Raw genomic sequence first — 922746 nt, 5'->3', positions numbered from 1 at the left:
TTAAAGTCGTAAAATCTGGTCGTTTCCTCGCCGCTGCAATGGCATTTGTGATCGGCAGCGCAGGTGCCACTATGTTACCGCAAGATAGCAACGAAGACATTGCAAAACGTATCGCGCCTATCGGTCAAGTCCGCACCGGTGCCGCTGCCGCTGCTGACAGTGGTGCGAGTGCGGGTGGCGCACGTTCTGGGGAACAGGTTTACAACACCTATTGTGCAGCTTGCCATACCGGTGGCGTACTTGGTGCACCGAAAATGAATAATGCAGCTGATTGGGAACCGCGCCTAGCGCAAGGCATGGATACGGTACTGAAGCATGCAATCGAAGGCTACAATGCGATGCCACCAAAAGGTACTTGCGGCGATTGCAGTGACGACGAAATTCAAGCCGCTATTGATTACATGGTTGCCGATATTTAGGGACGAACCACTTGTATAACAACATAAAAAACCGCTTCGGCGGTTTTTTTGTACCCGTTATTCAGGAAATGAATGGTGAAAAAGTCATCAAAAACCTTTCTTGTAAACAAATGTAAAGATATAATCGGGAGATTGTTTGTTCACAAAAAAACATAAAAACAGATTAAAAAATAAACAAAGAGCTTACTAAAAGCCGATGAACAACAGCCAGCAGCCTCAAGTTAATCAACCTGAAATTACGCGCCTGCGTAAGGCTGTTGTACGCCTGAAAAACATCGCATTAAAGTACCGCCAATCAGAAGTCGTACAAAAAGCTTTATTCCGTATTTCCGAGCTCGCCTCTTCGGCACGGGACATGTCCGAGTTTTATCCTGCACTGCACGCCATTATTGACGAACTGATGATGGCGAAGAACTTTTTCGTCTGCTTGTATGACAATGCTGATGATACGGTTCGATTCGTCTACTTCGTTGACGAATATGATGCCTTACCTAGTAATGAAGAGTTTCCCGCAGATGTTTTGCGACAAGGGTTGACGGGGTATGTGATGCGTACCGGCGAGCCCTTTTTGCTGAATGAACAAAACTTCAGTGAGCTGGTTGCGCAAGGTGAAATAAGGGATTTAGGTTCACCGCCGGTGGACTGGCTTGGCGTACCGCTGTGTAGTGGTGATCGCGTGATTGGTGCCATGGTGGTGCAAAGCTACACGAAAGATGTGGGCTATACGACGAACGACAAAGAGCTCTTTATGTTCGTCTCGCAGCACATCGTCAATGCGCTAGAACGTATTCGCCAGCGCGAATTCATGCGTGAAGAGATCGATCGCCAAACGGCAAATCTGCGCGATATTAACCGCAACCTCGAAGAACAAATTGCCGAACGTAAACGCGCCGAGAAGCTTTCAGCAGTTCTTTATGCGATTTCAGAGCTCACCAACACCTCAGAAAACATGAGTACCTTCTTTGCACAACTGCACGCGCAAATCGGTAAGCTCATGAACAACGATAACTTCTTCGTAGCATTGCTTGACGATGATCAACGGCACATCCGCTTTCCTTATTACGTGGATGAACGCGACCAGCAGTTGGTAAATCGTCGCCCCCTCGGTAAAGGCATGACCGAATATGTCATTAAGACCAAACAGCCGATGTTTATTGATGAACAAGCCTATGCGCGACTAGTGCAACAGGGCGCCGTCGAGGGGCCGACAAAGTATTACGGTTCGCAGCCGACCCAATGGCTTGGCTCACCACTGGTTGTTGACGACGAGGTCATTGGCGTATTGTCGGTACAGACCTATAAAGACGAGATTAATTACAAACAAGACGATCTCGAAGTGCTTAATTTTGTATCGCAGCATGTGGCGGTGGCCCTCGAGCGTCGCCGTAATGCTGATGAAGTGAAGCGCGTAAATGCTTTTCTTGAGAAAAAGGTTGCTGAACGCACCGAAGAGCTTGTGAATGAGATTGAACGACGGAAAAAAATCGAAGAAAAGCTCTTCTATGATGCACACCACGATACATTGACGGGTTTACCCAATCGCTCCATGTTTACTGAGCGTTTGCAACAAGCTTTAAACCAAAAACGTCGTTTCCCAACGCACAATTTTGCCGTGTTGTTTGTCGATCTTGATCGTTTCAAAGACATCAATGATTCGCTGGGTCATTCGGCAGGCGATGAGTTTTTGCTCGAAGCGAGTCGGCGTATCGGTGAGTGCGTGCGAGATAATGACACCGTTGCCCGTTTAGGTGGGGATGAGTTCGTTATATTACTCAACTTAATCCACCACATTGATGATGCTCGCGAGGTGGCCGGACGTATTATTGAGCATATGCGCAAGCCATTCGTGTTTGGCGAAACTGAGCATTATTCCGGTGCCAGTGTGGGGATTGCCGAGTGCAAGTCACGCAACGACTCCGCAGAGCGTTTACTGCGCGATGCTGACGCGGCGATGTATCAAGCCAAGAGCATGGGACGTGGACGCTACGTGGTATTTGATGAAAGTATTCACAAAGATCTGGTCGCCTCGTTACACCGTGAAACGGAGCTACGCCACGCTCAGTTTGATCAAGACTTCGTCTTACAACAGTTTGATTTGGTGTCATTAACTACCGAGCAGCCGCGTGCTCGCGAGGTGCTCGTGCGTTGGCAGCGCGGCGATCAACTTTTGACTGCGCAAAGCTTTTTAAATGTGGCTGAAAAGACCGGTATGATCTTGCAGCTTGATCACTGGATGCTAACCCGCTGCTGCGAGATTGTGCGCGAAGAAAGGCTCAAGATTCCTATCTACGTAAGCCTTTCCACGAAACATCTCTATAAACTCGCTGACGTGAAGGCGTTGCTAGAAATTATCCGTAAAGTTGGTGTGAAACCTGAACTGCTGGTGTTTGAATTCAGCGAAACGGAGTTGAATGACAATTCCAAGCGCCAATTGACAGCTTTGCGTACTTTAGCAGATGAAGGGGTTGGTTTAGCTCTGAATGAGTTTGGCCGCAGTTCGGGGGCTTTACAGTATTTGTTAAATTACCCATTTACCCATGTAAAACTCGACCCGCGCTTTGTTGGTGAAACCGCACGCTCGGAACGAGCAGGGGTAATGGTACGTAACGTTGTCAACCTTTGCCAAGAACTGTCGATTACGATTGCTGCTGCGGGTGTCGATACCCCCGAACAACTCAAAGCGTTGCGTAGTGCTGGTGTACAGCTGGGCGTCGGCAAGCAATTAGGCGAACCTCGTTGGTTGCCGACCAAGAGCAAACAGGAAGCGATTTAATTTTTTAGCGCACTGCGCAACATCGCTAGACCGCTCGCACGTGTTTCTTCTTCTTTCTCAGCTGTTACTGGCGTTTTTCCTTCCCATTCCAAGTCATCTTGCGGTAGTTCAAACAGAAAACGACTGGGTTCTGGGCGGATGACGTCACCATACTGACGGCGTTCCTTCGCCATGGTGAAGATCAAGGATTGCTGGGCCCTAGTAATGCCGACGTATGCCAAGCGGCGCTCTTCTTCCACCATGTTGTAGTCGATGCTCGACTGATGAGGCAACAAACCTTCTTCCATGCCGACCAAGAACACATGGGGGAACTCAAGGCCTTTCGAGGCATGTAAGGTCATTAGTTGCACTTGGTCGCCGACATCTTCTTCTTCATTACGCGACATCAAGTCACGCAGGCAAAGCTTAGCGACGGCTTGTTCGAGATTTAACGGCTCGTGCTCGTCATCGCCTTTCAACATTTCGCCAACCCAACGCAAAAGTTCGCTAATATTTTTGTATCGCATTTCGGCGGCGGCTTGGCTTGGACTCATTTCGTACAGCCATTCCTCGTAGCCAATTTCTTTAATTAGGTGATACAACGCAGACATAACTTCCGTTACGTCGTCGCAACGTCGAGTCGTTTGCCCGATGAGGTGGGTAAAAAGCTGTACCGATTGGTATTCACGGCTACCTAAGCGGGTTTTTAACGCCTGATGTTGCGCCGCTTCGAGCAGGCTACAATGCAGCTCATGCGCCAGTTCGCCAATGCGTTCAACGGTATGCGGGCCAACCCCTCGTTTGGGCACGTTGACGATACGAATGAAAGCAGTATCGTCGGTCGGGTTCACCAGCAATCGCAAATAGGCCATGATGTCTTTTACCTCAGCGCGAGCGAAGAAGCTTTGGCCGCCGGTCATGCGGTACGGAATACGGTTGGTTAACAACGCCTTTTCGAATATTCGTGATTGGTGATTACCGCGATAAAGTACGGCAAAGTGCGAGTAGGGCGTGCGTTCTAAAAAGCGCCGACGTACTATTTCGGCGACCACACGCTCGGCTTCGTGCTCTTCATTACGGCCGTAGATCACTCGTAGCGGTACACCGTACTCCATTTCCGAAAAGAGCTTTTTGTCGAACACGTGCGGGTTATTTTCGATCAGAATGTTCGCCGCTTTTAAGATACGGCCGTGCGAGCGATAGTTTTGCTCGAGCTTGATCACCTGCAAGCTGGGAAAATCTTTTTGTAATAGCGCAAGATTCTGCGGCTGCGCGCCACGCCAAGAGTAAATAGATTGGTCGTCGTCACCAACCACCGTGAAGCGTGCGCGTTCGCCAACGAGTAACTTCACCAACTGGTACTGTGAGGTGTTGGTGTCTTGGTATTCGTCGACTAACAGGTACTGGAATTTTTTCTGCCAGCGTAGACGCGAATGCTCATTGGTTGCCAGCAATTGTGTCGGTAGCAAAATCAAGTCATCAAAGTCCAACGCATTACAGGCGCGCATATTCTGTTGGTAACGGCGGTAAAACTCGGCAAACTCTTCTTCATCAGGTGTCTTGGCGTGCGAGAGCGCTTGCTGCGGTGTCAGCATCGCATTTTTCCAGTTGCTGATCTGGCTTTGCAAGCGCTTGAGCGTGTCCTTATCACCATCCAATTCCGGTTCGGTAAGGGCTTTCAGCAAAGCAAAAGAGTCTTGGTCGTCAAATAGCGAAAAGCCTGACTTCAGGCCAAGTTGTTTCACTTCTTTGCGGATAATACTTAAGCCTAAAGTATGGAACGTCGATACCGTGAGGCCACGGGTGTATTGGCGCCCAAGGGTCTGCCCGACACGTTCTTTCATTTCACGGGCAGCCTTATTGGTAAAGGTGACCGCAGCAATATGACGGGCTTGGTAATTGCACTTGGTGATTAAGTAGGCAATTTTCTCGGTAATCACGCGCGTTTTGCCACTTCCAGCGCCGGCAAGCACGAGAACGGGACCGCTAATCGCTTTTACGGCTTCTTGCTGGCGCGGGTTGAGCTGCATGGAGTTCCTTTTCTTTATACTTCACGTTATTGACGGAGCACCGTGGGTGAACGACAGAACAGCAGATTTTAGCGCAAACTCCTGCTAAGCTAAAAGACTATTACGACATTCGCCCTAGGAGTTTGAAATGGATGCGAAAAAAATTGAAGACATCGCTAAGCAGATTAACGACAGCATTCCATCTGGCGTAAAAGATTTTGCTGGAAATATGGAGCAACGCATCAAGACTATCTTGCAACAGCAACTGAGTAAGCTAGATGTGGTCACCCACGAAGAGCTTGATGTGCAGCAGCAATTATTGTTGCGCTTACGCCACCGTGTTGAGCAACTTGAACAGCAGGTTCAACAGCTACAACAAGGCACCGAGAACAAAGATTAACGTTGCTTGCGGCAAGTGACCCAGTCGGTAGCCAAATTGAGTTGAGGAGCCGTTGCGGGCAACTTGCTTTTTGCCTCGTCGAGTTTTTGTCGGTAATCAGCAAAAGTGAGCTCGTTATCCAACAAGGCACTCACGTCGCGCTGCATAAAATAAGCGCGACGACCCACCGCATACAGTCCTGATTCTTTTTCTGCTCGTAATAACGCTGTGGCGTTACGGCTAACGGCATCGGCGCAGCATGCCTGCACGGCATTGCGATAGTTACGAATCATCGAGTCAGGGACTTTCATTTCTTTGGGGTTACTGGCAAAGCGACGTAAAGCTTCGATTTCTTCGTAGGTTTCCGCAGTAATACCAAGCACCTTGTCCAGCAGTTGTAGTGTATCCTGCGCCAAATAATAGTTGAGTTCCGTCATTCGCTGCGCTGCGATGGGCTTTTCATCTGGGCGAAAACGCTCTTCAGTTAGCAATGTTCGCCAGGTCTCGTTCAAAAACCGCAGTTGCTTCGGATCGGGGTGTTGGGCATCAAGTTGCGCCATGGTAGTGGCAAATTCACACACCTGAGGCTGCGAATAGCGCACAACTTTTGTTGCTTGTTGTTCACCACAACCACTGATGGCAAGCAGACTGAACAGCATTATCAGCCACATTTTCCCGCGCATAACCTAGCCTCGAAACAAAGAAAAGCGTACTCTATCAACAAAGTTAGCCCAGCGATACACGAAACACAAAAGGTGAACACATGGCCCAATGGATGACCGGCGAAGTTGTCGAAAACTACGCCTGGAACAATGAACTTTTCAGTTTGCGCGTGAAAGTGCCCGAACCGTTCGAGTTTATTGCGGGTCAGTTTGTGCGCTTGGGTTTGCAAGAGGGTGAGCAGCGTTTTCAACGGGCGTATTCTTTGGTGAACGGACCGCAAGAGCCGATTCTCGATTTTTTGGTGAATCGAGTGCACGATGGCGAGTTTTCACCGCGCCTCCACGATCTGCGTGCCGGCCAAGCAATTCAAGTGAGTCAGCCACCGACCGGATTCTTTACGCTTAATGAGGTGCCAGAGGGAGATAGCTTATGGTTAATCTCTACTGGTACAGGTATTGGCCCTTATTTGTCGATGCTCAGCACTATGATTCCCTATGAGCGCTTCAAACGTATTCACCTTATCCATGCTGTCCGCTATGCCAATGACTTGGCGTACCAAGCGCAAATTCTTGACTGGGTTGCGGCGCATCCTGGACAACTTTCTTATCAACCCGTTGTTAGCCGTGAAGACTCGGCTGGCGCGTTGCGTGGGCGCATCCCTGCATTGATTCTTGACGGCCAACTCGAGAAAGCTTTGGGTGACGCGCTCGATGCAAATGCACAAGTCATGCTGTGCGGTAACCCCGACATGATCCGCGACGCCAAACAAGTACTCGCCGACAAAGGCCTACCGAAAAATCTGCGCCGCAAACCGGGCAATGTGACAGTGGAACATTACTGGTAAAGGTTACAGCGAAACAATCCAACGTAGAAAGATTGCTTCATCGGCCTCCCATATATGTGCATTGGTCGCGTATTCCATTGAATCGCGATAAGCTAGCTTCTATTTTAAACAACCTAACGACCTCAAATTAGGCAATAATAATGAGAACAATCCTAAAAGCCGCAGTAGCTGTTACGATGGCGCTTTCGTGTGCGCCCGTTCTAGCAGATAAATCAGAAACCGACGAAGGCATCTTTAGTAGTAGTACCTTCAAGACCATGGCGTTAAGAGGCATAGGCCCTGCCTATATGTCAGGGCGAATAGCTGATATCGCTGTCGACCAAACTAACCCATCTACTTGGTACACCGCCGTCGGCTCTGGCGGTGTATGGAAAACAACTAACGCGGGCACTACCTGGACCCCTATATTCGATGATCAAGCGGTTTACTCGACCGGCGATGTAACCATTGCGCCAAGCAATTCAAATATCGTTTGGGTCGGTACTGGCGAGAACAACGGTGGTCGCCATATAAGCTTTGGCGATGGCGTGTATAAATCGCTGGATGGCGGTAAAACGTGGAAAAATATGGGGCTGAAGAAGTCGGAACATATTTCTGACATCATTATTCACCCTACGAACCCTGACATTGTGTGGGTGTCGGCTCAAGGGCCCTTATGGACTAAAGGTGGTGAACGCGGTTTATACAAAACCACCGATGGCGGTAATAGCTGGAAACAAGTCCTGACCCCAGAGGATGAATGGACGGGGGTTACCTCTTTACTGATTGACCCACGTAATCCAGATAAACTTTATGCGGCGACGTGGTCCCGTCAGCGCACGGTGGCAGCGTATGTGGGTACAGGGCCTGGCGCTGGCATTTATACCTCGGACGATGGCGGTGACACTTGGACCGAGTTAAAGACCGGCTTGCCAACCGGTAACATGGGTAAGATAGGTATGGCCATGTCACCTATGAACCCTGATGTTTTATACGCCACAGTCGAAATCGACAACCGCGAAGGCGGCTTTTATCGTTCAGCAGATCAAGGCGCGAGCTGGAAGAAAATGTCAGATGAAGTCGGTGGCGGAACAGGACCTCATTATTACCAAGAAATCTTCGTCGATCAGCATCAATTCGACCGTGTCTACATCGCAAGTAATTACAGTAAAGTCTCTGATGATGGCGGCAAAACCTGGACGCCTATCGACACCACCCATAAGCATGTCGATGACCACGCCATGGCCTTTCACCCCACTGATCCCGACTTTGTGTTAATCGGGTCTGATGGCGGAATCTATATGTCGCACGACCGCATGGAAACTTGGCGGTTTATGGCGAATTTGCCGATCACCCAGTTTTACAAAGTAGCGCCAGATGACTCAAAACCGTTTTACTACGTATATGGCGGGTCGCAAGATAACTCAACGCAGGGCGGTCCATCGCGTACTGCTCGTAAAGATGGCATTAAAAATAAAGATTGGTTCTTAACGCTCGGCGGTGATGGCCACCAACCAGCGGTTGAGCCTGGCAACCCAGATATCGTCTATTCTCAATGGCAGCAGGGTAATCTAACTCGAGTTGATATGACCACCAAAGAAGGTGTTTATATTAAGCCACAACCTTTACCTGGCGATCCCGCAGAGCGTTTCAACTGGGACGCCCCGATTAATGTCTCAGCCCACGATCCTAAGCGTATCTATTTTGCTTCGCAGCGCGTGTGGCGCTCTGATGACCGCGGCGATAGCTGGACGGCGATATCGGGTGATTTAACCAAAGATGGCAATCGCATGCACATGCCCATGATGGGCCGCACGTGGTCGGTAGAAGCTGGATGGGACCTCTATGCGATGTCGGAATACCACACCATTGCCAACTTTGCCGAGAGCCCAGTAGATGAAAATATTCTTTGGGCTGGAACCGATGACGGCTTAATTCAAGTGACTACCGATGGCGGTAACAACTGGAAGGAAATCGATCTAGCTGACATCCAAGGTGTGCCAGCGACCGCATATGTGAATGATATTCGCGCCGACCTCTTTGATGCCAATACGGTATACGTCGCACTAGATAACCACAAATACGGTGATTACAAGCCTTATCTGATCAAGTCGACGAATTTAGGTCGGAGTTGGACGTCGTTAGCCGGTGACTTGCCAGAGAAATATCTTGTTTGGCGTATTGTGCAAGATCACGTTAACCAGAACCTCATGTTTATCGGTACCGAATTTGGCGTGTTCTTTACTGTTGATGGTGGTAAAGAGTGGGTTGAACTTGATGGCGGGATACCAACAATAGCGACCCGTGACGTGAAAATTCAGCGTCGTGAGAACGACTTAGTGGCCGGAACATTTGGCCGCGGTATCTATATACTCGATGACTATGCACCACTACGAGGTTTGACCGAGCGCCGCATGCAAGAAGACGCATTGCTATTTGCGCCGAGTCGCCCAGTCAAGTGGTTCAAGCTTGATGGTAACCACAGTGATACCGACGGGAATGATACGTTTGTTGCTAAGAATCCTGCACATGGCGCTACGCTAACTTACTATTTAAAAGATAGCCTGCTAACGAGCAAAGAGAAGCGTCAGGCCGCTGAGAAAAAAGCGCTTGAAGAGGACAACGAGTATCCTAAGTATCCGAGTTGGGAAGCGGTGGAAGCCGAAAACCAAGAGCCTGCGCCTGCTGTGTATCTTGAGATCACAGATGCCAATGGTGAGTTCGTTGACCGCGTCGAGGGAAGCACTAAGAAAGGGCTGCACCGTGTCACTTGGGATATGAACTACGCGAACACCGCAGTGCTTGTTGGTGAAGAAGGCCGACGTTCGCAAGGCGGATTGCTGGCCTTGCCGGGTGCTTACTCGGCAACCTTATTTAAGCGCGAAGGCACCACCGTTACACAACTTACGGAGCCGGTAGACTTTGTCTTGGAATCTATCTACGAGGGCGCACTCGAAGGAGCCTCTGCAGAGGCGCGTGCTGAGTATGACCAAGCGGTCGTCGCAGCGTGTAAGCAAGCGATTACCACGACAACGGTACTCAATAACGTGAAAGCGACCATGGCGTTATTACGTGAGGCAATTGATCGCACGCCGGGCGACATCGCACAACTTGAAACGCACTATGGTGAACTTCAAGCAGAGATTAACGCGGTAAATCGAGCGCTCTATGGCCTAGCGTCGCGTGATCGCAAAGGTGCTAAGCCAGCCAATATCATGAGTCGTTTGGGCTATGCAAGCTCTGCCGTGGGTTCTTCTTATGGCCCGACGCAGCAGCACCGTGACCAGTTAGGTTACGCCAATGAAGGCTTGGATGAAGTGAGCCAACGCGTGAAAGTGTTACAGGAATCGAAAGTGCCGAGCCTACAACAGCAAGTGGTTGATGCTGGTGGCCCATGGACACCAGGGTTACCTGTGATTACGGACTAAACGTACGGTTTTATTTTAGTTTAAACGGCGGTGCTGTTAGCACTGCCGTTTTTTATTTTTGCTGCTGGATATCATGAACTTCAATTCTTCACTGCTACTGAGAGTTTCTAGCCTCTTCGCGCTTAGCTGTGTGCTGGTGCCAAGCGTTGCTGCGCAAGCCGAACAGCAAGTGGAGCGGGTTACCGTAACTGGGCAGTATCCCTATTATCACGAAACCCTGTCACGAATCTTCACACAATACGATTATGATCAAGACCACTTGGTGACCCCTACTCATTTAAATGAGCTGCTCACGCAGTCACCATTGATAAGCCTAAATGGCCAAGGCGGGCAACTACAGAACATTAGTATCCGCGGGTTTTCTCGCTGGCGAATTCAGTCCTTGATCGACGGTGTCCCCATTCTAAGTGATCGTCGAGCGGGGGCGAGTGTTGATTTTATTCCTCCTTCGTTTATTAGCTCGGCGGCAGTTATTTCGGGCGCCGCCTCAACCTACTTGGGATCGGGCGCGATTGGCGGTGCGGTGAACTTGCAAATTAAAGAGCCATTTGCACACCAACTACAAGTCGGCTGGAGTAGTAATCAGCGAGGTCAAGATTACAGCTACACCGGCTTTCACCGAAATACCGATTGGAAAGTGGCGTATCGCAACGCAGGTAATGGCGAAGATGCAAACGGTATGACGCTATTCGATCAATACGAACAGGCGGCATTTTTTGTCCGTCATCGGCCAGAAGAGGGGGCGTTAAGGGAGGCGTGGACTTAGCTACTGAACAAGCCATGAACCTGCAAGGCGCAGCTGCTGGTGAGCGTACATTAGAGAGCGTGGTTATCGTTGATGCGGGCGCTTCGTGGCAACTGACTGAGCACACCGTGTTGAGCACGAGCATCCGTAATCTAACCGATGAACTCTATTATGTGAGCGCAGATGAACAAGCCGCGTTTGCCCACGGCAGGAGTGTGCAACTCAACTTATCTTTGACGCTTTGATTGATAATAGTGTTTACGGTATTTGCTTTTCAGGGTTGTGACTAACATGACCAGCCCTGTTATCCATAACACGAACAGCAAAATAGCAGCAGGTAAGAAAACGTACAGCTTGGCACCTTCAAAGAACCAGCTGCCATCATGTATGGCTTCAATCGTGTCGGCACGACGGTAGGCGACTTGTAATACATCACCGCTCTTTGCATCTAGCTGTACTTCCCAGTGGTTATTTCCGCGTACTTTAATGATGCCTTTGCTTGGCCTAACATCTAGCCTATCGATATCATCCCAGCTCGTAAGCTCTGCCTGAGGCACTTGCGCAACGGCTTCGATAATCTCAGCAAAGCTTAGTGTCGGCGCGCCTTCTGCCATTTTTTGTGTAGGCGGTTGGATCCAGTCCACTTCTTTTTTAACTTGTAGTAATAAACCGCTACCAATGACGATAACCACAGGAATAAAGATACCCAGCGATATCCACAAATGAAGTGAGCGGCTTATTCTACGAAGTGATGCTGACATTTTAAAAACTCCAAGTTGAGCAGCGAAGATACTAAAAAATCACACCACAATAAATGGCAAAGTGCTACTCGGTTTAATTGCTTTGATTAACTAACGATCAGCGGAACACCCACACTTACATCCTTAGGTGATTGTATTTCGCCGATGAGTTACTGATTGGTCAAAGTCGCAAGAGTTTTTTGATGGGTGTGGTAGACAGCAATCCCATCTTTCGCCTTCTTTGCGCGTCCTTTCATTTGCGCTGCGGTGCTGGCGATATCCTGATGAGAGAGCGAGGTCCCTGAGGGTATTGCGATAATAGCGACACAGAAATCGAGGAGTGGAAATTTGCGGAAGCGACCATTTCTCGCACGACCTACCATTCCATTATCTTTTAGATGCGGTGTCCGATAGAAAGATTTAACCTGTTCTTGGAAGGCATTTTTTAAGCGCTTCACTATTTGTAAATTGAGCGCATTGTCTTGGCTAATGACAATAAAGTCGTCGCCACCTACATGTCCGACAAAGTGATGAATCTTCGGAAAATACTCTTCGAGTAAGTTTGCAAACAACTGAAGTACGGCATCGCCGCGATGATAACCGTATTCATCGTTAAAAGGTTTAAAAAAATTCAGATCAAAATAGAGCACTGAGAAAGGTTTGCCGTCATGCACGTATTGATCAATCGTTTGATTGATCGGTACGTTGCCGGGTAATAGCGTGAGAGGATTCGCGTAGCGAGCATTCTGAATTTTGAGCTCGGTAATACGGCGAAGCAAGCTTGCGACAGGAATAATGCCGGCGTATTCGTCTTGGTTAGTAGCTATCAAGATTTGCTGCTCGAAGGTGTCTTCGTTTTCGGTCAACAAAGCACTGGCTTGCTCAAGAGGCGCCCGAACATCGACCACTAAGAAGTTGGCTTGCATCACGGTACGCGCTGGCTTACGTGCAAATAAGGGACGCCCAAATGGCGTTGACATTAGCTCCATAAATTGACCGCGACGAATAATGCCAACAATTTTACCGTGGTCCACCACGGGTATCGCGATTAAGCGTTTATTTTGTTCGAAATAATCTAAAATATCGGCGATGCAACGGTCGCTACGAATCACCGTGGTCGACTCAAGTAAGGTGCTTAATGCGTCGTAGCGGTCGACAACGTCATCATGGCTGATACGTTCGGTTAAGGTGTGTACCGCTATCGGTGACGGGCTTGGTCGACCAATCAAAAAGCCTTGAGAGGCATAGATACCAAGTTTCTGTAATTGTCGTAACTCTTCTTGCGTCTCGATTCCCTCGGCGATGACCGTCGCATGTAAATTCTTTGCCAATGTAACGATGTGCTGTACGAATTCGCGTTTATAAGGACTGTTGTTGATTTCGCTTATAAAGTAGCGGTCAAGCTTTACATAGTCTGGGCGCACTTCAGCCCACAATTTGAAACTCGAGTGACCTGCACCCAAGTCATCAATGGCAAACCGATAACCGACGGCGCGCAAGCGGTGCATTTGCACTTTGAGTTCTTGAATATTTTCAATAGGGTAATGCTCAGAGAGTTCAAGTACGATGCTGGCTGCGGTTTTCTCTGGGAGTTGATTTAAAACGTTTAAACAATCCGTTTGAGATAGTAAATTCGGGTTGATATTAATAAACAAAGACCCAGCGAACTTCTTTGTATCGAAATTGCGTACGGCAGCCAGTAAACAATAGTTCTCTAAGGTATCACGCAGTGCGAGAGACTCGGACTCCGCAAAAAGTCTTTCGGGAACTTCCAAGCGATGCCCGACAGGTCCGCGAATTAAGCTTTCATAGCCGATTAAATTTGCACGGTAGGTGTCGATGATCGGCTGGAAATGTGTCGTTAATGCCTGTGTTTTTAGAAGTTCGACAAGTGACATAGGCTACGTCTCTACTTTTAATGCCAACAATTTAACGAAGCTTTATTACACAGAAATGACGACTGAAGACCATTCCGATTGCACAGCGCAAAATTACAGCGATTGAGGTTATAACGCACAGGTAGCGTGTTCGTGTCTGCGCTAGACTTGGTGTTTTAGCCAAGGAGAGGCAGGGTTATGGCAGGGACGACAATTTCGATTGCGCGGGTGTTCACGCGTGCACTCTACGGCATGGAAGCACCCTTGGTGACGGTGGAAGTCTGCCTGGCTTCGGGATTGCCGGCTTTTGCGGTGGTGGGCATGCCGCACGCTGGCGTACGAGAGGCGCGGGATAGGGTGCGATCGGCAATTCAGGCGAGTGAATTTGAGTTCCCTCGCGGTAAAAAAATCACCGTCAATCTCGCTCCTGCAGACTTACCGAAGCATGGTGCGCGCTATGACTTGGCCATTGCCATTGGCATCTTGGTTGCCGACGGGCAAATTAGTGAAAGGGCGGTGGTCTCTCGTGAGTTTTATGGTGAGCTTACACTGAACGGCGAACTGCGTGGCGTACCGGGCATATTGCCAGCCATGTTGGCGTGTCGCGAGCAAGGTCGTGAAGCTGTCATTCCTTTGGCCAATCAAACCGAAGCCAGTGTGGTACGTGAGCAGCAATGTGTTGCTGCCGAGAGTCTGCGCGACGTGACCGAGCACTTGCGTGGTCCCAATCATCTGCCGCATCTGGCAGCTTTGCAGCCAAGCGAGCAGCAACATTTTTATGGCGACTTAGCTGATGTCATTGGTCAAGAGCAAGCGAAGCGTGCATTGATTCTCGCGGCAATGGGCGGTCATCACGTGCTCTTTGTTGGGCCTCCGGGGACTGGCAAAACCATGTTAGCGCAGCGCTTGCTGGGACTATTACCGCCTCTGACTGACACTGAAGGACTAGAAGTGGCCGCGATCCGCAGTGTTGCAGGGCATAATTACAATGCTCAACATCCCAGCGCATGGCTTGAACGCAACTTGCGCTCACCGCATCACTCTTGTTCTGCGGCGGCTTTAGTGGGCGGTGGCTCGCCACCACAACCTGGCGAGATTTCCTTAGCGCATAAGTCGCTATTGTTCCTCGATGAACTCCCTGAGTTCTCGCGGCATGTACTTGATTCGTTGCGCGAGCCATTGGAGTCAGGGCAGGTGTCGATCAGCCGCGCAGGTTATCAAGCAACCTTTCCGGCGCAATTTCAATTAGTGTGTGCTCTGAATCCTTCACCCTGTGGACACTTTGACGGCACGTTAGCGAGTGCCCGTGCCACACCTGATCAAATAACGCGTTACCTCGGTAGGCTCTCGGGGCCTTTGCTGGACCGTGTGGATATGCAAGTAGACGTACCGCGGCAGCCCGATGTATTGAAGCGACAACATCAACAGCAACAGCCGCAGACACCCAAACTTCGTAAGCAAGTTGCTAAGGCACGGGCGCTCCAAATGCGCCGCCAAGGCTGCCTAAATTCTGAGCTCAAAACGGCACAACTTGCCGAGTATTGCCGCTTAAACGATGAGGACCACAGCTTTCTGGTTGCCGCGATTGAGCGGTTTAAGCTGTCGCATCGCGCCTACCACCGGGTTCTGCGCTTAGCCCGCACCATCGCTGATGCCGCCGAGGTTGAACATATTAACAAAAATCACCTAGCCGAAGCGCTAAGTTACCGCGCGCTAGATCGCTTACTGCAACAGTTACAGGAGCTCTGAAGCTCGTTGGCGAATTAATTCTGAGCCAGTGCGTTGTGCAAAGCCGCAACGATTTGCTCGATAGCGTTTGCGGGAATACCCAAATGGGTTACCAAACGCATCCGCTGAGCAGTGCCGACGACAATATCGTGTTTGCGTAAGTGTTCACTCACTTTTCGAGCCTGTTCGACAGATTCGAAGTTTACATAGACCATATTGGTTTGTGCTGGCTCGACGCGAATGCCCTCAAGTTGGCTTAAGCTTTCAGCGAGAGCCAAGGCATTGGCGTGGTCATCGGCTAAACGCTCCACATGATGATCGAGTGCGTAGTCCATAGCGGCTGCAACGATGCCCGCTTGACGCATACCGCCGCCAAGCATTTTACGCCAACGGTGTGCGCGGGCGATGAAGTCTCGATCGCCAGCTAAAACTGAACCAATCGGCGTGCCGAGTCCCTTCGAAAAGCAAATCGAGACACTATCGAAAGGTTCACAAAGTTCAGCAAGAGAACTGCCGGTGGCAACCACTGCGTTAAAGACCCGAGCGCCGTCTAAGTGCAAGTTCAGATCATGTTTATCGACCAATGCCCGCGCTTGCTGCATATAGGTTTGCGGAATAACTTTACCCGTGTGCGTGTTCTCAAGCGCTAACAACCGCGTAATCGGAAAGTGCGGGTCATCAGGTTTAATACGTTGTTCGACGGCTGCTAAATCTAAGGTGCCGTCAGCGTCTATTTCAAAGGGCTGTGGCACAATGCCACCAAGCACGGCGGCGCCGCCGGCTTCGTAACGATAGGTGTGGTATTCCTGACCGACCAAATACTCCTCACCGCGTTGGCAATGGCTTAGCAAGGCCAACAAGTTGGTTTGCGTACCGCTACTGGCAATAAGTGCTGCTTCCTTACCAGCCATAGCAGCAACTCGCTCTTGCAAGGCGTTAATCGTTGGATCATCGCCGAAAACATCATCACCCACAGGTGCCGCAGCCATGGCTTCGCGCATGGCAGCGGTGGGTTGCGTGACGGTATCGCTACGTAAATCAAGAATCACACACGGCTCCTTCAATAAGACTAAGGCGGATAACCCCAAGCTGCTGGTGGTTCGGCTATTGGTTGCGACAAGTCAACCGCCACCCTAAATTCGCGGCCTGGGCGAGTGAGCTCATAATACATGGTCTCGCCCTCAAACGAGATAATCCAAGTGTTGTTGGTCGAGACATCGAGGCCGTTTAACGTAAATAAGGCTTTGCTGGCTTCGTCAACCGGAAAGGCTTGCATGTTCTCGTCACCACTAGCCACAGTATGACCACCGTACGGCGAAACATCATCTGCGGTACCGTCTTCATGTAGGTGAATGTGCTGGAAATCGATACCTTGTTCGGTGCGCGTGAGCACCCACGTGCGAGAGCGGTCTTCACCGACGTGCAACGGCATACGAATGACGTTGGCTTCACAGTCGCGAATATGTACCACAAGTTCCTGCTGCCATGCCTCACTAGGCTGATTGTCAGCGACCACCTCGGCGGCATAGGCTTTGCCACAATAGGGTTGGAACTTAGCCATAAAGGCATCATGGGTTGATGGTTGCGGTGGTTGGCACGCCGCGACAGTTAATGTCGCACAAGCAAGTAGACCCGCTTTGCAAATTACTGATGGTAAAGTCATGTTGCCCCCTTGGGCAGTCGGTTCGCAAAAGATAAAACTAATGTGCCATAACTTATAGCAAAAAGCATGATGCAAGTAGCGTCTGTGATTGGCATCTTAGGGCACCATCGTGCGATAATGCGGCAACGTTGCAAAGAGAATGGACCAAATAACATGCGAGTTTATCAAAACGTACTCGAAATGATTGGCAACACGCCAATGGTGAAAGTCAGCAACATGGACACGGGTCCATGTGAGCTCTATCTCAAGCTGGAACTCATGAATCCAGGTGGTTCGATAAAAGATCGCATCGCTGTAAGCATGATTGAAGCTGCCGAAAAGGAAGGCAAGCTCAAGCCGGGCATGACGATCATTGAAGCCACGGCGGGTAACACCGGTCTCGGCTTAGCTTTGGTCGCGGCGAGCAAAGGTTACCCTTTAAAAATAGTGATGCCGGACAAAATGTCGGCTGAGAAGGTCAATAACTTGAAGGCTATGGGTGCAGATGTTGTACGCACGCGCTCAGACGTACAAAAAGGTCATCCTGAGTACTATCAAGATATGGCGGCGCGTTTAGCTGAGGAAAATGGCTACTTTTACGTGAACCAATTTGCCAACGAAGCGAACGTAAAAGCGCATTATGAAACAACTGGGCCGGAGATTTGGAACCAAATGGAGGGCGATCTAGACGCCTTTGTTTGTGGCGTTGGCTCAGGCGGTACGCTTACCGGTATTGGCCGTTATTTGCGCGAACAAAACGCTGACATCGATTTGGTTTTGGCCGATCCAGAGGGGTCCATTTTAGAGCCATTGGTGAATCGTGGCGAAACCGTAGAGGCGGGGAGCTGGCTTGCTGAAGGTATTGGTGAGGATTTTATCCCTGACATTTGCGATATCAAATTAGCCAACAAAGCTTATGCGGTCAGCGACAAAGACGCATTTCAAACAGCGCGTGAGCTACTCGTAAAAGAAGGCGTGATGGTGGGTTCATCAAGCGGCACCTTGATTACTGCTGCATTACGCTATTGTCGTGAACAGACCGAGCCGAAGCGTGTGGTGACCTTGGCGTGTGATACGGGTAACCGCTATTTATCGAAACTATACAATGACGAGTGGATGGCCGCTCAAAATCTGCTGGAGGAGTAAGTAATGGCAGACGCTAAGAAGATGAAATTCGCAACCAAGACTATTCATGGCGGCCAGGCACCTGAGCCAGCAACCGGCGCCGTGATGCCACCGATCTTTACCAGCTCAACATACATTCAGGAAAGCCCGGGCGTACACCAAGGTTTTGAATATTCGCGCTCGCACAATCCAACCCGATTTGCTTGGGAGCGTGCAGTGGCAAGCCTTGAAGGCGGTAGTCGCGGATTCGCTTTTGGTTCTGGTATGGCGGCAACATCAACTATTATGGAATTGCTCGATAGCGGCGACCATGTGGTAGCAATGGACGATTTATACGGCGGAACTTTCCGTTTGTTTGATAAGGTTCGTGGTCGCTCTGCTGGGCTTAATTTCTCTTATGTGGATTTGAGTGATATCAGTGCAGTCGAAGCGGCGATCACGGACAAAACCCGGATGATTTGGGTAGAAACACCAAGTAACCCAATGCTGAAATTGGTCGACATCGAAGCGATTGTGAACGTGGCAAAAGGTCGCAACATCATCGTGGTCGTCGATAATACGTTTGCCACGCCCTATAACCAACTGCCATTAGCTATGGGTGCTGATATTGTGATGCACTCGGCGACTAAATACTTGAATGGTCACTCAGACATGGTGGGTGGTGTAGCTGTTGTTGGCGACAACGAAGAATTAGCTGAGAAAATGGCCTTCTTACAAAACTCTGTGGGTGCAATTGCCGGTCCTTTTGACAGCTACCTTGCCTTGCGCGGCGTTAAAACACTTGCATTGCGCATGAAAGCACACAATGAAGCTGCTATGACGATTGCGCAATGGCTTGAGCAACACCCGCAGGTTGAAAAAGTAATCTTCCCGGGCCTTGAGAGCCATCCACAGCACGAGTTGGCGAAGCGCCAAATGTCAGGCTTTGGTGGCATGATCTCGATCTTGCTGAAAGGTGACATTGAAAAAGCACGTCGCTTCTTAGAAAGTGTGGAAATTTTCGCGTTGGCGGAAAGCCTTGGTGGGGTGGAAAGTCTAATTGAGCATCCGGCGATCATGACCCATGCTTCGATTCCAAAAGAGAATCGCGAAAAATTGGGAATTCTCGATAATTTTGTACGTATTTCGGTGGGCATCGAAGACGTAGAAGATCTAATTGCTGACTTAGATCAAGCTCTAAACGCTTGATATTAAAGGCGCATTTACATTCTTTTACAATTGCATGAAGTTACGGTAGGCTAATCCGACAATAAAAACAGACACAGAAACAAGGGTTATCCTATGCCTCTTAGCCTTCTTTTATTACAAGGTTTAGTGGCGGCATTGTTGTTTTATGTGCTGGTCGGTCGTCATTATCGCCAGCCATTGTGGAGTATGCTTGCCGTACTATTGTGTGGAATGGTTCCACCATTGAATTGGATGTTATTAGTAACTGCTGTCGGCGTGCGTATGTGGCGTCGCCCAACTGCAGTGATGACACTCAAACACTAAAAATCTTTCATACGAGATCCGTTAATGAGCTCAGTCGATTCCGCCTTACGACCTTTTCATTTAGCGATTCCAGTTGATAATGTTGCACGCGCTCGCGAGTTTTATGGCACCATTCTTGGTTGCAGCGAAGGTCGCTCAGCCGCGGAATGGGTGGACTGGAATTTTTACGGTCATCAACTCGTGACTCATCTTGCCCCTGAGCGCACTGGTGTTGCGCATCATAATCCTGTTGACGGCCACGCCGTTCCAGTTCCGCATTTTGGTGTGGTATTGACCATGGACGACTGGCGCGCTTTAGCTGACCGTGTTGCCGCCGCTGGCATCAAGTTTGTCATTGAGCCGCATATTCGCTTTGAAGGCCAGCCAGGCGAACAAGCAACCATGTTTTTCTATGACTTTAGCGGTAATGCATTGGAGTTTAAGGCGTTTGCTGATCTTTCTGGGCTCTTCGCTAAGTAACGAAGAGCGTTGTTTGCTGTTCATTAAGACTTTAGGCAGTTGCCGCCGGAGATGATGACGCCTACTTGTTTTTCTTTGAAGATCTCGGGGTAGCGTTTGAGTGCTGCGATGACGGTGGCGCTGCTGGGTTCTATCCACATACCTGTCGTTTCTTCGACTAACGCTTGTGCTGCTTGTGCCTCGGCATCGCTAATGAGCAGAATATCTGAAACTTTCTCTTTGATAATCGCAAAGGTGTGCTTGCCTAAGCTGGTAAGTAGGCCGTCGCAGATGCTTTGCGGTGGCATGGCGGGCTGAATTTCACCAGCCTCAAGGGATTGCTTACCGTCACTGGCGAGCTCGGGCTCTACGCCATAGCAAGAAGCGTCGTAATGCTCAGCAACCAAGCAGCTGCCACTCAACAAGCCGCCGCCACCAAGCGGTGTCACAATGCCCCATAAATGCGGATATTCTTCCATAAGTTCCAGAGCAGCGGAACCTTGGCCAGCGATGATATCCGGATGGTCATACGGTGGGACGACGATTGCCCCCTGCGCCAACTGTTCAGTAACAAATGCTTCACGAGCCTTCATGCCGGGCTCTATGGCAATGATTTCTGCGCCATAGCGAAGCATATTGGTGCGTTTCACCGGTGAAGCGTTCTTAGCGACGCCGACGGTCACATGAACACCGAGCATCTGACCAGCCGCGGCAAGCGCTGCGCCGTGGTTGCCAGAAGAAACGGTTACCACACCTTGGGCACGTTGCTCAGGGGACAGTTGCAGCAGTGCATTACATGCGCCGCGAAACTTAAAAGCGCCGCTCTTTTGTTCATTCTCGCACTTGAGGTAAACGTGACAGCCCAAAGCTGCATCTAATGCTTGGCTCTGTTTCACCGGCGTTCGAACCGCCCGTGCGGCAATACGATCCGCCGCCGCACTTACATCCTTAAACTCAACCATCACCACCTCGCGTAGCCCGCAGTTCCACTGCGGGGGGCCTGAAATTACAATGATGCTATGAGTGTACTGACGAAAATCACCGGGTACAATCCTTTAATCTGTTACACTGTGAGGCATTCGTCAACGAGAGGAAATCACTTTGGCACTCAACACTTTTCAACGGTTACGTGAACTCGATTTCGGTTATCAAGTATTAGCCGCTTTGTACTTATGTGAGCGTATGTACCCGAACTACGAATTGTTTCATCAAGTAACTGGCTTTGGCGACCCACAGCCGTTGCGTGGTGCGTTAAACGCATGCTGGGATTGGAGTTGGCAAGGTAAAAAAGTGAAAGTGAATTTTAGCCGCTGGCAAGAAAAGGTCGATGATATAACGCCAAGTGAGCACGGTCACGACATGCTCGGTGTTTACCCAGCAATGGATGCCTGCACTGCAATTAGCATTATGCTGCAAGGCTTTATTGATAAAAGCTCTGCAGACTTGGTCAGTGTGGCTAAGGTTTCGCAAGCCGGTGTCGCCAAGTTCTTAGAGCTAACTGAAGGTGCTGACATGGAGCCGGAAGCACGCCGCCAGATGCTCCGTGAGCATGAGCTTGCGGTTTACGAAATCGAAGTACAGCAGGCGTTGGTCGATTTTTTAGAGGCTATGCAGGCGAGTAAAGCGCCACCAAGCCAAGCGATGGTGCGCCAGTTACAAGAAATGGTGGTGACCGAAGGGATCACCAATATTGGTATGGAGCGAGATAGCGAAAGCTAAGACGTTTTACGTTTCGGCTGCGCTTGCACAATCGCTAGCCAGCCGATGACGCCAAACAAGAGAATTTGCCAATAGTCACCGCGCCGCCATTGGATGTGTTCGCGGTAGACCGTTGCAAACATCAGCAACTGCAATAGATGTAGAGCGATCAACAAGAACAATAAAATAAGAAATAAAGCATAGCCTTTGCCGGGAAAGGGCCACACTAAATTAGCTAGCATGGCGCCCCAAATCCCGGCAAACACGATACGTCCGATCCAAACTAATGCGCTCATTCTTGATCCTCATGGGACTCGCTTGAGCCCCTTACTAAAAATAATCGGTAACAGACTTGTCCGGCGGTTTTTTCACGTTCTAGTGACCAGTTTGCGGGAACCTGCAGCGGCCACTCCTTCTCGGTTTCCAAATAGACCCAGCTGCCGTCACGCACATAACCGTTTTGTTGTAAAAGTGCGCAACTCGGTGCAGCTAAGTCGCTGCGAAAAGGCGGGTCGATAAAGACAATATCGAAGGGTTTAGTGGGTTGAGATCGGAGCTTGTTTAGCGCATCAGTATTTTCTACGGATAGCGTTCCCACGCATTGCGGATTGAGTTCTTGCGCGTGCTGGCCAAGGGTTTGCGCCGCTTGGCGTTGTTGCTCAACCAGCACCACCTCACTGGCGCCGCGCGATAGTGCTTCAAAGCCCAGCGCGCCAGTGCCGGCAAAAAGATCGAGGCAACGTTGCCCGGCAATGTCGAATTGCAGCCAGTTAAACACCGTTTCGCGCACGCGATCAGTGGTGGGGCGAAGACCAGGCAAATCAGCAATGGTCAATTTCCGGCCCCGCAAAGTACCACCAATAATTCGCAACTGGCTGACACTAGCGCGTGCTGGTTTTTTCTGCTTGTTTGCCTGCCGTCGCATGCTAAAGTAACCCTCAATTCAGACTGTCGCGAGCAGCAAGTGCAGATGCCGTCGGCCAGCGTACATGTTAAACTGGCGCCATTGTAAACTGACTCGCAGTGAACTTCCAAAGGTAAACAAGGCATGGCTAAAGGATCATTTTTTTCGCGTTTGTTCAAAAAAGACAAAGACGAAACGCAGCAGGACAAAAGCGAGCAGCAAGCTGAGCTAGAGAAGCAAGCAGAACAAACGCCGCCGGAGCCAGAGCCATTCGTTAATGAGGCGCCCGTTAACGAAGCCATCCCAGATGATGTTTCGCCAGAAACAGTTGATGAGATTGATGAACATAAAGCAGTATCTCAAGATGCGTCGGCTGCACCGGAACAACCCTCAGTCGCTGAGGTGGTGGCGCCTGATGCGACCGAGATTTGTGCCCAGGTGACAGCTGAAAGTGCTGCGGGTACGCCGTTACCCCAACCGGAGCCAGAGCCAGAACGGCAGCCGACAAAAGAGCAGTCGAAGCCAAGTCTGTGGAAGCGCCTAACGAGCGGACTTAAAAAGACCTCAACGGCGATTGGCGACGGCCTATGGGGCATCTTTAAAGATAAAAAAATCGATGATGAGCTGTTTGAGGAGCTCGAGACCCAGTTACTTACGGCTGATATTGGCGTGCCAACGACCATGCGTATTGTGGAACGTTTAACCGAACAAGCAGATCGCCGCCAGCTCAAAGATGCTGAAACGCTGTATCAGTTGCTGCAAGATGATATGGTCGAGATACTCAAAGAAGTCGAACAACCGCTAGAATTGCCGCAAAACGCAGAAGGCCCTTATGTGATTTTGATGGTCGGCGTGAACGGTGTCGGTAAAACCACCACTATTGGTAAGCTAGCGCAACAATTCCGTCAGCAAGGTAAGTCAGTGATGTTGGCCGCCGGCGATACGTTCCGTGCTGCTGCCGTTGAGCAGTTACAAGTATGGGGCGAGCGCAACGCTATACCGGTGGTTGCTCAGCATACCGGTGCAGATAGTGCTTCGGTTATCTATGATGCAGTCGCAGCGGCCAAGGCGCGCAATGTCGATGTACTTATTGCTGACACTGCAGGGCGTTTGCAGAACAAAGCGCATTTAATGGACGAGTTGAAGAAAGTCGTTCGCGTGATGAAAAAACTTGATGAAAACGCACCCCATGAAGTGATGTTAACGCTCGATGCGGGAACCGGTCAGAATGCCATTAGCCAAGCAAAACTGTTTACTGAGGCGGTAGGCGTGAGTGGCATCACGTTGACGAAGCTCGATGGCACCGCTAAAGGTGGGGTGATTTTCGCAATTGCTGACCAATTTAATATCCCGATTCGTTATATTGGCGTGGGCGAAGGTATCGATGACTTGCGTCCATTCGAGGCGAAGCCATTTGTGCAAGCTTTGTTCCAAAGAGCTATTGAGGAATCAAAAGAGGAGCCGCAGGGCGAATGATTCAATTTGAGCAAGTCAGTAAAGTCTATGCCGGTGGTTTTCAAGCGTTAAAAAACGTGAGTTTTTCGCTTGAAGCGGGTGAAATGGCGTTTTTAACCGGCCATTCAGGGGCAGGTAAAAGTACTGTACTTAAGCTCATCAGCTTAATGGAGCGGCCGACGACTGGGCGTGTGCTCATTAACGGGCATGATTTAAAACGTATTAAGCGCAATCAAATTGCTTACGCTCGCCGTGATATTGGCATGATCTTCCAGGACCATCGCCTGCTGATGGACCGCACCGTTTTTGACAATGTTGCGTTGCCTTTGTTGATCGAAGGCTACAGCATGAGCGAAGCACGTAAACGCGTGCAAGCTGCGCTCGAGAAAGTCGGCTTAGGCGATAAACTCCGCCACTATCCCATGATGCTCTCCGGTGGTGAACAGCAGCGGGTCGGGATTGCTCGCGCAGTGGTAAACAAGCCACCGCTTCTGTTGGCTGATGAACCCACCGGTAACCTCGACCCGAAACTGTCAGCTGAAATCATCAAATTATTTGAAGAGTTTAATCGGGTTGGCGTTTCTGTGCTCATTGCGACCCACGATTTAAGTCTCATTGCACGCATGCGTTATCGTACGCTGACCTTGAAAGAAGGCCGTATGATTGATGATGGCCTAGCGGAGGAGTCCGCATGAGTGTGCTTTTTCGCGCGCGTCAGCAAGGCGCTCAACAGGTAAAGATTTCTGCATGGCGGCGTTTTGTGACGTTTTGGCTTCACCATGCCCAACAATGTATTGGAAGCTTAGGCGAACTGGCGCGTTATCCTTTTGCATCGTTGATGACCATGGCGGTGCTTGGACTTAGCTTGACCTTGCCAGCGACGCTGTACGTGATTGTGAAAAACACCGACAGTGTGGGGGCAAACTTTCAGCAGGCTTCTGAAATAACAGTCTTTTTAAGGCAGGATTTGAATCAACAACAAGTTTCGACGTTTGCCAAGCGTATCGAACTCAATGAAGCGGTTGCGCAGACGAGGCTTATTGATAAAGCGACTGCCTTGGCTGAATTCCGTGAACGTTCTGGCTTTGGTGAGGCGCTTGAAACTCTTGATAGCAATCCATTACCCGACGTATTACTTGTTACGCCGCAAGAAGAGCATCGCTCGCCGGCCGCAGCTGAAGCTTTGCTACAAGAGTTAAAGCAACAGCGAGAAGTCGATGAGGCTCGGCTCGATGTCGGTTGGTTACAACGTTTTCAAGCGATTGTCCAACTCGTTCGTGATGGCTTTCTCGGACTTGCACTATTGCTCTGTATTGCGGTGGTACTGATTGTTGGCAACACCATTCGTTTGAATATCAGCAGCAAACGCGATGAAATCATGGTGATGAAGCTTGTCGGCGCGACTGACGCCTACATTCAGCGACCTTTTCTCTACACCGGTTTGTGGTATGGAATTGTCGGCGGGGTGATCACTTGGTTAGCAACCGCTGCATTATTGTGGTGGTTGAGTGGGGCGGTGCGTGATATTGCTGATCTTTACGATAGCCAATTTCGTTTAACAGGGCTCAATCTGGCTGAAATGGGCGTGATTTGGGCGTTAGCTATAGGTTTGGGCCTGTTAGGATCGCACATTGCTGTAAGAAAACATGTCAGAGCTATTGAACCCCAGTAAAATAGCCCCATGTAAGTAACAAGATGATCACGAGGATCCCATTGTCAGCAGCGTCAGATTTGCTAGAATGAGGGAACTTTTCAGGCTAAAAAGAGTCTGAATCGGTGACTACAAAGAACGCAATCCAGAGTCGGTAGTTACCAGCAAAGAGAGGATGTTGTTGCATGAGCACTGAAATGACAAACATGGCATTAGCAGTACCGCAAAGCGGCGGAAGCCTTGAGGCTTACATTTCGTCGGTCAACCGCATTCCTATGCTTACAGCTGAAGAAGAACACAGTTTGGCAGTACGGTTAACTGAAGAAAATGATTTAGAAGCTGCTCGCCAGCTCATCATGTCGCATTTACGCTTCGTGGTGCATGTGGCGCGTAGTTATTCAGGTTATGGCCTGCCACAGGCTGATCTGATTCAAGAAGGTAACATCGGCCTAATGAAAGCCGTGCGTCGCTTCGACCCATCGGTTGGCGTACGCTTGGTGTCATTTGCCGTGCATTGGATCAAAGCTGAAATTCACGAGTATGTGCTGAAGAACTGGCGTACTGTGAAAATTGCGACCACCAAAGCACAGCGCAAGCTATTCTTTAATTTGCGTAAAATGAAGAAACGTTTAGGTTGGTTTACGCAAGAAGAAGTCAATAACGTTGCGGAAACGCTTGGTGTAAGCACGTCTGAAGTCATGGAAATGGAAGCGCGTATGAGCGCTCATGACCAAGCGTTTGAGCTTAGCTCTGATGATGACGATGCGCGCGAAGGCTCAACTTATTCGCCAGCGCAATATCTTGAAGATAAGCGCTCAGATTTAGCTGAAGAAGTTGAACAAGAGCAATACCAAGCTTACACGCAACAGCGTTTGCTATCAGCGATCAAGACCCTTGATGAGCGTAGCCAAGATATCGTACGCGCACGTTGGTTAGACGAAGAGAACAAGACGACGTTGCAAGAACTTGCTGACAAGTATGAAGTCTCTGCTGAACGTGTACGCCAACTTGAAGCGAATGCGATGAAGAAGTTACGCATGGCCATGGCATAGGCCGTGGAATGCCGTGTCGGTTGCGGTGCATGTTGCATTGCACCGTCGATTAGCTCGCCAATACCAGGAATGCCAGCCGGGAAACCAGCTGGCATTCGTTGTATTCACCTTACCGAAAATAACCTCTGTGGTATCTTTCATCATCCCGATCGGCCAAAGGTTTGCGCGGACTTTACTGCGGAACGTTCGGTATGCGGTTCAACTCGCAAAGAAGCCTTGATCTTACTGACCCAGCTGGAACAAGAAACCTCTTAGTTATTCCTCGAGTAATTCTGAAAAGTAAACAAATTCGAAGTTATCTACGTGCTGGTCGTTAAGCTGCTGTAAAAATGCCAAGGTCGTAGCATAGGGGTGGCCAATAACAACGGCATAGCCTTGGCTTTTGGCTATATATTCAACTTGTTGCCATTGCTGAGCGATGGCTGCGGGGCTAGGGTCATTGTCTAAAAAAACGTGGCGACGGTTACTGGGCACACCAAGTTTGCGCGCAGTGGCTTCGGCAACAGTTGCCACACTCGTGCGGCTGTCGAGAAAGTACATTTGTCGCTGCTTAAGCTCATGCATAAGCCAAGACATTTGTGCCTCTTCGGCCGTCATCAGGCTACCTTGATGATTGTTCAGCCCACTAGCTTGCGGAAGACGTGAAAACGCAGCACTGAGGGTAGCAATGAACTGTGCTTTAGTGTCCTGAATATCGAGCACTTCTTGGGCTTGCTGAGGCAAAGATTCGGGTTGCATGGGCATGTGGATCATAATTTCATGCCCTGCTTTGGTTGCCGCTGCAGCTAATTCCTCGGCCTTTCGGCTAAACGGCATGATAGCAAGAGTTAATGGGTACTTTAGCGCAACAAAGGCGTGGTTGTCGGCGTGGTGGCCTAAGTCATCGATGACGATTGCAATGCGTGGTTTTGCCTGCGGTAATTCTACTGGTGGCGTCGCTGTTGTTGCTTCTTTAGCGGTTGCCATGGGCAAGTTCAACAGCAGCAAAAAGACAAGACTACGGTTCATCTAACGCATCCATTGGGTCGGGTTAACAGGGTCACCTTTAACACGGATTTCAAAATACAAAGCTGGGCTTTCGCGGCCACCACTTTGCCCGACGCGGGCAATTTCCTCACCGCGGCGGACCACCTCACCAACGTTGGGTAATATCGTCTGATTATGGCCGTACAAACTCATATAGCCGTCACCGTGATCGAGGACCAAGAGCAGACCAAAACCCCGCATCCAATTGGCATAAATGACGCGGCCGTCGGCGATAGCTTTAATTGGGGTGCCTTCGCTGGCGTCAATAAGAATACCTTTCCATTTCACCCCACCACTTCGGGAGCGACCAAAAATGCGTTGTACGCTTCCTTGAGCAGGCCAGCTTAGCTGTCCCTTCAAGCGTGTTAAACCGTTCAGTTGCGGCTCGTCCCGCAACGCCGCAATGATCGCCGTAAGGACTTCTTCTAACTCACGCTGATCTTGCTCAAGTTGGGCGATGCGACTTTGATCTTGGCGCTGTTCTTGGTTGAGCCGTCTTACCAGCTTTTGTTGCTCAGTCTTTTGCGTTTCGAGTTGTTTACGTTGTTGCTCCTGCGTTGCTTTTTGCTGCGCAAGCGCCTGTTGCTCGCTGGTGACCTGTGCCGTGACTTGCGCCAGTTCGCGCTGGGTCGCTTTAAGTGCATCAAGCTTTGCTAAGCGCGCACGATTAAAGTAGCCGTAATAGCCGTGTAAACGCTCGAATTCGGCAGGTTCTTCTTGGTTGAGAATAAGCTTTAATAAATCATGCTCACCGATGCGGTAGGCCATATCGACTTGCTTTGCAAGCCATTGTTGTTGCTCCGCTTGTTCGTCACGAAGCTGTCTTTGTTGTTGTTCTAAATTGTTTATGCGTTGCTGAGTGCGCCGCAAAGCATCGTCGAGTTCGGCAAGCTCACTGGCAACTGCGGCAATTTTTTTATCAAGCTGTTGCACTTGTCGCTCGGTCGTACTGAGCTCACGGGCACGCTGTTGCATCGCCGCCTGGCGCCGTTCAAGTTCGCGCGCGATAGCGTCAATACGCGCCTGCGTTTCAGCCGCGCTTTCTTGACTGGCACCTTGGCTGGAATTTTGCCATGCATGGCTCGCCACCGCGGGAAGGAGCAGTAAAGCAATGAGCAACGCACGCATGGCTAGCTTCATCATTTCAGCGTGACGATGGGTGTACCGGTCATTTCTTCCGGCTGTTTGATATCAAGCAGGTGCAACATGGTTGGTGCCACATCTGAGAGGGTGCCACCATCACGCGCATTCGCATCTCGTCCAACATAAATAAACGGCACCAATTCGCTGGTGTGAGCGGTGTGTGATTGGCCTGTATTGTGGTCTTGCATTTGCTCAGCGTTGCCGTGATCGGCAGTAATCAAGCATTCACCGCCAACCTTGCGGAGCGCTTCAATGACTCGTCCAATCGAGCGGTCGACAGCCTCGACGGCTTTCACCGCCGCGTCAAAATTACCGGTATGGCCGACCATATCACCGTTCGGGTAGTTGCAAATAATCACGTCTTGCTGGCCGCTTTCTATCGCCGCAATGAGTTTATCGGTCAGCTCCTCGCTACTCATTTCTGGCTGTAAGTCATATGTAGCCACTTGCGGTGAAGGAACAAGCACGCGTGTTTCACCGTCAAACTCTTGCTCACGACCACCGCTAAAGAAAAAGGTCACATGCGCATACTTTTCAGTCTCTGAAATACGGAGTTGCGTATAACCTTGCTTCGCAAGCCACTCGCCAAGTACGTTATTCAACTCTTCTGGAGGAAAAGCGACCTGGCTGTGGATATCTTTAGCGTATTCGGTCAACGACACAAAAGCCGAAAGCTTTGGCCGGCGAGATTGGATAAAACCGTCGAAGCCCTCCGTTATAAAAGCATGGCTTAGCTCGCGTGCGCGGTCGGCACGAAAATTCATGAATACCACACTGTCACCGTCTTGAATTGGTGCAGCATCACCAATGCGCGTAGGCTTCACAAATTCATCACTTTCATCGCGTTCGTAAGCTTGTGCTAGGCCAACTCCTGCGCTATCCGCTTGAAAAGGTGCTTCGCCTTCAACAATCACTTGCCAAGCTTGTTCGACACGATCCCAGCGTTTATCACGATCCATAGCGTAATAACGGCCGCATAGGCTCGCGAAACGACCCACACCGAGCTTACTGAACAATTGTTCGAAGCGCTCGATGGATGGTTTAGCCGAACGTGGAGGGGTGTCACGACCATCTAAAAAAGCGTGTACGTAGATGCGCTTCACGCCACGTTGCGCAGCGAGCTCGACCATGGCCAGCAGGTGGTCCTCGTGGCTGTGCACGCCACCTGGCGAGAGCAGTCCCATAATGTGAACGGCGCCATCATTGGCACGCGCGGCATCGACAGCATCGGTGAGGACATGATTGGTAAAAAATTCACCATCGGCGATGGCTTTGCTGATACGGGTGAAATCTTGGTACACAACACGGCCTGCTCCAAGGTTAACATGGCCCACCTCCGAGTTTCCCATCTGTCCGTCGGGTAACCCTACCGCCATACCGGAACCATCCACCAAGGTGTGCGGATAACGCTGCCATAAGGCATCCATATTCGGTGTGTTAGCGGCAGCGATTGCATTGTCCGCTGCTGCTTCACGGTGGCCCCAACCGTCAAGAATTAAAAGGGCTAAGGGAGTATGCGGCTTCGCCATGAAACATCCTCGAAGTTGCTTGCTTTTAGGTTGTGCTTGATAAGTCATTAGTTTATGCGATTTTCTGCCGCAACGCACCCGCTGTCGGTCGAAATGCCGCCAAATTTTACTGGTAACTGACATTTCAGACGGTATACTCTTGTGCTTGATTTTTTCAGTAGGAGTAGTGAATAACCATGGATCAACTTCTTGCTTTTGCCGCCGACCACTATTTGATGAGTATCTTATGGGTGGTTTTGTTGATTGCGATTATTGTCTCTTATGTTTCTGCAGCCACTTCGAAAGTGAAAGTATTGTCAGCACAGGAAGCGACGTTGTTGGTGAATCGTAATGACGGCGTGTTTGTCGATATCCGCTCGGTAGACGAGTATCGTAAAGCTCACATCCATGGTGCCATTAATCTACCTGCTGAGCGGATCCGGAAAAATGACACGGCTGCACTTGATAAATATAAATCCGCCCCCATCGTGGTGGTATGTGCAACCGGCATGACCGCAAAAGCAGCTGCTCAGCAGCTCACTAAAGCGGGCTATGAAAACGTTGCCTTATTACAAGGTGGAATCTCTGCCTGGCAGGGCGCAAGTTTTCCGCTCGTTAAAAAATAATTTGTCTTTTCGTATAGTTAATAGGAAGTATAACCATGGCTGATGAACAGCAAGTAAACGGCGCCGCTCAAGACGAAGCGCAACAGCAACAAGCATTTGCAATCCAACGTATCTACACTAAAGACGTTTCTTTTGAATCGCCAAATGCACCAGATATTTTCCGTAAAGAATGGCAGCCAGAGCTGAACCTTGATCTGAACGTGAAAAACAACAAGCTCGAAGATAATACGTATGAAGTTGTGTTGAAAATCACTGCAACCAACAAGGTTGGTGATGATGTTGCATTCTTGGCTGAAGTTCATCAGGCGGGTATTTTCACTATTGCTGATTCAATCGAAGAAGCTCAGCGTGCTCAGCTACTAGGTGCTTTCTGCCCGAACATCTTGTTCCCGTATGCGCGTGAGTGCTTGTCTAGCCTAGTAAGCCGTGCAACGTTCCCACAATTGAACCTTGCTCCGGTTAATTTTGACGCAGTATTTGCACAGCACATGCAACAGCGTCAGCAGCAAGCAGCTGAACAAGCAGACGCATAAGTTAGCTGGTTCGTAAACCACTAATGAAAAATACTCAAGTGACAGTGCTAGGCGCCGGTTCTTATGGAACTGCCCTAGCACTTTGTTTTGCGCGCAACGGAAGCCCAGTATGTTTGTGGGGGCGCGACGCTGAACAAGTTCAGTTGATGGCGAAGGAACGCGAAAATCATCGTTATTTGCCGGGTATCAAGCTCCCCGATACTTTGCAGGTTACCAGTGACCTTGCAACCGCGGTCGAAGATGCGCGTAACATTGTTGTGGTTGTGCCTAGTGGTGGTTTTGCCGAGGTACTACAAGAGATTAAGCCGCTGATACGCCGTGATGCACGAGTAGCTTGGGCGACCAAGGGCCTAGAGCCTGGCACAGGCCGCTTGCTATTCGAAGTTGCAGAGGAAATTTTAGGCCACGAGCACGCGCTAGCAGTTCTTTCCGGACCGACCTTTGCAATGGAAATGGCGAAAGGCTTGCCCACTGCAATTTCAATGTCGTCGACAGACCCTGCATTTGTCCAAGAGCTTTCCGACCTATTGCATTGCGATCGTAGCTTCAGAGTGTATACCAATGACGACTTTATTGGTGTACAGCTCGGTGGCGTTGTCAAGAATGTGATCGCCATCGGAGCGGGGATGGCCGATGGTATCGGCTTTGGCGCCAACGCGCGGACAGCACTGATCACCCGCGGTCTTGCTGAGCTGACACGGCTGGGTTTGAAGCTTGGCGCAAAGCCGGAAACCTTTACCGGTATGGCGGGCCTTGGTGACCTGATTTTAACCTGTACGGATAATCAATCGCGCAATCGGCGTTTCGGTTTAGCGCTCGGACAGGGCAAGAGTGTCGATGAAGCAATGCAGTCGATCGGTCAAGCGGTTGAGGGTTATCGTAATACCAAAGAAGTTGTCATGTTGGCGCGACGTAATGACGTAGAAATGCCAATTTGCGAGCAGATCTACGATGTGCTTTATGGGGATACCACGCCACAGCAGGCTGCGATGAACCTGCTGAGCCGCGCGAAAACGTCAGAGTAATTGGTGTGCAATGGTTTGCCATTGCGCATCAAATTCAAGCGTTGGCTTAAGCTTAAATTCGGAACGAACGAACTGCGCAATTTTACCATCGGCATAAGCCATCAGTAGGTTTGCAAGAACCGCCTCATCTAGTCGGCTTTGTACGTTTTCACGCATACGCCGCTCACGTAGTGCCTGCTTTATATTTGATTCAATTTTTGTGAACAGATTTTGCACCCGTGAACGCAAGCGCTCGTGTTCACCCATCAATGCATCACCGGTCAATACCCGTGTAATTCCTGGATTCCGCTCGATAAAGGTGAGCACCACTCGCAGCATCATTTCACAGCGTACCAAAGTGTCCTTTTCGACTTCCATGACCTGATTGATGCGGCTCAAAACTGCCTCTTCAGTGAATTCGATCAAGCCTTCAAACATACGGGCTTTAGAGGGAAAGTGGCGATACAATGCTGCCTCTGATACCCCCAGTTCCGCGGCTAAACTTTTGGTGGTGATACGCTGGCCAGGACTCGTTTCTAACATGTGCGCTAGCGTCGCGAGGATCTGCTCTTTGCGATTCGGTTTGGTGGTCATTAGTGTTTTCTCTCTCCGTATAATTCACTCACTTTACGCAAGATGGCTTCCGCTATTCTTAATTTTGGTGCGCGCGTGAGTTCTTGTTGTTGTAGCGTACCTTGAGTGTCTTGCCAAAACAGTGTCATCGCATTGCTGTCACTGTGAAAACCTATGCTGCGGTCACTCACATCATTGGCCGCAATTAAGGCGAGCTTTTTGCGCTTGAGCTTGTCAGCTGCATAGTGAGCGACATCGTTGGTTTCAGCTGCAAAGCCCACGCACATTGGGGGATTATCACGGGCTGCGATGGTGGCCAAGATGTCGGGATTCTTAACCAGCTCGAGTTGCATGTTGTCTGTATTTTTCTTGATCTTGTCTGGCGCAATTGAAGCAAGTCGATAATCAGCGACGGCAGCACACGCAATAAAAACGTTGGCATCAGCGACGCGTTGCTCAACCGCTTCTAGCATCTCTTGCGCACTTTCGACGGACACTAAAGTTACCCCTGGGGGGGCTGGCAACTGGGTTGGTCCGCTGACCAACGTCACCTTCGCGCCTAGTCGACGTGCTTGTGCTGCTAGGGCATAACCCATCTTGCCGGAACTGTGGTTACTCAAATAACGAACTGGGTCGATGGCCTCGCGTGTTGGTCCGGCCGTTAGTAGCAGGTGCAGCCCTTGTAAGGGCGCGTCGGCGGGGGCCAGAAGGTTGACGACTGCATCGCGTAATGCCAAAGGCTCGGGCATACGTCCCGCGCCTACGTCGCCGCAGGCTTGCGAACCACTTTCTGGTTCAACCACGTGGATGCCGAGTGCATGTAATCGATTCATGTTGTCTTGGACTGCTGGGGCCGACCACATTTGTTGATTCATGGCCGGAGCAACCATAATCGGCGCAGTGGTTGCTAAGCAAAGTGTGCTTAATAAGTCGTCGGCTAGGCCGTGCGCCAAACGAGCTAAAGTATTGGCACTTGCTGGCGCAATTAAAATGACATCAGCCCATTTGGCCAGCTCGATATGCCCCATGGCCGCTTCTGCCGATGGGTCAAGCAAGTCATCATGCACTGGATGCCCCGACACTGCCTGCAAGCTCAAAGGCGTGATGAAGGCATGTGCGCCTTTGGTCATCACAACTCGCACGATAGCACCTACTTCACGCAGGCGACGCACAAGGTCGGGACTTTTGTAGGCAGCGATGCCTCCGCTCACAGCCACCAATACATGGCGACCAGATAGCGCTGTAGAAAGGCTTTCAGTCATAGTGAGTCCTTACGTAATCTTTACGCGTAAAGATACCACGAGCGAGGCAAAAGATGCGAATCAAAATAAATGTAAAAAACTTGTTTATTTTTCCGGGCGGTGCTAATGTCAGAAGCCTTATGACTTTGGAGGTAGCTATGAAATATTATGTACTAGTGACTTTTGCTGCATTCTTGTTGGCGGGATGTGCATCAAACGGCGACTCGGAGCTGCAAGCCAGCGCAGAAGAAGTAGGTACAGCTGAAGAGGTGATGGCTGGCGAAAAGAAATATTTCTGCAGTTCAGAACATGTGGTGGGTACCAACTTCAAACGTCGCCGTTGCCGGACTAAAGCGGAAATCGAAGAAGAGCGTGAGGTTGCGCAAAGAGAGCTTTCTGGAATGCAACGCAGTGGCATGACTGCGCCGGTTGATAACTAAAATGAAGTAGTGCAAAACGCACAAAAAGAGATGATTGCCATCGCAAAGAGCCACCGTTAGAGTGGCTTTTTTGTTTTCAGGACATAGAAGTTCAAGGAGGAACTGTGGCGACGGTGAAACAGTGGCCGGTAGGCGAACGCCCGCGCGAAAAACTGGCGGAAATGGGTGTCACTGCTTTGAGTGATGCTGAATTATTAGCGATTCTGTTGGGTACTGGTGTGCGTGGTAAAGATGTTGTCACCTATGCCCGCGACTTGATGGCCGAATACGACGGGATTGGTGGCTTGCTTGCTGCCCCGGCCGAGAACCTTCTACAACAACAAGGCATGGGCCCAGCAAGGGTCATGCAGTTGCAGGTCGTGATGGAAATATCGCGTCGCTACCTTGCTTGGCAGCTTCGCCGCGATGATGGCTTTACGCAGCCGTCGATGGTGCGCGATTATTTAACGTCGCAACTGCGGCACCAACAGCGAGAAGTCTTCGTGGTATTGCTATTAGATAGTCAGCACCGATTATTGAAATACGTCGAGCTATTTCATGGCACGATCAATGCAGCGCCGGTGTACCCGCGCGAAATTATAAAATTAGTCATGCAGTTTAACGCTGCAGCGGTGATTTTAGCCCATAATCATCCATCGGGAGTGGCAGAACCTAGCCAAGCAGATCAAAGAGTCACTGAACGGTTAAAGAAAGCACTTTCAATGATCGATGTTGCGCTATTGGATCACTTTGTAATAGGCAGCGGACAGCCAGTTTCGTTTGCCGAACGCGGGCTGTTGTAGTAGAGTAGCGCCACCATCCGAATGATCAGAAAAGATCAAAAAAAAGCGTCGATCACTTGATTACCGAGCCGGTTTACTGTATAAAATGCGCCCTCGGATTCAAGGCAAGGCCGCGATGGGCGACAGGCGAGCTTGAAGCAATTTTTGGAGTAAAAAACGATGTCACGAGTATGTCAAGTTACAGGAAAGCGTCCGGTTACCGGTAATAACCGTTCTCACGCGCGCAATGCGACCAAGCGTCGTTTCCTGCCGAACCTACAATCTCACCGCTTCTGGGTAGAATCAGAAAAGCGTTGGGTGAAACTGCGTATCTCTACTAAGGGTATGCGTATTATCGATAAAAACGGTATCGACACTGTGCTTGCAGATTTGCGCGCACGTGGCGAGAAAGTGTAAGGAGCTGAACCATGCGCGATAAGATCCGTCTAGTTTCTTCTGCCGGTACTGGTTTCTTCTACACTACCGACAAAAACAAACGCAACATGCCAGAAAAATTCGAGATCAAAAAGTTTGATCCAGTGATTCGTAAGCATGTCATGTTCAAAGAAGCGAAGATCAAGTAATTCGTTTTTTGAACAGAATGCGTTAAAAACCCAGCTTCGGCTGGGTTTTTTGTTTGTGCATAATGCTTAGTTACGAGGTGGGGTCGACGAGGCCACCGATACTTGCATTTAAACGATACCAGCCGGTAATACTAAAACGGTCTCGCGCGCCTTTGAGCACTTCATGTATAAAGACATCACTGAGAAACACGACTAACTTACCAGCCTCGGGTAATACGGTTTCAAGAACCTGCCCTTCGTCGCCATAAATAACTAACTGCCCGCCATCAGCGTCATGCCATTCGGGATTTAAATAAAACACCGTGGTAAGAATTCGGTTGCTACGCCCTTTAAACGCATCAAGATGCTTACGGTAAAATGCTCCGGGGGGATAGTGCGCAAGGTGGCACTCATAATCAAATAAGCCCATGAACAATTCGCGGTTTAGCTGCGCACGAAGCTGATCCATCATCGTTAGGTAAGCGTTTTCAAGTGGCTGCTGAGTAGTTAACCAACGTATCTTATCCTGCCGAACAGCGGTGTTGGTGGTGTAGTTATCAGCACGCCCGATGCCGGCTTGTTGCCATGCCTGTTGAGGTAACTGCTGAGCGTACTGAAACAGCTCTAAACATTGGGAGCGCGGGAGAAAATTCGATACAATCACGTAACCCTGCTCTGCCAAGCGGTCGATATCAATTGCTTCGGTGGCGAAGTCATCGGCCTCAAGTTGAGCATCATGTTGGGTCATGGGTATGGAGCCTCTGAAATTTCGGCGGAATATAATGAACCTCGAGCATAAATACAAGAGAAATTAAATGCCAGAATTACCGGAAGTTGAAGTCAGTCGAATGGGCATTGCCCCCCATTTAGAGGGGCAGCAAATAGCCCAAGCAGTGGTGCGCGATAAACGGCTGCGCTGGCCTATTCCAGATGCGGTTGCCAATTTCGCTGGGGCCTTCATCAAGCAAGTGGAACGTCGCGCCAAGTACCTTATTTTGCACACCGACAAAGGCTATCTTATTTTGCATTTGGGAATGTCTGGTAAGCTTCGCGTGGTACCGAGTGAAAGTTTGGTGGTGAAGCATGATCATTTCGACCTCCAACTCACCAATGGTCAATGTCTGCGTTTTAATGATCCACGCCGTTTCGGCTGTGTACTCATGAGTGCGACGCATCCTGGCGTTGATCACCCTCTGTTACGTGACTTAGGGCCGGAACCACTGACCGAAAGCTTTACCGCTGACTACCTTCACCGTCAATCGCGAGGTAAGCAGCAATCGATTAAAACCTTCATTATGGATAACCACGTGGTCGTCGGTGTTGGCAATATTTACGCGAATGAATCGCTGTTCAAAGCTGGCATTCACCCCAAGCGCGCGGCAGGGAAAGTGAGCTTGGCACGTTATCAAAAACTGGTGCCAATTATTAAGGAAATTTTAACCGCTGCGATTGCGCAAGGCGGCACAACCTTGCAAGACTTCACCCAAGCAGATGGCAGCCCCGGCTACTTTAAACAGCACCTTAATGTCTATGGTCGTGGCGGCAAGCAGTGTATGGTGTGCAAAAGCTTACTCAAGGAAATCCGCTTAGGCCAGCGTAGCACGGTTTATTGCGCTACTTGTCAACGTTGACCGATGGTGCTGAAAAACGCTAGCCAAGCCGCCATAAAGCCTTCCGGATCACTGATGAACGGCGCATGGCTACAATGCGGGGCGCAATAGCTCTGACTGCCTGGAGCAAGTTGTGATACTTGCTCGTCAACGCGGGCAGGCACCAAAGCATCAAGACGGCCATACATGCGAAAGTAGGGCATATTGATGTGCCGAAGTTGCGGTCGTAGATCAACCTGAGCCAACATATCCAATCCAGCATCTAACACGTCAACATTTGCCATGGGTTTACTAAATAGCCATTCTTTGATGGCTTTAACATCCGCTTTGGCATGCGGACTCCCCAGCGATTGCAGGGCTAAAAAGCGCTCCACGGTACGCCGAAAGTCTTTGCTCAGTTGCTTACCAAATTGCTGCAAAATGTTGGGCTCGATGCCTGGCCAATCGGGCTCTTCAGCCGGAAAATAGGGGGATGACGCGACGGTTGTTAAACTGTGAAAACGCTCAGGTGCTTGGAGTGCCAGCTCGGTTGCCACTAAACCACCAAGCGACCAGCCGATGAGGTGCGAGCGTTCGGGTAGTGCCGCAAGGGTTAGCTCGCAGAGCTTGGTGAAAGTGATAGCTTCGCCTGTTGGCCAAGGCGACTCCCCGTACCCTGGTAGGTCTAGTCGGGTTAAGCGGCCGTGCTGACTAAGTTGCGATACGATGGGCGTCCAGATATTCCCATTCAAGCCCCAGCCATGAAGTACAACAATATCTTCTCCGGTCCCACAGACGTCACGCCAAACCTGATCTACCATTACCTGTCCTAACTCGCTCAAGGAGGAGCTAATGGTAACTTTCCGTAACCTTTTTGCCAAGCTACCCGTCGGTGGTTGCTGGCTGTGTTTGATGCCATTGAAGGCCACTGAGCACCATGGCTTTTGTCGTGCATGCTTCACTGACTTACCACGGTTACCTCCCGCTTGTTTGCATTGGCGTGGCGACCGTCGGGCGCAAAGCTATGGGCGACATTGGTTTGCGGCATTAGCGTGGCAAGCGGAGAGTAAACGATTAGTGCAGCAGTTTAAGTTTCAACGTGCACCCGAGTTAGTACGTTGGCTAGCACCATTAATGTCCGCTCATCTGATCGCATGCTACCAGAAGTATCAGTTACCATGGCCGGATCTGGTCGTGGCCATGCCGATGACGCGCAAGCGCTGGCAACACCGCGGTTATAATCAAGCTGGACTCTTGGCACGTGCCATAGGAACCCAATTGCAGATACCCTATGGCGTTGGGTTGTTAAGGCGTCTGCGCGATGAAGCGAAGCAACACAAGTTAAGTCGTCAGCAGCGCTGGCAGAGTATGCAAAATGCGATGCATTGTACGCGCGATGTGAGCGGTTTAACCGTAGCTGTGGTTGATGATGTTCTGACCAGCGGCGCTTCGGTCACCGCCGCCGCTGCGGCATTGCAGCGGCGTGGTGCAAAGACGGTTGACGCATGGACGCTATGCTATACCGAGCCCCATGCGGCAGGTCGTCTTTAATGGCTTTCTTCGTTGGCCTCCGCTGCAGCTGCTGCAGCGTCCTCATCACTTTGCGCATAGGCGTCAATCGCCGGCGCTAGGTAGATGGCGTTGCTCAGCAACTTGGCGGTGCCCCAGAAAAACGCGCGGAAGTTCATGTCATCGGCAAAACCAATCACACGGCCACCACCAAAGCGGTGTGCGACGATAGCGGCTTTCTGGCTGATGACTTCACGGTTTTCTTTGGCAGCATAACCGCTGAGTAGTGGTTCTTCCTGATAGCGGGCCACGGTAATGAATGGCGACTCCGGGATCTCCATTGCATTTAGACTGTCTTTGAAGACAGGTAATTTAGTGCGTGGAAAGCCGAATGTTAACGGATGACTTAAGTCGAGCTCAGCACCAAAAATGGCACCAGCGACTCGGCGTTTACCGTAGTAACTATCGCGATCAGCATAGCTTAGGCTGCTACTATCAAATTTCTCGTCGAAAGCATCGCTAGCAACGAATTTCGCCGCTAACAGTTCTTTTTCAGCAAGCCATTTTGCGCCGCCTTGTTGACCGATAACGGTACCACCGGCACGAACCCAATCACGCAGACGTGAAACACTTCTGTCATTCAGTGAACGGTAGCTACCGTCGACCAGTAAGATATGGGTGTAACGTTTTAGGTCCACACGGTTGAAGCGATCAGTGTCGATCATTGATAGCGGAATATTGACGTGACGGTCAAGGTAATACCACGCCTCGCCGTTCTCATACATATTGGCACCATCGCCGACCAACATCATAACGCTTACGGGCTCGACAGGACGCAAATTGCGACTGCCTAAATCCATTCCCTTAGGCGTTAGGCCAGAGCTGATACTGTGCAGCGTAATACCATTGCGGGTCGCAATTTCTAAGAGCTGTTGTTGAACCTCTTGCCATGGCTGTTCTTGATAGGCTTTGGTGATCACCACAGCACCTGGTGCGAATTGGTGTTGGCCTTCGCTTACCTTAGCGGTGAAACCTTGCGCTGCTTGGCGTACGTGAATGTCTGCAGCTAAGAGCTCTTGCAACGCCCGTGGCGCAAAGTAGCTATGCCAATCAAAGCCATAAGCATAAGCATCGGCGGCTAAGTTGATTGCTGGCGCGTCGGCAGCTTGCCACGTTTGCTCACTGTAACGCACACGGCTGTCGGTAGCAGCAAATTCGACATTGAATGCTAACGGTAGGGTCCAACCTGAAACATCATAGAAAGTGTTGTCGAGGAAGCTCTGTTGAGTGCTAAAAATGGCCCGAATTAAGCGGTATTGGGGTTGTTCAAGAGGCACGTAATAGCTTGAACCTGGTTTAAACGTTACACCGTTTTCGTTAACGTCAGAGGTGAGCGGATAAACTTGAATTTCGTGCTGCGCTAGAATTTCCAGCATTCCTTCTAGACGCGCAGGGTCAGTACTATCGCCAAAGACATAGCCATTAAAGTCAGCGTCGTCGGCGAGCTCTAAACCACTATCGAAAAAGCGTTGCTGGTAGTCGAGAAACGCGGCTTTGTTGGCGTGCGCGCCATACATAGTGGTTAGTGACGTCGTGAACTGATTTTGGATTGTGAACGGGAATTCGACGAGGCCATTGATCGAGTCTTGTGCATGACCACGACTTGATGCCTGCTCAAATAGAATTCCGACGGCTCCTTGGACGTCAGGATAGGTCGAACCCTTACCTACGTAAAAATCATCGAAGGCTTCTTCGGTAAAGTACAAGCGGCCTTGTTCATCAAGCGCGGCGGCATGCCCTTCGGCAAGCTTAGCTGTTAGCGTCACATTTTCTTCTGGGGTATTTGGATTACGCCGTGTTGGAATCCCTGGCTGGAAGAAAAAGGTGCTATTCGTTCCCATCTCGTGGAAGTCAGTGAGTACATTTGGCTTCCATTTTTGAAAGTTCGCGATACGTGCACGTGACTCTGGGTGTTGTAGCAACAACCAATCACGGTTTAAGTCAAACCAGTAGTGGTTAACGCGCCCGCGTGGCGTACCTTGCACATGTTCGCGATGTTGTGGGTCGCTGACTAAGTTTTGACTGCGATGTTGATTAGCCCATTGGGCGAAACGCGCAAGTCCATCAGGGTTTAAGCTTGGATCAAGCAGAATGATCGTATCACGCAACACGGCTTCAATTTTTTCGCCTTGCGCTGCAGCAAGATAATACGCGTACAGAAGCGCCGCATTACTACCACTCGGTTCATCACCATGGATGCTATAACCCATGTAAAGTACAAGTGGTGCTGTTTCAGGATCACCTTGACGGGCGGGGTCCGCAATCGCAGTGTGTGCATCGCGCAAGGTATCGATGTTGGCATGATTTTCTGGAGTGGTGACGGTCAGTAGGAGTAATGGCCGTTGTTCGTGGGTACGACCGGTGACCTCGATACTGAAGCGATCGCTTTTTTCTGCGAGAACTTCCATGTAACGAACGAGTTGGTCATGGCGAACATGCCACTCGCCGACTTCATAACCTAAAATTTCCTTTGGCGTCGGAATAGCTGGGTCGTAAGTTACATCGGTCGGCAGGTAATCTTTTAACGCGGCACCAAAGGCGCTCGTAGACGTAAAGAGTAGCACTGCTGCAAACATCTTGAGCAATCGCATAATTCTTTCCTAAATGATTGAAACACCGCTCTAAGCTAGCAAAAGACGCGCTGTAGCCCAAGCTGCTTACTATGCAATGACCGATTTTTGCGATAAGATATACCTTACTAAAACACTCAAGTATAGCAGTGAGGTGGTAACCCCATGATTCGTATTACTGAAAGCGCTCAAGCGCATTTTCGCAAATTGCTTGCCGAACAACCGGATAACACGAATATCCGTGTGTTTGTGGTGAACCCGGGGACGCCGTCAGCCGAGTGTGGCGTTTCCTATTGTCCGCCTGACTCCGTTGAGCCAGATGATGAAACCTTGCCGTTTAGCGGCTTTGATGCGGTCGTAGACTCAGGAAGTGCACCGTTTTTACAAGACGCAGTCATTGACTTTGAAGAGCAAGAGCTAGGTTCACAACTAACGTTAAAAGCGCCTAACGCGAAAGCGAAAAAGGTCGATGACGATGCGCCATTGATTGAACGCGTCGAATATGTGATTCAAGCGGAGATCAATCCGCAACTTGCGAGTCACGGTGGTCGTGTTGCAATCAATCAAATCACTGATGACGGTTTCGCGATACTGCAGTTTGGCGGTGGTTGTAACGGTTGTAGCATGGTAGATGTGACCCTCAAAGAGGGTATTGAAAAAGAGCTTCTACAGCGCTTCCCAGAAGAGTTAAAAGGTGTGAAAGACGTCACTGAGCACCAACACGGTGAACACTCTTATTATTAACAACTGATGAAAAAGTGATCCCAATCATTTTATTCCTGCGTATGTGCAATTTGCCTATAACACAACGAGGAACAAACTATGAATGGGATCACAAAACTTAGTATACCCGTCGTGGCGGTGTTCATGCTAACAGCTTGTGGCAGCGATAGTAACGACCCTGATCCGGTTGTTGATATTCCATCGCCACCCCCTCAATCTACTTACGTCCGCGTTCACCATAGTGTTGCGGATGCCCCAGATGTAAATGTTTTAGTTGATGGTAATGCGGCGCTGGAAGGCGTTCCGTTTGGTGCATCTTCTGGTGTGCTAGAACTCGATGAAGGTTCCTACAGCCTGCAAGTCGACGGTATTCTTGCCGATGGTTCAACCGCTACCGTCATTGGTCCAGCAGATGTCAATCTCGGTGAAAACCTACGTTACGAAGTTTTTGCAGTCGGCAAAGTCGGAGATGGCTCGATTGAACCACTGATTTTCGCCAACGAGTTCGGTGACGTTACTGCGGGCAATGCCCGTGTTGAAGTCGTCCATGCAGCTCCCGATGCGCCTTTGGTTGATATCTATGTAACTGCGCCTGGTGCTGACTTATCAGCCGAAGCGGCACTTACCACGCTCGCGTTCATGGATAATTCAGGGCAAGTAGAAGTACCTGCTGATGATTACCAAGTACGCATTACTGTGGCTGGTGAGCCCGCGTCGGTGGTTTACGATAGCGGTTCCATCACTTTGCCTGATGGCGCTGATTTAGTGGTTGCTGCAGTGGCTAACACCATGACCGGTAGCTCGCCAGTGATGCTACAGGTTGCCGATGGTGAAGGGGCTACTCTGCTACCAGACGTTAACGCTGGCGCTGATATTCGCGTGGTACATGCAAGTGCTGATGCACCAGCTGTCGACGTTGCGGTGAATAATGCTGCACCAGCGATCACCAACCTCGCATTTACCGAAGCGACTGGCTTTATTAACCTTCCCGCCGATGACTACGTGGTTGATGTTAACGTTGCTGGCGGTGCTACTGTACTCGACGATGTCCCACTAAGTTTAGCGACGAGTGATAAGCTCAGCGTGTATGCAGTTGGTGCGGTCGCTGACGGCTCGCTGACTTTAGCGGCAGTGACTGAAATGCAACGTCGTATTGCGACGGAAGCGCAAATCCAATTAGTTCATGCTTCACCAAGTGCAGGTAATGTCGATATCTACGTAACCGCAACTGATGACATCAGTACGGCTGATCCAGCGTTTACCGATATTCCTTTTAACGCAGAAGGTCTGGTGTCTACTGGCTATGTATCGTTAATGCCAGGTGACTATGTGGTCACGGTGACCGCGACAGGCACTAAAACAGCCGCGATTGGTCCAGTACCGTTGACGCTTGAAGGTGGTGGCATCTACACCGCAGCAGCAGTTGATGCAACGGGCGGCGGTTTACCACCCGGTCTAATCTTACTCGATGATTTGGCGCCTGCGGGCGAGTAAGAAGAGCCATTGACTGACGCCTCTGGCTAGCAAAAAGGCACTCAATGCCAACCACAAGCCGTGGTTGGCATTTTCTTTTGCGAGCACGTTCTGCCCTAACCACCAAGCCGGAACAAAAACGCCGATTGCGCTAATCAGCATGGTGTCGCGCATCGCGTGTGTCCAACCAAGGCCAATGTAGACACCGTCGAAGTAATAGCTCCAATGCCCTAGCAATGGGAGTATAACGATCCAAGGTAAGTAACGATGTGCGGTATCAATAACATCAGGAAGGTCGGTTAAAGCACCGATAATCGCTGCTCCTGACAAGGCAAACGTAATGCTGTAAAGACAGGCAAAAATAATTGACCAAATAAGTGTCAGACGCAGCCAATAATTTACTTCCGCTTTACGTCGTCGTCCCACCGCTGCTCCGGCGAGTGCTTCTACCGCGTAAGCAATGCCATCCAAGCCGAGCGAGATGAGCATTAAGAACTGCATCAATACTGCATTCACGGCCACGTAAAGGTCACCGAAACGGGCTGCGTAACCGGTCATGGTGGCCATGCAGAGTTGTAGCACTAGAGAGCGGATAAATACGTCGCGGTTCATCCCAAAAAAGCGCGTAAAGTAGGCCGTCTGCAGCTGCCAACTTTTCTTCACTTGTAGTAGGTGGCGTAACATGAACAGCCCAAGCGCAGCGGTACTTACCTCTGCGGCTACTGAAGCCCAAGCTGCCCCTTCGACATTGATTCCAAGGCCAATAATCAATATGACATCGGCGACGACATTCACGGCGTTGGTAAAAATCACCAACAACATGGCTTGGCGGCTTTGTTGACGACCAAGTAGTATCCCTAGCACGACTAAATTGATTAAAGCCGCTGGCGCGGCCCATAAACGAATTGAAATATACTCGGTGGCATAATCACGTAATTGCGTGCTCGGCTGGACTAACCAAAAAGCTAAGTCGAGTAACCAAGGTTTGGCCAACATGATGAGTAGACCGAGAAGCAATGCAAAACTGAGGGCGTGCATGCTGATCTGACGTTGTTGTGCGACGTCTTTGCGGCCAAATGCCCGCGCAATTTCACCTGTAGTGGTCATCCGCAAGAATACCGCGAGTAAAAAGATGAAACTGACAATCATGGCGCCAAGTGCAACCGCGCTCAGGTAGATTGAATCAGGCAGATGCCCTATGATGGCGGTATCAACAAGGCCTAACAATGGTGCGGCAATATTAGAAATGATCATCGGTAATGCGATGGCAAAAATCTTTTGATGCGCCGGCCATGTTCCCCACATTTTTCGGAGGTCGACAATGCGATTCGTGTTTATGCTGTGTGTCTTGGTCATAGCTGTTGCGGTAGTTCCCTTACAAGCGAAAGAGGCGTCTGCAGAGCACGGCGTTGTGGTTTTGCAGTATCATCATATTGGCGATGATACACCGCGTGTGACTTCGGTAACAGCCGCAGAATTAGAAGCCCATTTTGAGTACCTGAAGGAACACGACTACCGTGTGGTTTCTTTGGCGCAAGCCGATGAAATCGTGCAGTCAGGAGAGGTTCCGGATAAGCTCGTGGCGATCACCTTTGATGACGGCTGGCGCAATATCTACGCCAACGGCTTAGAGCTATTTAAACGGTATCGCTACCCATTCACCATTTTCGTTAACCCGAAATTAATGGCTGAAACGCCGCAGTTGTATATGACGTGGGCACAACTTCAGGAGTTAGAGCAATATGGTGCCAGTATTGCGAATCATTCGAACAACCATGAGCATATGACTTGGCGGCGCGTAGACGAAAGCGAAGCAGAATGGTTAGCACGCCAAGAGCAAGACATTCTGGCTGCCCAACAAGCGCTTGAACAAGGCATGGGGAGCAAACAGCCGCGTCACTTTGCGTATCCTTACGGCGAATACAATCCGAGCTTGGCGAAGTTACTTGAAGAGCATGAATTCCTAGCTTTCGGCCAACACAGTGGCACATGGGGTAAGTATAGCTTGCGTACACAAGTGCCAAGGTTCCCGGCTTCAGCTCAGTACGCCAACCTAAAAACGCTAGCAACAAAAATAGCGAGTCTGGCTTTGCCGGTTGTTAAGGTGACACCGGAGAACATGGTGCTCAGTAAAGCTACCGATAGCCTTACAGTGAGTTTTGAAGTGAAGCATAAGGACGACTATCGACCGACCCAAATGAACTGCTTCTATCAAGGCAAGCAACTGCAGCCTCAGTGGCAGAATGTTACCGCGCGACTGACACTTACCGACATACCTATCGGCCGTTCACGGGTCAATTGCACGGTGCCTAGCCTAAGCCAAAGTGGGCGTTTTTATTGGTATTCGGTGCCGTTGGTGCGCCCCAACGAGCAGGGGCGCTGGCCGGATTAGTTGTATTGTTGGGTGATCAACTGGAAATCTTGTACCATCTGATCCATATCAACGGTCGGTAGCTGCCCAGCATCGTGGCTGGCCTTAAAAATGGCATGCCGCTCACCGTCTGGATTGACGAGGACAATAGCGGAACTGTGGTTAACGAGATAATCCGTTTCACCCTCACTCGGAATGGAGTACATCAAACCCAAGCCGTTGACGAACGGATACAGGTTTTTGTGTTCCGCGCGCACACCTAGGAATTCTTTACCGAAATAAGTGTTGTAGTCGGAGAGTTTCTGTAGTGTATCCCGTTTGGGGTCGACACTGATCATCCAAACACGCACTGGACGTTCAGTAAACGACGTTAACTGCGGCATGAACTTGCGCAAATCAGCCATGGTTGTCGGGCAAATATCAGGACACGAAGTATAGCCGGTGAACAAGAAGGTCCATTGCCCGGTCAAGTCAGCATTACTAAGTTGTGAACCATTGTGGCCCTCAAGCATAAAGGGTTCGAGTGCACGCGGAGGGTTATAAACCAGAGCTTGAGGTTGTGGTTTTGGCAGGCTATTAAAAATAACAACCCCAGCAACGAGAGCGATAATAGCAACAACCGAGACTAATAATTTTTGCATTCCGAAAACCTCTTATCCTTTTGCTAGCCCGTCAGCTGGAGCGCTGGGGTAGCAACATAGTGGTCTACTAACAATAGCACAAACAAAGCCATTAGCTGCCAAATTGAAAAGGTAAACATGCGATAAGCCGTGTGCTTTTTCGGGGCAAACTTTAGCTTCCAAGCATAGACTAAAAACCAAATGCTCAGGACGCTTGAACCAATCAGGTAAATTAAACCCGACATGCCGACAATATAGGGAAGTAGACAGATGATCGCGAGCAAAATGGTGTAGAGCAAAATACAGGTTTTGGTAAATTCAATGCCATGCGTAACCGGTAACATTGGAATTTCGGCTTTGGCATAATCTTTTGCTCGGTGCACAGCAAGCGCCCAAAAATGGGGAGGTGTCCAAGTAAAGACGATCATAACCAGCAAAATTGCGTGCGGATGAATGTCATTGGTCACTGCGGTCCAACCAAGCAACGGTGGCGCTGCCCCGGCTAAGCCGCCGATGACGATGTTTTGCGGCGTCGCACGCTTTAGATACATGGTGTAAACGATAGCGTAACCAACGAGACTGGCGAAAGTGAGCCAAGCTGTGAGCATGTTGACCCATAGCGCTAACACAATGAACCCGAGTGTCCCGATGACGGCAGCAAAAGCGAGCACATGGCGTGGTGACAAATGACCCGACGGTAATGGACGGCGTAGCGTACGCGCCATACGAGCATCAATGTGGCGGTCGACGAGGTGGTTGACTGCGGCTGCGGAGCCTGACATTAAACCAATACCTACCATCGCCGGCAGCACAATTTCCCATCCCACCCAAGTTGGGCTGGCGAGACAAATGCCAACTAATGCCGTTAACAGCAGCAATAGCACTACTCGTGGCTTGGTGAGTTCTAAATAGTCACGCCAGTTAGCGTGACGCTTATACGTCATCTCGGTCATACAACTTACTTCCTTACGCACTGGCTTGTTATTATTATGCGTGCCGTGCGATTTTATAGTTTAAGCCTACCAAACTCAGTAGTAGCAATGCACCCATTAAATTGTGAGCAACGGCAACACTAAGCGGTAGCATCATAACAACATTGCTGATACCCAACGCAATTTGCAACGTGAGTGCAACGGTAACCCAATTTAAACTTCCACGAATCACGCTGGACTGTGCTTTTTTGTAGCCCTGTACCAACAGAAACCCGACGACGAGTAAGGTTAGAATAGCGCCGATGCGGTGGGCGACATGCATGGTCATACGCTCGGCGTAATCATGTGCGCCATATTGATAAGTGACGGCTTCTGGAACCGAAAAAGCGCCGGCGATATCTAGGTTGGCAGGCCAATCACCTTCGCAGATGGGTAGCTCGGTACAGGCCAATGCAGCATAGTTAGCTGCAACCCAGCCGCCTAAGGCGATTTGTGCGACCACAATCACTAGCGCGAACATGGCTAGCCCACTGAATGAACGTGCCTTCGGATCGCCCATGGGTAAATGAATGCGTTTCAGCCGCAGGCGCAATAAATACAATAGTGACAAGGTTGTGAAACCACCTAGTAAATGCCCCATCACCACGAGTGGTTGCAAGTTCAGTGTTACTGTCCACATACCAAGCGCAGCTTGAAAAATAACTAACGCCAGTAAGAACAACGGTAACTTTACTGGTGTTTCGGCGCGTTTACGTTGGCGTACCACAGCGGTAACTGCGATCACCAGGATAAAAACACCGAGCATGCCCGCGGCATAGCGGTGAATCATTTCGTTCCAAGCTTTGTGGTGCTCCAGCGGCGCATCAGGGAATAGCGCTTGCGCCTGATTAATTTTGTCGGTGTCGGTGGGAACGGTAAGGTGACCATAGCACCCGGGCCAATCTGGGCAGCCTAGGCCCGCATCGGTCAACCGCGTGTAGGCACCAAGCACAATAACGATCAGGGCTAAGACAATGCTAAAATTTACGAGAAGACGCATGGTGTTATCCTACACGAGAAAGCTTTAACAAAGTTCGCAGATCGGAGAGCAGATTTTTAGCTTCAGCGCGCATTTGCTCTTCATCAGCAAAGGTCGGGTAATGCAGCATCACGTTACCTAACGGGTCAATAATAAACAGCCGGTAGGAAGGAAGATCGCTTAGGCTATCGATTATTTCGGTATCGTTAAATGGTTGCACCATAGGCGTTTGACTAAGGTCAAAAGCAAGCGGTTCGCGACTAAATACGATAGGCTTTACGCGGTCACTTTCTTTGCCCAAGGCAACATCGAGTTGGTTCATCGCATAGAGCCCCTGTTCGCACTGGGCGCCACAGTTATCATCCGCAATGAGTGCGACGTGCCAGCCTCCCGGTAAGCGTTGTTTCAGTTGCTCACCCAAAGCGATTGGCGGTACCAACATTGTGCCCTTATTGGTCGCCGCGCCTTGGTACCAGCTTTGGTCAAGTACGAACTTAGCACCGATAACGGGTAAGGCAAAAGCGAGCACCACACCAATCATGGTTGCACGAGATTTTTTTATTGAAGTCATGTCCCTTCCTTTTTTGTTTTCGTTATGGAACGGCGGACGAGAAGTACCACTATCAACAAGGCAAGTGCCAAAGAAAACCATTGCAGCGCATAGGCTTGATGTTTCTCCGGTGACATTACCTGCGGCTGCCATGACCTTGGCCAGCCATAAGCCTCCGCTTCGGAGAGTAGCACCACATTGGTAGCGATGGGAAGTTCAAGAGCATCACCGATCGCTGCTGAATCAAGCTGCTGAATGCGCCACGGGGGGCCGTTAGATTCTACAATGCGTTTGGCGAGCGAAAAACCATCGGTATTAGGTTGGTAAAACCAACCTTTGACGGTAAGGACGTCGGTAGGTAATTCAAGCTGAGGTAACTTGGTGCGATCCAAGCCTACCGGTACCCACCCTAAGTTTACTGGAACAAGCTCGGGGCGTTGTTCAGTGCGTAAAAGTCCGATGACGTGATAGCCGACTTTTCCTTGGTAGACTTGGTTATCGAGCAGTAAGTAGTCATCGGCAAATTGTCCAGTGACCTGCACTGGTTGGTAACGCTCAGGCTCTTCGTTCATCGCGAAGAGAGGTTGAAAATTTAGTTCGTCGGCTTGCGCTTGAGCAGCAGCGAAATCGTCGAACAAAGCTTGTTTCTCCGCTGCCCTGTCAAGTTGCCATAAACCAAGCTTGACCAGAAAGCTAATTGCCAGCACAGTGGTTAGCGTTACTAGAAGGGTGCCAATGCGCATCAGCTTATACCGAAATAGGGATTTAGAATGGTCGTTACTGCAAAAATCATTTTAGTACTACTCATGTTGTTTATGGTCTTTAATCTGATGCGTGCGTTGTTAGCGATGTTACGCAACGACCCAAGTAAACCATCCATGACGCGCTATTTAGGGCGCCGCGTCGGCGCATCTGCTCTGGCGATATTAATTATTATTGTCTTATTAGCGACTGGGTTGTTGGACCCTAATCCACGACCGTACTAAACCTTGGTTGTCGCTCATGGTTTAGTACGGTGCGATTAGTGTGGCTACGCAGAGTGCGTTACAGCACGTAAACAAAGATAAACAAGCATACCCAAACCACATCAACAAAGTGCCAGTACCAACTCGTCGCTTGGAAGGCGAAATGGCTTTCTGGGGTGAAATGCCCTTTTACGACGCGTAAGAACATCACGATGAGCATGATGGTACCTAAGGTTACGTGCATACCGTGGAAACCGGTGAGCATGTAAAAGGTATTGCCGTAAATACCAGAATCCAAGGTTAGGCCCAGTTCTTCGTACGCATGCACGTACTCAGCGCCTTGCAGATACAAGAAAATACAGCCGAGAATAATGGTGATACCTAGCCAAGCGGTGAGCTGTTTACGTTTGCCTTTTTCTAAACCGACATGGGCAAAGTGACAGGTAAACGAAGAAATGATCAGGATGATGGTGTTATAGAGCGGTAAGCCGGTCCAGCCCATAGCACCAGATTCGGTGCCACCAGGCGTTTCGGTTAACGGCCAAATGGCTTCGAATCCAGGCCATAAGACTTCATTGGTCATAGCGTTGTTACCAGCGCCACCGAGCCATTCCACCGCGATCACGCGAGCGTAGAAGAGCGCTCCAAAGAATGCTGCAAAGAACATGATTTCCGAGAAGATAAACCATGCCATACCTTGTCGATAAGAGTTTCCAAGCTGTTTGCTGTAAAGCCCAGACATCGACTCGTTGATTTGGTCGCGGAACCAACCAAAGAGCATGACCAAGATAACGGCGATACCGCCAAGTAATACATTGATACCCCAGCCGTCAGCGTCCTTACTAGCGTCGATGACGGTGTGTCCGGCACCAAAAGCAATAAGGCCTAAGCCGATGGCGCCAACAATTGGCCATGGGCTTGAGGCTGGCACGTAATATTTTTCGTGTTTTTGTTCTGCCATTGCAAAATCCTCAGTTCACTGGCTGCGCAAGCGCGGCCAGAGCATCAGGTTGAGCGTTTTCTGTCATATCGTACATTGTGTATGACAGGGTAACCGTATGAATATGTTCAGGAATCTCTGGGTCCAAATAGAATTGCATCGGCATTGCGGTGTCGCTGCCAGCAGCAAGCGGCTGCTGATTGAAGCAAAAACATTCGACCTTATTGAGGTAGAGCGAGGCCTCGCCAGGGGCGACCGATGGGATAGCTTGCGCTACCATATTCTTCCCAGTTAGGTTCTTGGCGAAAAAGTTGATTACCTTCGTTTCACCTGGGTGCACACGCACCGACTGAACCTCGGGTTCAAAGCCCCATGGCATGCCTTTATTCACACGCGTAATGAATTGCACATTAATGGTTCGGCTAGTATCCACTGTTTTGGTGTTGGCGGCCGCCTGACCATCGGTAAAGCGGCCGTTAAAACCAGTGATATCACAGAATACGTTGTACAGTGGTACCAACGCAAATCCGAACGCGAACATCCCCACGACCGTCAGCAGGAGCCGACGGACGATGCGGGTGTTATCCGGTTGAGTTGGTCGTTCACTCATCTTATTTCACCTCAGGTGGCGTATCGAAGGTGTGATACGGCGCTGGCGATGGGACTGTCCACTCTAAGCCCTCAGCACCTTCCCAAGGTTTAGTTGGTGCTTTCTCGCCACCTTTCACACACTTAATGACTACCCAAAGGAAAATCAATTGTGAAAGGCCGAATGCAAAGCCACCGATACTGACGATTTGGTTGATATCAGCAAAGGCGATCGAGTAGTCAGGGATACGTCGCGGCATACCTGCCAAACCAGCGAAATGCATCGGGAAGAACAATACGTTTACTGAGATGAGTGAAGCCCAGAAATGCGTCTTAGCGAGCTTCTCGTCATACATATGGCCGGTCCATTTTGGCAACCAGTAGTAGGCTGCGGCCATAATCGAGAAGATGGCCCCACTGACGAGTACATAGTGGAAGTGTGCAACCACGAAATAGGTGTCGTGATATTGGAAATCCACAGGTGTAATCGCCAACATTAGCCCTGAGAAGCCGCCGATGGTAAACAAAATGACGAAGGCAAGGGCAAACAGCATGGGCGTTTCAAAGCTAATTGAGCCACGCCACATGGTCGCAACCCAGTTAAAGACTTTGACCCCCGTCGGCACCGAGATCAACATCGTACAGTACATGAAGAACAGTTCGGCAAAGACTGGCATGCCCGTAGTAAACATGTGGTGCGCCCAGACCAAGAACGATAACCCGGCAATGGCTGCCGTTGCATACACCATCGAGGCGTAGCCGAACAGTTTTTTGCGCGAGAACGCTGGGATAATCGCCGAGACAATACCGAAGGACGGTAAGATCATAATGTAGACTTCAGGATGCCCAAAGAACCAGAAAATATGCTGGAACAATACTGGGTCACCGCCCCCTGCAGCGTCAAAGAAGCTGGTACCGAAATACTTATCAGTTAACACCATGGTCACCGCACCAGCGAGCACGGGCATCACGGCAATCAGCAGGAACGCAGTAATAAACCATGTCCACACGAACAGCGGCATTTTCATATAACTCATGCCCGGCGCACGCATGTTCATAATGGTCACAATCACATTAATCGCACCCATGATAGATGAGATACCCATGATGTGGACCGAGAACACAAATAGTGCGGTAGAGTCGCTACTGTAGGTGGTCGACAACGGCGCGTAGAAGGTCCAACCGAATGCCGGACCGCCACCTTCCATAAACAATGACGCCAATAGAATCGAAAAGGCGAATGGCAAGATCCAGAAGCTCCAGTTATTCATGCGTGGTAACGCCATATCAGGCGCACCAATCATCATTGGAATCATCCAGTTCGCTAAGCCGGTGAAGGCGGGCATAACGGCACCGAAAACCATGATGAGACCATGCACAGTAGTCATCTGGTTAAAAAAGTGTGGATCTACAAGCTGTAAACCCGGTTGGAACAGTTCGGCGCGAATAACCATCGCCATAGAACCGCCCACCAAAAACATAATGAAAGAGAACCAAAGATACAGCGAGCCGATATCTTTGTGGTTCGTCGTAAAGAGCCAACGGGTAATACCCGACGGCGCGTGATGATGGTGATCGTCGTGCTGATCAACTTCGCCAACAACAGTGCTCATAGTCAGGTCTCCCTTATTCGTTTATAAATGCGTTAACGTCTGCAGCTTGTACCGTTTCACCGGTATCATTGCCCCAAGCGTTACGCTCGTAGGTAATTACTGCAGCAAGCTCGCGTAGGCTTAGCTGATTACCGAAAGCCTGCATCGAGGTGCCAGACTTACCGTTAACCACGATGTTGATATGGCCTTGCATATCATTTAGTGCCATAGGTGAGCCTTTGAGTGCAGGGAATACGCCAGGGATACCTTCACCGTTGGCCTGATGACAAGCAGCACAACTGCCAAGATAAACGCGCTCACCGAGCTCCATCAGCTCATCCATATCCATCGACATAGCTAGCAAACGTTGTTCTTCTTCTTTTTCACGTTGTGCGATTTGCTCTTGCTCAGCGAGCCATGCGTCAAACTCCGCAGGCTCTTTTGCAATGACGACCACGGGCATGAAGCCATGGTCTTTACCGCAAAGCTCAGCGCATTGGCCGCGATAGATACCTGGCTCATCAACCTTCGTCCACGCTTCGTTAATGAAGCCTGGGTTGGCATCTTTCTTGACCGCAAAGTCGGGTACCCACCAAGAGTGGATGACGTCATCTGAGGTTACAAGAAAGCGAACTTTACGGTCGGTAGGAATAACGAGTGGGCGATCGACCTCGAGCAAGTAGTTCTCGCCCTTGTCGAATTTGTTCTCAATTTGCTCACGCTGGGTGGCGAGCAAACTGAAGTACTCAACATCGCTATCTAAGTACCTGTAATGCCATTTCCATTGGGAACCCGTCACCAAAACCGTAAGTTCAGCCTCGGAAGTGTCTTCCATGGCGATCAAGGTTGAAGTGGCAGGAATGGCCATACCGATGAGAATCAAAAAAGGAACTACGGTCCAAAGGATTTCAACCTTCACGTTTTCATGGAACGTTGCTGGTTTGCGACCTTTAGATTTGCGGTGCCGAATCATTGACCAAAACATGGCCCCGAAAACGACTAAACCGATCACACAGCAGATATAGAATATCGTCATGTGTAGATCGTAAACGCGATTACTAATCTCAGTGACCCCTTGTGGGAGGTTTAACTGAGAACGAGCTTGCGCAGCCATGGGGATCATGGCTGTTAGCGCAGTGATGAGTTTAATACTCACGCGACATCTCCTCTCATTCTTCCGACGCGGACGCTACCGCGAATACACCGAAGTGCGAGCCTGAAGAACAACGAGGTGAGCAGAAAAAGGAACAGCATTTCAGACAAGAAAATCGCTTTCCCTACTAACCCTTTGTTGTTTTGTATCAATAATTATTATTATTTATTGTGTTAGCAGTAAGCTGCCCGATCAAAATACCATGAGTAGCCGAAAAAGCCACCGCTAAAGTTAAGAAATTTTTAGCTACGGGCGAAAAAAAAGGCTGCCGAAGCAGCCTTGCAGGGACCTTCCCAATTTTAGTGGAGTGGGGATTGAGAAGGTAGAGAGCGGAATACAAAGCTGTGCGTTTGACTTACTTTGCTAGCCATTTTGAGGCGCTGTGCGACGCGTGGTGAAGATAATGCATCTAAGAAACTTAAAACGACGCTCGAAGTACCCGCGAGTAACGCTTGTTCAGTTGCCCATTCGCGTTGATCGGCGTCACGTCCAGCCACCCAACGAATACGTGACCGGCTCACACCAGCGTTGACCAGTTGTTGAATGACATGGCGAGATCCGCCAATCACCGTGACCCATTGCTTCGTGCGTAAAGCAAGTGACTGGATACGTGGCATCATCGCCGAAAAATCTTCGCTCGACAGCGTACTTTCATCGGTAAGGTTGAGCGCTTCAACGGTGAGTTCGAGGCTTGCGTGTGGATAATTGTATCTCATAACCAGGCTCCATTTCGGATCACGCCGACCGCTAACCCTTCGATGGTGAAGTATTGTTGAGTAAGGTCGACTTGAATAGGTGAAAACTCGTCATTTTCTGGGTGTAAGAGAATGATGTTACCTTTGCGCTCGAAGCGTTTGACGGTAACGTCGTCCTCAACGCGGGCGACAATGATTTGGCCGTTACGAGCTTCGTGGGTTTTATGCACAGCGAGGAGGTCGCCATCAAGTATTCCAATGTCTTTCATACTCATGCCGCTGACACGTAATAAGAAATCCGCATGTGGGCGAAAGAGGTTCTCGTCAACTTGATAATGACTCTCGATATGTTGTTGTGCCAATATTGGTTCACCTGCGGCAACTTGCCCGATCAGCGGTAAGCCTTCAGGAATGTCCTCGTCATTAGCGCCGATGAGCCGAAGTCCTCGTGACATTCCTGGAAGCATTTCGATCACACCCTTTTTAGCGAGTGCTTTCAGATGCTCTTCCGCAGAGTTTGGCGAACGAAAGCCTAAGCGCTGAGCGATTTCTGCGCGTGTTGGTGGCATACCCGTTGCCTCAATCGTGTCTTTAATGAGGTCTAAAATTTCTTGCTGTCGTGGCGTTAACGGTCGCATTTTGATACCTGTTTATTCATACAGTAATACTGTGAGTATATACAGGTGTTTTCAGATCGCAACTTTTTTGTGCATTTTTTTTCTAACAGCAAATCAGCTTAATCGATGGTATCCTTTTACCGAGTAAAAATTGCGGGGGAAAAGCATGCGTTGGAGAGCCTTTGTCGCGAAGGTGTTGTATTGGCCGGTTCGTTGGTTGACGCGGTTTGAGACTATTTTTGACGAAAACATCAGTGCCGTGGGCGATCCGCAGCACGTTGTCTACGTTATGCGCTCGACATCGGTAACCGATCTGTTGGTAGCAAATCGCGCGCTTAAGCAGGCGGGATTACCAAGTTTGATGGAGCCGCTTCTTATTAATGGTGAGCGACATGCCCGCGTCATGTACCTCGAGCAAGCAAAAGCGGACACCAACGAGGCTGCGCTTGATGAATTTCTTCACCTACTGAAAAGCCATCAAAAAGAACGCCAACTCGATGTGCAACTTGTCCCTATGGGCCTATTTTGGGGTCGCAAAGCTGGACAGGAGCCGCGCGAAGGAAACACCATGGTCGCCGATCTGGATAATCCTGGCCGTTGGCGTAAGTTTTGGCTGGTCATGTTTTCTGGGCGTAATATCCTTGTCCGCGGGAGTCGGCCCGTCAGCTTGCGCCAAATGACTGATCAATACGGAGCGGAGCGCAAGGTTGCACAAAAGCTCGCGCGCGTTGCGCGGGTGCATTTTGTACGACTGCGTCACGCAGTTGCCGGACCCAAGGTCGCCAATCGCGAGCGGGTCATTCAAGAGCTCCTGCAAAGTGCAGCATTGCAAAAGGCGATTGCAGATGAAGCGCGCAGTAAAAAAATCAGCCACGAGAAAGCGACTAAACGTGCTTACGACTACTTAGATGAGATCGCAGCAAATTACAGCGATACATTGGTGCGTATGCTTGATCGCATCATGGGTTGGATGTGGAGCCGTATCTACAACGGTATTCATATTGAAGGCGGTGACCGAATTCGTGCACTCGCCCAAGCGGGACATGAGGTCATTTATGTGCCGTGCCACCGCAGCCACATGGACTACCTGTTACTTAGTTATGTGATCTATAAAGAAGGGTTGGTGCCGCCGCATATTGCTGCTGGTGTTAACTTAGACTTTTTCCCAGCGGGTCCGCTGTTCCGCCGCGGCGGGGCATTTTTCATCCGCCGCAGTTTTAAGGGCAATAAACTCTATTCCGCGATCTTTCGAGAATACCTTGACCGCCTTTTTCAGAAAGGGTACCCCGTTGAATATTTCACAGAGGGCGGGCGCAGCCGTACTGGGCGTTTGTTACAGCCTAAAACCGGTATGATTGCGATGACGATTCAAGGCATGTTACGTGGCCAGCAACGTCCCATGTCGATTGTCCCTGTCTATTTAGGTTATGAACATGTCATGGAAGTGGGCACTTACTTAAAAGAGCTGAAAGGGAAATCAAAAGAGAAGGAATCGATGTGGCAAGTGTTATCGAGTCTTCGCCACTTACGCAATTTTGGCCACGGCTATGTGACCTTCGGCGAACCTATCAATGTTGGCCAAACCTTAGATAAATTAACGCCAAATTGGCGTGAGTCGATTACGTTGGGCGCAGAAGAGCCCGCGCGACCGCGTTGGTTAACCCCGACCGTCAACTTGTTCGCTGAACAAATCATGCAGCGCATTAATGATGCCGCCGGTATGAACAGTGTCAACCTGACAGCATTAGCGTTACTAAGTGCCGAGCAACACACGTTGTCGCGCGAAGAACTTGTGGCGCAATTGGATGTTTACACTGCGCTGCTGCGTGAAGTGCCTTACAGCAACTATGCTTACGTCCCTGCCGAATCAGGCGAAGAGCTGTGGCAATTAGCGAAACGCCACGACAAATTTACCGTGGTCAGTGACACCATGGGCGAAATGATCCGGTTGGATGGCACGACGGCGATCGCGATGACGTATTATCGTAATAACATCATGCACATGGTGATCGTCCCAGCGATTATCGCCGCTTTTGCCTGTGGCCACCGGACGTTTAAAGTCGAGCAAGTGAGTGAATTGCTTAGTCAGTTGCAACCGCTGTTAAAGGAAGAGTTGTTTTTAAGTCATGACGCTAAAGCCATGCCGCTGTGGGCGCAAGCGATAGTGGAGCACCTAGTGAGCGTTGGGTTGTTACATGCGCTTGATAATGAACATTATCGGGCGGCGTCGCGTGATACGACTGAATTCTTCCAATTGCAGCTGTTGGCGCGCGCGGCGAGCGAGACGTTGCAGCGTTATGCCATTCTGTTTGAGCTGCTGCAGCAAGGCGGGGCGCAAGGTCGAGCAGCATTGGAGCAGGCTGCAGTCGAATTAGCCGAGCGACTGAGTGCGATGCATGGTGTAAATGCGCCGGAGTTTTTTGATAAAAAACTGCTCAGTGCATTGATTTCGACGTTGAAGCGTGAAGACTATATCGAGGTGAATAGTGACGGTAACTTTATCGCGCACAGTAGCGTTGCGGCGTTAAGCGATAACATCGATCGCTTGTTAGATGCCGCAGTGTTGCAAACGATTCGCCAGTCGGTACAACGTCGCCTGCAGTCGTTGAACAAAAATTAATACCAATAGCTTGCGGCAACCGACGCCGCAAGCACCCATCCCACATGGTTATTGTGTAAGAACGCGTGAAAGCATTTTTGTGGCTCACGGTACCAGATGAGTCGATGCTGCCAAGCAAACAGCGCAGCGATAATGATCAGCCCGCAATGAAAGTACCACGAGAGTTGTAGTTGATAGCCAAGCCACACCAGTAAGCCTAAGGTACCCAACTGCAATACTGCTATGGCCAGACGGTCATAGCCCCCGAACAATATGGCTGTCGATTTAACGCCAATTTTAAGGTCATCGTCACGATCGGCCATGGCGTATTCCGTGTCGTAGGCAACGGTCCAACAGATGTTGGCCGCAAATAAGAGCCATGCGCTTACTGGGAGGCCTTGGTCTAAGGCGGTAAATGGCATGAGTACACCAAAGCTAAAGGCCACGCCGAGCACAACTTGCGGGAGTTGAGTGAAACGCTTACAGAATGGGTAAAGGGTGGCAACACCAGCTGCGGCAAAACTAAGTAAAATCGTACTTTTGTTGAACTGCAAGACGATCAAAAACGCAATAGCCAACAATCCGATGAAGAGTGCAACGGCGTGCCAACTTTTTAGCTCGCCGGTAGCAAGCGGTCGACTTTGGGTTCGTGTAACATGGCCGTCAATTGCACGGTCGGCAAAGTCATTAATGACGCATCCTGCGGAACGCATCACAAAAGCGCCCAGCAAAAATAACACGACTACTTTTAAAGGGGGATTGCCTGCTCCGGCAATAACCAGTGCTGCTAGCATGGGCCACGCTAACAATAAGGTACCAATGGGGCGGTCAGCGCGCATTAAGCGCCATAAAGCGTTAATCATCTGGTAGCTCCTGCGCTAACGGGGACGCGCCGATGAAAACCTCGGCGACTAATACGTGTTGACCGGCGGCTGTGAAGCGGCTACGGCGTCCCCACAAGGTTGTTGCTGGGTAACCTAGCTGTTGATGAAGCTGGCCGACTTTAGTGGTCGGGCCGAAGCTTGAAACTTCAACCGCACTGCGCGAAAGGTCAGGTTGTTTAAACAAGTGTTCGCCAAGCGGCTTATCACCGAGATCTTCTAAGCGTAGTTGCTGTTGTGCTAAAGCGCTAAACGGAAAAACACTGCGTGCAAAAACCCAAGGTTGGTCGTCACACCAGAGAATAACTTCGCGTACGATGCAACTGCTTTGTTGCCCGAGCCACGGCTTTTCGTCGGTAAGTAAGGGGGCCTCGCGCTGACCGAGCAGCTGCACCTGAAATCGTTGACAGCAAGTTTTGAGTTTAGCCGTCAGGGAGCTTGGATCCAATAGCCAGTCCTTTGCCATGACTGACCCGTCAGGGATCAAAGCCGGCTTGCACCAAGCAGCTTCGCCACCTTGTGTGACGACTGGAAAGCGAATGTTAGGAAAGCGTATCATCAGGAGAGCTGTTTTTTCTTACGGAAGTATTCAACGTAACGCAGTGCAATGCCTAACACGAGTCCGGCGATGAGTCCGGCCGAGTGTGCGGTGTTGGCAACGCTCACCCAAAGTAAGTCAGTGTAACCAAGGAGTAGCCAAACAAGCATGAAAACAATCAACCCAACTGGCAGAAATAAGGGGTGACGGGGGCGTTGCCATGATACCACGACCGCGAGGCCGAATAACCCGTATACGACGCCTGAGAGGCCACCAAAATAAGGGCCGCTAACCATAAACTGCATCACGTTCGAAAATACGCCGCAGAATACCAAGGCAATGACTAAGTAAGTCGAACCGTAGAACCGTTCGAAGCGACCACCGAGATACCACCACCAGAAGACATTGAATAAAAAGTGGAGCAGGCTGAAGTGCAGTAGTACTGGGGTTAACAGGCGCCAAGGTTGGCTCCACGGCACATCTGTAAAGGTGTCGCTGATCCGCAAAGCATCAAAAATAGCAGTAGCGAGCTGGGTGTTGAGAAGTGCAAAAACTAAGCTAACGAAGGCAGCGAAGACAATCGTCACAATGCCTGCCTGTTGCAGCAGCTGTTGGACCATTGAATCTGGTTTGCTGGCGACTTGCGGTTTACTCTGCGAGGCGTTTTCAAGCTCAGCTTCCGCGGCTTCGGGATCAGCCTTGAATTCATTAATCAAGTCTTTGGCGAGCGCTTTATAGCTCGACTGTGTTAGCCAGAGCTCAAGTTGATTGCCATGTTCGCTTACGGTGACTGGTATCCCGCGACGTTGAAGATAACTGTGCAGACGTTTCATCATAACTGCATTGCGGGTTACCAGTAATTTTTGCATGGTTAGCTGCGCTCCACGGCATCCGGATGTTGTTGTGCCCACGCAGTAAAGCCACCATCCATACTGCTGACAGGTTCAATACCTTGGTGAGCGAGATATTCAGCGGCACCTTGGCTACTATTACCGTGATAACAAACCACAACCACTGGCTGGTCATCTTCGAGTTCGGCGAGAAAGTCATTTAACGTCGAATCTGTGAGGTGCACGGCACCCGGAATGTGTCCCATAGCATAAGAGCGAGCATCGCGAATGTCAGCGAATGCCGCTTTTTTTTGCTGCCACAGCTCGAAAGCTGTGGCGACATTCATGTGGGTCCAGTCACTCATGCGTTTTCCCAATCCAAAACGACTTTACCCGATTGCCCAGAAATCATGATTTCGAAGCCTTTTTCAAACTCACTTACGGGTAGATGATGGGTCAAAATCGGCGATAAATCGAGGCCAGATTGCAGTAAGCTTGCCATTTTGTACCAAGTTTCAAACATTTCACGACCGTAAATACCCTTGATCGTCAAACCTTTGAAGATAACTTGGTTCCAGTCAATCGCAACGCTTTGCGGCGGAATACCAAGCATGGCAATTTTGCCGCCGTGGTTCATGGTCTCAAGCATTTGCGAGAACGCCGACGGGACACCTGACATTTCGAGCCCGACATCGAAGCCTTCTTTCATCCCGAGCTCAGTCATCACGTCTTTAAGCTTTTCTTTACTCACGTCAACAGCACGAGTCGCGCCCATTTTTAAGGCGAGGTCTAAACGGTATGGATTAACGTCGGTAATCACAACATGGCGTGCGCCAACGTGGCGTGCCACTGCCGCAGCCATGATGCCGATCGGGCCAGCACCTGTGATGAGCACGTCTTCGCCTACCAGGTCAAACGCTAGTGCGGTGTGAACTGCATTGCCGAAGGGGTCAAAAATAGCGGCAAGGTCGTCGCTAATATCGTCAGGTAATTTGAATGCATTTTCCGCAGGAATCACCAAGTACTCGGCAAAAGCGCCAGGGCGGTTGACGCCGACGCCAACCGTATTTCGGCACAAGTGGCGACGGCCTGCACGGCAATTACGGCAGTGGCCGCAGGTGATGTGACCTTCGCCGGAAACGCGGTCGCCGATGGCAAAGCCTCGCACGCCATCGCCCATGGCGGCGACTTCGCCAACGTATTCATGGCCTACGACCATAGGTACAGGAATCGTTTGCTGTGACCATTCATCCCATTTGTAGATGTGCACGTCGGTGCCACAAATAGCGGTCTTTTTAATCTTGATGAGTAGGTCGTTGTAACCGTACTCAGGTTTTTCGGCATCGGTCATCCAAATACCGGGTTCGGCATGCAGTTTTGCTAAAGCTTTCATATATCTTGCCTCCGCTGGCGGGGGTGACCGCTTAAATAATACCTAAGTCTTTACCAATGCGAATAAAGGCGTCAATGGCACGTTGTAGCTGCTCACGACTATGTCCGGCAGACATTTGTGTACGAATCCGCGCTTTACCCCGCGGCACGACCGGGAACGAGAAGCCAATAACGTAAATGCCTTCGGCCAATAAGCGGTCTGCCATTTCCGAAGCTACTTTAGCGTCACCAATCATAACTGGAATAATCGCATGGTCGGCGCCGCTCAAGGTAAATCCGGCCTTCGTCATTTCCGTGCGGAAGTAGTTCGCATTGTCCCACAAGCGTTGGCGCAACTCATCACCATCTTCAAGCATTTCCAATACGCGAATGGAAGCTTGAACGATCGCTGGTGCAACTGAGTTTGAGAACAAATAAGGACGTGAGCGTTGACGTAACCAATCAATCACTTGCTTTTTACCCGAGGTGTAACCGCCTGATGCGCCACCTAAAGCCTTACCTAGGGTACCCGTGATAATATCAACGCGGCCCATGACGTCACAGTATTCATGAGTGCCTTTACCTTTTGCGCCAAGGAAGCCTGTTGCATGACAATCGTCCATCATGGTGAGCGCACCGTACTCATCCGCAAGATCACAAATGCCTTTCATATTGGCGATGACACCATCCATTGAAAACACACCATCGGTGGCAATCAAGATATGGCGTGCGCCGTCAGCTTTTGCTTGTTTGAGCTGTGCTTCTAAGTCGGCCATATCGTTATTCTTGTAACGATAGCGCTTGGCTTTGCACAGGCGAATGCCGTCAATGATCGAAGCATGATTCAATTCGTCACTGATAATTGCATCTTCAGGGCCCATTAAGGTTTCAAAAAGGCCACCGTTCGCGTCGAAGCACGATGAGTACAAAATGGTATCTTCGGTACCTAAAAACGCACTGAGCTTTTGTTCAAGCGTTTTGTGGATGTCTTGCGTACCGCAAATAAAGCGCACCGATGCGGTACCAAAACCGTGTTCGTCGAGCCCTTGTTTTGCCGCCGCGATGAGATCAGGATGGTTGGCCAAACCTAAATAGTTATTGGCGCAGAAATTGAGCACTGACTGACCATCACCTACTTTGATTTCGGCCGCTTGCTCGCTGGTGATAATACGTTCTTTTTTATAAAGCCCTTCTTGTTGCAGTTCTTCAAGCTGGGCGTCGAGCTGTTGATAAAAATCGTTCTTCATGTAATTCTCCGAGCTTTGATCAAGCTTACGCAGAGGTAAACGCTAGAATTTGTTCTATAGTTTACCTGATTTGCGGGGCATCGCGCATCCTCATTTCTTGTGTTGGAGGAAATTCATGCACAAGCGTGCTATCTACCCAGGAACCTTTGATCCTATTACCAATGGTCATGCAGACTTAATTGAACGGGCGGCAAGTCTGTTCAGTGAAATCGTCGTGGGGGTGGCGAACAACCCCAGCAAAAATCCAATGTTCACACTCGAAGAGCGTGTTGAACTGGTACGCGAAGTAACCGCAGGGTTGCCTAATGTTACCGTTGTGGGTTTTGGCGGGCTGTTGGTCGATTTTGCCAAAGAGTATGGCGCGACAGTACTGATTCGTGGTCTACGAGCGGTATCTGATTTTGAATATGAATTTCAGATGGCCAATATGAACCGACGTTTGTATCCAGGCCTTGAAAGCGTCTTTCTAACCCCATCCGAAGAGAATTCATTCATTTCGTCGACATTAGTCAAAGAAGTCGCCCTTCACCAGGGGGATGTGCGTCAGTTTACGGCTAAAAACGTTGCTGAAGCCCTACAGGCCAAAATTGCAGCAAGACAAAAATCGTAAAGAAACCGATAAGTTAAATGGTGGTCTGCGCGGCAGGCTACCATTTTTGCGCTTTTCAAGGTAAAATCGCGGCCCGTTTTCGTTTCATTTTAATTTGCTCAGACCAGACCCGCAGGAGTCCATCACATGACTGATCTGGATTTAGGCCAATATGGCATCACAGACGTCACTGAAGTTGTCCACAATCCTTCGTATGATGTGTTGTTCGAAGAAGAAACCCGCAGCGATCTTCAAGGCTATGAAAAAGGCGTTGTAACCAAGCTTGGCGCTGTTGCTGTCGACACCGGTATTTTTACTGGGCGTTCACCCAAAGACAAGTACATCGTGCGCGACGAGACAACCAAGGACACCTTATGGTGGGCTGACCAAGGCAAGAACGACAATAAGGCTATTTCGCCAGAGATTTGGGCTGACCTAAAAGGCACAGTAACCGAACAATTATCGGGTAAGCGTTTGTTTGTCGTCGATACCTACTGTGGTGCTAATGAAGATACACGTTTGTCGGTGCGCTTTATTACTGAAGTGGCATGGCAGGCGCACTTCGTCAAAAACATGTTTATTCGTCCTAGCGACGAAGAATTGCAAACCTTCAAGCCAGACTTCGTCGTCATGAACGGTGCAAAATGCATCAATCCAAAATGGCAAGAGCACGGTCTTAACTCAGAGAATTTCGTGGCTTTCAATCTTACCGAGCGTATCCAATTAATCGGTGGTACGTGGTACGGCGGCGAAATGAAAAAAGGTATGTTCTCAATGATGAACTACTTTTTGCCGCTGCAAGGTATTGCCTCAATGCACTGTTCGGCCAACGTTGGTGAGAAAGGTGATGTAGCGATTTTCTTTGGTTTGTCAGGCACCGGCAAGACCACCTTGTCGACCGACCCTAAACGTGAACTCATTGGTGATGACGAGCACGGTTGGGACGACGATGGTGTATTCAATTTCGAAGGTGGTTGTTATGCGAAAACCATCAATCTGTCGGAAGAGGCTGAGCCAGATATCTACAACGCCATTCGTCGCGACGCTCTGTTAGAGAATGTCACCGTTCTTGATGATGGTACTGTTGACTTCGACGACGGCTCAAAAACCGAGAACACTCGGGTTTCTTACCCGATTTATCATATCGATAATATCGTTAAGCCTGTTTCGAAGGCTGGTCATGCTAAGAAAGTGATTTTCTTGACGGCTGATGCCTTCGGTGTGCTGCCTCCAGTAGCCAAGCTCACCAAAGAGCAGACCAAGTATCACTTCCTCTCAGGTTTTACCGCTAAATTGGCAGGTACTGAACGCGGGATTACTGAGCCTACACCTACTTTTTCGAGCTGTTTTGGTGCGGCGTTCTTAACCTTGCATCCAACACAATACGCAGAAGTGCTGGTGAAGCGTATGGAAGCTGCAGGCGCTGAAGCCTATTTAGTAAACACTGGCTGGAACGGTACCGGTAAGCGTATTTCCATCAAAGCAACGCGCGCGATTATTGATGCGATTCTCGATGGCAGTATTGAAGATGCAGATTTCGTTAATCTGCCGTACTTCAACTTGGCTATGCCTACCGCGTTAGCTGGTGTCGAAGACACATCAATTCTCGATCCACGTAATACCTACGAAGATGTGAATGAGTGGGATTTGAAGGCGCATGATCTGGCACGACGCTTTGTCGCGAACTTTGAGAAATTTACCGACAATGAAGAAGGTCAGGCACTGGTCGCAGCAGGTCCTCAACTTTAATCAAGCTACGGTAAATGTGTTCAAAAGCCTCGTTATACAGCGGGGCTTTTTTGTATCTCAAGATCCAGCTCAGTCACGGTGCAGTTTCGACCATTTGCCTTAGCGGTGTATAACGCTTCATCAGCCCGTCGCACCAGCGAAGACTCATCATCCCCGGCGTGAAAGCTAGCAACGCCAAGACTGATGGTAATATGAATATCGGCGTGAAAAACAAAAGCGGCGACGGCATGACGAATTTTTTCGGCGAGCACTTTGGCCTGTTGGCGGGAACAGCTTTCAGCGACGAGGAGGAACTCTTCGCCGCCCCAGCGTCCTAGCGTATCAGAGCCGCGAGTATTACTGCGTAAGAGTTGTGCGAGTTCAATTAAAATACGATCACCGACCTGATGCCCATAAGTGTCATTGACCCGTTTAAAATGATCGATATCCAACAGGATAACCGCAAAGGTTGTCTGCTCGCGCTTTGCTCGTTGTAAGCCGCGGCTGAGTGCCTGATCAAGGCGACTACGGTTGACCAGTCCGGTCAACGGGTCAGTAATTGCAATGTATTCTAAGCGCTCGCTATGATCCCGGAGGTTATGAAACGCTTCAGAGCGTGTTTTTTCAATATGCCGGAGTACGGCAAAAAACGCAGCCAGTGCAATGACGATATTCAGTAAAGCGTGAACAGTGAAAGGTGCTGGTTGCCAGGTCTGTGATGCGTATGCGACATAAATCAAATTCCCGCCGACGACCAAGCTACTTAAAATATGGCCCCAACGCCGCCCCAGCAGAAAAAAAGCGACCGGAGGGTAGAGTGCCAGCCAAAACAACGAATAATCGCGGCCTTCCATGACCACAATGTATGCAAATAGCACCAATGCGCAGGTCACAACGACAGCCCATGACACCCCAAAAACGTGTTGTGGCGCGCGCCGATGCCAATAGATGAGGAGCAAACTCAACAGACTGGTACCCCAATGCATAAAGGCAACCCACTCAACCTTATTGATGGCGTAGTTAAGAATGCCCAATACTAAAAACGTAATGAACATGACCCAGAGCAGGGCCCAAAGAAATTGGACCCGCCGGTAAAGCGGGTCCTGAGGGGTATTATTTAAGTTGCTCGGCATGTGGAAGCTCGTGGCTAGGCGCTTCAGTACCGTCTGCCATCAAGAAGTGATCCATCCAACGCATGAGGCGCATGCTATAGTCCAACTGCGCTGCCACGCGACGGTTACCATGGCCTTCACCGGGATACAGTACTAAGCGCACCGGTACGTTGCCATGCGTTTTCAGGTAGCGGTAGAGTTCCATCGATTGACTTGGATGTACGCGAGTATCTTCTTTACCGTGCATGATCAAAATAGGTGTGCGTGCCTTTTCGGCATGGTAAATAGGGCTACGTTCCAAATACCACTGCCATTTTTCCCAAGGATAGCTGCGGGCGTGAACCGCATGCATTTCTTTTGCAATATCGGTGGTACCGAACTTCGAAATGTTATCGCTAATACCAACGAACATCACACTGGCAGCCCAATGTTCAGTTTGTGCTGTGGCGCCCCAAGCCGAAGCAAAGCCACCGTATGATCCACCAGTGATACCGGCTTTTTCGTTGTCGACAAGGCCCATTTCAACAAGGTGGTTTTTACCGTCGACAATGTCGTCGAACTCTTTACCGGCATAGTCATTTTGGCCGAGTTTCGAAAACTCAACGCCGCGACCTGTGCTACCGCGATAGTTAGGGAAGAATAACGCATAACCTTGCTGCGCAGCGTATTTAACTGGGCTGCCATAACGGTCTAACCAACCATTGCTGTAATGAGACTCTGGGCCACCATGCACAACGGTGATTAACGGATAACGTGTACCTTCCTGATAATCAGTTGGGTAGACGAGGATCCCTTCAAGCTCGAGGCCATCACGTGCTGCGTAGCTGATCGTTTCTTGACGTGGCATAGTGATGTCGGCCAGCCAAGGGTTCGAATCCGTAAGGCGAATCAGGCTTTGGTTTTCAATGCGGAACAATTCAGTAGGGTGTGTCGCACGATGAGCGCGAGCGTAGACCCCAGCTTGCTGCGGTGTTGCTTCAATATCGACCACAATAGCTTGGCCTGGCTCGAGCAATGTGCGGGTTTCGAGCCATTGCATGGTGATGGCACGCACTTCACTTTCAGTACCAATGTGGCCTAAGTAAATTAATTCGTCGTTGCGGCGCCAGTCGATGTCCTGTACGTGACCAGGATAGTCAGGTAGTACTTCACGGACTGTATTTTGATTTTGTAAGTCAAATACAAACAGTCGGCCATCGGCTGGATCGTTGTAGTCTGCCGATCCGATCACCGCTAAATAACGGCCATTTGGAGAGAACTCGGCTTTGCCCAGCTTGCCTACAGTTTCAAAAGCGCTTTCTTGCGCACCAGCATAGGACACGAGTTCATACTGGCTACTCATGTAGTTATCATCAACTAGGGCGGTCGGAGCAGTGCGCAACAGCAATTGTTCGTGGCCAGGACGGAAGGCAACAGAATACACCTGACGGTCATCGGTAATCTGCGCCGCCATTGGCTCTTCGTTCGTTAAGTCCACCAACCAAGCATGAGTGAACTCGTTTTCTTCTTCGTAAACCTCAGCTTTGAAGCCTTTTTTAGCTAAGTCTTTGGTTTTTTTATCAGCTTCAGTCTGGGCGCGGAAAGCCAAGTAACGACCGTCGGCGCTCAGGGTATAGCTGTAGATGCTGTTGTTGTGGCTGAAAACCTTTTGCGCTTCACCACCATTAAGGGAGATTTTGTACAGACTTGTATGGTCGTCGCCGTCACGTTTGCTGGTGAAATAAATGAAGTCGCCGTGGATACTTACATCGCCCACGCCATGTTTATCGGTGATAAATGGGACCGGCTCTTGCTCGCCGCGGACAACCAACAACTCGACGTAGTCGCTGCCATCGTCATCGACATAAGGGGTACGCGGCACCACACGGGTGAAAGCGGCAACTTGGCCATCTTCACTAACAGCAACGCTGTTGATCGATTGTGTGGTAACGGTTTCTTGCAGCGTAATATCGCGCGCAAAGACTGACAAACTTAGGCTCGCACAGAGCGCTGTGAGACCGATTCGAAGGAACATCTTTCTCTCCTATAGTGTTATTTTTCTTCAACATAGTAGCAGCAAAATGGTTGACTTCCCACGAAATCAAGCCACTCTAAGCAAGACTAAGAATAATAAGGATACTTAGTATGGCCGATCAAATCTGGATTGGGGTGATCCTCGTCACAGCTTTGGTACTTTTCGTGATCGACCGTTGGCGCTATGACTTTGTCGCCATGGGTGCGCTCTTCGCTGCTTATATTGTGGGCCTTATCCCACGCCAAGAGGTGTTTTCAGGTTTTGGTAATGCCGCGGTTATCACCGTCGCCGCCGTATTGGTAATCAGCCATGCATTATGGCGTTCGGGGGTTGTCGATACCATGGCCAGCGGCGTCAAGCAAATGGGTGATCGAGTTTGGCTACAAATGATCGTTTTAACCAGCCTTACCACGTTTGTTTCGGCCTTTATTAGCAATACAGGGGCGATGGCAATCATGATTCCCGTCGCCTTGCAGCTGTCGCGGAATGGCGCCGGCCATGCTTCTCTAATGTTGATGCCGATGGCCTTCGGCTCCTTACTCGGCGGCACGATTACCATGATCGGTACGCCGCCAAATATTATCATTTCAGACATCCGTGCAAGCCATGGCGCCGAGCCCTTCGGCATTTTTGACTTTACCCCAGTTGGACTAGCGGTTGCAGTTGCTGGTTTGGTACTCATGTGGCTCACCGCACATTGGCTGGTGCCACGCAATAAAAGTCGTGACACTTCGACGTCACCGTATGACGTCAGCGCTTACTTGACTGAGCTTTACCTGCCTGAGGGAGCAACACTGGTTGGGCATACGTTGTTTGAGTTTGAATCCAAAATAAAGGAAAACTTTGCCGTGGTTGCGCTGAAACGCGGCAAACAGATGATCACAGCGCCACCTCGTTATCAGCGTTTGCGGGCTGAAGATGTGCTCATCGTCGAGGCCGATGCCAGTACTTTGCAAGAGATTCTTGATGCCACCAAGTTTGAACTGAACGCAGAGGAAGAAATCGACACTCGGTTCTTGGTTTCTGACGAAATAAAGGTTATCGAAGGTATTGTTGGGCATGACTCACGCTTAATCGGCCGGTCTGCGGCCGACTTACGGTTACGCCATCGTTTTGGGGTAAACGTTCTCGCCGTGGCGCGTGAAGGGCAGCCGTTAAAACCAAGCTTGTCGGATGTGCGTTTTAAGCCGGGAGATGTTTTGCTTCTACAAGGTGACGCCGAGGTTCTGAACGACGTATTCAACCGTTTTGGCTGTTTTCCTTTAGCGCAACGTAGCTTACGGCTTGGCAAAAAACGCCAACTGATCATGCCGCTGGGTATTTTTGCCGGAGCGGTGTTGGCTAGCGCCTTTGACCTTTTAAGTGTGCCGGTGGCCTTTAGTATGGCGGCTGGGCTGATGGTCTTGGCTAATGTTATCCCTATACGTGAGCTATACGAACACATCGAATGGCCGATTATTGTGCTGTTAGCGGCAACCATTCCGCTTGGCGGTGCATTGGAGCGTAGTGGTGCTGCAGATACCCTAGCGAGCATGGCTTTGTGGGTAAGTCAGGACGCTCCCGGGATGGTTGCGATAAGCCTGTTGCTGGTCGTTACTATGCTGCTTTCAAATATTATTAATAATGCTGCGGCTGCAGTATTGATGGCGCCAATTGGGCTAAGTATGGCGAATACTTTAGAGGCGTCACAGGACCCTTTCTTAATGGCGGTTGCGATCGGCGCATCATTACCTTTCCTCACGCCGATCGGGCACCAGTCTAATATTCTGGTCATGGGCCCTGGCGGTTACAAATTTTCTGATTATTGGCGTTTAGGCCTGCCTTTGTCGGCGGCAATGGCAGTGGTGGCGTTGCTTATGATTTCGCTGACTTGGCCAATGTACGGGTAACTGCGGCACCGCGCGCAACGATGCGTACTTGTGAGATGGTCGTTTCCAAAAGCTCATGGCGTTCAGCAGCAGAGGCATCGAGGGCATCGGCCCCCACACTGAACACAATGCGCACTATGGCATCGGCTTGTAGTTCAGCAAGGCTGCGTTCAAAGTCCTGCTCGTCGACGAGATAGTCAACAAGTTCGGCCGTAAAATGTTCGACTTCACGCTGCACAGCAAGACGAAATTCACGCGAGTTTCCTGATTTTTCCTGTAGTAATAAGCGGAAAATAGCGGTGTTGTTAGCGACAAACTCCATAAACGTGGTGACCGAAGCGCGGATAATCGAACCACCTTTGGCAATTTGTTGACGTGATTGGCGTAGTAATTGCCGCAGAGCAAGGCCACCTTCATCAACTAAAGTTAGACCTAGCTCTTCCATATTTTGAAAATGGCGGTAAAACGACGTTGGCGCAATGCCAGCTTCCCGCGCAACTTCACGCAAGCTTAACGACGCGTAGCCATGCTCAGCACTGAGCTGATTCATTGCCGCTTGGATCAGCGCCCGTCGCGTCTTCTCTTTTTGCGCGGCTCGTACACCTGCCATGACTGAACTTCCTTTGCGTTGTGTTGCCTAAAGTCGTGATTATGTCAGTGAACGCTTGTGCACGCAATTCGTCGATTTAAGGCAAATAATAGTTGCAAGGCGCGACAAAGATGCGTAAATTCAGCGTACACATGTTCGCTTAAAGTTGTGTTCTTAAAGAAATGCGAACATGCCGATTTTTTAATATAGGTTTTTTATGTCGAAGTCTTCAGTTGCAAAGCCAAAAGTCATTTGGCTCAATACCCTCGTTTTTGCTATCACTTTTCTGGTTGCTGCAATAGGTGTGCCTTGGTATGGCCTAACGCAGGGTTTCTCCGCAGGCCTATGGTTTGCGCTCATTGGCACTATTGCTTTTGCCGGTATTTCAATTACTGCTGGCTACCACCGGTTGTGGTCACATCGCGCTTATGATGCGCATTGGTCACTGCGTGTGTTGTTTGCGCTGGGTGGCGCATTAGCCGTACAAAACAGTGCGTTGCACTGGTCGTCAGATCATCGCGAGCATCATAAGCATGTTGATGACAACGACAATGACCCGTATTCAGCTAAGCGCGGTTTCTGGTATTCGCACATCGGCTGGATGTTGCGCGAGTATCAAGCATCGCGTTATCACGACTATAACAATGTCAAAGACTTGCAGAATGATCGGGTGGTCATGTGGCAGCACCGCCATTATTTGACACTGACACTGTTGACGACAATTGGCTGGCCTGTTGCAGTTGGTTTAATGCTTGGTGACGTTTGGGGGGCGATTATCTTAGTCGGCTTCGCGCGCTTGGTGATCAACCATCACACGACCTTCTTCATTAATTCGCTGGCGCATATATGGGGTAAGCAGACTTACACCGATCGAAATACTGCGCGAGATAATGGCGTGTTGGCGTTACTTACTTTTGGTGAGGGCTACCACAATTTCCATCACATCTTCTCAGCGGATTATCGCAACGGCATTCGTTGGTGGCAGTTTGACCCAACTAAATGGCTCATTCGCAGTTGTTCGTGGTTAGGCTTGACGCGTAACTTGAAGCGTACGAACGGCTACCAAATTGAAAAAGCTAAGCTGGAAATGCAGTTCAAGAAAGCCAAAGCGACTGCGGCGATTGGTTGCGAGACAACCTTGCAGAAACTGCATGACGAGTATGATGCATTGATCTTGCGTTTACGCGAGTACTATCAAGCGCGCAAGCAATTGCTGGACAGTAAAACCAAAGCTTTGGCGGATCATGTGCCAACGATGGACGACATGCATGCGAAAGTTACAGAGTTACGCTCTGCTTTTGAAGAGCACAAGCGTAATTTCAAACAAATGCTGCGCACACCACAGCTCGTTCAATCCTAAAAAAAGCGAGGCTCTACAAGCCTCGCTATGATTTTTCTAAAACAGCTCTACGTGGTCGCGCGTAGGGCTATTTTTTTGCCTTCGCAAATGCTTCAGCAAATGCTGAGCCCATTGCGGAGTTCGCGGCCGGTTGCGGGCTTTTCGTTGCCGAGCGAGGCTTGTGACCTTTATCGCCGTGTCGTGCCTTGCCCTTTGTTACTTCGGCTTTCTTGGCACTTGGCGCTGGCGCTTCGTCTTGTATGCGCATCGTCAAGCTGATGCGCTTTCGCTGCACATCAACTTCAAGAACCTTCACTTTCACGATGTCACCAGCTTTAACAACTTCGCGCGGGTCGCTGACGAAGTTAGTTGAGAGCGCACTCACATGGACAAGACCGTCTTGGTGCACACCAACATCAACAAACGCGCCGAAGGCTGCGACGTTGGAAACAACACCCTCAAGCGTCATACCGGGACGTAAATCCTGCAAGGTGTCGACACCCTCTTTGAAGGTGGCGGTTTTAAACTCGGGACGCGGGTCACGGCCTGGTTTATCGAGTTCGCGCAGAATATCGCGAACCGTCGGCAATCCAAATTTTTCATCGGTGTAGCTTTGTGCGTTCACGCCACGTAAAAATTGGCCATCACCAATCAATTCTGCCACTTGTTTATTGTGGTCGGCGGCAATCTTTGCAACCAGAGGGTAGGCCTCTGGGTGAACGGCTGAGCGATCGAGCGGTTGGTCACCGTCCATAATGCGCATAAAGCCGGCGGCTTGCTCAAAGGATTTCGGCCCCATGCGTGCCACATCGAGGAGTGCCTTACGATTAGCAAAGCGCCCGTTGCTGTCGCGATGTGCGACAATATTTTGCGCTAGCGTTTTGTTCAAACCTGCAACGCGGGCAAGCAATGCGACCGATGCGGTGTTGGCGTCGACCCCAACGGCGTTAACACAGTCCTCGACAACAGCATCAAGGCTTTGTGCCAATTGTGCTTGACTGACGTCGTGTTGGTACTGACCAACGCCAATAGATTTCGGCTCGATCTTGACCAGTTCGGCAAGTGGATCTTGCAGGCGTCGGGCAATAGAAACTGCGCCACGCAGTGAAACGTCGAGATCTGGGAATTCTTGCGCGGCTAACTCTGATGCGGAATAAACGGATGCGCCCGCTTCGTTAACAATGACCTTATTCACCTTTAAATCGCTGTTAGCTTTCAGCATATCGCTGACCAACTTGTCGGTTTCGCGTGAATGGGTACCGTTGCCAATCGCGATCAGTTCGACTTTGTGCTGTTTGCACATGCCAGCTAAGGTACGCATTGCTTTATCAACTTGATTTTGCGGCTGAAATGGGAACACGGTATTGGTGCCAAGTACCTTGCCGGTACTATCGACAACCGCGACTTTGATGCCGGTGCGTACACCAGGATCAAGACCCATAGTTGTTTTTGCGCCAGCTGGTGCGGCCATCAATAAATCTTTAAGGTTATTCGCAAAGATCTTGATGGCTTCCGCTTCAGCACGCTCGCGCACAGTACCAAAGAGCTCGGTTTCCATGTGCAGCAACAATTTGATACGCCAAGTCCACTGAATGGTTTGCTGTAACCAAGCATCAGCGGCACGGTTAGCAACCACAAAGCCGAGGTGGTCGGCAATCAGTTGTTCACCATAGCTACGTGCTTTGGGATCTTCTTGTTGTGGGTCGGCATCGAGTTTCAGTTGCAAGATCCCCTCATTGCGACCTCGGAACAGCGCTAATGCGCGATGCGATGGGATTTTCTTCAATGCTTCGCTAAAGGCAAAGTAATCGCGATATTTGGCGCCTTCTTGCTCCTTGCCGTTAGCTACCGTGCTGGCGATTTCGCCATTATTCCATAGATAATCGCGAACTTTTTTCAATAAAGCGGCATCTTCGGCGAAACGCTCCATCAGGATAAAGCGCGCACCTTCGAGAACTGCTTTACTGTCGGCAAAACCTGCGTCGACATTGAGGTAGTCACCGGCGAGTGTCTCTGGATCTTGTGTCGGATCTTGTAAAAGTGTGTCGGCAAGGGGTTCAAGACCCGCTTCAATGGCGATTTGTCCCTTCGTACGACGCTTTGGCTTGTAGGGTAAATACAGGTCTTCCAACTCAGTTTTTGACTGCGTCGCCAGAATAGCCTTCTCAAGCTCTGGGGTAAGCTTTTCTTGATCGCGAATGCTCGCTAAAATCACTTCTCGGCGGTCATTCAACTCGCGCAAATACGTCAGGCGTTGAGCAAGGTTACGTAACTGGGTGTCATCTAAACCGCCAGTTACCTCTTTGCGATAGCGGGCGATGAAGGGCACCGTAGCGCCTTCGTCGAGTAGTGCGATGGCTGCTTGAACTTGTTGTGCGTTAACCGCTAACTCGGTCGCGATTTGCTGAGAAATCGAGCTCATAAAAAGTCTCTCTTGGTTACATCCTTTTGAGTTGCCGCGCAGTATAGCAGTCATTTTGCGCTGGTTGCGACCTCCTTACGTTGATTTGTCATGGTAGTTGCGGCGAGCGGCACATAGTAGCGTTGCTCACGATACAGCCACGACGGTAACAAGGCCCACGCCAAGGCGCGTTTAGCTTCTTGTGGTGAGGCTTCGGCGAGCACGCCGAAACTGCGCTGCTCCAGTTCGTAAGTCGTTTGACGAGGGGACGCATCAGGTTGTAAGACAGTAAGCTTGGCTGGGCTCGTAGTACCATCTAGATACGCAAAAGTTTGATTAAATTGCAGAAACGCTCGATTCGCGGGTTCGGTAGCGGCGCTTACATCTTGTCCTAGCGTTGGTATGTAGGTCGAGACACCCGCGAGTGAAAGTAGCGTAGGCCCTAAGTCTACTTGGCTGGTAACGCTGGCAAGCTTCTGCGGTTTAAGGTCAGCGCCGAGAATAAGCCCAGGAATGTGAAACTTGTCGACCGGGACTAAGGCATCACCGTAAACGCGGTTATCGTGATCAGCAACGACTAAGAACAGAGTGTTTGACCAGTAGTTGCTAGCTTTGGCTTGGTCGAGAAATTGGCCGAGTGCATAATCAGCATACTTCACCGCATTCTCGACACTTTGTTGAGGAGCGTTAGCGGCCGGCGTGATTTTATTCTCGGGCAACTCAAAGGGCTCGTGATTGGACGATGTAAAAACCAACGAGAAAAAGGGTTGCTGCTGTTGCTGCAAGGTAACGAAACGTTCATGCGCTTTGTTAAATAAATCTTCGTCACTGACACCCCAGCTGGAAACAAAAGACGGTGCTGGGTAGTCGTTTTCATCGATAATATGGGCAAAACCATTGCCGGTGAAAAAGCTCCGCATATTGTCAAAATGCGATTCGCCACCGTAGATAAACTCGGTGTGGTAACCATTACGTTGCAAGGCATCAGCCAAGGTAAAGAAGTTTTGCTGTGAACGGCTTAGTTTTACGGTACTACGCGCCGGCGTTGGCAAAAATCCTGCCACGACAGCTTCGATGCCACGCACGGATCGTGTTCCAGTTGCGTAAAGTTGTTCAAACCACCAACCGGCAGCGGACCAACGTGCTAGTTCAGGTGTTAAGCCACGTTCGTAGAAACCATAACCTAGGCTCTCTTCCAAAATAATCACAATATTCAATGGCTGCTCACGTTGCACCGACGCTTCTTGCCAGTGAACGGTTGGGTAGTCCGCAAAGGGAAAGTTGCTCCCCTGAAAATAGTCAATTTGACGAATGAAGTCGCGCAACTCGGTTTCGTTAAGCGTGCCATATTGCTCACTCGCAGCTTCCTCGTATTGCATGTTGTAAAGCGCAAATTCGACGGAATACGCAGAGCTAATGATGAGAGAATTGACCAAAGCATCGCTGGTACGGGCAAAGAATGCTGGGTTAGCGGGTCGATGATCAAGGGTTGAGCGTATCGCCAACAGGGTGAGTACAAGCAACAGAGGCCACACCAGTATGGCACTACGGTAGCTTGCGACACGAGGTTGGGCCAACACTGAGCGCGCGAGTTTTAGCAACAAAATGGCTCCGCCAATGGTAAGGGTGATCGTCAGCAGTAGCCAGCCGCGGAAGCCATTCCAAAGTGTACTCATGACTTCTTTGGGGTATAGCAGGTACTCGATAAAAAGGCGGTTCGGGCGCACGTCGTATTGCGCGATAAATACCGGTGTGGCGGCTTCCATAAAAAACAAAAACAGTAAGCTTATCACCAGCCAGATACGCAAGAAACTCGGCCACCAGCGACGTAGTCCAGGTAACAAGAGCACTGGAGCAATGAGCAAAGGTATCGCAAGAAGGTAGCCGATAACGATGAGGTCGGCGCGGATACCACTTAATAACAGTGACGGCCAATCAGGAAAACGACTCACGCGCGCAAAGTAAAGCCAAAACAACAGTAGCCTGCTGATCGTTAAGCCTATAAGTCCACAACCTAAAAGAACAAACAGCGGGCGGTATGCGGCAAGGCCACGATGTATTGTAGTTACGCTTTTGTGCACGACGTTGCTCCTGATGAATGCTAGAGCAAAGTGTGCAGCGGTAAGCTTAAGTGAAACTTAAGACGAGAGCGTGGTTAACTCGCTTTTGTGCGCACGTAGTCGATGTTGGTGATGTACCAATAATGATGACCGGTGGGGGTGGTGACTTTAAACTCGTCATCGACCGACTTGCCAAGAGCAGCGCGTGCCATGGGAGCATCAATAGAGACCACAGTTTTGTCATCGTAGATTTCGTCGGGGCCGACAATGGTAAAGGTCTTCTCTTCGCCGTTTTCGTTTTCAACGGTCACGGTAGCACCGAAAAAGACTTTACCTTCTTGAGCAGGTGCATAATCGACAATTTTCAGTACTTCGAGGCGCTTACGTAAAAAGCGAATACGGCGGTCGATCTGTCGCAACTTTTGCTTGTTGTACTTATAGTCTGCATTTTCTGAACGATCGCCAAGACTCGCCGCCCAAGCCACCTTTTCAGTAGTCTCGCGACGTTCGAAGCGCCATAAGTGATCCAGCTCAGCCTGCAGTTCGGCCAAGCCAGTGCGCGTGATCAGGTTCGTTTTCGCCATGATGAATACGATCTCAGTTTTCTTCGACTAGGGTAAACAGCAGTCTTACCCTTAATCCCTGTTTGGGAGGGCTTTCGAAAGTTACTTGGATAGTATGAAGATCGGCGATGCGTTTGACAATCGAAAGTCCGAGCCCGGCACCTTCTAAATGTCGGGTTTCAGGATGGCGAAAGAAGCGCTCGCCCAAGCGCTGCAGATCTGCGACGGGCACGCCTGGGCCATTGTCGCAAATGACCAACTCGACCCCGTTAGCAAGTTGCTGTGTATTAATTTCGACCACACCATTGTCGGCTGCGTATTTAGAGGCATTCTGTAATAAGTTACGGACCATGACAGTGAGCAAGGTCGGCAACCCTAAAATGGCAGGTGTTTGCGCAAGATTGAGCCGCCATTCGCAATGCGCACTCAAAGGTTCAGGGAGCTCGGCTAACGCTTCGTGGACTATCGTTTCAAGCGAGACCGTTGCTAACTGATCGTGACTGAGTTGCGTACCTTCAAGCTTCGTGAGCAACAACAGTTGATTGACCAAATGCGTCAAACGCTCAGTGGCATGTTGTACAGCCGCAATGCTTTGTGGATCGTTAGGATCAATTTGGTCTGCATGTAAACGCAGTGCGGCGAGGGGAGTGCGAAGCTCATGAGAGGCATCGGCAATAAAGTTCTTCTCGCGTTCTAAATAGGTATGTATACGAGCTAAAAGTAAATTGATGTTGGCTTGTATGGGTCGTAGTTCGCTGGGTAGTCGCGCTTGCACGGGGCTAAAATCACGCGCGTCGCGCTGTTGTAATTGTTGAGCGAATAAGCGCACAGGGCGCATGAACCAGACAATACTAAGCAGGATGGCGAGTGACAATGGTAACCATGTGAGTAGCACGATCCAGCGTTGGTTTGTAGTGATATAAGTCGATAACTCACTGCGAACGTCCTCGCGCTGAGCCGTGTAAATCCACGTTTGGGTATGCTCGTCAAAATAACTAAAACCAATCCACTTAAAGTCTCCACGCTGCAACTCGTGGTAGCCTGGAAGCGGATTAGATAGCGGTTCGCCGAGCGCATTTTCGCTGGCCAATAGTAATTTCCCATCCACTCCCCAGACCTGAAATGCGAGCTTTCGCTCATAAGGGTGTCCGTCGGATTGGCGTTCATCACCTTCTTCCGCATAAGTACTTGGTAGTGGGGGTAACTCGATAATTCTGGGTTGGCCGAATCGATCAAGAAAACCGGGGTCATGAATCAGGCTTTTTAAGACGCGGGTGGTCTGCGCCATCTCAGCATCAAAAACTTCATCGAGTTCATGCAAGGTTATTCGGTAATTAAGCCAAGCGCCGAGAATGAGTACCGCGATGACGACGATATTAGTGCTAAGCAGAAGTTGACGGCGCAACGATAGCGATTTCATGCCTCTTTACCTTGGTAATCCTGATTCAATATATACCCCACGCCTCTTACGTTACGCAGCAGAGTGCGGCCAAGCTTTTTGCGTAAGTGGTGCAGGTGGACTTCAATAGCGTTACTTTCCACTTCTGAATCCCAGCCGTATAAAACGGATTCTAAGTGTTCGCGTGACAAAATGCGTTTAGGGTTCAGCATGAATTCTTTCAAAAGCAGCCACTCGCGGCGCGTTAAGGTAACGACTTCATCATCAACACGTACATCTTGCGTGGCAAGATCGATGGTTAAGTTACGCCACTGTAGCTCGTCGGACTGTCGGCCTTGATGGCGTCTCACGAGAACGCGAATACGGGCTTCGAGCTCGCGCAAGTCAAATGGCTTCACCATATAGTCATCGGCCCCAGCGTCGAGCGCTGCCACTTTTTTATCGACATCATCCCAAGCAGTAAGCACCAGAATCGGCGCATCAAGTCCCGCGGATTTTACCTTTGCGATAAAGGGAATCGCTAAACCGTCAGGAAGGCCCAGATCAAGAATTAATAACTGAAAGGTATCCGTACTTAGTGCACTAGTTGCCTGGTTCTGGGTAGTGCAGTGCTCAACATGGTAGCCCAATTTCTTGAGGCCAGAAACAATGCCTTCGGCAATTAATCTGTCATCTTCAATGAGCAATAAACGCATAGGCTGTCCATGAGTGAAATTTTGAGATAAGAATGGTGCATTTTTAGCCTTAAGCCAACCTTAATTTGACGCAAAGAATCACGTAGCTTATAGCTTACAGTTGTTTGTCCTATTATCGAGGTTGCAATGACACAGTGGCAGAAAGCGGAACAATTTATGGCAAGCACGCATGAAGTGTTGAATCAGCCTCCAGCGCTTGAAAACTATAATGTGTTACACGCGGATACAGCGCTACAAGAAGCGATTGTGCGCGGCCATGCAGGCTGGGCACAAAACGACCTTGTAGCTATGGGAGCGCTGGCTGGCAAGGCGGAAACCATCGAACTCGGCTTTTTAGCCAATGCGCATAAGCCGCAATTCCAGTCGCATGATCGTTTTGGCCACCGTATTGATCTTGTTGAGTACCACGACGCCTATCATCGCTTAATGACCATCGCTACCGAGCATGGCTTACACGCGTCACCTTGGGCGAAGCCGCAACAGGGGGCACATGTCGCGCGGGCGGCGAATTATTATCTGCACACGCAAGTTGAAGCTGCCCATGGTTGTCCGATCACGATGACCTTTGCAGCGGCACCGGCGCTGCAGCACCAACCCGATATCGCCGCTGAGTGGCTGCCGAAAATGCTGCAGCATAGTTATGACCCAAGAAATGTTCCGCACACTGAAAAAGCAGCGGTGACCATCGGCATGGCGATGACCGAAAAGCAGGGTGGTTCTGACGTACGCGCAAATACGACGTATGCTTACCCAATCGGCGCAAAGGGCCCTGGGCAAATGTATGAATTAGTCGGACACAAATGGTTTGTGTCTGCCCCTATGTGTGATGCTTTATTGGTCCTCGCGCAGTCTGAACAGGGTTTGAGTTGCTTTTTGTTGCCCAGATGGCGCCCTGATGGAACCAAAAACCCAATTCAAATTCAGCAGCTTAAAGACAAAATGGGCAATGTCGCAAACGCCTCAAGTGAAGCCGAACTGCGTGGCGCTATGGCGTGGATGATTGGTGAGGAGGGCAGAGGTGTTCGCACGATCATCGAGATGGTCGCAATGACACGTTATGACTGCATGATTGGCTCCTCAGCCGGTATGCGGCAAGCAACAGCTCAGGCAATACATCATTGCCAACATCGCTCGGCTTTTGGTGCTAAGTTGATCGATCAGCCGCTCATGCAAAATGTGCTTGCCGACTTGGCTTTGGAAAGCGAAGCGGCGCTGACGTTGACGATGCGTATGGCACAGGCGATGGATAAACGTGATGACCCTCATGAACAAGCGCTTGCGCGGATTGTTGTGCCAGCCGGCAAATACTGGATCTGTAAACGCACAGCAGAGCATGCGTACGAAGCGATGGAAGTGATAGGTGGCAGTGGCGTTATGGAAAACTGCATCATGCCACGTTTATATCGTGAAGCTCCGATCAACGCGATTTGGGAGGGTAGCGGGAATGTGCAATGCTTGGATGCCTTGCGGGCGGTGCAAAAGCAGCCCGAGTCATTTGCCGCGTTGCAAACCGAGCTGATGGGCGTTAAAGGTGTCAACAAAGCGCTTGATGCAGCGATTGCACGATTGCCTCAGCTATTACAGCAGGCACAGGAGCAACCTTTTTATGCGAGACAGTGGGTTGAGCTCATGGCCCGTACGATGCAGGCCGCATTGTTACAACAACATGCGCCGCATGAAGTTGCCGATGCGTTTTGTCAGAGTCGTTTAGGAGACGTTGCGCACCTTGGCTATGGTCGGCTGACAAGCCCAGCAACGGCGCAGGTAATTGTGCGCCGCGCGTGGTCGTAAAATACTTATATGGGGGCTAGCTAAAACATATTTCGATACAAAAACGCGAAGCACTCCTGCGGCTTTGCGTTGGCAAAAAGCACACCATCTTTTATAGTGACAACAATAAGATAACTTTGGAGCATGGCTCGCATGTCACAAGAAACCTTTAAAATTTTAGTGGTTGATGATGATGCTCGACTACGTGGTTTGCTAGAACGTTATTTGACCGAGCAGGGTTTTTATGTGCGTTCGGCGGCGCAAAGCGAACAAATGGATAGGCTGTTAGAACGCGAAAACTTTCATCTTATGGTGTTAGATTTGATGTTGCCAGGTGAAGATGGCTTGTCGATTTGTAAACGTCTACGCCATGCCAACAACGATATTCCCATTGTGATGCTCACCGCGAAAGGTGATGAGGTTGATCGCATTATTGGTTTGGAGTTAGGGGCCGATGACTACCTTGCCAAACCGTTTAATCCACGCGAATTGCTGGCGCGTGTACGGGCTGTTTTGCGCCGCCGCGGCAAAGAAATTCCTGGAGCGCCGAGCGCAGATGATGAAGAAATTGCGTTTGGCGAATTCCGCTTAAATCTTGGCACCCGTGAAATGTTCAAAGGTGATGAGCCGATGCCGCTCACCAGCGGTGAATTTGCGGTGTTGAAAGCTTTGGTAACGCACCCGCGTCAGCCAATGTCGCGAGACAAGCTCATGAATCAAGCTCGAGGGCGTGATTACAGTGCCCTCGAGCGGAGTATTGATGTCCAAGTATCGCGCTTGCGACGGATGCTAGAAATAGACCCGGCGAGCCCGCGTTATATTCAAACGGTCTGGGGCCTCGGCTATGTTTTTGTGCCCGATGGCAGTAAAAAAGTTTAGACCATGAAGCTTTTTCCGCGCTCAGCGTTTGCTCGCACCGTCGCGCTGATTGCGTTTTTGTTGCTGATCAACCAAGTCGTATCCTATGTCATGGTTGGCCTGTATGTGGTCAAACCCAGTCTGCAGCAGATTAGTTCGGTGGTCGCTAAGCAAGTTCAGGGCATTCTGGTACTCGACCAATGGCTTAGCGAACGTGATATGTCGACCGCCGAAAAACGCATTCTCGCCAAGCGCTACACTGATGCGGTCGGGATAGATGGTTTCACCGAGCGTGAAGCGCTCGCAAATGACTTGAGCAATGCGTCCACCTACAACTTTCTCTCGGACCAAATGAGCCAATATCTGGCTGCGGATACCGAAGTGCGCATCGCCCAAGGCGACATCTACTACGTTTGGATTCGTACCGCTTCGTTAGAAGGGTACTGGCTGCGCATTCGTCTTGATACCTTTGACGAAGCGCGATTCTCGCCCTTGCTCTTTTACCTTATCCTGATTGGTGGTTTGAGTGTGCTCGGTGGTATGTGGTTTACCAATTGGCAGAACAAACCGTTGAAGTCGTTAGAAGCGGCTGCAGCCCAAGTTGGGCGCGGCGAATACCCTGACGAGCTGGTGGAACGCGGTTCGACTGAGGTCATTGCGGTAACCCGAGCATTTAATCAAATGACCCAAGGGGTGAAGCAACTCGAGCAAGATCGCGCCTTATTAATGGCTGGCGTCTCACATGACTTAAGAACACCGCTCACGCGTATACGTTTAGCGACTGAAATGATGCCGGCGAGTGAAGATTTTCTCGCCGAGGGCATCATTAGTGATATTGAAGACATGAATGCCATCATCGATCAGTTTATCGATTACGTCCGCATAGATACGCAAGCGGACACTGATTGCGAGAACCTCAACTACTTGGTGGAAGATGTTGTGGGCCATGTGCCTGAAAATTGGCGAGCTGACATCGTTGTGAACTACGGTGACATGCCTGAGATTCCGGTCCGAGCGATATCGATCAAGCGGGTCTTACTGAATTTGTTGGAGAACGCTGAACGCTACGGGAGCGGCAGAGTACTCATTGAAACCGGTTATAACACCGAACGCGAGCGCGTATGGGTAACCGTGAGTGATGACGGTGAAGGTATCCCCGCAGCGCAAATTGAGCACGTGTTGCAGCCGTTCACGCAAGGAGACAAAGCAAGGGCAGCCAAAGGTTCGGGCCTAGGTCTCGCGATCGTACAGCGAATTGTGGAACGCCACGGTGGGCGGATAACTTTTGGCCGCAGTACCAAGCTTGGCGGCTTGGCAGTTCGAATTGAGCTGCCAAGCGTTAAAACGAAGCCCTGTTAATAGAAGCTTTAGGCGCGAACTCGGTTCAGCCCATTGAGCGCGGCGACACGATAAGCTTCGGCCATGGTCGGGTAATTAAACGTGGTGTTAACGAAGTACTCAATGGTGTTGCCACCGTTTTTCTGTTCCATGATAGCCTGGCCAATGTGAATGATTTCGGCAGCACGTTCACCAAAACAGTGGATACCAAGAACCTCTTTGGTTTCGCGATGGAATAAAATTTTCAAACTGCCAACCGCCATGTTGGAAATTTGCGCACGTGCTAAGTGTTTAAACTGCGCACGCCCCACTTCGTAAGGTACTTTTTGCTGGGTAAGCTCTTCTTCAGTTTTACCTACCGAACTAATCTCTGGAATGGTGTAAATGCCAGTTGGAATGTCACTAATCAAGCGTTGTTCGCACTCGCCCTCGAGCATTGCAGTGGCACAAATACGGCCTTGGTCATAAGCGGCCGACGCTAACGATGGATAGCCGATGATATCGCCCACAGCGAAAACATTTTCGACTTCGGTTTGATACTGATTCGATACCTCAAGTTGACCGCGCGAATTAGGTTTTAAGCCTAACGCCTCAACATTCAGATCTTCGATATTGCCCGAGCGACCATTGGCGTACAGCAGGCAGTCGGCATCGAGACGCTTACCCGATTTAGTAAAGAGCGTTACACCGTCGTCGTGGCCTTCAATGCGTTCGTATTCTTCGTTGTGTCGAATGACCACACCGTTGTTGCGCAGGTGATAGCTCAACGCGTCAGATATCTCGGCATCAAGAAACGAAAGTAAGCGATCGCGCGTGTTGATCAAATCCACTTTAACGCCCAGACCACGGAAAATACTCGCATATTCACTACCAATGACACCGGCACCATAAATAATGATGCTTTTCGGCTCGTGCTTTAATGAGAGCACGGTGTCCGAGTCATAAACGCGCTCGTGCGTGAAGTCGACGTCAGGCGGATGATACGGACGCGAACCGGTGGCAATGACGATTTGCTTGGTGCCAATGTATTCGATCGTGCCATCGCCTTGGGTGATTTTGATAGTGTGTGGATCTTCAAAGCTCGCTGTTCCATGCAGTACTGTTACCCCATTGCGTTGGTAAAAACCGCTGCGCATCTGTACCTGCTGCTGAATGACGCCCTGCGCATGTTTCAATATGTCAGCAAAGGACATACTGTGCGGAGCGCAAGCGCCCATAAATAAGGGGTTAGTGTTGTACTCGATCAAGCGACTGACGGAGTGACGTAGGGCTTTTGAAGGAATCGTGCCCCAATGGGTACAACCACCGCCAAGGGAGTTGTGCTTTTCAATCATGGCAACACTGCGACCTTTTTTGACCAATTGCATTGCTGCACCTTCGCCGCCAGGACCGCTGCCGATGACCACTGCGTCAAATTGTGTCGTAACTTCGCTCATGAAAAGCTCCTGTGAGTTGTACCGCTTATAACGAGTCGCTATAGTAACCGAAACGGTCGGTGCAGAGCTAGTAATGCAGGCTTATTCCGGCTATTCGCAGAAAACATTTCGTTGGCGGTAAAGCATGGCCCGAAAACAAGTTCCGGAAATCTTACAACGTCAAATTGTAGCTCGTAGCCGCTTGTTACGCATCGAAGCTGTCGATTTGAAGTTTAGTAATGGTGTCGAGCGGCAATTTGAACGTATGCAAAGCAGTGGTCGTGGCGCAGTGATGATCGTGCCCTTTATTGACGACGAGCAAATCATGTTGGTGCGCGAATACGCGGCGGGACTGCATAATTATCAGCTCGGCTTCCCCAAGGGGCTGATCGATCCAGGCGAAACCCCAGAAGAGGCAGCCCTACGTGAGCTCAAAGAAGAAATAGGATACGGCGCACGCGAATTAATACCTCTGAAAAGCGTGACCATGGCACCGCAATTTTTTTCCGCCACTATGCATATCTTTATTGCCCGTGACCTGTACCCAGAACAACTCGAGGGTGATGAGCCTGAGCCGCTCGAGCAAGTACCTTGGCAACTGCATAAGGCAGAAGCCTTATTAGCCCAAGAGGATTTTACCGAGGCACGCAGTATTGCTGCATTATTAATGACCTTGAGGAAACTGCAAAAGTGAGCGCGAACGACGACGCTAAATTACTCGAAGGTGCGGCCTTAATCGCGCAGCGCGCGGGCGACTTAATCATGGAACTCTACGAAGAGCAGGCGTATGCCACGTACGAAAAAGCGGACGAATCGCCAGTCACTAGTGCGGACTACGCAGCGCACCGTTTCATCACCGAACAGCTGGCCGAATTGTCACCGGATATCCCCATTCTGTCCGAAGAAGGTGCGCACTTATCGCTTGCAGAACGCCAGCAATGGTCACGTTATTGGCTGATTGACCCGATTGACGGAACCCAAGAGTTTATCGCGCGCAGTGGTGATTTTACCGTGGTGATCGCGTTAGTTGAGCTGCATCAACCGCACTTAGGTGTCATCTATTGGCCCGCCGGCGATAAGCTCTACCTTGCCCAACGCGGAGCAGGGGCGTTCCGCCGTGACATTAACGGAGAGCAGCGTCTGCGTGTGCGACAGTTGCAACAACCTGACAGTGATCCAGTAATTTTAGCCATTAGTCGCCGCCAACCACGTGAGCGGGTCATGCAACGCATGAACCCTGACCGCAATTTGAGTACTTTGCCAGCAGGTAGTTGCTCATTAAAGGCGTGTTTGATCGCTGAAGGGCAAGCAGATTGTTTCTTGCGTGTTGGGCCAACAGGTGAATGGGACACGGCGGCAGCCGAGGTTATTGTTGGCGAGGCCGGTGGCAGTATTGTCAGCGAGTCGTTTACCCCGCTCACCTATAATGAAGAAGCGCAGTTAGGCAATCCGAACTTCTTGATCCTAGGCGACCCTCGTGTGCCTTGGCAGGATGTTTTTATTCGGCATCGAAATCCGTCTTAGGCATGATATTCACAGTTTCATGTAATTCCGACCAGACTAAAATCGCTTCGCCACTACGCAGTTGCTCGCGTACATCCTCGACCTTGTCGGTCAAGGATTTCTCGTTTTCACCGTAATCAGTGCCTTCACGTAGCACAAAGGCTTCGATAATGGCGTCCAAGGTTGCCGGGTCAATTTGCTGCCATGGAATTTGCATTAGCTGTTGGCCTCTTCAACTTGGAGTGCCTCCTCAGCCTCCATCCATTGTTCCTCGGCTTGCGTCAAAGCTTGTTGTAACGAGGCTTGTTGTTGTAACAGCTCAGTTAAACGAGACTTATTTTCAGCATCATAGACGCTGTTGTCGGCAAGTTCAGTATTGATTTCCGCCAAGGCTTGCTCGCACTTATGGACTTCTTTTTCATATTTAGCGACCGCGTCTTTAAACGGTTTAAGCTGCTGGCGACGGGCGGCAGCTTCACGCTTTTCAGTCTTACGATCAACTTTTGGACTTGATGGATTTTCTTGTGATTCACTACGCGCTTTTTGTTGGTTTTGCAGCCATTCATGGTAGCTATCCAGATCGCCGTCAAACGGCTGCACTTGCGCGTTAGCAACCAAAAAGAACTCGTCAACAGTGGTACGTAATAAATGCCGATCATGCGAAACAATAACCATAGCACCGGCAAAATCCTGTAGCGCATACACTAACGCTTCACGCATGACACTATCGAGGTGGTTAGTGGGTTCATCGAGCAGCAGTAAATTGGGTTTTTGATAAACAATAATAGCGAGTACCAAGCGTGCTTTTTCGCCGCCTGACATAGGTGCAACTTGCCGCGTCGCTTGATCACCAGAAAACCCGAAGCTGCCTAGAAAATCACGTAGTTGTTGCTCAGTTGCCTGCCCATCAAGACGCTGAATGTGTTGTAGCGGCGTTGCTTGGCTATCCAGTAACTCCAACTGGTGCTGCGCAAAATAGCCAAGTTTAATGCCGCTATTCAGTTGCAAGGTGCCTTGTTGCGGTTGGAGTTCACCGGCGAGTAATTTGACCAAGGTGGATTTACCGGCGCCATTACGGCCCAGTAAGCCAATACGACTACCCGGAACTAAATTAAATTTAATCGAGCGCAAAATCACCGTGTCGCCATAACCCGCTTGCACGTCATCTAGCGTCAAAAGTGGATTCGGCAGTTGCTCTGGGTCGCGGAAACCAAATTGAAATTGACTATTAGCGACCAGTGGCGCACTCGCCGTCAGTCGTTCAAGTGCCTTAATGCGACTCTGTGCCTGACGTGCCTTACTTGCTTTGTAACGAAAGCGGTCGATGTACTTTTGCAAATGTTTGCGTTGCGCTTGCTCTTTCTCGAACTGTGCTTGTTGCTGGGCGATTTGTTCGGCGTATTGCCGCTCGAAGCTGGAGTAGTTGCCATTGTAAGAGGTTGCTGTTTGTTGCTCGATGTGCACGATTTGTTGGCATACCGCATCGAGAAAGTCGCGGTCATGCGAAATCAGTAATAAGGTGCCAGGGAAGCGTTGCAGCCAGTCCTCAAGCCAGAAAATGGCATCGACGTCTAAGTGGTTGGTCGGCTCATCGAGTAACAAGAGGTCAGCGCGAGCAATCAAGGCTTGCGCGAGGTTAAGGCGCATCCGCCAGCCCCCAGAAAAGGCTTTGACTGGCTGTTGAAACTGTTCATCACTAAAGCCCAGACCTGCCAGTAAAGACGCAGCGCGAGCAGGGGCCTCGTAGGCACCGATAGTGGCCAGTTGATCGTGTAAACGGCCAATAGCATGACCATCATCCTGCGCTTCGGCCTGTTTTAATTGATCCTCGAGGGCGCGTAACTCAGTATCACCATCAAGCACGTAGTCGAGCGCCGCTTGTTCGAGGCCTGGGGTTTCTTGCTTTACGCTGGCGATGCGCCATTGTTTAGGGACATCACACTCGCCTTGTTCGACTTGCAGTTCACCACGCATGAGCGCAAACAGGGAGGATTTGCCCGTGCCATTGCGTCCCACAACGCCGACGTGATGGCCAGGGAAGATGGTAATGTCGGAATGTTGCAGTAAGACGTTGCCGCCGCGCATAAGCGCCATGCCGCGGATAGAAATCATGCAGAACCTTGTGCTTGGTGTTGATGAATGAATCTGCGACAATTATACCTGAAGCAACACGAGGTGAATATGGCACGCACACGGAAACGATTTATTGCTGGCGCAGAATGCCCAGCTTGCGGAGCTGCAGATACGTTGCAGTTGACGATTAGCTCAGATGCAGCAGGTAATGTGCGTGAAGAGCAGGTGCAGTGTGTGGCCTGCCAACATACGTTCAGTGATAAAGAAGAACCACAACAACAAACGTCGGCAAAAGACGACACATTGATTGGTTTATTTAAACCAGAGTAAATAAGCCAAACGACAAGGAGCTCTTATGAACACCTATGATCCGCTCGTGCTTACCGGTATATGGTTAATTATCGTTACCTTACTGGTGCAGTGGGGAACTGCGGCAGCAGTCAAAGCAAAACAGCCGGGTGCTATTCCTGGCAAGGTCCCTGAAAATAGTAGCCATGACTCGTTGGTTTTCCGCACCCACCGTACTTTTATGAACTCCCTTGAAAATGTGCCGATGTTTTTACTGACGGTATTTTTTGGCATGTTTTTAGGGCTTGAGTCTGAATGGTTTGGCTATTGGGTGATGCTGTTCGCCGTCGCTCGAATCCTCCACATGGTGCTCTATTACGCCATTGCGACCGAAAAAAATCCAAGCCCACGGAGCTGGTTTTTTGTGTTAGGCGCTGTCGCTAATATTGCCGTATTGGTGCAGTGTGCCATGTTGATGTGGGCATGATGCATGGACTTTCTTGCGCTGGCATACGCGCTTGCGGTCGGTTTAATTATCGGTCTCGAACGCGGCTGGAGCCAGCGCGGTAAAGGCGATGGTCAACGTTTTGCCGGTTTCCGCACGTTCGCGATAGTCAGTCTAGCTGGTGGCGTATTGCCGTTACTGACCGAAATAATACCCGCGACGTTTGTCTTGGTGCTTTGGGTTGCTGTATTTTTTAGTATCACTGCGTTGGTCATAACCGCACACCTTTTAGAGACGAGACGCACCGCCGACTTTGGTATTACTACAGAACTAACTCTATTGCTTACTTTTCTATTGGGCTCTCTTTGCACGGCAGGTTTTGTCGCTATTGCGGTGCCGGTTGCAGTAGTTACCGCATTGTTATTAAGCCTTAAACCATTGCTGCACGGTTGGCTGGAAAACTTACAGCAACGCGAGCTTTTTGCGATTCTTCAGATGCTGTTGATCAGCGTTGTTTTATTACCTCTTTTACCGAATCAAGGGTTGGGTCCAAGTGACGTGATCAATCCTTATTTGATCGGTTGGATGGTCGTGCTCATCACGGGTATCTCTTTCATCGGCTATTTCGCGATAAAGCTGTTAGGGAGTCGCCGCGGACTTTTGTTGACCGGGCTCCTAGGCGGTCTTGCCTCATCGACAGCGGTGACCCTAAGCTTTAGCCGGCTGGGGAAATTACAAGAGCATGGACACCAACTGTTCGTGGCGGCGATTTTGCTTGCTGCTGGAACTATGTTTCCACGCATGCTGGTCGAGGTCGCAGTGTTGAATTGGCCGTTGCTGCAAGAGCTGATCTTACCGTTAGTGGTCATGATGAGTGTCACTTACGCTGGGGTGATTTACCTTGTACGGCGTGCACACCAGAGCGCGAAGCCCATCAATTTTGTTATCAATAATCCATTCGATATTGTCACCGCACTGAAGTTCGCTGTTTTGTTGATCGCAATTCTGTTACTTGCACACTATGCGCATCGATATTTTGATGCGCTTGGTATCTATGCGGTGGCGGCGATTTCCGGTTTAACTGACGTCGATGCTATCACTTTATCGTTGGCAAAAATGGCTTCGAATGGCTTAGAACACGCCGTTGCGGTACCGGCGATTTTACTCGCAGCAAGCGTCAATACTGCAGTGAAAATGGGGATGGTCGGGCTGCTCGGTCATCCCGCGATGCGTGTCTCGAGCTTATGCATCGCGAGCTTAGCTGTAACCGCCGGCTGGCTCACCTGGTGGTTGCTGTTGTAACTACTGGAGGCTTGTGCAGAAATCACCTAGACTATAGCGCCAAACGACAACATTGTTTGCTTCGGCAGCTAACTGTTAGCGAAGGAGTGGTAAGCCAATGAACCAAGATTATCCAATCGGTACCCCTGGCACCCCATGGGGCGATGCAGAAAAGCAAGAATGGTACGCGCGGCAAAGCAAACAGCGCGACTATGGTAATGATGTGATCCGCCGTATCGATCACCTGCGCGAGCAGTTCGATGTGGAGACCTACGGTGAATTGAATTACGGCGCACAGAGTTATCCGTTATTTGTGGTGCGCAGCCGCAAGTGGCGGACTGATTTGCCAACGGTGTTGGTCACTGGAGGAGTGCACGGCTATGAAACCAGTGGCGTCCATGGCGCTTTGTACTTTCTCGAAACTGAAGCGGTGAACCACTTGGCGCACTTTAATATTATCGTAGCGCCGTGCTTGAGCCCGTGGGGCTATGAAACTATCAACCGTTGGAACCCTGAAGCTGTTGATCCGAACCGCTCCTTCAAGCCGCAAAGTCCTGCCCAAGAATGTGCGTTGATTATGAATTACCTAAGTAAGCATCAGATCAGCCCAGATGTGCACGTGGATCTGCATGAAACCACAGATACTGACAACAGTGAGTTTCGTCCCGCGAAGGCGGCACGCGACGGGACGACCAACACGAACTGGAATATTCCTGACGGTTTTTATCTGGTTGCTGATAGCAAACGGGCCGAGCCTGAATTTCAGCGCGCGATCATTGAGACAGTGAAACCTATCACCCACATTGCACCAGCCGATGAAAAAGGCTGTTTAATCGGCGCGCCTATGGTGCAAGAGGGCGTCATTGAATATGACGGCAAGGGTCTAGGTTTGTGTATGGGCTTAACCGACGCGCGTTTTGTCACCACCACCGAAGTTTATCCTGATAGCGCAAATACCAATCCTGTGGAATGTGTTGATGCGCAAGTCGCGGCAGTTCGCGGCGCTTTGGAGTATGCAGCACAAGCACTCTAAATTTGCGATTTTTTGAGTATTTACTAGGGTTGTTGTTGACTTTTTAACCAAAAAAAGGAGCAACAACCATGGTGAGGTTGATATTCGGTCTTTTGATTCTTGGTGCTTGTTGTAGTTTTACGGCACACGCAAACGAAGCAGCTGAAGCGGCCATAAAGGCAGCTTATAACGACATCCATCAACGCTTTCTAGCAGGTGATGTTGGCGACGTCGGTAGTGATTTCTACACCGAAGATGCGCTGTTCTTCCCGCCTATGGGTGGCAAAATCGATAGTACCGAGGGCATTACGCAAAGCTTTGCGGGGATGCTTGAGCATGGATTGGTTTTGAAACCAGTGCCGGTCGAAATAGAAGTCTATGGTGATGTTGCCTACGAGCGGGGCATTGGTTACCTGAGTAATCAGCAAGGCGAACTGCTCAGTAAAGATGACTACATGGTGATCTGGAAAAAAGAGGAAGGGCAGTGGAAAATTTATCGCGATTTAGTCAGGGGAACACCACCGCCAGCCAACTAACACCTGCCTGTACTGCGGTGCGCAAGTGGGTTGCTGAAGTCGTTGTTGGCTTAAACTTCTGCCCTTTTGCGCATCGCGAAGTTGAAAAGAATCGTGTGCTTTACGTCGATAGTTCTGCGCAGTCGATAGCGTCTGCGCTGGAGGACCTTGCTAACGCCATGCAACAACTGCTTGAAGATGAGCAAATTGAAACGACGTTGCTGGTGCTGAGCCAAGGTTTTCATGATTTCGATGACTATCTTGATTTGCTCGATTATGCCCAGATCACGCTGCGCGAGTTGAATCTTGAAGGTACTTTACAAATCGCGAGCTTTCATCCGGATTACCAGTTTACTGATAGCGCAGATGATGATGTGAGTAATTATACCAACCGCGCTCCATTCCCGGTGCTGCATCTGTTACGCGAGGCCAGCCTCGAAAAAGTGCTGGCGCGTTATCCCAACCCCGAGGCCATTCCCGAGCGCAATATTGAAGTTGCCCAACAGCGCGGCGTCCGCTACTTTCAAGCGCTGCTCGAACGCCTGCGCGACAATGGTTAAGCGTCGCGCGGTAACCCTTTCTCGATAGCGCGGGTTAGACGTAAGACTTGTTTGCTGGTGTCTGCGGCTTTATTGTGCTGACGTTGTAACGCCCAGTCGATATGCTCGTCGACCATCTCATTGACCTGACCGCGTTGCGCTTTTAGTGCGCTAATAATCGCTTCATCGTGCGGTGCGTTACCTAAGGCGACGGCGAGATTACGCTGCCAAGATGCAAAACCAATCCGTCGAATCGGTGAGCCCTCTGTGCGTTTTAGGAAAGTCGCTTCGTCCCAGCGCCATAATTCAAGCAGTTCGGGAGTATGAAGATCTTTGCGCGGCGCAAAATCATCTTCAGCAGTGAGTTGCGAATAGCGATTCCACGGACAAATTAATTGGCAGTCATCACAGCCGTAAATGCGATTGCCCATCAGCGGTCGGAACTCTTCGGGGATGGCTGATTTCAGCTCAATCGTGAGATACGAGATGCAGCGTCGTGCATCCAGTTTGTAGGGCTCGACAATGGCTTGTGTTGGGCAAATCGTAATGCAGGCTTTGCAACTTCCACACTTTTCTTCGACCGGTTGATCAACGGGAAGAGGCAAGTTCACCAGTAGCTCACCTAAGAAGAACCAAGACCCCCCTTGTTCGTCCAACACGAGCGTGTGTTTCCCAGTCCAGCCTAAACCTGCTTTGACTGCGAGAGGGCGTTCTAAAATGGGTGCCGAATCAACGAACGGGCGGTAATCGAGCTCGGCGCAAGCCTCTTTGATGCGTTCGCCGAGTTGTTTTAGGCGTTTTCGCATAAGCTTATGATAGTCACGCCCGAGAGCGTAGCGACTGATATAGCCGAGGCGTGGATTCTTCAGCGTTTTCGCAAAGCCAGCTTCGGCGGGTAGGTAATTCATACGTACTGAGATAGCGCGGACGCTCCCTTCGTGCAACTGATCGGGACGGGTTCGCAGCTCAGCGTGACGCTCCATGTAGTCCATTTCGCCATGCATTCCTTCGGCCAGCCATTGCTGCAATGCAGCACGCTCGCTACTAAGGTCGAGATCAGTAATCCCGACCTTTTGGAACCCGAGTTCTTGGCCCCATTTTTTAATATCTAACGCAAGTTGCTGGAAATCCATGTGATTCGTCTTATGCTTACAGGCGAGTGCTCAAAAGTAACAAAAAACCAGTGGAGATGCACCGATGCAATTAAGTATGCAACAGCTTGTCTTTCGCACCAAGCAGGTTCGCGATCGAGAATTGGAAGCAGCGAAGAACCTTGGTGTGAGTCCTGCGCAGTTAATGCAACGGGCTGCCCAGAGCTGTTTAGCGGCGCTGGAACGGCAACAACCGGCCCCAGCGCGCATCATGATTCTTTGCGGACCAGGAAATAATGGCGGTGATGGTTGGGTGTTGGCACGTTTAGCGAGTCGCGCTGGTTACCAAGTGACCGTGGTGGCGAGCGAACCCAAAACCGAGTTAGCCAAGCAAGCAGCAGACGCATGGCATGACCAACAAGGACAAGTCGAGCCTTTAGCACAACTGGATCGCACTCACCTTGCGGAGTACGACATCATTGTCGACGCCATGTTGGGGACAGGGCTCACGCGTGATCTGGACCCAATGTATCAACGCGCGGTGCATACCCTGAATGACGCCAAGCAGTTTCATAAACTGTGGGTGTTAAGTATTGATTGTCCCAGTGGCCTGCAAAGTGATACTGGCACACCTTGTCCAATTGCCGTAGAGGCCGACTACACCGTAACTTTTATCGCTTGGAAGCCTGGTTTACTGACTGGGCAAGGCTGCCATTATAGCGGTCGTTTAGAGCTTGCAGAGTTGGGCATTTCGGCGGCGTTTCGGCAGTTGGAACGACCGTTTGCCACCCTTATTGAGCAGGAAGAAGTGACCCGACACTTACCGCCCCGCCACCGAAGCAGTCATAAAGGTAGGCATGGGCATGTGGCAATTGTCGGTGGCAGTCTAGGTTTGACCGGTGCGGTTGTGCTGGCTGGCCAAGCAGCATTGCGTTCGGGAGCCGGAAAAGTTTCGGTGCTGACCCAACCCGAAAGCCAAACCACAATTGCGGCAGCGCAAGCTGAGTTATTGGTACAACAAACCACGGCAGACGAATCCGCCGCAGTAATGCGGTTACTGCAAGGTTGCGATGTCGTGGTGCTAGGCCCTGGTTTGGGCACTAGCAGTTGGGCGCAACGTTTATGCGAATGGCTCTTGCACAGTGATCTGCCCTTGGTTCTCGATGCCGACGGATTGAATTTGTTAAGCGACCACAATGAGTGGTTGCCGCGGCAAGCCCCGCTCTGGCTGACGCCTCACCCAGGCGAGGCGGCCCGTTTGTTAAACTGTACGACGAAACAGGTGGAACAAGATCGCTATGCAGCGGTCGAAGAGCTAAGTCATCGTTTTCAAGCATTTGTGGTACTGAAGGGTGCGGGTTCATTGATTACTCACCCCGAAGCAGCGCGTTTAAGGGTATGTAAACGGGGCAGTCCAGCATTAGCCGTGGGCGGTGCGGGTGATGTATTGAGTGGTATTGTCGGTAGTCTTATTGGTCAAGGCCTTGCCGCCGAGACGGTGCTTCCGGTAGCTACGTGGTTGCACGCCGTGGCTGGCGAACACGCTGCAATTGCAGGGGAACGTGGTACACTACCGAGTGATTTATTTGGGCCGTTACGGAAGTTAGTGAATCCATGAGTGAAAAGCAGTTTTTCTTAGCGTCTGAAGCTGATTTATTGGCAGTAGCAGAGCGCCTAGGGCAGGTAGTCAATAACGCCAAGAATACCGATGGCAAGCCTTTAACCATTCATTTATTAGGCGAGCTAGGCGCAGGAAAAACCACGTTTAGTCGAGGCTTTATTCAAGCATTGGGACATCAAGGTAAGGTCAAAAGCCCAACCTATACGCTGGTTGAGAGTTATGAGTTGCCGCCATGGCAGATCCACCATTTTGACTTATACCGTCTTGCGGACCCTGAAGAACTTGAATTTATGGGCATACGTGATTACCTTGACAGTAATACAATAATTTTGGCGGAGTGGCCGCAGCGCGGCGCGGGTGTGCTACCAGAGCCAGATTTAAAGATTGTCATCGCTTACGCTGATAAGGCGCGAGATATGACAGTAGGTGCGCTAACTACACGAGGTCGAGAGCTCCTCGAAAAACTCTGATGCAACGTTTTTTTGTCACGGTCATGACGCTTGTACTGGCGGCTTTTGTGCTACCTGTGCACGCGGCAAACACAATTAAAAACATACGGATGTGGCCTTCGCCGGACAACACCCGTGTGGTCTTTGATATGGCTGGGGCTCCGGAGTATAGCTATTTCTCACTCAACCAATCACATCCGTATCGTTTGGTGATTGATTTTCCGAGCACGGAACTTAACGTTAACCTCGCTCAGCTTGAGTCGAGCTCATTGTTATTAAAAAAAATTCGTACCAGTACGCCGAAACTTCCTGGTAGTACGCGCATTGTGCTTGAGTTAGATAAACAAGTAGATCCCGTTATTCAGGTGCTGCCACCACAAGAAATGCATGGGCACCGATTGGTTGTGGATCTTCCGGGGACGTCGTTAAAGCGGGATGAAGCAGCATTGAGTGCAGATGATCTGCAAGAGCGCAAAGTGACCATCGCCATTGACGCTGGTCACGGTGGTGACGACCCTGGCTCGATTGGGCCATCGGGAACCTACGAAAAAGACGTCGTTCTTAAAGTTGCGCGAGCGCTCGCCAAGATGATTAATGAAGATCCCGGTATGCAAGCGTATTTGATTCGTTCCGATGATTATTATGTCAATTTGAATGAACGACCACGTAAGGCCGAACGTGTTAAAGCTGATTTATTTGTGTCAGTGCATGCAGATGGATTTACCTCACCGCAGCCACGCGGAGCATCGATTTGGGTATTGTCGAATCGTCGCGCGAGTACTGAAATGGGTCGCTTGCTCGAGAATAAAGAGCGCTTATCTGATGTATTAGGTGGTGTTCCTGCGGTCGAAAATGAAGATAATTTCCTTAATGAAACGCTTATCTCGATGAGTATGGATCATGCTATGGCGAGTGGCTACGAAGCCGCCAGTGATGTACTTCGCGAACTGAAGCAAATTACTCGCATGCATAAAGCCAAACCGCAACATGCCAGTTTGGCGGTCTTGACATCGACAGCAATGCCGTCGATGTTGGTGGAAACGGGTTTTATTACGAATCCATCGGAAGAGCAATTATTGCGTAGTAATCAGCACCAGCAAAAGCTTGCGCGAGCCATTTATCAAGGCGTGCGTAGTTACTTCATGCGGCGTCCCCCGGACGGCACAATGTTTGCGAATAATCGAACGAACCGCCACGTGGTGCGCTCGGGCGAGTCGCTATCGATTCTCGCACAACGTTACAACACTTCTATTGCAGCAATTAAGGCACACAACAACTTGAATAGCTCGGTTATTCAAATTGGCCAAGTGCTCGAAATACCGAGCCCCGAATAGGTTTAACCATGCCCATACAGTTACTCCCGATAAGCCTGGCGAACCAAATAGCCGCAGGTGAGGTGATAGAACGTCCTGCTTCGGTCGTCAAAGAGCTCATTGAAAACAGTTTGGATGCGGGAGCAGACCAACTCACGGTGGATATCGAGAAGGGCGGTCGACGTCGAATTCGAATTCGTGACAATGGCGCAGGAATTATCAAAGAGGAGCTGGCGCTGGCTTTGGCGCGTCACGCCACCAGTAAAATTCAGTCGCTCGCAGACTTGGAGGCAATTCAAAGTCTAGGCTTTCGTGGTGAGGCGCTGGCGAGTATAAGTTCTGTGGCGCGCTTAACACTAACATCGAAACCAGCAGCTCAAGAGCAAGCTTGGCGAGCTTGGGTTGAGGGCCGTGACATGAGTGCTGAATTAGCACCGGCGAGTCACCCCGATGGGACGACAGTTGATGTTGAAGACCTGTTTTTTAATACGCCGGCGCGGCGTAAGTTTTTACGTACCGACAAAACCGAATTCACCCATATTGATGACCTGCTTAAACGCATTGCGCTAAGTCGCTTTGATGTTCGTATTGTGCTGAATCATAACCAGAAAACGGTGCGTAATTACCCCGCAGTGGCAGCACCGGATGCCTTACAGCGCATCGCTAAAGTGGTCGGTAGTCGTTTTACCGAACATGCACGCTTGATTGAAGCGGAACATATGGGGGTACGGCTCTGGGGGTGGGTGGTCGACGCTAACCACTGCCGACATCAGGGCGATGCGCAATATTTTTACGTAAATGGTCGCATGATGCGTGATCGCATGTTGAATCACGCCATACGACAAGCTTACGGTGACAGCCTGAGTGATGATCGCTCAGCAACTTATGTGCTGTATTTGGAATTACCACCCCACGATGTTGATGTGAATGTACATCCAGCAAAACATGAGGTGCGTTTTCATCACGCTCGGCAAATTCATGACTTTGTCTTGCAAACCGTGCGTGAGGGCTTGCGCATTAGCGCCGCAGGGGCGGCGGAGCATCACTACAAGGCTGCACCCGAAAACTTACGGCAACAAGTTGCAGAGTTGCCGCCACGCACAAGCACTCCTCTGCCGGGACTTAAGCGGTCGCCCCAAGAGTATGGCAAGACATTCAGCGAGGCGCCGCAGATGACCGCAGTAGAAGGACTGAGCATGGCGGAATCGCCTACCTTCTTAACTGTACTGGCAGGACGTTTTGCACTTTTCCAACAGCCAACAAACGCGGCGCAAGAGCTTAAGCTTCTGCATTTGCAAGCTGTCGAGCAACATTACCATGCAGCGAAGTGGCAACAGCAGTTTCAGACTGGCCTTGCGGGACAGCCGTTACTAATCCCCGTAAAAATCACTGACACCGAATTGTTGGCGCGCGTGCAGCGCATCGACAACAACCGTTGGGCGCAGTTAGGTATCATGCTGACGCAAGAAGGTCGAAATTGGCTCGTAAAACAGGTGCCGAGTGCACTTCGCCACAGTGACATTGCGGCGAGTTTGGTCGAGGTTGCGAGCATGTTAGAGCAGCATGACGAACCACCGCGTGAGTTTTGGCAGTGGTTTGCACGTTTGCAAGTTAGTCAGCACTACAGCCACGTTCAAGCGGAACATTGGTGGCAGGTATGGCAACAAAAGCTCGCAGCTGACGATGTCTACACGTTGCCCGTCGAACTACCTGAACTACCGGAGCCATTGCGATGAATGAACCCTATGTTATCTGCCTTTACGGCCCCACTGCGGCGGGTAAAACGGGCTTAGCGATTGACCTCAGCCAACAGCTGGGAGCAGATATCGTTTCGGTTGATTCGGCCTTAATCTATCGCGGCATGGATATTGGCACGGCCAAGCCGACCGCTGAGGAATTAGCGGCTGCACCGCACCGATTGATTGATATTTGTGATCCTGCCGAGCGTTATTCGGCAGCACAGTTTGCTAACGATGCAAAACGTGAGATCGAGTCGATCTTGGCAAACGGACGGATACCGTTACTGGTCGGCGGTACGATGATGTACTTCAAGACGTTGTTAGAGGGTATGTCGGAATTGCCAGAGGCGAATGAAGCGGTGCGTCGCGATTTAACTGCCCGTTTAGCGAGTGAAGGAAGTGACACCCTGCACGCGGAGCTTGCAGCGGTTGACCCCGTTAGTGCTACGCGAATCCACCCGAATGATCCGCAGCGACTGATCCGCGCGTTAGAGGTGTATCAGATAAGCGGAAAATCGTTGACCGAGCTGACGCAAACTCGACAGGGGGCGCTCAACTACCCAGTGATTCAACTTGCGGTCGCTCCAGCGCAGCGTGAAGTGTTGCACGAACGTATAGCTCTACGTTTTCGACAAATGTTGGAACAAGGGTTCATTGACGAGGTCAAAGCCTTGCGTGCGCGCGGTGATTTACATTTAGACTTGCCAGCGTTGCGCTGTGTGGGATATCGGCAGGTTTGGCAGTATTTGGATGGCGCCGATGATTACCAAACCATGGTCGACAAAGGTATTTTTGCGACCCGGCAATTAGCGAAGCGGCAATTGACGTGGTTGCGCAAATGGCCGGGGGTGCGCTGGTTCGATAGTTTGGCACCAGATCTGCTTGACCAAGCACTAGCGTATTGTCGAGAAGTGCCTGAAAACTTTACACGAATCAAACCTTGAAAGCCTACAATTTGGCCTTATAGTTAAGGTAAGTACGAAAAACGATAACAGCGCAGCTGGTAAAAGATAAAGGTTAGACTATAGTTGAGCGGACTGGCACCTGTGGTCTGTAGTAAGCTGCCGGACTAAAACAATAAAAAGAAAAAGGATGCGAAAATGGCTAAAGGGCAAACTTTACAAGACCCGTTTTTGAATGCTTTGCGTCGGGAGCGCGTACCGGTGTCCATCTATTTGGTGAACGGTATCAAACTACAGGGGCAAATTGAGTCGTTCGATCAGTTTGTGATTTTACTAAAGAACACCGTCAGCCAGATGGTTTATAAGCATGCGATTTCGACCGTAGTACCGGCGCGGATTCCGCAAAACTACTTGCCGCAGCAAGAAGCGGCGGGTGATGAGGCGATTGATTAAACTAAGATTCTTGAAGGAGCAGTGATAGCTTGTTTGATAGGTTTGAAAGTGGTGAACAGGCTATCCTGGTGCACGTTGATTTCCCGGCGGAAACCGATCGGGAAGACCTCTCTGAACTTAAATTGTTGGTCTCTTCCGCTGGCGTTGAAACGCTTGCGGTGATTACTGCTGCGCGCTCGACACCGAGTTCGCGCTTTTTCGTGGGTAGCGGCAAGGCCGAGGAAATCGCCGAAGCCGTGAAGCTGCACAATGCTAATATTGTCATTTTTAATCACAGTTTGTCGCCTACCCAAGAGCGTAACCTTGAGAAATTGTGCCAATGCCGAGTTTTAGATCGCACCGGCTTAATCCTCGATATTTTTGCGCAACGAGCACGGACTCACGAAGGTAAATTACAAGTTGAGCTTGCTCAGCTTCGGCATATTTCGACCCGGCTTGTACGAGGTTGGACGCACTTGGAACGGCAAAAGGGTGGTATCGGGTTACGCGGTCCTGGTGAAACGCAGCTTGAGACTGACCGTCGTTTGATTCGTGGCCGTATTAAGAACATCCTCGGGCGCTTACAAAAGGTGCAGAAGCAGCGCGAGCAGGGTAGACGCGCGCGTCAGCGTGCCGAAATACCTACGGTATCTTTGGTAGGCTATACCAACGCCGGTAAGTCGACGCTATTTAACCGAATTACTGAAGCTGATGTCTACGCCGCCGACCAGTTGTTTGCGACGCTTGATCCGACCTTACGTAAGCTTGAGTTGCCTGACGTCGGGCCCATTATTTTAGCCGACACCGTAGGCTTCATCCGACATCTGCCTCATGAACTTGTTGCGGCTTTTAAAGCTACACTGCAAGAGACGCAAGACGCTGATCTTTTATTACACGTTATCGATATTAGTGATGAGCGGCAGCAAGAGAATGTCGAGCAAGTGACCGAGGTCTTACACGAGATTGGCGCTGATGAAGTACCGCAATTATTAATTTGTAACAAAATCGACCGACTCGATGCGGGCGAAGCACGTATCGATTACGATGACCAACAGCAACCTGTGCGGGTTTGGTTATCGGCACAAACAGGCGAAGGCGCGGAGCTGCTGAAACAGGCGCTCGAACAACGCCTACGCCCAGCGATGGTCAATGTTGCGTTAAAGATCCCGCCGTCGATGGGTAAGTTGCGTGGTCGGCTTTACGCACTCAATAGTGTCACTGAAGAGGCGGCTTGTGACGATGGTGCGCTTGCCATGAAAGTGCGTATGTCGGCCGTGGATTGGCAGCGTTTATGTAAACAAGTTGCCGATGAGTATGGCGATAGTTTGCAAGGCTTTGTAGAATAGCTCATTACAGACGACAAAATTCATTTACAGTTCGATCTACAGTTGGAGTAGTCAATGGCCTGGAATCAACCGGGAAACGGTAACAATAACGACCGTGATCCATGGAAAAACCAAGGCGGTCGCGATCAGGGTCCACCGGACCTTGATGAAGCGGTACGCAATCTTTTAAGCAAATTTGGGATAGGCGGCTCAGGTAAGAAGGGCGGTGGTTCGTCATCGTCGAGCGGCGGTTTTCCAAGCAAAGGTTTCGGCATCATTGCTGTGTTGTTGGTAGTGGTATGGTTCATTGCCGGTTTTTACACAGTAAAAGAAGCAGAGCGCGGTGTGGTATTGCGTTTTGGTAATTTCCACAACCTCGTGGAATCAGGACTGCATTGGCGTCCGGTTTTCATCGACAGTGTTGAAATGGTCGATGTAAGTAACGTTCGCCAGTTCCAGTCTGAAGGCTTCATGTTGACGCAAGACGAAAACGTTGTGCATGTTGAGCTTGATGTGCAATATCGCATCATCAACCCGCGTGACTACCTCTATGCCGTTGAGAATGCCGATAACAGCTTGGCGCAGGCCACCGATAGTGCCTTGCGTTATGTGGTGGGTCACACGACCATGGACGAAGTATTAACCGTGGGTCGTGAAAACGTGCGAACCAATACTTTGGAGCTGTTGGAAAATATCATTGCACCTTACCAGTTAGGTATTCAAATCGTTGATATCAACTTGTTGCCAGCGCGTCCACCAGAAGCGGTTAAAGATGCTTTTGATGATGCGATCGCTGCCCAAGAGGATGAGCAACGCTTTATTCGTGAAGCTGAAGCTTACGCGCGTGAAGTAGAACCAACAGCTCGTGGGCAAGTGCGTCGTATTCTGCAAGAAGCGCAAGCCTATCGCGAACAGCAAGTGTTAAAAGCGCAGGGTGAAATTGCGCGTTTCAACGAGTTACTGCCGCAATACAAAAAGGCACCAAAAGTGACGCGCGATCGTTTGTATTTAGAAACACTCGAGAAAATCTACGCCAATACCGCCAAGGTGATGGTTGATGTGGAAGGTAGCAACAACATGATGTACCTGCCACTAGACAAGATCCTCGAGCAACAACGCCGCAATACTGATAGTTCGAGCAACATGTCCGGCAGCAGCGACGGACAAAACTCAACCTCAACGAACTCGACGCGCTCTAACAACAGCCGTCAGGGTACATCCACGAATTCAACTGGCCGCACAAGTGACCGGTACGACGGAGGTCGAGGCTAAGCTATGAAAAACTTAATTGCAGTACTCGTGATTATTGCCGTGATCCTCGGTTTCTCATCGCTGTTTGTGGTGAACGAAGGTGAACGAGCGATCGTTATCCAATTTGGTAAAGTTCAGCGTGATGCGGACACTGGTATGCCAACGGTTTACGAACCAGGCTTACACTTTAAATTACCGCTGATCGAAAACGTTAAGCGCCTTGATGCACGTTTCAAAACGCTCGATGGTGACCCAGACCGGTTTGTTACCAGTGAGAAGAAAGACCTTATCGTTGATACTTATGTGAAGTGGCGTATCTCTGACTTTGCGACGTATTACCTGTCGACCAATGGCGGTAATCAAGCGCAAGCCGAGGCTCTGTTAACACGTCGTGTGAACAGCGGCCTGCGTGCAGAGTTTGGTAGTCGTACGATTAAGGAAATCGTTTCGGGTGAACGTGACAACCTGATGCGCGAAGCTCTGATTCGCGGTGCAGACAGTGCGCAAGAACTCGGCATTGAAGTGATTGACGTGCGGGTGATGCAAATCAACCTGCCGACCGAAGTCAGTCAGTCGATCTTCCAGCGGATGCGCGCGGAACGTGAAGCTGTTGCGCGTGAACATCGTTCTGAAGGTCGTGAGCAAGCAGAGTTTATTCGCGCCGACGTCGATGCTCGGGTGACCGTAATGCTTGCGGACGCTGAACGTCAGTCGCGTCAACTACGCGGTGAAGGTAATGCTGAAGCGGCTGGTATCTATGCCGAGGCTTACCAGCAAGATCCGGAGTTCTTCCAGTTCTTGCGAAGCTTGCAAGCTTATGAAACAAGCTTTGCACGAGGCAATGATGTGATTGTCCTCGAGCCTGATAGCGACTTCTTCAAATACTTGAAGAACATTTCAGGAAAATAATCGAGAGCCGGCCCAGCGCCGGCTTTTTTATGGAAGCGAACAGCGAACAGCGCAGTTGGATCTTTTATGTCGTATAAGCAGCATTATCAACACTTTCTCAAGCAGCATCCCGAGACCCTTCATTGCTCGCCTCACAGCCATCATTATTGGCCTGACGTTACCCGTGCCGCACAGCTTGCGTATTGGGACGATAGTGCCAAAGGCGTCGATCATAAGTGGGATATGATTTTCGGTGAACGCCTACCACGCGTGCAAAAACTGTTGGCAGAGCTACTTGACCACCCTGCACCAGAGCAATTTGTCTTTGCCAATAACACGCATGAATTGTTGTACCGAGTGATCAGCTGTTTTGATCCAGCTCAACCGCTGCGGATATTGACGAGTGATGGTGAGTTTCATAGTTTTTCGCGCCAGGTTCGGCGTCTTGAAGAACGCGCGAATGTCGACGTGGTGCGCGTTAGTTGTGAACCGTGCGCAACCTTTGCTGAGCGTTGGCAACAAGCCGTGCAACAGCAGTCGTTCGATCTGATTTTTTGCAGCCAAGTGTTTTTTAATTCGGGGGTTGTGGCGCCATGGGTAGGCACTTGGTTGGAGTTGGTACCTGAAGCAACGCAAGTGATTATTGATGGCTATCATGGTTGTGGTGCGTTGCCGACGAGTTTGCATGATGTTGCTGGCCGTATTTTTTATGTGGCGGGCGCCTATAAGTATCTGCAGGCTGGCGAAGGCTGTTGCTTCATGAGTGTGCCAAAGGGCACCGCACTGCGCCCAGAGTATACTGGGTGGTTTGCTGACTTTGCTAATCTTGCGAAGCCCCAGCAAACTCACGTGGAGTATGCGAGTGACGGTATGCGTTTTGCCGGTGCGACCATGGACTTTACTGCATTGTACCGACTCGAGGCAGTATTGCAGTGGTGGCGCAACGACGGCATTACGGTTGCTACCATTCATCAGTATGTACAGCAGTTACAGGCCAATTTTTTGGCGGTGGTTGATGAACTTGAACATCCGCTGTTGAATCGCGCCGCGCTATTGGTTGATGACTTAGCGGAACATGGTCATTTTCTTACGTTTGAGCTGCCATCAGCTGCCGAGGTCGCAACTTTGGCGCAGCAACTGCAACATGGTGGTGTTGAAACCGACTACCGTGGTAAGCGCTTGCGTTTTGGATTTGCGTTGTATCACGATGCGTCTGACTATCAGCGCTTGAAAAAAGCGTTAAGCTGACCCCGATGGGCTACCGAAGGCGGCAAATACCTGTTAAAATCGCCGCCTGTTTTTTCAACAGTAACGCTGGTAGCACTAATCATGGGTAAAAACGTCGTAATTCTCGGCACGCAGTGGGGTGACGAAGGTAAAGGTAAGATTGTTGATTTACTTACCGATAAAGCTTCGTTGGCAGTTCGTTATCAAGGCGGACACAACGCCGGTCACACCTTAGTCATCGACGGCGAAAAAACCGTTCTTCATCTTATTCCATCAGCCATTTTGCGCGACAACGTGAAATGTGTGATCGGTAATGGCGTGGTTCTCTCGCCGGAAGCCTTGATGGAAGAAATTGCCATGCTTGAAAAGCGCGGCGTTCCGGTTCGTGAACGTTTGCTTATTAGCGAAGCTTGCCCATTGATTTTGCCTTACCACATTGCTTTAGACCAGGCGCGCGAGAAAGCGCGTGGTAACAAGGCGATTGGTACCACTGGGCGTGGCATCGGCCCTGCTTATGAAGATAAAGTTGCGCGGCGCGGTTTGCGCGTCGGTGATTTATTTAATTTTGCACGATTTGAAGAAAAGCTGCGTGAAGTGGTCGAATTCCATAACTTCACCTTGGTCAATTATTATCAAGTTGAGGCAGTGAATGTTGATGATGTGCTTGCCTATTGCCGTGAGGTCGCTCAGCAGTTACAGGGCATGGTCGCCGACATTCCGTCGCTCCTTGATGATGCGCGGAAAGCTGGCGAGAACATCATGTTTGAAGGTGCGCAGGGCACCTTGCTGGATATCGATCACGGTACCTATCCTTACGTAACCTCATCGAATACCACAGCAGGTGGGGTTTCCACCGGTGCTGGCTTTGGTCCTCGTTACATTGACTACGTCTTAGGCATCGTGAAAGCCTACACCACACGTGTAGGTAGTGGTCCGTTCCCAACGGAACTGGATTGTGATGTTGGTCAGCACCTTGGCGTGAAAGGGCATGAGTTTGGCGCTACCACCGGTCGCAAACGCCGTACAGGTTGGTTTGACGCTGTGGCAGCGCGCCGAGCGGTACAAATTAATTCCGTGAGCGGGTTCTGCTTAACCAAGCTAGATGTTTTAGACGGTTTAAAAGAATTAAAAATTTGTACCGGTTACCAGCTACCTGATGGTACGATAACCGAGTACCCACCAATGGCCGCGGAAGACTACGAATGTGTAGAGCCGATTTACGAAAGTATGCCAGGCTGGGACCAAAGCACAGTAGGTATTACTGAGCACAAAGATTTACCAACAGAGGCGCTTGCTTACATCAAGCGTATCGAAGCACTAACTGGTGTTCCTGTGGACATTATTTCGACAGGTCCAGACCGCGCAGAAACGATTATTTTGCAACATCCGTTCGCAAATTAACCAAACAGTCGCGGAATCGTAAAAAAATCAGCATTTCCTATTGCATCATCAAAATCGATACAATAGAATGCGCTCCACCTAACCGGGGTGCCGGCATAGCTCAGCTGGTAGAGCAACTGACTTGTAATCAGTAGGTCGGGAGTTCGACTCTCTCTGCCGGCACCAACTCAAAATTTGTTCGGAGGGGTTCCCGAGTGGCCAAAGGGATCAGACTGTAAATCTGACGGCTCAGCCTTCGCAGGTTCGAATCCTGCCCCCTCCACCAATTTGCATTGTCTGTTTAATGCGGTGAGTTCAGAATGGTTTGAGGTGGCCCGATTCAAGGCATGCGGGTATCGTATAATGGCTATTACCTCAGCCTTCCAAGCTGATGATGTGGGTTCGATTCCCACTACCCGCTCCAATAATCTGTAAGTGCTGATATAGCTCAGTTGGTAGAGCGCACCCTTGGTAAGGGTGAGGTCGGCGGTTCAAATCCGCCTATCAGCACCATCTCATCGGTCCAACCCCTTCAAAGCATTCTTCTCGGTTACGTAAACTTGACTCAATTTAGGTGTTTAACCACCGTACGTTGTCCAAAGAGAGGCTGTCATGTCAAAAGAAAAATTTGAACGTTCGAAACCGCATGTGAACGTAGGTACTATCGGCCACGTTGACCATGGTAAAACTACTCTGACTGCTGCGATCACTACCGTTTTGGCAAAAACCTACGGTGGCGCTGCGAAAGACTTCGCAATGATCGATAACGCACCAGAAGAAAAAGCGCGTGGTATCACCATCTCAACTTCACACGTTGAGTACGATACTCCGACGCGTCACTACGCACACGTAGACTGCCCAGGACACGCTGACTATGTGAAAAACATGATCACCGGTGCTGCGCAGATGGACGGCGCTATCTTGGTAGTAGCAGCCACTGACGGCCCTATGCCACAAACCCGTGAGCACATCTTGTTGTCACGTCAGGTAGGCGTGCCGTTCATCGTTGTTTTCATGAACAAATGTGACATGGTAGACGACGAAGAGTTGTTGGAATTGGTAGAGATGGAAGTTCGTGAACTTCTTTCTGAGTACGATTTCCCAGGTGACGACTTGCCAGTGATTCAAGGTTCAGCGTTGAAAGCGTTGGAAGGCGAAGAGCAGTGGGAAGCGAAAATCCTAGAATTGGCAGAAGCTTTGGATAACTACATCCCAGAGCCAGAGCGTGATATCGATAAGCCGTTCATCATGCCAATCGAAGACGTATTCTCGATCTCAGGTCGTGGTACTGTAGTAACAGGTCGTGTAGAGCGTGGTATCGTGCGCACTGGTGACGAAGTAGAAATCGTAGGTATCAAAGACACTACGAAGACGATCGTAACGGGTGTAGAGATGTTCCGTAAGTTGCTTGACGAAGGTCGTGCAGGTGAGAACATCGGTGCGTTGTTGCGTGGTACGAAGCGTGACGAGATCCAACGTGGCCAAGTATTGGCGAAGCCAGGTTCAATCACTCCGCACACCAAGTTCGAAGCGGAAGTTTACGTATTGAACAAAGAAGAAGGCGGTCGTCATACTCCGTTCTTCAAAGGCTATCGTCCACAGTTCTACTTCCGTACAACTGACGTAACTGGCGCAGTGCAATTGCCAGACGGCGTAGAAATGGTAATGCCAGGCGACAACTTGAAGTTTGTTGTTGACTTGATTCACCCAATCGCGATGGACGAAGGCTTGCGCTTCGCAATCCGTGAAGGTGGCCGTACTGTAGGCGCCGGCGTAGTATCTAAGATCTTAGACTAATACTGCGACGTAGCCCGTAGTTCTACTACGGGTAAAGCTATAAAAGGGGAGCTTCGGCTCCCTTTTTTAATGGGCGAAAAGTGTTGTTCGCTCTTCGCTATTTGATGTTCGTTTAAACCCAAAACATGGAACACCAAACGCTTTCAACGAAAAGTGAGCGCAGCGAACGTGCGAACAGCGAACATCGAACAACGCTCTTCGTTTGGCTCTTGTTTTAAGCGCCTTGATCGGTATAATACAGCGTCCATTTTCCGTCATCAGATGGTTAATTGCAGGGGTGTAGTTCCAATTGGTAGAACAGCGGTCTCCAAAACCGACGGTTGGGGGTTCGAATCCCTCCACCCCTGCCAACATAAATTCGCTGTTTGCTATTCGCTGTTCGTTGTTTGTTGAGAACGCTTTTTCGAACAGCAAACAGCAAATAGCAAACAACGGTTTTTTCAAATACAGGATTGAATAATGAGTGCTACTTCCGAAACGCAAAGCAGTTCTTTCGATAGCATTAAGTGGATCATCGCTATCGCGCTTTTGGCTGCCGCTGTATTGGGTAATTACTACTACGGTGAAACAGTTTCTGTACTTTATCGCGCCATCGCGGTTGTCGTGCTTGTTGCAGTGGCGGGTATCGTTGCTGGCATGACCGGCAAAGGCCGTCGTTTTCGTAGCTTTGCGAAAGAAAGCCGCACTGAAGTACGTCGCGTCGTATGGCCTACGCGCCAAGAAGCAACTCAAACAACAATTATTGTGGTTGTTGCAACCGCGATTGTTTCATTGATTCTGTGGGGCATGGATGCGATTCTGGTACGCGTTGTTGGATTCTTCACCGGACTGGAGTTTTAAGCGATGAGCGAACTTAAAAAACGTTGGTACGTAGTTCAAGCCTTTTCAGGGTTTGAAGCACGAGTCGCGCAGTCATTGCGTGAACACATCAAAATGCATGGCATGGAAGACAAGTTCGGTGAAGTTCTCGTCCCAACCGAAGAAGTTGTCGAAATGAAGGCTGGTCAGCGTCGTAAGAGCGAGCGCAAATTCTTCCCTGGTTATGTTCTAGTGGAAATGGCCATGGACGACGAGTCGTGGCACTTAGTGAAAAGCATTCCGCGTGTACTTGGCTTTATTGGTGGTAAGCAAGATCGCCCAACGCCAATTACGCAGAAAGAAGCTGACGCTATCCTCAACCGTCTGCAAGAGTCAGTTGATAAGCCTAAGCCGAAGACGTTGTTTGAGCCAGGTGAAGTTGTACGTGTGAATGATGGACCGTTTGCCGACTTCAACGGAACCGTTGAAAGTGTTGATTACGAAAAGAGTCGCTTAACGGTATCGGTTTCGATCTTCGGTCGTGCAACACCAGTAGAACTCGAATTCGGGCAAGTAGAAAAAGCCTAAAACATAAACAACGCTGTACGTTTTTTGTATTGCATTGGAGTGCGATAACAGCTATACTTCGCCTCCTTTTTTACGTCGGGGAGCCGTTTGAGTAAGTCACCCCTTGGTTTTTGTTGCTTACGACAAGTAGCAAAAATTGAAGACTTACAAGGCGTTAGACCCAAACCAAGAGGTATATAAACATGGCTAAGAAAGTTAGCGCTATCATCAAGCTGCAAGTTGCAGCTGGTGCAGCAAACCCGTCACCTCCTGTTGGTCCAGCACTTGGTCAGCACGGTGTGAACATCATGGAATTCTGTAAAGCATTCAACGCGGCAACTGATCAGCTTGAAAAAGGCGCGCCAGTTCCCGTTGAAATTACAGTATTCGAAGACCGTTCTTTCACGTTCATCACCAAGACTCCTCCAGCTGCATTCTTGTTGAAGAAAGCTGCAGGAATCAAGAGTGGTTCAGGTCGTCCTAACACTGAGAAAGTGGGTACTGTTACCCGTGCTCAGTTGGAAGAGATTGCCAAGGTTAAAGAGCCTGACTTAACAGCGGCTGACCTTGATGCAGCAGTACGTACTATCGCCGGCTCTGCACGTGCGATGGGCCTGAATGTGGAGGGTCTGTAAGATGGCTAAATTAAGCAAACGCGCTCGCCTGATCAAAGAGAAAGTTGAAGCTCGTGATTATGAAATCAACGAAGCGATCTCTCTTTTGAAAGAATTGGCAACTGCAAAATTCAAAGAAAGCGTTGATGTTTCTGTCAACCTCGGCATCGACGCTCGTAAATCTGATCAAAACGTTCGTGGCGCTACTGTATTGCCAAACGGTACTGGTCGTGACGTTCGCGTAGCTGTTTTTACTAGTGGCGCAAACGTAGACAAAGCTAAAGAAGCTGGTGCTGACTTGGTTGGTATGGAAGACCTTGCAGAACAAGTGAAAAAAGGCGAAATGAACTTTGACGTTGTTATCGCTTCACCTGACGCAATGCGTGTGGTCGGTCAGTTGGGTCAAATCTTAGGTCCACGTGGTCTAATGCCAAACCCGAAGACTGGTACTGTAACACCTGACGTTGCGACCGCTGTACAAAACGCGAAAGCTGGTCAGATTCGTTATCGCAACGATAAAGCGGGTATCATCCACGCGACTATCGGTAAAGTTGATTTCGATAACGACAAGTTGAAAGAAAACTTAGAAGCGTTGCTGGCAGCATTGAAGAAAGCGAAGCCTTCTTCAGCGAAAGGTCAGTACATCAAGAAAGTTAGCTTATCAACGACTATGGGCGCTGGCGTAGCCATCGACCAAGGTACGTTAGAAAGCAAATAAGGTTTTATGGGTTGGAGTCGCCACTTCGTGTAATAACTTAGTGAATGTGGCTCCCGTCCAAGACCGCAGGTGTCTCGCGGTGATTTCTGAGAAGAAATGATTAGCGACACTTAATTTCCTGCGCAGATGGTGTAATCCGGCTCAGACTCTCTGGGTAAGAGATTCACCGTGACAACGTGGTAGATGCAATCCCGGTCTACCTATGTGTAACGATAGTTCGCGGCTATGCCAAGAACTAAAAAAAGAGGTGATATCAGTGGCACTAGGTTTAGCAGCAAAAAAAGCAATCGTTAAAGAAGTTAACGAAGTTGCTTCAAACGCTCTATCCGTCGCTGTTGCTGAGTATCGCGGTATGGAAGTTGCGGACATGACCGTGCTGCGCCGTCAGGCGCGTGAGCAAGGCGTATATCTGAAAGTTATTCGGAATACCCTCGCGAAACGTGCTTTTGAAGGTACGCAGTTTGACGACATGGACGAAGTACTGAAAGGTCCACTTGTTTACGGCTTTTCTTTGGATGCACCGGGCGCTTCAGCTCGTTTGTTCAAAGACTTCGCTAAAGAGAACAAGCACCTGAAAGTAACTGCTCTCCACATCGGTAGCGGTGTTATGGGCGCAGACAAACTTGATGCAGTTGCATCACTTCCGACGCGTGACGAAGCATTGGCGAAATTGCTGGCCACCTTCAAGGCACCTGTTAGTAAGTTCGTTCGTACAGTTAACGAAGTTCCTACTAAGTTTGTGCGTGTGTTGGCGGCAATTAAAGACGCTAAATAGAAGCGGTTTTTTAACCAATTTTTTTGTAATTTATAACCCAGGAGTTTAGAGTTATGGCTCTTACTAAAGAAGATATCTTGAATGCAATCGCCGAAATGCCAGTAATGGAACTGGTAGAACTGATCGAAGCTGCTGAAGAGAAATTCGGTGTTGACGCATCTGCTGCTGTTGCAGTAGCTGCTGGCCCAGCTGCAGGCGGCGACGCTGCTGCAGAAGAGAAAACTGAATTCGACGTAGTATTGAAATCAGCTGGTTCAAACAAAGTTGGCGCAATCAAAGCAGTTCGCGCAGCAACTGGTCTTGGCCTGAAAGAAGCGAAAGCTATGGTTGAGTCTGCACCGGTAGCCGTTAAAGAAGGCATCGCGAAAGACGAAGCTGAAGAACTGAAAAAGCAGCTTGAAGAAGCTGGTGCAGAAGTTGAAGTTAAATAATCAACGACTGACACAAAAACTGGCCGCATAGGCCTAGGCCTGGTGACTTTTTGAGTCACCAGGCTTTTTGCGCTGTTAAGCATGTATCATTTTTGCCCGTTATTGGGGTGCATGCTCGCGGTGACAAAAACGGGAACGACAAGCTGTAACAAGTTTGTTTTTAACCATCGACTCCCCGGTGGTTAGGGTCATCAATCAGCTAGCTGAGGAACCCCATGGCGTACTCCTACTCTGAGAAAAAACGTATTCGCAAGGATTTTGGTAAGCGGCCTCATGTACTTGAAGTGCCTTACCTGTTGTCAATCCAATTAGATTCATTCAAAAAATTTATTGAGCTGGATCCAGAAGGTAATAATGGTCTGGAAGCAGCTTTCCGCTCAGTATTTCCGATTGCCGCCTATTCAGGTAATTCGGAATTGCAGTACGTGAGCTATCACCTTGGTGAGCCAGTGTTTGACGTTCAAGAATGTCAAATTCGTGGCATTACATATTCTGCTCCATTGCGAGTGAAACTGCGCTTGGTTCTTTATGATAAAGAAGCAGCGGCAGGCACCGTTAAAGATATGCGCGAGCAAGAAGTCTATATGGGCGAAATCCCATTAATGACTGAAAACGGTACTTTTGTTATTAACGGTACCGAGCGTGTTATCGTTTCTCAGTTACACCGTTCGCCGGGCGTGTTCTTTGATCATGACAAGGGTAAAACCCATTCGTCAGGTAAAGTTCTTTATAACGCACGGGTGATCCCATACCGTGGTTCTTGGTTGGATTTTGAGTTCGATCCGAAAGACAACGTATTTGTACGTATCGACCGTCGTCGTAAATTGCCGGCGTCGATTATTTTGCGCGCACTTGAATACACCACTGAAGAAATCCTTGAGATGTTCTTCGACACAACGTATTTCCAGTTCCGTGGCAAGAAAGTATTCATGCAGTTGGTGCCTGAGCGCCTGCGTGGTGAAACCGCGAAGTTTGACATTAAAAACGATGACGGCGAGATGATCGTCGAAAAAGGTCGTCGTATTACTGCGCGTCACATCAAGCAAATTGAAGGCTTGAACCAGCCAGAAATGGAAGTTCCGCTTGAGTATTTGGTAGGCAAAGTTCTCGCAAAAGATTACGTCAATAAGAAGACCGGTGAAGTGGTTGCAGAAGCAAACGCAGAACTGACTCTAGAATTGTTGGCTGAGTTGCGTGAAGCGGGCTTCAAGAAATTTGAAACTTTGTTTGTGAACGACCTCGATCACGGTCCGTACATGAGCGAAACCTTACGCATCGATCCAAGCAACAACCGCTTGGAAGCTTTGGTAGAAATCTACCGTATGATGCGTCCGGGCGAGCCGCCAACGAAAGAAGCGGCGGAAGCCTTATTTGATAACTTGTTCTTCAGCGATGACCGTTATGACTTGTCAGCGGTAGGTCGCATGAAGTTCAACCGCCGTTTGGGTCGTGATGACTTAACCGGTCCGGGTACCCTGACCAACGAAGACATCATTGATGTCATGCGTAAACTGATCGAAATCCGTAACGGTGTTGATGAAGTGGACGATATCGACCACCTCGGTAACCGCCGTATTCGTTCAGTGGGCGAAATGGCTGAAAACCAATTCCGTGTTGGTTTGGTGCGTGTCGAACGTGCAGTTAAAGAACGTTTGAGCCTTGGTGACCTTGACAGCATCATGCCGCAAGACTTGATCAACGCGAAACCAATCAGTGCTGCGGTGAAAGAGTTCTTTGGTTCAAGCCAGCTGTCACAGTTTATGGACCAGAACAACCCGTTGTCAGAAGTAACGCACAAGCGTCGTATTTCTGCGCTTGGTCCGGGTGGTTTGACCCGTGAACGTGCAGGCTTTGAGGTTCGTGACGTACACCCAACGCACTATGGTCGCGTGTGCCCAATCGAAACGCCTGAAGGTCCAAACATCGGTTTGATCAACTCGTTGTCAACGTTTGCGCGTACCAACGAATACGGTTTCTTAGAGACTCCGTATCGTCGCGTCGATAATGGCGTTGTAACTGATGACGTAGATTACTTGTCAGCTATCGAAGAAGGTCAATTCGTCATCGCCCAGGCGAACGTGAAGACCAACGACAAAGGTGAGTTGACCGAAGACCTCGTGCCGTGTCGCCATAAAGGTGAAACGACATTGATGTCAAAAGAACAAGTCCAGTATATGGACGTTTCTCCGCAGCAGATCGTTTCGATCGCGGCAAGCTTGATTCCATTCCTTGAGCACGATGACGCCAACCGTGCTTTGATGGGATCGAACATGCAACGTCAAGCGGTACCAACATTGCGTGCAGATAAGCCGCTCGTAGGTACTGGTATTGAACGTACCGTAGCTGTGGATTCAGGTGTAACTGTTGTTGCGAAGCGTGGTGGTGTAGTCGATAAAGTTGACGCTAGCCGTATCGTGGTAAAAGTTAACGAGGAAGAGATGGTACCTGGCGAAGCTGGTATCGATATCTATAACCTTGTGAAATACACCCGTTCAAACCAGAACACCTGTATTAACCAAATCCCTAACGTCAACGTTGGTGAGCCGGTCATGCGTGGTGATGTATTGGCCGATGGCCCGTCAACCGATATGGGTGACTTGGCCCTTGGGCAAAACTTACGCGTCGCGTTCATGCCTTGGAATGGTTATAACTTCGAGGACTCCATCTTGATCTCGGAGCGTGTGGTACAAGAAGATCGCTTGACCACTATCCACATTCAAGAGCTCAGCTGTGTCGCCCGTGATACCAAGCTAGGTGCGGAAGAAATCACTTCGGACATTCCGAACGTTGGTGAATCTGCATTGAACAAGCTGGACGAATCAGGTGTCGTTTACGTTGGCGCCGAAGTAAGTGGTGGCGACATTCTGGTTGGTAAAGTAACGCCAAAAGGCGAAACGCAACTGACGCCAGAAGAGAAGCTTCTACGTGCAATCTTTGGTGAGAAAGCATCGGACGTGAAAGACAGTTCGTTGCGTGTGCCTAACGGTGTGACTGGAACCGTCATCGACGTCCAAGTCTTCACCCGTGATGGCGTCGAAAAAGACAAGCGTGCACTTGATATCGAGAACATGCAGCTTGAACAGGTTAAGAAAGATTTAACCGATGAGTTCAAGATTCTTGAGCGCGGTATCTATGAGCGTGCCCGTAGCCTGTTGCTGGCCAATGGTTTCGATGAGTCAAAACTAGCTGGTCTTGAGCAAAGCAAATGGTTGACGCAAAACTTGAAGAACGAAGACGCACAGCAGCAGCTTGAGCAAATTGCTCAGCAGTACGAAGAGTTGCGCAACGACTTCGATAGCAAGTTTGAAAACAAGCGTCGTAAGATCACCCAAGGTGATGACCTTGCCCCAGGCGTGTTGAAGATTGTTAAGGTTTACTTAGCGGTACGCCGTCGCATCCAGCCAGGCGATAAGCTTGCTGGTCGTCACGGTAACAAAGGTGTTATCTCAACCATTCAGCCGGTTGAAGACATGCCTTATGACGCTGAAGGTAATCCGGTCGATATCGTTCTGAACCCGTTGGGCGTACCATCGCGGATGAACATTGGTCAGATTCTTGAGACGCACTTAGGTTTGGCGGCTCGTGGTATCGGTACCAAGATCGAGAAAATGATTAAACAGCAAGCGAAAGTTGCTGAGATGCGTGAATTCCTGCAAAAAGTCTATGACTTAGGTGACACGCGTCAAGAAGTCGATATCAGCACCTTTAGCGATGACGAAGTGATGCGTCTTGCGAACAACTTGAAGAAAGGTTTGCCAACGGCAACCCCAGTCTTCGATGGTGCAATCGAAAGTGAAATTAAAGAACTCCTGAAACTAGGTGACTTGCCTGAGTCAGGCCAGATCACTTTGTATGACGGACGTACTGGTGAACGCTTCGAGCGTGATGTAACGGTCGGTTACATGTACATGTTGAAACTCAATCACTTGGTTGACGACAAGATGCACGCACGTTCTACCGGTTCGTACAGCTTGGTTACTCAGCAGCCGCTGGGTGGTAAAGCACAGTTCGGTGGTCAGCGCTTCGGTGAGATGGAAGTGTGGGCATTGGAAGCATACGGTGCAGCTTACACGTTGCAAGAAATGTTGACGGTGAAATCGGACGACGTAAATGGTCGTACGAAGATGTACAAGAACATCGTCGACAACGACTTGCGCATGGAAGCTGGTATGCCGGAATCCTTCAACGTATTGCTGAAGGAAATCCGCTCACTAGGTATCAACATTGAGTTGGACCAAGACTGAGACCAAACCGGACGCTAATTGCCAGGAGATAAATCGTGAAAGACTTATTAAAGTTTTTAAAACCGCTAAACCAGACTGAAGAGTTCGATGCGATTCGCATCGGACTTGCTTCGCCGGACATGATCCGCAGCTGGTCTTACGGTGAAGTGAAAAAGCCAGAAACGATCAACTACCGTACGTTCAAGCCTGAGCGCGACGGTTTGTTCTGTGCGCGTATCTTTGGTCCAGTCAAAGACTACGAGTGCTTGTGTGGTAAATACAAGCGCTTGAAGCACCGTGGCGTTATTTGTGAGAAGTGTGGCGTTGAAGTCACCCTGACCAAAGTGCGTCGTGACCGCATGGGCCACATCGAGCTCGCTAGCCCGGTTGCGCACATCTGGTTCTTGAAATCGCTCCCAAGCCGTATCGGCTTGATGCTTGATATGACGCTGCGTGATATCGAACGTGTGCTTTACTTCGAATCTTATGTCGTTACCGAAGCCGGTATGACGTCACTCGAGCGCGGTCAAATCCTGACCGAAGAAGAGTACTTGGATGCGTTGGAAGAGCACGGCGATGAATTCGAAGCGAAAATGGGTGCAGAAGCGGTATTAAGCTTGTTGCAACACATTGATATTGAAGCCGATATCAAACAGCTTCGTGAAGAGTTGCCAGAAACTAATTCAGAAACCAAGCGTAAGAAAATCAGCAAGCGCTTGAAGTTGCTCGAGTCATTCCATCAGTCAGGTAATAAGCCTGAGTGGATGATTCTGAAAGTGTTGCCAGTGTTGCCGCCGGATCTACGTCCGTTGGTACCACTCGATGGTGGCCGTTTCGCAACTTCAGACTTGAATGATTTGTACCGCCGTGTGATCAACCGTAACAACCGTTTGAAGCGTCTTTTAGACCTTGCTGCACCTGACATTATCGTGCGCAACGAAAAACGTATGTTACAAGAAGCGGTTGATGCCTTGTTGGATAACGGCCGTCGTGGTCGTGCCATCACTGGTACCAACAAACGTCCTTTAAAATCTTTGGCCGACATGATCAAAGGTAAACAAGGTCGTTTCCGTCAGAACTTGCTTGGTAAGCGTGTGGACTACTCAGGTCGTTCGGTTATCACCGTTGGTCCTAAGTTACGTCTGCATCAGTGTGGTCTACCGAAGAAAATGGCATTGGAATTGTTCAAGCCATTCATCTACGGCAAGCTTGAAGGCCGTGGCCTTGCGACCACCATTAAAGCAGCTAAGAAAATGGTTGAGCGCGAAATTCCAGAAGTTTGGGACGTGCTAGACGAAGTAATCAAAGAGCACCCAGTGATGCTGAACCGTGCACCAACATTGCACCGTTTGGGTATCCAGGCGTTCGAGCCGGTCTTGATCGAAGGTAAAGCAATTCAGTTGCACCCATTGGTGTGTGCGGCCTATAACGCTGACTTTGACGGTGACCAAATGGCCGTTCACTTGCCATTGACCTTAGAAGCGCAGCTAGAAGCCCGTGCCTTGATGATGTCAACCAACAACATCTTGTCACCTGCCAGCGGCGACCCGATCATCGTACCTTCGCAAGACGTTGTCTTGGGCTTGTACTACATGACGCGCGAAAAGATCAATGCGAAAGGCGAAGGCATGATCTTCAAAAACGCTAAGGAAGCTGAAAAAGCTTACCGTACTGGCGTTGCTGAGTTGCACGCACGCGTCAAAGTACGTTTGCAAGAAGTGCAAATCAGTGAAGAAGGTGAGCGCACAGACACCACAACTGTATATGACACTACTGTGGGCCGCGCCATCTTGTCATTGATTCTGCCTGAAGGTATGCCGTTCGAGATGATCAACCAGTCGATGGGCAAAAAGCAAATCGGCCGTTTGTTGAACCGCTCGTATCGTGACCTTGGCTTGAAGCCAACGGTTATCTTTGCTGACCAAATCATGTATACCGGTTTCCACTACGCGATGATCGCGGGTGCATCGGTAGGTATTGATGACATGGTTATCCCTGATGCGAAGAAAGTGATCATCGAAGCAGCGGAAGAAGAAGTTGCTGAGATCCAAGAACAGTTCGAGCAGGGCTTGGTCACCGCGGGTGAGAAGTACAACAAAGTTATCGATATTTGGTCGACCGCGAACGAGAAAGTTTCCAAAGCGATGATGGAGAACCTCTCGAAAGAAATCGTGATTAACCGTGAAGGTAAAGAAGAAGAACAAGACTCGTTCAACTCGGTTTATATGATGGCGGACTCAGGCGCTCGTGGTAGTGCCGCACAGATTCGTCAGTTGGCCGGTATGCGTGGTTTGATGGCGAAGCCAGATGGCTCCATCATCGAAACACCAATCACGGCGAACTTCCGTGAAGGTCTGAACGTATTGCAGTACTTCATCTCAACTCACGGTGCGCGTAAAGGTTTGGCCGATACCGCATTGAAGACAGCAAACTCGGGTTACTTGACCCGCCGTTTGGTCGACGTTGCACAAGACGTTGTTATTGTCGAAGAAGACTGTGGTACCGAAGAAGGTCTTTACATCAAGCCATTGATCGAAGGTGGTGATGTTGTAGAACCATTGCGTGAGCGCGTCTTGGGCCGTGTGGTCTGTGATGACGTTTTGGTGCCAGGCTCGAACGATGTATTGATCCCACGGAACACGTTGCTTGATGAGAAGATGTGCGATGTGTTGGAACAAAACTCAATCGACGAAGTAAAAGTACGCTCGGTCATTACCTGTGATACTGACTTCGGTGTTTGTTCGAACTGTTACGGTCGTGATTTGGCTCGTGGCCACTTGGTTAACCAAGGTGAAGCAGTGGGTGTTATCGCTGCCCAGTCTATCGGTGAACCGGGTACCCAGTTGACCATGCGTACCTTCCACATCGGTGGTGCGGCATCGCGTGATTCAGCAGCCAATAGCGTACAAGTTAAGAACAATGGTACTCTGAAACTGCACAATGCGAAGTTCGTTGAGAACACCGACGGACACATCGTCATCACTTCACGTTCAACTGAACTGACGTTGATTGATGAGTTTGGTCGCGAGCGTGAGCGCTATAAAGTGCCTTACGGTGCAGTATTGAAGAAAAACGAAGGCGATAGCGTTGATGCCGGCGAAATCGTAGCGAACTGGGATCCGCACACGCACCCAATCGTCACCGAGGTAGCTGGTCGTCTGAAGTTTGTCGACTTAATTGATGGCGTCACCATGACCCGTCAAACGGACGAACTCACCGGTCTATCAAGCATCGTCGTACTGGAAACAGGTCAGCGTACTAGTGCCGGTAAAGACATGCGTCCGATGGTTAAATTGGTCGACGAGAAAGGTAACGACGTCAACATCGTTGGTACCGATATGCCTGCGCAATACTTCTTGCCAGGTAATGCGATCGTTAACCTTGAAGATAACGCTGAAGTGAAAGTTGGTGATACGGTTGCACGTATTCCACAAGAAGGTTCAAAAACGCGCGATATTACCGGTGGTCTACCACGCGTTGCGGACTTGTTCGAAGCACGTCGCCCGAAAGAACCAGCTATCTTGGCGGAAATCACAGGTACTGTGAGCTTCGGTAAAGAAACCAAAGGTAAGCGTCGTCTATTGATCACCCCAACTGATGGTGGTGACCAGTACGAAGAGATGATTCCTAAGTATCGTCAGTTGAATATCTTTGAAGGTGAGCAAGTGACCAAAGGTGAAGTTATCGCCGATGGTCCAGAAGCGCCGCACGATATTCTGCGTTTGCGTGGCGTAAGCGCATTGGCGAACTACATCGTCAACGAAGTGCAAGAAGTTTACCGTTTGCAGGGTGTTAAGATTAACGATAAGCACATCGAGACCATCGTGCGTCAGATGTTGCGTAAGGCGATCATCCTGAATCCAGGCGAAACTGAATTGCTCGAAGGCGAGATGATGGAGCTTTCAGAAGTATTGGCGGCGAATGCGAAAGCCGAAGCCGATGGTAAAATCCCAGCGACCTATGAGCGTCAGCTGTTGGGTATTACCAAAGCTTCACTTTCAACCGAGTCGTTCATTTCAGCGGCCTCGTTCCAAGAAACGACCCGCGTACTTACTGAAGCAGCGGTACAAGGTAAGCAAGACCCATTACGTGGTCTGAAAGAAAACGTTATCGTGGGTCGCTTGATCCCAGCCGGTACCGGTTTCGCTTATCACCGCGACCGTGCGCGTAAGCGTATGGAAGCTCTGGCCCAAGGCGAAGCGCCGAAGCTTACTGCTGAACAAGCAGAACAGCAATTGGCCGACGCCTTGAACTTTGGTAACGAAGAAAGTGACGGCGGCGACAACGCCGAATAAGACACTTGGATAAACCTCTTAAAAGGCCAGTCGATAGTCGATTGGCCTTTTTTATTGGGTGCTTACTTTTACGCAAATAAAGCGATTCCATACGTTCCAATCGTCGCTTTTCCTTGACAGTCCAATTATTGACCATTAAAATTCGGCCTCCCCGTAATTGGCGGGCGTTTAGCTCGTGGTCGCGGGGGATTGGATTTTTTCACTCTGTTGAGCGACATCAACAAAATCAGGAGTTATGAATGGCAACAGTTAATCAGCTGGTGCGCAAAGGTCGTCAAAAGCCGGTTGTTAAAAGCAACGTTCCGGCACTTGAGGCTTGCCCACAAAAACGCGGTGTATGTACCCGTGTTTATACTACTACCCCGAAAAAGCCGAACTCAGCGCTACGTAAAGTATGCCGTGTGCGTTTGACGAACGGTTACGAAGTTTCTTCGTACATCGGTGGTGAAGGTCACAACCTGCAAGAACACTCAGTCGTATTGATTCGCGGCGGTCGTGTAAAAGACTTGCCAGGTGTTCGTTATCACACAGTGCGCGGTGCGCTTGACTGTGCCGGCGTAAACGATCGGAAACAAGGCCGTTCGAAGTACGGCGCGAAGCGGCCGAAGTCTTAACGGTTCTCCGTTAGTAAGGCCAAACACTGTAATTTAAAGTTTTGGGGAATACCCTGAATTAATCGGAGAATATTAAGATGCCTAGAAGACGCGTCATTGGTCAACGTAAAATCCTACCGGATCCTAAGTTCGGATCAGAGTTGTTGGCTAAATTTATCAATGTCGTCATGGTTGACGGCAAAAAATCTGTCGCAGAGAAAATTATCTACGGTGCTTTAGACATCATGGCTGAAAAGACCAAGAAAGAGCACTTAGAAGTATTTGAAGAAGCATTGGACAACGTACGTCCTACAGTAGAGGTTAAGTCGCGCCGCGTTGGTGGTTCTACTTATCAAGTACCTGTAGAAGTTCGTCCAGTGCGTCGTAATGCACTGGCTATGCGTTGGTTAGTTGATGCCGCGCGTACTCGGGGTGAAAAATCCATGGCTCAGCGCCTAGCAGGTGAAATGCTAGACGCATCTGAAAACAAAGGCTCTGCTGTGAAGAAGCGTGAAGACGTCCACCGTATGGCCGAAGCGAACAAAGCGTTCGCTCACTATCGCTGGTAAATTCACAGTTAACCTAAAGAGGAATTTATGGCCCGTAAAACTTCGATTGAGCGCTATCGTAATATCGGTATTTGTGCTCACGTAGACGCAGGTAAAACAACCACTACAGAACGTGTGTTGTTCTACACCGGTCTATCTCACAAAATTGGTGAGGTACATGACGGTGCAGCAACTACTGACTGGATGGCACAGGAACAAGAGCGTGGTATCACCATTACCTCTGCTGCCGTAACCTGTTTCTGGCGTGGTATGGACGCACAGTTCCCAGAACACCGCGTAAACATCATCGACACCCCTGGACACGTTGACTTCACCATTGAAGTAGAACGTTCATTGCGTGTACTCGATGGTGCCGTAGTCGTTCTGTGTGCATCTTCAGGTGTACAACCGCAAACTGAAACTGTTTGGCGTCAAGCTAACAAGTATGAAGTTCCACGCATGGTATTCGTCAACAAGATGGACCGTGCAGGTGCAGACTTCTTGCGTGTTGTGAACCAGATTAAATCTCGTTTGAACGCAACGCCAGTGCCAATTCACTTGGCAATCGGTGCTGAAGATAACTTCAAAGGCGTCGTCGATTTGATCAAAATGAAGGCAATCAACTGGAATGAAGAAGATTCTGGTATGACCTTTACTTATGATCCGATCCCTGAAGACTTGGTTGATCAAGCTGAGCAGTATCACAACGAGTTGGTTGAAGCTGCCGCTGAAGCTAACGAAGAGTTGATGAACAAATACCTTGAAGAAGGTGAGCTGACTGAAGCAGAGATCAAACAAGGCTTGCGTGAGCGTACGTTGAACAACGAAATCGTACTTTGCTTATGTGGTTCTGCATTTAAGAACAAAGGTGTTCAGGCTGTACTTGATGCTGTTATCGAGTACCTTCCATCACCGACAGAAGTTAAAGCGATTCGCGGTATTCTTGAAGACGAGTCTGAAGGTGTTCGTAAATCAGATGATGCCGAACCTTTCTCAGCGTTGGCATTTAAAATCGCAACTGACCCGTTCGTGGGTACTTTGACGTTCTTGCGCGTTTACTCGGGCGTATTGTCACAAGGTGACACCGTATATAACCCAGTGAAGAGCAAGCGTGAGCGTATCGGCCGTATGGTTCAGATGCATGCAAACGACCGTCAAGAGATCAAAGAAATCTTGGCAGGGGATATTGCAGCTGCGATCGGCTTGAAAGATGTTACGACCGGTGACACTTTGTGTGATCCGAACAACATCATCACGCTTGAGCGTATGGAATTCCCAGAGCCTGTAATCTCTGTTGCGGTTGAACCAAAAACTAAAGCTGACCAAGAAAAAATGGGTATTGCTTTAGGTAAGTTGGCTGCAGAAGATCCGTCGTTCCGCGTGAAGACTGACGAAGAGTCTGGTCAAACGATCATTTCTGGTATGGGTGAACTTCACCTTGATATCATCGTTGACCGTATGAAGCGTGAATTCAACGTTGAGTGTAACGTAGGTAAACCTCAGGTTGCTTACCGTGAAACGATCCGTAAGGGCGTTGAAGTTGAAGGTAAGTTCGTACGTCAATCAGGTGGTCGTGGTCAATTCGGTCACGTTTGGCTGAAACTTGAACCTATGGAATTTGATGCTTCTGACGACGAAACGCCTAACTACGAATTCGTTAACGAAATCGTAGGTGGTGTCGTACCGAAGGAATATATTCCTGCGGTAGACAAAGGTATCCAAGAGCAAATGCAAAATGGTGTACTTGCTGGCTACCCACTACTTGGCGTAAAAGCAACGTTGTATGATGGTTCATACCACGATGTTGACTCATCAGAAATGGCGTTTAAAATCGCCGGTAGCATGGCCTTCAAAAAAGGTGCATTGCAAGCTAACCCAGCGATTTTAGAACCAATGATGAAAGTTGAAGTTGTTACTCCTGAAGAATTCATGGGTGACGTAGTTGGTGACTTGAACCGTCGTCGCGGTATCATCGAAGGCATGGAAGATGCTGCAGGTGATTTGAAAGAAGTTCGCGCGCAAGTTCCATTATCAGAAATGTTCGGTTACGCTACTGACCTGCGTTCGCAGACTCAGGGCCGCGCATCTTATGCAATGGAATTCTTGAAGTACGCTGAAGCACCAAACAACATTGCTGAGCAGGTTATTGCCGCTCGTCAAACTAAAGATTAAGTAGAGTCTGGTCCGGTTCTCTACGGGACCGGACTTTTAACTTAAGTTAAGGAAAAGTCATGTCAAAAGAAAAATTTGAACGTTCGAAACCGCATGTGAACGTAGGTACTATCGGCCACGTTGACCATGGTAAAACTACTCTGACTGCTGCGATCACTACCGTTTTGGCAAAAACCTACGGTGGCGCTGCGAAAGACTTCGCAATGATCGATAACGCACCAGAAGAAAAAGCGCGTGGTATCACCATCTCAACTTCACACGTTGAGTACGATACTCCGACGCGTCACTACGCACACGTAGACTGCCCAGGACACGCTGACTATGTGAAAAACATGATCACCGGTGCTGCGCAGATGGACGGCGCTATCTTGGTAGTAGCAGCCACTGACGGCCCTATGCCACAAACCCGTGAGCACATCTTGTTGTCACGTCAGGTAGGCGTGCCGTTCATCGTTGTTTTCATGAACAAATGTGACATGGTAGACGACGAAGAGTTGTTGGAATTGGTAGAGATGGAAGTTCGTGAACTTCTTTCTGAGTACGATTTCCCAGGTGACGACTTGCCAGTGATTCAAGGTTCAGCGTTGAAAGCGTTGGAAGGCGAAGAGCAGTGGGAAGCGAAAATCCTAGAATTGGCAGAAGCTTTGGATAACTACATCCCAGAGCCAGAGCGTGATATCGATAAGCCGTTCATCATGCCAATCGAAGACGTATTCTCGATCTCAGGTCGTGGTACTGTAGTAACAGGTCGTGTAGAGCGTGGTATCGTGCGCACTGGTGACGAAGTAGAAATCGTAGGTATCAAAGACACTACGAAGACGATCGTAACGGGTGTAGAGATGTTCCGTAAGTTGCTTGACGAAGGTCGTGCAGGTGAGAACATCGGTGCGTTGTTGCGTGGTACGAAGCGTGACGAGATCCAACGTGGCCAAGTATTGGCGAAGCCAGGTTCAATCACTCCGCACACCAAGTTCGAAGCGGAAGTTTACGTATTGAACAAAGAAGAAGGCGGTCGTCATACTCCGTTCTTCAAAGGCTATCGTCCACAGTTCTACTTCCGTACAACTGACGTAACTGGCGCAGTGCAATTGCCAGACGGCGTAGAAATGGTAATGCCAGGCGACAACTTGAAGTTTGTTGTTGACTTGATTCACCCAATCGCGATGGACGAAGGCTTGCGCTTCGCAATCCGTGAAGGTGGCCGTACTGTAGGCGCCGGCGTAGTATCTAAGATCTTAGACTAATACTGCGACGTAGCCCTTAGTTCTACTACGGGTAAAGCTATAAAAGGGGAGCTTCGGCTCCCTTTTTTAATGCCTGAAAAGTCAACAGCGCTCTTGGTTTTGATCTTGACTTTTACCCTTGCGCTGACGAAGATAGCTGCAATCCACGCAAAGGTGAGGATGCCGTGCGTTATTTTGTTTCTATACTGCTTACCCTATTTATAGCTGTGCTTTCGGTACTACCAAGCGACAGCCGTGCGGCCGAAACTATTCGTATTGCAGCATACGACTTTCCTCCTTATTTCTCTGCATATGATACTGAGCACTTAGTAGGTGACCTCATAGAGGCTCTCAACAGCGCTCAGAGCGATTATCAATTTGAATTGCATGACGTGCCTTCCAAAGCTCGCTTTAAAGCGCTCAGTGACGCTGGGTGCTGCCATTTGATGTTATTCGAGTCGCCAACGTGGGGATGGGCTGAGCAAATGCCCCATTTAGAAATCGGCGAACCCATGGTACTTGGTGCTGAGCGTTTGGTGGCAGTCAAGAAACGTGATCAGCGTGGTGCTGAATTCTTTCAACGCGAGGGACTACGTTTTGGCGGGCTCATCGGCTACCACTATCCATTTTTGGGCAACCGAACTGATGCGGGAATACTTGAAGAACGTTTTAACGTCTACCTATCGTTAAGCCATGAGGTGAACATGAAGATGTTACTCAATGGCCGGCTCGACGTCGTGATGATTCATGATGAATATCTGTTACAGCATCGTCAGCAACCTTGGTTTGACCGGTTATTACTCAATCCACAAGCCTATGGCGAGTACGAGCTGCGCACCCTAATCAATCCCGAAAAAGGTTTTGCGCTGGAGGATTGGCGGCGTGTCGTTATGCCCCTCATTGAAAATGGCACCTTAGCCAAACTGCTGAGTAAGTATAAACTTCCGTGGCCGCCCAAGCGCACGAAGCTCGTTACGAACTAACGCGCTTAGTAAACACTCAAGCCTAATTGATTGGCGAGATTGCGAATCATGGCCATGCCACGGGCTGAATTGCCATAACTATTTAGCGGTGGTGACCACGCCGCGATCACGCCATAATCTGGAACAATTGCTACAATTCCACCACCAACGCCACTCTTCGCAGGCAAGCCGACCGTAAAGGCAAACTGACCGGATTGATCGTACATGCCGCTGGTGCTAAGCAACGCGTTGATCCGTTGTGCATCGCGATGTGAAGTGATTTGATTGCCGCTGCGTGGACACTTCCCGCGGTTGGCGAGAAAAGCAAAACTACGGGCGAGATCTTCGGTCGACATGGTCAATGCGCATTGCCAGAAATAGTGATCCAGCACTTCTTCAACGTCCGCTTCGATGTTACCAAAGCTTTTCATCAAGTACGCTAATGCGGCGTTGCGCGCACCGTGGTCTTTTTCAGATTCATGTACGCGACTATCAACACAGACGGTGTCGCGATTACACAGACCGCGGACCATACTTAACACTGCTGATTTACTGGCGGAGTAATGGCTTACCAAGACATCGCTTACCAGAATCGCGCCAGCGTTAATCATCGGGTTACGAGGAATGCCACGCTCCCATTCGAGCTGTACAATCGAGTTGAAAGGTTGACCCGAAGGTTCCATTTGCACGCGTTCCCACAGGCTATCCCCCATGCGTTCCATGGCCAGCATTAAACCAAAAATTTTCGAGATAGATTGGATTGAAAAGGTTGCCGTAGCATCACCAACCGAGGTGACTTGACCGTCTAGCGTGGCGACCGTGAGGGCACAATAATCAGACTTTACTTCAGCTAAAGCAGGGATGTAATCAGCGACCTTGCCGTCGTTCACGGTAAGCGCCTGCTGCAAAATCGTTTGCAGCAGGGTCTTCAGGTTGTCTGGGGCATGAATCGACTGCCCGCCGCTAATTACATCCTGTGTCATAGCCCTAGCTTAGCCTTGTTTCAGTAGCGGCGCCAGAAAGCGTGCGGTATGTGAACGTTCACACTCAACAATCTCTTCTGGAGCGCCTTCAGTGAGAATTTCACCACCACCGGCACCACCTTCAGGCCCTAGATCGACAATCCAGTCCGCCGTTTTAATGACATCAAGGTTATGTTCGATGATCACAATGGTATTGCCGTGGTCACGTAACCGATGTAACACGGTTAATAGTTGCTGGATATCATGGAAATGCAAGCCAGTGGTAGGCTCATCGAGAATATAAAGCGTCTTACCTGTGTCCCGCTTCGAGAGTTCGCGGGATAGCTTCACGCGTTGCGCTTCACCACCAGACAATGTGGTCGCTGACTGGCCTAAGCGAATATAACTTAAACCAACATCCATAAGCGTTTGCAGTTTACGTGCGATTGCTGGCACTGGCGCAAAAAATTCGCGCGCGTCTTCAACGGTCATATCTAACACTTCGTGAATACTACGACCTTTGTACTTGATCTCGAGCGTCTCACGGTTGTAGCGCTTGCCCTTACAAATATCACAAGGCACGTAGACGTCGGGCAAAAAGTGCATTTCAACTTTGATCACGCCGTCGCCTTGGCATGCTTCACAGCGCCCGCCGCGAACGTTAAAACTGAATCGGCCGGGTTTATAGCCCCGCGAGCGGGCTTCTTCAGTGCCGGCGAAAAGCTCACGAATCGGCGTAAAAATGCCAGTGTAGGTCGCTGGGTTAGAGCGTGGCGTGCGACCAATCGGACTTTGATCAATATCGACCACTTTGTCGAGGTATTGCATACCGTCGATCGCGTGATAAGGGGCAGGCTCGTTGGCCGTCGCTTTATTGAGGTCGCGATGGGCAATGCGAAACAGCGTATCGTTAATTAAGGTCGACTTGCCTGAGCCGGATACACCGGTAACGCATGACATCAAGCCAATCGGCAGCTTGAGCGTAACGTCCTTAAGGTTGTTACCGGTAGCTCCTTCGAGGGTTAACCATTTATCTGTCGGTTGATTCCGCTGTTGCGGTATCTCGATCATTTTACGCCCAGAAAGATAGTCGGCGGTGAGCGAGCGCTCACTTCTTAAGATGTCATCGATGCTACCTTGGGCGACGATTTCACCGCCGTGGACACCCGCGCCGGGGCCAATATCGATCACATAATCTGCCGCACGAATAGCATCTTCATCGTGTTCAACCACAATGACGGTATTACCAAGATCACGTAAACGCGTCAGGGTACTAAGCAGGCGTTCGTTGTCACGCTGATGCAAACCAATCGACGGCTCATCCAATACGTACATGACCCCAACTAAGCCTGCGCCGATTTGGCTGGCCAAACGAATACGCTGAGCTTCGCCACCAGAGAGGGTCTCGGCACTGCGCGACAGACTAAGATAGTTCAAACCGACATTGACCAAGAAGCCTAAGCGGTCGTTGATTTCTTTTAAGATTTTTTCGGCAATTTGTGCTTTTTGGCCGTCGAGTTCAAGCTTGGTGAAAAACTCGAGCGCATCGCCAATTGAGCGTGCTACGACTTCCGGTAACGTAGTGTCGTTAACGTAGACATGGCGCGCTTCTTCACGCAAACGTGTACCGCCACAACTTTTGCAAGGCTGTGCCGCAAGGTACTTCGCCAGCTCTTCGCGCACCGCGGTGGAGTCGGTCTCACGGTAGCGCCGTTGCATGTTTGGAATAATGCCTTCAAACGGGTGGCGGCGAACAACACGGTCGCCACGGTCGTTCATGTAAGTGAATTCGATGTCGTCACGACCACTGCCATAAAGAATAACCGTGCGGTGTTTTTCACTTAACGAGTTAAAGGGCTGGTTTAGATCAAAACCGTAGTGCTTCGCCAGCGACTGCAACATCTGGTAGTAATAGAAGTTACGTTTATCCCAGCCGCGAATCGCACCACCCGTTAAACTAAGCTCATCATTATTGATGACTTTTTGTGGGTCAAAAAATTGCTCAATACCAAGCCCGTCACATGAGCTGCAGGCACCAGCTGGGTTATTGAATGAGAATAAGCGCGGCTCGAGCTCCTGCATGCTGTAGCCACACTGGGGGCAAGCAAAGTTAGCCGAGAAAATCATAGCGTTGAGCTTCGAGTCACTGTCTAATGGAGCGACAATCGCTGTACCACCGCTAAGTTCTAGGGCGGTTTCAAAAGACTCGGCAAGCCGCAACTCCAAGCCTTCACGGACTTTAATACGGTCGACGACGACTTCAATTGTGTGCTTTTTTTGCAGTTCGAGTTGCGGTGGATCGCTAAGATCACAGAGCTCGCCGTCAATCCGCGCACGGATAAAGCCTTGAGCCGCTAAGTTATCAAGCACTTTGGTGTGTTCGCCCTTACGATCTTGGATGATCGGGGCCAGAATCATAAGCTTCTCGCCTTCCGGCAGTTCCAGTACTTGGTCGACCATTTGCGAAACAGTTTGCGCGGCCAACGGCTCTTGGTGAGTCGGGCAACGTGGTTCACCCACGCGCGCAAACATCAAGCGCAGATAATCATAAATTTCCGTAATGGTACCTACGGTAGAGCGTGGGTTATGTGATGTTGATTTCTGTTCAATGGAAATCGCTGGCGATAAACCTTCAATGCTATCGACATCAGGCTTTTCCATGAGCGACAAAAACTGTCTGGCGTAGGCCGATAATGACTCGACATAACGACGCTGACCTTCGGCGTAAAGCGTATCAAACGCCAACGACGATTTGCCTGAACCGGAAAGCCCGGTGATCACGATAAGCTTATCGCGTGGCATAGTAAGCTGCAGATTTTTAAGGTTATGGGTGCGGGCGCCGCGTACTTCAATAAAGTCCATAGGGGTAACCTGTAACTCCGTTGGCGAATGTGAAACGAGCATTATCGCACAGTGACCACCTTCTGGTACAATCACCAGCAAAATTTTGTCGCTAGCTCGAACACATTGAATTCATAAGAATGAGAGATTGATGCCAAAGTCTGCGAATGAACAACGTCTGAGTCCTCTCGAACGCCGCTCATCTAGTGCCTTAGCTGCTGTCTTTGGACTACGGATGTTAGGCCTATTTTTGATCATGCCAGTGATGGCGATTTATGGTCAGGCGTACCCGGATTACACACCATTGCTCGTCGGCCTAGCGATTGGTGCCTATGGTCTAACGCAAGCGCTGCTGCAAATACCTATGGGTATGTTGTCGGATAAAGTGGGCCGCCGTCCGGTAATTATTGTCGGTTTACTTGTTTTCGTGGTGGGGAGTTTAGTGGCTGCCTACGCTGACACCCTAGTTGGTGTCGTTATCGGTCGTGCGCTACAAGGCATGGGAGCTATCGCTGCCGCAATTTTAGCGCTCGCCGCAGATATTACCCGAGACTCACAACGGCCGAAAGTAATGGCCATGATCGGCATGTGCATCGGCTTGGCATTTGCCTTGGCGTTGATTTTAGGGCCCTTACTTGGTCCTTATATTGGCTTGTCGGGGCTGTTCTTGTTTACTGCGGTCAGTGCCGTGTTTGGTTTGTTGGTTTTTGCCATTGCCGTACCCAAGGTCGAAGTGCGCGCCGCTCGGGGTGACCTGCTGCCGAGTAGCAAAGAGTTTGGCTTGATACTTAAGCATGGGCAACTAGCGCGATTGAATATCGGTGTCTTTATTCTGCATTGTTTATTAACCGCTTTTTTTGTGGTCGTGCCAACTCAGCTGGTTGCCGGTGGCTTAGCAAGTGAACAACATGCCTGGCTCTACTTACCGACGTTGATTGGTTCGTTTGTGGTGATGGTACCGATGCTTATCGTGGCGGAAAAACGCCGTAAACAGCCTTTGTTTTTCCGCATTGCTATCGCATGTTTGGCATTGGCTGTCGGAATTATCGGATTTAGTGAAGGCTCATGGCTGATTTATGTGGCTGCAGTGTTGGTATTTTTTACTGGCTTTAACTTTTTAGAAGCGACTTTACCATCGTTATTGACACGCTTTGCTCCTGCGGGGCGCAAGGGCAGTGCAAGTGGTATTTATGCAACCGCGCAATTTAGCGGAGCCTTTGTTGGTGGTGCTGCTGGTGGAGCGATTTTACAGTGGGGTGGGCTTATCGGCGTTGTCGCTTTCAGCTTAGTGCTGTTACTATGTTGGCTGTTGATGAGTGTTGGCATGGCACCGCCACCACAATGGCAAAATGTGAGCTTTAGATTGCGCAAGTTGGCCGCAAACGAGGTCGATGAACTTGCGACCGAGCTGGCCGAGGTTGCGGGCGTAGAAGAAGTTCGGCTCGTCGCAAGCGAGCAAATCGCCTATTTAAAAGTACATAAAACTGATTACAATGAAGAACAAGTTACGGCGCTGGTGCAGCCGTATCAAACATGAGGAAAGGAGCAAGGCATGGCCAGTCGCGGCATAAATAAAGTCATTCTTATCGGTAACTTAGGCGCGAAGCCGGAGATCCGTTACACGCAAAACAACACAGCGATTGCCAACTTGTCGATTGCCACGAGCGAAACATGGAAAGATAAGCAAACCGGGGAGCCTCGGGAACAAACCGAATGGCACCGTTGTGTGGCCTACCGCCGTCTTGCGGAAATTGCCGGCGAATACCTGGACAAAGGCTCAAAAGTTTACGTTGAAGGGCGCTTACAAACGCGCAAGTGGCAAGGTCAGGACGGTGTTGAGCGTTACACTACAGAAGTAGTGATCAACGACTTACAAATGCTTGATAGCCGCGGTGGTGCAGGTGGCGGTGGCTTCCAAAGTCAGTCGCAGGGCGGAAGTAGCTCGTACAACCAAGGTGGTCAGCAAGCACAGGCGCAAGGTAGTAACTTTAATAATCAACAGCAACGCCCAGCGCAACAACCGCCGGCGCAACAGCAGCAGTCACAGCAGCAGAATAATGACCCGTTTATTCCTGACAATGACTTTGATGACGATATTCCGTTCTGAATGACATAAAGTTATTTAACAAAGTCCCGTAGACCCGAGAGCCCTGCTATTTAGCAGGGCTTTTTGTTTAGAAAAGTTTAGAAAAATCGAATGTTTGATTCACACCCGCCGTGAAGCTGCTAAAATGTGGTGTATCAAGCACCTAACTAGATGAACACATTGTGATCATGCTGCGTTTTCTCTCGCTCGTTTGCTTATTTTTTCTTAGTGGCTGTGACCGACCCGCAGAGCGAGCGGTGATCGTGGGTAACTCTTGGCTTGGCGCTGCGCCCGTTTTTAGTGCCGCAGTTACGCACCCGCAACTCATACCGCAACAACTCAAGCCAGTCATGTTGGTTTCGGATGTGAGCGTGTTACGGATGTTGAGTAATGATGCAGCGGTTGGCGCATTTGTTTCGCTCGATAATGCCCTTGGTCTTAATACGATGACGCAAGGTGATTATTGTGTAGCCATGGTACTCGATCACTCGAACGGTGCGGATGCGATTTTAGCCCGTGAAGGTTGGCAGTTTGGTCAGCAGCAGTCGATTCATGTCGGACTCGAAGATAGCACCCTAGCTCGGTATGTACTCAGCCAGTGGATGAAGGTCAACGGGATAGCTCCCGAACGGGTTACTACACAGGCATTGTTACCCACGGAACACCTACAGGCCTGGAACAACGACAATGTCGATCTTATTGTCACCTATCAGCCTTTCGTGCAGCGTCTCAAGCAGCGTGGCGCCCAGGTGATCTTTGATTCTCAACATCAAGCACTGAAAATAACGGATGTGCTCATCATTAATAAGCGTCATTGGCCCGAACTTGCACCAGCAATCATGCTGCTGCGCAATGGGGCTTGGCAGCAAATATTGACCTTGTTAAACGCCGAGCAAAACGAATTTTGGCAGGCATTACAAGCGCTCACCGAGCTGGATGATGGCGAGTTAAGAAGCGGTTTACAGACAGTTGAGTTCATTCCTGCTGCTGCGCAAGATCAAGCACTGCAAGCGTTGCTGCAAGAGCAGATACCACAAGTCAGCGAACATCTCAGGAAGTCAGGGGTTTACGATACGGTTGTTGGCCTCAAGCGCTGTGATCAGCTGAGCGAGGGGCACGAGTGAATAGGTTACGTTGGTGGCAACGCCTGAGTATACAAATTACCTTGCCGATGTTGGCGGCAATGTTAGCCATTTTGGTGGGCCTTAGCTATTTTATGATTGCCGCCCAGCAACAGGCTGCGCTGCGTAGTGCACAATTAGAGTTACGCAGTAGCCTTGCGGTGGCTCAAGGCTCGTTTAATCGTATGTATACTGCGGATCGCGCCATCGCAGTTCCGGAATTATTAAGCGAGTTTCATGTACATCCGCGGATTGTTAATGCCACTATTGTCAACGCCCGCAAAGACTTAGTCGCTGTGTATGAGCCTAATTTAATCCGGGGCGATGTGCAGCGTTTTGTGGATGAAGTTGACCCACAGCTTCTTAGTCATGTTGCTACCACTGGCAAAACCGTCATTCACTTTCATCCCGAGCACAGTCACTTGGTTGCGGCTGCGCCGATCATTGAAAGTCTCTCGGTGAATCGTCAAACGCAGCGTAATGTGCTGTTGGTTGAGTACCTGCATGCTCCTCATTGGTATCAACTTGCCGGTGTACCGTGGTGGCCTTTGGGATTGCTATTGTTGTTATTTTTTGCGGTGGGTCTGGCGTTATGGCTGGCGTTGCAGCGGTTCATTGCGCGCCCGGCAAAAAGGTTAGTCGAAGCGGTCACCCAATTTGGTCGGCACGGCTTCGTTAGTGACGAAAACTTGCCACTTCGCTTACCGAATGAGTTTGGTATTTTAGCGCACAATATTCGCCGTGCGGCAAAAGAGCGTCGCCACCGTGAGGCGCAATTACGTAAGTTATCAGCCGCCGTAGAGCAGGCCAACGAAAGCATCATGATCACCGATCTTGATGGCAACATTGAGTATGTTAACCCAGCGTTCTGTGACACTACCGGCTATAGCGCTGAAGAGGTATTGGGCAAAAATCCTCGACTGCTTTCGTCTGGGCGCACCCCAGCGCAAGATTATGAAGCACTTTGGCAGGCGCTGAGTGACGGCAATACTTGGCAAGGCGAGCTGTACAACCAAACCAAAGATGGCGTCGAATTTCGCGAGTGGGCGACTATTTCACCGTTGCGCGATGAACAGGGTAATACCACGCACTACTTGGCGAGTAAGCTGAATATCACGCAGCGCGTTGAAGCCGAAGCCAAAATTGAATATTTAGCGTATTACGATTCACTCACTGAGTTACCAAACCGAACCAGTAGTATTCAACACCTAGCACGGCTTCTGACAACGGCGGGTAGTGATCAGTATGGGGCGGTGGTGCTGTTTGACTTAGACGGTTTGCAGCGCATCAATGATGTTCGCGGCTTCGAGTTTGGTGATGCGATTTTGCGGGCTACTGCGAGCCGCCTTCGGGCTAGTGTGGCAAATGAGCATGAGGCATTTGTCGCGAACTTGGGCGGCGATTTATTTGCAGTTGTGCTCGCTCCGAGATTGCTGACTCATGACGAAGTCTTGGCCGACGCTCAAGTATTAGTAAAGCTGATTTTGAGTGAACTTAGTCAGCCGTTGCGGGTGCAAGATGAACAGCTGTCCGTCACTGCGAGTGCTGGTATTGTTATTTATCCAGAAAATGCAGAATCGGCGGATGCTATCATCCGTCATGCGGAAACAGCGGTGCATAACGCCAAAGACGCTGGGGGCAATCAAACCTCAGTGTATGACGTGTCTTACAGCGCCGAACTTGAGAAGCGTTATGAGATCGAGCGTGAGTTGCGCGAAGCCGTCAACGGTGAAGGTTTGGAGCTTTATCTACAGCCCCAAATGTCAGCCGCTGGAGGTCTTTTAGGAGTGGAAGTGCTGATACGTTGGTTCCATCCCAAAAAAGGCATGATTTCGCCAGGTGACTTTATTCCGGTGGCCGAACAAACGGACCTTATTGTCGATTTAGGTAAGTGGATCGTACGGCATGCGTTACTCGAGCTTAAACGCCTTCCGGCACCGTTGACCCTGGCCATAAACATAAGCCCGCGCCAGTTCCGCAAATACGACTTTGTGTATTGTATAGAGCGTGCTTTGGAGGATTCCGGCGCTGATGCTTCACGGCTGGTACTTGAAGTTACCGAGAATTTATTCGTCGAAGATACCAATGACATTGTCTTGAAAATGAAAGCGCTGCAACAAAGCGGCGTACAGTTTTCGATTGACGACTTTGGGACGGGTTACTCCTCACTGTCTTATTTACGCAAGTTGCCGCTGCAAGAGCTCAAAATTGACCAGAGCTTTGTACAAGCGATTGACGATGCTGAGCAACGTACGATTGTTGACTCAGTGATGGCGATTGCGAAAAACCTTGGTTTACGTATCGTTGCTGAGGGGGTGGAGACTGAGGCGCAAGCGAGCTACTTAGCCGGGCGTGATCACGACGTGGTTTTACAGGGCTATCTCTTTGATAAACCGCTTGCTATCGAAGCTTTCCATCAACGCTACCTTAAACACTAAGCACTAGCAGCGCAAATTTACAAATATGGACTAAACTTTGGCTCTAGAAAAAGGGAGAGGAGCCGACCTATGTTGATCCATAAACTGTCCATAACATTCTTTGTAAGCTTGGTGCTGGTGGCATGCAGTCCAGTTCAGGAGTCTTCTTCTGGTGCTGCGCAACAAGCTGACAAAACCACGCAAGCGCAGCCTGCCGTAGAGAATTACGCTGCAGAAACTTTTTTTGCAACGACAACGTTGTTTGGTTCATCACTGAGCCATGATAATTCCGAGGTGCTGGTGACCAGCGATGCCGATGGCATCTTCAATGTCTATAGTTACCCCATCGATGGTGGCCAACCTGCGCAACTGACCCGTTCAACTACTGACGCCTATGCAGGACTCAGCTGGTTCCCGAACGATAAGCGCTTTCTGTACTCCGCTGATCAAGGCGGTAATGAGCTCAACCATATCTACGTACGAGAGCTCGACGGCAATGTGCAGGACTTAACACCGGGAGAATCTCTAAAAGCGGCGTTTTTAGGCTGGCATGAAGACGACCAATCGTTTTATGTCATGACCAACGAGCGAGATCCTGCCAGCTTTGATATCTATCAGTATCAAGTTGACGATTACAGCCGCACGATGATCTTTCAAAATGACGCTGGCTGGGCCGATATGTTAGTGGCTCCGAATGGGCAATGGCTGGCGCTGGCCAAAGTTAACAGCAATAAAGATACAGACCTGTATTTACAAGACTTGAGCGACGCGAATGCTGAACCTTTGCTGATCACTGATGATACCGCCGCAGTTAATAACAGTATTTTTAGTTTTACGCCTGATAGTAAGCACTTGGTCTACGGTACCAATGCCCACGGTGAGTTCGTTCAGGCGTGGCGCTATGACATTGCCGCAGCAGCGCATCAAGAAGAATACGCAGCTGATTGGGACGTGATGTTTGTTTACTTCTCCGATCAGGGCAGCTACCAAGTGGTAGGCGTCAATGATGACGCCAGTACCGAACTAACGATTCTGAATACCGAAACCGGTGAGCCGATCGCAATGCCTGACTATCCAGCAGGCGACTTAAGGGGCGTTAATTTTTCCAACGATGAATCGGTCGTCGCGTTTTATGTGAATTCGGACACTTCACCGTCTAACTTATACACTTGGCGAATAGGCGCGGAACAACTGGTTCAAGTAACGGATGCACTAAGTCCTAAGATAGATAAAGCAGATCTTGTTTCGAGCCAAGTGGTGCGTTTCGAGAGTTTTGACGGACTTGAGATCCCCAATATTTTGTACCGTCCGCATCAAGCGAGCACTGTGAATAAAGTGCCTGCGGTGATTTTCATTCATGGTGGCCCAGGTGGACAAACGCGTAAAGGCTATAGTCCGATTATTCAGCATTTAGTGAATCATGGCTATGCCATACTGGGCATCAATAACCGTGGCTCCTCAGGTTACGGCAAAACGTTTTATCACTTGGACGACCGGCGGCATGGCGAAGATGATTTGCAGGATGTGGTGTATGCGAAAAAATACCTGCAGAGCTTGCCATGGGTAGATGGCGAGAAGATTGCGGTGATGGGCGGCAGCTATGGTGGCTACTTGACCATGGCGGCGCTGGTCTTTACCGATGAATTCGATGCGGGGATTAACATTTTCGGAGTAACGAATTGGGTACGCACCTTAGAAAGTATCCCGCCATGGTGGGCAAGCTTCCGTCAGTCGTTGTACGACGAGCTGGGTGATCCTGCTGAGCATGCGGAACGCCTACGTCGGATTTCGCCGTTATTCCATGCTGATCAGGTGCAAGCGCCAGTGTTGATCGTGCAAGGCGCTAACGACCCGCGTGTGTTACAGGTCGAAAGCGATGAAATGGTCGCCGCTATTCGGGACAATGGTGTGCCGGTTGAATACGTACTGTTTGATGACGAAGGCCACGGCTTCCGCAGCAAACAGAACCGCATCGAAGCGCAAGAGGCTTACCTTGCGTTTCTTAACCAGTACTTACAAGCACAAAACAGCAGTACGGCGGGCGATTAACGCACGCCGTGTTCTGCTGCGACTTTATCGAAGTACTGCAGCACTTGTTTGGCATAAGCGCGCTTCGCTAAGTAGTCCTGCGGGAAGAAGTTTTTCTTAAAACCGTAGGCGACCATATCTTTAAGGCGCTTGAGCGGAATGTCTGCGGCCTGATTGGCAAGCTCGTATTCGCGTGTAACGGTAGTACGTGAAACCAGGCGGTTATCGGTGCAGATAACCGTGGCTAAACGGTGATCAAACATATGCTTAAAGTTGTGATTGCGAACATCGCCGATGCTTGGATTGGTTTGTAGGTTACTGGTTATGCAGACTTCTATTGCAATGCGGCGATCAGCAATAAAGGATGCTAACTGGCTGGCATAGCCGTCTTTGTCAGTGATGTTAGGGTCTTGGATCATATCAGGCGAAAACAGCGAATAACCGTGGCCTAAACGATCGGCGTAACATTGCGTGAGTGCTTCAAAAATACTTTCTGCGCCATAAGCCTCGCCCGCGTGGACAGTTTTCAGTAAAAAATTCTGATGGGCGTATTCGTAGACTTCTTTGAAGTCGTGTGCAGGATAACCCATTTCTTGTCCGGCAATGTCCAAACCGACGATAGGCAAACCTTCTTCGTCACGTAAACGAATACTGGCGCGAATCATTTCCATCGCCGCAATTTTAATAACCTGTTTGGGTTCGTGATCGCGTAGCGTTTGAAAGAGTTGTGTGTAATAAGGTGAAAAGCCTTTTTTACCGAACATGCGCATGGCGCAATTGATAATACCGTAGTCAAACGGTGGCTTGTCACCGTTCTTGACTGCGTCTTGGCTGTTGTATTCATCTTTTGCACGTTTTAAACCAGCATTGGTCGTGTGCATCACGCGGTCAAAGTCGATGCCGCGGTTTGGGTCCATCATTAACTGTGGGGCGAAACGTACTTCAATGTAGATAACGCCTTCGGCAAGGTTATCCATTGCGAGTTCATAAGCGGCTTGCTCGAGGTTTTCCATATAGCGCAACACAGCACAGGTGTATTGAAAACCGTTGAGGTATTCGCCAAGGTCGTTGTAGCTTTCTTTAAATACCTGGTCGTATAGGCCTTCGACCGTGTAGGAGGGGAGCTCAACACCACTGCGCTGCGCCATTTCGATAAGGCCAGCAGGGCGTAAACTGCCATCAAGGTGCAGGTGTAAATCAGCCTTTGGCATGGCCTTCAGGAATTCATGAGTGTAGCGTTGTGACATTGTGAGTCCTCCAGTTGAATCGCACTATGGTAGCAAAATTTGCCTTTGCATTCAGCGCTCAAACTCAGTATAAACCTCAAGCAGATAGTTAACCCGAGCGAATAAAGATCTATGGCTTCCCTTTATTTTACGTATTCGGCAATGAATGCCGGCAAAAGCACCTCACTACTGCAAGTGGCGCACAATTACGAAGAGCGCGACCAACGTGTCTTGTTGTTGACGCCAGCGATCGATGATCGCGCCGGTAAAGGCATGATCGCCTCGCGTTTAGGTATTGACCGTTCCGCTTTGGCATTCACCAGTGGCACTGATCTCGCAGCGTTGATTGAAGCGAGGCATGGGCAACAGCAAATCGACTGTGTGTTGCTCGACGAGGCGCAGTTCCTGACCGAAACCCAAGTTTGGCAGCTCACTGATGTGGTCGATCGCGTTGATATTCCTGTCATGTGTTATGGTATTCGTACGGATGCTTTTGGCCAAGCTTTTCCTGGCAGCGCGGTATTACTTGCGGTGGCGGATAAGGTGAACGAGATGAAAACCATCTGCTTCTGTGGCCGCAAAGCTACCATGAACCTGCGTATCGATGAAAACGGTGATGCCGTGAAAGTTGGCGAGCAAATTGCGATAGGTGGAAACGATCGTTATATCTCCTGTTGTCGTAAGCATTGGAAGGAAAAACTCGGCCTGCGGTAGACGAATTGTCATGGTTTTTACATAGGGTTTTCCAAGATGTCTGCTACGCTTATATTGAAGTCAAAAATCAGGGGGTTATATGCAACCGTTTCCAGTGCCCAAGAACGAAAAGGCACGTGTGCAGTTGTTGCACGAGTTGGAATTGCTTGATACCGACGCTGACCCGATTTTTGACCGCATCACCTTACTCGTCAAAGAGCTGCTCCGAGCCGACGCCGCGCTTATTACGTTGCTTGATGAAGAGCGCCAATGGTTCAAAGCAAAAGTCGGCTTTAACGAATCAGAAACTCCCCGCAAAGTCTCCTTTTGTACCCACGTTATTGCCGCAGGCGAGACGATGGTTATTGAAGACGCTACGCAAGACAAACGCTTCTGCGATAACCCCTATGTTGTGCAGAAAGAAGGCGTTCGGGCTTATGCTGGCGCACCAATTACGCTTTACGATGAGTTCCACCTAGGTACTTTGTGTGTGATCTCCCATCAACCGCGACAATTTTCAGCGGCCGAACTGCGTTATTTAGAAACCTTTGCTGATTGGGTCGCAGCAACCATCGCTGACCGGTTTGAAATCGATAATTATCGCGCTGAACGCGATGTTTTAGCGCAGGGTCCGGTGTGTGCTGTGGTGTGGCGCATTGAACCAAATGTGCATTTAAGCTATGTCGCCGAAAATGCGGAACGCGTTATCGGCTATGATCGTGATTTCTTACTTCGCGCCGACGTGCATTACGAAGCTATTGTGCATCCAGTGGAACGCGAAGAGTTACTGGCGCGTATGCAACGTCTTATCGACGGCGAAGAAGATGCGCTCGAGATGGACTATCGCGTGGTCCGTGAATTAGAAGGCCGCAAGGTTATTCGGTGGGTTCATCATTTTGCGCGAGCCGATAAGGACAAAGAAGGCAACGTGCTGCGAGTGCGTGGTTATCTGCTCGACGATAGTAAAGGTAAGCAACTTGAGTTGGCGCTCAAAGAGGCTAATCAAAACTTTGATATAGCGCTTACCGCGGGCGAGTATTTTACTTGGTCGTGGATGTTACAGAGCGATGAGCTTGATATCAGCCATCGTTGGCAGGTTTATCTGGGTTACGTAAGCGCCGAGCAAGAAGCATTGGATTGGCGTGAGCTGGTTCATCCCGATGACCTTAAGCAACTGCAAGCTAGAGTTCAAGAGCATATGCGTGGTAGCGCCGATCGTTTCGAAATGCGCTTTCGCATTCGTCACCATGAAGGCCATTATGTTTGGGTTCATAGTATTGGCAAGATCGTTGAATTTGATGAACAACGACGACCGCTGCGCATGACCGGAATTCACCATGACATTTCTGAGCAAGTTGCCAATGAAACCTTTTTACAGCAACAAGCGGAAATTCTTGAACTGGTTTCTCACGTGCAACATGAATTTATGCTGGCGAAAGATTTTAGCGATGTGTGTGACTATGCGTTACCCAAACTGATGAAGATGACACACACGAATGTTGGTTTTGTCGGTGAATTGCCGCCAGACTCCCGTCAGCGAAATTTGGTGTTAGCGCATGGCTTACGCATCGCTGCTGATGCGAAAGACACAGATGCGTTTGGTAAGCTGATTCGGCAGGGGCTTGAAGTCGAGGTCGGCGGGGATGTGGTCAAAAAAGTACTGCTTCGAGGTGAACCTGAATTCTGTCATCAACCGATTTCGGAGTTGGAATTACAGTTTAAGCCGGTAACCTTGCCGCCACTTAAAAATGGCTTGATTCTGCCGTTGTACTTTAAACGGGAAGTGGTTGGCTTAATGATTCTGGCCAATACAAACGACGGCTTTGAACGCCGACTCTTAAGTTTGTTACGTCCCATGCTCGATACGTTAGGCACTTTAATGCATATGCGGCGTATGGACGAGGAGCGTTTAGCTGCGATTACCGAACTACGTCGCTTAGCGACCACCGACGAACTCACTGGGGTCGCTAATCGTCGCGTGTTCTGGGAAGCAATGGAACAGCGCTTTGATGAGTTCATGCGTTATAACGCGCCGATGACGGTTGCAATTATCGATCTTGATTACTTCAAAAAGGTTAATGATACCTATGGTCATGCCGCAGGCGACGAAGTTCTCCGCGAATTTTGTTGCCGTAGCAAAGAGCAATTACGCGATATCGACTTGCTTGGCCGACTTGGGGGTGAAGAGTTCGCTATTTTACTACCCTATACCAATGAAGCCGATGCGGTCTTGGCGGTCGAGCGGATACGCGAGTCGATCGCAGCAACCGCATTCCAGTACGACGATAAACAACTCAAAGTGACGATGAGCGCTGGCGTGACCGAACTGAGGAGCTCGGACAAAAAAATAGACGACTGGATGGCTCGTGCAGATGAAGCACTTTATCGCGCTAAAGAAAAAGGCCGCAATCAAACCGTTACGGGCTGATGTTGGTGCGTTATAATAGCGCAACTTTTGATGAGTTGAGCACCAATAAAGAGGTTCCCATGCAGCAGATTACCCTTCCGCGCCCTGATGACTGGCATTTACATTTACGCGACGAAGAACTCCTAGCAACCACGGTGCCAGCTACGGCAAAGGTGTTTGCGCGAGCGGTGATCATGCCTAATTTGGTGCCACCGGTAACCACTGTCGAGCAAGCAATGGCGTACCGTGAACGGATTCTCGCACAGCGGCCCGAAGCCTCAGCGTTTCGCCCGTTAATGGCGTTATATCTAACACAGCAGACTTCGGTTGCGACCGTGCGCGCAGCGGCAGAAAACTCAGAAGTGATTGGCTTTAAACTGTATCCATCCGGGGCGACAACAAATTCAGCGGCTGGGGTGACGGATATCGAAGCGCTCGACGAGGTATTCGCAGCGATGGCAGAGTTACAAGTTCCGCTGCTTGTGCACGGCGAGGTTACCGCTGCAGAAATCGATATTTTTGACCGCGAAAAAGTGTTCATTGATACCAAATTACGCCCGTTACTGGCGCGTCATCCACAGCTAAAATTGGTGCTAGAACATATTACGACCAGTGATGCTGTTGACTTTGTGCTGGAGCAGGGGCCAAACGTGGCAGCCACTATTACCCCGCAGCACTTGTTGATGAACCGCAACGACTTGTTGGTGGGTGGCATTCGACCACATAATTATTGCCTACCGATTTTAAAACGCCGTGAGCACCAAGAAGCACTGCAGCAAGCGGCGGTGTCGGGCAGTCCTAAATTTTTCTTAGGTACTGACTCTGCGCCGCACGGCCAGTCGAAGAAGGAAGCCGCATGTGGTTGCGCCGGTTGTTACTCGGCTCCAGCGGCGTTACAACTTTATGCCGAGTTTTTCGAGCGTATGAATGCGCTCGACAAGTTGGCGGATTTTGCCAGCCATTTCGGTGCTGATTTCTATGGTTTTCCGCGAGCGACGGAACAGGTCACCTTGATTCGCAGTGAGTGGCAAGTTCCAGCGACTGTTGCTACAGCGATTGGCCCAATGGTGCCGTATTGGGCAAATGAAAAGCTGCAATGGCAACTCGCTGAATAGAGAACAAAAAAACAACAAAGCACTGTGAGGTCTTGCAGTGCTTGTTTTTCACGCAAAAGGTGTCAAACTTGCGTTAAGAAGCCTCGTCCGGCCTCTAATAAAAATTATAAAGTAGCAGGGACAGAAATTTGCTGAATCTATTTCGTGCGCGGAACAATTCGAACTACTGTGTCACCTTCGCCTTGCGCAAGGCGTCGCTGCATATGGTGGTGCTTGAAGGACGTGATAACGATAAGCCCAGCCTCGTGGTGTGTGACGACGTCACCGTCACCGACGGTGATTACACAACAGCTCTTCGTAAACTCGCCCATAGCTATGCCAAATACTGTCGTCATAACCCTCCCGTTGGTTTGGTTTTAGGCATAGACTTTTATCAGAGTGTCTCATTAGATCGGCCTGACCTCGAACCAGCTGAGCTCGCTGCAAGTTTGCGTTACAGTCTGCGTGACCTAGTAAGCTATGAACCGGACGACTGTATTGCCGATTATTATGAATTGCCGATTAAAAAGGCTGGGCAAAATAAAATTAATGCCATCGCCGCTAGCAAAACTGAATTAGCTCCGTTAATCCAAACCCTTCACGAAATTTCCGACAACGTTGTCGCGGTTCTCAGCGAAGAGCAAGCGATAGCGGAAATGTTTACTGCGAGTGAAGAGCCAACGGTGGTGGCTTACCAGCAGGCCGAACAAGCAGCATTGCTGCAAGTCTATCGCGGCGGTGAGTTACAAGTTAACCGTGCGGTGCGTGCGCTCGAGCAATTACATACCCTGACGTTGGACGAAGTGAGGATGGGTGGATTACAGCCGCTAAGCGTTGAAGTTCAGCGTTCCGGTGATTATTTTGAACGGCAACTACGGCAAAGTCCGATTCGCCAAGTCACCTTAGCTTTGACGTTACCTAAGCAAGATGAGGTGCTCGCCAGTTTGCACGAAGACCTTGGCTTACCAGTGGCTTGGGCGAGCTACCCGGCTTGGGCGCAAGAGCTAGCTGTCGGCGATTATAGCGACTTTGCGGCATTGGGTGGTGCGGTAGCAACTCTCAAGTTATGGGAGGGCAAACGATGAAGCACTACGCCAACCTCTATGTGGACGAGTTAAAGCCAAGCAGTGAATGGTTAACCTTAAATCGTTTTGCGGCCTATACCGGCGCGTTAGTCGTCGTCTTTGTCGTCACCTTTATTGTTTTGTTTTTGCTGGCGCGGTACCAGCATGCCAATTATGTGGAGAGCTATGCCCGCGCAAGTGAGTTAAGTACTGAGTTACAAACGAAACAGGCGCAACTCGAAGCCGCCATGAAGAACTCGACACTTAGCGCCGAAATTAATGACGTTCAGCAACAGCTCACACTTCGCCAGCGCTTACTGGCACAAATGCAGAACATAACCGGGCGCAATCAAGTGAGCTTTTCGCAACTGTTGCAAGATCTTGCGGCGGCAGACGATCAAGTGATTTGGTTACAGCGTATTATGCTGACGAATGATGCGTTGACGCTACAAGGGCGAACGTTGCAACCGCAAACGTTACCGACATGGCTGGCCGAGTTTAGCTCCTACCCAGCGCTGAAAGAACGTCCTTTCGGCGTTTTTGAGATTCGCGACGAAGGTGAACTTGGGCTGCAGTTTACCGTTGGTCATCTTGATCATGCCCGGAACGTGAGCGCATCAGCTGGGAGGTCACAGCCATGAGTGCTTGGCAAGATTTGCAGATTAAGTTTAACAACCTGCCACAGCAACGCCGTCGATTTTGGTTTGGGCTTGCACTGGTGTTTGTTGCCTATCTTGGCCTTTATGTCTTCCTGTTGCCGCAGTGGCAAGCCTATAAAACAGAGCAAGCCAAACTCGAGCAGCAACTTAACACGAATCGTTTGACCGCAACCCAAATCGAGGCGATTGAGGTACGTTTGGCCGGCGACCCACAAGCACCGCTAAAGAATAAACTGGCTGAACTGCAAACCCAACTGAACGAAGTGAATACACGTCTGCAGTCCGAAACCAATTACGTTAGCGCCGCTGATAACCGTCAATTGCTGAAGGCATTGCTTAGTCACGCGAGCGGGCTTGAAGTGCAAAGTGCGCAAGCGTTGCCAGCCGAACGTGTGTATGGCGACGGTGAAGCGACTGCGGGAGCAATTTACAAGCATCGCTTGCAACTGGTATTGCGTGGCAGCTACCAGCAAACCTTTGACTACTTTGAAAAGCTTGAACAGTTGCCTTGGTCGTTTTACTGGCAGCATCTCGATTATCGAGTGGATGAGCACCCGCAGGCAGTGATAACGCTGGAAATTTATACGTTAAGTCTGGAGCGTGACTATGTTGCGAGTTAGTTTGCTAGTAGCGCTGAGCTTTATCGCCGATATCGCGTTTGCACAACAGTTGAATGATCCGACTGCGCCACCGCAGCGAGTACAGGCAACCACGACCACCGAGCCGGTGACACAGTTACGCTTACAAGCCGTTCAGCAACGTACCGATGGCGCTGTTGCCTTTATTAATGGACAACGCGTTCGTGAGGGCGATGTCTTAGCACCGTATATCATAACTAAAATTACAATGAACCACGTTGATGTTCGCCATCAACAAACCGGCGCCGAAATTAGCCTTGCAATGTACAGTAAGGCGCTGGGTTCAGGGGGACAGGACTAATGCGGATAGCCATTCTTTTAGCCACCACCATGCTGGTTGCAGCATGTGCGCATCAACCGGAGCGCTCACCAGAAGAAGCGCAGCAAGCGCTGAACCAAGGTGAGCAAATTAAGCCTAGTGAACGGCCGCCGTTGCCGGAGTCTGTGCGTGCGTCATTGCGGCCAAGTGTTTTAGAAACACAGCAAGCCAGTGAGCAACTCCTTGCTGAGCCCAGATTTTCAGTTAATGCGAACGCCATTCCAGCGCAAGAGTTTTTTGCCGGTTTGGCCGCTGATTCGCCTTATAACATCGCCGTGCACCCCGGAGTTACGGGTGACATCACTGTGAGTTTGAAAGAAGTCACCCTTAGTGAAACCCTTGAAGTGGTTGGTGACATTTACGGTTATGACATTCGCAAAGAAAACCGCATGATTCGCATTTTCCCTGCAGGGCTTCGTACAGAAACCTTTGCTTTAGATTATCTAGCGTTACAGCGAATGGGATTGTCGCAGACAAGTGTAAGTTCTGGCGGCGTCAAAGAAAACGATCGTGAAAATAGCATGTACGGTGGTTCGAATAATTACAACAATGCGCTGTTAGGCAACCAAGGTGGTGTGCCGGGGCGGAGTAACTTAGGCCAACAAAACGGTCTCAATGGTATGCAAACCAACGGCTCGTCGATCTCAACGCAGTCTGAAACGAACTTGTGGGGTGACTTAAAAGACATCATGCAAGGCATCGTTGGCGAAGGCGATGGCCGACGGGTTGTGGTGTCGCCACAAGCTGGCCTGATCACGATTACTGCACTGCCAAGCGAACTTCGCGCTGCGCGTGACTTTTTACGATCGGCGGAAGAGCGTTTGCAACGGCAGGTCATCCTTGAGGCGCGGATTGTCGAAGTTGCGCTGAATGACAATTATCAACAAGGTATCAATTGGAGTGACTTGTTTAGCTTAGGCAACGCAAGTGGCAGTATTGGTTTTGGCGGTGGTGCCGTTGAGAGTAGCAATGGCGTCTTTGGTATGTCACTGAATGTCGGCGACTTTAGTGGCGTGCTTAACCTGCTGCAAGATCAAGGTAATGTGCAAGTTCTGTCGAACCCGCGGGTGAGTGCGGCCAACAACCAAAAGGCCGTCATCAAGATTGGTGAAGATGAGTATTTTGTTACTGATGTGTCGACGACCACCGTAACTGGTACCGCAACCACGTCGACGCCAAATATCGAGCTCACGCCGTTCTTCTCAGGTATTTCGTTAGATATCACGCCGCAAATCAGCGATAACGGCGAAGTGATTTTGCATGTGCACCCGTCGGTGGTCGAAACTACCGAGCAGAATAAGACGGTGACCCTGAACGAAGAGTCGTTTGTCCTACCGCTAGCGCAGAGTAACATTCGCGAGAGTGATACCATCGTACGCGCGCGCAATGGTGAGATTGTGGTACTCGGTGGCTTAATGCAAACCAGCTACAGCGACAATGAGAGTAAAGCCCCGTTTTTGGGAGATATACCTGTTGTCGGCAACTTATTTAAGAACAAACGTCGCACCGAACAGAAAAAAGAGTTGGTTATTCTCATTCGACCTGTTGTTGTGGGTGTCGACACCTGGCAACAAGAACTTGAGCGCTCCAGTGAGTTGCTGAAGCAATGGTATAACGACTAAGGTCTACGGGACGGGCATGTATCAAGCGCACTTTGGTCTCATAGAGCTTCCTTTTACGCTGACGCCGAATACCAGTTTCTACTGTGATTTGGAGAGCCATAAGGCAGCTTTTGAGGTGCTGGTGACCGCACTAGAGGCCGGCGAAGGTTTTATCAAAGTCGTCGGCGAAGTGGGAACCGGCAAAACCTTGTTGTGCCGTAAATTGCTCAATGAATTACCGGAAAAATACGTTACCGCTTATATTCCCAACCCGTATCTAACGCCGAGTGAAATGCGTGCGCATGTGGCTCGTGAGTTGCAGGTCGATGCGCCATCAGAGCAAAGTGAGCAGTTACTGACCCAAGCGATTCAAGAGCGTTTAGTCGAGATCAGCCGTGATGGCAAAATGGCGGTTATTATTGTGGACGAGGCGCAAGCATTACCGACCGAAACGCTGGAAGCTTTGCGGTTAATTTCGAATCTCGAAACTGAGTCACGTAAGCTCTTGCATATTGTGCTTTTTGGCCAGCCTGAACTTGATGAGCGCTTGGCCACCCGTGAGCATCGTCAGTTGCGTCAGCGTATTACTTTTAGTTATCAGTTACAGGCGATGACGTTGCCTGAAGTTGCACGTTATATTTCGCATCGATTACACGTGGCTGGCTACCAAGGTGCGCGCTTGTTCCCCGCTCGCGTAGTGGGCATGCTGCACCGGGCGAGTCGCGGTATTCCGCGCTTGGTCAATATTCTGTGTCATAAAGTTCTTTTATTGTGCTATGGCGAGGGCGTGTATCAAGTTCATCCGCGGCATGTGCGTTTTGCCGTAGCGGACACTGAAGATGTTAGCTTACCGACATTCCAGCGTTGGTGGTGGAGTCTCGCCGGTATCGCTGGCGTAGCAGTGTTGTTGTGGTTATCGTGGCAACAAGGTTGGTTCACGGAGTATTTGTCATGAGTGTCATTAACCGCATGTTACGAGACCTTGATAAACGTCAGCAGCAGGACCGCCAAACGGTTTCCACTCCGGCTGCCGCCGCGCCAAAGCCGTTTCCTTGGGGCTGGGTGCTGGGTGCCATCGTTATCATTGCCATTGCGGTCACCGCGGTAATGGTCATCTGGCAAACGACAACGTCGCAACCAGAGCCCGTGGAAGTAACTACTACGACTGCTCCGAGTAATGAGCCGGCGACAACGTCGACGCCAGCAACGTCGAAAGCAACACAGCCGCAGCAAGAACCTGCTGCTATAGTTACCGAACCAACCGCGGCTGCCGTACCTGTTGCCGCAGCAACACAGCCACAACAGCGGTTACAGCCGGAACCGATTGCGCAAACATCAGCGAGCGACAACGAAAGCCAAGTCGCACAGACTGCGCAAGAACAGGTCGTTGCGACACCAGAGCAGCCGCCAGTCGCAGACGAAAAACCGCAGGGAACCATGCAGGTCGAGCGCGTTGAATTGAGTGCCGAGGAGCTTGCGGAAGTGAAGCTTAAGCAAGCGCGTGAAGCCATGCAAAAAGGTGAACGGCAACGCGCTGGTAGCCTCTTTGAACAAGTCATAGCGTTAGCACCCGAGCACGTTGCGGCGCGCAGTGAGCTTGCGGCCTATTGGTATGGCCGTGGGCAAATTTCTTCGGCACTTGCTGTGCTCGAGCAAGGTTTAGAATTGCAACCGCAGCAAAGTCGCTGGCAACTGTTGTATGCCAAAATTTTACTTGAGGGTGGGGCTTATCAACGCGTCGTTGATGCGCTTAGGCAAATCAACCCTAACGCCGCCGAGGCGGCGGACTTGTATCAATTACGCGCTGCCGCAGCGAACGAAGTAGGCCGTTACGCCAGTGCGGCTGCAGATTATGTCGTACTCGCTGAACGCACAGGCGAAGGACGCTGGTGGTTAGCTGCCGCAGTGGCTTTTGAAGATGCCCAGCAGCCAGATGCAGCGATGCGTTCCTACCAACAGGCGCTGGCAACCGATACGTTAAACGCTGACGCGCGCAACTATGCGCAGCAACGCTTAAATACTTTGGGAGACCGATAACGATGCGGCCGCGACTTAAAATGCGCCTCGGTGACCTTCTGGTCCAAGAGCAGATCATTAGTGAAAATCAGTTGCAGCAGGCGCTCGAAGATCAGCGCCAGAACGGCCGTAAATTGGGTGTCACCCTAGTTGACTTAGGCTTTATCTCGGAACAGGAACTGCTCGAGTTCCTGGCTCGACAGCTGAATATTCCTTTCATTGAGTTAGGTGAGCGAAAGATAGCGGACCAGGTGGTTAACTTGCTGCCTGAGATTCAGGCTCGCCGCCATCGAGCACTTGTTGTCGAAGCCGATGACAAAGAAGCCTTGGTCGCCATGAGTGATCCAGCGGACCTGACGGCTGTTGATGCGATTAGCCAGTACCTGCAGCCGCGCGAGATCAAGCTTGCCGTAGCCCCCGATCATCAATTACTTGAGTCGTTTGATAACCTTTATCGACGCACCAAAGATATTGCCCAGTTTGCCAGTCAGTTGCAGACCGAGTATGAGCGTGATGAGGCGGTCGATATTGCCGCGCTTTCGCTCGAAGACGATACCGACGATGCCACGGTCGCCAAACTATTGCAGTCAATTTTTGCGGACGCCGTGCAAGTACGTGCCTCGGATATTCATATTGAACCAGATGACCGCGCGTTGCGCATTCGTATGCGGGTGGATGGCGTTTTACAAGAAAACGTATTGAATGAAACGACCATTGCCAGCGCACTTGTTCTACGTTTGAAGCTGATGGCGGGTCTCGATATTTCTGAAAAACGGATGCCGCAAGATGGCCGTTTTCATATTAAAGTTCGCGATCATGCTGTTGATGTGCGCATGTCGACGATGCCAGTGCAATATGGTGAGTCATGCGTCATGCGTTTACTTGACCAGTCGGCTGGTATTCTAGAGCTCGAGCAAACGGGGCTCCCTGAGCACTTGCTTAAGCGCGTCAAAGATTTGATTCACAAGCCTTACGGGATGCTGATCGTAACCGGTCCGACAGGTTCGGGTAAAACGACAACCCTGTATGGCGTGTTGAATGAGTTGAATAAAGCTGAGAAGAAGATTATTACCGTTGAAGATCCAGTGGAATACCGCTTACCACGGATTTCTCAAGTACAAGTGAATAGTCGAATCGGACTGAGCTTTTCGCGTGTATTGCGCACCACCTTACGGCAAGATCCGGATATCATCATGGTGGGTGAGATGCGCGATGGCGAAACCGTTGAAATCGGCCTGCGTGGTGCCATCACCGGCCACTTGGTGCTGACCACGTTACACACCAATGATTCGATTACCAGTGCTTTGCGCTTAATTGATATGGGCGCCGCGCCTTATTTGGTGGGCGCGGCAGTGCGTGGCGTGCTGGCACAACGCTTGATTCGAAAAGTGTGTGATAGTTGCAAAACGGCTGCGATGATTGAACCCTCTGATCTTGCATTGCTGCGCCGCATGGCGCCGGACTTACCGAAAGACGGTAGCGGCTTCGTTAAAGGTAAGGGCTGTCGTAACTGTAACCATACTGGCTACAAAGGTCGTATCGGTGTGTTCGAACTGTTAGAACTCAATGAAGACATGGTCAATGCCTTGCGTGACGCCAACATGCGTGAGTTTGCCGGTGCCGCTCGTGCAGCACCGAATTTTAGACCGTTGGCACTCTCTGCGCTTGACTATGCGCGGCAAGGCATTACCAGTGTTGATGAAGTTTTATTCTTGGCCGAGACCGTTGAGGAAGAAGAGCTCAAGGGCACCTTGACCGAGCTTGCGGAGCATAGCGATGGCTGAGTTTGATTATCGCGGTCGGGATGCTGCCGGCGAACTCGTAACTGGCGCACTCGAGGCGACTTCAGAGCGTGCCGCAGCGGATACGCTGATTCGCCGTGGGGTGACACCTTTGGCGATTCAACTACGTAGTGAAGAGCAAGAAAAAAGTGCGGGTTGGCGTTTATTTGACGAAAAAATCACGCTCGATGACCTGATTGTCTTTACCCGACAAATGTACTCGTTGACCAAGGCAGGTATTCCGCTACTTCGTGCGATCGAGGGCTTGGCTGAAAATAGCCCGAAACGACGCATGCGGACGGTGTTAGCTGACGTTGTCGATCAACTCGAACGTGGCCGTGAATTATCGGTAGCTTTGGGAGCGCATCCCCACGTTTTTCCACGTTTACTTGTAGCGGTCGTCCACGTAGGTGAAAACACGGGACAATTAGAAGAAGCGTTTGAGCAGCTCTCGGATTATTTGGCGAAGGAGCAAGATACTCGCAAACAGGTGAAGTCAGCATTGCGCTACCCGATGTTTATTGTATCGGCCTTGGTTATCGCAATGTTTATTTTGAACATTTGGGTTATTCCGACGTTTGCGCGAATGTTCGAGCAATTTAATGCGGAATTGCCGTTACCGACCCGTATTTTAATCGGTGTGTCGGACTTTTTTGTGACCTGGTGGCCATTAATGATCATCGCCATTGTTGCATCACTGTTTGGCATTAAACGGTTTAAGGAAAGTGAAACCGGACGGATACGTTGGGATCGCTGGAAAACCCGCATCCCGATTTTTGGTGATATCGTATTGCGAAGCCTGTTATCAAGGTTTTCTCGAAGTTTCGCAGTAATGCTGAGGGCCGGTGTACCATTGACGCAATCATTGCATTTGGTTGCTGATGCGGTAGACAATTATTGGATGCATGACCGCATTGAAGATATGCGCCGCACCATTGAAAAAGGTGAAGGCCTGACGCGCGCAGCGCAGGGGACGCAGTTGTTCACGCCGTTGGTCATGCAAATGATTAGCGTGGGTGAAGAAACCGGCCGCGTGGACGAATTATTAAATGAGGTTGCCGACTACTACGAGCGCGAAGTCGACTATGATTTGAAAAGTTTAACAGCACGTATTGAGCCGATATTGCTGGTACTCGTGGCAATCATGGTGGCCATCATGGCGCTAGGTATATTTACCCCGATGTGGGACATGATGGATGCGTACAAAGGGCGGTAACCATGTTTTATAAGCAACAACCAACGACAGAACATTGTGAAGAGGACGTAACTATGAACGCCGAGCAAGCAACGCGTCAACGCGGCTTCACGCTGATTGAATTGATCATCGTGATTGTAATTTTGGGACTCCTTGCAGCTTCGGCACTGCCACGCTTCACGAGCGTCAGTGCTGATGCCGAAGATGCAGCACTTGAAGGCGTTGCGGGTGGTTTTGCCAGTGCCGTAAGCTTAGTGCGCGCCGAATGGGAGTTACGTGGCCGCCCGAAAGGGAATGCCGAAGGAGCTGGCGCAGTGATCGTGATGGATGGTGTTCCCGTAAATGTCGACGGTAATACAGGTTATCCGGTAAGTGGTAATAGCAACGCTGAAGCCCACGACCAAAGCATGACCAGCGAAGACTGCCGGACATTGATGCAGGCGATTTTGCAAGGCGCACCAACAGCCACAGCAAACTATGCGTTGTTGGGCGAAAATCGTTATTATGTGGCGCGTGAGAATAACGGCACCAACGACATTTGCGTGTACTTTTTAGCAAACACCATCAAGAATTTGACCAGCGCGCCATCAGGTAACGACTACTTGAGTGTTGGGAACGTATTTGTCTACAACCCACGCACTGGTGGGGTAAGCATTTTTAGCAATAACTAAAATTTTAGGGATTGCTGTTGAGTTTCTCGCGTTATGCGGTAGCGCCGAGTGATAAATAGTGGGTATATTAGTCACTAGGTAACGCAGAGACACGGGTAACTTGCACCTGAAGCACTTGGTTTCAAGGTGATATTATTTTAACTAGGGAGATGTGCAAATGAAACGGCAACAAGGTTTTACATTAATTGAATTGATCATCGTGATTGTTGTGCTGGGGATCCTTGCGGTAACTGCAGCGCCACAATTTATTAATTTCTCGTCTGATGCGCGCGAGTCAACAGTGAAAGGTGCGCAAGCGTCAATCCAAGGTGCGATGCAGCTGGTTTACGCGCGTAGCTTAGTGAATGGCACTGAAGATACTAACCCTAGCTCAGTAACCACGGAAGGCGGTACTGTGACGACTGCATTTGGTTATCCAACTGCTGATGCCGCAGGCATTGCGGTAGCAGCAGGTCTTAGTGCAAGCGATTGGACACAAGTAACAAATGGTGACGACTCTGACGTGGCAGTAGGCGCGATTGGTTTTCACCCAGTTGGCGTCGAGCCAGATTTTTCTGGTGCAACGGACAGCTGCCATGTGCTTTACACCCAAGCGGCGGATGCAGACACTGCAGCAACAGTTTCGGTTGATACTGCTGGTTGTTAACGGATTCATGATGTAAAAAAAAGGCGCTCTTCGGAGCGCCTTTTTTGTACTTACTGCGTTAAGTCCTGTTCACTTAGCTTGCGTACATTACCGCGATACTCGCCAAAGCCACCAAAGGCACGAGGGTCGTTATAGGTTGTGCCATCGGGATCCTGCCATGGGTACTCCAGAAAGCTAGGAACGTCGAGCTCGAAACGGAATTCGCCTTGTGCTGGTGTACCGGTTGGTGCCGTCCAGAACAGTGGCGCTGTGCCAACCGTACCATCGATAAGAGTGCCGGGCGCACCACCAGGGGTCGTGGTGATCGGGTCGATGTAATCCACCACCGCCAAATTTACGGGATCATAACCACTGCACTGGTCGGCCGGATGGGTGGTAAAGAGCTCACCATTCCAATATTCCGCTCGCAACGCTACCGGTAAATTCGAACTTTCCGGACCATAGCTATTATCTAGAGCAAGGCGACCGTAGACCAGATTTAGCTCACCGCTTAACGGAACTGCGTCGCCACTAAGTGTGGTCAAAGTAACTTGAGCTGGCAGAAAATCGCGGTTGTCGATCTCGCTGGCCACTTGTAGACCAACTTCGATTGCGGTAAATGGACCGTCAGGTGTTAAATCTGCGCGCTTTTGCAAGGTGGCATCGTTGACTGCTAGCAGTAGTTGGCCGTCGATCCATGTGGTAGGCAAGGTTGCTTGCCAACGCGAGGTGAAGTCGTCGGCGCTGGTGTCAGCAGGGGTGTTGCGCACCACTGACGTCAGCACTGCGGTGCCAACGTAATACTCACCGTAATTGTAGAGACGCAAGTTATCGACACTACGGGCCTCAAGTGTTGCATCAAGTAAGGCGGCCGCATCGCCCATGTAGGAAAAGTCTCCAGCGCTACAGCTATCGGTAACACTCCCCGTAAGCAGGGTGAAATGCGCGGGGTAAAAGCGTCCAATCGGGCTTGGCGGTCGGCTAAAGGCATCACCACCGCCCAAGTAACTATTATTTGGGAGGGCTGCCCTAAGGTTGACGGTCCCAGCTTCGTTCCAAACCACAGCGTCCGACGCGTAAGCCCCTGCTAAGGAGCCACTGGGTGTGAACGGGTTGGGTAGTTGCAACTTACTGGCATCCGCATTTGGATGCGATGGCAGCGGGTAAGCGACGGAGTCAAAACTTGCAGAGACGGCGAGTGGCGTGACTTCGTTACCGAAGTTAGGCGTGACCTGACCGTTGGCATTAAAGCTACGCACAATGGCGCTAAAGGACTCACCGGCGGCGGCATAACCTGCGCCACTATCCGTGGTTGCAGCGACCGGTTGACCTGAACTGTCCAGTGCTTGCACGGTGAGTGTGTGGGGTTTAACCACATAATCATTAAGACTGGTCCCGACGAGGACGAGGCTGGGATCATTGACCGTCGGATTGCCGTTGGCTGAAGCGTTGAGATCAACGCGTGCGTGCATGCGCAATAACCCGACATCGGTGTAGTTATTGGTGAGCGTCGTGGTGCCGCTACTATCGAAAGTAAGATTGAACACGCTGTAATTGAGCGTCGAACCAGCGTTGTTGAGCGCTACAGTTTCGCCGTTTACTTGATATTCTTGCCCAGCTTGGCACTGTGTTGGATTGCTGCATTGAACTGCTAGCTCGACCGCCTGCGGGCCTGAAAGACGCGCTTCGCAGGCGCCAGTAGTGGTATTGGTTTGCACCGCACGCAAGGTGGTCGTGAAGTCGACACCCGCGAAGCTACTCGGAATGGTACTTTGTCCATCGGCTGCTGCGACAATGAAACCGGCGGTGTTAAAGTCGACCGTACAATCGGTTGCCACGGTACCACTGCTATCAACACATTGACTCGCGGCAACAGGTGCGGGTGAACTGCCCGTTGCGGCAAGCGTAGCAGTACCGCCAGCGGGCCACTGCAAGCCAGCGACACCACTACCATTGGCGAAGTTAAGGGTGGCTGAAGCACCGTTGCTACTGACAACGTCACCCCCTTGCCACACTGGCCCATTGGCACCAGCGCTAAGGTCGACCGCGACATTACCGTTATAAAGCTGCGAGCAACTGGCATCGGCGCAGGCCAAAACCTCTACCACCGCACTGTAGCAACTGACCACCGACTGTGGGTGACGAATGCGCAAGTGATGAATGCTTGGTTGCGGGCCACAGCCTATGGCTTCGAGCAAATCTTCTTGGACCTCGGGGCTGTAGTCAAAGTTAGTATTGTTGCCTACCGTGATAGTGCCGGGGGTAAGAATGGCGCCTTGGTAATTATTGTTGTTGCCAAGCGTAACCGAGGTCGATGCGAAGGGACTGTAGATCAGGCCGTTGAAGTTAATGACGGTATTACTTGCGCCACCTTCGTTGTAGTTGCCAAGATTGACATATGCACCGTCGTACAAAAAGACCAACATGTCGCCGACCGGGCCCGAGCTATTCACGAAAATATTATTATCACCAATAATGTAATCGCGCACGAACAGCCGAACTTGCCCCTGCGGAACAATATTAATGTAGGAGTTATTGTCGAGGTCGAGGCGTTCGATAAAGTAATCACCGGGACCTAATTGCGCCTCAGAATCGCGGCCTTCAAAAGTGAGTTCTTCAATGTAATAGGTCCCCCCGCCGCTGAAGGTAACCAAAGGTGTTGCATTACCTCTTTTATCGGTGGAAATAGTACCGTAGCTACCCGGCGCAATAGTGGTCGCATTGACTAAGTCGGCACCACCGGTTTGCGAACTGGGAAACGTGCTGGGTGAAAGTGGGGGGAATTGCAAGTCAACTGTTTCAACTTGGCCAATTGGTGTGGGTGTATTCCCTGTGCCATCGATAACATTATCGTTAATTTCTGAATTATTGCCGTACTCAAAGCCGCTTTCACCAATAATACCGTAATCAAACAGGTCGTTGTACTGCTCGCATTGCGCAGCGCTTGGTGTTGTTTGCGCATTGGCAATACCGCTGTTTAACACTCCAGCTGCAAAGACCAAAGCACTTATGCTTAACGGTAGCCAAAAACGGTTATTGAACCCCATCACCAATCTCCACCAAAATGCGTTTTGAAAAATGAAAGTCGCCACCCGTGCAGCTTCCTTCAGCAATAATGCGTACGTGGGTGCCACTATAAGGATGATTTAATTGTAGCTGATTACAGCGAACAGCAGCGTCACACTGCGTTAACCCCTGAGCTGCAAAGCTGTAATTCCGCACAACGGGCGGCTCGTTACCACTCCGAGCCGGACAGATCGTGGTGTTTAATTCGGCATCTAATGGATACAGTTCGGTCATGAGTAACTGCACGCCGCTCTGCGCGGCAAGTTGCGCACGCGTGCCTAACACATCACTCGCGACCGCATTAGCACTGTCGTTTAGTGCGCGAACTAAAGTGAGGCCGAGCAAAGCCACAATCAGCAACACGAAGAGGGCAACTGCAAGTGCAGCGCCACGCTGTAAAGGGTGCGCGTTAAGGTACATTGGGAATATAAACCTCATGCGTGATGTCGATGGTGGCGTTCTGATCCTCGCTGGAAACGAAAGCAAAAAACAGTCGCACTAAGTTGCTGCGTTGAAGGCTTGGCTCAAGGACCACAAAGGGAGCTTGTCCCGCACTTAGAGTGTTAGCGACATCGACTGCCATGACCTGCTGGCTGCCAGCGCTACTTTGCAACGTAGTTAAGCCGGGCTGCGTACCGCTAAGACCATAGTTGGTAAAGCGAACGAGTTCGTTGCGTGCCTCATCAATACACCAACTGACAGGGTTCGCACCAAAGTAAAACGTACGCGCGGGGCTGTCGGTAAAAAACTCACTTGGCGAACCAGCCAACGTAAGCGTGGCGAGGCCGTTCTGCGGGGTATCGACAGCTATGGCAGCGATGGTTTTACGTCGCGTTTGGTCAGTACTGTAGATATAACTCGGTTCCGTCGCATAGACGAGAACATAACTTCCCACCAGGTTCGCGGTGTTTAAACTTAAATAAGGGGTCACCACGACCATCGGGGTGGTGCCGCCTGGGCCAGGGCGTGGTAATGATAAGTACACATTACTGCCGAGCATCGGCATAAACTCAAGACAGGCACCGTTGCTGCGTGCACTGCGCGGCACCGCAGAACGAATTTCGCGACTCAGACGTTCGACAGCGAAGCGTTGTTCTGCGACCAGCTGTGTACGTGACCCGACTTGGGCGACGATCTCGCTGCCAATGCCCAAGAAACTAAAGGAGTAAATCGCCAAGACGGCGAGCAACACTACCACAATAATAATTTCGACGAGGGTGAAGCCGCGCTGAAGGCTTGTATGGGCCCGCATTAATAGTTCCCCTTAATGAAGGCGAACGTGAAGTCTTGCGATTGCGCAGTCGTGAACGTCACTTGCACGCGCTTGAAGCGGGTAACGGTGCCACTGCAGCTACCCTGGGGGTCGCTGTAACACACCTCAATGGCGTAGCTAAAACCACGGTAGTCGTCGCTGATATCGGTGCCTAATGCGTCTTGGAGATTAGGTTGAGCGACATGCAGCAGGTGATAATCATCAATATCGTCAAAGCGCTCACGCGTTTCGCTATCGGGGCCTAGTGTGCTGCTGCAGGCGGGCGCTCCAGTTTCGCCACAGCGCAACGAGCCGCCACTGCGGTCACTGTTTTCATCAAAGGACTTGCCTTGAATTTCTTCAATGAAAGCTTGGGCTAAGTTCGCCGCGCGTACTTGTAATACGGGTTCCGCACTGCGCAGGGCTTGCGGAAAAATGAGCGTGGCTACGAGCGATAAGGCAAAGGCGAGAACCACTACACCGATGATCAGTTCGATCAAAGTAAAGCCGCGCATGGACGTTGCTGCGGTGACCGAAGGCCAAGTGAGTGGAGAGCGTTGCTTCATATTTTAGTTGTTGTTCGCAGTTGCTTAATTTATGGTCAGTTTATCAACAATCTTTAACTTGTTAAGTCAATACTATACTCTTTTTACATATTTTCGCACTGCGACCTCGGAATTGGGCATGACAGCAAACTTGAGTGTAAAAAACGTGCAAGGCTTCTCGGTCATCGAGTTGATCGTCGTTATCATCCTGTTGGGCATTATTGCGGTCACTGCGGGTCCTGCATTTATGAGTCGTGACGGCATTGCCGAGCAACGTGTGCAGACCGAGTTACTAAGCCTATTACGGCTGAGCCAAGAGCGCGCCATGCAGGATGTGAAACAACGGTGTTATGGCATTACGATCAGTGCTGCTGAGTTGCAGCCCTACACTTGTGGTGAAACCATTACGAATGCGGAAAAGATTCCACTTGCAGCTGAGGTGACTGTCACCGTAACGGCTTCGTTAGCAAATGCGCAAGCGCGTTGGCTTTTTAACAGTTGGGGTTGCCCAGTGTCCGAAAATCACAGCAGCGTGGCGGAACCATGCGGTCAAAGCAGCGTCGAATTTACGATTAACGGTGCGACAACGCGTTATGTTTGTGTGCAAAGTCATGGGTATATCCGCAGTGGTGCCTGTAGTGCATAAATCGGACGTTATTAGCAGTGTCAAAGCAGGCAAAAAATATGCAATAATACGCACAAGCTATGCGGAGTGCGCTTGCTCGACAAATCAGCTATTGCTAAAGTGAGTGCGTTTTCCCACCAACCCGATAGAACAAAAGACCAGTAAAGGGAACACCCCTGATGTTTAAGAAATTGCGCGGAATTTTCTCAAACGATCTCTCCATCGATTTGGGTACAGCAAACACACTTATTTACGTGAAAGACGAAGGTATCGTGCTGAACGAACCTTCGGTTGTTGCCATTCGTCAAGAGCGTTCGGGTGGCCCGAAAAGCGTGGCAGCTGTAGGGCATCAAGCGAAGCAAATGTTAGGCCGTACGCCGGGCAATATTAAAGCGATTCGACCTATGAAAGACGGTGTTATTGCCGACTTCTATGTGACCGAAAAGATGCTACAACACTTCATTAAGAAGGTGCATGACAGTCACTATTTCCGCCCGAGTCCACGCGTATTGGTGTGCGTGCCTTGTGGTTCGACTCAAGTTGAGCGTCGCGCCATTCGTGAATCAGCCCTCGGTGCAGGTGCGCGCGAAGTTTACCTTATTGATGAGCCTATGGCGGCAGCGATTGGTGCAGGTCTTCCGGTATCTGAAGCGACCGGTTCAATGGTCGTCGATATTGGTGGTGGTACTACAGAAGTTGCGATTATCTCTTTGAACGGTGTGGTCTATTCATCTTCTGTGCGGATTGGTGGTGATAAGTTCGATGAAGCCATTGTGAATTACATCCGCCGCAACTTTGGCTCATTGATTGGTGAAGCAACTGCGGAACGAATCAAACATGAAATTGGCTCGGCGTTCCCTGGTGACGAAGTCCGCGAGATTGAAGTTCGTGGCCGTAACCTTGCCGAAGGTGTGCCGCGGTCATTTACGCTGAACAGCAACGAAATCCTTGAAGCCCTGCAAGAGCCGCTGATGGGAATCGTGAGTGCGGTAATGGTTGCCCTTGAGCAATCACCGCCAGAGCTAGCATCAGATATTTCCGAGCGCGGTATGGTGCTCACCGGCGGTGGTGCATTACTGCGTGACCTTGACCGTTTGTTGATGGAAGAAACAGGAATTCCAGTGATTATCGCCGATGATCCGCTTACCTGTGTTGCACGTGGCGGCGGTAAGGCGCTCGAAATGATCGATATGCATGGTGGTGACCTGTTTAGTTATGAGTAACACGCCATGAAGTCGCTGTTTGAACACGGCCCTTCATTAAGTACACGGCTACTACTAGCGCTGATTGTAGCTGGTACGCTGATGTTCCTCGACCACCGGCTGCAAACGATGCAGCCGGTGCGTTCGTTTTTAAGCACCGCCACTGCTCCCGTGCAATATCTCGCCGTTTTACCTGAAGAAATTATGGACCGCTTGGTGTATTTAGCCACCACACGGTCGGCGCTGCGCGAAGATAACCAACGTCTGCGCGATGAATTACTTGGCTTGCAAATGGCGGTACAGCGCCTCAACTTTCTCGAAAATGAAAATGCGCGGTTGCGACAACTGCTGGGCTCCGAAGTACGGGCGGCCAGTCGCCGCATGGCTGCTGAGGTGGTTTCGGTCGCTACCGATCCGTTCTCGCATCAAGTGGTGATTAATAAAGGTTATCAAAGTGGCGTTTACGAAGGTCAGCCGGTGCTCGACAATCGCGGTATCGTTGGTCAGGTCATTAGCGTCGCGCGTAGTACTGCTCGGGTCCTGCTGATTGCCGATCAAAGCCATGCGATTTCGCTGCGCGCTGAACGCAATGATATTCGTGTGATTGCACAAGGCACGGGCTCGTTGACCCAGCTCGAGCTGAGCTTTATTCCGCATAGTACCGAGCTGAAAGAAGGTGATGTCCTAGTGTCATCGGGACTCGGTGGCGTTTTCCCCGAAGGGTATCCAGTTGCAGAAATCAGTGTGATTAACCGGGATGAACGTCTTCAGTACGCACAAGTCTTCGTCACACCGTTTGCCCAGCTTGACCGGGTGCGTACGCTATTGCTGTTGTGGCCGGCGGATGCCCAAGAACAACCCATCTATGAAGACGCGGTGGAAACCGACGAGGTGAACGATGTGGGTTAAATCAGGGCTGTTGCCGTTACTATTTAGTTACGTACTGGCATTGGTGTTAACTATTATGCCGATTCCTGCGGTATTGGAGCCTTGGCGGCCGGATTGGGTGAGTCTGGTACTGATTTATTGGTTGATCGCGATTCCCCATCGTGTGGGTTTCGGGACTGTGCTCATCATGGGCCTGCTGACGGATATTTTGATGGGGAGTACCTTTGGCATCTATGCTACCGCGTTGGTACTGATGGCTTACCCAGCTTTGCGCCACTTCCAGCGCATTCGAAATTATTCACTGACGCAACAATTGCTGATTGTCGGTGTCTTAATTTTTGTGAAACGCGTTATCGTCTATGAACTTGAACACGTGCTCAACGACGCCGTGTTTAATCTGCCGTACCTTTACCCGGTGCTTTCTTCGGCCATTATTTGGCCTTGGTTATTTTTGATTTTGCGCCGTTATCGTCGCCGCTATCTGATCCGTTAAAACCTTCAGGAGTCGTTTATGCATCTGGTCTTAGCCTCCGGCTCACCGCGTCGCTATGAATTACTGCAATTACTGGATCGGCCCTTTTCGGTAGTACGTCCTGAGGTGCCTGAGCAACAAGAGCCGAACGAATCCGCTGCAGATTATGTGCAACGATTGGCGAAGACAAAGGCGGAAGCAGGTGCCGTGATGGTTGATGACGACGCACTGGTGCTGGGTGCCGACACCATTGTGGTGTGTGACGAGCAGGTGTTAGAAAAGCCGTTGGATGAAGCGGACTTCAACAGAATGGTGCAAATGCTTTCTGGGCGTAGCCACCAAGCTATGACTGCAGTCGCGTTGCACCATAATGGTGCAACGGATGTCGTCTTGGTCACCACTTTGGTGCATTTTAAGGCACTTACGGACGCGGAGATAGCCGACTATTGGCGTTCTGGCGAGCCGCACGACAAAGCTGGCGGTTATGGTATTCAAGGCCGTGCGGCAAAGTTTGTTGAGCGCATTGAAGGTAGCTATTTAGCTGTGGTGGGGCTACCGTTATACGAAACCGAACAATTAATCCAAGCCGTTGAGAGTAAAGCGAAATGAGCGCTGAAATATTAATGAATGTGACCCCAACAGAAACGCGGGTGGCATTAATTGAAAACGGTATACTGCAAGAGATCCACATTGAGCGCCAAGCCAAGCGTGGGCTGGTGGGTAACATCTATGTAGGTAAGGTTGCGCGGGTGCTGCCTGGCATGCAGGCTGCGTTTGTGGATATCGGGCTTGATAAAGCGGCGTTTTTGCACGCCTCTGACATTGTTTCGCCGTTGTCGGCAGCTGAAGGTGTCGCACCGCGCCCAGATTTAGCGCCTGATATTGCAACGCTAGTGCGTCCAGGTCAGCATATCTTAGTGCAGGTCGTCAAAGACCCGCTTGGCACAAAAGGGGCGCGACTGACCACCGATATTACGATTCCGTCGCGCTACATGGTGTTGATGCCGCAGTCGCCGCACGTGGGCATTTCGCAACGTATTGAAGACGAAGCAGAACGTGAACGTTTAAAACAGGCGGCGCAACCGTATTGTGACGAAGAGGGTGGCTTTATTGTACGTACCGCGGCCGAAGGTGCTAGCGATACCGAGTTACGCCGTGACGCCGCCTTTTTACGACGGCTTTGGGATACCCTCCAAAAGCGTCGCAAAGGCATGCGTAAGATCGGTATGGTCTATGAAGACCTCAATCTATCTTGCCGAATTTTACGCGATTTTGTCGGTGATGAAATTGAGCGCATTCGGGTCGACTCGAAAATTACGTTCGAAGTGCTGCAAGAATTTGTGCACGAGTTTATTCCTGAATTGGAAACAGCATTAGAGTACTACGCTGGTGAGCGGCCCATTTTCGATATGTTTGACGTTGAAAATGAAGTGCAGCGCGCGCTTGATCGCAAAGTTGAGCTGAAATCAGGCGGCTCGATCATTATTGATCAGACCGAGGCGATGACCACGATCGACATCAATACGGGTGGCTTTGTCGGCCATCGCAACCTCGAAGAAACGATTTTCAACACCAACATTGAGGCGACGCAGGCCATTGCGCGACAACTGCGACTGCGTAATTTGGGCGGGATTATTATCATCGACTTTATTGACATGCAAAATGCTGATCATCGGCGTCGTGTGTTGCATAGTCTTGAACAGGCGTTGGCAAAAGACCGTGCGAAAACCTCGATTAATGGCTTTACCTCACTTGGTTTAGTCGAAATGACGCGCAAGCGTACGCGTGAGAGTTTAGAACATGTGTTATGTTCTGAATGCCCCGTGTGTAATGGCCGTGGCACCATGAAAACGGTTGAGACGGTGTGCTACGAGATTATGCGCGAAATCGTGCGCGTGAATCGTGCTTACGCCGCAGATCATTTTGTGATTTACGCTTCGGCTGCGGTGACTGATGCGTTGTTAAACGAAGAATCGCACGCACTGGCCGAGCTTGAAGTGTTCATTGGTAAGCAAGTTAAGATCTCCGTCGAACCGCTCTACCACCAAGAGCAGTTTGACGTCGTTATGATGTAATTGATGATGTAGTTGGTAAAGAGCCTATGTGGCGAGTGTCATTAAAAGTAGCCTACCGAACCTTACTCTACAGCATCGCGACAGCCTTGGTGTTGTTCGCAGTGTTGTTGAGCGTATTGCGCTACTTACTGCCACAGCTCCCCGACGTCACTCAGCAGGTCGAACACTTTTTTGCCGATAACTATGCCGCAGAAATTGTCGTCGGTCAGTTAGGCGCAGACTGGAATAGCGCCGGACCACAACTGATTTTGCAAGACATTGAAGTGCAACGCCTTGCCGGCGAAGCCACTCAGTTTCAACTCAATGAAGCGCGTGTGGTTTTTAACTTTTGGCAGAGTTTGCGCACATGGTCATTGAAGTTTGAGCAAGTCACCTTAGCAAATTTGCAGCTTACTTATGACTTACGCAACCCTTCACTCGGTGACAACGCTGATCTGACCGATACGCTGCCGCGGTTTTTTCTCAATCAACTCGACCAAGTGACGATTGAGGAGAGTCGCTTAGAGTTGATCAATTTGCTAGGTGTGCGTCACGCAGTGGATATTGAGCGTCTGAGCTGGAGCAACCAAGGGCGCTCGCACCAAGGCTTTGGCAGCTTGCGACTGGCGGATCTTGCGGCGAACTCCTTGGACGTGATCATTGATGTTGAAGGTAACGACCCGCGGGATTTAGCGGGCCAAATTTATGTGCGTGCCGAGAATTTGGATATTGCCGGCTACTTGCAGCAAAAAGTGGTGGACGCGCAAATCTCGCAAGCGGAATTCAACTTCACGATGTGGCTGAACTTCGCCCAAAGTGATTTTCGTAATGGCATTTTGCAGTTAGGTCGTAACGAACTGCACTGGAAAGTCGCAGAACGTCGTCACCAACTCGTTATTCCAAAAGGCTTGCTCAAGTTACGACCAAGCGAAGAAGGGTGGTTGGTGAATAACAACCCGATTACGTTGGTGCAAGATGATACAACGTGGACGCTACCCACGGTCAGTTGGCTGCAAACCCCTGACCACTACGCGTTGAGTGCTGAGGATGTGCCCCTAGCGCCACTGGTGCAACTGGCGACACTCACCGGTAGTCGCGGGCAAGAGTGGGCTGATAAGTTGCGAGAAGCAGCGTTCACCGGTACCGTCGATGTTAGCGTCGAACAAAAGCTTCGTGAGCCACTGCAATGGCAAGTTGGCGCGCGCGACATTGCCTGGCAAAGCTTTGCGGGAATTCCTGGGTTAACCAACGTCAGTCTTGATGTACGAGGTTCGGGGCGCCAAGGTCACTGGCGGTTACAGGGAGCGGAAAGCTCGATGAGTAGTGCTTACCTGAGCGATCGGCAAGCCTGGCGGTTTGAACAGCTCGCTGCGAATGGTCGATTTACCACAACCGCCGATACGTGGGAATTAAGCGTAGCGGAGACGAGTCGCTTTGACTTAGTAGGGCTGCCGCTTCGCGCGCAAGCGCGTTTGCGCTTTGACCAAGAACTGTATATTGATGCCAAAGTCGCCAGTGCCGCAGCTGAACCTATTCCTGCCGATGTGTTGCGACAATATATGCCGCAAGCGATGGGTGCAGATCTCTATGACTATTTGCAAACAGCATTGCTAGAGGGCGCAGCAACAGATATTGCCATGGTGTGGCGTGGCCCATTGGCGGACTTTCCCTACCAAAAGCCGACTGGTGTTTTTCGTGCCCAGGCATCGATTGAAGAGTTAGTGTATCGGTTTCAGCCAAATTGGCCGGTCGTCACTGATGCCAAGGCTTATGTCCACTTTGGCAATGAACGTATGCATATACTCACCACCGATGCGGTGATTGAGGGCGTGACGCTGCCGCGGGTGGATACTGAAATCGCCGATATTCTTGCCCAACCGTCGACGCTGACGATTGAAGGCGCAATCACGGGGCCCAGTGAACGTTTACAGCCCTTATTTGCGGCAAGTCCGCTAGCGGATTCATTGGGTACTACACTTGCTGAGTTGCAGCTGTCTGGACCATTACGTGGCGCCTTGCAGCTGACGATTCCGTTAGACAATAGCCAGCAAGTGGTTGCCGAAGGGTACGCCGATCTGGAAGGGAATGACCTCTATGTGGACAGCTTAGGTGAAAACTTTACTGATCTGCGTGGGCGGATTCATTACCGCAATGATGTTATCGACGCCGAAAACTTAACTTTTGCTTGGCAACAACTTCCGGTGACCGCAACACTCGAAGGTCGAGCGCGCGAACAAGATTATCATGTAAAGGTAGCGATTGACGCCTTGTGGTCGATGACGAAGTTGGCTGAGCAAAAGCCGACCACTGCACAAATTGCCAACGGCGAATTCGCTTGGCACGGTCAACTGGCCTTGTCGTTGCCCGAGGCGGGCGGCTACTCCTTTCATTGGCAGCAACAATCCGATCTCAATGCCCTTGAACTCACCTTGCCCGAACCGTTTGCGGTGGCTATCGGCGAAGCCATGCCTTGGCAATTGCAGGTCTCAGGTGGCCCTGAAAGTTTGCTAATTAACAGTACGCTCGGCGAGCATAGCTTGTTGGAACTGCAATACAACGGTGACGCATCGGTACTGCAACAAGGTTATGGCCGCATTGGTGAACGCGTGGGGCAATTGCCCAACCCCGATCTATTAGGCCTCAACCCGCAATTCCCGTTGGAGGTAGGCTTAGGCCAAGCCGACGCTGCGCAGTGGCTGGATACCATTGCCAACATTAAGCAGTGGTGGAGCGAACAGCAAATCGCCAGCGATCGGCAACGTCATTTTGCGAGCCCAATTCCAGATGTGATTGAGGTGCAAGTCGCAACACTTGAATTTGGCGAACATCGTATGCATGACAATGCCATTGTATTGTGGCCGCAAGAAGAGCCTGTGGAGCAGGAAATTATCGACACGTGGCGCTTTAATTGGCGGGCGCAAGAGGCCGTCATGCAAGGTAGTTATTGGCCAGCGTTTAGGGATCGCAGCGAGCGCGTTGAAATCAGCGCGGACTATTTCGAATTGGCGGCACCGGTGGCACCTGAGCAAGTCGCTGAAGAGCTTGTTGCCGAAGTTGCAGAGGCGGCGGCACCGCAGGATTTCAGCCGCTGGCCCGAATTTCAATTTGATTGTAAGCGATGCAGTTACGGCGCTTACGACTTAGGTGAAGTTTCCTTCCGTCTGGTACCGGATGTCGAGCTGGTTCGCCTTGATGATATTCGTATCCGTAATGGCGAACATGAACTCAATGCGCAATTGCGCTGGCTATTAGCAACCGCCGACCAAGCTGCGGTCACCGCGGTCACCGGAACCTTTAACAGTGAGGACTTAGGTAACTTTCTGAGCGACTATGACATTACCTCGATCGTGCAAGACAGTCCTGCAGATTTTGATTTTGAGCTGGCTTGGCAAGGTACGCCAGAAGCCTTTAATGTTGCCTCACTCGATGGCAGTATGAACTGGCGTTTAGGGCAAGGTTATCTGAACGACGTCAGCGATGGCGGCGCACGCATTTTCTCGATGTTGAGCCTGGAAAGTATCTTACGTAAATTACAGTTTGATTTTCGCGATATCTTTGCCAATGGCTTGTTCTTTACAGAGTTTGCTGGACAGTTCGCCATTGACGACGGTGTCGTCAGTACTGAGCAGGCGCGCATGAATGGGTCTGCTGGCGATATGGAAATTAGCGGTATCAGTAATTTGGTCACCAATGCGATTGATTACCAGCTGTACTTCGTGCCTAAAGTGACATCCAGCTTGCCGGTTATTTTAGCGTGGATGGTGAATCCGCCCTCGGGCCTTGCCGCATTGCTTATCGATCGGATGCTGCAAGACGCGCAAGTCATAAGTCGCTTAGAATATAAGATTTCGGGCACAATCGACGAACCCATCGTTGAAGAGGTTTCACGTGACAGTCGTGAAGTGCCGATTCCCGTCGACCAACTACCGCAGGAGGAGCCTGATGCAGCAGCACAAGAAAGTTCAACTGACAGCGGTGCAAATGACCAGCCTGCCAGAGCCGCAGCAGAATCTGAAAATAATTGAACAATTACTGCAGCAACTTCCCGCCGCTCGACCGCAATTGGTCGTCTTGCCAGAAGCCTGTTTGTGTTTTGGCGCGGGCGATAAACAACAACGTTCCTATGCCGAACTCTACAGCGAAACAGCGCCCTTGCAGGCACAATTAGCGCAGCTGGCGGCGCAGCATGGCATTTATTTGTTGGTCGGGACGATGCCGATTGTTGACGACCAAACCGCTGAGAAATTTTCCGCCGCATCATTATTGTTTGGGCCTGATGGTAAGTGTTTGGCGCGCTACAACAAAATCCACTTGTTTGACGTCGATGTCGCGGATAACACCAAAACGTATCGTGAGTCCAAGTGGACCGAGGCAGGGCAGGAGGTGGTTACGGTGGCTACCGAGTTTGGCACGCTGGGTCTTGCAGTATGTTATGATGTGCGGTTTCCCGAGTTGTTTCGGGCGTTACGCGATAAGGGCGCAGCTATTATTGCGTTACCCTCGGCCTTTACCAAGGTCACCGGCGCCGCGCATTGGCAGGTGTTGACGCGGGCACGAGCGATTGAGCAGCAATGTTTCGTGGTCGCTGGTGCGCAAGTTGGCACTCATGCGAATGGCCGTGAAACTTATGGCCATGCATTGATCATCGATGGTTGGGGCAACGTAGTCAGCGAATGTGATGGGGTAACGAGTCCCTGCTTAGCTACGGCGAGTGTCGAGCTTGATAGCTTGCAACCGATCCGTAGCAATATTCCAGTGGCAAAACATTTTGCCCGTAGTAAGAAGGTAATTCATGAGTGAACACAATCAGGTCATTGATAATTTATTGACCGCAAACGAGCTTGATCTTGAACGCTTGCAACAGCGTTTAGCAGGGCTTTATACCGGCAGTATCGATTATGCAGATATCTATTTGCAGCATAGTCGCAACGAGTCGTGGGTGTTGGAAGACGGCATCGTCAAATCTGGCAGTTTTCACATTGAGACGGGTCTTGGTGTGCGCGCATTACACGAAGATAAAACGGGTTTTGCCTATGCCGACGAAATCACCCCAGTTGCGCTGGAACAAGCTGCTGCGGCAGCGCGCGGGATTGTTACCGCTGGCCAGGCGAACAAAATACACTTTCCTACGGCAGTACAAGGTGCGCCACGGTACCAAGGGCTGGATCCATTAGGTAGCCTCGATGAAGCGGCAAAAATTGCATTACTGCGTGAAATGGATGCTTATGCGCGTTCACTCGACAGCCGTATCGTTGAAGTTATTGCCAGCGTCAGTGGTAGTTATGATGAAGTTTTGGTCATCGCTACCGACGGCACACTAGCGACGGATGTACGTCCATTGGTGCGCGTCAACTGTACGGTATTGGCCGAACAAAATGGCCGTCGTGAACGCGGTAGTGCGGGCGGCGGCGCGCGAGTGGATTACCAGTATTTCTTTACCAACGAGCAGGCTGGGGCCGAGCCACGCTGGCAAAGCTATGCCAAAGAAGCGGTGCGACAAGCGTTGGTAAACCTTGAAGCGCAACCGGCACCGGCTGGCACTATGCCGGTCGTTCTTGGTTCAGGTTGGCCAGGCGTGTTGCTGCATGAGGCAGTTGGCCATGGACTTGAGGGTGATTTCAATCGCAAGGGCGCATCGGCCTATTCCGGTAAGATCGGCGAGCAGGTTGCCTCGGAATTGTGCACTATTGTCGACGACGGTACGTTGGCAGATCGCCGTGGGTCGCTTACCGTTGATGACGAAGGTACGCCGGCGGGTTATAACGTTCTAATTGAGAAAGGGCGCCTGGTTGGTTATATGCAGGATAAAATGAATGCACGCTTGATGGATGTCGCACCTACCGGGAATGGCCGTCGCGAGTCCTATGCGCACTTACCGATGCCACGTATGACCAATACCTACATGTTAGGTGGCGAGGCGAGTCCTGAAGATATTATTCGCAGTGTCAAACGCGGCGTCTATGCGCCGCAATTTGCCGGTGGCCAAGTCGATATCACGTCGGGCAAATTTGTCTTTTCAGCGTCCGAAGCTTATTTAATCGAAGATGGCAAAATTACCGCGCCGCTGAAAGGGGCTACCTTGATTGGTAATGGTCCTGAGGCAATGCGACAGGTCTCAATGGTAGGCAATGATCTTGCCCTTGATAGCGGTGTCGGTGTGTGTGGTAAAGACGGTCAAAGTGTGCCAGTTGGCGTTGGGCAACCAACCTTGAAGTTGGATGCCCTGACCGTAGGTGGCACTGCTTAAGCAGCGGTCACTTCGCGTAAGTACTTGAAGAGCTCGCGCGCAGCGGCGGGCGGTTTGCCTTGCTGCTGTTGCTTTTGCGCTTGGCGATACAGCTGCCGTAGCTTTTGCCGGTCAGCGTGTGGATAGGTTTCCAAAAAGTCTTGGATAGCGCTATCGCCTTCAGCCAAAATCGCATCGCGTTGCTTTTCGAGCTGATGAAATAAAGCATTTTGCTCATGATGGGCGTTTTCAAGTTCGTACAACGCCTGCTCAATAGGAGCAGTGTCACGATTGCGCATCATTTTGCCAATGTGTTGCAGTTGTCGGCGAAAGCCTTCGCGCTTGTTGCGAATACGCTGTGCCAACTGAATAGCGTCAAGTAGGGCTTCGTCGAGAGGAATCTTTTCCAGCTTGCCAGCGGGCAAGTCGACAAGTTTCGTACCCAGCGCTTGCTGAGCTTCTGCTTCACGTTTTAATTGAGATTTACTGACGAGTTGAGCGTCGTCTTGGTCGAAGTCGTGACTATCGTGCATGGTATGTCCTCTGTGCTACCGACATAGTTTAACAGGCAACGCACCAAGCAACCAATGGAGTTTAGTTTGAAACCAGAAATAGCAGAGCTACAAACAGAATTAGCCGAGGTAAAACAGGCGGTAGCCGATGCCCTCGCTTATGGTAAAAAGTTGGGTGCTTCAGCCATGGAGTGCGCGTTAACACGTAGTCGCGGGATTAGTGTGGAGACCCGTCTAGGTGAGGTCGAGACCGTCGAGTTTAATAAAGACGGTGCGTTAGGAATTACGCTGTACAAAGGTCAACAGAAAGGGTCTGCGTCAACGACTGACTTATCAGCACAGGCGATTCGCGCGAGTGTCGAAAAAGCCTTAGAAATCGCTCGTTACACGTCGCCTGATCCTTTTGCAGGCTTGGCTCCGGCCGAACTGATGGCCCGCGATGTACCTGAGCTCGATCTGTGTCACCCAGGTGATCAATCCGCCGATTATGCCTTGGCTCAGGCCTTGCAGTGCGAACGTCACGCCTTGGCGCTTGATGAGCGTATTGTAAACTCTGATGGCGCAAGCTACAGCAGCCATGTCGGTTATCGAGTATACGGCAATAGTCACGGCTTTTTAGATGGTTATTTGCAGTCACGCCACGCGCTGAGTTGTTCGTTGATTGGTAAGCAAGGCGAAGCGATGCAACGCGACTATGCCTACACCGTTGCGCGTGCTACCGCTGATTTGGAATCGCCAGAGCATGTGGCTGAGCAAGCTGCACATGAAACGTTAGCAAGGTTAGGTGCACGTAAAATTAATACCGCAAAGGTACCGGTCATTTTTCGTGCTGATATTGCCAACACCTTATTCGGCCATTTTGTTGGCGCCATTAGTGGTGGCAACTTGTATCGTAAGTCGAGCTTTTTACTCGACAAACTCGGTGAAGTTGTCTTGCCCGATTGGTTGACCATAAAAGAGACGCCGCATTTGTCGGGCGCATTAGCAAGCTCGCCATTTGATCACGAAGGTATTGCGACCAGTGACCGAGTTATTGTTGATAAAGGCGTATTACAAAGTTACCTACTGACGAGTTACGCCGCACGTAAAATGCAGATGACGCCGACGGGGCATGCTGGTGGTATTCATACTTGGCAGGTTTCGCAAAGTGACCAGAGCCTCGCGGATCTGTGTCGCACCATGGGTACCGGCTTACTGGTTACTGAACTTATGGGGCAGGGCGTGAATCTGGTGAATGGCGACTATTCGCGCGGTGCTGCTGGCTTTTGGGTCGAGAACGGCGAAATTCAGTACCCGGTCGAAGAAATTACCATCGCTGGAAACTTGCAGGATATGCTGCGAACGATTGTTGCCATCGGCAACGATACCGATTTACGTCATGGCGTGCGTACTGGCTCAGTATTGCTCGAGAGCATGCACGTTGCCGGGAACTAACAGCTCAGCCCAGTAACAAGGTTGCGGTGCCAAGGAAGGCAAAGATCCCGACCACGTCGGTCACGGTGGTAAGAATAACACCACCGGCCAACGCTGGGTCGATATCGAACTTTTTCAAAATCAGCGGCACGGTAACGCCAGCCAAGCCTGCGGCAAGTAAGTTCGCCATCATCGCGAAAGCGATAATCCCCCCAATCACCAAGTCTTGCTTCCAGGCGGCCACCACCGCGGCAATAAGTAAGGCCCAAATGACACCGTTTAGCGCTCCGATAGCGAGTTCTTTGCCGATCAGCCAACGTTGGTTACTGGGGCCGATGTGGCCTAGTGCCATACCACGGATCACCAAGGTGAGCGTTTGTGAGCCGGCGATACCGCCCATGCTTGGCACGATGGTGTTAAGAATGGCAAGGATCGCCATTTGCGCCAAGATATCTTCGAACATTGAACTAACGGCGGCAGCCAACAATGCGGTGACTAAGTTAACAGCGAGCCAAACCGAGCGGCGCCGCGTACTTTTCCACACCGGAGCAAAGGTATCTTCGTCATCGTCAAGACCCGCCATGCTGAGCATCGAGTGTTGCGCATCTTCACGAATAATGTCGACCACGTCATCGATGGTGATACGACCGAGTAAGTGGTTTTCCGCATCGACCACTGGAGCAGAAATCCAGTCTTGCCGTTCAAACAGTTTCGCTACTTCGGTTTCATCCATATCAACCGGAATGCTCTGCACGTCGGCTTCCATCACGTCACTGACTAACTTAGATGGGTCCACGGTGACTAGGCGCGAAATCGAAATCTCTCCAATAAATTGGTCGTCGCGATTGACCACGTAAAGTTTATCGGTGGCCTCTGGGAGCTCGCCCTTCAAGCGCAAATAGCGCATGACTACGTCAATGGTGACATCTGGACGCAAGGTGATGGTGTCCGTGTTCATCATTGAACCGGCGGTTTCGTCCTCATAGGACAATGCTTTCTCGGCGCGATGACGATCTTGCTCGTCCATCGACTTCAGTACTTCTTGATAGACCTGCTCCGGAAGGCCACGCAAAACGTAAGCAAGGTCATCGGTATCCATGCCTTCGGTGGCGGCGGCCAGTTTTTCTGGCGCCATTTGGCGGATAACCGATTTTTGTACTTCTTCAGAAAGCTCTTCGAGGATATCACCGTGCTCGTCGGCATCGACCAGCTGCCAAATGATGGCACGCGCTTTGGGTGGTGAAGATTCGAGGAGGAGTGCGACATCCCATGCCGGCAAATTATGCAGCTGCCGCCGCGCCTGCACGTACATTCCACGGGCGAGCGCTTCGGTCACATCTTGGAGCCGTTGTTCGGCAAACTCTTTTTCAGCGACTTCTGCAAGCATGAGAAAACTCCTATGAATATGAGGAGTTTATCTTATTTCTTGGAATTCGTCAGTAGCGAAAGTGATTAAGCTTCTTCGTCGAAGCGCGCTTCAATGAGCGCGGCAACGGCATCGACAGCAGCTTGGGCCTCTGGACCTCGAGCGATGATTTCAATTTCCTTACCTTGGCCGCTCGCCAATAACAGTAAGCACATGACACTCGATGCATCGACTTCACGTTCGTCTTGGATAATGGCAACCTTGGCATCAAACTGTTGGGTTAGTTTGACCAGCTTGGTTGCCGCTCGAGCGTGTAACCCAAGCTTATTTTGAATAACGGCAGGCTTGCGCGCTTCTTGAGTCATTTGCGGCGACTCTCTTCACGGTGCCGGACTTGCACTTTGAATTCGTAATCAGTGAAGCGTTCAGCCAGTTGCTCGGCAATATAAACCGAACGATGCTGACCACCGGTGCAGCCAATACCGATCGTGAGGTAGCTACGATTACTGCGCTGAAAATACGGCAGCCAAGTTTCGAGAAAGGTTTCGACTTGGTGAATAAACTTAGTGACTAAAGGTTGTTGCGCAAAAAAATGTTGCACCGCGGGATCGCTGCCGGTGAGTGGCTTAAGTTCTGGCTCCCAATGCGGGTTCGGCAGAATACGGGCGTCAAAAGCGTAATCCAGGTCGGGCGGCAGGCCATATTTGTAACCAAACGACTGAAACACGACGATGAGCCGAGATGCCGCGCGACCGAGTACGCGCTCACTTACCTGCTCGCTCAATTGGTGGACGCTTAGTTCACTACTTTCAATACGCCAAGTGGCGCGCTCCGCCAATGGTTCGAGCAGCTTTGATTCGGTCTGCAAAGCTTCGTTCAGCGGCATTTCGTTGCGCGATAACGGATGCAGACGCCGAGTCTCACCAAATCGCTGTAGCAGCACTTTGTCATTCGAATCAAGAAACAGAATTTCAGGTTTTATCTTGTCAGGTAAGAAATCGAGCGCGTCACTAAGATCGTCGGGTGATGCGGGCAAATTACGGACATCAACGCTAACAGCAACGCTCTCGTATTGATCTTGGATGGCATGCACGAGCGTCGGCAACAGCATGATCGGTAGATTATCGACGCAATAAAAGCCAAGATCTTCGAGTACGCGCAAGGCAATGGTTTTTCCGGAACCTGAGCGGCCACTGACAATGATAAGTTGCATAACTAAGTGCAGTCTTTATCGGTAAAAAGTGTATAGAGTTCTTGGTCGCTCTGAGCTTCGCGTAAGGCTCGAGTACAGGTTTTCTCATTCAGACGCTGGGCTACTGCGGCGAGCGTTTGTAAATGCTGCTCGTGCTCGTCTTCTGGCACGAGTAGGGCGAAAATAATATCCACCGGCTGATTATCAATAGCATCAAAGTCGATCGGTTCTGCTAGCGTGAGCAAGATAGCAACGGGCTTATTCGCTGAACCTAAGCGCCCGTGGGGGATTGCAACACCCAAGCCAATACCTGTACTACCGAGTCGTTCACGATTCAGCAGACTCTCAAACACATCGAAACTTGTGGTGCCAGAGAGGCGTGGCGCAGCCAGTTGTCCGATCAGCTCTAAAACTTTCTTTTTGCTTGAGCCCGCGACTGCACAGCGGGTGCAGTCGGGGCTTAATAGGGTGGATAAATCCATGATTTAGTGACGTTTCATCTTTTCTTTGTGTTTAATCACCTGGCGGTCGAGTTTATCAATTAAACCGTCGATCGCCGCGTACATATCTTGGTGTTCGGAATCAGCGAAAATTTCACCGCCGTTAACATGCAGCGTAGCTTCCGCTTTTTGGGTTAACTTTTCAACATTTAAAATCACATGGACATTGTTGATATGGTCAAAATGGCGCTCAAGCTTGGAAAACTTAGCGTCGACATAATCACGTAGCGCATCAGTAATTTCTATATGGTGACCAGTCAGGTTAATTTGCATAACATCTTCCTTCTATTGTCCAAGATTTAAATTAGACGTTTACGCTGACTCGAGGGCGGAATATTGAGCGCCTCACGATACTTCGCAATCGTCCGTCTAGCGACCTGAATACCTTGCTCGGCCATCAGTTGCGTTAACTTATTATCACTGAGTGGCTTTTTCGGATTTTCGGCGGCAACTAGCTTCTTCAGCAAAGCCCTAATTGCAGTTGATGAACATTCACCTCCTTGATCAGTACTAAGCTGACTCGAGAAGAAGTACTTCAATTCAAACACACCACGGGGCGTATGCATATACTTTTGGGAGGTAACTCGAGAAACGGTGGACTCATGCATTTCAATTGCTTGGGCGATGTCAGCCAGTACCATGGGTTTCATCGCTTCTTCGCCATGTTCAAAAAAGGCTTGTTGGCGTTGCACAATACTGCTCGCGACTTTGAGTAGCGTATCGTTGCGGCTCTCGATACTGCGCATGAACCATTTAGCTTCTTGTAAGTGATGACGAATATAGCTCATGTCGTCGCTTGCTCGGGTATCCTTTAACAGTGCTGCGTAACTATCGTTCACCTTTAGTTTAGGCAAACTTTGCGGATTTAGCTCAACCATCCAGCGATTATTTTGCTTGCGGACCAGCACATCTGGAATCACGTAAGCGTCGTCGCTGGCAGTGAAGCCGTCACCGGGACGCGGCTGTAAATGCTGTATAAGCGTTAGGACCTCAGTCAACGCCTCTTCGTTCAATCGTAAACGGCGAGAGAGCGTCCGATAGTCGCGTGAACCAAGCAGTTCAACGTGTTCAAGCACTGCTTTTTTGGCGGCTGCCAAATAGGGAGTTGCTTCCGGTAACTGTTGGAGTTGCAGGAGTAAGCATTCGCCAACATCACGGGCGCCGACACCAATTGGGTCAAAGTGCTGAATACGTTTAAGTACCACGGCCACTTCACTGGCGTCGATCTCGTCAGGATACTGCGCATTTAATGCTTCGGTTAATTCAGCAATAGACGTTTGCAGATAGCCACTTGCATCAATGGCGTCGATGATCGCCAGACCAATTTGTTCATCTAGCGCAGTCATGTGTGACAGTTGTAATTGCCAACGGAGGTGATCGTGAAGGGTCTCTTGCCCGCAGCCAAAGGTGAGCGCATCGTAATCAGCGTCATGTTGACCCACTGCCCCCAGCAATTCAGCGGTGTAATTTTGATCCCACTCTTCGCCAATTTCGACGCTATCGTCGCTGTGCTCACGCAGTGGGTCGTCTTGCTCTTCTTGCTCGAGTAGTGGGTTTTCTTCAAGCGCTTGTTGGATTTCTTGCTGCAGCTCGAAACTCGACAGTTGCAACAAACGAATGGCTTGCTGCAACTGTGGTGTCATTGACAGTTGCTGACTAAATTTAAACTGCAAGCCCTGCTTCATTAAGCACCACCTACGGGTTGGTCAACGCGGCTACAGAGTGAATTGGTCGCCTAGATAGACGTCTTTCACCTGCTGGTTACTTAAAATAGTATGGGCGTCCCCCTGTGCGATCAACTCCCCATGGCTAACAATATAGGCATGCTCACAAACGGAGAGGGTTTCACGTACATTGTGATCGGTGATCAGGACGCCAATACCGCGCTGGCGAAGATGTTCGATGATTTTCTTGATGTCGATAACAGAAATGGGGTCGACCCCAGCGAAAGGCTCGTCGAGGAGAATAAATTCAGGCTCTGCCGCTAGGGCGCGAGCGATTTCTACGCGTCGACGTTCACCACCTGAGAGACTCATACCCAAGCTGTTGGCGATGTGACCGATGTGAAATTCTTCGAGTAATTCATCAAGCTTTTCTTCGCGGCCGTTATTGTCGAGATCTTTGCGTGTTTCGAGAATGGCGAGAATATTGTCGCGTACGGTAAGCTTGCGAAAAATAGATGACTCTTGCGGCAAATAGCCGATTCCCTTGCGTGCACGCTCGTGCATCGGCAACAACGAGATGTCATTGTCATCGAGTAAAATGCGACCTTTGTCATGATTGACGAGACCGACAATCATATAAAACGTCGTCGTTTTACCTGCACCATTTGGACCCAGCAGACCGATGACTTTGCCCGACTCTACGGTAAGACTGACGTCTTTGACGACTTGCCGTTTTTTATAGGCTTTTGCTAGATGTTCAACGGTTAATTGGCTCATTATCGTCTTCGTTCTTTTTACTTGGCTGGAAAATAGTCGTCACGCGATCGCTTTCGTCTTCGCCGCGAATTGCACGCATTTGCTGCGTCGCGAAGTTATAAACAATCTCATGGCCCTGAATTTGGCTGCCTGCTTGCGTTACTTTGACGTCACCTGACATGGTAAGCACTTGGGCGTTTTCGTCATAGCGAATCATCGCGGCTTCGGCGCGAATAATGTTGCCGTCTTCCAGCTCTTGCTGATAGGTGGCTGGGCTTCCTTCCGCAGTAAAGCTGCGCGATCCCGTCTCGCTATTTTCCGCTACTTCAAGGTGGTCGGCGGTGATGCGCAGCGTGCCTTGGGTGATGACGACATTCTCTTCGAACACGGCAATTTTGTTTTGAATATCAAACCAGTCACGTTCCGAGTCAACCTCGATGTTCTGTTCAAAGTCAGCTTTGCCCTGCGCAAAAGCGCTGGGACTCATGACACAGCCTAATAGCAGTGTTGCCAGCGCATAATACGTGAAGTAATGCTTAAGGCTGTTGCGTACGTTTGTAAGTGGTTTGTACATGTTCATTCAATTCCAATGTTTCGGCATTCAAGTCGGCAATCATACCATTACCACGGACTAAAAAGTTGCGCCCATAAATGGTAACTGGTTCGTCAGTGCTCATCGTTTCAGCAAGGGTATCGATGGTCAGATAGTTGGTTTCAACACGCTCTAAATAGTCATTGTCGGTCATGTGAGTGATCACGATGTCGCGTTCAAGTACTAGCGTTTTGTCGTCATAAAATGAGCCTTGCTCAGCGACGACCTGCCACTCACTCTGATTTCCCGCCACACGCACTTGGTATTGCGGGGCCATGAGCTCAGTTAAACCAATTGGACTGTAATGGGTCATTTTGGTTGCATTGATGCGATGGATAAGCTCGCCGTCAGTGTTGTAAACACGCGTGCGTAAGCCTTCGGCAATAAAATCCGGTGGCACTTCCTGAAAGAGGTCGCTGTCTCCGGCATCTTCGGCTTGATCGAACGGCCGCCAGATGAGCAAGGCACCGAGCAAAAATAAAATAGCGAGGATCCAACCTAATTGGCGGTTCATAGACTGACTCCACCTTGCAGTTGCAAGTGGCCTTGGCTAAGTAGAATCAAGTCACTTAACTCACGCACAGCGCCAAAGCCACCACTCATGCTGGTTACATAATCGGCTTGCTGCTGCACCCACGGATGCGCGTCTTGAGGGGCCACGCCGACACCTGCACGTTGAATCATGACAACATCAGGCACGTCATCGCCAATACTGGCAATGGCGCTGTCTTTGAGTTGGTATTTCTCGGCGAGTTTTTGGTACACCGCAAGCTTTTCGGTGGTGCCTTGAAAAATATCTTTCACGCCAAGCGCTTGCATACGTTGCTCAACGATCGCGGAGCGGCGTCCGGTAACTACCGCTACCTGCACGTTATTGGCAAGTAATGCCTTGACGCCAAAGCCATCGCGAGTGTGAAAACTTTTCAGCTCTTCGCCGTCGTTACCTAGATAAATACGGCCATCGGAAAAGACGCCATCGACATCGCATATCACAAGGCGGATCGCTTGAAGGCTGGCGAACAGCGATTCACTAATGTCGCCGTACCAGGTACTGACGGTTGCTTGCGTCATTACATTACCCCTGCTTTTAACAGATCATGCATGTTCAAGGCGCCGCGCACTGTACCGTCACGATCCACGGCGAAAAGACCATTAATCTTTTTGTCTTCCATCAGTTTAAGGCCTTCGGCTGCAAGCACGTCAGCACTAATTGTGATGGGGTTGCGGGTCATCACTTGGGTTATTGCGGCTTGATGCACATCAATGCGTTGGTCCAAAATACGGCGTAAGTCACCGTCGGTAAACACGCCAACGAGTTGTTGTTGATCATCAACCACGCCGGTCATCCCCAATCCTTTACGTGACATTTCGAGCAAGGCCTCACTTAGCGTCGCCTGTTCAGTCACCAACGGCATGCGCTCGCCACTATGCATAACGTCGTGAATGTGCAGTAATAAACGTCGACCCAAGCTACCGCCAGGGTGCGACATAGCAAAGTCATCTGCAGTAAATCCACGTGCATGCAGCAGTGCGACAGCCAAAGCGTCGCCCATCGCGAGCGTAGCGGTGGTCGATGAAGTGGGGGCTAAACCAAGCGGGCATGCTTCTTGCTCTACGGCGATACAAATATGTACGTCGGCTAATTCTGCGAGCGTCGATTGCGGGTTCCCGGTCATACTGATCAGGTGGGCACCGCGGCGTTTGATAAGCGGGGCAATACTTAGGACTTCGCCAGTTTCGCCGGAATTCGATATCGCTAACACCACGTCATCGGCGGTGATCATCCCCAAGTCGCCATGGCTGGCTTCACCAGGGTGAACGAAAAACGCGGGCGTACCTGTCGAAGCAAGGGTGGCGGCAATTTTTCCGCCAATATGCCCGGATTTACCCATGCCGATCACAATGACACGTCCTTTACAGGCCAGAAGGTATTCACAGGCCTGAGTAAAGGTGTCATCTAAAAAGCGTTTCAAGTCGCTGATTGAGCGTGCTTCAATATCGAGAACCGAGGCCGCAAGCGAAGTGAAAGTGTCTGTTTTTGCCGCTGTCATGCTTAACCTTATATCGACTATCAAGTAGCAATAGTGCAATCATAACCGATCGATTCTGCAAATGCAGACGTAAAACTGCTTACAGTGAATGATTTGTCACAAATTTTACCGCTAGCGGCTAGGGAAACCCCTCGTTTTCAGGTAAACTAGGCGGTCGGAAACGGAAGGAAGAACCTGCTATGACAAGCGCTCAGATGGATGATCTTATTGTCATCGAAAATCTGGACTTTGCGCACAGTTACGGTGCGCATCAGGTCTATAAAGGCCTCAGTTTGCGGATCCCGCGCGGTAAGATAACGGCGATCATGGGGCCCAGCGGTATCGGTAAGACAACTTTGCTGCGGCTTATCGGCGGTCAACTCAAACCGCAACGCGGCACTATCGAATTCGCGGGTTACAACATCCCCGAGTTATCACGTAGCCATCTTTATGAGCAACGTAAACGCATGAGTATGTTGTTCCAGAGTGGCGCTTTGTTCACCGACATGTCGGTGTACGACAATATTGCTTTTCCGTTGCGCGAACACAGTAAACTCAGCGAAGAAATCATTGAAACCATCGTGCTGATGAAGCTCGAAGCGGTCGGCTTGCGTGGTGCCCGGCATCTCATGCCTGCGGAATTGTCAGGTGGCATGGCGCGGCGTGCAGCTTTAGCACGGGCCATCGCGCTTGACCCCGAATTGATCATGTACGATGAGCCTTTCGCGGGGCAAGATCCGATTTCCATGGGTGTTATCGTCAAATTGATTAAATCGTTGAATAACTCATTAGGCTTGACCAGTGTGGTGGTCACCCATGACGTAGCAGAAGTATTAACCATTGCCGACAAAGTCGTGATTATTGCGGACAAGAAAGTGGTCGCTGAAGGGTCTCCGGAAGAATTAAAGAACTCCGATGATCCTTTAATCCACCAATTCCTTTCCGGTGAGGCTGATGGCCCGGTGCCTTTCCATTATCGTGCGCCAAGCCTAGCCGAAGAGATTTTAGGTGCGCAGCAAGGAGAGTCTCATGCTGGATAGAATTGCAGGCTTGGGCAAAGCAGTGCTGGATAGCATTGCTGGCGCTGGCCAAGCCATGGTGATGTTGCTGCGAGCGCTAATTGGTAAACCACAGTTACGTAAATCATGGCCTTTGCTGATGCAGCAAATGTATTCCGTTGGCGTACTGTCGCTCATTATTATTGTCGTAAGTGGCTTGTTTATCGGGATGGTTTTGGGCCTACAAGGCTATACCATTCTGGTTGATTTTGGGGCTGAGCAAAGCTTGGGCCCGATGGTCGCTTTGTCACTGCTGCGTGAGTTAGGCCCAGTGGTCACCGCATTATTATTTGCTGGGCGCGCTGGCTCTGCGTTGACGGCCGAAATTGGTCTGATGAAAGCAACTGAGCAATTATCGAGCTTGGAGATGATGGCCGTTGATCCATTACGCCGTGTGATTTCACCGCGCTTTTGGGCTGGCTTTTACAGTATGCCATTGCTGGCGCTGATTTTTTCGGCGGTCGGCATTTACGGCGGTTATTTAGTCGGTGTGCGTTGGTTGGGCGTCGATGACGGTGCATTTTGGTCGGTCATGCAAGCTAATGTCGAGTGGGGACAAGATATTCTCAATGGCATTATCAAAAGTTTAGTTTTTGCATTCGTAGTGACTTGGATTGCCCTGCACAAGGGTTATCACTGTGTACCCACCTCGGTAGGTATTAGTCGCGCGACAACGTCAACGGTGGTGACTGCATCCTTAGCGGTCCTAGGTCTCGATTTTGTTCTCACTGCACTCATGTTTGGATAAATAGTTATGGAATCAAGAAATACGCAGTTAGCAGTTGGTTTTTTTGTCATTATTGGCGTGTTGGCACTGTTGTTTTTGGGGCTTCGTGCAGCGAACACGAATTTTTCCAGTAATGGTGAAACTTATAAATTATATGCAAAGTTCGACAACATTGGTGGTCTGAAAGAGCGTTCTCCAGTTAAAGTAGGTGGCGTTGTTGTTGGTCGAGTGAGCAAAATCACTCTGGACGGTGATTATTATGAGCCGTTGGTCGAAATGACGATTAGCAAAGATTACGATGAATTTTCGGATACTTCATCGGTCTCAATTCTAACGTCAGGTTTGTTAGGCGAGCAGTACATTGGCCTAAGCCCAGGATTTATTGACGATACCGTTGAAATGTTGGATGACGGGGATTATATCCACGATACAAAATCGGCCTTGGTACTCGAAGATTTGATTGGCCAATTCTTGTTTAGCCAAGGCAATGACTAAGGAGTCATTATGAAAACTTTATCGGCATTGATGTTGACAGCGTTGTTGGTGGTCACCGGAGGAGTTGCAAAAGCGAACTCCGATGTGGTGCGCGATGAAAATCCTTATACATTGCTTGAGCGTGTGGCGAATAAAACGGCTGAGCGCATCGCCAATGATCGACCTAAAATCGATGAAGATTTGGATTATTTGCGTGAGATTATTCGTGAGGAGTTGATGCCTTACGTTGATTCTACTTACGCCGCAAAACGTGTGCTCGGGCGCAACCTTAAAGATACGACAGCCGAACAGCGGCAGCAATTCTATGCGGTATTTCGTGAGTATTTGATTGCCACTTATGGCCGTGCTTTTACCCAATACGACGAAAACAAACATCAGTTTGAATTTGAGCGTGCGCGTGAGCTGGGCCCAGAGGATCGCATGGTTGAAGTGAATACGCGTCTCATCGAAGAAGGTCGCCCACCGATTCGTTTGGATTTTAAATTGCGCTACGACGATGACGAGCGTTTGTGGAAAGCCTACGACTTGGTGGTCGAAGGTGTCAGCTTGTTGAACAGTAAAGCGGCAGAAATCTCTTCGGTGATCCGTAGCCGTGGTATCGATGGCACGATTGAACTGTTACGTGAGAAGTCGCAAGATCCAATTCAACCGTATCAAGAAGGGCAAAGCTAGGATGACAGGGTTTGCTTGGCAACAGCATGACGGTAAGCTCATCTTTAGCGGTGAGCTTACGCGCGCAACTGTGCCACAGGCGTGGCAAGAGCGTGCGCAGTGGCACCAAGGTGAGCAACAGTTAACTGTCGACTTGGCAGCGCTTGAGCATGTTGATTCGGCTGGTGTTGCTATGCTGTTGCAGCTCAAGAAATACTTATTAGAAAAGCAGTGTGAACTAACGATCTCGAAACCGAGTCAACAGTTTAAAGCCATTGTCGATGTTAGTGGCGCTACTGACCTCTTGGCGATATAAAATTCCGAACACGAGAAGAACAGAGATTCATGACAACCGACGATATTCAACAACGACTGCAAGACGCACTTGAGCTCGATGATTTACTGGTGAAAGTCGAAGGCAGTCATGCGAACATTACCGCAGTAAGTGAGATTTTTGCTGACATGAGCCGCGTCAAGAAGCAGCAAACGGTCTATGCACCTCTTAAAAAACTTATTGCGAGCGGCGAACTGCATGCTGTATCCATTAAAACCTACACACCGACCGAGTGGCAACGCGAGAAAAAACTCGCAATGTTGAGTTAAAGAGAGTTTCGCGTTATGCAAAAATTTGTAATCACGGGTGGCCAAGCTTTGCGTGGCGAAGTTGTAATTTCTGGTGCAAAGAACGCCGCCTTGCCAATTCTAATGGCTAGTTTGCTCGCTACTGATGATGTTGAAATTAGTAATGTTCCAGCCCTACAAGATGTTCGCACCTCGTTAAAGCTACTTGCCGACCTTGGGGTGGGCAGTACCCAACGCGATAGCAACAGCTACGTTATTCATCCGCAGCAACTGACCAATCACATCGCGAGTTATGACTTGGTTAAAACCATGCGTGCATCGATTTTGGTGTTGGGGCCACTCTTGGCTCGTTCTGGTAAAGCACAAGTATCGCTACCGGGCGGTTGCGCTATTGGCGCCCGTCCAGTGAATTTGCACATTGAAGGTTTACGGCAAATGGGCGCGCACATTACCGTCGAGAACGGCTACATTAATGCCGAAGTGGACGGTCGTCTGCAAGGTGCGCAGATTCTTCTTGATACGGTGAGTGTTACTGGCACCGAGAACCTAATGATGGCTGCCACTTTAGCCGACGGTGTCACGACGATTGAAAATGCCGCGCGTGAACCTGAGGTAGTTGATTTAGCCAACTTTTTGAATGCCTTGGGCGCTGACGTGCGTGGTGCGGGCAGTGACACCATTGAAATTCACGGTGTCGAGCAATTGCATGGTGGCCATTACTCCGTTCAGCCTGATCGTATTGAAACCGGAACCTTTTTGGTAGCGGCACTCGTTACCGGTGGTGATGTGACGTGTAAGAATACCGATCCGACAATGCTTGATGCGGTGATGAAAAAACTCACCGAAGCGGGCGCTAAGATCAGCAAGGGTGACGATTGGATTCGCATTGAGGCACCGGCGCGGCCGAAACCTGTGAATGTGATTACCGCGCCTCATCCGGCGTTTCCAACGGATATGCAAGCGCAGTTTTGTGCGTTGAATGCGATTGCGGATGGCTCTGGATGGGTGCGTGAGACGATTTTTGAAAATCGCTTCATGCATGTGCCAGAACTCCAGCGTATGGGCGCGCAAATTGAGCTTGAGGGCAATACCGCGATTTGCAAAGGGGTTGCGGAATTGGCGGGCGCGCAAGTCATGTGTACCGATTTACGCGCTTCAGCGTCATTGGTCATCGCCGGCTTAGTAGCGAAGGGACAAACCACCGTCGAGCGTATCTATCATATCGATCGCGGCTACGAAGCTATCGAGAAGAAACTTACTGCGCTTGGCGCCAGAATTGAAAGACAAAGCTGAGCGCCAAGTTCACTAGCGCAATTTGCTAATGGTTACCGTGGTGGTGAGTTCTTCATTACCACGGATGAACCGCACTTCGAGTTCCGTTCCTGGAGCTGTATTGGAAATCAGCGCAAGACCTTCTTGCGAAGAGGCAATGGGTTCACCGGCGATTTCAATAATGTAGTCCTCGGCACGTAATCCTGCGCGTTCGGCTGGACTATTGCTATCGACGCCAGTGACGAGAATGCCTGGTTGTTGTTGGGTTTGTGGGCGGTCGCCCGTATTCACGCCTAGGTAACCACGAACCACTTCACCTTCTTCAATCAACTTGGTCATGATGTCATAGGCGAGTGCGTAAGGAACTGCAAAGTAAATACCCTCGACTCCCTGACCTGCTGGACCGCGGAATTGCGCATTATTAATCCCGACAAGGTAGCCTTCGCTATTGACTAAAGCGCCGCCTGAGGCACCCTCATTAATCACTGCGTCCATTTGCAATAAATCGGCATGGCTATTAATCACGCCCATGCGACCACCGGTTGCACTAATAATTCCCTGAGTTATGGTTTGGCCAAGGTTCAGGGGGTTGCCGATGGCCAGTACCACATCGCCGACACTTGCACGTAGCTGTTGATCTTGTGGGATGACCGGTAAGTTATCGAGCTCAATACGTAAAACGGCTAGATCTGTGATGGGATCTGAACCAATAACCTGGGCACTGGTTTGTCGACCATCTTGCAGGGCAACTTGGATGCTGCTGACATTGGCGACCACGTGGGCAGCGGTAAGTACGTGACCAACGTTATCCATAATGATGCCAGAGCCAAGCCGCAACACGGTATTTGGGCGTCGATTGTAATAGGAGCCGCGAACCTCTGACAGACTATAAATATTCACCACTGCGGGAGCTGCGCGATTGACGGCTTTAGCAAAACTGACGGGCTGCTCAGGCGCAGCGCGGTTGGCTTGCCAAGCGCTAATGTAGGGTTGCACCCAAATGACTACAGCAGCAACGACGAGTCCAAGTGCAATCGAGCGCAAAAGATAACGAAGCCAATGACTGGATGAGCGTTGCTGCATGTGAGATGTCCATTCGATTTATTGTAATAAGCAAAAGCATACCACTTCTGCAAAAAAGAAGGCAGCCCCTACGAGGCTGCCTTATCAATGTGCGCTGTGATTTTTGATGCTTCTTTGTAGATGGGGTTAACCACCACGTAAAACAAGGTAGAGCGATGAATTTCCGCGGCGAATATTTAATGCTACGACACCGTCCGCACTGTCGAGTGCAGAGCGTAATTCGCTCACCGAGTTTACCGGTTTACGATTCACGGCAACGATAACATCGTCTTTACGCAAGCCGTAACGCGCAGCCATTGAACCCTCTTCAAGTTCGGTGATGGTGATACCGCCGCCATCACTTGGCGCCAACGTTGCACCTTGCAGTGCGGGGTGTAACTGCTCAGCTTCAACTGCGGTTTCATCGGCCGACAAGGTGACTTCAAAAGTACGTTTGTCGCCGTCCCGTAACACGGTGATGTCAAAAGGTTTACCGACGCCTAAGGTTTTTACCCGGGCACTTAAATCAGCAAAGCTACGAACTTTTTCGCCATTAACAGCAGTGATAACGTCACCTGACTGCAAACCCGCCTCGGCTGCGGCGCTATCGGGCACGACTTCGGCAATAAAGGCACCTTGGTTGGCATCTAGATTCAACGCTTTGGCAATGTCAGGGGTCAAGTCGTTACCGCGCACGCCGAGCACGCCGCGCCGTACTTCGCCAAACTCGATAAGTTGTTGCACGAGGGCTTCCATCATGTCCGATGGAATTGCGAAACCGATTCCGATATTGCCACCATTAGGACCCAAGATCGCGGTGTTGATGCCAATTAGCTTGCCGTCAAGCGTAACTAGGGCTCCACCAGAGTTACCGCTGTTAATCGCAGCATCGGTTTGAATAAAGTTTTCAATTTCTTCGATGCCTAAACCACTGCGACCCAATGCGCTGACAATCCCAGACGTTACTGTTTGGCCTAGTCCAAAGGGGTTGCCAATCGCCACCACAAAATCACCGACACGTAGATCTGCAGAACTACCGATTTCTATTTCGGTTAAGTCTTTGCCGTCTTTGATTTTGAGCAATGCTATATCAGAGTTGGCGTCTGTACCAATAACTTCGGCATCAAATTGCTCGCCATCTTTCAGGGTAACGAGAATTTCGCTGGCGCCGTCAATCACATGATTGTTGGTAACCACATAGCCATTTTCGGCATCGATGATGACACCAGAACCCAGACCACGGAACGGTCGTTCTTGAACCTGTTCGCGCGGACCATTCGGACCAAAGAAGAAGCGGAACATATCAGGAATGCGTTGCCGAACTTCGCGACTGCCTTTGACCGAGATGTTGACGACAGCAGGGGTAACTTCTTCAAGCATCGGCGCCAAGGTTGGCACTTCGTCTTTATTGCTGAAGAAAGGGATATTGGCCTGTGCGCTACCGCCAAGGGTTAACAGGCCCGTAAGTGCTAGAACTGCAATGAACTTTGTTCTCATAGGGTACAGACTCCTTTAATCAACACTTTCATGTGGATTCACATGGTGCAAGTAAAGACCGACCCTAATGAGATAAGTTCAGCTTAAGAATGTTTCAAGATGTTTTTTCTTTAGAGCTTGAAAAAATGCCGCTCTTTTTATCGGAGTAGTCGCGTGGCGGCTGCTCGGTGGTTTCTTTTTTCGCCTGCGAACTATCTTTCTGCAGTTGGCTGGCCATGCGTAATTGCCGCATCGTGTCTTCGGCAAAAAATGGCAAGCTCGGTTGTGCTTGCTCTTGTTGCAGAATTTCTGAACTGTGGCTCAAGTAGGCTTTCAGTTTGTCTTGAGTCTCTTCGAGCTGCTCGACAAGTGCGCTGGCAGTAGCAAAGTGCTCGGCCACTTCTTGTTGATACGCCGCAAGTTGTTCGCGGCTTTGTTGTACTTGCTCGTTCAGGCGCGCCTCGTCAGAATGCTCTTTGAGCCAATAGCGAGCAACGAAAAAACCTACAATAGCTCCTGCTAAAACCAGAAGAATGCCAATGATTGCATTCATAAAAACTCCTTAACAACGCGCTTCACATGATAAACTAGTTGCCCATAGCATAATCCAGAATAGGGTCGAAGTGGTAGTGACAACGCAAAACATCACCCCATTGAGCAAATATGAAGCGGATTTAGCGTCCGGCGGATTCACCCCTGATGCCGCGCAACGACGTGCCGTCGAAGCCTTACAACGATTGTATGATGAGCTATTGCACTACCGTCGCCAGCAAGCAGGCGGCGTGCTAGCAAAGTTAAAGTCATGGCTTGGTAACGAACCCAAAGCCCCACAAGGCATTTATTTTTGGGGTGGGGTAGGCCGAGGTAAAACCTATTTGGTCGATACCTTTTACGAAACCTTGCCATTTGAACAAAAGCTACGGGTTCATTTTCATCGCTTTATGCATCGCGTTCATAAAGAACTTAAAGAGCTAAAAGGCAAGAGCGATCCATTACCCATCATTGCCGATAAACTTGCGAGCGAAGCACAAATTGTCTGCTTTGATGAGTTCTTCGTGCAAGACATTACCGACGCGATGATTCTTGGCACGTTGATGCAAGAGCTCTTCAAGCGCAACGTCGTCCTTGTCGCGACATCAAATATCGTGCCCGATGAGCTCTATAAAAATGGTTTGCAGCGGGCACGTTTTCTACCAGCCATAGAGCTTATTAAAAACCATTGCGAAGTGATTAACGTCGACAGCGGCATCGATTATCGCTTACGCACACTCACGAAAGCAGAAATTTACCATGCCCCGTTAGATACAGAAGCTGACGAAAATTTACAACGCTATTTCACGGAGCTTGCGCCAGACCATTGCAGTCGCAACACTGACGGTACCATCCGCATCAATGGCCGTGATATTCCAGTACGTTTAGAATGCGATGATGTCGTCTTGTTCGACTTTGAGGCTATATGTGGTGGGCCACGTTCGCAAAATGACTATATTGAGCTGGCGCAACTGTATCACGCGGTACTGATCAGCAACGTACCGCAGCTTGGTGGCAATAGCGATGATGCCGCACGGCGTTTTCTCGCCTTGGTTGATGAATTTTACGAGCGCCGCGTGAAGCTGATTTTGTCGGCGGCCGTCCCGTTGGAAGACATCTACACCGACGGCAAGCTGAAGTTTGAATACCAGCGCTGTATTTCGCGCCTGCAAGAAATGCAAAGCCAGGAATACCTAGCCCTTGAGCACAAACCGTAAAAGTAATGGGTAGCCCGTGGTTCTACCACGGGGCATGTCGAATTCAACGAACATGGTCAAAAGGTCAGGTTGGACCCGTGGTAGAACCACGGGTTACGAACAGCGCGTAGCGCGGACGAACAGCGCAGCGGACGAATAACGAATAACGCCGTTGATCTTTTAGCCGGTTTTCCCTATAATCCGCGCAGCCCACGTTACAGGTACAACTAACCAGTGTGTGGCATCGCCACAACGGTTGTTGTGGTTCGCGGGGAAGCCCGGAACTACTGTCGTGAACCTTTAATAAAGAGTAAGTTTCAATGAGTACATTTGTTGCAAAACCAGAAACTGTACAACGTGACTGGTATGTTATTGACGCTGAAGGTAAAACTTTAGGTCGTCTGGCGACTGAAGTAGCCCGTCGCCTACGTGGTAAGCATAAGCCTGAGTACACGCCTCACGTTGATACTGGTGATTACATCATCATCGTTAACGCTGAGAAAGTAGCCGTAACTGGCCGTAAAGCTCAGAACAAGATCTATTATTCACACTCTGGGTATCCAGGTGGTATCAAGGAAATCAACTTCGAAAAGTTGATCGCCAAGAAACCAGAAATGGTCATTCAGAAAGCGGTGAAAGGTATGTTACCTCGTGGTCCACTGGGTCGTGCCATGTTCCGTAAACTGAAAGTATATGCAGGCACCGAGCACAACCATGTTGCTCAACAGCCTAAACAACTTGAAATTTAAGACGGAGCATTAAGAAAATGGCAGAGAATCAATACTACGGTACTGGTCGTCGCAAAAGCTCTACCGCGCGCGTATTCTTGCGTCCGGGCAGCGGCAACATCAGCATCAATAACCGCACTTTAGAAGAATACTTCGGCCGTGAAACAGCACAAATGGTTGTTCGTCAACCGCTTGAGCTTGTTGACATGGTTGAGAAATTCGATTTGTACATCACCGTTAAAGGTGGTGGTTCAAGTGGTCAAGCTGGCGCAGTGCGTCACGGCATCACTCGTGCACTTATGCAATACGACGAAGCGCTACGTGGCGACTTGCGTCGCGCTGGTTACGTTACTCGTGACGCGCGTCAAGTTGAACGTAAGAAAGTTGGCTTGCACAAAGCTCGTAAGCGTCCACAGTTCTCGAAGCGTTAATCGCAAAAATTACCGTTTACGAAACTGTACGTTTCAGCAAAAGCAAAAACCCGGCCATTGTGCCGGGTTTTTTGTCTTTGTCCTTGTAAAAATCAGGGTATTTCTTTATCATCTGAAAGCATTTTTTTGCCGATTGTCTGTGCGCAAAAGCACAAGCAATTCTAACGCAGCAGCTAATTACTGACTTTGCGGCGATGTCCCGCAAAGCGTCCAAACTGGAGAGTAAGTGGATGAGCAATGCGCCTGTAGATAAAGGCCGCCGTCGTTTTCTGACTGTCGCAACCTCTGTGGTTGGTGCAGCAGGCGCGGTGGGTGTTGCCGTTCCTTTCATTGCGTCATGGAACCCGAGTGCGAAAGCGAAAAACGCGGGTGCGCCAGTGGAAGTGAACATCGGAAAAGCCGAGCCGGGTCAAATGATTCGTGTGGAATGGCGTGGTCAGCCTGTATGGGTTGTGCGTCGTACCCCAGAAATGTTGAATAGCCTTGAAGGCTTAGCAGATCAACTGCGTGACCCTAATTCAGAAGAACCACAACAACCAGAATATGCGGCTAACATGTACCGTTCGCGCAAAGAAGAATACTTTGTTGCCGTTGGTATTTGTACGCACCTTGGTTGTTCGCCACAGTATCTTGAAGATTCTTTTGGTGAACAAGTCGAAGGTATTAGCGCTGGTTTCTTCTGCCCTTGTCACGGTTCGAAGTTTGACATCGCTGGTCGTGTGTTCGAAGGCGTACCTGCGCCGTACAATTTGGTGGTGCCGCCGCATTACTACATTGACGACAACACCATTTTGGTGGGTGAAGACGGGGAGCAAGCCTGATGAAAAAACTAATCGCATGGTTTGACGAACGCATTCCGATGACCAAGACGTGGAATATCCACCTCGCGCAATATCCAGCTCCGAAAAACTTTAACTTCTGGTACTTGTTTGGTGTGCTCGCCATGCTGGTACTGGTAAACCAAATCCTCACTGGTATTTGGTTAACAATGAATTATGTGCCTTCTGCAGATGGCGCTTTTGCTTCAGTTGAATACATTATGCGTGATATCGACTACGGTTGGTTGTTGCGTTACATGCATTCGACGGGGGCGTCCGCCTTCTTCGTGGTGGTCTATCTGCATATGTTCCGCGGCATGATGTACGGCTCCTACCAGAAGCCTCGTGAATTGCTGTGGGTCTTCGGTATGCTGATTTTCTTAGTGCTGATGGCCGAAGCCTTTATGGGCTACTTGCTACCTTGGGGACAAATGTCGTACTGGGGTGCTCAGGTTATCATCTCGCTATTCGGTGCGATTCCGATTATTGGCGATGATTTGACGCTATGGATTCGTGGTGACTATGTCATCTCGGGTGCTACGTTGAACCGCTTCTTTGCACTCCACGTGATCGCATTACCATTGGTATTGGTCATTTTGGTGTTCTTACACATCATTGCGTTGCATGAAGTTGGCTCGAACAACCCTGAAGGTATCAATATCAAGAAGCCAAAAGGCTCGGTACCTGAAGAAGAAAAGCCGAAGTTCAAATTCCATGAACGCTTTACCAACAAGTATGACATTGTCGATGCTTTCCCATTCTTCCCGTATTACGTCGTGAAGGATTTAGTAGGTATTGGTATCTTCTTGTTCTTGTTCTGTTACGTGATTTTCTTTGCCCCAGCAATGGGCGGCTTGTTCCTTGAGCCACCGAACTTTGAGCCGGCAAACCCATTGAAAACACCTGAACACATTGCGCCAGTGTGGTATTTCACACCGTTCTACGCCATTTTGCGTGCGGTGCCTGATAAACTGCTTGGTGTCATCTTGATGTTCGGTGCCATTGTCGCGTTGTTCTTGTTGCCTTGGATTGACCGCGGCAAAGTACGCTCGATTCGTTATCGCTGTGGCTTCCACAAGGTTAATTTGACGTTGTTTGTCATTAGCTTTATCGCGCTTGGTTACTTAGGCCTGAAACCAGCAACTGAAGTTTATACTTTCTTTGCGCGGGTCTTCACCTTCTTGTACTTCGCCTTCTTCGTTTTCCTGTTCTTCTACAGCAAAAACGAAAACACGAAGCCAGTTCCAGAGAGGATTACTAAGTGATGAAACAGTTTCTGAAAACGACGCTACTGGTAGCCGCGACAATTTGGTCAGTTGCAGGTTTTGCAGCTGGCCCAACGGTTCCACTTGATGAAGCTAAAGTTGATCTACACGACAAAGCCTCTTTGCAACGTGGTGCGCAGTTGTTCATGAACTACTGCCTGGGCTGTCACTCGATGGAGTATCAACGTTATAACCGTACGTTTAACGACTTAGGTATTCCAGAAGACCTAGGCGAAGCGAACTTGCAGTTTACTGGTGAAAAGGTAGGTGACTTGATCACCAACGCTATGCCGGCTGAAGCTGCAGGCGCATGGTTTGGTACCGCCGCACCAGATTTAACCTTGGTGGCTCGTGTTCGCGGTGCTGACTGGATTTATACCTATCTCCGTTCGTTCTATGTGGATGAGTCGCGCCCGTTTGGCGTGAACAATACGGTGTTCCCAAATGTTGGGATGCCGCACGTTTTGCAAGAGTTGCAAGGTGTGCCACGTAAAACGACTGAACAGCGTATGATTGACGGTGAAATGCAAGACGTTTACGTAGGCATCAAAACCGACGGCAGCGGTATGCTGAGCGAATCTGAATACGACCAAGCAATGTTAGATCTTACTAACTTCTTGGTTTACACCGGTGAACCGATGTTGCTTGAGCAGCGTCGTCTGGGCTGGAAAGTATTCGGTTTCTTACTGGTCTTTACTATTTTAGCTTGGTTACTCAAGCGTGAATTCTTTAAAGACGTGAAGAAGAAATGATGGAGAAAGACATGTCGGTTGCGGCAAATAAACGGTCAGTGATGACCTTGTATTCGGGACGTAATGACCTTCGTAGTCATCAGGCCCGAATCGTTCTCGCAGAGAAAGGCGTGAGTGTTGAAATCACTTACGTTGACAGCGACCAAGTGCCTGAGGACTTGTTACAGTTGAATCCGTATCCGGATGCGCTGCCAACCTTAGTCGATCGTGAGCTGGTTCTCTACAATGCCCACATCATCATGGAATACCTTGATGAACGTTTTCCGCATCCGCCATTGATGCCGGTTTATCCGGTTGCTCGCGGAACCAGTCGCCTCATGATGTATCGCATTGAACGTGACTGGTTCAGCTTGGCTGACTCTATTGAAAAAGGTGGTAAAGGTGTCGAAGCGGCGCGCCAAGAACTCCGCGAAGGTATTCTTGCCTTGGCGCCAATTTTTGCCGATACGCCTTACTTCATGAGCGAAGAATTTACCCTTGTGGACTGTTACTTGGCGCCATTATTGTGGCGCCTGCCAAGTTACGGTATTAGCCTAGAGGGTGCAGCAGCGAAACCGATCAAGGCTTACATGTTGCGCGTTTTTGAACGTGATTCCTTCCAGGAATCGCTGACCGATATCGAGCGAGACCTCGGCCGGTGAGTGATTTAACTGCAATGACCGCACGCCGCCCGTATATGCTTCGGGCGGTGTACGAGTGGTTGGTTGATAATCAATTAACGCCACACCTTGTGGTTGACGCTGAGCAGCCTGGCTGCCAAATTCCTTTCGAGTTTGTCAAAGATGGCCAGATCGTGCTTAACATCGCACCGTCAGCAGTAGGTAATTTGCAGCTCGCCAATGACCGCGTTGAGTTTAACGCGCGTTTCTCTGGTAAACCACATCGGGTTTACGTTCCTATGGTTGCCGTAGTTGCGCTGTACGCACGTGAAAACGGTGCCGGAACCATCTTCGAAGAAGAGCCGCAATTGCAAGATGAAGCAGATGAAGTTGAGTCTACGGCGCCTCAGCAAGGGCCGTCAGCAGTGATTGATGGTGCACAAGACGATGACAAGTCGTCGAAGCCGAGCAAGAGCAAACGGCCCAACCTCAAAGTCATCAAATAATAGGTAGCCCGTGGTTCTACCACGGGGTATTTCGAATTGAACGTATATGGTCGAAATGTCAGAGATGACCCGTGGTAGAACCACGGGCTACCACGCCCTCCGAACAGCGAAGCGTACGAGCAACGGTGTTCTAACGGATTTCAAAAGCGTCAATAACGCGCTGCACGCCGTTAGTATTGCGTGCGACTTCGACCGCTTGGCGCGCCATATTTCGATCAACTAAGCCCATTAAAAATACTTCACTATTCTCCGTGACGACTTTGATCTTCGCCGCATCAATGGCCTCGTCGGTCACGAATTTCGCTTTAATCTTACTGGTGAGCCAACTATCGTTACTGATCGTTTTGAAGCTGATCACCTCACCGATGCGAATTTCGTTATGTACACGCTGTACCCCAGCCGTATCACGGGTCATACGCGTGGCTAGCTCAGCAAGACCATGACTTTGCGCTTGACCCATCAACAGTACTGAGCGGTTAAATGACACTACCTGAATGCGACTGTTAGCAAGGCGTTCTTCACCTTTGAGTGCGGCAATAACTTTAATTTCGATAGCTTGATCGTCGACTTGAGTGCCAACCGTGCGCGAGTCCGTTGCCGACGAAATGCCGACTGCGGTCGCTCCCACCAGAGCTGCAGCGCAACCCGTCAAGGTAAGCATTGCGGCGAAGGCGATTGCGCCTAATTTTGCCTGAATTTTCATGCGTCATCCTCCTGCGGAAAAATCTGTTGCTCGGCGAGGCTGCAGAGCATATTTACCAGCTGAAGTAAGTGTTCACTTACGCGAGCGGCGTTTCGTGAAGGTATTCTAATCTCAACATCGTCAGGACCAAGGAGACCAGCTACGTCTTGGTCGGCATCATTGGTTAACGCAATAATCAGCATCCCCCGACTAAGGGCTGCTTCCATCGCGCGACTTATGCGGGGTGCGCGTGCGCCTGCGCTTAACACAATGAGTAGGTCGTTCGGTTGACCCACAGCTAAGATTTGCTGTGCAAAAATAGCTTCGTGCTCATTCGCACCAAAGTCGGCGTGTAATGCGTTCACTGGAAAAGGGGGGCGGTCGAACTGTAAGCCAGTGAGCATAATGTGTGAGAAGTGGCGGGCGCTGGCATGCGCCATACTCTCACCGCAGCAATAGACTTTCTGCCCGCGTAATAACGAATCTACCAAAAGCTCCCCAGCATTCAGTAACGGCTCCTGTAATAAATCCGCAGAAGCAATCTGGGTCTGAATACATTCGGTAAAAATGGCCTTGACCGGTTCTTCCATAAATCCTCATTAAAAAGCATCAGGCAACCAATAAAGTTGTTCGGGTTGCTCACAAATGGCGACGACATCGAAGCGCATAGGCGTCTGATGTTCATCAAGTTTGTGCGATAGTAAATAAAATTGCGCACTGCGTCTAATGCGTTGACATTGGGCCTGCGTGATTTGTTCGACAACAGTCGCAAAATCTTCGTTCTTGCGATATTTGACCTCAATAAACACCCAATGTTCGTGGTCACGCATAATGATATCGATTTCGCCAAGATCGCAACGATAATTGCGTTCCACTAAACGCAACTGCTGATCGTGTAAGAATGCCACGGCTTGTGCTTCGCCGGCATTCCCGGTTGCTTTAGGTAACATCCATGTTCCTTATTCATGCTTGCGGTGACTTCAGTTCTAATCAGCGGTCACTTCGTCAACCGGCTTTACCTGATGACCATCGTATTGTGCCCAGGCTAGCTCGCGGTAGACCTGTGTGCCGCTCCAATGTAACTTACCAGTTAAACCGTCCAAAGATAGGCCTGGAAGGCTCTTAAGTTGTTGGCGGTGCTGCGTCAGTAACATCACATCGTGTCCAAATGCTGCTAGTCGTGCAAGGTCATAGCTCCAATGCCGGCGTTGCTGTAGCAGCGCTTGTAGGCGCTCGTACGCCGGATGCTTAGGCAGTAACCAAGGCAATTCGGTAAAACGCACATTATCGAGGTCGTTTTCGCTTAATGCGTCGCGGCGTATATGACTGGCAGACGTTGCGTAGACTGGAATAGTGTCCATAAACGGCGAAATATTAACGTCGATGAAGGGTTTGAGTAGGCGAGTTTGTTCAATGCCACCCGGTAAAAAAATCGCATCAATGTCAGCGCGACTGCGCGCTTCGGCATCCACCAAGATTTTTCCAGCGGTGATTTTAACTTGCCAAATACGCTCCTCACTATCCGTCACGCCGAGCTTTTCTTGGACGATTGCTTTCATATCGTCGGGCGTGCGGTAGACACCGGTGTCCACTGCGCCGTCGGGGACGGCATCGAGGAACGCTTCTTGAAAGGCGGTAATCGCCTGCTGACCACGTTGGCTTTCAGCGGCCAGCACCAAAGCGCGTTGATACCCGCGTTTGGCGAAGGTTCTCGCGATTTGACTGTATTCTGTCTCGGGCTCTAGGGCGTACCAAAGTGTCGGTGGTGTGGTGAAGCGTTCCAGTGAATTTAACGCAATCCAATCCACGTTTGCCACGGATTCAGGTGTTATTTGGCTTAGATTTTCTTTCAGTAGCGGGCCAATGACACTGGTCACCTGTTGCCGCTGAATAACTTCGCCGAGTTGACGAAAGTCATAGCCTTGGCTGTCTTGAATAATAATCTCAAAGTCTTGTTGTCCTTCGAGCGCCATCACCATGCCATCGAGAACGGCTTGGCCTTGCTCTGCGTATTGACCGCTCAATGGCAACAGTACCAAGGCGCGCTGCGCACGTTTGCTGGCGATGAGAGTTTGTTTCAGCTGTGCGGCGACGGCTAGCCCAGGGTGATTTGCATAACGCAATTCCCAGTTTTGTAGCGCCGCCGACTCAGAGCCATCGACGATGGCGTGGGCCGCCTGTGCCAGACGGAGCCAACCTTGCGCAAGTCGACTGTTAGCCGTCAATGCGGATGGCTTGGGGGCGTGCCGCAGATAAAGCCAAGGTTCGTTGCTGTCGTCCGGTGCTACGTCGGCATCAAGCAACGCCAGCGCGTAACTTGCCGCGTGTTGCTCGTCGCCGAGCTGCCAGGCTAAATCGCGTGCAAGTCGCATGGCGAGCGAGCGATCGCTGTCGCTCAGACGGCTTAAATCATCAAGTAAAGGGCGTAGCGTGTTTTGTGCCGCCATAAACTGCCCTTGGCTGGCTAACCACTGGGCTTGCGCGATGGTGAACCGGCGTTGTTGGGCAGCATCAAGCGCCGTAGGGTGGTCTTTAAGTTCGCGCTCTACTTGACTAAGCAGGGCGGCGCTACTCTGCCATTCATTATTGGCCTGCAAGCGCAGTGATTCTTGCACCATAAAGGCTAATTGCAATTCGCGGCTTGGGAGTTGTTGCACCTCGTCGAGCAACTGCGCGATATTGCGTGCCGAGCTTTGTACTTCTGTTTGGCCGATCTCGCTGGGCGGCTCGGTTGGCGTCACCGGCGTGCTCGGACGCTTGGATTGCTGCGTTGCACAGGCGGTTAGCATGCAAACAAGTATGCACGCGGTTAACTTCTTTGGCACAATAGCGGGGTTCACCAGTCACACTCTTTTCGCTAGGTTGAACATGTCCATACTATAAACCTAGGGCCGCAGGGACACAATGTAGCGGGCCAAATCTTACAAGGGGTTAACATGTCGCAGACACCAGCAGGTACGTTATATATTGTGCCGACACCGATCGGTAATCTCGGCGATTTGTCACCTCGGGCGCAAGAAGTTTTAGCTAACGTGGTGGCGATCGCTGCCGAAGACACCCGCCACAGCCGTAAATTATTGCAGCAATTTGCGATCAATAATGAAGTGTTTGCCCTACATGAGCACAATGAACGCGAACGCGCCCAAGCGGTTATTGAACGCCTGCAGGGTGGCGATTCGTTGGCGTTGATTAGTGACGCTGGTACCCCGCTGATCAGTGACCCAGGTTATGTGTTGGTGCAACAATGTCGCGCGCAAGGAATCCGCGTGGTCGCACTCCCTGGGCCCTGTGCGATCACCACCGCACTGTCAGGCGCTGGTTTGCCGACGGATCGATTTACCTTTGAAGGTTTTTTACCAGCGAAGCCGCAGCAACGCCGAAAGACCTTGAGCGAACTTGTGGCCGAGCCAAGAACCATGGTTTTTTATGAGTCACCGCACCGGATTTTGGCAACCTTAAGTGATCTTGAAGAAGTACTCGGCGCCGAGCGAAAGTTGGTGTTGGCGCGCGAGTTGACCAAACAGTTTGAAACCTACCTCAGTGGCAGCATTGCTGAAGTTGCTGCGCAGGTGAATGCCGATAGTAACCAACAACGTGGAGAGTTTGTGTTGATGCTCGCCGGCGCACCCGTTACTGAGCAAGCGGGCGACACGCAAGCTGCGTTGCGTACGGTCACGTTATTGCGTGAACACATGCCACTAAAGAAGGCCGCCGCTTGCGCCGCAGAAATTCATGGTTTGCGCAAAAATCAGTTGTATCAACTGGCGCTGGAGCACGATAACACGTAGAATGCGCCGCAGAGTTAGCCAGACAATCGCTGCCTATGTTCGCATAGGGGGAGGAAAGTCCGGGCTCCATAGGGCAGAGTGCCAGATAACGTCTGGGCGGCGTGAGCCGACGACTAGTGCAACAGAGAGCAAACCGCCGATGGCCTGCTTGCAGGATCAGGTAAGGGTGAAAGGGTGCGGTAAGAGCGCACCGCGCGGCTGGTAACAGTTCGTGGCACGGTAAACTCCACTCGGAGCAAGGTCAAATAGGGGTTCTTTGGCGCGGCCCGCGTTGAACCCGGGTAGACTGCTTGAACGCTGAAGCGATTCAGTGGCTAGACGAATGATTGTCCACGACAGAACCCGGCTTATCGGCTAACTCGCCTTTTTCTTTTAGTCTTGCTTGGCGAGCACTTCAGTATTATGTTTCTTGGTAAACTTAATGAAGTGGTCAAGCTTCATGCTACGCCCGTAATAAAAGCCCTGTTGATAGTGGCAGCCCTTTTCAAATAGAAAGTCGACCTGCTCGGCGTGCTCAACCCCTTCGGCGACAACTTGCATATCAAGGGTATGAGCGATGCGAATAAGTACCTCAACCAAAGCCGTTTGCGTGTTGTTTTCTGGCACGTTGGACAAAAAGCCGCGATCAATCTTAATCACATCAATCGGGTAAGAGCGCAAGTAATTCAGGCTCGAATAGCCGGTACCAAAGTCATCGATAGCTAAATGCACTCCAGCGTCACGCAGTTGGCGCAGATTTGCGAGCTGCCCGTCTTTGTTGCGCATCAACATTGACTCGGTAATCTCCAACATTAAGCGATCCGGCGGCATGTTGGCGTCTTCTAAAGCAAGTAACCAGTTTTTGGCGGCATGCTTGTCGTTAAATTCCCGTGGTGAACGGTTCACTGCGACGGTAACGTCAATGCCCCGCCCACGCATGACTTGCCAGTCCTGAATCACTTGCCGCATCACGAATTCGCCAATCCAGATAATTGCACCCGTTTTTTCGGCGATTGGAATAAACTCACCAGGTGAAATCGTGCCGCGCTCAGGGTGATCCCAGCGAATCAGCGCTTCACAGCGGGTAAGTAAGCCAGTTTCGGTTTCGATGACCGGTTGATACTCCACATGGAATTGCTGCGCGTCCAGTGCATTGATCATTTCATGGTGCAGCAATATATGTTGTTCGGTGGTTTGCCGCAGGCGTTCATCGTAAAACGCAACGCTCATAGAACCACTCGATTTTGCCGCATACAGCGCGAGTTCAGCACACTTCACGATATGCTCGGCATCGGCGGCGTCACGCGGGTACAGCGCAATACCGGCACTAGCGGTAATATTGATGTGGTTCTGCGCAATATCTGCGGTATTCATGATGTCGCTGATCAACACCCGTGCTTGCTTTTCGATATCGCTGGTATGTTCAAAGTCCGACAACACCACAACAAATTCATCGCCACCAATACGGCCGAGTAAGTCATGCTCTTGCAAACTATTTTGCAAGCGCTCGACCACGTGCTCTAACAAAGCATCTCCGGTTTCGTGACCAAGCGCATCGTTGATGTCGCGTAAGTGGTCTAAGTCAAACATGATGACCGCGAGTTCGTAGTCATCTTCTTTCGCCGCAGCAATCTCTTCTTCAAGCTGCAGATGGAAATAGTAACGGTTGGGTAAGTCGGTCAGCGGGTCGAAGCGCGACTGATAACTGATGGTATACACCGCTTTACGCAACCGGTGTTGGGTTAATATTAAGACGGCAAACGCCCAGACAATCAATGAAATCAGCGAAATGCCGATGAGCCAATGCACCCAGTACTCATGTTGCTGCTTAATCCAATAACCATCGCGCGGGGCAACCGCAAGTTGCCACACATCGTTGGGCACCTGCACATCAACAATGATCGGATCATAGTCAAGCACGCTCGGTTCGCCAATGATGGCTTTACCACCGTTTTGCGCGTTCTTACGTGACAGGTAGAACAAATAGTCAGGATTCCGATAAAAACCAATTTCGTGAAACAGCTTTTCGTGATCGATAACTAAGGACGCGAGTCCCCACAATTGCCCTTCTTGCTGGAAAATGGGTAAGCGCGCAATCAGTGCTGTGCCGCCTTGCACTAAGTCCACGGGGCCGCTTAACACCACATCTTGACTGGCAATGGCAAGTAGCACTTCATGGTACTGTGCGGCGACAGTGCGGTAATCGAGACCGAGAATGCGTTGATTATTTTCGATCGGGTAGACAAACGAGACTTTGAGTCCCGGCGCCAAAGCAAGGTGGCTGATATCGAGTTCAGGCGTTAAGAATTCGTCGAGTACGCGCTGCAAACGCAGGCGGTCTGGCGTATCTTGCCACAAAATTTCCGGTTTAAGTGCTTTCAGCACGAGGGTGTTAGCTTGAATGCGGTGCTCGATGGTGGCGCGCATGGCGCTGATTTGTTCAATACCACGGCGTTTTTGTGTTTCGAGCTCACGGAGACGTTCGTTATCGATAATCGCGAAGACAGAATAGAAAAGTGCGGCAGCGATGAAGACCAAGCCACAAAAGTCCCTCACCATTCTGAATCTCGCTTCAGCTGGCGATATAGGCTTACTGGTATCGACTAACTTACTGATTAATTTGCGCAATGTTTATTTATTGTTCTTGTTGTCTACGTTGCTATCGCATCATCTAGCACATTTGCTGTTGCGTCAAGTCCCGTCGCACACCGCAAACTTCCTATTTTTTCTTGACAGTGGGAAAGATCGGCACCTAGACTGTCACATTGTGGGGATTTGTGGGTAATAGTGGATCAAATTTTATGTTTCGTGGTGCAGCAGCATTAAGTCTAGATGACAAAGGCCGACTGGCGATACCGACCAAGTATCGCAAGAGCCTTATGCTGGATTGCGATGGCCAAATGGTTTGCACCATCGATATCAAGCAACCGTGCTTGCTGCTTTATCCATTGCCAGAATGGCAAATCATCGAACAAAAACTTACCACCTTATCCAGCATGAACCCCGCAGAGCGTCGTCTCCAGCGCCTATTGTTAGGTCACGCCGAAGACTGCCAGATGGACAAAAATGGCCGTATCTTGATTGCGCCAACGCTGCGTCAACACGCAGACTTGGAGAAGAAAATCATGATTATCGGTCAGTTGAATAAGTTCGAACTCTGGTCTGAAGCGGCATGGCATGAACAAATTGCCACTGACATGGCAGCGGAACAACAAGACGACTTGGCACTCAGTGAACGACTACAAGACTTCTCATTATAATGACAAAAGCGCCGCAACATGTCTCGGTGCTGTTACAGGAGTCGCTTGAGGCTCTTGCCATCAGACCGGACGGAATATATCTAGATGCCACCTTCGGAAGAGGGGGGCACTCACGTGCTATTTTGTCGCAACTTAATGCCGATGGCCGCTTATACGCACTTGATCGCGACCCCACCGCGATTGAGGCTGCGCAAGCCTTGGCAGATGATCCACGCTTTACCATTATCCACACCCCCTTTTCACGTCTTGACGATGTGCTAGATGCGCAGCAACTGCGCGGAAAACTTGACGGTATCCTCTTCGATCTTGGTGTCTCATCCCCACAACTCGATGACGCTGAACGCGGTTTTAGTTTTATGCGCGAAGGGCCTTTGGACATGCGCATGGATACCAGCCGTGGCGAAACTGCCGCTGAGTTTTTGCAGCGCGCCAGTGCCGACGACATTGCGTTTGTGCTCCGTGAATACGGCGAAGAGCGCTTTGCGTGGCGTATTGCGCAAGCGATTGTGCAACAACGCGACGAAGTACCGCTGCAAACGACGAAACAATTAGCCGATTTAATCGATAAAGCAGTGCCTTTTAAAGACAAGCACAAACATCCCGCGACCCGTAGTTTTCAGGGTATTCGCATTCATGTCAACGGTGAGTTGGACGAAATCGAAGAGGCATTGAAGGCGGCTGTTAGCGGGTTAAAACCGCAAGGACGTTTAGCGGTGATCAGCTTTCACAGCTTGGAAGATCGGTTAGTGAAGCGCTTTTTACGAGCGCAGAGTAAAGGCAAAGACATTCCCGCGGGCTTACCTTTGCGCGATGACCAAATTGATCGCGGGCAAACCGTACGTTTGATCGGAAAAGCACACAAACCGAGTGCTGAAGAAATACGCGCCAACCCACGGGCGCGGAGTTCAGTATTGCGTGTGGCAGAGAGGTTAGCTTATGACAACTAGCCGCGTGCCCAGCTTACTCACAGTGTTATTTAGTGACTTACGCCAGCAGAAGCTGGTGTTGTTGCTCTTTGTCTGCATTATCACCACCGCTTTCGCGGTGATTTATGTAGCCCATGCGAATCGCTTGCTGACCATCAAGCGTGACGACCTGTTGTCACAACGCGATCAAATCGATATTGAATGGCGTCACTTGCAAATCGAGCAGACCGCCTTGACCGAGCATAGCCGGGTTGAACGCATTGCGAGTCAGCGGTTAGGGATGATACGTCCCGAAGGCAAACAGGAGGTGCTGATCCCATGGCAGTAACTCCACGCAAGCGTAGTAATAAGAAAATCGTCCAGCCGCATTTAGGGCAGGGCCGCTTCTATTTTGCCTTGTTTGTATTGTTTGCGGTGTTTGCCAGCTTGGTGGCCCGTGCGGCGTATATCCAAGTTGTAGAGCCGGAGCAACTTATCTATGAAGGTGACCGTCGATCGTTGCGGGTTGATCCCACCGAAGTGCAACGCGGCACCATTGTTGATCGCCATGGCCGAGAGCTTGCGGTAAGCGTGCCGGTGCAAACGGTTTGGGCTGATCCGAAGCGGATTCACGAGAAACAAGGTTTGGTTAATCGCGAGCGCTGGTTAGCGTTGGCCGAAGTTTTCCGCACCGATGTCGATGAGTTAATGGCGCGTGTCGAAGACCCCACACGGCGCTTTGTCTATCTGGAACGTAAAGTGACACCTGCGGTTGCCGATTATGTGCGCCAGTTGGGTATTCCGGGTGTGTATTTAAAAACCGAGTCGCGGCGGTTTTACCCTGTGGGTGAAATAGCTGCGCACTTGGTTGGTTTTACCGATATTGATGGCCGCGGCATTGAAGGGCTTGAAGCGGCCTATAACGAGGTTCTTACAGGGAAGCCGGGAGAGCGGCTGTATCGCAAGGATGCACAAGGGCGGGTTGTTGAGGAAGTGCGAGTCACTGCCGCTGAACAACCACAACAATTAACGCTAAGTATTGATCAACGTTTGCAGTCACTAGCCTATGCCGAGTTAAAAAAAGCCGTGCGCTATCATCAGGCAACCTCGGGTTCAGCAGTGATTGTTGATGTTGACACTGGCGAAGTGCTGGCGATGGTCAACAGCCCGTCCTTTAACCCAAACAATCGTGCTGATTTGCAACCTCACCGCATGCGCAATCGGGCGATTACTGATGCTTATGAGCCAGGCTCAACAATGAAACCGTTGGTGGTCTTGGCTGGCCTAGAAGCCGGCGCTATTCGCCAAGACGAAGTAATCGATACCAGCCCTGGCTGGATGCGGATTGGTGGTCGCCGAGTGAGTGACCCGATCAATCGCGGTGAACAAAGTATTACGGAGATTTTACAGAACTCCTCCAACATGGGCTCGTCCAAGATTGCGCTACGCACTGGCGTAGAGCAACTGCTGGCGACTTACGCCGCAGTCGGCCTTGGTAACGACACAGGAATTGGCATGATTGGAGAAAGTTATGGGGTGCTTCAGCATCGCACCCGCTGGTCAGACTTTGAAATTGCGACGCTGTCATTTGGTTACGGCTTAACGGCAACCACCCTGCAATTAGCGCAAGCGTATAGTGTGATAGCCAATGGTGGGGTGTATCGGCCGCTGACGATTCAGCGCCGTGAAGAAGGCAATTTAATGCCGGGCACCCAAGTGGTGAAACGCGAAAACGCTGAGGCAGTTTTGCGTATGCTCGAGCAGGTTGTGGCCGACGGCAGCGCCAAAAATGCACGGGTGCCAGGCTATCGTGTTGCTGGAAAAACAGGCACCGCGCGTAAAGCGGTGGCCGGTGGCTACGGTGACGAATACGTTACCTTATTTGCTGGCGTGGCACCGGTCAGTGACCCGCGGATCGCGGTGGTCGTCACGGTGAACGAACCTAGCGGCGATGACTATTACGGCAGTACCGTATCCGCACCTATTTTTGCCGAAATCGTTGGCGATGCTTTGCGAGCCATGAACGTGCCGCCCGATCATCTTGAAGACACGCAGCTACGCGTTGCGGGTTTTGCCGGAGGTGCGCAATGATGCAGTTAACGCAGCTCCTCCCTGATTACCCAATGGACTTACCGCCACTGAAGATTGGCGGTTTAAAACTGGATAGTCGCACCATCGCGGCCGGCGACGCCTTTGTAGCAGTGCCCGGTTATCAGGTCGATGGTCGTGACTTTATTGATGCGGCTGTCGCCGCCGGTGCGCAAGTCGTGTTGTGTGAGTCCGATGGCTACGGTGTGCGCGAGCATGGTGCCGCCGTCGTAGTGGAAATTCCGCAATTGAAAGAACAGTTGTCGGCGATCGCCGCGCGTTTCTTTGCCGACCCTTCAGCGTCAATGCAGGTGGTCGGGGTTACCGGCACCAACGGTAAAACCTCAGTGACTTATCTCTTAGCTGAGCTATTGCAAGCCTGTGGCGTCAAAGCCGGGGTTATTGGCACTACGGGGAGTGGTTTCCCAGGTGCCTTGCTGCCTGAGAGTCACACCACACCTGACCCGATTGCCGTGCAACAACGCTTGGCTACCTTACGCAGCGAAGGTGCTGAAGTGGTGGCGATGGAGGTTTCGTCGCATGCGCTGGTACAGCGCCGCGTTGAAGCAGTGCATTTTACTGTGGGAGTGGCGACCAATATTAGCCGTGATCATCTTGATTACCATGGCACCATGGCGAACTACGCCGGTGCTAAGCGGCGCTTATTCACCGAGCTAGATACTGCACAAGCAGTGCTGAATACTGACGACGCCGCGCTTAATGCATGGTTGCCCGACCGCCCCGATGCTTGGCGCTATAGCTTGCAGCCGCAGCAACACCAGCACTGTGTGTATGCTGAAGCTATTGTTTATGGCGACGCGGGAACGCAATTTAGTTTGTCGGTACCGGTAGCTGGCCAACGCCAGCAGTTTACCGTGGCATCGCCGTTGTTGGGTGAGTTTAACGTCTATAACTTGATGGCTGCGCTAGTTGCGGCGGCGCAGTTAGGGCATAGCTGGGGCGAACTTAGTGCCGCAGCAAGTAAAATCAAACCGGTGCCGGGCCGTATGGAAGCCTTCCATGCCCATGGTAAACCTTTAGTGATTGTTGACTATGCACATACGCCAGATGCGCTGCAGCAGGTACTGACCGCTGTACGTCGGCATTGCCAAGGGCAGCTTTGGTGCGTGTTCGGCTGCGGCGGTGACCGCGACCGCGGCAAACGTCCACAAATGGGTGCGGTGGCCGCTGCTAACGCCGATCGTGTGGTAGTGACCGACGATAATCCGCGGACTGAAGATCCTGCGCATATTGTGCAAGACATTCTGGCAGGCATGCCGCGTAACGAAGAACAAATCAGCGTTATCGCAGGACGCCGTAAAGCCGTCGAACAGAGTATTGCTGCCGCCAAGGCGAACGATGTTGTGGTATTGGCTGGTAAAGGGCATGAAGATTACCAAGTCATCGGCCACGAACGTGTCGCCTATGACGAACGTGCAGTTGTTGCTGAATTGATGGCCGCAGAGGCCATGGGAGGCGCACATGATTAAGACTGATCTGCAGTGGATTTCTCGTGCGGTAGATGGCCAACTGTTTGGCGATAATTGCAGCATTGCGGCGGTGAGTACGGATACCCGCAACTTACCCGAAGGGTGCTTGTTCATCGCTTTACAAGGCGAGAAGTTTGACGCCCATGATTTCGTTGCCGACGCGGTAGCGAAAGGTGCTAAGGCCTTACTGGTGGAGCGCAAAGTTAATTTGCCGGAGCAGCAAGTGCCACAGATTGTGGTGCAAGATACGCGTCATGCGTTAGGCCTGCTCGGTGCTGCAGTCAAAGCTAGCGTGCAACCGAAAACCATCGCAATTACCGGCAGTAGTGGCAAAACCACGGTAAAAGAAATGCTGGCGGCGATTTTACGCACGCAAGGCAACGTGCTGGCCACCGCCGGAAACTTCAATAACGACATTGGTGTACCGCTAACGCTGTTGCGGCTCGAGCCAGAGCATGACTTGGCGATTATTGAGTTGGGTGCCAATCATCAAGGCGAGATTGGCTACACCACACGCTTAACCCAACCGGATGTGGCGATTATCAATAATGTTGCCCCAGCACATGTTGAAGGCTTCGGCAGCGTGCACGGTGTGTTTCGTGCCAAAACTGAAATTTTTAAGGGCTTGAATGCTGACGGTTTGGCGTTAACGCCGATTCGCTCAGAGTTCGCGCCCTGCTGGCAAAAGCAAATCACCCATTGCCAACACCTGACGTTCGGGCAAGACCCAAATGCAGCGATCTACGCCACCGATGTGCAAGTGGACGAACAAGGTTGTGCAGCTTTCACCGTGCACATTAGTGAAGCACTAGCGGGTGCGGCGCAAACCGCTGAAATTAAGCTCAACTTGCCGGGTTTACACAACGTTGACAATGCGCTTGTAGCTATTGCTGCTGCGCTTGCGGTAGGTTGTCCGCTCGCCGATGCCCAACGAGCGTTGGCGGCACTAACGCCAGTCCCCGGACGCATGCATATATTGCCACTGAGCGCAGACATCAAACTTATTGATGACAGCTACAACGCGAACGTGGGTTCGGTGAAAGCGGCGCTGGATATGTTGGGCGTGTACCAAGGTTTACGCATCATGGTGCTGGGCGACATGGGAGAGCTTGGCGAGCAAGCGCGGCAATATCATGAAGAGATTGGCGCCTATGCCATCCAAGCGGGAATCGACAACTTATTTACCTTGGGTGTGCTTAGTCAAAGCGCCAGTGAAGTCTTTAATGGTCGCGGTGGAAAACACTTCTCAAGCCTTGATGGCTTAGTGAACGAAATTCTCGCAACCACTCGGCAGTCAGCAACGCCCATCACTATTTTAGTGAAAGGCTCACGCAGTGCCCACATGGAGCGCGTGATTGAGGCACTGCAAGCGCGTGCTGACGAATTACATCCAAGCCTAAACGCAGAAGGAACCCAGGCATGCTAGTTTGGCTTGCTGAATATTTAACGCAGTTTGCGACCGGCTTCAATGTCGTGTCGTACCTGACGATGCGCGCAATTCTGAGCGTGCTGACTGCTTTGTTAGTGGCCTTGTGGATGGGGCCGCGCATGATTCGTTATTTGCAGCGGCTGCAAATTGGCCAAGCGGTTCGCGATGATGGTCCGCAAAGTCATTTGAGTAAGTCGGGCACGCCGACCATGGGTGGTGTATTGATCATTGCTGCCATCTTACTGTCAACGTTGCTGTGGGCCGACTTATCGAATCGCTATGTGCAAGTGGTATTAGGCGTGGTGGTTGGCTTCGGTTTGGTCGGCTTTGTCGATGACTATCGCAAAGTAGTGCAGAAAAACTCACGTGGCTTGCCAGCCAAGTGGAAGTACTTTTGGCAATCGGTGATTGCTACAGTGGCGGCCGTTTACCTGTATGCCAACGCAACCGTTGGCGCCGAAACGCAACTGCTGGTGCCGTTCTTTAAAGACGTGATGCCGCAACTAGGCATGCTGTACATTTTGTTGGCTTACTTTGTCGTGGTGGGAACCAGTAACGCGGTAAACCTTACCGACGGTCTTGATGGCCTAGCCATTGTACCGACCATTATGGTGGCTGGTGCGCTGGGCATCTTTGCTTACGCCTCAGGTAACGTGAACTTTGCTGCCTACTTAAATATTCCGCACTTGCCTCTGTCTGGCGAGTTGCTGGTGGTGTGTACGGCGATTTGCGGCGCTGGCTTGGGCTTTTTATGGTTCAACACCTATCCGGCGCAGGTGTTTATGGGCGACGTTGGTTCGCTCACCCTCGGCGCTGCACTCGGCATTATTGCGGTGATGGTGCGCCAAGAACTTATTCTGTTCATCATGGGCGGCGTGTTCGTGATGGAAACCGTTTCGGTGATGTTACAAGTGGGGTCGTTCAAATTACGCGGTAAACGCGTATTCCGCATGGCACCTATTCATCATCATTACGAATTGAAAGGTTGGCCGGAGCCACGCGTCATTGTGCGCTTTTGGATCTTGTCATTGGTCTTCGTGCTGATAGGTCTAGCGACCTTGAAGCTGCGCTAAGAACGCTTAGGAGCTATTTTGAGTTATCTTGCTGCTCTGCACACTTACGATTTAGTCGGCGTGGTCGGTCTCGGCCAGTCGGGCATGTCGTGTGTGCGCTTCTTACTGCAGCAAGGTATTCATCCATTGGTGTTCGATACCCGTGATGAGCCACCACAAGCAGCACAGTTACGTGAACTCGATAGTTCCTTAGAACTCCATTGCGGACCGCTCAACGTTGGCACTTTGCTGGCCTGTGATGTGCTCATTGTTAGTCCAGGCCTCGACTTGCGGATGCCAGCTTTACAGATGGCGCGTGATGCCGGCATCCAGTTGGTGGGTGACGCGGATATTTTCGCGCAGTATGCGCAAGCACCAGTGATAGGTATTACTGGGTCGAATGGCAAATCAACGGTGACACAACTTACTGGCGATTTGCTGGCGGCAGCCGGTAAAAAAGTCGCCGTGGGTGGCAACATTGGTGTGCCGATGTTGGATACCTTGGCGGACGACGTCGAGGTGTACGTGCTCGAGTTGTCCAGCTTCCAGCTCGACAGTATGCACGATCTGCAATTACATGCTGGCGCGTTGCTCAACATTAGCGACGACCATCTGGACCGCTATTACAATCGCGAGGCCTATGCTGCGAGTAAACAGCGTATTTACCTGAACGCCGAGCAGGGCGTATGGAACCGCGAACAACGCAGTACCGCACCACAACGCTTACCCTTTGCGCAACAACTTAGTTTTGGCACCGATGAAGCGGAACAAGAACGCCCAGGACTGTTGGGGTTAGCTGAAGTCGACGGCACGCTGTGTATTCAATTTACAGGGCAAACCTTAATTCGCGCCGATGAACTGCAGTTAGCCGGTGTCCACAACTTGTTAAATGCGCAAGCCGCATTAGCCTTGCTGCACAGCTTGGACGTGGCGTTTTCGCCGGCAGTGCTTGATTGTCTGCGGCAGTTCCGCGGTTTACCGCATCGCTGTGAACTTGTTGCTGAGCACGACGGTGTGCGTTGGGTCAATGATTCCAAAGCAACCAACATTGGTGCCGCCGAAGCTGCGATTCAGGGCTTACGGCCATTGGTGAAAGGTAAGCTCATTTTAATTGCCGGAGGCGACGGTAAAGGCGCTGATTTTAGTACCTTCAGAGAAAGCTTGAAATTGGTCGACGAACTCATCGTTCTTGGCCGTGACGGTGCGCGTATTGCGCAGCACCATAGCATCTCCACCCAAGTGAAAGACTTGGCGGAAGCGGTGCAAGTGGCGACCAGCAAAACTATCCCAGGCAGTACCGTGCTACTGGCTCCAGCGTGCGCTAGTTTGGACATGTTTAGCAATTACCAAGAGCGTGGCGACGTCTTTAAAGCGGCGGTAAAGCAACACGTTGCGGAGGTGGCGCATGGCTGAATTAGCGAAACGCCGCGAACAGCAACTTGAGCTGGGCATTCAGTCCGAAAGCAACGAACGTAGCAGCTGGGAACGCCTACGTGATTGGTGGCTGCCGGTCGAACACGTACTTTATGATCGCACGTTGGTGTGGTTGGCATTTGGCCTACTCGCCTTTGGCTTCATCATGGTGAGCTCGGCATCGTTTCCAATTGCCGAGCGGCTCACCGATAACCCGTTTCATTTTGTCATCCGTCATAGCCTGTACTTGGCGCTCGGCATTGGGTTGCTGGCGACCGTCGTCCAAATTCCGGTGGATTGGTGGATGAAGGGCAGTTATGCCCTGTTGTTTGGTGCCTTAGGAGCGCTATTGCTAGTGCTGATCATCGGCCATGAAGTCAATGGCGCGCGACGTTGGATCAAGCTGGGGCCGATGACTTTACAGGTCGCGGAAGTGGCCAAGCTTTGTTTCTTGATCTACCTGAGCAGCTACCTGAAGCGTTACATGAACTCAGTGCAGGAAAACCTGCGCGAATTTATTAAGCCGCTCGCAGTGATGTCGATTTTTGCAGTGTTACTGCTGATGCAGCCAGACTTTGGTTCGGTAGCGGTAATGGTCAGCATGGCGATTGGCATGTTGTTCCTTGCTGGCGCTCGCTTATGGCAATTCTTTGCCATGTTGATCGCGCTCGCGGCGGTACTGACGTTGCTGATCATTCAAGAGCCGTATCGGATGAAGCGGGTAACCTCATTCCTAGATCCGTGGCAAGATCCGTTCGGCAGCGGTTATCAGCTGACGCAGTCGTTAATGGCATTTGGTCGTGGTGACTGGTTTGGGCAGGGGCTCGGCAACAGTATTCAAAAATTACAGTATCTGCCCGAGGCGCATACTGACTTTATTATGGCCGTGGTCGGCGAAGAACTCGGTTTCATCGGGATTATTGGCGTGTTGCTCGCGGTATTCGCGATTGTGCTTCGCGCGCTGTGGATTGGGCGTCGCGCATTGCGTGAAAATAGCAGCTTCGCGGCCTTTATTGCCTATGGCATCGGTATTTGGTTTGCCTTCCAGGCGCTGGTGAATATTGGCGCTGCCGCCGGCATGTTACCAACCAAAGGCTTAACGTTACCGCTTATTTCGTACGGTGGGACCAGCTTACTCGTGAGTTGTGTCGCGCTGGGACTGTTGTTGCGCATTGATTATGAAGTCCGCGTGGCGACTATTAAAGTGGCGCGTGGGGTAAGCAAGACCGCCAGTTCTCGACGTCGGAGGGTGCGCGCATGAGCCATATTGTCATCGCTGCAGCCGGTACCGGCGGTCATGTGTTTCCAGCCTTGGCAGTGGCCGAGGAGTTACGCGCTCGCGGCCATGCGATTACTTGGCTCGGCACCACCGAGCAGCGCTTAGAGGCGCGGGTGGTACCTGCGGCAGGTTTCGAACTGGAACAAATTAGTATGCAAGGTTTGCGCGGTCATGGCCTTGTACGCAAGTTGGCGATGCCGCTGCGTATGCTGAAAGCCATTGGCCAGTGCCGCAAAGTTTACCGCCGCCACAATACCGCATTAGTGGTGAGTTTTGGTGGTTATGTGTGTGGTCCAGCGGGGCTAGCCGCTAAGGCAGCGGGTATTCCGCTGTTAGTACATGAACAAAACGCAGTCGCAGGCATGACCAATAAACTGTTGGCACGCTTTGCGCGGCACGTGATGGTGGGTTTTGCGGGTGCGCAGCAGCAGTTGCCTAATGCTGAAGTGGTTGGGAATCCGTTACGCGCCGATTGGACCAAAGCGGTTGAACGTAGCGCCCATGAGCGGATTCGCGTACTGGTGGTTGGCGGCAGTTTAGGCGCACAGGCGTTGAATCAAGCGGTGCCAAAGGCCATTCAGCAGTTAACGCACGTCGGTGAGCTCGAAGTGTTACACCAATGCGGACAAGGTCGTGTGGCGGAAGTTGAGCAAGCTTATGCCGATAGTGGTGTGAAAGAACTTAAGGTCGTCGAGTTTATTGACGCCATGCATGACGCCTATGTGCAAGCGGATGTGGTGATTTGTCGCGCCGGTGCACTCACCGTCAGCGAATTAGCCGTAGTGGGGACGCCAGCGATATTTGTGCCGTTACCCCATGCGGTAGATGACCACCAGACCGCGAATGCGCGTGAATTGGCCAATGTTGGTGCTGCAGTGCTCTTGCCGCAAGCGCAATTGCAGCAAATCACGCCATTAGTCGAAATTTTACAGCAGTGGTTGGCGGAGCCCCGTCAACTCGAACAAATGCGGGCGCAGGCGGCGAAAGCTGCGCGGCCGAATGCCACCCAAGCGGTGGTAGAACGATGTGAGCAGTGGCTATGACAACACCGACAATGACAACAACGCCTTTTACTGTGGTCAGCGTACCGGAGATGCGCCGCGTCCGGCGGATCCATTTTGTCGGTATCGGCGGCGCCGGTATGGGCGGTATTGCCGAAGTGTTATTGAACCAAGGCTACGAGATCAGTGGTTCGGACTTGGCCGAAAATGCCAACACGCAGCGCTTGCAAGAACTCGGCGCGACGGTGTTTATCGGGCACGCTGCGGAAAACGTCGAAGGCGCTGACGTCATTGTGGTGAGCTCTGCGATTCGCGCTGATAACGCCGAGTTGGTGGCCGCGAAAGCAGCCTTTATTCCGCAAGTACGGCGTGCCGAAATGCTCGCTGAACTTATGCGCTTCCGTCATGGTATCGCGGTTGCGGGCACGCACGGTAAAACCACAACGACGTCGTTATTGGCCAGCGTGTTCGGTGAAGCACAACGCGACCCAACCTTTGTTATTGGCGGCTTGCTTAACAGTGCTGGCAGTAATGCGCGGTTAGGCTCGAGCAAGTATTTAATTGCCGAAGCTGACGAATCGGATGCGTCATTCTTGCATCTGCAACCGATGGTCGCGGTGGTGACGAATATCGAAGCCGATCACATGGATACCTATGGCGGCGACTTTAACCGTCTGTTGGACACCTATTTAGATTTTCTGCATAACCTGCCGTTTTACGGCTTGGCAGTGATGTGTATTGACGACCCCGTGGTGCGGGAATTACTACCGCGCGTCGGACGCCAATTATTGACCTACGGCTTTAGTGATGATGCCGACGTGCGCGCCAGTGATTATCAGCAGGCCAGTGGGCAGAGCCACTTTACCGTGCATCGCAAAGGTCACGAGCCGTTGGCGGTGACCGTGAATTTACCAGGTCGACACAATGTGTTGAATGCGCTTGCCGCGATTGCGGTGGCCACCGATGAAGGTATCGACGACGAGGCCATTCAGTCGGCCTTAGCGCAGTTTGGTGGTATTGGTCGGCGCTTCCAGCTGTTGGGTAATTTCGCCAGCGAGCGCGATGGTGCGCAGGGTGAGGTGATGCTGATTGATGATTACGGTCATCATCCGACCGAAGTGGCCGCAACCATTGCGGCGGCGCGCGCTGGCTGGCCTGATCACCGAATTGTCATGGCCTTTCAGCCCCATCGCTTTTCGCGTACGCGAGATTTGTACGATGACTTCGTGGCGGTGTTGGCCGAGGTGGATGTGCTGTTACTGCTTGACGTGTACAGCGCGGGTGAAGACCCAGTGCAAGGTGCCGATAGCCGTGCCTTAGCCAAATCATTACGGATGCGCGGCAAAGTGGAGCCGATTTATGTGGGAGACCGTGGTCAGTTGATGCAAGTACTGGCGGATATCTTACAACCGCAGGACATGCTGCTGGCGCAAGGTGCCGGTAACATTGGCGCGATTGCCCGCGAGCTCGCCGCCACTGAACTTCAGCCTGAGGCGTTACGTCGTGCTGGCCAAGCCTTTAAGGAGTCGCAGCAATGAGTGATGTAGTGAACGTTAAAGCCTTTGGCAAAGTGGCCGTGCTACTCGGTGGCGACTCTGCTGAGCGTGAAGTATCGCTGCGCTCGGGCCAAGCGGTAACCAAAGCATTGCGGAATGCGGGGGTCGATGCACATCCGTTTGACCCAGCGCATAACCCGCTGGCGGAATTAAAAGAACAAGGTTTTCAGCGAGCGTTCAACGTGTTGCATGGTCGCGGCGGTGAAGATGGCACGATTCAAGGCGCTTTGTATTACTTGGGTGTTCCGTACACCGGAAGCGGCGTGTTAGCGTGCGCCTTAGCAATGGATAAAGTCAAAACGAAACAAATTTGGCAAGCCGCGGGTTTACCGGTTGCGCGCAGCATTGTCGTGCACCGCGGCGAACAGTTGGCTTACGACAAGCTGCTGGCCGAGTTAGGTGGCAAAGTCATGGTCAAGCCAGCGCAAGAGGGCTCGAGTATTGGCATGAGCTCAGCAGATTCCGCCGCAGCGCTTGAAAAAGCAGTCGCATTGGCACACAAGTTTGATGAAGAAGCATTGCTCGAAAGCTGGTTGAGCGGCCCTGAGTACACCATCGCGATTTTAGGCGAGCGTGCGTTACCAACCATACGGTTGGAAACCACCCATGAATTTTATGACTATGACGCCAAGTATCAAGCGAGTGACACGCAGTATCACTGCCCAGCTGGGTTGTCAGAAGTCGAAGAACAGGCCTTACGCCAACTTGCTGAATCGGCGTTTCGTTGTCTCAGTGGTAAGGGCTGGGGACGCATTGACGTGATGTGCGACAAGCAAGGCAATTATCGCTTGCTTGAAGCCAACATGGTGCCGGGCATGACCGAAAAAAGTTTGGTGCCGATGGCAGCCAAAGCAGCAGGTATGAGCTTCGAGCAGTTGGTGGTCGAGATACTGCACCATAGTGAGAGGTAGTATGGCGGACCAGGCACGTGCTTTAAGTTGGCAATTTTGGTCGGGCCTAACGTTCTTTTTGCTGGTTGTGGCGGGCACGTTTGTCGGGATCGGTTGGTTGTATTACACCGCCATGGATGCCCAAGAGGTACCGCTCAAGCGGTTGGTCGTGCAGGGTGATTTGCGCTATGTGACCGCCGCCGATGTGCGCGACGCATTGATTGCCGAGAATGGCGTGCCGTTAGGCAGCTTCTTTTCGGCGGATGTGAACGAATTGAGGGCAGAGGTTGAGGCCATGCCCTGGGTCGAGAAGGCCTCGGTGCGCAAGGAGTGGCCCGATATTTTAAAAGTATTTGTGGTCGAGCAAGTGCCACTGGCGCATTGGAATGCCAACCAGCGTGACGATGCCTTGCTCAACCAAGCCGGCGAAGTGTTTTACGCCGATAAGTCAGGACTTGAGGGCGGACTACCCTACCTGGCGGGACCTGACCATGCGGTGGCAGAGGCAGTAAAGCATTATCGCGAGCTGAACGAATTATTGCAGTTGAACGGGTTTAGCATTGCGCAACTGGAGTTAAGCGAACGCTTTTCGGTGGAGTTGGCATTAGCGCAAGGAACGATGCTACGGCTAGGCCGCGAAGCATTGTTGGAACGGATACAACGCTTTATTGATGTGTATCCAGAGCTCGAAGCGCACAAGGACGCGCCGATAGACGCCATCGACTTGCGCTACGACACAGGTGTAGCAGTGCGTTGGAAAGAACCAAATAAGAACGAAAAACAAGAGAGTTAAAAGGCATGTCAAAAGCAACAGAACGGAACATGGTCGTTGGTTTAGATATAGGCACGAGTAAGATCGTAGCGCTTATTGGCGAAGTCATGCCTGACGGTGAAATTAGCGTGATTGGCGTGGGCGCTGCGGCAGCTCGCGGCATGGACAAGGGCGGGGTGAATGACCTGAACCTAGTCGTACAGTCGATTCAACGGGCGGTAGAAGAAGCCGAGTTGATGGCAGACTGCCGCATTGCGTCGGTGTACTTGAACATCTCCGGTCGCCATATTGCCTGCCAAAACGAGAGTGGCATGGTGCCGATTAATGAAGCCGAGGTGACACAAGATGACGTCGATAGCGTCATCCACGCGGCGAAATCAGTACCGATTGCGCAAGAACGCCGCATTTTGCACGTGTTACCACAAGAGTTTGTGATTGACTCGCAAGAGAGTATTAAGAGCCCGATTGGCATGTCTGGCGTGCGCATGGAATCGAAAGTGCACATCGTGACCTGCGCCAATGACATGGCGAAGAATATCGAAAAGGCGGTTGAGCGCTGTGGTTTAAGTGTCGATCGGCTGATTTTCTCGGCGTTAGCATCGAGTTACTCGGTACTGACCGATGATGAAAAAGATCTTGGTGTGGCTTTGGTCGACATGGGCGCTGGCACCATCGACATTTGCATCTACACCGGTGGTGTGTTGCGTCACACCGCGGTGATTCCGGCAGCGGGTAACCAAGTAACCAGCGATATTGCGAAGATTTTCCGCACACCGCTGAATCACGCAGAAGAGATTAAAACGAAATATGCTTGTGCGCTTTGCCAGTTGGTGAGCAAGGACGACAACATCGAAGTACCTTCGGTAGGCGGACGCCCGTCACGGGTGATGCAGCGGCATATCTTGGCAGAAGTGGTAGAACCGCGTTACGGCGAGCTGTTTGAGCTGATCCGTGACGAGATTAAACAAAGCGGGTTGGATGAGCAAATTGCCGCAGGCATCGTGTTAACCGGTGGCTGTGGTCGCATGGAAGGCGCGATTGAATTTGCGGAAGAAATATTTCAGATGCCCGTGCGCTTAGGCGAACCGTTGGGCATGCAGGGTCTCAGTGACTATGTGCAAGATCCAACGTACGCCACGGCCGTCGGTTTGCTCCGTTACGGCCAACAAGACTTGCAAGCGCGACAGGACGATGGACGTGATAATAACGTGATCGGAATGTGGAAACGCGTGCAAGGCTGGTTTAAAGGTGAATTTTAATAAAAACAACACTTTGGAAATTTATTTTGGGGTAGTACACTAAGCAGGTAAAAGGAGAAACAACATGTCTGAAGTATTCGAAGTACTCGACAATTTTGACAGCGATGCAGTCATAAAAGTGATCGGTGTTGGTGGTGGCGGCGGTAACGCCGTGAAACACATGATCAGTGAATCCATTGAAGGCGTGCAGTTCTTGGCCGCGAACACCGATGCGCAGTCGTTGCGTAATCATGGTGCGCACGTGACCATTCAGCTGGGCGACGATATCACCAAAGGTCTTGGTGCTGGCGCCAACCCAGAAGTAGGCCGCCAAGCAGCCGAAGAGTCACGTGAAGAGATCAAGAAGCACTTGGAAGGTGCTGACATGATCTTTATCGCCGCAGGTATGGGCGGTGGTACCGGTACTGGTGCTGCGCCGGTGGTTGCCGAAGTGGCACGTGAGCTCGGCATCTTGACCGTTGCAGTGGTGACCAAGCCGTTCCCATTCGAAGGTCGTAAGCGTATGGCGGTGGCAGACGAAGGTATCGCACAATTAGCGCGTTACGTTGACTCGTTGATCACGATTCCAAACGAGAAGTTGCTGAAAGTGCTTGGTAAGGGGACCAGCTTGCTGGATGCCTTCAGCGCAGCGAACAACGTCTTGTTAGGTGCGGTCCAAGGTATTGCAGACTTGATTACGCGTACTGGTTTAATCAACGTCGACTTTGCTGACGTACGTGCAGTGATGCGTGAAATGGGTACGGCCATGATGGGTACCGGCGTAGCGCGTGGCGAAGAGCGTGCGCAAGAAGCGGCAGAAATGGCGATCAACAGCCCACTGTTGGAAGATATCGATCTTTCAGGTGCGCGTGGCGTATTGGTTAATATTACTGCTGGCCTTGATATGAGCATCGATGAGTTCGAAACTGTAGGTAGCACAGTGAAGGCCTTCGCTGCTGAAAACGCAACGGTGATTGTCGGTACAGTTATCGATCCTGAAATGTCTGAAGAAATGCGTGTTACCGTGGTTGCCACAGGTATTGGCGCAGAACGTAAGCCGGACATCTCATTGGTCAATAACGGTCGCGAGAAGCCTCGTGAACAGGCGTACAGCGGTCGTAGCGCTGGTTATGGTGCAAGTGCAGCAACCGCTCGTGTACTCGACACTGAGATAGATGAAGTGGAGCAAGAAGAGTACGAAGCGCAAGCTGAAAAGCCTGCAGCTAAGCCACAAGCGCAAGGCAATAAAGACATGGACTACTTGGATATTCCAGCGTTTTTACGCCGCCAAGTGGACTAATAGGTTGTTTTAATAGAAATGATCGATTGGAACAATCGCCGGTAAATTATTCGTAAATACGCAGCTAAAATTGCGAAATTTACGGATTTTCGGTAAACTATTGCGCCTTTAACTGGTCAGACGAGATAGTGAGAACGAAATCGAATGATGAAACAACGCACAATTAAACAGCCGATTGCGACCACAGGTGTGGGTCTGCATAAAGGCAATAAGGTTCAATTGACGCTGCGCCCGGCACCGGTAAATACCGGTCTGGTGTTTCGCCGTGTCGATCTGAAACCTGCGGTTGATATTCGTGCCGACGCTGAGTTGGTGCGCGATACCCGCATGTGTACGTGTTTGATCAACGATGACAATGTTCGTGTGTCGACTGTTGAGCATTTGCTTGCTGCAGTTGCCGCCATGGGCATCGACAACCTCATTATTGAAGTGAACAGCCATGAGATTCCAATCATGGACGGTAGCTCGCATCCTTTTATTTACCTGCTACAGAATGCGGGCATCGAGGAACAAGGCGCAGCGAAAAAGTTTATCCGCATTAAACAAGCGATACGTGTCGAAGAAGATGACAAATGGGCGGAACTACTACCCCACGATGGCTTCCGCATTGATTTTGCCATCGACTTCGACCATCCGGCGATTGCTGACACCAACCAAGTGGTCAGCATGGACTTTAGTACGCAGAGCTTTTTGAAAGACATTAGCCGTGCGCGTACCTTTGGTTTCATGAAAGACATCGAATACCTACGTGCCAACAACTTGGCGTTAGGTGGTAGCTTCGATAACGCGGTGGTGTTGGACGAGTTCCGCATCTTGAATAGTGACGGCTTGCGTTACGACGATGAGTTCGTAAAACACAAGATTTTGGATGCCGTAGGTGACCTCTACATGGGTGGACATGCCATTTTAGGCCATTTGCGCGCGTTTAAATCGGGTCACTCGCTGAACAATCAGTTGCTGCGCGCCGTGCTGCAGAATCAAGAAGCGTGGGAATTCGTCACCTTCGAGGACGCCGCTGCCGAATCCCCCATCGCCTTCGCCAGCCCAGTCGTGGCGTGATCGCCCGCTATTTCCGCGATGGTTGTGACGCCTTCGGCCTCCGGCCTTCCACGATGGTTGTAACGCCGTCGGGTAGCCCGTAGTTCTACTACGGGTCAAATCCGAACCTTCCGTGATGGTTAGAGCTTCCCCCGTGGTAGAACCACGGGCTACCACAACCGCGACATTCCCGAATCGCGATGTGACGACGGTCACGACAGATCGTATTTATCCGCCAAGGCCAGCAATTGCGAGCGCAATGGTTCCTCACACATCGCCGCCTGTTCGCGTAATTTCTTGACCGTCTCGGACTCATTTTTTGTAGGTTTTTCCGCAGGCTGCGGCGCAGGCGTAGTGCTGACTTGACGCGTCGGACGCACCCTAATTTCCAACTGCGTGACCACAGGCGTAGCATGACCTTGAAAATACGTTATAATGCGCCCTTGTGCGGTTTTTATCCGCTGCCCAATCGCAGCCGATGAAACCTTAATAATTAACGACGGTGCGCTAACCGCAATCACCTCACAGTGGGGCACAAGCTCGCTCAACGACTGTTCCGCGAAACAGTCGCGCATTAGCTGTTGCCAGCGCTGGTGTTGCTCGGTAAAGTCAGCAAATTGCTGCAAGCGTTGGCTGCCTAGCAGCTGATCAAGTTGTTTTGGGCGCTTACGCGGCATCGTCTTATCTTTATTTGCAAGCAACGAGAGGTTGCATGAGTTTAACAGTCTTCTACAGAGGCACCAAAGTGAAATTTGGTGTGCGTCTAAGCCGCCGTCGTCTGCTCTCGCTAGCAGGCGTTGCGAGCCTAGCGCTGATGGCGCTGCTCCAACCTTGGCAGAATTGGAGTGGCTTGAGCAGCGAAGACGTGCGCAGCCGCATCAGTGCTGAGCAACTCGCATTAGCCGCGCAGTCTGAAGTGGTTCAGCAAATAAAAGCCGACACCGAAAAGAAACTGGCCGCAATGACCATGCAAATGGGCGAAATGCGTGCCAAGTTACGACGTCTTGATGTGATCGGCGAACGTCTTGCGGCGACCGCCGAAATCGACATGACCGATCTTAACGACGACAGCCAACAAAGGCTTGCCATGGGTGGTCCTGAAGCATCGATTTTAGATGCCCCAAGTATTCCCGCTGCCGACGTTATGACCGATCTCGAGCGCCTCATCGGCGAGCTCGAAGACAAACAAAATCAGTTAACCACCCTTGAATCTGTGCTGATGCGGCATCATATCTCTGCAGAGAGTTTTGTCGCAGGACGTCCAGTTGAAGGTGGCTGGCTGAGCTCGCATTATGGCGTGCGCAAAGACCCGTTTAACGGCACACCTACGATGCACAATGGCATCGATTTCGCGAATTTAGCTGAAGATGCTGGTGTTTACGCCACCGGTGCAGGCGTCGTGACCTGGTCTGGCGAGCGTTACGGTTACGGCAAACTAGTCGAAATTGACCATGGTGGCGGCTTGAAAACCCGTTATGGTCATTGCGCCGAACTCCTCGTCAAAGAAGGCGACGTGGTCACCCGCGGGCAAGAAATCGCTAAATTAGGCAGTACTGGGCGTTCAACTGGCCCGCACGTGCATTATGAAGTGTTGCGCAATGAGCGCCACATTGACCCGAGTAATTATGTTTATCGTGAGGCGCGCTAAGCGCCCGCAGTCATTTTAACCACAGGATCATAGAATCACATGTTAGGTAGTCTATTCCGCAAAGTGTTTGGTAGTCGCAACGACCGTATTCTCAAGGGACTACAAAAGAAGGTCGCGGCCATCAACGCCCTCGAGCCAGAATTTGAAGCCCTCAGCGATAGCGAACTCAAACAAAAAACCGCTGAATTCAAAAAACGCCTCGCCGACGGTCAAAGCCTTGATGACATCTTAGTTGAAGCCTTCGCCACCGTACGTGAAGCGAGTAAGCGGGTGTTTAACATGCGCCACTTCGACGTGCAGTTGGTGGGCGGTATGATCCTGAACGACAACCGCATCGCCGAGATGCGTACCGGTGAAGGTAAAACCCTCACCGCGACCTTGTCCGCTTATTTGAATGCGTTGACTGGCAATGGCGTGCATATCGTGACCGTGAACGACTACCTTGCGCGTCGTGATGCCGAAACCAACCGTCCACTGTTTGAATTCCTTGATATGACCGTGGCGTTTAATATTCCGGGCATGTCGCACCAAGACAAGCAGGCCGCTTATGCTGCCGACATCACTTACGGCACCAACAACGAATTTGGTTTTGACTACCTGCGCGACAACATGGCGTTCTCACCCAAAGAACGTGTGCAGAAAAAGCTGAACTACGCGATTGTGGATGAGGTCGACTCGATTTTGATCGACGAGGCGCGTACGCCGTTGATTATCTCGGGTGCCGCCGAAGACAGCTCTGAGCTGTACATGAAAATGAATGAAATCGTGCCGTTGTTAACCCGCGCCGATGAAGAAGACACCGAAGAAAAGCGTGGCGAAGGCGACTTCACCATTGATGAAAAAGCGAAACAGCTGCATTTGACCGAAAACGGCCAAGAGCACGTTGAAGCGATTCTGAAAGAACGTGGTATGCTCGGCGAAGAGGAGTCACTGTACTCGGCATCAAACATCGCCTTGCTGCACCATGTGAACGCGGCTTTGCGTGCGCATCACTTGTTCACCAAAGACGTCGACTACATTGTTAAAGACGATCAAATCGTCATCGTCGACGAGCATACTGGCCGTACCATGGAAGGTCGTCGTTGGTCAGAAGGCTTACACCAAGCGATGGAAGCCAAAGAAGGCGTCAACATTCAGAACGAAAACCAAACCTTAGCGTCGATTACCTTCCAGAATTACTTCCGTTTGTACAACAAACTGGCGGGCATGACCGGTACTGCCGACACCGAGGCGTTTGAGTTTCAGTCGATTTATGGCTTGGAAACCGTGGTGATCCCAACCAACCGGCCGATGATCCGTGACGACCGTCCGGACTTGATTTACATCACTGCCGAAGAAAAGTATGAAGCGATTGTGGCGGACATCGAAGAGTGTCGTGCCAAGAAGCAACCCGTGCTGGTCGGTACGATTTCTATCGAAAGCTCAGAGTTACTGTCGAATTTCTTGAAGAAGAAAAAAATCCCGCACAATGTTTTGAACGCGAAGTTCCACGCCAAAGAGGCTGACATTGTCGCGCAAGCCGGCTTACCTGGTGCGGTAACCATCGCGACCAACATGGCCGGTCGTGGTACCGATATCGTCTTGGGTGGTAACTTGCAGTCCGAGATCGCGGGCATGCAAGACCCAACCCCAGAACACATCGAAAAAGTGAAGCAAGAGTGGCAGAAGCGCCACGATGCGGTGGTCGAAGCTGGCGGTTTGCATATTATTGGTACGGAGCGTCATGAATCACGCCGTATTGATAACCAGTTGCGCGGTCGTTCTGGTCGTCAGGGTGACCCAGGTTCGTCACGTTTTTACTTGTCACTGGAAGACAGCTTGATGCGTATTTTCGCCTCTGAGCGTATGGCTGGCCTGATGAAGCGCCTGGGCATGCAGCGTGGTGAAGCGATCGAGCATCCGTGGGTGACCCGTGCGATCGAGAATGCCCAACGTAAAGTTGAAGGGCGTAACTTCGACGTACGTAAAGCTTTGCTTGAATACGATGACGTCGCCAACGACCAACGTAAAGTGGTGTATGAGCAACGTAATGAGCTGCTCGACGAAGGCGATATTTCAGAGACCATCAAGGTGATTCGCGCTGACGTGATGGAGCAAGTGATCAGCGAATACATTCCGCCGCAATCACTGGAAGAAATGTGGAACGTCGAAGGCCTTGAAGAGCGCTTGCGTTCGGACTTTGATCTGCCGTTGCCCATTCAGCAATGGTTGGATGAAGACGATAAGCTGCACGAAGAGATTTTACGCGAGAAGATTGTCGAAGCGCTTGAGAAAGCCTACGAAGCGAAAGAGCAGCAAGTGGGTGTTGAAGTGCTACGCCAGTTTGAAAAAGCGATCATGTTGCAAAGCTTGGATCGTCACTGGAAAGAGCACCTGGCGGCGATGGACCACTTGCGTCAGGGGATTAACTTGCGTAGCTATGCGCAGAAGAACCCGAAGCAAGAGTACAAGCGCGAAGCCTTCGAATTGTTTGCGGATATGCTTGAAGCCTTGAAACTCGACGTGGTGACGGTGCTGAGTAAAGTTCGAGTGCGCGCCGAAGAAGACGTTGAAGCGGTTGAGCAGAAACGTCGTGAGCAAGCAGAACGCTTGGCACAACGTCAGCAGTTCCAGCACGAAAGTGCCAGCACCAGCGGTGCCGGTGAGGCTGCAGCCAGTGGTCCAGCGGCGGGCGCTGCCGCAGCGGCTGGTGCACGGGTTGGCCGTAATGAACCATGCCCTTGTGGTTCAGGGAAAAAATACAAGCATTGCCATGGCAAGCTCTGATCCCGTTCATGTCGCCGTCGGCGTGATTGAAAACGCCGACGGTGACATCTTCATTAGTAAGCGTCACAAAGACCTACATCAAGGCGACAAGTGGGAATTCCCCGGTGGTAAAGTCGAAGCTGACGAAACCGTCTATGATGCGTTAGTGCGTGAATTACGTGAAGAATGCAGCATTGTGGTGCAATCGGCCTCACCACTGACGGTGATTCACCACAATTACGGCGATAAACGCGTCGTATTGGACGTGTGGCGGGTTATTTCGTTTACCGGCGACATCGCCCAGCGCGAAGGCCAAGAATGGCGCTGGGTGCCCATCTACGCCCTGCAAGCCTACCAATTCCCCGAAGCCAACGAAGCCATCATCGACCTGCTGGTCGAGTAGCCCGAGGTTCTACCACGGGTCAAACCCGAACATTACGCAAGGGTTATAGCTACCCCGTAGTAGAACTACGGGCTACCACGGGTTTAACCCGAACGGTGCGGTGGTTGTAGCCCGTGGTTCTACCACGGGTCAAACCCGAACATTACGCAACGGTTATAGCTACCCCGTAGTAGAACTACGGGCTACCACGGGTTTAACCCGAACATTGTGCGGTGGGTGTAGTTTCCCCCGTGGTAGAACCACGGGCTACGACGAGGTCGGAGTCACCGAATGAAGCATGACGGTTAAGGACAGAGCGCGATTTCGAATTCGACGTCGTTGGCGAACGAGGCTTTGCCTTGTTGTGGGCAGGTGCTCAAGAAGCGGATGCTGAAGCGTTGTTTATGGCCGCTGATGACAGGGTAGGCAGGCACATCAGCTGGCACGCGAATGCGCAGCAAGCTTAACGGCTCGGTGCTCTCTTGCAACAAACCACCTTCCGCAACCACCCATTCAAACTGCGATTGCCCGCGAAGTAGTTCGAGCTCCAGCTCCATGCCTTCAAACAGCACTTTAAACTCACGCCACCAGCGCTCACAGTCAGCGTCACGGTGCTCCTGCGACTGATGCAGCCAGTAGTGCAACTGCGGCACATCAAAATTACAGGTGCCACCGGGCATACCAAAACGCTGTCGGGTAACACTGAGCAACCGATCTTGCTTCAGGTGGCTACCAATGCGGGTCATTGGCTGAATTGCTTGAATCGCCCCTTGCACACGCTCGGCGAGGGCTTGCACTTGGGCTTGGTTAACGTCGGGATGTTGCGCCCATACTTGTAACTGCGCACGACGCCGATCGAGGTCTTTTTGCACATCGGTACGCACATCACTGCGCTCACACAGCTCTAAAATTGCGAACAGCGCATCAAAATAGCGACCATAGTTACTCGCATCCACCGCCGCCGAAGGCTTCAGCAATTGCTTCAAATGCTCCAGACGCAAGTACGTACGCACCCGTTCATGGAGCGGGTACTCATAGTCAATCGTGTACGCACTTTCGGCGTTGGTCATAGGTGTTGCGTTGGTCATTGGCTCTATCATAGCTGCTTCTGACTCGGTTGCAACGCCCTGAAACAAGTCTGACTGGTAGCTCATCCTAACTCTTCGACGGTTGGTCGTTGGTCTCGGCATCGTGGGCTAAACGCAAATACTGCGCGTGTAGCTTTGCCACTTGCGGTGCGAGTAAGATCTTATCGCCATCATTGTTAATGATATCGTCAGCCGCTGCAAGTCGTTGTTCGCGGGTCGCCTGTGCTTGCATGATTTGGTCAACCTGGCTGGCACTGACGCTGTCGCGCTGTGCCGTACGTTGGCGTTGGGTGGCTTCCGTCACGTCCACCACCAGCACCCGATCACAATAGCGTGTGAGGTTGTTCTCGACCAACAACGGCGCCGACAGAATCACATAGGGCGAGCTGGCGTTTTGCAATGCTGCCAGCAGTTGTTCGCGAATCAGCGGATGGGTAAGGGCATTGAGCCAGTCCTTTTCTTCCGGCTGTTGGAAAATTTTTTCCCGCAGCCAAGCGCGGTTCAGTGAGCCGTCGACCTGCAAAGCCTCTGTACCGTAGCGCTCGGTTACTGCCGCAAGGGCAGGTGTGCCTTGATCAAGAATGTGACGGGCAATCACGTCAGCGTCAACCACCTCAATGCCATGAGCGGCAAAGAGATTCGTGACCGTCGTTTTACCTGAGCCGATACCACCGGTAACACCGAGCACCCACATTAGATACGCACCAAGCCCCAGTACCAAGTCAGCAGCTGTTCGCCCCAGATCATGGCAATCACTCCGCCACAGATCAAAAACGGCCCAAACGGAATCGGTTGCCCTTGCTCTTTACGCTTCACCACCTGCAGGGTAATACCAATCACCGCACCGCTAAAGGCGGCCGCGAGCACAATCACCGGCAGCATTTGGTAGCCCGCCCAAGCGCCAAAGGCGGCGAGCAGTTTAAAGTCACCATAGCCCATGCCTTCTTTGCCGGTGAGCAACTTGAACACCCAATAAATTGACCACAGCGACAAATACCCAGCAATGGCGCCCATCACCGCATCTTGCAGCAACACCGGACCACCGAGCCAAGCGACAAAGAGCCCCAGCCATAAGGTAAAGTAGGTGAGCTGATCAGGCAGCAGCATATGGTCATAGTCAATAAAGAACATGACGATCAGCAAGGCGGCAAAAATCATGTAAAACAGTGTCGGCCAACCGGCACCGAAGAACCAAGCGAGACTCGCGAAGGTGACGCCAGTGAGGATTTCAATGGCCGGATAGCGCAGCGAAATCGGCGCTTTACAGTGACGACACTTGGCCCGCAGCACCAACCAGCTAACAACCGGAATATTGTCATACCACTTGATCGGATGCTTGCACTTGGGGCAGTGCGAGCCCGGTGTTGAGATGTTGAAGGTCTCTTGCTGTGGCTCAGGTTGCTCGTTGACCGCCGCGCATTCACGCTGCCATTGGCGCTGCATCATCACCGGCAAACGGCCAATCACCACATTGAGAAAGCTGCCAACCACCAAGCCAAGAATCAAACCAAAGGCCAAAGTAATCCCGCTGTACGCTGGGTAAAACGAGTACAGTTCTGCAAATTGTTCTGGCATTAACCCACCACTGCGCCGAGATTGAAGATCGGTAGGTACATGGCGACAATCAAGCCACCAACCAGCACACCAATGACCACCATGATCATGGGCTCCAACAGCGCGGTCAGGTTGTCAACGAGGTCGTCGACTTCACGTTCGTAAACGTCGGCTACTTTGGCGAGCATGTCATCGAGTGAACCGGATTCTTCACCAATGTAGACCATTTGGTTGGCCATGGTGGGGAACACATCGGCGTTAACCATTGCGGTGTGCATTTGCATCCCCGAGGTGACGTCACTTTGCACACGGAAAATCGCATCGCGGTAGACCGAGTTACCTGAGGCGCCGGCAGCGGATTCTAAAGCATTAATCAGCGGTACACCGGCAGCGAAAGTGGTTGACAGCGTTCGCGCAAAACGTGCCACGGCAGCTTTGTGCAAAATCATACCGACGACGGGGATTTTCAACGAGTAGGCTTGTACCTTGTCGCGGAATTTCTCGCTTTTCACCATGGCGCGGCCGAACAAGAACGCACCAATAATAAAACCAACGACAATATAGAGTGCATAGGCTTGCACGACTTCTGAGAGGTTGACCACAAACTGGGTCATGGCTGGTAGTTCGGCGCCGAAGTCATTAAACACGCTTTCAAACTGCGGCACCACGTACACCAATAAGATCATGGTCACGATAATCGCTACCACGATAACCGCAGCAGGGTAGACCAAGGCTTTTTTGATCTTTGCTTTTAGCGCTTCAGATTTTTCGCGGTAGGTGGCAATACGATCGTAAATCGCTTCAAGAGAACCGGACTGTTCGCCGGAATCCACTAAGTCGCAGTACAAGGGGTCAAACACTTCAGGGTGCTTGCGTAACGATGCGGCTAACGGTGAACCGCCGCCGACGTCATCGGCAATGGTTAACATGAGATTACGCACCCGTACATGGTCGGTCCCTTTGGCGACCATTTCCAGGCCTTGCAACAAGGGCACACCGGCCTCAAGCATGGTGGCAATTTGGCGGGTAAACAGCGCGATATCGGCGCCTTTAATTTTCTTATTGCCAAACAGCGGCTTGGCTTTCTTTTTGACGGAGCGCGGATTAATGCCTTGGTCACGAAGTTTGGCGCGGACTTCTTTTTCATTGTCGCCGCGCATAATGCCTTTGACTTTCTGGCCACGGCGGTTCAGGCCTTGCCATTGAAACTCACTGAAGTCTTCTATTTTTGATTTTTTTGCTGCAGTAGCCATAGAGCCAAGCCTTAGTTGTTAGTGACGCGGTTCGCCTCCGCCAAGCTAATGGTGCCATCGGCGACTTTACGTAGTGCTGACTGTCGTAATGAATTATAGCCTTCTTTACGCGCTTGGCGGCCAATTTGCAACGAACCTGCATCAGACATAATAAGTTCTTGAATGGCTTCTGTCACGGGCATAACTTCGTATACCCCTGTACGACCTTTAAAGCCGCCCGTGCATTGGTCACAGCCGACCGCCTTTTGCAGGTTTAAATGGGGGAGTTGCTCTTCAGTGAAGCCTTGGCGTAGTAGCTCTTCTTTAGGGATGTCTTCCGGTTCTTTGCATTCGTTGCACAGGCGACGAGCCAAGCGCTGCGCGATAATCAAGGTAATTGAGCTGGCAATGTTGTACGACGGCACGCCCATGTTCATCAAACGGGTTAAGGTTTCGGCCGCTGAATTGGTGTGCAGGGTCGAGAGCACCAAGTGACCGGTTTGTGCCGCTTTAATGGCAATTTCTGCGGTTTCGAGGTCACGGATCTCACCGACCATGACAATGTCGGGGTCTTGCCGCAAAAACGAGCGCAACGCATCAGCAAAGGTCAGCCCAGCTTTAACGTTAATTTGCACTTGGTTAATACCATGCAGGTTAATCTCGACCGGGTCTTCGGCGGTGGAGATATTCACCTCATTGGTATTCAGAATATTCAAACCAGTGTACAAGGAGACGGTTTTACCCGATCCTGTGGGACCCGTCACCAGAATCATGCCTTGCGGACGTTTTAGTGCGTCTTCATAAAGCTTTTGTTGTTCGGGTTCATAACCCAAGGATTCAATGCCCATCATCGCCGCGGCAGAATCGAGAATCCGCAGTACAATTTTCTCGCCATACATCGTCGGCAAGGTACTCACCCGGAAATCAATGGCTTTGTTTTTCGACAAGCGCAGCTTAATCCGGCCATCTTGCGGCAAGCGGCGCTCGGCAATATCGAGCTGCGACATCACTTTTAAACGCGCGGCAATACGTGCCGAGAGCGCAAACGGCGGGCGGGCAATTTCATGTAACACGCCGTCAATACGAAAACGAATGCGGTATTCACCCTCGTAAGGTTCAAAGTGCAAATCCGATGCGCCGCGCTTAATAGCGTCAAGTAGCATTTTGTTAATGTAGATGACGATCGGCGCATCGTTTTTGCCATCAACATTAACCGCACCTTGTTCTTCGCGGATCTCGCCGTCGGCATCGATTTCGCGCAGCTCTTGTTCGTCTTGCTCGGTGACACCGAGCATTGAGCTTTCGTTTTCCAGTAACTTATCAATAAGCTTTTGAAGCTTGTCTTCTTCAACCAACACAGCTTCGGCTTGCAAGCGCGTGCGGAACTGGAACTCGTCAAGCGTTTCAATGCGGGTCGGGTCTGACACTGCGATGTACAGCACATTGCCGCGCTGGTACAAGGGCACCGCGTGGTTTTTGCGAATTAAACGTTCATTGATAAATTGTGGAGGAATTTGGTCGGCATTAAAGCTATCAAGATCCAACCAAGGGGAGTTGGATTCGTTATAGCAAAACGCGGCCAAGTCGCTCGGGGGAATGAGTTTGCGTTCCAGTAGAACAGTAGTAAAGGGCAGTTTCGTTTCCCATGCGTACTCGCTACAACTTTTCAGTTGCGCTTCAGGAATCCGTCTGTCACGCAGCAACAGCGCCGCAAGGGAATGGTGTAGCATCGAATTATGGTCAGTACGTCCAAAAACAAAAAATGCGAGCGAAAGAAGTTAGCTTCTTTCGCTCCACTCAATCATATTTTTTTAGGTTAACTTATTAGCTACCGCAGCACCGGTGGCTGCAACACAACCATCTACACGGCTATCAGTGCCATCTGTTCCATAATCTGAGCATTGAAGTACCCAATTGATGGTTGAACCGCCCCCATCAGCGGGAACGAGGTTTACGGTGATATTAGTACCACTTGTATCAACAGCATCTAACTGAGCGGTGATGGTTCCATCTGTTACTGAAGCTGAATTTAACCCGTTAATTGCATCAGCATCAGTCAAAGCAGCTGGAATTTTAGTAGCTGTAGTACTGCTTGTGCTCGAGCATCCTGTGACGGTACCATTTTCTTGGTAACACATGGACACGGCAGTTTTCAAAGATGCTAAAGCAGTAATACCAGTACTAGCCTTAGCACGCTGCGTATAATCCGAGTAAAGTGGAATGGCGACGGCCGCCAAGATGCCGATGATCGCAACAACGATCATCAATTCGATTAAGGTAAAACCTTTTTGAATTTGCGCTTTCATGTCAAATCTCCCGAAAGTAACGTAAGTAGTTCCATTATTATTGTTGTAGGGTGTGGCAATCCTTTGTTGGTTGTCACACCAACACAACAATTACTCTGCACTAGCCGAAAGACTGTGGTTGCGCTTGCGACCGTGTGTAAAGCCGAAAAGCCACGCCATCCACCAGACTTTAGCCTGCATCCCCGCTATCCGCCAGCATCTTTACAGTGATAAAGTTGTATAGCTGTAAAAGACTCTGGGTTGGACCGGAGGTTTTGCGTCACCACCTCTCGGTGGCTTTGCCTTTTTAAGCACTGCCTGGCACTCCCCAAACGCAGCATAGACCACGCCTGCGGTTTGCGCACTGCAAATTAAACATAGCAGATGTAAGGGTTTCGTCAATACTTACGCTTCTGAAATACGCAAGGAAAGGTCAATCGCTTGAATATGTTTCGTTAAGGCTCCAGAAGAAATGTAATCAATTCCTGTAGTTACAAGTTTTTCCAAATGTTCTAAAGTAATATTACCAGACACTTCTAAACGCACATTTTTTGACCTTGATTTAACAGCGGTATGAATATCCTCATAGCTAAAGTTGTCTAACATGATGATATCCGCCCCCGCAGCGAGCGCTTCTTCGTACTCGCCAAGGTTCTCGACTTCAACTTCGACCGGCTTGTCTGCATGCAAGGTACGTGCGGCGCTGACGGCTGCGGCAATCGAACCGCAGGCCATAATGTGGTTCTCTTTGATCAGATACGCGTCATACAGCCCCACGCGATGATTGCTGCCGCCGCCGCACACCACTGCGTACTTTAATGCGGTGCGTAAACCGGGAATGGTTTTGCGGGTATCCAAGAGTTTGGTTGCGGAGCCGTCGAGCACAGCAACGTAGCGCGCAGTGGTGGTGGCGACGCCCGATAAGGTCTGCAGAAAGTTTAATGCAGTGCGCTCGCCGGTGAGCATGGCACGGGCAGGGCCGCGCAACTCGCATAATAGGCTATCGGCTGTAACGTGATCGCCATCGCGCACATGCCATTCCAAGCTAACCTCGCTACCGAGCACTTTAAACACCTCATTGACCCAGTCGACGCCGCAGATCACGGCATCTTCGCGGGTAATGATGTGGCCATAGGCTTGTTGCTCGGCGGGAATCAACTGCGCAGTGATGTCTAAATCACCACTCAAACCATTCAAGTCTTCTTCGAGGGCGCGGCTGACCATGTGCTTACGGTCGGCAATAAGCATGGCGGGTTGTACGCGAGTGTCCATTGCGGTTGCTCTTGGTTAGTGGTCCAATGTTCTGTGTATTGTAATGGCTGGCGTTGGGGGTGACAATGTTGCGAAGGCATTTCTGCATCGGTTAACCATAGTATAAAGAGGAATGGCGCGTGGATATCACCGCAGGCAAGCTTAACGAAGCTACCCAAAAGTTGTCGCCGCATCATGATGAGCGGCCTGATCCGCAGGACATTAGTGTACTGGTTGTGCATGGCATTAGCTTACCCGCAGGGGAGTTTGGTCAACCGTATATTGATCAACTATTTATGGGGACGCTTGATACGAAGGCGCATCCGACCTTTGATGTGCTGGCGGGGCTGCGGGTGTCGGCCCATTGCGTGATTCATCGCAATGGCCGAATTGTGCAGTACGTGCCGTTTGATAAACGGGCCTGGCATGCAGGTGTCTCGCACTATTGCGGACGGCGGCGCTGTAATGACTTTGCCATCGGCATTGAACTTGAGGGAACGGATACCGACCCCTACACTAAAGAACAGTATCAACAACTTGCGCGGCTTGCTGCAGCGGCGGTGCGTGAGTACCCCGCGTTGACGCCACAGCGTATTGTTGGGCATCAACATATTGCGCCGGTGCGCAAAACTGATCCGGGTCCAGCCTTTGACTGGGACCATTTTCGTTCGCTGTTAGCACAGGAACTTTGAGGACACATTCATGCAATTATTGGCGATTTTGTTGGCCTACTCGTTAGAACGTTCGGTGACTTTGAGTCGCAACTTGCATTGGCGACGCATTGTGTTGCGTTGGCAACAATGGCAAACCAAACAAACGCAAATGGGTGGCGACAGCCAAGAGAAGATTAGCCAGTGGCGACAGCACTTGCTCGGTGAAGTGGTATGGGCGGTATTGCCGGCCTTGATCATTAGTTTTGTGGTGGCATTGCTGGATTCGTTTTTGCTGTCGTTTGTGGTGGGTGTGCTGGCATTGTTGGCGACCATGCAATGTGGCGCGGCGCGACAGGCTTATAAAGCTTATCTGGCGGCGGCCCATGAGGGCGATACGGGTGCGTGTGCGGAACAGCTGCGGCAATTGCGGCTTGCGGCTGGGCGACATGAGGCGGCACCCGTGCACGAGTTGTTGCTGTGGATTCACTTGCGCTTTTATTTTGCCACGCTGCTTTATTATGTGCTGTTTGGCGTGTTTGGGGCACTGGTGTACGCCACGTTACGGGACATGAAGCATCCGCGGAATAAGGCGTGGACGCAGTTGCAGTTGGTGTTGCATTGGTTGCCGACGCGACTGATGAGCTTTGGCTTTTTGATGGTGGGCAATTTTGGCAAGGCGCTGCCGGTGTGGCTGAGTTCGGTGGGCAATACGCCGCAGAATAACTTTGTGGCGCTGGCGAAGGTGGCTGACGCGGCGGAAGATTTGGCACCGAAACATGAGGATGATGTGACGTCAACTGCTCTGACCACTGTCGCGCTGCTGAAGCGTAACTTGTTGTTCTTTATTGTTTTGTTAGCGATTTTGACGATCGCAGGCTGGCTTTAGTTAAGAAAAGCCAAGAAAAGTTTGGGTTGTGCCGTCATTTGGTCTAAAATGCCCGCATTGCTTTTGGTAAGACCAATGACCCAGTAGCCCGTGATTCTACCACGGGGGGTGGCGAATTGAACGGGCATGGTCGAAACGTGTGGCGTGACCCGTGGTAGAACCACGGGCTACGAACAGCGAAGCGCACGAACAGCGAACGTAGTGAGCGTACGAATAACGAATGACGAATTTTGACCGCATACAACCGACAAAACTGTCTGACGTGATCATGCAACGCATTGAAGCAATGATCGTCGACGGTACTCTCGAAGCTGGCGCGCGCTTGCCGTCGGAGCGGGATCTTGCGCATCAATTTTCAGTGTCGCGGCCAAGCCTGCGCGAAGCCATTCAAAAACTTGAAGCGCGCGGTTTACTTGAGCGACGTCAAGGCGGTGGCACTTACGTCTGCGATAACATGCAGAAGCGCGTGGCGGAACCGCTCCTCGAACTGCTCACACAGCACCCTGAATCGCAGTTCGATCTGCTTGAGTTTCGTCACGCGCTCGAAGGTATCTCGTCGTATTATGCGGCGATGCGCGGCACGCCAAATGATTTAGAGCGCATCGAGCAGGCCTTTGCCGACATCAAACAAGAGCCCGGCACGGAGCTCGCCGCACAAGCGCAAGCGCTCACCGAGTTTAACCTGCGTATCTGCGAAGCATCGCATAATGTGATCCTCTTACACTTAGTGCGCAGTATGCAGCCACTGTTGCAGAAAAATATTCAACAAAACTTGCAGGACCTCGCACATAAGCCGGGCGTCATGCAGGAACTTCATGAACATCGGCAGCACATTGTGACTGCCATTAAAGCTGGCGACCCTGAGCAGGCACGCGAAACGTGCCATCAGCTGCTAGCCTATATTGAACACGCGTTATTGGCCTCGAACCGTGAACAGTCGCGGATTCAGCGGTCATTACGTCGAACGCAAACTGGGTAAGGATAAAGTATGACTGACCATTTGAAAGACGATCTTGATCCACAGGAAACACGCGAGTGGCTCGACGCCCTCGAAGTCGTGTTGGAAGAAGATGGCCCTGAGCGTGGCCATTACCTGTTGGAGTCACTGATTGAGAAAGCCCGCCGCAGCGGCGCTTACCTGCCCTATGCCGCTACCACGGCGTACTTGAACACCATTCCAGCCAGCCAAGAACCGACCATGCCAGGCGACCAGAGCATGGAAGCACGTGTACGTGCTGCGATTCGTTGGAACGCATTGGCGATGGTCTTGCGCGCTTCGAAGAAAGAGCTCGAGTTAGGCGGTCATATTTCCAGCTTTGCGTCGTCAGCGATGCTGTACGACATTGGCTTTAACCACTTCTTCCGCGCACCGACCGATCAAGACGGCGGTGACTTCTTGTTTATTCAAGGTCACGCCTCACCGGGTATCTACGCGCGCGCTTATTTAGAAGGCCGCATTAGCGAAGAGCAGCTCGACAACTTCCGTCAAGAAGTCGATGGCAAGGGCATCAGCTCGTACCCGCACCCGAAATTGATGCCTGATTTTTGGCAGTTCCCAACGGTATCGATGGGCTTAGGTCCGATCCAAGCGATTTACCAAGCGCGGTACCTGAAATATTTGACGGACCGCGGCATTAAAGATTGCTCGAACCAGCGCGTGTATGCGTTCTTGGGCGACGGCGAGGTGGATGAGCCAGAAACATTGGGCGCGATTAGCCTTGCGACCCGTGAAGGCCTGGACAACCTGACTTTTATCGTCAACTGTAACTTGCAGCGTTTGGATGGCCCGGTCCGTGGTAACGGCAAAATCATTCAAGAACTGGAAGGCACCTTCCGCGGCGCTGGCTGGGAAGTGATCAAAGTGATTTGGGGCCGCTACTGGGATCCGTTGCTGTATCGCGACACCGAAGGCAAGTTGGCGCAAATCATGCAAGACAGCGTGGATGGTGAATACCAGAACTACAAAGCCAAAGGCGGCGCGTACACGCGTGAACACTTCTTCGGCAAAACTGAAGAAACCAAAGAGATGGTGGCGAACTTGTCAGATGAAGACATCTGGCGTTTGAACCGTGGTGGTCACGATCCAGTGAAAGTTTACGCGGCGTACCATAAAGCAGTGAACACTAAAGGTCGCCCACAAGTGATTTTGGCGAAGACCGTGAAAGGTTACGGCATGGGCGCGGCTGGTGAAGGTAAAAACATTGCCCACCAGGTGAAGAAGATGGACATGGAAGCGATCAAACATTTCCGTGACCGCTTCAATATTCCGGTGAAAGACGACCAGCTTGAAGATATTCCGTTCTACAAGTTCCCGGACGACAGCCCAGAAATGAAATACATGCGCGAGCGTCGTGAAGCCCTTGGTGGTTACATGCCGAAGCGTCGCGCAAACACCGACGTTGAGCTAGAAATGCCTGCGTTGAAAGCCTTCGATGCCGTGTTGAAAGGTTCAGGAGATCGTCAGATCTCGACCACCATGGCCTTTGTACGGGTGCTGACGGCGTTGCTGAAAGACAAGAAAATCGGCCAGCGCATCGTGCCGATTATTCCGGATGAGGCACGTACCTTTGGTATGGAAGGCTTATTCCGCCAAGTGGGCATTTACTCCAGCCAAGGCCAGAAATATGAGCCGCAAGATGCGGATCAAGTGGCCTACTATCGCGAAGACAAGAAAGGTCAGGTACTGCAAGAAGGTATCAACGAGCTTGGCGCTATGGCGTCATGGGTTGCCGCAGCGACCAGCTACTCGACCAACAACGAACCGATGATTCCGTTCTACATCTATTACTCCATGTTTGGTTTCCAACGTGTGGGTGATTTGGTGTGGGCCGCTGGCGATAGCCAAGCGCGCGGTTTCTTAGTCGGTGGTACCGCTGGCCGCACGACCCTGAACGGTGAAGGTTTGCAGCACCAAGACGGCAGCAGCCACTTGTTGTTCAACACCGTACCGAACTGTGTGACCTATGACCCAACGTTCGGTTATGAAGTGGCGGTCATTGTGCAAGATGGCTTGCGCCGCATGTATGGCGAGCAAGAGAACGTGTTCTATTACCTCACGGTAATGAACGAGAACTACCAGCAGCCAGAAATGCCTGAAGGTGTCGAAGAGGGCATCATCAAAGGTCTGTACGAGCTCGAGACGCATAAAGCGAAGAGTGCGAAGGGCGAAGTTCAGCTGCTGGGTTCAGGTACGATTTTGCAGCAAGTTCGTGCTGCGGCTGAGATGTTGGCAGACAAGTACGGGATTACCTCGAAAGTCTACAGTGCAACCTCGTTTAACGAGTTGGCACGTGATGGCTTGGACGTTGACCGTTACAACATGCTGAATCCAACCAAGAAAGAGCAAGTTGCCTACGTGACCAAGTTACTTGAGAAGGCCAAAGGCCCGACGGTGGCGGCAACGGATTACATGAAGCAGTACGCGGATCAGATTCGTGCGTGGGTACCTACGCCGTATCGTGTGCTTGGTACGGACGGCTTCGGTCGTTCAGACAGCCGCGAAAACTTGCGTCGTCATTTCGAAGTAAGTGCAGACTACATTGTGGTCGCGGCGCTTGCGGAGTTGGCGAAAGCGGGCGATGTCGACAAGAAAGTGGTGGCGCAAGCCATCAAAGACTTCGGCATTGATGCTGACAAAATCAATCCACTTTACGCATAAACCACGGGAGCGCAGACGACTATGGCAGATTTAAAAGAAGTACTCGCCCCCGATGTCGGCGGCGACGAAGTCGAAGTCATCGAAATTCTGGTGAGCAAAGGCGACAGCGTTGAAGCCGAAGATGGTTTGATCACTGTTGAAAGCGACAAAGCTTCAATGGACATCCCGGCACCGTTCGGCGGCACCGTGGGCGAAATCAAAGTTAGCGTTGGCGACAAAATCAGCGAAGGCGACCTCATCGCCATGCTCGAAGCCGCCGACGACGCTGACTCCGACTCCGACTCCGATGACTCGTCGGACGACGATGTAGCCCGTGGTTCTACCACGGGGGAAACCTCCACCGACACCGATGGTGATTCCGACGCCGACTCTGACCACGATGCCGACGCCGACACCGGTGGTGAAACCAAAACCATCGAAGTCAAAGTCCCAGACATCGGTGAAGACGGCGAAGTCGACGTTATCGAAGTGCTCGTCAACGAAGGCGACAGCATCGAAAAAGAAGATGGCTTGATTACTCTCGAAACCGACAAAGCCACCATGGACGTACCGTCGCCAGAAGCCGGCACCGTCAAGTCCGTGGAAGTCAACGTCGGCGACAAAGTTAGCGAAGGCTCACTCGTCATCACGTTGGAAGTCACCTCATCGGCGGACGCCGACGTACCCCGTGGTTCTACCACGGGGGGATCATCCACCGACACCGATGTACCCCGTGGCTCTACCACGGGCAAATCTGATGACAACGCCGATGCCCAATCCGACGAAGGCCGCGTCACCGCCTCCGGCGAACGCAAAGCCCCACCAGTCCCCGATCACCCGCTGGACAAAAAGGGCAAAGCCGAAGGCCTCGCTTACGCGTCACCAGCGGTACGTCGCCTGGCCCGTGAATTCGGCGTCGACCTGAACCAAGTCAAAGGTTCAGGCCGCAAAGAGCGCATCTTGAAAGAAGACGTGCAAGAGTACGTGAAATACGAACTTTCACGTCCGAAAGCAACAGCTTCAGCCGGCACTGCACAAGGCGCGGGTGGCTTACAAGTCATCGCACCGCCGAAAGTCGATTTCAGCAAATTTGGCGAGATCGAAGAAGTGCCAATGACGCGCATCCAGAAAATTTCTGGCCCGAACTTGCATCGCAACTGGGTAACCATCCCACACGTGACGCAGTTCGATGAAGCGGATATCACTGAACTCGAGAAATTCCGTAAGCAAGAGAACGAGCTACAAGCGAAGAAAAAAGACGGCGTGAAGATCACCCCATTGGTGTTCATCATGAAGGCTGTCGCCAAAGCGCTGCAAGAATACCCAGTGTTCAATTCGTCACTGCACGAAGACGGCGAGCACCTGATCATGAAGAAATACATTCATATCGGTATCGCAGTGGACACCCCTGGGGGCTTGGTTGTGCCAGTCATTCGTGATGTTGATAAAAAAGGCATTTACGAATTGTCAGAAGAGTTGGTCGACGTAAGCACCCGTGCGCGTGACGGCAAACTCAAAGCGCAAGACATGCAGGGCGGTTGTTTCTCAATCTCTAGTCTTGGTGGCATCGGCGGTACGGCATTTACGCCAATCGTTAACGCCCCTGACGTTGCTATTCTCGGTGTTTCAAAAAGTGAAATGAAACCGAAATGGAATGGCAAAGATTTTGAGCCACGCTTAATGCTGCCGACCAGCCTGTCTTACGACCATCGTGTCATTGACGGTGCGGTGGCTGCGCGCTTTAGTGTGTATCTGTGCAACGTGTTGTCAGATATTCGCAAGCTGGTTCTATAAATTAAACAAATCGCGCTGGGGCTGTTATAATCCGCCCCGCGCGAAAGTTAACCGAATTCAACGAAATTCTACGAAAGTAAGAGGTCGTCATGAGCAAAGAAATGAATGCCCAAGTGGTCGTACTCGGTGCAGGCCCTGGTGGTTACTCAGCAGCCTTCCGTGCCGCTGACTTAGGTTTGGAAACCGTATTGGTTGAACGTTACAGCACCCTTGGCGGTGTTTGTTTGAACGTTGGCTGTATCCCATCAAAAGCCTTGTTGCACCTTGCCAAGCACATTGAAGATGCGAAGCACATGGCTGACGAAGGCGTCGCTTTTGGCGAGCCAAAAATCGACCTCGATAAAATTCGTAAGCACAAAGAAAAAGTTATCGGCCAATTGACCGGTGGTCTTGGTCAGATGTCGAAAATGCGCAAAGTGAAAGTCGTTACTGGTAACGGCGAATTCGCCAGCGACAAGCAGCTGAAAGTAAAAGACAGCGACGGCAACGAAACTGTGATCAACTTTGAGCACGCCATCATCGCGGCTGGCTCACAGTCGATCAAACTGCCGTTCGTACCGCATGACGACGAGCGCGTATGGGACTCAACTGCGGCACTTGAACTGCGTTTTGTACCTGACCGCATGTTGATTTTGGGCGGCGGCATCATCGGCCTTGAAATGGGTTGTGTGTACAGCGCACTTGGTTCGAAGATCGACGTTGTGGAAATGACCGACCAGTTGATTCCACCTGCCGACAAAGACATCATCAAGCCGTTCATGAAGAGCATCAAAGGCAAGTTCGACAACGTCATGTTGAACACCAAGGCCGCGAAAGTTGAAGCGAAGAAAGACGGTATTTATGTGACTTTCGAAGGTGACAACGCACCTGACAAGCCAGTTAAATATGACGCAGTGTTGGTAGCCGTAGGCCGTGCTCCGAACGGTGGCAAGGTTGGCGCAGACAAAGCGGGCGTGAACGTTTCTGACCGCGGCTTCATTGAAGTTGACAAGCAAATGCGCACCAACGTGAAGAACATCTTCGCTATCGGTGACTTGGTTGGCCAACCAATGCTAGCGCACAAAGCGGTACACGAAGGCCACGTTGCTGCTGAAGTGATTGCCGGTAAGAAGCATTACTTCGATCCGAAAGTGATTCCTTCGATTGCCTACACTGATCCAGAAGTTGCATGGGCAGGTTTGACCGAGAAAGAAGCCAAAGAACAAGGCATCGAGTACGAAGCAGCTGTGTTCCCATGGTCAGCTTCAGGCCGCGCGATCGCGCAAGGCGCAACCGACGGCATGACCAAGTTGTTGTTCGACAAGAACAACCGCATCATCGGTGGTGCAATGGTCGGCTCAAACGCTGGCGAATTGCTCGGTGAAGTCTGCTTGGCCATCGAAATGGGTTGTGACGCTGAAGACATCGCTTTGACCATTCATGCGCACCCAACCCTACACGAATCGGTAGGCTTGGCCGCTGAAGTGTTCGAAGGCTCGATCACCGACCTCCCGAACAAGAAAGCGAAGAAAAAATAACCAATCCCACGTTGGTTAAACGAACACCGCGACGCTCCGGCCTCGCGGTGTTTTTGTATGCGCAGTAGCCCGTAGTTCTACTACGGGTTCAATCTGACGTTTTGACAATGGCTGTTTAAATAGAGTCCCCCGTGGTAGAACCACGGGCTACTTGAACATTAATTCGTCGGCGGCTTTGGCGAGAAAGTCCGAGCGATCTTTGTATTCAGGGTGCACTTTCACGAAGGAGTCAACGCGCGCCAATAAGGCTTCCGACATGGTAATGTTGATGCGCTTTTGTCGTTGCCGTAAGTGCTCCACTGACACCTCGAGAGCAAGCCATTCATCACACTCCGGGTTATTAAGCCTATAATCACGTAAATCTGGCTCCAACTGAGAGAGTAGATGTCCGTTGTTTAGGGCTTCTTCCACCATCGTCATGATTGCTTGTTTGGCCCGAGGCAAAATTTCGGTACGGCTATCAGCGGCAGAAACACAGAGTAAACCGATCTTTTCAAAAGCCGGCACGACAATCCCCCATGCTTCGCTTTCTTTCTTTGGCGGTTCAATCCCAACTAAAAATAACATATTGCCTACTCCTAATGAGGTTTGTACTCAATGCCAGCGGCACGAAAAATGGCTCTAACTGTGCCGATCGGTAAATCCTTGTTCGGATGAGGAACGGTAAATTTCATACCTGTCGTGGATGAAAACCAGACTTGGTGATCGCCCTTGCCATGCCTAATGAATCGACATCCGTTGCGTTTCAATAGTTTTATTAACTCTCGTGAATGCATTCTAGTCCCTTAGTTGTAATTTGTACACATGGGTGTGTATTAAAGGTAATGCTTGTAGCCCGTAGTTTACTACGGGTCCAATCTGACGTTTCGACAATGGCTGTTGAATTCGACACTCCCCGTGGTAGAACCACGGGCTACGCATTTCCACCATGGTTGTTGTGTTGGCGTTCCCCCGTGGTAGAACCACGGGGTACCCATCATTCCAGTTGTACAACTCCGGCGCATCCCGTAAGGTAAAGAGGTACTTCGCCGAAAGACTTTTTAACAAAAGAAAGGAGCGAGTTATGGCAAACGAAGGTTATCATGAGCCCTACGAACTGTTGTCGGACGAAACCCGCGACATGCATCGTGCCATCATTTCCCTCATGGAAGAGCTGGAAGCCGTGGATTGGTACAACCAACGCATTGACGTCTGCAAAGACGATGAGCTGCGCAAAATTTTGATTCACAATCGTGATGAAGAAAAAGAACATGCGGCGATGACGTTGGAGTGGATCCGCCGGCGTGATAAAAAGTTTGACGAAGAATTGAAAGAATACCTATTCACCGAAGACGTGATAGGCCACTAAAACCCGTTACTCGTTATTCGTGCGCTGCGCTGTTCGTCCGCTCGCTGCGCTCACTGTTCGTTATTGAATAGTGCGAAGCACGGACGAAAAGTAAGGCGTAGCCGAACGCACGAATAACGAATAACGCTTTTTGTTTTTTAAGAGGAAGTTATGCGTAAAGTTAGTACTTTAGCACTAAGTGTCGCCTTGGCACTTGGCGTAGCGGCGTGTTCGCCACAACAATCTACAGAATCAACAGCCACCGAACAACAAGCTGACGTGCAACAGCAACAACTGACGTCTGGCCTCGATTTACAAGACTTCAACACCAGCGTGCGTCCGCAAGATGACCTGTTCACCTATGTGAATGGCGGTTGGGTCGAGAAAACCGAGATCCCAGCGGACCGTTCACGCATCGGTTCATTTAACGAGCTGCGTGACGAAAACCAAGAGCGCTTGCGCAAGATCATTGAAACTGCCGCAGAAGCGTCACCTGAACCAGGCTCAAACGCCGATAAAATCGGTGATTTCTATAACAGTTTCATGGACGTTGAACGCCTGAACAGCCTCGGTTATGAACCGATTGCTGCAGACCTTGAAGCCATTGCAAACTTACAAAACCACGACCAAGTTGCAGCGCACTTCGCGCAAATGGCGCGCTTCGGTATCAGCTCGCCGTTCGGCTTCTATGTTTATGCCGATGCGAAGAATCCTGACGTCAACACCATGTACATGAGCCAGTCAGGCCTTGGTCTTCCGGATCGTGATTACTATCTGAAAGACGAAGAAAAGTTTGTCGAAATTCGTGAAGCTTACAAGTCGTATATCAAAGACGTCTTAGGCTTGGTTGACTATGCGCAAGCAGAAGCTGCGGCTGACGCCGTGCTGGAACTTGAAACAAAACTCGCTGAAGTGCAGTGGAGTCGTGTTGAGAGCCGTAACGCCGACAAAACTTACAACAAGAAAACCATGGATGAAGTCAAAGAACTTATGGGCGACTTCAATCTAGGTGCTTACACAGAAGCTGCGGGTATTGCGACGGTGCAAGATGCTGTTGTGCGTCAACCTTCGTACTTCGAAAGCTTTGGCGACATGTTCAAAGACGTGCCGTTGGAAACTTGGCAGCACTATTTGAGCCTGCGCTTGGTGAATGGTTTCGCCAATGCCTTGAGCGAAGACATCAGCGATCGCCGCTTTGCGTTCTACGGCAAAGTACTCAACGGTACGCCAGAGCAACAGCCACGTTGGAAGCGCGGTGTGGATGCGACTGATGGCGCACTCGGTGAAGTGCTAGGCCAGCTTTATGTTGCCGAATACTTCCCACCGGAAGCTAAGCAACGGATGGAAACCTTGGTCGACAACTTGATCAAAGCTTACGGCGAATCGATCAAAGAACTGGACTGGATGAGCGAAGAAACCAAGCAAAAAGCCTTGGAAAAACTAAGCAAATTCACTCCATACATTGGTTATCCAAGCGAGTGGCGTGACTACTCGGCGTTGGTGGTGACGGCAGACGACTTGGTTGGCAACTACAAGCGTTCATCTGAGTTCGATTATCAAGAGAACATCAGCAAAATCGGCGAGCCCGTCAAAGAAGAAGATTGGGGCATGACGCCACAAACCGTCAACGCTTATTACAGCCCAGTGCGTAATGAAATCGTGTTCCCGGCTGGTATCTTGCAACCACCGTTCTTTGACCTAAAAGCCGAAGACGCAGTCAACTATGGCGGCATCGGTGCAGTCATCGGTCACGAAATCGGTCATGGCTTTGATGACCAAGGGTCAAAATACGATGGCGACGGCAACTTGCAAAGCTGGTGGACTGACGGTGACCGCGAAGCGTTCGACGAGCGTGGCGCAATGTTGGCCGCTCAGTACGACAGCTACGAGCCAATTGAAGGTGTGTTCGTGAACGGTAAACTGACCCTTGGCGAAAACATTGGTGATTTAGCTGGTTTAACGATTGCCTATAAAGCTTATAAAGACTCGTTGAATGGCGAACCTTCGCCGGTACTTGATGGTTACACGGGCGAACAACGCGTATTCTTGGGTTGGGCACAAGTGTGGCAGACCAAGCAACGTGACGAATACACGCGTAATCAAGTCTTGAGCGATCCGCATTCGCCTGCGTACTACCGCGTGAACGGTACCGTCGTCAACGTTCCGGCGTTCTACGAAGCCTTTGACGTGAAGCCTGGTGACGAGATGTACATACCACCAGAAGAACGCGTGACTATCTGGTAAGAAATGGGTTAGACTGTCGCTATGAACGTGATGACTCGTCTACTCATAATGTTGTTATTGCTGGCGCCTTTAGTGGCTCCAGCATACGCTGCTGCGCCTCTGGGCGAGGCGGTGACAACCATGACGACGCAACATCACGACATGGCGGCAGACCATGCCTGCTGTGACGACAGTGATCAAGCTACCGCGATGGCTGAGCATATGTCCTGTGATGGCAGTTGTAGTGACTGCCAACACTATTGTGGTGCGACGGCGCTTGCGTTGTTGCCCAACTTTTCTTCAGCCCGTGCGTTGCCCGAGCAACGACAGTGGCTACCTACCTTAGCAAACCTTATTACCCGTAAGGACCGTCTCGAACGTCCACCGATGCCTGCAAACAGCTGATCTTCTTTTTCTCAGTTTGTTATTGCAGGAGTAATGTATGTTTTTATCACGATGGATGGTTGGGCTGTTGGCCCTGTTACTGGTCGTTAATGTTTTAGCGCAGAGTGCTCACGCACAAGATCACAGCCAGCACGGTACTGATGACCACCAATTGACCCCAGCGGAGCAACAGCTTCAGGGTGACCAAGACAGTACTGACGAAGTGCAGTATGTTTGCCCAATGCACAGTCATATCGTCCGCGACGAGCCTGGCACCTGCCCAATTTGCGGCATGGATTTAGAGCCGCAAAAGCCGACGATGGAAGTCAATGTGCAAATCAGCGGACAGATGCAACAAAACCTTGGCATTACCACCGCTACAGTTGAACGTACAACGCTTTGGCGTTATCTACCGACCTTGGCAACGGTGCAGTGGAACGACAACGCACGTTGGCACATCCATCCGCGTGCGTCCGGTTGGCTAGAAGAGTTGTTTGTGCGCAGCGAGGGCCAACAGGTTGCCAAAGGCGATGCGCTCTACAGCATCTACAGTAAAGAGCTAGTGGTGGCGCAGCAGGACTTTTTGCAAGCGCTCGATGCCGTCGATACTTTGACCCCACAACAATCGAAACGGTTACTTCGTGATGGCCGTTTGCGTCTTGAGTTGCTCGGTTTTAACGCCGAACAAGTGGCGCAACTGGAAAAATCTCAAGAGATCTTTTACCGGCTCCCAGTGTACGCCCAACACTCTGGTGTGGTCACCGCATTGAACGTGGCCGAGGGCATGTACGTGGAGCCCGGCTCCGAGTTGCTTACCTTGACCGGTGATGACAGTGCATGGCTCATCGCCGACGTGCCGGAGCGCTATAGCGATTGGCTGCGTCCGCAAGCACCTGCTGATGTAACGTTACCGCAGGCAGGACTGAACGCTTACGAGACCGAAATTGATTATATTTACCCTGAGCTTGATCCGCAGTCGAAGACGCAACGCGTCCGCATCAAGCTGCCGCAAGGGATTGCTGCCACCGAGATTCAAGTGGGTATGCAAGCGCAAGTTGAACTCTATGGCGGACCGAAACGGGATGTCTTAGCGGTGCCGGTGAGTGCGCTTATTCTGACCGGAACGAGTAATCGCGTGGTGGTGCAAACCGCTGGTGACACTTTCGAGCAACGTGACGTGCATGTGGGACTCATTGTGGGGGATGAAGCGGAAATCATGCATGGCCTTGAGGAGGGCGAGAAAGTCGTCACTTCTGGTCAGTTCTTGCTGGATTCTGAGGCGAGCCTAAAAGCCAGCCGCATGGGTGGCGAACAGCCAGCTAGCGGAGGCGCGCATGCTCACTAAAATTATTGATTGGAGTTTGGGCAATCGCATGCTGGTGCTGATTGCCGCGCTGTTTGCGGCTTGGTTTGGCTGGCGCGCGATGAGTAGCACACCACTGGATGCGATTCCCGATCTATCCGACGTTCAAGTGATTGTGAAAACCCCATACCCTGGGCAAGCACCGCAGTTAGTCGAAGAACAGGTGACGTGGCCGTTGGCGAATCTGATGTTGGCGGTACCTGGTTCGACCGAAGTGCGCGGGTTTTCGTTTTTCGGCGATTCCTATCTGTACATCTTGTTCGAAGAGGGCACCGACATCTATTGGGCGCGTAGCCGCGTCTTGGAGTATTTAAATCAAGCCGCTGAGCGTCTGCCCGCCGGTGTTACACCGCGTTTAGGACCAGACGCCAGTGGCGTCGGTTGGGTGTTTCAGTATGCATTAGTGGATCGTACTGGCGAGCGCCATTTGGGTGAGCTCACCAGTCTGCAAGATTGGTTCTTAAAACAAGAGTTGCAAAGTGTTGCCGGCGTTGCCGAGGTGGCGACGGTCGGTGGCATGGTGCAAGCCTACCAAGTCGTGATTGACCCTTATCGGCTGCAAAGTTATGGACTGACCTTGGAACAAGTTCGCAATACCATTACCAGTGCCAACCAAGAAGTCGGCGGTGGTATTGTCGAAATGGCCGAAGCTGAATATATGGTGCGTGGCACCGGTTACCTTCAGTCGTTGGATGACTTGCGCGACTTGCCATTGCCGGTGCGCAGTGCTGCGGGTAACGCGATAACTCTCGCTGATGTTGCGACCGTGCGCCGCGGCCCAGAAAGTCGTCGTGGCATTGCTGAGCTCAACGGCGAAGGCGAAGTGGTCGGCGGTATTGTGGTGATGCGCCATGGCGAGAACGCTTTGGCGACCATCGAACGGGTTCGCGATAAGCTGAAAACCCTGCAACAAGGTTTGCCTGAAGGCGTTGAGATTGTGCCGACTTACGATCGGTCGGATTTGATTCATCGCGCGGTGGATAACCTGACCACCAAGCTGATTGAAGAAATGGTCTTCGTTGGGCTCGTCATCGTGTTGTTCTTGTTGCATGTGCGCTCGGCGTTGGTCGTGATTATCACGCTCCCGCTTGCGGTGTTGATGAGCTTTATTGTCATGCGTTGGCTGGGGATTAATGCCAACATTATGAGCCTTGGCGGTATTGCCATCGCCATTGGCGCACTCGTCGATGCGGCCATTGTGATGGTTGAAAATGCCCATAAACATCTACAGCATTATCGCGAAGAACACGGTACAGAAGCCAAAGGGGCAGAGCACTGGCGTTTGATCCGTAATGCCACGGTGGAAGTGGGGCCAGCACTGTTTTTATCGCTGTTAATCATTACCTTGAGTTTTGTGCCGGTGTTTTCGCTGGAAGCACAAGAAGGGCGTTTGTTCTCACCATTGGCCTACACCAAAACCTTCGCAATGGCTGCCGCAGCCCTCTTGGCAGTGACGCTAGTGCCAGTGCTGATGGGCTATTTCGTGCGTGGAAAAATCATCAGTGAAGAACGTAATCCGCTGACCCGTGTTTTGATTTGGTTGTATCGTCCGTTCTTGCACGGCGTGCTGAAAATGCCGAAAACGGTTATTTTGATTGCTGTGCTGGTGACAGTGAGTGGTTACTATCCGTTGTCAAAAATGGGAAGTGAATTCATGCCCACCATGCAAGAAGGTGATTTGCTGTACATGCCAACCACCTTGCCAGGCATCAGTCCTGGCGCGGTTGCTGAGCTCTTGCAACGGACCGACCGTCTGATCAAGCAGGTGCCCGAAGTGGAACGGGTGTTTGGTAAAACTGGGCGGGCGGATACCGCCACCGATCCAGCACCGCTGACCATGCTGGAAACGACCATTCAGTTGAAGCCCGAGAGCGAGTGGCGTGAAGGGGTAACGCTGCAAGATATCATTGCCGAGCTAGATGCGACGGTCAATGTGCCGGGTATTACCAACGCTTGGGTGCAACCGATTAAAACTCGCATTGATATGCTCTCAACGGGCTTAAAAACGCCGTTGGGCTTGAAGATTGCGGGGCCTGAATTGAGCGAAATTCAGCGCATCGGTAGTGACCTTGAAGAGCGGCTATCGAATCTACCTGGCGTGGCTTCGGTGTTTGCGGAACGCCCTGCTGCCGGACGCTATTTAGAGATTCGTCCGCGCCTTGCTGAAGCAGCGCGTTACGGCATTGACCAAGCCAGTATTCAACGTTTGATTCAGTTTGCCATTGGTGGCGCGCAAATTGCCGAAACCATTGAAGGCACCGAGCGGTATCCCATCACCTTACGCTACCCACGTCAGTTACGTGATCATGTTGAGCGCATTAAGCAGCTGCCGTTGCTGAGCGCCAATGGTGCTTGGGTCACGTTAGAACAAGTGGCCGATGTACAAGTGACCGATGGTCCAGCGATGATCCGCAGTGAGAATGCGCGGCCTACGGGCTGGGTGTTTATTGACGTTGACGCTGGCACGCCCGTGGGCGACGTGATTGCTGCTGCCGAGCCAGCACTGGCTGACTATGATCTACCGGCGCGTTATTCGTTGTCGTGGTCGGGGCAATACGAGTCGATGGAACGGGTTAAAGCGAAGCTGCAACAGGTGGTCCCCGCAACGCTGGCGGTCATTTTGGTCTTGCTCTATTTGACCTTCCGCTCGTTTAAACAGGCGTTGCTGATCATGGCGACCCTACCGTTGGCTTTGACCGGTAGTCTGTGGTTTATTTGGTGGTTAGGTTACAACCTGTCGATTGCTGTTGGCGTGGGGATGATTGCCTTGGCCGGTGTTGCCGCCGAGTTTGGCGTGGTGATGCTGCTGTATCTGAACAATGCCTGGCATGCGCGCAAGGAACGCACACAAGCTACGCTCTATGATGCTATCGAAGAAGGGGCAGTGTTGCGGGTACGACCGAAAGCGATGACGGTCATTACCATCGTGGCAGGTTTGTTGCCGATCATGTTGACCCAAGGCACGGGTAGCGAAGTGATGCAGCGTATTGCCGCACCAATGATTGGTGGGATGATTCTGGCACCGTTGCTGTCGCTCTTCGTGTTGCCGGCGGTGTATTACTTGTGGCACCGCCGCCAACTGAACGACTAAGTTTAGGCTTTGTGGTGAGGTACGCGCATGACCAGCGCGTACATCACCGGCACGACCACGAGTGTCAGCAAGGTGGCAAAGCCAAGGCCGAACATGATGACCACCGCCATACTGACAAAAAAGTCATCAAATAGCAGCGGGATCATACCGACAATGGTGGTTACCGCTGCCATCATAACTGGCCGCACACGGCTTACGGCTGCGTCTTCTAATGCTTGCAGCGCGGGCTTACCGGCGGCAAGTTCAACGCGAATTTGTTCGAGCAATACCACGCCGTTTTTGATCAACATGCCGCTTAGACTTAAGAAGCCAAGTAAGGCCATGAAACCAAAAGGCTGTCCGGTTAACGCTAAGCCGAGGGTTACCCCGATAATGCTTAACGGTACGGTGGTCCACAGCACGCCTGCCTGACGAATCGAGCTAAACAATAGCACGGTGATAATGAACATCACGACGAAGGCAAAAGGTAGCGCTTGGAAAATGGCGCCGGTGGCTTTTTTCGACGCCTCGAACTCGCCGCCCCATTCAAGTTGGTAGCCGGTCGGTAGGGGAATCGCTTCAATTTCTGGACGAATACGTTCCAGCACCATCGCCGCGGTTTCTTCGCCAAAGATATCGTGATCCGCCATCACCGTGAGGGTTCGCTTACGATCACGGCGCAAAATAAGATGGTCTTCAGCGACGAGCTGCATGTCGTTGACCACTTGTGCGAGTGGAATCGTGCGCTGTAAGGCTTGCGAATACACCTGCAATTCGTGCCAATCGGCAATTTCGCGGCGTTCTTCAAGTGGGGCTTGCACCACGATAGGTAATAGCTCCGTGCCATCGCGGAACACCCCAACCGTTTGTCCACTAAAGTTGCGCTTCAGAACATCATTCACATCGGCTTTGGTGATGCCGAGGCGCCGCGCCGCAGCCTCATTAAACTCCGGTTGTAATACTTTGGTCCGTTGTCGCCAATCGTTGCGGAGGTTATACACTCCTTTGTCTTGCGTCATGATGGCTTCGGCCTGTGCGGCCAATTGATGCAGCACTTGCGGATCGGGGCCACTAAAGCGGGCTTCGATTTTTGCTGTCTGCGACGGCCCCATTTCGACCGGCTTCATTTTAAATTCGACGTCGGGCTGCTGCTGTTGGATGTAGTCCGTGAGGGCCTGATCGATTTGCCGCAGTTGCTCATTGTTGTCGGCACGTAAAATCAATTGGGCGTAACTTTCGTAGGACTTTTCGACCATGTAGGTGAGGGTAAACCGCGGCGCACCTTGACCGATGGTACTGGCGACATAAGTGAGTTCAGGGTGTTGCTGTTTTAGGTAGTCTTCCAGCTCGGCGACTTGCTCTGCCGTGCTCCGAATATCCGTGCCTTGTGGATACCATACGTCAACAAACAGCATCGGTGTTGTCGAAGGCGGAAAGAACGATTGCTTGATGGTGGTAAAGCCGACGCCAGCTAAAACTAGCAGGGCGAGCATGGCCAGCATGGTGGTCTTACGCCAGTTAAGAAAAACATGCAGAAAACGTCGATAGCCACGAAATACCCAGTGTTGATAGACGTGATCGTCATCTTCAGGTTGCTCTTTGGCACTCCGTGCGCGGGCATCGCGGCGGTAGAGAATATTACCTAAAAACGGGGTAAGCGTAATCGCGGTGAACCAGCTCAACAACAACGAGATAAACAGCACCCAGAATAATGAGTTCGCATACTCGCCACTGGCATCTTTGGATAAGCCGATGGGCGCAAAGGCGATGACCGCAACTGCGGTGGCACCTAACAGCGGCCAGATGTTTTGTTGCACAATGACGCTGGCGGCTTGGATGCGCGACAATCCACGTCGCACACCGACCAACATACCTTCGGCAATGACAATGGCGTTATCGACCAGCATCCCTAATGCAATGATCAACGCGCCGAGCGATACCCGTTGTAGCTGAATATCGAGTAAATACATAAATATAAAGCTGCCGAGTACGGTAATGAGCAAAACACCGCCAATCAGCACGCCGCTGCGTAAGCCCATGGTCAACAGCAGGGCGACGACGACAATTGCCACCGCTTCGGCCAAGTTCAGCAGGAAGTTTTGCACCGATGCGTCGACTTCCGCCGGCTGGTTGTAGATGTAATCCCATTGCATACCGACCGGTTGTGCGTATTTGAGCTCTTGCAGGCGGTGTTCGACGCGCTGGCCAACTTCAACCACGTTCACATCGGGAGCAAATGAAATGCCCAGCCATAGCGAAGGCTCGCCATTAAAACGTACCAAGTGGCCTGGGATCTCTTGGTAATCGCGGGCGACGGTCGCCACGTCTTTCAAGAGAATGCGTTCGTTGGCGCCGGGATTGCTGATCATCAGGTTGGCGAGGTCTTCGACCTTATCAAACTCGCCAGTGGTGTGTAGGCGAATACGCTCGCCACCGCTGAGCACGCGGCCAGCATCGCTAACGGCATTTTGGGTTTGCAGCAAGTTGATGACCTGTTGCGGGGCAATGCCAAAATTCGCCAGCTTATTGCGCGAGATCTCAACAATAACTTGTTCTTGTTGTTCGCCAGCTACGGTGACTTTGCCAACACCGTCGACCAGCACCAATTCGCGGCGCAAAAAGTCCGTGTAGTCTTTGATGTCATCGTAGTTGTAGCCAGCGCCAGTAATCGCCAGCATGATGCCATAGACGTCGGCGAAATCATCGCGCACCATCGGCTGTCCAGCGCCCGGCGGCAACCGGCGCGTCACGTCATTCACTTTACGGCGTAGCTCATCCCAAATTTGCGGCATGTCATCAGCGCGCAAGGTGGTCTTCATATCCACGGTAATTTGGCTCAAGCCAGGTTTCGAAATCGAGCTGACGTGATCGATGTTCCCCAGTTCTTGAATGGCATTTTCGAGGCGGTAGGTGACCTCTTCTTCAACCTGTTGTGCAGTAGCGCCGGGGTAGGTGGTAATGACCATTGCTTTTTTCAGGGTAAACTCTGGATCTTCGAGGCGACCAATGTTGGTAAGTGCTAACACACCGCCAATGAACAGCAGAAGCAACAACATCCAACTGGTGGTGCTGCGCCGAATACTAAAACGTGCGATATCCATTACAGACCTCGCTCCTTCACCCAAGGGCGAACTTTTTGACCGTTCTGCAGGGCATGCACCCCAGCGACGACAATTTGTTCGCCTTCGCGTAAGCCGTCAATCACTTCAATGGAGCTACCGGTGACGCTACCGGTGGTGATGCTACGTTGTTGCACCTGCTGACGTTCGGCATCGTACACCCACACTTTGGGTTGCGCTTGTTGGGATTCAGTGAGTTCCGAAAACACTGCACTGGTGGGGACATAGACGCCCTGTGCTGGCGCGTTTGAAACCGCCGCGGAATCGACGCGCACAACAGCTGACATACCGGGTAAGACATTAAAGTCTTGCGGCGTCGGCATGGTGAATACGACTTTGTACGTGTTGGTCGCAGGATCAGCGGTGGAGTCCCACTCTTTCAGTTGGGCCTTATAAGTGCGTTCCGGTTGCGCGGTAAAACGTACTTCTGGTTGATAGTCGGTGCGGCGTTGAACCCTTGCAAACAGCTGTTCGGGCACATTGATGCTAATGTCGATGGCATCGTCCATTTGCAAGGTGGCGATAGGGCGTTGCGGCTGCACGGTTTCATGTTTCTCGACGAAAATATGAGCGATGGTACCAGCGAAAGGGGCGCGTAATTCAGTGTAGTTAAGATTGGTTTTGGCGGTTTCAAGATTCGCTCGCGATACCTCGAGGTTGGCTTTGACTTCATCAAACTGCTGCGGGGAGATCACGCCTTCATCGACAAGGTTCTTGGTGCGTTGGAATTGCGCGTTGGCCAGTTCATAGCGTGCTTGGGCTTGATCAACCACCAGTTGATAGTCGGTCGGATCGAGTTTAGCGATCAAATCGCCTTGCTTCACTTGTACCCCAGGTTGCCCTGGGAATTCGGTAATTTCGCCCGCTACGCGGAACGCCACCTGTGCCACTTGGGCGGCTTCGATGACGGCGGGAAATTCGCGAAAGCGCTCGCTATCGTTGCTGCCGACCGTGAATAATTTGACCGGTTGCACCGTTGTTGCAGCTTCCTGCTGCGCGGGTGCTTCGCTACAAGCTGTCAGCGCGAGCGCGCTGAGCAACATTAATAAGCTACGGACCATGAGCTTCCCCTTCATTGGTTGAGCGATGAAATTCAATGCTTGTAAGTTTAGCGGGTAAAAATGTAAAGTAATACTGAATAAAAATTAAAAAGAGCATAAGAAACGTTTAATAGGTTTGTACCCCGTGGTTCTACCACGGGTCACACCTGACGTTTCAACCATGCCCGTTCAATTCGGCATCCCCCGTGGTAGAACCACGGGCTACCCAAACAACAACGAACAGCAAACAACGCCCTCGGGAATAACCATGAAACTAAGTCAGTTAGAAATGCTGGTATTACTCGCCGAAACCGGGTCCGTCCAAGGTGTTTCCGAACGCATGCACCGTACCCAAGCGGCCGTCAGTATGGCGTTGAAGAACCTTGAGGATGATGTCGGGTTTCCGCTGTTTGACCGCAGTGGCTATCGCCTGACGTTATCGCCACGCGGGCGACAGTTTCTGCGCCAAGCGCGCGAGGTGGTGAAGCAACAGCAACGCTTGCATTCCTTGGCCGCGCAATTGCAAACGGGCGCCGAACCGCAACTACGGATCACCTACGACTATACCTGTGCGCCGTCGGTGCTGTTTGACGCGATGAAAAAGGTGCAGGAGGCTTACCCTGCAACCGAATTACTGCTTAGCGGCGATTCGCAGTTGCGCGCCTTGCGCCGTATTCGCGAAGGTGAGGCAGAGCTAGCATTGTGTCCGTGGTTGCCAATTTTTCGTCAGCATGGCGACTTTGAAACGGTCCGCGTACGGCCTTTTGAACTGTTAGTGGTGTGCGCTCCGGCGCTCCTAAAAGGGCTCGCGCTAACTGACTTGCAGCGCCATGACCTGTTGGAAATGCCCATGCTGATCCCGCAGGATCAAGACATCGGTATTGATCTGGATAAAATTATGCGCATGCCGGGCCAGCAACGGATTCGCGTGAATGATTCGATTACGCAACGCGAGTTATTGCTGGCAGGCATGGGCTGGGGCATCATTCCCGGCGACTTGGTTGGTGACGCACTACAACGCCATGCGCTTGAACGCATCGATATTCCGGGCTTTATGACCCATGTGAACTTAGAAGTTCACCTTGTCCGCTCCGCTGAACGTATTGCCGGTCCAGCGGAAGAGCTTATTTGGCGCCATTTCAGTGACGCCTCGCTTACAAATACGCGCGTGCTTTGAAGCTTGGCAACAACGTGGTGATGGCGTCGACACCCCACGAGCTCACTTTCTTTGTCGCTTCGCTGGCGCTAGCGAGCAGCGCATAGCCTTGCAACTCGACTCCGGTGCGAGCCAGTGCCGCGGCGACATCGGCGTCACGACTGACAATAAGGTCGGCCATCAGATCGTCTTGCATGATTTGAATATCCTGCGCGATACTGCCAGCAAAATTTTCTACTTGGTAAGTGTACTTATACACTTGTTGCGCTTTCACTGTTGGTTGACGTGGCGCATCTTGCTCGCTCGCGGTATTTGCCATAGCGCTGGCGCTAAAGCCGAACACTAGAGCAGCGGTACATAAGGTTTTTACTACTTTGTTGGTGAGTGTTTTCATAGTTAGGTCCCCCCGTTTGACCTACCTATTAAGATAGCCGCGAAGTGTGAAAGGTTTATGTCAGCTGCATCTTTTTTCGTCACCAAGTGTAACCAGATGTGTCACCCGTGGTAGAACCACGGGGTACAGAATATTCATGGTGTTTATGCCAAAGATTATGCTTTATGTCGCTGTATGAATTTTAATTGCCCGGCAAAACCCCTATAATTGCGCCCAAAATTAACACCCCCAAGTTTCACTCGCATAGCAAAGTAGAGGTAATCTGTGCTGCAAGACTATCGTAAGCATGTTGAAGAGCGCGCTGCTGAAGGCATCCCACCGAAGCCGTTAACTCCAGAGCAAGTCGCTGATCTCGTCGAATTATTGAAAAACCCACCGGCTGGCGAAGAGCAATTCTTGGTTGAATTGTTATCTGAGCGCGTGCCTCCAGGCGTTGATGAAGCAGCTTATGTGAAAGCTGGCTTTTTATCAGCCATCGTTAAGGGCGAAGTTTCTTGTCCGGTGATCAGCAAGCAAGATGCGGTGAAGTTGCTAGGCAATATGCACGGCGGCTACAACATCGTGACCTTGGTTGATTTGTTAGACGACGCCGAGTTAGGCGAGCTAGCAGCCTACGAACTCAAGCACACCTTGTTGATGTTCGACGCCTTCCACGACGTTGAAGAAAAAATGAAAGCGGGCAACGCGCTGGCGAAAGAAGTTGTGGAATCGTGGGCGGCAGGTGAATGGTTCACGGGTCGCAACGAAATGCCAGAGCAAATCAAAGCCACCGTATTTAAAGTTACTGGCGAGACCAACACTGACGACTTGTCTCCTGCACCTGATGCTTGGTCGCGCCCTGACATTCCGCTGCACGCCAAAGCAATGTACAAAATGCCGCGCGAAGGTGTTACCGACGCCGCTAAGCAAATCGAAGAATTGAAAGAAAAGGGTCATCCAGTAGCTTTCGTTGGTGATGTTGTAGGCACCGGTTCTTCACGTAAGTCAGCAACCAACTCAGTGTTGTGGTACATCGGCGAAGACATGCCAGGTACGCCAAACAAGCGTGCTGGCGGTATCTGTATTGGTGGCAAAGTTGCACCGATCTTCTTCAACACCATGAAAGACGCTGGCGCGTTGGTATTTGAAGCCGACGTTGAAAAAATGAACATGGGTGACGTGATCACCATTTATCCGTACGCGGGTAAAATCGAAAACGAAGCGGGCGAAGTGATCGCTGAGTACGACTACGCATCACGCGTGATTCTTGACGAAGTGCGTGCTGGCGGTCGTATCAACCTGATCATCGGTCGTGGTTTGACGGAAAAAGCGCGCGAAGCTTTAGGTATGGGTCCTTCGGACTTGTTCTTGAAGCCTGAGCAGCCAGTTGATTCTGGCAAAGGCTTCACCTTGGCGCAGAAGATGGTCGGTAAAGCCTGTGGTATGGAAGGTGTCCGTCCAGGCACTTACTGTGAACCGAAGATGACCACCGTTGGTTCACAGGACACCACCGGCCCAATGACCCGTGATGAACTGAAAGACTTGGCGTGTTTAGGCTTTACGGCTGACTTAACCATGCAGTCGTTCTGTCACACGGCGGCGTATCCGAAGCCAGTGGACATCGACACGCAGCACACCCTGCCAGACTTCATCATGAATCGTGGCGGTGTTTCGTTGCGTCCAGGTGACGGCATTATCCACAGCTGGTTGAACCGTATGTTGTTGCCAGACACCGTTGGTACTGGCGGTGACTCGCACACGCGCTTCCCGTTGGGGATCTCGTTCCCAGCAGGTTCAGGTTTGGTTGCTTTCGCAGCGGCTACAGGCGTTATGCCATTGGATATGCCGGAATCGGTACTGGTACGTTTCAAAGGCGAAATGCAGCCAGGTATCACGTTACGTGACTTGGTGCATGCGATTCCTGCGTTCGCGATTAAAGAAGGCCTATTGACCGTTGAAAAGCGTGGCAAGAAGAATGCCTTCTCGGGCCGTATTCTTGAAATCGAAGGCCTTGATCATCTGACCGTTGAGCAAGCGTTCGAACTTTCTGACGCTTCAGCCGAGCGTTCAGCTGCGGGTTGTACCATCAACTTGTCAGAAGAATCGGTGGCAGAGTACTTGCGTTCAAACATCACCATGTTGCGTTGGATGATCAACGAAGGTTACGGCGATGCACGTACCCTTGAGCGCCGTGCGCGTAAAATGGAAGAGTGGTTGGCCAACCCATCACTGATGCGTGCTGATGCTGATGCCGAGTACGCTGAAGTGATTGAAATCGATTTGGCTGACATTAAAGAGCCGATCGTGTGCTGCCCGAACGACCCAGACGACGCGAAGTTCTTGAGCGAAGTCGCGGGCGATAAAGTCGACGAAGTCTTTATCGGTTCGTGCATGACCAACATCGGTCACTTCCGTGCGGCAGGTAAACTGCTCGAGAAGAACTCTGACGAGCTGAATACCCGTTTGTGGATTGCGCCACCGACGAAGATGGACGAAGCGCAATTGCGTGAAGAAGGTTACTACAACATCTACGCGAACAACGGCGTGCGTACCGAAATGCCAGGTTGTTCATTGTGTATGGGTAACCAAGCACGAGTTGAAGCTGGCGCGACCGTATTGTCGACGTCGACGCGTAACTTCCCCAACCGTTTAGGTGATGGTGCCAATGTTTACCTGACCTCAGCAGAACTTGCTGCAGTCGGCGCGATTTTAGGCAAGCTGCCAACACCTGCGGAATACATGGAATACGCAGCCGACATCAACTCGATGGCGGGCGAAGTTTATAAATACTTGAACTTCGACCAAATGGCGGACTTCCGTGCGGCAGAAGATGCTGCGAAGCAGAACATTATTCCGACCATTGAAGTTGCTTAATATATCGACATAGATATATTAGTTATACTATTTTAAGCATAAAGCGCGACCTAAGGTCGCGCTTTTTTTGTGCTCGCTTGTTGTGTTCGAATTAAAGAAGAGGGTAGCAACGCTATTCTGGGGTTATACCTGAGTGAATTTGGGATCAGGTGAATTGGTGTAGAGCGTGCTTAACACTGCGGCGAAAAATGGCACGTTAAGCGAAGCATTGATCAGGTCGGTGTGGACAAAATTTGCTTTAGCATTGAGCTCAATCAGCGTGGGCTTGTGGTTTTTGTCGAATAGTAAATCAATCCCCAGTAATCCATACTCGGTAGCTGAACTTGCCTCGATAAAATTGGCGATAACAGGCTTTAATGTTTGCATGGCTTTTTTCAACTTTTCAGTCTTTTTAGAAAAGTGAGGTAATTCAGACATGCGCATCATTTTTACTGCGCCATCTGGATCTGCGTACCCGCCGTGCTCGACCTGGGTTAGTGAGTCGGTGGCATTCGGAGCATAGGGCACCCCATGAATCATCACAAAGCCATCGTCATAGAGATAGACTTTTTTATCAAAGACAAACACATACGCACGTGCGGTGTACTTGCGTTCGTTCACTAATTCGATATTTATGACTTGTTCTTGAATAATATGACTGCGGGGTAGCTCGAAGGTTTTCAGGTCTTCATAGGTGAGGCATTGAATGCCTTTGCCACTGGTTGAGTAAGTTGGTTTAATAAACCAAATCTTTTCATGCGCATCCGCAGAGTTAAGCGCGTCGCTGGTAGAAAAATACGTTGCAGGGAAGAGTCCGCCGATGCCTAACGCTGTAACCTTTCGGGCAATATTACCTTTATCATCATGCTCTTGAATCGTTGGGTAATGAAGCAATCGAAAAAAATCGTTCGTTATTTCGGCATGTTCTCCGTAATAATTGTCCCAATAACTAAATGGGCGAAGGTACGAGAAAAATAAAAGTTTGCCTGCTATTTTAGTAAATGCAGCGTCAACAATATTGCCTGCTCGATTGACAATAATTTTTGGTTGGGCAGTCATATTTTACTATTGCTCTATGGACAATAATCCAACATGCTAGGCAATAATACGGCGTCAAGCAATAGAACGTTCCTACATAAAATTGATATAAATAAAATAAATAAAAGGAAATTAACGATGGAAAACGTACAAGAGACGACGGTGATTACCGGACCAAGTAAAGACGAACGTACTTTCGCAATGCTACTACACCTGTCACAGTTCCTTGGCTATATCATTCCTTTCGCAGGTTTCATCGCGCCATTGGTGATGTGGTTAATTAAAAAAGATGAGAGCGCCTACATTGATGCGCACGGTAAGGTCGTCTTTAACTGGATTATCTCAGCGTTTATCTGGGGCATTATCGGCGTTATTCTTGTCTTCGTGGGAATTGGTATTTTAATACTGATTGCGCTCGGTATCTGTCACATTGTCTTCGCAATTATTGGTGCGATTCGCGCTAACGACGGCATCATTCAAAACTATCCGCTGACGATTAAGTTTTTCCGCGTTTAAATCGGTCGTTACTATCAGAAAGCCTCGATCAGAAAGGCCCAGACGAGTGTTCGCTCGCCTGGGCCCTTTGTTAGTAGTCAACAGCACCATCTTTTATAACTGCGAATCAATCCAGTTGCGGATTTCGGTTTCAAGGACGTCGAGCGGGATGCTGCCATTTTTCAGTACTTGATAATGGAATTCGCGCAGGTCAAATTTGCCACCCAAGGTTTCCTCGGCTTCGCGACGTAATGAGCGAATCAACATTTCCCCGAGTTTGTACGATAATGCTTGGCCTGGCCAAGTGATGTAGCGATCGATTTCGGTGCGCACATTATGTAGGCTCAACGCCGTATTCGAGGCCATAAAATCCATGGCTTTTTCGCGGCACCAACCCATTGAGTGCATACCAGTATCCACTACTAAGCGCGCGGCGCGCCACATTTCGTAACTTAAGCGACCAAAGTTGCTGTACGGGTCTTGATAAAAGCCCGCTTCTAACCCCAACCACTCCGAGTACAAGCCCCAGCCTTCACCGAAAGCCGAAATGTAGGTTTGTTGGCGATACGAAGGCACACCTTCCATTTCACGTGCCAAGGCATTTTGCAAATGGTGGCCAGGCACTGCTTCATGCAAGGTTAAGGCTTCCAATTGATACAGCGGACGACGGTCTAGGGCATAGGTATTCACCCAATAGAAGCTAGCACGGTCATCGCGCGAAGTACCCGCGTAGCGTCCGGTGGTATATTTCGGTGCGATTTCCGCAGGTACCGGAGCAACCCCATAAGGCTGACGCGGTAACAGCTTAAAAAACTTCGGTAGCTCACCGTCCATGCGCTTAGAAATATAAGAAGCTTCTTTGAGTAGTTCTTCGGCAGTCTCTGGATAAAATTGTGGATCTGTCCGCAAGAACTCAACGAAAGCGTCAAAATCACCTTCAAATCCAGTTGTTTCAATAACCTGCATCATCTCGTTACGAATACGAGCGACTTCAGTCAAGCCTCGCTCATGGATCTCTTCAGGCGTTAACGCCAACGTCGTAAAGTGCTCAATACGATTCTGGTAGTAGGCATCCCCATTCGGCAAAAACGAAGCACCGATGGTTTCGCGACAGTTTGGCAAGTACTCCATCACCATAAAATCGAAATAGTCTTGATAAGCTGGAATCACTTGTTCATCAATAACTTGTGCAGCAGAAGCTTGTAACGCCGCCCACTGTTCATCATTGATAAAGTTCGGTTGCGTTTGCAGGGGCTCATAGAACACGCTTTCTTCTGGGGATTGCACGATGAAGGCAGCGATACTGTCTTCAAAGCCTTCCATTGAAGCGCGTGGCTGGGTGTAGCCTTCAGCTAAGCCGCGTTCTAGCCAAGCGGTTTGCTCTGCCATGTAGCGAGGAATAGTGCCTAATTTGGCGACGTAGTTTTGATAATCTTCATAGCTACGCAACGCGGTATTGCGCACCATAAACGACAATGAACTATGGAAGCCACCTTCAGCATTTAACGGCATGTAATGTTCGTTAAAATCGTAGGCGTCGACATCGTTTTGTAGACGATAGGTAAGCATCCGCCAGTTAATGTACTCTTGGCGCGATAATGCTGAGGTATTGATGGCTTGCAGTTCATTTAACCAGCCGCGTTGCTGTTCCGCACGAGCGGCGAGAGCCTCAGGAGTCATTGCTGGTAGGCTGGCGTCGGAGTCCTCACTACCCACCGGATTTTGCATGCCTTCCCACACTCGGGTGGCAACCTCGGTAAAGCGCGCATCTTCGCTGACCGCCTCGACGGCTGTAGTATTACTGCCACTAGAGGTAGGGCTTGAAGTCGCGGCACAGCCGCCCAAAAACATGGCTAGTGAAGCAGCCACTAATGTAGTTGTAAAACGCTGTGAAGCACCCATAATAACTCCGCTTAATTTATGATTTTTTTCGTAAAATATTTGCTAAACTGAAAACCATTGTATGCCAGTGAGGCGCAAGCGCAACAACCTTGCGACCAGTCGACTGCATTCCACGAACAGCGAAAAAGGAATACGCATGGCACAAGCGCAAAAAGGCATTTATGCCGAACCGAATTTGCACGGCCTGACCTTGTTACTTAACGTCATGAATGAAGACGTTAGTAACATGCGCCGCAAGCTTGCCCGTATTCCAGCACTTTTTGACGAGCTTGATGAACGTTTTTCGGAAGCTTTACTAAGTGGCTACGTGGCTGTTGGTAGCGATTACTGGGATACGTTGTATCCGCATGACCGGCCGCCGCAACTTGGGCAGTTTCCTGACTTGCGTGATGGTGACCGGCAAGCGCCGCGAGAACCGGTGGACTTGCTGCTGACGTTAAGGTCGGACCGTTTTGACGTTAACTACCATAGCGCTCGCACTATCCTTGAATGGTTAGGTCATGATGTTGAGTTGATCGAGCAGATCCCGACGTTTCGCTTTATGGATGGCCGTGATCTAACCGGCTTCATTGATGCACCGGAAAATCCACGCGGTATTCGCCGCCGGCAGTTGGCGTTGATTCATGCCGACGACGATGCGGTGTTTGCCAATGGTAGCTATTTGTTCGTGCAAAAGTTCCGTCATGACTTACGCCGCTGGGAGCAAATGACGCAAGAAATGCAAGAGTTTGTGATTGGCCGCAAAAAGCTCACCGGCGAGAAGATTAGCGAAGCGGGTTTGCATATGGTGACGCATGCGCAGAAGGCGAAGATGCAAGATGAGCAAGAGCAGCCATTGCAGATGTTGCGGCAGAATATGCCGTGGGGCGATATGCGTGAGCAGGGCTTGCTGGCAATGTATTTCACTGCGCGGCCGCTGGATGTGGTGCGCTGGCTTAAGCAACGCTATTACGAAGATGACAGTGGCGATTATGACCCGCTGCTAGATTACACCGAGGCGGTCACCAATGCCGCGTACTTTGTGCCTTCGGTCGACTTTTTGAATCGGTTTGCATAAACCCAACCATTTTGACGGTGGTCAATGCGGGAATGTGGTAGCCCGTGGTTCTACCACGGGGTCTGTCGAATTGAACGTACATCGTTGAAATGTCAGGTTGGACCCGTGGTAGAACCACGGGCTACCCAACACTTTCAAACAGCTCGCGGACTTTCTGCAGGGTAAAGTCGATATCGACAACCTTTACTGGTGCGATAAAAATGGTGTCGTCACCGGCAATCGTTCCCAGTACGCCTTCTTTTTTCCCGACCGAATCCAGCAATCGGGCAATCAGCTGCGCCGCTCCGGGTGAAGTACGAATAATCACCATCACATCATTGTGCTGAATATCTAAAACAAGCTGGGATAATGGTGCGCGGGTCGATGGAATACCAAGTTCGGCAGGTAAGCAATAGACCATTTCTTGACGCGCATTACGGGTACGAACGGCACCATATTTTGATAGCAAACGTGAGACTTTTGACTGGCTGATGTTGTCGTGGCCGCGGGCCTTCATCGCATCTACAATCTCGCTTTGCGAGCCATAGCGTTCCTCTTTCAACAAGCCCTTGAAGGTCTCGATCATTGCATCAGATTTCGCACTAGCCATGTTCCGTCGCCGCCTCTTGTTATTGTTATCTATCGAACCCTTTCGTAAATCAAAAGACAGTCTATCGCACTTGCGCCAAAACGCCTAGCCAGCGCCATCTTGGTTGTAATTTCGGCGGTTTTGCAGTAGTCTTTCGGCACCAAAATTTTCCCCAACCCAACAACTGGATGGAGTCTGAGATGAAAGTTGCAGTTTTAGGTGCAGCTGGCGGAATCGGCCAAGCACTATCATTACTTTTGAAAACCCAATTACCTGCTGGATCTGAGTTGGCGCTGTACGACGTAGCGCCGGTAGTACCAGGTGTTGCTGTTGATCTCAGCCACATCCCAACTGCCGTTAACGTTAAAGGTTACGGTAAAGATGACCTTGCTCCAGCGTTGGTTGGTGCTGACATCGTGCTCATCCCAGCGGGCGTGCCGCGTAAGCCAGGTATGGATCGTTCTGACCTGTTCAACATTAACGCTGGTATCGTTGCGAACTTGGTTGAAGCTATCGCAGACAACTGCCCGAACGCTTGCATTGGTATCATCACTAACCCAGTGAACACCACTGTGGCGATCGCCAAGCGCGTACTCGAGAAAAAAGGCGTTTACAACAAAAACAAATTGTTCGGTGTCACCACTCTTGACGTGATCCGTGCGGAAACTTTTGTTGCTGAAATCCACGGTAAGAACCCAGCAGAAGTGCAAGTTCCAGTTATCGGCGGCCACAGCGGCACGACCATCTTGCCATTGCTGTCACAAACCGGTTTGAGCTTCACAGACGAGCAAATCGAACAATTGACCCATCGCATCCAGAATGCTGGCACCGAAGTTGTTGAAGCCAAAGCTGGCGGCGGCTCGGCAACCCTTTCTATGGGCCAAGCTGCAGCACGTTTCTGCTTGTCACTCGTGAAAGCACTTGAAGGCGACAACAGCGTGGTCGAGTGCACTTACGTTGAAACCGACGGTAACGACGCGTTGTTCTTTGCTCACCCAGTACGTTTAGGTAAAAACGGTATCGAAGAGATTCTACCGTATGGCGAGCTGAGCGCTTTTGAAGAAAAAGCCAAAGCAGCAATGCTCGACGGCCTGAAAGGCGACATCCAAACAGGCTTGGACTTCGTTAAATAAGACGACGGCAATACTGTAAAGATAGCGAACGCTGGGTTAGGATTTCCTTTCCCAGCGTTTTTTTTGGAGTGTACACAAGGTGTTTCGATTACAACTACCGCTGTCGCCAACTTATGTCATTCCTCCGTTGGTAGTAGCGGCCATCTTAGCTGGCGCGATGTTGTTGCCAGCCGATGTGCGGCAAACCTTGTTACTCTCTCGTACCGACTTTCATTGGTATACACTCTTCAGCGCGCAGTTGCTGCACCACAGTTGGTCACATTTAGCGCTCAATCTGGGCGGTATTCTGCTGTGGTGGGCGCTATTCGCCGAAAGTGTCCCCCGTAAGCGTTATTGGCTTTTGCTACCCTTGGTTATGCTGGTCAGCTCATTAGCAGAATGGGTATTTAACGGCGAGTTTAGTGTGTTTGGGGGCTTCTCGGGCACGCTTTATGGCCTCTTTGCCTACAGTGGCGTCATTGAGCTCCGCCAACGCAAATTTATCGGTAGCCTTGTGCTTGTTGCGCTTATCGCAAAACTTATTCTTGATCTTCTCTACCCCCAGTACGCCACCGGCGTAGCTGTCAATGCGCATATTGGCGGCGCGCTAGTAGGTTCTATTATTGCATTCCTCAGGCCCAAACACTCACTTTGATTGTCGATGAACCGCATTAAATATTCGACTAATGTCTATAACAGGTTGTTTTTTGATCTGCGTTAAGCTATTTGTAATAGTTCTATGAGCTTGGTCATAGAACAAAAATAATAATAGCAACAAGGGGGAAGGTCTCATGGCCATATCGAAAGTGCCTGGGTCTAAAACACGTTTAGCGCAGTCGATCAGTTTGGTTCTGTTCGCTGCATCAATTCCACTTCTGACAACTTCAAGCGCCTATGCGCAAGAAGCCAACAATGATCAACAAGAAGAGCAAGTCGAAAAAGCAGAAGAACGTATTGCTGTTGTAGGTACACGTTCAGCGCCGCGTTCGGTGGGGGATTCAGCAGTACCATTGGATATTATTTCAGCCGAAGAGTTTATGGAGCAGGGCTCAACCGACATGATGACCATGATGTCGACCGTCGTGCCTTCGTTCAACGTCAATGACCAACCGATCAACGACGCTTCGACCTTGGTGCGTCCTGCTAATCTGCGCGGTTTGGCGTCGGACCACACGCTCGTTCTGTGGAACGGAAAGCGTCGTCACCGTTCGGCGGTCATTACTTTTCTTGGCGGTGGCTTGTCAGATGGCGCGCAGGGACCTGATATCTCGACCTTGCCCGCAATTGCCTTGAAACAGGTCGAAGTGCTGCGCGACGGTGCTGCCGCACAGTACGGTTCGGACGCCATTGCCGGGGTCATTAACTTTGTCTTGAAAGATGCCAGTGACGGCGGCTCTGCTGAAGCGCGTTATGGTGAAACCGCAGAAGGCGACGGCGCAATGTACCAAGTTGCTGCTAATGCTGGATTTGAGTTGTCGGAGCGTGGCTATGCGAACTTTAGTATGGAATATAAGTCTGCCGATCCTACCAGCCGAAGTGTGCAACGCGATGATGCCGCCGCACTGATTGCTGCAGGTAATACGTTCGTTGAGGACCCTGCGCAAATCTGGGGTACACCAGAAATTAAGTACGACATGAAAGTACTCGGTAACTTTGGTCTCGACTTAGGTGACAATAAAGAAGCTTATTTGTACGCCAACTACGCCGAGCGCGAAATTGAAGGTGGCTTTTACTATCGTCATCCACATACCCGTGGTGGCGTGTATGACGGTGGTACCGATGGCGATGGCAATGCCTTATTACTCGTTGGCGACCTCGATGGCGTAGGCGTTGGGATTGAATGTCCACAAGTGCACATCGGCGACAATGTACTCGAGAGCCCTAACTATCAGGTGATAGCGGATAACAGCACCGCCGTGGGCGCGAACTGTTTTGCCTTCAACGAGATGTTCCCAGGCGGCTTTACCCCGCGTTTCGGCGGAATCGTTTCGGATGCTGCGTTTGTCGCTGGTACCAATGGCTACACCGATGGTGATTGGTTTTACGATGCAAGTATTGGTGTTGGCTACTCGCGTATCGAGTATCTGATCACTGGCACGGTGAACCCAAGCCTCGGTCCAGATACGCCGACCAGCTTCGAGCCGGGTGCGGCAAGTCAACTCGAGAAAAACTTTAACTTTGACCTGAGTAAGGCTATCGACGTTGATGGTTTTTATGACGCGATTAATGTCGCAACCGGTATCGAGTATCGCCGTGAAACGTTCAAACAGGAAGTCGGTGATCCAGCATCCTACGCGGTTGGCAGTCTTGCCTTCGATCCCGCTACTGGAACGTCGCAAGGGTTTGGCATTGGCTCGAACGGTTTCCCGGGCATTAAACCTGAGGCTGCAGGTGAGTGGAGCCGCGGTAACTGGGCTATTTACGCCGATGCAGAGACCTATTTAACCGCAGACTTTATGATGGGTGTTGCAGTTCGCTACGAGGACTTTACCGACTTCGGTGAAACGTTGAACGGTAAAATCTCAGCGCGCTTACAACTGACCGACGATTGGGCCTTACGTGGTGCCGTGAGCACTGGTTTTAAAGCGCCAACGGTGGGGCAGAGTAATGTTGTGAACGTTACCACAGCTTTCGTTGGTAGCGAGTTACAAGACCAAGCGTTGCTGCCACCGACCAATCCGATTGCGGCGCTGAAAGGTGGTAAGCCACTTGAGCCGGAAGAGTCGACTGCCTATAGCTTAGGTTTGGTAGGTGAGTTTGCCAATGGCTTCTACCTAACGGTTGACTACTTTAACGTTGAAGTGAGCGATCGCCTAACGCGTACCTCGGCAATTCCTTTAACGCAAGCCGACATTGATGCGTTGCTCGAGCAAGGTATTCGTGACGCCAGCAGCTACAGCAGTGTGGTGTATTTTGCTAATGACTTCCAAACGACCACTCAAGGTATCGATGTTGTAGCGAACTATACCCATGACCTGTGGGACGGCGAAATGAAGTATGGTTTGGCCTATAACTGGACCGACACCACCGTCGATGAGTTTAATCCAGCCTATATCAATTTAGCGAAAGTCATGATGCTTGAAGATAACCTGCCAGAGCATCGCGCAACGCTTACCTTTGATTGGCAACGTGACAAACTCAACACTTTAGTGCGGTTGAACTACTTTGGTGAGTACTATGAAGACCACGTCGACGCCGGTGGTGGCCTCGATATCTTTGCGGGAGCAGAAACCACAGTAGATTTAGAACTCGGTTACAGCTTCACTGAGCAGTGGAAGGTCGCAGGCGGAGCGCGCAACTTATTTGATGAGCGCCCTGACGAGAACCCTTATGCTGGCTTAGTGGGTTCTGAGTATCCACCAACCTCGCCAATGGGCGTGAACGGCGGATTCTATTATGTAAGAGCACAATATCGCTTCTAATTGTTGCGCAAGCCGTAAAAATACGCGAAGTCGAAGGGATGGGGGTCGACCCCGTCCCTTTTTCTTTGTAAGATCTTAACCTTCTTATCGTTGTTGGCGACGCCGTATGAAGTTAAATGAGATCTCTGAATTAATGGCTGCCGATATGAAAGGGGTCAACACCCTTATCGGTGACGAGTTAAAATCTGACGTTGCACTTATTAATCAACTTGGTCTTTATATTGTCAACAGTGGTGGCAAGCGTTTGCGTCCGCTGCTTGCGGTTACGGCTGCACGAGCTGTGGGTTATGAGGGGCAAGGTCACCTGACCTTGGCAACGATTATCGAATTCATCCATACCGCTACCTTGCTGCATGACGATGTGGTTGATGCTTCTGAATTACGCCGTGGCCAAGAAACCGCCAACGCTGTGTTTGGCAACGAAGCCAGTGTGTTGGTAGGTGACTTTCTTTACACGCGAGCATTCCAGCTGATGGTGACGCTCGAATCGATGAAAGTCATGAAAATCTTGGCCGATGCGACCAATGTGATTTCTGAAGGTGAAGTGTTGCAGTTAATGAACTGCAACGATCCAGATACCACAGAAGCCAGCTACTTCGACGTGATCTACGGTAAAACCGGGAAACTTTTTGAAGCGGCAACGCAACTTGGTGCGGTACTCGCGAATGAAAGCCCAGAAGTAGAAGAAGCGTTGGCGGCGTATGGTCGTCACCTCGGTACTGCCTTCCAGTTGGTTGATGATCTTTTGGATTACACCGCAGATAGCGATGTCATGGGCAAGCAAGCTGGTGACGATTTAGCGGAAGGTAAACCGACCTTGCCATTGCTGTATGCCATGTGGCACGGCAATGACGAAGAAGCACAATTGATTCGTGGTGCGATTGAACAGGGCGACGGTCGCGAGCATTTGCAAACGATTTTGGCAGCGATGCGTCGCACTGGCGCATTGGATTACACACGCGATCGCGCGTTAAAAGAAGCGCAGCTGGCGCAAGCGCAACTGGCGGTGTTGCCAGCGTCGCAGCACCGCGACGCGTTACATGCCCTGGCCGACATCGCCATCGACCGCGTCGCGTAGCCCGTGGTTCTACCACGGGTTTAATCTGACGTTTCGACCATGTTGATTCAATTCGGACGTTACCCGTGGTAGAACCACGGGTTACCGAACAGCGAACGCAGTGAGCGCACGAACAGCGAATAGCAAACAGCGCTTTTAGGCCTTTACTCCCGCAGGGAGTTTGTTTATAATTCGCGCCCTGATTTAAAACTAAACGCGCCCAGACGGGCAAATCGGAGAAAGTTATGTACGCAGTATTCCAAAGTGGCGGTAAGCAACACCGTGTTACTGAAGGCCAAATCGTCCGCCTGGAAAAGCTGGAAGCAGCCACTGGTGATGTGGTTGAGTTCGACCAAGTATTAATGCTGTCGAACGGTGACGACGTGAAAATCGGCGCGCCTTTTGTTTCTGGTGGATCCGTTAAAGCGGAAGTGGTCAACCATGGTCGTGCTGACAAGGTGAACATTATCAAGTTCCGTCGTCGTAAGCACCACATGAAACATCAAGGTCATCGTCAGTGGTTCACTGAAGTGAAAATCACTGGTTTTAACGGTTAATTAAGGAGTAACGACACATGGCACACAAAAAAGCTGGTGGTTCAACCAAAAACGGTCGTGACTCAGAAAGTAAACGTCTGGGTGTAAAGCGCTTCGGTGGTGAGTCAGTATTGGCTGGTAGCATCATCGTTCGTCAACGTGGTACTCGTTTCCACGCTGGTGATAACGTAGGTATCGGTCGTGACCACACTTTGTTCGCTAAAGCGGACGGCAAAGTTTCTTTTGCGGAGAAAGGTCCTAAGAACCGCAAATACGTTAGCATCGTTACTGAATAAATTTCAGTCGCGCTAACGCAAGACAAAGAAACCCCGTCCTTTGTGGCGGGGTTTTTTAATAGTCGTAGGTAGGTTTTAAGATGAAGTTTGTAGATGAAGCAGAAATTCGCGTAGAAGCGGGCGACGGCGGTAACGGCGTAGTCAGTTTTCGACGTGAAAAATACATCCCAAAAGGTGGCCCCGATGGCGGTGACGGTGGCGACGGCGGTGACGTTTATCTAGAAGCCGATGAAAACCTAAATACGTTGCTCGATTACCGTTTTGAGCATATTCATAAAGCCCAGCGCGGACAAAATGGTATGGGTAAAAACTGTACCGGTAAGCGCGGCGAAGACATTATTCTGAAAGTGCCTGTGGGTACGCGTGCCACCGACCAAGAAACCGGCGAAGTGTTGGGTGATTTAACCAAGCATGGCATGCGTCGAATGGTTGCAAAAGGTGGTTTTCATGGCCTTGGTAATGCGCGTTTTAAGAGCAGCACCAACCGTGCACCGCGGCAGAAAACCATGGGCACCCCGGGCGAGATTCGTACGCTTAAGCTGGAACTGATGCTACTTGCTGATGTAGGTCTTTTAGGTATGCCGAATGCCGGTAAGTCGACCTTTATTCGCTCGGTATCAGCAGCTAAGCCGAAAGTTGCCGACTACCCATTTACCACGCTGGTGCCTAACCTTGGTGTTGTGCGCCCAGTGCCACATGCAACCTTTGTTATCGCAGATATCCCTGGTCTAATCGAAGGCGCTGCTGAAGGCGCTGGCTTAGGTATTCAGTTTCTCAAGCACCTCGAGCGCTGTGGCTTGTTGCTGCACCTTGTTGATTTGGCGCCGTACGATGGCACCGATCCAAGCACTCAGGCAGTAACCATCGTCAACGAACTGAAAATGTACAGCCCTAAACTTGCTGAAAAGCCCCGTTGGCTGGTCGTCAATAAAGTTGATTTGTTGACGGAAGAAGAAGCGGAAGAGCGCTTGCAAGAGCTGAAAGCTGCCCTCGATTGGGACGGCCCAGTTTATAAAATTTCTGCCCTCAGCAATAAAGGCACCGAGCAGTTGTGCAAAGAGATCATGACGTATCTCGAACAACTGCCGAAACCAAGCGCGGAAGAAGAAGCAGATCAAGCACAGCAAACGACAGAATTTAAATGGGATACGTATCATCAAGAGCAGCTTGACGGCTTCGATGATGACGACGATGATGATGATGACTTTGATGACGACGACTACGACGTCGAGGTCATCTACCAAAAATAAACACAGTTATTCGTTGTAGCCCGTGGTTCTACCACGGGTAACGCCCGGATTGAACCAACATAGTCAAAACGTCAGATCGAACCCGTGGTAGAACCACGGGGTACCACGAACAACGGGGTTTTTATGCGAATTGCATTGATTGCGGCAATGGCAAACGATCGCGTCATCGGCAAAGATGGTGCGATGCCATGGCACCTTCCAGCAGAACTGCAACACTTCAAACGCATCACCCTCGGCAAGCCTGTCGTAATGGGTCGTGCCACCTATGAATCGATTGGCCGGCCGTTACCTGGACGCTTGAATATTGTCCTAAGCCGGCGCTACCAACAACCCCATGAAGACGAGCAGGGCGTTGTTTGGGTAAGCGATGCTGAGCAAGCTGTTGCTGCCGCCGGTGAAACCGATGAGCTGATGATCATAGGCGGTGGTCACGTTTATAACGAATTCTTGCCCCATGCGCAGCGTTTGTATATTACCGAAATTGATGTGAACGTCGAAGGTGATACGTGGTTCCCTGATTTTCAAGCCCTAGGTGAGTGGCAGCTGCGTGAGCAAGTTGAGCATCCAAGTGATGCAAAAAATCCGCACATGTTCAGAACCTTAGTTTACGATCGCGTGACTTCTGCACGATAATTAAGCAGCGACAATGTGAAAAATTGGTAAGCAAAAGCGCTTACATTAACAATTTATTCCGTTGTAACCCGTAAACCAGCGGGGTAGGATGACGTTGTTTTGGGGAAAACAAAGGTCGCTCTGATGTTCAAATGCGTTTCATACGGACTTGCCACAGCAATGGCAATTACGATGCTAACGGCACCCGCACAACCCGCTTACGCGCAATATCGATTTGCCTCCGAAGAAATTGCTTTGGTGTTTTGCGCTTATGTACGTGATAACGACACCAGCAGACTACAAAATAAGATGCGGGAGTTGCGTGTCCGCATGCGTGACGTTTATTCAAGCATCCGTTGCAATGGTGCGTCACTCATCCAGTTTGCCCTCAAAACCAATTCCCATGATGTTGGTTCATTTATCGTTCGCAGTGTTCCGCTAAGTGATCTACGTGAAGCCGGCGACTACGAGTGGGCCGTCGAAAATGGCTATGGCGATACCGTCATTGGTCAAGCGTTAAGCGATCGCCAACCACAACCCAATACCTTCTAAGTGCAACCTCTGCCATATTTATTTACAGTTTCTAGTCTTTTTAATAGCAAGGCAAAGCGGTAGACTGCATCCATTGATTACAAATGGATAACAACGCATGAAAACTGTAATAGCGCCCTGGCTGCTTCTCGCAGGAATCATTTCGACCCCTGTTGTGGCGCAAGAGCAAGCTTCAGTTGAGCCCCAGCAAGGTAAAGCTGACTTGCAACTTGAGCAGTGCTACTTAGATAACATCTCCGAGCAAGTGCAGTGCGGTAGCCTTGAAGTTCCAGAAAACTATGCTGCGCCGAACGGCCGCAAACTGGCGATTCACTTTGCGGTGCTCCCGGCGATACGTGAAAATAAGCAAGCAGACCCTTTACTTATTCTCGCAGGAGGCCCAGGACAAGCTGCTACGGAATTGGCGGCAATGATCAATCGCATCTTCCAAAGCGTGCGACAACAGCGCGACATTTTATTAATCGACCAGCGTGGTACCGGCCAGTCCGCACCATTGTCCTGTGACTTGAATCACGTCGAAGAGTTAGTCAAAGCTGACGACGACATCGATTTGGCGGCGGTGGCAAGCGACTGCTTAGCGGACTACAAAGATCGTGATTTAACCCAATACCACACGGTTAATGCGATTCGTGATTTTGAAGCTGTTCGCGAAGCCCTAGGCTATAAACAAGTAAACTTGTACGGCGGCTCTTATGGCTCGCGCGCAGGGCTTGTGTATTTACGCGAAGCGGGTGAATCGGTTCGGGCCGCTGTGCTGGATGCCTTAGCACCAGTTCAAGTCGTGGTGGGACCTTTCGGTCGACACGGGGCAATGTCTTTTACGAAGTTATTGGAAAACTGTGCGGCCTCGCAACCCTGCAGCACCGCGTTTCCGGACCTTGAGCGTACTTACACTGATTTAATGAACCGCTTAGAAACCAATCCAGTGCCGTTGACAGTACGTGATCCGCTGACCAATGAACCGGTTGATATTCTCATCACCGCCGGACGTTTCAGTTCGGTAATGCGAGTGGGCTTGTATCACCCGACCACACGGCAAATGTTGCCATTTGTGATTCAGCAAACGGCGAATGGCGATTACACGCCGCTGACCGGCCTGCTGGGTAGCACCATGGCACAATCTGAACTTTATATGGGCCTAACCCTCAGTGTGCTGTGTAGCGAAGACCTACCACGAGCCAGCGACGAACTGCTAGCGGAAGATGGTGATAATACCTTTATTGGAAGCCGTACTGGCGATGCGTTCATTGAAATGTGTTCGGTATGGCCCACAGCAGAAAGACCGAGCGATTGGTTTAACCCCGTCGAAAGCTCGGTGCCAACCTTGTTACTTTCGGGTGAACTCGATCCGGTAACACCACCCGCGTGGGGCGAGTTGGCTGGCGAAACGCTTACACAATCGCGGCATTTGGTTGCGCCACATGGTGCACACACGATTGTGGGACACACCTGTGCAAACAAGCTAGCAGCGCAATTTATTAAAGATCGCGACCTTGCTGCACTCGACGAAAGCTGCTTATTAAAGCAGCGCCCACAACCTTTCATTTTGAATAGTAACGGTAAAGGATTATAAGAGAGCCACCATGATCGAAGTAAAATCATTACAAAAAGCCTTCGGTAAAGTGACTGCTCTGGACGGCCTGACGTTTAGTGCTCCAGAAGGACAAATCACTGGCTTGCTGGGGCCCAATGGGGCCGGTAAAACCACCTGTTTACGTACCATTTATGGGTTATTAAAAGCGGATAGCGGCGAAGCCCTTATCGACGGTGTTGATGCGAACAAAGACCCGTTGGCAGTACGTCGCAAAATAGGTATTTTTCCAGATAAATTTGGCTTGTACGAGCGACTGACGGCGCGTGAGCAAATCAGTTATTTCGCCACCCTGCATGGTATGGAAGGCGAAGCTGGTGATGCCGCAGTAGCTGAGGTACTTAGCCGCCTCGATATGAATGCCATTGCCGATCGTCGCGCGACAGGTTTCTCGCAAGGTCAGCGCATGAAAGTAGCGCTTGCTCAGGCCATCGTGCATCGTCCCAAGCATCTTATTTTGGATGAACCAAGTCGCGGTCTCGATGTGATGAGCACGCGTATTTTACGTGACTTATTACGTGAACTTCGCGACCAAGGTACGAGCATTCTGTTTTCGAGTCATGTCATGCAAGAAGTCGCCGCACTTTGTGACCAAGTGGTCGTCGTTGCGGCCGGTAAAGTTGCTGCCCAAGGAACGCCAACCGAACTTTGTGAGCAAACTGGGGAAAGCGCTTTAGAAGAAGCCTTTGTGAAGATTATCGGTACCGACGAGGGCATTGCAGCATGAAGTCACCCATAACTATTGTTTTTCGCAAAGAACTTAAAGATGCCCTACGGGATAAGCGTTCGGTGATGGCAGCGATGTCTTATGCCTTTTTCGGTCCGTTACTGATGGCGGTAGCATTTTACGTGCTGATCAGCCAGCTTACTGACGACAGTGATGTAAAGATCGACATTGAGGGTGCCGCGCATGCACCGGCATTTGTTGAGCATCTTGAACGCAACGGTGTGGTGCAACGTGACGAAGCTTGGCCAGCTGGGCAGCAGCCGATCGTGTTAGCGATTGCTGAGGGTTGGGATGAAAGCATAGCCACCGCACAGCCGGCGAAAGTGACGCTGACGGCAGATTTCTCGTCGCAAAAGCAACGCACCGATATTCGTCGGGTTGAATCAGCAGTTGAAAACTACAGCAAGCAATTGAGCTATATTCGATTGCAGATGCGTGGCATCGATCCTCGTATTACCCAAGGTGTCGACTTGGTTAAGCATGACACCGCCACCAAAGGTTCTAAAGCCGCTATTTTGATGGGTAGTGTGCTGATTTTCATCCTGCTCTCGGTGTTTTTCTCGGGGATGAACGTCGCCATTGATATTAGCGCCGGTGAACGTGAACGCAATTCGTTAGAACTATTGCTATCACAACCGTTGACGACCCATCAGTTGGTGTGGGGTAAGTCACTGGCGGCGTCGGCATTTGCCATGTTTGGCGGTCTACTTAGTGCAATTCTGATTCCAATTATTTTTAAATTCTTACCATTGCATGAAATTGGCATGAGTGTGTCACTTGCGTGGCCAATGATCCTGCTCATTATTGTGTTGTTGGTACCTTTGGCGCTGTTGGCAACGGCGTTACAGCTGTTTGTCTCGTTCCGAGCGAAGAGCTTTAAAGAAGCGCAGACCTACATTTCGTTGTTGTTAATGGCGCCGATGCTGGTCGTGTTTGGCGTCGAGTTTGCCAAGGTGAAGAACCAAATTTTGTACTACTTACCGCTAACCGGTCAACACCAAGCATTGCTCGACATTATCAAGGGCGAGCCGTTGCAATGGGTGGCGATGGGCATCAGTGCGCTGGCAACATTTGTCGTGTCGATACTATTGCTGAAGTTGATCAGTCGTATGCTGAGCAGTGAGAAAGTGGTATTTGGCCTGTAAAGCTTTACAGGCTGCGCCACCGCGCGAGTTGGTAAAAAGCCCATTGGCCGACACGGCGTAAATGCGGCAACGGAAATTTAGGTAGTGCCGATTGGTAAAATGGCAGAGCTGGCAGTTCTTCTCCCATCGCTAGCTCTGCCAAACGCTGCCCAGCGAGTTGGCTAAAGGTCACGCCTGCTCCGCAATACCCCATGCTAGTAAAAATCCCCGGTGCTGGAGTATAGATCCGTGGGTAGTTGTCCAACGCAACATTGACCCAGCCACTCCAATAGAAATCGGGCGGGGCATTGGTAAGTTCTTTTAAGGCTGGGAATGTGCCACGCAATGCTTCGAGCAAATGGCGCGCATAACGTGGGTGATGAGCATCTTTACCGCGAATAGCGCCGCGTCCACCAAACATCAGACGACCATCAGGTAATAACCGGTAATAGTATTTCAGCGTGCGTGTATCCATGACCAACTCGGTACTTTGCAGGCCTATCGCAATCTTCTCGTCCGCCGTCAATGGGCGCGTAACAATCACACTTGAAAGCACCGGAAGACTCCGGCCATGAATGCTTGGATGCAGGTGGTTAGGCGTATAGCCATTGGTTGCGATAACGACTTTCGGGGCGCAAATGCGACCTTTACCGGTATGTAGACGGTGAAGTTGTTCAACCCGATCCCACTGTTTCACCGGCGCATCTTCGATAATGCTCACGCCAGCAGCCGATGCTTGACGCGCCACACTTGCCAAAAGCAGCAAAGGATTAAGGCCGAAACTTTGTGGGTAATGAATTGCGGCGTGGGCCTGCGGGCTATGCACTCGTGCTTGAATGCCTGCGGCATCGAGCCATTTGGTTGCAGGTTCATAGCGTTTTAAGATGTTAAAGCTTGCCCGTAAGGACTCGATGGCTTGTGGATTGTGGGCAATTTTCAGGTAGCCGCCGCGTTGCGCCTCTAACCCAGCAGGACAAGCATCGACATGACGTTGTAGCCGTGCGAATGCGTGCTCATATTCGTCCTTAATCGCTTGGGTAACGTCGACGCCAACGCGTTTCTCCCAATCCCCGTAACCAAGCCGTCCGGTTCCAGGCATGGCGAAGCCTGCATTACGAGTAGAGCAGCCCCAACCAAGCTTGTTTGCCTCGAGCAGCACGACCTGTTGGCCAAAGCGCTCAGCAAGCTCTAAGGCCGCATTTAAGCCGGTGTAGCCGCCACCAATAACGATGATATCGGCATGTTCTGGCAGCGCAGCATTAGCGTTTGGGAGTTGTGCAAGCTCAGCACCATGGCGCGCTTGCCAATAACTTCGTACATGCGGTTGCGCAGGACCAGGAAAGTCATCGACAAGCGGATCGTACATGGGCGTTAACTCTTAAGTATCGAAACGTAAAATCATCTCACCTGCTGTGCAATGACAGATGCCATCACAGACGGGGCAGTGGTAGCCGCCGTGTACCGAGAGCTCGTACCAACGGTCAGGGTGTTCATTGACCATCGCACCGCCGCAGCGGGTGAAGTAAGAGTATGCACTATTATTTGGGCTTTGCATCCAAATATGCGCAAGGCCGGCTTTACAGCCAAGTTGCTGCGCAGCAGCCGTTGAGCGCTCAAGGAGCCCACGGCCAACACCTAACCCACGGCTAATTTCGGCAACCGCCGCGCATTTAAAGTAGCACATATGCTCGGGCGCAACGGGCCACTTGGTTGGCGTACAATACGCATCGATGTCCCATTTACCAGGCGCGAAGGTTAGGCGAATGCCTGCTAACTCACCATCGACAAAGGCTAGCCAGTTCAGGTTCACACCATTTAATTGCCCGCGCTCAACGTAGTCGGCAAGGTTTTCTTCGGTTAGGTAATTGTCACCGTGAACACGGTTACCTAATTCAATAACGGCCGCATGATCAGCGGCCGTTAGTTCGCGGTAGGTGACTACCGGTTGTTTCTGCGTCATTGTTGACACCATTCGTTTTAGTAGCGGTACTCGTCCGTCTTAAACGGGCCTTCTACATTCACGTGAATGTAATCAGCTTGCTCTTGCGTTAGTTTGGTCATTACGCCGCCGAAGCCCTGCACCATGTAGCGCGCGACCTCTTCGTCAAGCTGTTTAGGTAAAACTTCAACGCGCAGCTTGTCAGCTTTTTGATCGGCTGGCAAGTCAGCAAACTTTTCGTCAAACAAGTGAAGTTGCGCCAAGACTTGGTTTGCAAACGAACCGTCCATGATCCGACTTGGATGACCCGTCGCGTTACCAAGGTTCACCAAGCGCCCTTCGGACAACAACAGCAGGTAGTCGTTATCGTCGTCACTGCGGTAAATTTTGTGTACCTGTGGCTTCACTTCATCCCAGCGCCAGTTCTTGCGCATGTAAGCGGTGTCGATTTCATTGTCAAAGTGACCGATGTTACACACCACAGCAGTTGATTTTAGTGCTGCAAGCATGTGGCGATCACAGACGTTGACGTTACCGGTAGTGGTCACGATCAAATCGATCATTTGCAGAAGTTCTTTGTTGATGCCGCTCGCGTCACCGGTGTTCACACCGTTGATGTAAGGTGATACAACTTCGTAACCGTCCATGCAGGCTTGCATAGCGCAAATAGGATCGATTTCTGCAACGCGCACGATCATGCCTTCTTGGCGTAAACTTGCCGCTGAGCCTTTACCTACGTCACCGTATCCAATGACCAAGGCTTTTTTACCTGAGAGCAAGTGGTCGGTAGCACGCTTGATTGCATCGTTTAATGAGTGACGGCAGCCATATTTGTTGTCGTTCTTCGATTTGGTAACCGAGTCGTTGACGTTAATCGCAGGAACTTTCAACGTGCCGTGCTTCAACATTTCCAGCAAACGGTGCACACCCGTAGTGGTTTCTTCAGTGATACCGTGCACTTTGTCGAGCATTTGTGGATACTTGTCATGGATCAACAGGGTCAAGTCACCACCATCATCTAAAATCATGTTGGCATCCCATAGCTCACCGTCTTTGTGGCAGGTTTGCTCAAGGCACCATTCGTATTCTTCTTCCGTCTCACCTTTCCACGCAAACACCGGTACACCGGCGGCAGCCATCGCGGCTGCAGCATGGTCTTGAGTCGAGAAGATGTTACACGAGGACCAACGCACTTCCGCGCCAAGCTCAATCAAGGTTTCGATCAGCACTGCGGTCTGAATGGTCATGTGAATACAGCCGATAATACGCGCGCCTTGCAGTGGCTTTTGTGCGGCGTATTTACGGCGAATGGTCATCAGTGCCGGCATTTCTGATTCGGCGATAGAAATTTCTTTACGACCCCAGTCGGCAAGACTGATATCGGCAACTTTGTAATCTGACATAAAAAACCTCTGTTAACTGAATTCAGGTTCGTGTTGTAGCTTAATGAGCAACTGCTGCTGTTGGTCCAAACTCAACCGTGGACCAAAGCTCGACACCACCGATGCCGCCGCATGACTCGCTAACAAACCACAAGCCGATAACGGGTAGTTACGCACCAAGCCGAACATCATTGCGCCGGCAAACATATCGCCAGCACCATTGGTGTCGACCGCTTTCACCGGGATACCTGGAACGGCGACTTGGCGCGTGCCGTCACCTAGCAGTGCGCCGTCTTTGCCAAGGGTAATCGCAACTAGTTTGGCGTGACGTTGTAATTGTTGCAACGCAGCTTGTACGTCATCGGTGCCAGTTAAGATCCGTGCTTCTTCCTGATTACAGAACATCACATCAACGCCGCCTGCGAGGATCTCATCGATGCCGTCACGGAAATATTTGACCATTGCAGGATCGCTGCAGGTCATGGCGATTTTTGTGCCGTTTGCGCGGGCAACTTCTTTGGCGCGAGTAATGGCTTCGCGGGCAATTGGCGAAGTGACGAGATAGCCTTCAATGTAAAGGTATTCGGCACGAGCGATCGCTTCTTCATCAAGTTCGGCAATGCTTAAATCTGCGGTGATTCCCAAGTAAGTACGCATGGTACGTTCGGCGTCAGGCGTGATCATTACTAAACAACGGCCGGTTTTACCTTCATGCTTTTGGTTGCCGGTGTTGGTGGTAATACCCACGTTCTCAAGGTCTTCGCAGTAGAATTGACCGGCTTGGTCATCGGCAACCTTACAGCAATAAAAGGCTTTACCGCCAAATTGGCTAAAACCGACCAATGAGTTGGCAGCAGAGCCACCCCCTGACTGCTTCTTTAATTCACCACGCTTAGCAAGCTCGGCAATAAGCTTTTCCTGTTCGGCGTCTTCGATCAAGGTCATCATGCCTTTCTCGATGTTGTGCTGGCTTAGAAACTGGTCGGTAACTTCAAACTCTTGGTCGACCAGCGCATTGCCGATGCCGACGATATCAATTGAATCCATGTGATACTCAGGTTGGTTCTTAAACAAAAAAATCCGGCCGCTAAGTATACAGCAGCCGGATTTGAAGGTCGATAAATTAGGACTTAAAGCCGCCCGGAACACCTTTGGTAGTGATACTTACGGCGTCGTGAGCATGCAATGATTCGTAATGATTCACGCGTACCCAGAAGTCAGAAAACTCGTGGTGTTGATTTAACGCGTGCTGCAAACGTCGCGCAGCGTCTTCACAGAACATCAAGTTTTGTCCGTTCAAGCGCGCAAACTCCTGCTCATCTTCACGTTTAACGGCAGCTTGCACTGGCGTTTGTAACGCATCTTCGATGGCATCAACCAAGGCAATGATGGGGAGCTCAGAAACCTGTTCGCCCATCACCACTTTGACTTCAGCGATTGAGCGCTGGCTATGCGGGGTCGCAACGATGCCTTGTGTGGTGCCTAGCCAGCGATGCACCATTTCAGCGTCAACATCGGCGTCGGTGCCAAACTGATCGGCAAAGGCATCTTGAATCAATTGACGCGCTAGCGCAGCTGAGCATGGGCAGGTTGACGAGTAAGGTACGTCAACACCGAGCTGTAAATAGAGCTTGCCATGGTCATAACGGCCAATCACCGTGACTGGGTAGGCTTTCCAACCCGGCTTTTTGCTAATCAGCGCTTTACGACGCAAATGATAATCGAAGCTAAACTTCACATAAGCTTGATCTGCAAGGCCTTCATGACTATCAATAAAGTCATGGAGTAATTTGCTGAGCGACTGATGCGAGAGCACATCGTTGTTGGAAAGATCTTCCAACAATAAGTAGAGGCGCGACATGTGAATGCCTTTGGCTTTTGGATCTTTCAGGTTCACAAAAGCGTCAACCAAAGCGCTCACCGGGCGCTCCGGTTCGTTGGCCGCACCAACGACCAAGGGCATCTCGATGTTACTCATGCCAACCCAATCGAGCGCACCTTCAGTTTGTGCTTTGGTTTGATTGGCGATATCTGGCATCATTGTCGGTGTAGCTGTCGGCATGCGATTACGGCTCCAAACATTGCATTGAGTACAAAAAGTACAATAGTTCCCAAAAAAGGGGCGATAGTATACAAGATTTAACCTGATTACGGTAGTTTGCCATAACGGGTTCAATTTTTAGGGAAAAGATTTTCGATAGGCCTTATCGGTTTCAGCACAAGGAAAGCAAGCAATGCTAGATAAAGATCTTCTTGAGCAGTACGCAGATCTCATGGGCGACGAGGGTGTGCACGAGATGTATATGACGTTCGCCGATAACATTGGTGGTTATTTAGACCATTTGCAGTGGTTGGTGAAAGAGCGCAAAGAACAGGACGTTCGTAGTCAAGCACATCGCGTGAAAGGCGCATGCCGTTCGATGGGACTTACGGAACTTGCGAAAACCATGGAGCGGTTTGAGCGTGAGTCTTGGAGCTGGAAAGAAGCAGAAACTGAGCTGGCGCAATGGGCAAAAGACTTGCCCGCGCACCAGCACCAGATCGAAGCGTGGTTAAACGCTCGGCGTGTTTAACGAAGGTTGGTCGAGGTGACGGATAGCCACTTCACCAACGAAGCGATAACCTTCACCATGAATCGTGGTAATTAAATTCGGCGAGCTGTTATCGGCTTCAAAGTGACGGCGAATACGGCGGATGGCCACATCGACGGTGCGGTCATTTGGACGTAATTCGCGGTCGAGCATTTTCTTCACTAAGGTTTCGCGGTCAAGAATCTTACCTGGATTACTCAAGAATAATTCCATAGCGCGGTATTCGCTTTTTGGCAGGCGGAACATCTTACCGTCTGGCGAGAACATGCAGCGACTATCACTTTCTAAACGCCAGCCATTAAACTCATAAACCACACTGTCGTGGCCAATGGTTTTTTGTTGGCTTTTTAGTGCCTCGATGCGGCGATATAAGTTGCGCACGCGCATCAACAACTCTTTCGGGTTGTATGGCTTAATGATGTAGTCGTCAGCGCCTAATTCCAAGGCTAATAAGCGGTCTTCTTCTGCGTCTCTTCCGGTCAAGAAGATTAAGCCGACATTTTCGCTTTCACGAAAGTTCTCTGCGAGCTCAATACCACTCTTACCTGGAAGGTTGACATCCATGATCACCAAATCTACTTGCTGACGCGCCATGATACGTTGCATCTGCATGCCATCCGCAGCATCGTAGACGTCGTAGCCTTCTTGTTGGAAAAGGCGCGTCAATGTGTTTCGGGTGACGACTTCATCTTCTACGATTAATAATCTAGCGCTCATAATGGGTTGATCCGTTCGTCGTTAACATATGTTGAAATATGGTGTACACCAAGAAGTGTAGCACGAGATTCTAATAAGTGCGTAAATTTCCTGCAAGCGAATGCACAAGTTTTTACATTAAGCTTTAATTGTGAGCAAAAACTCAGTGTATTGGCCAGCCTGCGATTCAAGTTCGATAGTGCCTTCTAATGCGCGGGTGACGAGATTATACACGAGATGCAAACCTAACCCCGTTGAGCCTTGCCGCCGTCGACTTGTGACAAAGGGGTCAAAAGCACGTCGTCCGACGGACTCTGGAATCCCGCTACCGTTGTCGCGATAGCGAATTTGAACATGATTACCATCGATGCGTTCAATAGCCACTTCTATTTGGCCACTTTCGCGCTCGGCAAAGGCGTGGAGTGCAGAGTTCTCAAAGAGCTGCTTCAAGACGTGCTGCAGTGGCCCAACGCGTGTGGTCACTTGTAATTCTGCCGGACAATTGAGGATCACATCAAGGTCATTGAGCTTAGCAAATCGTTGACGTGCCGCATGCAGCACGGTTTGCAGGAGTTCTAATGCGGATGTGGTTTGTGCTTCTTCAACAAACTGATCCATGGCGAGCTGGCGGAATTGATTGATAAGGTCGGCGGTACGTTCAATATTACGTCGAATTAAACTGAGGTTTTCGTCACTAGCCTCCATAAAGCGTTCGAAGTCTTTACGAGTAATGGTGTTTTCAGCAAATTTTTGCTGCATCAACTCCAGCTTATCCTGCAAAATCGACGTCGAAGTAATGACCAAACCTACGGGGGTGTTAATTTCGTGCGCAACGCCAGCTATGAGATCGCCCAATGACTGCATTTTTTGGTTTTCGATCAGCTGTTTTTGAAACTGATGCAACTTCTCAAGCGTTTCCATCAACTCGTGATTAGAGTCACGTAGGGCGTTGGTACGTTGCTGTACTTGGCGTTCCAACTCGGCGTTCAACTCGTTGGCTTGACGCTCAGCGTGTTGCTGCCGTTCCAAATGTTGTTCGACGCGGGCCAACAGGGTATTGAACGACAAGCTGAGCTGTTGTAACTCAATCAGGTTCGACTCAGGTAGCCGAATGGAGTAATCGCGGTTACGACTAATGCGTTGAATTGTGCCAATCGCTTGTTCAATCGGGCGTAGTAAGGTTGCGCGAGCGCGCAAACTGAATAACCAAGCAAGTAATCCTACTACAATCAGTGCGGCACTTGAGGTCGCGAAAGTGCGCCAAGTGGTTTGGTTAGCAAATTCGCGACCAATGCGTACATAAACCGTCCCTAACCGTTCGGTGTCGATATCAATGGGGGCGGTCACCTCAATAGAGTTGTCTTTGGTGACCACACCGAAATTCTGGATGCGTTCAGGACTGCGTACCGGAATGGGCGCGAGTCCTTCACGGTTGTAGCTGGTGAAATAACGTAGTTGCTCGCCATTTTCAATAGTAGGTCGTTGATAAATATGGATATGTTGCACTACCGAGCTTGAGCGGAAGAAGCGTAAGTACGAGGTTAGCCCTTCGGCATCTTCGAACAGCAAGTAGCGGCTGCTCACATCGGCGATAACTTTGGCGATGTCCTGCGCGCGTTGCTCACTGGCGGCATCAACTTCATTAATATGCAGTAGGCTCAATGCCAGCAAAGCAAAGCCGCTGACCAGCACACTAATGCTGACCACCAACCAGGTGATGCTTTGCCGAATGGACCCGCTGGTGATCATCTGCGACCTCGGCGCGGCTTGCTGCGAGCCGTTCGATTCACTGCTCGATTCACTGCTCGATAAACCGCAAACTTGTTATCTTGCGCAATACGCTCGCAATGTCCGAAGCTGGCTTCGATCAGCTCTGGCCAAGGTAAAAAGCGGTTGGCAACCAACCAGAGTTCGCCATCATTGGTTAAGTGCTGCCGGGCATTCTGCAAGAATTGTTGACCAATACTGTAATCCGTTGCTTGGCCAGTGTGAAACGGTGGGTGGCTGACGATGACCGAATACTTGGGGAGCTCACTATGCAACCGATCGGCGGCAATCAATTCACCACTGAGCCCGTTCAGTTCAAGGGTTTTGGCACATGCGGCGAGCGCCATCGCACTGACGTCAAGATAACTGATGTCGAGTTCGGGTTGCAGGCGTTGCAGCCAAGCCCCCAATACGCCATGGCCACAGGCAAAATCGAGCACCGCACCGCCGGCTTTAAACTGTGGTAAGTGTTCAAGCAACATGGCACTGCCGGCATCGATGCCAGGGTAGGCAAAAACACCCGGATAGCTGGCTAACTGCAAGGGGGACAGTGGCGGCTGCGGAAGTTCTTTGGTGACTAAATAGTCGGCGGCATTGAAAGAGGTTTGCTGCGCGCTTAAGTGGGTGACCAACAAACTTGAATGATTGCCGTCGGCAAGTTTTTGCGCGGGGCCCCACGGCGCTTGCAGGGTTTTATGAATACTCTTGATGCCACTACGTTTTTCGCCAACCAGCCAGAGCGGAGCGCCGCTCGGTAGCAGGTCGGCGAGTGCTGCCAAAACATATTCGGTCAGCTTCTTTTCTTTCGGCAGCCATAAAATAGCACCGTCAAAGCTTCCCGTTGGCGGTGTTGCACCAAAATGGTGCGTTTGCGGCCACTGCTGTGCGTATCCCGCGTGCCAATGCCAGCTATTGGTGATGGTGAGGTCGTCAGCCCAGCCCGAATCAGGTGGATTCACCGCCAATAATGCCTCGCCGCTGATGTGTGCGGCTTGGCGAATCACTAATTGTGAGGGGAGGCTTAAGCTTTTAGATATAGTCATTTAAATCGGTTTACCGTCGTAGGCTTCACTAAAAACATCGACGCTTGATGAAGCTTCCTCAAACACGTCTTCATCGAACTGCGCCACATTAAAGAGCGCCTCACCTTCATTGGCCACCGGGATATTGCTAATACCGATGACAATGCCGTTATAAGGGCTGCGTAACGGGTGCATTTCGTCACCGTGGGGGTTCACGGTCTGCGCAATGACTTGGCCTTTTTGCAGGGTTTGGCCAAGTTGTACTTGCGGTACCACGAGGCCGTCATGTTCGTTGCGAATCCATGCACTGCGATGCGCCACTACCGGCTTCACTTTTTTGCGCGTGCGGCGGCCTTTGAGCATCTTCAAGTTTTTCATGACGTTTTGCACGCCGATGACGCCAGCTTTGATGGCTGCGTAATCAAAGCGTAAGGCTTCGCCTGCTTCATACAAAATCAGCGGGATGCCCATTTCTGAGGCCACGGAACGTAACGAACCATCGCGCTCTTTGGAGTGCAAGATCACCGGGGTATTAAAGGCGTGCGCCATTTCCAAAGCTTCAGCGTTATCGGTGTCGACACGAATCTGCGGTAAGTTACTGCGATGAATCGCCCCAGTGTGTAAATCGACGATGTGCGTCGCATTTTGCACTAAGGTTTCGTTAAACAAGAAGGCTAACCGGCTACCTAATGCGCCGCGTTCGGAACCAGGAAAGCAACGATTAAGATCGCGACGGTCGGGCAGGTAGCGCGATTGTTGAATGAAACCAAACACATTGACCACCGGCACCACAATCAAGGTACCACTGAGCTCCTGTGGTTCAGTTTGACTAATCAGTCGACGGCAAATCTCGATGCCGTTTAATTCATCGCCATGAATGGCCGCACAGACCAACAAAACCGGCCCCGGTTTGGTGCCATGAAAGACTTCTGCGTGCAAATCCATGGGGGTGTCGTTATAGAGTCGCGCCGCAGGGATCTTGATACTATGGCGCGAGCCTGGCGCGATTTTTTGTCCCGCAAGCTTAAAAGCGACCGGTTTCTTCACGTTCTAACCTTTCCCTTTAGTGCGCGTTTTGTGCGCCTTCGCTGTTTTTTCGATAAAACTAATAATCTGACTCGCGACATCTTTTTCAGTTGCTGTCTCGATACCTTCAAGGCCAGGTGAAGAATTGACTTCCATTACCAATGGTCCATGGTTCGAGCGTAAAATATCGACACCAGCGACGTTCAAGCCCATGGTTTTTGCTGCTTTCACAGCCGTTGCGCGCTCGGCAGGTGTGAGCTTGACCAAGCTCGCTGAACCACCGCGGTGCAAGTTGGAACGGAACTCACCGGGTTTCGCTTGGCGCTTCATTGCCGCGATGACTTTGTCGCCAATGACGAAGCAGCGAATATCGGCACCGCCAGCTTCTTTGATGTATTCCTGTACCATAATGTGCGATTCCAGCCCCATAAAGGCCTCGATCACGCTTTCCGCCGCTTGCCGCGTTTCCGCAAGTACCACACCAATTCCTTGGGTGCCTTCAAGTAATTTGATCACCAGTGGCGCACCACCGACCATTTCGATCAAGTCGGGAATGTCTTGCGGTTGACTGGCGAAACCAGTGGTCGGCAGGCCAATACCTTTGCGGCTGAGCAGTTGCAATGAACGCAACTTGTCCCGGCTACGTGAAATCGCAACCGACTCGTTCAATGGGTAGGTGCCAATCATTTCAAATTGCCGCAGTACGGCAGTACCAAAGAAGGTAATTGAGGCGCCAATCCGCGGAATAACTGCATCATACTGTGGTAAGTCACTCCCCTTCATGTGAATCGATGATTCACGCGCGTTAATGTTCATGTAACAGCGCAGTGGGTCGAGAACGTCAACAGTGTGGCCGCGAGCTTCACCGGCCTCAATCAGGCGGCGAGTAGAATAGAGCTTGGCATTGCGCGATAGAATCGCAATCCTCATGAGAGAACTCCTTGTAGGTAGGATGCGTCGGGATCGACTAAGAACACACCTCGCATTGCTTGACGGCCGAGCAACATACGAAATTTCATACTGTCGCGATTGGTCAAGGTTAGCTCAACATCGTCATAGAAATCGCCAACTTTAAGTTTGCTTTTTATGACGTAGCGTAACTCGGTGTGGCCGCCTGAGTCGGTAACTTCGCGTTGATCGTGAATCTTAGCTTCGCACATGTGTTCACGATTAGAGTCTTGCTCTGGGTGTACCCATATCCGCAGCCAGTTTTCCCCGTCTTTGTTAAAGGGCTCTAATTTAAAAGCGTGCAAGCACGAGGTTCGCGCGCCTGTGTCGACTTTCATTTTAATGGCAGTAATGCCGAGGTCGGGGAGAGCTCCCCATTCGCGCCAACCCAAAGTTTGCATGCGCTGTTTCACTCCAAGCGAAAAGTTAAACTACTTGCAAAGAATATAGCCGCAGCGGCTAAACAGCAAGCGTCAACGCTTGTCGGACTCGCTTTTAACGGTTTGTCGATGCTGCTTAACCTGTTGCATCCACTGACAAAATTCATCGAGTGGACGATCGAGTGCACTGGCGGGCACGTAAAGGTCATAACCGAGGAGTTGACGGAGTTGCTCGCAGCGCACGGCAAACAAGGCCTGCACGCCGCGGTACAGCTTACCACTGGGGGCTTTGTAGCTGGTTGGAATATCGTAGTAGGGGGTGTAGTCGTTGAGTTCCGGCTGCTCACGGCGCAACGCCGCAGCGAGTAAATGCCGTTGTTCACTGACCAAATAAACTGCAAGTCGCGGCGAAATGCTATCGAGTACCGGCTCCATGTCGTGCACACGAAAACCAATGTAAGGCAGCTCTTCAAGCTCGAGGCCGCGATGCGTGCGTGGAATATCAAAGCGCAACAAATTATCCCACTCCAGTTGCCACGTACCGCGGCGATGTTCGTAGCGAATATTTTGTGGCGTGATCACCAAACTGACGGGAGGTTCGACAATTTTAGCAACCCCCAGCAAGAAGATCGCGGCACTGGCAATGTACAGCAGTGCCCATGCGGCTTGCGGGAAGTCGAAGTCGGCCAGATAAAGAAACATGGTCACGGCAAACAGGGCAACACCACCGATGCAAAAGCTCAGTGCGTCTCGTCGTGCCGCCGGTTGTACCTTAAGTTCAGTCATAAGAGCCTTAAGAGCGATGTTTGCTATTCGCTATTTGCTGTTTGTTTAAACCTAAAGTGTGTAGCCCGTGGTTCTACCACGGGGGATCTGTACGACCATGATCATGGTCAAAACGTCAGGTTATGCCCGTGGTAGAACCACGGGCTACAGATTAAATGTCTTGCGAATAATAGCACCGGTGAACGATGTCTTTAAATAAAAGCCCCGCGGTAACGTCTGAATCTTTTCGCCGTTCGGGCCAATCGCATCGGTAAGAACTCTGCTATTCGCCGCCTTTGGTCGCAATTGTAAAACTTCACCTTGATGCGCCGTAATACTTTCGACCTGACCCATGGCGATTTTATCCATATGCTCTTGCCAGTCATGGCGCAATTGCGCCTCTTCGTCAGCGCTCGGCTGCCATAAAAAAGCTGTGCCCACCGAGCGTTCAGCCAGCGGCACCTCACGCCGACCGTCAATGGGGATCCATAACACGCATTGTAGTTTGTTACGTACATTACTTGCTTGCCAGTTCACTCCGCTGGTATCCAGCAAAGGAACAGTGCAGACGAAGGTGGTCTCTAAGGGCTTGCCGTTGGCATCCAGCGGGATCGTCTTAAGCTCAACCCCGAGTTCTGGAAAATCTTGTAAGGCTTGCGAACCAGCGCTGGCGCCCAAAGCTGTTTCTAACAGTTGGCCAACCCAGCCTTTATGGCGCCGCAGATCGGCGGGTACAGCTAAGCCGTGGCGCGCCGCTAATTCAGCAAAACTGAGGCCTGCTAAATCGCTGGCGGCGTTAAATAATGTACGCAGGTCGCTCATTGGGCTCCTTATTCGTGGCTTGGCACTTTCTTTCAGGGCTCGATTATGGAAAAATCAATGACAGAAGTCGAATTTTAGAGGATGCCCGCGTGATAGACGCAGAAGGATTCCGCGCAAATGTTGGAATCATTATCTGTAATGAGCAGGGACAAGTGTTTTGGGCGCGTCGGTTTGGGCAACATAGTTGGCAGTTTCCACAAGGAGGCATTGACGATGGTGAAACGCCAGAGCAAGCCATGTACCGGGAACTGTACGAAGAGGTAGGGTTAAAACCTGAACAAGTGGAAATCGTGTATACCAGTCGTAACTGGTTTCGCTACCGCTTGCCGAAACGTCTCATTCGACGCGAACAGCGGCCCACTTGTATCGGCCAAAAGCAGAAATGGTTTTTGCTGCGCTTAAAATGCCAAGAGCAGGACGTTGATGTCCATTGCTCCTCGCATCCGGAGTTTGATAACTGGCGATGGGTTAGTTATTGGTATCCGGTGCGTCAAGTCGTGTCGTTTAAAAAGGATGTCTATCGGCGCGTGATGAAAGAATTCGCGCCAATTGTCATGCCGACACCGCAACCCCAAGGCAAACCCGGCGGACGGAAACAGCGCGGCCCCAGACGGAAACGTTAATATGCTGCGAGTGTTGCAACGCATTGTCGAAGCTGTGAATCAGGCGCCAGACTTTGAGCTGGCGCTACAGACCATGGTGCGGCAAGTCAAAGAAGCGTTGCAGACCGACTCGTGCACGGTTTACCTTGCCGATCACGAACAACAGCAATTTCATTTGGCCGCAACCGACGGCTTGCAAGTCAACTCAGATCAGCCCATCCATGTTCCCTTTGGTGAAGGTGTCATCTCACTGGCGGCGCAGCGTGAAGAACCGCTAAACATTGCCAACGCTGGTGAACATCCAAAATTTTTACGCCTCGCTGAAGTCGATGAAGAGCGCTACAACGCCATGTTGGCCGCTCCCGTGATTCATCGGCGCCGCGTGCTCGGCGTGTTGGCGGTGCAACAAGAACATGATCGCGCCTTCACCCGCGACGAAGAAGCTTTTGTGGTGACACTTGCTGCCCAGCTTGCGGTGGTGATCGCCCATGCTGAAGCCAAGGGCTATTTGCGTACCGTGAAGCAATCGCCGTGGTTGCAAACGATCAAAGGCTTAGCGGCGGCGCCAGGTGTAGCGATTGGTCCTGCGTATGTCGTAAAACCCCGTGCGCGCTTGAGTGAGGTTACGCCGAAGCGTACCGATATGCCCGAGCACGAGGTCCGACGCTTTCGCTCAGCAGTGGCACGCACGCGGCAGGAACTGCATGATTTAAGTGCCAGCATGAAAGGCCAAGTGGCCGATGAAACCCTCGCCATCTTTGAGGTTTATCATGCGATGTTGGACTCCACCAGTTTGGGCCAGCAAGTCGAACAGACGATTAATGATGGTTGGCGAGCGCAGACCGCACTTAAGTTGGTCGTTGAAGACTTAGTCAATCAGTTTGAAAACCTCGATGACGAATACATTCGTGAACGCGCTAGTGATGTTCGCGATTTGGGCCAACGCATTTTATCTCATTTGAAAGAAAAGGCCCGTCAGCAACACGAGCCGCCCGCTGAATGCGTGTTAGTGGCCCATGAAGTCACAGCAACAATGCTCGCCGAGTTGCCGCACACCGAGATCTTGGGGATTGTCTCGGTGCGCGGATCGGGTAATTCACACGCGGCGATTATGGCCCGTAGTATGGGTATTCCAGCCGTGTTGGGGGCGGATGACATCGAACTCAATGAGCTCGATGGCGAAACGTTGATCGTTGATGGCTACAACGGTGATCTGTTTATTAATCCACCGTTGCAGGTCGAAAACGAATACCGTCAGCTTGCTGAAGAAGAACTCGAACTGCGTGAAAAAGTCGAACAAGCACGTGGTAAACCGGTGGAGACCGAAGATGGCGTACGGGTGACGTTGCAGCTCAATGTGGGGCTAAATACCGAGCGCGACTGGTTACAAGAGCTCGACATTGCCAGTGTTGGACTTTACCGCACAGAAATTCCGTTCATGATGCATGAACGTCTGCCCACTGAGGACGAGCAGGTTGAGCTTTACAGTCAAGTGCTTGAGCAGTTCAAAGCCGGTACGGTGGTCATGCGCACCCTCGATGTAGGCGGCGACAAGCCGTTACCGTACTTGCCAATGGATGAGGAGAATCCGTTTCTTGGTTGGCGTGGTATTCGCATGACCTTAGATCATCCAGAGATTTTTCTCGTACAAATTCGTGCGATGATGCGTGCAGCCGTGGGACGCAATAATTTACATATTTTACTGCCGATGATCACTAGCGCAGAAGAAGTTGATGATGCGGCCCGCATGGTAAAACAGGCCTACCACGAGGTGAGTGAAGAGTCGAATGGGCATGATCGCGCGCAGTTGGTGCCGCCGAAACTAGGCGTTATGATTGAAGTGCCAGCAATGGTGTATCACCTGCACACGATTGTTGATAAAGTCGATTTTTTCTCGGTCGGTACCAATGACCTCACGCAATATTTGCTCGCTGTAGACCGCAATAATCAACGCGTTGCTAGCTTATACGATGCGTTTCATCCAGCGGTCTTGCATGCGTTGAAGCAAATTATAGATCGTGCGAATGAACTCGATAAACCGGTGTCAGTTTGTGGTGAACTGGCCGGCGAACCCGGCGGTGCCTTGTTACTGCTTGCGATGGGTTATCGCACCTTGAGCATGAACAGCTACAATATTGATAGAATCCGCTGGATTATTCGCCACAGCAAGGCGGCGGATTTGGCTCCCATGCTCGAACGTGCGTTGCGCGCGCGTTCGGCAAAAGAAGTACGACAGATCGTAACCATGACGTTAGAAGAAGCCGGTTTAGGCGGTTTTGTCCGTGCTGGCGGGTAAGCGTTAATAATCTTTTTCCCAGGTAAGGAGTAACAGTGCTCATCACAGGCTGGTTATGGTGTTTAGCCGGAGGCGTGATTGCGGGTTTATTGGCCGGCATGCTGGGCATTGGTGGCGGTCTCGTCATTGTTCCACTATTGATCTATTTACTTCCCGTATTCGGTGTTCCCCCTGAACTTGTGGTGCAAATGGCCGTAGCGACGAGTTTAGCGACCATTGTCATGACCACATTAAGCGCCGCACGTTCGCACTATCGACATGGACAAATCAGTTGGTTTTGGGTGCGCCGACTGATTCCTGGTTTGATGGCTGGCGCGGTATTTGGTGCTTGGCTGGCCACTCAGTTAAAGCCTGAATGGCTGCAACGGATTTTTTCCATCGTGTTGTTAGTGTTGTCCATTCGGATGTTGATTCCGCAGCGTACCGGCGAGCCAATTACGGGCGTGTCGAAACGACTAATGGCCCTTATTAGCGCTATGGTAGGGAGTTTGTCGGCGCTGGTGGGCATCGGTGGTGGCTCATTAACCGTGCCACTTTTGCAACGTCTTAGGGTTCCCATTCGGCAAGCGATTGCGGTATCTTCAGTAGGTAGTCTAAGTATCGGCGTTAGTGCGGTATTGGCATTTATTGTCTTGGGCCAACGAATGGAATCCAACGAAGGTTTGTTGGGTTACGTGCATGGGCCAGCTTGGTTGGGGATCTCAATAGCGTCGATGCTATGCGCGCCATTAGGCGCAGCGCTGACTCAGCGTATTCCAGTGAAACGTTTGCAGCAGGGATTTGCGGCGTTTTTAGTACTGGTTTCACTCGAATTATTTATAGGATAAAACATGCAAACTGAGTTTATGATGCACCCGAGCATCGACCCGGTTATCTTCAGTATTGGCCCATTGGCGCTGCGTTGGTACGGCTTAATGTATTTGCTTGGCCTCGCGTTCGCTTATTTTTGGGGAAAGCGGCAAACACAAATGCCCCATTATGCCCATCAGGGCTGGACTGAAAAGCGTTTTAGCGACCTTTTGTTTTGGTCGTTTATGGGCGTTATTTTAGGTGGTCGCATTGGCTACGTGCTGTTTTATCAATTTGAGTATTTTGTCTCCAATCCTCTTTACTTGTTTGACATGGGTAGCGGCGGGATGTCGTTCCATGGAGGCTTGTTGGGCGTTATCACCGTACTGGCCATTTTTGCTTGGCGTACCCAGTTACGTTTTCTTCAAATTGGTGATTTTGTTGCACCGCTAGTGCCAATGGGCCTGGGCTTTGGGCGCATCGGCAACTTTATTAATGGCGAGCTGTGGGGGCGCACGACTGATGTGCCATGGGCCATGATTTTTCCTGCTGCTGGGTCAGATCCACGTCATCCATCACAGTTATACCAAGCAGCTCTAGAAGGACTTCTATTGTTCGTCATTCTAGCCCTGTTCAGCCGTAAGCCACGACCTATGGGCGCGATCAGTGGGTTATTTTTGATCGGTTATGGTGCTGCGCGCTTCTTTATTGAATATTTCCGTGAACCTGATGCGCATCTTGGTCTGTTGTATTTCGGTTGGTCGATGGGGCAATGGCTGTCGGCGCCAATGATTGTGCTTGGCGTGGTCATGATGGTGTGGGCGTATCGGGTTCATCAGGCACCGCAAGGAGGCAAAGCATGAAGCAGTATTTAGCGTTATGCCAGCGTATTGTCGACGAAGGCGTTTGGGTTGAGAATGAACGCACGGGCAAGCGTTGTCTGACCGTGATCAATGCCGACCTAGAGTATGATGTGGCGGGCAATCAGTTTCCGCTGATCACTACGCGTAAGAGTTTTTGGAAAGCGGCGATCGCGGAGTTTCTCGGCTACATTCGCGGCTACGACAATGCGGCGGATTTTCGTCGATTGGGTGCCAAGACTTGGGATGCGAATGCCAACCTGAATGAAGCTTGGCTGGCCAACCCGCACCGCAAAGGTGAAGACGATATGGGCCGAGTTTACGGTGTGCAGGGTAGGCGTTGGGCGAAACCGGATGGTGGCTTTGTCGATCAGTTACGCAAAATTGTCGATAATTTAAGTCGCGGCATTGATGATCGCGGTGAAATCATGAGTTTTTATAATCCGGGCGAATTCCACATGGGCTGTTTGCGGCCATGTATGCACACGCATAACTTTTCGTTGCTCGGTGATACGCTGTATTTAACCAGCTACCAGCGTTCGTGCGATGTGCCGTTGGGGCTAAATTTTAATCAGGTACAAGTGTTCACTTTTCTAGCGCTGATGGCACAAATCACAGGCCATAAAGCGGGCAAGGCTTACCATAAGATAGTAAACGCTCACATCTACGAAGATCAGCTCGAACTGATGCGTGATGTGCAGCTCAAGCGTGAGCCGTTCCCAGCGCCACAACTCGAAATCAACCCAGATATTAAGTCTCTGAAAGACCTCGAAACATGGGTTACGCTGGATGATTTTGCGGTGCACGGTTATCAGCATCATCCGGCGATTCAATATCCCTTCAGCGTTTAAAAGCGCTGTTTGCTATTCGCTATTTGAAGAACGCTGTCTTTATGAATGCTTATAATGTTAATTATATATGACTTTATATGCATTTATTTCGTTTTAAGTAAAGAATAAAGAACTTTATATGCCTTGACGCGCTAGGTGTTTGGTCTATATTTAAAGTCGTATTTAAGCAACTTAATAATAAATAAGCTTAAATTAAGTCAAATAAATTAAACTTTATAGCTATGCTTGTTTGTCTTTGGTCGAACAGCAAACAGCGAACAGCAAACAGCGAATAACAAACAGCGAATAGCAAACATGCAACTTAGCCATTTATCAGCAGCAGCATTATCAGCAGAGCTTGGCCAACGGCTCAAGCAAGCGCGACTAAACGCGAATATTACTCAGGCGGAACTCGCCAAACGGGCGGGTGTGAGCCGTACGATTGTGATGAATGCCGAGAAAGGGCAAGCGCAATTGGAGAATTTTGTAGCGCTGTTGCTGGCGCTCGATTGCGCCGAGCAATTGAATCATTTCTTACCTAAGCCGCAGTTATCGCCGTTGCAGTTGCGCAAGCTGCAAGGCAAGCAGCGCGAGCGCGCTACGGGGAGTCGTGGCGGTAGCGATGATGACGAGGTGAGTGGAGAGTCATCATGGTAATCGAGGTGATCAGTGTTTGGTATCAGGATGCTGAGGTGGGCGCACTGAGTTTTGATAGTGAACAGGGTTTTGGCGCATTTGAATACACACCTGAGTTTATTCGCTCGGGAGTTGAGTTGGCGCCGCTTACGATGCCATTAAAAAAGCAGATCTATAGTTTTCCAGAATTAACGGGGCCGACCTTTCATGGGCTACCCGGGCTAGTGGCAGATTCGCTGCCCGATGACTTTGGTAATGCGGTGCTCAATGCGTGGGTGGCCAATCGCGGTTTGCAGCCTGCTGATATCAGTCCGCTGCAGCGGCTGCAATACACTGGCACGCGCGGGATGGGGGCGCTGGAGTATCGACCAGCCAATAAGGTTCGCGGTTTTGAGCAAATGCAGAAGGTGGATATCGCTGAGTTGACTGAAATCGCTCAGGATGTGCTCGATAGTCGCGCGCGCTTTGAGCATGAGTTGCCAAGTGATGGTGCCGCCGATCGTGAGGCCATGTTAGCGCTACTTTCAGTTGGCACCAGCGCGGGTGGGGCAAGGCCCAAAGCGGTGTTGGCGTTTAATGAGGATTTTACCCAAGTGTGTTCGGGGCAAACGGATATTCCGGCCGGATACCGCCATTATTTGATGAAGTTCGATGGCGTGGTAGAGCGCAGCACGGGACATGAGACGTTTGGTGATCCGCAAGGCTACGGTGCGATGGAATATGTGTATTACTTGATGGCACAACAGTGCGGTATCGAGATGATGCCCTGTTATTTGTTGCCAGAAGGTGACCGTCGGCACTTTTTGACGGAGCGCTTTGATCGCGATGGCAACACAAAAATTCATACGCAAACGCTGAATGGGATTGCGCATGTGGACTACAAAAAGCCGGGTAGTTTTTCGTACAGTGAGCTGTTTGCGGTGGCTCGGCAGTTGCGACTAACTGCGCCTGAAGCCGAGCAACTCATGCGGCGTATGATTTTCAATATCGTTGCGCGCAATCACGATGATCACGCGAAGAATTTTGCCTTTCAATATCGTGCGGGGCGCTGGCAGTTGGCACCGGCATACGATGTGGCTTACAGCTACAAACCTGACAGTAAGTGGGTGAATCAACACTGGATGCAGCTCAACGGCAAGCGCGAAGACTTCACCCGCGATGATATCTATTCGCTCGAGCAGGTCAGCCCTTTGTTTAGTCGGCATAAGCTTGATGCCATGATCGACCAAACATTGGAGGCGGTGAACCAGTGGCCACAGCTCGCAGCCCAACAAGAAGTACCTAGTGCGTTGATTGAGCTCATTCGCAAACATCAACGCCTCGACTTGTAGCCGTCTTAGATTCGGCAAAAATGAATTGCTAAACACATCATTTATGCGCATAATTTATCCACATAGTTAATGCGCATAAATTGCTAGGTACTCTTATGAACTATTCGCCCCCGAAAAAGCCAACGAACTTGAGTGTCAGTGAACCGTTATTACGTGAGGCAAAGGCGTTGAAAATCAATTTGTCAGCGACATTTGAAACAGCGTTGGAAGAAGAGGTTCGTAAGCAAAAACAGTTGCGTTGGCAGCAAGAAAATCAAGAAGCACTTGGTGAGGCCAACCAGTTTGCCGAGCGTAATGGCCTTTTCGCGACGAAATATCGGGTGTTTTGATGGCACAGTTTGATGTCTACTCGAACCCTGATCCCGATACGAACAAAAGCTATCCTTATTTTGTCGATCTACAAGCCGAAATCATCAGTGATTTATCGACGCGAGTCGTAGCACCGCTAGTTGCGCGAGACGAGCTGCGCCATGCACCGTTGAAAGTACTTTGTCCAGAAGTTGGCCTCAAAGGTGCGTGTTATGTGTTAATGACACACCAGCTAGCGAGTATTCCTGTACCCTCTAACCTTAGTCCCGTGGCTTCGTTGCGTGAGCAGCGTTATGAGCTGCTGAATGCGCTCGATTTTCTTATTACTGGCTGTTAGAGCGTGGTAAAATTCGCCCTATGACAACTTCTAAAGAACGATTTTCAGGTATTGAGCGGGTCTATGGTACAGCCACCGCGACGCAGTTCAGCAATCATCACGTTGCCGTGGTTGGGCTGGGTGGCGTAGGCTCGTGGGCGGTTGAGGCGCTAGCGCGCTCGGGTGTCGGTGGGCTGACGTTAATTGATTTGGACGATGTTTGTGTTACCAACATCAACCGTCAATTGCCGGCGATGACAAGTACGGTGGGGCAATTGAAAACCGAGGTGCTGGCGCAACGGGTGCGAGACATTAATCCGGACTGCGAAGTCCGTGTGATTGATGACTTTTTGGCGCGTGAGAACTTGGATGAGTACTTAGGCTCGCCGGTCACTGCTGTGCTGGATGCGATTGATAGTGTGCAAGTGAAAGCTGCGTTGATTGCGTGGTGTAAACGCCGAAAGGTGCCTTTAGTTACCTGTGGTGGTGCTGGTGGTCAGGTTGACCCAGGCAAGGTGACTTCGACGGATTTAGCCAAAGCGACACAAGATCCTTTGCTTGCCAAAGTTCGTTCCATGTTGCGTCGCGATTATCACTTTTCCCGAAATCCTGCCCGTAGTTTTGGTATTAAAGCGGTGTATTCGACGGAGCAATTACGTTATCCGCAGAGCGATGGCGAGTGGTCGCATGCGAAGCCCGGTGCCGGCAGCATGCGTATGGATTGCGCCACCGGCTTCGGCGCCGCCATGCCCGTCACCTGCACCTTTGCCATGCACGCCGTCGCTTTGTTGCTAGAGAAAGTAGCCCGCAGTTCTACTGCGGGTTGAGCGCGAACATGATGACCATGGTGAAAACGTTTGATGACCCCGTAGTAGAACTACGGGCTACGCGGTTCTTCAACATGATGACCATCCGGAAACGTTTGATGACCCCGTAGTAGAACTACGGGCTAAGAGAATCTTATGAAACTATTTATGTTTTACATTGGTGGCTCAGCACCACATGCCAATATTGAAGTGCACGACGTGCGTTTCGTGGCTGGCGAAAACGTCGAAGCCTGCTACCCGACACTGCGCAAGTATTGGTTCGGCACTCGCAAAGGCCTGCACCTAGATAGTTACGTGCACCTGCACCACGTCGACGGTTACCGCATTGAACTCAGCAAAGATCCCAGTCATCAGCCCGAAAAGCTCTGGTTCGTTAACTTCGGCGGCTATTATCCCGATCGCCTTGCCGAATTCCATGATTTCACCCTAGTTGTCGCCAAATCCGCCGACGAAGCTAAACGCGTCGGCTATCAATGTCTGCTTACCGACAGCGTCGAACAGCACAAAGACGACTTGTACGACGTCGACAATTGTTTGAATGTGGACTTGCTGGAAGGCTGGCACATACATCTGGTGAAAGACGGCAAAGCGCAGCCGTTGGTGCCTGATTGGTCGGGCTACGAAGTGATCGCTTAGCTTTGAATAGCGGCGACGACTGCACGCAGGCCGTTGCGGCGTGAGACACTAACAATGTCGTCTAAGCTCAGTTTCTGAAGAAAAGCGTCAAGCTCGAAAGTCCGAACTTGTTCGGCAGTGGCGTGCTGTAGGGCTTGGTAGATCAGCGCCAGTAAACCTTTCACGACCCGTGAGGCCGAATCAAGTTGCAGTTCGAGGTGGCTATCGCGCCACTCGGCAACGAGCCACACTTGGGCTTCGCAGCCGTGCACTTCGTTTTCAGGTGTTCTCAGTTGTGCCGACATCGCAGGCAACAGAGCCGCTTGCTGAATCAAGAATTTAAGCCGTTGAGGTTGTTGTTGCGCCTGCGCTGTTAACTGGGCGAGATCGCTTTCGCTAAGTTTGCCGTACACAAAAAACTCCAATGAAAATGCTCAAGATCAGCGGAAAAGGGACGGCAATAGTACCATTTTTGCACCGAAAAATGTTAATCTTGGGCAGTCTAAGCTTAAAACCTGAATTCAAATAACGTAACAGGAACGACAACATGAAGATATTAGTGGCGGTCAAACGCGTCATTGATTACAACGTAAAGGTACGCGTGAAAGCTGACCAATCTGACGTTGATTTGGCCAACGTGAAAATGGCCCTGAACCCGTTCTGTGAAATCGCAGTTGAGGAAGCAGTACGACTGAAAGAAAAAGGCATTGCTGACGAGGTAGTGGTGGTTTCGATTGGACCGAAAGCGGTGCAAGAGCAACTGCGTACCGCTTTGGCTTTAGGCGCAGATCGCGCTATCCAAGTCGAGACCGATGATATGCCGGACTCCTTGGCGGTTGCCAAAATCTTAAAAGGTGTGGTGGAAAAAGAAGAGCCACAATTGGTAATTCTTGGTAAGCAGGCGATTGACTCTGACAACAACCAAACCGGACAAATGCTGGGTGCTCTAACTGGTATGCCGCAAGGTACCTTTGCGTCAAAAGTCGATATGGCTGACGGCAGCGTTAACGTTACTCGTGAAGTTGATGGCGGTTTGCAAACCGTGAAGCTGCAGTTGCCAGCGATTGTAACCACTGACTTACGCTTGAACGAACCGCGTTATGCGTCGTTGCCGAACATCATGAAAGCTAAGCGTAAGCCGCTTGATGTGACGACAGCAGACGAGTTGGGTGTGAACGTTGCACGCACCGTCAAATTACTTAAAGTTGAGCCGCCAGCGGAACGTAGCGCAGGCGTGAAAGTAGCTGACGTTGCGGAATTGGTCGACAAATTGAAGAACGAGGCAAAAGTCCTATGAGTATTTTAGTCATTGCCGAACACGATAATAAAGAGCTGAGCCCAGCGACACTGAAAACACTGGCCGCAGCGCAAGCCATTGGCGGCGACATCGACGTTTTGGTGGCGGGTGAAGGTTGCCAAGCGGTAGCCGATGAAGTCGCGAAAGCGGATGGTGTTAGTAAAGTACGCCTCGCAGACAACGCCGTTTACGGTCACTTTCTGGCTGAAAACTTAGGAACCTTAGTGGCTGAACTGGCCAAAGACTATGGTCACATTCTCGCGCCGGCAACCACCACCGGCAAGAATTTCATGCCGCGTGTGGCAGCGTTGTTAGACGTTGCCCAAGTGTCAGATATTATTGCGGTTGAAAGTGCTGATACCTTTAAGCGTCCGATTTATGCGGGCAACGCAATCGCCACCGTGCAGTCAGAAGATGCAATTAAAGTTATCACCGTGCGTGCGACCGCGTTTGATGCGGTCGCTGCTGAAGGTGGCAATGCTTCTATTGAAGCCGTCGACACCGTTATCGATAATGATAAATCTGAGTTTGTTGGTGAGGAACTGGCTGAATCAGAGCGTCCAGATCTGACCGCTGCCCGCGTTGTCATCTCTGGCGGTCGTGGTATGCAAAATGGCGAAAACTTCCACCTACTGGAAAAAGTCGCCGATAAGCTTGGCGCTGCGGTAGGTGCATCACGCGCCGCTGTTGATGCAGGCTTTGTTCCTAACGACATGCAAGTTGGCCAAACGGGTAAAATTGTGGCACCTGAGTTGTACATCGCTGTAGGTATTAGCGGTGCGATTCAGCACTTGGCCGGTATGAAAGACTCGAAAGTCATTGTTGCAATTAACAAAGATGAAGAGGCGCCGATCTTCCAAGTTGCTGATTACGGCTTGGTAGCGGATTTGTTTGATGTGTTGCCGGAGTTAGAGCAAGCGCTTTAAACAGCCCTAAGTTAGTGTTTTTTATTAGCCCGCACTTTGTTGCGGGCTTTTTTGTGGCTAAATATTGTGCAATCGCAGGTTTTCTCTTATGTTGAAAGGGCACCACTTGCGTGCTTGGGGAACAAACAAGGGATCAGCTTATGAAACGTTCATTGCTAACAGGCGCACTGCAAGCGCTAGCTTTGGCTTCACTTTTGACGCTGTCGACGGTGCAAGCTGCTGAAGAAACACTAAAAATCAAAGGCGAGCTGCTGTTTGCTAGCTTGCCACAACTAGGTGACTATCAAGGCCCTCTGGCGGAACCTCTGGTGTTCGAGGCAACAATTGTTGAGGACGCTGCTTTGGCTGAAAGTACGGTTATTCTTGGCCTGTCTGAAGAATACCTTAACGCGACGCGTTCCGTAGCGATGGAAATTTCGACTGCGGCTGGCGAGGTTCTTTATTCGGCGAGCGCGCATGCTGACGAGTTTGCCTTTGCGACTTCTTTAGAACTCTACTCGTTATTCGCATATGGCGCTGACGCAAGTGCCACGAATTATCCGAGCGGTAGCGCATTTTGGGCACTGATTTCAGCGGGCGAGCAACGTTTTGTCGACCGTGAAATCAGTCTTGGCGCTGATTTATTGTCACGTGGTGTCGGTATGGGGGCTGAAGCATCTATCGCTAATTTGTTTGCAGATATGACCGCTTACCCAGTTTTAACCGCTGGCTCGTACAACTATGCGTTCCTCTATTATGACCGTTCTATTGATAACCAAACCGGTGAGGGTTATCAGGGCATCGCGCAAGGCTACGCGACAAGTGTCAGTTACGGCGCTGAAGACTTCAGCCTTGAGGCGCTGTTGGCAGCTTGTGGTGATACGGTGAGCTGTGCCATGCGAACTATCCAAAATTGGCAAAAGAATGGCAGTGTGACTTCGACGGAAGCAAGTTCACTGCGGCAGGCCTATCAAGCTAGTCAGCGTCCGAACTAAACCGATAGCAGTGCAGCAAATCCATTAAGCGGGACAGAGGCCCCGCTTAGTGGATTTTTCGTTAGAGAGCACTTGCATATTTGTAACTCATCGGACATGATTGAGCCTATAACATCCTAATGGGATTAGGTGGCTAACATGAAAAGAAGAACAACTATGCTTAAAAAATTACCTCTCGCTACTGCGGTAGCGCTAGCATTCGCAGGAAGTGCCGGGGCTCACGCCGCAGAATTTGAAGTGGGTGATTTCCGCGTTAAGTTTGACTCCATTATTTCATACGGTGCCGCATGGCGGATGGAAGACCAAGATCTTCGCGTCATTCACCCTGGCAACATGGCTGGTGGTCAAGGTCAATCAGGTGTTGCCGACGACGGTAACCTGAACTATGACAAAGGTGACATGGTGTCGTCGGTTGTCAAAGGTGTGCACGATCTAAGCATCGATGGCGGCGATTACGGCGCCTTCTTCCGCTTCAAATATTGGTATGACGATGTCATCAAGAACCAAGAAGTGGCGCACGGTCATACCGCGACAAATTACTACCCAGACGTCACCCTGAACAACGATGGTCTTGACGATTGGTCAACGGGTTCCGGTTTTGAGCTATTAGATGCGTTCGCATACGCGTATTTCGACTTAGGTGAAATGCCAGTCAACTTGCGCGTTGGCCGCCAAGTGTTAAGCTGGGGTGAGAGCACCTTCATCTTCAATGGTGTCAACGCCATCAACCCCATCGACGTCAACGCCGTGCGTCGTCCAGGTGTTGAAATCAAAGAAGCGTTGTTGCCAGTTGGTATGGTTAATATCAACCTTGGTTTGACCGACGAAACCAGCCTCGACATGTTTTATCAATATGAGTGGGACAACACCAAGCTAGACGGCTGTGGTACCTTCTTCTCGACGGTCGACATTTTAGGTGGTCCAGGATGTAACAAAGTGACCTTGAACCCAACGCTGGTTGCTGGACAACCGTCAAGCAGCTTGAGCGATCAAGAGTCAGTTGCATTCGGTGCATACTTAGACCGTGCACCAAACATCGAGCCAGACGACGGCGGCCAATATGGTTTCGCTTTACGTCACTACAACATGGATCTCGATGTTGAGTTTGGTTTGTACTACATGAACATTCACAACCAAACACCTATTATTTCAGCGTATAACTGGCAGGTGCAACCGACCGCAGGTTTAGCGCATCCAGACGGCTATCCGATTGCCGGTCCGAACTACGTGTTGCAGTATCCAGAAGACCAAGAAATTATTGGCGCAAGCTTTAGTACTAACTTTGGTCTTTGGTCAGTCGGTGGTGAATATAGCTTCCGTAAAGATATGCCAGTTCAGATTAATACCACTGAAATCTTGACTGCGGGTCTGCGTGCCGGCGTACCAAGTACCTTTAGTGACCGTCTTGAAACTGACGGACAAGGTAACTTCACGAACCTTGGTGAGTTGCAAGAAGGCTACGAGAATTTGGACGTAAGCCAATACCAGGTCACTGGTATTCGTTTCTTGGATAACGTTCTAGGTGCGAGCCGTTTGACCTTCATTGGTGAAATTGCGATGAACAAAGTGCATTCGTTACCTAGCTTGGATGAGCAGCGTTTCGGTCGTAACCCTGTATACGGCAAGTGCTTGACTGTCGCGGATCAGCAGCAGTTAGGTAATCCAAGCCCTGCCGGTGATATCAACTGTGAAGGTTTCGTAACTGCTTCATCATGGGGTTATCGCACTCGTTTCGTCGCTGAGTACAACAACGTATTCTCAGGTTGGAACATGACGCCAACGTTAGCTTTCGGTCATGATGTAAAAGGTTACTCGCCAAACAGTAACTTCATTGAAGGCCGCAAAACAGTTGGCTTGAGTGTCGACTTCAGCTATTTGTCGCAATATAAAATCGGTGTTGGTTACAACATCAACTCTGGTGGCGACTACGAGCCAGCAAGCGACCGCGATTTTGCTGCCGTTAGCTTCAGCTACAGCTTCTAATCGCAGAACGCATTTGAAAAACCCGCTTCGGCGGGTTTTTTTGTGCCATTCGTCGAACATCACTTGCGAAAATGACGTGTAGCCCGTAGTTCTACTACGGGTAAAGTTTAAATTGATCGACTAAGGTTATTTAGTTCGATCTCAGCGGTAATTTGAAAGCTTCCCCCGCAGTAGAACTGCGGGCTACGTCGGAGTCCAAAATGAAAACTACCATCGGAATGATGCTGGCGCTGGCAACGACCAGCGCCGCAGCTACTGAACAAAACATCTTCCAATCCGAAGATGTCTTCCAGCTCGAATACGCCAGTGCACCAACCGTACATCCAAGTGGTGACTATACCGTATTCATCAGAAACTACATGGATATCATGACCGACCGTCGCTACGGCGCACTATGGCGCGTTGATGCAAGTGGTGAATTACGACCTTTGCTCGGTGGTGACGCCAACGATCACTCGCAGACCTGGTCGCCGGATGGCAAAACGCTTGCGTTCGTATCCAATCGCAGCGGCAGCAACCAAATCCACTTGTACTGGACCGACAGCCAACGACACGCACCAGTCACCCGCTTAACTGGCTCGCCCAGCAACTTAAGTTGGTCGCCCAATGGCGAATGGCTGGCATTTACCATGTTCACACCTGAGCCTTCCGCGCCACCCGTTAGCCTGCCGAAGGCCCCAGAAGGTGCCAAATGGGCGGAGCCACCGAAATACATCGACAAAGAGCAGTATCGTTTTGACGGCGCTGGTTATGCCAAAGATGGCTATACGCAAATCTATGTGATGCCAGCCGACGGCGGTACACCGCGCCAAATCACACACGGTGACTACCATCATGGCGGTAATTTAGCTTGGAACGGCAATAATAGTATTATTTTCTCGGCAAATCTTCGCGAAGACGCGTTTGATCAGCCGCAAAACTCTGATCTTTATAGCGTTAATGTCACCAGCCAAGAAATTAGCCAACTCACCGATCGTAACGGACCCGATCGTTCGCCCACGATGAGTCCGGATGGCACGAAGCTCGCTTGGCTTGGCAATGACGACGAGAAAATGAGTTATCAACTGACGCAGCTCTACGTTATGGATTTGAACGCCAAAGCGCCTAAGCTGCTGACCAGTAACCTCGATTACAGCGTTAGCGATGTGCAGTGGTCACCAGACAGTAAAGCTGTTTATTTCAGTTATGATCGGCATGGCAACGGACATATCGTTAAGCAAAGCCTAAATGGTGAGCGCCAACAACTGACCGACCGCATGGGTGGTCTCAGCTATGGACGTCCATATAGCGGTGGCGACTTTGATGTAGCGGCGAACGATACTTTGGTTTTCACCGAAGCAAACGCGCAACGCCCAGCCGACTTAGTCTTACAGCGTGGTGGGAAAACACAGCAGCTAACGCAGTTGAATGAAGACCTATTTGCGCACAAAGAACTCGGTAAGGTCGAAGAAATTTGGTATGACTCGAAGCACGGTGATTACCAAATCCAAGGCTGGATTGTGTACCCGCCGAACTTCGATAAGAGCAAAAAGTACCCGTTGATTCTCGAGATCCACGGTGGTCCGCACACTGCTTACGCTGAAACTTTTTCGGCCGAAGTGCAGTTGATGGCGGCAGCCGGCAATGTTGTGCTCTATACCAATCCACGCGGAAGCACCAGCTATGGTGAGGAATTTGCGCAAGAAATTCATCATAACTATCCAAGTCAAGATTATGATGACCTAATGGACGGTGTTGACGCTGTGGTCGACAAAGGTTTCATTGATGAAGAGCGCTTGTATGTTACCGGCGGTAGCGGCGGTGGCGTGCTTACCGCTTGGATCGTCGGTCATACCGATCGTTTCCGCGCTGCTGTGGTAGCGAAGCCGGTGATCAACTGGTACAGCTTTGTGCTCACCGCAGATGCGTACAGCTACTTCACCAAGTATTGGTTCCCTGCTTTACCTTGGGAGAATCCAGAGCATTACCTCAAGTATTCGCCGATCAGCTACGTTGGCAACGTGACCACGCCGACCATGTTGTTAACTGGTGAGGCTGATTATCGCACGCCAATTTCAGAGTCTGAGCAGTATTATCAGGCGCTCAAGTTGCAAGGCGTCGACACTGCGATGGTACGGGTGCCGGATGCTCCGCATGGCATCTACAGTCGACCCTCGAATTTGATTGGTAAGGTAGCGTACATTTTGCATTGGTTTAACAAATACGGCGGGGAAGCCGCAGAATAAACGAAGTGCGAGCCTACCCGAGCGGGTAGGCTCGCTTCGCTATTGTTTATCGCGTTCGCGCTTCCGTCGGTAGGCCATTTCATAGAGCTTGGCTTCGGTCAGAAAAAAGTGAAAGGCATCAATATTAGCTTTGATAAAACCTCGCCATCCCGACCAAATCATTTGCCTGCCTAAATAAAACTTTAAAAACATCACCGGAAAGATAAGCAGTAACCGCGGTAAACTGCAAGGCCGTCCTTGTTCTTCGCGTTGTTGTGCTTTCAGCAACGAGTAACTATTAAGCTTGTCCATGTAGCCATGCGCAGTATCGTAACCGTAATGCTTTAGATAAATGGGCAAATAGGCCAGCGGCGGTTCAACTTCAATATGCTCGTGCACTAAAACATCCGTATTCATGTGGCATTTGTCTTTACGGTACACACGGCGGTACTTATGATGACGCGCTTTATGTAAGCTATGTCCCATAAAAATATCGTCGTGGTGGATCCAGATGCCGTTGATATCGCCTTGGGCAATGCGTTCCCGAATCATTTGCAAACCGCCAGCGGGAAGGACTTCGTCGCCATCAAGGTTTAGGATCCAGTTGTGTGTGCATTGTTGAATACCAAACTCTTTTTGTTTAGCGTAACCAGGCCAGTCGTTGTGGACGATTCGGGCACCATGCGCTGCCGCGATTTCAAGGGTACGGTCGGTAGAACCTGAGTCGATGACGACAATTTCTTCAACGCCGCGAACGCTTTCTAAAACCTCATCTAAGTGCGCTGCTTCATTTAAAGTAATAATGAAAACGCTAATGGGTGGGTAGTCGTTTGTTGCTGACATACAGAGCCCCAGATTGTTAATATGAATGGCTTCATGATACCGCAAAAGTTCCAAAAGGGGCGAAGGAGAACGTGTTGGTTACCGTAAAAAACTGGAGCGACGTGTTAGCGGAAGAAAAGCAACAGCCGTATTTTCAGACGCTACTCAATCGCGTGAAAACGGAACGAGAAAGTGGCAAGCGCATTTATCCACCCGCTGCAGAGGTCTTTCATGCGTTTCGCTTAACACCGTTAGCAGAGCTGAAAGTGGTGATCCTCGGCCAAGACCCGTATCACGGTCCAGGGCAAGCTCATGGGCTATGTTTCTCCGTACCGCAAGGCGTCAAACTGCCGCCGTCATTGCGCAACATTTATAAGGCGATACAACACGACTACCCGGATTATCAGCCGCCCGAACATGGCGATTTAACGCATTGGGCTGAGCAGGGCGTGTTGTTGTTGAATACCGTATTGACCGTGGAAGACGGGAAAGCACATTCGCACGCCAGTTGGGGCTGGGAACGTTTTACCGATAGCGTTATCGAGAAAATTAATGCGCACTGTGAAGGGGTCGTGTTTTTGCTTTGGGGCGCACACGCGCAGAAGAAAGGAGCGTTGATCGATCGACAACGCCACCATGTATTGACCGCGGTCCACCCCTCGCCGTTATCGGCGCACAGAGGCTTTCTGGCCTGTGGTCATTTCAAACGCACCAACGAACTACTTAGCAAGCCGATTCAATGGTAGCCCGTGGTTTTACCACGGGATTCACCGTATTTTTCGACCATGTACGTTGGATTCGGCATACCCCGTGGTAGAACCACGGGTTACCATTTAGAATTCGAGTTCATCGAGTTCAAGATCGAGACCGTAATCCATGTCCTTCAGCTCATCTCGTAACCGATATTTTTCCTTAAGCGCTTCAATTTCCCGCCACTTGCGTTTTACTCGACGTGACTTGTTCTGTTTTGCTTCAACACCGTTTAGCTCTTCTGAATGATCCATGGGATCCTCCTAGCTTATAGTTGTTATTTTAGGCATAGCGCAACACTTTAATAACACCTGGCGATAAAAAATACAAGCGCGTTATTCGTTATTCGTCCGCTGCGCAGTTCGATCGGGTAGCCCGTGGTTCTACCACGGGGTATACCGAAACGACCGTGTAGCCCGCAGTTCTACTACGGGGGGGGCCGAATTCGATGTAAATGGTAAAAACGTCCGATTAAACCCGTGGTAGAACCACGGGCTACTCGAACGCACGACAACACACAACGCTTTTGCTTTTAACGAGCGAAGCGAGTATAATCCGCGGCCACAAAATTGTTCTTTCACAGCACAGGTATATTGGTATGCATCCCATGTTAAACATCGCGGTGCGCGCTGCGCGTGCGGCCGGCAAAATTTTGAGTAAGAATTTCGGCGTTGAAGCTGACCTGAATATTCAAGCCAAAAGCCAGCACGATTTCGTCACTGAAATTGACAAAGCAGCTGAGCAAGCGATTATTCGTACAATTCAGAAAACGTACCCAGATCACAGCTTCTTAGCTGAGGAGAGCGGTGCACATGAGGGTGCAACCCCTGAGCATCAGTGGATTATCGATCCGCTCGATGGCACCACCAATTACCTGCGCGGTATCCCGCATTTCGCAATCTCAATCGCTTACTTACATAAAGGCACAGTTCAGGCTGCGGTCGTTTATGATCCGTTGCGCGAAGAACTGTTCTCGGCCAGCCGTGGTGCTGGCGCTCAGCTAAATGGTAAGCGTATTCGTGTGACCAAACAGCGTGATTTGAATGGTGCGCTATTAGCGACAGGCTTTCCGTTTAAGCGCAAAGACCTTGTTGAGAATTACCAGAATGTTTTTGGTAGCTTGTTCGAGCAGACTGCCGACATGCGCCGCGCCGGTGCTGCTGCACTGGACTTGGTGTATGTTGCTGCAGGTCGGATGGACGGTTTCTGGGAATTCAGTTTGCAGCCATGGGACATCGCTGCGGGCGGTTTGATCGTACGTGAAGCGGGCGGTCTGGTGACTGACTTTGCGGGCGGTCATGGCTTTATGCAAAGCGGGCACGTCGTTGCCGGTAACCCCAAGGTCGTGCAGGGAATTTTAAGCAAAGCACGCCCACATTTACCGAGCAGCATGAAGTAGCCCGTACGTAGCCCGCACGTAGCCCGTACGTAGCCCGTACGTAGCCCGTACGTAGCCCGTACTTCTAGTACGGGTAGCAAACAACGGGGATACACGGTAGTTTCAGGGATACACGGTAGTTTCAGGGATACAAGGTAGTTTCGCCGCCCCCCGCAGTAGAACTGCGGGCTACGGTTCAAAGATTGGAGCATCGCACGATGAAAAATATACGTATTGTTCTCGTCAATACCTCGCACACCGGCAATATTGGTTCGGTGGCGCGGGCGATGAAAACGATGGGGTTATCAGAGCTAACCTTAGTGGATCCTGTGCAGGCTCCCGATAGCCATGCCTCGGCGTTGGCGGCTGGCGCAACGGATGTGCTACATGGCGCATCTATTGTCGATAATCTGAGTGACGCTATCGCTGACTGCGGCATGGTCATTGGCACTAGCGCACGCAATCGCACGCTTGATTGGCCACTACTCGGCCCTCGCGAAGCGGCAGGGCAAGCACTTGCCGAGAGCGCCAATTACAAAGTGGCCCTCGTTTTTGGCCGAGAAAGCAGCGGGCTCACCAACGAAGAGCTGCAACAATGTACACATCATGTGCACATTCCTACCAATCCGGATTACAGTTCGTTAAACCTCGCTATGGCGGTACAAACCCTTGCCTACGAGATACGCATGCAGTGGCTTGAAGCAGATAAACAGCCGGGTACTGCCGAAAGTGAGTATCCACTTACTGAAGACCTCGAGCGGTTTTACGTGCATCTTGAGAGTACTCTGACGGATACCGGCTTTATCATTAAGCAGCACCCAGGTCAGGTAATGGCAAAGCTAAGGCGCTTGTTCACCCGAGCAAGGCCAGAAGCAAATGAGCTCAATATTCTGCGCGGCATCCTCGCCTCAATCGATAAGCAAAACCAAAAGCGTTAATCGCTATTCGTTATTCGTAGCCCGTGGTTTCACCACGGGGTATACCGAATTGAACGGACATGGTCAAAACGTCAGGTTGGACCCGTGGTAGAACCACGGGCTACCCGCCGAACAGCGAACGCAGTGAGCGGACGAACAGTGAGGCGCAGCCGAACGCACGAACAACGAATAACGGCTCTTCAGAATACTTGACTAAAATAGTCGGGAATGCGAAAATTACGGCATAACGATGGAGGAAATAAAGCTATGCGCTTAACCTCGAAAGGGCGATATGCCGTAACTGCAATGCTTGATGTTGCGTTACATACAGAACAAGGACCCGTGCCGCTGGCAGATATTTCTGAGCGGCAAGGAATTTCACTTAGCTATCTTGAACAATTGTTCGCGCGCCTGCGTAAGCAAGGACTCGTGAGCAGTGTGCGGGGGCCTGGCGGTGGTTATCGCTTGGGTTATGCACCGCATCAGATCTCGATTAGCGCAGTGATACAAGCGGTGGATGAGAGCATTGACGCCACACGGTGTGGCGGCAAGGGCGGATGCCAAGGTGGCAGCCGTTGCTTAACCCATTCGCTATGGTCGAATTTAAGTGATCGTATTGAAGACTTCTTGGCGAACATTAGCTTGGCTGAACTGGTCAAGCAACGCGATATCAACGAAGTCGCCGAGCGCCAAAATGCGCAAATCGCGGAGCAAAAGAAACGCGAGCAACAAATTGCACTGAATTGTCAGTTATAAGCTGTCTGACAACGTGAGGAGTAGCACTGAATGAAATTACCGATTTATTTTGATTACGCAGCAACCACGCCAGTTGACCCACGTGTGGCTGAGAAGATGATCCAGTTCCTAACGCCAGATGGTCAGTTTGGTAACCCGGCATCACGTTCGCACCGTTTTGGTTGGCAGGCAGAGGAAGCGATCGATATCGCTCGTAACCAGATTGCTGACTTGGTCAATGCCGATCCGCGTGAAATTGTTTTCACCTCAGGTGCAACAGAATCTGACAACTTGGCCATCAAAGGCGCTGCAGAGTTTTACCAGAAAAAAGGTAAACACATCATTACGGTTAAAACTGAGCATAAAGCTGTGCTTGATACTTGTCGCCAGCTTGAGCGCGAAGGTTTTGAAGTTACCTATTTAGACGTAAAAGAAGACGGTTTGCTTGACCTCGACGTGTTTAAAGCGGCGTTGCGCGAAGACACTGTTTTGGTCAGCGTTATGCATGTGAATAACGAAATTGGCGTGATTCAAGATATCGAGACTATCGGAAACTTGTGTCGCGAGAATAAGACTATTTTCCATGTCGACGCAGCACAGAGCGCTGGTAAAATCGACATCGATTTACAGTCGTTGCCGGTCGATTTGATGAGCTTTTCTGGTCACAAAATGTATGGCCCGAAAGGCATCGGTGCCTTGTATGTTCGCCGTCGTCCGCGTATTCGCCTAAACGCGCAAATGCACGGTGGTGGTCATGAGCGTGGTATGCGTTCAGGTACCTTAGCAACGCACCAGATCGTCGGTATGGGCGAAGCTGCTCGCATCGCAAAAGAAGAAATGGCTGCCGAGCGTGAGCGCTTCCGTGCCTTGCGTGACCGCCTATGGAATGGCGTAAAAGACATCGAAGAAGTGTACGTAAACGGCTCGCAAGAGCATGGCGTGCCGCATATCTTCAATATTAGTTTTAACTTCGTTGAAGGTGAAAGCCTGATCATGGCACTGAAAGACCTAGCGGTTTCTTCAGGTTCAGCCTGTACCTCAGCAAGCCTTGAGCCTTCATACGTGTTGCGTGCCTTAGGCCGCAATGACGAATTAGCGCACAGCTCAATTCGTTTCAGCTTTGGTCGCTTCACAACTGAAGAAGAAGTGGACCACGCAGTAGAGCAAATTCAGAAATCAATTGGTCGCTTGCGCGACATGTCGCCCCTATGGGAAATGTACAAAGACGGCGTTGATTTGGACACCGTTGAGTGGGCGGCACACTAAGAGAGGTGAAGTGTTATGGCATACAGTGAAAAAGTAATCGACCATTATGAAAACCCACGGAATGTGGGCGGCTTCGACAAGAACGACCCATCGGTAGTGACCGGTATGGTCGGCGCACCAGCCTGTGGTGACGTGATGAAATTGCAGTTGAAAATCAACGATGCTGGCATCATTGAAGACGCAAAATTCAAAACTTATGGCTGTGGCTCGGCAATTGCTTCAAGCTCGCTTGTAACTGAGTGGGTAAAAGGTAAGTCGATTGAAGAAGCGTCGCAGTTGAAAAATACGCAAATCGCTGAAGAATTAGCGTTGCCGCCAGTGAAAATTCACTGTTCTATCTTGGCAGAAGACGCGATTAAAGCCGCGTTGGAAGACTACAAGAAAAAACACGCAGGCTAATTTTAAGTCGATTTGTAGCACTACTTTAGCACCACTACTTTTGCACCAAGAATGAGGCAGTAATGGCGATTACCATGACCGAAGCGGCCGCACAACGTGCGCGGTCGTTCTTGGAACAGCGCGGTAAGGGCGAGGGTATCCGGTTAGGTGTTAAAACCACCGGCTGCTCAGGCCTTGCTTACGTAATGGAGTTCGTTGATGAGGTGGACGACACCGATACCGTCTTTGAAGAAAAAGGCGTGAAGATCATCATCGACGGCAAGAGCTTGGTCTACCTTGATGGTACCGAGCTCGACTTCGTTAAAGAAGGCCTGAATGAAGGCTTCGAGTTTAACAACCCTAACGCCAAAGGCGAATGCGGTTGCGGCGAGAGCTTTAACGTATAAATGAATCACTTCGAGTTTTTTAATCTCCCCGTCGCCTATGAGCTAGATTTAGCCGAGTTGCAGCAGCGTTACCGCAAGCTGCAACAGGCGCTCCACCCTGATCGTCATGCGTCGGGTAGTGAGCGCGATAAGATGCTCGCAGTGCAGCGTACGGCGCAACTGAATGATGCCTATCAGACGTTGCGATCGCCGTTGTTGCGTGCGGAACATTTGCTGGCGTTGCGCGGTGTGGATATGCAGCACGAGCAAAAGACGCTGCAAGATCCTGAATTTTTGATGGCGCAAATGGAGTGGCGTGAGCGTGTGGAAGAGCTCGATGCTGGCGATTTCGCTGGAATTGATGCCGCTTATAAAGACTTAGCTGCGCAGACCGCTGAGCTACAAGGTGAATTGGAGCGCTTGTTAGTTGCAAATGACAACGAAGCGGCAGCAGATACAATTCGCAAATTAAAGTTCATGCACAAACTCCGCCGCGAACTCGAAGCCCTAGAAGACGTTTAATGGTAGCCCGCAGTTCTACTGCGGGGGATGTCGAATACAACGATCATGGCCGAGATGTCGTAGCCCGCAGTTCTACTGCGGGGTATGTCGAATACAACAACCATGGCCGAGATGTCGTAGCCCGCAGTTCTACTGCGGGGTATGTCGAATACAACGATCATGGCCAAAACGTCAGGTCAAACCCGTAGTAAAACTACGGGCTACACGAATCACGAATAACGAGGTTTTCTGAATGGCACTTTTGCAGATTGCAGAACCCGGACAAAGCACAGCCCCGCATCAACATCGGTTGGCGGCAGGAATTGACTTAGGTACCACGAACTCTTTGGTTGCCACCGTGCGCAGCGGCGAAGCTCAAGTGTTGTGCGACGAGCAAGACCGCGCAATTCTGCCTTCAGTGGTTTACTACGGCGCTGACGAAATCTGCGTCGGTCATGATGCCGTCGCGAAACATGGCGATGCCTCACTCGCTACCGAAGACACCATCGTCTCGGTCAAACGTTTTATCGGCCGCACCGTTGCCGACGTACAGCGTAACTTCGCAAATTTGCCTTACCGCATGAGCGAAACCGATAACGGCGTACCCGTGTTCCATACTGCCGCCGGCGAACGCAATGCAGTTGAAGTATCGGCCGACATTTTGCGTTCTTTATCGGCTCGCGCTCAAGCCGCCTTAGGTGGCGAGCTCACCGGCGTAGTCATCACCGTGCCAGCTTATTTTGATGACGCGCAACGGCAAAGCACCAAAGACGCCGCGCAACTGGCGGGCTTAAACGTCTTACGTTTACTCAACGAACCTACCGCAGCCGCGGTAGCCTACGGCCTCGACACCGGCCGCGAAGGCCTGATCGCCGTGTACGATCTTGGCGGTGGCACCTTCGATATTTCGATTTTGCGCCTACAAGGTGGTGTATTTGAAGTGCTGGCGACCGGTGGCGACAGCGCCCTCGGTGGTGACGACTTCGACCAGCTTATTGTTAGCCACCTAAAGCAGGTTTGGGGCTTGGACGACGCCGTACCAGCGCGCCTTGAACGCTCGTTAATCAACGCTGCCAAAGCCGCCAAAGAAGCCTTAACCGATAAGTCTGAAGTCGAAGTGCACGTAGCCCGCAGTTCTACTGCGGGGGAATCACCCAACGCCACCGAACTCAAAACAACACTGTCGCGCACCCAACTCAACGAACTCATTGAACCCTTAGTGCGCAAAACTTTGGTCAACTGCCGTCGCGCCCTAAAAGACGCCGAAGTTGACGCCGCCGAAGTGCTCGATGTCGTCATGGTCGGCGGGTCAACCCGTGTGCCACGGGTGCGTGAGGCTGTCGGCGAATTTTTCGGCCGCGAACCGCTCACATCGATCGACCCCGACCAAGTGGTTGCCATCGGTGCCGCCATTCAAGCGGATATCCTCGCGGGCAACAAACCCGATTCCGACATGCTATTGTTGGACGTGATTCCGCTATCCTTAGGCTTAGAAACCATGGGCGGACTGGTGGAAAAAGTGGTCGCACGTAACACTACGATCCCAGTTGCGAAAGCACAAGAATTCACCACTTTCAAAGATGGCCAAACCGCCATGATGATCCATGTGGTGCAGGGCGAGCGAGAACTCGTCGACGACTGCCGTTCACTCGCGCGTTTCGTATTAACGGATATCCCACCGATGGCAGCAGGGGCAGCGCATATTCGTGTGACTTTCCAAGTGGACGCCGATGGCCTGCTTAGTGTCACGGCAATGGAGAAATCAAGCGGTGTATCCGCATCGATTCAAGTGAAACCATCGTACGGCTTGAACGACGAAGACATCACGCAGATGATCACTTCGTCGATGACCAACGCAAAAGAAGACATGGCGGCGCGTATGTTGCGCGAACAACAAGTCGAAGCAGATCGCGTGTTAGAAGCATTAAGCAGTGCCTTAGCTGTTGATGGCGAATTGTTGGACGAAGCGGAACGTAAACGACTTGATGACGCCATGGAAGCCTTGCGCGTAGCTCGCGCGGGTACATCGTCGGATGACATCGAGAAAGCCATTGAAACGGTTGATCAAGCCAGCGAAGATTTCGCAGCACGACGTATGGATGCTGGCATCCGCAAAGCATTGTCCGGCAGCAACGTCAACGAACTGTAACCAGAACCGAACAAATTGAAGTAGCCCGTAGTTCTACTACGGGGGAACCAGAACCAAACAAAGTGAAGTAGCCCGTAGTTCTACTACGGGAAAAGCTTAAACGAGGAACCGTGTAATGCCAAAAATCGTTTTTTTACCGCATGAAGAACTGTGCCCAGAAGGCACCGCTGTTGAAGCAGCTGACGGCGAAAGCGTATTAGATGTCGCACTCCGCAACGGTATTGGCATTGAGCACGCCTGCGAAAAGGTTTGCGCCTGCACCACTTGCCATGTCTACGTGCGCGAAGGCTACGACTCACTCGCCGAAATCAACGACAACGAAGACGACATGCTCGACAAAGCCTGGGGCCTCGACCCCGACTCACGCCTAAGCTGTCAAGCCCGCGTCAACGGCGAAGACCTTGTCATTGAAATCCCCAAATACACCATCAACATGGTCAAAGAAAACCACTAAAGAAAGGAGGCCGAGGCCTCCTTTTTTATTCGAGCTTCTCGGCGAAAGTGCGCTTAAACTTCGCCAATTTCGGGCTTACGACCGCCTGGCAGTAGGCATTTTGTGGATTACGCTCTACATAATTATCGTGGTAGTCCTCCGCAGGCCAGAACTTCTCGAGCGGTAATACCTCGGTCACTATCTCGTCCTGCCACGTACCTTCAGCGCGCATTTCTTCAATGATCTTTTCAGCTTCTTCTTTTTGCGCATCGGTTTGGTAAAAGATAGCCGAACGATATTGTGTGCCAACGTCGTTACCTTGCCGGTTTAATTGCGTCGGGTCGTGCAAGGCAAAAAAGATCTCAAGGACTTCGCGCACGGATAATGCGGTGGGCTCGAAAGTGATTTGCACGACTTCGGCGTGCCCAGTGTTCCCCGTGCAGACTTCTTCATAGGTGGGTTCTGGCTTATTGCCACCAGCGTAGCCTGATTGTGCTTTCAAGACGCCGCGAACTTGCTTGAATGCGCCTTCGATGCACCAAAAACAGCCGCCGGCCAAAGTGATTTGTTGTGTCATATACAGCTCCTAATAGACGTTTAGACATCTATAACATGGAATGCGGTTCTAGAAAAGAGTTATCTCGATTGAAACCTTGCCGTGGTAGCAGTGAAATACTGAAACGTGTATAATCCGCGCGACTTTAAATTAGCTAGCCTTTTATGATTGGAGACAAACCATGGCTTTAGAACGTACTTTATCAATTATCAAACCTGACGCTGTTGCAAAGAACGTGATCGGTGGTATCTACAACCGTTTCGAAACTGCGGGTCTGCGCATCGTTGCAGCAAAAATGATGCACTTGAGCAAAGAGCAAGCGGAAGGTTTCTACGCTGAGCACAGCGAGCGTCCTTTCTTCGGCGCATTGGTTGAGTTCATGACCTCTGGTCCAATCGTAGTAAGCGTACTTGAAGGCGAAAACGCAGTATTGCGTCATCGTGAAATCATGGGCGCAACGAATCCAGCTGAAGCATTGGCGGGAACGCTTCGCGCTGACTATGCTGTATCTATTGACGAGAATGCGGTACATGGTTCAGACGCGGTAGAATCAGCAGCACGCGAAATCGCTTACTTCTTCGCTGACGAAGAAATCTGCGCACGCACTCGCTAAGTCATTTGAGTAGCCCGTAGTTCTACTGCGGGGGAAACTTGAATACGCCGAGTAGCCCGTAGTTTTACTGCGGGGGAAACGTGAATACGCCGAGTAGCCCGTAGTTTTACTACGGGGGAAACGTGAACCATTCCCCGCAGTAAAACTGCGGGCTACCACGCACACACAACGAATAACGGGTTTTATGAACGCAGTCGACAAAAAAGTTAATCTTCTCGATCTCAATCGCCAAGGCATGCGCGAGTTCTTTCAAGAACTGGGCGAGAAGCCTTTCCGTGCCGATCAGGTCATGAAGTGGCTTTATCACTACTGTGTCGACGACTTTGACGAGATGACCAATCTCAACAAAGTACTGCGCGAGAAACTCAAAGAAATAGCCGAAATACGTGCGCCAGAAGTACGCTTACAGCAACAATCTTCTGACGGCACTATCAAATTTGCCATGACGTTATTCGACGGCCAAGACGTCGAGACGGTATGGATCCCAGAGTCTGATCGCGCAACCTTGTGTGTCAGCTCACAAGTCGGTTGTGCGCTCGAATGCACATTCTGCTCAACCGCACAGCAAGGCTTTAACCGCAACTTAAGAGTTGCCGAAATCATCGGCCAAGTTTGGCGGGTGAATAAACTGCTCGGTCCCTTCGGCGAAACGGGCATTAAGCCAGTCACTAATGTGGTCATGATGGGCATGGGTGAGCCGTTGTTGAACCTCAACAACGTAGTGCCAGCCATGGACCTGATGCTCGATGACAATGCTTTTGGTCTAAGTAAACGCCGAGTCACCCTAAGTACTTCGGGTGTGGTCCCTGCACTTTATAAGCTAAAAGAACAAATTGATGTCGCTTTGGCCATCAGTTTGCATGCGCCAAACGATGAATTACGCAATGAAATAGTACCGATTAATAAAAAGTACAATATTGAGCAATTCCTCGAAGCCAGCCGTCACTATATCGATGGCTCCAAAGCGAATAAGAACATCACCATTGAATACGTGATGTTGGACCATGTGAATGACAGCATGGATCAAGCTCACGAGCTTGCTGAAACGCTCAAAGACACGCCGTGCAAGATAAACCTTATCCCATTTAACCCGTTCCCAGGCAATGATTATGGTCGCTCAAGTAATTCACGCATTGACCGCTTTGCTAAGGTTCTGATAGAAAAGGGTTATATTGTTACGGTACGGAAAACCCGCGGCGATGATATCGACGCCGCCTGTGGCCAGCTTGTTGGTGATGTGGTCGACCGTACCAAACGCATCCTGAAAAAGCAGCGCGCCCAGCGAGGCGGTGTTGGAATCGACGTCAAGATTTCGTAAATCGCCGCGAAAAACCTCGAAAAACATAGGCAGGCAAGACGCATTCAGGGTAGCATAGGTAATTCAGCAACGAGGACCCGACATGCGCAATTTGCTCTACATTCTTCTTCTTGCAACACTATGCACTGGCTGTGTGAGTCAGCGCACAGTTGATGGCAAAGAAAAGCCTGCGCAGCAATTCGATGCGAAAGAAGCCGCGGCGACACGGCTGGCGTTGGGTCTTCAATATCTACAATCCGGAAATTACGAACAAGCGCGGGTTAACCTTGAGCGAGCTCGTGACTACACGCCTGATAACCCGTCGGTGCAAACGGGCTTAGCGTTCTACTATCAGCAAGTGCAAGATTTTGAGATGGCCGAGCGCTATTATCGCAAGGCGATCCAGTTGCAGCCCAATAACGGCGATACCCATAATAATTTAGGCGCATTGCTGTGCAACATGGGCCGCTATGAAGAAGCCGAGCAAAGTTTCAACCGAGCTCTCAATATTTCCGATTACGTGAAAGTCGCGGCAACCTACGAAAATGCAGCGCGTTGTGCAGCGCGCGCAGGGCAAGAGCAAAAGTCCGATCAGTATTTTCAACGGGCAATTAATCACAGTTCACGCAATAGCACTATTCTTGAGACCTACGCTGCGGTATTGTTAGAACAACAACGTTATCAAGAAGCCGCGGATGTTCTTAAGCGCCGAGCCCAATTACCGCAACTTTCCGCCGAGTACCTGTGGTTAGAAAGCGAGCTGGCGCGGCAGCAAAATGACCGTGCACGACAACGTAGCTTTGGCGATTTACTTTTGTCGCGCTTTCCCGATTCACGTCAAGCTGACGCTTATCGAGCGCGCGCGGCAGCAACTAACTCCTAATGAAGTAACCCATGACCTCGAATAAAGATTTATTGAATGACGAATTGCCGGAAGAAGGCAATCAGAAGAGCAAACCAACCGGTCACACGCCTGGTCAAATTCTTGCGCAAGCGCGCGAGCAGAAAGGCTTGTCCCAACAACAAGTTGCCGATAGTTTACGTTTGCGTCTTGCCGTTGTGCAGCTTATCGAAGCGGATGAGTACGAACAGTTAGCGTCAAACACGTTTGTCCGTGGTTACCTGCGCGCAATAGCGAAAGCGCTTGAAATCGATGATAAAAAAGTTTTTGAAGCGTTTAAGGAGCATGGCTACGATTCGGAGCAAACAAGCAACGTGCAAATGCAAAGCTTTTCGCGCCGGAAAGTGCGTGAACGCAACGACAGTCGCTTAAAATGGATTAGCTACATCATCATTACCGTCGTCTTGGCGCTGGTGCTGATTTGGTGGTGGCAAGAAAGTAATTTCAGTTTGAATACCATTACCGGTAGTGAAGATGCGCCGACCGAAGCTGAAGCAAAGCAAGAACGTGCAACCGTGCAAGATATCCCACAAATAGTGCGTCCTAGCCCAAGCCAGATCACCGAAGAACAAGCCGTCGCCCGCAACACATCCACCGAACCCGATGTAGCCCGCAGTTCTACTGCGGGCCCAACAGCTGACATCACCGACGCCGAACCTGCCGAATCCGATGTAGCCCGCAGTTCTACTGCGGGTCCAACCACCGACACCACTGATGCCGAACCCGCAGAACCCGAACCCGCAGAACCAGAACCCACACCAGCCGAACAGCTGGTCTTTGAATTCAACCAAGCCTGCTGGGTTAAAGTCAGTGATGCCACCGGCGAAGACATCGCCATCGGTGTAAAAGCTGCAGGTTATCGCATGCCGCTGACGGGCGAGCCACCTTTTGATATCATCTTGTGCAAACCGGAAGCCGTCACGTTGACCTACAATGGTGAGAACGTCAATCTTGACGATTACGTGCGTAACCGCAGCGTGACACTCACGCTAGACTAACAGCGTAACGTAGCAGCAATTTAAGGCACACGAAGTACTATCATGATGCATGAGAACCCAATAAAACGCCGCCCATCACGCCGTATTTATGTCGGCAACGTCCCGATTGGCGACGGCGCACCGATCGCGGTGCAATCGATGACCAACACCGAAACCACCGATGTTGCGGCAACGGCGAAGCAGATCCAAGCGATAGCTAATGCCGGTGCTGATATCGTGCGCGTTTCGGTACCTACCATGGATGCTGCAGAAGCCTTTAAATTCATCAAACAGCAGAGCCCAGTGCCTCTGGTCGCTGATATTCACTTCGATTATCGTATCGCGCTCAAAGTTGCCGAATACGGGGTTGATTGCTTGCGGATTAACCCAGGCAATATCGGCAATGAGCAGCGCATTCGTGCCGTGGTCGATGCCGCACGCGATCGCAATATTCCGATCCGAATTGGCGTCAACGGCGGCTCATTGGAAAAAGATCTGCAAGAAAAGTACGGCGAGCCAACCCCAGCTGCCTTGGTAGAATCGGCCATGCGCCATGTTGATATTCTCGATCGTCTGAACTTTCAAGACTTCAAAGTCAGCGTGAAAGCGTCGGATGTGTTCCTAGCCGTTGACTCTTATCGGTTACTCGCCAAGCAAATTGAACAGCCGTTGCACCTTGGTATTACCGAAGCTGGCGGCTTGCGCAGTGGTTCGGTGAAGTCATCGATTGGTTTAGGTATGCTGCTTGCTGAAGGGATTGGCGACACCTTGCGCATCTCATTAGCGGCTGACCCCGTCGAAGAAGTCAAAGTTGGTTTTGATATCTTAAAATCGTTGCGGATTCGCAGTCGTGGTATCAACTTTATCGCGTGCCCAAGCTGCTCGCGCCAAGAGTTCGACGTCATTGCCACCGTAAATGCCCTCGAACAACGGCTCGAAGACATCACTACGCCAATGGATGTATCGATTATCGGTTGTGTCGTTAATGGCCCAGGCGAAGCCTTGATCTCGCATATCGGCTTGGCTGGAGCAAAAAATAAGAGCGGTTTTTACTTGAACGGTGAGCGCCAAAAAGAGCGCCTCGACAACAATGATTTGGTCGATCAACTCGAACGCCACATCCGTGATCAGGTAAAACGTTTCGAAGCTGAGCAGATTCCTGTGAAGCAAGCGTAAAGCTGCGGTATACTACCCGTCATTTTTTCAAATTGAATTCAATTTAACGAAACGGTAAGTGAACTCGTGGCAAAAACAATCCAAGCAATTCGTGGAATGAACGACCTGCTGCCGGAGCAAAGTCCGGCATGGCAGTACGTCGAGGGCGTGCTACGTGACGTAGCAGCGGCCTACACCTACCAAGAGATCCGCATGCCGGTGTTGGAAAGCACCGACTTGTTCAAACGCTCCATCGGTGAAGTCACTGATATCGTCGAAAAAGAAATGTACACCTTCGACGATCGCAATGGTGACAGCCTTACGCTGCGTCCAGAAGGCACGGCAAGCTGTGTGCGCGCCGGTAATGAGCATGGTCTGCTGTATAACCAAACGCAACGCTTATGGTACATGGGCCCAATGTTCCGCCACGAGCGACCGCAAAAAGGGCGTTATCGCCAGTTCCATCAGTTTGGTATCGAAGCTTTCGGTATGACTGGGCCCGACATTGATGCTGAAGTCATTTTGCTGTCGGCGCGTTTGTGGAAAAAGTTCGGCATTGCTGAAAATGTCGAGTTGCAGTTGAATTCACTGGCTTCGAATGAAGCGCGGGCGAAGTACCGTGAAGCTTTACGTGAGTTTCTGCGCGCGCACGAGGAGCAACTTGATGAAGACTCGAAGCGTCGTCTAGATACCAACGTCCTGCGGGTGCTTGATAGCAAATCGCCAGACACGCAAAAAGTGCTTGAGCATGCGCCCAAGCTATCGGACTACTGGGATGACGAATCACGCGAGCATTTCGAAGGCCTGACGCAACGACTTGACGCCGCGGGCATCAAGTATGTGCTGAATGAGCGTTTGGTGCGTGGTCTTGATTACTACAACCGTACCGTGTTTGAGTGGGTGACCACTGAACTTGGTGCGCAAGGTACCGTCTGTGCCGGTGGACGGTATGATGGTTTGGTCGAGCAGTTGGGCGGTAAAGCCACGCCAGCAGTGGGTTTTGCCATGGGAATCGAGCGTTTAGTTTTATTGCTTGAAGCGCAGCAGAAAATCCCGAGCACCCAAGCCGTCGACGTTTACGTTATCGCCTTGAATGAAAGCGCGGAACTTAAGGCGCCGGCTGTTGCCGAAAAGCTTCGTGACCAAGTTGCAGGCTTAAAGGTACAGCTGCACAGCGGCAGCCAGAATATGAAAAAGAAACTGGCGAAAGCGGACAAATCGGGTGCCGAATATGCCATCATCATCCGCGACAACGATTACGAAGTAAAACACCTGCGCAACCGCGACAAAGACGATCTAATCATCACCGATCTCGCGCAACTAGCAAGTGTTTTTCAAACAACAAACAGCAAATAGCAAACAACGGTTTTAAAGGAATTTCCCATGGAAACAGAAGATCAACAAGTCGAACAGATAAAAGCGTTCTGGAAAGAACACGGTAAAGGCATTGTTGCTGGCCTCGTGATCGGTTTTGCCCTGTTTTACGGCTGGCGTTATTACGATGCGCAAACCCTCGCTAAGCAAGAAGCGCAATCTGAGCAATATGAACAAGTTGTCGCACAACTTGAAGCTGACGGTGCTGAAGCGCTGGCAAGCGCGAAAACCTTTGCAAACGAAGCTGCAGGTAGCACTTACGCAACGTTGGCAGCCTTTGAAGTAGCTCGTAAAGCTGCTGAAGGCGGCGACTTGGCGGCTGCTATCGAGGCGCTTGAGAATGCGCAGGCGAATGCCGAAGGCGCGTTGAAGCATGTCGCTAGCGTGCGCTTGGCTCGTTTGCAACTGGCCCAAGAGAATTACCAAGCGGCGTTAGCTGCGCTTGATCAAGTTGCGCAAGTCGAAGGCTTTAAAGCGAAAGCTGCGGAACTGCGCGGCGACGTATTGATGGCACAGGGCGATGCTGATGGTGCACGCCAAGCCTATGAAGATGCGATTGCAGCAGCAACTGAAGCGGGCGTTCCGACCCTACTGGTCGAAACCAAACTTAACAGCATTCCGGCGGCATCATGAAACAAGTTAAGTATCTGAAGCAGAGTCTCATCGTTGCTGCAGCCCTTGGTTTAAGTGGCTGCTCGGTGTTTGGCGACGAAGAACTGAGCTACAAAGAACTACAACCTTTCAACGCCAGTGTTCAACCTAGCGTGCAATGGGACGCGGGTGCAGGTGATGGGATTGGTGAGTTTTTCTCACGGCTGAATCCTACGGTTGTTGGTGACCATGTCGTGGTTGCTGATCGTGAAGGCATGATCATGGCTTACAACCGCGCCAGTGGTAAGCGTGTTTGGGAGCGTGACCTACAAGCCCAATTCGCCGCACAAGGTGAAGGTTGGTTGTCTGGTGCTGAATCATTGCGCATCAGCGGTGGTTTAGTGAGCTACGGTGACAACGTGGTGCTCGGCACCGAGAACGGCGATGTCATTATGGTGAATGGCACCGACGGTAGTGTCGTATGGCAGACCAATGTGAAGGCTGAAATTGTGTCAGACCCAGCCGTTGACGCCAACCATGTAGTGGTGACGGCAAGTAACGGTAAGGTTTTTGGTTTGAATGCGCAAAACGGGGCGGAGCTATGGAGTTTGGTAACTGACGTGCCAGCATTGAGCTTACGTGGTACTGGGGCACCGACGTTGGCCGCCGGCGGCGCAATTTTTGGTACAGCGAACGGTAAACTCACCGTCGCGGTATTGGAAAATGGCCAACAAGTTTGGGAAGCGCGCTTAGCTGTGCCGAAAGGTGCAACCGAGCTGCAGCGCCTAGTGGATGTTGACGCCGCACCAATTTCACGTGGCGACCTGATTTACAACATCGCCTATAACGGCCAGCTTGCCGCAGTTGAAATGCGTTCAGGGCGTGTCGTTTGGCAGCGCGAGTATTCGTCGTTCCAAAATATCGACATGTATGGGAACACCATCTATGCCACTGACGCTGATGACCGCGTGTATGCGATTAACGTTGATGGCGGTATCGAGCGTTGGGTCAACGCGGATTTTGAAGGCCGCGAGTTGACCGCTCCGGTTTATTTTAATGGCTCTATTGTGGTCGGCGATTCGTTCGGCTACTTACATTTTATCGACGCTGCTAGCGGCGAAACTGAAGGCCGTCTCGAAGTCGGTAGCGACGTTTACGTGGCACCGGTAGTGGCCGATAACGAACTCTATGTACAAACACGCGACGGCACGTTACTCGCGGTAAGGACTAACTAAGAATGTTACCTGTTGTGGCCCTGGTCGGGCGCCCAAATGTGGGCAAATCTACCCTGTTTAACCGGCTGACCCGTACTCGGGACGCACTGGTAGCGGACTTTCCTGGTCTAACGCGCGATCGTAAGTATGGCCAAGCCGATTACGATGGCTATCAATTCATCGTCATTGACACCGCGGGTGTGCATGGCGACGAAGAGGGCATCGACAAAGAAATGGCGTCGCAGTCGCTGCGCGCGATTGATGAAGCAGATGTCGTGTTGTTTATGGTTGACGCCCGTGACGGCATTACCAGTGCGGACTTAGGCATTGCCAAACACTTGCGTTCGATTGGCAAGAAAGCCTATGTAGTGGCGAATAAAATCGACGGCATCGATGCTGACGCGGCGCAAGCTGACTTTTACGAACTCGGCTTAGGTGAAGTCTACGGCATCGCTGCCGCGCATGGTCGTGGCGTCGAAAGCCTGCTGCACAAATGCTTCACCCCACTGCTCGACGATTATCCGGATATGTCCGTAGCCCGTAGTTCTACTACGGGTGATCTCGACGACGAAGCAGAAGCCACCGACATCCCCGAAGATCTATCCCACGACGAAATCGACTACGAAGCCTTACCGCTCAAACTCGCCATCGTCGGTCGACCAAATGTTGGTAAATCAACCTTAACCAACCGCATCCTCGGCGAGGAACGCGTGGTCGTCTTTGACATGCCTGGCACCACCCGTGACTCGATCTACATTCCGATGGAACGCGATGGCCGCGAGTACATTTTGATCGACACCGCCGGCGTGCGTCGTCGCGGTAAAATCGACGAAACCGTCGAAAAGTTCTCGGTGATTAAAACACTGCAAGCCATTGAAGATGCCAACGTGGTGATTTGCGTGCTCGACGCGCGCGAAACGGTCTCGGACCAAGATCTCAACTTGATTGGCTTTGCTCTGAATGCCGGGCGTTCAATTGTCATTGCGGTGAATAAGTGGGATGGCCTCGACAACGACCACAAAGAAGAGATTAAACGTGAACTTGATCGCCGTCTCGGCTTTGTCGATTTTGCGCGATTGCACTTTATTTCGGCATTGCATGGCAGCGGTGTTGGTAACCTGTTCGAGTCAGTGCTTGAAGCCTACGCCAGCGCAACTCAACGGGTCGGCACCTCGAAGCTCACCCGCATTATGGAAATGGCGATTGAAGAACATCAGCCGCCGCTCGTGCGCGGTCGTCGGGTTAAACTTAAGTATGCCCATGCCGGTGGTTACAATCCGCCGCGCGTGATCATTCATGGTAACCAAGTAAATGATTTGCCGGGCGCTTATCAGCGTTATCTGACCAACTACTTCCGCAAGTCGTTGGGCGTGATGGGCACACCGATTAAGATTGAGTTCCGTGAATCAGAAAACCCGTTTGCCGGCCGCAAGAACAAACTCACCTTGTCGCAGCAGCGCAAACGCAAACGCCTGATGAAGCACATCAAAAAACGCAAGTAGCAAGTACCCCGTGGTTCTACCACGGGCCACACCTGACGTTTCGACCATGGCCGTCCAATTCGGATCTCACCCGTTTGTACCCCGTGGTTCTACCACGGGCCACACCTGACGTTTCGACCATGGCCGTCCAATTCGGGTCTCACCCGTTTGTACCCCGTGGTTCTACCACGGGCCACACCTGACGTTTCGACCATGGCCGTCCAATTCGGATCCCCCCGTGGTAGAACCACGGGCTACCGTTTCATTTTCAACAATTCGCGGCGTTCTTTTTTATCGGGCTTATGGTCTGGGTGCGGGTTATAGAGGGCATTGGCTTTACGCAGCTCCGCTTCACGCTCCCGCCGTTCCTTTGAAGCTTCGGTTTCTTGATACAGCTTCTGCGCTTCAGGCGCTCCACGACGTTGATCACTGAGCTCCAACACTTCGACTTCCATCACGTCATAGCCCTTCTTGAGCTTGATCAGTTGCCCAACACTAATCGTCTTCGCCGGTTTCGGGCGCTGGCCATCAACATGTACTTTCCCTGATTGCACCATCTGCCGCGCAAGCGACCGTGTTTTATAGAAACGTGCTGCCCACAACCATTTATCGAGCCGAACATTTTCCATGAAACCTCCTCAGTTATTTCTGCGCCGGCGCAGGTACCCCGTGGTTCTACCACGGGTAAGGCTTGACGTTTTGACCATGATTGTTCGATTCGGATCCCCCCGTGGTAGAACCACGGGCTACACCTGACGTTTCGACCGTATCCATTCAATTGGACATGCCCCGCAGTAGAACTGCGGGCTACTCGTGGCTGCCAAAAACATCATCTAACCATGATGAATTGATGTGTGCCCACTCCGGCGGGTATTTGCCAGACGATAAATAACGCCTAAGTGTTGAATAGGGCCATGCCAGCGCATTTTCAACATAACCATGCTTGACGGGATTATAACAGCAATAGAGCACGTATAACTCATGTTCCCGTTCGTTGCGAATGGTGTGTTCATAATAGCTGTGATGCCACAGTGAACCATTACCCCGGCGCCTGCGCGCGGTTGAGTTACGGTGCGCCTTCGATTGGTTACCGTGCTGAGCCAAGGCTTTGGTGGTCAAAGATTTTATTTTGCGCCAACGGACGGGGATTTGGTCGTCGTTGACGATCCAGACGCAATGCATGTGATCAGGCAAAACCACCCATGCTTCTATTTCAAATGGGTGAGTTTTCATGGTTTCCCTTATCGCATTACGAAAGGCCTGCATGAAGGCCTCGCCTTGAAAAAAGGGGCGGCGGCGATAAGCGGTGACAGTGAAGAAGTAATAACCTCCTTCGAAATAGCGGCGAACGTTTCTCATGCCCACAGTTTGTATCGCCGCACCGCATTCGTCACCCTTATAAAAATGCAGGAAATCGCGTACGTAGCCCGCAGTTTTACTGCGGGGGGATCCGAGTCGGGCGGTCATGGTCGAAACGTCAGGCGTGTCCCGTAGTAGAACTACGGGTTACAAACGGGGGATCCGAGTCGGGCGGTCATGGTCGAAACGTCAGGCGTGTCCCGTAGTAGAACTACGGGTTACAAACGGGGGATCCGAGTTGGGCGGTTATGGTCGAAGCGTCAGGCGTGGCCCGTAGTAGAACTACGGGCTACCCGCTACCCGCTGAATTGAAAGGTTAGGCGAGGTCGGCTTCGGCGAAGCGGTATTCGGCGAGGCAGTAGTCGCAGGTCATGATGATTTCGCCGTCTTCGGCGAGAATCGCACGTAGCTCGTCCGGGTGTACCGCGGCCAAGGACTCAAGGGTGCGCTCGCGCGAGCAGCCGCAATGAAACGCAACCTGCTGCGGCGCGTAGAGTTCAAGATCTTCTTGGTGATACAAACGATGCAGCACCTCTTCACCAGACAATGCGTACAACTCATGCGCCGTCATCGATGCGGTCAACGTTTCCAAATGCTCGAACGCTGCCAAATCATGTCCAGCGGCAGGCAAGACCTGCAAGAACATCCCCGCAGCATGCTCCCCGTCGGCGTGCAACCAAACCCGCGTATGCAATTGTTCAGACTGCGCAAAATACCGTTCAATCACTTGCGCCAAACTTTCGGCGTCAGCATCAACCACGCCCTGATAACGCTCACCGTCGTCTGGCGTAATGGTGATAATCATCACCGCCTTACCAAACAACGCTCGAAAATCATTATTGTCATCGGCGATGGTGCCGCGAACCCGCGCCAATCCGCGCAGATCCTGCTGATGACTACCATTAACCGTAATAAAATTAATTGGTCCGTCACCTTGAACTTGTAGGCTAATGTGCCCCTCAAACTTCAACGTCGCACTAAGTAAAGCCGTCGCCGCCATCAGCTCACCCAGCAAGCGTTGTACCGGCGCAGGGTAGTTGTGCCCTTGTATCATGCGCTGATAACTGCTACTAAGTTGTACCAGCTCGCCGCGCACGTCTTGAGCAGAAAAAGTGTAACGATAGAGTAAATCAGTTGGATAATTCATAGCGTTTCAACACAGTGTAATATTTTGCGCGCATGATACCACAACTCCTTAATTTGATCTGTTCACATCATAGCTAAGGGGGTAGAATGGCTAGTAACGCTGTGCTGTCACAAAATTATAACGAAATCAAAGATGCAGATTGAGAACCCACAACTTCAGCGCTTTATCGCCTCCATTACAGCCTTTACCGCAGGGCCACGCTTTGTGCGTGGGTTGTTGTGGGTGCTGACGGCGCTCTTCGCGATTTACGCCGTCTGGACGTTAGCGCAAATGACTTGGCAGATGATCGCACCGGTGAGTCCGCCGGCCAGCGGCCCCCTAAAAATCCAAGTACAGCAGCAAAATAATGCTGGCAATACCTCATTCAGTAGACTGGCCGATTTAAACCTGTTCGGCACCACTACCGTAACAGCGAGTGACACCCGCAATGCGCCCAAAACGCAACTTAACGTACGCTTACTTGGCGTCACCGCCAGTAATGTGCCGGAACGATCAGCGGCGATTATTGAGAAGGATCGCCGCCAAGAAGTGTATGTGATTGGCGATAAAATCGCTGGCACCCAAGTGAGCATTGAAGAAATTTACGCCGATCGCGTCATCTTAAATAACAACGGCGCACTAGAGACCCTTGAGCTTGAAGGCATTGGCGAGCTGAGTGAGGGTTTAAGTCTAACGCTTGAGAATCAGCAGCGTGCACAACGCGACCAGAGCGACGAGTCAGTGACAGAACCCGCAGTCGAGGTTGAACAAGCGTACCAAGAACTGCGCCAAGGCGGCGACAGTAGCGCTTTGCTCGACTATATTCGGATTAGCCCAGCGATGTCTGGGAACGGCCTGCAAGGCTATCGTCTAAGCCCAGGGAAATACCCGGAACTCTTCACCAATGCAGGGTTCAAAGCAGGCGACATTGCCGTGGCCATTAATGGCCAAGATTTAACCGACGTCGCTAGTGCGCAGGCCGCCATTGGTGAGCTCCGCAACGCTCGTCAAATCATCGTGACGGTTTTGCGTGACGATGAATATCTCGACTTAGAACTGGCTGTTCCGAGCGAGTAAATAGCATAACGAGAATAATAGGACGCAACTATAGGACGCAACTATGCGTAGTTTGAGCACCGTATCAATGATCCTGACGAGTCTGAGTTTGGCATGTGCCATGGGGGTTAGCGCCTCGGCTTTTGCACAACAGGCAGCACAGCAAACTCGACAGCAGGCCAATGAAGAAGCCGCGGAATACGCAGCCAGCTTCAAAAACACCGATATTACCGAATTCATTCAAGTGGTCGGTCGCAATCTGGGTAAGACCATGATCATCGACCCTGACGTGCGCGGCACCATCAATGTGCGCAGCTACGACGTGATGAGTGAAGACCAATACTGGCAGTTTTTCCTGAATGTGCTCGAAGTCTACGGTTTTGCCACCGTCACCATGGAATCCGGCGTGGTTAAAGTGATGCGTGACAAAGATGCGCGCAACGGTGCGATTCCTGTGGTTGACGATAATTCTCTGGGCGGCGACACCTTGGTGACCCGCGTTGTTCCAGTCAACAACGTGAGTGTGCGCGAGTTGGCACCGCTATTACGTTTGCTAGCGGATAGCAGTGGTGGCGGCAATGTGGTCAGTTACGATCCGTCGAACGTTATTATGATCACTGGTCGTAGCGAAACGGTGCAGCGTCTTACCGAAATCATTGAGCGCGTTGACCGTGCCGGTAACCAAGACGTTGACGTGGTAAAACTGGAATATGCGTCGGCGTCTGAAGTGGTGCGCATCGCCTCATCGTTGTTCGAGAAAACCAATGAAGGCACGCCGCCGTTACTGATCCCTAAAATTGTCGCCGACGAACGTACGAACTCGGTCGTCGTAAGTGGCGAACCGCGGGCGCGTCAACGCGTCATTGCACTGATCAATCAACTCGACCAAGACCTAAAAACTGAAGGTAACACGCGCGTTTACTACCTGAAGTATGCCAAAGCGAAAGAACTGGTTGACGTGTTGCAAGGGGTCAGTGAAAGTATTCAAGCCGAACAGCAAAGCGGCAGTGGTACTAATCCGCAACAAGCACGCATGGCGCGAAACTTACGGGGTAGCAACACCAACGATATCAGTATTTCCGCTCATGAAGACAGCAACTCACTGGTCATTACTGCGGAACCCGACCTACTGGCGAACCTCGAAAATGTGATTCGGCAGCTCGATATCCGTCGCGCCCAAGTTCATGTTGAGGCAATTATTGTCGAGATCTTTGAAGGTGACGGCATAGATCTTGGCTTGCAATGGATTTCAGAAGACGGCGGTATGGTCCAGTATAACAACGGTCGCCAAGTACCGATTGGCCCGTTAGCCGCCGCTGCTTATCAAGCCCGCGAGCGCGAAGGGCGTACCACCCAGACGTTGGTGGATGGCAACTTAGTCACCACGACGGAGCCGGATGAGCCTGGTGATGTAAGCTTGTTGGCGCAGCTGTTAGGTAACGTGAATGGCATGATGGTTGGCGTGGTGAAGAACGACTGGGGCGCGATTTTGCAAGCCGTAGCGACCAACACGAAGTCAAACATTCTTGCAACACCAAGCATTATGACCGTGGATAACGAAGAAGCGTCGTTTTTGGTGGGGCAATCAGTACCGACCATCACGGGTGCGACAGCGGGCGACAACAACGAGAATCCGTTCCAAACCGTGGAGCGCGAAGATATTGGTATTAAGCTCAAGGTAACGCCGCAGATCAACGAAGGCGACGCCGTACAGTTGGTCATTGAGCAAGAAGTATCGAGCCTAAGTGGCGCAACCGCCGTCGACATTACGATTAACAAACGTACGCTAACGACCACGGTGATGGCTGACGATGGCCAGACCATCGTGCTCGGGGGCCTGATTGATGAAGACGTACAAGAAAGTGAATCAAAGATTCCGCTTTTAGGCGATATTCCGCTCGTGGGAGCACTGTTCCGCAGCACTTCGACGACCAAGCAAAAGCGTAACCTGATGGTGTTCTTGCGACCGACCATTGTCCGCGACTCCGGTACGGCCTATGGCTTGAGCAGTCGCAAATACAACTATATGCGGGCGCAGCAATTGCAGCGTAACGATGAAGGTGTCACCTTGATGCCGAACACCGAAACGCCAATCTTGCCTGAATTTAAAGATAGCGAACTTGCCATTCCGCCAGAGCTACAGAAGTACCTTGACGAGCGCAAGGGAGGCAACGGCAATGACTGATGTTGCCGAGCTCGCCGCGCGAGTGACGCCACGGCGATTGCCGTTTGGCTTCGCGAAGCGTTATGGCGTGGTGGTGGCGGACCACGGCGAGGGCGAGGATGCGGGCGCCTTATTGACCGTGCATTGTCGCGAAGAGGTCGAGCCCATTGTGCTGCGTGAAGTGCGGCGTGCGGTGGGTAAGCCGTTTACCTTAACAACCCACAGTGCCGAAGCTTTTGACGCTATTCTCACGCAGGCCTATCAGCGTGATTCGTCCGAAGCCAAGCAACTGATGGAAGACATTGGCAATGAGAGCAATTTGTTCTCGCTGGCCGATGAACTGCCGCAAACCGAAGACTTGCTGGAAAGCGAAGACGACGCGCCAATCATCAAGCTGATCAATGCGATGTTGTCAGAAGCGATTAAAGAAGGTGCGTCGGATATTCACATCGAAACCTTCGAAAAAGATTTGCTGGTGCGCTTCCGTATTGACGGCGTACTACGCGAAGTGATCCGCCCGAACCGTAAGCTGAGTTCGCTGCTCGTGAGCCGTATTAAGGTGATGGCGCAGCTCGATATTGCCGAAAAGCGCGTGCCGCAAGACGGCCGCATTAGCTTGCTGATTGCTGGGCGCGCAGTTGATGTGCGGGTATCGACCATGCCATCGAACCATGGCGAACGCGTGGTGTTGCGTTTGCTCGATAAAAACAATGCGCGATTGAACTTGCAACAGCTCGGCATGACCGACGGTAACCGCAAGATCTTTGCCGAGCTGATCAAAAAGCCGCACGGCATTATTTTGGTGACCGGTCCAACAGGTTCAGGTAAATCCACCACCCTGTACGCTGGCTTGATGGATATTAACTCCAAAGATCGTAATATTTTGACCGTCGAAGACCCGATTGAATATGCCATCGAGGGCATTGGCCAAATGCAGGTGAATCCGCGCGTCGACATGACCTTTGCACGAGGTTTGCGGGCGATTTTGCGGCAAGACCCCGACGTGGTTATGGTCGGTGAGATCCGCGACGTTGAAACCGCACAAATTGCGGTACAGGCCTCATTAACCGGTCACTTAGTACTCTCGACTTTACACACCAATACTGCCGCTGGCGCGATTACCCGTCTTGAAGACATGGGCGTTGAACCGTTTTTGTTGAGCTCGTCGTTGTTGGCGGTGTTGTCCCAACGCTTGGTGCGGACTTTGTGTGACGACTGTAAGACGCCGCTCAGCGAAGATAGCCAAGAATGCCGTGCCGTCGGTTGCGATAAGTGTAACTACACTGGTTATCGTGGCCGTACCGGGATTCACGAGTTGTTGGTGGTGGATGAAACCATTCGCGACTTGGTGCACAACGGTCATGGTGAGCAAGCCATTGAAAAATACGTGCGTAAGCATACGCCGAGTATCCGTCAGGATGGTCTCGATAAAGTAGCGCAGGGTGTCACCACACGCGAAGAAGTGTTACGTGTGACGCGCGAGGAGTAACCATGGGCGCTTATTCCTACCACGCGCTGGATGCCAAGGGCCGCAAAAAGACCGGAGTACTTGAAGCCGACACGGAACGGCAAGTCCGCCAGTTGTTGCGTGATCAAGGTTTGATTCCGGTTGCGGTGGACGAAGCGGAACAGTCAGGAACGGATAGTGCCACCAGCCAAAAGGGCTTTTCGGGGTGGTGGGCGCGCCGCAAAGTGCGCAAAATCAGCTCCGCCGACCTTGCCTTGATTACTCGTCAATTGGCCACCTTAGTGGCCGCCGCCATGCCTATCGAACAGGCGTTATTCGCCGTTGCCGAACAAACCGATAAACCGCGTTTACAAAAGTTAGTGATGGCGGTACGTTCGCGCGTGGTTGAAGGCTACGCGTTGGCGGTTGCCATGAGCGACTATCCGCATATTTTTGACAAGCTGTTCACCGCCATGGTTGCCGCTGGTGAGCGCTCCGGCCACCTCGACGAAGTGTTGAACCGCTTGGCGGATTACACCGAGCAACGCAATCAACTCAAGGGGCAATTGGTGCAGGCGTTGGTGTATCCGGCGGTGCTGACCTTTGTGGCGATTAGCGTGATCATTTTCTTGTTGGTGTCGGTAGTGCCACAAATCGTTGAGCAGTTTGGTGATTTGGGTCAAGAATTGCCGTTTATTACCCGTGCACTATTGGCTGTTAGTCAGTTCTTACAAACCTTCGGGCCCTTTATTTTAGTGGCGATTCTGGTGGGGTTAGTGATTTTTGGCCAGCTGTTGAGAAACGAACGTCGGCGCGACAAATTTCATGCGTGGCAACTGAAAGTTCCGTTAGTGGGGCGGGTCATTAAAGGCGTTAACACCGCTCGGTTTTCGCGCACCTTGAGTATTTTGACCGCTTCGGCGGTGCCCTTGCTCGAAGGTTTACAAATCACCGCACGAGTGCTGGGCAACCGTGCCATGCAACATGCGGTTACCGAGGCGGCTGATCGGGTCCGCGAAGGCTCTTCGTTACGTGCCGCGTTGGCGCAAACCAAACTGTTCCCGCCGATGATGCTGCATATGATTGCTGCCGGTGAAAAATCCGGTGAGTTGGAGCAGATGCTCGGACGTGCCGCGGACAATCAAGACCGCGACTTTGAAAACACCATGAATGTCGCGTTAAAAATATTTGAGCCAGCGCTGATCATTGTCATGGCTGCGGTGGTCTTAGTGATTGTAATGGCAATTATTCAGCCGATCTTGCAGCTTAATCAAGCGGTCGGTTTATAAATGGAGGAAGTATGAGAAAGAACAAAGGTTTTTCACTGATCGAAGTGATGGTGGTGATCGTGATTTTGGGCCTGTTGGCGACGCTTATCCTACCTAATGTGTTAGGTTCGGCCGATCAAGCCAACCGTCAAAAAGTGAAATCTGACATTGTGGCGCTGGAAAATGCACTGTCGCAATACAAGTTGGATAACGGTGTGTTTCCGACCACCGAGCAAGGGCTTGAGGCACTTATTGAAGAGCCTACCATTGACCCATTACCGCGCAACTATCGCCGTGGTGGTTATATTCAGCGTTTACCATTGGACCCTTACGGTTCGGAATACATGCTGTTGAGCCCAGGCGAATACAGCGATATTGATATTTTCTCTGCCGGCGAAGACCGTCAACCAGGCACCGACGATGACATCGGTAACTGGAACCTTGAAAACAACTAAGGGTTTTACCCTCGTTGAAGTGATGGTCACCATTGCCATCATTGGTTTGATGGCGGTGGCGGTCACCTTTGTCGTGCCTGACCAGCAAGATGATGCATTGGATGACGCGGCCGAGGATTTGTATCAACGCGTTCGTTATGCGCAGGAATATGCGCTGTTGCGCCATGCGATTTTAGGCTTGCGGATTGACGAGCAAGGCTACGCGTTTGTGCAGTGGCGCGAACAGCAGTGGCAGCCGCTTGATTTTCGCGGTTTAAGGGCGCAGGACTGGCCGCAGGATGTGGTGTTTGAGCTGCAAAGTGAAAACGAAGCATTGCTCGGGCAAGACGAAGATGCGGTGGAAGCGTTTTTTGCGCCACCCGAAGATGAAACGGTGACGACCGAGGAGCGCGAAGCGCAGCAACCGCAATTGTGGATTTTGGGTAGCGGCGACATTTCGGTTTTTAGCCTACGCTTGCAGCCGTTTGATAGCATAGACGGCGCCGGTTGGGTGTTACGCAGTGAAGATGGCTATAACCTGACGCTGCAACGCGCGGAGGAACTGTGATGGCCACAGGTCAACGTCGCACCCATGTGGTAGCCCGTGGTTCTACCACGGGTCAACGCTGCGCTGATGTGGTAACCCGTGGTTCTACCACGGGGTATGCCCCACGTTTAAATAATGGTTGTTCAATTCGGATTCCCCCCGTGGTAGAACCACGGGCTACACTCCGAACGCAGCGAGGGTTTACGCTGGTGGAAGTGATGGCGGCGCTGGCGATTTTCGCGATGGCGGCGCTTGCGGGGGTTGCTGCCGCAACCAATCACTTGAACGATCTCGCCTATATGGAAGAGCGCACCATGGCGCGCTATGCCGCCGCGAATGCCTTGGCGCGCATCACCTTGAGCGAGAATCCGCGCGAGCTGAAGCAGGGCACCGAAACCGTCGCCAGCAAGCAATGGCACTGGCGCGCCACCTTCACCGAAACCGTGACTGCCGACGTCAGCTACGTCGAAGTCACCGTCCGCCCCAGTCAAGACAGCACCGAGAAAAGCTATATTCTCGGCCGCTACCTGAGGGCCCCGCAATGACCCCGCGCATCGACCATCCCGTACCCCGTGGTTCTACCACGGGTCACCCTCGAATTGAACCGCCATTGCCGCAACGTCAGGCACACCCCGTTGTAGCCCGCAGTTCTACTGCGGGTCACCCTCGAATTGAACCGCCATTGCCGCAACGTCAGGCACACCCCGTTGTAGCCCGCAGTTCTACTGCGGGTCACCCTCGAATTGAACCGCCATTGCCGCAAGGTCAGGCATACCCCGTGGTAGAACCACGGGCTACCACAGTGCAGCAGCGCAAGCACGTCGGCTTCACGTTGGTTGAGGTGTTGGTGGCGATTGTGGTGTTCGCGATCATTGGCTTGGCCAGCGCGGCGGTGGTGAACAGCATGATGCGCACCAACGAACAAAGCGCCGAAGTACGTGAAGAATTACAACAGTTGCAACAAGCCATGTTGATGATCGAGAACGACTTACGCCAAGCCGTGTCACGGCGCACACCCGAAGGCGACTACTACGTGCGCGCAGGCTGGTTCAATCCTGGCAACCTGCTGGCCCGCAGCGAACTGCAACCCGTGCGCTACATCATTAACCAAGACCAACAACTGGTCCGCCAACACTACACCTACGCCGATATGAGTCCCACCAGTGACCCAACCGAGCGCGTAGTGCTTGAAGGCGTGACCGAATTTCAGGTTGAGCCCATCATCAAAGGCAGCGAGCGCAGCGGCTTAGGCATCACACTGAATCAGCAACCACAGGCCGAACAAGACGGCCCAATGGAAATCCCTGACGGCGTCGAAGTCACCCTCAAAACCGAGCGCTGGGGCACAATCGTACGCGTATTTATTTTAAACGGAGGCGACTTTAGTGAACCGCAAAGTTCCAATCAGCCTTCCCCGTAAACAGGGCGGCGTCGCGCTCATCATGGTGCTGCTCGTGGTGGCCTTGGTCACCGTGCTGGCAGTGCAGCTGAGCAAGCGTTTACAAATGAACGTTATTCGCACCATGAACTACCAGCAAAGCGAACAAGCCTATTGGTATTGGTTGAGTGCCGAAGAAATCGCACGGCAATTGCTACAGCTACAAGTCAAAGACAGCAAGGGCGTCATCCATCAAGGCCAAGTCTGGTACTTGCAAACTGAAGAAGAGCGAGTCTATCCGCTTGAAGGTGGCGGTAACGCTAATGTGGCGATTAAAGATCTACACAGCTGCTTCAACCTGAACGCACTCAAAGGCGACAGCCTGAGCACCGAACAGCTGGTGCGCCGGAAAGTCCAAATGCGTATGCTGCTGCAAGCGGCGATGCCAGATATTGACGATTACAAAGCCGATGTTATCGTCGAGAGCATGGCGGACTGGCTCGACCGCGACGAACAAATGGCCAGTAGCTATGGTGCCGAACGTTCTGATTATGAGAGTCTTAACGTGCCGTACCAAGCTGCCAACGACTTTTTTGTTCATGAAAGCGAGCTGCGCCTCGTCCGCGGTATCACCCAACCGGTATACCAAGCGTTGAAGCCGTATGTTTGTGTGATCCCGAACAGCAACAAAAACGAATTAAACTTCAACACGGTGGAGCACGGCGAGTTAGTCCATGCCATCACCCTTGGTGCGCTGACTGTCGACGAAGGCAAGGCTGCCCTCGAGAATCGTCCTGACGACGGCTATGATGGCATCGAAGATGCGCGCAACAACAGCATCTTGGCGCAAGCCAGCGGACAACCCATCAATCCAAATTTTGGTGGCGTACCGCGCCCTAGTGGCATTACCGCCGAATCGCTGGGCGGGATGTTTGACGATTTGGTGGTAAAAAGTAATTATTTCGAGTTAGATACCCAAGTACAATTCGGCGACATGGAATTACGTGGGCAAAGTAAACTCTACGTGGCAGAAGATGACAGTGTCGTTCTGCTGCGTGGACTAGGAGAACCTTAATGGAACAGCTCTATATTCATCTGGCGACGCCTGTGCGTTGGCTGATCTGGCATCCCAGCCAGCAAGAAGTCATTGCCAGTGGCGAGCTTAACGACCCGAGCGAGCTCAGTCAGCTCCACGATAAAGCACAGCGCTGCAACGTTACCGTGCTGGTGCCGGGGCAAGATGTGCTCTTAACCGAAGTGCGCTTGCCCGCGGGCTCGCAGCGCTTGTTGCCGCAGCTTATTCCGAACAGCCTCGAAGACGAGCTGGCCAGCGACATCGACAGTTTGCACTTTGCTTGGCCTGCCAATGCGAAACCAGCAGGTATGGATACGCCAATCCCCGTCACCGTGGTGAGCAAGGCGCATATGCAAGACTGGCTTGCCGCGCTGCAACAGGCGAACATCGAAGCCGACGCGATCTATCCGGATTATTTTGCCTTACCCGTGACCGAGCAAGGCGTGAAACTGCGCTTGGGCGCGAGCCTGTTGGTGCGCGAAAGCCAGTGGCAGGCCTACAGTACCGATGTGCCGCCACTGTTCGACAGTGAGGCCAGTGACATTAGTGCGCAGTATGAATTGCCGCTGCAAGTCGCTACCGCCGACCACGCGAAGCACACCATCAATTTACGTCACGGCGAATTCCGCGTGGTGCGCAAGCGCCGCAAACAAAGCGTGACGATGCCATGGCAGCCAGCAGCGATTGCAGCTGCGGTGGCCGTGGTTGTGGTCTTTGCCCAGCAATTCGTGACCTATGTGCAACTCGGTCAAGAAAATCAGCAATTGCAACAGGCCATCGAATCGACCTACCGTGAAGCGTTTCCGAACACCACGCGTATCGTTAACGTGCGGAGCCAATTGCGGCAACAGCTGAGCAGTGTCGGTGCCAGCGCCACAGCAACCGACTCAGCAACGGCGACCAATGCAGGCCTTGCCATGTTTGGCCAACTTGAACCAGCGTTCCGTGCGACACCTAGTGTCGAGCTCGATCGCGTGCGCTACAACAATGGCACGCTACAACTGCAAGTGAATGTGGAAGACTTCGAAAATCTACAACGCTTTCAAGAAGCGGCGAGCCAAACCGGATTAACCGTCAACCAAGGGCAAGTCACCAATCAGAACGGCGTGGTGAGTGGCGCGTTAGAAGTCACCGCAGGCGGGGGGGCCTAAGTTATGTTGCAAGAACAAGTTCATCTGCGTTGGCAGCAACTGAACAGTCGCGAGCGTTTGTTAGTGAGCATCGCTGGCGTGGTGCTGGCGATTTGCGTGGTCTATTTTGCCATGTGGCAGCCGTTGCAAAACGGCATCGAACAGCGCGAGTTACAACGCAGCGCACAACAAGAAACGCTCACTTGGGTGCGCGAAAACACTGGGCGATACCTTGCGTTAAGCCAACAGGCGCAAAGGCCAAATCGCACCAGCGGTGCCGTCACACAAGCCACTGACATCCCACGCATCATTACCGAGCAAGCGCGCAGTTTCCAGCTTGACGTCGGGCGCATGAGCCCTGAGGGTGAGTCACTGGTGGTGGTCATGAATGACGTCCCCTTTACCCAAGTGCTGGCGCTGTTAGACGCGCTGCAAGCGCAAGGCGGCCTGAACATCGAACAACTTGATATCACCCGCGGCAATAAACCGGGCCATGTGCACGTACGTCGTCTAAAAGTGGGGCTGGCATGAGTTGGCGCTGGTTACTTTGGTTAATTCCCGTCTATTTAATTGGTGTAGTGGTGTTCGCCCCAGCGCGGGCCGTGCTGTGGTTCATCCCCGAACAAAGTGGCTTTAGCCTAAGCGCGGTGTCCGGTACTTTATGGAATGGCGAAGCGTCCATCAGCGCCGCAGCGAGCCCGCAGGTGACCGTAAATTTGCAGAACATTCAATGGCAACTCAAACCGCTGGCGCTTGTTAGCGGCAAAGCGCTGCTTGATTTCACCATTCCGCAAAGCAACACCATTGCGGGGCAAGGCACAGCGAGCGTTGGCCTGAATGGTAGCGTCAACTTGCAAGGCGAATTCAGCGGCAACCTGCAAGAAGCGATTCAAGCGTATCGGCTACCCGTACCAGTGACCTTAGATGGCCGCTGGGCATTGCAACTCGACAATTACGCACTGACTGATCTTGCCAGTGGTCAATGGTGTAACCAATTACAGGCCACGGCAAAAAGTCGCGGTACAGCGGTGCGTTTCAATAACCGCTGGAGTGAACTCGGTGAATTCGAAACCGCATTAAGTTGTTCAGCAGAAAACGAAATAGTTGCTAAAATGGAACCGAATAATCGTTTAGGTTTAAGTTTTACGACGACCGTTGGCGGCAACCAGCAAGCACCGCAAGTTCGCATTCAAGGTGCACTAAAACCTGGCTTGCAAACGCCGCGTGAAGTGTCCGAAATGCTCGTATTTTTAGGTCGCCCTGATAATACCGGTGCGTACCGCTTTAATTTCACGCTTTAATTTAAGGCCAACTATCAGCGGCAATAACAAAAAAGGAGTCGCAACATGGATCAATTCATGAACTGGATAACCGAAAACCAAGACTTGATTGTCAGCTATGTCATCAAGTTTGTGGTCGCCATTTTAATTCTGATCATCGGTAAGATGATTGCCAATAGCGTTGCCAAGCTACTTGGTCGCGGTATGACGCGAAAAGGCGTGGATGGCGCCGTGATTAGCTTTTTAAGTGCTATCGTCAAAAGCGTGATTTTCATTGCCGCAGTCCTGATGGCATTATCACAAGTGGGCGTGCAAACCACTTCGTTCATCGCCATTTTGGGTGCTGCTGGTTTAGCTATCGGTTTGTCGTTGCAGGGTTCACTGTCCAATATGGCATCGGGGGTGCTGATTATCATGTTCCGCCCGTTCCGTGCTGGCGAATACGTCGATGCAGGTGGTGTGTCGGGTACCGTTAACGAAGTAAATATTTTCCAAACGGTATTGAAAACCCCTGACAATAAGGTTGTATATGTACCTAATGCGCAGATCACTGGGCAGCCGATCACCAACTACAGTCGCGAAGATACGCGTCGTGTAGATCTGTTGATTGGTGTGTCTTACGACGCTGACTTGCATAAGACCAAGGAAGTGTTGGAGAGCGTATTAAAAGCCGATCAGCGTTTGTTAAAAGATCCTGAGTGGAACATTCAGGTGCATGCTTTGAACAACTCGTCAGTCGACTTTATTGTACGTCCGTGGGTAAAGAGTACCGACTATTGGCCGGTGTACTGGGATTTGATGCGTGAAATCAAGATTGCACTTGATAAAAATGACATCGGTATTCCATATCCACAAATGGATGTACATTTGTTTAAACAGGCTTCACAAGATTAGTACAAAGTGCTAATCTCATGAAGTCTAGGGAAGAAATTTCCTTGATTGGCCAATCAATAAGCACATAGAGGTGTATTAATTATGATGAAACGTACTGCTTTAGCAGCCGCAGTGAGCTTAATCTTAAGCCCTGTTGCTATGGCTCAGACCGGTGCGGGTACTTCTGAAGGTCAGGACGAAGGTGTAGGTCACTTCACCAAGGGCACAATTGCAGCCGGCACTATTGCCGCGTTGACAGTTTTTGCCACGCTTGATCATTCTGACTCTGAAGCGCCGCTACCACCAGAGCCTGAGCCAGAACCAGAGCCTGAGCCAGAACCTGAGCCAGAGCCTGAACCTGAGCCGGAACCAGAGCCACCAGTGACGACCACTACGACTCCGGTAACAACTACGACTACTCCGGTAGTCACCACTACAACGACCACAACAACGTTGTAAGTCGGTAGTGAAAAAGCCCAGGCTTTAACTACGAAATACCGCAGGTGCGCACTGCGGTATTTTTTTGAGCGTTTTTTATTTCCGTTATCGTCTTTTTCCGTCAATAAGGTTTACTTTCATGCGTTTGATCGGTTTTGCTAGTCTTGTTGTTTTCGTTTTCGCACTTTCAGGCTGCAGTGTGCGTATGCAAAATCTTGCTGGCGCTGCTGAAGAAGCGTTGTTCGGCAATGACGATGTTGTTTTAACGGAAGCTGAAATCGCCGATTTGCCATATGCAGCGGCTTACTTTGACACCGAAACGTCAGGGCGTATTGTAGCGGTACTCGATCGTGCAACCGAGTTACAGCGGGTTTATCGTACAGCCGGTGAAGAAGCTTTTGTCACGCGCTTTGGCCGTGTGATCAGCAGCTCGAATATGCCAGGCGTGCCGCTGTATACCAGTGATTGGGCATCAGATCCGCTGAGCTGTTGGGTGCGTCAGACTGCAGCACAACACACCGAAAGCAATTGTCATAACAGTTGGCAGCGCACCGTAGAATTCGGTAATTATGGCAGCAACGTGTTGCGCCAAATCAAAGTATCATCTACCTTCGAAGTGGCAGCGCAACAAACCTATCGCCACCCTGACGGAACTGAACTACAAGCCACCAAAATTGTCGAACGTGGTGTTTTTGCTGGAGAAAACTTCAGTAACGAATTTTATGCAGTGAATGGACGCGTTGTCTTTGCAAAACATTATCTCTCTAAAGATTTAGGCTATGGTATTTTACAGGAAATTAAACCGTTCAATGGAGATTTGTAAATGCGATGCGGGCCTTTTTCTCAGCTAATTTGGGGTTTACTCACGGCAGTAACTTGTTTAGCGATTGTACCAACGACAGCAATGGCCGAAGCCAAGCAACCAGACGGTGCGACGCCTTTTGATCGCGTGGTGAAGGTCAATATCGACCAACAAATGTACAGTTTCACGCGCTTACCTAATCTTATGCAGATCTATCGTGCTGCAGAGTTGGAACCCGCTGCATACTGGCCGGTGAGCCGGCTGCTCAGCCAGAAACAAACACGTAAAGTCCATCAGCAACGTCAGGCGCTATTAAAGCAGCTCGACGGGCTTGCGCAGTGGACGCAAACCGAAGGTAACAAAGCCGCTGCAGCGAAATTACAAAAATGGCATGCCGCAATTAGCACGTGGCCACTGATCGGTGCCGAATGGTTGGGCTTCGCAAAGATCGTTGATCGTAAAGACGAACAATCGGGAACCAGTTTTGAGCGTCCAAGCTTTTTTAGTAGTTTCACCGATGCCGTAAGCAGCTTAAAGTACAACCCAACCTTGCCAGAAGGCACGTATCGCTTTTTACCACCACGTGAAGTGCCAAACCAATGGTACGCAACCTTAGTGACCGTCGACGGTGCGCAAAAAGTAACTTTTACTGAAGAAGATTCCGTGCGCGATGTACTTGAGCGTAGTGGTATTCTCAATAATCATCATGGGCTAACCAGTGTCGACCTAGTGTTCTTAACGGGACATACGGAGTCGTCAAATGTGGCTTACTATGAAAACGATAAAGCAATGCCGCCGGTCGGTGGCCTCATTTTGGTTGACCTGCCGAAGACTGACTTACCAGAGCAATGGCAGTCATTAGGTCAACAACTTGTAGAACTCGCACGTTATTGGAACCCTCAATCATGACCGTTGTTTCCCGAAGTTTGGTGGCTCTCGCAGTCACCGCCGCGCTCTCTTATTCTCCAGATTCAGCAGCCGACACCGCAAACCAATCAGACTTTGGTGGTGTCGGTTTAATGCAAATGCCGACAGCGCGGTTTGCCGACTATGGCACACTTTCGGGACTTTATTACGACAACGAAGAATACCGCAGAATTGCGCTAAGCTTGCAGTTGTTCCCATGGTTAGAAACCACTGTCCGTTACAACGACATTCGCCCGATTCGTTACAGCGCCGATCCTAATTTTAGTGGCGATCAAACCGGTAAAGACAAAGGTTTTGACGCCAAAATCCGCTTATTGAAAGAAAGCTACTGGCTGCCGCAAGTTGCGGTTGGCTGGCGTGACTTAGCGGGCACCGGCATTTTCGCTAGCGAATACATTGTCGCCAGCAAACAATTTGGGCCACTCGATTTCACCGTTGGCCTTGGTTGGGGCTACATGGGTAACCGCGATAACATCGACAATCCGTTTTGCGAAATTGATGATGCTTTTTGCCGTCGCGAAAGCGGCTACAGCGGTTACGGCGGCCGTTTTGAAGTCGATAAATGGTTCCGCGGACGCACTTCCGTATTCGGCGGTCTGACCTATCAAACGCCATTCGACCCACTCGTATTGAAAGCCGAGTACGACGGTAATGATTACAGTCGCGAACGTTACCTAGGTGACTTAAAGCCCGATTCCGCATGGAACTTTGGTGCCGATTACGCCTTAGGCGACCACTTCACGCTAAAAATCAGCTACGAGCGTGGCGAAAACTGGATGTTCGGCTTCTCGACCAGCTTTGACTTAAATGAAATCGGCCAAGTGAAGTCGAAACGTGGCGAAGTGCCAGAACCGAATAAGCGCAATTCGTTGCCGCGGATTAACGATGTCACCAACCGGCGCAGCGTATTGGCGTTCGCAAATGATCTACGTTATTACGGCGGGGTTGAGCCGACGCGTATGCAACTTGCGCGTAGTGAAGACTCCGATGACATCGATACAATACGCGTCTACGGTGAACAATTACGTTTCCGTGAGCAAGCAGAAGGGCTGCGTCGCATCGCCAAAGTCGCCGAGCAACGGATGCCGGAATGGGTTGAAAAAATTGACGTGGTGAACCGCCGCGGTTTAATCCAAACCCACACCACAGAAATCGATATCGCCACTGCGCGTACCGCGATCCAGCGTCAAGACTTCACCACCACTGTGGATGATGCCTTCACGCGCAAAGACACGCCGTTAGAAACCTATGAAGACCAACCGTTCTTTATCGCCAAAAACGAAATCACTTGGCCAACGCTCAGTGTAAAGCCGTTCCTTGAGCAAAGTTTTGGTAACCCAGAAAACTTCTATATGTATCAGTTTGGTCTCGACGTGAATGCGGCGATGTGGGTAGCACCGGGAACGTTCTTGCACGGTACCCTTAGTGGCAACTTAATGACCAACTTTGACGACTTTAACTTCTTAGTCGATCAGTACAATTCAAAAGTGCCACGGGTACGAACCTACGTGCGCGAATACGCGACTTTCAGTGACATCTGGATGGAAAACCTCCAGCTTAGCCACATTAACCAGTTAGCGCCGAATGTTTACACCAGCTATTACGCCGGTTACCTCGAGCGCATGTTCGGTGGCGTCGGTACCGAGTTGTTGTACCGTGAACTCGACAGCAACTGGGCCGTCGGAGTTGACTTAAACTGGGTGAAACAACGTGACTACAATAGCCATACTGGCTTCTTAGATTACGACACCTTTACCGGCCATGTGACCGGTTACTACATGCCAGAGTTTATGCCGAACACCTTGTTCAAAGTTGCCGCAGGGCGCTTCTTGGCGCAGGACAACGGTGTCCAATTGAACGTCGAGCATAAATTCCGTAGCGGCGTTGTGGTTGGCGCATACGCCGCCAAGACCAATTTATCGTCGCGTGAGTACGGCGAAGGTAGCTTTACCAAAGGCTTTTATATTAGTATACCTGTCGACTTGTTACAGACTGAGCATAGCCCGAACCGCGGCGTGATCAGTTGGACGCCGCTCACCCGCGATGGTGGTCAAATGTTGAATCGTCAAATTCAGCTGTTCTACTCCACCGACGAGCGTAGTCCTTTCTATAAAGAATAATGGAGTGGATGTATGAGAAGTGAACGCGGCTTCACCTTGATCGAACTGTTGATCGTTATCGTGATTTTAGGCTTGCTGGCCAGCTTAGTTGCGCCGCAAATGTTCTCGAAAGTCGATTCGTCGAAGATCAAAACCGCTGAGACCCAAATGAAAATGCTGGAGACCTCGCTCAATACTTATCGCTTAGATATGGGGCGTTATCCAGAGAAGCTTGATCAATTGCTGGCGAGCGACGAAGCCAACTGGCAAGGCCCGTACTTTCCAAAAGAAGTACCGCCTGATCCGTGGGGCAACGACTACGTGTACAAAATGCCAGGTGATAACGGCAAGCCGTTTACCCTGATGTCATTGGGCGCCGATGGCAGTGAAGGCGGCGAAGACACGAACGCCGACATTATTCTGAAATGACCGAGACAACTGTGCATCAACTTTTTACCGAGCGCTTTCGCGTGAATCACGACGATTTAAGCAAAGCGCTACAGTTCCAGTCGCGTAATGGCGGCCAACTGGAACAGATCTTGGTGCGCATGGGGGCGTTAAGTTCGGAGTACTTACCAGCCTATTACGCAGAAGTCTACGAACTACCGCAGCTCGACAGCGCGCAATTGGAGCCATTACTCGACGACGATGAACAGTGGCAAGCGCTACAAGAAGCACTTCCCGAGAGCTTGCTGCGACAGCTAATGTCGCACGACTGCCTGCCGATTGCCGTCTCGGAAGCTGCCATTCGCGTTGCGGTGGTGAATCCGACCAAACCAGAACTGCTTGAATTTGCTGCGGTGCACCAAGCGCCTGAACTGCAATTGGTGATCGCCACCGACGAGCAGTACAACCAACTGCTCAACCGCTACCAACAAAGCACCAATGAGCGCAGTGACAGCGCGGACTTGAGTGTGCTTGAAGAAGACCGCCTGCGCGAACTTGCCTCAGAAGCACCAACGGTAAACCTATTGAACAACTTGATGGCCAAGGCGCTGCGTCGCCGTGCATCAGATATGCACATTGAGCCGTGGAAGGGCAAAGGCCGGGTGCGTTACCGCATCGATGGTGTGTTGCATGAGGCCGATTTTATTCCCATGCACATGGTGTTGCCAGTCGTCACGCGCTTGAAGTTGCTGTCGAACATGGACATCGCCGAGAAACGGCGGCCGCAAGACGGTAAAATCGAATTGCGCATCGACGGCTTGAACGTGGACGTGCGGGTGTCGGCCTTGCCAGTGGGCGAAGGCGAGTCCGTGGTCATGCGTTTCTTGCTGCAAGATAGCCTTGCTTACGACGTGAAAACACTCGGTATCGAGCACGACGTCGAAGCCGAGTTATTGAAAGATATTCAAGCCACGTCAGGCGTGATCTTGCTGACCGGCCCAACCGGCTCTGGTAAAACCACGAGCTTGTACTCGTTTTTATCACGCCGCAATGCGCCGGACGTGAAAATCATCACCATTGAAGATCCGGTGGAGTATCAACTGGACGGCATTAACCAGGTACAGGTGCAAAGTGACATTGGCTTTACCTTCGCCAATGCTTTGCGTTCGGTGGTGCGACAAGACCCCGACATTATCATGGTCGGTGAGATCCGTGATGCTGAAACCGCAGGTATTGCACTGCAATCGGCGCTGACCGGCCACTTGGTCTTTAGTACTCTGCACACCAATGACGCCGCCAGCGCCTACACTCGTTTACTAGACCTTGGCGTTGAAGAATTCCTGCTGGCCGCAGCGATTAAAGTGATTGTTGGTCAGCGCTTGGCACGTAAACTGTGCCCACATTGTAAAGCGCCGGACGCCGAAGGCGAGCAACAGTATCGGCAAATGAAAATGCAGTGGATGCAAGAACGCTTTGGCGTGCAACCCGATTTTCATCGCGCCGTAGGCTGCGACAAATGCGCACACACCGGCTACTCAGGCCGCGTGGCACTGATTGAATACATGCGTTGTGACGAAGAACTCACTGCCTTACTCGGCGACGCGGAGTTCTTGACCAAAGCGCGGCGCATGAACCGCGAACGGGGCTTCCGTAACTTGCTTGAAGACGGCGTATTGAAAGCCATGCGCGGCGAAACAACCTTAGCCGAAGTGGTGCGGGTGGCAGGCTAATGGCACAGTTCAAGTACACCGCCTACAATGCGAGCGGGGTGCAGCAACAAGGCACCGTCGAAGCGGTCGATGAAGCCGCCGCCAAAGCCAAACTCAGCGCCCAGCAATTGTTGGTGTCGAGCTTAAAGCCGCAACAAAAAGACATCGGCGCAGCGCTGTTTGGTGATCGGCAACTGAACTTAAAAGACGTTGAATTTTTTACCTCAGAACTGGCGCTGTTGCTGAAATCAGGCCTTAAAGTCGACAAAGGCCTCGAAATTCTGCTGCAAAACGTTGAAAAACCAGCGCTACGCCAGTTTTTACGCGACGTGCTGCAAAAACTCAAACAAGGTGAGAAGTTATCTTCGTCGTTGCAGCCTTACGCTGTGTTTAGCTCGCTGTACGTTGGTTTGGTGCAAATCGCGGAAGAAACCGGTGAGCTGGCCGCGACCTTTGAGCGCCTATCTGACGAACTCAAATACCAACTCGACCTGAGCGACAAAATCAAACAAGCCCTGGTGTACCCAGCGGTGATTTTGACCGTGTGTATTGCCGCGATTGTGTTTATCTTCAATTTCGTCGTGCCAAACTTAACCACCTTGTTCCAAGACCAGCAAGGTCTACCAGGTTACACCGTGGCATTGTTGGCAGTGAGTGACTTCTTTATTCAGTATCAGCTGTGGCTGGTGGCAGCTATCGCTGGCGGCGGGCTGGTGCTGTGGCGTTGGCGGACGCATCCGACCGTGGCGCAATTTCGATCATGGCTGCGCGAACGCATGCCCGTGGTGTCGGGCGCCAACTTGTTAGTTGAACGTATTCGTTTTAATGCCGCGCTAAATGTCATGCTGTCGTCCGGTGTAGCCATTGACCGTAGTATCAAACTGGCACAAAAAACCTTGCGTACGGTGAGCCTGCAACAAGAAGTCGCCCGCGCTGCAGAGCAAATCAACCGCGGTCATAGCTTGGCGGAGTCACTTAGTGAGACACGCCTGTACCCGCAATATTATGCGGCGCTACTGAAAATCGGTGAAGAAAGCGGCGAACTCGCGCGCGTATTTGGCGAGATTGCCGACCGTTCGCGCCGCACCTTTTACAACTGGGTGACGCGTTTCACCAGTTTACTTGAACCAGCATTGATTCTTTTCATGGGAGCTGTGGTAGGCAGTGTGGTGGTCATTATGATGCTGAGCATATCTGCCGTCACAGACATGCCAATATGACCCGCCGACGCCGCCTAGGTTTTACGCTTATCGAATTGCTGGTGGTGTTAAGCATTATTGGCATCGCCGCCAGCCTCGTTGGCCCTATCGCCTTGCAACAATACGAACGCAGCAAAGTCACCCAAGAGCGGGAGCAACTGCTACGCCTGCTCGATGATCTGCAATTTCAAGCCTACACCGAGTTCAAAAACATTCATTTGATGACTAAAAACAATCAAATGATTTTAAATACAGGTTCGAGTGCATCAAATGACGCCATTAGTGTTCATTTCAATTCAATTGAATTCAAAGAGCAATCAATTGAGTTAAATAGTCATGGTTTTTGGTCAAATGATTTCTTTTACTGGTTTGAGGCGTCAAATGAACGTAGTGTTGCGTTGAATATGCCGCGCATTGAGCCAGACACGCCGGAGGCGAGTGATGCGTCGCGATAGCGCAGGCTTTACCCTGATTGAAGTCTTGATCGCTATGACCATCCTGACGGCGTCGGTGGTTACTGCGATGCTGGCGTTTCAAAATAATATGCGCAACTCCGCTAAAGCCGCCGAAGTAACGCACTTATTGACTCAGGTTGAAGTGCTCCGCAGCGCCATCGAATTTGACTTGCAACACACCGACCGCCGCCAACAAGAACTGTTTAGCCAAGGCGTACGCGCCACTTGGAAAGCCGAGCAAGTGGCCTACGAAGCTCCGGCAAAATACTTTAGCGACGCCGAACTCGACTTTCGTGAATACGGCCCGCGTTATCGCTTGTACGCCGTGACCCTGACCATGGAGTTTGGCACCAGCCGCCGCGAATTCAACTACGAGGAGCTTGTATGGGACGAAAGACTCAGCGCGCCTTCACCCTAGTTGAAACCCTGATCGCTATGGTGCTGTTGTCACTGCTGATGCTCGGCGGTGCGCTCGCCTATGACTACTTCACCCAGAACTGGCAACGCAACAAAGGCAGCATGAACGACGCCATGCAGCGGCATCATTTGACCACGCTGGTGCAGCGCGTGACGCAAAGCACTTTTCCGAAAGTCATCTACAAAGATCGGCGCGCGCAACAACTCGCATTCTATTTTCTAGGCCGTGACGAAGGCTTTACTGCAGTATCGTCGGCGAGCGTTCAAGACCCTGCGCTGCCTGCGGTCTATCGAATTTTTCGAGAGCAGAAAAGTAATGGGAAGTGGCGCTTAGTGTATGAAGAGGCCCCGCTTGACGGCGTTCCGCTTGAAGAGGCCGATCAAACCTTACCCTTTAACTTTCGCAGAGTACTTTACGACGACCTTGAGGCCTTGGATTTTTCCTATTTTGGCTGGAACAATTACGACGAACGGCGCGCTATGATCTCGGCGGAGAATACCGAAGAACTTGAGCCCGCTTGGTATACCACCTACGACGGTTTGCAGCGGGTTGCACATCCGCTAGCGATTGCCATTAATATGAATGGCATGCGTTGGCTGATCCATGTTCCGGATGAATCCATGGGCGTGTTAGCGGGGTATACGTCCGATGTATAGCAAGCAAGAGGGGATGGCACTGTTTCAAGTGCTGCTGATTGTCGCAATTATTTCAGTTCTATTGTTGATTATGTCGAACACGACAAAGTCACAGGTGGAACGAGCGCTGGTGTTGCAACAGCAAACCGAAAAGCAACTTGCGTTGCATTCAGCAGCAAATTATGTCGATTTAATGCTGTTAGCGAATGATTGGGGCGACATGCGCGACACCGGTGCGCCTCTGGCCAATTTGAATTTCCATTCGTATCCCAGTCGCCTGAGCTTACCGGGCCGCGACGCGTATGCCGCGTTGCCCGACGGCGTAGCGGTGAGCCTGCAAAACGTGGGTAGTTTGATTAACTTGAACCAAGCAAATCAGCAACTAAGAGATTTGTTGGTGCATGTCGGGGTATCGCAAGTCACTGCCGACATGCTGCTCGATGAATTACAGCGTTGGCTCTATCGGCCTGACCGAATCTATTTGCAGCACGTTAATGAATTGCGCAACATTCGCGGTTGGACACCTGACATCATCGAGCGTATTCGCCCTTATGTGACTGCGAAGATAATGCCCTTCAATGGTGCATGGGCGCCTGATGCGCTATTACCTATCTTGCTCACGTCTGGGCAAGCTGATACTATCACGGCGTTACGCCAATCGGGGCAATACCAAGCAGGGATCTATGAAGAGTTCTCTGGCCAAGAAACCGGGTTTGGGGTGTCGTTGTACCCAAGCAAATATCAGCGCGTGACAGTGATCGACCCATTAACAGGTGAACAATTACGCCGGGGTGTGAGATACGCAACCCATGAGAAGAACCCAAGGACGATAGAATATAAGCGCTATCTTCGCGAACAACGAATCGAATTGAATGAAGCAAACCCAATCGGCCTCAAATAACATTGTCCAACGTCTCGGTGCACAGCTAAAGCAGATGCTTTGGCGCGTGGATGCGGCTGAGCAATGGTTCCGTGGCGAAAACAACACTGCAGTAGCGGCGCCAACGGGGCGTGTACCGTTATTAGTCCTTGCACGTGATTTGTATAGCGAAACCTGGGAGCAGTTTAATATCCGCTCACAGCGTGCCGTGCGTAACATTCTTAGTTTACGCGATGACGCCGCTTCAACAATGTACTTTATCGGATCTTTACATGACGGCCAACGGCAGGTCTTACGCATACGTTTAACTGAGCAAGGTCAGCAGTTACGCAGTAAAGGCTGGGTTGTCCTACCTGAGAGCTTAGTCCTAAGTGCTGCGTTGGAGCCTGGCTTTTACCAGGTAACAGCATCGCGCAATTACTACCTGTTTAAGACCAGTGAAACCTGGCAAACAGTAGTGAGCTCGGCATTAATTCGTTCGGCCGAAACGGCAAAGCTTGCCATTGGTGCGCCGTCTAAGCAATCACTGCAAATCCTCGAGGGTCAGGCTTTACAGCAGCGCCTTGCAGAGGGCGTACGCAAACTTGGTTTGGCAACGGTGCAACAAGGCTGGCAAAAGTCAGCGAGTGACCAGCCCTTCCCTTGGCGACAAACACTCGTCTTAAGTGGCGCAACGCTGGTGTGTTATGGCTTGTTGAGCACGGGCTATTTGCAATTCCAGCGCTGGTCCATGGAACGTGATTTGCAAGCCATTAATAGTGAAGTCAGTACCTTGATTCAGCGTCAAGATGAGCTCCAACGTGCCCGTGAACGCATCGAGACCTTACAGCGGCATCAGACGAATTGGCAGGCAGTTAACCAATTTTGGCAAACCTATCGGCTCATTGAGCAAAATAACGTCGAACTAAGTTTCCTACGCGGCGACTATACTCAGTTCATGTTGAGTGGAATCGCAGGTGAAGCTTTACCGTTTTTGCAACAGCTCAATCAAGCGCCGATGGTAGCGAGCGCCGATTTTGATGCGCCAGTGCGCGCGAATGGCAATCGTCAGCGCTTTATCATTGAATACACAGCGGCAGCGCCACCACGAGAGCGAGGAACGAACAATGAGTAGTTCGCAACAACGCTTGTTGGTGATCGCTGGCTTGTTAGCCGCAATTCAGTTTTTGGTGCTGCCTTTTATTGAATTCCAAAACCAGCAACACGATGAGTTAGCATTATTGCAGCAGCGCTTGACCCGTAGTGAACAATTGCTGGAAAACAGTGATGCTTTAAATAAAGCATGGGAAACAGTGACCGCCAACGAAGCCGCGCTGCTCGAGGCGATTCCGGCAGCCAGCGACAAAACCATGCACCGTATTGCAGTCCAAGGCGAAATTCAGAACATCGCGCGCGCTAACGAAATCACTGTTGATGAATTCAACTGGCTGACAGACGCACGTTTTGTTTCCGACACCGTCGAAGTTCAACGGGTTAAAATCAGACTACAAGGTTCAGCTTCGCAGGTGGCGAAAACGCAAGTGGAGCTGACCCAAAAGCTACCGTCGATTCGCTTTGTTGACGTGAACTTGACGCCATATAACACGCGTTCACGCGGAAGCGCAGCGGCAAAAGAGCCGCAAGTTCGGATTGAGTTGCTGCTTGAAGTCGCTACGCGAACGCCCGCAGCGGTAGCCGGTGACGTTGAAGGAGCTGACGCATGAAGCTAGGCTTTTCATTCAATTCGTTAGAGCGTAATGCCATTGCCATAGCGGCACTTGTTGCAGTGTTATGCGTGGTGGATTTTAGTCAACGGGTTTGGCTGAGCACTCCCGATAACAGTGGTGTAGAACGTGAATTGGCTGCTGCGCAGGTAGTAAATCATCAAGCGCCTGTAGCGGCAGATGAGCTGCAACAGTGGTGGCAACAACGCGCTGAAGAGCGCCAAGCAGCGACAGATGCTGCACAGCAACAAAACACGCCAACGGCTAAGCCATTGTTAGAAGGTGGTATTGACGTTGGACCGTTGCGTATTCGTTTAAGAGCTATCGTGATCGCCACCGATTCGCAGCAGCAAGTGGCCATTATGGAAGCACAGAACACCGACGATAGAAGTCTTGAATTCATTGAACGGCGAGTAGGCGAGAATCTTGGTGATTATCGTGTAACCGCAATCCGCGTGAACGAGATCGTTTTCACGCAAGGTGATGAGAGCATCACCGTACCTATTTTCGATTATGATCGCTAAGGCAGCAAAGGCGACGCAGAGGATAAGAACGCAATGACACAAAGCAATCTAAAAATAACTATAGCGCTAGTGGCTGCATTAACGCTTTGGGGCTGCGCACAGACGCCCGATCGCATTCCCATCGACCCAGATCGGATGGAAGTGAAAAACGGTGAACTCGTTAACAGTGATGATGTACAACCAGACAGTCAGCAAGGCTTGCGTGAAGGCGGCTTTTCACGGTTAACCAGTTTACAAGCGCAACGCTCGCAGTTAAGTAGCGACCAAGACCCAGCGCTGAAATTTAGTGCCAACGACACGCAACAAATGAGCGCCAATCAGTTGCCGATGCGCGCCTTTATTGAAGCGGTGTTTGGCAAAGCACTACAAACCAATTACATCATTGCGAGCCAAGACGAACTGAACCAAACCGTCACACTTAACGTGAGCGAAGCGGTGAGTTCTCGTGAGCTGTTTCGTTTGTCGCGCCAACTGCTGAACGACAATGGCCTTGAAGTCGCCTATCGCGATGCAACGTTTTATATCTTTCCCGTAAAAGCTAACCAACGGGGCAATGTTGCCATTGGCTTGGGGCGTCGCATCCAAGATGTACCGGATACGGCACAACGCATCTTGCAGGTGATTCCACTCAAGTACGGGCTTAAACCGACCCTCGAACGCACCTTGCGTGGCTTAACCGATGTACGACTTACGGCCGAGATGGGGCAGAATGCCTTTTTTGCGGAAGGGCAGCGCCAAGAGATCTTGCGTTTACTCGATCTGATTCAATTATTGGATGTGCCTTCGACCCGCGGTCGTTACATCGCCATGGTCGAACTGACCTTTATTAGTCCGCAAGATTACATTGAGCAACTTGAAGAATTGATGGACGCGGAAGGTATCAGCGTAGGTGACCAACCCGTGGGCGGGGTCGCCTTATTGGTGATCCCAGTCAATCAGCTGGGTGCGGTGGCGATGTTTGCTGCTGACGAAGAGATTCTTGATCGCGCGCAGTTCTGGACCGAAAAGCTTGACCAACCGAGCCGTGGTGCAGAGAAGAGCTACTATATTTATCATCCGCGTTACGCGCGTGCTTCTGACCTAGGCCAGTCCATCGCGTTATTGATTGGTGGTGGTAGTGGCGGTAACACCAGCCGCGACACTCAGTCAGCGCAACCGCAGTCAGGTTCGAATAACCAACGCACAGGCAGCGATTCATCGAATCGTGGTTTGTCGGCAGGTAATGAAGACATGCGGATGACCGTTGATGAGCGCTCGAATTCGATCATCTTTAATACCACGGGTGAAAACTATAAATCACTGTTGCCAGTGATTCGCCGCTTAGACGTGATGCCGAAACAAGTGGTGCTTGATGCCACCATTGCTGAAGTCACGCTTACTGATGAGTTTGCTCAAGGTTTTGAATTTGCGTTTCGCTCGGGCCAAATTACCGGGGGCACGTTGGGTGCCTTGGGCGTCGGCGACATGGGCGGCTTTTTCGTCAACTGGTCCGACGGTGTTTCGTCAGTACGTGCGCGTTTGCAACAGAGCTCAAGCTTGATCAATGTGATTTCGAATCCAACGATTGTGGTACGTGATGGCGTGGCGGCGACGATTAATGTGGGTAACGATATCCCAACGATTGGTTCGACGACCACCAACCCTAATTTCGAAAGCCAAACGCAAGAAGTGGTGTATCGTAAAACCGGTGTGCAGATGACCGTTACACCAACCATTAATGCGCAGGGCTTAGTGGTATTGCAGATTGACCAAACGATTTCGAATACTTCGGCAGGCGGGCCATCAGTGGCGGGTAGCCCAAGTATCTTCGAACGTGCCATCCAAACTGAAGTGATTGCACAAAGCGGACAAACCATTTTGTTGGGGGGATTAATCTCAGAAAGTAAACAAAATGGCAACAGTGGCGTACCTGGGTTGTCAGATATCCCACTATTAGGTAATCTGTTCAAAGGTAAGGATAGCAATAGCGAAAAAACCGAGCTGGTTATCTTTATCACACCGCGAATTATTGACTCTGTAGATCAGTGGGCAGAAATTCGACAAACAATAGCAGAGGGCTTGACAACGATTGATCTTAACGACTAATCTTGCGAGTAACTTTGCAGAAATGTTGCTTCCGATACTATTCAAGTTAATAAAAACACGGTAAAGTAACTTGCAGAGAACATTTAACGGGGGAAGGGCGCGCATTAAGTGCGCTTAACCTACAACAGATTTGGGCTACGGCTAACTCAATAAGAAAATTTGTTAACGTGGCTCAAAATTATCGGAGCGGTCTCTAATCAAGGCCAATTTGATAAACAACAGAGGAGTTGGCGGTTGCCAAGGACTCTTATTTCATGAAATTGGAGAACATCATGACAAACATGTTTAAGAAATCGCTGGTTGCCTTAGCTCTTGCTGGCGCTAGCACTGGCGCGATGGCTGCAGACATCAGCGCTACTACAACTACAGTATCGAATCAGTATTTAGAAGTTACTGAAACCGTTACTTCTAACGCTATCAGCGTTACTCTTGCTGATGAATACGCAACTGACGACTTTTTGATTTTAAAGTTTGACGGCGACAACGTTGTTGACACTTCATCACTAAATCAACAGTTCCAAGTGGCAGCTTCTGGTGTGGCTGGCGGCATTAAAGGCATGACTATTGATTACGTCACCGCTGGTTATCATGCTGCTGGGGACTTCACTTGGGTGAAATTCCGTATTACCGAGTTGGATGCGTCTGCAGGTGAAACTACTACTGTTGGTGCCGTAGTTGATTTCGGTACAGTCACCGTTGCTTCAGCTGATTTGGTTGGTCGTACCGCTTTTAATGTTGAGTACACTGCACGTTTGAGCTATGACAACTACGATCCTGCTGTCACAACTTTTGATCCACTAGACACCAATGACGAAGCTCCATTGTTCGAAATGGACGATCAGTTCGCTTGGGCTACTGGTGCGACTGTTGAATTTGACGGAACGATTGATGTAATCGACTCATATCGTAAGTTGTTTGACGTTGACGCTACCACCACTAATACTGGCGGTAATGCTAACGATACTGATGAAGCTACTTTCCAAGTAGACGACACTGCCGCCAACTTTACTTACGCTGTTGAAGTTGTATCAACTGACTACACTGTAAGTGGCGATAATATGTTTGGTTGGGTTGAAGATACTGACGCAAACACAGCTGGTATCCAAGCTGGTACTCAATTAGCGGCATCTTTCGGTACTGCATGTACTTTCACTGCAGTTGACGCTGACGAAGTAACCTTTAACTGTGTTGATCCACTATCTGCAGCTGTTACTTTGACAGCCGTATTAAACAACAACGAAATCGTTCAATACGGTAACTTTGAAGTTTCTGCTACCGTGAACTACACGCAAGCGGCTGATGCTAGTAATGATGCACTTGCAGCACCTGATAACTCAAGCTCTTATGATCTGAGTGCAATGGCTTTGGGTTCTTGGGGTGTAAATGGTTCAATCACTCATATCCCTTACATGCCTTACTCTGCGCAGACAGAAAGCGCACAAGCAGGCTTGGCGATTGACCAAATCATCTACGTAACCAACGATACTACTCGTGATTATGCAGGTGTTGAGCCAGCAATCTACGTTGACGTTCTTGACGAAGATGGTTCAACTTACACCCTGACTAACGCTGACTTGGGCGGTATCAAAGCTGGTAAAGGTATCACCAAGATCACTGGTCAAGTACGTGAAGCATTGTTCCAAGCTGGTAAACTGAACAGCGGTAAGAAACTTTCGTTGACTGTAGTGGTTGAAGAAAACCCTGCAAACATCGAAGTTTACTCAGCGTATAACGTTGGCGGTTCAGACCGTGGTTGGGTACAAAACGACTCACAACGCGTTTACCAACCTTAATTATTAGGCTTAGCCTATAACGCTTAGTAAACAAAGCGTATTAAGAATCGAGCGCTCCCAATAAGGGGGCGCTTTTTTTTTGCGCATCTGTAAATTTAATTTCTCTGTTGTTATCTTGTTAAAGTACATATCGAGTGCTAAAGTCTTTACGTTGTTAAATAAAAACTATCCTTTACGGAGTTGACGATGAAGAATGTATTTAAGAAATCGTTACTAGCAGTGGCGATTGCGGGTATACACGGCACTGCAATTGCAGCGGACGCAACAGCACCTGCGAGTCCTACTGCAGTAACTTATGAATATCTGGAAGTAAATACGGGCTCTGCGATTACGTCGCAGAGCATTGGTATTACCTTGCAAGATGAATACGCCGCAGATGACTTTATTATGTTGTCATTTCCGGGAAGTGACGTGATTGATGCTACGAGTCTTCCTAGTATCGTTACCGTTTCTGGTTCGACAACATACGATACAACTTGTAATGATGCGCTCGCGAATACAACAGCAACGCCAACAGCTGGTGGAAGTCTTTATGCCGTTTACAATGGCGCAAATCCCGACGCCTCTAAGTGTGAAATTTATGACGAGGCTGGCACTCCAGGAGATACACAAGACGATACCATAGTGGATACAGGCTATCCTGATGTGCTCTCCGAGCAGAAAGGCATGACCATTGACTTTATTACAACTGGTTACGATGCGTCTGGAGACTTTACTTGGGCGAAATATCGTATTACAGAATTAACTGGTAGTAGTAGTGCATCAACTGTAGGTACCGTGATTGATTTCGGTGCTGCAGATTTTGATGCCGATTTGCTTGCTGACTACGAAGAATACAGTTTCTCGACCTTCTCACGTACGCGCTACGATAACTATCCAGACGCTGAAGGTTCAACACCTGATCCGTTGGACGAAAGCGAAGACAATTCAGCAGTGCTATTCAGCATGTCGAATCAGTTTGCACTCACCACAGGTGAAACGTTCGACCAAGTGATCGATGTGACCACCGAAGACGAAGCTGACTTCCGTCGCGTTTTCGTAACAGGTGTAAGTGATGAAGCACGGATGGCGTTGACTAACGATACGTCAGGTCTTTCGGCGACATTACGTGGAACTGAATTTGTCGTGAGCGGCGACAACATGTTTGGTTGGGTTGAAGATGATGACGATACCACTGCGGGTATTCAACTGGCAGGCGGCTCGACTGAAATCACTTTCAACACTGGCGCGTGTTCTGTTGCCGATTTGACGGTAGATGAGCTGACCATTCAGTGCGACGAAACGTTCACTGCGGGTTCACTGTGGGTTTACTTGCAGCCGGATGCAGTTGCGAAGAACATTCTCAACGATGGCCCTTTCACCTTAACGGGTGAAGTTGAGTACGCAGCATCATTAGGTGCTACCGAGACCTTTACATCAAGCTTCGATGACCTCGACTTCGGTGCGTGGACCATTAATGGTTCTGAGACGGTTATTCCTTACATGCCTTATTCAGCGCAAACAATGAGTAATCAGTCTGGTTTGCCGATCGATCAAATCATCTACGTGACCAACTCTTCATCACGCAGTTACGACGCTGGCTCAGAGCCACGTGTTTATGTGACTGTAATGGCGGAAGACGGTACCTCAACTGAATTGACCAACTCTGATCTTGGTGGTGTCCGGATTAATCATGGTATCACTAAGTTGACTGGCCAGATTCGCGAAGCGATGTTCCAGAAAGGGCTGTTGACCTCGAGTCAGAAGTTTAGTCTGGAAATCACAGTAGAAGAAGCAGGTAGTAATATCGAAGTCTACTCTGCCTATAATGTTGGTGGCGATGACCGCGGTTGGGTGCAAAACGACTCACACCGTGTTTATCAAAACAACATTAACTAATAAAACAAAAAGTACGGAAGTTCTCCAAACTGCAGTAACGCTCCCTTCGGGGAGCGTTTTTTTATGTACGTAGCCCGCAGTTCTACTGCGGGGTGATCGTGAATCCAACGTCCATCTCAGAAACGTCAGATTAAACCCGTGGTAGAGCCACGGGCTACAATCACCGCATAATTTTCGGGTTTGACCCGTGGTAGAACCACGGGGTACCAGTATTAACAAAATATAAACGTAGATGTATGTTATATGAACCTTGTCAACCCATTGTTATCAATGTGATTGTTTTTTAGACTAGGCAAGTGAAGGTGCTTATCTAACAACAATAAATAGAGTCATTACTTACGTTCGACACAGTAAGCGGCTCGCAAGGAATTCTGATGAAAAAACTAACCTTACTCTCAGCTGCGATGGCTGCACTATTCGTGCATGGAACCGCAACGGCATTACCCGTAAGTCGAATTTCAACTGATGATGTGCTTGTTTCGCATGCGTTTTTGTCGTTTGTTGAAACGTTTGACGCGCGCGATATCACCGTTACGTTGCGTGATGAATACGCTGAAGGCGATTTCGTTATTTTGCTGTTTCCGGGCGAGAGCATTGTCGATACCAGTCCTTTAGAGCCAAGTGCATTAAGCACGGCAGGCGGTGGCTTGAAAGGCGTAACGCTCGATTACGTGACCGCTGGTTATGACGCTGAAAATGATCAAACGTGGGCGAAATATCGCGTCACCGAACTTACTGGTGGCAGCGGTGACACCACCGTTGGGGTCTCACTTAATCTAGGCAACGTAACGATCAATGCTCCTGAGTTGGAAGGCCTAGATAGCCTATCGGTAGAGACGATTTCGCGTACAAGCTACGACAATTACCCAGATGCCGAAGGTGACACTCCAGATCCACTAGACATATCTGACGAAAATTCCGTGAGCTTGGTGTCGATCGCGGTTCAATATCACTATTACAGTGAAATGTTGAACAACAGTACGTGGGGTTTTGATCGTACCGTTGATGTTATCAATGACTACCGTGTAGCATTTACTGCAGGCACAAGCGACACTATCATTTGGGATATCGATGAAAATAGAGACGTTAGCTGGTTCGATGGCTGGGCCGCTCCTTACGAACGTCGTGTGACCTATTCGGGTGCGAATATGTTCAGTTGGATTGTTGATGAATCGCCGAATGACCCCAATTCATTTGATTTTAGTAGTCAAGCAAGCGCTACGGGTACTGGATGTAAAGTTGAGTTAGTGTCTCAGAGCGAGCTGGTATCTGTGTGTGAAACAACGGCGCTCGGACATTATAGAAGCGACCTTACGTTGACACCGAATGGCACCGCGATCATTCCAAGTGGTACGTTCAAAGCGCAAGGTCGCATTCTTACCAATGGTGTCTCAAGTTCGACGAGCATACCGTATACACTGCGCAGTGGTGATCAACCGGATTACATCGTAGAGTTAGCAGAGCTTGACTACGGCGAGTGGGATATTAACGGTTCTGAAACCCACATTCCGTACATGCCTTATGCAGCGCAAGCTTCAGCTGAAGCTGGCAGCACCGGTATTGACCAGATTCTGTATGTGACCAATAAGAGTCAGAAAGACTACAGCGACTTTGAGCCACCGATTTATATCGACGTGATCACTGAGTCGGGTGAGCGTCAGCACTTTAGTAGTGATGATCTTGGTGGTCTGACAGCTGGTAAAGGCATCATCAAGCTTGCTGGTGCGTTGCGTGAAGCGATGTTTGCACGTGGCTTGCTGGATGCGTCGCAGAAGGTTTCGATTACTGTGACCGTGCCTGAGAATCCTGCCAGTATTGAGGTGTATTCGGCTTACAACGTTGGTGGTTCTGACCGCGGCTGGGTGCAGAACGATTCGCAACGTGTGTATGACGGCAACGGGCCAAGCTAACATCGTAGCCCGCAGTTTTACTGCGGGGTAACTACAACCACCGCACAATGTTCGGGTTGGACCCGTAGTAGAACTACGGGCTACCGACGTCGGAAACATGTAGCCCGCAGTTCTACTGCGGGTTATTTTATTTTTTGGCGATGGTTAAAACGTTGTGTTGGACCCGTAGTAGAACTACGGGGTACTCATACGAGGTTGTGAGACATTTGCGACATAAAAGTGCGATAATTCTTTACAAATCATATTCCTAAGGTAATTTAGAAAGCGCGGTAAAAGGAATTAGGACACCAGCGCATTTCGTACCGCAGGCTTTTGAAAGCTGTTGCGCTGTATGGCAAAAAACAAGGAATATGGATATGTGTAAAAGTAATTTCGCAGCCGTTGCGCTTGGCGCCGCGGCTTTTTTCTCGTCTATGGCACTGAGTGCTGACTTACAACAAACGCAAACCGTACGAACCTCTCCCGAATACCTCTCGCTGACCGATAGCTTTAATTCTTCATCGATTCACATGGAACTCCGCGACAATTATGCCCGCGGTGACTTCATTATTCTGCAGTTTCCGGGCGACGGTGTGGTGGACACTTCGAGCCTGCCTGCCCAGCTTTTTATTGAGAGTCAGAAAGAATACAACCTGCCGACCACCAACTTTGTCTTTAATGTCGGTGATGACCGCGACCACCCATGCCACACGGCGGTGGCTGCGAATCCGCAGTACACGCACTGGCATTATGAGTCGCAAACGACCTACCCGTATTTGACCATCGACGAGCTTTGTCGTGGTTACATTAGTGAGACCGAGCATTTTCTACGGGTCTGGGCCGCGCCTGATCTGCTGCGTGCTTACAAAGGGCTGACCTTGGACAACATTGGTAGCGGCTATCTTGCTGCCGAAGATCTGACGTGGGTCAAGTTCCGCATCACCGATTTCAATGGTCCGAGCGAACTGACCACCGTGGGAGCGCCCATCGATTTTGGTGCGGTGTCGCTGCATGCCGCTAAGCTAGTGGCGCTTAATGCGTCAAGCTACCCCGTGATGACGGTGTCGCGCACCAACTACGATGGTTATCCGGATGTGCCTGGCCATGTGCCTGATGAGCTTGATCTGCACAGCGCAGACAGCGCCACGTTGGTTACCCTACAGCCGCAATGGCAAATGAAGGTCGGGACAGAGGTGTTTGATCGCACGGTCGCGGTGCAGGAGCCTTACCGCCGGCTGTTTGTGGTCGGTGCTAGCGATAGTGACGCCGATACGGATAGCGCTGCGTTTCAGTTGCAATCCGCTGCGTTAGACCTTGCAGCTGTACCGCAATACGTGACGTACACGTTGTCGGGCACTGAGCGGTTTTCTTGGTTGGGCTTAGGGGCAGGGGAGCTGCAACCGGACGACTTGAGTCCGCACGTAGCGTTGCCGAGTTCGAGCTGCGTATGGCTAGAGGTGACCGCCGACGCGTTGCAGTGGCGTTGTAATGCGCAGCTTGCCGACGGCAGTGACTTATTGGCATCGCAGCTGTTGAGCTTGCGCTTGAACGGTGAGTTAGTGGTTACTCACGGGGATTTTACGCTGACTGCGGTGGTTGGGTTTGGAGAGGAGCACACCGTTGACCTTGACCCGCTTGCGCTTGGTGCGTGGGGTTTGAATGGCACGGCATTTACGGTGGCTGCACTGCCGTATGCGGTGCAACAGGTGTCGGCGCAGTCTGGGGTTGGGGTGGATCAGATTCTGTACCTGACCAACCGCAAGGTGTTTGCTGCGGGTGATGAAATTCCCAAGGTTTACATAGAGGTGACGGATGCTGATGGCGTGCGCCATGAGTTAGCTGAGGCGTTAGTGGGTGACTTACGTGCGCCGACCGGCGTCACCAAGCTCGCCGGCGTGGTGCGCGAGGCGCTGTTCGCCAAGGGCTTGCTGCATACCAGCCAACGCATCGCACTGACCGTGGTGGTCGCGCAAGAACCCGACCTGTTAGCGCTGCACTCCGCCTACACCATCGGCAACGACCGCAACTGGATGCCGAATGATTCGCAGCGCGTTGGTAGCCCGTAGTTCTACTACGGGGTAATTACCACCACCGCGTCACATGGTAGCCCGCAGTTCTACTGCGGGGGATGCCCAATTCATCGATCATGACGGAAACGTCAGGTTAAACCCGTGGTAGAACCACGGGCTACGCACAGTGTTCGGATTCCCCCGTGGTAGAACCACGGGCTACGCACAATGTTCGGGTTGGACCCGTGGTAGAACCACGGGCTACGCACAATGTTCGGATTCCCCCGTGGTAGAACCACGGGCGGCCCCAGTGTATGCTAAGGGCTTTGCGGTGACTTCAGGGTTGGGTATGACGCGAGCGGTGCTGGCAAACGCTTCTTGGATGATGATTGAACGCGTAGTTACCATGGCGGTGAATTTGGTCGTGACGCTATGGTTGGCGCATGCGCTTGGGCCAGAAGTGTTTGGCCAGTTGGCCTATGTGCTCGCTGCGGTCACGTTGGTGCTGCCCCTTGCCGCTCTTGGCGTTAACGACGTCGTGACTCGCGAGCTGGTAGAGGGGCATCACGCGCGCAAGCAAGTGATGGCCACCACCCTTGGCATGCGTCTCATCGGCGCCATACTCGGCCTCGGCTTATTACTAGCCTGGGTGCTGCTCGCCGATGACCTTGCACTCGACGCCCGCATGGCGCTTGCCGTACTGGCGCTAGCGAGCGTCACCCAAGCCGTGCAGGTGGTGCGCTTTTTCTTTCAAGCGCAACTTGCCCACAAGCCGATCAGTTTGGTACGTAGTGGCGTTGTGCTCGTTAGCGGCATCGGCAAAATCCTCGTCGCCTGGTGGACGCAAGACTTATTTTGGATAGCCGCGGTGTTTGCCGCCGACTATGTGTTCACCGACGGCGGCTTGTTGTTGCTTTATCGACAAGCCACGCGCAGTTGGCTGAGCTTGCGGGATTTTTCCTTCGATTACGCGCGGCAACTTTTTCGGCAAACCGGTTGGTTGTTGCTGTCCGGCGTCGCCGCAGCAATCTACCTGAAAATCGATCAGATCATGCTCGGTCACATGACCAGCGATGACGTCTTGGGCAATTATGCTTTAGCCGCGCGACTTTCCGAAGCGTGGTACTTTTTGGCGGTCGCCATTGTCAGCTCCTATTTTACTGTGCTTATGAAGCACCGCGAGGAACGCCCTCAGTGGTTCGCAGCGCGCGTACAACAGTTAGTGGACGCCATGTTGCTGCTTTCGCTAAGTATCGCCGTAGTGGTGTCGTTTGCGTCGCCTGTGGTGGTGCCTTGGCTCTTCGGTGCGGAGTATCAAGCGAGCGCCGCAATTCTGGCGGTGCATATCTGGGCCGGTGTGTTTGTGTTTATGCGCGCGGTGGCGAGTAAATGGCTGTTGGCCAAGCGGTACATGCCGTTTTCGTTGGTGACGCACGGTTTGGGCGCGGTGTTTAACGTGGCGGCCAACCTGTGGCTGATCCCGCGCTACGGCGGCATGGGCGCTGCACTTGCGACCGTGCTGGCGTACGCCATGGCAGGCTACTTTAGCTTCTGGTGCAGCGCCAAAACCCGCCCCATGGCCCGGCAAATGACCCACGCCTTGCTGCTCCCGCTAACCCTCGGCTACCGCTATTGGCGCCGGTAACAACCACCACCGCGTCACATGGTAGCCCGCAGTTCTACTGCGGGGGATGCCGAATTCATCGACCATAGCGAAAACGTCGGGTTGACCCCGTGGTAGAACCACGGGCTACCCCATGTCGTAGCCCGCAGTTCTACTGCGGGGGATGTCGAATTCATTGACCATAGCGAAAACGTCGGGTTGACCCCGTGGTAGAACCACGGGCTACCAATGACATGGATTTGCTTGTTTTATAGACAACAACTACAATAGGTGTCGATTTTGACAATTCGCATCGCTAATGGAGAAGCAACGCATGTCACGCAATTATGATGATAAAAAAACTAACTACACCTACGATCTTCCGCGAATGGAAGCTGCTGTTGAAGGTCGCGACAGTGAAGAGGTTGTTGAACTCAAAGGCGCAATGACGCCAGAAGAAGTTCAACGCCAAATGGAGCAGGTTTACTATCAGATGCAAACACTTGAGGGATAGTAAATAAAGGAATCGTGTCATGGAACGACAACTGACGGTAAGCTACCACTTCTTGAAAATTTATATGAATGCGAGCGAACAGCCGCCGCATTGCTATCCATCTGAACTCTCCGATAAGCAAAAGTTTAATCATTTCATTGCTAATTATCTAGCTCACGGATTCGGTGATACAGACCTTTTCCCGGGCCGAATGAAAGAATCTACTGACGTTGATAAAAACGACCCCAAATTCATAGCAAAAGTACAATACGCGAGAAAGCATCACCTTTGGCACTATCACATCGGAATTCCATGTTATGAAGCTACAGAAGAATGTTCACGGGGGGATTGGTTGTCTGCTTATCTGCTCAACTTCCAAAAGTTTTCTGAATCCAAGATCAAATTAGTCGATTTCAATAGTCACCCGCCATTCACTTTCCCAAGCGAGACTGAGTTAGATGGTGATGAGGAATTAGTCCCCAGGGAAAAGCCACACCTGCGTGTGGTGAAGTAGCCCGTAGTTCTACTACGGGGTAACTACCACCACCGCACAATGTTCGAGCGTGACCCGTGGTAGAACCACGGGCTACAATCACCGCGCAATGTTCGGGTTGGACCCGTGGTAGAACCACGGGCTACAGGTGTGCGTCGATGTTCGGGTCGGACCCGTGGTAAAACCACGGGGTACCCATGTGCGGACCAACGCCAACAACACGGACTAATGCATTCACCGAAGGTTGCTGATAAACTTGTCGGCATTGGACAACTGTTTGACGCATAAAGAGATAGAAACGCGACTATGGGACTTCGCTCACTCGCTCGCAGATATTTACCGTCGGAATTAAAGGCGTCGTTGCGGGCGTGGCCTGCGCGTGTGAGTCGTTGGGTGTTGCCATTGTTTGCGCGTTGGCGCTGGAGCAGCTCGCTGTATTACGGACTTTTCAGTCGCGCCTTCACCCGCGAACATTTTGGCGTAATACAAGGCCGCCGTGCCTATTGGCGCTCGCTCAACCAAGACCAACAGAGCTATGCGTTGCTTCGCCGTAACACTCATCGTCTGGAAAAAGGCCTGATCATGCGCCCGCGGCGCGCGGTGTTTGCCGAAGCCTATATTGAAGAAACCGTGCAGATGTTCCTACGCGCACAGCAAAGCAAGGTTATTGCCGCAGCGGAATTAAACTGGGCGCACGATGTACTGCATGAATACTTTACCGTAGTGCAAGACACCCCAGTGATTACCAAAGCGCGTGAGCTATGGACAACTCGTACAACCGCCGATGCAACAAACTCGGGAGCGGTGCCGTATCGTCGCGCAGACGCTCCGGCGTTATCGGTTAACGCCGATGACCTTGAACAGTTATTTCGGCGGCGGCGTTCAGTACGTTGGTATTTGCCCGAAGCGGTACCAGAACAGTTGCTGACTCGCGCAGTGAACATGGCGACGCTAGCGCCTTCGGCTTGCAATCGCCAACCCTATTCGTTTTATGTGATTAACGATGCCGCGCGTGCGGCGAAGGTGGCCAGCTTTGCCGGCGGTACAGTCGGTTTTGCGCAGCAGATCCCAGCATTGATTGTGGTGGTAGGTGATTTAAGTGCCTATCCACTTGAACGCGACCGCCATTGCATATACATTGACGGCGCATTGGCTGCGATGCAATTGATGCTCGCTACCGAAACCTTGGGCCTTGCAACCTGTCCAATTAACTGGCCCGACATCGAGCAGCGCGAACGCGCCATGCAGCGAGAATTGCAGCTCGAACCCTACCAGCGCCCCATAATGCTAATGGCGGTGGGTTACGCCGACCCCGAGGGCGGCGTGGCGTATTCAGCGAAGAAGGATGACCGCGTTTTGATGCGGCAATAACGATGGATTTTGGTGCACAGGAAGTTAAATGAAATACCGTTCTGAAGTTGATGGCTTAAGAGCATTTGCCGTTCTCCCCGTAATTTTATTCCATGCTGGCTTCGAGCTATTCAGTGGTGGTTATGTTGGCGTCGATATTTTTTTCGTGATCAGTGGGTATTTGATTACGTCCATTCTTCTTAAAGAGTTAGCTCAAGATAAGTTTAGTATTATCCATTTTTATGAGCGCCGTGCTCGTCGGATCTTACCAGCGTTATTTGCTGTCATGCTGGCGTGTATTCCGTTTGCTTGGGCGTGGCTTGACCCCTTTGCATTGAAAGAGTTTTTTCAAAGTCTCGTTTCTACTGCCCTGTTTTCGTCAAATATCTATTTCTTTTTAAAAACCGGCTACTTTGACGTTGCTGCAGAAATGAAGCCGCTCCTGCATACGTGGAGCCTGGCCGTAGAAGAGCAGTATTACGTCATTATTCCGATTGCCATGTTATTGCTTTGGCGTTTGAGTTTACGTTCAATGGCGATAACCTTTTGGCTCATTTTCATCGTAAGTTTATTAGCCGCGCAGTATTTTTCGAGCGTTAACCCTAGCTTCAATTTTTATCTACTGCCGACTCGAGCCTGGGAATTGATGATGGGCTCACTCGTTGCAGTTCACGCCGATAAATTGAAAATTGGCGAAGCATCAAAAACCAAACAGTTGTTCAGTGTTATTGGAATGGGACTTATTTTGCTCGCGATTTTCGCGTTCGATGACAGGACACCGTTTCCTAGTTTTTATGCGTTAGTGCCGACACTAGGCACCGTATTGGTTTTATGCTCTTCCGCACCATCAAATTGGGTCAACAAGTTTTTGAGCTGGAAAGGTTTTGTCGGCGTAGGTCTGATTTCATACAGTGCTTACTTATGGCATCAACCATTGCTGGCCTTCTATCGCGCGAAGACATTTGAAGAACCTAGTCTCTTAGTTGGTGCTCTTGTCGTTATTTCAACGCTTATGCTTGCGACCATAACCTATTACGTGATTGAGCAACCCTTCCGTAACAATAAAAGTCGAACTTGGACTCGTCGAAACGTATTTGTGTTCTCATTTGTTGGGATTGTTGCGTTTTCGACAAGTGGTATTTACGGACATATGAAGCAAGGTTTTCCAGAGCGAAATGAAGAATTTCTTAGATTAGCTCAAAATTATGGGTTAAGTAACGCTTGCTCTGGAGCAAGTTTTGATGACCCACGTTGCAAGTCAAGTGCTGATCCCAAGTATATTTTATGGGGAGACTCCCATGCGATGCACCTTGGTAAGGCAGTCGCTGAGGTTGTGGGTGATGCCGGAGTCTGGCAAATGACATTGTCCGCATGCCCGCCAGTAGTGGGAATTAAAGAAGCACCTCGGAAAGAATTGATAACGTGTCCAGATTATAATGATTTGGTTTTTGAGAAGTTACAAAGCTTGGAAAGCACGAATCAGCGAGCCGTACTGGTGTCGTCGTCAAAGAGTATTTCAATCTATCGCTGGAAGAGTAAAGTAAAAGCGACGTTTGATAAGTTAAAGTCATTGAATTACGACATATATCTTGTCTCGTCCACACCTCACTTTCCTGGAGTTGAGGGCTGTATAGTTAAGTCTCTAAGTGAAGGTAATGGATTTAGTGACTGCCAATATAAACTTAGCGAAACAACAAACTACGAATTACTTCAACGCGAGAAGAAGTTGGCGAAAGAATTAGATATTCATTACGTTGACCTCGTCCCACTATTTTGCAATCAGGGGGGAGACTGTAAAATAACGAATGGAAACGCGCTGTTGCTTCGTGATGAAAATCATTTTTCGCTTGAAGCTCAGCCCCTTGTTGGGGAAAAAATCCGTTCAGCACTAAATTTGTAGTTTAACTAACGAGTTAGCTGGTTTATCTTTTGTTCAACTTGTTTCCACATCTTCCGTGTGAGTTCTTTTTGCTTGATTGACTGAGTTTCAAGATGATTACGGATCTGAGTCATCTTCTCACTATCTTTCAGTAGAGATATCACACGGGACGCCTCATCAGCTGTCTTGTTTAGGTCAATCAAGTAACTTTCATGTTCATAATCAGCGAGTAGCGCCTGATATTTGTGACTCCAACTTGTAGCAAAGGAAGGTATTCCTTGGCTGAGAGCGTTGACGAGTCCGTGGAATCGACTAGAAATGACAAGGTGTGATTGACCAATGACCCATTTACACTCTTTTGCTGTGTTAGGTGTCACAATCGGAATATCAAGTCCATCTAGTCCGTGTAACAGCTGTTTTGCTAGCGTTGTGTCTTCAGCTTTCTCATGCACGAGAATAAAGGGCTCGAAGCCTTCGTTATGTGTTTTTTCCAAAACTTCACGACAAAAATTCAGGTATTGCGTAGACACCAGGGCATTGCGAAGCATTTTTAGGTTTGGGATCAAACATACCGATTTGAGAGAAGGTTGGAAGTCAGAGTAGGGCGTGGGCTTAACTAAGTTGGTAAAATCCGGAGACTGTTTAACTTCCGCTTGTGTAACTCCTAAATCAGAGAGGTACTTTAATGAAGCCTCATCTCGCGCAAAGAGTAAATCAGCATTATTGTAGATAGGCAGAAATGCTGTTTTGACAGCTTTTTTTTCAAACGGGCCGAATGCTTGTGGTAAAAGAATCAGAGGAATCCTTGTTGATTTTAACCTATTGATTTCTAAAGCTAACTTGTTTTTTATAATGCCCGGTGCCCAAGGATCGCCATAACCGTATCCGCTGGCATCAAGGACAATATTAACTTCCGAGCTTTTTACAATGCTTAGTTTGTGTAAAATAAACTTTGGGAAAATATTCAGAAACTGCAAAGTGTTGTACCCTTTCCTCAAATAACGTGCTTTGAGCATCAACTCAAAGTGTTTGAGTTGTCGGCGAGAGACAGGTGGCTCTACTACAAAGCGAACATCTGGATAAACAACTTTAAAATGGTCAATAACGGCTGAAAGCATGAGCTCGGCGCCCTTATTGTTGAATCCAATTCCCTTGATTTCAATGGTGAGCATATGGTTCGGTGTTGAGAAATAATAGGGTATAATACCGCGCTTTCACGGAATCTCAATTCAAACACGCACTGATTGGCGAAGGAAGTTTTGTGAGTAAACAGTTTAGTAAAGTGTCCGTTATTGGTTTGGGCTACATTGGCCTCCCCACAGCTGCAATTTTTGCGCGTGAAGGAACCGAGGTGATCGGAGTCGACATCAATCAAGCTGCCGTAGACACCATAAATAAAGGCGAAATCCATATTGTCGAACCGGGGCTGAGGGAAGTTGTGCGACACACGGTTGCGGAACATAAATTGCGCGCCACTACCCAACCTGAGGCCGCTGACGCTTTTGTAATTGCAGTTCCGACTCCATTCACCGAAAATCGTGACGGTGATTTAAGCTATATTCGGGCAGCGGCAGAAGCAATTGCTCCAGTACTAAAGACTGGTAATTTAATCGTTCTTGAATCTACTTCGCCTGTTGGTACCACCGAAAAAATGGAACATTGGTTAGCAGCTGCGCGGCCTGATCTTAAATTTCCTAGCGAATATGGTGATAGTGCCGACGTATTGGTTGCGTATTGTCCCGAACGAGTTTTGCCTGGAAAAGTTATGGACGAGTTGGTCCAAAATGATCGTATTGTCGGAGGTTTGTCGAAGGCATCCAGCGAAGCTGCAGGCGACCTCTACTCGATTTTTCTTAAGGGAAACTGCTTAAAAACCAATGCTCGTACCGCTGAAATGGCCAAGTTGACCGAGAATAGTTTTCGGGATGTTAATATTGCTTTTGCAAATGAGTTGTCACTCGTATGCGATGAGCTAAACATAAATGTTTGGGAACTTATTCGATTGGCGAATAGACACCCACGCGTAAATATCCTGCAGCCAGGTCCAGGAGTTGGCGGGCATTGTATTGCAGTTGACCCTTGGTTCATTGTCAGTTCGGCTCCAAAGACTGCAAAGCTAATACGCACAGCACGAGAAGTAAATGATAGTAAACCGCTGTGGGTGCTAAATCGTGTACTTGAGACGTTGACTCGGGTCGCTGCGCAAAAACAAAAATCCATTTCGGAATTGACGGTCACCTGTATGGGCTTAGCGTTTAAACCTAATATTGATGACCTGCGGGAAAGTCCGGCTTTGGCGATTGCGAAGGAAATTGCTGCCAAACATAGTGGGACAACCTACGTTGTCGAGCCTCACATTAAGGCTGATGCAAACCCAGTTGAGGGCGCAAAGCTGGTTGAAATTGACTTCGGATTGAAGCATGCAGATGTTGCGGTTTTACTTGTTGATCATAATGAATTTAAAGCTATCAGCCGAGGTGAAATTGAACATTTAGCCTGGATCGATACGCGCGGACTTATGGATCATTAGGGACCTTGAATGTTATTTATTGTTAGTACTGCCGTAAAGGTCGGAAAAGGAGGAATAAGCTCAGCGCTTGTTGGGTTTACGCAGTCAAAAGTATTGCGAGATTATGGTTTCCGCGCAGTAAGTTCTCATAGTGAACGAGACAAGAAGCGCCGATTTTTATCAGCCTATCGAACTTTACGGAATGAAGTTACCGCAAAGGATACCGCTTGGTTGCACTGTGGCCCGTGGCTGTCACTTTTTCGGAAGTGGTTACTCGCGCGTGCGGTAAAGAGGGCTGGTGGTAAAGTTATCTATCACTTCCATAGCGCAAAAATGGAAGCGTATTTGCTCAGTCCCGTTGGTCGTTTTTTTATTCGAGCTATGTTGCGTAATGCTGACGGTATAGCGGTGTTGACGCCGTGGTGGCAACGTCTATTTGAACGTAAGTTAGGTGCGTTACCGTGCCCAATTGCAGTAATAGGAAACCCGTTAGGTGTAGAGCTAGAAGGCATTGCTCATCAGCCTGTTTCGATAAAGCCTCCAGAAGGTCAGATAACGCTACTTGCAATGGCGCGTCTGCTCGAAAAGAAAGGCGTTGCTGATGTTGTTCATGCACTCAAAGCACTCCCCAACAATTATGTTCTATTGGTTGCTGGTAGTGGTCCGCAAGAGGACGACTTAAAGCAACTTGTAAAAAAGTTGAAGCTTAACGAGCGCGTGTCGTTTCTAGGCTGGGTTGATTACGATAAAAAATTAGCCGTCATCGAGAAAGCCAATATATTTTGTCTTCCATCACGGTATGATTCGTTTGGTATGGGATTCATTGAAGCTATGGCTGCAGGTTTACCAGTTGTAGCGTTACGCCAAGGCGCAGTTCCCGATGTTGTTTTAGATGGCGAAACAGGTATTTTGGTCAACGATGCGTCACCATCGACGTTAGCTAAAGCTATTGAGCTGGCATATGCGAACCGAGTGGAATTAGCGAAAAACGGTAAGCAACATGTTCTAAGGAATTACTTAAGCGAAAAACTAGCTGAGTCTTTCATCCAATTTAACGAAAGCATTGTAAGACAGGCCAAATGACGAAAAAGAAATTATTAGTGGTGTTTGGGACGCGGCCCGAAGCCATAAAAATGGCGCCCCTTGTGAAGGTATTGCAGGCGAACCCGAATATTGAGTGTAAAGTTTGTGTTACAGCGCAACATCGCGAGATGTTAGATCAGGTATTGCAGCTATTCGCCATTAACCCAGATTTTGATCTGAACATTATGAAGCCAGGTCAAACTCTGCATGATGTTACGAGTTCTATTTTGATAGGTCTCAAACCTATACTTGAGCAGGTGAAGCCTGATTTCGTGTTGGTTCACGGAGATACCGCAACGACTTTTGCGACAGCTCTTGCGGCCTATTATGGTCAGCATAAAGTGGGACATATCGAAGCAGGGCTTCGTACTGGTAATATTTATTCGCCATGGCCAGAAGAAGCTAATCGCAAGCTAACTGGGGTATTGACCAATCTCCATTTTGCGCCGACCGCCTCTGCAGTTGAAGCGCTTGAGCATGAAGGTTATGACCGCGCCACTATTATTCAAACCGGTAATACCGTCATCGATGCTTTGCTTGACGTTGCGGATTTGCTAAAGGGTGATGACGAACTACGTGGCCGTCTCGATGATCAGTTCAGCTTTCTCGACAAGAGTAAGCGTTTAGTCTTAGTGACCGGGCATCGACGCGAGAGTTTTGGCGGAGGCTTCGAACGAATTTGTCGAGCCATCCGAAACATTGCAGATCGTTTTGAGGATGTCGAGTTTCTCTACCCCGTGCACTTAAATCCAAATGTGCAAAAACCTGTGCGTGAGTTATTGGCAAGCCATCCAAGAATTCATCTTATTGCGCCGCAAGATTATCTCCCTTTTGTGTATTTGATGCAGCGGAGCTATCTAATTTTAACGGATTCAGGTGGAATTCAAGAAGAAGCCCCTTCACTTGGCAAGCCGGTATTGGTAATGCGAGATACAACAGAAAGGCCTGATGCTGTTACTGCTGGGGTCGTCAAATTGGTTGGAACGCAGCAGGAAAATATAGAAATTGGCCTTAGTGAATTACTTACCGATCGTGACGAATATGCTCGCATGAGTGTAGCGCAGAACCCATACGGCGATGGTAAGGCTTGCTCGCGAATTGTTGATGCTCTTTTGGCTTACTTAAATGAGTCTAACGTATGAGCAATAATGAGGTAATGGTAGGCGGAATTGCAGTTCGGCCTTTCAAGTCTATTGATGAGGCAGTTGATTGTGTCATCAATGGCGGTGATATTTTACAAGGTTCGGCTATAGCAATTAACCCGGAAAAGGTGATGCTGGCCAAAACCGACGAAGAATTAAGGTCGGCTATTGATACATCGGTATTAAGGTATGCTGATGGTATTGGAGTGGTGAGAACGATACGTCGCAAAGGGTTCTCAAACGTACGTATACCTGGCTGTGATCTTTGGCAAGCATTGATGGTAAAAAGTGCTGAGCTAGAAATACCAGTGATGTTGATTGGAGCTAAGCCTGAAGTAAGCCAAAAGGTAGTATCGCGACTGAAAGAGCTTGGCGTATCGGTAGTGTATGCATGCGATGGTTACTCTTTCGACGAAAGCGAAGTTATTAATGCTCTTATTAACCATAAACCTAAAATTATAAGCATTGCTCTTGGCTCGCCGAAACAAGAGAGACTGATCTATCGTCTTCAGCAAGCCTATCCTGAAGCGTTTTATCAAGGGGTTGGAGGAACGTTCGACGTCTACGTAGGGGCTGTGAAAAGAGCGCCAACATGGGCGTGCGCCATGCATTTAGAATGGCTTTACCGTTTATGTTGCCAACCAAGTCGAATTTTAAGACAACGAAGTTTAATTAAATATTTGTTCGCTGATTTAAGCGGTAAACTATAAAGAATAGGGATGTACGATGAGTGATCAGCCGTTAGTGACGGTTTATATGCCAACCAAAAACCGATTACATCTTTTAAAAAGAGCGATCGCTTCCGTCCAAGCTCAGACCTATCCCAACTGGGAATTAATTGTGGTCAATGATGCATCGACGGACGACACCGCTAGCTTCCTAGATGAGCTAACTGAAACGCACGCAAATATTCGCGTCATTCACAATGACGAAAGTGTTGGAGCTTGCGCAAGTCGCAATAAGGCGATCAAGGCTGCAAATGGAACCTTTGTCACTGGGCTTGATGATGACGATGAGTTCTTACCTACGAGGATTGAAAAAATGGTTGCGGCATATTCGGAAGAGTATGCGTTTGTCTCGACAGGACTGTTGTGGGTGACAAATAAAAAATCTAAGCCTATTTTGGCAACCGATATGATAATGACTCCTGATACTGAGCTCTATCTAAATAATGCGGGTAATCAGGTTTTGACCACCAAAGAGAAATTTTTAGCGGTTGGCGGTTTTGATGAAAGTTTCGTTTCGCTTCAGGATTACGAATGTTTTTATCGTTTAGTGTGTAAATTTGGAACAGCTAAGCGCATTAGCGAGCCTTTGATGAATGTTCATGTTTCACATGGTGAAACTCGCATCTCAAGCAACCCGAAATCAGTCAAGGGTTTTTATCAATTCATCGAGAAACATAGAGATGCATTCAAACCTTCACAAACCTATTCGATGAAAAGTAGGATTTTGGGTCGCCAGGGCAAAAAGCTCTCGCTTCGTTACGTCTATTATCGTGGATTAAGTACTTTACTTCGAATCATGAACCGTTAACTCGTGGTTTGAGCTGGTTTTTGTCGGTTTTTGACAGAATGGAAAGTCGATAAAGGGTAATGGCATAAATAACTGCTACAAGGTGGCTAGGCTGGCCGCTAACAAACGCATGGCCAGCCATAATACCGTGCCCTAGATAAATAAATAAAGCTAAGCAGAATGCAAAGTGGTCGACCGTTGGCCATTTAAAAAATAAAATTACCGTTAGTAAAATTAAGAAACAGTGAGTTGAGAATAAGAATGTTGCGTAAGGAACACCGTAATGCCCCACTGCATCTTGCCACTCTTGCTCGATTTCGCGGTAAACATCAAACGAGCCTTTGTTGTTATCTATAACGTAGTACTCTCGACCAACGCCTTCAAAAAAGGAAGCTCCATCTCCCTTTAAGTATATTTGCTGAGGATACGTGTCGTAATGGCGATTAGCTGACTCAACTAATCGAGCGCGAGGGTTTTCTCCTTCTAGTATCTCGGAGGCTCTTTCAAACTGAAATTTAAAAGAATCAAAGTTGTTGGTTACGTATACTGAGGCGACGGAAATACTCGATACTACCGAGATGATGATGCCAACTTTTAAGAACTTTTGTTTTTTTGATTTGGGTCTTAAGAACAACGCAATCACAAAAGTAAAGCTCGCAGTAATAAGCGCTCCGGCAGCCCATCCCGCTTTTGTTCCTAATAGCATTACACTAAGTATGCATGCTCCGACACTAATAAGATTCCGAAAATTGATTTTTTTATATAGATTTGCGAAAAGAACACATAAGCTCAACAAAGCCGCTAAGCCTACATCGTTACCGCCGATATAAAACGATTGAACCCCAAAAGCGTAATCGCCATAACTCTGATTGCCGATCCCTGTTACTAACGAAAAAATCATTGCAATGCTAAAGATCAATCCAAAGTGTGCGATCCCCTTTAAAAAGAGCTCGGTCTTATCACCAAACTTTTGCAATAAGCTTAAACAAATCAAAAGGACGCAGAAGGGGTATATTCGACGCATCATATGGTTTACGTCGCGTGTGAAAAGAATTTCACCATCTGGATACGTAGAAACCAGAAGCATCAAAGACCAAAAAAGCATAAAGCTTTTTATCACCCAAGGTATGGGGCCAGTCAATGTATAGGCTAAATAAAAGCCTATGAGTAATAACAGCGTGCGATACAACAAACTGATTCTTAAGAAGTCGAGACCTACATAAGATAGTACGCCATACATCGTGTCCAACCAGATGATTGGAAAAACAAGTGCGACTGACAGTAGCCAACCTAGCTGTGACTTAGAAAGTATAACGTTCATCGGTGACCTTTCGTGCTTGTCGTCGCTTTTTGATCAAGAGGTATGAGCTCAACCCCGTCAGTCCAACAATCATCCAAAAGAGCATGAATGTGACCATAACGAATATTCGTTTAGGGAAAACAGAACCAGTAGGTGCTTCAACTTCAGATGTGTAATTGATGAGCTTAAAATCGCTCGTTGTAAGTAAAGAAAGTCGAGTGTTCACAATGGTTAGTTGCAAACTGATAACTTCTTGAAAGCTGGGGTCAGTGGCTGACTCAAATAACTCTCCAAGCTTTTCTTTTTGAGAAGTTAATTCTGCAATCAACTGTTCAAGCATTACAGTATTTAGCTCTGAAACGATTAATTTCAGCTCTTCGACTAAACCAGCTCGATACAAGTTATGCCAGTGTATGATGTGCAGTTCGTCTAGTTGAAAACGGTAATAATCCAAATATTGTTTCACAAAATAGGTAAATTCTTCTTGGCTTTGAAAAAATTCGTCCACTTTTGGAGATTTTGCATATAAGGTTTTTGCGACCCGCTCGGCAAACTCCATGCTGCTAGCATAAAACGCAAAACGAACTTCTGGACGCCTTGTAAGAGCTTCGGAAGTTTTTGCGGTGTGCCCTCCTATTACCGAATCATCAACTTCTCTAAGTATACCTTGATGATAAGCCGCTGGGTTTAAGGTGAAAATGACGCTAGAGCGATATACTTTGGGTAACATATTCACATAGGTATATGCAGAGAGAGCTCCTAGGCCCACTAACGAGAGTGTTAAAAGCCAATGACGGAAAACCCACTTGAAATAATCAACTAACGTCAGATTAGTCATCGGTGTTGGCGTATCGATACGCGTGTAAAATATTCAGTGTGAGCATTAGAAAAACGCCAACAATTAATCCAACAATTAGCCAGACTAAACCTGAGAAACCAACAGGTTTTTGCGGAACAACTGCAGGATCAATGACTTCGTAAACATAATCCTTATTCGCCTCAATCAGCATCGCTCTTTTATACTGTTCTTGAAGAAGATAGAGTAACGATTGCTGAACTTCTGCTTGCTGAATTTCGCTCACTGTAGATGTTAGATAATCAATCTGCTTGGTTATTTTCTTTTTGTCGCTCGCGCGCATGTAGTCATTAATTTCTTCAACTAGTATTTCAACTAGGCGCTTTGCGAATACAGGGTCTACGTGAGTAACAGCTAATTTAACAACGCGAGTTGTACGATCGTTTTCAATTGAAACAATTTCGCGCAGAGGGGCGTAACCTTCCCATAACTCTGGGGGCTTGTTGCCCTTCCAGCTTTGGTTAGAAGCGTCATAAATGTCGTTGTCGAAAATCGGTTGTTGCTTCTCATCATTCCATCCTTCGACGGCTAACAAGTAAGGCATGAGACCGTATTTTTCGATGATCAAATAAGAAAAGGTACGAGACTGTAAAATCTGAATTGCGAGCTGCGTATTATTTAACCGCAATGCGCCGATATCAATGCCGGCCAGTCCAGCTAATCCAGATAAGCCGCCGGCAAGCTCAGCAAGTCCACCAGTGCGCTCTTCACTAGGAGCTAACACTGCAGATGCTTCATATTCAGTGGGTAAAACAGCCTTTATTCCCCAAAACGTTAGTCCAAGAAAAAGAGGTACCACGAGCCACCACAATCTCAGTGCTTTGGCGCTTTGGACAAACTGCTCACTAGAGAAAATAATGAGAGGCTTTTGACTCATTTTAGGTCCTTCTTTATTGATTTGGCCGTCGATTTTAGCGAATGCGTTGCTAATTTGCTATTCACTTAGAGCCTTTGAGTGTAAAAATTACCAAATGTCAGTTGCTGAAATTACTCAGTATCGTAAACTACACGCAAAATTTTTAACATTCTTTTGTGATTATGAAAATTGTAGTGGTTGGAGCGGGCTATGTGGGCCTGTCGAATGCTGTTTTATTGGCGCAACAGCACGATGTGGTGCTCGTGGATATTGACCGTGAGCGTGTTGAAGCGGTGAACCGTCGCCAAAGCCCAATCGTCGATAAAGAAATCGAAAGCTTTTTCGCTACCAAAAATCTTCATTTATCAGCGACCACGGATTTAGCGTCAGCAGTTAATGGTGCTGAATGGGTACTGATTGCCACGCCGACCAACTATGATACTGAAACCAATCGGTTTGACACGAGTAGTGTCGAAGCTGTGTTCGACGGTATTGTTGCCTGCGAAAGCGAGGCCACACTGGTGGTTCGTTCGACGATACCGGTCGGTTTTATTGAGCGTATGCGCCGCGATAAGGGGATCGATAACTTATTTTTTGCGCCGGAGTTTTTGCGCGAAGGCAAGGCGCTCTATGATAATTTGTATCCTTCTCGCATCATCGTTGGGGAGCAAGGAGTCGCCGCAGAGGCCTTTGCACAGCTCTTGAAGGACGGGGCTTTGCGCGAAGATGTGCCCGTGCAATTTACCGCTCCTACCGAAGCGGAAGCGATTAAGCTGTTTGCAAATACTTATCTAGCCATGCGTGTGGCATTCTTCAATGAGCTTGATACTTATGCTGCACACCATGGACTAAACTCGGAGCAAATAATTAACGGTGTGTGCCTCGACCCTCGCATAGGAGCGCACTATAATAATCCAAGCTTTGGTTATGGGGGGTATTGCCTACCTAAAGACACGAAGCAACTGCTGGCAAATTATGATAATGTCCCACAAGTCATGATCGGAGCTATCGTTGAAGCAAACCGCACGCGAAAGGACTTTATTGCCTCCGACGTTTTGAAGCTGAAGCCCAATGTGGTGGGTGTGTATAGACTTGTGATGAAGGCAGGGTCGGATAATTTTCGTTCATCTGCAATTCAAGGTGTGATGCGACGTTTGGACGCTGCAGGTGTAAAAATAGTGATTTATGAGCCGACCATCAAAGGGCCAACATTCCAAGGTTGGGATGTTGAAAATGATCTGACTGCATTTAAAGCGATGAGTGATGTCATTATTACTAATCGTCATGCGAAGGAGATGGTAGACGTGCAAGAAAAAGTCTACACGCGCGATGTTTTTGGCAGCGATTAGAAAAGGAAATCAAAGTTAATGAGCATCTTATTGGTGTTAACGATTGCCACGCTCCTGTCGAGTGTCTTGTGCAAAATTTTGATCCCGGTCGCTCAGCGAACTGAACTGCTTGATACGCCGTGTGAACGAAAGCAGCACACAGGGCGAATTCCGTTGGTGGGCGGTTTAGCCGTTTACGGGACGATGCTTATACTCTCCCTGGCTGTAGTGCCGGTGAACCCCGAATTCCGCTTGTTTTTAGTAGCTTCAAGTTTCATGGTGCTGATCGGCGCACTCGATGACCGTTACGATATTGATGCGGGTTTACGCTTTATTGCGCAGCTTTTAGCGGCAGCTGTTGTGGTGTTTGGCGCTGATGTGCAGATTGCGCAACTAGGTAACTTGTTAGGGTTTGGCGTTGTTGAACTTGGTGTGTTTGCCATGCCATTTACCTTGTTAGCGATGGTTGCGGCCATGAACGCTTACAACATGATTGATGGTATTGATGGTCTGTTAGGCGCATTGGCGATGGTTGCCTTCGCTGGCATCTTTATTTTAAGTTTATCAGCTGGGTTAGCTTTGCCTGCGATGGTGGCGACCATTTTATTTGGTGCGTTGATTCCGTATTTGGTCAGGAATGTGGGCGTAAAATCACGAAATATTCGCAAGATTTTTATGGGCGATGCGGGTTCGATGTTGATCGGCTTTACCATCGTTTGGATGCTGATCATGTTAACGCATCCGGCGCCTTATCAAGAGCTTTGGCTCCAACAAGGTCGCGAAGCCACAGCAATTCGTCCGGTTGCGGTGCTTTGGTTGATTGCGGTACCGTTGATGGACATGCTGGCGATTTTGGCGCGCCGCGTATTGAAAGGGCAGTCGCCTTTCCAGCCTGATCGCGAACATTTGCACCACATTTTTATGCGCGCGGGCTTTAGTTCACGGCAAGCATTAGGGGTGATTAGCGCACTAGCGACAGGCCTAATGTTCGTTGGCCTTGTACTGGAATGGTCAGCCGCGCCTGAGCCGCTTGTTCTTGGCGTTTTTGTCGGCATTTTTGTGCTCTACTTGTTGATGCTGAAGAACATCTGGCGCATTGTTTCATGGGTGCGCAGAAAACGCGAAATCGAACCGGCAGCAGATAATAAATAATTAAAAGGGGAATACCAGCGTGAAATCACGGTTGCAGCGCAAATTTGCAGGTGTCGTTAAGGCGTCACTGTTTGCTTTAAGTATGGTTTTAGTTGCAGTGCCTAGCGTCGCTGTTATGGCACAAAATATGGAGCTTTCCGCGGAGCAGATTGAAAAGATCAAACGGATGCCGCGCGCTCAGCAAGAAGCCATCGCCCGCCAATTTGGTCTGACTCTAAGTGAACTTGAAGCACAAGCGAAAGCATCACAGCCTCGCAGTAATGATTCGTCGTCAACAATGCAGCCACGCAACGCTGCAACGCAAACCGAAGAAGAACGACGTCCCCTTAATGAGTTAAGTCCAAGTGAATTAGAGAAGCGTTTAGCCGAAGATGACAGCGCCTTGCAACCCTACGGCTACGAGATTTTTAGTGGCGAACCGACCAGCTTTAATGCGCTCACGAATACCCCTGTACCTGCCGACTATATTCTAGGCCCAGGTGATGCGCTGCGTATTCAGCTTTACGGCAAGTCCAATTCAACCATCACTGCGACCATTGATAATGAAGGCATGATCACGCTTGATAGCTTGGGTCCGCTGAACCTAGCTGGCTTGAGCTACGACGAAGCCAAAGAGCTCATCCGTGCCACCGTGAAGGAGCGCATGATCGGTATGGAAGCCGCGGTGTCGATGAGCGAGCTGCGTAGCATCCAGATTTTCGTCGTAGGCGAGGCGTATAAACCAGGTGCCTACACGGTTAGTTCGTTGTCAACGGTCAGTCAAGCACTGTTCGCGTCGGGCGGGGTTAGCGAAATTGCGTCGTTGCGTGCGATTCAGGTGAAGCGTGGCGGCGATACGGTTGCGACATTCGACCTTTATAAGTTGCTCACCGAAGGGGATGCGCAAAACGATGTGCGTTTACAGTCTGGCGATGTGGTCTTTATTCCTACTCGCGGTGAAACGGTTAGCGTGGATGGCGAGGTGTTACGACCGGCGATTTACGAACTGAAAGACAATGATACGTTACGCGATGTTTTGGGTTTTGCTGGTGGTTTATTGCCGACAGCGTATAAACAGTCGGTACAGATTGAGCGTATTAGTAATGGTGTGCGTCGGATTGAAACCGTGGATTTAACGCGGCAGGGTATTACTTATGACTTGCGTGGTGGCGATAGCGTGGCCATTGCCGCGGTAGCTGAGGAACCAGTGGATAGCGTCATGCTAATTGGTGCAGCGGTACGTCCAGGCACTTATGAGTGGCGCGAAGGTATGCGCATCAAAGATCTGATTCCTAGCTATCAGTCTGCGTTGTTGCCGATTACGGATTTAACCTTTGGTTTATTGGTGCGTTCGAGCGAAGATCGCCGTCGTATCAAGGTTCATCAGTTCGATGTGGCGCGGGCGATCAATGGGGTTGAGAGTGAAAACCTTGCGCTGCAACCGCGTGACCAAGTAGTGGTTTTTAGCCGTTATGAATCGGTTGAAGCTGAGAAGAACCAACTAGCCAGTTGGCTGAAAACTGAATCCGAAAAAGCGCGCGAAGAGCGTCAACGTGTGGTTGAAGTCTACCGCAAGCAATATCTCGATCGTTTGATAGGCGAAGGGATTTATTCTCAGGAAATAGAAAGCACCGAGCCTCAGGCTTCGGCGCAGTTGGATCGTCAGTTGGGATCGTTGTTCTCCCTAGAGGGGCGCGGTGAAGAAGAGCATGACGAGGACTATTATTCGCAGTTTTCTCGATATCGCTTGTTGCAGCCGGTGCTCTACCAGCTGCGCAACCAATTTAGCGCTACTGGAACCCTACCGTTGGTTTACATCAACGGTGAAGTTCGCTTTCCAGGGATTTATCCGCTAACCGAAAACGCTGATGCGCAATCGTTGATTACCGCAGCTGGTGGACTTCGTGAGTCGGCGTATCTTGCGCGTGCGGAAATTACACGAACGCGCATTAATAGCGACGGTGAGGCAACTTCGGATTATGTACCGTTTAACGTGAAAGACGTGCTTGACGGTGCGGAAGAGATTGCGCTTCAAGGCCGCGATCGCGTGCAAATTCTGCCGATTCCGCAGTGGCAGAACACGCTGGAAGTTGCTCTTGAAGGTGAAGTTCGCTTCCCAGGTACTTATACCATTCGTCGTGGCGAAACACTGAGTAGCCTTATTGCACGAGCCGGTGGTTTCACTGATTTCGCGTTCTTGCGTGGTGCGGTATTCACCCGTGAGGATTTGCGTGAAGCTGAGCGTCGTCGTTTAGGCGAGCTGGCGCAACAACTGCGTCGGGATATTGCCTCGAACACCATTACTGATTCTGGCAATTCGGTCTCCTATGGCGAGATGAACCAGTTGTTAAGCGACTTGACCAATGTTGAAGCGGTTGGTCGGTTAATTATTGATTTGGATAAGCTGCTTGCCTCTAATGGTAATCAGATTCAGCTGAAAGATGGCGATCGCTTGTACGTACCGACGATGCAAAATACCGTGTCGATTATTGGTGAGGTGCAACTAGCGAGTTCTTACCAACACGAAGCTGGTATTTCGTTGGAACAATATATTCAGCGTGCCGGCGGCTTGCGTCAGAAAGCTGATGATGAGCGTATTTATGTGATCAAGGCGAACGGCAGCGTGGTGGTGCCAGAGCGCCGCTCATGGTTCAGTTCAGGTAACTTTGCGCAAATCGAGCCGGGCGACACCATCGTCGTGCCAATGGATACGCAATACATGAACAACATCGAGTTGTGGACCACCGCAACCCAGATCATGTATCAAGTCGGTGTAGCGCTCGCCGCTCTAAGCGGACTGTAGCCCCGTGGTCCACCACGGGGTATGCCGAACACCGCCGAAATGATTGTAGCCCGTGGTTCTACCACGGGGTATAGTTTGATACCGAGCCAGTGGCTGGTTTGACCCGCAGTAGAACTGCGGGCTACCACGGGGTATGCCGAACACCGCCGAAGAATTAAAAACAGGACACCATGCAAGTAACGACGGACTATTTAAACCTCGATTATACCTTCCAAGGCCTTGATGCTGACGCCATCGAGGCCTTTGCCGCTAAGCGCTTGCCGAAAAACTTCGGACACCTCCGCGAGCAACTGCTGCAAGGCGAATACGATAACCCGAGTGAAGGGCGCAAAGTCACCCATGTTCTTAACCGTAGTCGCCACTCGGTGGTTGCTGCAGCGGGCGGGCGCAATCGTTTTTCCGAAGTGGTTCGTCTGTTACGCAGCGGCAAATGGTTAGGCGCAACAGGTAAACCTATCACTGACGTCGTTAACATCGGTGTTGGTGGGTCGGACCTTGGCCCCATGATGGGCAGCTTCGCCCTCAAAGAATTTGCCGATGACAACGTTGAGCACCAGCTTGACGTGCATTTCGTTAGCTCGATGGATGGCGGTCAGCTCTACGCAGTGCTACCTATCGTCGATCCTGAAACCACACTGTTTATTATTGCGTCGAAAAGCTTTAGCACCATCGATACCTTAGCCAATGTCGACACGGTAAAGCGCTGGATTAAACCGCAGTTGGATGAAAAGCAGTGGCTGGCACAGCACGTCATCGGCGTCTCCAGCAACAATAAAGCGATGACCGATTTTGGTATTCCTGCGGCACAACAGCTTAGCTTCGCAGACTCTGTTGGTGGACGTTATTCGTTGTGGTCAGCGATTGGCTTGCCGATCGCTTTAAGTATTGGCGCCAATCAATTTGCCAAAATGCTCGAAGGCGCTCACGCGATGGACGAGCACTTCGGCAGCGCACCGTTACTTGAGAACATTCCGCTACTGATGGCGGTATTAGGTGTGTATAACCGTGAAGAACGCGGCTTGAACAACGTCGCAGTGCTGCCGTACGACGGCCGCCTAAGGTATTTGCCGAGTTACTTACAACAACTCGATATGGAAAGTAACGGCAAACAACAAGATCGCGACGGTAAGCGAATCGATTACCCAACCGGCCCCATTATTTGGGGTGGATTTGGACCAAACGGCCAGCACGCATTCTTCCAACACTTACATCAAGGTTACGATGATTTCGCGGCTGATTTTGTTGCTGTGCTGCACCGCAAAGCACCAGGTTTTAATCCAGATGTACAAGAAGGCTTGCGCCAACAACAAACGCTGTCGGTGGCAAACTGCTTGGCACACCGCCGCTTGATGTGGTTTGGTGACGGTGAGTCCTATCCGGGCCTGCACCCATCGAATTTGCTATTCGTCGATGAGTTAACCCCACAAAGTTTTGGTGCGCTGATTGCCGCCTACGAACATAAGGTGTTTGCGCAAGGGGTTATTTGGAACATCAATTCCTTTGATCAACCGGGTGTTGAACTTGGCAAAAAGGTAGCCAAAGAAGTCCTTGCAGTAATCAAGGGTACGAGTCACGAGAGCTTTGACGATAGTACCCAAAGTATGATTCAAAGACTGACTCGATGAGTTTTAAAAATACCTCCAGACTAGTGAAAAACGTCGGGTTTCTTTATACCCGGATGTTAATAACGATGGGGGTTTCTTTATATACCTCGCGGGTTGTACTTGACGTACTGGGTGTTGAAGATTTTGGTATTTACCATGTCGTAGCGGGCTTTGTGGCCATGCTGGGTTTTGTCTTAAGTGCCATGTCAACTTCGACCACGCGTTTTTTATCTCATGCGATGGGAAAGAAGAACCCAGAAGCGGTGAATTCAACCTTTTTGATGAGCTTGAATATACATGTTCTTATCGCTTTGGGAGTTCTCTTCGTTGCTGAAACCTTGGGTATCAGTTTCGTTGCTTCGGAGCTTACGATTCCCGATGAAAGGATGGATGCCGCATTATTTGTTTATCACTTTGCAGTTTTAAGCTTTCTCGTCACTATCGTGATGGTACCATTTAATGCACTGATCATCGCACACGAGCATATGCGAGTTTATGCTTGGGTAAGTATCCTGGACGCAAGTTTGAAGCTTGCTGCGGTCTTACTATTGGGTAAATTGGGGTTCGACGTACTGCAAAGCTATGGCGTACTAATGGCGTTGGTAGCTGCTCTGGTTGCTGCTGTTTATATTAGTTATTGCTTACGTAAGTTTTCGGCAGCGAAGTTGCGAATTCATTGGAACACCGCTTTGTTTAAAGAGTTGTTCTCCCATTCAAGTTGGACAATGTGGGGAACCCTCGCGGGTGTAGCTGCGAGTCAAGGTGTGAATATACTGCTGAATATCTTTTTCGGCCCTGCATTAAATGCTGCGCGAACAATTGCCGCTCAAGTTGGGCATGCGTTAAGCAGCTTCGTGATGAATTTACAACAAGCTATCAATCCTCAATTAATGAAGTCGTATTCCTCAGGAGACTTAGATTATACGACGGCACTTATGTTTAATGGGTCACGTTATAACTTTTTCTTGATAACACTTTTGGCGTTTCCTGTTTTGTTTAACACCCAAGCGATACTTGAAGTGTGGTTGGTAAACGTTCCCGAGTATGCGACCGTTTTCGTGCAATTATTGCTGGTAAATATCATCATCGATTCGACGTGTAAGCCATTAATGGCAGTATCGCAAGCAACTGGTCGCATAAGGCTTTACCAATTTATGGTAGCGGGGGTGCAGTTATTGAATTTGCCGATGGTTTACGTGGCTTTTTCATACGGATATCCGCCGCAGTCTGCTTTTTGGGTGCTTATCGGATTATCGATTGTGGCGATGTTTGTGCGTATTATTATGTTACGTCGCATCTTTGTTTATTCCATATCTTCCTACTTTTTAAAAGTATTATTCCCTTGTGTAATGTTAGGAAGTATTGGAGGGGCGGGAATGGTGTTTATCTTGTATGTGCTAGGTGAAAACCTACTAGTGAACTTGGTAACAATATTGTTGCTTTATAGTCTGTTCCTTATCCTCTTCGGTTTAACACGAGCAGAACGCAACTTTATTGTGGGCAAAAGCAAACTCGTCATGAGGCGTTTGTTACGGCACAATTAATCGGCAAAAGAGAAACCAGTGGCTTCCGAAATTAAAGACAGAGTCAGGATAACTGTAGTCATTCCTGCATTTAACGTTGAAGACTATATCGTAGCAGCGCTTGACTCATTGCACGAACAAGTTGTTTTGCCTGATGAGATAATTGTAATCGATGATGGAAGTTCAGATCGTACTCTCGAGCTGTTGAATAATTACACATTCAAGGTTCCGTCGCAGATCATTAGTAAGCAAAATGAAGGGCAGGGCATCGCCCGTAATATTGGGTTAGAGAAAGCATCAGGTGAGTATGTTTATTTTTTCGATGCTGATGATCTTCTAAAGCCAAATTTCATCAAAGATATGCAAGATTTTCTCCGTGAAAATGACTTTCCATCGATTCTCTTTTTTGCAGGTGAAAGTTTCTATGAGGGAGAGCGTCATGACAATGTCTTGACGCCAGATTACCGTCGAGGATTTGAGGGATATTTTCCGACTAGAGAAGCCTTTTTACAAGGACTCGAGCAGCGTGGCTCGATCTCATGTAGTCCTTGCTTATATATATCTAAGAAGCGTGTGTGGACGGATAATGAACTGAGGTTCAAAAGTTATTATCATGAGGATGAAGAAGTACTATTCCCGCTGATCTTCGCATGTACAACTTTTGTGGTTAGAGATACGATTTATTTTCGGCGACGCATACGGCCAAATTCAACAATGACAATTCGTCGTACCGATAGTCACATAGCTGGAATCAGGGCAACGATAAATACGCTTACCGAGCTGAAGCGTACGAAAGATTTTAGTAAGCTGGGTGCAAGACTCATTAACAAGCGTATACACTCCTTTTCGATTAGTTACGTTAACGCATCGATTCAGGTTGGTCGGAAAATAGACTGGCTTTTTCTTTGGCAAAAATTGTTTGAAATTAAATCGCCTAAATTCGGCATACAAGTGATCGCTCGCTTGTTATTTCCTAGCCGTTTTGGTTTACAGCATCGCAATAAATAATGAATTAGAAGGAATTGTGTCGAAGTGTTGGTATCAATATTGTCATTTTGTAAGCGAGCCATAAACCACGTTAAGCGTAGGCTAGTTTATCGACGCCGCTTTAACCAAGAGCGCAAGCTTCAGGGCGCTGACGTCCTCCCGCTCAAGTACTTCCACGGCACGTTAAACGTTGGTGACGTGCTCAATGTGTACTTAACCGAGGCGATTTCGGGGCGCAAAGTGCAACGTGTTGAAACCGATGCGGTGCCTCACGTACTTGGAGTGGGTAGTATTATGCATTTCGGCTCACCGAACAGTTGGGTGTGGGGCAGCGGTGTGATTGACCCAAACCAACCGTTTGATTACAGCCAGCTGCGCGCTGCGCAAATCTGTGCTGTGCGTGGTCATAAGACGCTCGCTTTACTGCGCGAAAAAGGACTTGATGTCGGTGACCTGCCGTTAGGTGATCCGGCGATTTTGATGCCGGACATCTATCGTCCTGAAGGTCAAGAACCTAAGTATGACGTGGGAATTGTTGCGCATTATGTCGATGAAGATTTGGCAACCGTGCAAGAGCTCGCGCGGCAACTGAATGCCAAGTTGATTAGTGTGCGTCAGCACCCAGAAAGCTTTATCAATGATCTACTAGAGTGCCGGGCTATTTTGTCGTCGTCACTACACGGGCTGATTCTTGCCGACAGCTATGGTATTCCTAACCTTTGGATGCGATTTAGCGATAAGGTGTTGGGTGGTGACTTTAAATTCTTGGATTATTACAGCACTACCGACGCCGAGCACGCGAAGGCTCATGAGGTCTTTACCATGAGCGATGTCGACGCGCTAGTACAAACCTTGAGTGATAAGGTTGCCGTGCATTATTATCAAGGCGACAAGGCTAAGCTGCGGGCGGCGCTGCCACTACAATAATAAGAAGACGTTGGATGACCCCATGATAAGAAAAACAGCAATGCTAACGGGAAGGTTAGGACTTCGGTTACGGTACCTGCTGAGCATCGTTTGCTTGTCGTTAACGCTTTCAGTGGTGCCAAGCGTGCAAGCGACGCCATGGCTTGATGCTGAAGAGCTGCATGTTCGTCATTCGTTGCAAGTGCTTGCTGATGCAGGTTTGTTGTCGGCACCGGTGACTACTTTCCCGGTGATGTGGCGGCCATTGATCGCCGACCTTGAGCGGCTTGATCCGGCAACGCTAACGCCGTTACAGCGTACCGCCTATTACAAGTTGAGTCATTTACTTGAGTATCATCGACGCGGGCATTATTCCGGTTTCAAAATTGCTGGTACCACGGACACTGGCGCTCAGCCAAGTTATCACCGACCGATGGAAGGTAAAGCTTTTGCCACCATTACCCACGAGCGTATTGGCAAAAATGTCGCAGGCCGCGTGCGCGTTACTTATCGCACCAGCGACGTGACGTTGAACCCTCGGGTGAAGACCGATAGTTTGTCTTGGCAGGGGAGCTACGCGGCAGTGATGGTGGGTGACTGGGCCTTGTCGATGGATCAGGTGCAAAACTGGTGGTCACCTGGGTCAGCGAAAGATGGCTTGCAAACCTTAAGTACGTTGCCGTTACGCTCGGTGCGAGCGACCTATACGCCATCGGCGGCGAGTGGTGCGATGCAACGTTTTACATTCACCTCGTTTTGGGGCGAAAGTGAAGAGCAATTTTTACTGCAAGGCGACACACAAACATGGCAGCGCGAGCAAGCCTTTGGTTTACGGGCCGGCTGGCGGGCTCATGAGATGCTTGAGTTAGGGCTGCAGTACACTGAGTCTGAGCTTGAGGATACTTCACAGAATTGGGCTTTCGATGCGCGTTTGACCTTGCCGTATCAATTCAGTTTCTATGGCAGCACCAGTGAGCATGATGTTGAAGGGGTGCGCGGCAATGGCCATATGGTTGGTTTCGATTGGAGCTTCTCTGAAGCCGGTAGTCTGTCACGCGTTTATGCTGAACACGACCGTAGTGATCTGCGCAGTCTTACGACCTTAGGTTATGCAACGTTCCGGAATAACGGTCATGGTTACGATGTACGCTTGCAAGATACCCGCGTGCGCCGCGATCATAATAGCTTCGGTCGGCTTGCACGTTGGCAGTATTTACCTGAGTTTCGCCCCGGTATCGCACGGATTCAGCAAGTCGAAGCGGTGGCTTTTTATCCGCTGGGGGCAGGGCGTATTGAGATTGGCTTACAAGGCTGGAAAGACACCTACGAGAACGGACGCGAAGATTCGTTTGGAAACGTAATAGCGAGCTATGAGGTTCGTTGGTAACACGAAGACGATGGATGTGTAATGAGAAGGATAGCGAGAAGAATCAGACAATTGCTTAAGTACCCGCTGTACCTGTGGGCTTATGTCACGCGAGATCGGCAACAAAATGGGCCGGTATTTGTGGTGGGAACCGGGCGCTCAGGAACGCATATGCTCTGTCGCTGTGTGAATAAATTCCCCCAAGTGTCAGACTACTATGGCGGGGTGGAAAGCCCCGAGATGTTTTGGTCGATCAGTAATGCCACGGTTGCGCAAAAACCGCTATCGATTTTTCAACTTGGCTATTACGCCTACATGATGCGCAAAGTAGACGGATTGTTTCTTGATCAAACACACCCCAACTTATGGAATGTTGAGCAATTGCTTGCCGCGTTTCCACAGGCAAAATTTTTAGCGCTCAAGCGTAATGTGCAGTCGGTGAGTTATTCGATGAAAAAGCATGGCGGGGTTTCGCAGTGGGCAAAAAACCACACCCATTACCCCAAACCCAATGGTTTTTTAGGGGTAACTCCGCAGAACGCTAAAGTGTACCAAGAGCAACTTTCTGATCTGCAACGCGATGTGTTTCGGTGGGCGAGTCATATGGAAAGAATTGATGAAGTTGCGACGCGTTTTCCGGATAATGTAATGGTCTTGCAGTATGAAGATGTCGGCGAGTCGATGAAAAGTACGATGGCAGCTATCGCTGCTTTTATTGCGACGCCACCGCCGTCGGAATTTCTGGTGTTTAAAAAAGAATCGCTGCATAAACGCGATGCGTTGACCGCAGAAGAATTGGCGCAAATAGATGATGCTTTAGCCTTGTGGGGCTCGGCAGCAAAAGGGTAAGAACATGATGCGTGAATTGCGAAAGTATGTGCTCAGTCAGGATCCACTTGTTTATATCATTGATGACTTTTTTACTGAGTCTGAGGGGCAACAGCTGATCAATGCCGCTCGTGAGCAAATGCAACGCGCGAAAGTCAGCTCAGATGCTGAAGGTGTTTACAGTAAAGCGCGAACCAATCAATTGGCATGGATTAGCCATAAACATTCAATGGTAGTGACTGACCTTGGTAGCCGTATTGCGCAGCAGGTTGGGTTGCCGTTACGTAATGCCGAGAGCTTTCAGGTGATTCATTACGACCAAAGTCAGGAATACCGTTCGCATTTCGATGCCTACGATATGAACACTGAGCGTGGTAAACGTTGTACTGCGCGCGGCGGGCAACGGCTGTTTACCGCATTAGGCTATATCAATTCGCCGGCAAGTGGCGGTTCCACCTACTTTTCTAAACTCAATATCAATGTGGCGCCCAAGCCAGGTCGCTTACTGGTCTTTGAAAATGTGGTTCGCGGCACCACAGACGTACATCCAAAGTCGCTGCATGCGGGTATGCCCGTCGTTGCCGGTGAGAAATGGGCGTTCAATTTGTGGTTCCACGAGCGCGAATTTAAATAACCTGTTGTTCTGCGAGTTCATACAAAGCGGTTGCGCGATCGGCCTCGGTCGCGCACAGCAACTCATCAATTCTATCCATCGGTAATCCCTGTTGGAGTACGCTTGGGTCGTTCAGGCGTAACACCATAGCGGCAACGTTCTGTTGCGAATTCAGCATGTTAAAGGCGGCGGCAAAATGTTGCTGGCCGTGCGTCAGGGGTTCTTGGTTTACATTGACACCATTGTGATCACTCCAGCCTATGGTTAGTCCTTGCTTGTTAAGCTTGGCGACGGTTTGTTGCAGCAGCGTTGATGGTGCGTCGGGGTTGGCTTGGTCGAGGACGACGTAAACGGGGATGCGGCCATTGCCTTCGATACGATTGCGCAGCAGGTTTCGGTATAAAAGTAGCCCTGCGGTGTGACCTAGGTCTGGGCAGGCATTCACCTCACAAATCGCCGCGCCAGATTCGCGCCATGACACGCTAATATCGGGGATGATCAAGTCTATGCCAGCAACGTCTAGACGTAGCGCTTGCGTGGCTCGAATGGCGAGTCGTTTATTGTCTTCATGCATGTTGTCGAGTGCTGGTACAGGGCGGCCGCCCGCAGACATATTGGCGATGCGACGAAACCTAACGAATTGACCTGGTTGTGGAATGCTTGCTTTGGTCATTTGCTGAGCTTGCAGTAATTTTAAGGCTTCGTCGTCGAGCTTCAGTGTGGCTAAATTCTTTTTTGGACCTTCGCGGCGTCGCTCATGATTGTTCTCAATGGCAGTTAATTGTTCGATGGTGTGCTTGCCGTCGCCGATGACGCCAGCAGGAACGCGTTCGACCGCGAAGACCACTTCGTTGTCTTGCACTTGGATGCGATAGTCACGACCTTCAACGTGTTGTTCAACAACGATAGTTGAGCTGTGCTTGCGGGCGTTTTTGTAGGCTTCGACCAGTTCGGCTTCTTTGCTTAGGTGGGCGGCAACGCCAATGCCGCCATCGAGATCGGCCGGTTTCACGACCACTGGATAACCGATGCGTTTGGCGACGGTGCAAGCTTCTGCTTGATCTTTTACGGCAAACTGTGGGGGGACTGGTAGTCCGGCGCGCCGTAATAGGCGGTTGGCGTACCATTTATGTCGCGCGGCGCGCACGGGCAAGACACTGGTTTGCTCGGTAAAGCTGTGTTCGAGCCATTGTGACTTGTGGCCTTGGCCGAACTGCGTAAGGCGTCCATGCAGTGGATAGATGGGAATATCCAATTCGTAGGCGGCGCTGGAAAAGTTCTCGTGGATGCCTTCTTTCATTGGTTCACGCAGTGGCGTGAGGACTTGCATCAGCCAATCTTCTGCGGGGATGTTGTCGCTTGTTTGGCGATGCTTTTCACGTAGGTGAAGCTCAGCAACCATGACCACCACGCTCCATGCGCGCGCGACGAGTTGCGGCGAGCAATGGGGGACGCTTACCAAGACTGTTGATTCGGCTTGGGTGAGCTGTGCATGCGGCGGCAGCGTGGTGTGGTCGTTGTGCGGCAAAATGCGATAGTCCAAGTAGCTCAGTAAGTGCTCGGTACAGTCGCTGAGCTGTAGTAAGAGGGTTTGCCAGTCATGTACTTGGCGCACGTGTGGTAGCTCACGGTGTAAATGGGTTTGCCACCATTGCGCGATGTTTTCGAATAATTTTAGCGCTGCTGGTTTCGCGTTCGCGAAAAAGTCTAAAAGTTGGGGTGACGGCGTAAGATGCATCAACATCGACGGTTGTCGGCGGCCATTCAGATAGCCTTTGACGTAGCGCTGCTCGCCAGGCTTGAACCATTTTAGTTGATAATCCATTGTTATTTCCTAGTAGACCTAATGTTGTTTGCCCGCTAGCATAACCGATTTAGACGCGAGTACGTAGCCCGCAGTTTGATGCGTTTGGATGTAGCCCGCAGTTCTACTGCGGGGGATGGCTTACCCGTACTAGAAGTACGGGCTACTGCGGGTGTTCGATAAAACAAAAAGGTAAAAAACTCTCATGAAACAAGCTCCATCGTATTGGATGCTCGCGGACACTGAAGTGCCGTTGGCGTGGGATCATAGCAAACTCGATAGCTTCGCCAGCTATTTCAAGCATGCGCTGCTGTTTAATGAAAAGCTGATGCTCTCTGATGCGCAAGCCGTCAATTGCATGAATTTCCGCCGCCTACTGACCAAAAATGAAGACTTTCGCCAAGTCTTGAACAAAGATATTTTGTCGGTCGCGGTACGCGCACCAGACGATGCACCGCAAGGACACGCGTTAACTCAAGTACGCGATGCTTTTGTCGCCGAGGGCAAGCAGCGCACCCAAAATGCTGATGAATTCCAAGCCAATGACGATCTCGAACTGATCAATTCGCGCTGTGAAATCGCACTCTACAACTACACGCAGCTCCGTGATAATTACACTAACGGCGTCATGCGCATCATGAATTTGCCCCATGTGGTGGCCCAATTTGGCGTTGATGATCACGCTTATATCGTCGAGTTGTTAAATCAAGAAAGCGAGCGTAACCAAGGGCTCGGACGTATTTACCTGCAACAAGGATTAGGCGCAGAGTTGACCGCTAACGGCCACGCCGAAACGTGGGTGCGGCACCGTGATTTGCTGATGAAAATTTCTGATGCACCGTATATTACCGGTATTCCGACAGTGATGGCTGCTGATCCGATTTATTCACCGTTACACGAAGAAGCCTTTAACCTTGTCACCGGCACCGATGCGACCACTGCGGCAGCAGCCACTGAAGTCACCTCGGTACTCGCACTACAAACCGATTTGAACTTGAGCTCTTATCAGCAGGCCTTGGCGCAATTACAGTTAGAAGACGTGTTCTATTTACGTAGTACGTCTGAGTACAAAACCTACCAAAAGCGCAGTAAAAAACCAGTGCGTAATGAAGATGAGTTACGTGAGGTAACCGAAGCACTGATCGTTTACCAGCGCTTGATCGACAATATGATCATTCGGCGCAAACTTGGTATTAAATTAAGGCGTGCTGAGAAGGTCTATCGGCATTTGCAGAGCATGCGTAAAGTCGGCCAAGAAGCTGGCGCTTATTCTCTTGGTTTGGCGCTTACTGGTGATGCGTTGACCGGCGGAGCGCTGACCATGGCGAACTTCTTTGTCGGCTCAGTGCTCGATAAGTTGCATGAACGTGATCAGCGTAAACTCGATGCCGAACGGCACTTGTATGCGGCGCAGTTAGAGCGCTCGCAACAAGATGAAAAAATTGGCGCGGAGCGGCGTCTTAATGAGCGTCCAGAGACGGTCTATACCTCGGTGGTTGCGAGCTCTTAAGCCTGCTGTTGCGCTTGCTCGAGCTTTAGCAGGGTGATTGCGTACAAGGTAATGGGATCGTGAACTTGACCGTCAGCAATCAGCTGGCGGCATTCGTCGACGTTGCATAATTTGGCTTGTGCGATGGCTTCAGACGTTTCCGGCGTGGCAAGTTGTTCAGCGGCTAGCGTCGCACGGAAAACGTGGGTTGGCGTGCCATGTGTGTCGAGTGTATGCAGCTTGTGCCAACTGCTGGCAGCGAAGCCTGTTTCTTCGTGCAGCTCTTTTGCGGCGCAGGCTTCGGGGGTAAGCTCTGGTTCACCAAATCCTTTTGGGATCTCCCACTGCCAGGCACGGTCTTCATGACGAAAGTTGCGGATAAGTAGGAGCTGGTGTTGCGCGGTGCTGGCGATGATAAGCACGCCATACGGAGCGTTCCACCAAAAGCGCAGATACTCGCCGGTGGCACCGCTAGGAAAAACAACTTTGTCGTTGTAAAGGGTCGCAAATCGATTCTCAAAGACTTTGATTTCTTCGATAATTTCAATTTCGCCTAGGCGGTGATCGCCGCGATATGTCTTGCTCATGCTTGTCAATTCAGTTGCGCTACAGTGGCGCTCATGTTGCCCGCAATTCATCAACGGGTCAATATTGACCCGCTGGTAGCCCGTGGTTCTACCACGGGTCATCTTCGACCGTGCTTATCCGCGTTGCGTGTAGCCCGTGGTTCTACCACGGGTCTAATCTGACGTTTACGCTATTTGGAACCAACCCGTAGTAGAACTACGGGCTACTTGCTCTGCAGGACCTTATGGTCGGGCAGGGGGCCGAAGATGTGCCGCACGGTGTAGTCGATGTCTGTGCTGTACGCGCAGGGCGCTGTTCCGCTGTACGTATAGGTTTGCTCACCCGCGTAGACACCTTGTTCCACAGTGCCGTTTGGCTCTGGGCGGCAGTCGTCATTAAAGCGCAACCACTCACCGAGCAACGGCAATGCCGCTGCGGCATCGGAGCTGCCGGTTAGCGCTTCGATGTCGTGAGCGGTAAAGCGCCAACTCCAGCGCAACTGCGCGTTGTCTTCATGCGCACTTAGGGTCAAAAAACTGGTGCTGAAACTGTGTGCCGCGGCACTTTGCTGAAGCAGAGGAACAAGCAGAATGGCAAAGCTGCAAACACACAGCTTCCGCACCAGTGAAAGTGAATTAGTTTTCATTAGAGGCCTCCGGTTGAGTCGGTAATGCCTGCGCAGCAAGGAGTAAGCGCTGATCGGCAGGCTCGCGCGCTACCGCGTAATTTTGCGAAGCATACTGCTGCGCTTGCGCCGCATTCGGCGCGACATGCACAAAATAATAGGCGAGGTCAGAAGTGTGTAACGGATCTGCACGTGCAACCCGAATCGCGATACGTTCTGCGGCCAGCTTTTGCCAGCATTGCTCCGTGCTGCGCTGACGTTCAGCGGCGGCAAGACGTACAATAATGCTGTCCGGCGGTAGTTTGCCCACTTGCGGGCAGTGGTCATGCACGGCAAAGAGCCGCTCAGGCTGCTTCATCGCTAGCCAACTGTCTAAGAGTCTGATTTGGTTCACGGTCGGGTGTTCGTTGTAGTCGGCATAGTTCAACCATTGGATACTTTCGACAAAGCGCCCCAGCAGAAAGGCTTGCTCGGCGAGCAACTGGCGTTGCCAAACGAATATTTCGGGTGAAATCTGATCGCTCCGCTCAGCTCGCAGTGGAACGGCCAACTGCTGTAGTTGGGTATAGGCTTGCTCGAGTGTTTGTTGGTCATTTTCAGAGAAAGCCGCACGACCTCTGACCTCCAGCAAGCAGGTTCCTGTTATTGTCAGCGAAGCCTTGCCCATTAAGGCGGCACAGCTTTCCCGTGCGGCGTCAATGCGACCTTGTGCAAGCAAAATCCGCGCCTGCATTAACCGCGCTTGTTCAACATACTGGCCTTGCGCAATGACCCGTGATAATAGCTGTAGTGCAGCATCAAATTCATGATTGTATTGCAACGCGTCAGCTTGTTGCAGCAGCGCAGGGTTGCCCTCTGTGCCTTGATCTTGGTGGTGGCGTTCGCCAGCGATGGCGCTGCTCCCGAGTAGGAGCAGCGCACCGGCGATAACGCACGTGAGTGTGTTATGAACCGCCATCGATGGAACCTCCTTGCACGAGGTCGTCGAATTCGGCGGTGTCCATGACGTCAAAAGTGAACTCCTTGTCATTGACGGTCAAGGGCATGTCAGTTGGTGCTTGAGCATACGCATCGCGAACGAACTGACGGTAAGAGGTGTTGGTGTCACCGCCACCTCCGCCACCGCCACCACCGTCTCCACCGTTATCATCACCAGCTTTGCTTGAGCTACCGTCGCAACCCGTCAAAGCAAATGCCGAAGCAAGTACTAACAGCAAAGCACTTTTTGCGAATAAGCTTTTCATAACGTCCTCCTTATTCCGCACCTGAACCTGACAATGGCGTCAGCAGGTAAGGGAAGCTATCGTCAACGAAGCTAGCATCAAGTGGTGCGCCATCGGTGAACGGTACGTTACCGACGTTAGCATCTTCTGGTGCACAGTAGCCGAGGTTGACGGGAGTGCCATTCACTGGAATCTCATGACATAGAGCGCCCATGACTACTCGAAGGGCAATATCGACCACGTCGTCACCTGGACGGCGACCATTCGGGAAGCCCGCAAGGTCATCACCTGCGACACCATACGGCGACTGCAACGAGGCTGGAGTAGCTGGAATGGCCGTATTCAGGCGCAACATCTCAGATGCGGTCACCATGGCTTGTTGGTTGACGCCTGGGAATCCAGTTAAGAAGGCGGCGACCAGATCTTCGCGCGGGAAGTTCGTTGGCGCGATGGTTTCGAAGTTCGTACCGAGGGTGTTGTTCACCGCATCACGGAATAGCAAGTCTAAAATCGCTGGCAAGGATGGGTGGGTCACATAGTCGGCAAACTGGCCATCGTCACTTGGGTGAGCTCCGCTAAAGGTGTCCTTGGCGTCGATACCGATGACGAGTTCGTTGACGAGTGGCGAACCAAGTCGCGAGACTTGCACCATAGCACCGCCGTTGACTTCTGGTTTCGCCAAGTTGGCTTCAGGATTTAACACGCGTGCTTGTGGCAAGCTCGCTGTGGTCCACGCGCCAATGACGCCATTACCGTTGCCGGTTACGCATGAGGTAGGTACTTCAAGGGCGATGGTGTTGACGTTCTTGTCACGCAGATCGTCGTTTGCAGTTGACTGGGTGATACCACCAGGGAAGCCCCCGCCGTCGCCCGCTCCTGGCGCACTATCACCTTCCACTGGAACGTAATTCACGAGGTCAAAAGTTTTACCAAGGTTGACCGTGAACGGGTCTTTGCGTTGACCGACGAAGACACGGCCCATGGTGCTGCAGCCAGGTATCGAGATGTCGTAAACATACTGATCGGCGTAGTTCTGATACGCGCTTGGGCTACTGAAGGTTTTGTTACCCACATAAGCATAGGGTTTAGTGAACTCGGTTTCGCCGCTACCGCCGGTAACAGTGCTGCTTGAGCCGCTGCTGCCGACCACTTCTAAGGTGTAGCTTTCATTAAAGTTTAGCGCGCTAGCGTCACCTGCACTAATGCCACCGACGTGCTTGAGCGGTACGCTTACATCGCGCGTATTGCCGTCTGGACCAATGGTCAGTTTCACGCCGCCATTTGGTAACTCTTGCTGGAAGCGAAACTCAAAACTCAGGTCTTCGCTGGCGTCGCCATCACTATCAATATGGATCGCATAAACGGCTGCAGGATCCATGGCGAAGTAGTTCGGTCCGCCGTAGGCGTCTTGCAACGGCACATAGTTGGCTAAGAAGGTTACATAGCCTTCGCGGCCTGGCTCGTAGCTGTTAAAGACATAAAAATCAGTCGAATCAAGGGTGGGGAAGCGGGTAATATTCGGTGCTTCGCGATGACTCGAGGCTAAAGCTGCGTGACTGAGGGTGCCAAGCATGACAGCCGCAACCGCTGCAGCGGTAGTATGGGTTTTAAAACGATGTGTTGTGTTCATTTTAAGTTCCTCTCATTACGGAGTTTTACTTCATGTTGTTACTGCTTTTTTACTACTGCAGTACTAACTCCGAATGAGAGAAACTTTTGGATGCAACTTTTTTTAAGTTTTTTGTGCGCTCAATAAATCCGTGGTGAATACAACCGGTCCAGTCGGTATGGCTTCTGGCGATCCACCGAGTGGCTCACGGCTTACGGCAAGCGCTGCGACTTGGCTAAGATCTAGATCGGCCGGCACGGTTAAGGTGCGTTGTCCTTGTTGCGGCAATAGACCCAGCGAAATCGGCGCTTCACCATTGGCGGGCAACATCCAGAGCTGGTAATCCTCGTTCGTCAGCGGATCCACGTTGGCGGTTGCCGATACATACAGCTGCTGGTCGCGTTGCTCAATTAACCATAAAGTGCGAGCACTTTCGTTTTGAATCACTGCGATGCGATCCGTACTCGGGGTGGGTTCGGTGAGAAGTGTTTGTTGCACCAGCACCACCAACAGAACGGCGGCGGTGATACTGCTCAGCCATGCCCACCATGGGGTTTTGCCAGATGATCTTGACGGTGCGGAATCCCAGCCAAGGCGTTGTTGGATGTTAGCCCAAGCTGATTGCGGTGCTGGCTGCGTAGGGATTTGCTGCGTTAGCTCATTAAGGTGCTGTTCCCAAAAGATCACTTCATCGCGTAATCGCGGAAACTGCATCTGCAGGCGAATAAAACGCTGGCGTGCGCTGCCGCGCATGCTGCCAATGACAAAGCGTGCCGCCAAAGCGTGTTGTAGTTCGGTGATTTGATAGTTCATTTTGACAGGCACCTCTTGAGACTATCCAGCCCACGGCGGATCCAACTTTTGACCGTTCCTAAGGCTGTGCTCAGGTGATCACTCACTTCCTTATGACTAAGTCCGTATAAGAAGGCGAGTTGGATGCTTTGGCGTGAATCCGGTTGGAGTTCTTGCAAACAATTTTCGAGCTGTTGCGCGTATTCGCTATTGGCGACAGCTTGGTCTAGCTCGGTGTGGGTCTGTAGTTCGGGCAGGTCGTCGACGTTGACCGATTGGTTATTTTTATTGCGTAGCATATCGATGGAGCGGTAGCGAATCATGCTAATAAGCCAGCTCATCACCGAACCACGGTTGCTCGAGTAGTCACCGGCGCCGTGCCAAACTTTGATAAAGGTGTCTTGCAGAGCTTCTTCAGCCCAGTCGGCTCGCCTTAAAATGTGCAAGCTGACCGAATAAAGCTTGTCAGCGGTGGCGCCATAAAGGGTTTTAAATGCTTGTCGGTCGCCAAGTGCTACGCGCTGTAATGCGTGCGCAAGCTCCTCGGGCGTTGTGCGGATAGTCGCCATGGGCTTTCCTCATGCTGTCGCCGTGATGGAGTTCACAGCCTCCATTTCAGCCTAGCACGTAGCCCGTGGTTCTACCACGGGGTATTCCGAATCGCCCGCCGCACCAACCCAAGGGGGCGCGTCGCGTGTAGCCCGTGGTTCTACCACGGGTTATTTATAATTGGTTCGAGCTCCACCCGTAGTAGAACTACGGGCTACTTAACCTTTCCAACAGGGTGTGGGCGAGAGTGTGGGCGGCGGCTTTAGCGGTGGCCTTGATTTCGTCGCGGTCGGTGGTGTCGCCCACTTCGTAGGTGACGCCGTGAACGGCATAGGTGTCCGCCACATACTGCTTAAATACTCCACGATCGGGATTCGAACCGGGTTTATCTTTCACTTCCCAATCGATCTTCGCAGCGAGAGCGTCGAGCCAGTCATTAACCAAGTGAGGATGTTCCAAACCACTGCCATCGGGACGCACATAGTCAGCCGGCATGGTGTAGTAAATGTTGTAATGCGTTGAATGAAAGTCGAGTGCGAAAAAAACCTCTTCACCAGCGTCTTCACGCTCCTGCAAGAAAGCATGCAAGCTCTGTGACTCAGGTTCATTAAGGTCGAACCAATCACGGTTCAAGTCAACGCCTCCAGTCGTGTGACGCCAGTTACCATTTGCTACGCCGTCTGGGTTCATCAACGGTACCAGTAAAATATTGAACTGGGAACGTACCTCTCGCAAAGCCTTTGCTTCAGAAAACATCAACTCATTACTGAAGTGCATAAGAGCTAATGCCCCTGTGACTTCGGGCGGATGTTGCCGACCAATAATGACAAACCAAGGCTTACCGTCTCCCGCACTATGTTGATAGGCAGGTATTGGGCGCTCTTCAGCACTATAACCCAACGTAAAACGGCTTTTATTTGGTCCCATAGGTAAACCTGCGAGCCAAGCATCGTACATTGCGGCATCAATAATTTCCTGACCTGCAACATAAAGAGACTTTTCCGATTGCAGAGTGACCTTAAATTGCATCCGATTGTCGTTCTTGCTGTAGTTGATCGGTATCCAGTGATGCTTGTCAGTACTCACTTTGGGTGCATAACGCGCTGGGCCTTCATGGCTAACCAAGGTCAGGTTGATTTCTTGTGGCGCTGTTAAACCTCTAGGCTCTAGCCGGAACGCATACCAAGGGCTTGGATTAATGGGCAGATTCTCTGGCTTTAAGTGCAAACGATAGCTGTGCTCAGCAGTCTTCTCGCAACCATCAACGCGAGCGGTGTCGAAGTCAGTTGCGATAACAACCTGGGCAAACTGGCACTGCTCAGCAGCGACTGCTCCGACCGAAGTCAGAGCAGCGATGCCAAACACCAGAGAACCGCACATTAGCTTTAGAACATCCATGACCAAGTTCCATAAATGTAACGGCCACGATTAGAGTGCACGCTTGAGAAATAGCCGAAGCTCTCGTCAGCGATTGGTGGTTCTTTATCGGCAATATTACGCACGCCAAAGCGCAAGCGGGTACCGTCTAAGCTACCCTCTGTAAAGCGGTAATCCGCGTAGATATCCACCGTGCTCCAATGCGGAATGATCATGTTTTCTCCAGACGACGTGGCGACACTTGTCTCGATAAAGTCGCTGACGTAGTTGTAGCGCACACCCGCACCCCAACTCTCCATGCGCCAGTCAACTGCGGCGAAACCTCGCCACTCAGGGTTACCGCTCATACGTAATAGGTCACCTGCGCCGTACACTGGAAGTTCAACCGGAACCGCTGGGTTACCCTCTGCTTGCGCGGCCAAAACAATGGCGCTAATTGGATCCGGCTTCTGGACGAATTCCTTCAGATGTGCAGCGTTGATGGTAAAGTCGAAGCGACCAGCACTTTCGGTGTCGTAACGATAATTAATGCTGGTATCGACCCCTTTGATGGTGCGTACGTCTAAATTATTGTATTGGTTGGCGACATAGATGACTTCAAGATCGTCGTCACGAACCACGGCTTCGTTGCGCGAGCCTTGTGACCGTAAAAGCGAGTCATACAGTAAGTGTGTTTGGCTGTTCAATATGCCGACCACACCGTCTTGTTCGATGTCCCACCAATCGACGGTAATTAACAAGCCATCGAGCGGTGCTAGCGCAATACCGTAACTCAAGGTTTCGGAGTTTTCTGGCTCGAGGTTGGCATTACCGCCGCGACGTTCTTCGATGCCGTAACGTTGATCGATCACTGGATCGGTGCGGGTGTTGGAACGACTGATGCCTTGCTCAACCACTTGTGGAAGATTAGGTGCTCGGAACCCTTCAGTGTAGGCTGCGCGCAACTGCACCCAATCTGCGGGTACCCAGCTTAGTGCTAGTTTAGGCTTAGTGACATTGCCGACATCATTGAAGCGTTCGTGTCTTACTGCAACTTGCATATCGACGGTATCGTGCAATGGCACTAACAGCTCGGCATAGGCCGAAAAGACATTGCGGCTGCCGCCTGAATCAGGACTTGAACTACTCCCTAGTACAGATGAGTCCGACAGTAATTCACCGGTGACTTGATCGTAAAACGGGCTGGAACCGTCGAGTAACGGGTCACGGTCATCTGCGTAACCTTCGTAGCGATATTCGACACCTGCTGCGAGGCCAATGTCACCCGCATACCACGTCGTCACGGCCGGATTTGAGATTTTGAAGTCCCAAAGCGCTAATTCACTCTTGCTATCACGGCTGATGTTGGTGCGAAGACCTGCAAGAACAGCCTCTGGATTGCGTGCGCCGGCACCATAGTTCACGTGATCAAAGTTGCCACCAATAAATGGGTTGTAAGCACGACTCGGGTCGGTTTCGTTAATGGCGGCTTGCAGTGCCGCTACATTGATTCGGTTATAGGCCATATCGTGAGTGTCTGCGCGTGAATACAAAACAGCGCTTTCCCAGTCCCATAAATCGACATAACCGCGCAGACCTGCGAGTAAGCGGTAACTCGTATCTTCGACTTCAATACGGCGACCGCCAACATCCATCGGGCGGATATTACGTAAACCAATATCCTCACCAAACGGGTTAAATGCTGCATCAGCGCTAATGGTGAAGCGTTGTGCCGTCAAGTTGGCATTCTGCTCACGGCGGCGCTTTGATAGGGCTTCGTAGTACAGCGCTTCACCAAAAAATTCTAGATCATCACTAAAGCTGTGGGTGAAGTGTGAGTAGAGGTTGAGGCGATCAACGGCAGAGGTCATGCTTTGGTCAACCACTGCGGCATCGTAACGCATACTGCGTGGTAGGGAGCCGTCGGCAGCACAAACGCCGTCACCGAAATTATAGACTTCGCAATCTCCCATACTTTCAGGTTCTAGGTGGATACGACCGTAGGTGTCAGTATCAAAAATCGCCCAAGGGCTTGATAATGAACGGTTGTCTAATTGTGTATCGCCTTGAAATTGTTCAGGAATGTCAGGGTGGAAGCGACGGTCCTCGCTGGCTGAATAGCTACGATCACTGGCAGGCATTTCGTCACGAGTATAGTAAGCCATCGACAGCGTCACTTTGGATTTGTCACCGTTAAAGCTAAATCCGGTCGCGCCACTCGCGGAGAGTTGGTTGTATGAAGTGCCTTCTGAGGCCCCATAGTTCACCCGAAAACGTGTTCCCTCAATATTGTCTTTGAGAACGTAGTTAATGACCCCAGCGACCGCATCGGTGCCATAAATCGCCGCCGCGCCATCACGTAACACTTCAAGGCGGCGTAAACCTGCAACTGGAAGGGTATTGGAGTTGACCGTGGTGACCGGCACGAAGTTTTCGGTCTGGGTCCCTGGGTGTAAAACCAAACGTCGACCATTGAGCAGCGTTAACGTATTACCAGTGCCGATACCACGTAAGTTGATCGATGCAACATCGCCACGCGCATCATTCACGCCACCAATGGTACGTTCGTTATTGAAACTGATGTCGCCGACTTGCGGAATGGTTCGCAACAGCTCGTCGCCAGTTGCAGCGCCAGTATTTTCAATTTCCTCTGCACTGAGAATGGTCACTGGTAGGTTGCCTGCGGCGCGTGCGCCGCGAATATTTGAGCCAACCACTTGAATGCGCTCAACATTGCTGGCGCTACTTTCGTCTTCGGCATTACCTAGCTGCGCACGAAAATTTTCTTGCACCCGCGAGGTAGTGCTCTGGGCGGTGATCACGTAGGTCGCAGCTCCTTGTTGCTCGAACGTGAGTCCGGTACCAGCTAGCAGGTTGGTAAGGGCTTGCGACACGCTATAGCTGCCCTGCAAGGCAGCAGAAGTTTTGCCACGCGTAATATCAGGGGAGAAGATTATTTGCGTATCGGTTTGCTCAGCGAGCGCGAGTAAGGCATCGCCAGTGGGCTGTGCCGCAAGCTTAACTTGGTGAGTGTTGGATTCTGTTTGTGTTGCTGAATTCGTGGATGTCGGATTGTTGCTTTGGGCGTGAACTTGGGTGCTGACCACGCTTGTACCGAGAGCTAAAAGAGTGCAACAGGCGACATAACTGAGTTTTGGCTGCTTCATCATGGATTCCTGTAGTTTTGCTTTAGAATTATTGTTGTTACGCAACTATCTACGCAGCACTGTCACAAAACCTCCAAAAAATTTTACCGTGCGGTGATGTAGATTTGCTCTTGCTCTTTGAGGACTTGGACTGGAAGGGTTGCAGCAATAGCATTAAGAATGGCATCACCATTTTTAAGATGGAAAACACCACTGATTTTTAAGTCTTCGACGGAGCTACCCTGCAACGCAATTTTGCGTTGGCGGTAGCGGTTGAGTTCTTTGATCACATTCTTGAGCGGTGCATCATCGAAGCGTACGATCCCACGACGCCACGTCTGACTCACTTGAGCTTGTTCAAATTGCTGTTGTTGAATGACTTTTGAATGGTCGCTAAATGCACCGATATCACCGGCAAGTAAAAACTGCTCAGCGACGTCGCTTCCCGATGGGTCCACTGCGTTAGCCTGCGCGGTTGGCTCGGGTGAGGTCGCCTTGGCTCGACGTTTTACCGCTACGCGGCCTTCAATGACTGCTACTTTGAGAACTTTTTCATCACTTCGCTGGCGCACGTTGAACGCTGTTCCGAGTACGGTGATTTGCTGTTCTTCGGTGGCCACCACGAAGGGACGGTTGGCATCTTTAGCAACGTCGAAGAAAGCTTCGCCATTGAGCAGTTCAATATGGCGTTCATCACTGCGCATGGTCACTCGTATTGCACTGTCAGTGTTCAAGCTCACCTGCGAGCCATCATCAAGTCTAATATGACTCACTTCACCGACTTTGGTGTTAAAGAGGCGAGTTTGCTCGAGCGGCATTTGTGCGGCTTGGTTGGTAATACGGAAAGCAGTACTGTTCGGCGTTGCGGGTTCTTCCGCCGCAGTAGGTTGCGGTGCAGCTTCAACGATGCGGGGTTGCGACGCTTGAGGCTTATCGACTGTAGGAATGAAAGTCACCACCGTCAGGACACCGATAAAAGCGATGCTTGCCGCGATAGCTAGTTTTGTCCAAAGCGGTTTGGGCGTGGAACGCTCAGAGGTTTTTTCTTGCGCACCTGTCTGCGCGTTGTTCTCATTGGCGCTACGATACAACTGTGCACTCAGATCCCAGACGGCAAGAGCTTCTTCAAACGCTTGCTCGTGTCGGACATCGGCAGTACGCCAACGCTGCAATTCACGTTCTTCCTGCGCTGTCATTTCGCCTGAATATAGGCGCGTAACCCAGTAGCTAGCAACCGCTTCGAATGGTGAGGTGGCATTACTCATCGTGCTCTTCCTTAGCAATTGCTTGGCGAGCGCAGGAAAGGGCTGCGGCAATATGCTTCTCAATCGTACTTACCGATAAACCGAGTTGATCACTTATCTCGCGGTAGCTTAAGCCTTCTACGCGGTGTAATAAAAATGCTTTGCGCTGGGTGGGTCGTAGTTTTTGCAAGGCACGTTCGATGCGTTGTAATTTACGTTTATTTGCGAGGCTACGTTCAGGCGAATAAATTTCGCAATACAATGGTACCTCTTCTTGATCACTGGTATTGGACACGTGATCAGCCTGCTTGCGTACTTGTGCACGTCGTGCGCGATCAATGATTAGGTTACTAGCGATTTGCAGCAAATAATTGCGTGTTGTATCCAATCGTCCCGCAAGCTTCACGGGCAAATCTTCAATTTGGCTCAGACGCATATAAACATCCTGGAGTACATCATCACACTCGTGTTGCTGCTCGCTGTGTAGGCGCACGCGAATAAACCGCCGCAGTGCAAAGGTATGCTCTGCTAGCAATCGTTCGATCAAACCATGACTCGCCGCTCGGCGCGCCTTTGACACCCACGCTTTTTCGCTCATAGTTTTACTATACGCAATGAAGCGCGCAAACCTCCATATTTTTTTGTGGTGGTTGGGTTTGCCCCGTAGTAGAACTACGGGCTACCACGCCCCGTCAATTGTAGCCCGTGGTTCTACCACGGGAAGACGCCGCATAAAGTGTAGCCCGTGGTTCTACCACGGGAAGACGCGGGGGATGAGGTAAAGCGCAGTGATGCTGTAGGCAAGTAGCACAAAGACGCCGATGCGGCTGAAATCGCGAAAGCGGTAATTTCCAGCGTTCATCACCATCAGGTTGGTTTGGTAGCCGAAGGGGCTAATGAAGCTAGCAGAGGCTCCGAAAGCTACCGCCATTACAAATGGCATAATGTTCACACCTAAACTTTCCGCAATGCCTATAGCGATCGGAAAGACAATCGCCGCGGCGGCATTGTTGGTGACGACTTCAGTGATCAGCCAGGTCATCACAAAGACACCCATCAAAGCTCCCATGGGCGTCACCTCGTCGCCCAACAGCCCTAAGAAAGCACTGGTGACGTTGTCAGACAGCCCAGAACTCACAAAAACGCTGGCGATACATAATGCTGAACCGATGACGAGCCAAATTTCCAGCGGTAAGCGGCGGCGAATATCTGTGGCGGAGATCACTTGAGTGGTCAGGATCACGGCGAGATAAGCGATAAGGCCGGAAAATAGGCTGACGAGGTTCAATGCAGCGGCGGAAACCACAGCGGCGAACCCGAGCAAGCAGATAGCTTCTTGTTGGCCCGTAAGGGTAGGGCTAAGGCGTTTTCCTTCGAGCAAGAAAAAGTTGCGTTCAAGATTTCGATGCCGATAAAAGTCCTCGCTGGTGGCCAATACGAGGCGATCACCTGCTCTAATTTCTACTTGCCCTAGTTTGCCTGAAATTCGCTCACCGCCTCGGCCAATGGCGACGACTGCGGCATCAAAGAGGGCGCGGAAGTTCGCTTCTTTTAAGGTGCGGCCGACGAGTGTCGAAGTGGGGCTGACAATGACTTCGGCAAGATTGTCATGGAGCAGCCCGTTACCGTTTTGCTCGCCGTCGCTGAGTGCGTCGTGAGCGAACATGCTTACCCCAGGCAACTGACTGATTTGTTGTGCCTGCTTAACGTCACCACAAAAAATTAAGCGGTCGTTTGCCTGTAGAACTGTTTCTGGCTTCACTGGCGTGATCAGTGAGCTTTGATTGTGGTCTGCTGTTCGCACGATTTCTGCGAGAAATAGGCCATCGAGCGCCCTTAATCCAGCTTGTTGCACGGTTTTGCCGATCAAAGGTGAGTCATCGGCTATTTTTGCATCGAGGAAGTAATCTTGACTGATGTCATGTTGACTGCGGCCTTTAGGTAGCAAGTAAGCGGCAACACAAGTGGTTGCACCGGCAACCGCGAGCGCACCCAAACCCACGGGGAAAAAATCAAAAAAGCCAAAGCCTGGGTGGCCAGTATCCACCAGAAAACTATTGACGACGAGGTTTGTTGAAGTGCCGATGAGCGTCAGCATACCTCCCAGGATTGCAAAATAACTCAGCGGAATAAGCAATCGTTGTGCGGGATGTTCGCGGTTTTTTCGTACGCTTTGCATCAGAGCGGCAACGACCGCGGTGTTGTTCAGAAACGCTGACGTCACGCTGACCAAGCCGAGCATTCTTAGCAGCGTGATGAACTGGCTTTTGTGAAACAGCTTGCTGCTTACCCATTGCAGAGCTCGTGTCCGCTCGAGCGCCATGGAACTCATCAGCAGCAGCATGAGTGTGATGAGTGATTCATTAGCGTAGTGGTGCAGAAGCTTTTGACTGCTTATCAGCCCGGGTAAATAAAGAGCTATTGCGGCAGCAACAAACAGCGTCGCAGGGCGCTGCCGGCCGCCAATTAGCCCTGCGAACAGTGCAAGAATGACGAGTCCAACGTAAAGCTGGGTCATTTTGCCTTAACCTTTGGTGATGTCTTTGGCACCCCAGTGTGGGAAGTGCTTACGCACGAAGCTATTTAGGTCTCTTTCAAATTCGCTGACATCTCGTGGTTGCTGACTTTTTTCTACTAGAGGCTGTTCAACCATACCGGCACCAATCGTTACATTGGTCATGCGATCAATAATGATGAAGGCACCTGTTTTTGCGTTCTTCTTGTACTTATCGAAGACGACGGGCTCTTGCAGGCTGAAATCGAGCGTGCCGATTTCGTTGAGCGCGAGTGTTTCGGCATCTTTTTCTTCAAGAGTGTTGACGTCGATGCGGTGGTGGATTTTCTCGCAACTACCGTTGGTGAACTTGGTGCCCATTTTAATGTAATAGTCGCGATGCGGGACTAGTGCGTCTTCATGCATCCACACCACTTTTGCTCTTACACGATTGGAAGTGTGTGGTAGAGCGTCTTTCTCGACGATCATGTCACCGCGACTGATATCAATTTCGTCGTTGAGTGTAAGGGTAACCGCTTGAGGCGCTTCGGCTTCGTCAAGTTCACCGTCGAAGGTGACGATGCTTTTGATCGTGCTTACTTTGCCTGAAGGCAGCGCCCGTATGGTGTCGCCCTTTTTGATTTTACCTGAGGCGATAGTGCCGGCATAGCCGCGGAAATTCAGGTGCGGGCGACTCACGTATTGCACCGGAAAGCGAAAGTCGCTGTGCTCTTGATCACGCGTGATTTCGAGTGTTTCGAGGTACTCCATCAACGTACGACCGCGGAACCATGGTGTGTGCTGACTGCGGTTGACGACATTATCACCGTCGAGGGCGCTGATCGGGACAAAGTGAATGTCTGGAATATCGAGTTGGCCAGCCAGCTTCAAGTATTCGTCTTGAATTTCTTTGTAACGGGCCTGACTGTAATCCACCAGATCCATTTTATTGACTGCGACAATGACGTGTTTAATGCCGAGCAAACTGACAATAAAACTGTGTCGTCGGGTCTGTGTTTGGACACCATGTCGTGCATCGATCAGGATCACGGCAAGGTCGCTGGTACTCGCACCGGTGGCCATGTTACGGGTGTATTGTTCATGCCCCGGCGTGTCGGCGATGATGAATTTGCGCTTGTCGGTACTGAAATAGCGGTAGGCCACGTCAATGGTGATGCCTTGCTCACGCTCAGACTGGAGGCCGTCGACGAGCAGGGCGAGATCGACCTTGTCGCCGGTAGTGCCCATGGTTTTACTGTCTTTGGTGATCGCAGCGAGTTGATCTTCAAAGATCATTTTGCTGTCGTGCAACAAGCGGCCAATCAGGGTGCTTTTGCCGTCGTCGACACTACCGCAGGTGATGAACCTCAGAAGCTCCTTGTTTTCGTGTTGCTCGAGGTATTTCAGGATGTCCTGTTCGATTAATGGCGATGCGTGGCTCATGTTAGAAATACCCTTCCATCTTTTTCTTCTCCATTGAACCGGCGCTATCGTGGTCGATAACACGGCCTTGGCGCTCTGACGTGGTGGTGAGCAGCATTTCTTGAATGATTTCTGGTAATGTCGCCGCGCTGGACTCAACGGCACCAGTAAGCGGATAGCAGCCGAGGGTGCGGAAACGCACCATTTTCAGTTCTGGTTTCTCGTTGGGTTCAAGCGGCATACGGTCGTCGTCGACCATGATCAGTGTGCCATCTCTTTGCACGACAGGGCGCTCTTTGGCGAAATACAGTTCTGGGATTTCGATATTTTCTAAGTAGATGTATTGCCAGATGTCGAGCTCGGTCCAGTTACTAAGCGGGAACACGCGAATGCTTTCGCCTTTGTGGACTTTGCCGTTGTAGATGTTCCAGAGCTCTGGGCGCTGGTTTTTCGGGTCCCAGCGATGCTTCTTGTCGCGGAAGCTGTACACCCGTTCTTTCGCACGGGACTTTTCCTCGTCTCGCCGGGCGCCGCCGAAGGCTGCATCGAACTGGTATTTGTCGAGGGCTTGTTTGAGTGCTTGAGTTTTCATGATGTCGGTGTGCACGGCGCTGCCGTGACTGAATGGCCCGACGTTTTGCTCGATGCCTTCTGCGTTGCTGTGGGTAATGAGTTCAAACTCATGTTGTTTCGCCATGCGGTCGCGAAACGCAATCATTTCTTTGAATTTCCACGTGGTATCGACGTGCATCAGTGGAAAGGGGATCTTGCCTGGTGCGAATGCTTTTCGCGCTAAGTGGAGCAACACAGAACTGTCTTTACCGACAGAATACAGCATCACCGGATTCTGAAACTCGGCGGCCACCTCGCGGAAAATATGAATCGACTCCGCCTCCAGTTGCTTAAGGTGGGTCAGTTTTTTACTCATTTTCGCATCCCTACAGCATTCTCGATTGCGTTTGATTGTACATATATGTAGCCCGCAGTTCTACTGCGGGGAATGTTCGGAATCCATGTAGCCCGCAGTTCTACTGCGGGGGAGCTACGGGGTACACTGGGATGGTTGTTACTAGCACCGAGTCGGTGGGTGGTTAGACCCGTACTAGAAGTACGGGCTACTTCACAATGAAGTAGGGGTTCAACAGCGACTCTTTCTGGTTGTATTGCAACGGTTCACCGTTGAGGGTGAGCACCTCTGCCCCCGCAGCCAATGCCACGGCATGTGCTGCGGCTGTATCCCATTCGCTGGTCGGCCCAAGACGCGGGTACAGGTGCGCTTCACCTTCCGCCACTAAGCACAACTTCAGCGAGCTACCCATTGGCACCATTTCATAAGGCTTGTCGAGTTGATCAAGGTACGCCTGCATGTCGGGTGAAGCGTGCGAGCGCGAACCAACAACTTTCAGCGTCGCTGGGTCGGCATCTTGGCGCGCCTTGATAACATCGCCATTCTTGTAGGCTTTGCCGGCAGCGGCACTGTACATGGTCTGCGTCGCTGGCGCATACACCACCCCAGCGGCGGGCTGCCCTTTCTCGATGAGGGCGATGTTGACAGTAAACTCGCCGTTACGCTTAATAAATTCTTTCGTGCCGTCTAGTGGGTCGATGAGCCAATAGGTGTCCCATTGCTGACGCTCTTGCCAGTCAATATTGGCCGACTCTTCCGACAATTGCGGTAAATCAGCAAGGACTTTATCGGATAGCTTGGTAAGTTCGGCCTTAATCACTTCGTGCGCGGCTAAATCAGCCTGAGTCAAAGGGCTGTCGTCACCTTTGGCCTGCACCGCAATGCGCGCTTCGAAATCTGGCGCATCATAAATCTTCATAATCGCGTCGCCGGCTTTGCGTGCAATGGCTTCGAGTTCTTTTAAGCTGTCATGGCTTAGCATTCTTAGTCCCTTAATTTAATCGATGTAGGCGTGAGTACGTAGGTAGTCGATAACCTGCTGGGCGGCATCTTCAATGCTCAACTCGGCGGTTTTGATGTGGATTTCAGGGCTCGAGGGAGCCTCATAAGGTGAGCTGATCCCCGTGAAGTTTGGAATCGCGCCTTCACGAGCCTTTTTGTATAACCCCTTAGGGTCGCGTTGCTCGCAGGTTTCTAAAGGAGTATCCACGAATATTTCAATAAATTCGTTAACGTGTTGTAGCTCGCGCACTTGCTCACGGTCTTTGGCAAAGGGTGAGACAAAAGCGCTCAGTACAATCAGCCCAGCGTCAGCAAAAAGCTTACAGACTTCGCCGATACGGCGGATGTTTTCGATGCGATCTTCTTCAGTGAACCCCAAGCCTTTGCTGAGGCCCATGCGGATATTATCGCCATCGAGCAAGTAGGTGTGGTTGCCATTACGATTGAGCATTTCGTCGACGGCATTGGCAATCGTCGATTTACCGGAACCTGAAAGTCCCGTGAACCATAACACGACAGGTTTCTGCTGCTTTTGCGCGGCGCGCCGTTCGCGCGCCACTTGGTGGTTGTGCCACACAATATTGTTTGTGCTCATTTCTTTTGCATCTCTCTGCGCATCAAGCCCCGTATCATAGCGACATGCGGCACATATGTGTAGCCCGTACTTCTAGTACGGGTCGACTCTCCCCCGCAGTAGAACTGCGGGCTACTTCAAACGGGTCGACTCTCCCCCCGCAGTAGAACTGCGGGCTACTTCAAACGGGTCGACTCTCCCCCCGCAGTAGAACTGCGGGCTACTTCAAACGGGTCGACTCTCCCCCCGCAGTAGAACTGCGGGCTACTTCAAACGGGTCGGAGGTAGGCTACTCGGATTCGGGAGGTCGGCGGCATTTTGTGCTACAAAAGGGAGGGCAGCCCTCTCTTTTGTAAGGAGTATTGATATGCACATCCGCCCCGAGGTTCCAACGGCTTATTTGGCTGGTGCTCTAGTGGCGCTGTTTGCTGCCATTTACACGCCTTTTTGGCTCGCTAAGGTAGTGTTGTTGTGGTGCGTTGTGGCGCTGTCGCTTATTTCGGCTGCCTATTGGTTTAACATTGCGGGCGTATTTCGTAAGCGGCAAGGTGGCAGAATTCCTTGGTATATTAGGTGGTTGCTGTTTCCGTTCTTAGCTGGCGTGAGCATTTACAACTGGTTGGCGCGCCGCCGCGATAACGTCGCCGCATGGCATGAAGTGTCAGATGGCTTGTACGTTGGTCGTCGCTTGTTCGCGTCTGATGTAGAACAGCTCAAACACGAGGGCATCCGTGCGATTCTTGATGTGACGGCTGAGTTTGATGCGCTGGACTGGGCTTCTGAAGAAGCAGAAATGACGTATCTTAACTTGCCTGTGCTTGATCATGTTGCGCCATCCGATCATCAAATTCATGAAGCATTACAGTGGATTCAACACCAGCATGATGAAGGCCGTAAGGTGTTGGTACACTGCGCGCTTGGCCGTGGACGTTCCGTGTTCATGGTTGCTGCCTATATGCTTATGCGAACGGATGCAAAGAGCGTAGATAAAGTGCTGGCGTCAATTCAGCGTGAGCGTTCAATTGCACGCCTCAATAGTTTGCAAGAGCGTGCACTCGAGAAATTTGCTGCGAGCAATAAACCTATGTTGGCGAAGGCTGTATGGATTATCGCAAACCCAGTTTCTGGCGGCGGCAAATGGGGGCAGGAACGGGATAAAATACTCGACTTTCTAGCGCCTTATTTTGCAACGAAGGTACTTGAAACGACAGAAGAAACGAGTGCTGCAGAACAAGCCAAGGTTGCGCTGCAACAGGGTGCTGAATTGGTCATTGCGGTTGGCGGTGATGGTACGCTTACCGAGGTAGCAAGTGTGCTCCGAAATACCGATGTGGTCATGGCCATTATTCCAATGGGTACGGCGAACTCATTGAGCCAGGCATTGTGGGGTCTGAGTTCGAAAATTTCGCCGGTTAATGCAGCGTGCGCCACGGTCATTGAGGGGCGCTGTCACGCAGTTGATGTCGGCATTGTGAATGACCAACCGATGCTGCTGTGCACTGCGGTGGGCTTTGAAGAACAGATGATTTCTAAGGCTGATCGCAAGGCTAAAGATAAACTTGGACAGCTGGCGTACTTGAGCGGGTTATGGCAAGCGGTCAACGAGAATAAAGTGATGGAGCTTGAGGTGGCGTTGAACGGCGAGCCATTTGAAACGTGGCAAACGAGCAGCTTAATTATTGCCAATGCCGCGCCACTGACGACGTTGTTGGCGCAGGGCCGAGGTAACCCGATGATGGATGACGGCAAGCTCGATTTGACCTGGCTCGAACCACAAGAATCTGGTGAACGAAACGTATTGAGTTTGCTCGAGCTGCTTTATTCAGGACTTACCGAGGACAGTATCGGCACGAATACTGGGCATACTCAGGCGCAGTCGGTTATCGTTCGCCATGCTGATGGTTCTAAAGTAAAGTATGTGATTGACGGTGAGGTGTACTGCGATGATGAGTTGCGTGTCTCGCTTGAAGCGAGAGCACTTAAAATCTTGATTCCAGAACAAGCTGAATATTGAGAGAAGCTGCTTAGGATCAATGTTTTTTTGGTGTTAACAAGTTGTTCCAATTTTGATTTTATTCATGTAAGGTTAACTCAAATAATGCTGAACAAACAATCTATTTTATTGATTTGTATGGCGTTGTTTTAACTGAATAGTGAAGTAAGGCTTCCTATTCTGCACCAAGCTATGGAACAGCGCTGGCATGGATGCCAGAGGTGTGAAGTCATAGGGGTCACGAAGGGAGAGCAGGCCTCCCTTCGTGACAAGGAATCGTGACAAGGAATCCTGCCAAGTTCATTTTCAGTATCAACGAGAAAGGAATTTACCACCGATGATCCTAGTGACAGGCGGAGCCGGCTACATTGGTTCGCACACGGTTGTCGAATTACTCAGCCGTGGAAGTGAGGTGGTTGTCCTCGATAACTTCTGCAATAGTTCACAAGACAATCTGTGTAGGATTGAAAAAATCACCGACCGTAAACTGGTTTCGATTACCGGTGACGTGTGCGATAGCGAACTACTGAACCAGGTGTTTTCGCAGTATCACATCGAAGCTGTCATTCATTTTGCTGGTTTAAAAGGGATAGCTGATAGTCTTCAGAACCCACTTCAATACTACGAGAATAATTTTGTTGGCACTTTAAAACTTTGTCAGGCCATGGCGAAGCACGGTGTCAAAAAACTTGTTTTTTCTTCGTCGGCGACGGTCTATGGCGAACCGCAATCGGTGCCATTGAAAGAATCGAGTCCGACGGGCGCGACGACAAATCCCTACGGCGCATCGAAATACATGGTTGAGCAGTTGCTTGCCGACCTTTGCGACGCTGATCCTGAGTGGGCGGCCATTGCTTTGCGCTACTTTAATCCCGTAGGAGCACATCAGTCAGGGCTCATAGGAGAAACGTTCAGCGCGGCTTCGACCAATATCATGCCGCAAATCGTGCAAGCAGCGAGTGGCAAGTTGCAGCGTGTACCAATTTATGGTGGCGACTACCCGACTGCAGATGGCACTGGCGTGCGTGACTATATCCACGTTGTTGATTTGGCCAAAGGACACTTGGCGGCACTGCAAGGGCTCGAGTCTCGGGGCTACGACGTGGTCAATCTGGGTACCGGTGTTGGGGTGTCGGTGTTGCAAATGATAAAAGCCTTTGAAGCGGCGTCTGGGCGCACTGTTCCTTATGAAGTCGTAGCGCGTCGGCCCGGCGATACTGCGCAGTGTTATGCTGATCCGACTTATGCGACAGAGCGGCTTGGCTGGCGTGCCAGTTACTCGCTAGACGACATGATGCGCGATACGTGGAACTGGCAGTTGCGAAACTTACGTGACCATAAAAGTGACGATACGGAATCGCACCGCAGTTAAACTGAAACTTGGCGCAGTATGGGCTGTTGCAGGCTGATCAAGGTTTCTGTTGCTTGTATCTCATCAATGGGTTGAATTTTTTCAATCAAAAGTTGCTGTAAATCGCTAATGGATTGGACCATCACTTTAATAAAAATACTGTATTGCCCCGTCGTATAATGTGCTTCAACAACTTCTGGTAACGCTTCAAGTTTCTTCAATGTGCTAGGGTAATCACCGGCTCGCGCTAAGTTAATTCCGATAAAGCAGCAAACGTCATAACCCAACTTTTTGGCATTGAGGTGGACATGGGTGCCGTCTATATAGCCAGCTTTGCGCAGCTTTTCGATGCGAACATGAATGGTGGCTGGACTGACGTTACTGTTTTTCGCGATTTCGGCGTATGAAACACGAGCATCGTGCTGCAGTGTGCGCATGATGAATTTATCCAGATTATCGATCATTTAAATTATCCACCTCTACCGACTATAAAAATAAATAAAGTATCACCAAATGCACTTTATATTAATCAAAATATTGTTGTATACCTTTATGTTTTAAATGCTATTGAAGTTTTACCGGTTTTGGGAAGATTATAGACAAAACAATTAATGAAAGGAAAGAACCATGTCTATAACTCAATTAAAACTGCATTCTCAGGCTTATGCGCTTAAACATGAAATCACCCAACGGCTATGTAAAAAACTAAATCTAGCTATCGTTCAGGCTCCACTCATTGTACCTAGCCAAAGTGGTTTACAAGATACGCTTAGTGGCCATGAAAAGCCGGTGAGCTTGGTCGTCCGTGCTGAAGGACAAAAGTATGAGGTTGTGCATTCGTTAGCGAAATGGAAACGTGCAATTTTAGCAAAGTATCAAGCGCAACCGGGCGAGGGGGTCATTGCTCATATGTTAGCACTGCGACCTGATGAAGCGTCTTTGAGCTCGCGTCATTCCGTTCAAGTTGATCAATGGGATTGGGAGCAGGTTGTTGCTGCAGAGATGCGAACTTTATCCACGTTAAAAGACCGAGTTCGGGCGATCTATTCAGCGCTACGAGAAGCGGCTATTGCCACTGAGCATTGGCGCGACAGTTATGCTGATGAGGTATTTTTTATTCATAGTGAAGAGCTGCGTGAAATGTATCCGAACTTATCTGCAAAACAGCGTGAACGAGAAATAACGCGTATGCACCGAGCGGTTTTTATTATTGGCATTGGCGGTGTGTTAAGTGATGGTGACAAGCACGATGATAGAGCCGCTGATTACGATGATTGGACATCCGCCAACGATGACGGTTTATATGGTTTAAACGGTGATTTACTGGTTTGGCACGAAGGTTTAGATGATGCCCTAGAGCTCTCGTCGATGGGGATACGCGTCACTCCAGAGGTGATGGTCAAGCAACTGGCCCTGAAGGGCGCGCTACCTTCCCTAGATCTTCCTTGGCATAAAAAGCTTATCGCAGGAGAATTCCCAACCACGATTGGCGGAGGTATCGGGCAGTCGCGTGTGACAATGTGGCTATTGCAACAGGAACATATTCAACTGGTTCAGGCGCCAACGGCACACCTAGGGGCTGGTGATGTGGTGTTGACGGAGCAGAGCCGTGAGGGCTTGTTGAGCGCTGGGTGAGCCGTGAATGAGGCGGACGCGGCCAACGTGCGAGGCATTTAAGACGAAGTCGAGTAATTCGCGTTGGTCCGCGTGAGCGGAGTAGCCGCCAAGGGTGTGCACGCCAGCGCGAATCGAAATGCGCTCGCCATCGAGGACGACGTAACCGCCTTGCGGGCCATATTCTTGGATTTCGCGACCAGGGGTGCCCTCGGCTTGGTAGCCAACAAAAACGACGTCGGTACGCGGATCCGGCAAGAGTGCTTGTAAGTAGTTTTGCATACGGCCGCCTGCGCACATGCCGCTGGCTGCGATGACGATGCAGGGGTCGCCAGTACTACGCAGATAATTAACGACGCGTTCGTGCTCGGCATGGCTTTCGACCACATGTAAGCGAGCAAAGTCCAATGGATTGCGGCCACTTGCATTACGGGCGAGCGCTTCAGCGTCCCATAGGCTATTTAGCTCCTGGTACAGATTGGTAAAAGCGGCGGCCATTGGCGAGTCTAAGATAACTGTGATTGCTGGCCAAAAGGAACCATGGGTGGCGATGATGTCCTCGATTTCGTACAGCAATTCTTGGGTACGGCCGATACTGAAGGCCGGTATAAGTACAGCGCCACCATCAGCCACACAGCGCTCAATGACCTTGCGCAGTCGCTCTTCGCGGTCGCGGCGTGACTCGTGTAAACGATCGCCATAGGTGCTTTCTAAATACAGGATATCGGCACGCTCAAGTGGTTCTGGATCGGGTAATAAAGGTGTACCGCGACAGCCGATATCGCCGGAAAAGACGATGCGAAAGCCGGGATCGGCGCCGTTTATCCATTCAAACTCGACGTAAGCTGAGCCGAGAATATGACCGGCTTGGCGAAAGCGAAGATGAACCCCTACCGCTGCGCCAACTTCTAAAGCTAGCCAGGTATCATAATCGACTGGAATGAGTAATGAACGCAGCAGCTCAAGTACTGAAGCGATTAATGTTGCGTCGCGAGTGAGACCCAATCGGAGCGCGTCTTCAATCACTAACGGTAACAGTAATGCAGTCGCGCGCGTACAGTAAATCGGACCGCGAAACCCGGCCATCAATAAATAAGGAATACGACCGACATGGTCAATATGAGTGTGGGTAACCACCAGTGCACGTACTGAATCGAGCGGAAAATCAATTGCCGGCGCTAACGCTGAACCCGACGAACCGGTTGAGCTCTCAACGCCTTGAAACAACCCGCAATCAATCAATACCGAGTCTACATCAGTGAGAAACAACTGATGACACGAACCGGTGACACCTTGAAAGGCGCCGTGATGAATAACGCTGCGTGCTGCGGGCAAAGGGCAGCCTCCAATTCAGTGTTTACAGCATTCGTCGTTTTAACGTGGTTTTCTCACCCAAAGGCGCATCATCACTCATTGCGGCATGACGCTCGACCATTGCTACACAGAAGAGCAAGGAGGACGTCAGGATCAATACCACAGGAGCGGCAAAAGTGGTCACCTGTGGGCTAACCGAGCTGCTTGCCATGCTGGTAATCGTCACATGCAAAGCGGTAAAACCGCTGGCGATGAAGAAAGCGCTCGCAACGAGGCTCGAGAGTTCACTATGACGCTGTACTATGCCTAAACTTAATGCGCAAATCAGTCCAAGTCCAACAAATAGCCAGACGAACATGTTTGCAACCCAAAACGCTGTTAATAATGCGATACAGGAGCATAGTATCAGCAGTAGTTTCATGGGAGAGAAGATCCTTCTTTAGTGGGTTTATCCATAACATGCTACACGAACAACACAAAAAGATAACATGGTATGAGGTGGATACCAATATTTTTTTGGCTTACTTCAAGAGGTTGTCGTACGCTAACTTATGTTGATAGTTGGTGTACTGACACTTGAAATGTACACTATTGGCTAATAGTTGAAATGGATGGACTCGGGGACATTTCTGTATGGACGAGACTTTTGGTGATTTCTGGTATGTAGTGCAAACGAAACCGCGTCAGGAAAATCGGGCGCGCGCGAATCTTGAAAATCAAAACTTTGGAGTGGCCCTCCCTATGCTCACGCTTGAGCGGATCAAGCGTGGTAAACGTACTCCGACCCTCGAGCCGCTCTTTCCCGGTTATATTTTCGTAAAATTACATGATGAATCACACAGTTTCCACAAGATTCGTAGTACGTTTGGAGTGGCAAAACTGGTAAAGTTTGGCGGCTCTCCTGCATGGATGTCAGATGAGACTGTAATGCAAATGTTAACGTTGAGCGGTGATTTTACAGAAGTTAAGCAACTGCAACGACATCTTGTGCCGCAGCCTGGTGATAAGCTAGAGATACTCAAGGGGCCTTTTAAAGGCTTGTTTGCTGAAGTCGTGAAGCTTGACGGGCCGTCGAGATGCGTTGTATTGCTCGATATTTTGCATAAAAAAATTCGAGCAGAATTTGAGCTGTCGGATGTAAAACGTTAATCAAAAGTAGAATAAATCAAATGGGCATGGAATAATCGCTCTCAATGTCATGATTACATTCTAATCTTCCATAAAATGGAGCGCGATGAGGAGCGGTAACCCTCGGGCGGTAGCTTGTCTGCAGCGAGATGCTTCGAAACTGGGATAATCCAATCAGGGGTGCAATAATAATGAATAAAAAACTCACAGCGGTCATCTTTCTAGCCTCTCTACTTAGTGGATGTGCAGTAGCTCCCGGCGGGCACATATCGAATACTATTAAAGGGGGCGAGGGCAACGACTCCAGCAGTGATTATGAGCGTGAATTCAGTGAAGATGAATTAATGCAATTGGTTGACGTTTATCAGATTTCACCGAAGTTATTGGAGAAATTAGAAGTTCCACAAACCAGACCAGAAGTAAACAATTCACTCGAACAAGCTCGTAGTAACTATGACTATAAAGTAGGGCGTGGTGATGTACTAACCATTACCGTATGGAATCACCCTGAACTAACTATACCTGCCGGCTCTATGCGTAGTGCTGCCGAAGCAGGTAACTGGGTGCACAATGATGGCACTATTTTTTATCCGTATATTGGCAAGGTACGGGTTAGTGGTAAGAATGTGACAGAGATTCGAGAAGATATAACGAAACGGTTGGCTAAGTACATTGAAAGCCCACAGGTGGATGTTACCGTAGCGGCCTTTCGTAGTCAGCGAGTCTACGTGACTGGTGCAGTTCAAAAACCCGGGACGGTGCCAATTACCAACGTGCCCATGACTTTGATTGAAGCGGTGAATGCGGCGGGTGGCCTAAGTGAACTTGCAAATTGGAATGAGGTGACTTTAACCCGTGGCAACTCTGTTCGCACCTTCAAACTGCGCGAACTGTATCAAGCGGGTAATACCGCAGAGAATATTCTTCTGCAACAGAATGATGTGGTACATGTGGCACGTAATGATGACAATAAAGTATTTGTGCTAGGAGAAGTACGTAAACCGCAGTCGTACATAATGGGACAGGGTGGAATGAGCCTAGCTGAAGCATTAGCGGAAGCTGGCGGATTGTTTGAAACGAGTGCCGATGCATCAGGTATTTTTGTTATTCGCCAAGCTGAACCGGACAGCGGCAAACTCGCTCAGGTTTATCAGTTAAATGCCGAAAACGCGATAGCTTTAGTCATGGCCGAGCAGTTCGAGCTGCAGCAACGTGATATTGTGTACGTGACCGCAGCACCGGTAGCACGCTGGAACCGCGTGATCAGTCAATTGCTGCCGTCCATCACGGGCCTATATAGCATCGGTCGTTTCTCGGATGACATCTCGAATTAGTGGTAATGGGTAGCCCATAGTTCTACTACGGGTCCAACCACCCACAACCGCGGTGCATGTTAAAACAACACCCACCGCGAAACGTTATAACCTGACCCGCAGTAGAACTGCGGGCTACGCTACGGGAAACCATGTTTAATAAAATCCTCGTCGTCTGCTTAGGCAATATCTGCCGTAGCCCAACAGCAAAGTTTATGCTGCAAGAGGCGCTACCTGACAAACATATCGACAGCGCTGGCATTACAGCCATGGTCAAAGATGGCAAAGGTTGGGACATGGACAGTAAAGCGCGACAGATCGCCGAAGCCAACGGTTACAGTTTTGCCGAGCACGAAGCGCAACAACTCAACCGAGAATTGGTAAGTCAATTTGACCTGATCTTGGTGATGGAAAACGAACATCGTCAATATATTGGGAAACGCTACCCAGAAGTCATGGCCAAAACCATGTTATTAGGGCAATGGCTGGCGGATAACGGAAAACTAGGTGGGAAGGACATTCCGGATCCCTACAAACGTAGTGACGAAGTCTACCAACACGTATTTGATCTCATTGAAAAGAGCTGTAACGAATGGAAAAAAAGACTGTGAACACCCCCGTGCAACAATCTAGCGACCGCAATGACGACGAAATCGATCTAGGCCGGCTATTTGGTCTATTAATTGATCGCCGTTGGCTGATCATCAGTGTAACGTTTCTGTTCATGGTCTGCGGCGTAGCTTACGCCATTTTGTCGACCCCTATCTATCAAGCCGATGCTATGCTGCAAGTTGAGAAAAAATCGAGCGGCCTGCCAGCGTTAGGTGACGAGTTTGGTGAAATGTTCACCAGTGACAGCGAAGCTGCCACTGAAATCGAGATCATGAAATCGCGTATGGTGATTGGTGCTGTCGTGGACCAGTTGCAGCTGACCTATCAAGTTACGCCAGATTATATGCCGTTCATCGGCGGCTGGTTGGCACGTCGCACTCCTGGGCAAGATGAGCTCAGCATTAGCACGTTTAATGTGCCGCAAGGCTACGAAGGGGAGCCGCTGCAGCTTGAATTTGCTGACAACGGCAAGCACTACGAAGTTCGTGACGAAGAAGGCGAGCTCGTGCTGGCTGGGCAAGTCGGCCAGTTGGCGGTAATGGACGGCTTTGAGTTGATGCTCAACGACGCGGTGCTGACCGATACCTACGAGTTCGTGCTGACCAAAGCTAATCGGCTACGGACGATTCGTGACGTGCAACAAGACCTAAGCGTCAGTGAGCGCGGCAAGCAAACGGGTATTCTTAGTGCCAGCTTCCAAAACCCTGACAGCGTGTATGCGCAACAAGTGCTGAATGCCATCGCGCAAGAGTACATGCTGCAGAACATCCGCCGTAACGCGGCGGAAGCCGAGAACAGCCTGCAGTTTATCGAACGCCAATTACCTGAAGTTAAGGGTAATTTGACCGCTGCTGAAGATAAATTGAACCAATACCGTAACTTAAGTCAGTCCGTTGACCTCTCCATTGAAACGCAAAGCTTACTTGAGCGTGTGGTCGAAATCGAAAAGCGCCTGAACGAACTTGAGCTCAAAGAAAAAGAACTGTCACGTTTATATACCAAAGAGCATCCAACCTATCAGTCACTTCTCGAGCAAAAAGCCCAGTTGATTCGAGAGCAAGAAGAGATCAACAACCAGGTGGGCGACTTGCCAGAAACCCAACAAGAAGTGTTGCGTTTAGCGCGTGACGTTGAAGTGTCGCAAGAGATTTACGTGCAGTTGTTGAATCGTATGCAAGAGCTTAACGTGCTGAAAGCCGGTACCGTAGGCAACGTACGAATTCTGGACGAAGCAGTGACCAACCCTGAGCCAGTGGCGCCAAAGAAAGCCTTGATTGTGGTGCTGGCAACCATGCTCGGCGGTATGGTGAGCGTCGGCTGGGTGTTCTTGATGGCGGCGTTGAATCGCGGCGTAGAAACGCCTGAGCAGCTAGAAGAACTGGGCATTAATGTTTATGCGTCCGTACCGGAAAGCCCAACACAAGTCGATTTAAATGAGAAACTTGGCAAGTTGGTACGGCGCACGAAAGAAGTGCACGACCTACCATTCTTGGCGCTGGAAGATCCCGCAGACTTGGCCATTGAGGCGCTACGTGGTTTACGCACCAGCTTGCACTTTGCAATGCTTGAAGCCAAGAACAAGGTCATTATGGTGTCAGGCCCAGCGCCCGGTGTCGGTAAGAGCTTTGTGACCCTGAACCTTGCCGCCGTGCTGGCGCAAGCAGGGCAGCGCGTACTGGTGATTGATGGTGACATCCGTCGTGGTTATCTGCATACCGCGTTAGGAGTTTCCAACAAGTACGGCTTGTCAGACTTTTTGGCGAGCGTAGATAAGTCACCCGATGGTGGCCCAATTGACAAGAACAACCTGTCGACGGTGATCCACAAAACGAAGGTGCCGAACATGCACTTCATTTCGCGCGGCACCGCAGCTCCGAACCCATCGGAATTGTTGATGCACCCGCGCATGGAGAAAATGCTGGGTAAAGTAAACGAACACTACGACTACGTACTGATCGATACACCACCAATCCTAGCTGTAACTGACGCTGCGATTGTTGGTCGCTACGTAGGTACTAGTTTGCTCGTAGCCCGCTTTGGCGAAACTCCAGCGAAAGAAGTCGAAGCCACGGTGAAGCGCTTCGCGCAGAACGGCGTGGATATTCGTGGGGTTATTTTGAACGGCGTGCAGCGCCGAGCGAGTCGGTATTATGGTTATGGGTATTCTTACGGGTACAGCTATAAGTCGACAGACGCGTAATCGTAGCCGTGGTTCTACCACGGATCCACCGTAAATTCACCTCGGTGCCCATGCGACATATAAAACACCAAGCCCTGCGCTCCCCAACAACTCCTACAATCACGAAGTTTCTCCTTGCTTGATATCAACGTATCCAGGTAACCCTCGAGAGTTATTAATTCCATTTAACGACTTCATCTATTTTATAGGTAAGACATGTTCGAAAATAAAACTATATTAGTTACAGGGGGCACGGGCTCCTTTGGCCACAAATTTATTCCAATGACTTTGGAAAAGTACAAGCCGAAGAAAATCATTGTATTTTCCCGTGATGAAATGAAGCAGTGGGAGATGGCTAAGTTATTTCCAAACGATGAGCGTCTCCGATTTTTTATTGGTGATGTCCGAGACAAAGAACGCCTGTATCGAGCATTAGATGGAGTTGATTACGTTGTGCACGCAGCTGCTACGAAGATTGTACCTACCGCGGAGTACAATCCGTTTGAATGTGTGAAGACGAATATTAACGGCGCCATGAACGTAATCGATGCCTGTATCGATAAAGGTATTAAAGGCGTTGTAGCATTGTCTACAGATAAAGCAAGTAGTCCCGTAAATCTTTATGGCGCGACAAAACTTGCTTCAGACAAGTTATTCGTTGCAGGAAACTCATATGCGGGTTCTCATGACACTAAATTCTCCGTAGTACGCTACGGTAACGTTATGGGTTCTAGAGGCTCGGTAATTCCATTCTTTATGTCGATTCGTGACCAAGGTGTCTTACCAATTACAGACGATCGTATGACACGTTTCATGATTTCGTTAGAGGAGGGGGTAGAACTTGTATGGCATGCGTTCGAGGATATGGTTGGCGGAGAGATCTACGTTAAAAAAATTCCGTCGATGAAAGTTACCGACGTTGCTCGAGTTGTCGCGCCTGAAGCAAAGCAAGAGGTTGTTGGTATCAGGCCTGGAGAAAAGCTGCATGAGCAAATGATCGGTTTTGAGGATGCCCCCTATACTTACGAGTATGCGGAGCATTACAAAATTCTTCCAGCCATCCATGACTGGGATAAGGACGCCAATCGTATCAAAGATGGAGAACGGGTTCCCGATGGTTTTATTTATTCGAGTGACAACAACACTGAATGGATGTCAGATGAAGAGTTAAAAGGATGGCTTTCACGTAATTTTGAACAAATAGGCAAAATTTGATGATTCCTTATGGCAAACAAGACATTCGTCAAGAAGATATTGATGCGATCATCGAGGTATTGCAGTCTGACTTTTTGACGCAAGGGCCTCAGGTTCCTGCGTTTGAGCAGGCAGTAGCCCAAAAAGTTGGTGCTGAATATGCACTGGCCGTAAACAGTGCTACATCAGCGCTGCATATCGCCTGCCTAGCTCTTGGATTGGGCCAGGGTGATATCTTATGGACAACACCGGTTACTTTCGTTGCTTCGGCGAATTGTGGTTTATATTGCGGTGCGAGTGTTGACTTTGTTGATATTGACCCGAACACTTACAATATGAGCGTCAGTGCGTTAAAGACAAAGCTCGAGCATGCCGCTGCCCATCATCGCCTCCCGAAAGTTTTGGTGGCCGTGCATTTATGCGGGCAACCCTGTGAGATGTCGCGAATAAAAGCGTTAGCAGATCAATATGGTGTCAAGATTATTGAAGATGCGTCTCACTCCATCGGTGGTAAATATCGGGGGGAATACATCGGTAATTGTCGTTACAGTGACATAACAATATTTAGCTTTCATCCAGTAAAAATCATTACGACGGCGGAAGGCGGTATGGCGCTCACCAATAGTAAAGTCTTAGCGGAAAAAATGAACTTGTTGAGGAGTCATGGTATTACCCGCGATCAAGATAAAATGACCCATGAAAGTGACGGGCCTTGGTATTATCAACAAGTTGACTTGGGCTTTAATTACCGCATGACAGAACTTCAGGCTGCGTTGGGGTTGAGTCAGCTAGAGCGACTGGATGAGTACGTCAGCAAACGGCATGAGTTGGCAAAAATCTATGATGAGTTGTTAAACAGCTTGCCCGTGACGATACCGTTCCAGCACTCGGACAGTTATTCAGGACTTCATCTATATGTAATTAGATTACATCGTGAGCAGATAAACCGCTCACACCAGGAGGTATTTGAGTCGTTGCGTGAAAAAGGAATTGGCGTGAATTTGCACTACATTCCAGTACACACACACCCCTATTATCAGCACATGGGATTTGCTGCAGATGATTTCCCTAACGCTATGGCCTATTATCATGAAGCCATCAGCCTACCGATGTACCCAAATTTGACAAAAGAAGAACAGCACATCGTGATAGATGCGTTAAAGGCGGCGTTATCAGCATGAATATCGCCGTAATTCCTGCTCGTGGTGGCAGTAAAAGAATTCCTCGCAAAAACATCAAAATGTTTTACGGTAAGCCGATGATTGCTTGGTCAATTGAGGCTGCCAAAGCGAGTGATTGCTTTGATAAAATCATTGTATCAACAGATGATGATGAAATTGCAGAGGTTGCTCGAGAGTACGGCGCATGGGTACCATTCAAACGACCTGCAAGCTTGTCAGATGATTATATTGGTACGACGGATGTGATAAAACATGCTGCTGAATGGTTGGCGACGCGGGGTTACGATGTCCAGTATCTTTGTTGCTTGTACGCAACGGCCCCGTTTATCTGCGCGGATGACTTGCGTAGGGCAAAGAATTTGATAGAAACCTCATTTGCGGATTATGTATTTTCGGCGACCACTTATGCGTTTCCTATTCAACGAGCATTAAAAGTTGATGACCAAGGGCGGGTTTCTATGTTTCAGCCCGAGAATTTTAATACTCGCTCACAGGATTTAGTTGAAGCTTGGCATGATGCGGGACAGTTTTACTGGGGAGTCCGTGACGCTTGGCTTGAACGCCGTCCAATTTTTTCTACAGCTGCCCGACTACTTCAACTGCCGCGGCACCGCGTTCAGGACATTGACACGCCGGAGGATTGGGCACGCGCCGAATGGTTGTTTAAAGCTATGCAGGCAGGGCAATGAAAGTTGTCTTTCGAGTAGATGCGTCCCTGGAAATGGGATCAGGGCATACTATGCGTTGTCTAACGTTGGCCGATGCACTTAAAACTCAGGGACACGAATGTGAATTTATTGTGCGTGAACAGCCTGGGCACTTAATTAACCTCATTAAAAGTAAAGGTTACATCGTACGTGTCCTTCCCCAGTTATATTCAGATCTGACGACAGATATTGACGAATATTCTCATTCACATTGGCTTCCATGCGGACAACAACAGGACAGCGAAGAAACGTTGTCGGCATTGGACCGAAGTGATTGTGACTGGCTGGTTGTTGACCATTACGGGATTGGAGCTCAGTGGGAGAAGCGACTTCGTAAGGTTTGTCGCCATATTTTGGTCATCGATGACTTGGCTGACAGGGAGCACCAGTGTGATGTTTTACTTGACCAAAATATTGGTCGCAAAACAGGTGATTATGATGGATTACTACCCCATAAATGCCTGAGAATGATTGGCCCACAATATGCGCTGCTCCGCCCTGAATTTGTGAAATGGCGGAAAGAAAGCCTAGCCCGTCGCGTCCAGCAAACGGAACTCCGTAAGATTCTTATCAGTCTTGGCGGGGTAGATAAAGACAACGTTACCGGTGATGTTTTAGATGCACTTGAAGTGAGCTCCTTGTCCGACTCAGTAGAGTTGACGGTGGTGCTTGGCCAACAGAACCCTTGGTTAGAAAAATCACAAGGTCAAGCAGCGCTGTCCCGCTTTGACGTTACGGTCATACAAGGTGTAACTAATATGGCTGAAGTGATGAGTCACACAGATTTAGCGATCGGTGCTGCAGGGAGTACCTCTTGGGAGCGTTGTTGTCTCGGACTACCTACTGTTATGTTGGTGTTGGCTGATAACCAGAAAGGAATCGCGAAAGGTCTAGAAAAGGCAAGAGCATCGATAGTAGTTGGAGTCGCTAATATCACCTCGACAATCGAAGGCTTGTTAAAAGATCCGGTTGAGATGCGTTTAATGTCTGAACGAGCAGAAGCAGTTTGTGACGGTAGCGGCGTAATACACTTGATTAATGTGCTGGAGCGGTATAGTGAAAGTTAGTATTTTAATCTCAAACCCGCAACACCCAGTTATTCCAAGAGTGCGAGACTGGCAGACGAAAATGTCAGAGTGGGCAGATATTGACATCATTCATAGTAAATCTGAATTAACTCATGGCGACATACTTTTCTTGGTATCGTGCTCAGATCTTATTAAGCCCAAAGACCGAGAGAATTACAAGCACACATTGGTCGTTCATGCTAGTGACCTACCGAAAGGGAGGGGCTGGAGCCCACATATTTGGCAAATAATCGAAGGTGCATCACATATCACAGTCTCATTACTTGAGGCGGATGAGCCTGTTGATACCGGCCGTATTTGGTTAAAAAAGACCTTCAAAGTTTTGCCCGATTGGCTATGGGATGAAATCAATGAGGCGCTATTTGAAACGGAAGTGACCTTAATGGAAGAGGCGATTAAGCGACACGGACAAATCGTTCCTTCTATGCAGAATGATTCGAACAGTAGCTATTATCGCAAGAGAACACCTCAAGACAGTACCCTAAATATTGATAAAACCCTTCGGGAACAATTCGACTTGCTGCGTGTGTGTGACCCGCAACGTTATCCTGCCATATTCGAAATACATGGAAAAAAATACAAGCTGACAGTGGAGAAAGTAGATGACTAAGCCATTTGCAATCGCTGGGCGTGAAATCAATCAGTCAAGCGCCCCTTACATCATTGCTGAGATGTCAGCCAACCATAATGGAGACATTGAAACCGCATTTAAGATTATTGAAGAAGCCAAAAAGGCCGGCGCTGATGCATTAAAAATACAAACATACAGGCCTGATACGATTACCTTGGATTCGAATAAGCCGGATTTTTTGATCACGGAAGGTCTTTGGAAGGGACGTACGCTTTATGAGTTATATGAGTGGGCGCACACTCCCTGGGAATGGCACAAGCCACTCTTCGACAAAGCTCGTGAAGTAGGTATCACTATGTTTAGCTCGCCATTTGATAACACCGCTGTTGATTTGCTAGAGGATCTTAATGCGCCAGCATATAAAATTGCTTCATTTGAGGCCGTTGATCTACCTTTAATCGAATATGTCGCCAGAACTGGTAAACCGATGATAATCTCGACAGGCATGGCCAATGACGAAGAAATACAGGAGGCAATAGATGCGGCACGAGGAGCGGGTTGTAAAGAACTGGCAATTTTGCACTGTGTCAGCGGTTATCCGGCACCGGCAGAAGACTACAACTTGAAAACACTTGTGGATATGCGACAGCGCTTTGGTGTATTGACTGGCTTGTCGGATCACACTTTAGATAACACAACTGCAATTGTCAGTGCAGCGTTGGGTGCTGCAATCATCGAGAAGCACTTTACTCTTGATCGTAATGGTGGAGGACCAGATGATAGTTTTTCATTGGAGCCTTTGGAGCTTGCTGCGTTGTGTCGTGACGCTAAAACAGCTAAATCTTCGTTAGGCAAAGTTGATTATGGGCGTAAATCGAGTGAACAAGGTAATGTTAAGTTTCGACGTTCACTCTATTTTATTAAGGATATGAAAGCAGGCGATATTATAACCGCTAACTCTATCAAAAGCGTGCGACCCGGATATGGTATATCTCCAAAATATCTAAAGGAAGTAATTGGATGCCGATTAATATCTGACATAAAAGCAAATAGCCCAGTGCAAATGAATTTGCTTTTACGGTGAATATGAATTTATTTAAATATCAAATGTATATTATTCTTACTTTGATTCATCGATACCTACCCCACTCAGCGTAAAATGCTTTAGCCTTACAGCTATGTATCTATATATTATTGATTAATAAGTACGAATTCGATATTCATTATTGATCTCGACATTCTGGAGTGTAAGTTTTGTTCAAAAAATTGAGACGTGAATTTTGCGGAGCGGTTGCTAAGAAAAGCGAAATAAATTTGTATCGCAGAATCGATACTATTTCTCTAGGCTCTTACGAACAGAAAAAATATCAAAGCAATAACAAAATTAAAAGGAAGTGCCTCGTCGATTTTAGCCATTATTTTTACCCCAAATGGAATGTGAAATCAAAATTATTTGTAAATAAGTTTGATAGAGATACTGAGATTCACGCCTTCGCGCCAAATCTTTTTTTTGTCTGGCCTTCGTTACGAGTTATTTTTGGTCAAATTTTAATGGCTATATCAGGAAAACAAAAATGCCTCTCAAAAGCCTTTGGATTCCGTAAAAACCTAAAACCAGCATTTATCAAGTTAACCAATTTAAGTAGAGATATAAAGTGGGCTCGTGATGAATTGAGATTAGTCGAATCAAAAAGTGATATTCTTGAAATAAATATAGAAGGAATCGTTATTGGAGATCTCATCTATGATACATATTTGAAATGGTTCAAAAAACCTACTGTAAATCAAAAGGACATACGGCTTCTATTTCTTTTAATAATAGCGAGAACATACACGGAGAATTGCAAGAAGATTTTTCGAGAAAATCAGTATACAGATGTTTTATTAACCCATTCCGTTTATATAGCATTTGGAATTCTTGCTCGAGTTGCTCTAGATTCGGGTGCATCAGTAAAGGTTATACAGAACGTAAGAGGAAAAACACACAGAGAGCTGACAAAGAACCATCCTTATCAAGCAGAGTGTTTTGCTGAATATCCAAGTGTGTTGAAAGGGATAAAGGCTAATGAGTTAATCTCTCTCAGAGCGAAGGCGGAACTCGAGTTAAATTCGAGGTTGAAAGGTGATGTTTCTGCCATAAATTACATGCGGAATAGTGCATACAACACTGGAACTCAACCACCTAACTTTTCTAACATTGACCCCTATCCAGGACGCCCGAGAGTATTTATACCTTTACACTGTTTTTTCGACTCTCCTCATATTTACCGATGGATTCTTTTTCCTGATTTCTATGAGTGGCTAGATTGTATTTTGCCATACTTATTGGAAAATAAGATAAATGTATATCTTAAACCTCATCCAAATGGAATAGAAGGAAACTCTATGATAGTAGAGCAGTTAAAGGAAAAATATAAAGATGTACAACTAATTGATGCGGCAACAGATAATTCGAGTTTGCGGCCTAGACATTTTGATGCTGTTCTAACTGTCTATGGGACTATTGCTCACGAGTTTGCGTATAAAGGTTTTCAAGTTATTAATGCTGGCGACAACCCACACATTGGTTTCTCTTTTTCACTTACACCTAATTCAGTGAGCGAATATCTGTCTGCTATTAAAGGTATTCTGTTTAAGGAAAAAAAGATAGAAATTTCAAATCAAGAAATATTCGATTTTTATGTGGCTCACTTTTTGCTAGCTCGTGATCTAGTAACAGCTCCTTTAGAAGAATTTGAGTCGAGCCTTCCAATTAATTCAAGCATAGAGAAGGTTAACGCTTATTTACTGAGTGATAGTAAATTAAAAGAACTTATTAATTGTATACCTAGTGATTTATAGCCGTTAAATAGATGACAGAAAATTCCTTAAAAAAATGGAGTCAAAAAGATATCTTAATGTCGAGCGTTATATCTTCGGGATTAAGTTTATTTATAACAATATCCGTAGTTTATTTGAGCAAACCCGAATATCTTTCTCTGATATTAGTTGCCAAGTCGCTTAGCATGTTTATTCCGGCGTTAATCCCATGTCGCTTGTCAGCGCAGCTTTATATGAGGGCGAATCGGCTTGTAGAAAAAAGGGTTGAGCCGCTAAGTTATGAAACACTTATAATTGCCACATCTGCAGCGTTATTATCCTTTTCTTATGCGAGTGTTGTATTCAAAGAAGTGGAAGCCGATTTAATACTTTATGTGTCCGTCTATACGCTATTATTGGTGATTAACGGATATTTTGGTATAGCACTTAGAGTGCTTTTTCGGTCTGATTTAATGCTGAAAATTTCGATTTTAGATTTTTTTATAACGCTTCTTCAGCTAGCTACCTATGTTTACATACACTCGATAGAGGTTCTTTGTTCATTTTTTATAGTACGAGAGTTGGTCAAAATTTTTATGTTTTTTAGATTGGCTCCTACACCGTTTAATATGCACTATTTTAAACCTTTTGATTTTGTATTTGGTAATCGACGAGTTCATTTTTTTACTAAAATACATAGTCTTTTCCATATAAACCGGAGCTTGATACAGCTAATTTTTCAACAGCAGGATCGTATAATTTTTCCATTGATTTTCGGAACTTCGACCGCAGGTCACGTCTTTATAGGTACATCACTTGGCGCGGTATTTTCTATGGTAAGTTCATCGCTATTTACTTGGCTGCTGCCTAGTAGCAAGAATGACTATTTAGCTCGTAACAGTTTGCATAAACAAATATTTTTGTTGTCGTGTTTAAGTTTCATCTTGGTGGCAGCGGGATTCCTGCTACATTTCTATACGAAATCGACAGGTATCGAGGTTTTATCAGAACGATTTAAAATTGAATTTATTTTAGTCGGTTTTTTGTATTCATCTTCAGTTCCGATTTTGTTTCCTTTGTTGTTAAAATGGAATTCAAATGTATTCCGCATTGGGGTTACTTTGTTGATGGTTATCGTGTTCTTGACAATAGATCTTGTTATGGGGGGGGTCTATTTAAGTTTAGGAAGCGGAATCATTTCATGTTTGGTGGGAGTATTTGTAATATACGGCTTAGCTTTTTATTATGCGGATTTCACAGCTCATCAAAAGCTAACTCTATGGATCTTATTTCTCATAATGTCCGGCATTAGTCTGTTTGCAACATTTTAATCAACTTCATACTATTTCGTTTATGAAGTGGCTTTTTTTCTTGTCAAGGGCATGTGTTTTTCGAAATGAGCGAAATTCATTGTATACAGTTAATGTCAGATAACTAAATATAGTGTTGTCAAGTATATTTAATATACTAGTAAAGGACTGGGGATAACGAAAATGGGTATACGAAGGTCCCGCTTACAACACGGGCTTGAATGTTTGGTCTAAAAGCAAACCTCAAAAAGAATAGTCATCATTTAAAAAGCGTATTTTATAATTTGAACGAGATTTGACTTGATATGTATTTGTTCGCATATAAATGCTTCTTGGTTATTTTTTGTCAAGTTCGCGATTGATTATATTAATATTCAAATAATAGATTTGGTCGTTTTATGTCATCATTCTTGTTAAAGCATTGGAGTTGCTATGTGTGGTGTTAGCGGTTTTTTCTCAGTAGGTGACTCGTCTGTGGACCGTGTATTTGAGCTCAAACGTAGTTCAGAATCAATTTCGCATAGGGGCCCCGATGCAAGTGGAGAGTTTGTTGATCGATTTGATGAAGGAATGATCGGCTTGGCACATAGACGATTAGCCATTCAGGATCTAAGCGTTGACGCCAATCAACCTATGCATAATGAGCAAAATGTTTTGGTGTTCAATGGAGAAATTTATAATCAACATGCTCTTCGCCAGTTATTGATACAGCGGGGCTTTAGTCTTAGAACTCATTCGGATACTGAAGTAATTCTTACTGGTTTTTCAGTTTTTGGGACTGAGTTTTTCTCTATGCTTAGAGGAATGTTTTTTATTGCAATCTATTCAAAAGAAGAAAATCTTCTTTATTTAGCGAGAGATAGTTTAGGAATTAAGCCATGTTATTTTAGTGTGTTCGGCGATTCGATTTATTTTTCAAGCGAGATTAAAGGGTTAAAACACTTTGGTGAGGTTGATCCTGTTTTAAGCGAAGTCGATGTTTTTGAGTTTTTTCACTACGGATTTGTACATGAACCCCGAACAGGCTTTAGTAATATCAAAAAGATCAAACCTGGACATTGGATGACTGTGAGTATAGAAGATAATTCGTTGTCGATTTCTGAAAAATCGTTTTTGTCATCACGTGAGTTCGTTAAAGGGAAAGGGTTTGACGAAATACTTGCTAACGCTGTTGAAAGGCAACATATTTCGGATGTAAAGCTCGGCATATTTTTCAGTGGAGGAATTGACTCGGCAATCCTCGCCACTCAGTCAACATCTCAGAATCTTCTGTTCGCATCCTATTCGAGCGATGGAATTTTTGGCGACGAAAGGTTAAATGCTATTCATGTGGCCGAGACTCTAAAGAAAGATCTCACAATAGAAAATATTGATTCCGCTTATTTGTCTTTTCCTCTTGAATCAATTGACTTAGTTGCAAGAAATGTAGAGGAGCCTATATCCGATTTTACTTTTTTCTCTTCCTTTCAACTTTCTAGTGCCGCATCGCGTAAAGGTTTCAAGGTTATGCTTTCGGGTATGGGTGCTGATGAAATATTCGGCGGCTATCCGCGCTATCAAGCTATGGCATATCACAAATACATGAAGCCTTTTCGTAAATTGATTCGCTTCATTATTAATGCGCGCTTAGTACCTAATAGTTTGAAGAATAAGGTGGATAGGCTATCTAATTTCTTAGATGAAGAGGATTGGGAGCTCGCATATAGTCGGTTGGTAGGATATTTCGATTCCGACGAAATCAGGTCATTATTCGGTAATGATTTAAATACTATTTTTATGGAACAATTTTTAACTAATCTACAAAATAGTAGGAGTATTTTTGTTCCGTCTGATAAAGAATCGCACTCTCCAGTTTATCGAGCAATGTGGGCTGATAAAACTGGATTTTTGGCGCATAATCTTTCAGTAGCAGATAAATCGAGCATGATGGCGGGATTAGAGCTTCGGGTTCCATTACTAGACGAGGATTTGGTCTATAAATCTATGGAGTTTGAGCAACATGAACTGCTGGAAAATCATCGGCAAGGGAAAAAGCCACTTTTAAATATCTTAAGAAAAACGTTAAGTAAAAAACAGATAGATAGAAAAAAAGTTGGTTTCAATCCACCAGTGTTAGATCTAATGGAAGCACTGGGGCCAGAACGTGCTAAAGAAATAATATCTGACCTACCAGCGATAGTAAACAAAGAACTAGCATATCAAATACTACATGATTTTTACGGAGGGCAACGCCATCAAAATGTATACAAGTTATGGCAACTTATATTTTTTTCACGTTGGTATCAATTGAATATTGCGTGATCGACTACGTTTTCATTTTGTATTTTAACCCTAACCTCATTTTGCATTAATCGTGTTTTGAGTTTCCTACGACTTCACATGTCACAGAAGAGAACACATGAAAAAATACGTCTTTAATATTCTTGCTTTTTCGACTTTGTTGTTCCTTGTGTCATCGCCACTTCATGTCTTTCGTGTTGCTCGAGTCAGTCCCGAGGTTCCGCTATATTTCTTTTATATATCTTGGCCATTATTAGCTATCGCAATTGTTCCTCTCGCATTAATCGGATTCCGTCATGCGCCAGTTAAGTGGTATTTTCCGATTTTTGTTATATGCCTTTACTCACCAGTACTATCACTTTATAACCTTCATGACACTGTCGGTTTTATGGGTAATGTGATGAGATTGGTTGTGTGTCTAAGTTTTATTATTGTAGGCGTTAATTATTTTCGTTTTGTCTCTTCCTATTATATCGACAATACGGTGTTCATAGCCAAAGCAAGTTTCGTAAGCGGTGGACTTGCATTGGTTATGATGTATGTACTCTATTTTGTATTTAATGCATCTGTATATTTTGGATTACAGGTAACGATCCTTTTCATTCCTTTAGCTTATTATCTGGTTACTCGCCGTTTTAGTCTATCCTTACTGGTACTGGTGCTGATTGTCCTTGCAGGAAAGAGAGGCACCATTCTAGCCGGGTTGATGATTTACATCTTCTACATGTTCTTTTTACAAGAGCGTAATCGCAGGTTTGTGGGAACTGTGAAGTGGATTTTTCTCTGTTTCTTGATCGTTGGGTTCATCTATATTTTTGATCTAATGCCCTCCTTCATTCAAAATCGGCTAGACATGATTATTATTTCGGGCCAAGAAATTGGTGATACTGCCTATGGATCAAGGTTTTCGGAGATGGAGTTTATTTTATCCTACTTTAAACAGAATCCCATGTTCCTGATTTTTGGAACAGGGCTGGGATCAGTTGTCGATAAAGGAGACGGTGTCTTTGTGAGTACCGTTCATTTTTCACCACTAGCGATACTGTATCGATTTGGCGTGGTTGGTGTTGTTCTAGTTTATGGCTTTTTCACAGTTCTGATTTGTCGTTATTTGTCAAGAAGAAAGAGAATGAGTCGTGATACTCGTGCGCTTAGCGATACCTGGATACTGACACTCATTGGCGAATTGATGTTTAGCTTCACAGCTTTCACAATTCTTCAAAGTATTGTTCTTTGGCTATCAGTAGCGATTATACTCTCGTCGTTACTTGTTCAAAAAAATCTAGAAAGATTTCAAATTTAACTAGTCTGGATGATGTTAAAATTTGTCCCTTGGTTCAAGCTATCTTGCTAATAAGTACTCTATGAGATATAAAATTTCCGTAGTCGGCCTAGGCTACATCGGCCTACCTACCGCCGCTCTTCTCGCTAATCAAGGTTATCAAGTTCTCGGAATCGACGTATCTGAAGAAGTGGTCAACACGGTCAACAATGGTTACATTCACATTGTTGAGCCTGAGCTTGATGCTTATGTGGCAAAAGCAGTAAAAGATAAAACGCTGACGGCAGCGTTGCAGCCGCAGCCAGCCGATGTTTTTGTTTTGGCCGTACCAACACCGTTTCATGACGGCCACGTGCCCAACATCGATTACGTTGTGGCCGCCACGCGCTCAATTGCGCCTGTGGTGAAAGCGGGTGACATGGTGATTTTAGAATCGACCTCACCGGTGGGCACGACAGAGCGAGTCGCTGAAGTACTACGTGAAGAGGGCGTTGATATCGATTCGCTTCATATCGCGCATTGCCCAGAGCGCGTTTTACCGGGCCACATTATGCGTGAGTTGGTCGATAACGACCGCATTGTCGGTGGCATTACCCATGAAGCGACAGAAATTGTCGCAGACTTTTATCGCTCGTTTGTTTCAGGTGAAGTCCTGACCACCGACGCGCGCACCGCTGAAATGGCGAAACTAACAGAAAACAGCTTCCGTGACGTCAATATCGCGTTCGCTAATGAACTCTCGATTTTGTGTGACAAGTTTGGCATCGACGTTTGGGAATTAATCCGCTTAGCTAACCGCCACCCGCGCGTAAACATATTGCAACCAGGAACCGGTGTTGGGGGCCACTGTGTTGCGGTGGACCCATGGTTCATCGTTCACGCCGGTGGGAACGATGCGCGTATTATTCGTGCCGCCCGTGAAATCAATGACTACAAAACGTCATGGGTTGTTGAGCGTATCATTAGTGATGTGAAGGCTTTCCAGCGTGAACATGGCCGTGCGCCATCGGTTGCGTGCATGGGCTTGGCTTTTAAACCTAACATTGATGACCTGCGCGAGTCGCCAGCTTTAGCTGTATTTCAGTCGCTTGTACTTGAAGGCATTGATGCCTTGGCCGTTGAGCCAAACTTGAAGCGTCATCAAAGCATCTTATTAAATGACTACCACGATGTTGCGCAGACCTCTGATATTGTTGTGTATTTGGTTGCTCATAATGAGTTCAAGCATTTGCGCGTCAATGGCCAAGTTTTGGATTTCTGTGGTGTCACCCACGGTTAACTCATTATTAAATAGGTAGTTGTTGATGAAAGTTTTATTAGCCTTTGGTACGCGCCCAGAAGCGATCAAAATGGCTCCCTTGGTGAAAGCCCTGCAAGCCGATAAGCGCTTTGAAGTTGTGGTGGCAGTGACCGCGCAGCATCGCGAAATGCTCGATCAAGTGTTGGCGTTATTTGAGATCACGCCGGATTATGATTTGAATATCATGAAAGCAGGGCAAGACCTGTATGACGTGACCTCATCGGTGTTGCTGGGCATACGTTCGGTACTGGCTGAGTCAGCGCCAGATCTGGTGCTGGTGCATGGTGACACGGCAACAACCTTTGCGGCATCGTTGGCGGCTTTTTATGCGCGGATCCCGGTAGGGCATGTCGAGGCAGGCCTGCGGACTCATGATTTGTATTCGCCGTGGCCAGAAGAGGCGAATCGTCAGTTGACCGGTAGGCTCGCGCGTTGGCACTTTGCGCCGACTGAGCGGAATCGCCGTGATTTGCTGGCTGAGGGCGTTGCGGATGCTTCGATTTTGGTCACCGGTAACACGGTCATTGATGCCTTGCAGTGGGTGACGGCGAAGATTGAGGAATCTGACGAGTTACGCACGTCGATTGCTGCGACTTTGACGGATGCTGGCTTGTCAGTGGACTTGTCATCGTCGCGCTATGTGCTTATCACCGGACATCGCCGTGAGAACTTCGGCCAAGGCTTCGAGAACATTTGTGCGGCGTTGCGTTCTTTGGCCGTTGCGCATCCCGACGTGCACTTTGTTTATCCGGTGCACTTGAATCCGAACGTGCAGAAGCCGGTGCGCTCGTTGCTCGGCGGCTTGACCAATGTGCATCTGATTGAACCCCTTGGCTACGAGCCGTTCGTGTGTCTCATGCAGGGCTGTCATTTAGTCCTGACCGACAGCGGCGGCGTGCAAGAAGAAGCCCCTGGCCTTGGCAAACCCGTACTCGTGATGCGCGACACCACCGAACGCCCCGAAGCCGTCGAAGCCGGCACCGTGCGCTTGGTCGGCACCGCCGTCGACGCCATCGTCTCGTCGGTGTCGTCACTTTTAGATGACGCTTCTGAGTATGCTACTATGTCTCGCGCCCACAACCCTTACGGGGATGGTAAAGCTTGTGCCCGCATCAGCGACTTTTTGGTTGGCCGTTAACCCTATTCTATGCAAAAAATCTCTCGCTATTACCACACAATTAAGCCGCTAAAGTCGGAGCAAATATTATATCGGCTCAAATATCGCTTTTTTCCTGTGAAGGCATTACCGACGCCATCATCTGAAGACCTCTCGGCAAATCGGTGGTCGCTAAATGCTCCGCAGGTTGGTGTACAAAGTTTATTTGAGAACGACGAAGTCTGCTTTTTGAATAAGCGAGCGCAGATTAAGGCTCCGCAAGACTGGAATGACGATGCGCAACACGCAATGCTTTGGCTTTATAACTTGCACTACTTTGATGACCTTAATTCTTCCGGTGCCGATCAGCGTTATCGTCTACAAAAGAAGTTCATTTTAAAGTGGATTGAAGAAAATCCGCCGCTGCATGGCAATGGTTGGGATCCTTATCCTCTATCGTTAAGACTGGTCAACTGGGTTAAATGGTGCCAATTTAACCAAGAATACGACGTCGATATATTACGTAGTATTGAACAGCAAGCAGATGCACTGATGGCGCAGCTTGAGTTTCATATTCTTGGTAACCATCTTTTCGCCAATGCCAAGGCGCTCGTGTTTGTCGGTTGTTTTTTGAAAGGTGGTAGAGCCGATGACTATAGCACCAAGGGACTTCAACTACTGACACGAGAAGTCTCGGAACAGTTCTTAGCGGACGGTGGGCATTTTGAATTAAGCCCGATGTATCACTCCATTCTACTTTGGGATTTGATCGATCTGTATAACTTAGCGCTGGTTAGCAAGGACGTCCGGTTTAGCTCTTTTCATCCTGAGTGGAAGGAAGTTATCGAACGTGGACTTTCTTGGTTGTCGGTGATGTGTCATCCAGACGGTGATATTAGTTTCTTCAATGATGCCGCGTTTGGAATTGCTCCGTCGCCAAATGAGATTTTTCGGTTCGCGTTATCGGTCGGCATCACTACCGACAATAAGACAGGCCCAAGTATTACGATGTTACAAGACTCCGGTTATTCGCGACTAAAGCGAGGTCCTTTCACACTTATTTTTGATCATGCCGAAGTTGGACCTACATACCTACCCGGCCATGCTCATGCGGATACTTTGAGTATCGAGTTGTCGCTGGGGCGTCAGCGTGTATTCGTGAATTCTGGAACGTCTGAGTACGGAACAGAGCCTGAACGTCAGCGACAGCGCTCCACCGCCGCGCATAATACTTTATTTGTCAAAAGCCAAAATTCCTCTGATGTTTGGGCTGGATTCCGAGTCGGGAAACGCGCGCATGTTTCCGGTGTTGAGAGTGAAGAAACTAATGACGCGGTTATGGTGCGAGCCGAGCATGATGGGTTTTGTCATTTAGTGAAAGGGCTGACTCACACCCGTAAATGCACAGTTTTTGACAATAAAGTATTGATTGAGGACGAGCTAGGTGTGTCAGGTACCAAGCCTATAATTGCTCATTTTCATTTGCATCCAGATGTAGACGTTGAGACTATCGATACTCATTCCGTTCGTTTGATTTTGGCTTCGGGTGAAACATTGTTGTTTACTGCCGATGAGCCGGTGTCGGTGGAGAAGACAACTTGGCATCCTGAGTTTGGTAAGTCGATTTCTTCGCTGCGACTTGTGATTGTCATCTCGGGTTCCTACCTAACTAGCGAATTAACTCTCGGATCTTAAATTGAAGTTACTCATATTATCTTTCTACTACGCACCCGATTTGTGTGCCGGCTCTTTTCGTTGCAAGGCCTTAGTGGATGTGCTGCGTAAACGTGATATTGAAATTGAGGTGATTACCACCTTACCGAACCGCTACGCTGGTTTTAGTGCGGAAGCCCCTGCGTTTGAGCAAGACGGTAACGTGACGATCCATCGTGTCGCATTGCCTGCGCACGAAAGTGGTATGGCTGATCAAACGCGGGCATTTGGAGCGTTCTATCGAGCCGCACGCCAATTAGTTCGAGGTCGCCAATTTGATGGCGTCTTTGCAACCTCATCACGGTTATTCACTGCATTTCTAGGGGCGCGGATTGCGCGATCTTTGAAGGTGCCTTTGTATTTGGACATTCGAGATATTTTTGTAGATACCTTAAACGATGTTTTACCAAAGAAAGTAACTTGGGCAGCTTCTCCTGTTTTGAATCAAGTTGAGCGTTACACTTTTAATCGTGCAGGCCGAATCAATCTTGTGTCTGAGGGCTTTGCTGACTATTTTCGCTCTCGTTATCCCAATACCGAATATCGGTGGTTTACCAATGGTATTGACCAAGAGTTTTTGAACGCTACACCTTCCGAAGTACGCAACTTAGGCGGTGAAGGTAAATTGAGTATTCTCTATGCGGGAAATATTGGCGAAGGGCAGGGACTGCATAAAATTGTTCCTTTATTGGCGTCTGAACTTGTCGATAAAGCCAAGTTCGAAGTCATCGGCGCTGGTGGTCGACTGGGGCACCTTACCGATGCCTGCTCGAGCGCTGAAAACGTAACGCTGGCGCCGCCAGTTTCTCGCTCGGAATTAGTAGACGCTTATCGCAGGGCTGACGTTTTATTCTTGCATTTGAACGACTACGAAGCTTTTAAAAAGGTTTTACCTTCAAAGATCTTTGAATATGCAGCACTGGGGAAACCCATTTTGGCAGGTGTAGGTGGTTATGCTGCTGAGTTCGTACGTGAACATGTGTCAAATGCTGAAGTGTTTGAACCTGGTGATGTAACTGGCGCTGTCGCTGCATTTGAGCGATTGAGTCTGCGTGAAGAACCTAGAACTGATTTTATTTCGCGCTTTGCGCGTGTGCAGATCATGAATGAGATGGCGGACGATATCGTTTCTTTTATGCAAGATTCTAAGCGAGAGCTCATGCGAGGTGCGCAGGGTGGTTGATAAAGTTTCGCGTATTGCACTCACGGGTGGCACTGGATTTGTCGGTGGGTGTTTATTTGAACGCTGCCGTACTGATAGTTTGTCGGTTCTGAGTTTAGGGCGAACTGCGGTAGCAGGTTCTTCTTCGGAGCATGTGTTCTTGGATCTTGGCGATGCTTCGTTCGACATCGAGGGCTCGTTGCGATCTGTAGATGTTGTCATCCATTGCGCTGCTCGTGCGCATGTCATGGACGAAACCTTGGATGATCCGTTGGCGGCCTATTTGCACTTCAATACTGAATCGACGCTGCGTTTGGCTTCACAAGCCTCAGCTGCCGGGGTGCGACGATTTGTCTATTTGAGCTCGGTAAAAGCCTTGGGTGAATCGACGCGTATCGATGAGCCATTCTCTTACGACTCGCCATTGGCCCCCGAAGACGACTACGGCATTTCTAAAGCCCGCGCCGAAGAGGGCCTTCGTGAAATTGCGGCGCGTACAGGCATGGAAGTAACTATCATTCGTCCGCCGTTGGTGTATGGCTGTGGAGTGAAGGCTAACTTCGCCGCAATGATGCGTCTTGCTGGGCGAAACCTACCACTACCGTTGGCGTCCGTGCGCAATAAGCGGAGCATGGTAGCTATGGATAACCTCGTCGATTTAATTGTGACCTGCATTTCGCATAAGGATGCTGGGAACCAGACGTTCATGGTCAGTGATGACGCAGATGTGTCGACATCTGAATTGTTGTCAGCAATGACTCGGGCGTATGGCAAGAAACCGCGTTTGCTGCCATGTCCGCCTTCTTTGCTCTCGTTGGGTGCCGGTTTGTTGGGCAAACGCGCGGTGGCAGAACGGTTATTGGGCTCGTTACGGGTTGATGTAGAACATACCAAACGGGTTTTAGGCTGGACGCCCCGCGTCAAGCTTGAAGATGTACTCAAGGAGATGGTACGTGATTCGGTTGTTTGATTTCTTTTTTTCGCTGGTGGGATTAGTTGTGGGCTTTCCCGTGCTAGTCATTCTGTTCATTATTGGATTGTTTGACACGGGTTCGCCACTGTTCCGCCAAGAGCGAGTTGGCCGCCATGGTCGACCGTTTATTTTGGTTAAGTTTCGCACCATGCGCGTTGACACCGCGTCAGTCGCATCTCACCTTGCGAGTTCCGCATCAATTACGCGCTTCGGACACTTCCTGCGCCGCACCAAGCTTGACGAGCTCCCACAGCTGTGGAACGTTTTGAAGGGCGAAATGAGCTTGGTTGGCCCTCGGCCATGCCTGTTTAATCAAGAAGAGCTCATCGAGGAGCGCCTTACTCGAGGCGTGCTCGACGCTCGCCCTGGCATCACCGGCCTGGCTCAAGTCAACGAAATCGACATGTCCACCCCGGTATTGCTCGCCGAAACCGACGCCCGCATGCTCGCCTCTCTGAGCGTGGGCGACTACTTCAAGTACATCTTCATGACTGTCGCCGGCCGCGGCAGCGGCGACCGCGTGAAGTAGCCCGCAGTTCTACTGCGGGGGAAGTCTCGGAGTACACTCGGGTGGTTGTTCAATACACCGAGGTGCTGGCGGGTTAGGCCCGTGGTAGAACCACGGGCTACGCGTTGGCGGACACCTGACCTCTCCCCCAAGAATAGAGCTGAAAAATCTTGCATATATAAAAATGCAAGGTACAATGTGTTTAAAATTCCCACAGGTACTACACATGGATCGTCAAACCGAGCAACAACAATTAATTGCCCAACGGATTACCTATTTCCGCAAGGCGCGCGGCCTAAAGCAACAAGAACTTAGTGACTTGCTGGCGTTTAATCAGCGTCAGACTTTGTCAGATATAGAGCGCGGCGAGCGACAAGTTAAGCCAACTGAGTTAGCTTTGTTTGCGAAAGCTTTGGACGTGAAGCCAATGGCATTTCTTGATGCGTTCGAGCCTGCGGTTGATGTCGAGTTTAGCTGGCGCACGAATGATGAGAATACTGCGCTTGCAGAGTTTGAGCAGCGCGGGCGCAACATTATCAATTTGCTTACGACTTTACGGCGTAAACTCAATATTGCTCCGGCGTCCATTTCGTCTTTGCCGTTAGGCGAGAGAAACTCGTACGAAGATGCTCAAAATGCCGCCGAAAAATTAGTGGCAGAGTTCGATTTAGGTCCTTATCCCGGTAAGGTCTTGCATAAGCTTTATGAAGCTTTGAATGTTGATTGTATTTACCTTGACTTACCTAAGTTTATTTCAGGTGCGGCAATGGTTTCAGATGAGGCGTTACTGGCTGTTATAAATGCCAACGAAGTTCGAGGGCGACGAAACTTCGACAAAGCGCATGAGCTTTTTCACTGTCTGACTTGGCGCACCATGAAGCCGATGCACATCGATCGTGTTCAGATTCCCCGCAGCAACAAGCGTTCGCGTATTGAGCAACTGGCTGATGCATTCGCTGGCGCCTTACTCATGCCAGCAGAGTCCTTGCTCAAGGTATTGCCTGAAGAGATTTCGCTTGAAACATTAACTCCTATTGCTAATGGCTTTGAGGTCTCAGTCGACGCGGTGATTTGGCGTCTTGTATCAATGAAGCGGATTTCGAGCCTTGATGCACAGCTACTTCTCAAACAAGAAAGGATTCCGGGCAATGGTAATTCGGACAATCTGAAACCGCATGCGTTATTGAGCCGTTCGTATTTGCTTGTTCTGGCAAAAGGGATCGAGAACGGTTTGGTATCTGTCCGCCGCGCATCAACGTTGTTGAATATCTCGATTGATGCTTTGCATGCTGCTTTTCAACAGCACGATCTTGAGACTCCATTTGATATGTGAGTAATGGAGTCAAAGATGGAAAGGGATGACCTTATATTAGTCGACACCAACATCATCATCGAGGCGCATCGGACGTCGCTTCTTAATGAGATGCTCGGTTGTTTAAACTTGGCTACGGTGGAGATGTGTGTGACGGAAACAGAGACTGGCGCTCAGAATCGTGATCCTGTGCAGAACATCGATGAAGCGCTCATTCGTGAAAAAATGCAGATATTCTCTCCCTCCGAAGACGAGATTGTCATGGCATCGATGGAACTTCCTGGTCTTGGTGAAGTTGATGCTGGTGAGCTTCATCTTTTAACTCAAGCGTATTTGCTTACGGACCAGAAGGTGTGGTTTTTAGCTAGTCCCGATAAGCATCCGATGCGGCTCGCAATTGAATATGGCTGGCGCGAGCGCTTGGTTTCTATGGAAAGTGTTTGTCGCTCAGCTAATTCACGGCGAAAGCTAAGCTTGAGAGACAATTTCACAGAATCGTGGCATCAGGCTGTGTGTACTCAATTCGCCTTACATATCCGTAGATAAGTTCTGCGGGTTTCGCCTTTTAGCTATTTGTGACGCTCGACGAGTCTGCTCCGAGCGGCATCACCTCCGACACATGATCTCTCCCTAAGTTAAATAGTCAATCTATCTGAGTATACCCCACCATACGCAAGTCAACAGACTCCGAGATGAGAACGAAGTAGTGCTTTGCATAAGAAAAACGTTTACTGCGCACTTTTGGGTATTTGAGCTTTCGATTCTGTAATTATGTAGGTCAAACCGACTGGAGTAGCTTCAATTATACGCACCATAACATTTCCGATTCTAAACTCTTCCTGTTCATCGGAGTCAATTGCAAAAGCAGTTGAATTCGGAGCCAAATAAATAGTTTGACCATCGGGACGTCGGTATGTGGTTATGTTGCCGTATGTTGAATTACCGTAACTGCGTGCATTAAATGTCGATTGATCAGAACCGTACCGGCTCATTGATGTTTCGTTTGATTTTGTTTGTACATCTGTGACATGAAAAACCAAACGTCCATCATCAGAAACGCCTTGATATCTTAGCTCGAGAAATCCTCGATCTATTTTCCCGCCCCACATATCCGCTTTGCCAACTGCATTGGGGAGATCTGAACTTCTTTCAATTTTAAAAACAGTTCCGCCAACATAAGTTTGTAATGCCGTATCCGTAGGCTGGATAAGCCGTTCATATTCCTGAATTGAGCTACAGCCTTGTAGAATAAATAAAATTACGAGTAAATAGCGCTTCATTTTTAACCTTCCAATCGGTGAGTGGTTTAAAAAACAATTGGTGGTTAATTTATGACCAAAGCCACATTTTGGCAAATATTTTGCTAAGAAAGAGATGTAATTATTAAGTGTCAATTACGGAGTCGGTCTGTACTTCATCATCAAACAAATAATACTTTGCTTATCTCTCGGTTATCTCAGTCGAAGAAAAAGATCGCATCTGATCTAGAGAAGTTTCCACTAATTGTAGACATGTAGCCGCATTGTTCTTGGCAGATCTCGAAATTACTAATAATTGACTCTGATTAGAGAAAAGTTTATACCGATTATTTGGTGGGAGACCTGATAGTTAATGCATGGTGTACAAAAATGGCAAGTAGTCTAGGATGGGTTTACGTATTGGAGAATGCTTCTTTGCCGAACTTGGTCAAAGTGGGGTTTACTACACGTAAAGTTGAAGAACGTTTGAGGGAAATTAGTCAGGCAGGGGTGCCCCATCCTTACACATTAGCTTACGCTGCCTACGTTGAGCGTCCAGCTCATGTAGAGCGAACCTTACATCATTATTTGAATAAGCATAGGTATCGTAAAGAATGGTTTAGGTGTTCGCCAACGGAGGTTCATAGTGCTTTGCATGCTTGCGGTATTGCTCCAATCGAGGAAAAAGCTAAAAATAGCGACTTAAAAGCGAAGATCTTGGGCTCTAATAAACACTACCAAGAGCAATTGTATCAGCAATCTGTTGAAGTGAGTTCAAGCATTAGTAAGCTTGAAAAAGAGAAAAACGAGTACCTTCTAGAGCGAGAGCGGTTAATTAAATCTATTGACAACTTGAAGTCACTTGTTGCTAAGGCACAGGAGGAGCTTTCGGGATTGCAGTTAGCAAAACGCAAACATTCCTTAGGTGGTTCGATATTTTCCTCTTACGCCGAATCTAGACGGAGAGAAGCAGTTGAGTATACGCTGAAAACTAGAATCGCCAACGCGACGAGTATTCTAGATAAATCTAGGAATGAGATGCTTCAAGCTCTTGGCCGAATTGAACAAATAGACAACCAAATAGTAAAAGTAAACAGCCAAAGAGAAAACCTTAAAAAGCGTAAAGGGCTAATTCAAGAAAAGCAAACTGCGTTTAGTGTAAGGTTAGAGCGTTCGAATGGTAATTTAAAACAATAAACTCATCGCGGAACGCCGTACTCGAGGCGTGCTCGACGCTCGCCCTGGCATCACCGGCCTGGCTCAAGTCAACGAAATCGACATGTCCACTCCGGTATTGCTCGCCGAAACCGACGCCCGCATGCTCGCCTCTCTGAGCGTGGGCGACTACTTCAAGTACATCTTCATGACCGTCGCTGACCGCGTGAAGTAGCCCGCAGTTCTACTGCGGGGGAAGCACCGGGGCACACTCGGGTGGTCGTTGTGAACGAACATCGAGGTGGGTTCAGGTGAACCCGTAGTAGAACTACGGGCTACTTAGATAGAGAAAGCGACATCTGCTGATGCAGGTGTCGCTTTTTGCGTTCAAATGACCTCGGTTTGGTGTTATTTGACGTCTTGCGGCGCTGGGTGTCGCAAGTTTGGTGGTTTTCTATGAGTTTTGTCTAATTGCCGGACGTCTCGTTCGCTGGCATGGTTGTTCTGTAACATTGATTTCAATTTTCAGATTGAAGCGGTATCTGTTTTTGGCGGCGACGCCAGCGGGTACCGCTTTTTTGTACGTCTCAGCGACGAGCTTGGAAATATTATGGCAACTAATCAACAACAAGAAACTCATGAGAAAGCGACGTTAAAACCGGAACAACTCGCACCTTTTCTATCGCTATTACTTGCTGAGCGCGGAGAAGCTGATTTAGACGAAACTTTTGAAACAATAAAGAAGGCGGTTATCAGATCTGCCAAGTTAACTGATGAGCAATTGGTTGAATGTCAACAACCTAGAAATTTAGGTAAAGGTCATCATGCACGTATTTTCGCATTCAAGTTACTAAAGGCCCCAAGCTGGACTGAAACAGCAGCATTTGATCTTTCCCTCCAAAACAGTGAATACCATGTCATCGTGATTTTTGAGCTTCGCAATTATTTCGGAATTTATTGCTCGTACAAAGATCATCGTGACTTTATACGTGCAGAGCTTCTTGATAGTCCAACGCCAGATACGCCGTCCCCGGTATCAATTAGTAAGCTATTTGGATGCTTCGTTAATGAGGATGATGTTCGCATGCTCTGGTTATCTAATACGGCGGGACGAAAGGGAGTGAAGCCAGGGTCAAAATCTATGATTGGTGATGGCCTGTCGGACGCTTTAGACCCAATGGATGATCAGTTCTATGCCATGTCGGCAGTGAGAACCCGAGCGATCTTTGGGGCGGATGGTGAAACAACGATCGGGGTGAATCCATATAAGTCGATGATTTGGTGTGTTCAATGCTCCAGTTGGAAAAAGTTTTCGGAGCGGGCATTCGAAATTCTAGATCGCCTTAATACTGAAAAGAAAGAGAACAATGCACCAATTAGCATCTTAGCCTATCCCTTGAACACACTCGATGGCGTTTCTGATCCTTATGAGTTCGCGATTAGCGAGTCCGACGTTCTTGGTGAAGATGAAGAGAGCCACTCGGTAAAGTTGCTTCGCTTGATAAGAGATAACTACTCCTATGAGCTCGATACAACTTTTGTAAGTCACAGAATCCGACTTCAATTATACCGACAAGGAGAAGACTGTGGTGCTGTTGTAGTTGATTTGAAGGTCGAAAAATATAAATTGAAATATGAAGTTAGCAAGAAGGCTGCACCTAGGTGTGCAAAAAAACTGGCGGAGTTTTGTCGTATTTTTAAACATCCAGAGCTCATAAAAATTTGGTTCGAATCTGGTCACACAATACTAAATGGCATGGTTTTCAAAACTGAACTGAGAGATATGCCATTTAATAACTTTTTGTGGAATGACTTTGGAGAGAAGCCGCAACAACTTCAATCTGAGCACTCTGTGACTTTTAGAGAAAAGCCAACGTCATTGAACCGTAAGGGCGAAGAAGTTTATGACTTCAATAAAATAGGGAAGCAAAATACATTATTTTGTTGGGTGACGAAGAACTGGCATTCAAACTGGGCAAATGCTGATGACTTTTCGGTTGCTTTGGGCGGGGAGACTGCCGCAGGTTTGTTGTACTGTGACGATGGCCCAGGCGAAAAGGCTGACTTTATACATATCGGTGAGTACAACGGACAACAGGTATTGACGTTTATTCATATCAAGTCGGTTAAGAAACCGAGTAACCGATTCAAGTTGAAGAACCGCAAGCTGTCTGTCGGAGCGCATGATGTTGTAGTTAATCAAGCGATTAAAAATCTGCGTTATACCGAACGTAAAAATTTATCTGTCGCCCTCGCGGAACAAAGAGAAGCATCAAAAAAACGGCGTGTTTGGCTAAATGGTGAACCAGTAGATGATGGTCACAATAAGTTTTTAGAGCAGGTTAACGAATTGAGAGCTTCATGCCAGAAACGCGTCATCGTTATACAGCCGCATACTCTGAAAGGAGTTTACGGCAAAGCCAAACAAAGCAAAGTAAAACTGCAGCTTAACACGCTTTTACTAACAGCACTGCGCACTGCGACTTCGAATAATGCGGAGTTTTACGTGGTGGGCACAGATTGGAGTGACAAGAATGGTCGGTGAATTTTTGAGTGGCATCTCGAATCGGTTAAAAAGTCCTCTGTTCGGTTACTACCTTATTGCAGCGCTTCTATTTAATTGGGACAGCATTTTTTTCCTTGCGATGGACACAGGCTCAGCTGAAAACCGTATTGCGTTCGTAAAGGCCAACGCTACTTTTTTAACCACGATAGTTTTCCCGTTATTGGTTGCTATTGGCTACGTTCTTATAAACCCGTGGGTCCAATTCTTATTGGCCAAAATTGCTGTTAAACCAATATCATTAGAGCATCAAGTTCGCTTGCAATCCGAACATGATCTGCTACTGAAAAAGCAAGAGCTCGAGGAGGCGCGAAATGATCTTGAAAAGAAACGCCGCAGCCGTCTGGAAACTCAAGAAGAAGAATTGATTTCTAGGGCAAAAAGAGACGAAGAGCTAAAAAGTATTACTGATGACGATGTTCGCGAAACAGTTAAGCAGGAGCTCGAAAAGTTACGCGTGGCCGCTGAAAAAACCTTTAAGCCGGAACCAAAAAAGCTAGATTCTAATGAACTGCAAATATTGAGGAAACTCGGTTCTCAAGGTTATGGCGCATCTTTTCAAACACTAATAGATGGTTGGCCTCAATCCCCCATGGTTTTTGAATATCATCTTGATAAGTTGATAGATATGAGTTTCATAGAAGAAGAATATGACATAAATGGGGAGGTTACTGGTTACTCCTTAACAAAAGGCGGTCGCGATTACTTGGTCGAGCAAGGATATGTTTAACCGAAAACGGGCAGAGGACTAGTTTTATGACAAACGAAATTGTAGACACGAGTGACAATTTAACGCGTTGGCTGCACGAACCGTATACAACCGAACAGATTACAACTCTTCGGAATAAGTTGTTGTTTTGGTCATTTTTATCTTGGGTACTCGCATTAAGCAACGTTGAAGTAACGACTATGTTGTTTATTCGATTTGTTGATCCCGTGTCCAAAGAGCAACTATTACCCGTTACATTATTGATTACGTGCTATTACTTTGTTTTTTGGCTTACTAGGCTGATCGAGTACTGGATGGCGCGCAATGCATCAGCGTATTTGGTTAGATTCCTAGACTTGGAGACCAGTCTCAATAGAGTTGTGGGTAATACTGGAATACTGGATCAAGAGGAGCGAGAAGCTATAACGGGGATGATACCGATTTATAAGAAAGGGAAAGAACGTGTCCACCAATCGAAGTTTTTGTCACTGTTGGTATTTCTAATTTTCGACATCATAGTTCCATCCGTTATATTTTTCAGCGCATTAATTACAACCTACCAGCAATTCTTCAATGCTCACAACTGAAGTAAGGCCGATGGAAAATCTGTAAGATATTGTAGTTAAGTGATACTAGGACTCTTTATCCGAATTATTCCCGCATCCTTGCCTGTTCAACCAAGAAGAACTTATCGAGGAGCGCCGTACTCGAGGCGTGCTCGACGCTCGCCATGAAATCACTGGTCTTGCCGCCTATGTCGGGGAGAGCTATACTCACCGTTACAAGGAAAAGCTCGCTATCTAAAGTCATGTATTGTGCGAACTTAGTCAGGCAACTACTAGGATGTAACTTATCGTGAAACTATTAAATTCACTATTGCAATTGCCGCGCCCCGCCAAACGAACGATTAGTGTCATTATCGACATTGTAGCCATTACGGTCGCCCTGCTACTTGCCATGGTGCTGAGCCGTGAAACATTGATTCCTCCTAATCTGCTATCTTGGTTGGGCGTCGTCAGCTACCTCATCATTGGCTCAGTTGCAGTTTTTGTTAAGTTAGGGCTTTATCGCGCAGTAGTGCGTTATGTGTCGGTTCGTGCGTTTCTTGTTGTGTTTATTGGCGCAAGTATTTCCACGATACTGCTGGCTGCGTTAACGTATGCATTCAAGATTCAGTTACCCGCTACAGGTATTGTTAATTATGGACTGACTGCTTTATTAATTATTGGCGGTAGTCGCTTTGCAATGCGTGAAATCTATCATCGCGTGGTTAGCCGACAAAAAATACCGGTAATGATCTATGGGGCAGGCTCAGCGGGGCGGCAACTCGCGCAAGCCTTGAATAATGGCGAAGAGTTTGCACCTGTGGTGTTTGTCGATGACGACAAAACTATCCATAGTTCTACGCTGTTGGGCATTCCAGTGATCGAACCTAGTCAAATCGAATCGGTGGTCGAAGAGCGACACATCCAACGGATTTTACTCGCCTTACCCAGTGCTCCCCGTTCAGTTCGAAAAGCTATTCTTGAGTCACTAGAAACGATCAATGTGAAGGTACTTACGGTACCAGGAATGGCTGATATGGTGAATGGTGATATGGCCATTGACCAATTACAGGATGTTCACATAGAGGATCTCTTGGGCCGCGACCCTGTGGAGCCGGATCCAGCTCTGATGGAAAAGCATATCAAAGATAAAGTTGTTTTAGTCACTGGAGCAGGCGGCTCAATTGGTTCGGAATTATGCCGCCATATTATCTTGCAAAAACCTAAGGCTTTGATTGTATGCGATATCTCTGAATTCGGTTTGTACAGTATTGAAAAAGAGCTGCGCGAAATCACACAACGGCATGCGCTACAGGAGACTGAAATCTATCCGATCATTGGTACGGTACAACAACACAAGCGCATGGAAACCATCATGGCTTCGTTCGCTGTGCAGACGGTCTATCATGCTGCAGCTTATAAGCACGTCCCCCTGGTTGAATACAACATGGTCGAGGGGGTTCGCAACAATGTTTTTGGTACTTGGTACACAGCAGAGGCAGCCTTAAAAGCCAATGTTGAATTGTTTGTGCTGATTTCAACGGACAAAGCAGTACGGCCGACAAATGTCATGGGAACAACAAAACGTTTAGCTGAATTAGTATTGCAGGGGTTAGCGGAACGAGCCAAAACTGAGCGCGGTAAAACGCGTTTTTGCATTGTACGTTTTGGTAACGTATTAGGCTCTTCAGGTTCAGTAGTGCCTCTTTTTAAGCGCCAAATTGAAAATGGCGGACCAGTAACTTTAACTCATCCGGAAGTTACTCGGTACTTTATGACGATTCCCGAGGCGGCTCAGTTGGTGATTCAAGCTGGGACGATGGGAGATTCAGGCGCAGTGTTTGTGTTAGACATGGGAGAACCAGTCAGAATTGTGGACATGGCGCGTAAAATGATTCGCTTAAGTGGTCTCGAGGTGTGTAACGAAGAGAATCCAGCGGGTGACATTGAGATTACTTGCACTGGACTGCGGCCGGGCGAAAAGCTTTATGAAGAATTGCTGATTGGCGATAATGTTTCGCCTTGCGAGCATCCGCGCATTATGAGGGCTAACGAATTTACGCTTAGTTGGACAAAGATGGAAAACATTCTAGAACGACTCAATGAAGCGTGTGACGCTTTTCGGGTGGATGACCTACGCGAATTGCTATTGCGTGCGCCAACGGGCTATCAACCTATCGAAACGGAAATTAACGATCTTATTTGGCAGAAAATGAGATCGTAGCGGTGACTATTGTCATTGCTCAAGTTACCTCAGTCCTGAAATTGGCTATTCAAGCGAATAATTTTGTGTTTATATGAGTTAGTATCGTTAACTAAAAGTTTCACACTGGCCGATGAAAATAATAAATACTGATATACAGGCTAGAGCTGTCCTCCAACTGGTAGCGGCCACTGCGTTATTCTTCGCAGGGGTGCTGATCCTTAGTTATCGTCTTTTAGAACCGTCGCAACAACTGCTTTATCACTCTATTAGCTCGTCTTTTCAAGTCATGATGGTGAGCATAGGCACAGCAGTATTGCTGCGTAGCTACTTCCGGCAAAACAAGCAGGCACAGCGGCTATCATCAGGCTTCGCAGTACTCTGTTTAGTGGGCATTATCGATGGCTGGACAGGAAGCTTTTTTGACGCTTTCGACGCTCAAATTCCTTGGTTTGCTTACCTTAGTTTTGCCCCGCTTGCGATCGGACTCTTACCGATTTTTCCCGAAGCTTCGCAACGTAACCCCTGGCAGCAACTGTTTTTGCAAGCCAATGCGGGCTATAGCTTAGCCTTTGCGGGTATCGGCTTTGCGTTCTTGTTGATGCATTTGTTTTTGAAGGCGCCGCTATTAGCGAAGCACCCAACCGGCAGTTTGGTCGTCTGTGTGGCCGCAATTCTTGCCGGTGTTGCTGTTTACGCGACCCATTATCGCGGTCGCCGTAGCTTGCCCCGTTTGTCGCCAACCTCGGCCAATTTTACCACCTTAGCTGTGCTCACTGTGATGGTTTTCGGCGTGGGCATGTTCCACACGCAAATGACTGAGTTACGCTCTGACGGCGAACGTGCGGTACAGCAACTCCGGCAAAGTCGGACGGCGATGGGGGAGAGCATCATTGAACTGTTTGAACGGTTAGGCCAGCGCTGGGAAACCTATCCGTTGCAGGACCACTCAGAGCTTATGGAAGTCGACATCGTAACTTATTTGAAAGATGTCGATTATTTGGATGCGTTATTCCTTGTTGCACCTGACAAAACCGTAGTCTTTGAGCGTCTTAAGCCGTCGAGGATGAGTTATTTTGAAGCCGTAATGAGCGACAAGGTGATAATGGATGGCTTGGAACGCAACGTTTCTAAGACGGAAATTCTTGTTCCTGAATTCGCGGTCAAGGATCTTACTGCGAAGCTTGTCGTCCGTGTTCCGGTGGATTTTGTCGACCCTGAGGGCATGCCTGATACGGGGATTTACTCGGTGCTGGCCGTGCTCGATGTCCGAGCAATGCTGGGCATTGCTATGCTAAATACGGTCGACAGCGATATTGAAACGTACACGTTAGTAAGGCCTGGGCGGTGGATGGATCGCGCTGGCTTTTGGGTTACTGAGCCGACGGCAAGGTATCTGCGCGACAAGGCTATTAAGCTGTATGACAGCGAATTATCGATGTATTACAGCTCTGGTGTCCCCACCGAAGCCTATCTGTATCGTCTCGACACCTTGCAAGAAACTTCCAACTTACAGATGCTCATTATCGTTGGCGGCATTGGCTTAGTGTTGCTTGTGGTGCTTGCAGTGGAGCGAAATGTCTCGTTAGAAGTACAAGGCCGACAGTTATTCTATCAAGCCCACCATGATGCACTTACTGGTCTGTGGAATCGCGCGAGTATTGAGCAGTATATCGGCTCAAAGTTTTACGAAACCAAAGATGTCACGGTGCTGTTTATCGACCTCGATGGGTTTACGCTCATTAACGATGGTCTTGGTTTGCATGTCGGCGACGAAATTCTGAACCAATTGGCTGAGCGTCTGCAAAGTGAACAACCGCGGCGGAGTGAATTAGCGCGCTTTGCGAGTGATGAGTTTATTTTAGTGCTCGACGGGGCCACGGCTTTCCCTGAGCGGGTAAAGAGTTTGGCGCAAGACATCATGAATTTAGTGGCTCAGCCCTATCGTGTGGGTGACAACAAAGTTTATCTCACGGCAACCATTGGCGTCGCCCATCAGACACCAGACGTAAGTACGCCATTGGAGCTCATCCAACGGGCTGATATGGCAATGCACCAAGCGAAAAAACTCGGCTACAACTACGTACTAGAGTATGAACCGAACATGGCTAAGCGCTTGCTTACCACGTCGGCAATGCGTAGTAATTTGCAAGAAGCGATAGATAACAACGAGTTGGAGTTACATTACCAGCCGATTGTCCGCAGTAATGATCAACAAACAATACAAGTCGAGGCGTTAATTCGCTGGCCTCAAAGCGACGGCAGCTTAATTGCGCCTGATGACTTTATTCCGGTAGCGGAAATGACTGGGCAGATCATTCCGTTGAGTGAGTGGGTCTTTAAACGTGCCTGCGAGGACGCCGTTAAGCTGCAAGAGCGCGAGCCTAAACTGCGGATGTCGGTGAATATTTCGGCATTACACTTTAATCGCGCTAACTTTGTCGATTTTGTGCTTAACACTTTGGCTGAAACCGGCTGTCGTGGTACATGGATTGAGCTTGAGCTGACCGAAAGTATCCTACTTGAGGGCAGCCAATACGCGATTGAACGCTTACAGACGCTACGCAAACATGGCTTGAGTATTGCGCTTGACGACTTCGGCACGGGCTTCTCGAGCTTAAGTTATCTGAAGCGTTTGCCGCTTGATGTGGTTAAGATCGATCGCAGCTTTATTGCCGGAATTCGCCATCACAAAGGTGATCGGGTGTTGATCGAGAGTGTGATAAAAATTGCACAAAGTCTTGATTTTGCAGTGTTAGCTGAGGGAATTGAAACACCCCAGCAGGCCGAATTTGTGACCGAACTGGGGTGTAACTACCTGCAGGGCTACTACTTCGGCCGCCCAATGCCTTTAAAAAACCTTTAAAAACTGTTGCTCGTGGTAACCCGTGGTTCTACCACGGGGGCCTCGAATTCCACGGACATGGTCAAACGTCAGATTGAACCCGTGGTAGAACCACGGGCTACCGTTTTAAAAGCTGTACATGGCCATGAATTGCAAGCGCGTCATGTCGCCATCGACACCCGCTTCGGTTTCACGAGTAGCGCGCGAGACTTCAGCCCCAAAGGTCAGGTTTTTAGCTGGGGAGTACATGTAATTGGCGCCGATACGTTGGGTGTATTCAGTGCCGTTCACGCCGGTCAAAGCCGTATCATTGTCGGCCCAGCCTCGGCTGTAAACAAAGTTGGAACGCGCTTTCTCACTCCATACGTGTCGGTACGCAAAGGTAATACCCGAAGAATCAATCGTTTCGAGGTCACCATTGGCATCAACTACGGCAGCGTTGAAGGTATTTAAACCTAAATAGCGACCAAATCCTGATCCGGTTTGAAACGAGGCTCGGATGTCGTTTTTCCCAAGCTGCCATTTTGCACCTACCGAGATACCGTAGCCTGATGCAGTTTCGTCGCTACCGTCGCCATCAACGTCATGGGCAAGCTGGCGCACTAAGCCGGCAATGCTGTATGACAAATCACCGGCTTTACCGACATACTTAGCAGTCAGATCAGGCATTACCCCATCACTCGACGTAATGCGTCCACCGCCACCAAATGGTGTGACTGTGGTTTCGGGGTTTTCGGCCGAGACGCTAAATCCGCCTTGGGTGTAGCGAATTTGCGGTTGACGGGCAAAGATAATACCGTCGGTCGCACCAATGAAATCAACTGATTCAGGTAAGATACTGAGATTCTGAAAGTTTGACCAAGCTTGTCCCACCAACCAATTGCCGTAGGTGAAATAGGCTTGGCGCAATCGCGGTGCATAGGAGTTGGTGATACGTTCGTCACCGACGGGTACCGTCATAAAATCGAGTTCGATACGGGCTTTTACGGTTTCACCGTTGTCCAACTCTTGGCTAACATCGAAGAAGAAACGGGATTGCCGTGCATGCACGTCGGTGACGACGTCGTCTCCATTACCGCCCACAGGTGTGGTGCTGGGGATGTAGAATTGTCGACCAATAAAGCCACTAGATGGTGCGGTGCCATCTTGATAATCTGACATAAAGGCATCAAGTTTAATGTAGCCGCTGAAACTCCACTCAGGGTCAGCAGCATGGGCCGGTGTCATGGCGATTCCGCCCAGTACGGCACTGGCAATCAGCGATTTTGTTAATGTTTTTGGCAGCATTGCGATGCTCCTTGTTGTTTGCAGTTGCGCAGAAAAGCATCGAATGGTTGGGGCAAATAATCAATCTAGACTATGGTCTAATGGTCGAACGCGGCCCAATAACTGAAGGTATAGCAAAACAAAAATGCGTTATTCGTTGTTCGTAACCCGTGGTTCCACCACGGGTCACACCGGAAGGTTTGACCATGTACGTTAAATGAGATGGCCCCGTGGTAGAACCACGGGCTACCTAGACAGCGAACAATGCAGTTACAGGCTTTAGGAGGTTTTATGCAGCAGAACATATACAAAGTGCCGGCCGAAGCGAAGAACCGAGCACACATTGATAACGATCGTTACCTTCAGATGTATCAACAAAGTGTTGAAGAACCTGAAGGCTTTTGGCGTGAGCAAGGGCAGCGTATCGATTGGTTTAGCCCTTACAGCAAGGTCAAAAATACCAGCTTTGCGCCGGGCGATATCACCATAAAATGGTTTGAAGACGGCACTTTGAATGCTTGCTATAACTGCGTCGATCGGCACTTAGCTGAACGTGGTGACAAAACGGCGATCATTTGGGAAGGCGATGACCCGTCGGTTAGTGAAGAAATTAGTTACAAGCAGCTGCATGCGGAAGTGTCTCGTTTTGCCAATGGCCTTAAAAAGTTGGGTGTCGAGAAAGGTGATCGCGTTGCAATATATATGCCGATGGTACCGGAAGCTGCTTACGCAATGTTGGCTTGTGCGCGGATTGGCGCCGTACATACGGTTATTTTCGGTGGCTTTTCACCGAATGCGATTGCTGACCGTGTGAATGACTGTGGCGTGAAGGTTGTCATTACTGCCGATGAAGGTCGCCGTGGTGGTAAAACCACCCCTTTGAAAGCAAACGTTGATGAAGCGCTGAAAGATAACCGGTGTCCAACCGTTGAACATGTCGTGGTTGCCAAAGTCACCCATGGCGATGTGGGTTTCGACGACAGTCGCGACGTATGGTGGGATCAGTTGGTGAAAGATGTGGCCACTGAATGCCAGCCAGAAGTAATGAATGCCGAAGATCCACTATTTATTTTGTACACCTCTGGCTCGACGGGTAAGCCGAAGGGGGTCTTGCACACGACCGGTGGTTACATGGTGTGGGCGTCGATGACGCACGAATATGTATTTGATTACCATGAAGACGACGTTTATTGGTGTGCAGCAGATGTAGGCTGGATCACTGGGCATACGTACATCGTTTATGGGCCGTTGGCGAATGGTGCAACGACGCTGGTGTTTGAAGGATTACCAACCTATCCAAGCGTCGGCCGTATTGGTGAGGTTGTCGACAAACACAGTGTAAATATTCTCTACACCGCGCCAACCGCGATTCGCGCACTGATGGCGAAAGGCACTGCTGCCGCGGATACAAGCTCGCGTGAGTCGCTGCGCACGCTAGGTTCCGTCGGGGAACCGATTAATCCAGAAGCGTGGGAGTGGTACCACAAAGTCATGGGTGACAGTCGTTGTCCGATTGTCGATACGTGGTGGCAAACCGAAACTGGTGGGATCATGATTACGCCGTTGCCAGGCGCAACCGATTTGAAACCTGGCTCTGCGACGCGCCCATTCTTTGGGGTTCAGCCCGCATTAGTTGATGCTGACGGTAATGAGCTAGAGGCCGCAGTTGATGGTAATTTGGTGATTAAAGATTCTTGGCCGGGGCAGTCTCGCACGTTATGGGGTGACCACGAGCGCTTTGAACAGACTTACTTCTCTGCGTACAAGAACCTGTATTTTTCTGGTGACGGCGCGCGTCGCGACGAAGACGGTTATTATTGGATTACCGGTCGCGTGGACGACGTCTTGAACGTTTCGGGTCACCGCTTGGGTACGGCAGAAATAGAAAGTGTGCTGGTCGAACATCCGGCGATTTCTGAGGCTGCCGTAGTGGGGTATCCGCATGACCTGAAAGGGCAGGGTATCTATGTGTACTTGATTGCGATGTCGGGCACAGAAGTCAGCGATGATTTGACCAAAGAAGTACGGGACTGGGTGCGTAAAGAGCTGAGTCCGATTGCGACGCCAGACTTCATTCACTGGGCACCGGACTTGCCGAAAACGCGCTCGGGTAAAATCATGCGTCGGATCCTGCGCAAGATTGCCGCCAATGAGTTCGAAAACCTTGGCGATACTTCTACGCTCGCCGATCCAAGTGTGGTAGATTCCCTGATTGATAATCGTTTGAATAAATAACGGTAGCCCGCAGTTCTACTGCGGGGTAACTTGATTTGAATCGCTATCGTTGATGTAGAGTCGTAGCCCGCAGTTCTACTGCGGGGTAACTTGATTTGAATCGCTACCGTTGATGTGGAGTCGTAGCCCGCAGTTCTACTGCGGGGTAACTTGAATTAAATCACTATCTTCGATGTGGGAGATTTGGCCCGTAGTAGAACTACGGGCTACATACTATGGCTAAATTCTTAATTGCTGATGATCACCCGTTATTTCGCGAGGCGTTGCAAGGCGCGCTCGCGAATCATTATGGCAATCTGGAATTGCGTGAGGCGGGCGATCTTGACGCAACTTTAGCCGCACTCAACGATGACGACGACCTTGATTTGTTGCTGCTCGATTTGCACATGCCGGGTAGTGGCGATCTCTACGGTTTGATTCGTATTCGTGAAGACTTTCCTTTACTACCCGTTGCAGTGATTTCTGGTTCGGAAGAGGCCAGCGTGGTCGCCAAGTGTATCGGCTTTGGTGCTTTAGGCTTCATTCCTAAGTCATTACCTTCGGCACAAATTGCCGAGGCAATTGATGCCATTTTACAAGGTGATACTTGGGTTCCTGCTGAGGTTCGTGGTCGCCTTGATCGTATTAGCGATGAAGATCAAGAATTGGCGCGCAAAGTCGCTGATCTCACACCGCAGCAATATCGGGTGCTTTATCTATTGCACGAAGGTTTACTGAACAAACAAATTGCCTACCAACTCAATATTACCGAAGCCACGGTAAAAGCGCATATTACGGCGATTTTCCGTAAGCTCGGTGTCTACAGCCGCACGCAGGCGGTCTTGCTGGCTGAACGTTTACAACTTGAAGCGCCAGTGAGCTAGGCGCCTCACGCTATTGTAAATTCCTGTAACATTCTTTACACAAATCCCGTACCTGATCGAATTTTTTCGTGATAACTTAGTCCTAATAATAATGATCACATTGATGTAGGAAGGATGACCATGAGTACTAACGGCTTCATTTTGCGGCCTTCGGCGGCAGCGTTGGCAGTTTTGTCGTCGCTTACGGTGACTGGTGTGGCTGCGCAACAAGTCCAGCAAACACCAGTGCAGACACCACAACTTATTCAACAACATCAGCCCGAAAAGGGCGATGAGTTGGCGCGCAAAATGGTACGCAGTTATGATGTGACGCGCTTTATTGTCGAGCTGCACGATCCAGCCGCAGCAGTGTATAAAGGTGGTTTAGCGGGCTTCGAACCGACCAGCCCAGTAGCCACAGGAACAGCAAAGTTACAGCTCGCATCGGCCCCTGTGCAGACTTACCAAGCGCATTTGCTGAGCAAGCAAAACGAGGTTTTACGCAACCTCAAAGCCCGCGTTGGTAATCTTGAAGCCAAGCATCATTTAACACTAACCTTTAATGGTTTGGTGGTTGAACTTCCAGGGAAAGTTGCAGATGCCGCGGCCATGCGCGCGCAATTAGCGCAAGTTCCTGGGGTGAAGCGGGTTTATGAAGATGAACGTTTTTACGCCACGACAGCGACCTCAATGGATCTCATTAATGCTCCGGCGGTGTGGAGTCAGCTTGGTGGGCAAGCTGACGCGGGCCGTGGCGTAAAGATTGCTATTATTGATGGCGGTATCGACCAAGACCATCCTTCCTTTGCTGATAATGGTCATCCGCCGGTGGCACGCCCTACCAAGGACGATTATTGCACCACTACGCCAACGTTCTGTAATGACAAAATCATTGTTGCCCGTTGGTATGAGCCAACTGGCGAGATTCATCCTGATGAAGTCGAATCCCCCGCGGATTACAACGGTCATGGTACGCATGTGGCTGGTACAGCAGCGGCAAATCCGACGACGGTGACCTTGAATGGTGCCAGTGTGAATATTACCGGTGTTGCCCCAGGCGCTCACTTGATGGTGTACAAGGCGCTGTTTAGCGACCCAGAAGGACAAGGCTCAGGTAGTACCTCGATGCTGTTGCCAGCGCTGGAAGATGCGGTGGCCGATGGCGCCGATATCATCAATAACTCATGGGGTAGTGGCCCTGGTGGAGATCCAGCAGATAGCCCATACAGCGCGGCATTTACCGCAGCTAAAGAAGCGGGGGTGTTAACCGTAACAGCAGCTGGTAACGATGGTCCAGGCGAGCGCACCGTTGGTTGCCCAGCCTGTATTGAAGATGGCTTGAGTGTTGCGAGTAGTCAACATGGTGGAGCGATTAGCCTTACCGTGGATGCTGGTCCATTTAGTGGCCTCGATGCGATTATTGGTGTTGGTAACTTTACGATTACCGATCCGATTAGTGGTTCGTTAGCACTTGCCGGCAATGCCGGTGATAGCTTGGCGTGTTCAAGTTTTGCCAGCGGCGAGTTTGCGCAGCAAATCGTTTTGGTTCAGCGCGGCTCATGTAACTTCAGTGTCAAAGCTGACAATGTACAAGCGGCTGGTGCGGTGGCGATGATCGTCTACAACAACGAACCAGGTACCGTGACCATGAATATGGGTGAAGCCACGTTACCATCGGTATCGATTACGCAAGATGCCGGCGTGGCTATCGTACAAGAATGGCAAAGTGGCGATACGGCAACGATTAACGCACCGGCTCTGCGGATCGATGAGAATTTGGTTGATGCCATGTCAAGCTTTAGTAGCCGTGGGCCGAATGGCGACTCAACGTTTTTGAAGCCTGACCTCGCGGCGCCAGGAAGTTCAATTATTGCGCCAGTACCCGATAATACCTACGGTTTGAAGTCAGGCACGTCGATGGCTTCACCGCATGTTGCGGGTGCCGCCGCCTTACTGCTTGAACAACGTCCTGACTTGACTCCAGAACAATTGAAATCATTGCTGATGACCTCAACGGAAAGTGGTTTACGCAGTCATGATTTGGTCTCTGAGACAACGCCATTTGACCGTGGTACGGGTCGTCTAAATGTGGCAAATGCAGCCGCAACCAATGTCGTGGTTGATCAACCGTCACTCGCGAACAACGGCTGTGCGATTGGTTGTACGTTCGACCGTACGTTCACCAATATTGGTAATGCCGCTGTCAGCTTTAATGCATCAGTTATCTTTGCGAATCCGGACGTTACGGCGACTTTGTCGGAAAGTTTAATTGCACTCGACAGTGGTGAGTCGCTGAGCATGGCGATCGAAGTTGATTCACGCTATGCCGAGGAAGGCTGGCATTTCGGCGAGTTGTTACTAAGTAGCTCAGACAATCATCCAGATATGCGCTTACCGATTGCCATTTATGCTCGCTCTTCTGATAACGAAGCTATTGTGAGCGTCGCGCATACCGCTGGCACCGTTGCTGTAGGTGAGCCTATTAGCGTTAACGCTCGCGGGGCACTGGGCACTAGCTCAAGTGAAGTCGAGTTGACGGTGCAGTTGCCCGCAGGTGCGAGTGCAGACGAAGCATCTATTGATGTTACAAGTGTCCGCTCGACGACTACCAGTTCGGGGCTTGAGGGCGATACCATTGTGTGGCGTGGTCAACAAACCGACCAAGCTGACGTAGCTGAGGTGAACAACGCCAATAATGAGTTCTTTGCTGGGGCAACCATTGAAGAGCTGAGTGGTTCGGTGCCCAACAATGTTTGTGCAGATGGTTGTGATGACACTCTTTTTACCTTTGATATCAGTTCTAACGGGGGCCTGTATCTCGATGGTGTGCGCTATGACTCGGTGGTCATTTCAACCAACGGCATCATTGGTGCTGGCGATAATACCAGTGGCTTTGGGAGCACTGCTACAAATCGTGCGATTCCAGATGTTGACCAACCAAATGCATTTTGGGCGCCGTTCTGGACTGATCTCGAGATGGGCCCAGAGGCCGGTGGTGGCCAAATAAATTACGCGGTATTAACCGACACGAATGACGTAAGTTATTTGGCTATTGAATTTGAGAGCGTCCGTAAATACGACGACGTCGGTGGTGATCGCTACAGCTTTGCGTTTTGGGCCGAGTTGGGTACGGACAATGTTTACTTCAACTACATTGATATTCCGGTAGCGGCGCCTGACGATCTGACGATTGGTGCCGAGACGGCAGCAGATGCTCTTGGTGTGGTTGGTGTGCAGCACTACTTTGAAGGTTCAGGGCAGTATCCGAGTGCCGGTGATGTACTACAACCGCGGTTACTAAGAGGCGAACGTGCCGCAGTCGAAATTGCTTTTGACATGCAGGTGGACACCATCGCTGATGCGCCAGATCGCGCTGTGTCGACCGCATGGGAGCGACCTACGGCGATCGACTTAAGTGAAACCTTTGCGGCGCCAGGCCGTGAACTGCTGACCTTAGTGACGGTTGCCAACGCGGCGCAGAGCTATAACGCGGTATTACCGCAAGAAATTAGCGCCACGGGTGCGGTGACTGCAGAAGTGGTTGCGGCGCCGAGCAATGGTACCGTAACCGTGCTCAGCAATAATAACCTTGAGTATACGCCTAATGCAGGTTTCGTTGGCGATGATAGTTTCACCTATCGCGGCGTGGATGAAGCGGGTCAAGAAACTACCCTTGGTATGGTAAGCGTGCAGGTTGTGAATACCGCACCAAGCATCTTGATTACGGAAGTTGATGGCGCACAAGCAACCGCTGCGACGGTTGTGCTGGATGCCAGTGCCTCGACCGACGCTGAGGGGGATGTGCTTAGCTTCAACTGGGAGCAAACCGACGGTCCAGTGGTTGAGTTAATTGACGCAGACAGTGCCCAAGCGAGCTTTGTGGTACCGGAATTGGAAACAGCCGCCAGCGTTACCTTCGGTTTAACGGTATCGGATGGCTTGAGTAGTAGCGAGGCCTCTATCACTGTAGATTTGCGTGGCGCAAATCAGGCACCAACAGCCTTTGCTCGCGCAACACCATCTGACGTAGAAAGTAGTGGTAGCGTCGTGCTAAGTGCTACGGAAAGCACCGACCCAGACGGGGATACCTTAACTTATACGTGGCGTCAAACCTCGGGGATTAATGTCACGTTATCGGCCTCAGAAGGTGAAGAGGTAAGCTTTACTGCGCCGATCGTTAGCAGTATCTCAACTCTCGGCTTTGAGTTAACCGCTAGTGATGGTGAGTTTGAGGACACCGCTACGGTGAATGTTGTTGTTTCACCGTCGTCAGGAAATATCCCAGATCCAGATACTGAGAGCTCAGGGAGCTTCTCGTGGTGGCTCGCATTAGCTGCTTCTGGGTTGGCGTTCGTGCGCCGTCGTAAGGGAGTCGAAGTATGAACACGGTATGGCAAACCTTTGGCGTGATGGGGCTATCGCTGCTCGTGATGGGGTGCCAGCCACCCCAACAAGAGACGGTGGCGGAACCAGAAATTGCGCTGCAAGATCAACAGCAGATGCAAAATCAGATCACTGAGATGGACCAACAGATCCGCTCAATGGTAGGAATGGCGTACGCCGAAGACGCCAAACAATGTCGTTTAGCAGAGGTCGGCCACCGTCCTTGTGGTGGCCCCGACTACTACTTGGGTTACTCGACGTCGACGGTGGATGCAGAGGTTTTAACGAAGCTCATTAATGAGCATCGTGAGTTACAGCAAGCTTATCAACAAGAGTTTGGCATCATGGGCACCTGTGAAGTGCTCCCTCGCCCAGTGGTTACCTTGCAAGGTGGTCGCTGTGTTGCGGTGCATGCATCAGACCGCTAGTTTTTGTAAGTGCCGCAGCAGGGCTTTGAGTTGCGCAGGCTTGACCGGCTTGGCGATAAAAAGTAACTGCTGTTGGCGTGCCTGTTGACGCACGTGGTCGTCACGCATCGCAGTGACCAGTGCGCCGGTTAATGTCTCGCCCCAAAACTCGCGCAGCGCCTGCACCAGTGTGAGTCCATCATGTTCATCATCGCCAAGTTGGTAGTCTAACAAGACACCATCGGGTGCGCTGTGCGTGCTCGCATACTGCAAAGCAGTTGTGCTACTGGTAAAGGTTTCGACCGTGCAGCCCCATTTTTCCAGCAAGGCGCGCAAGGCACTGAGGTTTTCGGGGTCATCGTCGACGCACACCAAGGTCAGATGATCGCTTGGAGTGCCGTGTTCTTGCTCAGCCTGCGGCTGATAAACCTGTGCTTCGGCACCTTTCGGCACGGTCACCATAAAACAACTTCCACGTCCTTCAACACTGCTAAGTTTAAGTTCACAGTGCAGTTGCTCACTCATACGTTTGGCAACGCTAAGCCCGAGGCCCACGCCTTCAACGCGAGTGTTCTGGCCGCGGTAAAAGGCATCAAAGATTCGATGGCGCTGTTGACTGGTAATTCCGGGCCCGGTATCCCACACCGCCATTTGTAGGTGCTCGCCCCGTTGCCGCACACTTAGCAACACTTTGCCATGATCGCGGTTGTACTTGATGGCATTGGAAAGAAAGTTTTGGATAATCCGCCGTAGGTACGTTGGGTCCGTGTAGATAACAGCATCGCGCCAATGGCTGCGCAGCTCAATTCCGCGTTGCTGCGCAAGCACGGTATATTCATGGATCAGCGGTTGCAACACCGAGCTCAGTTGTACATGCCGAAAACTCGGTTGTAGTGCGCCTTGGTCCATTTTCGCAATTTGCAATAAGGTACTAAGTAGGTGTTCTGTCGAGGCCAATGCGGTATCGAGCTTGCTGCTCAGTTGTTGGTTGTGGGAACTCAGGTTGCTCTCGTCCATTGCCGATAAATACAACCGTGCGGCATTAAGGGGCTGCAGAATGTCATGACTCGCCAGCGCCAAAAAGCGGGTTTTGGATGCATTCGCCTCTTCGGCTTCCTGTTTGGCTTGTTTGAGCTCCACCTCGACTTTGCGACGACGTTCAATCTCTTCGGTGAGCTCATTATTGATCTCACGAATTTTACGTTGCCGAGTATTCATGCGTTGCTCAAGGTCAATATTGGCCTCTTCGAGGGCTTGGGCCGTCTCAACGTGCTCGGTAATGTCGGTAAAACTGGTGACGAAGCCACCATTGGGCAGCGGGTTGCCGACCATTTCAATGACTCGGCCATCGCCACGCCGACGAATAAAACGGTGTGGTGAGCCCATTTGCATGTAGTTCAAACGCTTACTGACCAGCTCATCAATTTCACCGGGTCCACACTCACCGCGTTCGGCGTTATAGCGAATAAGTGTTGCTATAGGCTGTCCCGGTTTGACCATGCCTTCGGGGTAGTCAAAGAGATCAAGGTAACGTTTATTCCACGCCACTAAGCGCAACTCGGCATCGACCACGCTAATGCCTTGCGCTAAGTTTTCGAGTGAACTGAATAAAATGGACTGCTGGGTTTGCAGGGCCTGTGTCGTGTCGTCGAAGAAGTGCACGACTTCTTCAAGGTGGAGTCGGCGGTCACGTAGGGCTGCTTCAATCAACGAGCGCGCGGTTGCTGCCCCGAGCACTCCGGTGAGCGCGCGTTCAACGTAGTCGATGAATTCGCGGCGGGCGACATCCTCTTTATTACTGTCATCGATGAATGCTTGTTGGGCATCATTGAAATACGCAAGCAATTGGCGCGTACGTTCTTCGCCGACAAAGGTTTTTAGTAGCAGTAACATGTCACCATTGGTGGCTTGGTGATGCCGGCCTATGGTGTGTTCTTGCACCGCGTTACGCGGCATCACGAAAGCGGTTGCTTGGATGCGATCGACCAGGCGTGGTTGGGCAACATAGGAAAACACCACGTACGCGGCGGTGTTGAGTAACAAGCTGATGACCGTACCTTGGGTGATGATGCTGGTATCGTTGATCTCGTGTGGCAGGTACATAGGCAAGGCGACACTGAATAACCACGCCATCAGACCGACACCAAGACCAATATAAACACCGCGCGCATGCCCGCGTCGCCAATAGAGGCCGCCAAGGATAGCGGGCAGCAATTGTAAAACGACGGAAAAGGCTAACAAACCTATGCTGACGAGGCCTGTGTTAGCCGCCCACAGGTAATAGCATAAATAGGAGAGTAATAGGATCACGCCAATGGCAATCCGACGAATCAGCAGTAGTCGCCCTTGAAAAGATTGTACTTCTGAGGTCTTGCGGCTTTCTGGAGTGGCAAACGGGAAGCGTTGGCCGCGCTGTAGAATTAGCGGCATGATGACGTCATTGGTGACCATCGTGCTGAGCGTTACTGAGGCAATAATCACCATTGCGGTGGCAGCCGAAAAACCACCAATAAAGATAAAAACTGCGAGCCAAGTCTGATCGTGCAGCAAGGGTAACTGCAAAGCGTAGGTTGAGCCGTCAACGCCGTTACCCAAAAACAAATTACCGCTTAACGCGATGGGCACTATGGCTGCGGCAATGAGTGCAAGATAGAGCGGAAAGCCCCATCGCGCGGTACGCAGATGGTCGACGTTGACGTTATCCACAACGGTAACGTGGAATTGCCGCGGCAGACACAATATAACCCCAGCTGCCATCAGTGTTTGCACGATAAAATCAAACTCACCGACGGCTTGCCATGACCATTCTGGGCGCTCGGGGCGACTGATTTGCTCCCACATACTGACAGGCGAGACGTCGGCAAAGAGCGACCAAGCGAACCAAGCCGCTGCAAGTAGCGCAACCAATTTAACCGCTGACTCAAAAGCAATCGCGAGGATCATCCCATTGCGATACTCGGTGACTTCAATGTGGCGCGTGCCGAACAGCATGGCGAAAACTGCCATAAGCGCGGCAGCAGCCAGCTCATTGATGGAGAATTCTGTAAGCGCTGTGGTGTTTTCGGTAAGCACCAAAAACGTCATTCCCACCGCTTTGAGTTGCAAGGCGATATACGGAATGGTCGCTAACGCAGCAATTAAGGTGACGAATAGGGCAAGGCGTTGGCGCTTGCCGTAGCGACTGGCAATAAAGTCCGCAATCGAGGTGATGTTCTGTTGTTTACTGACCGATACTAGCTTTTCGATGAGCGGGAGACCAATCAGAAATAGTAAAAACGGGCCTAACAAAATTGGTAGGTAAGCCCAGCCAAAACTGGCAGCGTTACCTACCGCACCGTAATACGTCCACGAAGTACAGTAAATGGCCAATGACATACTATAAACCGACGGACGATAACTCAGTCGATTTGCCCATGTACCCGGTTTATCGCCGTAGTGGGCGACGCCGAATAGTGTTGCGATATAGGCAAGTGCGGCGAAAATTAGGACTAGGGTCATTGTGGCTTCCAAAAGCGTGGATTCGAACTTATCGAAGTTAGCTTGAGGAGTGACCTGGGGTCAAGCTCGACTTTGGTGGAGCGTCTGAAGAAAATGTCTTGGTTAAAAAATATACAACTTAAAGGATTTGAACTGGTGTTAGCTACCGATTTTGTTACGAAATGTTAATAAAGCTTTGCTCGATAACTATTCTCTCTTCGTATTTACACCGATCCTTTAATAGCGACGCATAAAAATTTAATGCTTTTTAACGCATTTATCCGACATTTTGTCTCTAGTTAATAGCTCTATACTTAGTGGTCTAGTAGTGGTCTAGTTTGTTAAATCTACGCTATTGGTAAGCAACAAAAAAAGTACAATCGAACGATACAACTATGTTAATTTTTGTTGTCATTGCTCGCTTTCTATGGTTCACTTCTGTTCACAAGTCTAGTTTTGAACAGGCATAGACTTGGCTAAAGCAACCTTAAGGTTCTGCATAATAATAAGCTCGTAAAGAGTTAATCAATAATCCCAGGGAGAGACAAATGATTGAGAAGTCATATTTGTCGAGCTCGATCCGTACCATTATGATGGCCGGATTCGGCTCTGTGCTTTTGGCGGGTGCCCCCGTCTACGCGCAAGATCAAGGCTCTGAAGAAGAGCAAGACGAAGCACAACAAGAAGAACCTGCTGAGAAAATTTTAGTCACAGGTTCTCGTATTCGTACTGACGGTTTAGATAACCCAACCCCAGTTGAAATCATTACCGCTGAACTAGCTGAAGAGCAAGGCTTGAACACTCTTGGCGAATTGCTACGTACGTCGACAGTCGCTGCGGGCTCGGATCAGCTCATTTCTGCTTACTCTGTAGGTTTTGTGACTAACGGTGGTAGCGGTGCTGAATCAATTTCAATGCGTGGTCTAGGCGCAAACCGTACCTTGGTTCTGTTGAATGGCCGTCGTGCCGGACCAGCAGGTACCCGTGGTGCAGTTTCTGCATTCGACATGAACGCCTTGCCGATCAGTGTGGTTGAGCGTGTTGAAATCCTGAAAGACGGTGCATCTTCACTTTACGGTTCTGACGCGGTAGCTGGTGTTATTAACATCATCACCAAGCGTGGCGAAGGTGGTGAAGTCAATATCTCTGGCACGCAACCGTTTGAAAAAGGCGGCGAGCGTTTTCGTGTGAATGCGACTTACGGTGAAGCATTTGACCGTGGCTCATGGCGTGTAGTGGCCGACCACAACGTCAACACTGGTCTACAACGCAAAGACCGTGACTATTTTGATTGTTCACAACGTTACTTGTTCGATTACGATACTGGTCAGCGTTATGATCCAATCGATCCTGAAACCGGTGATTACCACTGTAGTGAGAGTGGTTTCGGTTTATGGCATGCCAGCATCGCGCCAGGCGTGGCAAGCGGCCGTATTCAGTACGACTATAACGACTTTGGTTACACACATGTTTCTGAAACCAACCCAGGCGTAGACTCAGCACCAGATGGCTGGTATTGGGCTGGTTACGATCGCGAAACGGACGCCTTGATGGATGGTGGCGGTCACCCAGGCCGCTTAAACGCAACCATGATCCCGCGTACCACAGTATCGTCGGTTTACTTCCAAACTGATTATGACTTAACTGACTCGATGTCAATGTACGGCGAGCTCTTGCATAGCCGTCGTGTGACTAAGTCGGAAAGTGTTCGTCAGTTCTGGACTGCGGACATCGGTGGTTATGTTCCAGTCAACTCTGTAGAGGGTTGGTCAGGTAACGGTACGAGCTATGTTATGCCGGTACATTACAATGCCAAGCATTACGGTAATAAAACGACTGTTGATTACAGCCGTGCGGTTATCGGTCTAGAAGGTGCGATTGGCTTTTGGAACTGGGACGTTTCGTATCAACGTTCACATAACAGCGGTGAGTACGAGCAAGATATCATCTTCCGTGACTCAATGTTGATGGCTCAGTACCAATTGCTTGGCGTACCTTGTGAAGGCCAAGTGACCGAGTTCTCAAACAAAGAATGTGTGACTTACGACTGGTTTGATCCAAGCAACATCTACGGTAACCCAAGCCAAGAAGCAGCTGACTTCTTGTTCGGTATCGACACTGGTAACACTATGTACCGCCAAGACACGTTGGATGCTTACATCACAGGTGACTTGTTTAACCTTCCTGAAGGTCCGGTTGGTGCGGCAATGGGTGTTTACTGGCAGCGTGACGAAATCGACGATACGCCAGGGATTCATACCCGTAACGGTAATTCTTGGGGCTTAACAGGTGCAGGTATTACCGCTGGTTCAGCCTTTACTCGTGCGGTTTATGCCGAGTTCCAACTGCCGTTGTTACGTGACTTACCAATGATTGAAGCGCTAGATTTAACCGCTTCAGGTCGTTGGACTGATGTTAACGTGTACGGTAGCGATACCACTTACAAAGCCAGCATGAACTGGAGTATTGGTCACGGCTTCCGTGTACGCGCTTCACGCGGCACATCATTCCGTGCGCCAGCTTTGTATGAGCTGTATCTTGAAAACCAAACAGGCTTCATCGGGCAAACCGCGGATCCATGTTTGAACTGGGTTGAGTCAACTAACCCGCGTATTCGTGAGAACTGTGCGGCAGATGGCATTCCAGAAAGTTACACTGATGCGATTGGTAGCGGTGGTTCAATGACCTCAATCACTGGTGGTGGTGCAGGTCAGTTGGCAGCAGAAACTTCAGTTTCAGAAGGCATTGGTTTGGTTTATACCAGCCCAGAAGGCACTTTTGCAGCGTCTGTTGACTACTATGACGTCGTCATCAACGACCAAATCTCAAGTGTTGCCGGTTCTGCGGTATTGAGTCAATGTTACACTTCTGAAGATTTTGCCAATGAACCATTCTGCGATCAGTTTGACCGTCGTGACGGCTCTGAAGATGGCGACTGGAGTATCATCGAAGTACGTGGCGGTTACTTGAATACTGCTGAGCAGATCGTTCGTGGTATCGACTTTGTTGTGACTTACCAAGACTCATTCGAGTTTGGTGATTTACGCGTGAAGTGGGATCATACCAACCAGATCCAACGTTCATTCCAGCGCTTCTCTACTGACGAGCCAAGCCAGTACATTGGCCGCATCGGTAACCCACGTCACATTGGTAGCATCAACACTACCTTGAGCCGTGACGATTGGAGCTACAACTGGAACATCACGTACTACGACAAGACTGACGAGTATGACTATTACGGCTTTGATGACACTACGTATCGTGGCAATAAAGTACGTTTCGTCGCTGAAACACCAGTTTACGTGCTGCATTCATTGTCTGCGAATACGCAGTTGTCGAACAGTATGGAAGTGACTTTCGGTATTGCTAACTTGTTTGACAAGCAGCCGCCGTTAGTCAGTCCAGCAGCATCTTATACAGTGGGTAACGTACCATTGTTTGCTTCACAGTTGGATTACTTAGGCCGTCGCGCATTCTTTAACCTTACTTACAGCTTCTAAGTTAAGCTGCGGTCACCGAGAATGTTGTGAACTGATAAAAGCCCCACCTCGGTGGGGCTTTTTTGTCGAATAGATTTTTTGTCGAATAAATCGTAGAGGGCAACATGAAACGATTCATTTTACTGGGGTTGATTGCTCTAACCTCAAGCAGTGTTGCGCAGAGCTTCGAAATTAACGATGAGCTGCTGGAGCTATACGCTCGTCCGTCACAATATTTAGATGTAAAAATTTCCCCAGGTGGGGATTACTTGGCCGCTACGTCGCGAACCGAAAAGGGTACTGTGCAGTTAACTGTTATCGCCATCGATGACAATGAAATCTTGCGTATTACTCAAGGCCGCGAGGGTGAGTCCGTCGCATCATTTAATTGGGCAAATGATGAACGGCTTATTTTTTCTATGGCGCGTGAAGTAGGACCGTTGGAAATGCCCGCAGCTACTGGCGAAATTTTCGCCATGGATGCCGATGGCTCGAATCAAATTATTCTGACTGGGCCGCGTTCCAAAAGTGGTGAATACGTGTTCGCGCAAGTGGTTGATTATTTGCCGCAAGAACCTGATGCGGTGATGATTTATCAACGTAGTTTTACCTCACAAGAACCCTACCTTGATTTGTATACCATAAAAATCGATTCTGGACGTAAGCGCTCTGAAGGACGTATCCCATTGCGCGCTTATCGTAATACCAATGTGTCGGTAATCCTTGATAGTGACGGGGTATCGCGCATGGTTGTGGGTGTTGATCCTGAAGAAGATAACAAAACCGTTATTTTAGGGCGTGATGGCGCAAATCAAGAATGGTATGAAGTGACGAGCTATGCTTCGGACGAAGGAGGTTTTGTTCCGTTGCGGATGCTGCCAAATAGCGATCAAGTGGTCGGCCTAAGCAACAGCAAAACCGATACGCGTTCGTTGAGTGTGATGGATTTGAGTGAGCGTCAGGAGACCGTGCTGGCGACGCACCCGAACGTTGACCTGTTACCCATTATGAGCATCAAGGATGGTCGCGCCAACGAGCTCATTGGTGCGGCATTTGAATATGCGACGATTGATAGTTTCTTTTTTGCGGACGTTGAAGACGCTGACTATTCACGATTGTTACAAAGCTTAATGGCTACCTTTCCTGAACAAGCAGTAGGTATTACCTCGGCCACACGCGATAACAGTAAATTGATTGTGAGTGTTAGCTCAGCCAACAAATCGCCGTCGTTCTATATGTTTGATCGGAGCGCCGGCAAATTGGTTCCCGTTGCGGAGTCACGACCTTGGTTAGCGAAGCACAAGTTTCCGAAGACAGAAGCTATTATTTACGAGAGCCGAGACGGACGAGAGATTCAAGCAATTTTAACGCTACCGAAAGATCAAGAAGCCGAAAACTTGCCGTTGATTTTATTGCCGCACGGTGGGCCTCATGGCGTTAAAGACAGTCTAATGGGGATAGATAGCGACGCGAAAGTATTTGCTGAGCATGGTTACGCAGTCTTACAACCGAACTTTCGAGGCTCGGGTGGCTTTGGCCGCGAGTTTCTTGAGGCCGGTTATAAGAACTGGGGCACAACCATGATCGACGATATGACGGACGGGGTGGATTACCTGATTGACCAAGGTATGGTCGACCCTGATCGCGTGTGCGTCTATGGTGCTTCTTACGGTGGCTATGCGGCGTTACAAAGCGGCGTGCGCGAACCGGATAAGTACCAATGTATCGTCGGTTTTGTGGGCGTCTATGACCTAGACTTAATGTTTGAAGAGGGCGACATTCCACAAGCCTTGGCGGGGCGTAACTACTTAAACCGCGTACTGCCAGCTGAAGCAGAGGAACGTAAAGCTCAGTCACCATTACATAATGTCGAAAAACTCAAGGCTCCAGTGTTTATAATCCAAGGTGGAGCGGATCGACGTGTTCCTGAAACCCATGCATTTCGTTTACGTGATGCTTTGAAAGAACGGAATCACCCTTACGAGTGGTTATATAAAGAGGATGAAGGGCATGGTTTCTTTTTGCCCGAGAACAATATTGAACGTTGGCAGAAGATGTTGGCCTTCTTTGCCAAACATCTTGGTGAATAGGCGAGATTCCAAAGAAAACACCGCTTCGGCGGTGTTTTTTTATAGCTATGAAGTGGCCTTCGACCAATGTCGTATTTCTCGCTAGGCAATTGCCGACTAGATTGCTAAATGCACAAAGCAACAATAAAAAATAACAGAACAACCTGGAGGGCGTTATGGCTTTCAAAAGCGAAGAACTCGCTAAAGCCTACTGGCGCGAGAATATCGGACTGGTACTTAAGCTGTTGGCAGTCTGGTTTCTAGTGTCTTATGGATTTGGCATCATCTTGGTGGACTGGCTCAATCAGTTTACCTTTTTCGGCTTTAAGTTGGGCTTTTGGTTTGCCCAACAAGGCTCCATTATCACGTTTGTTGTGTTGATCTTCATTTATGTGAAACGCATGGCGGCGCTTGATAATAAATACGAAGTTCACGAAGACTAAGGGGCCGCGACATGGATATTCAAACTCTCACGTTTATTATCGTTGGCGCGACTTTCGCCCTCTATATTGCCATTGCAATTTGGTCGCGTGCAGGTTCTACCAATGACTTCTATGTTGCCAGTGGTGGTGTTCATCCGGTGATGAATGGTATGGCAACTGCGGCTGACTGGATGTCTGCGGCATCGTTTATTTCGATGGCAGGGATTATCTCGTTTGCTGGGTACGACGGTAGTGTGTACCTGATGGGGTGGACCGGTGGTTACGTGTTGTTGGCACTGTGCCTAGCACCTTACCTACGTAAATTCGGTAAGTTTACGGTGCCCGACTTTATCGGTGACCGTTACTACTCGCAAACCGCACGTACCATTGCTGTTATTTGCGCAATTTTGATTTCGTTCACTTACATTGCCGGGCAAATGCGCGGTGTGGGTGTGGTGTTTTCGCGCTTCTTAGAAGTTGAAATCGCCACTGGTGTCTTCATCGGCGCAGTCATCGTGTTCTTCTATACCGTACTTGGCGGCATGAAGGGGATCACCTATACCCAAGTCGCGCAGTATTGCGTGTTAGCGTTTGCGTACTTGGTTCCAGCGATTTTCATCTCGATTTACATGACGGGTCACATTTTGCCGCAAACCGGCTTTGGTGCGACCATTGCTGAAGGTGTGGCAGGCGAGGGTAATTACTTGCTGGCGCGCTTGGATGGCTTGTCTGAAGAGTTGGGCTTAGCTGCCTACACAGAAGGCGTACGGAACAAGATTGACGTGTTTGCCATTACCTGTGCCTTGATGGTTGGTACTGCTGGCTTGCCGCACGTTATTGTACGCTTCTTCACCGTACCGAAAGTACGCGATGCACGTCGTTCAGCGGGTTGGGCGTTAGTGTTTATTTCGGTGGTTTATTTGACTGCGCCTTCGATTGCGGCGTTCGCCAAAGTGAATCTGATTAACACTGTGAATGGCCCAGAATTGACGGGTGTCGAGTATTCTGATGCTCCTGAGTGGATTAAGAACTGGGAAAAAACCGGCTTAATCTCTTGGGAAGACGAGAACGGCGACGGCAAGATGTTCTACTCGGGTGACGAGCGCAATGAAATGACCGTCGACCGCGACATTATGGTCCTTGCAAATCCGGAGATTGCTGACTTGCCAGCTTGGGTAGTGGCGCTTGTAGCGGCCGGTGGTGTCGCTGCTGCATTGTCAACTTCCGCGGGCTTGCTGTTGGTTATTTCGACATCCGTTTCGCACGATCTCTTGAAACGCACCTTGGCCCCCGATATCACGGATCGCCAAGAGCTCATGTGGGCGCGGATTGCCGCCGCCGTCGCTGTCGCTTTGTCGACGTGGTTTGGTATTAATCCGCCAGGCTTCGTGGCGCAGGTGGTGGCCTTTGCCTTCGGCTTAGCCGCGGCAAGCTTCTTCCCTGCGATCATCATGGGTATTTTCTACAAGCGTATGAATAGCACAGGTGCTATCGCTGGTATGGTTGTTGGTATTGTCTTCACCTTGGCGTACATTATTTACTTCAAGTTTGTGAATCCAGCAGCGAACGTCGAGGCGAACTGGCTGTTCGGTATTTCACCAGAGGGTATTGGTACTCTAGGTATGTTGATTAACTTCATCGTTGCCTACGTGGTCCATAAGCTCACCGGTGATGCACCGCAAGACACCCAAGACTTGGTTGAGTCGATTCGTTATCCGAAAGGAGCGGGCGGCGCGTCAAGTCACTAAATGCATAGCCCGGCTGCCGCCGGGCTTTTTTTGTATAAATGGGGTAGCCCGTGGTTCTACCACGGGTCTAACCTGACGTTTTGCTCATGTTGGTTGAATTCGAAATACCCCGTGCTTGAACCACGGGTTATGGGGGTTATATGCAGCCAGATTTTGCGGAGTTGAATCGTTTTTTGCTCGATTGCCCGCCGTTTGACCAGCTCAGTCAAGAACAACGGCAATGGGCAGCGGGGCAAATTAAAGCCGTTTACCTAAACGAACATAATGTCGATGAGTTATTTCGGGCACACAGTCCGGCGCTTTACATTGTGCGTTCAGGCGGTTTTGATTTGCTTACGCCTGATGGTGCATTGATTGAGCGCCTGGAATCCCACGATCTCTTCGGTTTTCCTTCATTGCTCACGGGGCGCGGGGTCGTCAATAAACTTGAAGTGATTGAAGACGGTATCGTTTATATCTTGAGTGCTGATGTTTTCGATCAGTTACGCCAACATTCACGCGCCTTTGAACATTACTTTATTCGAGCGCACGAACAACGCTTACTTTCTCAGCAAGGGCAGCGAGCGGCCCCTGCTAATGCATATGGAGATTCGTTGCAGCGATTGGTGAGTGAGGTAGTAACGCGGACGCCGATTGGGCTGGCAAGTACGGCGACGATCCAAGAAGCTGCGCAGTGTATGCGCGATGAGAAGATTTCATCGGTACTCGTGGTGGATGATGAGCGGCTGGTAGGAATTTTAACGGATCGTGACTTGCGCAATCGGGTGGTGGCGCAGGGACTTGATTATGGCATTCACGTGAATGCGGTGATGACGCAAGCGCCAGCGACTATTCGTGGGCAGCAAACGTTACTGGATGCATTAACGTTGATGACACAGGAAAATATTCATCATCTTCCGGTGCTTGATGAGCAGGATCGGCCGATGGGTATGTTGACCAATACGGATTTGATGCGGCAGCAAAAAAGTGAACCGGTGATGCTCATCAGTGCGCTAAACAAGGCACAGAGCCGCCAGGCTTTGGTCGATGAAGCGCAGCATATTCCCGATTATATGCATAGTTTCGCGTTGCGCATGAATGACGCGGCGGCGGTGGGCCGCTTGTTAGCGAGTTTGACGGATACCATGACGCGCAAGCTTATTGATTTTTACGAGCGTGAGCATGGTGTGGCCCCTGCGGCTTATGTTTGGTTAGCGTTTGGCTCGCAGGGGCGCGAGGACCAGACGCTTAGCTCTGACCAAGATAATGGGTTACTGCTTGTTAACGATTTGAACGAACAGCAGCTCGCATGGTTTGCCAGTTTAGGAGACTACGTTTGTGAAGGTCTTGCCGACTGCGGGGTGCCCAAATGCCCAGGTAATATTATGGCATCCAATCCGGATTGCCGTCGTACGCGGGCAGGTTGGCTGGAGCGTTTCACCTCATGGACGGAGTCACCCACACCGAAGGCGCTCATGTATTGCCAAATTTTCTTCGATAGTCGCAATGTGCAAGGTAATAAGCGTTTGTACCAGGCCTACCGAGAAGATGTTGCGCGACTTGGTCAGTCCGAGTTTTTCTTGGGTAACTTAGCGCGACTGCAGGCCAACGTGCAGGTTCCTTTGGGTTTGTTCAATCGGTTTAGAGGCACTGAATCTGGTAAAGATAGTGATTTGGTCGATATCAAACGCCATGGTCTCGCCCTGATCAATGACATTGTGCGACTCTACAGTTTGCATGCTGGGTTGACCGAGCCTCGTACTCTTGCACGACTGCACTTATTGGAAGCCAGCAAACTCCTTAACCGCAAAGACAATCAGGCGTTGGCCGAAGCTTGGCAATTTCTTACGCAACTGCGATTGCAGCACCAGTTAGCAGTATGGGGAACTGAGCAACCGAAGAATGCGCTTGATCCCGATGACCTTAGCACCTTGTCACGGCGACAGCTTAAGTCAGCGTTTCGTATCTTAAAAGATTGCCAGCAAGGCGTCAGTTTGAAGTTTGGGCGTACTGGGTGATGAGCATTTGGCTAGGCTTACGACGTTATTGGCAACGTCACCGACAGCTCAACCAGAGCTGGCGCGCGCATCGCTACATCGCTCTTGATTTGGAAACCAGTGGTTTAGATCCGAAAACGGATCAGGTTTTAGCGATGGGCTGGGTTACCATAAGGCCCCCTGTTATCGATTACCGTAGTGCGCACTATTTTGTGACCCAAGTGAATCCAGAACTTAAGCAGTCACCGGTGGTACATGGCATGGTGCAACGGGATTTCGAAGCTGCTGAGGCGCCTCAGATGGCATTGGCGCAACTTGCTCGCGAGCTACAAGGCGCGGTGTTGATTTGTCATCATGTGCAATTTGATTGGCAGTTCTTGCAACGTTTTGCCAAGCAATATCAAGTAAAGTTACAGCCGCTGGCGAAGTTTGACACTTTGACGTTTGAGGCGCAGCGTTTGCACCAGCAACAACATCACATCGCTCGAGGTTCACTCACCTTAAAGGCTTGTCGTCAGCGTTTTCATTTACCTGATTATGCCGCGCACCATGCGTTTTCTGATGCCGTTGCTTGCGGTGAACTCTTTCTGGCGCAAGCTTATCAGTACGCAGGAAGTGCCGACGCACCGTTGAAAGAGTTGTTGAAATAAAAAACCGCTCCCCAACAGTGGAGAGCGGCCAAAACGGAAGGATGGTTTTAAACAGTCATCGCGATCCAGGGAGAGTGGATAACTGCATCAACCGCCTTCAAGGTTACTGCAATGTGCGCTGTGCAAACTTAATTTGTTACGAACGGAGCAATTGCCTTAATCAATACGGCAGTTAACTGGCCGCATCTAAGCCTAAACTTTGAAACAGATCGCGGCGATAGGCGTTACCAATGCGAATTTCTTGCCCGTTCTTGAGTTCGACCAACGAATAACGGCCAAGTTCACTGGTGATTTCGTGCAAATGTTCAATATTTACAATTGCTGAACGATGCACTCGCACAAACAGCTCGGGATCCAGTCGTTCTTCTAATGAAGATAAAGTTTCGCGGTGCAGAACCATACCATCAGGTAGGTGAATTTCTACGTAGTTGGCTGCGCCTTTGATCCAAACAATGTCATCAACGGCAATAAAACGAATCCGGCCAATGGACTTCACAGGGATGTAATTTATTGGAGTTGTCATAGCTTACCTCGTTTCTAGCAGTGTTGTTCCGGTTGCTTCTGTGTTCGGTGGGAAAACTATGGCAATGGCTGGGACGAAATACTAATTAAGCCTTCTTAACTGTTCTTAAAATACATTAAATCATTGTTTTATATGGATATTAAATATTTTATTACACTTCCAAACTTTCCCTTTTTGCCATTTACAGCCTATCTTTAAGAGGCCTTAACTATCGAACAGCGCAGCGGACGAACAGCGCAGCGCACGAATAACGAACAACGAGGATAAAACCATGTTCATCAACCGCAAAAGCGTTGTCGCTCTGCTCGGTGCCACCAGTATCTTGTTACTAGCGCAAGCGCATGCTCTGCAAAGTGAAGCAACAGATACCACGCGAACGCTCAATAACGGCAACCTAGTGCTGGAAAACATTCCAGAAATTCCTGAACGGATCGGCGAGCAATTGAATCGTTTTCAGAATGTCCGCTCGGCTGCTTTTCGAGAGTTCACCAGTGATGGTGACGCTATTTATATCAGCACACGCTTTGGTGATGTCGCACAAATCCATAAAGTGAGCGATGCAGGGGGTTATCGGCAACAACTCACCTTTTTTGATGAGCCAGTCGGTGGAATAAGTCGCCAACCGAATAGCAACACGATGATTTTCAGTATGGATGCCGGAGGCAATGAATTTTCGCAGTTGTTCATGCTCGATTCGGAGACCGGCGACTACCACATGATCAGTGACGGCGAGTCGCGTAATGGCGCTGTGGTATGGAATCAAGAAGGCGATAAGATTGCTTATCAAAGTACCCGACGTGATGGTCGTTCGAATGATATTTGGGTGATGAATCCGAACACGCCAGAGCAAGCCGAGTTAGTGTTGGCGGCACCTGATGGCAGTTGGTGGGGGCCGGTAGATTGGCATCCTAATGGCGAAAAGCTATTGGTCGTGCAGTACCGCAGCATCACCGACGTTAGAATTCATGAATTAGAGTTAGCCGAAGGGGAGCTCAAACTTCTTGAAGGCAGCGACGTGGGGACGAACGCAAACTTCCCATTGGCGTATCGTAAAGATGGCCAGGGTTACTTTTTTACTACCGACCAATTTTCTAATTTTACCCAGTTAGCATTCCGTAATACCGAAACGAATGAAGTACGGTTGATTACGAAGGACATCAATTGGAATGTTGATAACTTTGCGATGAGCGAGGACGGTAGCACAGCGGCTTTTACCATTAATGAAGAAGGTATGAGTCAGCTCTATCGGTTTGATCCCATGACTTTCGCTTTTACTCGTGTTGAGGGCATGCCGATTGGTGTGGCCAGCGGGCTGACGTATAGTCCTGACGGGAAAAAGCTAGCGTTAAGTATCAATACGCCGAAGTCGCCAACGGACGTTTACCTACTCGATACTAATGATCAGTTAACGCGGTGGACGTATAGTGAGGTCGGTGGTTTGAACACTGACAATTTTGTTGAGCCCGAGCTGGTAAGCTTTGCAAGCTTTGATGGCCTGCAAGTGCCGGCATTTGTTTATAAACCGCAGACCGAAGGTCCACATCCCGTGATCATTTCAATTCATGGCGGACCAGAGTCACAGTATCGGCCTTACTTCAGTAGTACGGTGCAACTCTGGTTACAAGAACTTGGAGCCGCGGTCATTGCACCAAACGTTCGTGGTTCAGCTGGTTATGGCAAGGACTATGTAAGCTTGGACAATGGTTTTAAACGCGAGGATTCAGTGAAAGATATCGGCGCTTTACTTGACTGGATTGCGACCCAGCCCGATCTCGATGCCGAACGTGTTGCAGTGATTGGCGGTAGCTACGGTGGTTATATGGTGCTGGCCAGCTCAGTGCACTTTAGCGATCGTCTTAAAGCAGCGGTCGATATTGTTGGAATTTCCAACTTTGTGACGTTCTTGACGAACACTGAAAGCTATCGTCGTGACTTACGTCGGGCTGAATACGGTGATGAGCGTGACCCAGCTATGCGCAAGCATTTAGAGGCTATTAGCCCAAACAACCATGTTGCTAGGATTAACGTGCCGATGTTTGTCGTGCAGGGTGAAAACGATCCGCGGGTACCCGTCACTGAGGCGGAGCAAATCGTCAAAGCATTGAAGGATGCCGATAAAACCGTGTGGTATATGAATGCGCTCAACGAAGGTCATGGTTATCGCAAAAAAGAGAACCGTGATATTTATGAGCAGGCCACGGTGCTGTTTTTTGAGCAGCACTTGCTCCCGAAAGACTAAGTCTGGACAAAAGAAGCCCCGCTAGAGTGCGGGGCTTTGACTTTTACCGTTAAGCAAGCTTAGAACTTGTATTCAAAGCCAGCGAAGAAGTAACGACCTAGAGCATCGTAGAACGATGGGAAGGTGTTACCGTTGTCGGCATTTCGGCCTGCGATGAGTGGCGCGTCGTTATCAAACACGTTGTTGATACCTACACTGAAGCGACCGCCTTCGTTAACCATAAATTGTGCCGTTAGGTCGAGGTAGTTTTCAGACGCTAGGTTTTGTGCACCGTTAACGTCTTCAGCACCACCAAGGTGACGCCAGTTGGCTGACATGGTGATATCCCATGGCGTGATCCAAGTGCTACGTAAGTTGTGCTGCCACTCTGGGTTGGGTGAACCACAACTACCGCCCCACTTCCCAGCGCACTCAATCAAGTCTGAACCAGGCTGTGGCAACTCATCAAAGTTCATGAAGTAGGTACCCACGAAGTTAAACTTCACGCGACCCATGTCTTCTAGACGGATCTGGTAGTTTGAGTTGATGTCGATACCGGTGCGACGCAAATAGCCGATGTTGGTGTTGGTCGCAGCGATATACCCTTCAGAACCCTGCCAAATGGAACCATTTGAGTTACGCACGATAAGTGAGCAGTACGCATCTGCACCAGTTGTTAGACACTGGTCAAGGGCATACTCTGGGTCAACGATGCCAACTGCGTCTTCAACGTCGATGTCGAAGTAATCGACTGAGAAGTCAAAGTCGTTGTCCCAGTGTGGACGCCAGACGAAACCAACAGACCTGGTTTCTGAAGTTTCAGGACGCAGCTGCGGGTTACCACCTTGCATGTAGTTGTACTGACCGGCTGGGTTGTCGAAGATTTGACCGTACTGCTCTGCGGTAACGCCAGTGCGTGCACACTGTTCGAAGGTTGCAGATGGGTTGGTGCCAGCGCATGGATCTTCGTCCATGTTGAACAAGTTCAAACCTTGCGGACGGAAGAGTTCGCGAATGTTAGCGTGGCGCATAGCGCTCTGGAAGCTAGCACGAATCTTCACGGTATCGTTGACGTCCCAACCTAAGGCGAGCTTATAGGTATCGGTAGTGATACCGGTTGAGTAGTCAGAGTAACGATAGCCAAGATCAACGACCATACTATCTGCAAAAGCAGCGTCTTCAACTAATGGCAGCTGTACTTCGGTGTAGAGCTCGTCGACACTTAAGTCGCCGTTCACTGGTACCGATGGACCACCTTGGCCGGCACCGTCGCCGCTGCGGAACGCAGAGTCAGGCTCGTAGCGCATGGCTTCGCTGCGGTGCGTGTAACCGAACAAGACCGATGGTCCCATGTAGGCCCAAGGAGATTTAAAGTCGCTCATGCTTAAGTCACCAACGGTGTAAGCATTGAATTCACGCAACTGCGTTTCGCCTTTGGCATACAGCGGTAAGGTCAAGTAATCCAACTGTTCATCAGTAATGCCGTTAGGTTGGAAAACGTTCCAAGGCACACAAGAAGGATCGAGCCCCTGCAAAGCAGAACGACAAACCGCTTCACCGGTTTCTGGATCGGCGACAATATCTAGAGCACGAACAATCGCAGTGTTGCTCATGTCATTTTGATAAACCTCGGTGTAGGCCACGTCACCAACGTTGAATGACACGTCATAGGTCCAATCACGGGTGATTTCGCCGCGCACACCTGTGACCATGCGATGCGAGATATGTTGTAGGTCAGCATAGCGTGGGCCACCTTCGACGTTACGCTTAGCGAAAGTAGCGGTGAAGCTATCGTCAGTGCCGTAACCACGATCCGCACACATGGTTTGGAATTGTGAATCGGTGAGCAGCGGGTTGCTACAGTTGAAGTTTACGTCCAAGAAGAACGAGCCTGACTGGGCAATTTGCGCCAAGCTGTGGTCTTTCATGTAACCGACTTCGGCGAAGAACTCGGCGTGTTCGTTCACATAGTACTTGGCAAAACCGCCTAAAGTTGTACGCGTGTCAGGGCGCTGAAAGTAGTTAAGTGGTGCATAGTTGTAGGCACGGCCATCGTAAGGGATAAGCTCGCCACCTTCGTTAACCAAGGCGTCGCTACCAACTAACCATAGGCCGTCTGGAATTGTTGACGAACCTGAACAGCTCCAATCACCCGGGACTCCGGCTAGGGCACAAGAACTGCTCTCGCGGTTATTCTGGGTGATGCCTTGGATGTCACGGTAGGTCGCATACACAGTCACATTACCACGACCATCGGCTGAGTTTGCGCCCATGATCAATGAGTAATCGTTCATGTGACCGTCGGTCACATTGCTGTCAGGTAGCGGGAAACCTGCATCTAAATTGGCTTGTGCAGCTTCTCCGTTATTATCGTTATTGTGCTGGTAGAAGCTGTTCTGGTAACCAAATTTCACGCCTTCAAATTCATCTTCCATGATGAAGTTAACGACACCGGCGATTGCGTCTGAACCGTAAGTGGCCGAAGCACCACCGGTTAGAAGTTCGACGTTTTTAATCAAAGCGGCTGGAATTTGGTTAAGGTCGGCAGCAATACCAGCTTGGGCGGGTGAACCCATGACCATACGGCGGCCATTGACGAGGGCTAGCGTGCGATACGAGCCCAAACCGCGTAACGAAATCGTTGCGGTACCGGTAGCGCCATTAGTATCGGTCGAGGCTTGCCCAGGAAACACCTGTGGCAAGTCGTTCACTAAGTCTTCGGTACGCACGGTACCCGAGAAATCAAATTCTTCAGCGGTAACCTGTGAGACTGGGCTTGAGCTTACGACGTTAGTAGATTGTGGAATACGCGAACCGGTCACCTGAATACGCTCATCAGCTTTTTCTTCTGCTTGTGTATCAGTGCTCGTGTCTTGCGCCATGGCTGCCATCGGCATTGCACTAAGCAGTGCAATAGCTAAAGCTGCCTGCACTGAATGAGCAAGGTAGGATTTTTGCATCATTGCGGAAACTCCCTAGGATAATTTAGTTGTAAGTTGCTCGCCGAAAATCGGTAGAGCAACAGGCAAACTAGGGGGTAAGTGCAGCACCGCGCAGGTTAAGTGATAAATCTCGCAATTGAGTTGAGAATGTCCTCAATGAGAGGGGTGTAGCGGTGTTAGAGAAGAGAAAAATCAACGCTAGTTCAAAAAGTTGTAGTTTTTGTGTTGATGTATTCAAGAGCAAGTAAAGATATTTCTACAACAGACGTGCAGAAAAACACCACAAATGCTCATTTTTTGGCGGATTCTATGTTGCCGAATCGGTTTTTTTTGATTAGTATCGGGCAAGGACAAGTTAAAAAACGTAAAGTTCATCACGTTTTTTGCTATGTCCACAACTTGCATTTAGTCGAACTATTTGCCTGTTCAAACTAGTCATCACTCTAAGAAGTGATCCAGGGAGAAGATATGTATACTAATAACAAATTAGCTAAGTCGATCCGCTTAGCTCTTATGTTTGGTGGTGCCTCACTTGCTTTGTCAGGTGCAGCAATGGCGCAAGACCAACAAGAAGAAGATGAAGAGCAAGCACAAGAAGAAGCGCAAGAGCGTATTCAAGTAACAGGTTCGCGTATCCAGCGTACCGATATGGAAGGTGCAGTTCCGGTAACAGTTATCGACCGTGAAGCTATCGACCTTTCAGGTGATATCTCTGTTGCTGACATCGTTCGTAACACAACTTTCAACACAACCGGTTCATTCCGTCCTCAATCTGGTAGCTCTGCACAGGGTGTTTCTCAGGTTGACTTGCGTGGTTTGGGTGCATCACGTTCACTCGTCCTCGTTGACGGCCGTCGTTTGACCATGTCTCCATCTACCGGTTCTAGCCAAGATTTGAACGCTATCCCATTGGGTGCTGTAGAGCGTATCGAAATCTTGTCTGACGGTGCATCTGCAATCTACGGTTCTGACGCAATCGGTGGTGTAATCAACGTTATCACTCGTAAAGACTACAACGGTGCTCAAATCACCTTGGGTCAGGGTGAAGTATCTGTGCCACGCGAAGGCGGTGACCGCGAAAACGGTAGTGTCTTGTTCGGTTCTTCTGATGCAAACACTTCTTTGTTAGGTGGTGTATCTTGGAACAAGCGTGACATCGTATTCGAAAACGCTTACCCGTGGGTAACTCCAGGCGCGTCAATCTTCAGTGCGAACTACTACCCGCTTGACGAACCATTCAACTTCCAAGGCATTCCAGGTGCTTGTGAGTCTGAGAACTTCTACAAGCAGGGCGACCTTTGCCGCTATAACTTCAACGCGACTAACGCGAACGAAGCATCATCAGCGAACGAATCTTTGTTCTTGAAAGGTGAGCACCAAATCAATGCGGACTGGAAATTCTACGCGAACGCTAGCGTTGCTGAAACCGAGTCGTTTGGTCGTTACGCTCCAGCACCAGATTCAAACTTCTACTACGGTGGTTCATTAGATACCCCTGCTGATAGCTACAACAACCCGACAAACCCAGACGCATGGTTCTATGATCCAAACAACCCTAACGCGGTTGCATTTGACCCAGACTATGTAGGCGAAAATCGTCCAGTACACCTGTGGCACCGTTTCGCAGCGATGGGTAACCGTGATACTACCGTAACCAACAAAAACAAAGACTTGTTGCTTGGTTTCGAAGGTAACATCGGTGACATGGTTGTTGACTTCGGTTATCGCCGTGTTCGCAACAACACCACTGAAATCGGTAATGGCTACCTTGCAGCAAACACAGCTTGGGGCAACATCAACGACTTTAACCCAGGTTATTGTTCAGATGGCAGTTTCGACCCTGCAAACTGCCGCTTCGGTTATGATATCCAGAACCCAACCGAAAACCCTGACAGCGTACTAGCTGCTGGTGTTGTAACGACTTCACGTATCTCTAACTTCGACATCGATGAGTACTATGCGAACACTGCATTCGATATCGCATCAACTGATGCTGGTATGGTTCAAGGCTTCATCGGTTTCGAACACCGCTCAGAAAGTTACACTGACCAATATGACTCACAGTCAGAAGCTGGCTTAGTTGGTGGTTCAGCAGGTAACTCTGCTGGTGGTGGTCGTACTGTAAACGCGGCATTCTTCGAGGTATTGGTTCCAGTAACTTATGACTTCGAATTGAACTTCGCTGGCCGTTATGACCGTTACTCTGACTTCGGTGGCAACTTTGCTCCTAAAGTAAGCTTCCGTTGGTCTGTCACTGACGATATCATCTGGCGTGGTTCATACGGTGAAGGTTTCCGTGCACCATCATTGGATATCTTGACTCAGAAGACTTCGTTCTCTGCTGATTCAGTTAACGACCCTGAAACCTGTTCAGTACTTGTTGGTGATCCAAATCAACCATGTCAAATCAGTGCGTACTACATTGCTAACCCAGATTTGGGTGCTGAGCAGTCTAAACAGTTCGCAACTGGTTTAGCGATGAACGTAACAGAAGACATTAGCTTCGCTGTCGATTACTACAACATCGAAATCGAAGAGCGTATCCGTTCATTTGGTTCACAAACGTTGATCAACCGTGAAAAAGCGGGCGACCCAATTCCTCCAGGTCTTGGTGTAACTCGTAACGCTGACGGCGTAATTACTCGCATCGACGCAGGCTTCGGTAACGAGGGTACGCTTGAGACTAGCGGTATCGACTTTAACCTTCGTGCAAACTGGGACTTCGGTGATTTTGGTGCATTAACCAACAACTTCCAGTTGAGCCACATCCTCGACTACTCAGTTGATGGCGGTCGTAACATCACTCGTGACCCAGGTACACCACGTCAGCGCGGTGTGTTCACTAACACTTACACGCTTAACGACCTGACTGTTGCCTACAATATCAACATGATTGGCGACCAGTATACTGACGTTAGTGCTGACCCAGATGGCGCTGACGGTGTAAGCCGTACAGGTCACTTAGGCACGTGGATCACTCATGACATCCAAGTATCATACGATACTCAGTGGGATAACAAATTCACTGTTGGTGTTCAAAACGCGTTTGAAAAACTTCCTACGCTTGAACCATTCGGTGGTCGTGACTACAACTACGGCCTATACAACGGCTGGGGTCGTGTCTACTATGTACGTTTCCAACAAAACTTCTAAGCTAGAAGTTAGTTACATAACGTAATGATAAACGGGACCTTCGGGTCCCGTTTTTTTAATGCTTTCCGAAGCGAAAGACAGATACAAAAAAAGCCGCACTGTTTGCGGCTTTTTGATATTGCGAAAAATGAAGAAATTATTTAGTTAGAGAAAGGGTCCAGCCAAAGGGGGAACCATCAATTTCAAGAACATCGAGCTCAGCCTTCACACCGAGCTTTTCACTCGCTTTCACGTATGCACTTGCGTCTTTTTTGGTGAGAGCGGCATCTAGTTGATCTTTCAAACGCAAACGATGGTCATTGAGCAAGTGATACTGATGCGCGAGGCGGTTTCTACTCTCTTGTATATTGTCCGCATTCATAGCCTCAAAGATGCGAGCAATTCGACGAACCACATCATTCACATAATTCAGTTCTGCCGGCTTAGCGTATTTTTCTTGTAGCGTCTTCATCGTCCACTGAACGGTACGTGTAAGGATTTTATTATGGGGATAGTTTGCCCAGCCCTCAGCTCCAAGTTGCGGAACGGCTTGTGCTGCCAGGTCGAGTAGCATGTCACTTTGTTGAAACAGCGGTGATTCCTCTAAAATAGAGGTCAACACGGTAAACCCCACTTTGGAGTCTTTCACCAGCTTACTGTCGTGGTGATGCATGACAGCGATGAGCTGGCCATTGTCCTTTAGGCTCTTCAGCGTTGCTTTGAGCGCTTCATCACGCTGCCCATACTCGAGGGCGAATTGTGCAACGAACGCGTCAACACTTGCTTCGTTGAACGGCGATCTTTCGATGGGCGTTTCACTATGGAAAGTGATTTTTTTTAGCTTTTTAGCAAGGGCTGGCGACTTCGAAAATTGCTGTGGCGGATCGATTTTTGCTGCGTCGATCCCATGCACGATGAAGTCTTTCTGATGTGTCACGCCGAAGTCATGAGCGAGCATGGCTAATGCCCCGTTGCCCGTACCAAGATCAACGATGGTTGCGCCGTGCGGTAACGTCTTGATGTGCTGTTCCCAGAACTTTTTTAAATCGCCGGTGTAACCGCTGTTTGCGTCACCCTCGGCGAAGCTATTGAGCACACCTTGGTGATGCCAATACTTCGACCAATGTTCCATTTTTACTCCTCGTTTGTCTCGCTGAAAAAGTGATGGCGTCCCCGGCAGGAGTCGAACCTGCGACCTGCCCCTTAGGAGGGGGCTGCTCTATCCAGCTGAGCTACGGAGACCCGTTGAATTCGCGCGGCGCTGAAGGCTATTCAGCGCCAATATGTTTATTGAAAAACGCTTCTAAGCTTTCATAGAGCTCGTAGCGATTTTCTTCAATTTGATAGCCGTGGCCTTCTGCTTTCAGCATCGATTGATAGGGGATTCCTTCCTTTTCAAGGGCCTCAGTGAGTGCCTTATACTGCTCCATCGGCACACGTACGTCTTCAGTACCATGCACAATGTAAAGTGGGACTTTGATCTTATCAACATTCTCAGCTGGTGAATTCGCCTTCAAGACCTCCTCGTCAGTCCCTAAGACATGGTCGAGGTACTTGCGGCCACTGCGACTTCTAGGGATATCGCCCGAGCTTTTCATGACCGGCAGACTGTAGACGCCGACATAACCCACCGAGCATTGATACAAGTCAGGTTCCCGAATTACTCCCATCAGCGAAGCATAACCACCGTAGCTGCCACCATAGATACAAATGCGGTCGCTGTCAGCGTACCCTTGTTCGATTGCCCACAAAGTGGCATCCGTTACGTCATTTTGCATTTCACGGCCCCATTTACGGTAGCCAGCTTCCTCGAATTCGTCACCATAGCCGCCCGAGCCACGAAAGTTAATTTGCAGAACTGCATAACCGCGATTGGCGAAAAACTGATTCTCAGGACTGAATCCCCAAGTGTCGCGCGGGCCATGAGGGCCACCATGCACGTTCACGATAGTAGGGAGTGCGCCGTCGCGGTCTTGGTTATAGTTTTTAGGGATGGTTAGATAGCCATGTAGTTGAAGTCCATCGCGCGCCGTTACCGTAATCGGCTGCACGGAGGCCATGTCATTTGGGTCGATCGTCGGGTAGGGCGACGCAATAAATTTTGCTTCTAACGTATCGAGGTTGAAAATGTAATACTGGCCCGGGTTTATATCTGAGCTGACATGGACGACTGCTAAGTCGCCTTTGTCAGTCGTACTTGTCACGTAAACGTTCTCACCGTTAAAAGCGTCGGTCAGGCTTTTACGCAGCGTTACGTCATTCGAGTCTGCAAAGTAATGACGCTCAATCGCCCCAGGCATTGATTCAACGGCAATAGGGTTATCATCTGAACCATAGATAATGTTTGAGACATCAGCGATAGGGTTGACGTAAACTTGCTCGAATTCTTCGGTTTTGGTATCGAACTCATACAAAGCACGAGTTTTTGTTTCGAAGTCAGCGGCCACATAAGCATAGCGGTTGTCGCCAGAGAACCCGATGAAACTGAGTGTGCCTCCTTCATCGAACTGTTCCATATGGTATTTTTTCCATTCATCTGAACCATAGGGTTTGTAGTTTAGTATGAAGGTTCCTTTACCAAATTCATCGTCCTCGTCTTCTTCATAGTTAAAGCTCGCGCGCAACGTACCAGTATTGTCGGCAAGCAGTCGACCTGGGTCTTTGGGCTGATCATCCAGGTAATAGGTGCGACCGTCATTCACATCTAATTTATGCGCGAACATACCATCTTCGCCACCGTATAGTTTGCCAATGAGAATATAATCCTCTTCGTTGGGGAGCGAACTTAGAAAGGTCCAGCCAGAGCTGCCCCAGCGAATTAACTCGCGGCGGTTCGAGCCATCGGCATTGGCTGCATATAAACTTGGTGGCGAGCCGCGCTCGTCAAGGTAGCCAACAAACTTACGCCCAGTGAAGATGAGTCTTTCGTTGTTGACCCAACGTATATTGGAAAAACGTTGATACTCCCCAAACGCAAACTTGCTGACCACTTTCTTCTCTTCGCGGTCATATACGAAAATTGCATCATTGATGCCTTCGGTTGATTTTATCGCGAAATATTTTCCCGTCGGCGAAATGATAACGCCGTTATAAACCGGGTGGGTGAAAAAGTCTTCAACTGTGTATTGTTTGACAGGTTCTTTTGTGTGCGCCGTAGGCGCAATGACCGCAGCGAGGACCATCGCCGCAAATGCGGTACCAAGTGTCAGTTTTCGCAAAATAATCTCCCCCCTTGTATTGTTGTTCTCGACGAACAGCAACTTAATTTTTTTATCGTTTTTATAACAAGAGGTAGTTTGCCAGAAACGGCCTAGGAGGCCAATGTGATCAGGCACAAAAAAACCGGCCATGAGGCCGGTTTTTTCAGAAAGCTAAGAAGCTTACAGCGCGTTGATTTTCGCACTTAAGCGGCTCTTATGACGAGCAGCTTTGTTCTTACCGATAAGACCTTTGGTCGCGTAACGGTCAAGAATCGGTTGAAGGCCAGTAAATGCCTGCTGAGCAGCCGCTTTGTCGCCCGCTTCAATAGCAGCAATTACTTTTTTCAACTGGGTACGCATCATTGAGCGACGGCTCGCGTTGTGGCGACGGTTCTTTTCCGCTTGTACCGCACGCTTTTTCGCAGACTTAATATTAGCCAAGGTGAACTCCTAAAATTCGTTAACTATGTGCATTGGTTTTATAGGGCGGGGAATATGCCTGTTTTCGAGGCTAAAGTCAAGAAAAGATCATAACCCTCCGCAATGATTCTTTGTCTTTAGTTGCTTACAACGCAAAAATTTTAAGTCGCGGGAGATTGGACGTTGACATGCGGTCACAAAACAAGCATAAATATTTCAGAGTGTTTCAATATGTTTCATGAAGTTGCTAAGTGTTTCTCCCTGGCGCTTGTCCCTTTGTGCCAAATTGAATGCACTCTTTATAAGGTGAAATAAAAACTACAATCCAACAATTGAGGTTAATCATGTATAAGAAAAATAAACTCTCAAGTTGTATACAGCTTGCCTTAGCGCTAGGCGTATTATCGGCGCCTGTCTCCGTTGCTTTAGCGCAGCAGACTGAAAGCGAAGAGAACACGCAGAACACCCAACAAGAAGAGCAAACTGCGGAAAAAGAAGTTGTCGAACGTATTGAGGTTACCGGCTCTCGCATTAAGCGTACCGACTTAGAGCCAACCCAGCCGATGACTGTCGTTGACGGTGAATATTTTAGTGAACGTGGCTTAACCAATGCCGCTGACGCTGTCGTAGAGATTCCAGGCGTTCAAGCCGCAGCTTCACCGGTCATTGGTGCTAACGTTGGCGCCTCTAGCCAAGGTGTTGGTCAGAATACGATTAACATTTTCGGCCTGGGTTCGCAGCGTACGTTGACATTGGTGAATGGCCACCGCTTTGTATCGTCGAACTCTCCTGTAGGAGGCGGTAGTGCTCCAGGTTCTCAGGTTGACGTGAACAACATCCCGATTTCACTGATTGAACGTGTTGAAGTGGTAAAAGTTGGCGGTGCAGCCGTGTACGGTTCAGATGCGGTCGCAGGTGTCGTTAACTATGTTCTGAAAAAAGATTACGAAGGCGCCGAAGTTAGCGTTGATTACGAAGATAAAGATGGTATCGCTAATGAGGTTTCGTTCCGTACCTTGTTAGGTGGAAACTTCGGTGGTGGCCGCGGTAACGTTGTGCTGTCCGTCGAATACAATGAAACCGATAATGTCTTGTCGTCTGAAGTTCCAAGCTTACGCGATAGTTGGACGCTCCAGCAGCCATCTGCGGCAGATCGTGTGCTTGATCCCGATGGTAACTACAACCCAGGCCAACTGCGTCTTTATCCTCAACCGCGAGCTGGTATCTTGTCATTTAGCGGTCTTGTAACTCCGGGGCCATTGGCGGTAACAAACTTCGGTATTGGCCAGTGGGGTGACGGTAACTTCTACCAATTTGCAATGGATGGTTCTGGCTCGTTAGTCGGTTATGATCCGGGGGTTGCTACGGGTAATGCCGTATGGTCATCAGGCGGTGACGGCCTGGATCTTGTCGCGACAAACACCGCACAAGAGGGGTATGAACGCGTCAACATTACAGCAATAGCGAATTATGAATTGACCGACGACGTTAATTTCTCTTTAACTACCTTTGCGAATTCATCAGATGCAGCAAACCCAGGTTATCAGGCAACGCTATATAGCTCAGGCGTTTTCGGTGGTACCGGTGCTGCATTGCGGTTCTCTACCGACAACCCTTTCTTAACCGATAGTTCGCGCAGTGAGCTAGAAGGTTTACTTGGTGGACCTGGTGATTTCTACATGCACCGTGGTTGGCTGAACCTTGGTCAACGTGAAGTTGTTAACGAGTCAAATGTACGTAGTATTCGTTTTGGCTTTGATGGCGAATTCGATATCGCCAACCGTTATTTTGATTGGGAAGTGAGTTATCAACGAGGCGTATCGTCTGTATTTTCGCAAAGTACAGCGATTAATGACTGGCGTTGGCTTACCGCCATGGATGTGGGTATCAACCCAGAGACCGGCCAAATCGACTGTAAGTTCAACTATGTCGATGGGTATGGTGATGAGTTAGTTCCACAAGGTAGTGGTGTGCGCGGTACCGAATCGATCCTTGGTCGTCCTGGCGATTGTTCACCGTTCAACCCATTCGGAACGGCCTCAGAAGCTTCTATCGACTATATTTCCTATTTGTCGATGGGCAAGACTCGCGTTGAGCAAGACATCCTGTCGGCTTACATCTCTGGTGATTTATTCTATTTGCCAAGCGGTACTGTAAGCGCATTGGTTGGTTTTGAGTCACGTCGTGAATACGCTGACTTCAAATCTGATGGTACTGACCAATTTATGGGCTTTAGCGATAATTCAACAGGTGGTGAATATCGCACCAAGGACGTTTTTGGTGAGCTTTATATTCCGTTAGCGGATCCTTCGCAAGACATTCCGCTGGTTTACTCGGCTTCGTTGGAAACGTCGTACCGTCGCATGGATAACAGTCGTTCAGGCACAGACAATGCATGGGCGGTAGGCTTGAACTATCGACCTATCGAAGACTTGATCATCCGAGCTAACGTTGCTGAAACTGTGCGTTCTCCGGCAATTACCGAGTTATTCTTGCCGCGCGTACAAATTTCATCATTCGCAGCGGATCCATGTCACGGTGCAAACCGCGGTAATGGGCCTGACCCAGAAACGCGCCAACGTAACTGTGACGCCGAAGGTATTCCTGAGGACTTCGTTAGTATTGCGACGAACGCTTCGCGTTTTGGCTATACCGGTGGTAATCCAAATCTTTCTAATGAACAAGCTGAAAGCAAAAACATCGGTATCGTTTATGCACCAAGCTGGGCTCAAGGTTTAGACCTATCTGTGGATTGGGTTGAGATCGATATTGAGGACGCAATTACGAGCTTCTCGCTGACGAATATCATGGAAGCTTGTTACGATGCGACGAACTATCCGAACCAGTTCTGCGACATGTTCGTTCGCGGTCCGGATTTCCAATTGCCAACCATCGATGCGTTTGAGTCGGGTTATGTGAACGCAGCTTTACGTTCGTTCGAAGCAATTGAATATGCCGGTCGTTATCACAAAGCGCTGCATGAGTTCCCTCTTGTTGGAGGTTGGTTCTCAGAAGGCATGGGTGACTTAACGATGACCTTGCGTATGTATAACCTGAAGAAAAATGCGACCTCTAACACTGGGTTTGACTTTTCTGACTCAACCGGTCAGTACAATAACCCAGATTGGCGTGGCGACTTCAAGATCGCGCATCGTTTGGATCGCTTGTTAACCTTCTTGGACGTGCGTTACTCAGGTGAAGGTTCGCGCAACGTGAATAACACTGACGAATATAAGTACATCGATATTGATGGTACGCCGTACAATTCACTACCTAGTATTACAACCTTCGACTTAGGTATGGTTTATGACTTTTCTGACACGGTGCGCTTCCGCGCCAAAGTCGAAAATGTCGGCGACTGGTACCCTAATCGTAAGGAACTGCAAGCTGGGCGTTGGACGTGGGGACGCACCTACAGCATCGGCTTAAACATGAAGTTCTAAATCTTAACGCAAAGTTGAAGCCCCAGCTGATTAAGCTGGGGCTTTTTTGTCTGTGTTGTAGCAGTGGGAGTGACATTGAACGAAATATAATAGAAACTAACTGGCTTAAGTAGAACCCTCAGCTAGTTTTCTGCGAAAGAATTGGAGCTCGCTTGTCTAAATCTCTTATGAAATCCGGCATTATTGTTAGTGCCATGACACTGATTTCGCGCGTGCTCGGGCTTGTGCGCGATGTGGTGATCGCGAACTTGATGGGTGCGGGTGCTGCGGCCGATGTGTTCTTTTTTGCCAACAAAATTCCGAATTTTTTGCGGCGATTGTTCGCTGAGGGAGCTTTTGCTCAGGCGTTTGTGCCGGTTTTAACCGAGTATCGGCAGGGTAAGGATATTGATGCACAACGATTGCTGATCGCGCGGGTATCGGGAACGCTCGGTACGTTGGTAACAGTGGTTACGTTAGTGGGCGTGATTGCGTCGCCGATTGTAGCAGCGTTGTTTGGCATGGGTTGGTTTGTAGATTGGTATACGGACGGGCCGCAGGGGCATAAGTTCGTGCTCGCTTCGGACTTGTTGCGCATTACGTTTCCCTATCTATGGTTTATTACCTTTACTGCGCTTGCTGGAGCGGTACTCAATACCCTGGGTAAGTTTGCGGTTGCTGCTTTTACGCCAGTGTTTTTGAATATTGCAATTATTGTCGCGGCGCTATGGCTCGGCCCGCAACTTGAACAGCCTGAGTATGCACTGGCTTGGGGTGTGTTTTTTGGTGGCTTGGTGCAGTTTTTGTTCCAGATCCCGTTTCTGAAGCGCGCGGGCTTGTTAGTGCGTCCGCAATGGGGCTGGCATGATCCTGGGGTCACGAAGATTCGCAAATTAATGATTCCGGCGTTGTTTGGGGTGTCGGTCAGCCAAATTAACCTCCTTCTTGATACCTTTATTGCGTCGTTTCTGATGAGTGGATCGATTAGCTGGCTTTACTACTCGGACCGTTTGCTGGAGTTTCCGCTGGGCTTATTTGGTATCGCGATTGCGACGGTGATTTTGCCAGCGTTGTCATCGCGCCATGTGGATAAATCTGCCGATGAGTTCAGTCGCACGTTAGATTGGGGCATTCGCAAGGTGGTGCTGCTGGGGCTGCCGGCAATGGCTGGTTTGATTGTGCTGGCCGAACCGATGCTGATGGTGTTGTTTATGCGTGGCGAGTTCACTCCAGAAGATGCTCGTTTCGCTTCTTACAGCCTTTTTGCTTACGGCTCTGGGCTGTTGAGTTTTATGTTGGTGAAGGTGCTCGCGACGGGTTTTTATTCGCGCCAAGATACCAAGCGACCAGTGAAGTACGGCATTATCGCCATGGTCTCGAACATGGTGTTTAACGTTATTTTTGCCATCCCTTTTGGTTATGTGGGCCTAGCTATCGCCACTTCGCTGTCGGCTGCGGTCAACGCGGGACTGTTGGGGTATAACCTCTGGCGTGATGGCGTTCTTAAGCGCTATCCGGGCACGCTGACCTATCTGGTAAAAGTTACGCTAGCGGTTGTCGCTATGATTGCTTTACTGCTCTATCTAGGGCCGAATCGCCAGTGGTGGCTCGCCGTCGACTTTATGGAGCGGGTGTGGCAGTTGGCACTGTTAGTTGGTGCAGGTGCCGGCATCTTCTTAGCGGCCTTGCTGTTGCTACGCGTTAAACTCCGTTAGCAAACAACGCTTTTCGGATGGTCCATATTTGGTCTAAATTTGGACTTTGCCGCTATTCTCGTCTAAGCTGACACCTGTTAACACCAGCAAGGAGTCAGTGCCATGTACACCGTTAAACGCCCCCGCGTAACCACCGTTTCTGGTTTTAAAAAAGAAATGGCCACCATGGATGTAAACGAGCCTGTTTTGGTGACCCAAAACGGCGAGCCTCTGTATGTGGTGCAAGACCCTGTTCAATATGAAGCCATGCAAGAACAAATGGCGATGCTGAAAATGATAGCCCTAGCTGAAAAGGATGTTCGCGCTGGTCGTGTGGTAAGCCGAGAAGATCTGTTCAAAGGATTGGCAGAGGAGCTTGGGGAAGATGACGATCGCGATTGATTACACCAGCCGATTTAAATTGCAGACGAGAGATTGGGTAAAATATCTTGCTCGAGATATTGGTTACCGGGCCGCGCAGCGTTACATTGATAACATCCTTGACCGTTTTGAGCAGCGTGTAAGCACGTTTCCAATGGGCTGTAGCAAATGTATCGAGAGCGAAGTTGTAGGTTTCGGGCACTATTACGAGTTTATTGATACCAAGGCACAGGTTAGGATTATCTATCGACTTGGTGAGGAACGTGGTACCCATGTGTCGGTATTATTGTTCCTTCGTACACGACAGAACTTGCGTGATCAGTTATTCAAACTGGTACTAATGACGCCCTAGTGTCTGGTGACCCCTTGCACAGCCTGTTATAATCGCCGCTTTGTTAAACGATTCGCTCAACGGACCCGCAAGGCTTACATGCAACTGATTCGTGGAATTCACAATATTCGTGCGCAGCACCGTGGCTGTGTGCTCACCATCGGTAACTTTGATGGTGTGCATCTGGGGCATCAAGCTGTTCTTGCGCAAGTGAAGTCGCAAGCGTTGGCGCGCCGTGTGCCGGCGACGGTGATGACGTTTGAGCCACAACCACAAGAGCTGTTTCAGCCTGATCGTGCGCCTGCGCGCCTGACCAATTTTCGTGAGAAACATTTGGCGCTGCGAGCGCAAGACATCGATCGCCATATTGTGATTGAGTTCAATCGTAAGTTTGCCAATCTACCAGCGCGTACCTTTATTGATGAAGTGCTGGTGAAGCAGCTAGGCGTCGAGTTTTTGGTAGTAGGTGATGATTTCCGTTTTGGTCATGGTCGCGAGGGCGACTTTGCTATGTTGCAACGGGCCGGTGCGGAGCTTGGTTTTGAGGTAGTGGATACCCATAGCTATCGACAGCAGCAGCAACGCGTAAGCAGTACGGCGATTCGTGAAGCATTAAAAACCGGTGACTTTGCTCAAGCAGCAGCCATGTTAGGGCGTCCCTATGCATTCGAAGGCCGTGTGACTCATGGTGAGAAAAAAGGCCGAACGATTGGTTTTCCCACGGCAAATATCCAGTTAAAGCGGCTACATTCACCTTTGCAAGGTGTATTTGCGGTGCAGGTGCAAAGCAATGATGGCAAAATGCATGCAGGAGTTGCTAATATTGGCCGTAGACCGACGTTGAATGGCGAGCGTATGCAGCTTGAAGTGCATTTATTCGATTACGCTGGTGATTTGTACGGCCAGCAGTTAAAAGTTGTACCGACACATTTTATTCGTGCGGAACAAAAGTTCGCCGATTTTGCCGAGTTGAAGCAACAAATTGTCGCCGACGTTGAAAAAGCAAAGACGTTACTCGTAGCCCGCAGTTCTGCTGCGGGGGATAGCGAATTGAACGGACGTAGCTGAAACGTGTGGCCTGCCCCGTGGTAGAACCACGGGCTACAAAAGATCTCGAAAAAGGAACCTAACTAATGACCGACTATAAACACACGCTGAATTTACCGGAAACCGAGTTTCCGATGCGTGGCAACTTGGCTCAGCGCGAGCCGCAAATGTTGCAGCAGTGGTATGCCGACGACGTCTACGGCAAGGTGCGCATTGCGAAAGCGGGTAAGCCAGTGTTTATTTTGCACGACGGCCCGCCGTATGCGAACGGTCAGATTCACATTGGTCATGCGGTGAACAAAATTCTGAAAGACGTGATCGTGAAAGCGAAAACGCTTAGCGATTTCGACGCACCTTATGTGCCGGGTTGGGACTGCCATGGCTTGCCGATTGAGCTGCAAGTCGAGAAGAAACATGGCAAGCCAGGTAAAAAACTGTCGGTTGCTGAGTTCCGACAAAAGTGCCGTGATTATGCGATGGGGCAGGTTGAGCAGCAACGTGAAGACTTTAAACGCTTAGGTGTATTCGGTGATTGGGACAACCCTTATTTGACGATGAATCCGAAGCAAGAAGCGGACAGTATTCGAGCACTTGGTAAGATCATTGCGAATGGCCATATGCAACAAGGCTTTAAGCCGGTGCACTGGTGTACAGACTGCGGCTCGGCGTTGGCAGAAGCTGAGGTGGAATATCAAGACAAGCGTTCGCCAGCGATCGATGTGGACTTTTTGGCGGTGGATCAAGAGCAGTTGGTTGCTGCGTTTGACCATCCCGAAGGCCATGCTGGTGCGGGCGAAGTAAGCGTCGTCATTTGGACCACCACACCGTGGACCATTCCGGCGAACCGTGCAATTTCATTGCATCCGTCGTTGGACTATACCTTAGTGCAAGTTGAGGCGACCGATGAGCGTCCGGCGCAGCGTTTTGTGCTGGCCGACGAATTGGTTGAGTCCGCCATGGCGCGCTGGAATATCGATGACTACCACAAGCTCGGTTTTGCGAAAGGTGCGGCGTTGGAAAACATGAAAGTGCAGCATCCGTTGTTTGCTGATATTCAAGTTCCGTTGATTTTAGGTGAGCATGTAACCACCGAATCGGGTACGGGGTGTGTGCACACCGCGCCAGGCCACGGTGTTGATGACTTTTTGGTAGGCCAACGTTATGGCATCGAGGTGTATAACCCTGTAGGTGACAATGGCGTCTACAAAGACGATACGCCGATGTTCGCAGGTCAGCACGTGATGAAAGCTAACGACAACATCGTTGAGGCGCTGCAAGACAACGGCCGCTTGGTACATCATGAAGCGTACAACCACTCGTACCCGCATTGCTGGCGTCACAAAACGCCAATTATTTTCCGTGCGACGCCGCAGTGGTTTATCAGCATGGATAAGCAGGGCTTGCGAAGCAAAGCGCTGGAGCAGATTAAACAAGTACGCTGGGTACCTGAGTGGGGCCAAAGTCGTATCGAAAGCATGGTTGATGGCCGCCCAGACTGGTGTATCTCGCGTCAACGGACATGGGGTAACCCAATTGCTGTATTTGTTCGACGCGACAATGATGAGTTGCATCCACGTACCTTGGAATTACTTGAAGAAGTAGCTAAGCGTGTTGAAAAAGACGGTATTCAGGCTTGGTTTGACCTTGAGCCAGAAGCGTTGCTGGGTGATGAAGCTAAAGACTACCGCAAGGTAACGGACACTTTGGACGTTTGGTTTGATTCGGGCGTTACCCATGAAGTGGTGCTCAACAAAACACCAGGTTTACAATGGCCTGCTGACTTGTACTTAGAAGGTTCTGACCAGCACCGCGGCTGGTTCCAGTCGTCATTATTGACTGGTGTTGCCATGTACCAAGAAGCTCCTTACAAGCAAGTACTTACTCATGGTTTCACGGTTGATGGGCAAGGCCGCAAGATGTCCAAGTCGATTGGCAACGTCGTCGCCCCGCAAGAAGTAATGAATAAACTTGGCGGCGACATCCTGCGTTTGTGGGTCGCTGCTACTGATTATTCCGGTGAAATGACTGTATCTGATGAGATCTTGAAGCGGTCGGCGGATAGTTATCGTCGTATTCGTAACACGGCGCGTTTCTTGTTGGCGAATATTAATGCCTTCGAGCCAGCGCAGCATGCGGTTGCAGCTAACGATATGGTAGCTATGGATCGTTGGGTTGTTGCTCGAGCCGTCGCCTTACAAGATGAATTGCTCGATGCTTATGACAACTATCAATTCCACGTTGTCGTACAAAAATTAATGCACTTCTGTTCGATTGAATTGGGCAGTTTCTATCTTGACGTTATTAAAGATCGCCAATATACCGCGAAGCGTGACAGTGTCGCACAGCGTTCGTGTCAAACGGCGTTGTATCATATTGCGGAACTGCTAGTACGTTGGTTAGCACCGATTTGTAGCTTCACTGCGCAAGAAATTTGGACGGCCTTGCCGCAGCAAAATGGCAACGGTGAAGCACGCAGTGAGTACGTGTTTACTGAGTCATGGTACCGCGCCGCCGACGGCATTCGTGTGAGCAGTGAAGACAATGCATTTTGGCAGCAATTGCTGGAAGTTCGCGATGCGGTGAATCGCGCGCTAGAACAAGCGCGCCGTGATGATGTGATCGGTGGCTCATTACAGGCCGAATTGACGTTGTATGCGCAGGCTGACTTAGCTGCTCAATTACAACGCTTAGGCGACGAACTGCGCTTTGTATTGCTGACGTCGGGCACGCAAGTCGAGACGGTCGATGCGGCACCAAACGGCGCTGTTGCAACCGACGTCAAAGGCTTGTGGGTTAAAGTGAACAAGTCGGACAATGAAAAGTGTGAACGTTGCTGGCACCACCGCCCAGAAGTGGGCAGTATCGCTGAACATCCAACGCTTTGCCAACGTTGCGTGACAAACGTTGATGGACAAGGTGAGGAGCGTCGTTTTGCCTAAACAGCCAAAACCAGACTTTCAAAAGCGCCTGAGCGGGTTACAGTTTCTGTGGCTCTCGTTACTGCTGATTATTATTGACCAAGCCACTAAGCAGTGGGTTCTGAGTGCGTTTGAGTTGTATGAAAGCATTGAAATTATGCCGTACCTAAACTTTACCTATGTGCAAAATTTTGGCGCGGCGTTTAGTTTTTTAAGTGACCAAAGCGGTTGGCAGCGCTGGCTATTCACTGCATTAGCAGTTGCGGTTAGTGTGATCTTACTGGTTTGGTTGCGTCGTAATCCGGTGGGCATGTGGCGTCAGAACTTAGCTTTTTCACTGATCCTTGCTGGGGCTGTGGGAAACGTCATTGATCGCCTAATGTACGGCTACGTGATCGACTTTATCGACGTTTATGTGGATAACTGGCATTGGCCAGCCTTCAACGTCGCCGATATGGCGATAACTTGTGGCGCCATCTTAATGCTACTCGAAGCATTCTTTGAGCAACGTCAGGAGCAACGCGCATGATCAGTCGTCTACCGATCGAGCATGGTCGGGAAGTGATTTTGCATTTTACGATTAAGTTGACCGATGACTCGGTGGCTGACAGTACGAAAATGTCGGGTAAGCCCGCCAAGTTTCGTATGGGTGACGGTTCACTTACGGAAAACTTCGAGAGTTGCCTCGTAGGTTTGAAGGCTGGTGATGAGCGTGAGTTTGAGCTTGCGCCGGAAGATGCCTTTGGCGAACCGAACAAAGACAACTATTATCAAGTGGAAACGCAAAAGTTCGCTGAATTGCCAGAAGTAGGGCAAATCTTTACGTTTCCACAACCCGATGGCACGGAACTTCCTGGTATTGTGCGGTCGATCAATGAGCAGTTTGTAACGATTGATTTTAATCATCCGTTGGCGGGACAACGCGTACGATTCGCGGTCGAAATTATTGAGGTAAATCCGTAATGGACATTGTGCTGGCAAATCCACGTGGTTTTTGTGCGGGTGTTGACCGTGCGATCACCATTGTTGAACGCGCGCTAGAGATTTTTGAACCGCCGATTTATGTGCGTCATGAGGTTGTGCATAACAAATACGTGGTCGACTCATTGCGTAAGGCAGGTGCAGTATTCGTTGATGAGCTTGAAGAAGTGCCCGACGATAGCATTGTGATTTTCTCAGCGCATGGCGTTTCGCAAGCGGTGCGCCAAGAGGCCAAAAACCGTGGTTTGAAGGTATTCGACGCAACTTGTCCACTGGTGACCAAGGTACATATGGAAGTAACGCGCGCTAGTCGCAAGGGCCACGAATGTGTGCTGATTGGCCATCAAGGGCACCCTGAAGTCGAAGGCACAATGGGGCAGTACTCCAATGCTGACGGTGGTATTTACTTGGTGGAATCGGTAGCCGATGTTGCCAAACTTGAAGTCAAACATCCGCAACAGTTGCATTACATGAGCCAAACGACATTGTCGGTTGATGATACTGCGGATGTGATTGATGCGTTGCGAGCCAAGTTTCCGGACATCCAAGGCCCACGTAAGGACGATATTTGCTATGCCACACAAAATCGCCAAGACGCAGTGCGTGATTTGGCCGCAGAAGTCGATTTACTGTTAGTGGTTGGGGCTCGAAATAGTTCTAACTCGAACCGTTTGCGTGAACTTGCGGAAAAAATGGGGACGCCGGCGTTTCTTATCGATGATGCGACCTGCATTGATCAAGCTTGGCTCGCAGGTGTTCAGCGCGTTGGGGTAACAGCAGGGGCTTCGGCACCGGAGGTTTTGGTGCAAAATGTGATTAAACAGTTACAAGACTGGGGTGGCCACACAGTTAACGAGCGCAGTGGTCGCGAAGAGAACATAACCTTTTCAATTCCGCCAGAGCTGCGGGTGGTAGAACTTTAAGAGTTAACGCTCCCAACACGCAGCTGGTGATTTTTGGTCATTTTGATTCAGGGTTAGGGTGGTACAGCCGGTGTCATTGGCCTGCCCACCTGTCGCTGTTGCCGTAAGCGTATAAGTTTCGTTACCGATATTACTCACCGAAAAAGTATAATAATCACTAGTCAAGGTAATACCTAATGTTGCGATATCTGCGTAGCTGGTATTCTTTAAGCGATATTCTTCTTGTGCCATCTGTAGTGTTAACAACTGCCCCATAGCATCTGCTCGACGGGCTTCGCGCACGTAATCGACAAAATTCGGGTAGGCAGCACTAGCGATGATGCCAATGATAACCACGACCACCATAAGTTCGATAAGTGTAATCCCCGCCTGCTTTAATTTAGCTTGCATTTGTTTGCCTTGTCGTCAAAGATGAATTTTTGCACTACACTGTAATTTAATAAACTATAACTAAATAGATACGCTATTTTTGGCAATTTCGCAATGCGCAGAGCACTTATGAGACCTTGGGCGGCAGTTAAACGCGGCTTTACACTCCTCGAGTTATTGGTCACGCTGGTTATCCTTTCCATCATTATAGGGGCCGGCGTGCCGCTGATGCTTGGTATGGCTGAATCTATGCGTTTGCAAGGTGCGGCGCAGGATACCTATGCGCTATTGCAATATGCGCGCTCGGATGCATTGCGTACGACCGAGGAGCGCTTTGTCGTGTGGGACACGGATGGCGCGAATTGGTGTGCGGCGGTAGCGGTCAGCAACGACTGTGACTGCTTAACGGAAGATTGCAGTATCAACGGCGTGTTGCGGCAAGTGAACGGCTCGGAATACACGAATGTCAATGTCGCCGCAAACTTTTCTGCCGGCGACTATACTCGCTTTGATGGTATGCGTGGTTTAGCCGAAGGGAATGCGGGTCATGTCGCCTACAGTTTGACAGATGATGGCGGGACGGTTGAAGCGGAAATTCGCGTCGTCGTGAGTTTGTTGGGGCGTGTTCGTTACTGTAAAGCGACGGGGCAAATTGGAGATTACACAGCATGTTGATGGAACGGCAGAAAGGTTTATCTATTGTCGAGCTTATGATCACCATTACGCTGGGTTTATTGCTGATGGCAGCGCTTACTGCTGTGTTTTCAAATACGTTGGGGGTGAACTCCCGAAGTTTGAAACTGAGTCAATTGCATGAAGAGGCGACCACGGTAATGGACCTGATGGTTGGAGAATTACGCCGCACAGGTTATCGGGGTGATGCAGCGGAATTAGTGTATGACCCAGCCAATGCCAGCACTGCCTTCAATAATACGATTGTCATTTCACAATTCTCCGGCGAAGAAGCTAATAGCTGTGTTTTGTTTAGCTATGATGAAGATGCCGATGGCACGCATGATGGTTCTTCGGAGAATATGGGCTTTCGTGTACGCGAAAACCAAGTGCAACGCCGCCAAGCCTCGGCAGGGTGTGATGGAGGTGGCTGGCAGAATTTGACGAGTAGCGAGATGTTGCTCGTGAACGATTTAGAGTTCACGCTTACCGAGCAAATGGTCGATTTAGTAAATGAACAGCGTGTGACTGTCGTGATGGAGGTAGCAATGCCTTCTGACCCTGACATCACCAGAACGATGACTAGTGAAGTGGTAATTCGCAATGCATTTTAATCGTAAGTATTTACAGCAAAGTGGTTTTGCAACAGTCACCCTTACGGTGCTGTTACTAGCGATTATTATTCTTGTGACTTTGTATACGGCAAAGTTTAAAGCGCAAGAGCAACGGATTATGCGTAACCACTTGGCGATGCAAGAAGCGCGTATTGTGGCGGATGCCGGTTTGGAGCAGACAATTCAAGAGATTGATGCGGATCGCAATAACCTCGATCGCACCATCAATGGAACCATTGCTGGTGCGAATTATACGGCGACGATTACCAACGTCACTTATCCAGATACACCACGCGGCGATGTTGATGTGGTTGAGGTGGATGTAGTTGCGAACTCTGCCGATGGCTCGGCTACCCAACGAGCGGCACAAGAACTGATTGTCATGTCGTTGGTGCGTGGTGGTCCCAATGTACCCTTGGCGATTCGCGGAGGGGTCAACGTGTCGGGTAGTTTCCAAGTGGTTGCTAACCCGAATGGTGGTGGTGACGGCGTACCTTTGTCGATTTGGACGCAAGATGATGTTGATGTAAATGGCGCCGGAACGACCTGTGGTCAGTTTGAATTTGATAATGGCGTTTGTTCAACCCAAACTTTAAGCGAGCGTGGCGATCACGGCGTCGATATTCTCGATAATGACCCCAACTTCCCCGATGACCTATTGGACTATCTGTTTGGTATTCCAGAGGAGAACTGGGAAGACTTGCGTGACATGGCGAATCAGGTACTGCCTGATTGCTCGAGTTTAGGCCCGAATACCACAGGCTTGATTTGGATTACCGGTAGTTGTGATATGCCGAGTAACGATGTTGGCTCTGTTGCTGAGCCAGCATTGATTGTGATTCACGACGGTGATTTTAAAATGAACGGTGATGTCACCTTGTATGGGATGGCCTTCCAATTTACGACGCCGGGAAATACAACCCAATATGAAATTACACTCAACGGTGGTGCCTACGTTGAGGGCTCGGTGATGGCGAGCCAAGACCCTAAACTATCGAACGGTAATTTGACCGTTCGCTACAGTTTGGATGTATTGCGAAATGTGGTAGTGAATGATGAGTTTCGTCGACTCTACCGCGTAGGAGGAAGTTGGCATGATTTCTAATCGACACAACCGTCGCGGCTTTACCTTTGTCGAGGTATTGGTCGCCTTGGTGATCATTGCCGTAGGTGTCGCTGGCTTAGTGAGCCTGCAACGCATGTTTATTCAGTCATCGACCCGTGCAGCAGAGCGCACCGCGGCGATGGAGTTAGCGCAAGAAAAAATCGAAGAATTACGTTTTGTTGAGTACGCAAATTTAGCGGCGGGCTCCGAAACCGCTGACCGAGAAGGTAAAACCTTTACTGTGGGCTGGACGGTTGCAGAGCGTTATTGGAGCGCTGGTGGCTGGATCCCGGCAAGTGATCCAAGCGCACCGGATCCGTTGCCGCCAGAGCCAGATATCAAGAATGTAACGGTGTCCGTTGCTTGGACTGAGCGCGCAGGCGATGCTGAATCGCTGGATATGGAAGCGTGGTTCAGTAAAATCGAATCGCGCGATGGCGGTCTAGTGGTAACACAGCCGAATCCGCGGCAGCAACCAAGCGTCACCTATAATCCCGGTGCTGCACCGGAAGTTATCGCGGTGCGTTTGACCGAAAATGATGGTGCAGAACAGTATCAAGTTAAAGAAACCACCAAACCAACACCGCAAGTCGCTAAACGAGGCGACAAGCTGCAGGTCAGGTTCGATACGGTCACCTATGATGAAGAAACGCAGACGCAGCGCATCGAGGATTTTGTTACCGTCAATTGCTCTTGCCGCTTCGTTGGCGTTGCTGAAAACGGCTTAACGCCGGCAAGGTTAGTGCTAGAAGGTGACTATTTAGTTCTTGATCCTAATGGCTCGCAAGCCACGCAAAAAATGGTAGGGGAACCAGCCGATACCAATCAGCCGGAACTCTGCACTATCTGTTGTCGCGATCACCATGACAGTAATGCTATGGCCTCTAGCGGCAACGTTTATCGCGAAGAAAGTTCGCTGTTGCGCGTACCTAGCGGTGATCATCGGCACTTTACCAATGTGAATGGTCAACTGGTGCAGGCTGGGTTAGATGATGTCTACGAAGAGTCATGCCGCTTGCGTCGGGTAGATGGTTATTACGTGACCTATCCTGATTGGAAAGTGGAAACCATTACCGCCATGAGCTCGCAATATCTCGTGAATGCCGCCACCAGCGGTGAGTACACTGACTATGTTCGTGCAGTGGTGAAGGCGCTAGTGTTGAATCAAAGTTTACCAAGCCCGCCAAGTGGACGTGACATGCGCGTGGTTCCTGGTGCCTACCAGTTAATCGGTCGCGCTATTTATCTCGATCGAATGACCGACTCGCATCGCAGTGCAGTTGTCACAGCGATTCAAAATGGTGAAGCAGACTGGCTTACCAAAGTACCGTTTTATGAAGTTAACCTGACGCTCTTAGGGGATTGGGATTCCGCCAATGACGCCGTGGCGACGGTTACGAATGAGCCGATTGAAACCATTGTCGATCCGGCGAATGACTACTATGGAACCTATAGTCGCGGTCGATTACGCACCGTAGCGGGTGGCTCGACGTCAGTCGATATCACCGTAGGTGCGGGGAATGCCAGTATCCTGAACAGCAACGCTGTTCATCCGTTTGATGAAGGTGTGTTCTACTCCAGCGATCTTGGGGTGACCGTTATCGCACAAGACAACGACGAAACACAACTGTATTCCATTACTGGCGAAATTAACTGCTTGTACTACAAAGTCACGGGTCAAACTGGGGTGTGGGAAGCATGTAAGTCAAGTGACTTCCGTGACCTTTCGATCAGCTCTTCTGATCTTAACGTAACCTGTGAGTTCTCGACGATCGGTAACACAAGCACAGCAAGTTATTCGTGTCCTGGTATTCGTGCCGGTACGAGCTTATCGATTTCATTTGGTTATAGCGGCGGCAACGCAACGATATCGCCAAGTTCGGTAGCGGTGCAAGAAATTAGCCAAGATGTCGTGCAAGACATTGAACTACGCATTAACTGATCCGATTTTCTACGACTTGTGATACTATCGAGGCAATTTTTAACGATTGCCTCGGTAGTTGAACGCCTATCATCATGTCGACACTGTTAGATGTACAACAGCTCGCTTCGCAGCGTGCCGGCCGCACGCTTTTTGCCGATCTCAGCTTCACCCTCAATGCTGGCGACGTTCTTCATATTGAAGGCGAGAATGGCGCCGGAAAATCGACCCTATTACGTTCATTGGTTGGACTCGTCGAACTGCAAGCCGGTACCATTCGCTTTTTCCCTGAGCAACTTCCATTCGCCCAAGAATGGCGCCAACACACCCTGTTTATGGGGCATAAACCCGCAGTTAAAGCTGAGTTAACGGCACTTGAGAACGTGCGCTTACAAGCACAGTTGACGGCGGTTGCCAATGTCGATGCTTGGCAGTTACTCGAGACGGTGGGTTTGTTAGGGCTTGAAGATTTGCCTGCTGGTCAATTATCGGCAGGTCAGCAGCGGCGCATCGCACTCACGCGCCTGTGGTATAGCAAGGCGCCGTTATGGATCTTGGATGAACCGTTTACCGCGCTTGATACACGCGGCATTGACCTATTGCAGCAGCGTTTTGCTGAACATACAGCACAAGGCGGAGCCATCGTGATGACTTCGCACCAAGCGTTAACTTGGCGTCCGGAACAGTTAAAGCGCATCCGTATTCAAGGAGGTGAGCTATGACGCAACCGGCTAATTGGTCTGCGCTTACCGCCGTGATGCGTCGTGACCTGATGGTGGTCATGCGCCGTCGCAGCGATATTCTCAACCCGCTGCTGTTTATCTTGATCGTGGTCAGTTTGTTTCCACTCGCGGTAGGGCCAGGCCCTGATATTTTGGGCCGCATCGCGGCAGGTGTGATTTGGGTGGCGGCATTGTTATCCGCGTTATTAGGCTCAGAACGCTTGTTTCGAGAAGATTACCTAGATGGCACGCTTGAACAACTCACTTTGCAACCTCAGCCTTTAGCGCTGCTGGCGTTCGGTAAGATAGCCGTGCATTGGCTATTGAGCGGCTTGCCATTGGTGATCCTTGCGCCAGTGTGCGCGTTATTACTAAAACTACCGATCGCTGGTTGGAGTACGTTGCTGGCAACGTTACTCGTGGGAACGCCGATCTTGAGTGCGATGACCGCTATAGGCGCTGCTCTGACGGTAAGCTTAGGGCGAGGCGGCGCACTGTTAAGTTTGCTACTACTGCCGCTGTTTATTCCGTTACTTATTTTTGCTAGTGGCGCTGTGGAAGCCGCTTTGGTGGGTACAGCTGCGTGGCCGCAAGTGTTACTATTGGCCGGCTTAAGTTTATTAACTTTGCTGTTGGCGCCGTTTGCGGTAGCAGCCTCAATACGAGTGAGTGTGAATTGACATGTGGCGGTGGTTACATCCTTATGCAAAACCCGAAACGGTTTATCATCTGCTTGGTCGCTGGCTGCCGTGGGTAACGGCTGGCGCGGTCCTCATTTTAGGCGGCGGACTGGTGTGGGGGCTTTTATTTGCGCCGGCGGATTATCAGCAGGGCGATAGTTATCGAATTATTTTTATTCATGTTCCCTCGGCGATGTTTTCGATGAGTATCTATGTGAGCTTGGCGGTTGCAGCATTTATTGGCCGAGTTTGGCAGTTGAAAATGGCCGACTGGGCACTTGCTGCGATTGCGCCGGTTGGGGCTGTTTTTACCTTTATTGCGCTGTTCACCGGCGCGGTCTGGGGCAAGCCGATGTGGGGTACGTGGTGGGAGTGGGATGCGCGACTGACGTCTCAACTCATTCTCTTATTCCTGTACATAGGTGTGCTCGCGCTTTATTACGCGTTTAGTGATAACCGCACGGGCGCGAAAGCTGCAGGTATTCTGGCAATGGTTGGCGTGATCAACATTCCCATCATTCGCTACTCAGTCGAGTGGTGGAACACGCTGCATCAGGGGGCAACGTTAACGGTCTTCGAACGTCCGCCTATGGCGAATAGTATGCTGTTTCCATTACTCACATGTATCTTGGGCTTTGCGTTGCTAGCGGCTGCACTTATTTTCCAGCGGATGCGCACCGAAATCTTGCGCCAAGAATTGCGCCGACCTTGGGTTAAAAATGTGCTTCAGGTTTCACCAACGACGGGGGAGCAACGCTAATGCAGTTTGAGAGTTGGCAAGCCTTCATCGAGATGGGCGGGTATGGTTTTTATGTTTGGCTGGCGTTTGGTGTCAGCTTTTTAGCTATGGGTCTATTGGTTGTGCAAGGCTTGCGTGCCCGTAGCAAGTTGGAACGTGAATTTGTGCAAGAACAACAGCGGCAACAACGACTGGCGCGACGGCAGCAAGAGGTATCCTGATGGCGATGAATCCCCGACGAAAAAAACGTTTAACATGGACGCTAGGTTTGGTGGCCGGTGTAGCAGTTGCATTCAGCATTATTTTGTATGCTTTGTCGCAAAACATCGATTTATTCTATACGCCCAGTGAGGTGGTCGAGGGTAAAGGCCCAGACGCAATCAAGCCAGCTGTGGGACAACGCCTGCGCATTGGTGGCATGGTGGTCGAAGACTCGGTACGCCGCAATCCGGAAACGCTGGAAGTCGAGTTTCGCGTTACTGACACTGGGCCTGAGGTTAAGATCCTTTACACCGGTATTTTGCCGGACTTATTCCGCGAGGGTCAGGGCATTGTCGCGCAAGGCGTGATGGTCGAGCCGACGGTGATGCAAGCGACGGAAGTTTTAGCAAAGCATGACGAAGAGTATATGCCGCCAGAGCTCGCTGAACAGATGAAAGGCATAAAGCATGTCAATCCTAATCAGTCAGGTGTCTATGACGAGCAGGGCGGTGACCAATGATTGCTGAAATCGGTCAATTTGCTCTGGCGTTGGCACTTGGCTTCTCGCTCATTCTTGCCATTTACCCGCTATGGGGAGCCTATAAAGGGCATAGCGGTGCTATGTTGCTGGCGCGTCCACTTGCCTACGGCCAGTTTTTGTTCACCGCGATAGCCTATGCGGCGCTGACTTGGGGCTTTGTGGTTAATGATTTCAGTATTGCTTATGTTGCCGCAAACTCCAACTCGCAGTTGCCTTTAGCGTATCGAATAACGGCAGTTTGGGGCGCGCACGAAGGCTCATTTTTATTGTGGATGCTGATGCAAGCCGGATGGATAGCTGCGGTGGCGATGTTTTCGCGGCGTATGCCAGTGACGATGATGGCGCGCGTATTAGCTATTCTCGGCATGATCAGTATTGGCTTTTACTTATTCATGCTATCGGTGTCGAATCCGTTTGACCGGACGTTGCCATGGATTCCAGTTGATGGCCAAGATTTGAACCCACTCTTACAAGATCCTGGGATGATTATTCACCCGCCATTGCTGTATATGGGGTATGTCGGCTTTTCAGTGGCCTTCGCCTTTGCCATTGCGGCGTTGATGACGGGTAAGCTTGATGCTGCGTGGGCGCGTTGGTCGCGACCTTGGGCGACCACTGCTTGGTCGTTCTTGACCGTAGGCATCGCGCTTGGAAGTTGGTGGGCCTATTACGAACTTGGCTGGGGCGGCTGGTGGTTCTGGGACCCAGTTGAAAATGCCAGCTTTATGCCGTGGTTGGTGGGTACTGCACTAATACACAGCTTAGCGGTCACCGAAAAGCGCGGCGCGTTCAAATCGTGGACGGTGCTACTGGCCATTTCAGCCTTTAGTTTAAGTTTACTGGGGACATTTTTGGTGCGTTCAGGCGTCATTGTTTCGGTGCATGCATTTGCCACGGACCCTGCCCGTGGACTGTTTATCTTGGGCCTCTTAGCGGTGGTCATCGGCGGCTCGTTGTTGCTCTTTGCACTGCGTGCTGGAGTGGTGCAAAGCCATACCAAATATGAAGCGGTCTCGCGCGAAGTCATGCTCCTCGGCAATAACATATTGCTTATCGCGGCCACCTTAGTGGTGTTGCTCGGTACCTTATTGCCGCTGGTGCATAAAGAGCTTGGTTTGGGCTCGATTTCGATCGGCGTACCGTTTTTTAATCAAATGTTCACTTGGTTGATCGTCCCATTTGTCTTGCTGATGGGGCTAGGGCCGCTATTCCGTTGGCGTCGGCAAGAATTACAACCGCTCCGTAATAGCTTGATGCTGGCTTTGCTGCTCGCTTTGGGGATCGGTTACGCTTTACCGGCAATACTCGCCGAACAAGTTAAAGCCATGGCGGTGTTAGGCGTGGTGATGAGCTTATGGATCACCATGACGCTAGTCACCGAATTGCGCCTGCGGGTTGCGCAGCGTAAGCAAGGGCTGGCAGGTCTAACTAAACTGGGGCGTAGCCATTGGGGCATGGTGTTAGGGCATTTAGGCTTTGCCGTCACTCTGATTGGCATTGCTGCAGTCAGTCAATATGAAGTTGAACGTGACGTGCGCCTAGCACCTGGCGATAGCGTTGTGGTGCAAGGTTACCGTTTTCAGTTTGATGTTTTAAGTCAGCAACAAGGTCCGAATTACATCACCGACCATGCGGAGTTTTCGGTGTACTCCGGCCCCCGGAAGATTACCGATCTGGTTACCGAAAAGCGCTTTTACACCGTGCAACGTATGAGTATGACGGAAGTTGGCCTTGACGCTGGCTTCACGCGCGACTTGTATGTTGCTCTTGGTGAGCCATTAGAGAATAGCGATGCGTGGGCGGTTCGTATTTATGTGAAGCCATTTATCCGCTGGATTTGGGGTGGAGCTTTGTTGATGGCGTTAGGTGGTGCTTTAGCCATTAGTGACAAGCGTTATCGTGCCATGAAGAAAGCTGGAGGTACAGCATGAATAAGGGCTGGCGTTGGGTCGTCTTGTTGCTGCCGCTAATCGCTTTTGTTGTGTTAGTGGGCTTCTTGCTGCGTGGTCTTTTTTCTGATCCTACTGAATTGAGTTCCGCGCTCGTAGGTAAGCCGGTACCACAATTTACTGTGCCAGACTTGTATCAGCCAGAGCGCTCTCATACGCAAGCAGTGCTTACCGGTGAGCCCATGCTTTTGAATGTTTGGGCCACGTGGTGTCCGACCTGCCGTGCCGAACACGAATACCTTAATAAGTTAGCAGCGGAAGGTGTAGCTATTGTTGGCTTGAACTATAAGGATGACTCGCGTGATAAAGCGGTCAATTGGCTGAATACGCTAGGTGATCCTTATACTGTCAATCTTTTCGATGCGACGGGAAGTGTTGCGCTAGAATTAGGCGTTTACGGCGCACCAGAAACGTTCTTAATTGACGCGCAAGGTCATGTTCGCTACCGCCATGTGGGTGACGTCAATGAGCGTGTTTGGCGCGGTGAGTTGGGCGAACGTTATCGAGCATTACGGCAAGAGTTTGCAGCGAGTGCAAGCGAGGAGCAAAGCAAATGATAAGCGAAATGGTGCGAATCGTGCTAACGGCAACTGTACTCATGGCAACGTTACTGTTGAGTATGCCAAGTTCAGCCCAGAATCTCGAAGCCTATCAATTTGATGAACCTGCGCAGGAAGCAATCTTCAAAGAGCTGATCAATGAGTTGCGCTGCCCGAAATGTCAAAACCAAAGTATTGCCGACTCGAACGCTGAATTGGCGCGAGACCTGCGGGACCGCACTTATTTTATGGTGAAAGAGGGCGCGACCAAGCAAGAGGTCATCGATTTTATGGTCGCGCGTTATGGTGACTTTGTGCACTATCAACCGCCAGTCACTTTTGTCACTAGTATTTTATGGTGGGGGCCGATTGCGGTATTGGCCATTGGTGGTCTCGTGATCGTGTTTCGGGTTCGCCAGCAGCGTAGCGCTGAAGTCGAACTTAGTGATGAGGAACGCCAGCGCCTTGCGGCATTGCAAAGCCAAGCAAAAAAGGATGAGGAACGATGAATCTGGTACTGATCCTCAGCATGACCGGACTGGCATTATTGGCTTTTTTCTTGGTCCTTTTTTTCGGTGTGCGACAAACAGCGCAGCGGCGTACAAGACTCGACGTGAATCGTGAGCTCTATGAACAACGCAAGCAAGAATTGGCGCAGGAAAATGCCGATGGACTCCTGAGCGAGCACGCGTTGCGCGCTGCTGAGCGTGAACTCGATAAGCGCTTTGTGAGTGAGAATGCTGAACTCGAGCAACTGGAAGAACACGCGATTGGTCGCGGCATTTGGTTGCCGGCAGTGATCATTGTTGTCTTTGCGGTGGTGGGTTATGCCTTGTTTGGGAGCTGGCAACAGCAACAGCAGGCCGATGAAGCACGCAAGGCATTACCGGAGCTAGCGCAGCAAGTGCTGAATAATCAGCAGAGCACGCCGACCCAAGCCGAACTTGAATCGTTTGCGTTAGGATTGCGTCAACGTTTACAACAAGATGGTGGTGATGGGTTAACATGGATGCTGTACGCTCGTGCGGCAACAGCATTGCAGCGTTACGAGCAAGCGTTAGAAGCGTACGCGCATGCCTATAAGTTGGAACCACAACGCCCAGGAATTTTACTTGGCTACGCCCAGTTACTGATTAATTTAGGTGGTCCAGAGCAACTGCAAACAGCTGCACGTTTGTTGTCAGAGTTGTTGCAAGTGGAGCCGCAGAATATCGATGCGTTATCGCTAACCGGTGCCGTCGCTTATCAGCGTGGCGACTATGAACAGGCGGTCCAAGCGTGGCAGTTGCTCATCCAGTTGATGCCAGCGAATGATCCGCGTCGTGATGCTGTGCAAGAGGCACTGAGTGATGCGCAAGAACAACAAGCAGCAGAAGCTCAACAGCTGCGTGTTACCGTGGAGATTAGTGAGGCCTTACGTGCGCAAGTACCTGCCGATGCGACGTTGTTCGTTTTCGTTAAAGCGGTTGATGGTGCACCGATGCCTGCCGCAGTAGTGCGTCAACCGGTAAGTGAATTTCCAGTTGAGGTTCTGTTGTCGGACGCACAAGCGATGCTACCTGACTACAAAATGAGTCAATTGAACCAATGGCAGGTTGAGGCGCGTATTTCTACCGATGATCGAATTGAGATTGCTCGCGGTGATTTAGGCGCTGAGGCAAAAGTTGTTGAAGCAAAAGCCAGCGCTGAGGTGACGTTGATCATTTCTCAGACATTGGCAGGTGAATGAACAAGGAGAATAGCTTGAAACGCTATGTGTTAGTTGTGGTAATGGTGCTGTTGGGTTTGAGCGGCTGTGCAACCGCGCCCGATGACCCTTATGCAGATCCGCGCGACCCATTTGAAGAAGTGAACCGCGACGTTTGGGACTTTAATGAAACGCTTGATGAAAACGTTCTTTGGCCGGTAGCGCGAACCTACGGGAAGATCCCGCAACCCGTGCGAACGGGTATGCTAAATGCTGCCGAAAACCTCAGCGAACCATCGTATTTAGTGAATAATACCCTGCAAGGTAAGTTTAAAGATGCTGGTATTTCGTTTTGGCGCTTTTTGATCAACAGTACTGTGGGTATCGTCGGTATCTTTGATGTTGCCGATAAAATGGGACTTCATCGCCGTGATGAAGGCTTTGGCGAAACTCTTGCCTCGTGGGGCGTAGGCGATGGACCTTACCTCATGTTGCCGGCGATGGGACCGACGGTTCCGGTCGACCGCGGTGGTGACTTGGTCGATGGTTGGTACTTTCCGTTAGATGACTTGAATACACCAGTGAGTGTTGCGCGGGTCACCATTAAAGCCCTCGAATTACGCTTGCGTTTGCAAGAGCAACAAGCGTTGATGGAAAACTCGCTCGATCCCTATAGCTTCGTGCGCGAAGCCTACTATCAGAGCTGGCGTAACAAGGTGTATGATGGCAACCCGCCGGAACAAGAAGTTGACCCGAGTGAGCCTGAAGATTTAGGTGACGATTTCTACGATCAATTTGATTAACGAAAGCTGTTTTGGAAACACGTTTTGGAAAACAAGGACCCGATGACATGGTAAAAAAAGTCGTCATTCCCGTTGCCGGACTCGGTACACGGATGTTACCCGCTACGAAGGCTATTCCGAAGGAAATGCTACCGCTAGTGGATCGCCCACTCATTCAATTTATTGTGGAAGAATGTGCGGCAGCAGGGCTTACGGACATTATTCTGGTGACTCATTCGAGTAAGAACTCGATTGAGAACCACTTTGATACCAGCTTTGAATTAGAAACGACACTTGAGCAACGCGTGAAGCGCCAGTTATTAGCCGAAGTGCAAGCGATCACACCACCAGGTGTAACGATTATGCATGTTCGCCAAGGGGTTGCTAAGGGTCTTGGGCATGCGGTGTTGTGCGCGCGGCCATTGATTGATGATCAGCCGTTTGCCGTGGTGTTACCGGATGTTTTGGTCGACGCCTCAAGTTGTGATTTGCGCCGTGATAACCTCGCTGAGATGGTGCGTAATTTTAATGCAACCGGTACCGCGCAGGTGATGGTCGAAAAAGTCCCGCACGATAAGGTCGATCAATACGGTATTGCCGATATTGATGGCAGTGACTTGGCACCGGGTGAGCAAGCAGCGATCAAACAACTTGTCGAGAAACCGGCGGTGGGTAAAGCGCCCTCGGATCTTGCCGTAGTTGGCCGCTACGTATTCCCTGCCGATCTTTGGGAGCTGTTAGAACGGACTCCGGTGGGAGCCGGTAATGAAATTCAGTTAACGGACGCCATGGCGATGTTACTGGAACGTCAGACTGTGAATGCCTATTACATGAAAGGGCGCAGTAATGACTGCGGTAATAAGCTTGGCTATGCGCAAGCGTTTGTTGAACACGCGCTACGTCACCCTGATCTTGGCCCAGCAATGAAAGCGTGGTTGAAGTCGATTGGCTGACGCTGCTGTTTAAAGTATCCTGTTTAAAGTTTCAACAAGGAGGGTTCATCCCTCCTTTTCTTTTTGCTATTGGTCGCTTTCTATTTCCTTTTCTCCGCGAAATAGGTAGGGTAATACGGTTTTAAAACACTATAACGATAAACTAGTGAAGGCGAATAGGTATGGAACCTAAGAATAATTTACAACAAGACAACGGGTTTTTCGGCCAGCCGGCTGGCTTGCAAACCTTGTTCTTTACGGAAATGTGGGAGCGCATGAGTTATTACGGCATGCGCGCGCTACTCGTACTCTTCATGACCGCAGCCCTGCAAGACGGCGGTTTGGCGATGAACGTCGCCACTGCGACCGCAATCTACGGCTTGTATACCGGTGCGGTTTATTTCATGGGCTTGCCTGGCGGTTGGATTGCTGACCGTTTGATCGGTGGTCAACGTGCCACTTGGTACGGCGGTATCGTGATCATGTGTGGTCACATCGTATTGGCTATACCTTCGGACACTTCGTTCTTTCTCGGTCTGATTCTTGTCGTACTTGGTACGGGCATGTTAAAGCCGAATATCAGTGCGCTCGTAGGTCAGCTTTATGACGATGGTGATGACCGCCGTGACGCGGGTTACACCCTTTACTACATGGGTATCAACATCGGTTCGTTGATCGGTTACTTGGTCACCGGCTACCTCATGGAAAATGTGGGTTGGCACTGGGCGTTCGGTGCAGCAGCCGTAGGTATGTTCTTCGGTTTGGTGCAGTACCGCATGACGCTGCCAAAGCTTGGTTCTGTTGGTCAAGATGCGCCGAAACCATTGTCTGATAACGGCCGTCGCCTTAGTTGGATGGTCATCATTGCTTTCTTGGTTGGCCTTGGTGTGGTTTTTGTGGCCACTTCAACCGGCGCAATGACCATTGATCCGGTTGCGATTGCACAATATGTTGCAGCAGCGGCAACCATCGTATTCTTTGTTTATTACCTAAGTATTTTCTTGTTTGGTAAGTTAACCAAAAACGAAGCAAAACGTCTCGGTGCGCTGTTCCTAGTATGTATTGCGTCAATCTGTTTCTGGGCAGGCTTTGAGCAGGCGGGTTCTTCGTTGAACTTGTTCGCTCGTGATCTGACCGACCGCATGGTGGGAACTTTCGAGATTCCAACCACCTGGTTCCAGATGCTGAACTCAGGCTTTTTGATTGCGTTGTCACCGTTCTTTGCGGCCTTGTGGGTCAACTTGACCAAGAAAATGATTAATCCATCGTATGGCTTTAAGAGCGCACTGGGTTTGATCATCATGGCAAGTGGTTTCATCGTGATGTTTTTCGCATCACAAGCGGCAGCATCAGGCATGAAAGTGTCGCCAAACTGGTTGGTAGCCGTGTACTTCTTGCACACCGTTGGTGAGTTATGCTTGAGCCCAGTAGCGTTAAGTGCGGTAAGTAAGCTGGCGCCGAAGCGTATGGCGGGCCAGATGATGGGCATCTTCGTGTTAACTTACTCGATCGGTAGCCTGTTAGCAGGTCTGATTGCGGGTAACCTAGACCCTGAAAACACCTCGACCATGCCTGATATGTACATGCAGATCACGCTGTTCGGTATTGGTGTCGGTGTTGTCGTGTTCTTTATTGCACTGAAAACCCGTAAATGGGAAGCCCTGGCCGGTCAACCTGATCCGGAGCATGTGGCTATCAATGCAAATGAGCCAGTAAAACAAGATAAACTTTAAGTGTTAAGTGTTGGTGAGTTCGCTCACCAACATGTCGTACAGTAACCGGGCGCAAGGCCCGGTTTTTTCGTCTTTGGGCAATACTAAATAGGTTGAACCGGTGCGATGTGAGCCTCCGGCAAGTTGTAATTCCACTAGACTTTGAGATGGCGTGGTAATAAACGGTGGCAACCAGCAGAACCCGATACCAGCCTCAACCAGCTGCAGAGCTTCATTAAAGTTGTTCACCGTCCAGCGCTGCTCTGCTTTCAGCCAGCCTTGCTGTTCCAATGGCTTTTGCGCAGTGTCACGTATCACAATTTGTAAATACTGGCTTAGTTGGCCTGGGTTAAGCGGCGCAGGCATGCTGGCGAGCGGATGTGCTTCACTAACGACTAAATGCAGATGAAATTGACTGAGCGGTTCGCCGATAAAGCCTCGGGGAACCTGATGCGCTATCACTATATCAGCGCGTTGCTCAGTAATAGCCTCAATGGACCCAGTCAGCACGGTATCTTCAATGACAAGACGACTACCACGACTGTGTAATTGAAACTCTCGTAGAACGGGCAGTAACTGGTTGCGATCAAAAACCATCTCGACCGCAAGTTTAATTTCCGGCTCCCAACCTTGCTTTAAGTTGACCGCAAGTTGTTCGAGTTCGGTCACGAGTACCGTCAACTGCCGCGAGCGACGCAGCATAACCTCGCCAATTTCTGTGAGTTCAGCTTTACGTCCTATGACTTGGAGTAGTTTTACCCCGAGCGTGTCTTGTAGCTTTGCTACCGCATGATTCATCGAACTTTGGCTTTTACTCAGTGCCTGTGCGGCCTGCGCATAGCCACCATAATCGACGACTGCCTGTAAAATGCGCCATTGCTCAATGGTAGTTTTGGGGCGGTAGCTGGTAGCCATGTCATGCCTCTTAATTGTTAGCGATGATCACCGCACGGCGCGGTGCTGGGTATCCCTCAATGCTCTTGCTGTGGTCATTCGGATCGAGAAAGTCCACCAGTGATTGACCTGTCATCCATTCCGTCGCACGTTGTTCGCTCAGCTCGGTGACATTTTCGTCAACCACACGGGCGTTTTTGAATCCGCAGCGGTCAAGCCAGTGGAGCAGTGCCGCCGTGCTTGGAATAAACCACACATTACGCATTTTGGCATAGGTTTGACCCGGCACGAGTACGGTATGAATGTCACCTTCGACGACCAACGTTTCGAGCACCAACTGGCCGCCTGTGCGCAACTGTGCTTTCAATTGCGTGAGAAAGTCGATGGGAGAGCGGCGATGATAAAGCACGCCCATGCTAAATACCGTGTCGAACGCCTTTAATTCAGGGAGGTCCTCTACGCCAAGCGGAAACCAATGGGCACGTTGTTGTAGTGCTCGGGGCATAAAGTGGCGTACAGCCATAAACTGGGCCATAAACAGCTGCCCTGGGTCGACTCCCCAGACCTGTTCAGCACCGCTTTCGAGCATGCGCCACAAGTGATAGCCGCTACCGCAGCCGACATCAAGTACGTGCTGTCCGCTTAGGTCACCGATATGAGGCGCAACACGTTGCCATTTAAAATCCGACCGCCATTCCGTATCGATGTCGACGCCATGCAAATGGAACGGCCCTTTGCGCCATGGTGTAAGTTGTTGCAGTAGTCCACGAATACGATTCCTCTCGCCTTCACTGACGCTTTGGCTGGTGACTGTTACAGTGTCACCAAGTGCTACCTGCTCGGGTTCAAGCTTTGGCAACTGCGCAACGCAGCGCAGCCATTTGTGCAACTCGCCATGCTGTTGCTGCTGTTCCCAATGCGCGAGTTGTTGCGGCAGATGGGTAAGCCAGTGGTTGAGCGGCGATTGCGCCACAGCTATGAGGTCGTTTTTAAACATAACATCCCTTCGTTGTTGGTAGCCCGTGGTTCTACCACGGGGCAGGCCTGACGTTTTGACCATGTTCGCCGAATTCGAGATCCCCCGTAGTAGAACTACGGGCTACGATTTCACTGCGATTAATGCGGCGAAGTTGTAGCATTGGAACCATACTTGCACCGCACTAAAACCAACTTCCTTTAAGCGTTGTGTATGTGTTTCGAGGCTATCGATGCGCATCACATTTTCGATTGCTGCGCGTTTTTGGCTAATTTCTAGCTCACTATAGCCGTTGGCGCGCTTGAACTCATGGTGTAAGTCGACCAGCACTTCATCCATTGCTGCGTTTTCGCTTTTAAATTTTTCCGACAGCAGTAACACACCACCAGGGTTGAGGCCGTCGTAAATGGTCTGCAGCACGGCTTGGCGTTGCTCTGGCGGTACGAACTGTAGGGTGAAGTTCATAGTGACCACAGAAGCATCGACGATCTGTGTGTCGCGGATGTCTTCACAGATTACTTCAACCGGAATAGCGCTGCGGTAGCCTTCAAGATGCAGGCGGCAACGCTCCACCATTGCTTCGGAGTTGTCGACCGCGACCATGCGGACCCCAGTTAACGCTTGTGCACCTTGGCGCATAGCGAGTGTCGCGGCGCCCAGCGAGCAACCAAGATCATACAAAGTGCTGTCGGCTTGCGCGTAGCGTCGCGTGAGCTGGTGAAGGCCTTGTAAAATGCTTTGGTAACCCGGCACTGAGCGGTTAATCATGTCGGGAAAGACTTCAACCACACGTTGGTCAAAGGCAAAGTCACTCACTTGCGTGAGCGGCTCGGCAAAAATGGCATCGGGTTTGCTGTCAAACTTACTCATGTTTTCAACACTATGAATTCAATTGAATGGTTATAGTTTAACGCACTGGGGGCTAAAACTTGAGGTTTTTATTCGGCCAGCGCTACTGACAATTGCTGTGAGTCCGTTATAATGTGGCGCTTTGTAAATTCTAACTTGTGGTAGGGAAGCTCCCATGCGTAGCCATTATTGCGGACAGCTCGAAAAGAGTCTTGTTGATCAACAGGTAACCCTTTGTGGATGGGTTAATAAACGTCGTGACCTCGGTGGTCTGATTTTCATCGATATGCGTGACCGCACCGGTTTGGTGCAGGTGGTATTCGATCCGGATCAAGCGGCGCTGTTTGAAAATGCCAATAAGCTGCGTCAGGAATTCTGCGTACGTTTGAAAGGGACGGTGCGCGCGCGTCCTGAAAGTCAGGTCAATGCCAACATGGCCACCGGTGAAGTTGAAGTGATGGCCGATGAGCTCGAGATTTTGAGTCGTTCAGAGCCACTGCCGATTGACTTTAACCAGCATGTGAGCGAAGAAGCGCGTTTGCGTTTCCGCTATCTTGATTTGCGCCGCCCGAACATGAACCATAACTTACAATTCCGTGCGCGGGTGACCAGTGCGGTGCGTCGTTTTATGGATGACGCTGGCTTCTTGGATATCGAAACGCCAATGCTAACGCGAGCAACGCCAGAAGGTGCACGTGATTATTTGGTGCCGAGTCGTACGCACAAGGGTAAGTTTTTCGCGCTGCCACAGTCTCCGCAGCTGTTCAAGCAATTGCTGATGATGTCAGGTTTTGATCGCTATTACCAAATCGTAAAATGCTTCCGTGACGAAGATTTACGCGCGGACCGCCAGCCTGAATTTACCCAAATTGATATTGAAACCTCGTTCATGACTGCTGACCAAGTGATGGCAGTGACTGAACAGATGGTGCGCAAACTATTTAACGAGTTGCTCGAAATTGAGTTAGGCGATTTCCCACAAATGAGCTGGCATGAAGCGATGCGTCGTTTTGGTAGCGACAAACCGGATTTGCGCAACCCGCTTGAGTTGGTCGACGTGGCTGACCTATTGAAAGACGTTGAATTCAAAGTTTTTGCTGGCCCTGCGAATGACCCTAAAGGACGTGTTGCGGCGTTGAAAGTACCTGGTAAAGCAGGTGATATTTCACGTAAAAACATCGACGAGTACACCAATTTTGTCGGTATTTACGGCGCTAAAGGTCTGGCGTGGTTGAAAGTGAATGATCTCGCAGCGGGCCGCGACGGTATTCAGTCGCCAGTGTTAAAATTTATTCCAGATGACGCTTTGCAGGGCATCCTTGAGCGCACCGAAGCTACCGATGGCGATATTATCTTCTTTGGCGCAGACAATGCGACCGTGGTCGCTGAAGCGATGGGCGCGTTGCGTTTGAAAGTCGGCGAAGAGCACGGTTTCGTCAGTGACGAATGGCGTCCGTTATGGGTGGTTGACTTCCCTATGTTTGAAGAGCATGACGGTGAATTACACGCCATCCATCACCCGTTTACCGCTCCGGTAGGCGTAACACCAGAGGAACTCAAAGCCAACCCAGCGCAGACCTTGTCGAACGCCTATGACATGGTGCTGAATGGCGTTGAAGTTGGCGGTGGCTCGGTACGTATCCACGATAATGCGATGCAGCAAGCGGTATTTGAAATTTTGGGTATCGAGAAAGACGAAGCACACGAAAAATTTGGCTTCTTACTTGAAGCTTTGAAGTATGGCACGCCGCCACACGCTGGTTTAGCCTTTGGTTTGGACCGTTTAGTCATGTTGATGGTTGGTGCCAGTTCGATTCGTGAAGTGATTGCTTTCCCGAAAACCACCACTGCGGCCTGTGTGCTGACCGATGCTCCTGGTTTAGCGAACCCTGACGCATTGCAGGAGTTGGGCGTAGCCGTTAAGGTAGCTGAGGAAGCCAACGACAACGATTAACGAGGAGCGACACAATGGCAGGTCATTCCAAATGGGCCAACATTAAACATCGCAAAGCCGCGCAAGATGCGAAGCGCGGCAAAATCTTTACTCGTCTTATCCGTGAAATTGTGGTCGCTGCCCGTCAAGGCGGTGGCGACCCTGACACCAACCCGCGTTTACGCGCAGCCGTCGACAAAGCCCTGTCGAATAATATGAAAAAAGACACCATCGATACTGCGATCAAACGTGGCAGTGGTGATCTGGAAGGCGATAACGTTGAGGAGCTTAGTTACGAAGGCTATGGACCTGGCGGGGTGGCCATCTTCGTCGAAACCATGACCGATAATCGTAACCGTACCGTGTCGGAAGTGCGCTACGCCTTTAGTAAACACAACGGTAACCTGGGTACCGATGGTTCAGTCGCCTATTTATTTAATAAGCGTGGCGTGCTCAGCTTTGGCCCTGACACTGACGAAGATGCATTGATGGAAGCTGCACTCGAAGCTGGGGCGGAAGACATTGTTACCAATGACGATGGTAGTTTTGATGTTTTTACCACGCCAGATGCTTTTGGCACAGTGAAGGACGGCTTGCAGCAAGCGGGGTTTGCAGCGACGCATGCGGAAGTGAGCTTTATTCCGGAAACCCGTTCGCAGCTTGATGAAAAGGACGCCGAACAATTTCTTAAATTAATTGACGCGTTGGAAGAGGTGGACGACGTGCAAGAGGTCTATCACAACGCCGATATTGCCGACGACATTCTGGAGCGCATTGGCTAATGGCCATCATTCTGGGTATCGACCCAGGTTCGCGGATGACCGGCTATGGCGTGATCCGTCAGCAAGGGAACCAACTCACCTACATTGCCAGTGGTTGCATCAATGCTGCTGGCACCGTCCGTAAACCATTGTCACTTGCCGAAAAACTCAAGGTCATTCATGATGGCGTGAGTGAACTCATTGTGCAGTTCCAACCGGACGAATTTGCCATTGAGCAAGTGTTTATGGCGCGTAATCCCGATTCAGCGTTGAAGCTAGGGCAGGCGCGTGGCGCAGCAATCGTCGCCGCAGCTTGTGCTAATCTTCCCGTGGCCGAATATGCCGCGCGCTTGGTCAAGCAAGCGGTGGTAGGCACGGGAGCCGCGGATAAGAGCCAAGTACAACATATGGTGGTGGCTATGTTAAAGTTAAGCCATCGACCACAAGCCGATGCAGCCGATGCTTTAGCGGTGGCCATGTGCCACGCACACAATCGAAATCAGGCCATTTTGATGGCAACCACTAAAAGCACAAGGAGAGGACGTTGATAGGTCGCCTTACCGGAACCCTAATTAGCAAACAGCCGCCCGAGATAATGATCGACGTGCACGGCGTGGGCTACGAAGTGCAAATGCCAATGACGTGCCTGTTCGAGTTACCCGACGTGGGAGAGCCAGTGACCGTCATCACGCACTTTGTGGTACGTGAAGACGCGCAATTGTTATATGGCTTTAATACCTTTGCCGAGCGCTCACTGTTCCGCCAACTGATTAAGGCGCAAGGCGTTGGACCGAAGTTGGCACTTACCATCATGTCTGGGATGACTGCCCATCAGTTTGTTCAAGCTGTCACCCATGATGATGTATCGAGCTTGATTAAGCTGCCTGGAGTGGGACGCAAAACTGCTGAGCGTTTAGTGGTAGAAATGCGCGATCGGCTGAAACAATGGAGTAGCGCGACACCTGCAACTGACGCAGCACCTATAGACTTTGGCGATGGACAGTCGACATTGGTGGCAAGTTCGCCGCGCGACGATGCGGTGGGCGCTTTGTTGGCGTTAGGCTATAAACCTGCACAGGCAGAAAAGGCTGTCGCACAGGCGATAAAGACAAATGAAGGTGCGTCGAGTGAAGAGCTTATCCGCACCGCGTTGAAAAACATGTAGTTAAAAACCGTTATTCGTTGTTCGTATGCTGCACTGTTCGTAACCCGTGGTTCTACCACGGGGTATGCCGAATCCAACGAAAATGGTCAAAACGTCAGGTTAGACCCGTGGTAGAACCACGGGGTACCTGTACGAGAAACGAATAACGTCCTTTGAGGCTCTTATGATTGAACCGGACCGTATTAACCAGCCGCAAACCCAAGGCGATGACGAGCTCATCGACCGTGCAATTCGGCCCAAAAAACTTGCCGATTACACCGGGCAAGAGCATGTGGTCGAACAAATGGAAATCTTTATTCAAGCGGCTCGGCAACGGCAAGAGGCACTCGATCATTTGCTGATTTTTGGTCCGCCAGGACTGGGTAAGACGACGCTGGCGAATATTGTTGCTAACGAGCTGAACGTCAATATTCGCCAAACTTCCGGACCGGTGCTGGAGAAAGCGGGTGATTTAGCAGCGTTACTAACCAACCTCGAAGAGCATGATGTACTGTTCATTGACGAGATCCATCGCCTAAGTCCGGTGGTTGAAGAAATCCTGTATCCCGCGATGGAAGATTATCAGTTAGATATCATGATCGGTGAAGGACCTGCCGCACGTTCAATTAAACTCGATTTACCGCCATTCACGCTCATAGGTGCGACGACGCGTGCAGGGGCGTTAACTTCGCCGCTGCGTGATCGTTTTGGCATCGTGCAACGACTTGAATTTTATAATGTGACCGAACTTACGACGATTATTCAACGCTCAGCGAGCTATTTAAACTTAGATTTAGACGATGCCGGTGCGCGCGAGATCGCACGACGTTCACGTGGTACACCGCGCATCGCCAATCGCTTATTACGGCGTGTACGTGACTTTGCTGAAGTGCGTAACAATGGCAAGATTGATTTGCCGATTGCCTCTGCCGCTCTGAAAATGGTTGATGTCGACGAAGCTGGCTTTGATTATATGGATCGGAAGTTGCTATTGGCCATCATAGAAAAATTTATGGGTGGCCCAGTCGGTTTGGATAACATTGCGGCGGCGGTCGGTGAAGAAAAAGATACTATTGAAGATGTGTTAGAGCCGTATCTGATACAACAGGGGTTTTTGCAACGTACGCCGCGTGGTCGAATTGCGACACCGCACGCCTACGCGCACTTCGGCTTGGATAAAGACGGTTCATCGTAGCCCGTGGTTCTACCACGGGTCTAACCTGACGTTTTGACCGTTTTCGTTGAATTCGGCATACCCCCCTTGGTAGAACCACGGGCTACGAAAAAAGCACAAAAAAAAGCCCGCTGGGAAGCGGGCCAAAACTACAGAACAACAAGGAAGTTAAATCCAGGGAACAATAACAGGAAGAAGTGACAACCGGTCTCTTCGTAACTGATATGCAGCGCATTATACGGAGGTCGGACATCTGTTCAAACGAGAAAAATTGCGCTTCGCATAAAAAAAACTAATAGCATGATGTAACGTGTGAATAAATAATAAACACACTAAAATTGGTAAGACCAAAAATAGTTAATTAAATCAATGGAATAATGATTTTTGGTAAAATTGGTTAAATAAAAAAATGTCTGGCTACTTTTTAATCATGCAAAAAATTTACATAAACTTTGAGCGTTGCAAGGTTGCGCATTCACTGAAATAGAGGAAAGCTTGCAAGTATGGTCGAAGCAAATGCATTTTCGTGGCCGATCCGAGTGTACTATGAAGACACAGATGCCGGCGGTATCGTATATTATGCCAACTATCTCAAATTCCTTGAGCGCGCCAGAACAGAATGGTTACGCTCATTGGGAATAGAACAGGATACTTGGTTAGCTCATCGGCTAGGTTTTGTGGTTCGGCAGGTCCATATGGATTTATTACGGCCTGCACGATTTAACGATGAACTGCGTGTAACCGTTGTGGTCGAACGGTTGAAACGCGCCTCGGTCGTGTTTACACAACAAGTGCTGAATCAACAAGGCACAGTTTTATGTCAGGCTCAGGTCAAAGCGGCCTGTGTGAATTTAGGGGAAGACGGTGACGCCGTTCGGGCGGTACCGATGCCAACAGAAATAATAGAGGTGCTTAAGCGTGCAAGCTGAAATGTCGATCACTGCGTTGATTCTTGAAGCGAGTTTTGTAGTTCAGTTAGTCATGCTGATGTTGCTTGCTTTTTCGGTGTTCGGTTGGATGATGATCTTTCAACGGAAGAAAATTATTCAAACCGCAAGTCAGCAAGCGACGGCGTTTGAAGATCGTTTCTGGTCTGGCGTCGACTTGGCGCGGCTCTATCAAGAAATTGGCGCGCGCGCTCAAAACGCAAATGGCATGGAAAAGTTGTTCTATGCGGGGTTTAAAGAATTCGCGCGATTGCGCAGTAATGCTGCGTTAAGCCAGCAACAAGTTTTAGAGGCCTCGTACCGTGCGATGCGTGTAGTGCACTCGCGTGAAGTCGATCGCCTCGAGCATAACCTTAGTTTACTCGCAACTATTGGTTCGATTAGTCCTTATGTCGGTCTGTTTGGCACGGTGTGGGGGATTATGAACGCTTTTATTGGTTTGGGTGCGGTGCAGCAAGCAACCCTTGCGATGGTTGCTCCGGGCATTGCCGAAGCGTTGATCGCAACAGCCATGGGTTTGTTTGCGGCGATTCCGGCGGTTATTGCCTATAACCGTTTTGCTAACCGAGTTGAAAAAGTAGATAACCAATACCTTAACTTTATGGATGAGTTGTTGGCGATTTTACAGCGCCAAAGCGCTCAACCTAAAGCAGCAGCGAGTAATGCCTCATGATGATGACGTCGAATCGAAAACGGCGTAAGCCAGTTTCCGAGATCAACGTCGTACCTTACATCGACGTGATGTTAGTGTTGCTGATTATTTTTATGGTAACAGCACCGTTGATCACGCAAGGCGTGCAAGTTGATTTGCCTAACGCCAATGCCGAGCCGCTGGACAAAGAAAGTAAGCCGCCGGTGATTGTGTCTGTGAACCGTGATGGTCAGTATTTTATTAATTCAATTAATAATATTGGCGACCCAAATGAGCCTTTGCCGCTGGAAACTTTGGCAGCACGGGTGCAAGCGCAGTTGATTAACGATCCGGAAACACGCTTTATGGTAAATGGAGATGGTGCTGTTTCCTACAATCAAGTGATTCAATTAATGGCATTATTGCAGCAGTTGGGGATTGAATCTGTGGGCTTAATGACTGAAGACACCGACGGTTAAGCGAGGCGCATGTGAAGAAGGGTAACTATACATGGCCGCAGGAAATGACCGTTCCACTGCTTCTATCGGTGGCGCTGCACTTAGGTGTGGTTATTATTTTAGTCGCGGGTTTTAAGTTTTCACCAAGTACGCCCGAGGCGATGGAAGTAACGCTTGACGCGCCTCTCTCGGAAGAGGTTGTGCCACAGGAAGAGATTGTGAAGGCCGCCACTGTCGATAAGGCAAAAGTTGAGCAGCAGCTTGAGGAAATTCGTGCGGCTGAGCAACAGCGCAGAGATGAAATTGCGGAACTCGAGCGTCGTGCCGAGCAAGCAAAACGTCAGCGCGAAGCAGAACAGCAACGTCAACGTGAGCTTGAAGCGCAACAGCGTGCCGAGCGAGAGCGGTTGGCGAAAGAGAAAGAAGCTGCGCTGAAACAACAGCGTGAAGCTGAACGCAAGGCGGCAGAAGCTGAGCAGCGTCGCAAAGCTGAAGAAGAGGCCGCACGTAAGGCGGAAGAAGAGCGTAAGCGCCGCGAAGCTGAAGAGCGTCGTCGTGAAGAAGAGCGTAAACGCAAAGCAGCCGAAGAGCGTGCGCGAGCGGAGCGTGAGCGCCAGATGCAAGAAGAGTTGGAGCGCGAGCGTCAGGCACGAGCCGCCGCTCGCAGTCGACAAATTCAAAGCGAGTTGGGTAAATATACTAACTTGATTAAGGCGACGATTCAGCGCAACCTGATTTCTGACCCGTCGATGCAAGGCAAGCAGTGCGTGGTTAATATTCGCTTAGCGTCCAGTGGTTTCGTGATTTCAGTGAATCGTGTAAGTGGTGACCCAGGCGTTTGTAAAGCAACCGAGAATGCGGTGCTAAAAGCAGGTACACTACCTGTATCTGAAGACCCTGAAGTTTTCGCGAAGATGAAAGATATTAATTTGACCTTCGCTCCTGAATTTAACTAAACAATGAAGTAGCAACGCCCATGAGTATGATGAAAAAGCTAGCATTTGTTTTAGTCACCGCAATTGTGGTGAGCTTAATGTATCGTCCGGCCAAGGCCTCACTTGAAATCGTTATCACTGACGGTATCGATAGTGCACGTCCGATCGCAGTCGTACCGTTTCGGTGGTTAGGTGACGGCCCCGCGCCTGAGGGGCTGACGCAAGTCATTGCAGCAGATTTAATGCGTAGCGGTAAATTTAACCCGATACCGACCAATGCGATGCCGCAAATGCCAAGCTCAGAGGAAGAAATTGACTACCCGAGTTGGGCGAGTCTAGGCGTGGAAGCCGTTTTGGTGGGAACCATCGAACCGTATGCAGTGGATCGCTACACCGTCGCTTTTCAAATTATTGACGTATTGCGCGGGCAAATTACCAGTGGCTCACGTGTGTTGCGTGGCGGTGAACTGGTAAGTTCAAATGATCATATTCTTGATGCGCGTCGCAGCGTGATCAACGGTGATCAGTTCCGTCAGTACGCGCACCGAATCTCAGATGTTTTTTATGAAACGATGACAGGCGATCCTGGCGCATTCATGACGCGCATCGCCTACGTCACGGTCAACCACAACCGCGAAAAGCCTTATGAACTGGTGGTGGCTGATTATGACGGCTATAACGAAAAGGTGTTGCTACGTAGTCCTGAGCCGCTAATGTCACCATCGTGGTCGCCGGACGGTAACAAGCTTGCCTACGTGAGTTTTGAAAACAAGCGCCCAGAAATCTTTGTCCAAGACATCTACACTACCCGGCGTGAAAAGATGACATCATTTTCGGGGATTAATAGCAGTCCAGTTTGGTCTCCGGATGGGCGCACGCTGGCGATGGTGTTATCGAAAGATGGCAATCCTGAGCTCTATACAATGGATGTTGCAAGCAAGCAGCTGAACCGAGTAACGCGGCATCACGCTATCGATACAGAACCGAATTGGTCGCCTGACGGAAAATCCCTCGTATTCACCTCAGAAAGGGGTGGCAGACCGCAGTTATATAGCGTAAATTTAGATTCAGGTCAGGTGCGTAGACTTACTTTCGAGGGTGAACAAAACCTCGGCGGTACCTACACGCCTGATGGCCAACAAGTGGTCATGGTAAATCGTACGCAAGGCAACTATCATATTGCTAAGCAAGATTATCCGAGTGGTAACCTGCAAATTCTAACGCAAACGTCGTTGGATGAATCACCAAGTTTAGCGCCAAATGGCAGTATGGTGATTTACAGTACCACTCATAACAACCAACAGGTGTTGGCGTTGGTTTCGGTAGACGGTCGTTTTAAGGCGCGTTTGCCAGCCCGTGAAGGTGAAGTTAAGTCGCCTTCGTGGTCGCCATATTTACGCTAGTTTTATACAGAACGAACCCTAAAAATATTAATTAAACAGAGAACTAAGGATCGCGGACATGAACGCAAACCAGTTACTAAAAAGCCTGCTAATCGCCGTACCTATGTTGACTTTGGCTGCCTGTAGCTCAAGCCAAGGTGCCGATGACGCAGCAAATCAACAAACCAATCAGCAACAACAAGACCAACAAGGTTCTGGTGTTGAGCTGGATGCTGCGGAGCGCGCTAAGACTCCTGAAGAAATCCGTGCTGAACAGATGGAAACTTTGCGCCAAGAAAACATTGTTTACTTTGCGTTTGATGATTCACGTGTAAGCTCTGAATACGGCCAGATGCTCTCTGAGCACGCTGACTTCTTAGTGCAAAACCCGAATGTCACGGTCACCATCGAAGGCCACGCAGATGAGCGCGGTACGCCAGAATACAACATCGCTCTCGGTGAGCGTCGTGCGAAGGCAGTAGCACAGTACCTGCAAAACCTGGGTGTAAGCTCAAACCAAATGGAAACCGTGTCTTACGGTGAAGAAAAACCATTGGTAAATGCTTCTACTCAGTCGGCGTACGCAAAAAATCGTCGCGGTGTACTGGTTTACTAAGCACCATTTAAATGAAGCAATATACGGTTAAGCCAATGCAAAAATTATGTCTAGTGCTAGCCTTTGTTGTCCCCGGTGTCGTGTTCGCACAGGCACCGGTGTCTAAGTTAGGTAGTGGCAGTGTCGAAGAACGCTTAGAGCAACTAGAACGGGTGATGGATGCACGTAACGCTGCGCAAATGGCGCTGCTGGATCAAATGGCAAGTTTACAGGATGAAGTCGCTGATTTGCGCGGCAAAACCGAAGAGCATGCCTATCAGCTTGAGCAGATTTTGCAGCGGCAACGTGAAATTTATCAGGAAATCGATCGTCGTTTAGCAGCGACACCGGTGAACCCTGAGCCATCTACGGTTGCTCAACCGTCGTCGAATGCTTCCGGCGGAGTTGAATACTCAAGCAACTTAGGCGAAAACGATGCCTATGACAAAGCGATTCGCTTAGTCATGGAAGATCGTCGCTACGATGCCGCGATTCCTGAGTTCCGTAAGTTTATTCAGCAATTCCCAAATTCGACTTATGTTCCCAATGCACATTACTGGCTTGGTCAGTTATTGTATGCGGAAGGTCAATTTGATGAAGCAAAGCAGGAATTCACCGCTGTGGTGGAACAATTCCCAGATAGCAATAAACGTGGTGACAGTATTTTGAAGTTGGGTATCGTTGCTCAACAACAAGGTGAAAGTCAGCTTGCACGTAGCTATTTTGAGAAGGTTATTAGCGAGTACCCAAACAGTACGCCGGCCGGATTAGCTGAGAAACGCTTAGCAAATTTGTAAAAAGCCTGTGGTTTTTTACGCGAAGTGTTCGCTAATTGAGCAAACGCACCGTATATCTGCAAATTGCAGTTGCAACGCGCGGCATTTTAAGTAAACTATGCCGCCGTTGCCGCTGATAAGCAGCAACAGATGAGATTGGGTCGTTAGCTCAGTTGGTAGAGCAGTTGACTTTTAATCAATTGGTCGCAGGTTCGAATCCTGCACGACCCACCAATCTTCTCATCATCCCCTTCTTCTGTCGTGGGTCGTTAGCTCAGTTGGTAGAGCAGTTGACTTTTAATCAATTGGTCGCAGGTTCGAATCCTGCACGACCCACCACGATTTTTTACCCAAGTCCCTTTTTGCAGTATACTACCCGAACCTTTTTTGCATGTGGTGAAGTAGCAGCATGAGTATCACAGAAGAGATCCAGGCACGCGTTATCGATCAACTCGACTATGCGTTTCCGGCCAAACCAAAACCCTTAAGCGACACTGATAAAGCGGCTTATATTGCGCGCATCAAGCAGTTGCTAAAAGACAAGAATGCGGTGCTAGTAGCACACTATTATACCGATCCTGAAATTCAGGCATTGGCCGAAGAGACGGGTGGCTGCGTTGCGGATTCACTCGAGATGGCGCGATTTGGTGCTAATCATGACGCCGATACTTTGATTGTCGCTGGCGTTAAATTTATGGGTGAGACAGCGAAAATCCTCACGCCTCATAAAACCGTTCTGATGCCAACGTTAGAAGCTACCTGTTCACTTGATATCGGTTGCCCAATCGAAGAATTTTCGGCGTTCTGTGACGCACATCCTGAGCGTACAGTTGTGGTATATGCGAATACCTCAGCTGCAGTAAAAGCGCGCGCAGATTGGGTTGTGACTTCGAGCATTGCTTTGGATATTGTTGATCACCTTGATGCCGAAGGAGAGACCATTCTTTGGGGCCCCGACAAACATTTAGGTAACTACATTCAGAAGCAGACCGGTGCCGACATGATCATGTGGCAGGGTGCTTGTGTAGTGCATGATGAATTCAAGACCAAGGCCTTAGAAGATCTGAAGAAAGTTTATCCAGAAGCGGCCATTTTGGTGCACCCAGAGTCGCCAGCTCATGTGGTAGAAATGGCCGATGCGGTGGGTTCGACCTCGCAGTTGATCAAAGCCAGCCAAGAGCTCCCGAACGATACCTTTATTGTAGCGACCGACCGCGGTATTTTTTACAAGATGCAGCAGCTGTCACCAGGCAAGCATTTCATTGAAGCACCGACCGCTGGCGCAGGAGCTACCTGTCGTAGCTGCGCCCATTGTCCGTGGATGGCAATGAATGGCCTTGTAGCCATTGCGGAAGCATTAGAGCATGGTGGTGCGACGCATGAGATTCATGTCGACCCGACACTCGCTGAGCAGGCGATGCGGCCATTACAGCGTATGTTGAACTTCAAAAAGACCTAAGCGCCCGATCAGCGCGGCGTATAGGTCGGATGTTGCAATTGGTAACCGCTTGCCCGCAGTAAGCGGTTACTAATTCGCTTACTCCCTCGACGACCAATATCATCACTGCGTGGAAAGGTGCTCAAATCGACTCCCAAGCGCTCAGCTAAGCGACCATAAGCATCCTCTTGCGGTAACGGCTCATCATCCGATACGAGGAACATGGGTTGCTGTTTATCGGGATGCTGAATCAAAAACGCGATAAAGCCCGCGACATCGTCGGCGTGAATTCGATTCGTCCATGCTGGTGTAATGACCGCTTCGCCCGAAATGAGCATCTCAGCAAGCCGCGTGCGGTTTGGCCCATAAATCCCTGAACAACGCAAAATGCTTACTTGGTCGGTTGCGGTGGCGATGGTCTGTTCGGCTTGAAGTAACATCTGACCGTGGTGATCACTTGGCTCTGCCGGTGTACGCTCATCAACCCACTCGCCATTACGCTGATCATAAACACCCGTGCTCGAAATATAGATAATACGGGGTCTTAATCCCTGGCTTTGTAATTGATGCTGCAACAGCCGACAGGGTAGCACATAGCCGTCGAAATACGGATCTTCCGACTTTCGGTTTGGCGTTAAGGTAATAACCACAACATCGACATCAGCATCAATCAAACGCTCGACGTCAGCAGCGTTACTCGCATCGCCAGCGAGTAGCTCTATATGGGCGGGATTGTTCTTATTGTCGGGATGACGACACATACCACGCATTTGCGTAAATCCAGCAAACTGTAACAGCGAGCTGGTGCGTTCGGCGATATCGCCATAACCTAAAAAAGCAATTGTTGTCATGCTGCTAACCACACATCAAGGAATAACATCACCACTAAGCCAACCATTAAGCCTGTAGTAGCGCGTTGGTGGTGACCACGTCGGTGGGTTTCGGGAATAATCTCGTGACTGATTACAAAGAGCATAGCACCTGCTGCGAAAACCAGCCCCCACGGCAGTAAAACTTGTGAAATGTTTACAAAAACACCGCCTACGAGGCCGCCGATAGGTTCGATAAGGCCGGTAAGTGCCGCGACCACGAAGCTTTTTAGGTGACTATACCCCACGGCAACTAAACCTACCGCTACAGCTAAACCTTCGGGTAGATTTTGTAGACCAATCCCCAACGCCAATGAGAACGCGGCATCACTTTCGCCGCTACCGTAGGCAACGCCGACGGCAAGCCCCTCAGGGAAATTATGAATGGCGATGGCAAAAACGAACAGCCATACCCCGGCAATTTTTTCTGATGAACGGCCCTCAGGGCCGGAAATGAAGTGTTCGTGCGGTAATAGTCGATCCATAACTGCAATGGCTGCCGCACCTAACAGAATGCCAAATACAGCGATTAATGCCGGCGTAGGGCCTTCGCCATAAAGTTCGGTCGAGATCTCAATCGAAGGCACAATAAGAGAGAAGAATGAAGCGGCCAGCATAACCCCAGCCGCAAAGCCGAGCAGGGTGTCATTAAAGGACTCTGATGGTTTACGCCCCACTAATACCGGAAAGGCACCTACGGCGGTTAAGCTTCCTGTTAAAGTGCTTGCTATCAAGGCCGTTAAAACCAAATCCATGCCAACCTCTTCATTTTACCAACGTGTAAGTTACAGCTTACCTTAGGTGTCTGAAAAAGTGCACGCTGTTTTAGCGATCGACGTCATCGAAGAAAATATCTTCTATCGCCAGTCCGAATAGCCGCGAGAATTTGAAGGCGAGGGGCAAACTCGGATCAAACTTGCCTTTTTCGATGGCGTTTATTGTTTGGCGTGACACATCAACCGCATCGGCTAGATCAGCCTGCGTCCAATCCCGTTCGGCGCGGAGTACTTTGAGCCGATTTCTCATTGGTATCTCCGTGTCCCGATGATGATCGAAAACAAGTAGCTAAGACTCATTAAGATAAGTAAATACGAGAATTCAGCGTCAGCTGCATAAAGGTTACCAATATCTGCGATGCTGTAAGCAAGCCCAACAATCACGGTAACGCCTAACGTGATGCCCATCGCTTGTAAGTGGATTTTCTGCTGTAACTCATCAAGGCTCATAATATGGCGTCGATTCATTTCAATCATAACGCCACCGATCACTAAATTGACTATAACTAATCCAAGTTTTAGTCCGTAGTGCTCTTCAGCATAGGCGGTGGCGACGGCTGTTGCAGCTGCTGTCGAAATGAGCCAAGCAGCGGTCCAAAGCGCTAAATTTAGCGTGTGTTTTTTTGTTGTGTTGCAACCCATAAGTTTTCTCCGAAAGTAAAGTGTGTTTTACATAGAGTTGCGCAATAAATCATTAGAGTCAAGTTATATTTACTTTTAGTCTCGTATAATTGTCTTTGTTTCGCCAATAGCTAGAGCTTTGAGTTGTTCATCCTTGTCCTTCGCTGCGCACCGTTTAGCAGAGGTTAAGTCTTCACGTGTTTGCTTCAAGCTCTCGGCGGCAGGTTGATACGTTCCCCAATGCGTCGCGTATGAGCGTGTCGCAGCGAGATCCTTATGGATTAGCAATGCCTTTTGAGGGTTAACGTGCTGTGGCTTCATGAACCAACGGGGGAGGTAGGCACCGATGGGGATCAGTGCATCGTCAATATGCGGAAAGCGTTTGCCAAGCTGACCGGCGATGCCCGCCCACTCAAAATAGGGTCGGTAAGAATAGTGAGGCCTTGGTACTGCAATAAGAAGGTTGCATGTCCGAGCCAAGTCAGTTGCGGCTTGGTGCTGGGTTGCAGTAGTGCACCAAGGTCGATGCGGGTTTGCGGCACGAGGCTCGGATCATTGTTGTACTCTTGCATTTGATCGGCCCAGGGGTCGTCGCCAAACCACCGCATCATAAAAAAATCGATGGCATTGGTGTCTTTGGGAGTAACGTAGGGATTCCGATCGGCAAAACGGCCAGGGGAACTACAGGAGCTCACCCCGACCACAATGCCAATGACAACTACGAATAAGATCAACCAGCGCACAAACACCTCCTTTGTGATGACTACGTGGTTCGTCTGTCTATTGGATTAGAAACCTGCCGCGTGACCGTCTTTGCGACTCTCGGAAGCGCCATAATAGACACTTTCTTCATGATTTTTCCAGATAGCTTGGTAGCCACCGTAAGGGCCGACGGCTTCTTGCAGCGTATGGCCCATCTTGATGAGTTCACGCCGAGTATTGGCCGAGAAGCCATTCTCTAAGCTCACGACGCCGCCGTCTGTCATCTGTTCACCCGTTGGCTGGCTTGAGCCCGAATGTAGAATACGTGGTGCATCGCCAGCCTCTTGCAGGTTCATACCAAAATCAATCATATTGATGAGGATTTGCGCATGCATTTGCGGTTGCGTAGCGCCACCCATCACGCCGTAGCTCATCATCGGCTTTCCGTCTTTCGTAACGAAGGCCGGGATAATGGTATGGAATGGACGCTTACCCGGTGCGAAAACATTCGCATGACCTTCTTCAAGAGCAAACAGTTCGCCACGATTTTGCAGCACAAAGCCAAGTCCAGTAGGCGTTACGCCCGAGCCCATACCGCGGTAGTTACTTTGAATCAACGACACCATGTTGCCAGCTTGGTCGGCGGTGGTCAGATATATGGTATCGCCTTCGGTTGGCGGATTGCCGGTTTCGACTGCGTTGGCGGCTTTGTTAGGGTTGATGAGCTGAGCGCGTTCTTTGGCGTAGCCCTTATCGAGCAAACCTTCGACTGGAGCTTTGCTAAACGCTGGGTCGGCATAGTATTTGGCGCGATCTTCAAAGGCGAGTTTCTTGGCTTCGACAAAGTGATGAATGTAGTCGGCACTGTCAAAACCCATACTGGCAAGGTCGAAGTTCTCGAGAATATTCAGAATTTGTTGTGCCGCAATGCCCTGAGTATTCGGTGGTAATTCCCACAGGTCATAGCCACGATAATTCGTCGATACAGGTTCAACCCAAGTCGAGGAGTGCTCGGCTAAATCGTCGTACGCAAGAAAACCATCATGCTCGGCAACAAAGTCACTGATGGTTTTTGCGATATCGCCTTTGTAGAACACATCGCGGCCTTGCTTAGCGATGGTCGCTAAAGTGTTGGCGAGGTCAGGGTTGGTGAAACGTTCACCTTTCTGGGGTGGTTGCCCGTCTTTCATAAACACTTCGGCAAAGCCCGGTTGCTCTTGCAGTACTTCGGCATTGCGTTTGAAGTAATAGGCAATAACCTCAGTGACCGGAAAGCCCTGACGCGCGTATTCGATGGCTGGCGCGAGGACCTTTTCCATTGGCAATTGACCAAATTTCTCGTGTAACTCGAACCAACCATCAACGGTGCCTGGTACTGAAAGTGGAAGCACGCCACGCGGTGGAATTGAGGTGTAGCCGTTCTCTTTGAAGTACTCAAGAGTTAAGCTCTGCGGTGAACGGCCAGAGGCGTTCAGGCCATAAAGCTGTTCAGTTTCGGCGTCCCAAACAATAGCGAATAAATCACCGCCGATACCGTTACCCGTGGGCTCAACGAGCCCAAGCACAGCATTGGCCGCAATTGCTGCATCAATGGCGTTGCCGCCTTGTTGCATAATATCCAGTGCCACTTGCGTCGCTAACGGTTGGCTTGTGGCGGCCATGGCATTGGGTGCCATCGCTTCTGAGCGCGTAGCAAAATGGTGCCCAGTGATTCGGTCTGCCGCAGCGCAGATGCCGCTGGCAAGTGCTAGACCGGCCGCTAAAGAAAAAGAAAGTAATTTGGTTTTCATCGTCGCCTCCTAATGAGTTATGCGGATCACTATAACGAGGCTAAGGAGGAAATGGAGTAGGACACGACCAATGTCGTATCCTACTCGGTAGGTAACCTGTGTGATTATTTAAGCCCTAAAATCCACTCGGCCAGCAGCGTGATCTGTTCATCGCTCAACTGTGGCTGCGCAGGCATTGGAATTTCACCCCATTTACCTTTACCGCCATTTTTAATGCTGTTTTTGACTTTGGCTAATGCGTCTGAATCATCAGCGTATTTAGCTGCTACATCTTTATAGGCTGGACCAACAATCTTGTTATCAATACCGTGGCATGCTGTACAAGCATTGTTTTGTGCTAACTTTTCGGCCTCTTCATTCGCTTGGGCCTGACCCGCGACGAGCACAGCAGCTAAAACGAAAGCACCACCAATCATTTTCTGAAACATAGAACAACTCCTTGCTGAAAAAACCGTCAGATTCATCATAACGAAAATAAGGATGAGTACAATAGATACGGGAATATGGGGTGATTGGATTGTACGGCAGCTCAACTACCAAAAAACCGCCACAGGGGCGGTTCTTTAGTATTTGGCGGAGAGAGAGGGATTCGAACCCTCGATACGTTGCCGTATACACACTTTCCAGGCGTGCTCCTTCAGCCACTCGGACACCTCTCCAAAAGCGGCCGCAATGATAGGCCATCAAAGGCCCAAAAACAAGAGTGCTGTTTGTTATTAGCTGTTCGTAGCCCGTGGTTCTACCACGGGGATTTTTGAATTCACTGCCAATAGTTGAAGCTTCAGGCTTACCCCGTGGTAGAACCACGGGCTACCCAAATAACGGCTCATACGACCCAAGTCGAATAGGCAGAATCTCATACTGCGCTAAAGTTAAGCCATTGCAGTATGACAAAGGACTTCAGCCATGAACAATTATCCCCACGAATACGAATCATCGTTGCAACAGCCGCAGCGGTTTTGGTTGCATCAAGCACGGCGTTTGCACTGGTTTAGGGAGCCTAGCGAGATCATGCAACTGCGGCCAGATGGTACGGCGGATTGGTTTGTGGATGGCGATTTGAATATGGCGTTTTGTGCGCTCGACTATCACGTTGATAACGGTCGTGGTGAACAAACAGCACTGATTTATGACTCGCCGGTGACGCAAACCAAGGAGCGCTATAGTTATCGCGAGCTACGAGATCAGGTCGCACAGTTTGCTGGGTTGCTGAAAAAGTATCATGTGAAGAAGGGCGATCGGGTGGTCATCTATATGCCGATGATCCCGCAAGCGGCGATTGCTATGCTGGCGTGCGCACGATTAGGCGCGGTTCATTCCGTGGTATTTGGTGGCTTTGCGCCGCATGAACTGGCGGTGCGGATTGATGATGCTGAGCCGAAGCTTGTGATCACGGCATCTTGTGGTGTTGAAGTCGATAAGGTGCTACCTTACAAGCCATTTGTGGATAAGGCGATTGAGCTGGCTGAGGTAAAGCCGCAACACGTGGTGGTGTGGCAACGGGAAATGTGTGAAGCAGAACTGCAGTCACCACGCGATGTGAATTGGCAGCAGGCGTTGGCGAAAGCCACTCCGGCGGAATGTGCAGTGATGAAGAGCACCGACCCACTTTATATTCTCTACACTTCGGGCACGACGGGTAAACCGAAGGGCGTGGTGCGTGATACTGGCGGTTATGCCACAGCCTTGCGTTATTCGATGAGCGTGGTTTATGGAATAAAGCCTGGACAGGTTATGTTCACGGCCTCAGATGTTGGCTGGGTGGTGGGTCATTCGTACATTGTGTATGGGCCTTTATTAGCTGGCGCGACAACCGTTCTCTACGAGGGCAAGCCGGTGCGCACCCCAGATGCCGGCGCTTTTTGGCGGGTGTGTGCTGAGTACGCCGTGAATGTACTGTTTTCGGCCCCCACAGCGTTTCGGGCGATTAAAAAAGAAGACCCTGAGGCCAGACAACTGAAGCCATACAATCTCACTAAGCTTGAACGTATTTACATGGCCGGCGAACGTCTGGACCCGCCAACCTTAGAATGGACACAAGCTGTGACCGGCAAACCTGTCTATGACCATTGGTGGCAAACAGAATCAGGCTGGCCGATTTGTGCGAACCCTGTAGGGATTGCTGAACATCCAGTGAAACCAGGCTCGTCAACGCTTCCGGTTCCGGGGTACGATATTCGTATTCTTGCACCAGACGGCAACGAAGTTGAAGCCAACGAGCAGGGCGCTGTGGCGATTAAGCTACCCTTACCACCAGGCTGCCTGACCACTATTTGGCGCAACTCTGAGCGTTTTTCGGCGGGTTACTTGCGCGAATTTAAGGGCTATTACAGCAGTGGTGACGGTGGTTACAAAGACGATGACGGTTATGTTTTTATCATGGGCCGGACTGACGATGTGATCAATGTTGCGGGTCACCGCTTATCGACCGGTGAAATGGAAGAAGTTCTGGCCATGGATGCTGCGGTGGCTGAATGCGCGGTAATTGGCGTAAGCGATGAATTGAAAGGCCAAATTCCGGTCGGCTTAGTGATTGTTAAAGATGGTGTTGATATTGCACCGCAGGAACTGAGTGCACGCTTGGTACAGCGGGTACGTAATGAGATCGGTGCAGTGGCCTGCTTGCGGCAAATTCATGTTGTACCGCGCTTGCCCAAAACGCGTTCAGGAAAAATTTTGCGGCGCTTACTGCGACAGCTGGCCGATGGTGATACTAACGTGAGTATTCCATCGACCATTGATGACCCGAGTTGCGTCGACGAGCTTAAGCAGCAATTTGGGCGTTAGATCTCATCCGCCGCGTCGTTATGGGACGGTTGTTCTTTCGCCTCTGGCTCCGGCTCAGGGGCTTTTTTTTGCGCCGCGCCCTTGGCCAAACGTACGGCATCATCGGCTTGCCAGCTTTTAATATGCAAGTCACGCTGAGGAAAGGGAATCTCGATATTGTTTTCAATCAGAGCCGTGTGAATTTCCCACAAGAACGCCGCTTGCACTGCACCAGGGCGATTGACAGCTTCGGGCTTAAGCCATACCACGAGTTCGAAGTTCAGGCTACTTTCACCAAACTCCACTAACCACACTTGAGGTGGCCTATGCGAGGTGTCACTCAAGGTGTGCGGTACTTTATCTGCAGCTTCCAGTACAGCTTTTTTGACGAGTTCTTTGTCGGTACCGTATGCAACACCAAAGGGAACCTTGATGCGTCGATAAGTATCGCGCATGGTCCAATTGGTAACGCGTCCGGCGACAAATTCAGAGTTAGGAACGACAATATCAATGTTGTCGTTGGTGGTGATAATGGTGCTGCGAATATTGATCTCATTCACTTCACCGGTGACGCCTGATTCCAGTTCGACAAAGTCGCCCACCTTTAGCGTCTTATCAAAGAGTAAAATAATACCGGCACTAAAGTTGCTGATCAGGTTTTGTAAGCCAAAACCTACGCCAATACCCAAGGCACTGGCAAAGATCGCAAACTTGGTTAAATCAATTCCGATGGAAGCAACAGCAATTAAAAAGCCCACCAGTAAAATAATGTAGTGGGTGATTCGCTTGAGTGCGTAGAGTGATGACCGTGAAAAGCTACTGCGCATGTCACCATAGCGTTGAAGTGCCTTTTGGATGAGCACTGAAACAATATAGGTAGCGAATAAAATCGCTATAAAGCGAAATACCGAACCATAGGTGATGGCGGTTTCACCAACGCTAAAAAGCTCTTTTTCGAGCCAATGAAATGCACCCGAAACGGTAGACACCACCGTATCGATGGTGTCCGTGGCTTGTTCTGTAGGAGTTTTACTCACATTTGTGCCTGTAGATAAAGCTCTAGTCCTAAACGGTCAATCAATTCCAGTTGCTGCCGCAGCCAATAGGCATGATCTTCTTCAGTATCGCGAAGAATACCCACCAACATGTCACGGGTGACAAAATCACCTGCTTGTTCGCAAAAATCGATAACTTCGCGAAGCGTTTTCGCATTGTTGCGTTCGAGCTCAAGATCATTGGCTAACATGGTCGGCACATCGTCTGCGATGGTATGCTTTTCACGGGCATCCATATCTGGACGGCCACCGAGAAATAGCATCCGGCGGATCAACAAATCCGCGTGGCCGCGCTCATCATCCACTTCATGGTTGATGCGCTCATACAATTTGTCTAAGCCCATATCTTCGTAGCGGCGTGAGTGTGCCGTGTACTGATCGATTGAGGTTAATTCAAATGCGAGTAAACGGTTGAGCTGCTTCACCACAGCTGCGCTGTCTAAAGTCATTTTAAGACTCCTTATGCAGTTTGGTTTGCAGATAGGTGTTAGCCCCCAAGTGCGTGATCAAGTCGAGCTGGGTTTCGAGCCAGTCTAAATGCTCTTCTTGCTGTTCCAGAATCTCAGCGAGCATGTCACGACTAACGTAATCTTGCTGCTTTTCACACTGCGCAATGGCGTCACGAATGGCCTCGACGTCGGCGAGCTGGATTTTGTGATCCAGCTGCAGCATTTCGCGCGGGTCTTCACCAATAAAGAGCTTACTAAGATCTTGTAAGTTGGGAATGCCGCCCAAAAAGAGCAGGCGCTCGATGATGTCATCAGCGTGCTTCATTTCTTCGATAGAAGCTTTATAAATGGTGTGATTCAGTGCTTCAAAGCCCCAGTTTTTGTACATGCGCGCATGTAAAAAATACTGGTTAATGGCGGTTAACTTACGAGTAAGAATTCGATTAAGTTCTTGAAGAACTTTGGGTTCGCCTTGCATGAACTACTCCTAACCTAGGTGATTTAAAACCTAGCTTAAGTGTAGCACACGTCCGTTGGCAACAAGGTTTCGTCCAAAAAGCGCTTATTTCGTTCTTTGACGGCATCGGTAAGCACTTCTTTAGCACAGCTTTTGCAGCAGCCACACTGCGATGCAACGCCATATTGCTGGCGCAGTTCGCGCATACTGCTGACACCTTCATCGTGCACCGCACGTTGAATGGTTTTATCGGTGACACCTTTGCAAAGACAAACGTACATAAAGACCTCGTTGAGTACTTGGCCTAAATACTAATACAAATACGAATGATTCGCAACAGTGCTGTTTGTTTTTGCGTCAGCTTTACAACGAAATAATGATCAAGATCACGTGCAGAGCGACAACGGTGAAGGTGAGGCGGTTGCGAAGCTCTAGATACCAAAGTTGTTCGCTTAGATGGCGCTTTTCAAAATTTAGCCAGAACAAGTGGGTAAAGGCGAGAACCGTTAACATGGTTAAAGGCGATACCCAAACCCCGGCAAAAAAGAGCACGATACCGATAATGCTCGGTAGCATACTCCATTTGAAAGCGCGGGTAGGGCTGCCCTCGCTTTGCATGGCGATGCCCCAGTGAACGCCGCCCAAGAAGCTCAAGATTACAGCGCTGTAGATAACGAAAAGGCGTACCGCATGGTCTGCATAGATATCCAGCAGACCGCCCAGCGTAAAGGCTAAAAAAGGTATTAAACCAGCGTAACCAAGTCGTTGTGCGGTAGAAATTGCCTTATCGTCGATCATTTAGAAGCCCGTTTTAAGTAAGTAGATCGTGTAAGCAGTATAACAAAGTATGAGTACGATACCGTGGATTCGGTTCAGTCGCGTCGGGCGATTAATGCGGAAGCTGAAAATCGCCAACAACAGCGTAAGCACAGTCATCGCAACCCAATCGCGGCTCAATGCGAGTGGCTCTAGGGTGATGGGCTGGATTGCTCCGGCAATCCCGACGACGGCTAATATATTGAACATGTTAGAACCGATGACGTTGCCAAAGGCGAGGTCGTGCTCATTCTTGCGGACTGCCGCAATTGCAGAGGCTAATTCAGGCAGCGAGGTGCCGATAGCGACGACGGTCAAGCCGATCACGAGATCACTAACGCCTAATGCGACAGCAATATCGACCGCACCCCATACCAAAACACGTGAACTGATAACCAGAAGTATCAGGCCAATCACCAGCCAGACAATGGCTTTGCCAAGCGGCATTTTGTGTTGTTTGAGTTCCTGATCAAATTCACCAGCAAGCACGTCGTCTTTACCGCGCATACCTTGGTAAATGCTCCAGCCCATGTAAGCTGCAAAGATCGCCAAAATCATCCAGGCTTCGGTTGCGGTGATGGTGAGATCATACAATGGAATCGCCATGAGTAGCGTGATGGCAATCAAGATTGGCATCTCGCGTTTCAAGACTTGGCTGCTTACGGCAATAGGTGCAAGCACTGCGGTAATCCCGAGTACTAATGCGATGTTGGTAATGTTGGAACCGAATGCGTTTCCGAGTGCGAGGCCGGGATTGCCTTGTAGCGACGCCAGCGCAGAAACGACCATTTCTGGCGCTGAGGTACCAAAACCGATAATCACCATACCAATCAATAGAGGTGGCATACCGAGGTGTGTAGCCGTTGCTGCGGCGCCGTCGACGAAGCGATCAGCACTCCAAACCAATAATGCAAGACCAAAAACTACTGCGACTACAGCAAGTAACATTGCAGATCCTTTTTAATGAGGTTCATTTAATTGCCTGCTATTGTAACCTTAAAGCAGAAAATGTTGCAGTAAGCACAAGTGAGGAATTTGCATGGCAACTGAAAAATTAGCTCAGCGCCCCGAATTTATGATTGATAGCTGGGATTTTTCCACGCACCCGGCGCAACCGATTACCCAGGACTTGCAGGGTGCGCCCCAGCGTTGGTTCCATATTCAACGTGACTTGCCAGGTATCGAGAAGTGGCTACTGGCGTCAGGAATACCGGCACCACTCATTGACGCAGTGCTGGAAGAAGATACTCGACCTCGATTTGAGCGCAACAACGACGGCTTTTTGTTGATATTACGGGGGGTCAATTTAGCTGAAGGCGAGCGCCCCGAAGATATGCTAAGCCTGCGTATTCTTTACTATAAAGGCGCAATTTACAGCTTTCGAAAACGTCCTATTCGCTCGGTGGCCCTGCTACGTGAGCGCTTGCAGCGACAAGAAGGGCCTGAATCGTTAAACGACTTTTTAGTCATGCTGATCGAAGAGATGAACAATCGCCTCGAAGAATTGCTCGACGTCATTGAAGACGAGATGGAACTGCTGGAAGATGACGACCGTGGCACTACTGCGGAACGGCAACGCCAACTCACGGCACTGCATCGGCGTATGTTACGACTGGTACGGTTCGTACGTCCGCAGCTCACGGCTCTCGAAAGGTTAGGGGTCGATGCGCATAAGTGGCTGGAGCCAGACAATGTACAATGGTTAGTCAATGAGCGGGATGCGATTCAACGCGAATTAGAATCGCTTGAGATGTTGCTCGAACAGGTATGGATGCTGCGCGAGCATCTGCAGCAAGAAGTTGCAGAGAAAATGAACCGTAATACCTACTGGTTATCGATGGTTGCGGGTGTTTTCTTACCGATTAGTTTTCTTACTGGGGTCTTTGGCATCAACATCGGTGGCATGCCCGGCGTTGAAGACAGCAATGCCTTTTGGATCTTTTGTGGGGCTTTAGGCGTGATCGCTGTCGTTGAATTTCTGCTACTACGCCGTTTGCGTTTTTGGTAACACTGGGTGGAACGCCGGCGCTTGGCTGTGAAAGCCAGGGAGTTCGCAATGATCTGCGGCGAACACCACGAGGTGGTCGAAGTCTGGGCGCAAGCCAATCTCTGCGCCCACTTCTAATTGTTCATGTGAAGCACTTAGGGTTAACACCTCAACGCCACTCACTAATTCGACACTATAAAGATTGTGTGCGCCACGAAAGCCACGAGCTTTAATCGTTCCACGCAAACGAGACTCTGGGTCGGGGACCAAGTCGTCAGGACGCACCAAAAAACTCACAGGCGTGCCGCCTGCAACATTGGCCAAGCTTGGATGTTCGAGCATACCCAAGGGCGACGCCATTGAACCGCTTGAATTCACCGTACCTTGCAGTAAAACCCCATGGCCAATAAAGTCCGCAACCATTTGGTGACGCGGCTGATGGTAAAGTTGGTAGGGTGTGTCCCACTGTAGCAACTCGCCTTGATACATGACGCCAGCTTTATCAGCCATGGCAAAGGCTTCCTGCTGATCATGGGTCACCAACAATGCGGTAATTTGCTCTTTCTTGAGCAACTCACGGACCTCGACCGCAAGCCGCTCACGCAATTCGGCATCGAGACTTGAGAACGGCTCGTCAAGCAACAGTAAACGCGGCTTGGGCGCGAGTGCACGAGCTAATGCGATACGCTGTTGCTGTCCCCCAGATAGTTCATGAGGATAGCGTTTCTGGTAGCCGGGCAAGCCAATTCGGTTAAGCAGTTCATCCACCCGCTGGAGCTTTTCTTTGGCACTGGCGTGGCGCATGCCAAAGCTGATGTTCGCTTCGACCGTTAAGTGGGGGAACAAGGCAAAATCCTGAAAAACCATTCCAATGCCCCGTTGTTCTGGTGCTTGGGTGTAAGCCGGTGCAGAGACGGTTTTTTCAGCGAGACTAATGCTGCCCGCAGCTACTTGTTGAAAGCCTGCAATGGCTCGCAACAGCGTCGTCTTTCCGCAACCGCTAGGGCCAAGTAAACAACCGATTTCGCCTGCCGCGAGTTGCACGGATACGCCACGAACAATCGCATTTTGACCAAGGTGAACATGTAAATGATCAAGCTGTAACAGGGACAAAGTCTTGCTCCTTCAGGGCATTTTGTTGCGATTTTAGCATAGCTCGCGACAGCAGAATAACCGGGATCAAACCCACCATTACCATCATCAAAGCGGGCGGGCCGGCATCAGCCAAACGTTCGTCACCGGCCATTTCGTAGGCGCGCACGGCGAGCGTATTGAAGTCAAACGGACGCAATACTAGGGTTGCCGGTAACTCTTTCAAAACGTCGACGCCAACCAATATAATCGCGGTCAGCACGCTCGGTCGTAATAACGGTAGATGTATGAGCCGCAGCACTTGTAAGGGCTTGTAACCGTGAATTCGAGCGGCTTCGTCCATGCTAGGCCGAATTTCGGCGAGACCGGCTTGCACGGTTTGTATAGCGACGCTTAAAAAACGCACCGCATAGGCGAAAAGTAATGCAAATAAGGTACCCGACAGCAGCAAACCAGGGTTGTAGTCGAACCAACGTTCGCTAGCCGCGATAATGACGTTGTCAATGGATGTGAGCAATACCAATAAGCCTACAGCGATGACTAAGCCAGGAATGGCATAACCTAACCCGGCAAAGGCAACGCTGGTGCGTACGACGCGGGTTGGCAACTGGCGACGGCCATAGGCCAACCACAGGGCAATCATGACTACCAAAATCGCCGCCATAAAGGCGAGGGCGAAGCTATTCCAGGTTAACTGCCAGAAGTCACCCGTGGTCCATACTTGCCAACGCTCGAGTGACCATGCCCCCAGTTGCATTGCCGGTAAAATAAAGCCAAACACTAATGGTAGCCAGCAAGCGATACTGGCGAGCCAAGCCTTTCTACCACGCAACTCGAAAGGGGGGGCCGGGCGCGGGTTACGTTGATCGTAGCGCGCTTGTTTGCGTGACCAACGCTCCAACAGAATGAGGCTGATGACCGCCGCCAAAAGTAAACCCGCCAGTTGCAATGCACCGGTCAAGTCGCCAAGTCCATACCAGGTGCGGAAAATGCCGGTGGTGAAAGTGGTTACCCCAAAATACTGTACGGTACCGTAGTCGGCGAGCGTTTCCATTAGCGCCAATGTCGTTCCGGTAACAATTGCGGGTCGTGCTAAGGGCAAGGCAATCCGCAGGAAACATTGCCACGGCGTTAATCCCAAACTACGACCGGCCTCTAAGGTGGTAGCGGACTGCTGCAAAAAGGTTGCACGGGTGATTAAGTAAACATAGGGGAAGAGTACTAAACTCAGCACCACGATAGCTCCACCGAGACTACGAATTTGTGGGAACCAATAGTCGCCGTAGCCCCAACCAAAAGTTGTCCGCAAGGTGTCTTGCACGGGACCGCTGTAATCGAACATGCCCGTATACGTGTAGGCGGTGATGTATGCTGGCATCGCCAGCGGTAACAGTAGCGCCCAGCTGAGTATTTTTTGTCCAGGGAAGCGGCAGCTGGTGGTCAGCCACGCCGTACTTACGCCGAGCGTGATGACACCTACCGCAACCCCGAGCATGAGCCACAAGGAGTGCCGTACGTACTCCGGAATAACTGTTTCCCAGAGGTGACCAAGGGTGTCGAAATCGCCCCCAAACAGCAGTTGCAAGAGGGCGAAAACGATCACAAATAGCGGTAGCCCCAACACTAACGCTGAAGCTACGAGGGAGAATTGCCGCCCGCGTGCCTGCATTAACGCCAGCCAGCTCGGTTCATAAGTTTAACCGCAGCAGCGTTATTTTCGCCAAGGTAGCGCATCTCGATAGAATCCATTTTGAATTCGCCCCATGCTTGTAAACGTTCGCTCCATTCGACGCCGCTTACCGCAGGGTACTCATTGTTGGTTGCAGCGTACCAACGCTGTGCCTCTTCAGAGAGTAAAAACGCAATCAATCGCTGTGCTTCTTGCGTGTTCTTCGCATGCTTCGTGAGGCCAATTCCTGAAACGTTGACGTGGGTACCAAAGCTATCTTGATTAGGCCAGAAAATCGCGACTTTGCTTGCGGCCTCGCGTTCGTCCGCATCGTTTGAAGCCTCCATGAGGCCTAAATAGTAAGTGTTTGCTACTGCAATATCGCAAACCCCGGCCGCGACCGCTTTGATTTGGTCACGATCGCCACCTACTGGAGGTTTGGCTAGATTACCGACCAAGCCCTCAGCCCAAGCTTCGGTTTTTTCCGCACCCCAGTGCTCAATTAAGGCGGCGGTGAGTGATTGGTTGTAGATATTGTCGGACGAACGGATACAAACGTTGTTGTCCCAGCGTTCTGCGGCAAGGTCTTCATAACCACTCAGGACACTGGGGTCGACGCGGTCTTTGGCGTAGAACAAAGGACGGGCGCGCAAACTTAAACCGATCCACAGCTTGTCAGCGCCATGCAAGTTGGCGGGCACCTTATTGAGCACTTCAGTGTCAGTGATCGGTTGGAAAATGCCAGCTTCGGCCGCGCGATGCAGATTGCCAGCATCAACGGTAAGAAAGAGGTCTGCAGGGCTGTTTTCGCCTTCGTTACGTAATCGTGCGAGGAGTGCATCACCGCCGCCGGTCAATAAACGTACTTCAATTCCGGTTTTTTCGGTAAATTGCTCTAAAACGGGTTTGATAAGTGCTTCTTTTCGCGCAGAATACACGTTTACTGTTGCTGCGTGGGCAACACTTGCCGTTAATGCTAAAGTGATAGCACTGAGTGACACGAATTTTTTCATGTTAGCTAATCTCATAACTTGAGAACCTCGTAGTAAGTCAGACCCAAAAGGGACGAGCATTTGACTGTCAATGACTGTATTGTACGCAAATGCGAATGATTATCAACAAGAAGAGAAGTGATCTTTCTTGAGCCAGATCAACTTTTTCTCCGGCTCGCCGTAAACTGCTTTGTACAGGGAGTAACACGTTATATGTCAAATATGTCAGCTCTTGCCCTCATCGGCGTTCTATCGATTCTCTGTCAATGGTCAGCTTGGCGGCTCAAGATTCCTGCAATTCTTCCGTTGTTGATTGTCGGGATGGTGGTTGGTCCTGGTCTTGGTTGGCTGCAACCCGATGCCGTTTTTGGCGATATTTTATTCCCGCTGGTGTCGTTATCCGTTGCCATTATCCTTTTTGAGGGAAGCTTGACCCTGAAGATGGAAGAAATCCGTGGTCATGGGCGAATGGTGACTCACTTAGTAAGCATTGGCATGCTGATCACCTGGGTCGCCATCTCAATTGTCGCGTACTTGCTGATGGATTTTGGTTGGGAGCTCGCCGCGCTTTTTGGTGCTTTGGTGGTGGTGACAGGCCCCACCGTGATTATGCCGATGTTACGTTCGGTGCGGCCCAAGTCGAATATTGCCAACATTTTGCGTTGGGAAGGTATCATCATTGATCCCGTCGGCGCATTGCTGGCGGTTTTGGTCTACGAGTTTATCATTGCGAGTCAGGGTGCAGGCCTGTTGCATGCTTTCCAAGCCTTTGGCATCACTATCGGTATTGGCTTCGCCTTAGGTTACGCCGCAGGCAAACTCCTCGGCATCGCCTTGCACAAAGGGTGGTTCCCACATTACCTCAAGAATGTTGCGACATTAGCCGCAGTGCTTGGGGTCTTTGCTTTATCCAACGCCTTACAGCACGAGTCTGGACTTTTAACAGTCACCGTCATGGGTATGGTTATGGCAAATATGCGTCATCTAAACCTCGATGACATCTTGGAGTTTAAAGAAACGCTTAGCGTGCTGCTCATTTCAGGACTGTTTATTATTCTTGCCGCGCGTTTGAATACCGAAGCCTTTAGTCAGCTCGGCGTGCCGGCAGTGATTTTGTTGGCGATTATTATTTTTGCGGTACGCCCGCTGAGTGTTTGGCTGTCAGCGATTGGCACGCAACTCAATGTGCGAGAAAAGCTATTGCTGTCATGGATTGCGCCACGCGGTATCGTGGCCGCCGCAGTATCGGCATTGTTTGCTTTGAAATTGCAACAAGCCGGTTGGACGGACGCAGAATTATTAGTGCCGTTGGTGTTTTTGGTCATTCTTAGTACCGTTGTACTGCAAAGTCTAACAGCAAAGCCGCTGGCACACGCTTTGAAGTTACGTGAACCACCAGCGCATGGCTTTCTCATCTTTGGGGCAAATGCGACCGCTCGCGCGATAGCAAAAGCATTACGTGAGCACGATTTGCCGGTGTTGCTGGCTGACACCAACTGGGAAAACATTAAAACCGCCCGCATGGAGAACTTGCCGGTGTATTTCGGTAATCCAACCTCTGAGCATGCTGAAAACAACATGGATATGACCGGCATTGGTAAGGTTTTGATCTTATCTCCGTACAAGCAGTTGAACCCAGTGGTCGCATTGCACTACATGGATTGGTTTGCCTCAGAGAAAATCTATGGGTTACCGAGTACAGAACACGATGCCCCGGCGCGCAACCAACTCTCCGAAAGTTATCGTGAGCGCTTAAAGCTGTTTGGTAAGGGAGTGACGTTCTCGAAACTTGCGAGTCTGACGTTCCAAGGTGCGCAAATGAAGACCACTACGATTACTGAAAGCTTCAGCTTTACCGACTATCAAGAACGGTATGGCAATCGTGCGATTCCGATGTTTGCCATTGACGAACGCAAGGTGTTCCATGTTTTTACCACCGATCATACTTTCGAACCTAAGCCGGGTTGGCAAATTGTCGCGCTTATCACAGCCGATGAAATTTCTGAACAACAGGCCGTTAAGCAGAGTCGTGAGAAAGAAGAAAAAGAACAAAAAGAACAACAAGTAAAAGACAAATCAGCGGATGACAGTGGTAAATAAAGTGTAAAAAGTGTTGCGCAAAGGTTGATTTTGCGCATCGAGCTGGCTAAGGTGTGACTCAGGATCTAGAAATGGAGTTAAGGATCGACACCATTTCGTCGGAACAGGGATGTTCGTCTTGAACCTCTGAGTTTATCCCCTCATTAATCTTAGGTATGATGCGCTAACGCTTATTAAGTCGTAAGGGTATCACCGTGTACTATGCTTCGTTTCGAGGTTTTTCATTACTAGCTTTCGTCACGTCGAGCTTGGCGCTTTCGGCTTGCTCGCCGCCACCGGTTGCCGAAGGAGCTGCTGCGCTTGATGTGGTTGCTGAAGTTAACCTACAAGACTTACCTAATCGCGATTGGCAACTGAGTGCCGGCACGTTGCAGCTTAGCTTTTGCCGCAATAAAATGAACGATGCTTTACTCGCCGACGCGGAAGATTTAAATCGCTGGCGCCTTGTGCGAGAGGCTTCAGCGTTACCAGAACGGCGTAGGTTAGGTCTCCAACAACTGGCAGCGATCTATCAAGATCATGCCATTTTGTTGTGGCAAGAGTGGGGCACGGTAAGCTCACAATCGTATCGACTCGCTGCACCTGCCGATGCTCCGCCACCATCGTTGACCGACGCTCTCGCTCGTCTGGGGCGTGATGACGCGATCTGCTATAGTGCTTTAGATAGTTCGCAGGAGGACTAATTAAATGGCTGATACGACGACGCAACACCCCACCGCAACAGCAATTACGGCAGCATTAGGTAATGCCATGCCGCTGCAACATCTTGAGGTGATTAACGAAAGTGACCGCCATGGTACGCCAACCGATGACTCTCATTTTAAATTAGTCGTGGTGAGTGAAGCGTTTACCGGTAAGCGTTTATTACAGCGCCACCGATTGGTCAATAAAGCGCTAGCAGAGCTATTAGCTGGGCCGATTCATGCGCTGGCTTTGCACACCTACAGTCCCGACGAATGGCAACAACTTAACGAAGTCCCAGCGTCGCCTGCTTGCCGTGGTGGCAGCAACTAATCAGATGTGTTTTCCGACGGTGGTCGGTTACACTGCGGCACAAGTAAAATAGAACAGGATAGAACTATGGTTATTAAACCGAAAATTCGTGGTTTCATTTGTACCAATGCCCATCCGATCGGTTGCGCGGCGCATGTGCGTGAGCAGATCGAATATATCAAGCAACAACCGCAAATAACTGCCGCTCCTAAGCGTGTTTTGGTGATCGGTTGCTCAACGGGTTATGGGCTTGCGTCACGGATTACTGCAGCTTTTGGTGCTGGCGCGGATACGCTTGGCGTGTGTTTCGAAAAAGAACCGAGCGAGAAGAAAACAGCGACAGCTGGTTGGTATAACACCGCAGCCTTTCATGACGAAGCGGCGAAAGCGGGCTTGTATGCTCATACCATCAATGGCGATGCTTTCTCTGATGAAATTAAAGAAGAAACCATTGCACGGATTAAAGCCGATCTGGGGCAAGTCGATCTTGTGGTTTATAGCTTGGCTTCACCGAAGCGTAAAGACCCTGAATCTGGTGAACTTTATAGCTCGACCTTGAAGCCGGTGGGTAAGGCTTACACCACAAAAACCTATGACACTGATAAAGATTTGGTGAAAGAAATTACTCTCGAGCCAGCCAACGACGACGAAATTTATAACACGGTCAAAGTAATGGGTGGTGAAGACTGGGAGCGCTGGTTGAATGCGCTTGATGCGGCCGGGGTGTTGGCAAAAGATGCGAAAACGACGGCTTATACCTATATTGGCAAAGAATTGACTTGGCCGATCTATGGTCACGCAACCATTGGTAAGGCCAAAGAGGACTTAGATCGTGCCGCTGCTGCAATTCGCGGCGATCACAAAGATTTAAATGTTGAAGCTTATGTTTCTTCGTTGAAAGCCTTGGTTACCCAAGCAAGCTCAGCGATTCCAGTGATGCCGCTTTATATTTCATTAATCTATGGAGTGATGAAAGAAGAGGGCACCCATGAAGGTTGTATTGAGCAAATTTATCGCTTGTTCACTGAAGGCCTTTATACCGATGAACCAAACTGGGATGCTGCGGGTCGTTTACGTATGGATGGCAAAGAAACCAATCCAGAAACGCAAGCGAAAGTAAAAGCATTGTGGGATCAAGTTACCCAAGAAAACTTTCATCAATTGGCGGACTACGAGGGCTACCATTCCGACTTTCTGAAACTGTTTGGCTTTGGTATGGAAGGTGTTGATTATGATGCCGATGTGGATCCCGTTGTGAGCTGGTCATAAGCCGACACAAATCAAAGAAATCACCACAAAAATTGTGCGGTGTAAGGTGGTAACGCACCGCACAAAAGTGCTAAAATGCCCGCCCTAGATGACTATGTACAAAATTCAGTCAGCGCAGTGAATGCTCGGCTCGTTGAGTTTCAGTGCGCTAACTATATGATTTATCAGGTTTCAGAGAGCTGCTAGTCAGCGTAACTGAAGAAAGATTCATCTTCCCTAACGAGTAGTGCAAACGCGTATGATTACGATCAAGAAAGGGCTGGATATCCCAATTACGGGAGCTCCCCAGCAAACTATTGAAGATGGTCAATCCATCACCACCGTTGCCGTTCTGGGTGAAGAGTATGTGGGTATGCGCCCAACCATGCATGTCAAGGTTGAGGACCGCGTAAAAAAAGGCCAGGTACTTTTCGAAGACAAGAAAAACCCAGGGGTTAAATTCACAGCTCCAGCTGCAGGCGTTGTTAAAGACGTATTGCGTGGTGCTAAGCGAGTGTTGCAAGCGGTAGTCATCGAAATTGATGGCGACGAGCAAGAAACATTTGCGAAGTACGACAGCAAAGAGCTTACTAACTTGGATCGCGAGAAAGTCGTCGAACAATTGAATGATTCAGGTCAGTGGGTCGCTCTACGCACGCGTCCATTTAGCCGTTCGCCGAAGCTTGACGCTGAGCCAGCAGCGATTTTTGTCAACTGTATGGATAGCAATCCACTCGCTGCCGACCCAACCGTAATCATCAACGAAGAGCAACAAGCTTTTGTCGATGGTTTGAAAGTGTTGGGTAATTTGACCAAAGGCAAGGTGTACGTCACTAAAGCTGCTGATGCAAAAGTTGACACTGGGGATGCTCAGGCGCAAGTCGAGAGCTTTAAAGGTCCTCACCCAGCTGGCTTGGTCGGTACGCATATTCACTTCTTAGAACCTGTAAGCATGAAGAAGCAGGTTTGGCATATCAATTACCAAGACGTGATCGCCTACGGGAAATTGTTCACGACGGGCGAGATCTTTACGCCACGCACAGTCGCAGTAGCCGGACCAAGTGTGACTAAGCCACGTTTGTTGCGTACCCAAATGGGCGCAAACCTGAACGAGCTGACTAAAGGCGAACTTGCGGAAGGTAAACAGCGTATTGTTTCTGGGTCGATCTTAAACGGCCACAAAGTTGACGATGCCCACCAATGGTTAGGCCGCTTCCATATGCAAGTCAGCGTGCTACCTGAAGGTGATGAGAAAGAATTCTTAGGTTGGCTCAAGCCAGGTGTGAATCAACACTCGGTGACCCGTGCTTTTGCCGGACACTTGCTGCCGAAGAAGCTGTTCGCAATGAACACATCTACCAACGGTTCTGACCGTGCCATGGTGCCGATTGGCAACTACGAGCGCATCATGCCGTTAGATATTCTGCCAACCATTTTGTTACGTGATCTGCTTTCTGGTGACACCGATGAAGCTCAACAACTGGGTTGCTTGGAGTTAGACGAGGAAGATTTGGCGCTTTGTACTTACGTTTGTCCAGGCAAGTACGAGTACGGTCCAGTGTTGCGTAATGCGTTGACCACGATCGAGAAAGAGGGCTAATCATGGGCTTAAAAAATTATCTTGAGCGGATTGAGCCAGACTTTGAGAAAGGCGGCAAGTATGAAAAGTGGTATGCCCTCTATGAAGCAGTGGCCACGATTCTCTATACGCCTGGCAAAGTAACCAAAAAAACCACCCATGTGAAAGACAACGTGGATCTGAAGCGCATCATGATTTTGGTGTGGATGATGACCTTCCCAGCAATGTTCTGGGGCATGTACAACGTGGGTAACCAGGCCTTTATGGCACTTGGTAACGGCTACGAGTTGGCAGATGTTTGGCAGGTTGGTTTATTCCAAATGCTAGGCGGTGACATGGCGAACGCAGGTTGGGGTACCAAAATGTGGTACGGCGCTTGCTTCTTCTTGCCGGTCTATGCCACGACGTTTATTGTCGGCGGCTTCTGGGAAGTCATGTTTGCGACCATTCGTAAGCACGAAGTCAACGAAGGCTTCTTCGTTACTTCAGTGTTGTTCGCACTGACCTTGCCGGCGACCATTCCACTTTGGCAAGTTGCCTTAGGTATCACCTTCGGTGTGGTCATTGGTAAAGAAATCTTCGGTGGTACAGGGCGCAACTTCTTAAACCCAGCGCTTACCGGCCGTGCATTCTTGTACTTTGCTTTCCCAGCACAAATTTCGGGCGACAAAGTATGGACCGCAGTGGACGGTTTCTCGGGTGCGACCTTGCTCGGTCAAGCTGCTATCGGCGAAAACTATTTTGCTGACATGGACATGTGGTGGAATGCCTTCTTAGGTAATATCCAAGGTTCTATGGGTGAAGTTTCAACGTTGATGATTCTTATCGGTGGTCTTGCGCTCATTTACTTCCGCATTGCCTCGTGGCGCATCGTTTCAGGTGTGTTCATCGGTATGGTCGCACTGTCGTTGTTGTTTAACACGATTGGCAGCGACACCAATACCATGTTTGCGATGCCGTGGTACTGGCACTTAGTGGTTGGTGGTTTCGCCTTCGGTATGATGTTTATGGCGACCGACCCTGTATCGGCCTCGTTTACGAATAAAGCTAAGTTTGCTTATGGCTTCTTGATCGGTGCCATGACGGTACTTATTCGTGTGGTAAACCCTGCTTACCCAGAAGGCATTATGTTGGCGATTCTGTTTGCCAATGTATTTGCTCCATTGTTTGACCACTTTGTTGTTCAGGCGAACATTAAACGGAGGTTAGCTCGTGGCTAAGAAGAACGAATCCTTAGGCAAAACGCTATTTGTCGTGATCGCCCTCTGTTTAGTGTGTGCGATCATCGTGTCTGGTGCTGCCGTTGGCTTGAAGCCTATCCAGCAGAAAAATGCTGCGCTCGATATGCAACGTAATGTATTAGATGCAGCTGGCTTGCTTGAGCCTAGCACCGACGTGGTTGCAGTCTTTAATGACCGTGTTAATACCAAGCTTATCAACCTGAACTCGTTAGAGCTGGTAGAGCAGGCGAATGGTCAGAACGCGACGAACTATGACCCTATCGCGGCAGCTAATAAGCCTGAATGGAGTACAAAGCTTCAAAAAAGTGAAGATACCGCTGGTATCGGTACCCGTGAAGACGTCACCAAAGTGTACTTCATTAATAATGAGCAGGGCGAGCTTGAGACCTTAGTTCTTTATATTCGTGGTTACGGTCTTTGGGGCACTATGTACGGCTTAATTTCATTGCAGCCGGACTTAAACACAGTTCGCAGCGTGAATTTCTATGAACATAGTGAAACTCCGGGACTGGGTGGTGAAATCCAGAATCCGAAATGGGTCGCACAGTGGTCAGGTAAAGAAATTTACGGCGATAGTAATGAACAAGTTGAGTTCGACGTAATGAAGAACCCTACCCAAGAGAACCATGATGTTGACGCACTTTCGGGTGCGACATTGACCAGTAATGGCGTCGATAATCTCGTTGAGTATTGGTTCAGCGACAAGGCTTATGGCCCATTACTTGAAAAAATTCGCAAGGGGGAGCTGAGCAATGGCTAGCAGTGCAAAAGAAATGAAAGAAGTCCTGTTTGGACCGATCTTTGCCAACAACCCTATTGCCTTGCAAATTCTCGGTATTTGTTCGGCGTTGGCAGTTACTTCGAAAATGGAAAACACTGTGGTTATGTGTATTGCACTGACCTTGGTAACGGCATTTTCGAACTTGTTTATTTCATTGATTCGGAACCACATTCCTTCGAGTGTTCGAATTATCGTGCAAATGACGATCATTGCCAGTCTGGTTATCGTTGTTGACCAAGTGCTACGTGCTTATGCCTATAGTATTGCGAAAGAGCTCTCGGTCTTCGTTGGTTTGATCATCACTAACTGTATCGTTATGGGTCGCGCTGAAGCGTTCGCCATGAAGAGCTCACCAGGCTTGTCGTTCCTTGACGGTATCGGTAACGGTCTTGGTTACTCAGTGGTGTTGCTGTTTGTCGGTTTTATCCGTGAGCTATTCGGTTCGGGCAGCCTGTTTGGCTATCAGATCCTTTCACTTGCCTCTGAGGGGGGTTGGTATCAACCGGTTGGCTTGCTTATTTTGCCACCGAGTGCCTTCTTTATCATTGGTGGATTCATTTGGATTCTGCGTACTTTCCGTCCAGAACAAGTAGAGCCGAAGGACTAAGGAGCCGATGATGGAAGCATATATTAGTTTATTTATTAAATCGGTCTTCGTTGAGAACCTTGCGCTATCGTTCTTCTTGGGCATGTGTACGTTCTTGGCGGTATCGAAGAAGGTTAGTACGGCGTTTGGTTTAGGTGTTGCGGTAATTGTTGTATTGGGTATTTCGGTACCGGTGAACAACTTGGTTTATCACAATATCTTGGCACCAGGTGCTTTGAGCTGGGCTGGTTTTCCAGACGCAGATCTAAGTTTCTTGCGTTTCTTGACCTTTATCGGCGTAATTGCAGCGTTGGTACAGATTCTTGAAATGACGCTCGATAAGTACGTACCGGCGTTGTACAACGCATTAGGTATCTTCTTACCGTTGATTACCGTGAACTGTGCGATTTTTGGTGGTGTTTCGTTCATGGTTGAACGTGACTACAACTTCACCGAAAGTATCGTCTACGGTATTGGCGGCGGTGTTGGCTGGGCACTTGCAATTGTTGCTCTAGCTGCGGTGCGCGAGAAGCTGAAATATGCAGATGTACCCGATGGCCTACGAGGTCTTGGTATCACCTTTATTTCAGTCGGTCTCATTGGTTTGGGCTTTATGTCATTCTCTGGCGTATCCCTGTAAGCACCGGTAACGAAAGCAACGGATAATTAAGAGGTAAAAGTCGATGCAAGGGCAAGAATTAACACTTATAGCGCTCGGCGTAGGCATGTTTACCGTGATCGTATTGATTTTGGTTGCGGTGATTATGTTCGCCAAATCAAAATTGGTACCTCAGGGTGATGTCGAGATTTTGATTAACGATGACGAAGATAAGAAGATCACAACCCAACCGGGTGGTAAGTTGCTAGGTGCGCTAGCTAACGCGGGTATCTTCGTATCGTCGGCATGCGGTGGCGGTGGCTCATGTGGCCAGTGTACCGTGAAAGTTCTCGAGGGTGGCGGCGATATTCTGCCAACCGAGAAAGACCACATTAACAAGAAAGAAGCGCGTGAAGGCGTGCGTCTGTCTTGTCAGGTCAACGTGAAGCAAAACATGAAAATCGAACTGCCTGAAGAGGTATTCGGTATTCGTAAGTGGGATTGTACGGTTAAGTCTAATGACAACGTAGCGACGTTCATCAAAGAGTTTGTCGTACAGTTGCCAGAAGGCGAAGAAGTCCCGTTCCGTGCTGGTGGTTACATTCAGATCGAAGCTCCACCGCATCATGTTCGCTACAAAGACTTCGATATCGAAGAGAAATTCCGTGGCGATTGGGAGCGTTTTGGCTTCTTAGACATCGAGTCAAAAGTTGATGAAGAAACGATTCGTGCTTACTCAATGGCGAACTACCCAGACGAAAAAGGCATTATCATGTTGAACGTGCGTTGCGCTACGCCGCCGCCAAACAACTTGAGCTTGCCAGCAGGTAAAATGTCTTCATACATCTTTAGTTTGAAGCCAGGTGATAAAGTCACCATTTCAGGCCCATTCGGTGAATTCTTCGCGAAAGAAACCGAAGCTGAAATGGTCTTCATTGGTGGTGGTGCAGGTATGGCGCCCATGCGTTCGCACATCTTCGATCAACTGCGTCGCTTGAATACTGACCGTAAGATCAGCTTCTGGTACGGTGCGCGCTCGAAGAAAGAAATGTTCTACGTTGAAGACTTCGATATGTTGCAACGTGAGAATGATAACTTCGAGTGGCATGTCGCACTTTCAGATCCACAACCGGAAGATGATTGGGATGGCGATACGGGCTTCATTCACAACGTTCTTTACGAGCGTTACTTGAAAGACCATGATGCGCCAGAAGATTGTGAATTCTACATGTGTGGGCCACCAGTGATGAATGCGGCAGTGATCAACATGCTTAAAGATTTAGGCGTGGAAGACGAAAACATTATGTTGGACGACTTTGGTGGTTAATTAAGTGATGACTTCATCATTACGTATGTTCTGGCTAGCCCTTATTGGGCTAGCCTTTTTCGTTTCATGTTCACATGCACCGCAGCAAATCGCGGTGTCCGGTGAGACCATGGGGACGACTTATCATATTCGCTATGTTTCTGCGAACCCGCGGCACGAACCTGACAAGATCAAAGAGCGCGTGGATGCGGTGCTTGAACAGATCAACAGTCAGATGTCGACCTATGACCCAACTTCTGAATTGTCGCGCTTTAATCAGCGCCAAACGACCGAGCCTGTAGTGGTCTCACGCTCGCTCGAAACGGTGGTACGCCGCGCGTTAGAGATAGCAGAAGAAACCGATGGCTTGCTTGATGTCACGGTTGGTCCTTTAGTCAACTTGTGGAGTTTTGGTCCACAACAGCGTCCGGAAGTTACGCCAACCGCGGAAGAGTTGGCTGCAGCGCAGGCCGCAACGGGCTACCGACATTTACGTGTTGAAAACCATCAATTGCAGAAACGGATTCCTGAGCTTTACGTGGACTTATCAACCATTGCCAAAGGCTATGGTGTCGACCGCGTAGCACGTTTACTCGAGCAGATGGAAATCCAAAATTATTTGGTCGAGATCGGCGGTGAAATGCGCATGAGAGGGGTTAAGCCAGGTAACAAACCGTGGCGCATAGCGATTGAAAAACCAGATAATACCCAACGTGCGGCGCAACGTATCATTGAACCCGGTAATAACGCGGTCGCAACCTCTGGTGATTACCGTAATTACTTTGAACAAGATGGTGTGCGCTATTCGCACATTATTGATCCGCGCACGGGTAAACCAATCCAGCATAACCTTGTCTCAGTAACAGTGCTGGCAGAGACGTGCATGGATGCTGATGCTTACGCCACCGCATTGACGGTGATGGGGCCCGAGCAAGCACTAGCGTTTGCTGAAGAAAAGGGGCTTGCCGTACTTTTGATCGCACGTGAAAACGGTGATTTTAAAGAGTACACTAGTACCGCGTTCAAACCTTATTTGCAGTAACCTAGGAGGTCCGCATGGGATTATTCTTACTTGTTTTCGCCATCTTTTTGGTGGTGGTGTTAGCCATGTCGGTTGGGTTCATTGTGCAGAAGAAATCAATCTCGGGTAGCTGTGGTGGTATTTCAGCGCTCGGTATGGATAAAGCTTGCGATTGCGATGAGCCGTGCGACGACAAAAAAGCGCGTATGGCAAAAGAAGAAGAGTGGCAGAAAAACCGTATTCACTAATACCTTCATAAACCAATAAAAAAAACTGAGGTTGTAGCAGTTACCATGGTCACGCCTGTACAAATACGTCCAAAAGCCGATGAAATTTACTTAGACTGCAACGCTACGACACCGGTGCTGGCACAAATTGCACAGGCTGTTTCGCACACCATGGAGCAGGTCTTCGGTAACCCGAGTAGCAGTCACATCACCGGTTTGCAAGCGCGCTATATTCTCGACAATGCACGTCGTTTGGGACGTGAGGTTATTGGTGCCCCGCGCGGTGAACTGGTGTTTACTAGTGGTGCGACCGAAGGTATTCAAACTGCAGTTCTTTCAGCGCTCACCGATGCCAAGACGCAAGGGAAAACCGCCGGCAAGTGGCTACTTTTCGGAGCTACCGAACATAAAGCTGTACCGCAGGCGTTGGCGCACTGGAACAAGCTACTGGATACTCAAGCAGAGCTGAAAGCCATCCCAGTGGATCGGAATGGTTTGCTTAATCTTGATTTTATTGAAGCACACGCACCTGACGCATTAATGATCTGCACCATGGCAGTGAATAATGAAACGGGTGTGCGTCAGGACTTAGCCAAACTCGAACAAGTGATTCGGCGTCATGCGCCACAAGTTCCGTGGATGGTTGATTGTGTACAAATGCTAGGTAAAGGCGACCTAAAACTTGCTGAAACGAGCATCGATTATGCGCCTTTTAGTGGGCACAAGCTGTATGGCCCGAAAGGGATCGGCTTCCTCTATGTGCGTGAGCAACGCCCTTTTACGCCACTCATTATCGGTGGTGGTCAGGAACAGGGCTTGCGCTCCGGAACTGAAAATTTGCCTGGCATTGCGGCCTTGCATACCTTATTTGAATTGTTGCTCGATCAAACGCAACAGGTGTTTAAACCATTAGCGACGTTACACAGCTACCGTGATCAACTACTCGGGGCACTACGCGAGGCTTTTCCGACACTAGAACTCAATCACGCACTCGAATACTCAGTGCCGACCACGTTAAATTTCTCGGTACGCGGTGTGCCATCGCGTGACATCATGGATGTGTTTGATGCGGCGAATATTCGCGTGAGTTCGGGTTCCGCGTGCAGTTCCAAAGTTACCCGAAGTTTTGTACTTGATGCGATGGGGCTTGAAGATTGGCGTTCCCAATCCGCGGTGCGTTTGTCTTTCGGCCCAGCGACTGAACAGCAAACGATTGATGCGGCATGTATGCGTATTAAAGAAGCTGCGCAGGCGTTACGGCACTCTTGCTTGTTGGTCAGTGATACCAACGAAGATTTTGATAGCGAATTGGATGGTGTGGTACAGCTCAGATTCGACGCGCAATGTTGCTACTTAATCATCGATCGACAGGCTCGCGAGATGGCGGTGATCGATCCAGTGCCACAGCTGGCTGAGCGCATCGAGAAATTGGTGGAATGCCAACATTACCGAGTTAAAGCGGTGGTTACCACTGAACAGCAAGGTGCGCAGAGCACCGCGGCGATGCTTGCACAGATTGTTTGTGCCAGTGGTTGTGATGCTGAACGAGATAATGTCGGATGGCCATTGCATGCCCAAGCCGATTGTCAGGCACCACAAGGTTGTGTATTGCCGACGAGTGGTTGCTTGTTGGTTGGCAACCGACGTTTATATCGCGTGGGTAGCCGTCAACCGATTTTCTTATTGAGCTCACCGATTGCTCCCGAAAGCCAAGCGCAAGTTGACTTCGCTTTTGTGGGTGAGCAAGCATCGGTGGAACTGTTACAGCAAGCAGTAAGCGCGCAAACGCTGCTGTGTGGCAAATGGGATGAAGACTTTGCAATAGCTGAGCAACTTGCTGAGTTAACGAACGAAGCGTGCGGCTGCGATTTAGTGGACATTCCGCCTGAACAGCAACAAGAGTGGCTCAGCCGCCCTGAAACACTAGTGGTGGACGTGCGTGAACAACAAGAGCATCAAGTAACGCCGCTCGATTTACCTGCACAGGTTATGAGCGTGCCGTTAACACGCTTGATTCAGTTCATTTATGAGCATCGCGGCGACTACGCACAACGTCCGATTGTGTGTCTCTGCCGCTCAGGGCATCGCAGTGCCGTGGCGGCCCGCGCTCTCAGCCGGTTTGGCTTTTGTAATGTCAGTCATTTAACCGGCGGTATGGCGCTGTTGGGCTAAATTAATTTTGCGGTACGTCAAGGCGTGCCGCATAACCATCCTTACCTACCAAAAAGCACGTATCTTGGTTGCAAACACTGTTCCAAACGTTGGCTTCAGTGAGAACCTGCCATGTCTCGCTGGCACTCGTGGGAAGATACGCCACGCCCGCAGGGTTACTAACAATTAAGCCCTTGTTAGGCGTCACCGTGAGGCTGTATAAGGCGCCTGCAAGAGGAGGCTCTGCCAATGGCGTAAAGTCGCCATCTTTATACTCGACAATACGCGGCCGACGCTCGGGATGATTGAGATCACCGCCCACGAGTAAGGCATGTTTTTCTGAGAATGGCCAAACACTCGCGATACCGGCGCTCGGGCCTGCGACGATTGGCGTGTCGATGGCTTTAAAGCGAATCCCAAAGCTACTTTTAATCAGCATTCGTGCAGTACTCGCGTTGGCGGTGCCTATTGCCCAGACGTTATTACGAAAGCGCACACAGCCACCGCTGGCGGCCAAACCGCCTTCGGCACCTTGCGGAGGGCCGTCAATAGCATTGCGTGAGGGGAGCCAGTTGCGGCCATCGGGACTCCGCACCAGATCCCATTGGCCATCAATACTGTCGCCATAGACCCAAATTTCATTGCGCGAAGGCGAAATAGCCAAACAGTTCAGAAATTGATTGCCACCGGCACGAAAGCTTAACTGCCAGTCACGGCCACCGTTGCTGGTGTGGTAAACGCGCGAGTCCCCGTTATTACCTATACTAAGCGCATAGGCATGGCGGTCATCGAGCGCTTCGATGTCACGAAATTGCAAGTCATTTGAGGTTGGTTGGCTGTATTGCCAAGTGTTACCGCCATCGATACTGCGGCCAATCGTAGCCTTGCTGCCACTGATCCAAACCACGTCAGGACTGGGGCTACTAACTCCAATCCAGTTGATGTCGGGACGTGTGGCCAACACTTGTACATCGATCGCCAAAGCCAATAACGCACTGCTGACTAGCATAAATTTCCCGTTCGTTTAAAGTCTTCGTCCTACGATAAACTAACCTATCGCCGACCACAACGCTTATTGCCTATTGAGCTTTACGCGTTGTAGGCGGAGCGCATTCAGTACCACCGAGACCGAACTAAGCGCCATTGCCCCACCAGCTAACCAAGGGGCGAGCAAGCCAGAGGCGGCAATAGGAATACCTATAACGTTATACGCGAACGCCCAGAATAAGTTTTGTCGTATATTACGAACGGTTAAGCGACTCATTTCTAAGGCATGTGCTAAACCGTTCAAGTCAGCCCGCATCAGCGCAATATCCGCCGCCTCAATGGCGACGTCTGTGCCCGTGCCCATGGCAATCCCAATGTCGGCTACGGCAAGGGCCGGAGCGTCATTGATGCCGTCACCGACCATGGCAACCGTAGCTCCAGTCGCCTGTAACTTTTTAATATGATTCGCTTTATCTTCCGGCAAAACCTCAGCGATGACATCATCAAGGCCTAGCTCTTGGGCAATAGCCTGAGCCGTATGGTTATTGTCACCGGTTAACATGACCAGCTTGAGGTCACGTCGACGCAGCGCTCGCAGGGCTTCCTTACTGGTGCTACGGATCGTGTCAGCGACCGCTACGTAGGCCCGTAGCTCACCGTCGATAGCGATCGCCATGGCGGTTTTGCCCTGTGTTTGCAGTTCGCGAAGAAGCTGCTGGGCATGGTCATTTACATGTACACCTTGCTCTTCTAACAAGCGCAAGCTGCCAATGAAAACCTCATAGGTGTTGTCATGGTAGGTTGCCTTGGCACTGACGCCTTTGCCTTGATGCGCATTAAATTGTTGTATCTGTGGGGCGTCGGTTGCTCGATCATCATCGGCTAAATGCGCAACAAGACCGTTAACAATGGCTTGTGCGAGCGGGTGTTCTGACTGTTTCTCTAAGCTGTGCACAAGGGTTGCGACAGTCGCTTGTGGTAACGCTTGGCTGAAGAGGCCAAAGTCAGTAAGTTTCGGCCGCCCCTCGGTGAGGGTCCCGGTTTTATCAAATACGATGGTGTCAACGGCTTGCGTGCGTTCCAGCACATCGCTTTGTTTGAATAAAATACCGGCCTGCGCAGCGCGGCCAGAGCCTGCCATAATCGACGTTGGTGTGGCGAGTCCAAGGGCACAAGGACAGGCAATGACCAGCACTGCAACGGTCGCCTCGAAAGCTGAACGCCAGTCGCCAGGAGCTAAGAAGACAATCCAAGTCAACATGGTAAGCGCGGCAATCACCAAGACGGCAGGAACGAAGATGCTCGCTACGCGGTCAGCTAAGCGTTGGATTGGCGCTTTTGAGTTTTGCGCCTGTTCGACCACTTGAATAATTTTGGCTAATGCGGTTTCCGCACCGACTTGTTTTACTTCAACGCGCAGAAAGCCGGTCGTGTTCATGGTGCCGCCCATAACCATGTCATCGTCATGTTTGGCGACAGGCATGCTTTCACCCGTTAACATCGACTCGTCGATCGCCGACTCACCGCTGATAACCTTGCCGTCAGTAGGGATCGATTGTCCCGGACGTACATGAATGACGTCGCCTACCTTAAGGTCGGCAACAGCAACTTCTTCCGTATCACCGCTTGCGAGTTCACGTAAAGCGCGTTCCGGCTGCAGCTGCAAGAGCTTTTGAATCGCGCTGGACGATCGACCTTTGGCACGAGCCTCAAACCACTTACCTAAGAGAATCAGAGTAATAAGAACGGCACTGGTTTCAAAGTAAAGTCCTTCGTGCGGGTGGTAATCTGGCGCAAACCAAGCAAGGTAGATACTGTAAAAGTAGGCTGCCGAGGTGCCGAGTGCAACGAGTACGTCCATATTCGCGGCACCGTTGCGCAGCGCATGATAGCTCCCGCGGTAGAATTGCCAACCCATAATGAATTGCACCGGGGTGGCGAGCGCCAATTGCAGCCATGGACTCATTAACCATGCGGGAACCGGAATGCCCGAAGTCCAATTGAAATGACCGAACATCGTGTAGAGCAGCGGCAGTGAAAGTATTGCTGCCGCTAAGAATTTAAAAAATTGAAGCTGTTGCGCATCGTCGCGCTGGTCTTCGGAGCTACTTTGGCTACGATCAATCAGTTGCGCGCTGTAGCCGGCATCTTGTACGGCAGATAGAAGCTGCTTGGGTTGTAATCCGTCCCCTGTAACAGCGGCTATTTCCGACGCGAAGTTAACGTTGACATTGGTCACACCGTCACAGCTTTGTAGTGCTCGCTCAATACTCTTTGCACAGCCAGCGCAGCTCATGCCGAAAAGTTGTAATTGCAGCGTTTCTGTAGCCATTTTGTTCTCCCTTAATGAGTATTAGCGTTTTAACAAGCGCTCAATGGTGACATCAAGTTCTTCGAGCACACTGTCATCGCCGTCACGCAAACGCGCCTTCACACAACTATGCATGTGTTGACTAAGAAGCTTTTTTGCAACCCCGTTGAGCGCCGCTTGTACTGATGCAACCTGCATAAGGATATCATCACAATAAATGTCGTTATCGACCATGCGTTGCAAGCCGCGCACTTGCCCCTCAATGCGACTAAGGCGTTGGCTGAGATTCTTTTTAAGAGAATCAGGATGAGGTGTAACGGTTGTTTTCATCGAAGCATCTCCATCAGTTGATGTTAATAATCTATACCCCAGTACCCTATATGTCAACTAAGAAAACACGCCAACTTTTCAAGCGGCGTGTTCGTAGGTTACTGCGCGTCTAGTGATTGGCCATTGACGTCAAGGCTAGCGTCGCTCATTAAATACAGATAGGTCGGCATGATCTCGGCGGGCGTTTTCAATTTACTTCGGTCTTCTGCAGGGTAGGCCCGTGCCCGCATCGAGGTGCGAGTGGCACCTGGGTTGATGACGTTGATACGAATGTTGCTACCTTCGTATTCGTCGGCCATAACTTGCGCCAATCCTTCGGTGGCAAATTTACTCACCGAGTAGGGGCCCCAGAATGCACGACCTTTGCGGCCAACACCTGAGGAGGTAAAGACAATGCTGGCATGCTCAGCTTTCTTCAATGCTGGCATGAGTGCTTGGGTCATCAGGAATTGCGCAGTAACGTTCACCTGCATCAAATCATGCCAATTGCCATGATCGATGTGCTCGAACGGCGAGAGTACGCCAAGCAAACTAGCGTTGTGTAAGAGCCCGTCAAGATGACCAAACTGTTCGACAATAGTTGCACACAGCCCTTGGTAGTGGGTGAATGTTGCGCCTTTAAGGTCGAGTGGCACAATCGCTGGCTCGGCGCCACCCGCGGCAATGATGTCATCATACACCGCTTCTAATTTACTGACGGTGCGGCCTAACAAGATGACGGTTGCGCCGGCTTTAGCAAAGGTGAGAGCGGCTTCTTTACCAATACCATCGCCAGCCCCCGTCACTAAGATCACTTTCCCTTCGAGGCTGTAGTCTGCTACGTTGTCGTTATGCATTTTGCTCATTTTCGGCTTACACTACTCGTTAAATGAATGATTGGCTCAAGTTTACTGGTTTTTATCTAGATTCTCAGCTGTTGCCGAGAAAATCTTGAAAAATACTTTCAACTTGGGCCGCAGCGGTGTATAAAATTTTGTTAAGTGTGTCTCTTGTCCTACCAGTTAGAAAAAGCGATGATAGGCAAGATAAACAAAAGCATCCGTAGGTGCTCAAAACATAACAACACGAACAAGGATTGGGGAAGCCTCATGAAAAAACTCTTGCTTGCAACGGCGATTACCAGCGCCTTTACCCTAGCCGGTTGTGGCAGTGGTGACGAAGCGCCACAAAGCGAAACAGTCGATTTTCAAGTCAACGCTACACGGGTAGTGTTTGACCCAAGCAACGGCGCAGTGCCGGTGCCTTCAAATATTCTTTTAAGTGGTAGTGTCGATGGAACGTTGAACATTCCAGTCGCAGATCCTACCGACAATGCAAATCCACAAGTAGCGCTAAACGGCCTTGACGGCTGGGGTACGCACTCAACGATGACCTTTAGTTTCTCGTTGCCAGAAGATGAAAATGGTAACAAAATCGCTGTTGACGCGGCTTCCCTTGAAGCTGCTGGCAGTGTGCGGGTTTTTGAAACGATTATGGGCGGTTCAGCGGTAAGTCCTGAGTGTGCTGCGGCTAGTCCTGCGGCAACTTGTGCCGTCGCTGGCGAGTTGACGCATGGTGTTGACTTTATTGTTCGTGCTACAGGACCTGATGGCGTTGCTGTCATTCCTCTGAAGCCACTGAAGGCTAAAACGGGTTATGCGGCGGTTTTGACCAGCAACATCCAAGATGAACTTGGCCGCGATGTTCGTCCGTCTCAGACCTACGGTCTCATGAAGCGTGATGCGGATACCGATCCAGTATCAGGCGATGCGTCTGGTGTTGGCTTACAGCGTTTGATTAATAGTCACGAGGCAGCACTGGATGCATTTGGTGTTGCGAAAGAAGATATCATCTACGTATCAAGCTTTACTACCCAGTCAGTTAATGACGTATTTGGTGCAATTAAAGGCTTGATGGCACAGCAGTTCTCGTCTGGCGCTGGCCCTGCATTAATGGCGCAACCGACAGGGATGACGGTCGGTGATGCGTTAGTCGCTGCAGGTCGCTTGCAAGCCAACCCACAAGACCCTGCATATTTAGCTGCCTCTTCGGCAGTATTGTACCAAGGTCAAGTTACCTTGCCTTATTACCTACCAGTGCCTACAGCTGAAGATCAGCAAGCACCGTTGAATGGTCGCTGGCAAGCAATGTGTGATAGCCCTGCATCGATTCTTGGTGCTGTAGGCGCGGGAGCGCTACCAGCAGAAGCGATCGACCCGATGGCGTTTGAAGATCCTTCACGCTTGCTACCACCATACAACTGTTATGACTTCCCAGGCATTGACGAAGAACGTCACTTGACCAAATACAACCCTGTTCCTGCAACCACTACTGCGATGGACATTCCAGCAGTAGTTACCGTGCCAGACGTGAACATGGCAAACATGGTACGCGCTGCACAAGGTCTAGACCCATTGAGCGAACCCGCAAATGGTTGGCCGGTGGTGATCTTCCAGCATGGTATTACTGGTGAGAAGACCAATGCGTTTGGTATTGCCGGAACGCTAGCGGTGATGGGTTTCGCAACAGTGGCAATTGACCATCCGCTGCATGGCGATCGTGGTTTTGGTCCGATTAACGCAACGACGGGAAGCCCGACTGCTTACATGAATCTTGGTAGTTTGTTGACTGCTCGAGATAACTTGCGCCAGTCAATCTCTGATTTGCTCGGTTTACGGTTAAGTCTCAATGCTGCGCAAGGCGCTCCGCTCAATGGTCAAAACGTTTTCTTTGTGGGGCATTCGCTTGGTGCGATTGCTGGTACAGGCTTTACCGCTATGGCAAACGAACCGATGAGTGGTCAGCTTGCTCCGGCATCGGCTCTGTTTAAAGTTAATGCAAGCTCATTGATGGCGCCGGGTGCGAGTGTTGCCAACTTCTTGTTAGCATCGAACTCATTTGGCCCAGTCATCAAAGGTCAACTTCTTTATGCTGCGAATGCCGATTTTGCCGCTGCCGTGAATGGCGCTGCGCAACAGGCTGGCATCTCACCTAGCTCGCCAGAGTTCCAAGGTTTGTTGGTGCAGGTTTATACGCAGTTCTGGTCAGGCTTAAGTGCTGCTGAGCAAGCACAGATTAACGGTGTGTTTGAGCAGTTTGCCTTTGCTGCGCAGTCGGTGATTGACTCTGCGGACCCGATTAACTACGCAGCGCAGGCGGTTGGTAACGACAGCCCGATTCACTTGATCGAAGTGATTGGTAATGGCGCTGAGTTCTTACCGGACCAAGTTATTCCGAATGCGGTTGAAGGCAAACCTTTGGCCGGTACAGAACCGTTGATCTCGGCACTTGAATTACCGACCATCACGCAAACAACTGCAAGCACTGATGGTTCGAAGATTTCGGGTGCAGTTCGCTTTATCGAAGGTAGTCATGGTTCGATTGTCGATCCAAGCGCCTCGGCAGCAGCGACGATGGAAATGCAGTTGCAAGCGGCAGGTTGGTTTAGCACCAATGCAACGGCAATTCCGGTAAGCAATCCTGCAGTGATTCAGCAATAACCTGTATACTGCTTACAGATGAGTTTCAAAGGGCCGCTCGTCGGCCCTTTTTTATTGCCATTGTGAAATAAGAGCATGAGGACACTATGGAATTTCTTTTAGAAATCGCAGACTTTGTGATCAAGGCAGCCATTATTATTTTGGCCTTTGGCTTAATGGTCGGCATCATCGCCAACGCCGCACAGCGTCAGCGCAAGCATTCAGGTGAGTTGCAAGTGCGCAACTTATCGAAGCAGTTTCGAAAAATGGCGCAAGCCATCGAGCACGAATTACTGAATAAAAAGCAACTCAAACAGGCGCAAAAGGACGAGAAAAAAAGCGAGAAAGCGCAAAGCAAAGAGAGTAAAGAAGACGCAAAGCGCGTATTTGTGATTGACTTCAAGGGCAGTGTGGATGCGCATGAGGTTGACCACTTACGCCGTGAAGTGAGTGCAATTATCGGCGCTGCAAAAGCTGAAGATACAGTCTTTATGCGTCTTGAGAGCCCCGGTGGAGTAGTGCATGGGTACGGCCTAGCTGCTGCTCAACTGCAACGTTTACGTACCGCTGAACTTAAACTCGTTGTGAGTGTCGATAAAGTAGCAGCCAGCGGAGGTTATATGATGGCCGCTGTAGCTGATGAAATTGTTGCTGCGCCGTTTGCTATTATTGGCTCGATTGGTGTTGTCGCTCAGCTACCTAATTTTCATCGCTGGTTAAAGAAACATGACGTTGATTTTGAACAGGTGACAGCCGGCGATTACAAGCGCACGCTTTCATTATTTGGTGAAAATACCGATGCAGGTCGACGTAAGTTCAAGGAAGACTTAGAAAACATTCATGCTCAATTTAAACAGCATATTGGTCAATATCGTCCGCAGGTAGATCTTGAAAAAGTTGCGACAGGGGAATACTGGACGGCGCAGCAAGCGAAGGAATTTGCCTTGGTTGATGCGATTTCAACGAGTGACTCTTGGTTACTTGAGCGCGCTAAGGATCAAACCATTGTGCAGGTGAGCTATCACGAGAAGCGCCCATTAGGTGAACGGATCGGAAAAAACGTCACCGCCGTATTGATGAGTATTCGGGAGTTTCTTAGTAAATCGTAAATGGGAGTTGTGATGCGTGACGATTTTTCAGACGAGTTTGCTGAATTCCGTCAGCAAATGGCCGATGTAAAGCCCATCGAAAATAATGATGTCGTGCCCGTTAAAAAGCGCAAGCCTAGCGCAGCGCAAGAGGCGCGACGGCAAGCTGCTGAACGCCAGCTAGAGGATGATATCAACTACCTGTCGATGGAGTTCGTGGACTTGGTTGAACCGGAGGAGCTCGTTGAATTTCGCCGTGATGGGGTACAGCATGGCGTGTTTAAGCGTTTGAAACGAGGCGATTACGGTATTGAAGCGAGTCTAGACTTGCACCACCACAGTTTGCGTCAAGCGCGCGAAGCTTTGTTTGATTTCATCCAGTTATGTCATCGGCGTGGCGTGCGATCTGCCATTGTGGTACATGGTATGGGACGGCATTCGAAACCACATCCGGCACTATTAAAAAGTTATGTGGTGAAGTGGTTAAAACAGCTCGAACCCGTGATGGCCTTCAATAGTGCCCAACGTCACCATGGCGGGGCCGGTTCCGTGTACGTCATGCTGCGCAAAAATGCGGAGCAGAAGCACGAAAATCGCGAGCGCCATCAAAAACGCTAAACCAACATAGGTCCAGAGTAGATGAAGTTAGTTAGATTAAGCGCTATGGCATTGTTAATGAGTGTCTCAGGCTGTGCTGAAGCCGTTCCAGAACAAACACTATCGGAGCGTGTCGCTGAACAACTGACAGAGCGCGTCGATCAGCGTTACGATGCAACGTTTAGCTACGACTCTTTTGAACTCAATACCTTAACTGCGGAGCTTCTGGCGACGGATATTGGTGTTGCCACCCGAGTCGCCGAGCTTGATGCGGGATTGAATCAGCTCCTTTGGGCTGAGCGTATTCGCTTAACTGGCGATTGGCTGACCCAGCAACAGGATCAGCTGCAGCTCGATAGTGCGACAATTCAAAATGCGCAACTCACCATTGCTTACTTTGCCGAAGGGCAGTCCAACTTGCATACCTTGGTTGAGAAAGTAAAAAGCCAATTGCCAGTCCAGCGCGCCAGTGAACAGATTTTATGGCAGGTGAACCGAGTTGAACTTGAGGATGTGGTGGTGAACTTGTTCGATCAAGGCCAGCCACTGGTGAGTGTTAAGCTGAAACGACTACGTTTACCACCACTCAATAGTGCGCAAACGACAAATGAGTGGGTTAACGGTGTTTTAGGTCCACTATTGGAGCAACTGATTCAACAGGCATTGCGTGGCGACACCGACACAATGACGGTTGATATGCAGGGTCTGACAAGGTTTTTCTGGCGCGAGTTAGGAGCAGGTATAGGGGCGCTCTAAAACGCCCCTACAGAGAGATTAGCGAGCTTTACAGCTGCTCGCTAACATCACGTTCTTTTAGATCGGCTTGCTCATCATTGAAGACGCTTTGATCAAGCTCACCTTCACTTTTCGCAACAATCAAACTGACCATGGCATCGCCGGTTACGTTGACGGCTGTGCGCGTCATATCCAGTAAGCGGTCAACACCAATGATCAAACCAATCCCCTCGACTGGAAGGCCTACTTGGCCAAGCACCATTGCCAACATGATTAAACCAACGCCTGGGACACCGGCAGTACCGATACTCGCTAACGTCGCAGTGAGGACTACCATTGCGTAATCAGCAATGCTCAAGTCGACGAGGTAGACTTGGGCGATAAATACCGTCGCCACACCTTGCATGATGGCAGTACCATCCATGTTGATGGTAGCGCCAAGCGGAACCGTGAAGGAGCCGACCTTGTTACTAACACCAAGGCGTTTGGTGACGGTCTCGAGAGTAACTGGAATGGTGGCGTTACTACTTGAGATGGTGAAACCGAAGATTTGTACCTCACGCATTTTCTTCAAGAACATCCATGGGCTCAGACCGGTCATCGTCTTGAGGATCACCGAGTAGGTCACAACGCCATGTAAGATCAAGACAAAGAAGACCAGTAAGAAGTATTTACCAAGACTGAAAATGGTCTCGAACTGAGTTTCGCTAAAGAGCTTGGCCATGAGCGCAAACACGCCGTAAGGTGCCAAGTTCATCAAAATCACGACGAGCTTCATGATGACTTCGTTAAAATCATCAAAGACGCCTTTCAAGCGCTCGCCAGACTTACCGATAAGCGCCATTGAGATGCCGAACAACAGGGCAAATACGATGATCTGCAACATGTTGCCGTCGGCCATTGCCGAAAACGGGTTTTTCGGGAACAGATCGATAATGACTTGGGCAAGCGAAGGTGCTTGTGAAGGTTCAAAGGTTGCGTCAGATTGTATCTCAACGCCAGCGCCTGGTTGAATCAACACCGCAGCAAAAATGGCAAAGGTAATTGCGACTGCGGTGGTCACCATGTATAGACTTACGGCTTTGCCGCCCAATCTACCCAAGGTACTCGGGTCGCTAATTGAACAGGTACCCAACACCAACGACACAAAGACTAACGGGACCACCAACATTTGCAGCGAACTAATAAAGATCTGACCGACAACGTGGAATAAACCTTTGGTCAGGTAGCCTTCGACTAAAACACTTTCCGGGAACAGCAGTTTAAGTAGAAAGCCAACGAGGATGCCCGCGAACATACCGATGACGATACGCGTTGTTAAGCTAAGCTTTTTTTTATTATCACGCATACATTTTCCTGAGAGTTGAAAATAATGAACTGGCCAAGCCTACCAGAAAAGCGCAGACGATTTTAGTACTCTCTGCATTCCTGCGACAAAACCATAAAAAAAGCCGACCAAGGAAGACTCCCGCGGTCGGCTCTGCTTTGGTTTACTAAAATTACATGTATTGCGGACCAAAGCCATTGGTCCATACAATTGCTGAACCTACCATTAAGATCACCAGCAAGATAAGCCCAGCGGTGACCACCGAACTCGCATAAATAAAGCCGCGTTCTTCTGGAATATGCATCAGAATAGGTACACCGGAATAGAGCAAGTACACTGAATAAGCGATTCCCGCTAAGAACGCCATCGTTACAAACCACAATTCTGGATAAAGTGCAGCGACGCCAGACATAATGACCGGAGTTGCCGTGTACGCGGCAAGTTCAACGGATTGTGTGAACGTTGGCGATGCGCCGAAGGTTTTTGCCATCCAGTGGATCAGATAGGCCAAGGCGAAGGTGGCCGCGATGATACCGACGTACATGGCAACGCTCATTGATAGTGCGCTGGTTTGCGTTAAGAATGTGGCCTCTCGCGCACCAATACTCCAACCCAGATGAGCTGATGCATAATAGGCCGCCGCACACGGAATAAGCGCGATAAGAAGAATGTGACTTAGCGCATAAGGCAAACTTTCGTGCCGCTCGTCAATACTCTTCCACTCTTCGCGAGGGTGTGCGTACAGTCCCCAAATGTGATTCAAAATCATGGTGAACCTCTACTTCTCGTTGTTGTATAGACTATTATTATTGTTATAACTGCATTCATTATCGTTTTGTTTACGCACTTCTTTGGTGCGTTTAACGTCGATTTTTAGCTCCGACTTAACATCTATATTGGTCGGATTTTCAACAGTGTCAAGGCTTTTTCAGTGACAACCACGCAAGTTTATGAGTACACTACGCGGCCTTGATGTTATTCGTATTACGCCCTACTTTTTAATCTTAATCCGCGGTTTCTCTGATGAATGCAGCTCAAATCAAACCTTTGCTAGAACCTATTCGTCGTTTTTTACAATGCGAGACGCCTGATGAATGGCTAGCTGAAGCGCAAAAAACTGAGAATTTGCCGGTCTTGTTGCGTGATCACATGGTTTGTGAGCTAAAAGCCGCACAAAGTGCAATGTTATTAATTCGCCGTTACGCGGTGGATCAGGCCAGTGGTGATGCGCTGTTGGCTTGGTTAGCGCCCTATGAAGACTATACCTATCGTCTCATTGGCGATTGGCGCACGTTGCCGCAGCACAATCGGTTACAGAAGAAAATGATACCGCGCTCTGATAAGCCCTATAGTGCGGAACTTATTGATAAGATGGTGCTGTTAATCAAAGAAGAGTTGCATCATTTTTATCAGGTTCTCGAAGTAGCAGAGCACTGCGGGGTGACTTACGACAAGGTAACTTCAAGTCGCTATGCCAAAGAGTTAATGCGTCATGTCCGGACCCATGAACCGGCGACGCTGATTGATAAGTTGATTTGCGGGGCATACATCGAAGCGCGTTCCTGTGAGCGTTTTGCTAAATTAGCACCGTTGCTGCCTACGCAACTGAGTGAGTTCTATGTGTCACTGTTGCGTTCTGAAGCGCGGCACTATCAGGATTATCTTACCTTAGCCGAACAGATTGCCGGCGCAGACATCAGTGCGCGGATTGCGTTTTTTGGCGAGCGCGAAGCCGAGCTTATTCTAGCACCCGACGCAGATTTTAAGTTTCACAGCGGTCTGCCGCAGGGAGCGGTTGCTGCATAAGGTTATGCGCTTCGTGCGTCACTTTAAGCATACTGCCCTGCGTATACCAATCACCTAACACAATGCGTGTTGCTGTGGTGCCATCGACGCGATGTTGATGTACCGCGGGGCGATGGGTATGGCCGTGAATCATTTGTGGCACGTTATAGCGCGCAAAGTAGTCAGCGACTGTTGTCGTATTCGCATCCATAATCGCCAGTTGCTCTTCGCTCAATGGTTGTTGCGTTTTGCTTGTCGCACGCAGTTTATTGGCAATGCGCATGCGCACTGACAATGGCAAAGCGAGCAATAACTTGGTTAACCAAGGTTTGCGAATCCAACGTCGGAAGCGTTGATAGCTATGGTCATCGGTACAGAGCAAATCACCGTGTAAGATGAGCGTAGGGGTTGTATAGAGGTTAATCACGTAGGGGTCGGTCAGTAACTTTACCCCAGTACGTTCAGCAAAGCGGCGGCCAATCAAAAAGTCGCGATTGCCGGCTACGAAGTAGGTGGGAATACCGTGGTCAGTAAAACGGCGCAGTTCATCTTGCACCTGCGCCGCAAAGGCACTGGTATCATCGTCACCGATCCAAGCATCAAATAAGTCACCCAAAATATACAGAGCGTCAGCACTGCGGGCCGTGTCGCGCAAAAAGTCAAAAAACAGATGAGCGATATCGGGCCGCGCAGGGCTTAAATGCAGATCAGAAACGAACCAAGTGGCCATGCAGCGAGTTGTCCTTACTCGCCTTCAACCGTCGCTTTTTCGATGATCACATCATCTTTCGGCACGTCTTGATGGAAGCCAGCTTGGGTGGTGTAAACTTGTGCGATTTCATCAACCACGTCCATACCTTCGACGACTTTACCAAACACGCAATACCCCCAACCACCGACGCTTTCGTTCTTGAAGTTAAGGAATTCGTTGTCGGCAACGTTGATAAAGAATTGGCTGGTGGCAGAGTGTGGATCTTGCGTACGAGCCATTGCGATAGTCCCTTTCAGGTTCTTCAGGCCGTTATCCGCTTCGTTTTCGATGGCGTCGTGCGTGCTCTTTTGCACCATTTCAAGATTAAAACCACCACCTTGGATCATGAAGCCTTTAATCACGCGGTGAAATAAGGTTTCAGCGTAAAAGCCTTCACGAACGTAACGCAAAAAGTTTTCAACAGTCTTAGGTGCTTGTTCTGAGTACAATTCAAGTTTGATAGCACCATGATTGGTATGCAAAGTTACATGCATGGGACGAACTCCATTGATGTTTTAGCGAAAAATTTGCGACAGTTTAGCACTGTTTGTGAGAAGGCTACAGCATGCGGTATCATAATCAGTTCAAGAAGCTAACAAGTTGGAGTCGTAAATCGCATGTTGACCATTTTTGATACCCTGCGCCGTCGTAAGGAAGTATTTCAGCCGATCACCCCTGGTGAGGTGAAGCTGTATGTTTGTGGGGTAACGATTTACGATTACTGTCACATTGGTCATGCCCGCACCTACGTAGCTTTCGACGTGGTGGTGCGCTATTTGCGCTCAAAAGGCTACAAAGTTACCTATGTGCGTAATATTACCGATGTTGACGACAAAATTATCAATCGTGCTAACGAGAATAATGAAACGATTGACGCTGTTACTGCACGCTTTACTAAGGCGATGCACGATGACTTTGACGCACTGAACTTGGTACGTCCTGACATTGAACCCACGGTGACCGGCCATATGGGTGACATTATCACTATGATCGAGACCTTAATCGCGCGCGGCCATGCTTATGTGGCCGCTGACGGTGATGTGCTTTTTGATGTAAGCACCTTCGCGAACTACGGCAAATTAAGTCGTCAAAACTTGGAGCAATTGCAGTCGGGTGCGCGGGTTGATGTGGCACAGAATAAAACGGATCCGCTTGATTTTGTGCTGTGGAAGCGCGCCAAAGCAGGCGAGCCAAGCTGGCCTTCGCCGTGGGGGGAAGGTCGTCCAGGCTGGCATATTGAGTGTTCGGCGATGAACAAACGCCATCTTGGTGAAAATTTTGATATTCATGGCGGTGGCTCGGATTTGATTTTTCCCCATCATGAAAACGAAGTAGCACAAAGTTGCTGTGCCAATGATCACGACTATGTGAATTACTGGATGCATAGCGGCATGGTGCAGGTTGATGCGGTCAAAATGTCGAAGTCGTTGGGTAACTTTTTTACGATTCGTGATGTTTTGGCGGAATACGATGCCGAGACGGTCCGGTTTTTCTTGCTTTCGAGCCACTATCGTTCACAGTTAAATTATTCCACCGACAATTTAGATCAGGCTCGGGCTGGCCTGGAACGCCTGTATACTGCCTTGCGCGACATTCCTGAAGTTGCTCTCGATGAGCAATTAGCAGCGCCTTTTCAAGAGCGTTTTGCGGCGGCTATGGATGATGATTTTAATGTACCTGAAGCCTTGCCTGTGCTGTATGACTTGGCCCGTGAAATCCATCGTGCCGACGAGGACAGCCTAGCAGCGCGGCATGCGGCAACGTTGCGTCACTTAGGCGGCATTCTCGGTTTGTTGCAACAAGTGCCGGAAGCCTTTTTACAAAGTGGTGCTGGCGACGATATCGATGCCGCGGCAATCGAAGCTTTGATACAACAACGCAATGACGCCCGCGCGGCAAAAGATTGGGCGGCTGCCGATGCGGCGCGTGACCAATTGACCGCACTAGGTATTGAACTTGAAGACACGCCGCAAGGCACCCGCTGGCGTCGTGTCTAAACTGACCACAACGAGGATAGCTATGGCATTTCCAACAGTTGAAGTAGTTGAAAGTTACAGCGCTGCACACAGTGATTATGATGCAGTGATTTTGGTTGGCGATTTTGCGCAAAACCTCCCGCCTGAGTTTGCCGACTTTGTTGCGCAAGCGGCGCAATCTGATCAACGTGTCGGTAAGCAGCCGTTGTTACTGGCTGCCGATGTCTTTGGTGGCCGTTTGATTGCGGCGCCAACGGGACCGTTAACCCGTGATTACGATGACGTACGCAATATTGCCGATGCTGCAGCGGCAGGCGCGCGCATTGCTCAGCAAGCTGGTGTAAAACAGCCGCTGTTAGTGGTGTTTGGTACGCAAGATGACGCTCGTTACGGCCAAGCTGAAGCAGTGGCCTATTGGGGGTTATGCCAAGCGCTGTATGAACCACTTGAAGCACGCGAGGCGCTTGGTGAAGAGACGATTGAGACCATCACTAACGTTGGCGTAGTGGGAACGCTTGACGCCGATTGGTTGAGTGCGGTTGAAGCGGGTAAGCGGGTCGCGCGTGACCTGTGTGGTACCGAGCCGGAGCGCATGGCGCCGCCGCGTTTTGCTGAGTATTGCCAACAAGCGTTTGCCCATACACCCGTCAAAGTTACGGTGATTGATGACATTCAGCAGTTGCAACACGAGTATCCACTGTTAATGGCAGTGGGCCGTGCGTCATTAGGTGTCGAGCGCCACTGGCCATGCGTCGTTCGCCTTGAGTATGATGCGCCAGCAGCTGAGCAAACCCTCATGTTCGCTGGTAAAGGGATTGTGTACGATACTGGCGGTGCCGATCTTAAAACCGGTGGTCACATGGCCGGTATGAGTCGTGACAAAGGTGGTGCTGCAGGCGTCGCTGGGTTTATGAAAACAGTCGCGGAAATGCGCCCAGACACCGTGAGTGTGGTGGCTGAGCTAGGCGTGGTGCGTAACAGTATTGGCGCCGAAGCCTTTGTCGCAGATGAGATTATCAAGGCGCACAGCGGTGTGCGTGTGCGTATTGGTAACACGGATGCGGAAGGTCGTTTGGTGTTGGCTGATTTGCTCTCGCACTTGCGTGTGCAGGCAGGCAACTATCCACGTCCGCAACTGTTCAGTGTGGCGACATTGACGGGGCATGCGGCTTTGGCCAAAGGACCTTACACGGCGCTCGTACCGAATGGTCCCGCTCGTGCTGTAGGTTTGCATGACAAGCTGTGGGAAGCTGGCGAAGTGTATGGTGACCCAGCGGAAGTAAGCTGGTCACGCCGCGAGGATTTCAGTTTTGTTGCGCCGCGGACGAAGTCAGATGACGTGTTGTCGAGCAATAATGGTCCATCGGTAAGCACCAAGCGTGGGCATCAATTCCCGATGGCCTTTTTAGCGATTGCCTCGGGTCTCGATCACCATGGCAATGACAGTGACCATCCATTACCTTACGTTCACGTTGATATTGCTGGCAGTGGCGTGGAAGGTGGTGATTGGCAGCATGGTAAACCAAGTGGTACGCCAGTGACCTGTTTTGCCGGTGCCTATTTGCACAAGTAAAAACACGGCAAGCACGCCAGAAAGAAAAAACGCCGGATTTATTCCGGCGTTTCTATTTTAATGGACTCGAGTTCGGCAAGGGTTTTGCCATGAGGTTGCGGTGCTCGTGTGGCTGGGTCGATATGGACAAACACGATGTCATCTGCAACGCAGATATTTTGTTTGGTCTGCTTATTACGTACCACACAGGTTAAGGTAACCGACGTGCGACCGGCTTTTTTTACACCTAAACCAAATTCCACAACATCGCCTTGGTAGGCTGACGTTTCGAAACTAATTGCGCCGATATGTTTGGTAACGAGGCTTTTGGCGTCGAGCTGGCAAGCAGCGAAGATGTAAGCCTCTTCGTCAATCCATTCGAGAATTCGGCCACCAAATAACGAGCCAGCAAAGTTCAGATCATTCGGCATGACCAAACGGCGAGATAAAAAGCGCATCAGTTTCACTCCTTGAGGATTATCGATGCGCTTAGTATATCTTATTGTAAGTGGCGGGCAAAAAAGTCTGCGATCATCTGGTACCGATGTATTGATGTTTCGCGCCCGCGAAGACCATGTTGTTTGCCAGGGTAAGCCATAAGCTCGAACGGCAACATTGCTTGCTGCAAGGCATACGTCAGCTTCGCGGTATGGGTGTAGAGTACGTTGTCATCGGCCATCCCATGATAGATCAACAGCGGTTGCTTAAGGCTGTCTGCGTAGCTTAAAACATCGGCTGCCCGATAACCTTCAGGATTGTCTTGCGGCGTGCCCATATAGCGCTCGGTGTAATGCGTATCGTATAAACGCCAATCGGTAACTGGGGCTCCGGCAACTGCAGCGCTGAAGTGTTCAGGCGCACGTAAAATTAAATGCAAGGCCATGTAGCCGCCATAGCTGTGCCCAAATACGCCAATCTTGTCATCGGCAACGTAAGGCAAGCTGCGCAAAAATTTGACCCCCTTCATTTGGTCGGCGACTTCTGCTTGAGCAAGGTTACGATAGATAACTTGCTCGAATTGTTTGCCGCGATGACCGCTGCCGCGATTGTCGAGATGGAATACCACATAACCTTGCTGTGCCAAGTATTGCGTAAAATAATCACCCCAGCTGTTGGTCACGCGCTGAGCTCGAGGCCCGCCGTAGACCATCACCACGACCGGATAACTTTGGTTGTCGACCATGACCGCAGGTTTCGTTACTTTATAATGCAGAATTTGCTCATCGTCGGCGCGCAGGGTACCGAACTCCGGGTACGACCAATGTGCAAGGTAAGGAGCTAACGGATGACTGCCGTTAATTTGGTTTTCATGCAACCAGGCAATGCGCTCTCCTGTAGGGCCGTGCAAGCTGACTTGCGGCGGTTGTGTGCTGCTCGAATAGTAATCGATATAGCTGCGTTGGTTGGGGGCAAAATCGACGGTGTGAAAACCTTGCCTTTGGGTCAGCTGAGTTGGTTGGCTCGGGTTGGTAGTGGTCATACTCACCCGATAGAGGTGGCGTTCCAGTGGCGTTTCTTTGCGGCCCATAAAGTACACAAAGCCAGTGGTGTCGTCGACGGCGGCAACACGATCAACTTGCCATTCGCCACTGGTCAATTGGCGGATCAAACTGCCATCGGTGCGATACAAATACAGGTGCTTGTAGCCGCTACGTTCAGAGGCCCAAATAAAGTGGCGCGCGTCGGCTAAGAAGATGAGGTCATCATGTAAATTCACCCAAGTGTTACTGCTTTCACTAAGAATTGCGGTCGCGTCACCGCCCGTGCGCGGCTGTAAATAGAGGCTGAGCTGTTGTTGCTTGCGGGTTTGCCATTGGTAGCTGACCTGAGAGCTATCGGGTAACCATTTAACGCGAGCCAAGTAACCTTCTTGATGCCGTTGTCCAAGTTTCAACCAAGTCGTTTCAGCACTATCGCGCTGCCAAATTCCTAGGTCAATATCGGCGTTCGCTGTTCCGGTAAAAGGGTAACGTTGTTGCACCACTTCGGTGCGCTCGGCGTACACGTCGGTACGTGTTTGTAGATCGACCGGGCTCGTGTCCACTCGGGTGAAGGCAATACTTTGCTCATCAGGACTCCACCAATAGCCAGTCATACGTTTCATTTCTTCCTGCGCAACAAACTCGGCCACGCCGTAGTGCAGGGTTTCGGTGGCTGCTGGGCTCACTTGTTGGCGACGGTTTTCGGCGAGTTCGAGGATGAACAAGCTGTTCTGTTCAATGAAGCTGACAAAGTTACTTTGTGGCGAAAAGCGCGCATCGGTAACACTGCTGTTGCTGTCAGTTAATGGGGTAACGTTGGCAGACTTAAGATCGACGAGAAAGAGCTGACCACTGAGTGGAATCAATAAGTGTTGGCCGTTATTGGCCCATTGATAATCAACGATGCCGCTGGCGCGGATGCGCAGGCGCTCGCGTCGCGCTCGCTCGCTTGCAGACATTGCCGCTGGGTCGTCAACCAGTTGGCTGGCTGCGACCAAACGGCGATGTTCTTGTTTGCGAATATCGTAAAGCCATAAATCATTAATGTTGGGGTTGTCGGCACTGCCGCGTAAATAACTGACGACCTGCCCATCGGGAGAAAAACGCAGTTGACTTGGCGCTGAGGTGGTCAGGTCAGGAGCAGAAAACATCCGCTCGATGCTCAGCCGTTGCTCACCGAAGTTTTCCGCCGCAGCGGCGGACTGCGCCTCAACGGCAGAGGTGGTGAGCGTAGCTAGGAGTAGCGTAAAAATCAGAGCTCGCATTGCTGCTTCCTTGTCGACACTAAAGTTCGCGAATAGTGACCTCAGTGTAACAAAGCAGCAAGCGAGCTCGGTCAAGCTGCGATAAAGCGCAGCGGGTTTGCGCTAGAATTCACCTCGCAAGCCGATACTGAAGTTACGCCCAGCAACAGGAGCGTCATACTTCAAGAACGAGGTATGAACGTAGCCGAGTTTGTCGGTCAGGTTTTCAGCTTTAACATACACACTTAAGTTATAGCGTGAGAAGCCTTGCGGGAACCAGTTAAACTGCGCATTTAGCAGGCCATAACTTGGTGTACGCTCTTCGTTAGCAGCAACTCGATTCTGTTCTGCATACCAGACATAACCAAGGCTCGATTCCCAGTTACCTTCGTTATAGGTAAATTCAGCACCAATACGCTGTGAGGGAATACGTGGCAGGTTTGCGTTGTTATCGATAGCGTATGCGCGAGTGTAGTCGCTAAAGGCATCTAAGCGCCAGTTAGGTGCTAATTGCCAACGACCATCGATTTCATAACCAAATAACACGACATCTTCTTGATTGTACTGCACGACAGGGAGGCCTTCTTCATGATCGTGTTCGCCTTCAGGCTCCCCTTCATGCACTTCTTCGTCGGCGTGGTCATCGTGGTCAAAAGCTAAATCAACGCTGTTCAAGCCGGTAAAGCTTTCGTACACAAAGTTGTTCACACGATTAACGAACAGGTTAATGTTTAAGTGATTTTCACCCGTTTCAAAGTGTGCCCCAAGGTCTAAAGAATGTGAGGTTTCGAGTTCGATCGAACGTTCATTAGGCTCAATCACGTACAAATGTTCAGCTTCTGCGTGAACGTCGTAGTTCAGGCCTAACTCATAGGTTTGTGTTGCTAAGTGTGCGCCGTTGGCAAAAATTTCGTTCGCCGATGGTGCGCGCTGCGCGAAACTGTAATTGGCATTGAACATAACAGCAGGGTGCCATTGATAGGTTACGCCGAATGATGCCGATAATGGGTCAAAGTCATGTTGTTGGCGACCGAGTTCTACGGTTGGAGCGTTGATGCTGACATTCTCATAACGTACACCGAGTTGGTAATTAAGTTTATTCTCCCGTGTTTCGATCAACCAAAAGAGGCCGTGGCGGTCAGTTTCGCTGGCCGGTGTATAGGCTTCCTCGCCAAAAGCTGCTTGCTCCTGCAAGAAGCCGTGGTAACCAAAAGCACCGTACCATTGGTCGGTAAGCTGATGGTTGGCGGTCACGCGGAGTTCGTGCTGTTCGTTAGTGAAGGTGGTTGACGGCGCGGCATCTTCGATTTCTTGATGCTGATAGTCAGTGTAAGCGTAACGAACCGAGAGTTGTTCAACACCTTGCCATGGGTTTTCTAGACCGGCATGCAGTTGCCAGCGGTTTTGTTTGAGATCGGCGAATGGACCGGTTTCCTCTTCGTGTGCTTCTTCTTCGTGTGGTTCGTCGCTGTGCTCCTCTTCACTATGTTCTTCTTCATGTGCATGGTGGCCTGGAATGCCGTATTCTTGGTCAAGGCGTGCGTAGGATGCACCGATGAAGCCGCCGTCAAATAAGTAACTTAAACCAAGTGTACCACCTTGCGCATCAACGAAAGAGTTCTCAATGGTGTCGGTTGTTTCGCCTTCATCGTTGGTGAAACTTGGTACTTGGTAGTCGTCACTACTACGGGCGAAGCCATCGACGTGTAATACTGTATTGCCGATGTCAGTACTTACGCCGGCATTCACATCACGTAAATCATCGACGCTTGCTAGGTTACCGCCGAAAAAGCCGCGGGTGCCACCAACATGTTCTTGAGCGATGCGTTCATCGACGACATTCACAACTCCTCCAATAGCGCCACTGCCGTACAGCAAGGTTGCGGGACCACGAAGAATTTCAATTTGTTGTGCCACCGATGTCTCGGTGGTGACAGCATGATCAGGGCTGCCGCGCGATACGTCCGCGCTATCTAGGCCATTCTGGGTTACTTTGACACGCGGACCATCAAGGCCGCGGATAATGGGACTAGAGGCAACACGAGCGAAATGGGTCGAGTTAATACCAGGTTCATGCGCAAGGGTTTCACCAAGCGTGTGGGCTTGTTTTTCACGTAGTTCATCACCGCTAATCACTGATACTGGCTGCGCTGAGTTAAGCTCAGTGCGTGCTAATGGTGATGCGTTGATCACAATAACTTCAGTATTTTCGTGTTGGTGTTGTTCATCTTTGTTCTCATCTTGGGCGTAGGCTGCAGGTGCAAGCAGCTGGGCTACCACAAGTGCGATCGGGCTGTACTTCATCATAGTTGCGTCCTCGGATGATCATTTTGGATTTATTGTAATGTTATACTATAACAATTCAAGCCTTTCTTAGAATTTGAAACAAACGATTACAAAGCTCTACAGCAATCGCTTCTGTTCTGAGTTGTGCTTAGGTACACTTCCAGCGGACGAATTTTTTGATCTTGAGTGATAGGAACCTGAACTTATGCGAGTAAAAACTTGGGTCAGCGCAGCGGCGTTGGCTGCGTTATTGACGGCCTGCGGCGAACAAACGACGAAGGCTGAGACTGCGACGGTCTCGGCTGATGCAAATGCGCTGCAGTCGCATTTAGAATTTCTGGCAAGTGATGCCTTAGAAGGACGTGACACTGGTAGTCGTGGCCACGAAATCGCTGCGCAGTATATTGCTGCACAGTTTCAAGCTTTAGGGCTAGAGCCAGCAGGCGATAACGGCAGTTATTATCAGCGTATTGCGTTTCGGCGTAGTTCATTGGTCGAAGGTAGCGCGAAAATGATCGTCGATACCGGTTCTGAAACTTTTGAACTTGAATATGGTGAAGAGTTTCTTACCGGACCAAGTGCTTATACTACTGAGTCGACGGTCACCGCACCGGTTGTTTTTGTCGGTTATGGTTTGGTGTCCGAAGAGTTTGGCTTGAATGACTATGCCAACGTTGATGTGGATGGCAAAGTGGTCATGATGGTTTCTGGTCGCCCGGAGGAGCTTCCAAGTGAAGAGGGGGCACATTTAAACAGTAGTAAAACTAAATTTGCTGCGGAGCGTGGTGCCGTTGGTGTTATCACACTGCATACACCAATGCGTGAAGAAGTTCGCCCATTCAAAGTGAGTGCGATGTATCAACGTGCACCGCGGGTGACCTGGTTAAATCCAGAGGGCGAACCTAATGTGACGTACAAAAAGTTACAAGGTTCTGCTTATGTTGACTATCGTGCCGCAGAATCGTTGTTCGCAAATGCTGCGATTAGTTTGGATGAGGTGTTTGCACAGCTTGAAAAAGGTGAACAGCCAAAGCCATTCGAACTGAATAGCAAGGTCACTTTAGCGCGTCAATCAAGCCATGAAGAGATCTCTAGCCCGAATGTGGCAGCGATTTTGCCAGGTGCTGATGCGGAATTGCAGAACGAGTATGTGTTGTATACCGCACACTCGGATCACATCGGCGTAACCCAAGACTTGAGCCAAGATGATCATATCAACAATGGCGCCATGGATAACGCCAGCGGTGTGAGCGTGTTACTGGAAACGGCGCGCATGTTCGTTGAAGCTGAAGAACGCCCGAAGCGCTCCATTTTGTTCCTGTCAGTCACCGCCGAAGAACGTGGCTTGTTGGGGGCCGATTATTTTGCCCACTACCCAACCGTACCGTTACAGCAGATTGTTGCAAACGTAAACTTGGATATGCCGGTGTTGTTGTATGACTTTGCTGACGTTATCGCGTTTGGCTCTACCCATTCAACGTTGGGTGACTCAGTGGCTGAGGCAGCAGGGCAATACGGTATCGAGTTGAGTGAAGATCCGATGCCAGAACAAGCTATTTTTACCCGTTCAGATCATTATCCGTTTGTGAAAAAAGGCGTTCCAGCGGTTTTCTTAATGACTGGTTTTACCGCTAAAGGTGAAGATGAAGATGGCGGCAAGATCTGGGGCGAGTTCTTCGCTGAGCACTATCACCGTCCAAGCGATCAACCGAGCTTGCCCATCAACTATGAGGCTGGTGTGGTGTTTACCAATATTAACTTTGAGATTGGTAAAACGATTGCCAACGATGAGCAACGTCCACGATGGTTGCCGGACTCGTTTTTTGCCGATCTAGATTAAAGCGACAATTGCACTGATAAAAAAAGCGCCGCTGCGATGCAGGGCGCTTTTTTTTTTGCTAAGTAATCAGCCTAAATGGGCGAGCCCGGCGGCAAAGCTGGAGCTGGTGTCAGTGGCCAGTCGCGTTGTTCATGTAAGAGGCCTTGCAAAGCGCGCACAATGAAACGCTGATGCGCACTTACGGGTTGCTGTTGCCAGCGCTCGAGTTGCTCTTGCAAAAACACGAAGGTCGCTGATTTGACGACACCCGTCGGTGCTTTTGTAGAGAGCTCAACTACTGCCGTCAATGCCTCAAAAGCCAAACGTTGTTCGGTGCTACTGGCATTAACCTTGTGCGCTGGTGCGATCGCTGCAGTGGCGATGCTCGCAAGTACGTCGGTGACAGACGGGATATCGGCATCAAATCGTTGTTGTTGCGCCAAGCGCTCCAGGCGAGCTGGATCTAACAATAACTGCAGGGTGAAACGGGCGGTACTGGCCGCCATGGTGTCTGCGTCCGGTACCAAACTCGTATACCCAGTAAAATTCTCTCGGGTAGCGCTGCTGCCATAGGCATACGGCAATAATAATTTCTCAACGGCCTGTGGTAGCTGCAAATGTTCGGTGGTCAAGGTCGCTGTAAGAATGGCGAGAGCTCGCTGTTGCTGTGCTGCATTGACTGGTCGCGTAGCTACATCTGCGGCACTGCTGTCCGCGGTCTTCACTGCATAGTTGTAGTGCACACCAGCGAGCATTTTTACCGCGGCTTCGGTTTGATAACGGTGCAGCAAATACAGCGGCACCAAGAGGGTACGCAGGTCGCTAACCACGGCGCCATTCGCTAGGTTGGCGAGCCCGAATTGTTGCAGTGCGGTACGGCGCACGGCCAAAACCCGCTCCAATTCAGTAACGGCATCGCTGCCATTGTCCCAGAGGTGCGCATCGGGATGGGCGCCACCAGCGGGCCGTGCATCGGCGTCGGAAATAAAGCTTAAGCCAAGTTGCTGATTCTCATCCAGAATGGCGCTTAAGGACGTGTCGCCATAGCCATAACGCACAACTTGTTTATCCCATAGACCAATGCCTTCGGCATAAGCGCCGGCAAGGGTAAGGCCATTGTTTTCAGTGCTTAGGCTAATGAGCGGATGTGGGTAATCCATCACCGAGGCGCGATCGCGGCTGCTGGCGGCAAAGTTATGCGCAATGCCAAGGGTGTGACCCACTTCATGCGCTGATAGCTGGCGAATTCGTGCCAGCGCCATGGCTTTAATGGTACTTTCGAGTTGCTCTTGTTGTTCCGGAGTAAAGTCATCGGCGTAAGGGGCTAATAGGCTTTGCGCGATAAGCATATCTTGACGCACACGTAATGACCCTAAAGTCACATGACCTTTAAGTATCTCACCAGTACGCGGGTCGATGACTGATGAACCGTAAGACCAACCACGGGTGGCACGATGGACCCACTGAATCACATTGTAGCGAATATCCATGGGGTCAGCTGCGGCGGGTAATTCTTTCACCGCAAAGCCATTCGGGTGACCGGCCGCCGCAAACGCATCCTGCCACCAGCGCGCACCATCAAGCAAAGCGGTGCGGACGGGCTCGGGTACGCCTGGGTCAAGGTAATAGGTAATGGTCTCGCCTTTTTGTAAACGATGACGAGGAATGTATTTTACCGCCATGGGCTGACCTAGCGGTGCTGCGTAATCGCGATGCTCTTCAGCCCAGAAGCCACTTTGTGGATGAAACTCACGTGGCGTGTAATTGTCGTCAGGCAAGCGAATGAACGAATGATGCAGGTGTAGGGTTAGGTGATCAGCATCCGGTGCAACTTGGCGCACATAGCGACCTTTACCTTGTCCACTAAAAGTGACCTTCGCCTCTAGCTCGGTATTGTCGACGAAAGCTTTACTGCGCGCTGGATAAACCACACTGCGATCCGCGGCAACTTTATAGCTACCTTGTTCGGTTTGTTGCAAGCGCTGAACGACGCCATGGGTGTCACTGAGTAGGAAAGGCGTGTAGTCAATGAGCACGGCTGTCTCATTCGCTGCAACCACGCTAAAACCAGCAATCACTGAGTCGGCAAAGGCTTCATCGATACTCGTCCGCTCGGCGGTATTATCCGAATTGGCGCGGAAGAAGGTGTTGTGATGTATTAACAGTGCTTTGTTACCTTCCAAGTAAAAACTCGCGAGTCGGGTGGCTCCAAGTTGCCCACGATCGAGTCCGATGTCATTGGAACCCAAGCCCCATGGTAGGCTGGTTTGGAAAATAAACTTTTGTGGTGCTCGCGGTACTTGCAGATACACGTTACCGTTCTGGCTATCATGATAAAAAGTAAAAAAGCCTTGGTGGGGCTGCATCGATTCGGTAAATTCATTGATGGTTGGGGTGTTCGCGTACGCCGTGTTACTCGCAAGCCAACAAACCATAACCAGCAATGCCGACATGAAGTGTTTCATGAGGTTGTCCTTAAAGAAAGCATGAAGAATAAGAGAGTCATGTATGGGTTATAACAAACCTGCGAATGAAAGTAATGCCTTCACCCTCGATCAGCGGTTAGCGCACGATACTTTGCGACTAGGTGCATTGCCATTGTGTGAGGTGTTGCTGTTTGATGATGTGCGTTACGACTGGCTGATTTTGGTGCCCCGAAAGCCTTTAGTGGTTGAATTTCTGGAGCTTCCAGAGGTGGAGCAAGTACAGTTGGCTGCTGAAATTCAGCAAGTAAGTCGTGCCTTAAAACAGTGGCAACCGCAGGCTAAACTGAACGTGGGGGCACTTGGCAATGTGGTCGCGCAACTGCATATACATGTTGTGTTGCGTCATCCGCAAGACCCAGCATGGCCGGGCCCGGTGTGGGGGCACTCGCCGCGGCAGCCGTATACCGAGCACGAGGCCGCCGAACGTTGTTTGTTTTGGCGGCAACGCTTGCAGTTGGAAGACTAGCGGAATAGCGTTAGGTTAAGACTTCGGCTAGCTCTTGTTTGACTTGCGCAACCCACTGCGCAATACGGTCATCACTGAATTCGTATTGGCTATCTTCGTCGAGGGCGAGCCCCACAAAAAACTCGCCATCTTCTGTGAGTGCTTTTGATGCGGCAAAGTCGTAGCCTTGATTTGGCCAAAAACCGATGCGCACGGTGCCGCTGGCGGCCAGTTCATCATGCAGCATGCCGAGTGCGTCTTGAAACCAATCGGTATAACCGACTTGATCTCCCATGCCGAACAACGCCACGACTTTACCATTAAGATCAAGTGCGGCAATTTCTTCCCAATGGCTTTCCCAGTCTTCTTGGATCTCACCAAAGTCCCAGGTCGAGAGACCGAAGATCAGCACGTCGAAGGTTTCTGCGTGTTGCAATGGCACATCCTTGATGTTGAACAACTCGACTTGTCCGGCTGGGAATTGCTGCTGAATTTTTTCCGCGGCAATTTCTGTGAAACAAGTGGTTGAGCCATAAAACAGACCAATCTGGGGAAGTGGGGTCGCTGCCGTCATAACTGCGCTGGGTTCCTTTTCGGTGTGTTGCTATTGCCAAACATGATGGTGCTAAGTGTATCAGATTGCGTGTGCCATGTGGTATCCTACGCCGCTTCACGGTGAGAGCTAATTTCATAGCTAACCTTTCATAGCTAACCTTTGATAGCTAACCAATAAGTCATAAGCGAGGTAGACAGCGTGGCAGAGCAGGATTTTGCACTTTATATTGAGCGCTTGGAGCAGGTTTTTGACCGAGCCGTAGCCGAAGGTACTGATGATGAATTGTTTGCCAGCGGCTATTTGCGTGGTCACTTTGATTTAGTTGTCGCGCAACTTGAACTGCAAGAACAGGCCAAGGCTGAGGCGGTTTTGCCGACCTTGCGCGCTGCCGTCGAACAAACCAAACATGAATTAGCCCCCGCAGACCAGCAGCACATTGCCGACATGATTGCACGTCTGGAACAGGCTGCCGCTTAGCGTGTTTGCAAACGTTGCGGCTGCAGTCGTTGCCAAAGGCTTGCGGGCATTGGTAATGGCTGGCCCTGCAGCGCTGCAACGAGGGTGCTAGCCGCTAACGGCGCCGCAGTAAATCCTCGCGAACCTAAACCACCAATCACCCATAAGTTCGGTGCGAGTTCACCGACCATCGGCAAGTGGTCCCGAGTGGTATTACGCACCGCCGCGCGATCGGCTATCGGCTTGAGTTCGTGAGGCCAGTTTGCCGGTGCTAAATTATCACGCAGGTTGTCCATATTCTCGTCACGATCTATGGAGCGTGTTCGGCAATCTTCGCTGTCCCGCGCATAAGTCGCACCCACACAATGCCTACCTTGATCTGCTGGGGTGAAATAGCCTTTGTAGCACACCACCACCGGGCAGTGTTGGGTTACTGCGGTCGCGGCGACTTGGGTGACTTGTCCGCGCACGTTCTGTAGTTGCACCGCAAAGGATTCGAGCAACTGTTTCAGTGCCGCACCGCAGGCGAGCACGACGGTTTGGCTGTGACGTGTTGACCCATCGGCGAAAGTAAGCTGCCAGCCTTGTGCTTGTGGCTCTACGTTGGCAAGTAGTTGGTGTTCGACGTGGCAGTCCTTAAGTAGCTGCGCAACGATAGCCGCCGGACGTAACCACCCACCTTGCGGATAACAGAGACTCGGGTAAGCTGGCAACGCAGACCAGAGTGCTTGCGTTTCGCTTGCAGTTAAATAGCGGACGGTTTGCGGGGCATAACCGGGGCCTTGCTCATCCGTAGACCGACTGATTTTCGTATAGCGTTCGGCGCGCGCTGAGGTATATCCCAATTGTACGACGCCACAGGGATACCAGTCTTGCGCACAGTTTTGCGCATAAAATTGACAGGCGTAGCCGAAGGCTTGCGTGAAAAACTCAGCGAGCGGACTGCGCTCCGCATGAAGGAGCGGGTACACAGCTCCTTGAGGGTTGCCCGAGGCACCATCTGCAATTGCGGGACTGATCACTTTGACCTGATAACCGGCTTGCTGTAATTCGAAGGCAGTGCATGCCGCAGCGATGCCGCCACCGATCACGGTCACTTCCCGTGGGGTCGCGCTTGATGCTGTGGTGGCATGGTCTTGTGCAACGGGTAAATGGCCTCGTAACATTTCTCTTTTGCGGCCAAAACCTTTCACTTTTTCGATGGCGAAACCGGCAGCTTGAAGTCCGCGTCGTACCGCTCCGGCGGCGGTAAAGGTTGCAAAGGTAGCGCCCGGACGGCCGCTGCTAGCCATGGCTTCGTACAATGATGCGCGCCACATGTCAGGGTTTTTGTCAGGTGCAAAACCATCAAGGTACCACGCGTCGACACTTTGTTGCGCGTGTACTAACCACTGTGGGAGAGCAGCGTGAATATCATCGAGCCAAAGATCGAGGATTATTCTACCGTTGGCAAATACGCGTCGATGACAACCCGGTTCTGCGGCCGGGTAGGCCTGTATCAGTTCTTGCGCAAGCGCTTGCAACTGTGGAAAAGCACTTAGTGCTTGCTGTAAATCGCTTTGGCGCAGAGGAAATTTCTCAAATGAGATATAATGTAGCTTAAGTGCAGTTGGCGCATGCTCTAAAAAACATTGCCAAGTGGCGAGAAAGTTTAAGCCAGTACCAAAGCCGCTTTCGGCAACGACAAAGGTATCGAGTGGGTGTGATTGCCAGCGCTGCGGGAGATCATTATGCTGTAAAAAGACGTAATGGCTTTCGGCCAACCCATCTTGGTTGCTAAAATAGATATCGTCGAAGGCGGTCGCCACGGGCATACCGAATTCATTAAAATGTATTTGAGCGTGAGTGGAATCGGTCACAGGACATCCGTACACTGGCATATGGATAGTGCGCAATAGTGTAACAATAATTCGGTAATATTGCGGAAAGCAGACCACTTTTTTATTCAGAACAGCTACCATACACAGGCGCTCAGCAAGACAGGAAACCAGAATGAGAAGAGCAGTGATAACCGGTATGGGCATTGTGTCCAGTATCGGCTTAAACCAACAAGAAGTACTAGAGTCCCTTAAACAAGGCCGCTCTGGTATCGAGTTTTCTCAAGAATTTGCCGACATGGGCTTGCGTTGCCAAGTCTGGGGACCGGTACGTACCAACCCAGCTGATCATATCGATCGTAAAGCATTCCGCTTCATGGGGAATTCTGCCGCTTATGCCTACATGGCCATGGCGCAAGCTATTGAAGATGCAGGTTTGAATGAAGACGAGGTGTCCAATCCACGTACAGGTTTGGTGGTCGGTTCCGGCGGCGCTTCTGGTGAACACCAAGTGGCAGCAGCCGACATCTTGCGCGAAAAAGGTGTTAAGCGGGTAGGGCCTTACATGGTTCCACGCTGTATGGCATCAACCACTTCTGCGTGTTTAGCTACCCCATTTAAAATTAAAGGTGTGAATTACACCATTAGTTCGGCGTGTGCGACGTCTGCACACTGTATCGGTCATGCTCTTGAGCTTATTCAATTTGGTAAGCAAGATCGTGTCTTTGCCGGCGGTGGTGAAGAACTGCACTGGACCCTAGGTATGGAATTCGATGCCATGGGTGCGCTGAGCACCAAATACAATGATACGCCGAGTAAAGCCTCACGTACTTACGATACCGATCGCGATGGCTTCGTCCCAGCTGGTGGTGGCGGTATCTTGGTTATCGAAGAGCTTGAAAGTGCCTTGGCTCGTGGTGCGAAGATTTATGGTGAAATCGTCGGTTATGGCGCAACGTCGGATGGTTATGACATGGTTGCTCCATCGGGCGAAGGCGCCGTGCGTTGCATGCAAATGGCAATGTCGACAGTCGATACCCCGATTGATTACCTGAATACGCACGGTACCAGCACGCCGGTGGGTGATACCAAGGAACTTGAAGCGATTCGTGAAGTGTTCCCAGAGCAAACACCGCTGATTAGTGCGACCAAAGCAATGACCGGTCACGCACTTGGTGCTGCGGGCGTGCATGAAGCTATCTACTCGCTGTTGATGTTGAACAATAGCTTTGTTGCCCCTTCGATTAACGTCGAGAATTTAGATCCAGCAGCACAAGACATGAACATCGTAACCGCAATGCAACCAGCGGAATTGACGACTGTGATGTCGAATAGTTTTGGCTTCGGCGGCACCAACGCAACCTTGGTATTGCGTAAGTATCAGAACTAACACGGCTAGACTTACCAAAGTGTAGCGATGAATAAAAAGGTGCGCCATGGCGCACCTTTTTGTATGCTAGCCTTATCGTTTTTGCTGTGACAGCGAAGGTCTATGTTACTTGTTGCCGATGCCAACCTACCTGGCTTTACCCGTCTTATCGAAGTGTTAAACACGCAGGCTTCGACGCCGCTAGAGGTGAGTACCTATAGCGAACGGCAACCGCCTATGGAGCTGCTCGCACGCGCTGATGCATTATTTATCCGCTCAGTGACGACGGTTGATGCTGGCTTGCTCGCCCACGCGCCAAACTTGAAGTGGCTGGGAACAGCCACCATTGGCACCGATCATGTTGATAGACCTGCGCTCAAAGCAGCTGGAATACGCTTTCACAACTGCCCAGGGGTGAATGCAAACGCAGTCGGCGACTATGTTGTAAGTGCGGTGGCGGCATTAAGCTTACAAAACGGTAGCCTGCCTAACGGTGAAGTCGCTATTGTTGGTGCTGGCAATACTGGGACTGCGGCTGGACAGCGTTTGACCGGACTAGGGTTGAAAGTGCATTACTATGACCCTCCACTTGTTGCGCAAGGTGCTACCCATGTGCATGCAGACTGGCAACGGGTGCTCGCGTCGCAAGTTATCAGTTTTCATGTGCCATTGGTTACGAAGGGTGAGCATGCAACCCACCATTTGTTTGATGCTCGTGCGCTCGAGACCTTTACTGCTTCTGAGCAGAAGAAAATGCTCATTAATGCTAGTCGCGGGCCTGTGATCGACGAACAGGCATTGCTGACGCACTTGCGTGAGGATACACAACTCCAAGTGGTACTTGATGTATGGGAACATGAGCCGCAGTTGCATGAAGAAGTGGTAAAGAGAGTGTCCTTAGCAACGCCACATATCGCTGGACACAGCTTTGCCGGTAAGCTTGGTGGGAGCTGGCAACTATTGAAAAAGTGGTTGACGGATCAAGGCTTAGCTCTACAATTGCCAAGTTTTCAACGATTCCTGCAAAGCTACGCGCAAGGTCAGTCGCGCCTTCAGCATGCGCCGCAGGCGCCAGACTGGCAAACGCTGGCGCATTGGGTGTTGCAGGTGTATGACATCCGTCAAGATGACCAGCTATTAAGACAAACTGGACTGACGGCCACTGAATTTGATGCCTTGCGGCGGAACTACGCTGTGCGTGCTGAGTTGAGTCAGCTACACTTGCAAACAGGAACTTGGGCGCAGGACGAAAACTGGCGTAAGCGTCTAACACAATTAACATTTCAGATAGAGTAAAGGGGCAGTCATGGCGCGAGCATTTAATGTTGCGGTTTTAGGAGCTACAGGGTTGGTGGGTCAACATATGATTGAACTACTGGCCGAGCGAGACTTCCCGGTTGCACAGTTATTCCCATTGGCGAGTCAACGTTCCGCGGGAACCACTATTTCTTTCAAAGGCGAAGACGTTGAAGTTCTTGATGCCGACACGTTTGACTGGACACAAGTGGAGCTGGGCTTCTTTTCTGCGGGCGGCAGCATTTCACGGACCTTTGCGCCACGTGCCGCTGAAGCCGGGTGTATTGTCATCGACAATACCTCTGAGTTTCGCTACGAAGAAGATATTCCGTTAGTTGTACCCGAAGTGAACGCTCACGCCTTAGCGGACTTTCGCAATCGCAATATTATCGCTAACCCGAATTGTTCGACGATTCAGATGCTGGTAGCGTTGAAACCAATTTATGATGCGGTTGGTATTGAACGCATCAATGTGGCAACTTATCAGTCGGTGTCGGGTGCTGGTAAAGAAGCGATGGACGCTTTGGCGCAACAAACGGCGAGCTTGATGAATGGGCGCCCCTTAGAAAACGACTTTTTTGCGCGGCAAATGGCGTTTAATTGCATTCCACAAATTGACGTGTTTTTGGATAATGACTACACCAAAGAAGAGATGAAAATGGTGTGGGAAACGCAGAAAATATTTGGTGACCCGAGCATTCGCGTGAACGCCACAGCCGTGCGCGTTCCTGTGTTTTATGGGCATGCCGAAGCCGTGCATATTGAAACTCAGCAGCCGATTGATGCGGTACAAGCAAAGGATCTTTTACGGCAAGCTCCGGGTGTGGTGTTGCTGGATGCCAATGAGGATTTTCCGACGCAGGTTAGCGATGCTACTGGGCACGACGATGTTTTTGTTGGACGCGTACGCAATGATATTTCGCATCCGCAGGGCCTCAACTTATGGGTAGTGGCGGATAATGTACGCAAGGGTGCTGCAACCAACAGTATTCAAATTGCTGAACATTTGATAAAAGACTATATTTGAGTAAGTTTTTGATTTCACTTAGTTCCAATAATGACAGCTATAAGGACGGGAAAGTGATGGCACGGATTATCATAGCGGCAGCATTGGCACTGGTCGTGGCGTTTTCAGCCGTAGCCGTAGCGCAACAGGGGGCGCGTGCTTCGCGCTGGCAACCCGATCAGTTTGGTCCGATTGTACCCACCGACACTATGTGGAGTATTGCCGGTTACTATGGTCGCCAGCAAGGCGTAAGTATGTTCGATATGATGGACCGCATTGTCGCTGCTAACCCACGCGCCTTCCGCGATAACCGTCCGGACTTTATGTTGACGGGATTCTATTTGGATATCCCGGTTGTTGGTGAAGCTGTCAAATCAGCGCAGCCTGCAGTCAGTGCAGTTTCTGCGGACACCACCGCTGATGCGGCAGAAACAACACCGGAAACCGCCGACGATGCTTCTGAGCCGGTTGCTGATACCAGTGTGGAAAATGAAATTGCGATTTCGGTTTCCGAAATGCAAGCGCTGCGTACTCAATTGTCTGATTCGATCGACTTGATCGAAAACTTGCAAGGTGAAAATAGTGAACTACAAAGTCGTTTAGCTGCGGTTACGCGCGAGCTGAATGAGCTGCGTGCCCGAGCTGATGCGGAACAACAAGCATCATCAGAAATGGAATTGATGGCGCAGGAATTAAGCAATGAAGAAGTCACCAGCGACACCATTGCTGCCGAGCCAGAGACATTGAATCCTGCCGCTGAGCCAGCCACCGAAACGAAGCAAGCGGAGCCTGTCCCTGCGACAACCACCGCAAATCAACAAGTTGAGCAAGAAACCAAGACACCGCCGGTCATCAGCAAGCGGAAGCAAGAAACGTGGCTCGATTGGTTGTTGAAGCCGCTGCAAATAGCCATCGTTGGCGGCTTGCTGATTATTTTGCTCGGTATTATCGGGTTTGCGCTCTACATACGCCGCGTTAATCGTGAAATCGAAGAAGGTGGTTCGGCGCCAGACGCGAGCGCAGAAGACGCAACAGAAGTCGAACCAGAAGTCGAGCCAACAGAACATGAAGAGTCAGCAAATTGGCAAGAAGAAGGCGCAGAACCCGACTATGCGGAAGTGACCGATGTTGACCTCGATGAATATTTGCGTGAACGTGGTGATGAAGATGTAAACGATGCGTCGGACGCATCCTCGGCAACCGATAAAGGCGATGATGATACGGATCCGATGTCGCAAGAAGTCGATGAACTGTTGGCGATGGATTTCCCGAGTGAGGAAACTGAACCAGAATCGGAAGTGACTGAACCTGCGGAAGATATTGCTGAGTTTCGTGTTGCTGAAGCCGAACCAGTCGAACAACAAGATTTGGATGATGAGCAACGCACCCGTGGAGAACTTGAGGACGCCCTAGATTCCTTTGGCGGCTTGCGTCTGGATGAAGATGAAGCTGGCGATAAGGATGTAGCAGAGCGTCAAGATGACGAAGACTATGTGTCGATTGAAAGTTTGATGGAAGAAGCTGAAACCGAAGCCAGTGAAGAGCAAGAAGATCCTTATGATAAAGAGAAGCTCAATGAAGCTTTAGGCGGTGAAGGCAGCGATTCTGATGAAATTGATTTAGGTACCGAAGCCATGCTCGATGAAAGCAAGTCACCAGCGGCGAAACTCGACTTAGCCCAAGTCTATATTGATATGGGCGAAATCGATGATGCACGTGAGTTACTTGAGAGTATTAAGGGCTGTGGTGATGAAGAAGCCGAGCGTGATGCGGCAGAATTATTAGAGAAGTTAGCTGAACAGGGCGGTCGATGAGTAGTACGCGCTTCGCGCTGGGTATCGAATATGATGGTAGTCAGTATTTTGGTTGGCAACGGCAGCGCGAGGTCGTTGCCGTTCAAGAGGTTCTTGAGAAAGCTTTAAGTAAGGTTGCAAACCACCCCGTTGAAGTTGTTTGTGCTGGGCGTACTGATGCCGGCGTGCATGCGACCGGTCAGGTGGTGCATTTCGATAGCCAAGAACCACGTAGTGATGCAGCTTGGACGATGGGCATCAACAGCAACCTTCCACACGACGTCGCTGTACGTTGGGTGCGACAGGTCCCTGAGGACTTCAGTGCGCGGTTTAGTGCGACAGGTCGACGTTACCGCTACATTATTTGCAATACGCGTTTACGTCCGGCCATTTTAGGGCGCGGCGTCAGCCATTACCACTTTGCGCTTGATGCAGATAAAATGCATCAAGCAGCGCAAGGCCTGCTCGGCGAGCATGATTTTAGCTCTTTTCGCGCTGCACAATGCCAATCGCATTCGCCAAATCGTTGCGTTACGCATATCAATGTTACCCGTCATCAAGATTTTATTGTCGTTGATATTGCCGCAAACGCCTTTTTGCATCATATGGTTCGCAATATCGTCGGCACCTTACTTGCGGTCGGACGCGGCGAGCAGTCGCTAGCATGGCCCGCGGAACTCTTAGCAAAACAAGACCGTACTTTGGCAGCCGCCACAGCGAAAGCCGAAGGTTTGTATCTCGTTCAGGTGGATTACCCTGAACAATATGCACTGCCAGTGTTGCCCCCCGGGCCCCTGTGGTTGCCAGAGGCAAACCACTAATAAGACCACTTTTTACTGCAAGGTCAGTGCAGAGTATGCTTTAATACAGGGAATTTAGGGCCTTTGCCGAAGTCATTTACAGAGAATTAAGACACGATATGAGCTGGATTGAGCGAATTCTTGCAAAACCAAAAAGTGGTAAACGCCGCAACATCCCAGAAGGGGTGTGGACGAAATGCACCAGTTGCGATGCCATTATTTACAGCGCAGATCTAGAGCGCAATTTGCATGTTTGTACCAAGTGCGATCACCACATGCGTATGTCGGCACGACGTCGACTTGCGAGCTTTCTTGATAGCGATAGCGCGAGCGAGATTGGTGCGGAGTTAGAACCGAAAGACATTCTTAAATTCCGTGATTCAAAAAGATACAAAGATCGTATCGCGGCAGCGCAAAAAGCAACTGGTGAAAAAGACGCTTTGGTTGCGCAGAAGGGCAAACTTAAGGGTATGCCTGTGGTTGCTGTAGCCTTTGAATTTGAGTTCATGGGCGGCTCCATGGCATCAGTAGTTGGCGCTCGCTTTGTGAAAGCTGCAGAAGTTTGTCTACGTGAGCGTATTCCGTTGATTTGCTTTTCGGCATCGGGTGGTGCGCGTATGCAAGAGGCTTTAATGTCACTGATGCAAATGGCGAAAACCTCGGCAGCGCTCGCGCGAATGAGTGAAGAAGGGCTACCGTTTATCTCGGTGTTAACTGATCCGACGATGGGCGGGGTCTCTGCAAGTTTAGCTATGTTGGGCGACGTTAATATTGCCGAACCGAAAGCTTTGATTGGTTTCGCTGGTCCTCGCGTGATCCAGCAAACAGTGCGTGAAACTTTACCTGAAGGCTTTCAACGTGCAGAGTTTTTGTTGGACCATGGCGCCGTTGACATGATCGTTGATCGTCGGCAAATGCGTAACCGCATCGCTGCATTGTTGGCGAAGTTCCAACACCATGCGCCATTGGCGGACGAGTATTGATCAAACGCTCATGAGCGCAACACCTCAACCACCTTCTGTCACAGCCGGGCTTGATGCCTGGCTGTCCTATTTAGAAGCCCTGCACCCTAGCGAAATTGATCTCGGTTTAGAGCGAATACAGGCGGTCGCGCAACGTTTAGGAATTGCGCCTGGCCAAGCGAAGGTGATCACGGTTGCTGGTACCAACGGCAAAGGCTCCACTGTTCGCTACCTTGAGACGATGTTGCGCGCCGCAGGTTATGTTACCGGTGTCTATATTTCACCACATTTAGTGGATTATGAGGAACGGGTGCGCATCAATGCTCAGCAACTTGATGCACAGTACCACGTTGAGGCGTTTAACGCGGTTGAGCAAGCGCGGGGTGACACGTCACTGACGTACTTTGAGTTTGGTACCTTGGCGGCATTTTGGTTGTTACAGCAGCAAGCATTGGACGTTTGGATTTTAGAAGTCGGTCTGGGCGGGCGTCTTGATGCAGTGAATTGTATCGCTGCTGATGTTGGTGTGATCACCTCTGTAGGTATCGACCACGTCGCTTTTCTTGGTCCTGATCGCGAAAGCATCGCGCGGGAAAAGGCAGGTATTTTCCGCCCTGACAAAGCAGCAATCATCGGCGAGCCTGATTTTCCCGCTACTGTTTTGGCTGAGTTAAGGCAGCGTGGCATTGAGCCCGCACGGGTAGGTCGCGATTTTCACTATCGGCGCAATGCTGATACTGAAACCTGGGATTACGTTGGGCGATCCAGTGTCCTGCGGCAGCTACCGCTACCGCAGCTACCGTTACCGAACGCTGCTACGGCACTGAAGGCTCTCGAAAAGCTGGCTTTACCGGTGTCTTTACAGGCGATTAAGCAGGGGCTTCAGACAGCGCGTGAACATGGGCGACTTGAGTTTCGTCCCGGCTCACCAAATGTGTTACTGGATGTCGCACATAACCCCCATGCGGCGACATTTTTAGCCGAGCACATCCGCAGCCGCTTTCCCAATTACACCATCATGGCCGTTGTAGGAATGCTCCACGACAAAGATATTCGCGGTACATTAGCTGCATTAGCGCCGGTGGTAGGGCAGTGGTTTTTCGCCGATTTAGCAGGCCCTAGGGGAGCTAAAGCTTTGCGTTTAGCGGACGAAATGGCGCCCGGTAGTGTTGCATCGGTGCATACCTTTTCGACGGTTGCGGACGCCTACCAGGCGGCTTGTGCAGAGGCGCAGCGGGAAAGCGTAGAAACACTAGTATTGGTGTGTGGCTCGTTTTACACTGTTAGTCAAATTCCTCAAGCGGAGTAAGCATGGCGTCGCAACTTCAAAACCGTATCGTAGGTAGCATCATCTTAATTGCATTAGCAGTCATTATTTTGCCAGAGTTGCTGGATGGGAAGCAGGTGAAGCAACAGCAAGAGTTAGCAGCAATCCCGATGCAACCTGATGCTGAGGTGATTGAGAAAACCGTGGTTCTACCGAGTGAAGAACTCGCTGGTACACCGATCGAAGTTGATGAAATGGAGCCGTTGCCTGATACCGTCGAGCTTACCGCAGAAGATGCGCCTCGCGTTGCCGAACCTGCGGGCGAAGAGGTCAACACAGAGCCTGCACAACCGGTAACCACCTCCTTGTCTGAGCCAGGTTATGTGATTCAATTAGGCGCCTTTAGTAATGCCGAGTCGGTTGCTGCACTAATTAAGCAACTGCAGGAGCATGGCTTTGCTGCCTACAGCGAAGCGGCGCAAGTGAATGGCAAAACACTTACCCGCTTATTCGTCGGGCCAGCGCTTAGCGAAGCCGAACTTGAAGCACAACTTCCCGAATTACAAAAGCTCACAGGTCTTTCCGGTCGGGTTGTCAGTTACGAACCGTAAAGCTAAATAAAAAGTGGCGTTTTTCAGCTGTTTTTCTGTTAAACTGCGCGCGTCTTAAACAGCCTTAGGAACTTCCTTATGGTCTGGATCGATTATGCTATTTTAATTGTTATCTGCTTGTCGACTTTAGTCAGTTTGGTACGCGGCTTCATCAAAGAAGCCTTGTCTTTGGTCGTATGGGTAGCGGCGTTTTTTGTTGCCAGTTGGTACTACGCCGATCTCGCCTCTTATTTCACCGGTCTCGATGATCCCATTGTGCGTAATGCGGTTGCTGCATTGGCGCTATTCATTACCACGCTTATTGTTGGCGCAGTCGTGAACTACGTGATGGGGCAGCTTGTTCACAAAACGGGACTTACCGGTACAGACCGTGTGCTTGGTGGTGTGTTTGGTGCGCTGCGCGGTGTTTTAATTGTCAGCGCCTTACTGTTTTTCTTGGATAGTTTTACCGGTCTTGCCGGCACCGATTGGTGGCAGCAGTCATTGCTGATCCCGCATTTCGGCGTATTTATCCAATGGTTTTTTGAGTATTTCGAGCAAACTTCGAGTTTCCTCCCCAATTAAGTCAATGAGGTTGTTCTAGCATGTGTGGAATCGTCGGTATAGTAGGTAAAGATCCGGTCAATCAAGCGTTGTATGACAGCTTAACCATGCTGCAGCATCGCGGGCAGGACGCCGCAGGCATCATGACGGTGCACAACAATACGTTGCGCTTGCGTAAAGCGAACGGCCTCGTACGTGATGTGTTTCATACACGCCACATGCATCGTTTGGCCGGTCGCGTGGGGATCGGACACGTTCGCTATCCGACCGCGGGAAGCTCAAGCTCTGCCGAGGCACAGCCGTTTTACGTGAATTCACCGTTCGGTATCGCCATGGCGCATAATGGTAATCTTACGAATGCCCAAGAGATCCAAGATCAGTTATTCACCAAAGCACGTCGCCACATCAACACGACCTCTGACTCAGAAATTCTGTTGAACATTTTTGCCCATGAGCTCTATCAGCAACAGAGCCTCGAGCTTACAGCAGATGATGTTTTTGCAACGGTAAGTCGTGTTCATCGGCAAATCCGTGGCGCCTATGCGGTGGTAGCTATGATTATCGGCTTCGGTATTGTGGCGTTTCGCGACCCATGGGGCATTCGCCCGTTAGTGTTAGGCAAGCGCGAAACACCAAATGGTAACGAGTACATTGTCGCCTCAGAAAGTGTTGCCATTGACGGAACCGGCTTCAAGTACGAGCGTGATATTGAGCCAGGTGAAGCGGTTTATATTACCGAAGATGGCGAGCTGTTCTCACGTCAATGTGCGGATAATCCACAACACTGTCCGTGTATTTTTGAATACGTTTATTTTGCCCGTCCAGACTCGTTTATTGACAAAATTTCAGTCTATGCCTCACGGGTGAATATGGGACGTAAGCTCGGCGAGAAAATCAAGCAAGACTATGCTCATCTTGATATTGATGTGGTGATCCCCATCCCTGAAACCAGTTGCGATATTGCGCTAGAAATGGCGAATGTCCTCGACTTACCTTACCGTCAAGGCTTCGTGAAAAATCGTTATATTGGTCGTACGTTTATTATGCCGGGTCAGACGCAACGTCGTAAGTCAGTGCGACGGAAGCTGAATGCCATTGGTGCTGAGTTCCGCGGCAAAAATGTCTTGTTGGTGGATGACTCCATTGTACGGGGTACCACGTCAGAGCAAATTATCGAAATGGCTCGTGAAGCTGGTGCGAAGAAGGTCTATTTTGCCTCTGCAGCGCCCGAGATTCGCTTCCCGAACGTTTACGGTATTGACATGCCAAGTGCGAACGAATTGATTGGCCATGGCCGTGAAGCTGACGAGATTAATGCATTGATTAAAGCGGATGGTTTAATCTATCAAGATCTTGAAGATTTGATCGCTGCGGTAAAAGAAGAAAACCCCTCCATTCAGCAGTTCGAAACTTCGGTATTCAGTGGCGAGTACATCACCGGCGACATCAATCAAAGTTATCTTGATCGTCTCGACGCCGCACGCAATGATGTCGCGCGTCACGGTGGCGATGGCGAGGAAGATGCCAATCTTGAGTTGCACAACGAAAGCGACGACGAGTAGCCCGTGGTTCTACCACGGGAAATATCGAATTGAACGAGCATGGTTGAAATGCGCAGTTGGATCCGTGGTAGAACCACGGGCTACCATGAACAAACAAAAAGCCCGCCGAAGCGGGCTTTTTTTATACCAGTTGGAACGGGTAAACCGAGCCTAATTTCAGGATTTGCGTCAGCTCGTCGAGTGCGCCGCGCGACTCGTTCAGCAACTGTGGGTCACGCAGGTCATCCACACTCAATTCTTCGCGATAATGCTTATCTACCCACTCATTAAGGCGAGTAAAGAGTCCATCGTTCATGATCACGGCTGGATTGACTGCAGCAAGCTCATCATCATTCATAGCAACCCTTAGGCGCAGACAAGCCGGACCACCGCCATTACGCATGCTCTGTTTAACGTCAAAGAAGTGCACTTTCTTGATAGGTGTATTACGCTGCACTAAATCTTCCAAATAAGCCTTCACGCGCGGATTTTCTTCGCACTCGGTTGGCGCGATGATGGCCATGCTGCCATCTGGCATGGTCAGCAACTGCGTATTAAACAAATAAGTTTGTACCGCATCTTCCACAGAGACTTCGCTGGTTTTAACACAAATAAAGTGTACCGGCTCAGCGCCGAATTTCTGCTGAATTTCAGCAAGTTTCGCTTCGGTATCCAAGAAGGCTTGCTCGTGGTAGAACAAGACATTCTGGTTACCTACCGCGATGACGTCATTGTGGAATACACCCTGATCGATAACATCCGGATTCTGCTGAATATAGACTGTATTTTCGTCACTCAGGCCATGCAAACGCGCAATCGCTTGCGACGCTTCAAAGGTTTGCCGTGCAGGGAACTTCGTTGGTGCCGGCTTACTACTGTCAAATGCATAACGTCCGAAGGTAAAGATCTCGACACCGGCGTGGCCATAGTTGCTACACAATCGCGTATGGTTCGCCGCACCCTCATCACCAAAATGCTCGTTGTCAGGTAAGTGCAGATGATGTTCAAAATAACGTGAGTTATTGAACATAGCTTGTAAAATACGGCCGCTGGTCATCGGCTCCAATGAACGGTGGAATTTATTGGTCAAGTTAGCGGGGGTAAAGTGGACTTTCCCATTCGCAGTGTCTGCGCCCGGCGATACCGTTGCTGCATTTGCCGTCCACATACTTGAAGCGGAGCACACAGCCTGATAAATTTGCGGCGCTTCGGTGGCGGCTTTGTAGAGAACTTCGCCATCGTTGCCAGTGAAACCAAGACGGCGCAAGGTGGCAATGTCAGGGCGCTCATGCGGTGCAAAGACGCCTTGAACCATTCCCATATCGTGTAGGGCCTTCATTTTAGCAAGGCCTTGCTTGGCTGCGGAGCGAGGGCTGGAAACGGCTTTAGCGTTGGATAGTGACGCGACATTACCAAAGGATAGACCCGCGTAATTGTGCGTAGGGCCAACCAGACCGTCGAAGTTCACTTCAAAATGTTGAGTGCTCACGAATTCCTCCATTGCAGTTGCAAGCAAGTGATTGGCGGCTATTATACCCACAACGGGCCTCTTGTGTAAGCCCTGAAGTGGCGTAAGTCCGCGTCTTACAAGGTGATCCGAGGAGCGCTTGCATAGCTATAAGTAATCAACGAATTTTTATTAAATTTGCTTCGCATGGTTGTTTACTGTGAACAGAAGCGATATATCTAAAAAAAGATCCCATCTTATTAGGACACGAAGGACGCATGGCAAAATCGCTAGTAATTGTCGAGTCGCCGGCCAAGGCTAAGACCATAAATAAATATTTAGGCAACGATTTCGTCGTGAAATCGAGTGTCGGCCACGTACGTGACCTACCTACGCGCAGCACTGCGGAGGTGGCGAAAAAGTCACCAGCTGAAGTGCGCAAGATGTCGCCGGAACAAAAAGAAGCCTATCGACAGGCGCGCGAGTTCAAGAAGCTTGTCGCCCGGATGGGGGTAGATCCCGAGCACGGCTGGGAAGCACATTACGAAGTTTTACCCGGCAAAGAAAAGGTTGTCAGCGAGCTACAAAAGCTAGCGAAGAAAGCCGATGCCGTCTATCTCGCAACGGATTTGGACCGCGAGGGGGAAGCCATTGCTTGGCACCTACGCGAGCTTATTGGTGGCGACGACGAACGCTTTCGTCGGGTGGTCTTTAACGAGATCACCAAGAATGCGATTCAAGATGCGTTTTCGCAGCCTGCACACCTTAACCTTGACCGCGTGAACGCCCAACAAACCCGCCGCTTTCTTGATCGGGTGGTGGGCTTTATGGTTTCACCATTGCTTTGGAAAAAAATTGCCAGAGGCTTGTCGGCAGGGCGAGTTCAGTCGGTTGCGGTACGCTTGGTGGTTGAACGCGAACGCGAGATTAAAGCATTTGTACCGGAAGAATACTGGGATATTTATGCTGACCTAAGCACTGCGCAGAAACAAGAATTGCGCATGCAGTTAGCGAAGTACCTTGGAAAAACGTTCAAGGCTGGTGATAAAGCCGCCGCAGATAAGGCTGTTGCTGCACTCAAGACGGCGGACTACAAAGTTATCGACCGTGAAGATAAACCAACGAGCAGCCGACCATCGGCACCGTTTATCACCTCAACTCTGCAACAAGCAGCGAGCACGCGACTCGGTTATGGTGTGAAGAAAACCATGATGTTGGCGCAGCGTCTGTATGAAGCGGGTCACATCACGTACATGCGTACCGACTCGACCAACTTGAGTAAGGAAGCAGTGGCAACATGTCGCGACTTCATTGGTAAGCAGTACGGTAAAGACTACTTGCCCGAAAAGCCGAATGTGTATGGCGCCAAGCAAAATGCGCAAGAAGCGCACGAGGCAATTCGTCCCTCGAGTGTCAGTGTTAAGTCGGAACAGTTGCGTGATATGGAGCGCGATGCTCAGCGTCTCTATGAGCTCATTTGGCGACAATTCGTCGCTTGCCAGATGACACCAGCCCGTTACGACTCCACCACTTTGACCGTGGGCGCGGGGGATTATGAATTGAAGGCCCGAGGTCGGGTTATGCGTTTTGCCGGTTGGACGAAAGTACAACCGCCTGCGGGCTCCAAAAATGCGGATGATGCGACGTTGCCGGATGTAAAAAAAGGCGATGTCTTGAATTTACAGGCATTGGATCCGCAACAGCACTTTACCAAGCCGCCGGCTCGTTTCAGCGAAGCGTCATTGGTAAAAGAGTTAGAAAAGCGCGGCATTGGCCGCCCGTCGACTTATGCTTCGATTATTTCGACCATTCAGGATCGTGGCTACGTGCGAGTTGAGAACCGTCGTTTTTATGCGGAAAAAATGGGTGAAATCGTCAATGATCGTTTAGTCGAAAATTTCTCGCGCTTATTGAATTACAATTTTACCGCCGAAATGGAGCAGGCGCTCGATGACATTGCGGAAGGGAAGCGTGATTGGAAACAAACCTTAGACGCTTTTTACGACGAGTTTTCGAAGAAACTTGAGAAAGCCGAACTACCGCCGGAGGCTGGCGGTATGCGTGGCAATGAGATGGTTCTGACCGATATCGATTGTCCGAAGTGTGGCCGCAAAATGGGCATACGCACAGCATCGACCGGCGTATTTCTAGGTTGTTCTGGTTATGAGCTGCCAGCCAAGGAACGTTGCACCCAAACGCTGAATCTGTTGCCTGGCGAAGAAGCTGTCAAAGTGAGTGATGACGACGAAGCGGAAACGGAAGCGTTGCGGGCGAAAAAACGTTGTCCGGAGTGCGGTACCGCGATGGACAGCTACTTGATTGATAAAGAGCGCAAATTACATGTTTGTGGTAACAATCCTGCTTGTCCCGGGCAACTGGTCGAGTATGGCGAGTTCCGCATCAAAGGTTATGATGGACCAGTGCTTGAATGTGATCGCTGCGGTAGTGACATGCAGCTGAAAACGGGGCGCTTTGGTAAATACTTTGATTGCACCAATGATGACTGTAAGAACACACGAAAACTCCTGAAAAATGGTCAACCAGCGCCACCGAAGGAAGATCCTGTGCCATTCCCAGAATTACCATGTGAGAACTCTGATGCGTATTTTGTGCTGCGCGATGGTGCGTCTGGTGTGTTTATGTCGGCGAATACGTTTCCCAAGTCACGTGAAACACGTGCGGTAAAAGTTGCGGAGTTGCAACGTTTTAAGGATCGTATTCCGAAGAAGTTTCATTATTTAACCGAAGCGCCGACCGAGGATGATGACGGTAATGAAGCGATCGTTCGCTACAGCCGCAAACAAAAAGAGCAGTATGTTATTACCGAAGCCGATGGTAAGCCAACGGGGTGGCAGGCTTACTATCGCGATGGTAAATGGCAGGTCAAAGAAACTAAAAAGCGTAAGAAATAACGCTCGCTAGAATCCGCTCTTACCCGCTTGCGGCGGGTGAGGGCAGTGACTACAGTTAGAGGACACCGTGACGGAACAACGGTGCAATCTGACATGGAGGTCACTACATGGGCCAAGGCGTTTATTTTTCTCAAGTTATCCGTAGAATTTTGCCCTACTTGGCATTACCGCTCGCGATCTGGTGCACGTCAAGTTACAGTCAAATTGACTCCCCCGTAGCAGCCTCGACCTGCCCGAGCTTTTCCTTCGCAGCTGAACCTTTTAAGCCGCAGCGCACCGCAGTTACAGAAGCAGCTGCCGCGCAAGCCATTACCGCGCGTTTGCAACCCGGCTTACTTAAACCACAAGTCGAAAGCTTGATTAAGCAAGGTTTCGATGTTGAATACATCGATTGGCGCGCATCACCACATTATCGTTGGTCGACTCACTTTGAGTTTGCGGCCGACGATTGGCAGCGCGCACTCACCAAAATCCTGCAACCGTATCAACTGCAACTCACTTTGTACGCTAATCACATGGCTGTGGTAGCGCCAACCGCTCAGGTGCAATGATGACCAGATACGCGCTGATCAGTGTGGTGTTGCTGCTTGGAGCATGCCAAACACCTAACACCCATGACCTCGAAGAGCGCAAGTCGAGGGCGTTGGCTGAGCTTGCCAAGTTGCGCTATCCAGCCGCCGTTGCGGCAGAGACAGTTCAATACGCCGATGACTTTTTCGTGCCAGCGCTCGACGAAACACTGCAACAAGAGCCCGTCTGGTATAGCAAAGAAGTGCAGGTCGAGGTCACCGCAATGCCGCTTGATAGCCTACTTGCATCGGTATTCACTGACCAGTACGTAACCTCTGCGTTTGCCGATCCCAATTTAGCTGAACAAGAGGTTTCGTTAGTTTTCAAAGGGTACCGCGGGGACCTGATCAAGGCTATTGCCAATCACTTGAACTGGCATGTTGAGTACGATGATCAACAGTTGCGTTGGAGCCGCTGGCAAACGATGGAATTTGACGTGGCGTTTATTGCCGGTGCTAGCGAATATTTTATGGGGAATAAAGATACGACGAGGCAAGTCGCTAATGACGGGCAAGGGATGCCCTCAGGTGGTACTCCGCAACGCTCGAGTGAGCAATACAGTAACTTTCGTAATGAACGTCTAAGTGTCTGGGATGATTTGGCGCGCACCCTAAAATTATTGGTATCCGAGCACGGTGTCGTGAGCTTAAATCAGAGTTCAACGTCGGTGGTGGTGCGTGACACGCCTTATCATGTGCAAGCGGTTGCGAGTTATCTGCGGCAACAAAACGAGAGGCTTACCCGTCAGGTCGCCATTGAAGTGCAGATCATTGAAGTTAATTTTAATGATGAGCAACAACTTGGCATCGATTGGCAGGCATTAACGCAAACGGCCGGTGGTAATGCGGTTCTAGGTTTAGGTGCGGGTGGTGGCGCACTTGCCGATGCCCTTGGTGGGCAATTGTTCTGGCAGCGTCAAAGTGGACGTGCCGCAGGTTCTGAACTTTTTATTCAAGCACTTGAGCAGCAAGGCTTGGTGACAATCAATAACCAACCAAGAGTAGTAAGTTTAAACAATCAAATAGCTAAAATTGCCTTACAGGATAATGCGACTTATTTAGCCTCGGCTGGAACCACAAGCACAGTGAATGTGGGAGCTACGACAACATTGCAACCGGGAGTCGTAACAACAGGGTTCGAGCTTTATTTATTACCTAGTATTCGCGAAGGCGAAGTTATTCTCCAGTTATCAACTGAACTTTCCGATCTGCAACGCATTGATGAAGTGCGGTCAGGCGACCAGTTGATTCAAACGCCGCATACCAACCGTAAGCAATTTTTTATGCAAGCCGCGGTTGCTGATGGACAAACATTACTCTTGTCTGGTTTGCGTAATCAGCGGTCTCAGCTTCAGGCGCAACAAAGTTGGCTAAGTATTATGCTCGGTGGCCAACAACTTGAGCAGCAGCGGCATAGCGAAACCTTGGTCTTGTTAACGCCGACCATTGTGACCAGAGGAAACGGTTGATGACAGCGGTGTGGGCTATTAATGGTTGGCGGCAGCAAGAGCGCTCTGCAAGTGCTATTACTAAGGCGCTGGCAGTCGCACGCGAGCGTGGCATGCAAACTTACAATATTAGTCGTATTGGAAAGCGTTATTGGCTGGTGTGTAGCCGCGAAGTAACGCCGATGTATGACCTTGCGGCAACCGTACGTCGTCACTACCGAAATGTCGTACAAGGTATATACCTAGCTGTATGGCGAGAGCAGTTTGTTGTAGTGGTGTGGAAGAATGCGCTGCTGCAGCATTGTGTTGCTTGCACGGCCAATGAAACCGGGCTCGCTCACATACAACTACTTCTCGAACGGCTTACGGGTAAAACGAGACGTCATTCAGCATTGTTGCTGGCGAGCTCTGTTCCACAACACTTACATGATTATTGCCTTGCCCACTTAGCGCAATGGCAATTGCACACGAATCAGGTAGATATTGGCGACCTACCACACGACAAACGAACCAAGTTACGTGATATCGCCTTACCGACAACGTGGCAGCAACGACAACGTCTATTTATAGCCGTATTGTTGACCCTCACGGTTGCCGCCGCTTTGGGGTGGTATCTATGGCCGGAACAACCTGTGCAAGTGAACGAGCAAGTTAAGGTTCAGCAAGCACTGCCAGATCCGAAAGGGGTTGTGCCCACGGTTTTGCAAGAATTACCAAACCTTTTTCATGGTATGAACCACCTTGCTGGGTGGCAATGGCATTCAGCTGAGTTGCGCGGTCAGGAGTTACATGTGTCGCTACGGGCAACGTATGGTCGTCCCGAGGAACTGCCGCATCAGCTTGATGCCGCGTGGCAAGTACTGCCGCAAAGGCAGCAAGCTGCGGCAAAATACGCGTGGCCGACAGTACCATTTGCACGCCAGAAAGCAGGCTTTAGTGTCACTGGCCTCGATACAGCTGATTGGCAGAGGCGACTTAAGCGTTATTTCCCCACTCTTGAAGTAAAACAGGGACAAGCGCTGGCGACAGCGCAGTATCGCCAAAGTGTATTTGTTCTTAAGTTTTTGCAGACAGACTTTGCTGAACTCGCGCGATTGAGTCAATTGCTTAATCATCCGCACTTGCGAATCGTGAAAATGAACTTGCAAGCCGGGCCGCGATTGCGGTCGGAACTAGAGGTTCACCTGTATGCACCACAGGTCATTTCCATGGAAGGAGCATCATAATGGTTTATCCACTTGCGTTACTTTTATTTTCGACCCCTGTGGTAGACGCTACTTCAGGGCGTGAGCTGGAGCAGCAATTGGCGAGAGTCAGCGCTTTGCGTATTGAGGAGTTGGCCGAGTTGAAGGCGGCGGCAGAAGTACGCAAACTGCAACATCAACTACAAGTTGCGCAGCTCGCAGCGCAAATCGCCGAGGTTGATCCGCAGCCTGCGGCGCATGTCACAGCGACTGAGAATCCCCTGAATACGTTAAAGCTACTGGGTGTCGTCGGAGTGGATACGCAGTTACGAGTATGGTTACAGGGTGATAGCCGGCCGTACTTCGTAAGCGTCGAGCTACCAGGGCCAAATGGCCTTAAACTCGTTCGCCAAGGGCATCAGTTGACACTCGTGCAAGGACAGTGGCGGCGCGATATAGCACTCACGGAGGTTCGCTAATGCGCTACATTACTGATACTGAATGGCAAGCTGCAATTGCAGATGAGTTTTATTTACAAGAATGCGTGGGGTTGACTGAAACAGCTAGCGAAGAAGGAACCGCAGTGGTAGTGACCACTGAGGGGTATTTAATTGCCAGTCGTGACTCGTGGCGGCGCGACTCGATTGCGCTCTTGCGTCTGCAGGAGGAGTTGCAAGCTCGTCAGGCTTTTCGCCAGCAACTACTTGGTGATGCGCGGGAAATTCGTAGGTTTTTACATGATGCAGAAGCGACGCGGGCACAACGCTTGCGCCAACATGACGAGCCGACTTTTGATCGTACGAGAGCCCAGCAAGCTTTGGAAGATTTGGTGACCCAAGCATTAGTGTTGGAAGCATCGGATATTCATTTGGTGTTCGACGCACGGCATGCGAGCTTAGCATTCCGAGTGCACGGTCGCTTGGTTGGCCACCTTGAGCGTCCGCGCGAAATTTTAGTCGCGGCGATCGCAGCCGCACTGAATACCAGTTCAGATGACTTTCATGAATTATTTGACGAACAGCGGTTATCAAGTGCCAGCATTAATGTGGTCGTGGCGCTGCACGGTGAGCCACAACGTATTCGTTTGCGCGTGCAGAAATCGCCGACTCGGAATGGTTTCGCAGTAACCATGCGCGTACAAATCGAACGTCAACAGATTCTGCGTTTGCAAGATCTTGGTGTTGCTGCGGATCTCATTGCGCAATTACATCTGTTGTTGGAACAGCCTCGTGGCATGTTGCTGATCGCCGGACCTACTGGACAGGGAAAAACAACGACCTTAGCAGCGTTAAACTTAATGATCCCACCTGATCATAAAATCATTTCGCTCGAGGACCCCATTGAAATTATTCAGCCACATATCGAGCAAAAACCAGTTATTGCAGACCACGCAGAATTAAATTTCGCCAACATGGTTAAAGTTGCTTTGCGCGAAGACCCAGATGTGATCTCAATTAGTGAAATTCGTGATAGTAAGACCGCACAAGCAGCCTATACCGCGGCTTTGACAGGACATCTTGTGACCGCAACCGTGCATGCTCATGATTGCTTTGGGGTGTTACAACGCTTGCATGATTTAGGTTTAGCTTATGAGATGCTTGCTCAACCTGGCGTTATTCGAGGCGTCCTAGCACAGAGGTTGCTCAAACAAGATTGTCAGCATTGCGCAAGTTGGGTGCTAGACGACCGAACAGCTTGCCCGAAATGTCAGGGGACAAAAGCTGGCAAACGGCAATTTGTTGGCGAGTATCTTGATGTGAATGACGGGTTACGGCGCGCACTACGCAGCAATATGTTGGATGATTATCGAGCGGAGCTTATCAGCCACGGATGGAAACCGCTCGATCAGCAATTACAGGAGGCAAAGGAATGCCAGATGGAAAGTCATTCAAGTCGCTGCGGCTAAGCAAGCCTTTGCGCCGCGCACAGCAGCTAGCGCTCCTTGAAGATATTGCCTTAGCCCTCGGCGATGGGCTAACGGTCGCACAAGCTTGTCGTGAACTTCAGCACCATGCGGCACAACAAAAAATGTTTCGTGAGCAACAAGCTGTCACCGATTTACAGGCGGCTATTTATCGCGGACAACCTATGGCGACAGCCATGCGTAAATGGTTTGCGCAAGATCTATGCATGCTGGTTAGCGTTGGCGAACGAAGTGGTCTGTTGGAACAGCTCGTGGCTGCGCAGCGCCAGTTTGAGCGACAGCGCCGTGCGGCCCTGCAAGCATTCTGGCGACCGCTTATTTACCCGTTCATCATGCTCCTCGTAAGCATGTTCGCTTGCTATGCAGTAGGTACTCAGGTTTTGCCGAAGCTCACAGCGGGCCTTGCCGAAATAAGTTGGCCACTACTAAGTCTGCACCTTATGAGTATTGCCGAAGGTGTTTGGTTGTTCGCGATAGGGATGGCTTTAGCTGCTATTTTGATCTGGTGCTGGGGACCTTACCCGCTTATTGACTTTCGTTATGTGTTTTGGCGTTGGCTGGCGCAACACAACGCTTTTGTGATACGCCGCTATTTCGATGGCGTCTTGTTGCTGCAAACGTTAACCGTTCTCCTACGCGCCGGTGTTCGGCTCGATCGAGCTCTGGAAGCGATGCAGGAGTTTGGTACGGGTGCGCTGGCACCGATACTTCCGAACATCCGGCAAAAACTCGCTAACGGAGAGCGCTTGCTGGCGACGATTTTAGATTGTGGCTTGTTGTCACCACGAATGTTATTTCGACTCAGTAACGGTAGTCGAAATGCAACCGAACATGGAACCTTGCAACGCGTTGCGAATTACGCCGCCGCAGATGCAGCGACGGCTTTGCAACGCTTACGAGTGACCATGCAACTCTGCTGTTATGGGCTCATTCTATGGCTACTGCTTATTACCGTTGGCGGTATGGGAGCGATGCTTATGGCAGTAACTCAACAACACGTTCGTTAGTGTTAGGAAAACTTAAACAAGGAAAGTGAATTATGACTATGAAAATGTCGCGTCGAATGCAGGGCTTCACCTTTATTGAGGTGCTTACAGTACTAGCGATTATTGCGTTAGCAACTGTGGGGACATTGGTGGTTCGCGATTGGGCCGTTGGCAATGCGCGAGTGAGTGACGCCAAGAACCAAATTGTGACCATTCAGTCTGGCGTACAGCTTTGGCGTCCGCGCAATGGCGATTTTACTGGCATTAGTATGGCGTCGATGTCGGCGATTGCAGCGATTCCTGAAAGTTGGGGGGATGGCACCAGTATCAATCCATGGGGTGGAAGTATCAATGTTGACGCTGATGTATCGGATAGCAGTCGTTATGTTGTCACGGTGTCAGGCATTGGTCAGGACGGTGAAGGAGCGCGCCTCGCACGAGATTTCACCGAATACACCGTGGATAGCACATACAGTGCGGGTACTCTGACACTGCGCTTCCAAGGATAACCAAAAGGTGATAACGATGCAGTGTGGAACTGCGGTGCGACCAAGCCTAATGCGCGGATTTCTGCTTGCCGAGTGGGTTATTGCATTGGCGGTGCTAGGCAGCTTCGCATTGCTCGTTATCATTTTTGTACAACGTCAAGAGATTTACATCAACACGCAGCAAGAACGACGCCAAGAAGCGCGCATCAACATAATTGAGCGCAACACAGAATGGTTACGTAACGAGCATCGTTTGTTCATTGAGTTGCAGGAGGGCGACTAATGCAGAAGCGGCGGGGACTCATATTAATCGAGTTAGTGATTGCCTTAAGTTTACTTTCAGCGTTGCTGTTATTTAGTCAACATTGGCTCACGCAACAGAACAGAAACGCGCTGGCGGTGAATGATTTGCCAGTGGCACAGCAAATGCTAAAGGCCATTGAGTACTTCTGGTTACAGGAACGTCGTCCACCGACAAGTTTGAACGAACTGATTAGCAAAGGCTATATCGCCGCCGTTTGGCAACCGTGGCCAGGTGAATGGCGATTGCAACTGAGCGCCAATATGCTGCGTTTAGCCTTACCAGCGACCGATCTTGCCGTTGCCCAGCGTACAAGTGAGCAGGTTCCAGGAGCACACGTTAACTCCACTAATGAACTGACCCTGCATGTATTTGAGCCGGTTCAGCTGGCACTCCATAAGCGCTATTTGCATCGCACGGTCGACGTCACAGCACCAGAGTACAACCAAATGGAAGTTGACCTGAATATGAACGGACATGCACTTGATAATGCGGGCAACGTGATTGCTGAGCGGGTGGTCACAACCTCGGCACTCATAGATCAAGCAACATTTAATCAGGTACAGGCTGCAAGCGCGAGTGTCACTGACCTGCTAGCAAGCAATGCCACGCTTGGTAGTCATGATGTTGTGCTACTGGCGAATCGTGTGCAGCAATTGCATGAACAATGGCAGCTATGTTTGGCAAATGGTGGATGCCAGTGAGCTTGCCTACCACCAAGCAGAGGGGGCAAGCGCTGGTCGAAAGTTTAATCGTATTCCCGATTCTTCTCGTCACAACACTTTTAGTCACGCAGCTGTTATGGATTGCCTTGGCACATGCCACAGTGCAAACCGCAACCAACTACAGTGCACGTGCAGGCACCATCAACCATGGTCAGCGTGCTGTGATGGAGAGAACATTTATTGTTGGCATGGCGAGTCTTGTACCTCAGTGGTTCGTAGCATTACCGCCGTCGACAACTGAACGCTGGCAGGCACAATTGGCAGCAACTGCACGGCAATGGGCGCGTTTCCAGTGGGCTGGGAAATTACAAATTCTGCGGCCGACTGCTCAAGTTCTCCAGGAACATGCTGAGCAACGTTATGATCTTGCGTCGGAACAGTGGGTAAAGGAGTTAGCTGTTGATCATGCCAGTTTGCGTTTAGCAGAGGCGGCTGATGCTGAGCAATGGCAAGCTGAGCGGACGTTAGAAATTGAAGTGTGGTGGTGTTTGCGGTTGCAGGTACCGCTCGCAGCAGCGCTGCTTGCCGCACTGAAAAATGCGAATGCGTCAGCTGCGCAACAGTTTTGCCACTCACGCCAAATGCTTAGTGGGCAACCTCTTTGGGCGTTAGAGCATAAGGTTGCCTACCCGTTATTGAGTGGCTATCGTGTGCCTTAGTTAGTCTCGGCTCGCTGCGGTGAGTGCCAAGTATCACAGGCTTGTAGGGTATTTTGCATGAGCGTGGCAACGGTCATTGGGCCAACACCGCCAGGTACTGGTGTGATATAGCTTGCCCGCTCGGCTGCGGGGGCAAACTCGATATCGCCAACTAACTTACCATCACTTCCACGGTTAATACCGACATCAATGACTATCGCACCAGGCTTTACCCAAGCACCAGGAATAAAGTTTGGCTTGCCCACCGCGACCACCAGCACATCTGCGCGTTCAACATGGTGTTGCAGGTCTTTGGTGAAGCGATGACAGACGGTTGTGGTAGCGCCACCGAGCAAGAGTTCGAGGCTCATAGGTCGACCGACAATATTAGAAGCTCCTACGACAACCGCATGTAAACCATGCAAGTCGACACCAATCGAGTCGATAAGGGTGATGACGCCGCGCGGTGTACAGGGGCGCAACGCTGGATTACGTTGCGCTAAGCGCCCCATATTAAAGGGGTGAAAGCCGTCGACATCTTTAAAGGGGTTAATGCGTTCGAGCAGCTCTTGTGCATCAAGGCCTTCGGGGAGAGGGAGCTGTACCAAAATGCCATCGACAGTTGGATCATTGTTTAACTTATCAATCAGAGCGAGCAACTCGCTTTGTGTGGTCGAGGCGGGTAAGTCATACGATTTCGATGTGAACCCAACTTCGTCACAGGCGCGTCGCTTGCTGCCGACGTAAACCTCAGAGGCGGGATCTTCACCTACCAAAATGACCGCTAGACCTGGCGCGCGAAGTCCTTGTTGTACACGTTCAGCGACGCGTTGTTTAACTTGTTCACGAACCTGTTGGGCGACATGTTTGCCGTCGATAAGTTGCGCTGTCATTGGATTCCCCAAATAAATAGAATGTGAAGGTCAATTTGGTGGTGTATTTTTGCATGTTTCCGCTGCTGATTGTAGTTAAGATTAGGGATAATTCATGAAGGTACGTATAATTAAGCAGCGAATTGTTTTAAAAATCGTCAGTCAGTGAATTTGGGCAAAAAAATGTTTGACGCTGCCTAGCCGAGTGGGTATTATTCGCCCCCGTTGTCAGGCCGCGTCCTGCACGGGTTTACTTAGATGTCGGCGAGTAGCGCAGCTTGGTAGCGCACTTGGTTTGGGTCCAAGGGGTCGCTGGTTCGAATCCAGTCTCGCCGACCATTCTAAGCAAGCGTTAGTACCATGCGCCCGTAGCTCAGCTGGATAGAGCAACGGCCTTCTAAGCCGTCGGTCGCAGGTTCGAATCCTGCCGGGTGCGCCATTTTAGCCCTGGCATGACAAAGCACGTTGAAGTAAGTCAAAGTAAGTAGTGGTGGCTGTAGCTCAGTTGGTAGAGCCCCGGATTGTGATTCCGGTTGTCGTGGGTTCAAGTCCCATCAGCCACCCCATTTACGGCGAGTAGCGCAGCTTGGTAGCGCACTTGGTTTGGGTCCAAGGGGTCGCTGGTTCGAATCCAGTCTCGCCGACCATTATCTCCCTCTCAAAAAAATAAACCTTTCTGTTCCATATTTTAGCGCCCACTTAAGTTGAAATTCTGTCTGAACTAGCGCATATTGCTAAAGTTTCGTTAATAAAAATGACGAGTTCATTACGCATGACGACCGAATCAACTACAATAACAACACATTCGACCGCGCAGTTTGCGTATCTTATTTCGCAAATTAGTACCAGCCTGATCAACGCATCACCCGCTGAGTCTGCTCAACATATCGAGAATGCTCTTGCGGCATTAGGTAGCAACGATCGTAAGGATCGCTGTTACGTCTTCTTGTTTTCTAATGACTACAACGAGATGTCTAATACGCATGAGTGGGTTAATGACGGTATTACCGCCCACAAAGACGACCTGCAAGGCGTTCCGGCCTCGGCAATGCCGTGGTTCTTTCGCGAAATGAAGGCGAACGGCCTGATCTTGGTAAATGATACAGCACAGCTGCCTGATGAAGCGGGGGGGTTTAAGGCTGAATTGGTGCGCGAAAATATTCAGTCAATGATGGCGGTAGGCATGTATTTGGAGGGACGCCTCATTGGCTTTGTTGGTTGTGATCTTGTGCATCGACAGTGCGACTGGAGTGATGAAGATGTGCGGCAAATGCGCTTGGTGGCGGACATGATCACCAACACGTTGGCGCGCCACCGCACCGAAGCCCAGCTACAACAGATGGAAGCGGAATTGCGGGCAGCCAATACAAGGTTAGCGCAACTGGCACATGAAGATGGGCTGACCGAACTGAAAAATAGGCGCGGGCTCGATGCCGCATTAAGTAGCGAACTCAGCCGGTTACAGCGTAAACAGCAAGTCCTCACCGTGATGATGATTGACATTGACCACTTTAAGCAACTGAACGATCAACATGGGCACATGGTCGGTGATGCGGCGTTACGCTGTGTTGCGCAAGAGCTGAAGCACACCTTGCAGCGCAGTGGTGAAACGATTGGTCGCTTCGGCGGCGATGAATTTTTAGCGATTTGTCCATTGTTAACCGAGGCCGAAGCACAACAACGCGCAGAAACCTTACTGGCGCGCATTAGCTCCTGTGAGGGTGCAGCTCAATTGACCATAAGTGTCGGAATTTACACCTTTATTCCGACGGCCACGAGTACGCCTGATGATGTGATGCGGAAGGTTGATAACGCCGTGTACCGCGCGAAACATAATGGCCGTGATCGTTTCGAAATCGCGAGTTAGTGGCTAACTTCGACAAAAAGATAACCTGCACTACTCGACTCTCTCGCCTCCCTTCGCTATAATGCGGCGTCATTTTCAAGGGCCCCAATCGTGGTGGGCTCAAGGCCAATAGTGAAGCCGAGGTAAGAAAGCAATGCAGGTTTCTGTAGAGACAACCCAAGGATTAGAGCGCCGCGCCACCATTACTGTGCCAGCGGCAACCATCGACGAAAAAGTCAAAGAGCTGTTGAAGAACGAGTACCGTAACCGTCGCATTAACGGTTTCCGTAAAGGCAAGGTACCACCGAATGTATTGCAAAAATTATTCGGCAAAGAAGCTCGTGCTCGCGCTGCACAAGAACTGATGCAGAGCAAATATTTCGAAGCAATCATGCAGGAAAAAATGAATCCTGCAGGCCCTCCTTCCATCGAGCCTAAAATCAATGAAGAAGGTAAGGACCTTGAGTTCGTTGCAACCTTCGAAGTTTATCCAGAAGTTGAAGTACAAGGTTTGGATAAAATCGAAATCGAAAAGCCTGACGTGACCGTCACTGAAAAAGATGTCGACGATATGCTCGACACGTTGCGTAAGCAGCACGCGAGCTGGAAAGAAGTGAAGCGTAAGTCGAAGAAAGGTGAGCGTATCACGATCGATTTCACTGGTCGCATCGATGGCGAAGAATTTGATGGCGGCAAAGCGCAAGACTTCGCTTTAGAACTTGGTCAGGGTCGCATGATCCCAGGTTTCGAAGACGAAATTATCGGTATGAAAACTGGCGAAGAAAAGACCATTAAAGTCACCTTCCCAGAAGACTATCACGCTGAAAACCTGAAAGGGAAAGAAGCTGAATTCGATATCGTCGCTAAGAAAGTTGAAGAACAAGTTTTACCAGAAGTCGATGACGAATTTGTTGCGTTGTTTGGTGTGAAAGAGGGCGGCATTGACGCACTTAAAGCTGAAGTTCGTAAAAATATGGAACGCGAACTGAAGAACACCGTACAAAGCAAAGTGAAAGAGCAAGTATTGAAAGGCTTGGTTGAACACAATGACGTAGAAACACCGTCAGCGATGGTTAAGCAAGAGATTGACGTTTTGCGTCGTCAAGCGATGCAGCGTTTCGGTAATAACGCTCAACAAATGCCTGAGTTACCAGCTAACTTGTTTGAAGAACAAGCGAAAGAACGTGTAAAAATTGGCTTGTTGTTGGGTGAAGTTATTCGTGGCAATGACATTAAAGTCGACGATGCAAAAGTTGACGAAATCATCGCTAACAATGCGTCAGCTTACGAAGATCCAGAAGAAGTTGTGGCCTATTACAAAGGCAACCAGGAATTGATGCAACAAGTGCGCAATGTAGCACTTGAAGATCAAGCAATTGACTTCGTTCTTGGTAAAGCTAAAGTTTCGGCGAAAAAGACCAGCTTCGACGAGTTGATGAACCCGAAACAGAAGTAAGTTCGTTGATTCCGCGACCTAAGCGTTGACGGAATGACTCGCAACTTGGTTTAATGGCTCGTATAGTCTTATACGAGCCATTTTTTATTTTAGGAGTAGTTTCTATGTCGGAACTCGCGCACGATCCGCTCGCGCAGTTAGTCCCCATGGTAGTGGAGCAAACCGCTAAAGGGGAGCGTTCTTACGATATTTATTCGCGCCTGTTAAAAGAGAACGTCATTTTCTTATGTGGCCAAGTGGAAGATCACATGGCGAATCTGATTGTGGCGCAGTTGTTGTTCTTGGAGTCAGAAAATCCGGACAAAGACATCTATATTTATATTAACTCACCAGGCGGTGCGGTAACGGCGGGTATGGCTATTTACGACACCATGCGCTTTATTAAGAACGATGTAAGCACGGTATGTATGGGCCAAGCGGCGAGTATGGGCGCTTTCTTGTTGGCTGGCGGTACCAAAGGTAAACGTTACTGCTTACCGAACTCGCGCGTCATGATCCACCAGCCGCTGGGCGGGTTCCAAGGTCAAGCGTCTGATTTCGAGATCCATGCTCGCCAGATCCTTGATATTAAAGAACGCTTGAATCGCATGTTGGCAGAGAATACTGGGCGTGATTATGAGCAAATCGCGAAAGACACTGACCGTGATTACTTTATGTCGGCTGAAGAAGCAGTAAACTACGGTGTAGTTGATAAAGTATTGACGCAACGAGCTGGAGAGTAGCATGTCTGATAACACCCAAGGTAATGGCGAACAGCCGTTGTTTTGTACCTTTTGTGGGAAAAGTCAGCACGAGGTTCGCAAACTTATTGCCGGACCTTCGGTTTTTATTTGTGATGAGTGCGTAGAGCTCTGTAACGATATTCTTGAAGAAGAAATCAAGAACATTGCGCCGAGCGAAAGCTCTGATCGTTTGCCGACCCCACGCGAGATTCGTGATCATCTTGATGCTTATGTCATCGGTCAAGAATTTGCTAAACGCGTGCTTGCGGTAGCGGTTTATAACCATTACAAGCGCCTGCAAAACTCAGGAAAGGGTAAAGACGAAGTTGAACTTGGCAAAAGTAATATTTTGCTGATTGGCCCTACTGGTTCAGGTAAGACGTATTTAGCGGAAACCCTTGCGCGTTTCCTTGATGTTCCTTTCACCATGGCTGATGCCACCACCTTAACCGAAGCCGGTTATGTTGGTGAAGACGTCGAAAATATTATTCAAAAGTTGCTGCAGAAGTGCGATTACGATGCCGAAAAAGCCCAACGCGGTATTGTCTACATTGATGAAATCGACAAGATTTCACGTAAATCAGACAATCCATCGATTACTCGAGATGTTTCTGGTGAAGGCGTGCAACAGGCTTTATTGAAGCTGATTGAAGGTACCGTGGCGGCAGTCCCTCCGCAAGGTGGACGCAAGCACCCACAACAAGAATTTGTCCAGGTGGATACCTCAAAAATTCTGTTTATTTGCGGTGGTGCATTTGCTGGACTTGAAAAAGTCATCGAGCAACGCGTAAGCACGGGTACCGGTATCGGTTTCGGCGCCGAAGTGAAAAACAAAGCGGCTGAAAAGATGGCGAACCTGTTACAGCAAGTTGAGCCTGAAGATTTGGTTAAGTACGGCTTGATTCCAGAGTTTATTGGTCGTTTGCCCGTGTTAGCGACGTTAGAAGAGCTTGATGAAGATGCCTTAGTGCAGATTCTGCAAGAGCCGAAAAATGCGCTTACCAAGCAGTATGCAGCGCTGTTCGATATGGAAGGCGTGGAACTCGAGTTTCGTGATGATGCCTTGCGAGCGATTGCGCGTAAAGCTATGCAGCGTCGTACCGGCGCTCGTGGTCTCAGATCCATCGTTGAGGGCGTCTTGCTGGATACCATGTATGACCTGCCGTCGATCGATAATGTGGCGAAAGTGGTCATCGATGAATCGGTGGTTACCGGTGAGTCCAAACCGATTATGATTTACCATAACCAAGAACAAGAAAAGCATGCCTCAGGTGAATAAGCACCTTGATTAGCATGAAAAATGTGCAAAAAGGGCCTTTTAGGCCCTTTTTTTATGCCAAACATTGAACTTTATCTACATGGCCTCATATTAGAGAGTAAGATAAATTTATCGGACTTGAAGTTACCCATCTGGAGACAATTATGAGCGAAGCACGGGTTGAACACCTGAGTATTCCAGTTTTACCGTTGCGTGACGTCGTGGTGTACCCGCATATGGTCATCCCGCTGTTCGTCGGACGTGAAAAGTCGATTCGCTGTTTAGAAGCTGCGATGGAAAACAACAAACAGATTTTTCTGTCCGCACAACAGGACGCCAGTATTGATGAGCCGGAAGAGAAAGATATTCATCGGATCGGTACAGTAGCGAACATTTTACAACTCTTAAAGCTGCCTGATGGCACCGTCAAAGTTCTGGTTGAGGGCTCTCAACGGGCTGAGATCGACGAGTTTGAGGCGAGCGAGGACTTCTTCAAGGCGAAAGTTCACTACCTTGAGTCTGAGGCGATGTCGGATAAAGAAGAAGAGGTGATGATTCGCTCTGCGGTCAACCAGTTTGAAGGCTATGTGAAGCTGAACAAGAAGATTCCGCCGGAAGTCTTGACGTCGTTGTCAGGAATTGAAGAAGCTGATCGCTTGGCCGATACTATGGCTGCGCACATGCCGTTGAAGCTTAACGATAAGCAAAAGGTTCTGGAAATCACTGAAGTTCGCGAGCGGTTAGAGTTTTTAATGGCGCTGATGGAAGGCGAAATCGACTTGTTACAGGTTGAGAAGCGCATTCGTACGCGTGTGAAAAAGCAAATGGAGAAAAGCCAGCGCGAGTACTATTTGAATGAGCAAATGAAAGCTATTCAAAAAGAATTGGGCGAGATGGAAGATGGTCCGGATGAATTTGAGGCGCTGGAGCAGAAGATCCAAGATGCGAAAATGCCGGAAGAAGCTGAGCAGAAGACCCGCGCTGAACTGCAAAAATTGAAAATGATGTCGCCGATGTCCGCCGAAGCAACCGTGGTTCGTGGCTACATTGACTGGATGGTCTCGGTGCCATGGAAGAAGCGTTCGCGTATCAAGAAGGATCTAGCCAATGCAGAGAAGATTTTGGATGCCGACCATTACGGTTTAGAGAAAGTCAAAGAACGCATCCTTGAATATTTAGCGGTGCAACAGCGGACCACTAAGGTTCGAGGTGCAATTCTTTGCCTTGTCGGCCCTCCTGGGGTCGGTAAAACCTCATTAGGACAATCCATTGCTAAAGCAACGGGGCGCAAATACATTCGCATGGCGCTCGGCGGTGTGCGTGATGAAGCTGAAATTCGTGGCCACCGTCGTACCTATATTGGCTCGATGCCCGGCAAGTTAATTCAAAAAATGGCCAAGGTAGGAGTGCGTAACCCGCTGTTTTTATTAGACGAAATCGACAAGATGGCGGCTGATATGCGTGGTGACCCTGCGTCTGCATTGCTTGAGGTTCTTGATCCCGAGCAGAACATCAATTTCAACGACCATTATTTGGAAGTTGATTATGATTTGTCCGATGTCATGTTTGTCGCAACCTCTAATAGTATGAATATTCCAGGTCCGTTACTCGACCGTATGGAAGTTATTCGCTTGGCCGGTTACACCGAAGACGAGAAGCTCAATATTGCAAAACGGCACCTACTGCCGAAGCAACTCGATCGTAACGGCTTAAAAGAAAAAGAGCTGACCATCAAAGATGACGCTATTTTGGGAATCATTCGCTACTACACGCGCGAAGCTGGGGTGCGAAACTTGGAACGAGAAATTTCTCGTTTGTGCCGTAAGGCCGTGAAGAAAATCGTGCTTGATAAGCGTATCAAAAAGGTCGAAATCAACGCCGATAATCTTAAGGATTACTTAGGTGTACAGCGTTTTGATTATGGTAAAGCAGAAGAAAGTAATCAAATTGGTCAAGTCACCGGTTTGGCATGGACCGAGGTGGGTGGCGACTTGCTTACCATCGAAGCGACGAATGTTGCGGGTAAAGGCAAGATCACTTCAACCGGTTCGCTCGGTGACGTCATGCAGGAGTCAATCCAAACCGCATTAACCGTAGTTCGCAGCCGTGCCGACATGCTTGGCATCGCCGATGATTTCCACGAAAAACGCGATATTCATGTGCATGTGCCGGAAGGGGCAACCCCGAAAGATGGTCCAAGTGCAGGTATTGCGATGGTGACCGCGTTGGTTTCATCATTAACGCAGATTCCAGTGCGTGCCGACGTTGCCATGACGGGAGAAATCACCTTGCGCGGCGAAGTGCTGGCCATTGGCGGCTTGAAAGAGAAGTTGTTGGCGGCTCATCGCGGCGGCATCAAGCATGTGCTGATTCCGAAAGATAATGAGCGAGACCTGCAAGAAATTAGCGATAACGTAAAAGGTGACCTCACGATTCAGCCAGTACAATGGATTGATGAGGTTTTGGCGGTCGCATTAGAGCGTCAACCTGAAGGTAAAAAAGCCCATTAAGACGGTAAAATGCGGGCTGTGAGGCCGCAACATGGCTACAGCCCGCATTCTTTCGTCAAAAAAATTGTGAAAAAGGGTTCTCAATCGAAAATCTTGTGGTAGCCTAGAGTCAAAGTGAATGGTCAGGGGAAACCTTAAACACCGCCTGACGTGGCACTTGAACGACAGGGAAACGTAAAAGTAGTCGGAGACCTGTTGAACCGCTTGAACAGAATGTTCAAGCTTGTTATAACCTTCGCTGGCCCATTTAAAAGCTAATGGAACCAAGCAAAATCTGATAATAACAATCTAAGGGGATGATACTGTGAACAAGTCTCAGTTAGTTGACAAAATTGCAGAGGGAGCAGAAATTTCAAAAGCTGCTGCAGGTCGAGCTCTGGACTCTTTTATTGAAGCAGTAACTGATGCTTTGAAAAAGGGTGATTCAGTACAATTGGTAGGTTTCGGTACCTTCGCAGTTCGTGAGCGTTCAGCTCGCACTGGCCGTAACCCACAAACTGGCCAGACGATTCAAATCGCTGCAGCAAAAGTACCTTCTTTCAAAGCCGGTAAAGCACTGAAAGACTCAGTAAACTAATCTCTGCGGAGCGGTAGTTCAGCTGGTTAGAATACCGGCCTGTCACGCCGGGGGTCGCGGGTTCGAATCCCGTCCGTTCCGCCAGCGAATAGAGAAAGTAACCCGAAGCCTGTCTTCGGGTTATTTTTTTTCTGCGTAATGGGATAGAATAACGCGCGGAAAAAATCAGAACACTTTGAGGTTAAGAGACGATTATGTTGGAGAGGATTCGTGAAGGGTCACAAAGCCTTTGGGTCAAGGTATTTCTTGTACTCATTGCGTTAACGTTTGCTTTGGCTGGGATTGGTGGCTACATCGCTAATCAGCCTGAGCCTTCGGTCGCATTAGTGAATGGCGAGGAAATTACCCAAGCAGAGTTTGACCGAGCGGTCGAAAATGAGCGAGCCCGTCAGCAGCAGCAAATGGGCGACTTCTACGACCAGATGGCGCGTGATCCGCGCTTTACCCAGCAACTTCGTACGCGAGTTGTGAATGACTTGGTGAATCAAAAATTATTAGAGCAAGCCGCGAAAGGCCAAGGATTGCGTGTTTCAGCTGCCCAAGTTAAGGCGGCGATTCGTGATATTTCGAGCTTTAAAGTTGCTGGCCAGTTCGACAACGACTTGTACCTAACGACATTGCGCAGCTTAGGTTACACTCCCGACGGATTTGCCCAAGTGGTACGCCGCGACTTGGTGACCCAGCAGTTGGTGCAAGGGATCGTTTCTAGTGAGTTTGTATTGCCCAGCGAGGTTGATGCAACGCAGCAGTTGATCGGGCAGACTCGCAGCGGTAAGTATACGGAAATTGCGCTGGCGGATTATCTTGCGCAGGTCGAGGTCGATGAGGCAGCAGTAGAGGCATGGTACAACGATAATATTCAGCAGTTCGCAGTACCGGAAAAAGTGAAGCTGGCCTATGTGCTCGTTGATGCCGGTAGCATTGCTGAAGAAATCGAAATCGCGGACGAAGAGGTGCAAGCCTACTATGAAGGTAATATGAGCCAGTATTCAACTGCGCCTCAGTACCGCTTCTCGCACATTTTGATTGAGTCTGGTGAAGACGCTGCAGCGGCAAAAGCTGAAGCAGAAGCAATCTTGGCTGATTTAGAAGCCGGTGCCGACTTCGCTGAACTCGCACAAGAAAAGTCGGATGACGTATTCTCAGGTGAGCAGGGCGGTGATTTAGACTTTATCGAGAAAGGCACTATGGATGCTGATTTCGAAGAAGCTGCGTTTGCGCTGGAGAATGTTGGCGATACGACTGGTGTAGTGGAAACGAGTTTTGGTTATCACATTATTAAGCTGACGGATATCAAAGAAGGCTCGGTAACGCCACTTGAGGAAGTTCGTGCAGAAATCATCGCTGATTTGCAAGACGACCGCGTTAAGCAGCGTTACTACGAACTACAGCAACAAGTGTCTGAGTTGACCTTTGAGATCCCAGATACCTTCGCGCCAGTTACCGAGGATCTTGGCTTACAAGTGCAAGAAACTGAGTTCTTTAGTCGCAATAGTGCTCCGGCACCTTTGGACTCGCCGGCGGTTCTGGAACCTGTATTTAATGGTCAATTGATCCGCGAGCAACTGAACAGCGAACTCATTGAAGTGAGTGACACTGAGTCGGTAGTTGTACGCGTATTAGGTCATGAGCCTGCCTCAACCCAAAGCCTTGATGAAGTTCGTGCACAAGTCACTGAGCAGGTTCGTCGTGAACGGGCGCAAGTGATGGCAGAAGAGCGTGCGGCAGAAGTTGTTGCGCAATTGCAGGCGGACGAAGCAACAGGAATTGACTTTGTCGCTTTAGATAATGTGTCTCGCCAAGCGGCCGCACATCCACGAGCTGTGGTGCAGAAGTTATTTAATTTGCGTGCTCCAGCAGCAGGTGCGGTTACTGTTGATACGGTAAACTTAAGTAGTGGCAACGTTGCCGTTGTTGCGCTTACCGGCGTGCAAGCTGGCACTGTCGACGAAGCTCAGTCTGCACAATTGCAGGACCAGCTCGTTAACAGTTACATGCAGGAAAGCTATCAAGCTGTGGTGAGTGCGCTGCGTGCTGATGCTGAGATTGAAATCCTGCTCAACAAGGCTGACGAGACGCAAAACTAGTCGGCTAACGAAGCGCTCTGGAATTCAAAAACGCATCCCTAGGGATGCGTTTTTTTATGGGTACATCGGTAAAGAGTGGTTATTGGGGATAAAGCGGTGGCAATTCTGAAGGTTGCCCGCGCTGGCGTTCTTTATGCGCCTGTAAAGCACCCTGTAAGGCTCGCCATAGCGCTTTTCCTTCTTGCCAATCATGTTGCCCTGCTGAAAACCGCGAGCTCTGCAGATGCTCAAGTTGGCTGCGCAATGGCGTGTGGTCAAAGTAGTCAGCCAGCGCATTGAGTTGTCCAGAAAGTTTCAACTGCGCCCGCATCCACGTTTTGAGGGCAACCTCCACGGCCATTGCGTCGTTTGCATTACAGGCGCGTTGCACAGCGCGAAGATCTGCGCGGGCGTTGCCCTCACTTGCCGATGACGTAGCATCTTCCTGATGGGCCGTACCGGTGTTGTGCTGACGTGCACGAAGAAACCAGAACAGTAGGGTTAACAGCCATAGTGCTGCGAGCGCTCCTGCCGCATACTGCCAATAGCGTAACTCGCGTTGACTTGTTGCTGTGGGCGAAGTCACCGTTTCGGTGTTAGCTTTCGCTTCATCTGCACTTGGCGCTGAAGGTTCTGGCGTTTGTTGGGCAGCAGTGGGTTGCACATCGCGACCATCGCTAACACCGGGTGCTACCAAAATGCTTTGTCCTGGCGCAGCTGCTTGCTGCCGTCCACGTAGTTGGGTATTGAACCAGGGCAGCTCTAGGCTGGGGATTTCGAGTGTGCCAGCGCTGTGTGGAATAATCGCAACCCGTAAGGTCTGTTGCGATACTAAACGACCATTGCGCTGATTCATGGCTGATTCGGGGGCTTCTGGATAAATACTGGCGTCGCCAATGGGCAGCTGGCGAACCAGTTCGTCCAAACGTGGTAATTGGTCGGCAAGTGGGCCAACCGCAGTCAGGCGATAGGTGAGCGTAAGCGGCTCTCCCTGAGTGATTTGCAATTGCTCATCTTCCGGTTGCGTGCTGCCCTCGTTTCCGACCGACACCGATAAGGTAACGAGCTCGGCTGGCAACCATGTGTGTTGCTTTGGCCAATCTTGCGGAATCGGCTTCACCGTTAGCGGCAGGTCAGTCGCCGCTGTGGTCACCGCGCGCGTCGAAGAAAAGCTTGGAAACAGCGTGCGGTTGCTGGCGACGTTGATTTGCCCCTGAAAAACTGGGCCACGAATTTCTTGCGCACCAGACCGTTGCGGGATAACCACAAAACTACGCTGGAAAACTTGAAACATGCGTCCGTCGATGACTTCAGTGCTGTCTTCATCACGACCAACTTGGCGAATGTCTGCGTCTTCTAGTTCTGGTGGAATGATATTACCGCTATGCAAGTTCGCTGCAAGGTAAAGCTTGGTCGTTAAAACGACCTGCTCTTGCACATAAACTTCTTCACGATCGAGTTCCACCCGCATGAAAGCGTCACGCTGCTCACTAAGTGCTGGGTCGTCCGCTGGGAGAACTTGCAATGTGAGTTGATTAGACGTTGCGCCGGCAACAGTGAAAGGTCCGAGTTCATAGTCACCAGGTTGTTGCGGCGCCTTGGCCACTGTTCGAAATGTTTTTTCGCGCGTGGTTGCGCCATTGATGATTTGGGTGGTGCTACTACTTGAAGTCCCCATGACGTCGAAATCTGGAAGCAGCTCAGCCGGCCGCCATTGTTGATCCTCAATAAACTGATCGACGGTGAGCGTGAGGATAAAAGTATCACCGCTGGCAATTGGGTTTTTATCAACACTCATAACGACTGTTTTAGGTGAATCTGTTTGCGCATAAGTCGCCGATCCAGCGAAACCAAACGCGAGCATCAATGCGCTTATAAAGGCTAAGTGACGTACTGTTTTTACCACTGTTTATCGACTCCTTGGGGCAGACGCTCGCGACCTCGGCGGCGTGCTTCAAGCTCCATTTTTCGTTGTAGCAAGATAGCTGGATCATCTTCGATGCGATTAAGCCAGTTCTCCATTTGTTGGCGTTGCTCTTCACTGAGTTGATCGGCGCTCGGCATCGCTTGTGGATCGGCCTCCTCGCCTTCAGCTGCAGCTGAGTTAGATTCTGTATCAGCTTCTTGTTGTTGCGGTGGTGTTTCGGCTTGCGGCTCGGCACCTTGTTCTTGTTGTTGCGCTTCACCTTCAGTACCGCTCTGCTCCGCGGGTTGTTGCTCGCTTTGTGCGTCGCTGTCCTGTTCGCCTTGTTGTTGGCCTTCTTGTTGCTGTTGCCCTTCACCTTGGCCTTGTTGCTGTTGTTCCTGCTCTTGTTGTGCGGCAGCTAACTGCTTCGCCAAAGCAAGGTTTTCCTGCGCTTCAGTCAATGCGGGATCACGTTCAAGCGCCTCTTGATAGACATTTGCTGCTTCGTCGAAGCGCTCAAGTTGCATCAAGGCATTCCCTTGATTGTAGTAGCCTTGCGCGTTATCGACTTGGGAAAAGTCTTGCAAGGCTTGTTCATAATTGCCTTGCGCATAGTTGGCTGTGCCACGTTGCCAAGGATCTTCAGCAATGCGCTTGGCCCTTTCATAGTCCTCGGCCCGTAATGCCTGATCGGTTTGTTGATACGGGGTTTGCCAAAGTTGTTCATGCCATGCAAGGCCTTCGTCGTTGCTGGTCGCTTGTGCGTGAGCGCTGGGTGGCGTAAACAGCGCAAGATTACCAAGTAGCAGAACCATCGCAAAATGAAACGCATTGCGTCGCACGAGCGGCAGTACTAAAAGCACGGCTAATCCAATGAGCCATGGACCTTGGTCGACCCAGGCATCACCACGCTGGTCCTCGCTTTCGCTGCCTTCGCGGTTGAGTGGTGGCATACTGCTGAGAAATTGCAGGTCTTGTTGATCTTGTCGCCATACGCTAAAACGACCGTCGCTAAGGTCTGCTAAGCGTTCTAAGCGACTGGCTAACATTTTCGGCACCACCACATCGCCGGCAGCATCGCGTAGTAAATTGCCGTTGGCTAATTGAATCGGCGCGCCTTGTTCGGTCCCTAAACCCAGTATCGCAATACGGTGCGGATGGTTACGCACAAAGGTTGTTAGTTCTTGTTGATCGCGTGTATCGATACCATCGGTGAACCAATAAATATCGCCTTCGGCATAGCCAGCTTCGCGCAACAGACGGTCAGCGAGTTCTAACGCGGCGAGCGGATAACTGCCTTGCACGGGCATGAGTTCGGGGCGCAGGGCGCGAATTAAGTTACTTAGACTTCGAGAATCTGTGGTCAACGGGCTGATCACATAAGCATCACCAGCATAAGCAATAAGCCCAGTTTCACCATCAAGCTGTTCGTTGGCGAGCGCCATTGCCTTGAAACGCATTTGGGTGAGGCGATTTGGCGTGATATCGGTGGCTAACATGGACTGTGAAACATCAAGTACGATGACTTGCCCAGCGTCCAACTGGAAGACGGGTTGCGGCTTCTTCTGCCAAGTAGGCCCAGCTAGGCCTAGGACTAGACTACTTAGAGCGAGCGGCAACAGCCAGCCGACCAAAGAGCGACGCTGACGGTTCTGATCGGCAACCAACAAAGTTGATAAATGTGGTGCAACCACTTGATACCAGCCCTGTTGTTGTTTATTCCGGCGCCAAAGTACTAAGGCGACCCATAGCACAACACAAAAGCCGAGCAGCCACCATGGTCGAACGAAATGGAACAGGTCTAGATTCATGCTGCTGACCTCCGCCGCTGTTGGCGTAGTTGTCCGATGAGCCAGCTGAATGCGAAAAGTGCAAATGCGAGACCGGCAGGCCAGTAAAACAGTTCGGTCTGTGGTCGACGTAATTGCTCATCACCGCTGACGGGCTCGTACTGGTCTAAGGTTTGATAGATTTGCTGGAGCTCTTCAGTGCTGCGCGCGCGAAAATACTCACCACCGGTGGCTTGGGCTAGTCCTTGTAGCATCGCCTCGTCAAGATCCCGACTCGGATTGACTTTACGCTGGCCAAAGAAACTATCAACAATCACTTCTTCAGCACCGACGCCGATGGCATAAACCTTAACACCATAGTAGCTGGCGAGTTGCTGTGCCTGCTCCGGTGAGACGTAGCCAGCGGTGTTCTGGCCATCGGTCAACAAGATGAGAATTTTATTACTTTCTTCGTTGTCGCGAAACCGTTTCACCGCCAGTGCAACTGCGTCACCGATAGCCGTACGTTCGCCGATCAAGCGCAGCTGAGCTTCTTCGAGTAATTGTTTCACACTGGCTAAATCGTAGGTGATTGGTGCTTGCACATAGGCGGTATCGGCAAACAGAATAAGTCCCATCTTGTCGCCTTTTCGCCGTTCGACAAAGTCACTAACAACATGTTTGACCATGCTAAGGCGATTCACTTCTTCGCCATTGATTTTCATGTCAGCGATTTCCATACTCCCCGATAAATCGACAGCTAACACCATCTCGCGGGCTTCACTGCGGATCTGTACCGGTTCGCCAAGCCATTGCGGACGACATAATGCAGCAATGAGTAAGCTCCACAACATAAAGAGTATGAAGCTACGCAACCACGAGCGTGGTTGCTTTGATGCGTTCTCGTTAAGCTGCAGTAACTGTGGTACGCGTAAGGTTGAGAAGTGCTGTTGTTGTGGCCGGCGCAGCCACCACAGTGCAGGTCCCAACAGCCAAGCGAAAGCCAGCCAAGGCCAAGCAAACTCAATCATGAATGCGCCTCCGTTGTGCTTTACTCGGTGGTAGCGCAAGCTTTAACCAAGCCTTGGTAAATTCATAGTAACGTTGCTGCAATTCTGCTTGTTCGGCAAACGGGCGGTAACTCGCTTGCTCAACTTCGACGAGAAGGTCGTAGTAGCGCGCCGCATTGCGTTCGCTGAGCTGTTGGAGCAAGAAGTCGCGCCACTGGCGACCACTGAGTTGGGCAATATGTTTGCGCGGATAATAGCCCATACATGCTTGTTTTATGCGTAAGTTAAGCTCATTAAGCGCTAACCCTGGTTGCAGTTGGCGCAAGGCTGCGCGTCTGATGCGGCGGCGTCGGACCGCGCGCACGATGGTTAGGGTTAGCAGCAGCGTAAGGCTAACTGCGGTGATTGCCGCCACATACCAACCCGGCGCTAACGGCCACCAAGATGCAGCAGGCGCGGCGATAATAGGGTTGAGTTCACTCAATGCGGGATTGGTCATTACAACATCACCTCCGGCCATTGCTCCTCGAGCGCACGCGCTGCGCTAAATTGGTGTAACTCGAGTTGTAGCTGCTGTAGATGTGACCAAAGCTGCTGCTGTTGTTGCGCGCTCTGTGCGGTGTAGCTTGTGCGCAGTGCCATATCACCCGCTGGAAACTCGAGTTGGCGTTGACCATTACTCAATGCAATGTCTTGTTGGGCGAGAGGTTCGGGAAACTGATGCTCGAGCGGATCACTGCACTGTAACACTTGCAGACTGCAATGGCGTTGCAGTGCTTGTAACAGTGTAAAGGTGGTCCCGGAAAACTGCTGCCAGTCGCTGATAATGTGAATAATGGTTCCTGGTTTGGCAACCTGCTGGGCGCGCTGGAGCAAGTCATCTAAGTTTGCAGTTGAGCCATCCGCTGGCGCCTGCTGCCACGCTGCTAAGCTTTCATTTTGCAGTTCTACGAGGCTATGAATAATGCGCAAGACGCCATGTTGGCGTCCCTGTGGGCGAATCTCTACGTGGCGCTGTGGGTGCCCGAGCAGGGCACCGACGCGATCGCCACGTTGGACAGCAAGCCACGCCATTGCAGCAGTGATGTGACAGGCAAGGACACTCTTTAACAACAACTGACTACCGAAGTGCTGTGAGGGAGATAGATCCACGATAAACATTACCGGACGTTCACGTTCTTCACGGTAAAGTTTAGTGTGAGGGGTGCCGGTTCGCGCTGTAACGCGCCAATCGATGGCGCGCACATCATCACCCGCTTGATAATGCCGGACTTCGTCAAACTCCATACCTCGGCCCCTTGTTTTACTGAGCAAGGCCCCAGTTTGTGCCTTCGGCGGATGTAGTTTGCGATGCCGTGCGAAGGCACCGACTTTGCTACGGTAGTACATTAATTCAGCACTACCGACGTGCATGCCATCGCTGTGCCATTGTTGCAGCCATTCGCTTGCGTTGGTCATAATCACCTACGGGGTTGGCACTTCTTGTAGAATAACCTGTAAGGCTTGGTCAGCGGTTACGCCATCCGCTTCGGCTTGGTAGCTTAAAATAATGCGGTGACGTAAAACGTGCGCGAAGACAGCTTGAATATCATCTGGCGTGACAAAGTCGCGCCCGGCTAACCAGGCCTTCGCACGGGCGCATCGATCAAGCGCAATCGTTGCGCGCGGACTCGCACCGTAACTTAACCATCGAGCCAAGTCATTCGAATAATGTTCGGCTTGTCGTGTAGCAATCACCAGTTGCACGAGGTAATTTTCGACATTTTCGTCCATAAAGATTTCTAATACTTCTTTGCGCGCTGCGAAGATATCTTGTTGGCTTAACGGGGCGGGCATCGCCAAGTCGCCATGTAATTCTTCGCCGCGGGTCAAACGCAAAATATCCAGCTCGGTTTCGGCCGCAGGATAATCGAGATTGAGTTGCATAAGAAAACGATCAAGCTGTGCTTCTGGGAGAGGATAGGTACCTTCCTGCTCCAACGGATTTTGTGTTGCCAAAACCATAAATAAGCCGGGTAGGGGATAGGTTGTTTGCCCCACCGTAATTTGGCGCTCCGCCATGGCTTCAAGTAACGCGGATTGGACCTTTGCGGGAGCGCGGTTGATTTCATCGGCCAAGATCACATTGTGAAACAACGGGCCCTTTTGAAAGACAAACTCGCCAGTTTCTGGCCGATAGATGTCGGTACCGGTCAAATCTGCAGGCAACAGATCCGGGGTGAATTGAATACGATGAAAGTCTCCTTCAATCCCTTTGGCTAAGGCGTTCACGGCGCGTGTTTTGGCGAGACCAGGTGGACCCTCGACCAAGAGGTGACCGTCGGCAAGGACGGCAATCAGCAAGCTTTCGGTGAACTCTGGTTGCCCGAGCACTTGGCTGTCTAAGTAATTTCGCAGGCTTTGAAACTGTTCTGCGGCCATGTTAACCCCTAATGTGATAGCTGTGTCTATACTCTAGTATGTACTTTACCTAAAACAAGAGTTTAATTCTTGGGATGAAACCGCTAGAATTTGTAATAAATCGTGAGGTCTGACCAGATCAGAAATCCGCCAATTTACCGAACAGAGGTAGTGAATTATGACGTCACGTCAGCAACTGACTACGCCACAGGGGGATCGCATAGCGGTGGTCGCTGGGCTCCGCACTCCATTTGCCAAGCAAGCAAGCTATTATCACGGTATACCAGCGCTTGATTTAGGTAAGATGGTTGTGCAAGAAATGCTCAACCGCTATGGCTTAGATGGCAAAGAAGTTGAACAATTGGTTTTTGGCCAAGTCGTGCAAATGCCGTCGGCACCGAATATCGCTCGTGAAATCGTGCTCGGTACCAGTTTGCCGGTTAACACCGATGCCTATAGCGTATCCCGTGCCTGTGCTACCAGCTTTCAGGCAACTGTAAACGTGCTTGAAACCATGGTCGCTGGCAACATTAGTGTCGGTATCGCTGGCGGCGCAGATTCCTCTTCGGTGTTACCGATAGGCGTTTCGCGCAAGTTGGCGCATGCGTTGGTTGATTTAAATAAAGCGCGTAGCTTAGGTCAGCGACTGAGTGTTTTAAAGCGTCTGAGTTTCAAAGATTTACTCCCAGTACCGCCGGCGATTGCGGAATATAGTACTGGTCTGACGATGGGCGACACAGCCGAGCAAATGGCGAAGACTCATGGTATCAACCGCGCCGATCAAGATGCCCTAGCGCATCGTTCACACACGCTCGCTCATGAAGCATGGGAAGCAGGTAAGCTCGACGCTGAGGTCATGACTGCCTTTGCGGAACCGTATAAAGACTTTTTACGCCGTGACAACACGATTCGCAGTGATAGTCAGCTCGACAGCTATGCGAAATTGCGGCCTGTGTTTGATCGTAAACACGGTTCGGTGACAGCAGCGAATAGCACGCCACTTACTGACGGTGCGGCAGCGGTGCTGTTGATGACTGAAAGCAAGGCGAAGGCCTTAGGTTATGAGATTTTGGGCTACATCAAGAGTTATGCGTTTAGCGCCATCGGTGTCGAGAAAGACATGCTAATGGGGCCTTCATTCGCCACGCCGATAGCATTGGACCGTGCTGGTATGAAGCTAAGCGACCTTGATTTAATCGACATGCATGAAGCCTTTGCGGCACAAACATTGGCGAACGTAAAAATGTTTGGCAGTAAAAAGTTCGCGGCGGAAAAACTCGGACGCAGCGAAGCCATTGGTGAGATTGATATGGATAAATTTAATGTGCTGGGCGGTTCGATTGCGTACGGCCATCCATTTGCTGCAACCGGCGCGCGCATGATCACACAAACCTTGCGTGAACTTAAACGTCGTGGTGGTGGTACCGCGTTGACCACCGCTTGTGCTGCCGGTGGGCTTGGCTCAGCAATGATTTTGGAGAGTAACTAATGACTGATACGAAACGCGCATTTACTTTAGAAACGCGTGACGATGGCGTCGCGGTTATTCACATCGATGTGCCTGGCGAATCAATGAATACCTTGAAAGCGAGCTTCGCTGAAGAGGTAAGTGAGGTACTGGGCAAACTTGAGCAACTGAGTACGCTCAAAGGTATCGTGGTTATTAGTGATAAGCCGGGTTCATTTGTCGCTGGTGCTGATATCAGTATGATTGATGATTGCGAAAATGCTGCTGACGCGGAAAGTCTTGCGCGCCAAGGGCAAGCGATGTTTGATCGCATCGAGCAATTGTCGGTACCTGTTGTCGCAGCGATTGACGGTGCTTGTTTAGGCGGTGGTTTAGAGTTGGCACTCGCCTGCCATTACCGCGTTTGTACGGATAATGACAAAACTTCGTTAGGCTTACCTGAAGTGCAATTAGGCTTGCTGCCGGGCTCCGGTGGAACTCAGCGCTTGCCACGTCTGATTGGCATTCAAAAAGCACTGCCGTTGATTTTGGCCGGCAAGCAGCTGCGGCCTAAGCAAGCTAAAAAGCTGGGTATTGTTGATGATGTTGTGCCAAGTAGTATTTTGCTTGAAGCGGCCGTTGAGAAGGCGCTAAAGAGCAAAGCAAAAGTACAACGAGTGCACCACAGCTTACTCAATAAAGGCCTTGAAGGCACTCGTTTTGGTCGTGGCATCATTTTCAAGAAAGCGCGCGAGCAGGCGCAGGCAAAGGCTAAAGGTAATTATCCGGCGATCGATGCCATCATTGATACGATTTCCTATGGCGCTGACCATGGCTTCCAAGAGGGGCTTCAGTACGAAGCGCGCCAATTTGGCATGCTCGCGATGACACCAGAATCGAAGCAATTACGCGGTATTTTCTTTGCGACAACGGCGATGAAAAAAGAAACGGGTGCTGGTGATACTAAACCCGGCTCGGTAAGCCGCGTTGGCGTATTGGGCGGCGGTCTCATGGGCGGTGGAATTGCCTATGTAACAGCAGCAAAAGCCGGGATTCCTGTGCGCATTAAAGATATTGCTGAACAGGGCATTGTGCATGCAATGAAGTACAGCTATGACCTGCTAAACAAGAAAGTTAAACGTAAGCATATGCGCCGTGCTGAATTAGAAAAGACCATGCTACGACTCAGCGGTACCCTCGATTACTCTGGGTTCGAGCGCACCGATCTGGTAATCGAGGCGGTCTTTGAAGATCTTGAGCTGAAGCAAAAGATGGTCGCTGATATTGAGGAACATGCGCAAGAGCATACGATTTTCGCGACCAATACATCGAGCTTACCGATTACGCAAATCGCCGCAAAAGCCAAGCGTCCCGAGAATGTGATTGGGTTGCATTACTTTTCGCCAGTAGACAAAATGCCGTTGGCGGAAATTATCACTCATACGAAGACCTCCGATGCGACCATTGCAACGACCGTGGCGCTAGCGAAAAAGCAAGGCAAAACGCCGATCGTGGTAAAGGATGGCGCAGGCTTTTACGTTAATCGTGTTCTTGCCCCTTACATGAATGAAGCGGCACGTCTGGTCCTCGGTGGCGAACCTATTGAAGCGGTTGATAAAGCCTTGGTTAAATTTGGCTTCCCAGTTGGTCCGATGAAATTAATGGACGAAGTCGGCATCGACGTTGCGGCGAAAGTTGCGCCAATTATGGCCAACGAGCTTGGCGATCGCTTTCGCGCACCAGATGCGTTTGGAAAGCTGTTAGATGACGAGCGCAAAGGCAAGAAGAACAAAAAGGGCTTTTATGCGTATAGCGGTAAAAAGCCTGGCAAGGAAGTCGATAGCAGCGTATACAACCTGCTCGGAGTTCAGCCAAATGCGCAGCTTAGTGGTAATGAAATAGCACGTCGCACGGTGTTTTTAATGCTGAATGAAGCCGCCTATTGCTTAGCCGAAGGGATCATCCGTAGTCCGCGAGATGGCGATATAGGCGCGATTTTTGGTATTGGTTTTCCACCATTTCGTGGCGGCCCATTCCGCTACATCGATAGCCTAGGCTGCGCTGAAGTTGTCGGCCAACTGCGCGGCTATGCTAAAGCACATGGCGAACGTTATGAGCCAGCACCGTTGTTGGTCGAAATGGCAAATGAAGGCCGTTCGTTTTATAATGACGATGACTAATACGAAGTAGGTGGCTATGCAGGCAGTTTCGGCTGACTTCATAGCCATTATTTAGGAGGTTGTTTTGTTGATCGCGCTGTGTTGTTTGTTGTCTGCGCTACTTGTTTATATTCAAGCTTTACGCAATGCCATGGGGGCTAAACGCTGGGGGTTCGCGGCGTTGATGCTTGGCCCGGTTGTTCTACCGTTATTTATCTCACACAAACGTATGACCTTGTTGCGCGCGTTGGGTCGCGACAATGTGCTTTGGCAGCCGCATTAAGGACTGTTTTTTAGCGTCGCAAGGGTGGTGCTAATATGGGCCAGAAAGTTCTCGCTGCGCAGCGGTTCGGCAAAGAGGAAGCCTTGCGCAAACTCACACTGTAAGTTGCTCAAGGTCGCTGCTTGTTCTAAGTTCACGACTCCCTCAGCAACCACATCAAGACCTAAATTGTGCGCCATGGCGACAATCGATGCGACCATGTTGCGGTCACGTTCAGCGCCATTGATGTCGTCGATGAAGGCCTTGTCGATCTTCAATGTTTGAATCGGGAAGCGCTTCAAATAAGCGAGTGATGAATAGCCAGTACCAAAATCATCGAGCGCTAGGTGAATGCCAAGGTTATTCAGCTCGGTCATGATTTCAATCGCGCGTTCGGGATCGTCCATAACCACGCCCTCTGTAATCTCTAGCTCTAAATAACTTGGATGAAGCTTTTCTTCTTGCAAAATAACCATGATGCGTTCGGCTAGATCGGGCTGCAAAAACTGCTTCGCTGACAGGTTGACGGCCACGCGGCCCTGCACGGCACCCGCTTCAACCCACTCGCGCATATCGCGGCAGGTTTGCCGTAACACGCGTTCACCGACATCGATAATAAGTCCAGTTTCTTCGGCGAGTGGAATGAACTCGGCGGGACTGACGACGCCGACGTCCGGTATCTCAAGCCGTACCAGTGCTTCCAAGCCGACAAACTTATTTGTGCGTAATGAAACCTTGGGCTGGTAGTGCACCTGCAAATAATTATTCCGTAGAGCGTGCCGTAATTGGTTTTCAACTTGCAACCGTCGCACGGCATTTTTGTTCATCGACTCATTAAAGAATTGGTACGTAGCACCACCACGATTTTTCGCATGATACATTGCCGTATCAGCATTCTGCAGTAGCTCTTGCGAGGATTGTCCGTCGTTCGGGTAAACAACAATACCTATCGAACTACTGACCACGATGTCATGGTCGCTAATATGAAATGGTTGCGAGAGACACTCTAAAATACGTTTAGCGGCGGAGGTGATCACCCGTACGTCAGTCGTATCCTCAAGCATCAAAACGAATTCGTCGCCACCGAGTCGATAAAAGGTGTCTTGTGGGCGGCCCACTTCACCAACACGCTCGGCAACATGCATGAGTAAGTGATCACCGACTTCATGCCCAAGTGAGTCATTGATTTTCTTAAAGTCGTCCAAGTCGAATAACAGCAGGGCATGCATAATACGCTTGCGTACTAAGTTTGAATGGCTGACTTGGAAGTAAGAGCGATTCGGTAGGCCCGTTAGGGTGTCGGTATTCGAAAGACGACGGAGTTCCCGTTCAGCGTTTTTACGATCGGTGATATCTGAGAAGGTAGCGACGTAATACGAAATTTCTTTACTCTCGTCACGGATGGCATCAAGGGTAAGCTCCATTTGATAAACGGTGCCATCCTTACGCAAATCCTCTAGCTCGCCATGCCAAGTTCCTTGCTGTTGCACTATTTGCTTGATCTGTTCAAGGTGATCTGGACTGTACAAACTAAAGCGCAGTGAACGGCCAATCATATCGTCGCGACGATAGCCAGTGATCCGTGAAAAGGACTGGTTGGTTTCCACCACATTAAATTGCGCGTCATAGATACAGACGCCATCGGAAATGTTAGTGATCGAGGCAGCCAACATCTTTAAGCGCTCTTCAGCGGTGACCAGTGGCGTTATATCTTTTAAGGTCCCGGTCATTCGGCGCGGGCGCTGTTGCTCATCGTAGGTAACAATCTTGCCGCGATCGAGAACCCACATCCAGCCTTTGTGTGAGGCTACACGATAGGTTTGTTCATAGTGGTCGGTTTTACCTTCAAGATAATTGCGCAGCGTCCAACGGACTTTGGCAAGATCCGCAGGATGGATATTTGATTTGCCGGTGTCATCACCAAAGCGAATGCCATCCTCTGGGAAGTTCTTTAACTGACGCCATGTGTTATGGCGATGTAACTCATCGGTGTCGATATGCCAATCCCAAAGTTGGTCGCCACTGCCCCACAAACTCAGCTTTAAGCGTTCCTCACTGTCGCGCAGGAGGTGAATGGCTTGTCGCCGCGTGCTAATAATGGCACCAACGCCGACGAGAATGCCGATGAGCAACGCCGCGTATAAAGCTATCGCCCATGGCGACAACCAAAGTGGGGCCGCAACATCAAGCTCGATGGTGCGTGTACCGAACCAATAGCTACCGTTTGGTGAGGCCTCTACACGAAACGTATAATTGCCGAAATCAAGATTGGTGTACGTTGCACGACGATAGTCCGCATCGGTATAAATCCAATTTGCGTCAAACCCGTCCAGTTTATAACGGTATTGAAGCTTTTGAGCACTTGGCGCATAAGGTGCGCCAAATTCAATGGTGAGCGGTTCTTGCAAGCGCGGAACATGCAGTTGTGTCGCATTGTAAAGTTGCGCGAGATTGCGTTCGTCAAGGGTATCGGCACTTATGGGCTTATTGGCAACACGTAAGGTAATCAGCTCCACACGCCAGTCATTACCCGAGCCAACTTGAGCGTATGCTGACGGGGTTAGACTAGTGAGCGAAAATGCACTAGTTAGCAACAGTAAAAAAGCGACAGCTATGCGGCCCAGAACTATTTTGTTTTGGGTGCAAGCCGACCACCACTTTCTCAATTGTGTATCAAAGCGCACGTGTCATCCCATTGTTGGGTTGTGTTTCGCCACAACTCTTATTTTTGTTATACCGCTCAAGTTACCCAATAATCTCGAGGCTGTCAAAGTTCTTTAGGAGTTGCCGTAATATAGCCGTGATGCCCCGTTGTAGCTAGGATTTCGGCTAATTGCTTGATGAAAAACAAAGTTGTATTCGATTCAAGCTCTAGGGCCATTTGTTCAAGGCGGTCAAAACTTACATCAGCTGGCGAAATAGTGCTCCATAAACGCTGACTACGTAAGCGTAAATTGGTATCTGGTTCACGTAACTTACGAATGAGGTATCCCTTCACTTGCTCGAGTTCATCGTGAATACGATCATCGAATTGACTTAAAAAATGCTGCCTAAATTCGTCAAGTGCGTCGCATAAGTGCTCTGCTTGCTGGTTACTCGATTGCACATACATGAGTAGATGAGGGCGCTGCTCTATCGGCATATAGGTGCTGCCCACCAGATAACCGAGTTGTTGACGCGTGCGAAGTTCATTAAACAAGTGCGGCTGAATAAACTGATTGAGCAACAACATATTGGTTTGTTGCAGGACGCTGGTGTCAGGGCCTTGGATAACCAGCATTGCCGCATGATCAGAGTGGTGCGTTTCAAGTTGGCCACGAGCGTCGAGTTTCCCAGCGTGCTTAAGTTGTTCGAGGTCGCGTGTGGCTGGCATGTTGGCTTGCAAGTCAGCTTGCATCGAAAAGCTTTGTGACGCACAGTCAGTCAAGGGCTTAAGTACGTTCGGGGTCAGATCGCCGTGGGCAAATAGCTTTAATTCAACCGCTGCAAATAATTGCTCATGCCAAGCATCGAAGCTTGCGCGGGTAATAGTGTCGAGGGCCTCTGCAAGATCGCTAAGTGCATACATATGAGGTTGTAGTAAAACATTTAAGCGAGCAAACAACAGATTTAGAGGTTTGTTCGCAAGCGCTGACTGCCAATTGACACATAGTTTTTGTTTGATATCGGCGAAGCGCGAGTCACTGAAAGACGTCGAACGCATGCGCTGCAGAAGATCTTTGCTGAGCTCTACGATACCTTGCGAGTAACCACTTATGTGTAAAGTGATGCCATAGTGCTGTGGGTAAATATTAAAATGTAGGCCCGCAATTTCGGCATCGTAACAATCTTCATTAAGGCGATCGATCATCAGTTCACACCAGAGGCGGGCGCTGGCGTAATGACGCGCACTCGCCGTAACATTTGGCAACGTAAATTGACAATAAATGTGCGCTTTGGGTGCTCTAAAATCAGGATCTTGTAAATGCCACAACGTGAGGCCTTCCGCTAGCTGATAACATTGTGGTTGCCGTGAAATCGGCTCTTCCAGCGGCAACGGTGAGCTTAACGGGTGGAGGTAAGGATTGGGCGCCGGCAATTGAATGCTTTTTGTTTGTGCATTCCGCCACTTGTCCTTCTGCTCTTCGGTGAACGGACGTAGTTGATAGTCAGTACCATAAATCGGTTCATGCTGATCGACTTCGACCTCTCGGTGAATCAGCGTTGCACGCAAATTGTCCACGTGCATAAGATTCAGTAATTCGCGAGCTTTAGTGGTATTGAGCTGGTCCATGCGATAGTCGCCAAAGATCAAGTCATGCGGCTCATAATGATGCATATTGATAGCAAGTTGTGGCGCAAGGTCGGCCGTCCGAGCTGGCTCTTGAAAACGAAATGCGTTAGCAATAGCGACTTGTCGCTCACGGTAACGCCAATCTTCAAGCCCCTCGTTCTTAATTCGTTCAACAGCTCCTAGCACTGCCATAATAATTTGATCGGTTTTAGCTAGCCCCTCCGCAGTGAGTTGCATGTTGAGGTTAAAGTCTTTGAAGTTACTACCACTAATACCGCCACCGGCAGCTAAGCTATTAATTAAATTTGCGTGATGCAGTTCAGCGTAGAGGCTGCCAGGTCCTTCGTAACCTAATAAGTGAGCGATGAAACTTGTGGTTTTGTAGGGGTAGTCGTCGTCGATGCTAGGTAGTGCGAAAGCAAGTATTAAACGGCGAGCGTCTTTTAATGGACGAACATTGAGTTGCACCGCACGCTGCTCAGGTAAATAAAGAGCTGCTTGTTCTGGGCTAGCAGAAGGCCCATTGCCGACGATGGCGCTAAAGTGCTGGTGCGCCAATTGTTCTAGCTCGTCCAGTGATTGCGGGCCCGCCAACACAAGTGTCATACGATTGGCTCGGTACCAGGTCGCGAAAAACTCACGCATGCGATGGTCTAGGCCGGTGGTGTCACCGTTTTCTGTAAGTGTCGCGAAATTCCCTACGGAAAACTTTGAAAAGGGATGCGCAGGATTGGCGGTTGCCTTGTGGACTTGATACAACCGTCGTAACTCGTCTTTGCGTTTCATCTGAAACTCAGACTCTATCGCATTAACTTCTTTGGCAATCCATTCAGGGTTGAATGTCGGCTCGTAAAAAAAGCGCGAGAATCGGTCGAGAGCAGCGGCGAAGCTTGTGGCGTCCACACTGCAATAGTAACTACTGTACTCAGTTCCCGTCCACGCATTGTGGTGACCGCCGTGTTGATGAATAAAGTCTTGGTAAGCAGTGGCTTCGGGGTATTTGTGGGTTCCCAAAAACAGCATGTGCTCGAGGAAGTGAGCAAGTCCTTGGGTGTCATTGGGATCTTGGAAGTGACCGGCAGCGACCGCTACAGCGGCTGTGCTCTGTTGTGCATCAGGATCGTGTACGAGCGCACAGCGCAAGCCATTAGGTAAGCGAACCATCGCATAGTGGCGATGGTCAGTCGGGCTTTTAATAATGTCAGTGAAGCGCTCGAGGCTGTTGCTCGGTTCCATACACTCCCCATTCGGTGCTTAAAATTACGGAAGTGCGCTGGCAACAGCCTGTTTATTGATCCAGCGGCGTGTCAAAATTCTTTGGACGATCAAAATCACCAGCATAGTCTGTGAGTTTATTATCAACGAAAGTGAGCGTCACTGTTCGACGATAATCATCACCACTGCCAGAATCCATGTTGAATACATAGTACCAAGTGTCGTCGGCAAATACATTTTCGGCGACCGGTGCGCCAAGAACATAATTCACTTGTTCTTTGCTCATACCGATGCGCAGTTGGTCAACATCGCGTTGCTCCAAATAGTTACCTTGTGGGACGTCAATCCGATGTACTAGACCATCAAATACGGAGCAACCACTCAGTGCGATCACTAGGCTTGCCAACAATAATTTCTTCATAAAATAGACTTTACTTCTCGTTTATGGAGTTCAATAGTTCTGATGATAAACAAAGCAAGGCTGAATAACTAGCCTTGCAGAGTTTAGATTGACCTATTTATTGCGGAAACGTTCATTTAGCTAGCATTTGCCAATAATTCTTTGGCATTCGCTTTGGTGGTATCGGTAATGCGATCTCCCCCAAGTAACCGTGCTAGCTCGATCACACGGTTGTCGTGATCAAGGGCGGTCATTTGGGTTTCAGTATGCTCACCGTCGGTCGTTTTATCTACCCGTAATTGTTGGTGAGCTAGGGCGGCAACCTGCGGTAAATGTGTCACGCAAATCACCTGATTTTGCTTGCCAAGTTGGCGCAATAATTTACCAACTGTAGCGGCAGTAGCACCACTTACACCAACGTCAACTTCATCAAACATTAGTGTCGGAGTTGTCATTTGTGCGGCGGCAATCACCTGTACCGCAAGACTGATACGCGAAAGCTCACCGCCGGACGCGACCCGAGCCAATGACTGCAGCGGTTGGCCTGGGTTGGTGGTAACTTGGAATTGCACATTATCGGTGCCAACACGTGTTGCTGGTGCATCGGCTTGATGCTCCACTGCAATAACGAAGCGCCCATGCGGCATATTTAATTCACGCATGGATTGTGAAATTTGTTCACCTAACTCTTTTGCCGCGTGTTGGCGCTGTGCCGATAGCTTTGCAGCACATGATCGATAATGTTGTGCGGCAACTTGAACGGCTTCATCAGAGTTAGCCAGCGCATCCGCGGCGGCGTCGAGCTCTGCTAATTCAGCTTTCAATTGCGCATGTAAACTTGGCAACGCCGTTGGTTCAAGTTGATGCTTGCGCGCTAATTGCACAGCTTGGGTGACACGTTTCTCGGCGTTTGCTAAAGCATCCTGGTCGAGCTCGATAGCGTCACTGTAATGACGTAATTCACGGGCTGCTTCTTCGATTTGGACACTGGCTTCAGTCAGCATTTTAACTGCGGGCTCGAGTGTTGGATCATTGTCGAGTTGCTGTTCCAAGCGTTGTACGGCAGCCTGAACTAACCCATAGGCATTATTATGCTCACCTTCGAAGAGGGCATTGACCGCAAATTGGCTGTCTTCTTGTAAAGCAGAACTGTTACTCAATTTCTTATGCAGTTGTTCGAGCTCTTCGTATTCACCTTCTTGCAGTGCGAATTGATCCAGCTCTTCCACTTGATAACGGATCAGTTGTGATCGTGCTTGACGCTCTTCCTGTTGTTGTATCGCTTGTTTTTGTTTTTTTCGCAAATCGTACCATTGGCGATAAGCCGAGCTAACATCGTTAAGCAGGTCATCATGGCGTGCGTACGCATCAAGTAATTCAAGCTGGTGTTCCGGTTTGGTGAGCAATTGGTGTTCGTGTTGACCGTGAATGTTCACTAACAGCGGCGCTAGTTGCTTCAATTGTGTGACGTTCACAGGGCAACCATTGATCCACGCTTTAGAACGCCCTTCGCGGGTTATGACACGACGCAGAACACAGTGTTCAGGTTCATCTTCGTCGAGCAACTCTTGTGCCGTTAACCATTCATGTGCGGGGCCTGACGGGATTAGTTGAAAACTTGCGATGACTTCCGCTTTCTCTGCACTAGGGCGAATGGCATCACTATCGGCACGGTCGCCCAAGCAAAGCCCGAGAGCGTCGAGAGCAATTGATTTTCCTGCGCCGGTTTCACCGGTAATGGCGGTCATACCTTGTTTAAAGTCAACGTCGAGTTGCCGAACGACGGCAAAATTGCGAACGTGTAGATGCACCAACATAAAAAAGCTCCTTACGCATAACGTGCTACAACTACTGTGTTTACATACAGTAGTTATACAGTATTTATACAGTAATGCAAGTCAGAGCTTAAAAGAGTCGGCTACCCCAACCGAGTTTATTTCGTAACACTTTGAAGTAGCTGTGATCTTTAGGGTGTAATAGCGTCAAAGTATAGGCGTATTTGTGGATCAACACTTCGTCGTTGGGGAGTACTTCCATGCGCATATGGCCGTCACAACTTAACTGCAAATTACCATTATCCGGTGAAGGTTTGAGGTGTAAGGTACAGTTCGCACCGACCACGATGGGGCGACTACTTAAGGTATGTGGGAACATAGGAACTAAACTAATCGCGTCTAATCCCGGGGTTAAAATTGGTCCGCCACCGGATAACGAATACGCAGTGGAGCCGGTAGGCGTGCTTACGATTAATCCATCAGAACGCTGGCTATAAACGAAGTCACTGTCGACATAAACTTCAAACTCGATCATGTGGGCGACTTTGTCAGAATGCAGCACGACCTCGTTGATCGCACGACCAACATTATGGCGATGACCATTACGGATGACTTCGGCTTGTAATAGGAAGCGTTCTTCAGTGATAAAGTCACCCGCTAATACCGCACGAAGTTGCTGCATGACATGGTCGGGGTCAAGATCGGTAAGAAAACCGAGGTTGCCGCGGTTAACGCCGACCACGGCGACGTTATGCTCGCAAAGAATGCGTGCCGCGCCGAGCATGTTGCCGTCACCTCCCACGACCACTGCTAAGTCTGCGGCTTCACCCAGTTGCTCGAGGGGAAGGGTCGCTCGTTCACGCCGATCGAGCTGTTGCGCAGTGCGCTCTTCAATGATGACATCCAAACCAAGGGATCCCAACTCTTGCTCTAAGGTAAGGAGCGTGGCGCGGGTCGCTTCATGATTGACCTTACCGAGTAGAGCAATGCGTTGAAAGGCTAGCGCCTGTGGATTTGCCATAAAACTTCCCTCGATTTTTATGCAAAATACCTTGAATCAAAAAATCGTGCCCCCATAACAGAGCACAAGCTTAGTTATATCACATTGAAAGAGTAACGAAACATGACCCAACACGATTCTGCGAAGGAAAATGAACAAAAAGTTGCAGTTGATGAGCACGAGCCAGAAACTGTAGAGCAGACAGAAAGCGAGACGCAAGACAGCGGTGAAGAGCAAGTACTGTCAACCGTAGCAGACGAACGTATTGCTGAGCTGGAGCTTGCACTCAGTCAAGCGGAGCAGCGGGCGGAAGAATCGAAAGATCGTGCCGTACGAGCTGTCGCCGAAATGGAAAATGTGCGTCGTCGCGCTGCGCAAGATGTTGAGAAGGCGCATAAATTTGCTCTGGAGAAGTTTGCCAATGAATTGTTGACTACGGTCGACAATCTCGAACGCGCGCTAGCGATCGCAGACCAAGAAGAAAGCATTAATGCCAACTTTCTGGAGGGTATTGAGCTTACGCACAAGAGCCTGCTGAGCACGCTAACTAAATTTGGTGTTGAAGCGGTTGGCGAAGAAGGAGAAACTTTTAATCCAGATTTGCATCAAGCGATGTCAATGCAAGCTGCTGAAGGCAAAGAGAACAATACTATTTTGGCGGTGATGCAAAAAGGCTACACATTGAGCGGACGTTTATTACGTCCAGCGATGGTAATGGTGGTAAAAAACTGACACAGGTTTGAAACAAAGAAGCCAGTCTAGGGGCGTCCTGAGCAACATTTTTAGGTTGTAATGTTGTTCTTATGGTTTATTATCAAGCGTTAGGGGGAGGAAAAGCCTGCGCTTTCGAGTTCCTCTTAGATGATAATCATCATAAAAACAATAAAGGATGTCCTATGACTACATTCCTCGAAGAGTTGAAGCTGAGTCGCTTGGCTATCGCTATGGGTTGCGTGTTCGCCGCAACAAGCCCTGTAGCCTTAGCGCAAGATACCGGTTCAGACGAAGATAATGACAATGCGGTAACTGAAGAACCGCAAGAGAAAATCCAAGTTTTGGGTTCTCGCATCCGCACTGATGGCCTCGACCAGGCCGCTCCTGTTGAAATCATTAATGCCAGCGACGCCGTTGACCAAGGTCTTGTCACGCTTGGTGATTTATTGCGTACTTCTACCGTTGCTGCGGGTTCAAACCAAATCACAGCGGCGACTTCAACTGCCTTTGTCACCGAAGGTGGTACGGGTACTGAAACCTTCTCGCTGCGTGGTTTAGGCGCGAACCGTACGTTGGTATTGTTGAATGGCCGCCGTATCGGCCCTGCGGGTACTCGTGGTCAGGTTTCTGCGTTCGACTTAAACATCATGCCTTTGTCTGCCGTTGAGCGTGTTGAGATCCTGAAAGATGGTGCTTCTTCACTTTACGGTTCTGACGCTGTTGCTGGTGTTGTAAACATTATCACTAAATCGGGTGATGAAAGTAGCCTCAACCTGAACATGAGTCAGCCGATGGACGACGGCGGTGCTCAGTTCCGCTTAAGCGGTACCATGGGCCGTAGCTTTGACAGCGGCTCATTACGCGTAGTCGGTGACTACCAGCGCACCCAAGAGCTTGCGCGTGGTGACCGTGATGTATTTGCTTGTGGTAACCCTTACTTCTTCGACCCAGATTCAGGTGAGCGTGTCGATGTAGTTGATCCACGTACCAACGAATACCATTGTAATGACTTACTTTGGGGCCATGTTTGGATCTATGACTACTCGGGCGAAGTACCTCCAGGTGCAAAAGCGCAGTATGATTACGATGGTGACTTAGGTCAGTACCTCGACTCGTTTAACGATCGCGCGACCGGTCCTAACTCTATGCGTACCCCAGAAGGCTGGTACCCAGTCGCTTATGACCGTGAATCGTTCGGTGTAACCAATGCCGACCATCCTTTCCAAGACTTAGAAACGCTTTCACCAGAAACTGAAGTTGCGACTGTTTTTGTTGAAGGTGAATACTGGGCGTCAGATACCACAACTTTGTACACCGAAGTGTTGTTAAACCGTCGTAAAACCATCACAAATGGTTATCGTCAGTTCTGGAGCTACCTCTACAACGAAAACTTCTTCTCTGGTGATACGCGTAGCGAAGGCTGGACAGGTGCGCAGTGGTTAAGCCCAACGCCGATCACGGATCACTCGGGCAGCGAAATTACTGTAGATTATCGTCGTTTTGTTGCCGGTATCGAAGGCTCAATCGGTGATTGGTACTGGGATATCAACTACCAAGACAGTCGCAGTGATGGTGACTATCAGCAGAAAATCATCTACCAAGATGCGATTTTCGATCAGAACTTCCTGACCGGCTCATGTGAAGGTATGGAGCTGTCGGTACGTGGTATTCCTTGTAAAGATGTACCGTGGCTCGATCCGCAATTCTTGGCGGGTAATATCAGCCCAGAAATGCAAGAATTCTTGTTCGGTTCTGAAACCGGTAACACCATTTATAACCAACGCACGTTGGAAGGTATTATTACTGGTGATCTAATGGAGCTCCCAGCTGGCTTTGTAGGCATGGCAGCGGGTCTATCGTTCCAGCAAGATAAGATCAATGATACCCCAGGAGAAGTGACACTTCAGGGTAACAGCTGGGGTATGTCATCTGCAGGTATCACACGTGGTAAATCATTCACGCGCGCAGCCTTTGCAGAAGTGCAAATCCCAGTTGTTCGTGACTTGCCATTAATGGAAAGCTTGGATGTTTCGGTTTCAGGTCGTTTCACTGACGTTTCAACCTATGGTAGCGATACTACTTATAAAGCGGGCTTGAACTGGTCAGTGGTTGAAGGTTTCCGTATTCGTGCTTCACGTGGTACATCGTTCCGGTCACCAGCGCTTTACGAATTGTTCCTAAACGACCAGTCAAGCTTCGCAAGCCAGCGTAGTGTTGATCCATGTATTCGTTGGGGTGAGAATCTCGAACAGGGTAATATTTCCGATAATGTTGCGGCAAACTGTGCTGCTGACGGCATCCCGGAAGATTACGCTGGTGGTGCAATTTCAGCCACAGTCGTCACTGGTGGTGGTTTCGGTACGCTTAAAGCTGAAACTTCTACTGCGAACACTGTTGGTTTCGTCTGGACACCAAGCTTCACTGATTTCGCGATGAGTATCGACTACTTCGATATCGAAATCGAAGGTGAAGTAACACTGCTTGGCGCAGGCCAAATCGTTGGTGGTTGTTATTCGTCACAGAACTTCGAATCAGAGCCGCTATGTGATCAGTTCTTCCGTAATGAAACTGACCTGCGCGTTGAAGAAGTTCAAGGTAATTACTTGAACATCGCAAGCCAAGTGAATACTGGTGTCGATTTGCAAATGAGCTATCCGTTCTCTACTGATTTCGCTGAGTTCGAATTGAGTTATGAGCACACGTATCAGATTGAAGCTTCAAGCAAATTACTACCAACCAGTGAGCGCCAAGACCGCGCTGGTCGCTTAGGTCGCCCTGAGCACGTGGGTAACTTCAACTTTGCGATGATGAAAGGTGATTGGACCTATAACTGGACCGCACGTTACATCGGTGAAGCATCGAACCACGAGTGGTATGGTGACGGCGAGTACCGTGATGATGCTACCTATTGGGGTGACGAGGTTCGTATCGACCTTGCTACTCCATCGGTGATCTATCATGCGTTCTCTGCAACTCGTGACTTTATCGACGAAGGCTTGAGTATCACTGTTGGTGTTGCGAATGCATTCGATAAAGAAGCTCCTCAGATTTCTTCGAGCAGCTACGCGACGCGTGTAGGTAACGCAGCCTTCTACAGTCAGTACGACTGGTTAGGTCGCCGTGCCTTCGTCAACATTGCTTATGACTTTTAATTAGCAGTGTAGACACAAGCACTAAGATAAAATGCCGACTTTTTGTCGGCATTTTCTTTTTTATAGGCCGCGAAAATGGCAAACTCATAGAACGAATAACAACAACAGTGAGCAAACAATGGCGCGTATTGTGACCAAGCCTGATACTCTTAACGAACGTAATCAGGACTTTGACCAACAAGTTCTAACCGTTCCCGTTTTTTTGAATTCAGTGCCGAAATGTGGCACCCATTTAATTCGCAATATCTTTCGGATGTTTGTGCCCGTAAACCAGCAATACCACGATACTTTCATTCAAATTCCGGTTTTGCGGCAGCATGTCGGAGCGTTTAATCCGTTGCAGCCCAAATTAAGTTGGGGGCATTTGCTTTTTTCTGACGAGGCCTGCATCGCGCTTCACAAAGCGCAGCATATTGTGGTGGTCCGTGACCCTTACGACTGGGTTTTAGCGCGCGCACGTTTCTTCTTATCAGATAATTTTCAAGGTAATTTAGAGCACCTCAAGGCTGGGCAAATTAATCTTGAAGAGATTCTCAACATGATGATTTTTGGTATCCACCAAAAAGTGCCGTCATTGGCTGATATTTTCGATAATAACGCAGCAGCATGGTTGGGCACGGGTGTGAAACTGGTGCGCTACGAGGAGTTGCGCGACAACGTCGTCAATCTCGACAGCGATGAAGCAGAGTCGTATTTCCGCGAATTGTTGGCACCGCTTAACTTACGCGAATTTCCAGCGGACTGGCGCGAGCGTATCCGCGTGGGTGCGGATCGCGAGCAAAGCGGGACCTACCGCGATAACTTGAGCAATACAGCCTTTTCGATCCCGAATGAGCTACCTGAGCAACAACGTAAACTGGTTGATTATGCAGCTCCGGGCCTCCGAACGTTACTCGGTTACAACGAATAATTACAACGCACTAAGCGGAGTAGGTTATGGAAAAGCGGAAGATTCTTATTGTCGGTGGTGGCTCGGCTGGCTGGATGGCGGCTGCTTATCTCAATGGCGCGTTAAATCGGCGGGGTAATGACCATCGTGTTGATATCGAGCTACTCGAATCACCTGACACACCCCGTATTTCGGTCGGTGAAGCAACGATTCCCTCGATGCGACACTTACTCGCCGCTATTGGTATTGACGAAATGGAATTCATGCGGGTCACCGAAGGTACGTTTAAGCAATCGATCAAATATGTGAACTGGGTTCACAATGACAACAGCTTTTACCACCATCCGTTCAGTAGTCTACGCGCTCAACCTATTGATTACGCCGGTAGTGATTGGCTTCGCTCTGACCGCAGTGTGCCGTTCATGGAAACCTGCTCGATTCAGCCTTTAGTTTGTGAGTGGGGGCGCGCCCCCGTTATGTTTGGTGAATGGCGCATGGGGGCGCGGCTTAATTATGCGTATCAGATGAATGCGCAAAAATTTGCCGATTATCTGCGTGACTTCTCCACCGCTCGAAATGTTGTACATACCATGGCCAATATGGCGGAAGTGAAGAAGCATGCCAATGGCGATATTGCGAGTGTTACCACCGACAAAGGCCAAGAAATCACGGCGGATATTTTTGTCGACTGTACCGGCTTCCGCTCGCTGCTGTTGGAAAAAGAAATGGGCGTTGGCTACGAAGATTTTGGCAAGTACCTGCTTTGCGATCGTGCGGTGACGATGCACGTGCCATATGACACGCATTATCCAGGCATGGTGCGGCCTTATACGACCGCTACAGCGTTGTCGAACGGCTGGATTTGGGATATCCCCATGCAAACCCGTCGTTCGATTGGTTATGTGCATTCCAGTGCCTTCATTGATGAAGAGGCAGCCGAGCGTGAAATGCGCGCCTATCAGGGCGGCAATACCGATGATTTACCGTGCCGTTTTATACCTTTTAAAGCAGGGCGACGTCATCAACAGTGGCAAGGTAATTGTGTCGCTATTGGCTTATCTGGCGGTTTTATTGAGCCACTTGAATCGACCGGACTTTATTTGAGTGATTTAGGTGCGGTGCTACTCGCTGAGCACTTTCCTTGGCACCGAGAAGATCAAGAAATTCTTGCTGCACGATATAACCGTCTGATGACCAACCGTTATTATGAAATTCTCGATTTTATCAACATGCATTACTGCCTGACGAAGCGCACTGATACCGAGTTTTGGCGTACCGTACAAGAGCGTGAGCACATTACTGATCGCTTGCAAGCTAAGTTTGAGTTTTGGCGGCATAAGCCACCGAGTGCTCATGACTTTCAAGACCAAAATTTCGCTGCGCTTGTTGGGCAAGCCGATGGTGCGCTGCCACCGCTCGGTTCTGGTCTGATGGATGCACGCTCTCCAGTAGATACGGGCGGCTTATGGAATCACGAAAGTTACGAATGCATTTTGTATGGCATGGAATTTTTGCAAGAGGAATGTGATCAATGGTTCGGTGAGCGCCGTCCACCAACCCAAGTCAATCCGGCAATTTTGCAACGTTTGCAAATGGCGCGACAGATGCTACCGCCACATGAACTCTGGCTCCAGCGAGCGTTGGGCATGAAGGACTACCCAACAGCTGCGCGTCCAAAAGGCTGGGTTTAAGAAAAAAATTAACCACAAGGCTTGTAATCCTTTTTCGCAACCCCATAACACTGTCAACCAAAGATAAATTACCTGAGCGGGCATTGAAAAAATTTAGAGATGCCCCATATCAGGAATAACGAAGTATTTTGAATGTTGGAGTTTGGAGACAGTCATGGGCAAAATTATTGGTATTGATTTAGGTACAACGAATTCGTGTGTTGCTGTACTTGATGGCGACAAAGCACGCGTTATCGAAAACGCTGAGGGTGATCGTACAACGCCTTCGGTAGTAGCGTTTACAGACGACGGTGAAACTTTAGTGGGTCAGCCGGCCAAGCGTCAGGCGGTAACCAACCCAAATAAAACCCTATTTGCAATCAAGCGTTTGATTGGTCGTCGTTTTAAAGATGATGAAGTGCAGCGCGACATCGGCATTATGCCTTACAAAATTGTCGAAGCGGACAATGGTGATGCATGGGTTCAGATCAATGACGATAAGAAAGCGCCACCGCAAATTTCTGCTGAAATCTTGAAAAAGATGAAGAAAACTGCGGAGGACTTCCTTGGTGAGAAAGTGACCGAAGCAGTTATTACTGTGCCTGCCTACTTTAACGATGCGCAACGCCAAGCAACCAAAGACGCTGGCCGCATTGCTGGCTTGGAAGTTAAGCGTATTATCAACGAGCCAACCGCAGCTGCACTTGCTTACGGTATGGACAAAAAGAAAGGCGATAACACCATCGCTGTGTATGACTTAGGTGGTGGTACTTTCGATATTTCAATCATCGAAATCGATGAAGTTGAAGGCGAACATACCTTTGAAGTACTTGCTACCAATGGTGACACTCACCTTGGTGGTGAAGACTTTGACAACCGCTTAATCAACTACTTGGTTGAGCAGTTTGAGAAAGACCAAGGTATCGATTTACGCAAAGATCCTTTGGCAATGCAGCGTCTAAAAGAAGCGGCCGAAAAAGCCAAGATCGAATTGTCATCTGCACAGCAAACCGAAGTGAACTTGCCGTATATTACGGCGGACAACACCGGTCCTAAGCACTTGGCGATTAAAGTAACGCGCGCCAAGCTTGAGTCATTGGTTGAAGACTTGATCAGTAAGTCATTGGAACCGGTTAAACAAGCACTTGCAGATGCAGACCTCTCGGTCAGCGATATTCAAGACATTATCATGGTCGGTGGCCAAACTCGGATGCCGAAAGTACAGCAGGCCGTGACCGATTTCTTCGGTAAAGAGCCACGCCGTGACGTGAACCCTGACGAAGCAGTAGCTGTGGGTGCTGCGGTGCAGGCTGGTGTGTTGCAAGGTGACGTGAAAGATGTCTTGTTGCTTGACGTGACCCCATTGTCGCTCGGTATCGAGACCATGGGCGGCGTGATGACCAAACTGATCGAGAAGAATACGACGATTCCTACGAAGCAGTCGCAAACCTTCTCAACTGCTGAAGACAATCAGTCAGCGGTAACTGTTCATGTTATCCAAGGTGAGCGCAAGCGTGCGGCAGATAACAAATCATTAGGTCAATTTAACTTAGAAGGTATTCGCCCAGCCCAACGTGGTGTACCGCAAATCGAAGTAACCTTTGACCTCGATGCTGACGGTATCTTGCATGTGTCTGCGAAAGATAAAGACACAGGTAAAGAGCAAAAGATCACCATTAAAGCTTCATCAGGCCTGAGCGACGAAGACGTCGAGAAAATGGTACGTGACGCCGAAGCACATGCTGAGGAAGACCGTAAGTTTGAAGAAATGGTGCAAGTACGCAACCAAGCAGACGGCTTAGTGCATGCGACTCGCAAGCAACTTGAAGAAGTTGGTGATAGCTTAGATAGCGCGGAGAAAGAGAAAATCGAAGCGGCTATTGGTGAGCTAGAAGCAGCTGTGAAGGCGAACGATAAAGAGCAAATCGAAGCCAAACAGCAGGCATTAATTGAAGCTTCTAGCAAGCTCATGGAAGCGGCACAGCAAAAAGCACAGCAAGCTGGTGCTGATGCAGGAACTGGCGAGCAACAAGCAAAGCAAGACGACGACGTTGTTGATGCTGAGTTTGAAGAAGTCAAAGACGACGAGAAAAAGTAAGCACACGCCCACCGGGTGTCTGTGATAACAACGCACGGGGGTTGCCAGCAGGTGGCCTCCGTGTGTTTGTGTCAGGACGAAGCAAATTTAGAAAAGTGGAAGACGCAAGATTATGGCGAAACCAGATTTTTATGAAGTGCTGGGCGTAAGCAGAGATGCTAGCGAACGCGACATCAAAAAAGCTTATAAGCGTATGGCGATGAAGTATCACCCAGATCGTACCAAGGGTGATAAAGAGCTAGAGCTTAAATTTAAAGAAGTGAAAACAGCGTATGAGGTCCTTATGGACCCACAAAAACGCGCAGCCTACGACCAATATGGACACGCAGCCTTTGAACAAGGCCAAGGTGGCTTTGGTGGTGGCGGTGCTGGCGCAGCCGACTTCGCGGATATTTTTGGTGACGTGTTCGGTGATATCTTTGGCGGCGGACGTCGCGGTGGTGGTCGTGCGCAAGCGGCACGCGGTGCTGATTTACGTTACAACCTTGAGTTATCGCTGGAAGAGGCGGTGCGTGGTAAAGAAGTCGAGCTGAAGATACCGAAACTATCAGAATGTGAAGATTGTGACGGCTCAGGTGCACGTAAAGGTAGTGGTGCAGAAACCTGTTCACACTGTCATGGTGCCGGCCACATCCAAATGCGCCAAGGCTTTTTTGCGGTGCAGCAGCCATGTCCGCACTGTCGTGGACGCGGCAAGGTCATTAAAGATCCATGCCGCACCTGTCATGGCGAAGGTCGCGTAGAGCGCACTAAAACCCTGAATGTAAAAATTCCGGCAGGCGTTGATACCGGCGACCGTATCCGCTTAAATGGTGAAGGTGAAGCGGGTGAAATGGGAGCTCCAGCGGGCGACTTGTATGTGCAGGTTCACGTGCGCGAGCATCCGATTTTCAAACGTGATGGCAATAATTTATATTGTGAAGTACCTTTAAGCTTTACGCATGCAGCTTTAGGTGGCGACATTCACGTGCCGACATTGGAAGGCAAGGTGAAACTGAAGATACCGGCGGAAACGCAAACCGGTAAGCTGTTTCGTTTGCGTGGCAAAGGTGTCCGTTCAGTTCGTACTGGCGCCACTGGCGATCTCATCTGTAAAGTGGTGCTCGAAACACCGGTCAACTTGTCAGAAAAGCAGAAGGATTTGTTGCGCCAATTGGATGAGTCGATGGGCAGTGGCGATGAAGCCGCACGTTATCGTCCGAAAGAAAAAGGCTTTTTCGATGGCGTAAAACGTTTCTTTGATGACCTCCGTGGCTAGTCGCGGAGGCGAAAGCTAGGAGAAAGCATATGCGCACCTTGAAGAAGGTTTTAATCGCAACGGCAGTCGCTGGACTGGTGGCTTGTACACAATCGCCGACAGGTCGTTCGCAACTGCAACTATTTAGCAGCGATGAGCTGGCTCAACTGGGTGCGCAAAGTTATAGCTCCATTAAAGAAAAAGAAAAAGTTTCGCAAGACCCTGCACTCAATCAGTACGTGCAATGTATTACCAATGACCTAATTGCCGTGCTGCCATCGCCATGGTCGCAGCAACAGTGGGACGTAACGGTATTCGAGAGTGAGCAGGTGAATGCGTTTGCTTTGCCGGGCGGAAAGATTGGTGTTTATACCGGTCTCATTGATGTTGCCGAAAATTCCGATCAATTAGCCGCAGTTATCGGCCATGAGATTGGCCACGTGATTGCTCAACATAGCAATGAGCGGATGTCGAATCAGTTTGCGGCAGGTCTTGGTTTGCAGCTTGGTGGTATGCTCATCGGTCAAGAAATGGATAGTGATCAAGCGGCGTTGGTGATGGGTGTGCTCGGTGTGGGCCTACAATTAGGTTATATTTTGCCTTACTCGCGGATTCACGAGAGTGAGTCAGACGAACTAGGCATGCGCTATATGGCGGCTGCTGGTTATGATCCGCGCGAAGCGGCCGACTTATGGCGCAATATGGCCAAACAAGGCGGACCAACGCCACCAGAATTCTTATCTACGCATCCATCGCCACAAACCCGCATCGATGCGCTAGAGCAATTAAGCGCAGAAGCAATGCCAACCTATCGCCAAGCCCCCCGCTCTAACTGTCCAAAACCTTAACAGCGTTCTTTGCTGTTCGCGGTTGGTAGCCCGTGGTTCTACCACGGGTCAAACCTAACGTATTGACCATTTTCGTTGAATTCAACATAGCCCGTGGTAGAACCACGGGCTACCCGTAATGCCGAACGTAGGAATAACGAATAACCAATCGTTCTAATCGAAAACAATGCAAGCCCCGTACAATACGCAAAACTTCAATAGCGAAGAGGATGTATGCTGAAAACGTGGTTTGCGATTCCGTTCTGGCAACGGGTGCTGGGTGCCTTTGTGATAGGCGTTGTGGCCGGCTTACTGGTACCTGATGTAGCGGTGCAACTGAAGCCGCTGGGTGATGTATTTATTCGAGCATTGAAAATGCTCGTGGCGCCGCTCATTTTCTGTGCGATTGTAAATGCGATTTTGCAGTTTGGTGAAGGCGAAGGGCTCGGCCAGATAGGTGCGAAGACGGTTGGTCTGTTCTTGTTAACTGCGGTAATTGCCAGTGTCATTGGTTTGAGTGTCGGTAGTTTGTTGGACGTGACGGCGACACAAGACTTGAGTGCAGCTGCAGACTATCAAGAGAAAGAGGTACCGGGGCCTGCTGCAGTATTCTTAAATATGATTCCGGTCAATCCGTTTGCGGCATTAGCCGAAGGTAAGATCTTGCAGATTGTTGTGTTCGCTGCGTTAGTGGGGATTGCGATTCGCCAAGTGGGAGAACCAGCTCGGGCTTTAGGTAATGTACTAAAGTCTGGTGCACAGGTGATGTACCGTATTACCAAAATGGTGTTGGAACTTACGCCGTTTGGGGTCTTGGGCTTGATGGCTTGGGTTGTGGGGCATTATGGGCTAAGTAGTTTGGCGCCATTGGCGGCCTTTATTGGTGCCATTTATCTGGCGTGCTTACTCCATATTTTCTTAACCTACGGGACTTTGGTGCGTTTGGCTGGGATGTCGCCCTGGTACTTTTTTAAATCTGTGTTTTCGGCGCAGCTCGTGGCGTTTACTACTTGTAGTAGTTTTGGCACGATTCCGGCGGCGCACCAAGCGATCACGGAACGTTTAGGGGTGAAGAAGTCTTATGCGAGTTTCGTGTTGCCACTAGGCGCGACGATTAATATGGATGGTTGTGGTGGAATTTATCCGGCTATTGCATCGATTTTCATCGCGCAACTTTATGGTATTCCGCTAGAGTTCACTGACTACTTGTTAATTACCGCGACGGCTACCTTGGCATCGATCGGTACCGCAGGCGTGCCCGGCACTGCTTTAGTGATGCTGACCGTAACCTTAAATGTGATAGGCTTACCGCTTGAAGGTATTGCTTTTATCGCTGCGGTCGACCGAATTATTGATATGATGCGTACAGCAACAAATGTAACCGGCGATATGGCGGTTTCCGTCGTCCTGGGTCGGCAGGAACGCGAACAAACTTTAGCAATGGAATCGACATCTTGATGAGAGTTGGAGTAATTGGCGCTAGTGGGCGCATGGGGCAAGCAGTCCTGCGAGAATTGTCTGAGTCTGAACTAGTGCCGGCTGCGGCAGTGGTAAGGGCGCACTCAGCCCGTCTTGGACAGTCTACCTTGGCAGGACTAAATTTTTGTGCCGGCAGCGAACTGCAAGCTGGCGCTGTTGATGCCCTTATCGACTTTAGTTTACCTGTAGCTTTAGCGAGTAATTTGCAGCTCGCGCAGCGCTTGAATGTGCCTATTGTGGTTTGTACAACAGGGTTAAACACCGAACAAGAGGGGCTGTTAGAGAGTGCCGCGAAGTCGATTCCACTGCTTTATGCGGCAAATACGAGCGTCGGTGTTTGTTTGCTCGAGCAATTGGTGCAATTGACCAGTGCGAGTCTACCCGCTGCCGATATTGAGATAACCGAAGCCCATCATAGTGCGAAGCGCGATGGCCCATCGGGTACGGCACTATTACTTGGCAAGGCCGCAGCTCGAGGCCGTGGTGTGAACTTCGCTGACGTCGATGCTGGCGTTCGCGGTGATGGCTTGCGTGAGTCGGGCAGTATCGGTTTTGCGGTACTGCGCGCCGCCGATATTATTGGTGAACATGCGGTACTCGTTGCACAGCCCGGGGAGCGCATCGAGTTACAGCATCGTGTGACGGATCGACGTATTTTCGCAAGCGGTGCTGTGCACGCTGTGCAGTGGCTTGTTGAGCAACCTGCTGGACGTTATTGCATGGCGGACAGTTTAAACTTAAGGGATCATCTTACGACGTTACTGAAACAAATTTAGCTAGACGCAGCAGCGCTTTTTTTATAGAATACGACCAATTTGCCGACGCAAAGTTGGCAAGCTGAAAACGCGCACTTTTAAGCTGGTGCAAGGTAATCAACGGGGAAGTCAATTTTTGATTCACCCGTTTTTTTATGTACGGAGGTTAACCTTGAGTATTCTAGCGAGCCATTCAGCGAGCAAAGCCATTTTGGTGCTTGCGGATGGAACTGTTTTTCACGGCACAGCTATCGGTGCCGGCGGCACGGCAGTCGGCGAAGTTGTTTTTAATACCGCCATGACCGGCTACCAAGAAATTCTCACCGATCCCTCCTATGCTGAACAAATCGTTACTCTCACATATCCCCATATTGGCAATTACGGCACCACCCACGAAGACGAAGAATCCAACCGCGTTTGGGCTAAAGGTCTGGTGATTCGTGACATGTCACTTAAAGCAAGCAACTTCCGTCAAGAGCAATCACTAGGTGACTATCTGCGGCAGCGAAATGTGGTGGGTATTGCGGATATTGATACGCGCAAATTAACACGCATTCTGCGCGAGAAAGGGGCGCAAAACGGCTGTATCATGGCCGGTAATGTCGATGGTGAATTGGATATCGATAAGGCGCTAGAGCTTGCCCGCGGTTTCCCGGGGTTACAAGGTATGGATCTCGCCAAAGAGGTGACGATTCGAACGCCACACGAGTGGACGAGCACCAGTTGGCAACTTGGCGAAGGCTTTGGGGAATTAACTGAGCCTAAGTTTCATGTTGTTGCCTACGACTATGGCTGTAAGCGTAACATTTTGCGTATGTTGGCGGACCGCGGCTGTAAAGTCACTTTGGTACCCGCACAAACCCCCGCAAAGGATGTCCTCGCACTGAATCCAGATGGCGTGTTTTTGTCGAACGGACCAGGCGATCCAGAACCTTGTGACTATGCGATTACAGCGATTCGCGAGCTGATTGCGGCGAAGCTACCGGTTTTCGGTATCTGTTTAGGTCACCAATTATTAGCGCTGGCGAGCGGTGCGAAAACTGGCAAAATGAAGTTTGGTCACCATGGTGCCAACCATCCGGTGCAAGATCTAGCTACTGGCCGCGTGATGATTACCAGTCAGAACCATGGCTTTGCGGTCACCGAAGATAACCTTCCGGACAATTTAAAAGTGACGCACAAATCACTCTTCGACGGCACGTTGCAGGGCATCCACCGTACGGATGTGCCGGCCTTTAGTTTCCAAGGTCACCCTGAAGCAAGTCCAGGGCCGCACGATGCCGCGCCATTGTTTGATCACTTTATTGAATTGATGAGCCAGCACGCCTAAGCGTTGCCGGAACGGAGGACGAATTTAATTATGCCAAAACGTACCGACATAAAGAGCATCCTCATTCTTGGCGCTGGCCCAATCGTGATTGGCCAGGCCTGTGAGTTTGATTACTCGGGCGCTCAAGCTTGTAAAGCTTTGCGTGAAGAGGGCTACAAAGTCATTCTGGTGAACTCGAATCCAGCCACCATTATGACTGACCCAGAGATGGCTGATGTGACTTACATCGAGCCGATTCACTGGGAAGTGGTTGCCAAAATTATCGAAGTCGAACGCCCAGATGCAGTGTTGCCGACCATGGGTGGGCAGACGGCATTGAACTGTGCGCTTGACCTTGACCGTCACGGTGTACTCGAAAAATATAACGTCGAAATGATTGGCGCGAATGCTGATGCGATTGATAAAGCTGAAGATCGCGACCGTTTCGATAAAGCGATGAAGGCGATTGGTCTGGAAACACCAAATGCTGAAGTAGCGCACAATCTAGACGAAGCATTTGATGTACTTGATCGCTTGGGCTTCCCATGCATCATTCGGCCGTCGTTCACGATGGGCGGCAGCGGTGGCGGTATTGCCTATAACCGCGAAGAATTTGAAGAAATTTGCCGTCGTGGTCTCGACCTTTCAACCACCAATCAGTTGTTGATTGACGAATCGTTGATCGGTTGGAAAGAATACGAAATGGAAGTGGTACGCGACAAAAATGATAACTGCATTATTGTCTGTGCCATTGAAAACTTTGATGCGATGGGCATTCATACCGGTGATTCGATCACGGTAGCTCCGGCGCAAACGTTAACGGACAAAGAATACCAGTTGATGCGTGATGCAGCGATGGCAGTGTTGCGCGAAATCGGTGTGGAAACCGGTGGTTCAAACGTCCAGTTCGGTATCGATCCAAACACTGGCCGTATGGTAGTGATTGAGATGAACCCGCGCGTTTCACGCTCTTCAGCGTTGGCATCAAAGGCGACAGGCTTCCCAATTGCAAAAGTTGCGGCCAAGTTGGCAGTGGGTTACACCCTTGATGAACTTGAGAACGAAATTACTGGTGGCGTAACTCCGGCATCGTTTGAGCCTGCACTTGACTACGTGGTTACCAAAATTCCACGCTTTAACTTTGAAAAATTTGCCGGTTGTAATGACCGCTTGACCACGCAGATGAAGTCGGTGGGCGAGGTGATGGCAATTGGTCGTAACCAACAAGAGTCATTACAAAAAGCACTCCGTGGCTTAGAGATTGGCGCCACAGGATTTGATCCTATGGTTGACCCGTCTGATCCAGAAGCACGCGGTAAAGTTATTCGTGAGCTTAAAGAACCAGGTGCCGAGCGCATTTTTTACATTGCCGATGCCTTCCGCTTAGGCATGACGGTACACGAGGTATTTGAGCAGACGCGCATCGATGAATGGTATTTGATTCAGATCGAAGAAATCGTCTTGCTGGAAGCTGAAATACAGAAGCTTGGCATGGCGGGGCTTGACGAGCGTGTGTTGCGCGTGTTGAAGCGCAAAGGCTTCTCGGATGCACGTATCGCCGACATTCTTGATGTTGCTGAAGCAGAAATTCGCCGTCGTCGTCACGAGCTCAACGTGGTACCTGTTTACAAGCGTGTTGATACCTGTGCGGCAGAATTCGCATCAGATACGGCTTACATGTATTCAACCTATGACGAAGAATGCGAAGCGGCACCATCGGATCGTGAGAAGATCATGGTCATTGGTGGTGGTCCAAACCGCATTGGTCAAGGCATCGAGTTCGATTACTGCTGTGTTCATGCCGCGCTGGCACTGCGCGACGACGGTTACGAAACCATCATGGTTAACTGTAACCCAGAAACGGTTTCAACCGATTACGACACCTCCGATCGCTTATACTTTGAGCCAATCACTTTGGAAGACGTGTTGGAAATCGTGCGTGTTGAACAGCCGAAAGGCGTGATTGTTCAGTACGGTGGCCAAACGCCATTGAAGCTGGCTCGTGAACTTGAGGCGAATGGCGTTCCTGTCATTGGTACATCGCCTGATGCGATCGATCGTTCTGAGGACCGTGAACGCTTCCAAAGTGCAGTACGTCGATTAGGCTTGAAGCAGCCAGAAAACGCTACGGTCACCAAGGTTGATCAAGCATTGCGTGAAGCTGAGCGGATTGGCTACCCACTGGTTGTGCGTCCAAGCTACGTACTCGGTGGCCGTGCCATGGAAATCGTCTACGATGAAAGTGACTTGCATCGTTATTTGACCGATGCTGTGAAAGTTTCCAACTCGGCACCGGTGTTGCTGGACCGTTTCTTAGACAACGCGATCGAGGTGGATGTAGACGCCATTTGTGATGGGCAAGACTTGTTCATCGGCGGCATTATGCAACACATTGAACAAGCCGGCGTGCACTCAGGTGACTCAGCTTGTTCCTTGCCGTCTTACTCGTTAAGCGACAAAATTCAAGACGAGCTGCGCGAGCAAATGCGTAAGTTAGCTTTTGAATTGAACGTTCATGGTCTTATGAACGCACAGTTCGCCATTAAAGATGATGAAGTGTATCTGATTGAGGTGAACCCACGTGCGGCGCGTACAGTGCCTTTCGTCTCGAAGGCAACCGGTGTGCCTTTAGCCAAAATCGCAGCGCGTGTGATGGTAGGGCAAACCTTACAACAGCAGGGCTACACTAAGGAAGTTATTCCGCCGTATTTCTCGGTAAAAGAAGTGGTTATCCCGTTCGCTAAATTCCAAGGTGTGGATCCAATTCGTGGGCCAGAAATGCGCTCTACCGGTGAGGTCATGGGCGTTGGTGAAAGCTTTGAAGAAGCTTACGCGAAAGCGAACCTTGGTGCTGGTGAAGCGCTGGCGAAAGCGGGTAAAGCCTTGCTGTCGGTACGTGACGGCGACAAAGCCCGCTTGTTTGATCTTGCGCGTGGCTTGCTAGGCCTCGGCTTCTCGTTAGAGGCCACTCGCGGTACAGCGAAGATGCTTAGCGAAGAAGGTATTACCTGTTCGGTAGTGAATAAACTGCAAGAAGGCCGGCCAAATATTGTTGATGCAATTAAAAACGGCGAGTACAGTTACATCATTAATACCGTAGAAGGGCGCCAGGCAATTGAAGACTCCGTCTACATTCGTCGTGAAGCACTCTTGAATAAAGTGATTTACACCACCACCTTAAATGCAGCCTTTGCCACTGTTAAAGCAAATACTGCAGATGATAGAGCACGGGTAAATTCACTGCAGTCATTACACAAAAGGGTTCAAACAGCATGAGTCAAATTCCAATGACGACCCGCGGCGCCGAGATGCTGCGGGAGGAATTGAAGCGTCTAAAAACTGAAGATCGACCACGCATCATCCAAGCGATTGCCGATGCGCGTGAACACGGTGACTTGAAAGAGAATGCCGAATATCACGCTGCACGCGAGCAGCAGGGCTTTTGTGAAGGGCGTATTCAAGAGATTGAAGCAAAACTGTCAAATGCACAGATTATTGACGTTACTAAGGTTCCTAACCAAGGCAAAATAATCTTTGGCTCGACGGTGACACTTTACAATACGTCAACCGATAAAGAAGTGAAGTACCGTATTGTTGGTGATGATGAAGCGGATATCAAACAAAACCTGATCTCTGTGAATTCACCCATTTCACGTGCGCTCATTGGCAAGCAAGTCGATGACGTGGCGCGAGTGAACACGCCTAACGGCGAAGTTGAATACGAAGTCGTGAGTGTGGAGTATATTTAAAGCCCACGTCTAACGAATTGTCACTTCTCATCATTTAAGAGCGCGATTAATTCGCGCTCTTTTTGTTTGCGCTCTGGGCCACTCTGCGGCGCACCTTGATAATAGTCTTGCACATCCGGAAAGACTTCTTCGATTGGACGCTCCAAGACTTTTGCAAGCGCAACAGCGACCGATCGCGATCGAGCCTTGCGCGACGCCACTTTCGAGATGAGAGACGGGCTTTTGCCTAACGCTTTTGCGAGCATCGAAAAGTCGAAACCGCGTTGCGCTAATTCCATTTTTATTTTTTGACTATCCATTGTGGCTCAGCTGTGGTTGAATGTTTTCTTGTGAATTCACTGTGAGTTCACATAGAATTCAAATGATTTGTTTTAGAAGTCAAAAGACACTATTTAAGGGAAAAAGATGTCAAATGACACAGAGATAAATACTACACAAGGACCGCAGAAAAGCAATGTTGAAATGCTCAATATGGATGAGGTGGTTGCGCGGTTAAGAATGTATTTTGGCGACGAGTCAACTGCCTCGTTAATGCGTCGGCTTGGTATTCCCCAGTCCACTTATGGCAACTGGCGCCAACGCCAGAATGTTACCTATGATCATTTGGTCCAAGGGCTTTTGCGCGTCGGCATTTCATTGGACTGGTTTTTTGCTCCGCGGCAGCAGCTCGACTATCCACGACCATCGGATTTACATGTGGATGAACCCATTATGTTGCACTATAAGCCGTCTTCGGATACCGAGGAGGTTTTGCGGGCGACAGCCGAAGTGAAGCCATTTTTGCAACGCTATCAATTACCGGAGACACCGCGTAATCAGCAGTTGTTGGTGGACACTTATTTAGCATCGCGCGCCGACCATATCGGTCTTGACTTTGCTTTGAATCAAATTGCATTGGCCTTGAGTTGGCAACCAGATGATACGTCGGACGACCAAGACTGAGGAAGACGAAAGTGTGGTCAAGACAACGACGTGCATCGTAGGGCTACGATGCACGTGACGCTATCGAATTTATCGACGTGGAAGTTGAATCTTACCCTCTGGACTTGGCTTGTAGAGGGTTAAAATTTTACCGACGACCTGTACACGATAGGCTTGTGTATGGGCAAGTATGGTTGCGTAGACTTGCTCACGCATTTCACGATCTTCCTCTGGCACTTTCACTTTAATCAGTTCGTGGTGATTAAGCGCCAGTTCAATTTCTGCCATTACACCTTCCGTTAGGCCGTTAGCGCCTAACAAGACGACGGGTTTCAGGCTATGAGCCAGACTTTTTAGGTGCTGTTTTTGTTTATTGCTTAAAGTTAACCCTGCGGCCATGTAATAATATCCCACTATCACTTGAATTTTCGCTATTCTACCGCCATCTGGGTAGAAGAAGCCAGTTTTGGTATTGAGGCAATGGGAAAAAAACGATCAGCAAGCAGCACCCGATGGCTGCAAGAGCACTTTAGTGATCATTATGTACAAAAGGCCCAGAAGAAAGGGTTGCGTTCACGTGCGGTGTTCAAAATCGAAGAGATTCAGAACAAAGACAAGCTACTGAAACAGGGAATGACCGTGGTTGACCTTGGCGCAGCGCCAGGTGGTTGGTCGCAGTATGTGGTAGAGACGCTGCAGGGTAACTGCCAAGTCATTGCTTGTGATATTTTACCGATGGACCCGATTGCTGGCGTAGATTTTCTTGAAGGGGACTTCCGCGACGAAAGTGTGTTGAGTGCTTTATTGAACCGCATCGGTGGTAAAAACGTAGATGTAGTACTGTCGGATATGGCACCCAACATGAGTGGTAACGATAATGTCGATCAACCACGTGCTATGTATTTGGTTGAGTTGGCATTAGATATGTGTCAGCAAGTTTTGAAACCGAATGGCAGTTTCGTCGTCAAAGTATTCCATGGACAAGGTTTCGAAGAATTTTTGAAAGACGTACGCGCGGCATTTAAAACCGTAAAAACGCGCAAACCAGACTCGTCGCGAGCACGTTCTCGTGAGGTCTATTTGGTAGCGACAGGATACAAATTGTAGTAGGCTGTTGCGCATGCAACGCAAGTAAATGAGGTAGTCAGCTTTGAGCGATATGGCAAAAAATCTAATTCTATGGCTAGTGATCGCTGTTGTTTTGATGACAGTGTTCAATAGTTTCAGTCCCGGTGCAAACAGTGGCTCGCAGGTGGCATACAGTCAATTTGTGTCACAAGTGAATAATGGTGGCGTGCGGAAAGTTGACATCGATGGACGAATGATTACCGCGCAGTCGCGTACCGGCGATACCTTTACCACGGTAATGCCAGTGCATGACCCTGACTTGCTCAACGACTTGTTAGAAAACAACGTCGAAGTGGTCGGTAAACCACCAGAAGAGCCTAGTATCCTGACTTCGATTTTTATTTCGTGGTTCCCGATGCTATTGCTGATCGGGGTGTGGATTTTCTTCATGCGACAAATGCAAGGTGGTGGCGGTGGCCGGGGTGCCATGAGCTTTGGTAAGAGCAAAGCGCGGTTGATGAGCGAGGACCAAATCAAAACCACGTTTGCCGATGTCGCCGGTTGCGATGAAGCTAAAGAAGAAGTTTCTGAACTGGTCGATTACTTGCGCGACCCTAGCAAATTCCAGCGTTTGGGTGGCAAGATTCCGAAGGGCGTGCTGATGGTCGGTCCTCCAGGTACTGGTAAAACCTTGATTGCGAAGGCCATTGCTGGTGAAGCAAAAGTACCTTTCTTCTCAATTTCGGGTTCGGACTTTGTTGAGATGTTTGTCGGTGTCGGTGCGTCGCGCGTACGCGATATGTTCGAACAAGCGAAAAAGTCAGCGCCTTGCATCATCTTTATTGATGAGATTGATGCGGTAGGACGTCAACGTGGCGCCGGCCTTGGTGGCGGTCACGATGAGCGTGAGCAAACCCTGAACCAAATGCTGGTCGAGATGGATGGTTTCGAAGGCAATGAAGGTATTATTGTGATTGCTGCGACCAACCGTCCAGACGTACTTGACCCTGCGCTGTTGCGTCCAGGCCGTTTTGACCGCCAGGTACCTGTAGGTCTGCCAGATGTGCGAGGTCGTGAGCAAATCTTAAAAGTACATATGCGCAAAGTACCGCTTGGTGATGACGTTGATGCATCAGTTATCGCGCGTGGTACGCCTGGGTTCTCGGGAGCCGATTTAGCAAACTTGGTGAACGAGGCTGCGCTGTTTGCGGCACGTAATAACAAACGTGTCGTGGCGATGGAAGAATTTGATAAAGCCAAAGATAAGATCATGATGGGTGCGGAACGTCGCTCGATGGTCATGACTGATGAAGAAAAAGCGATGACCGCTTATCATGAAGCTGGTCACGCTATCGTTGGTCGTCTAGTGCCAGAACATGATCCGGTCTACAAAGTGTCCATCATTCCGCGTGGTCGCGCTTTAGGTGTCACCATGTACTTGCCCGAGCAAGATCGTGTGAGTCACACCAAGCAACATCTTGAGAGTATGATCTCAAGCTTGTTTGGGGGCCGCTTGGCTGAAGCCATCATTTATGGTGATGAGAAAGTGACGACCGGCGCTTCTAACGATATTGAGCGAGCTACGCAAATTGCGCGTAAAATGGTAACTCAGTGGGGACTTTCTGAAAAAATGGGCCCATTGCTGTACGCCGACGATGAGAACGAAGTCTTTCTTGGTCGTTCAGTGACGCAGCACAAGCACATGTCAGATGACACCGCGCGGGCGATTGACCAAGAAGTTAAGCTCTTTATTGACCGCAATTACGATCGCGCGAAACGTATTCTTGAAGAAAACATCGATATCTTACATTCGATGAAAGATGCACTGATGAAATATGAAACCATCGATGCCGATCAAATTGATGATCTGATGAATCGTCGTGATGTACGTGAACCGCGTGACTGGCAAAAGCCGGACCAAGATAACAATACCAGTGGTGGTGCAACGGCAAGCTCCGAAGAGCGGCCGTTGACCGATGGTAAGCCGGGTGACGCGCCGGCCAGTTAAAAAGAAAGCCCCGACTTCGGGGCTTTTTTATGAGGATCGAGTCATGAGTAAAGCTGTACTTCCCCAAGTTATGGGAATTCTCAATGTAACCCCAGATTCTTTTTCTGATGGTGGCCGTTTTAATCGCCTTGACGAGGCATTGCGGCAAGCCGAGCAAATGATTACCGATGGCGCCAGCTATATCGACGTGGGAGGGGAGTCGACCCGACCCGGAGCTGCGAGTGTTGGCGTACAGGAAGAAATTGATCGCGTGGTGTCGGTGATTGAGCGTTTACGTGCCGAAACCGACATCGCTATCTCATTAGATACCTGTAAAACCGCGGTGATGGCCGAGGGCTTGAAGCATGGTGTGGCGATGATTAACGATATCAGAGCCTTGCAAGACGATGGTGCAGTGGATTTGCTTGCGCAACATGACGCTGATGTCTGCCTGATGCACATGCAAGGTGAACCGCGCACGATGCAGCATGAACCGCGCTACGATGATGTGGTCGTTGAAGTAAAGGCGTTTTTGCAGGAGCGTATTCGTGCCTGCGAACAAGCTGGAATCCATAAAGAACGTCTTTTTCTCGATCCGGGCTTTGGTTTTGGTAAGTCTGTAAGGCATAATTACCAGCTATTACAACGCATGCAGGCCTTTCATGAACTGCAGTTACCGTTGTTGATTGGCGTGTCGCGCAAGTCGATGTTGGGTCATGTTACTGGCCGCGACGTAACCGACCGCCTACCAGCGAGTCTTGCTGCCGCAACGATTGCAGCAATGAAAGGGGCACGTATCATTCGCGTGCATGATGTCAGGGAAACGGTTGATGCAATGAAAATAGTTGCTGCAACCTTGGCTGGAGATTTCAGTTGAGTCAACGTAAGTATTTTGGCACTGATGGCGTCCGCGGACGTGTCGGTGACTTTCCTATTACTCCGGATTTTGCCGTTAAATTAGGTTGGGCGGCAGGAACTGTATTGTCGAAGTCTGGCAATCAGCGCGTTTTGGTTGGTAAAGACACGCGGTTGTCGGGTTATATGCTCGAGTCTGCGCTTGAGGCAGGATTGCTCTCTGCCGGTGTGAGTGTTGAATTTCTTGGGCCAATGCCAACGCCCGCAGTGGCGTATTTGACGCGTAATTTTCGTGCGGCTGCGGGCATTGTGATCAGCGCTTCGCATAACCCTTATTACGACAACGGCATTAAGTTTTTCTCTGACTCGGGAAGTAAGCTTCCTGATGCTGTGGAAAGTGAGATTGAACGTTTATTAGATCAAGAATTAGTCTGTGTGCCATCGGAACAAATGGGGCGCGCCAGTCGTATCGACGACGCTCCTGGGCGCTATATTGAGTTTTGTAAAAGTGCGTTTCCAAGTGAACTGTCGCTTACGGGATTAAGTATCGTGGTGGACTGTGCCCATGGCGCAACTTACCACATCGCTCCAGACGTTTTACGTGAACTTGGTGCACAAGTGATTGAAATTGGTACTGCGCCAAATGGCGTGAATATCAATGCTAACTGTGGTGCAACGGATCTGGCTGCATTGCAAGCGGCAGTCAAAGAGCACAAAGCTGACCTAGGTTTCGCCTTGGACGGCGACGGTGATCGTTTGATGATGGTGACCGCCGAAGGACGCATCATCGACGGTGACGATGTTATTTACATTCTTGCTCGCGCGGCCCAACAAGATGGACTTTTGCAAGGTGGTATCGTTGGTACATTGATGTCGAACTTTGCCCTCGAGAAATTTTTTGCTGAGCGAAATATTCCGTTTGTGCGTGCCAAAGTTGGCGACCGCTATGTGATGGAAGAGCTCGTGAAACGCGATTGGAAAATTGGCGGTGAGAATTCTGGCCATATCATCAATCGTCAATTTCATAGTACTGGTGACGGTATTATTGCTGGGTTACAAGTGCTTACCGCAATGCAGCGAGAGCAGTGCAGCTTGGCAGAGTTAATGAAAGGGTTTGAAAAGTACCCGCAAACACTCATTAACGTCCGCTTCCAAGCCGGTTCTGATCCACTCAGCGATGAAGCGGTCAAAGCCGCGGTAAAAGACGTGGAAGAACGCTTGGGCGATGAGGGCCGAGTATTGTTGCGCAAGTCAGGTACAGAACCCCTGATTCGTGTAATGGTTGAGGGCCGTGATGAACAGATCACCAAGTCCTTCGCGCAACAAATTGCGGGTGAAGTTGAGGCGGCGGCGAATTAATAAGCAGTCTCGCTGATTTATCGAATTCAGTACTTGTAAGTTAGCGGCAGGTTATGTAATATCTCGCCGCTCTTGAGGTAGCAACTTAAGACCAAGAGGCAACTATGCAACGGCAATCGTTAGTTATCGCTAACTGGAAAATGAATGGCTCACGCCATCTAGTGAAGCAGTTGGCAAAGACCTTGCGCGATGCGCCGGAAGTGTTAGCTGACGTGACTGTCGCGGTATGTCCTCCTGCAGTGTTACTGGCAGCGTGGCAAAGTGAAATTTTTTATGACCAAGTGCATCTTGGTGCGCAAGACGTCAACGAAAATGCTGCAGGCGCGCACACTGGTGAACATAGCCTAGATCTTGTCGCCGAAGCCGGTGCTGAATACGTGCTCATTGGGCATTCAGAACGTCGACAATTCTATGGCGATACTGAGCAGCGGATTCAAGCGAAAGTTGCTGCAGCCTTAAGTGCTACCGAGACGAAATTTAAAGTCGTTCTCTGTGTCGGCGAAAGCGAGCAAGAACGCGAAGCGGAACAGACCATGCAGGTCGTGCAAGCGCAGCTAGAAAGTGCCTTGCAAAACGTAAGTAGTGCGCAAATGGCGCAGGTGGTTGTTGCTTACGAACCCGTTTGGGCTATTGGTACTGGTAAAACAGCTAGCCCAGCGCAAGCACAGGAAGTTCACGCATATATTCGACAGTGGCTGCAACAGAAGTACGATGTTGCGGGCACGAGCGTACCACTTCTGTATGGTGGTAGCGTAAAGGCAGAGAATGCCGAAACTTTGTTTGCAGAAGCAGATATTGATGGCGGCTTGATCGGCGGCGCAAGTCTTGAACCAGAGGCGTTCCTTGCTATTTGTCGCGCAGCGCAAGCCCGGAGAAGTTAACTATGTACGAATTTTTATTGATAGCGTATCTTATCGTAGCCATCGTGCTGATCGGTTTTATCATGATTCAGCAGGGCAAAGGTGCCGATATGGGAGCATCTTTTGGTGCTGGTTCATCAAATACGGTATTTGGCTCAGGCGGTTCAGGTAACTTTTTGACCCGTACGACAGCCGTGGTAGCGATTATCTTTTTTGTATTAAGTCTGGTTCTAGGTAATCTTTCTTCAGGTAATGGTGATGTTGAAAGCGAGTTCGAAACTATCGAAACGCCAGCACCAAGCATGAATGAAGTGCCAGCGTCTGACGAAGAAGTTCCTAACTCTTCAAGCGACGTACCAGAGTCAAACTAAGTAACTGTTTTTTGCGGATGTGGTGGAATTGGTAGACACGCTATCTTGAGGGGGTAGTGCTTTCGGGCGTGCGGGTTCAAGTCCCGCCATCCGCACCAAATTTAGCAACCTAATCTTGGTTGCGTTTCCTTCGGGAATCCTTATAATATGGACACGTTTTCGGACGCGGGGTGGAGCAGTCTGGTAGCTCGTCGGGCTCATAACCCGAAGGTCGTAGGTTCAAATCCTGCCCCCGCAACCATTTAACAAAGGGTCCAGTGTTTTAAAAGCCCCGCAGCAGTTCGGGGCTTTTTACTATGTGACCTCTGCTGCAATGCGGTACGGCTAAGAACTAGCGGTCGAATTGGCAGCACTAACACTGGGCGTTTACGCCCTTTTTTTGTTTCAGGAGTTCAAGAATTTGGCACGTATTGAAGAACGCTTAGTCGAGATGCTAGAGCCCGCAGTGGCGGCACTAGGGTTTGAGTTATGGGGTGTGGAATTTGTTCGCGCCGGCAAACACTCAACTCTGCGCGTTTATATTGATCATGACAACGGTATTAGTGTTGATGACTGTGCCGATGTAAGCCATCAGGTCAGCGCATTGTTGGATGTTGAAGATCCAATCTCAAGTGAGTATTACTTAGAGGTCTCGTCGCCCGGTATGGAGCGACCGTTCTTTAGTGCGGCACAAATGCAAGAGTACCTGGGCGAAACAGCGGCGGTAGAGCTGACCATGGCTCAGCAAAATAAACGTAAATTTAAGGGCGTGATCAAAGCAATTGATGGCGACCAGGTTGAATTCGAAGTTGATGGTGAACCACTGAAGGTTAGCTACTCAACAGTTAAAAAAGCTCATTTAGTTCCTCAGTTTAACTAAGGATTGCGCAGGCGAGGCAAGATAATGGCAAAAGAGATTTTATTAGTTGCAGAAGCTGTTTCGAATGAAAAAGACGTGTCGAAAGACAAGATCTTTGAAGCGCTAGAGTCTGCGCTGGCACATGCAACCAAGAAAAAATATGACGGTGACATCGACGTACGCGTCAGTATTGACCGTACTACCGGTGATTTTGACACTTTCCGTCGTTGGTTAGTGGTCGACGACACTGAGCAGCCGCTTGAGCATCCTTATCGCGAGATTAGTTTGGCTGCGGCACAGTATGAAGATGCGTCGGTAGAAGCTGGCGATTATGTCGAAGAGCAAATCGACTCGATTCAGTTTGACCGCATAACGACGCAAACTGCGAAACAGGTTATCGTGCAAAAGGTACGTGAAGCTGAGCGCGCGAAAGTGGTTGATGAATACAAAGACCAAGTGGGTGAGCTTGTCAGCGGTATCGTGAAGCGCGCGAACCGTGAACACGTGCTACTCGACCTTGGCAATAATGCCGAAGCGATGATTTATCGTGAAGAGATGTTACCGCGAGAGTCGGTGCGCGTAGGCGACCGTGTTCGTGGTTTGCTTTACGATGTTCGTCCTGAAGCGCGTGGCGCGCAGTTGTTTGTGAGCCGCACGCATCCTGACTTCTTAGTGGAATTATTCCGCATCGAAGTTCCAGAGATTGGCGAAGAGATGATCGAGATCCGTGGCGCAGCCCGCGATCCAGGTTCACGAGCTAAAATTGCGGTGAAGAGTAACGATCGCCGTATTGACCCCGTCGGTGCCTGTGTAGGTATGCGTGGTGCGCGAGTGCAAGCTGTTTCTGGTGAGCTTGGTGGTGAGCGTGTTGACATCGTCTTGTGGGACGATAACCCAGCACAATTCGTGATCAACGCGATGGCGCCTGCTGAAGTAGCGTCGATTGTTGTGGACGAAGATGCGCACACCATGGATATCGCCGTAGAAGAAGGTAATTTAGCGCAAGCGATTGGTAAAGCTGGACAAAACGTACGCTTGGCGAGTCAGCTGACTGGCTGGCAGCTTAACGTGATGTCTGAAGAAGAGTTTACCGAGAAGAACGAAGCAGAAGCGCAGCGTTTGCTTGATTTGTTTACTAAGCATCTCGCTATCGATGAAGATTTCGCCGCGGTATTGGTTGATGAAGGTTTCTCAACACTTGAAGAAATCGCTTATGTACCAATGGACGAGTTATTAGCTATCGAAGGCATGGACGAAGATATCGTTGACGAACTTCGTAACCGTGCACGTGCAGTGTTAACAACGAAAGCACTGAAAGATGAAGAATCACTTGAAAGCGCAGAGCCAGACGAGACCCTCTTGAACTTAGAAGGTTTGGATCGTCATTTGGCGTATGTGTTTGCCAGCAAAGGGATCATTACCCTTGAAGACCTGGCTGAGCAAGGTATTGATGATCTTGCTGAAATTGAAGAGTTAACCGAACAACGAGCTGGTGAGCTGATTATGCAAGCGCGTAATATTTGCTGGTTCGGTGACGAAGAATAAGATCAACGGGGGTACGACGGACTATGGAAGAAGTAACGCTGGATAAACTAGCTGAAGATGTAGGTACGACAGTTGATCGTTTGGTGACCCAATTTGCTGAAGCTGGCATGAAAAAGTCAGCTGGCGATTCGGTAACTGAAGACGAAAAACAAGCGCTGTTGGCGCACCTTAATAAGCAACATGGCGGCAAAGGCCCGCAAGAGCCGAGCAAAATGACGTTGAAGCGGAAAGAGAAGAGTACGCTTAGCATTGGCGGCGGTCCGCGTAGTAAGTCTGTGCAAGTTGAAGTGCGGAAGAAGCGTACGTATGTGAAGCGTTCTGCGCTCGAAGAAGAGCAAAAAGCTGAGCAAGAAAAAGCTGAGCAGGAACGAGTGGCTGCTGAAGCAAAACGCAAAGAAGAAGAGGCGAAAGCTGCGGCAGAAGCCAAAGCTAAAGCTGAGCAGAAAGCAGCGGAAGAGAAGGCCAAACAAGAAGCTGCGCGCAAAGAGAAAGAAAAAGCTAAAGCGAAAGCTGAAGCTGAAAAGCGTGCTGCAATGACGCCAGAAGAGCGTAAGAAAGCAGACGAAGCGAAAGCTGAAGCTGAAAAATTACGTAAGGCGCAAGAAGAAGAAGCTCGCAAAAAAGCTGAGGCTGAAGCGGCACGTCAAGCTGAAGAAGCGCGTAAACTTGCTGAAGAAAATGAAGCACGTTGGCAAGAAGAAGAAGCCAAGCGTAAGCAAGCTGAGCAAGAAGACGTTCACTTCACCACCTCTCAGTATGCACAAGAAGCGGAAGACGAGCAGGACGTCGATGAAGAGCGTCGTAATCGTAAAAAGTCGAAGCGTCGTGCGAAAGATGATGAGCGTGATGAAGCTCCACGTCGTGAAAAACGTCGTAAGGGCTCGAAGCGTTCAACTCTACAGCAAGCCTTTAATAAGCCTGCAGCACCAGTTGAACGTGAAGTGAAGCTTGGCGAAACCATCACCGTAGGTGAGCTTGCTAACCGTATGGCGGTCAAAGCGAGCGAAGTCATCAAGACCATGATGAAAATGGGCGAGATGGTTACCATCAACCAAGTCCTTGACCAAGAAACAGCATCGCTTGTTGTTGAAGAGATGGGTCACAAGGTTCAGTTGGTGAGCGATAATGCGCTCGAGCAAGAAGTACTTGCTGAACGTAATGAAGGTGAAGAAAAGGCGAAAGCGCCACGCGCACCTGTCGTTACCGTTATGGGTCACGTTGACCACGGTAAAACCTCATTGCTGGATTACATTCGTAAAGCTAAGGTCGCTTCAGGCGAAGCCGGTGGTATTACGCAGCATATTGGTGCTTACCACGTAGAGACTGGCCATGGCATGATCACCTTCTTGGATACTCCAGGTCACGCAGCGTTTACTTCAATGCGTGCTCGTGGCGCCAGTGCAACGGATATTGTTATTCTTGTCGTTGCAGCGGATGACGGCGTAATGCCGCAGACCATTGAAGCGATTCAGCACGCGAAAGCTGCTGGCGTGCCGATTGTGGTAGCCGTGAACAAGATGGATAAGCCGGAAGCAGATCCAGATCGCGTTAAGAATGAACTTGCTCAACGTGATGTTATCCCTGAAGACTGGGGTGGCGACGTGCAGTTCGTGCCCGTTTCGGCACATAGCGGTCAAGGTATCGACGAATTGCTTGAAGCACTGTTGTTGCAAGCGGAAGTACTTGATTTACAAGCTGTATCTGATGGTATGGCGCACGGTATCGTGATTGAATCACGCCTTGATAAAGGTCGTGGCCCAGTGGCGTCTATCTTGGTTCAAGAAGGTACCTTACGCCAAGGCGACATCGTGCTTTGTGGCCTCGAATATGGTCGTATCCGTGCGATGCGTGACGAACTTGGTCGTGAAATCAAAGAAGCCGGCCCGTCGATTCCAGTCGAGATTCTTGGCTTGTCAGGCGTGCCACAAGCCGGTGACGAAGCAACAGTTGTAAGAGACGAGCGTAAAGCTCGTGAAGTTGCGAATTACCGTCAAGGCAAATACCGTGACGTTAAGCTTGCGAAACAGCAGAAAGCGAAGCTCGAGAACATGTTTGCGAACATGCAAGAAGGCGACGTACAGGAACTTAATATCGTTCTGAAATCAGACGTACAAGGTTCTTTGGAAGCTATTGCGGATTCGTTGCAGAAGCTCTCTACTGATGAAGTGAAAGTCAATATTATTGGTAGCGGCGTTGGTGGTATCACTGAAACTGATGCGTCACTTGCAAGTGCTTCAAATGCTATCGTGGTGGGCTTTAACGTCCGTGCCGATGCTTCTGCGAAGAAGGTCATTGAGCAAGAAAGTGTGGATCTGCGTTATTACAGTGTCATTTATGACCTGATTGACGAAGTGAAACAAGCCATGGGCGGCATGCTTGCACCTGAATTCAAGCAGCAGATCATTGGTCTGGCCGAAGTTCGTGACGTGTTTAAGTCACCGAAGATTGGCGCTATCGCTGGCTGTATGGTCACCGAAGGTATTGTGAAGCGTTCTGCGCCTATCCGCGTATTGCGTGACAACGTGGTGATCTATGAAGGTGAACTTGAGTCTCTACGTCGCTTCAAAGACGATGTGCAGGAAGTGCGTAACGGCATGGAATGCGGTATCGGCGTGAAGAACTATAACGACGTTAAAGTTGGTGACCAAATTGAGGTCTTCGAAACCGTCCAAGTCGAACGGAGTCTGTAACCCTTATGGCGAAAGACTATAGTCGTACAGAACGGGTCGGTCAGCAGTATCAGCGTGAAATCGCGCTGATACTGCAACGTGAAATCAAAGATCCGCGGGTATCCATGGTGACGGTGTCAGCAGTGGAAGTCTCGCGCGATTTGGCCTATGCCAAAGTCTTCGTAACTTTTTTACAAGATGATGACTCGCAAGTGAAGCAAGGTCTGAAAGTACTTAACGACGCCTCAGGCTTTGTCCGTTCATTGTTGGGTAAGCGTGTACGTGCGCGGATAACGCCAGAATTGCGTTTTGTCCATGATCCGTCGTTGAACGAAGGTATTCGTATGTCACGTTTGGTTGATGACGCGATTCGACGTGATGAAGAACGTACGCACTCTAAGGATGATAACGGAGACGACTAATGGGACGACGTAAATCGGGTCGCGACATTAGCGGCGTGATTGTCTTAGATAAGCCTCTGGAACTTACCTCAAACGCCGCACTACAACAGGTGCGGCGTTTTTTTGATGCCCGTAAAGGTGGCCATACTGGAGCGCTGGATCCATTGGCAACCGGCGTTTTGCCACTGTGCTTTGGGGAAGCGACGAAACTCTCTCATTTTGCCTTAGAAGCTGACAAAACCTATGTGGTCACGGCCAAATTGGGGCAGCGCACGAGTACCAGCGACGCTGAAGGCGAGGTGGTTGAAGAGCGGCCCATAAACTTTACTGAGCAACAGCTGACAGCGGCTATCGCGCAGTTTACTGGTGCGCAAGAGCAATCACCGTCGATGTTCTCCGCCCTAAAACATGAGGGCCGACCACTTTATTACTACGCACGTCAAGGCATTGATGTACCGCGTAAGTCGCGCGTTATCACCATTCACAACATTAGTCTCATTGAGCTTGCCGGCGACTTGCTAACACTCGAAGTCACTTGTTCAAAAGGCACTTATATCCGCACTCTAGTGGACGACATGGGTCAGTATTTAGGCTGTGGAGCTCACGTACAGGCGCTACGTCGTACTTGGATTGAAGGGGTAGAGGGTACCATGATCACCCCTGAGGAACTCGCTGCTCGCGCCGCTCAATGTGACCCAGAAAGCGGTGATTTCGCCGCGTTGGATGCCTTGCTGTTACCTTGCGATACGGTGATCCAACAAATCCCTGAAGTCTTTATTGCGCCTAATGACGAACCGCGCTTCACGGCAGGTAATCCGGCACAAGCGGTCAACGCAACTGCGCAACCTGAAGATGTGATTCTGCGCGTGAAGACTGCCGACCAGCACAAACTGTTAGGTTTAGGCTTTTGGCGCGACAATAAAATTATGCCGAAGCGGGTGCTTAGCATTGCTAAAATTTAGCTGAGTACGTATAATGCTCGGCGATCGCGTCGGTGCTGAATTAGTGATTGGCACTGACTGTTTTAACTACTAGGAGTAATTTATGTCACTAACTGCGGCACAAAAAGCTGAAATCGTTAAAGATTATGGCCAAGGCGAAAACGACACTGGTTCACCAGAAGTTCAAGTAGCTTTGTTAACGGCTAACATTAACGAATTGCAGAGCCACTTTAAAGAACACGCAAAAGACCATCACTCACGTCGTGGTTTGTTGCGCATGGTAAGCCAACGTCGTAAATTGTTGGACTACCTGAAGCGTAAAGACAATCAGCGTTATGCAACTCTGATTGAGCGACTCGGTTTACGTCGCTAAGCAATGTTCGAAAAAGGGGGCCGCAAGGCCCCTTTTTACTTATAAAAGCGCTATTGGCTATTCGCTGTTCGCTATTTGATAGATCAAAACAGATAACGAACAGCAAATAGCAAATAGCAAAGAACGAATTTAAAGAAGAAAGTAGGAAAGGAAAAAAACGTGAATCCAATAACTAAGCAATTTCAATACGGTCGTCACACAGTGACACTAGAAACTGGTGCGATGGCGCGCCAAGCGACCGGAGCCGTGCTTGCGAGCATGGACGATACAACCGTTTTGGTGACTGTGGTTGCCAAAAAGGAAGCCAATGAAGGCCAAGACTTTTTCCCACTCACAGTTAACTACCAAGAGCGTACCTACGCTGCGGGTAAAATCCCTGGTGGTTTCTTCAAGCGTGAAGGGCGTCCATCTGAAAATGAGACCTTAACGTCGCGTTTGATCGATCGCCCAATTCGTCCGCTGTTCCCTGAAGGGTTCAAGAACGAAGTTCAAATTATTGCCACTGTCGTTTCAGTAAACCCACAAGTAAGCCCTGACATCGTAGCCTTGATTGGTGCATCTGCTGCACTTTCGATTGCTGGCGTGCCGTTCGCGGGCCCAATCGGTGCGGCGCGCGTTGGTGTTCTTAACGATGAATATGTTTTGAATCCAACTTTGGACGAGTTAGCAGAGTCTAAGCTCGACTTGGTCGTTGCTGGTACAGAAAACGCGGTGTTGATGGTTGAATCTGAAGCACAGCTACTGTCTGAAGACGCGATGCTTGGCGCTGTGGTCTATGGCCACGAGCAAATGCAAGCCGTGATCAATGCCATTAACGAATTTACTGCTGAAGCTGGTAAGCCGAAGTGGGATTGGCAAGCTCCTGCAGAAAACACTGCATTGAAAGACAAGATCAAAGCGTTGGCAGAGCAGGGTATCGGTGATGCATACCGTATTACTGAGAAAGCCGAGCGTTATGAGCAAATCAGCAAGTTGCGTGATGAAGTCGTCACTCAGTTAACTGCGGAAGACGAAACGCTTGATACCAAAGAAATCGGCGATATCTTCCATGCGCTAGAAAGCGACGTGGTGCGTAGCCGTATTATCGCTGGTGAGAAACGTATCGATGGCCGTGACCCTGATATGGTCCGTGGTCTACATATTGCCACTGGCGTATTGCCGCGCGTACACGGTTCTGCTGTGTTTACTCGTGGTGAAACGCAAGCCTTGGTTGCCGCAACCTTAGGTACTGAACGTGATGCGCAAATGATCGATGACTTAGTCGGTTCAAGCAATAACCGCTTCATGTTGCACTATAACTTCCCTCCATACTGCGTGGGTGAAACCGGTTTTGTCGGCTCACCTAAGCGTCGCGAAATCGGCCACGGCCGTTTGGCCAAGCGTGGTGTGCAGGCCGTTATGCCTTCACAAGACGAATTCCCGTACACCATCCGCGTCGTTTCAGAAATCACTGAATCGAACGGTTCAAGCTCAATGGCTTCTGTGTGTGGTACGTCACTTGCGTTGATGGACGCTGGTGTACCCATCAAAGCATCTGTAGCGGGTATCGCTATGGGCTTGGTGAAAGAAGGCGATAAGTTTGTCGTACTTTCTGACATCCTTGGTGACGAAGATCACCTTGGCGACATGGACTTTAAAGTAGCCGGTAGTAAAGACGGTGTGACTGCTTTACAGATGGATATCAAGATTGACGGTATCACTCGTGAAATCATGGAGCAGGCACTTGAGCAAGCGAAAGCGGCACGTTTACACATTTTGAATGTGATGGATGATGCAATTTCTGGCGCTCGCGATGAGCTGTCTGACTTCGCTCCGCGTTACCACACCATGAAAATCAATCCAGATAAGATTCGTGATGTGATTGGTAAAGGCGGTGCGGTCATTCGTGAATTGACCGAAAGCACGAACACCAACATCGAAATCAACGACGACGGTACTGTGCGTATTGCTGCCACTGACCAAGCGTCAGCGCAGGCTGCTATTGACCGTATCGAAGAGTTGACTGCTGATGTTGAAGTGGGTCGTATCTATCAAGGTAAAGTTGCTCGTATCGTTGACTTCGGTGCGTTTGTAACCATCTTGCCAGGTAAAGATGGCTTGGTACATATTTCGCAAATCGCTGAAGAGCGCGTAAACGATGTTAACGAGTACCTGACGGTTGGCCAAACTGTTCCAGTGAAAGTACTCGAAATCGACCGTCAAGGCCGCGTACGTTTAAGCATGAAAGACGCAGCAGAGAAACCAGCGCAAGCTGAAGCTGCCGAGTCAGCAGACAATGCGGAAGAGAAAGGTCAAGACGAAGCGGAGTAAGTCGCGCTTCGGATCTTTACAATTCTCTATGAAAAGGGGCCTCGGCCCCTTTTCTTTTTTGTTGAAAGTTGCGCTATGATGGAAGCCACACCAGCGAGAAAGGAAGTGGTATGAATTACGCGAAAGTCGTTGCCGTGTTATTAACCTTAGGGGCGCTTAGCGCTTGTACGGTAACGCCGCAAAAAGAGCAGGGTATGCTCGCCAACCTAGTGGTACCGACCCCCCAAGTGGCTGATGGTAGATTCCAACTGGAAGTGGCTAAGCTGACTGAAGTGATCACCCGTGGTGAAGACGAACTCGATGCAGAAGCTATGGGGCAGTTGCTGTATCGCCGCGGTAGTCTTTATGATGCGCTTGGACTCGCAACACTGGCACGAATCGATTTTAATCGGGCCCTAGATTATCAGCCGCGACTTGCCGATGCCTACAATTATCTAGGTATTCACTACACCCAAGTTGGTCAGTTTGATTATGCTTATGAAGCTTTGGATGCAGCGCTTGAGCTTGAACCAGAGCACCCTTATGCACACTTAAACCGTGGTGTCGCGGGCTATTACGATGGTCGTTTTGACCTCGCACTTGCGGATTTTGAGCGCTTTTATAAAGCTGATCCAGACGATCCTTACCGCGCTCTTTGGCGCTATCTAGCGGCGGTTGAACTTGACGGTGCGGAGCGAGCAACGCAACAACTTGCGGCGGCACGCCTAGCCACTGATTCTGATGCTTGGGCATGGGGAATTGTTGATCTTTATGTTGGTGGTATGAGCGAGCAAGAGTTTTTGCAGAATTATGCAACGAAGCAATTGGGCGCTGATGAAACGCTAGCCGAACGAATGTGTGAGGCCTATTTCTATTTGGGTAAACTACAGCAGTTGCAGGGCAAGTGGGAAACCGCTGCGGTCTATTTTCGGTTAGCTTTGGCGACCAATGTGCACTTATTTTTAGAGCATCGCTATGCCGCCATTGAAATGGATGCGAGTCAAGCGCGTGCGACTCAACAAGCACAAAGTAAATAAGGCGAGATTAGCGCTAGCAACGACCGCATTGCTGGTCAACGGCCTGAGTTGGGCCCAAATGACCACTGTTGATGGTGCTATGGGTTATGACCCATTCGCACAAGCAGCGCAGACAACAACCTGTGAAGCGGGCGATGAGATCATTTCTGTATGGCTGCCGCAACAGGGCGCTGAGTCAGCTAAGACTGTTCTGCAACGTTGGCAAAGCCACCCATTAGCTCGTTTAAGCGATTGTCTAGAACCGCGCTATTACATCAATGCGGCGTCCCTGCAATGCACTGCATCTGGCGAACGCCAACATATGCGTTGCGATTTACCGTTGTTGCCGCGTGAAGTTACGCAGCGGCATATTGTTTTTACCCAAGCTGAAATTGCGAGCGCGTCGACGACACAAATGGTGTTACCACTCACCGCACAAGTAAGTGTCTTTGCTCATGAAATGGCTCATTGGCTTGGTTTTGCTGACGAATATGAGATGTCGCCAAGCCTTGCACAACATTACTGCAGTGGTCGTTATAATCATCCTTCTTTGAATGTGGTGACAACTCAACAGCAAGAGCTTTCAACCGCGCAATTAAAACAACTTTGGCGCCGCTTACCGTGGCGTGATGCGGTGTCTGACTGGCGTCTATTGGGGCAACAACAAGCCGATGGTTATTGGCGCTTGGGTTCTACAAAAGAGAGCGACGTAGGCCTTTTCGCTAGCAAAACCTGCGCTGGTGTTGCGGGTGTCTATAGTTGGAAGCCGGTGGCACGCTTAACAGCGATGGAGTACCACGATGTTAACTATTGGCCAGCGGTTTACTTAGAAACGGCGCTGAAGTTACAGCGCCGTAGCGGTCTGCGCAATCATTATGATTGGACAGAGTAGGGCAAAAAACCAGACTAAACTACGTAGTTTGTCCCAGTTTGCCAGATAGAGGACGTGATAAAGAGTCCGAAAGCCAATAAAGCCTACTGCAAGCCATTGATTCAACTCTGTAACTTGCTCGGTGGCAATCACCACTAGTACTGCCGCAGCGAACAAGGGAAACGCCTCGTAGGCATTGTAGTGACCGGCGACGGCCCGTGCTCCCGCACCAGTTAAGCGTTGCTGCTGGGCTCGCGGATGGCGATTATCGTAACCATTATCGCGGTTTTGAAAATACACTACTGGGGCTTTGGCCGCGATGGGTAGCAAGCCGGCAATTAGCAAACACCAAATCAAGATACTCATCGCGCACTCCTTATCAGCTATTTGACTTCTTTACCGGCGGCCTGCAGATCGGCGTGGTAAGAAGAACGTACAAGCGGACCGCTGGCGATATGGGTAAAGCCCATCTTGACGCCTTCTTGGCGGAACATTTCAAACTCGTCTGGGGTAACGTAGCGTGTTACCGGCAAGTGATGACGACTTGGCTGCAAATACTGACCAATAGTTAGCATGTCGACATCATGTGCACGTAAGTCGCGCATAACCTCGAGGATCTCGTCGTTGGTCTCGCCGAGGCCTACCATAAGGCCTGACTTAGTACGAACATCTGTGCGCGCTTCTTTGTAGCGCTGCAGTAACTCCAGTGACCACTTGTAGTTCGCCCCTGGACGTGCGGCTTTGTACATGCGCGGTACAGTTTCTAAATTGTGATTGAATACGTCAGGCGCTTCATCGCTAAGAATATCGAGCGCTACCTGCATGCGACCACGAAAATCCGGTACCAAGACTTCGACCTGAATGCCAGGGCTGTGCGCGCGGATCTCGCGAATACAGTCGGCAAAGTGTTGCGCACCGCCGTCGCGAAGGTCGTCACGGTCAACCGAGGTCACCACGACATATTTAACTTTCATGTCACGAATCGTTTCACCGAGCTTAACCGCCTCTTCTGGGTCTGGCGGTAATGGGCGACCGTGCGCAACGTCACAGAATGGGCAGCGCCGTGTACAAATTGCCCCCAAAATCATAAAGGTTGCGGTACCGTGATTAAAACATTCAGGTAAGTTTGGACACGATGCTTCTTCGCAAACCGAGTGCAAACCATGCTTGCGCATCGCTTGCTTGATTTCATCAATACGTTGCGTTGAGGCTGGCAACTTCACTTTCAGCCACTCAGGTTTGCGCAACATTTGGTCACGTTCAGTTGGGACCACTTTTACCGGGATCAATGCCATCTTGTCGGCATCGCGTAGTTTGACGCCCGGTTCAACTCTAACTGGCTTGGACATAAGCGTTGTCGAATCCTGTCTGTTGGTGAATATCTTGATAGCCCAATCGTTCTGCAAATAGTGCAGTAACACGTTGAGCGGCCTGAGCTACTTCTGCAGGGCCACCGAGCTCGGCGGTTTGAATCATCTGCATACCAGCATAGCCACAGGGGTTTATGCGTAAAAATGGACTCAGGTCCATATTAACATTGAGTGCCAGCCCATGAAATGAACAACCGCGGCGAATTCTTAGGCCTAACGAGCATAACTTAGCATCATCAACGTATACGCCTGGCGCATCAGGGCGCGCAGCAGCGGTAACATTGTGTTCCGCCATTAAGGCTACGATCGTTTCTTCGATATGGGTCACGAGTTGGCGCACGCCAATTTTAAGACGTCTAAGGTCGAGCAAAAAGTACACCACCAGTTGTCCTGGGCCGTGATACGTCACTTGACCACCGCGGTCGACTTTCACCACCGGGATATCGCCGGGCGCTAACAGATGTTCTTCTTTGCCAGCTTGCCCCTGCGTAAATACCGGATCGTGTTCAAGCACCCATAGTTCATCTGCGCAGCTTTCGTCACGCTGGTCCGTATAATTTTGCATCGCTTGCCATACGGGCTCATAGGGCTGCCGCCCTAACTGACGAATAATCAGTTTAGAGGACATAGCGTACGTCTTCGATGGCCGCTAACGCGTGGTATAGCGTTTCAATGTGCGTTTGGCTTTCGACCCGTACTTGGATCGAAACCGAATGATAGTTGCCTTTACTACTTGGCTTTACGGTCGGGCTGTAATCGCCCGGCGCATGTTCTTGCGCAACCGCAACCACCGCGTCAGGAAGGTCTGGTTTCGCCAAGCCCATTACCTTAAAGGTAAAGTGGCAAGGGAATTCAACCAGCTCGTCAAAACGGGTTTTTTGCATTACCTACTCCTCTGTACTTTACTGCGCGCTGAGTTGGCGCTTGCTGGCGTGGAAAGCGTGTACCAGTTGTTCAGTGACCTTCCCACAACCGCCTTGACCGATGATTATATCATCAATTTGGCCAATCGGCTGTACTTCACGGCTGGAACTGGTAAGAAAAAGCTCGTCCAATTGTGCTAGGTCATTAACCGCAAAAGCTTGCTCGTGAACCGGTATGCCCAATTCGTCTGCAAGTTTAATGACCCACATGCGGGTGATGCCAGGTAAAATCAAGTGGTCGGTAGGCGCCGTATAAAGTTCACCGTTTTTAACGGCAAAGTAGTTACTTGAAGCACCTTCAGTAATCAAGCCATCACGGTGAAGGATGGGTTCTAAGGCGCCGCAAGCCTGGGCTTGCTGCTTTAGCATAATGTTGCCGAGCAAACTGATGCTTTTAATGTCACAGCGTAACCAGCGAATATCTTCGAGCAAGGTAGCTTGAGCGGGGGCCGGAACATCCCAGTGCACAGGCATGGCTGAGACGCTAGCGAAAATAGTGGGCGCCAACGGTCCTTGCGGCAGGTGGGAACGTTTCGCCTCTGCTCCACGGGTAACTTGGATATACACTAAGGCGTTGTCGCTTTGATTGCGTGCCAAAAGGTCATCTATAAGCTCAAGCCAAAACTGCTGCCCAGCGTTTTCGATCGCAAGCGCAGCGAGTGAGCGTTCGAGTCGCGCTAGATGGTGTTCGGGGAGAAAAGGTCGGCCCTGATAGACAGGTACGACTTCGTAGATGCCATCCGCAAATAAAAAGCCTCGGTCAAAAACCGAGACTTTTGCGGTTTCAGGGGCGAGCCACTCGCCATTTAAATAGACGCTCTCAGGCATGTTCGCCCCCTTAAACTAAATAATTACTCGCTTTCAAACTTACGTAGTACCCAGTCGCTAAGCTGCTTAAACACACCGCCTTCAGCAACATCATTTAAGGTGACCAACGGATAGGAAACGAGGGTTTCGCCTTCGAGCTGAATACTTACGGTGCCAACTTCGGTACCTTTTGCGATCGGAGCTTCAAGCTCTTGGGCAAGTTCAATACTGGCTTTCAAGTTATCGCGTTGGCCGCGTGGCAATGTCATAACGGCGTCATTCGCAATACCAAGTGCTACGGTGTCTTGTTCACCGCCCCAGACACGCTGATCAACAAAGCTTTCGCCAGCACTGTAAGCTTGTACTGTTTCGTAGTAACGAAAGCCATAGTTAAGCAATTTTTTACTTTCAACTTTACGTGCTTGCTCACTCGTTGTGCCCATGACTACAGCCACTAAACGTGTATCGCCTTCGACGGCTGAAGATACGAGGCTGTAACCGGCTTCTTCAGTGTGACCGGTCTTGATGCCATCAACGTTCATGCTGGCATCCCACAATAATGAGTTTCGGTTGTATTGTTTAATGGAGTTGAAGGTAAATTCTTTCTCGCTGTATATCGCGTACTCTTCAGGTACGTCCCGAATAAGTGCAATACCCATTGTGGCCATGTCACGTGCTGAAGTGTATTGCTCTGGGTCTGGAAGGCCGTGGCTGTTCATAAAGTGGCTGTTGGTCATGCCAAGTTCGAACGCATAATTGTTCATCAAATCAGCAAAGGCACTTTCGCTTCCGGCAATGTGCTCGGCCATGGCGACACAGGCATCGTTCCCTGACGAGATAATAATGCCGCGGTTCAAGTCAGCTACGCTGATTTGTTTACCAACCTCAATAAACATCTTGGACGATTCTGGGAAGTTCTTTGCCCAAGCATTTTCGCTGATGGTTACTAAGTCATTTGGGCTTACGCGGCCATCTTGAATTTCGCGACCGATGATGTAACTGGTCATCATCTTAGTCAGACTTGCGGGGGCGAGTTGTTCGTCAGCATTCCCCTCGGCGATCACGTAGCCCGTGGTGTAATCTACCAAAATGTAGCCTTTGGCATTAACTTGTGGGGCTGGCGGGATAATCGCGGCATTTGCGGCGATGCTAACAAGGCCCGCAAGTAGGGCGACGGCACGCGTCAACTGTGATACGACAGATTGCATGATTGATTTCTCTACGTTGTCTTAATATATGGATTTAGCGCGCCGAATAGTAGCACAGCCACACTCGAAAGGCAGCGTCTATGGACTTACCGGCACTCGAAAAACATCGCTATAGCCATCAGCTCTGAGCTGTAGGAGTAGTTGGTTGGTTTGCGCTGCGGCAAACGGCCCCAACATTACAGCATATAGACCATTTTTGGCTCGAGTAGTTGCAGGTACTTCATAGATTTGTGCTAATTTCGTAGCTTCTTGTTCGAGACGCTGTGGATCACTCCCCGCGACCACTTGAATATAATACTGACTTTGCGTATCGGGTTCGAGTGGTGGCGCAACCGCCAATGCTTGGTTGGCACCTTCTGGGTGCAAAGCTTCGATGCGAACCCGTGCGGTGCCGGTGGCGAGCATGCCAAGTTTGTAGGCGGCAACGTAAGATAGGTCGATCATACGATCACCGTGGAAGGGACCACGGTCATTCACCCGAACCACCACAGACTTATTATTGGCAAGGTTTGTAACGCGCACATAAGTAGGCAGCGGCAAGGTTTTATGCGCAGCACTCATGGCATACATATCGTAGGTTTCGCCATTCGATGTTAAGTGCCCGTGAAACTTTTCACCATACCAAGAAGCCATACCTTCAGCGACGTAGCCGCGGGCATCCGGTATGATGTTGTAGGTTTTACCGAATAAGGTATAAGTGCGGTTACCTTGCCGACTTGGGGGGAGTGTTTTCGGCGTAGGTTCAACCAGTTCATCAGCATGGGGTAAGCGGCTGGGGATACTATCATGAGCTTGGCTATAACGACTGCTCGGTGCAGAACTGCAACCGATGAGCAGCAGAAGAGTCACAGCGAGGCTAATAAGTACGCGAGTCATGCTTGATCGTGAGTCCTAAACAAAGAGTGTTAGCGTTAATAGTGTTCAGCGACAACTTTGGCACAAGCAGCGACCAATAGGTAGTCATAAAGCCGTAAAACTTCTGCAAACACCTTACTCTACGACTTAGGCATGCACCAAGCGACGGTTCGTCGCGATTGCCATCAGTAAACCAAAACCGGCGAACAATGTCACCATCGATGTACCACCGTAGGAGATCAGAGGTAGTGGTACACCGACCACCGGCAGCAGGCCCGAAACCATGCCCACATTAACCATTACGTAGATAAAAAAGGTCAAGGTTAGGCTGCCGGCTAAAAGCTTTTGGTACACGCGTTGGGCGCGCATCGCAATAATCATGCCGCGAAAAATAATAAATCCGTACAAGGCGAAAAGACCGACGACGCCAAGCAAACCAAACTCTTCACTAAAGACGGAAAAAATAAAGTCCGTATGACGCTCAGGTAAAAATTCTAATTGTGACTGGGTGCCTTGCAGCCAGCCTTTGCCCTCGATGCCACCAGAGCCAATCGCGATCTTTGACTGGATAATCTGGTAACCAGCGCCTAATGGGTCACGCTCAGGGTCTAAGAAGGTTAGTACCCGTTGCCGCTGGTAATCACGCATCAAAAACATCCACAGTACGGGAATAAAAGAACCAATCGCGACGGCGAAAAAGCCAATAAGTCTCCATGACATACCGGCTAGAAACAGCACGAAAATTCCCGAGCAAGCAATCAGTAATGAGGTTCCCAGATCAGGTTGATTGGCAATCATGAGTACCGGGATAATGAGTAATAGGAAGGCGCCTGCAAGCCGTGTTAGTGTCGGCGGCATACCTTGTTCAGCGATGAACCAGGCTATGGCCATGGGTACCGCAAGTTTCATTAATTCTGAGGGCTGAATCGTCGCTACACCTAGGTTAAGCCAGCGCTGCGCCCCTTTGCTGCTCTCGCCAACTAAGAGCACAGCAACAAGTAAAACGAGCCCGACACTGAAAATCGGCAGTGACCAGCGCTGCACGCTATCAAGTGGTATTTGCGCAATTACAAACATGGCCACAAATGCGGCACCGACACGGATAACTTGGCGTTCGGTCATCGCAATGCTTTCGCCGCTAGCAGAATAAACAGTGAACAAACTCACCACCGAAATCGCTAGCAACGCCAGGAAAAGCGGGGGATCGATATGTAAACGTTGTAACCAAGACGTTTGTTGTTGTTCAGGGAGCATTGGCGGCCACCGTTTCTTCAGGTTGTTGCGCAGCGAAGTAGAAATCGAGTAGCTCCCGCGCCATTGGTGCAGCCACAGACCCCCCGCCACCAATCACGTTCTCAGCAGTAATCACGATCACCACTTCAGGATTCTCGGCTGGGGCGTAACCTACGTACATAGCGTTATCACGGTAACGTTCGGCGATTTCTTCAGCGTTGTATTCTTCATCTTGACCGATACTGCGGACTTGCGCAGTACCCGTTTTCCCTGCCGAGGTATAATCTGCACCTTTGAATGCTTTATGTGCAGTACCTTTGATGCTGGAAACGACTTTTTCCATGCCGTCGAGGGCTATATCCCAGTGCTCCGGATTACGAAGTTGTACTGGCGGTTTTTGTTCAATAACAGCGGGGAGCTCAATTCCCGCGTCTTGAATTGCTCCGAGTAAACGTGGCACAGGTCTCCCGCCACGATTGACCATTACTGCCGTGGCAACTGCAAGTTGCATCGGGGTGACCGTCCAGTAACTTTGTCCGATACCAATAGAAACGGTTTCTCCGGCATACCAAGGCTGATTAAAGCGTGCTCGTTTCCAACCGCGACTAGGCATTACGGCAGGTGATTCCTCGCCGATGTCGATACCAGTGAGCTCACCAAAGCCATATTGGTACATGTGCTCTGAGATCGTATCGATGCCTAATTTAAGCGCAAGGTCGTAATAAAAAGTGTCACAACTTTCAATAATAGCGGTGTCGACATTAACCCAACCATGGCCCCAAGATAACCAGTCGCGGTATTTGTGATTCACCCCCTTAATTTGAAACCAACCGGGGTCCCAAACTTGGCTGTCGCGGGTGATCGTGCCTTCTTCTAGGCCTACTACGGCCAATTGAGGCTTGATGGTAGAGGCTGGCGGGTACCCCCCTTGAGTGGCGCGATTAAGTAAGGGGGAATGACGTGAGTTCAACAAGCCTCGATATTGCTCAACCGAGATACCTTGGGCAAACCAATTGGGGTCATAGCTGGGCTGGCTCACCATGGCTAAAATGCCCCCATCTTCCGGGTCCATGACGATGATCGTACCGCGCTGCTCGCCCAATATTTTTTGCGCCTGTAATTGCAGCTCAATGTCGATTTCCAGCACTAAGTCTTGGCCAGGGATCGGTGGCTCAATTTCTAACGTACGTAATTGGCGCCCATGAATATCAACTTCGATTTGTTGATAACCAACAGTGCCATGCAGTTGTTCTTCATAGTAACCTTCGACACCAAGCTTACCAATCGTGCGCGTTGCGGCATAATTGGCATTAATGCCTTGCTCTTTCAGGCGTTGTACGTCACGTTGATTGATTTTGGCAACGTAGCCGAGAGCATGGGTGAGGGCTTCGCCGTACGGGTAATAGCGAACGAGACGGGCTTCAATGCTGACGCCAGGAAATTCGTGTTGCCGCGCAGCAAAGCGTGCTGCTTGCGCTTCGCTCATTTGGTCAAGCAAGATGACTTGTTCGAAGCGCCGTTCGCGTTTGCGGTTGCGTTCAAATTGGTCGAGTTGTTCTTGCGTAAGTCCAAGTAAATTACTTAGGTCTGTGAGTGTTTGCGTTAGATCTTCGACACGCTCGGGAACCACTTCGAGACTCAATACAGGAATGTTTTCTGCTAACAGCTTACCGTTCCGATCATAGATGAGGCCGCGGTTGGGTGCTAAGGGGACAACTTTGATGCGGTTATCATTCGAGCGTGTTTGGAAGGTTTCGAATTGCTTAACCTGCAGTTGGTACATGTTCGCCAACAAAATCATGAAAACACTCACCACAATCACTAACGCAACAACCACTCGGCGCCCGAATAAAGCGCTCTCGGCATGGTGGTCGCGAATCGTGGTACGGCGTCTTCTCATCATTTATTCACGGTGGTACGGGTGGTTAGCGTTGACACTCCAAGCGCGATAAAGCGCTTCGGCGAGAATAACCCGCACCAACGGGTGGGGTAGTGTGAGGGCCGATAAACTCCAGCGCTCATCGGCGATGGCACAGCATTCCGGTGCGAGTCCTTCCGGACCACCAACGAGCAGACTGACGTCGCGGCCATCCATTTGCCAAGCACTTAAGCGCTCGGCAAGCTTCGGGGTGTCCCATGCACGACCACCGACTTCAAGGGTGACCACACGGTCACCTTTACCGATGGCCGCTAACATCGCATCGCCTTCTTGTTTCGTCAGCCGCGCGATGTCGGCATTTTTACCGCGTTTGCCCGCCGCGATTTCGATCAGTTCGAGCTGACAGTCAGCGGGTAGTCGCTTAGCGTAGGTGTTATACCCAGTGGTGACCCAATCGGGCATTTTCTGTCCGACAGCAATCAACCTAATGCGCATTAACGCGGACCCCAAAGTTTCTCAAGTTCATAAAAGTCACGAATTGATTCTTGCATAACGTGTACGACCACATCACCAAGATCAACTAACACCCACTCGGACGTCTCCGCTCCTTCGACGCCAATAGGGGGGATGCCATGATGTTTTGCTTCGGTTGCAACATGGTTAGCGAGGCTCTTTACGTGCGTCTTCGAGTTGCCCGAGCAGACCACCATGTACTCAGCGATATCCGTTTGATCGTGTACATCAAGTACTTTGATATCCCGACCTTTTAAATCTTCAAGTTTATCGACCACAAAGTCGCGTAATTGTTCAGCTTGCAAAAGTGAAATTCTCCATGATGTATTTCAGCGGCTTAGTTTACCACGAGCGCGATGGAAAAAGCAGTGCTTAGCGACCGTACAAATGCTGTTGTTCAATAAAGCGTGCAACCCGTGGCGGGACTTGTTCTCGCCACGCAGTGTCACTAGCAATTGCCGCACGTAGCTCGGTTGCCGAGACAGCAATATTGGGGGTGTTGAGTAGGTGGACTTTGTTGCTATGTGTGCGCACAAACGCCTCGACTGCGGGTGTCCACGGCGTGTCTTGCGCAAGCCTTTGCATGACCGCTAGGTCTGCGTAATTGAGGAGTTCTTGCCAGCCGTACCAGCTATCAAGTTTGGCAAACGCGTCGTTGCCAAGTAGAAAAATAAGCTTATCCTGCGGCCAGCGCTCATGCATTTCACGTAAGGTAAGTAGGCTGTAGGAAGGGCCGTCGCGCTTCAGTTCCCAATTTTCAGCAACAACTTGAGGACTTCCCGCATAGGCGAGCTCAACCATGGTAAGACGTTGCTCGGCGCTAGCACCGGGGTAGTCGCGATGGGGCGGTTGCGCACTTGGCATAACATGCATCACGTCGCCATCGAGTTCGGCGAATGCCGCTAATGAGGTGGTCACATGACCGTTATGAATGGGGTCGAAAGTGCCACCAAAAATTATGCGTAACATGAGCTTATGAATTCGGGTTTTCGCGCCGGGGCGCACAGCAAGACTACCGTATGGCAATAAAGGGTTGCAAAGTCTTCGCCTGAGTCGCGTTTAAAGGCGTATTCTAAGCGAACAAGTAAGCGGCTTAAACGCGCTAAATGCTCGCGACTAACGCGCTTAGCAAAGGCTTGGTAAGCGCCTTCTTGGTTGCGCCAAATTCCCAATGACATGAGTTCTCGAGAGCCAAGGTTGCCTTGCTGTAAGCGTTCGAGCTTTTGTAACTCGCGTTGCAGCATCCAATTCAAAATAGCAATTTCGGCTTCTTCTTCGAGCAGTCGTTGCAAACGTTTCAAGGCGTTTTTCAGGTCCCCAGCAAGAATCGCTTCCTGTAAGGCAAACACGGTAAAGCGACTTTGGTCTTGCGCTGCATCCATGATGGCTTGCGGCGTAAGCGGTTGCGGCAAATCAGTGAGTGCTAACTTTTGCAGTTCTTGATCGAGCGCAAGCAAGTTGCCTTCAAACCAATCGGCTAACAACTGCACTGCATCGCCGGTTAGGCTGACATTGTGACGCTGACTGCGTTGTTGAATAAAGTTAGGTAACTGACGGCGGTCAGGACTGTTGGCCTGCACTACTGGCCCAGCTTGCTGCAATAGTTGGAACCATTTGGCTTTAAGTTGCTCTTGTTTGAGTTTGGGGCCGGTAATCACCAGTATTTGGTCGTCCGGTAATTCCGCGCAATACTGTTTGAGGGCTTCGGCACCTTCACGGCCAGGTTTCGCATCAGGGAGCTCTAACTCGACCAAGCGAAGGTTGGAAAACAAGCCAAAGTTGGCGCCTTGCTCTCTTAGCTGTGACCAGTCGAACTGCTGATCTTGGATAAACCGAGTCCGTTCATCGATGCCTTGAGCGCGTGCTTGCGCCCGCACCAGTTGTAATGCGTCATCGAGCAATAATGGCGTATCGCCAAATACTGACAGCAAAGCGGGGAGGCCATGTTTTTGCAGATGCTGTTCGAGTTCCGCGAGTTGCATTATGGACTCTCAGCGAGTTGAGCGATGACCTGTCGCAACAGTTGTTGCGCAGCTTGTTCACGCATTTCGGCGACTAACACTTCGCGTTCACGCGTTTTGGCAAGGGCAAAATTAGGGTCGTCTTGATAGTCGCGGAAAACTTCGACTTGCAATGCCTTCTCTGTTTGCTGTGGCGCGCGCAACACGTAGTCAACGGTATAAATGAGTTCGTATTCGGCCACCTGACCACTCGCGGAAAGGCTTAACGTGCGGCGAGTTAGGCTATCGCGTACGATGTCGATGTTGGCGTACTGATTGCTACTGCTAGCAAGAACCTCGACACCAGCTAAGGTAAAGCGTTCACGTACTTGTTCAGCGACTTCACTAAATTGCGGCGCCGAAATACTCGCTTGTTGCAGTTGCGGCGGCAGTTGATAACTACCGCGCAACTGGAAGCCACAACCTGCTAGCGATACGACTGACAGCAATGTGAGAGTGAGCACTAAATTACGCATTGTGGCTTTTCCTTTGTCTTACCAGCTCCGCTTAGAACCTTAATTGAGAACCTTAATTGGCTACAATATTCACCAGTTTACCCGGCACATAGATTTGCTTGCGAATGGTTTTATCGTCAATGAAACGCTGAACATTTTCATCCGCCACCGCAGCGGCAATAACGGCATCTTGCTCGGCATCGGCGGGCACGTTGATCTTGCCACGCACCTTACCATTCACTTGCACCACAACTAAAATACTACTGGCGACCAAGGCTGATGCATCGACTTGCGGCCACGGTGCGAAGGTAATGTCACTATCGTGCCCGAGCTCGTGCCAAAGCGTTTCGCTTAAGTGCGGTGTTACTGGTGCAAGCATCAACACTATCGCATCCAACGCCTCACGCATGATGCCACGGTCAATGGCGTCCTCGAGGCTGGCTTTCTGCAGCTTATTCAAGAGTTCCATGATCGCCGCAATCGCAGTGTTAAAGTTCTGGCGGCGGCCCATATCATCGCTAACTTTTTCGATGGTGCGATGTACTTCACGTCGCAGATCTTCTTGTGCACTCGACAGTTGGCTAAAGTCGTTGCTGTGCTCTTGCGTGGTCACCGCTTGATAGTCGGCAACCAACCGCCAGACGCGGCGCAAAAAGCGTTGCGCGCCCTCTACACCAGAATCAGACCATTCAAGGGTCGCTTCCGGCGGCGCGGCAAACATCATAAACAAACGCACGGTGTCAGCGCCGTATTTATCGATCATGACCTGCGGATCGATGCCGTTGTTTTTTGACTTCGACATTTTGGTCATACCGCCGTAATGCACTTCTTTACCGTCGGTCGTTAAGATCGCTTTGACAATCTGACCTTTGCTATCGCGTTCGACAATTTCAACATCAAGTGGTGAGTACCAGGTGATCTTACCGTCGTCAGCTTCACGGTAGTAACTGTCAGCTAAGACCATACCTTGCGTAAGTAGACGTTTGAACGGTTCGTCTGAGCTGACTAAGCCGGTGTCCCGCAACAACTTGTGGAAAAAGCGCGCATACAAGAGGTGTAAGATCGCGTGTTCAATACCACCGATGTATTGATCGACAGGTAGCCAATAGTTCGCTTGCTCAGGATTCAGCATCCCGTCGTGGAAGTTCGCACTACAGTAACGAGCGTAGTACCAAGACGACTCCATAAAAGTATCGAACGTATCGGTCTCGTGTTCGGCTGGCGCACCATTATAGGTGGTTGTACGCCACTCAGGGTCGGCCTTAATAGGTGATTGCGTCCCATCCATCACAACGTCTTCCGGCAAGGTTACCGGTAACTGGTCTTCTGGCACCGGTACCGAGGTGCCATCGGCCAAGTTGAGCATTGGGATCGGTGCGCCCCAGTAGCGCTGGCGCGAAACACCCCAATCACGTAAGCGATAGTTGACTTGACGGCGGCCAATACCTTGTTGGCTCAACTCTGCGGCGATAGCATCAAAGGCTTCGGCGCTGCTCATACCCGTGTAGGGGCCGGAGTTGATCGTCGTACCTTTGGCGGTTATTGCGGCTTGACTAATGTCGTGTTCACCTTCTGTTGGCTCGATAACCACCTGAATAGGCAAGTCGTAAGCAGTGGCAAACTCCCAGTCACGTTGGTCGTGCGCCGGAACCGCCATTACCGCACCTGAGCCGTAGTCCATCAAAACAAAGTTGGCGACCCAAATGGGGATTTCTTCACCAGTCAGTGGATGCTTGGCATGAAACCCGGTTGCCATGCCTTTTTTCTCGATGGTGGCAAGGTCCGCTTCGGCCATTTTGGTGGTTTGAATACTCTCAATAAAAGCAGCCAACTCAGAGTTGTTGGCTGCGGCTTCTTGTGCCAATGGGTGTTGCGCTGCAACCGCCATGTAAGTGACACCATAAAGGGTATCGGGACGCGTGGTGTAAACGGTGAGCGGCTTTTCATGGTTGACCACTGAAAAGTCAATTTCAACGCCTTCAGAGCGGCCAATCCAGTTGCGCTGCATGGTTTTCACCTGCTCAGGCCAACCGTCAAGTTGCTCTAAGTCGTCAAGTAACTCATCGGCATACGCGGTGATTTTAATAAACCACTGAGGAATTTCTTTTTGAATGACCTTAGCACCTGAACGCCAGCCGCGGCCATCAATCACTTGCTCATTGGCCAATACGGTGTTGTCTACGGGGTCCCAGTTGACGGTAGCGTTTTTCTTGTAAACCAAACCTTTTTCGTAGAGCTTGGTGAAGAACCACTGTTCCCAACGATAATAGTCGGGGCGACAGGTTGCTACTTCACGCGACCAGTCGTAACCAAAACCGAGCGATTTAAGCTGATTACGCATGTAGTCGATGTTCTGATAAGTCCACTTGGCAGGTGCCGTTTTGTTGGCTACTGCGGCATTTTCTGCCGGTAGGCCAAAGGCGTCCCAACCCATTGGTTGTAGGACATTTTTGCCTTGCATACGTTGATAGCGGGCGACCACATCACCAAGTGTGTAATTGCGCACATGGCCCATGTGTAATTTACCGCTAGGGTACGGAAACATCGATAGGCAATAGAATTTCTCTTTACCTGGCTGTTCGGTAACTTCGAAAACTTTGTCGCTTTCCCAACGCTGCTGCACGGCAGCTTCAATCTGTGCTGGATCGTAATTATCCTGCATGAACTTTGACATCTGAGAACCCATTAAATCGCTGGCTAAAATGAAAAACTTACAGTGCGTACCACATCACTAACATCACCACGATGCCGGCTAGGCCAAAAAAGCCATACTCGAAGCGCTCGCGCTGTTCGGCGTCGCGATCGTCTGGGTTGCGGTGAAAGAGAAACATGCCAATGCTTGAGACACCCAAGGTGCCAGCTGCGGTTAACAGGGCAAACAGGACTGCTGCAAAGATATTTTCCATGATGTGTTCCAACTGTTAATGAAGAGACGCTAGTAAAAGTGCTTACAGTTTACTGATTTTAGCGGCGAATGACTATGGGTAATGCACCGCCAATCAGGATCAAAATCGCTAACAACCAAGCACCGTAGCCACCCCATAACGCAAATGGCGTTAAGCCTTGCACGATCGGGACTTGTGCTGACAGCGTGGCGGCTTGGAACTGCTCAGCCCGTGCGAGCCACTGTCCGCGTTCGTCGGTCATTGCGGTGATGCCACTATTAGTGGCACGGATCAATGGGCGTCCCAGTTCTATCGCACGCATACGGGCAATTTGCATATGCTGAGCAGGCCCGTGAGACCGACCAAACCAAGTATCGTTACTAACGGTAAGTAAGAAGTCTGTGCCTGGTGTGAAATTCGCCCATACCTGCTGTGGAAAGGCAATTTCATAACAGATAGCGGTGCTAAAGTCCCAGCCTTTAGCGCGTAATGGTGCTTGCACGTAAGCACCGCGACTGAAAGATGACATGGGCAAATTAAAGAGTGGAGCCAAGGGTCGGAGTAAATCACCAAAGGGCACAAACTCACCGATCGGTAATAATTGATGCTTCTGAAAGCGATTACTGTGACCGTGGTGGTAAGCTTCTTCGACTCCGAGACTACCGTCTTGTCCCAGCGCAATGACTGAGTTGTAGTAGTTGTCACCACCAATATCGATAATCCCAGTGATTAAGCCGGTTTCGGTTTTTGCCATTTCGTCGTGCATGATGGCAAGAATGTCATCGGTGTAGGGTTCCGGCATAGTCACTGCCGACTCGGGCCAAATCACCACGTCATGGTCGTTGTAGAGTGTCCTGGTTAAGTCCAAATACAAATTCAGATTAGGCCAGTGTTGATCGGGGTCCCACTTGATCGACTGACTGATGTTGCCTTGCACAAGTGCTATTTTTACGTGTTCTCCGGTACGCGAGATAGCAGTGAGCTGACTCAACACGAACGGCAACAACAACAGTCCTGCGATGACAGTAGGTGCGCGCCAATGCCGTTGTTCGATGGTACGGACCGTGAGTAATGCAATGGTCATCAGTATGACGCTGAGGCCGGTGCCACCAAACCAACTGGCGTAGCTTGCAAGCCAGGTATCGGTTTGGGTATAGCCTAAATCGAGCCACGGAAAGCCGGTCAGCAACCAACCACGCAGCGCTTCTGCCGCTAACCAGGTGAGCGGTAGGCTCCAATAGCCTATCGCGCCAAAACGCACGTTAAGCCAGCGCCACGCGAATAAAGCCAAGGCGGGGAATAGACTGAGATAAGCAAATAAGAGTAACAGAATGCCAACAGAGGCGATGGGATGTAAGCCACCGAACGTATCAATGCTAACGTAGATCCAACTGAGTCCAGCAGCAAACCAGCCAAGCCCGAAGAAATACCCCAAACGCCACGCATTACTTGGTTTCTTGTCTTTTAACAGCCACAGCAGGGCCGGTATGACGAGAAACGGTAGCCATGCTTGCGCAAACGGCGCATAGCTAACTACGAGCACGGCACCAAGTCCTAGGCAGGCGAGTCGACTAAGGGCTGCCCGCCAACGTCGCGTTGTGCGAGGCATGGTTAAACGTCCGCTTCTTGCTCAGGGGGTGGCTCGGGAAAGCTCACCTGCAATTGTTGGATACGACGTTTGTCGGCTCCGGTGACTTTGAAATTAATGCCACTTAAAACGATTTCTTCACCGGGTTTCGGCAGGTGACCAAAGCCGTGGGCAACCATACCGCCAATGGTGTCATATTCTTCGTCACCAAATTGCGTTTCGAAGTAATCATTAAAATCTTCGATGGTGGTTAAAGCTTTCACCGAATAGCGTGACCTGTTAATACGGCGAATATCGGCTTTGGTGTCTTCGTTGTAATCGGTTTCGTCTTCGATATCGCCGACGATTTCTTCAAGAATATCTTCGATGGTAACCAAGCCTGAAACACCACCATATTCATCGACCACAATGGCCATGTGGTAGCGTTGCGAGCGGAATTCTTTCAGCAACACATCAACGCGCTTACCTTCTGGCACAATTACCGCAGGGCGGATGACCTTAGTCAGCGCAAACTCATCGTCGGTCATGCCAAAGCCATAAGCCAGCAAGTCTTTTGCTAGCAATATACCCTCAACATGGTCTTTATTTTCACTAATGACCGGATAACGGCTGTGTTGGGCGTCAATCACGATCGGTAAGAACTCATCAACGTTCTGATTGATATCGATGGTGACCATTTGTGAACGCGGCACCATGATGTCGCGCACTTTCAGTTCGGCGACGTCGAGCACGCCCTCAATCATTTCTTTGGTGTCGTTATCTATCAGGTCACGTTCTTCGGCATCCTGAATTAGATCGACTAACTCTTCGCGGCTATTCGGCTCTCCGGTAAATAGCTGCAACAATTTAGTTGCCCACGATTTACGCGCAGAACCGTTGGTAGAGTGGGGATGGTCATCGCTCATTAGCTGGTAGTGCTCCGTTTAGTCACCAACTTCGACATAAGGGTCAGCAAACCCTAAGCCGGTTAAAATCGTCGTTTCGAGGCGTTCCATACGGTCCGCTTCATCGTCTTCAATATGGTCATAACCTAGCAAATGCAAGGTGCCGTGTACAATCATATGCGCCCAGTGTGCCACTAAGGTCTTGCCCTGCTCGCTGGCTTCGCGTTGCACGACCGGTGCGCAAATCACCAAATCACCGAGTAAAGTCACCGGCATCGGAATCGGCGCCGTGAACGGAAACGATAGCACATTGGTTGCGTAATCGCGTTCTCGGTAGTTATGGTTAAGTGCGCGGCCTTCTTCTTCATCAACAATGCGGACGGTCAGCTCAGCTGCACCGTCTTGCCACTGTGCGCCGTGTAAAGCCGCTTGCACCCAAGCTTCGATCTGTTCTGCGCTGGGCAGGTCAGGTGCTGTGGAAGCATTCTGCACGTCAACTGTAAGTTCAATCATGCGCGACCGTCAAAGTCTTCATAGGCTTGCACAATACGTTGCACGACTGGGTGACGCACGACATCGCCGGCTTGGAAAAAGGTGAAACTAATATCGGGCACGTCGCGTAGAACCTCGATCACATGCCGTAAGCCTGACTTTTGTCCACGCGGCAAGTCAACCTGGGTAATGTCACCGGTAATGACGGCACGTGAGTTGAAACCAATCCGCGTGAGGAACATTTTCATCTGTTCACAGGTGGTGTTTTGGCTTTCATCAAGAATAATAAAGGCGTCGTTGAGTGTGCGTCCACGCATGTACGCGAGTGGTGCAACTTCAATCACGTTACGCTCGATGAGTTTCTCGACGCGCTCAAAGCCAAGCATTTCAAACAAGGCGTCGTAGAGCGGACGCAAATACGGGTCGACCTTTTGCGCCAAATCGCCGGGTAAGAAACCAAGTTTCTCGCCAGCTTCAACCGCGGGACGGGTAAGCAGAATACGGCGAATTTCTTGACGTTCAAGGGCATCGACCGCGGCTGCTACGGCCAAGTAGGTTTTACCGGTTCCTGCAGGGCCAACACCAAAATTCACATCATGACTTAAAATCGCGCGCACATATTCGGCTTGATTATGATTACGCGGCTTGATCATGCCGCGCTTAGTTTTAATGTGCGTCATTTTCTCGGCGGCAGGATCGCCTTTGCCTTGCTCCAAAACATTGGCTTGTTGAATCGCCAAATGAACTTGCTGCGGCTCGATCTCGCCGGCTTTACCTTGCACGGTAGCGGTTTCCACATAGAGGTCACGCAGCAGTTTAGCGGCGGCGTTGACCGTGTGCTGTTGGCCAATCAAACGAAAAGCATCATTGCGGTAGGTGATTTCAATGCCGAGGCGGCGTTCAATATGCTTTAAATTTTCATCGAACGGGCCGCAGAGCTCGGCGAGACGCCGGCTATCTGCCGGCTCCAGGTTTATATCTAATGTAGTGAGCTGTGGACTCAAAAGAACCTCTTTTAGCTTGCTTACGACGACTGTTGTGGCGGAATAAAGCTAGCCACACCAAGCTCATCAGGTTGCGTGCGTGATTGGCGCGCAAGAATGGTTTGCGGTGCGGTATCGACACGCAGCCCCATTTCATCTTCAACCCGAATCACGTCACCGCGCAGTGAGTTTGCAAACACGTCGGTGATTTTTACATCGACAAATTTACCGACCATGCGTGGGTCACCTACGAAGTTGACCACACGGTTGTTTTCGGTACGGCCACTCAGTTCCATCGGATCTTTCTTCGATGGGCCGGTCACCAAAATACGTTGTTCAGTGCCTACCATACGCCGCGCATGGGCGTGTGCCTGTTGGTTCAAGCGCTGCTGCAAAAGCTGCAGACGCTGTTTCTTAGTTTCTTCAGTGACGTCATCAGGCAAGTCCGCCGCTGGTGTTCCAGGGCGCGCACTGTAAATAAAGCTGAAGCTTAAGTCGAAGTCGATAGCTTGAATCAAGTCCATGGTCGCTTCGAAATCCGCATCGGTTTCGCCTGGAAAGCCGATAATAAAGTCAGATGACATAGCCATCTCTGGGCGGATTTTCTTCAGCTTGCGAATTTGTGCTTTGTATTCAAGCGCGGTGTGGCCGCGCTTCATCAGCGTCAACACGCGATCAGCACCACTTTGCACTGGCAAGTGCAAATGATTCACCAGTTCTGGAATGGTCGCGTAGGCCTCGATAATGTCATCGGTGAACTCCACCGGGTGCGAGGTGGTATAGCGAATACGGTCAATACCATCAATTGCAGCCACTAAGTGCAACAATTCTGAGAAGCGGCAGACCGAGCCATCGAAGTGTTCGCCGCGGTAGGCGTTCACGTTTTGCCCAAGCAAGTTTACTTCGCGTACGCCTTGCTCTGCCAATTGTGCGATTTCATAGAGCACGTCATCAACCGGACGGCTAACCTCTTCACCGCGGGTATAGGGCACCACACAGAACGTACAGTACTTGCTGCAACCTTCCATGATTGAAACAAACGCCGAAGGGCCATCTGATGTTGGCTCAGGCAAGCGGTCGAATTTTTCAATCTCTGGGAATGAGATATCTACCATTGGTGTATGGTCGCTTTGCACCTGCTTGACCATTTCTGGTAAGCGGTGCAACGTTTGCGGACCAAACACGATATCGACAAATGGCGCACGGCTACGAATGTGCTCACCTTCTTGTGAAGCCACACAACCGCCAACCCCGATCACGAGGTCAGGCTTGCTGTCTTTCAGCGTTTTCCAGCGACCGAGCTGATGAAACACTTTCTCTTGGGCTTTTTCACGAATCGAGCAGGTGTTGAGCAGGATCAAATCAGCATCTTCTGCTTCGGCTGCGACTTCATAGCCGTGGGTTGCCTTCAGTAGATCTGCCATTTTTGCAGAGTCGTACTCGTTCATCTGGCAGCCCCAAGTTTTGATGTATAACTTCTTGCTCATAAAATTGTTGCGCTCACTTGCGTTGGTGTATGTCAAAAGGGTCGTTATTTTAGCCTGTTCTGACCTCAACTGCCAACTTTGCCGCTGCTTTCTGCTTTCCGTCTTGTACGAATGGCAAGATAACCTGCCACAGTGATGATTGCGGCGCCAACGAGCATGTACCAGGTAATGGCTTCGTCCCAGAACCAATACCCCATCAGCGCTGCAAAAATAACCGAGCTGTAGGTGAACACACCGACTCTTGCGGCGGGGGCGATGGAGAAGGCTTTGGTCATGCCAAGCTGTCCTCCGACGGCTAACAAGCCCATCACGGCAATGCCTATCCAGTGTTCTGCGGCGATAGCTTGACCAAGCCACAGCAGCGGAATGGCCGACAGCAGCGTGCCAAGGGCAGCGAAGTAGAAGACGATTTTGCTTGATGACTCCGTCGCTGACATTTGTCGAATCAGTGTTTTGGTGAATGCAGCCAAGCAAGCAGCGATAAAGGCAACGAGAATAACCGGCGATAACTCAGCGCTGACGGGGTTTAAAAACACGAATGCGCCCAAAAAGCCAATGGTAATCGCAATCCAGGTTTGCGGAAGAACAAGTTCATTGAGCCAAAGTCGTCCGATAATTGGGATCAAGAATGGCGACAACAGTAATACCAGCGTCGCTTGCGCAAGAGGAATGGTGGCAATGGCATAAAAAAATAGGTACATGGCTGTTAGGCCAGCAATACCGCGGGTTAAGTGGAAACGCCAAGCTTTCGTTTTAAATGCACCAGGGCCTTTGCGCCATAGCCATGGCAAGAGTACGACAAAGGTCATGAGACTGCGGAAAAACACCAGTTGCTCAGACGGCACGTCAGTGCTCAAATACTTGACCATAGCACTTACTCCGGCAAAGCAAAGTTCTGCAGCTAATACAAGCAAAGACGCAATGACGACCGTGCGTTGAGGAGTTTCCATAACTGCCATAGATTCACGCCTTAGATGCAAGCCTTAGTTTCAGTAAGGAAAGATAAAATGAACCGATATCTTATCACGAACAGTTATTTCAGTGGCGGGGCTGTGTATACTTGGAGCTGTGTTTTCTATTATGCGAGCTAAGTTAACTGGGTAAGAGCTAACGATGCAGATTGTGATTGTAGGCGGTGGTTTGGTGGGAGCGAGTGCGGCAGTTGCTGCGCTGCGTGACGGACACCAAGTAACGTTGCTTGAACGCGGTGCGGCACCTGATGCTGCCGCAGCGAACGGCGATTGGGATTTACGCATTTCATCAGTTCACCAAAAAAATGTGGAATGGTTGGAACAGCTCGGCGTTTGGACTCATGTCGATGCGCAAAAGTTCTTCAGCTATGACGGTTTAAGCGTCACCACCCGCGATCGACAAAGACTTCATTTTGCTGCTGACGAGGTCAATGCTGAACGGTTAGGCGTGATGGTCGAAAATGAAGCCTTAGTGCGTGCCTGTTGGCAATTGCTGCGCACGCATGAGGCCGCTAAGTTGCTAGCTGAAACAGAAGTAAAGAACTACGACCTTGAGCAACGTGTGATAACACTTAGCGATGGTAAGACGCTGAGCTACGATCTATTGCTGGGTGCCGATGGCGCCAATTCTGCCGTTGCCAAAGCTGCTGGCATAGGCACGCGCGGCTGGGATTACGGCATGCGTTGCTTATTGGCGATTGCTGAAGTTGAACAACCGTTGCCGACCGAAACATGGGAAGTTTTCCGCGCCGACGGTCCTTATGCACTATTGCCGCTGGGTAGACATTTAGCATGTCTCATCGACTACCGTGCAGAAGAAGAGTGGCACAATGCGACAAAGGCCGAAGTTGAGCAAAAACTTCAGGCTACTTTCGCTGATGTGATTGGTCCTTACAAGTTACAAAAACAGGCAAGCTTTCCATTACGCCGCCAGCGTGCGCTGCGTTATTTTGATGCTCGAGGTGTGGCTCTGATCGGTGATGCCGCGCACAGTATTCATCCGCTGGCTGGGCAGGGCGTGAACTTAGGCTTTGCGGATGTGCAGGTTCTTTTTGAGCGCCTGGCTGCAGAACCACTGACGTCAGCGCTGACAAGTTACGAGCGACAGCAAGTGCACGTGAACCAACAAATGATGCGTGCCATGGATGCCATTCACTTTGGTTTCCGTAGCGAACACTTATTACCGCGCGCTGCCATAGCAGTTGGTTTAGGTGCCGTAGCGCAGATCAAGCCATTAAAACGACAGATTATTAAAACAGCTTTGGGATGGTAGTCGTTGAAAAGCAAGCATAAAAAAACCGCCGAAGGGCGGTTTCTTTGCATCGTTGCGGCCACCATGTATAAGATGGTGCGGAGGGAGGGACTTGAACCCTCACGTCCTTTCGGACACTAGCACCTGAAGCTAGCGCGTCTACCAATTCCGCCACCACCGCAACAAGCAGTGAGATGGCTGGGGTACCAGGATTTGAACCTGGGAATGGCGGGATCAAAACCCGCTGCCTTACCGCTTGGCTATACCCCAACTCTCGGAAAACAGCTTTTAAGTGGCTGGGGTACCAGGATTTGAACCTGGGAATGGCGGGATCAAAACCCGCTGCCTTACCGCTTGGCTATACCCCAACTTAGGCTTAAAAACTTGCGCTCACCGTGAAAGGTTGGTGCGGACGGAGAGACTTGAACTCTCACGCCGTGAGGCACTGGAACCTAAATCCAGCGTGTCTACCAATTCCACCACGTCCGCCCATTGCAATTTGGTTGGTGGCTACGGCGAGATTCGAACTTGCGACCCCAGCATTATGAGTGCTGTGCTCTAACCAGCTGAGCTACGTAGCCATACCAAAATTTTTCAAACTGCGCTCGGTGAGTGCGGCGCGTATTATGCAAATCAGGGACTCAAGCGTCAACCTCTTTTTCGCAAAAAAACGCGTTTGCTGGCGCGATTGCTCAAAAAAACGTTCGTTTGGTTATTTAATCAACGCCAGTATCTTTACCACGGCAATTCTTCGCCATTACTGTGGCGGAAGCAGCCAGTGGTGGCGAGCGTGAGCTCGTCGATGCGTTTAACCAAACGCGAGGCGGCTTCTTCGGCGCTGATGTCGCCGCGGTTGTTGACCATGTCGGTTTGTACGTAGCCTGGGTGTAGCATAGCGACCGTGATTCCGGCATCTTTGAGGTCATTGGCCAGTGAGACGCCGGCGGCGTTGAGTGCGGCCTTGCTCATACGGTAGCCGTATTGTCCGCCAGAGCCATTGTCGGCCATGGAGCCCATGCGCGAGGTGATCAAAATCAACTTGCTCTCTTTCTTCAATAGTGGCCGCAGCGTGCGGCTCAGCTCGAGTGGTGCCACTGCATTCACGTTGAACTGGCGTTGCATGCTGTCGGTGGTAAAGCTGTCGAAGTTGTCGCCTTCGAGAATCCCGGCGTTGTTGATAAGAATATCAATCGGCTCGTCAGCGAGGCGCTCGGCGAGCAGCTCGCGTGCTTTTGCGTCGGTGACGTCAATGCCATCAATGATAGCAACGCCGAGTTGTTCCAGTTCGGCTGAGGGCTTGCGACAAACGGCGGTCACGTTTGCGCCCCGTTGTTTGAATTGCGTGGCAAGGGCTAAACCAATACCGCGGTTAGCGCCTGTAATGACAACATGTTCGCTCATAGTTACTCCTTGGATACGTTTAAATTAGTCGCCCCCGGGAATGCCCCCGTGGGTCAGTTTTTTCGGATCGAGTAAGGCTTCAAGTTCGTCCCGTGAAAGGTCGGTCATTTCTTCGGCGACGTCGATGACAGGGCGTTGCTCCTGATAAGCTCGCTTGGCGATTTTCGCCGCTTCGTTGTAACCAATCACCGAGTTCAATGCCGTGACCAAAATTGGATTGCGTGCGAGTGCTTCCTCGAGGCGATCATGTTTAACATTGAAATCAGCAATGGCGTCATCGGCGAGGCTGCGCATGGCTTTGGCGCTGATCTCAATGCTTTCAATCAGGTGATACGCAATTAGCGGTAACATCACGTTGAGTTGGAAGTTACCTTGTTGTGCCGCTGTGGCAATGGTTTGGTAACTGCCTGCAAGGTGCGCTGCGACCATAGCCACGGCCTCAGGAATGACGGGGTTCACCTTGCCGGGCATAATGCTGCTGCCGGGCTGCAAGGCTTTGAGTTCAATTTCGCCCAGCCCTGCCAATGGCCCGCTGTTCATCCAGCGTAAGTCATTGCTGACTTTCAGTAACACTGCGCCACAGGCATTTAAAGCGCCGGCCAGTTGTAGACTGAGTTCTTGCCCCGAAATACCGGCAAAGGCATTGGTCGCTGGGTGAAAATACTGTTCGGTACGTTCACTTAAATGCTGGCAAAACTGCTGGCGAAAGGCTTGTGGGGCATTAATGCCGCTGCCGACAGCGGTGCCGCCTTGGGGCAGGGCACGTAAGCGCTCGCAAACTTCGTTAATGTTGAGCTGGCAGTGATGCAGTTGCGTGCTCCAAGCACGTAGCTCTTGCGCCATAGTGATCGGCATGGCGTCCATTAAATGGGTGCGACCGGTTTTCACCACTTCTTCTAGGCTTTGCGCTTTCTCTTCAATGGTGCGCTGCAAATGTACAATAGCGGGCAGCCATTCGTCGTGCAAAGCCAATACGCAACTGACCTGAATGCTGGTTGGAATAACGTCATTACTGCTCTGGCTGCAATTGACGTGGTCGTTCGGGTGCACCTTGGGACCGTTAGCACGGTGAACCGTTTCTGCCAAAACTTCGTTCATATTCATGTTGGTACTGGTGCCAGAGCCGGTTTGAAAAATGTCGAGGGGGAACTGGCTCATATCCGGCGCTGCGCTAATTGCGTCGGCTGCCTTTACAATAGCTGCAGCTTGAGCTTCGGTGAGTAAGTCGAGATCAGCGTTGGCTTGGGCGGCAGCGGCTTTAATATGGGCTAGGGCACTGATGGTGCGAGCGGGAAAACGGAGGCTGCTGAGGTGAAAGTTCTGTCGAGCACGTTCGGTTTGCGCGCGCCAGAGCGCTTCTGCTGGTACCTCAATTTCTCCCATGCTATCTTTTTCGATACGAGCTTGTTTCGACATACTTAGTTCCTCTTCTAAGGATTCACTTAATTATTATTAAGCATGGGGTGCAAATGCTGAACTTTCAAATCTCACTGCGACTTTTACTGCCGACGCTCTTGTTTGTTGGCGGATTGACGATGGTTCAAAGTCAGGCGCGTGAACTTGAAATCGTGGTTACTGACGCTAACGGGCAAGTGCTCCCGCAAGCGGTCGTTTCTATCGACTTTGCGCCCGCAGCAAAAGCACCCACAGCAGCCATCATTGACCAGGTCGATCGCTTGTTCACCCCATTTATTTCAACGATCCAGCCGGGCTCAACGGTGAACTTCCCGAACAGCGATAATATCCGCCATCAAGTGTATTCGTTTTCGCCAGCGAAAACCTTTGAGTTACCTCTGTATAGTAACCGCGAGGCTCCGGCGATCACTTTTCCAGAGCCAGGCATTGTGGTGTTAGGTTGTAATATACATGACCACATGCGGGCTTATTTGTATGTGAGTCCGCATGCGCAATCACGTTTGACGGATGGCAATGGCCTCGTGATTCTTGAAGCACCTAGCGATGCTACGCAGGTGCATGTGTGGTATCCCGGGCTTGGTGATGAAACTACCGCCGAGCGCCACTTTGACGTAGCGAGCGATCAAGCGCAGTTGCGTGTGCAACTCCAAGTCGCGCCGCAACAGCAAAACCCACCACCGCCATCACCGCTGCAGCAGCGCTTTAATAAGTTAAAAGACCATGCGCATTAGTTTTCGCTCTCGGCTACTGCTGCTCTTTATCAGTTTGGCTGGCGGCGTGCTACTGGCCACGCTGATCGCGGTGACGTTTGCTACTGAAAAGCAGGCTGAACTGACGGTGGAGCGTGAACTCGCCGTGAGTGAGCGGGTATTAGGTGAGCTACTTAAACGTCGGGGCGAGCAATTAGAACAAGCGGCACAGGTATTGGCTGATGATTTTGGCTTTCGTGAGGCCGTCGCTAGTGGTGATCAAGCAACCCTCGTTTCCGCCATGGTGAACCATGGTGATCGCATTGGTACGCAGTTGATGGCGCTGTATAGCGTCGACGGTGAAGAATTAGCAAGTACACATGCACTGCCAACAGGAACCGATTTTAGTGCGTTACGTGGCGTGCGCTTGATTGACGGTGAACTCTTTCAACTGATAACCGTGCCTGTGCGCGCGCCAGATGTTATCGCCTACGCAACCTTGGGCTTTATTATCGATGACCAACTTGCCGATGCGCTTAAGCAACTGACCAATACTGATCTGACATTCTTTGATAGCCAGGGACAACGGGTGCTCGCCTCGAGTTTAAAGCAACCATTGCAACAAGAGTTGCTGACCGCCGCGGGCCAAGATCAGCTTCCCGCTTGGCTGGAAGAACAGGAACTCGCTGGACATTTGTCGACATTTAATGCCATTGAATTGTTGGTAAGTACCTCGCGGCTCGATGCGACGCAAGCTTTTCAGAACTTGCGCACGCAATATTTAGGTTTCGGTTTTGCAACGTTGTTGGTTGCATTGGTCTTAGCAATTGCGACTGCAAGGTATTTTAACCAGCCGCTCGCGCGTTTAACCCAAGCAGCCGAAGCCTTGCGCCGAGGTCGCTATGACGCGCCCTTGAACCTTAAACGCCAAGACGAGTTTGGCCAGTTAGGGGCAACTTTTGACACTATGCGTGAGGCCATTGCCGATCGTGAGCAACGCATTGTGTATCAACTCGAGCATGATTTGCTAACGAGTTTACCGAATCGCGAATCATTTTATAAAAACCTTCAACAACGCCTGACTGCGCGACAGAGTGGGGTCATGCTAGTACTCAACATCATGCGCTTTCGTGCCCTCAACGATAGGTTAGGACAAAGTTTCGGAGACCAAGTTTTACAACACGTTGCTAAGCGTTTGCGTGAAGTGTTTGCTGCAGATTGTTTTGTTGCGCGCTTGGCGAGTGATGAGTTTGTGGTGCTCTGTGATACCGCCGCAGAAGAGCAACTTGGCGCAAGTCTCAAAACCTTGCAGCGCACACGTTGGCATGTAGGTGAGGCGAGCTATCGCTTGGAGTTTCGAGCTGGCACAGTGCGCTTTCCGGAATACGGGGCTGAAGTCGATGTGTTGTTGCGGCGTGCGCAATTAGCCGCACAGTTGGCGCGTGCAGAGAAGCAACTCTTGGCATCGTATCAGCAGGGGAGTGACGAGAGTTATTTGCGTCGCTTGCAAATTCTTCAGGCATTGCCCGATGCCATCGCAAGCCGCAAGTTGCAGTTGCATTATCAACCTAAAATCGATTGTACAACGGGTCGCGTGGTTGGTGCAGAAGCTTTGATTCGCTGGCAACACGAACAGTTGGGCGTGATTCGACCTGATGAATTTATTCCGCTCGCCGAGCAGTCCGGCGATATTCTTCGGGTGACGCGATGGGTATGCGAGGCGGCTTTGAATCAGCAACAGTATTGGTTGGAGCAGGGCGTCGATGTGCAAATGTCGGTGAACCTATCCGCTTTAGATTTGCAGTCTGATGACTTTGTTCAGTTCATCGCTACGGAACTCGATAAACGTCATCTTGATGCTTTTAAATTAACGCTGGAAGTCACTGAAAGTGCGGTGATGGCTGACCTCGAAAAGGCGCAACAGCGCTTGCGCGAGCTGCGTGAACTAGGCTGTAAGATAGCGCTCGACGACTATGGCACCGGTTACGCCTCTTTAGCCCAGTTAAAGCATCTTCCGCTCGACAAATTGAAGCTGGATCAAAGCTTTATCCGCGGTCTCAATAGCAATGAAAGTGACCGTATTATTGTGCAGTCAACATTAACTTTAGCCCATCAGCTGCACTTGCACACCGTCGCTGAGGGCGTCGAAGAAGAAGCCGCTTGGCTGCTATTGCAAAAGATGGGGTGCGATACCTTGCAGGGCTATTATTTTAGTCGCCCCTTGGCGGCAGTGGAATTTGAGCAGTGGCTTATAAACGAAGCTCCAAAGTTTAATGTGAAAGAGAAAAAGGCATTCAATGATGATTAATGCATTTGCTAAGCAGGTTGGGATTGGCCTTATTGTAGGCATCAGCTTGGCTTGCCAAACAGTTTACGCTGATGATGGGAAATTGCTTGCGACCGGCGCCGTGACCTCTATCGAGGGCTCTGGTGGTGGTGGTATCGTGCCGTGGGCAACCACCGCGAGTTACGCTGAGGAAGGCGAGTGGGGCGTAACCGTGAATGCCAACTTTGCGGATGTCGAAGACTTTCAGTTGGGCGTGCAGAGCCTTAACTTCACCTACGATAATCGTGTTGAAGTAAGTTTCGCTCAGCAACGCCTAGGGCTGAACACTATTGGCGGAGACCTAAAACAAGATATCTTCGGCGTTAAGGTGCGACTCGCGGGCGATTTAGTTTATGGCGATATGCCGCAGTTAAGCGTTGGATTACAACACAAGCGCAACCAAACTTACGGCTTGCCCGCTGCGGTTGGCGCGCAAGACGACAGCGGCACGGACTTTTACTTTAGTGCCGCGAAAGCTTGGCTTGCAGGTCCGTTGGAGCGAACTTGGGTGGCCAACTACACACTGCGGGCAACGAAAGCGAACCAATTAGGTTTGCTTGGGTTTGGCGGCGACAAAAATGACAGTTATGACTACGTGAGCGAAGCCAGCCTTGGCATGTTCGTTAATCGCCATTGGCTGGTTGGTGTGGAGTACCGCCAGAAGCCCGATAATTTGAGCTTTGCCAAAGAGTATGACTGGCGTGACGTGTTTGTCGGCTGGTTCCCAACTAAATCGGTCGCTTTGGTGGTCGCGTATGTTGATCTCAAATCGATCGCAGGTTTGCCTGATCAAACAGGTGCCTATGCGTCATTACAGGTGAGCTTCTAAGGAGTAGCGGCGATGAAATTTTTGCAAATGACCTTGATGAGTTTCGTTCTCCTGCTTGCCAGTGCGGGCGCTCATGCGAGTTCCCTCTACCAGGAACTTGGTGAAAAACAGGGCATTGATGACCTCATGGCGACCTTTGTGCTGGAGATTGCGGAAGACGAGCGGGTGATCGAGCACTTTGAAAATGCCGACATTGATCGTTTTCATCGCATGATCAGTCTGCATGTTTGCGAGTTAGTGGGCGGGCCCTGCACGTATGACGGCGCCAATATGATTGAAGTTCACACCGGCATGGGTATTACCCGTACTGAATTTAATGCGATTGTGGAAAATTTAATTAATGCCATGGAACAACATGAGATTCCTGTTTCTGCGCAAAACCAATTGCTTGATATTCTTGCTGATTTCCATGGCGAAATCGTAGGTCGTTAATTATGACGCTTGTCTCAACCGAATGGCTCGCGGCACGCCTAGATGATCCACAGGTCAAAGTATTTGACGCCAGCATGCAAAAGGTTATCGGTCGTACTCCGCTTGAATACGATCATTTACAGGTGATTCCTGGCGCGCGCAACCTTGTGCTGGAGCAGGAGTTGACTGAGACAAACGCGTCGCTGCCCAACGCGTTTCCTTCGGCTGAGCAAGTCACACAATGGTTGCGGCATAATGACGTCGATCCTGACGACACTCTGGTTTTGTATGATAATCAAGGCATTTACTCCGCGCCTCGAGCATGGGTGGTATTGCAGGCCATGGGCCTGTCGAACGCTGTCATTTTGGATGGTGGTTTGCCAAAGTGGTTGGCGGAGCAGCGTCCAGTTGCCAATGAATACCAAGCCGCAAAGGGCACCGGAACGGTCACTGCGCAATTGCAGCGCGAGTGGCTTGCCGCCTGCGATGAGGTGCTGCACGCTTCGACAAGCGGTGAGGCTGTTATTGTGGATGCGCGTTCAGCGGAGCGGTTTGCGGGCAAGAAAGAAGAGCCGCGAGCGGGGATACGTGCGGGGCACATGCCTAATGCGAAAAATTTGCCTTTTGCTATGGTTCTGCAGGGAGACGGGTATGCCGATGTTCAACAACTTCAGCGGACCTTCGCCGAGCTTAGCGAGCAGCAGCCTCTTATTACCACCTGTGGCTCCGGTATCACCGCCTGCATTTTGCTGGTGGCGGCACGACTTGCTGGCTATCAGCAGGTGAAGCTCTATGACGGGTCATGGTCGGAGTGGGGGAGTCGAGACGATCTCCCTATCGAGACAGGCGAGCACTAAAAAGCCCACCGAAGTGGGCTTTTCTGAGGACTCTTTGCGTTTGGCGCTTAAACGTTAAAGCGGAACAAAATCACATCACCGTCTTTTACGATGTAATCTTTACCTTCTTCACGACGTTTACCTGCTTCTTTCGCGCCTTGCTCACCTTTGTAAGTAATGTAATCATCGAAAGCGACCACGACGGCACGGATAAAGCCTTTCTCAAAGTCAGTGTGGATTTTACCTGCGGCCTGCGGGGCAGTAGCGCCGACAGGAATCGTCCAAGCGCGTACTTCTTTCGGACCTGCGGTGAAGTAGGTTTGCAGGTTCAGAAGCTCATAACCACCGCGGATAACACGGTTCAAACCCGGTTCTTCGATGCCTAAATCAGCCATGAATTCAGCTTTCTCGTCGTCATCAAGCTCGGCGATTTCGCTTTCAATTTCCGCGCAAACAGGAACCACGATAGCGTCTTCTTTCGAAGCGATTTCGCGCACTTTGTCCAGATACGGGTTGTTTTCGAAGCCGTCATCGTTGACGTTAGCAATGTACATGGTTGGCTTTAAGGTCAACAGATTGTACGAACGAATGGTTGCACGTTCGTCTTTACTGAGTTCCACCGAGCGGGCCATGTCACCGTTTTCAAGCGCTGGCAGTAATTTCTCAAGTACAGCGATTTCAGCCACGGCTTGCTTGTCGCCGCCTTTAGCCTTTTTGCCTAAACGGTGAATTGCTTTTTCGACGCTGTCGAGGTCTGCCAAAGCCAGTTCGGTGTTGATGACTTCAATATCTTCTTGCGGGTTCACCTGACCAGCAACGTGCACAATGTTGTCGTTCTCAAAACAACGTACCACGTGACCAATGGCGTCAGTTTCACGGATATTGGCGAGGAATTGGTTGCCCAAGCCTTCACCTTTCGATGCGCCTTTAACGAGGCCCGCGATATCCACAAATTCCATGGTAGTCGGGAGCACGCGTTGCGGGTTCACGATGGCTGCAAGCTGATCTAAACGTGGATCAGGTACGGCAACCACGCCCGTATTTGGCTCAATGGTACAGAAAGGGAAGTTGGCAGCTTCAATACCCGCTTTGGTTAAGGCGTTAAACAAAGTAGATTTACCAACGTTCGGCAAACCAACAATACCGCATTTGAATCCCATACTTATTCTCTCTCTGTACGTTAAAGCTGTGCTTTGAAACTATGCAGCTGCTGCTGTGCAGCGCGCATGTCTTGATCGAGCAACAATTCTATACTGTTGCATGCTTGCGCAATGGTATCGTCCATCAACTGTTGGTCTTGTGCAGGCGCTTTACCCAACACATAGCCGGTCACTTTGCTTTTGTGCCCCGGATGACCGATACCAATACGTAAGCGATGAAAATCAGGGCTACCAAGGGCAGCAATCATGTCTTTGATGCCATTGTGGCCACCACTGCCGCCGCCAGTTTTGAACTTGGCAACGCCTGGAGGCAGATCTAATTCGTCATAAGCAACCAGAATTTCTTCTGGCTTGATTTTGAAGAAGTTCGCCAAAGCGCCTACCGACTTTCCGCTTTTGTTCATAAACGTCATCGGCTCGAGCAGACGTAAGTCCCATGCACCTTTTTGTAAGCGCGCGGTATGACCAAAGAATTTTGTTTCGGGTTGCAAGCTCAAGCTATAGCGGCGGGCGAATTCTTCGACCAACCAGAAGCCTGCATTGTGGCGGGTTTGGGAATATTCGGGGCCTGGATTTCCCAGGCCCACGAGTAGACGAATTGTCGACATAATGCCTTATTCTTCGTCTTTTTTGTCTTCTTCTTCACTTTCTTTAGCGGTTGGTACTTCTGGAGAAACTTCTTCAGTCTCTTCAGTTTCTTCTTTCTCTACACGTGGTGCAGTGATAGAAACGACCGCTTGGTCATGGTCTTCACCTTTGGTTAACTCGACCAATTCAACGCCGTTTGGCAATGCAAGGTCAGTTAAGTGCAAGGTGTCACCAATCGCCATGTTTGCTACGTCAACTTCCAAGTACTCAGGTAAGTCTTTCGGCAAACAAGTGATTTCAACGTCATTCACGTGGTGAACAACAACACCGCCTTCGTCTTTCACGCCTTTCGCAGTCTTCTCGTTCAAGAAGTGCAGTGGTACGTGGGTGTGTAACTTCTGACCTTTTTCTACGCGTTGGAAGTCAAGGTGAGTCAACTTAGGCTTGTATGGGTGACGTTGAATGTCCTTCAAGATAGCCTGATGCTTCTTGCCGTCGATGACCAAGGTCAAAATGTGCGAGTAGAAAGCTTCGTAATCGGCCATGTTGTTCACTTTGTTGTGATCAAGGGTCAATGACACAGCTTCTTTGTTCGCACCGTACAAGATTGCAGGCACTTTGTCTGCGCGACGCAGGCGGCGGCTCGCACCTTTCCCTGTATCAGTACGCAGTTCTGCTTGAATAGTAAAATCGATATCCGACATGGAGTGTCTCCGTTAAATAAAAATAAGTCGGTGATTCGCGACCAAATCCCGACACTTTCCTCGCTCATTTTCGAGGGCGCGGAATAGTACCACCCGCGCCAACAAAATTCAATCAATACTCAAACATTGCCGAGATGGATTCTTCGTTGCTCACGCGGCGCAATGCTTCTGATAGCATGCCGCTCAAGGTTAACTGGTGAACCTTATCTAAGGCCTTCATTTCAGGGCTTAATGGAATGCTATCGGTGACCACAACGTGGTCAATGTTCGATTCGCGAATGTTGTTCACCGCACCACCAGAAAAAACTGGATGCGTTGCGTAGGCGAACACTCGACGTGCACCGTTTTCTTTCAGGGCGTCAGCCGCTTTACAAAGCGTACCGCCAGTGTCGATCATGTCGTCGACGATGATGCAATCGCGATCTTGCACGTCACCGATAATGTGCATTACTTGCGATTCGTTTGCCCGCGGGCGACGTTTATCGATGATGGCAAGGTCGATGTCATTCAATAACTTGGCCATTGCTCGCGCTCGCACTACACCACCGATGTCTGGTGAAACCACCACAGGGTTATGGAATTGTTGTTTACTTAAGTGCTCGAGCAAGACAGGGGTACCAAAGACGTTGTCGACAGGGACATCGAAGAAGCCTTGAATCTGCTCGGCATGGAGGTCAACGGTTAAAACACGGTCAACACCAACACTCGAAAGAAAGTCTGCGACGACTTTAGAGGTGATAGGCACACGTGCAGAGCGCACGCGGCGGTCTTGGCGAGCATAGCCAAAATACGGCATGACAGCAGTGATACGACCGGCCGATGCGCGACGCAGGGCGTCAACCATGACAATGAGTTCCATCAGGTTGTCATTGGTAGGAGCGCATGTTGATTGGATGATAAAAACGTCAGAACCACGGACATTTTCGTTGATTTTTACGCTGATTTCACCGTCGCTAAAACGGCCAACCTCGGCATCGCCGAGTTTGATGTAGAGTCGGTCAGCAATCTTCTGGGCGAGTTCTGGCGTGGCGTTGCCAGCAAAGAGCTTCATGTCAGGCACACTAAACCTCAATCTTAGTTGGTCAGGTTGTCAGTTGAAGCCTGCCGCAGTTGCTGGCAGACCGGGGATTCGTTTAAACCACGTGCGACAAAGCCATTCCATTGGGCGGGCATCCGTGCGAGCGCAGCACGCGCTAATTCTTGGCTTTCAAAAGCACCGAAGAGACAGGCGCCGGTACCGGTAAGCCGAGTTGGCGCGTATTCTACCAACCAGTCGAGGGCCTTGGCAACTTCCGGGTACAGTTCGCGGACCAGTGGCTCGAAGACATTTTGTGTGGTTTGCTGCTGCCAAGTCTCGCGAGCGAGCGGTGGGCAGTCACGTTGCAATGCTGGGTGTTGGAATAGTGTCGCGGTACTAATATGGACACCGGGATCAATGACCAAGTACCAAGGACTGCTAGGCTGCACGGGGTAAAGCTGCTCGCCGATACCTTCGGCGAATGCGGCGTGACCGCGCACAAAAACAGGTACGTCAGCACCTAGTTGTAAGCCAAGGTCAGCGAGCTGATCTTCATTGAACTGTAAGTCCCACAGCTGATTAAGGGCGAGCAGCGTTGTTGCCGCATCCGACGAACCACCGCCTAATCCGCCGCCGTAGGGGAGACGTTTATCCAGAATGATTCGTACCCCTTGCTTTACCGACTGCTGCTTTTGCAGGAGCTGTGCTGCGCGTACCACTAAATTGTCAGCGGTGTTGAGTGCGGCGGCTGAACATTGAAACTCAATCGTTGGTGCCGTTAAGCGCGTAAAGCTTAAAATATCGTGCAGGTCTAAAAACTGAAAGACGCTCTGTAACTCATGATAGCCGTCGTCACGACGCCCAGTGATATGCAAAAATAGATTTAGCTTCGCTGGCGCGGGTAAAACTAAAGTTTCCATTCGCTCACCCGTAACTTAATTCGCCATGCTGAACTACGCAGTTCAACATTGTGCGGCAAAAACAGCCGTCCAGATTGCTGTTCGTAGTTATTTAACTGCACTTGCCATTGTTGTTCATTGCGTGTGACCAGATAACTCATTAGTGGCGCCATTGCGAGATCGTGGTCATTTAGCAACAGGTAGCGCTGCTGTTCGGCGCCTTGCGGACGGGCGCCGACAATAACCTGCTGTAACAGCGCAATGGGCAGCTCAAAGTTAAACAACCGCGCCACTAACGACTCGGCGTTATAGCCATAATAGGCTTGCTCGTCTTCATCGTAGTAGGTTGCTCCTTGGGCATCCTGCTCTAACCGCGCCAAAGTGCCTTTTAGTGGATGATAAAAGCGCAGCTGTAAGCGCTCAGGCGATTGTTTCCACTCAAGGTAAACAGCGTCACGTTCATCAGCAGTTAAATTAAACAGGGCGATTTGCCCGCGCAACTGCCAACGTTGCAATGCGTCAACTTGATCTTGATGGCGAGACACAGCGTTCGCATCGATTGCGTCCATCGGAATTTCTTCAGGTGGTGCTGCGCAGCCACTCAAAATCAGTGAAAACAAGAGCAATAAGCGTAGTTTCATGGACTTGTCCAAGGTTTGGTGTGCTTTTCATCATGCGGCCTTTAACGTACAATTAGCGGCGTTTTGCTGTGCCAGAGGCTCGCTTTTTTCCATTATGACTATTTTTGCACTCGGTGTTAACCATAAAACCGCTTCCGTAGACTTACGTGAGCAAATAGCGTTCTCGCCTGAGCAGTTGCATAGTGCACTGCCGGCTCTGCGTGAGCAGACGGGCGTGCGTGAAGCTGTGATTGTGTCGACCTGTAATCGCACCGAGATTTATTGCCATGCCGATGGCCAAAGTGGGCCGTCGAGCGATTTATTGCTCGGCTGGCTGGCTGGCTATCACGGGGTGCCGGCGACGGCCTTGCAAAGTCACAGCTACTGCCACACGGATGCTGCTGCTATCGATCACCTCATGCGTGTCGCAAGCGGTCTTGATTCGCTGATTTTAGGTGAGCCGCAAATCCTTGGACAAGTGAAGCAGGCTTATCAGTTCGCGAAGAATCAAGCTAGCGTGGGTGGTATACTCGAGCGCTTGTTCCAGCAAACCTTTCACATTGCGAAGCGCGTGCGCAGTGAAACCGCGGTAGGAGAAAACGCCGTTTCGGTCGCCTTTGCTGCGGTGAATTTGGCACGACACATTTTTGCGGACCTAGAGCAGGCATCGGTATTATTGGTGGGCGCTGGCGATACCGCCGAGTTGGTGGCACAGCACTTAACCGAAATCGGGGTCGATAAGCTTACAGTCGCTAACCGGACATTAATGCGCGCTGAAACCGTGGCGACTAAGTTCAACGGGCAAGCACACACCCTTGGCGAATTGCCAGAGTTACTGCCGCAAGCTGATATTGTTATTTCTTCGACCGCGAGTACTCTCCCGATCATTGGTAAAGGCTTGATTGAAAGCGCATTGAAGCAGCGCAAACGCAAACCCATGCTGCTCATTGATTTAGCTGTCCCACGCGACATTGAAGCGCAAGTGGATGAGCTCAGCGATGCCTATTTGTATAGCGTTGATGACCTGCAAGGCATCATTCAAGAAAACATGCGTAACCGTGAAGAAGCGGCGGCGCAAGCACAGGCGATGATCCTCGAGCAAACTGAGCAGTTTATGACGTGGCTGCGTGGTCTGGATCATGTCGATGTTTTGCGTGATTTTCGGCAACACACTGAGCAACTGGCGCAGGATCAGTTACAACGTGCTCGCAATCAATTGGCGGCTGGAAAGCCTGCCGAAGAGGTGATGGCTGAACTCACGCAGAGGCTCACCAAACAATTTTTACACGCACCAACCAGAACCTTGCGTGAAGCCGGAGCGAAAGGCGATTACCAGACGCTCGCGGTATTTCAGCAACTCTATAACGATAACGATTAAGGTTTCTTAAGCTATGATGAATCCTTCGATTACCCGCAAACTCGAAGCCCTTTTAGAGCGCTACGAAGAAGTGCAGCATTTGCTAAGTGATGCCGGCATTATTGCGGACCAAGAGCGCTTTCGTGCGCTCTCACGTGAATACGCTCAATTAGAAGAGTTGGTGAAGTGTTTTCGTGATTATCAGCAAGCCCAAGAAGACGCCGCAGCGGCCGAAGAAATGCTCGCTGAAGATGATGCTGAAATGCGAGAAATGGGCCAACTGGAGCTCGAAACTGCACAAGCCAAGCAAGAAGAGCTGGCGCAGGAATTACAGATTCTCTTGTTGCCACGCGATCCGAATGATGATCGTCCATGTTATTTAGAAATCCGTGCTGGAGCAGGTGGTGACGAAGCCGCCATCTTTGCTGGTGACTTGTTCCGTATGTACAGCCGCTATGCCGAGCAACATGGTTGGCGCGTGAGTATTGTCAATGCCAACGAAGGTGAGCACGGCGGTTACAAAGAGGTGATCGCGCACGTTTCTGGTGATGGCGCTTACGGGCGGATGAAATTTGAATCGGGTGGACACCGTGTACAACGTGTTCCTGAAACCGAGTCACAGGGCCGCGTACACACGTCAGCGTGTACTGTCGCAGTGCTACCAGAAGTGCCTGAAGCAGAGGCCATAGAGATCAACCCGGCGGATCTACGCGTCGATACCTTCCGCGCCTCGGGTGCCGGTGGTCAGCACGTTAACCGCACTGATTCGGCGATTCGTATTACACACATTCCGTCAGGTATTGTGGTGGAGTGTCAAGATGAACGTTCACAGCACAAAAACCGCGCCAAGGCGATGTCCGTATTGCAAGCACGCTTGCAACAAGCGGCTGATGACAAACGTTTGGCCGAAGAACAAGCAACCCGTCGCAGTCTCGTTGCCAGTGGCGACCGGTCGGAGCGGATTCGTACCTACAATTATCCACAGGGGCGCGTTAGCGATCACCGCATCAACCTAACCCTTTATCGTTTGGATGAAGTCCTCAATGGTGCGTTGGACTTAATTCTTGATGCTATTGTGCAAGAGCACCAAGCCGATCAGCTCGCCGCCTTGGCTGAGCAACAGGGGTAAGGGTGCAAATTCAGGCTTGGTTGCGCCATGCGCGAACGTGTATCGAGGCAAGCCAAGCGGCAAGTGCAACGCCGCAGTTGGACGCTGAAGTGATACTTGCGCATGTACTGTCGTGTTCACGCACTTATTTGCATACTTGGCCTGATAAAGTGCTTGATGAGAACCAACTAAAGCGCGCTGAAGGGCTATTGCAACAGCGGGCGACCGGATTACCAGTCGCGCACCTGCTGGGCGAACGAGAATTCTGGTCGTTGCCTTTAGAGGTGAATGCGAGCACGTTGATCCCGCGACCGGATAGTGAGTGCCTGGTTGAACAAGCACTGCAATTACCCTTACCGGCGCAAGCACGCGTGCTTGACCTTGGCACTGGCACTGGTGCAATTGCGCTGGCGCTGAAAAGTGAGCGACCGCAGTGGCAGGTTGTGGCGGTAGATAAAGCTGTCGATGCCGTAAAGCTGGCACAAGCGAATGCAGAGCGCCTGAGACTTGTTGTTGAAGTGCAACAAAGTGATTGGTTTCGTAACATTGCCGAGCAGCGCTTTGATTTGATTGTAAGCAACCCGCCGTACATTGATGCTCGCGATCCGCATTTACAACAAGGCGATGTACGTTTTGAACCACACTCTGCTTTAGTGGCTGGAGCGAGCGGTTTTGCTGATTTAGCAATAATCATAACAACCGCCCGGAGCTATCTGAATGCCAACGGCTGGCTGGTCTTGGAACATGGTTGGGAACAAGCGGCGCAATGTCGTATAGCGTTGCATGAGGCGGGTTATGGGCAGGTACAAAGTCAACGCGATTATGCTAATCTGGAGCGCATAACGTTTGGCCAATGGGAATCAGATAAAGGGAGCGAGACGGATGTCGAATGAATTCTTATTTGCCCATGAACAACCGGAAAAGAAAACATCAGAGGCGACCCCGCAGCGGCCGAAATGGAAAATTCTGATCGTTGATGACGAGAAGGAAGTTCATGCAGTGACGCGATTGGCACTGATGGACGTGACCTTTGAAGGCGCGGGACTGGAGTTTTTCAGCGCTCACTCTATAGCGGAAGCCAAGGCACAAATTGATGCTCATGAAGATTTGGCGTTGGTATTACTCGACGTCGTTATGGAAACCGATGACGCAGGCCTACAGGTGGCGAACTACATTCGCCAGCACAAAGGCAATCAACAAGCACGGATCATCCTGCGCACGGGGCAACCAGGTCAAGCTCCCGAACGCGCGGTGGTGCTCAATTATGACATTAATGACTACAAAGCGAAGACCGAGTTAACGTCACAAAAACTGTTTACGAGTGTGATGTCCGCCTTGCGTTCGTATCGCGATATTATGCAGGTGGAACAGCAACGTCAGCACTTAGAAAACCGTCTTAAACGCATCGTCGAATTACTCGAGAGCGACTATCCAGCCGCCGCTGCCGCGGTGCAACAACAATTAGAAAAAGAGGACTCAAAGTGATCCCATATATTGCGTTAAAACATCTCCATGTCACGTTCGTGGCCATAAGTGTGTTATTATTTGTGCTTCGCTTTTTTTGGCGCAGCATTGATGCCAAGGTCGCACAACAAAAGTGGGTTAAAGTTGTTCCCCATGTGATTGATACCTTCTTGTTGTTGACGATCGTCGGTATGTTGTTGCATTGGGGCCAATGGCCATGGGAAACCTCATGGTTAGGTAATAAATTACTTGGTTTAGTGGGTTACATCGCGTTTGGTTTAGTGGCGATGAAAGCACAAACTACAGCATTGCGCTTCGGTGGTTTCATTGTCGCGTTGGGCTGGATTGGCTTTCTGTTCCACGTGGCCTTCAGTAAGCAAGCGTTGATTGGTTAATTTTTAGGCTAACTCTGAATAAAGGATGCTATGCAAAGTACTATGCGGTTTTCGTACTTAGAACATGTTGAACATGAACTGTTACCGACCATTGAAATTCTTTGGGAGGTGAGTCGCGTTTTTCATGCGGATAGCGATCATTATGTCAGCTCATTTTACCAGCAGCTGAGTGGCTTAAAAGAGCATTCAGAGTTGACGGATCTTGATGGCGTGGAGCGCCTGCGGGAACTCTGCCGCGTATTTTACTGGCAGCTTGGCTTCAGCAAGGCGCCTGAACAGCTGCTAACTAATAAACGGGTATTGGTCGATCGGGCAATTCGCCTGCGCACCGGCGAGCCCTTTAGTTTGGCGCTGCTCTTACAAGAAGCTGCGAATTATTTTGGCCTAGAGCTTGAGCTAATTGACTTTCCAGACTACCCATTACTGCGCTTTGACCACGATCAGCATAGCTACTTTGTTGATCCAAGTAGCGGTGACCTGCTGTTAGGCGAGCAGGTGCAGGAGCGCTTTGAAGATGCTACCGAAGGTAGCGAAGACTTTAGCTGGGACAAACTTGAAGCTGCCGAGCAAAAGCATATCTTGGTGCGTTACTTGAGTGAGCTTAAGCATGCGTTTATCAGCGATCGGCGCTTTGCCGATGCGCTGACCACGGTGCATATGTTACTTACTATTTTGCCCGACGATCCTTACGAGATACGTGACCGCGGCTATATTTTGGAAGAACTGGATTGCAATCACGTAGCGGTTGACGATTATCAGTACTTTGTCGAACAATGCCCTGATGATCCGAGTGCTCAGTTACTGCGCTTACAGCTAGAGAATTGGACAACCCCGCAAACCGTTTTGCATTAATTATAATAACGATAAGAGGTGAACGTGGAAGCTGCTCCCTTGATTACGAATGATGGTATTATTTTCGGCCTTTTGGCCGTCATTCTTGGTGCCATTTTTTATACCCAACAGAGTACGAGTTCATTCTGGCAGAAGTTTTATCAGTGGGTGCCAGCGCTGTTGCTTTGTTACTTTGTGCCATCGTTGCTGAATACGTTCGGCATCGTTAACGGTAGCGAGACCGCTATTTATCCGTTAGTGATGGACTACTTACTCCCGACCTGTTTGGTGTTATTGACCTTAAGTTTAGATTTAAAGGCAATATTTCGTCTTGGCCCCAAACTCTTGATTCTCTTCCTTACTGGTACTGTCGGTATTGTCATTGGCGGACCAATTGCGTTGCTGATCGTGTCGGCGATTTTCCCTGAGATGCTTGGTGGTGCTGGCCCTGATGCGGTATGGCGCGGGATGACCACCATCGCTGGTAGCTGGATCGGTGGCGGTGCAAACCAAGCCGCGATGAAGGAAGTTTACGAAGTCGGTGGCGAAATTTTCTCAGCCATGGTTACCGTCGACATTATTGTCGCAAACCTATGGATGGCGGTGTTGCTGTACATGGCGGCAAACAGTAAAAAAATTGATGCCCGTATCGGTGCTGACACTAGCGGTATTGAAGCGATTAAAGAACGTGTCGAGAAATATGAGGCCGAGCACCGTCGCGAAGCCAAACTACCTGATTTGGTGTTCATCTTAGCTGTCGGTTTCGGTGTCGCGGGTCTTGGCCACTTCGGCGCTGATCTTATTGCGCCTTACATCGCGGACAACATGCCAGTATTAAAAGACTTTAGCTTAGATAAAAAGTTCTTCTGGTTGATCGTCATTGCGACGACCTTGGGTGTGGCGCTGTCGTTTACGAAGGCGCGTAAACTTGAAGGCGTTGGTGCATCCAAAATTGGTTCGTTGTTTGTTTATATCCTGGTTGCGACCATTGGTTTGCATATGGATGTGAGCGCAATTATGGAAGTGCCGAAGTACTTCTTAATTGGTGGCATTTGGATGCTTATTCACGCCGGTTTGATGTTACTTGTCGCACGTATTCTAAAAGCACCAGTGTTTTACATGGCTGTAGGTAGCCAAGCTAACGTCGGTGGGGCCGCGTCGGCACCTGTTGTGGCGTCAGCATTCCATCCGTCATTGGCACCTGTGGGTGTACTATTAGCGGTTCTTGGTTATGCATTAGGTACTTACATGGCCTATATTTGTGGACAAATTCTACGCGTAATCGCAGCTGGTTAAGGATACGACGTGTTTAATACTGAAGAGATCAAAGTCGGTGACGTGCAAGTGGGGAACCACTTGCCGTTCGTATTGTTTGGCGGCATGAATGTGCTCGAATCACGCGACATGGCAATGCGCGTAGCCGAGCACTATGTTGAAGTCACCCAACGTTTGGGAATTCCTTACGTCTTTAAAGCGTCGTTTGACAAAGCAAACCGTTCATCGATTCATTCGTATCGTGGTCCGGGACTTGATAAAGGGCTCGAGATCTTTGCCGAAATCAAGCGTACGTTCAATGTTCCGGTGATCACCGACGTGCATGAACCTCATCAAGCGGCACCGGTGGCAGAGGTGGCTGACATCCTGCAGTTACCGGCATTTTTAGCGCGGCAAACCGACTTGGTTGTTGCCATGGCACAAACAGGTGCGGTCATAAACGTGAAAAAACCGCAGTTCTTAGCGCCTCATGAAATGCGTCACATTCTGAAGAAATTTGCTGAAGCGGAGAATCATAAAGTGATTTTATGCGAACGCGGCAGCTGTTTTGGCTATAACAACCTTGTTGTTGATATGCTCGGTATGGACGAAATGCGACAAATGGCTCCTGTCATGTTCGATGCGACACACGCGTTGCAACGCCCAGGCGGTCGCGCTGACTCCGCCGATGGTCGTCGAGCGCAGGCTGCAGTGCTGGCGCGCTCAGGTATGGCATTAGGGCTGGCTGGATTGTTTATCGAAGCGCATCCTGATCCTGATCAAGCGAAGTGCGATGGCCCATGTGCATTACCGCTGAGTAAGCTAGAACCGTACTTACAACAAATGCAGGCCGTCGATAATCTAGTGAAAGGTTTTGCGCCGCTGGACACCTCGAACGTTTAGGTTGAAAGGCTGAGATACCACCTTGCACCCATGCGCAACATGCTTTAAATTAAAACGCATGTTTAAAATGGATGTTCCAAACGGTGGTGAAGATGGCAAAGCGCATCACAACCCAAGAAAAAATTCTTAATGCTGCTGAAGCTTTGTTTGCAGAACAAGGCTTTGAGCAGACGTCCTTGCGGCAAATTACCACTGAAGCCAATGTTAATTTGGCTTCAGTCAATTATCATTTCGGCTCCAAAAAGGCGCTCATACAAGCGGTAATGGCACGTTACCTTGAAGTTTTCATGCCTAAGCTTGCTGAACAGCTCACTGTCCTGAATGCCCGTGGTAATTTTTCCACCCGTGATGTCTTCGATTGTTTCCGCGAACCGCTCGCTGAGTTAAAGCAAGTGCGTAAACATGGCCCGACTTTATTTCTCAGTTTGCTGGGTTTCGCCTATGCTGAAATACAGGGGCATTTGCGTCGCTATACCATGGAGCACTTTGGCGAAGTCATGGCGCTCTTGCTAGATACTTTGCATCTAGCCAATCCGCAACTAAGCCCGGTCGACATGTTTTGGCGGCTACACTTCGTCCTAGGGGCTACCGTGTTTGCGCAAGTTTCGGGGCCAGCGTTGCGAGAAATAGCCGCTGCAGACTTTGGTGAAGCAGTGGCTGCCGATCAAGTGATCGACCGACTCATTCCATTTCTTGCCGGCGGCCTAGACGCTGCAAGTCATTCTTCAACTGTGGAGTAAAGAAAGCTATGGAAATCCTCATTCTACTGATTGTCGCCGCTGTGTTGTTGTTTGCGGTGAAAGAGATTCGGCGGAGTTTGATTAGTCGTCCAATGTTTGGCTTTTTTAAGCGTGTTCTCCCGCCGTTGTCGAATACCGAACGTGAAGCCATGACTGCCGGTGATGTCTGGTGGGATGCTGAACTTTTTAGTGGTCGTCCTGATTGGCATCGTTTCCATCAACACAAGCCACCGCAGTTTACTGAAGAAGAACAGGCCTTTATTGATCATCAGTTGGAAAAGTTGTTGGCCATGCTCGATGACTTCCAGATCGTGCAACAAGATCGTGACCTACCGAAACAAGTTTGGGATTACATCCGCAAAGAGAAGTTTTTTGCGATGATCATTGGCAAAGAATTTGGTGGTTTAGATTTTTCGCCTGCCGCAAACTCCTACATTGTATCCCGCATTGCGACTCGCTCGATCAGCGCCGCGGTGACGGTTATGGTACCGAACTCATTGGGGCCAGGCGAACTGTTGAGCCATTACGGTACTGACGAACAAAAAAATTATTGGTTGCCGCGACTTGCGGATGGTACCGATATTCCCTGTTTTGCTTTAACTGCACCCGAAGCAGGTTCGGATGCGGGCGCGATTCCTGACACTGGAATTATTTGCAAAGGCGAACATGACGGCAAAGAAGTGGTCGGTATCCGCCTGAATTGGGATAAGCGTTACATCACCCTTGCACCGGTCGCTACGGTATTGGGTTTGGCCTTCAAACTATACGATCCAGAGGGCTTGTTAGGTGATAAAGAAGACATCGGTATTACCTGTGCGCTGATTCCAACGAACCACTCTGGGGTCGAAACCGGTGAACGCCATTTCCCGTTGAATCAAGCATTTATGAATGGCACGACCTACGGTAAAGACGTATTTATCCCGCTGGACTGGATCATTGGTGGTCAAGAATATGCTGGCAAGGGCTGGCGCATGCTGATGGAGTGTTTGTCGGCGGGGCGGGGGATTTCATTACCTGCGTTAGCCACTGCGACGGGGCATGTCGCACAACGAATGACCGGAGCCTATGCTTATGTACGCCAACAGTTCGGTTTGCCGATTGGTAAATTTGAGGGGGTACAAGAAGCGTTGGGCCGGATTGGTGGTTTCAACTACAGCATTGAATCCATGCGGCGCTTAACCGTTGCTGCCTTATGTGAAGGTAAGAGCCCGTCGGTGATTACCGCGATGACCAAATACCATATGACGGAAATGGGCCGTCAGGTGATGGAAGATGCGATGGATATTCACGCCGGTAAAGGTATCCAGTTAGGGCCGAAAAACTATCTCGGTCACGGCTACATGGCAACCCCTGTATCGATCACTGTTGAGGGAGCCAACATTCTTACCCGCAATTTGATGATTTTTGGACAGGGTGCAACGCGTTGCCACCCTTACGTACTGAAAGAGATGGACGCTGCGGCAAACCCCGACGAAGAGCAAGGTTTACGCGATTTTGATGAGCTGTTGATTAAGCATATTGGCTTTGCTGCCAGCAACTTCTTTGGCAGTTTGTGGATGGGGCTAACCGGCGCGCGCTTCAACGCTAGCCCAATTAGTGGTCCTACAGCCCGTTATTATCAACATCTTACTCGTATGAGCCGGGCGCTGGCCTTAACCGCAGACGTTGCGATGTTGATTTTAGGTGGTGACCTTAAACGCAAAGAGATGCTATCGGCGCGTTTAGGTGACGTACTTAGTCATCTTTACATGGCCTCCGCAGTACTCAAGCGCTACGAAGATGATGGTCGCCAAAATGGCGATATGGCCTACGTGGACTATGCCGTTCAGCGTCACCTGTACGAGATTGGCGAGGCCTTTCGTGGTTTTCTTGCAAATTTCCCAAATCGTTTTATCGCTTGGACGTTGCGGTTGGCAATTTTCCCGTTGGGCATTCACTACGAAGCGCCTAATGATGAGCTCTTGCAAGACATTGCCGACGATATGATGGTGCCAGGAGTGACGCGTGATCGGCACACCTTTTTGTGCTACTGGAAAGATGACCCGAAAGATATGACCGGCCACATGGAGTTGGCGTTTGTTGGCATGAAGGAGCATGAGGCACTCTACAAACGTCTACAGAAAGCCGAAAAACGAGGGGAAATTCCACCTGATTTGGCCGGTGATGAATTGGTCAAAGCTGCTCGTAAAGCGGATTTAATCACCGCTGACGAAGCGAAGAGCTTGAAGAAAATCGAACAGTTGCGTTTAACGGCAATCGCCGTGGATCAGTTTGCACCAGGGACGTTAGAAAAGAAAACGTTCGCCTAATCGGTGGAGAAGGCGAACGTTTAGTGTGACGTACTAGCTCAATAAAGAGTTCTTAACCAATCGGCTTATAGCGCATGCGGTGGGGTTCCATCGCTTGCTCGCCGTGGGTTTGCTTCATGTAGGCTTCATAGTCAGTGTAATTACCTTCATAGAAATTCACTTGACCTTCATCACGGTAATCCAAGATGTGGGTCGCCACACGGTCGAGGAACCAACGGTCATGCGAAATAACCATGGCTGAGCCTGGGAACTCCAACAAGGCTTCTTCGAGCGCCCGCAAGGTTTCGACGTCAAGGTCGTTGGTTGGCTCATCGAGCAACAACAGGTTACCGCCAGCTTTGAGCAGTTTAGCTAAGTGGACACGGTTGCGTTCACCACCGGACAACTCGCCGATACGCTTTTGCTGGTCGTTACCACGGAAATTAAAGCGGCCAACATAGGCACGACTATTGATCTCAAAAGTGCCAATACGCAATACGTCTTGACCGTCAGAGATTTCTTGCCACACAGTGTTGCTGTCGTCCATGTCATCACGGAACTGGTCAACGCTAGCTAGCTGGACAGTGTCGCCAAGCTCAATGGTGCCGGCGTCCGGTTGCTCTTTGCCCGTTAGCATGCGGAATAGGGTCGACTTACCCGCACCGTTCGGGCCAATGATACCGACAATCGCACCTTTCGGAATACTGAAGCTTAAACCGTCGATCAGCACGCGATCGTCATAGGACTTTTTCAAGTCGTGCACTTCCACAACCTTGTCCCCCAAGCGTGGACCCGGTGGAATAAAGAGTTCGTTAGTTTCATTACGCTTCTGATAATCACCACTTTGCAGTTCTTCAAAGCGAGACATACGCGCCTTGCTCTTCGCTTGGCGTCCTTTGGGGTTCTGCCGCACCCATTCGAGCTCTTGCTTGATGCTCTTTTGGCGGGCTTTTTCGGCTTTTTCTTCTTGCTCGAGGCGTTTCTCTTTTTGTTCGAGCCAAGAGGAGTAGTTGCCTTCCCATGGAATGCCGTAGCCGCGGTCAAGCTCAAGGATCCAACCAGCGACGTTATCGAGGAAGTAACGGTCGTGGGTGATGGCCACAACGGTACCGTCGTAATCGTGCAAGAAGCGTTCAAGCCAGGCCACTGACTCAGCGTCCAAGTGGTTGGTCGGTTCGTCGAGCAACAACATGTCTGGTTTGCTCAGCAACAAACGGCAGATAGCGACACGGCGGCGTTCACCACCCGAAAGTACCGCAATTTGGGCATCCCACGGCGGTAAACGCAGTGAGTCAGCGGCGCGCTCGAGGATGTTTTCAAGGTTATGACCGTCTTTGGCTTGGATAATGGCTTCAAGCTCGCCTTGGCGTTTAGCTAAAGCATCAAAGTCGGCATTTTCGTCTGCGTAGGCAGCGTACACTTGGTCGATTTCAGCTAATGCGTCTTTAACTTCGGCAACCGCTTCTTCAACGGTTTCACGCACGGTTTTATTTTCGTCGAGTTGCGGCTCTTGCGGCAGATAGCCAATTTCAATACCCGCTAACGGTCGTGCTTCACCATCGATTTCTTTATCGATGCCCGCCATGATGCGAAGTAGGGTCGACTTACCTGCACCGTTTAAACCCAAAACGCCGATTTTAGCGCCAGGGAAAAACGACAAGGAAATGTCTTTCAAAATGGTCTTTTTCGGCGGGACCACTTTACTTACCCGCGACATGGAATAGATATATTGTGCCATAACAGCAACGGTTCCTTTTTTAAGGCTAAGACAATGGTCGCTATTTTAACCCTTAAGTTGGCGTGAACCCAAGTATATTGGTAAACTACCGCCACAAATGTTGTCCCGTTAGAAGTCAGGAGCCCCGATGTTAAAAAACAGCATGAACATTGCCGATTATGATGCCGATCTTTGGCAAGCGATGACTGGCGAAGTTGAGCGCCAAGAGCAACACATTGAACTTATCGCCTCGGAAAATTACACCAGTCCACGTGTGTTGCAAGCGCAGGGCTCGCAACTGACCAATAAATACGCTGAAGGCTACCCACACAAACGTTACTATGGTGGTTGTGAGTATGTCGACGTGGTTGAAGACTTGGCCATCGAGCGTGCGAAGCAATTGTTTGGCGCTAAATACGCAAACGTTCAACCCCACGCTGGTTCGCAAGCGAACTCGGCAGTTTTCTTGGCTTTGTTGGAAGCGGGTGACACGGTATTAGGTATGAGCTTGGCCCATGGAGGTCACTTGACCCACGGTTCAGGCGTCAACTTTTCAGGGAAATTATACAAGGCTGTGCAGTACGGTCTTGATGAAAGTACTGGTGAAATAGACTATGCCGAAGTGCGTGAGTTAGCGCTTGAGCACAAACCTAAGTTAATCGTCGCAGGTTTCTCAGCGTATTCTGGCATCGTTGACTGGGCGAAATTCCGTGAAATTGCCGACGAAGTTGGCGCTTATTTGCTAGTGGACATGGCGCATGTTGCAGGTTTGGTTGCGGCTGGCCTGTATCCAAGCCCAATTCCACATGCTGACGTGGTGACCACAACGACGCATAAAACACTTGCTGGACCACGTAGCGGTTTGATTTTGTCAGGCAAAGATGATGAAGCGCTGCATAAAAAATTAAACAGTGGCGTGTTCCCTGGTAGCCAAGGTGGCCCTCTGTGTCACGTGATTGCTGCTAAAGCGGTAGCGTTCAAAGAAGCGATGGAGCCGGAATTCAAAGCTTATCAGCAGCAGGTTCTTGATAATGCGAACGCGATGGTGAAAGTTATGCAGCAGCGTGGCTACAAAATTGTTTCGGGTGGCACACAAAACCATTTGTTCTTGGTTGATTTAATCGACAAAGATATTACGGGTAAAGATGCTGATGCAGCCCTGGGCCGTGCTTACATCACCGTGAACAAAAATTCGGTGCCGAACGATCCACGTTCACCTTTTGTCACCTCGGGATTACGCTTAGGAACGCCGGCGATAACTCGTCGTGGCTTTAAGGTTGCTGAAGCCGAGCAAGTCGCAAACTGGATGTGCGACGTGCTTGATGATATCGGTAACGAAGAAACCATCGCGCGCGTGCGCGAAGATGTGAAAGCGCTGTGTAAGCGTTTTCCAGTGTATGGCTAATTTGCCTTACTAGCCCAAAGGAAAAGTTATGCATTGTCCGTTTTGCGGTACTCAAGACACCAAAGTTATCGACTCTCGATTGGTTGCGGACGGTGCTTCCGTGCGCCGTCGTCGTGAGTGCACTGACTGTAAAGAGCGTTTTACGACCTTTGAGACCGCAGAACTGATTATGCCGCGGGTAATTAAGTCTGATGGCTCGCGTGAGCCTTTCAATGAAGACAAGTTGCGCGCTGGATTATTGCGCGCGCTTGAAAAGCGCCCGGTGAGCCTAGAGGCTATGGAGCAAGCCATCCAGAACGTGAAGTCGGCGTTACGTGCGACGGGTGAGCGTGAAATCACCAGTCAAGTGATCGGTGGTTTAGTCATGGATAACTTAAAAGCCCTCGATAAAGTCGCTTATATTCGCTTTGCGTCCGTTTATCGTGCGTTTGACGACATTCGCGAATTTGGTGAAGAAATCGCCCGTCTTAACGACTAAGCGAGGAGCCACATATGGCCCAGCTTAACGAGCCAACCTTACAAGCAGATGAACACTACATGCAGCAGGCGTTGGAGCTAGCTGCACGCGGGGCTTTTAGTGCGGCGCCAAACCCCTTAGTGGGTTGTGTTATTGAGCACCGCGGGCGTGTTGTCGGGCGCGGTTGGCATGAACGTTCAGGCGAGCCTCATGCTGAAGTTTACGCGTTGCGCGAGGCAGCAGCACAAGCGGTTGGTGCAACGGCGTATGTAACCCTCGAACCGTGCAGTCATCATGGCCGCACCCCGCCATGTGCAGATGCTTTGATTAAGGCGCAAGTGGCACGGGTAGTGGTCGCTATGCAAGATCCAAATCCATTGGTGGCCGGACAAGGGATTGCGCGCCTGCGCAACGCCGGTATCGAAGTTGTTGTTGGCGTACTCGAAGATGCTGCACGACGGCTCAATCGCGGTTTTATTTCTCGCATGGAACGCCAACGCCCATGGTTACGTCTGAAAATGGCCATGACCCTTGATGGTCGAACCGCTCTTGCGAATGGCCAAAGCCAATGGATTACTGGCTCAGAAGCTCGTCATGATGTGCATCGTTACCGCGCCCAAGCCGGTGCGATCTTAACCAGCGCACGTACCGTAATGATGGACCAAGCGCAAATGACAGCGCGTCACCCTGAGATGCAACAACAACCTTTGCGGGTTGTGCTTGATCGTCAGGCACAGTTGCCACCAAACGCTCATTTTTATGCGATTGATAGTCCGGTGCTACGGGTCATTGATGTTGCACATGACGCATCAACACATGAACACCAGTGGCCCGCGCATGTGAGCACACTTGCTTTACCGGCAAGTGCTGGCCGGTTACCGTTACGCAGTCTATTCGATAAGCTAGCGGAATTGCAGATCAATGATGTGTGGACCGAGTGTGGTGCAGAGCTAGCAGGTGCTTTAGTGGCCGCTGAGCTCGTGGATGAATTTGTTATTTACATGGCGCCGAAATTGTTCGGTTCTGACAGCCGAGGGCTGTTGCAATTGCCGCTATTTGAGCGCATTGAACAGGCGCCGGAATTAGTTTACGAGAGTGTCACTCTCGTTGGCACCGATCTACGTATTATTGCTCGTCCGCTGCATAGCGGCGGAGTAAGCAGAGGAGAATTAACGTCGTGAGTCAATTACACAGTGCGGCTGAAATTATTGAAGCTATTCGCCAAGGCAAAATGGTCATCTTGATGGACGATGAAGATCGCGAGAATGAAGGTGATCTGATTATTGCAGCCGACTGCATTACGCCAGAAGCGATTAACTTTATGGCGCGTTATGGCCGTGGCCTGATCTGTTTAACGCTCACCGAAGAGCGTTGTGCGCAGTTACGTTTACCATTGATGGTGAATCAGAACAATGCTCCTTATGCGACGAATTTTACGGTATCCATCGAAGCCGCCGAAGGGGTGACGACCGGTATTTCTGCCGCTGATCGTGCTCGGACCGTGCAAGCCGCGGTAGCGAAAGACGCCAAACCAGATGACTTGGTCATGCCGGGGCACATTTTTCCGTTAAAAGCGAAAGAGGGCGGGGTGCTGAACCGTGCTGGTCATACTGAAGCCGGTTGTGATTTGGCCCGTTTAGCCGGCTTTGAACCCGCTGCTGTCATCGTCGAAGTGCTGAATGAAGATGGCACCATGGCGCGGCGTCCAGACTTGGAGAAATTTGCTGCTGAGCACAACCTTAAAATTGGCACCATCGCTGATTTGATTGAGTACCGCTCGCTTACCGAAAAAACGGTAGAGCGCAAAGCGCAGTGCCGTTTACCGACGCGTTACGGCGAATTTGAATTGATCACTTTCCAAGATACCATTGATAAACAGGTTCACTATGCGCTTATCCATGGCGAGATTAACGAAAATGAGCCTGTTAACGTTCGTGTGCACCTGCAAGACACTTTTAATGACCTGTTTTCTACCGATCGTGCGAGTCAACGCAGTTGGCCGTTAGGTCATGCGATGGATTACATCGGTAGTAACGGTGGCGTACTCGTGGTGATTGGGCGGACGCAAACGACCGACGATATTCTAGAGCAAGTGCAAAGTTTTGCGGCGGAAGATCGTGGCGAGAAAAAACCAAGTGCGGCAGCATCAAACGCCTCACGCAATGTCGGTATTGGCTCGCAAATTCTGGCAGATTTGGGTGTGCATAAGATGCACTTGATGAGTTCACCGAAACGTTACTCGGCGTTATCAGGCTTTGGTCTTGAAGTGGTCGACTTTATCGAGGATAACGACTGAACCTGCTCAGTTAAGCGTTGATTGGCTGGCGCTTGCCAGCCCGCTGCGGCACTTGCCGCAGCGACAAAACCATTCAAATAGGTAATTTCCAACGGTCGCTGATGTAAGTAGTCTTGCAGCATTGATGAGCGGTTGCGGGCGGTGTGCTCAACCACCTGTTGCGCCTGCATCAGCAAGTCATCGGTAGCTAAACTCACCCCCTGGTAGGCAGCCAAACGGACAATTTCTTCGGCCACAGCCCGCCATTCTGCCGGGGCAACGTGTTGGGGAAGTTCACCGTTGAGACAACGGTGAAGCAACGTATACGGATTAATAAGGCAATTGATGGCGAGCTTTTGCCAACGTCGCACGCGCAGATCAGCTTGCCAATGCAAGGGCGGTAGTGCGCGAGCCAATGCGGTAAAGAGCGCCGGTTTTGCCGCAGTTCCAGTCATTGTCCCTAGCCAGCTTTGTCCATGACCGCCGTGAACCACCTCAGCGCCGTCACGATAGGCTCCGTGGGTTGTTACCCAATGCCAGTCGTGCGGGCGTACCCATTTCTCTTCGTCAGGCAGCATGCCGTTGTAGCTGAGGATTAACGTTGACTCCGCAAAGGCTTCATAGCGGCGCAACTCTTCGATGAGTGGGACGACTTGATAGGCTTTCACAGCGGCGAAAATAAGGCTCGGCTGCAACAGTTGAGCACTGCTCTGGAAGCGAAATGTCTGTTCTTCGAAACGAATTGTGGTAGAACCTGTGCGCCGAAGTTTGAGTTGCACCTGTTCGTTCTGCTGCGCTAGGTGCACGGCCATTAGACTGCCTAATGCACCTTGCCCGATAACACACCACGGTAACCTACTTGTCACGAGCTAACTCCGTGTCAGCGGCCGGAGCTTGGATGCGATGCAACGCTTTACGCAGGACGATTAATAACAATAATCCTGGAGTGACCATGACTGCGGTTAGGATGAAAAATAACGACCAATCACCGTTGAGCCAATCGACGACAAACCCACTGTAGGACGATAAGAGTGTGCGGCCTAAATTCCCCAGTGACGCTAAAAGTGCATACTGCGTTGCGGTAAACGCACGGTTACAGAGCAGGCTAATGAATGCGACGAATGCCACCGTCGACCATGCACCGGTAAAGCCATCAATGATTACTGCCGCGAGCAACAAATTCGTGTCGGGACCCACCACAGCGATCCAAGCGAACATTAGGTTACTGGCCGCCATGGCGATGCCACCAATAAAAAGTCCGCGCATGGTCCCTAAGCGCACGTTGACCATACTGCCGATGATGGCAAAAACGATAGTCACCCACCAGGTGACCATTTTCGAATAGACCGCGATGTCGTCATTGGTAAAGCCGACTTCTTTGTAAAAGACGATACTCATGCGGCCTAAAAAGGCTTCACCGATTTTAAATAAGAAGATAAAGCTTAAGATTGCGACAGCAAGACGCCAGCCCGCGCGTTTGAAAAACTCAGCGATGGGATCAACTAAGGTTGTGCGAAACCAGTCCTGCCAGCGTGTGAAGGGTTTCAGTTGCGCTCGATAGCGAGTTGATTCGCGTACGGCGAGGACAATGATAAGTTGTACGGCGAGAACGCCTGCCATGACTTTGTAAGCTGCTTGCCAGTCCCAAGCGGTGCCATCGACCAAGAAAAACGGCAGTGCGCCAAGGCCACTGTAGCCGGTCCACCAACCCGCAGTCGCCATAGCTGCGCCAGCAGACTGCAAATGACTTTCGTCTTGACTAAATGTTTCGATGCGAAACGCGTCGATGGCAATATCTTGCGTTGCTGAGGCAACCGCAATCGCTAATGCGCCGGCCGCTACCCAAAAAGCATTTTGCGCAAGATTGAGGCCACTTAGGCTAAGCGTTGCTGCGATGAGAATGACTAAACAGAGTGCTAACCAACTGCGGCGCTGACCAAGCAACGGCTGCAATAGCGGCAGCTTAACGCGGTCGACCAAGGGAGACCATAGCGCATTGACCGAATAGGCCACAAAAACCATGCCAAACAAACCAATCTCACTGCGTGACACGCCTGCTTCTTGTAACCATGCGGAAAGCATGGAACCAATCAAGACCCAGGGAAAGCCACTCATGATGCCAAATAAGAAAATGACCCAAATGCGCGGCTCTAGGTAGACACGAAAGTCTTTGTACCATGGTTGTTGGGTGTCAGTTGAACTCATTGTTGTGGCATTACTTCGGCACGAATCAGCACTGGTGGCTCGGCTGGAAAGTCACGCCAACCGGTTTCGGCATGAAACGGCATGGATTCGACTTCAGCGAGTTTGTCGAGCACTTCATAGCCTTCCGCAATCGTGCCAAATACTGCATAGCCCCAGCCGTCCTCAGGATCGAGCGATGGGTTGTCAGCGACGTTAAAGAAAAATTGGCGGGTTGCTGTGTGCGGATCATTTTCGCGCGCCATGGCGATGGTTGCATACTTATTTTTTAAGCCGTTGCCCGATTCGTTAGGAATCGGTGAACCGGTTTTTTTGGCGACCAGCTCTTTATCATAGCCGCCACCCTGCACGACAAAACCAGGCACGATACGGTGAAAAATAGTGCCGTTATAACTACCGATATCAACATACTTTAGAAAATTTTCGACCGTCAGCGGCGCTCGGTGACGATTCAACTCAACGATGATGTCGCCGTGGCTCGTCACCAGCTTCACGCGTGGGAACGGGTTATCCGGCTGCACATCGGCGTGGGCAACCGCACTTGCGGTTAGGTTGGCAACCAACAATAGTAGGGCGCTAAACAACGCTTTCATAATTCACCTTTTGCTCGGGTTTTATGTCAGGCAGCTATACACCACAAATTTGGCGTTACTAGCAACCTGCTTCACTTGTTTAAAGAGGCGTTTTAAAGGGTGATAATACGGTAGATGACGGTTCGCTACCAGTCGCATTTCGCCGCCTTTACGTAGTACGCGTTTGGCATCACGGAACATTTGCCGAGCAATATGCTCGGTAATGGCGTGCTCTTGATGAAACGGTGGATTGCATAAAACGAGGTCAACACTGTGGCTGGCGAATTGGCTTAAACAATCATCAGTAACGGCACGATAACTTGGATTGGTAGCAAGATTCTGTTGGATGTTGAGGCGACAGGAAGCTATTGCTAAATGGGACTCGTCGACCCAGGTCACGGCGCTACTCGGCGAGTTCTGCGCATAAACAAGTCCTAAAACACCGTTGCCACAACCGAGGTCAATGACCTCTGATGCACCTGATTCGGGCAGGTTATCAAGTAATAATCGTGCGCCAATATCGAGTTGATTACGGGCAAACACGCCAACATGATGATGAAGCGTGAGGTTGTGCTCGGTAAGCGGCCATTTGCTCATAAAGTGTTCGGTGTTAAGCGGGACAGATCGTACACGAGCTGTTAGTACACGACATTTGCGTTGGATCAACGAGATGTCGACCTCATCGCAGTACTTTGCAAAGAGCTCGCGCACTGCTGGTGTGAGCAGCTTACTCTTTGCCGCTGCGCGCAAAGGTGTACCAGGTCGCAATTCACTACTTAACTTGGCGAGTTGGAACTCCAGTAGGCTTTGACTCTTCGGTATTTTGAGCCAAACACTTGCAGTCGCTTGCGGCAATGTTGCCAATGGATCGAGCTGCGTGAGCTCGGTTGACAACTGATTTAAGGTTAAATTTGCAAGCTGCCCCTGCTGACTGACGAAGGAGTCGTTAACCGTGGTTACCTGACAGTGCGCAAACGGCAAAAGCAGGGCGCCCCATTGGTCGTTAAGCACTAACGGTCTATGTGTTGCATCCAGAGCAGTAACGTCTGCGGCAATGTGTTGGTGCAATAGCTCATCCGCCGCGTCCCATGCTTGTAAAGGGTCATTGGTGCGCAGCGGGTAGCGTTTTAACTGCCAACGTCCCGCAGGACTTACTAAGAGCGAGGGCGCACTGGTAGGGGTTGTTGATTTTGCCATTGGTCGGACATTTCTCTTATTAACATTCGTGCTATGATAGCGAAAAACGTGCAGTGACTATAGGTTTTAAACAGTGAAAAAATACGCAGAAATTACAGGTTGGGGTAAATGTTTGCCGCCTGCGGTCATGACGAATGATGACTTGGCGACATTCTTGGATACGTCGGATGAATGGATTCGCACCCGTACAGGGATAGAGGAACGTCGAGTTAGCTCGGTCGGGACCTCGAAGTTGGCGACGGTCGCAGGGCGCAACGCGCTAGCTGCTGCAGGGCTTGATGCGAATGACCTCGATCTTATTTTGGTGGGTACCTGCACGCCTGACGAAATTATTCCTAATGTAGCTTCCGCAGTGCAACGTGACTTGGGCGCTAAATATGCGGCTGCATTCGACCTGAACGCCGCTTGCAGTAGCTTTTTGTATGGTATGCACTACGCAACTCAAGCGATTCGCACGGGTGTGCATAAGAAAGTACTTATTATTGGCGCTGAACGTTTAACCCGTATTCTCGACTGGACCCAACGAGAAAGTGCTGTATTGTTCGGCGATGGCGCCGGGGCTATGGTACTCGAAGCATCGGACGAAGAGTGTGGCTTACTCGCTTCACATGTCACCTGTGACGCCGATGCTCGTGACGTTCTGGCATTGGAATTTGGAATGAGTTTCGATCGTTTTGATTTCGATGGCATCATGCCATTTAACTTTGTCGGCCAAGAAATTTTTAAACGTGCCGTTAAAGGCATGAATCTCGCCGTTGAAAAAGTTTTCGCGGAAACCGGACTGACCACAGCCGATATTGATTCGTTGATACCGCACCAAGCGAATAAACGTCTGATCGATTACCTTGCTAAAATGTGTAAGGTACCGGAAGAAAAAACTGTCATTAACATTCAAAAATATGGCAACACCTCGTCGGCAACTTTGCCCATTGCATTCTGTGAAGCAGTCGAGCAGGGCATTGTTAAGCCGGGTGATACCATTGTCTCTGCGGTTTTTGGTGGCGGACTTACCTGTGGCGCGGGCATCATCAAGTGGGGTCAGCGCGTAACGCCGTTACAGTCGAACGATGAGCAATTGCCGAGCGATGGTCAAACCGCGCTTGACCTGATTCTGCCGATGCACCAAAAAACCAAAGCCGCATGGGAGCGCCGTGAGCATGAGTGAACACATCCAAGTTGCGCAACGTGATGGCATTGTCTGGATCACCTTAAATCGTCCAGAGAAGAAGAATGCATTAACTCAGCAAATGTACTTGGATCTAAGTGCCGCACTCGAGCATGCCGAGCGCGATGGTAAAGTCGCTGCCGTGGTCCTGCAAGGTGCTGGTGGCAATTTCTCCGCTGGCAATGACTTGCATGACTTTTTAGCCGCTGACGAGCTTGATGAAAACTCACCACCGTTTGAATTTCTGTTCACCCTTAGCCGCTTAAGTGTGCCGGTGATTGCAAGTGTAGAAGGTGTGGCTATTGGTATTGGTACAACGATTCTACTGCATTGTGATTTAGTGCTAGCCAGTGATGATGCACAGTTTGCGTTACCTTTTATTCATCTTGGTTTGGTGCCCGAAGCGGCATCGAGTCAGTTACTTCCGTTACTGTGCGGGCACTTAAGGGCTGCAGAACTGTTGCTACTTGGCGATACCATTGATGCCACTACTGCGCTGACTTATGGTCTTTTGAATAAAGTCGTCGCAAAAGATGAATTAGTAACGACCACGGAAGCGCTTGCTGGACAGCTCGCGAGTAAACCCGTAAGCGGCCTCCGAGCAACCAAAAACCTGATGAAACAGCCTACGGAAGCCGTAGCCGACCGAATTTCACGCGAAGCTCAAGTGTTTATTAAAGCCTTGCATTCGGACGCTGCCCGCGAAGCTATTGCCCAGCGACTCCATAAGAAAAAATAATTTCCGTAAAACGGTTGTTTTCTAAGCAAGCGCACCCACTTTACTTGCGGGGCGCTTACGGATCATGGATAATGCGCGCCGTTATGGTGGCCCTGTTGGTCCCCCCGCAACACGAACTGGTGAACCCGGTCAGGCCCGGAAGGGAGCAGCCGTAGTCAGGGATGTGGGTGCCGGGGTGTGGCTGGCAGGGCCGCCACCCTCCCTTCAAGATTCCAAAAGCGTTGTTTGTAGCCCGCAGTTCTACTGCGGGGAATGTCGAGTTGAACCAGCATCGTCGAGACGTGAGATTTGCCCCGTGGTAAAACCACGGGCTACGCAGTTCGATGTTTGTTGAAAGCCAAGACGAGATCGTTTCTAATCAATAGCGAATAACGAACAGCGAAGAAGGGAACCATGCCTAAGAATAAAGATGCTGTGTACTACAGTGACTACCTAAAACTCGATACCTTACTCTCTGCACAACAACCTCATAGCCCGAAGTATGGTGCTGAAGCTCATGACGAAATGCTATTTATTATAGTGCACCAAGTCTATGAGCTGTGGTTCAAACAAGTACTGCATGAATTACGTGCCATTCACGCCGATTTCAGTAAGCCACAGCTTGACGATAAAGCACTTTATTTAGTTGCGCATCGTCTACGCCGCGTACTGACCATTCAAGACTTAATGAATGATCAGGTTGCGGTGATCGAAACGATGACGCCGCAGGAATTCTTAGAGTTTCGCGATTATTTAGTTCCCGCATCGGGCTTTCAGAGTATCCAGTTCAAGGAACTTGAAATTCGTTTAGGGCTAACGCGGAAGACGCGAATTGCTTTTGATCAGCAGTCATTTTACAACCGTTTGAATGAGCAGGACCGCAACTACCTCGAAGAACTTGAACAGCAGCCAACGTTATTTGATTGCGTTGATGCATGGCTCGCACGTATGCCATTTCTTGAATTTAAGGACTTCAAATTCTGGGATATGTACCAAGCGGCGGTGAACGATGCGCTTGATCATGATGAAACCATCATTCGTGAAAATGCTGTTGATGAGGAACAGTTGCATACTGAACTGGCTGGAATTCAAGCGAACCGAGACAATTTTGCGGCGTTGTTTGATAACGAAAGTTATAAAGTGTTACAAGAACGCGACGCAGTGCGTTTATCGCAACGGGCCATGCTCAGCGCACTGTTTATTACGCAGTATCGCGAGGAGCCAGCATTTAATTTAGCGTGGCAAGTGATTACCTCGCTCGCTGAAGTGGATGAAAAGCTCACCATATGGCGTTATAAACATGCAATGATGGTGCAGCGGATGCTGGGTACTAAGATTGGTACTGGCGGTAGCTCAGGGCATGACTATTTACGCCGCACCACAGAACAAAACCGAGTTTTCAAAGACTTCTTTGCGATGTCGACCTATCTATTACCGAAAAGTGCGTTACCAGAGTTGCCAGAGCGGGTAAAAGCAGCGTTAGGGTTTTCGTCGTTGTCGGCTTTGGAAGAAGGCAACGGCGCGGCTTAAGGCCAGCATTTGTTGTTCAACGCGCAGGGCCAACCATTGTTGTTGGTCCGCACTCTGACTGCGTTCCAATTGGCGTACATTCGTCGCTAGCTCATCACAGTAATGTTCCGGCGCACTATGGGTAGTTTTAAAGAGCTGCGCATCGAACCAATCTTGAAAGTGCTCCTCGCTGATACGCAATGCCAAGATCTGTTGACGTAAATGCGCGATTTGGTGCTGGAGCCTTTGGTATACCGTGCTTGCAGTTGGCATTAGATGTTCCCGTCAGAGTGTGTTTATCAGAGTACCCTAGCGAGCCTCTGCACGGCAAGTGCACGCCAAGATCATTCGTTACGAAACAGCGCTGTTTATCGGCGCTGTTGCGGGCTGAACTTTCCTTGCCAAAATCCGTCAAAGCTAGAGAAAAATGGCTATACTCAGACGGAGAATTCAGAAGGTCAAATTGAGGTTTTGTTAAGAACCTGTAATTGCATCTTTATGTAGCTTTAGGCTAGGAATAATCTCATTTCACAGGTTGACAGGGTTTGTCAGATCGTGGGAGTATTGAGCAGATTATTGCTCTCAATATCGTGAGCAATAGCTGCAAGTGTTGATTAAACTCTTTTCGTCACTCAAATAACTGGGAAGTTGGCGGCTCTAATAGTTGTCAGCAGAAAGTTAAATCAAATTGGTTGGGAACTATGACCAAAGTAATCAATAAAAGCAAAGTTGCAGCGGCCCTCGTTGGTGCGCTTGCAATGGCAGGCAGCGCTACCGCTGCTGCACAATCAGTACCTACGCTGCAAAGCGAAGGCGCAAAAACGCATCAAGCTGATGTACGTTCACAAGAAAAAATCAATTCGTTGTTCGAGCAGTCAAATGAATTGCTGTACGAATACCGTGGCATTGTAGACCAGTATGAACAGCTGAAAGTCTACAACGATCACGTACAACGTTTGGTTGATGACCAGAACGCGCAACTGGCTTCTCTACAGCGTCAGATCGACGGCATCGAAGACACCAAACAAGGTGTTGTTCCTTTGATGTACAAGATGATCGACGCTTTGGAGCAGTTTGTTAAGCTGGATATTCCTATCCACCGCGACCGTCGTTTAGAGCGTGTTGAGCGTCTACGTGACGTGATGGAAAACTCAAACGTAACCACGTCTGAGCAATTCCGTCAGATCACTGAAGCTTATCAAGCTGAAATGGACTACGGTTCTGGTTTGATTGCCTATGAAGGTAAATTGAACTTTGAAGGCGAAGAAATCTCTGTTGACTTCTTCCACCTTGGTCGTTCTGCGCTGATGGCGCAATCGCTGGATCTGAAAAACGGTTGGATTTATAACCAAGAAGCTGGTCAGTGGGAAGTCTTAGATGACGCCTACTTAGGCCCGTTGACTAAAGCCATCCGTATGGCGCGTAAGCAAAGCGCACCAGATCTTCTTAAATTGCCAATCTATGCAGCGGAGCGTGCAGAATGAACAAACTAGTGAAATCTTTGCTGGTAGCTACAGCATTCTCTCTAACCATGGGTGCGAGCTCTGCATACGCACAAGAGCAAGAAGTATCCAACGCAAAATCACTTGAGCAATTGCTCGAGCTGGTAAAAGAAAACCGCGCAGCTTCTCAGCGTATTAACGCTGAACGTGAAGCTGAGTTCACTTCTGACCGCGCCGACAAGCAAGCCTTGTTGAATCGTGCGAAGAAGCAGTTGGCTGATGAGCGCGCACGTGGTGAGCGTTTACAGACTGAGTTTTCTGAGAACGAAATCGCTTTAGCGAACAAAGAAACTGAACTGCAAAACCAACTCGGTACGTTGGGTGAGATCGTCGGTGTTGCACGTGGTGCAGCCAGCGAAACCATCGGTCGTATCGCGACTTCAATCGTGAGTTCACAGTACCCAGGTCGTGAAGACATCTTGGAAAGTATTGCCGAAGCACGTGAAGTTCCAACCATTGAAGAGCTTGAAGAGCTTTGGTTGGCATGGTTAACCGAAATGAAAGAGTCGGGCAAAGTTGTGACTTTCCCTGCTGAAGTTACTTTGTTGGACGGTTCTACTGAACAACGTGACGTAACGCGTATCGGTGTTTTCAACTTGTTGTCTGAAGGCGAATACTTCGTCTACAACGACCAAGCTGAAGAAATCCAGCCGTTAGGTAAGCAGCCAGAAGGCTACATTCTTTCAGCAGCTGATTCGTTCTTGAGCACTGAATCAGGTTACGAAGGCGTTTATATTGACCCTGCTCGTGGCCAGATTTTGAATCTTGCAACGCAAAAAGCGACGCTTGAAGAACAGTACCATCAAGGTGGCACAGTTGGTTATGTAATCACTGTAGTTCTTATCCTTGGTATCCTGATTGCTATCTGGAAAATCGTTACCTTGGGTTCAGAAGGCGCGAAAATCCGTGCTCAGCTGAAGAACACAGGTAATCCTTCAGAGAAGAACTCTCTTGGTCGTATCTTGAAAGTCTATCACGACAACAAGTCTGACGATGTTGAGAACCTTGAACTGAAACTTGATGAAGCCATCATGCGTGAAACTCCACGTATCGATTCTGGTGTTAACATCATCAAGATTTTCGCGGCAATCGCACCACTACTTGGTCTATTGGGTACGGTAATCGGTATGATCGGTACCTTCCAATCAATTACCTTGTACGGTACAGGTGACCCGAAAATCATGGCAGGCGACATCTCAATGGCGTTGGTAACCACCGCTATGGGTCTAATCGCTGCACTGCCATTAATTCTGATCCACGCAGTTGTTGCGGGTCGTGCTAAGAAAATCGTTCACACGTTGGACGAACAAGCTGCCGGTATTGTAGCCGCGCACGCGGAGAAGGAGTAATCCTATGCTTTACCTGATGGGCCTTTGGGAAACTATCAGGGATTTTCTGAGCACCGGTGGCGACGTTTTATATTTCGTCATGGGAGCGCTCTTTCTCATGTGGGTACTCATGATTGAGCGCTTCTGGTTCCTTACCGCAGTGTTCCCTAAGATGAAGAAAGATATCATCGCACAGTGGGACGCGCGGAAGGACACCACCTCTTGGTACGCTCACAGGATCCGTGAAGCATGGATTTCCGAGGCAGCTGATAAACTGAATGCACGTATGTTGTTGATCAAAACAACCATCGCCATGTGTCCGCTTATCGGACTATTGGGTACGGTAACCGGTATGATTACCGTATTCGAAACTATGGCAACGCAGGGTACCGGTAACCCTCGTTTGATGGCCGACGGTATCTCGATGGCGACGATCCCGACAATGGCCGGAATGGTTGCAGCACTGTCAGGCATGTTCTTTGCGACTCGTTTAGAGTCAAAAGTGAAACGTGCTCGTGACAAGTTGGTCGACAGTTTGCCACATCATTAAGAGAGAAGAATTATGGCACGTAAACGTATTCGTGAAGAGGAAGATGCAGCGATCGACATGACGCCGATGCTAGACATCGTATTCATCATGTTGATCTTCTTCATCGTAACCACCTCTTTCGTTAAAGAAGCTGGTATTGACGTGAACAAGCCAGAAGCTAGTCAGGCGCAGAAGAAACCTTCTGCCAACATCTTTATCGCGATTCGCGCGAATGGCGAAGTATGGATGGACAAGCGTATGGTTGATGTAGAGCGTGTTGGCGCTAACATCGAACGTCTCTTGGCAGAACAGCCAACTGATATCGTAGTGATTCAGGCGGACAAAGAAGCCAAACATGGTGTTGTCGTTGAAGTCATGGATCAAATTAAGGAAGCGGGTATTGACAAGATATCCATAGCCGCAGAGGACGATTAATATGGTGCGCTTTATAGTATCAATACTATTAGGTGCTGCAGCTACGTTCCTTCTGTTCGCGTTCATGGCGTTCTTGATCAGCGGGGGCGAAGGGCGTAATGCACCGCCTCCACCTTCATCAGTGATTGAGATTGTGACTCAGCCACCGGATTCGGAAGTGGACCAGCGTCGACGTACGCCGCCTCCACCGCCCCCTCCGCCGGCTCAGCCACCGGAGACACCGCCAAACGAACCTGATAACTCAAATGCCGACGGTATGAACTTGGACCTTGGCTTTGATGTGGACGTGGGTGGCACCGACACTGGCTTTGATGCAAGTGGTGCGATGATGCGTGATGGAGAGGCCGTACCGGTAGTGCGTATTAACCCGCGTTATCCACCGGCCGCAGCACGTGATGGTGTTGAAGGTTGGGTGCTGTTGCGCTTTACCATCGATAAGACTGGCGGAGTTACTGACGTCGAAGTTATCGATTCGAACCCGCGTCGGGTATTTGACCAAGAAGCACGTCGTGCACTTTTGCGTTGGAAGTACAATCCGAAGATGGTTGATGGTAAGCCAGTAGAGCAGCCGGGTCAGACAGTCCAACTCGACTTCAGCCTGGATCAGGAGTAATGATAATGATGCACAAAAAACTCACTATGCTTCTTAGCGCGAGTGTATTGTGTGGTGTTTTAGCGGCAGGTGCGCCTGTCGCTAATGCGCAAGACATCAATTACAACTTGCCTTCAGCAGAAGAAGTTCAACAGCGTAAAGATAGCCGTCGCAATTTAACGGTTTCGGAACGTGTTGGCCGTCGAATCATGGCTGCCTTTGAGCTCTACAGTGAACAAGAGGATATCAAAGGAGCTATCGCCGAACTTGAAGCGGTAGAACCTCGTGAAGCGTTCGACCAAGCTTACGTCGATCGTTTCTTGGGTAACCTCTATGCTGCAGATGACCGCGTTAACGACGCTTTCGAACGCGTGACGCGCGCGGCGGATGCGGATGTGTTGGGTTGGTCAGATCAGGCGTCAGCGTTGAAACTCGCTGCTGACCTGAGTTTACAACTTGAAGACTATCGTTCAGCACTTAAGTATTACGGTCAATGGTTGCAGTTTACGGGTGAAGCTAACGGTGACGTATTCTTGCGTATTGCGAACTCTTACTATGAGTTAAAGCAATTCGAAAAGGTAATTCGCCCAGCAGATTTGGCAATTCAAAGTTATGAAGAGCCAAATAAGAACCCATACGTACTGAAAGTTGCTTCGTATTACGAGCGCAAAATGTACGGTGATGCAATCAAGGTTCTCGAGTCTGGTCTAGAGATTTTCCCAGGGGAAAAGAACTGGTGGAATCAGTTAGGTATGATCTACATGTTGGAAGAGCAGTTGGATAAAGCTCTGCAAACATTGGAAGTCGCATATCTGGCGGGTTACTTTGAGAAAGAAAACCAGTTTAAAGCTCTCGTTCAGCTCTACTCTAACAATGGCATTCCTTATGACTCAGCACGTTTGATGGTGAAACATTTGAATGCTGGTGACATTGAGAAGACCGCGCGGAACTATCAAAGCGCCGCGAACAACTTCGAAATGGCACGTGAGTATAGCCGCGCAGCCGAAATGTACGCATTAGCAGCAGAGCTTGCTGACGAGCGTGAAGATCGTGCTGACTACTATCGTAAGAAAGGTACAGCGCATTTGCGTGCGGAAGAATACCCGCAAGCAGCACAAGCTTACCTAAACGCGATTGATCAAGGCTACGACGAGCCGGGTAAGGTGTATATGTCACTGACTGAAGCGTATTTCTATCAAAACAAATTCAGCGAAGCGCTGAAGTATGTTAAAGAAGCGCAGAAGTATGATGGTCAGCGCCGTAATGCACGTAGTTGGGAATCGTATATTCGTAGCAAAGCAAGCAACTTAGGTGTATCGCTTTAAGCGAAATAGTGCCTAATGACGCAAAAAAGTTGTAAAGCCCCGCTAGCCAAGCGGGGCTTTTTTTTGTAGAACAGCTATAGTTAACACGTGTCGTATGACATAACACAACAGAGGACTACAACCATGAGCAATATGAAAAAATCAATGGCAGTCACCGTAGGTGCATTATTAGCCGGTGGTCTTTCTATGCAAGCCGCAGCAAATCCCTTTAGCTATTCTGATATGGGCTCTGGCTATCAGCAAGAAGAAAGCAAAGAGCGCGAAGCGAAATGTGGTGAAGGTAAGTGCGGCGAGAAGCACAAAGAAGAAATGAAAGAAAAAGCCAAAGAAGGCAAATGTGGCGAAGGTAAGTGCGGCGAAGGCAAGTGTGGTGAAGATCACAAAGCCAAGATGAAAGAACACGCACATGACGAAGCCAAAGAGAAAGCCAAGGAAAAAGCCAAAGAAGGTAAATGTGGCGAAGGTAAATGCGGCGAAGGCAAGTGTGGCGGCGCATAAGTAATGCTGAAGACTGTAGGACTTGGTTTACGCCGTGAGTTTCTGGATGACGTCTTAACGCAAGCTCCCAAAGTTGGTTTTTGGGAGCTTGCGCCAGAGAATTGGTTTCCGCGGGGAAACCAAGCCTACCGAACTTTAGATCGTATTCGTGAGCAGGCGCCTTTAACAAGCCACGGCTTGTCATTATCTATCGGCAGTCCTGACCCACTCGATGTCGATTTTATTAAGCAGGTAAAGACGTTTCTCGATCGCTTCGATATCAACATTTATAGCGAACACTTGAGTTATTGCTCTGCTGCGGGTCAACTTTATGATCTGCTACCCATCCCTTTTACTCACGATGCCGTCAGCCATGTTGTGCAGCGCATAAAACAAGTACAAGACATTATCGAGCGCCCGTTGGTACTTGAAAACGTGTCCTATTACGCCAGTTTCGGTAATGAATTGACAGAACTTGAGTTTATCAATGCCGTGCTTGCGCAGGCGGATTGTAAGTTACTGTTGGACGTGAATAATGTTTTCGTCAACAGTGTCAATCATCGTTATGATCCTTATGACTTTATTGCGGGGCTGCCAAGTCAGCGTATCGTTTACGGTCATATCGCAGGGCATACTGAAGAGTACGATGATTTGTTCGTCGATACTCACGGTGCAGATGTGAAGCAAGAAGTATGGGATTTGCTCGATTTTGCCTATGCAAAACATGGTATTTTCCCGACGGTTTTAGAGCGAGACTTTAACATTCCACCTTTGCCACAATTGCTGGCGGAAATGAATAAAATTACCACCCATCAACAACAAACTGTTGGCGCACGTGACCCAAGACTTCAAACAAATACAGCATGAATTGGCCGCTTGGCTGCGCTCCGAGCGCCCGCCAGATGAAGCCTTGAGCGCTATTGAACCGCGGCGTTTGGCAATTTATCGAAGGCTGATTCACAACAACATTCGGCAGTTTCTGAATGCGGGCTTTCCGGTATTAAAAGAAGCACTCGCAAAGGACCAGTGGCAGGCACTTGTCGATAGCTTTATCGCGCAGCACCATGCGAATTCACCGTTATTTTCCGAAATTGGGGCAGAGTTCGTGCATTTTCTTGCGACATTAGATGTCGCACACGGTGATGTCGATGATCTCCCTCCCTGGCTATTTGAACTTGCTCATTATGAGCGGCTTGAAGTGGATGTGTTACACGCAGACGTCGATGAGAATTTAAGAGTGGTAGGTGAGCTTTCAGATGACACCGTCCTCTATCTTAATCCCACGGCAGTTGTTGCGTTTTATTACTATCCAGTGGCGCAGATAAGTCGCACTCAGCAGCCCGACACCCCGCTAGCTGAACCGTATTGCGCCTTAGTGTACCGCCAGCCGGAGGCCGAGGTGGTGAGTTTTATGCAAATCAACACACTGACGGCCTATGCCTTAGAGCAATTGCGCAACCAACCACAAACGTTTACGCAACTGTTTGAAGGTTTACAGGTCCAATTCCCTAACTATGCTCCAGAGCAATTAGCGCAAGGCCTTTTGGCACTCATTCAAGATTTTTGCGAACGCTTTGTGTTGTTCACGAAGCCGTAATCGAGTATGATCCGCCCCGCAAAATTTAGCTGCAGTTATGAGGATTCCCCATATGGCTAATAATGAAATGGCTCACCATAAGAGCTTCCGCGATCCATCATGTAAGCCATGGATCGGCTGGTTAGCAGTACTGGTCGTTGTTGGCGTACCGTGCTTACCAGCAGTTTTGCAGTGGTTTAAACACCTAACTGCGTAAACATTCATCACGATAAGGCAACTTATGTCTCGCAAACTCTTGTTGGTCGAAGACAAACCAGCAACTCGTGCACAACTTCTCGACATCCTCGCGGAAACGCCATTTGTTGTGACCTGCGCAGAAGATGGCTTAGACGGGCTCAACCGTGCCAAAGCTGATACCTTCGACGTGGTTTTGGCGGATCACAAGATGCCACTGTTGGACGGTATGAATTTACTGCGTAACTTGCGTAGCTTAGATGCCTATAAGCAAACCCCGATGTTGTTGATGTCGACCCAAGACGTAAAACACATCGAAGATAGCGCCCGTCGTAGCGGTGCCGATCTCTGTTTGGCAAAACCTATTGATAAACAGCGTTTACTCGAGTTGCTTGCCGATTTGTGGCAAACCATGCATCCGCAAGCGCATCCCGACAAGCGCTCCTCTGCATCATGACCGATATCATCAAGAACTCAATCCGAGCCATCCCTGATTATCCCAAACCGGGAATTGTGTTTCGTGACATCACTCCCTTACTTGCCAATGGTGAAGCGTTTAAAGCAACCATCGAAGCTTTAGTGCAGCGTTACCAAAGTAAAGGGTTGACGAAGATTGTTGGCATCGAAGCTCGTGGCTTTATTTTCGGTACTGCGCTTGCTTATGCCCTAGGCATCGGCTTTGTACCTTTACGTAAACCAGGTAAGTTGCCTGGAAAGACCATTCAGCAACGTTACGCGTTGGAGTACGGTGAGGATGCGCTAGAGATGCATACCGATGCTCTTGACGCGACTGACCACGTGCTGATCATCGATGATCTATTGGCAACAGGTGGCACGGTTTTAGCGGCTGTGGAGCTGATGAAACACGCTGACGTAACGGTTGAAGAGTGTGCGTTTATTATCGCACTGAACGCTTTACCAGGTGCCAAGCGACTACAACAAGCCAGCATTCCGTACTATACCCTGTGTGAATTTTGAGGTAACGTAAGGGCATCTTAATGTCATCGATTACCCGAGTTCGACAAGGAATCCAAGCATGAGTTATCAAGTGCTCGCCAGAAAGTGGCGTCCGCATACTTTTAAAGAAGTCGTCGGCCAACAGCACGTTCTCAAACCTGTTATGAACGCACTTGCGTCAGGTCGCTTGCATCACGCTTGGTTGCTCACTGGAACCCGCGGCGTGGGTAAAACCACCATAGCCCGCATTCTCGCCAAAAGTCTAAACTGCGAACAGGGCATCACCGCAGAACCGTGTGGCCAATGTGGCGCCTGTAAAGCCATTGATGAAGGTCGTTTTGTCGACCTTTTAGAAATTGACGCGGCGTCACGTACCAAAGTCGAAGATACCCGCGAACTACTCGATAACGTGCAATATAAGCCCACTCAGGGCCGTTATAAGGTTTACTTGATTGACGAAGTGCATATGCTGTCGCGGCATAGTTTTAACGCTTTGCTGAAAACCTTAGAAGAACCGCCGGAGCACGTGAAGTTTTTATTGGCGACAACGGATCCACAAAAGTTGCCGATCACCGTCTTATCGCGTTGTCTGCAATTTAATTTGAAAGCCTTAGATCGGCAAGAGATCGCTGGTCACTTAGGGTATGTGCTCAAGCAAGAGGGCATAACTTATGATGACGCGGCGCTGACTGCCATTGCTCGTGCCGCACGGGGAAGTATGCGCGATGCGTTGAGTCTGACCGATCAGGCGATTGCACAGGGCGAGCAACAGGTGACTATGGCTGGCGTGCAACAGATGCTGGGTGCGGTACCTAGCTTCGAATTAGCGACGTTGTTGGAACAAGTTCTCACCGGTCAAGGTGCTGAGCTATTGACGACATTAGCGCGCATTGCTGGGCAGGTACCAGATTTAAGTAACTTATTAGGCGAGCTACAAAACTACGTGCACCAATTGGCACTTTATCAGGCGGTACCAGAAGTTGCTGAAACCTTGGGACTGACAGTTGAAGATCAGCACTTGGCGCAACAGTTACCCGCCGAATTGCTCCAAGTCTATTACGATATATTGATTCAAGGTCGGCGAGATTTGAATTTTGCCGCTGATGTTCGTAGTGGGGTTGAGATGACCTTACTGCGCATGCTGGCATTCCGTCCCGAGCGTGTGGAGCTTATTGAGCGCACCCCAGCCGATAGCACTGAGGTGACGGTGAAATCGGCGCCAGCGCCGGTATCAAAGCCTGTGGCGCAGCCGGAGCCAGAACCAGCGCCGGAACCGGAACCTCAGGTCGAGCAGGAAGCACAGCGTCAGGAAGCTCCGCAGCATTCAACAGCCAGCTCGCAAGATAGTTTGGCTTCGTTGCTGGAAACTCGGGCGATGTTGCAGCAAAAAAAAAATTCTGAAAAGCTAGCGCAGCCAGAACCAGAGCCAAAGCCAGAACAAAAGCCAGAGCCGCAACCTGAGCCATCGAGCTCTACGAGCAATAGCAGTGTCTCGAATGCGAGTAACAGTGAAGTTAAGCAAGCCACAGTGCCGACGCAGGCGCATGAAACACTAGAAATCCCTGACGATACACGCAGCGCTGCTGAAATTGATCGCTGGTCGGCGTTGATTGATAATCTGGATTTGAATGGGTTAGCTCGGCAACTTGCACGTAACAGCGTGCTGGAAAAGCAAAACGGCGGTTACATTTTGTGGGTTCGAGAAGCGTGGCAGCACCTATTGAACGAGTCTGTCGCACAAACGATTACGCAAGCATTGCAGGACAATTTAGACCTGCAATTAACCGAAGTCGCCTTGAAAAACACTACGCAGCCCACACCTTTTGAGATTCAGCAAGCGATTGATGCGAAACGACTGGCAACGGCTAAGCAAATTTTGGCGGAAGACCCGCTAACGCAAGCGCTGCAACAACATTTTGGTGCCGAGTTGATCGACGACTCGGTACAACCGCTTTAAGAAACGAGACGAGGTAGATATGTTTAAAGGTGGAATGGGTAACATGATGAAGCAGGCGCAGCAAATGCAAGAGCGCATGCAGAAAGCCCAAGAAGAAATTGCTAACCTTGAAGTCACCGGTGAAGCTGGTGCAGGCATGGTCAAAGTTACCATGCTAGGTAATCACAACGTACGTCGTGTACACATTGATCCAAGCTTGATGGAAGACGAAGACCAAGAAATGCTGGAAGATTTGATTGCCGCGGCAATTAACGACGCCGTTCGTCGGGTCGAGCAAACGACCAAAGAACGCATGGCAGAAGTCACTGGCGGCATGAACTTGCCACCAGGTATGAAGTTACCTTTCTAAAGGTTAATGGAATGCGACTGAGTCCTGCGATCAATGAGCTGATCCGAGCGTTGCGAATGTTGCCTGGAGTTGGGCCTAAATCGGCCCAACGAATGGCGTTTCAAATATTGGAACGCCAGCGTGATGGCGGTTTACAACTCTCACAGGCGTTGGCGCAAGCGATTGAACGTGTTGGCCATTGTGACGTGTGCCGCACGCTCACAGAAGCGCCGACCTGTGAATTATGCAGCGATGAAGCGCGCCGTAATAGCGGGTTATTATGCATCGTGGAAACTCCTGCGGATGTTTTAGCGATCGAGCAAACAGGGCAGTATCAAGGCTGTTACTTTGTACTTATGGGGCATCTCTCGCCGCTTGATGGTATCGGCCCTGAAGATATTGGTCTTGATCGTTTTGCGGAACGCTTGGCGCGTGAACCTATCAGTGAAATTATTCTGGCCACCAACCCAACGATTGAAGGCGAAGCTACCGCTCATTATATTGCTGAGTTGGCGCGGCAACACAATGTGTCAACATCGCGAATTGCACATGGCGTTCCCGTAGGTGGCGAGCTTGAATATGTCGATCAAGCAACCCTTGGTCATGCTTTTAGCGGACGTAAGCGCGTCGAATTCGATTAAATTTTTCCTTGAAAACCCGCCAGATGTCCCCATCTCTGTTTGAGTGTTGATTTACAATAATTCAATAGTGCAGGAGAGACCACTATGGCGGAGACCCGTCAAGCCGAAACGCATGGCTTTCAGACTGAAGTGAAGCAACTGCTTCATTTGATGATTCATTCGCTTTATTCAAACAAGGAAATCTTCTTACGCGAGCTGGTGTCAAATGCCTCAGATGCCGCTGATAAACTGCGCTTTAAGGCGTTAAGCGACGGCAGTTTGCTGGCTGATGATGCTGAATTACGCGTACGCGTGAGTGCCGATAAAGATGCCGGTACCATTACCATTAGTGATAACGGTATTGGTATGACGCGTGACGAAGTGATGAGCAACCTCGGTACCATCGCTAAGTCGGGTACGGCTGAGTTTTTCAGTCAGTTGTCTGGTGATCAAGCCAAAGATAGCCGCCTCATTGGCCAGTTTGGTGTCGGTTTCTATTCTGCTTTTATCGTCGCCGACAGTGTCACCGTTCGCACGCGTGCCGCCGGTGCCGCCGCTAACGAAGCCATCGAATGGCATTCGAAGGGTGAGGGCGAGTTTGATCTTCGCGTTATCGAAAAAGCGCAGCGCGGTACGGATATTATTTTGCATGTGCGGGAAGACGCTAAGGAATTCATCGACGAGTCCCGTCTGCGTGGCATTATCACCAAATACTCGGATCACTTAAGTATTCCGGTGGAAATGCCAGAGCGTGACGATGACGGTAAGCTCAAAGAGTGGCAAGCGGTAAACTCTGGGCAAGCATTGTGGACACGCGAAAAGTCTGAGATCAGCGACGACGAGTACAAAGAATTTTATAAAACCATCGCCCACGACTTTGAAGATCCATTGCTGTGGAGCCACAACAAAGTTGAAGGTACGCAGGAATACACTAGCTTATTGTACATTCCGAAGCGCGCACCTTGGGACTTGTGGAATCGTGAGCAGCAACACGGTATTAAACTCTACGTGAAGCGTGTCTTTATCATGGACGACGCAGAGCAACTCATGCCGACGTACTTACGGTTCGTCCGTGGTTTGATGGACTCAAACGACCTTCCTCTCAATGTCTCGCGTGAAATCTTGCAAGACAACAAAATCACCCGAGCCATGCGTAGTGGTAGCACCAAAAAAGTATTGGGCATGCTTAGCAAGCTCGCCAAAGACCAGCCAGAACAGTATCAAGAGTTCTGGAATACCTTTGGTACGGTGTTGAAAGAGGGGCCAGCTGAAGATCACGCGAACCAAGAGAAAATTGCCAGCTTATTGCGCTTTGCTTCAACGCATGAAGACAAGTCCGAAGCGACGGTAAGCTTGGACGCCTACCTAGCGCGCATGGCCGACAAGCAAGATAAGATTTACTACATCGTTGCGGACAGCTACGAAGCGGCGCGCGATAATCCAGCGTTGGAAATCTTCCGCAAGAAGGGCATCGAAGTTCTGTTATTGTCAGAACGTATTGACGAGTGGTTGATGAGCCATCTGAGTGAATACAAAGAGAAGCAATTCCAGAGTGTAACGCGCGGCGATCTTGACTTAGGTGACCTTGATGATGCTGAAGATAAAAAACAGCAAGAAGAATTAGAAGCCTCATTCAAAGAGCAAGTTGAGCGTTTTGAAAAAGCACTTGGCGACAAAGTGAAGTCAGTACGTGTGACCCATCGCTTGACGCAATCACCTGCGTGCATTGTGACAGACGATAATGACATGAGCACGCAAATGGCCAAACTCATGGAAGCTGCCGGACAAAAAGTACCGGAAACGAAGTATATTTTTGAGCTAAACCCTGAACATAGTTTGGTGCAGCAAGTCGTTGCTTTAGAAAGTGATGATAAGTTTGCCGAGTGGGCAAATCTGCTGTTGGATCAAGCAACCCTTGCGGAACGCGGTAGCTTGAAAGATCCAGCGCAATTCGTCACGCGTTTAAACCGTCTGATGATGGAATTGAGTGCAGGCAAATTAAGCTAAAACATCGGGCATTGTCGACGAAAGTCGGCAATGCTCGGACTTGTATTGCACGCCGCTAGGCGGTAAAGTTCGACCTTAATCCAACGCACACCAACAAAACTAGGAAAGAGGGTTGTAAATGCGCATTATCCTGTTGGGCGCACCTGGCGCCGGGAAAGGTACTCAAGCGCAGTTCTTGATGAAAACTTTTGGGATTCCGCAAATCTCCACGGGTGACATGTTACGAGCTGCAATTAAGGCCGGTACTGAGTTAGGGCAACAAGCAAAAGCCGTCATGGACGCTGGCAAGCTGGTCTCTGATGACATTATGATTGGCCTTGTGAAAGAGCGTATTGCGCAACCTGATTGCCAAAACGGCTTCCTTCTCGACGGCTTTCCCCGCACCATTCCGCAAGCGGATGCCATGCAAGAAGCCGGTATCGATGTTGATGTAGTGCTGGAATTTGCTGTTCCTGACGACGTGATTGTTGCTCGTATGAGCGGTCGTCGCGTGCACCCAGGCTCAGGTCGCGTTTACCACGTGGAGCACAACCCACCGAAGCAGGAAGGTAAAGACGACGTTACCGGCGAAGACTTGATTATTCGTGATGATGATAAAGAAGAAACCGTGCGTAAGCGCTTGGCGATTTATCATGAACAAACCGAGCCATTAGTGGCGTATTATCGTACACTAGCAGAGCAGGGCAAGACGGCGTTCCACAAAGTTGATGGAACCCGTGATGTTGAAACGATTAGTAAAGAGCTTGGCGAACTGCTTGGTTAAGCAGGCCCGTCATCACGTAAGTTTCGAAGCCCACCTTGTGTGGGCTTTTTTGTAGTCGACCATAAGGAGAAGAACAATGGCTGTCGAATTACAGATTAGTATGATTTATGCAGGTCTTCTGACCTTACTTTATTTTGCACTTTCCGTCGCCGTAATACGTCTACGTTGGCGTGACCGTGTGGGCATCGGTACGGGAGACTCAAAAGACCTCGAAGTAGCCACTCGGATACATGCAAACTTCGCTGAATATGTGCCCTTAATGTTGCTACTACTGGTGCTGATGGAACTCAGTGATGCTCCGACCATGTTATTACACGCAATGGGTGGTTTATTGTTCGTTGCGCGTATTTGTCATGCCCTAGGCTTGCGTATGAGCATTGGCCCATCTTGGGCGCGAACGGTTGGCGTATTAGGTACTTTCGCTGTGTTGCTCGTGCAAGCCGGCTACATGCTGGGCTACGCGTTCGGGATGGCGGTATGAGTGAGGCGTTGCCGCAAGGCTTTCAGCGTTTTGGCAACCCCAACGGGCCGAGCTTGGTGTTGTTGCATAGCTCGCAAAGCAACACCAGTCAGTGGCGCGCATTAATCCAGCAATTACAGGCTGACTACGACATTATTGGGGTCGATTTATTGGGCTACGGAAAGGCCCCGAAGGCTGATGTTGAACAGGTTGAGGCCTTTCGTTTCAGTGATGAAGTGCCGCGCATTGTTGAAGGGGTTCAGGCGCTAGTAGGAACTGAGCCGCTCATCTTGATAGGACATTCTTATGGTGGTGCTTTAGCACTTAAATTAGCGCTCGAAAAGCTCTTAAATGTGCAGGCGCTGGCAGTCTTTGAGCCGGTCGCCTTTCATGTGCTTGAAGCCAATGAAGCCGCGCGCCAAGAAATAGAAGCAATTGCGACGCAGATGGATGCCAATGATCCGGTACAAAGTACTGCTACTTTTGTTGATTACTGGAATCAACCGGGCTTTTTTGCAGCGCTGCCAGCGAAAGTGCAACAGCTGATGGCGAGCCAAGCAGCGAAGGTTGCGATGGACTTTGCTGCATTAATGGGCGAACCGCACAAGCTAGTGGACTACCGCCGCATTGCGCAGCCAGTATTACTTTTAACTGGTAGCCAGACTCAGCAAAGTGCGAAACGGGTCGCTGAGCAATTGCAGCAGGTATTACCTGATGTGCGGGTAAAACAATTAGCCTGTGGCCATATGGGGCCATTAACGCATCCCCAGTTGGTGAATCCTGAATTGCAAAGGTTTATTGCTGAGCATGCAGGGGCACAGAAAGCGGAGTTAGTGCGTGACTAAAGCGTATGTATCGGCGCGTGAGCAATTTGCTTTGTTTCGGGAGCCAGCGAGCGCTGAACAGCCGCCGCTGGTTTATTTTGATAGTGCCGCCAGTTGCCAAGTACCCGACACAGTATTGCAAGCGTATTTGACCTATTACCAGCACGGCCATGCGAATGCCCATCGTGGTAGTTATCCTTTAGCTCGCCAAGCCACGGCGCAACTTGAGAGTGCACGTCGGGAGTTGGCAGCTTGGATCGGTGCTAACCCTGAGCATCTGGCCTTTACTGCAGGTGCGACCCATAGTTTGAATTTGCTTGCGCAAGGCCTGCAACTCGATTGGCAAGCGGGCGACGAAATCGTTCTGTCGCGAGCCGAGCATCACTCGAATTTTCTACCCTGGCAACGTTTAGTGCAACAGCATCAGCTTAAACTGCGTTGGCTTGATCTTGATCCTTACACCGGAGCGCTCGAAGAAAACTGGCGTGCTGTGATTACGGAACGTTGTAAGTTGGTGGCGGTCACGTTGGCCAGTAATGTCACTGGTCAATGTTTACCCGTGGCTGCGATTGCTGAGCATGCGCATAAACAGGGGGCGTTGACTGTGGTTGATGCTGCACAAGCGGTGGGTAGTGTTCGCATTGATGTACGTCAGCTCGGCTGTGATGCACTTACGTTTTCGGCGCACAAGATGTATGGCGTGACGGGCTGTGGGGTACTGTACCTAACCAGTGCGTTGCAAGAAAAGCTCGAACCATGGTTGTTGGGCGGTGGTATGGTCACCGAGGTTACCGAAGCACAGTCGCAGTGGATGAGTGGCGTGCAACAATTTGAGGCAGGTACCCCCAATACCGCTGCCATTATTGCCTGTGCGGCAGCCGCGCGCTGGCTTACGGCAGAGCGCAAGGCTGGGTTGAGTGATTACTTGCTGGATTTAACCAAGCAGCTACGCAAGCAATTACAGCAACGCCAGTGGTTACAGTTGTTGCCGCCGCAGCCGAGTAACGAAGGGTTACCGCTGCTTAGTTTTTTCAGTGCCGATGTACACGCATTTGACCTTGCGAGTTATTTGGCTGAGCACAATATCGCGGTGCGTGCGGGAAGCCACTGTGCCCAGCCATTAATGAACTTTTGGCAGCAGTCCGCGGTGGTCAGAGTGTCGCTGGCAGCCTATAATACGGCCGCTGATTGTGAACGCTTATGCGCCGCATTAGACGAAGCCTATCAGTTGTTTACTGACGCAAATTAAATCCTACCAAAGAGAAGATTGCCATGAGCCGTACAGCGCAGTTGCCTCGCCCCGACCACTGGTGGCGAGAATCGAAAAAACTTGCCCGTTTAACCGGGCCGATTTTGGTTGCGCAACTTACGCAGATGCTCATGGGGGTGGTTGATACCGTGATGGCGGGGCGGGTGAGTGCGACAGACCTCGCCGCCGTGTCGGTAGGCGGAAGTATTTGGTTTCCTTCGACGCTGTTGGTGTTTGGTTTAGGTTTAGCGTTGGCACCGATTATTTCGCACTTTGACGGGGCGAATAAGCGCCATAAAGTCGCCAATATGGTGCAGCAGGGTTTTTATGCCTCGTTGATTGGGAGCTTACTGTGCGTGGCCGTGATTCTCTCGGCGCCGCTGATCCTCAATGCTATGGCGGTTGAAGACAACTTTCGTACGATTACGCTCGATTATTTAGGTTACTTGATTTGGGCTGTGCCAGCACTCGTACTCTACATGGTGCTGCGTAACTTTTGCGAAGGTTTGTCACATACGGTGCCGTCATTGGTGATTGGTGTTATCGGCTTGTTGGTGAACATTCCGGTCAATTATATCCTGATTTACGGCAAGTTAGGCATGCCAGCACTGGGTGGTGCGGGCTGTGGCTTGGCAACGGCTATCGTGCTGTGGGTGATGGCATTAGGCTTGTTGCTTTATGTCTTGTGGGCGAAGCGTTTCAAGGCGATTGGCGTGTTTAGTCAATGGTTTAAGCCAGACTGGGACGATATCTGGTACATCGTGCGTTTAGGCTTTCCTATTGCCACAGCGATGTTTTTTGAAGTAAGCCTGTTTGCCGCAGCAGCATTGGTCATCGCTCCGTTAGGGGCAACGATGGTCGCCAGCCATCAAATTGCGTTGAATATTTCCTCTTTGGTATACATGGTGCCGTTAAGTTTATCGATGGCGGTGACTTTACGCGTTGGTTTCGCACTGGGGGCGGGAAATCCAGCTAATGCGATGTTGAGCCATAAACTTGCGACTATCTATGGCATGACATTCGCAGCGGTGAACGGTTTGATTATGTGGCTTGCCGGCGGCTGGTTAGCCAGTTTATATACGCCGGATAATGCCGTGATCAATCTTGCCGCTACGCTAATGGGATTAGCAGCAATATTCACCCTCTCTGATACCTTCCAAGCGGTAGCAATGGGCACCCTACGCGGCTACAAAGACACCAAAGCAGTCATGTTGATCACCTTTGTGTCTTATTGGCCTTTCGGCTTAACGATTGGTATTTTGCTGTCGCGTACCGATCTCATTGTGCCAGCGATGGGCGCCGCAGGGATGTGGATCGGGTTTATTATCGGCTTGTCGATTGCTGCCGTGTTGCTAACCTGGCGATTACGTAAGGTTAGCCAGCGCTACGATCGTAATTTACTCGCAGGTATAAAGCAGGAAAGCGCTGCCGATTAACGGCGGCGCTGAGCTAAAACCTCAAGCACATCGCTGAGTTCAAGTTTTTCACTGTGCAGAACAACCAACAAGTGGTACAGCAGGTCGGCGCTCTCGTTTAATAACTCGTCACGATCGTGAGTCGCGGCAGCAAGAGCGACTTCAACGCCTTCTTCACCAACTTTCTGTGCCGCCCGTTTGGTGCCTGCGGCGAGTAATTGTTCGGTGTAACTCTTACTCTCGGCATTGGCAACGCGTTGCTGCACCACACGCATCAATTGCGCTAAGGTGGGCTGTTCGCTGAAACCGTCACTGCTAAAACAGCTTTCAGTGCCCAAATGGCACGTTGGTCCAGCGGGCAGGGCGCGAATCAATAGGCTATCAGCGTCACAATCACTGTGCACGTTGACCAATTTCAGCGTGTTACCTGATGACTCACCTTTGCACCACAAGCGTTGCTTGCTACGACTGTAAAATGTCACAAACCCTGTTGTGAATGTTTGCTCAAGCGCTGCAGGATTCATATACCCCTGCATGAGCACGGCGCCGGTGTGCGCGTGCTGAACAATCGCGGGGAGCAAGTCATCTTGCTTGGCAAAATCGAGCTGTTGCAGGTTGTCTGAAGTCACTTTCATGAATAAATTCCTCGTTAGTACCGCATCGGAATGCCGTCCGCTTGCAATTGCTGCTTCAAATCGGCAATGACCACCGTGTTTTTGTGGAACACTGATGCTGCCAAGGCGCCATCAACGTTCGCTTGTTCAAAAACGTGCTGAAAGTGATCAGCGTTACCGGCACCACCTGAAGCAATCAGAGGGACTGGGCAGATCGCTCGCATGGTTTGCAATTGGGCAATGTCATAGCCTTTGCGAACACCATCTTGGTTCATACAATTCAGGACAATTTCGCCGGCGCCGCGAGCGACAACCTCTTTAAGCCATTCAGCTGTTTGCCAGCGGGTTCGCTGACTTTTGCTCTCGTCGCCGGTGAATTGATAGACCAAATAACGGCCGCTTTCAGCGTCGAAAAAGCTATCGATACCGATGACAATACACTGTTGACCAAACTCGTCAACAAGGCGATTGATCAGCTCTGGATCACGGAGTGCCGGCGAGTTTACCGATATTTTATCGGCACCCATCGCTAACAATTCGCGGGCTTGGTCAATCGAACTGATGCCACCGGCAACGGTGAAGGGAATATCAATGCGCCGGGCAATACGCTCGACCCATGACTTATCCACCACACGGGCATCCGACGAGGCCGTAATATCGTAGAAGACCAACTCATCGGCTCCCGCTTGGGTGTACCGCTCGGCGAGCGGTTCAATGTCGCCGATAATCTCATGGTTACGAAATTGCACGCCTTTGACGACTTGCCCATCACGAACATCAAGGCATGGGATTATGCGTTTGGCCAGCATGCGAAGGCCTCCTGTAGGGTGAACTTTCCGGTCAGCAATGCCTTACCTAAAATGGCGCTGTCGCAGCCGAAGGCGCGCAATTGCCGTAAGTCTTCGAGTTCTGCGGCGCCGCCTGAGGCTTGTATGACGAGTTGCGGGTAGCGCGTTTTTAGACCTTGATAGAGACCGAGGTTGTAACCACCTAGCATGCCGTCTTTGGCGATGTCAGTGCACAAAACGTGACGCAATCCGTAGGGTAAAAAGCGTTCGATGGCTTGTTCTAACGTGAGATCTGAGGTTTCTTGCCAACCGTGAGTGGCTACGTATGCGTTACCATCTTCAGCAATACTGACATCAAGTGACAACACGATGGCATCACTTCCGAACTCTTCGAGCCATGCGGCAACTAATTCCGATTGTTTTACTGCTAACGAGCCGATGACCACGCGTTGAATGCCACAGGCAAACAGTTGCTCAAGATCTTCGCGCTGACGAATACCGCCACCAACTTGTAGCTTCATCGGCAGTTCGGTCGCCAGACGCTGTAAGGTGGTTACTTGGCGTTGCGCTGGATCACGAGCGCCGTCCAAGTCCACTACGTGCAACCATTCAGCGCCGGCCTTGGCGTAGTCTTGGGCGATGGGCAAAGGATCGCTAGCAAAGGTCGTTTGGCGGGCAAAGTCGCCTTGCTGCAAACGCACAACTTCGCCTTTGATGAGATCAAGTGCGGGTATCAGCATCACTTAACTCCATAAAATTTTTCAAAATTTGCGCACCTACTGCACCTGAGCGTTCAGGGTGGAATTGCGCACCAAAATAGTTGCCGGCCCGAATCATCGAAGCGAATTGTTGGCCGTAATCCGTACTCGCAATAGTGTTCTCATCAATCGCTACCGCGTAGCTATGCACGAAGTAGCAGTAGGCAGGTGCCGAGAGGTCTTTTAACAAAGGGTTTGTACCGACTTCACTGACGGTATTCCAGCCCATGTGCGGCAGAGGTTGTCCGCTGTTTTCAAGGGCCACCGTACGTGCTGGGATTAAGCCTAAACAATCAACATTACCTTCGGCAGACCATTGCGTCATTAGTTGCATACCTAAACATATACCAAGAACCGGTTGTTCTAATTCACGCAACGTGTTGACCAAATCTAATGCCTGCAAATTGCGCATCGCCGCTTTGGCGGTACCAACGCCGGGTAAAACGACACGCTCAGCGCTGCGAATGCGCTCTGGGTCAGCACTAATAAGCGGTTTCACCCCCAAGCGCTCAAAGGCAAACTTAACGGATGACAGGTTGGCGCACGAGGTATCGACAATCACCAGACTCATGCCAGCATCCCCTTGCTCGATGGTAGGGCTCCATCCCCTGTGCGGGCGACGGCCTGACGTAAGGCCCGGCCAAACACCTTAAACAAGCTTTCAACTTGGTGATGGCTATTCCCCTCAGTGGTACTGACGTGGAGCGACACCGCCATGGCATCGGCAATCGAGCGGAAAAAGTGTTCGACCATTTCGGTAGAAAGCTCTCCCACTTGTGGGCGGCTGAAATCCGCCGAAAATTGCAAGTAAGGACGCCCTGACAGGTCAATCAAACATTCCGCACGACACTCGTCCATCGGCAGCGCAAAGCCAAAGCGGCCGATACCGCGCTTGTCGCCTAAGGCTTGGCGCAAAGCTTGGCCGAGGGCGAGGGCGGTGTCTTCTACCGTGTGGTGTTCGTCGATGTGCAAGTCACCTTGCACTTGAATTTGCATGGCGATGCCCGCGTGCGTTGCGATTTGCTCCAGCATGTGATCAAAGAAGCCAACGCCTGTACTGATTGCGATGGGGCCTTGGGCATCAAGATCGACGTCGATCTGAATCGCCGTCTCTTTGGTGGTACGGTTGACGCTAGCAGTACGTGGTTGATCGAGCAATTGGTGTTGAATCGCTTGCCAGTTCAACTGCTCTCGATCGTAGCGTAAGCCACGTATGCCCATATTTTCGGCCAGTTGACTATCGGTGTCACGATCGCCAATGACGTAAGAATCGGTGAAGTCGATTTTGCCTTGCTGCAGGTAGTCTTTGACGAGGCCTAAATGAGGCTTGCGGCAACTGCAGTTGTCTTCTGGAAAGTGCGGGCAAATCAGCACATCGTCGAATTGAATGCCTTGTGAGCTAAAAACCGCCATCATGAGTTCATGCGGGGCGTCAAAGTCGGCCTGCGGAAAACTGTCGGTGCCCAAGCCATCTTGGTTCGACACCATCACCAAGCGATAGCCTGCGCTTTGCAACGCTAACAGCGCAGGGATGACTTGCGGCTCAAACACGAGCTTACTAACACTGTCGAGCTGTTTGTCTACCGGTGGCTCTTCGACAAGGGTGCCATCACGGTCGATAAATAAAATACGTTGTGCACTCATGCGGGGAGTACCTCCAATAAGCGGTCCATTTCGGCAGCGTTACCGATACTAATACGAATACATTGGCCAAGGCCACGTTGGCTCGATTGATTACGGATCAACACGCCAGCTTGCTGACACTGTGAAACCAAAGCTGCAGCATCGGGCACATTCACCAAGACGAAGTTCGTCACACTCGGCCAAATGGAGTTGGCCCAGCTGCGCTTTTGCAATTCAGCGAGCAGTCGTTCTCGTTGCGCAAGGGTTTGCTCCAACTGAGCGTTCATTTGCGCGATTGCAGGAGCGCTCAAGGCTGTGGTTGCGCCCGCAATCGTGGGTTCAGGTAGCGGGTAGGGCGCAATGACTTTACGCAAAATGTCGATAAGTTCCGGTTGTGCAAGTGCAAAACCACAACGCAGCGCCGCCAACCCGAAAGCTTTGGACAGGGTACGCAAAACGACCAGTTGCGGGTACTTGGCAAGCAAGTCGGCAACTTGGCGTTGCGCAGAGTCTTCGGCAACAAACTCAATATAGGCTTGGTCGAGCACCACTAGAGCGTCTTCACCGACGTGTTGCAGTAGCTGCTCAATACGTGCAGCGTCAACCTCATTGCCAAGCGGATTTGATGGACTGCAGACAAAAATGAGCTTCACTCGGCTGGCGCTGGTGTCTCGCACGCGAGCGACCATGGTCTCGACATCGAGCTGTAGACTGCCGTCATCAGCTTTTTGCAACGGGCAGTCGACCACATCAGCACCGTGCGTTGCCGCACTAATGGCATACATGCCATACGTAGGCGTCGTCATCATCACCGCATCTTCACGGGGTTCGCAGAAACTGCGAATCAGTAGCTCAATCGCCTCGTCACTACCACGGCAGCTTAAGACGTGCTCTACAGCGACCCCCGCATAATCGGCATAGGCCTGATTCAATGCTGTACTTTGAAAGCTCGGATAACGATTCCAGCTTTGTTGCTCCGCAAAGGCCGGCGTCTGTGGTGCTTCGTTCGCGTTCAACCATACTGAACCACCGCTCATGCTGCGCCTCGCCGATTGATAAGGCGTGATCTCGGCTAAGTGTGGACGCTGTAATTGGGTAATAAAGCTCGTGTTGCTCATGAGTTCGACTCCTGCAAACGCACGGTGACCGCGCGGGCGTGAGCATCTAAGCCCTCGGCCTCAGCTAGCGCAACAATTGCATCCGCAAGGCCTGCTAGGCCCTCACGCGTGGCTTTCTGACTAGTGTAGCGGCGGTAGAAGTCGAGTAAGCCGAGACTGCTGACGGTGTCAGCAAAACCGTACGTGGGTAACACGTGATTGGTACCTGTGGCGTAGTCGCCGCCTGACTCAGGGGTAAAGGCGCCAATAAACAATGAGCCGACGTTGGTAAGCTGCTCGGCAAGCTGCTCGGCATTCTCCGTTTGCACTGACAAGTGTTCAGGCGCGTAGCTTTGACTAATACTGACTGCTTCAGCAAGGTCGCGCACCTGGATCAGCGCGCTGTTGGCAAGCGCTTGCGCCGCAGTTGAAGCGCGTGAAAGCTGTGCAAGTTGCTGTTCCAATTGTTGCTGCACAGCGGCTAACTGGGTGTCTGAATCGGTCAGCAGCAGTACTTGAGAATCGGCACCGTGCTCAGCTTGTGACAGTAAATCAGCAGCAACGTAAGCCGGGTTCGCCCCGCTGTCCGCAATCACCATCAATTCTGATGGTCCTGCAGGCATATCAATGGCGGCACCGGCAGGATCTTGCGACACAGCTTGCTTGGCTGCCGTGACAAAGCTATTGCCCGGACCAAAGATCTTGTTCACCTTAGCGATACTTTCAGTACCGTAAGCCAGTGCAGCGATCGCTTGCGCGCCACCACAGCGGTAAATCTCGGTAATACCACACTTTTGCGCAGCATAGAGCAGGGCTGGGGCTAGCTCGCCTTGTTGGTTTGGCGGACTTACTAAAACCACGCGCGGGCAACCTGCCAGCTGCGCAGGAACGCCAAGCATTAGCGCGGTCGAAGGCAACACCGCTGTGCCGCCTGGGATGTACAAACCAACAGCGTTCATCGGCGTGTAACGCAATTCACACTCGATACCTGGAGCCGTCTCTAAACGAATGTTTTGCGGCTGCTGGGCAGCGTGAAATTTGCGGATGGTGCCGTAGGCGGTGTCGATAGCCGCTTTAGTCCGCGCATCGAGCTTGGCAACTTGGGCAGCAATGCGTTCACTTGGATAACGCAATGTGGTCACGTCGGCACAATCAAATTGTTGGGTGTAACGCACGACAGCCGCGTCTCCTTCACTGCGCACTGCCGCAATGATGGCATCGACGGTGGCCTTCAGCTCGCTCGAAACGCGCTGCGTAGGGCGCTGCAACAAGGCTTCGCGTGCATTCGCGTCCAGCGCGGCCCAATTGAAGCACCGTTGAGTTAAACAAAGCTCGGTGGCAGACATGCTCATTACCCCATCATTTTTTCGATTGGCAACACAAGGATTGAGCTACACCCAATCGCTTTCAGTTCTTCCATGGTTTCCCAGAACAGCGTTTCAGTACTGACCACGTGTACGGCCACCAGCTCATCGGTATGGCTCAGTGGCAAAATCGTTGGGTCTTCAGCACCGGGTAATAATGCCGAGACTTGCTCAAGCGCTTTGCGCGGCGCGTGTAGCATTATGTACTTGCTCTCGCGAGCTTTTTGTACACCGTCTAAGCGCGGCAACAACTGATCCACCATGGCTTGCTTGTCGGCGTTCAAAGGCTCCGGTCGTTGAATCAACTGTGCTTGACTGGTAAAGATGACATCTTTTTCGACTAAGCCGTTGGCTTCAAGGGTCGCTCCGGTTGAAACGAGATCGCAAATGGCGTCGGCAAGCCCCACACGCGGCGCGACTTCTACGCTACCCGTAAGTATAGCGGTGGAGGCATTGACGCCTTGCTTTTTCAGATAGTCTTGCAGCAGGTAGGGGTACGTTGTGGCGATACGTTTGCCCGCTAGATCTTGCACACCTTGGTAGGCGTCTTCTTTGGGCACCGCTAGTGATAGGCGGCACTGGCCAAACTCGAGGGAGCGCAAGCGGGTAACTTTGGCCGGCAGCTCGGTAGCAACGCGCTCAAGGCGAACTTCCTCCAAAACATTTTCGCCAACCAGACCCAAGTCAACCACGCCATCCATGACCAAGCCCGGAATGTCATCATCGCGCACACGGAGCAAATCAATGGGTTGGTTGTTGCTGTGCGCAAGCAAACGCGACTCGTGTAGTGTGAATTTTACGCCACAGGCTTCGAGTAACTTAATCGACTCTTTGCTCAGTCGGCCTGACTTTTGAATCGCAATAGTTAAGCGTTTTGAGTTGGTATCTACAACCATGAATAAATCTCCTATAAAAAAACCCCGAAAGGTTGCCTTTCGGGGTTTCAATGTGATGAAGGCAACCACCAACGTGTTAGCCTTCCGCGTATACAACGAGGCTAACTCAAATGTCCGAAATGATGGTGGTGCCAAGTTGTATAACGCATAAAATGTTCCTACTTCGTCTACATGACTCAATGTTGATAAGGATTGTATAGATTTATAAAAAGCCTTTCAACATTGGTTTTGCTGGTTTTTGTGATTTCTTGTATGGCAAGTTGTATAACTTTGCTACCATCATTTTTAGCCATCGCTGCATAGCCATTTTGACATGATTACGCTAACCTAGCGGCTAAAGTTCACCAGTGCCGTAGACACACCTTCATGACCCAGCAAGTAACCTCCTATTTTCAGCCCGATAGCGCCTTGGCGAAAGCCTTACCTGGTTTTGCGCCGCGCCCTGCGCAGACTGAGATGGCGGCAGCGATCGCCGCGACGTTGCGAAAGAAAGGGCAGTTGGTGGTCGAAGCAGAAACCGGTACCGGTAAAACGTACGCTTATTTAGTGCCGATTTTAAAGAGTTCGGGCCGCGCGATGATCTCGACCGGCACCAAAGCTTTACAAGAGCAGTTGTTCCACCGCGATTTGCCAGCGTTACGTGATGCTATCGCGCCGGACAAACAAGTTAGTCTATTGAAAGGGCGTAGCAACTACCTTTGTATTCATCGTCTTGAGCAGGCCCAAGCACAGGGCAATGACTTATCGTTGGCAGTGCAAAAACAGGTGATCGAAGTTAAGCGCTGGGCGTTACGCACTGAAGATGGCGATATCGGTGGCTTGAGTAGTTTGCCCGAAGACGCCGAAGTATTGCCGCAGGTTACGAGTACCGTTGATAATTGTTTAGGACGAGATTGTCCTAACTACGATGACTGCTATCTTGTGAAAGCGCGTAAGCGTGCTCTCGAAGCTGATATTGTGGTGGTGAATCACCACTTATTTTTTGCCGACATGGCACTTAAAGATGTCGGCTTCGGTGAACTCATTCCTCATGCTGACGCACTGGTATTTGATGAAGCACATCAACTTCCAGATATCGCGAGCCAGTACTTCGGTGAAGCTCTCGGCAGTCGTCAATTAAGTGAAATGGCGCAAGATGCGAAGACCATCTATCTGACCGAACTAAAGGATTTACGGCAGTTAGATAAAGCAGCGGACAAGCTGCTGGGGAGTTTACGTGATTGGCGTTTGGCATTCCCAATCGATCCGCAGCGTGGCAACTGGCGGCAACAATCTCAAGATGAAAAAATCCAAGCCGCGGCAGCGCAACTCACTGAGAATCTTGAATTCTTTCGCGAGGTGGTCAAAGGCGCGTTAGGTCGCAGCCAGGATCTCGATACACTGTATGAGCGTTGTGTGCAGTTCATACATATTTGGCAGTTGTTGCAGAACACCCAGCGTACTGGTTATAGCTTTTGGTTTGAAACAACGCCTAGACATGTGGTTTTGCATCAAACGCCACTGCAAGTTGCTGATAAGTTTGGTAGCTACGTGCGCGAGTCCGAAGCTGCGTGGATTTTTACGTCGGCGACGTTAGCGATTGGCGATGATTTCGGCCATTTTACCCGTTTATTGGGATTAGAAAGCGCCGACACTTTATGTTTACCGAGTCCGTTCGCATTTAGCGAACAAGGTATTTTGTGCGTACCGCGCTTTTTACCCCAGCCGCAGCAGCGTGAAATGCTGGATACATTAGTGCACATCACGACACAGGTACTCGATGCTAACCCGCGCGGTGGTACCTTTGTGTTGTTTACCAGCCATCGCATGTTGCAGTTGGTCGCACGACAACTTGAGAGTCTGACCGAGCGACCGCTGTTTGTACAGGGCACGACCAATAAACGAGAATTGCTGGCGGACTTCATTACGGCGGGCAATGGTGTACTGCTGGGCACCTCATCCTTTTGGGAAGGGGTTGATGTACGTGGCTCAGCTCTTACCTGTGTGATCATCGATAAATTGCCGTTTGGCGCGCCTGATGATCCCTTGTTGCAAGCTCGTATCGAAGATTGCCGCATGCGTGGAGCAGAGCCTTTTACTCAGGTACAATTACCGCCCGCGGTGATTGCGTTAAAACAAGGCGCAGGGCGTCTTATTCGTGACAGCGGTGATCGAGGAGTGCTGATCGTTTGTGACCAACGGTTAGTGACGAAACCCTATGGACAACTGTTTGTGGCGAGTTTACCACCGTTGCGTCGAACCCGTGACTTAGCGCAAGCATTGGATTTTTTGAAAGAAATTAACGGAGAAACTTCTGCATGAGTGCTGTCTTGCTGGCCATTGATACGGCAACTGAACAATGTTCGGTGGCTTTAAAAGTAGATGATCAGGTTTATCAACGTGCTGCGATTACCCCCCGCGAGCACTCGCAACGTGTGCTCGGTTTCGTTGAAGAAGTCATGGCAGAAGCTGGCATTACCTTCGCCGAAGTTGACGGTATTGTGTGTGGCTATGGGCCAGGTAGTTTTACTGGGGTTCGCATTGGTGTTGCGATATGCCAAGGCTTAGCTTTCAGTCACACTTTACCTGTCTATCCCGTCTCTACATTAGCAGCTTTAGCACAGCAAGCAGTACGCACGTATAATGCTGAACGAGTGCTTTGTGCGATTGATGCGCGAATGAATGAAGTCTACTTGGCAGCCTACTCAGTAGCAGCTAGCTTAGTGCAGGAACTCGTGCCACCGCAGATGGCTGCGTTAAGCTCGGTGACTGAACAAGCTTGGTGGACAACGGTGGCTGGCAGTGAACTTAGCGCACAGCAAAGTATCCAAGTTGTAGGAGCGGGTACCGGCTGGCAAGCTTATCGCGATGCGTTGAATCCGACGAATGAAATTCACGTATTCGATGATGTGACGTTGCCCTTAGCCGAAGACATGTTGACGTTGGCGGAGCAAACTCACGCAGTATCAGCAGAGCAACTCGAGCCTTTGTATGTGCGTAACGAAGTTACTTGGCAAAAGCTACCGGGGCGTAGCTAAAAGGAGTACGAACAATGTTGAAGTATTGGCTGGCAGCACTTACAGCGTTAACCCTGAGTGCATGTTCGGCAGTGCCCGATGAGTTAGCGGTCGCTGAAAATACCAATTTGGTGAAGTACAGTACAGCCTTGGAAAACCCTGAAGCAACGCAAGGTCAAACAGCGCGTTGGGGTGGAGTCATTGCCGAAGTTCGCAACAACAACCAAGGCACGATTATCGAAGTTGTTAATTATGCGCTTAATTCCTACGGGCGTCCGATTGCCGAGGATAGCAGTGATGGACGATTTCGAGCGTTTATTGACGGTTTTATTGACCCTATGGTGTATGAAAAAGGCCGCAGTGTAACCTTTACGGGCACCATCGGCGCACCAGTTGAAGATAAGATTGATGAATATCCTTACTTGTTTCCTACGCTTAATGTGAGTGGCAAGTATTTGTGGAAAGAGATTGATAAGAATACCGCTGAAGTTGACTATAGCTCGCTTTGGTATCGGCATTATTGGTACTCTCCGCCGTACCGTGTGTACTACCCAGTACCAGTGCGCTCGCAGCAGAAATCGGATAACGACGGAAGTAATTAAGGATGACAGCACTTTTTTCACAGGCTCGGCACTCTGCCGAGCCTGTTTCATTTCAGCTGGGCTGGGGGCAGGTTAAAGGCCTGCGATGGGGTGCCAGCGATGGTAAAGTTATTCTAGCTTTGCACGGTTGGCTTGATAATGCCCATAGCTTTTTGCCCATCGCTGAAACGTTTCTTGCGAGCGAGTTCGTCAGTGATTACCAACTGGTGGCATTGGATTGGCCTGGCCACGGTCATTCGGATCATCGGCCCGCAGGTAATTATTATCCTTTTCTCGATTATGTCTTTGATGCTGTCCAAATTTGTGAGCAGCAGCAGTGGCATCAGGTCGCGGTGCTAGCTCATTCGATGGGCGCTTTTGTTGGTAACTTATGGGCTGGGATAGAGCCAGAGCGCATTACACATTTAGTCAGCATCGAAGCCTTCGGTCTGCTAAGCAGTCCAGAAAGCGCAATTCTTGATGATATTCGGCAGGGTTTTCGCAGTCGCCTAAAGCAGCAAGGTAAACGCCGCCCGCATTACCCTGACATGGCTTCGGCTGTAGCGGCGCGAGCGCAGGCGGGCGACTTTTCTTTGGAGCTTGCCGAGGTGTTAGTCGAGCGTGGTATCGAACAACTTGCCGCCGACGACTTACGATTTCGGGCTGATGGGCAGTTGCGAACCAAATCGGTGATGCGCCTGACGCCTTTGCAAATTCGTACGATACTGAGTGATATAAGCTGCCCGTTTAGTTTGATACTGGGTGAGCATGGCCATAAGGACCGTTTACACATCGCTTTGGCTGAGTGGCGTCAAGCGGTACCGCAACTCAATGTGATTGAAGTTCCAGGCGGGCATCATGTACACATGGAGCAGCCGAAAGCGGTGTGGCGCTGTTTTACTACGTTATTGGCAGGCCAAAACGGCTAGTCTAAACTGGTCGGATATGCGATGATTGGCAAAAAATAGAATGAGTCAGGAGCACAAGCGCGTGGAAAAAATTTGGTTAAAACGCTATCCGGCAGGGGTCCCTGAAGAGATTGACCCGAATCATTTTAATTCGTTGGTCGACATTTTCGAGCAAAGTGTCAACGCCTATGGTGATCGTACTGCTTACGTGAACATGGATCATGAAATGTCCTTTCACGAGTTGGATGAACAGTCGAAAAGATTTGCTGCGTACCTACAGGCGAAAGGTTTGCAAAAAGGCGACGCCGTTGCTGTGATGATGCCGAATTTATTGCAGTACCCAGTGGCATTATTTGGCATTTTACGCGCTGGTATGGTGGTGGTGAATGTTAACCCTCTGTACACCCCCCGTGAGCTGAAACACCAGCTCAGCGATGCCAAGGTGAAAGGTATCGTTATCTTAGATAACTTTGCTCATACACTTGAGAAAGTGGTCGGTGACTTGAGCGATCTGAAACATATTATTCTCACCAGCATTGGCGATTTACTTCCAGCACCGAAGCGCTGGTTGGTCAATTTCGTGGTGAAGTATGTCAAGCGTATGGTGCCGAGTTACTCATTAAGCGGCACCGTGCAGTTTAACGACGCGCTGAGTAAAGGCAGCAAAGCAAAGTATGAACGCCCGACCATGTCTGGCGACGACTTAGCGTTCTTGCAATACACCGGTGGTACCACGGGTTTGGCGAAAGGCGCTATGCTTTCTCATCGTAATATGGTGGCTAACCTTGAACAGGTTTCAGCAGTTGTTGCGCCTTTGGTGAATGACGGTGAAGAAACCATCATCACTGCGTTGCCGCTGTATCACATCTTTGCCTTAACGGCGAACTGTCTCACCTTTATGAAGCACGGTGGTAAGAACATTCTGATTACCAACCCGCGCGATATGACTGGCTTCGTAAAAGAACTTGGTAAACACCCGTTTTCAATGATTTCCGGCGTGAATACATTGTTTAATGGTTTATTGAACACCCCTGGTTTTAAAGATCTTGATTTTTCGCACCTTAAGATCGCACTTGGTGGTGGTATGGCGGTGCAACGTTCGGTTGCAGAACATTGGGAACGTGTGACCAAATCGCGCTTGTTGGAAGGTTACGGATTAACCGAGTGCTCGCCGGTGGTTACCGTGAACCCAACGGATATCGAGCATTATAATGGCACCATTGGCGTGCCGTTACCGTCTACATTAGTGCGTGTGGTCGATGCCGACACCGGTGAAGAAGTAGCGCAAGGTGAAGTCGGTGAGCTACAGGTTAAAGGTCCACAAGTGATGGTGGGCTATTTAAATCGCCCTGATGAAACCGATAAAGTCATGAAAGACGGCTGGTTTATGACTGGCGATATCGGCAAAATGGACGAAAATGGCTTTTTCAAAATCGTCGATCGTAAGAAAGACATGATTTTGGTTTCTGGCTTTAACGTGTACCCGAATGAAATTGAAGACGTCATGGTGGATCACCCGAAAGTGCTGGAAGCAGCTGCAGTGGGCGTGCCTCATGACTCGTCTGGTGAAGCCGTGAAAGTTTTCATTGTACGCAAAGATGATTCGTTGACTGAGCGTGAGTTGATTGATTTTGCGCGCGAAAATATGACCGGTTACAAAGTCCCTAAGTTTGTCGAATTCCGTGACGAACTACCGAAAACGAATGTTGGTAAAATCTTGCGTCGTGAGCTACGTGACGAAGAAGAAGCCAAAGCTGGAGCGAGCAAAGACGCGTGAGTCAGTCGTACCAGTTAATTACGAAGCCTGATGACTTGCTGACCTTTTGTCAGCAAGCGCAGCGGGCTGACTTCCTTGCTGTTGATACGGAATTTGTGCGCACCCGCACCTATTATGCCAAGCTTGGTCTCGTGCAGGTGCAAGCGGACCGGTACATCGCGCTGATCGACCCTGTAGCCTTGCATGCTGATAGCAGTGAAGACGGTTTAGCGCCGTTGTGGCAACTCTTCGCAGACCCGCAGAAAACCCTTGTTATTCACGCCGGTGGCGAAGATTACGAGATCCTCAATTTGCACATGGGGTGCTTACCCAACGCCATTTTTGACACGCAAATTGCTTCAGCAATGCTCGGCGAGGGCGATGCACTTGGCTATGCCGCAATGATTGAACAACGCTTGGGTGTCGAGCTGGATAAATCGCAATCACGTACGGATTGGATGCAACGACCGTTGGCGCAAGAGCAACTCGACTACGCGGCAGCCGATGTATTGTATTTGTCAGAGGTTTATCCGCAATTATTGGCGCAAGCTGAGCAGCAACAAAAACTTGAACTGATTCTGCAAGAAAGTGCTTGGCAGGCCGAGAAACGCGCGCAACAGATCCCTGACACTTGGCTGTTTTTGTATTTTGGTAATGCCTGGCAGTGCAGCCCTGACCAACTGAGTGTCTTACGTGAACTTGTGGCCTGGCGCATTCAACGTGCTCGCAGTGCTGATTTACCGTTGGGTTTTATCGCCAAAGATCATGTTTTATTAGACATTGCGCGGCGCATGCCAAGCAGTAAAGGGCAGTTGCATAGCATTAAAGAGTTGTCGTCAGTGACGGTACGTTATGCCGGCGAGCAAATGCTAGAAGCCATTCGCCAAGGCCAAGAAAATGGCCCGTTACAACTCAAACTGCAGCGCATCAACGACATTCGTGGTTACAAAGTGCTGTTCAACAAAATCAAAGCGCTGGCGCAAGATGTCGCGCAAGAGCTTGATATTCCAGCAGCACTCGTCGCCTCACGTCGGCAGATCAATGATGTGCTGCATTGGTGTGTACATATTCCATCGCATGCACAACACGAATTACCGCTACCTGACTTGTTTGCAAGCTGGCGTGGAGCTAAGCTTAGAGCATCAATTGAAGCCCTGATTAAAGAGAGCGATTAACACATGTTGTGTGCCGTCTATCGCAGTCCGAAACGTGCGGACACCTATTTGTATTTGGCTCATCCGGCCGATTTTTCGTTGTTGCCCGACACGCTGGCAAAAAGTTTTGGCGAGCCACAACATGTGATGACGATTGCGCTTAAAGCTGATCGTAAGCTTGCCCGACTGAGCGTTGACGAGCTGAAGCAACACCTCGATGATCCAGGCTTTTACCTACAGATTCCACCCCCGCCAGAAAATTTACTAAAAAAGGAGTTGGCAAAATGAAGAAGCTCATCAGTTTAGTGGTCCTCGTTACGGCCTTTGTGGTCGCGCCTAAAGCTGTCTTGGCGGCCGATGAAGCCGGTTTTGCTGACTACGTACAAAAGATCAAAGCCGAAGCGATTGAAAAGGGCTATAGCGAAGCAACGCTCGAGAAAGCTTTTGCGAATGCAAAATTCTACGAGCGTTCAGTAAGTGCAGATAAAAATCAGCCCGAGTTTAAGCTTACGCTCGACACCTATTTACCGCGCGCAGTACCGGAGTGGAAGGCTGAACAAGCGGTAGAAAAATACAATGAACACAAAGAGCTACTTGAAGAAGTGGGAGCCAAATATGGTGTTCAGCCGCGCTTTATCGTTGCACTGTGGGGGATCGAGACAAACTTCGGTGGTTACACTGGTGGTTTCGACGTTGTGTCGGCGTTAACCACGATGGCTTATGAAGGCCGTCGCGAAGAGTTTTTCAAAAACCAATTATGGCAAGCTTTGACCATTATCGAAGAAGGCCATATCGATGTTGAACAGATGCAAGGTTCATGGGCCGGTGCGATGGGCCAAACCCAGTTTATGCCAAGCTCTTTCATGGCGTATGCCGTTGATTACGACGGCGACGGACGTAAAGACATTTGGAATTCGATGGGTGATGTTTTTGCCTCGGCGGCGAATTACCTGAAGAATGCGGGCTGGCGCGATGACGTCACTTGGGGCCGTCAGGTGCAATTGCCGGAAGATTTTGATGTGTCGATGGCAGAACTTAAGAACAAAAAAACGCTCGCCGAGTGGCAAGCGCTAGGCGTGCGTAAACTAGATGGTACTGATTTGCCAACGCGAGCGGACATTGAAGCTGCGGTAGTTATTCCTGACGACAAAGAAGGCCGTGTGTACCTCGCTTACGCAAATTATGATGCCTTGATGCGTTGGAATCGGTCACATTATTTTGTCGCTGCGGTCGGCTATTTATCTGACCGTATCCGTTTTCCGCGTTAATCTTGCCTTTTATGGCATCACGTCCCTCGAAAATCGTCTGTGTGGGCCGCAACTATGCGGCTCACGCAGCAGAACTGAATAACCCTATCCCTAGCGAACCGTTATTATTTATCAAGCCACCGAGCAGTTGGGCGGAGCTCCCGACGGTGCGGATCCCAACACAACAAGGTGCCTGTCACCATGAACTTGAGATAGCCGTGCGCATTGCCAAGCCACTGCATCGGGTGAGTGTTGCAGAGGCGAGTGCTGCGATTGACGCAACAACCTTAGCGCTCGATTTAACCCTGCGCGATGTGCAGGATAAACTCAAACAGCAGGGGCATCCCTGGGAACGCGCCAAAGCCTTCGACGGCGCTTGCGTAGTGGCGCCTTGGATTGAGTTAACCAACGCCGGTGTGAACCTCAAACACGTGCAGGAAAGCAGTTTTGTGCTGACCCGAAATGGTGTTGTGCAGCAACAAGGTGATGCGCAGCAAATGCTAATGCCGATTGCCGAATTAGTCGCGCATATAAGTCATGTATTCACACTTGAAACTGGCGATGTGGTGCTCACTGGCACCCCGGCAGGGGTGGGACCCTTGCAGCCAGATGACGAGCTCGCGTTAAGTTGGCAACTGGGGGAGCAATCCTTGCGCTGGTCAGGACAGGTCATTGCCAATGACTAAAGCACCGTTTTGGGAGCGAAAAAGTTTTGAGGAAATGAGCCACGATGAGTGGGAGTCACTCTGTGATGGTTGTGGCAAATGCTGCTTACACAAGCTGATTGATGCCGATGATGCCGCCGAAACCGTGCACTACACCGATGTTAGCTGTGTCTTACTCGATACCGAAACTGCACGCTGTAGTAACTATGCCGAGCGCACTAAGCATGTGCCTGATTGTGTGGTGATCACTCCGGAAAATGTGCATGACCTCAGTTATATGCCGCCGTCGTGCGCTTATCGACGCTTGGCCGAGGGGCGTGGCTTAGCAAGTTGGCACCCGTTGTTGAACGATGGCTCACAGCTGGCGATGGTTGCGGCCGGTATTAGCGCAGCACAGTGTGTGCAAAACGAAGACGAGGTCCATGAGGACCTCGAGTTGCGTATCGTTACTTGGCCGTTAAACGACCGCGATTAAATAGAGCGTAATTTCAGTAAGCGGCTGAATAGAACCACGATACCGACGCCAGCATAGCTAGCAAAAATAATTCGCATCCACTCAGGCATACTCAAGCCAGCAAACTGCCAATTAATGTCGCCACACAAACCGGTGGCGCTGAAGACTTCTGGGAACCAGCGATGCAGAGCGAACCACTTAGGGAAGTTAGGGAAGGTATCACAGACCGCGAAAAAGGCATTTGCCGACTGTTGTGTCATTACATGTTCGTTGGCAATCAAAAAGCCCCATATTGCTGCGGTTAACCAACCGGCAAAGCCTACCAAGCGCACCAGCCCTAGCTTTGGCGCAATCAGTGGTAATAACGCCGCAACGCCAATCATAAGAATTGCGAAGCGTTGGTAAATACATTTCACACATGGCTCAAGACCCATGCCATACTGCATGTAGAGCGCAGTACCAAAGAGGCCAAAAGCGGTAGCGGCAAGCAACGCCCAAGCGATGCGTTGTTCAGGAAGTTTTGCTAGAAAGCGCATGGTTTATCTCGTTTGTATTTTATGCGTTAAACAATAGGTTGCGTCAAAATAGCTAAGCTGCACACAGAAGTCGATAGATTTCTGTAAACCTAGTGCGACAAAACTTGTCCGACCATTGGAAAGCCTGATAAAATCAGGCGCTATTATCAAGCAAATAGGCGAGTTAATGATCATCAAGGCACAGAGCCCCGCGGGGTTCGCAGAAGAGTATATCGTCAAATCGATCTGGAATGGGCATTTCGCTCCCGGCACGATTTTGCCCGCTGAACGTGAATTATCAGAGCTTATCGGCGTTACCCGAACGACCTTGCGAGAAGTCTTGCAACGTTTGGCACGCGACGGGTGGCTGACCATCCAGCATGGCAAGCCAACGCGCGTAAATAACTTTTGGGAAACGTCTGGTCTTAATATTCTGGAAACCCTTGCACGCCTTGATGAAGACGGTATGCCGCAGTTGGTAGATCAACTGTTATCAGCGCGCACCAATATCAGTGCAATTTATATTCGTGGAGCAGTACGTAACGCACCTGACTGTGTGGCGGAGTTACTCGAACAGGCTGAAGGTTTAGAAGATACCGCGGACGCTTTTGCCGAATATGATTACCAACTTAACCACGATCTCGCCATGGCATCGGGCAACCCAATTTACGTGCTGGTGCTCAATGGCTTTAAGGGCTTGTACTCGCGGATTGGTAACTTCTATTTCTCAAATCCTGAAGCACGTAAGCTGGCGCGTAAGTATTACGCCGATTTGAAAGCTGTTGCGACCGAAGAAAAGCGTGATGAAGCGGCGATGCTCGTGCGTGACTATGGTTATGCTTCGGGCCGTATTTGGCACAGTATGCGCGGTGATATTCCAGCGAACCTTATTGAATAAAGCTTAAAGCCTGAACAATACAAAAAAAGCCTCGCAGAAGCGAGGCTTTTTTAATTCTAGGGTATTGGAATTAAGCGAAGTTTTTCGCTACAAAATCCCAGTTCACCAAGTTCCAGAATGCGTTCAAGTAATTTGGACGTGCATTGCGGTAGTCGATGTAGTAAGCGTGTTCCCAGACATCTACCGTCATGATTGGCGTTACTGACTCGTCCGTAAGCGGAGTTTCAGCGTTGCTGGTGTTCACGATGGCAACTGAACCGTCAGCTTTTTTCACCAACCACGTCCAACCTGAGCCGAAGTTACCGGCTGCTTGTGCGTTGAACTCTTCTTTGAATTTGTCGAATGAACCGAACGCCGCGTTGATTGCGTCAGCCAGCGCACCAGTTGGCTCGCCGCCGCCATTTGGGCTTAAGCAGTGCCAGTAGAACGTGTGGTTCCAAACTTGCGCAGCGTTGTTGAATACGCCACCTGAAGACGACTTAATGATGTCTTCCAGCGACTTGCTTTCCATGTCGGTGCCTTTCACAGCATCGTTAAGCTTGGTAACGTAAGCGTTGTGGTGCTTGCCGTAATGGTACTCAAGCGTCTCTGCAGAAATGTGCGGTTCTAATGCATTTTTTTCGTAGGGTAATGCTGGTAGTTCGAATGCCATGTCTAGACTCTCCATTCGTTGTTCTTGTGAATTTGTTGAATTCGTTTTCATTTTACCATTGAAAACGAATCTTGCAGACTCAATATACTCAGATTGAGGCAGAAAAGATTATTTCAAGGGTAGTAGGCAATTATTTAATTGTCATTACACCAGCCGATTGGCGGCGTGATGTACTGCATTTGCGTTGCTGGCTATGTTAAACTTGCTGTCTTGAAATTCATAACTCGCATTGCCGAGAATGCCTATTGAAGTGAGGATGAAAGCATGGAAACTGTAGAGAAAATTAAGCAGCAGATCGCTGAAAACCCGATTCTGTTGTACATGAAAGGCTCACCTAAATTACCAAGCTGTGGTTTTTCATCACAAGCTTCGCAGGCTTTGATGAGCTGTGGTCAGGCCTTTGCCTACGTCGACATTCTACAGAATCCGGACATTCGTGCAGAACTGCCAAACTACGCTGACTGGCCAACTTTCCCACAATTGTGGGTAGAGGGTGAGCTTATTGGTGGTTGTGATATCATTCTGGAAATGTTCCAGAAAGGCGAACTGCAAGAACTGATTAACGAAGTTGCAGAGCGTCATCCTGCACCTTCTGAAGATGAATAGTTTTGAGTTAGATTCTTTTAGTTAAAGCAACAAAAATGGAGAGTTAACATGGGTGTATTAGTAGGCCGTAAAGCTCCTAATTTCACTGCAGCAGCAGTTTTGGGAACTGGTGAAATTGTTGAAGATTTCAACTTGCACGAGCAAATCAAAGGTAAGAAAGCGGTTGTTTTCTTCTATCCACTTGATTTCACTTTCGTGTGCCCATCTGAATTGATCGCATTTGATCACCGTTTGGAAGAGTTCAAAAAGCGTGGCGTAGAAGTTATCGGTGTTTCTATCGATTCACAATTCACGCACAACGCATGGCGTAACACTGCGGAAGCAGACGGCGGTATCGGTGAAGTTAAATACCCGCTGGTTGCTGATGTGAAGCACACTATCTGTAAGTCTTACGACGTTGAGCATCCAGAAGCTGGCGTAGCTTTCCGTGCGTCATTCTTGATCGACGAAGACGGTGTTGTACGTCACCAAATCGTCAACGACCTACCATTAGGCCGTAACATCGACGAAATGATTCGTTTGGTTGACGCGTTGAACTTCCACCAGAAGCACGGCGATGTATGCCCAGCTGGTTGGAAAGAAGGTGACGAAGGTATGAAAGCTGACCCTAAAGGCGTAGCTGACTACCTTTCTAAAAACGCAGGTAAGCTGTAAGAGCGAAAAGCGTTATTCGTTGTTCGTTATTCGTCTTTCGTAAAAGCGACAACAAAATGAAGGGCCGCCGAGTTGGGCGGCCTTTTTTATTTGAGGGCGTAGGTGACGGCAGCGTTGGCGTGTAGCTCCGTGGTGTCGTAGAGGGGGACTTTTGTGTCGGTGGGTTTGATGAGCATGCCGATTTCGGTGCAGCCGAGAATGACCGCTTGTGCGCCTTGTTGGTACAAATCGTTGATGATGTCGAGGTACGCTTGCTTTGATGCTGGCTTGGTGACCCCTAAACACAACTCTTTAAAGATCACTTCGTGGACCGCGTTACGTTGAGTTTCGTTGGGTATGAGAACTTTGAGGCCTTGGCCCTCTAGGCGTTCACGGTAGAAAGCTTGCTCCATAGTGAATTTTGTACCGAGTAAACCAACGGTAGTGATGCCATCTGCTTTTAGTGCTTCTGCTGTGGCGTCGACAATGTGCAACAAAGGGATTTTTACGGCGCTTTGAACTTCTGGCGCGACTTTGTGCATGGTGTTGGTGCCAATTAGGAAAAAGTCAGCGCCGGCGGCTTCGAGTGATTGAGCGGCTTTCACCAGTATATCTGCAGTACCTTGCCAATCGCCTTGATGCTGCAACGGCTCGATTTCAGCAAAATCAACGCTGTTGAGAATGGCCTTTGCCGAGTGCAAGCCACCTAAGCGTTCGCGCACCTGTTCATTGAGCAAGCGATAGTAGGTTTGCGTAGACTCCCAGCTCATTCCGCCGATTACACCGATTGTTTTCATCTTGCTCAAACACCTTGTTCTGGTTACATTGCTTCAGCTTAGGGCGCGTGCGGCGCGATTGCAATCACGATAGAAAGTAGGAGAGTGCATTGTTAGTTCCATTGCAGAAAGATGACTTCGAATTGGTCGCGGGCTGGCTTGCGGACCCGGAAGATCACTTTAAAGTTTGTGGAAATGCTTTTAGTTATCCATTAAAGCGTGAGGTGTTCGAGGCATTTTTTGTGGAGAGTGCGGGCAACCCTGACGTGCGCTTGTGTTTTAAGTACTGTGCTGACGGTAAAGCCGTTGGTATGGTGCATTTTACCCGTATTGATCGGCAGAATGATTTTGGCCACATCGGCGTCGCCATGGTCGATCCGAAAGCTCGCTCAACGGGGCATGGCCGCGCTATGTTTGCTGAGCTATTAAAGCTTGGTTTTGCTGAACTGAAGTTTCATCGCATTGATTTGAATGTGTTCGAGTCGAATCAACGTGCCTTTAGGTTTTACCAAGACGTGTTTGGCTTTCAAGTGGAGGGTTTGGCGCGTGACACTATCAAGAAGGATGGTGCATATCAGGGCTGGTATACGTTGAGTCTTTTGAAACCAGAGTGGTTGGCACAACAGTGAACAGCGACGCTATGAAGGTGAAATTGCGCCGCTTTCAGACGACCGATGCTGAGGCCCTTCGCGAACTGTTCAACGAGACCGTGCGGCACGTGAATAAGCGTGACTACACTGCGGCACAGATCGCTGCTTGGGCGCCGGATGACTATGATCGCCAAACATGGCTCGAGCGTTTGCAACAAAATAAGCCTTTTATTGCCGAAATTGACGGCACTATTGTCGGCTTTGCGGATGTGCAAGCCGATGGGTATATCGACCATTTCTTCTGCAGTGCCTCAACGCAAGGGCAAGGCGTTGGCCGCGCCCTCATGAACAAACTTCTCGCACATGACTATCCGCGTTTTTATGCCAACGTCAGTATTACCGCACGACCTTTTTTCGAGCATTTTGGCTTTCGTCTGGTGCGCGAACAGCAGGTTGAAGTTCGCGGAGAAACGCTCACTAATTACCTCATGGAAAAATTAACTCACGCTGGTGAGTGAACTTTTTTCGTTCGTCCCTCGACTTTAAGGGGGACGAATGGAGTGACGAAAAGAGAAAAACACATGCTAAAAGCCACAGTTTTGAGCTTGGCCATGTTGCTGAGCCCAGTTTCATTTGCTTCTGAACCTGTAACCAAAAGCATTGAAGAACAGACGCAAGCGTTCGAAAGTTTCCTACTTGAACTGAAAAAAGAAAAACACATTCCTGGACTTTCAGTTGCGGTCGTGAAAAACGGTGAAGTCGTTTACGAGAAAGCGCACGGCATTTCCCATCTCGAAGGGCAGGTGCCGGTAACGAACGAAACGCCATTTTGGATCGCGTCGGTAAGTAAATTTTTTGTCGGCACAACGTTTCTTAAACTGATTGAAAATGGTGAGTTAAGCTTTGACGACACCTTGAATTCAACGCCAGGCTTCGAGGACTACTGCTCGTGGTTGGCGGGCTCAGGTATCGTGTTTGGCAAGAACCTGCAGTGCGACCAAACCTTTAAACTCAAACATGCTTTGAATCACGTAGTGAACGGCCAAGTCGACAGTAAGTTTTTCTACAATTCGATTTTCTATTCGCGTTTATCGCGTTTTCTTGAAGCGAAGCGCGGTAATCCTATCTCCATGGCGGAAGGTCGCCATAATGAACTTGCCCAGGCCATTACCGCCGCAATTTTTGAACCTGCAGACATGAAGGACTCCATGGCAGGTTTATGGGACGAGCAGCGCATGGATGTATTTTTCCGCCGTTCCCGTGGCTACGGCATTGAAGACAACCACTATGTTTACCGTCGGAGCCCGGAACGACATATGGCCGGTGGCGCGGGCGTCAGCTCGACCGCAGGTGACATCGCCCGTTTCGATATCGCCTTGGACGCAGGCAAAATTTTGTCGCCGGAATTTATGGCGCACACCACTACCGAGTACACTACCGCCGAAGGCAAGAAGATTCCCTACGCCTATGGTCGCTACATCCAATGGATCGATGGCGAAAAGATCATTTGGCACTCGGGTTGGGATGAAGAGATCGGTTTTACCGCTGCCTATATTAAGTTCCCTGAGCGCGGCATCACCGTTGTTGTTTTAGCGAACAACGAAGGCTTGTGGTGGGGCAATCCGCTCGATCGACCCGCCATCGAGGAATCGGTTGTGTTCCAAAAAGCCAGCGAGATTTTTCAAACTCGTTAGTTGGTATTGAAAAGAACATCGGCGAAGCTTAGGTAGTGACGAATCAACGGAGCGTAGGCTTGCTTGCCATTATCGCTATTGGTGAAGATCACCAAACCTTCGCCCGTTGCCATGGAAAACAATGCAATGGTATTGGTGCCTTTGTCGGCGCCGCTATGCAACACAACCCGCAGTGACTTCTGCTGCGAACTTATGAGTTCCCAACCTAACCCCATTTGGAACGCATCATCAACCGATCCCTGTGGGGTTAGCATTTCATCGAAAAGTGCATCGCTTAGGTGAGCTTTCGTCATGACAAACGTAATGAATTTCCCGTAGTCGCGAATACTGGCCAATAAGTTGTCTGCCGCACTCGCACTGTCATGGTGATGCATTGGGTAGGCTTTCGCTGCTTTGTCGTACCACGGTACGACGTGCTGTTCTTGTTGGCTAGAAGCAAGTTCGAAATGAATTTGTTCAAGATCAGCTTCCGCAAATATCAACTGCTCGGCCAACTTTTGAATCGGCTCGCCAGTTTTATCTTCAATTGCATTTTGCAATAGCTCGAAACCTTCACCGGAATAACTCATTTGCGTACTGGGCTTGAACTCAAACTCTAAATGTTCACCAGAACGCCAATTCGGTAACCCAGAGCGGTGTGCAAGAATCGAGCGCGTGGTGAGAGCGTTCGCCCATGGATGTTTACTTAGTTCTGGCGCAATAACCTCTAGGTCTAATGGTTGGTCAAGTTGCCACTGTCCCGAGTCTACAAGACGTAGCACGAGCACGGCAAAAACAGGCTTGGCTAATGACGCTACATTGAACAGGTTTTGCTTACTTTCGTTTGGCGCAAGTAAGCAGTTGCCGGTTTCTGTCAGCTGGAAATCTTTGATAACAGCGACATCGATTCGAGGTATCGCGTGTTGAACCATGATTTCTTCAATCGCATTATCGTCAGGAGCCACGCTACATAAATCTATGATGGTGGGCTCATTGGGTAATAAACTTGCCAAGAGTAATAGGAAGTAATTCATCTGATGGTCCTTTGATTGCTATTAACCATTAGACGTTCACTAGACATTTTTGGATGTCACATCCAATTCATTCAGGGGTAACGTCTAATGATAAAACCAACATTTGGAGGAATTTATGAAACGAGTACTAAAAGCGGTTTTACTGGGCGTTTTAGGATTCACGCCAGTGGCACACACGCAATCACACGATGAACTTACGAATCAAGCTCGTGAATTGGATAACATTTTGTTTGAGCAAAGCTTTAACAGCTGCAAAACCGCTGAACTTTCTAACATTATTGCAGAAGATCTTGAATTCTATCATGATGTTGGAGGCTTGATGCGTGGCAAGCAAGCCTACATTGACAGTATTGAGCAGGGCATCTGCGCGTTAGACTACAAAGCGAGTCGGGAACTAACAGAGGGCACTTTTGAAGTTTTCCCGTTACGCGAGAACGGCGAGATTTACGCGATGGTTGTTGAAGGTCAGCATAGCTTTTATGCGCAGTACCCTGATAAGCAAGAAAAACAACACACTTCGGATGCAAACTTTTCGATAATTTGGGTACGAGAAGGCGAACATTGGAAGATGAAACGTGTATTGAGTTTTAATCATCATTAGGGGGCTTGGCCTATGAATGCTTGGGTTGACATTATGGTTCCGGCGAGCTTTTTTATCGCGGTCGTCGCGGCGGTATTTATTATTTCGTTGTTCCGTTTTAAACAACGGAAATTACTGGCGAAGACAACGTTATCCTTGCTTGAGCAAGGCAAATCGGTGACGCCCGAAGTTATTCATGCGCTTGGCGAAGGACGTCGGCAAAGCATTAAAGACTTGCGTTTAGGACTCATTTTACTTGGCAGTGGCGCTGCCATTCTTGGTTTCACTTGGGTCATTGAACTGCCAACGAGTGGCAATATGAATCTTGAGAACGCCATTGCGGCGTTGGCAATTTTACCCTTGGTGATGGGGATTGTTTTTATTGGTTTGAGTAAGCTCAAGCTGGCCTAGTGGATACCATGCTAAATAGTAATGAGCGACAGCTCATTGCTTTATTACAAGAAACCGGTGACCCAAAGGTCGCCGATCGCTTATTTGTGGATAAGCCTCTTATTCTAAAGCGTTTTTTGTTGGCTCGTGGCGCCTCAATAGACGAGGTTGATGATATTGTACAAGAGGCACTTCTAAGTGCATTTCTGTATATCAACAACTTTCGAGGTGCAGCAAAGTTTTCAACTTGGTTATGCCGTATTGCATACACCAAGTGGGTTGACTCAACACGGGCATCAAGCCGATGGATTAAGCTGCTAAGTCGAATGCGAGATAGCGGCGTAACCGACATACCTGTGGCTCATGACGTTGATTTTGAACGTTTTGAAAACATTCTCGGGGTGCTATCTGAGCCGCAACAAAAAGTGTTTTTACACTGCGATTGGTTAGGGCATTCGCATGGTGAAACTGCCAAGTTATTAAGACTCCCCTTGGGATCGGTAAAAACGTATTTGGCGCAGGCGCGCCAATTGATACATAGCAAGATTGAGATAAGCGATGACTGAAGCGAAGCCGTGGAAGAGAAAACGTTGGACGCTAAGATTTATGATGCGGCCGACTCTGATCATTGCTGGGTTAATGATTGGCGGATACCTAACTTATTTGTTTGGCATTCGACCTTTAATGTCGGTTGTATTTTAATCATCAACGCATTTAATCTTTATTCAATATAACTGGGCCGGGGCCTTGCTCGGCGAGCTTGTCGTCCGCGTTATAAAGTGGGCACGCGGTCATGGAGAGGCAGCCACAACCAATACAGCCCGTGAGCGAATCTTTGAGCCGCTGAAGTTTTGCTATGCGTTGTTGCAAGCGTTGCTGCCATTGTTCAGCAACGCTTTGCCAATCAGCTTTGCTCGGTGCGCCAAATTTCGGTAATGGCTCGAATACTTCTGCGACTTCTTCCAAACTGATCCCAAGCTGTTGGGCGACTTTGATAATCGACACACGGCGAATGGCCTCGCGGCCAAAGCGGCGCTGATTTCCAGTGCTGCGCGAGCTATGAATCAGCCCTTTGCGTTCGTAAAAGTGAATAGCTGAAACATTGACCCCGCAACGCTCGGCAATTTGACCTACTGATAAATCCATAAAAAAAGCCTTTACCTAAACTTAGGTTTAGGTTTTAGCATGCTCTCCGCAACGAAGCAAACCTATGAACTAAAGGAGAGATGTCATGAAAAAGACAAATTCAACTCAGCAAGCAACACAACCTAATGCTAAGAAAAGAGCTGCTTTTTATCGGTATTTTAATGCGCTGATGGCACAAAAGTAATTGTGGTGCTTATTCTGACCAGACGGCGTATTCGTTGCCGCTGGGGCAAGTGAAGTGAAAGCGGCGGCCACCAGGGAACTCAAAAATCGGCTTAATCACGGTGCCGCCAGCTTCTTCAACTGATTGCTGCGCTTGTTCTAGCCTTGGGCTGTAGAGCACGACGAGTATGCTGCCTTGGGCGGTGGTGGCACTAAGTTCTGAGGTGTAGAAGCCCCCATCGAGACCGGCGCCCAGAAACGATGCATAGTCAGGGCCATAATCGACAAAACGCCAATCAAAAGCTTCACTGAAGAACTTTTTCGTGGCTTCGATGTTTGTTGCTGGTAGCTCAACGTAATTAATTGATACACTAGCCATCGGTTTTATTCCTTCTTACGTGTATTTAGAAGTTGAGTATAGCCGTGGTCTTTTATTATTAGCAGCACAAACAGAGGTTTTATGCCTGAGTCGGCAGGAAAACGATTAAACAAATTTATTAGCGAAAGCGGATTTTGTTCGCGGCGTGAAGCGGATCGCTTTATCGAGCAAGGTGTGGTCAAAATAAACGGCAAACCTGCGGTGCTGGGTGATCAAGTGATGCCTGGCGATGAAGTTCTGGTGAATGGCCGAAATATCAAACCGACCGATAAAGAAAAGTTTGTCTTTATTGCGCTTAATAAACCTGTTGGCATCGTTAGTACCACCGATTCGTCCGAGCCGAAAAATATGGTCGATTTTGTCGGACATAAGAGCCGTATTTTTCCGATAGGGCGCTTAGATAAAGACTCGTCAGGGCTGATTTTCCTGACCAGTAACGGCGATTTAGTCAATAAAATCCTGCGTGCCGGTAATAGGCACGAGAAAGAATATGTGGTGACCGTGGATCGACCGATCACGCCTGACTTTATCAAAGGCATGGCCAGTGGCGTGCCAATTCTCGGGACCAAAACGAAAAAGTGTAAGGTCCGCCAAGAGTCGCAATTTACCTTTCGTATGATTTTGATCGAAGGTATGAACCGACAGATCCGTCGCATGTGTGAATACTTTGGCTATGAAGTTCGTAAGCTTGAGCGCGTGCGGATTATGAATGTCAGTCTTGGGCGCTTGCAGCCAGGCCAGTGGCGTAACCTTACCGACAGCGAAATGAGCGAGCTGATGAAGTCGATAGAGCATTCGTCATCGGAAGCGCCAGAAGGCCATCGTCGCCGTAAGCCACCGCAGAAAATAAAACAAAATGTGGGTAAAGACGGCCTCAAACCAGCACCGCGAGGTAAGCGAGCTGAGGCCAAAGCGGAATCGCCTTGGGCGCAGTCGCGCCATGCGAAAAAGTCAGACGAGACGGGCGCAAGCCGTCGTAAGTTAAAGCTCAACAAGCCCGCCGACGATTAAAGTGAGGGGCGTGCTACAACGCCCATGCTCGAAAGCGTTTCGCTTTAATTTTGTCATTGTTAATTAAGGCCAAGGCGTGATTCACCTTGGTCGACTTGACTGCCACGTACGCCCACTGTGCCTGCACCTTAATTTTACCAATGTCATCGACACTCAATTTCTTGTCACGGGTTAACGCACCGACAATGTCGCCTGGGCGGAGCTTGTGCTTTTTGCCGCCATTCAGTTGTAGGGTGACAAATTCTGCCGTTAATGGCGCTGTAGTGGTATTTAGCGTGGGCAATTCGAGCAATTTAATCGGCGCTGACAGCGTATCTTCAAGTAAGCGCATCTTGTAGTCGTCTTTGCCACCAATCAGCGTGACCGCCAGACCTTCGGCACCGGCACGACCGGTACGCCCGATGCGGTGGGTGTGAGTGGCGATATCGTGCGCCATGCCGACATTGATAACCAGATCGAGCTCAGCAATATCTAAACCACGTGCCGCCACGTCGGTGGCAACCAATACACGACCACTGCCGTTGGCGAATTGCACCATGGTTTGGTCGCGATCTTTCTGTTCCATGTCACCATGCAGCGTAAGGATGCTAAAGCCTTTGCTTTTTAACGCATCGGCAATGTTCTGGGTTTCGACTTTGGTGTTGCAGAACACCATGCAGTTGCCGGGCTGCAGTTCGAGCAACAACGCGCGTACCGCCTGCGCTGGCGCAGCGTCATCGAGTTGATAAAAGCGCTGCTGAATTGAAATTTGCGTTTGGCTAGCCGCAACTTTAATGATCTCAGCATTATTGCAAACTTGCTTAGTAAGCTGGCGAATGCCTTGCGGGTAAGTTGCGCTAAACAGCAACGTTTGGCGGGCGCTTGGCGTTTTCGCAATAATACCGGCAAGTTCGTCCTGAAAGCCCATTTCGAGCATACGGTCGGCTTCGTCGAGCACCAAGGTTTGCAACTGCGCTAAATTTAAACGTGCGGCTTGCAGGTGGTCGAGAACGCGGCCAGGTGTGCCAACTAATACGTGCGCACCATGCTCGAGGGATGCCGCTTGCACTTTCGACGGCGCACCGCCGCACAAGGTCAACACTTTCACGTTACCCATGACCTTCGCCAGCCTGCGAATCGCGTCAGCGACTTGCTCAGCGAGTTCCCGCGTAGGACACAATACCAGCGCTTGCGGCGCAAAAGATTCGGTATCGAGTTTGCTCAATAAGCCCAAAGCAAATGCCACTGTCTTGCCCGAGCCAGTCTCGGCCTGTACCACCACGTCTTCACCGCGCAGAATTTTCGGCAAACTGTAGGCTTGCACCTGCGTCATTTCAGTAAAATTGGCTTCATTTAAGCTACTCAGAAGCGCGTCATTAAGTTTGAGCTCGGCGAATCGGCGTACGCTTGGCGCCGTTTCTGACGTGTTTGGAGGTGTTGTTTCAGACATGGTGTTAGTTCACTTCTTCGGCGGGCGCATCGTCAGGCGCAAATTGCGCACAATGCGCAAAAAATAGCGTGCTAGTATAGCAGAGCACCAATCATAATGCTGTTAATTCATTTAAGGTTTCGTCGAGTCGAATTAAAAAAGGTACCTATGTATATCCCGACAAAAATGGCAATGACGGACGCACAATCCATCGCTGAGTTTATTTCAAAATTTGGTTTTGGCGCGCTTGTCTCCGATAACTTAAACGCCACGCATCTGCCCTTTATTTTGGCGCCCGACGAGGGCGCGTTTGGCTGTTTGTACGGGCACTTTGCGCGCGCGAATCCACACTGGGAAGCTGCCGAGGGAAAGCGTGTGATGGTGCTATTCAACGGACCTCATTCGTACATTTCGCCGACGTGGTACAGCTCACAACCGGCGGTCCCGACGTGGAACTATGCGGCGGTGCATTGTTATGGCGTGCTGACGCTCTTAAATGAGAGTGAAAATGCACAAGCAATGCAGCAGCTTGTGCGCAAGTATGAGCCTGAGCTCTTGGAAGCCAACGAAGTGATGCCAGAAGACTACCAAGCGAGGCTGCGTAAAGCTGTCGTTGGCTTTAAAATCGAGATCGATGCCATTCATGCCAAAGAAAAGCTCGGACAACACCGTAAAAAAGAGGATCAACAGGGCGTTTATGCTGCGCTTTGTAATAGTGACCATGCCGATGATCGAGCACTGGCAGCTTATATGAAAAAGCGAAAGCTTGGCTTAGGTAACGATTGATACGCTTTATTTGAAACTATAAAAGGAATGACTATGGACAAATTCATGCAAGCGGCAATTGAAGAGGCGCAAAAAGGACTCGCAGAGGGCGGTGTGCCGATTGGTTCGGTGTTGGTGCATAACGGCAAGATTATTGGCCGTGGGCACAATCGGCGCGTGCAAAGCGGTAGTCCTATTTTGCATGGCGAAATGGATGCGTTTGCTGATGCCGGTCGGCAACCCGCCTCGGTTTACAAAGAGTGCACGATTTATACGACATTATCACCGTGCTGCATGTGTTCCGGCGCGATTGAACTGTACGGCATTCCGCATGTGGTGGTGGGCGAAAACCAAACCTTTATGGGCGCAGAAGAACGTCTGCGCAATGCAGGTGTGAAGGTCGATGTGCTACAAGATCCAACCTGCATTGAATTGATGACGACGTTCATTGCCGCAAAACCGAAACTTTGGTTTGAAGATATTGGTGAGTAGAGCGCGGTCTTAACAGCTATCTACGCGCCGTTGCTGGGCTTGCGGGCTTGTGCGCACCCAACGGAATAAGTACATGATCACTAACTTCGTTATTGCGCTGGTAATAGCTAAAACGAGTAGCGGCCAACCATCTGCAAAGCCCATTGTTAGCGCAAATGCGATCGTCGATACATCCATCAATAAAATGAATTGGCTCATTCGAATGTTAACTGCGCCGGTGTTGCCAAAGTTATAAATCAATTTGATTTGGTGGTAATAGCCCTGGGCGATCATCACCGCAATAACAATGATAAGTGTGGTTGAAATGTAACGCCCATGATCTGCAATCGTTTTACCCAGCAATAAGCCTATGATCGCCAGACAAATAAGCGCTAAAGCTACTGTAAAGGTTACAAACGACGCCTTTGTCTTTCGATCTCGCCATATTTCAAAAAGAATCATGCCCACGAGCAAGGCGGCTGTTAAGCGCGGCCATACAATGTAATGGTTAAATGGAGAAATCGAGTAGCCGTAAACAAAAAATGAGAGATAGGCGAGGAAACTAACCGAGAACTGATTTAACGATAACAGCGAAGTCGCCTCTCCGCTGGAGGTGTTTTGTTGTTTTCGGTCCCAGATTGTTTTCAGCTGAGCATATACGCCAACAAGGCTAACGACGATAAGGATGGAATTGAGTAAGCCGGTAATAGTGTAAAGATTCATACGAGTAGGTCATTGTTTGTTTGTCGACAATATATCGATCTATAAGGCTTTATGCTAATTAAAATCACATATAATGGGTATAATTGTCGACATTTATAGCCATTACTGTCGTTTTTAGGTCAGTGGCGTATAATTTAGCCTTCGGCGTATTTTGGAGAACTGGCAACCATGAAAACGACAACATTCGACGAGTTACTAGAAAGTGTGCAGCAGATGGACGCAATCGCGAAGGGTGAAAAAGTACCTAGTCGAGCGCAATTTGTCGCAGCTGTTGAGGTAAAGAAGATTCGCCAACAGATCAACTTAAGCCAAGATAAATTTGCGAAGTTGATTGGTGTTGACGTCGGTGTGTTGCGCATGGTCGAGATTAGTGAGTAGTAGCTACTCAAGAGCGACTTGACTTCAGAGGGTAGTTTGATAACACTTAAATCACGACTCACCCTTTACGGCAGACATTTAGTCGGCTGCAGTTTAGGGAGGAAAAACCGCCATTTCGGCGGTTTTTTCATTTTTGCATTAGTAAGCCGATTAAAAAACCAGGCTACTGGTAGATGCCTATTTTTTTAACGCAAAAACCTGAATCGTATCGAGCGCAGGTCCTTTGCCGTCTGTAGTGCCGCCAATGACAAAGATCTCGTTGCCGAAGGTAACCGCGGCATTGTGGCGACTGGCTTGGTACGGCAAATCAGCCGTTGACCATTGCTGCGTAGCGAAATCAAACACCAGCGCTTGGTCGAGTTTATTGTAATTGCCAAACACGTAGAGTTTGTCACCATGCACCGCAACAGAGTGGGCGCTGGTTGCTGATGGCATATCTGGCATGGCTTCCCAAGTATCTGTCGTTGGGTTGTAGCAGTCGAAGCGGGCGAACATGTCGTTGTGGTTATAACCGCCGACGGCACAAAGCTTGCTGTCGTGGGTAAAGACCTGGGTGTCGCGCGCGTCGGACAAGTCGGCCAAGCGGTTCAATTTTTCATTGTTGAAGTTGTACGCGGTTACTAAAGGAGTTGCGCGAAACTCACCCTTTTCGCTGGCGTTGGCATCGAAGGTTGAGCCTCCGACGACATAAATTTGTTCACCTAAGCGCGCCGCGCTGTTCAGACGGCGCGGCAGATGCATTTTGGTGCGGCTTACTTTGCGTGTACGGGTATTGAAGATCTCAATCGTTGGCTCAACTCGATAACGCCCTTCATGCACGCCTACGCCACCAAAGATATAAATTAATTCGCCGCCATCCCACACAGCGGACGCATAACGACGTGGCATTATGCGCACAGGCAGCACAGTCGAAGTTTTGGTGACTAGGTCAATGCGCTCAATATTACTAATAAAGCCACGCTCATTGGTGCCACCAAACACATAAATCGCTTCGTCGTCTGCTACTGCGGTGTGACCGTACCGGGCATGTTTAAGCGTGAATGCTTCTACTTCGGTTGCTGGTGCTTCAGGTGCACTTGCGCAGCCCGCGACGACTAAAGTTAGGGCTACAGCGAACAGGCGTTTGAATGAAAGTGCGGCGGCAAACATGATGCATCCTCGTTGATTAGTATGGCTTTCCATAAGTTGTTTGACATTACGCACAGGGCTATCAGTTGTAAACGAAAAGTTGTAAATCAATGCTGGGTTGTTTACATTTTGCCAATGAATTTAGCTTTGTTCGACTTTGACGGCACCATTACGCATTCCGACACCTTCACAGCTTTCGTTAAAGGTGCCGTTTCTGCACGTCAGCGACGCTGGGGTCGTGTGGTGCTCGCTCCATCGGTCATGGGTTACCGAATGGGCCTAGTAAAGGCCACAACGATTCGCCAGCGACTCATTAAGTTTGCTTTCAAAAACGTAACGAGCGCGAGGCTTGAGGCGCTTGGGCGGGACTATGCAGAGAACTACCTTCCAACAGTGTTACGCACTGAAGCGGTCGAGCGTATGCACTGGCACAAGCAGCGCGGCGACCGAATTGTTGTCGTTTCGGCATCGCTAGAGGTGTACTTAAAACCTTGGTGCCACGCCATGGGCGTTGAGCTCATTGGCGTTCAACTGGAGACTATCGACAGTCGCCTAACAGGCAATTATGTCGACGGCGATTGCACAGGTTTAGCGAAAGCTGAGCGCGTGAAAAGCCATCTCGAACTCAGCGATTACGGTACTATATTCGCCTATGGCGACACTGCTGAAGACCATGCTCTGCTTGCTTTGGCGGACCGTAAGTTTTATCGCGGACGCGAACTGACTAAGCTGCAGGTTTAATCTCAAAGCGCATGCCAAGCGCTTTCGCAACTTTAAGTACCGTACTGAATTTAGGGTTGCCATTTTTTGAAAGCGCTTTATAAAGGCTTTCACGACCAAGCCCAGTTTTTTGTGACAATTCAGACATGCCTTGTGCTCGTGCTATATCGCCAAGCGCACTTGCGATAAATGCGGCATCGCCGTCGCTTTCTTCAATAGCTGCTTCGAGGTAAGCCGCCATTTCTTCGCGTGTACGCAGATGGTCAGCTACATCGTAGTCATAAGTTTTAGTTGTCATTTGAAGACTCCAAGCCTTTTACTAAATTGTAGGCTCGCTTGATATCATCTTGTTGGCTGGTTTTATCGCCGCCGCAAAGCAGGACAATCAGAAGGTTATCGCGCTCCGTGTAATAGACCCTATAACCTGGACCAACGTTAACCTTTAACTCAGACACGCCGTGTTTCAAATTTCTATGTGTGCCGGGATTGCCCATAGCTAGACGCTGAATTCGGGTTTGCACCCGAGCCCTCCCACTTAAGTCCTTTAAGCGATCCAGCCACTGCGTGAACTGGATGGTCGTCTGAATCCTTTTCATGCTTCAAGTGTATCCCAAAAGATACAGTTTGCAAGTTTATGTTTTATTCCACCATCTGTTCTTCAGGCTTTTGGAGAACATGACCGACAATCCCACCGTAGATGTCTACGAGTGCGTGCAGGGCAATGGCCACCCATAGCGATTCTGTGAGAATGAAAATGACACCGAGGACCAAGCCGATGATGCCGGTGCGCAGGACGTTCATCCAACCCTGATAAACGAGGCACAGACCAAATAAAAGACTGCTCAGAATTAAGCTAACAATAACACCTAGATTGTCGCCTAAGGCACCGATGATAAAGCCTCGGAATAGAAGCTCTTCGCAAACGCCAGCGGACACCGATAAACCTAGAGTGAACCAGCGTAGTTCGCGTTTGTTGGCCGGCATCATCCAGTCATGATTTGGCGAGGCCTCACGAAATTTTTTGCGCGCGGCAGCATTGTGCACAAGCGTATAAGCGGAGTAGGCAAAATAACCCGCAATAGCGACAACGAATACCGTACCTATCCAGTTAGCAAGGTTGCCCAACCACAGCAAGCCAAAATCGCTTGGTGCAAATGCGCCATAGGCCATGAGAGCGAGCAACATTAGGGTTGGGGCCCACATGAAAAGCATGGCTTCTTGATAAGCGCGGATCTTGGTTTTCCGACCCGCAAGAATGGCTATTTTGACTTTATCGGCTTCCCACAAGCTATAAACTGGCATTAAAACAATGATAAACAGCATGAGCCATTCGTTAGGTTGAATCGTCATTGGATTTTCGTCTCATGTATTTTTGAATACAGAGAGATTAATGACTTGAGATGTGTAAATAAATGTATTAATAGTATAGAAAAATTAAATAAAAGGTTTATAAGTGATTCATCCCCGAGATCTAAGGGTATTTTGTAAAGTCGCTGAGACCGGCAATATGTCGCGCGTTGCTGAAGCTGAGTCGAAAACGGTGATGGCGATCAGCAAACAAATTCAGCGTCTCGAAACAAAGCTCAACCAAGCGTTGTTTATTCGCACGCGGCGACAACTCGTGCTCACCGAATTTGGCGTGAAGTTTAAGAAGAAATCCGAGGCCTTCTTGGAGCATTACCAAGACCTTTTGCAGTGGGGCGAAACGAACGAAACTACGGTTACCGGCGAACTGCGCGTGGTTTGTCAGTCCAATGAGGTCGTCACTGAAACTCTCGTGCCGTGGCTTGCAGAGTTTACTGAGCGTTATCCCGGTTTGTGCATCTCGATTGACGTCAAAGAGTCGGTTATTGACGTTATTGATGATGATTTTGACGTCTTTTGGGCTGTCGGGCCTTATCTTGGCCAACGCTATCCTGGCCTGAAACGCAAAACACTTTGGTCATCGCCCTATGGCATCTTTGCCTCGCCGGAGTATTTGGCTGCAATGGGCACACCCAAAACGCTTGAAGCTCTTGAGCGCCATAAGGTCATAGGTTATTTGCACAACCAACCGAAGAATGTTCTGGTCGCCAAAGGTGACGACGGCCAGGCACACTACGTGACGCCAGAGTGCCAAATTAAAACCGTGGCAGGGCACGTTGAGCTCGCAGTGGCAGGGCTTGGACTGATTAACGCACCCGCAAATACCACAGCTATCCAAGACTTAATCAAGCAAGGTAAGCTGTGCGCAGTTCTTCAAGAACATTGGTGGGAAGAGGCAGAGGTCTACGCATACTACCACCCGTCACGCCCAGTGCAGGCCAAGGTGCGAGCCTTTCTCGATTTTTTTGTCGCTAAGCGCGAGGAATGGGCGCTTTAGCTGTGCCTAGGTAGTGATTTCGTAGTCGGCTTTGCCGCCTTCCGTTGACTTAAAGCTGCCGCTTCTGCCGAGCAAGGAGGCGTCGGCGCTGCTGGCAACGACTATAAACTGACTTGAGGCAACCCCGTTCTTGAATGCGCCACTATGCTGCAAAACAAGGATCGCTGGCGCGTGGTCGGCGTTAAGTGTAAGGGTTTCAAATCCGACAAAGATAGCATCGCCATGAGCGTCATAGCAGAGCTGATAACGCACTTCACTGCTACCAGTGAAGTCACCAGTGTAGCTTTGTTGGACAACGGCGGTGCTTAATTTAGCACCATCGCTTAATTTTTTATCGACGTTTTCTTGCCAGTCAGTGATTTGAAAAGTTCCGCTGAGTTCCATCTTCTATCTTCTTGGTTATAGGTTCGTTGTGTTGCAACACTAGCACAGCGCTGACGATCTGGTATTGTAAAAATACGACATCGGTTTGCGCTAGGGAGCTGCGCTTGCAGAACAACACATCAAAGATTACCGGCGTGCTGCATCAGCAACAAAGCCAGCAACATTACCGCCTGCGGCGTTACTTTCCTGATGCTTGCCTCGCTGACATGATCGAGCAATTCTGGTTGGTCGACTGGAATTTGGCAGAGAGCAAGACCCATACGCAGCAAAACCTGCCCGACCCGAATTTTCATTTGGTCATTAATGATGAGGGCGCGCGAATTATTAGCCCTGTTAGCAAAGTTTATGCTTATGAGATGAAAGGCGAGGGCAAGATTATTGGCGTTAAATTCGAGATAGGTGCTTTAGATGAGCTGTTGGATTTACCGCTTGCCAGTTATGTCGACAAAGTAATCGACGCCAGCAAAGTGTTCGACGCTGATGTGGTGGCTGAGCTTTCGAAGTTGTTGAACGTTAACGATGACAGCGCCATTTGCCAAACACTGCAAGCCAGCCTCAAACCTTTTGCAACGCCGGTATCAGAAGCTCAAAGTGTGGTGCGTCATCTGGTTCGCCTAATGAAAGAAGACAGCTCGCTATGCAAAGTCACCGAGCTTGCTGAACACTCAGGACATTCGCCGCGCATGCTGCAACGTTACTTTAGAACTTATGTTGGCCTCAGCCCCAAATGGCTTATCCGTAAATACCGCCTGCATCAAGCGCTCGAGCAGCTTGACAGCGGTCATGCCGACATTCTCGATATCGTTGCTCAACTTGAGTACACCGACCAATCGCATTTGATTCGAGATTTTAAGGACGTGGTTGGGGTGACACCGAGAGGGTATGAGCTTGGAAGCCTTAAGGCATGAGGTCTGCTTTGAGCGAACAGCAGACCTTTAGACTTTCAGTCAACTCCAACGAGTGACTCGCCGCCCCGTTATTCGTAAGTGTGGGTGTCGCTAGCGGTGGAAGGCACATTCACGTCGTCAATATTGCACGCTTTGTTGTTGTGTTGTGTATTTAAGTCGTTTACTGTCAATGACATAACAAAAAATGAAGGTTGGATATTGTGCGCTCGGTAGAGTGTAACTGAGCATGCTCAAATTGCCTTTGCTAACTCGGTACCTTTAAAATCAGGAATGCCTGCTTGATCAGTAAGTTAACAACCGAAAACTATCAATTGGACGAGTTTCTAAATGCGCACGCACAATATACAAATGTTAGGTGAGCAATGGCCAAGAAACAACGAGAATTAAAAGTCCTGCTCAAACAACCAAGAAAACGAAGCACAGAGGTTAAGGCTCGATATTTAGCTTTTCCAGCGGTCGGTGCATTTGTTGGAAATATACTGGCACCAGGGCTCGGAGGGCTTGTTGTAGGTGGCCTAGTCGGTGGAGTGTTGGCTTCAGATGAAAAGGAGAAAAAAATGGCAAAAATTCCAGTTTTTTATAGTTTTCACTTTGCTAATGACGTGATGCGAGTTCAGCAGATACGGAATATTGGAGCAATAGAAGGTAACTCTGCAGTAAATGCCAATGAGTGGGAAAGTATTAAGAAAAGTGGCAAGACCGCAGTCCAAAAATGGATTGACGAGAACATGAAGTATAAACGGTGCGTGGTTGTTCTTATCGGCTCAGAGACAGCGTCACGCCCTTGGGTAAAATACGAGATAGAGCGGGCTTGGAATCAGGGTAAAGCCATTATAGGAATTCACATACACAACATTAAGTGTGCAAGAACCGGAACATGTCGAAAAGGAGTCAATCCTTTTGATGAATTTACTTTTAACGATGGGCGCAAGTTGTCTACCGTTGTCCCCTGCTACGACCCAGATCCATCTCAAGCCTATCGGGATATTGCTTTAAATATTTCTAGCTGGATTGATCATGCTATTAAGAACAAGCAGAACTGAACATGAGTGAAGAACCAATTCAAATTGATCCCGAAGCCGCCTCTATTCAGACGCATCTCGGAATTATTCAAAATGTCATAGAGCGCATGTCCTCAAATAGCACAAATTGCAAAGCTTGGTGTGTCACATTGGTTGCTGCTGTTCTTGTCATAATCGCAGACAAAGGAAAGCCAGATTATGCGTGGATTGCGCTTCTACCGACGGTGGTATTCTTGGCTCTTGATGCATATTACTTGGCGCTAGAAAAAGGGTTTCGCAACTCTTACAACCAGTTTGTTTCCAAGCTCCGAACTGGAAGCCTTACCGAAATAGACCTTTACTCAGTCATGCCCGTTGGAAATATGTCAAAACTACAGCTTGACGCTGTCAAATCTTTTTCAGTGTGGGGCTTCTACATTTCCCTAGGTGTCTTAATTGGAGTGACAAAATGGATAGCGTTGGGTTGAGTTCACCTAACAAGCGCATGTTGTCGGACTGGTTTTCCGCTGCGCTCCAAACCAGCCGCAAATGCGAGTGTAATAGCGAAGAAGTAAGGAGTCATTTTGGCACTTGACGATTTTTTAGAGGAATTGGATGAAGAGGTTAAGGCTGTAAATTCATCTGACTTTGAGATAGAAATCATTGAAACCGATTTTGTGCCTTCATTTTCAGATGCGAACATTACATACGATAACCTTGATACGAAAAAGAAAAAATGTAAACGGCTGGAAAGTTGTGTTTTGTATGTAGACATTCGAAATTCAGCGAAAATAAGTGCTGAAAGGCAGCCAAAAACATTAGCCAAGATGTACTCAAGTTTTGTTAGAAGTATGATTGCTTGTGGGCGATATTATGGCGGACATGTGAGAAACATAATAGGCGATCGTGTCATGATCGTCTTCGATAAAGAAAACTGCTTCACGAATGCTGTTGATACAGCAATACTAATGAATAGTGTTTGTAAGCATATTTTAAACCAAAGAATCTCATCGTTTGAATTTAGTGCAGGCATTGGAATAGATTACGGTAAGATGCTAATAACTAAGTCAGGCGCGATAAGGCAAGGTGACGAGAGAGAATTTTATCGAAGTCTAGTTTGGTTGGGCAAGCCAGCTAATACCGCTTCAAGGTTGACCGATTTGGCAAATAAAAATGGTTCATACTCTAAAAGTCGAGTATGCCAAGGAGTACATTACCCACTAACTGACGTATGGTCATGGACTGATGTTACGTTTGAACAGTTTTTAGGCTCTTTAGAGGTGACTTATTCTAGGAGTCTGCGCCATAAAGAAGAGTACTTTAAATCCTTCTTTCTTAAAGATTTGGGGCCATATACTTACAGCAACAGTCCAATCCTAATGACCAAGTCCGTATTTGAGGGGCTAAAAAGGGCAAGGCCAAATGCTGACTCTATCACCAATAATTGGTGGTCACTGGAGGATCTGGAAGTGAGAGACTATAACGGTGAAATCTATGGCGGGGACGTAATATTTACGGCGGTTAAAGACATATGAATAAAGATGATATTGATCTGCTTGATAAAACACTTTCAAAGACTAATGACTGGCTAAAATTTGCAGAAGCAAAAAATGGCGCGATTGTTGCTGTTGTTTGTACAGTTATGTTTGGAGTAAATAGGGTAGTCGTTAGTATGGAGGAATTGCCCGGCTATTTGTCAGTTTATATTTTAGCTTTCTTTGTCTTATCATTGCTATCGTTGGTGATTTCCCTCTGCTCATTTATACCCAGACTAAAGAAACCCTTCTGGCTAAAAGCCGAAGAGAAAAATAGCCGTGACAACCCATTCTACTTTGGCGATGTATGTAAATATGATGGCTATAGCTACCTGAAACTTTTGGGGATGACTGACAAAAGCCAGGACAAGGTTGTTGAAAAGCTGGCGGATCAAATAGTTATTAATTCAAGAATAGCTTCTCTAAAATATGGCTTGTTTACTAGTGCAGTCTGGTTGTTTATATCTTCTTTGATTACACCATTTGGAGCGGCATTTTTATGGATGTTGAGAGAGTAGGCCATAACAAGGTGCTGCTAATGTCCAGGAAAAATAGCCATGTAGTAAATTTCGAAAAATTGCCACCGCTCTTTCCCACAAGTCGGCACGCCCCCGAATTTTGGGAGGCTTTAGGCAGAGCAGTGGCAACTTTCGGGTTTCTAGAGGAAACCTTGGCAAAAGCAATCTTCGCGTTTACAGCAACGAAGCCATATAGCGATGAAGAAATTCATAAGGCATTAGATGAATGGCTGCCTAAGTTACAACTAGCATTGTCCGATCAGCTCTGGAATTTAACTGAATCATACGGCAAAGCCGTTCGTGAGCACCCTGAGGCCACAATCGAAAATCTTGATGAACTTCTTGATCAACTAAAAGAAGCTTCAAAGGTTCGTAATATCATCTGTCACGGGTCGTGGCGTTCGCCAAATTCTGAAGGCGCATCGGTTCCATTCTTTGTGAACCGGCAGCAAGAGCGCTTTGAAACACCAGTTGATGTTGCGTACCTAAAACAACTCCAGTGCCATGTGTCCGAGCTTATAAGTGCTGTGGTGGATACAGTGACACATATGGGGTGGCAATTTCCGGGTTCGAACGGGCCTGGCAAGGTTGTCTGGGAACCTGGAAGATGAATAAATTGCCTAACAAGGCCGTGAACTCGGACGCATTTTTCGTTCGCTACGCTCACTACAAATGCGCCGGTTACGGCTGGCGTTAACGTCCGCTCTTGGCACAAAGCGGAAGAACGGTTTTATACCCCCACAGCAAAAACGGAGCATGCGACCAAGTATGACCCTAAACCTAAAACAAGTGGATGGCGTTCCCATTCAACCGAAGCACAAAGCTACGTGTCACTGCGGCGCGGTAGAGATTGAATTAACTTTGCCCGACGGGCTTGTCGATGTGCGCCGTTGCGATTGCTCCATGTGCCGTCGAAGAGGCGCCATAGCTGCGTCAGTGCCTTTGTCAGGTATCAATATCGTGAAGGGTGCGGAATTGTTGACGTTGTATCAATTCAACACACGAACGGCAAAGCATTATTTTTGCTCCAAATGTGGCATTTACACCCATCATCAGCGGCGTTCCAATCCGAGCCAATATGGCTTTAATGTGGCATGCTTAGAAGGTATTAATCCGTTAAAAATTGAGGGTATTCCGACCTATGATGGTGTGAATCACCCTGCGGATCGCAGTTAACGAACAGACTCTTTTCTTTCGAAACCCGAGAATGGCTCCTAGACTTGTAGCACGACTCCCGAGAATGACGAGAGTCTAAATCCGCCGCCCATTGACGGGAGACGATACGATGCAACAGGTCTCAGGAATGCGTTTTGCGCTGGTTGGTGCCATTCTTATTGCGATAAGTTTTGGCCTAGCGCGGTTTGCCTTTGGTTTGTTTGTGCCGCAGATTCGGGCCGATCTTGCACTTAGTGCGAACACCATTGGTACCATCGCGGCGCTTCCGCTCATTAGCTTTGTCCTTATCAGTTTAGTTGCGCCTCTTGTTACTAAGTACTTTGGTGCGCGTAATACCACCGTTTTATCTGCGGCATTTGCCGTTGTCGGTTTGGCGCTGATGAGTCAAGCCAGAGGGCCCATTCTGCTTGGTGTTGGCGTGGTTGCGTGCGGTGTCTGCACGGGCTTGATGATGCCGGCGCTCACCGCTGCCATGCAGGCGTTGGTTGATCGCTCCATCCACGGGCGTGTGAGCTCAGTTATGAACGCCGGAACCAGTATTGGTGTCGCACTTTCTGTTCCCGCAGTGGTATTGCTTGTTGGTGCCTGGCGTTACGCCTATTTCTCGTTCACGCTGTTTGCCATTGTCGGTGTGTTTCTTGCGTGGTATCTCATACCGTCGGTTTCACGCGTTCGTCCGTCAGATGCCGCACCGCCACCTAAGATCACGGTAAGACAAAGTTGGCGCTTGTTCAGCTTATTCCTGTTTGCCTTTGCTATGGGCTTTATTGCATCGGCGTATTGGACCTTTGGGCCAGACTTAGCCATCAACCTAGGCGCACTTTCATCGCAGCAAAGTGGTTGGCTTTGGCTAGCGCTTGGCATTGCCGGATTGGGTGGGGCGATTATCAGTGATTTGGCCGATAGAAATAATCCCGCTATCACGCACGCATTGATGCTGATGATGTTAACAACCAGCTTGACCTTGTTGGCTGCGAGTCCTGGGCAAATTTATCTTGCGGTCTTTTCAGCGATGATTTTCGGCTTGGCGTACATGAGCCTTACGGGACTATATTTGATGACCGCCATTCGTTTGTTGCCGGGACACTTGTCGGTAGGGCCAGTGTTAGCTTTCGTGGCTTGTGCGCTGGGTCAAGCTGTAGGTTCGCCAATTATTGGTCTGTTTGTCGAGAAACTTGGCTACGCCGATAGCTTTTCAATGTTCGCCGCAGCGGGTATTTTTATATCGCTACTATCGCCACTGTACCCTGGGCGTACTGAACTTGAGAGTGGCGCTCCTGAAGATGAAGCTGGGCTCCAAGCTGCGTATGACTATCAGCTGCTTGATGATGAAGGCGAGCCGTTGCAAAGCGATTATTCAGAACAAGTGGAGCAGGAAGAACCTAAACTCCCAGCTACGTTAGACAAGGAAAATCAATGACAATCCACCGCGGCTCATGCCTTTGTGGCACGGTTAAATTCGAAATTGAAGGCGAGTTCGACAGCTTCTTTTTATGTCACTGTAAGCACTGTCAAAAAGACACCGGCTCGGCGCATGCTGCCAACTTGTTCTCGCAGTCTGCGGAACTGAATTGGCAAGCGGGTGAGAAGGCGGTGACGTCCTATTCGCTGCCAGACTCGCGCCATAGTAAAAGCTTTTGCAAACACTGTGGTTCGGCTTTGCCGAATACGCAAAACGAAGGGTTGCTGGTAGTTCCGGCGGGCTGTCTCGATACGCCCGTCGCGATCGCGCCAACCGCTCACATTTTTACCAAGAGCAAAGCCGAGTGGGAAGACATAATCGCGGCAGCGCCAGAATTTACTGGTTCACCTGAATAGATTTATTTGAGCAATCGTCACTTCAGCAGCGGGCGTAAGTCATCCAGTTTATCAAACAGGTGCCAGATGTAATTTTTGGTTCCATTCTCGCGATGCGGATGCAAATCGGCAAGGGCAGGGTCGTTGCAGTAGCTGTCAAATGCCTGTTTAGACTCCCACTCGACCAAGATCATCACAGTACGTGGGATGATATCGCCCTGTGCGGCTTCTTTGAACTTACCAAGTGAAATGACTTTGCCGCCATGGGACGTCACTTCTTTGACTGAGCGGCGCGCGTAAGCAAGGTATTCCGCTTTGTTGGCAATGTCGAAAAGGTTGAGCGCGTAAACGGGCATTGCTATGTCCTTCTGTGGGTTTGTTCGTTTGAATAAGTTATTATGAAACTACACACAAGCCACGTCGTTCACAAGCGCTAAACACCATGAAAATTATCACTTTTATCTGCCTTGCATTGCTTTCACTTCCTGTTTCTTCGAACGAACCGCACTTCGTTACCATTAATGGTCATGCCATGGAGTATCAGGACCAAGGTGAGGGCAAAGTTACGCTATTGCTCGAGGCGGGTGGTTCGGCGGGACTTGTTGACTGGGATCCCGTTTATAACGAACTTACCAAGCAGTATCGCACCATTCGTTATTCGCGCTTGGGGAATGGCAATTCCGCGCAGATTCGCAAGAACTACAGCTCAGAAGAATACGCGGATGAAGCACTCGCCTTGCTGGAAGCTTTGAAGGTCGAAGGTCCGGTCGTGTATGTGGCGCATTCGTATGGCGCCTACATTGCTCGGGTGTTTGCCGCACGCTATCCCGAGCGAGTCGCAGCGCTGATGTTGATTGAACCAGCGTCAGAACATGACGTGGATATCATGCGAGCCATCGATCTAGAGCAAGCGGAAAAAGAAATTGCGCAGGTGAAGCTCGATGATATGCAAAACGGTATGTCGAACCAGTATCTCGATTTTTGGGCAAAACGCCCGCTACCTGATTATGAGCAGATTGGTGATATTCCCGTTACGGTAATAGCGTCAGTCAAAACCTACGACGACCCACCGCTGTTGTTTTTCACCGACGAGGCACGTGCAATGTGGGGGCAGCTCCATAAAGACTGGGCCGAAGCCTTTCCACAAGGACGTGCGGTGCTCACCGACAAGAGCTACCACTTTCCGCAACGCGATGAACCTGAGCTGGTGGTGGCCGAGGTTCATCGTTTGGTTAGGCAACTATCCTTATCAATTCAGTGAGCGTGCTTTGCTAAGTGTTGTCCTAAAAGGTCTTTACCATAATCGTTACCGTTCGGAGTCCGCACGATAATATGAATATGGTCACGCGTAGGAATGCCTGGCTGATTAAGCATGGCAGTTCCTACAGGGCGTTGATGGTCGAATTCGATGAGCAACACTGGGCTGTGGATACGATAGTAAAAGACGCTCTCTTTCGTAGTACCACCGATCCAGGCAAACCAAGTATCATTGAGATGAGTTTTTACTTCATCCATCCTAACTTCCGCATGGCCTTCACGCAGGTTACTGATATAAAGACTAATTAACTCTAGCAATTCTTGTTGCTGTGTCGCAGTCATGGCAGCGCCATTGAGTCCTGCATAGTCAAGTACCAGGTTATCTTTGTGTGCACCGGCTTGCATGTCATCTTTGGTCTTGCGGGTGTCCAAAGTAGCCTTTTTTTGCTGTTCGGCAGAGAGCTTTTGCATGAAGGCTAAACCCTGATTTTGTTCGTTTTGAAGGACTGTATTTCCGGCGTACTTGCCGCTGGTGGTGATCGCTGGTTCAGCGCCCCAAAAACTGGGGGTCATGACCACTTGATCGCCCATGACAAAGTAATTGATCACTAAATGATGCCCGTCGAGTTGCCAACCCCATGGTTTTTTTTCACTAGGCGTTCCCATGACTGTTAAGAAATACAATTGCTCGTCAAGGAACAGGCTGTCATTTAATTCGGCTAGGGTTTGATCGGTTTTCATGATGTTGCGACTCAGTTCTATACCTTTAGCGCTGAGCGAGACTTGAAATAAATGCCAAGCAGCAGCACGTTGCTGTTCGTTCATTTCTTTAAGGCTTAATCCCTGACGCACGTAAATGCCATTATCAACGTTAAACCATCGGCGCCATTCAGGATCGTCGACTGCAAACTGGGTACGAATTAATTCGGGTGCCGACAAAAGGCTCAAATAAGCTTGTGCAGCACGGACAATCGGCGCTGTGCTGACGCCGGTTTGTTTGATTGGGAATAGACCTTCTCGTTTTCCAGTCGAGGTTGTGATGCCACGAAAGTCTGCTGTTAACGCCTCGACTTCAATTGCGGTAAAACGTTTCTTTACATTGAGATGTCCATCGCTATAGCTTGCTTCTTGGGCAAAGCACACCGAGTCACTTATTACAGTAAGCAAGCAAAACAATAGAACAAGAGGGCGCATGATCGTTTTCCTTATGCGAAGAAGCAAGCTACTAGTATAGTCCACTCCCAGAAAACCGTTTGAAAGCCGTAAACGTATTACTCTGAAACCAACAAAATGAGTGACAAAGATGTTTGGATTATTTAAGTCGAGCCCGACCAAGAAGATGCGTAAAGAATTGGAGCAACTGCAAAAGAAAGCGATGGAAATGCAACGCAACGGTGACATCCGTGGTAGTTCGCATATCAGTCAAGAAGCTGATGAGCTGTGGAAGAAGATTCAGGAAACTGAGGCCGCTGAGAAGTAAACAGCGGCCTTACGATCTAACCTCGGTTCCAGCGTGAAAATGCGAACAGCACTAAGGTGGTGATAGCACCAAGGGTGTCGGCGAGCATGTCTTTTTGCGCGTCCCAAACGTCGCCTTGTGAACCTAAAAATTCAATGCCTGCGTCACCACCTTCAATGACGGCGAACTGCCATTCGATCATCTCGTAGGCTGCAGCGACCGACATAATGAAAAACAAACCGAAGAACATGGCGGTGACAGGGCGAGCCCACTGTTTACGCACCAGTAGTTCGGCGGCACCGTAGGCATAGAAACCTACGCTAAAATGGGCGATGCGGTCGTAGTGATTGCGTTCGAAATCGAAGGTGTTGGTAACCCAGTCAAAGGGCACATTGGCAAAAGTATAATGCGCGCCTATGGTGTGCATAACCAACAAGACGCTCATGAGCACATAAGCGGTGTTGCTAAAGCGAAAGACACGATAGGTGGCGAGCAAACCGGCAAAAATGGCCATGATGGGGATCATTTCGGCCCACCACACGGTCACATCTGCCGGATTGATGTAGGACCACACCATGGTGGCAACGATAACAATGGCGAGAAAGTGCGGTACACGTGCTTGCCAACCTGAGTAATTCGGTGCCGTTGCGTCCATGGGGTGTCCTTATTGTTTTATGTAATGAACGTTAGAAATGAACCTTCAACAACAAATTTAAGTTACGCTCATCGATGCCGTCAATGCCAAATTTATTGTTCCAATGCGCGTATTCGAAGCCCACATAGAAGCGGTTGCTGTAACCCAGCATTGGGCCAAGGTTGTACTTCAACTGCGAGGTGAAGTTCATTTCGGCAGCGTGACCGGTACTGGCCGATGACCAATCCATAAAGCCGTCATAGTAGAATTCGCCACCTAACGGTAAGCCCCAGACTGCGGTGAGCTGGTAATTGCTCTCGTAGAAGTCATTGCTGCGGCGGTAGCCGTTCAATTGAAAGTAATCGAAACCTGGTAGGCGCAAGTCAGTGCCAAGGCCGACTAAGTAGTTGTCAAAGCCATCGCCGATTTCCCAAGTGGTGGCAACATAGACGCCGCTAAAAAAGCTGTCATCGCTAAAGTTCATCACGCTGAAACGCGGTGATAATTCGGCGTAGGTTTCGGTGAAACCGTCATCAGAGTCTAAGCGGTCGACAAACAGGAACGAGTCGCCCCAACTATGGCCAGCCGCGTGTTCAAAGGTCAGCACTTGGCGGTCACTGTCACCGACTTCGTAGTTGCTGCCATTCAAGTAGGTCAGGCTGACGTCTTGCCATAGGATTTCTGCTTGTGCGCTAGGCGCAAAACCAACAACGGCTGCCATCGCGGCAGCAAGGCTTACTGGGTATTTCAACTTAGTCTTCCTTACGTGATGATGAGTCTAGTGATGAGGGCGAAAGGGGCCAGCCACCTAGGTTTTTGTAGCGGTTGACCATCCAACAAAAGAGTTCAGCGGTGCGTTCGGTATCGTACACCGCTGAGTGCGCTTCTTTGCTATCAAAGGCAATGCCAGCAGCCTGGCAGGCTTTGATCAGTACCGTTTGGCCGAGTGTTAACGCAGCGAGAGCTGCGGTATCGAAAGTCACAAACGGGTGAAACGGATTGCGCTTTAAGTTTGCGCGTTCGGCCGCAGCCATCACAAAGCCATGATCGAAAGTGGCGTTATGGCCGACCAACACTGAACGCTGGCAGCCCGCGTCTTTTTGCGCCTTGCGGATCGGTTTGAAGATTTCTTTTAAGGCTTCTTCTTCGGGCACCGCACCGCGCAGCGGCGAATCAGGGTCTATGCCATTGAAATCAAGCGCCGCTTGTTCAATGTTTGCGCCCTCAAACGGGTCGACGTGATAGTGGAAGGTCTGGTCGGGGTGCAACCAGCCTTCGTCGTCAAACTTTAAGGTTACGGCGGCGATTTCTAACAGCGCATCGGTTTTCGCATTAAAGCCAGCGGTCTCGACGTCGATGACCACCGGCAAATAGCCGCGAAAACGTTGTTTCATTAGACTTGCGTCTGAATCACTCATAAATCGTCGCTTGGTTTGCGGTCAATAAGCTCAATAGCATAGCCGTCAGGATCGCGTACGAAGGCAATCACGGTTTTGCCGCCTTTGACTGGACCTGGCTTACGATACACGTCGGCGCCTTTGGCCTCGAGTTGTTCGCATAAGCCATAAATGTCTTCAACGCCAATAGCAATGTGACCGTAAGCGTCACCCATGTCGTATTCACTTTTGCCCCAGTTGTAGGTCAGTTCTAGCACGGTATGATCTTTCTCGTCGCCATAGCCGACAAAAGCAAGGGTGTACTTGTATTCTTCGTTGTCGGCTTGGCGTAGCAGTTTCATACCGAGGAGTTCGGTATAGAACTTGATCGAGCGCTCTAAGTCACCGACGCGTAGCATCGTATGTAACATTCTCATGGTCGTACTCCTTACTCGTCTGAGGTCTTTTCTTTAAATTCGCACAAATCTTCAATAATGCAACTGCCGCAACGCGGTTTGCGGGCAATGCAGGTGTAGCGGCCGTGCAAAATAAACCAATGGTGGGCGTCGACTTTGAACTCTGCTGGGATCACTTTTTCCAGTTTATCTTCAACGGCGCGCACGGTTTTGCCGGGGGCGAACTTGGTGCGGTTCGAAACGCGGAAGATATGGGTGTCAACGGCAATCGTGGGCCAACCAAAGGCGGTATTCAGCACGACATTCGCGGTCTTGCGACCAACGCCGGGTAGGTTTTCGAGCGCCTCCCGATCTTCAGGCACTTCGCCGCCATGGTCATTGACCAAGATCTCACAGGTTTTGATGACGTTCTCGGCCTTGGAATTAAATAAGCCGATGGTCTTTATATAGTTTTTAACGCCATCGACGCCAAGTTCCAGCATTGCCGCCGGTGTATTGGCCGCCGGAAATAACTTGCGTGTCGCCTTGTTCACACCAACATCGGTTGCTTGCGCTGACAGCAGCACGGCAATTAAAAGCTCAAAGCTCGAGTTGTACTCGAGCTCTGTGGTTGGGTTCGGATTATTTTCACGTAGACGCGTTAATATCTCGATGCGTTTTTGTTTGTTCATAACCTGTTCTTATTTTGCTTTCTTACTGAGACGTGACACGCGCACGGGTGACTTCTTTTACCGGCTTGGCTTCACGTTGCTCGCGGTAATGGTCGATCCAATTTTTACCGGCGATAATAAAGCCCATGGCGATAAATGCACCTGGTGGCAGAATCGCGAGTAGCAGCGGATAATCCACCGAGAAAATTTCAATGCGAAGCGCTGCTGCCCAGTCGCCGAGAAGTAAGTCAGCGCCGTCGAACAGCGTACCGTTACCTATCACTTCGCGTATGCCACCGAGCACGATCAGCACTAAGGTAAAGCCAACGCCCATCATCAGGCCGTCAAAGGCGGCTCTTCGCCAAGGATTCTTTGAGGCAAAGGCTTCGGCGCGGCCAATAATCGCGCAGTTGGTAACGATCAATGGGATAAAAATCCCTAGTGACTGATACAAGCCGTAGACGTAGGCATTCATCAGCAGTTGTATCACGGTAACGAAGGTGGCGATGACCATCACGAAGACGGGGATACGAATTTCTTTCGGAACCCATTCGCGCACGAGCGACACGGTGATATTCGAGCCCACTAACACTAGTAAAGTTGCTAAACCAAGACCTAGGGCGTTAGTCACTGTGGCGGTGACCGCCAAGAGTGGACATAAACCTAACAGTTGGACGAGGGCGGGGTTGTTCTCCCACAAGCCATTCCACGAGATTTCTTTGTAACTCATGCAGCACCTCCACAGTTCGTGGGTTGTTGCGCCCATTGTTCTTTGTTGGCTTTAAAGGTTCGCACAGCGCGAGCCACGGCTTGCACTACCGCGCGCGGGGTGATGGTCGCCCCCGTAAACTGGTCGAATACGCCGCCGTCACGCTTTACTGCCCAGCGTGAGTCATCACTGCCTTTCACCGTCATGTCGTTAAAACTGGTGATCCAGTTACTTTTACGACGTTCGATTTTATCGCCAAGTCCTGGCGTTTCTTGATGTTTAAGCGTACGCACACCGGCCACACTGTCGTCCCAACGAATAGCGACAAGCAGACGAATCGCTCCGGAGTAACCATTTGGTGCCACCACTTCAATGCCCGCCGCAGTCGGCTCGCCGGCCAAGGTGGCAAGGTACATCGGTGTCGGTTCGTTAGCGAGTGCATCGTGCTCAATCAAACGACATGAGGCATACAAGTCGTTGTCGTGAATCTCGGCTGGCAGCAACTGGTTAAGTACTTGCAGCAACTCGCGTTGTTCCTCACGGGCGATAGGTTCGGCGGTCAAACGCGCGGTTAACATGACCAGTAGCGTTGCGACAATGGCAAAGGCTGCAAGGATCAGACCATTCCGTTGCATGCTTTTAGCAATCATGAGCGACCTCCGTGACCATAGGCAACGGGTTGTGTGTATTTATCGATAACCGGCACTGTCATGTTCGCCAGCAACACCGCAAAGGCCACGGCGTCGGGGTAACCTCCCCAAGTCCGGATGGCAAACACGATAAAGCCAATGAGTGCGCCGAAGTAGAAGCGGCCGCGATTTGAGGTTGCTGCGGTAACCGGATCGGTGGCAATAAAGAAGGCGCCGAGCATGGTTGCACCGCTGAGTAAGTGCATCAGCGGCGAAACGGTCTGATCAGGGGCGAACAGCCATGCCAGAGTGGCTGGGATCATTAGACCAAGTAGCATGCCGCCAGGGATGTGCCAGCTGATAATACGTTGTTTCAGGAGTACCAAGCCCCCCAACAAGAATGCAAGGTTCACCCATTGCCAACCAAGCCCTGCCAGCTCACCAAAAATCGGCTGTTGCAGCGCCTCACCCACAGTTAACTGATGATTCAACGCGGTCCGCAGACTATCGAGCGGCGTCGCCATGGTTAAGCCATCGGCCCCCATACGCAGTTGCTCAAGGTTATAACCGGCAGGGGTGAAACCGGTGAAAATCACTGAAGCACTATCAAGAAAGCTTAACTCAAACTGGCTAATTTGCTGCGGTAGTGGCCAACTGGTCATTTGCACAGGAAAACTAATCAGCAACAACACATAGCCAGCCATTGCTGGGTTAAAGATATTTTGCCCAACACCGCCGTAAACGTGTTTCACAACAATGACCGCAAATGCCGTTCCGATAACGATCAGCCACCATGGCGCAAGGCCAGGAATACTAATGGCGAGTAGTATGGCGGTAACGAGGGCGGTGTGATCGCGCCAAGCAAAGCCGATGGGGCGACCGCGTAAACTCATGCACGCAGCTTCCGCCACCCACGCGGTGATGATGGCGAGGCCAAGTTGCCAGATCACGCCCCAGCCAAAGAAGTAGATTAACGCCAATAGGCCTGGGATTAACGCCATATAAACCCAACGCATAACTTGCTGTGTCGTTCGGCGTTGATGGCTATGAGGTGAGGCCGCGAGTTTAAAGGTCATGCGTTGTTCTCTCCATCTTTAGCCTCGTTCTTGCCTTCAGTCGTTGCTTGCTCAGCCGCCGCTTTTTGCTGTGCGGCTTTACGTGCTTTCGCGCGGGCAATCGCAGCTTGTACTGCATCTTGCGGGTTATCGCCGCCAGATTTCACTTGTTCTGCTTGGGCTTTCTTGCGCGCTTCTGCAGCTTTACGGTGCCGCTCTAAACGCTCTTCCTTCTCGCGTTCGAGACGTTCTTGGCGTGCTTCGAAACGTTCGCGAGCAATCTCAGCCTTGGCTTTTTCACGCGCCATATTACGCACTTCTGCTTTCGCTTTACGGTAATAGTGGACCAGCGGGATTTCACTGGGGCAAACATAAGCGCAAGCGCCACATTCGATACAATCAAACAGATTTTGCTGTTCAAGGCCGTCGTAGTCTTTCGCTTTTGCCAACCATTGTAATTGTTGCGGTAAGAGTTGCGCAGGACAGACATCCGCGCAGGCGCCGCAGCGAATACACGGCATTTCTTGTTGCGCCGGCGCAAGTTCGCTAACGTTAGGTAAGAGCAAACAGTTGGTGATCTTAACCACTGGAACATTAGTGTCGGGCAGGGTGAAGCCCATCATGGGACCGCCCATGATAATTCGCTGTTCGTCACTTTGCCGCTCAAAGCCAGCTTCGCGTAACACTTCAGCAACTGGCGTGCCAATACGCACCCAATAATTACCGGGGCGTCGTACCGCTTCGCCAGTTACAGTCACTACCCGTTGCGTTAACGGCTCACCATCGCGAATCGCGCGGCTAACAGCGTAGGCAGTGCCTACGTTTTGCATCAACAAGCCGATATCAATCGGCAAGCCACGGCTTGGAACTTGGCGTCCTGTCAGCAATTGAATCAGTTGTTTTTCGCCACCTGACGGATATTTGGTGGGGACGACGCGCAAACTAAATTGCGGATAGTCTGCGAGTGCTTCTTTGAGTGCAGCAATGGCTTCGGGTTTGTTGTCCTCAACGGCAACCAAGCCTTTCTTGGCATCCGCTAAGTGTAATAAAATTTTTGCGCCGTCTAAAATCGTCTTTGCATGTTCACGCATTAAACGGTCGTCGGCGCTAATGTAGGGTTCGCACTCAACGCCATTAATGATCAAGTAGTCAATCGGCCGTTGCAAGGCGAGTTTTTGCGCGGTCGGAAAGCCAGCTCCGCCCAAACCTGCGATACCTGCAGCGCGAATGCGTTCGAGCAAATCAGCGCGCGCGACCTGCTCGTAATCCGTTAATCCGGTGTGCGCTATTGCTTCATCTTGGCCGTCGGCAGCAATACGAATGACGATGTCGGCCATCCCTGAAGGATGCGCAATACGTCCGGGACCAATGGCGGTAACCGTTCCCGAGGTGGGGGCATGCACGGGTAAGCCCATGCTCACGCCACTTTTCGTTAATGGCTGACCGCGTAAGACGCGTTCACCTACCGTAATACAGATTTCCCCAGCCGCGCCAGAGTGCTGTTTAACAGGCACCACGTAACTATCTGCTAATGGCATGTCGGCTATTGCGGTTTGATTCGACAAATCTTTGCGCTCGGGTGGATGAATACTACCAGGAAACGACCAAATTTGGCCAGCTTCAATCGCTTTAATGTTTGCGCTTGAGGACATTACTGCTTTGCCTCCACAATTTGCACTGGGATTTGTTCTAAATCCCACTGCCAATTTTCTGGTCGCGTTGGAACGGGCACCATATCAATGCAGTCAACGGGGCAGGGTTCAACACACAAGTCACAGCCCGTGCACTCGTGTGCGATGACGGTATGCATTTGCTTGGCAGCACCAAGAATTGCGTCGACGGGGCAAGCCTGAATACATTTGGTGCAGCCAATACATTCGTCTTCGCGAATGACGGCAACTTTTTTGACGTCTTCTTCACCGTGCGCGGCATCTAATGGCTTCGCTTCGACGCCAAGCAAGTCAGCAAGCGCTTTAATGGTGGCTTCACCACCTGGTGGACATTTATTAATTTCGTCACCATTAGCAATGGCTTCGGCGTAGGGGCGACAGCCAGGGTAACCGCATTGGCCGCATTGGGTTTGTGGCAGAATGGCATCGATTTGGTCGACGATCGGATCGCTCTCGACTTTAAAACGTACCGCGGCAAAGCCCAGCACGAGGCCGAATACCAGCGCTAAAACACCAATAGCAATAAGGGCAGAAACTAAACTCATGAGAACGTCACCAAGCCGCTAAAGCCCATAAATGCGAGTGACATAAGGCCTGCGGTGATCATGCCTACGGCTGCACCTTTGAATGGCAAAGGCACATCGGCTGCAGCCAAACGCTCACGTAGTGCTGAGAATAGAATCAGCACTAGTGAAAAACCAAGGGCGGCACCGAGACCGTAGATAATGGATTCGATGAAGTTGTGATTCTCATTAATATTTAATAACGCTACGCCCAACACGGCACAGTTCGTAGTGATCAATGGCAGGAAAATACCGAGCAAACGATACAAGGTTGGACTAGTTTTGTGTACCACCATTTCCGTGAACTGCACGACCACGGCAATAACAAGAATAAAGCTCAAGGTCTGTAACGCCATCAGATCGAGCGGTGCCAGCAAATAACGATTGACCAAATACGAGCAAACCGAGGCAAGAGTCAGCACAAAGGTCGTCGCCGCAGACATACCCACAGCGGTTTCAAGCTTGTTGGATACCCCCATAAATGGGCATAAACCAAGAAACTTTACTAACACGAAATTGTTCACTAGTACCGTTGCCACAAGCAACAGCAAGTATTCACCCATGTCTCTCGTCCAAATTTGCGCAAATAACTTGCGTATTATCGAATGTTTGAAGCTTTGAAACAACCGACAGACTGTAGTGTTATTCGACTTTTGCGGAAATTTTCGGCAATTGTCATCGAATTTTCACAAGACTGTCGCATAAACGCCATGTTTGCCACGTACTTTAGCTGCAGTTACAGGAACCAAGGAGCCTGTTATGGTGCGTTGGCTAGCTACCTTAAGCCGTTACGACCAGCAATGGTTTTGTTGGTGTTCTGAGCGGTCGCAAAGCTTTCAGCAACAGTTCTGGATTCGCTGGGTGTCGCGCTCCGGAGATGGTTATGTTTACGCCATTGTTGCCTGCCTACTCTACCTTACTGAGCCGAAAGATGGCAGTGTTTTGCTGCAGTTACTTGCGCTAGGCTTTGCTATTGAAGTTCCCCTGTTTATCGTCATTAAACGTGTGCTAAAGCGCGCACGACCGTATCAGAAATTGTCGATTAAAGCCGTTATTCAGGCCCATGACCAGTTTAGCTTTCCGTCGGGCCATACCACTGCCGCATTTTTATTCGCCGCCTTAGCCGCGAGTTTCTTTCCTCAGCTTTCCTGGTTGTGGTTCAGTTGGGCCACAGCAGTAGGCATATCTCGCCTGTTATTAGGTGTTCATTATCCGGGCGATATCGTCGCTGGTGCCTTATTAGGCACTGCATTAGCGCAATTTGTTAGGAGTTACGCATGCGAATTCTTATTGGAGTGCAGGGTACTGGCAACGGCCATTTGAGTCGTTGCAGCGCGCTTGCCGAAGCCTTAGTTTCAAAAGCCGTACACGTCGACTATTTAGTTTCGGGGCGGGCGCCTGAACACTTTTTTGATATGGAGGCCTTTGGCACATGGCAATGGCGTAAGGGCTTATCATTTGCGGTCAAAGACGGGCGTATTGACTTGAAGGCGACAGTGCAACAGAACGACTGGCGCCAGTTTTGGCGTGACGTTAACGGCTTAGATTTAAGCCCATACGATCTCGTTGTAACGGATTATGAGCCAGTTGTTGCTTGGGCTGCTAAACGGCAAGGTAAGCGCTGTATTGGTATGGGCCGTCAATATGCTTTTATGGGAAAAACCAAGTCGTTACGGTTGCCGTGGATGTATCAGCAAATGCTGCGCTGGTTTGCTCCTGCTACTGACATCGTTGGCATGCATTGGATCAGTGATGGCGCACACATTGTGCCGCCAATTGTCCATCAACGCGTGGCAGCACAACAGCCGGAAGTAGGGCATTATCTGGTGTATTTGCCGTTTGAGTCGCTACTGAGCGTGCACCGTCTATTGGTCAAGTTTCCGCAGTACAGTTTTAGCGTCTTTCATCCCGAGGCGAAGCGGCAACGTATCGCTGGAATTGAATACTATCCGCCTTCACGTCTACGTTTTGCTGAGCAGTTTGTACGCGCAACTGGAGTTATCAGCAACGCTGGCTTTGAAACGAGCTGTGAAGCACTTACCTATGGCAAAAAACTGTTGGTGCGGCCATTAGCCGGCCAATTTGAGCAGCTAGCCAATGCGCGATGTTTAGAAGAGCTTGGTTTGGCGACACAGCTCACCAGTCTAACTGAGCAGGGGTTGGCGGATTGGTTCGCAACCGCTGAAGCACAACAGTGTTATTGGCCAGATGTCGCTGAAGCTTTGGCCCAATGGCTTACGTCAGGTGCGCAAGAGAGTGTGGCTGAGTTAAGTAGACGTTTGTGGAAGCGTGCTGAGGTCGATAACTATCGTGCACTTTTGCGTTCGGAGTTGCTTGCTTAAAGCTTGGCTCCCCAGGTTGGATTCGAACCAACGACACATGGATTAACAGTCCACCGCTCTAACCAACTGAGCTACTGGGGAATCGATAGGGAATGTGTTGTTTCATGTTATTGAATGATGATGTTGGCTCCCCAGGTTGGATTCGAACCAACGACACATGGATTAACAGTCCACCGCTCTAACCAACTGAGCTACTGGGGAACACATCAAACAACGGATGCGAATGTTAAAGGTGCCCGCGCGGGCTGTCAATAGTAAAAACAAGCAAAAATGCGCGTTTGCACGTTTTATGTGCAGGGGCTCTGAGAATTGTTTTTGTCAAGTCGTAAAAAGTGCTGCGACTATAACATAACTCATAATGCGCAATCGGTCGCGGTTATCCACAGTAAGGGCAAACTCGCGCCACTCGTGGGGTTGCCGATCTTATCCACTAAATCTGTGGATAACCTTGTGGGCAAATATGTGAGAAGCCTTGAAACTCGTGCTGTAGGGCGGAATTAAGAGGTTGCTTAAAAAGTAACTCTTGATTTTTAATTTCTTTAAAAACATATAGTTACAGTAAGTCTTTGATTTGCGCCCAAATGCATTTACACAATCTAAAAACTGTATATCAAAGCAACAGGGGTTGTGTATTTCTTCATAACTTTGGTGAATTTTTGACAGCTCGCAAAGCCTGAAACGAAGCTGTTTCAGGCTTTGTTATAAAAAGTTCATATGACAGGACTGTCGTGTTTGTTAACTTGCGTTACTTGCGAATGCTTTAATGCGTGCGACAGCCTCTTTTAGGGTGTCCAAGTCGGTGGCAAATGACAAACGGCAGTGACCAGGGGCGCCAAACGCAGAACCCGGTACTAATGCAACCTTATTCTCGTTTAACAGCGCCTCACACCATTCAACATCGGTGCTTAGGTTTTTAGCCTTCATCATTTCTTCAATATTAGCGAAGGTATAAAAGGTACCGTCGCCCTCTATGCAACGAACGCCAGGGATGTCATTCAGGGCTTTCACCAAATAATCATGACGCGCTTTGAACGCTTTGATCATGGTAGCGATGCAACTTTGGTCGCCGTTTAAAGCTGCTAGTGCTGCATATTGACTGATGCTTGCAGGGTTTGAGGTACTCTGCGACTGAATCTTCTTCATTGCAGCAATGAGTGGCGCTGGGCCAGCTGCGTAACCGATTCGCCAGCCGGTCATGGCATAGGCTTTAGAAACCCCGGAGAGCAGTACGATGCGATCTTTAAGGTCATGTGCCGCCATGGCAATGTTGGCGAATGGAAAATCTGCCCAGAGAATATGTTCGTACATGTCATCACTGGCAATCAACACTTGCGGATGTTGACGTAACACCTCAGCAAGGGCCGCGAGCTCTTCTTTGGTATATGCGGTGCCCGTTGGATTCGATGGACTATTTAAAAACAGCAAACGGGTTTTTGGCGTAATTGCCGCCGCCAACTGGTCTGGGGTGATCTTGTAGCGTTGCTCAATGCCAGCTTGAATAAACTTAGGCTCGGCGCCAACCAGCTTCGCCATGTCTGGGTAGGAGACCCAATAAGGAGCAGGTACTAATACTTCGTCACCAGGATTCAGCCACGCGCTGAGTAGATTAAAAATACTATGCTTACCACCCGCAGAAATCAGGACTTCATTCTTTTCATAAGTAAGCTGATTATCGCGCTTAAACTTGTCGATGACCGCTTGTTTAAGCTCGACAATTCCGTCCACCGCAGTGTACTTGGTGTAGCCTGCATCAATGGCTTGCTTGGCGGCCTCTTTAATGAAGTCAGGCGTATCAAAATCAGGTTCACCTACCCCTAAACCAATCACATCATGACCAGCAGCTTTAAGTTCGGCCGCCTTTTGCGAGACAGCAAGGGTAGGAGAGGGTTGGATTGCATTAACACGATCAGACAATGTGTAGTTCACGGCGATTTCCTGTGGATCTAACATAAGCAGGTGGTTCGTAAGAAGGTATGTACTATATGATCCTCACTGATTGTTGTCCATGATCGGAAGTGGATCTCGCTTGAATTTTCCGCGCTTACATGGCGCCTAAAAACGATATCCGTTACACTAGGCGACTTTATATTTGACCCGCGCAAACACTCTAGGAAGCTCAATGGCGTCAGCAGTATCGGCACGATCTTTGGTAAATGACCCTATCCCACGCACGTTGTGGCAGATGACGTGGCCAGTGATCATAGGGGTGCTGACCTTGATCAGTTTCAATGTCGTCGACACTTTCTTTGTTGGTATGCTTGGTACCGACCCGCTGGCCGCGGTCAGTTTTACCTTTCCTGTCACGTTTACCGTGGTTAGCTTGGCGATTGGCCTAGGTATTGGTACCTCAGCGGTGTTAGCCCGTAAGCGCGGCGCCGGGCGTGAAGAACACGCGCGTTTTGACGGTACGATCGCGTTAGTTGCTTCGGCGTTATTAGTGGCGAGCTTGTCGGTATTGGGCTTGCTGTTAATGGATCCGATTTTTGCTGCGCTACAGGCACAAGAGCGACTGTTGCCACTGATTCATGACTACATGTACATTTGGTTCGCTGGGGCGACGTTATTGGTGATTCCAATGGTCGGGAACGCTGTTTTGCGCTCGTCGGGAGATACCCGAACTCCGTCATTGATTATGGCCTCAGGCGGTTTACTCAACGCGATCTTTGATCCGATTTTGATTTTTGGTCTTGGCCCCGTGCCCGCTCTGGGCGTGCAAGGAGCGGCTTTAGCGAGTCTTATCAGTTGGACCATCGGTACGGTCTTGGTGTTGTGGTATCTGAAGTACAAGGACTTGATTAGCCTTAAAGTTCCGCAAGATGCGCATCCATTACGTTCAGCGCGACAAATTTTAGCGATTGGCATGCCGGCCGCCGGCGCGAATATGTTGACCCCACTGGCGATGGCCGTGCTCACGGCCATTATTGCTGGTTATGGTGCACCGGCGGTTGCGGCCTTTGGGGTAGGTACGCGACTTGAATCGTTAGCTAGCGTGATCATTTTGGCGCTGTCGATGAGTTTACCTCCGCTGATTAGCCAGAACTTTGGGGCGATGCAGTTCCAACGTGTCAAGGATGCCTACACCACCGCGCTACGCGCAGTGATTGTCCTGCAACTCGGTATCTACTTATTGTTGTTGGTGACCGCGCCTTATATTGCAATGGTGTTCACCGATGATGCTGAAGTAGCGCGTTTGATTCGTTTGTTTATTTACATCATGCCGTTAGGCTACGGTATGCAGGGCGTTATCATCTTGACCAATTCGAGCTTCAATGCCATGCATGCGCCGATGTCAGCGCTTTGGCTGAGTATTTTCCGACTCTTTGTCATGTTTGTACCACTAAGTTATATCGGCTCGTTGCTAGCTGATATGACGGGGCTGTTCATTGGTGGTGTGGTTGCTAATTTTATCACTGCAATGTTGGCATGGTATTGGTTTAGACGTTTCTTGCAGAAAGAATGGGCACAAGATGTGCAAAATTCGCAACAGGAGGCTGTGTAATGGCGCGTGCTTTTGAACTGGTTTCCGATTACCAACCCGCAGGGGATCAGCCGCAGGCAATTGAAAAGCTTGTTGATAATCTCGACGCGGGTTTGGCGCACCAAACCTTACTTGGCGTAACAGGTTCGGGCAAGACGTTTACCATGGCAAATGTGATCCAGAAGATCCAGCGACCAACGCTGATTCTGGCACACAACAAAACCTTGGCGGCCCAGTTGTACGGTGAAATGAAAGAGTTCTTTCCGAACAATGCGGTCGAATACTTTGTGTCGTATTACGACTATTACCAGCCTGAAGCTTATGTGCCAACGACCGATACATTCATCGAGAAAGATGCGTCGATTAACGACCACATTGAGCAAATGCGCTTGTCGGCTACCAAGGCGTTGATGGAGCGTCGCGACGTCGTCTTGGTCGCATCAGTTTCCTGTATATATGGTTTGGGTGATCCTGAGTCGTACATGAAAATGATGCTGCACCTGCGCCGCGGTGACATCATTGACCAACGTGATATTTTACGCCGCCTAGCACAATTGCAATACAAGCGTAACGATGCAGCGTTTGAGCGTGGTACTTACCGCGTACGCGGTGAAGTGATTGATATTTTTCCGGCCGAATCGGATGAAATGGCGGTTCGGGTTGAATTGTTCGATGACGAAATCGACCGCATCAGCTTTTTCGAGCCGTTGACAGGGCAAGTCATGCAAGCGGATGTGGCGCGTGCAACAATTTACCCGAAGACGCACTATGTTACGCCACGTGAAACCTTGTTAAAAGCCATCGAGAGCATCAAAGAGGAGCTCAAAGAGCGCCGTCAGCAGTTGCTCGATGCGAATAAATTAATCGAAGAGCAACGCATTACGCAACGCACGCAATACGACATTGAAATGATGCTCGAGCTGGGCTATTGCTCGGGGATCGAGAATTACTCACGCTATCTGTCGGGCCGTGCGCCCGGCGAGCCACCACCGACGCTGTTGGATTATTTACCAGACGACGCCTTGATGATTATCGACGAGTCGCACGTTACCGTGTCGCAAATCGGTGCTATGTACAAAGGTGACCGGTCGCGTAAAGAGAACCTCGTCAATTATGGCTTTCGCTTACCATCGGCGCTCGACAATCGGCCGTTGAAGTTTGAAGAGTTTGAAGCTATTGCACCGCAGCGCGTTTATGTAACTGCGACACCCGGCCCCTATGAACTGGAAAAGTCGGCCGGTGAAGTTATTGAGCAAGTTGTGCGGCCAACGGGCCTCGTTGATCCGACGATTGAGGTGCGTCCGGTCGCAACGCAAGTGGATGACTTGATGTCTGAGGTACGTGAGCGTGTGGAACGCAATGAGCGTGTGTTGGCGACCACCTTGACGAAGAAAATGGCTGAGGATCTCAGTGATTACTTGGACGAGCATGGCATCAAGGTGCGCTACTTGCATTCCGATATCGATACCGTGGAACGTATGGAAATTATCCGCGACCTGCGCTTAGGCGAGTTTGACGTGTTGGTCGGTATCAACTTGCTTCGTGAAGGTCTTGATATGCCGGAAGTCAGCTTAGTGGCGATTCTCGATGCCGATAAGGAAGGCTTCTTGCGCTCAGATCGGTCACTGATTCAGACGATGGGGCGGGCCGCCCGAAATGTGAATGGTAAAGCGATTCTTTATGCCGATAAAATTACTGGTTCGATGCGCCGCGCAATGGATGAAACCGAACGCCGTCGCGCGAAGCAGATCGCCTATAACGAAGAACACGGCATTACGCCGCAGGGTTTGAATAAACGCGTCACCGATGTGATGGATTTGGGTGGTGCACGGCAACGTCGGCGCAACTATGATGAACGCAAAGCCATCGCTGAGGCCGAAGCTAAATACGATGTTAATCTGAATGATCCCGTGGCGATTATGAAGGTACTCGAGAAGAAAGAAAAAGAGATGTACCAAGCTGCCAAAGACCTTGAGTTTGAGAAGGCTGCGCAATTACGTGATGATGTCGCGAAGCTGCGCGAGCGCATTAAGTTATTGGGGTAGGGATGCAACTGCAATTCGGTGACGAGCGTTATTTAACCAATGATGGTCAATTGAAAACACCGCTAGCCTTGGTGTTTGTGTTGGCGTTGTTCTTGCGTGGCTACATTGCATGGATTATCTCGCTGACCTTTAGTGAAGATCGCAGCCGACTGTTGCAGTTTTTTTATGCGAATACGGAACAATTTGTACTGACACTGAGCGTCGGTTTACCGGCGTTGGCGGTTTTGGTGATGCTCACGCAAATGAAAGCTGAGCTACCGCGTTGGGTGCCACGTTTTGCGCGAATTGCGCCGCTGTTGTTGTGGTTAAGCTGGATTGCCGATGGTGTGCTGTTGGGGAGTTTGGTCGCTGGTAATTGGCCGCATTTTGCCTTCGTGAAAGCGTTGATTATTTTTTCGTGGTTAGTGGCGTTTTGGTTGTTGTTGTATTCGCGGCATTTGCGGCGGTTTTTTCAGTTGTTGGCAAGTGACCAACATCGAGAACAGGGGTAATTTTCCCCGTAGTAGAACTACGGGCTACGAACAGCGGTGCTTCAAGGAAGTGGTGGATGGTACTGGGCTCGAACCAGTGACCCCCGCCTTGTAAGGGCGGTGCTCTCCCAGCTGAGCTAACCATCCTGGGATCGGTCTGCAGAGAAGTTAAAGAGTGGTGGATGGTACTGGGCTCGAACCAGTGACCCCCGCCTTGTAAGGGCGGTGCTCTCCCAACTGAGCTAACCATCCGTTTTCTCTGCGTTGCGGGGCGGTATTATAGGGCGCTTAGCAAGCCTGTCAACAAAAAATAATACCCGCAAGTACTGTTTGCTGTCTTTTTCACCGATTCGCGCGAGTTTCGAGCAATTCAGCTAAAAAGTCCTTCGCTTTTCGCAAAACCAGTGATGCGGCTACCCCCAGTTATTGCTAAACTACGCAGCAAAATAACCCGAATGATGCGGAGAAAGCAACTAATATGACGGTCGTAACTCGATTTGCCCCAAGCCCAACTGGTTATCTTCACGTTGGTGGCGCACGTACAGCGCTTTACTCATGGCTCGTAGCAAAAGCTGCTGGCGGAAAGTTTATTCTACGAATTGAAGATACCGATCGCGAGCGTTCCACCCAGCCAGCCATTGATGCCATTTTGGAAGGTATGGAATGGTTAGGTTTGAATTGGGACGAGGGCCCGTTTTATCAGACCAAGCGTTTTGACCGCTACCAACACTACATTGATAAGCTGCTTGACGAAGATAAAGCTTATAAGTGTTATTGCTCTACTGAGCGTCTTGAAAAAATGCGTGAAGAGCAAATGGAGCGAGGAGAGAAACCACGCTACGACGGACACTGTCGCGATAACCCTAATGTGGGTGGTGATCGCTACGTGATTCGTTTCCGCAATCCGCAGGTGGGCTCAGTCAAGTTCAATGACCACATTCGCGGGCCGATCGAATTTGCCAACACCGAGTTAGATGACTTGATCATTGCGCGCAGCGACGGTACACCAACCTACAACTTCTGTGTGGTGATTGACGATTGGGAAATGAACATCACTCATGTGGTGCGTGGTGAAGACCATATTAACAATACACCGCGCCAGATTAATATCTTACAAGCACTTGGCGCTCCAGTGCCGGAGTATGCGCATGTAGCTATGATCCTTGGCGACGACGGTAAGAAACTATCGAAACGTCATGGTGCGGTAAGTGTGATGCAATACCGCGATGACGGTTATTTACCACAAGCGGTGTTGAATTATCTGGTGCGATTGGGGTGGTCCCATGGTGACCAAGAGATTTTCAGCGTCGATGAAATGATCGAGAAATTTAAACTTGATGACGTGAACAAAGCCGCTTCTGCTTTTAACACTGAGAAGTTGAATTGGTTGAATCAACATTACATGAAAGCGTTGCCAGTAAGTGAAGTTGCTGAGCATCTACAGTGGCACTTCAGCGATCAAGCCATTGACGTCAGTAAAGGTCCGGCGCTGGAAAAAATTATTCCGCTGCTGGCGGATCGCGTGAAAACGCTGAAAGAAATGGCCAGCTCAGCGCGTTATTTCTATGAAGAGTACGACAACTTTGATGAAACGGCAGCGAAAAAGCACTTACGCCCAGTCGCACGTGAAGCTTTGGAAGCGGTGCAAGACCGTTTGGCCAGCGTAAGCGAATGGAAGGCGGAGCACATTCAAGCCGCAATTCAAGCAACTGCCGATGACTTAGGTGTTGGCATGGGTAAAGTAGGCATGCCATTACGTGTGGCGGCCACCGGCTCAGGCAACTCTCCTTCGCTTGATGTAACTTTAGAACTTCTTGATCAAGAGCAAGTGGTTGCCCGCATCGCCCGTGCAATTTCGTTTATTATGGAGCGCGAACAAGCGCAACAATAGGAAAATTCGAATGCCAAAAGTTCGGCAACTGATTGCCAACAACAAAGAATGGGCGAAATTGATGATCGAAGAAGATCCGCAATTTTTTGCGGATCTTGTGGCCCAGCAAAGCCCTGAATATTTGTGGATTGGTTGCTCCGATAGCCGCGTTCCGGCGAATCAAGTGGTAGGTATGGCACCCGGTGAACTTTTTGTGCATCGCAATGTGGCTAACCAAGTTATTCAAACTGACTTTAATTGCTTGTCCGTGGTTCAGTACGCCGTGGATGCCTTGCAGGTGAAGCATATTTTGGTGGTCGGGCATTACGGATGTGGTGGCGTGCGAGCAGCCACCGAAAACTGTACGCACGGTTTAGTTGATCACTGGCTTTATCCAATCAAAGACATTTACCGTGATCACCATTTGGAGCTTGAAGCGTTAGACGAGGGCGCACGCATTGATCGTTTGTGTGAGCTTAACGTGATTGAGCAAGTACGTAACTTGGCAAAAACCACCATCGTGCAGAACGCATGGGAACGTGGTCAAGAATTGGCGATACACGGTTGGGTTTATAGTTTAGAAGACGGTTTAGTGCGCGATATGGAAGTTACCGTACAAGATCGTGAATCCCTTGAGCGTATCTATCATTTTGCCGAGTAGGGTGGTTTTTTCCCATTCGCTGGTGAGCATTTGTGCGAACTGCCTAATTTTTTAGCAAACGATTCAAATTGCCGAAAAAAAGGGTTGACGGTTAGCAACGATTTACCATAGAATTCGCCCCGCTGTCAGGGTACTGGGGCTATAGCTCAGCTGGGAGAGCGCTTGCATGGCATGCAAGAGGTCAGCGGTTCGATCCCGCTTAGCTCCACCACATATCTTGATAGGTTTGGAAGACTGCGTCCCCTTCGTCTAGAGGCCTAGGACACCGCCCTTTCACGGCGGTAACAGGGGTTCGAATCCCCTAGGGGACGCCACTTTCAAAATCAGTAATTGTCCGGGGTCCCCTTCGTCTAGAGGCCTAGGACACCGCCCTTTCACGGCGGTAACAGGGGTTCGAATCCCCTAGGGGACGCCAACAATTTCTCACTCGCATGTCGAGTAGCCCGTAGTTCTACTACGGCGGCAATTTGCCAAATCATACTATGCTTGTCCAGGGTCCCCTTCGTCTAGAGGCCTAGGACACCGCCCTTTCACGGCGGTAACAGGGGTTCGAATCCCCTAGGGGACGCCACTTCTTAGCCTTTTCCTAGTAACTCCAGCAGATGCGGTTCCATGATGTCCGCGATGTCGTCTTGCGCCTCACGATTCGGGTGAATTCCGTCGTTTTGCATCAATTCAGGCTTTACCGCAATCTGTTCCATAAAGAATGGAATTAATAACGTCTCAGTGCTTTCCGTAACGTCAGGGAAAATATCAGCAAACATATCGCTGTATCGGCGGCCGTAATTCGGCGGAATCCGCACCTGACTCACCGCGACTTTGATGTCTTTCTCTTGCAAACGCTCAATGATTTGTAACAAATTAGATTTAATCACCATGGGTGTGAAACCACGTAATCCATCATTACCACCGAGCTCAATAAAGACCGCATCGGGTTGATGGGTTTCCAGTACTCCGTTGAGGCGGTTTAAGGCACCTTGGGTGGTATCGCCACTGATACTCGCATTGACGAGCGTGATGGAGGGGTAGGTCTGTTGCCAGCGTTGCTGTAGGATGCCTACCCATGACTCCTTTTGTGACATGCCATAACCGGCACTAAGACTATCGCCGAGCACGACCAGTGAGACATTTGCCGAAACTGGACGTATAAGGACAACGACGAACAGAATTAAACCCAATTTAACTAGGAAGTTTTTCATAGATGCTTATTCAAACCACTCGATTAAAAAAAGATGTAGAAACTAGTGAGGGTATTTTACACATTTTACAACCCACTGACCTGCAAATTACTGCGGGCGAAACCGTTGCCATTGTAGGCGCGTCGGGTTCAGGCAAATCCACACTATTAAGCTTGCTTGCAGGTTTGGACCTCGCTAGTGCCGGTAATGTTTCTATAGATAACGTAAATTTGGGCGATTTGGATGAAGAACAACGGGCGAAAGTTCGTGCCGATAAAATTGGTTTTATCTTTCAATCCTTCTTGTTGATCCCAAGCTTGACTGCTCTCGAAAATGTTATGTTGCCCGCCGAGTTGGCGGGTAACAAGGATGCCGAAAAGCAAGCTGGTGAGCTACTTACCAAGGTTGGCTTGGGCGATCGCTTGACCCATTACCCAAATCAACTTTCTGGTGGTGAACAGCAGCGGGTTGCGATCGCGCGTGCTTTTGTTGGCACTCCAAAGATTTTATTTGCTGACGAGCCGACCGGTAACCTTGATGCTGCGACGGGGCACAAAGTGGAAGACCTGTTGTTCCAGATGAATGAAGAGTCGGGTACGACCTTAGTGATGGTGACGCATGACAGCGAACTCGCTGAGCGTTGTCAGCGTGTGTTGCGTATGGAAGCTGGTCGACTAACCGAGGTGGAACGCGATGTGGCATAAGATTTCGTGGCGGCTATTAAAGCATGAACTACGCCGCGGAGAATTGACAATTATGGCTGCGGCCATTGTTTTGTCGGTTACAGCGGTATTGTCATTGGCATTGTTTACTGATCGCCTACAGGCGGGGCTTACCGAGCGCAGCGCTGAGTTTTTAGCGGCTGATCGCGTCTTAAGTTCGCGTCGTGAAGTCAGCGAAGACTGGATTTCAAGGGCGCAAGATGAAGGCTTACAGACCGCTCAGCGCGTGGTTTTTAATTCCATGGCATTTGCTGGTGAACAGCTGGCGCTGGTCGACGTCAAGGCGGTTAGTGACGGTTATCCGCTGCGTGGCGAACTCCGTGTGGCTGACCAACCTTATGCGCAAGATCGGTTGGCACAAGGCCTCCCAGCTGCTGGAGAAGCTTGGGTGGCAGCAGCTTTGTTCCAAGAGTTGCAACTCGAAGTGGGCGATACCATCGAAATCGGTGACAGTGACTTTCGCGTGACGAGGGTGCTGACTTATGAGCCTGATGTTGGTTTCTCGGTATTTACTGATAGTCCCAATGTCCTCATTAATTACTCAGAGCTTGCGGCTACAGGATTAATTCAACCCGGTAGTCGGGTGCGTTTTAACGTGCTTTATGCTGGCGATGCAGCGGCACTGGATGCTTATGAAGAATGGTTGCGTCCGCAACTCAATGACGATACTCACAATTGGCGTAGCGTTGAAGATGGTGACTCGCCTCTAGCGCGCAGTTTGCGTCGTGCTGAGCGCTTTATGCTGTTGGCCAGCCTATTAGGTGTGGTCTTGGCGGCAACTGCTGTCGCTGTTGCAGCGCAGCGCTACTGCCAACGTAACTATGACGTGGTGGCCATTTTCAAAACCATGGGTGCCCAGCGTAGCCAAATTCAAAAGATTTTCATTCTCCATTTGCTCTTACTGACCACCTTCAGTATTGGCGTTGGCGTGGTGCTAGGCTGGCTCATTCAAAGCCAAGTGGTCGATCTGGTTGCGAAGTATTTTGACGTGAACTTACCGGCTGGTAGCGGACGTGGTTACTTGTTAGCCATTGGTACTGGCTTGGTCAGTGCCGTAATGTTCACGCTTTATCCATTACTACGCCTAGTTGGCATTCCACCATTGCGGGTATTGAATCGGCAATTAACCGGTACGGATCGCCTGCGTTGGCTACATTGGGTAGCCTCGGGCGGCACGATTTATCTGTTGTTATGGCTCTACAGCCAACAATGGCTCTTATCAACGGCATTGTTTGTTGGCGGCGCGCTGGCGGCCGTCTTGTTGCTTCTTGTCGGGCGCTTGTTTATTCGCGCGAGTCGGCAAGCAGGTATGCAAGCGGGCAGTGCTTGGCGTCTTGCTATGGCGGGACTGCAGCGGCGTGCACAAGCAAACAGTGTACAGATGCTAAGTTTTTCCACCGCCATCATGCTGTTGCTATTGGTACTGGCGCTGCGGCATGAATTATTGGCGGATTGGCAACGGCAATTGCCCGACGATGCGCCCAATTATTTTCTCGTGAATGTTGCCCAAGGTGATGTTGAGCAGCTCCAGCAACGCTTTGCGGAGCGTAACGTCGACGCTGACGACATGTACCCCATCGTGCCGGGGCGGATGACGGCAGTGAACGGCGTGCCAGTGGTGGATGAAGTTAGCAAGGAAGAGCGGGAAAGTGATGCCAAAGTGCAAAGCGAGCAACGTGAAGGCTTTGGCCGAGAACTTTCATTGACTTGGCGTGACACGCTACCACCGAATAATGAGGTCGTTGCTGGTGAGTGGTGGGGCGATAATGCTGAACCACAGGTGTCGATTGAAAGTGAGGTGGCTGAGCGAATGCGGGTTGGCGTCGGCGATGAGCTTGAGTTCAATATCGGTGGTGAAGTATTCACGGTGCCGATTACCAGTGTGCGTGAAGTCAACTGGGGCTCGTTGCAACCCAACTTCTTCATGATCTTCAATACCTCGACGCTAGAGGATTTTCCCGCGACTTACATTTCGAGCTTTAATTTGCCGGAAGAACGCAAGAAAGAACTGTATGAACTGTTTAAGCCATTCCCACAGGTGTCGCTGATCGATCTTGATGCAATTATGGATCAGTTACGTGAAGTGATTGAACAGGTCAGTGTGGCCATTCTTTTTGTGTTAATTCTGGTGATTGTTGCTGGTATTTTGGTGCTGTTAGCACAGGTGCAGGCGTCACTTGAGGAGCGCGAAAAAGAGCTCGTGATTTTACGTACCTTGGGTGCACCGGCGAAACTGTTAAGTCGCGCGGTTACCTACGAGTTCGTGATTCTCGGCGCTATCAGCGGGCTTATTGCAACGCTAGCGATGGAACTGTCCTTGTACATTCTACAAACCCAAGTGTTTGAGCTTGGCGCGACGTTCCACTGGCGCTTCTGGTTGGTGGGACCGCTGGCTGGGGCAGTGATTGTAGGGCTCATGGGCCGTTTGGCTTGTGCGCGACTGATCCGTCGCAATACGGCGCAGTTGATTCGGCGCCTAGCTTAGCGCCGAATTAATCTTTGGTTGGTAGCGTCGCCGTCAACTGCGGCGCTAGCAACCTTTCCCAAAGCTCTTGCGCCCGTGGACGAAAGAGTGAAAAGTGACGAATGGCGTCGACGTCAAGCTGTGCCGGTGTGACGAAGTGCCGTCGTTGTGGTGCATTCGCGTAAAAATCATGCATAGCGGTGATATTGCGTCGGGTGAGCAGTTCATCGTCACTAAATGCCAAACTAATGATTGGCGTCGACACCTCAGCGTAGCGTTGGTAAAGGTTTTCGGCACCCACCAAGTAATCAGGATGTAAGCACCATTTGCGCCACTGTGCCATGGCACTGCGTGGCACATTGCCGACAATCCCAAGTCGCGCGCCAGGAAAGTACCCCACCAACGGTAATAACCAGGGCACAATACCGTGCCACAACACCCATGACTTGTACTTTAAACTTGGTTTGGTGTCTCGCCAGTAGCCGGTGCCAGTTGCGACGGTGACCATACGTTCAACTTCAGCGTGTCGTTCTAACATGCCGAACAGTTGCCCGCCAATGCTATGCGCAAACCACACCACCGGTACTGAAAAATGGCTAAGTGCGTAATTTAATACGGCTTGTGCGTCGTAACGTGCCCAGTCGGTGATAGTGCTGTCCACTTGACGTAGTTGCTCACCGTGGCTCGCGCCAATCGCGTAGTAGTCAAAACTTAAGACGTGATAACCCTGCTGGGCGAGCCACTGACAGAAGTCATGATAATAGCTTTGCGGCACGGCCATGGCAGGTGCCATGATGACCACCTTTTGGGCGTTATCAGCACTAAAATGGTGAACGGTGATGTGCCTGCCGGCTGCGCTTTCAAGGGTGAACGGCTTACTCAATTTCTTCCGCATCCTTGTCGCGATCCGTGTGATGCTTGAACATGTAAGCACCGGTGAAAATGGTAAATACCAAGGTCGCACCTAAGGTACCGAACACTTTGAAATTCACCCAGGCATCAAGGCTCATGTATTCCGCGATATACAGGTTTACTGCGGCGAGGGCAAAGGTGAAAATGACCCATGCGTAGGTAAGCCGCCGCCAAGCGAAATCAGGCAAATTAATCTCTTCGCCCAAGAATTGTTGGAGTGGGCTGCGTTTTTTCCACTGCTGACCAATGAGCAAAAACAAAGCGATGGCGACGTAAATGACACTGACTTTGATCTTAATGAACCATTCGTCATGTAGAAACAACGTGATGGACCCAAAAATGAGTACCATCCAAAGGATGATCCAATGGCGCGGCGTGATCACTTCGCGCATAAATTTAAGGGCGATGATCTGTAACACAGTGCCGAGCATCAGCACGCCCGTGGCAAGAAAAATATCGCCTAACAGATAAAAAATAAAAAACAGCGCAATAGGTAAATATTCAAGTACAAACAGCATGGTGGTTTCCGTTCACATTTTATGTGTCGAGTTTGCCAGAAAAGTTTGTTGTCGACTACCAGCAATGACTACACTCTATTAAAGAGAAAGGTAGCTGAACGAGGAAAGATTGCATGAAACTTTTAATCACCGGTGGTACCGGCTTGATTGGCACAGAACTCGTCAAGCGGCTTCGTGAGCGCTATAGCATCACGGTGTTAAGCCGCAAACCGAAGCGTGCGATCGAACGTTTCGGTAAAGGAGTGCATGCGTTAGCGAGTTTAGATGAAGTGCAAAACATTGGTGATTTCTACGGTGTGATTAACTTGCAGGGCGAGGGTATTGCTGACAAACGTTGGAGTGAGCGACAAAAACTACGTATTCAACAAAGTCGCTGGGGGATAACGCGTCAGCTTACTGAACTCATTCAACAAAGTGATACGCCGCCGCAAGTGTTGATCAGTGGTTCTGCGATTGGTTATTACGGTGACCAAGGTAGCCAAACGATGACCGAGGATGAGGTGGTCGAGCGTCCTGAGGATTTTGCCCAGCAACTTTGTGCCGAATGGGAACGCCTTGCCTTAGCTGCGCAATCGGAAAAAACGCGCGTGTGTATTGTGCGTACTGGGGTGGTCTTAGCAAGTGAGGGAAGTGCCTTACAAAAAATGCTTCCGCCTTATTTGTTAGGCCTTGGTGGGCCGTTGGGCTCAGGCAAACAGTACTTTTCGTGGATTCATTTGCAAGACATGGCGCGACTGCTTGAGTTTTTGCTTGAGCAAGACAGTTGCCACGGTATTTACAATGCCACTGCACCAGAGCCCGTACCGCAGGAAGAATTTAGTGCGACGATTGCGAAGGTTTTACGCAAATCGCATTTTATGCGAGTGCCCGCTTGGGTGCTCAAGTTGCTGTTGGGTGAAATGTCGCAAATGCTGCTGACTGGCCAGCGAGTCGTGCCGGCCAGGTTACAGCAAGCTGGCTTTGAATTTAACTATCCGAGCCCTGCAGTAGCGCTGCGCGATTGTTTGTTGCCGCCTTCATCTCGGCCACAAAGCTCGTAAGTGCACTGGTCATCCGCTGCGGGTTATCTAGATGTTCGGCAATAATGTTCACCACAGCTGAGCCGCTGATGGCACCCGCCGCACCTGCTGCTAAGGCAGCCTTGACATGTTCCGGTTTGGCAATACCAAAACCAAGCAAAGGCGGGGCGCTATTGGCCTCTTTCAGGGCATCAATGACCGCTGTAGCAGGGCGCTGCATACCGGTCTCGGCGCCAGTGACCCCAGCGCGACTTAACAAATACACATAGCCTTCACTGAGTTCCGCAATGCGCTGTAAGCGTTCGGCGTTAGCGTCTGGCGGCGCAATAAAAATGGGTTCAATGCCGCTCGCTTTGGCGGCAGCGATAAAATGAGCACTTTCACGGGCCGGCACATCAGCTATCAAAACCGAGTCGACACCAGCCTCAGCACAACGTTGGTAAAAGCGCTCGAGCCCTGAACTTGCCACTAGATTCGCGTAGACGAGCAAACCGACCGGAATGTCCGGATGTCGGCTACGTATTTTGCTCAACATGGCAAAGCAGTCCGCAATTTTGGTTCCCGCGCTTAGTGCACGAATCGCGGCTTTTTGGATGGTAGGGCCATCAGCAACGGGGTCGGAAAAGGGAAAGCCCAACTCAAGTGCATCAGCACCGCCAGCAACCAAAGCATCGATGATAGCAAGACTTTGTTCTGGGTTAGGGTCACCCAGCGTTACAAAAGGAACGAAAGCGCCTTGATCGGCAGCTTCGAGTTTATTGAACATGGCTTTATAGCGGCTCATGAGCGGTCCTCCGTTCCCTTTTCAGCTTCGGCTTGCGCCGCAAATATGCGACGTACATGGTCAATATCTTTGTCACCACGCCCCGACAGATTCAGTAATAGTATTTCGGGTGCATCGGGTTCTTGCGCGCGACGGATGGCGTAGGCAAGCGCATGGGCCGACTCGAGCGCCGGAATAATCCCTTCTTTCTCAGCGAGTAGTTTAAAGGCTTCTAGCGCCTCATCGTCAGTGACGGATTCATAGCGTGCGCGGCCAATACTCAGTAAATAAGCGTGTTGTGGCCCGACGCCTGGGTAATCTAACCCGGCAGAAACGGAGTAGCTTTCTTCAATCTGGCCTTCGTCGGTTTGCATGAGAAATGACTTACAGCCATGTAAAATGCCTGGCTTGCCAGCCGTTAGGGTTGCGCCGTGATGAGCCGTTTTCACGCCTTTCCCGGCAGGCTCAACGCCGACAAGGGCGACGTCTTTTTCATCAATGAAATCGGCGAACATGCCAATCGCATTGGAGCCGCCACCGACGCAAGCAATGACTTCGTCAGGCAAGCGCCCGGCTTGTTCAAGGATCTGCCGCTTGGCTTCGGCACCAATCATGCGATGAAATTCACGCACGATGGTAGGGAATGGATGTGGACCGGCCGCGGTGCCGAGCAGGTAGTGAGTATCGTGGTAACTTGCAGTCCAATCACGTAAGGCTTCGTTGACAGCATCTTTGAGTGTGCCGCTACCGGTATCGACGGGAACCACTTTGGCCCCCATCAGCTCCATCCGAAAGACGTTCGGTTGCTGGCGTTCGACGTCTTTTTTGCCCATGTAGATGGTGCAGTCTAAGTCGAGCAGGGCGCAGGCTAAGGCGGTCGCGGTACCGTGCTGGCCAGCGCCAGTTTCTGCAATAATGCGATGCTTGCCCATACGTTTCGCCAGTAACGCTTGGCCAAGTACCTGATTGGTTTTGTGGGCGCCGCCGTGCAACAAGTCTTCGCGCTTAAGGTAGATTTTCGTGCCGTTGGGGCTATCCACCGGAAGGTTGCGACACAACGATACAGGCGTTGGTCGGCCTAGGTAGTTCTTTAGTAAATCACTGAACTCTTTTTGAAACTCAGGATCTTGCTGAGCATCGTTAAAAGCCTGCTCGAGTTGGTCGAGCGCCGGCAAAAGAATTTCTGGCACAAACTGGCCACCAAATTCGCCAAAGTACGCTGGGTTATCACTCATGGTTTGTTTTCCCATACTGTCGAATGTGTTGAAAGAGCTGCAGAATTAAACCTGCATCTTTGTCGCCTTTGCTGCGTTCAAGGCGTGAATTAAAATCAAATCGTGTCAGCCCGGTCGTTTGCGCCGCAACCAAGTTTGCAGGCCCTAAACCGCCAGCGAGAATGCAGCGTTGCCGCTCGTCCTCGGTGAGCTCACTTAATAACTCCCAATCAAACTGTTGTCCGCTGCCACCACTAACGTTATCAAGCAAATAGAAGTCAGCTCCAATCGCTGGCAGTTGAAACGGTTGGGCAACTGATAACGCGCGCCAAATCTCCACTGTTGCGGGCAGCGCCTGACGTAATTGCGCCACATAATCAACATCTTCATGGCCGTGGAGTTGCACCGCATGAAGTTGCAGCTCCTTGGCGCTCGCCACGATGTCGTCCAGTGGTTGATCGGCAAACACTCCTACCCATGCTAATTGCGGTTCGGTAGCGATAAGTTCCGCTGCTTGCGAAACGGTTACCGCACGCGGCGATGAGGGAACGAAAATGAGTCCACCATAGGCTGCGCCCGCTGCGCGCACGACCATTGCATCTTGTGGTTTGCTGAGCCCACAAACTTTGTGCTTACCGTACACCAACTCGCGGCAGGCCTGATCGATATTGGCTTGTGCGGTTAGCGCACTTCCGATTAAAAAGCCGTCGACAAAAGGCGCGCTGTCCCGTACTTGTTCGTTGTTGGCATAGCCTGACTCGGCCACGAGTAAGGCATTTTGCGGCGCCAACTTACTCAGTGTTTTGCTACGCTGCGGATCAACACTAAGATCATGCAGGTTTCGGTTATTGATGCCGATGATGGTAGCACCAAGCTGTTTCGCCCGGGCCATCTCTTCTTCATTGCTTACTTCAGTAAGCACGTCGAGTTGCAGTTCAGCTGCTAAGTTTGCGAGTTGTCGATACTGTTCGTTGTCGAGGATCGATAGCATGAGCAAAATAGCGTCGGCACCAAAATGGCGAGCAAGCAAGACTTGCAAGGGCTCAATAATGAAGTCTTTACATAAAACGGGCACGTCAACACTAGCGCTTACCGCACTTAAATAGGCGAAGTCACCTTGGAAAAAGTCGGGCTCGGTGAGTACCGAAATTGCATCGGCGTAACGCACGTACGTCTGGGCAATTTGGACTGGATGAAACTGCTCGCGAATCAACCCTTTCGACGGTGATGCCTTTTTACACTCTAGAATAAAGCTGCTGCGCGGCTTGGCCAAAGCGGTAGCAAGGCTTCGCGTGCTCGGACGCAAGGTTGCCCGTAAGGCAGCTTCAGAGTAGTGCTGCGCAAGTTCAACAAGACGCTCGCGACGGCGCGTAACAATGGTGTCTAAAATACTTTTAGCCACGATTAAACTCCTGTAACTGCTGCAAGTGTTGCATGGCTTTACCACTTGCCAGGTGGGCAATGACCGCTTGGGTGGCTGCTTGTAAAGTTGCATAGTGGCCGGCTAAGTAAAGTAAACCGGCGGTACTAATGGCAACCGCATCACGTTGAGCTACCGGCGCCTCGCCGGAGAGAACTTTGATCAGGGCGGCGGCATTAAAATCGGCGTCGCCGCCACGTAACGCGCTTACTGGCGCTTGTGCAACGCCAAAGTCCGCAGGACTAAGTTGGTATTCATGCAGTTCATTATCGCGTAATTCGACCACTTGTGTGGTGCCGTGTAAAGCGATTTCATCAAGGCCCGAACCATGTACGACCATCGCTCGCTGACATCCTAATAAGCGCAGGGTTTCTGCAAGTGGGCGTAACCATGCTGGGTCATACACTCCCAACTGTTGTACGTCAGGACTGGCCGGATTCACCAGTGGGCCAAGCAGATTAAATAGCGTTCGGGTTTTCAATGTTTGGCGCACGGGCATAGCGTAACGAATGCCGGGGTGGTAATGCGGTGCAAACAGAAAACAAAAATTAAAGCGATCAAGTTGTTCAGCTGCGATTTCCGGATCTTGGGTAACTGACAAACCTAAGCTCTCAAGCACATCGGCTGAACCGGACCGCGACGATACACTGCGATTACCATGTTTAGCGACGGTCAACCCCATGCTCGCAGCGACGAGTGCTGCGGTCGTCGAGATATTAATGGTGTTACTGCCATCACCACCAGTGCCGCAGCTATCCACAATTAAGCGCTCCGGTCGTTTAAAAGACTTTGCCGCACGGCGCAAAGCCAAGGCTGCGCCGGCCATTTCTTGCGGCTGTTCACCGCGCATCTTCATGGCGGTAAGTAGAGCGGTGATTTGAATTTCGTTGAGTTCACCTTTGACGAGTCGATCAAAGAGTTGCTCGGTTACCTCAAGTGAGAGGCTCTCACCAGCGAGTAGTTGTTTGATGACTTCCATTACTGCGGCTCCGTGGTAAGTAGATAGTTGACACTTTGCGCGAGCAACTGTGTGCCGCGCCCAGTTAAGATAGATTCTGGGTGAAATTGAAAGCCGACCGCATGGTGGCTCGGGAAATAGGCTGCCATAGGAATGACTTGTCCGGCGGCCTCGACGTCTGCGAGAACTTCAATTTCGTCGGGTAAGTCATAACCCGCAAGGCTGTGATAACGAGCGACCACCAGAGGATTGGGTAACTCAGCAAAAACGGCATGGGACTGACAGCGGATAGCAGAGCTCTTGCCATGTAAGGTTTCGCCGCACCGTTGCACTTTTGCGCCATAAGTCTCGAGCAACGCTTGAAAACCTAAGCAGATACCGAGCAGTGGATAACGTCCACGAGCATAGTCAATGACGTCCATTAAGTTGCCTGCTTGGCGCGGATGGCCCGGCCCCGGTGACAAACAAATAAGTTGCGGCCCCGCGAAACGTTCAAGTTCAGTTTGAATGGTTTTTAGCGAAACCGTATTGCGATAGACCTTTAGCGGGTAGCCAAGTTGACGCAATTCGTCGACCAAGTTGTAGCTAAAGGAATCAATATTATCGATTAAAATAATGCGTGCCGTGCTCATGCCTGCGTCTCCGTTTCACTTGAGTACGTTGCTTGGATAGCGGCGATCACAGCGCGCGCCTTATTTTCTGTTTCGGCGATTTCCGCTTCCGCGACCGAGTCAGCGACGACGCCTGCGCCAGCCTGGACGTGAGCCACTCCGTCCTTAACAAAGGCGGAACGAATAACAATACAGGTATCCATATCACCGCGACCATTAAGGTAGCCAACAGCGCCGCCATAGCTACCGCGGCGCTGCTGTTCGTAGTGGCGAATGAGCCGAGCAGCACTTACTTTCGGTGCACCCACCAAGGTGCCCATGTTCATACAAGCACGGTAGGCATGGAGCGCATCAAGCTCATCATCCAATTGCGCGACCACCCGTGAGACCAAGTGCATAACATGCGAATAGCGATCGACTTGCAACAGGTCAGCAACGTAGCGCGTACCCGGTTGAGCGATGCGTGCGAGATCGTTGCGCGCTAAGTCGACCAGCATGAGGTGTTCGGCTAACTCTTTTTGATCACAGCGAAGTTCAAGTTCCAAACGGCTGTCCAAGTCTGGATTAATACTGCCATCGTTGTTTTTCCCCCGCGGCCGCGTCCCGGCAATAGGGTAAAGCTCAACTTGATTCGTCTGCGCGGTGTACTTGAGCGCAGACTCCGGTGATGCGCCGAATAACACAAAGTCGTCGCTTTGCAGGTAGAACATGTACGGCGACGGGTTGCTTGCTTTTAGCTGTTGGTAGGCCGCCAAACTATCGGGACAGGCTAAGCTGAACTGACGTGACGGAACCACCTGAAAAATATCCCCATCGGCAATGTGCTCTTGCAGTTCCTGCACCCAGCTGGCGTATGTTTCGCGGCTTGGTGAGGCGCTCACCGAAACGTTCTTGGGCGCGGTCGTCACGTGGTTGGCCGCCGGCAATGCCGGTAGTTGGCAGTGTGCTGCAATTGCGCCAAGTTGCGCCGCAATTCGCGGGTAATAATTGGCCGATTCCGGACCACTGAGAAGGGTTGCAAGCAATTCTGTTGTTTGTGCTTGGTGATCGAGCACAACCAAGCTTTCGGCAAGGTAAAACTGATAATCTGGGCAGCTATTTGCACCAGTAGGAACCTCAGGTAAATCTTCCATACTGGCAATATAGTCATAGCCAAACACGCCACCGATAAACAGCGCAAAGTCATGTTCGTGACTCGCCGCCAACGGCTTGAGCTGTTGTTGCAAAATACGTAATACGTGTTCTGTTGATGCTTGCCGCAGGCGTTGCACCTCGTCGATATCCTGATTAGTTACAGTATTGAAATCACACTGCAGGCTATCGCTATCGCCAGTGCACTTGGCATAGGGTGCAAGTTGTTGCGCCATGAAGGGTAATAATTGGGCACCGTTGGCTGTTAATGCGCGCAAGGTGACCTGTTGTGCACGACAGGTGATTTGCAGTGACGCTTGTGTCATTAACAGACTTTTAAGGTGTTGGCGCGACTGAATTTCGGCTGAATCAAGCAGCAATGTGTGCGGCTTATGGCCACACAAGGTCGCAAACAGTTGCTGCGTTGTTGCGCTGTACGGAAGTTGCATGTGCAACGTCTGGTAGTAGCCTAGTTGATTTTCAAAATGCACTTTTTTGCCCTTGTCGTTGTTTAATGACTGCGCGGGCAATAAAAAACCCGCTGATGCAGCGGGTTTCTCATGAATCGACGTGTAAACACGCACAGATGCATCGCCCGCTAGTTCGGGAAATGCCACCACCACTGTGCTGATTGTGTAGCTTGCGCTGGTACAAAGGTGTTCATCACGTTACTCAATTTAATCCAAAAAAGAAGTTGTCTAATAACTTTCGAAGCTAATTTACGGGGACAACGGCAGGCTGTCAACCCGTCCAAAGTAAAAAAATCAACGTACGCTATGTTTCAAGATGCGAGATTTTTGTCGTTGCCAATCCCGCTCTTTGATGGTGTCGCGCTTGTCGTGTGATTTTTTACCCTTGGCCAGATAGATTTCAAGCTTCACTAAATGACGCTTCCAATACATGGCGGTAGCGACAATGGCATAGCCTTCACGTTCACTAGCACCGATCAACTTGTCTAACTCGCGCTTTTTCAACAGCAGCTTACGTGTACGCTCTGGGTCACAGACCACATGCGAAGATGCTGACAGTAAAGGCTGAATTTGCGCACCCAATAGGTAAGCTTCACCGTCTTTGACGATGACGTATGTGTCAGCGATATTCACCTTGCCGGCGCGGATGCTTTTGACTTCCCAGCCTTGTAAGGCAATACCAGCTTCGAATTTATCTTCCAGGAAATACTCATGGCGCGCTTTTTTATTAAGCGCGATAGTTCCTGAATTTGCGGGGGATTTTGCTTTGCTCATGGCGGCTATTATACGCATCCAATAGTAAAAGAAAATTCGTTTCTGCAGAGAAACCCATAGGACAATTGAGAATGGATGATCACACCCTGAAATTACGGTATCATGCGGGCATTTTAACGGAAGGCAAGGAATCGGTATGCCCAGCATTGAACGAAGCGCATTAGTGCCCTATAGCGATGAACAGATGTATGCGTTGGTCAATGATATTGAAAGTTATCCGCAGTTTGTGCCTGGCTGTCGTTCGGCGCAAGTTCTGGAGCAGGCTGAGCAAACGAAAGTCGCCCGTTTAGATATTAGTAAAGCTGGGGTCGGGAAATCGTTTACTACCCGTAATACACTTGAGCCACCGCACCGCATTGGTATGGAATTAGTCGATGGGCCGTTTCGTTATTTGCGTGGTGGTTGGCGTTTCCAACCCTTGGATGAAAATGCTTGCAAGATTATTTTGGAACTCGAGTTTGAATTTGCCAATCGCTTGCTTGGTTTAGCATTTGGTAATATCTTCAATGAATTACAAAGCCGCATGGTGGATGCTTTTGTAAAGCGTGCGGAACAGGTTTACGGGACTCCCTAAATGAGCCAAGACCAGATCCAGATCGAAGTTGCTTATGCTACTCCGGAGCGGCAGCAGATCATTCCGTTGCGGGTCCGCAAAGGAACATCTGTGGCGGATTGTATTTCGCAGTCACAAATTACCCGTTACTTTCCTGAAATCGATCTAAACGAGCAAAAAGTCGGTATTTGGAGTAAGGCGGTCAAGTTGGAACATGAACCACGCGACGGCGACCGTATCGAAATCTATCGGCCTTTGATCGCTGATCCCAAAGCAATTCGGCGCAAACGTGCTGAACAAGCGAAGGATGATGGTCGGGCCGACCCCGTCACCGGTGGACGTCGTCGCCGCGTTGAGAATACCGATGGTGATGTAGAGTGAAACAGCAAAGCTTTAAGCAAGTGAAGTTGTACATTATGCGCCATGGTGAGGCGATGCCCGCGCAAGCGCTGCAAGGCGATGCCATTCGACCACTAAGCCCGTACGGTGAACAAGAAGTGGTCATGAATTCGCAATGGTTGCAACAATGTCTTGCCGAGCAGGGCGTTGAAAAACTCGATTGGCTATTAGTTAGCCCCTATGTTCGAGCTCGACAAACTGCCGCGATTCTGACGCAGCAGGTGAAAGTAGCGGAGCAACTTGATTGTGCCGATATTACGCCGGAAGGTAATGCGCAGCAGTTTGCCGATTGGCTCTTTGTGCAACTGCAACGCCGCGGACACGGAACACATCATGTTGCCCTAGTTTCACACATGCCATTTGTAAGTTATTTGGTCGCTGAGCTCGATGCGCGCATGGAGCCCATCTTGTTTCCAACGGCGGGTATCGCTGAACTCACGCTTAACGCTGATGCTATGCAAGGTACATTTGAACGTATGGCGGTTGCCGAGCCTGCCTAATTTATTTCTTTATCCGAGTGGAGAACCACGTTGACGCAGTTTGCTGAAACCACTACTGAACATTTAACCACTATTGAAGACTTCTGGCGCTGGGGGATAACGTGCCTGCACAGTGCTGAGGTATTCTTTGGGCATGGTACCGATAATGCCGATACCGAGACCCAGGTGCTATTGGCACATGTTCTCCATCTTGACCTTGCGCAATTGGATGCTTTTCGTCGTGCGACGATGACGCAGGCAGAGCGCGCGCAGTTTTTACAATTGCTTCAGCAACGGATTGAAGCGCGTAAACCAGCGGCATATTTGATCGGTGAAGCTTGGTTTGCAGGGCTGCCGTTCAAAGTTGATGAACGGGTATTGATCCCGCGCTCGCCGATTGCTGAACTGATTGAAAATGAATTCCAGCCTTGGTTAAGTCAACCGCCTCAGCACATACTTGATCTGTGCACGGGCAGTGCGTGTATTGCGATCGCGTGTGCTTATGCTTTCCCTGATGCTGAAGTGGATGCGTTAGATATTTCAGCTGATGCGCTGACGGTTGCGGAAGAGAATATTGCGGCCCATCAGTTAGAGCATCGGGTGTTCCCAATGGTTTCTGATCTTTACAGTGCGGTACCCGACCAACGCTACGACTTGATTGTGACCAATCCACCTTATGTGGATGCAGAAGACATGGCTGACTTACCGGCAGAATTTCATCATGAACCTGAGTTAGGCCTTGCCGCCGGTGAGGATGGTCTTGACTTGGTTCGTACCATTTTGCGTGAAGCACCAGACCATCTTACCGAGCACGGCATTCTGATTTGTGAAGTTGGTAACTCGATGGTTCACATGATGGAGTTGTATCCAGAAGTACCATTTACTTGGTTGTCTTTCGAACGCGGTGGTGATGGCGTATTCTTACTGACAAGACAAGAATTGCTGGAGCATCAAGCCAGTTTTTAACCTTTAGCACTTAGGATCTTCTATGCCCGGTAATAGTTTTGGTGAACTTTTTCGAGTCACTACCTTTGGTGAGAGTCATGGCCCAGCACTGGGCGCAATCATTGACGGCTGCCCGCCGGGGCTGGAGTTGAGTGAAGCTGATTTACAGTATGAGCTCGATCGTCGTAAACCGGGCCAAAGTCGTTACACTACAGCCCGCCGTGAGGCCGACCAAGTACGTATTTTGTCAGGCGTATTCGAAGGCCGCACCACCGGCACGCCGATTGGCTTGATGATCGAAAACACCGACCAACGTAGTAAAGATTATTCGGCTATCAAGGACCTTTACCGGCCCGGCCATGCCGACTTTACTTATGACAAAAAGTACGGTTTCCGTGACTATCGCGGGGGGGGACGTTCATCTGCTCGCGAAACCGCAATGCGCGTAGCAGCCGGAGCTATTGCTCGAAAACTGTTAAAAGAACAGTTTGGTATCGAATTTTTCGCTGGCGTTATGCAAATTGGTCCGCACAGTATTGCTCGTGATAGCGTTGATTTTGCCTGGCAGCAGGTGCATGAAAATCCTTTGTTTATGCCGAGTGCAACAGTTGCTGAAGCCGCCGGTGAGTACCTGAAAGACTTGCTCAAGCAAGGTGATTCGGTGGGTGCCAGGGTGCGATTGGAAGTGACCGGAGTCCCTGCAGGTTTAGGTGAGCCGGTGTTTGATCGCTTTGATGCTGATTTAGCAAAAGCACTGATGAGTATCAATGCGGTGAAGGCCGTAAGTATCGGCGATGGTTTTGCCGCAGCTGGTCAACTCGGGAGTGAGCATCGTGATGAAATCAGCCCCGACGGCTTTTTAAGTAATCACGCTGGCGGTGTGCTTGGTGGCATTAGCAGTGGGCAGACCGTCATTGCCGAAGTGGCGTTTAAGCCGACTTCAAGTATCACCAAGCCGGGGCAGACCATCGACCGCTTCAATCAGCCGCAAACAGTAGTCACGCGCGGTCGTCACGACCCCTGTGTCGGCATTCGTGGCGTTCCGATCGTAGAAGCGATGGCGGCACTCGTCATTGTTGACCATTGGCTACGTCAACGTGCGCAAAACGGCAAGTAAGCAGCGAAAGGATTATGAGTAGTAGACATTATTCGACGCTTATCGAGCTTTTTCATCGTTGTTTCTATCAAGATTATCGTACCGTACTAGTCGCCGGTGACGATGAGCCATGGTATCGGCCTGCAGCAAACGCAACCGAAGATCACCAAATTATATTTGCCCACGGATTTTTTGCTTCAGCGCTGCATGAGATTGCCCACTGGTGTATCGCTGGCGCGCAACGCCGCCAACTGGAAGATTATGGCTACTGGTACGAACCCGATGGCCGCGATGCTTCACAACAAGCGCAATTTGAAAAAGTGGAACGCAAGCCGCAAGCCCTTGAATGGCTATTCTCGCGTTGCGCTGGCGTACCTTTTCAAGTGAGCGTTGATAATCTTGGTGGGTGTGACGTGGATCGTGAAGCGTTCACCCAAGCGGTGCATGACCAACTATGTGATTACTTGGTCAGCGGATTACCCGCACGTGCGGAGCGTTTTGCTCGCCTACTCGCCGAGCATTATGGTCAACCCTGGCCGCAACTCGCTGAGCTGCGAGCGGAACGCAAAGACATTGATGAGCTGCAGGGGGTAGCATGACTGAATTTCGCTTGGGCTTGGTGGTTAATCCTGCTGCCGGACTTGGCGGTAGTGTTGCGCTCAAAGGCAGTGATGGTGCCGAGACGGCGGCACGAGCGCGCGCGATGGGAGCTGAACCCAAAGCATCGAAACGCGCAGCTCAAGCCTTAAAGGAACTGGTCAACGGCAAAGTTGATTGTCGTATTTTCACTGGGGCCAATGGTCTAGGCGAGGACAGTTGTAAGCTGGCTGGGATACCCTGTGAGGTGATCTTCCACGGCCACGAACCAAGTACTGCTGACGACACCAAAGCGCTCACGCAGGCGTTAGTCGAGAGCGGCGTCGATTTACTGCTATTTGCTGGCGGCGATGGTACGGCTCGCGACGTTTATGCGGTAGTGCCAAGTGAACAGCCAGTACTAGGTATTCCCGCTGGCGTGAAAATACATTCTGGCGTGTACGCGGTAAGTCCGCGGGCGGCGGGCAAAGTCGTGGTGCAGATTCTGCAAGGGCACCTGACCACCGTGACTCATGCTGACGTGATGGACATCGATGAAACGGCATTTCGTTCTGGCACAGTGCGCGCTAAGCGCTATGGGGAAATGTTGGTACCGGAAGAATTGCGCTATGTGCAGGCGGTAAAAATGGGCGGCAAAGAGAGCGATGAACTCGTTCTTGCCGACATTGCTGCCGATGTCATTGAGCGTATGGAAGATGACGTACTTTACATCATGGGCTCCGGGTCGACGGTGGCTGCGGTGATGGACGAACTAGGTCTAGCAAACACCTTGTTAGGTGTTGATGTGATTAAAAATGGTGAACTCGTGGCTAGCGATGTTACCGCTCGTCAGCTTGAACAATGGGTGGTTACTGAACAGCAACCCGCGCGCTTGGTGGTAACGGTTATTGGCGGGCAAGGCCATATTTTTGGCCGTGGTAATCAGCAACTTAGTGCAGCACTACTGGCACAGCTACTGCAAGCCGAAGGCAAAGAAGCAATTTGGGTGGTGGCGACGAAAGCAAAATTACAACAGTTAAACGGCAAGCCGTTGTTGGTTGACACCGGTGATGCTGAGGTTGATGAACAGCTCTGCGGTTTGATCCGTGTCACCACCGGTTATCATGACGAAGTTTTTATGCAGATCGATGCGCCTTAGAATTGCGAGCGCGGCATGTAAACGGTAATACCATCAAGCTCTTCGGTCATTTCGATTTGGCAGCTTAACCGGCTGTTATCTTGCGGTTCGACAGCCATGTCGAGCATATCTTCTTCGCGCTCTGACGCGGGCGGAATTTTGTCTTGCCATTCCGTGGGTACGTACACATGACAGGTGGCACACGACATGACGCCACCGCATTCGCCAAGAATGCCATCGATCATGTTATCTACCGCACCTTCCATAAGGTTTTGACCTACGGGTACATCTGCTTCAAATTCGCCACCATTGGCATCAATATAAATTACTTTAGGCATGAAAACTCCTTGCTGCCGATCATTTTGCGGCGATTCTAACACAATTCTAAAAGAGATAGACCGAGCAATTTTGCCTGCATTCAGGTACACTAGCGCAATTTTTTAAAGCGGTTCATTTGTGAGCGACAGAGTGGGGGAGTTGCGTGTGAGTGGATTCCAATCGGTATTGGAAAAACTTTTTAAAATCAAAGCTCAAGGAAGCTCGGTTAAGGCGGAAGTGATCGGTGGTATCACAACCTTTTTGACCATGGCTTACATTATTTTTGTGAATCCATCGATTTTAAGTCAAGCGGGTATGGACCAGGGTGCTGTTTTTGTCGCAACCTGTTTGGCGGCTGCTATTGGCTGTTTGATCATGGGTTTGTGGGCCAACTATCCAGTTGCGCTGGCGCCAGGAATGGGGCTGAATGCCTTTTTTACCTATAGCGTCGTGTTGGGTATGGGCTACACTTGGCAAGCTGCACTTGGTGCGGTGTTCTTTTCTGGTATTTTATTCTTCTTACTTTCTGCGTTACGAATTCGCTCGTGGATTATCAACTCGATACCTGCCACTTTACGCCTTGCCATTGCCGCCGGTATTGGCGCATTTTTGGCGCTCATCGGCTTGCAAAATGCCAATATTATCGTGGCACACGAAGCGACTTTGGTAACCCTTGGTGATATGTCACAGCTGTCGGTGTTGCTCGCCGGTTTAGGCTTTTTCTTAATCATTGGTTTGGTGGCTCGACAAGTCCAAGGTGCAGCGTTGATTAGTATCTTGCTGGTTACCTTTATCGGCTGGTTGCTCGGTGATGTCAGCTATCAAGGCATTGTTGCGGCGCCACCTAGCCTCGCACCGACCTTTATGCAATTGGATATCGCAGGCGCATTTGACGTGGCCATGCTCAGCGTGATCTTTGCGTTCTTATTTGTCGATTTGTTTGATACGTCGGGGACGTTGATGGCGGTTGCGCAACGTGCGGGCATGACCGATAAAAACGGTAAACTTCCGCGCTTAGAAAAAGCGCTTATGGCTGACTCGACGGCTTCAGTGGCGGGCTCTATGCTCGGAACCTCAACAACGACCAGTTATATCGAGTCAGCTTCAGGGGTGGCCTCAGGCGGTAAGACGGGTCTTACCGCAGTGATTGTTGGTGTACTATTTGTGCTAGCGATTTTCTTCGCGCCATTGGCAGGAATGGTGCCAGCCTATGCAACCGCGGGCGCAATCATTTACGTATCGGTGCTAATGTTATTCACCTTGCGCTCAGTCGATTGGGATGACGTGACCGAAGCTGCGCCAGTGGCGGTTGTGCTGCTGATGACGCCATTAACGTATTCAATCGCTGACGGTATTGCGCTTGGTTTTATCAGCTATGTGGTGGTAAAAGCACTCGGCGGACGTTACAAAGAATTAAATTGGAGTGTTGCTGTGCTGGCAGCGCTATTTGTCGCAAAATTCATTTGGTTGGGGTAAGACATCATGGGATGGCATACAAATCGCGAGTTTTTCGTATCTTGGGAAGAGTTACATCGCGCCACTAAAGAGTTGGCACGTCGTCAACTACCTGCTGAGCAATGGCAGGGCATTATCGCGGTTAGCCGTGGCGGTTTAGTACCGGCGGCCATCGTTGCGCGTGAGCTCAACGTGCGTTTAGTGGAGAGCGTCTGTGTAAGTTCTTACGATCACGATAGTCAACGCGACAGCGTTACGCTATTGAAAGATGTGAGCTGTACCGAAGATGGTGAAGGCTTCTTGGTAATCGATGACTTAGTGGATACCGGCAATACGCTTAAGTTCCTCCGTGAGCGTTTACCCAAAGCTAAATTCATCACGGTTTATGCGAAACCAGCGGGTATGGAACTGGTTGACGATTATGTCGCTGATTTGGAGCAGGAAACCTGGATTCACTTTCCGTGGGACATGCACTTGCACTACGTTGAACCGTTAGCAGGCCAAGAGAGTTAAGGTAGCCCGTGGTTCTACCACGGGATTAGCTACACGTTTGGACCATGTTTGTTCAAAAGATTTGGGGTAGCCCGTGGTTCTACCACGGGATTAGCTACACGTTTGGACCATGTTTGTTCAAAAGATTTGGGGTAGCCCGTGGTTCTACCACGGGATTAGCTACACGTTTGGACCATGTTTGTTCAATTCGATAGAACCCGCAGTAGAACTGCGGGCTACAAGGCGTTTTGAACGGTAGCGACGGCGTCGCCGATCGCGACCTTGGTTTTCTCACCTGAACGTCGGTTCTTGTACTCCACGGCTTGCTCGTCGAGGTTACGTTCGCCAATAACGATTTGATGTGGAATACCAATCAGCTCCATGTCGGCGAACATCACGCCTGGACGCTCTTTGCGGTCATCGAATAAAACATCCACCCCCGCAGCTTTAAGCTCGCTGTAGAGCTGTTCTGCGATTTCTTGTACGCGCACCGACTTGTGCATGTTCATCGGTACAATCGCAACTTGGAATGGTGCTAGAGCTTCCGGCCAAGTAATCCCGAACTTGTCGTGATTTTGCTCGATAGCGGCGGCAACAATACGTGAAACGCCAATGCCATAGCAACCCATCAATAAATTCTCATGCTTCCCTGTTTCGGTAAGCACACCCACTTTCATCGCATCAGAATATTTCTTTCCTAACTGGAAAATGTGGCCTACTTCAATGCCGCGTTTAATTTGTAAGTTGCCTTGTCCACATGGGCTTGGATCACCTTCAACGACGTTGCGCAAGTCCGCTACAACAGGCAGAGGGACATCGCGCTCCCAGTTAATATTGAAGAAATGAAAGCCATCTTCGTTGGCACCGGCACCAAAGTCCGCCATAACCGCTACGCTTCGATCAATGACCAACTCTAATGGCAAGCCGACAGGTCCTAATGAACCCGGACCCGCGCCAATAGCAGCACGAATTTCTTCGTCACTGGCAAAAACCAATGGGCTGGCCACTTGCTCGAGCTTGGCCGCCTTAATTTCGTTAAGAGTGTGGTCACCACGGACCATGAGAGCCACGAGTTTGCCTTCTTCACTGCCATGTACAATCAGTGTTTTAACGGTTTGCGTAATTGGCAGTTTGAATTGCTCGACCAAGGCATCGATGGTTTTTGCGTTTGGCGTGGCGACTTTCTCCATTGCAGCAGATGGCGCAGGACGCTCTGTCGCAGGAGCCACAGCTTCGGCTAACTCGACGTTGGCCGCATAATCAGAGCTATCTGAGAAGGCGATATCGTCTTCACCTGAGTCTGCCAGAACATGAAACTCGTGTGACGAGCTGCCGCCAATTGAACCGGTGTCGGCTATCACCGGGCGATAATCAAGGCCGAGACGTTCAAAAATGCGGCAGTAGGCTGCATGCATGGCATCATAACTTGCTTGCAGGCTCGCTTGATCAAGGTGGAAAGAATAGGCATCTTTCATGATGAATTCGCGCGCACGCATCACACCAAAGCGTGGTCGAATCTCGTCACGGAATTTGGTCTGAATTTGGAATAGGTTCAAAGGGAGTTGCTTGTAACTGTTTACTTCTTTGCGAACCAACTCAGAAATTACTTCTTCGTGTGTTGGACCAAGCACAAAGTCACGTTGGTTACGATCTTTTAAACGCAGCAATTCTGGACCGTAATCTTCCCAACGACCTGATTCTTCCCATAAATCGGCCGGTTGCACCATTGGCATTAGAACTTCAAGAGCGCCAGCCCGTTCCATTTCTTCGCGCACCACCGCCTCAACTTTACGCAACACACGTAAACCGGTTGGCGTCCATGTATAAAGTCCGGCTGCGACTTTACGGATCATACCGGCGCGCAACATAAGTTGATGGCTGATGACTTCGGCGTCAGCAGGTGTTTCTTTGAGTGTGCCCAAAAGATAGTGACTGGTCCGCATGATATCCCTTTTTGTATTCGTTCAGTTGCCGAGAATTCTACCAGTAGCGGCGCCCCGTCAAAAGTCTTTCGTGATGTTTATGACAAGGTTTTGTTGATCTTCGACCCGCCATTGAATGTTTAGGTCATAAAGCTGCATACCATAAATTTGCTCTGAGGCTTGATTGCGTTTATACGCCGGTCGAGGATCTTGCTGTAAGACTTGGGTTATGAGTTGTTCAAGATTGGCGTATGCGGCGGCAAGTTCGCGCAATTGTTGCTGCGCCTGTAGTGTATAAATGACGGTTAATTGATGTTCAGGAGCGCGATGGGCATAGCCGCCTTGCGCCGATGGGAGCGCATCAACGTAGGGCAGATACGGCTTGATATCGATAACTGGGGTACCGTTGACCCAGTCGCCGCCCCGTACCAGTAAGTTGGTTTTGCCATCGTGTTGCTGAATAGCGAGCAATTCGACCACGGACATACCAATGCCATTGGGTCGAAAGGTGGAACGACTGGCAAAAACACCCACTTTAGTATTGCCGCCTAAACGCGGGGGGCGCACCAGTGGCTGCCAACCTTGGGCCAAATTTTCATGAAATAAGAATAAGACCCATATGTGGCTGAAGTCGGTTAAACCGCGAACTGCTTCACCGTCGAAGCCGGCGTAGAGTTCGATCTTAGCGTGCGCGGCCGTAACGAGGCCTGGCTGTCGTGGGATTGCGAATTTTTGCGCGTAGGGCGAATGTATCACTCCCACAGCTTCGATAGTGTGCGTCATGATGTTGGTGCTACTGAAATGGTTGGTGAATTTCAGCATATTTTTGTGTTTTTGGCGAATCATAGAACTACTTCGCTTTTAGATTCAAATCGTAAAGGCGCTGTAAGCTGCTGAATAATAACAAATAATAAAAGTTGGCATGGACCCTGCATAAGCTGTAGAGAACCTAAAAGTTTCTTAGCGCTGTCAACTTATCGATGTTCAACAGCGTCTTAAGAACCAAAGCGAACAACAAAAATTGCTAAATGTGGGAGAAATACAATGACACGCCAACAGTCTGTTTGGTTTTCCGCCTTCTTTTTAATCGCGTCTGTTACCGCGTTGAGTTTGCCTTTTGCGAGCACAGCCAATGCACATGAACGTACCTTTAACGCTACGTACGAAGTCTCAAAAGCAACCAGAATTGATATTGAAAGTGGCGTTGGTACGGTTACCTTCGAACGCTCAAGTGGTAATGAGCTGGAAGTTGAGCTGGTCGCGGAAGAGGGCGATTCAGCCTTTTTCAACGATGGCAATCTAGATGCCGTAGAGCTGACCGCTGAGCAAAGCGGTGACACCTTACGCTTACGTGTACCTGAACAGGAAGATATTGAATTGCACTGGGTCTTGCGGATGCCACAAGTCGGTGAAATAGACCTAGATTTAGGCGTCGGTGAAATCAGCGGTGAATTGGCTGCAGCTGATTTACAGATTGACCTTGGCGTTGGCGAGGTCGAGTTGGATATTTACGGTGCTATTGCTGATGTTAAAACGGATGTCGGTATTGGTGAGGTGAAAATTCGTGGTGGCGACCATACCAACAACGAGCGTCATTTTATTAGCGCTTCAGGCCGTGCCTCAGGTAGTGGCGATGCGCGTATTAATATCGACGCGGGCATTGGTGAAATTACTATCACGTTGCACGACTAATTAAGTATCGGTATAGAATTTCTGACGAGTTTGACGAAAAGATCTATGGCGCTCCAGTGATAGAAATTATCACTGGAGCTTTTTTGTGGTTATCCGATAACCAACTTAACGCTAAAATCAGCCATTCCGTCGGATTCCCATCATACGCTTGGTTGATAGTTCATTCTTTACTTGCTAGTGATGTAACTAGATTTGGTAAATGGGAACGACAATAATATGAAAAAGTTCTTTTTTGTTACTTTAGTTACGTTAACAATCAGTCTGCCAGCATGGGCCGGTCAACCGTTAAAAACAGAGCAGTGGCTCGATTTTGAACGTGTTAGTAATGTTCAAGTAGCGCCCGATGCTAGTCTAGTGCTTTACAATAGAACCCGTATCGATAAGTTGAACGACACATTGCACAGTGAAATATGGCAAGTGAAGCCTGACGGAACAAAGCATGCATTTTTGCTAAAGGGTAGTAACGCAAAATGGTCGCCAAATGGTGATCGTGTTGCTTATGTTGCTTCTGGTCACAATGACGTTCCGCAGCTGTTCGTACGATTTATGGATGGGACTGTTGCAACATCGCAAATTACCCATAATGCATTAAAGCCGCGCAATTATGTATGGTCGCCGGACGGTAAATTTATTGCTTACATTGCTCGAACTATCAAGAGTAACAAGTGGACTATGGAGCTTCCAGGAAAACCACCAGGGGCAAAATGGAATGACGATCCATTTGTAATCGATACCTTGCACTACCGGCAAGATCGTGTCGGTATGACAAATACGGGCTTTGACCACGTTTTTATCGTACCGGCTGATGGAGGAACGCCAAAACAGTTAACACATGGAGAATGGAATGTATCTCTACGTCGGCTTGGGGCTATTGCAACAGGCGGGAACCTATCTTGGAGTGCAGATGGAGAATACCTTTACTTCGATGGACAACCCCAAAAACATTCCGATATCGATGTTTTTAAATCCTTAATATACAGAGTTAAATTATCCTCGGGTGAGGTCGAGGCGATGACTTCGCCCGATGGTTATTTCCATTCTCCGATGGTATCACCAGATGGTAAGCACATTGCTTACATTGGTGCACCGGAATGGGCGGATGATACCTACCGACATACTCACATGTACATCATGAATATTGATGGTACTGGGCAACGTCGTTTGGTGGGAGACCTAGCTGGCCCACCGGAAGCTATGTTATGGGATGAAAGTTCCACGTCTGTTTATTTTACTTATGGTAAGCATGGGAGTATCAACATACACCGTGTCAATCTCCGAGGCGAGGTTGAGGCGATTACAAGCGGCGAGCAAGTTGTTGGCTTAGACTCTATTGCCAAAGATGGTACCTTGGGCTACGTGCGCTCATCACCTCAGCAGCCCGCCGATGTCTATATTGATGGTAAATCTGCGCCGAAAAAATTAACTGAACTTAATAATGACATTTTTGCGGATACGGATTTTGGCGAAGTTAAAGAAATCTGGTACGACAGCGACGATGGCACGCGAGTTCAAGGCTGGATGGTCATGCCGCCCAACTACGACGAAAATAAACAATACCCTATGGTGCTCTATATTCATGGCGGACCTCACGCTATGTATAACGTTGGTTTTAACTTTACCTTCCAAGACTTTGCTGCTAATGGCTACATTGTGCTGTACACCAATCCTCGGGGGAGCACTGGGTATGGCGCCGAATTTGCGAACGCAATCCAAGGAATGTACCCCGGCCCCAAAGATGGTAGCGATTTACTCTCTGGTGTAGATACTGCTATTGAAACTGGCTTGGTAGACCCTAATCGCTTATTTGTAACCGGTTGTTCTGGGGGAGGAGTGCTAACCACTTACTTGGTTGCGGTTACTGATCGATTTAATAGTGCGGTATCCCGTTGTCCCGTCACAAGTTGGATCGCTATGGCTGGTTATTCCGATGTACCGGCTTGGGTCTATCGATTTTTTGATGAGCCATTCTGGGAAAATCCTGATGCTTGGCTGAAAGATTCAACATTGCAGATGGTTGGCGATGTCAACACACCTGTTTTATTAATGACAGGGGATAAGGATCTCCGTACACCTTTTGAAGAAGCTGAGCAATATTTCTCAGCATTAAAAATGCGCGGGGTGCCAACTCGGCTCGTTGCTATGAAAGGGGAATATCACGGAACCGGCTCAATTCCCTCTAACTATTTGCGCACCCAATTGATGACTCGTGATTGGTTCGAAAAGTTCGACCCTGAACTTCAGAAAGCCTCCGAAGAGGCTTCTGAATAAACTAACATCGACGAAACAAGTTGGCTCCGCTTGCACCTGCGAGCGGAGCCCGATATTGAGTTTATTAAATAAGGTAATCGTCGAGACTTTTACCTTTGGCCAATGCGTCTTTCAATGCGTTGGGCATACGGCCTTGGCCAGTCCAAGTTTTGCGTTCGCCATTTGCATCGACAATGGCATATTTCGCTGGCTTAGGTGCACGTTTGCGTTTAGCTTTGGTGGTACCTTTAACCTCGCCTTGCAATAGCTCCGATGCGTCTATTCCTGCAGCCGCCATTGCTTCACGAAGTTCTTCGATTTTTCGCTGCTTCTCAGCTTCAAGTTTCTTTAATTCGGCTTGTTCTTCACGGCGGTCAGCAATAACTTTCACTAACTTTTGTTCGACTTCTTCTAATTCTTGAATAGATAATTCCTTTACCGCAGCTTTAAGACGACGTCCGTGCGTCAGGATATCTAAAAAGTCACTCATTGTTGTTACTTCCAAAGTTATAAAAAGAAATTACATTAGATGAAAAAGAAACGCCGACGACAATCTTATTTTGTCGTCGGCGATATCATACAGCGAGTGCGAATTGATAGAAAACGTATTTACATATTTGGGTAATTAGGACCGCCGGTGCCTTCTGGAGTTACCCATGTAATATTTTGGCTTGGATCTTTAATGTCACAGGTTTTGCAATGAATACAATTCTGCGCATTAATCTTAAAAACTGCTTGTCCGTCTTCTTCAACCACTTCGTAAACGCCAGCAGGGCAATAACGTTGTGCCGGCTCCGCATACTCCGGTAAATTGACCGTCAAGGGAATATCAGCGTCCTTAAGTTTTAAATGACAGGGCTGATCTTCTTCGTGATTGGTATTCGATAAATAGACCGACGATAGGCGGTCAAAGGTTAATTTATTATCGGGTTTTGGATAATCAATCGGTGAATAGGTACTCGCTTTTCCTAAACTCGCATAATCGGCAGTTTGATCTTTGATGGTAAAAGGTAATTTACCGCCGAAAAAGTTTTGATCGATGGTGTTATATGCACCACCAAACCAAGTACCAAACTTATGAATAGCTGGACCAAAGTTACGTGAACGGTAGAGTTCATCATAAAGCCATGACGCTTTAAAGTTATCAATAAAGCCAGTAAGTTCAGTCTGCGCCTGGTCAGCAGTTAAGGCTTCGTGAATCGATTCAGCCGCCAACATGCCGGATTTCATTGCCGTATGATTACCTTTGATTTTTGCGAAGTTCAACGTGCCAGCATTACAGCCCACTAGCAAGCCACCCGGCATGGTCATTTTCGGTAGCGAATAAAATCCACCTTTAGCAATCGCTCGTGCGCCGTAAGTCACCCGCTTACCACCGTTCAAAACTTTGGCAATCTCTGGGTGTGTTTTAAAGCGCTGAAACTCTTGGAACGGATTCAAGTAAGGGTTTGCGTAATTAAGATCAACGATAAGGCCGACATAAACTTGCCCGTCTTCGGCGTGATAAAGATAACCACCGCCCGTCGCATCGTCATTTAATGGCCAGCCAGTGCTGTGGACCACAAGCCCCGGTTGGTGCTGTTCAGCAGGGATATCCCAAATTTCCTTAAAGCCGATGGCATAGTGCTGTGGCGAAGCGTCGTCGTTGAGTTTGAATTCATCTTGCAAGCGTTTGCCTAAGTGACCACGGCAGCCCTCAGCGAAGACGGTATACTTCGCTCGGAGCTCCATTCCTGGCTCGAAACTCTCTTTTTGCTCGCCATCGGCAGAAACACCCATGTCGCCAGTAATGACACCCGCTACTTTGCCGTCTTCAATGATGACATCAGCGGCCGGAAAGCCAGGGAAAATTTCGACACCAAGTGCTTCGGCCTGCTCAGCTAACCAGCGGCAAACGTTGCCCATGCTGGTGATGTAATTGCCTTCATTGTGGAAGGTTTTCGGCACCATGAAGTTGGGTAGCCGACGTGCGGACTCGGCGCTATTAAAGTAAAAAATGTGGTCCTCGGTAACGGGCGTCGACAGTGGCGCGCCAAGTTCCTTCCAGTTGGGCAGTAACTCGTCTAGGGCACGTGTTTCAAAAACGGCACCAGAGAGAATATGTGCGCCGACTTCTGAGCCTTTTTCAACGACGCAGATCATGCGTTCTTGTTCTTGCTCTTGGGCAAGTTGTGCAAGGCGGATTGCAGTGGCAAGACCTGCGGGACCTGCACCTACAATGACGACATCAAACTCCATACTTTCGCGTTGCATAATGGACTCCTATAAAGACGCTGATGGTGGCTGTTGTCCGACGAATGGTGCGTCTAACAACCGACCTAATTGTGCTGCCGTAAGCGGTGGGGCTAGCAAGTTCCCCTGCGCTAGATAACAGTTTCGTTGTTTTAGAAAGTCGATTTGCTGTTGATGTTCAACGGCAACAGCAATGACCTGACAATGTGAATTTTGCGCTAGACGGATGATGCTTTCAACGAGTTCGGTTTGCACGACATCGTTAGGGATTTCCGCAATTAATTCCGGCGCTATTTTAAAGACCTGTGGCGTACAACGTTCCATGGCCTGAAGCAATTGATGACTCACCCCTAACAGGTTAACACAGAGTCGTACGCCAAGCTTTTTAAAGCAATCTAAGGTGCTGTGATGATGTTGGCAAAGTTGCAGAAACACTGCCTCATTAATATCCAGCTGCACGTGCTCTGGGGCGAGTTGGGCACGCTTGATGTGTTGCTCGAGAAGTTGCGGCAGCTCGGGCATGGTGAGTTGGCGTAAGGAAAAGTTCAGACTCATAGTGAGTTGTTCTATACCCTTGCTATGCCATTGTTTTAACTGTTGGCACGCCGTTCGAATGGCGAATTCAGTCAGCGAAAAAATGAGTCCGGTTTGCTCCATCAGGTGCAAAAATTGCTGGGGTTCGATGACGTGTCCGGTTTTAGTGCGCCACCGTATGAGCCCTTCAACTCCCTCGGCACGTTGATTACGGAGCTGGATAATAGGCTGGTAGTTTAACTCCAGTTCTTGTTTATCGAGCGCAATCCGCAACGCATGGAGTCTTTCGCGGCGCTCACCTAGCGCATGCCGTTGTTCTGGTTGATATTGTTCAATGCCGAAAAAGCCTTGTTGCTTGGCCTTATAATGGGCAGCATCGGCATTATGTAAGAGCGTCTCGAGTTGGTAGTTGGCGTCTTTCGCAAGTGCTATGCCTATGGATGCCGAACAGTAAATTTCGTGTTCATCAATAAATAACTGCGGGCGAATCGCTTCACGAATTGTTCGCGCGAGATCGAGCGCTAAATGTCCCCAGTCCTCGGTAGTATTCACGGCAACAAAAGTATCAATGTTGGTGCGTGCCAAAAATACCGACGCCGGTACGGCTTTATTGATGCGCTGGGCAATGCGTTGAATAATTTCATCGCCAACGGGATGACCGAGAGCGTGATTGAGCTCAGCTAACGAATCAATACTAATGATCAGTAAACTTAAATTCTTTTGTTCGGTGGCGCAGCGCTCGAGCAGGCCCTCAAGATGGTGGGCTAAGCCATTTTTATTTGGCAATTCAGTTTGCGCATCGTGGTCGGATAAAAAGACCAACTGAGCTTCGGTAGCATGCATGTTTTTCAGACGCTTGCGCAACTGTTTTACTTCTTGATGATGCTCTTTCACCGCTTTGTGTAAACGATGCGAACGCCAGCCAAGTACTAACCCGCCTGCGGTCAGTAATAAGCCACCAAAAAAGACCAGCTTGGCGCTCGCTGAATACATGTCGGCAAGCTTTGCCGCGGTCGGCCAAAGCTCTAACTCCCATGTATTAATTGCAAACACCAGAGGCCTTTCGATTAACCACTTATCACGCAGAGCATCAGTGCCAGCAAAACGATAAATGGTCTGTTCATTCAGTTTTACCGCAACTTGATACCCTTCAGTAATTTGCTGGCGGATCAACTGATCAAAAAGCTTATGAATGTTGACGACCAAGATGAGGTAATGCATATGCTCTGCTGTAGTAAATGGCAGTGCAATCACAATATCGGCTGGGTTTTTAGAAAAGTTCTGTGCCGGTGCACTTTGTGCATGAGGCAAGGCGGGTTCTTGGCGTAAGTTCTCAGCAATTATACTGGTCGAAAAATCTTGCGCCGGTAGCGCTTGTTCAGCATCGCGGTAACGTTCAAATTGCTTGTTGAAGTCGGTGTCGAAGACCAGAATGCGTTGCAAAGAAGGGTAATAAAGAAACAGCGAAGCGGCTTCGTCACTAAGCTGTTTAGCATAGTCGATACCACCAACTTCAAGACTACGCGCAGTCCACTCGGTAGCAAAGGCATAGTTGAGCATCATCTGGCGTAATTGGTGCTCAACTTGGCGGCTGTCGTCGCTTAATCGCTGGCGGATGGTTTGTTCTTCGGCGAGCAAAATGAACCGGGTTGACACTAAGGTCAACACACAGCCGATAAAAAAGATCAGCACTAACCGTCGCACCAACCGCCAACGCGCTTGCATGTTTCTGACTACTCCTGCAACTCAGGACGGTTGGCGAACTCACGTAAAGCATCCGGATTAGCCAGCGCATCAGTGTTCTTGACTTGCTCACCGTGAATCACTTGACGCACAGCAAGCTCAACAATCTTACCGCTAATCGTCCGTGGAATGTCATTGACCTGAGCAATCACCGCAGGTACGTGCCGAGGTGTTGCATTGGCGCGAATGGTGCTGCGTATTTGCTGTTGCAACTCGTCGTCGAGGGTTATGCCATCACGTAACCGCACAAAGAGTACGACACGTTCGTCATCTTGCCAGTGCTGACCGACCGCAATACTTTCGAGTACGGCATCAATTTTTTCGACTTGGCGATAAATCTCGGCGGTGCCAATACGCACACCACCCGGATTGAGTACGGCATCGGAACGGCCATAAATAATCACGCCGTCGTGATCGGTAAGCTCGGCGTAGTCACCGTGGGCCCATGTGTTGTCAAAACGCGCAAAATAGGCATTAAAGTAGCGCTCACCACTGTCGTCGTGCCAAAAGCCTAACGGCATACATGGGAAGCTATTGCGACACACGAGTTCGCCTTTTTCGTTGCGTACCGCTTGCCCTTGTTCATTGAAAATTTGCACATCGAGGCCTAACCCGCGGCATTGCAGCTCACCACGGTAAACGGGCAGGATAGGGCAACCCAAAGCGAAGCAAGAAACGATATCGGTACCACCTGAAATGGATGACAAACAAAGATCAGTTTTGATATCCCGATAAACATAATCAAAGCTTTCAGGCGCCAATACCGAACCTGTGGTAAGGATAGCCCGTAAGTCGTCAAGTTGGTGGCTGGTGCGTGGTTTACACTCGGCTTTTTCGAGCGCGGATAGGTATTTTGCACTGGTGCCAAACACGCTAATGCCTTCTTGATCGGCAATGTCCCACAATACACTCGGTTGCGGGTAAAAAGGCGAGCCGTCGAACAGCACCAACGTGGCGCCCTGGGCAAGGCCAGACACGAGCCAATTCCACATCATCCAACCACAGGTGGTGAAATAGAAAAATACATCATCGCGGTTGATGTCCGTGTGCAGCGCATGTTCTTTTAAGTGCTGCAATAAGGTGCCACCGGCGCCGTGTACGATACATTTGGGCACGCCGGTAGTGCCTGAACTAAACATGATGTAAAGCGGATGATTAAAGTCTGTTTGCACGAATTCTAAAGCGGGCGTTTCATGCTTGCTCGCAACAATAGCGTGCCAATCGAAACTGGCTTCGGGGAGCTCTTGCTCGAGCTCGGCAAAGGCGACAAAAATAGTCTGTTTGAGGCTTGGTAATTGCGCGCGAATGGCACTGGTCTTGTCGCTGATATCGATGGTTTTTCCATTATAGAAGTAACCATCGACGGTAAGTAAAACCTTCGGTTCAATTTGACCGAAACGATCAAGTACGCCTTGCACACCAAAGTCGGGCGAGCAAGATGACCAAATGGCGCCCAAACTGGTGGTGGCCAGCATAGCGATAATCGTTTCACAGCAATTGGGCATCATCGCGGCAACGCGGTCGCCTTTTTGCACGCCTAAACTGCGCAGATGCGCTGCAACAAGAGCAACTTGGCGGTGCAATTCTTGGTAGCTCAATGCTTGACGTGCGCCATTTTCACCACGGAACACCAAAGCGATACGCTCATCATTGTAGCGCATCAAATTTTCGGCGAAATTTAGGCGTGCATCAGGGAACCAACGTGCGCCTGGGAGCTTGTCTTGGTCGATGACAGTACGTTCGCCTGGCTCGCCGATCACCGCTAAGTAATCCCACGCATAACGCCAAAAGTCTGCACTGTGCTCGACCGACCATTGATGTAAATCGTGGTAGTTGGCGAGCGCTAAGTTTTGGTCTTGATTCAGACATTGCATAAAATGCGTCATACGCGCAGCGGCAATAGTGTCTGCTGAAGGTTGCCACAGCATTTTCGTTGTCATTTTCTGGCCCCCGTAGATTTAATGTGAGTGTTTGGCGATTTCGGCTAACGCAACGTTTGAACGTGGTTGTTGACCCAACGTACTGCAGATACGCTGCCCAGCAGTGATCAGTTGGGCTAAATCGATACCGGTGTCGTAGCCCATGCCATGAAGCATGTAAACGACATCTTCGCTAGCAACATTGCCACTGGCTCCTTTGGCATAAGGGCAGCCACCGAGTCCGGCAACAGCACTATCGATGGTGCGAACGCCAAGTGGCAAACAGCTGGCAATATTAGCCAGCGCTTGCCCGTAGGTATTGTGAAAGTGCAGGGCAAGCTGTTCCATCGGTACTTTGGCGGCGACGGCTTCGAGCATACGTTGAGCTTTTAATGGCGTGCCAACGCCAATCGTATCGCCTAATGAGACCTCGTAGCAGCCCATTTGATAAAGCTTTTCTGCTACCCATGCAACTTGATCGGGTGCGATGTCGCCGTCATAGGGGCAACCTAACACGCAACTCACGTAACCGCGGACTTTTATACCATTGTCGGCCGCAGCAGCTAATACCGGAGTAAAGCGCTCGAGACTTTCAGCAATGCTGCAGTTGATGTTTTTCTGACTGAAGCCCTCTGAGGCCGCACCAAAGATAGCAACTTCGTCAGCGCGCGCCGCCATCGCCGCCTCGAAGCCTTTCAGATTTGGCGTCAACGCTGCGTAGGTAACGCCAGATTGACGTGTGATCCCGGCAAAGACGTCGCCGCTGTCAGCCATTTGCGGCACCCATTTGGGACTCACAAAAGAGCCTGTTTCGATGTAATCGACACCGGCACGCGCGAGATCGTTTACCAGTTGAATTTTGGCTGCGGTCGTAACAGCCTGCTCATTCTGCAGGCCATCACGTGGGCCAACTTCAACAATTTTAATGCGTTCCGACATTATTCTGCCTCTTCTGCTTTGATGCTGACTAACTCAGCGCCATCGCTAACAAGGTCACCTGCGGCGTAAAATACTTGCTCAACGGTACCGGCGTGACTGGCACGAATGGTGTATTCCATTTTCATTGCTTCCATGATCACGACCGCCTGATCAGCTTCAACGTTATCGCCTTGCTTCACTAGCACTTCAACGATGGTACCGTTCATGGGTGCATTCATTGAACCAGCGGCCGTGTCTTGCGCTAAGGTGTCGGCGACTAAATGCCGAGCAAAGCGTACACTTAAGGCGCTCGAAAAGACGGTAATATCGTGTTCAGTATGCATCACGTAGACGTTAAAGCGATGTCCGTCTTTGCTAACCTTGAGCTGGTCGCCGTAAAGTTCACCCTGCCAACTACTGTCATTGTAGTTGCTCCGCCAACCGGTTGCGGTTGCCGTGAGGCTCACATTGTAATCCTGCTCATTGTGTTGCAGTTGCAAGCTAAATTGCTCAGGTTGATTCAAACGGAAGTTACGGGCATGACGCCACACATCATTTGCAGAACTTTGTTCAATCAGGTTCTCGGCTAAGGTAGCGAGCACCGCGTAGTCTTCAATGGTTGCCGCGGTAGGCGCTTGGAACAACGCATCGTGATGCTTTTCAATGAAGCGCGTAGTAAGTTCAGCACGTTGAAAGTCCTTATGCCGCGCGATAGCGCGCAAGAAATCAATATTGGTGCGCACGCCGGCAATCCGATAGTCATCCAAAGCTTGCAGTAAGCGGCGCAGCGCAATGGTGCGATCTTCACCCCACACCACGAGTTTGGCGATCATTGGATCATAAAACGCGCTCACTTCGTCGCCTTCGACGACACCGCTATCAATCCGCACATGTGCTGAGGTTTGTGGCGTACGCAAATGATGCAAGGTACCGGTGCTTGGTAAAAAGTCGTTGGCCGGATCTTCGGCATAAATCCGCGCCTCAAAGGCGTGGCCATGCAACATGATTTGATCTTGTGCAAGTGGTAATGTTTCACCGCTGGCGACGCGCAATTGCCATTCTACAAGATCTTGTCCAGTGACCATTTCGGTCACTGGATGTTCAACCTGCAAACGGGTATTCATTTCCATGAAGTAGAAGCTGTTATCCGTGTCGAGTAAGAACTCAACGGTACCGGCACCTACATAGTCGATGGCTTGTGCCGCGCGCACGGCAGCTTCACCCATGGCCTTGCGCGTACGTTCACTAAGGGCCGGGGCAGGGGCTTCTTCAATGACTTTCTGGTGGCGACGCTGCACTGAACAATCGCGCTCGGCGAGGTACACTGCATTGCCATGTTGGTCGCAAAATACCTGAATTTCGACGTGGCGTGGGCGCGTGATAAACTTTTCCACCAGCATCTTATCGTTACCAAACGAGGCTTTTGCCTCACGTTTGGCAGACTGCAAAGCTTCATCGAAGTCTTTGGCGCTTTCAACCACGCGCATGCCTTTACCACCGCCACCGTAGGCTGCTTTAAGTAGCACCGGGTAACCGATAACGTCAGCTTCAGACTTGAGTTTCTTAACACCTTGTTCGTTGCCGTGGTACCCCGGCACTAAAGGTACTTCAGCTTCACTCATGATCGACTTGGCAGCGCTTTTCGAGCCCATGGCCGCGATCGCACTGGTTGGCGGGCCAACGAAGATGATGTTGTTATCAGCACAAGCATCCGCAAAGGCTTCGTTCTCAGATAAAAAGCCGTAGCCAGGGTGAATTGCATCGGCGCCAGTTTGTTTGGCCGCAGCAATGATTTTATCGATCACCAAGTAACTTTCGGCACTCGGTGCAGGGCCAATAAAAATGCTTTCGTCGGCCATTTGCACATGTTGTGCGTGGCGATCCGCAGCCGAGTAGACAGCAACGGTACTGATGCCCATCGCTTGCGCCGTGCGCATGATGCGGCAGGCGATTTCGCCGCGGTTAGCAATTAGCAATTTGTTGATCATTGCGGATCCTTTTTCCAGTTCGGGCTGCGTTTTTCTAAAAAAGCGGTTAAGCCTTCTTGACCTTCGGCTGAGACACGGATCTCAGCAATGCGCTCAATGGTGAGGCGCTGACTTTCTGCGGCAATGGGTTGTTGGTCGATGTCAGCAATGAGTCGCTTACAGGCGCTAACTGCTGCAGGACTATTCGCCAGGAATGTCGCAAGCAGGTTAGCGAGGGCACTGTCAAAGTCGTCGACAATGTCGTGCACCAAGCCCATTTGTTGCGCTTGGGCCGCACTAAATCGTTCCGCCGTGAGCATATAGCGGCGCGACTGTCGGGTACCGATGGCACGCATAACGTAAGGGCTGATCACCGCAGGGATGAGGCCAATTTTCACTTCACTTAAGCAAAAGCTACTGCGCTCTTCGGCAAGTACGATGTCGCTGCATGCGGCAAGGCCAACAGCGCCACCAAAAGCGGCACCTTGAACCAAAGCAATAGTGGGTTTACTAAGTTCGTCCAGAGTCGCCATGAGTCGCGCTAATTCACTGGCGTCAGCAATGTTCTCGTCGTAGTTCTTGTCCGCCATGGAACGCATCCAGCCAAGGTCTGCCCCAGCAGAAAAATTGCGGCCATTGGAACGTAACACGAGCACGCGAGCTGCTTTGTCTTGCTCGACCTGCGTGAGCGCATCGATAAGCTCGCCGATCATAACATCGTCAAAGGCGTTGTGGACCTCTGGGCGATTTAACGTCAGCGTTGCAACGCCATCGTTAGTTTTGAGCGTTATGTACTGATAATTCATGCAGCCTCCTATTACATGCGGAACACGCCGAATTTGGTTTCGGCGATCGGTGCATTGTTAGCGGCAGCAAGGCTTAAGCCGAGCACGGTGCGTGTTTGTGCAGGGTCGATGATGCCATCGTCCCACAAGCGGGCGGAGGCGTAATAGGGGTGTCCCTGCTGTTCATATTGCTCGATAATCGGCTGTTTAAGTTTTTTCTCTGCCGCGGCAGACATTTTTTCACCTTTGCGAGCCATATTGTCTTTGGTAACTTGCGCCATTACACCGGCTGCTTGTTCGCCGCCCATCACGGAAATACGTGCATTCGGCCACATGAACATAAGCGTCGGGTCGTAAGCACGACCGCACATGCCGTAGTTACCAGCGCCGTAGCTACCGCCAATCAGTACGGTAAATTTCGGTACTTGCGCGCAACTCACTGCTGTCACCATTTTGGCACCATGTTTAGCGATGCCTTCGGCTTCGTATTTTTTACCGACCATAAAGCCGGTGATGTTTTGTAAAAAGACCAGTGGAATGTTGCGCTGCGCGCAGAGCTCAATAAAGTGAGCGCCTTTTTGTGCTGACTCGGAGAATAAAATACCGTTGTTGGCAACAATACCAACCGGATAGCCGTGAATGCGGGCGAATCCGGTGACCAAGGTATTACCGTAATTCTGTTTAAATTCATCAAAGTCAGAGTCATCAACAATGCGCGCGATGACTTCATGCACGTCGTAAGGCTTGCGTAAGTCGGTGCCGACAATGCCGTACAACTCTTCAGCAGCGTAACGCGGTGGTTTGACTTCACTCGGCGTTAATGGCTGTGCTGGTTGATAGTTCAAACGTGCCACCGAGCGGCGCGCCAAGGCGAGGGCATGTTCGTCATTCATGGCATAGTGATCAGCAACGCCGGACACCCGCGTATGTACGTCGGCGCCACCTAACTCTTCAGCGCTGACTTCTTCACCGGTCGCCGCCTTTACGAGTGGCGGGCCAGCTAAGAAAATCGTGCCTTGTTCTTTGACGATAATGCTTTCGTCTGCCATGGCTGGTACATAGGCACCACCAGCGGTGCAGAGCCCCATAACCACAGCGATTTGAGGAATACCTTTTGCTGACATGTTGGCTTGATTAAAGAAAATCCGGCCAAAATGGTCGCGATCGGGGAATACTTCGTCTTGGCGTGGCAAGAATGCACCGCCTGAGTCCACCAAATAAATGCACGGTAGGTGGCAGCGTTCAGCAATTTCTTGCGCACGTAAATGTTTCTTGACGGTGAGCGGGTAGTAGGTGCCACCTTTAACCGTGGCATCATTGGCTACGATCATGCATTGCACGCCTTCTACGGTACCGATACCGGCGACGACACCGGCGGCCGGTACGGTATCGTCATAACATTCCCAAGCGGCAAATTGGCCAACTTCAAGGAAAGGCGAGCCACTGTCGAGCAGTTTCTCAATACGTTGACGCGCAAGTAATTTACCCCGCGCTAAATGGCGCTCTTGGTATTTTGGCCCGCCTCCTTGCTTGATCACGTCGACCTTTTGATACAGGTCATCGACCACTTCTTGCATGGCTTTGACATTCGCCAAGAACGTTTCGTCTTTCGGATTAATCGAACTGGTTAATACCGTCACAATAGAGCTCCTGCTTAAGCGGATTCGCTAAAAAGTTCACGACCAATCAGCATACGGCGAATTTCTGACGTACCAGCACCAATTTCGTAGAGTTTAGCGTCACGCAACAAACGGCCGGTAGGGTACTCATTGATATAACCATTGCCGCCAAGCAACTGAATCGCATCCAACGCTAATTGTGTGGCAAGTTCTGCTGCGTACAGAATCGCACCAGCGGCATCTTTGCGAGTGGTTTCGCCGCGATCACAGCTTTGCGCTACCGCATAGACATAGGCACGCGCCGCATTGGTACGGGTATACATGTCGGCGACTTTACCTTGGATCAATTGAAATTGCCCAATGCTTTGACCGAATTGTTTGCGATCGTGAATGTAAGGTACGACGACGTCTAAACAGGCTTGCATAATACCAATTGGGCCTGCGGCAAGGACGGCGCGCTCATAATCAAGGCCACTCATTAACACTTCTACACCGCCGTCAAGCTCGCCGAGAATGTTCTCAGCTGGTACTTTACAGTCTTCAAATACAAGCTCGCAGGTGTTGGAACCGCGCATGCCCAGCTTATCGAGCTTCTGTGCGGTGCGGAAACCAGGGAAGTCTTTTTCGATAATAAATGCGGTAATGCCGCGCGAATTCTTATCAGGGCTCGTTTTCGCATAAACCACGAGGACATCGGCATCAGGACCATTCGTAATCCACATCTTGTTGCCGTTAAGTACATAGTGGTCGCCTTTAAGTTCAGCACGAAGCTTCATGCTCACCACATCTGAACCGGCGTTTGGCTCACTCATGGCAAGGGCGCCGACATGTTCACCGGTACAGAGTTTCGGTAGATATTTTTGCTTTTGCTCTTCGTTACCATTCCGGGCAATTTGGTTGACGCAAAGATTCGAATGCGCGCCGTAGCTCAAACCGACTGAGGCCGATGCGCGGCTGATTTCTTCCATCGCGATAACGTGTTCAAGATAGCCAAGGCCAGAACCACCGTATTCTTCTGGTACGGTCATGCCAAGTAGGCCAAGATCGCCAAATTTGCGCCACAAATCAGCCGGAAATTCGTTGCTTTCATCAATTTCTGCTGCCCGCGGAGCGATTTCGTCACGTGCGAATGCATTTACCGTTTCACGGATCATGTCGGCGGTTTCGCCGAGCCCAAAATTTAAACTACTGAATTGGCTAATCATAACTACTCCTGGCTAACTTTGGCTGGTTGGGCATTGGCGTCTTGCAATTCGTTTAACTCGTCGCGGCAACGCTCTTCTAAATTACCCAATTCCACTAAAATAACTTTAATGTCTTCAAGTTGTTGATGCAGCGACGCACGCTTCTCATCGATCAACTCAAAAATCGTTTGTAACTGACGCGCACTACTGTTTTCCATGTCATACAGATCAAACAAACGCTTCGTTTCGGCGAGTGAAAAGCCGAGGCGTTTGCCACGTAAGATGAGTTTTAAGCGCACACGGTCTTTGTTGGTATAAAGGCGTGTTTGTCCCTGCCGACTTGGTGTCAACAGGCCCTGATCTTCGTAAAAGCGAATACTGCGGGTGGTAATGTCAAATTCCCGTGCCAATTCGCCGATGCTGTAGGTGGTGGTATCGTTCATTTTTGCTTGCATTCGGTAGTGGTAGAGCGTTAAGCTTAAATCAAGTTGACGTTAACGTAAAGGTTAAAACCAAAACAGCGTTATTCGAGCGCTTTGCTTTTCGTCCGCTTCGCTGTTTGTCCGTGCTTCGCACTGTTCGAGGAATCCCGAATAGCGAACGAAGTGAGCGGACGAACAGTGAGGCGAAGCCGAACGCACGAACAACGAAGAACGGTTTTCATGAGAGGTATTTATGTCTGATTCTGTGGTGATTGTGGCTGCGAAACGCACGCCAATGGGTGGTTTCCAAGGTAGCTTGAGCGCGGTTGATGCGCCGCACCTTGGTGCCGCAGCGATTAAAGCAGCCGTTGCTGAGAGCGGTCTGCAAGCGAGTGATGTGAACGAAGTCATTATGGGCAACGTGTTACCCGCGGGACTGGGCCAAGCGCCAGCGCGGCAAGCGAGCTTGTATGCGGAGTTACCACAGAGTGCCGGTGCGACGACCATTAATAAGGTTTGTGGCTCAGGTTTGAAGGCGGTGATGTTTGCTCATGATTTACTGCATGTGGGTTCTGCCGACGTTGTTGTTGCTGGTGGAATGGAAAGCATGTCGAATGCACCGTACTTGCTGAAAAAGGCGCGGGCTGGATTCCGTATGGGGCATGATGCGATTTACGATCACATGATGCTGGATGGCTTGGAAGATGCCTACGAAGGCAAAGCAATGGGGTGTTACGCACAAGGTACGGCTGACGATTACAAATTGGATCGTGAAGCGATGGATGCGTTTGCAATTGAATCGTTAAATCGTGCGCAAACCGCTATCAAAGATGGTGCGTTTGCTAACGAGATTGTTGATGTGACCTATAGCACGCGTAAGGGCGACGTGACGGTGAGCATTGACGAACAACCGGGTAAGGCGATGCCGGAGAAGATTCCAGGCTTACGTCCTGCCTTTGCTAAAGACGGCACGATTACTGCTGCGAACTCGAGTTCGATTTCGGATGGTGCTGCGGCATTGGTGTTGATGCGGGAAAGTGATGCGCAAGCCCGTGGTTTGCAGCCTTTAGCGCGCGTGGTAGGGCATGCAACGCACTCGCAAGCGCCCGCTGAGTTTACCGTAGCGCCGATTGGCGCAATGACGAAGTTATTGGAACGTGTCGGCTGGCAGAAAGACGACGTGGATCTGTGGGAGATCAACGAAGCGTTTGCCATGGTGACCATGCTCGCGATTCAAGAAATGCAGCTTGATCATGGCAAAGTGAATGTGCACGGCGGGGCTTGCGCTTTAGGTCACCCGATTGGCGCCAGTGGCGCGCGTTTGTTGGTCACCTTGCTGCATGCCCTGAAGCGTCAGGGCAAACAGCGTGGTGTCACGTCGCTGTGTATTGGCGGCGGTGAAGCGGTGGCCGTTGCGGTCGAAATGCTTTAAGCCACAGGTTTGCGGGAGGCAAGGTAAACGGAGCTGGCCAAAATCGCAGCTCCGAGTGCGAGGCGCAGCCAATCGACATCTTGCCCCCAAAAAACGAAGTTCACCAACAGGCCAGCGGGGATCAGCATGTTGTTCATGGTCGCCAGCTGGGCCGTGTTAACACGCTTAGCCCCTAGGTTCCAAGCCAAGTAACCAAGACCCGACGCAGCGAGCCCTAACCACAATAAGATGCCCCATTGTAAAACGTTTGTGGGCTGCATCTCGATATTGGCAAAGGCGAGCATGGCAAGACCGGTGACGAGGGTCGCGCCGATGAAAAATAAGGCGAAGACATGCACCTGATTGCGTGCGTTACCCAGTGGTAAGCGCTTGTAGAAAACTTGACCAGCGGCAAAACAAAGGTTGGCGCCTTGGATCAGTAGAAAACCGTAAAGGTAACTATCACTTAAGGTGTTAAAGCGAATGACTGCGGCACCAAGTACGGCTAATCCGGCAGCGAGCCACCAACGTAAGGGTAAATGTTTACGTTGGAAAATAACATCGTCAATGAGCGTGACATACAGCGGTGTGAAAATGGTGAAGAGTAGAACTTCGGCGACACTCAAATACAAAAACGCATGGTAGAGCAATAAATACATTACGCCAATTTGAATGGCACCTATACCAGCAAGAGCAAGTTGTTTCGTGAGCGGTAAACGGCGTGGTCGCCAAAGCGGTAAAAATAGCAGCAGGGCTAAGGCCATGCGGATAAATACAGCGATATAGCCATCAACGCGACCAGCTAAAAACTCGCCGATGAGTGAAAAACTGGCGGCCCAAAGTAAAGTGACGGCCCAAAGGATCCACATGGAAAGTTGCTCCTATTGTTGCGGTGACGAGGTTTGCGGTTGGTGGCTATCGCGATAGTCGCTTGGGGCAACGCCCATGACCTTTTTAAACAGTCGCGAAAAGTAATACGGGTCATCGAAGCCAAGGCTTTGCGCTATCGCACGCACGGTAGCGGTACTGGTATCAAGCTGCCGACAGGCGAGTTTAATTTTGAGCTCATTGAAGTAGCGCATCGGCGACGTACCTGTGACGGTTTTGAATTTTTTTGCGAAATGATAGCGCGACAAGCCAGCAACAGCGGCAAGATCTTCGAGATCTAAATCGCGATGGCTATTGTCTTGCATGAACCGTTCGAGCGCAAGCAGGTCAAAACTATGATGCTGCTGGGCTTGCTCGGCTAACTGCGGTAGTTGCGCCAACAGCTGTTGCAGCAAGGTGGCAGCGATGACGGCATTATGTCGTTGCCAGCGTTGGTGCTGTAAATTGAGCAGCGTGGTGACGATGGGAAGCAGGTTTTGCCAAGCGCTTAAGGTGAGTACAAACTTGGCCGGCTTAGTGGTCGAAGAAAGACCAAGGAAGTCCATGCTTTTAGCTGCGGAGCTTCCACTGTAGTGAGCCCAGTAAATACTCCAAGGATCATCGCTATTGGCTTGATAACGATGCGGAAAACCAGCTGGCAACAATAACAGCTGACCTGCTGAAAGTTCGCCCGCAACATGGCCGTGCGGGGTGGTAATACGATAATGGCCGCGCCCTTGATGGCAAAAAATGAGTAAGTAATCGGTGTGCTGGTCGCGCTCTACATGATGGCCTTTGGCAGCAATGTAATGACCATAAGCAAGGGGAAAAAGATGGCGGGTCAGCGGGTGCCCAGCTAAGTGCTCGATGAGTTCTAGCGGCATCACCACACGAGAACTACCAGCAGGTAACGGCCAGGCCGAAGGTTGGCTCATAGGCTTGCAATCCAAGAAAAGGTTTAAAATAACAATTTTGTCCATTATAGGGGCAAAATCGTCAATGTTAAAGCGACCCGTTCAATGCTTAAATACGGGTCATTAAAAACAGAACATGAGGTTATTTCCATGACGCAACAGGTCCCCCTTTATATCGATGGCGAATTCGTGCAATCGAAAACTGACAAATGGATTGATGTTACCAATCCAGCAACTCAAGAAGTTATTGCTAAAGCGCCTTGCGCAACGCAAGAAGAAATGGAAGCAGCGGTAGCCAGTGCGAAAAAGGCATTCTTAACTTGGAAAGAAACGCCAGTTTCTGAGCGCGCACGGGTGATGATGCGCTATCAAGCGTTACTAAAAGAGCACCATGATGAAATCGCCGAAATCCTTGCCAGCGAAACCGGTAAGACTTTTGACGATGCGAAAGGCGATGTTTGGCGCGGTATTGAAGTGGTTGAGCATGCGGCGAACATTCCATCGCTGGTAATGGGCGAAACCGTTGAAAACGTAGCCCGCGGTATCGATACCTACAGCTACACGCAGCCGTTGGGTGTGTGCGCCGGTATTACCCCGTTTAACTTCCCTGCCATGATTCCGCTATGGATGTTCCCGCTGGCGATTGCCTGTGGTAACACCTTTATCCTGAAGCCGTCTGAGCAAGATCCACTAACGCCAACACGCTTAGTTGAATTGTTTGAGCAAGCTGGCGCGCCGAAGGGCGTGTTGCAAGTGATTCATGGTGCTAAAGACCAAGTGGACTTTATTCTTGATGAACCAGCGGTTCGCGCGATTTCGTTTGTTGGTTCAGTGCCAGTAGGCCAATACATTTATCGCCGTGGTACCGAGAACATGAAGCGCGTGCAAGCTTTCGCTGGCGCGAAGAACCACTGCGTAATCATGCCTGATGCCAAGAAGAGTCAAGTGATCAGCAACTTGGTTGGTGCCTCAGTAGGTGCTGCCGGTCAGCGTTGTATGGCGATTTCAGTGGCGGTATTTGTTGGTGCCGCGAAAGAATGGATCCCAGAGATTGCTGCAGAGTTGAAGAAAGTGCGTCCTGGCGCATGGAATGATAAAGACGCGGCCTATGGCCCGTTAATCAGCCCGCAAGCGAAGCAGCGCGTCGAGAACTTTATTAAGCAAGGCCAAGCTGAAGGCGCCAGCTTGCTGGTTGACGGTCGTGACTGCCAAGTTGAAGGCTTCCCGAACGGCAACTGGGTTGGCCCAACCATGTTCAGTGATGTGACAACGGACATGGAAATCTACAAGAACGAAATCTTTGGCCCAGTTCTGTGTGCGACCAGCACCGAAACGCTTGAAGAAGCCATTGCGTTGGTTAATGCAAACCCATACGGTAACGGTACCTCTATCTTCACCGCTAGCGGCGCTGCGGGACGTAAATACCAGCACGAAGTTGAAGTGGGTCAGGTGGGGATCAATATTCCAATTCCGGTACCACTGCCGTTCTTCTCGTTCACCGGTTGGAAAGGCTCGTTCTTTGGTGATTTGCACGCCTACGGTAAGCAAGCAGTGCGTTTCTACAGTGAAACCAAAACCATTACTGCACGTTGGTTCGAGAGCGATATCGCCGATGCCAGCGGCCCTAATATGACCATTCACTTGAAGTAAGAGGTGAGGCATGGATTTTAATTTAACTGATGACCAGCAGGCCTTTGTCGATACGGCGAAGGCTTTTGCCGAAAAAGAACTCGCACCCTATGCGGCAGAGTGGGATGAAACGTCGCACTTTCCTATCGAAGTCTTTAAGAAAGCCGGTGAGATGGGCTTTATGGGCATGTACACCCCAGAAGAGGCGGGTGGTTTTGGCATGAGTCGCCTCGACGCAGCGCTGATTTTTGAACAGCTAGCGATGGGTTGCACCGCAACCACTGCGATGATGACCATTCATAACATGGTGAGTTGGATGATCGGCTCTTTCGCGCAGCCAGAAGTGATTGAGCAGTGGGTACCAGAATTGGTGACCGGCGAAAAGCTCGGTTCCTACTGTCTGACTGAGCCAGGTTCAGGTTCTGATGCAGCCAGCTTGCGTACGACCGCGAAGAAAGAAGGCGATGAGTACGTTATCAACGGCTCGAAAATGTTTATCTCAGGTGCCGGTAGTACTGACGTATTAGTGGTTATGGCACGTACCGGCGAAGCTGGTCCTAAAGGTATTTCCGCCTTTGTGGTACCTGCCGACGCAGCGGGTATTAGCTACGGCAAAAAAGAAGATAAGATGGGCTGGAATGCGCAACCAACGCGCTTGGTGACCTTTGAAGACGTACGCATTCCAGCGGCGAATTTACTTGGCGCCGAAGGTGAAGGCTTTAAATTTGCCATGATGGGCCTTGATGGCGGCCGGATTAACATCGCTGTATGTTCGGTAGGTACGGCGCAAGCAGCACTCGAAACTGCGCGCAACTACATGTTGGAACGTACGCAGTTCGGCAAGGAAATCGGCCAGTTCCAAGCCTTACAGTTTAAGCTTGCAGATATGGCCACTGAACTCGTGGCAGCTCGTCAAATGGTGCGCTTAGCGGCCTTTAAAGTCGATAACAACGACGCTGACAAGACCACCTACTGTGCGATGGCGAAGCGTTTTGCCACTGATGTGGGCTTCCAAGTGTGTAACGAAGCACTGCAGATCCATGGTGGTTACGGTTACATCAAAGAATACCCACTTGAGCGCCATGTGCGTGACGTCCGCGTACACCAGATTTTGGAAGGTACCAACGAAATCATGCGGGTTATCATTGGTCGTCGCCTGTTGGCTGACATCGACCGTGCCATTCTGTAAGCATTGCTTCAGTAGCTAGGGAGTTTGCATGAGCGTAGTGCAATTTGAAGAACGCGCAACCGAGAGCGGCAAACGTATTGGTATTGCCCGCTTAAATTCAGAGAAGTCACTGAACGCCCTTAGTCTCGACATGATCCAACTGCTGCAACCGCAGTTGGATGCTTGGGCTGGCGACGATGACATTGCTTGTGTTTGGCTTGAAGGTGCCGGCGAAAAGGCCTTTTGTGCGGGTGGCGACATTGTTGCCATGTACAAAGCGATGAAAGAGCAACCCGGTGAGTTAGTCGATGAAGTGGCTGATTTTTTTGGCCAAGAGTATCGCCTCGATTACACCATTCATAGCTTTCCAAAGCCGTTTATTGTTTGGGGCGATGGCATTGTCATGGGTGGTGGCATGGGCCTCATGAATGGTGCCAGTCATCGTGTGGTGACCGAAACCTCATTGTTGGCCATGCCGGAAATTACCATCGGCTTGTACCCTGATGTCGGAGCTACGCACTTTTTGAATAGCATGCCAGAAGGCTGTGGTTTGTTCTTAGGTCTGACCGGCGCACATATGAACGCCACGGATGCTTTGTTTTTGAAGTTGGCCGATCATTTTGTTGCTCGCGAACATAAAGAGCAGGTATTAGAAGCGTTGGCAGCGGTGCAGTGGGGTGAAACGCAGAGCTTGAACCAGCAAAAAGTCACCGACGTCTTGAGTCAAGTGGGTGAACATGACAGTAAACTGCGCCCAGCAGGGCAAGTAGAGCAGCACCACGCTTTGATCAAAGAGTTGACGGGTGGTGCTGACATTGAATCAGTGGTTGCCGCTATCACTGCGGTTGAGAGCGACGATAAGTGGCTCAGCCGGGCAGCGAAAACCTTAGCGCAAGGTTGTCCGATGACGGCCCACATCGTCTGGAACCAACTGCACCTTGGTAAAGATCTACAGTTAGCAGATTGTTTCCGCTTAGAACTGACACTGTCGGTGAAGTGTGCCACGCGTGGTGATTTTGCCGAGGGTATTCGCGCGCTATTGATTGATAAAGATAAACAACCCAAGTGGCAACATGCCAACGTCGGTGTAGTCGATGCTGAAGAGGTTGATGCATTTTTCACTTCGCCGTGGGCGCAAGAAGAACATCCTTTGGCGGACCTAGGTCGCTAACTCGAGCAGAGAAAAGGGGAAGAACAATGGCAAAAGTTGGATTTATTGGACTTGGCAACATGGGCGGCCCGATGGCTGCCAACCTTGTTAAAGCCGGTCATCAGGTAACGGTTTTCGATTTATCAGACGCAGCTTTAGCGCAAGCGCGCGAAGCAGGTTGCGGCGTAGCTCAGCAGTTAGTAGACGTGGCCGAGGGTGCGGATTTCGTGATCTCGATGCTGCCTGCTGACCATCATGTCGAAGCCGTGTATTTGGGCGAGCAGGGCCTGCAGCATAAGTTGAGTCAAGGGACGTTAGTGATTGATTGCAGCACCATCAGTGCTGAAACAGCTCGTAAATTAAGTACTGAGCTTGCGGCCCATGGTATTCGTTTTATTGATGCGCCAGTCTCAGGCGGTGTCGGTGGTGCGAAAGCAGGTACCTTGACCTTTATTTGCGGCGGCGACGAGAGTGCCGTGGACGAAGCGCGCAATGTCCTCAACGGCATGGGCAAGAATGTCTTTCGTGCGGGCGATGCCGGTGCCGGACAAGTCGCTAAGATCTGCAACAACATGCTGTTGTCGGTATTAATGGCGGGAACTTCTGAAGCATTGCAACTCGGTATTGCGCATGGTCTTGATCCGAAAGTATTGTCAGAAATCATGTTACAAAGCTCAGGTCGCAATTGGACCCTTGAAGTATACAACCCGTGCCCTGGAGTGATGGACGGCGTGCCATCAAGCAATGATTATCAAGGTGGCTTTTTGGTTGACCTGATGGCGAAGGATTTAGGCTTAGCGCAACAAGCCGCCCTGCGTTGTGGTGCGAGTACGCCTATGGGCTCACTGACGCTGAACCTTTATCGTAGTTGGGCGCAACTTGGTCATGGTCGAGAAGACTTTTCGAGCATTTTCAAGTATGTTACGCCACAAATGAAGAAGTAGGAGTATTCGATGGAATTAGCAAAAAGCACGATTGTGATTACCGGTGGCGCTCAAGGGCTAGGCCGCGCTATGGCTGAGCATTTTGCCGCTGCAGGTGCAGCGTTAGCACTGATCGACATGAATCAAGAAACCTTGAGTGAAGCCGAGCAGATTTGCCAAGACAAGGGCGCTAAGCAAGTCAAAGGCTATGTGGCCAATGTCACTGATGAAGAGGCCGTAGAAGCTGTTTTTGATAGCATCGTTGCCGACTTCGGTGCCATTAATGTACTCATCAACAACGCAGGTATCTTGCGCGACGGCATGCTAATTAAATGCAAAGACGGCGAGATCACGCACAAGATGCCATTGCAGCAATTCCAATCAGTGCTCGACGTTAACCTCACCGGGAGCTTTTTGTGCGGGCGCGAAGCGTCGGCGCATATGGCAAAAGCAGGTAATGGTGGCGTCATCATTAATATTTCCAGTGTCGCTCGGGCCGGTAATATTGGCCAAACGAACTATGCCGCGACCAAAGCTGGCGTGGTCGCTATGACTGTGACTTGGGCGCGTGAGTTGGGCCGTTTCGGTATCCGTTGTGGCGCGATTGCGCCGGGCTTTATCGAAACGCCAATGACTGCAGCGATGAAGCCTGAAGCTATCGAACGTGCGCTAAGCATGGTGCCACTGCGCCGTTGGGGCCAGCCGGACGAGATTGCGCATAGTGCACGTTACATCATTGAAAATGACTTTTTCAGTGGTCGTGTGATAGAAATAGACGGAGGCGTCCGACTCTAACCGGAAGATAATGAGAAAATTACCCCCATTAAATGCACTAAAAGCTTTTGAAGCTGCAGCGCGGCACCTGAGTTTTACCCGCGCTGCAGACGAACTTTTTGTTACGCAAGCTGCGGTTAGTCATCAAGTGAAAGGGCTCGAGGAGTTCTTGGGGGTAAAGCTCTTTATCCGCCGTAACCGCTCACTGCTCTTGACCCCCGAAGGGCAGACCTATTTTCTTGAACTAAAAGAAATCTTTGATCATTTAGTACAAGCGACCGAACGCTTGAAAAGCGCCTCGGAGCGGGGCTCGCTGACGATCAGTCTGCCCCCGAGTTTTGCTATCCTGTGGTTTGTGCCACGGCTAAGTCGCTTCCGCGAAGCCTATCCAGAAATTGACGTACGTATCCGCGCGGTGGATGAAGTAGATGGTTCATTAACGGACGATGTTGATGTTGCGATTTACTATGGTGCGGGTAAGTGGCCCGGGCTAAAAGCCTACAAGTTACATAACGAGTATTTATTACCAGTGTGCTCACCCTTGCTGCTGAACGGCACCAAACCATTGCGCGAACCGAAGGATTTACTCGATCACACCTTGTTGCATGACGAAACGCGCAATGCATGGAAAGATTGGTTCAAGCTGGTGGGGATTGATAAAAACAAAGGCGACAATGGTCCCGTGTTTAGCCATTCGAACTTAGCACTTAAAGCCGCTGTGCATGGGCAAGGCATTGCTTTGGCGAATAATGTTTTGGTGAAGCCTGAAATTGATGCTGGGCATCTCATTCAACTGTTCCCCGAAGTGTTGCCGCGCGAGAAATCTTTTTATCTGGTTTGTCGTGACTCTCAGTCAGAAATAGGTAAAATCGCCACCTTTCGCAACTGGCTGTTGAAAGTGGTTGAAGAGGAAGAGGATGCCTATGAGTGATGCACAACGCGTAGCTATACATCGTGATAATCCTGATGGCAAGATACGAGTGTTGTTTGCTCATGGCGCCGGCGCTGGCTTACAAAGCGATTTCATGCAGTATTTTGCCTTGGGTTTGGCGTTGCACGATATTGACATTGTGCGTTTCAACTTCCCTTATTGGCAGAAGTTTATGGATTCGGGCGTACGACGCCCACCGAATCCGATGCCTCAGCTTGAACACTGCATGCAGACCGTAGCTGCGCAATTTGAAGATGATAAGCCTCTGTATGTTATGGGCAAGTCGATGGGGGCACGCGTTGCCTTTCGGATTGCAGATAGCGTCGAGGCAAAGGGGGCCATTGGCCTAGGTTACCCGTTCCATCCGTTGGGAAAGCCCGACAAGTTACGTCTTGACGATTTACAGAACCACTGCACTCAGAACCTTATTTTACAAGGCGAGCGCGATGGTTTTGGCAAGCCAGCGGAAGTGGCAGAATACAGCTTACCAGCGAATGTTGCGGTGCAGTGGCTCGCCCATGGCGATCACAGCTTCGAACCCACCAAGCGCAGCGGCGTTGAGCGCCGTGAAGTTTGGCAAACAGCGATTGACCGCGTTTGTGACTTTATTGCACAACACGCCTGAACCTTAAACAAAGGACGAACAATTTAATGAGTGGAATTATTGCCTATTGCCGTCCTGGCTTTGAGAGCGATTGTGCGGCGGAACTCCAAGAGAAAACTGGTTTACTTGGCAGTTATGGCTATTGTCAGACCCAAGCGCAACAGGGCTATGTGATCTATCGCTGTGCTGCGGAAGAAGCCGAGCATTTGGCGAAAAAATTAGTACTCAACGAGCTGATTTTTACCCGTCAATTCATTGCCATTCTTGCCGAAGTGAAAGACCTACCTAGTCAAGACCGTGTATCCGCGTTACAGCTCGCCTTGCTTGATGAAACGGTGCAAGAAAACTTTGCGGGCGTGAAACCTGCGGGCTCCCTGCGCGTTGAAACGCCTGACACCAACGTTGGCAAAGAACTTTCCAAATTTTGTCGGAAGTTTACCGTGCCATTGCGTCAAGGCTTACGCCGAGCGGGGTGGATGACTGCCAAGGAGAGTGATCGGCGACCGACGTTGCATGCGTTTTTTATCAGTAATAGTGAAGTTGTGCTTGGTTTTTCTTATAGTTTTAACCAATCACCTTGGCTCATGGGCATTCCGCGCTTGCGCATGCCTGGTGATGCGCCAAGTCGCTCAACGTTGAAGCTCGACGAGGCATTTCAAGTTTTTGTTCCGGCTCACGAGCGTGAAGAGCGAGTCTCCTCAGGTATGAATGCGGTTGACCTTGGCGCCGCGCCAGGTGGCTGGACCTATCAACTCGTGCGTCGCGGAATGATGGTGCAAGCGGTCGATAACGGTCCAATGGCGGCAACGCTGATGGATACAGGTCAGGTAAAACACATTCAAGAAGATGGTTTTAAATTTCGGCCGAAAAAGAAGAATGTCACCTGGTTGGTCTGCGATATGGTTGAAAAACCTGCGCGCGTTGGTGAGTTGATGACAGACTGGTTACTTGAAGGGGACTGTAAGGAAGCTATTTTCAACCTGAAGTTGCCAATGAAGCGTCGGTACGCGGCGGTCGCTGAGTACCTCCAGCACATCAAAGAAACCTTACAAGAACACGGCCGCGGTAAGTTTGAATTACAGGCGAAACAGCTCTATCACGATCGTGAAGAGATCACTGTCCACATTCGTTGGTTATAGCTGTTTCGTTTAGAACTCTTGATAATCTTCGTAAGCATCGGCGCCCCAAGCGATGAGTGAACCGTTTTTAAACAGTAACGGTGTGCATTCGTCGCGGGTGGTGATGCCATCGGACTTCACGTGGTGTGTGCGATAGAACAGAATGAGCAATTCCTCGCCACCATTAGTGGCCTTGGCTTCACTAATATCTGGCGAACCTAGCAAGCGAATCACCTCTTCTTTAGGGATACCTAAGTCAAGACGACCAATTTGCTTCAGGTTAAAAGTTTCGCGCTCTTGCCAACTCATATTGTCGGGGTCGGCTTGATAGACAGCGAGAATAAGCGCAGTTATCCCAAGGTAGATAACAAACCCGATTAAAATGATTTTCATCATTTTTGACATAACTGCGCCTCGCTGATGCTTAATCCGTAATAACTCGATAACAAGGATGATAGACCGAACCAGGTAGTTTCATCCGCCCTTGTTCGACGAATGCCTGCAACAACACGTCGAGCTTCCGCATCATCTCTTTTTCGCCGTGAATTTCAAACACGCCATTAGCACGAATGGCTCGAATACCTTCATCTTTGACGTTACCTGCAACGATAGCCGAGAAGGCACGACGCAAGTCAGCGGCAAGCAGCTGAGGCTCTTGTTCACGGTGTAAGTTCAAATTTGCCACGTTTTCGTGGGTGGGTGCAAATGGCCGTTGGAAGGGCTCATCAATGTGTAGGGTCCAGTTAAAGCAGTATGAATCACCGGTTTCGCGACGATACTCTTTCACGTCGTGGGTAGCGGTGCTCATGTGACGCGCCACCGCTACCGGATCATCAATAATGATGGTGTAGAGCTTGCGTGCTTCTTCGCCCAAAGTGGCGACGACAAAGTCGTCAATCGCTTCAAAGTAACCTTTGCTACTCGCTGGCCCCGTCAATACCAGAGGGAAGACCTGTTTGTCGTTGGCTGGGTGCATTAAAATGCCGAGAATATAAAGCAATTCTTCTGCAGTACCAGCACCACCAGGGAAGATCACGATACCATGGGCACAGCGTACAAACGCTTCTAAGCGCTTTTCGATATCTGGCATGATCACCAGCTCGTTGACGATAGGATTCGGCGGTTCGGCGGCAATGATCCCCGGTTCAGTAAAACCTAAGTAGCGACCGTCGGCGATACGCTGTTTGGCATGACCGATGGTGGCACCTTTCATTGGACCTTTCATAGCACCAGGGCCACAGCCTGTGCAGATATTAAGCGCACGTAGACCTAAGTGATAGCCAACTTCTTTGGTGTATTTGTACTCAATTTCATTGATCGAGTGACCACCCCAACAGACAATCATATTAGGTTCTAAGTTAGGTTGAACCACTTGCGCATTACGCAAAATATCGAAGACCACATGGGTAAGTGTGTGAGTATCTGCACTATCTAAGGTTTGCGCATTGTACCGTTCACCGGTAAAGAGTATGTCACGCAAGACTGCTTCGACTAACTCTTGCATACCTGCGATCAGCTTGCCATCAACAAAGGCTTCTTCCGGAGGGTTGACCAGCTCAAGCTGGACACCACGTTCACACTTAATGACATTAACGTCAAAGTCTTCGTATTTATTAAAAATTTCTTCACTACTGTCGGTGTTGCTTCCGGCATTCAGCACAGCTAAGCAACAATTGCGAAAAAGTCGATAGAGTTGTTCGTCACTAGATTGTTGTAAACGGTCAATTTCCAATTGTGAGAGCAGGCTCATGCTGCCCCGTGGAGAAATAGTAATTCTCATTCTGTTGTCGTTCCTTCTTTATCTTCTCTTGCTTACTGACGACTCAATCTGTTCATGTTCGGAGCCGCCTCAAAGTTCGAGCGGAATGGATTAATGTCCAGTCCACCTCGGCGCGTGTAACGCGCATAGACGCTCAGTTGTTCAATAGCTAAGCGTTGGCTAAGATCCATGAATATACGTTCGACGCATTGTTCATGGAACTCGTTATGGTTGCGAAACGAAACAATATAGCGCAGCAAACTGGCGTGGTCGATGGCTTGCCCGCGATAATGAATAAAAAGCGATCCCCAATCAGGTTGGTTGGTGATCAAACAGTTCGATTTCAATAAGTCAGTGTAGAGCGTTTCCGTGACATGTTCATGACTTGCTGGTTGTAATAACTCAGGATTGTAATCGTAACAATCAATACTGACGTCGGTGTCGTCGATCGAGGTGGCATGCCAATGGCCAATCTGATGCTGTTTCGCATGTAAGGGGTGCAAGTGCACCGTTACCGGAGCACCAGCACACTCAGTTAAGTCACGACTTAAAGTTTGTTGAACGTCGTCCCAGGTTTCCCAACGACTGGCATTGAAGCTGTTTAAATACAGCTTGAATGATTTCGATTCAATTAAATTGGGGCTATCTGCAGGGACTTCAAAATAGCCAATCGCAACCTGTGGTAAACCGTTTTGCTGTAACCACGACAGTTCGTAACCCGTCCAATAATCGGTACCTTTAAAAGGTAAAGCTGCACCTGCCAAAATACCTATCGGAGTACGATTCAGTTGCCGTGGCACTGCCTGCAGCAAGCTTGCATCATAACGTTCAGGATAAGCGGTGGCTTGGCCCAAGTTAAGGTGGGCGAGGGGGTGTTCAGCAGAACTGTGCTTCATTGCAATCGTATACCTTGTTAAACTGCGAGTTTCGTATCCGGCTTGTCGTTCAGCCAGTCGGACATTGTACCGCCAGCACAACCTAGATGCTAGTTTGTGTGCTGACTCTTTACGCGAGAGCTATTCATGACGATCACTGTAGCATTAGACGATCTTATTCAACGTTATCAACAAGCTTACCAAGACGCCGATGTCGCCTTGGTCACCGAAGCCAACGACGAATGGCAAGCACCTATCTATCTAGGCGCTGTACGCAATGATGACACGGTGCGTTGGCAGCCCGTAAGGCAAGCTGAAGCGCTCGACTTTACTGATCTCATGAATGCGCTTGAAGAACCCTTCCATGAGGACTTTAAAGCCTATTTTTCGCGTTGGTATAGTGCCGATTTAGCCGTGTTGTGGCAGCAACATCCGCTATGGCTTTTGCACATGCACTGCGCCGAAGATGCCGAGCGTATGTTGGCGAACCAAGCGGGGCATGTTCTGATGAAGCGGCGTTTGAAACAACCGATTACACTGTTCTTGGGCTTAGCGGAAGAGTCTGAAGACTTGCTCATTACGTTAGATAATGCAACGGGTGCCGTGGGCTTGGAGTTCGTCGGTAAGCCGCATCATGAAACTTTAGCCGAGAGCTTAGCAGACTTTTTAAGTGAATCTACTCCGAGAGTGGTAGAAAACCCAACGGCGATGGGCTAATTTGTAAGCACTAGATTGCCAACATAAGTTGAGCACAACTTGGGTAAGGGAGCATAAAATGACAACAACAGCTACCGCTATCGAACTCCAAGGTGAACTGCGCTATTTAGTGGCGGAAGACCTAAAATACGCAGCTTCATTGCTGTATCTCGCATATCATGACGACGAGCTGCTTATGTCGTTGTTTCAGGCCGAAAAAGTAGATTATGAAAAACGCCTTCGGGCTGCCATTCGGGAAGAGTTACATGCGTTTTGGGAGGCCGATCAGCCGATGATCGGATTGTTTGATGGCGACAGTCTGCTTGGTGTGGTTTGTCTCACCGAGCCCGGGAAAAGCTTTGGGCCAGGCCGCTACTGGCATTGGCGTTTGAAGATGCTGCTTACCGCGGGTTACGTAAGTACCAAGCAATTGGTGGAAAAAGAAGAAATTATCCAAGCTGCGATCGCTCAAGAACTGGGTTTAGAGAATTACCATATGTTGGCGTTTATTGCGGTCAATCCGCGTTATCAGCAGCAAGGCTGGGGTGATATGTTGGTGCGCGCGGCGCAACAGGCACCCGAAGATGCCCCGCAATCACAAGGTATCGCTGTACTCATTACGCAGCCACACCATGAAAACCTGTTTGCAACCCATGGTTTTAAGCGAGTGAATACATTACAGATTGGTGCCGTAAGTGGTGAGCTTTTTTTTGCTCCCGCAACAACAACTGAGGTGGCGCATGGCTAAAACATTTCATTCGTTTCGCGAATTTTACCCGTATTACCTAGCTGAACACAGTGACCCGCGTTGTCGCGCCACGCACTATATTGGTAGTACCTTGGTGTTTTTGATTATTGCCGCGGCGATCGTTTTTCAGCAGTGGCTTTGGTTGCTGTGGATCCCAGTCGCAGGTTATGGCTTTGCTTGGATCGGCCATTTCTTTTTTGAGCATAATAAACCCGCCACATTTAAACACCCTTGGTATTCCCTGTTGGGAGACTGGGTAATGTACGCCGAATTCTGGGCGCGCTTATTCGGCGGCGGTAAGTCTCAATCGTCTGGTAAGCGATAGACTGGGGTATCGACTTTTTGTAGGCGCAAATTCAGCATGGTGATTTCCCCTTCATACCGATGTTCACGGTCGCTGCTAAAGGCAAATTGGTAGCGACTCAACCACCCCCAATGACGGCCTGCACGGGTGAATTTCCCCCCTTGCCAAGCGATATCGAGAAACTGCAGTTGGTGTTGTTGGCAATAGCGCTGAGCATGACCACGGGCAAGCTCCGCTTGGCGACGTCCTTGCCAAAACAACAAAGCAATAAAGCCAACTGCGATCAGTACGATCGCATCACTTAGCATGTGTAGCTCCATGAATAAAACCTTGCCATGCCTGACGAATCGGCTGCGCTAAGTCATCGCGTTGCAAGGTCACAAGCAGGTGAGGCCGCAACATTGGCAGGCGCAAGAGGTCAGTGACTAATGCCGCAAAAATCTTGTCATCATGCTGGGCAAGTGCCATGAGCAATAGTTCTAGCTTTAGATGAGGAGTGTACAACGGGTCAAAAGCTTGCCACAAACGGGCGCAACAGATGACACATTCGTCAACACTGGCGTTGGCAAGAACTTGCTGAACAGCCTGTTGAACCGCTTCGGTAGTAGCGCTACCAGCTAGGCTTCGCAGTAGATCAGCGCGAACATCTCCGGCGGTCAGGTTAGCGACTTTTGCTGCTAAAGCAGTCGTCAACGAAGTAGGCAACTGTTGATGTTCGAGCGCGATGGCGGTGGCTTGCCGCAAGGGCGCCGGGTAATTGTCAAAGTGCTCAAGAAGCGCGGTTTGGGTGGTCGGCAATTCCGCTAAACGTGCCGCGACATCATGTAGCCCTTGCACCCCAACTTGCTGCCAATGTTCAGGTTGCGCCAGCGCGGTCTGCGCCAGCTCAAAATGAACCGAAGGCTGCCGCTGCCAACGTAAACTAAGTTGCGCGTGAAGCGCTGCACGTTTCTCTTCGGCTGGAGTAAACAAATAAGGACTTTGCTGGAGTTGTTGCTCTTGTTCCTCGGTTAAGGCGTGGGTGACTTGCTGACCAAGCAAAGTGATCACCGAGGTAAGGTATTCTTGCACTGCTGCCTGTTCGAGCAGTCCGCGCTCATCAAGCGGAAATTTCAGAAACCATAAAAATGGCTCTTGCTCTTGGTTGCTCAGCTGCGGCCAGAAAATTAACGCAAAACACGCGTGTCCTTGAACTGGGTAAGGATAGGGCGCTTGTTGGCGCTCTATAGCATTGAATTCAGTGGTATGAATCGCTTGTACACGGCGGCCAAGGTCATAACAAAGGTAGTCACTTTGACTTTCACGTAATAATTGCGAGAGGGTAGAAATGCTCATTAGACTTGCATCACAGGACATTTTGCTGAAAGATGTGCGCCATTATAACGATTAAATGGTCGTGGAGGTAGTGATGGACCAACGACAACGTGCAGCACGTTTACTCGAGCGCCTTGAAGCAGAGTTAAATTGCTTAGGGTTATGGCAAAACGATTGTCCCGCGCCGCATGAGCTGCAAAGCAGCGAGCCGTTTGCGGTTGATAAACTCGATTTTCATCAATGGTTGCAGTTTATCATGCTGCCGCGCATGTGGGATATGATCGATGGTGAACATCCGTTGCCGCAGAATATTGCAGTAAGTCCCATGGCAGCTCATGTGTATCGTCATGAATTGGAAAACCATGAAGGTTTGATCACGATTCTACGTGAATTTGATGTCGTACTCAGCGGTGCCGATCCACTCGCCGAAGATGTCTGATTTAAATGTTGTTTTTGAAGACGAGCATTTAATTGTCATCGACAAGCCGAGTGGTCTTTTAGTCCATCGTAGTTGGTTGGCCAAGGATGCGCGTGAATTCGCGTTGCAAAAGCTACGCGATCAAATCGGTCAACATGTTTTTCCCGCTCACCGCTTAGATCGTCCTACTTCTGGTCTGCTGCTGTTTGCCAAAGCTGCGGACACGGCTCGAGCATTAACGGCTGAGTTTACTGAACGGCGGGTTGAAAAGCGTTACCATGCCGTGGTTCGCGGCTATCTTGCTGACGGTGTTTTGGATTACCCGTTGCGTGAGGAGCTGGATAAAATTGCTGATAAATATGCAGATCAAGATAAAGCGGCGCAGCCTGCGATAACGGCTTATCGTTGTTTGCGCCAAGTCGAGTTGCCCTACGCCGTCAGCAAAAAACATCAAACAAGTCGTTACTCACTGATGGAATTACAGCCCCAAACTGGACGTAAACATCAACTACGCCGCCACATGGCGCATTTGCGCCATCCGATTGTGGGCGACACGCATCATGGTGACGGTCGCCACAATAAGTTCTTTCGTGAGCATTTTGGCTGTCATCGACTACTGCTTGCCGCGACCGGACTTACTTTTCAGCACCCTCACACAAAACAGACAGTTGCGTTACAATTGCCTGTTCCTCAAGATTTTTTATGTGCGTTTAATGCTGTAGATGCACTTGATCAACGTTTACTCGGCGGCGCGTAGCAATTCGTTGATACCTACTTTCGCGCGTGTTTTTTCGTCAACTTTCTTCACGATGATTGCCGCATAGAGGCTGTAACTGCCGTCTGCACTTGGTAGTGTTCCAGGTACCACAACAGCACCAGCGGGGACGCGGCCGTAATGGATTTCACCGGTTTCTCGGTCATAAATACGAGTACTTTGACCAATGTAAACGCCCATTGAGATCACCGCGCCTCGTTCGACGATAACGCCTTCGACGATTTCCGAACGGGCACCAATGAAACAGTTGTCTTCAATGATGGTGGGGTTGGCTTGCAATGGTTCTAACACGCCACCTATACCCACACCGCCAGACAAATGGACGTTTTTGCCAATTTGTGCGCAAGAGCCAACGGTTGCCCACGTATCGACCATGGTACCTTCGTCAACAAATGCGCCAATATTCACGTAGGACGGCATCAAGACAACATTACGGCCGATAAAGGCGCCTTTACGTACCATCGCTGGCGGCACCACACGCATTCCTTCGGCGCGGAAACGGGCGTCATCGTAGCCAATGAATTTACTGTCAACTTTGTCGAAAAAGCGGGTTTCACCGCCATTCATTAGATGGTTATCATTGATTCGGAATGACAAGAGCACTGCTTTCTTCAGCCATTCATTGACCACCCATTGACCATCTTTAGGTTCCGCCACACGCAGCTCGCCTTGGTCGATGGCTTCGATGACCTGCTCGAGATCCTTGCGCAATTGCGCAGGTACCTGCTTCGGAGAAAGCTCATTACGGTTATCAAAGGCGCTTTCAATACGGCCCTTTAAGTTATTCATGGGGATTCCTTAATTATGATCTAGTGTGGCAATAATCTGTTTACGCAATTGTATGCGTTGTTGCTCGTCTAATGCGGTATTTGCTTCCGTCGCAACAATAAATAAGTCTTCGGCTTGTTCGCCAACGGTGGATATTTTCGCGGTTAGAATATTCAGGTCAAGCTCCTGTAATACGCGGGCGACTTGGGCAACGAGTCCAGGGCGATCAAGAGCGGTCAACTCAAATGCGGTACGTCGCGCATTACGTGAAGGCACGAACTCCACTTTGGTCTTCACCTGAAAACTCCGTAAGCGCCGTGGTAATCGCCGTTGCGTATTCGGCGCTGTGGACCGGCCGCGCAGCACATCATGTAGCTCTTGCTTCAAGGCTTCGATGCGGCGTGCATCGGTCAATGGTTCGCCGTCTTCCTGTAAGACGACGAAGGTATCCATAACAAACCCGTCACGGGTAGCAAGGATCTGGGCATCATGAATGCTTAAATTTTGGTGATCCAGTACCGCCGCAACTTCGGCAAACAAATGTTCATGTTCAAGGTGATAAATAAAGAGCTCGGTCGTGCCTTGGCGGTTCTCATCGCCAACCAAAATAAGAGGTAATAGGTCATCGTCACTCACATTCAAGATATATTGTGAGTGCCAAGCTATTTGTTCAGGTTGATGGCGTAAAAAGTAATCTGCAGTGAAGCGCGACCAGAGTTCCTGTATTTCTTGCACCTCAAAACCGGCGCTCAATAAAAGCGCCATGGCATGTTGTTGATGCTGGTGGATGCGTTGCCGCATTTCTCGCTGTGGTGAAGGCTGTTGTTGTTCAAGATAGCGCTGGGTCGCTAAATACAAGTTTTCCAGCAACGTCGCTTTCCAGTTATTCCACAGACTGCTGTTGGTGGCGCGGATATCGGCAACGGTAAGGCAGTAAAGGTAGTCGAGTCGCTGTTGATTGTCGATTTTGTTGGCAAATTCTTCAATGACTTCGGGGTCGTGGATGTCGCGTTTTTGCGCAGTGACCGACATATATAAATGCTGCCGTACTAGCCACGCAACTAAATCGGTATCTGCTTCATCAAGTCCGTGTTGTAAGCCAAAATTTCGTGCGTCATGTTCGCCGAGCTCGGAATGATCACCACCGCGGCCCTTGGCGATGTCATGAAAGATCCCCGCTAGATAGAGGAGCTCTGGTTTAGCCATTGAAGCGATGATTTTGGCACAAAGCGGAAATTCTTCTTCTGCTTCTGGGCTGTTATAGCGATACAAATTGCGCACTAAACGATAGGTGTGTTCGTCGACGGTGTAGGCATGAAACAAGTCAAATTGCATCTGTCCGACGATTTGCGCCCATTGTGGTAAGTAATGGGCCAAAATTTTGTGTTTGTGCATAAGTTTGAAGGCCAAGCCACAACCACGTGGATGGCGCAACAGCTGCATGAAACGCTCGCGACATTCGGGGATATCGCTTAACGGGTGCGTAAGCTCGCGTCTTGCGTTGCGTAACAAGCGAATAGTGTGCGCGCGCACATAACGAATCTCGGAATGCTCGGCGATCGCTAAGAAAAAATCGAGTAGGGCGCGCGGATCTTGGAACACTTCATCGTGTTGTGCAGCGATACTCTCGCCAAGCACCTTAAACTGGTCATCGATTGCGTAGCGTTGCAAATCTTTTGCGTCGCTGAGTATCGTTTGCGCAAAAAACTGCAATAACATGTCATTCAGCTCGCTGACGCCGACCATCGCATTAAAGAAGTCCTTCATCATGGCTTCAACAGCGGCTTTGCCAGATTCGTTATAGCCTAACCGAGCGGCAACCGCGGGTTGGTAATCAAAGAGTAAGCGATCTTCTTTTTTATCGGCTTCGAGATGCAGCGCAAAGCGGATCCGCCACAAAAACTCTTGCGATTCGCGCAATTCGAGTAGTTCTGCGGCACTGATAAAGTTGTATTGGACCAAACTTTCATCACTCTGGGTGTGGAAGTGGCGCTTGGCAATCCAGCCAATGGTTTGAATATCACGTAAGCCGCCGGGGCTGCTTTTGATGTTCGGCTCAAGGTTATAAGCCGTGCCGTGGTAGTGCAGGTGACGTTGGTTTTGCTCGTCGAGTTTGGCGTGGTAGAACTGATCACTGCTCCATGGAAATTCTGTGTGCAAAAACTGCCGCAACGCATGTTCTTGGTCGGCATCGCCAACAATAAACCGTTGCTCGAGCAAGCTCGTCGCGACACTGGCATCAGCTTTGGCTTCGCGGGCGCAATCTTCAATGGTGCGGACACTGTGGCCAACGTCCAAGCGCAAATCCCAAAGCAGCTGAATGTAATGACGAATGCGCTCTTCGGTAGTAGGCGTTAAATCACCTTGGAAAAGAAACAGCAAATCAATATCAGAATGGGGGTGTAAAGTGCCACGACCGTAACCGCCGACGGCGATAAGTGCGAGTCCCTGCTCAGGTAAGGCGAGTTGTTGCCACAAGTGTTGCAGCAGTTCATCAATAAAGGCGGCGCGGTCCGTTAATAAACTCTCGATATCGGCTGTAACAAAGGCTTCAGCCGACCAATCTTGGTAGCGTGTTAAACAATCACGCCCGGCCGTCACCGTAATGGGATCAGGCCACGCAATGTCAGCGACTGAACGCTTCATTAGCATTAAGAGGCTGCAGCGTGCTCGATGACACGCGGAAGGTCTTCGTCACTGCGTAAGGTTAAAACTTCAACCCCGGTTTCAGTGACCAGTAAAGTATGTTCCCACTGTGCACTCAGGCTCCGATCTTTGGTCAGCACGGTCCAACCGTCACGCAGCAATTTCGTGTGGCGTTTACCGGCGTTGACCATAGGTTCAATGGTGAAACACATTCCTGCTTCAAGCACATCGCCGGTTCCGGCTGTGCCGTAATGGAGTATTTGCGGTTCTTCATGAAAAACAGCACCAATACCGTGACCGCAGTACTCGCGAACAATGGAGTAACCGTGTTGCTCGGCGTGCTGTTGAATGACGGCTGCAAAATCGCCGGTACGCAGGCCAGGCCGCACCATCTTGATAGCTTTGTAAAGTGACTCCTGCGTAACGCGAATGAGTCGTTCAGCAAGAATGCTGGGTTTGCCAACCACGAACATCTTAGATGTATCGCCGTGGTAACCGTCAAGCTTCACGGTGACATCAAGGTTGAGAATGTCGCCGTCCTTCAGTGGCTTCTCATTCGGAATGCCGTGGCAAACCACATGATTCAAAGAAGTACATACGGACTTCGGAAAACCATGATAATTAAGCGGCGCCGGATAAGCATTGTGCGCAATGATGTAATCGTGACAAATTTTGTCGAGCTCTTCAGTGGTAACGCCCGCCTTAATGTGTGGCTCAATCATTTCCAGCACACTAGCTGCAAGTTTACCTGCTGCGCGCATTTTTTCGATTTCATCAGGCGTTTTAATGCTAATACTCATGCCTCGTCCTATCTTGACTTTGGTTTTAATTCTGGGAACCCAAGGTTCGTCGTCATTGAATGGCGCAAAGGATAGCATTTAGGGCCGCTGCGGGGAAGTCAAAAACACTAGTAAAAACTTGCGTGCGCGGGGCTTTTCGTGGTATAAAGCGCCCGCAATTTCGATTGCATAACGAGTAATTTACTAAACCACACACATACATCGACACATAGGTCGGGGTGCTCGAAGCTGCAAGCTAAGGGTCGAACTATGGGATGTATGGAGGCATAACCCCTTAAAAAGGAAAGAGAATCATGGCAAACGTATCAATGCGTGATATGCTGAAAGCTGGTGTGCACTTTGGCCACCAAACCCGCTTCTGGAACCCGAAAATGAAACCGTTTATTTTCGGCGCTCGTAATAAAATCCACATCATCAACTTGGAAAAAACCGTGCCAATGTTCAACGATGCGTTGAACTACTTGCAGCACGTTGCTTCGAACAAAGGTAAAATCTTGTTTGTTGGTACCAAGCGTGCCGCTGCAGAATCAGTTAAAGAAGCTGCAGTAAGCTGTAACCAGTTTTATGTAAACCATCGTTGGTTGGGTGGTATGTTGACCAACTGGAAGACCGTTCGTCAGTCAATCAAGCGCTTGAAAGAGCTTGAGACAATGAGCCAAGACGGTACTTTCGAGAAGTTGACCAAGAAAGAAGCTTTGGTAAACACTCGTGAAATGGAAAAGCTTGAGAAGAGCTTGGGCGGTATCAAGGATATGGCTGGCTTGCCAGACGTATTGTTTGTTATCGACGCTGACCACGAGCACATCGCAATTAAAGAAGCGAACAACCTTGGCATCCCTGTCATTTCAGTGGTTGATACTAACTCTAACCCAGACGGCGTTGATTACGTTATCCCAGGTAACGATGACGCTATCCGTGCGGTACAGTTGTATTTGAATGCCGCTGCAGCAGCAGTGAACGACGCTCGTGGCGCAGTACCTGCCGAAGGTAATGCAGACGACTTCGTTGCAGCAGACGAAACTGAATAAGCTACTCAATTAGAGGATACTGACACATGGCTATTACAGCAGCTCTGGTAAAAGAACTGCGCGAGCGCACTGGCGCTGGCATGATGGATTGCAAAAAAGCTTTGCAAGAAACCAATGGTGACATTGAAGCAGCAATCGAAAACATGCGTAAAAGCGGTCAAGCGAAAGCAGCTAAGAAAGCTGGTCGTGTAGCTGCCGAAGGCGTAATTTTAACGAAAACTGAAGGTAACGTAGGTACTTTGGTTGAGTTGAACTGTGAAACTGACTTCGTTGCCCGTGATGAGAACTTCTTATCATTCGGTGGCAAAGTTATCGACGCAGCTTTTGCTAACAAAGAAACTGACGTTGAAAAGCTGAAAGCTACAGCAATCGACGGCGGTACTGTTGAAGAAGTTCGTGAAACGTTGGTTGCCAAAATCGGCGAGAACATGAACGTGCGTCGTGTTATCACCATTGAAGGTGGTGACCTCGTTGAAGCTTACGTTCATGGCGGCCGCATTGGTGTATTGGTTGCGATTACTGGTGGTGACGAAGAGTTGGCGAAAGACTTGGCAATGCACGTTGCTGCAAGCGCGCCACAATTCGTTAAGCCAGAAGATGTTGACGCCGAAGTTGTTGAGCGTGAGCGTCAAATCCAGCTTGATATCGCAATGCAAAGTGGCAAGCCACAAGAAATCGCAGAAAAAATGGTTGAAGGCCGTATGCGTAAATTCACTGGCGAGATCAGCTTAACTGGTCAGGCATTTGTGAAAGACCCTTCAATCACTGTTGGTGATTTGCTGAAGCAGAAGAGTGCTGATGTACTGACTTTCGTACGTTTCGAAGTTGGTGAAGGTATCGAGAAGAAATCTGAAGATTTCGCTGCTGAAGTACAAGCACAAATGGCTGCTGCGAAAAAGGCTTAATGCCAATGTCGCGAACGACGACGTACAGTCAGAACTAAGAAACCGCATCCCACTCGGTTGGGATGCGGTTTTTTTTCGCGTAAAGTGAAACCACTTAATTTTTACGATTCATGCTGCACATCACGCTAAACAAGGAGCACTCACAATGACCGCAATGACCAAGCCAGCTTATCGGCGTATTTTATTGAAACTGAGTGGCGAAGCATTAATGGGCGATGAGCCCTTTGGTATTGATGCCAAAGTGCTTGATCGTATGGCACATGAAATCAAGGAGTTGGTCGAACTAGGGGTTCAGGTGGGCCTTGTGATAGGCGGCGGTAATTTGTTCCGTGGCGAAGGCTTAGCGAAAGCTGGAATGAATCGTGTGGTGGGCGACCACATGGGCATGCTAGCGACCGTTATGAATGGTCTTGCCATGCGCGATGCGCTGCACCGTGCTTTCGTCAACGCGCGCTTGATGTCGGCGATTGAACTTAACGGTGTTTGTGATAGTTACAACTGGGCGGATGCGATTAGTTTATTGAAATCTGGTCGCGTGGTCATTTTTTGTGCCGGTACTGGGAATCCATTTTTTACAACTGACTCAGCAGCATGTTTGCGTGGTATCGAGATTGAAGCGGAACTTGTCTTAAAAGGGACCAAAGTCGATGGTGTGTACTCAGCTGATCCAAACCAAGATCCAAATGCACAACTCTACTCGCAAATAAGTTATAATGACGTCCTACAACAGCAACTCAAAGTGATGGACCTAGCCGCCTTTACGCTGGCACGCGACCATAAGTTACCGATTCGCGTGTTTAATATGAATAAGCCAGGCGCTTTACGCTCGGTAATTATGGGCACCGAAGAGGGTACCTTAATTGCGAGCGAAGAAATGCTTGAGAAGCTTTAATTAAAGAATTCAATAAGGGAAAGCACCGTGATTAATGAAATCAAACAAGATGCTAAGCAACGTATGGAAAAATCAGTCGAAGCGTTGCGCTCGCAAATTTCTAAAATTCGCACCGGTCGTGCGCATCCGAGTTTACTTGATGGCGTGATGGTAAATTACTACGGTGTGGATACGCCATTGAAACAGTTGGCTAATATCACTACCGAAGACTCACGCACCTTAGCGTTAACGGTGTTTGATAAGTCGGCAAGCCAAGCTGTCGAAAAGGCGATCATGACCTCTGATCTAGGTTTGAATCCTGCCGCTGCAGGCACCGTAATTCGGATTCCATTACCGCCGTTAACTGAAGAACGTCGCCGCGACTTAGTGAAGATCGTTCGTGCTGAAGCGGAGCAGGGGCGTGTTGCCGTACGGAATATTCGCCGTGATGCAAATAGCGACCTGAAAGAGCTGTTAAAAGAAAAAGAAATCACCGAAGACGAAGAACGTCGCGCCGCCGAAGAAATTCAAAAGCTCACCGATACCTATGTGGCTAAAATCGATGAAGCGCTGGCTGAGAAAGAAAAAGACTTGATGGAAGTTTAAGCGTTCACGCTTGATGTCATTGGTTCTAAGCGCCGTGTTCGGTTACACTCGCACGGCGTTTTTCATTTTACGGCAGCGTTGATGGATAGTATCTCGGTTGAACAATTAAGGTTACCCAAGCATGTCGCCATTATTATGGACGGCAACGGACGCTGGGCGCAGTTACGCGGTAAACATCGTACTTTTGGTCACAAAGCGGGCGCAGAGTCGGTGCGGCGTGCTGTGGCTTTTGCCCGGAAGAAGGGGATTCAATCACTTACGCTATTCGCTTTCAGTAGTGAAAACTGGAAACGCCCAGAAGAAGAAGTTTCGGTGTTAATGGAATTGTTCTTTACCGTACTAAAGCGTGAAGTCAAAAAACTCCATAAACACAACGTGAAACTGAAGATTATTGGCGATACTCAAGGTTTTTCCGAAAAACTACAACACCGCATTAAAGAAGCCGAAGCACTGACCGCGCAAAATACCTCATTAACACTTAACATTGCTGCCAATTATGGTGGCCGATGGGATATTACCGAGGCAGCGAGGCAGTTGGCGAAAAGTGTGCAAGAAGGTAAGCTTAACGTTAACGCAATCAGCGAGGAGAAACTGGCAGAGCAGTTGACCTTAGCTGATCAGCCAGTTCCTGATCTGCTCATTCGCACTGGTGGTGAGCATCGCATCAGCAACTTTTTGCTGTGGCAACTGGCTTATGCAGAATTTTATTTCGCGGATGTACTTTGGCCTGACTTTGATGATCAGGCATTTGCACAAGCTATTGCTGATTTCAGTTGCCGAGAAAGACGTTTCGGCCTGACCAGCGAGCAAGTTCGACAAGCCATCCTCGACACTGACGTAACTTCTGGGGAGTAACGTGTTAAAACAACGTCTAATAACAGCACTTATTTTACTGCCCTTGGCGCTTTACTGTGTGTTCGCTTTGGCGCTGGAATGGTTTGCCGTAGTTATCACCGTAGTCATGTTAGGCGCCGCATGGGAGTGGTCCCCGATTATGGGGTTACGTCGCGCTGGTAGCCGTGCACTTTATACCGCGTCGGTCGGTGGTTTATTGATTGCTTTGCAGTGGTTTTTCCCTGTTACCGAAATCTGGCAGGATAAAGCATTACATCCGCTGTATTTCTGGATCCTTGTCGCCGGCGCCGTTTGGTGGGTCATCGCGACCTTGTTAGTTCTCAATTATCCGAATAGTCGACGGTTATGGTCGCGGACGCGTTCGATTGTCGGTGTTTTCGGCTATCTGACACTTGTACCAGCGGCCGCAGGGCTGTTTGCTGTGCGCTCATTGAATTATAGTGCCGAACCGCTCTTTGGCGGTTTTGTTTTGTTGTTTATCTTATTGTTGGTTTGGGCTGCAGATGTCGGTGCCTATTTTGCCGGCGTGCGCTATGGAAGAAATAAGCTTATGCCTGCGGTAAGTCCTGGCAAAACGATGGAAGGCTTACTTGGTGGCATTGCCTTGGCTTTCGTGGTGATGATGGTTTTAGCGCAATGGGTGCAAGTGCCAGCTGAGCAATACAGTGGCTTTTATTTCACTGGCTTACTCACGGTTGTCGTGTCGGTCTTTGGCGACTTAACAGAAAGCATGTTTAAACGTTGTGCTGGAGTCAAGGACAGCGGTGCTTTGCTGCCTGGTCATGGTGGTTTGTTGGATCGCATTGATAGTTTAACTGCGGCACTTCCTGTCTTTACGTTGGCTTATGTGTGGTTGTTGTTATGAGTCAGCATCGTCTTTGTATTCTCGGTGCCACGGGTTCAATAGGGTTAAATACACTTGCGGTAGTCCGTGAACACCCTGAGCGTTTTCAAATTGATGTACTTACTGCGAATACCAACGTCAAACAGATGATGGCGCTGTGTAGCGAGTTTCGCCCGCGGCAAGCGATCATGGTTTGTAAAGAGGCTGCCGCGGAACTAGCGAAGGTGCTGCGTAGTCAGCCCTCCACAGCGACGATTGAGGTTCGGAGTGGTCTTGGTGCGTTGCAAGAGGCTGCAAGTAACGAAGCGAATGACACCGTTATGGCGGCGATTGTTGGTGGCGCTGGGTTAGCTCCGACACTGGCCGCGGTGCAAGCGGGCAAACGCGTCCTGTTGGCGAATAAAGAGGCATTGGTCATGTCTGGCCAACTGTTTATGGACGCTGCCTTGGCGAGTGGCGCGCAAATTTTACCCGTCGATAGCGAGCATAATGCTATTTTTCAATGTTTACCGCGCGAAGCTCAGCAGTTAGGTCGCTGCGACCTTGCCGCTGCGGGCATTGATAAAATTATTCTCACCGGCTCTGGCGGCCCATTTCGTGAGTTGCCGCTTGCTGAACTTACCGAACAATCACCTGCGGCGGCGTGCGCCCATCCTAATTGGGATATGGGGCAAAAGATTTCGGTTGATTCAGCAACGATGATGAATAAAGGCTTGGAGTATATCGAAGCCCGCTGGTTATTTAATTGTACCGCAGCACAATTGGACGTTGTGCTACACCCGCAAAGCGTGATTCATTCGATGGTGAGCTATGCGGATGGTTCGGTACTGGCGCAAATGGGGCAGCCTGATATGCGAACGCCAATCGCGCACTGTTTAAGCTTTCCAGAACGTATTGCCAGTGGCGTCGAACCGCTCGATTTTATGGCTTTACAAAACCTGACCTTCGCTCGTGCTGATGCCGAACGTTATCCCTGTCTGGCTTTAGCGATTAAGGCTTGTTGGCAGGGGCAGTGGGCAACTACAGCGCTAAATGCAGCGAACGAAGTTGCGGTCGAGCATTTTCTGAAGGGTACTTTGCGGTTTACCGCTATTGCGGAAGTTTGTGCAGCGGTAGTGAAACAGCTTGAAACAACTCATGCTGGACACGATGTGAACTCTTTAGAGGCGGTTTTGTCTGTTGATGAGCAGGCGCGGGCGAACGCAACGAATTTAATTGAGATGAATTATTCATGCTAGACATTCTTTGGTCATTAGGCGCATTTGTTGTCACCTTAGGGGTATTGGTCACCTTTCACGAGTTTGGTCATTTTTGGGTGGCGCGCAAATGTGGCGTGAAGGTATTAACGTTCTCCGTTGGCTTTGGTAAAGCGCTATGGCAACGCCAAGGTAAGGACGGTACCTGCTATCAAGTGAGCCGCATCCCGCTGGGCGGCTATGTAAGGATGCTTGACGAACGGGTAGATGATGTTGCGCCAGACGAGCGGCACTTAAGCTTTAATAGTAAAACGGTTACCCAGCGTGCAGCGATTGTCGCTGCTGGGCCAGTAGCTAACTTTTTACTCGCTATCGTGGTGCTATGGGGCATGTTCTTCATCGGCGTGCCATCGGTAAAACCGGTTGTTGGTGCAGTGACACCTAACTCGGTAGCGGCGCAAGTCGATTTACCAACACCCAGCGAGATCGTCAGCGTAAACGGCCGTCGCACCGAGGACTGGCAGCAAGTTAACTTGGGCTTTGCTGCAGCTTTGGGTAATGAACGGGCAACGATTACGGTCGTTGATGAGCGTCAGCGTGAACGTACGTTTGAGTTGGATATTAGTAACTGGCGCTTAGGTGATGAACAGATCCCGACCTTCAGTGCATTAGGTTTCCAGCCGTTTCAACCTGCAGTCTATACCGAGTTGGCGTTTGTCCAAGAAAATTCACCCGCTGCGCAAGCTGGATTGCAAGTTGGTGACAAAATTTTGGCGGTGGATGGAACTCTCTTTAACGAATGGTCTCAAATACGAGACGCAATTATGGCGGCGCCCGGTGCGCAAGTCGTACTTACCATCGTCCGTAATGGTACAGAAGTCGAAGTGCCGGTGACGATGGGACAACGTGAGTTCGAAGGCAAGACCTATGGTTATTTAGGGGTAGAGCCTGCACGAGATAGCTACCCAGAGGCCTATCGGTTCGTACAGCAATACGGTATAGTCGATAGCCTAACAAAAGGTGCAGAACGTACGTGGAACCTTATGGTTTTGAGCGTACAAATGATAGGTAAGCTGCTCACTGGTACGGTTTCGGTGACCAACCTCAGCGGACCAGTGGCGATAGCCGAGGGAGCAGGGGTTTCAGCAAGCTATGGATTGGTTTACTTTTTAGGGTTTCTCGCGCTCATCAGTGTTAATCTCGGTATCATTAATCTGTTACCATTGCCCATGTTAGACGGTGGGCATTTACTCTTTCTTGGGATTGAAGGAGTGCGCAAAAAAGCGGTTTCAGAGCGTGTTCAAGAGATTAGCTACCGCATTGGTGGTGCACTGATATTCGCACTGATGGCAATAGCAATTAGTAATGACTTGTTGCGATTGTTTAAGTGAGATTACATTTACAATAAACAAATAAGTAGCACAGAATGACGTTGAAAAAGCTATTTTTAAGTGCCCTCATGGCGGGTGCTGCATTACCAGCCTACAGCGCTGAGACAGGCGCCGATGGCGCGGAAGAATTTGTTGTTGAAGATATTCGTGTACGTGGTTTACAACGTGTTGCGCTTGGCGCCGCTTTAACGTACATACCGATTCGTGTCGGCGATAGCATTGATAGCGAAAATATCCAAACCTCAATTCGCTCACTTTATTCCTCTACCCACTTTAATAACATCGTGGTACGTCGTGTCGGCGACACCTTGATTTTTGAAGTTACTGAGCGACCTACGATTAGTGCGATCGAGTTTGATGGCAATAGTGATATCAAAGACGAACAGCTTGTTCAAAGCTTAACCGATCAAGGAATCATTGAAGGTGAGCCGCTCGATTTAACCACCATTGCTAGTATTGAAACTGGTCTTGAAGACTTTTATCACTCGATCGGTAAGTACAATGCGCAAGTCGAGGTCAATATCATTCGCTTGCCACGTAATCGTGTGCGTCTCGAAATTGAATTTGAAGAGGGCGATTCGGCTGAAATTCAACAAATTAACATCGTCGGGAATTCAGTATTTAGCGACGAAGAGTTGCTTGCGAACTTTGAACTGAAAGATAAGTTACCGTGGTGGAACTTCATCGGTGCTCGCACGTATCAGAAGCAACAATTAAGTGGTGACCTAGAAACACTTGAGTCGTTTTACAAGGACCGCGGTTATTTAACCTTTGCGATTGAATCTGTGCAGGTCAGTATGACCCCAGATCGTTCGGGTGTGTATATTTCGATTCACATCAACGAAGGTGATATTTTTACTGTCAATGAAACGCGTGTTATCGGTGACCTTCGTGGTCAACGTGACGTGGTCGAGCGGTTAACTAAAATCGATTCGGGTACGCAATACAGCGCTGCGCAAGTTACCTATATCGAAGAAATTGTCGCCAAATTGTATGGTCGCTACGGTTATGCTTACCCAGAGGTACGTGCCATTCCTGAAATCGATGAAGAGAACAAAGAAGTTGATTTAATCTTCTCGATAAATCCTGGTAAACGCGTTTACGTAAACCGCATCAAGTTCCGTGGTAACACGGTAACTGAAGATGAAGTTTTGCGGCGTGAAATGCGTCAGTTCGAAGGGGCGCCGTTAAATGACGAAATGGTCGAACAAGGCAAGTTACGCCTTGAACGTCTTGGCTTCTTTGAAACTGTAGAAAATTCAACCACGCGGGTAAATGGTCGTGATGATCTGGTCGATATCGAATACCTCGTAAAAGAACAACCGTCAGGTTCTTTCAACTTTATGTTGGGCTATGGAGACTATTCGAAATTGCAAATCGGTGTAGGTGTTTCGCAAGATAACTTTCTTGGTACCGGTAACCGCGCAGCGATTAACATCAACACTAATCGCTTTAATCGAACTTTAAGTTTGTCTTATATGGACCGCTACTTTACGACAGACGGTGTTAACCTGTCTGGGCAGGTCTTTATGAGTGAGTTTGACGCTGGTCAGCAAGAAAACCTCATCCGCTACAATACCAAGCGAATTGGTATTGGCTCGAGTGTAAGCTTTCCAATCAGCGAAGTGAGTAGCGTTAACTTCGGTACAATGTTGCGTCGTGAAGAAGTTACCAATGTAGAAGGTTACGAGCAGGTCAAACGTTTCTACCAGCCCTATATTGATAAGCAAGATCCAAACTCTGGCGTTGCGTTTGATATGATGTCATTAGAAGCGGGTTGGAGTCGCGTGACCTTGAACCGTGGTACGTTCCCGACCGCAGGTACAATGAACCGGGTTAATGCTGAAATTACAGTGCCAGGTAGTGATGTTCGTTACTTCCGAGTGAATTACGATTTTAAACATTACTGGCCACTTACCGATGACCATAGCTTTGTGTTGTTGACCCGCTTAAATGTAGGGTACGGCAACGGTTATGGCACCGATAATAACGGCAATGATTACATCTTCCCGTTTTATGAGAACTTCCGTATCGGCGGTAACGACGATCTTCGCGGTTTCGAACCGAACACCATCGGTCCACGCGCTGTATACCGCTATCCGGACAGTATTTTAGGTCCTCCAGGTTTTGGTGGTACACCTACGGATTTACCAGTAGGACCGGGAGCTGACACCCTTGCGGTTAGCCAGTATTCAGTGGGTGGTAACGCCATGTATGCAGGCGGAATAGAACTTATTATTCCGACGCCGTTGGTAAAAGATGAAAATAAAAACTCTGTGCGCACAAGTATTTACCTTGATGTGGGCAGTGTTTGGGATACTGAGTTCCAGTACGACGAGTATCGCCAATTACAACAGGTGGGCAACCTGAACTATCGTCTGGAAGACTTCAGTTCGCCGGACCTTTACCGTGCTTCGGCCGGTATTGCGGTGCAGTGGCTCTCACCAATGGGACCTCTGACATTTGCCTTTGGTCGTCCAATCAAGGATTATGAGGGTGATAGAGCCAAAACCTTTAGTTTCAACTTTGGTACGACATTCTAAAATAAATACTCGTGCCTGAACTTATGAATAACAGGAGTAGTTACGTGAAAGCATTAATGAAAACAACAGTAGCGGCAGCAGTACTTGCTACCTCAATGTTCGCCTCTGCGGCAGAAGCTCAACAGAAAGTTGGTTTTGTAGACATGCAAACTGTGTTGCAACAGTTACCGCAGGTACAAGAGCTATCAAACCGTCTGCAGGAAGAGTTCGCTGGACGCATTAGCGAGCTTGAAAAAATGCGCGGTGAAATGCAGGCTTTGAGTGAGAAAGCAGAGCGTGACGCACAAATTATGTCGCCATCTGAGCGCCGCGATTTGCAGCGTGAAATGGAAATGCTGGAAACTCAATACCAAATGAAAGCACGTGCCTTCCAAGAAGATAACGAGCGTCGTGGTAATGAAGAACGCAACAAACTTATGCGTGAAGTTTTCCAAGCATCACAACAAGTTGCTCAAGCTGAGGGCTTCGATTTGGTCCTTAACAGCCAGTCTGTTCTGTATGCTGGTGACAGTCTGAACTTGACGGATGAAGTGGTTGCAAAAATGACAGGTGGAAACTAAGTCGAATGCAAACCATGACATTGCAACAGTTGGCATCAGTAATTGATGCCCAAGTTGTCGGTGATGGTGAACTAACCATCACTGGCGTTGCAACGCTTGCCTCGGCTACGTCGGGGCAAATTGCGTTTTTGGCCAATGAAAAATACCGAGCGCAATTGGAGACGACGCAAGCTAGTGCGGTCATTGTCGCACCGAATGTTGAGTTACCCGAAGGCATTGCTGCGTTGGTAACAAAAAATCCCTACGCCGGTTTTGCGAAAGTTGCGCAACAGCTTGATACCACGCCGGTGTCAGCATCAGGGATCGACGAGGCTGCGAAGGTAGCTGACTCTGCAAGCATCGGTGAAAACGTTTCCATTGGAGCCTTTGCGATCATCAGTGATAACGCCGAGCTTGGTGACAACGTGCAAATTGGCGCAGGATGTTACATTGGTCCTGGCGTGAAGATTGGCGCGAATACCAAACTTTGGCAACAGGTGGTGATCTATCACAACTGCGTGATTGGCAATAACTGCTTGTTGCACAGCGGCGCGGTTATCGGCGCGGATGGTTTTGGTTGGGCCAATGAACACGGCAAGTGGATTAAGATTCCACAACTTGGCCGCGTGGTGATTCATGACCGCGTTGAGATTGGCGCGAATACCACGGTTGATCGTGGCGCATTAGACGACACAATCATTTCGAGTGGCTGTATTATTGACAACCAATGTCAAATTGCTCACAACGTCTTTATTGACGAAGATACCGCTATAGCCGGTTGTACCGTGCTAGCGGGTAGTTGTCGCATTGGTAAGCGTTGTTTAATAGGTGGTGCGACTGCGATCAACGGACACATCGAAATCTGCGACGATGTGCAGATCAGTGGCTTTTCAATGGTCATCAAAGCCATTACGGAACCTGGTGTTTATGCTTCAGGTATTCCGGCCGCGCCGCATCGCGAATGGCGTCGAAATGGCGCACGTTATCGGCAGCTCGATGATCTTTTCCAACGCGTGAAGAAGATTGAAAAAAAACTTAGCGAATGAGCACTTCAGCGGTCGTTGCTTGCGGCCGCACTAGCTACGGAGATTGAATTTTGTCAGCATCTGACTCCGCTTTTGATATTCATGAAATTATGCGCCTATTGCCGCATCGTTATCCATTTTTATTAGTGGATAAAGTTGTTAGCTGCGATGCAGAGAAACATATTCATGCGGTTAAGAATATTAGTATCAATGAGAATTTATTTAATGGCCATTTTCCAGGGAATCCCATTTTCCCCGGTGTTTTAATTCTTGAAGCATTGGCCCAAGCCGCTGGTCTGTTAGGCTTTAAAATTACCGAAAGCAAGCCTGGAGCGAATGACCTATACTTGTTTGCAGGCATTGATAATGCTCGCTTTAAACGCCAAGTTATCCCTGGCGACCAACTTGATCTGCATGTCAGTTTTGAGAAGGAACGTCGCGGGATTTGGGTTTTTAAAGGCCGTGCTGAAGTTGCTGGCGAGCTCGCTTGCAGTGCCGATATCATTTGCGCAAGAAGAGAAACTTAAGTGATTCATCCTACAGCGATCATTGATGACAAGGCGGTCATCGGGAATAACGTTGAAATTGGGCCTTACAGTATTGTTGGGCCCGATGTAGTCATTGGCGATGATTGTTGGCTTGGCCCACACGTTGTGGTTAAAGGCCCAACCGTATTAGGTAAAGGCAATAAGATTTACCAGTTTGCTTCGGTAGGAGAAGACTGCCAAGACAAAAAGTATCATGGTGAGCCGACACGACTCGAAGTTGGCGATCATAATATTATTCGCGAGTGCGTGACGATTCATCGTGGCACTATTCAAGATCAGAGCCTGACCAAAATTGGCAGCAACAACTTGTTGATGGCCTATGTGCATGTTGCCCATGACTGTATGGTCGGAGATAACGTAATTCTTGCGAATAATACGACCTTAGCGGGTCATGTTCATGTTGGTGATTGGGCGATTCTCGGTGGGTTTACCGGCGTACATCAGTTTTGCCATATCGGCGCCCATGCGTTTACGGCTGTTAATTCCGTGGTCGTTCAAGACGTCCCACCTTATATTATGGCGCAGGGTCATAATGCCGTACCGCGCACGATCAATAGCGAAGGTCTGAAGCGTCGTGGTTTTGATAAAGAAGCGATTATGCAAATAAAACGGGCCTTTAAAACGCTTTACCGGAAGGGCTTAACCGTTGAAGAAGCTGTCGCTGAAATAGAAACGTGGCAGGCGCCAGAACTGAATGAATTGATTCAGTTTGTACAGAATAGCTCACGCGGTATTATCCGCTGATAACCTATCTAACGACATCGCTACTATGCACGCATCACAGCCTTTGACTGTTGCTTTATTAGCCGGCGAACACTCTGGTGATTTGCTAGGTGCTGGATTGATGCGTGCACTCAAAGAGCGCCATCAAGACGTCAGGTTTATTGGGGTTGGCGGGCCGTTGATGGCTGCTGAGGGCTTAACGAGTTTGGTGCCCATGGAAGACCTCGCAGTCATGGGAATCGCTGAGGTCGTAGGCCGCTTGCCGACCTTGTTACGCCATCGTAGAAACATTGTCGCAACCTTGCTCAAGCAGCGGCCAGCAGTTTTTATTGGGATTGATGCTCCAGACTTTAACTTACCAATTGCCAAGCGTTTGAAGGCGCATGAAATACCTACACTGCATTATGTCAGTCCAAGTGTTTGGGCGTGGCGGCAAGGACGTATTAAAGGTATTAAGGAAAGTGTCGATCATGTCTTATGCCTCTTACCCTTCGAAAAAGACTTTTACGACCAACATGGCTTACCCGCTACGTTCGTAGGACATCCGTTAGCAGATGTGATTCCGATGCACTGGGAGAAGGCTGACGCAAGGACTGAGCTGGGATTAACCGATAACTTTGTAGTGGCACTATTGCCGGGCAGTCGGAGCGGCGAGATCGCGCGGTTGGGACCCGTTTTTTTAGCCGCCGCGGAAAAGTTCCATGAACGGCACCCGCAGGCAAAATTTATCAGTCCGATGATTTCTAATGCCCGTGCAGAGCAATTCCGTGCCTTACAACAACAATTGGCGCCTAACTTACCGTTAACCTTAATTGATGGGCAATCGCGCACGGCAATGGCTGCTGCTGATGCCTTGCTGCTGACCTCGGGCACAGTTACGTTAGAAGCAATGTTGATAAAGCGGCCAATGGCCGTTGCCTATCGTTTTAATTGGTTGAGTTATCAATTGATCAAGCGCATGTTCAAGGCGAAATTTTTTAGTTTACCGAATCTACTCGCCGACGAAGCGTTAGTTCCAGAACTGGTGCAACAGCAAGTCACCCCAGAAGCCTTGGTTGCTGCACTCGAAAAGCAACTAGCGGAAGCCAATGATGGTGCGCTCATTGAGCGCTTCAGTGAACTTCACCGAAATTTACAGCGCGATGCCGACGTATTGAGTGCAAGCGTGGCACTTGAGCTCGCTTCCGTTGAACGTTCTATTTTGTCGAAAGGTAAACCCGTATAAACGCACTAATCAATCGATTTGTTTAAGATTATACTTAGGTTATCTTTCACAGACGTTGAGGTGAACATGGGATTATTAGTCGATGGCAAGTGGCACGATAAATGGTACGACACTGACAAGCATGGTGGCCGTTTTGAGCGTAGTGCTGCGCAATTTAGAAACTGGCTCAGCAACGCTCCGGATGCAGAATTTCCCGCACAAAGTGGGCGCTATCATCTGTACGTATCTTATGCATGTCCTTGGGCGCATCGCACCCTTATTTTCCGCAAGTTAAAAGGACTTGAAGAACACATCAGTGTGTCAGCAGTTGAGCCACTGATGCTCGAAAACGGGTGGGAATTCGCCTCTGACCAACAACAAGCCTTACATGATCCGCTTTATGGCTTAGAATTCCTCTATCAGTTGTACCTGAAAGCGGATCCCAATTACAGTGGTCGAGTCACCGTTCCGGTGTTGTGGGATAAAGAAAAGCAAACCATCGTGAGCAATGAATCCGCAGACATTATTCGTATGTTCAATGATGCGTTTAATGCTATTACGGGAAATCAGCTGGACTTCTATCCGCAGTCACTCCGGGATGCTATCGATAACATCAATGACGAAGTTTACGACAATGTGAATAATGGCGTTTACAAGTGCGGTTTCGCAACGCAGCAAGAGGCGTATGAAGAGGCCTTCGATGCATTATTCTTGACCTTAGATAAGCTCGAAAAACGTTTGCAGCAACAGCGTTTTCTTGCCGGTGACGAAGTTACCGAAGCGGATTGGCGGCTATTTACAACACTCGTGCGATTTGATGCTGTCTATCATGGGCACTTTAAAACGAATCAACGAAGAATCGTCGATTATCCTGCGCTTTGGGACTATGTTCGCGCTTTGTATCAAGTGCCGGGCGTCGCTGAGACCGTGGTGATGGATCACATAAAGAAACATTACTATGCAAGCCATACGATGATAAATCCGACACAAATTGTGCCACGCGGGCCAGCGCTTGACTTTGCCGCACCGCATCAACGAGGAAAAGTACTATGACTGCTATTCTAAGTCGACATCGTGGAATGCCAGCACAAGATGGTGCTGGAGTTAAGCTTACACGCATCATTAATCAACCGAGCCTGCGTTACCAAGATCCATTTTTAATGTTGGATGAATTCCGCTCTGATGATCCGAACGACTATATTGCCGGCTTTCCGCCGCATCCACATCGCGGCTTTGTGACGCTTACCTATATGCTGGCGGGGCGCATGGAGCACAAAGATTCAGAAGGTAACACTGGTGTGGTTGAAAGTGGTGGTGCGCAATGGATGAAAGCTGCACGGGGCATCATTCACGCAGAGATGCCGAAGCAAGAAGAAGGCCTAATGTGGGGTTTCCAACTTTGGCTTAACTTGCCTGCAAAAGAGAAAATGAGTGCTGCGCAATGGGCGGATTATCCGGCGACGAAAATTCCCGAAGTAGCCTTAGAGGGCCTCACTTTAAGGGTCATCGCAGGTCATTTTCAGGAACACGAAGGGCCGATCCAACAGACTGACCAACAATTTCAGATGTATGATTTAAAGTTTTCGGATGCCACGCTCTGGCAGCAAGGGGAAATCAGTCAGCAAACGCGTTTGGCCTATGTGTATCAGGGCGAAGTGGAGCTAAATGGCACGCTACTGCAACGCGGTGAATTGGTGCGCTTGGCGCCCGACGCCGAGCTTGCATTGCGCTCACATGGCGAGGCTGGCATGCTGCTATTGGCGGCCGAACCTATTGGTGAACCGATAGCTCAATATGGCCCATTTGTGATGAATACGCAGGCCGAGATTGAGCAAGCCATCAGTGATTATCAGCGTGGCCGCCTTGTCGCCAATTGATCATCTTTTTAAGGGCAGGTTTTCATGAGTACACATACAGCGGTAGGATTTCGAGCGCAAGATGGTGAGCCGCAACGCGTGCAATTTAACTATGCAGCGCCAACCACAGACGAAGTGGTTATTGCGATTTCACACAGTGGTATGAATCGTGCGGACCTCATGCAACTTGCTGGACATTATCCGCCACCGCCGGGTGCTTCTGAGATTTTAGGACTCGAAGCAAGTGGCACGGTCATCGCTGTTGGTCCAGCCGTGAGTCGTTTGCAGCCCGGTGATGAAGTATGTGCTTTGCTTGCTGCTGGAGGCTACGCCGATCATGTGGTGGTGAGCGAGCAACAAGTGGCAAAATTGCCTCGCGGGATCTCCGCTGCGCAAGGTGCCGCGCTTTGTGAGGCCTTTGCCACCGCTTGGTTTAATCTTTATGAAGTGGCCGGTATACAACCGCATGAACGTTTATTACTTCATGCCGGTGCAAGTAGTGTTAGTTTAGCGGCGCTGCAACTTGCGAAGCACAACCATAATCCGGTTTTTGTCACCGCGGGTACGGATGAGAAGATCGCATTTTGCCAACAGCTAGGTGCGGAAGCAGGCTGGAATCGGCGGCAGGGAAGCTTTGTTGAGGCGGTGAAGAACTGGGGTGGGGCAGACGTTATTATTGACCCCGTTGCTGGAGACTATTTAGCACAAGACCAGCAGGTCTTGTTGCAAGATGGCCGCATCGTTGTTCTCGGCTTGATGGGAGGGCGTGAGGCAACGATTGATGCTGGCCGTCTATTGATGAAGCGCCAACGGATTCAAGGTAGTACGCTACGCAATCAACCGTTGCCAGTGAAGGCGAAGATTATGCGTGCGTTGGAACAGCATGTCTGGCCGCTGCTGGCTAGCGGGCGCTGCCAAGTATTGATCGAGAAGGTTTATCCGCTGAGCGAAATGAAGCAAGCGTTAACGCAAATGCGCCGCAACGAAACACAAGGAAAATTGGTTCTTGCTTGGGAGTAGATTCGACCCGGGAAAATGGTGGAGGGGGCAGGATTCGAACCTGCGAAGGCTGAGCCGTCAGATTTACAGTCTGATCCCTTTGGCCACTCGGGAACCCCTCCACGAAGGCGGGCATAGTAGCAGATTGAGGCAGCCTGTAAACCCCGCTATGATAAAAGCCACGGTTATTTCTTGTTGTTCCACATAGGTTGCCTATTTTGTCGACAAAGCATGCTGAAATTATCGCCACCTTCCTCGATCGCCTTTGGCTGAAGCAGGGTGTCAGTCCGCACACGAGCGCTGCCTATGCGGCCGATTTAAAGAAATTTTTGCAGTTCATCCTTGCGCACCGCGGCGAGCATGCCGAACTCCTTCAGGTGTGTAGTGCGGACGTTGAAGATTATTTGCTTTGGCGCCGGCAACAAGGCTTATCACCGCGAAGTACCGCACGGGCGTTGAGTGCACTGAAAAAATTTTACACCTACGCGGTACAAGAGCGCCTTTGCGTCGATGACCCAACTGCGCGATTACGCCAACCGAAACAACCACAAGCGTTGCCCCATAGTCTTGCCGAAAGTGAGGTTGAGGCGTTATTGCAGGCACCCGATGTAAGCGATCCGGTGCAATTGCGTGATCGGGCGATGCTCGAGGTACTCTATGCGACAGGCTTGCGAGTTACCGAATTGACACAACTGACTTTCAATCAGATTTCATTGCAGCAAGAGTTGGTGCGAGTGGTGGGCAAAGGCAACAAGGAACGTTTGGTGCCGCTTGGTGAAACAGCTTTAGAGTGGTTGCAGCGCTACACGAAAGAAGCGCGTGCGCAGTTAACTAAAGTGCCCAGCGATTATGTGTTTGTGACCCGACGTGGTGGTGCGCTTACACGGCAAGCGTTTTGGCATCGTATAAAATTCTATGCGCAGCAGGCGGATATTCGTTCGCATTTATCACCTCATACTTTGCGCCACGCTTTCGCGACCCATTTATTAAACCATGGAGCGGACCTGCGCGTGTTGCAAATGCTGCTTGGCCATAGCGATTTGTCGACGACACAAATCTATACGCATGTGGCGCGAGAACGGTTACAGCAACTGCATGCAACACATCATCCTCGTGCTTAGCAAAGTGGCTGCGTTTCCGAGCAAATAACGTTACACTGAACGGCATAACGAGATTACCTTTTACCTATCAATGAAGCTAAATGAGACATCTATGAAACAGTTATTTTTGGCCGCGAGTATTATTGGTTTATTGGCTTGTTCACCGCAACAAGAAGCCCAAGCGACAGCTAATTCGTCGGCCAACGAGTCTGCCGTTTTCGATACCAGTTACTTGCAGCAGATGGGCTTTAACATCGAGTCAGCAAAAGAGTCATCGATTCCTGGTGTTTACGAGGTGATTACCGATCAAGGTCTCGTTTACGTTGCTGACGATGGTAAGAAACTGATAGGCGGCCGTATTTATGACATTGCCGGTAGTGAACCGGTGAACCTTAGCGAAAACGCTATTCGTGCTATGCGTCAGCGCGATGTCGCTGCTGTTGCTGATGAAACGATTGCTTACAAGGCGGCGGATGAGGATTATGTGGTGACAGTATTTACCGATCCTACCTGTGGTTATTGTCGTCAATTACACAACACTATCGAAAGTTATCTCAGTAAAGGCATTACAATTCAATATCTTGCATGGCCACGCAGTGGTCTTCAAGGCAGTGCGTACCAGCAGTTAAAAACAATCTGGTGCTCGGCCGATCAAAAAGCAGCGCTTGATGCCGCTAAAAATGACAAGCGCTTACCCGCTGCTAGCTGTGATGATCCAGTTGCTGCACACTTTGCCTTAGGCAACAAATTTGGTGTGCGTGGTACGCCAGCGATGGTACTGCCCTCGGGTGAAATGGTCCCTGGCTTAGTGGATGCAAACCGTTTACTGGGCATGCTAAAGCAGGGATAAACTATGACTGATGCGCTGACGATTAAGCGCCGTGCTGACGTTGATGATAGTGGTTTACCGCCTGAGCTGCCGCACATCGTTCGCCAACTTTTGGCGCGGCGAGGGTTAACAGCGGCGGAACAACTCGATCTCAGTTTACAACAACTCCCGCACTTTACCGATCTGCATGACGCTAAGCGCGCAGCAGCTAGGCTGCTGCAAGCTATTGAGCAACAGGAACCCATTTGCATTTGTGGTGATTTTGACGCGGACGGTGCTACGTCAACCGCTTTGATGGTATCGGCGTTGCGGGCAATGGGCGCACAGCAAGTAAGCTATTGCGTACCGAATCGTTTTACCGACGGTTATGGCTTGTCGCCCAATGTGGTGCGCTATGCGCAGCAACAAGGGGCGCAATTACTGGTGACCGTAGATAGCGGTATATCCTGTCACGCGGGTGTTGCCGCGGCAAACGAGGCGGGGCTTGATGTAATCATTACGGATCATCATCTTGCCGGTAGCGAATTGCCTGCGGCTTATGCGATCGTGAATCCGAATCAACCTGCGTGCGGCTTTATTAGTAAGTCGATCGCTGGTGTCGGCGTTGCTTTTTATGTGCTGTTGGCGCTCCGCGCCTGTGCCCGTGACAAGCAACATCCAGCGGCTCGAGTCAACCTTGCCGAGTGGCTGGACCTTGTTGCTCTAGGCACAGTTGCCGATGTGGTAAAGCTCGATGGCACCAACCGTGTGTTGGTGCAACAAGGCCTGCAGCGTATACGCGCTGGTCACTGTCGACCGGGAATCCACGCACTATTACAAGTGACGCAACGTGCTCCAGAACGCTTACAGGCGAGCGACCTTGGCTTTGCATTGGCACCACGTATCAACGCTGCGGGCCGTTTAGATGATATGGCTATTGGTATTGAATGCTTACTCAGTGATGACCTGACGACCGCCACCGAGCTCGCCGCAAAGCTTAATGACTTGAATGCCGAGCGCCGCTCGATTGAAACCGAAATGCGGGAAAGTGCCGCAAACTATGTTGCTGAATTACAACTTTCGGAGGAGCACTTGCCCCCGCTTTTGGTGTTGCACCAAGAGGGGTGGCATCAAGGTGTGGTTGGTATTGTCGCGGGCCGTGTCAAAGAACAGTTTCACCGCCCAACGATAACATTCGCTGCGGGTGATGGCGGATTGCTAAAAGGTTCCGCACGGTCAATCCCTGGATTGCACATGCGAGATTTATTAGAACGCGTACACACCTTGCATCCAGAACTTATCGAGCGCTTTGGTGGACACGCGATGGCCGCAGGCCTTTCGCTGGCACCGGAAAACCTTGAAGCATTTCAACAAGCAGCCATTGCTGTTGCGACCGAATGGCTAGAAGCCGAAGCATTGCAACGCACCATTGTGACGGATGGTGGGCTGGACGCATCCTGTTTTACCCAAGATTTCGTTGCCCAGCTGCAGCGTTTAGGTCCTTGGGGACAGGGCTTCCCAGAACCATTGTTTGATGATGTTTTCGAGTTGGTACAACAACGCATTGTTGGGCAAAACCATTTGAAACTGGTGGTGCAAACGGCTGACGGAATTGTGCTTGATGCAATTGCCTTTAATGTCGATACGCAAGAATGGCCTAATTTATCTATCCGTGAAGCTCACCTCGTTTATAAGCTTCAGTTGAACCACTTTCGTGGACGCACCAATGTGCAACTGCTGGTGGAGCATTTGTTGCCTTTACGGTAAAATGCCGTCCCTTTTGTAAACAATCTTGGATGAAAGCTCGTTTTATGTTCGAAACCAATGCAACTTATGTGGCCATAAAAGAAATGCGCGAACGTAGTGAAGCGCTTCGGGGGTATCTTTGACTACGCTCAAAAAGTCGAGCGTTTAGAAGAGGTTACTCGTGAGCTCGAAGACCCAAGTGTATGGGACGATCAAGAGCGCGCGCAAGCATTAGGCAAAGAACGAGCGAGTCTAGAACAGGTCGTGAAGACCTTACAAAATTTGGCTCAAGGCTTGGATGATGTTGAAGGGCTGGTTGATTTAGCTGTAGAAGCTGAAGACGAGGACACCTACAACGAGGCCGTGAGCGAGCTCGAAGAATTAGAGCAACAACTGGCGACGTTAGAGTTTCGTCGCATGTTTTCCGGACCGCAAGATGGCTCTGATTGCTATCTCGATATTCAAGCGGGGTCGGGCGGCACTGAAGCGCAAGACTGGGCCAATATGCTTTTACGCATGTATTTACGCTGGGCCGAGAGTCATGACTTTAAAGCTGAGATCACTGAATTATCAGAAGGTGAGGTGGCTGGTATCAAGTCGGCGACCGTCCGCATTCAAGGTGAATATGCGTATGGTTGGATGCGTACCGAGACTGGGGTTCATCGCTTGGTGCGAAAATCACCATTTGACTCGGGTAATCGCCGGCATACTTCGTTTGCGTCAGTGTTTGTTTATCCCGAGATTGACGACTCGATTGATATCGAAATTAACCCTGCGGATTTGCGGGTTGATACTTACCGCGCGTCAGGTGCCGGTGGTCAGCACGTTAACCGTACCGACTCAGCTATTCGTATCACTCACGAACCGAGTGGTATTGTTGTGCAATGTCAAAGTGACCGCTCCCAGCACAAAAACCGTGACGCAGCAATGAAGCAGTTGCGCGCCAAGTTATACGAAATGGAGTTGCAAAAGCAGCTCGCCGAGAAGCAAGCGCTGGAAGATAGTAAGTCAGACATTGGTTGGGGTAGCCAAATCCGATCTTATGTACTTGATGATGCGCGGATTAAAGATTTACGTACTGGCGTTGAGAATCGTAATACACAAGCGGTACTCGACGGTGCGTTAGACCCATTTATTGAAGCAAGTTTGAAATCTGGACTGTAAATAGGAACCAAACCATGGCAGAGAACACGCAAAACACCGAAGTCGTTGATGTAAATGAACAAATTGCACAACGAAAGGCTAAATTAAAGGCCTTGCGTGAGCGCGGTGTGGCGTTCCCTAACGATTTTCGTCGCGAAGACTTAGCTGCAGACTTGCATGCTGAGTACGACAATGTAGAAAAAGAAGCGCTCGCCGAAAAAGGTATCCGCGTTGCGGTGGCTGGGCGCATGATGACCCGCCGTATTATGGGCAAGGCGAGTTTCGCGACCATTAAAGATATGAGCGGTAGCATTCAACTTTACGTTGCGCGCGATAATCTGCCAGAAGGCTTTTATAACCAAGAATTCAAAAAGTGGGACCTTGGTGATATCGTCGGTGCGACAGGTACCTTGTTTATTACGGGAACTGGCGAGTTAAGTGTGCAAGTGGATGATGTTCGCCTCTTAACTAAAGCATTGCGTCCGTTACCTGATAAGTTTCATGGTCTGGCCGATCAGGAAACGCGCTATCGTCAGCGTTATCTTGACTTAATCACCAATGATGAATCACGCCGCACGTTTATTGTGCGCTCAAAAGTTGTTGATTACATTCGTCGCTATTTAACTGCGAAGCAGTTCTTGGAAGTTGAAACACCGATGATGCAAACCATTCCGGGCGGTGCGGCAGCACGACCATTTGTGACCCATCACAACGCGCTCGACATGGAGTTGTATTTGCGTATTGCGCCGGAGCTTTATCTGAAGCGTTTGGTTGTTGGTGGGTTTGAGAAAGTATTCGAAATCAATCGTAACTTCCGTAATGAAGGCTTATCGACACGTCATAATCCTGAATTCACCATGCTCGAGTTTTACTGGGCCTACGCAGATTACCGTGACTTGATGGATCTCACCGAAGATATGTTGCGCGGTATGACCGAAGAAATACTCGGTTCAAGTCAATTCACTAGCGAAGGCGTTGAGTATGACTTTAGCCAGCCGTTTGCGCGTATGAGCGTGAATGAAGCGATTTTGCAGCACCTTCCGGATGCTACTGAACAACAATTGAGTACCCTGGAGGCTGCAACCAAGCTGGCTGAAAGTATCGGTATTAAGGTCAAGCCAAACTGGGGCTTGGGCAAAGTCCAAATCGAGATCTTCGAAGAAGTAGCGGAGCATAAATTGATCCAGCCGACCTTTATTACTGCCTATCCTGCTGAGGTTTCACCGCTGGCACGTCGCAATGACGAAGACCCGCATATTACCGACCGTTTTGAATTCTTTGTTGGCGGCCGTGAGCTTGCTAATGGCTTCTCAGAATTGAATGACGCGGAAGACCAAGCTGAACGTTTTCAGCATCAGGTACAACAAAAAGAAGCGGGTGATGACGAAGCGATGTTCTTCGATGAAGACTATATCACCGCGCTAGAACACGGCTTACCGCCTACCGCAGGTGAGGGTATTGGTATCGATCGACTGGTGATGTTGTTGACGGATTCACCTTCGATTCGTGACGTATTACTTTTCCCGCACATGCGTCCACGCAAAGATTAAAAGTCAGGCACCGCACGTGTTTCACGCACGTGCGGTTATGCTTGTTTAGGCGCAGCTAAAAAGCGATAGCCAATCCCCGGTAAGGTTTCGATAAATTTGGGTTCGCGGCTATCATCATCAAGTTTGCGACGTAACTGACTGATAAAAATACGCAGGTAGTGAACGTCCTGGCGATGCGTCGGCCCCCAAATTTCCGTTAAAATATCTCGCTGTAACAGCAGTTTTTGATGATTACTCGCCAGTAACCATAGTAATTCGAATTCTTTCGGGGATAACTTGAGCGCTTCGCCCTTGTATCGCACGCTATGTTGAGCGTATTCAATCTCGAGTGTATCGAAAACGAGACGAGGTGGTTTGGCGCTTGGAGAGTCAATGCGCAGGTCGCGAAAAAGCACATGCAAACGAGCCACTAGCTCACGTATACCAAAGGGTTTAGTTAGGTAATCGTTGGCTCCATTGGTAAGCGCGCGAACTTTTTCCTCTTCGTCATCACGTGCACTCAGAACGAGTATCGGAAGGTTAAGTTTTGCCTTCAACTCGAGAATAAACTGCTGTCCGTCGCCGTCAGGTAAGCCTAAATCAAGAATGATCGCATCGCACTGAAGGTCAGGAAGTAATTTCTTTGCTACTGCTAAGGTTGCGGCTTCATATACCTGAAAACCTTCAGCTTGCAGTGATATGCGGATAAACGAACGGATCTTTGCTTCGTCCTCAATGACCAACAAAGTGGGTTTACCGGTTGACATGTCTACCTCCGTCTACCGTTTGTAAGACAAGCTCAATAACAACTGTGCCTGAATGCTTGTCATGACGAAAGCGCATTGGAATAGCGTGTGCTGAAAAAATACTCGCCGCCACAGCGAGTCCAAGTCCAAGCCCACCAGTACCAGAGTCACCTTGCTTGGAGCTAACTAAAGGCTGGCCCCACTGTTGCAAGCTTTGTGTGGGGAAATCTTCGGCGACTTGATTACGAATAATAAGCTGCAGTAGCCCGTTACTGGAGGTATCGAGAGTTGTCGAGACAATGCTTTGAGGAGAGCGGTAGCGCAGCGCATTATCAATCAGGTTAAACAGTCCTTGTTCGAGAAGAACACGCTGACCACTAATAAAAACATCCTTGGCGGGAAGTTTTACGTCGAGCGAATCTTGCTGCATCGGAAAACGATCAACGACATCAGCAATGATGCTTTGTAATGATAGGTGCTCGCGATTCAGGTGGACTTGCTGGTAGGCGAACCTTGTCGCATGCAAGATATTATCAATGTAACTCTGCAGTCGTTCGGCTTCAAAGACGGCATTACTAATGAGTTCATTTTGCTCGTCACGGTGGAGTCGCGGATGATAATCAAGCCAAGTTGTCAGGTTTCCCATGACACTAGCAAGTGGCGTGCGTAGGTCATGAGACAAACTCAGCAGGAGCTGCGAGCGGACTTCAGCCGCGTGGCGTTTTGCTTGGCTGTTGCGGTGATTAATAACCCAGTAGATACAGACCATCGCTGTTGCAATAAAGACTGCGAGTGTCGCAATCTCCACAGGCTCAGTCATGTGAAGCGTGCCACGGGGTTTGGTGAACATCACATTAAACACAACTGCACCTAACAGAGCTGCATAGGCCGAGGGAATTAATGAGGTTAACGACGCTGTGCTAATCACGCCGAGTAAAAGAATCAAGACCGTTGCGGTGTTCGGCAGTAACCATTGTTCCAGTAAAAAGGCGATAACCACTGCGGCAAGCATCAATACATTTGCGACAATGAATTGGAGCCACAGAGCTTTGCGTTCGTTGGTTTTCGTTTGTGTTTGCGTGCCGAACATAGATTTATCCACGCCAAAATGTGGGCATGATCAAGGCCAATAGTGTGAAATACTCAAGGCGTCCAAGTAACATTGCCAAGTTTAATAACCAAATTCCTGTATCACTTACGGCAATAAAGTTACTGCCTACTTCACCGAAGCCCGGGCCGAGAACATTGATGCATGCCGATACGGCTGTAAAGGCTGACCAAAAGTCTAACCCAGTCGCGACCAAGAGCATAGTGAAAACCAAAGTTGTTGCCGCCGCGATGAACATAAACGCCATTACTGCTGAAATAATGCTCTCACTGACAGTGCGGTGTTGATAGCGAACGGTATGCACTGCCCGCGGATGAACCAGAAGAAAGATCTGCTGCCGAATAAGCTTAAAACTTATGATGTCACGGATGACTTTGTTACCGCCAGCAGTCGAGCCTGCGCAACCGCCAAGGTAACTGACAAAAACCAAGATTAAAGGGGTGTAGGTGGGCCATGCAGATAAATCGGTAGCACCATAACCTGTGCTCGTCATAAACGAAATAATGTGGAACGTTGCTTGCGTAAGCGTTGTGGATAAATCGCTATAATTGTCGTTGTGCCATAAGATTGCTGTCATGACGACGCTCATCATGAATAGAATTGACAAAAAGACTCGAGTTTCCTCATCATGCCAGTAATTACGCCACTGTTTTTGTTTATGAATTCGATAGTGCAAGGCAAAACTAATCGCACCGAGAATCATGAACAAATTAGCAATCCATAATATCAATGGACTATTAAAGTAGCCCATGCTCGCGTCATGCGTCGAAAAACCACCGGTTGATACGGTGGTAAAACTGTGAGCTATAGCATCGTATAAAGTCATACCGGCTGCCCAGTATGCTAGTGCGCAAAGCACCGTGATAGAAACGTAAATGAGCCAAAGATAACGGCTTGTTGAACGCGCCCGCGGAGCGATTTTGTCGTTTTTGACGGGGCCAGGAGTTTCCGCCATTAACAAGCGCATCCCTCCGACATTAAGCATTGGCAGTACGGCGACCACAAAAATAACCACACCTAAACCGCCAGCCCATTGTAAAAATTGCCGGTAAAGTAAGAAGCTTCGCGGCATGTCATCCAGGCCAACAAGGATCGTAGCGCCTGTTGTTGTCAATGCACTAATTGACTCGAACGTGGCATCAGTGAAACTGACATTGGTTACCCAATGAATCGGAACTGCTGCTGCAATGCCGACGAGGATCCAGGTGAATACCGCGAAGACTAAGCCATCCTGAGGGCGAATAGCATCTGCATTGAGTCGTTTTGTGCGTAGTAAAATGATCGCACTGATAAACACGAGAAGACCGCTACTCGCAAAAAAATAGCGCGCAACACCATCTTGGAACACTGTGACCGATAACGCTGCGAAAACGCCTTGAATGACGCTGAACCATAGCAATGGAAAGGCAAGTAATCGCAGTAATACCGCCGACCTAATCATAGTCGCTCACTCAAAAATAATGAGCTTTTAGCGTACCGAGGGGCGGTATAAAGAAACTAGTGTTGAAAAGCCTATTAATATAAAAATTTCATAAACGTACGTTTAGGGTAATGCTTGCAAGAAGTCCTCTAAGAGTTCATGCGGGTCCTCGATACCACAGGACATCCGTAACAGGTCTTCTGGACACGGTGTTCCTTCGCCTTCGATGCTCGCGCGGTGCTCAATCAAACTCTCTACACCACCGAGCGATGTAGCACGTTTCCATAGTTTGGTATGCGCGGCAACGTGAATCGCCGCAGTAGCTCCACCGGTTAAACGTACCGAGAGCATCCCGCCGAAGCCGCCCGCCATTTGTTGTTTGGCGATGGTGTGCCCCGCGAAGCTGGTTAAGCCTGGATAGAGAACTTGTGCGATGGCTGGATGCTGGTCGAGTTGTTCAGCAATAAACTGTGCGGTTTGACACGCTTCACGCACGCGCAAATGCATGGTCCGCATACCGCGTAATAGTTGTGCCGCGTCATGTGGACTTGGTACAGCGCCATTTTGTGCGCGTACGGCACGAATACGCTGCCAGTAGGTGTCATCTCGAGCACCAATTAATGCCCCAGCGATGACATCGGAATGTCCGTTGAGATATTTGGTAGCAGAATGCATCACAATATCGGCGCCGAGTTTTAAGGGTTGCGTTAACAAGGGCGTTGCACAGGTGGAGTCGACAGCTACTTGCGCGCCGGCGGCATGCGCAAATTTCGCGATAGCGGCAATGTCGCTGATACACCAGAGTGGGTTGCCTGGAGTTTCGAGCCAAACTAGTTTGGTTTCGCCCGCTTTAAGATGTTTGGCGACCGTTTCTGTAGCGGTCATGTCGATAAACTCGATGTTTAGTCCCCAGTCTGTGGCGAAATTGAGCAACCAATTACGCAGCGCCCAATACATCACCTTTGGCGCGAGCACGTGATCACCCGGGCGAAGTCCTTGAAATACTGCTGTAGCGGCGGCCATACCCGAACCAAAAAGCAGGGCCTCATGGCCTTCTTCTAATTTGGTTAATAATGCTTCTACGGGTTTGTACGTGGGATTGTCCGCACGGGAATAGACATTACCGGTTGGATAACTGTTATCTTTGCCGCGTAAATAGGTGGTTGCTACATGAATCGGCGGTACCACGGCTTGTGTTTCTTGGTCAATAATGCCCAGCGATTGCGCCAGAGCTGTGGCGGGGGAATAGGGGTACGATTTCTTCGACATTCTTTGCTAAGCCTCTAACGGCGGGTGTATGGGCTTAGAGTAAAGCTTTCGGGGTAATTTGCAAAGCATAAAAAACGCACCCGAAGGTGCGTTTTTTCGCTTGCTACAACGGCTTACGAATTACTCGTGGTCGTGGTTGCCGTCAGCGTGAACGTGACCATGGTCGAGTTCACTTGGATCAGCGTCACGAACTTCAACAACTTCAACGTCAAAGTTAAGCGCAACGCCAGCTAATGGGTGGTTACCATCAACAGTTACTTGATCATCGTTGACTTCAACGATAACAACAGACTGTTCACCGTGATCGGTGCTGGCACGGAATTGCATGCCTGGCTCAACAGGATTGTCGCCAAATAAGCTACGCGGTACGCTCTGAATAAGACCGTCGTGACGCTCGCCGTAAGCATTCTCAGGATCGATGTCCGCGGTAAATTTGTCACCTTCAGCTTTGCCAGATAACGCGTCTTCGAGGCCTTTGATTAACATGCCGCGACCAAAGATAAACTGCAAAGGCTGACCTTCTTTTGATTGGTCTAGCACTTGGCCTTCGGCGGTTTTCACGGTGTAGTGAATACCGACAACTTTGTCTTGGCTAATGGTTTGAGTCATGATTCATCCAATTTATAGGGCAGTGGGTAAATTTCCAAGAGACTCGCGTCATCATCTTTAATACGTAGCTTGGTGTCATTATCGAGATCACTCGGTAATACCGCCAAAATATCCAGATGTTGTTCAGTACGGCTCACTGCATTAATTACCGTACCTGCACGTCGCCAGTTTTCACCAAGCTGTTGCTCAACAGTTGCGCCTGCTGAGACTGGCTTGCCGTGACCACTTAAACGAAAAAGTGCACGCTTTTGTTTACCCAAATATTTCATTCGGGCGACCGTCTCTTGGCCGATATAACACCCCTTACTAAAGCTGATGCCATTTAAGGCTTGTAGATTCAGCATTTGGGGTACGAACTCTTGTATTGTACCTGAAAATAGGGTCGGTCGGCCACGTTCGATTTCGAGCGCCTGCCAGTAGGCAGGGGCTGAATTACTCGGTAGCGCTTCGCCACGATTCAGACACAGGTATTGATCAGGTTGCGCACCAAGGCTCAAGACGATGGCTTGTTCGGTACGGCTTACTGCAGTAGATTCAGCGCTCGCTAATGGCGCATCGAGTAACTCGGCCAAACGTGCCGGAGCTGCGGTACCAAATACGCCGAACAGTTGGAAATCCTCAGTTGCATCTCTGATCTCAACTTTGTTGAAAACGCCAAACTTCTGTAGTTGGGCTAAAGAAGCTTCCATCGCAGGCTTTGACGTCACTAAAAGTACGCCATCACCCTCACGAACGAGGAAAAAATTACTCAGTGTTTTACCTTTATTATCGCAGTGCGCTCCGTAACTCCAGTGTTCAGTGTCGAGTTGCTGCAGGTCACAGGTAAATTGGCCTTGTAAAAAACTTTCGGTATCAGGTCCGGAAACCTGCAATACGCCGTGATCAGCAAGGGAAACTGTTACGTATTCCGGTGGAGCTTTGGTAAACTCTGTTGTTAGCACAATCAACCTCGTTATCTTTCGTTGATGTCAAAACGTCTATGACAGATAGGTGGGGACAGTTTTTTATTATACAAGGGGCGATGTCGGAACCTATGGAAAAATTACAACAGAATGCTGATTCATTGCGTGACAAGAACCGTCTTCGCTGGGCTTGTCGTCGCGGGATGCTTGAACTTGATGTGCTGTTTATGCCATTTGTTGAAGAAGCCTATGATGACCTTAATGCTGAACAGCAAGCTGCTTTTCGACGCCTACTCACCTGCGATGACCCCGATCTATTTGCTTGGTTCATGGGTCATCAACAATGTGAAGACGCAGAACTTAAGAGCATGGTCGACTATATTTTGAGTCGCGTGAAGGTTTGACGTGTGGCTGTGCTGCCAACAACCTTGGCGCTGGTTAGCGTTCTTGATGGCGCTGCCAACGTCGGTTTGGGCGGTAGACGAAAACTTAAACACGCTTACGTTGCTGGGGGGCGACCAGCCCTTGGCGTTGTCTGAACCGCGCTGGGTATTTGTAACGCCTTGGGTAGTGTTGATGTATTTCACGCGTGTTCGTTCAAATGATCAAAGACTTGCGCCACGTTGGTGGTTTTGTTGCGGTAGCTGGACCGATGCTACCGCTTATGCGCGCTGCCGGCGTTTAGCTTTGCTTTGGCGTGAGCACCGTCGGTGACGGGGCGCTAAGTAATTCTGGATAGTCGAGGGTGTAATGTAAACCGCGACTCTCTTTGCGCTGCATTGCACAATGCACGATTAATTCAGCGACTTGCACTAAGTTACGTAACTCTAAAAGGTTATTACTGACGCGGAAGTTACTGTAATACTCATGGATCTCTTGCTGCAATAACTCAATCCGCCGTAACGCACGTTCTAAGCGTTTAGTGGTGCGGACAATCCCCACGTAGTCCCACATAAACAGACGTAGTTCGTGCCAGTTGTGTTGAATAATGACCTCCTCGTCGGAGTTCGTCACTTTACTCTCATCCCAGCGCGGCAATTCAAGCTTCAGCTCGACGTCGTTGAGGCGCTGACAAATATCGGCTGCGGCCGCTTGGGCAAACACTAAGCATTCCAGCAGTGAGTTGCTAGCCATGCGGTTGGCGCCATGTAAGCCGGTGTAAGCAACTTCACCGATGGCATACAAATGCGGAATGTCTGTCTCTGCATGTAAGTTGGTCATAACGCCGCCGCAGGTATAATGTGCGGCTGGTACAACGGGCATTGCCTGTTGGGTAATATCAATGCCTAAACTCAGACACTTGTCATGAATGGTCGGAAAGTGTTCCTTGATGAACGCACTGGGTTGATGCGAGATGTCTAAATACATACAGTCAGCGCCTAAACGCTTCATCTCGTAGTCGATGGCGCGAGCGACGACATCACGCGGCGCAAGCTCGGCATCCTCATGAAAATCTGGCATAAAACGTGTGCCATCAGGACGCTTCAAGACGGCGCCTTCACCACGTAAAGCTTCGGTCAACAAGAAAGAGTGTGCATTTGGGTGAAACAAGCAGGTCGGGTGAAATTGGTTGAACTCCATATTCGCCACGCGACACCCCGCACGCCAAGCCATGGCGATACCATCGCCACTGGCAACATCCGGATTAGAGGTGTATTGATAAACCTTGCTGGCACCACCTGTCGCCAAGGCTACAAATCGTGCGGCGACTGTTTCGACTCTTTCCGCAGCTCGGTTCCAAATGTACGCGCCATAGACGCGCTGTGGTGCTGATAAGTTTTGCCCAGTGTGGCGTGAGGTAATCAAATCCACGGCATTATAGCGTTCTAACACCCGAATATTGGCGTGCGCTTTTACTTGTTGAACAAGGGTGGTTTGTACTGCGCGCCCGGTGGCATCTGCGGCGTGTAGAATGCGGCGATGACTATGACCACCTTCTTGATTCAAATGAAACTTACTTTCACCGTCGGCGCTATCGACCCGATCGAAACCAACCCCAAGGTCAATGAGCCACTGCAAGCTCTTTTTAGCATTTTGCGTGGTAAAAGCGACGGCTTCTGGATCGCATAACCCCGCACCAGCAATCAAAGTATCTTGAATATGGCTTTCAATGCTATCATTCTCATCGAACACTGCGGCGATACCACCTTGCGCATAATAGGTTGAACCTTCGGTCAACGGACCTTTGGATAACACTAAAACGTTTGCGTGATCAGCAAGATGTAAAGCAAGGGTTAAACCAGCAGCACCGCTGCCAATAATCAGCACGTCGCATTGATAATCGATGACTTGTTCCATAGAGTAGGGGTTTTGTAGAGCGCAATGCGCTGTTTTGCCAACGGAATAGCAGCGATTTTACTCGTTTAGAAAAAATTTGCGAACTTTTTGGGTATAGCCCTGTCTGAACCACCAGCACGCATAAATAAAGGTAGTTGGGCCTGGTTCGCAGTATAAAGATGTGGGTTAAGGAGAACAGGCTCAAATGAGCGAACAAGAAACTGATAAAGCGCTGGTGCTAAGAGTGCAGCAGGGCGACCAACAAGCATTTAATTTGTTGGTGCAAAAATATCAGCACAAGGTAATGAGCCTGATTTCGCGCTATGTCAAACAGGCTGCCGATGTGCCTGATGTAGCACAAGAAGCTTTTGTTAAAGCTTACCGTGCCATAGGAAATTTTCGTGGCGATAGTGCATTTTATACGTGGCTATATCGCATTGCCGTAAATACGGCAAAGAATTATTTAGTGTCTCAAGGGCGCAAACCGCCAGCAACTGATGTGGACGCTGAAGAAGCAGATTATTTAGAAAGCGCAGGAGCATTGCGCGACGGAGCATCGCCAGAGAGTTTGTTGTTAACCGACGAAATTCGGAATGTGGTGATGGACACGATTGAAAGTTTGCCGGAAGACCTTCGCCGGGCAATTACATTGCGAGAAATTGAAGGACTAGGGTACGAAGAAATTGCAATTGAGATGGATTGTCCTGTCGGAACCGTAAGGTCACGAATTTTCCGAGCTCGAGAAGCAATCGATGCGCAACTAAGACCCTTATTAGAGCGCTAACAAAGTTTGAGGAATCCATATGACAGACCGTAGCTATGAACAACTATCAGCGTTGCTTGACGATGCAGTGCTCGATGCGCGAGAGCGTGAACAGCACCTTGATAGCTTGTTAAGCGACACTGAAGCGCAGCACGCTTGGGGGCGTTATGCGTTGATCGGTCGTATTATGAAAAACGAGGCAACCTCGGCGACTCCGGTTGATATTAGTGCATCAATTGCAGCGCAAGTTGCCCAAGAGCCACAACCAAGTAACGTTGTGCAAGGTCGATTTGGTAAAGGTCGGCAAATGGTGCAACGTCTCTTAAAACCTGCTGGCAGCGTGGCAATTGCAGCCAGTGTCGCTTTAGTCGCCGTACTTACGGTGCAGCAGACACAACCAGTGATGCCTGAAGAAAGTGTCGAGCCAGCATTTGTGACGAATCCGCTTGGCGGTCGTAGCCCGGTTAGCTACAATACGGTGCTAGAAAGCAATGAACCTACACAAGCAGAGATTGCGCAACAGCGTCGTTTGTTGCAGTTTTATTTGCTTGATCACAACAGCCAACGTCAGCTCTCTTTGCAGGCTCAGCAATTGAATGAACAAGCGCAACAGCAAGCTCCAGAAGACGAACCAACACAGGAACAGCGTCTGTCGAATGACAACTAACCTATTTGGCAGCAGCCTTGTTGGGCTGCTGCTTGCCTTTGCAAGCCCAACTTTCGCCCAAGAACCCTCGCTTTTAAACGCCTCAGCGCAATCCATACAGGTTCCAGCCGCTGAACAACGTTTTAATGAAATGTCCCAAGCTTTACGTGAACTCAACTTTGAAGCGACCTTAGTGCGCGTCTCAGGTGATCGTTTGGAGCCGATGCAATGGCTACACGGCACTTTTCCGGACGGCTTAGAGGCTGAACTCATTGTCATGTTAAACGGGCCCGACAGGCGGATTGTGCGCCTAGGACAAGAAACGTCCTACTATTCACAGTTAGTTGAGCAATCTTATTCGCTCACGACAGATGTAACTTACGGTCTATTGCCAGCAGCGTTTTATCAAGACTTTGCTGCTTTGAAGCCCCACTATCAAGTAAGTGCGGCTGATCGAGGCGTGCGAGTGGTGGGCCGCGAAACCAAATTTGTACGCGTACTAAGTCGTGATAATGATCGTTATCACTACGGTCTATGGATCGACAATGATTCAGGTATGCTGCTAAAAATGCAGATGACGACCCCGCAAGGTGAGATTTTAGAGCAATTGCAAGTCACTCATTTTTATGAAGCTGATTCGGTTCCTATTAGTCTGAGTGACGTTCGCGGCGTGCAACGGCCACCGCGGTTGCTGGATAGTCGTAATCGTCAAGCGCCACAGTTCGGTGCACAACCACAATGGTTGCCCGATGGCTTCGAATTACAACGTTCTAATCATCGTTTGTTAGCGCAGACCCGGCTTCCTACGGATCACTTCTTGTACAGCGATGGCCTTACTGAGTTTTCGTTGTATATTGCGGAAGGCGACGTTCAGTCACTACCAAACCTAGGTGTGCAGGGCCCCGAGTCGATTTATAATGTACAACTGCAAGGCTTGGCCGTCACTGCGGTCGGCAAATTGCCGTTGAACACGCTGCAACGGATCGCCGATAGTGTTGTGTTGACGGCGAAGTAGGGGGAGCACAATGATTCGTGAAGTTGCTGTTGTCCAAGCGATCGAAGCCGAACATTTAGAAGTTTCAACGGAACTGCAGACGGGATGTGGAGGTTGCGCCCAGCAATCGACATGTGGTGCGGGAATTATTTCCAAAGCTTTCTCTGATCGGCGCGCGACATTTCGGGTCGCACGACCAGATGGTCAGTTTACCGTTGGCGAAACCGTCGAGCTATTGATGCCCGAGCAAGCGCTTACCCAAGCGTCATTGATCATTTATGGTCTGCCAATACTGACGCTATTAGGCGTTGCCATTATGACGCAAGGACTATTGGGGTTGAGCGAGGGAGTCAGTATCGTGACCGCATTAGTTGGCTTCGCAGCAAGTTTTGTCGCATTGAAGCGTTGGTACCAAATGCGTGATTTGCAGGTATCAAGACTACTACAAGTACGCCAGTTGCACTGAAATTCTCCGAAAAACCTTTGTTCTGGGCCGTATTATCAGTATGATCGGCGGTTATTCACGTATTTCTTTTAGCAGTTGCGGGGGCATGAATGCCAGACAAGGCGTTTAAGCAAGCAAATATTCGAAATTTCTCGATCATTGCGCACATTGATCATGGTAAATCAACGCTATCGGATCGATTGATCCAACATTGTGGCGGGTTGACCGATCGCGAAATGGCCGAACAGGTTCTTGACTCAATGGATCTTGAGCGGGAGCGAGGTATTACCATCAAAGCGCAAAGCGTTACGCTTCACTATACAGCGGCAGACGGTGAAACCTACCAGCTTAATTTTATCGACACACCTGGACACGTTGATTTTTCCTACGAGGTTTCGCGGAGTTTGGCGGGTTGTGAGGGAGCTCTGTTGGTTGTGGATGCAGCACAAGGCGTCGAAGCTCAGACCCTTGCAAATTGCTACACCGCGATCGAAATGGATCTTGAAGTGGTCCCCGTGCTGAATAAAATTGACTTGCCGCAAGCTGATCCTATGCGTGTTGCGGAAGAGATTGAAGACATCGTTGGCATTGAAGCGATTGATGCGGTGCAATGTTCGGCGAAAACAGGTATCGGCATTGATGAAGTGTTGGAGCGAATTGTTAAACAAATTCCAGCTCCGCAAGGCGATGCCGAAGAACCGCTGCAAGCACTCATTATTGACTCCTGGTTTGATAATTACCAAGGCGTGGTCTCCTTAGTACGTGTTAAGAATGGTACATTGCGTGCGGGCGACAAAATGAAAGTGATGTCGACTGGGCAAACGCATCAGATCGACAAGGTCGGTTTCTTCTCACCGAAGCCGACCGAAACCGGAATCCTGCGTTGTGGCGAAGTAGGCTTTGTTATCGCGGGTATTAAAGACATTCTGGGTGCGCCAGTAGGTGACACACTCACCTTAGCGAAGACGCCGGCAGATAAGCCATTACCAGGCTTTAAAAAAGTTAAACCGCAAGTGTATGCCGGAATGTTTCCGATATCATCGGATGACTATGAAAACTTCCGTGATGCGCTGGGTAAGCTGTCATTGAATGATGCCTCGCTCTTTTATGAACCAGAGAACTCAGCAGCACTTGGGTTTGGTTTCCGTTGTGGCTTCTTAGGTATGCTGCACATGGAAATCATTCAAGAGCGACTCGAGCGCGAATATGACATTGATCTAATTACCACCGCACCAACGGTGGTCTACAAAGTGGTGAAAACTGACGGCTCCGAAGTGAGTGTCGATAACCCCTCGAATTTACCGCCGATCAATGATATTGAAACCATCTATGAACCCATTGTTGAAGCAAATATTTTGGTACCGCAAGATTACTTGGGGAACGTTATTACGCTTTGTGTCGACAAGCGCGGCGTGCAAACCAAAATGGCCTACCACGGCAAACAAGTAGCGGTAACTTATGAGTTGCCGATGGCAGAGGTGGTGATGGACTTTTTTGACCGCCTTAAGTCAACGTCACGCGGTTATGCGTCGCTTGATTATCAGTTCAAGCGTTTCCAAGAAGCAGACATGGTGCGCGTGGATGTGCTTATTAATGGTGATCGTGTTGATGCATTGGCAATGATCACCCACCGCGATCACGCGCAGGGCAGAGGTCGCGAACTGGTTGATAAGATGCGCGAACTGATTCCACGACAGATGTTCGATATTGCAATTCAGGCGACCATCGGAAACCACGTGATTGCTCGCTCAACGGTGAAGCAATTACGTAAAAATGTTACTGCTAAGTGTTATGGCGGTGATGTAAGCCGTAAGAAAAAGCTGTTACAGAAGCAGAAAGAAGGTAAGAAGCGAATGAAGCAGCTGGGTAATGTTGAGGTTCCGCAAGAGGCTTTTCTCGCGGTGCTAAAAGTAGGGAAATAACAACAAGGTAGACCATGGCAAATTTTTACTCAGTGTTGCTGACCGCTATTACTATTGTGGCGGGGTTGATTTGGTTGTATGACGCTAAAGTGGCTAAACCGAAGCGTCGTGCCCGGGTCGAAGCCGAAGAAAAGCGTTTACAACAGACGCTCTCAGATGACGCGAAAGAACGTATCGCGCCGCAGGGTAGCATTGCCGAGTTTGCGCAATCGGTGTTTCCGATCCTATTGGTCATTTT

At 50.0% G+C, this 922746-nt stretch carries 863 protein-coding genes, 30 tRNA genes, 2 other RNA genes, 5 pseudogenes, 1 riboswitch and 1 other annotated feature (1 of these 902 only partly in view); of the genes and pseudogenes, 584 read left to right on the top strand and 316 right to left on the bottom strand.

Features of this window, described 5'->3' with window-relative positions:
- Positions 1–38: 38 nt before the first annotated feature.
- Both NV375_RS07740 and NV375_RS07735 read left to right on the top strand, forming a co-directional pair.
- Positions 39–419: a cytochrome c5 family protein gene (locus tag NV375_RS07740; protein WP_258807964.1), complete on the top strand. Its 381-nt coding sequence runs from the start codon at positions 39–41 to the stop codon at positions 417–419.
- Between the two features lie 196 nt (positions 420–615).
- Positions 616–3192: a diguanylate cyclase domain-containing protein gene (locus tag NV375_RS07735; RefSeq protein WP_258807588.1), complete on the top strand. Its 2577-nt coding sequence runs from the start codon at positions 616–618 to the stop codon at positions 3190–3192.
- Here the strand turns inward: NV375_RS07735 and rep are convergent.
- Complete coding sequence (gene rep, locus NV375_RS07730) at positions 3189–5201, bottom strand: DNA helicase Rep (RefSeq protein ID WP_258807586.1); 2013 nt, start codon at positions 5199–5201, stop codon at positions 3189–3191. The two genes, NV375_RS07735 and rep, sit on opposite strands and share 4 nt — an antisense overlap.
- Before the next feature lie 127 nt (positions 5202–5328).
- Here rep and NV375_RS07725 point away from each other — a divergent pair, with 127 nt between their 5' ends.
- Positions 5329–5580, top strand: coding sequence for an accessory factor UbiK family protein (locus NV375_RS07725; protein WP_258807585.1), 252 nt, complete (start codon positions 5329–5331; stop codon positions 5578–5580).
- Here the strand turns inward: NV375_RS07725 and NV375_RS07720 are convergent.
- Entirely contained in the window at positions 5577–6242 is a 666-nt protein-coding gene (locus NV375_RS07720) for a hypothetical protein (RefSeq protein WP_258807584.1), read from the bottom strand. The two genes, NV375_RS07725 and NV375_RS07720, sit on opposite strands and share 4 nt — an antisense overlap.
- An 80-nt stretch (positions 6243–6322) precedes the next feature.
- On the opposite strand from NV375_RS07720, the gene NV375_RS07715 reads away from it, so the two are divergent.
- From NV375_RS07715 to NV375_RS07700, 4 genes are all read left to right on the top strand, one after another.
- A complete protein-coding gene (locus tag NV375_RS07715) occupies positions 6323–7066 on the top strand; it encodes a ferredoxin--NADP reductase (protein WP_258807582.1) in 744 nt (247 codons plus the stop codon).
- Positions 7067–7206: 140 nt separating this feature from the next.
- A complete protein-coding gene (locus NV375_RS07710) occupies positions 7207–10473 on the top strand; it encodes a VPS10 domain-containing protein (protein ID WP_258807581.1) in 3267 nt (1088 codons plus the stop codon).
- 73 nt (positions 10474–10546) lie between these two features.
- Complete coding sequence (locus NV375_RS07705) at positions 10547–11239, top strand: TonB-dependent receptor plug domain-containing protein (protein WP_258807580.1); 693 nt, start codon at positions 10547–10549, stop codon at positions 11237–11239.
- Complete coding sequence (locus NV375_RS07700) at positions 11230–11463, top strand: TonB-dependent receptor (RefSeq protein ID WP_258807579.1); 234 nt, start codon at positions 11230–11232, stop codon at positions 11461–11463. Before NV375_RS07705 ends, NV375_RS07700 begins: the two co-directional genes overlap by 10 nt.
- Here the strand turns inward: NV375_RS07700 and NV375_RS07695 are convergent.
- Together NV375_RS07695 and NV375_RS07690 are read right to left on the bottom strand one after the other, a co-directional pair.
- A complete protein-coding gene (locus NV375_RS07695; protein WP_258807578.1) occupies positions 11446–11979 on the bottom strand; it encodes a PepSY-associated TM helix domain-containing protein in 534 nt (177 codons plus the stop codon). The genes NV375_RS07700 and NV375_RS07695 overlap by 18 nt on opposite strands.
- Before the next feature lie 149 nt (positions 11980–12128).
- Positions 12129–13856, bottom strand: coding sequence for a bifunctional diguanylate cyclase/phosphodiesterase (locus NV375_RS07690; protein WP_258807577.1), 1728 nt, complete (start codon positions 13854–13856; stop codon positions 12129–12131).
- 192 nt (positions 13857–14048) lie between these two features.
- Here NV375_RS07690 and NV375_RS07685 point away from each other — a divergent pair, with 192 nt between their 5' ends.
- Entirely contained in the window at positions 14049–15584 is a 1536-nt protein-coding gene (locus NV375_RS07685) for a YifB family Mg chelatase-like AAA ATPase (RefSeq protein ID WP_258807963.1), read from the top strand.
- A 14-nt stretch (positions 15585–15598) separates the two neighbouring features.
- Here the strand turns inward: NV375_RS07685 and ltaE are convergent, their stop codons facing one another.
- Together ltaE and NV375_RS07675 are read right to left on the bottom strand one after the other, a co-directional pair.
- The gene (ltaE, locus tag NV375_RS07680; RefSeq protein ID WP_258807962.1) at positions 15599–16609 is read right to left on the bottom strand and encodes a low-specificity L-threonine aldolase; all 1011 of its coding nucleotides are present in this window, start codon (positions 16607–16609) and stop codon (positions 15599–15601) included.
- A gap of 23 nt (positions 16610–16632) precedes the next feature.
- Complete coding sequence (locus NV375_RS07675; protein ID WP_258807576.1) at positions 16633–17226, bottom strand: hypothetical protein; 594 nt, start codon at positions 17224–17226, stop codon at positions 16633–16635.
- Between the two features lie 66 nt (positions 17227–17292).
- On the opposite strand from NV375_RS07675, the gene NV375_RS07670 reads away from it, so the two are divergent.
- From NV375_RS07670 to NV375_RS07655, 4 genes are all read left to right on the top strand, one after another.
- Positions 17293–18351, top strand: a complete 1059-nt coding sequence (locus NV375_RS07670) for a PLP-dependent cysteine synthase family protein (RefSeq protein ID WP_258807575.1) — start codon at positions 17293–17295, stop codon at positions 18349–18351.
- Positions 18352–18354: 3 nt separating this feature from the next.
- A complete protein-coding gene (locus NV375_RS07665; RefSeq protein WP_258807574.1) occupies positions 18355–19518 on the top strand; it encodes a cystathionine gamma-synthase in 1164 nt (387 codons plus the stop codon).
- Positions 19519–19611: 93 nt separating this feature from the next.
- Positions 19612–19821, top strand: coding sequence for a hypothetical protein (locus tag NV375_RS07660; protein ID WP_126771930.1), 210 nt, complete (start codon positions 19612–19614; stop codon positions 19819–19821).
- A 24-nt stretch (positions 19822–19845) separates the two neighbouring features.
- Positions 19846–20280 (top strand): VOC family protein, encoded by a 435-nt coding sequence (locus NV375_RS07655; protein ID WP_258807573.1) that lies wholly within the window; start codon positions 19846–19848, stop codon positions 20278–20280.
- A 23-nt stretch (positions 20281–20303) separates the two neighbouring features.
- Here NV375_RS07655 and NV375_RS07650 read toward each other — a convergent pair whose 3' ends face one another.
- Entirely contained in the window at positions 20304–21221 is a 918-nt protein-coding gene (locus NV375_RS07650; protein WP_258807572.1) for a threonine/serine dehydratase, read from the bottom strand.
- Positions 21222–21360: 139 nt separating this feature from the next.
- Here NV375_RS07650 and NV375_RS07645 point away from each other — a divergent pair, with 139 nt between their 5' ends.
- The gene (locus NV375_RS07645; RefSeq protein ID WP_258807571.1) at positions 21361–21978 is read left to right on the top strand and encodes a YjaG family protein; all 618 of its coding nucleotides are present in this window, start codon (positions 21361–21363) and stop codon (positions 21976–21978) included.
- On the opposite strand, the gene NV375_RS07640 is transcribed toward NV375_RS07645, so the two are convergent.
- Positions 21975–22253, bottom strand: coding sequence for a DUF1145 domain-containing protein (locus NV375_RS07640; RefSeq protein ID WP_258807570.1), 279 nt, complete (start codon positions 22251–22253; stop codon positions 21975–21977). The two genes, NV375_RS07645 and NV375_RS07640, sit on opposite strands and share 4 nt — an antisense overlap.
- Positions 22250–22882, bottom strand: a complete 633-nt coding sequence (gene rsmD / locus NV375_RS07635; protein ID WP_258807569.1) for a 16S rRNA (guanine(966)-N(2))-methyltransferase RsmD — start codon at positions 22880–22882, stop codon at positions 22250–22252. The genes NV375_RS07640 and rsmD overlap by 4 nt, the downstream gene beginning before the upstream one ends.
- Positions 22883–23005: 123 nt before the next feature.
- Between rsmD and ftsY the strand changes: the two genes are divergently transcribed.
- The 5 genes from ftsY to NV375_RS07610 all read left to right on the top strand — a co-directional run bounded on the left by ftsY (position 23006) and on the right by NV375_RS07610 (position 27274).
- Complete coding sequence (gene ftsY / locus NV375_RS07630) at positions 23006–24337, top strand: signal recognition particle-docking protein FtsY (protein WP_258807568.1); 1332 nt, start codon at positions 23006–23008, stop codon at positions 24335–24337.
- On the top strand, positions 24334–25011 hold the full coding sequence (ftsE, locus tag NV375_RS07625; protein ID WP_126771913.1) for a cell division ATP-binding protein FtsE: 678 nt from the start codon (positions 24334–24336) through the stop codon (positions 25009–25011). The genes ftsY and ftsE overlap by 4 nt, the downstream gene beginning before the upstream one ends.
- Entirely contained in the window at positions 25008–25988 is a 981-nt protein-coding gene (ftsX, locus tag NV375_RS07620; protein WP_258807567.1) for a permease-like cell division protein FtsX, read from the top strand. The genes ftsE and ftsX overlap by 4 nt, the downstream gene beginning before the upstream one ends.
- A 164-nt stretch (positions 25989–26152) precedes the next feature.
- Positions 26153–27019 (top strand): RNA polymerase sigma factor RpoH, encoded by an 867-nt coding sequence (gene rpoH, locus NV375_RS07615; protein ID WP_126771909.1) that lies wholly within the window; start codon positions 26153–26155, stop codon positions 27017–27019.
- 3 nt (positions 27020–27022) lie between these two features.
- The gene (locus NV375_RS07610; RefSeq protein WP_258239757.1) at positions 27023–27274 is read left to right on the top strand and encodes a YkgJ family cysteine cluster protein; all 252 of its coding nucleotides are present in this window, start codon (positions 27023–27025) and stop codon (positions 27272–27274) included.
- Here NV375_RS07610 and NV375_RS07605 read toward each other — a convergent pair whose 3' ends face one another.
- The 3 genes from NV375_RS07605 to gpmI are packed head-to-tail and all read right to left on the bottom strand — an operon-like array spanning position 27275 to position 30717.
- Complete coding sequence (locus NV375_RS07605) at positions 27275–28027, bottom strand: divergent polysaccharide deacetylase family protein (protein ID WP_258807566.1); 753 nt, start codon at positions 28025–28027, stop codon at positions 27275–27277. It lies immediately after the preceding gene.
- On the bottom strand, positions 28028–29188 hold the full coding sequence (locus NV375_RS07600) for a murein hydrolase activator EnvC (protein WP_258807565.1): 1161 nt from the start codon (positions 29186–29188) through the stop codon (positions 28028–28030).
- On the bottom strand, positions 29185–30717 hold the full coding sequence (gene gpmI, locus NV375_RS07595) for a 2,3-bisphosphoglycerate-independent phosphoglycerate mutase (RefSeq protein WP_258807564.1): 1533 nt from the start codon (positions 30715–30717) through the stop codon (positions 29185–29187). The genes NV375_RS07600 and gpmI overlap by 4 nt, the downstream gene beginning before the upstream one ends.
- Before the next feature lie 176 nt (positions 30718–30893).
- Here gpmI and NV375_RS07590 point away from each other — a divergent pair, with 176 nt between their 5' ends.
- From NV375_RS07590 to gpsA, 3 genes are read left to right on the top strand one after another with little or no spacing between them, the layout of a single operon-like run.
- Entirely contained in the window at positions 30894–31322 is a 429-nt protein-coding gene (locus NV375_RS07590; RefSeq protein ID WP_258807563.1) for a rhodanese-like domain-containing protein, read from the top strand.
- A 35-nt stretch (positions 31323–31357) separates the two neighbouring features.
- A complete protein-coding gene (secB, locus tag NV375_RS07585; RefSeq protein ID WP_126771898.1) occupies positions 31358–31855 on the top strand; it encodes a protein-export chaperone SecB in 498 nt (165 codons plus the stop codon).
- 23 nt (positions 31856–31878) lie between these two features.
- A complete protein-coding gene (gene gpsA, locus NV375_RS07580; RefSeq protein ID WP_258807562.1) occupies positions 31879–32880 on the top strand; it encodes an NAD(P)H-dependent glycerol-3-phosphate dehydrogenase in 1002 nt (333 codons plus the stop codon).
- Here gpsA and slmA read toward each other — a convergent pair.
- A complete protein-coding gene (gene slmA, locus NV375_RS07575) occupies positions 32872–33453 on the bottom strand; it encodes a nucleoid occlusion factor SlmA (protein WP_126771894.1) in 582 nt (193 codons plus the stop codon). The genes gpsA and slmA overlap by 9 nt on opposite strands.
- The gene (coaBC, locus tag NV375_RS07570; protein ID WP_258807561.1) at positions 33453–34694 is read right to left on the bottom strand and encodes a bifunctional phosphopantothenoylcysteine decarboxylase/phosphopantothenate--cysteine ligase CoaBC; all 1242 of its coding nucleotides are present in this window, start codon (positions 34692–34694) and stop codon (positions 33453–33455) included. The genes slmA and coaBC overlap by 1 nt, the downstream gene beginning before the upstream one ends.
- A 137-nt stretch (positions 34695–34831) precedes the next feature.
- On the opposite strand from coaBC, the gene NV375_RS07565 reads away from it, so the two are divergent.
- From NV375_RS07565 to rpmG, 4 genes are all read left to right on the top strand, one after another.
- A complete protein-coding gene (locus NV375_RS07565) occupies positions 34832–35113 on the top strand; it encodes a hypothetical protein (RefSeq protein WP_258807559.1) in 282 nt (93 codons plus the stop codon).
- A 104-nt stretch (positions 35114–35217) separates the two neighbouring features.
- Positions 35218–35895 (top strand): DNA repair protein RadC, encoded by a 678-nt coding sequence (gene radC / locus NV375_RS07560; RefSeq protein ID WP_258239763.1) that lies wholly within the window; start codon positions 35218–35220, stop codon positions 35893–35895.
- A gap of 159 nt (positions 35896–36054) precedes the next feature.
- A complete protein-coding gene (gene rpmB, locus NV375_RS07555) occupies positions 36055–36291 on the top strand; it encodes a 50S ribosomal protein L28 (RefSeq protein WP_126833229.1) in 237 nt (78 codons plus the stop codon).
- Between the two features lie 11 nt (positions 36292–36302).
- Positions 36303–36458, top strand: a complete 156-nt coding sequence (gene rpmG / locus NV375_RS07550) for a 50S ribosomal protein L33 (protein ID WP_126771887.1) — start codon at positions 36303–36305, stop codon at positions 36456–36458.
- A gap of 70 nt (positions 36459–36528) precedes the next feature.
- Here the strand turns inward: rpmG and NV375_RS07545 are convergent, their stop codons facing one another.
- Positions 36529–37185 carry a 2OG-Fe(II) oxygenase gene (locus NV375_RS07545; protein ID WP_258807558.1) on the bottom strand — a complete coding sequence of 219 codons (657 nt, stop codon included), beginning with the start codon at positions 37183–37185 and terminating at the stop codon, positions 36529–36531.
- Positions 37186–37252: 67 nt separating this feature from the next.
- On the opposite strand from NV375_RS07545, the gene mutM reads away from it, so the two are divergent.
- On the top strand, positions 37253–38068 hold the full coding sequence (gene mutM, locus NV375_RS07540) for a bifunctional DNA-formamidopyrimidine glycosylase/DNA-(apurinic or apyrimidinic site) lyase (RefSeq protein ID WP_258807557.1): 816 nt from the start codon (positions 37253–37255) through the stop codon (positions 38066–38068).
- Here mutM and bioH read toward each other — a convergent pair.
- Positions 38059–38847 (bottom strand): pimeloyl-ACP methyl ester esterase BioH, encoded by a 789-nt coding sequence (bioH, locus tag NV375_RS07535; RefSeq protein ID WP_258807556.1) that lies wholly within the window; start codon positions 38845–38847, stop codon positions 38059–38061. The two genes, mutM and bioH, sit on opposite strands and share 10 nt — an antisense overlap.
- A 31-nt stretch (positions 38848–38878) precedes the next feature.
- Between bioH and NV375_RS07530 the strand changes: the two genes are divergently transcribed.
- A complete protein-coding gene (locus tag NV375_RS07530) occupies positions 38879–39577 on the top strand; it encodes a ComF family protein (protein ID WP_258807555.1) in 699 nt (232 codons plus the stop codon).
- Here NV375_RS07530 and NV375_RS07525 read toward each other — a convergent pair.
- Positions 39574–42186 carry a M14 family metallopeptidase gene (locus NV375_RS07525; RefSeq protein ID WP_258807554.1) on the bottom strand — a complete coding sequence of 871 codons (2613 nt, stop codon included), beginning with the start codon at positions 42184–42186 and terminating at the stop codon, positions 39574–39576. The genes NV375_RS07530 and NV375_RS07525 overlap by 4 nt on opposite strands.
- A gap of 144 nt (positions 42187–42330) precedes the next feature.
- On the opposite strand from NV375_RS07525, the gene nfuA reads away from it, so the two are divergent.
- Together nfuA and NV375_RS07515 are read left to right on the top strand one after the other, a co-directional pair.
- A complete protein-coding gene (nfuA, locus tag NV375_RS07520; RefSeq protein WP_258807553.1) occupies positions 42331–42909 on the top strand; it encodes a Fe-S biogenesis protein NfuA in 579 nt (192 codons plus the stop codon).
- Positions 42910–42987: 78 nt separating this feature from the next.
- Positions 42988–44382: a DUF4397 domain-containing protein gene (locus NV375_RS07515; RefSeq protein ID WP_258807552.1), complete on the top strand. Its 1395-nt coding sequence runs from the start codon at positions 42988–42990 to the stop codon at positions 44380–44382.
- Here NV375_RS07515 and NV375_RS07510 read toward each other — a convergent pair.
- Complete coding sequence (locus tag NV375_RS07510) at positions 44350–45666, bottom strand: MATE family efflux transporter (protein WP_258807551.1); 1317 nt, start codon at positions 45664–45666, stop codon at positions 44350–44352. The two genes, NV375_RS07515 and NV375_RS07510, sit on opposite strands and share 33 nt — an antisense overlap.
- A gap of 16 nt (positions 45667–45682) precedes the next feature.
- On the opposite strand from NV375_RS07510, the gene NV375_RS07505 reads away from it, so the two are divergent.
- Complete coding sequence (locus NV375_RS07505) at positions 45683–46753, top strand: polysaccharide deacetylase family protein (RefSeq protein WP_258807550.1); 1071 nt, start codon at positions 45683–45685, stop codon at positions 46751–46753.
- Here NV375_RS07505 and NV375_RS07500 read toward each other — a convergent pair.
- The 5 genes from NV375_RS07500 to NV375_RS07480 are packed head-to-tail and all read right to left on the bottom strand — an operon-like array spanning position 46750 to position 50595.
- The gene (locus NV375_RS07500; protein ID WP_258807549.1) at positions 46750–47373 is read right to left on the bottom strand and encodes an SCO family protein; all 624 of its coding nucleotides are present in this window, start codon (positions 47371–47373) and stop codon (positions 46750–46752) included. The two genes, NV375_RS07505 and NV375_RS07500, sit on opposite strands and share 4 nt — an antisense overlap.
- A gap of 23 nt (positions 47374–47396) precedes the next feature.
- Positions 47397–48305, bottom strand: a complete 909-nt coding sequence (gene cyoE / locus NV375_RS07495) for a heme o synthase (protein WP_258807548.1) — start codon at positions 48303–48305, stop codon at positions 47397–47399.
- Between the two features lie 34 nt (positions 48306–48339).
- Positions 48340–49323, bottom strand: a complete 984-nt coding sequence (locus NV375_RS07490; protein WP_258807547.1) for a heme A synthase — start codon at positions 49321–49323, stop codon at positions 48340–48342.
- Between the two features lie 4 nt (positions 49324–49327).
- A complete protein-coding gene (locus tag NV375_RS07485; protein ID WP_258807546.1) occupies positions 49328–49873 on the bottom strand; it encodes a hypothetical protein in 546 nt (181 codons plus the stop codon).
- Positions 49870–50595, bottom strand: coding sequence for an SURF1 family protein (locus tag NV375_RS07480; protein WP_258807545.1), 726 nt, complete (start codon positions 50593–50595; stop codon positions 49870–49872). The genes NV375_RS07485 and NV375_RS07480 overlap by 4 nt, the downstream gene beginning before the upstream one ends.
- A 27-nt stretch (positions 50596–50622) precedes the next feature.
- Here NV375_RS07480 and NV375_RS07475 point away from each other — a divergent pair, with 27 nt between their 5' ends.
- The gene (locus NV375_RS07475; RefSeq protein ID WP_258807544.1) at positions 50623–50838 is read left to right on the top strand and encodes a DUF2909 domain-containing protein; all 216 of its coding nucleotides are present in this window, start codon (positions 50623–50625) and stop codon (positions 50836–50838) included.
- A gap of 58 nt (positions 50839–50896) precedes the next feature.
- Here NV375_RS07475 and NV375_RS07470 read toward each other — a convergent pair whose 3' ends face one another.
- The 6 genes from NV375_RS07470 to lexA form a co-directional block, all read right to left on the bottom strand.
- Complete coding sequence (locus NV375_RS07470; RefSeq protein WP_258807543.1) at positions 50897–51778, bottom strand: cytochrome c oxidase subunit 3; 882 nt, start codon at positions 51776–51778, stop codon at positions 50897–50899.
- A 10-nt stretch (positions 51779–51788) separates the two neighbouring features.
- Complete coding sequence (locus NV375_RS07465) at positions 51789–52367, bottom strand: cytochrome c oxidase assembly protein (RefSeq protein ID WP_258807542.1); 579 nt, start codon at positions 52365–52367, stop codon at positions 51789–51791.
- Position 52368: 1 nt separating this feature from the next.
- Positions 52369–53958: a cytochrome c oxidase subunit I gene (gene ctaD, locus NV375_RS07460; RefSeq protein ID WP_258807541.1), complete on the bottom strand. Its 1590-nt coding sequence runs from the start codon at positions 53956–53958 to the stop codon at positions 52369–52371.
- A 13-nt stretch (positions 53959–53971) separates the two neighbouring features.
- A complete protein-coding gene (gene coxB / locus NV375_RS07455; RefSeq protein ID WP_258807961.1) occupies positions 53972–55060 on the bottom strand; it encodes a cytochrome c oxidase subunit II in 1089 nt (362 codons plus the stop codon).
- Between the two features lie 329 nt (positions 55061–55389).
- Positions 55390–55806 (bottom strand): SOS-response cell division inhibitor, encoded by a 417-nt coding sequence (locus tag NV375_RS07450; protein ID WP_258807540.1) that lies wholly within the window; start codon positions 55804–55806, stop codon positions 55390–55392.
- Entirely contained in the window at positions 55803–56423 is a 621-nt protein-coding gene (gene lexA, locus NV375_RS07445; RefSeq protein WP_258807539.1) for a transcriptional repressor LexA, read from the bottom strand. The genes NV375_RS07450 and lexA overlap by 4 nt, the downstream gene beginning before the upstream one ends.
- A 145-nt stretch (positions 56424–56568) precedes the next feature.
- Between lexA and plsB the strand changes: the two genes are divergently transcribed.
- Entirely contained in the window at positions 56569–59022 is a 2454-nt protein-coding gene (gene plsB / locus NV375_RS07440; RefSeq protein ID WP_258807538.1) for a glycerol-3-phosphate 1-O-acyltransferase PlsB, read from the top strand.
- Here plsB and ubiA read toward each other — a convergent pair.
- The 6 genes from ubiA to NV375_RS07410 are packed head-to-tail and all read right to left on the bottom strand — an operon-like array spanning position 59019 to position 63868.
- Positions 59019–59864: a 4-hydroxybenzoate octaprenyltransferase gene (gene ubiA, locus NV375_RS07435; protein ID WP_258807537.1), complete on the bottom strand. Its 846-nt coding sequence runs from the start codon at positions 59862–59864 to the stop codon at positions 59019–59021. The genes plsB and ubiA overlap by 4 nt on opposite strands.
- A complete protein-coding gene (locus NV375_RS07430) occupies positions 59857–60441 on the bottom strand; it encodes a chorismate lyase (RefSeq protein WP_258807536.1) in 585 nt (194 codons plus the stop codon). The genes ubiA and NV375_RS07430 overlap by 8 nt, the downstream gene beginning before the upstream one ends.
- Entirely contained in the window at positions 60441–61289 is an 849-nt protein-coding gene (locus NV375_RS07425; RefSeq protein WP_258807535.1) for a rhomboid family intramembrane serine protease, read from the bottom strand. Before NV375_RS07425 ends, NV375_RS07430 begins: the two co-directional genes overlap by 1 nt.
- A 2-nt stretch (positions 61290–61291) precedes the next feature.
- Entirely contained in the window at positions 61292–61615 is a 324-nt protein-coding gene (gene glpE, locus NV375_RS07420) for a thiosulfate sulfurtransferase GlpE (RefSeq protein ID WP_258807534.1), read from the bottom strand.
- Entirely contained in the window at positions 61612–62643 is a 1032-nt protein-coding gene (gene tdh / locus NV375_RS07415) for an L-threonine 3-dehydrogenase (RefSeq protein WP_126771838.1), read from the bottom strand. Before tdh ends, glpE begins: the two co-directional genes overlap by 4 nt.
- Before the next feature lie 31 nt (positions 62644–62674).
- On the bottom strand, positions 62675–63868 hold the full coding sequence (locus NV375_RS07410; RefSeq protein ID WP_258807532.1) for a glycine C-acetyltransferase: 1194 nt from the start codon (positions 63866–63868) through the stop codon (positions 62675–62677).
- A gap of 115 nt (positions 63869–63983) precedes the next feature.
- Between NV375_RS07410 and coaD the strand changes: the two genes are divergently transcribed.
- Both coaD and pckA read left to right on the top strand, forming a co-directional pair.
- A complete protein-coding gene (gene coaD / locus NV375_RS07405; protein WP_258807530.1) occupies positions 63984–64478 on the top strand; it encodes a pantetheine-phosphate adenylyltransferase in 495 nt (164 codons plus the stop codon).
- A 126-nt stretch (positions 64479–64604) separates the two neighbouring features.
- Positions 64605–66206, top strand: a complete 1602-nt coding sequence (gene pckA, locus NV375_RS07400) for a phosphoenolpyruvate carboxykinase (ATP) (protein WP_258807529.1) — start codon at positions 64605–64607, stop codon at positions 66204–66206.
- Positions 66207–66238: 32 nt separating this feature from the next.
- On the opposite strand, the gene NV375_RS07395 is transcribed toward pckA, so the two are convergent.
- The gene (locus NV375_RS07395) at positions 66239–67318 is read right to left on the bottom strand and encodes a GGDEF domain-containing protein (RefSeq protein ID WP_258807528.1); all 1080 of its coding nucleotides are present in this window, start codon (positions 67316–67318) and stop codon (positions 66239–66241) included.
- Complete coding sequence (locus tag NV375_RS07390; RefSeq protein ID WP_258807527.1) at positions 67299–69311, bottom strand: S9 family peptidase; 2013 nt, start codon at positions 69309–69311, stop codon at positions 67299–67301. The genes NV375_RS07395 and NV375_RS07390 overlap by 20 nt, the downstream gene beginning before the upstream one ends.
- A 110-nt stretch (positions 69312–69421) precedes the next feature.
- Between NV375_RS07390 and NV375_RS07385 the strand changes: the two genes are divergently transcribed.
- On the top strand, positions 69422–71200 hold the full coding sequence (locus NV375_RS07385) for an SLC13 family permease (RefSeq protein ID WP_258807526.1): 1779 nt from the start codon (positions 69422–69424) through the stop codon (positions 71198–71200).
- On the opposite strand, the gene fabR is transcribed toward NV375_RS07385, so the two are convergent.
- On the bottom strand, positions 71166–71789 hold the full coding sequence (gene fabR, locus NV375_RS07380; RefSeq protein WP_258807525.1) for an HTH-type transcriptional repressor FabR: 624 nt from the start codon (positions 71787–71789) through the stop codon (positions 71166–71168). The two genes, NV375_RS07385 and fabR, sit on opposite strands and share 35 nt — an antisense overlap.
- Before the next feature lie 196 nt (positions 71790–71985).
- Here fabR and NV375_RS07375 point away from each other — a divergent pair, with 196 nt between their 5' ends.
- Entirely contained in the window at positions 71986–73128 is a 1143-nt protein-coding gene (locus tag NV375_RS07375) for a fatty acid desaturase (protein WP_258807524.1), read from the top strand.
- A 67-nt stretch (positions 73129–73195) separates the two neighbouring features.
- Here the strand turns inward: NV375_RS07375 and NV375_RS07370 are convergent, their stop codons facing one another.
- The 5 genes from NV375_RS07370 to NV375_RS07350 form a co-directional block, all read right to left on the bottom strand.
- Positions 73196–75529: a Tex family protein gene (locus NV375_RS07370; protein WP_258807523.1), complete on the bottom strand. Its 2334-nt coding sequence runs from the start codon at positions 75527–75529 to the stop codon at positions 73196–73198.
- Between the two features lie 50 nt (positions 75530–75579).
- Entirely contained in the window at positions 75580–77589 is a 2010-nt protein-coding gene (locus tag NV375_RS07365) for an LTA synthase family protein (protein ID WP_258807522.1), read from the bottom strand.
- 74 nt (positions 77590–77663) lie between these two features.
- A complete protein-coding gene (greB, locus tag NV375_RS07360) occupies positions 77664–78152 on the bottom strand; it encodes a transcription elongation factor GreB (protein ID WP_258807520.1) in 489 nt (162 codons plus the stop codon).
- A gap of 13 nt (positions 78153–78165) precedes the next feature.
- On the bottom strand, positions 78166–79551 hold the full coding sequence (locus tag NV375_RS07355) for an ATP-binding protein (RefSeq protein ID WP_258807519.1): 1386 nt from the start codon (positions 79549–79551) through the stop codon (positions 78166–78168).
- Positions 79548–80225, bottom strand: a complete 678-nt coding sequence (locus NV375_RS07350; RefSeq protein WP_258807518.1) for a response regulator — start codon at positions 80223–80225, stop codon at positions 79548–79550. Before NV375_RS07350 ends, NV375_RS07355 begins: the two co-directional genes overlap by 4 nt.
- A gap of 126 nt (positions 80226–80351) precedes the next feature.
- Between NV375_RS07350 and NV375_RS07345 the strand changes: the two genes are divergently transcribed.
- The 3 genes from NV375_RS07345 (at position 80352) to envZ (ending at position 84212) form a co-directional block, all read left to right on the top strand.
- On the top strand, positions 80352–82016 hold the full coding sequence (locus NV375_RS07345; RefSeq protein WP_258807517.1) for an isovaleryl-CoA dehydrogenase: 1665 nt from the start codon (positions 80352–80354) through the stop codon (positions 82014–82016).
- A gap of 123 nt (positions 82017–82139) precedes the next feature.
- A complete protein-coding gene (ompR, locus tag NV375_RS07340; RefSeq protein ID WP_258807516.1) occupies positions 82140–82874 on the top strand; it encodes a two-component system response regulator OmpR in 735 nt (244 codons plus the stop codon).
- A 3-nt stretch (positions 82875–82877) separates the two neighbouring features.
- Positions 82878–84212: a two-component system sensor histidine kinase EnvZ gene (gene envZ, locus NV375_RS07335; RefSeq protein WP_258807514.1), complete on the top strand. Its 1335-nt coding sequence runs from the start codon at positions 82878–82880 to the stop codon at positions 84210–84212.
- 8 nt (positions 84213–84220) lie between these two features.
- On the opposite strand, the gene sthA is transcribed toward envZ, so the two are convergent.
- Positions 84221–85627, bottom strand: coding sequence for a Si-specific NAD(P)(+) transhydrogenase (gene sthA / locus NV375_RS07330; RefSeq protein WP_258807513.1), 1407 nt, complete (start codon positions 85625–85627; stop codon positions 84221–84223).
- Positions 85628–85751: 124 nt separating this feature from the next.
- On the opposite strand from sthA, the gene nudE reads away from it, so the two are divergent.
- Together nudE and cysQ (NV375_RS07320) are read left to right on the top strand one after the other, a co-directional pair.
- A complete protein-coding gene (gene nudE / locus NV375_RS07325; protein ID WP_258807512.1) occupies positions 85752–86300 on the top strand; it encodes an ADP compounds hydrolase NudE in 549 nt (182 codons plus the stop codon).
- Entirely contained in the window at positions 86297–87130 is an 834-nt protein-coding gene (cysQ, locus tag NV375_RS07320; protein WP_258807511.1) for a 3'(2'),5'-bisphosphate nucleotidase CysQ, read from the top strand. The genes nudE and cysQ (NV375_RS07320) overlap by 4 nt, the downstream gene beginning before the upstream one ends.
- On the opposite strand, the gene NV375_RS07315 is transcribed toward cysQ (NV375_RS07320), so the two are convergent.
- Both NV375_RS07315 and NV375_RS07310 read right to left on the bottom strand, forming a co-directional pair.
- Positions 87105–87326: a YheU family protein gene (locus NV375_RS07315; RefSeq protein WP_258807510.1), complete on the bottom strand. Its 222-nt coding sequence runs from the start codon at positions 87324–87326 to the stop codon at positions 87105–87107. The genes cysQ (NV375_RS07320) and NV375_RS07315 overlap by 26 nt on opposite strands.
- The gene (locus NV375_RS07310; protein ID WP_258807508.1) at positions 87326–89221 is read right to left on the bottom strand and encodes an ATP-binding cassette domain-containing protein; all 1896 of its coding nucleotides are present in this window, start codon (positions 89219–89221) and stop codon (positions 87326–87328) included. The genes NV375_RS07315 and NV375_RS07310 overlap by 1 nt, the downstream gene beginning before the upstream one ends.
- Positions 89222–89248: 27 nt before the next feature.
- Here NV375_RS07310 and NV375_RS07305 point away from each other — a divergent pair, with 27 nt between their 5' ends.
- From NV375_RS07305 to NV375_RS07280, 6 genes are all read left to right on the top strand, one after another.
- Positions 89249–89512, top strand: a complete 264-nt coding sequence (locus NV375_RS07305) for a YheV family putative metal-binding protein (protein ID WP_258239805.1) — start codon at positions 89249–89251, stop codon at positions 89510–89512.
- Between the two features lie 25 nt (positions 89513–89537).
- Entirely contained in the window at positions 89538–89957 is a 420-nt protein-coding gene (locus tag NV375_RS07300; RefSeq protein WP_258807507.1) for an MAPEG family protein, read from the top strand.
- A 3-nt stretch (positions 89958–89960) separates the two neighbouring features.
- The gene (locus NV375_RS07295) at positions 89961–91217 is read left to right on the top strand and encodes an MgtC/SapB family protein (protein ID WP_258807506.1); all 1257 of its coding nucleotides are present in this window, start codon (positions 89961–89963) and stop codon (positions 91215–91217) included.
- Positions 91218–91314: 97 nt separating this feature from the next.
- Entirely contained in the window at positions 91315–92229 is a 915-nt protein-coding gene (locus tag NV375_RS07290) for a M14 family metallocarboxypeptidase (RefSeq protein WP_258807505.1), read from the top strand.
- A 68-nt stretch (positions 92230–92297) separates the two neighbouring features.
- Complete coding sequence (locus NV375_RS07285; protein WP_258807504.1) at positions 92298–92744, top strand: DUF4440 domain-containing protein; 447 nt, start codon at positions 92298–92300, stop codon at positions 92742–92744.
- Positions 92693–93283, top strand: coding sequence for a DUF1415 domain-containing protein (locus tag NV375_RS07280; protein WP_258807503.1), 591 nt, complete (start codon positions 92693–92695; stop codon positions 93281–93283). Before NV375_RS07285 ends, NV375_RS07280 begins: the two co-directional genes overlap by 52 nt.
- Here the strand turns inward: NV375_RS07280 and queG are convergent.
- On the bottom strand, positions 93280–94395 hold the full coding sequence (queG, locus tag NV375_RS07275; protein ID WP_258807502.1) for a tRNA epoxyqueuosine(34) reductase QueG: 1116 nt from the start codon (positions 94393–94395) through the stop codon (positions 93280–93282). The genes NV375_RS07280 and queG overlap by 4 nt on opposite strands.
- Before the next feature lie 64 nt (positions 94396–94459).
- Here queG and NV375_RS07270 point away from each other — a divergent pair, with 64 nt between their 5' ends.
- From NV375_RS07270 to NV375_RS07125, 30 genes are all read left to right on the top strand, one after another.
- The gene (locus NV375_RS07270; RefSeq protein ID WP_258807501.1) at positions 94460–95971 is read left to right on the top strand and encodes an NAD(P)H-hydrate dehydratase; all 1512 of its coding nucleotides are present in this window, start codon (positions 94460–94462) and stop codon (positions 95969–95971) included.
- Complete coding sequence (gene tsaE, locus NV375_RS07265) at positions 95968–96444, top strand: tRNA (adenosine(37)-N6)-threonylcarbamoyltransferase complex ATPase subunit type 1 TsaE (RefSeq protein WP_258807500.1); 477 nt, start codon at positions 95968–95970, stop codon at positions 96442–96444. Before NV375_RS07270 ends, tsaE begins: the two co-directional genes overlap by 4 nt.
- On the top strand, positions 96444–97757 hold the full coding sequence (locus tag NV375_RS07260; protein ID WP_258807499.1) for an N-acetylmuramoyl-L-alanine amidase: 1314 nt from the start codon (positions 96444–96446) through the stop codon (positions 97755–97757). The genes tsaE and NV375_RS07260 overlap by 1 nt, the downstream gene beginning before the upstream one ends.
- 8 nt (positions 97758–97765) lie before the next feature.
- The gene (gene mutL, locus NV375_RS07255) at positions 97766–99472 is read left to right on the top strand and encodes a DNA mismatch repair endonuclease MutL (RefSeq protein WP_258807498.1); all 1707 of its coding nucleotides are present in this window, start codon (positions 97766–97768) and stop codon (positions 99470–99472) included.
- Positions 99469–100419 carry a tRNA (adenosine(37)-N6)-dimethylallyltransferase MiaA gene (miaA, locus tag NV375_RS07250; protein WP_258807497.1) on the top strand — a complete coding sequence of 317 codons (951 nt, stop codon included), beginning with the start codon at positions 99469–99471 and terminating at the stop codon, positions 100417–100419. Before mutL ends, miaA begins: the two co-directional genes overlap by 4 nt.
- A 156-nt stretch (positions 100420–100575) precedes the next feature.
- Positions 100576–100830: an RNA chaperone Hfq gene (gene hfq, locus NV375_RS07245; protein ID WP_126753540.1), complete on the top strand. Its 255-nt coding sequence runs from the start codon at positions 100576–100578 to the stop codon at positions 100828–100830.
- A gap of 29 nt (positions 100831–100859) precedes the next feature.
- Positions 100860–102155: a ribosome rescue GTPase HflX gene (gene hflX / locus NV375_RS07240; protein ID WP_258807496.1), complete on the top strand. Its 1296-nt coding sequence runs from the start codon at positions 100860–100862 to the stop codon at positions 102153–102155.
- A 54-nt stretch (positions 102156–102209) separates the two neighbouring features.
- The gene (gene hflK, locus NV375_RS07235; protein WP_258807495.1) at positions 102210–103406 is read left to right on the top strand and encodes an FtsH protease activity modulator HflK; all 1197 of its coding nucleotides are present in this window, start codon (positions 102210–102212) and stop codon (positions 103404–103406) included.
- 3 nt (positions 103407–103409) lie between these two features.
- A complete protein-coding gene (hflC, locus tag NV375_RS07230) occupies positions 103410–104294 on the top strand; it encodes a protease modulator HflC (protein WP_258807493.1) in 885 nt (294 codons plus the stop codon).
- 66 nt (positions 104295–104360) lie between these two features.
- Complete coding sequence (locus NV375_RS07225; protein WP_258807492.1) at positions 104361–105521, top strand: aminotransferase class V-fold PLP-dependent enzyme; 1161 nt, start codon at positions 104361–104363, stop codon at positions 105519–105521.
- 81 nt (positions 105522–105602) lie between these two features.
- Positions 105603–106901, top strand: a complete 1299-nt coding sequence (locus NV375_RS07220) for an adenylosuccinate synthase (protein ID WP_126771770.1) — start codon at positions 105603–105605, stop codon at positions 106899–106901.
- An 89-nt stretch (positions 106902–106990) separates the two neighbouring features.
- A tRNA-Thr gene (locus NV375_RS07215) sits at positions 106991–107066 on the top strand.
- A 15-nt stretch (positions 107067–107081) separates the two neighbouring features.
- Positions 107082–107166 (top strand) — tRNA-Tyr (locus tag NV375_RS07210).
- 63 nt (positions 107167–107229) lie between these two features.
- Positions 107230–107304: transfer RNA gene (locus NV375_RS07205), tRNA-Gly, on the top strand.
- A 13-nt stretch (positions 107305–107317) separates the two neighbouring features.
- A tRNA-Thr gene (locus NV375_RS07200) sits at positions 107318–107393 on the top strand.
- Positions 107394–107492: 99 nt separating this feature from the next.
- Positions 107493–108677, top strand: a complete 1185-nt coding sequence (gene tuf / locus NV375_RS07195; protein WP_258239816.1) for an elongation factor Tu — start codon at positions 107493–107495, stop codon at positions 108675–108677.
- A 273-nt stretch (positions 108678–108950) separates the two neighbouring features.
- Positions 108951–109027, top strand: a tRNA-Trp gene (locus tag NV375_RS07190).
- 109 nt (positions 109028–109136) lie between these two features.
- Complete coding sequence (gene secE, locus NV375_RS07185; RefSeq protein ID WP_126771766.1) at positions 109137–109517, top strand: preprotein translocase subunit SecE; 381 nt, start codon at positions 109137–109139, stop codon at positions 109515–109517.
- Between the two features lie 3 nt (positions 109518–109520).
- Positions 109521–110063, top strand: coding sequence for a transcription termination/antitermination protein NusG (gene nusG, locus NV375_RS07180; protein WP_126771764.1), 543 nt, complete (start codon positions 109521–109523; stop codon positions 110061–110063).
- 182 nt (positions 110064–110245) lie between these two features.
- A complete protein-coding gene (gene rplK, locus NV375_RS07175) occupies positions 110246–110677 on the top strand; it encodes a 50S ribosomal protein L11 (RefSeq protein ID WP_126763538.1) in 432 nt (143 codons plus the stop codon).
- A 1-nt stretch (position 110678) separates the two neighbouring features.
- On the top strand, positions 110679–111374 hold the full coding sequence (rplA, locus tag NV375_RS07170; protein ID WP_258807491.1) for a 50S ribosomal protein L1: 696 nt from the start codon (positions 110679–110681) through the stop codon (positions 111372–111374).
- 256 nt (positions 111375–111630) lie between these two features.
- The gene (gene rplJ, locus NV375_RS07165) at positions 111631–112149 is read left to right on the top strand and encodes a 50S ribosomal protein L10 (RefSeq protein WP_258807490.1); all 519 of its coding nucleotides are present in this window, start codon (positions 111631–111633) and stop codon (positions 112147–112149) included.
- A gap of 53 nt (positions 112150–112202) precedes the next feature.
- A complete protein-coding gene (gene rplL / locus NV375_RS07160) occupies positions 112203–112580 on the top strand; it encodes a 50S ribosomal protein L7/L12 (protein WP_126771758.1) in 378 nt (125 codons plus the stop codon).
- A 215-nt stretch (positions 112581–112795) separates the two neighbouring features.
- Positions 112796–116824 (top strand): DNA-directed RNA polymerase subunit beta, encoded by a 4029-nt coding sequence (gene rpoB, locus NV375_RS07155; protein WP_258807489.1) that lies wholly within the window; start codon positions 112796–112798, stop codon positions 116822–116824.
- 35 nt (positions 116825–116859) lie between these two features.
- Positions 116860–121098 (top strand): DNA-directed RNA polymerase subunit beta', encoded by a 4239-nt coding sequence (rpoC, locus tag NV375_RS07150; protein ID WP_258807488.1) that lies wholly within the window; start codon positions 116860–116862, stop codon positions 121096–121098.
- 239 nt (positions 121099–121337) lie between these two features.
- Positions 121338–121712, top strand: a complete 375-nt coding sequence (rpsL, locus tag NV375_RS07145) for a 30S ribosomal protein S12 (protein WP_126771751.1) — start codon at positions 121338–121340, stop codon at positions 121710–121712.
- Positions 121713–121789: 77 nt separating this feature from the next.
- Positions 121790–122260, top strand: a complete 471-nt coding sequence (gene rpsG / locus NV375_RS07140; protein ID WP_126771749.1) for a 30S ribosomal protein S7 — start codon at positions 121790–121792, stop codon at positions 122258–122260.
- A gap of 27 nt (positions 122261–122287) precedes the next feature.
- Positions 122288–124411: an elongation factor G gene (gene fusA, locus NV375_RS07135; RefSeq protein WP_258807487.1), complete on the top strand. Its 2124-nt coding sequence runs from the start codon at positions 122288–122290 to the stop codon at positions 124409–124411.
- Between the two features lie 59 nt (positions 124412–124470).
- Positions 124471–125655, top strand: coding sequence for an elongation factor Tu (tuf, locus tag NV375_RS07130; protein ID WP_258239816.1), 1185 nt, complete (start codon positions 124471–124473; stop codon positions 125653–125655).
- 164 nt (positions 125656–125819) lie between these two features.
- Positions 125820–126617, top strand: coding sequence for a transporter substrate-binding domain-containing protein (locus NV375_RS07125; protein WP_258807486.1), 798 nt, complete (start codon positions 125820–125822; stop codon positions 126615–126617).
- A 5-nt stretch (positions 126618–126622) separates the two neighbouring features.
- On the opposite strand, the gene glsB is transcribed toward NV375_RS07125, so the two are convergent.
- Positions 126623–127579: a glutaminase B gene (gene glsB / locus NV375_RS07120; RefSeq protein WP_258807485.1), complete on the bottom strand. Its 957-nt coding sequence runs from the start codon at positions 127577–127579 to the stop codon at positions 126623–126625.
- Positions 127580–127588: 9 nt separating this feature from the next.
- Positions 127589–130420 carry an excinuclease ABC subunit UvrA gene (uvrA, locus tag NV375_RS07115; protein ID WP_258807960.1) on the bottom strand — a complete coding sequence of 944 codons (2832 nt, stop codon included), beginning with the start codon at positions 130418–130420 and terminating at the stop codon, positions 127589–127591.
- A 130-nt stretch (positions 130421–130550) separates the two neighbouring features.
- Between uvrA and NV375_RS07110 the strand changes: the two genes are divergently transcribed.
- The 5 genes from NV375_RS07110 (at position 130551) to NV375_RS07090 (ending at position 138072) form a co-directional block, all read left to right on the top strand.
- Positions 130551–131936, top strand: coding sequence for an MFS transporter (locus NV375_RS07110; RefSeq protein WP_258807484.1), 1386 nt, complete (start codon positions 130551–130553; stop codon positions 131934–131936).
- A 15-nt stretch (positions 131937–131951) separates the two neighbouring features.
- Complete coding sequence (gene ssb / locus NV375_RS07105) at positions 131952–132506, top strand: single-stranded DNA-binding protein (RefSeq protein ID WP_258807483.1); 555 nt, start codon at positions 131952–131954, stop codon at positions 132504–132506.
- A gap of 242 nt (positions 132507–132748) precedes the next feature.
- A complete protein-coding gene (locus tag NV375_RS07100; RefSeq protein ID WP_258807482.1) occupies positions 132749–133609 on the top strand; it encodes a hypothetical protein in 861 nt (286 codons plus the stop codon).
- On the top strand, positions 133606–136044 hold the full coding sequence (locus tag NV375_RS07095) for a GGDEF domain-containing phosphodiesterase (RefSeq protein WP_258807481.1): 2439 nt from the start codon (positions 133606–133608) through the stop codon (positions 136042–136044). The genes NV375_RS07100 and NV375_RS07095 overlap by 4 nt, the downstream gene beginning before the upstream one ends.
- Positions 136045–136113: 69 nt before the next feature.
- Positions 136114–138072 carry a S9 family peptidase gene (locus tag NV375_RS07090; protein ID WP_258807480.1) on the top strand — a complete coding sequence of 653 codons (1959 nt, stop codon included), beginning with the start codon at positions 136114–136116 and terminating at the stop codon, positions 138070–138072.
- On the opposite strand, the gene NV375_RS07085 is transcribed toward NV375_RS07090, so the two are convergent.
- Positions 138069–139298, bottom strand: coding sequence for an adenosine deaminase family protein (locus NV375_RS07085; RefSeq protein WP_258807479.1), 1230 nt, complete (start codon positions 139296–139298; stop codon positions 138069–138071). The genes NV375_RS07090 and NV375_RS07085 overlap by 4 nt on opposite strands.
- Positions 139299–139409: 111 nt before the next feature.
- Here NV375_RS07085 and NV375_RS07080 point away from each other — a divergent pair, with 111 nt between their 5' ends.
- The 14 genes from NV375_RS07080 to NV375_RS12615 all read left to right on the top strand — a co-directional run bounded on the left by NV375_RS07080 (position 139410) and on the right by NV375_RS12615 (position 154061).
- On the top strand, positions 139410–139991 hold the full coding sequence (locus tag NV375_RS07080) for a thymidine kinase (RefSeq protein WP_258807478.1): 582 nt from the start codon (positions 139410–139412) through the stop codon (positions 139989–139991).
- A gap of 79 nt (positions 139992–140070) precedes the next feature.
- Positions 140071–142398, top strand: a complete 2328-nt coding sequence (locus NV375_RS07075; protein WP_258807477.1) for a diguanylate cyclase — start codon at positions 140071–140073, stop codon at positions 142396–142398.
- Positions 142399–142457: 59 nt separating this feature from the next.
- Positions 142458–143492 (top strand): dihydroorotase, encoded by a 1035-nt coding sequence (pyrC, locus tag NV375_RS07070; RefSeq protein ID WP_258807476.1) that lies wholly within the window; start codon positions 142458–142460, stop codon positions 143490–143492.
- Positions 143493–143620: 128 nt separating this feature from the next.
- Positions 143621–144556 carry a hypothetical protein gene (locus tag NV375_RS07065; RefSeq protein WP_258807475.1) on the top strand — a complete coding sequence of 312 codons (936 nt, stop codon included), beginning with the start codon at positions 143621–143623 and terminating at the stop codon, positions 144554–144556.
- Complete coding sequence (locus tag NV375_RS07060) at positions 144553–145176, top strand: hypothetical protein (protein WP_258807474.1); 624 nt, start codon at positions 144553–144555, stop codon at positions 145174–145176. The genes NV375_RS07065 and NV375_RS07060 overlap by 4 nt, the downstream gene beginning before the upstream one ends.
- Positions 145173–145814 (top strand): hypothetical protein, encoded by a 642-nt coding sequence (locus NV375_RS07055; protein ID WP_258807473.1) that lies wholly within the window; start codon positions 145173–145175, stop codon positions 145812–145814. The genes NV375_RS07060 and NV375_RS07055 overlap by 4 nt, the downstream gene beginning before the upstream one ends.
- A complete protein-coding gene (locus NV375_RS07050) occupies positions 145801–146133 on the top strand; it encodes a hypothetical protein (protein WP_258807472.1) in 333 nt (110 codons plus the stop codon). Before NV375_RS07055 ends, NV375_RS07050 begins: the two co-directional genes overlap by 14 nt.
- Positions 146133–147773 (top strand): pilus (MSHA type) biogenesis protein MshL, encoded by a 1641-nt coding sequence (gene mshL, locus NV375_RS07045; RefSeq protein ID WP_258807471.1) that lies wholly within the window; start codon positions 146133–146135, stop codon positions 147771–147773. Before NV375_RS07050 ends, mshL begins: the two co-directional genes overlap by 1 nt.
- Before the next feature lie 16 nt (positions 147774–147789).
- Entirely contained in the window at positions 147790–148707 is a 918-nt protein-coding gene (locus NV375_RS07040; RefSeq protein WP_258807470.1) for an ExeA family protein, read from the top strand.
- Positions 148704–149789, top strand: coding sequence for a lipopolysaccharide assembly protein LapB (locus NV375_RS07035; RefSeq protein ID WP_258807469.1), 1086 nt, complete (start codon positions 148704–148706; stop codon positions 149787–149789). Before NV375_RS07040 ends, NV375_RS07035 begins: the two co-directional genes overlap by 4 nt.
- A gap of 2 nt (positions 149790–149791) precedes the next feature.
- Entirely contained in the window at positions 149792–151552 is a 1761-nt protein-coding gene (locus tag NV375_RS07030; protein ID WP_258807467.1) for a GspE/PulE family protein, read from the top strand.
- The gene (locus tag NV375_RS07025) at positions 151545–152765 is read left to right on the top strand and encodes a type II secretion system F family protein (RefSeq protein WP_258807466.1); all 1221 of its coding nucleotides are present in this window, start codon (positions 151545–151547) and stop codon (positions 152763–152765) included. Before NV375_RS07030 ends, NV375_RS07025 begins: the two co-directional genes overlap by 8 nt.
- 2 nt (positions 152766–152767) lie before the next feature.
- Positions 152768–153415: a prepilin-type N-terminal cleavage/methylation domain-containing protein gene (locus NV375_RS07020; RefSeq protein WP_405035607.1), complete on the top strand. Its 648-nt coding sequence runs from the start codon at positions 152768–152770 to the stop codon at positions 153413–153415.
- Positions 153416–153572: 157 nt separating this feature from the next.
- Positions 153573–154061: a type II secretion system protein gene (locus tag NV375_RS12615; RefSeq protein ID WP_309491684.1), complete on the top strand. Its 489-nt coding sequence runs from the start codon at positions 153573–153575 to the stop codon at positions 154059–154061.
- Positions 154062–154111: 50 nt separating this feature from the next.
- On the opposite strand, the gene NV375_RS07010 is transcribed toward NV375_RS12615, so the two are convergent.
- From NV375_RS07010 to NV375_RS06995, 4 genes are read right to left on the bottom strand one after another with little or no spacing between them, the layout of a single operon-like run.
- Complete coding sequence (locus NV375_RS07010; protein WP_258807465.1) at positions 154112–157087, bottom strand: DUF6701 domain-containing protein; 2976 nt, start codon at positions 157085–157087, stop codon at positions 154112–154114.
- Positions 157074–157526, bottom strand: a complete 453-nt coding sequence (locus NV375_RS07005) for a hypothetical protein (RefSeq protein WP_258807464.1) — start codon at positions 157524–157526, stop codon at positions 157074–157076. The genes NV375_RS07010 and NV375_RS07005 overlap by 14 nt, the downstream gene beginning before the upstream one ends.
- Complete coding sequence (locus tag NV375_RS07000; protein WP_258807463.1) at positions 157516–158358, bottom strand: type II secretion system protein J; 843 nt, start codon at positions 158356–158358, stop codon at positions 157516–157518. Before NV375_RS07000 ends, NV375_RS07005 begins: the two co-directional genes overlap by 11 nt.
- Complete coding sequence (locus NV375_RS06995) at positions 158358–158924, bottom strand: prepilin-type N-terminal cleavage/methylation domain-containing protein (protein ID WP_258807461.1); 567 nt, start codon at positions 158922–158924, stop codon at positions 158358–158360. Before NV375_RS06995 ends, NV375_RS07000 begins: the two co-directional genes overlap by 1 nt.
- Positions 158925–159042: 118 nt before the next feature.
- Here NV375_RS06995 and NV375_RS06990 point away from each other — a divergent pair, with 118 nt between their 5' ends.
- The 9 genes from NV375_RS06990 (at position 159043) to tldD (ending at position 170391) form a co-directional block, all read left to right on the top strand.
- Entirely contained in the window at positions 159043–159549 is a 507-nt protein-coding gene (locus NV375_RS06990) for a prepilin-type N-terminal cleavage/methylation domain-containing protein (protein WP_258807460.1), read from the top strand.
- Between the two features lie 158 nt (positions 159550–159707).
- Positions 159708–160751 (top strand): rod shape-determining protein, encoded by a 1044-nt coding sequence (locus tag NV375_RS06985; protein WP_126753798.1) that lies wholly within the window; start codon positions 159708–159710, stop codon positions 160749–160751.
- 6 nt (positions 160752–160757) lie between these two features.
- A complete protein-coding gene (gene mreC / locus NV375_RS06980) occupies positions 160758–161639 on the top strand; it encodes a rod shape-determining protein MreC (protein ID WP_258807459.1) in 882 nt (293 codons plus the stop codon).
- A complete protein-coding gene (gene mreD / locus NV375_RS06975; RefSeq protein ID WP_258239837.1) occupies positions 161629–162111 on the top strand; it encodes a rod shape-determining protein MreD in 483 nt (160 codons plus the stop codon). The genes mreC and mreD overlap by 11 nt, the downstream gene beginning before the upstream one ends.
- 18 nt (positions 162112–162129) lie before the next feature.
- Positions 162130–162699, top strand: coding sequence for a nucleoside triphosphate pyrophosphatase (locus tag NV375_RS06970; RefSeq protein ID WP_258807458.1), 570 nt, complete (start codon positions 162130–162132; stop codon positions 162697–162699).
- Positions 162696–164165 carry a ribonuclease G gene (gene rng, locus NV375_RS06965; RefSeq protein ID WP_258807457.1) on the top strand — a complete coding sequence of 490 codons (1470 nt, stop codon included), beginning with the start codon at positions 162696–162698 and terminating at the stop codon, positions 164163–164165. The genes NV375_RS06970 and rng overlap by 4 nt, the downstream gene beginning before the upstream one ends.
- Positions 164166–164191: 26 nt before the next feature.
- Complete coding sequence (locus NV375_RS06960; protein WP_258807456.1) at positions 164192–168169, top strand: YhdP family protein; 3978 nt, start codon at positions 164192–164194, stop codon at positions 168167–168169.
- Positions 168087–168944, top strand: coding sequence for a carbon-nitrogen hydrolase family protein (locus NV375_RS06955; RefSeq protein WP_258807455.1), 858 nt, complete (start codon positions 168087–168089; stop codon positions 168942–168944). Before NV375_RS06960 ends, NV375_RS06955 begins: the two co-directional genes overlap by 83 nt.
- Positions 168937–170391 (top strand): metalloprotease TldD, encoded by a 1455-nt coding sequence (gene tldD, locus NV375_RS06950; protein WP_258807454.1) that lies wholly within the window; start codon positions 168937–168939, stop codon positions 170389–170391. Before NV375_RS06955 ends, tldD begins: the two co-directional genes overlap by 8 nt.
- On the opposite strand, the gene yjgA is transcribed toward tldD, so the two are convergent.
- Positions 170388–170903, bottom strand: a complete 516-nt coding sequence (yjgA, locus tag NV375_RS06945) for a ribosome biogenesis factor YjgA (protein ID WP_258807453.1) — start codon at positions 170901–170903, stop codon at positions 170388–170390. The two genes, tldD and yjgA, sit on opposite strands and share 4 nt — an antisense overlap.
- Positions 170904–170969: 66 nt before the next feature.
- Between yjgA and pmbA the strand changes: the two genes are divergently transcribed.
- A complete protein-coding gene (gene pmbA, locus NV375_RS06940; RefSeq protein WP_258807452.1) occupies positions 170970–172316 on the top strand; it encodes a metalloprotease PmbA in 1347 nt (448 codons plus the stop codon).
- A 4-nt stretch (positions 172317–172320) separates the two neighbouring features.
- Here the strand turns inward: pmbA and mgtE are convergent, their stop codons facing one another.
- The 11 genes from mgtE to NV375_RS06885 form a co-directional block, all read right to left on the bottom strand.
- Positions 172321–173682, bottom strand: coding sequence for a magnesium transporter (gene mgtE, locus NV375_RS06935; RefSeq protein ID WP_258807451.1), 1362 nt, complete (start codon positions 173680–173682; stop codon positions 172321–172323).
- A gap of 65 nt (positions 173683–173747) precedes the next feature.
- On the bottom strand, positions 173748–174026 hold the full coding sequence (locus NV375_RS06930; RefSeq protein WP_258807450.1) for an HPr family phosphocarrier protein: 279 nt from the start codon (positions 174024–174026) through the stop codon (positions 173748–173750).
- Positions 174023–174874, bottom strand: coding sequence for an RNase adapter RapZ (gene rapZ, locus NV375_RS06925; protein ID WP_258807449.1), 852 nt, complete (start codon positions 174872–174874; stop codon positions 174023–174025). The genes NV375_RS06930 and rapZ overlap by 4 nt, the downstream gene beginning before the upstream one ends.
- A gap of 2 nt (positions 174875–174876) precedes the next feature.
- The gene (gene ptsN, locus NV375_RS06920) at positions 174877–175335 is read right to left on the bottom strand and encodes a PTS IIA-like nitrogen regulatory protein PtsN (protein ID WP_258807448.1); all 459 of its coding nucleotides are present in this window, start codon (positions 175333–175335) and stop codon (positions 174877–174879) included.
- 3 nt (positions 175336–175338) lie between these two features.
- The gene (hpf, locus tag NV375_RS06915) at positions 175339–175626 is read right to left on the bottom strand and encodes a ribosome hibernation promoting factor (RefSeq protein WP_126771668.1); all 288 of its coding nucleotides are present in this window, start codon (positions 175624–175626) and stop codon (positions 175339–175341) included.
- 26 nt (positions 175627–175652) lie between these two features.
- The gene (locus tag NV375_RS06910) at positions 175653–177038 is read right to left on the bottom strand and encodes an RNA polymerase factor sigma-54 (RefSeq protein WP_258807447.1); all 1386 of its coding nucleotides are present in this window, start codon (positions 177036–177038) and stop codon (positions 175653–175655) included.
- 30 nt (positions 177039–177068) lie between these two features.
- Entirely contained in the window at positions 177069–177794 is a 726-nt protein-coding gene (lptB, locus tag NV375_RS06905) for an LPS export ABC transporter ATP-binding protein (RefSeq protein WP_258807445.1), read from the bottom strand.
- Positions 177775–178260: a lipopolysaccharide transport periplasmic protein LptA gene (gene lptA, locus NV375_RS06900; RefSeq protein WP_258807444.1), complete on the bottom strand. Its 486-nt coding sequence runs from the start codon at positions 178258–178260 to the stop codon at positions 177775–177777. The genes lptB and lptA overlap by 20 nt, the downstream gene beginning before the upstream one ends.
- 49 nt (positions 178261–178309) lie before the next feature.
- Positions 178310–178879 carry an LPS export ABC transporter periplasmic protein LptC gene (gene lptC, locus NV375_RS06895; protein WP_258807443.1) on the bottom strand — a complete coding sequence of 190 codons (570 nt, stop codon included), beginning with the start codon at positions 178877–178879 and terminating at the stop codon, positions 178310–178312.
- Entirely contained in the window at positions 178876–179436 is a 561-nt protein-coding gene (gene kdsC / locus NV375_RS06890) for a 3-deoxy-manno-octulosonate-8-phosphatase KdsC (RefSeq protein ID WP_258807442.1), read from the bottom strand. Before kdsC ends, lptC begins: the two co-directional genes overlap by 4 nt.
- A complete protein-coding gene (locus NV375_RS06885; RefSeq protein ID WP_258807441.1) occupies positions 179436–180416 on the bottom strand; it encodes a KpsF/GutQ family sugar-phosphate isomerase in 981 nt (326 codons plus the stop codon). Before NV375_RS06885 ends, kdsC begins: the two co-directional genes overlap by 1 nt.
- 194 nt (positions 180417–180610) lie before the next feature.
- On the opposite strand from NV375_RS06885, the gene NV375_RS06880 reads away from it, so the two are divergent.
- The 7 genes from NV375_RS06880 to murA are packed head-to-tail and all read left to right on the top strand — an operon-like array spanning position 180611 to position 185201.
- Positions 180611–181435 (top strand): ATP-binding cassette domain-containing protein, encoded by an 825-nt coding sequence (locus NV375_RS06880; protein ID WP_258807959.1) that lies wholly within the window; start codon positions 180611–180613, stop codon positions 181433–181435.
- Positions 181425–182201: a lipid asymmetry maintenance ABC transporter permease subunit MlaE gene (mlaE, locus tag NV375_RS06875; RefSeq protein WP_126771655.1), complete on the top strand. Its 777-nt coding sequence runs from the start codon at positions 181425–181427 to the stop codon at positions 182199–182201. The genes NV375_RS06880 and mlaE overlap by 11 nt, the downstream gene beginning before the upstream one ends.
- A 6-nt stretch (positions 182202–182207) precedes the next feature.
- The gene (mlaD, locus tag NV375_RS06870) at positions 182208–182675 is read left to right on the top strand and encodes an outer membrane lipid asymmetry maintenance protein MlaD (RefSeq protein ID WP_258807440.1); all 468 of its coding nucleotides are present in this window, start codon (positions 182208–182210) and stop codon (positions 182673–182675) included.
- Between the two features lie 9 nt (positions 182676–182684).
- Positions 182685–183347 carry a phospholipid-binding protein MlaC gene (locus tag NV375_RS06865; RefSeq protein ID WP_258807438.1) on the top strand — a complete coding sequence of 221 codons (663 nt, stop codon included), beginning with the start codon at positions 182685–182687 and terminating at the stop codon, positions 183345–183347.
- 1 nt (position 183348) lies between these two features.
- Positions 183349–183642 carry a lipid asymmetry maintenance protein MlaB gene (locus NV375_RS06860; RefSeq protein WP_157980878.1) on the top strand — a complete coding sequence of 98 codons (294 nt, stop codon included), beginning with the start codon at positions 183349–183351 and terminating at the stop codon, positions 183640–183642.
- A 29-nt stretch (positions 183643–183671) separates the two neighbouring features.
- Positions 183672–183929 (top strand): BolA family protein, encoded by a 258-nt coding sequence (locus NV375_RS06855; protein WP_258807437.1) that lies wholly within the window; start codon positions 183672–183674, stop codon positions 183927–183929.
- A 15-nt stretch (positions 183930–183944) separates the two neighbouring features.
- The gene (murA, locus tag NV375_RS06850; protein WP_258807436.1) at positions 183945–185201 is read left to right on the top strand and encodes a UDP-N-acetylglucosamine 1-carboxyvinyltransferase; all 1257 of its coding nucleotides are present in this window, start codon (positions 183945–183947) and stop codon (positions 185199–185201) included.
- A gap of 12 nt (positions 185202–185213) precedes the next feature.
- On the opposite strand, the gene NV375_RS06845 is transcribed toward murA, so the two are convergent.
- From NV375_RS06845 to NV375_RS06835, 3 genes are all read right to left on the bottom strand, one after another.
- A complete protein-coding gene (locus NV375_RS06845; protein ID WP_258807435.1) occupies positions 185214–186263 on the bottom strand; it encodes a trypsin-like peptidase domain-containing protein in 1050 nt (349 codons plus the stop codon).
- 126 nt (positions 186264–186389) lie between these two features.
- Positions 186390–187739 (bottom strand): DegQ family serine endoprotease, encoded by a 1350-nt coding sequence (locus NV375_RS06840; protein WP_258807434.1) that lies wholly within the window; start codon positions 187737–187739, stop codon positions 186390–186392.
- Between the two features lie 94 nt (positions 187740–187833).
- A complete protein-coding gene (locus tag NV375_RS06835) occupies positions 187834–188271 on the bottom strand; it encodes a YhcB family protein (RefSeq protein WP_258239851.1) in 438 nt (145 codons plus the stop codon).
- A gap of 91 nt (positions 188272–188362) precedes the next feature.
- On the opposite strand from NV375_RS06835, the gene zapE reads away from it, so the two are divergent.
- The 8 genes from zapE to sspB all read left to right on the top strand — a co-directional run bounded on the left by zapE (position 188363) and on the right by sspB (position 194544).
- On the top strand, positions 188363–189466 hold the full coding sequence (zapE, locus tag NV375_RS06830; protein WP_258807958.1) for a cell division protein ZapE: 1104 nt from the start codon (positions 188363–188365) through the stop codon (positions 189464–189466).
- Between the two features lie 299 nt (positions 189467–189765).
- The gene (gene rplM, locus NV375_RS06825; RefSeq protein WP_126771637.1) at positions 189766–190194 is read left to right on the top strand and encodes a 50S ribosomal protein L13; all 429 of its coding nucleotides are present in this window, start codon (positions 189766–189768) and stop codon (positions 190192–190194) included.
- A 17-nt stretch (positions 190195–190211) separates the two neighbouring features.
- Positions 190212–190604 (top strand): 30S ribosomal protein S9, encoded by a 393-nt coding sequence (gene rpsI, locus NV375_RS06820; protein ID WP_034731302.1) that lies wholly within the window; start codon positions 190212–190214, stop codon positions 190602–190604.
- Positions 190605–190834: 230 nt separating this feature from the next.
- A complete protein-coding gene (petA, locus tag NV375_RS06815) occupies positions 190835–191425 on the top strand; it encodes a ubiquinol-cytochrome c reductase iron-sulfur subunit (RefSeq protein ID WP_258807432.1) in 591 nt (196 codons plus the stop codon).
- Entirely contained in the window at positions 191425–192687 is a 1263-nt protein-coding gene (locus NV375_RS06810; protein ID WP_373567106.1) for a cytochrome bc complex cytochrome b subunit, read from the top strand. Before petA ends, NV375_RS06810 begins: the two co-directional genes overlap by 1 nt.
- The gene (locus NV375_RS06805; RefSeq protein ID WP_258807957.1) at positions 192687–193439 is read left to right on the top strand and encodes a cytochrome c1; all 753 of its coding nucleotides are present in this window, start codon (positions 192687–192689) and stop codon (positions 193437–193439) included. Before NV375_RS06810 ends, NV375_RS06805 begins: the two co-directional genes overlap by 1 nt.
- A gap of 11 nt (positions 193440–193450) precedes the next feature.
- Positions 193451–194080: a stringent starvation protein SspA gene (gene sspA, locus NV375_RS06800; protein WP_258807431.1), complete on the top strand. Its 630-nt coding sequence runs from the start codon at positions 193451–193453 to the stop codon at positions 194078–194080.
- Positions 194077–194544 carry a ClpXP protease specificity-enhancing factor gene (sspB, locus tag NV375_RS06795; RefSeq protein WP_405035606.1) on the top strand — a complete coding sequence of 156 codons (468 nt, stop codon included), beginning with the start codon at positions 194077–194079 and terminating at the stop codon, positions 194542–194544. Before sspA ends, sspB begins: the two co-directional genes overlap by 4 nt.
- A 130-nt stretch (positions 194545–194674) precedes the next feature.
- Here sspB and dolP read toward each other — a convergent pair whose 3' ends face one another.
- Genes dolP through NV375_RS06775 form a run of 4 tightly spaced genes read right to left on the bottom strand, consistent with a single transcriptional unit; the run spans position 194675 to position 198015 of the window.
- Positions 194675–195247 carry a division/outer membrane stress-associated lipid-binding lipoprotein gene (dolP, locus tag NV375_RS06790; RefSeq protein WP_258807430.1) on the bottom strand — a complete coding sequence of 191 codons (573 nt, stop codon included), beginning with the start codon at positions 195245–195247 and terminating at the stop codon, positions 194675–194677.
- Positions 195244–195816, bottom strand: a complete 573-nt coding sequence (locus NV375_RS06785) for an SIS domain-containing protein (protein WP_258807429.1) — start codon at positions 195814–195816, stop codon at positions 195244–195246. Before NV375_RS06785 ends, dolP begins: the two co-directional genes overlap by 4 nt.
- 9 nt (positions 195817–195825) lie before the next feature.
- Positions 195826–196176 carry a YraN family protein gene (locus tag NV375_RS06780; RefSeq protein ID WP_258807428.1) on the bottom strand — a complete coding sequence of 117 codons (351 nt, stop codon included), beginning with the start codon at positions 196174–196176 and terminating at the stop codon, positions 195826–195828.
- 36 nt (positions 196177–196212) lie between these two features.
- Complete coding sequence (locus tag NV375_RS06775; protein ID WP_258807427.1) at positions 196213–198015, bottom strand: penicillin-binding protein activator; 1803 nt, start codon at positions 198013–198015, stop codon at positions 196213–196215.
- A gap of 147 nt (positions 198016–198162) precedes the next feature.
- On the opposite strand from NV375_RS06775, the gene rsmI reads away from it, so the two are divergent.
- Positions 198163–199014, top strand: a complete 852-nt coding sequence (gene rsmI, locus NV375_RS06770; protein ID WP_258807426.1) for a 16S rRNA (cytidine(1402)-2'-O)-methyltransferase — start codon at positions 198163–198165, stop codon at positions 199012–199014.
- Positions 199015–199024: 10 nt separating this feature from the next.
- Positions 199025–199380: RNase P RNA component class A (rnpB, locus tag NV375_RS06765), an RNA gene on the top strand.
- 6 nt (positions 199381–199386) lie between these two features.
- On the opposite strand, the gene NV375_RS06760 is transcribed toward rnpB, so the two are convergent.
- A complete protein-coding gene (locus NV375_RS06760) occupies positions 199387–201552 on the bottom strand; it encodes a bifunctional diguanylate cyclase/phosphodiesterase (protein ID WP_258807425.1) in 2166 nt (721 codons plus the stop codon).
- A 242-nt stretch (positions 201553–201794) separates the two neighbouring features.
- Between NV375_RS06760 and mraZ the strand changes: the two genes are divergently transcribed.
- From mraZ to lpxC, 16 genes are all read left to right on the top strand, one after another.
- Complete coding sequence (mraZ, locus tag NV375_RS06755; protein WP_258807424.1) at positions 201795–202253, top strand: division/cell wall cluster transcriptional repressor MraZ; 459 nt, start codon at positions 201795–201797, stop codon at positions 202251–202253.
- Positions 202250–203200, top strand: coding sequence for a 16S rRNA (cytosine(1402)-N(4))-methyltransferase RsmH (gene rsmH / locus NV375_RS06750; RefSeq protein ID WP_258807955.1), 951 nt, complete (start codon positions 202250–202252; stop codon positions 203198–203200). The genes mraZ and rsmH overlap by 4 nt, the downstream gene beginning before the upstream one ends.
- A complete protein-coding gene (ftsL, locus tag NV375_RS06745) occupies positions 203190–203507 on the top strand; it encodes a cell division protein FtsL (protein ID WP_258807422.1) in 318 nt (105 codons plus the stop codon). The genes rsmH and ftsL overlap by 11 nt, the downstream gene beginning before the upstream one ends.
- The gene (locus NV375_RS06740; RefSeq protein ID WP_258807421.1) at positions 203498–205249 is read left to right on the top strand and encodes a penicillin-binding protein 2; all 1752 of its coding nucleotides are present in this window, start codon (positions 203498–203500) and stop codon (positions 205247–205249) included. Before ftsL ends, NV375_RS06740 begins: the two co-directional genes overlap by 10 nt.
- Positions 205246–206736 (top strand): UDP-N-acetylmuramoyl-L-alanyl-D-glutamate--2,6-diaminopimelate ligase, encoded by a 1491-nt coding sequence (gene murE, locus NV375_RS06735; protein WP_258807420.1) that lies wholly within the window; start codon positions 205246–205248, stop codon positions 206734–206736. The genes NV375_RS06740 and murE overlap by 4 nt, the downstream gene beginning before the upstream one ends.
- Positions 206729–208162, top strand: a complete 1434-nt coding sequence (murF, locus tag NV375_RS06730) for a UDP-N-acetylmuramoyl-tripeptide--D-alanyl-D-alanine ligase (RefSeq protein WP_258807419.1) — start codon at positions 206729–206731, stop codon at positions 208160–208162. The genes murE and murF overlap by 8 nt, the downstream gene beginning before the upstream one ends.
- Complete coding sequence (gene mraY / locus NV375_RS06725; RefSeq protein WP_126771607.1) at positions 208156–209238, top strand: phospho-N-acetylmuramoyl-pentapeptide-transferase; 1083 nt, start codon at positions 208156–208158, stop codon at positions 209236–209238. The genes murF and mraY overlap by 7 nt, the downstream gene beginning before the upstream one ends.
- Positions 209239–209256: 18 nt before the next feature.
- A complete protein-coding gene (gene murD, locus NV375_RS06720; RefSeq protein ID WP_258807417.1) occupies positions 209257–210630 on the top strand; it encodes a UDP-N-acetylmuramoyl-L-alanine--D-glutamate ligase in 1374 nt (457 codons plus the stop codon).
- Positions 210623–211891: a cell division protein FtsW gene (gene ftsW, locus NV375_RS06715; RefSeq protein WP_126771605.1), complete on the top strand. Its 1269-nt coding sequence runs from the start codon at positions 210623–210625 to the stop codon at positions 211889–211891. The genes murD and ftsW overlap by 8 nt, the downstream gene beginning before the upstream one ends.
- Positions 211888–212952 carry an undecaprenyldiphospho-muramoylpentapeptide beta-N-acetylglucosaminyltransferase gene (gene murG / locus NV375_RS06710; RefSeq protein WP_258807416.1) on the top strand — a complete coding sequence of 355 codons (1065 nt, stop codon included), beginning with the start codon at positions 211888–211890 and terminating at the stop codon, positions 212950–212952. The genes ftsW and murG overlap by 4 nt, the downstream gene beginning before the upstream one ends.
- Entirely contained in the window at positions 212949–214448 is a 1500-nt protein-coding gene (gene murC, locus NV375_RS06705) for a UDP-N-acetylmuramate--L-alanine ligase (protein ID WP_258807415.1), read from the top strand. The genes murG and murC overlap by 4 nt, the downstream gene beginning before the upstream one ends.
- 8 nt (positions 214449–214456) lie before the next feature.
- On the top strand, positions 214457–215377 hold the full coding sequence (locus NV375_RS06700) for a D-alanine--D-alanine ligase (RefSeq protein WP_309491686.1): 921 nt from the start codon (positions 214457–214459) through the stop codon (positions 215375–215377).
- Position 215378: 1 nt separating this feature from the next.
- Complete coding sequence (locus NV375_RS06695) at positions 215379–216149, top strand: cell division protein FtsQ/DivIB (protein ID WP_258807413.1); 771 nt, start codon at positions 215379–215381, stop codon at positions 216147–216149.
- A 5-nt stretch (positions 216150–216154) separates the two neighbouring features.
- On the top strand, positions 216155–217387 hold the full coding sequence (ftsA, locus tag NV375_RS06690; protein ID WP_126771597.1) for a cell division protein FtsA: 1233 nt from the start codon (positions 216155–216157) through the stop codon (positions 217385–217387).
- A gap of 64 nt (positions 217388–217451) precedes the next feature.
- Positions 217452–218666 (top strand): cell division protein FtsZ, encoded by a 1215-nt coding sequence (gene ftsZ / locus NV375_RS06685; protein ID WP_126771595.1) that lies wholly within the window; start codon positions 217452–217454, stop codon positions 218664–218666.
- A gap of 144 nt (positions 218667–218810) precedes the next feature.
- The gene (gene lpxC / locus NV375_RS06680) at positions 218811–219725 is read left to right on the top strand and encodes a UDP-3-O-acyl-N-acetylglucosamine deacetylase (protein WP_258807411.1); all 915 of its coding nucleotides are present in this window, start codon (positions 218811–218813) and stop codon (positions 219723–219725) included.
- Between the two features lie 191 nt (positions 219726–219916).
- Here lpxC and NV375_RS06675 read toward each other — a convergent pair whose 3' ends face one another.
- Positions 219917–220381 (bottom strand): DUF721 domain-containing protein, encoded by a 465-nt coding sequence (locus NV375_RS06675; protein ID WP_258807409.1) that lies wholly within the window; start codon positions 220379–220381, stop codon positions 219917–219919.
- Between the two features lie 35 nt (positions 220382–220416).
- Here NV375_RS06675 and NV375_RS06670 point away from each other — a divergent pair, with 35 nt between their 5' ends.
- From NV375_RS06670 to mutT, 3 genes are read left to right on the top strand one after another with little or no spacing between them, the layout of a single operon-like run.
- The gene (locus tag NV375_RS06670; protein ID WP_258807408.1) at positions 220417–221352 is read left to right on the top strand and encodes a M23 family metallopeptidase; all 936 of its coding nucleotides are present in this window, start codon (positions 220417–220419) and stop codon (positions 221350–221352) included.
- A gap of 39 nt (positions 221353–221391) precedes the next feature.
- Positions 221392–224118: a preprotein translocase subunit SecA gene (gene secA, locus NV375_RS06665; protein WP_258807407.1), complete on the top strand. Its 2727-nt coding sequence runs from the start codon at positions 221392–221394 to the stop codon at positions 224116–224118.
- Complete coding sequence (gene mutT / locus NV375_RS06660; protein WP_258807406.1) at positions 224105–224500, top strand: 8-oxo-dGTP diphosphatase MutT; 396 nt, start codon at positions 224105–224107, stop codon at positions 224498–224500. The genes secA and mutT overlap by 14 nt, the downstream gene beginning before the upstream one ends.
- Positions 224501–224784: 284 nt before the next feature.
- On the opposite strand, the gene zapD is transcribed toward mutT, so the two are convergent.
- The 7 genes from zapD to nadC form a co-directional block, all read right to left on the bottom strand.
- A complete protein-coding gene (zapD, locus tag NV375_RS06655; protein WP_258807405.1) occupies positions 224785–225633 on the bottom strand; it encodes a cell division protein ZapD in 849 nt (282 codons plus the stop codon).
- A gap of 1 nt (position 225634) precedes the next feature.
- On the bottom strand, positions 225635–226261 hold the full coding sequence (gene coaE / locus NV375_RS06650) for a dephospho-CoA kinase (RefSeq protein WP_258807404.1): 627 nt from the start codon (positions 226259–226261) through the stop codon (positions 225635–225637).
- On the bottom strand, positions 226261–227142 hold the full coding sequence (locus tag NV375_RS06645; protein WP_258807403.1) for an A24 family peptidase: 882 nt from the start codon (positions 227140–227142) through the stop codon (positions 226261–226263). Before NV375_RS06645 ends, coaE begins: the two co-directional genes overlap by 1 nt.
- Entirely contained in the window at positions 227142–228374 is a 1233-nt protein-coding gene (locus NV375_RS06640) for a type II secretion system F family protein (RefSeq protein ID WP_258807402.1), read from the bottom strand. Before NV375_RS06640 ends, NV375_RS06645 begins: the two co-directional genes overlap by 1 nt.
- An 11-nt stretch (positions 228375–228385) precedes the next feature.
- Entirely contained in the window at positions 228386–230083 is a 1698-nt protein-coding gene (pilB, locus tag NV375_RS06635) for a type IV-A pilus assembly ATPase PilB (RefSeq protein ID WP_258807401.1), read from the bottom strand.
- Positions 230084–230164: 81 nt separating this feature from the next.
- The gene (locus NV375_RS06630) at positions 230165–230659 is read right to left on the bottom strand and encodes a prepilin-type N-terminal cleavage/methylation domain-containing protein (RefSeq protein ID WP_258807400.1); all 495 of its coding nucleotides are present in this window, start codon (positions 230657–230659) and stop codon (positions 230165–230167) included.
- 172 nt (positions 230660–230831) lie between these two features.
- Positions 230832–230952: riboswitch (cyclic di-GMP riboswitch) on the bottom strand.
- 91 nt (positions 230953–231043) lie between these two features.
- The gene (gene nadC, locus NV375_RS06625; protein WP_405035605.1) at positions 231044–231910 is read right to left on the bottom strand and encodes a carboxylating nicotinate-nucleotide diphosphorylase; all 867 of its coding nucleotides are present in this window, start codon (positions 231908–231910) and stop codon (positions 231044–231046) included.
- A 119-nt stretch (positions 231911–232029) separates the two neighbouring features.
- Here nadC and ampD point away from each other — a divergent pair, with 119 nt between their 5' ends.
- The 6 genes from ampD (at position 232030) to lpdA (ending at position 240376) form a co-directional block, all read left to right on the top strand.
- Positions 232030–232581, top strand: a complete 552-nt coding sequence (gene ampD, locus NV375_RS06620) for a 1,6-anhydro-N-acetylmuramyl-L-alanine amidase AmpD (protein WP_126771567.1) — start codon at positions 232030–232032, stop codon at positions 232579–232581.
- 10 nt (positions 232582–232591) lie between these two features.
- The gene (ampE, locus tag NV375_RS06615; protein ID WP_258807399.1) at positions 232592–233428 is read left to right on the top strand and encodes a regulatory signaling modulator protein AmpE; all 837 of its coding nucleotides are present in this window, start codon (positions 232592–232594) and stop codon (positions 233426–233428) included.
- Between the two features lie 220 nt (positions 233429–233648).
- Positions 233649–234407: a pyruvate dehydrogenase complex transcriptional repressor PdhR gene (gene pdhR, locus NV375_RS06610; RefSeq protein WP_258807398.1), complete on the top strand. Its 759-nt coding sequence runs from the start codon at positions 233649–233651 to the stop codon at positions 234405–234407.
- Positions 234408–234416: 9 nt separating this feature from the next.
- Positions 234417–237086 carry a pyruvate dehydrogenase (acetyl-transferring), homodimeric type gene (gene aceE / locus NV375_RS06605; RefSeq protein WP_258807397.1) on the top strand — a complete coding sequence of 890 codons (2670 nt, stop codon included), beginning with the start codon at positions 234417–234419 and terminating at the stop codon, positions 237084–237086.
- 21 nt (positions 237087–237107) lie between these two features.
- A complete protein-coding gene (gene aceF, locus NV375_RS06600; RefSeq protein ID WP_258807396.1) occupies positions 237108–238859 on the top strand; it encodes a dihydrolipoyllysine-residue acetyltransferase in 1752 nt (583 codons plus the stop codon).
- Between the two features lie 89 nt (positions 238860–238948).
- The gene (lpdA, locus tag NV375_RS06595) at positions 238949–240376 is read left to right on the top strand and encodes a dihydrolipoyl dehydrogenase (RefSeq protein ID WP_258807395.1); all 1428 of its coding nucleotides are present in this window, start codon (positions 238949–238951) and stop codon (positions 240374–240376) included.
- Positions 240377–240523: 147 nt separating this feature from the next.
- Here the strand turns inward: lpdA and NV375_RS06590 are convergent, their stop codons facing one another.
- Together NV375_RS06590 and NV375_RS06585 are read right to left on the bottom strand one after the other, a co-directional pair.
- Positions 240524–240943: a type II toxin-antitoxin system HicB family antitoxin gene (locus NV375_RS06590; protein WP_258807394.1), complete on the bottom strand. Its 420-nt coding sequence runs from the start codon at positions 240941–240943 to the stop codon at positions 240524–240526.
- Between the two features lie 11 nt (positions 240944–240954).
- Positions 240955–241152 carry a type II toxin-antitoxin system HicA family toxin gene (locus NV375_RS06585; protein WP_258239885.1) on the bottom strand — a complete coding sequence of 66 codons (198 nt, stop codon included), beginning with the start codon at positions 241150–241152 and terminating at the stop codon, positions 240955–240957.
- Between the two features lie 287 nt (positions 241153–241439).
- Here NV375_RS06585 and NV375_RS06580 point away from each other — a divergent pair, with 287 nt between their 5' ends.
- The 5 genes from NV375_RS06580 (at position 241440) to NV375_RS06560 (ending at position 248764) form a co-directional block, all read left to right on the top strand.
- A complete protein-coding gene (locus NV375_RS06580; RefSeq protein WP_126771560.1) occupies positions 241440–241724 on the top strand; it encodes an encapsulin-associated ferritin-like protein in 285 nt (94 codons plus the stop codon).
- Positions 241725–241874: 150 nt separating this feature from the next.
- Positions 241875–243947, top strand: coding sequence for a M13 family metallopeptidase (locus NV375_RS06575; protein ID WP_258807393.1), 2073 nt, complete (start codon positions 241875–241877; stop codon positions 243945–243947).
- Positions 243948–243968: 21 nt separating this feature from the next.
- Positions 243969–244331: a hypothetical protein gene (locus NV375_RS06570; protein WP_258807392.1), complete on the top strand. Its 363-nt coding sequence runs from the start codon at positions 243969–243971 to the stop codon at positions 244329–244331.
- Between the two features lie 37 nt (positions 244332–244368).
- Entirely contained in the window at positions 244369–245655 is a 1287-nt protein-coding gene (locus NV375_RS06565; protein WP_258807391.1) for an efflux RND transporter periplasmic adaptor subunit, read from the top strand.
- The gene (locus tag NV375_RS06560; RefSeq protein ID WP_258807390.1) at positions 245645–248764 is read left to right on the top strand and encodes an efflux RND transporter permease subunit; all 3120 of its coding nucleotides are present in this window, start codon (positions 245645–245647) and stop codon (positions 248762–248764) included. Before NV375_RS06565 ends, NV375_RS06560 begins: the two co-directional genes overlap by 11 nt.
- 2 nt (positions 248765–248766) lie before the next feature.
- Here the strand turns inward: NV375_RS06560 and NV375_RS06555 are convergent, their stop codons facing one another.
- Positions 248767–251844, bottom strand: coding sequence for an efflux RND transporter permease subunit (locus NV375_RS06555; RefSeq protein WP_258807389.1), 3078 nt, complete (start codon positions 251842–251844; stop codon positions 248767–248769).
- A complete protein-coding gene (locus NV375_RS06550; protein WP_258807388.1) occupies positions 251844–252923 on the bottom strand; it encodes an efflux RND transporter periplasmic adaptor subunit in 1080 nt (359 codons plus the stop codon). The genes NV375_RS06555 and NV375_RS06550 overlap by 1 nt, the downstream gene beginning before the upstream one ends.
- A gap of 247 nt (positions 252924–253170) precedes the next feature.
- On the opposite strand from NV375_RS06550, the gene NV375_RS06545 reads away from it, so the two are divergent.
- The gene (locus tag NV375_RS06545) at positions 253171–254079 is read left to right on the top strand and encodes a LysR family transcriptional regulator (RefSeq protein WP_258807387.1); all 909 of its coding nucleotides are present in this window, start codon (positions 253171–253173) and stop codon (positions 254077–254079) included.
- Here the strand turns inward: NV375_RS06545 and NV375_RS06540 are convergent.
- A complete protein-coding gene (locus tag NV375_RS06540) occupies positions 254057–254452 on the bottom strand; it encodes a hypothetical protein (RefSeq protein ID WP_258807386.1) in 396 nt (131 codons plus the stop codon). The genes NV375_RS06545 and NV375_RS06540 overlap by 23 nt on opposite strands.
- Before the next feature lie 264 nt (positions 254453–254716).
- Between NV375_RS06540 and acnB the strand changes: the two genes are divergently transcribed.
- Positions 254717–257305, top strand: a complete 2589-nt coding sequence (gene acnB / locus NV375_RS06535) for a bifunctional aconitate hydratase 2/2-methylisocitrate dehydratase (RefSeq protein ID WP_258807385.1) — start codon at positions 254717–254719, stop codon at positions 257303–257305.
- A 123-nt stretch (positions 257306–257428) separates the two neighbouring features.
- Here the strand turns inward: acnB and NV375_RS06530 are convergent, their stop codons facing one another.
- Positions 257429–258343 carry a tubulin--tyrosine ligase family protein gene (locus NV375_RS06530; RefSeq protein WP_258807383.1) on the bottom strand — a complete coding sequence of 305 codons (915 nt, stop codon included), beginning with the start codon at positions 258341–258343 and terminating at the stop codon, positions 257429–257431.
- Positions 258344–258460: 117 nt separating this feature from the next.
- Between NV375_RS06530 and NV375_RS06525 the strand changes: the two genes are divergently transcribed.
- Positions 258461–258838 (top strand): DUF4870 domain-containing protein, encoded by a 378-nt coding sequence (locus NV375_RS06525; RefSeq protein ID WP_258807382.1) that lies wholly within the window; start codon positions 258461–258463, stop codon positions 258836–258838.
- Positions 258839–258931: 93 nt separating this feature from the next.
- Here the strand turns inward: NV375_RS06525 and NV375_RS06520 are convergent, their stop codons facing one another.
- Complete coding sequence (locus NV375_RS06520; protein ID WP_258807381.1) at positions 258932–260719, bottom strand: DUF885 family protein; 1788 nt, start codon at positions 260717–260719, stop codon at positions 258932–258934.
- Between the two features lie 136 nt (positions 260720–260855).
- On the opposite strand from NV375_RS06520, the gene NV375_RS06515 reads away from it, so the two are divergent.
- On the top strand, positions 260856–261776 hold the full coding sequence (locus tag NV375_RS06515; RefSeq protein ID WP_258807380.1) for a Dyp-type peroxidase: 921 nt from the start codon (positions 260856–260858) through the stop codon (positions 261774–261776).
- 121 nt (positions 261777–261897) lie between these two features.
- Here the strand turns inward: NV375_RS06515 and argR are convergent, their stop codons facing one another.
- Positions 261898–262365 (bottom strand): transcriptional regulator ArgR, encoded by a 468-nt coding sequence (gene argR / locus NV375_RS06510; RefSeq protein WP_258807379.1) that lies wholly within the window; start codon positions 262363–262365, stop codon positions 261898–261900.
- Positions 262366–262544: 179 nt separating this feature from the next.
- Here argR and mdh point away from each other — a divergent pair, with 179 nt between their 5' ends.
- The 12 genes from mdh (at position 262545) to NV375_RS06450 (ending at position 274644) form a co-directional block, all read left to right on the top strand.
- A complete protein-coding gene (gene mdh / locus NV375_RS06505) occupies positions 262545–263477 on the top strand; it encodes a malate dehydrogenase (protein WP_258807378.1) in 933 nt (310 codons plus the stop codon).
- Between the two features lie 79 nt (positions 263478–263556).
- Positions 263557–264111, top strand: coding sequence for a rhombosortase (gene rrtA, locus NV375_RS06500; RefSeq protein ID WP_258807377.1), 555 nt, complete (start codon positions 263557–263559; stop codon positions 264109–264111).
- 136 nt (positions 264112–264247) lie between these two features.
- Positions 264248–266878, top strand: a complete 2631-nt coding sequence (locus NV375_RS06495; RefSeq protein ID WP_258807376.1) for a TonB-dependent siderophore receptor — start codon at positions 264248–264250, stop codon at positions 266876–266878.
- Positions 266879–266984: 106 nt separating this feature from the next.
- Positions 266985–267956, top strand: a complete 972-nt coding sequence (ispB, locus tag NV375_RS06490; RefSeq protein WP_258807375.1) for an octaprenyl diphosphate synthase — start codon at positions 266985–266987, stop codon at positions 267954–267956.
- 224 nt (positions 267957–268180) lie between these two features.
- Positions 268181–268492, top strand: a complete 312-nt coding sequence (rplU, locus tag NV375_RS06485) for a 50S ribosomal protein L21 (RefSeq protein ID WP_126771530.1) — start codon at positions 268181–268183, stop codon at positions 268490–268492.
- A gap of 17 nt (positions 268493–268509) precedes the next feature.
- Entirely contained in the window at positions 268510–268767 is a 258-nt protein-coding gene (rpmA, locus tag NV375_RS06480; RefSeq protein ID WP_126771528.1) for a 50S ribosomal protein L27, read from the top strand.
- Positions 268768–268847: 80 nt separating this feature from the next.
- Complete coding sequence (gene cgtA, locus NV375_RS06475; protein WP_258807374.1) at positions 268848–270017, top strand: Obg family GTPase CgtA; 1170 nt, start codon at positions 268848–268850, stop codon at positions 270015–270017.
- 123 nt (positions 270018–270140) lie between these two features.
- Positions 270141–270650 carry a type 3 dihydrofolate reductase gene (gene folA, locus NV375_RS06470; protein WP_258807373.1) on the top strand — a complete coding sequence of 170 codons (510 nt, stop codon included), beginning with the start codon at positions 270141–270143 and terminating at the stop codon, positions 270648–270650.
- Between the two features lie 159 nt (positions 270651–270809).
- Positions 270810–271181, top strand: coding sequence for a DUF3718 domain-containing protein (locus NV375_RS06465; RefSeq protein ID WP_258807372.1), 372 nt, complete (start codon positions 270810–270812; stop codon positions 271179–271181).
- 97 nt (positions 271182–271278) lie between these two features.
- On the top strand, positions 271279–272754 hold the full coding sequence (locus NV375_RS06460) for an alpha/beta hydrolase (RefSeq protein WP_258807371.1): 1476 nt from the start codon (positions 271279–271281) through the stop codon (positions 272752–272754).
- 10 nt (positions 272755–272764) lie between these two features.
- Entirely contained in the window at positions 272765–273499 is a 735-nt protein-coding gene (locus NV375_RS06455) for an ATP-binding cassette domain-containing protein (RefSeq protein WP_126771519.1), read from the top strand.
- Positions 273496–274644: an ABC transporter permease gene (locus NV375_RS06450; RefSeq protein ID WP_258807370.1), complete on the top strand. Its 1149-nt coding sequence runs from the start codon at positions 273496–273498 to the stop codon at positions 274642–274644. Before NV375_RS06455 ends, NV375_RS06450 begins: the two co-directional genes overlap by 4 nt.
- 4 nt (positions 274645–274648) lie before the next feature.
- Here NV375_RS06450 and NV375_RS06445 read toward each other — a convergent pair whose 3' ends face one another.
- The 5 genes from NV375_RS06445 to folE2 form a co-directional block, all read right to left on the bottom strand.
- Positions 274649–275989 carry an FAD-binding oxidoreductase gene (locus NV375_RS06445; protein ID WP_258807369.1) on the bottom strand — a complete coding sequence of 447 codons (1341 nt, stop codon included), beginning with the start codon at positions 275987–275989 and terminating at the stop codon, positions 274649–274651.
- A 12-nt stretch (positions 275990–276001) separates the two neighbouring features.
- Complete coding sequence (locus tag NV375_RS06440) at positions 276002–276583, bottom strand: GNAT family N-acetyltransferase (RefSeq protein WP_258807368.1); 582 nt, start codon at positions 276581–276583, stop codon at positions 276002–276004.
- Between the two features lie 17 nt (positions 276584–276600).
- Positions 276601–277965, bottom strand: coding sequence for an adenosylhomocysteinase (ahcY, locus tag NV375_RS06435; protein WP_258807367.1), 1365 nt, complete (start codon positions 277963–277965; stop codon positions 276601–276603).
- A 12-nt stretch (positions 277966–277977) separates the two neighbouring features.
- On the bottom strand, positions 277978–278991 hold the full coding sequence (locus tag NV375_RS06430; protein WP_126771509.1) for an adenosine kinase: 1014 nt from the start codon (positions 278989–278991) through the stop codon (positions 277978–277980).
- 76 nt (positions 278992–279067) lie between these two features.
- Entirely contained in the window at positions 279068–280006 is a 939-nt protein-coding gene (folE2, locus tag NV375_RS06425) for a GTP cyclohydrolase FolE2 (protein ID WP_241967832.1), read from the bottom strand.
- Between the two features lie 172 nt (positions 280007–280178).
- Here folE2 and NV375_RS06420 point away from each other — a divergent pair, with 172 nt between their 5' ends.
- Positions 280179–280517, top strand: coding sequence for an Hpt domain-containing protein (locus tag NV375_RS06420; protein ID WP_258807366.1), 339 nt, complete (start codon positions 280179–280181; stop codon positions 280515–280517).
- Here NV375_RS06420 and arcA read toward each other — a convergent pair.
- From arcA to mutH, 8 genes are all read right to left on the bottom strand, one after another.
- The gene (arcA, locus tag NV375_RS06415) at positions 280497–281255 is read right to left on the bottom strand and encodes a two-component system response regulator ArcA (protein ID WP_126771505.1); all 759 of its coding nucleotides are present in this window, start codon (positions 281253–281255) and stop codon (positions 280497–280499) included. The genes NV375_RS06420 and arcA overlap by 21 nt on opposite strands.
- A gap of 114 nt (positions 281256–281369) precedes the next feature.
- On the bottom strand, positions 281370–282980 hold the full coding sequence (locus NV375_RS06410) for a sensor histidine kinase (protein WP_258807365.1): 1611 nt from the start codon (positions 282978–282980) through the stop codon (positions 281370–281372).
- Entirely contained in the window at positions 282977–284041 is a 1065-nt protein-coding gene (locus NV375_RS06405; protein ID WP_258807364.1) for a class I SAM-dependent methyltransferase, read from the bottom strand. Before NV375_RS06405 ends, NV375_RS06410 begins: the two co-directional genes overlap by 4 nt.
- The gene (locus NV375_RS06400) at positions 284042–285067 is read right to left on the bottom strand and encodes a succinylglutamate desuccinylase/aspartoacylase family protein (RefSeq protein WP_258239911.1); all 1026 of its coding nucleotides are present in this window, start codon (positions 285065–285067) and stop codon (positions 284042–284044) included.
- Between the two features lie 3 nt (positions 285068–285070).
- Entirely contained in the window at positions 285071–285976 is a 906-nt protein-coding gene (gene rimK / locus NV375_RS06395) for a 30S ribosomal protein S6--L-glutamate ligase (protein WP_258239912.1), read from the bottom strand.
- The gene (locus NV375_RS06390) at positions 285973–286395 is read right to left on the bottom strand and encodes an ATP-dependent zinc protease (protein ID WP_258239913.1); all 423 of its coding nucleotides are present in this window, start codon (positions 286393–286395) and stop codon (positions 285973–285975) included. The genes rimK and NV375_RS06390 overlap by 4 nt, the downstream gene beginning before the upstream one ends.
- Positions 286396–286467: 72 nt before the next feature.
- Positions 286468–287160 (bottom strand): DUF2982 domain-containing protein, encoded by a 693-nt coding sequence (locus tag NV375_RS06385; RefSeq protein ID WP_258239914.1) that lies wholly within the window; start codon positions 287158–287160, stop codon positions 286468–286470.
- 144 nt (positions 287161–287304) lie between these two features.
- Positions 287305–287961, bottom strand: coding sequence for a DNA mismatch repair endonuclease MutH (mutH, locus tag NV375_RS06380; RefSeq protein ID WP_126771494.1), 657 nt, complete (start codon positions 287959–287961; stop codon positions 287305–287307).
- 89 nt (positions 287962–288050) lie between these two features.
- Here mutH and rppH point away from each other — a divergent pair, with 89 nt between their 5' ends.
- The 11 genes from rppH (at position 288051) to NV375_RS06325 (ending at position 297393) form a co-directional block, all read left to right on the top strand.
- Complete coding sequence (gene rppH / locus NV375_RS06375) at positions 288051–288584, top strand: RNA pyrophosphohydrolase (protein ID WP_126772762.1); 534 nt, start codon at positions 288051–288053, stop codon at positions 288582–288584.
- A gap of 1 nt (position 288585) precedes the next feature.
- Positions 288586–290859, top strand: coding sequence for a phosphoenolpyruvate--protein phosphotransferase (gene ptsP, locus NV375_RS06370; protein ID WP_258807363.1), 2274 nt, complete (start codon positions 288586–288588; stop codon positions 290857–290859).
- Positions 290860–290894: 35 nt separating this feature from the next.
- Complete coding sequence (locus NV375_RS06365; RefSeq protein ID WP_258807362.1) at positions 290895–291686, top strand: sulfite exporter TauE/SafE family protein; 792 nt, start codon at positions 290895–290897, stop codon at positions 291684–291686.
- Between the two features lie 3 nt (positions 291687–291689).
- Entirely contained in the window at positions 291690–292511 is an 822-nt protein-coding gene (gene lgt, locus NV375_RS06360; RefSeq protein ID WP_258807361.1) for a prolipoprotein diacylglyceryl transferase, read from the top strand.
- Complete coding sequence (locus NV375_RS06355; RefSeq protein WP_258807360.1) at positions 292508–293359, top strand: thymidylate synthase; 852 nt, start codon at positions 292508–292510, stop codon at positions 293357–293359. The genes lgt and NV375_RS06355 overlap by 4 nt, the downstream gene beginning before the upstream one ends.
- A 294-nt stretch (positions 293360–293653) precedes the next feature.
- The gene (locus NV375_RS06350) at positions 293654–293995 is read left to right on the top strand and encodes a helix-turn-helix transcriptional regulator (protein WP_258807359.1); all 342 of its coding nucleotides are present in this window, start codon (positions 293654–293656) and stop codon (positions 293993–293995) included.
- Positions 293989–295305, top strand: coding sequence for a type II toxin-antitoxin system HipA family toxin (locus tag NV375_RS06345; protein WP_258807358.1), 1317 nt, complete (start codon positions 293989–293991; stop codon positions 295303–295305). The genes NV375_RS06350 and NV375_RS06345 overlap by 7 nt, the downstream gene beginning before the upstream one ends.
- A gap of 95 nt (positions 295306–295400) precedes the next feature.
- Entirely contained in the window at positions 295401–295634 is a 234-nt protein-coding gene (locus NV375_RS06340; protein WP_258807357.1) for a type II toxin-antitoxin system CcdA family antitoxin, read from the top strand.
- Positions 295634–295951, top strand: a complete 318-nt coding sequence (locus NV375_RS06335) for a CcdB family protein (protein WP_258807356.1) — start codon at positions 295634–295636, stop codon at positions 295949–295951. Before NV375_RS06340 ends, NV375_RS06335 begins: the two co-directional genes overlap by 1 nt.
- Before the next feature lie 20 nt (positions 295952–295971).
- On the top strand, positions 295972–296757 hold the full coding sequence (gene tcdA, locus NV375_RS06330) for a tRNA cyclic N6-threonylcarbamoyladenosine(37) synthase TcdA (RefSeq protein WP_258807355.1): 786 nt from the start codon (positions 295972–295974) through the stop codon (positions 296755–296757).
- 135 nt (positions 296758–296892) lie between these two features.
- Positions 296893–297393 carry a DUF1543 domain-containing protein gene (locus NV375_RS06325; RefSeq protein ID WP_258807354.1) on the top strand — a complete coding sequence of 167 codons (501 nt, stop codon included), beginning with the start codon at positions 296893–296895 and terminating at the stop codon, positions 297391–297393.
- Here NV375_RS06325 and NV375_RS06320 read toward each other — a convergent pair.
- Positions 297390–297785 (bottom strand): SufE family protein, encoded by a 396-nt coding sequence (locus NV375_RS06320; RefSeq protein WP_258807353.1) that lies wholly within the window; start codon positions 297783–297785, stop codon positions 297390–297392. The two genes, NV375_RS06325 and NV375_RS06320, sit on opposite strands and share 4 nt — an antisense overlap.
- A 134-nt stretch (positions 297786–297919) precedes the next feature.
- On the opposite strand from NV375_RS06320, the gene NV375_RS06315 reads away from it, so the two are divergent.
- The 5 genes from NV375_RS06315 to NV375_RS06295 all read left to right on the top strand — a co-directional run bounded on the left by NV375_RS06315 (position 297920) and on the right by NV375_RS06295 (position 304777).
- Positions 297920–298669 carry an electron transfer flavoprotein subunit beta/FixA family protein gene (locus NV375_RS06315; RefSeq protein ID WP_258807352.1) on the top strand — a complete coding sequence of 250 codons (750 nt, stop codon included), beginning with the start codon at positions 297920–297922 and terminating at the stop codon, positions 298667–298669.
- Entirely contained in the window at positions 298666–299595 is a 930-nt protein-coding gene (locus NV375_RS06310; protein WP_126771465.1) for an electron transfer flavoprotein subunit alpha/FixB family protein, read from the top strand. The genes NV375_RS06315 and NV375_RS06310 overlap by 4 nt, the downstream gene beginning before the upstream one ends.
- Before the next feature lie 140 nt (positions 299596–299735).
- Entirely contained in the window at positions 299736–300569 is an 834-nt protein-coding gene (locus tag NV375_RS06305) for a hypothetical protein (protein WP_258807351.1), read from the top strand.
- Between the two features lie 138 nt (positions 300570–300707).
- Complete coding sequence (locus NV375_RS06300; protein WP_241967831.1) at positions 300708–302552, top strand: DUF1302 domain-containing protein; 1845 nt, start codon at positions 300708–300710, stop codon at positions 302550–302552.
- A gap of 200 nt (positions 302553–302752) precedes the next feature.
- On the top strand, positions 302753–304777 hold the full coding sequence (locus tag NV375_RS06295; protein ID WP_258807350.1) for a S9 family peptidase: 2025 nt from the start codon (positions 302753–302755) through the stop codon (positions 304775–304777).
- 39 nt (positions 304778–304816) lie between these two features.
- Here the strand turns inward: NV375_RS06295 and NV375_RS06290 are convergent, their stop codons facing one another.
- Positions 304817–305599, bottom strand: a complete 783-nt coding sequence (locus tag NV375_RS06290) for a glycosyltransferase family 2 protein (protein WP_126771460.1) — start codon at positions 305597–305599, stop codon at positions 304817–304819.
- 71 nt (positions 305600–305670) lie between these two features.
- Here NV375_RS06290 and ung point away from each other — a divergent pair, with 71 nt between their 5' ends.
- The gene (gene ung, locus NV375_RS06285) at positions 305671–306324 is read left to right on the top strand and encodes a uracil-DNA glycosylase (RefSeq protein WP_405035604.1); all 654 of its coding nucleotides are present in this window, start codon (positions 305671–305673) and stop codon (positions 306322–306324) included.
- Positions 306325–306411: 87 nt separating this feature from the next.
- Here the strand turns inward: ung and NV375_RS06280 are convergent, their stop codons facing one another.
- Positions 306412–306582, bottom strand: coding sequence for a DUF3545 family protein (locus NV375_RS06280; RefSeq protein ID WP_258807349.1), 171 nt, complete (start codon positions 306580–306582; stop codon positions 306412–306414).
- Between the two features lie 344 nt (positions 306583–306926).
- Between NV375_RS06280 and suhB the strand changes: the two genes are divergently transcribed.
- The 10 genes from suhB (at position 306927) to fdx (ending at position 314492) form a co-directional block, all read left to right on the top strand.
- Positions 306927–307727, top strand: a complete 801-nt coding sequence (suhB, locus tag NV375_RS06275; protein ID WP_126771456.1) for an inositol-1-monophosphatase — start codon at positions 306927–306929, stop codon at positions 307725–307727.
- A 197-nt stretch (positions 307728–307924) separates the two neighbouring features.
- Positions 307925–308644, top strand: coding sequence for a tRNA (cytosine(32)/uridine(32)-2'-O)-methyltransferase TrmJ (gene trmJ, locus NV375_RS06270; RefSeq protein ID WP_258807348.1), 720 nt, complete (start codon positions 307925–307927; stop codon positions 308642–308644).
- Positions 308645–308890: 246 nt separating this feature from the next.
- The gene (gene iscR, locus NV375_RS06265) at positions 308891–309379 is read left to right on the top strand and encodes a Fe-S cluster assembly transcriptional regulator IscR (protein ID WP_126771452.1); all 489 of its coding nucleotides are present in this window, start codon (positions 308891–308893) and stop codon (positions 309377–309379) included.
- Positions 309380–309409: 30 nt separating this feature from the next.
- On the top strand, positions 309410–310624 hold the full coding sequence (locus NV375_RS06260) for an IscS subfamily cysteine desulfurase (protein WP_258807347.1): 1215 nt from the start codon (positions 309410–309412) through the stop codon (positions 310622–310624).
- A 15-nt stretch (positions 310625–310639) separates the two neighbouring features.
- On the top strand, positions 310640–311023 hold the full coding sequence (gene iscU, locus NV375_RS06255) for a Fe-S cluster assembly scaffold IscU (RefSeq protein WP_126771448.1): 384 nt from the start codon (positions 310640–310642) through the stop codon (positions 311021–311023).
- A 62-nt stretch (positions 311024–311085) separates the two neighbouring features.
- On the top strand, positions 311086–311409 hold the full coding sequence (iscA, locus tag NV375_RS06250; RefSeq protein WP_126771447.1) for an iron-sulfur cluster assembly protein IscA: 324 nt from the start codon (positions 311086–311088) through the stop codon (positions 311407–311409).
- Positions 311410–311910, top strand: coding sequence for a co-chaperone HscB (gene hscB, locus NV375_RS06245; RefSeq protein WP_258239935.1), 501 nt, complete (start codon positions 311410–311412; stop codon positions 311908–311910).
- Positions 311910–312098 (top strand): hypothetical protein, encoded by a 189-nt coding sequence (locus tag NV375_RS06240; RefSeq protein WP_258807346.1) that lies wholly within the window; start codon positions 311910–311912, stop codon positions 312096–312098. The genes hscB and NV375_RS06240 overlap by 1 nt, the downstream gene beginning before the upstream one ends.
- A 44-nt stretch (positions 312099–312142) precedes the next feature.
- Positions 312143–314038 (top strand): Fe-S protein assembly chaperone HscA, encoded by a 1896-nt coding sequence (hscA, locus tag NV375_RS06235; RefSeq protein WP_258807344.1) that lies wholly within the window; start codon positions 312143–312145, stop codon positions 314036–314038.
- A 115-nt stretch (positions 314039–314153) separates the two neighbouring features.
- Entirely contained in the window at positions 314154–314492 is a 339-nt protein-coding gene (gene fdx / locus NV375_RS06230; RefSeq protein ID WP_126771441.1) for an ISC system 2Fe-2S type ferredoxin, read from the top strand.
- A gap of 25 nt (positions 314493–314517) precedes the next feature.
- On the opposite strand, the gene msrA is transcribed toward fdx, so the two are convergent.
- Positions 314518–315048: a peptide-methionine (S)-S-oxide reductase MsrA gene (msrA, locus tag NV375_RS06225; RefSeq protein ID WP_126771439.1), complete on the bottom strand. Its 531-nt coding sequence runs from the start codon at positions 315046–315048 to the stop codon at positions 314518–314520.
- 160 nt (positions 315049–315208) lie between these two features.
- Between msrA and ndk the strand changes: the two genes are divergently transcribed.
- From ndk to der, 9 genes are all read left to right on the top strand, one after another.
- Positions 315209–315640: a nucleoside-diphosphate kinase gene (gene ndk / locus NV375_RS06220; protein WP_126771437.1), complete on the top strand. Its 432-nt coding sequence runs from the start codon at positions 315209–315211 to the stop codon at positions 315638–315640.
- Positions 315641–315824: 184 nt separating this feature from the next.
- A complete protein-coding gene (locus NV375_RS06215; RefSeq protein ID WP_126771435.1) occupies positions 315825–316958 on the top strand; it encodes a bifunctional tRNA (adenosine(37)-C2)-methyltransferase TrmG/ribosomal RNA large subunit methyltransferase RlmN in 1134 nt (377 codons plus the stop codon).
- 82 nt (positions 316959–317040) lie between these two features.
- Positions 317041–317820 (top strand): type IV pilus biogenesis/stability protein PilW, encoded by a 780-nt coding sequence (pilW, locus tag NV375_RS06210; protein WP_126771434.1) that lies wholly within the window; start codon positions 317041–317043, stop codon positions 317818–317820.
- Positions 317821–317831: 11 nt separating this feature from the next.
- A complete protein-coding gene (locus NV375_RS06205; protein ID WP_258807342.1) occupies positions 317832–318836 on the top strand; it encodes a RodZ domain-containing protein in 1005 nt (334 codons plus the stop codon).
- A gap of 42 nt (positions 318837–318878) precedes the next feature.
- Positions 318879–319991 (top strand): flavodoxin-dependent (E)-4-hydroxy-3-methylbut-2-enyl-diphosphate synthase, encoded by a 1113-nt coding sequence (gene ispG, locus NV375_RS06200; protein WP_258807341.1) that lies wholly within the window; start codon positions 318879–318881, stop codon positions 319989–319991.
- Positions 319992–320057: 66 nt separating this feature from the next.
- A complete protein-coding gene (hisS, locus tag NV375_RS06195; protein WP_258807340.1) occupies positions 320058–321326 on the top strand; it encodes a histidine--tRNA ligase in 1269 nt (422 codons plus the stop codon).
- 27 nt (positions 321327–321353) lie between these two features.
- Complete coding sequence (locus NV375_RS06190) at positions 321354–321977, top strand: tetratricopeptide repeat protein (protein ID WP_126771426.1); 624 nt, start codon at positions 321354–321356, stop codon at positions 321975–321977.
- Complete coding sequence (bamB, locus tag NV375_RS06185; RefSeq protein WP_126771424.1) at positions 321974–323170, top strand: outer membrane protein assembly factor BamB; 1197 nt, start codon at positions 321974–321976, stop codon at positions 323168–323170. Before NV375_RS06190 ends, bamB begins: the two co-directional genes overlap by 4 nt.
- Positions 323171–323172: 2 nt before the next feature.
- Entirely contained in the window at positions 323173–324651 is a 1479-nt protein-coding gene (gene der, locus NV375_RS06180; protein WP_258807339.1) for a ribosome biogenesis GTPase Der, read from the top strand.
- 233 nt (positions 324652–324884) lie between these two features.
- Here der and hslR read toward each other — a convergent pair whose 3' ends face one another.
- The 3 genes from hslR to hslO form a co-directional block, all read right to left on the bottom strand.
- Positions 324885–325259, bottom strand: a complete 375-nt coding sequence (hslR, locus tag NV375_RS06175) for a ribosome-associated heat shock protein Hsp15 (RefSeq protein ID WP_126771414.1) — start codon at positions 325257–325259, stop codon at positions 324885–324887.
- Positions 325260–325437: 178 nt separating this feature from the next.
- On the bottom strand, positions 325438–326097 hold the full coding sequence (locus tag NV375_RS06170) for an REP-associated tyrosine transposase (protein ID WP_258807338.1): 660 nt from the start codon (positions 326095–326097) through the stop codon (positions 325438–325440).
- Between the two features lie 208 nt (positions 326098–326305).
- Positions 326306–327136: an Hsp33 family molecular chaperone HslO gene (gene hslO, locus NV375_RS06165; RefSeq protein WP_258807337.1), complete on the bottom strand. Its 831-nt coding sequence runs from the start codon at positions 327134–327136 to the stop codon at positions 326306–326308.
- A gap of 132 nt (positions 327137–327268) precedes the next feature.
- Between hslO and gspC the strand changes: the two genes are divergently transcribed.
- The 37 genes from gspC (at position 327269) to NV375_RS05980 (ending at position 367436) form a co-directional block, all read left to right on the top strand.
- Positions 327269–328192, top strand: a complete 924-nt coding sequence (gspC, locus tag NV375_RS06160) for a type II secretion system protein GspC (RefSeq protein WP_258807336.1) — start codon at positions 327269–327271, stop codon at positions 328190–328192.
- 43 nt (positions 328193–328235) lie between these two features.
- A complete protein-coding gene (gene gspD, locus NV375_RS06155) occupies positions 328236–330356 on the top strand; it encodes a type II secretion system secretin GspD (RefSeq protein ID WP_258807335.1) in 2121 nt (706 codons plus the stop codon).
- Complete coding sequence (gspE, locus tag NV375_RS06150; protein WP_126771408.1) at positions 330349–331824, top strand: type II secretion system ATPase GspE; 1476 nt, start codon at positions 330349–330351, stop codon at positions 331822–331824. The genes gspD and gspE overlap by 8 nt, the downstream gene beginning before the upstream one ends.
- A gap of 2 nt (positions 331825–331826) precedes the next feature.
- Complete coding sequence (gene gspF / locus NV375_RS06145) at positions 331827–333071, top strand: type II secretion system inner membrane protein GspF (RefSeq protein ID WP_258807334.1); 1245 nt, start codon at positions 331827–331829, stop codon at positions 333069–333071.
- A gap of 11 nt (positions 333072–333082) precedes the next feature.
- Positions 333083–333505 carry a type II secretion system major pseudopilin GspG gene (gene gspG, locus NV375_RS06140; RefSeq protein ID WP_126771405.1) on the top strand — a complete coding sequence of 141 codons (423 nt, stop codon included), beginning with the start codon at positions 333083–333085 and terminating at the stop codon, positions 333503–333505.
- Complete coding sequence (gene gspH, locus NV375_RS06135) at positions 333471–334052, top strand: type II secretion system minor pseudopilin GspH (RefSeq protein WP_258807333.1); 582 nt, start codon at positions 333471–333473, stop codon at positions 334050–334052. The genes gspG (NV375_RS06140) and gspH overlap by 35 nt, the downstream gene beginning before the upstream one ends.
- On the top strand, positions 334052–334576 hold the full coding sequence (gspI, locus tag NV375_RS06130) for a type II secretion system minor pseudopilin GspI (protein ID WP_258807332.1): 525 nt from the start codon (positions 334052–334054) through the stop codon (positions 334574–334576). Before gspH ends, gspI begins: the two co-directional genes overlap by 1 nt.
- Complete coding sequence (locus NV375_RS06125; RefSeq protein ID WP_258807331.1) at positions 334573–335451, top strand: type II secretion system protein GspJ; 879 nt, start codon at positions 334573–334575, stop codon at positions 335449–335451. The genes gspI and NV375_RS06125 overlap by 4 nt, the downstream gene beginning before the upstream one ends.
- Positions 335417–336484 (top strand): type II secretion system minor pseudopilin GspK, encoded by a 1068-nt coding sequence (gene gspK / locus NV375_RS06120; RefSeq protein WP_126771397.1) that lies wholly within the window; start codon positions 335417–335419, stop codon positions 336482–336484. Before NV375_RS06125 ends, gspK begins: the two co-directional genes overlap by 35 nt.
- On the top strand, positions 336484–337635 hold the full coding sequence (gene gspL / locus NV375_RS06115; protein ID WP_126771395.1) for a type II secretion system protein GspL: 1152 nt from the start codon (positions 336484–336486) through the stop codon (positions 337633–337635). Before gspK ends, gspL begins: the two co-directional genes overlap by 1 nt.
- Positions 337636–337638: 3 nt before the next feature.
- Entirely contained in the window at positions 337639–338145 is a 507-nt protein-coding gene (locus tag NV375_RS06110; protein WP_258807330.1) for a type II secretion system protein M, read from the top strand.
- Positions 338142–338915: a type II secretion system protein N gene (locus tag NV375_RS06105; protein ID WP_258807329.1), complete on the top strand. Its 774-nt coding sequence runs from the start codon at positions 338142–338144 to the stop codon at positions 338913–338915. The genes NV375_RS06110 and NV375_RS06105 overlap by 4 nt, the downstream gene beginning before the upstream one ends.
- A 45-nt stretch (positions 338916–338960) precedes the next feature.
- Entirely contained in the window at positions 338961–339788 is an 828-nt protein-coding gene (locus NV375_RS06100) for a mechanosensitive ion channel domain-containing protein (RefSeq protein WP_126771390.1), read from the top strand.
- Between the two features lie 81 nt (positions 339789–339869).
- Positions 339870–340226: a hypothetical protein gene (locus NV375_RS06095; RefSeq protein WP_198677656.1), complete on the top strand. Its 357-nt coding sequence runs from the start codon at positions 339870–339872 to the stop codon at positions 340224–340226.
- A gap of 118 nt (positions 340227–340344) precedes the next feature.
- Positions 340345–341028 carry a YjbF family lipoprotein gene (locus tag NV375_RS06090; protein WP_258807328.1) on the top strand — a complete coding sequence of 228 codons (684 nt, stop codon included), beginning with the start codon at positions 340345–340347 and terminating at the stop codon, positions 341026–341028.
- A gap of 81 nt (positions 341029–341109) precedes the next feature.
- Entirely contained in the window at positions 341110–341916 is an 807-nt protein-coding gene (locus tag NV375_RS06085) for a capsule biosynthesis GfcC family protein (RefSeq protein ID WP_258807327.1), read from the top strand.
- Entirely contained in the window at positions 341913–344054 is a 2142-nt protein-coding gene (locus tag NV375_RS06080; protein WP_258807326.1) for a YjbH domain-containing protein, read from the top strand. The genes NV375_RS06085 and NV375_RS06080 overlap by 4 nt, the downstream gene beginning before the upstream one ends.
- 12 nt (positions 344055–344066) lie before the next feature.
- The gene (gene gspG, locus NV375_RS06075; RefSeq protein ID WP_126771382.1) at positions 344067–344462 is read left to right on the top strand and encodes a type II secretion system major pseudopilin GspG; all 396 of its coding nucleotides are present in this window, start codon (positions 344067–344069) and stop codon (positions 344460–344462) included.
- Entirely contained in the window at positions 344459–346150 is a 1692-nt protein-coding gene (locus NV375_RS06070; protein WP_126771380.1) for a GspE/PulE family protein, read from the top strand. Before gspG (NV375_RS06075) ends, NV375_RS06070 begins: the two co-directional genes overlap by 4 nt.
- Entirely contained in the window at positions 346150–347349 is a 1200-nt protein-coding gene (locus tag NV375_RS06065) for a type II secretion system F family protein (RefSeq protein ID WP_258239968.1), read from the top strand. Before NV375_RS06070 ends, NV375_RS06065 begins: the two co-directional genes overlap by 1 nt.
- Entirely contained in the window at positions 347346–347783 is a 438-nt protein-coding gene (locus NV375_RS06060) for a type II secretion system protein (protein WP_258807325.1), read from the top strand. The genes NV375_RS06065 and NV375_RS06060 overlap by 4 nt, the downstream gene beginning before the upstream one ends.
- The gene (locus tag NV375_RS06055; RefSeq protein ID WP_258807324.1) at positions 347770–348201 is read left to right on the top strand and encodes a type II secretion system protein; all 432 of its coding nucleotides are present in this window, start codon (positions 347770–347772) and stop codon (positions 348199–348201) included. Before NV375_RS06060 ends, NV375_RS06055 begins: the two co-directional genes overlap by 14 nt.
- Complete coding sequence (locus NV375_RS06050; protein WP_258807323.1) at positions 348168–348857, top strand: prepilin-type N-terminal cleavage/methylation domain-containing protein; 690 nt, start codon at positions 348168–348170, stop codon at positions 348855–348857. Before NV375_RS06055 ends, NV375_RS06050 begins: the two co-directional genes overlap by 34 nt.
- Positions 348850–349737, top strand: a complete 888-nt coding sequence (locus NV375_RS06045; protein ID WP_258807322.1) for a general secretion pathway protein GspK — start codon at positions 348850–348852, stop codon at positions 349735–349737. The genes NV375_RS06050 and NV375_RS06045 overlap by 8 nt, the downstream gene beginning before the upstream one ends.
- Entirely contained in the window at positions 349709–350830 is a 1122-nt protein-coding gene (locus tag NV375_RS06040; protein WP_258807321.1) for a hypothetical protein, read from the top strand. The genes NV375_RS06045 and NV375_RS06040 overlap by 29 nt, the downstream gene beginning before the upstream one ends.
- A complete protein-coding gene (locus NV375_RS06035; RefSeq protein WP_258807320.1) occupies positions 350823–351419 on the top strand; it encodes a hypothetical protein in 597 nt (198 codons plus the stop codon). Before NV375_RS06040 ends, NV375_RS06035 begins: the two co-directional genes overlap by 8 nt.
- Positions 351416–351943, top strand: coding sequence for a hypothetical protein (locus NV375_RS06030; protein WP_258807319.1), 528 nt, complete (start codon positions 351416–351418; stop codon positions 351941–351943). Before NV375_RS06035 ends, NV375_RS06030 begins: the two co-directional genes overlap by 4 nt.
- Before the next feature lie 33 nt (positions 351944–351976).
- Positions 351977–354028 carry a secretin N-terminal domain-containing protein gene (locus NV375_RS06025; protein WP_258807318.1) on the top strand — a complete coding sequence of 684 codons (2052 nt, stop codon included), beginning with the start codon at positions 351977–351979 and terminating at the stop codon, positions 354026–354028.
- Positions 354029–354300: 272 nt separating this feature from the next.
- Positions 354301–355821 carry a hypothetical protein gene (locus NV375_RS06020; RefSeq protein WP_258807317.1) on the top strand — a complete coding sequence of 507 codons (1521 nt, stop codon included), beginning with the start codon at positions 354301–354303 and terminating at the stop codon, positions 355819–355821.
- Between the two features lie 186 nt (positions 355822–356007).
- The gene (locus tag NV375_RS06015; RefSeq protein WP_258807316.1) at positions 356008–357699 is read left to right on the top strand and encodes a hypothetical protein; all 1692 of its coding nucleotides are present in this window, start codon (positions 356008–356010) and stop codon (positions 357697–357699) included.
- A 374-nt stretch (positions 357700–358073) separates the two neighbouring features.
- Positions 358074–359609, top strand: a complete 1536-nt coding sequence (locus NV375_RS06010) for a hypothetical protein (protein WP_258807315.1) — start codon at positions 358074–358076, stop codon at positions 359607–359609.
- Positions 359610–359965: 356 nt separating this feature from the next.
- Positions 359966–361654, top strand: coding sequence for a hypothetical protein (locus tag NV375_RS06005; protein WP_258807314.1), 1689 nt, complete (start codon positions 359966–359968; stop codon positions 361652–361654).
- Positions 361655–361883: 229 nt separating this feature from the next.
- Positions 361884–363242, top strand: a complete 1359-nt coding sequence (locus NV375_RS06000) for a flippase (protein WP_258807313.1) — start codon at positions 361884–361886, stop codon at positions 363240–363242.
- A 292-nt stretch (positions 363243–363534) separates the two neighbouring features.
- Positions 363535–363714, top strand: coding sequence for a hypothetical protein (locus NV375_RS05995; protein ID WP_126771354.1), 180 nt, complete (start codon positions 363535–363537; stop codon positions 363712–363714).
- A gap of 19 nt (positions 363715–363733) precedes the next feature.
- Positions 363734–364207: a hypothetical protein gene (locus NV375_RS05990; RefSeq protein WP_126771353.1), complete on the top strand. Its 474-nt coding sequence runs from the start codon at positions 363734–363736 to the stop codon at positions 364205–364207.
- Positions 364208–364492: 285 nt separating this feature from the next.
- Positions 364493–365557 carry a nitroreductase family protein gene (locus NV375_RS05985; protein ID WP_126771352.1) on the top strand — a complete coding sequence of 355 codons (1065 nt, stop codon included), beginning with the start codon at positions 364493–364495 and terminating at the stop codon, positions 365555–365557.
- A gap of 28 nt (positions 365558–365585) precedes the next feature.
- Complete coding sequence (locus NV375_RS05980) at positions 365586–367436, top strand: acyltransferase family protein (RefSeq protein WP_126771351.1); 1851 nt, start codon at positions 365586–365588, stop codon at positions 367434–367436.
- Between the two features lie 5 nt (positions 367437–367441).
- Here the strand turns inward: NV375_RS05980 and NV375_RS05975 are convergent, their stop codons facing one another.
- Complete coding sequence (locus NV375_RS05975; protein ID WP_126771350.1) at positions 367442–368587, bottom strand: polysaccharide pyruvyl transferase family protein; 1146 nt, start codon at positions 368585–368587, stop codon at positions 367442–367444.
- An 89-nt stretch (positions 368588–368676) separates the two neighbouring features.
- Here NV375_RS05975 and wecC (NV375_RS05970) point away from each other — a divergent pair, with 89 nt between their 5' ends.
- Genes wecC (NV375_RS05970) through NV375_RS05950 form a run of 5 tightly spaced genes read left to right on the top strand, consistent with a single transcriptional unit; the run spans position 368677 to position 373685 of the window.
- Positions 368677–369945, top strand: a complete 1269-nt coding sequence (gene wecC / locus NV375_RS05970) for a UDP-N-acetyl-D-mannosamine dehydrogenase (protein WP_126771349.1) — start codon at positions 368677–368679, stop codon at positions 369943–369945.
- 9 nt (positions 369946–369954) lie between these two features.
- Positions 369955–371007 (top strand): glycosyltransferase family 4 protein, encoded by a 1053-nt coding sequence (locus NV375_RS05965; protein ID WP_126771348.1) that lies wholly within the window; start codon positions 369955–369957, stop codon positions 371005–371007.
- Complete coding sequence (gene wecB, locus NV375_RS05960; RefSeq protein ID WP_126771346.1) at positions 371004–372149, top strand: non-hydrolyzing UDP-N-acetylglucosamine 2-epimerase; 1146 nt, start codon at positions 371004–371006, stop codon at positions 372147–372149. The genes NV375_RS05965 and wecB (NV375_RS05960) overlap by 4 nt, the downstream gene beginning before the upstream one ends.
- Entirely contained in the window at positions 372146–372859 is a 714-nt protein-coding gene (locus NV375_RS05955) for a WecB/TagA/CpsF family glycosyltransferase (RefSeq protein WP_126771344.1), read from the top strand. Before wecB (NV375_RS05960) ends, NV375_RS05955 begins: the two co-directional genes overlap by 4 nt.
- 16 nt (positions 372860–372875) lie before the next feature.
- On the top strand, positions 372876–373685 hold the full coding sequence (locus NV375_RS05950) for a glycosyltransferase (RefSeq protein ID WP_126771342.1): 810 nt from the start codon (positions 372876–372878) through the stop codon (positions 373683–373685).
- Here the strand turns inward: NV375_RS05950 and NV375_RS05945 are convergent.
- Genes NV375_RS05945 through NV375_RS05935 form a run of 3 tightly spaced genes read right to left on the bottom strand, consistent with a single transcriptional unit; the run spans position 373672 to position 376697 of the window.
- Positions 373672–374985 carry an O-antigen ligase family protein gene (locus NV375_RS05945; protein WP_126771340.1) on the bottom strand — a complete coding sequence of 438 codons (1314 nt, stop codon included), beginning with the start codon at positions 374983–374985 and terminating at the stop codon, positions 373672–373674. The two genes, NV375_RS05950 and NV375_RS05945, sit on opposite strands and share 14 nt — an antisense overlap.
- Positions 374966–375802, bottom strand: coding sequence for a hypothetical protein (locus tag NV375_RS05940; protein ID WP_126771338.1), 837 nt, complete (start codon positions 375800–375802; stop codon positions 374966–374968). Before NV375_RS05940 ends, NV375_RS05945 begins: the two co-directional genes overlap by 20 nt.
- Positions 375795–376697, bottom strand: coding sequence for a hypothetical protein (locus NV375_RS05935; RefSeq protein WP_126771336.1), 903 nt, complete (start codon positions 376695–376697; stop codon positions 375795–375797). The genes NV375_RS05940 and NV375_RS05935 overlap by 8 nt, the downstream gene beginning before the upstream one ends.
- 161 nt (positions 376698–376858) lie before the next feature.
- Between NV375_RS05935 and NV375_RS05930 the strand changes: the two genes are divergently transcribed.
- The 10 genes from NV375_RS05930 to NV375_RS05885 all read left to right on the top strand — a co-directional run bounded on the left by NV375_RS05930 (position 376859) and on the right by NV375_RS05885 (position 389786).
- The gene (locus NV375_RS05930; RefSeq protein WP_126771334.1) at positions 376859–378025 is read left to right on the top strand and encodes a nucleotide sugar dehydrogenase; all 1167 of its coding nucleotides are present in this window, start codon (positions 376859–376861) and stop codon (positions 378023–378025) included.
- An 18-nt stretch (positions 378026–378043) separates the two neighbouring features.
- Positions 378044–379156, top strand: a complete 1113-nt coding sequence (gene wecA / locus NV375_RS05925) for a UDP-N-acetylglucosamine--undecaprenyl-phosphate N-acetylglucosaminephosphotransferase (protein ID WP_126771332.1) — start codon at positions 378044–378046, stop codon at positions 379154–379156.
- Positions 379157–379175: 19 nt separating this feature from the next.
- Complete coding sequence (locus NV375_RS05920) at positions 379176–381938, top strand: SLBB domain-containing protein (protein WP_258807312.1); 2763 nt, start codon at positions 379176–379178, stop codon at positions 381936–381938.
- A gap of 170 nt (positions 381939–382108) precedes the next feature.
- Positions 382109–383563: a glucose-6-phosphate isomerase gene (gene pgi / locus NV375_RS05915; protein WP_258807311.1), complete on the top strand. Its 1455-nt coding sequence runs from the start codon at positions 382109–382111 to the stop codon at positions 383561–383563.
- A complete protein-coding gene (locus NV375_RS05910) occupies positions 383560–385086 on the top strand; it encodes a lipopolysaccharide biosynthesis protein (RefSeq protein ID WP_258807310.1) in 1527 nt (508 codons plus the stop codon). The genes pgi and NV375_RS05910 overlap by 4 nt, the downstream gene beginning before the upstream one ends.
- A gap of 18 nt (positions 385087–385104) precedes the next feature.
- A complete protein-coding gene (locus NV375_RS05905; RefSeq protein ID WP_258807309.1) occupies positions 385105–386073 on the top strand; it encodes a glycosyltransferase family 2 protein in 969 nt (322 codons plus the stop codon).
- 24 nt (positions 386074–386097) lie between these two features.
- Positions 386098–386979: a polysaccharide pyruvyl transferase family protein gene (locus NV375_RS05900; protein ID WP_258807308.1), complete on the top strand. Its 882-nt coding sequence runs from the start codon at positions 386098–386100 to the stop codon at positions 386977–386979.
- A 94-nt stretch (positions 386980–387073) separates the two neighbouring features.
- A complete protein-coding gene (locus tag NV375_RS05895) occupies positions 387074–388345 on the top strand; it encodes a capsule assembly Wzi family protein (protein WP_258807307.1) in 1272 nt (423 codons plus the stop codon).
- A 21-nt stretch (positions 388346–388366) separates the two neighbouring features.
- The gene (locus NV375_RS05890) at positions 388367–389173 is read left to right on the top strand and encodes a sulfotransferase (RefSeq protein ID WP_258807306.1); all 807 of its coding nucleotides are present in this window, start codon (positions 388367–388369) and stop codon (positions 389171–389173) included.
- A gap of 4 nt (positions 389174–389177) precedes the next feature.
- Entirely contained in the window at positions 389178–389786 is a 609-nt protein-coding gene (locus NV375_RS05885) for a 2OG-Fe(II) oxygenase (protein ID WP_258807305.1), read from the top strand.
- Here the strand turns inward: NV375_RS05885 and NV375_RS05880 are convergent.
- Complete coding sequence (locus NV375_RS05880) at positions 389779–391590, bottom strand: acetate--CoA ligase family protein (protein ID WP_258807304.1); 1812 nt, start codon at positions 391588–391590, stop codon at positions 389779–389781. The two genes, NV375_RS05885 and NV375_RS05880, sit on opposite strands and share 8 nt — an antisense overlap.
- A 184-nt stretch (positions 391591–391774) precedes the next feature.
- On the opposite strand from NV375_RS05880, the gene NV375_RS05875 reads away from it, so the two are divergent.
- The gene (locus NV375_RS05875; protein WP_258807303.1) at positions 391775–393079 is read left to right on the top strand and encodes a DUF2061 domain-containing protein; all 1305 of its coding nucleotides are present in this window, start codon (positions 391775–391777) and stop codon (positions 393077–393079) included.
- Here the strand turns inward: NV375_RS05875 and NV375_RS05870 are convergent.
- From NV375_RS05870 to cysC, 16 genes are all read right to left on the bottom strand, one after another.
- Positions 393076–393747 carry an NUDIX hydrolase gene (locus NV375_RS05870; protein WP_258807302.1) on the bottom strand — a complete coding sequence of 224 codons (672 nt, stop codon included), beginning with the start codon at positions 393745–393747 and terminating at the stop codon, positions 393076–393078. The two genes, NV375_RS05875 and NV375_RS05870, sit on opposite strands and share 4 nt — an antisense overlap.
- Before the next feature lie 101 nt (positions 393748–393848).
- On the bottom strand, positions 393849–394271 hold the full coding sequence (locus NV375_RS05865; protein WP_258807301.1) for a hypothetical protein: 423 nt from the start codon (positions 394269–394271) through the stop codon (positions 393849–393851).
- Positions 394261–395208 carry a hypothetical protein gene (locus NV375_RS05860; protein WP_258807300.1) on the bottom strand — a complete coding sequence of 316 codons (948 nt, stop codon included), beginning with the start codon at positions 395206–395208 and terminating at the stop codon, positions 394261–394263. The genes NV375_RS05865 and NV375_RS05860 overlap by 11 nt, the downstream gene beginning before the upstream one ends.
- Complete coding sequence (locus NV375_RS05855; protein WP_258807299.1) at positions 395195–395494, bottom strand: hypothetical protein; 300 nt, start codon at positions 395492–395494, stop codon at positions 395195–395197. The genes NV375_RS05860 and NV375_RS05855 overlap by 14 nt, the downstream gene beginning before the upstream one ends.
- Before the next feature lie 10 nt (positions 395495–395504).
- Entirely contained in the window at positions 395505–397046 is a 1542-nt protein-coding gene (locus NV375_RS05850; RefSeq protein WP_405035619.1) for a DUF4331 domain-containing protein, read from the bottom strand.
- A 159-nt stretch (positions 397047–397205) separates the two neighbouring features.
- A complete protein-coding gene (locus tag NV375_RS05845) occupies positions 397206–397895 on the bottom strand; it encodes an anti-sigma factor domain-containing protein (RefSeq protein WP_258807297.1) in 690 nt (229 codons plus the stop codon).
- The gene (locus tag NV375_RS05840) at positions 397892–398443 is read right to left on the bottom strand and encodes a sigma-70 family RNA polymerase sigma factor (RefSeq protein WP_258807296.1); all 552 of its coding nucleotides are present in this window, start codon (positions 398441–398443) and stop codon (positions 397892–397894) included. Before NV375_RS05840 ends, NV375_RS05845 begins: the two co-directional genes overlap by 4 nt.
- A gap of 187 nt (positions 398444–398630) precedes the next feature.
- Positions 398631–399821, bottom strand: coding sequence for a M14 family metallopeptidase (locus tag NV375_RS05835; RefSeq protein ID WP_258807295.1), 1191 nt, complete (start codon positions 399819–399821; stop codon positions 398631–398633).
- The gene (locus tag NV375_RS05830) at positions 399809–402949 is read right to left on the bottom strand and encodes a TonB-dependent receptor (RefSeq protein ID WP_258807294.1); all 3141 of its coding nucleotides are present in this window, start codon (positions 402947–402949) and stop codon (positions 399809–399811) included. Before NV375_RS05830 ends, NV375_RS05835 begins: the two co-directional genes overlap by 13 nt.
- 80 nt (positions 402950–403029) lie before the next feature.
- Positions 403030–404190, bottom strand: a complete 1161-nt coding sequence (locus tag NV375_RS05825; protein ID WP_258807293.1) for a FecR domain-containing protein — start codon at positions 404188–404190, stop codon at positions 403030–403032.
- Positions 404183–404767 (bottom strand): RNA polymerase sigma factor, encoded by a 585-nt coding sequence (locus NV375_RS05820; RefSeq protein WP_258807292.1) that lies wholly within the window; start codon positions 404765–404767, stop codon positions 404183–404185. The genes NV375_RS05825 and NV375_RS05820 overlap by 8 nt, the downstream gene beginning before the upstream one ends.
- Positions 404768–404920: 153 nt before the next feature.
- Complete coding sequence (locus NV375_RS05815) at positions 404921–406687, bottom strand: SLC13 family permease (protein ID WP_258807291.1); 1767 nt, start codon at positions 406685–406687, stop codon at positions 404921–404923.
- 6 nt (positions 406688–406693) lie between these two features.
- Positions 406694–408106 (bottom strand): sulfate adenylyltransferase subunit CysN, encoded by a 1413-nt coding sequence (gene cysN / locus NV375_RS05810; RefSeq protein ID WP_258807290.1) that lies wholly within the window; start codon positions 408104–408106, stop codon positions 406694–406696.
- A gap of 1 nt (position 408107) precedes the next feature.
- Positions 408108–409013: a sulfate adenylyltransferase subunit CysD gene (gene cysD / locus NV375_RS05805; RefSeq protein WP_258807289.1), complete on the bottom strand. Its 906-nt coding sequence runs from the start codon at positions 409011–409013 to the stop codon at positions 408108–408110.
- A 187-nt stretch (positions 409014–409200) separates the two neighbouring features.
- Positions 409201–409974 carry a 3'(2'),5'-bisphosphate nucleotidase CysQ gene (gene cysQ / locus NV375_RS05800; RefSeq protein WP_258807288.1) on the bottom strand — a complete coding sequence of 258 codons (774 nt, stop codon included), beginning with the start codon at positions 409972–409974 and terminating at the stop codon, positions 409201–409203.
- 15 nt (positions 409975–409989) lie between these two features.
- Positions 409990–410589, bottom strand: coding sequence for an adenylyl-sulfate kinase (cysC, locus tag NV375_RS05795; RefSeq protein ID WP_258807287.1), 600 nt, complete (start codon positions 410587–410589; stop codon positions 409990–409992).
- Positions 410590–410935: 346 nt separating this feature from the next.
- Between cysC and NV375_RS05790 the strand changes: the two genes are divergently transcribed.
- Positions 410936–412582, top strand: coding sequence for a diacylglycerol kinase family protein (locus NV375_RS05790; protein WP_157980870.1), 1647 nt, complete (start codon positions 410936–410938; stop codon positions 412580–412582).
- 316 nt (positions 412583–412898) lie between these two features.
- Positions 412899–413933, top strand: coding sequence for a UDP-glucose 4-epimerase GalE (gene galE, locus NV375_RS05785; RefSeq protein ID WP_126771289.1), 1035 nt, complete (start codon positions 412899–412901; stop codon positions 413931–413933).
- On the opposite strand, the gene asnC is transcribed toward galE, so the two are convergent.
- Complete coding sequence (gene asnC, locus NV375_RS05780; protein WP_126771287.1) at positions 413930–414376, bottom strand: transcriptional regulator AsnC; 447 nt, start codon at positions 414374–414376, stop codon at positions 413930–413932. The genes galE and asnC overlap by 4 nt on opposite strands.
- Positions 414377–414539: 163 nt before the next feature.
- Here asnC and asnA point away from each other — a divergent pair, with 163 nt between their 5' ends.
- Entirely contained in the window at positions 414540–415547 is a 1008-nt protein-coding gene (gene asnA / locus NV375_RS05775; RefSeq protein ID WP_126771285.1) for an aspartate--ammonia ligase, read from the top strand.
- Here asnA and NV375_RS05770 read toward each other — a convergent pair.
- Positions 415485–416861, bottom strand: coding sequence for an MBL fold metallo-hydrolase RNA specificity domain-containing protein (locus NV375_RS05770; RefSeq protein ID WP_258807284.1), 1377 nt, complete (start codon positions 416859–416861; stop codon positions 415485–415487). The two genes, asnA and NV375_RS05770, sit on opposite strands and share 63 nt — an antisense overlap.
- Before the next feature lie 22 nt (positions 416862–416883).
- On the bottom strand, positions 416884–417198 hold the full coding sequence (locus NV375_RS05765) for a hypothetical protein (protein ID WP_258807283.1): 315 nt from the start codon (positions 417196–417198) through the stop codon (positions 416884–416886).
- A gap of 275 nt (positions 417199–417473) precedes the next feature.
- Here NV375_RS05765 and rfaH point away from each other — a divergent pair, with 275 nt between their 5' ends.
- The 22 genes from rfaH to NV375_RS05655 all read left to right on the top strand — a co-directional run bounded on the left by rfaH (position 417474) and on the right by NV375_RS05655 (position 443094).
- On the top strand, positions 417474–417989 hold the full coding sequence (gene rfaH, locus NV375_RS05760; RefSeq protein ID WP_258807282.1) for a transcription/translation regulatory transformer protein RfaH: 516 nt from the start codon (positions 417474–417476) through the stop codon (positions 417987–417989).
- 170 nt (positions 417990–418159) lie between these two features.
- Positions 418160–419302: a polysaccharide export protein gene (locus tag NV375_RS05755; RefSeq protein WP_258807281.1), complete on the top strand. Its 1143-nt coding sequence runs from the start codon at positions 418160–418162 to the stop codon at positions 419300–419302.
- Positions 419303–419433: 131 nt separating this feature from the next.
- On the top strand, positions 419434–419892 hold the full coding sequence (locus tag NV375_RS05750) for a low molecular weight protein-tyrosine-phosphatase (RefSeq protein WP_258807280.1): 459 nt from the start codon (positions 419434–419436) through the stop codon (positions 419890–419892).
- Positions 419874–422093: a polysaccharide biosynthesis tyrosine autokinase gene (locus tag NV375_RS05745; RefSeq protein WP_258807279.1), complete on the top strand. Its 2220-nt coding sequence runs from the start codon at positions 419874–419876 to the stop codon at positions 422091–422093. The genes NV375_RS05750 and NV375_RS05745 overlap by 19 nt, the downstream gene beginning before the upstream one ends.
- A 195-nt stretch (positions 422094–422288) precedes the next feature.
- Complete coding sequence (gene pseB / locus NV375_RS05740; protein ID WP_258807278.1) at positions 422289–423287, top strand: UDP-N-acetylglucosamine 4,6-dehydratase (inverting); 999 nt, start codon at positions 422289–422291, stop codon at positions 423285–423287.
- On the top strand, positions 423287–424447 hold the full coding sequence (gene pseC, locus NV375_RS05735) for a UDP-4-amino-4,6-dideoxy-N-acetyl-beta-L-altrosamine transaminase (protein WP_258807277.1): 1161 nt from the start codon (positions 423287–423289) through the stop codon (positions 424445–424447). Before pseB ends, pseC begins: the two co-directional genes overlap by 1 nt.
- A complete protein-coding gene (gene pseF, locus NV375_RS05730; RefSeq protein ID WP_258807276.1) occupies positions 424444–425136 on the top strand; it encodes a pseudaminic acid cytidylyltransferase in 693 nt (230 codons plus the stop codon). Before pseC ends, pseF begins: the two co-directional genes overlap by 4 nt.
- Positions 425133–426221 (top strand): UDP-2,4-diacetamido-2,4,6-trideoxy-beta-L-altropyranose hydrolase, encoded by a 1089-nt coding sequence (pseG, locus tag NV375_RS05725; RefSeq protein ID WP_258807275.1) that lies wholly within the window; start codon positions 425133–425135, stop codon positions 426219–426221. Before pseF ends, pseG begins: the two co-directional genes overlap by 4 nt.
- The gene (locus NV375_RS05720) at positions 426211–426852 is read left to right on the top strand and encodes a formyltransferase family protein (protein WP_258807274.1); all 642 of its coding nucleotides are present in this window, start codon (positions 426211–426213) and stop codon (positions 426850–426852) included. The genes pseG and NV375_RS05720 overlap by 11 nt, the downstream gene beginning before the upstream one ends.
- Positions 426845–427897 carry a pseudaminic acid synthase gene (gene pseI, locus NV375_RS05715; RefSeq protein WP_258807273.1) on the top strand — a complete coding sequence of 351 codons (1053 nt, stop codon included), beginning with the start codon at positions 426845–426847 and terminating at the stop codon, positions 427895–427897. The genes NV375_RS05720 and pseI overlap by 8 nt, the downstream gene beginning before the upstream one ends.
- 170 nt (positions 427898–428067) lie before the next feature.
- The gene (locus tag NV375_RS05710; RefSeq protein ID WP_258807272.1) at positions 428068–429654 is read left to right on the top strand and encodes a hypothetical protein; all 1587 of its coding nucleotides are present in this window, start codon (positions 428068–428070) and stop codon (positions 429652–429654) included.
- A 164-nt stretch (positions 429655–429818) separates the two neighbouring features.
- Positions 429819–430943, top strand: a complete 1125-nt coding sequence (locus tag NV375_RS05705; RefSeq protein WP_258807271.1) for a hypothetical protein — start codon at positions 429819–429821, stop codon at positions 430941–430943.
- Between the two features lie 411 nt (positions 430944–431354).
- Positions 431355–433223 (top strand): asparagine synthase (glutamine-hydrolyzing), encoded by a 1869-nt coding sequence (gene asnB / locus NV375_RS05700; protein ID WP_258807270.1) that lies wholly within the window; start codon positions 431355–431357, stop codon positions 433221–433223.
- Between the two features lie 97 nt (positions 433224–433320).
- Positions 433321–434505, top strand: a complete 1185-nt coding sequence (locus NV375_RS05695) for an O-antigen ligase family protein (protein ID WP_258807269.1) — start codon at positions 433321–433323, stop codon at positions 434503–434505.
- Between the two features lie 61 nt (positions 434506–434566).
- The gene (gene wecC / locus NV375_RS05690; protein WP_258807268.1) at positions 434567–435763 is read left to right on the top strand and encodes a UDP-N-acetyl-D-mannosamine dehydrogenase; all 1197 of its coding nucleotides are present in this window, start codon (positions 434567–434569) and stop codon (positions 435761–435763) included.
- Between the two features lie 25 nt (positions 435764–435788).
- A complete protein-coding gene (wecB, locus tag NV375_RS05685) occupies positions 435789–436922 on the top strand; it encodes a non-hydrolyzing UDP-N-acetylglucosamine 2-epimerase (RefSeq protein ID WP_309491683.1) in 1134 nt (377 codons plus the stop codon).
- A gap of 9 nt (positions 436923–436931) precedes the next feature.
- A complete protein-coding gene (locus NV375_RS05680; protein ID WP_258807266.1) occupies positions 436932–438575 on the top strand; it encodes a heparinase II/III family protein in 1644 nt (547 codons plus the stop codon).
- A gap of 79 nt (positions 438576–438654) precedes the next feature.
- Positions 438655–439776, top strand: a complete 1122-nt coding sequence (locus NV375_RS05675) for a glycosyltransferase family 4 protein (protein WP_405035603.1) — start codon at positions 438655–438657, stop codon at positions 439774–439776.
- Positions 439769–440725: an NAD-dependent epimerase/dehydratase family protein gene (locus tag NV375_RS05670; RefSeq protein ID WP_258807264.1), complete on the top strand. Its 957-nt coding sequence runs from the start codon at positions 439769–439771 to the stop codon at positions 440723–440725. Before NV375_RS05675 ends, NV375_RS05670 begins: the two co-directional genes overlap by 8 nt.
- Positions 440709–441257, top strand: a complete 549-nt coding sequence (locus NV375_RS05665) for a sugar transferase (RefSeq protein WP_258807263.1) — start codon at positions 440709–440711, stop codon at positions 441255–441257. Before NV375_RS05670 ends, NV375_RS05665 begins: the two co-directional genes overlap by 17 nt.
- A 205-nt stretch (positions 441258–441462) precedes the next feature.
- Entirely contained in the window at positions 441463–442569 is a 1107-nt protein-coding gene (locus NV375_RS05660; protein ID WP_258807262.1) for an XRE family transcriptional regulator, read from the top strand.
- Positions 442570–442584: 15 nt separating this feature from the next.
- Positions 442585–443094 (top strand): hypothetical protein, encoded by a 510-nt coding sequence (locus tag NV375_RS05655; protein WP_258807261.1) that lies wholly within the window; start codon positions 442585–442587, stop codon positions 443092–443094.
- Positions 443095–443276: 182 nt separating this feature from the next.
- Here the strand turns inward: NV375_RS05655 and NV375_RS05650 are convergent, their stop codons facing one another.
- Complete coding sequence (locus NV375_RS05650; protein WP_258807260.1) at positions 443277–443942, bottom strand: hypothetical protein; 666 nt, start codon at positions 443940–443942, stop codon at positions 443277–443279.
- 234 nt (positions 443943–444176) lie between these two features.
- Here NV375_RS05650 and NV375_RS05645 point away from each other — a divergent pair, with 234 nt between their 5' ends.
- The 6 genes and pseudogenes from NV375_RS05645 to NV375_RS05620 all read left to right on the top strand — a co-directional run bounded on the left by NV375_RS05645 (position 444177) and on the right by NV375_RS05620 (position 453827).
- The gene (locus NV375_RS05645; protein WP_258807259.1) at positions 444177–444983 is read left to right on the top strand and encodes a GIY-YIG nuclease family protein; all 807 of its coding nucleotides are present in this window, start codon (positions 444177–444179) and stop codon (positions 444981–444983) included.
- Positions 444982–445176: pseudogene (locus NV375_RS05640) on the top strand (sugar transferase); the annotation flags it as partial. The gene NV375_RS05645 and the pseudogene NV375_RS05640, both read left to right, overlap by 2 nt.
- A gap of 375 nt (positions 445177–445551) precedes the next feature.
- Positions 445552–447486, top strand: a complete 1935-nt coding sequence (locus NV375_RS05635; protein WP_258807258.1) for a hypothetical protein — start codon at positions 445552–445554, stop codon at positions 447484–447486.
- Positions 447476–448234: a hypothetical protein gene (locus NV375_RS05630; protein WP_258807257.1), complete on the top strand. Its 759-nt coding sequence runs from the start codon at positions 447476–447478 to the stop codon at positions 448232–448234. Before NV375_RS05635 ends, NV375_RS05630 begins: the two co-directional genes overlap by 11 nt.
- 834 nt (positions 448235–449068) lie before the next feature.
- Positions 449069–450982 (top strand): nucleoside-diphosphate sugar epimerase/dehydratase, encoded by a 1914-nt coding sequence (locus NV375_RS05625; protein ID WP_258807256.1) that lies wholly within the window; start codon positions 449069–449071, stop codon positions 450980–450982.
- A 112-nt stretch (positions 450983–451094) separates the two neighbouring features.
- Positions 451095–453827: a bifunctional diguanylate cyclase/phosphodiesterase gene (locus NV375_RS05620; RefSeq protein ID WP_258807255.1), complete on the top strand. Its 2733-nt coding sequence runs from the start codon at positions 451095–451097 to the stop codon at positions 453825–453827.
- Between the two features lie 105 nt (positions 453828–453932).
- Here NV375_RS05620 and NV375_RS05615 read toward each other — a convergent pair whose 3' ends face one another.
- Positions 453933–455093 (bottom strand): DcaP family trimeric outer membrane transporter, encoded by a 1161-nt coding sequence (locus tag NV375_RS05615; RefSeq protein ID WP_126771277.1) that lies wholly within the window; start codon positions 455091–455093, stop codon positions 453933–453935.
- Positions 455094–455363: 270 nt separating this feature from the next.
- Here NV375_RS05615 and acs point away from each other — a divergent pair, with 270 nt between their 5' ends.
- The 4 genes from acs (at position 455364) to NV375_RS05595 (ending at position 462960) form a co-directional block, all read left to right on the top strand.
- Positions 455364–457307, top strand: a complete 1944-nt coding sequence (gene acs, locus NV375_RS05610; RefSeq protein WP_258807254.1) for an acetate--CoA ligase — start codon at positions 455364–455366, stop codon at positions 457305–457307.
- A gap of 215 nt (positions 457308–457522) precedes the next feature.
- On the top strand, positions 457523–458170 hold the full coding sequence (locus tag NV375_RS05605) for a response regulator transcription factor (RefSeq protein WP_126771273.1): 648 nt from the start codon (positions 457523–457525) through the stop codon (positions 458168–458170).
- A gap of 120 nt (positions 458171–458290) precedes the next feature.
- Positions 458291–462532: a S8 family serine peptidase gene (locus tag NV375_RS05600; protein ID WP_258807253.1), complete on the top strand. Its 4242-nt coding sequence runs from the start codon at positions 458291–458293 to the stop codon at positions 462530–462532.
- Positions 462529–462960, top strand: coding sequence for a hypothetical protein (locus tag NV375_RS05595; RefSeq protein ID WP_126771269.1), 432 nt, complete (start codon positions 462529–462531; stop codon positions 462958–462960). Before NV375_RS05600 ends, NV375_RS05595 begins: the two co-directional genes overlap by 4 nt.
- Here the strand turns inward: NV375_RS05595 and NV375_RS05590 are convergent.
- Positions 462949–466437: a hybrid sensor histidine kinase/response regulator gene (locus NV375_RS05590; RefSeq protein WP_126771267.1), complete on the bottom strand. Its 3489-nt coding sequence runs from the start codon at positions 466435–466437 to the stop codon at positions 462949–462951. The genes NV375_RS05595 and NV375_RS05590 overlap by 12 nt on opposite strands.
- A 527-nt stretch (positions 466438–466964) precedes the next feature.
- On the opposite strand from NV375_RS05590, the gene NV375_RS05585 reads away from it, so the two are divergent.
- From NV375_RS05585 to NV375_RS05560, 6 genes are all read left to right on the top strand, one after another.
- Complete coding sequence (locus NV375_RS05585; protein WP_126771265.1) at positions 466965–469916, top strand: TonB-dependent receptor domain-containing protein; 2952 nt, start codon at positions 466965–466967, stop codon at positions 469914–469916.
- A 104-nt stretch (positions 469917–470020) separates the two neighbouring features.
- A complete protein-coding gene (locus NV375_RS05580; RefSeq protein ID WP_126771264.1) occupies positions 470021–471985 on the top strand; it encodes a S9 family peptidase in 1965 nt (654 codons plus the stop codon).
- Between the two features lie 155 nt (positions 471986–472140).
- Entirely contained in the window at positions 472141–472407 is a 267-nt protein-coding gene (locus NV375_RS05575) for a DUF4212 domain-containing protein (protein ID WP_126771262.1), read from the top strand.
- An 11-nt stretch (positions 472408–472418) separates the two neighbouring features.
- The gene (locus NV375_RS05570) at positions 472419–474134 is read left to right on the top strand and encodes a sodium:solute symporter family protein (RefSeq protein WP_126771260.1); all 1716 of its coding nucleotides are present in this window, start codon (positions 472419–472421) and stop codon (positions 474132–474134) included.
- Positions 474135–474274: 140 nt separating this feature from the next.
- A complete protein-coding gene (locus tag NV375_RS05565; RefSeq protein ID WP_258807252.1) occupies positions 474275–476131 on the top strand; it encodes a DUF294 nucleotidyltransferase-like domain-containing protein in 1857 nt (618 codons plus the stop codon).
- Complete coding sequence (locus tag NV375_RS05560; RefSeq protein WP_258240023.1) at positions 476131–476760, top strand: 3'-5' exonuclease; 630 nt, start codon at positions 476131–476133, stop codon at positions 476758–476760. Before NV375_RS05565 ends, NV375_RS05560 begins: the two co-directional genes overlap by 1 nt.
- 172 nt (positions 476761–476932) lie before the next feature.
- Here NV375_RS05560 and NV375_RS05555 read toward each other — a convergent pair whose 3' ends face one another.
- A complete protein-coding gene (locus NV375_RS05555) occupies positions 476933–477283 on the bottom strand; it encodes a LytTR family transcriptional regulator (protein WP_258240024.1) in 351 nt (116 codons plus the stop codon).
- A 271-nt stretch (positions 477284–477554) separates the two neighbouring features.
- Here NV375_RS05555 and NV375_RS05550 point away from each other — a divergent pair, with 271 nt between their 5' ends.
- Positions 477555–479522, top strand: coding sequence for a S9 family peptidase (locus NV375_RS05550; RefSeq protein ID WP_258807251.1), 1968 nt, complete (start codon positions 477555–477557; stop codon positions 479520–479522).
- Positions 479523–479581: 59 nt separating this feature from the next.
- Here the strand turns inward: NV375_RS05550 and NV375_RS05545 are convergent, their stop codons facing one another.
- Complete coding sequence (locus NV375_RS05545) at positions 479582–482464, bottom strand: TonB-dependent receptor domain-containing protein (RefSeq protein WP_258807250.1); 2883 nt, start codon at positions 482462–482464, stop codon at positions 479582–479584.
- A gap of 447 nt (positions 482465–482911) precedes the next feature.
- On the opposite strand from NV375_RS05545, the gene NV375_RS05540 reads away from it, so the two are divergent.
- A complete protein-coding gene (locus NV375_RS05540) occupies positions 482912–485596 on the top strand; it encodes a TonB-dependent siderophore receptor (protein ID WP_258807249.1) in 2685 nt (894 codons plus the stop codon).
- Positions 485597–485732: 136 nt separating this feature from the next.
- On the opposite strand, the gene NV375_RS05535 is transcribed toward NV375_RS05540, so the two are convergent.
- From NV375_RS05535 to rpsT, 4 genes are all read right to left on the bottom strand, one after another.
- Entirely contained in the window at positions 485733–486707 is a 975-nt protein-coding gene (locus tag NV375_RS05535) for a class I SAM-dependent methyltransferase (RefSeq protein ID WP_258807248.1), read from the bottom strand.
- 33 nt (positions 486708–486740) lie between these two features.
- Positions 486741–486817, bottom strand: a tRNA-Arg gene (locus NV375_RS05530).
- Positions 486818–486843: 26 nt separating this feature from the next.
- Positions 486844–488793, bottom strand: a complete 1950-nt coding sequence (locus tag NV375_RS05525) for a S9 family peptidase (protein WP_258240029.1) — start codon at positions 488791–488793, stop codon at positions 486844–486846.
- A gap of 162 nt (positions 488794–488955) precedes the next feature.
- Positions 488956–489216 carry a 30S ribosomal protein S20 gene (rpsT, locus tag NV375_RS05520; RefSeq protein ID WP_126771244.1) on the bottom strand — a complete coding sequence of 87 codons (261 nt, stop codon included), beginning with the start codon at positions 489214–489216 and terminating at the stop codon, positions 488956–488958.
- A gap of 323 nt (positions 489217–489539) precedes the next feature.
- Between rpsT and NV375_RS05515 the strand changes: the two genes are divergently transcribed.
- The 9 genes from NV375_RS05515 (at position 489540) to ispH (ending at position 500892) form a co-directional block, all read left to right on the top strand.
- Positions 489540–492638 carry a TonB-dependent receptor domain-containing protein gene (locus NV375_RS05515; RefSeq protein WP_126771242.1) on the top strand — a complete coding sequence of 1033 codons (3099 nt, stop codon included), beginning with the start codon at positions 489540–489542 and terminating at the stop codon, positions 492636–492638.
- A gap of 152 nt (positions 492639–492790) precedes the next feature.
- Positions 492791–494332: a murein biosynthesis integral membrane protein MurJ gene (gene murJ, locus NV375_RS05510; RefSeq protein WP_258240030.1), complete on the top strand. Its 1542-nt coding sequence runs from the start codon at positions 492791–492793 to the stop codon at positions 494330–494332.
- A gap of 102 nt (positions 494333–494434) precedes the next feature.
- Positions 494435–494713: a type II toxin-antitoxin system prevent-host-death family antitoxin gene (locus NV375_RS05505; protein WP_126771238.1), complete on the top strand. Its 279-nt coding sequence runs from the start codon at positions 494435–494437 to the stop codon at positions 494711–494713.
- The gene (locus NV375_RS05500) at positions 494697–495044 is read left to right on the top strand and encodes a type II toxin-antitoxin system RelE/ParE family toxin (RefSeq protein WP_258807247.1); all 348 of its coding nucleotides are present in this window, start codon (positions 494697–494699) and stop codon (positions 495042–495044) included. Before NV375_RS05505 ends, NV375_RS05500 begins: the two co-directional genes overlap by 17 nt.
- Before the next feature lie 78 nt (positions 495045–495122).
- Positions 495123–496091 (top strand): bifunctional riboflavin kinase/FAD synthetase, encoded by a 969-nt coding sequence (gene ribF / locus NV375_RS05495; protein WP_258240032.1) that lies wholly within the window; start codon positions 495123–495125, stop codon positions 496089–496091.
- 65 nt (positions 496092–496156) lie between these two features.
- Positions 496157–499009 carry an isoleucine--tRNA ligase gene (gene ileS, locus NV375_RS05490; RefSeq protein ID WP_126771232.1) on the top strand — a complete coding sequence of 951 codons (2853 nt, stop codon included), beginning with the start codon at positions 496157–496159 and terminating at the stop codon, positions 499007–499009.
- Positions 499002–499517: a signal peptidase II gene (gene lspA / locus NV375_RS05485; RefSeq protein WP_241967825.1), complete on the top strand. Its 516-nt coding sequence runs from the start codon at positions 499002–499004 to the stop codon at positions 499515–499517. Before ileS ends, lspA begins: the two co-directional genes overlap by 8 nt.
- Entirely contained in the window at positions 499514–499951 is a 438-nt protein-coding gene (fkpB, locus tag NV375_RS05480) for an FKBP-type peptidyl-prolyl cis-trans isomerase (RefSeq protein ID WP_126771228.1), read from the top strand. The genes lspA and fkpB overlap by 4 nt, the downstream gene beginning before the upstream one ends.
- Positions 499951–500892 carry a 4-hydroxy-3-methylbut-2-enyl diphosphate reductase gene (ispH, locus tag NV375_RS05475; protein WP_126771226.1) on the top strand — a complete coding sequence of 314 codons (942 nt, stop codon included), beginning with the start codon at positions 499951–499953 and terminating at the stop codon, positions 500890–500892. Before fkpB ends, ispH begins: the two co-directional genes overlap by 1 nt.
- Positions 500893–500895: 3 nt before the next feature.
- Here the strand turns inward: ispH and NV375_RS05470 are convergent, their stop codons facing one another.
- On the bottom strand, positions 500896–501282 hold the full coding sequence (locus NV375_RS05470) for a type IV pilin protein (protein WP_126771225.1): 387 nt from the start codon (positions 501280–501282) through the stop codon (positions 500896–500898).
- Between the two features lie 108 nt (positions 501283–501390).
- On the opposite strand from NV375_RS05470, the gene NV375_RS05460 reads away from it, so the two are divergent.
- From NV375_RS05460 to NV375_RS05385, 16 genes are all read left to right on the top strand, one after another.
- Positions 501391–501936: a GspH/FimT family protein gene (locus NV375_RS05460; protein WP_198677651.1), complete on the top strand. Its 546-nt coding sequence runs from the start codon at positions 501391–501393 to the stop codon at positions 501934–501936.
- Positions 501930–502547 (top strand): prepilin-type N-terminal cleavage/methylation domain-containing protein, encoded by a 618-nt coding sequence (locus NV375_RS05455; protein ID WP_126771221.1) that lies wholly within the window; start codon positions 501930–501932, stop codon positions 502545–502547. The genes NV375_RS05460 and NV375_RS05455 overlap by 7 nt, the downstream gene beginning before the upstream one ends.
- Positions 502537–503652: a pilus assembly PilX N-terminal domain-containing protein gene (locus NV375_RS05450; protein WP_126771219.1), complete on the top strand. Its 1116-nt coding sequence runs from the start codon at positions 502537–502539 to the stop codon at positions 503650–503652. The genes NV375_RS05455 and NV375_RS05450 overlap by 11 nt, the downstream gene beginning before the upstream one ends.
- A complete protein-coding gene (locus tag NV375_RS05445) occupies positions 503642–505594 on the top strand; it encodes a prepilin-type N-terminal cleavage/methylation domain-containing protein (RefSeq protein WP_258807246.1) in 1953 nt (650 codons plus the stop codon). The genes NV375_RS05450 and NV375_RS05445 overlap by 11 nt, the downstream gene beginning before the upstream one ends.
- A gap of 74 nt (positions 505595–505668) precedes the next feature.
- Entirely contained in the window at positions 505669–506295 is a 627-nt protein-coding gene (gene ccmA, locus NV375_RS05440; RefSeq protein ID WP_126771216.1) for a cytochrome c biogenesis heme-transporting ATPase CcmA, read from the top strand.
- Positions 506292–506975, top strand: a complete 684-nt coding sequence (gene ccmB / locus NV375_RS05435; RefSeq protein WP_126771214.1) for a heme exporter protein CcmB — start codon at positions 506292–506294, stop codon at positions 506973–506975. Before ccmA ends, ccmB begins: the two co-directional genes overlap by 4 nt.
- Position 506976: 1 nt before the next feature.
- A complete protein-coding gene (locus NV375_RS05430) occupies positions 506977–507735 on the top strand; it encodes a heme ABC transporter permease (protein ID WP_126771212.1) in 759 nt (252 codons plus the stop codon).
- Positions 507735–507935 carry a heme exporter protein CcmD gene (gene ccmD, locus NV375_RS05425; RefSeq protein ID WP_126771210.1) on the top strand — a complete coding sequence of 67 codons (201 nt, stop codon included), beginning with the start codon at positions 507735–507737 and terminating at the stop codon, positions 507933–507935. The genes NV375_RS05430 and ccmD overlap by 1 nt, the downstream gene beginning before the upstream one ends.
- A 5-nt stretch (positions 507936–507940) precedes the next feature.
- Positions 507941–508435, top strand: coding sequence for a cytochrome c maturation protein CcmE (gene ccmE, locus NV375_RS05420; protein WP_126772742.1), 495 nt, complete (start codon positions 507941–507943; stop codon positions 508433–508435).
- Complete coding sequence (locus tag NV375_RS05415) at positions 508432–510387, top strand: heme lyase CcmF/NrfE family subunit (protein WP_258807245.1); 1956 nt, start codon at positions 508432–508434, stop codon at positions 510385–510387. The genes ccmE and NV375_RS05415 overlap by 4 nt, the downstream gene beginning before the upstream one ends.
- On the top strand, positions 510384–510962 hold the full coding sequence (locus NV375_RS05410) for a DsbE family thiol:disulfide interchange protein (protein ID WP_258240038.1): 579 nt from the start codon (positions 510384–510386) through the stop codon (positions 510960–510962). Before NV375_RS05415 ends, NV375_RS05410 begins: the two co-directional genes overlap by 4 nt.
- Positions 510959–511453 (top strand): cytochrome c-type biogenesis protein CcmH, encoded by a 495-nt coding sequence (locus NV375_RS05405; protein ID WP_258240039.1) that lies wholly within the window; start codon positions 510959–510961, stop codon positions 511451–511453. The genes NV375_RS05410 and NV375_RS05405 overlap by 4 nt, the downstream gene beginning before the upstream one ends.
- Complete coding sequence (gene ccmI / locus NV375_RS05400) at positions 511450–512673, top strand: c-type cytochrome biogenesis protein CcmI (protein WP_258240040.1); 1224 nt, start codon at positions 511450–511452, stop codon at positions 512671–512673. The genes NV375_RS05405 and ccmI overlap by 4 nt, the downstream gene beginning before the upstream one ends.
- 14 nt (positions 512674–512687) lie before the next feature.
- A complete protein-coding gene (locus tag NV375_RS05395; RefSeq protein WP_258807244.1) occupies positions 512688–513434 on the top strand; it encodes a VacJ family lipoprotein in 747 nt (248 codons plus the stop codon).
- 47 nt (positions 513435–513481) lie between these two features.
- Entirely contained in the window at positions 513482–514366 is an 885-nt protein-coding gene (gene galU / locus NV375_RS05390) for a UTP--glucose-1-phosphate uridylyltransferase GalU (RefSeq protein ID WP_258807243.1), read from the top strand.
- A 161-nt stretch (positions 514367–514527) separates the two neighbouring features.
- Positions 514528–516078, top strand: coding sequence for a peptide MFS transporter (locus NV375_RS05385; protein WP_258807242.1), 1551 nt, complete (start codon positions 514528–514530; stop codon positions 516076–516078).
- Positions 516079–516081: 3 nt separating this feature from the next.
- Here the strand turns inward: NV375_RS05385 and NV375_RS05380 are convergent, their stop codons facing one another.
- The 3 genes from NV375_RS05380 to cmoA all read right to left on the bottom strand — a co-directional run bounded on the left by NV375_RS05380 (position 516082) and on the right by cmoA (position 518797).
- Positions 516082–516972, bottom strand: a complete 891-nt coding sequence (locus tag NV375_RS05380; RefSeq protein WP_258807241.1) for a LysR family transcriptional regulator — start codon at positions 516970–516972, stop codon at positions 516082–516084.
- Positions 516973–516982: 10 nt separating this feature from the next.
- Positions 516983–517948: a tRNA 5-methoxyuridine(34)/uridine 5-oxyacetic acid(34) synthase CmoB gene (cmoB, locus tag NV375_RS05375; protein WP_258807240.1), complete on the bottom strand. Its 966-nt coding sequence runs from the start codon at positions 517946–517948 to the stop codon at positions 516983–516985.
- 102 nt (positions 517949–518050) lie between these two features.
- Positions 518051–518797: a carboxy-S-adenosyl-L-methionine synthase CmoA gene (cmoA, locus tag NV375_RS05370; protein ID WP_258807239.1), complete on the bottom strand. Its 747-nt coding sequence runs from the start codon at positions 518795–518797 to the stop codon at positions 518051–518053.
- A 154-nt stretch (positions 518798–518951) separates the two neighbouring features.
- Between cmoA and aspS the strand changes: the two genes are divergently transcribed.
- The 15 genes from aspS to nadA all read left to right on the top strand — a co-directional run bounded on the left by aspS (position 518952) and on the right by nadA (position 530971).
- Positions 518952–520730: an aspartate--tRNA ligase gene (gene aspS, locus NV375_RS05365; RefSeq protein ID WP_258807238.1), complete on the top strand. Its 1779-nt coding sequence runs from the start codon at positions 518952–518954 to the stop codon at positions 520728–520730.
- Between the two features lie 14 nt (positions 520731–520744).
- Positions 520745–521491, top strand: coding sequence for a YebC/PmpR family DNA-binding transcriptional regulator (locus NV375_RS05360; protein WP_258807237.1), 747 nt, complete (start codon positions 520745–520747; stop codon positions 521489–521491).
- A complete protein-coding gene (gene ruvC / locus NV375_RS05355) occupies positions 521491–522018 on the top strand; it encodes a crossover junction endodeoxyribonuclease RuvC (protein WP_258807236.1) in 528 nt (175 codons plus the stop codon). Before NV375_RS05360 ends, ruvC begins: the two co-directional genes overlap by 1 nt.
- Positions 522015–522635 carry a Holliday junction branch migration protein RuvA gene (ruvA, locus tag NV375_RS05350; protein ID WP_258807235.1) on the top strand — a complete coding sequence of 207 codons (621 nt, stop codon included), beginning with the start codon at positions 522015–522017 and terminating at the stop codon, positions 522633–522635. The genes ruvC and ruvA overlap by 4 nt, the downstream gene beginning before the upstream one ends.
- A gap of 163 nt (positions 522636–522798) precedes the next feature.
- On the top strand, positions 522799–523809 hold the full coding sequence (gene ruvB / locus NV375_RS05345) for a Holliday junction branch migration DNA helicase RuvB (RefSeq protein ID WP_258807234.1): 1011 nt from the start codon (positions 522799–522801) through the stop codon (positions 523807–523809).
- A 482-nt stretch (positions 523810–524291) separates the two neighbouring features.
- Positions 524292–524717 carry a tol-pal system-associated acyl-CoA thioesterase gene (gene ybgC, locus NV375_RS05340; RefSeq protein ID WP_258240048.1) on the top strand — a complete coding sequence of 142 codons (426 nt, stop codon included), beginning with the start codon at positions 524292–524294 and terminating at the stop codon, positions 524715–524717.
- Positions 524707–525408: a protein TolQ gene (gene tolQ, locus NV375_RS05335; RefSeq protein ID WP_126771180.1), complete on the top strand. Its 702-nt coding sequence runs from the start codon at positions 524707–524709 to the stop codon at positions 525406–525408. The genes ybgC and tolQ overlap by 11 nt, the downstream gene beginning before the upstream one ends.
- Positions 525408–525845 carry a protein TolR gene (gene tolR, locus NV375_RS05330; protein WP_126772737.1) on the top strand — a complete coding sequence of 146 codons (438 nt, stop codon included), beginning with the start codon at positions 525408–525410 and terminating at the stop codon, positions 525843–525845. The genes tolQ and tolR overlap by 1 nt, the downstream gene beginning before the upstream one ends.
- A gap of 44 nt (positions 525846–525889) precedes the next feature.
- Positions 525890–526780, top strand: coding sequence for a cell envelope integrity protein TolA (gene tolA / locus NV375_RS05325; protein WP_258807233.1), 891 nt, complete (start codon positions 525890–525892; stop codon positions 526778–526780).
- Positions 526781–526806: 26 nt separating this feature from the next.
- Complete coding sequence (gene tolB / locus NV375_RS05320; RefSeq protein WP_405035618.1) at positions 526807–528162, top strand: Tol-Pal system beta propeller repeat protein TolB; 1356 nt, start codon at positions 526807–526809, stop codon at positions 528160–528162.
- A gap of 58 nt (positions 528163–528220) precedes the next feature.
- Positions 528221–528757: a peptidoglycan-associated lipoprotein Pal gene (pal, locus tag NV375_RS05315; protein WP_258807232.1), complete on the top strand. Its 537-nt coding sequence runs from the start codon at positions 528221–528223 to the stop codon at positions 528755–528757.
- 35 nt (positions 528758–528792) lie between these two features.
- Positions 528793–529533, top strand: coding sequence for a tol-pal system protein YbgF (gene ybgF, locus NV375_RS05310; protein ID WP_258807231.1), 741 nt, complete (start codon positions 528793–528795; stop codon positions 529531–529533).
- A 137-nt stretch (positions 529534–529670) separates the two neighbouring features.
- Positions 529671–529746, top strand: a tRNA-Lys gene (locus tag NV375_RS05305).
- Between the two features lie 29 nt (positions 529747–529775).
- Positions 529776–529851: transfer RNA gene (locus NV375_RS05300), tRNA-Lys, on the top strand.
- 70 nt (positions 529852–529921) lie between these two features.
- On the top strand, positions 529922–530971 hold the full coding sequence (gene nadA, locus NV375_RS05295; protein ID WP_258807230.1) for a quinolinate synthase NadA: 1050 nt from the start codon (positions 529922–529924) through the stop codon (positions 530969–530971).
- 8 nt (positions 530972–530979) lie between these two features.
- On the opposite strand, the gene NV375_RS05290 is transcribed toward nadA, so the two are convergent.
- From NV375_RS05290 to NV375_RS05255, 9 genes are all read right to left on the bottom strand, one after another.
- Entirely contained in the window at positions 530980–531801 is an 822-nt protein-coding gene (locus NV375_RS05290) for an NAD(P)H-binding protein (RefSeq protein ID WP_258807229.1), read from the bottom strand.
- Positions 531798–532574 (bottom strand): ZIP family metal transporter, encoded by a 777-nt coding sequence (locus tag NV375_RS05285; RefSeq protein ID WP_258807228.1) that lies wholly within the window; start codon positions 532572–532574, stop codon positions 531798–531800. Before NV375_RS05285 ends, NV375_RS05290 begins: the two co-directional genes overlap by 4 nt.
- Positions 532575–532644: 70 nt before the next feature.
- Positions 532645–532845 (bottom strand): helix-turn-helix transcriptional regulator, encoded by a 201-nt coding sequence (locus tag NV375_RS05280; RefSeq protein WP_258807227.1) that lies wholly within the window; start codon positions 532843–532845, stop codon positions 532645–532647.
- Positions 532842–533237, bottom strand: a complete 396-nt coding sequence (locus NV375_RS05275) for a hypothetical protein (protein WP_258807226.1) — start codon at positions 533235–533237, stop codon at positions 532842–532844. Before NV375_RS05275 ends, NV375_RS05280 begins: the two co-directional genes overlap by 4 nt.
- Before the next feature lie 75 nt (positions 533238–533312).
- Positions 533313–533564 (bottom strand): hypothetical protein, encoded by a 252-nt coding sequence (locus tag NV375_RS12635; protein WP_405035617.1) that lies wholly within the window; start codon positions 533562–533564, stop codon positions 533313–533315.
- A gap of 5 nt (positions 533565–533569) precedes the next feature.
- Positions 533570–533959, bottom strand: coding sequence for an MBL fold metallo-hydrolase (locus NV375_RS05270; protein ID WP_258807225.1), 390 nt, complete (start codon positions 533957–533959; stop codon positions 533570–533572).
- A 45-nt stretch (positions 533960–534004) separates the two neighbouring features.
- On the bottom strand, positions 534005–535708 hold the full coding sequence (ggt, locus tag NV375_RS05265; protein ID WP_258807224.1) for a gamma-glutamyltransferase: 1704 nt from the start codon (positions 535706–535708) through the stop codon (positions 534005–534007).
- Between the two features lie 104 nt (positions 535709–535812).
- Entirely contained in the window at positions 535813–536136 is a 324-nt protein-coding gene (locus NV375_RS05260) for a c-type cytochrome (protein WP_258807223.1), read from the bottom strand.
- A gap of 143 nt (positions 536137–536279) precedes the next feature.
- A tRNA-Ser gene (locus NV375_RS05255) sits at positions 536280–536367 on the bottom strand.
- 247 nt (positions 536368–536614) lie between these two features.
- On the opposite strand from NV375_RS05255, the gene NV375_RS05250 reads away from it, so the two are divergent.
- Complete coding sequence (locus tag NV375_RS05250) at positions 536615–538495, top strand: acetate--CoA ligase (protein ID WP_258807222.1); 1881 nt, start codon at positions 536615–536617, stop codon at positions 538493–538495.
- On the opposite strand, the gene NV375_RS05245 is transcribed toward NV375_RS05250, so the two are convergent.
- From NV375_RS05245 to NV375_RS05220, 6 genes are all read right to left on the bottom strand, one after another.
- Positions 538492–539511 (bottom strand): mechanosensitive ion channel family protein, encoded by a 1020-nt coding sequence (locus NV375_RS05245; protein WP_258807221.1) that lies wholly within the window; start codon positions 539509–539511, stop codon positions 538492–538494. The two genes, NV375_RS05250 and NV375_RS05245, sit on opposite strands and share 4 nt — an antisense overlap.
- Positions 539508–539978, bottom strand: coding sequence for a bacterioferritin (bfr, locus tag NV375_RS05240; protein ID WP_126771156.1), 471 nt, complete (start codon positions 539976–539978; stop codon positions 539508–539510). The genes NV375_RS05245 and bfr (NV375_RS05240) overlap by 4 nt, the downstream gene beginning before the upstream one ends.
- A 1-nt stretch (position 539979) precedes the next feature.
- Positions 539980–540456 carry a bacterioferritin gene (gene bfr, locus NV375_RS05235; RefSeq protein WP_126771154.1) on the bottom strand — a complete coding sequence of 159 codons (477 nt, stop codon included), beginning with the start codon at positions 540454–540456 and terminating at the stop codon, positions 539980–539982.
- A 35-nt stretch (positions 540457–540491) separates the two neighbouring features.
- Positions 540492–540716, bottom strand: a complete 225-nt coding sequence (locus NV375_RS05230) for a bacterioferritin-associated ferredoxin (protein ID WP_258807220.1) — start codon at positions 540714–540716, stop codon at positions 540492–540494.
- An 82-nt stretch (positions 540717–540798) separates the two neighbouring features.
- Positions 540799–541233: a DUF3429 domain-containing protein gene (locus NV375_RS05225; protein WP_258807219.1), complete on the bottom strand. Its 435-nt coding sequence runs from the start codon at positions 541231–541233 to the stop codon at positions 540799–540801.
- Entirely contained in the window at positions 541234–542199 is a 966-nt protein-coding gene (locus NV375_RS05220) for a calcium/sodium antiporter (RefSeq protein WP_258807218.1), read from the bottom strand.
- 91 nt (positions 542200–542290) lie between these two features.
- On the opposite strand from NV375_RS05220, the gene NV375_RS05215 reads away from it, so the two are divergent.
- Complete coding sequence (locus NV375_RS05215) at positions 542291–543259, top strand: CorA family divalent cation transporter (protein ID WP_258807217.1); 969 nt, start codon at positions 542291–542293, stop codon at positions 543257–543259.
- Here the strand turns inward: NV375_RS05215 and NV375_RS05210 are convergent.
- Genes NV375_RS05210 through NV375_RS05200 form a run of 3 tightly spaced genes read right to left on the bottom strand, consistent with a single transcriptional unit; the run spans position 543236 to position 547027 of the window.
- Entirely contained in the window at positions 543236–544345 is a 1110-nt protein-coding gene (locus NV375_RS05210; RefSeq protein ID WP_258807951.1) for an ABC transporter ATP-binding protein, read from the bottom strand. The genes NV375_RS05215 and NV375_RS05210 overlap by 24 nt on opposite strands.
- Entirely contained in the window at positions 544332–545999 is a 1668-nt protein-coding gene (locus NV375_RS05205; protein WP_258807216.1) for an iron ABC transporter permease, read from the bottom strand. Before NV375_RS05205 ends, NV375_RS05210 begins: the two co-directional genes overlap by 14 nt.
- Positions 545999–547027 (bottom strand): Fe(3+) ABC transporter substrate-binding protein, encoded by a 1029-nt coding sequence (locus NV375_RS05200; RefSeq protein WP_258807215.1) that lies wholly within the window; start codon positions 547025–547027, stop codon positions 545999–546001. The genes NV375_RS05205 and NV375_RS05200 overlap by 1 nt, the downstream gene beginning before the upstream one ends.
- 177 nt (positions 547028–547204) lie before the next feature.
- On the opposite strand from NV375_RS05200, the gene NV375_RS05195 reads away from it, so the two are divergent.
- The 13 genes from NV375_RS05195 (at position 547205) to NV375_RS05135 (ending at position 560843) form a co-directional block, all read left to right on the top strand.
- Complete coding sequence (locus tag NV375_RS05195; RefSeq protein WP_258807214.1) at positions 547205–549091, top strand: sodium:proton antiporter; 1887 nt, start codon at positions 547205–547207, stop codon at positions 549089–549091.
- A gap of 194 nt (positions 549092–549285) precedes the next feature.
- A complete protein-coding gene (locus NV375_RS05190) occupies positions 549286–549774 on the top strand; it encodes a hypothetical protein (protein ID WP_258807213.1) in 489 nt (162 codons plus the stop codon).
- 4 nt (positions 549775–549778) lie between these two features.
- Positions 549779–550105: a BolA family transcriptional regulator gene (locus NV375_RS05185; RefSeq protein WP_258807212.1), complete on the top strand. Its 327-nt coding sequence runs from the start codon at positions 549779–549781 to the stop codon at positions 550103–550105.
- Between the two features lie 66 nt (positions 550106–550171).
- Complete coding sequence (gene fabV / locus NV375_RS05180; protein ID WP_258807211.1) at positions 550172–551353, top strand: enoyl-ACP reductase FabV; 1182 nt, start codon at positions 550172–550174, stop codon at positions 551351–551353.
- A gap of 238 nt (positions 551354–551591) precedes the next feature.
- Entirely contained in the window at positions 551592–552932 is a 1341-nt protein-coding gene (locus NV375_RS05175; RefSeq protein ID WP_258807210.1) for a Na(+)-translocating NADH-quinone reductase subunit A, read from the top strand.
- Positions 552933–552934: 2 nt separating this feature from the next.
- Positions 552935–554131: an NADH:ubiquinone reductase (Na(+)-transporting) subunit B gene (locus tag NV375_RS05170; RefSeq protein ID WP_258807209.1), complete on the top strand. Its 1197-nt coding sequence runs from the start codon at positions 552935–552937 to the stop codon at positions 554129–554131.
- Positions 554124–554912, top strand: a complete 789-nt coding sequence (locus NV375_RS05165; RefSeq protein ID WP_258807208.1) for a Na(+)-translocating NADH-quinone reductase subunit C — start codon at positions 554124–554126, stop codon at positions 554910–554912. The genes NV375_RS05170 and NV375_RS05165 overlap by 8 nt, the downstream gene beginning before the upstream one ends.
- Positions 554905–555540: an NADH:ubiquinone reductase (Na(+)-transporting) subunit D gene (locus NV375_RS05160; protein WP_126771130.1), complete on the top strand. Its 636-nt coding sequence runs from the start codon at positions 554905–554907 to the stop codon at positions 555538–555540. The genes NV375_RS05165 and NV375_RS05160 overlap by 8 nt, the downstream gene beginning before the upstream one ends.
- A gap of 10 nt (positions 555541–555550) precedes the next feature.
- On the top strand, positions 555551–556159 hold the full coding sequence (nqrE, locus tag NV375_RS05155) for an NADH:ubiquinone reductase (Na(+)-transporting) subunit E (RefSeq protein WP_126772722.1): 609 nt from the start codon (positions 555551–555553) through the stop codon (positions 556157–556159).
- A gap of 43 nt (positions 556160–556202) precedes the next feature.
- Complete coding sequence (nqrF, locus tag NV375_RS05150) at positions 556203–557444, top strand: NADH:ubiquinone reductase (Na(+)-transporting) subunit F (protein ID WP_258807207.1); 1242 nt, start codon at positions 556203–556205, stop codon at positions 557442–557444.
- Positions 557445–557451: 7 nt separating this feature from the next.
- Complete coding sequence (locus NV375_RS05145; protein WP_258807950.1) at positions 557452–558465, top strand: FAD:protein FMN transferase; 1014 nt, start codon at positions 557452–557454, stop codon at positions 558463–558465.
- 14 nt (positions 558466–558479) lie between these two features.
- Positions 558480–558692 (top strand): (Na+)-NQR maturation NqrM, encoded by a 213-nt coding sequence (nqrM, locus tag NV375_RS05140; RefSeq protein WP_126771126.1) that lies wholly within the window; start codon positions 558480–558482, stop codon positions 558690–558692.
- 45 nt (positions 558693–558737) lie between these two features.
- Positions 558738–560843 carry an aminotransferase class V-fold PLP-dependent enzyme gene (locus NV375_RS05135; protein ID WP_258807206.1) on the top strand — a complete coding sequence of 702 codons (2106 nt, stop codon included), beginning with the start codon at positions 558738–558740 and terminating at the stop codon, positions 560841–560843.
- Between the two features lies 1 nt (position 560844).
- Here the strand turns inward: NV375_RS05135 and NV375_RS05130 are convergent, their stop codons facing one another.
- The 4 genes from NV375_RS05130 to NV375_RS05115 all read right to left on the bottom strand — a co-directional run bounded on the left by NV375_RS05130 (position 560845) and on the right by NV375_RS05115 (position 565286).
- A complete protein-coding gene (locus NV375_RS05130) occupies positions 560845–561831 on the bottom strand; it encodes a hypothetical protein (RefSeq protein WP_258807205.1) in 987 nt (328 codons plus the stop codon).
- A gap of 63 nt (positions 561832–561894) precedes the next feature.
- Positions 561895–564141 carry a cation-translocating P-type ATPase gene (locus tag NV375_RS05125; protein WP_258807204.1) on the bottom strand — a complete coding sequence of 749 codons (2247 nt, stop codon included), beginning with the start codon at positions 564139–564141 and terminating at the stop codon, positions 561895–561897.
- A gap of 21 nt (positions 564142–564162) precedes the next feature.
- A complete protein-coding gene (locus NV375_RS05120; protein WP_258807203.1) occupies positions 564163–564450 on the bottom strand; it encodes a metal-sensitive transcriptional regulator in 288 nt (95 codons plus the stop codon).
- A gap of 98 nt (positions 564451–564548) precedes the next feature.
- A complete protein-coding gene (locus NV375_RS05115; protein WP_405035616.1) occupies positions 564549–565286 on the bottom strand; it encodes a YciK family oxidoreductase in 738 nt (245 codons plus the stop codon).
- 252 nt (positions 565287–565538) lie between these two features.
- Here NV375_RS05115 and NV375_RS05110 point away from each other — a divergent pair, with 252 nt between their 5' ends.
- From NV375_RS05110 to NV375_RS05095, 4 genes are all read left to right on the top strand, one after another.
- Complete coding sequence (locus tag NV375_RS05110; RefSeq protein ID WP_258807201.1) at positions 565539–567929, top strand: VolA/Pla-1 family phospholipase; 2391 nt, start codon at positions 565539–565541, stop codon at positions 567927–567929.
- 86 nt (positions 567930–568015) lie between these two features.
- Positions 568016–569017 (top strand): protease SohB, encoded by a 1002-nt coding sequence (sohB, locus tag NV375_RS05105; RefSeq protein WP_258807200.1) that lies wholly within the window; start codon positions 568016–568018, stop codon positions 569015–569017.
- A gap of 12 nt (positions 569018–569029) precedes the next feature.
- The gene (gene smrA, locus NV375_RS05100; protein WP_258807199.1) at positions 569030–569614 is read left to right on the top strand and encodes a DNA endonuclease SmrA; all 585 of its coding nucleotides are present in this window, start codon (positions 569030–569032) and stop codon (positions 569612–569614) included.
- A gap of 21 nt (positions 569615–569635) precedes the next feature.
- Positions 569636–570349 (top strand): hypothetical protein, encoded by a 714-nt coding sequence (locus tag NV375_RS05095; protein WP_258807198.1) that lies wholly within the window; start codon positions 569636–569638, stop codon positions 570347–570349.
- 28 nt (positions 570350–570377) lie between these two features.
- Here the strand turns inward: NV375_RS05095 and NV375_RS05090 are convergent, their stop codons facing one another.
- Both NV375_RS05090 and NV375_RS05085 read right to left on the bottom strand, forming a co-directional pair.
- On the bottom strand, positions 570378–571676 hold the full coding sequence (locus tag NV375_RS05090; protein ID WP_258807197.1) for a dicarboxylate/amino acid:cation symporter: 1299 nt from the start codon (positions 571674–571676) through the stop codon (positions 570378–570380).
- A 151-nt stretch (positions 571677–571827) separates the two neighbouring features.
- The gene (locus NV375_RS05085) at positions 571828–572424 is read right to left on the bottom strand and encodes a Yip1 family protein (RefSeq protein ID WP_258807196.1); all 597 of its coding nucleotides are present in this window, start codon (positions 572422–572424) and stop codon (positions 571828–571830) included.
- Positions 572425–572678: 254 nt separating this feature from the next.
- Here NV375_RS05085 and NV375_RS05080 point away from each other — a divergent pair, with 254 nt between their 5' ends.
- Positions 572679–573461 (top strand): tRNA isopentenyl-2-thiomethyl-A-37 hydroxylase MiaE, encoded by a 783-nt coding sequence (locus NV375_RS05080; RefSeq protein ID WP_258807195.1) that lies wholly within the window; start codon positions 572679–572681, stop codon positions 573459–573461.
- Here NV375_RS05080 and lpxH read toward each other — a convergent pair.
- Complete coding sequence (lpxH, locus tag NV375_RS05075; protein ID WP_258807194.1) at positions 573418–574170, bottom strand: UDP-2,3-diacylglucosamine diphosphatase; 753 nt, start codon at positions 574168–574170, stop codon at positions 573418–573420. The genes NV375_RS05080 and lpxH overlap by 44 nt on opposite strands.
- Positions 574171–574184: 14 nt before the next feature.
- Positions 574185–574685 carry a peptidylprolyl isomerase gene (locus NV375_RS05070; RefSeq protein ID WP_258807193.1) on the bottom strand — a complete coding sequence of 167 codons (501 nt, stop codon included), beginning with the start codon at positions 574683–574685 and terminating at the stop codon, positions 574185–574187.
- A gap of 123 nt (positions 574686–574808) precedes the next feature.
- Here NV375_RS05070 and cysS point away from each other — a divergent pair, with 123 nt between their 5' ends.
- Together cysS and NV375_RS05060 are read left to right on the top strand one after the other, a co-directional pair.
- Positions 574809–576188 carry a cysteine--tRNA ligase gene (cysS, locus tag NV375_RS05065; RefSeq protein ID WP_258807192.1) on the top strand — a complete coding sequence of 460 codons (1380 nt, stop codon included), beginning with the start codon at positions 574809–574811 and terminating at the stop codon, positions 576186–576188.
- A gap of 22 nt (positions 576189–576210) precedes the next feature.
- Positions 576211–577740, top strand: coding sequence for a leucyl aminopeptidase family protein (locus tag NV375_RS05060; RefSeq protein WP_258807191.1), 1530 nt, complete (start codon positions 576211–576213; stop codon positions 577738–577740).
- Positions 577741–577778: 38 nt separating this feature from the next.
- Here NV375_RS05060 and NV375_RS05055 read toward each other — a convergent pair whose 3' ends face one another.
- The 3 genes from NV375_RS05055 to NV375_RS05045 form a co-directional block, all read right to left on the bottom strand.
- A complete protein-coding gene (locus NV375_RS05055) occupies positions 577779–578177 on the bottom strand; it encodes an acyl-CoA thioesterase (protein ID WP_126771089.1) in 399 nt (132 codons plus the stop codon).
- 41 nt (positions 578178–578218) lie between these two features.
- Positions 578219–580465 carry a S9 family peptidase gene (locus NV375_RS05050; RefSeq protein WP_258807190.1) on the bottom strand — a complete coding sequence of 749 codons (2247 nt, stop codon included), beginning with the start codon at positions 580463–580465 and terminating at the stop codon, positions 578219–578221.
- Positions 580466–580567: 102 nt separating this feature from the next.
- Complete coding sequence (locus NV375_RS05045) at positions 580568–582751, bottom strand: TonB-dependent receptor (RefSeq protein WP_258807189.1); 2184 nt, start codon at positions 582749–582751, stop codon at positions 580568–580570.
- A 184-nt stretch (positions 582752–582935) separates the two neighbouring features.
- Here NV375_RS05045 and NV375_RS05040 point away from each other — a divergent pair, with 184 nt between their 5' ends.
- Positions 582936–584570 carry a M28 family metallopeptidase gene (locus NV375_RS05040; RefSeq protein WP_126771085.1) on the top strand — a complete coding sequence of 545 codons (1635 nt, stop codon included), beginning with the start codon at positions 582936–582938 and terminating at the stop codon, positions 584568–584570.
- A 71-nt stretch (positions 584571–584641) separates the two neighbouring features.
- Here the strand turns inward: NV375_RS05040 and NV375_RS05035 are convergent, their stop codons facing one another.
- Positions 584642–587014 carry a zinc-dependent metalloprotease gene (locus NV375_RS05035; protein ID WP_258807188.1) on the bottom strand — a complete coding sequence of 791 codons (2373 nt, stop codon included), beginning with the start codon at positions 587012–587014 and terminating at the stop codon, positions 584642–584644.
- A gap of 43 nt (positions 587015–587057) precedes the next feature.
- Here NV375_RS05035 and NV375_RS05030 point away from each other — a divergent pair, with 43 nt between their 5' ends.
- Positions 587058–587501: an HIT domain-containing protein gene (locus NV375_RS05030; protein WP_126771081.1), complete on the top strand. Its 444-nt coding sequence runs from the start codon at positions 587058–587060 to the stop codon at positions 587499–587501.
- Positions 587502–587511: 10 nt separating this feature from the next.
- On the opposite strand, the gene fldB is transcribed toward NV375_RS05030, so the two are convergent.
- Positions 587512–588054 (bottom strand): flavodoxin FldB, encoded by a 543-nt coding sequence (fldB, locus tag NV375_RS05025; protein ID WP_126771079.1) that lies wholly within the window; start codon positions 588052–588054, stop codon positions 587512–587514.
- 180 nt (positions 588055–588234) lie between these two features.
- Here fldB and NV375_RS05020 point away from each other — a divergent pair, with 180 nt between their 5' ends.
- Positions 588235–588513, top strand: coding sequence for a YfcL family protein (locus NV375_RS05020; RefSeq protein ID WP_126771077.1), 279 nt, complete (start codon positions 588235–588237; stop codon positions 588511–588513).
- On the opposite strand, the gene mnmC is transcribed toward NV375_RS05020, so the two are convergent.
- Complete coding sequence (gene mnmC, locus NV375_RS05015; RefSeq protein ID WP_258807187.1) at positions 588510–590351, bottom strand: bifunctional tRNA (5-methylaminomethyl-2-thiouridine)(34)-methyltransferase MnmD/FAD-dependent 5-carboxymethylaminomethyl-2-thiouridine(34) oxidoreductase MnmC; 1842 nt, start codon at positions 590349–590351, stop codon at positions 588510–588512. The two genes, NV375_RS05020 and mnmC, sit on opposite strands and share 4 nt — an antisense overlap.
- A 133-nt stretch (positions 590352–590484) precedes the next feature.
- Between mnmC and fabB the strand changes: the two genes are divergently transcribed.
- From fabB to purF, 10 genes are all read left to right on the top strand, one after another.
- Positions 590485–591699 (top strand): beta-ketoacyl-ACP synthase I, encoded by a 1215-nt coding sequence (gene fabB / locus NV375_RS05010; protein WP_126771073.1) that lies wholly within the window; start codon positions 590485–590487, stop codon positions 591697–591699.
- A 102-nt stretch (positions 591700–591801) separates the two neighbouring features.
- The gene (locus NV375_RS05005; RefSeq protein WP_126771071.1) at positions 591802–592974 is read left to right on the top strand and encodes a 4-phosphoerythronate dehydrogenase; all 1173 of its coding nucleotides are present in this window, start codon (positions 591802–591804) and stop codon (positions 592972–592974) included.
- A gap of 10 nt (positions 592975–592984) precedes the next feature.
- On the top strand, positions 592985–594001 hold the full coding sequence (locus NV375_RS05000) for an aspartate-semialdehyde dehydrogenase (RefSeq protein WP_126771070.1): 1017 nt from the start codon (positions 592985–592987) through the stop codon (positions 593999–594001).
- Between the two features lie 56 nt (positions 594002–594057).
- Positions 594058–595794, top strand: a complete 1737-nt coding sequence (locus NV375_RS04995; protein ID WP_126771068.1) for a FimV/HubP family polar landmark protein — start codon at positions 594058–594060, stop codon at positions 595792–595794.
- Complete coding sequence (truA, locus tag NV375_RS04990) at positions 595791–596594, top strand: tRNA pseudouridine(38-40) synthase TruA (protein ID WP_126771066.1); 804 nt, start codon at positions 595791–595793, stop codon at positions 596592–596594. The genes NV375_RS04995 and truA overlap by 4 nt, the downstream gene beginning before the upstream one ends.
- A gap of 98 nt (positions 596595–596692) precedes the next feature.
- Positions 596693–597556 (top strand): acetyl-CoA carboxylase, carboxyltransferase subunit beta, encoded by an 864-nt coding sequence (gene accD, locus NV375_RS04985; RefSeq protein WP_126771064.1) that lies wholly within the window; start codon positions 596693–596695, stop codon positions 597554–597556.
- Between the two features lie 10 nt (positions 597557–597566).
- Positions 597567–598844 carry a bifunctional tetrahydrofolate synthase/dihydrofolate synthase gene (gene folC, locus NV375_RS04980; RefSeq protein WP_126771062.1) on the top strand — a complete coding sequence of 426 codons (1278 nt, stop codon included), beginning with the start codon at positions 597567–597569 and terminating at the stop codon, positions 598842–598844.
- Positions 598845–598846: 2 nt separating this feature from the next.
- A complete protein-coding gene (locus NV375_RS04975; protein ID WP_126771060.1) occupies positions 598847–599413 on the top strand; it encodes an SPOR domain-containing protein in 567 nt (188 codons plus the stop codon).
- Between the two features lie 78 nt (positions 599414–599491).
- The gene (locus NV375_RS04970) at positions 599492–599977 is read left to right on the top strand and encodes a CvpA family protein (RefSeq protein ID WP_126771059.1); all 486 of its coding nucleotides are present in this window, start codon (positions 599492–599494) and stop codon (positions 599975–599977) included.
- A gap of 20 nt (positions 599978–599997) precedes the next feature.
- Entirely contained in the window at positions 599998–601518 is a 1521-nt protein-coding gene (purF, locus tag NV375_RS04965; RefSeq protein ID WP_126771057.1) for an amidophosphoribosyltransferase, read from the top strand.
- Between the two features lie 121 nt (positions 601519–601639).
- Here purF and astB read toward each other — a convergent pair whose 3' ends face one another.
- On the bottom strand, positions 601640–602986 hold the full coding sequence (gene astB / locus NV375_RS04960; protein ID WP_241967822.1) for an N-succinylarginine dihydrolase: 1347 nt from the start codon (positions 602984–602986) through the stop codon (positions 601640–601642).
- A gap of 236 nt (positions 602987–603222) precedes the next feature.
- On the opposite strand from astB, the gene topA reads away from it, so the two are divergent.
- From topA to NV375_RS04905, 11 genes are all read left to right on the top strand, one after another.
- Positions 603223–605856 (top strand): type I DNA topoisomerase, encoded by a 2634-nt coding sequence (gene topA, locus NV375_RS04955; RefSeq protein ID WP_126771055.1) that lies wholly within the window; start codon positions 603223–603225, stop codon positions 605854–605856.
- 107 nt (positions 605857–605963) lie between these two features.
- The gene (locus NV375_RS04950; protein WP_258807186.1) at positions 605964–606407 is read left to right on the top strand and encodes a hypothetical protein; all 444 of its coding nucleotides are present in this window, start codon (positions 605964–605966) and stop codon (positions 606405–606407) included.
- On the top strand, positions 606407–607894 hold the full coding sequence (locus NV375_RS04945; RefSeq protein WP_258807185.1) for a hypothetical protein: 1488 nt from the start codon (positions 606407–606409) through the stop codon (positions 607892–607894). Before NV375_RS04950 ends, NV375_RS04945 begins: the two co-directional genes overlap by 1 nt.
- Positions 607894–609099: a hypothetical protein gene (locus NV375_RS04940; protein WP_258807184.1), complete on the top strand. Its 1206-nt coding sequence runs from the start codon at positions 607894–607896 to the stop codon at positions 609097–609099. Before NV375_RS04945 ends, NV375_RS04940 begins: the two co-directional genes overlap by 1 nt.
- Positions 609099–609536: a hypothetical protein gene (locus NV375_RS04935; protein WP_258807183.1), complete on the top strand. Its 438-nt coding sequence runs from the start codon at positions 609099–609101 to the stop codon at positions 609534–609536. The genes NV375_RS04940 and NV375_RS04935 overlap by 1 nt, the downstream gene beginning before the upstream one ends.
- Positions 609536–610963, top strand: coding sequence for a GspE/PulE family protein (locus tag NV375_RS04930; protein ID WP_258807182.1), 1428 nt, complete (start codon positions 609536–609538; stop codon positions 610961–610963). Before NV375_RS04935 ends, NV375_RS04930 begins: the two co-directional genes overlap by 1 nt.
- The gene (locus NV375_RS04925) at positions 610927–611988 is read left to right on the top strand and encodes a type II secretion system F family protein (protein WP_258807181.1); all 1062 of its coding nucleotides are present in this window, start codon (positions 610927–610929) and stop codon (positions 611986–611988) included. The genes NV375_RS04930 and NV375_RS04925 overlap by 37 nt, the downstream gene beginning before the upstream one ends.
- Before the next feature lie 32 nt (positions 611989–612020).
- Positions 612021–612476 carry a type II secretion system protein gene (locus NV375_RS04920; RefSeq protein WP_241967821.1) on the top strand — a complete coding sequence of 152 codons (456 nt, stop codon included), beginning with the start codon at positions 612021–612023 and terminating at the stop codon, positions 612474–612476.
- Positions 612477–612492: 16 nt separating this feature from the next.
- Positions 612493–612738 (top strand): hypothetical protein, encoded by a 246-nt coding sequence (locus tag NV375_RS04915; RefSeq protein WP_126771042.1) that lies wholly within the window; start codon positions 612493–612495, stop codon positions 612736–612738.
- The gene (locus NV375_RS04910) at positions 612738–613460 is read left to right on the top strand and encodes a hypothetical protein (protein ID WP_126771040.1); all 723 of its coding nucleotides are present in this window, start codon (positions 612738–612740) and stop codon (positions 613458–613460) included. Before NV375_RS04915 ends, NV375_RS04910 begins: the two co-directional genes overlap by 1 nt.
- Complete coding sequence (locus NV375_RS04905) at positions 613424–614140, top strand: TadE/TadG family type IV pilus assembly protein (RefSeq protein WP_126771038.1); 717 nt, start codon at positions 613424–613426, stop codon at positions 614138–614140. The genes NV375_RS04910 and NV375_RS04905 overlap by 37 nt, the downstream gene beginning before the upstream one ends.
- Here NV375_RS04905 and folD read toward each other — a convergent pair.
- Complete coding sequence (folD, locus tag NV375_RS04900; protein WP_126771036.1) at positions 614137–615012, bottom strand: bifunctional methylenetetrahydrofolate dehydrogenase/methenyltetrahydrofolate cyclohydrolase FolD; 876 nt, start codon at positions 615010–615012, stop codon at positions 614137–614139. The two genes, NV375_RS04905 and folD, sit on opposite strands and share 4 nt — an antisense overlap.
- Positions 615013–615253: 241 nt before the next feature.
- Between folD and NV375_RS04895 the strand changes: the two genes are divergently transcribed.
- From NV375_RS04895 to NV375_RS04840, 12 genes are all read left to right on the top strand, one after another.
- A tRNA-Pro gene (locus NV375_RS04895) sits at positions 615254–615330 on the top strand.
- Positions 615331–615353: 23 nt separating this feature from the next.
- Positions 615354–615430 (top strand) — tRNA-Arg (locus tag NV375_RS04890).
- Positions 615431–615481: 51 nt separating this feature from the next.
- Positions 615482–615557: transfer RNA gene (locus tag NV375_RS04885), tRNA-His, on the top strand.
- Between the two features lie 4 nt (positions 615558–615561).
- Positions 615562–615638, top strand: a tRNA-Pro gene (locus NV375_RS04880).
- 125 nt (positions 615639–615763) lie between these two features.
- The gene (locus NV375_RS04875; RefSeq protein ID WP_157980865.1) at positions 615764–616858 is read left to right on the top strand and encodes a sensor domain-containing diguanylate cyclase; all 1095 of its coding nucleotides are present in this window, start codon (positions 615764–615766) and stop codon (positions 616856–616858) included.
- A 133-nt stretch (positions 616859–616991) separates the two neighbouring features.
- Positions 616992–618293, top strand: a complete 1302-nt coding sequence (gene tig / locus NV375_RS04870; protein ID WP_126771033.1) for a trigger factor — start codon at positions 616992–616994, stop codon at positions 618291–618293.
- A 104-nt stretch (positions 618294–618397) separates the two neighbouring features.
- Entirely contained in the window at positions 618398–619015 is a 618-nt protein-coding gene (clpP, locus tag NV375_RS04865; protein WP_126771032.1) for an ATP-dependent Clp endopeptidase proteolytic subunit ClpP, read from the top strand.
- Between the two features lies 1 nt (position 619016).
- Complete coding sequence (clpX, locus tag NV375_RS04860; protein WP_126771031.1) at positions 619017–620294, top strand: ATP-dependent protease ATP-binding subunit ClpX; 1278 nt, start codon at positions 619017–619019, stop codon at positions 620292–620294.
- Positions 620295–620437: 143 nt separating this feature from the next.
- Positions 620438–622783, top strand: a complete 2346-nt coding sequence (gene lon / locus NV375_RS04855) for an endopeptidase La (protein ID WP_258807180.1) — start codon at positions 620438–620440, stop codon at positions 622781–622783.
- A gap of 304 nt (positions 622784–623087) precedes the next feature.
- Positions 623088–623360: a nucleoid-associated protein HU-beta gene (gene hupB / locus NV375_RS04850; protein ID WP_034732659.1), complete on the top strand. Its 273-nt coding sequence runs from the start codon at positions 623088–623090 to the stop codon at positions 623358–623360.
- A gap of 7 nt (positions 623361–623367) precedes the next feature.
- Positions 623368–623444, top strand: a tRNA-Asp gene (locus tag NV375_RS04845).
- Between the two features lie 110 nt (positions 623445–623554).
- Complete coding sequence (locus NV375_RS04840; RefSeq protein ID WP_258807179.1) at positions 623555–625447, top strand: SurA N-terminal domain-containing protein; 1893 nt, start codon at positions 623555–623557, stop codon at positions 625445–625447.
- A 79-nt stretch (positions 625448–625526) separates the two neighbouring features.
- Here NV375_RS04840 and NV375_RS04835 read toward each other — a convergent pair whose 3' ends face one another.
- Genes NV375_RS04835 through NV375_RS04810 form a run of 6 tightly spaced genes read right to left on the bottom strand, consistent with a single transcriptional unit; the run spans position 625527 to position 632532 of the window.
- Entirely contained in the window at positions 625527–627332 is a 1806-nt protein-coding gene (locus NV375_RS04835; protein WP_258807178.1) for a BatD family protein, read from the bottom strand.
- Positions 627326–629143: a VWA domain-containing protein gene (locus NV375_RS04830; protein ID WP_258807177.1), complete on the bottom strand. Its 1818-nt coding sequence runs from the start codon at positions 629141–629143 to the stop codon at positions 627326–627328. The genes NV375_RS04835 and NV375_RS04830 overlap by 7 nt, the downstream gene beginning before the upstream one ends.
- Entirely contained in the window at positions 629140–630132 is a 993-nt protein-coding gene (locus NV375_RS04825; RefSeq protein WP_258807176.1) for a VWA domain-containing protein, read from the bottom strand. Before NV375_RS04825 ends, NV375_RS04830 begins: the two co-directional genes overlap by 4 nt.
- Positions 630125–630610 (bottom strand): DUF4381 domain-containing protein, encoded by a 486-nt coding sequence (locus tag NV375_RS04820; protein WP_258807175.1) that lies wholly within the window; start codon positions 630608–630610, stop codon positions 630125–630127. Before NV375_RS04820 ends, NV375_RS04825 begins: the two co-directional genes overlap by 8 nt.
- Positions 630610–631569, bottom strand: a complete 960-nt coding sequence (locus NV375_RS04815; RefSeq protein ID WP_258807174.1) for a DUF58 domain-containing protein — start codon at positions 631567–631569, stop codon at positions 630610–630612. The genes NV375_RS04820 and NV375_RS04815 overlap by 1 nt, the downstream gene beginning before the upstream one ends.
- A gap of 6 nt (positions 631570–631575) precedes the next feature.
- Complete coding sequence (locus tag NV375_RS04810; RefSeq protein WP_258807173.1) at positions 631576–632532, bottom strand: MoxR family ATPase; 957 nt, start codon at positions 632530–632532, stop codon at positions 631576–631578.
- Positions 632533–632689: 157 nt separating this feature from the next.
- Between NV375_RS04810 and fadI the strand changes: the two genes are divergently transcribed.
- The 3 genes from fadI (at position 632690) to NV375_RS04795 (ending at position 636400) form a co-directional block, all read left to right on the top strand.
- Positions 632690–634000 carry an acetyl-CoA C-acyltransferase FadI gene (gene fadI / locus NV375_RS04805; protein WP_126771020.1) on the top strand — a complete coding sequence of 437 codons (1311 nt, stop codon included), beginning with the start codon at positions 632690–632692 and terminating at the stop codon, positions 633998–634000.
- Positions 634000–636138, top strand: coding sequence for a fatty acid oxidation complex subunit alpha FadJ (gene fadJ, locus NV375_RS04800; RefSeq protein WP_258807172.1), 2139 nt, complete (start codon positions 634000–634002; stop codon positions 636136–636138). Before fadI ends, fadJ begins: the two co-directional genes overlap by 1 nt.
- Positions 636139–636202: 64 nt before the next feature.
- On the top strand, positions 636203–636400 hold the full coding sequence (locus tag NV375_RS04795; protein WP_126771016.1) for a hypothetical protein: 198 nt from the start codon (positions 636203–636205) through the stop codon (positions 636398–636400).
- Here the strand turns inward: NV375_RS04795 and NV375_RS04790 are convergent.
- The 5 genes from NV375_RS04790 to nadK all read right to left on the bottom strand — a co-directional run bounded on the left by NV375_RS04790 (position 636397) and on the right by nadK (position 645063).
- Positions 636397–638895 (bottom strand): EAL domain-containing protein, encoded by a 2499-nt coding sequence (locus NV375_RS04790; RefSeq protein WP_198677646.1) that lies wholly within the window; start codon positions 638893–638895, stop codon positions 636397–636399. The two genes, NV375_RS04795 and NV375_RS04790, sit on opposite strands and share 4 nt — an antisense overlap.
- A gap of 251 nt (positions 638896–639146) precedes the next feature.
- A complete protein-coding gene (locus tag NV375_RS04785) occupies positions 639147–641888 on the bottom strand; it encodes an insulinase family protein (protein WP_258807171.1) in 2742 nt (913 codons plus the stop codon).
- A 52-nt stretch (positions 641889–641940) separates the two neighbouring features.
- The gene (locus NV375_RS04780) at positions 641941–642288 is read right to left on the bottom strand and encodes an outer membrane protein assembly factor BamE (RefSeq protein ID WP_126771010.1); all 348 of its coding nucleotides are present in this window, start codon (positions 642286–642288) and stop codon (positions 641941–641943) included.
- A 116-nt stretch (positions 642289–642404) separates the two neighbouring features.
- Positions 642405–644084 carry a DNA repair protein RecN gene (gene recN, locus NV375_RS04775; RefSeq protein ID WP_126771008.1) on the bottom strand — a complete coding sequence of 560 codons (1680 nt, stop codon included), beginning with the start codon at positions 644082–644084 and terminating at the stop codon, positions 642405–642407.
- Between the two features lie 88 nt (positions 644085–644172).
- The gene (nadK, locus tag NV375_RS04770; RefSeq protein ID WP_126771006.1) at positions 644173–645063 is read right to left on the bottom strand and encodes an NAD(+) kinase; all 891 of its coding nucleotides are present in this window, start codon (positions 645061–645063) and stop codon (positions 644173–644175) included.
- 102 nt (positions 645064–645165) lie between these two features.
- Here nadK and grpE point away from each other — a divergent pair, with 102 nt between their 5' ends.
- The 12 genes from grpE to greA all read left to right on the top strand — a co-directional run bounded on the left by grpE (position 645166) and on the right by greA (position 662921).
- Positions 645166–645774, top strand: coding sequence for a nucleotide exchange factor GrpE (grpE, locus tag NV375_RS04765; protein WP_126771004.1), 609 nt, complete (start codon positions 645166–645168; stop codon positions 645772–645774).
- Positions 645775–645938: 164 nt separating this feature from the next.
- Positions 645939–648908 (top strand): TonB-dependent receptor domain-containing protein, encoded by a 2970-nt coding sequence (locus NV375_RS04760; protein WP_258807170.1) that lies wholly within the window; start codon positions 645939–645941, stop codon positions 648906–648908.
- Positions 648909–649026: 118 nt separating this feature from the next.
- Positions 649027–649818, top strand: a complete 792-nt coding sequence (locus NV375_RS04755) for a hypothetical protein (protein ID WP_126771000.1) — start codon at positions 649027–649029, stop codon at positions 649816–649818.
- Positions 649819–649844: 26 nt separating this feature from the next.
- Entirely contained in the window at positions 649845–651488 is a 1644-nt protein-coding gene (locus NV375_RS04750; protein ID WP_258807169.1) for a tryptophan halogenase family protein, read from the top strand.
- 154 nt (positions 651489–651642) lie between these two features.
- Complete coding sequence (gene dnaK, locus NV375_RS04745; RefSeq protein ID WP_258807168.1) at positions 651643–653565, top strand: molecular chaperone DnaK; 1923 nt, start codon at positions 651643–651645, stop codon at positions 653563–653565.
- A 112-nt stretch (positions 653566–653677) separates the two neighbouring features.
- A complete protein-coding gene (dnaJ, locus tag NV375_RS04740) occupies positions 653678–654823 on the top strand; it encodes a molecular chaperone DnaJ (protein ID WP_258807167.1) in 1146 nt (381 codons plus the stop codon).
- A gap of 29 nt (positions 654824–654852) precedes the next feature.
- Positions 654853–655650 (top strand): M48 family metallopeptidase, encoded by a 798-nt coding sequence (locus NV375_RS04735; RefSeq protein ID WP_258807166.1) that lies wholly within the window; start codon positions 654853–654855, stop codon positions 655648–655650.
- A 213-nt stretch (positions 655651–655863) separates the two neighbouring features.
- Positions 655864–657087, top strand: coding sequence for a dicarboxylate/amino acid:cation symporter (locus tag NV375_RS04730; protein ID WP_258807165.1), 1224 nt, complete (start codon positions 655864–655866; stop codon positions 657085–657087).
- The gene (gene dapB / locus NV375_RS04725) at positions 657087–657884 is read left to right on the top strand and encodes a 4-hydroxy-tetrahydrodipicolinate reductase (protein WP_258807164.1); all 798 of its coding nucleotides are present in this window, start codon (positions 657087–657089) and stop codon (positions 657882–657884) included. The genes NV375_RS04730 and dapB overlap by 1 nt, the downstream gene beginning before the upstream one ends.
- Before the next feature lie 151 nt (positions 657885–658035).
- A complete protein-coding gene (gene carA / locus NV375_RS04720; protein WP_258807163.1) occupies positions 658036–659193 on the top strand; it encodes a glutamine-hydrolyzing carbamoyl-phosphate synthase small subunit in 1158 nt (385 codons plus the stop codon).
- Positions 659194–659223: 30 nt separating this feature from the next.
- Positions 659224–662448, top strand: coding sequence for a carbamoyl-phosphate synthase large subunit (gene carB, locus NV375_RS04715; protein WP_258807162.1), 3225 nt, complete (start codon positions 659224–659226; stop codon positions 662446–662448).
- Positions 662445–662921, top strand: a complete 477-nt coding sequence (greA, locus tag NV375_RS04710) for a transcription elongation factor GreA (protein WP_126770983.1) — start codon at positions 662445–662447, stop codon at positions 662919–662921. Before carB ends, greA begins: the two co-directional genes overlap by 4 nt.
- Positions 662922–662941: 20 nt before the next feature.
- Here greA and NV375_RS04705 read toward each other — a convergent pair whose 3' ends face one another.
- Entirely contained in the window at positions 662942–663220 is a 279-nt protein-coding gene (locus NV375_RS04705; RefSeq protein WP_258807161.1) for a helix-turn-helix transcriptional regulator, read from the bottom strand.
- A gap of 106 nt (positions 663221–663326) precedes the next feature.
- On the opposite strand from NV375_RS04705, the pseudogene NV375_RS12630 reads away from it, so the two are divergent.
- Positions 663327–663557 (top strand): annotated as a pseudogene (locus NV375_RS12630) (hypothetical protein); the annotation flags it as partial.
- 154 nt (positions 663558–663711) lie between these two features.
- Positions 663712–663765, top strand: coding sequence for a hypothetical protein (locus NV375_RS12625; protein WP_405035615.1), 54 nt, complete (start codon positions 663712–663714; stop codon positions 663763–663765).
- 167 nt (positions 663766–663932) lie between these two features.
- Here NV375_RS12625 and yhbY read toward each other — a convergent pair whose 3' ends face one another.
- A complete protein-coding gene (gene yhbY / locus NV375_RS04695) occupies positions 663933–664241 on the bottom strand; it encodes a ribosome assembly RNA-binding protein YhbY (RefSeq protein WP_258807159.1) in 309 nt (102 codons plus the stop codon).
- Between the two features lie 81 nt (positions 664242–664322).
- Here yhbY and rlmE point away from each other — a divergent pair, with 81 nt between their 5' ends.
- From rlmE to NV375_RS04610, 17 genes are all read left to right on the top strand, one after another.
- Positions 664323–664949, top strand: a complete 627-nt coding sequence (gene rlmE / locus NV375_RS04690; RefSeq protein ID WP_258807158.1) for a 23S rRNA (uridine(2552)-2'-O)-methyltransferase RlmE — start codon at positions 664323–664325, stop codon at positions 664947–664949.
- Positions 664950–664992: 43 nt separating this feature from the next.
- Complete coding sequence (gene ftsH / locus NV375_RS04685) at positions 664993–666918, top strand: ATP-dependent zinc metalloprotease FtsH (protein ID WP_309137176.1); 1926 nt, start codon at positions 664993–664995, stop codon at positions 666916–666918.
- A 43-nt stretch (positions 666919–666961) separates the two neighbouring features.
- Positions 666962–667774, top strand: coding sequence for a dihydropteroate synthase (gene folP / locus NV375_RS04680; RefSeq protein WP_258807157.1), 813 nt, complete (start codon positions 666962–666964; stop codon positions 667772–667774).
- Positions 667771–669111, top strand: a complete 1341-nt coding sequence (gene glmM, locus NV375_RS04675; protein ID WP_258807156.1) for a phosphoglucosamine mutase — start codon at positions 667771–667773, stop codon at positions 669109–669111. The genes folP and glmM overlap by 4 nt, the downstream gene beginning before the upstream one ends.
- 104 nt (positions 669112–669215) lie before the next feature.
- A complete protein-coding gene (tpiA, locus tag NV375_RS04670) occupies positions 669216–669992 on the top strand; it encodes a triose-phosphate isomerase (RefSeq protein WP_258807155.1) in 777 nt (258 codons plus the stop codon).
- A 2-nt stretch (positions 669993–669994) separates the two neighbouring features.
- The gene (gene secG / locus NV375_RS04665) at positions 669995–670342 is read left to right on the top strand and encodes a preprotein translocase subunit SecG (RefSeq protein WP_126770966.1); all 348 of its coding nucleotides are present in this window, start codon (positions 669995–669997) and stop codon (positions 670340–670342) included.
- Between the two features lie 13 nt (positions 670343–670355).
- Positions 670356–670440, top strand: a tRNA-Leu gene (locus NV375_RS04660).
- A 66-nt stretch (positions 670441–670506) separates the two neighbouring features.
- A tRNA-Met gene (locus NV375_RS04655) sits at positions 670507–670583 on the top strand.
- A 159-nt stretch (positions 670584–670742) separates the two neighbouring features.
- Entirely contained in the window at positions 670743–671201 is a 459-nt protein-coding gene (rimP, locus tag NV375_RS04650) for a ribosome maturation factor RimP (RefSeq protein ID WP_258807154.1), read from the top strand.
- A gap of 24 nt (positions 671202–671225) precedes the next feature.
- A complete protein-coding gene (gene nusA, locus NV375_RS04645) occupies positions 671226–672725 on the top strand; it encodes a transcription termination factor NusA (RefSeq protein ID WP_126770962.1) in 1500 nt (499 codons plus the stop codon).
- A gap of 23 nt (positions 672726–672748) precedes the next feature.
- Complete coding sequence (infB, locus tag NV375_RS04640; RefSeq protein ID WP_258807153.1) at positions 672749–675415, top strand: translation initiation factor IF-2; 2667 nt, start codon at positions 672749–672751, stop codon at positions 675413–675415.
- A 5-nt stretch (positions 675416–675420) separates the two neighbouring features.
- Complete coding sequence (gene rbfA / locus NV375_RS04635; RefSeq protein ID WP_258807152.1) at positions 675421–675816, top strand: 30S ribosome-binding factor RbfA; 396 nt, start codon at positions 675421–675423, stop codon at positions 675814–675816.
- Complete coding sequence (gene truB, locus NV375_RS04630) at positions 675816–676757, top strand: tRNA pseudouridine(55) synthase TruB (protein WP_258807151.1); 942 nt, start codon at positions 675816–675818, stop codon at positions 676755–676757. The genes rbfA and truB overlap by 1 nt, the downstream gene beginning before the upstream one ends.
- 82 nt (positions 676758–676839) lie before the next feature.
- Positions 676840–677109, top strand: coding sequence for a 30S ribosomal protein S15 (gene rpsO / locus NV375_RS04625; protein ID WP_092837853.1), 270 nt, complete (start codon positions 676840–676842; stop codon positions 677107–677109).
- A 159-nt stretch (positions 677110–677268) separates the two neighbouring features.
- On the top strand, positions 677269–679419 hold the full coding sequence (pnp, locus tag NV375_RS04620; RefSeq protein WP_258807150.1) for a polyribonucleotide nucleotidyltransferase: 2151 nt from the start codon (positions 677269–677271) through the stop codon (positions 679417–679419).
- A gap of 110 nt (positions 679420–679529) precedes the next feature.
- Positions 679530–680435 (top strand): lipoprotein NlpI, encoded by a 906-nt coding sequence (gene nlpI, locus NV375_RS04615; protein WP_258807149.1) that lies wholly within the window; start codon positions 679530–679532, stop codon positions 680433–680435.
- Positions 680407–681306: a hypothetical protein gene (locus tag NV375_RS04610; RefSeq protein ID WP_258807148.1), complete on the top strand. Its 900-nt coding sequence runs from the start codon at positions 680407–680409 to the stop codon at positions 681304–681306. The genes nlpI and NV375_RS04610 overlap by 29 nt, the downstream gene beginning before the upstream one ends.
- On the opposite strand, the gene NV375_RS04605 is transcribed toward NV375_RS04610, so the two are convergent.
- From NV375_RS04605 to NV375_RS04500, 22 genes are all read right to left on the bottom strand, one after another.
- Positions 681259–681651: an MAPEG family protein gene (locus NV375_RS04605; protein WP_258807147.1), complete on the bottom strand. Its 393-nt coding sequence runs from the start codon at positions 681649–681651 to the stop codon at positions 681259–681261. The two genes, NV375_RS04610 and NV375_RS04605, sit on opposite strands and share 48 nt — an antisense overlap.
- Before the next feature lie 17 nt (positions 681652–681668).
- Positions 681669–682634, bottom strand: coding sequence for a lipoyl synthase (gene lipA, locus NV375_RS04600; protein ID WP_258807146.1), 966 nt, complete (start codon positions 682632–682634; stop codon positions 681669–681671).
- Positions 682618–683283, bottom strand: a complete 666-nt coding sequence (lipB, locus tag NV375_RS04595) for a lipoyl(octanoyl) transferase LipB (protein ID WP_258807145.1) — start codon at positions 683281–683283, stop codon at positions 682618–682620. The genes lipA and lipB overlap by 17 nt, the downstream gene beginning before the upstream one ends.
- Positions 683273–683539 carry a DUF493 family protein YbeD gene (gene ybeD, locus NV375_RS04590; RefSeq protein WP_258807144.1) on the bottom strand — a complete coding sequence of 89 codons (267 nt, stop codon included), beginning with the start codon at positions 683537–683539 and terminating at the stop codon, positions 683273–683275. Before ybeD ends, lipB begins: the two co-directional genes overlap by 11 nt.
- An 18-nt stretch (positions 683540–683557) precedes the next feature.
- Positions 683558–684406, bottom strand: coding sequence for an aminotransferase class IV (locus NV375_RS04585; RefSeq protein WP_258807143.1), 849 nt, complete (start codon positions 684404–684406; stop codon positions 683558–683560).
- A gap of 23 nt (positions 684407–684429) precedes the next feature.
- On the bottom strand, positions 684430–685593 hold the full coding sequence (locus NV375_RS04580; protein ID WP_258807142.1) for a D-alanyl-D-alanine carboxypeptidase family protein: 1164 nt from the start codon (positions 685591–685593) through the stop codon (positions 684430–684432).
- A 78-nt stretch (positions 685594–685671) separates the two neighbouring features.
- Entirely contained in the window at positions 685672–686469 is a 798-nt protein-coding gene (locus tag NV375_RS04575; protein ID WP_309491682.1) for a septal ring lytic transglycosylase RlpA family protein, read from the bottom strand.
- A 126-nt stretch (positions 686470–686595) separates the two neighbouring features.
- Positions 686596–687702, bottom strand: coding sequence for a rod shape-determining protein RodA (rodA, locus tag NV375_RS04570; RefSeq protein ID WP_258807141.1), 1107 nt, complete (start codon positions 687700–687702; stop codon positions 686596–686598).
- Positions 687692–689581: a penicillin-binding protein 2 gene (mrdA, locus tag NV375_RS04565; protein ID WP_258807948.1), complete on the bottom strand. Its 1890-nt coding sequence runs from the start codon at positions 689579–689581 to the stop codon at positions 687692–687694. Before mrdA ends, rodA begins: the two co-directional genes overlap by 11 nt.
- Positions 689582–689584: 3 nt before the next feature.
- The gene (gene rlmH, locus NV375_RS04560; RefSeq protein ID WP_258807140.1) at positions 689585–690055 is read right to left on the bottom strand and encodes a 23S rRNA (pseudouridine(1915)-N(3))-methyltransferase RlmH; all 471 of its coding nucleotides are present in this window, start codon (positions 690053–690055) and stop codon (positions 689585–689587) included.
- Positions 690055–690378, bottom strand: a complete 324-nt coding sequence (gene rsfS, locus NV375_RS04555; RefSeq protein WP_126770930.1) for a ribosome silencing factor — start codon at positions 690376–690378, stop codon at positions 690055–690057. The genes rlmH and rsfS overlap by 1 nt, the downstream gene beginning before the upstream one ends.
- 67 nt (positions 690379–690445) lie before the next feature.
- On the bottom strand, positions 690446–691042 hold the full coding sequence (gene nadD / locus NV375_RS04550) for a nicotinate (nicotinamide) nucleotide adenylyltransferase (RefSeq protein ID WP_258807139.1): 597 nt from the start codon (positions 691040–691042) through the stop codon (positions 690446–690448).
- Positions 691030–692055: a DNA polymerase III subunit delta gene (gene holA, locus NV375_RS04545; protein WP_258807138.1), complete on the bottom strand. Its 1026-nt coding sequence runs from the start codon at positions 692053–692055 to the stop codon at positions 691030–691032. The genes nadD and holA overlap by 13 nt, the downstream gene beginning before the upstream one ends.
- Positions 692055–692549, bottom strand: coding sequence for an LPS assembly lipoprotein LptE (gene lptE, locus NV375_RS04540; protein ID WP_258807137.1), 495 nt, complete (start codon positions 692547–692549; stop codon positions 692055–692057). Before lptE ends, holA begins: the two co-directional genes overlap by 1 nt.
- A gap of 52 nt (positions 692550–692601) precedes the next feature.
- Positions 692602–695190 (bottom strand): leucine--tRNA ligase, encoded by a 2589-nt coding sequence (gene leuS, locus NV375_RS04535; protein WP_258807947.1) that lies wholly within the window; start codon positions 695188–695190, stop codon positions 692602–692604.
- Between the two features lie 49 nt (positions 695191–695239).
- Entirely contained in the window at positions 695240–695434 is a 195-nt protein-coding gene (locus NV375_RS04530; protein ID WP_126770922.1) for a hypothetical protein, read from the bottom strand.
- Between the two features lie 58 nt (positions 695435–695492).
- Positions 695493–697022 (bottom strand): apolipoprotein N-acyltransferase, encoded by a 1530-nt coding sequence (gene lnt, locus NV375_RS04525; protein ID WP_258807136.1) that lies wholly within the window; start codon positions 697020–697022, stop codon positions 695493–695495.
- A gap of 2 nt (positions 697023–697024) precedes the next feature.
- Positions 697025–697906, bottom strand: a complete 882-nt coding sequence (corC, locus tag NV375_RS04520) for a CNNM family magnesium/cobalt transport protein CorC (RefSeq protein ID WP_258807135.1) — start codon at positions 697904–697906, stop codon at positions 697025–697027.
- A gap of 18 nt (positions 697907–697924) precedes the next feature.
- Positions 697925–698398 (bottom strand): rRNA maturation RNase YbeY, encoded by a 474-nt coding sequence (gene ybeY, locus NV375_RS04515; RefSeq protein ID WP_258807134.1) that lies wholly within the window; start codon positions 698396–698398, stop codon positions 697925–697927.
- The gene (locus NV375_RS04510; protein WP_258807133.1) at positions 698395–699381 is read right to left on the bottom strand and encodes a PhoH family protein; all 987 of its coding nucleotides are present in this window, start codon (positions 699379–699381) and stop codon (positions 698395–698397) included. Before NV375_RS04510 ends, ybeY begins: the two co-directional genes overlap by 4 nt.
- Positions 699382–699401: 20 nt before the next feature.
- The gene (gene miaB / locus NV375_RS04505; RefSeq protein WP_258807132.1) at positions 699402–700847 is read right to left on the bottom strand and encodes a tRNA (N6-isopentenyl adenosine(37)-C2)-methylthiotransferase MiaB; all 1446 of its coding nucleotides are present in this window, start codon (positions 700845–700847) and stop codon (positions 699402–699404) included.
- A 65-nt stretch (positions 700848–700912) separates the two neighbouring features.
- Positions 700913–701806, bottom strand: a complete 894-nt coding sequence (locus tag NV375_RS04500; RefSeq protein WP_126770911.1) for a DMT family transporter — start codon at positions 701804–701806, stop codon at positions 700913–700915.
- 154 nt (positions 701807–701960) lie between these two features.
- Between NV375_RS04500 and NV375_RS04495 the strand changes: the two genes are divergently transcribed.
- Positions 701961–703091 (top strand): FAD-dependent oxidoreductase, encoded by a 1131-nt coding sequence (locus NV375_RS04495; protein WP_258807131.1) that lies wholly within the window; start codon positions 701961–701963, stop codon positions 703089–703091.
- Between the two features lie 73 nt (positions 703092–703164).
- On the opposite strand, the gene NV375_RS04490 is transcribed toward NV375_RS04495, so the two are convergent.
- The 7 genes from NV375_RS04490 to NV375_RS04460 form a co-directional block, all read right to left on the bottom strand.
- A tRNA-Leu gene (locus NV375_RS04490) sits at positions 703165–703251 on the bottom strand.
- 14 nt (positions 703252–703265) lie between these two features.
- Positions 703266–703340, bottom strand: a tRNA-Gln gene (locus tag NV375_RS04485).
- 23 nt (positions 703341–703363) lie between these two features.
- Positions 703364–703438: transfer RNA gene (locus tag NV375_RS04480), tRNA-Gln, on the bottom strand.
- A gap of 36 nt (positions 703439–703474) precedes the next feature.
- A tRNA-Leu gene (locus tag NV375_RS04475) sits at positions 703475–703559 on the bottom strand.
- Between the two features lie 15 nt (positions 703560–703574).
- A tRNA-Met gene (locus NV375_RS04470) sits at positions 703575–703651 on the bottom strand.
- Positions 703652–703805: 154 nt separating this feature from the next.
- Complete coding sequence (locus tag NV375_RS04465) at positions 703806–704471, bottom strand: SDR family oxidoreductase (RefSeq protein WP_258807130.1); 666 nt, start codon at positions 704469–704471, stop codon at positions 703806–703808.
- A 24-nt stretch (positions 704472–704495) separates the two neighbouring features.
- Positions 704496–705887 carry a lyase family protein gene (locus NV375_RS04460; protein ID WP_126770906.1) on the bottom strand — a complete coding sequence of 464 codons (1392 nt, stop codon included), beginning with the start codon at positions 705885–705887 and terminating at the stop codon, positions 704496–704498.
- Positions 705888–705940: 53 nt separating this feature from the next.
- Here NV375_RS04460 and NV375_RS04455 point away from each other — a divergent pair, with 53 nt between their 5' ends.
- Genes NV375_RS04455 through NV375_RS04435 form a run of 5 tightly spaced genes read left to right on the top strand, consistent with a single transcriptional unit; the run spans position 705941 to position 710999 of the window.
- Positions 705941–706618 carry a methylamine utilization protein gene (locus tag NV375_RS04455; protein ID WP_258807129.1) on the top strand — a complete coding sequence of 226 codons (678 nt, stop codon included), beginning with the start codon at positions 705941–705943 and terminating at the stop codon, positions 706616–706618.
- Entirely contained in the window at positions 706608–708884 is a 2277-nt protein-coding gene (locus tag NV375_RS04450) for a bifunctional diguanylate cyclase/phosphodiesterase (protein WP_258807128.1), read from the top strand. Before NV375_RS04455 ends, NV375_RS04450 begins: the two co-directional genes overlap by 11 nt.
- Positions 708874–709731 carry a DUF3034 family protein gene (locus NV375_RS04445; RefSeq protein ID WP_258807127.1) on the top strand — a complete coding sequence of 286 codons (858 nt, stop codon included), beginning with the start codon at positions 708874–708876 and terminating at the stop codon, positions 709729–709731. Before NV375_RS04450 ends, NV375_RS04445 begins: the two co-directional genes overlap by 11 nt.
- A gap of 12 nt (positions 709732–709743) precedes the next feature.
- A complete protein-coding gene (locus NV375_RS04440) occupies positions 709744–710163 on the top strand; it encodes a group 1 truncated hemoglobin (protein ID WP_258807126.1) in 420 nt (139 codons plus the stop codon).
- A 2-nt stretch (positions 710164–710165) separates the two neighbouring features.
- A complete protein-coding gene (locus NV375_RS04435) occupies positions 710166–710999 on the top strand; it encodes a sulfurtransferase (RefSeq protein ID WP_258807125.1) in 834 nt (277 codons plus the stop codon).
- A 47-nt stretch (positions 711000–711046) separates the two neighbouring features.
- On the opposite strand, the gene ychF is transcribed toward NV375_RS04435, so the two are convergent.
- From ychF to lolB, 6 genes are all read right to left on the bottom strand, one after another.
- Positions 711047–712138 (bottom strand): redox-regulated ATPase YchF, encoded by a 1092-nt coding sequence (gene ychF, locus NV375_RS04430; RefSeq protein ID WP_258807124.1) that lies wholly within the window; start codon positions 712136–712138, stop codon positions 711047–711049.
- 20 nt (positions 712139–712158) lie between these two features.
- Positions 712159–712746: an aminoacyl-tRNA hydrolase gene (pth, locus tag NV375_RS04425; protein ID WP_126770894.1), complete on the bottom strand. Its 588-nt coding sequence runs from the start codon at positions 712744–712746 to the stop codon at positions 712159–712161.
- A gap of 6 nt (positions 712747–712752) precedes the next feature.
- A complete protein-coding gene (locus NV375_RS04420; RefSeq protein ID WP_258240148.1) occupies positions 712753–713430 on the bottom strand; it encodes a 50S ribosomal protein L25/general stress protein Ctc in 678 nt (225 codons plus the stop codon).
- Between the two features lie 112 nt (positions 713431–713542).
- Entirely contained in the window at positions 713543–714490 is a 948-nt protein-coding gene (locus NV375_RS04415; protein WP_126770890.1) for a ribose-phosphate pyrophosphokinase, read from the bottom strand.
- Positions 714491–714504: 14 nt separating this feature from the next.
- Positions 714505–715368: a 4-(cytidine 5'-diphospho)-2-C-methyl-D-erythritol kinase gene (ispE, locus tag NV375_RS04410; RefSeq protein WP_258807123.1), complete on the bottom strand. Its 864-nt coding sequence runs from the start codon at positions 715366–715368 to the stop codon at positions 714505–714507.
- Entirely contained in the window at positions 715356–715988 is a 633-nt protein-coding gene (lolB, locus tag NV375_RS04405) for a lipoprotein insertase outer membrane protein LolB (RefSeq protein ID WP_258807122.1), read from the bottom strand. The genes ispE and lolB overlap by 13 nt, the downstream gene beginning before the upstream one ends.
- A gap of 94 nt (positions 715989–716082) precedes the next feature.
- Here lolB and hemA point away from each other — a divergent pair, with 94 nt between their 5' ends.
- From hemA to kdsA, 8 genes and pseudogenes are all read left to right on the top strand, one after another.
- The gene (gene hemA, locus NV375_RS04400; RefSeq protein ID WP_258807121.1) at positions 716083–717345 is read left to right on the top strand and encodes a glutamyl-tRNA reductase; all 1263 of its coding nucleotides are present in this window, start codon (positions 716083–716085) and stop codon (positions 717343–717345) included.
- Positions 717346–717361: 16 nt separating this feature from the next.
- On the top strand, positions 717362–718453 hold the full coding sequence (gene prfA / locus NV375_RS04395) for a peptide chain release factor 1 (protein ID WP_126772697.1): 1092 nt from the start codon (positions 717362–717364) through the stop codon (positions 718451–718453).
- Between the two features lie 2 nt (positions 718454–718455).
- Positions 718456–719325, top strand: a complete 870-nt coding sequence (prmC, locus tag NV375_RS04390) for a peptide chain release factor N(5)-glutamine methyltransferase (protein ID WP_405035602.1) — start codon at positions 718456–718458, stop codon at positions 719323–719325.
- Positions 719315–719821 (top strand): annotated as a pseudogene (locus tag NV375_RS04385) (response regulator); the annotation flags it as partial. The gene prmC and the pseudogene NV375_RS04385, both read left to right, overlap by 11 nt.
- A gap of 92 nt (positions 719822–719913) precedes the next feature.
- Positions 719914–720291, top strand: coding sequence for a SirB2 family protein (locus NV375_RS04380; RefSeq protein WP_258807120.1), 378 nt, complete (start codon positions 719914–719916; stop codon positions 720289–720291).
- 30 nt (positions 720292–720321) lie between these two features.
- Positions 720322–721143 carry a SirB1 family protein gene (locus NV375_RS04375; protein WP_258807119.1) on the top strand — a complete coding sequence of 274 codons (822 nt, stop codon included), beginning with the start codon at positions 720322–720324 and terminating at the stop codon, positions 721141–721143.
- A 24-nt stretch (positions 721144–721167) separates the two neighbouring features.
- Positions 721168–722418, top strand: a complete 1251-nt coding sequence (locus tag NV375_RS04370) for a DUF819 domain-containing protein (RefSeq protein ID WP_258807118.1) — start codon at positions 721168–721170, stop codon at positions 722416–722418.
- Between the two features lie 9 nt (positions 722419–722427).
- Positions 722428–723252 (top strand): annotated as a pseudogene (gene kdsA / locus NV375_RS04365) (3-deoxy-8-phosphooctulonate synthase); the annotation flags it as partial.
- Here the strand turns inward: kdsA and NV375_RS12620 are convergent.
- Positions 723224–723307, bottom strand: a pseudogene (locus NV375_RS12620) (hypothetical protein); the annotation flags it as partial. The pseudogenes kdsA and NV375_RS12620 sit on opposite strands and share 29 nt — an antisense overlap.
- 64 nt (positions 723308–723371) lie before the next feature.
- Here NV375_RS12620 and NV375_RS04360 point away from each other — a divergent pair.
- Both NV375_RS04360 and NV375_RS04355 read left to right on the top strand, forming a co-directional pair.
- Positions 723372–724019, top strand: coding sequence for a TetR/AcrR family transcriptional regulator (locus NV375_RS04360; RefSeq protein WP_258807116.1), 648 nt, complete (start codon positions 723372–723374; stop codon positions 724017–724019).
- 8 nt (positions 724020–724027) lie between these two features.
- Complete coding sequence (locus tag NV375_RS04355; protein WP_258807115.1) at positions 724028–726328, top strand: acyl-CoA dehydrogenase; 2301 nt, start codon at positions 724028–724030, stop codon at positions 726326–726328.
- Positions 726329–726380: 52 nt separating this feature from the next.
- Here NV375_RS04355 and ettA read toward each other — a convergent pair whose 3' ends face one another.
- Entirely contained in the window at positions 726381–728045 is a 1665-nt protein-coding gene (gene ettA, locus NV375_RS04350; RefSeq protein ID WP_258807114.1) for an energy-dependent translational throttle protein EttA, read from the bottom strand.
- A gap of 127 nt (positions 728046–728172) precedes the next feature.
- Between ettA and glyA the strand changes: the two genes are divergently transcribed.
- From glyA to ribBA, 4 genes are read left to right on the top strand one after another with little or no spacing between them, the layout of a single operon-like run.
- Complete coding sequence (gene glyA, locus NV375_RS04345; RefSeq protein ID WP_126770868.1) at positions 728173–729429, top strand: serine hydroxymethyltransferase; 1257 nt, start codon at positions 728173–728175, stop codon at positions 729427–729429.
- A gap of 28 nt (positions 729430–729457) precedes the next feature.
- Positions 729458–729907, top strand: a complete 450-nt coding sequence (nrdR, locus tag NV375_RS04340) for a transcriptional regulator NrdR (protein WP_126770866.1) — start codon at positions 729458–729460, stop codon at positions 729905–729907.
- Positions 729908–729921: 14 nt separating this feature from the next.
- Entirely contained in the window at positions 729922–731067 is a 1146-nt protein-coding gene (gene ribD, locus NV375_RS04335) for a bifunctional diaminohydroxyphosphoribosylaminopyrimidine deaminase/5-amino-6-(5-phosphoribosylamino)uracil reductase RibD (protein ID WP_258807113.1), read from the top strand.
- A complete protein-coding gene (gene ribBA, locus NV375_RS04330; RefSeq protein ID WP_258807112.1) occupies positions 731064–732182 on the top strand; it encodes a bifunctional 3,4-dihydroxy-2-butanone-4-phosphate synthase/GTP cyclohydrolase II in 1119 nt (372 codons plus the stop codon). The genes ribD and ribBA overlap by 4 nt, the downstream gene beginning before the upstream one ends.
- Here the strand turns inward: ribBA and NV375_RS04325 are convergent.
- From NV375_RS04325 to NV375_RS04310, 4 genes are read right to left on the bottom strand one after another with little or no spacing between them, the layout of a single operon-like run.
- Positions 732122–733027, bottom strand: a complete 906-nt coding sequence (locus NV375_RS04325) for a ketopantoate reductase family protein (protein ID WP_258807111.1) — start codon at positions 733025–733027, stop codon at positions 732122–732124. The genes ribBA and NV375_RS04325 overlap by 61 nt on opposite strands.
- Entirely contained in the window at positions 733017–734366 is a 1350-nt protein-coding gene (locus tag NV375_RS04320; protein ID WP_258807110.1) for an AmpG family muropeptide MFS transporter, read from the bottom strand. Before NV375_RS04320 ends, NV375_RS04325 begins: the two co-directional genes overlap by 11 nt.
- Positions 734363–734956 carry a peptidylprolyl isomerase gene (locus tag NV375_RS04315; protein ID WP_258240154.1) on the bottom strand — a complete coding sequence of 198 codons (594 nt, stop codon included), beginning with the start codon at positions 734954–734956 and terminating at the stop codon, positions 734363–734365. Before NV375_RS04315 ends, NV375_RS04320 begins: the two co-directional genes overlap by 4 nt.
- Before the next feature lie 21 nt (positions 734957–734977).
- Entirely contained in the window at positions 734978–736132 is a 1155-nt protein-coding gene (locus tag NV375_RS04310) for a methyltransferase (RefSeq protein ID WP_258807109.1), read from the bottom strand.
- Between the two features lie 73 nt (positions 736133–736205).
- On the opposite strand from NV375_RS04310, the gene NV375_RS04305 reads away from it, so the two are divergent.
- From NV375_RS04305 to NV375_RS04290, 4 genes are all read left to right on the top strand, one after another.
- On the top strand, positions 736206–737297 hold the full coding sequence (locus NV375_RS04305; protein ID WP_258807108.1) for a ketoacyl-ACP synthase III: 1092 nt from the start codon (positions 736206–736208) through the stop codon (positions 737295–737297).
- Entirely contained in the window at positions 737290–738036 is a 747-nt protein-coding gene (locus tag NV375_RS04300; RefSeq protein ID WP_258807107.1) for an enoyl-CoA hydratase, read from the top strand. Before NV375_RS04305 ends, NV375_RS04300 begins: the two co-directional genes overlap by 8 nt.
- A gap of 93 nt (positions 738037–738129) precedes the next feature.
- An RNA gene (gene ffs / locus NV375_RS04295) (signal recognition particle sRNA small type) lies at positions 738130–738226 on the top strand.
- A 203-nt stretch (positions 738227–738429) separates the two neighbouring features.
- Positions 738430–739545 (top strand): tryptophan 2,3-dioxygenase, encoded by a 1116-nt coding sequence (locus tag NV375_RS04290; RefSeq protein ID WP_258807106.1) that lies wholly within the window; start codon positions 738430–738432, stop codon positions 739543–739545.
- Here the strand turns inward: NV375_RS04290 and NV375_RS04285 are convergent.
- Positions 739495–739797 (bottom strand): primosomal replication protein, encoded by a 303-nt coding sequence (locus NV375_RS04285; protein WP_258807105.1) that lies wholly within the window; start codon positions 739795–739797, stop codon positions 739495–739497. The genes NV375_RS04290 and NV375_RS04285 overlap by 51 nt on opposite strands.
- Positions 739798–740225: 428 nt before the next feature.
- On the opposite strand from NV375_RS04285, the gene NV375_RS04280 reads away from it, so the two are divergent.
- From NV375_RS04280 to NV375_RS04180, 21 genes are all read left to right on the top strand, one after another.
- A complete protein-coding gene (locus NV375_RS04280) occupies positions 740226–741008 on the top strand; it encodes a DUF3450 domain-containing protein (RefSeq protein WP_258807104.1) in 783 nt (260 codons plus the stop codon).
- Positions 741005–742375, top strand: coding sequence for a MotA/TolQ/ExbB proton channel family protein (locus NV375_RS04275; protein WP_258807103.1), 1371 nt, complete (start codon positions 741005–741007; stop codon positions 742373–742375). The genes NV375_RS04280 and NV375_RS04275 overlap by 4 nt, the downstream gene beginning before the upstream one ends.
- 4 nt (positions 742376–742379) lie before the next feature.
- On the top strand, positions 742380–742904 hold the full coding sequence (locus NV375_RS04270) for a MotA/TolQ/ExbB proton channel family protein (RefSeq protein WP_126770841.1): 525 nt from the start codon (positions 742380–742382) through the stop codon (positions 742902–742904).
- 12 nt (positions 742905–742916) lie between these two features.
- The gene (locus tag NV375_RS04265; protein WP_034732452.1) at positions 742917–743318 is read left to right on the top strand and encodes a biopolymer transporter ExbD; all 402 of its coding nucleotides are present in this window, start codon (positions 742917–742919) and stop codon (positions 743316–743318) included.
- Between the two features lies 1 nt (position 743319).
- Entirely contained in the window at positions 743320–743931 is a 612-nt protein-coding gene (locus NV375_RS04260; RefSeq protein ID WP_258807102.1) for an energy transducer TonB, read from the top strand.
- A 5-nt stretch (positions 743932–743936) separates the two neighbouring features.
- A complete protein-coding gene (locus NV375_RS04255) occupies positions 743937–745235 on the top strand; it encodes a hypothetical protein (protein WP_258807101.1) in 1299 nt (432 codons plus the stop codon).
- Positions 745236–745358: 123 nt separating this feature from the next.
- Positions 745359–745733, top strand: a complete 375-nt coding sequence (locus NV375_RS04250) for a hypothetical protein (protein WP_258240163.1) — start codon at positions 745359–745361, stop codon at positions 745731–745733.
- Positions 745734–745736: 3 nt separating this feature from the next.
- Positions 745737–746579: a DUF692 domain-containing protein gene (locus tag NV375_RS04245; protein WP_258240164.1), complete on the top strand. Its 843-nt coding sequence runs from the start codon at positions 745737–745739 to the stop codon at positions 746577–746579.
- Positions 746548–747309, top strand: coding sequence for a DUF2063 domain-containing protein (locus NV375_RS04240; RefSeq protein ID WP_258807100.1), 762 nt, complete (start codon positions 746548–746550; stop codon positions 747307–747309). The genes NV375_RS04245 and NV375_RS04240 overlap by 32 nt, the downstream gene beginning before the upstream one ends.
- A gap of 52 nt (positions 747310–747361) precedes the next feature.
- The gene (locus NV375_RS04235; RefSeq protein ID WP_157980862.1) at positions 747362–747505 is read left to right on the top strand and encodes a hypothetical protein; all 144 of its coding nucleotides are present in this window, start codon (positions 747362–747364) and stop codon (positions 747503–747505) included.
- 24 nt (positions 747506–747529) lie between these two features.
- Entirely contained in the window at positions 747530–747940 is a 411-nt protein-coding gene (locus NV375_RS04230; RefSeq protein ID WP_126770831.1) for a response regulator, read from the top strand.
- A complete protein-coding gene (apt, locus tag NV375_RS04225; protein ID WP_258807099.1) occupies positions 747937–748461 on the top strand; it encodes an adenine phosphoribosyltransferase in 525 nt (174 codons plus the stop codon). Before NV375_RS04230 ends, apt begins: the two co-directional genes overlap by 4 nt.
- Positions 748462–748519: 58 nt before the next feature.
- Positions 748520–750397, top strand: coding sequence for a DNA polymerase III subunit gamma/tau (gene dnaX, locus NV375_RS04220; RefSeq protein ID WP_258807098.1), 1878 nt, complete (start codon positions 748520–748522; stop codon positions 750395–750397).
- A gap of 19 nt (positions 750398–750416) precedes the next feature.
- Entirely contained in the window at positions 750417–750746 is a 330-nt protein-coding gene (locus tag NV375_RS04215; protein ID WP_126770825.1) for a YbaB/EbfC family nucleoid-associated protein, read from the top strand.
- Positions 750747–750757: 11 nt separating this feature from the next.
- The gene (gene recR / locus NV375_RS04210; protein ID WP_258807097.1) at positions 750758–751366 is read left to right on the top strand and encodes a recombination mediator RecR; all 609 of its coding nucleotides are present in this window, start codon (positions 750758–750760) and stop codon (positions 751364–751366) included.
- An 84-nt stretch (positions 751367–751450) separates the two neighbouring features.
- On the top strand, positions 751451–753352 hold the full coding sequence (gene htpG / locus NV375_RS04205; RefSeq protein WP_258807096.1) for a molecular chaperone HtpG: 1902 nt from the start codon (positions 751451–751453) through the stop codon (positions 753350–753352).
- A 118-nt stretch (positions 753353–753470) separates the two neighbouring features.
- Positions 753471–754115: an adenylate kinase gene (gene adk, locus NV375_RS04200; protein ID WP_258807095.1), complete on the top strand. Its 645-nt coding sequence runs from the start codon at positions 753471–753473 to the stop codon at positions 754113–754115.
- Positions 754116–754191: 76 nt separating this feature from the next.
- On the top strand, positions 754192–754596 hold the full coding sequence (locus NV375_RS04195) for an MAPEG family protein (RefSeq protein WP_258807094.1): 405 nt from the start codon (positions 754192–754194) through the stop codon (positions 754594–754596).
- On the top strand, positions 754593–755420 hold the full coding sequence (locus NV375_RS04190) for an alpha/beta fold hydrolase (RefSeq protein ID WP_258807093.1): 828 nt from the start codon (positions 754593–754595) through the stop codon (positions 755418–755420). The genes NV375_RS04195 and NV375_RS04190 overlap by 4 nt, the downstream gene beginning before the upstream one ends.
- Positions 755413–756648 (top strand): aminotransferase class V-fold PLP-dependent enzyme, encoded by a 1236-nt coding sequence (locus tag NV375_RS04185; protein ID WP_258807092.1) that lies wholly within the window; start codon positions 755413–755415, stop codon positions 756646–756648. Before NV375_RS04190 ends, NV375_RS04185 begins: the two co-directional genes overlap by 8 nt.
- Positions 756649–756671: 23 nt before the next feature.
- Positions 756672–758084: an MATE family efflux transporter gene (locus NV375_RS04180; protein WP_126770813.1), complete on the top strand. Its 1413-nt coding sequence runs from the start codon at positions 756672–756674 to the stop codon at positions 758082–758084.
- Here the strand turns inward: NV375_RS04180 and hisIE are convergent.
- From hisIE to hisG, 8 genes are read right to left on the bottom strand one after another with little or no spacing between them, the layout of a single operon-like run.
- On the bottom strand, positions 758081–758698 hold the full coding sequence (gene hisIE, locus NV375_RS04175; RefSeq protein ID WP_258807091.1) for a bifunctional phosphoribosyl-AMP cyclohydrolase/phosphoribosyl-ATP diphosphatase HisIE: 618 nt from the start codon (positions 758696–758698) through the stop codon (positions 758081–758083). The two genes, NV375_RS04180 and hisIE, sit on opposite strands and share 4 nt — an antisense overlap.
- A gap of 14 nt (positions 758699–758712) precedes the next feature.
- Entirely contained in the window at positions 758713–759486 is a 774-nt protein-coding gene (hisF, locus tag NV375_RS04170; protein ID WP_258807090.1) for an imidazole glycerol phosphate synthase subunit HisF, read from the bottom strand.
- Positions 759468–760205, bottom strand: a complete 738-nt coding sequence (gene hisA, locus NV375_RS04165) for a 1-(5-phosphoribosyl)-5-[(5-phosphoribosylamino)methylideneamino]imidazole-4-carboxamide isomerase (protein ID WP_258807089.1) — start codon at positions 760203–760205, stop codon at positions 759468–759470. The genes hisF and hisA overlap by 19 nt, the downstream gene beginning before the upstream one ends.
- Positions 760186–760794, bottom strand: coding sequence for an imidazole glycerol phosphate synthase subunit HisH (gene hisH, locus NV375_RS04160; RefSeq protein ID WP_258807088.1), 609 nt, complete (start codon positions 760792–760794; stop codon positions 760186–760188). Before hisH ends, hisA begins: the two co-directional genes overlap by 20 nt.
- Positions 760791–761867 (bottom strand): bifunctional histidinol-phosphatase/imidazoleglycerol-phosphate dehydratase HisB, encoded by a 1077-nt coding sequence (gene hisB / locus NV375_RS04155; protein ID WP_258807087.1) that lies wholly within the window; start codon positions 761865–761867, stop codon positions 760791–760793. The genes hisH and hisB overlap by 4 nt, the downstream gene beginning before the upstream one ends.
- Positions 761864–762964 (bottom strand): histidinol-phosphate transaminase, encoded by a 1101-nt coding sequence (gene hisC / locus NV375_RS04150; protein WP_258807086.1) that lies wholly within the window; start codon positions 762962–762964, stop codon positions 761864–761866. The genes hisB and hisC overlap by 4 nt, the downstream gene beginning before the upstream one ends.
- On the bottom strand, positions 762961–764289 hold the full coding sequence (gene hisD / locus NV375_RS04145) for a histidinol dehydrogenase (RefSeq protein ID WP_258807945.1): 1329 nt from the start codon (positions 764287–764289) through the stop codon (positions 762961–762963). Before hisD ends, hisC begins: the two co-directional genes overlap by 4 nt.
- A gap of 5 nt (positions 764290–764294) precedes the next feature.
- Entirely contained in the window at positions 764295–765203 is a 909-nt protein-coding gene (gene hisG / locus NV375_RS04140; RefSeq protein WP_258807085.1) for an ATP phosphoribosyltransferase, read from the bottom strand.
- Between the two features lie 366 nt (positions 765204–765569).
- On the opposite strand from hisG, the gene NV375_RS04135 reads away from it, so the two are divergent.
- From NV375_RS04135 to NV375_RS04090, 10 genes are all read left to right on the top strand, one after another.
- A complete protein-coding gene (locus NV375_RS04135; RefSeq protein WP_258807084.1) occupies positions 765570–767504 on the top strand; it encodes an ATP-dependent DNA helicase in 1935 nt (644 codons plus the stop codon).
- The gene (gene tsaB, locus NV375_RS04130) at positions 767501–768220 is read left to right on the top strand and encodes a tRNA (adenosine(37)-N6)-threonylcarbamoyltransferase complex dimerization subunit type 1 TsaB (protein ID WP_258807083.1); all 720 of its coding nucleotides are present in this window, start codon (positions 767501–767503) and stop codon (positions 768218–768220) included. Before NV375_RS04135 ends, tsaB begins: the two co-directional genes overlap by 4 nt.
- Positions 768221–768234: 14 nt before the next feature.
- The gene (locus NV375_RS04125; protein ID WP_258807082.1) at positions 768235–768801 is read left to right on the top strand and encodes a Slp family lipoprotein; all 567 of its coding nucleotides are present in this window, start codon (positions 768235–768237) and stop codon (positions 768799–768801) included.
- A gap of 2 nt (positions 768802–768803) precedes the next feature.
- On the top strand, positions 768804–769709 hold the full coding sequence (locus NV375_RS04120) for an alpha/beta fold hydrolase (RefSeq protein ID WP_258807081.1): 906 nt from the start codon (positions 768804–768806) through the stop codon (positions 769707–769709).
- A 61-nt stretch (positions 769710–769770) separates the two neighbouring features.
- Positions 769771–771465 carry a long-chain-fatty-acid--CoA ligase FadD gene (gene fadD, locus NV375_RS04115; protein WP_258807080.1) on the top strand — a complete coding sequence of 565 codons (1695 nt, stop codon included), beginning with the start codon at positions 769771–769773 and terminating at the stop codon, positions 771463–771465.
- Complete coding sequence (rnd, locus tag NV375_RS04110; RefSeq protein WP_258807079.1) at positions 771462–772619, top strand: ribonuclease D; 1158 nt, start codon at positions 771462–771464, stop codon at positions 772617–772619. Before fadD ends, rnd begins: the two co-directional genes overlap by 4 nt.
- A gap of 3 nt (positions 772620–772622) precedes the next feature.
- A complete protein-coding gene (locus tag NV375_RS04105; RefSeq protein ID WP_126770787.1) occupies positions 772623–772886 on the top strand; it encodes a YcgL domain-containing protein in 264 nt (87 codons plus the stop codon).
- Positions 772883–773866, top strand: coding sequence for a lytic transglycosylase domain-containing protein (locus NV375_RS04100; protein ID WP_258807078.1), 984 nt, complete (start codon positions 772883–772885; stop codon positions 773864–773866). The genes NV375_RS04105 and NV375_RS04100 overlap by 4 nt, the downstream gene beginning before the upstream one ends.
- 11 nt (positions 773867–773877) lie before the next feature.
- Positions 773878–774531, top strand: a complete 654-nt coding sequence (locus tag NV375_RS04095) for a fumarylacetoacetate hydrolase family protein (RefSeq protein ID WP_258807077.1) — start codon at positions 773878–773880, stop codon at positions 774529–774531.
- Positions 774524–774985 (top strand): YcgN family cysteine cluster protein, encoded by a 462-nt coding sequence (locus tag NV375_RS04090; protein ID WP_258807076.1) that lies wholly within the window; start codon positions 774524–774526, stop codon positions 774983–774985. Before NV375_RS04095 ends, NV375_RS04090 begins: the two co-directional genes overlap by 8 nt.
- On the opposite strand, the gene dsbB is transcribed toward NV375_RS04090, so the two are convergent.
- Positions 774982–775500 (bottom strand): disulfide bond formation protein DsbB, encoded by a 519-nt coding sequence (dsbB, locus tag NV375_RS04085; protein WP_258807075.1) that lies wholly within the window; start codon positions 775498–775500, stop codon positions 774982–774984. The two genes, NV375_RS04090 and dsbB, sit on opposite strands and share 4 nt — an antisense overlap.
- 166 nt (positions 775501–775666) lie before the next feature.
- On the opposite strand from dsbB, the gene fadR reads away from it, so the two are divergent.
- Complete coding sequence (gene fadR, locus NV375_RS04080; protein ID WP_258807074.1) at positions 775667–776377, top strand: fatty acid metabolism transcriptional regulator FadR; 711 nt, start codon at positions 775667–775669, stop codon at positions 776375–776377.
- A 70-nt stretch (positions 776378–776447) separates the two neighbouring features.
- On the opposite strand, the gene sodB is transcribed toward fadR, so the two are convergent.
- Positions 776448–777029 (bottom strand): superoxide dismutase [Fe], encoded by a 582-nt coding sequence (sodB, locus tag NV375_RS04075; protein WP_258807073.1) that lies wholly within the window; start codon positions 777027–777029, stop codon positions 776448–776450.
- A gap of 264 nt (positions 777030–777293) precedes the next feature.
- On the opposite strand from sodB, the gene NV375_RS04070 reads away from it, so the two are divergent.
- Positions 777294–777635 carry a Grx4 family monothiol glutaredoxin gene (locus NV375_RS04070; RefSeq protein WP_258807072.1) on the top strand — a complete coding sequence of 114 codons (342 nt, stop codon included), beginning with the start codon at positions 777294–777296 and terminating at the stop codon, positions 777633–777635.
- 48 nt (positions 777636–777683) lie between these two features.
- Positions 777684–778289: a peroxiredoxin gene (locus tag NV375_RS04065; RefSeq protein WP_258807071.1), complete on the top strand. Its 606-nt coding sequence runs from the start codon at positions 777684–777686 to the stop codon at positions 778287–778289.
- 86 nt (positions 778290–778375) lie between these two features.
- On the opposite strand, the gene NV375_RS04060 is transcribed toward NV375_RS04065, so the two are convergent.
- Positions 778376–779065 (bottom strand): aspartate/glutamate racemase family protein, encoded by a 690-nt coding sequence (locus NV375_RS04060; RefSeq protein ID WP_258807070.1) that lies wholly within the window; start codon positions 779063–779065, stop codon positions 778376–778378.
- Positions 779066–779154: 89 nt separating this feature from the next.
- On the opposite strand from NV375_RS04060, the gene NV375_RS04055 reads away from it, so the two are divergent.
- The 3 genes from NV375_RS04055 (at position 779155) to NV375_RS04045 (ending at position 781328) form a co-directional block, all read left to right on the top strand.
- Positions 779155–779673 carry a GNAT family N-acetyltransferase gene (locus NV375_RS04055; protein WP_258807069.1) on the top strand — a complete coding sequence of 173 codons (519 nt, stop codon included), beginning with the start codon at positions 779155–779157 and terminating at the stop codon, positions 779671–779673.
- Positions 779674–779684: 11 nt separating this feature from the next.
- Positions 779685–780152 (top strand): GNAT family N-acetyltransferase, encoded by a 468-nt coding sequence (locus tag NV375_RS04050; RefSeq protein ID WP_258807068.1) that lies wholly within the window; start codon positions 779685–779687, stop codon positions 780150–780152.
- 63 nt (positions 780153–780215) lie between these two features.
- On the top strand, positions 780216–781328 hold the full coding sequence (locus NV375_RS04045; RefSeq protein WP_258807067.1) for a serine hydrolase: 1113 nt from the start codon (positions 780216–780218) through the stop codon (positions 781326–781328).
- Here NV375_RS04045 and NV375_RS04040 read toward each other — a convergent pair.
- Positions 781325–782341, bottom strand: a complete 1017-nt coding sequence (locus tag NV375_RS04040; protein ID WP_258807066.1) for a serine hydrolase — start codon at positions 782339–782341, stop codon at positions 781325–781327. The genes NV375_RS04045 and NV375_RS04040 overlap by 4 nt on opposite strands.
- A gap of 115 nt (positions 782342–782456) precedes the next feature.
- Between NV375_RS04040 and NV375_RS04035 the strand changes: the two genes are divergently transcribed.
- Genes NV375_RS04035 through NV375_RS04025 form a run of 3 tightly spaced genes read left to right on the top strand, consistent with a single transcriptional unit; the run spans position 782457 to position 783877 of the window.
- Entirely contained in the window at positions 782457–782942 is a 486-nt protein-coding gene (locus NV375_RS04035; protein ID WP_258807065.1) for a nuclear transport factor 2 family protein, read from the top strand.
- A gap of 12 nt (positions 782943–782954) precedes the next feature.
- Positions 782955–783332: a DUF6249 domain-containing protein gene (locus tag NV375_RS04030; protein ID WP_258807064.1), complete on the top strand. Its 378-nt coding sequence runs from the start codon at positions 782955–782957 to the stop codon at positions 783330–783332.
- A gap of 8 nt (positions 783333–783340) precedes the next feature.
- Positions 783341–783877 carry an RNA polymerase sigma factor gene (locus tag NV375_RS04025; RefSeq protein WP_258807063.1) on the top strand — a complete coding sequence of 179 codons (537 nt, stop codon included), beginning with the start codon at positions 783341–783343 and terminating at the stop codon, positions 783875–783877.
- A gap of 148 nt (positions 783878–784025) precedes the next feature.
- Here the strand turns inward: NV375_RS04025 and soxR are convergent, their stop codons facing one another.
- Positions 784026–784457 carry a redox-sensitive transcriptional activator SoxR gene (gene soxR, locus NV375_RS04020; protein ID WP_258807062.1) on the bottom strand — a complete coding sequence of 144 codons (432 nt, stop codon included), beginning with the start codon at positions 784455–784457 and terminating at the stop codon, positions 784026–784028.
- 193 nt (positions 784458–784650) lie between these two features.
- The gene (locus tag NV375_RS04015; protein ID WP_258807061.1) at positions 784651–784998 is read right to left on the bottom strand and encodes a VOC family protein; all 348 of its coding nucleotides are present in this window, start codon (positions 784996–784998) and stop codon (positions 784651–784653) included.
- Positions 784999–785079: 81 nt separating this feature from the next.
- Between NV375_RS04015 and rluF the strand changes: the two genes are divergently transcribed.
- A complete protein-coding gene (gene rluF, locus NV375_RS04010; protein WP_258807060.1) occupies positions 785080–786009 on the top strand; it encodes a 23S rRNA pseudouridine(2604) synthase RluF in 930 nt (309 codons plus the stop codon).
- A 13-nt stretch (positions 786010–786022) separates the two neighbouring features.
- Here the strand turns inward: rluF and dbpA are convergent, their stop codons facing one another.
- A complete protein-coding gene (gene dbpA / locus NV375_RS04005; RefSeq protein ID WP_258807059.1) occupies positions 786023–787438 on the bottom strand; it encodes an ATP-dependent RNA helicase DbpA in 1416 nt (471 codons plus the stop codon).
- A gap of 147 nt (positions 787439–787585) precedes the next feature.
- On the opposite strand from dbpA, the gene NV375_RS04000 reads away from it, so the two are divergent.
- Both NV375_RS04000 and NV375_RS03995 read left to right on the top strand, forming a co-directional pair.
- A complete protein-coding gene (locus NV375_RS04000) occupies positions 787586–788203 on the top strand; it encodes an FMN-binding negative transcriptional regulator (RefSeq protein WP_258807058.1) in 618 nt (205 codons plus the stop codon).
- A 33-nt stretch (positions 788204–788236) separates the two neighbouring features.
- A complete protein-coding gene (locus NV375_RS03995) occupies positions 788237–788674 on the top strand; it encodes a nucleoside deaminase (protein WP_258807057.1) in 438 nt (145 codons plus the stop codon).
- Between the two features lie 9 nt (positions 788675–788683).
- Here the strand turns inward: NV375_RS03995 and NV375_RS03990 are convergent, their stop codons facing one another.
- Positions 788684–789376: a hypothetical protein gene (locus tag NV375_RS03990; RefSeq protein WP_258807056.1), complete on the bottom strand. Its 693-nt coding sequence runs from the start codon at positions 789374–789376 to the stop codon at positions 788684–788686.
- A gap of 168 nt (positions 789377–789544) precedes the next feature.
- Between NV375_RS03990 and NV375_RS03985 the strand changes: the two genes are divergently transcribed.
- A complete protein-coding gene (locus NV375_RS03985; protein ID WP_258807055.1) occupies positions 789545–789754 on the top strand; it encodes a hypothetical protein in 210 nt (69 codons plus the stop codon).
- 177 nt (positions 789755–789931) lie between these two features.
- Here the strand turns inward: NV375_RS03985 and NV375_RS03980 are convergent, their stop codons facing one another.
- The gene (locus tag NV375_RS03980; protein WP_258807054.1) at positions 789932–790903 is read right to left on the bottom strand and encodes a kelch repeat-containing protein; all 972 of its coding nucleotides are present in this window, start codon (positions 790901–790903) and stop codon (positions 789932–789934) included.
- A gap of 114 nt (positions 790904–791017) precedes the next feature.
- Here NV375_RS03980 and NV375_RS03975 point away from each other — a divergent pair, with 114 nt between their 5' ends.
- Complete coding sequence (locus tag NV375_RS03975; RefSeq protein WP_258807053.1) at positions 791018–791623, top strand: HAD family hydrolase; 606 nt, start codon at positions 791018–791020, stop codon at positions 791621–791623.
- On the opposite strand, the gene NV375_RS03970 is transcribed toward NV375_RS03975, so the two are convergent.
- The 3 genes from NV375_RS03970 to NV375_RS03960 are packed head-to-tail and all read right to left on the bottom strand — an operon-like array spanning position 791607 to position 792952.
- Positions 791607–791900 (bottom strand): addiction module antidote protein, encoded by a 294-nt coding sequence (locus tag NV375_RS03970; protein WP_126770738.1) that lies wholly within the window; start codon positions 791898–791900, stop codon positions 791607–791609. The genes NV375_RS03975 and NV375_RS03970 overlap by 17 nt on opposite strands.
- Positions 791890–792198: a type II toxin-antitoxin system RelE/ParE family toxin gene (locus NV375_RS03965; protein WP_258807052.1), complete on the bottom strand. Its 309-nt coding sequence runs from the start codon at positions 792196–792198 to the stop codon at positions 791890–791892. The genes NV375_RS03970 and NV375_RS03965 overlap by 11 nt, the downstream gene beginning before the upstream one ends.
- Before the next feature lie 43 nt (positions 792199–792241).
- Complete coding sequence (locus tag NV375_RS03960; RefSeq protein WP_258807051.1) at positions 792242–792952, bottom strand: CPBP family intramembrane glutamic endopeptidase; 711 nt, start codon at positions 792950–792952, stop codon at positions 792242–792244.
- A 103-nt stretch (positions 792953–793055) separates the two neighbouring features.
- Here NV375_RS03960 and NV375_RS03955 point away from each other — a divergent pair, with 103 nt between their 5' ends.
- Positions 793056–793964: a LysR family transcriptional regulator gene (locus tag NV375_RS03955; protein WP_258807050.1), complete on the top strand. Its 909-nt coding sequence runs from the start codon at positions 793056–793058 to the stop codon at positions 793962–793964.
- Between the two features lie 6 nt (positions 793965–793970).
- Here the strand turns inward: NV375_RS03955 and NV375_RS03950 are convergent, their stop codons facing one another.
- Positions 793971–794348, bottom strand: coding sequence for a DUF3224 domain-containing protein (locus NV375_RS03950; RefSeq protein ID WP_258807049.1), 378 nt, complete (start codon positions 794346–794348; stop codon positions 793971–793973).
- A 104-nt stretch (positions 794349–794452) separates the two neighbouring features.
- On the opposite strand from NV375_RS03950, the gene NV375_RS03945 reads away from it, so the two are divergent.
- The 9 genes from NV375_RS03945 to NV375_RS03905 all read left to right on the top strand — a co-directional run bounded on the left by NV375_RS03945 (position 794453) and on the right by NV375_RS03905 (position 801304).
- Entirely contained in the window at positions 794453–795256 is an 804-nt protein-coding gene (locus tag NV375_RS03945) for a helix-turn-helix transcriptional regulator (RefSeq protein WP_258807048.1), read from the top strand.
- A gap of 362 nt (positions 795257–795618) precedes the next feature.
- On the top strand, positions 795619–796299 hold the full coding sequence (locus NV375_RS03940) for a TIR domain-containing protein (RefSeq protein WP_258807047.1): 681 nt from the start codon (positions 795619–795621) through the stop codon (positions 796297–796299).
- A gap of 2 nt (positions 796300–796301) precedes the next feature.
- Positions 796302–796745: a hypothetical protein gene (locus NV375_RS03935; RefSeq protein WP_258807046.1), complete on the top strand. Its 444-nt coding sequence runs from the start codon at positions 796302–796304 to the stop codon at positions 796743–796745.
- A gap of 96 nt (positions 796746–796841) precedes the next feature.
- Positions 796842–797792 carry an adenylate/guanylate cyclase domain-containing protein gene (locus tag NV375_RS03930; RefSeq protein WP_258807045.1) on the top strand — a complete coding sequence of 317 codons (951 nt, stop codon included), beginning with the start codon at positions 796842–796844 and terminating at the stop codon, positions 797790–797792.
- A complete protein-coding gene (locus NV375_RS03925; RefSeq protein ID WP_258807044.1) occupies positions 797789–798310 on the top strand; it encodes a Pycsar system effector family protein in 522 nt (173 codons plus the stop codon). The genes NV375_RS03930 and NV375_RS03925 overlap by 4 nt, the downstream gene beginning before the upstream one ends.
- 20 nt (positions 798311–798330) lie before the next feature.
- Entirely contained in the window at positions 798331–798921 is a 591-nt protein-coding gene (locus NV375_RS03920; protein ID WP_258807043.1) for a hypothetical protein, read from the top strand.
- 157 nt (positions 798922–799078) lie between these two features.
- Positions 799079–799486, top strand: a complete 408-nt coding sequence (locus NV375_RS03915; RefSeq protein ID WP_258807042.1) for a GFA family protein — start codon at positions 799079–799081, stop codon at positions 799484–799486.
- A gap of 109 nt (positions 799487–799595) precedes the next feature.
- Positions 799596–800906 (top strand): CynX/NimT family MFS transporter, encoded by a 1311-nt coding sequence (locus tag NV375_RS03910; protein ID WP_258807041.1) that lies wholly within the window; start codon positions 799596–799598, stop codon positions 800904–800906.
- Positions 800903–801304: a GFA family protein gene (locus NV375_RS03905; protein ID WP_258807040.1), complete on the top strand. Its 402-nt coding sequence runs from the start codon at positions 800903–800905 to the stop codon at positions 801302–801304. Before NV375_RS03910 ends, NV375_RS03905 begins: the two co-directional genes overlap by 4 nt.
- 17 nt (positions 801305–801321) lie before the next feature.
- On the opposite strand, the gene NV375_RS03900 is transcribed toward NV375_RS03905, so the two are convergent.
- Complete coding sequence (locus NV375_RS03900) at positions 801322–801639, bottom strand: DUF1330 domain-containing protein (protein ID WP_258807039.1); 318 nt, start codon at positions 801637–801639, stop codon at positions 801322–801324.
- A gap of 86 nt (positions 801640–801725) precedes the next feature.
- Here NV375_RS03900 and NV375_RS03895 point away from each other — a divergent pair, with 86 nt between their 5' ends.
- Positions 801726–802544 carry an alpha/beta fold hydrolase gene (locus NV375_RS03895; RefSeq protein WP_258807038.1) on the top strand — a complete coding sequence of 273 codons (819 nt, stop codon included), beginning with the start codon at positions 801726–801728 and terminating at the stop codon, positions 802542–802544.
- Here NV375_RS03895 and NV375_RS03890 read toward each other — a convergent pair.
- Positions 802538–803734 (bottom strand): DUF3500 domain-containing protein, encoded by a 1197-nt coding sequence (locus NV375_RS03890; protein ID WP_258807037.1) that lies wholly within the window; start codon positions 803732–803734, stop codon positions 802538–802540. The genes NV375_RS03895 and NV375_RS03890 overlap by 7 nt on opposite strands.
- 109 nt (positions 803735–803843) lie before the next feature.
- Here NV375_RS03890 and NV375_RS03885 point away from each other — a divergent pair, with 109 nt between their 5' ends.
- Positions 803844–804020: a DUF6435 family protein gene (locus tag NV375_RS03885; RefSeq protein ID WP_258807036.1), complete on the top strand. Its 177-nt coding sequence runs from the start codon at positions 803844–803846 to the stop codon at positions 804018–804020.
- Positions 804021–804036: 16 nt separating this feature from the next.
- On the opposite strand, the gene NV375_RS03880 is transcribed toward NV375_RS03885, so the two are convergent.
- Genes NV375_RS03880 through rsxA form a run of 11 tightly spaced genes read right to left on the bottom strand, consistent with a single transcriptional unit; the run spans position 804037 to position 812264 of the window.
- Positions 804037–804654 (bottom strand): DUF2238 domain-containing protein, encoded by a 618-nt coding sequence (locus NV375_RS03880; RefSeq protein WP_258807035.1) that lies wholly within the window; start codon positions 804652–804654, stop codon positions 804037–804039.
- Between the two features lie 31 nt (positions 804655–804685).
- Positions 804686–805384: an ion channel protein Tsx gene (locus NV375_RS03875; RefSeq protein WP_258807034.1), complete on the bottom strand. Its 699-nt coding sequence runs from the start codon at positions 805382–805384 to the stop codon at positions 804686–804688.
- Between the two features lies 1 nt (position 805385).
- Positions 805386–806051, bottom strand: a complete 666-nt coding sequence (gene rnt, locus NV375_RS03870) for a ribonuclease T (RefSeq protein WP_258807033.1) — start codon at positions 806049–806051, stop codon at positions 805386–805388.
- Positions 806048–806446: a lactoylglutathione lyase gene (gloA, locus tag NV375_RS03865; RefSeq protein ID WP_126770716.1), complete on the bottom strand. Its 399-nt coding sequence runs from the start codon at positions 806444–806446 to the stop codon at positions 806048–806050. Before gloA ends, rnt begins: the two co-directional genes overlap by 4 nt.
- An 11-nt stretch (positions 806447–806457) precedes the next feature.
- Positions 806458–807096 carry an endonuclease III gene (gene nth, locus NV375_RS03860; protein WP_258807032.1) on the bottom strand — a complete coding sequence of 213 codons (639 nt, stop codon included), beginning with the start codon at positions 807094–807096 and terminating at the stop codon, positions 806458–806460.
- A 22-nt stretch (positions 807097–807118) separates the two neighbouring features.
- Entirely contained in the window at positions 807119–807805 is a 687-nt protein-coding gene (locus tag NV375_RS03855) for an electron transport complex subunit E (protein ID WP_126770713.1), read from the bottom strand.
- On the bottom strand, positions 807802–808431 hold the full coding sequence (rsxG, locus tag NV375_RS03850) for an electron transport complex subunit RsxG (protein WP_405035614.1): 630 nt from the start codon (positions 808429–808431) through the stop codon (positions 807802–807804). Before rsxG ends, NV375_RS03855 begins: the two co-directional genes overlap by 4 nt.
- A complete protein-coding gene (rsxD, locus tag NV375_RS03845; RefSeq protein WP_258807031.1) occupies positions 808431–809489 on the bottom strand; it encodes an electron transport complex subunit RsxD in 1059 nt (352 codons plus the stop codon). The genes rsxG and rsxD overlap by 1 nt, the downstream gene beginning before the upstream one ends.
- On the bottom strand, positions 809486–811120 hold the full coding sequence (gene rsxC, locus NV375_RS03840; protein ID WP_258807030.1) for an electron transport complex subunit RsxC: 1635 nt from the start codon (positions 811118–811120) through the stop codon (positions 809486–809488). The genes rsxD and rsxC overlap by 4 nt, the downstream gene beginning before the upstream one ends.
- On the bottom strand, positions 811120–811683 hold the full coding sequence (gene rsxB, locus NV375_RS03835; RefSeq protein ID WP_258240213.1) for an electron transport complex subunit RsxB: 564 nt from the start codon (positions 811681–811683) through the stop codon (positions 811120–811122). The genes rsxC and rsxB overlap by 1 nt, the downstream gene beginning before the upstream one ends.
- Positions 811680–812264: an electron transport complex subunit RsxA gene (gene rsxA, locus NV375_RS03830; RefSeq protein ID WP_258807029.1), complete on the bottom strand. Its 585-nt coding sequence runs from the start codon at positions 812262–812264 to the stop codon at positions 811680–811682. The genes rsxB and rsxA overlap by 4 nt, the downstream gene beginning before the upstream one ends.
- Positions 812265–812460: 196 nt before the next feature.
- Here rsxA and NV375_RS03825 point away from each other — a divergent pair, with 196 nt between their 5' ends.
- Together NV375_RS03825 and NV375_RS03820 are read left to right on the top strand one after the other, a co-directional pair.
- On the top strand, positions 812461–813024 hold the full coding sequence (locus tag NV375_RS03825) for a phosphatase PAP2 family protein (RefSeq protein WP_258807028.1): 564 nt from the start codon (positions 812461–812463) through the stop codon (positions 813022–813024).
- Positions 812979–814043 (top strand): glycosyltransferase family protein, encoded by a 1065-nt coding sequence (locus tag NV375_RS03820; RefSeq protein ID WP_258807027.1) that lies wholly within the window; start codon positions 812979–812981, stop codon positions 814041–814043. Before NV375_RS03825 ends, NV375_RS03820 begins: the two co-directional genes overlap by 46 nt.
- A gap of 4 nt (positions 814044–814047) precedes the next feature.
- On the opposite strand, the gene NV375_RS03815 is transcribed toward NV375_RS03820, so the two are convergent.
- The 3 genes from NV375_RS03815 to NV375_RS03805 form a co-directional block, all read right to left on the bottom strand.
- Positions 814048–814124, bottom strand: a tRNA-Asn gene (locus NV375_RS03815).
- A 43-nt stretch (positions 814125–814167) separates the two neighbouring features.
- A tRNA-Asn gene (locus NV375_RS03810) sits at positions 814168–814244 on the bottom strand.
- A 534-nt stretch (positions 814245–814778) separates the two neighbouring features.
- Positions 814779–815993: a pyridoxal phosphate-dependent aminotransferase gene (locus NV375_RS03805; protein ID WP_258807026.1), complete on the bottom strand. Its 1215-nt coding sequence runs from the start codon at positions 815991–815993 to the stop codon at positions 814779–814781.
- A 169-nt stretch (positions 815994–816162) separates the two neighbouring features.
- Between NV375_RS03805 and NV375_RS03800 the strand changes: the two genes are divergently transcribed.
- Genes NV375_RS03800 through NV375_RS03790 form a run of 3 tightly spaced genes read left to right on the top strand, consistent with a single transcriptional unit; the run spans position 816163 to position 820057 of the window.
- Positions 816163–817542 (top strand): MATE family efflux transporter, encoded by a 1380-nt coding sequence (locus NV375_RS03800; RefSeq protein WP_258807025.1) that lies wholly within the window; start codon positions 816163–816165, stop codon positions 817540–817542.
- The gene (gene uvrB, locus NV375_RS03795; protein WP_126770697.1) at positions 817542–819566 is read left to right on the top strand and encodes an excinuclease ABC subunit UvrB; all 2025 of its coding nucleotides are present in this window, start codon (positions 817542–817544) and stop codon (positions 819564–819566) included. The genes NV375_RS03800 and uvrB overlap by 1 nt, the downstream gene beginning before the upstream one ends.
- A 2-nt stretch (positions 819567–819568) precedes the next feature.
- On the top strand, positions 819569–820057 hold the full coding sequence (locus NV375_RS03790; protein ID WP_258807024.1) for a DUF2919 domain-containing protein: 489 nt from the start codon (positions 819569–819571) through the stop codon (positions 820055–820057).
- Positions 820058–820107: 50 nt separating this feature from the next.
- Here NV375_RS03790 and NV375_RS03785 read toward each other — a convergent pair.
- Together NV375_RS03785 and NV375_RS03780 are read right to left on the bottom strand one after the other, a co-directional pair.
- Positions 820108–820183 (bottom strand) — tRNA-Val (locus NV375_RS03785).
- A gap of 29 nt (positions 820184–820212) precedes the next feature.
- Positions 820213–820288: transfer RNA gene (locus NV375_RS03780), tRNA-Val, on the bottom strand.
- A 226-nt stretch (positions 820289–820514) separates the two neighbouring features.
- Between NV375_RS03780 and gltX the strand changes: the two genes are divergently transcribed.
- From gltX to NV375_RS03750, 6 genes are all read left to right on the top strand, one after another.
- Complete coding sequence (gltX, locus tag NV375_RS03775; protein WP_258807023.1) at positions 820515–821927, top strand: glutamate--tRNA ligase; 1413 nt, start codon at positions 820515–820517, stop codon at positions 821925–821927.
- A gap of 10 nt (positions 821928–821937) precedes the next feature.
- Positions 821938–822567: a carbonate dehydratase gene (can, locus tag NV375_RS03770; RefSeq protein ID WP_258240220.1), complete on the top strand. Its 630-nt coding sequence runs from the start codon at positions 821938–821940 to the stop codon at positions 822565–822567.
- Positions 822568–822702: 135 nt separating this feature from the next.
- Positions 822703–822778, top strand: a tRNA-Ala gene (locus NV375_RS03765).
- A 27-nt stretch (positions 822779–822805) separates the two neighbouring features.
- Positions 822806–822881, top strand: a tRNA-Glu gene (locus NV375_RS03760).
- A gap of 25 nt (positions 822882–822906) precedes the next feature.
- Positions 822907–822982 (top strand) — tRNA-Glu (locus NV375_RS03755).
- 80 nt (positions 822983–823062) lie between these two features.
- Positions 823063–823138: transfer RNA gene (locus tag NV375_RS03750), tRNA-Glu, on the top strand.
- A 4-nt stretch (positions 823139–823142) separates the two neighbouring features.
- On the opposite strand, the gene NV375_RS03745 is transcribed toward NV375_RS03750, so the two are convergent.
- A complete protein-coding gene (locus tag NV375_RS03745; RefSeq protein WP_258807022.1) occupies positions 823143–823766 on the bottom strand; it encodes an arylesterase in 624 nt (207 codons plus the stop codon).
- Between the two features lie 2 nt (positions 823767–823768).
- Here NV375_RS03745 and NV375_RS03740 point away from each other — a divergent pair, with 2 nt between their 5' ends.
- Entirely contained in the window at positions 823769–824449 is a 681-nt protein-coding gene (locus tag NV375_RS03740) for an ABC transporter ATP-binding protein (protein WP_258807021.1), read from the top strand.
- Positions 824439–826952: an ABC transporter permease gene (locus tag NV375_RS03735; RefSeq protein ID WP_258807020.1), complete on the top strand. Its 2514-nt coding sequence runs from the start codon at positions 824439–824441 to the stop codon at positions 826950–826952. The genes NV375_RS03740 and NV375_RS03735 overlap by 11 nt, the downstream gene beginning before the upstream one ends.
- 7 nt (positions 826953–826959) lie before the next feature.
- Here the strand turns inward: NV375_RS03735 and NV375_RS03730 are convergent, their stop codons facing one another.
- Together NV375_RS03730 and NV375_RS03725 are read right to left on the bottom strand one after the other, a co-directional pair.
- Positions 826960–827826, bottom strand: coding sequence for a serine aminopeptidase domain-containing protein (locus NV375_RS03730; protein ID WP_258807019.1), 867 nt, complete (start codon positions 827824–827826; stop codon positions 826960–826962).
- Entirely contained in the window at positions 827807–828361 is a 555-nt protein-coding gene (locus NV375_RS03725) for an inner membrane-spanning protein YciB (RefSeq protein WP_258807018.1), read from the bottom strand. The genes NV375_RS03730 and NV375_RS03725 overlap by 20 nt, the downstream gene beginning before the upstream one ends.
- 113 nt (positions 828362–828474) lie before the next feature.
- Between NV375_RS03725 and NV375_RS03720 the strand changes: the two genes are divergently transcribed.
- On the top strand, positions 828475–829401 hold the full coding sequence (locus NV375_RS03720; protein WP_258807017.1) for a TIGR01777 family oxidoreductase: 927 nt from the start codon (positions 828475–828477) through the stop codon (positions 829399–829401).
- Here the strand turns inward: NV375_RS03720 and trpA are convergent.
- The 7 genes from trpA to smpB all read right to left on the bottom strand — a co-directional run bounded on the left by trpA (position 829328) and on the right by smpB (position 836721).
- Complete coding sequence (trpA, locus tag NV375_RS03715; protein WP_258807016.1) at positions 829328–830164, bottom strand: tryptophan synthase subunit alpha; 837 nt, start codon at positions 830162–830164, stop codon at positions 829328–829330. The genes NV375_RS03720 and trpA overlap by 74 nt on opposite strands.
- Positions 830161–831378, bottom strand: a complete 1218-nt coding sequence (trpB, locus tag NV375_RS03710; RefSeq protein ID WP_258240225.1) for a tryptophan synthase subunit beta — start codon at positions 831376–831378, stop codon at positions 830161–830163. Before trpB ends, trpA begins: the two co-directional genes overlap by 4 nt.
- Positions 831371–832759, bottom strand: coding sequence for a bifunctional indole-3-glycerol-phosphate synthase TrpC/phosphoribosylanthranilate isomerase TrpF (gene trpCF, locus NV375_RS03705; RefSeq protein ID WP_258807015.1), 1389 nt, complete (start codon positions 832757–832759; stop codon positions 831371–831373). The genes trpB and trpCF overlap by 8 nt, the downstream gene beginning before the upstream one ends.
- Complete coding sequence (trpD, locus tag NV375_RS03700; RefSeq protein ID WP_258807014.1) at positions 832752–833756, bottom strand: anthranilate phosphoribosyltransferase; 1005 nt, start codon at positions 833754–833756, stop codon at positions 832752–832754. Before trpD ends, trpCF begins: the two co-directional genes overlap by 8 nt.
- Entirely contained in the window at positions 833756–834367 is a 612-nt protein-coding gene (locus NV375_RS03695; RefSeq protein WP_258807013.1) for an aminodeoxychorismate/anthranilate synthase component II, read from the bottom strand. Before NV375_RS03695 ends, trpD begins: the two co-directional genes overlap by 1 nt.
- Positions 834364–835926, bottom strand: a complete 1563-nt coding sequence (locus NV375_RS03690) for an anthranilate synthase component 1 (RefSeq protein ID WP_405035613.1) — start codon at positions 835924–835926, stop codon at positions 834364–834366. Before NV375_RS03690 ends, NV375_RS03695 begins: the two co-directional genes overlap by 4 nt.
- Before the next feature lie 79 nt (positions 835927–836005).
- Positions 836006–836102, bottom strand: a sequence feature (Trp leader region).
- A gap of 139 nt (positions 836103–836241) precedes the next feature.
- Positions 836242–836721 (bottom strand): SsrA-binding protein SmpB, encoded by a 480-nt coding sequence (smpB, locus tag NV375_RS03685; protein WP_126770668.1) that lies wholly within the window; start codon positions 836719–836721, stop codon positions 836242–836244.
- Between the two features lie 136 nt (positions 836722–836857).
- Here smpB and NV375_RS03680 point away from each other — a divergent pair, with 136 nt between their 5' ends.
- The 7 genes from NV375_RS03680 to NV375_RS03650 are packed head-to-tail and all read left to right on the top strand — an operon-like array spanning position 836858 to position 841928.
- On the top strand, positions 836858–837295 hold the full coding sequence (locus tag NV375_RS03680) for a type II toxin-antitoxin system RatA family toxin (protein WP_126770666.1): 438 nt from the start codon (positions 836858–836860) through the stop codon (positions 837293–837295).
- Complete coding sequence (locus NV375_RS03675; protein WP_258807011.1) at positions 837296–837655, top strand: RnfH family protein; 360 nt, start codon at positions 837296–837298, stop codon at positions 837653–837655.
- Complete coding sequence (sixA, locus tag NV375_RS03670; protein WP_258807010.1) at positions 837652–838173, top strand: phosphohistidine phosphatase SixA; 522 nt, start codon at positions 837652–837654, stop codon at positions 838171–838173. Before NV375_RS03675 ends, sixA begins: the two co-directional genes overlap by 4 nt.
- A 30-nt stretch (positions 838174–838203) precedes the next feature.
- A complete protein-coding gene (prmB, locus tag NV375_RS03665) occupies positions 838204–839118 on the top strand; it encodes a 50S ribosomal protein L3 N(5)-glutamine methyltransferase (protein WP_258807009.1) in 915 nt (304 codons plus the stop codon).
- Positions 839119–839140: 22 nt separating this feature from the next.
- Positions 839141–840214, top strand: coding sequence for a chorismate synthase (aroC, locus tag NV375_RS03660; protein ID WP_258807008.1), 1074 nt, complete (start codon positions 839141–839143; stop codon positions 840212–840214).
- A gap of 14 nt (positions 840215–840228) precedes the next feature.
- Positions 840229–840792, top strand: coding sequence for an elongation factor P hydroxylase (locus NV375_RS03655; RefSeq protein ID WP_309491680.1), 564 nt, complete (start codon positions 840229–840231; stop codon positions 840790–840792).
- A complete protein-coding gene (locus NV375_RS03650; protein WP_258807007.1) occupies positions 840789–841928 on the top strand; it encodes an ATP-NAD kinase family protein in 1140 nt (379 codons plus the stop codon). Before NV375_RS03655 ends, NV375_RS03650 begins: the two co-directional genes overlap by 4 nt.
- Here the strand turns inward: NV375_RS03650 and NV375_RS03645 are convergent.
- The gene (locus NV375_RS03645; protein WP_258807006.1) at positions 841925–842245 is read right to left on the bottom strand and encodes a 2Fe-2S iron-sulfur cluster-binding protein; all 321 of its coding nucleotides are present in this window, start codon (positions 842243–842245) and stop codon (positions 841925–841927) included. The genes NV375_RS03650 and NV375_RS03645 overlap by 4 nt on opposite strands.
- A gap of 145 nt (positions 842246–842390) precedes the next feature.
- On the opposite strand from NV375_RS03645, the gene NV375_RS03640 reads away from it, so the two are divergent.
- Positions 842391–843701: an NCS2 family permease gene (locus NV375_RS03640; RefSeq protein WP_309491679.1), complete on the top strand. Its 1311-nt coding sequence runs from the start codon at positions 842391–842393 to the stop codon at positions 843699–843701.
- Positions 843702–843707: 6 nt separating this feature from the next.
- Positions 843708–844193 (top strand): xanthine phosphoribosyltransferase, encoded by a 486-nt coding sequence (gene gpt / locus NV375_RS03635; RefSeq protein WP_126770652.1) that lies wholly within the window; start codon positions 843708–843710, stop codon positions 844191–844193.
- Positions 844194–844408: 215 nt separating this feature from the next.
- Here gpt and NV375_RS03630 read toward each other — a convergent pair whose 3' ends face one another.
- On the bottom strand, positions 844409–846115 hold the full coding sequence (locus tag NV375_RS03630; protein ID WP_258807005.1) for a proline--tRNA ligase: 1707 nt from the start codon (positions 846113–846115) through the stop codon (positions 844409–844411).
- 57 nt (positions 846116–846172) lie between these two features.
- Positions 846173–846940 (bottom strand): tRNA (N6-threonylcarbamoyladenosine(37)-N6)-methyltransferase TrmO, encoded by a 768-nt coding sequence (gene tsaA, locus NV375_RS03625; protein ID WP_258807004.1) that lies wholly within the window; start codon positions 846938–846940, stop codon positions 846173–846175.
- 198 nt (positions 846941–847138) lie between these two features.
- Between tsaA and NV375_RS03620 the strand changes: the two genes are divergently transcribed.
- Complete coding sequence (locus tag NV375_RS03620; protein ID WP_258807003.1) at positions 847139–847786, top strand: hypothetical protein; 648 nt, start codon at positions 847139–847141, stop codon at positions 847784–847786.
- 216 nt (positions 847787–848002) lie between these two features.
- Positions 848003–850054, top strand: a complete 2052-nt coding sequence (locus tag NV375_RS03615) for a S9 family peptidase (protein WP_258807002.1) — start codon at positions 848003–848005, stop codon at positions 850052–850054.
- 64 nt (positions 850055–850118) lie between these two features.
- Here NV375_RS03615 and NV375_RS03610 read toward each other — a convergent pair whose 3' ends face one another.
- From NV375_RS03610 to NV375_RS03565, 10 genes are all read right to left on the bottom strand, one after another.
- Positions 850119–850523, bottom strand: coding sequence for an H-NS family nucleoid-associated regulatory protein (locus tag NV375_RS03610; RefSeq protein ID WP_258807001.1), 405 nt, complete (start codon positions 850521–850523; stop codon positions 850119–850121).
- A gap of 119 nt (positions 850524–850642) precedes the next feature.
- Positions 850643–852286, bottom strand: a complete 1644-nt coding sequence (locus NV375_RS03605; protein ID WP_258807000.1) for an electron transfer flavoprotein-ubiquinone oxidoreductase — start codon at positions 852284–852286, stop codon at positions 850643–850645.
- 9 nt (positions 852287–852295) lie between these two features.
- The gene (locus tag NV375_RS03600) at positions 852296–854524 is read right to left on the bottom strand and encodes a bifunctional diguanylate cyclase/phosphodiesterase (RefSeq protein WP_258806999.1); all 2229 of its coding nucleotides are present in this window, start codon (positions 854522–854524) and stop codon (positions 852296–852298) included.
- Positions 854525–854532: 8 nt separating this feature from the next.
- Positions 854533–856482, bottom strand: coding sequence for an acetoacetate--CoA ligase (locus NV375_RS03595; RefSeq protein WP_258806998.1), 1950 nt, complete (start codon positions 856480–856482; stop codon positions 854533–854535).
- An 18-nt stretch (positions 856483–856500) separates the two neighbouring features.
- Complete coding sequence (locus tag NV375_RS03590) at positions 856501–857400, bottom strand: hydroxymethylglutaryl-CoA lyase (RefSeq protein ID WP_258806997.1); 900 nt, start codon at positions 857398–857400, stop codon at positions 856501–856503.
- Positions 857400–859367, bottom strand: coding sequence for an acetyl/propionyl/methylcrotonyl-CoA carboxylase subunit alpha (locus NV375_RS03585; RefSeq protein WP_258806996.1), 1968 nt, complete (start codon positions 859365–859367; stop codon positions 857400–857402). Before NV375_RS03585 ends, NV375_RS03590 begins: the two co-directional genes overlap by 1 nt.
- Positions 859364–860152, bottom strand: coding sequence for an enoyl-CoA hydratase-related protein (locus NV375_RS03580; RefSeq protein ID WP_258806995.1), 789 nt, complete (start codon positions 860150–860152; stop codon positions 859364–859366). Before NV375_RS03580 ends, NV375_RS03585 begins: the two co-directional genes overlap by 4 nt.
- 11 nt (positions 860153–860163) lie before the next feature.
- Positions 860164–861771, bottom strand: a complete 1608-nt coding sequence (locus tag NV375_RS03575; protein ID WP_258806994.1) for a carboxyl transferase domain-containing protein — start codon at positions 861769–861771, stop codon at positions 860164–860166.
- A 14-nt stretch (positions 861772–861785) separates the two neighbouring features.
- On the bottom strand, positions 861786–862955 hold the full coding sequence (locus NV375_RS03570; protein ID WP_258806993.1) for an isovaleryl-CoA dehydrogenase: 1170 nt from the start codon (positions 862953–862955) through the stop codon (positions 861786–861788).
- Positions 862956–862957: 2 nt separating this feature from the next.
- On the bottom strand, positions 862958–863377 hold the full coding sequence (locus NV375_RS03565; protein WP_126770627.1) for a MerR family DNA-binding transcriptional regulator: 420 nt from the start codon (positions 863375–863377) through the stop codon (positions 862958–862960).
- Between the two features lie 232 nt (positions 863378–863609).
- Here NV375_RS03565 and NV375_RS03560 point away from each other — a divergent pair, with 232 nt between their 5' ends.
- Positions 863610–864788: an acetyl-CoA C-acyltransferase gene (locus tag NV375_RS03560; protein ID WP_126770625.1), complete on the top strand. Its 1179-nt coding sequence runs from the start codon at positions 863610–863612 to the stop codon at positions 864786–864788.
- Here the strand turns inward: NV375_RS03560 and NV375_RS03555 are convergent.
- Positions 864785–865636 (bottom strand): EamA family transporter, encoded by an 852-nt coding sequence (locus NV375_RS03555; RefSeq protein WP_258806992.1) that lies wholly within the window; start codon positions 865634–865636, stop codon positions 864785–864787. The genes NV375_RS03560 and NV375_RS03555 overlap by 4 nt on opposite strands.
- A 12-nt stretch (positions 865637–865648) precedes the next feature.
- Positions 865649–866569, bottom strand: a complete 921-nt coding sequence (locus NV375_RS03550; protein WP_258806991.1) for an AraC family transcriptional regulator — start codon at positions 866567–866569, stop codon at positions 865649–865651.
- Between the two features lie 129 nt (positions 866570–866698).
- Here NV375_RS03550 and NV375_RS03545 point away from each other — a divergent pair, with 129 nt between their 5' ends.
- The 8 genes from NV375_RS03545 to rlmM are packed head-to-tail and all read left to right on the top strand — an operon-like array spanning position 866699 to position 874866.
- Positions 866699–868198: a CoA-acylating methylmalonate-semialdehyde dehydrogenase gene (locus NV375_RS03545; protein ID WP_258806990.1), complete on the top strand. Its 1500-nt coding sequence runs from the start codon at positions 866699–866701 to the stop codon at positions 868196–868198.
- Positions 868199–868208: 10 nt separating this feature from the next.
- The gene (locus tag NV375_RS03540) at positions 868209–869366 is read left to right on the top strand and encodes an acyl-CoA dehydrogenase family protein (protein ID WP_126770618.1); all 1158 of its coding nucleotides are present in this window, start codon (positions 868209–868211) and stop codon (positions 869364–869366) included.
- Between the two features lie 28 nt (positions 869367–869394).
- Positions 869395–870516 (top strand): enoyl-CoA hydratase/isomerase family protein, encoded by a 1122-nt coding sequence (locus NV375_RS03535; protein ID WP_258806989.1) that lies wholly within the window; start codon positions 869395–869397, stop codon positions 870514–870516.
- A gap of 26 nt (positions 870517–870542) precedes the next feature.
- On the top strand, positions 870543–871439 hold the full coding sequence (mmsB, locus tag NV375_RS03530; protein WP_258806988.1) for a 3-hydroxyisobutyrate dehydrogenase: 897 nt from the start codon (positions 870543–870545) through the stop codon (positions 871437–871439).
- A 9-nt stretch (positions 871440–871448) separates the two neighbouring features.
- The gene (locus NV375_RS03525) at positions 871449–872213 is read left to right on the top strand and encodes an SDR family oxidoreductase (RefSeq protein WP_258806987.1); all 765 of its coding nucleotides are present in this window, start codon (positions 871449–871451) and stop codon (positions 872211–872213) included.
- 7 nt (positions 872214–872220) lie between these two features.
- On the top strand, positions 872221–873123 hold the full coding sequence (locus NV375_RS03520; RefSeq protein WP_258807942.1) for a transcriptional regulator GcvA: 903 nt from the start codon (positions 872221–872223) through the stop codon (positions 873121–873123).
- Complete coding sequence (locus NV375_RS03515) at positions 873116–873748, top strand: alpha/beta family hydrolase (protein WP_258806986.1); 633 nt, start codon at positions 873116–873118, stop codon at positions 873746–873748. Before NV375_RS03520 ends, NV375_RS03515 begins: the two co-directional genes overlap by 8 nt.
- A gap of 26 nt (positions 873749–873774) precedes the next feature.
- Positions 873775–874866, top strand: coding sequence for a 23S rRNA (cytidine(2498)-2'-O)-methyltransferase RlmM (gene rlmM, locus NV375_RS03510; protein WP_258806985.1), 1092 nt, complete (start codon positions 873775–873777; stop codon positions 874864–874866).
- Positions 874867–874875: 9 nt separating this feature from the next.
- On the opposite strand, the gene NV375_RS03505 is transcribed toward rlmM, so the two are convergent.
- The 3 genes from NV375_RS03505 to queF are packed head-to-tail and all read right to left on the bottom strand — an operon-like array spanning position 874876 to position 877500.
- Positions 874876–875250: a DUF3192 domain-containing protein gene (locus tag NV375_RS03505; protein WP_126770605.1), complete on the bottom strand. Its 375-nt coding sequence runs from the start codon at positions 875248–875250 to the stop codon at positions 874876–874878.
- Between the two features lie 19 nt (positions 875251–875269).
- Positions 875270–876625 carry a nucleotide 5'-monophosphate nucleosidase PpnN gene (gene ppnN, locus NV375_RS03500; protein ID WP_258806984.1) on the bottom strand — a complete coding sequence of 452 codons (1356 nt, stop codon included), beginning with the start codon at positions 876623–876625 and terminating at the stop codon, positions 875270–875272.
- A gap of 32 nt (positions 876626–876657) precedes the next feature.
- Entirely contained in the window at positions 876658–877500 is an 843-nt protein-coding gene (queF, locus tag NV375_RS03495; protein ID WP_258806983.1) for an NADPH-dependent 7-cyano-7-deazaguanine reductase QueF, read from the bottom strand.
- 126 nt (positions 877501–877626) lie between these two features.
- Here queF and NV375_RS03490 point away from each other — a divergent pair, with 126 nt between their 5' ends.
- The 3 genes from NV375_RS03490 to NV375_RS03480 are packed head-to-tail and all read left to right on the top strand — an operon-like array spanning position 877627 to position 879248.
- A complete protein-coding gene (locus NV375_RS03490; protein WP_258806982.1) occupies positions 877627–878196 on the top strand; it encodes a SecY-interacting protein Syd in 570 nt (189 codons plus the stop codon).
- 58 nt (positions 878197–878254) lie between these two features.
- Positions 878255–878923 carry a GNAT family N-acetyltransferase gene (locus NV375_RS03485; RefSeq protein WP_258806981.1) on the top strand — a complete coding sequence of 223 codons (669 nt, stop codon included), beginning with the start codon at positions 878255–878257 and terminating at the stop codon, positions 878921–878923.
- Positions 878916–879248 (top strand): DUF962 domain-containing protein, encoded by a 333-nt coding sequence (locus NV375_RS03480; RefSeq protein ID WP_258806980.1) that lies wholly within the window; start codon positions 878916–878918, stop codon positions 879246–879248. The genes NV375_RS03485 and NV375_RS03480 overlap by 8 nt, the downstream gene beginning before the upstream one ends.
- Here NV375_RS03480 and NV375_RS03475 read toward each other — a convergent pair.
- Entirely contained in the window at positions 879227–879535 is a 309-nt protein-coding gene (locus NV375_RS03475) for a DUF3301 domain-containing protein (RefSeq protein ID WP_258240254.1), read from the bottom strand. The genes NV375_RS03480 and NV375_RS03475 overlap by 22 nt on opposite strands.
- Positions 879525–880562: a DUF3549 family protein gene (locus NV375_RS03470; protein WP_258806979.1), complete on the bottom strand. Its 1038-nt coding sequence runs from the start codon at positions 880560–880562 to the stop codon at positions 879525–879527. Before NV375_RS03470 ends, NV375_RS03475 begins: the two co-directional genes overlap by 11 nt.
- Positions 880563–880635: 73 nt before the next feature.
- Here NV375_RS03470 and NV375_RS03465 point away from each other — a divergent pair, with 73 nt between their 5' ends.
- Positions 880636–880980: a YqcC family protein gene (locus tag NV375_RS03465; protein WP_126770590.1), complete on the top strand. Its 345-nt coding sequence runs from the start codon at positions 880636–880638 to the stop codon at positions 880978–880980.
- The gene (gene truC, locus NV375_RS03460) at positions 880937–881716 is read left to right on the top strand and encodes a tRNA pseudouridine(65) synthase TruC (RefSeq protein WP_405035561.1); all 780 of its coding nucleotides are present in this window, start codon (positions 880937–880939) and stop codon (positions 881714–881716) included. Before NV375_RS03465 ends, truC begins: the two co-directional genes overlap by 44 nt.
- On the opposite strand, the gene dapD is transcribed toward truC, so the two are convergent.
- Genes dapD through map form a run of 3 tightly spaced genes read right to left on the bottom strand, consistent with a single transcriptional unit; the run spans position 881699 to position 885948 of the window.
- Positions 881699–882523, bottom strand: coding sequence for a 2,3,4,5-tetrahydropyridine-2,6-dicarboxylate N-succinyltransferase (gene dapD, locus NV375_RS03455; RefSeq protein ID WP_258806978.1), 825 nt, complete (start codon positions 882521–882523; stop codon positions 881699–881701). The genes truC and dapD overlap by 18 nt on opposite strands.
- A 9-nt stretch (positions 882524–882532) precedes the next feature.
- Positions 882533–885154, bottom strand: coding sequence for a [protein-PII] uridylyltransferase (gene glnD / locus NV375_RS03450; RefSeq protein ID WP_258806977.1), 2622 nt, complete (start codon positions 885152–885154; stop codon positions 882533–882535).
- Entirely contained in the window at positions 885154–885948 is a 795-nt protein-coding gene (gene map, locus NV375_RS03445) for a type I methionyl aminopeptidase (protein WP_126770582.1), read from the bottom strand. The genes glnD and map overlap by 1 nt, the downstream gene beginning before the upstream one ends.
- Positions 885949–886241: 293 nt before the next feature.
- Here map and rpsB point away from each other — a divergent pair, with 293 nt between their 5' ends.
- From rpsB to NV375_RS03360, 17 genes are all read left to right on the top strand, one after another.
- Positions 886242–886976 (top strand): 30S ribosomal protein S2, encoded by a 735-nt coding sequence (rpsB, locus tag NV375_RS03440; protein WP_126770581.1) that lies wholly within the window; start codon positions 886242–886244, stop codon positions 886974–886976.
- 26 nt (positions 886977–887002) lie between these two features.
- The gene (gene tsf / locus NV375_RS03435; protein ID WP_126770579.1) at positions 887003–887881 is read left to right on the top strand and encodes a translation elongation factor Ts; all 879 of its coding nucleotides are present in this window, start codon (positions 887003–887005) and stop codon (positions 887879–887881) included.
- 145 nt (positions 887882–888026) lie between these two features.
- Positions 888027–888773 (top strand): UMP kinase, encoded by a 747-nt coding sequence (pyrH, locus tag NV375_RS03430; RefSeq protein WP_126770578.1) that lies wholly within the window; start codon positions 888027–888029, stop codon positions 888771–888773.
- 63 nt (positions 888774–888836) lie between these two features.
- The gene (frr, locus tag NV375_RS03425; RefSeq protein WP_373567120.1) at positions 888837–889358 is read left to right on the top strand and encodes a ribosome recycling factor; all 522 of its coding nucleotides are present in this window, start codon (positions 888837–888839) and stop codon (positions 889356–889358) included.
- Positions 889359–889439: 81 nt separating this feature from the next.
- On the top strand, positions 889440–890213 hold the full coding sequence (gene uppS / locus NV375_RS03420) for a polyprenyl diphosphate synthase (protein ID WP_126770574.1): 774 nt from the start codon (positions 889440–889442) through the stop codon (positions 890211–890213).
- A 1-nt stretch (position 890214) separates the two neighbouring features.
- Positions 890215–891078, top strand: coding sequence for a phosphatidate cytidylyltransferase (locus NV375_RS03415; RefSeq protein ID WP_258806976.1), 864 nt, complete (start codon positions 890215–890217; stop codon positions 891076–891078).
- Positions 891075–892295, top strand: a complete 1221-nt coding sequence (ispC, locus tag NV375_RS03410) for a 1-deoxy-D-xylulose-5-phosphate reductoisomerase (protein WP_258806975.1) — start codon at positions 891075–891077, stop codon at positions 892293–892295. Before NV375_RS03415 ends, ispC begins: the two co-directional genes overlap by 4 nt.
- Entirely contained in the window at positions 892289–893644 is a 1356-nt protein-coding gene (gene rseP, locus NV375_RS03405) for a sigma E protease regulator RseP (RefSeq protein WP_258806974.1), read from the top strand. Before ispC ends, rseP begins: the two co-directional genes overlap by 7 nt.
- Before the next feature lie 35 nt (positions 893645–893679).
- Positions 893680–896187 carry an outer membrane protein assembly factor BamA gene (gene bamA, locus NV375_RS03400; protein WP_258806973.1) on the top strand — a complete coding sequence of 836 codons (2508 nt, stop codon included), beginning with the start codon at positions 893680–893682 and terminating at the stop codon, positions 896185–896187.
- A gap of 56 nt (positions 896188–896243) precedes the next feature.
- Positions 896244–896747 (top strand): OmpH family outer membrane protein, encoded by a 504-nt coding sequence (locus tag NV375_RS03395; RefSeq protein ID WP_258806972.1) that lies wholly within the window; start codon positions 896244–896246, stop codon positions 896745–896747.
- A gap of 5 nt (positions 896748–896752) precedes the next feature.
- Positions 896753–897772 carry a UDP-3-O-(3-hydroxymyristoyl)glucosamine N-acyltransferase gene (gene lpxD, locus NV375_RS03390; protein WP_258806971.1) on the top strand — a complete coding sequence of 340 codons (1020 nt, stop codon included), beginning with the start codon at positions 896753–896755 and terminating at the stop codon, positions 897770–897772.
- Between the two features lie 50 nt (positions 897773–897822).
- A complete protein-coding gene (gene fabZ / locus NV375_RS03385; protein WP_126770560.1) occupies positions 897823–898278 on the top strand; it encodes a 3-hydroxyacyl-ACP dehydratase FabZ in 456 nt (151 codons plus the stop codon).
- Positions 898279–899043, top strand: coding sequence for an acyl-ACP--UDP-N-acetylglucosamine O-acyltransferase (gene lpxA, locus NV375_RS03380; RefSeq protein ID WP_258806970.1), 765 nt, complete (start codon positions 898279–898281; stop codon positions 899041–899043).
- A 25-nt stretch (positions 899044–899068) separates the two neighbouring features.
- The gene (lpxB, locus tag NV375_RS03375; protein ID WP_258806969.1) at positions 899069–900247 is read left to right on the top strand and encodes a lipid-A-disaccharide synthase; all 1179 of its coding nucleotides are present in this window, start codon (positions 899069–899071) and stop codon (positions 900245–900247) included.
- Between the two features lie 66 nt (positions 900248–900313).
- Complete coding sequence (locus NV375_RS03370) at positions 900314–901279, top strand: glutathione S-transferase family protein (RefSeq protein WP_258806968.1); 966 nt, start codon at positions 900314–900316, stop codon at positions 901277–901279.
- Complete coding sequence (locus NV375_RS03365) at positions 901276–902103, top strand: pirin family protein (protein ID WP_258806967.1); 828 nt, start codon at positions 901276–901278, stop codon at positions 902101–902103. Before NV375_RS03370 ends, NV375_RS03365 begins: the two co-directional genes overlap by 4 nt.
- A 24-nt stretch (positions 902104–902127) precedes the next feature.
- Positions 902128–903102 carry an NAD(P)H-quinone oxidoreductase gene (locus NV375_RS03360; RefSeq protein ID WP_258806966.1) on the top strand — a complete coding sequence of 325 codons (975 nt, stop codon included), beginning with the start codon at positions 902128–902130 and terminating at the stop codon, positions 903100–903102.
- Between the two features lie 16 nt (positions 903103–903118).
- Here NV375_RS03360 and NV375_RS03355 read toward each other — a convergent pair.
- Positions 903119–903203, bottom strand: a tRNA-Tyr gene (locus tag NV375_RS03355).
- A gap of 87 nt (positions 903204–903290) precedes the next feature.
- Here NV375_RS03355 and xerD point away from each other — a divergent pair.
- The 5 genes from xerD to lysS all read left to right on the top strand — a co-directional run bounded on the left by xerD (position 903291) and on the right by lysS (position 909428).
- Positions 903291–904202 (top strand): site-specific tyrosine recombinase XerD, encoded by a 912-nt coding sequence (xerD, locus tag NV375_RS03350; RefSeq protein WP_405035552.1) that lies wholly within the window; start codon positions 903291–903293, stop codon positions 904200–904202.
- A gap of 91 nt (positions 904203–904293) precedes the next feature.
- The gene (gene dsbC, locus NV375_RS03345) at positions 904294–905031 is read left to right on the top strand and encodes a bifunctional protein-disulfide isomerase/oxidoreductase DsbC (RefSeq protein WP_258806964.1); all 738 of its coding nucleotides are present in this window, start codon (positions 904294–904296) and stop codon (positions 905029–905031) included.
- A gap of 3 nt (positions 905032–905034) precedes the next feature.
- Positions 905035–906756 carry a single-stranded-DNA-specific exonuclease RecJ gene (recJ, locus tag NV375_RS03340; RefSeq protein ID WP_258806963.1) on the top strand — a complete coding sequence of 574 codons (1722 nt, stop codon included), beginning with the start codon at positions 905035–905037 and terminating at the stop codon, positions 906754–906756.
- Positions 906757–906800: 44 nt separating this feature from the next.
- A protein-coding gene (gene prfB / locus NV375_RS03335; RefSeq protein WP_258806962.1) for a peptide chain release factor 2 occupies positions 906801–907899 on the top strand; the annotation gives its coding sequence in 2 pieces (ribosomal slippage) (positions 906801–906875 and positions 906877–907899; 1098 coding nt in all).
- Between the two features lie 14 nt (positions 907900–907913).
- Positions 907914–909428 carry a lysine--tRNA ligase gene (gene lysS, locus NV375_RS03330; protein WP_258806961.1) on the top strand — a complete coding sequence of 505 codons (1515 nt, stop codon included), beginning with the start codon at positions 907914–907916 and terminating at the stop codon, positions 909426–909428.
- A 35-nt stretch (positions 909429–909463) separates the two neighbouring features.
- On the opposite strand, the gene NV375_RS03325 is transcribed toward lysS, so the two are convergent.
- From NV375_RS03325 to ygfZ, 6 genes are all read right to left on the bottom strand, one after another.
- Entirely contained in the window at positions 909464–910174 is a 711-nt protein-coding gene (locus NV375_RS03325) for a response regulator transcription factor (protein WP_258240269.1), read from the bottom strand.
- Complete coding sequence (locus tag NV375_RS03320) at positions 910161–911243, bottom strand: DUF4118 domain-containing protein (protein WP_258806960.1); 1083 nt, start codon at positions 911241–911243, stop codon at positions 910161–910163. Before NV375_RS03320 ends, NV375_RS03325 begins: the two co-directional genes overlap by 14 nt.
- 4 nt (positions 911244–911247) lie before the next feature.
- The gene (locus tag NV375_RS03315; RefSeq protein ID WP_258806959.1) at positions 911248–912702 is read right to left on the bottom strand and encodes a TrkH family potassium uptake protein; all 1455 of its coding nucleotides are present in this window, start codon (positions 912700–912702) and stop codon (positions 911248–911250) included.
- Between the two features lie 102 nt (positions 912703–912804).
- Positions 912805–913950, bottom strand: coding sequence for a PLP-dependent aspartate aminotransferase family protein (locus NV375_RS03310; protein ID WP_258806958.1), 1146 nt, complete (start codon positions 913948–913950; stop codon positions 912805–912807).
- Between the two features lie 120 nt (positions 913951–914070).
- On the bottom strand, positions 914071–914559 hold the full coding sequence (locus NV375_RS03305) for a peptidylprolyl isomerase (protein WP_258806957.1): 489 nt from the start codon (positions 914557–914559) through the stop codon (positions 914071–914073).
- Entirely contained in the window at positions 914556–915500 is a 945-nt protein-coding gene (ygfZ, locus tag NV375_RS03300) for a tRNA-modifying protein YgfZ (RefSeq protein ID WP_258806956.1), read from the bottom strand. Before ygfZ ends, NV375_RS03305 begins: the two co-directional genes overlap by 4 nt.
- 92 nt (positions 915501–915592) lie before the next feature.
- Here ygfZ and NV375_RS03295 point away from each other — a divergent pair, with 92 nt between their 5' ends.
- Positions 915593–915865, top strand: coding sequence for a succinate dehydrogenase assembly factor 2 (locus NV375_RS03295; RefSeq protein ID WP_126770536.1), 273 nt, complete (start codon positions 915593–915595; stop codon positions 915863–915865).
- Position 915866: 1 nt separating this feature from the next.
- On the top strand, positions 915867–916175 hold the full coding sequence (locus tag NV375_RS03290; RefSeq protein ID WP_258806955.1) for a hypothetical protein: 309 nt from the start codon (positions 915867–915869) through the stop codon (positions 916173–916175).
- Here NV375_RS03290 and nadB read toward each other — a convergent pair.
- Positions 916143–917759, bottom strand: a complete 1617-nt coding sequence (gene nadB / locus NV375_RS03285; protein ID WP_258806954.1) for an L-aspartate oxidase — start codon at positions 917757–917759, stop codon at positions 916143–916145. The genes NV375_RS03290 and nadB overlap by 33 nt on opposite strands.
- Positions 917760–917943: 184 nt before the next feature.
- Here nadB and rpoE point away from each other — a divergent pair, with 184 nt between their 5' ends.
- The 6 genes from rpoE to lepB all read left to right on the top strand — a co-directional run.
- Positions 917944–918522 (top strand): RNA polymerase sigma factor RpoE, encoded by a 579-nt coding sequence (gene rpoE / locus NV375_RS03280; protein ID WP_258806953.1) that lies wholly within the window; start codon positions 917944–917946, stop codon positions 918520–918522.
- A 19-nt stretch (positions 918523–918541) separates the two neighbouring features.
- Positions 918542–919168, top strand: coding sequence for a sigma-E factor negative regulatory protein (locus NV375_RS03275; RefSeq protein ID WP_258240275.1), 627 nt, complete (start codon positions 918542–918544; stop codon positions 919166–919168).
- Complete coding sequence (locus tag NV375_RS03270; protein ID WP_258806952.1) at positions 919158–920162, top strand: MucB/RseB C-terminal domain-containing protein; 1005 nt, start codon at positions 919158–919160, stop codon at positions 920160–920162. The genes NV375_RS03275 and NV375_RS03270 overlap by 11 nt, the downstream gene beginning before the upstream one ends.
- Before the next feature lie 10 nt (positions 920163–920172).
- Positions 920173–920607: a SoxR reducing system RseC family protein gene (locus tag NV375_RS03265; protein ID WP_258806951.1), complete on the top strand. Its 435-nt coding sequence runs from the start codon at positions 920173–920175 to the stop codon at positions 920605–920607.
- An 89-nt stretch (positions 920608–920696) separates the two neighbouring features.
- Positions 920697–922508, top strand: a complete 1812-nt coding sequence (gene lepA, locus NV375_RS03260) for a translation elongation factor 4 (RefSeq protein WP_258806950.1) — start codon at positions 920697–920699, stop codon at positions 922506–922508.
- A gap of 14 nt (positions 922509–922522) precedes the next feature.
- Positions 922523–922746, top strand: the 5' portion of a protein-coding gene (gene lepB, locus NV375_RS03255; RefSeq protein ID WP_258806949.1) for a signal peptidase I. Its footprint extends 700 nt past the window's final position; the window shows 224 of its 924 coding nt (coding positions 1–224); the start codon lies at positions 922523–922525; its stop codon lies beyond the right edge, outside the window.

Source organism: Pseudidiomarina sp. CB1, assembly GCF_024752025.1.
Taxonomy (GTDB): domain Bacteria; phylum Pseudomonadota; class Gammaproteobacteria; order Enterobacterales; family Alteromonadaceae; genus Pseudidiomarina.
This window is presented reverse-complemented; position numbering and strand designations above follow the sequence as displayed.

Coding starts and splice junctions, on each gene's coding strand:
- NV375_RS05620 (WP_258807255.1), top strand. CDS start 451,095: ATGAAAATAATAAATACTGATATACAGGCTAGAGCTGTCCTCCAACTG.
- yjgA (WP_258807453.1), bottom strand. CDS start 170,903: ATGCACGATAGTCACGACTTCGACCAAGACGACGCTCAACTCGTCAGT.
- aceE (WP_258807397.1), top strand. CDS start 234,417: ATGACTGACCATTTGAAAGACGATCTTGATCCACAGGAAACACGCGAG.
- yhbY (WP_258807159.1), bottom strand. CDS start 664,241: ATGGCCGCAGGGTTAACTTTAAGCAATAAACAAAAACAGCACCTAAAA.
- mraZ (WP_258807424.1), top strand. CDS start 201,795: ATGTTTCGTGGTGCAGCAGCATTAAGTCTAGATGACAAAGGCCGACTG.
- NV375_RS05840 (WP_258807296.1), bottom strand. CDS start 398,443: ATGGCGACTATCCGCACAACGCCCGAGGAGCTTGCGCACGCATTACAG.
- sohB (WP_258807200.1), top strand. CDS start 568,016: ATGGAATTTCTTTTAGAAATCGCAGACTTTGTGATCAAGGCAGCCATT.
- NV375_RS04105 (WP_126770787.1), top strand. CDS start 772,623: ATGTTGTGTGCCGTCTATCGCAGTCCGAAACGTGCGGACACCTATTTG.
- rpoB (WP_258807489.1), top strand. CDS start 112,796: ATGGCGTACTCCTACTCTGAGAAAAAACGTATTCGCAAGGATTTTGGT.
- nrdR (WP_126770866.1), top strand. CDS start 729,458: ATGCATTGTCCGTTTTGCGGTACTCAAGACACCAAAGTTATCGACTCT.
- NV375_RS06995 (WP_258807461.1), bottom strand. CDS start 158,924: ATGAAGCAACGCTCTCCACTCACTTGGCCTTCGGTCACCGCAGCAACG.
- NV375_RS07565 (WP_258807559.1), top strand. CDS start 34,832: ATGAAATATTATGTACTAGTGACTTTTGCTGCATTCTTGTTGGCGGGA.
- lexA (WP_258807539.1), bottom strand. CDS start 56,423: ATGCGACCGTTAACGCCACGACAGCAAGAAATTTTAGACCTCATTAAA.
- rsxB (WP_258240213.1), bottom strand. CDS start 811,683: ATGAGTTTAGTTTCTGCCCTTATTGCTATTGGTGTTTTAGCGCTGGTA.
- NV375_RS06580 (WP_126771560.1), top strand. CDS start 241,440: ATGGCAAACGAAGGTTATCATGAGCCCTACGAACTGTTGTCGGACGAA.
- truB (WP_258807151.1), top strand. CDS start 675,816: ATGGGACGACGTAAATCGGGTCGCGACATTAGCGGCGTGATTGTCTTA.
- NV375_RS06215 (WP_126771435.1), top strand. CDS start 315,825: ATGAACGCAGTCGACAAAAAAGTTAATCTTCTCGATCTCAATCGCCAA.
- NV375_RS06760 (WP_258807425.1), bottom strand. CDS start 201,552: ATGGTGAGGGACTTTTGTGGCTTGGTCTTCATCGCTGCCGCACTTTTC.
- rnt (WP_258807033.1), bottom strand. CDS start 806,051: ATGAGTGATTCAGACGCAAGTCTAATGAAACAACGTTTTCGCGGCTAT.
- NV375_RS06385 (WP_258239914.1), bottom strand. CDS start 287,160: ATGACTGAACTTAAGGTACAACCGGCGGCACGACGAGACGCACTGAGC.
- NV375_RS04935 (WP_258807183.1), top strand. CDS start 609,099: ATGGTTTATCCACTTGCGTTACTTTTATTTTCGACCCCTGTGGTAGAC.
- nadB (WP_258806954.1), bottom strand. CDS start 917,759: ATGGAACAAGTCATCGATTATCAATGCGACGTGCTGATTATTGGCAGC.
- NV375_RS04495 (WP_258807131.1), top strand. CDS start 701,961: ATGCAGATTGTGATTGTAGGCGGTGGTTTGGTGGGAGCGAGTGCGGCA.
- cyoE (WP_258807548.1), bottom strand. CDS start 48,305: ATGACCGAGATGACGTATAAGCGTCACGCTAACTGGCGTGACTATTTA.
- secG (WP_126770966.1), top strand. CDS start 669,995: ATGTACGAATTTTTATTGATAGCGTATCTTATCGTAGCCATCGTGCTG.
- rluF (WP_258807060.1), top strand. CDS start 785,080: ATGCCTGAGTCGGCAGGAAAACGATTAAACAAATTTATTAGCGAAAGC.
- NV375_RS04320 (WP_258807110.1), bottom strand. CDS start 734,366: ATGAGTTCAACTGACACCCAACAACCATGGTACAAAGACTTTCGTGTC.
- NV375_RS06290 (WP_126771460.1), bottom strand. CDS start 305,599: ATGTCAGCAACAAACGACTACCCACCCATTAGCGTTTTCATTATTACT.
- NV375_RS06190 (WP_126771426.1), top strand. CDS start 321,354: ATGGAAACAGAAGATCAACAAGTCGAACAGATAAAAGCGTTCTGGAAA.
- NV375_RS03650 (WP_258807007.1), top strand. CDS start 840,789: ATGACTGAATTTCGCTTGGGCTTGGTGGTTAATCCTGCTGCCGGACTT.
- NV375_RS04750 (WP_258807169.1), top strand. CDS start 649,845: ATGGAAAAGCGGAAGATTCTTATTGTCGGTGGTGGCTCGGCTGGCTGG.
- cysN (WP_258807290.1), bottom strand. CDS start 408,106: ATGAGCCACGCATCGCCATTAATCGAACAGGACATCCTGAAATACCTC.
- NV375_RS03820 (WP_258807027.1), top strand. CDS start 812,979: ATGCGAATTCTTATTGGAGTGCAGGGTACTGGCAACGGCCATTTGAGT.
- NV375_RS05195 (WP_258807214.1), top strand. CDS start 547,205: ATGTCAAATATGTCAGCTCTTGCCCTCATCGGCGTTCTATCGATTCTC.
- bioH (WP_258807556.1), bottom strand. CDS start 38,847: ATGGTAGATCAGGTTTGGCGTGACGTCTGTGGGACCGGAGAAGATATT.
- NV375_RS04355 (WP_258807115.1), top strand. CDS start 724,028: ATGGAAATCCTCATTCTACTGATTGTCGCCGCTGTGTTGTTGTTTGCG.
- NV375_RS04260 (WP_258807102.1), top strand. CDS start 743,320: ATGGTGCGCTTTATAGTATCAATACTATTAGGTGCTGCAGCTACGTTC.
- NV375_RS03965 (WP_258807052.1), bottom strand. CDS start 792,198: ATGAAAAGGATTCAGACGACCATCCAGTTCACGCAGTGGCTGGATCGC.
- murC (WP_258807415.1), top strand. CDS start 212,949: ATGACAACACCGACAATGACAACAACGCCTTTTACTGTGGTCAGCGTA.
- NV375_RS07605 (WP_258807566.1), bottom strand. CDS start 28,027: ATGAACCGTAGTCTTGTCTTTTTGCTGCTGTTGAACTTGCCCATGGCA.
- ileS (WP_126771232.1), top strand. CDS start 496,157: ATGACCGACTATAAACACACGCTGAATTTACCGGAAACCGAGTTTCCG.
- asnB (WP_258807270.1), top strand. CDS start 431,355: ATGTGTGGTGTTAGCGGTTTTTTCTCAGTAGGTGACTCGTCTGTGGAC.
- hpf (WP_126771668.1), bottom strand. CDS start 175,626: ATGCAAATTAACCTGACTGGTCACCATATAGAAATTACTGATGCGCTA.
- NV375_RS07290 (WP_258807505.1), top strand. CDS start 91,315: ATGAACCAAGATTATCCAATCGGTACCCCTGGCACCCCATGGGGCGAT.
- NV375_RS03895 (WP_258807038.1), top strand. CDS start 801,726: ATGAAAATTATCACTTTTATCTGCCTTGCATTGCTTTCACTTCCTGTT.
- tolR (WP_126772737.1), top strand. CDS start 525,408: ATGATGACGTCGAATCGAAAACGGCGTAAGCCAGTTTCCGAGATCAAC.
- NV375_RS03535 (WP_258806989.1), top strand. CDS start 869,395: ATGAGCGTAGTGCAATTTGAAGAACGCGCAACCGAGAGCGGCAAACGT.
- mlaE (WP_126771655.1), top strand. CDS start 181,425: ATGCTGGATAGAATTGCAGGCTTGGGCAAAGCAGTGCTGGATAGCATT.
- NV375_RS04280 (WP_258807104.1), top strand. CDS start 740,226: ATGACCAAAGTAATCAATAAAAGCAAAGTTGCAGCGGCCCTCGTTGGT.
- tuf (WP_258239816.1), top strand. CDS start 107,493: ATGTCAAAAGAAAAATTTGAACGTTCGAAACCGCATGTGAACGTAGGT.
- NV375_RS03465 (WP_126770590.1), top strand. CDS start 880,636: ATGGACCAACGACAACGTGCAGCACGTTTACTCGAGCGCCTTGAAGCA.
- iscA (WP_126771447.1), top strand. CDS start 311,086: ATGGCGATTACCATGACCGAAGCGGCCGCACAACGTGCGCGGTCGTTC.
- NV375_RS04785 (WP_258807171.1), bottom strand. CDS start 641,888: ATGGAACCGAGCAACAGCCTCGAGCGCTTCACTGACATTATTAAAAGC.
- NV375_RS05170 (WP_258807209.1), top strand. CDS start 552,935: ATGGGCTTAAAAAATTATCTTGAGCGGATTGAGCCAGACTTTGAGAAA.
- NV375_RS05845 (WP_258807297.1), bottom strand. CDS start 397,895: ATGAACTATCAAATCACCGAACTACAACACGCTTTGGCGGCACGCTTT.
- secE (WP_126771766.1), top strand. CDS start 109,137: ATGAGTGCTACTTCCGAAACGCAAAGCAGTTCTTTCGATAGCATTAAG.
- NV375_RS06630 (WP_258807400.1), bottom strand. CDS start 230,659: ATGAAAGCGCAAATTCAAAAAGGTTTTACCTTAATCGAATTGATGATC.
- nadK (WP_126771006.1), bottom strand. CDS start 645,063: ATGGCAAATCCACAGGCGCTAGCCTTTCAACGCATTGCTCTACTCGGT.
- fusA (WP_258807487.1), top strand. CDS start 122,288: ATGGCCCGTAAAACTTCGATTGAGCGCTATCGTAATATCGGTATTTGT.
- lpxC (WP_258807411.1), top strand. CDS start 218,811: ATGATGAAACAACGCACAATTAAACAGCCGATTGCGACCACAGGTGTG.
- NV375_RS03950 (WP_258807049.1), bottom strand. CDS start 794,348: ATGGAACTCAGCGGAACTTTTCAAATCACTGACTGGCAAGAAAACGTC.
- truA (WP_126771066.1), top strand. CDS start 595,791: ATGAGTAGTACGCGCTTCGCGCTGGGTATCGAATATGATGGTAGTCAG.
- nlpI (WP_258807149.1), top strand. CDS start 679,530: ATGAATTACGCGAAAGTCGTTGCCGTGTTATTAACCTTAGGGGCGCTT.
- hisB (WP_258807087.1), bottom strand. CDS start 761,867: ATGAGTGCACAACGTATTTTATTTATCGACCGTGATGGCACCCTTGTC.
- coaD (WP_258807530.1), top strand. CDS start 63,984: ATGCACAAGCGTGCTATCTACCCAGGAACCTTTGATCCTATTACCAAT.
- NV375_RS04125 (WP_258807082.1), top strand. CDS start 768,235: ATGTTGAAGTATTGGCTGGCAGCACTTACAGCGTTAACCCTGAGTGCA.
- cysQ (WP_258807288.1), bottom strand. CDS start 409,974: ATGCTAAGCCATGACAGCTTAAAAGAACTCGAAGCCATTGCACGCAAA.
- NV375_RS03645 (WP_258807006.1), bottom strand. CDS start 842,245: ATGCCTAAAGTAATTTATATTGATGCCAATGGTGGCGAATTTGAAGCA.
- NV375_RS05930 (WP_126771334.1), top strand. CDS start 376,859: ATGAAAATTGTAGTGGTTGGAGCGGGCTATGTGGGCCTGTCGAATGCT.
- accD (WP_126771064.1), top strand. CDS start 596,693: ATGAGCTGGATTGAGCGAATTCTTGCAAAACCAAAAAGTGGTAAACGC.
- NV375_RS07060 (WP_258807474.1), top strand. CDS start 144,553: ATGAAGCACTACGCCAACCTCTATGTGGACGAGTTAAAGCCAAGCAGT.
- NV375_RS06125 (WP_258807331.1), top strand. CDS start 334,573: ATGACCCCGCGCATCGACCATCCCGTACCCCGTGGTTCTACCACGGGT.
- ccmB (WP_126771214.1), top strand. CDS start 506,292: ATGACGCAACCGGCTAATTGGTCTGCGCTTACCGCCGTGATGCGTCGT.
- lolB (WP_258807122.1), bottom strand. CDS start 715,988: ATGAAACTACGCTTATTGCTCTTGTTTTCACTGATTTTGAGTGGCTGC.
- NV375_RS06060 (WP_258807325.1), top strand. CDS start 347,346: ATGACCCGCCGACGCCGCCTAGGTTTTACGCTTATCGAATTGCTGGTG.
- NV375_RS03540 (WP_126770618.1), top strand. CDS start 868,209: ATGGATTTTAATTTAACTGATGACCAGCAGGCCTTTGTCGATACGGCG.
- NV375_RS07030 (WP_258807467.1), top strand. CDS start 149,792: ATGCGGCCGCGACTTAAAATGCGCCTCGGTGACCTTCTGGTCCAAGAG.
- cysD (WP_258807289.1), bottom strand. CDS start 409,013: ATGAGTAAAAAACTGACCCACCTTAAGCAACTGGAGGCGGAGTCGATT.
- uppS (WP_126770574.1), top strand. CDS start 889,440: ATGGATAGTATCTCGGTTGAACAATTAAGGTTACCCAAGCATGTCGCC.
- rplU (WP_126771530.1), top strand. CDS start 268,181: ATGTACGCAGTATTCCAAAGTGGCGGTAAGCAACACCGTGTTACTGAA.
- gspI (WP_258807332.1), top strand. CDS start 334,052: ATGGCCACAGGTCAACGTCGCACCCATGTGGTAGCCCGTGGTTCTACC.
- rseP (WP_258806974.1), top strand. CDS start 892,289: ATGCTAGACATTCTTTGGTCATTAGGCGCATTTGTTGTCACCTTAGGG.
- NV375_RS05130 (WP_258807205.1), bottom strand. CDS start 561,831: ATGCTAGTCAGCAGTGCGTTATTGGCTTTGGCGATCGATGTACAAGTG.
- NV375_RS05555 (WP_258240024.1), bottom strand. CDS start 477,283: ATGACAACTCCAATAAATTACATCCCTGTGAAGTCCATTGGCCGGATT.
- NV375_RS07525 (WP_258807554.1), bottom strand. CDS start 42,186: ATGCGATTGCTCAAGATGTTTGCAGCAGTGCTACTCTTTACGTCTACG.
- ctaD (WP_258807541.1), bottom strand. CDS start 53,958: ATGAGCACTGTTGTTGGCGAAGTTGATCAGCACGACGATCACCATCAT.
- NV375_RS03885 (WP_258807036.1), top strand. CDS start 803,844: ATGTTTGGATTATTTAAGTCGAGCCCGACCAAGAAGATGCGTAAAGAA.
- nadC (WP_405035605.1), bottom strand. CDS start 231,910: ATGGACACTCGCGTACAACCCGCCATGCTTATTGCCGACCGTAAGCAC.
- mutM (WP_258807557.1), top strand. CDS start 37,253: ATGCCAGAATTACCGGAAGTTGAAGTCAGTCGAATGGGCATTGCCCCC.
- NV375_RS05455 (WP_126771221.1), top strand. CDS start 501,930: ATGTTGATGGAACGGCAGAAAGGTTTATCTATTGTCGAGCTTATGATC.
- prfA (WP_126772697.1), top strand. CDS start 717,362: ATGAATCCTTCGATTACCCGCAAACTCGAAGCCCTTTTAGAGCGCTAC.
- NV375_RS05070 (WP_258807193.1), bottom strand. CDS start 574,685: ATGCATGTAACTTTGCATACCAATCATGGTGCTATCAAACTTGAATTG.
- NV375_RS04755 (WP_126771000.1), top strand. CDS start 649,027: ATGGCGCGTATTGTGACCAAGCCTGATACTCTTAACGAACGTAATCAG.
- NV375_RS04040 (WP_258807066.1), bottom strand. CDS start 782,341: ATGAATTACTTCCTATTACTCTTGGCAAGTTTATTACCCAATGAGCCC.
- NV375_RS05205 (WP_258807216.1), bottom strand. CDS start 545,999: ATGCAGGCACGCGGGCGGCAATTCTCCCTCGTAGCTTCAGCGTTAGTG.
- NV375_RS07430 (WP_258807536.1), bottom strand. CDS start 60,441: ATGATACGCTTTCCTAACATTCGCTTTCCAGTCGTCACACAAGGTGGC.
- NV375_RS05095 (WP_258807198.1), top strand. CDS start 569,636: ATGAAGTTAGTTAGATTAAGCGCTATGGCATTGTTAATGAGTGTCTCA.
- NV375_RS06640 (WP_258807402.1), bottom strand. CDS start 228,374: ATGGCTACTGCAGCAAAAAAATCAAAAATAGAAGACTTCAGTGAGTTT.
- pseC (WP_258807277.1), top strand. CDS start 423,287: ATGATTCCTTATGGCAAACAAGACATTCGTCAAGAAGATATTGATGCG.
- NV375_RS07695 (WP_258807578.1), bottom strand. CDS start 11,979: ATGTCAGCATCACTTCGTAGAATAAGCCGCTCACTTCATTTGTGGATA.
- NV375_RS05215 (WP_258807217.1), top strand. CDS start 542,291: ATGGCAACTGAAAAATTAGCTCAGCGCCCCGAATTTATGATTGATAGC.
- NV375_RS04025 (WP_258807063.1), top strand. CDS start 783,341: ATGCTAAATAGTAATGAGCGACAGCTCATTGCTTTATTACAAGAAACC.
- NV375_RS07350 (WP_258807518.1), bottom strand. CDS start 80,225: ATGCGTTTATTGCTCATTGAAGATGACAGATTAATTGCCGAAGGCATT.
- NV375_RS04815 (WP_258807174.1), bottom strand. CDS start 631,569: ATGACCAACGCAAGCGAATGGCTGCAACAATGGCACAGCGATGGCATG.
- hemA (WP_258807121.1), top strand. CDS start 716,083: ATGACTATTTTTGCACTCGGTGTTAACCATAAAACCGCTTCCGTAGAC.
- rng (WP_258807457.1), top strand. CDS start 162,696: ATGAGCGCTGAAATATTAATGAATGTGACCCCAACAGAAACGCGGGTG.
- NV375_RS03905 (WP_258807040.1), top strand. CDS start 800,903: ATGACAATCCACCGCGGCTCATGCCTTTGTGGCACGGTTAAATTCGAA.
- NV375_RS04050 (WP_258807068.1), top strand. CDS start 779,685: ATGAAGGTGAAATTGCGCCGCTTTCAGACGACCGATGCTGAGGCCCTT.
- miaB (WP_258807132.1), bottom strand. CDS start 700,847: ATGAGCAAGAAGTTATACATCAAAACTTGGGGCTGCCAGATGAACGAG.
- der (WP_258807339.1), top strand. CDS start 323,173: ATGTTACCTGTTGTGGCCCTGGTCGGGCGCCCAAATGTGGGCAAATCT.
- lysS (WP_258806961.1), top strand. CDS start 907,914: ATGGCAGAGAACACGCAAAACACCGAAGTCGTTGATGTAAATGAACAA.
- smpB (WP_126770668.1), bottom strand. CDS start 836,721: ATGAGCAAAGCAAAATCCCCCGCAAATTCAGGAACTATCGCGCTTAAT.
- tsaA (WP_258807004.1), bottom strand. CDS start 846,940: ATGATTCGCCAAAAACACAAAAATATGCTGAAATTCACCAACCATTTC.
- hisH (WP_258807088.1), bottom strand. CDS start 760,794: ATGAGTCTGGTGATTGTCGATACCTCGTGCGCCAACCTGTCATCCGTT.
- pseI (WP_258807273.1), top strand. CDS start 426,845: ATGACTAAGCCATTTGCAATCGCTGGGCGTGAAATCAATCAGTCAAGC.
- msrA (WP_126771439.1), bottom strand. CDS start 315,048: ATGACACAACAAATCACTTTGGCCGGCGGCTGTTTTTGGTGCATCGAA.
- rapZ (WP_258807449.1), bottom strand. CDS start 174,874: ATGCAACTTATCATTGTCAGTGGCCGCTCAGGTTCCGGAAAAACCATT.
- nusA (WP_126770962.1), top strand. CDS start 671,226: ATGGCAAAAGAGATTTTATTAGTTGCAGAAGCTGTTTCGAATGAAAAA.
- NV375_RS06695 (WP_258807413.1), top strand. CDS start 215,379: ATGGCGGACCAGGCACGTGCTTTAAGTTGGCAATTTTGGTCGGGCCTA.
- NV375_RS05940 (WP_126771338.1), bottom strand. CDS start 375,802: ATGACTAATCTGACGTTAGTTGATTATTTCAAGTGGGTTTTCCGTCAT.
- NV375_RS04875 (WP_157980865.1), top strand. CDS start 615,764: ATGACGACCGAATCAACTACAATAACAACACATTCGACCGCGCAGTTT.
- rimK (WP_258239912.1), bottom strand. CDS start 285,976: ATGAGGATTGCGATTCTATCGCGCAATGCCAAGCTCTATTCTACTCGC.
- NV375_RS06010 (WP_258807315.1), top strand. CDS start 358,074: ATGAAAAAACTAACCTTACTCTCAGCTGCGATGGCTGCACTATTCGTG.
- NV375_RS03570 (WP_258806993.1), bottom strand. CDS start 862,955: ATGATTAGCCAATTCAGTAGTTTAAATTTTGGGCTCGGCGAAACCGCC.
- ahcY (WP_258807367.1), bottom strand. CDS start 277,965: ATGTCAGATTACAAAGTTGCCGATATCAGTCTTGCCGACTGGGGTCGT.
- NV375_RS07035 (WP_258807469.1), top strand. CDS start 148,704: ATGAGTGTCATTAACCGCATGTTACGAGACCTTGATAAACGTCAGCAG.
- mutT (WP_258807406.1), top strand. CDS start 224,105: ATGGCAAGCTCTGATCCCGTTCATGTCGCCGTCGGCGTGATTGAAAAC.
- galU (WP_258807243.1), top strand. CDS start 513,482: ATGGTAAAAAAAGTCGTCATTCCCGTTGCCGGACTCGGTACACGGATG.
- NV375_RS07510 (WP_258807551.1), bottom strand. CDS start 45,666: ATGTGGGGAACATGGCCGGCGCATCAAAAGATTTTTGCCATCGCATTA.
- NV375_RS03315 (WP_258806959.1), bottom strand. CDS start 912,702: ATGATTAGGTCGGCGGTATTACTGCGATTACTTGCCTTTCCATTGCTA.
- NV375_RS06810 (WP_373567106.1), top strand. CDS start 191,425: ATGAAAAAACTAATCGCATGGTTTGACGAACGCATTCCGATGACCAAG.
- NV375_RS07080 (WP_258807478.1), top strand. CDS start 139,410: ATGGCTTCCCTTTATTTTACGTATTCGGCAATGAATGCCGGCAAAAGC.
- petA (WP_258807432.1), top strand. CDS start 190,835: ATGAGCAATGCGCCTGTAGATAAAGGCCGCCGTCGTTTTCTGACTGTC.
- NV375_RS03605 (WP_258807000.1), bottom strand. CDS start 852,286: ATGCAACGCGAAAGTATGGAGTTTGATGTCGTCATTGTAGGTGCAGGT.
- NV375_RS06440 (WP_258807368.1), bottom strand. CDS start 276,583: ATGACGCAGAAACAACCGGTAGTCACCTACCGCGAACTAACGGCCGCT.
- NV375_RS05680 (WP_258807266.1), top strand. CDS start 436,932: ATGCAAAAAATCTCTCGCTATTACCACACAATTAAGCCGCTAAAGTCG.
- mdh (WP_258807378.1), top strand. CDS start 262,545: ATGAAAGTTGCAGTTTTAGGTGCAGCTGGCGGAATCGGCCAAGCACTA.
- fadI (WP_126771020.1), top strand. CDS start 632,690: ATGACGTCACGTCAGCAACTGACTACGCCACAGGGGGATCGCATAGCG.
- NV375_RS05990 (WP_126771353.1), top strand. CDS start 363,734: ATGGAACGACAACTGACGGTAAGCTACCACTTCTTGAAAATTTATATG.
- secA (WP_258807407.1), top strand. CDS start 221,392: ATGTTAGGTAGTCTATTCCGCAAAGTGTTTGGTAGTCGCAACGACCGT.
- lnt (WP_258807136.1), bottom strand. CDS start 697,022: ATGCCTCGCACAACGCGACGTTGGCGGGCAGCCCTTAGTCGACTCGCC.
- NV375_RS03675 (WP_258807011.1), top strand. CDS start 837,296: ATGAGCCAAGACCAGATCCAGATCGAAGTTGCTTATGCTACTCCGGAG.
- rpsL (WP_126771751.1), top strand. CDS start 121,338: ATGGCAACAGTTAATCAGCTGGTGCGCAAAGGTCGTCAAAAGCCGGTT.
- pgi (WP_258807311.1), top strand. CDS start 382,109: ATGCAAGTAACGACGGACTATTTAAACCTCGATTATACCTTCCAAGGC.
- NV375_RS04435 (WP_258807125.1), top strand. CDS start 710,166: ATGACGCTTGTCTCAACCGAATGGCTCGCGGCACGCCTAGATGATCCA.
- NV375_RS07390 (WP_258807527.1), bottom strand. CDS start 69,311: ATGTTCCTTCGAATCGGTCTCACAGCGCTCTGTGCGAGCCTAAGTTTG.
- mrdA (WP_258807948.1), bottom strand. CDS start 689,581: ATGAGAAGACGCCGTACCACGATTCGCGACCACCATGCCGAGAGCGCT.
- NV375_RS05030 (WP_126771081.1), top strand. CDS start 587,058: ATGGGTTATAACAAACCTGCGAATGAAAGTAATGCCTTCACCCTCGAT.
- NV375_RS03695 (WP_258807013.1), bottom strand. CDS start 834,367: ATGAGCACGGCACGCATTATTTTAATCGATAATATTGATTCCTTTAGC.
- NV375_RS04500 (WP_126770911.1), bottom strand. CDS start 701,806: ATGGCAGTTATGGAAACTCCTCAACGCACGGTCGTCATTGCGTCTTTG.
- NV375_RS04120 (WP_258807081.1), top strand. CDS start 768,804: ATGACAGCACTTTTTTCACAGGCTCGGCACTCTGCCGAGCCTGTTTCA.
- ybgC (WP_258240048.1), top strand. CDS start 524,292: ATGGTCGAAGCAAATGCATTTTCGTGGCCGATCCGAGTGTACTATGAA.
- NV375_RS05875 (WP_258807303.1), top strand. CDS start 391,775: ATGAAACAAGCTCCATCGTATTGGATGCTCGCGGACACTGAAGTGCCG.
- NV375_RS06860 (WP_157980878.1), top strand. CDS start 183,349: ATGACAGGGTTTGCTTGGCAACAGCATGACGGTAAGCTCATCTTTAGC.
- galE (WP_126771289.1), top strand. CDS start 412,899: ATGATCCTAGTGACAGGCGGAGCCGGCTACATTGGTTCGCACACGGTT.
- uvrA (WP_258807960.1), bottom strand. CDS start 130,420: ATGGACTTTATTGAAGTACGCGGCGCCCGCACCCATAACCTTAAAAAT.
- NV375_RS07675 (WP_258807576.1), bottom strand. CDS start 17,226: ATGACTTTACCATCAGTAATTTGCAAAGCGGGTCTACTTGCTTGTGCG.
- NV375_RS05885 (WP_258807305.1), top strand. CDS start 389,178: ATGATGCGTGAATTGCGAAAGTATGTGCTCAGTCAGGATCCACTTGTT.
- NV375_RS06020 (WP_258807317.1), top strand. CDS start 354,301: ATGACAAACATGTTTAAGAAATCGCTGGTTGCCTTAGCTCTTGCTGGC.
- nth (WP_258807032.1), bottom strand. CDS start 807,096: ATGAACAAACAAAAACGCATCGAGATATTAACGCGTCTACGTGAAAAT.
- NV375_RS05595 (WP_126771269.1), top strand. CDS start 462,529: ATGAACACGGTATGGCAAACCTTTGGCGTGATGGGGCTATCGCTGCTC.
- NV375_RS07465 (WP_258807542.1), bottom strand. CDS start 52,367: ATGAGTGAACGACCAACTCAACCGGATAACACCCGCATCGTCCGTCGG.
- ubiA (WP_258807537.1), bottom strand. CDS start 59,864: ATGATTAACGCTTTATGGCGCTTAATGCGCGCTGACCGCCCCATTGGT.
- bfr (WP_126771156.1), bottom strand. CDS start 539,978: ATGACTTTAGACAGCGCAGCTGTGGTGAAGCAGCTCAACCGTTTACTC.
- NV375_RS03490 (WP_258806982.1), top strand. CDS start 877,627: ATGACGATCACTGTAGCATTAGACGATCTTATTCAACGTTATCAACAA.
- pseF (WP_258807276.1), top strand. CDS start 424,444: ATGAATATCGCCGTAATTCCTGCTCGTGGTGGCAGTAAAAGAATTCCT.
- apt (WP_258807099.1), top strand. CDS start 747,937: ATGACCGATATCATCAAGAACTCAATCCGAGCCATCCCTGATTATCCC.
- ispH (WP_126771226.1), top strand. CDS start 499,951: ATGGACATTGTGCTGGCAAATCCACGTGGTTTTTGTGCGGGTGTTGAC.
- ccmI (WP_258240040.1), top strand. CDS start 511,450: ATGAATCTGGTACTGATCCTCAGCATGACCGGACTGGCATTATTGGCT.
- NV375_RS03800 (WP_258807025.1), top strand. CDS start 816,163: ATGGCGTCAGCAGTATCGGCACGATCTTTGGTAAATGACCCTATCCCA.
- dapB (WP_258807164.1), top strand. CDS start 657,087: ATGAGAGTTGGAGTAATTGGCGCTAGTGGGCGCATGGGGCAAGCAGTC.
- rsmD (WP_258807569.1), bottom strand. CDS start 22,882: ATGCGACGGCAGGCAAACAAGCAGAAAAAACCAGCACGCGCTAGTGTC.
- NV375_RS07470 (WP_258807543.1), bottom strand. CDS start 51,778: ATGGCAGAACAAAAACACGAAAAATATTACGTGCCAGCCTCAAGCCCA.
- dbpA (WP_258807059.1), bottom strand. CDS start 787,438: ATGTCTGAAACAACACCTCCAAACACGTCAGAAACGGCGCCAAGCGTA.
- holA (WP_258807138.1), bottom strand. CDS start 692,055: ATGCAACTCGCGGAACTCGAACAGCATCTGCAAAAACATGGCCTCCCC.
- NV375_RS07490 (WP_258807547.1), bottom strand. CDS start 49,323: ATGCGTCTTCTCGTAAATTTTAGCATTGTCTTAGCCCTGATCGTTATT.
- NV375_RS07355 (WP_258807519.1), bottom strand. CDS start 79,551: ATGAAATCGCTATCGTTGCGCCGTCAACTTCTGCTTAGCACTAATATC.
- NV375_RS07300 (WP_258807507.1), top strand. CDS start 89,538: ATGAACACCTATGATCCGCTCGTGCTTACCGGTATATGGTTAATTATC.
- NV375_RS04095 (WP_258807077.1), top strand. CDS start 773,878: ATGGCATCACGTCCCTCGAAAATCGTCTGTGTGGGCCGCAACTATGCG.
- NV375_RS04825 (WP_258807176.1), bottom strand. CDS start 630,132: ATGATTGAGTTTGCTTGGCCTTGGCTGGCTTTCGCTTGGCTGTTGGGA.
- lpdA (WP_258807395.1), top strand. CDS start 238,949: ATGAGCAAAGAAATGAATGCCCAAGTGGTCGTACTCGGTGCAGGCCCT.
- iscR (WP_126771452.1), top strand. CDS start 308,891: ATGCGCTTAACCTCGAAAGGGCGATATGCCGTAACTGCAATGCTTGAT.
- folD (WP_126771036.1), bottom strand. CDS start 615,012: ATGACAGCGCAACTTATCGACGGCAAACATGTCGCCCAACAGGTTCGT.
- rpsI (WP_034731302.1), top strand. CDS start 190,212: ATGGCAGAGAATCAATACTACGGTACTGGTCGTCGCAAAAGCTCTACC.
- rplL (WP_126771758.1), top strand. CDS start 112,203: ATGGCTCTTACTAAAGAAGATATCTTGAATGCAATCGCCGAAATGCCA.
- NV375_RS05820 (WP_258807292.1), bottom strand. CDS start 404,767: ATGAGCGAAAAAGCGTGGGTGTCAAAGGCGCGCCGAGCGGCGAGTCAT.
- NV375_RS05090 (WP_258807197.1), bottom strand. CDS start 571,676: ATGCGTGATAATAAAAAAAAGCTTAGCTTAACAACGCGTATCGTCATC.
- NV375_RS06545 (WP_258807387.1), top strand. CDS start 253,171: ATGAAACTAAGTCAGTTAGAAATGCTGGTATTACTCGCCGAAACCGGG.
- NV375_RS06590 (WP_258807394.1), bottom strand. CDS start 240,943: ATGTTATTTTTAGTTGGGATTGAACCGCCAAAGAAAGAAAGCGAAGCA.
- lpxB (WP_258806969.1), top strand. CDS start 899,069: ATGCACGCATCACAGCCTTTGACTGTTGCTTTATTAGCCGGCGAACAC.
- NV375_RS07735 (WP_258807588.1), top strand. CDS start 616: ATGAACAACAGCCAGCAGCCTCAAGTTAATCAACCTGAAATTACGCGC.
- NV375_RS05540 (WP_258807249.1), top strand. CDS start 482,912: ATGTATACTAATAACAAATTAGCTAAGTCGATCCGCTTAGCTCTTATG.
- NV375_RS03890 (WP_258807037.1), bottom strand. CDS start 803,734: ATGCGCCCTCTTGTTCTATTGTTTTGCTTGCTTACTGTAATAAGTGAC.
- ccmA (WP_126771216.1), top strand. CDS start 505,669: ATGTCGACACTGTTAGATGTACAACAGCTCGCTTCGCAGCGTGCCGGC.
- NV375_RS06930 (WP_258807450.1), bottom strand. CDS start 174,026: ATGACTCAAGAAGCGCGCAAGCCTGCCGTTATTCAAAATAAGCTTGGG.
- NV375_RS04195 (WP_258807094.1), top strand. CDS start 754,192: ATGGCTGTCGAATTACAGATTAGTATGATTTATGCAGGTCTTCTGACC.
- NV375_RS06325 (WP_258807354.1), top strand. CDS start 296,893: ATGAAACTATTTATGTTTTACATTGGTGGCTCAGCACCACATGCCAAT.
- NV375_RS06430 (WP_126771509.1), bottom strand. CDS start 278,991: ATGGATTCAATTGATATCGTCGGCATCGGCAATGCGCTGGTCGACCAA.
- ftsE (WP_126771913.1), top strand. CDS start 24,334: ATGATTCAATTTGAGCAAGTCAGTAAAGTCTATGCCGGTGGTTTTCAA.
- NV375_RS03595 (WP_258806998.1), bottom strand. CDS start 856,482: ATGACAACGAAAATGCTGTGGCAACCTTCAGCAGACACTATTGCCGCT.
- NV375_RS03395 (WP_258806972.1), top strand. CDS start 896,244: ATGAAAACAACAGTAGCGGCAGCAGTACTTGCTACCTCAATGTTCGCC.
- NV375_RS04460 (WP_126770906.1), bottom strand. CDS start 705,887: ATGTCGAAACAAGCTCGTATCGAAAAAGATAGCATGGGAGAAATTGAG.
- recN (WP_126771008.1), bottom strand. CDS start 644,084: ATGTTGGTGCATCTACACGTTCGCAATTTTGCCGTCGTTCGGCAACTC.
- NV375_RS07600 (WP_258807565.1), bottom strand. CDS start 29,188: ATGATGAAGCTAGCCATGCGTGCGTTGCTCATTGCTTTACTGCTCCTT.
- NV375_RS03600 (WP_258806999.1), bottom strand. CDS start 854,524: ATGCAAGCGCGTTGGCGGTTGGTGCGACGGTTAGTGCTGATCTTTTTT.
- bamB (WP_126771424.1), top strand. CDS start 321,974: ATGAAACAAGTTAAGTATCTGAAGCAGAGTCTCATCGTTGCTGCAGCC.
- NV375_RS06340 (WP_258807357.1), top strand. CDS start 295,401: ATGAACTATTCGCCCCCGAAAAAGCCAACGAACTTGAGTGTCAGTGAA.
- NV375_RS03470 (WP_258806979.1), bottom strand. CDS start 880,562: ATGAGCATTTCTACCCTCTCGCAATTATTACGTGAAAGTCAAAGTGAC.
- NV375_RS06570 (WP_258807392.1), top strand. CDS start 243,969: ATGAACGTGATGACTCGTCTACTCATAATGTTGTTATTGCTGGCGCCT.
- NV375_RS12615 (WP_309491684.1), top strand. CDS start 153,573: ATGAAACGGCAACAAGGTTTTACATTAATTGAATTGATCATCGTGATT.
- NV375_RS07710 (WP_258807581.1), top strand. CDS start 7,207: ATGAGAACAATCCTAAAAGCCGCAGTAGCTGTTACGATGGCGCTTTCG.
- NV375_RS03275 (WP_258240275.1), top strand. CDS start 918,542: ATGACAGACCGTAGCTATGAACAACTATCAGCGTTGCTTGACGATGCA.
- NV375_RS05460 (WP_198677651.1), top strand. CDS start 501,391: ATGAGACCTTGGGCGGCAGTTAAACGCGGCTTTACACTCCTCGAGTTA.
- NV375_RS04030 (WP_258807064.1), top strand. CDS start 782,955: ATGAATGCTTGGGTTGACATTATGGTTCCGGCGAGCTTTTTTATCGCG.
- wecA (WP_126771332.1), top strand. CDS start 378,044: ATGAGCATCTTATTGGTGTTAACGATTGCCACGCTCCTGTCGAGTGTC.
- NV375_RS05790 (WP_157980870.1), top strand. CDS start 410,936: ATGCACATCCGCCCCGAGGTTCCAACGGCTTATTTGGCTGGTGCTCTA.
- NV375_RS06280 (WP_258807349.1), bottom strand. CDS start 306,582: ATGGATCATTCAGAAGAGCTAAACGGTGTTGAAGCAAAACAGAACAAG.
- map (WP_126770582.1), bottom strand. CDS start 885,948: ATGAGTATTAGCATTAAAACGCCTGATGAAATCGAAAAAATGCGCGCA.
- NV375_RS04945 (WP_258807185.1), top strand. CDS start 606,407: ATGACCAGATACGCGCTGATCAGTGTGGTGTTGCTGCTTGGAGCATGC.
- NV375_RS04245 (WP_258240164.1), top strand. CDS start 745,737: ATGCTGAAGACTGTAGGACTTGGTTTACGCCGTGAGTTTCTGGATGAC.
- NV375_RS04300 (WP_258807107.1), top strand. CDS start 737,290: ATGAGTGAACACATCCAAGTTGCGCAACGTGATGGCATTGTCTGGATC.
- NV375_RS05910 (WP_258807310.1), top strand. CDS start 383,560: ATGAGTTTTAAAAATACCTCCAGACTAGTGAAAAACGTCGGGTTTCTT.
- NV375_RS04100 (WP_258807078.1), top strand. CDS start 772,883: ATGAAGAAGCTCATCAGTTTAGTGGTCCTCGTTACGGCCTTTGTGGTC.
- NV375_RS06085 (WP_258807327.1), top strand. CDS start 341,110: ATGGCCGAAGCCAAGCAACCAGACGGTGCGACGCCTTTTGATCGCGTG.
- NV375_RS06585 (WP_258239885.1), bottom strand. CDS start 241,152: ATGCATTCACGAGAGTTAATAAAACTATTGAAACGCAACGGATGTCGA.
- NV375_RS03360 (WP_258806966.1), top strand. CDS start 902,128: ATGAGTACACATACAGCGGTAGGATTTCGAGCGCAAGATGGTGAGCCG.
- ispE (WP_258807123.1), bottom strand. CDS start 715,368: ATGGAAACTTTAGTTTTACCCGCGCCAGCGAAGCTAAATCTATTTTTG.
- wecC (WP_258807268.1), top strand. CDS start 434,567: ATGAGATATAAAATTTCCGTAGTCGGCCTAGGCTACATCGGCCTACCT.
- hflC (WP_258807493.1), top strand. CDS start 103,410: ATGAAAAACTTAATTGCAGTACTCGTGATTATTGCCGTGATCCTCGGT.
- NV375_RS03940 (WP_258807047.1), top strand. CDS start 795,619: ATGGCCAAGAAACAACGAGAATTAAAAGTCCTGCTCAAACAACCAAGA.
- NV375_RS06030 (WP_258807319.1), top strand. CDS start 351,416: ATGAAGCTAGGCTTTTCATTCAATTCGTTAGAGCGTAATGCCATTGCC.
- cysC (WP_258807287.1), bottom strand. CDS start 410,589: ATGAGCACAAACAATATTGTGTGGCACAACCACCAAGTGGCGCGCGAA.
- NV375_RS06100 (WP_126771390.1), top strand. CDS start 338,961: ATGGATCAATTCATGAACTGGATAACCGAAAACCAAGACTTGATTGTC.
- nqrE (WP_126772722.1), top strand. CDS start 555,551: ATGGAAGCATATATTAGTTTATTTATTAAATCGGTCTTCGTTGAGAAC.
- tpiA (WP_258807155.1), top strand. CDS start 669,216: ATGCAACGGCAATCGTTAGTTATCGCTAACTGGAAAATGAATGGCTCA.
- smrA (WP_258807199.1), top strand. CDS start 569,030: ATGCGTGACGATTTTTCAGACGAGTTTGCTGAATTCCGTCAGCAAATG.
- NV375_RS03910 (WP_258807041.1), top strand. CDS start 799,596: ATGCAACAGGTCTCAGGAATGCGTTTTGCGCTGGTTGGTGCCATTCTT.
- NV375_RS03320 (WP_258806960.1), bottom strand. CDS start 911,243: ATGTTCGGCACGCAAACACAAACGAAAACCAACGAACGCAAAGCTCTG.
- aspS (WP_258807238.1), top strand. CDS start 518,952: ATGCGTAGCCATTATTGCGGACAGCTCGAAAAGAGTCTTGTTGATCAA.
- NV375_RS06035 (WP_258807320.1), top strand. CDS start 350,823: ATGAGTAGTTCGCAACAACGCTTGTTGGTGATCGCTGGCTTGTTAGCC.
- gspL (WP_126771395.1), top strand. CDS start 336,484: ATGGAACAGCTCTATATTCATCTGGCGACGCCTGTGCGTTGGCTGATC.
- glyA (WP_126770868.1), top strand. CDS start 728,173: ATGTTAAAAAACAGCATGAACATTGCCGATTATGATGCCGATCTTTGG.
- NV375_RS06410 (WP_258807365.1), bottom strand. CDS start 282,980: ATGATCACCAGCGGGTCCATTCGGCAAAGCATCACCTGGTTGGTGGTC.
- folE2 (WP_241967832.1), bottom strand. CDS start 280,006: ATGCCGACAGCTACACCGACAATGATGCCAGATATCGCCAATCAAACC.
- NV375_RS07690 (WP_258807577.1), bottom strand. CDS start 13,856: ATGTCACTTGTCGAACTTCTAAAAACACAGGCATTAACGACACATTTC.
- coaE (WP_258807404.1), bottom strand. CDS start 226,261: ATGTGGGTGCTCGGTGTTACCGGTGGTATCGGCTCAGGTAAAACGACG.
- leuS (WP_258807947.1), bottom strand. CDS start 695,190: ATGCAGGATAATTACGATCCAGCACAGATTGAAGCTGCCGTGCAGCAG.
- hscB (WP_258239935.1), top strand. CDS start 311,410: ATGAATCACTTCGAGTTTTTTAATCTCCCCGTCGCCTATGAGCTAGAT.
- NV375_RS04035 (WP_258807065.1), top strand. CDS start 782,457: ATGAAACGAGTACTAAAAGCGGTTTTACTGGGCGTTTTAGGATTCACG.
- NV375_RS05950 (WP_126771342.1), top strand. CDS start 372,876: ATGAGTGATCAGCCGTTAGTGACGGTTTATATGCCAACCAAAAACCGA.
- NV375_RS06260 (WP_258807347.1), top strand. CDS start 309,410: ATGAAATTACCGATTTATTTTGATTACGCAGCAACCACGCCAGTTGAC.
- carB (WP_258807162.1), top strand. CDS start 659,224: ATGCCAAAACGTACCGACATAAAGAGCATCCTCATTCTTGGCGCTGGC.
- NV375_RS07315 (WP_258807510.1), bottom strand. CDS start 87,326: ATGCAAATTCCATGGCAGCAAATTGACCCGGCAACCTTGGACGCCATT.
- nudE (WP_258807512.1), top strand. CDS start 85,752: ATGGCCCGAAAACAAGTTCCGGAAATCTTACAACGTCAAATTGTAGCT.
- NV375_RS06345 (WP_258807358.1), top strand. CDS start 293,989: ATGGTAATCGAGGTGATCAGTGTTTGGTATCAGGATGCTGAGGTGGGC.
- NV375_RS04285 (WP_258807105.1), bottom strand. CDS start 739,797: ATGCCAACTGCAAGCACGGTATACCAAAGGCTCCAGCACCAAATCGCG.
- NV375_RS04315 (WP_258240154.1), bottom strand. CDS start 734,956: ATGAAAGCGTTGTTTAGCGCCCTACTATTGTTGGTTGCCAACCTAACC.
- NV375_RS06310 (WP_126771465.1), top strand. CDS start 298,666: ATGAGTATTTTAGTCATTGCCGAACACGATAATAAAGAGCTGAGCCCA.
- dapD (WP_258806978.1), bottom strand. CDS start 882,523: ATGAATAACTTAAAGGGCCGTATTGAAAGCGCCTTTGATAACCGTAAT.
- NV375_RS06055 (WP_258807324.1), top strand. CDS start 347,770: ATGCGTCGCGATAGCGCAGGCTTTACCCTGATTGAAGTCTTGATCGCT.
- NV375_RS06495 (WP_258807376.1), top strand. CDS start 264,248: ATGGCCATATCGAAAGTGCCTGGGTCTAAAACACGTTTAGCGCAGTCG.
- NV375_RS04735 (WP_258807166.1), top strand. CDS start 654,853: ATGCGCACCTTGAAGAAGGTTTTAATCGCAACGGCAGTCGCTGGACTG.
- NV375_RS05570 (WP_126771260.1), top strand. CDS start 472,419: ATGGATATTCAAACTCTCACGTTTATTATCGTTGGCGCGACTTTCGCC.
- nadA (WP_258807230.1), top strand. CDS start 529,922: ATGAGTATCACAGAAGAGATCCAGGCACGCGTTATCGATCAACTCGAC.
- ruvC (WP_258807236.1), top strand. CDS start 521,491: ATGGCCATCATTCTGGGTATCGACCCAGGTTCGCGGATGACCGGCTAT.
- gpt (WP_126770652.1), top strand. CDS start 843,708: ATGGGATGGCATACAAATCGCGAGTTTTTCGTATCTTGGGAAGAGTTA.
- envZ (WP_258807514.1), top strand. CDS start 82,878: ATGAAGCTTTTTCCGCGCTCAGCGTTTGCTCGCACCGTCGCGCTGATT.
- NV375_RS05935 (WP_126771336.1), bottom strand. CDS start 376,697: ATGAGTCAAAAGCCTCTCATTATTTTCTCTAGTGAGCAGTTTGTCCAA.
- NV375_RS05125 (WP_258807204.1), bottom strand. CDS start 564,141: ATGGCTACAGAAACGCTGCAATTACAACTTTTCGGCATGAGCTGCGCT.
- NV375_RS07425 (WP_258807535.1), bottom strand. CDS start 61,289: ATGCAAAAATTACTGGTAACCCGCAATGCAGTTATGATGAAACGTCTG.
- NV375_RS03580 (WP_258806995.1), bottom strand. CDS start 860,152: ATGAATTATCAGTACATAACGCTCAAAACTAACGATGGCGTTGCAACG.
- NV375_RS03995 (WP_258807057.1), top strand. CDS start 788,237: ATGGACAAATTCATGCAAGCGGCAATTGAAGAGGCGCAAAAAGGACTC.
- NV375_RS03585 (WP_258806996.1), bottom strand. CDS start 859,367: ATGATCAACAAATTGCTAATTGCTAACCGCGGCGAAATCGCCTGCCGC.
- NV375_RS04840 (WP_258807179.1), top strand. CDS start 623,555: ATGTTGGAGAGGATTCGTGAAGGGTCACAAAGCCTTTGGGTCAAGGTA.
- NV375_RS03990 (WP_258807056.1), bottom strand. CDS start 789,376: ATGAATCTTTACACTATTACCGGCTTACTCAATTCCATCCTTATCGTC.
- NV375_RS03735 (WP_258807020.1), top strand. CDS start 824,439: ATGTGGCATAAGATTTCGTGGCGGCTATTAAAGCATGAACTACGCCGC.
- NV375_RS05750 (WP_258807280.1), top strand. CDS start 419,434: ATGTTTAATAAAATCCTCGTCGTCTGCTTAGGCAATATCTGCCGTAGC.
- NV375_RS03325 (WP_258240269.1), bottom strand. CDS start 910,174: ATGTCAACCGGTAAACCCACTTTGTTGGTCATTGAGGACGAAGCAAAG.
- coaBC (WP_258807561.1), bottom strand. CDS start 34,694: ATGACTGAAAGCCTTTCTACAGCGCTATCTGGTCGCCATGTATTGGTG.
- pyrH (WP_126770578.1), top strand. CDS start 888,027: ATGACCGCAATGACCAAGCCAGCTTATCGGCGTATTTTATTGAAACTG.
- NV375_RS05005 (WP_126771071.1), top strand. CDS start 591,802: ATGTTACTTGTTGCCGATGCCAACCTACCTGGCTTTACCCGTCTTATC.
- NV375_RS07530 (WP_258807555.1), top strand. CDS start 38,879: ATGGTAACTTTCCGTAACCTTTTTGCCAAGCTACCCGTCGGTGGTTGC.
- NV375_RS06065 (WP_258239968.1), top strand. CDS start 346,150: ATGGCACAGTTCAAGTACACCGCCTACAATGCGAGCGGGGTGCAGCAA.
- NV375_RS07305 (WP_258239805.1), top strand. CDS start 89,249: ATGAATCTGCGACAATTATACCTGAAGCAACACGAGGTGAATATGGCA.
- gspE (WP_126771408.1), top strand. CDS start 330,349: ATGACTGATGTTGCCGAGCTCGCCGCGCGAGTGACGCCACGGCGATTG.
- hfq (WP_126753540.1), top strand. CDS start 100,576: ATGGCTAAAGGGCAAACTTTACAAGACCCGTTTTTGAATGCTTTGCGT.
- pseB (WP_258807278.1), top strand. CDS start 422,289: ATGTTCGAAAATAAAACTATATTAGTTACAGGGGGCACGGGCTCCTTT.
- NV375_RS04905 (WP_126771038.1), top strand. CDS start 613,424: ATGGCAGCTATGTTTGGCAAATGGTGGATGCCAGTGAGCTTGCCTACC.
- NV375_RS06525 (WP_258807382.1), top strand. CDS start 258,461: ATGGAAAACGTACAAGAGACGACGGTGATTACCGGACCAAGTAAAGAC.
- NV375_RS06855 (WP_258807437.1), top strand. CDS start 183,672: ATGACAACCGACGATATTCAACAACGACTGCAAGACGCACTTGAGCTC.
- NV375_RS04585 (WP_258807143.1), bottom strand. CDS start 684,406: ATGCCTGAGAGCGTCTATTTAAATGGCGAGTGGCTCGCCCCTGAAACC.
- rplA (WP_258807491.1), top strand. CDS start 110,679: ATGGCTAAATTAAGCAAACGCGCTCGCCTGATCAAAGAGAAAGTTGAA.
- NV375_RS05945 (WP_126771340.1), bottom strand. CDS start 374,985: ATGAACGTTATACTTTCTAAGTCACAGCTAGGTTGGCTACTGTCAGTC.
- NV375_RS07720 (WP_258807584.1), bottom strand. CDS start 6,242: ATGCGCGGGAAAATGTGGCTGATAATGCTGTTCAGTCTGCTTGCCATC.
- NV375_RS05500 (WP_258807247.1), top strand. CDS start 494,697: ATGACGATCGCGATTGATTACACCAGCCGATTTAAATTGCAGACGAGA.
- NV375_RS05120 (WP_258807203.1), bottom strand. CDS start 564,450: ATGAAAACAACCGTTACACCTCATCCTGATTCTCTTAAAAAGAATCTC.
- NV375_RS04950 (WP_258807186.1), top strand. CDS start 605,964: ATGGGCCAAGGCGTTTATTTTTCTCAAGTTATCCGTAGAATTTTGCCC.
- NV375_RS06080 (WP_258807326.1), top strand. CDS start 341,913: ATGACCGTTGTTTCCCGAAGTTTGGTGGCTCTCGCAGTCACCGCCGCG.
- NV375_RS04015 (WP_258807061.1), bottom strand. CDS start 784,998: ATGGCTAGTGTATCAATTAATTACGTTGAGCTACCAGCAACAAACATC.
- NV375_RS05225 (WP_258807219.1), bottom strand. CDS start 541,233: ATGATCGACGATAAGGCAATTTCTACCGCACAACGACTTGGTTACGCT.
- NV375_RS06845 (WP_258807435.1), bottom strand. CDS start 186,263: ATGCAGCAACGCTCATCCAGTCATTGGCTTCGTTATCTTTTGCGCTCG.
- murA (WP_258807436.1), top strand. CDS start 183,945: ATGCAAAAATTTGTAATCACGGGTGGCCAAGCTTTGCGTGGCGAAGTT.
- pth (WP_126770894.1), bottom strand. CDS start 712,746: ATGTCGACAATTCGTCTACTCGTGGGCCTGGGAAATCCAGGCCCCGAA.
- NV375_RS07220 (WP_126771770.1), top strand. CDS start 105,603: ATGGGTAAAAACGTCGTAATTCTCGGCACGCAGTGGGGTGACGAAGGT.
- NV375_RS06985 (WP_126753798.1), top strand. CDS start 159,708: ATGTTTAAGAAATTGCGCGGAATTTTCTCAAACGATCTCTCCATCGAT.
- NV375_RS05745 (WP_258807279.1), top strand. CDS start 419,874: ATGGAAAAAAAGACTGTGAACACCCCCGTGCAACAATCTAGCGACCGC.
- NV375_RS05765 (WP_258807283.1), bottom strand. CDS start 417,198: ATGTTCGTCTGGCTATTTGTTGGACTTGGACTGATTTGCGCATTAAGT.
- lpxD (WP_258806971.1), top strand. CDS start 896,753: ATGCAAACCATGACATTGCAACAGTTGGCATCAGTAATTGATGCCCAA.
- NV375_RS03485 (WP_258806981.1), top strand. CDS start 878,255: ATGACAACAACAGCTACCGCTATCGAACTCCAAGGTGAACTGCGCTAT.
- NV375_RS03265 (WP_258806951.1), top strand. CDS start 920,173: ATGATTCGTGAAGTTGCTGTTGTCCAAGCGATCGAAGCCGAACATTTA.
- NV375_RS06550 (WP_258807388.1), bottom strand. CDS start 252,923: ATGGTCCGTAGCTTATTAATGTTGCTCAGCGCGCTCGCGCTGACAGCT.
- NV375_RS04065 (WP_258807071.1), top strand. CDS start 777,684: ATGGGTGTATTAGTAGGCCGTAAAGCTCCTAATTTCACTGCAGCAGCA.
- NV375_RS03975 (WP_258807053.1), top strand. CDS start 791,018: ATGAATTTAGCTTTGTTCGACTTTGACGGCACCATTACGCATTCCGAC.
- NV375_RS05585 (WP_126771265.1), top strand. CDS start 466,965: ATGATTGAGAAGTCATATTTGTCGAGCTCGATCCGTACCATTATGATG.
- ppnN (WP_258806984.1), bottom strand. CDS start 876,625: ATGAGAATTACTATTTCTCCACGGGGCAGCATGAGCCTGCTCTCACAA.
- hslO (WP_258807337.1), bottom strand. CDS start 327,136: ATGAATTATCCAACTGATTTACTCTATCGTTACACTTTTTCTGCTCAA.
- NV375_RS06110 (WP_258807330.1), top strand. CDS start 337,639: ATGTTGCAAGAACAAGTTCATCTGCGTTGGCAGCAACTGAACAGTCGC.
- NV375_RS07225 (WP_258807492.1), top strand. CDS start 104,361: ATGTCGTATAAGCAGCATTATCAACACTTTCTCAAGCAGCATCCCGAG.
- NV375_RS04705 (WP_258807161.1), bottom strand. CDS start 663,220: ATGGATAGTCAAAAAATAAAAATGGAATTAGCGCAACGCGGTTTCGAC.
- NV375_RS04780 (WP_126771010.1), bottom strand. CDS start 642,288: ATGAAGAAATTATTGTTGGCAAGCCTAGTGATCGCACTGAGTGGTTGC.
- NV375_RS06300 (WP_241967831.1), top strand. CDS start 300,708: ATGAAAAGAAGAACAACTATGCTTAAAAAATTACCTCTCGCTACTGCG.
- queG (WP_258807502.1), bottom strand. CDS start 94,395: ATGGATTTCCAGCAACTTGCGTTAGATATTAAAAAATGGGGCCAAGAA.
- NV375_RS06205 (WP_258807342.1), top strand. CDS start 317,832: ATGACCTCGAATAAAGATTTATTGAATGACGAATTGCCGGAAGAAGGC.
- asnA (WP_126771285.1), top strand. CDS start 414,540: ATGTCTATAACTCAATTAAAACTGCATTCTCAGGCTTATGCGCTTAAA.
- NV375_RS07270 (WP_258807501.1), top strand. CDS start 94,460: ATGCAATTAAGTATGCAACAGCTTGTCTTTCGCACCAAGCAGGTTCGC.
- soxR (WP_258807062.1), bottom strand. CDS start 784,457: ATGGATTTATCAGTAGGTCAAATTGCCGAGCGTTGCGGGGTCAATGTT.
- NV375_RS06865 (WP_258807438.1), top strand. CDS start 182,685: ATGAAAACTTTATCGGCATTGATGTTGACAGCGTTGTTGGTGGTCACC.
- NV375_RS05145 (WP_258807950.1), top strand. CDS start 557,452: ATGACTTCATCATTACGTATGTTCTGGCTAGCCCTTATTGGGCTAGCC.
- NV375_RS07650 (WP_258807572.1), bottom strand. CDS start 21,221: ATGGTTGAGTTTAAGGATGTAAGTGCGGCGGCGGATCGTATTGCCGCA.
- NV375_RS05860 (WP_258807300.1), bottom strand. CDS start 395,208: ATGGCGGTTCATAACACACTCACGTGCGTTATCGCCGGTGCGCTGCTC.
- NV375_RS07025 (WP_258807466.1), top strand. CDS start 151,545: ATGGCTGAGTTTGATTATCGCGGTCGGGATGCTGCCGGCGAACTCGTA.
- NV375_RS04930 (WP_258807182.1), top strand. CDS start 609,536: ATGCGCTACATTACTGATACTGAATGGCAAGCTGCAATTGCAGATGAG.
- pseG (WP_258807275.1), top strand. CDS start 425,133: ATGAAAGTTGTCTTTCGAGTAGATGCGTCCCTGGAAATGGGATCAGGG.
- ruvB (WP_258807234.1), top strand. CDS start 522,799: ATGATTGAACCGGACCGTATTAACCAGCCGCAAACCCAAGGCGATGAC.
- nusG (WP_126771764.1), top strand. CDS start 109,521: ATGAGCGAACTTAAAAAACGTTGGTACGTAGTTCAAGCCTTTTCAGGG.
- NV375_RS04070 (WP_258807072.1), top strand. CDS start 777,294: ATGGAAACTGTAGAGAAAATTAAGCAGCAGATCGCTGAAAACCCGATT.
- NV375_RS04190 (WP_258807093.1), top strand. CDS start 754,593: ATGAGTGAGGCGTTGCCGCAAGGCTTTCAGCGTTTTGGCAACCCCAAC.
- NV375_RS03565 (WP_126770627.1), bottom strand. CDS start 863,377: ATGAACGATACCACCACCTACAGCATCGGCGAATTGGCACGGGAATTT.
- NV375_RS05855 (WP_258807299.1), bottom strand. CDS start 395,494: ATGAAAAGCTTATTCGCAAAAAGTGCTTTGCTGTTAGTACTTGCTTCG.
- gspD (WP_258807335.1), top strand. CDS start 328,236: ATGCGTAGTTTGAGCACCGTATCAATGATCCTGACGAGTCTGAGTTTG.
- mmsB (WP_258806988.1), top strand. CDS start 870,543: ATGGCAAAAGTTGGATTTATTGGACTTGGCAACATGGGCGGCCCGATG.
- glpE (WP_258807534.1), bottom strand. CDS start 61,615: ATGAGTGACTGGACCCACATGAATGTCGCCACAGCTTTCGAGCTGTGG.
- ssb (WP_258807483.1), top strand. CDS start 131,952: ATGGCCAGTCGCGGCATAAATAAAGTCATTCTTATCGGTAACTTAGGC.
- NV375_RS04820 (WP_258807175.1), bottom strand. CDS start 630,610: ATGACCAATCCCGCATTGAGTGAACTCAACCCTATTATCGCCGCGCCT.
- NV375_RS03720 (WP_258807017.1), top strand. CDS start 828,475: ATGAAACTTTTAATCACCGGTGGTACCGGCTTGATTGGCACAGAACTC.
- NV375_RS03630 (WP_258807005.1), bottom strand. CDS start 846,115: ATGCGGACCAGTCACTATCTTTTGGGCACACTCAAAGAAACACCTGCT.
- NV375_RS04420 (WP_258240148.1), bottom strand. CDS start 713,430: ATGTCGGATATCGATTTTACTATTCAAGCAGAACTGCGTACTGATACA.
- NV375_RS07655 (WP_258807573.1), top strand. CDS start 19,846: ATGAGCTCAGTCGATTCCGCCTTACGACCTTTTCATTTAGCGATTCCA.
- NV375_RS05135 (WP_258807206.1), top strand. CDS start 558,738: ATGGTCACGCCTGTACAAATACGTCCAAAAGCCGATGAAATTTACTTA.
- ftsX (WP_258807567.1), top strand. CDS start 25,008: ATGAGTGTGCTTTTTCGCGCGCGTCAGCAAGGCGCTCAACAGGTAAAG.
- slmA (WP_126771894.1), bottom strand. CDS start 33,453: ATGACCACCAAACCGAATCGCAAAGAGCAGATCCTCGCGACGCTAGCG.
- NV375_RS03745 (WP_258807022.1), bottom strand. CDS start 823,766: ATGAAAAACTTCCTAGTTAAATTGGGTTTAATTCTGTTCGTCGTTGTC.
- NV375_RS05080 (WP_258807195.1), top strand. CDS start 572,679: ATGAATGCAGCTCAAATCAAACCTTTGCTAGAACCTATTCGTCGTTTT.
- NV375_RS05600 (WP_258807253.1), top strand. CDS start 458,291: ATGAGTACTAACGGCTTCATTTTGCGGCCTTCGGCGGCAGCGTTGGCA.
- NV375_RS04135 (WP_258807084.1), top strand. CDS start 765,570: ATGACCCAGCAAGTAACCTCCTATTTTCAGCCCGATAGCGCCTTGGCG.
- dsbC (WP_258806964.1), top strand. CDS start 904,294: ATGAAACAGTTATTTTTGGCCGCGAGTATTATTGGTTTATTGGCTTGT.
- pal (WP_258807232.1), top strand. CDS start 528,221: ATGAACGCAAACCAGTTACTAAAAAGCCTGCTAATCGCCGTACCTATG.
- NV375_RS07055 (WP_258807473.1), top strand. CDS start 145,173: ATGAGTGCTTGGCAAGATTTGCAGATTAAGTTTAACAACCTGCCACAG.
- NV375_RS05040 (WP_126771085.1), top strand. CDS start 582,936: ATGCGAGTAAAAACTTGGGTCAGCGCAGCGGCGTTGGCTGCGTTATTG.
- NV375_RS03370 (WP_258806968.1), top strand. CDS start 900,314: ATGGGATTATTAGTCGATGGCAAGTGGCACGATAAATGGTACGACACT.
- dsbB (WP_258807075.1), bottom strand. CDS start 775,500: ATGCGCTTTCTAGCAAAACTTCCTGAACAACGCATCGCTTGGGCGTTG.
- pilB (WP_258807401.1), bottom strand. CDS start 230,083: ATGCTACACCATTCCCTTGCGGCGCTGTTGCTGCGTGACAGACGGATT.
- NV375_RS07450 (WP_258807540.1), bottom strand. CDS start 55,806: ATGAGATACAATTATCCACACGCAAGCCTCGAACTCACCGTTGAAGCG.
- ftsL (WP_258807422.1), top strand. CDS start 203,190: ATGACAACTAGCCGCGTGCCCAGCTTACTCACAGTGTTATTTAGTGAC.
- clpP (WP_126771032.1), top strand. CDS start 618,398: ATGTCGGAACTCGCGCACGATCCGCTCGCGCAGTTAGTCCCCATGGTA.
- NV375_RS05185 (WP_258807212.1), top strand. CDS start 549,779: ATGGCTGATACGACGACGCAACACCCCACCGCAACAGCAATTACGGCA.
- trpD (WP_258807014.1), bottom strand. CDS start 833,756: ATGGAAGTCATCAAACAACTACTCGCTGGTGAGAGCCTCTCACTTGAG.
- ftsZ (WP_126771595.1), top strand. CDS start 217,452: ATGTCTGAAGTATTCGAAGTACTCGACAATTTTGACAGCGATGCAGTC.
- rplK (WP_126763538.1), top strand. CDS start 110,246: ATGGCTAAGAAAGTTAGCGCTATCATCAAGCTGCAAGTTGCAGCTGGT.
- NV375_RS04235 (WP_157980862.1), top strand. CDS start 747,362: ATGGCTAATAATGAAATGGCTCACCATAAGAGCTTCCGCGATCCATCA.
- fabB (WP_126771073.1), top strand. CDS start 590,485: ATGAGAAGAGCAGTGATAACCGGTATGGGCATTGTGTCCAGTATCGGC.
- uvrB (WP_126770697.1), top strand. CDS start 817,542: ATGGCGCGTGCTTTTGAACTGGTTTCCGATTACCAACCCGCAGGGGAT.
- NV375_RS05975 (WP_126771350.1), bottom strand. CDS start 368,587: ATGCTCACCATTGAAATCAAGGGAATTGGATTCAACAATAAGGGCGCC.
- NV375_RS06645 (WP_258807403.1), bottom strand. CDS start 227,142: ATGCCAGAACAATTTGCAGAACTGTACTCGTTTTACCCAGCGTACAGC.
- hscA (WP_258807344.1), top strand. CDS start 312,143: ATGGCACTTTTGCAGATTGCAGAACCCGGACAAAGCACAGCCCCGCAT.
- NV375_RS05630 (WP_258807257.1), top strand. CDS start 447,476: ATGGTCGGTGAATTTTTGAGTGGCATCTCGAATCGGTTAAAAAGTCCT.
- NV375_RS03610 (WP_258807001.1), bottom strand. CDS start 850,523: ATGAGTGACTTTTTAGATATCCTGACGCACGGACGTCGTCTTAAAGCT.
- lptC (WP_258807443.1), bottom strand. CDS start 178,879: ATGAACCGCCAATTAGGTTGGATCCTCGCTATTTTATTTTTGCTCGGT.
- pckA (WP_258807529.1), top strand. CDS start 64,605: ATGACTGATCTGGATTTAGGCCAATATGGCATCACAGACGTCACTGAA.
- NV375_RS03915 (WP_258807042.1), top strand. CDS start 799,079: ATGACCCTAAACCTAAAACAAGTGGATGGCGTTCCCATTCAACCGAAG.
- NV375_RS04375 (WP_258807119.1), top strand. CDS start 720,322: ATGCAAAGTACTATGCGGTTTTCGTACTTAGAACATGTTGAACATGAA.
- NV375_RS06445 (WP_258807369.1), bottom strand. CDS start 275,989: ATGTACGATCCGCTTGTCGATGACTTTCCTGGTCCTGCGCAACCGCAT.
- NV375_RS04455 (WP_258807129.1), top strand. CDS start 705,941: ATGCTGAACTTTCAAATCTCACTGCGACTTTTACTGCCGACGCTCTTG.
- ftsY (WP_258807568.1), top strand. CDS start 23,006: ATGGCTAAAGGATCATTTTTTTCGCGTTTGTTCAAAAAAGACAAAGAC.
- NV375_RS07545 (WP_258807558.1), bottom strand. CDS start 37,185: ATGACCCAACATGATGCTCAACTTGAGGCCGATGACTTCGCCACCGAA.
- NV375_RS06240 (WP_258807346.1), top strand. CDS start 311,910: ATGGTAGCCCGCAGTTCTACTGCGGGGGATGTCGAATACAACGATCAT.
- NV375_RS03725 (WP_258807018.1), bottom strand. CDS start 828,361: ATGCTGTTTGTACTTGAATATTTACCTATTGCGCTGTTTTTTATTTTT.
- NV375_RS07090 (WP_258807480.1), top strand. CDS start 136,114: ATGTTGATCCATAAACTGTCCATAACATTCTTTGTAAGCTTGGTGCTG.
- NV375_RS04255 (WP_258807101.1), top strand. CDS start 743,937: ATGATGCACAAAAAACTCACTATGCTTCTTAGCGCGAGTGTATTGTGT.
- tsf (WP_126770579.1), top strand. CDS start 887,003: ATGGCTATTACAGCAGCTCTGGTAAAAGAACTGCGCGAGCGCACTGGC.
- lepA (WP_258806950.1), top strand. CDS start 920,697: ATGCCAGACAAGGCGTTTAAGCAAGCAAATATTCGAAATTTCTCGATC.
- NV375_RS04450 (WP_258807128.1), top strand. CDS start 706,608: ATGCGCATTAGTTTTCGCTCTCGGCTACTGCTGCTCTTTATCAGTTTG.
- sodB (WP_258807073.1), bottom strand. CDS start 777,029: ATGGCATTCGAACTACCAGCATTACCCTACGAAAAAAATGCATTAGAA.
- NV375_RS06805 (WP_258807957.1), top strand. CDS start 192,687: ATGAAACAGTTTCTGAAAACGACGCTACTGGTAGCCGCGACAATTTGG.
- zapD (WP_258807405.1), bottom strand. CDS start 225,633: ATGAGCTACCAGTCAGACTTGTTTCAGGGCGTTGCAACCGAGTCAGAA.
- NV375_RS05275 (WP_258807226.1), bottom strand. CDS start 533,237: ATGGGTTGCAACACAACAAAAAAACACACGCTAAATTTAGCGCTTTGG.
- miaA (WP_258807497.1), top strand. CDS start 99,469: ATGAATGAACCCTATGTTATCTGCCTTTACGGCCCCACTGCGGCGGGT.
- NV375_RS05835 (WP_258807295.1), bottom strand. CDS start 399,821: ATGGATGTTCTAAAGCTAATGTGCGGTTCTCTGGTGTTTGGCATCGCT.
- NV375_RS05410 (WP_258240038.1), top strand. CDS start 510,384: ATGAATAAGGGCTGGCGTTGGGTCGTCTTGTTGCTGCCGCTAATCGCT.
- NV375_RS05250 (WP_258807222.1), top strand. CDS start 536,615: ATGAACAATTATCCCCACGAATACGAATCATCGTTGCAACAGCCGCAG.
- NV375_RS06050 (WP_258807323.1), top strand. CDS start 348,168: ATGGGACGAAAGACTCAGCGCGCCTTCACCCTAGTTGAAACCCTGATC.
- rodA (WP_258807141.1), bottom strand. CDS start 687,702: ATGCTCCCTGAACAACAACAAACGTCTTGGTTACAACGTTTACATATC.
- NV375_RS05405 (WP_258240039.1), top strand. CDS start 510,959: ATGATAAGCGAAATGGTGCGAATCGTGCTAACGGCAACTGTACTCATG.
- ccmE (WP_126772742.1), top strand. CDS start 507,941: ATGAATCCCCGACGAAAAAAACGTTTAACATGGACGCTAGGTTTGGTG.
- NV375_RS05635 (WP_258807258.1), top strand. CDS start 445,552: ATGGCAACTAATCAACAACAAGAAACTCATGAGAAAGCGACGTTAAAA.
- NV375_RS04730 (WP_258807165.1), top strand. CDS start 655,864: ATGCTGAAAACGTGGTTTGCGATTCCGTTCTGGCAACGGGTGCTGGGT.
- NV375_RS06560 (WP_258807390.1), top strand. CDS start 245,645: ATGCTCACTAAAATTATTGATTGGAGTTTGGGCAATCGCATGCTGGTG.
- NV375_RS03855 (WP_126770713.1), bottom strand. CDS start 807,805: ATGAGTTACAAAGAAATCTCGTGGAATGGCTTGTGGGAGAACAACCCC.
- NV375_RS05575 (WP_126771262.1), top strand. CDS start 472,141: ATGGCTTTCAAAAGCGAAGAACTCGCTAAAGCCTACTGGCGCGAGAAT.
- NV375_RS06040 (WP_258807321.1), top strand. CDS start 349,709: ATGAAGCAAACCCAATCGGCCTCAAATAACATTGTCCAACGTCTCGGT.
- NV375_RS05655 (WP_258807261.1), top strand. CDS start 442,585: ATGGAAAGGGATGACCTTATATTAGTCGACACCAACATCATCATCGAG.
- fabR (WP_258807525.1), bottom strand. CDS start 71,789: ATGGCAGGTGTACGAGCCGCGCAAAAAGAGAAGACGCGACGGGCGCTG.
- coxB (WP_258807961.1), bottom strand. CDS start 55,060: ATGATCCCCATGGCTGCGCAAGCTCGTTCTCAGTTAAACCTCCCACAA.
- NV375_RS03960 (WP_258807051.1), bottom strand. CDS start 792,952: ATGACGATTCAACCTAACGAATGGCTCATGCTGTTTATCATTGTTTTA.
- lptB (WP_258807445.1), bottom strand. CDS start 177,794: ATGAGCCAATTAACCGTTGAACATCTAGCAAAAGCCTATAAAAAACGG.
- greA (WP_126770983.1), top strand. CDS start 662,445: ATGAGTCAAATTCCAATGACGACCCGCGGCGCCGAGATGCTGCGGGAG.
- NV375_RS04910 (WP_126771040.1), top strand. CDS start 612,738: ATGCAGAAGCGGCGGGGACTCATATTAATCGAGTTAGTGATTGCCTTA.
- gspH (WP_258807333.1), top strand. CDS start 333,471: ATGACATCGGTAACTGGAACCTTGAAAACAACTAAGGGTTTTACCCTC.
- nqrM (WP_126771126.1), top strand. CDS start 558,480: ATGGGATTATTCTTACTTGTTTTCGCCATCTTTTTGGTGGTGGTGTTA.
- wecB (WP_309491683.1), top strand. CDS start 435,789: ATGAAAGTTTTATTAGCCTTTGGTACGCGCCCAGAAGCGATCAAAATG.
- NV375_RS03620 (WP_258807003.1), top strand. CDS start 847,139: ATGACACGCCAACAGTCTGTTTGGTTTTCCGCCTTCTTTTTAATCGCG.
- NV375_RS06675 (WP_258807409.1), bottom strand. CDS start 220,381: ATGCCGCGTAAGCGCCCAAAACAACTTGATCAGCTGCTAGGCAGCCAA.
- rsxD (WP_258807031.1), bottom strand. CDS start 809,489: ATGACCTTTAAACTCGCGGCCTCACCTCATAGCCATCAACGCCGAACG.
- NV375_RS07000 (WP_258807463.1), bottom strand. CDS start 158,358: ATGCGGGCCCATACAAGCCTTCAGCGCGGCTTCACCCTCGTCGAAATT.
- gloA (WP_126770716.1), bottom strand. CDS start 806,446: ATGAGAATGTTACATACGATGCTACGCGTCGGTGACTTAGAGCGCTCG.
- NV375_RS03480 (WP_258806980.1), top strand. CDS start 878,916: ATGGCTAAAACATTTCATTCGTTTCGCGAATTTTACCCGTATTACCTA.
- NV375_RS06565 (WP_258807391.1), top strand. CDS start 244,369: ATGTTTTTATCACGATGGATGGTTGGGCTGTTGGCCCTGTTACTGGTC.
- recR (WP_258807097.1), top strand. CDS start 750,758: ATGCGACTGAGTCCTGCGATCAATGAGCTGATCCGAGCGTTGCGAATG.
- NV375_RS05695 (WP_258807269.1), top strand. CDS start 433,321: ATGAAAAAATACGTCTTTAATATTCTTGCTTTTTCGACTTTGTTGTTC.
- NV375_RS05505 (WP_126771238.1), top strand. CDS start 494,435: ATGTACACCGTTAAACGCCCCCGCGTAACCACCGTTTCTGGTTTTAAA.
- NV375_RS07740 (WP_258807964.1), top strand. CDS start 39: ATGGCATTTGTGATCGGCAGCGCAGGTGCCACTATGTTACCGCAAGAT.
- NV375_RS06025 (WP_258807318.1), top strand. CDS start 351,977: ATGACACAAAGCAATCTAAAAATAACTATAGCGCTAGTGGCTGCATTA.
- lon (WP_258807180.1), top strand. CDS start 620,438: ATGAGCGAAGCACGGGTTGAACACCTGAGTATTCCAGTTTTACCGTTG.
- NV375_RS07500 (WP_258807549.1), bottom strand. CDS start 47,373: ATGCAAAAATTATTAGTCTCGGTTGTTGCTATTATCGCTCTCGTTGCT.
- cysS (WP_258807192.1), top strand. CDS start 574,809: ATGTTGACCATTTTTGATACCCTGCGCCGTCGTAAGGAAGTATTTCAG.
- sthA (WP_258807513.1), bottom strand. CDS start 85,627: ATGAGCGAAGTTACGACACAATTTGACGCAGTGGTCATCGGCAGCGGT.
- NV375_RS04760 (WP_258807170.1), top strand. CDS start 645,939: ATGACTACATTCCTCGAAGAGTTGAAGCTGAGTCGCTTGGCTATCGCT.
- ybgF (WP_258807231.1), top strand. CDS start 528,793: ATGCAAAAATTATGTCTAGTGCTAGCCTTTGTTGTCCCCGGTGTCGTG.
- NV375_RS05815 (WP_258807291.1), bottom strand. CDS start 406,687: ATGACCCAGCTTTACGTTGGACTCGTCATTCTTGCACTGTTCGCAGGG.
- NV375_RS04605 (WP_258807147.1), bottom strand. CDS start 681,651: ATGAGTATCTTGATTTGGTGTTTGCTAATTGCCGGCTTGCTACCCATC.
- rpsO (WP_092837853.1), top strand. CDS start 676,840: ATGTCACTAACTGCGGCACAAAAAGCTGAAATCGTTAAAGATTATGGC.
- NV375_RS06540 (WP_258807386.1), bottom strand. CDS start 254,452: ATGAAAACACTCACCAACAAAGTAGTAAAAACCTTATGTACCGCTGCT.
- NV375_RS04830 (WP_258807177.1), bottom strand. CDS start 629,143: ATGAATCTAGACCTGTTCCATTTCGTTCGACCATGGTGGCTGCTCGGC.
- mraY (WP_126771607.1), top strand. CDS start 208,156: ATGCTAGTTTGGCTTGCTGAATATTTAACGCAGTTTGCGACCGGCTTC.
- NV375_RS04915 (WP_126771042.1), top strand. CDS start 612,493: ATGCAGTGTGGAACTGCGGTGCGACCAAGCCTAATGCGCGGATTTCTG.
- fadJ (WP_258807172.1), top strand. CDS start 634,000: ATGACTGATACGAAACGCGCATTTACTTTAGAAACGCGTGACGATGGC.
- NV375_RS03555 (WP_258806992.1), bottom strand. CDS start 865,636: ATGTGGATCCTTTGGGCCGTCACTTTACTTTGGGCCGCCAGTTTTTCA.
- NV375_RS03730 (WP_258807019.1), bottom strand. CDS start 827,826: ATGCGGAAGAAATTGAGTAAGCCGTTCACCCTTGAAAGCGCAGCCGGC.
- NV375_RS07665 (WP_258807574.1), top strand. CDS start 18,355: ATGGCAGACGCTAAGAAGATGAAATTCGCAACCAAGACTATTCATGGC.
- tolA (WP_258807233.1), top strand. CDS start 525,890: ATGACCGTTCCACTGCTTCTATCGGTGGCGCTGCACTTAGGTGTGGTT.
- NV375_RS04270 (WP_126770841.1), top strand. CDS start 742,380: ATGCTTTACCTGATGGGCCTTTGGGAAACTATCAGGGATTTTCTGAGC.
- NV375_RS07020 (WP_405035607.1), top strand. CDS start 152,768: ATGTTTTATAAGCAACAACCAACGACAGAACATTGTGAAGAGGACGTA.
- NV375_RS03900 (WP_258807039.1), bottom strand. CDS start 801,639: ATGCCCGTTTACGCGCTCAACCTTTTCGACATTGCCAACAAAGCGGAA.
- dolP (WP_258807430.1), bottom strand. CDS start 195,247: ATGAAAATTCAGGCAAAATTAGGCGCAATCGCCTTCGCCGCAATGCTT.
- NV375_RS06295 (WP_258807350.1), top strand. CDS start 302,753: ATGAAAACTACCATCGGAATGATGCTGGCGCTGGCAACGACCAGCGCC.
- ettA (WP_258807114.1), bottom strand. CDS start 728,045: ATGGCACAATATATCTATTCCATGTCGCGGGTAAGTAAAGTGGTCCCG.
- NV375_RS03270 (WP_258806952.1), top strand. CDS start 919,158: ATGACAACTAACCTATTTGGCAGCAGCCTTGTTGGGCTGCTGCTTGCC.
- NV375_RS05260 (WP_258807223.1), bottom strand. CDS start 536,136: ATGTTTCAGAAAATGATTGGTGGTGCTTTCGTTTTAGCTGCTGTGCTC.
- NV375_RS05995 (WP_126771354.1), top strand. CDS start 363,535: ATGTCACGCAATTATGATGATAAAAAAACTAACTACACCTACGATCTT.
- aroC (WP_258807008.1), top strand. CDS start 839,141: ATGCCCGGTAATAGTTTTGGTGAACTTTTTCGAGTCACTACCTTTGGT.
- NV375_RS04920 (WP_241967821.1), top strand. CDS start 612,021: ATGACTATGAAAATGTCGCGTCGAATGCAGGGCTTCACCTTTATTGAG.
- NV375_RS04000 (WP_258807058.1), top strand. CDS start 787,586: ATGTATATCCCGACAAAAATGGCAATGACGGACGCACAATCCATCGCT.
- NV375_RS04465 (WP_258807130.1), bottom strand. CDS start 704,471: ATGAGCGAACATGTTGTCATTACAGGCGCTAACCGCGGTATTGGTTTA.
- aceF (WP_258807396.1), top strand. CDS start 237,108: ATGGCAGATTTAAAAGAAGTACTCGCCCCCGATGTCGGCGGCGACGAA.
- NV375_RS07410 (WP_258807532.1), bottom strand. CDS start 63,868: ATGAAGAACGATTTTTATCAACAGCTCGACGCCCAGCTTGAAGAACTG.
- NV375_RS04060 (WP_258807070.1), bottom strand. CDS start 779,065: ATGAAAACAATCGGTGTAATCGGCGGAATGAGCTGGGAGTCTACGCAA.
- NV375_RS06970 (WP_258807458.1), top strand. CDS start 162,130: ATGCATCTGGTCTTAGCCTCCGGCTCACCGCGTCGCTATGAATTACTG.
- NV375_RS05290 (WP_258807229.1), bottom strand. CDS start 531,801: ATGACAACAATTGCTTTTTTAGGTTATGGCGATATCGCCGAACGCACC.
- NV375_RS06450 (WP_258807370.1), top strand. CDS start 273,496: ATGAAGTCACCCATAACTATTGTTTTTCGCAAAGAACTTAAAGATGCC.
- topA (WP_126771055.1), top strand. CDS start 603,223: ATGGCAAAATCGCTAGTAATTGTCGAGTCGCCGGCCAAGGCTAAGACC.
- gspC (WP_258807336.1), top strand. CDS start 327,269: ATGCAGATTGAGAACCCACAACTTCAGCGCTTTATCGCCTCCATTACA.
- hisA (WP_258807089.1), bottom strand. CDS start 760,205: ATGCTGATACCCGCACTTGATCTCATCAAAGGCGAAGTTGTGCGTTTG.
- suhB (WP_126771456.1), top strand. CDS start 306,927: ATGCATCCCATGTTAAACATCGCGGTGCGCGCTGCGCGTGCGGCCGGC.
- NV375_RS03295 (WP_126770536.1), top strand. CDS start 915,593: ATGGAAAAATTACAACAGAATGCTGATTCATTGCGTGACAAGAACCGT.
- hisG (WP_258807085.1), bottom strand. CDS start 765,203: ATGGTTGTAGATACCAACTCAAAACGCTTAACTATTGCGATTCAAAAG.
- gltX (WP_258807023.1), top strand. CDS start 820,515: ATGACGGTCGTAACTCGATTTGCCCCAAGCCCAACTGGTTATCTTCAC.
- NV375_RS06390 (WP_258239913.1), bottom strand. CDS start 286,395: ATGCAAACTTTGGGTTGGCGCGAATGGGGAGCTCTCCCCGACCTCGGC.
- NV375_RS07345 (WP_258807517.1), top strand. CDS start 80,352: ATGACACAGTGGCAGAAAGCGGAACAATTTATGGCAAGCACGCATGAA.
- NV375_RS06785 (WP_258807429.1), bottom strand. CDS start 195,816: ATGGAAGAACCGGTCAAGGCCATTTTTACCGAATGTATTCAGACCCAG.
- NV375_RS06305 (WP_258807351.1), top strand. CDS start 299,736: ATGAAACGTTCATTGCTAACAGGCGCACTGCAAGCGCTAGCTTTGGCT.
- NV375_RS03305 (WP_258806957.1), bottom strand. CDS start 914,559: ATGACTCAAACCATTAGCCAAGACAAAGTTGTCGGTATTCACTACACC.
- NV375_RS03475 (WP_258240254.1), bottom strand. CDS start 879,535: ATGCTAAGTGATGCGATCGTACTGATCGCAGTTGGCTTTATTGCTTTG.
- ggt (WP_258807224.1), bottom strand. CDS start 535,708: ATGAAAACCAAATTACTTTCTTTTTCTTTAGCGGCCGGTCTAGCACTT.
- NV375_RS03560 (WP_126770625.1), top strand. CDS start 863,610: ATGTCTGATTCTGTGGTGATTGTGGCTGCGAAACGCACGCCAATGGGT.
- ispG (WP_258807341.1), top strand. CDS start 318,879: ATGATGCATGAGAACCCAATAAAACGCCGCCCATCACGCCGTATTTAT.
- tdh (WP_126771838.1), bottom strand. CDS start 62,643: ATGAAAGCTTTAGCAAAACTGCATGCCGAACCCGGTATTTGGATGACC.
- NV375_RS05880 (WP_258807304.1), bottom strand. CDS start 391,590: ATGGATTATCAACTAAAATGGTTCAAGCCTGGCGAGCAGCGCTACGTC.
- NV375_RS05220 (WP_258807218.1), bottom strand. CDS start 542,199: ATGTTACTTGCTGTAGTCGCAGTAGTTTTTGGTCTTGCATTATTGGTT.
- trpB (WP_258240225.1), bottom strand. CDS start 831,378: ATGAGTGATAACCCAGCGTACTTTGGCGAATTTGGTGGCCAGTTTGTG.
- NV375_RS07485 (WP_258807546.1), bottom strand. CDS start 49,873: ATGACTTCAATAAAAAAATCTCGTGCAACCATGATTGGTGTGGTGCTC.
- murG (WP_258807416.1), top strand. CDS start 211,888: ATGAGCCATATTGTCATCGCTGCAGCCGGTACCGGCGGTCATGTGTTT.
- NV375_RS05515 (WP_126771242.1), top strand. CDS start 489,540: ATGTATAAGAAAAATAAACTCTCAAGTTGTATACAGCTTGCCTTAGCG.
- NV375_RS05050 (WP_258807190.1), bottom strand. CDS start 580,465: ATGCGAGCTCTGATTTTTACGCTACTCCTAGCTACGCTCACCACCTCT.
- ychF (WP_258807124.1), bottom strand. CDS start 712,138: ATGGGATTCAAATGCGGTATTGTTGGTTTGCCGAACGTTGGTAAATCT.
- NV375_RS04265 (WP_034732452.1), top strand. CDS start 742,917: ATGGCACGTAAACGTATTCGTGAAGAGGAAGATGCAGCGATCGACATG.
- NV375_RS03805 (WP_258807026.1), bottom strand. CDS start 815,993: ATGTTAGATCCACAGGAAATCGCCGTGAACTACACATTGTCTGATCGT.
- NV375_RS03615 (WP_258807002.1), top strand. CDS start 848,003: ATGAAAAAGTTCTTTTTTGTTACTTTAGTTACGTTAACAATCAGTCTG.
- NV375_RS06740 (WP_258807421.1), top strand. CDS start 203,498: ATGGCAGTAACTCCACGCAAGCGTAGTAATAAGAAAATCGTCCAGCCG.
- NV375_RS07375 (WP_258807524.1), top strand. CDS start 71,986: ATGTCGAAGTCTTCAGTTGCAAAGCCAAAAGTCATTTGGCTCAATACC.
- gpsA (WP_258807562.1), top strand. CDS start 31,879: ATGAAAAATACTCAAGTGACAGTGCTAGGCGCCGGTTCTTATGGAACT.
- NV375_RS05755 (WP_258807281.1), top strand. CDS start 418,160: ATGAATAAAAAACTCACAGCGGTCATCTTTCTAGCCTCTCTACTTAGT.
- trpA (WP_258807016.1), bottom strand. CDS start 830,164: ATGAGCCGCTATAAAGCCATGTTCAATAAACTCGAAGCTGCCGATCAA.
- hisF (WP_258807090.1), bottom strand. CDS start 759,486: ATGCTGGCCAAACGCATAATCCCATGCCTTGATGTTCGTGATGGGCAA.
- NV375_RS05380 (WP_258807241.1), bottom strand. CDS start 516,972: ATGGCTACCAGCTACCGCCCCAAAACTACCATTGAGCAATGGCGCATT.
- NV375_RS06885 (WP_258807441.1), bottom strand. CDS start 180,416: ATGACAGCGGCAAAAACAGACACTTTCACTTCGCTTGCGGCCTCGGTT.
- NV375_RS06520 (WP_258807381.1), bottom strand. CDS start 260,719: ATGGGTGCTTCACAGCGTTTTACAACTACATTAGTGGCTGCTTCACTA.
- NV375_RS04275 (WP_258807103.1), top strand. CDS start 741,005: ATGAACAAACTAGTGAAATCTTTGCTGGTAGCTACAGCATTCTCTCTA.
- NV375_RS04975 (WP_126771060.1), top strand. CDS start 598,847: ATGGCGTCGCAACTTCAAAACCGTATCGTAGGTAGCATCATCTTAATT.
- ribF (WP_258240032.1), top strand. CDS start 495,123: ATGCAACTGATTCGTGGAATTCACAATATTCGTGCGCAGCACCGTGGC.
- hisIE (WP_258807091.1), bottom strand. CDS start 758,698: ATGAAAGTGACTTCAGACAACCTGCAACAGCTCGATTTTGCCAAGCAA.
- queF (WP_258806983.1), bottom strand. CDS start 877,500: ATGAAGCACAGTTCTGCTGAACACCCCCTCGCCCACCTTAACTTGGGC.
- murE (WP_258807420.1), top strand. CDS start 205,246: ATGATGCAGTTAACGCAGCTCCTCCCTGATTACCCAATGGACTTACCG.
- NV375_RS07285 (WP_258807504.1), top strand. CDS start 92,298: ATGGTGAGGTTGATATTCGGTCTTTTGATTCTTGGTGCTTGTTGTAGT.
- grpE (WP_126771004.1), top strand. CDS start 645,166: ATGACCCAACACGATTCTGCGAAGGAAAATGAACAAAAAGTTGCAGTT.
- NV375_RS05560 (WP_258240023.1), top strand. CDS start 476,131: ATGAGCATTTGGCTAGGCTTACGACGTTATTGGCAACGTCACCGACAG.
- dnaK (WP_258807168.1), top strand. CDS start 651,643: ATGGGCAAAATTATTGGTATTGATTTAGGTACAACGAATTCGTGTGTT.
- NV375_RS06515 (WP_258807380.1), top strand. CDS start 260,856: ATGGCACAAGCGCAAAAAGGCATTTATGCCGAACCGAATTTGCACGGC.
- NV375_RS05445 (WP_258807246.1), top strand. CDS start 503,642: ATGATTTCTAATCGACACAACCGTCGCGGCTTTACCTTTGTCGAGGTA.
- mutL (WP_258807498.1), top strand. CDS start 97,766: ATGCCCATACAGTTACTCCCGATAAGCCTGGCGAACCAAATAGCCGCA.
- NV375_RS06465 (WP_258807372.1), top strand. CDS start 270,810: ATGGCAATTACGATGCTAACGGCACCCGCACAACCCGCTTACGCGCAA.
- NV375_RS06005 (WP_258807314.1), top strand. CDS start 359,966: ATGTGTAAAAGTAATTTCGCAGCCGTTGCGCTTGGCGCCGCGGCTTTT.
- rfaH (WP_258807282.1), top strand. CDS start 417,474: ATGGACGAGACTTTTGGTGATTTCTGGTATGTAGTGCAAACGAAACCG.
- NV375_RS03920 (WP_258807043.1), top strand. CDS start 798,331: ATGTCCAGGAAAAATAGCCATGTAGTAAATTTCGAAAAATTGCCACCG.
- NV375_RS06840 (WP_258807434.1), bottom strand. CDS start 187,739: ATGAGAACAAAGTTCATTGCAGTTCTAGCACTTACGGGCCTGTTAACC.
- bamA (WP_258806973.1), top strand. CDS start 893,680: ATGACGTTGAAAAAGCTATTTTTAAGTGCCCTCATGGCGGGTGCTGCA.
- NV375_RS07395 (WP_258807528.1), bottom strand. CDS start 67,318: ATGCCGAGCAACTTAAATAATACCCCTCAGGACCCGCTTTACCGGCGG.
- NV375_RS04215 (WP_126770825.1), top strand. CDS start 750,417: ATGTTTAAAGGTGGAATGGGTAACATGATGAAGCAGGCGCAGCAAATG.
- NV375_RS07480 (WP_258807545.1), bottom strand. CDS start 50,595: ATGCGCATTGGCACCCTTCTAGTAACGCTAACCACTGTGCTGGCAATT.
- rlmE (WP_258807158.1), top strand. CDS start 664,323: ATGGGAAAAAAACGATCAGCAAGCAGCACCCGATGGCTGCAAGAGCAC.
- greB (WP_258807520.1), bottom strand. CDS start 78,152: ATGGCGAAAACGAACCTGATCACGCGCACTGGCTTGGCCGAACTGCAG.
- NV375_RS04440 (WP_258807126.1), top strand. CDS start 709,744: ATGAAATTTTTGCAAATGACCTTGATGAGTTTCGTTCTCCTGCTTGCC.
- NV375_RS05360 (WP_258807237.1), top strand. CDS start 520,745: ATGGCAGGTCATTCCAAATGGGCCAACATTAAACATCGCAAAGCCGCG.
- NV375_RS07005 (WP_258807464.1), bottom strand. CDS start 157,526: ATGTACCTTAACGCGCACCCTTTACAGCGTGGCGCTGCACTTGCAGTT.
- NV375_RS05705 (WP_258807271.1), top strand. CDS start 429,819: ATGTTTATTCCGGCGTTAATCCCATGTCGCTTGTCAGCGCAGCTTTAT.
- NV375_RS05985 (WP_126771352.1), top strand. CDS start 364,493: ATGGGACTTCGCTCACTCGCTCGCAGATATTTACCGTCGGAATTAAAG.
- rlmH (WP_258807140.1), bottom strand. CDS start 690,055: ATGCGCATTAGGTTGATTGCTGTCGGACAGAAAATGCCCGATTGGGTC.
- iscU (WP_126771448.1), top strand. CDS start 310,640: ATGGCATACAGTGAAAAAGTAATCGACCATTATGAAAACCCACGGAAT.
- ftsA (WP_126771597.1), top strand. CDS start 216,155: ATGTCAAAAGCAACAGAACGGAACATGGTCGTTGGTTTAGATATAGGC.
- wecB (WP_126771346.1), top strand. CDS start 371,004: ATGACGAAAAAGAAATTATTAGTGGTGTTTGGGACGCGGCCCGAAGCC.
- NV375_RS07660 (WP_126771930.1), top strand. CDS start 19,612: ATGCCTCTTAGCCTTCTTTTATTACAAGGTTTAGTGGCGGCATTGTTG.
- NV375_RS03790 (WP_258807024.1), top strand. CDS start 819,569: ATGCAACTGCAATTCGGTGACGAGCGTTATTTAACCAATGATGGTCAA.
- mreC (WP_258807459.1), top strand. CDS start 160,758: ATGAAGTCGCTGTTTGAACACGGCCCTTCATTAAGTACACGGCTACTA.
- tuf (WP_258239816.1), top strand. CDS start 124,471: ATGTCAAAAGAAAAATTTGAACGTTCGAAACCGCATGTGAACGTAGGT.
- clpX (WP_126771031.1), top strand. CDS start 619,017: ATGTCTGATAACACCCAAGGTAATGGCGAACAGCCGTTGTTTTGTACC.
- NV375_RS07670 (WP_258807575.1), top strand. CDS start 17,293: ATGATGCAAGTAGCGTCTGTGATTGGCATCTTAGGGCACCATCGTGCG.
- NV375_RS07040 (WP_258807470.1), top strand. CDS start 147,790: ATGTATCAAGCGCACTTTGGTCTCATAGAGCTTCCTTTTACGCTGACG.
- tig (WP_126771033.1), top strand. CDS start 616,992: ATGCAGGTTTCTGTAGAGACAACCCAAGGATTAGAGCGCCGCGCCACC.
- corC (WP_258807135.1), bottom strand. CDS start 697,906: ATGAGCGATGACCATCCCCACTCTACCAACGGTTCTGCGCGTAAATCG.
- NV375_RS05830 (WP_258807294.1), bottom strand. CDS start 402,949: ATGATGAAGCAGCCAAAACTCAGTTATGTCGCCTGTTGCACTCTTTTA.
- lgt (WP_258807361.1), top strand. CDS start 291,690: ATGCAAACTGAGTTTATGATGCACCCGAGCATCGACCCGGTTATCTTC.
- pyrC (WP_258807476.1), top strand. CDS start 142,458: ATGCAGCAGATTACCCTTCCGCGCCCTGATGACTGGCATTTACATTTA.
- NV375_RS07085 (WP_258807479.1), bottom strand. CDS start 139,298: ATGTCACAACGCTACACTCATGAATTCCTGAAGGCCATGCCAAAGGCT.
- NV375_RS04360 (WP_258807116.1), top strand. CDS start 723,372: ATGGCAAAGCGCATCACAACCCAAGAAAAAATTCTTAATGCTGCTGAA.
- ftsW (WP_126771605.1), top strand. CDS start 210,623: ATGGCTGAATTAGCGAAACGCCGCGAACAGCAACTTGAGCTGGGCATT.
- hflK (WP_258807495.1), top strand. CDS start 102,210: ATGGCCTGGAATCAACCGGGAAACGGTAACAATAACGACCGTGATCCA.
- trmJ (WP_258807348.1), top strand. CDS start 307,925: ATGAAAAATATACGTATTGTTCTCGTCAATACCTCGCACACCGGCAAT.
- NV375_RS04580 (WP_258807142.1), bottom strand. CDS start 685,593: ATGCAATCTGTCGTATCACAGTTGACGCGTGCCGTCGCCCTACTTGCG.
- NV375_RS06335 (WP_258807356.1), top strand. CDS start 295,634: ATGGCACAGTTTGATGTCTACTCGAACCCTGATCCCGATACGAACAAA.
- ndk (WP_126771437.1), top strand. CDS start 315,209: ATGGCTTTAGAACGTACTTTATCAATTATCAAACCTGACGCTGTTGCA.
- NV375_RS05565 (WP_258807252.1), top strand. CDS start 474,275: ATGCAGCCAGATTTTGCGGAGTTGAATCGTTTTTTGCTCGATTGCCCG.
- NV375_RS07385 (WP_258807526.1), top strand. CDS start 69,422: ATGGCCGATCAAATCTGGATTGGGGTGATCCTCGTCACAGCTTTGGTA.
- NV375_RS06045 (WP_258807322.1), top strand. CDS start 348,850: ATGTATAGCAAGCAAGAGGGGATGGCACTGTTTCAAGTGCTGCTGATT.
- infB (WP_258807153.1), top strand. CDS start 672,749: ATGGAAGAAGTAACGCTGGATAAACTAGCTGAAGATGTAGGTACGACA.
- NV375_RS05045 (WP_258807189.1), bottom strand. CDS start 582,751: ATGATGAAGTACAGCCCGATCGCACTTGTGGTAGCCCAGCTGCTTGCA.
- NV375_RS06355 (WP_258807360.1), top strand. CDS start 292,508: ATGAAGCAGTATTTAGCGTTATGCCAGCGTATTGTCGACGAAGGCGTT.
- NV375_RS03925 (WP_258807044.1), top strand. CDS start 797,789: ATGAATAAAGATGATATTGATCTGCTTGATAAAACACTTTCAAAGACT.
- NV375_RS04290 (WP_258807106.1), top strand. CDS start 738,430: ATGCCTAAGAATAAAGATGCTGTGTACTACAGTGACTACCTAAAACTC.
- NV375_RS04575 (WP_309491682.1), bottom strand. CDS start 686,469: ATGACTCGCGTACTTATTAGCCTCGCTGTGACTCTTCTGCTGCTCATC.
- rpmG (WP_126771887.1), top strand. CDS start 36,303: ATGCGCGATAAGATCCGTCTAGTTTCTTCTGCCGGTACTGGTTTCTTC.
- ompR (WP_258807516.1), top strand. CDS start 82,140: ATGGCTCGCATGTCACAAGAAACCTTTAAAATTTTAGTGGTTGATGAT.
- asnC (WP_126771287.1), bottom strand. CDS start 414,376: ATGATCGATAATCTGGATAAATTCATCATGCGCACACTGCAGCACGAT.
- NV375_RS03310 (WP_258806958.1), bottom strand. CDS start 913,950: ATGTCGAAGAAATCGTACCCCTATTCCCCCGCCACAGCTCTGGCGCAA.
- pilW (WP_126771434.1), top strand. CDS start 317,041: ATGCGCAATTTGCTCTACATTCTTCTTCTTGCAACACTATGCACTGGC.
- tsaE (WP_258807500.1), top strand. CDS start 95,968: ATGAGTGAAAAGCAGTTTTTCTTAGCGTCTGAAGCTGATTTATTGGCA.
- nqrF (WP_258807207.1), top strand. CDS start 556,203: ATGCAAGGGCAAGAATTAACACTTATAGCGCTCGGCGTAGGCATGTTT.
- NV375_RS06575 (WP_258807393.1), top strand. CDS start 241,875: ATGCGTAAAGTTAGTACTTTAGCACTAAGTGTCGCCTTGGCACTTGGC.
- hslR (WP_126771414.1), bottom strand. CDS start 325,259: ATGGAAAATGTTCGGCTCGATAAATGGTTGTGGGCAGCACGTTTCTAT.
- ybeD (WP_258807144.1), bottom strand. CDS start 683,539: ATGCAAAAAACCCGTTTTGACGAGCTGGTTGAATTCCCTTGCCACTTT.
- NV375_RS06350 (WP_258807359.1), top strand. CDS start 293,654: ATGCAACTTAGCCATTTATCAGCAGCAGCATTATCAGCAGAGCTTGGC.
- NV375_RS03690 (WP_405035613.1), bottom strand. CDS start 835,926: ATGCAACTTCCGTACAGCGCAACAACGCAGCAACTGTTTGCGACCTTG.
- htpG (WP_258807096.1), top strand. CDS start 751,451: ATGGCGGAGACCCGTCAAGCCGAAACGCATGGCTTTCAGACTGAAGTG.
- NV375_RS05200 (WP_258807215.1), bottom strand. CDS start 547,027: ATGAGATTAGCTAACATGAAAAAATTCGTGTCACTCAGTGCTATCACT.
- NV375_RS07515 (WP_258807552.1), top strand. CDS start 42,988: ATGAATGGGATCACAAAACTTAGTATACCCGTCGTGGCGGTGTTCATG.
- NV375_RS05055 (WP_126771089.1), bottom strand. CDS start 578,177: ATGCGCTTTTTATCTCGCCGTTTGGTCATGCCGAATGATCTGAACTTT.
- hisC (WP_258807086.1), bottom strand. CDS start 762,964: ATGAGCAACACGAGCTTTATTACCCAATTACAGCGTCCACACTTAGCC.
- NV375_RS03980 (WP_258807054.1), bottom strand. CDS start 790,903: ATGTTTGCCGCCGCACTTTCATTCAAACGCCTGTTCGCTGTAGCCCTA.
- ispB (WP_258807375.1), top strand. CDS start 266,985: ATGAAGTTAAATGAGATCTCTGAATTAATGGCTGCCGATATGAAAGGG.
- NV375_RS06455 (WP_126771519.1), top strand. CDS start 272,765: ATGATCGAAGTAAAATCATTACAAAAAGCCTTCGGTAAAGTGACTGCT.
- lipB (WP_258807145.1), bottom strand. CDS start 683,283: ATGTCCTCTAAACTGATTATTCGTCAGTTAGGGCGGCAGCCCTATGAG.
- dnaJ (WP_258807167.1), top strand. CDS start 653,678: ATGGCGAAACCAGATTTTTATGAAGTGCTGGGCGTAAGCAGAGATGCT.
- purF (WP_126771057.1), top strand. CDS start 599,998: ATGTGTGGAATCGTCGGTATAGTAGGTAAAGATCCGGTCAATCAAGCG.
- lptA (WP_258807444.1), bottom strand. CDS start 178,260: ATGAGTCCCAGCGCTTTTGCGCAGGGCAAAGCTGACTTTGAACAGAAC.
- NV375_RS05450 (WP_126771219.1), top strand. CDS start 502,537: ATGCATTTTAATCGTAAGTATTTACAGCAAAGTGGTTTTGCAACAGTC.
- ptsN (WP_258807448.1), bottom strand. CDS start 175,335: ATGGATTTATCCACCCTATTAAGCCCCGACTGCACCCGCTGTGCAGTC.
- NV375_RS05615 (WP_126771277.1), bottom strand. CDS start 455,093: ATGCTGCCAAAAACATTAACAAAATCGCTGATTGCCAGTGCCGTACTG.
- NV375_RS03825 (WP_258807028.1), top strand. CDS start 812,461: ATGGTGCGTTGGCTAGCTACCTTAAGCCGTTACGACCAGCAATGGTTT.
- folA (WP_258807373.1), top strand. CDS start 270,141: ATGCGAATTGCATTGATTGCGGCAATGGCAAACGATCGCGTCATCGGC.
- NV375_RS06555 (WP_258807389.1), bottom strand. CDS start 251,844: ATGGATATCGCACGTTTTAGTATTCGGCGCAGCACCACCAGTTGGATG.
- NV375_RS07705 (WP_258807580.1), top strand. CDS start 10,547: ATGAACTTCAATTCTTCACTGCTACTGAGAGTTTCTAGCCTCTTCGCG.
- NV375_RS04090 (WP_258807076.1), top strand. CDS start 774,524: ATGACTAAAGCACCGTTTTGGGAGCGAAAAAGTTTTGAGGAAATGAGC.
- NV375_RS04445 (WP_258807127.1), top strand. CDS start 708,874: ATGATGATTAATGCATTTGCTAAGCAGGTTGGGATTGGCCTTATTGTA.
- nfuA (WP_258807553.1), top strand. CDS start 42,331: ATGATTCGTATTACTGAAAGCGCTCAAGCGCATTTTCGCAAATTGCTT.
- NV375_RS06955 (WP_258807455.1), top strand. CDS start 168,087: ATGCAGCAGCACAAGAAAGTTCAACTGACAGCGGTGCAAATGACCAGC.
- cmoB (WP_258807240.1), bottom strand. CDS start 517,948: ATGTTTAAAAACGACCTCATAGCTGTGGCGCAATCGCCGCTCAACCAC.
- NV375_RS05175 (WP_258807210.1), top strand. CDS start 551,592: ATGATTACGATCAAGAAAGGGCTGGATATCCCAATTACGGGAGCTCCC.
- ybeY (WP_258807134.1), bottom strand. CDS start 698,398: ATGATTGAACTTACAGTTGACGTGCAGAATGCTTCCACAGCACCTGAC.
- NV375_RS03935 (WP_258807046.1), top strand. CDS start 796,302: ATGAGTGAAGAACCAATTCAAATTGATCCCGAAGCCGCCTCTATTCAG.
- rplM (WP_126771637.1), top strand. CDS start 189,766: ATGAGTACATTTGTTGCAAAACCAGAAACTGTACAACGTGACTGGTAT.
- NV375_RS05430 (WP_126771212.1), top strand. CDS start 506,977: ATGTGGCGGTGGTTACATCCTTATGCAAAACCCGAAACGGTTTATCAT.
- NV375_RS05280 (WP_258807227.1), bottom strand. CDS start 532,845: ATGAGAAATCGGCTCAAAGTACTCCGCGCCGAACGGGATTGGACGCAG.
- NV375_RS05850 (WP_405035619.1), bottom strand. CDS start 397,046: ATGCTTGGCACCCTCAGTCACGCAGCTTTAGCCTCGAGTCATCGCGAA.
- sspA (WP_258807431.1), top strand. CDS start 193,451: ATGTCGGTTGCGGCAAATAAACGGTCAGTGATGACCTTGTATTCGGGA.
- NV375_RS06090 (WP_258807328.1), top strand. CDS start 340,345: ATGCGTTTGATCGGTTTTGCTAGTCTTGTTGTTTTCGTTTTCGCACTT.
- NV375_RS04530 (WP_126770922.1), bottom strand. CDS start 695,434: ATGGAAAATATCTTTGCAGCAGTCCTGTTTGCCCTGTTAACCGCAGCT.
- NV375_RS03680 (WP_126770666.1), top strand. CDS start 836,858: ATGCCCAGCATTGAACGAAGCGCATTAGTGCCCTATAGCGATGAACAG.
- fdx (WP_126771441.1), top strand. CDS start 314,154: ATGCCAAAAATCGTTTTTTTACCGCATGAAGAACTGTGCCCAGAAGGC.
- rlmM (WP_258806985.1), top strand. CDS start 873,775: ATGAGTGGAATTATTGCCTATTGCCGTCCTGGCTTTGAGAGCGATTGT.
- ribD (WP_258807113.1), top strand. CDS start 729,922: ATGGCCCAGCTTAACGAGCCAACCTTACAAGCAGATGAACACTACATG.
- adk (WP_258807095.1), top strand. CDS start 753,471: ATGCGCATTATCCTGTTGGGCGCACCTGGCGCCGGGAAAGGTACTCAA.
- NV375_RS06530 (WP_258807383.1), bottom strand. CDS start 258,343: ATGACTGCCCAACCAAAAATTATTGTCAATCGAGCAGGCAATATTGTT.
- NV375_RS06095 (WP_198677656.1), top strand. CDS start 339,870: ATGATGAAACGTACTGCTTTAGCAGCCGCAGTGAGCTTAATCTTAAGC.
- NV375_RS03655 (WP_309491680.1), top strand. CDS start 840,229: ATGAGTAGTAGACATTATTCGACGCTTATCGAGCTTTTTCATCGTTGT.
- mreD (WP_258239837.1), top strand. CDS start 161,629: ATGTGGGTTAAATCAGGGCTGTTGCCGTTACTATTTAGTTACGTACTG.
- NV375_RS07370 (WP_258807523.1), bottom strand. CDS start 75,529: ATGAGCTCGATTTCTCAGCAAATCGCGACCGAGTTAGCGGTTAACGCA.
- NV375_RS04940 (WP_258807184.1), top strand. CDS start 607,894: ATGACAGCGGTGTGGGCTATTAATGGTTGGCGGCAGCAAGAGCGCTCT.
- NV375_RS07715 (WP_258807582.1), top strand. CDS start 6,323: ATGGCCCAATGGATGACCGGCGAAGTTGTCGAAAACTACGCCTGGAAC.
- NV375_RS05605 (WP_126771273.1), top strand. CDS start 457,523: ATGGCTAAATTCTTAATTGCTGATGATCACCCGTTATTTCGCGAGGCG.
- kdsC (WP_258807442.1), bottom strand. CDS start 179,436: ATGACGCAAGCAACCGTCAGTACCTGGTACGGCGACATTAGTGAATCG.
- folP (WP_258807157.1), top strand. CDS start 666,962: ATGAGTAAAGCTGTACTTCCCCAAGTTATGGGAATTCTCAATGTAACC.
- NV375_RS05825 (WP_258807293.1), bottom strand. CDS start 404,190: ATGAGTAATGCCACCTCACCATTCGAAGCGGTTGCTAGCTACTGGGTT.
- NV375_RS05230 (WP_258807220.1), bottom strand. CDS start 540,716: ATGTACGTTTGTCTTTGCAAAGGTGTCACCGATAAAACCATTCAACGT.
- argR (WP_258807379.1), bottom strand. CDS start 262,365: ATGGCTAGTGCGAAATCTGATGCAATGATCGAGACCTTCAAGGGCTTG.
- rsxC (WP_258807030.1), bottom strand. CDS start 811,120: ATGTCCTCAAGCGCAAACATTAAAGCGATTGAAGCTGGCCAAATTTGG.
- NV375_RS05590 (WP_126771267.1), bottom strand. CDS start 466,437: ATGACCCTAGTCCTAATTTTCGCCGCACTTGCCTATATCGCAACACTA.
- recJ (WP_258806963.1), top strand. CDS start 905,035: ATGACTGATGCGCTGACGATTAAGCGCCGTGCTGACGTTGATGATAGT.
- NV375_RS05645 (WP_258807259.1), top strand. CDS start 444,177: ATGGCAAGTAGTCTAGGATGGGTTTACGTATTGGAGAATGCTTCTTTG.
- NV375_RS05085 (WP_258807196.1), bottom strand. CDS start 572,424: ATGATTTTGAATCACATTTGGGGACTGTACGCACACCCTCGCGAAGAG.
- rpsG (WP_126771749.1), top strand. CDS start 121,790: ATGCCTAGAAGACGCGTCATTGGTCAACGTAAAATCCTACCGGATCCT.
- NV375_RS06910 (WP_258807447.1), bottom strand. CDS start 177,038: ATGAAGCAGGGCTTGCAGTTTAAATTTAGTCAGCAACTGTCAATGACA.
- fldB (WP_126771079.1), bottom strand. CDS start 588,054: ATGACGGCAGCGACCCCACTTCCCCAGATTGGTCTGTTTTATGGCTCA.
- can (WP_258240220.1), top strand. CDS start 821,938: ATGCCAAAAGTTCGGCAACTGATTGCCAACAACAAAGAATGGGCGAAA.
- fkpB (WP_126771228.1), top strand. CDS start 499,514: ATGATCAGTCGTCTACCGATCGAGCATGGTCGGGAAGTGATTTTGCAT.
- NV375_RS03970 (WP_126770738.1), bottom strand. CDS start 791,900: ATGACAACTAAAACTTATGACTACGATGTAGCTGACCATCTGCGTACA.
- NV375_RS03515 (WP_258806986.1), top strand. CDS start 873,116: ATGAGTGATGCACAACGCGTAGCTATACATCGTGATAATCCTGATGGC.
- NV375_RS05385 (WP_258807242.1), top strand. CDS start 514,528: ATGGAACCTAAGAATAATTTACAACAAGACAACGGGTTTTTCGGCCAG.
- mshL (WP_258807471.1), top strand. CDS start 146,133: ATGCGGATAGCCATTCTTTTAGCCACCACCATGCTGGTTGCAGCATGT.
- NV375_RS05035 (WP_258807188.1), bottom strand. CDS start 587,014: ATGAAACACTTCATGTCGGCATTGCTGGTTATGGTTTGTTGGCTTGCG.
- gspG (WP_126771405.1), top strand. CDS start 333,083: ATGAGAAAGAACAAAGGTTTTTCACTGATCGAAGTGATGGTGGTGATC.
- NV375_RS03505 (WP_126770605.1), bottom strand. CDS start 875,250: ATGTCAAAAATGATGAAAATCATTTTAATCGGGTTTGTTATCTACCTT.
- NV375_RS06960 (WP_258807456.1), top strand. CDS start 164,192: ATGTGGCGAGTGTCATTAAAAGTAGCCTACCGAACCTTACTCTACAGC.
- rsxA (WP_258807029.1), bottom strand. CDS start 812,264: ATGGGTGAATACTTGCTGTTGCTTGTGGCAACGGTACTAGTGAACAAT.
- NV375_RS05415 (WP_258807245.1), top strand. CDS start 508,432: ATGATTGCTGAAATCGGTCAATTTGCTCTGGCGTTGGCACTTGGCTTC.
- fabV (WP_258807211.1), top strand. CDS start 550,172: ATGGTTATTAAACCGAAAATTCGTGGTTTCATTTGTACCAATGCCCAT.
- NV375_RS05890 (WP_258807306.1), top strand. CDS start 388,367: ATGAGAAGGATAGCGAGAAGAATCAGACAATTGCTTAAGTACCCGCTG.
- NV375_RS07310 (WP_258807508.1), bottom strand. CDS start 89,221: ATGATTTCTATCCGCGGCATGGCGCTTATGCGCGGCGGCAACGTCTTA.
- NV375_RS06405 (WP_258807364.1), bottom strand. CDS start 284,041: ATGACTATATCTAAAAGCTTAAGCCTCCCCTCACAATTAGTGATTCGC.
- NV375_RS07010 (WP_258807465.1), bottom strand. CDS start 157,087: ATGGGGTTCAATAACCGTTTTTGGCTACCGTTAAGCATAAGTGCTTTG.
- NV375_RS05660 (WP_258807262.1), top strand. CDS start 441,463: ATGGATCGTCAAACCGAGCAACAACAATTAATTGCCCAACGGATTACC.
- pdhR (WP_258807398.1), top strand. CDS start 233,649: ATGACGAATTTTGACCGCATACAACCGACAAAACTGTCTGACGTGATC.
- NV375_RS05545 (WP_258807250.1), bottom strand. CDS start 482,464: ATGATGCAAAAATCCTACCTTGCTCATTCAGTGCAGGCAGCTTTAGCT.
- NV375_RS07475 (WP_258807544.1), top strand. CDS start 50,623: ATGGTCGTTACTGCAAAAATCATTTTAGTACTACTCATGTTGTTTATG.
- NV375_RS07725 (WP_258807585.1), top strand. CDS start 5,329: ATGGATGCGAAAAAAATTGAAGACATCGCTAAGCAGATTAACGACAGC.
- tldD (WP_258807454.1), top strand. CDS start 168,937: ATGAGTGAACACAATCAGGTCATTGATAATTTATTGACCGCAAACGAG.
- NV375_RS05865 (WP_258807301.1), bottom strand. CDS start 394,271: ATGAAAACTAATTCACTTTCACTGGTGCGGAAGCTGTGTGTTTGCAGC.
- NV375_RS03545 (WP_258806990.1), top strand. CDS start 866,699: ATGACGCAACAGGTCCCCCTTTATATCGATGGCGAATTCGTGCAATCG.
- gspG (WP_126771382.1), top strand. CDS start 344,067: ATGAGAAGTGAACGCGGCTTCACCTTGATCGAACTGTTGATCGTTATC.
- gspF (WP_258807334.1), top strand. CDS start 331,827: ATGGGCGCTTATTCCTACCACGCGCTGGATGCCAAGGGCCGCAAAAAG.
- truC (WP_405035561.1), top strand. CDS start 880,937: ATGTCGTACTCAGCGGTGCCGATCCACTCGCCGAAGATGTCTGATTTA.
- dnaX (WP_258807098.1), top strand. CDS start 748,520: ATGAGTTATCAAGTGCTCGCCAGAAAGTGGCGTCCGCATACTTTTAAA.
- NV375_RS04180 (WP_126770813.1), top strand. CDS start 756,672: ATGAGCCGTACAGCGCAGTTGCCTCGCCCCGACCACTGGTGGCGAGAA.
- NV375_RS07505 (WP_258807550.1), top strand. CDS start 45,683: ATGCGATTCGTGTTTATGCTGTGTGTCTTGGTCATAGCTGTTGCGGTA.
- NV375_RS05870 (WP_258807302.1), bottom strand. CDS start 393,747: ATGACCCGTGGTAGAACCACGGGCTACCAGCGGGTCAATATTGACCCG.
- NV375_RS03985 (WP_258807055.1), top strand. CDS start 789,545: ATGAAAACGACAACATTCGACGAGTTACTAGAAAGTGTGCAGCAGATG.
- NV375_RS05535 (WP_258807248.1), bottom strand. CDS start 486,707: ATGGAACATTGGTCGAAGTATTGGCATCACCAAGGTGTGCTCAATAGC.
- NV375_RS07590 (WP_258807563.1), top strand. CDS start 30,894: ATGGATCAACTTCTTGCTTTTGCCGCCGACCACTATTTGATGAGTATC.
- NV375_RS06170 (WP_258807338.1), bottom strand. CDS start 326,097: ATGACCGCCCGACTCGGATCCCCCCGCAGTAAAACTGCGGGCTACGTA.
- lipA (WP_258807146.1), bottom strand. CDS start 682,634: ATGTCCAAGCCAGTTAGAGTTGAACCGGGCGTCAAACTACGCGATGCC.
- NV375_RS06015 (WP_258807316.1), top strand. CDS start 356,008: ATGAAGAATGTATTTAAGAAATCGTTACTAGCAGTGGCGATTGCGGGT.
- NV375_RS06460 (WP_258807371.1), top strand. CDS start 271,279: ATGAAAACTGTAATAGCGCCCTGGCTGCTTCTCGCAGGAATCATTTCG.
- NV375_RS05285 (WP_258807228.1), bottom strand. CDS start 532,574: ATGGATTTGGTTTTAACGGCCTTGATAGCAAGCACTTTAACAGGAAGC.
- NV375_RS04810 (WP_258807173.1), bottom strand. CDS start 632,532: ATGGCCGCAGAACAGTTTCAAAGCCTGCGAAATTACTTAGACAGCCAA.
- nadD (WP_258807139.1), bottom strand. CDS start 691,042: ATGTTACGCATAATTTTTGGTGGCACTTTCGACCCCATTCATAACGGT.
- NV375_RS07110 (WP_258807484.1), top strand. CDS start 130,551: ATGCCAAAGTCTGCGAATGAACAACGTCTGAGTCCTCTCGAACGCCGC.
- NV375_RS04230 (WP_126770831.1), top strand. CDS start 747,530: ATGTCTCGCAAACTCTTGTTGGTCGAAGACAAACCAGCAACTCGTGCA.
- NV375_RS04250 (WP_258240163.1), top strand. CDS start 745,359: ATGAGCAATATGAAAAAATCAATGGCAGTCACCGTAGGTGCATTATTA.
- ispC (WP_258806975.1), top strand. CDS start 891,075: ATGAGTCAGCATCGTCTTTGTATTCTCGGTGCCACGGGTTCAATAGGG.
- NV375_RS06670 (WP_258807408.1), top strand. CDS start 220,417: ATGAGTTTAACAGTCTTCTACAGAGGCACCAAAGTGAAATTTGGTGTG.
- frr (WP_373567120.1), top strand. CDS start 888,837: ATGGAAAAATCAGTCGAAGCGTTGCGCTCGCAAATTTCTAAAATTCGC.
- glnD (WP_258806977.1), bottom strand. CDS start 885,154: ATGCTAATGAAGCGTTCAGTCGCTGACATTGCGTGGCCTGATCCCATT.
- cmoA (WP_258807239.1), bottom strand. CDS start 518,797: ATGAGTAAGTTTGACAGCAAACCCGATGCCATTTTTGCCGAGCCGCTC.
- NV375_RS05470 (WP_126771225.1), bottom strand. CDS start 501,282: ATGCAAGCTAAATTAAAGCAGGCGGGGATTACACTTATCGAACTTATG.
- NV375_RS04995 (WP_126771068.1), top strand. CDS start 594,058: ATGGCACGGATTATCATAGCGGCAGCATTGGCACTGGTCGTGGCGTTT.
- fadR (WP_258807074.1), top strand. CDS start 775,667: ATGATCATCAAGGCACAGAGCCCCGCGGGGTTCGCAGAAGAGTATATC.
- NV375_RS06420 (WP_258807366.1), top strand. CDS start 280,179: ATGCTAGATAAAGATCTTCTTGAGCAGTACGCAGATCTCATGGGCGAC.
- NV375_RS05980 (WP_126771351.1), top strand. CDS start 365,586: ATGAAATACCGTTCTGAAGTTGATGGCTTAAGAGCATTTGCCGTTCTC.
- secB (WP_126771898.1), top strand. CDS start 31,358: ATGGCTGATGAACAGCAAGTAAACGGCGCCGCTCAAGACGAAGCGCAA.
- ptsP (WP_258807363.1), top strand. CDS start 288,586: ATGCTGCGAGTGTTGCAACGCATTGTCGAAGCTGTGAATCAGGCGCCA.
- NV375_RS05060 (WP_258807191.1), top strand. CDS start 576,211: ATGGCATTTCCAACAGTTGAAGTAGTTGAAAGTTACAGCGCTGCACAC.
- hisD (WP_258807945.1), bottom strand. CDS start 764,289: ATGTCTGCCACCGAGCTTTGTTTAACTCAACGGTGCTTCAATTGGGCC.
- NV375_RS05000 (WP_126771070.1), top strand. CDS start 592,985: ATGGCGCGAGCATTTAATGTTGCGGTTTTAGGAGCTACAGGGTTGGTG.
- NV375_RS03525 (WP_258806987.1), top strand. CDS start 871,449: ATGGAATTAGCAAAAAGCACGATTGTGATTACCGGTGGCGCTCAAGGG.
- NV375_RS07050 (WP_258807472.1), top strand. CDS start 145,801: ATGTTGCGAGTTAGTTTGCTAGTAGCGCTGAGCTTTATCGCCGATATC.
- tsaB (WP_258807083.1), top strand. CDS start 767,501: ATGAGTGCTGTCTTGCTGGCCATTGATACGGCAACTGAACAATGTTCG.
- NV375_RS05115 (WP_405035616.1), bottom strand. CDS start 565,286: ATGCATAACGACAACGTAGCAGACTACAGCCTCGAAGGGAAAGTGATC.
- NV375_RS04045 (WP_258807067.1), top strand. CDS start 780,216: ATGCTAAAAGCCACAGTTTTGAGCTTGGCCATGTTGCTGAGCCCAGTT.
- tcdA (WP_258807355.1), top strand. CDS start 295,972: ATGACAACTTCTAAAGAACGATTTTCAGGTATTGAGCGGGTCTATGGT.
- NV375_RS03590 (WP_258806997.1), bottom strand. CDS start 857,400: ATGTCGGAACGCATTAAAATTGTTGAAGTTGGCCCACGTGATGGCCTG.
- NV375_RS05110 (WP_258807201.1), top strand. CDS start 565,539: ATGAAAAAACTCTTGCTTGCAACGGCGATTACCAGCGCCTTTACCCTA.
- NV375_RS05550 (WP_258807251.1), top strand. CDS start 477,555: ATGTTCATCAACCGCAAAAGCGTTGTCGCTCTGCTCGGTGCCACCAGT.
- mutH (WP_126771494.1), bottom strand. CDS start 287,961: ATGAGCGACCTGCGTACATTATTTAACGCCGCCAGCGATTTAGCAGGC.
- NV375_RS07260 (WP_258807499.1), top strand. CDS start 96,444: ATGCAACGTTTTTTTGTCACGGTCATGACGCTTGTACTGGCGGCTTTT.
- NV375_RS03880 (WP_258807035.1), bottom strand. CDS start 804,654: ATGGACGCAACGGCACCGAATTACTCAGGTTGGCAAGCACGTGTACCG.
- mgtE (WP_258807451.1), bottom strand. CDS start 173,682: ATGCTTGCAGAAGTCGCTGAAAAAGAGTTTGCCGAACAACGGCTCCAA.
- mlaD (WP_258807440.1), top strand. CDS start 182,208: ATGGAATCAAGAAATACGCAGTTAGCAGTTGGTTTTTTTGTCATTATT.
- NV375_RS07295 (WP_258807506.1), top strand. CDS start 89,961: ATGGACTTTCTTGCGCTGGCATACGCGCTTGCGGTCGGTTTAATTATC.
- NV375_RS06990 (WP_258807460.1), top strand. CDS start 159,043: ATGACAGCAAACTTGAGTGTAAAAAACGTGCAAGGCTTCTCGGTCATC.
- gpmI (WP_258807564.1), bottom strand. CDS start 30,717: ATGGCGAAGCCGCATACTCCCTTAGCCCTTTTAATTCTTGACGGTTGG.
- rpmB (WP_126833229.1), top strand. CDS start 36,055: ATGTCACGAGTATGTCAAGTTACAGGAAAGCGTCCGGTTACCGGTAAT.
- acs (WP_258807254.1), top strand. CDS start 455,364: ATGCAGCAGAACATATACAAAGTGCCGGCCGAAGCGAAGAACCGAGCA.
- cgtA (WP_258807374.1), top strand. CDS start 268,848: ATGAAGTTTGTAGATGAAGCAGAAATTCGCGTAGAAGCGGGCGACGGC.
- NV375_RS04310 (WP_258807109.1), bottom strand. CDS start 736,132: ATGGCAAAATCAACAACCCCTACCAGTGCGCCCTCGCTCTTAGTAAGT.
- NV375_RS04970 (WP_126771059.1), top strand. CDS start 599,492: ATGGTCTGGATCGATTATGCTATTTTAATTGTTATCTGCTTGTCGACT.
- NV375_RS06070 (WP_126771380.1), top strand. CDS start 344,459: ATGACCGAGACAACTGTGCATCAACTTTTTACCGAGCGCTTTCGCGTG.
- rpmA (WP_126771528.1), top strand. CDS start 268,510: ATGGCACACAAAAAAGCTGGTGGTTCAACCAAAAACGGTCGTGACTCA.
- NV375_RS06315 (WP_258807352.1), top strand. CDS start 297,920: ATGAAGATATTAGTGGCGGTCAAACGCGTCATTGATTACAACGTAAAG.
- ampE (WP_258807399.1), top strand. CDS start 232,592: ATGCAATTATTGGCGATTTTGTTGGCCTACTCGTTAGAACGTTCGGTG.
- ccmD (WP_126771210.1), top strand. CDS start 507,735: ATGCAGTTTGAGAGTTGGCAAGCCTTCATCGAGATGGGCGGGTATGGT.
- NV375_RS07640 (WP_258807570.1), bottom strand. CDS start 22,253: ATGAGCGCATTAGTTTGGATCGGACGTATCGTGTTTGCCGGGATTTGG.
- lptE (WP_258807137.1), bottom strand. CDS start 692,549: ATGCGTAATTTAGTGCTCACTCTCACATTGCTGTCAGTCGTATCGCTA.
- NV375_RS07075 (WP_258807477.1), top strand. CDS start 140,071: ATGCAACCGTTTCCAGTGCCCAAGAACGAAAAGGCACGTGTGCAGTTG.
- NV375_RS06835 (WP_258239851.1), bottom strand. CDS start 188,271: ATGAATGCAATCATTGGCATTCTTCTGGTTTTAGCAGGAGCTATTGTA.
- rbfA (WP_258807152.1), top strand. CDS start 675,421: ATGGCGAAAGACTATAGTCGTACAGAACGGGTCGGTCAGCAGTATCAG.
- plsB (WP_258807538.1), top strand. CDS start 56,569: ATGCGTTGGAGAGCCTTTGTCGCGAAGGTGTTGTATTGGCCGGTTCGT.
- NV375_RS05160 (WP_126771130.1), top strand. CDS start 554,905: ATGGCTAGCAGTGCAAAAGAAATGAAAGAAGTCCTGTTTGGACCGATC.
- folC (WP_126771062.1), top strand. CDS start 597,567: ATGAGCGCAACACCTCAACCACCTTCTGTCACAGCCGGGCTTGATGCC.
- NV375_RS05580 (WP_126771264.1), top strand. CDS start 470,021: ATGAAACGATTCATTTTACTGGGGTTGATTGCTCTAACCTCAAGCAGT.
- NV375_RS05955 (WP_126771344.1), top strand. CDS start 372,146: ATGAGCAATAATGAGGTAATGGTAGGCGGAATTGCAGTTCGGCCTTTC.
- NV375_RS06880 (WP_258807959.1), top strand. CDS start 180,611: ATGGATGATCTTATTGTCATCGAAAATCTGGACTTTGCGCACAGTTAC.
- NV375_RS04925 (WP_258807181.1), top strand. CDS start 610,927: ATGCCAGATGGAAAGTCATTCAAGTCGCTGCGGCTAAGCAAGCCTTTG.
- rsmI (WP_258807426.1), top strand. CDS start 198,163: ATGTCGCAGACACCAGCAGGTACGTTATATATTGTGCCGACACCGATC.
- NV375_RS03740 (WP_258807021.1), top strand. CDS start 823,769: ATGCTTATTCAAACCACTCGATTAAAAAAAGATGTAGAAACTAGTGAG.
- murF (WP_258807419.1), top strand. CDS start 206,729: ATGATTAAGACTGATCTGCAGTGGATTTCTCGTGCGGTAGATGGCCAA.
- NV375_RS05965 (WP_126771348.1), top strand. CDS start 369,955: ATGTTATTTATTGTTAGTACTGCCGTAAAGGTCGGAAAAGGAGGAATA.
- tolB (WP_405035618.1), top strand. CDS start 526,807: ATGATGAAAAAGCTAGCATTTGTTTTAGTCACCGCAATTGTGGTGAGC.
- NV375_RS03550 (WP_258806991.1), bottom strand. CDS start 866,569: ATGAGCCAACCTTCGGCCTGGCCGTTACCTGCTGGTAGTTCTCGTGTG.
- NV375_RS06780 (WP_258807428.1), bottom strand. CDS start 196,176: ATGTTACCTAAAGCAACCGGGAATGCCGGCGAAGCACAAGCCGTGGCA.
- bfr (WP_126771154.1), bottom strand. CDS start 540,456: ATGCAAGGCGAACCCAAAGTTCTTCAAGAACTTAATCGAATTCTTACT.
- NV375_RS03365 (WP_258806967.1), top strand. CDS start 901,276: ATGACTGCTATTCTAAGTCGACATCGTGGAATGCCAGCACAAGATGGT.
- lpxH (WP_258807194.1), bottom strand. CDS start 574,170: ATGGCCACTTGGTTCGTTTCTGATCTGCATTTAAGCCCTGCGCGGCCC.
- rpsB (WP_126770581.1), top strand. CDS start 886,242: ATGGCAAACGTATCAATGCGTGATATGCTGAAAGCTGGTGTGCACTTT.
- rep (WP_258807586.1), bottom strand. CDS start 5,201: ATGCAGCTCAACCCGCGCCAGCAAGAAGCCGTAAAAGCGATTAGCGGT.
- rpoH (WP_126771909.1), top strand. CDS start 26,153: ATGAGCACTGAAATGACAAACATGGCATTAGCAGTACCGCAAAGCGGC.
- glsB (WP_258807485.1), bottom strand. CDS start 127,579: ATGACACAGGATGTAATTAGCGGCGGGCAGTCGATTCATGCCCCAGAC.
- NV375_RS06105 (WP_258807329.1), top strand. CDS start 338,142: ATGAGTTGGCGCTGGTTACTTTGGTTAATTCCCGTCTATTTAATTGGT.
- NV375_RS06775 (WP_258807427.1), bottom strand. CDS start 198,015: ATGCTAACCGCCTGTGCAACGCAGCAATCCAAGCGTCCGAGCACGCCG.
- rpoE (WP_258806953.1), top strand. CDS start 917,944: ATGAGCGAACAAGAAACTGATAAAGCGCTGGTGCTAAGAGTGCAGCAG.